This is a genomic window from Sphingobacterium multivorum (assembly GCF_900457465.1).
Taxonomy (GTDB): domain Bacteria; phylum Bacteroidota; class Bacteroidia; order Sphingobacteriales; family Sphingobacteriaceae; genus Sphingobacterium; species Sphingobacterium multivorum.
Genome location: NZ_UAUU01000011.1, coordinates 634386 through 1557131 on the forward strand (window position 1 = coordinate 634386; position 922746 = coordinate 1557131).

Annotated in this window: 875 protein-coding genes, 6 tRNA genes, 36 pseudogenes and 4 riboswitches (2 of these 921 running past the window's edge); of the genes and pseudogenes, 502 read left to right on the forward strand and 415 right to left on the reverse strand. The window is 39.9% G+C overall.

Features of this window, described 5'->3' with window-relative positions; translation table 11 throughout:
* The 4 genes from DTA23_RS19800 to DTA23_RS19815 all read right to left on the reverse strand — a co-directional run.
* Positions 1-283: the 5' portion of a transposase gene (locus tag DTA23_RS19800; protein ID WP_112375785.1), read on the reverse strand. It extends 116 nt beyond the left edge of the window; the window shows 283 of its 399 coding nt (coding positions 1-283); the start codon lies at positions 281-283; its stop codon lies beyond the left edge, outside the window.
* A gap of 120 nt (positions 284-403) precedes the next feature.
* On the reverse strand, positions 404-1060 hold the full coding sequence (locus DTA23_RS19805; RefSeq protein ID WP_112375786.1) for an MAE_28990/MAE_18760 family HEPN-like nuclease: 657 nt from the start codon (positions 1058-1060) through the stop codon (positions 404-406).
* Positions 1061-2110 carry a DUF262 domain-containing protein gene (locus DTA23_RS19810; protein WP_172462468.1) on the reverse strand — a complete coding sequence of 350 codons (1050 nt, stop codon included), beginning with the start codon at positions 2108-2110 and terminating at the stop codon, positions 1061-1063. It lies immediately after the preceding gene.
* A 261-nt stretch (positions 2111-2371) separates the two neighbouring features.
* On the reverse strand, positions 2372-2605 hold the full coding sequence (locus tag DTA23_RS19815; protein WP_112375788.1) for a helix-turn-helix domain-containing protein: 234 nt from the start codon (positions 2603-2605) through the stop codon (positions 2372-2374).
* 626 nt (positions 2606-3231) lie between these two features.
* Here DTA23_RS19815 and DTA23_RS19820 point away from each other — a divergent pair.
* The 5 genes from DTA23_RS19820 to DTA23_RS19840 all read left to right on the forward strand — a co-directional run bounded on the left by DTA23_RS19820 (position 3232) and on the right by DTA23_RS19840 (position 10484).
* A complete protein-coding gene (locus tag DTA23_RS19820; RefSeq protein ID WP_112375789.1) occupies positions 3232-3606 on the forward strand; it encodes a hypothetical protein in 375 nt (124 codons plus the stop codon).
* Between the two features lie 225 nt (positions 3607-3831).
* A complete protein-coding gene (locus DTA23_RS19825) occupies positions 3832-5901 on the forward strand; it encodes a TlpA family protein disulfide reductase (RefSeq protein WP_112375790.1) in 2070 nt (689 codons plus the stop codon).
* On the forward strand, positions 5901-9113 hold the full coding sequence (locus tag DTA23_RS19830) for a SusC/RagA family TonB-linked outer membrane protein (protein WP_112375791.1): 3213 nt from the start codon (positions 5901-5903) through the stop codon (positions 9111-9113). The genes DTA23_RS19825 and DTA23_RS19830 overlap by 1 nt, the downstream gene beginning before the upstream one ends.
* 13 nt (positions 9114-9126) lie before the next feature.
* Positions 9127-10176, forward strand: coding sequence for a RagB/SusD family nutrient uptake outer membrane protein (locus DTA23_RS19835; protein WP_112375792.1), 1050 nt, complete (start codon positions 9127-9129; stop codon positions 10174-10176).
* Positions 10177-10184: 8 nt separating this feature from the next.
* On the forward strand, positions 10185-10484 hold the full coding sequence (locus tag DTA23_RS19840) for a RagB/SusD family nutrient uptake outer membrane protein (RefSeq protein WP_172462469.1): 300 nt from the start codon (positions 10185-10187) through the stop codon (positions 10482-10484).
* 59 nt (positions 10485-10543) lie between these two features.
* Here DTA23_RS19840 and DTA23_RS19845 read toward each other — a convergent pair whose 3' ends face one another.
* The 5 genes from DTA23_RS19845 to DTA23_RS19865 form a co-directional block, all read right to left on the reverse strand.
* A complete protein-coding gene (locus tag DTA23_RS19845) occupies positions 10544-10894 on the reverse strand; it encodes a hypothetical protein (RefSeq protein ID WP_146753136.1) in 351 nt (116 codons plus the stop codon).
* Positions 10895-10920: 26 nt separating this feature from the next.
* The gene (locus DTA23_RS19850; RefSeq protein WP_112375794.1) at positions 10921-11661 is read right to left on the reverse strand and encodes a MauE/DoxX family redox-associated membrane protein; all 741 of its coding nucleotides are present in this window, start codon (positions 11659-11661) and stop codon (positions 10921-10923) included.
* Positions 11662-12062: 401 nt separating this feature from the next.
* Positions 12063-12773 (reverse strand): hypothetical protein, encoded by a 711-nt coding sequence (locus DTA23_RS19855; protein ID WP_112375795.1) that lies wholly within the window; start codon positions 12771-12773, stop codon positions 12063-12065.
* 26 nt (positions 12774-12799) lie between these two features.
* On the reverse strand, positions 12800-13150 hold the full coding sequence (locus DTA23_RS19860) for a hypothetical protein (protein ID WP_112375796.1): 351 nt from the start codon (positions 13148-13150) through the stop codon (positions 12800-12802).
* Positions 13147-13842 carry a hypothetical protein gene (locus DTA23_RS19865; protein ID WP_112375797.1) on the reverse strand — a complete coding sequence of 232 codons (696 nt, stop codon included), beginning with the start codon at positions 13840-13842 and terminating at the stop codon, positions 13147-13149. Before DTA23_RS19865 ends, DTA23_RS19860 begins: the two co-directional genes overlap by 4 nt.
* Before the next feature lie 316 nt (positions 13843-14158).
* Between DTA23_RS19865 and DTA23_RS19870 the strand changes: the two genes are divergently transcribed.
* Entirely contained in the window at positions 14159-15187 is a 1029-nt protein-coding gene (locus tag DTA23_RS19870) for a hypothetical protein (protein ID WP_112375798.1), read from the forward strand.
* A gap of 31 nt (positions 15188-15218) precedes the next feature.
* Positions 15219-15527 carry a hypothetical protein gene (locus tag DTA23_RS19875; RefSeq protein ID WP_112375799.1) on the forward strand — a complete coding sequence of 103 codons (309 nt, stop codon included), beginning with the start codon at positions 15219-15221 and terminating at the stop codon, positions 15525-15527.
* Between the two features lie 16 nt (positions 15528-15543).
* On the opposite strand, the gene DTA23_RS19880 is transcribed toward DTA23_RS19875, so the two are convergent.
* Positions 15544-16170, reverse strand: a complete 627-nt coding sequence (locus DTA23_RS19880; RefSeq protein ID WP_112375800.1) for a DKNYY domain-containing protein — start codon at positions 16168-16170, stop codon at positions 15544-15546.
* A gap of 163 nt (positions 16171-16333) precedes the next feature.
* Here DTA23_RS19880 and DTA23_RS19885 point away from each other — a divergent pair, with 163 nt between their 5' ends.
* Complete coding sequence (locus DTA23_RS19885; protein ID WP_075993880.1) at positions 16334-16639, forward strand: hypothetical protein; 306 nt, start codon at positions 16334-16336, stop codon at positions 16637-16639.
* Between the two features lie 30 nt (positions 16640-16669).
* On the opposite strand, the gene DTA23_RS19890 is transcribed toward DTA23_RS19885, so the two are convergent.
* Complete coding sequence (locus DTA23_RS19890) at positions 16670-16933, reverse strand: 5-oxoprolinase (RefSeq protein ID WP_070567048.1); 264 nt, start codon at positions 16931-16933, stop codon at positions 16670-16672.
* 66 nt (positions 16934-16999) lie between these two features.
* Positions 17000-17093, reverse strand: a riboswitch (SAM-I-IV-variant riboswitch).
* 209 nt (positions 17094-17302) lie between these two features.
* On the opposite strand from DTA23_RS19890, the gene DTA23_RS19895 reads away from it, so the two are divergent.
* The 5 genes from DTA23_RS19895 to DTA23_RS19915 all read left to right on the forward strand — a co-directional run bounded on the left by DTA23_RS19895 (position 17303) and on the right by DTA23_RS19915 (position 22254).
* Positions 17303-18073, forward strand: coding sequence for a DUF3050 domain-containing protein (locus DTA23_RS19895; protein WP_112375802.1), 771 nt, complete (start codon positions 17303-17305; stop codon positions 18071-18073).
* A 222-nt stretch (positions 18074-18295) separates the two neighbouring features.
* Complete coding sequence (locus DTA23_RS19900) at positions 18296-18700, forward strand: TolC family protein (RefSeq protein ID WP_146753137.1); 405 nt, start codon at positions 18296-18298, stop codon at positions 18698-18700.
* Between the two features lie 64 nt (positions 18701-18764).
* A complete protein-coding gene (locus tag DTA23_RS19905; RefSeq protein ID WP_146753139.1) occupies positions 18765-19616 on the forward strand; it encodes a TolC family protein in 852 nt (283 codons plus the stop codon).
* Complete coding sequence (locus tag DTA23_RS19910) at positions 19616-20677, forward strand: HlyD family secretion protein (protein WP_112375805.1); 1062 nt, start codon at positions 19616-19618, stop codon at positions 20675-20677. The genes DTA23_RS19905 and DTA23_RS19910 overlap by 1 nt, the downstream gene beginning before the upstream one ends.
* Entirely contained in the window at positions 20677-22254 is a 1578-nt protein-coding gene (locus DTA23_RS19915; RefSeq protein WP_146753141.1) for an efflux MFS transporter permease, read from the forward strand. Before DTA23_RS19910 ends, DTA23_RS19915 begins: the two co-directional genes overlap by 1 nt.
* A 70-nt stretch (positions 22255-22324) precedes the next feature.
* On the opposite strand, the gene DTA23_RS19920 is transcribed toward DTA23_RS19915, so the two are convergent.
* The 5 genes from DTA23_RS19920 to DTA23_RS19935 all read right to left on the reverse strand — a co-directional run bounded on the left by DTA23_RS19920 (position 22325) and on the right by DTA23_RS19935 (position 26557).
* The gene (locus DTA23_RS19920; RefSeq protein WP_112375807.1) at positions 22325-23701 is read right to left on the reverse strand and encodes a HAMP domain-containing sensor histidine kinase; all 1377 of its coding nucleotides are present in this window, start codon (positions 23699-23701) and stop codon (positions 22325-22327) included.
* Complete coding sequence (locus DTA23_RS29520; RefSeq protein ID WP_239468812.1) at positions 23701-23859, reverse strand: winged helix-turn-helix domain-containing protein; 159 nt, start codon at positions 23857-23859, stop codon at positions 23701-23703. The genes DTA23_RS19920 and DTA23_RS29520 overlap by 1 nt, the downstream gene beginning before the upstream one ends.
* A complete protein-coding gene (locus DTA23_RS19925; RefSeq protein WP_239468813.1) occupies positions 23846-24382 on the reverse strand; it encodes a response regulator transcription factor in 537 nt (178 codons plus the stop codon). The genes DTA23_RS29520 and DTA23_RS19925 overlap by 14 nt, the downstream gene beginning before the upstream one ends.
* A 204-nt stretch (positions 24383-24586) precedes the next feature.
* Positions 24587-25873, reverse strand: a complete 1287-nt coding sequence (locus tag DTA23_RS19930) for a sensor histidine kinase (RefSeq protein WP_112375808.1) — start codon at positions 25871-25873, stop codon at positions 24587-24589.
* A gap of 9 nt (positions 25874-25882) precedes the next feature.
* Complete coding sequence (locus DTA23_RS19935) at positions 25883-26557, reverse strand: response regulator transcription factor (RefSeq protein ID WP_112375809.1); 675 nt, start codon at positions 26555-26557, stop codon at positions 25883-25885.
* A 167-nt stretch (positions 26558-26724) separates the two neighbouring features.
* On the opposite strand from DTA23_RS19935, the gene DTA23_RS19940 reads away from it, so the two are divergent.
* Positions 26725-27249 carry a DinB family protein gene (locus DTA23_RS19940; RefSeq protein WP_112376531.1) on the forward strand — a complete coding sequence of 175 codons (525 nt, stop codon included), beginning with the start codon at positions 26725-26727 and terminating at the stop codon, positions 27247-27249.
* Positions 27250-27388: 139 nt separating this feature from the next.
* On the opposite strand, the gene DTA23_RS19945 is transcribed toward DTA23_RS19940, so the two are convergent.
* Positions 27389-28138, reverse strand: a complete 750-nt coding sequence (locus DTA23_RS19945) for a hypothetical protein (RefSeq protein WP_112375810.1) — start codon at positions 28136-28138, stop codon at positions 27389-27391.
* A gap of 245 nt (positions 28139-28383) precedes the next feature.
* On the opposite strand from DTA23_RS19945, the gene DTA23_RS19950 reads away from it, so the two are divergent.
* Positions 28384-29508 (forward strand): serine hydrolase domain-containing protein, encoded by a 1125-nt coding sequence (locus DTA23_RS19950; protein WP_112375811.1) that lies wholly within the window; start codon positions 28384-28386, stop codon positions 29506-29508.
* 81 nt (positions 29509-29589) lie between these two features.
* Here DTA23_RS19950 and DTA23_RS27870 read toward each other — a convergent pair whose 3' ends face one another.
* From DTA23_RS27870 to DTA23_RS20005, 18 genes and pseudogenes are all read right to left on the reverse strand, one after another.
* Positions 29590-29895, reverse strand: a complete 306-nt coding sequence (locus DTA23_RS27870; protein ID WP_256604693.1) for a 3-hydroxyacyl-CoA dehydrogenase family protein — start codon at positions 29893-29895, stop codon at positions 29590-29592.
* Between the two features lie 104 nt (positions 29896-29999).
* A complete protein-coding gene (locus DTA23_RS27875) occupies positions 30000-30479 on the reverse strand; it encodes a 3-hydroxyacyl-CoA dehydrogenase NAD-binding domain-containing protein (RefSeq protein ID WP_218565413.1) in 480 nt (159 codons plus the stop codon).
* 15 nt (positions 30480-30494) lie between these two features.
* Positions 30495-31105, reverse strand: a pseudogene (locus tag DTA23_RS27880) (oleate hydratase).
* On the reverse strand, positions 31042-31269 hold the full coding sequence (locus tag DTA23_RS27890) for an oleate hydratase (protein ID WP_218565480.1): 228 nt from the start codon (positions 31267-31269) through the stop codon (positions 31042-31044). The pseudogene DTA23_RS27880 and the gene DTA23_RS27890 overlap by 64 nt, the downstream one beginning before the upstream one ends.
* Before the next feature lie 7 nt (positions 31270-31276).
* Positions 31277-31486, reverse strand: a complete 210-nt coding sequence (locus DTA23_RS30570; RefSeq protein WP_370445160.1) for an oleate hydratase — start codon at positions 31484-31486, stop codon at positions 31277-31279.
* Between the two features lie 8 nt (positions 31487-31494).
* Positions 31495-32476 (reverse strand): annotated as a pseudogene (locus DTA23_RS27900) (oleate hydratase); the annotation flags it as partial.
* A 15-nt stretch (positions 32477-32491) separates the two neighbouring features.
* A complete protein-coding gene (locus tag DTA23_RS27905) occupies positions 32492-33142 on the reverse strand; it encodes a helix-turn-helix domain-containing protein (RefSeq protein ID WP_218565418.1) in 651 nt (216 codons plus the stop codon).
* 395 nt (positions 33143-33537) lie between these two features.
* Positions 33538-33768: a GNAT family N-acetyltransferase gene (locus DTA23_RS27910; protein ID WP_218565419.1), complete on the reverse strand. Its 231-nt coding sequence runs from the start codon at positions 33766-33768 to the stop codon at positions 33538-33540.
* A complete protein-coding gene (locus DTA23_RS27915) occupies positions 33708-34037 on the reverse strand; it encodes a GNAT family N-acetyltransferase (RefSeq protein ID WP_218565420.1) in 330 nt (109 codons plus the stop codon). Before DTA23_RS27915 ends, DTA23_RS27910 begins: the two co-directional genes overlap by 61 nt.
* A 212-nt stretch (positions 34038-34249) precedes the next feature.
* Positions 34250-34768, reverse strand: a complete 519-nt coding sequence (locus DTA23_RS27920; RefSeq protein WP_218565421.1) for a transposase — start codon at positions 34766-34768, stop codon at positions 34250-34252.
* Complete coding sequence (locus DTA23_RS27925; protein WP_370445161.1) at positions 34731-35486, reverse strand: IS4 family transposase; 756 nt, start codon at positions 35484-35486, stop codon at positions 34731-34733. Before DTA23_RS27925 ends, DTA23_RS27920 begins: the two co-directional genes overlap by 38 nt.
* Before the next feature lie 168 nt (positions 35487-35654).
* Positions 35655-35888, reverse strand: a complete 234-nt coding sequence (locus DTA23_RS27930; RefSeq protein WP_218565423.1) for a phosphorylase family protein — start codon at positions 35886-35888, stop codon at positions 35655-35657.
* 44 nt (positions 35889-35932) lie between these two features.
* Positions 35933-36205, reverse strand: a complete 273-nt coding sequence (locus DTA23_RS27935; protein WP_218565424.1) for a nucleoside phosphorylase-I family protein — start codon at positions 36203-36205, stop codon at positions 35933-35935.
* A 1-nt stretch (position 36206) separates the two neighbouring features.
* Positions 36207-38177 (reverse strand): LUD domain-containing protein, encoded by a 1971-nt coding sequence (locus DTA23_RS19985; RefSeq protein WP_112375812.1) that lies wholly within the window; start codon positions 38175-38177, stop codon positions 36207-36209.
* Positions 38178-38189: 12 nt separating this feature from the next.
* On the reverse strand, positions 38190-38939 hold the full coding sequence (locus DTA23_RS19990) for a (Fe-S)-binding protein (RefSeq protein ID WP_031503813.1): 750 nt from the start codon (positions 38937-38939) through the stop codon (positions 38190-38192).
* A gap of 178 nt (positions 38940-39117) precedes the next feature.
* Positions 39118-39801, reverse strand: coding sequence for a 3-oxoacyl-[acyl-carrier-protein] reductase (fabG, locus tag DTA23_RS19995; protein WP_239468814.1), 684 nt, complete (start codon positions 39799-39801; stop codon positions 39118-39120).
* A gap of 152 nt (positions 39802-39953) precedes the next feature.
* Positions 39954-40592, reverse strand: a complete 639-nt coding sequence (locus DTA23_RS20000; RefSeq protein ID WP_112375813.1) for an HdeD family acid-resistance protein — start codon at positions 40590-40592, stop codon at positions 39954-39956.
* Positions 40593-40718: 126 nt separating this feature from the next.
* The gene (locus DTA23_RS20005; protein ID WP_112375814.1) at positions 40719-41894 is read right to left on the reverse strand and encodes an IS4 family transposase; all 1176 of its coding nucleotides are present in this window, start codon (positions 41892-41894) and stop codon (positions 40719-40721) included.
* Between the two features lie 119 nt (positions 41895-42013).
* Here DTA23_RS20005 and DTA23_RS20010 point away from each other — a divergent pair, with 119 nt between their 5' ends.
* Together DTA23_RS20010 and DTA23_RS20015 are read left to right on the forward strand one after the other, a co-directional pair.
* Complete coding sequence (locus DTA23_RS20010) at positions 42014-42466, forward strand: GNAT family N-acetyltransferase (RefSeq protein WP_112375815.1); 453 nt, start codon at positions 42014-42016, stop codon at positions 42464-42466.
* A gap of 22 nt (positions 42467-42488) precedes the next feature.
* A complete protein-coding gene (locus DTA23_RS20015; RefSeq protein WP_112375816.1) occupies positions 42489-42938 on the forward strand; it encodes a VOC family protein in 450 nt (149 codons plus the stop codon).
* Positions 42939-42960: 22 nt separating this feature from the next.
* On the opposite strand, the gene DTA23_RS20020 is transcribed toward DTA23_RS20015, so the two are convergent.
* The 6 genes from DTA23_RS20020 to DTA23_RS20045 form a co-directional block, all read right to left on the reverse strand.
* On the reverse strand, positions 42961-43497 hold the full coding sequence (locus DTA23_RS20020) for a GNAT family N-acetyltransferase (protein WP_112375817.1): 537 nt from the start codon (positions 43495-43497) through the stop codon (positions 42961-42963).
* 3 nt (positions 43498-43500) lie between these two features.
* Positions 43501-43863, reverse strand: coding sequence for a DUF4180 domain-containing protein (locus tag DTA23_RS20025; protein WP_112376532.1), 363 nt, complete (start codon positions 43861-43863; stop codon positions 43501-43503).
* Between the two features lie 112 nt (positions 43864-43975).
* Positions 43976-44899: a Dyp-type peroxidase gene (locus DTA23_RS20030; RefSeq protein ID WP_112375818.1), complete on the reverse strand. Its 924-nt coding sequence runs from the start codon at positions 44897-44899 to the stop codon at positions 43976-43978.
* Between the two features lie 73 nt (positions 44900-44972).
* Positions 44973-45305 carry an alpha/beta fold hydrolase family protein gene (locus tag DTA23_RS20035; RefSeq protein WP_146753143.1) on the reverse strand — a complete coding sequence of 111 codons (333 nt, stop codon included), beginning with the start codon at positions 45303-45305 and terminating at the stop codon, positions 44973-44975.
* Positions 45306-45374: 69 nt separating this feature from the next.
* A complete protein-coding gene (locus DTA23_RS20040) occupies positions 45375-45794 on the reverse strand; it encodes an alpha/beta fold hydrolase (protein WP_112375820.1) in 420 nt (139 codons plus the stop codon).
* Positions 45775-46560, reverse strand: a complete 786-nt coding sequence (locus DTA23_RS20045; RefSeq protein WP_112375821.1) for a class I SAM-dependent methyltransferase — start codon at positions 46558-46560, stop codon at positions 45775-45777. Before DTA23_RS20045 ends, DTA23_RS20040 begins: the two co-directional genes overlap by 20 nt.
* A 328-nt stretch (positions 46561-46888) precedes the next feature.
* Between DTA23_RS20045 and DTA23_RS20050 the strand changes: the two genes are divergently transcribed.
* Both DTA23_RS20050 and DTA23_RS20055 read left to right on the forward strand, forming a co-directional pair.
* The gene (locus DTA23_RS20050; RefSeq protein WP_146753145.1) at positions 46889-47722 is read left to right on the forward strand and encodes a YgdI/YgdR family lipoprotein; all 834 of its coding nucleotides are present in this window, start codon (positions 46889-46891) and stop codon (positions 47720-47722) included.
* Between the two features lie 173 nt (positions 47723-47895).
* On the forward strand, positions 47896-48936 hold the full coding sequence (locus tag DTA23_RS20055; protein ID WP_112375823.1) for a linear amide C-N hydrolase: 1041 nt from the start codon (positions 47896-47898) through the stop codon (positions 48934-48936).
* A 62-nt stretch (positions 48937-48998) separates the two neighbouring features.
* Here DTA23_RS20055 and DTA23_RS20060 read toward each other — a convergent pair whose 3' ends face one another.
* The 3 genes from DTA23_RS20060 to DTA23_RS20070 are packed head-to-tail and all read right to left on the reverse strand — an operon-like array spanning position 48999 to position 54807.
* Positions 48999-50096, reverse strand: coding sequence for an efflux RND transporter periplasmic adaptor subunit (locus DTA23_RS20060; protein ID WP_112375824.1), 1098 nt, complete (start codon positions 50094-50096; stop codon positions 48999-49001).
* A gap of 21 nt (positions 50097-50117) precedes the next feature.
* Positions 50118-53408 carry an efflux RND transporter permease subunit gene (locus DTA23_RS20065; protein WP_112375825.1) on the reverse strand — a complete coding sequence of 1097 codons (3291 nt, stop codon included), beginning with the start codon at positions 53406-53408 and terminating at the stop codon, positions 50118-50120.
* A 10-nt stretch (positions 53409-53418) separates the two neighbouring features.
* On the reverse strand, positions 53419-54807 hold the full coding sequence (locus DTA23_RS20070; RefSeq protein ID WP_112375826.1) for a TolC family protein: 1389 nt from the start codon (positions 54805-54807) through the stop codon (positions 53419-53421).
* 171 nt (positions 54808-54978) lie between these two features.
* Between DTA23_RS20070 and DTA23_RS20075 the strand changes: the two genes are divergently transcribed.
* Positions 54979-55989: a sensor histidine kinase gene (locus DTA23_RS20075; RefSeq protein WP_112375827.1), complete on the forward strand. Its 1011-nt coding sequence runs from the start codon at positions 54979-54981 to the stop codon at positions 55987-55989.
* Positions 55990-55992: 3 nt separating this feature from the next.
* Positions 55993-56688 (forward strand): LytR/AlgR family response regulator transcription factor, encoded by a 696-nt coding sequence (locus DTA23_RS20080; protein WP_046675045.1) that lies wholly within the window; start codon positions 55993-55995, stop codon positions 56686-56688.
* A gap of 44 nt (positions 56689-56732) precedes the next feature.
* On the opposite strand, the gene DTA23_RS20085 is transcribed toward DTA23_RS20080, so the two are convergent.
* Positions 56733-57629: a LysR family transcriptional regulator gene (locus tag DTA23_RS20085; protein ID WP_046675049.1), complete on the reverse strand. Its 897-nt coding sequence runs from the start codon at positions 57627-57629 to the stop codon at positions 56733-56735.
* A gap of 97 nt (positions 57630-57726) precedes the next feature.
* On the opposite strand from DTA23_RS20085, the gene DTA23_RS29530 reads away from it, so the two are divergent.
* The 3 genes from DTA23_RS29530 to DTA23_RS20095 all read left to right on the forward strand — a co-directional run bounded on the left by DTA23_RS29530 (position 57727) and on the right by DTA23_RS20095 (position 58709).
* Positions 57727-58050 carry an NAD(P)H-dependent oxidoreductase gene (locus DTA23_RS29530; RefSeq protein WP_256604426.1) on the forward strand — a complete coding sequence of 108 codons (324 nt, stop codon included), beginning with the start codon at positions 57727-57729 and terminating at the stop codon, positions 58048-58050.
* An 81-nt stretch (positions 58051-58131) separates the two neighbouring features.
* Positions 58132-58338 (forward strand): hypothetical protein, encoded by a 207-nt coding sequence (locus DTA23_RS29535; protein ID WP_256604428.1) that lies wholly within the window; start codon positions 58132-58134, stop codon positions 58336-58338.
* Positions 58339-58418: 80 nt separating this feature from the next.
* A complete protein-coding gene (locus DTA23_RS20095; RefSeq protein ID WP_112376533.1) occupies positions 58419-58709 on the forward strand; it encodes a putative quinol monooxygenase in 291 nt (96 codons plus the stop codon).
* 143 nt (positions 58710-58852) lie between these two features.
* On the opposite strand, the gene DTA23_RS20100 is transcribed toward DTA23_RS20095, so the two are convergent.
* The 7 genes from DTA23_RS20100 to DTA23_RS20120 all read right to left on the reverse strand — a co-directional run bounded on the left by DTA23_RS20100 (position 58853) and on the right by DTA23_RS20120 (position 61906).
* Positions 58853-59179 (reverse strand): hypothetical protein, encoded by a 327-nt coding sequence (locus DTA23_RS20100; RefSeq protein ID WP_218565425.1) that lies wholly within the window; start codon positions 59177-59179, stop codon positions 58853-58855.
* 92 nt (positions 59180-59271) lie between these two features.
* Positions 59272-60003, reverse strand: a complete 732-nt coding sequence (locus DTA23_RS20105) for a glutamine amidotransferase-related protein (protein WP_112375829.1) — start codon at positions 60001-60003, stop codon at positions 59272-59274.
* An 11-nt stretch (positions 60004-60014) separates the two neighbouring features.
* Positions 60015-60383 (reverse strand): alanine racemase, encoded by a 369-nt coding sequence (locus tag DTA23_RS29540; RefSeq protein WP_256604431.1) that lies wholly within the window; start codon positions 60381-60383, stop codon positions 60015-60017.
* A 4-nt stretch (positions 60384-60387) separates the two neighbouring features.
* A complete protein-coding gene (locus tag DTA23_RS29545) occupies positions 60388-60747 on the reverse strand; it encodes a type III PLP-dependent enzyme domain-containing protein (protein WP_256604439.1) in 360 nt (119 codons plus the stop codon).
* A complete protein-coding gene (locus DTA23_RS20115) occupies positions 60740-61120 on the reverse strand; it encodes a GNAT family N-acetyltransferase (RefSeq protein ID WP_256604441.1) in 381 nt (126 codons plus the stop codon). The genes DTA23_RS29545 and DTA23_RS20115 overlap by 8 nt, the downstream gene beginning before the upstream one ends.
* On the reverse strand, positions 61072-61284 hold the full coding sequence (locus DTA23_RS29550; RefSeq protein ID WP_256604443.1) for a hypothetical protein: 213 nt from the start codon (positions 61282-61284) through the stop codon (positions 61072-61074). The genes DTA23_RS20115 and DTA23_RS29550 overlap by 49 nt, the downstream gene beginning before the upstream one ends.
* Positions 61271-61906, reverse strand: coding sequence for an FMN-binding negative transcriptional regulator (locus tag DTA23_RS20120; RefSeq protein ID WP_112375830.1), 636 nt, complete (start codon positions 61904-61906; stop codon positions 61271-61273). Before DTA23_RS20120 ends, DTA23_RS29550 begins: the two co-directional genes overlap by 14 nt.
* A 152-nt stretch (positions 61907-62058) precedes the next feature.
* On the opposite strand from DTA23_RS20120, the gene DTA23_RS20125 reads away from it, so the two are divergent.
* Positions 62059-62553: a GNAT family N-acetyltransferase gene (locus DTA23_RS20125; protein WP_146753146.1), complete on the forward strand. Its 495-nt coding sequence runs from the start codon at positions 62059-62061 to the stop codon at positions 62551-62553.
* 92 nt (positions 62554-62645) lie between these two features.
* On the opposite strand, the gene DTA23_RS20130 is transcribed toward DTA23_RS20125, so the two are convergent.
* Entirely contained in the window at positions 62646-64466 is a 1821-nt protein-coding gene (locus tag DTA23_RS20130; protein WP_112375832.1) for a mechanosensitive ion channel family protein, read from the reverse strand.
* A gap of 272 nt (positions 64467-64738) precedes the next feature.
* On the opposite strand from DTA23_RS20130, the gene DTA23_RS20135 reads away from it, so the two are divergent.
* Positions 64739-67207 carry a glutaminase family protein gene (locus tag DTA23_RS20135; RefSeq protein WP_112376534.1) on the forward strand — a complete coding sequence of 823 codons (2469 nt, stop codon included), beginning with the start codon at positions 64739-64741 and terminating at the stop codon, positions 67205-67207.
* Positions 67208-67483: 276 nt separating this feature from the next.
* Here the strand turns inward: DTA23_RS20135 and DTA23_RS20140 are convergent, their stop codons facing one another.
* Together DTA23_RS20140 and DTA23_RS20145 are read right to left on the reverse strand one after the other, a co-directional pair.
* The gene (locus tag DTA23_RS20140; RefSeq protein ID WP_112375833.1) at positions 67484-69403 is read right to left on the reverse strand and encodes a sensor histidine kinase; all 1920 of its coding nucleotides are present in this window, start codon (positions 69401-69403) and stop codon (positions 67484-67486) included.
* Positions 69400-70143 (reverse strand): LytR/AlgR family response regulator transcription factor, encoded by a 744-nt coding sequence (locus DTA23_RS20145; protein WP_112375834.1) that lies wholly within the window; start codon positions 70141-70143, stop codon positions 69400-69402. Before DTA23_RS20145 ends, DTA23_RS20140 begins: the two co-directional genes overlap by 4 nt.
* A gap of 235 nt (positions 70144-70378) precedes the next feature.
* On the opposite strand from DTA23_RS20145, the gene DTA23_RS20150 reads away from it, so the two are divergent.
* The 4 genes from DTA23_RS20150 to DTA23_RS20165 all read left to right on the forward strand — a co-directional run bounded on the left by DTA23_RS20150 (position 70379) and on the right by DTA23_RS20165 (position 72632).
* Positions 70379-70984 (forward strand): Pr6Pr family membrane protein, encoded by a 606-nt coding sequence (locus tag DTA23_RS20150; RefSeq protein ID WP_256604697.1) that lies wholly within the window; start codon positions 70379-70381, stop codon positions 70982-70984.
* A 71-nt stretch (positions 70985-71055) separates the two neighbouring features.
* Complete coding sequence (locus DTA23_RS20155; protein ID WP_146753149.1) at positions 71056-71577, forward strand: hypothetical protein; 522 nt, start codon at positions 71056-71058, stop codon at positions 71575-71577.
* A gap of 128 nt (positions 71578-71705) precedes the next feature.
* A complete protein-coding gene (locus tag DTA23_RS20160; RefSeq protein WP_046675059.1) occupies positions 71706-72113 on the forward strand; it encodes a VOC family protein in 408 nt (135 codons plus the stop codon).
* Between the two features lie 255 nt (positions 72114-72368).
* Positions 72369-72632: a hypothetical protein gene (locus DTA23_RS20165; protein WP_112375837.1), complete on the forward strand. Its 264-nt coding sequence runs from the start codon at positions 72369-72371 to the stop codon at positions 72630-72632.
* 81 nt (positions 72633-72713) lie between these two features.
* Here the strand turns inward: DTA23_RS20165 and DTA23_RS20170 are convergent.
* Positions 72714-73336: pseudogene (locus DTA23_RS20170) on the reverse strand (HPP family protein).
* Between the two features lie 382 nt (positions 73337-73718).
* On the opposite strand from DTA23_RS20170, the gene DTA23_RS20175 reads away from it, so the two are divergent.
* Positions 73719-74177, forward strand: a complete 459-nt coding sequence (locus DTA23_RS20175; RefSeq protein WP_112375838.1) for a VOC family protein — start codon at positions 73719-73721, stop codon at positions 74175-74177.
* Between the two features lie 2 nt (positions 74178-74179).
* Here the strand turns inward: DTA23_RS20175 and DTA23_RS20180 are convergent, their stop codons facing one another.
* The 4 genes from DTA23_RS20180 to DTA23_RS20195 form a co-directional block, all read right to left on the reverse strand.
* A complete protein-coding gene (locus DTA23_RS20180; protein WP_046675064.1) occupies positions 74180-74512 on the reverse strand; it encodes a winged helix-turn-helix transcriptional regulator in 333 nt (110 codons plus the stop codon).
* Between the two features lie 93 nt (positions 74513-74605).
* Positions 74606-75769, reverse strand: a complete 1164-nt coding sequence (locus DTA23_RS20185) for a PepSY-associated TM helix domain-containing protein (protein WP_070566953.1) — start codon at positions 75767-75769, stop codon at positions 74606-74608.
* 85 nt (positions 75770-75854) lie between these two features.
* Entirely contained in the window at positions 75855-76334 is a 480-nt protein-coding gene (locus tag DTA23_RS20190; protein WP_046675066.1) for a hypothetical protein, read from the reverse strand.
* 172 nt (positions 76335-76506) lie between these two features.
* Positions 76507-77082: a GNAT family N-acetyltransferase gene (locus tag DTA23_RS20195; protein WP_204990989.1), complete on the reverse strand. Its 576-nt coding sequence runs from the start codon at positions 77080-77082 to the stop codon at positions 76507-76509.
* 397 nt (positions 77083-77479) lie between these two features.
* Between DTA23_RS20195 and DTA23_RS20200 the strand changes: the two genes are divergently transcribed.
* Both DTA23_RS20200 and DTA23_RS20205 read left to right on the forward strand, forming a co-directional pair.
* Positions 77480-78523 (forward strand): DUF2931 family protein, encoded by a 1044-nt coding sequence (locus DTA23_RS20200; protein WP_112375839.1) that lies wholly within the window; start codon positions 77480-77482, stop codon positions 78521-78523.
* 102 nt (positions 78524-78625) lie between these two features.
* A complete protein-coding gene (locus DTA23_RS20205) occupies positions 78626-78979 on the forward strand; it encodes a hypothetical protein (RefSeq protein WP_112375840.1) in 354 nt (117 codons plus the stop codon).
* A gap of 15 nt (positions 78980-78994) precedes the next feature.
* On the opposite strand, the gene DTA23_RS20210 is transcribed toward DTA23_RS20205, so the two are convergent.
* On the reverse strand, positions 78995-79486 hold the full coding sequence (locus tag DTA23_RS20210; protein ID WP_112375841.1) for a GNAT family N-acetyltransferase: 492 nt from the start codon (positions 79484-79486) through the stop codon (positions 78995-78997).
* 277 nt (positions 79487-79763) lie between these two features.
* On the opposite strand from DTA23_RS20210, the gene DTA23_RS20215 reads away from it, so the two are divergent.
* Together DTA23_RS20215 and DTA23_RS20220 are read left to right on the forward strand one after the other, a co-directional pair.
* A complete protein-coding gene (locus DTA23_RS20215; protein WP_112375842.1) occupies positions 79764-80369 on the forward strand; it encodes a hypothetical protein in 606 nt (201 codons plus the stop codon).
* 59 nt (positions 80370-80428) lie between these two features.
* Complete coding sequence (locus DTA23_RS20220) at positions 80429-81490, forward strand: helix-turn-helix transcriptional regulator (protein WP_146753150.1); 1062 nt, start codon at positions 80429-80431, stop codon at positions 81488-81490.
* Positions 81491-81624: 134 nt separating this feature from the next.
* Here the strand turns inward: DTA23_RS20220 and DTA23_RS20225 are convergent, their stop codons facing one another.
* Positions 81625-82308, reverse strand: coding sequence for a YceI family protein (locus tag DTA23_RS20225; RefSeq protein WP_070566941.1), 684 nt, complete (start codon positions 82306-82308; stop codon positions 81625-81627).
* Positions 82309-82619: 311 nt separating this feature from the next.
* Between DTA23_RS20225 and DTA23_RS20230 the strand changes: the two genes are divergently transcribed.
* The 7 genes from DTA23_RS20230 to DTA23_RS27955 all read left to right on the forward strand — a co-directional run bounded on the left by DTA23_RS20230 (position 82620) and on the right by DTA23_RS27955 (position 86380).
* Entirely contained in the window at positions 82620-83003 is a 384-nt protein-coding gene (locus tag DTA23_RS20230; RefSeq protein ID WP_046675072.1) for a winged helix-turn-helix transcriptional regulator, read from the forward strand.
* Between the two features lie 158 nt (positions 83004-83161).
* The gene (locus DTA23_RS20235; protein WP_256604460.1) at positions 83162-84295 is read left to right on the forward strand and encodes an alkaline phosphatase family protein; all 1134 of its coding nucleotides are present in this window, start codon (positions 83162-83164) and stop codon (positions 84293-84295) included.
* Positions 84273-84509, forward strand: coding sequence for an alkaline phosphatase family protein (locus DTA23_RS29555; RefSeq protein WP_256604462.1), 237 nt, complete (start codon positions 84273-84275; stop codon positions 84507-84509). The genes DTA23_RS20235 and DTA23_RS29555 overlap by 23 nt, the downstream gene beginning before the upstream one ends.
* Positions 84510-84543: 34 nt before the next feature.
* A complete protein-coding gene (locus DTA23_RS27940; RefSeq protein ID WP_218565426.1) occupies positions 84544-85281 on the forward strand; it encodes a hypothetical protein in 738 nt (245 codons plus the stop codon).
* 209 nt (positions 85282-85490) lie between these two features.
* Positions 85491-85733 carry a cytochrome-c peroxidase gene (locus DTA23_RS27945; protein WP_218565481.1) on the forward strand — a complete coding sequence of 81 codons (243 nt, stop codon included), beginning with the start codon at positions 85491-85493 and terminating at the stop codon, positions 85731-85733.
* A 10-nt stretch (positions 85734-85743) separates the two neighbouring features.
* A complete protein-coding gene (locus tag DTA23_RS27950) occupies positions 85744-85905 on the forward strand; it encodes a cytochrome c peroxidase (RefSeq protein ID WP_218565482.1) in 162 nt (53 codons plus the stop codon).
* A gap of 16 nt (positions 85906-85921) precedes the next feature.
* On the forward strand, positions 85922-86380 hold the full coding sequence (locus DTA23_RS27955; RefSeq protein ID WP_218565427.1) for a cytochrome-c peroxidase: 459 nt from the start codon (positions 85922-85924) through the stop codon (positions 86378-86380).
* Between the two features lie 105 nt (positions 86381-86485).
* On the opposite strand, the gene DTA23_RS20245 is transcribed toward DTA23_RS27955, so the two are convergent.
* Complete coding sequence (locus DTA23_RS20245) at positions 86486-86998, reverse strand: GNAT family N-acetyltransferase (protein ID WP_112375844.1); 513 nt, start codon at positions 86996-86998, stop codon at positions 86486-86488.
* A 305-nt stretch (positions 86999-87303) separates the two neighbouring features.
* Positions 87304-87663: a response regulator gene (locus DTA23_RS20250; RefSeq protein ID WP_046675074.1), complete on the reverse strand. Its 360-nt coding sequence runs from the start codon at positions 87661-87663 to the stop codon at positions 87304-87306.
* 210 nt (positions 87664-87873) lie between these two features.
* Between DTA23_RS20250 and DTA23_RS20255 the strand changes: the two genes are divergently transcribed.
* Positions 87874-88665 (forward strand): NIPSNAP family protein, encoded by a 792-nt coding sequence (locus DTA23_RS20255; RefSeq protein WP_239468817.1) that lies wholly within the window; start codon positions 87874-87876, stop codon positions 88663-88665.
* A 13-nt stretch (positions 88666-88678) separates the two neighbouring features.
* On the opposite strand, the gene DTA23_RS20260 is transcribed toward DTA23_RS20255, so the two are convergent.
* The 4 genes from DTA23_RS20260 to DTA23_RS20275 all read right to left on the reverse strand — a co-directional run bounded on the left by DTA23_RS20260 (position 88679) and on the right by DTA23_RS20275 (position 92409).
* A complete protein-coding gene (locus DTA23_RS20260; protein WP_112375845.1) occupies positions 88679-89080 on the reverse strand; it encodes a hypothetical protein in 402 nt (133 codons plus the stop codon).
* 190 nt (positions 89081-89270) lie between these two features.
* Positions 89271-90152 (reverse strand): helix-turn-helix domain-containing protein, encoded by an 882-nt coding sequence (locus DTA23_RS20265; protein WP_112375846.1) that lies wholly within the window; start codon positions 90150-90152, stop codon positions 89271-89273.
* Positions 90145-90702, reverse strand: coding sequence for a hypothetical protein (locus DTA23_RS20270; protein WP_046675076.1), 558 nt, complete (start codon positions 90700-90702; stop codon positions 90145-90147). Before DTA23_RS20270 ends, DTA23_RS20265 begins: the two co-directional genes overlap by 8 nt.
* A gap of 168 nt (positions 90703-90870) precedes the next feature.
* Positions 90871-92409, reverse strand: a complete 1539-nt coding sequence (locus DTA23_RS20275) for an ArnT family glycosyltransferase (protein ID WP_070566930.1) — start codon at positions 92407-92409, stop codon at positions 90871-90873.
* 233 nt (positions 92410-92642) lie between these two features.
* Here DTA23_RS20275 and DTA23_RS20280 point away from each other — a divergent pair, with 233 nt between their 5' ends.
* The 4 genes from DTA23_RS20280 (at position 92643) to DTA23_RS20295 (ending at position 96498) form a co-directional block, all read left to right on the forward strand.
* On the forward strand, positions 92643-93569 hold the full coding sequence (locus tag DTA23_RS20280; RefSeq protein WP_112375847.1) for a 2-hydroxyacid dehydrogenase: 927 nt from the start codon (positions 92643-92645) through the stop codon (positions 93567-93569).
* Between the two features lie 151 nt (positions 93570-93720).
* Complete coding sequence (locus tag DTA23_RS20285) at positions 93721-94731, forward strand: M48 family metallopeptidase (protein ID WP_112375848.1); 1011 nt, start codon at positions 93721-93723, stop codon at positions 94729-94731.
* Between the two features lie 121 nt (positions 94732-94852).
* The gene (locus tag DTA23_RS20290) at positions 94853-95791 is read left to right on the forward strand and encodes a hypothetical protein (protein WP_112375849.1); all 939 of its coding nucleotides are present in this window, start codon (positions 94853-94855) and stop codon (positions 95789-95791) included.
* 116 nt (positions 95792-95907) lie between these two features.
* On the forward strand, positions 95908-96498 hold the full coding sequence (locus tag DTA23_RS20295; protein ID WP_046675080.1) for a dihydrofolate reductase family protein: 591 nt from the start codon (positions 95908-95910) through the stop codon (positions 96496-96498).
* 51 nt (positions 96499-96549) lie between these two features.
* On the opposite strand, the gene DTA23_RS20300 is transcribed toward DTA23_RS20295, so the two are convergent.
* Positions 96550-97047, reverse strand: coding sequence for a DinB family protein (locus tag DTA23_RS20300; RefSeq protein WP_112375850.1), 498 nt, complete (start codon positions 97045-97047; stop codon positions 96550-96552).
* 364 nt (positions 97048-97411) lie between these two features.
* On the opposite strand from DTA23_RS20300, the gene DTA23_RS20305 reads away from it, so the two are divergent.
* Together DTA23_RS20305 and DTA23_RS20310 are read left to right on the forward strand one after the other, a co-directional pair.
* Entirely contained in the window at positions 97412-97984 is a 573-nt protein-coding gene (locus DTA23_RS20305) for a hypothetical protein (RefSeq protein ID WP_112375851.1), read from the forward strand.
* Positions 97985-98119: 135 nt separating this feature from the next.
* Complete coding sequence (locus DTA23_RS20310) at positions 98120-104119, forward strand: alpha-2-macroglobulin family protein (protein ID WP_112375852.1); 6000 nt, start codon at positions 98120-98122, stop codon at positions 104117-104119.
* Positions 104120-104196: 77 nt separating this feature from the next.
* Here DTA23_RS20310 and DTA23_RS20315 read toward each other — a convergent pair whose 3' ends face one another.
* The 7 genes from DTA23_RS20315 to DTA23_RS20335 all read right to left on the reverse strand — a co-directional run bounded on the left by DTA23_RS20315 (position 104197) and on the right by DTA23_RS20335 (position 110850).
* Positions 104197-105633, reverse strand: coding sequence for a TolC family protein (locus DTA23_RS20315; RefSeq protein WP_112375853.1), 1437 nt, complete (start codon positions 105631-105633; stop codon positions 104197-104199).
* Positions 105626-108787, reverse strand: coding sequence for an efflux RND transporter permease subunit (locus tag DTA23_RS20320; protein WP_112375854.1), 3162 nt, complete (start codon positions 108785-108787; stop codon positions 105626-105628). Before DTA23_RS20320 ends, DTA23_RS20315 begins: the two co-directional genes overlap by 8 nt.
* A gap of 16 nt (positions 108788-108803) precedes the next feature.
* Positions 108804-109007, reverse strand: coding sequence for a hypothetical protein (locus DTA23_RS31120; RefSeq protein WP_502263829.1), 204 nt, complete (start codon positions 109005-109007; stop codon positions 108804-108806).
* A 49-nt stretch (positions 109008-109056) separates the two neighbouring features.
* Positions 109057-109620 (reverse strand): efflux RND transporter periplasmic adaptor subunit, encoded by a 564-nt coding sequence (locus DTA23_RS29560; protein ID WP_256604473.1) that lies wholly within the window; start codon positions 109618-109620, stop codon positions 109057-109059.
* Positions 109621-109624: 4 nt separating this feature from the next.
* Complete coding sequence (locus DTA23_RS29565; RefSeq protein WP_256604474.1) at positions 109625-109888, reverse strand: hypothetical protein; 264 nt, start codon at positions 109886-109888, stop codon at positions 109625-109627.
* 105 nt (positions 109889-109993) lie between these two features.
* On the reverse strand, positions 109994-110416 hold the full coding sequence (locus DTA23_RS20330) for a hypothetical protein (RefSeq protein ID WP_046675088.1): 423 nt from the start codon (positions 110414-110416) through the stop codon (positions 109994-109996).
* Positions 110417-110625: 209 nt separating this feature from the next.
* Entirely contained in the window at positions 110626-110850 is a 225-nt protein-coding gene (locus DTA23_RS20335) for a YdeI/OmpD-associated family protein (RefSeq protein WP_112375855.1), read from the reverse strand.
* Positions 110851-111068: 218 nt separating this feature from the next.
* On the opposite strand from DTA23_RS20335, the gene DTA23_RS20340 reads away from it, so the two are divergent.
* The 9 genes and pseudogenes from DTA23_RS20340 to DTA23_RS20380 all read left to right on the forward strand — a co-directional run bounded on the left by DTA23_RS20340 (position 111069) and on the right by DTA23_RS20380 (position 117098).
* On the forward strand, positions 111069-112094 hold the full coding sequence (locus tag DTA23_RS20340) for an NAD(P)-dependent alcohol dehydrogenase (protein WP_112375856.1): 1026 nt from the start codon (positions 111069-111071) through the stop codon (positions 112092-112094).
* A 226-nt stretch (positions 112095-112320) separates the two neighbouring features.
* Positions 112321-112512, forward strand: coding sequence for a universal stress protein (locus tag DTA23_RS30575; RefSeq protein ID WP_112375857.1), 192 nt, complete (start codon positions 112321-112323; stop codon positions 112510-112512).
* Between the two features lie 5 nt (positions 112513-112517).
* Positions 112518-112802 (forward strand): universal stress protein, encoded by a 285-nt coding sequence (locus DTA23_RS20350; RefSeq protein WP_172462471.1) that lies wholly within the window; start codon positions 112518-112520, stop codon positions 112800-112802.
* A gap of 67 nt (positions 112803-112869) precedes the next feature.
* Positions 112870-113160, forward strand: coding sequence for a hypothetical protein (locus tag DTA23_RS20355; protein WP_112375859.1), 291 nt, complete (start codon positions 112870-112872; stop codon positions 113158-113160).
* Positions 113161-113373: 213 nt separating this feature from the next.
* On the forward strand, positions 113374-114186 hold the full coding sequence (locus DTA23_RS20360; protein WP_112375860.1) for a glycoside hydrolase family 16 protein: 813 nt from the start codon (positions 113374-113376) through the stop codon (positions 114184-114186).
* Between the two features lie 49 nt (positions 114187-114235).
* On the forward strand, positions 114236-114970 hold the full coding sequence (locus DTA23_RS20365) for a YoaK family protein (protein ID WP_070566898.1): 735 nt from the start codon (positions 114236-114238) through the stop codon (positions 114968-114970).
* Positions 114971-115002: 32 nt separating this feature from the next.
* Entirely contained in the window at positions 115003-115842 is an 840-nt protein-coding gene (locus DTA23_RS20370) for a helix-turn-helix domain-containing protein (RefSeq protein ID WP_112375861.1), read from the forward strand.
* A 67-nt stretch (positions 115843-115909) separates the two neighbouring features.
* A pseudogene (locus DTA23_RS20375) lies at positions 115910-116524 on the forward strand (DUF417 family protein).
* A gap of 166 nt (positions 116525-116690) precedes the next feature.
* Positions 116691-117098: a hypothetical protein gene (locus tag DTA23_RS20380; RefSeq protein WP_139145018.1), complete on the forward strand. Its 408-nt coding sequence runs from the start codon at positions 116691-116693 to the stop codon at positions 117096-117098.
* Between the two features lie 58 nt (positions 117099-117156).
* Here the strand turns inward: DTA23_RS20380 and DTA23_RS27230 are convergent, their stop codons facing one another.
* Together DTA23_RS27230 and DTA23_RS20385 are read right to left on the reverse strand one after the other, a co-directional pair.
* On the reverse strand, positions 117157-117333 hold the full coding sequence (locus DTA23_RS27230; protein ID WP_167450483.1) for a DUF6496 domain-containing protein: 177 nt from the start codon (positions 117331-117333) through the stop codon (positions 117157-117159).
* A 110-nt stretch (positions 117334-117443) separates the two neighbouring features.
* Positions 117444-119252: a glycoside hydrolase family 2 protein gene (locus tag DTA23_RS20385; RefSeq protein ID WP_083295991.1), complete on the reverse strand. Its 1809-nt coding sequence runs from the start codon at positions 119250-119252 to the stop codon at positions 117444-117446.
* Positions 119253-119321: 69 nt separating this feature from the next.
* Between DTA23_RS20385 and DTA23_RS30935 the strand changes: the two genes are divergently transcribed.
* The gene (locus DTA23_RS30935) at positions 119322-119480 is read left to right on the forward strand and encodes a hypothetical protein (RefSeq protein WP_239468818.1); all 159 of its coding nucleotides are present in this window, start codon (positions 119322-119324) and stop codon (positions 119478-119480) included.
* A 9-nt stretch (positions 119481-119489) separates the two neighbouring features.
* Here the strand turns inward: DTA23_RS30935 and DTA23_RS20395 are convergent, their stop codons facing one another.
* The 3 genes from DTA23_RS20395 to folE form a co-directional block, all read right to left on the reverse strand.
* Positions 119490-121529 (reverse strand): M13 family metallopeptidase, encoded by a 2040-nt coding sequence (locus tag DTA23_RS20395; RefSeq protein ID WP_112375862.1) that lies wholly within the window; start codon positions 121527-121529, stop codon positions 119490-119492.
* 492 nt (positions 121530-122021) lie between these two features.
* Complete coding sequence (locus DTA23_RS20400) at positions 122022-123029, reverse strand: CobW family GTP-binding protein (RefSeq protein ID WP_070566891.1); 1008 nt, start codon at positions 123027-123029, stop codon at positions 122022-122024.
* A 66-nt stretch (positions 123030-123095) separates the two neighbouring features.
* Positions 123096-123767 (reverse strand): GTP cyclohydrolase I FolE, encoded by a 672-nt coding sequence (gene folE / locus DTA23_RS20405; protein WP_112375863.1) that lies wholly within the window; start codon positions 123765-123767, stop codon positions 123096-123098.
* A 161-nt stretch (positions 123768-123928) separates the two neighbouring features.
* On the opposite strand from folE, the gene DTA23_RS20410 reads away from it, so the two are divergent.
* On the forward strand, positions 123929-124417 hold the full coding sequence (locus DTA23_RS20410; protein WP_112375864.1) for a hypothetical protein: 489 nt from the start codon (positions 123929-123931) through the stop codon (positions 124415-124417).
* Between the two features lie 7 nt (positions 124418-124424).
* On the opposite strand, the gene DTA23_RS20415 is transcribed toward DTA23_RS20410, so the two are convergent.
* The gene (locus DTA23_RS20415; protein WP_070566885.1) at positions 124425-124862 is read right to left on the reverse strand and encodes a helix-turn-helix domain-containing protein; all 438 of its coding nucleotides are present in this window, start codon (positions 124860-124862) and stop codon (positions 124425-124427) included.
* A 75-nt stretch (positions 124863-124937) separates the two neighbouring features.
* Between DTA23_RS20415 and DTA23_RS20420 the strand changes: the two genes are divergently transcribed.
* Positions 124938-125630, forward strand: coding sequence for a CPBP family intramembrane glutamic endopeptidase (locus tag DTA23_RS20420; RefSeq protein ID WP_112375865.1), 693 nt, complete (start codon positions 124938-124940; stop codon positions 125628-125630).
* Between the two features lie 71 nt (positions 125631-125701).
* On the opposite strand, the gene DTA23_RS20425 is transcribed toward DTA23_RS20420, so the two are convergent.
* A complete protein-coding gene (locus tag DTA23_RS20425) occupies positions 125702-126994 on the reverse strand; it encodes a DUF389 domain-containing protein (protein ID WP_112375866.1) in 1293 nt (430 codons plus the stop codon).
* A 396-nt stretch (positions 126995-127390) separates the two neighbouring features.
* Here DTA23_RS20425 and DTA23_RS20430 point away from each other — a divergent pair, with 396 nt between their 5' ends.
* Complete coding sequence (locus DTA23_RS20430; RefSeq protein WP_046675099.1) at positions 127391-128359, forward strand: ROK family protein; 969 nt, start codon at positions 127391-127393, stop codon at positions 128357-128359.
* 239 nt (positions 128360-128598) lie between these two features.
* Positions 128599-128982, forward strand: coding sequence for a hypothetical protein (locus DTA23_RS20435; protein WP_046675100.1), 384 nt, complete (start codon positions 128599-128601; stop codon positions 128980-128982).
* Positions 128983-129116: 134 nt separating this feature from the next.
* Here the strand turns inward: DTA23_RS20435 and DTA23_RS20440 are convergent.
* The 4 genes from DTA23_RS20440 to DTA23_RS20455 all read right to left on the reverse strand — a co-directional run bounded on the left by DTA23_RS20440 (position 129117) and on the right by DTA23_RS20455 (position 132212).
* Positions 129117-129198 (reverse strand) — tRNA-Leu (locus DTA23_RS20440).
* 194 nt (positions 129199-129392) lie between these two features.
* Positions 129393-130136: a hypothetical protein gene (locus DTA23_RS20445; protein ID WP_256604488.1), complete on the reverse strand. Its 744-nt coding sequence runs from the start codon at positions 130134-130136 to the stop codon at positions 129393-129395.
* Positions 130137-130631: 495 nt separating this feature from the next.
* On the reverse strand, positions 130632-131075 hold the full coding sequence (locus DTA23_RS20450) for a hypothetical protein (RefSeq protein WP_112375867.1): 444 nt from the start codon (positions 131073-131075) through the stop codon (positions 130632-130634).
* A gap of 147 nt (positions 131076-131222) precedes the next feature.
* Complete coding sequence (locus tag DTA23_RS20455; protein ID WP_146753151.1) at positions 131223-132212, reverse strand: preprotein translocase subunit SecD; 990 nt, start codon at positions 132210-132212, stop codon at positions 131223-131225.
* Between the two features lie 439 nt (positions 132213-132651).
* Between DTA23_RS20455 and DTA23_RS20460 the strand changes: the two genes are divergently transcribed.
* The 3 genes from DTA23_RS20460 to DTA23_RS20470 all read left to right on the forward strand — a co-directional run bounded on the left by DTA23_RS20460 (position 132652) and on the right by DTA23_RS20470 (position 134664).
* Positions 132652-132972, forward strand: coding sequence for a hypothetical protein (locus DTA23_RS20460; protein WP_146753153.1), 321 nt, complete (start codon positions 132652-132654; stop codon positions 132970-132972).
* 286 nt (positions 132973-133258) lie between these two features.
* On the forward strand, positions 133259-133825 hold the full coding sequence (locus tag DTA23_RS20465) for an RNA polymerase sigma factor (protein WP_112375870.1): 567 nt from the start codon (positions 133259-133261) through the stop codon (positions 133823-133825).
* A 2-nt stretch (positions 133826-133827) separates the two neighbouring features.
* Positions 133828-134664 (forward strand): anti-sigma factor, encoded by an 837-nt coding sequence (locus DTA23_RS20470; RefSeq protein WP_112375871.1) that lies wholly within the window; start codon positions 133828-133830, stop codon positions 134662-134664.
* A gap of 65 nt (positions 134665-134729) precedes the next feature.
* Here the strand turns inward: DTA23_RS20470 and DTA23_RS20475 are convergent, their stop codons facing one another.
* Positions 134730-135563, reverse strand: a complete 834-nt coding sequence (locus tag DTA23_RS20475; RefSeq protein ID WP_112375872.1) for a ferritin-like domain-containing protein — start codon at positions 135561-135563, stop codon at positions 134730-134732.
* A gap of 21 nt (positions 135564-135584) precedes the next feature.
* Complete coding sequence (locus DTA23_RS20480) at positions 135585-136262, reverse strand: ferritin-like domain-containing protein (RefSeq protein WP_256604489.1); 678 nt, start codon at positions 136260-136262, stop codon at positions 135585-135587.
* 489 nt (positions 136263-136751) lie between these two features.
* Here DTA23_RS20480 and DTA23_RS20485 point away from each other — a divergent pair, with 489 nt between their 5' ends.
* Both DTA23_RS20485 and DTA23_RS20490 read left to right on the forward strand, forming a co-directional pair.
* Entirely contained in the window at positions 136752-139565 is a 2814-nt protein-coding gene (locus DTA23_RS20485) for a PAS domain S-box protein (RefSeq protein WP_112375873.1), read from the forward strand.
* 227 nt (positions 139566-139792) lie between these two features.
* Entirely contained in the window at positions 139793-140527 is a 735-nt protein-coding gene (locus DTA23_RS20490) for an SDR family NAD(P)-dependent oxidoreductase (RefSeq protein ID WP_112375874.1), read from the forward strand.
* A gap of 175 nt (positions 140528-140702) precedes the next feature.
* On the opposite strand, the gene DTA23_RS20495 is transcribed toward DTA23_RS20490, so the two are convergent.
* Together DTA23_RS20495 and DTA23_RS20500 are read right to left on the reverse strand one after the other, a co-directional pair.
* Positions 140703-141782 (reverse strand): fatty acid desaturase, encoded by a 1080-nt coding sequence (locus DTA23_RS20495; RefSeq protein ID WP_239468819.1) that lies wholly within the window; start codon positions 141780-141782, stop codon positions 140703-140705.
* A 264-nt stretch (positions 141783-142046) separates the two neighbouring features.
* Positions 142047-143453 carry a LamG domain-containing protein gene (locus DTA23_RS20500; protein ID WP_112375875.1) on the reverse strand — a complete coding sequence of 469 codons (1407 nt, stop codon included), beginning with the start codon at positions 143451-143453 and terminating at the stop codon, positions 142047-142049.
* 125 nt (positions 143454-143578) lie between these two features.
* Between DTA23_RS20500 and DTA23_RS20505 the strand changes: the two genes are divergently transcribed.
* Positions 143579-144877 (forward strand): hypothetical protein, encoded by a 1299-nt coding sequence (locus DTA23_RS20505; protein ID WP_070566861.1) that lies wholly within the window; start codon positions 143579-143581, stop codon positions 144875-144877.
* Positions 144878-144897: 20 nt separating this feature from the next.
* On the forward strand, positions 144898-145995 hold the full coding sequence (locus tag DTA23_RS20510; RefSeq protein ID WP_172462472.1) for a TlpA disulfide reductase family protein: 1098 nt from the start codon (positions 144898-144900) through the stop codon (positions 145993-145995).
* Positions 145996-146084: 89 nt separating this feature from the next.
* Here DTA23_RS20510 and DTA23_RS20515 read toward each other — a convergent pair whose 3' ends face one another.
* The 3 genes from DTA23_RS20515 to DTA23_RS20525 all read right to left on the reverse strand — a co-directional run bounded on the left by DTA23_RS20515 (position 146085) and on the right by DTA23_RS20525 (position 152146).
* Positions 146085-147233 (reverse strand): efflux RND transporter periplasmic adaptor subunit, encoded by a 1149-nt coding sequence (locus DTA23_RS20515; RefSeq protein ID WP_112375877.1) that lies wholly within the window; start codon positions 147231-147233, stop codon positions 146085-146087.
* A 2-nt stretch (positions 147234-147235) separates the two neighbouring features.
* On the reverse strand, positions 147236-151579 hold the full coding sequence (locus DTA23_RS20520) for a CusA/CzcA family heavy metal efflux RND transporter (protein WP_112375878.1): 4344 nt from the start codon (positions 151577-151579) through the stop codon (positions 147236-147238).
* A gap of 219 nt (positions 151580-151798) precedes the next feature.
* Complete coding sequence (locus tag DTA23_RS20525; protein ID WP_112375879.1) at positions 151799-152146, reverse strand: hypothetical protein; 348 nt, start codon at positions 152144-152146, stop codon at positions 151799-151801.
* 224 nt (positions 152147-152370) lie between these two features.
* Here DTA23_RS20525 and DTA23_RS20530 point away from each other — a divergent pair, with 224 nt between their 5' ends.
* Positions 152371-152751, forward strand: coding sequence for a YidH family protein (locus tag DTA23_RS20530; RefSeq protein ID WP_046675113.1), 381 nt, complete (start codon positions 152371-152373; stop codon positions 152749-152751).
* A 99-nt stretch (positions 152752-152850) separates the two neighbouring features.
* Here DTA23_RS20530 and DTA23_RS20535 read toward each other — a convergent pair whose 3' ends face one another.
* The 6 genes from DTA23_RS20535 to DTA23_RS20560 all read right to left on the reverse strand — a co-directional run bounded on the left by DTA23_RS20535 (position 152851) and on the right by DTA23_RS20560 (position 157373).
* On the reverse strand, positions 152851-154032 hold the full coding sequence (locus DTA23_RS20535) for an MFS transporter (protein WP_112375880.1): 1182 nt from the start codon (positions 154030-154032) through the stop codon (positions 152851-152853).
* Between the two features lie 218 nt (positions 154033-154250).
* Positions 154251-155036, reverse strand: coding sequence for a DKNYY domain-containing protein (locus DTA23_RS20540; protein ID WP_204990996.1), 786 nt, complete (start codon positions 155034-155036; stop codon positions 154251-154253).
* A 321-nt stretch (positions 155037-155357) separates the two neighbouring features.
* On the reverse strand, positions 155358-155735 hold the full coding sequence (locus tag DTA23_RS20545; RefSeq protein ID WP_239468820.1) for a nuclear transport factor 2 family protein: 378 nt from the start codon (positions 155733-155735) through the stop codon (positions 155358-155360).
* Positions 155736-155914: 179 nt separating this feature from the next.
* The gene (locus DTA23_RS20550) at positions 155915-156715 is read right to left on the reverse strand and encodes a 3-keto-disaccharide hydrolase (RefSeq protein ID WP_070566848.1); all 801 of its coding nucleotides are present in this window, start codon (positions 156713-156715) and stop codon (positions 155915-155917) included.
* Between the two features lie 86 nt (positions 156716-156801).
* Positions 156802-157164 carry a VOC family protein gene (locus DTA23_RS20555; RefSeq protein WP_172462473.1) on the reverse strand — a complete coding sequence of 121 codons (363 nt, stop codon included), beginning with the start codon at positions 157162-157164 and terminating at the stop codon, positions 156802-156804.
* Between the two features lie 5 nt (positions 157165-157169).
* Complete coding sequence (locus tag DTA23_RS20560; protein ID WP_046675125.1) at positions 157170-157373, reverse strand: hypothetical protein; 204 nt, start codon at positions 157371-157373, stop codon at positions 157170-157172.
* Positions 157374-157567: 194 nt separating this feature from the next.
* Between DTA23_RS20560 and DTA23_RS20565 the strand changes: the two genes are divergently transcribed.
* On the forward strand, positions 157568-159586 hold the full coding sequence (locus DTA23_RS20565) for a transporter-like protein (RefSeq protein WP_070566846.1): 2019 nt from the start codon (positions 157568-157570) through the stop codon (positions 159584-159586).
* A gap of 92 nt (positions 159587-159678) precedes the next feature.
* Here the strand turns inward: DTA23_RS20565 and DTA23_RS20570 are convergent, their stop codons facing one another.
* Both DTA23_RS20570 and DTA23_RS20575 read right to left on the reverse strand, forming a co-directional pair.
* Positions 159679-159945 carry a hypothetical protein gene (locus DTA23_RS20570; RefSeq protein WP_139145015.1) on the reverse strand — a complete coding sequence of 89 codons (267 nt, stop codon included), beginning with the start codon at positions 159943-159945 and terminating at the stop codon, positions 159679-159681.
* Positions 159946-160006: 61 nt separating this feature from the next.
* Positions 160007-160915 carry a diacylglycerol/lipid kinase family protein gene (locus tag DTA23_RS20575; protein ID WP_112375882.1) on the reverse strand — a complete coding sequence of 303 codons (909 nt, stop codon included), beginning with the start codon at positions 160913-160915 and terminating at the stop codon, positions 160007-160009.
* A gap of 51 nt (positions 160916-160966) precedes the next feature.
* Between DTA23_RS20575 and surE the strand changes: the two genes are divergently transcribed.
* Positions 160967-161701, forward strand: coding sequence for a 5'/3'-nucleotidase SurE (gene surE / locus DTA23_RS20580; protein WP_112375883.1), 735 nt, complete (start codon positions 160967-160969; stop codon positions 161699-161701).
* A gap of 70 nt (positions 161702-161771) precedes the next feature.
* Here surE and DTA23_RS20585 read toward each other — a convergent pair whose 3' ends face one another.
* A complete protein-coding gene (locus tag DTA23_RS20585; protein ID WP_112375884.1) occupies positions 161772-162968 on the reverse strand; it encodes a GAF domain-containing sensor histidine kinase in 1197 nt (398 codons plus the stop codon).
* A 38-nt stretch (positions 162969-163006) separates the two neighbouring features.
* On the reverse strand, positions 163007-163186 hold the full coding sequence (locus tag DTA23_RS30590; RefSeq protein ID WP_112375885.1) for a lmo0937 family membrane protein: 180 nt from the start codon (positions 163184-163186) through the stop codon (positions 163007-163009).
* A 238-nt stretch (positions 163187-163424) separates the two neighbouring features.
* Between DTA23_RS30590 and DTA23_RS20595 the strand changes: the two genes are divergently transcribed.
* A complete protein-coding gene (locus tag DTA23_RS20595; protein ID WP_112375886.1) occupies positions 163425-163766 on the forward strand; it encodes a DUF4377 domain-containing protein in 342 nt (113 codons plus the stop codon).
* A 210-nt stretch (positions 163767-163976) separates the two neighbouring features.
* Here the strand turns inward: DTA23_RS20595 and DTA23_RS20600 are convergent, their stop codons facing one another.
* On the reverse strand, positions 163977-164615 hold the full coding sequence (locus DTA23_RS20600; RefSeq protein WP_112375887.1) for an isochorismatase family protein: 639 nt from the start codon (positions 164613-164615) through the stop codon (positions 163977-163979).
* Positions 164616-165316: 701 nt separating this feature from the next.
* On the opposite strand from DTA23_RS20600, the gene DTA23_RS20610 reads away from it, so the two are divergent.
* The 3 genes from DTA23_RS20610 to DTA23_RS20620 are packed head-to-tail and all read left to right on the forward strand — an operon-like array spanning position 165317 to position 167372.
* Positions 165317-165670, forward strand: a complete 354-nt coding sequence (locus DTA23_RS20610; RefSeq protein WP_112375889.1) for a hypothetical protein — start codon at positions 165317-165319, stop codon at positions 165668-165670.
* The gene (locus DTA23_RS30075) at positions 165631-165987 is read left to right on the forward strand and encodes a TonB-dependent receptor plug domain-containing protein (protein ID WP_174890606.1); all 357 of its coding nucleotides are present in this window, start codon (positions 165631-165633) and stop codon (positions 165985-165987) included. Before DTA23_RS20610 ends, DTA23_RS30075 begins: the two co-directional genes overlap by 40 nt.
* Positions 165957-167372: a TonB-dependent receptor gene (locus DTA23_RS20620; protein WP_146753155.1), complete on the forward strand. Its 1416-nt coding sequence runs from the start codon at positions 165957-165959 to the stop codon at positions 167370-167372. Before DTA23_RS30075 ends, DTA23_RS20620 begins: the two co-directional genes overlap by 31 nt.
* Positions 167373-167620: 248 nt before the next feature.
* Here DTA23_RS20620 and DTA23_RS20625 read toward each other — a convergent pair whose 3' ends face one another.
* From DTA23_RS20625 to DTA23_RS20645, 6 genes are all read right to left on the reverse strand, one after another.
* A complete protein-coding gene (locus DTA23_RS20625) occupies positions 167621-168445 on the reverse strand; it encodes a helix-turn-helix domain-containing protein (RefSeq protein ID WP_112375892.1) in 825 nt (274 codons plus the stop codon).
* Positions 168446-168569: 124 nt separating this feature from the next.
* Positions 168570-168845: a hypothetical protein gene (locus DTA23_RS27965; protein WP_218565428.1), complete on the reverse strand. Its 276-nt coding sequence runs from the start codon at positions 168843-168845 to the stop codon at positions 168570-168572.
* Positions 168845-169810: an IS4 family transposase gene (locus tag DTA23_RS20630; protein ID WP_218565429.1), complete on the reverse strand. Its 966-nt coding sequence runs from the start codon at positions 169808-169810 to the stop codon at positions 168845-168847. Before DTA23_RS20630 ends, DTA23_RS27965 begins: the two co-directional genes overlap by 1 nt.
* A gap of 73 nt (positions 169811-169883) precedes the next feature.
* Positions 169884-170915: an SDR family NAD(P)-dependent oxidoreductase gene (locus DTA23_RS20635; RefSeq protein ID WP_112375893.1), complete on the reverse strand. Its 1032-nt coding sequence runs from the start codon at positions 170913-170915 to the stop codon at positions 169884-169886.
* A gap of 177 nt (positions 170916-171092) precedes the next feature.
* Entirely contained in the window at positions 171093-171602 is a 510-nt protein-coding gene (locus tag DTA23_RS20640; protein ID WP_112375894.1) for an STM3941 family protein, read from the reverse strand.
* A 201-nt stretch (positions 171603-171803) separates the two neighbouring features.
* On the reverse strand, positions 171804-174266 hold the full coding sequence (locus DTA23_RS20645; protein WP_112375895.1) for a TonB-dependent receptor: 2463 nt from the start codon (positions 174264-174266) through the stop codon (positions 171804-171806).
* Positions 174267-174541: 275 nt separating this feature from the next.
* On the opposite strand from DTA23_RS20645, the gene DTA23_RS20650 reads away from it, so the two are divergent.
* The 5 genes from DTA23_RS20650 to DTA23_RS20670 all read left to right on the forward strand — a co-directional run bounded on the left by DTA23_RS20650 (position 174542) and on the right by DTA23_RS20670 (position 178779).
* Complete coding sequence (locus DTA23_RS20650; RefSeq protein WP_112375896.1) at positions 174542-175183, forward strand: MarR family winged helix-turn-helix transcriptional regulator; 642 nt, start codon at positions 174542-174544, stop codon at positions 175181-175183.
* Positions 175184-175293: 110 nt separating this feature from the next.
* Positions 175294-176772, forward strand: a complete 1479-nt coding sequence (gene crtID, locus DTA23_RS20655) for a bifunctional phytoene desaturase/3,4-desaturase (protein WP_112375897.1) — start codon at positions 175294-175296, stop codon at positions 176770-176772.
* Between the two features lie 4 nt (positions 176773-176776).
* Positions 176777-177613, forward strand: a complete 837-nt coding sequence (locus tag DTA23_RS20660) for a phytoene/squalene synthase family protein (RefSeq protein ID WP_070567139.1) — start codon at positions 176777-176779, stop codon at positions 177611-177613.
* Positions 177614-177622: 9 nt separating this feature from the next.
* Complete coding sequence (locus DTA23_RS20665) at positions 177623-178081, forward strand: sterol desaturase family protein (protein ID WP_112375898.1); 459 nt, start codon at positions 177623-177625, stop codon at positions 178079-178081.
* On the forward strand, positions 178078-178779 hold the full coding sequence (locus DTA23_RS20670; RefSeq protein ID WP_112375899.1) for a lycopene cyclase domain-containing protein: 702 nt from the start codon (positions 178078-178080) through the stop codon (positions 178777-178779). Before DTA23_RS20665 ends, DTA23_RS20670 begins: the two co-directional genes overlap by 4 nt.
* A 136-nt stretch (positions 178780-178915) precedes the next feature.
* Here DTA23_RS20670 and DTA23_RS20675 read toward each other — a convergent pair whose 3' ends face one another.
* Both DTA23_RS20675 and DTA23_RS20680 read right to left on the reverse strand, forming a co-directional pair.
* Entirely contained in the window at positions 178916-179248 is a 333-nt protein-coding gene (locus DTA23_RS20675) for a DUF2147 domain-containing protein (protein ID WP_112375900.1), read from the reverse strand.
* 75 nt (positions 179249-179323) lie between these two features.
* Positions 179324-179848: a Crp/Fnr family transcriptional regulator gene (locus DTA23_RS20680; RefSeq protein ID WP_172462474.1), complete on the reverse strand. Its 525-nt coding sequence runs from the start codon at positions 179846-179848 to the stop codon at positions 179324-179326.
* A gap of 441 nt (positions 179849-180289) precedes the next feature.
* On the opposite strand from DTA23_RS20680, the gene DTA23_RS20685 reads away from it, so the two are divergent.
* From DTA23_RS20685 to DTA23_RS20695, 3 genes are all read left to right on the forward strand, one after another.
* A complete protein-coding gene (locus DTA23_RS20685; protein WP_070566801.1) occupies positions 180290-181363 on the forward strand; it encodes a sensor histidine kinase in 1074 nt (357 codons plus the stop codon).
* A 15-nt stretch (positions 181364-181378) separates the two neighbouring features.
* Positions 181379-182308 carry a helix-turn-helix domain-containing protein gene (locus DTA23_RS20690; RefSeq protein ID WP_239468821.1) on the forward strand — a complete coding sequence of 310 codons (930 nt, stop codon included), beginning with the start codon at positions 181379-181381 and terminating at the stop codon, positions 182306-182308.
* A gap of 76 nt (positions 182309-182384) precedes the next feature.
* Positions 182385-182966: an NAD(P)H-dependent oxidoreductase gene (locus tag DTA23_RS20695; protein WP_112375902.1), complete on the forward strand. Its 582-nt coding sequence runs from the start codon at positions 182385-182387 to the stop codon at positions 182964-182966.
* A 94-nt stretch (positions 182967-183060) separates the two neighbouring features.
* Here the strand turns inward: DTA23_RS20695 and DTA23_RS20700 are convergent, their stop codons facing one another.
* Both DTA23_RS20700 and DTA23_RS20705 read right to left on the reverse strand, forming a co-directional pair.
* Positions 183061-185076, reverse strand: a complete 2016-nt coding sequence (locus DTA23_RS20700) for a hypothetical protein (protein ID WP_204991001.1) — start codon at positions 185074-185076, stop codon at positions 183061-183063.
* Positions 185077-185521: 445 nt separating this feature from the next.
* A complete protein-coding gene (locus DTA23_RS20705) occupies positions 185522-186040 on the reverse strand; it encodes a YciE/YciF ferroxidase family protein (protein WP_112375903.1) in 519 nt (172 codons plus the stop codon).
* Positions 186041-186404: 364 nt separating this feature from the next.
* On the opposite strand from DTA23_RS20705, the gene DTA23_RS20710 reads away from it, so the two are divergent.
* From DTA23_RS20710 to DTA23_RS20795, 17 genes are all read left to right on the forward strand, one after another.
* Positions 186405-187529 carry an aldo/keto reductase gene (locus DTA23_RS20710; protein ID WP_112375904.1) on the forward strand — a complete coding sequence of 375 codons (1125 nt, stop codon included), beginning with the start codon at positions 186405-186407 and terminating at the stop codon, positions 187527-187529.
* 108 nt (positions 187530-187637) lie between these two features.
* Positions 187638-188282: an Imm19 family immunity protein gene (locus tag DTA23_RS20715; RefSeq protein ID WP_083295987.1), complete on the forward strand. Its 645-nt coding sequence runs from the start codon at positions 187638-187640 to the stop codon at positions 188280-188282.
* Positions 188283-188461: 179 nt separating this feature from the next.
* Entirely contained in the window at positions 188462-189013 is a 552-nt protein-coding gene (locus tag DTA23_RS20720) for a putative glycolipid-binding domain-containing protein (protein WP_070566793.1), read from the forward strand.
* A 138-nt stretch (positions 189014-189151) separates the two neighbouring features.
* Entirely contained in the window at positions 189152-189490 is a 339-nt protein-coding gene (locus DTA23_RS20725) for a hypothetical protein (RefSeq protein ID WP_070566791.1), read from the forward strand.
* A 566-nt stretch (positions 189491-190056) separates the two neighbouring features.
* Complete coding sequence (locus DTA23_RS20735; RefSeq protein WP_112375906.1) at positions 190057-190593, forward strand: RNA polymerase sigma-70 factor; 537 nt, start codon at positions 190057-190059, stop codon at positions 190591-190593.
* Positions 190594-190756: 163 nt separating this feature from the next.
* Complete coding sequence (locus DTA23_RS20740; protein ID WP_167450485.1) at positions 190757-191647, forward strand: FecR family protein; 891 nt, start codon at positions 190757-190759, stop codon at positions 191645-191647.
* 85 nt (positions 191648-191732) lie between these two features.
* Entirely contained in the window at positions 191733-195239 is a 3507-nt protein-coding gene (locus DTA23_RS20745) for a TonB-dependent receptor (protein ID WP_070566785.1), read from the forward strand.
* Positions 195240-195249: 10 nt separating this feature from the next.
* A complete protein-coding gene (locus DTA23_RS27970) occupies positions 195250-196305 on the forward strand; it encodes a RagB/SusD family nutrient uptake outer membrane protein (protein ID WP_218565430.1) in 1056 nt (351 codons plus the stop codon).
* The gene (locus tag DTA23_RS27975; RefSeq protein ID WP_218565431.1) at positions 196302-197240 is read left to right on the forward strand and encodes a RagB/SusD family nutrient uptake outer membrane protein; all 939 of its coding nucleotides are present in this window, start codon (positions 196302-196304) and stop codon (positions 197238-197240) included. The genes DTA23_RS27970 and DTA23_RS27975 overlap by 4 nt, the downstream gene beginning before the upstream one ends.
* An 85-nt stretch (positions 197241-197325) precedes the next feature.
* Entirely contained in the window at positions 197326-198603 is a 1278-nt protein-coding gene (locus DTA23_RS20755; RefSeq protein WP_239468822.1) for an alpha-L-fucosidase, read from the forward strand.
* A 352-nt stretch (positions 198604-198955) separates the two neighbouring features.
* Entirely contained in the window at positions 198956-201487 is a 2532-nt protein-coding gene (locus DTA23_RS20760; RefSeq protein ID WP_083295985.1) for a glycoside hydrolase family 2 TIM barrel-domain containing protein, read from the forward strand.
* Positions 201488-201795: 308 nt separating this feature from the next.
* Complete coding sequence (locus tag DTA23_RS27240; RefSeq protein ID WP_112375908.1) at positions 201796-201981, forward strand: hypothetical protein; 186 nt, start codon at positions 201796-201798, stop codon at positions 201979-201981.
* A 5-nt stretch (positions 201982-201986) separates the two neighbouring features.
* Entirely contained in the window at positions 201987-202643 is a 657-nt protein-coding gene (locus DTA23_RS20770) for a hypothetical protein (RefSeq protein WP_112375909.1), read from the forward strand.
* A 165-nt stretch (positions 202644-202808) separates the two neighbouring features.
* A complete protein-coding gene (locus tag DTA23_RS20780) occupies positions 202809-203147 on the forward strand; it encodes a hypothetical protein (protein WP_146753157.1) in 339 nt (112 codons plus the stop codon).
* Complete coding sequence (locus DTA23_RS20785; RefSeq protein WP_112375912.1) at positions 203134-204693, forward strand: hypothetical protein; 1560 nt, start codon at positions 203134-203136, stop codon at positions 204691-204693. The genes DTA23_RS20780 and DTA23_RS20785 overlap by 14 nt, the downstream gene beginning before the upstream one ends.
* Before the next feature lie 40 nt (positions 204694-204733).
* Positions 204734-205072 (forward strand): hypothetical protein, encoded by a 339-nt coding sequence (locus DTA23_RS20790; protein ID WP_070566777.1) that lies wholly within the window; start codon positions 204734-204736, stop codon positions 205070-205072.
* Between the two features lie 5 nt (positions 205073-205077).
* Positions 205078-207027, forward strand: coding sequence for a leucine-rich repeat domain-containing protein (locus DTA23_RS20795; RefSeq protein ID WP_112375913.1), 1950 nt, complete (start codon positions 205078-205080; stop codon positions 207025-207027).
* A 406-nt stretch (positions 207028-207433) separates the two neighbouring features.
* On the opposite strand, the gene DTA23_RS20800 is transcribed toward DTA23_RS20795, so the two are convergent.
* The gene (locus DTA23_RS20800; protein WP_146753159.1) at positions 207434-208216 is read right to left on the reverse strand and encodes a DUF6794 domain-containing protein; all 783 of its coding nucleotides are present in this window, start codon (positions 208214-208216) and stop codon (positions 207434-207436) included.
* 307 nt (positions 208217-208523) lie between these two features.
* On the opposite strand from DTA23_RS20800, the gene DTA23_RS20805 reads away from it, so the two are divergent.
* Both DTA23_RS20805 and DTA23_RS20810 read left to right on the forward strand, forming a co-directional pair.
* Entirely contained in the window at positions 208524-209141 is a 618-nt protein-coding gene (locus DTA23_RS20805) for a DUF4932 domain-containing protein (protein ID WP_112375915.1), read from the forward strand.
* Positions 209142-209273: 132 nt separating this feature from the next.
* Positions 209274-209957: a DUF4932 domain-containing protein gene (locus DTA23_RS20810; protein WP_172462476.1), complete on the forward strand. Its 684-nt coding sequence runs from the start codon at positions 209274-209276 to the stop codon at positions 209955-209957.
* 757 nt (positions 209958-210714) lie between these two features.
* Here the strand turns inward: DTA23_RS20810 and DTA23_RS20815 are convergent.
* The 8 genes from DTA23_RS20815 to DTA23_RS20845 form a co-directional block, all read right to left on the reverse strand.
* Entirely contained in the window at positions 210715-212358 is a 1644-nt protein-coding gene (locus DTA23_RS20815) for a glycoside hydrolase family 97 protein (protein ID WP_256604527.1), read from the reverse strand.
* Between the two features lie 38 nt (positions 212359-212396).
* Entirely contained in the window at positions 212397-212882 is a 486-nt protein-coding gene (locus tag DTA23_RS29580) for a glycoside hydrolase family 97 N-terminal domain-containing protein (RefSeq protein ID WP_256604529.1), read from the reverse strand.
* A gap of 49 nt (positions 212883-212931) precedes the next feature.
* Positions 212932-214311: an alpha-galactosidase gene (locus tag DTA23_RS20820; protein ID WP_146753161.1), complete on the reverse strand. Its 1380-nt coding sequence runs from the start codon at positions 214309-214311 to the stop codon at positions 212932-212934.
* A 5-nt stretch (positions 214312-214316) separates the two neighbouring features.
* The gene (locus DTA23_RS20825; RefSeq protein WP_112375918.1) at positions 214317-215456 is read right to left on the reverse strand and encodes a SusE domain-containing protein; all 1140 of its coding nucleotides are present in this window, start codon (positions 215454-215456) and stop codon (positions 214317-214319) included.
* Positions 215457-215490: 34 nt separating this feature from the next.
* Positions 215491-217200: a RagB/SusD family nutrient uptake outer membrane protein gene (locus DTA23_RS20830; protein WP_112375919.1), complete on the reverse strand. Its 1710-nt coding sequence runs from the start codon at positions 217198-217200 to the stop codon at positions 215491-215493.
* Positions 217201-217220: 20 nt separating this feature from the next.
* Entirely contained in the window at positions 217221-220163 is a 2943-nt protein-coding gene (locus DTA23_RS20835) for a SusC/RagA family TonB-linked outer membrane protein (RefSeq protein ID WP_174890607.1), read from the reverse strand.
* 391 nt (positions 220164-220554) lie between these two features.
* Positions 220555-222231, reverse strand: coding sequence for a SusR family glycan utilization regulator (gene susR, locus DTA23_RS20840; protein ID WP_112375921.1), 1677 nt, complete (start codon positions 222229-222231; stop codon positions 220555-220557).
* A 232-nt stretch (positions 222232-222463) separates the two neighbouring features.
* Complete coding sequence (locus DTA23_RS20845) at positions 222464-222913, reverse strand: DUF1569 domain-containing protein (protein ID WP_112375922.1); 450 nt, start codon at positions 222911-222913, stop codon at positions 222464-222466.
* 218 nt (positions 222914-223131) lie between these two features.
* Between DTA23_RS20845 and DTA23_RS20850 the strand changes: the two genes are divergently transcribed.
* The 9 genes from DTA23_RS20850 (at position 223132) to DTA23_RS20890 (ending at position 234402) form a co-directional block, all read left to right on the forward strand.
* A complete protein-coding gene (locus DTA23_RS20850; RefSeq protein ID WP_172462477.1) occupies positions 223132-223389 on the forward strand; it encodes a right-handed parallel beta-helix repeat-containing protein in 258 nt (85 codons plus the stop codon).
* Positions 223390-223433: 44 nt separating this feature from the next.
* Complete coding sequence (locus tag DTA23_RS20855; protein WP_112375924.1) at positions 223434-224666, forward strand: IS256 family transposase; 1233 nt, start codon at positions 223434-223436, stop codon at positions 224664-224666.
* Positions 224667-225050: 384 nt separating this feature from the next.
* Positions 225051-225935, forward strand: a complete 885-nt coding sequence (locus DTA23_RS20860) for a hypothetical protein (RefSeq protein WP_112375925.1) — start codon at positions 225051-225053, stop codon at positions 225933-225935.
* Between the two features lie 155 nt (positions 225936-226090).
* A complete protein-coding gene (locus tag DTA23_RS20865; RefSeq protein ID WP_112375926.1) occupies positions 226091-226825 on the forward strand; it encodes a LytR/AlgR family response regulator transcription factor in 735 nt (244 codons plus the stop codon).
* 9 nt (positions 226826-226834) lie between these two features.
* Complete coding sequence (locus tag DTA23_RS20870; protein ID WP_112375927.1) at positions 226835-230002, forward strand: sensor histidine kinase; 3168 nt, start codon at positions 226835-226837, stop codon at positions 230000-230002.
* Between the two features lie 288 nt (positions 230003-230290).
* The gene (locus DTA23_RS30080; RefSeq protein ID WP_146753163.1) at positions 230291-232294 is read left to right on the forward strand and encodes a hypothetical protein; all 2004 of its coding nucleotides are present in this window, start codon (positions 230291-230293) and stop codon (positions 232292-232294) included.
* Entirely contained in the window at positions 232288-233418 is a 1131-nt protein-coding gene (locus tag DTA23_RS20880; protein ID WP_112375929.1) for a hypothetical protein, read from the forward strand. The genes DTA23_RS30080 and DTA23_RS20880 overlap by 7 nt, the downstream gene beginning before the upstream one ends.
* Positions 233419-233842: 424 nt before the next feature.
* Positions 233843-234055: a hypothetical protein gene (locus DTA23_RS20885; RefSeq protein ID WP_112375930.1), complete on the forward strand. Its 213-nt coding sequence runs from the start codon at positions 233843-233845 to the stop codon at positions 234053-234055.
* Between the two features lie 35 nt (positions 234056-234090).
* Positions 234091-234402, forward strand: coding sequence for a hypothetical protein (locus DTA23_RS20890; protein WP_112375931.1), 312 nt, complete (start codon positions 234091-234093; stop codon positions 234400-234402).
* 153 nt (positions 234403-234555) lie between these two features.
* Here DTA23_RS20890 and istB (DTA23_RS20895) read toward each other — a convergent pair whose 3' ends face one another.
* From istB (DTA23_RS20895) to DTA23_RS20905, 3 genes are all read right to left on the reverse strand, one after another.
* On the reverse strand, positions 234556-235287 hold the full coding sequence (istB, locus tag DTA23_RS20895; RefSeq protein ID WP_112373582.1) for an IS21-like element helper ATPase IstB: 732 nt from the start codon (positions 235285-235287) through the stop codon (positions 234556-234558).
* A gap of 26 nt (positions 235288-235313) precedes the next feature.
* Entirely contained in the window at positions 235314-236858 is a 1545-nt protein-coding gene (gene istA / locus DTA23_RS20900; RefSeq protein ID WP_204990975.1) for an IS21 family transposase, read from the reverse strand.
* A gap of 251 nt (positions 236859-237109) precedes the next feature.
* Positions 237110-238732: an ISL3 family transposase gene (locus DTA23_RS20905; RefSeq protein ID WP_083296114.1), complete on the reverse strand. Its 1623-nt coding sequence runs from the start codon at positions 238730-238732 to the stop codon at positions 237110-237112.
* A 69-nt stretch (positions 238733-238801) separates the two neighbouring features.
* On the opposite strand from DTA23_RS20905, the gene DTA23_RS20910 reads away from it, so the two are divergent.
* Positions 238802-239269, forward strand: a complete 468-nt coding sequence (locus DTA23_RS20910) for a helix-turn-helix domain-containing protein (RefSeq protein ID WP_070569990.1) — start codon at positions 238802-238804, stop codon at positions 239267-239269.
* A gap of 164 nt (positions 239270-239433) precedes the next feature.
* Positions 239434-239613: pseudogene (locus DTA23_RS30595) on the forward strand (colicin immunity domain-containing protein); the annotation flags it as partial.
* A gap of 63 nt (positions 239614-239676) precedes the next feature.
* On the opposite strand, the gene DTA23_RS20920 reads toward DTA23_RS30595, so the two are convergent.
* From DTA23_RS20920 to DTA23_RS27245, 24 genes and pseudogenes are all read right to left on the reverse strand, one after another.
* Complete coding sequence (locus DTA23_RS20920; RefSeq protein WP_204991005.1) at positions 239677-240219, reverse strand: hypothetical protein; 543 nt, start codon at positions 240217-240219, stop codon at positions 239677-239679.
* Positions 240191-240709, reverse strand: coding sequence for a peptidase associated/transthyretin-like domain-containing protein (locus DTA23_RS20925; RefSeq protein ID WP_088162433.1), 519 nt, complete (start codon positions 240707-240709; stop codon positions 240191-240193). The genes DTA23_RS20920 and DTA23_RS20925 overlap by 29 nt, the downstream gene beginning before the upstream one ends.
* A gap of 186 nt (positions 240710-240895) precedes the next feature.
* Positions 240896-241219, reverse strand: coding sequence for a hypothetical protein (locus DTA23_RS20930; protein WP_112375934.1), 324 nt, complete (start codon positions 241217-241219; stop codon positions 240896-240898).
* Between the two features lie 550 nt (positions 241220-241769).
* Positions 241770-242156 (reverse strand): hypothetical protein, encoded by a 387-nt coding sequence (locus tag DTA23_RS29590; protein WP_232475582.1) that lies wholly within the window; start codon positions 242154-242156, stop codon positions 241770-241772.
* A 30-nt stretch (positions 242157-242186) separates the two neighbouring features.
* Positions 242187-242285, reverse strand: a pseudogene (locus tag DTA23_RS30940) (KilA-N domain-containing protein); the annotation flags it as partial.
* A 37-nt stretch (positions 242286-242322) separates the two neighbouring features.
* On the reverse strand, positions 242323-242457 hold the full coding sequence (locus tag DTA23_RS29595) for a hypothetical protein (RefSeq protein WP_370445125.1): 135 nt from the start codon (positions 242455-242457) through the stop codon (positions 242323-242325).
* A gap of 1078 nt (positions 242458-243535) precedes the next feature.
* Positions 243536-243757, reverse strand: a complete 222-nt coding sequence (locus tag DTA23_RS27980) for a hypothetical protein (RefSeq protein WP_218565432.1) — start codon at positions 243755-243757, stop codon at positions 243536-243538.
* 182 nt (positions 243758-243939) lie between these two features.
* Positions 243940-244158, reverse strand: a complete 219-nt coding sequence (locus tag DTA23_RS29600) for a hypothetical protein (RefSeq protein WP_256604539.1) — start codon at positions 244156-244158, stop codon at positions 243940-243942.
* Positions 244159-244265: 107 nt separating this feature from the next.
* Positions 244266-244541, reverse strand: coding sequence for an ATP-binding cassette domain-containing protein (locus DTA23_RS29605; RefSeq protein ID WP_256604541.1), 276 nt, complete (start codon positions 244539-244541; stop codon positions 244266-244268).
* Positions 244542-244958: 417 nt separating this feature from the next.
* Positions 244959-245242 (reverse strand): annotated as a pseudogene (locus tag DTA23_RS30605) (DUF1259 domain-containing protein).
* A pseudogene (locus DTA23_RS30610) lies at positions 245161-245891 on the reverse strand (DUF1259 domain-containing protein). The pseudogenes DTA23_RS30605 and DTA23_RS30610 overlap by 82 nt, the downstream one beginning before the upstream one ends.
* Before the next feature lie 133 nt (positions 245892-246024).
* Positions 246025-246984, reverse strand: coding sequence for an efflux RND transporter periplasmic adaptor subunit (locus DTA23_RS20955; RefSeq protein WP_172462479.1), 960 nt, complete (start codon positions 246982-246984; stop codon positions 246025-246027).
* An 85-nt stretch (positions 246985-247069) separates the two neighbouring features.
* Positions 247070-250192 (reverse strand): efflux RND transporter permease subunit, encoded by a 3123-nt coding sequence (locus tag DTA23_RS20960; protein ID WP_088162428.1) that lies wholly within the window; start codon positions 250190-250192, stop codon positions 247070-247072.
* 6 nt (positions 250193-250198) lie between these two features.
* Complete coding sequence (locus DTA23_RS20965; RefSeq protein WP_112375936.1) at positions 250199-251572, reverse strand: TolC family protein; 1374 nt, start codon at positions 251570-251572, stop codon at positions 250199-250201.
* Positions 251573-251641: 69 nt separating this feature from the next.
* Positions 251642-252919: a sensor histidine kinase gene (locus tag DTA23_RS20970; protein ID WP_088162426.1), complete on the reverse strand. Its 1278-nt coding sequence runs from the start codon at positions 252917-252919 to the stop codon at positions 251642-251644.
* On the reverse strand, positions 252916-253590 hold the full coding sequence (locus tag DTA23_RS20975) for a response regulator transcription factor (protein ID WP_088162425.1): 675 nt from the start codon (positions 253588-253590) through the stop codon (positions 252916-252918). Before DTA23_RS20975 ends, DTA23_RS20970 begins: the two co-directional genes overlap by 4 nt.
* A 121-nt stretch (positions 253591-253711) precedes the next feature.
* Positions 253712-254950 (reverse strand): MFS transporter, encoded by a 1239-nt coding sequence (locus DTA23_RS20980; RefSeq protein ID WP_088162424.1) that lies wholly within the window; start codon positions 254948-254950, stop codon positions 253712-253714.
* Between the two features lie 304 nt (positions 254951-255254).
* On the reverse strand, positions 255255-256451 hold the full coding sequence (locus DTA23_RS20990; RefSeq protein ID WP_088162422.1) for an efflux RND transporter periplasmic adaptor subunit: 1197 nt from the start codon (positions 256449-256451) through the stop codon (positions 255255-255257).
* 16 nt (positions 256452-256467) lie between these two features.
* The gene (locus tag DTA23_RS20995; protein ID WP_088162421.1) at positions 256468-260856 is read right to left on the reverse strand and encodes a CusA/CzcA family heavy metal efflux RND transporter; all 4389 of its coding nucleotides are present in this window, start codon (positions 260854-260856) and stop codon (positions 256468-256470) included.
* A gap of 19 nt (positions 260857-260875) precedes the next feature.
* Positions 260876-261487, reverse strand: a complete 612-nt coding sequence (locus DTA23_RS21000) for a hypothetical protein (RefSeq protein ID WP_088162420.1) — start codon at positions 261485-261487, stop codon at positions 260876-260878.
* Positions 261488-261499: 12 nt separating this feature from the next.
* Positions 261500-262183 (reverse strand): HupE/UreJ family protein, encoded by a 684-nt coding sequence (locus tag DTA23_RS21005; RefSeq protein ID WP_088162419.1) that lies wholly within the window; start codon positions 262181-262183, stop codon positions 261500-261502.
* A gap of 95 nt (positions 262184-262278) precedes the next feature.
* Positions 262279-262527, reverse strand: coding sequence for a hypothetical protein (locus DTA23_RS21010; protein ID WP_088162418.1), 249 nt, complete (start codon positions 262525-262527; stop codon positions 262279-262281).
* Positions 262528-262613: 86 nt separating this feature from the next.
* Positions 262614-263012 carry a DUF6769 family protein gene (locus tag DTA23_RS21015; protein ID WP_112375937.1) on the reverse strand — a complete coding sequence of 133 codons (399 nt, stop codon included), beginning with the start codon at positions 263010-263012 and terminating at the stop codon, positions 262614-262616.
* A gap of 41 nt (positions 263013-263053) precedes the next feature.
* On the reverse strand, positions 263054-263500 hold the full coding sequence (locus tag DTA23_RS27245) for a helix-turn-helix domain-containing protein (protein ID WP_172462481.1): 447 nt from the start codon (positions 263498-263500) through the stop codon (positions 263054-263056).
* 160 nt (positions 263501-263660) lie between these two features.
* Here DTA23_RS27245 and DTA23_RS21025 point away from each other — a divergent pair, with 160 nt between their 5' ends.
* The 15 genes and pseudogenes from DTA23_RS21025 to chrA all read left to right on the forward strand — a co-directional run bounded on the left by DTA23_RS21025 (position 263661) and on the right by chrA (position 275507).
* Complete coding sequence (locus DTA23_RS21025; RefSeq protein WP_239468824.1) at positions 263661-263978, forward strand: hypothetical protein; 318 nt, start codon at positions 263661-263663, stop codon at positions 263976-263978.
* Positions 263979-263988: 10 nt separating this feature from the next.
* Positions 263989-264702, forward strand: a complete 714-nt coding sequence (locus tag DTA23_RS21030; RefSeq protein WP_088162415.1) for a PRTRC system protein B — start codon at positions 263989-263991, stop codon at positions 264700-264702.
* A 108-nt stretch (positions 264703-264810) separates the two neighbouring features.
* Positions 264811-265443: a ThiF family adenylyltransferase gene (locus DTA23_RS21035; protein WP_256604545.1), complete on the forward strand. Its 633-nt coding sequence runs from the start codon at positions 264811-264813 to the stop codon at positions 265441-265443.
* 461 nt (positions 265444-265904) lie between these two features.
* Entirely contained in the window at positions 265905-266735 is an 831-nt protein-coding gene (locus DTA23_RS21040) for a hypothetical protein (protein ID WP_218565434.1), read from the forward strand.
* A 158-nt stretch (positions 266736-266893) separates the two neighbouring features.
* On the forward strand, positions 266894-267223 hold the full coding sequence (locus DTA23_RS21045; protein ID WP_088162412.1) for an ArsR/SmtB family transcription factor: 330 nt from the start codon (positions 266894-266896) through the stop codon (positions 267221-267223).
* A gap of 69 nt (positions 267224-267292) precedes the next feature.
* Complete coding sequence (locus DTA23_RS21050) at positions 267293-267760, forward strand: DUF6428 family protein (protein WP_088162411.1); 468 nt, start codon at positions 267293-267295, stop codon at positions 267758-267760.
* A 13-nt stretch (positions 267761-267773) separates the two neighbouring features.
* Positions 267774-268394, forward strand: a complete 621-nt coding sequence (locus DTA23_RS21055) for a class I SAM-dependent methyltransferase (RefSeq protein ID WP_088163685.1) — start codon at positions 267774-267776, stop codon at positions 268392-268394.
* 10 nt (positions 268395-268404) lie between these two features.
* The gene (locus tag DTA23_RS21060; protein ID WP_088162410.1) at positions 268405-269016 is read left to right on the forward strand and encodes an arsenate-mycothiol transferase ArsC; all 612 of its coding nucleotides are present in this window, start codon (positions 268405-268407) and stop codon (positions 269014-269016) included.
* 3 nt (positions 269017-269019) lie between these two features.
* Positions 269020-270051: pseudogene (arsB, locus tag DTA23_RS21065) on the forward strand (ACR3 family arsenite efflux transporter).
* Positions 270052-270083: 32 nt separating this feature from the next.
* Entirely contained in the window at positions 270084-270884 is an 801-nt protein-coding gene (locus DTA23_RS21070; RefSeq protein WP_112375938.1) for a helix-turn-helix domain-containing protein, read from the forward strand.
* A gap of 79 nt (positions 270885-270963) precedes the next feature.
* Positions 270964-271326 (forward strand): hypothetical protein, encoded by a 363-nt coding sequence (locus tag DTA23_RS21075; RefSeq protein WP_198385962.1) that lies wholly within the window; start codon positions 270964-270966, stop codon positions 271324-271326.
* Between the two features lie 284 nt (positions 271327-271610).
* On the forward strand, positions 271611-272036 hold the full coding sequence (locus DTA23_RS21080; RefSeq protein WP_204991006.1) for a phosphatase PAP2 family protein: 426 nt from the start codon (positions 271611-271613) through the stop codon (positions 272034-272036).
* Positions 272014-272445 (forward strand): DoxX family protein, encoded by a 432-nt coding sequence (locus DTA23_RS21085; protein ID WP_232475580.1) that lies wholly within the window; start codon positions 272014-272016, stop codon positions 272443-272445. The genes DTA23_RS21080 and DTA23_RS21085 overlap by 23 nt, the downstream gene beginning before the upstream one ends.
* Before the next feature lie 51 nt (positions 272446-272496).
* Positions 272497-274371: a metallophosphoesterase family protein gene (locus DTA23_RS21090; protein WP_112375939.1), complete on the forward strand. Its 1875-nt coding sequence runs from the start codon at positions 272497-272499 to the stop codon at positions 274369-274371.
* 5 nt (positions 274372-274376) lie between these two features.
* Positions 274377-275507: a chromate efflux transporter gene (gene chrA, locus DTA23_RS21095; protein ID WP_088162404.1), complete on the forward strand. Its 1131-nt coding sequence runs from the start codon at positions 274377-274379 to the stop codon at positions 275505-275507.
* 60 nt (positions 275508-275567) lie between these two features.
* On the opposite strand, the gene DTA23_RS21100 is transcribed toward chrA, so the two are convergent.
* The 3 genes from DTA23_RS21100 to DTA23_RS21110 form a co-directional block, all read right to left on the reverse strand.
* Positions 275568-275966 carry a response regulator gene (locus DTA23_RS21100; RefSeq protein WP_049038343.1) on the reverse strand — a complete coding sequence of 133 codons (399 nt, stop codon included), beginning with the start codon at positions 275964-275966 and terminating at the stop codon, positions 275568-275570.
* 272 nt (positions 275967-276238) lie between these two features.
* Positions 276239-276538: a helix-turn-helix domain-containing protein gene (locus DTA23_RS21105; RefSeq protein ID WP_088162403.1), complete on the reverse strand. Its 300-nt coding sequence runs from the start codon at positions 276536-276538 to the stop codon at positions 276239-276241.
* Positions 276519-276830 carry a helix-turn-helix domain-containing protein gene (locus DTA23_RS21110; RefSeq protein WP_026706479.1) on the reverse strand — a complete coding sequence of 104 codons (312 nt, stop codon included), beginning with the start codon at positions 276828-276830 and terminating at the stop codon, positions 276519-276521. Before DTA23_RS21110 ends, DTA23_RS21105 begins: the two co-directional genes overlap by 20 nt.
* Positions 276831-277035: 205 nt before the next feature.
* On the opposite strand from DTA23_RS21110, the gene DTA23_RS21115 reads away from it, so the two are divergent.
* The 4 genes from DTA23_RS21115 to DTA23_RS21130 all read left to right on the forward strand — a co-directional run bounded on the left by DTA23_RS21115 (position 277036) and on the right by DTA23_RS21130 (position 279915).
* Entirely contained in the window at positions 277036-277602 is a 567-nt protein-coding gene (locus DTA23_RS21115) for a Crp/Fnr family transcriptional regulator (RefSeq protein ID WP_088162402.1), read from the forward strand.
* Positions 277603-277679: 77 nt separating this feature from the next.
* Positions 277680-278087, forward strand: a complete 408-nt coding sequence (locus DTA23_RS21120) for an SDR family NAD(P)-dependent oxidoreductase (protein WP_198385961.1) — start codon at positions 277680-277682, stop codon at positions 278085-278087.
* Positions 278088-278098: 11 nt separating this feature from the next.
* Positions 278099-278506, forward strand: coding sequence for an EamA family transporter (locus tag DTA23_RS21125; RefSeq protein ID WP_088162401.1), 408 nt, complete (start codon positions 278099-278101; stop codon positions 278504-278506).
* Entirely contained in the window at positions 278452-279915 is a 1464-nt protein-coding gene (locus DTA23_RS21130; protein ID WP_239468825.1) for a helicase C-terminal domain-containing protein, read from the forward strand. The genes DTA23_RS21125 and DTA23_RS21130 overlap by 55 nt, the downstream gene beginning before the upstream one ends.
* Positions 279916-279921: 6 nt before the next feature.
* Here the strand turns inward: DTA23_RS21130 and DTA23_RS21135 are convergent.
* The 35 genes and pseudogenes from DTA23_RS21135 to mobA all read right to left on the reverse strand — a co-directional run bounded on the left by DTA23_RS21135 (position 279922) and on the right by mobA (position 316605).
* A pseudogene (locus DTA23_RS21135) lies at positions 279922-280743 on the reverse strand (RteC domain-containing protein).
* A gap of 252 nt (positions 280744-280995) precedes the next feature.
* Positions 280996-283269, reverse strand: a complete 2274-nt coding sequence (locus DTA23_RS21140; protein ID WP_112375940.1) for a multicopper oxidase family protein — start codon at positions 283267-283269, stop codon at positions 280996-280998.
* A gap of 12 nt (positions 283270-283281) precedes the next feature.
* Complete coding sequence (locus DTA23_RS21145) at positions 283282-283737, reverse strand: heme-binding domain-containing protein (RefSeq protein WP_112375941.1); 456 nt, start codon at positions 283735-283737, stop codon at positions 283282-283284.
* Between the two features lies 1 nt (position 283738).
* Positions 283739-284317 carry a DUF3347 domain-containing protein gene (locus DTA23_RS21150; RefSeq protein WP_088162398.1) on the reverse strand — a complete coding sequence of 193 codons (579 nt, stop codon included), beginning with the start codon at positions 284315-284317 and terminating at the stop codon, positions 283739-283741.
* A 23-nt stretch (positions 284318-284340) separates the two neighbouring features.
* Entirely contained in the window at positions 284341-284766 is a 426-nt protein-coding gene (locus DTA23_RS21155; protein WP_088162397.1) for a hypothetical protein, read from the reverse strand.
* Positions 284767-284791: 25 nt separating this feature from the next.
* Complete coding sequence (locus tag DTA23_RS29610) at positions 284792-284947, reverse strand: DUF305 domain-containing protein (protein ID WP_370445162.1); 156 nt, start codon at positions 284945-284947, stop codon at positions 284792-284794.
* Between the two features lie 381 nt (positions 284948-285328).
* Positions 285329-285610: a DUF3347 domain-containing protein gene (locus tag DTA23_RS29615; protein ID WP_256604560.1), complete on the reverse strand. Its 282-nt coding sequence runs from the start codon at positions 285608-285610 to the stop codon at positions 285329-285331.
* Positions 285588-285995 carry a DUF3347 domain-containing protein gene (locus DTA23_RS29620; RefSeq protein WP_256604562.1) on the reverse strand — a complete coding sequence of 136 codons (408 nt, stop codon included), beginning with the start codon at positions 285993-285995 and terminating at the stop codon, positions 285588-285590. Before DTA23_RS29620 ends, DTA23_RS29615 begins: the two co-directional genes overlap by 23 nt.
* Positions 285996-286016: 21 nt before the next feature.
* Positions 286017-286259, reverse strand: a complete 243-nt coding sequence (locus DTA23_RS21170) for a permuted SH3 domain-containing protein (RefSeq protein WP_146753167.1) — start codon at positions 286257-286259, stop codon at positions 286017-286019.
* Positions 286260-286284: 25 nt separating this feature from the next.
* Positions 286285-286803, reverse strand: a complete 519-nt coding sequence (locus tag DTA23_RS21175; RefSeq protein WP_172462482.1) for an efflux RND transporter periplasmic adaptor subunit — start codon at positions 286801-286803, stop codon at positions 286285-286287.
* 208 nt (positions 286804-287011) lie between these two features.
* Positions 287012-287239, reverse strand: coding sequence for a heavy metal-binding domain-containing protein (locus DTA23_RS26965; protein WP_146753170.1), 228 nt, complete (start codon positions 287237-287239; stop codon positions 287012-287014).
* A 3-nt stretch (positions 287240-287242) separates the two neighbouring features.
* Positions 287243-288505, reverse strand: a complete 1263-nt coding sequence (locus DTA23_RS21185; protein ID WP_198385959.1) for a heavy metal-binding domain-containing protein — start codon at positions 288503-288505, stop codon at positions 287243-287245.
* Positions 288502-289749 (reverse strand): TolC family protein, encoded by a 1248-nt coding sequence (locus DTA23_RS21190; RefSeq protein WP_204991008.1) that lies wholly within the window; start codon positions 289747-289749, stop codon positions 288502-288504. The genes DTA23_RS21185 and DTA23_RS21190 overlap by 4 nt, the downstream gene beginning before the upstream one ends.
* A gap of 16 nt (positions 289750-289765) precedes the next feature.
* Complete coding sequence (locus DTA23_RS21195) at positions 289766-291712, reverse strand: efflux RND transporter permease subunit (protein ID WP_088162392.1); 1947 nt, start codon at positions 291710-291712, stop codon at positions 289766-289768.
* Positions 291709-293001: an efflux RND transporter permease subunit gene (locus DTA23_RS21200; RefSeq protein ID WP_112375946.1), complete on the reverse strand. Its 1293-nt coding sequence runs from the start codon at positions 292999-293001 to the stop codon at positions 291709-291711. Before DTA23_RS21200 ends, DTA23_RS21195 begins: the two co-directional genes overlap by 4 nt.
* 14 nt (positions 293002-293015) lie before the next feature.
* Positions 293016-293672, reverse strand: coding sequence for a DUF3347 domain-containing protein (locus DTA23_RS21205; protein WP_112375947.1), 657 nt, complete (start codon positions 293670-293672; stop codon positions 293016-293018).
* 6 nt (positions 293673-293678) lie between these two features.
* Positions 293679-295799 carry a heavy metal translocating P-type ATPase gene (locus tag DTA23_RS21210; RefSeq protein ID WP_112375948.1) on the reverse strand — a complete coding sequence of 707 codons (2121 nt, stop codon included), beginning with the start codon at positions 295797-295799 and terminating at the stop codon, positions 293679-293681.
* An 18-nt stretch (positions 295800-295817) separates the two neighbouring features.
* Positions 295818-296123 carry a hypothetical protein gene (locus DTA23_RS21215; protein WP_002981094.1) on the reverse strand — a complete coding sequence of 102 codons (306 nt, stop codon included), beginning with the start codon at positions 296121-296123 and terminating at the stop codon, positions 295818-295820.
* A 14-nt stretch (positions 296124-296137) separates the two neighbouring features.
* Positions 296138-297013, reverse strand: coding sequence for a DUF3347 domain-containing protein (locus tag DTA23_RS21220; protein WP_112375949.1), 876 nt, complete (start codon positions 297011-297013; stop codon positions 296138-296140).
* A 710-nt stretch (positions 297014-297723) separates the two neighbouring features.
* Entirely contained in the window at positions 297724-297945 is a 222-nt protein-coding gene (locus DTA23_RS21230; protein WP_002981097.1) for a heavy-metal-associated domain-containing protein, read from the reverse strand.
* A 99-nt stretch (positions 297946-298044) separates the two neighbouring features.
* The gene (locus tag DTA23_RS21235) at positions 298045-300456 is read right to left on the reverse strand and encodes a heavy metal translocating P-type ATPase (protein ID WP_112375950.1); all 2412 of its coding nucleotides are present in this window, start codon (positions 300454-300456) and stop codon (positions 298045-298047) included.
* 88 nt (positions 300457-300544) lie between these two features.
* Positions 300545-301108: a helix-turn-helix domain-containing protein gene (locus DTA23_RS21240; protein ID WP_024566623.1), complete on the reverse strand. Its 564-nt coding sequence runs from the start codon at positions 301106-301108 to the stop codon at positions 300545-300547.
* 115 nt (positions 301109-301223) lie between these two features.
* A complete protein-coding gene (locus tag DTA23_RS21245) occupies positions 301224-302039 on the reverse strand; it encodes an RteC domain-containing protein (RefSeq protein WP_112375951.1) in 816 nt (271 codons plus the stop codon).
* Between the two features lie 429 nt (positions 302040-302468).
* On the reverse strand, positions 302469-304424 hold the full coding sequence (locus tag DTA23_RS21250; RefSeq protein ID WP_440591186.1) for a heavy metal translocating P-type ATPase: 1956 nt from the start codon (positions 304422-304424) through the stop codon (positions 302469-302471).
* A gap of 17 nt (positions 304425-304441) precedes the next feature.
* Positions 304442-305710 (reverse strand): efflux RND transporter periplasmic adaptor subunit, encoded by a 1269-nt coding sequence (locus DTA23_RS21255; RefSeq protein ID WP_112375952.1) that lies wholly within the window; start codon positions 305708-305710, stop codon positions 304442-304444.
* A 7-nt stretch (positions 305711-305717) separates the two neighbouring features.
* Positions 305718-310085: a CusA/CzcA family heavy metal efflux RND transporter gene (locus tag DTA23_RS21260; protein ID WP_112375953.1), complete on the reverse strand. Its 4368-nt coding sequence runs from the start codon at positions 310083-310085 to the stop codon at positions 305718-305720.
* A 150-nt stretch (positions 310086-310235) separates the two neighbouring features.
* Positions 310236-310562 (reverse strand): DUF6660 family protein, encoded by a 327-nt coding sequence (locus tag DTA23_RS30615; RefSeq protein WP_031504363.1) that lies wholly within the window; start codon positions 310560-310562, stop codon positions 310236-310238.
* A 55-nt stretch (positions 310563-310617) separates the two neighbouring features.
* Complete coding sequence (locus tag DTA23_RS21270) at positions 310618-311028, reverse strand: Fur family transcriptional regulator (RefSeq protein WP_024566616.1); 411 nt, start codon at positions 311026-311028, stop codon at positions 310618-310620.
* A gap of 6 nt (positions 311029-311034) precedes the next feature.
* Positions 311035-311373 (reverse strand): hypothetical protein, encoded by a 339-nt coding sequence (locus DTA23_RS21275; protein ID WP_024566615.1) that lies wholly within the window; start codon positions 311371-311373, stop codon positions 311035-311037.
* Positions 311374-311442: 69 nt separating this feature from the next.
* Positions 311443-311652, reverse strand: coding sequence for a GDCCVxC domain-containing (seleno)protein (locus DTA23_RS30085; protein WP_078679374.1), 210 nt, complete (start codon positions 311650-311652; stop codon positions 311443-311445).
* Positions 311652-312254, reverse strand: coding sequence for a mercuric transport protein MerTP (gene merTP, locus DTA23_RS21285; RefSeq protein ID WP_024566614.1), 603 nt, complete (start codon positions 312252-312254; stop codon positions 311652-311654). The genes DTA23_RS30085 and merTP overlap by 1 nt, the downstream gene beginning before the upstream one ends.
* Positions 312248-312625, reverse strand: a complete 378-nt coding sequence (locus DTA23_RS21290; protein WP_112375954.1) for an ArsR/SmtB family transcription factor — start codon at positions 312623-312625, stop codon at positions 312248-312250. The genes merTP and DTA23_RS21290 overlap by 7 nt, the downstream gene beginning before the upstream one ends.
* 152 nt (positions 312626-312777) lie before the next feature.
* Complete coding sequence (gene mobC, locus DTA23_RS21295; protein WP_112375955.1) at positions 312778-314778, reverse strand: conjugal transfer protein MobC; 2001 nt, start codon at positions 314776-314778, stop codon at positions 312778-312780.
* Positions 314779-314879: 101 nt separating this feature from the next.
* On the reverse strand, positions 314880-316166 hold the full coding sequence (gene mobB, locus DTA23_RS21300) for a conjugal transfer protein MobB (protein ID WP_088264057.1): 1287 nt from the start codon (positions 316164-316166) through the stop codon (positions 314880-314882).
* Between the two features lie 7 nt (positions 316167-316173).
* Positions 316174-316605, reverse strand: coding sequence for a conjugal transfer protein MobA (mobA, locus tag DTA23_RS21305; protein WP_024566610.1), 432 nt, complete (start codon positions 316603-316605; stop codon positions 316174-316176).
* A 707-nt stretch (positions 316606-317312) separates the two neighbouring features.
* On the opposite strand from mobA, the gene DTA23_RS21310 reads away from it, so the two are divergent.
* The 11 genes from DTA23_RS21310 (at position 317313) to istB (DTA23_RS21350) (ending at position 323149) form a co-directional block, all read left to right on the forward strand.
* Positions 317313-317858: a ParA family protein gene (locus DTA23_RS21310; protein WP_236590868.1), complete on the forward strand. Its 546-nt coding sequence runs from the start codon at positions 317313-317315 to the stop codon at positions 317856-317858.
* Positions 317859-317901: 43 nt separating this feature from the next.
* On the forward strand, positions 317902-318189 hold the full coding sequence (gene tnpA / locus DTA23_RS21315) for an IS66 family insertion sequence element accessory protein TnpA (protein WP_070566679.1): 288 nt from the start codon (positions 317902-317904) through the stop codon (positions 318187-318189).
* Positions 318189-318527: an IS66 family insertion sequence element accessory protein TnpB gene (gene tnpB / locus DTA23_RS21320; RefSeq protein WP_112375956.1), complete on the forward strand. Its 339-nt coding sequence runs from the start codon at positions 318189-318191 to the stop codon at positions 318525-318527. The genes tnpA (DTA23_RS21315) and tnpB (DTA23_RS21320) overlap by 1 nt, the downstream gene beginning before the upstream one ends.
* A gap of 177 nt (positions 318528-318704) precedes the next feature.
* Positions 318705-319004, forward strand: coding sequence for an IS66 family transposase (locus DTA23_RS28005; RefSeq protein ID WP_201649518.1), 300 nt, complete (start codon positions 318705-318707; stop codon positions 319002-319004).
* 33 nt (positions 319005-319037) lie between these two features.
* Positions 319038-319241, forward strand: coding sequence for an IS66 family transposase (locus tag DTA23_RS28010; RefSeq protein WP_201649516.1), 204 nt, complete (start codon positions 319038-319040; stop codon positions 319239-319241).
* Positions 319242-319248: 7 nt separating this feature from the next.
* Positions 319249-319440: an IS66 family transposase gene (locus tag DTA23_RS28015; RefSeq protein ID WP_201649544.1), complete on the forward strand. Its 192-nt coding sequence runs from the start codon at positions 319249-319251 to the stop codon at positions 319438-319440.
* Between the two features lie 48 nt (positions 319441-319488).
* Positions 319489-319743 carry an IS66 family insertion sequence element accessory protein TnpA gene (gene tnpA / locus DTA23_RS21330; RefSeq protein WP_112376545.1) on the forward strand — a complete coding sequence of 85 codons (255 nt, stop codon included), beginning with the start codon at positions 319489-319491 and terminating at the stop codon, positions 319741-319743.
* Positions 319743-320081 (forward strand): IS66 family insertion sequence element accessory protein TnpB, encoded by a 339-nt coding sequence (tnpB, locus tag DTA23_RS21335; RefSeq protein ID WP_112375957.1) that lies wholly within the window; start codon positions 319743-319745, stop codon positions 320079-320081. The genes tnpA (DTA23_RS21330) and tnpB (DTA23_RS21335) overlap by 1 nt, the downstream gene beginning before the upstream one ends.
* A 306-nt stretch (positions 320082-320387) precedes the next feature.
* Positions 320388-321698, forward strand: coding sequence for an IS21 family transposase (gene istA / locus DTA23_RS21340; RefSeq protein WP_112375958.1), 1311 nt, complete (start codon positions 320388-320390; stop codon positions 321696-321698).
* A gap of 11 nt (positions 321699-321709) precedes the next feature.
* The gene (gene istB, locus DTA23_RS21345; protein WP_112376546.1) at positions 321710-322534 is read left to right on the forward strand and encodes an IS21-like element helper ATPase IstB; all 825 of its coding nucleotides are present in this window, start codon (positions 321710-321712) and stop codon (positions 322532-322534) included.
* Between the two features lie 63 nt (positions 322535-322597).
* Positions 322598-323149, forward strand: a complete 552-nt coding sequence (gene istB / locus DTA23_RS21350; protein WP_239468826.1) for an IS21-like element helper ATPase IstB — start codon at positions 322598-322600, stop codon at positions 323147-323149.
* Positions 323150-323493: 344 nt separating this feature from the next.
* On the opposite strand, the gene DTA23_RS21360 is transcribed toward istB (DTA23_RS21350), so the two are convergent.
* From DTA23_RS21360 to DTA23_RS21370, 3 genes are all read right to left on the reverse strand, one after another.
* Complete coding sequence (locus DTA23_RS21360; protein WP_112375961.1) at positions 323494-324585, reverse strand: reverse transcriptase domain-containing protein; 1092 nt, start codon at positions 324583-324585, stop codon at positions 323494-323496.
* A 177-nt stretch (positions 324586-324762) separates the two neighbouring features.
* The gene (locus DTA23_RS21365; protein ID WP_112375962.1) at positions 324763-326010 is read right to left on the reverse strand and encodes a phosphoribosyltransferase-like protein; all 1248 of its coding nucleotides are present in this window, start codon (positions 326008-326010) and stop codon (positions 324763-324765) included.
* A 61-nt stretch (positions 326011-326071) separates the two neighbouring features.
* Positions 326072-328105: an ATP-binding protein gene (locus tag DTA23_RS21370; RefSeq protein ID WP_112375963.1), complete on the reverse strand. Its 2034-nt coding sequence runs from the start codon at positions 328103-328105 to the stop codon at positions 326072-326074.
* Positions 328106-328444: 339 nt separating this feature from the next.
* Here DTA23_RS21370 and DTA23_RS21380 point away from each other — a divergent pair.
* Positions 328445-329184: pseudogene (locus DTA23_RS21380) on the forward strand (RteC domain-containing protein).
* Between the two features lie 56 nt (positions 329185-329240).
* Here the strand turns inward: DTA23_RS21380 and DTA23_RS21385 are convergent.
* Positions 329241-329615 carry a VOC family protein gene (locus tag DTA23_RS21385; RefSeq protein WP_112375965.1) on the reverse strand — a complete coding sequence of 125 codons (375 nt, stop codon included), beginning with the start codon at positions 329613-329615 and terminating at the stop codon, positions 329241-329243.
* Between the two features lie 37 nt (positions 329616-329652).
* Positions 329653-330231, reverse strand: a complete 579-nt coding sequence (locus DTA23_RS21390) for a hypothetical protein (protein WP_112375966.1) — start codon at positions 330229-330231, stop codon at positions 329653-329655.
* Positions 330232-330991: 760 nt separating this feature from the next.
* On the opposite strand from DTA23_RS21390, the gene DTA23_RS21400 reads away from it, so the two are divergent.
* Both DTA23_RS21400 and DTA23_RS21405 read left to right on the forward strand, forming a co-directional pair.
* Positions 330992-331231 carry a hypothetical protein gene (locus tag DTA23_RS21400; RefSeq protein ID WP_112375967.1) on the forward strand — a complete coding sequence of 80 codons (240 nt, stop codon included), beginning with the start codon at positions 330992-330994 and terminating at the stop codon, positions 331229-331231.
* On the forward strand, positions 331228-333780 hold the full coding sequence (locus DTA23_RS21405; RefSeq protein ID WP_112375968.1) for a S1 RNA-binding domain-containing protein: 2553 nt from the start codon (positions 331228-331230) through the stop codon (positions 333778-333780). The genes DTA23_RS21400 and DTA23_RS21405 overlap by 4 nt, the downstream gene beginning before the upstream one ends.
* A 264-nt stretch (positions 333781-334044) precedes the next feature.
* Here DTA23_RS21405 and DTA23_RS21410 read toward each other — a convergent pair whose 3' ends face one another.
* Positions 334045-334557, reverse strand: a complete 513-nt coding sequence (locus DTA23_RS21410) for an antirestriction protein ArdA (RefSeq protein ID WP_236590865.1) — start codon at positions 334555-334557, stop codon at positions 334045-334047.
* Between the two features lie 392 nt (positions 334558-334949).
* Between DTA23_RS21410 and DTA23_RS21415 the strand changes: the two genes are divergently transcribed.
* A complete protein-coding gene (locus tag DTA23_RS21415) occupies positions 334950-335177 on the forward strand; it encodes a hypothetical protein (RefSeq protein ID WP_146753172.1) in 228 nt (75 codons plus the stop codon).
* Here DTA23_RS21415 and DTA23_RS21420 read toward each other — a convergent pair.
* Positions 335160-335546, reverse strand: coding sequence for a hypothetical protein (locus DTA23_RS21420; protein ID WP_115050253.1), 387 nt, complete (start codon positions 335544-335546; stop codon positions 335160-335162). The genes DTA23_RS21415 and DTA23_RS21420 overlap by 18 nt on opposite strands.
* Before the next feature lie 598 nt (positions 335547-336144).
* Between DTA23_RS21420 and DTA23_RS21425 the strand changes: the two genes are divergently transcribed.
* The 4 genes from DTA23_RS21425 to DTA23_RS21440 are packed head-to-tail and all read left to right on the forward strand — an operon-like array spanning position 336145 to position 342580.
* On the forward strand, positions 336145-336513 hold the full coding sequence (locus tag DTA23_RS21425) for a hypothetical protein (protein WP_112375971.1): 369 nt from the start codon (positions 336145-336147) through the stop codon (positions 336511-336513).
* A 1-nt stretch (position 336514) separates the two neighbouring features.
* A complete protein-coding gene (locus DTA23_RS21430; RefSeq protein ID WP_112375972.1) occupies positions 336515-338053 on the forward strand; it encodes a TlpA family protein disulfide reductase in 1539 nt (512 codons plus the stop codon).
* On the forward strand, positions 338050-341217 hold the full coding sequence (locus DTA23_RS21435; RefSeq protein ID WP_112375973.1) for a SusC/RagA family TonB-linked outer membrane protein: 3168 nt from the start codon (positions 338050-338052) through the stop codon (positions 341215-341217). The genes DTA23_RS21430 and DTA23_RS21435 overlap by 4 nt, the downstream gene beginning before the upstream one ends.
* Positions 341218-341221: 4 nt before the next feature.
* Positions 341222-342580, forward strand: coding sequence for a RagB/SusD family nutrient uptake outer membrane protein (locus DTA23_RS21440; protein WP_112375974.1), 1359 nt, complete (start codon positions 341222-341224; stop codon positions 342578-342580).
* A 44-nt stretch (positions 342581-342624) separates the two neighbouring features.
* Here the strand turns inward: DTA23_RS21440 and DTA23_RS21445 are convergent, their stop codons facing one another.
* From DTA23_RS21445 to DTA23_RS21455, 3 genes are all read right to left on the reverse strand, one after another.
* The gene (locus DTA23_RS21445) at positions 342625-342954 is read right to left on the reverse strand and encodes a hypothetical protein (RefSeq protein WP_112375975.1); all 330 of its coding nucleotides are present in this window, start codon (positions 342952-342954) and stop codon (positions 342625-342627) included.
* A 142-nt stretch (positions 342955-343096) separates the two neighbouring features.
* Positions 343097-343654 (reverse strand): MauE/DoxX family redox-associated membrane protein, encoded by a 558-nt coding sequence (locus DTA23_RS21450; RefSeq protein WP_112375976.1) that lies wholly within the window; start codon positions 343652-343654, stop codon positions 343097-343099.
* A 108-nt stretch (positions 343655-343762) separates the two neighbouring features.
* The gene (locus DTA23_RS21455) at positions 343763-344785 is read right to left on the reverse strand and encodes a helix-turn-helix domain-containing protein (protein WP_112375977.1); all 1023 of its coding nucleotides are present in this window, start codon (positions 344783-344785) and stop codon (positions 343763-343765) included.
* A 303-nt stretch (positions 344786-345088) separates the two neighbouring features.
* On the opposite strand from DTA23_RS21455, the gene DTA23_RS27250 reads away from it, so the two are divergent.
* The 19 genes from DTA23_RS27250 to DTA23_RS21540 all read left to right on the forward strand — a co-directional run bounded on the left by DTA23_RS27250 (position 345089) and on the right by DTA23_RS21540 (position 362741).
* Positions 345089-345250: a hypothetical protein gene (locus DTA23_RS27250; RefSeq protein WP_172462483.1), complete on the forward strand. Its 162-nt coding sequence runs from the start codon at positions 345089-345091 to the stop codon at positions 345248-345250.
* Between the two features lie 65 nt (positions 345251-345315).
* Positions 345316-346299 (forward strand): hypothetical protein, encoded by a 984-nt coding sequence (locus tag DTA23_RS21460; protein WP_112375978.1) that lies wholly within the window; start codon positions 345316-345318, stop codon positions 346297-346299.
* Between the two features lie 114 nt (positions 346300-346413).
* Positions 346414-347445, forward strand: coding sequence for a LytS family sensor histidine kinase (locus DTA23_RS21465; RefSeq protein WP_112375979.1), 1032 nt, complete (start codon positions 346414-346416; stop codon positions 347443-347445).
* A gap of 1 nt (position 347446) precedes the next feature.
* On the forward strand, positions 347447-348298 hold the full coding sequence (locus tag DTA23_RS21470) for a LytR/AlgR family response regulator transcription factor (RefSeq protein WP_070568219.1): 852 nt from the start codon (positions 347447-347449) through the stop codon (positions 348296-348298).
* A 16-nt stretch (positions 348299-348314) separates the two neighbouring features.
* Positions 348315-348620, forward strand: coding sequence for a MerR family transcriptional regulator (locus DTA23_RS21475; RefSeq protein ID WP_146753173.1), 306 nt, complete (start codon positions 348315-348317; stop codon positions 348618-348620).
* A gap of 447 nt (positions 348621-349067) precedes the next feature.
* Entirely contained in the window at positions 349068-349712 is a 645-nt protein-coding gene (locus DTA23_RS21480) for a DUF6266 family protein (RefSeq protein ID WP_070568213.1), read from the forward strand.
* Between the two features lie 57 nt (positions 349713-349769).
* Positions 349770-350318 carry a DUF6266 family protein gene (locus DTA23_RS21485; protein WP_112375981.1) on the forward strand — a complete coding sequence of 183 codons (549 nt, stop codon included), beginning with the start codon at positions 349770-349772 and terminating at the stop codon, positions 350316-350318.
* A 17-nt stretch (positions 350319-350335) separates the two neighbouring features.
* Positions 350336-350722 carry a hypothetical protein gene (locus tag DTA23_RS21490; protein ID WP_112375982.1) on the forward strand — a complete coding sequence of 129 codons (387 nt, stop codon included), beginning with the start codon at positions 350336-350338 and terminating at the stop codon, positions 350720-350722.
* Between the two features lie 77 nt (positions 350723-350799).
* Complete coding sequence (locus tag DTA23_RS21495) at positions 350800-351255, forward strand: CHAP domain-containing protein (protein WP_256604591.1); 456 nt, start codon at positions 350800-350802, stop codon at positions 351253-351255.
* Positions 351256-351263: 8 nt separating this feature from the next.
* Complete coding sequence (locus DTA23_RS21500) at positions 351264-351713, forward strand: hypothetical protein (protein WP_172462484.1); 450 nt, start codon at positions 351264-351266, stop codon at positions 351711-351713.
* A 246-nt stretch (positions 351714-351959) separates the two neighbouring features.
* Positions 351960-352574 carry an RNA polymerase sigma factor gene (locus tag DTA23_RS21505; protein ID WP_239468827.1) on the forward strand — a complete coding sequence of 205 codons (615 nt, stop codon included), beginning with the start codon at positions 351960-351962 and terminating at the stop codon, positions 352572-352574.
* Between the two features lie 104 nt (positions 352575-352678).
* Complete coding sequence (locus DTA23_RS21510; RefSeq protein WP_172462485.1) at positions 352679-353458, forward strand: FecR family protein; 780 nt, start codon at positions 352679-352681, stop codon at positions 353456-353458.
* Positions 353434-353850, forward strand: coding sequence for a FecR family protein (locus tag DTA23_RS21515; RefSeq protein ID WP_112375987.1), 417 nt, complete (start codon positions 353434-353436; stop codon positions 353848-353850). The genes DTA23_RS21510 and DTA23_RS21515 overlap by 25 nt, the downstream gene beginning before the upstream one ends.
* A 369-nt stretch (positions 353851-354219) precedes the next feature.
* Entirely contained in the window at positions 354220-355812 is a 1593-nt protein-coding gene (locus DTA23_RS28020) for a SusC/RagA family TonB-linked outer membrane protein (RefSeq protein WP_218565436.1), read from the forward strand.
* Between the two features lie 7 nt (positions 355813-355819).
* Complete coding sequence (locus DTA23_RS28025) at positions 355820-357502, forward strand: SusC/RagA family TonB-linked outer membrane protein (RefSeq protein WP_256604594.1); 1683 nt, start codon at positions 355820-355822, stop codon at positions 357500-357502.
* Between the two features lie 11 nt (positions 357503-357513).
* Complete coding sequence (locus DTA23_RS21525) at positions 357514-359139, forward strand: RagB/SusD family nutrient uptake outer membrane protein (protein ID WP_112375988.1); 1626 nt, start codon at positions 357514-357516, stop codon at positions 359137-359139.
* Positions 359140-359213: 74 nt separating this feature from the next.
* Positions 359214-360356: a SusE domain-containing protein gene (locus tag DTA23_RS21530; RefSeq protein ID WP_112375989.1), complete on the forward strand. Its 1143-nt coding sequence runs from the start codon at positions 359214-359216 to the stop codon at positions 360354-360356.
* A 13-nt stretch (positions 360357-360369) separates the two neighbouring features.
* Positions 360370-361494 (forward strand): glycoside hydrolase family 76 protein, encoded by a 1125-nt coding sequence (locus tag DTA23_RS21535; protein WP_112375990.1) that lies wholly within the window; start codon positions 360370-360372, stop codon positions 361492-361494.
* 62 nt (positions 361495-361556) lie between these two features.
* Positions 361557-362741 (forward strand): glycoside hydrolase family 76 protein, encoded by a 1185-nt coding sequence (locus tag DTA23_RS21540; RefSeq protein WP_112376547.1) that lies wholly within the window; start codon positions 361557-361559, stop codon positions 362739-362741.
* Positions 362742-362952: 211 nt separating this feature from the next.
* Here DTA23_RS21540 and DTA23_RS21545 read toward each other — a convergent pair whose 3' ends face one another.
* Positions 362953-363408, reverse strand: coding sequence for a PA2169 family four-helix-bundle protein (locus tag DTA23_RS21545; protein ID WP_088162370.1), 456 nt, complete (start codon positions 363406-363408; stop codon positions 362953-362955).
* 305 nt (positions 363409-363713) lie between these two features.
* On the opposite strand from DTA23_RS21545, the gene DTA23_RS21550 reads away from it, so the two are divergent.
* The gene (locus tag DTA23_RS21550) at positions 363714-364697 is read left to right on the forward strand and encodes a YihY/virulence factor BrkB family protein (protein ID WP_112375991.1); all 984 of its coding nucleotides are present in this window, start codon (positions 363714-363716) and stop codon (positions 364695-364697) included.
* Between the two features lie 95 nt (positions 364698-364792).
* Positions 364793-364978 (forward strand): CsbD family protein, encoded by a 186-nt coding sequence (locus DTA23_RS21555; protein ID WP_108635218.1) that lies wholly within the window; start codon positions 364793-364795, stop codon positions 364976-364978.
* Between the two features lie 51 nt (positions 364979-365029).
* Here DTA23_RS21555 and DTA23_RS21560 read toward each other — a convergent pair whose 3' ends face one another.
* The 6 genes from DTA23_RS21560 to DTA23_RS21580 all read right to left on the reverse strand — a co-directional run bounded on the left by DTA23_RS21560 (position 365030) and on the right by DTA23_RS21580 (position 374929).
* Positions 365030-365293 carry a SemiSWEET transporter gene (locus tag DTA23_RS21560; protein WP_204991011.1) on the reverse strand — a complete coding sequence of 88 codons (264 nt, stop codon included), beginning with the start codon at positions 365291-365293 and terminating at the stop codon, positions 365030-365032.
* Positions 365294-365339: 46 nt separating this feature from the next.
* Positions 365340-367670, reverse strand: a complete 2331-nt coding sequence (tamL, locus tag DTA23_RS21565; protein WP_112375992.1) for a translocation and assembly module lipoprotein TamL — start codon at positions 367668-367670, stop codon at positions 365340-365342.
* Positions 367636-373029, reverse strand: a complete 5394-nt coding sequence (locus tag DTA23_RS21570) for a translocation/assembly module TamB domain-containing protein (protein WP_112375993.1) — start codon at positions 373027-373029, stop codon at positions 367636-367638. The genes tamL and DTA23_RS21570 overlap by 35 nt, the downstream gene beginning before the upstream one ends.
* Before the next feature lie 93 nt (positions 373030-373122).
* Positions 373123-373281 carry a hypothetical protein gene (locus tag DTA23_RS27255; protein ID WP_172462486.1) on the reverse strand — a complete coding sequence of 53 codons (159 nt, stop codon included), beginning with the start codon at positions 373279-373281 and terminating at the stop codon, positions 373123-373125.
* 250 nt (positions 373282-373531) lie between these two features.
* Entirely contained in the window at positions 373532-374263 is a 732-nt protein-coding gene (locus DTA23_RS21575; RefSeq protein ID WP_112375994.1) for a PRC-barrel domain-containing protein, read from the reverse strand.
* A 27-nt stretch (positions 374264-374290) separates the two neighbouring features.
* Positions 374291-374929 carry an OmpA family protein gene (locus DTA23_RS21580; protein ID WP_112376551.1) on the reverse strand — a complete coding sequence of 213 codons (639 nt, stop codon included), beginning with the start codon at positions 374927-374929 and terminating at the stop codon, positions 374291-374293.
* A gap of 371 nt (positions 374930-375300) precedes the next feature.
* Here DTA23_RS21580 and DTA23_RS21585 point away from each other — a divergent pair, with 371 nt between their 5' ends.
* The 9 genes from DTA23_RS21585 (at position 375301) to DTA23_RS27260 (ending at position 389146) form a co-directional block, all read left to right on the forward strand.
* The gene (locus DTA23_RS21585; protein WP_112375995.1) at positions 375301-376722 is read left to right on the forward strand and encodes a ligand-binding sensor domain-containing protein; all 1422 of its coding nucleotides are present in this window, start codon (positions 375301-375303) and stop codon (positions 376720-376722) included.
* Positions 376698-379202, forward strand: a complete 2505-nt coding sequence (locus tag DTA23_RS21590) for a hybrid sensor histidine kinase/response regulator transcription factor (RefSeq protein WP_112375996.1) — start codon at positions 376698-376700, stop codon at positions 379200-379202. The genes DTA23_RS21585 and DTA23_RS21590 overlap by 25 nt, the downstream gene beginning before the upstream one ends.
* Before the next feature lie 149 nt (positions 379203-379351).
* Entirely contained in the window at positions 379352-381928 is a 2577-nt protein-coding gene (locus DTA23_RS21595; protein ID WP_112375997.1) for a glycoside hydrolase family 5 protein, read from the forward strand.
* Positions 381929-382128: 200 nt separating this feature from the next.
* Entirely contained in the window at positions 382129-383880 is a 1752-nt protein-coding gene (locus tag DTA23_RS28030; RefSeq protein WP_218565437.1) for a SusC/RagA family TonB-linked outer membrane protein, read from the forward strand.
* Between the two features lie 49 nt (positions 383881-383929).
* A complete protein-coding gene (locus DTA23_RS28035; protein WP_218565438.1) occupies positions 383930-385111 on the forward strand; it encodes a TonB-dependent receptor domain-containing protein in 1182 nt (393 codons plus the stop codon).
* A 32-nt stretch (positions 385112-385143) separates the two neighbouring features.
* Positions 385144-386709: a RagB/SusD family nutrient uptake outer membrane protein gene (locus DTA23_RS21605; RefSeq protein ID WP_112376553.1), complete on the forward strand. Its 1566-nt coding sequence runs from the start codon at positions 385144-385146 to the stop codon at positions 386707-386709.
* A gap of 111 nt (positions 386710-386820) precedes the next feature.
* On the forward strand, positions 386821-387873 hold the full coding sequence (locus DTA23_RS21610; protein WP_172462487.1) for a DUF5111 domain-containing protein: 1053 nt from the start codon (positions 386821-386823) through the stop codon (positions 387871-387873).
* A 36-nt stretch (positions 387874-387909) separates the two neighbouring features.
* Positions 387910-388932 carry a glycoside hydrolase family 53 protein gene (locus tag DTA23_RS21615; RefSeq protein ID WP_112375999.1) on the forward strand — a complete coding sequence of 341 codons (1023 nt, stop codon included), beginning with the start codon at positions 387910-387912 and terminating at the stop codon, positions 388930-388932.
* 64 nt (positions 388933-388996) lie between these two features.
* A complete protein-coding gene (locus tag DTA23_RS27260; protein WP_172462488.1) occupies positions 388997-389146 on the forward strand; it encodes a hypothetical protein in 150 nt (49 codons plus the stop codon).
* 306 nt (positions 389147-389452) lie between these two features.
* Here the strand turns inward: DTA23_RS27260 and DTA23_RS21620 are convergent, their stop codons facing one another.
* Complete coding sequence (locus DTA23_RS21620; RefSeq protein ID WP_112376000.1) at positions 389453-389917, reverse strand: hypothetical protein; 465 nt, start codon at positions 389915-389917, stop codon at positions 389453-389455.
* A 115-nt stretch (positions 389918-390032) separates the two neighbouring features.
* Positions 390033-390500, reverse strand: coding sequence for a PA2169 family four-helix-bundle protein (locus tag DTA23_RS21625; RefSeq protein WP_167450487.1), 468 nt, complete (start codon positions 390498-390500; stop codon positions 390033-390035).
* Positions 390501-390706: 206 nt separating this feature from the next.
* On the opposite strand from DTA23_RS21625, the gene DTA23_RS28040 reads away from it, so the two are divergent.
* From DTA23_RS28040 to DTA23_RS21650, 6 genes are all read left to right on the forward strand, one after another.
* Entirely contained in the window at positions 390707-390898 is a 192-nt protein-coding gene (locus tag DTA23_RS28040; protein ID WP_218565439.1) for an NAD(P)-binding protein, read from the forward strand.
* A gap of 257 nt (positions 390899-391155) precedes the next feature.
* The gene (locus tag DTA23_RS21630; protein WP_218565440.1) at positions 391156-392418 is read left to right on the forward strand and encodes an FAD/NAD(P)-binding protein; all 1263 of its coding nucleotides are present in this window, start codon (positions 391156-391158) and stop codon (positions 392416-392418) included.
* Positions 392419-392556: 138 nt separating this feature from the next.
* Complete coding sequence (locus DTA23_RS21635; protein ID WP_112376002.1) at positions 392557-396171, forward strand: response regulator; 3615 nt, start codon at positions 392557-392559, stop codon at positions 396169-396171.
* Positions 396172-396254: 83 nt separating this feature from the next.
* Positions 396255-396629, forward strand: a complete 375-nt coding sequence (locus DTA23_RS21640) for a response regulator (RefSeq protein WP_070568142.1) — start codon at positions 396255-396257, stop codon at positions 396627-396629.
* Complete coding sequence (locus DTA23_RS21645) at positions 396626-397453, forward strand: CheR family methyltransferase (protein ID WP_070568139.1); 828 nt, start codon at positions 396626-396628, stop codon at positions 397451-397453. The genes DTA23_RS21640 and DTA23_RS21645 overlap by 4 nt, the downstream gene beginning before the upstream one ends.
* Positions 397454-397538: 85 nt before the next feature.
* Complete coding sequence (locus DTA23_RS21650) at positions 397539-398195, forward strand: response regulator transcription factor (protein ID WP_070568136.1); 657 nt, start codon at positions 397539-397541, stop codon at positions 398193-398195.
* Positions 398196-398284: 89 nt separating this feature from the next.
* On the opposite strand, the gene DTA23_RS21655 is transcribed toward DTA23_RS21650, so the two are convergent.
* Complete coding sequence (locus DTA23_RS21655) at positions 398285-399826, reverse strand: RagB/SusD family nutrient uptake outer membrane protein (RefSeq protein ID WP_112376003.1); 1542 nt, start codon at positions 399824-399826, stop codon at positions 398285-398287.
* Positions 399827-400160: 334 nt separating this feature from the next.
* Positions 400161-400376 (reverse strand): hypothetical protein, encoded by a 216-nt coding sequence (locus DTA23_RS21660; protein ID WP_070568130.1) that lies wholly within the window; start codon positions 400374-400376, stop codon positions 400161-400163.
* A 525-nt stretch (positions 400377-400901) separates the two neighbouring features.
* On the opposite strand from DTA23_RS21660, the gene DTA23_RS21665 reads away from it, so the two are divergent.
* Positions 400902-401246 (forward strand): mechanosensitive ion channel, encoded by a 345-nt coding sequence (locus DTA23_RS21665; protein WP_172462489.1) that lies wholly within the window; start codon positions 400902-400904, stop codon positions 401244-401246.
* A 344-nt stretch (positions 401247-401590) separates the two neighbouring features.
* Here the strand turns inward: DTA23_RS21665 and DTA23_RS21670 are convergent, their stop codons facing one another.
* The 3 genes and pseudogenes from DTA23_RS21670 to DTA23_RS21680 form a co-directional block, all read right to left on the reverse strand.
* Positions 401591-402163 carry an MFS transporter gene (locus DTA23_RS21670; protein ID WP_254667745.1) on the reverse strand — a complete coding sequence of 191 codons (573 nt, stop codon included), beginning with the start codon at positions 402161-402163 and terminating at the stop codon, positions 401591-401593.
* A gap of 103 nt (positions 402164-402266) precedes the next feature.
* Positions 402267-402872, reverse strand: a pseudogene (locus DTA23_RS29625) (MFS transporter); the annotation flags it as partial.
* Positions 402872-403966, reverse strand: a complete 1095-nt coding sequence (locus DTA23_RS21680) for a zinc-binding dehydrogenase (RefSeq protein WP_112376006.1) — start codon at positions 403964-403966, stop codon at positions 402872-402874. The gene DTA23_RS21680 and the pseudogene DTA23_RS29625, both read right to left, overlap by 1 nt.
* Positions 403967-404168: 202 nt before the next feature.
* Between DTA23_RS21680 and DTA23_RS21685 the strand changes: the two genes are divergently transcribed.
* Positions 404169-405062: a sensor histidine kinase gene (locus DTA23_RS21685; protein WP_070568121.1), complete on the forward strand. Its 894-nt coding sequence runs from the start codon at positions 404169-404171 to the stop codon at positions 405060-405062.
* Between the two features lie 167 nt (positions 405063-405229).
* Here the strand turns inward: DTA23_RS21685 and DTA23_RS21690 are convergent, their stop codons facing one another.
* Together DTA23_RS21690 and DTA23_RS21695 are read right to left on the reverse strand one after the other, a co-directional pair.
* A complete protein-coding gene (locus DTA23_RS21690) occupies positions 405230-405916 on the reverse strand; it encodes a class I SAM-dependent methyltransferase (RefSeq protein ID WP_172462491.1) in 687 nt (228 codons plus the stop codon).
* A 221-nt stretch (positions 405917-406137) separates the two neighbouring features.
* Positions 406138-406842, reverse strand: coding sequence for a hypothetical protein (locus tag DTA23_RS21695; RefSeq protein WP_070568114.1), 705 nt, complete (start codon positions 406840-406842; stop codon positions 406138-406140).
* 134 nt (positions 406843-406976) lie between these two features.
* On the opposite strand from DTA23_RS21695, the gene DTA23_RS21700 reads away from it, so the two are divergent.
* From DTA23_RS21700 to DTA23_RS27265, 6 genes are all read left to right on the forward strand, one after another.
* The gene (locus tag DTA23_RS21700) at positions 406977-407354 is read left to right on the forward strand and encodes a hypothetical protein (protein WP_070568111.1); all 378 of its coding nucleotides are present in this window, start codon (positions 406977-406979) and stop codon (positions 407352-407354) included.
* An 83-nt stretch (positions 407355-407437) separates the two neighbouring features.
* Positions 407438-408292, forward strand: a complete 855-nt coding sequence (locus DTA23_RS21705) for a FixH family protein (RefSeq protein WP_070568108.1) — start codon at positions 407438-407440, stop codon at positions 408290-408292.
* 42 nt (positions 408293-408334) lie between these two features.
* A complete protein-coding gene (locus DTA23_RS21710) occupies positions 408335-408826 on the forward strand; it encodes a c-type cytochrome (RefSeq protein WP_083296053.1) in 492 nt (163 codons plus the stop codon).
* 9 nt (positions 408827-408835) lie between these two features.
* Positions 408836-409222, forward strand: coding sequence for a hypothetical protein (locus DTA23_RS21715; RefSeq protein ID WP_139145044.1), 387 nt, complete (start codon positions 408836-408838; stop codon positions 409220-409222).
* 40 nt (positions 409223-409262) lie between these two features.
* Entirely contained in the window at positions 409263-410129 is an 867-nt protein-coding gene (locus tag DTA23_RS21720) for an AraC family transcriptional regulator (RefSeq protein ID WP_070568102.1), read from the forward strand.
* Positions 410130-410616: 487 nt separating this feature from the next.
* Positions 410617-410790 carry a hypothetical protein gene (locus DTA23_RS27265; protein WP_167450493.1) on the forward strand — a complete coding sequence of 58 codons (174 nt, stop codon included), beginning with the start codon at positions 410617-410619 and terminating at the stop codon, positions 410788-410790.
* A 49-nt stretch (positions 410791-410839) separates the two neighbouring features.
* Here the strand turns inward: DTA23_RS27265 and DTA23_RS21725 are convergent, their stop codons facing one another.
* Positions 410840-411598: a TIGR03915 family putative DNA repair protein gene (locus tag DTA23_RS21725; RefSeq protein ID WP_070568100.1), complete on the reverse strand. Its 759-nt coding sequence runs from the start codon at positions 411596-411598 to the stop codon at positions 410840-410842.
* Complete coding sequence (locus DTA23_RS21730) at positions 411598-412851, reverse strand: putative DNA modification/repair radical SAM protein (RefSeq protein ID WP_070568095.1); 1254 nt, start codon at positions 412849-412851, stop codon at positions 411598-411600. Before DTA23_RS21730 ends, DTA23_RS21725 begins: the two co-directional genes overlap by 1 nt.
* Positions 412852-413034: 183 nt before the next feature.
* On the opposite strand from DTA23_RS21730, the gene DTA23_RS21735 reads away from it, so the two are divergent.
* Positions 413035-413541 carry a pyridoxamine 5'-phosphate oxidase family protein gene (locus DTA23_RS21735; protein WP_070568092.1) on the forward strand — a complete coding sequence of 169 codons (507 nt, stop codon included), beginning with the start codon at positions 413035-413037 and terminating at the stop codon, positions 413539-413541.
* Positions 413542-413647: 106 nt separating this feature from the next.
* Here the strand turns inward: DTA23_RS21735 and DTA23_RS29630 are convergent, their stop codons facing one another.
* Both DTA23_RS29630 and DTA23_RS29635 read right to left on the reverse strand, forming a co-directional pair.
* On the reverse strand, positions 413648-413800 hold the full coding sequence (locus DTA23_RS29630) for a lmo0937 family membrane protein (protein WP_112376008.1): 153 nt from the start codon (positions 413798-413800) through the stop codon (positions 413648-413650).
* A gap of 132 nt (positions 413801-413932) precedes the next feature.
* Positions 413933-414166 (reverse strand): annotated as a pseudogene (locus DTA23_RS29635) (ClbS/DfsB family four-helix bundle protein); the annotation flags it as partial.
* Positions 414167-414533: 367 nt separating this feature from the next.
* Here DTA23_RS29635 and DTA23_RS21750 point away from each other — a divergent pair.
* From DTA23_RS21750 to DTA23_RS21770, 6 genes and pseudogenes are all read left to right on the forward strand, one after another.
* Positions 414534-414983, forward strand: a complete 450-nt coding sequence (locus DTA23_RS21750; RefSeq protein ID WP_112376009.1) for a protein-disulfide reductase DsbD N-terminal domain-containing protein — start codon at positions 414534-414536, stop codon at positions 414981-414983.
* 195 nt (positions 414984-415178) lie between these two features.
* The gene (locus DTA23_RS21755; protein WP_112376010.1) at positions 415179-415370 is read left to right on the forward strand and encodes a hypothetical protein; all 192 of its coding nucleotides are present in this window, start codon (positions 415179-415181) and stop codon (positions 415368-415370) included.
* Positions 415371-415386: 16 nt separating this feature from the next.
* Complete coding sequence (locus DTA23_RS21760) at positions 415387-415992, forward strand: outer membrane beta-barrel protein (RefSeq protein ID WP_112376011.1); 606 nt, start codon at positions 415387-415389, stop codon at positions 415990-415992.
* Between the two features lie 444 nt (positions 415993-416436).
* Positions 416437-417109: pseudogene (locus tag DTA23_RS30090) on the forward strand (GTP-binding protein).
* Between the two features lie 107 nt (positions 417110-417216).
* A complete protein-coding gene (locus tag DTA23_RS30095) occupies positions 417217-417567 on the forward strand; it encodes a GTP-binding protein (RefSeq protein ID WP_305887895.1) in 351 nt (116 codons plus the stop codon).
* 777 nt (positions 417568-418344) lie between these two features.
* On the forward strand, positions 418345-419031 hold the full coding sequence (locus DTA23_RS21770; RefSeq protein ID WP_112376012.1) for a class I SAM-dependent methyltransferase: 687 nt from the start codon (positions 418345-418347) through the stop codon (positions 419029-419031).
* Here the strand turns inward: DTA23_RS21770 and DTA23_RS21775 are convergent.
* On the reverse strand, positions 419015-419968 hold the full coding sequence (locus tag DTA23_RS21775) for a hypothetical protein (RefSeq protein ID WP_112376013.1): 954 nt from the start codon (positions 419966-419968) through the stop codon (positions 419015-419017). The genes DTA23_RS21770 and DTA23_RS21775 overlap by 17 nt on opposite strands.
* A 2-nt stretch (positions 419969-419970) precedes the next feature.
* Here DTA23_RS21775 and DTA23_RS30630 point away from each other — a divergent pair, with 2 nt between their 5' ends.
* The 3 genes from DTA23_RS30630 to DTA23_RS21790 are packed head-to-tail and all read left to right on the forward strand — an operon-like array spanning position 419971 to position 421261.
* Positions 419971-420150 (forward strand): histidine kinase, encoded by a 180-nt coding sequence (locus DTA23_RS30630; RefSeq protein ID WP_112376014.1) that lies wholly within the window; start codon positions 419971-419973, stop codon positions 420148-420150.
* Positions 420147-420551, forward strand: coding sequence for a LytS family sensor histidine kinase (locus tag DTA23_RS21785; RefSeq protein WP_112376015.1), 405 nt, complete (start codon positions 420147-420149; stop codon positions 420549-420551). The genes DTA23_RS30630 and DTA23_RS21785 overlap by 4 nt, the downstream gene beginning before the upstream one ends.
* Complete coding sequence (locus tag DTA23_RS21790) at positions 420548-421261, forward strand: LytR/AlgR family response regulator transcription factor (protein WP_112376016.1); 714 nt, start codon at positions 420548-420550, stop codon at positions 421259-421261. The genes DTA23_RS21785 and DTA23_RS21790 overlap by 4 nt, the downstream gene beginning before the upstream one ends.
* Positions 421262-421273: 12 nt before the next feature.
* Here DTA23_RS21790 and DTA23_RS21795 read toward each other — a convergent pair whose 3' ends face one another.
* A complete protein-coding gene (locus DTA23_RS21795; protein WP_112376017.1) occupies positions 421274-421513 on the reverse strand; it encodes a hypothetical protein in 240 nt (79 codons plus the stop codon).
* A 258-nt stretch (positions 421514-421771) separates the two neighbouring features.
* On the opposite strand from DTA23_RS21795, the gene DTA23_RS21800 reads away from it, so the two are divergent.
* The 3 genes from DTA23_RS21800 (at position 421772) to DTA23_RS21810 (ending at position 425390) form a co-directional block, all read left to right on the forward strand.
* Positions 421772-422440 carry a sulfite exporter TauE/SafE family protein gene (locus tag DTA23_RS21800; RefSeq protein ID WP_218565441.1) on the forward strand — a complete coding sequence of 223 codons (669 nt, stop codon included), beginning with the start codon at positions 421772-421774 and terminating at the stop codon, positions 422438-422440.
* 493 nt (positions 422441-422933) lie between these two features.
* Entirely contained in the window at positions 422934-423350 is a 417-nt protein-coding gene (locus tag DTA23_RS21805) for a PIG-L family deacetylase (protein WP_112376018.1), read from the forward strand.
* A gap of 93 nt (positions 423351-423443) precedes the next feature.
* A complete protein-coding gene (locus DTA23_RS21810; protein ID WP_112376019.1) occupies positions 423444-425390 on the forward strand; it encodes a hypothetical protein in 1947 nt (648 codons plus the stop codon).
* A gap of 164 nt (positions 425391-425554) precedes the next feature.
* Here the strand turns inward: DTA23_RS21810 and DTA23_RS21815 are convergent, their stop codons facing one another.
* The 4 genes from DTA23_RS21815 to DTA23_RS28050 form a co-directional block, all read right to left on the reverse strand.
* Positions 425555-426322 (reverse strand): DUF4382 domain-containing protein, encoded by a 768-nt coding sequence (locus DTA23_RS21815; RefSeq protein ID WP_159333128.1) that lies wholly within the window; start codon positions 426320-426322, stop codon positions 425555-425557.
* A gap of 134 nt (positions 426323-426456) precedes the next feature.
* A complete protein-coding gene (locus DTA23_RS21820) occupies positions 426457-428301 on the reverse strand; it encodes a family 20 glycosylhydrolase (RefSeq protein WP_370445163.1) in 1845 nt (614 codons plus the stop codon).
* Positions 428270-428506, reverse strand: coding sequence for a glycoside hydrolase family 20 zincin-like fold domain-containing protein (locus tag DTA23_RS29640; RefSeq protein ID WP_256604601.1), 237 nt, complete (start codon positions 428504-428506; stop codon positions 428270-428272). The genes DTA23_RS21820 and DTA23_RS29640 overlap by 32 nt, the downstream gene beginning before the upstream one ends.
* Positions 428503-428748: a hypothetical protein gene (locus DTA23_RS28050; RefSeq protein ID WP_112376021.1), complete on the reverse strand. Its 246-nt coding sequence runs from the start codon at positions 428746-428748 to the stop codon at positions 428503-428505. The genes DTA23_RS29640 and DTA23_RS28050 overlap by 4 nt, the downstream gene beginning before the upstream one ends.
* A 421-nt stretch (positions 428749-429169) precedes the next feature.
* Here DTA23_RS28050 and DTA23_RS21830 point away from each other — a divergent pair, with 421 nt between their 5' ends.
* The 7 genes from DTA23_RS21830 to DTA23_RS21860 all read left to right on the forward strand — a co-directional run bounded on the left by DTA23_RS21830 (position 429170) and on the right by DTA23_RS21860 (position 443704).
* Positions 429170-431326, forward strand: a complete 2157-nt coding sequence (locus tag DTA23_RS21830; RefSeq protein ID WP_112376022.1) for a ligand-binding sensor domain-containing protein — start codon at positions 429170-429172, stop codon at positions 431324-431326.
* A 209-nt stretch (positions 431327-431535) separates the two neighbouring features.
* On the forward strand, positions 431536-433116 hold the full coding sequence (locus DTA23_RS21835) for a hybrid sensor histidine kinase/response regulator transcription factor (protein WP_172462493.1): 1581 nt from the start codon (positions 431536-431538) through the stop codon (positions 433114-433116).
* Between the two features lie 361 nt (positions 433117-433477).
* Entirely contained in the window at positions 433478-436600 is a 3123-nt protein-coding gene (locus DTA23_RS21840; RefSeq protein WP_112376024.1) for a SusC/RagA family TonB-linked outer membrane protein, read from the forward strand.
* Between the two features lies 1 nt (position 436601).
* On the forward strand, positions 436602-438452 hold the full coding sequence (locus tag DTA23_RS21845) for a RagB/SusD family nutrient uptake outer membrane protein (protein ID WP_112376025.1): 1851 nt from the start codon (positions 436602-436604) through the stop codon (positions 438450-438452).
* Positions 438453-438464: 12 nt separating this feature from the next.
* The gene (locus DTA23_RS21850; protein ID WP_112376026.1) at positions 438465-439142 is read left to right on the forward strand and encodes a DUF3823 domain-containing protein; all 678 of its coding nucleotides are present in this window, start codon (positions 438465-438467) and stop codon (positions 439140-439142) included.
* Between the two features lie 123 nt (positions 439143-439265).
* Positions 439266-441179 (forward strand): glycoside hydrolase family 43 protein, encoded by a 1914-nt coding sequence (locus DTA23_RS21855; RefSeq protein WP_112376027.1) that lies wholly within the window; start codon positions 439266-439268, stop codon positions 441177-441179.
* 26 nt (positions 441180-441205) lie between these two features.
* Complete coding sequence (locus tag DTA23_RS21860) at positions 441206-443704, forward strand: glycoside hydrolase family 2 TIM barrel-domain containing protein (protein WP_112376028.1); 2499 nt, start codon at positions 441206-441208, stop codon at positions 443702-443704.
* Positions 443705-444222: 518 nt separating this feature from the next.
* Here the strand turns inward: DTA23_RS21860 and DTA23_RS21865 are convergent.
* Entirely contained in the window at positions 444223-444927 is a 705-nt protein-coding gene (locus DTA23_RS21865; protein WP_112376029.1) for a type 1 glutamine amidotransferase domain-containing protein, read from the reverse strand.
* A gap of 131 nt (positions 444928-445058) precedes the next feature.
* Positions 445059-445634 carry a Crp/Fnr family transcriptional regulator gene (locus tag DTA23_RS21870; protein ID WP_112376030.1) on the reverse strand — a complete coding sequence of 192 codons (576 nt, stop codon included), beginning with the start codon at positions 445632-445634 and terminating at the stop codon, positions 445059-445061.
* Between the two features lie 801 nt (positions 445635-446435).
* Here DTA23_RS21870 and DTA23_RS21875 point away from each other — a divergent pair.
* The 4 genes from DTA23_RS21875 to DTA23_RS21895 all read left to right on the forward strand — a co-directional run bounded on the left by DTA23_RS21875 (position 446436) and on the right by DTA23_RS21895 (position 450664).
* Positions 446436-447008 carry a hypothetical protein gene (locus DTA23_RS21875; protein WP_146753175.1) on the forward strand — a complete coding sequence of 191 codons (573 nt, stop codon included), beginning with the start codon at positions 446436-446438 and terminating at the stop codon, positions 447006-447008.
* Between the two features lie 11 nt (positions 447009-447019).
* Entirely contained in the window at positions 447020-447565 is a 546-nt protein-coding gene (locus tag DTA23_RS21880) for a MutS-related protein (RefSeq protein ID WP_112376032.1), read from the forward strand.
* A 256-nt stretch (positions 447566-447821) separates the two neighbouring features.
* Positions 447822-448214 (forward strand): hypothetical protein, encoded by a 393-nt coding sequence (locus DTA23_RS21890; protein WP_146753177.1) that lies wholly within the window; start codon positions 447822-447824, stop codon positions 448212-448214.
* Between the two features lie 11 nt (positions 448215-448225).
* Positions 448226-450664 carry a hypothetical protein gene (locus tag DTA23_RS21895; RefSeq protein WP_112376035.1) on the forward strand — a complete coding sequence of 813 codons (2439 nt, stop codon included), beginning with the start codon at positions 448226-448228 and terminating at the stop codon, positions 450662-450664.
* A gap of 221 nt (positions 450665-450885) precedes the next feature.
* Here the strand turns inward: DTA23_RS21895 and DTA23_RS26970 are convergent, their stop codons facing one another.
* Positions 450886-451077 (reverse strand): hypothetical protein, encoded by a 192-nt coding sequence (locus tag DTA23_RS26970; RefSeq protein WP_146753179.1) that lies wholly within the window; start codon positions 451075-451077, stop codon positions 450886-450888.
* Positions 451078-451806: 729 nt separating this feature from the next.
* On the opposite strand from DTA23_RS26970, the gene DTA23_RS21900 reads away from it, so the two are divergent.
* The 5 genes from DTA23_RS21900 to DTA23_RS21920 all read left to right on the forward strand — a co-directional run bounded on the left by DTA23_RS21900 (position 451807) and on the right by DTA23_RS21920 (position 455808).
* The gene (locus DTA23_RS21900; protein ID WP_112376036.1) at positions 451807-452574 is read left to right on the forward strand and encodes a pentapeptide repeat-containing protein; all 768 of its coding nucleotides are present in this window, start codon (positions 451807-451809) and stop codon (positions 452572-452574) included.
* A 377-nt stretch (positions 452575-452951) separates the two neighbouring features.
* Positions 452952-453290, forward strand: coding sequence for a PadR family transcriptional regulator (locus DTA23_RS21905; RefSeq protein ID WP_112376037.1), 339 nt, complete (start codon positions 452952-452954; stop codon positions 453288-453290).
* Positions 453287-453961: a hypothetical protein gene (locus DTA23_RS21910; RefSeq protein WP_112376038.1), complete on the forward strand. Its 675-nt coding sequence runs from the start codon at positions 453287-453289 to the stop codon at positions 453959-453961. The genes DTA23_RS21905 and DTA23_RS21910 overlap by 4 nt, the downstream gene beginning before the upstream one ends.
* Before the next feature lie 18 nt (positions 453962-453979).
* Positions 453980-454972 carry a hypothetical protein gene (locus tag DTA23_RS21915; protein WP_112376039.1) on the forward strand — a complete coding sequence of 331 codons (993 nt, stop codon included), beginning with the start codon at positions 453980-453982 and terminating at the stop codon, positions 454970-454972.
* Between the two features lie 170 nt (positions 454973-455142).
* Positions 455143-455808 (forward strand): DUF2306 domain-containing protein, encoded by a 666-nt coding sequence (locus DTA23_RS21920; RefSeq protein WP_112376040.1) that lies wholly within the window; start codon positions 455143-455145, stop codon positions 455806-455808.
* A gap of 94 nt (positions 455809-455902) precedes the next feature.
* On the opposite strand, the gene DTA23_RS21925 is transcribed toward DTA23_RS21920, so the two are convergent.
* Positions 455903-456850: an alpha/beta hydrolase family protein gene (locus DTA23_RS21925; RefSeq protein WP_112376041.1), complete on the reverse strand. Its 948-nt coding sequence runs from the start codon at positions 456848-456850 to the stop codon at positions 455903-455905.
* A gap of 677 nt (positions 456851-457527) precedes the next feature.
* Here DTA23_RS21925 and DTA23_RS21930 point away from each other — a divergent pair.
* Together DTA23_RS21930 and DTA23_RS21935 are read left to right on the forward strand one after the other, a co-directional pair.
* Positions 457528-458928: an inorganic phosphate transporter gene (locus DTA23_RS21930; RefSeq protein ID WP_239468830.1), complete on the forward strand. Its 1401-nt coding sequence runs from the start codon at positions 457528-457530 to the stop codon at positions 458926-458928.
* An 80-nt stretch (positions 458929-459008) separates the two neighbouring features.
* Entirely contained in the window at positions 459009-459842 is an 834-nt protein-coding gene (locus DTA23_RS21935) for a universal stress protein (protein WP_046675350.1), read from the forward strand.
* 181 nt (positions 459843-460023) lie between these two features.
* Here the strand turns inward: DTA23_RS21935 and DTA23_RS21940 are convergent, their stop codons facing one another.
* The gene (locus DTA23_RS21940; RefSeq protein ID WP_204991021.1) at positions 460024-460296 is read right to left on the reverse strand and encodes a nuclear transport factor 2 family protein; all 273 of its coding nucleotides are present in this window, start codon (positions 460294-460296) and stop codon (positions 460024-460026) included.
* 363 nt (positions 460297-460659) lie between these two features.
* Here DTA23_RS21940 and DTA23_RS21945 point away from each other — a divergent pair, with 363 nt between their 5' ends.
* Together DTA23_RS21945 and DTA23_RS28055 are read left to right on the forward strand one after the other, a co-directional pair.
* Positions 460660-461817, forward strand: coding sequence for a glycoside hydrolase family 16 protein (locus DTA23_RS21945; RefSeq protein WP_218565442.1), 1158 nt, complete (start codon positions 460660-460662; stop codon positions 461815-461817).
* A 25-nt stretch (positions 461818-461842) separates the two neighbouring features.
* On the forward strand, positions 461843-462247 hold the full coding sequence (locus DTA23_RS28055) for a hypothetical protein (protein ID WP_218565443.1): 405 nt from the start codon (positions 461843-461845) through the stop codon (positions 462245-462247).
* Between the two features lie 58 nt (positions 462248-462305).
* On the opposite strand, the gene DTA23_RS21950 is transcribed toward DTA23_RS28055, so the two are convergent.
* Together DTA23_RS21950 and DTA23_RS21955 are read right to left on the reverse strand one after the other, a co-directional pair.
* Positions 462306-463157, reverse strand: a complete 852-nt coding sequence (locus DTA23_RS21950) for a helix-turn-helix domain-containing protein (RefSeq protein ID WP_112376043.1) — start codon at positions 463155-463157, stop codon at positions 462306-462308.
* A gap of 62 nt (positions 463158-463219) precedes the next feature.
* Positions 463220-464476 (reverse strand): hypothetical protein, encoded by a 1257-nt coding sequence (locus tag DTA23_RS21955; protein WP_112376044.1) that lies wholly within the window; start codon positions 464474-464476, stop codon positions 463220-463222.
* 144 nt (positions 464477-464620) lie between these two features.
* Between DTA23_RS21955 and DTA23_RS21960 the strand changes: the two genes are divergently transcribed.
* From DTA23_RS21960 to DTA23_RS21970, 3 genes are all read left to right on the forward strand, one after another.
* Entirely contained in the window at positions 464621-465187 is a 567-nt protein-coding gene (locus DTA23_RS21960; RefSeq protein ID WP_070567992.1) for a Crp/Fnr family transcriptional regulator, read from the forward strand.
* Positions 465188-465239: 52 nt separating this feature from the next.
* Positions 465240-465689 (forward strand): DoxX family protein, encoded by a 450-nt coding sequence (locus tag DTA23_RS21965; RefSeq protein ID WP_112376045.1) that lies wholly within the window; start codon positions 465240-465242, stop codon positions 465687-465689.
* Positions 465690-465788: 99 nt separating this feature from the next.
* Complete coding sequence (locus tag DTA23_RS21970) at positions 465789-466499, forward strand: HAD family hydrolase (protein ID WP_112376046.1); 711 nt, start codon at positions 465789-465791, stop codon at positions 466497-466499.
* Between the two features lie 124 nt (positions 466500-466623).
* Here DTA23_RS21970 and DTA23_RS21975 read toward each other — a convergent pair whose 3' ends face one another.
* The 3 genes from DTA23_RS21975 to DTA23_RS21985 form a co-directional block, all read right to left on the reverse strand.
* Positions 466624-469107, reverse strand: a complete 2484-nt coding sequence (locus tag DTA23_RS21975) for a TonB-dependent receptor (RefSeq protein WP_112376047.1) — start codon at positions 469105-469107, stop codon at positions 466624-466626.
* Between the two features lie 154 nt (positions 469108-469261).
* Complete coding sequence (locus DTA23_RS21980) at positions 469262-469951, reverse strand: LytR/AlgR family response regulator transcription factor (RefSeq protein ID WP_112376048.1); 690 nt, start codon at positions 469949-469951, stop codon at positions 469262-469264.
* Positions 469941-470981, reverse strand: coding sequence for a sensor histidine kinase (locus tag DTA23_RS21985; protein ID WP_112376049.1), 1041 nt, complete (start codon positions 470979-470981; stop codon positions 469941-469943). Before DTA23_RS21985 ends, DTA23_RS21980 begins: the two co-directional genes overlap by 11 nt.
* 308 nt (positions 470982-471289) lie before the next feature.
* Between DTA23_RS21985 and DTA23_RS21990 the strand changes: the two are divergent.
* The 4 genes and pseudogenes from DTA23_RS21990 (at position 471290) to DTA23_RS22000 (ending at position 473774) form a co-directional block, all read left to right on the forward strand.
* A pseudogene (locus DTA23_RS21990) lies at positions 471290-472246 on the forward strand (aldo/keto reductase).
* 19 nt (positions 472247-472265) lie between these two features.
* Positions 472266-472748: a YdeI/OmpD-associated family protein gene (locus DTA23_RS21995; protein WP_112376050.1), complete on the forward strand. Its 483-nt coding sequence runs from the start codon at positions 472266-472268 to the stop codon at positions 472746-472748.
* Between the two features lie 92 nt (positions 472749-472840).
* Positions 472841-473134: a Gfo/Idh/MocA family oxidoreductase gene (locus DTA23_RS29645; RefSeq protein WP_256604602.1), complete on the forward strand. Its 294-nt coding sequence runs from the start codon at positions 472841-472843 to the stop codon at positions 473132-473134.
* Entirely contained in the window at positions 473058-473774 is a 717-nt protein-coding gene (locus tag DTA23_RS22000; protein WP_256604603.1) for a Gfo/Idh/MocA family protein, read from the forward strand. Before DTA23_RS29645 ends, DTA23_RS22000 begins: the two co-directional genes overlap by 77 nt.
* Before the next feature lie 339 nt (positions 473775-474113).
* Here the strand turns inward: DTA23_RS22000 and DTA23_RS22005 are convergent, their stop codons facing one another.
* Together DTA23_RS22005 and DTA23_RS22010 are read right to left on the reverse strand one after the other, a co-directional pair.
* The gene (locus tag DTA23_RS22005) at positions 474114-475004 is read right to left on the reverse strand and encodes a cyclase family protein (protein WP_204991025.1); all 891 of its coding nucleotides are present in this window, start codon (positions 475002-475004) and stop codon (positions 474114-474116) included.
* Positions 475005-475099: 95 nt separating this feature from the next.
* Positions 475100-476083: an aldo/keto reductase gene (locus tag DTA23_RS22010; RefSeq protein ID WP_112376052.1), complete on the reverse strand. Its 984-nt coding sequence runs from the start codon at positions 476081-476083 to the stop codon at positions 475100-475102.
* A 331-nt stretch (positions 476084-476414) separates the two neighbouring features.
* Between DTA23_RS22010 and DTA23_RS30100 the strand changes: the two are divergent.
* Positions 476415-476594, forward strand: a pseudogene (locus DTA23_RS30100) (FAD-dependent oxidoreductase); the annotation flags it as partial.
* Positions 476564-478096 (forward strand): FAD-binding dehydrogenase, encoded by a 1533-nt coding sequence (locus tag DTA23_RS22015; protein ID WP_286801339.1) that lies wholly within the window; start codon positions 476564-476566, stop codon positions 478094-478096. The pseudogene DTA23_RS30100 and the gene DTA23_RS22015, both read left to right, overlap by 31 nt.
* 170 nt (positions 478097-478266) lie before the next feature.
* On the opposite strand, the gene DTA23_RS29650 is transcribed toward DTA23_RS22015, so the two are convergent.
* Complete coding sequence (locus DTA23_RS29650) at positions 478267-478638, reverse strand: EamA family transporter (protein WP_256604604.1); 372 nt, start codon at positions 478636-478638, stop codon at positions 478267-478269.
* On the reverse strand, positions 478520-479137 hold the full coding sequence (locus DTA23_RS22020; protein WP_256604605.1) for a DMT family transporter: 618 nt from the start codon (positions 479135-479137) through the stop codon (positions 478520-478522). The genes DTA23_RS29650 and DTA23_RS22020 overlap by 119 nt, the downstream gene beginning before the upstream one ends.
* A gap of 348 nt (positions 479138-479485) precedes the next feature.
* Between DTA23_RS22020 and DTA23_RS22025 the strand changes: the two genes are divergently transcribed.
* Positions 479486-480769, forward strand: coding sequence for a Gfo/Idh/MocA family protein (locus DTA23_RS22025; protein ID WP_112376053.1), 1284 nt, complete (start codon positions 479486-479488; stop codon positions 480767-480769).
* Between the two features lie 87 nt (positions 480770-480856).
* Positions 480857-482542 (forward strand): annotated as a pseudogene (locus DTA23_RS22030) (alpha-L-fucosidase).
* A 115-nt stretch (positions 482543-482657) separates the two neighbouring features.
* On the opposite strand, the gene DTA23_RS22035 reads toward DTA23_RS22030, so the two are convergent.
* On the reverse strand, positions 482658-483524 hold the full coding sequence (locus DTA23_RS22035) for a cold-shock protein (RefSeq protein WP_112376054.1): 867 nt from the start codon (positions 483522-483524) through the stop codon (positions 482658-482660).
* A 300-nt stretch (positions 483525-483824) separates the two neighbouring features.
* Here DTA23_RS22035 and DTA23_RS22040 point away from each other — a divergent pair, with 300 nt between their 5' ends.
* From DTA23_RS22040 to DTA23_RS22065, 7 genes are all read left to right on the forward strand, one after another.
* Positions 483825-484724 carry an SPL family radical SAM protein gene (locus DTA23_RS22040; RefSeq protein ID WP_112376055.1) on the forward strand — a complete coding sequence of 300 codons (900 nt, stop codon included), beginning with the start codon at positions 483825-483827 and terminating at the stop codon, positions 484722-484724.
* Between the two features lie 662 nt (positions 484725-485386).
* The gene (locus DTA23_RS22045) at positions 485387-488653 is read left to right on the forward strand and encodes a SusC/RagA family TonB-linked outer membrane protein (protein ID WP_112376056.1); all 3267 of its coding nucleotides are present in this window, start codon (positions 485387-485389) and stop codon (positions 488651-488653) included.
* Positions 488654-488657: 4 nt separating this feature from the next.
* Complete coding sequence (locus DTA23_RS22050; protein WP_070567962.1) at positions 488658-490400, forward strand: RagB/SusD family nutrient uptake outer membrane protein; 1743 nt, start codon at positions 488658-488660, stop codon at positions 490398-490400.
* Positions 490401-490882: 482 nt separating this feature from the next.
* Entirely contained in the window at positions 490883-492124 is a 1242-nt protein-coding gene (locus tag DTA23_RS22055; RefSeq protein WP_046675375.1) for a quaternary amine ABC transporter ATP-binding protein, read from the forward strand.
* 2 nt (positions 492125-492126) lie between these two features.
* Entirely contained in the window at positions 492127-492303 is a 177-nt protein-coding gene (locus DTA23_RS29655; RefSeq protein WP_256604606.1) for a hypothetical protein, read from the forward strand.
* Positions 492249-492953, forward strand: a complete 705-nt coding sequence (locus DTA23_RS22060) for an ABC transporter permease (protein ID WP_256604607.1) — start codon at positions 492249-492251, stop codon at positions 492951-492953. The genes DTA23_RS29655 and DTA23_RS22060 overlap by 55 nt, the downstream gene beginning before the upstream one ends.
* Before the next feature lies 1 nt (position 492954).
* Entirely contained in the window at positions 492955-493794 is an 840-nt protein-coding gene (locus DTA23_RS22065; RefSeq protein ID WP_112376057.1) for a glycine betaine ABC transporter substrate-binding protein, read from the forward strand.
* 67 nt (positions 493795-493861) lie between these two features.
* Here the strand turns inward: DTA23_RS22065 and DTA23_RS22070 are convergent, their stop codons facing one another.
* Positions 493862-494119 carry an ABC transporter ATP-binding protein/permease gene (locus DTA23_RS22070; protein WP_112376058.1) on the reverse strand — a complete coding sequence of 86 codons (258 nt, stop codon included), beginning with the start codon at positions 494117-494119 and terminating at the stop codon, positions 493862-493864.
* Positions 494120-494304: 185 nt separating this feature from the next.
* Here DTA23_RS22070 and DTA23_RS22075 point away from each other — a divergent pair, with 185 nt between their 5' ends.
* The 17 genes and pseudogenes from DTA23_RS22075 to DTA23_RS22150 all read left to right on the forward strand — a co-directional run bounded on the left by DTA23_RS22075 (position 494305) and on the right by DTA23_RS22150 (position 515183).
* The gene (locus DTA23_RS22075; protein WP_239468831.1) at positions 494305-495273 is read left to right on the forward strand and encodes a helix-turn-helix transcriptional regulator; all 969 of its coding nucleotides are present in this window, start codon (positions 494305-494307) and stop codon (positions 495271-495273) included.
* 174 nt (positions 495274-495447) lie between these two features.
* Complete coding sequence (locus DTA23_RS22080; protein ID WP_112376059.1) at positions 495448-496272, forward strand: siderophore-interacting protein; 825 nt, start codon at positions 495448-495450, stop codon at positions 496270-496272.
* A gap of 96 nt (positions 496273-496368) precedes the next feature.
* Positions 496369-497636 (forward strand): annotated as a pseudogene (locus DTA23_RS22085) (MATE family efflux transporter).
* 118 nt (positions 497637-497754) lie between these two features.
* On the forward strand, positions 497755-499905 hold the full coding sequence (locus DTA23_RS22090) for a TonB-dependent receptor plug domain-containing protein (protein WP_218565444.1): 2151 nt from the start codon (positions 497755-497757) through the stop codon (positions 499903-499905).
* Positions 499806-500975 carry a SusC/RagA family TonB-linked outer membrane protein gene (locus DTA23_RS28075; RefSeq protein WP_218565445.1) on the forward strand — a complete coding sequence of 390 codons (1170 nt, stop codon included), beginning with the start codon at positions 499806-499808 and terminating at the stop codon, positions 500973-500975. Before DTA23_RS22090 ends, DTA23_RS28075 begins: the two co-directional genes overlap by 100 nt.
* Positions 500976-500987: 12 nt before the next feature.
* Positions 500988-502481, forward strand: coding sequence for a SusD/RagB family nutrient-binding outer membrane lipoprotein (locus DTA23_RS22095; RefSeq protein ID WP_112376555.1), 1494 nt, complete (start codon positions 500988-500990; stop codon positions 502479-502481).
* The gene (locus DTA23_RS22100) at positions 502481-504943 is read left to right on the forward strand and encodes a phosphocholine-specific phospholipase C (protein WP_204991035.1); all 2463 of its coding nucleotides are present in this window, start codon (positions 502481-502483) and stop codon (positions 504941-504943) included. Before DTA23_RS22095 ends, DTA23_RS22100 begins: the two co-directional genes overlap by 1 nt.
* 146 nt (positions 504944-505089) lie before the next feature.
* Positions 505090-505854, forward strand: coding sequence for a response regulator transcription factor (locus tag DTA23_RS22105; RefSeq protein ID WP_239468832.1), 765 nt, complete (start codon positions 505090-505092; stop codon positions 505852-505854).
* 10 nt (positions 505855-505864) lie between these two features.
* Entirely contained in the window at positions 505865-507223 is a 1359-nt protein-coding gene (locus DTA23_RS22110; protein ID WP_112376060.1) for a HAMP domain-containing sensor histidine kinase, read from the forward strand.
* A gap of 124 nt (positions 507224-507347) precedes the next feature.
* Positions 507348-507830, forward strand: a complete 483-nt coding sequence (locus tag DTA23_RS22115; RefSeq protein WP_112376061.1) for a hypothetical protein — start codon at positions 507348-507350, stop codon at positions 507828-507830.
* 68 nt (positions 507831-507898) lie between these two features.
* Positions 507899-508900, forward strand: coding sequence for an ABC transporter transmembrane domain-containing protein (locus tag DTA23_RS22120; protein ID WP_112376062.1), 1002 nt, complete (start codon positions 507899-507901; stop codon positions 508898-508900).
* Positions 508890-510251 (forward strand): HlyD family secretion protein, encoded by a 1362-nt coding sequence (locus DTA23_RS22125; protein ID WP_112376063.1) that lies wholly within the window; start codon positions 508890-508892, stop codon positions 510249-510251. Before DTA23_RS22120 ends, DTA23_RS22125 begins: the two co-directional genes overlap by 11 nt.
* Positions 510252-510258: 7 nt before the next feature.
* The gene (locus DTA23_RS22130; protein WP_112376558.1) at positions 510259-511689 is read left to right on the forward strand and encodes a TolC family protein; all 1431 of its coding nucleotides are present in this window, start codon (positions 510259-510261) and stop codon (positions 511687-511689) included.
* A gap of 129 nt (positions 511690-511818) precedes the next feature.
* Complete coding sequence (locus tag DTA23_RS22135; protein WP_112376064.1) at positions 511819-512337, forward strand: hypothetical protein; 519 nt, start codon at positions 511819-511821, stop codon at positions 512335-512337.
* Positions 512324-512824: a hypothetical protein gene (locus DTA23_RS22140; RefSeq protein WP_046675389.1), complete on the forward strand. Its 501-nt coding sequence runs from the start codon at positions 512324-512326 to the stop codon at positions 512822-512824. Before DTA23_RS22135 ends, DTA23_RS22140 begins: the two co-directional genes overlap by 14 nt.
* Complete coding sequence (locus DTA23_RS22145; protein WP_046675390.1) at positions 512808-513557, forward strand: YoaK family protein; 750 nt, start codon at positions 512808-512810, stop codon at positions 513555-513557. The genes DTA23_RS22140 and DTA23_RS22145 overlap by 17 nt, the downstream gene beginning before the upstream one ends.
* A 162-nt stretch (positions 513558-513719) precedes the next feature.
* Entirely contained in the window at positions 513720-515183 is a 1464-nt protein-coding gene (locus DTA23_RS22150) for a glycoside hydrolase family 76 protein (protein ID WP_112376065.1), read from the forward strand.
* Positions 515184-515233: 50 nt separating this feature from the next.
* Here the strand turns inward: DTA23_RS22150 and DTA23_RS22155 are convergent, their stop codons facing one another.
* The 5 genes from DTA23_RS22155 to DTA23_RS22175 are packed head-to-tail and all read right to left on the reverse strand — an operon-like array spanning position 515234 to position 519169.
* Positions 515234-516013 carry a response regulator transcription factor gene (locus DTA23_RS22155; RefSeq protein WP_112376066.1) on the reverse strand — a complete coding sequence of 260 codons (780 nt, stop codon included), beginning with the start codon at positions 516011-516013 and terminating at the stop codon, positions 515234-515236.
* Positions 516014-516015: 2 nt separating this feature from the next.
* The gene (locus tag DTA23_RS22160; RefSeq protein WP_112376067.1) at positions 516016-516567 is read right to left on the reverse strand and encodes a sensor histidine kinase; all 552 of its coding nucleotides are present in this window, start codon (positions 516565-516567) and stop codon (positions 516016-516018) included.
* A gap of 2 nt (positions 516568-516569) precedes the next feature.
* The gene (locus DTA23_RS22165; protein ID WP_112376068.1) at positions 516570-517514 is read right to left on the reverse strand and encodes a triple tyrosine motif-containing protein; all 945 of its coding nucleotides are present in this window, start codon (positions 517512-517514) and stop codon (positions 516570-516572) included.
* Positions 517515-517554: 40 nt separating this feature from the next.
* Positions 517555-518049 (reverse strand): two-component regulator propeller domain-containing protein, encoded by a 495-nt coding sequence (locus DTA23_RS22170; RefSeq protein ID WP_112376069.1) that lies wholly within the window; start codon positions 518047-518049, stop codon positions 517555-517557.
* 1 nt (position 518050) lies between these two features.
* Positions 518051-519169, reverse strand: a complete 1119-nt coding sequence (locus DTA23_RS22175; RefSeq protein ID WP_172462495.1) for a ligand-binding sensor domain-containing protein — start codon at positions 519167-519169, stop codon at positions 518051-518053.
* A gap of 176 nt (positions 519170-519345) precedes the next feature.
* Between DTA23_RS22175 and DTA23_RS22180 the strand changes: the two genes are divergently transcribed.
* The 10 genes from DTA23_RS22180 to DTA23_RS22220 all read left to right on the forward strand — a co-directional run bounded on the left by DTA23_RS22180 (position 519346) and on the right by DTA23_RS22220 (position 535147).
* Positions 519346-520506: an aldose epimerase family protein gene (locus tag DTA23_RS22180; RefSeq protein WP_112376071.1), complete on the forward strand. Its 1161-nt coding sequence runs from the start codon at positions 519346-519348 to the stop codon at positions 520504-520506.
* Positions 520507-520706: 200 nt separating this feature from the next.
* Complete coding sequence (locus DTA23_RS22185; protein WP_112376072.1) at positions 520707-523868, forward strand: SusC/RagA family TonB-linked outer membrane protein; 3162 nt, start codon at positions 520707-520709, stop codon at positions 523866-523868.
* A gap of 5 nt (positions 523869-523873) precedes the next feature.
* On the forward strand, positions 523874-524650 hold the full coding sequence (locus tag DTA23_RS28080) for a RagB/SusD family nutrient uptake outer membrane protein (protein WP_218565446.1): 777 nt from the start codon (positions 523874-523876) through the stop codon (positions 524648-524650).
* Entirely contained in the window at positions 524622-525695 is a 1074-nt protein-coding gene (locus DTA23_RS28085) for a RagB/SusD family nutrient uptake outer membrane protein (RefSeq protein ID WP_218565447.1), read from the forward strand. Before DTA23_RS28080 ends, DTA23_RS28085 begins: the two co-directional genes overlap by 29 nt.
* Positions 525696-525705: 10 nt before the next feature.
* Complete coding sequence (locus DTA23_RS22195) at positions 525706-526380, forward strand: DUF3823 domain-containing protein (protein ID WP_046675395.1); 675 nt, start codon at positions 525706-525708, stop codon at positions 526378-526380.
* Between the two features lie 2 nt (positions 526381-526382).
* The gene (locus tag DTA23_RS22200; protein WP_112376073.1) at positions 526383-528428 is read left to right on the forward strand and encodes a beta-L-arabinofuranosidase domain-containing protein; all 2046 of its coding nucleotides are present in this window, start codon (positions 526383-526385) and stop codon (positions 528426-528428) included.
* A 38-nt stretch (positions 528429-528466) separates the two neighbouring features.
* A complete protein-coding gene (locus DTA23_RS22205; protein ID WP_239468833.1) occupies positions 528467-530311 on the forward strand; it encodes a glycoside hydrolase family 2 protein in 1845 nt (614 codons plus the stop codon).
* An 89-nt stretch (positions 530312-530400) separates the two neighbouring features.
* Positions 530401-532875, forward strand: coding sequence for a glutaminase family protein (locus tag DTA23_RS22210; protein WP_112376075.1), 2475 nt, complete (start codon positions 530401-530403; stop codon positions 532873-532875).
* Between the two features lie 42 nt (positions 532876-532917).
* On the forward strand, positions 532918-534018 hold the full coding sequence (locus DTA23_RS22215; RefSeq protein WP_239468834.1) for a family 43 glycosylhydrolase: 1101 nt from the start codon (positions 532918-532920) through the stop codon (positions 534016-534018).
* A 67-nt stretch (positions 534019-534085) separates the two neighbouring features.
* Complete coding sequence (locus DTA23_RS22220) at positions 534086-535147, forward strand: acyltransferase family protein (protein WP_112376077.1); 1062 nt, start codon at positions 534086-534088, stop codon at positions 535145-535147.
* Here the strand turns inward: DTA23_RS22220 and DTA23_RS28090 are convergent.
* Both DTA23_RS28090 and DTA23_RS28095 read right to left on the reverse strand, forming a co-directional pair.
* Positions 535139-535627 (reverse strand): serine aminopeptidase domain-containing protein, encoded by a 489-nt coding sequence (locus DTA23_RS28090; RefSeq protein WP_218565448.1) that lies wholly within the window; start codon positions 535625-535627, stop codon positions 535139-535141. The genes DTA23_RS22220 and DTA23_RS28090 overlap by 9 nt on opposite strands.
* On the reverse strand, positions 535564-536082 hold the full coding sequence (locus DTA23_RS28095; protein WP_218565449.1) for an alpha/beta fold hydrolase: 519 nt from the start codon (positions 536080-536082) through the stop codon (positions 535564-535566). The genes DTA23_RS28090 and DTA23_RS28095 overlap by 64 nt, the downstream gene beginning before the upstream one ends.
* A gap of 424 nt (positions 536083-536506) precedes the next feature.
* Here DTA23_RS28095 and DTA23_RS22230 point away from each other — a divergent pair, with 424 nt between their 5' ends.
* From DTA23_RS22230 to DTA23_RS22265, 8 genes and pseudogenes are all read left to right on the forward strand, one after another.
* Positions 536507-538012 (forward strand): ankyrin repeat domain-containing protein, encoded by a 1506-nt coding sequence (locus DTA23_RS22230; protein WP_112376559.1) that lies wholly within the window; start codon positions 536507-536509, stop codon positions 538010-538012.
* Positions 538013-538130: 118 nt separating this feature from the next.
* Positions 538131-538616, forward strand: a complete 486-nt coding sequence (locus DTA23_RS22235) for a DUF2271 domain-containing protein (RefSeq protein ID WP_070567915.1) — start codon at positions 538131-538133, stop codon at positions 538614-538616.
* Positions 538617-538630: 14 nt separating this feature from the next.
* Positions 538631-540829, forward strand: coding sequence for a PepSY domain-containing protein (locus DTA23_RS22240; RefSeq protein ID WP_112376078.1), 2199 nt, complete (start codon positions 538631-538633; stop codon positions 540827-540829).
* A 184-nt stretch (positions 540830-541013) separates the two neighbouring features.
* A pseudogene (locus DTA23_RS30105) lies at positions 541014-542023 on the forward strand (FAD:protein FMN transferase).
* Positions 542024-542219: 196 nt separating this feature from the next.
* Positions 542220-542777 carry an RNA polymerase sigma factor gene (locus DTA23_RS22250; RefSeq protein WP_201303555.1) on the forward strand — a complete coding sequence of 186 codons (558 nt, stop codon included), beginning with the start codon at positions 542220-542222 and terminating at the stop codon, positions 542775-542777.
* A gap of 12 nt (positions 542778-542789) precedes the next feature.
* Positions 542790-543128, forward strand: coding sequence for a hypothetical protein (locus DTA23_RS22255; protein ID WP_046675405.1), 339 nt, complete (start codon positions 542790-542792; stop codon positions 543126-543128).
* Positions 543129-543366: 238 nt separating this feature from the next.
* Positions 543367-543660, forward strand: a complete 294-nt coding sequence (locus tag DTA23_RS22260; RefSeq protein WP_070567901.1) for a hypothetical protein — start codon at positions 543367-543369, stop codon at positions 543658-543660.
* Between the two features lie 75 nt (positions 543661-543735).
* The gene (locus DTA23_RS22265; RefSeq protein WP_070567899.1) at positions 543736-544191 is read left to right on the forward strand and encodes an Hsp20/alpha crystallin family protein; all 456 of its coding nucleotides are present in this window, start codon (positions 543736-543738) and stop codon (positions 544189-544191) included.
* 658 nt (positions 544192-544849) lie between these two features.
* Here the strand turns inward: DTA23_RS22265 and DTA23_RS22270 are convergent.
* Positions 544850-545434, reverse strand: a complete 585-nt coding sequence (locus tag DTA23_RS22270) for a DUF4126 domain-containing protein (protein WP_112376080.1) — start codon at positions 545432-545434, stop codon at positions 544850-544852.
* 266 nt (positions 545435-545700) lie between these two features.
* On the opposite strand from DTA23_RS22270, the gene katG reads away from it, so the two are divergent.
* The 22 genes and pseudogenes from katG (at position 545701) to DTA23_RS22375 (ending at position 565031) form a co-directional block, all read left to right on the forward strand.
* On the forward strand, positions 545701-547980 hold the full coding sequence (gene katG / locus DTA23_RS22275) for a catalase/peroxidase HPI (protein WP_112376560.1): 2280 nt from the start codon (positions 545701-545703) through the stop codon (positions 547978-547980).
* Between the two features lie 407 nt (positions 547981-548387).
* Positions 548388-548789 (forward strand): hypothetical protein, encoded by a 402-nt coding sequence (locus DTA23_RS22280; protein WP_112376081.1) that lies wholly within the window; start codon positions 548388-548390, stop codon positions 548787-548789.
* Positions 548790-548871: 82 nt separating this feature from the next.
* On the forward strand, positions 548872-549216 hold the full coding sequence (locus DTA23_RS22285; RefSeq protein ID WP_046675411.1) for a hydrogenase maturation nickel metallochaperone HypA/HybF: 345 nt from the start codon (positions 548872-548874) through the stop codon (positions 549214-549216).
* 11 nt (positions 549217-549227) lie between these two features.
* On the forward strand, positions 549228-549956 hold the full coding sequence (hypB, locus tag DTA23_RS22290) for a hydrogenase nickel incorporation protein HypB (RefSeq protein WP_112376082.1): 729 nt from the start codon (positions 549228-549230) through the stop codon (positions 549954-549956).
* Between the two features lie 154 nt (positions 549957-550110).
* Positions 550111-550641, forward strand: coding sequence for an urease accessory protein UreE (locus DTA23_RS22295; protein WP_112376083.1), 531 nt, complete (start codon positions 550111-550113; stop codon positions 550639-550641).
* Positions 550642-551643, forward strand: coding sequence for an ABC transporter substrate-binding protein (locus DTA23_RS22300; protein ID WP_112376084.1), 1002 nt, complete (start codon positions 550642-550644; stop codon positions 551641-551643).
* Positions 551640-552656: a FecCD family ABC transporter permease gene (locus DTA23_RS22305; protein ID WP_236586027.1), complete on the forward strand. Its 1017-nt coding sequence runs from the start codon at positions 551640-551642 to the stop codon at positions 552654-552656. The genes DTA23_RS22300 and DTA23_RS22305 overlap by 4 nt, the downstream gene beginning before the upstream one ends.
* A complete protein-coding gene (locus DTA23_RS22310) occupies positions 552653-553495 on the forward strand; it encodes an ABC transporter ATP-binding protein (RefSeq protein ID WP_112376085.1) in 843 nt (280 codons plus the stop codon). The genes DTA23_RS22305 and DTA23_RS22310 overlap by 4 nt, the downstream gene beginning before the upstream one ends.
* A 95-nt stretch (positions 553496-553590) precedes the next feature.
* Positions 553591-553866 (forward strand): hypothetical protein, encoded by a 276-nt coding sequence (locus DTA23_RS29670; RefSeq protein WP_256604609.1) that lies wholly within the window; start codon positions 553591-553593, stop codon positions 553864-553866.
* A 10-nt stretch (positions 553867-553876) separates the two neighbouring features.
* A complete protein-coding gene (locus tag DTA23_RS29675) occupies positions 553877-554185 on the forward strand; it encodes a GNAT family N-acetyltransferase (protein ID WP_256604703.1) in 309 nt (102 codons plus the stop codon).
* Positions 554130-556664: a TonB-dependent receptor gene (locus DTA23_RS22320; RefSeq protein WP_239468835.1), complete on the forward strand. Its 2535-nt coding sequence runs from the start codon at positions 554130-554132 to the stop codon at positions 556662-556664. The genes DTA23_RS29675 and DTA23_RS22320 overlap by 56 nt, the downstream gene beginning before the upstream one ends.
* A 126-nt stretch (positions 556665-556790) precedes the next feature.
* On the forward strand, positions 556791-557180 hold the full coding sequence (locus DTA23_RS22325; protein WP_146753181.1) for a hypothetical protein: 390 nt from the start codon (positions 556791-556793) through the stop codon (positions 557178-557180).
* Between the two features lie 196 nt (positions 557181-557376).
* Entirely contained in the window at positions 557377-557679 is a 303-nt protein-coding gene (gene ureA, locus DTA23_RS22330) for an urease subunit gamma (RefSeq protein ID WP_070567883.1), read from the forward strand.
* An 18-nt stretch (positions 557680-557697) separates the two neighbouring features.
* Positions 557698-558072: an urease subunit beta gene (gene ureB, locus DTA23_RS22335; RefSeq protein WP_112376087.1), complete on the forward strand. Its 375-nt coding sequence runs from the start codon at positions 557698-557700 to the stop codon at positions 558070-558072.
* Positions 558069-559790: an urease subunit alpha gene (ureC, locus tag DTA23_RS22340; RefSeq protein WP_070567879.1), complete on the forward strand. Its 1722-nt coding sequence runs from the start codon at positions 558069-558071 to the stop codon at positions 559788-559790. The genes ureB and ureC overlap by 4 nt, the downstream gene beginning before the upstream one ends.
* Before the next feature lie 158 nt (positions 559791-559948).
* Positions 559949-560536 carry a hypothetical protein gene (locus DTA23_RS22345; RefSeq protein ID WP_146753183.1) on the forward strand — a complete coding sequence of 196 codons (588 nt, stop codon included), beginning with the start codon at positions 559949-559951 and terminating at the stop codon, positions 560534-560536.
* A gap of 3 nt (positions 560537-560539) precedes the next feature.
* Positions 560540-561115, forward strand: coding sequence for an urease accessory protein UreE (locus DTA23_RS22350; RefSeq protein WP_112376089.1), 576 nt, complete (start codon positions 560540-560542; stop codon positions 561113-561115).
* Positions 561116-561156: 41 nt separating this feature from the next.
* Positions 561157-561846 carry an urease accessory protein UreF gene (locus DTA23_RS22355; RefSeq protein ID WP_070567872.1) on the forward strand — a complete coding sequence of 230 codons (690 nt, stop codon included), beginning with the start codon at positions 561157-561159 and terminating at the stop codon, positions 561844-561846.
* Between the two features lie 12 nt (positions 561847-561858).
* On the forward strand, positions 561859-562497 hold the full coding sequence (ureG, locus tag DTA23_RS22360) for an urease accessory protein UreG (RefSeq protein WP_112376090.1): 639 nt from the start codon (positions 561859-561861) through the stop codon (positions 562495-562497).
* A 2-nt stretch (positions 562498-562499) separates the two neighbouring features.
* Positions 562500-563297 (forward strand): urease accessory protein UreD, encoded by a 798-nt coding sequence (locus tag DTA23_RS22365; RefSeq protein ID WP_112376091.1) that lies wholly within the window; start codon positions 562500-562502, stop codon positions 563295-563297.
* Positions 563298-563364: 67 nt separating this feature from the next.
* Positions 563365-564197: pseudogene (locus DTA23_RS29680) on the forward strand (urea transporter).
* Between the two features lie 159 nt (positions 564198-564356).
* A complete protein-coding gene (locus DTA23_RS22375) occupies positions 564357-565031 on the forward strand; it encodes a DUF2490 domain-containing protein (RefSeq protein WP_172462496.1) in 675 nt (224 codons plus the stop codon).
* Here the strand turns inward: DTA23_RS22375 and DTA23_RS22380 are convergent.
* The 12 genes from DTA23_RS22380 to DTA23_RS22435 all read right to left on the reverse strand — a co-directional run bounded on the left by DTA23_RS22380 (position 565028) and on the right by DTA23_RS22435 (position 575666).
* The gene (locus DTA23_RS22380) at positions 565028-565915 is read right to left on the reverse strand and encodes a helix-turn-helix domain-containing protein (RefSeq protein WP_112376093.1); all 888 of its coding nucleotides are present in this window, start codon (positions 565913-565915) and stop codon (positions 565028-565030) included. The genes DTA23_RS22375 and DTA23_RS22380 overlap by 4 nt on opposite strands.
* A 203-nt stretch (positions 565916-566118) precedes the next feature.
* Positions 566119-566643, reverse strand: coding sequence for a DUF1572 family protein (locus DTA23_RS22385; RefSeq protein ID WP_112376094.1), 525 nt, complete (start codon positions 566641-566643; stop codon positions 566119-566121).
* Between the two features lie 238 nt (positions 566644-566881).
* Positions 566882-567625 (reverse strand): GIN domain-containing protein, encoded by a 744-nt coding sequence (locus tag DTA23_RS22390; protein ID WP_112376095.1) that lies wholly within the window; start codon positions 567623-567625, stop codon positions 566882-566884.
* A 252-nt stretch (positions 567626-567877) separates the two neighbouring features.
* Positions 567878-568534 carry a thiaminase II gene (gene tenA / locus DTA23_RS22395; protein WP_112376096.1) on the reverse strand — a complete coding sequence of 219 codons (657 nt, stop codon included), beginning with the start codon at positions 568532-568534 and terminating at the stop codon, positions 567878-567880.
* Positions 568521-569360, reverse strand: coding sequence for a bifunctional hydroxymethylpyrimidine kinase/phosphomethylpyrimidine kinase (thiD, locus tag DTA23_RS22400; protein WP_112376097.1), 840 nt, complete (start codon positions 569358-569360; stop codon positions 568521-568523). Before thiD ends, tenA begins: the two co-directional genes overlap by 14 nt.
* Positions 569357-569989, reverse strand: a complete 633-nt coding sequence (gene thiE / locus DTA23_RS22405) for a thiamine phosphate synthase (RefSeq protein WP_112376098.1) — start codon at positions 569987-569989, stop codon at positions 569357-569359. Before thiE ends, thiD begins: the two co-directional genes overlap by 4 nt.
* Positions 569979-570782, reverse strand: coding sequence for a hydroxyethylthiazole kinase (gene thiM, locus DTA23_RS22410; RefSeq protein WP_112376099.1), 804 nt, complete (start codon positions 570780-570782; stop codon positions 569979-569981). Before thiM ends, thiE begins: the two co-directional genes overlap by 11 nt.
* Before the next feature lie 83 nt (positions 570783-570865).
* Positions 570866-570958: riboswitch (TPP riboswitch) on the reverse strand.
* An 83-nt stretch (positions 570959-571041) separates the two neighbouring features.
* Entirely contained in the window at positions 571042-571884 is an 843-nt protein-coding gene (locus tag DTA23_RS22415) for a VanW family protein (RefSeq protein ID WP_239468836.1), read from the reverse strand.
* Positions 571885-571986: 102 nt separating this feature from the next.
* Positions 571987-573237 (reverse strand): hypothetical protein, encoded by a 1251-nt coding sequence (locus DTA23_RS22420; protein WP_112376101.1) that lies wholly within the window; start codon positions 573235-573237, stop codon positions 571987-571989.
* Between the two features lie 33 nt (positions 573238-573270).
* Entirely contained in the window at positions 573271-574014 is a 744-nt protein-coding gene (locus tag DTA23_RS22425) for a dienelactone hydrolase family protein (RefSeq protein WP_112376564.1), read from the reverse strand.
* A 118-nt stretch (positions 574015-574132) separates the two neighbouring features.
* On the reverse strand, positions 574133-574978 hold the full coding sequence (locus DTA23_RS22430; protein ID WP_112376102.1) for an NAD(P)-dependent oxidoreductase: 846 nt from the start codon (positions 574976-574978) through the stop codon (positions 574133-574135).
* 58 nt (positions 574979-575036) lie between these two features.
* On the reverse strand, positions 575037-575666 hold the full coding sequence (locus DTA23_RS22435; protein WP_070567849.1) for a Crp/Fnr family transcriptional regulator: 630 nt from the start codon (positions 575664-575666) through the stop codon (positions 575037-575039).
* 452 nt (positions 575667-576118) lie between these two features.
* Between DTA23_RS22435 and DTA23_RS22440 the strand changes: the two genes are divergently transcribed.
* The 3 genes from DTA23_RS22440 (at position 576119) to DTA23_RS22450 (ending at position 580487) form a co-directional block, all read left to right on the forward strand.
* The gene (locus DTA23_RS22440; protein ID WP_112376103.1) at positions 576119-578731 is read left to right on the forward strand and encodes a TonB-dependent receptor; all 2613 of its coding nucleotides are present in this window, start codon (positions 576119-576121) and stop codon (positions 578729-578731) included.
* A gap of 102 nt (positions 578732-578833) precedes the next feature.
* Positions 578834-579217, forward strand: coding sequence for a hypothetical protein (locus DTA23_RS22445; protein ID WP_088162243.1), 384 nt, complete (start codon positions 578834-578836; stop codon positions 579215-579217).
* A 124-nt stretch (positions 579218-579341) separates the two neighbouring features.
* Positions 579342-580487: a tetratricopeptide repeat protein gene (locus DTA23_RS22450; RefSeq protein ID WP_204991041.1), complete on the forward strand. Its 1146-nt coding sequence runs from the start codon at positions 579342-579344 to the stop codon at positions 580485-580487.
* Positions 580488-580543: 56 nt separating this feature from the next.
* Here the strand turns inward: DTA23_RS22450 and DTA23_RS22455 are convergent, their stop codons facing one another.
* The 5 genes from DTA23_RS22455 to DTA23_RS29700 form a co-directional block, all read right to left on the reverse strand.
* A complete protein-coding gene (locus tag DTA23_RS22455) occupies positions 580544-581377 on the reverse strand; it encodes a prephenate dehydrogenase (RefSeq protein WP_112376105.1) in 834 nt (277 codons plus the stop codon).
* A gap of 113 nt (positions 581378-581490) precedes the next feature.
* The gene (locus tag DTA23_RS29685) at positions 581491-581706 is read right to left on the reverse strand and encodes a hypothetical protein (protein WP_256604610.1); all 216 of its coding nucleotides are present in this window, start codon (positions 581704-581706) and stop codon (positions 581491-581493) included.
* An 86-nt stretch (positions 581707-581792) separates the two neighbouring features.
* Positions 581793-582011, reverse strand: coding sequence for an aminotransferase class I/II-fold pyridoxal phosphate-dependent enzyme (locus DTA23_RS29690; protein ID WP_256604611.1), 219 nt, complete (start codon positions 582009-582011; stop codon positions 581793-581795).
* An 81-nt stretch (positions 582012-582092) separates the two neighbouring features.
* The gene (locus tag DTA23_RS29695) at positions 582093-582266 is read right to left on the reverse strand and encodes a hypothetical protein (RefSeq protein ID WP_256604612.1); all 174 of its coding nucleotides are present in this window, start codon (positions 582264-582266) and stop codon (positions 582093-582095) included.
* Complete coding sequence (locus DTA23_RS29700; RefSeq protein ID WP_256604613.1) at positions 582257-582667, reverse strand: aminotransferase class I/II-fold pyridoxal phosphate-dependent enzyme; 411 nt, start codon at positions 582665-582667, stop codon at positions 582257-582259. Before DTA23_RS29700 ends, DTA23_RS29695 begins: the two co-directional genes overlap by 10 nt.
* A gap of 265 nt (positions 582668-582932) precedes the next feature.
* On the opposite strand from DTA23_RS29700, the pseudogene DTA23_RS22465 reads away from it, so the two are divergent.
* From DTA23_RS22465 to DTA23_RS22480, 6 genes and pseudogenes are all read left to right on the forward strand, one after another.
* Positions 582933-584767: pseudogene (locus tag DTA23_RS22465) on the forward strand (ABC transporter ATP-binding protein).
* 103 nt (positions 584768-584870) lie between these two features.
* Complete coding sequence (locus DTA23_RS29705) at positions 584871-585578, forward strand: radical SAM protein (RefSeq protein ID WP_256604614.1); 708 nt, start codon at positions 584871-584873, stop codon at positions 585576-585578.
* 364 nt (positions 585579-585942) lie between these two features.
* Complete coding sequence (locus DTA23_RS29710; protein ID WP_256604615.1) at positions 585943-586068, forward strand: hypothetical protein; 126 nt, start codon at positions 585943-585945, stop codon at positions 586066-586068.
* 13 nt (positions 586069-586081) lie between these two features.
* Positions 586082-586600: a histidine phosphatase family protein gene (locus DTA23_RS22475; protein WP_370445126.1), complete on the forward strand. Its 519-nt coding sequence runs from the start codon at positions 586082-586084 to the stop codon at positions 586598-586600.
* Entirely contained in the window at positions 586569-586709 is a 141-nt protein-coding gene (locus DTA23_RS30635; RefSeq protein WP_370445127.1) for a hypothetical protein, read from the forward strand. Before DTA23_RS22475 ends, DTA23_RS30635 begins: the two co-directional genes overlap by 32 nt.
* Positions 586702-587430 carry a menaquinone biosynthetic enzyme MqnA/MqnD family protein gene (locus DTA23_RS22480; RefSeq protein WP_112376106.1) on the forward strand — a complete coding sequence of 243 codons (729 nt, stop codon included), beginning with the start codon at positions 586702-586704 and terminating at the stop codon, positions 587428-587430. The genes DTA23_RS30635 and DTA23_RS22480 overlap by 8 nt, the downstream gene beginning before the upstream one ends.
* Positions 587431-587614: 184 nt before the next feature.
* Here the strand turns inward: DTA23_RS22480 and DTA23_RS29715 are convergent, their stop codons facing one another.
* The 7 genes from DTA23_RS29715 to DTA23_RS22510 all read right to left on the reverse strand — a co-directional run bounded on the left by DTA23_RS29715 (position 587615) and on the right by DTA23_RS22510 (position 593311).
* Positions 587615-588346, reverse strand: a complete 732-nt coding sequence (locus DTA23_RS29715; protein WP_256604616.1) for a helicase-related protein — start codon at positions 588344-588346, stop codon at positions 587615-587617.
* On the reverse strand, positions 588343-588867 hold the full coding sequence (locus DTA23_RS29720; RefSeq protein ID WP_256604617.1) for a DEAD/DEAH box helicase family protein: 525 nt from the start codon (positions 588865-588867) through the stop codon (positions 588343-588345). The genes DTA23_RS29715 and DTA23_RS29720 overlap by 4 nt, the downstream gene beginning before the upstream one ends.
* A gap of 237 nt (positions 588868-589104) precedes the next feature.
* Complete coding sequence (gene asnA, locus DTA23_RS22490; RefSeq protein ID WP_236560234.1) at positions 589105-590151, reverse strand: aspartate--ammonia ligase; 1047 nt, start codon at positions 590149-590151, stop codon at positions 589105-589107.
* A 252-nt stretch (positions 590152-590403) separates the two neighbouring features.
* Positions 590404-590730: a HesB/IscA family protein gene (locus DTA23_RS22495; RefSeq protein WP_046675441.1), complete on the reverse strand. Its 327-nt coding sequence runs from the start codon at positions 590728-590730 to the stop codon at positions 590404-590406.
* 81 nt (positions 590731-590811) lie between these two features.
* Positions 590812-591990 carry a cysteine desulfurase family protein gene (locus DTA23_RS22500; protein WP_239468837.1) on the reverse strand — a complete coding sequence of 393 codons (1179 nt, stop codon included), beginning with the start codon at positions 591988-591990 and terminating at the stop codon, positions 590812-590814.
* 26 nt (positions 591991-592016) lie between these two features.
* A complete protein-coding gene (locus tag DTA23_RS22505) occupies positions 592017-592442 on the reverse strand; it encodes a DUF983 domain-containing protein (protein ID WP_046675442.1) in 426 nt (141 codons plus the stop codon).
* Positions 592443-592444: 2 nt separating this feature from the next.
* A complete protein-coding gene (locus tag DTA23_RS22510; protein WP_070567827.1) occupies positions 592445-593311 on the reverse strand; it encodes an AraC family transcriptional regulator in 867 nt (288 codons plus the stop codon).
* A gap of 145 nt (positions 593312-593456) precedes the next feature.
* On the opposite strand from DTA23_RS22510, the gene DTA23_RS22515 reads away from it, so the two are divergent.
* A complete protein-coding gene (locus DTA23_RS22515) occupies positions 593457-594314 on the forward strand; it encodes a mechanosensitive ion channel family protein (RefSeq protein WP_239468838.1) in 858 nt (285 codons plus the stop codon).
* Here DTA23_RS22515 and DTA23_RS27270 read toward each other — a convergent pair.
* The 7 genes from DTA23_RS27270 to DTA23_RS22545 form a co-directional block, all read right to left on the reverse strand.
* Positions 594311-594469, reverse strand: coding sequence for a hypothetical protein (locus DTA23_RS27270; protein WP_172462497.1), 159 nt, complete (start codon positions 594467-594469; stop codon positions 594311-594313). The two genes, DTA23_RS22515 and DTA23_RS27270, sit on opposite strands and share 4 nt — an antisense overlap.
* Entirely contained in the window at positions 594466-595440 is a 975-nt protein-coding gene (locus tag DTA23_RS22520) for a 2-hydroxyacid dehydrogenase (RefSeq protein ID WP_112376107.1), read from the reverse strand. The genes DTA23_RS27270 and DTA23_RS22520 overlap by 4 nt, the downstream gene beginning before the upstream one ends.
* 153 nt (positions 595441-595593) lie before the next feature.
* Positions 595594-595770 (reverse strand): serine hydrolase, encoded by a 177-nt coding sequence (locus DTA23_RS22525; protein ID WP_112376108.1) that lies wholly within the window; start codon positions 595768-595770, stop codon positions 595594-595596.
* A complete protein-coding gene (locus DTA23_RS22530) occupies positions 595767-597023 on the reverse strand; it encodes a serine hydrolase domain-containing protein (RefSeq protein WP_112376109.1) in 1257 nt (418 codons plus the stop codon). Before DTA23_RS22530 ends, DTA23_RS22525 begins: the two co-directional genes overlap by 4 nt.
* A 31-nt stretch (positions 597024-597054) precedes the next feature.
* Positions 597055-597795 (reverse strand): LytR/AlgR family response regulator transcription factor, encoded by a 741-nt coding sequence (locus DTA23_RS22535; RefSeq protein ID WP_070567819.1) that lies wholly within the window; start codon positions 597793-597795, stop codon positions 597055-597057.
* Positions 597788-598834, reverse strand: coding sequence for a sensor histidine kinase (locus DTA23_RS22540; RefSeq protein ID WP_070567817.1), 1047 nt, complete (start codon positions 598832-598834; stop codon positions 597788-597790). The genes DTA23_RS22535 and DTA23_RS22540 overlap by 8 nt, the downstream gene beginning before the upstream one ends.
* A 3-nt stretch (positions 598835-598837) precedes the next feature.
* Positions 598838-599719, reverse strand: a complete 882-nt coding sequence (locus DTA23_RS22545) for a LiaF transmembrane domain-containing protein (RefSeq protein WP_083296035.1) — start codon at positions 599717-599719, stop codon at positions 598838-598840.
* A gap of 267 nt (positions 599720-599986) precedes the next feature.
* Here DTA23_RS22545 and DTA23_RS22550 point away from each other — a divergent pair, with 267 nt between their 5' ends.
* Positions 599987-600322, forward strand: a complete 336-nt coding sequence (locus DTA23_RS22550) for a DUF3276 family protein (RefSeq protein ID WP_070567815.1) — start codon at positions 599987-599989, stop codon at positions 600320-600322.
* A 105-nt stretch (positions 600323-600427) separates the two neighbouring features.
* Here the strand turns inward: DTA23_RS22550 and DTA23_RS22555 are convergent, their stop codons facing one another.
* Positions 600428-601261: an alpha/beta fold hydrolase gene (locus DTA23_RS22555; RefSeq protein WP_070567813.1), complete on the reverse strand. Its 834-nt coding sequence runs from the start codon at positions 601259-601261 to the stop codon at positions 600428-600430.
* Positions 601262-601448: 187 nt separating this feature from the next.
* Here DTA23_RS22555 and DTA23_RS22560 point away from each other — a divergent pair.
* The 9 genes and pseudogenes from DTA23_RS22560 to eno all read left to right on the forward strand — a co-directional run bounded on the left by DTA23_RS22560 (position 601449) and on the right by eno (position 607589).
* Positions 601449-601522, forward strand: a tRNA-Arg gene (locus DTA23_RS22560).
* A 27-nt stretch (positions 601523-601549) separates the two neighbouring features.
* A tRNA-Arg gene (locus tag DTA23_RS22565) sits at positions 601550-601623 on the forward strand.
* Positions 601624-601795: 172 nt separating this feature from the next.
* Positions 601796-601869 (forward strand) — tRNA-Arg (locus DTA23_RS22570).
* Between the two features lie 74 nt (positions 601870-601943).
* Complete coding sequence (locus tag DTA23_RS22575) at positions 601944-602513, forward strand: adenylate kinase (protein ID WP_046675448.1); 570 nt, start codon at positions 601944-601946, stop codon at positions 602511-602513.
* Positions 602514-602549: 36 nt separating this feature from the next.
* Positions 602550-603547: pseudogene (obgE, locus tag DTA23_RS22580) on the forward strand (GTPase ObgE).
* 537 nt (positions 603548-604084) lie between these two features.
* Positions 604085-604441 (forward strand): TM2 domain-containing protein, encoded by a 357-nt coding sequence (locus DTA23_RS22585; protein WP_046675450.1) that lies wholly within the window; start codon positions 604085-604087, stop codon positions 604439-604441.
* Positions 604441-604752: a DUF2752 domain-containing protein gene (locus tag DTA23_RS22590; protein WP_112376110.1), complete on the forward strand. Its 312-nt coding sequence runs from the start codon at positions 604441-604443 to the stop codon at positions 604750-604752. The genes DTA23_RS22585 and DTA23_RS22590 overlap by 1 nt, the downstream gene beginning before the upstream one ends.
* A gap of 228 nt (positions 604753-604980) precedes the next feature.
* Entirely contained in the window at positions 604981-606081 is a 1101-nt protein-coding gene (gene carA / locus DTA23_RS22595; RefSeq protein ID WP_112376111.1) for a glutamine-hydrolyzing carbamoyl-phosphate synthase small subunit, read from the forward strand.
* Positions 606082-606293: 212 nt separating this feature from the next.
* Positions 606294-607589 carry a phosphopyruvate hydratase gene (eno, locus tag DTA23_RS22600; protein WP_046675452.1) on the forward strand — a complete coding sequence of 432 codons (1296 nt, stop codon included), beginning with the start codon at positions 606294-606296 and terminating at the stop codon, positions 607587-607589.
* A gap of 121 nt (positions 607590-607710) precedes the next feature.
* Here eno and DTA23_RS22605 read toward each other — a convergent pair whose 3' ends face one another.
* From DTA23_RS22605 to DTA23_RS22615, 3 genes are read right to left on the reverse strand one after another with little or no spacing between them, the layout of a single operon-like run.
* On the reverse strand, positions 607711-608598 hold the full coding sequence (locus tag DTA23_RS22605) for a DUF72 domain-containing protein (RefSeq protein WP_112376112.1): 888 nt from the start codon (positions 608596-608598) through the stop codon (positions 607711-607713).
* 1 nt (position 608599) lies between these two features.
* Positions 608600-609790 (reverse strand): MFS transporter, encoded by a 1191-nt coding sequence (locus DTA23_RS22610; protein ID WP_112376113.1) that lies wholly within the window; start codon positions 609788-609790, stop codon positions 608600-608602.
* Positions 609791-609796: 6 nt separating this feature from the next.
* Positions 609797-610438: a YceH family protein gene (locus DTA23_RS22615; protein WP_070567799.1), complete on the reverse strand. Its 642-nt coding sequence runs from the start codon at positions 610436-610438 to the stop codon at positions 609797-609799.
* Between the two features lie 157 nt (positions 610439-610595).
* Between DTA23_RS22615 and DTA23_RS22620 the strand changes: the two genes are divergently transcribed.
* Genes DTA23_RS22620 through DTA23_RS22630 form a run of 3 tightly spaced genes read left to right on the forward strand, consistent with a single transcriptional unit; the run spans position 610596 to position 613670 of the window.
* Positions 610596-611501: a histone deacetylase family protein gene (locus DTA23_RS22620; RefSeq protein WP_172462498.1), complete on the forward strand. Its 906-nt coding sequence runs from the start codon at positions 610596-610598 to the stop codon at positions 611499-611501.
* 10 nt (positions 611502-611511) lie between these two features.
* Entirely contained in the window at positions 611512-612570 is a 1059-nt protein-coding gene (locus tag DTA23_RS22625; protein WP_046675457.1) for a nucleoid-associated protein, read from the forward strand.
* Positions 612571-612590: 20 nt separating this feature from the next.
* Positions 612591-613670 carry a DUF3810 domain-containing protein gene (locus DTA23_RS22630; RefSeq protein ID WP_112376115.1) on the forward strand — a complete coding sequence of 360 codons (1080 nt, stop codon included), beginning with the start codon at positions 612591-612593 and terminating at the stop codon, positions 613668-613670.
* A 66-nt stretch (positions 613671-613736) separates the two neighbouring features.
* On the opposite strand, the gene DTA23_RS29725 is transcribed toward DTA23_RS22630, so the two are convergent.
* From DTA23_RS29725 to lpxB, 3 genes are read right to left on the reverse strand one after another with little or no spacing between them, the layout of a single operon-like run.
* On the reverse strand, positions 613737-614117 hold the full coding sequence (locus DTA23_RS29725) for a hypothetical protein (protein ID WP_256604618.1): 381 nt from the start codon (positions 614115-614117) through the stop codon (positions 613737-613739).
* Positions 614023-614373, reverse strand: coding sequence for a hypothetical protein (locus DTA23_RS29730; protein WP_256604619.1), 351 nt, complete (start codon positions 614371-614373; stop codon positions 614023-614025). Before DTA23_RS29730 ends, DTA23_RS29725 begins: the two co-directional genes overlap by 95 nt.
* 57 nt (positions 614374-614430) lie before the next feature.
* Positions 614431-615546, reverse strand: a complete 1116-nt coding sequence (gene lpxB / locus DTA23_RS22640) for a lipid-A-disaccharide synthase (protein WP_112376116.1) — start codon at positions 615544-615546, stop codon at positions 614431-614433.
* A gap of 267 nt (positions 615547-615813) precedes the next feature.
* On the opposite strand from lpxB, the gene DTA23_RS22645 reads away from it, so the two are divergent.
* Complete coding sequence (locus tag DTA23_RS22645) at positions 615814-616083, forward strand: FtsB family cell division protein (protein WP_256604620.1); 270 nt, start codon at positions 615814-615816, stop codon at positions 616081-616083.
* An 86-nt stretch (positions 616084-616169) separates the two neighbouring features.
* Here the strand turns inward: DTA23_RS22645 and DTA23_RS22650 are convergent, their stop codons facing one another.
* Entirely contained in the window at positions 616170-616880 is a 711-nt protein-coding gene (locus DTA23_RS22650) for a DUF4397 domain-containing protein (protein WP_070567787.1), read from the reverse strand.
* A gap of 326 nt (positions 616881-617206) precedes the next feature.
* Here DTA23_RS22650 and DTA23_RS22655 point away from each other — a divergent pair, with 326 nt between their 5' ends.
* Positions 617207-617575 (forward strand): YkvA family protein, encoded by a 369-nt coding sequence (locus tag DTA23_RS22655; RefSeq protein WP_112376117.1) that lies wholly within the window; start codon positions 617207-617209, stop codon positions 617573-617575.
* A gap of 267 nt (positions 617576-617842) precedes the next feature.
* Complete coding sequence (locus DTA23_RS22660; protein ID WP_112374335.1) at positions 617843-618910, forward strand: IS110 family RNA-guided transposase; 1068 nt, start codon at positions 617843-617845, stop codon at positions 618908-618910.
* A 75-nt stretch (positions 618911-618985) separates the two neighbouring features.
* Here the strand turns inward: DTA23_RS22660 and purH are convergent, their stop codons facing one another.
* The 6 genes from purH to DTA23_RS22690 all read right to left on the reverse strand — a co-directional run bounded on the left by purH (position 618986) and on the right by DTA23_RS22690 (position 626016).
* Entirely contained in the window at positions 618986-620512 is a 1527-nt protein-coding gene (gene purH / locus DTA23_RS22665; protein WP_112376118.1) for a bifunctional phosphoribosylaminoimidazolecarboxamide formyltransferase/IMP cyclohydrolase, read from the reverse strand.
* A 122-nt stretch (positions 620513-620634) separates the two neighbouring features.
* Positions 620635-621273 (reverse strand): uridine kinase family protein, encoded by a 639-nt coding sequence (locus tag DTA23_RS22670; protein WP_046675464.1) that lies wholly within the window; start codon positions 621271-621273, stop codon positions 620635-620637.
* Positions 621274-621305: 32 nt separating this feature from the next.
* On the reverse strand, positions 621306-622229 hold the full coding sequence (locus DTA23_RS22675; RefSeq protein WP_070567783.1) for a LysM peptidoglycan-binding domain-containing protein: 924 nt from the start codon (positions 622227-622229) through the stop codon (positions 621306-621308).
* 11 nt (positions 622230-622240) lie between these two features.
* The gene (locus DTA23_RS22680; protein WP_112376119.1) at positions 622241-622996 is read right to left on the reverse strand and encodes a hypothetical protein; all 756 of its coding nucleotides are present in this window, start codon (positions 622994-622996) and stop codon (positions 622241-622243) included.
* A gap of 163 nt (positions 622997-623159) precedes the next feature.
* Positions 623160-624752 carry an OmpP1/FadL family transporter gene (locus tag DTA23_RS22685; RefSeq protein ID WP_112376120.1) on the reverse strand — a complete coding sequence of 531 codons (1593 nt, stop codon included), beginning with the start codon at positions 624750-624752 and terminating at the stop codon, positions 623160-623162.
* A 70-nt stretch (positions 624753-624822) separates the two neighbouring features.
* Entirely contained in the window at positions 624823-626016 is a 1194-nt protein-coding gene (locus tag DTA23_RS22690) for a hypothetical protein (protein WP_084823262.1), read from the reverse strand.
* A gap of 178 nt (positions 626017-626194) precedes the next feature.
* Here DTA23_RS22690 and proS point away from each other — a divergent pair, with 178 nt between their 5' ends.
* The 3 genes from proS to agaR all read left to right on the forward strand — a co-directional run bounded on the left by proS (position 626195) and on the right by agaR (position 629453).
* Positions 626195-627667: a proline--tRNA ligase gene (gene proS / locus DTA23_RS22695; protein ID WP_046675471.1), complete on the forward strand. Its 1473-nt coding sequence runs from the start codon at positions 626195-626197 to the stop codon at positions 627665-627667.
* A gap of 15 nt (positions 627668-627682) precedes the next feature.
* Positions 627683-628471: a Rossmann-fold NAD(P)-binding domain-containing protein gene (locus DTA23_RS22700; RefSeq protein WP_112376121.1), complete on the forward strand. Its 789-nt coding sequence runs from the start codon at positions 627683-627685 to the stop codon at positions 628469-628471.
* A gap of 220 nt (positions 628472-628691) precedes the next feature.
* The gene (agaR, locus tag DTA23_RS22705; protein ID WP_046675473.1) at positions 628692-629453 is read left to right on the forward strand and encodes a transcriptional repressor AgaR; all 762 of its coding nucleotides are present in this window, start codon (positions 628692-628694) and stop codon (positions 629451-629453) included.
* 107 nt (positions 629454-629560) lie between these two features.
* On the opposite strand, the pseudogene DTA23_RS22710 reads toward agaR, so the two are convergent.
* From DTA23_RS22710 to rpoN, 3 genes and pseudogenes are all read right to left on the reverse strand, one after another.
* Positions 629561-630593 (reverse strand): annotated as a pseudogene (locus DTA23_RS22710) (agmatine deiminase family protein); the annotation flags it as partial.
* A gap of 132 nt (positions 630594-630725) precedes the next feature.
* Entirely contained in the window at positions 630726-631601 is an 876-nt protein-coding gene (locus DTA23_RS22715) for a carbon-nitrogen hydrolase (protein ID WP_112376122.1), read from the reverse strand.
* An 80-nt stretch (positions 631602-631681) separates the two neighbouring features.
* Entirely contained in the window at positions 631682-633148 is a 1467-nt protein-coding gene (gene rpoN / locus DTA23_RS22720) for an RNA polymerase factor sigma-54 (protein ID WP_112376123.1), read from the reverse strand.
* Positions 633149-633666: 518 nt separating this feature from the next.
* Between rpoN and DTA23_RS22725 the strand changes: the two genes are divergently transcribed.
* Positions 633667-635928 (forward strand): penicillin-binding protein 1A, encoded by a 2262-nt coding sequence (locus DTA23_RS22725; RefSeq protein WP_370445128.1) that lies wholly within the window; start codon positions 633667-633669, stop codon positions 635926-635928.
* Positions 635929-635996: 68 nt separating this feature from the next.
* Here the strand turns inward: DTA23_RS22725 and DTA23_RS22730 are convergent, their stop codons facing one another.
* Complete coding sequence (locus DTA23_RS22730; RefSeq protein ID WP_112376125.1) at positions 635997-636320, reverse strand: GIY-YIG nuclease family protein; 324 nt, start codon at positions 636318-636320, stop codon at positions 635997-635999.
* A 102-nt stretch (positions 636321-636422) separates the two neighbouring features.
* On the opposite strand from DTA23_RS22730, the gene DTA23_RS22735 reads away from it, so the two are divergent.
* From DTA23_RS22735 to infB, 5 genes are all read left to right on the forward strand, one after another.
* Complete coding sequence (locus tag DTA23_RS22735) at positions 636423-637199, forward strand: XRE family transcriptional regulator (RefSeq protein ID WP_112376126.1); 777 nt, start codon at positions 636423-636425, stop codon at positions 637197-637199.
* A 237-nt stretch (positions 637200-637436) separates the two neighbouring features.
* The gene (gene rimP, locus DTA23_RS22740; protein ID WP_075993376.1) at positions 637437-637901 is read left to right on the forward strand and encodes a ribosome assembly cofactor RimP; all 465 of its coding nucleotides are present in this window, start codon (positions 637437-637439) and stop codon (positions 637899-637901) included.
* A gap of 5 nt (positions 637902-637906) precedes the next feature.
* Entirely contained in the window at positions 637907-639148 is a 1242-nt protein-coding gene (nusA, locus tag DTA23_RS22745) for a transcription termination factor NusA (RefSeq protein WP_070567754.1), read from the forward strand.
* Between the two features lie 103 nt (positions 639149-639251).
* A complete protein-coding gene (locus DTA23_RS30945) occupies positions 639252-639743 on the forward strand; it encodes a hypothetical protein (RefSeq protein ID WP_440591187.1) in 492 nt (163 codons plus the stop codon).
* Positions 639744-639763: 20 nt separating this feature from the next.
* Positions 639764-642286, forward strand: a complete 2523-nt coding sequence (gene infB / locus DTA23_RS22750) for a translation initiation factor IF-2 (protein WP_440591188.1) — start codon at positions 639764-639766, stop codon at positions 642284-642286.
* 175 nt (positions 642287-642461) lie between these two features.
* Here the strand turns inward: infB and gloA2 are convergent, their stop codons facing one another.
* The 5 genes from gloA2 to DTA23_RS22770 all read right to left on the reverse strand — a co-directional run bounded on the left by gloA2 (position 642462) and on the right by DTA23_RS22770 (position 645489).
* Positions 642462-642854: an SMU1112c/YaeR family gloxylase I-like metalloprotein gene (gene gloA2 / locus DTA23_RS22755; protein ID WP_112376127.1), complete on the reverse strand. Its 393-nt coding sequence runs from the start codon at positions 642852-642854 to the stop codon at positions 642462-642464.
* Between the two features lie 89 nt (positions 642855-642943).
* The gene (locus tag DTA23_RS22760) at positions 642944-644005 is read right to left on the reverse strand and encodes an NADH:flavin oxidoreductase/NADH oxidase (RefSeq protein ID WP_112376567.1); all 1062 of its coding nucleotides are present in this window, start codon (positions 644003-644005) and stop codon (positions 642944-642946) included.
* A 120-nt stretch (positions 644006-644125) separates the two neighbouring features.
* Positions 644126-644293, reverse strand: coding sequence for an SDR family oxidoreductase (locus tag DTA23_RS29735; protein WP_256604621.1), 168 nt, complete (start codon positions 644291-644293; stop codon positions 644126-644128).
* The gene (locus DTA23_RS22765) at positions 644286-644843 is read right to left on the reverse strand and encodes an SDR family NAD(P)-dependent oxidoreductase (protein WP_256604622.1); all 558 of its coding nucleotides are present in this window, start codon (positions 644841-644843) and stop codon (positions 644286-644288) included. Before DTA23_RS22765 ends, DTA23_RS29735 begins: the two co-directional genes overlap by 8 nt.
* A gap of 58 nt (positions 644844-644901) precedes the next feature.
* The gene (locus tag DTA23_RS22770; RefSeq protein ID WP_239468839.1) at positions 644902-645489 is read right to left on the reverse strand and encodes an NUDIX domain-containing protein; all 588 of its coding nucleotides are present in this window, start codon (positions 645487-645489) and stop codon (positions 644902-644904) included.
* 22 nt (positions 645490-645511) lie between these two features.
* Here DTA23_RS22770 and pyrE point away from each other — a divergent pair, with 22 nt between their 5' ends.
* Together pyrE and DTA23_RS22780 are read left to right on the forward strand one after the other, a co-directional pair.
* Positions 645512-646162: an orotate phosphoribosyltransferase gene (gene pyrE, locus DTA23_RS22775; protein WP_070567741.1), complete on the forward strand. Its 651-nt coding sequence runs from the start codon at positions 645512-645514 to the stop codon at positions 646160-646162.
* 19 nt (positions 646163-646181) lie between these two features.
* Positions 646182-646580: an SRPBCC family protein gene (locus DTA23_RS22780; protein WP_070567739.1), complete on the forward strand. Its 399-nt coding sequence runs from the start codon at positions 646182-646184 to the stop codon at positions 646578-646580.
* Positions 646581-646633: 53 nt separating this feature from the next.
* Here DTA23_RS22780 and DTA23_RS22785 read toward each other — a convergent pair whose 3' ends face one another.
* A complete protein-coding gene (locus DTA23_RS22785; protein WP_112376129.1) occupies positions 646634-647350 on the reverse strand; it encodes a superoxide dismutase in 717 nt (238 codons plus the stop codon).
* Positions 647351-647611: 261 nt separating this feature from the next.
* On the opposite strand from DTA23_RS22785, the gene DTA23_RS22790 reads away from it, so the two are divergent.
* Together DTA23_RS22790 and DTA23_RS22795 are read left to right on the forward strand one after the other, a co-directional pair.
* Complete coding sequence (locus DTA23_RS22790; protein WP_256604623.1) at positions 647612-648547, forward strand: ferredoxin--NADP reductase; 936 nt, start codon at positions 647612-647614, stop codon at positions 648545-648547.
* Positions 648548-648781: 234 nt separating this feature from the next.
* The gene (locus tag DTA23_RS22795; protein ID WP_112376130.1) at positions 648782-650710 is read left to right on the forward strand and encodes an acetoacetate--CoA ligase; all 1929 of its coding nucleotides are present in this window, start codon (positions 648782-648784) and stop codon (positions 650708-650710) included.
* A gap of 86 nt (positions 650711-650796) precedes the next feature.
* Here the strand turns inward: DTA23_RS22795 and DTA23_RS29740 are convergent, their stop codons facing one another.
* Both DTA23_RS29740 and DTA23_RS29745 read right to left on the reverse strand, forming a co-directional pair.
* Complete coding sequence (locus tag DTA23_RS29740; RefSeq protein WP_256604624.1) at positions 650797-651495, reverse strand: carboxyl transferase domain-containing protein; 699 nt, start codon at positions 651493-651495, stop codon at positions 650797-650799.
* On the reverse strand, positions 651431-652309 hold the full coding sequence (locus DTA23_RS29745; protein ID WP_256604625.1) for a carboxyl transferase domain-containing protein: 879 nt from the start codon (positions 652307-652309) through the stop codon (positions 651431-651433). Before DTA23_RS29745 ends, DTA23_RS29740 begins: the two co-directional genes overlap by 65 nt.
* Before the next feature lie 248 nt (positions 652310-652557).
* Between DTA23_RS29745 and DTA23_RS22805 the strand changes: the two are divergent.
* The 3 genes and pseudogenes from DTA23_RS22805 (at position 652558) to DTA23_RS22815 (ending at position 655340) form a co-directional block, all read left to right on the forward strand.
* Positions 652558-653706: pseudogene (locus DTA23_RS22805) on the forward strand (acyl-CoA dehydrogenase family protein).
* Between the two features lie 3 nt (positions 653707-653709).
* A complete protein-coding gene (locus DTA23_RS22810) occupies positions 653710-654552 on the forward strand; it encodes a hydroxymethylglutaryl-CoA lyase-like TIM-barrel protein (RefSeq protein WP_112376131.1) in 843 nt (280 codons plus the stop codon).
* An 11-nt stretch (positions 654553-654563) separates the two neighbouring features.
* Positions 654564-655340, forward strand: coding sequence for an enoyl-CoA hydratase/isomerase family protein (locus DTA23_RS22815; protein WP_070567727.1), 777 nt, complete (start codon positions 654564-654566; stop codon positions 655338-655340).
* On the opposite strand, the gene DTA23_RS22820 is transcribed toward DTA23_RS22815, so the two are convergent.
* The gene (locus DTA23_RS22820; RefSeq protein ID WP_083296033.1) at positions 655341-655817 is read right to left on the reverse strand and encodes a hypothetical protein; all 477 of its coding nucleotides are present in this window, start codon (positions 655815-655817) and stop codon (positions 655341-655343) included.
* Between the two features lie 722 nt (positions 655818-656539).
* Between DTA23_RS22820 and DTA23_RS22825 the strand changes: the two genes are divergently transcribed.
* From DTA23_RS22825 to DTA23_RS22840, 4 genes are read left to right on the forward strand one after another with little or no spacing between them, the layout of a single operon-like run.
* Positions 656540-657391, forward strand: a complete 852-nt coding sequence (locus tag DTA23_RS22825; RefSeq protein WP_112376132.1) for an ABC transporter ATP-binding protein — start codon at positions 656540-656542, stop codon at positions 657389-657391.
* Positions 657375-658184 carry a hypothetical protein gene (locus tag DTA23_RS22830; RefSeq protein ID WP_146753185.1) on the forward strand — a complete coding sequence of 270 codons (810 nt, stop codon included), beginning with the start codon at positions 657375-657377 and terminating at the stop codon, positions 658182-658184. The genes DTA23_RS22825 and DTA23_RS22830 overlap by 17 nt, the downstream gene beginning before the upstream one ends.
* A 1-nt stretch (position 658185) precedes the next feature.
* Positions 658186-658569 carry a GntR family transcriptional regulator gene (locus tag DTA23_RS22835; RefSeq protein WP_070567719.1) on the forward strand — a complete coding sequence of 128 codons (384 nt, stop codon included), beginning with the start codon at positions 658186-658188 and terminating at the stop codon, positions 658567-658569.
* Positions 658566-659411 (forward strand): hypothetical protein, encoded by an 846-nt coding sequence (locus DTA23_RS22840; protein ID WP_112376134.1) that lies wholly within the window; start codon positions 658566-658568, stop codon positions 659409-659411. Before DTA23_RS22835 ends, DTA23_RS22840 begins: the two co-directional genes overlap by 4 nt.
* A 95-nt stretch (positions 659412-659506) precedes the next feature.
* On the opposite strand, the gene DTA23_RS22845 is transcribed toward DTA23_RS22840, so the two are convergent.
* The 3 genes from DTA23_RS22845 to prmC all read right to left on the reverse strand — a co-directional run bounded on the left by DTA23_RS22845 (position 659507) and on the right by prmC (position 662125).
* Positions 659507-660544: a LacI family DNA-binding transcriptional regulator gene (locus DTA23_RS22845; protein ID WP_112376135.1), complete on the reverse strand. Its 1038-nt coding sequence runs from the start codon at positions 660542-660544 to the stop codon at positions 659507-659509.
* Positions 660545-661074: 530 nt separating this feature from the next.
* A tRNA-Lys gene (locus DTA23_RS22850) sits at positions 661075-661147 on the reverse strand.
* A 117-nt stretch (positions 661148-661264) separates the two neighbouring features.
* Positions 661265-662125, reverse strand: a complete 861-nt coding sequence (gene prmC / locus DTA23_RS22855; protein ID WP_112376136.1) for a peptide chain release factor N(5)-glutamine methyltransferase — start codon at positions 662123-662125, stop codon at positions 661265-661267.
* A 34-nt stretch (positions 662126-662159) separates the two neighbouring features.
* On the opposite strand from prmC, the gene ribD reads away from it, so the two are divergent.
* Together ribD and DTA23_RS22865 are read left to right on the forward strand one after the other, a co-directional pair.
* The gene (gene ribD / locus DTA23_RS22860) at positions 662160-663206 is read left to right on the forward strand and encodes a bifunctional diaminohydroxyphosphoribosylaminopyrimidine deaminase/5-amino-6-(5-phosphoribosylamino)uracil reductase RibD (protein ID WP_112376137.1); all 1047 of its coding nucleotides are present in this window, start codon (positions 662160-662162) and stop codon (positions 663204-663206) included.
* 64 nt (positions 663207-663270) lie between these two features.
* Positions 663271-664554, forward strand: a complete 1284-nt coding sequence (locus DTA23_RS22865) for a DUF2851 family protein (protein ID WP_112376138.1) — start codon at positions 663271-663273, stop codon at positions 664552-664554.
* Here DTA23_RS22865 and DTA23_RS22870 read toward each other — a convergent pair.
* Positions 664551-665201 carry an ankyrin repeat domain-containing protein gene (locus DTA23_RS22870; protein ID WP_112376139.1) on the reverse strand — a complete coding sequence of 217 codons (651 nt, stop codon included), beginning with the start codon at positions 665199-665201 and terminating at the stop codon, positions 664551-664553. The two genes, DTA23_RS22865 and DTA23_RS22870, sit on opposite strands and share 4 nt — an antisense overlap.
* A gap of 349 nt (positions 665202-665550) precedes the next feature.
* On the opposite strand from DTA23_RS22870, the gene DTA23_RS22875 reads away from it, so the two are divergent.
* The 9 genes from DTA23_RS22875 to DTA23_RS22915 all read left to right on the forward strand — a co-directional run bounded on the left by DTA23_RS22875 (position 665551) and on the right by DTA23_RS22915 (position 672430).
* A complete protein-coding gene (locus DTA23_RS22875) occupies positions 665551-666120 on the forward strand; it encodes a UbiX family flavin prenyltransferase (protein WP_070567704.1) in 570 nt (189 codons plus the stop codon).
* Between the two features lie 215 nt (positions 666121-666335).
* Positions 666336-667604 carry a dihydroorotase gene (locus tag DTA23_RS22880; RefSeq protein ID WP_112376140.1) on the forward strand — a complete coding sequence of 423 codons (1269 nt, stop codon included), beginning with the start codon at positions 666336-666338 and terminating at the stop codon, positions 667602-667604.
* A gap of 4 nt (positions 667605-667608) precedes the next feature.
* Positions 667609-668283 carry a hypothetical protein gene (locus DTA23_RS22885; protein ID WP_070567700.1) on the forward strand — a complete coding sequence of 225 codons (675 nt, stop codon included), beginning with the start codon at positions 667609-667611 and terminating at the stop codon, positions 668281-668283.
* Between the two features lie 5 nt (positions 668284-668288).
* Positions 668289-668891: a DUF4199 domain-containing protein gene (locus DTA23_RS22890; protein ID WP_112376141.1), complete on the forward strand. Its 603-nt coding sequence runs from the start codon at positions 668289-668291 to the stop codon at positions 668889-668891.
* Positions 668892-668989: 98 nt separating this feature from the next.
* Positions 668990-669940 carry a glycosyltransferase family 2 protein gene (locus DTA23_RS22895; RefSeq protein WP_046674669.1) on the forward strand — a complete coding sequence of 317 codons (951 nt, stop codon included), beginning with the start codon at positions 668990-668992 and terminating at the stop codon, positions 669938-669940.
* 15 nt (positions 669941-669955) lie between these two features.
* Positions 669956-671074, forward strand: coding sequence for a glycosyltransferase (locus DTA23_RS22900; RefSeq protein WP_218565452.1), 1119 nt, complete (start codon positions 669956-669958; stop codon positions 671072-671074).
* Positions 671075-671159: 85 nt separating this feature from the next.
* Entirely contained in the window at positions 671160-671432 is a 273-nt protein-coding gene (locus DTA23_RS22905) for a hypothetical protein (RefSeq protein WP_070567695.1), read from the forward strand.
* Positions 671429-672196 (forward strand): MBL fold metallo-hydrolase, encoded by a 768-nt coding sequence (locus DTA23_RS22910; RefSeq protein ID WP_070567693.1) that lies wholly within the window; start codon positions 671429-671431, stop codon positions 672194-672196. The genes DTA23_RS22905 and DTA23_RS22910 overlap by 4 nt, the downstream gene beginning before the upstream one ends.
* Positions 672197-672274: 78 nt before the next feature.
* Positions 672275-672430, forward strand: coding sequence for a lmo0937 family membrane protein (locus DTA23_RS22915; RefSeq protein WP_104382583.1), 156 nt, complete (start codon positions 672275-672277; stop codon positions 672428-672430).
* Positions 672431-672434: 4 nt separating this feature from the next.
* Here the strand turns inward: DTA23_RS22915 and DTA23_RS22920 are convergent, their stop codons facing one another.
* The gene (locus tag DTA23_RS22920; RefSeq protein WP_112376142.1) at positions 672435-673118 is read right to left on the reverse strand and encodes a 2-C-methyl-D-erythritol 4-phosphate cytidylyltransferase; all 684 of its coding nucleotides are present in this window, start codon (positions 673116-673118) and stop codon (positions 672435-672437) included.
* 84 nt (positions 673119-673202) lie between these two features.
* Positions 673203-674252, reverse strand: a complete 1050-nt coding sequence (gene queA / locus DTA23_RS22925; RefSeq protein WP_070567689.1) for a tRNA preQ1(34) S-adenosylmethionine ribosyltransferase-isomerase QueA — start codon at positions 674250-674252, stop codon at positions 673203-673205.
* Between the two features lie 185 nt (positions 674253-674437).
* Between queA and DTA23_RS22930 the strand changes: the two genes are divergently transcribed.
* From DTA23_RS22930 to DTA23_RS22940, 4 genes are read left to right on the forward strand one after another with little or no spacing between them, the layout of a single operon-like run.
* On the forward strand, positions 674438-675340 hold the full coding sequence (locus DTA23_RS22930) for an ABC transporter permease (RefSeq protein WP_370445129.1): 903 nt from the start codon (positions 674438-674440) through the stop codon (positions 675338-675340).
* 26 nt (positions 675341-675366) lie between these two features.
* On the forward strand, positions 675367-675681 hold the full coding sequence (locus DTA23_RS30640; protein WP_370445130.1) for an ABC transporter permease: 315 nt from the start codon (positions 675367-675369) through the stop codon (positions 675679-675681).
* Positions 675682-675688: 7 nt separating this feature from the next.
* Positions 675689-676330 carry a DUF2306 domain-containing protein gene (locus DTA23_RS22935; RefSeq protein ID WP_112376143.1) on the forward strand — a complete coding sequence of 214 codons (642 nt, stop codon included), beginning with the start codon at positions 675689-675691 and terminating at the stop codon, positions 676328-676330.
* The gene (locus tag DTA23_RS22940) at positions 676327-677241 is read left to right on the forward strand and encodes a YARHG domain-containing protein (protein WP_112376144.1); all 915 of its coding nucleotides are present in this window, start codon (positions 676327-676329) and stop codon (positions 677239-677241) included. Before DTA23_RS22935 ends, DTA23_RS22940 begins: the two co-directional genes overlap by 4 nt.
* Before the next feature lie 98 nt (positions 677242-677339).
* On the opposite strand, the gene hisD is transcribed toward DTA23_RS22940, so the two are convergent.
* Positions 677340-678629, reverse strand: a complete 1290-nt coding sequence (hisD, locus tag DTA23_RS22945; RefSeq protein ID WP_112376145.1) for a histidinol dehydrogenase — start codon at positions 678627-678629, stop codon at positions 677340-677342.
* A gap of 22 nt (positions 678630-678651) precedes the next feature.
* On the reverse strand, positions 678652-679503 hold the full coding sequence (gene hisG, locus DTA23_RS22950; protein ID WP_046674456.1) for an ATP phosphoribosyltransferase: 852 nt from the start codon (positions 679501-679503) through the stop codon (positions 678652-678654).
* Between the two features lie 579 nt (positions 679504-680082).
* Here hisG and DTA23_RS29750 point away from each other — a divergent pair.
* The 4 genes from DTA23_RS29750 (at position 680083) to DTA23_RS22965 (ending at position 683152) form a co-directional block, all read left to right on the forward strand.
* Positions 680083-680427: a phosphatase PAP2 family protein gene (locus DTA23_RS29750; RefSeq protein ID WP_256604626.1), complete on the forward strand. Its 345-nt coding sequence runs from the start codon at positions 680083-680085 to the stop codon at positions 680425-680427.
* Between the two features lie 4 nt (positions 680428-680431).
* Positions 680432-680674 (forward strand): phosphatase PAP2 family protein, encoded by a 243-nt coding sequence (locus DTA23_RS29755; RefSeq protein ID WP_256604704.1) that lies wholly within the window; start codon positions 680432-680434, stop codon positions 680672-680674.
* Between the two features lie 18 nt (positions 680675-680692).
* Complete coding sequence (locus DTA23_RS22960; RefSeq protein WP_112376146.1) at positions 680693-681769, forward strand: Gfo/Idh/MocA family protein; 1077 nt, start codon at positions 680693-680695, stop codon at positions 681767-681769.
* Positions 681770-681904: 135 nt separating this feature from the next.
* On the forward strand, positions 681905-683152 hold the full coding sequence (locus DTA23_RS22965; RefSeq protein WP_112376147.1) for a hypothetical protein: 1248 nt from the start codon (positions 681905-681907) through the stop codon (positions 683150-683152).
* A 103-nt stretch (positions 683153-683255) separates the two neighbouring features.
* Here the strand turns inward: DTA23_RS22965 and DTA23_RS22970 are convergent, their stop codons facing one another.
* Positions 683256-683879 carry a 7-carboxy-7-deazaguanine synthase QueE gene (locus DTA23_RS22970; protein WP_075993340.1) on the reverse strand — a complete coding sequence of 208 codons (624 nt, stop codon included), beginning with the start codon at positions 683877-683879 and terminating at the stop codon, positions 683256-683258.
* Between the two features lie 647 nt (positions 683880-684526).
* Here DTA23_RS22970 and thrS point away from each other — a divergent pair.
* The 5 genes from thrS (at position 684527) to DTA23_RS22995 (ending at position 688409) form a co-directional block, all read left to right on the forward strand.
* Positions 684527-686452: a threonine--tRNA ligase gene (gene thrS / locus DTA23_RS22975; protein WP_112376148.1), complete on the forward strand. Its 1926-nt coding sequence runs from the start codon at positions 684527-684529 to the stop codon at positions 686450-686452.
* A gap of 11 nt (positions 686453-686463) precedes the next feature.
* A complete protein-coding gene (gene infC, locus DTA23_RS22980; RefSeq protein WP_075993338.1) occupies positions 686464-687024 on the forward strand; it encodes a translation initiation factor IF-3 in 561 nt (186 codons plus the stop codon).
* Between the two features lie 39 nt (positions 687025-687063).
* Positions 687064-687264, forward strand: a complete 201-nt coding sequence (rpmI, locus tag DTA23_RS22985; protein ID WP_002993964.1) for a 50S ribosomal protein L35 — start codon at positions 687064-687066, stop codon at positions 687262-687264.
* A 98-nt stretch (positions 687265-687362) separates the two neighbouring features.
* Complete coding sequence (gene rplT, locus DTA23_RS22990; RefSeq protein ID WP_046674462.1) at positions 687363-687707, forward strand: 50S ribosomal protein L20; 345 nt, start codon at positions 687363-687365, stop codon at positions 687705-687707.
* A gap of 252 nt (positions 687708-687959) precedes the next feature.
* Entirely contained in the window at positions 687960-688409 is a 450-nt protein-coding gene (locus DTA23_RS22995) for a DUF3060 domain-containing protein (RefSeq protein ID WP_112376149.1), read from the forward strand.
* Between the two features lie 70 nt (positions 688410-688479).
* Here DTA23_RS22995 and DTA23_RS23000 read toward each other — a convergent pair whose 3' ends face one another.
* The 7 genes and pseudogenes from DTA23_RS23000 to DTA23_RS29760 all read right to left on the reverse strand — a co-directional run bounded on the left by DTA23_RS23000 (position 688480) and on the right by DTA23_RS29760 (position 694587).
* On the reverse strand, positions 688480-688776 hold the full coding sequence (locus DTA23_RS23000; RefSeq protein WP_112376150.1) for a hypothetical protein: 297 nt from the start codon (positions 688774-688776) through the stop codon (positions 688480-688482).
* The gene (locus tag DTA23_RS23005; RefSeq protein ID WP_112376151.1) at positions 688742-691222 is read right to left on the reverse strand and encodes a DUF3857 domain-containing protein; all 2481 of its coding nucleotides are present in this window, start codon (positions 691220-691222) and stop codon (positions 688742-688744) included. Before DTA23_RS23005 ends, DTA23_RS23000 begins: the two co-directional genes overlap by 35 nt.
* 159 nt (positions 691223-691381) lie before the next feature.
* Positions 691382-692317, reverse strand: coding sequence for a 30S ribosomal protein S6--L-glutamate ligase (rimK, locus tag DTA23_RS23010; RefSeq protein ID WP_070565651.1), 936 nt, complete (start codon positions 692315-692317; stop codon positions 691382-691384).
* Between the two features lie 57 nt (positions 692318-692374).
* Positions 692375-692812, reverse strand: a complete 438-nt coding sequence (locus DTA23_RS23015; protein ID WP_070565649.1) for an ATP-dependent zinc protease family protein — start codon at positions 692810-692812, stop codon at positions 692375-692377.
* 63 nt (positions 692813-692875) lie between these two features.
* Positions 692876-694054: pseudogene (locus DTA23_RS23020) on the reverse strand (AIR synthase related protein).
* A gap of 85 nt (positions 694055-694139) precedes the next feature.
* A complete protein-coding gene (locus DTA23_RS23025) occupies positions 694140-694466 on the reverse strand; it encodes a uracil-DNA glycosylase family protein (RefSeq protein WP_112376152.1) in 327 nt (108 codons plus the stop codon).
* A complete protein-coding gene (locus DTA23_RS29760) occupies positions 694456-694587 on the reverse strand; it encodes a hypothetical protein (protein WP_256604627.1) in 132 nt (43 codons plus the stop codon). The genes DTA23_RS23025 and DTA23_RS29760 overlap by 11 nt, the downstream gene beginning before the upstream one ends.
* Before the next feature lie 259 nt (positions 694588-694846).
* On the opposite strand from DTA23_RS29760, the gene DTA23_RS23030 reads away from it, so the two are divergent.
* The 5 genes from DTA23_RS23030 to DTA23_RS29765 all read left to right on the forward strand — a co-directional run bounded on the left by DTA23_RS23030 (position 694847) and on the right by DTA23_RS29765 (position 698017).
* Positions 694847-695545 carry an SPFH domain-containing protein gene (locus DTA23_RS23030; RefSeq protein WP_256604628.1) on the forward strand — a complete coding sequence of 233 codons (699 nt, stop codon included), beginning with the start codon at positions 694847-694849 and terminating at the stop codon, positions 695543-695545.
* Between the two features lie 10 nt (positions 695546-695555).
* A complete protein-coding gene (locus DTA23_RS23035; RefSeq protein WP_070565641.1) occupies positions 695556-695732 on the forward strand; it encodes a type II toxin-antitoxin system antitoxin in 177 nt (58 codons plus the stop codon).
* Positions 695733-695819: 87 nt separating this feature from the next.
* Positions 695820-696530: a dipeptidase PepE gene (gene pepE, locus DTA23_RS23040; RefSeq protein WP_070565639.1), complete on the forward strand. Its 711-nt coding sequence runs from the start codon at positions 695820-695822 to the stop codon at positions 696528-696530.
* A 171-nt stretch (positions 696531-696701) separates the two neighbouring features.
* Positions 696702-697595, forward strand: a complete 894-nt coding sequence (locus DTA23_RS23045; RefSeq protein ID WP_256604629.1) for a magnesium transporter — start codon at positions 696702-696704, stop codon at positions 697593-697595.
* Positions 697580-698017: a magnesium transporter gene (locus tag DTA23_RS29765; RefSeq protein ID WP_256604630.1), complete on the forward strand. Its 438-nt coding sequence runs from the start codon at positions 697580-697582 to the stop codon at positions 698015-698017. The genes DTA23_RS23045 and DTA23_RS29765 overlap by 16 nt, the downstream gene beginning before the upstream one ends.
* Positions 698018-698155: 138 nt before the next feature.
* On the opposite strand, the gene DTA23_RS23050 is transcribed toward DTA23_RS29765, so the two are convergent.
* The 6 genes from DTA23_RS23050 to ubiE all read right to left on the reverse strand — a co-directional run bounded on the left by DTA23_RS23050 (position 698156) and on the right by ubiE (position 702454).
* Positions 698156-699394, reverse strand: coding sequence for a voltage-gated chloride channel family protein (locus DTA23_RS23050; protein ID WP_070565635.1), 1239 nt, complete (start codon positions 699392-699394; stop codon positions 698156-698158).
* 36 nt (positions 699395-699430) lie between these two features.
* Positions 699431-699493: riboswitch (Fluoride riboswitch) on the reverse strand.
* 6 nt (positions 699494-699499) lie between these two features.
* Positions 699500-699874, reverse strand: coding sequence for a DUF423 domain-containing protein (locus DTA23_RS23055; protein ID WP_070565633.1), 375 nt, complete (start codon positions 699872-699874; stop codon positions 699500-699502).
* An 11-nt stretch (positions 699875-699885) separates the two neighbouring features.
* The gene (locus DTA23_RS23060; protein WP_236560229.1) at positions 699886-700389 is read right to left on the reverse strand and encodes a GNAT family N-acetyltransferase; all 504 of its coding nucleotides are present in this window, start codon (positions 700387-700389) and stop codon (positions 699886-699888) included.
* A gap of 36 nt (positions 700390-700425) precedes the next feature.
* The gene (locus tag DTA23_RS23065; RefSeq protein ID WP_070565629.1) at positions 700426-700875 is read right to left on the reverse strand and encodes a GatB/YqeY domain-containing protein; all 450 of its coding nucleotides are present in this window, start codon (positions 700873-700875) and stop codon (positions 700426-700428) included.
* A gap of 10 nt (positions 700876-700885) precedes the next feature.
* Positions 700886-701647 carry an SDR family oxidoreductase gene (locus tag DTA23_RS23070; protein WP_070565627.1) on the reverse strand — a complete coding sequence of 254 codons (762 nt, stop codon included), beginning with the start codon at positions 701645-701647 and terminating at the stop codon, positions 700886-700888.
* A 66-nt stretch (positions 701648-701713) separates the two neighbouring features.
* On the reverse strand, positions 701714-702454 hold the full coding sequence (gene ubiE, locus DTA23_RS23075; protein WP_112376154.1) for a bifunctional demethylmenaquinone methyltransferase/2-methoxy-6-polyprenyl-1,4-benzoquinol methylase UbiE: 741 nt from the start codon (positions 702452-702454) through the stop codon (positions 701714-701716).
* Between the two features lie 384 nt (positions 702455-702838).
* Here ubiE and dnaB point away from each other — a divergent pair, with 384 nt between their 5' ends.
* From dnaB to DTA23_RS27275, 3 genes are all read left to right on the forward strand, one after another.
* Complete coding sequence (dnaB, locus tag DTA23_RS23080) at positions 702839-704449, forward strand: replicative DNA helicase (protein ID WP_370445164.1); 1611 nt, start codon at positions 702839-702841, stop codon at positions 704447-704449.
* A 412-nt stretch (positions 704450-704861) separates the two neighbouring features.
* Positions 704862-705335 carry a 23S rRNA (pseudouridine(1915)-N(3))-methyltransferase RlmH gene (gene rlmH / locus DTA23_RS23085; RefSeq protein WP_070565601.1) on the forward strand — a complete coding sequence of 158 codons (474 nt, stop codon included), beginning with the start codon at positions 704862-704864 and terminating at the stop codon, positions 705333-705335.
* Positions 705336-705361: 26 nt separating this feature from the next.
* Positions 705362-705508, forward strand: a complete 147-nt coding sequence (locus DTA23_RS27275; protein ID WP_172462499.1) for a hypothetical protein — start codon at positions 705362-705364, stop codon at positions 705506-705508.
* A gap of 432 nt (positions 705509-705940) precedes the next feature.
* Here the strand turns inward: DTA23_RS27275 and DTA23_RS23090 are convergent, their stop codons facing one another.
* From DTA23_RS23090 to DTA23_RS23105, 4 genes are all read right to left on the reverse strand, one after another.
* Positions 705941-707194, reverse strand: a complete 1254-nt coding sequence (locus tag DTA23_RS23090) for a PQQ-dependent sugar dehydrogenase (RefSeq protein ID WP_070565599.1) — start codon at positions 707192-707194, stop codon at positions 705941-705943.
* Between the two features lie 153 nt (positions 707195-707347).
* Positions 707348-707593 carry a hypothetical protein gene (locus DTA23_RS23095; RefSeq protein WP_046674482.1) on the reverse strand — a complete coding sequence of 82 codons (246 nt, stop codon included), beginning with the start codon at positions 707591-707593 and terminating at the stop codon, positions 707348-707350.
* A gap of 71 nt (positions 707594-707664) precedes the next feature.
* Entirely contained in the window at positions 707665-708489 is an 825-nt protein-coding gene (gene murI, locus DTA23_RS23100; RefSeq protein WP_070565597.1) for a glutamate racemase, read from the reverse strand.
* Positions 708490-708542: 53 nt separating this feature from the next.
* On the reverse strand, positions 708543-709958 hold the full coding sequence (locus DTA23_RS23105; RefSeq protein ID WP_070565595.1) for a glycoside hydrolase family 125 protein: 1416 nt from the start codon (positions 709956-709958) through the stop codon (positions 708543-708545).
* A gap of 195 nt (positions 709959-710153) precedes the next feature.
* Here DTA23_RS23105 and DTA23_RS23110 point away from each other — a divergent pair, with 195 nt between their 5' ends.
* Together DTA23_RS23110 and aroQ are read left to right on the forward strand one after the other, a co-directional pair.
* The gene (locus DTA23_RS23110) at positions 710154-711827 is read left to right on the forward strand and encodes a gliding motility protein RemB (RefSeq protein ID WP_239468840.1); all 1674 of its coding nucleotides are present in this window, start codon (positions 710154-710156) and stop codon (positions 711825-711827) included.
* 267 nt (positions 711828-712094) lie between these two features.
* Positions 712095-712514 (forward strand): type II 3-dehydroquinate dehydratase, encoded by a 420-nt coding sequence (gene aroQ, locus DTA23_RS23115; RefSeq protein WP_070565703.1) that lies wholly within the window; start codon positions 712095-712097, stop codon positions 712512-712514.
* An 89-nt stretch (positions 712515-712603) separates the two neighbouring features.
* Here the strand turns inward: aroQ and DTA23_RS23120 are convergent, their stop codons facing one another.
* Genes DTA23_RS23120 through DTA23_RS23140 form a run of 5 tightly spaced genes read right to left on the reverse strand, consistent with a single transcriptional unit; the run spans position 712604 to position 716303 of the window.
* The gene (locus tag DTA23_RS23120) at positions 712604-713578 is read right to left on the reverse strand and encodes a bifunctional riboflavin kinase/FAD synthetase (RefSeq protein WP_070565590.1); all 975 of its coding nucleotides are present in this window, start codon (positions 713576-713578) and stop codon (positions 712604-712606) included.
* A gap of 55 nt (positions 713579-713633) precedes the next feature.
* The gene (truB, locus tag DTA23_RS23125; RefSeq protein WP_070565588.1) at positions 713634-714356 is read right to left on the reverse strand and encodes a tRNA pseudouridine(55) synthase TruB; all 723 of its coding nucleotides are present in this window, start codon (positions 714354-714356) and stop codon (positions 713634-713636) included.
* A 9-nt stretch (positions 714357-714365) separates the two neighbouring features.
* Positions 714366-715160 carry an undecaprenyl-diphosphate phosphatase gene (locus tag DTA23_RS23130; protein WP_070565586.1) on the reverse strand — a complete coding sequence of 265 codons (795 nt, stop codon included), beginning with the start codon at positions 715158-715160 and terminating at the stop codon, positions 714366-714368.
* A 22-nt stretch (positions 715161-715182) separates the two neighbouring features.
* Entirely contained in the window at positions 715183-715422 is a 240-nt protein-coding gene (locus tag DTA23_RS23135; protein WP_046674488.1) for a DUF3098 domain-containing protein, read from the reverse strand.
* Between the two features lie 2 nt (positions 715423-715424).
* Complete coding sequence (locus DTA23_RS23140; RefSeq protein WP_046674489.1) at positions 715425-716303, reverse strand: cell division protein FtsX; 879 nt, start codon at positions 716301-716303, stop codon at positions 715425-715427.
* A 217-nt stretch (positions 716304-716520) separates the two neighbouring features.
* Between DTA23_RS23140 and leuS the strand changes: the two are divergent.
* Positions 716521-719305: pseudogene (gene leuS, locus DTA23_RS23145) on the forward strand (leucine--tRNA ligase).
* 53 nt (positions 719306-719358) lie between these two features.
* Here leuS and DTA23_RS23150 read toward each other — a convergent pair.
* Positions 719359-719640 (reverse strand): GNAT family N-acetyltransferase, encoded by a 282-nt coding sequence (locus DTA23_RS23150; RefSeq protein ID WP_070565582.1) that lies wholly within the window; start codon positions 719638-719640, stop codon positions 719359-719361.
* 404 nt (positions 719641-720044) lie between these two features.
* On the opposite strand from DTA23_RS23150, the gene DTA23_RS23155 reads away from it, so the two are divergent.
* Positions 720045-720470 (forward strand): cold-shock protein, encoded by a 426-nt coding sequence (locus tag DTA23_RS23155; RefSeq protein WP_070565580.1) that lies wholly within the window; start codon positions 720045-720047, stop codon positions 720468-720470.
* Positions 720471-720775: 305 nt separating this feature from the next.
* Here the strand turns inward: DTA23_RS23155 and DTA23_RS23160 are convergent, their stop codons facing one another.
* Both DTA23_RS23160 and DTA23_RS23165 read right to left on the reverse strand, forming a co-directional pair.
* Positions 720776-721639 carry a metallophosphoesterase gene (locus DTA23_RS23160; RefSeq protein ID WP_070565579.1) on the reverse strand — a complete coding sequence of 288 codons (864 nt, stop codon included), beginning with the start codon at positions 721637-721639 and terminating at the stop codon, positions 720776-720778.
* Positions 721636-722148: a GNAT family N-acetyltransferase gene (locus DTA23_RS23165; protein WP_070565577.1), complete on the reverse strand. Its 513-nt coding sequence runs from the start codon at positions 722146-722148 to the stop codon at positions 721636-721638. The genes DTA23_RS23160 and DTA23_RS23165 overlap by 4 nt, the downstream gene beginning before the upstream one ends.
* A 119-nt stretch (positions 722149-722267) precedes the next feature.
* On the opposite strand from DTA23_RS23165, the gene DTA23_RS23170 reads away from it, so the two are divergent.
* Positions 722268-722747, forward strand: a complete 480-nt coding sequence (locus DTA23_RS23170; protein WP_070565575.1) for an SRPBCC family protein — start codon at positions 722268-722270, stop codon at positions 722745-722747.
* Between the two features lie 356 nt (positions 722748-723103).
* On the opposite strand, the gene DTA23_RS23175 is transcribed toward DTA23_RS23170, so the two are convergent.
* The 6 genes from DTA23_RS23175 to DTA23_RS23190 form a co-directional block, all read right to left on the reverse strand.
* On the reverse strand, positions 723104-723433 hold the full coding sequence (locus tag DTA23_RS23175) for a hypothetical protein (protein ID WP_146753187.1): 330 nt from the start codon (positions 723431-723433) through the stop codon (positions 723104-723106).
* Positions 723434-725013: 1580 nt separating this feature from the next.
* Entirely contained in the window at positions 725014-725493 is a 480-nt protein-coding gene (locus DTA23_RS23180) for an RrF2 family transcriptional regulator (protein WP_070565571.1), read from the reverse strand.
* A gap of 99 nt (positions 725494-725592) precedes the next feature.
* Positions 725593-725826: a ferredoxin reductase domain-containing protein gene (locus DTA23_RS28110; protein WP_218565453.1), complete on the reverse strand. Its 234-nt coding sequence runs from the start codon at positions 725824-725826 to the stop codon at positions 725593-725595.
* On the reverse strand, positions 725819-726628 hold the full coding sequence (locus DTA23_RS23185; RefSeq protein ID WP_218565454.1) for a globin domain-containing protein: 810 nt from the start codon (positions 726626-726628) through the stop codon (positions 725819-725821). Before DTA23_RS23185 ends, DTA23_RS28110 begins: the two co-directional genes overlap by 8 nt.
* A 6-nt stretch (positions 726629-726634) precedes the next feature.
* Positions 726635-726796, reverse strand: a complete 162-nt coding sequence (locus DTA23_RS28115) for a globin family protein (RefSeq protein WP_204991056.1) — start codon at positions 726794-726796, stop codon at positions 726635-726637.
* A gap of 227 nt (positions 726797-727023) precedes the next feature.
* Positions 727024-727863, reverse strand: a complete 840-nt coding sequence (locus tag DTA23_RS23190; protein ID WP_070565569.1) for a DUF4846 domain-containing protein — start codon at positions 727861-727863, stop codon at positions 727024-727026.
* A gap of 164 nt (positions 727864-728027) precedes the next feature.
* Between DTA23_RS23190 and DTA23_RS23195 the strand changes: the two genes are divergently transcribed.
* The 3 genes from DTA23_RS23195 to DTA23_RS23205 all read left to right on the forward strand — a co-directional run bounded on the left by DTA23_RS23195 (position 728028) and on the right by DTA23_RS23205 (position 733525).
* Positions 728028-731381: a trifunctional glycoside hydrolase family 18/polysaccharide deacetylase/glycosyltransferase family 2 protein gene (locus tag DTA23_RS23195; protein WP_256604631.1), complete on the forward strand. Its 3354-nt coding sequence runs from the start codon at positions 728028-728030 to the stop codon at positions 731379-731381.
* 207 nt (positions 731382-731588) lie between these two features.
* On the forward strand, positions 731589-733097 hold the full coding sequence (locus DTA23_RS23200; RefSeq protein ID WP_070565566.1) for a bifunctional ADP-dependent NAD(P)H-hydrate dehydratase/NAD(P)H-hydrate epimerase: 1509 nt from the start codon (positions 731589-731591) through the stop codon (positions 733095-733097).
* Positions 733094-733525, forward strand: a complete 432-nt coding sequence (locus tag DTA23_RS23205) for a GNAT family N-acetyltransferase (protein WP_070565564.1) — start codon at positions 733094-733096, stop codon at positions 733523-733525. The genes DTA23_RS23200 and DTA23_RS23205 overlap by 4 nt, the downstream gene beginning before the upstream one ends.
* A 41-nt stretch (positions 733526-733566) precedes the next feature.
* Here the strand turns inward: DTA23_RS23205 and DTA23_RS23210 are convergent, their stop codons facing one another.
* Positions 733567-734157, reverse strand: a complete 591-nt coding sequence (locus DTA23_RS23210) for a sugar O-acetyltransferase (protein WP_070565562.1) — start codon at positions 734155-734157, stop codon at positions 733567-733569.
* A gap of 338 nt (positions 734158-734495) precedes the next feature.
* Here DTA23_RS23210 and DTA23_RS23215 point away from each other — a divergent pair, with 338 nt between their 5' ends.
* On the forward strand, positions 734496-736709 hold the full coding sequence (locus DTA23_RS23215; protein ID WP_112376574.1) for a glycosyltransferase family 4 protein: 2214 nt from the start codon (positions 734496-734498) through the stop codon (positions 736707-736709).
* Here DTA23_RS23215 and DTA23_RS23220 read toward each other — a convergent pair.
* The gene (locus tag DTA23_RS23220) at positions 736681-738165 is read right to left on the reverse strand and encodes a glycoside hydrolase family 130 protein (protein ID WP_070565560.1); all 1485 of its coding nucleotides are present in this window, start codon (positions 738163-738165) and stop codon (positions 736681-736683) included. The two genes, DTA23_RS23215 and DTA23_RS23220, sit on opposite strands and share 29 nt — an antisense overlap.
* 126 nt (positions 738166-738291) lie before the next feature.
* On the opposite strand from DTA23_RS23220, the gene DTA23_RS23225 reads away from it, so the two are divergent.
* The 7 genes from DTA23_RS23225 to DTA23_RS23250 all read left to right on the forward strand — a co-directional run bounded on the left by DTA23_RS23225 (position 738292) and on the right by DTA23_RS23250 (position 745290).
* The gene (locus DTA23_RS23225; protein WP_112376156.1) at positions 738292-739749 is read left to right on the forward strand and encodes an aminoacyl-histidine dipeptidase; all 1458 of its coding nucleotides are present in this window, start codon (positions 738292-738294) and stop codon (positions 739747-739749) included.
* A gap of 237 nt (positions 739750-739986) precedes the next feature.
* Positions 739987-740664 (forward strand): GntT/GntP/DsdX family permease, encoded by a 678-nt coding sequence (locus DTA23_RS29770; protein WP_256604632.1) that lies wholly within the window; start codon positions 739987-739989, stop codon positions 740662-740664.
* Positions 740571-741314: a GntT/GntP/DsdX family permease gene (locus DTA23_RS29775; protein WP_256604633.1), complete on the forward strand. Its 744-nt coding sequence runs from the start codon at positions 740571-740573 to the stop codon at positions 741312-741314. Before DTA23_RS29770 ends, DTA23_RS29775 begins: the two co-directional genes overlap by 94 nt.
* 30 nt (positions 741315-741344) lie before the next feature.
* Entirely contained in the window at positions 741345-741809 is a 465-nt protein-coding gene (locus DTA23_RS23235) for a RidA family protein (protein ID WP_046674510.1), read from the forward strand.
* A 10-nt stretch (positions 741810-741819) separates the two neighbouring features.
* Complete coding sequence (locus tag DTA23_RS23240; RefSeq protein ID WP_070565555.1) at positions 741820-742926, forward strand: D-TA family PLP-dependent enzyme; 1107 nt, start codon at positions 741820-741822, stop codon at positions 742924-742926.
* Between the two features lies 1 nt (position 742927).
* Entirely contained in the window at positions 742928-744052 is a 1125-nt protein-coding gene (locus DTA23_RS23245) for a dipeptidase (protein WP_112376157.1), read from the forward strand.
* The gene (locus tag DTA23_RS23250) at positions 744049-745290 is read left to right on the forward strand and encodes an MFS transporter (RefSeq protein ID WP_112376158.1); all 1242 of its coding nucleotides are present in this window, start codon (positions 744049-744051) and stop codon (positions 745288-745290) included. The genes DTA23_RS23245 and DTA23_RS23250 overlap by 4 nt, the downstream gene beginning before the upstream one ends.
* Positions 745291-745385: 95 nt before the next feature.
* Here the strand turns inward: DTA23_RS23250 and DTA23_RS23255 are convergent, their stop codons facing one another.
* Together DTA23_RS23255 and DTA23_RS23260 are read right to left on the reverse strand one after the other, a co-directional pair.
* Entirely contained in the window at positions 745386-745730 is a 345-nt protein-coding gene (locus tag DTA23_RS23255) for a magnetosome magnetite crystal formation protein family (protein ID WP_070565551.1), read from the reverse strand.
* Positions 745731-745824: 94 nt separating this feature from the next.
* Entirely contained in the window at positions 745825-747606 is a 1782-nt protein-coding gene (locus DTA23_RS23260) for an ABC transporter ATP-binding protein (protein WP_112376159.1), read from the reverse strand.
* A gap of 181 nt (positions 747607-747787) precedes the next feature.
* On the opposite strand from DTA23_RS23260, the gene DTA23_RS23265 reads away from it, so the two are divergent.
* From DTA23_RS23265 to yajC, 5 genes and pseudogenes are all read left to right on the forward strand, one after another.
* Complete coding sequence (locus tag DTA23_RS23265) at positions 747788-748774, forward strand: Glu/Leu/Phe/Val dehydrogenase dimerization domain-containing protein (protein WP_370445131.1); 987 nt, start codon at positions 747788-747790, stop codon at positions 748772-748774.
* A 152-nt stretch (positions 748775-748926) separates the two neighbouring features.
* Entirely contained in the window at positions 748927-749292 is a 366-nt protein-coding gene (locus DTA23_RS30645; RefSeq protein ID WP_370445132.1) for a hypothetical protein, read from the forward strand.
* Positions 749283-749873: a transcription antitermination factor NusB gene (nusB, locus tag DTA23_RS30650; protein ID WP_370445133.1), complete on the forward strand. Its 591-nt coding sequence runs from the start codon at positions 749283-749285 to the stop codon at positions 749871-749873. The genes DTA23_RS30645 and nusB overlap by 10 nt, the downstream gene beginning before the upstream one ends.
* A 27-nt stretch (positions 749874-749900) precedes the next feature.
* Positions 749901-750362, forward strand: coding sequence for a DUF1573 domain-containing protein (locus tag DTA23_RS23275; protein ID WP_070565544.1), 462 nt, complete (start codon positions 749901-749903; stop codon positions 750360-750362).
* Positions 750363-750388: 26 nt separating this feature from the next.
* Positions 750389-750705, forward strand: a pseudogene (gene yajC / locus DTA23_RS23280) (preprotein translocase subunit YajC).
* Positions 750706-750822: 117 nt separating this feature from the next.
* Here the strand turns inward: yajC and DTA23_RS23285 are convergent.
* The gene (locus DTA23_RS23285) at positions 750823-751260 is read right to left on the reverse strand and encodes a hypothetical protein (protein WP_146753189.1); all 438 of its coding nucleotides are present in this window, start codon (positions 751258-751260) and stop codon (positions 750823-750825) included.
* Positions 751261-751777: 517 nt separating this feature from the next.
* Here DTA23_RS23285 and DTA23_RS23290 point away from each other — a divergent pair.
* From DTA23_RS23290 to DTA23_RS23305, 4 genes are read left to right on the forward strand one after another with little or no spacing between them, the layout of a single operon-like run.
* A complete protein-coding gene (locus DTA23_RS23290; protein WP_070565538.1) occupies positions 751778-752752 on the forward strand; it encodes a BtrH N-terminal domain-containing protein in 975 nt (324 codons plus the stop codon).
* Positions 752753-752804: 52 nt separating this feature from the next.
* On the forward strand, positions 752805-753755 hold the full coding sequence (locus DTA23_RS23295) for a hypothetical protein (RefSeq protein ID WP_046674519.1): 951 nt from the start codon (positions 752805-752807) through the stop codon (positions 753753-753755).
* Between the two features lie 10 nt (positions 753756-753765).
* The gene (gene coaE / locus DTA23_RS23300) at positions 753766-754341 is read left to right on the forward strand and encodes a dephospho-CoA kinase (RefSeq protein ID WP_172462500.1); all 576 of its coding nucleotides are present in this window, start codon (positions 753766-753768) and stop codon (positions 754339-754341) included.
* 4 nt (positions 754342-754345) lie between these two features.
* Positions 754346-755299, forward strand: coding sequence for an MBL fold metallo-hydrolase (locus DTA23_RS23305; protein ID WP_112376161.1), 954 nt, complete (start codon positions 754346-754348; stop codon positions 755297-755299).
* Between the two features lie 41 nt (positions 755300-755340).
* Here DTA23_RS23305 and DTA23_RS23310 read toward each other — a convergent pair whose 3' ends face one another.
* Positions 755341-755745, reverse strand: coding sequence for a hypothetical protein (locus DTA23_RS23310; RefSeq protein WP_197084053.1), 405 nt, complete (start codon positions 755743-755745; stop codon positions 755341-755343).
* Between the two features lie 265 nt (positions 755746-756010).
* On the opposite strand from DTA23_RS23310, the gene dinB reads away from it, so the two are divergent.
* The 8 genes and pseudogenes from dinB (at position 756011) to DTA23_RS23345 (ending at position 764030) form a co-directional block, all read left to right on the forward strand.
* On the forward strand, positions 756011-757108 hold the full coding sequence (gene dinB, locus DTA23_RS23315) for a DNA polymerase IV (RefSeq protein WP_070565536.1): 1098 nt from the start codon (positions 756011-756013) through the stop codon (positions 757106-757108).
* A gap of 144 nt (positions 757109-757252) precedes the next feature.
* On the forward strand, positions 757253-759379 hold the full coding sequence (locus tag DTA23_RS23320) for a S9 family peptidase (RefSeq protein ID WP_070565534.1): 2127 nt from the start codon (positions 757253-757255) through the stop codon (positions 759377-759379).
* Between the two features lie 207 nt (positions 759380-759586).
* Positions 759587-760378, forward strand: coding sequence for a beta-carotene 15,15'-monooxygenase (locus DTA23_RS23325; RefSeq protein ID WP_256604634.1), 792 nt, complete (start codon positions 759587-759589; stop codon positions 760376-760378).
* A gap of 29 nt (positions 760379-760407) precedes the next feature.
* The gene (locus DTA23_RS23330) at positions 760408-761565 is read left to right on the forward strand and encodes a 1-deoxy-D-xylulose-5-phosphate reductoisomerase (protein ID WP_112376162.1); all 1158 of its coding nucleotides are present in this window, start codon (positions 760408-760410) and stop codon (positions 761563-761565) included.
* Positions 761566-761581: 16 nt separating this feature from the next.
* A complete protein-coding gene (rseP, locus tag DTA23_RS23335) occupies positions 761582-762694 on the forward strand; it encodes an RIP metalloprotease RseP (protein ID WP_370445134.1) in 1113 nt (370 codons plus the stop codon).
* Positions 762667-762906: a site-2 protease family protein gene (locus DTA23_RS30655; RefSeq protein WP_370445135.1), complete on the forward strand. Its 240-nt coding sequence runs from the start codon at positions 762667-762669 to the stop codon at positions 762904-762906. Before rseP ends, DTA23_RS30655 begins: the two co-directional genes overlap by 28 nt.
* A 264-nt stretch (positions 762907-763170) precedes the next feature.
* Positions 763171-763375, forward strand: a pseudogene (locus DTA23_RS23340) (YwbE family protein).
* Positions 763376-763625: 250 nt separating this feature from the next.
* Positions 763626-764030: a response regulator gene (locus DTA23_RS23345; RefSeq protein WP_112376163.1), complete on the forward strand. Its 405-nt coding sequence runs from the start codon at positions 763626-763628 to the stop codon at positions 764028-764030.
* 52 nt (positions 764031-764082) lie between these two features.
* Here DTA23_RS23345 and DTA23_RS23350 read toward each other — a convergent pair whose 3' ends face one another.
* The 8 genes from DTA23_RS23350 to DTA23_RS23385 form a co-directional block, all read right to left on the reverse strand.
* The gene (locus DTA23_RS23350) at positions 764083-764250 is read right to left on the reverse strand and encodes a DUF6965 family protein (RefSeq protein ID WP_256604635.1); all 168 of its coding nucleotides are present in this window, start codon (positions 764248-764250) and stop codon (positions 764083-764085) included.
* A gap of 327 nt (positions 764251-764577) precedes the next feature.
* Positions 764578-765744, reverse strand: coding sequence for a TolC family protein (locus tag DTA23_RS23355; RefSeq protein WP_256604636.1), 1167 nt, complete (start codon positions 765742-765744; stop codon positions 764578-764580).
* Positions 765744-768896 (reverse strand): efflux RND transporter permease subunit, encoded by a 3153-nt coding sequence (locus DTA23_RS23360; protein ID WP_112376576.1) that lies wholly within the window; start codon positions 768894-768896, stop codon positions 765744-765746. Before DTA23_RS23360 ends, DTA23_RS23355 begins: the two co-directional genes overlap by 1 nt.
* A gap of 77 nt (positions 768897-768973) precedes the next feature.
* Positions 768974-770137, reverse strand: a complete 1164-nt coding sequence (locus DTA23_RS23365; RefSeq protein WP_112376164.1) for an efflux RND transporter periplasmic adaptor subunit — start codon at positions 770135-770137, stop codon at positions 768974-768976.
* A 245-nt stretch (positions 770138-770382) separates the two neighbouring features.
* Positions 770383-771216 carry an AMP nucleosidase gene (locus DTA23_RS23370; RefSeq protein ID WP_070565520.1) on the reverse strand — a complete coding sequence of 278 codons (834 nt, stop codon included), beginning with the start codon at positions 771214-771216 and terminating at the stop codon, positions 770383-770385.
* A gap of 123 nt (positions 771217-771339) precedes the next feature.
* Positions 771340-772590 carry an ATP-dependent Clp protease ATP-binding subunit ClpX gene (gene clpX, locus DTA23_RS23375; protein ID WP_070565518.1) on the reverse strand — a complete coding sequence of 417 codons (1251 nt, stop codon included), beginning with the start codon at positions 772588-772590 and terminating at the stop codon, positions 771340-771342.
* A gap of 2 nt (positions 772591-772592) precedes the next feature.
* Positions 772593-773294, reverse strand: coding sequence for an ATP-dependent Clp endopeptidase proteolytic subunit ClpP (gene clpP / locus DTA23_RS23380; protein ID WP_046674530.1), 702 nt, complete (start codon positions 773292-773294; stop codon positions 772593-772595).
* 168 nt (positions 773295-773462) lie between these two features.
* Positions 773463-773924, reverse strand: coding sequence for a type I restriction enzyme HsdR N-terminal domain-containing protein (locus tag DTA23_RS23385; RefSeq protein WP_070565516.1), 462 nt, complete (start codon positions 773922-773924; stop codon positions 773463-773465).
* Between the two features lie 501 nt (positions 773925-774425).
* On the opposite strand from DTA23_RS23385, the pseudogene holA reads away from it, so the two are divergent.
* From holA to DTA23_RS23415, 8 genes and pseudogenes are all read left to right on the forward strand, one after another.
* A pseudogene (gene holA / locus DTA23_RS23390) lies at positions 774426-775432 on the forward strand (DNA polymerase III subunit delta).
* Between the two features lie 250 nt (positions 775433-775682).
* Positions 775683-776219, forward strand: a complete 537-nt coding sequence (locus DTA23_RS23395) for a TetR/AcrR family transcriptional regulator (protein ID WP_256604637.1) — start codon at positions 775683-775685, stop codon at positions 776217-776219.
* Positions 776209-777519, forward strand: a complete 1311-nt coding sequence (locus DTA23_RS23400; protein WP_112376165.1) for a TolC family protein — start codon at positions 776209-776211, stop codon at positions 777517-777519. The genes DTA23_RS23395 and DTA23_RS23400 overlap by 11 nt, the downstream gene beginning before the upstream one ends.
* A 14-nt stretch (positions 777520-777533) precedes the next feature.
* The gene (locus DTA23_RS23405; RefSeq protein ID WP_070565508.1) at positions 777534-778637 is read left to right on the forward strand and encodes an HlyD family secretion protein; all 1104 of its coding nucleotides are present in this window, start codon (positions 777534-777536) and stop codon (positions 778635-778637) included.
* Between the two features lie 2 nt (positions 778638-778639).
* Positions 778640-778948, forward strand: a complete 309-nt coding sequence (locus DTA23_RS29780) for a hypothetical protein (RefSeq protein ID WP_256604638.1) — start codon at positions 778640-778642, stop codon at positions 778946-778948.
* Positions 778917-779066: a hypothetical protein gene (locus DTA23_RS29785; RefSeq protein ID WP_256604705.1), complete on the forward strand. Its 150-nt coding sequence runs from the start codon at positions 778917-778919 to the stop codon at positions 779064-779066. Before DTA23_RS29780 ends, DTA23_RS29785 begins: the two co-directional genes overlap by 32 nt.
* The gene (locus DTA23_RS23410; protein WP_256604706.1) at positions 779011-780225 is read left to right on the forward strand and encodes a DHA2 family efflux MFS transporter permease subunit; all 1215 of its coding nucleotides are present in this window, start codon (positions 779011-779013) and stop codon (positions 780223-780225) included. Before DTA23_RS29785 ends, DTA23_RS23410 begins: the two co-directional genes overlap by 56 nt.
* A 337-nt stretch (positions 780226-780562) precedes the next feature.
* Entirely contained in the window at positions 780563-781792 is a 1230-nt protein-coding gene (locus tag DTA23_RS23415) for a sterol desaturase family protein (protein ID WP_070565504.1), read from the forward strand.
* Positions 781793-781973: 181 nt separating this feature from the next.
* On the opposite strand, the gene DTA23_RS23420 is transcribed toward DTA23_RS23415, so the two are convergent.
* From DTA23_RS23420 to DTA23_RS29795, 4 genes are read right to left on the reverse strand one after another with little or no spacing between them, the layout of a single operon-like run.
* The gene (locus tag DTA23_RS23420) at positions 781974-783128 is read right to left on the reverse strand and encodes a glycosyltransferase family 4 protein (protein ID WP_254667698.1); all 1155 of its coding nucleotides are present in this window, start codon (positions 783126-783128) and stop codon (positions 781974-781976) included.
* Positions 783115-784116 (reverse strand): lysylphosphatidylglycerol synthase transmembrane domain-containing protein, encoded by a 1002-nt coding sequence (locus DTA23_RS23425; protein ID WP_070565502.1) that lies wholly within the window; start codon positions 784114-784116, stop codon positions 783115-783117. Before DTA23_RS23425 ends, DTA23_RS23420 begins: the two co-directional genes overlap by 14 nt.
* Positions 784104-784631 (reverse strand): glycosyltransferase, encoded by a 528-nt coding sequence (locus tag DTA23_RS29790; RefSeq protein ID WP_370445165.1) that lies wholly within the window; start codon positions 784629-784631, stop codon positions 784104-784106. Before DTA23_RS29790 ends, DTA23_RS23425 begins: the two co-directional genes overlap by 13 nt.
* On the reverse strand, positions 784523-785278 hold the full coding sequence (locus DTA23_RS29795) for a glycosyltransferase (protein ID WP_256604639.1): 756 nt from the start codon (positions 785276-785278) through the stop codon (positions 784523-784525). The genes DTA23_RS29790 and DTA23_RS29795 overlap by 109 nt, the downstream gene beginning before the upstream one ends.
* Positions 785279-785481: 203 nt before the next feature.
* On the opposite strand from DTA23_RS29795, the gene DTA23_RS23435 reads away from it, so the two are divergent.
* Positions 785482-786474 (forward strand): endonuclease/exonuclease/phosphatase family protein, encoded by a 993-nt coding sequence (locus DTA23_RS23435; protein WP_112376166.1) that lies wholly within the window; start codon positions 785482-785484, stop codon positions 786472-786474.
* A gap of 129 nt (positions 786475-786603) precedes the next feature.
* On the opposite strand, the pseudogene DTA23_RS23440 reads toward DTA23_RS23435, so the two are convergent.
* Positions 786604-788230: pseudogene (locus tag DTA23_RS23440) on the reverse strand (ABC-F family ATP-binding cassette domain-containing protein).
* Between the two features lie 272 nt (positions 788231-788502).
* On the opposite strand from DTA23_RS23440, the gene DTA23_RS23445 reads away from it, so the two are divergent.
* The 4 genes from DTA23_RS23445 (at position 788503) to DTA23_RS23455 (ending at position 792556) form a co-directional block, all read left to right on the forward strand.
* On the forward strand, positions 788503-789483 hold the full coding sequence (locus tag DTA23_RS23445) for a hypothetical protein (protein ID WP_112376167.1): 981 nt from the start codon (positions 788503-788505) through the stop codon (positions 789481-789483).
* A gap of 516 nt (positions 789484-789999) precedes the next feature.
* Positions 790000-790863 carry a Na+/H+ antiporter NhaA gene (nhaA, locus tag DTA23_RS23450; RefSeq protein ID WP_440591189.1) on the forward strand — a complete coding sequence of 288 codons (864 nt, stop codon included), beginning with the start codon at positions 790000-790002 and terminating at the stop codon, positions 790861-790863.
* Positions 790860-791186, forward strand: a complete 327-nt coding sequence (locus DTA23_RS30950; protein WP_440591190.1) for a Na+/H+ antiporter NhaA — start codon at positions 790860-790862, stop codon at positions 791184-791186. Before nhaA ends, DTA23_RS30950 begins: the two co-directional genes overlap by 4 nt.
* A 143-nt stretch (positions 791187-791329) precedes the next feature.
* Positions 791330-792556, forward strand: coding sequence for a DEAD/DEAH box helicase (locus DTA23_RS23455; protein WP_112376168.1), 1227 nt, complete (start codon positions 791330-791332; stop codon positions 792554-792556).
* 72 nt (positions 792557-792628) lie between these two features.
* On the opposite strand, the gene DTA23_RS23460 is transcribed toward DTA23_RS23455, so the two are convergent.
* The 4 genes from DTA23_RS23460 to DTA23_RS23475 form a co-directional block, all read right to left on the reverse strand.
* Positions 792629-792994 carry a VOC family protein gene (locus DTA23_RS23460; RefSeq protein WP_046674543.1) on the reverse strand — a complete coding sequence of 122 codons (366 nt, stop codon included), beginning with the start codon at positions 792992-792994 and terminating at the stop codon, positions 792629-792631.
* Between the two features lie 234 nt (positions 792995-793228).
* Entirely contained in the window at positions 793229-794098 is an 870-nt protein-coding gene (locus DTA23_RS23465) for a DMT family transporter (protein ID WP_112376579.1), read from the reverse strand.
* Positions 794099-794403: 305 nt separating this feature from the next.
* A complete protein-coding gene (locus tag DTA23_RS23470; protein ID WP_112376169.1) occupies positions 794404-795840 on the reverse strand; it encodes an efflux transporter outer membrane subunit in 1437 nt (478 codons plus the stop codon).
* Between the two features lies 1 nt (position 795841).
* Positions 795842-796801: an efflux RND transporter permease subunit gene (locus DTA23_RS23475; RefSeq protein ID WP_239468842.1), complete on the reverse strand. Its 960-nt coding sequence runs from the start codon at positions 796799-796801 to the stop codon at positions 795842-795844.
* A 297-nt stretch (positions 796802-797098) separates the two neighbouring features.
* Between DTA23_RS23475 and DTA23_RS23480 the strand changes: the two genes are divergently transcribed.
* Together DTA23_RS23480 and DTA23_RS23485 are read left to right on the forward strand one after the other, a co-directional pair.
* Entirely contained in the window at positions 797099-799654 is a 2556-nt protein-coding gene (locus DTA23_RS23480; RefSeq protein WP_112376170.1) for a BamA/TamA family outer membrane protein, read from the forward strand.
* Between the two features lie 29 nt (positions 799655-799683).
* Positions 799684-800463 (forward strand): helix-turn-helix domain-containing protein, encoded by a 780-nt coding sequence (locus DTA23_RS23485; protein ID WP_112376171.1) that lies wholly within the window; start codon positions 799684-799686, stop codon positions 800461-800463.
* Between the two features lie 46 nt (positions 800464-800509).
* Here the strand turns inward: DTA23_RS23485 and DTA23_RS23490 are convergent, their stop codons facing one another.
* Entirely contained in the window at positions 800510-801172 is a 663-nt protein-coding gene (locus DTA23_RS23490; protein WP_112376172.1) for a DUF1349 domain-containing protein, read from the reverse strand.
* Positions 801173-801438: 266 nt separating this feature from the next.
* Here DTA23_RS23490 and DTA23_RS23495 point away from each other — a divergent pair, with 266 nt between their 5' ends.
* Entirely contained in the window at positions 801439-802047 is a 609-nt protein-coding gene (locus DTA23_RS23495; RefSeq protein WP_070565463.1) for a class I SAM-dependent methyltransferase, read from the forward strand.
* A 12-nt stretch (positions 802048-802059) separates the two neighbouring features.
* A complete protein-coding gene (locus tag DTA23_RS23500; protein WP_112376173.1) occupies positions 802060-802968 on the forward strand; it encodes an NAD(P)/FAD-dependent oxidoreductase in 909 nt (302 codons plus the stop codon).
* A 209-nt stretch (positions 802969-803177) separates the two neighbouring features.
* Here DTA23_RS23500 and DTA23_RS23505 read toward each other — a convergent pair whose 3' ends face one another.
* Complete coding sequence (locus DTA23_RS23505) at positions 803178-803474, reverse strand: winged helix-turn-helix transcriptional regulator (protein WP_201303552.1); 297 nt, start codon at positions 803472-803474, stop codon at positions 803178-803180.
* Between the two features lie 142 nt (positions 803475-803616).
* On the opposite strand from DTA23_RS23505, the gene DTA23_RS23510 reads away from it, so the two are divergent.
* Positions 803617-804216 carry a nitroreductase family protein gene (locus DTA23_RS23510; protein WP_112376174.1) on the forward strand — a complete coding sequence of 200 codons (600 nt, stop codon included), beginning with the start codon at positions 803617-803619 and terminating at the stop codon, positions 804214-804216.
* Between the two features lie 41 nt (positions 804217-804257).
* Here the strand turns inward: DTA23_RS23510 and DTA23_RS23515 are convergent, their stop codons facing one another.
* The 6 genes from DTA23_RS23515 to DTA23_RS23545 form a co-directional block, all read right to left on the reverse strand.
* Complete coding sequence (locus DTA23_RS23515) at positions 804258-805202, reverse strand: MBL fold metallo-hydrolase (RefSeq protein WP_112376175.1); 945 nt, start codon at positions 805200-805202, stop codon at positions 804258-804260.
* Between the two features lie 63 nt (positions 805203-805265).
* Entirely contained in the window at positions 805266-806999 is a 1734-nt protein-coding gene (locus DTA23_RS29800) for a TonB-dependent receptor (protein ID WP_256604640.1), read from the reverse strand.
* On the reverse strand, positions 806926-807564 hold the full coding sequence (locus DTA23_RS23530) for an outer membrane beta-barrel protein (RefSeq protein ID WP_112376178.1): 639 nt from the start codon (positions 807562-807564) through the stop codon (positions 806926-806928). The genes DTA23_RS29800 and DTA23_RS23530 overlap by 74 nt, the downstream gene beginning before the upstream one ends.
* Positions 807533-807976 (reverse strand): outer membrane beta-barrel protein, encoded by a 444-nt coding sequence (locus tag DTA23_RS23535; protein WP_172462501.1) that lies wholly within the window; start codon positions 807974-807976, stop codon positions 807533-807535. The genes DTA23_RS23530 and DTA23_RS23535 overlap by 32 nt, the downstream gene beginning before the upstream one ends.
* On the reverse strand, positions 807888-808214 hold the full coding sequence (locus DTA23_RS23540; protein ID WP_112376180.1) for a hypothetical protein: 327 nt from the start codon (positions 808212-808214) through the stop codon (positions 807888-807890). Before DTA23_RS23540 ends, DTA23_RS23535 begins: the two co-directional genes overlap by 89 nt.
* Positions 808186-808536 carry a carboxypeptidase-like regulatory domain-containing protein gene (locus DTA23_RS23545; RefSeq protein ID WP_112376181.1) on the reverse strand — a complete coding sequence of 117 codons (351 nt, stop codon included), beginning with the start codon at positions 808534-808536 and terminating at the stop codon, positions 808186-808188. Before DTA23_RS23545 ends, DTA23_RS23540 begins: the two co-directional genes overlap by 29 nt.
* Positions 808537-808788: 252 nt before the next feature.
* Between DTA23_RS23545 and DTA23_RS23550 the strand changes: the two genes are divergently transcribed.
* From DTA23_RS23550 to DTA23_RS23570, 5 genes and pseudogenes are all read left to right on the forward strand, one after another.
* The gene (locus tag DTA23_RS23550) at positions 808789-809067 is read left to right on the forward strand and encodes a DUF4269 domain-containing protein (RefSeq protein WP_112376182.1); all 279 of its coding nucleotides are present in this window, start codon (positions 808789-808791) and stop codon (positions 809065-809067) included.
* A gap of 100 nt (positions 809068-809167) precedes the next feature.
* Entirely contained in the window at positions 809168-809317 is a 150-nt protein-coding gene (locus DTA23_RS30660; RefSeq protein WP_112376183.1) for a DUF4269 domain-containing protein, read from the forward strand.
* Between the two features lie 145 nt (positions 809318-809462).
* A pseudogene (locus tag DTA23_RS23560) lies at positions 809463-809891 on the forward strand (Crp/Fnr family transcriptional regulator); the annotation flags it as partial.
* Positions 809892-809968: 77 nt separating this feature from the next.
* Entirely contained in the window at positions 809969-810286 is a 318-nt protein-coding gene (locus tag DTA23_RS23565) for a DMT family transporter (RefSeq protein WP_112376185.1), read from the forward strand.
* Positions 810287-810451: 165 nt separating this feature from the next.
* The gene (locus DTA23_RS23570; protein WP_046674568.1) at positions 810452-810922 is read left to right on the forward strand and encodes a hypothetical protein; all 471 of its coding nucleotides are present in this window, start codon (positions 810452-810454) and stop codon (positions 810920-810922) included.
* A 91-nt stretch (positions 810923-811013) separates the two neighbouring features.
* On the opposite strand, the gene DTA23_RS23575 is transcribed toward DTA23_RS23570, so the two are convergent.
* Positions 811014-811745 carry a 3-keto-disaccharide hydrolase gene (locus tag DTA23_RS23575; RefSeq protein ID WP_112376580.1) on the reverse strand — a complete coding sequence of 244 codons (732 nt, stop codon included), beginning with the start codon at positions 811743-811745 and terminating at the stop codon, positions 811014-811016.
* A 683-nt stretch (positions 811746-812428) separates the two neighbouring features.
* Between DTA23_RS23575 and DTA23_RS29805 the strand changes: the two genes are divergently transcribed.
* The 10 genes from DTA23_RS29805 to DTA23_RS23615 all read left to right on the forward strand — a co-directional run bounded on the left by DTA23_RS29805 (position 812429) and on the right by DTA23_RS23615 (position 821565).
* Positions 812429-812551 carry a hypothetical protein gene (locus DTA23_RS29805; RefSeq protein ID WP_256604641.1) on the forward strand — a complete coding sequence of 41 codons (123 nt, stop codon included), beginning with the start codon at positions 812429-812431 and terminating at the stop codon, positions 812549-812551.
* Positions 812552-812614: 63 nt separating this feature from the next.
* Positions 812615-812956: a DUF7674 family protein gene (locus tag DTA23_RS30955; protein WP_422663611.1), complete on the forward strand. Its 342-nt coding sequence runs from the start codon at positions 812615-812617 to the stop codon at positions 812954-812956.
* Positions 812957-813034, forward strand: coding sequence for a potassium-transporting ATPase subunit F (locus DTA23_RS30665; protein WP_084823209.1), 78 nt, complete (start codon positions 812957-812959; stop codon positions 813032-813034). It begins immediately after the preceding gene.
* A 141-nt stretch (positions 813035-813175) separates the two neighbouring features.
* The gene (gene kdpA / locus DTA23_RS23590; RefSeq protein WP_112376187.1) at positions 813176-814861 is read left to right on the forward strand and encodes a potassium-transporting ATPase subunit KdpA; all 1686 of its coding nucleotides are present in this window, start codon (positions 813176-813178) and stop codon (positions 814859-814861) included.
* A gap of 26 nt (positions 814862-814887) precedes the next feature.
* Positions 814888-816897 (forward strand): potassium-transporting ATPase subunit KdpB, encoded by a 2010-nt coding sequence (gene kdpB, locus DTA23_RS23595; protein WP_112376188.1) that lies wholly within the window; start codon positions 814888-814890, stop codon positions 816895-816897.
* Positions 816898-816922: 25 nt separating this feature from the next.
* Positions 816923-817489: a K(+)-transporting ATPase subunit C gene (locus DTA23_RS23600; RefSeq protein ID WP_070565439.1), complete on the forward strand. Its 567-nt coding sequence runs from the start codon at positions 816923-816925 to the stop codon at positions 817487-817489.
* 47 nt (positions 817490-817536) lie between these two features.
* Complete coding sequence (locus DTA23_RS29810; RefSeq protein WP_256604642.1) at positions 817537-817950, forward strand: outer membrane beta-barrel protein; 414 nt, start codon at positions 817537-817539, stop codon at positions 817948-817950.
* Positions 817929-818621 (forward strand): outer membrane beta-barrel protein, encoded by a 693-nt coding sequence (locus DTA23_RS29815; protein WP_256604643.1) that lies wholly within the window; start codon positions 817929-817931, stop codon positions 818619-818621. Before DTA23_RS29810 ends, DTA23_RS29815 begins: the two co-directional genes overlap by 22 nt.
* Before the next feature lie 61 nt (positions 818622-818682).
* Positions 818683-819804: a histidine kinase gene (locus DTA23_RS23610; RefSeq protein ID WP_070565435.1), complete on the forward strand. Its 1122-nt coding sequence runs from the start codon at positions 818683-818685 to the stop codon at positions 819802-819804.
* A 24-nt stretch (positions 819805-819828) separates the two neighbouring features.
* Positions 819829-821565: a HAMP domain-containing sensor histidine kinase gene (locus tag DTA23_RS23615; RefSeq protein ID WP_112376189.1), complete on the forward strand. Its 1737-nt coding sequence runs from the start codon at positions 819829-819831 to the stop codon at positions 821563-821565.
* A gap of 127 nt (positions 821566-821692) precedes the next feature.
* Here DTA23_RS23615 and DTA23_RS23620 read toward each other — a convergent pair whose 3' ends face one another.
* Complete coding sequence (locus DTA23_RS23620; RefSeq protein ID WP_046674575.1) at positions 821693-822694, reverse strand: aldo/keto reductase; 1002 nt, start codon at positions 822692-822694, stop codon at positions 821693-821695.
* Positions 822695-822776: 82 nt separating this feature from the next.
* Positions 822777-823685: a helix-turn-helix domain-containing protein gene (locus DTA23_RS23625; RefSeq protein ID WP_112376190.1), complete on the reverse strand. Its 909-nt coding sequence runs from the start codon at positions 823683-823685 to the stop codon at positions 822777-822779.
* A gap of 184 nt (positions 823686-823869) precedes the next feature.
* Here DTA23_RS23625 and arsC point away from each other — a divergent pair, with 184 nt between their 5' ends.
* The 6 genes from arsC (at position 823870) to DTA23_RS23655 (ending at position 827592) form a co-directional block, all read left to right on the forward strand.
* The gene (gene arsC, locus DTA23_RS23630; RefSeq protein WP_112376581.1) at positions 823870-824223 is read left to right on the forward strand and encodes an arsenate reductase (glutaredoxin); all 354 of its coding nucleotides are present in this window, start codon (positions 823870-823872) and stop codon (positions 824221-824223) included.
* Between the two features lie 700 nt (positions 824224-824923).
* Complete coding sequence (locus DTA23_RS23635; RefSeq protein WP_201303551.1) at positions 824924-825571, forward strand: hypothetical protein; 648 nt, start codon at positions 824924-824926, stop codon at positions 825569-825571.
* A gap of 33 nt (positions 825572-825604) precedes the next feature.
* On the forward strand, positions 825605-826342 hold the full coding sequence (locus DTA23_RS23640; protein ID WP_112376192.1) for a DUF1266 domain-containing protein: 738 nt from the start codon (positions 825605-825607) through the stop codon (positions 826340-826342).
* Positions 826343-826406: 64 nt separating this feature from the next.
* Entirely contained in the window at positions 826407-826541 is a 135-nt protein-coding gene (locus tag DTA23_RS29820) for a hypothetical protein (protein WP_256604644.1), read from the forward strand.
* Between the two features lie 138 nt (positions 826542-826679).
* Positions 826680-827054, forward strand: a complete 375-nt coding sequence (locus DTA23_RS23650) for a hypothetical protein (RefSeq protein ID WP_156167670.1) — start codon at positions 826680-826682, stop codon at positions 827052-827054.
* A gap of 91 nt (positions 827055-827145) precedes the next feature.
* On the forward strand, positions 827146-827592 hold the full coding sequence (locus tag DTA23_RS23655; RefSeq protein ID WP_112376194.1) for a hypothetical protein: 447 nt from the start codon (positions 827146-827148) through the stop codon (positions 827590-827592).
* Between the two features lies 1 nt (position 827593).
* On the opposite strand, the gene DTA23_RS23660 is transcribed toward DTA23_RS23655, so the two are convergent.
* Positions 827594-828043, reverse strand: coding sequence for a hypothetical protein (locus DTA23_RS23660; protein WP_112376195.1), 450 nt, complete (start codon positions 828041-828043; stop codon positions 827594-827596).
* A gap of 303 nt (positions 828044-828346) precedes the next feature.
* On the opposite strand from DTA23_RS23660, the gene DTA23_RS23665 reads away from it, so the two are divergent.
* Positions 828347-828781: an SRPBCC domain-containing protein gene (locus tag DTA23_RS23665; protein ID WP_112376196.1), complete on the forward strand. Its 435-nt coding sequence runs from the start codon at positions 828347-828349 to the stop codon at positions 828779-828781.
* A gap of 45 nt (positions 828782-828826) precedes the next feature.
* The gene (locus DTA23_RS23670) at positions 828827-829612 is read left to right on the forward strand and encodes an alpha/beta fold hydrolase (protein WP_112376197.1); all 786 of its coding nucleotides are present in this window, start codon (positions 828827-828829) and stop codon (positions 829610-829612) included.
* A 34-nt stretch (positions 829613-829646) separates the two neighbouring features.
* Here the strand turns inward: DTA23_RS23670 and DTA23_RS23675 are convergent, their stop codons facing one another.
* On the reverse strand, positions 829647-829847 hold the full coding sequence (locus DTA23_RS23675) for a YqaE/Pmp3 family membrane protein (RefSeq protein WP_046674694.1): 201 nt from the start codon (positions 829845-829847) through the stop codon (positions 829647-829649).
* A gap of 285 nt (positions 829848-830132) precedes the next feature.
* Here DTA23_RS23675 and DTA23_RS23680 point away from each other — a divergent pair, with 285 nt between their 5' ends.
* Positions 830133-830336 (forward strand): hypothetical protein, encoded by a 204-nt coding sequence (locus tag DTA23_RS23680; protein ID WP_139144971.1) that lies wholly within the window; start codon positions 830133-830135, stop codon positions 830334-830336.
* 107 nt (positions 830337-830443) lie between these two features.
* Here the strand turns inward: DTA23_RS23680 and DTA23_RS23685 are convergent, their stop codons facing one another.
* Positions 830444-830989: a hypothetical protein gene (locus DTA23_RS23685; protein ID WP_112376198.1), complete on the reverse strand. Its 546-nt coding sequence runs from the start codon at positions 830987-830989 to the stop codon at positions 830444-830446.
* A 248-nt stretch (positions 830990-831237) separates the two neighbouring features.
* Between DTA23_RS23685 and DTA23_RS23690 the strand changes: the two genes are divergently transcribed.
* Positions 831238-831684 (forward strand): GNAT family N-acetyltransferase, encoded by a 447-nt coding sequence (locus DTA23_RS23690; protein ID WP_112376199.1) that lies wholly within the window; start codon positions 831238-831240, stop codon positions 831682-831684.
* Between the two features lie 200 nt (positions 831685-831884).
* Here DTA23_RS23690 and DTA23_RS23695 read toward each other — a convergent pair whose 3' ends face one another.
* Positions 831885-832943 (reverse strand): transglutaminase-like domain-containing protein, encoded by a 1059-nt coding sequence (locus DTA23_RS23695; RefSeq protein WP_146753191.1) that lies wholly within the window; start codon positions 832941-832943, stop codon positions 831885-831887.
* A gap of 466 nt (positions 832944-833409) precedes the next feature.
* On the opposite strand from DTA23_RS23695, the gene DTA23_RS23700 reads away from it, so the two are divergent.
* Positions 833410-834207: a hypothetical protein gene (locus DTA23_RS23700; RefSeq protein WP_204991067.1), complete on the forward strand. Its 798-nt coding sequence runs from the start codon at positions 833410-833412 to the stop codon at positions 834205-834207.
* A gap of 105 nt (positions 834208-834312) precedes the next feature.
* Positions 834313-835452, forward strand: a complete 1140-nt coding sequence (locus DTA23_RS23705; protein WP_112376202.1) for an acyltransferase family protein — start codon at positions 834313-834315, stop codon at positions 835450-835452.
* Between the two features lie 135 nt (positions 835453-835587).
* On the opposite strand, the gene DTA23_RS23710 is transcribed toward DTA23_RS23705, so the two are convergent.
* The 3 genes from DTA23_RS23710 to DTA23_RS23720 form a co-directional block, all read right to left on the reverse strand.
* A complete protein-coding gene (locus DTA23_RS23710; RefSeq protein ID WP_112376203.1) occupies positions 835588-836088 on the reverse strand; it encodes a hypothetical protein in 501 nt (166 codons plus the stop codon).
* 47 nt (positions 836089-836135) lie between these two features.
* The gene (locus tag DTA23_RS23715) at positions 836136-836819 is read right to left on the reverse strand and encodes a dihydrodipicolinate reductase C-terminal domain-containing protein (protein ID WP_112376204.1); all 684 of its coding nucleotides are present in this window, start codon (positions 836817-836819) and stop codon (positions 836136-836138) included.
* Between the two features lie 140 nt (positions 836820-836959).
* Entirely contained in the window at positions 836960-838015 is a 1056-nt protein-coding gene (locus DTA23_RS23720) for an SDR family oxidoreductase (RefSeq protein ID WP_112376205.1), read from the reverse strand.
* A gap of 417 nt (positions 838016-838432) precedes the next feature.
* Between DTA23_RS23720 and DTA23_RS23725 the strand changes: the two genes are divergently transcribed.
* The 7 genes from DTA23_RS23725 (at position 838433) to DTA23_RS23755 (ending at position 843677) form a co-directional block, all read left to right on the forward strand.
* Positions 838433-838849 carry a helix-turn-helix transcriptional regulator gene (locus DTA23_RS23725; protein WP_112376206.1) on the forward strand — a complete coding sequence of 139 codons (417 nt, stop codon included), beginning with the start codon at positions 838433-838435 and terminating at the stop codon, positions 838847-838849.
* A 211-nt stretch (positions 838850-839060) separates the two neighbouring features.
* Positions 839061-839591: a DUF6624 domain-containing protein gene (locus DTA23_RS23730; RefSeq protein WP_370445166.1), complete on the forward strand. Its 531-nt coding sequence runs from the start codon at positions 839061-839063 to the stop codon at positions 839589-839591.
* Positions 839592-839628: 37 nt separating this feature from the next.
* On the forward strand, positions 839629-840216 hold the full coding sequence (locus DTA23_RS23735) for a TetR/AcrR family transcriptional regulator (protein ID WP_070565398.1): 588 nt from the start codon (positions 839629-839631) through the stop codon (positions 840214-840216).
* Between the two features lie 149 nt (positions 840217-840365).
* The gene (locus DTA23_RS23740; protein ID WP_070565396.1) at positions 840366-840659 is read left to right on the forward strand and encodes a hypothetical protein; all 294 of its coding nucleotides are present in this window, start codon (positions 840366-840368) and stop codon (positions 840657-840659) included.
* 7 nt (positions 840660-840666) lie between these two features.
* The gene (locus DTA23_RS23745) at positions 840667-840897 is read left to right on the forward strand and encodes a hypothetical protein (RefSeq protein WP_046674596.1); all 231 of its coding nucleotides are present in this window, start codon (positions 840667-840669) and stop codon (positions 840895-840897) included.
* Positions 840898-841170: 273 nt separating this feature from the next.
* Positions 841171-842226, forward strand: coding sequence for an NAD(P)-dependent alcohol dehydrogenase (locus DTA23_RS23750; RefSeq protein ID WP_112376208.1), 1056 nt, complete (start codon positions 841171-841173; stop codon positions 842224-842226).
* A 158-nt stretch (positions 842227-842384) separates the two neighbouring features.
* Positions 842385-843677, forward strand: a complete 1293-nt coding sequence (locus DTA23_RS23755; RefSeq protein WP_112376209.1) for a cryptochrome/photolyase family protein — start codon at positions 842385-842387, stop codon at positions 843675-843677.
* A gap of 89 nt (positions 843678-843766) precedes the next feature.
* On the opposite strand, the gene DTA23_RS23760 is transcribed toward DTA23_RS23755, so the two are convergent.
* Positions 843767-844543, reverse strand: a complete 777-nt coding sequence (locus tag DTA23_RS23760; protein WP_112376210.1) for an alpha/beta fold hydrolase — start codon at positions 844541-844543, stop codon at positions 843767-843769.
* Between the two features lie 220 nt (positions 844544-844763).
* On the opposite strand from DTA23_RS23760, the gene DTA23_RS23765 reads away from it, so the two are divergent.
* Positions 844764-845318 (forward strand): cysteine hydrolase family protein, encoded by a 555-nt coding sequence (locus DTA23_RS23765; protein ID WP_046674600.1) that lies wholly within the window; start codon positions 844764-844766, stop codon positions 845316-845318.
* A gap of 85 nt (positions 845319-845403) precedes the next feature.
* On the opposite strand, the gene DTA23_RS23770 is transcribed toward DTA23_RS23765, so the two are convergent.
* Both DTA23_RS23770 and map read right to left on the reverse strand, forming a co-directional pair.
* Positions 845404-846255: a helix-turn-helix domain-containing protein gene (locus DTA23_RS23770; protein ID WP_204991072.1), complete on the reverse strand. Its 852-nt coding sequence runs from the start codon at positions 846253-846255 to the stop codon at positions 845404-845406.
* A gap of 560 nt (positions 846256-846815) precedes the next feature.
* Positions 846816-847577 carry a type I methionyl aminopeptidase gene (gene map / locus DTA23_RS23775; RefSeq protein WP_112376211.1) on the reverse strand — a complete coding sequence of 254 codons (762 nt, stop codon included), beginning with the start codon at positions 847575-847577 and terminating at the stop codon, positions 846816-846818.
* Positions 847578-847914: 337 nt separating this feature from the next.
* Between map and DTA23_RS23780 the strand changes: the two genes are divergently transcribed.
* Positions 847915-848550, forward strand: coding sequence for an NAD(P)H-dependent oxidoreductase (locus DTA23_RS23780; protein ID WP_070565384.1), 636 nt, complete (start codon positions 847915-847917; stop codon positions 848548-848550).
* Positions 848551-848617: 67 nt separating this feature from the next.
* On the opposite strand, the gene DTA23_RS23785 is transcribed toward DTA23_RS23780, so the two are convergent.
* The 3 genes and pseudogenes from DTA23_RS23785 to DTA23_RS30965 form a co-directional block, all read right to left on the reverse strand.
* Complete coding sequence (locus tag DTA23_RS23785) at positions 848618-851029, reverse strand: TonB-dependent siderophore receptor (RefSeq protein WP_112376212.1); 2412 nt, start codon at positions 851027-851029, stop codon at positions 848618-848620.
* Between the two features lie 248 nt (positions 851030-851277).
* Positions 851278-851571 carry a glycoside hydrolase family 95-like protein gene (locus DTA23_RS30960; RefSeq protein ID WP_376781402.1) on the reverse strand — a complete coding sequence of 98 codons (294 nt, stop codon included), beginning with the start codon at positions 851569-851571 and terminating at the stop codon, positions 851278-851280.
* Between the two features lie 54 nt (positions 851572-851625).
* Positions 851626-853514: pseudogene (locus DTA23_RS30965) on the reverse strand (glycosyl hydrolase family 95 catalytic domain-containing protein); the annotation flags it as partial.
* Positions 853515-854029: 515 nt separating this feature from the next.
* Here DTA23_RS30965 and DTA23_RS28120 point away from each other — a divergent pair.
* The 5 genes from DTA23_RS28120 (at position 854030) to DTA23_RS23810 (ending at position 860745) form a co-directional block, all read left to right on the forward strand.
* Positions 854030-854491, forward strand: coding sequence for a c-type cytochrome domain-containing protein (locus tag DTA23_RS28120; protein WP_218565455.1), 462 nt, complete (start codon positions 854030-854032; stop codon positions 854489-854491).
* A complete protein-coding gene (locus DTA23_RS23795; RefSeq protein ID WP_218565456.1) occupies positions 854455-856785 on the forward strand; it encodes a DUF1553 domain-containing protein in 2331 nt (776 codons plus the stop codon). Before DTA23_RS28120 ends, DTA23_RS23795 begins: the two co-directional genes overlap by 37 nt.
* A 174-nt stretch (positions 856786-856959) precedes the next feature.
* The gene (locus DTA23_RS23800; protein ID WP_112376213.1) at positions 856960-858459 is read left to right on the forward strand and encodes a DUF1501 domain-containing protein; all 1500 of its coding nucleotides are present in this window, start codon (positions 856960-856962) and stop codon (positions 858457-858459) included.
* A gap of 4 nt (positions 858460-858463) precedes the next feature.
* Positions 858464-859336 carry a sugar phosphate isomerase/epimerase family protein gene (locus tag DTA23_RS23805; protein ID WP_112376214.1) on the forward strand — a complete coding sequence of 291 codons (873 nt, stop codon included), beginning with the start codon at positions 858464-858466 and terminating at the stop codon, positions 859334-859336.
* Positions 859333-860745: a c-type cytochrome domain-containing protein gene (locus DTA23_RS23810; protein WP_239468844.1), complete on the forward strand. Its 1413-nt coding sequence runs from the start codon at positions 859333-859335 to the stop codon at positions 860743-860745. The genes DTA23_RS23805 and DTA23_RS23810 overlap by 4 nt, the downstream gene beginning before the upstream one ends.
* 309 nt (positions 860746-861054) lie before the next feature.
* Here DTA23_RS23810 and DTA23_RS23815 read toward each other — a convergent pair whose 3' ends face one another.
* From DTA23_RS23815 to DTA23_RS23825, 3 genes are read right to left on the reverse strand one after another with little or no spacing between them, the layout of a single operon-like run.
* Complete coding sequence (locus tag DTA23_RS23815; protein WP_112376215.1) at positions 861055-862353, reverse strand: glucosidase family protein; 1299 nt, start codon at positions 862351-862353, stop codon at positions 861055-861057.
* A gap of 30 nt (positions 862354-862383) precedes the next feature.
* Positions 862384-864138: a class I mannose-6-phosphate isomerase gene (locus DTA23_RS23820; RefSeq protein WP_112376216.1), complete on the reverse strand. Its 1755-nt coding sequence runs from the start codon at positions 864136-864138 to the stop codon at positions 862384-862386.
* A gap of 50 nt (positions 864139-864188) precedes the next feature.
* Positions 864189-865526 (reverse strand): sugar porter family MFS transporter, encoded by a 1338-nt coding sequence (locus DTA23_RS23825; protein WP_112376217.1) that lies wholly within the window; start codon positions 865524-865526, stop codon positions 864189-864191.
* Between the two features lie 93 nt (positions 865527-865619).
* Between DTA23_RS23825 and DTA23_RS23830 the strand changes: the two genes are divergently transcribed.
* A complete protein-coding gene (locus tag DTA23_RS23830; protein ID WP_046674612.1) occupies positions 865620-866354 on the forward strand; it encodes a GntR family transcriptional regulator in 735 nt (244 codons plus the stop codon).
* Positions 866355-866418: 64 nt separating this feature from the next.
* Here the strand turns inward: DTA23_RS23830 and DTA23_RS23835 are convergent, their stop codons facing one another.
* Complete coding sequence (locus DTA23_RS23835; RefSeq protein WP_204991075.1) at positions 866419-867753, reverse strand: glucosidase family protein; 1335 nt, start codon at positions 867751-867753, stop codon at positions 866419-866421.
* A gap of 353 nt (positions 867754-868106) precedes the next feature.
* Here DTA23_RS23835 and DTA23_RS23840 point away from each other — a divergent pair, with 353 nt between their 5' ends.
* Positions 868107-870437, forward strand: coding sequence for a GH92 family glycosyl hydrolase (locus tag DTA23_RS23840; RefSeq protein WP_112376218.1), 2331 nt, complete (start codon positions 868107-868109; stop codon positions 870435-870437).
* A gap of 63 nt (positions 870438-870500) precedes the next feature.
* Here the strand turns inward: DTA23_RS23840 and DTA23_RS23845 are convergent, their stop codons facing one another.
* From DTA23_RS23845 to DTA23_RS23865, 5 genes and pseudogenes are all read right to left on the reverse strand, one after another.
* Positions 870501-871682 (reverse strand): homoserine dehydrogenase, encoded by a 1182-nt coding sequence (locus DTA23_RS23845; RefSeq protein WP_112376219.1) that lies wholly within the window; start codon positions 871680-871682, stop codon positions 870501-870503.
* 37 nt (positions 871683-871719) lie between these two features.
* Entirely contained in the window at positions 871720-872763 is a 1044-nt protein-coding gene (locus DTA23_RS23850) for a homoserine O-acetyltransferase family protein (protein ID WP_112376220.1), read from the reverse strand.
* 33 nt (positions 872764-872796) lie between these two features.
* Positions 872797-874106 (reverse strand): annotated as a pseudogene (locus DTA23_RS23855) (O-acetylhomoserine aminocarboxypropyltransferase/cysteine synthase family protein).
* 255 nt (positions 874107-874361) lie between these two features.
* Positions 874362-874474: riboswitch (SAM riboswitch) on the reverse strand.
* A 298-nt stretch (positions 874475-874772) separates the two neighbouring features.
* Complete coding sequence (locus DTA23_RS23860) at positions 874773-875297, reverse strand: FUSC family protein (RefSeq protein ID WP_370445167.1); 525 nt, start codon at positions 875295-875297, stop codon at positions 874773-874775.
* Positions 875298-875333: 36 nt separating this feature from the next.
* A complete protein-coding gene (locus DTA23_RS23865) occupies positions 875334-876683 on the reverse strand; it encodes an FUSC family membrane protein (protein WP_112376222.1) in 1350 nt (449 codons plus the stop codon).
* Positions 876684-877025: 342 nt separating this feature from the next.
* On the opposite strand from DTA23_RS23865, the gene DTA23_RS23870 reads away from it, so the two are divergent.
* Both DTA23_RS23870 and DTA23_RS23875 read left to right on the forward strand, forming a co-directional pair.
* The gene (locus DTA23_RS23870) at positions 877026-878114 is read left to right on the forward strand and encodes a TonB-dependent receptor (RefSeq protein ID WP_172462502.1); all 1089 of its coding nucleotides are present in this window, start codon (positions 877026-877028) and stop codon (positions 878112-878114) included.
* 14 nt (positions 878115-878128) lie between these two features.
* Positions 878129-879475 (forward strand): outer membrane beta-barrel family protein, encoded by a 1347-nt coding sequence (locus tag DTA23_RS23875; RefSeq protein WP_112376224.1) that lies wholly within the window; start codon positions 878129-878131, stop codon positions 879473-879475.
* Between the two features lie 108 nt (positions 879476-879583).
* On the opposite strand, the gene DTA23_RS23880 is transcribed toward DTA23_RS23875, so the two are convergent.
* The 3 genes from DTA23_RS23880 to DTA23_RS29840 all read right to left on the reverse strand — a co-directional run bounded on the left by DTA23_RS23880 (position 879584) and on the right by DTA23_RS29840 (position 884769).
* Positions 879584-881773 carry a glutamine synthetase III family protein gene (locus DTA23_RS23880; protein WP_070565356.1) on the reverse strand — a complete coding sequence of 730 codons (2190 nt, stop codon included), beginning with the start codon at positions 881771-881773 and terminating at the stop codon, positions 879584-879586.
* A 176-nt stretch (positions 881774-881949) separates the two neighbouring features.
* Positions 881950-883761: a S9 family peptidase gene (locus DTA23_RS29835; RefSeq protein ID WP_239468845.1), complete on the reverse strand. Its 1812-nt coding sequence runs from the start codon at positions 883759-883761 to the stop codon at positions 881950-881952.
* Positions 883762-884139: 378 nt separating this feature from the next.
* Positions 884140-884769 carry a hypothetical protein gene (locus tag DTA23_RS29840; RefSeq protein WP_239468846.1) on the reverse strand — a complete coding sequence of 210 codons (630 nt, stop codon included), beginning with the start codon at positions 884767-884769 and terminating at the stop codon, positions 884140-884142.
* A gap of 365 nt (positions 884770-885134) precedes the next feature.
* Here DTA23_RS29840 and DTA23_RS23890 point away from each other — a divergent pair.
* From DTA23_RS23890 to DTA23_RS23945, 11 genes and pseudogenes are all read left to right on the forward strand, one after another.
* A pseudogene (locus DTA23_RS23890) lies at positions 885135-885602 on the forward strand (SIMPL domain-containing protein); the annotation flags it as partial.
* Positions 885603-885716: 114 nt separating this feature from the next.
* A tRNA-Leu gene (locus DTA23_RS23895) sits at positions 885717-885796 on the forward strand.
* Between the two features lie 631 nt (positions 885797-886427).
* Positions 886428-886853, forward strand: a complete 426-nt coding sequence (locus DTA23_RS23905; protein WP_112376226.1) for an aspartyl protease family protein — start codon at positions 886428-886430, stop codon at positions 886851-886853.
* A 16-nt stretch (positions 886854-886869) separates the two neighbouring features.
* Positions 886870-887742 carry a PDZ domain-containing protein gene (locus DTA23_RS23910; protein WP_172462503.1) on the forward strand — a complete coding sequence of 291 codons (873 nt, stop codon included), beginning with the start codon at positions 886870-886872 and terminating at the stop codon, positions 887740-887742.
* 528 nt (positions 887743-888270) lie between these two features.
* Positions 888271-889662 (forward strand): RtcB family protein, encoded by a 1392-nt coding sequence (locus DTA23_RS23915; RefSeq protein ID WP_112376586.1) that lies wholly within the window; start codon positions 888271-888273, stop codon positions 889660-889662.
* A gap of 5 nt (positions 889663-889667) precedes the next feature.
* Complete coding sequence (gene prfH / locus DTA23_RS23920) at positions 889668-890291, forward strand: peptide chain release factor H (RefSeq protein ID WP_112376228.1); 624 nt, start codon at positions 889668-889670, stop codon at positions 890289-890291.
* 271 nt (positions 890292-890562) lie between these two features.
* Entirely contained in the window at positions 890563-893796 is a 3234-nt protein-coding gene (locus DTA23_RS23925; RefSeq protein WP_070565349.1) for a SusC/RagA family TonB-linked outer membrane protein, read from the forward strand.
* A gap of 45 nt (positions 893797-893841) precedes the next feature.
* The gene (locus DTA23_RS23930) at positions 893842-895353 is read left to right on the forward strand and encodes a SusD/RagB family nutrient-binding outer membrane lipoprotein (protein WP_070565667.1); all 1512 of its coding nucleotides are present in this window, start codon (positions 893842-893844) and stop codon (positions 895351-895353) included.
* Between the two features lie 435 nt (positions 895354-895788).
* Entirely contained in the window at positions 895789-896664 is an 876-nt protein-coding gene (gene prpB / locus DTA23_RS23935) for a methylisocitrate lyase (protein ID WP_112376229.1), read from the forward strand.
* Between the two features lie 10 nt (positions 896665-896674).
* Positions 896675-897826: a bifunctional 2-methylcitrate synthase/citrate synthase gene (gene prpC, locus DTA23_RS23940; protein WP_112376587.1), complete on the forward strand. Its 1152-nt coding sequence runs from the start codon at positions 896675-896677 to the stop codon at positions 897824-897826.
* Between the two features lie 121 nt (positions 897827-897947).
* Positions 897948-899400, forward strand: a pseudogene (locus DTA23_RS23945) (bifunctional 2-methylcitrate dehydratase/aconitate hydratase).
* 201 nt (positions 899401-899601) lie between these two features.
* On the opposite strand, the gene DTA23_RS23950 reads toward DTA23_RS23945, so the two are convergent.
* From DTA23_RS23950 to DTA23_RS28130, 3 genes and pseudogenes are all read right to left on the reverse strand, one after another.
* Positions 899602-901713, reverse strand: a complete 2112-nt coding sequence (locus DTA23_RS23950; protein ID WP_112376230.1) for a 3-hydroxyacyl-CoA dehydrogenase NAD-binding domain-containing protein — start codon at positions 901711-901713, stop codon at positions 899602-899604.
* A gap of 28 nt (positions 901714-901741) precedes the next feature.
* Positions 901742-902466: pseudogene (locus tag DTA23_RS28125) on the reverse strand (acyl-CoA dehydrogenase family protein).
* On the reverse strand, positions 902420-902917 hold the full coding sequence (locus DTA23_RS28130) for an acyl-CoA dehydrogenase family protein (RefSeq protein WP_218565458.1): 498 nt from the start codon (positions 902915-902917) through the stop codon (positions 902420-902422). The pseudogene DTA23_RS28125 and the gene DTA23_RS28130 overlap by 47 nt, the downstream one beginning before the upstream one ends.
* Before the next feature lie 318 nt (positions 902918-903235).
* On the opposite strand from DTA23_RS28130, the gene DTA23_RS23960 reads away from it, so the two are divergent.
* Positions 903236-904414, forward strand: a complete 1179-nt coding sequence (locus DTA23_RS23960; protein WP_112376231.1) for a thiolase family protein — start codon at positions 903236-903238, stop codon at positions 904412-904414.
* Between the two features lie 123 nt (positions 904415-904537).
* Here the strand turns inward: DTA23_RS23960 and DTA23_RS23965 are convergent, their stop codons facing one another.
* On the reverse strand, positions 904538-904756 hold the full coding sequence (locus DTA23_RS23965; protein ID WP_046672939.1) for a hypothetical protein: 219 nt from the start codon (positions 904754-904756) through the stop codon (positions 904538-904540).
* A gap of 294 nt (positions 904757-905050) precedes the next feature.
* On the opposite strand from DTA23_RS23965, the gene DTA23_RS23970 reads away from it, so the two are divergent.
* The 3 genes from DTA23_RS23970 (at position 905051) to DTA23_RS23980 (ending at position 908948) form a co-directional block, all read left to right on the forward strand.
* Positions 905051-905791 (forward strand): histidine kinase, encoded by a 741-nt coding sequence (locus DTA23_RS23970; RefSeq protein WP_083295901.1) that lies wholly within the window; start codon positions 905051-905053, stop codon positions 905789-905791.
* Positions 905781-906503: a LytR/AlgR family response regulator transcription factor gene (locus tag DTA23_RS23975; RefSeq protein WP_201303549.1), complete on the forward strand. Its 723-nt coding sequence runs from the start codon at positions 905781-905783 to the stop codon at positions 906501-906503. The genes DTA23_RS23970 and DTA23_RS23975 overlap by 11 nt, the downstream gene beginning before the upstream one ends.
* A gap of 177 nt (positions 906504-906680) precedes the next feature.
* Positions 906681-908948: a cation:proton antiporter gene (locus tag DTA23_RS23980; RefSeq protein WP_112376232.1), complete on the forward strand. Its 2268-nt coding sequence runs from the start codon at positions 906681-906683 to the stop codon at positions 908946-908948.
* Positions 908949-909011: 63 nt separating this feature from the next.
* Here the strand turns inward: DTA23_RS23980 and DTA23_RS23985 are convergent, their stop codons facing one another.
* Both DTA23_RS23985 and DTA23_RS23990 read right to left on the reverse strand, forming a co-directional pair.
* Complete coding sequence (locus tag DTA23_RS23985; RefSeq protein WP_070565335.1) at positions 909012-910136, reverse strand: DEAD/DEAH box helicase; 1125 nt, start codon at positions 910134-910136, stop codon at positions 909012-909014.
* Between the two features lie 187 nt (positions 910137-910323).
* Entirely contained in the window at positions 910324-910515 is a 192-nt protein-coding gene (locus DTA23_RS23990) for a cold-shock protein (RefSeq protein WP_046672944.1), read from the reverse strand.
* Positions 910516-911089: 574 nt separating this feature from the next.
* Between DTA23_RS23990 and DTA23_RS23995 the strand changes: the two genes are divergently transcribed.
* A complete protein-coding gene (locus DTA23_RS23995; protein ID WP_112376233.1) occupies positions 911090-912373 on the forward strand; it encodes a Gfo/Idh/MocA family protein in 1284 nt (427 codons plus the stop codon).
* Between the two features lie 84 nt (positions 912374-912457).
* Here DTA23_RS23995 and DTA23_RS24000 read toward each other — a convergent pair whose 3' ends face one another.
* Genes DTA23_RS24000 through DTA23_RS24010 form a run of 3 tightly spaced genes read right to left on the reverse strand, consistent with a single transcriptional unit; the run spans position 912458 to position 914364 of the window.
* A complete protein-coding gene (locus DTA23_RS24000) occupies positions 912458-913075 on the reverse strand; it encodes an alpha/beta hydrolase (RefSeq protein ID WP_070565331.1) in 618 nt (205 codons plus the stop codon).
* Positions 913076-913099: 24 nt separating this feature from the next.
* Positions 913100-913399 (reverse strand): GNAT family N-acetyltransferase, encoded by a 300-nt coding sequence (locus tag DTA23_RS24005; RefSeq protein ID WP_112376234.1) that lies wholly within the window; start codon positions 913397-913399, stop codon positions 913100-913102.
* A gap of 38 nt (positions 913400-913437) precedes the next feature.
* Complete coding sequence (locus tag DTA23_RS24010) at positions 913438-914364, reverse strand: ring-cleaving dioxygenase (RefSeq protein ID WP_112376235.1); 927 nt, start codon at positions 914362-914364, stop codon at positions 913438-913440.
* A 363-nt stretch (positions 914365-914727) separates the two neighbouring features.
* Between DTA23_RS24010 and DTA23_RS24015 the strand changes: the two genes are divergently transcribed.
* The 7 genes from DTA23_RS24015 to DTA23_RS28140 form a co-directional block, all read left to right on the forward strand.
* A complete protein-coding gene (locus DTA23_RS24015) occupies positions 914728-915213 on the forward strand; it encodes a nuclear transport factor 2 family protein (RefSeq protein WP_112376591.1) in 486 nt (161 codons plus the stop codon).
* 130 nt (positions 915214-915343) lie between these two features.
* Positions 915344-916168, forward strand: coding sequence for a glycoside hydrolase family 16 protein (locus DTA23_RS24020; RefSeq protein WP_070565327.1), 825 nt, complete (start codon positions 915344-915346; stop codon positions 916166-916168).
* Between the two features lie 165 nt (positions 916169-916333).
* Positions 916334-916912, forward strand: a complete 579-nt coding sequence (locus tag DTA23_RS24025) for a helix-turn-helix domain-containing protein (protein ID WP_070565659.1) — start codon at positions 916334-916336, stop codon at positions 916910-916912.
* A gap of 184 nt (positions 916913-917096) precedes the next feature.
* A complete protein-coding gene (locus DTA23_RS24030) occupies positions 917097-918437 on the forward strand; it encodes a DUF5690 family protein (RefSeq protein ID WP_112376236.1) in 1341 nt (446 codons plus the stop codon).
* Between the two features lie 32 nt (positions 918438-918469).
* Positions 918470-919624 carry a TIGR03364 family FAD-dependent oxidoreductase gene (locus DTA23_RS24035; protein ID WP_112376237.1) on the forward strand — a complete coding sequence of 385 codons (1155 nt, stop codon included), beginning with the start codon at positions 918470-918472 and terminating at the stop codon, positions 919622-919624.
* Positions 919625-919951: 327 nt separating this feature from the next.
* Positions 919952-921376, forward strand: coding sequence for a GAF and PAS domain-containing protein (locus DTA23_RS28135; RefSeq protein WP_218565459.1), 1425 nt, complete (start codon positions 919952-919954; stop codon positions 921374-921376).
* Positions 921336-922746, forward strand: the 5' portion of a protein-coding gene (locus tag DTA23_RS28140) for a response regulator (RefSeq protein WP_218565460.1). 1127 nt of this gene lie beyond the right edge of the window; the window shows 1411 of its 2538 coding nt (coding positions 1-1411); it begins with the start codon at positions 921336-921338; its stop codon lies off the right edge, out of view. The genes DTA23_RS28135 and DTA23_RS28140 overlap by 41 nt, the downstream gene beginning before the upstream one ends.

Here is a 922746-nt window from a genome sequence, read left to right on the forward strand (position 1 = left end):
CTTTCTGTAGATCTATCACCTGTTTAGAGAGCGCCTTTACTTTTGAGGTTTCATTTGGTTCCTTCATCGGCTTTTGAATCGGTCTTATCAAAGGAAGCAAAGAATCCTGAATAACCCAACTATTAATTGTATTTCTACTTATACCATAAATTTTAGCCGCTGTACGATGACTGTGAAAACCTGATTTTATCTCACCAACGATCTTGCGCTTTACTTCTTCTGAATACGATGTACCCCTCTTTTTGAATGGCTGTTTAACACCATTTTTTGGAACTTTTCCCATGTCCTTTACAATTTTGGTGTAAAGCTATTTCAGGACAAGACAGTTTTCCTAATCCTGAAAAAATTGTCGGGTACTTATATAAGCGGCTTTTGACAGCATTTATTAAAGATTATGTTTGTGCTATTTTAAATAATCTTTATTTAATACGTATTCTTCAAATACTTGAATCACATAGCTACAATAACTACTTATCTCATTATATCTATTGTATAAGTCATTCATCGTTACACGACTTCCAATTTCTGACGAGGTAGTGTTCCCATGTGCAATGGCGTTTCTATTGTCAACAATATCTTTGAGTCTTCCTCCAATTGAAGGAAGATTTAAGATTGGAGAATTAATACAAAATGTTTTCCAAATGCTTTCTAATTGCTTATATCTTATGTTTTTGCCGTCTGTCGGAATTAAATCGGTTATTATTTGACTTATGGAATTATCGCGTATTTTCTCGAATAAGCTCCATCGACAATCCCAATTTCGAGCTTTTACATTGGCAAGGCTATCAAATTCGGAGTTGAGAGCCATAGTTAGAAGCAATGGTTGTAAATCATTAATATTTACGTTTTCATTATTTATTAATATTATGGTTCTTTTTATACAAGACGTTATGGTAAATTCAAATACTCCATATATATGAACATAAAATAATCCTTTTGCTGTCAAAAGATTGTTAGGTGTAGGTATCGGTGGAGAGGGAATTAGGGAATTAATTAAATCTAAAAAATCCCTCACTTCTACTAACCTAGACGCGGAATCTGTCTTTAAATCTGTGAACATTTATTCTCTTGAGAACTTCTCTTTACAATATTCAATTCTACCTTTTACCTTAGATTTTGTGTTAGTTGCTCCAGTAGTATATTTTCTTAGATCGTCGGAAACCATCCATTCTGCGATACCATTTAAATTTAAATTACCTTTATCTCTTATTGCAAGAGCTGCTCCCACTGCAACGCCTTCAAATAAATTTACAGGTGTTGTTTTCTGTTTACGCGATATTCCGTTTTCAAGAGTTGATAGTTGGTCAAATACTTTTTTAAATATTGTTTCATTTATTTTGTAATCAAAATTGTTTGATTTGCCAGCGAACATCATATAATCATTTAAAAAGTCAACAACGCTATGGTCGAAATTTTTATAATTATTTAAGAAAGCGAAAAATCGAAGTACAAATTCTTCTCTTGTTCCATCCATTTCCATTGATTTGGTTAAAATAACTGTTTTCTTAAAACTCTCATAAGTGCTCAGTTCCTTTATGAAATCGTTGAATTTACCCCTATAGATACAACTGCGTATTTCTTGATCAGTTAAACTCACTCCACCAGTATTTAGTCTTTCGAATAAATCAAATCTTACACTTAAATCACTTTTATCACTTAATGTTATAACTTTAAGTGGTTTTAATAAGAAATCTAGCTGGATTGTTCTTGGGAGATCACTGAATTTCTTTCCGTTAAAAGTTGTTAGTTTATTTAAATCAGATAATTTTAAATTAGATATTTCTTCGGTATTAGTTTCTTGGAGTTTTTTAATAACATTTTCGTTACCGCAGAATCTTATGATCGAACTCAGTCTTTGTACTCCATCAATCAATTCCCATGTATTATCTGAATTTGTTGCCATAAATAAACTAGGAATAGGAATACCTAAGAAAATTGATTCCACTAAATTTGATTGTCGATCATTTTTCCATCTAAATTGTCGTTGGTATTCCGGGGCGATATCAATTATCCCGTCGTCAAACATACTTACTAGTTCTTTTACAGAAAGATCAAACGTATTAAAGTCTACCTTTCTTTTTTGTTCATTTAACTGAGAGTCGAAATCCATAATGCTTTAAAATGGTTAATTTTCAAATTTACAAAAAATAGTGTATTGCACTTAGCAGATTTCCATCTTGTTTAAAAATTTATTATACTCAATATTTATAGTTTGTTTTTAATCATACTACATCTAACTAAATAGATGTGAATTATACTTTTACAAAAACCATCTATTATATATTTTATAGAATGTCTTTGATTAGCATTTGATGGGTTGGTTCGTTCCAATATTGAAAAGGTGAACATTGAACTAATAATTTTAATTATTTCATGTTATTTTGGAGAAATCTAAAAGATCATTTGGTGTAACTTTAAGTGCGTCAGCTAATTGGGTTAGAATAAATGCAGTTGGATTTGCTCCTTGGCGCTCATATCGATTAATAAATTGTTTGTCTTTATTAATTATTGATGCTAATTCACCCTGCTCAATTCCTTTTTCAACTCTAAGTTGTTCAATACGTTGTCCCAGTTTAATGCGAAATTCTTTTTGTTTCTGATCCATCTTCTCAAAATCGATATATTAAGAAAAAAATGGTCAACAAATTTGTTTACTATAGCTTTGTTTTGTATCTTTGCTACCATCACATACGATAATAAAATATGAAATAGGTAATAGAAAAATATTAAAAATATAGATATTCAAAAGTCTTGCTCTCCATTCTCAGGCCAAGTGGCAAGGCAGCAGAAATATCTCACGCTTTCAATGGAAAATGCTACTTTTGCATTTAATTCATTGAAGTGTGGGGCTGCTGTTTACCCAATGCGACTTTAGGCCTGAGAATCTTTTGGAGTATGGGATGCAGCCCCCTCTTTATGTTGATTGCTACCCTGCAAGACTCGTTACCAATAAAACGAGTTATGAACAAAAAACAACAATCAAAAAACATCATCACAGCCCCCGAGTAGCTCGGCTGGTTTGGCCAAATTAGATTTGGCTTCTCTTTGCCATGGAGTGCGTAACGCCAATATTATACACCTTTGTGACCCCTCATTCAAACGCGCTCTGGCTCCCAGAATGAATTAATTATTACTAATGTGAACTGAGTAACATCAGGCTCCCAATAAAAAGCTGATTTCGATCGGAGAGGGGATGCTATGTACTTTCGGTTAAAGATTACAGACTGAAAAATGAACAGGATTTTAGCGCTACAATTTGCTTTTGATTGGTTGATCTATGAAGTCTATAAGGTCGATTATGATCCTATAAAGGAGATTGAGGCATTCTGGAATCAATATGCCTTAGACGCTATTTCTGCTAATACACTACAGCTATTGAGCACGTATCTTGATAGTGGTGCAGGAGAAAATAGACTCTTAAAGAATGAGGAAATGCAGGAATTTGCAACCGCATTGTATCGGGTGTTGATAGCTTATTGTATCGTCTATCATCGCAATATAGACCTGCGTAAAATGCAGCTGTCAGCAGAAGCTGAAGAGCGCATCGGAAAAGAGCTAGAATTGAGCAAAAAGGTCGCTGAGTTTTTCAGTAGGTTATCGAAATAACCGCCAACAAAAAAATTATGAATATCCTGAGATTTTTAGCCTTTTTAAGGGGCTATATAACCTATATATTTCAAGTACCTGTAAAGCACTACTTAAGCACAGATATAGTACTAATTACGCAAAATTTGCGTAAGAAGATTAGACAAGGAAAAAACGTACTTTAAAGGTACTTCGATCCTGCTAAAAAAGCGCTGTAAGATTGGCGCTCAAAACCTAATAAAAAATGTGAATTCTTTGGGCAGCCATCGGGTTTTGTTTGAGGATCGTTCGACACTGTGTCGTACCAGCGTCGCCTCATCTTCGGAAACGCTTCGACTGTTGTTCGACTGCGCTTCGGGTGGGAGTCGAAGCGTACGCGAAGCCCTGCCGAAGCCGAGCCAAAGAGCTCCCGAGCCTGTCTCGACCATGTCCCAAAGAAGTCTCGAAGCTGAGCCAAAGGTCAGTCGAAGAGCGGAAGTGGTATCACATTATTCGGACTTTTTTCTGACCAACTTCGCCCTGGCTTCTGCCTTTCATGCAATTGGCATCAAGTTTTCATCGGGATCTCATCGGGCCACAGCGATCAAAACCCGATGCCGACCCGATGAAAACCCGATGAAATGTAAAAATTCGGCAGGAATTGCTCAAAAGATGGTCGACTATAGCTTGGCACAAGAAACACTCAAGCTTGACTATAGCGCGACCCTAGGTTCACCCTTGCTAAGCCCTTGTTATACACAAGGACAACTAAACGATTGCACAAGCCCCACACAACAAAAGCAAGCTTTTCAGCAGGTGGGAAATGCTAGATTGACTTATGACGTAGAATCTGAACGATCTGTTTTAAGGCTCTTTAAGTCGATCTGTAAGGTTTTTGTGTTTCGGCCCAATACTTTGCTTGTAACAAGTAAAGTGGTTGCTCAGCGGGCTTTAAAATGCTTTCTATCTTTTGCAGATTATAAGCGTGCCTATCGCATCATTTTGACATGCTTGTTTTTATGTTTAGTTTCTATGTTTAGTTTATCGGCTCAGACGCCCCGCAAGAACAGCGGGGCCGATGGGCTATCTGATCTCGTTGCACTAAATCCGGGCGATAAGATCCCGGATGCGGTATGGAACCAGCCGCTCGAACTCCAGTATTTTAATGGTCAAAAGAAAACAATCAAATTCGCTGATCTGAAAGGGAAACTGATCCTGCTGGATTTTTGGTCAACTGGCTGCCCGAGCTGTATTGAAGGAATTCCCGACATGGAATTGATCCAGCAGCGCTTTAAGGATAAGGTACAGGTTGTGATGGTCAATAGTAAGCGGAATAAGGATACCCCAGAGCGGATAAAAAAGCGATTCAAGAAATATAAAGAGGACTTTAATTACACACCGGTATTGCCGACAATACTGAATGATACCTTGTTTACATCACTTCTTCCGCATAATACGTTGCCAACGATAGGAATTATCAATTCCGAAGGTGAATTTGTCCTCAATTCATACGCAAGTTCTATCACAGAGGATATTATCAAAGATTTTTTAAAAACTGGCGTGTCAAGCCGATTTATTGAAAAATCGGAAATCAAAAATACGGCCCGGATAAACACGCAGCCTTTGGTGGATACAACGGGACTTTTATTTTGCTCGGTGATGTCGGGTTATCGGGAGAATTATCTCGGTGTGTATCCCGCAATGTCCTACAGCGAAGGGAATTCACTGTTTCAGGTAGGGAATTACTTTCTGAATACCTGTTATCAGCTGGCTTTTCCTGATGCATTCAAAGGGGTACAATCGAACCTTTTCGTTTTTGATGATCAGATTAACAAGGAATTTATCGATCTCATATACGACTTTAAAACAACAAAAGGACAGTTTTGGTATCAGCTCTACCTGCGCGATAGTATCACTCAGGAGTTAGCATTCGATTATTTTAGAAATGCTTTGATTCAACGGTTTCATGTTGCAGTTGAGCGAAAAAATGGTGTTGTTGCGGCATACGCACTTTCGCTGGATGTATCGCGTCCACTATGGAAAACCAAGGGCGGAATGTATATGAATAGTGTGGATAAAGGCAATGAATCTTTGATCATGCAAAATATGCCCCTAAATGGTGTGATTGGTTTCATTAGGTCTGTTTTGGATAAGCCGGTAATTTTTGAGGGTAAAAGTGCCGAACGGATTGATCTGCGTTTGTCGGGAAACTTTCTTGATCTGTCTATCAAACAAAAAATAGCTGCGCTGGAACAGCATGGTATAAAACTTACACCAACACAATACAGTGGTGAATATCCTTATTTCTATACCGTACCTACTAATCATACGAAGTAATGAGGGTGTTGTTGACAGCGCTTTTGACAAGCGTATTGTTTTTCATGGGCAAGGCTCAGGAAAAAATTTGGGTACAGGGTACAATTGTTTCAGCGAAAGATGGCAGGGAGCTAGTGGGGGCATCTATCCGGAACAACACTTTGCATAATCAGGCTGCAAGTTCACTGAAAGGAAAATTTGCTATTCAGGTAGGTGATCATAAAGATTCTTTATTGATCAGTTGTATTGGTTATCTAGATAGGACAGTAGTAGCCGGATTTTTTGAGAAGAATAAAATATTGGCTTTAAATGCTAATGAGATTTATTTGGAAGAGGCTATTGTCAGTACCGGTTATCAGACATTGAAAGCCAATGAGGTGACAGGGGCCATTGATGTAGTCGATAATAAGATGCTCAGTCAGCAGGTGGGAACTAATATTCTGGATAGGCTCAATAACATGACAACAGCAATTCGCTTCGACAATCAGCCGATACAAAATGCTGACCTGCAGAAACTGAATATTTCCGTACGCGGACTGAGTACGATAAACGGAAACCTGGATCCGCTCATTGTGCTAGACGGCTTTATCTATGAGGGGGATATCAGTAATATCGATCCCAATAATATTGAAAGTGTCTCCATCCTGAAAGATGCTGCGGCGAGTGCCATATGGGGAGCCCGCGCTGGGAACGGTGTTATCGTCATGACTTCAAAAAAGGGTGCTTTTTCTAAGGAGCAGAAGACAAAAATAACATTGTCAAATACAGTGATTTTGAAGGAAAATAGCGATCTGAATAAAATCTATCAGCCCCAAAATGCGGATTTTATCGCACTCGAAAAATATCTTTTTGATAAGGGCTATTATGATTCGGAATTGCTATACCAGCCTTATCTGGCACAGTCGCCAGTGATCGACCTATTGGATCGACGTAAGCGCAACCTGATTTCACCGGCAGATTCGGCCAGCGGTACAGCTAAACTCATGGTACAAAATGGAAGACAAAACTATATGGATGCTTTTTATAATGTTCCGTTTGTCAATCAGCACGCGCTGAATATCTCGGGCGGGGGGGCACGCAATTCGTATGGGTTTGGTATTGGGTATACGGGGAATAAATCCGAACTGGATGCTTTTGATAGAAAGATCAATATCCAGCTGTCCAATAGTTTCAGACCTACCGACAATTTACAGTTGGATCTCCAGGTGCTGTATACCAATCAGGATAGCAGAAAAGGCAAACCTGAATTCTCATCGTTAAGCTATAGCAGTATGCAGGTGCCATATCTTCAGTTTCTAAATGAGGATGGTACTGAAATCCCATTTGAAAAGGAATATAGGTCCAGTTATCTGAAGGAAAACTATACAAATGGTTATCTGCCATGGGATTACTATCCACTGTCGGAATACAGATATGCAAAAGACCGACGGCAGAACAATGAATGGTTTTCGAGCCTGAACCTGAAATATAAGGTATTACCTTACTTACATCTGAATGTCGGGGGACAGATTCAGCAGCAGCGTACTGAAAATAACGAATTGAATACTTTGGAAAGTTATGAAGCACGTAAGTGGATCAATGAATTTACCATCATCGGTACGGGTACCACAGCTACAAAATATAACATTCCACTTGGTGGTATAAAACGGTACTCCGCTGCTGAGGGCAGGTCGTATACGCTACGTGGTCAAATTGATTTTAACAAATCGATTGGTCGGCATCTGTTGGTCGGCATTCTTGGTGGCGAGGTACGGGAGAACAGATCGAACACAAATTCCTATACGGCCTATGGATACAATGAACTGCCGATGTCAAGCACTTCGGTAGACTTTGTAACTCGCTTTCCAACATTGCCGGATGATGGGATGCGACGGATACCGGGAGCGCCGCAATTTTTTAAAAATGTAAATCGATTTGTATCACTTTATACCAATATAAGCGACCGGTTTATGGACCGCTATGGCCTATCTATGAGTTTGCGTAAAGACGGCGCTAATATCTTTGGTGCTTCGACCAATGATAAATGGTCGCCGCTCTGGTCCGTAGGCGGATCTTGGGACATTCATAAGGAGGCTTTCTTTAAGCTGGCCCTGTTTGATTATCTAAAATTGAGGACAACCTATGGAACCAGTGGTAACGTCGATCTACGACGGTCGCCAGATCCAATTGCCTATATCGGTTCGGCAACTTATACCAGCTATCCAATGTATCAGATAAGTACCTTGAACGATCCCTTGCTAAAATGGGAAAGAGTGGCAACCACTAACTTTGGTCTTGATTTTTCAGTAAGAAAAGGAAGATTGTCCGGGCGTATTGACTATTATGTAAAAAAAGGCAAAGATCTATACGGACTGAGCGAATACGATTATACGGCATGGGGCTTACAGGGTACAGTTGTCAAGAATTTGGCAGGAATGCGGGGACAAGGTTTTGATATTGACTTAAATTCAAAGAATATAAGCGGAAAGATCAACTGGGATACGCGAACGATATTAAGCTTGAATAGGAACAAAACAACGCAATATTACAATCTGCAAAACAGCGTCACATCCTTTCTCTCGAGCGGAAATACCATCACACCGATCGTCGGTAAACCACTGAACGCATTGGCTGCTTATAAATGGATGGGGTTGAATGAATTTGGGGAAGGGCAGGGCCTGCTGGATGGTCAGCTAAGTACAAACTATACCACCATACGCAACCAGGCTAATGCGTCGCCGGATGGAAATGAAAGTATCGTGTATTTTGGATCCTCCAAACCGCAGGTCTTTGGGAATATAATCAATACACTGGCTTGGAAGTCTTTGATTTTTTCTTTCAACGTCAGTTTTAAGGGGGACTATTACGTCAGGCGTCCTGTGACGTCCTATTTTTCATTGTTTGCTAACGGTAAGGCCTATCCAGACTTTGATCAGCGATGGCAGCAGCCTGGGGATGAACAACATACACAGGTTCCTGGTATGAAATATCCTATAAAATCATTGTCGGATGCATTCTATCAATATGCTGATATCAATGTCTATAAAGGGGATCATTTGCGGCTGGAATATGTTTTGTTGACCTGGCAAGGTAAGTATACCGTCGGAAATCGTGCATTTAATATGGGGCTGTCGGCAAACGCGGCCAATCTAGGGGTACTATGGCGTGCAAATAAGATTGGTATCGACCCGGAATTTCCGTACCGATTAAGTCCACCAAAGACATTTTCCATCGGATTAAAAATTGATTATTGATCTAATAACGTAAATGATGAAAAGATTTCTTAACATATTGTGGCTAGGGGTAGTTGTTTTCTTCTTGTCGGCCTGTCAAAAATATTTAGAGGTACAGTCAAACTATGGTTTGGCTGTACCCAATAGCTTGGACGACTTACAAAAGCTACTGGATGATAGCCAGATCATGAATCTAAAGTTTCCTTCTTTTGGGGAAGCTTCGGCAGATAATTATTACCTGAGCCAATCCGCATATGATGCATTGATTGACTATGGTCAACAGACTTATATCTGGCAGAATGATCATATGAATTTCGGAAATGACTGGTCCTCCTCTTATAATACGATTTACAATAGCAATCTTGTGTTGGACCGTATAAAAAAGAGCAATCGAAATGAAGGTAATGCTAATCAGTATGATGCCATTTATGCTTCTGCTAAATTTTATCGGGCGAGCCAATATCTGGCTTTATTATGGACCTATTCAAAAGCCTATACCCAAGAATCAAAAACAGATATGGGTATTGTGCTGCGGAACAGCTCGGATTTTCATGACCAATCGTACCGGTCGTCCATAGCGGAGTGTTACGAAAAAGTAATCACAGACCTGAAAGAATGTAGCCTTATGCTTCCTGAGAAAACCAGTCATGTCATGCGTCCCAATAAGTATGCGGCTTATGCTACATTGGCTCGTGCTTACCTATCTATGCAAGTCTACGATTCGGCCCATTATTATGTTAATTTAGCCTTAAAACACAATGCTGACCTGCTCGATTTTAATAATTTATCGGAAGTGAAAATGACAGCGTCCTACCCATTTACGATTTTTAATAAGGAGACTTTATTCTATGCTGAATTATTAGTAAGTATCAATTTGACAAGTTCGCGCGCATTGACCGATACGCTCCTGTATCGTTCTTATGACAGTAATGATTTACGTAGGTTAGCATACTTTAAAGTAGCGGCCGATGGAACGACTACTTTCAAAGGTAGTTACGCAGGATCTTCCAAGATGTTTTCGGGAATAGCAACGGACGAGCTGTATCTTATGCGTGCAGAATGCAATGTGAGAATGGGGATGTAGAGACAGGAATGGCAGACTTAAACCATCTACTCGGGTATCGGTATAAAGCGGGCACATTTATTCCTTATGTGATAAAAAACAAAACAGAAGCACTTGCTTTAATCCTAAAAGAGCGAAGAAAGGAATTGCTGTATAGGGGGCTAAGATGGATGGACCTAAAGCGGTTGAATGCAGAAGGACGAGAGATTTTAATAACAAGGAAACTAATTGGGCAATTGATTACTTTACAGCCAAATTCCAATGCTTATGCGCTTCCTCTTCCTGAAGATATTATTAGATTGACGGGAATGCAACAAAATCCGAAATAAAGAAAATGTAGATACAAATAGGGAAGGGGCAGTCCGATCGGACTACCCCTTCCTTTCATTTATCCCCTATTGATTGGGGTAAATGTAGTTGAGCTGCTGCCACCGGTTCTAGATGGGATATAGTTTCCTCCAGAAGTTGCGGTAGCGCCAAGTTGAATCCTTGCTGGATTCAGCTGATCTGAAGCATTCAGATCAGATTCATCGACAACCTGAGAGCAAGCCATAACGTTTGCACTGTTACAGTCCTCATCATTGGGCGTGGTATTCCAACGCGAGGCGTCTTTAACCTGATCCTCATCTTGAGGATCACCATGGAAGTAAATAGTCACAGGATCTAATTTTTTTCCTGTATAAGCCTCAGCACCTTTAAATGCTGAGAATCCGATAATCATGGCTCCGCCTAATATCATGTAGCCATAATTGTTTAAAAATTTGGTTAGCATGTAGCTACCCTCCTTTCTGTATTGCAAACCAGAAATTGATTAGTAAAGCTGCCAGTTTGCAAACTTTTGGTAAATAATTGTCGGTACGGTCCTGTGTACCGATCGTATGTAGATACCAGCAGACCTTTTACATTGCTGCTGGCAGTATTGGGCTGTTGATAGTCGTAAATGCTATCTGGTGCGTACCAAATATCCTTTGACTTCGTATAGTGGATATTCCAGTAATTGATGGCTCCCATTGCCATAAAGCCTATCAGGAATAATGCGATATTTGTTCGGCCTGTTAGTGCACGCTCGCCGTAGTTGATCGTCTTACGGTGCAATCGCCATCCGGTTATCGATAGGCCAAGAATAATGAGATTAAAGATCAAATGTGCTGTCCAGGAAATATTGCTCAAAAAGCTGGTACACATACAGGGTTTCTTTTCATATACATTCAATACCCCCAGACCGATATAAATACTAAAAACGAAAATCAGTATGGCCGAAACTTTCCATCCCAGGGCGCTCAACCTCGCTGATGGTATCGCCAGGAATACGCCAACACCGATTTCTATAAGCGGAAGTAGCCAGTAGATTACCGGAGCCAGATAACTGATCAGAGGCTGCTGCTCAAGGGCGATCTTGAATGCACCGAGCTGCCAGAGTTTATCCATCCCCACATAGACCCAAAAAAGTATCATTGCTGCCCGGATCACCTTGTATATCATGTTGCTGTTTTTATTCCTTTCCATAACTTTTATTATTTAGATCATGGTATTTATTATTTCCTATCGCTGTTTTATTATTTTTCGTCGTTTCAAAAACAGGGCGCCGTACCTGCCCATACAATTGGATACAGCAGCCTGCCTGAGCGTCAGCTTCACTTTCTCGTACGCTGTAAAACAAAGGTAGTATGGAAAATAGGCCGGCGTAGGTGTAGCGAAATGGTTAATTTGGAAAGTGCACCTGCCTCTATTGGATTTAAATAAAGACTGGGATGTAATGAAGATGTATTATGCGGTAAAAAGATCAGCGGGGAATTCTTGGTAAAACGGTCGGTTTTCGCATAACTAGGACTATTTTTGATGGGTAGAATGAACACATTTAGGAGGTGTAGCGGTGGCATACCCCCTTTTTTTTAAATTTTTATGTTTTATTTATTTAAGTCAGGAAACTGCCTATTCAGTTCGTCAAGCATCGTATTCAATACCTTGCGGATACGGAGCGCTGTATGAAACTCGGCGCTTTTGTCCATCCGGATCAGACTATGCGCAGAAAGTAAGGTGCCTTCCCTCGTTTTGACGAGCCTGGAAAATACCTCGGCAACTTCTTTTTTCTCTGACGACCACATAATGTTCGCTTTTACAGATATATGCATCCAAAGTTTGAGCTCTTTGCCATTAAAATTGCTTTGAATAAATTGTTGGGGATAATCCTGCATTGTTGCTGATGGAGAGATTTTTTCATCCTCCATGTACCCGCGCATCAACTTGAGCAAGCTCCTACGGTTGCTATCATATGCAAAGTCTGGGATACAGGAGAAGTGTTTGGGGAAGCGTAACAAGGCATCCATAAAGGATGGGTCTGAATTGTAAAGTTCTTTCCAGCGATTGAAGAAGCCCATGTGGTTAAAATTGAAATTGACCATCAGAATCAAAAAGCGGTAATGCCAGTTTTTACTCTGGCGCTTGTCTTCAGCCAATTGGCAAAGTGATTCGATCATTTTGGTTAGGTAGTCCTGATGTCGGTATTGAATATAGGGAATCTTGCCATTTTCAAATAGGCTGTCCATACCCGAAAGGATCTCGGTGAGATAGGCTTTAGGTATGCTTTTCTGAGCCAACTTATCCAGGATATAGGGCATATGTTCGTATACATATTCATGCAGCCTCAGGTGATAAGCTCCGGCAGCGGCGTATAGGGATCAATATCTTTTTTAAAGAGCTGTTCGATTCGCTCAAGTAATTCTTCTAGGGCAAATAGCGCTGCAGAACTCACAATTTTACGCACGTTACAGAAGCTATACAACAAAGAGTGTAGCCGCAACAATTGAGTATGGTAAATTTGGATAGCCTGACGGGCATTATTTACCTGAATAATCTTCCGATGGGCTTGTAGTGCCAATGCAAAATTAGTATTGCAGGCCTCGGCGATCTCACCCAAATGGTTTGGAATATCTTTGTTATCAAGATAAACCAAAGCTTCTATGAGCGTTGTCAGCTTCTGTAAACTTACGATCATCTGTACCTCCTTTTGATATCTTTATGGTACCACGGCCAGCCAAATCTCCCGGGATGCATCTGAAGTATGAGTGAATCTCCTTCATTGGTCTGTTCATGTAGTTGGGGATTGACATTAATCGAAACTTTTTCTTCCTCACCTTCATAATTGAACGAAAACCATAGTTCGTATAGGTCACAGCAAGCAGGGCATTTCTGGATAACAATGGCGGGTATGCGTACAGCTTTTGCATTTGGGATATGCTGGCAATTAGCCATGATCAGCAGCATACGGATATACCAGGTACATGCAATGATCATGATGGGAAATTGGATCCCATAAAGTTTGAAAAGGTCTGTCTTTCTCCAGAAAAACAGATGTGCCATCGCGCAGATGATAAAGGCTGTCGGTATGCCCTTTTGGACAGCTGTCCAAAAGGGTTGTGAGCTGATCAGTAGCTGGTAGGGAAGACGGTCAAATAGTGCTATGCTGCTGACCTGAATACAGGCGAAAAAGACAACGAAAAGCTGCATGACGCGTTCTTGGCCACGCATTTCCAGAAATGGAATAAGAATGATCATTGCCCCGATGCTATAGACGCGCTCGCTATGTGTCCGGGCCCAGAAAAGCCCATATAAGGTTATCAGTACAGCAATTGCAATAAATACATAATTGCGGCTAAATAGCAGTCTAAATTTCTTTATCGTCCTCATGATTTATGGTTTAATAATCAGTGAAGTTTTACGCTATAAATTTACCCACTATAGCATGAAATTTCAGTGAATATCCCAACCATTTCAATGAAGGTCAATTTTTTACAATGAGGGCTAATTTCTTGACAGCGAAATAGGATTTTCTGGCAACAAAGAATTAAATTTTTCATCCGGCAGGGGAATTATTTGAACCGTAAAACGATGCAAAAGCATTGATTTAAGTTAGTTGGACATCGTTTAATAAATAATTGGCTAAATTTATATAACAAAAATAAATATGTAAATTTTAATAGCGTTTTTAAAATGACGTTTGTACATGAAAAGTTATAGCAAGAATAGATATCAGGATAATAGAACATTGACGGTGCAGTATCCCGATGGGGTCTGGCAGTTGATTGCATCTTTCATTTTTGGAGGGTTCTGTTGGTATCTGGGCTATCGGGGCGCCTTGGCGGAATGGCTTTTAGACTGGCCGGTAACCTATAGCTATCTATTTTTTGTATTGATGGTAGCGATTATTTTCTTCTATATACGATTGGCTATCGTGATATTGGACAAAAAGCAGAACTGGCTGGTTAACCCGGAAAAACGCGCCGGTATGCAATTATTTTTTTGCTGCATACTTCCGACACTTTTATTGTTCTGGATCATTGGCCCCGATCCACAGGCGAAGGATGAATGGCTGCTGTTTCCTTTAATGGTCATATTTAGCGGTATTTTGGTCCTGAACATGTCCTATACAGTTTATTTCTACGTGGCTGTTTACCACAGGCAAAAAATATTGATTTTAGAACAGAAAGAAACTATCCTGCAGCAGGAATCAAGAACGATAGATCTCCAGGAGCAGATTGAGCTGCTTTCTCCGGGCATCGAAGAGCTGAAAGAGATCCTGGAAACAGCAGGGGAAGATAGAGATGTGGATTCCATGGATGAAATAGATTTAACCATGTGCAGATCCATGGATCTGGAGCAAGAGGTATTCCAGCTCAATAATAAAATCTTGTCCCAAAAGATATCCTGTAAGGATATCGGGATTTTTACTTATAAAAATGGTATAGTCAGCCTTTATTTAAGAACTGCGATGGACGAAAATCTGACTTGTGGTGAGCAGCGCAGCTTAAAGGAAGTTGTCAATAGCACGAAGGGATTTGTACAGAAGATTGACCGGGATAAAGCCATACCCTTGGATATGATCCAAGCTTGCCAGCAACTGAAACGGGGCCGATTGCGTATCGTGCTCAAAATACCTTTTGAGGGACGGTACTATTTTGAGGTGTCCGACAAGATTGCAAAGCATATCAGGGAATGGGTCATGTTGCAGGTGCCAATAGAAAAAGAGCAATAAAATATATTAGGTAAACTTTAATAGATAGATTATGGAAAAAGTAAGGGACAATACCTGGAAATGCCGAGCTACTGGTAAAGTTGGATTTCCTTCTTTAATTGAGGCGCAATGGGCAATGCTTCACTTTAAGTTCAGATCCCGGATGAGAAACAAACTGGATGGTAAACGTATCAAACACAGGATGGGTAAAGATGCCTGCAAAAGGGCTTATTATTGTAAGTTCTGTAAAGGTTACCATATTACCACTTGGGAAAAAGGTCACTTTAATAATTACAAGACCAAAGCCGAATCCTGGGAGATACCGAAAGTATTAGGAAATTGGAATTATTCAATAGAATAATCCCGTGGTCTATTTTCTATTCTAATTTTTTTCCTCTATAATATTCATTCCAGCTATCCTTCGCATAACCTTTGCCCAGATATTTAAATGTAAAAGCAGTTGCATCTTTTATCTCCTGACCAAAATAATAGACTTTCCAGCTATCTTTGCTGTATCCATCGCCGAGAAGAACAAAGCTTTGGTCGGATACATCTTTTAGTCGATTGCCTCTATAATAGACATTCCAACTGTCTTTGGCATATCCTTCATCCAGTATTTTAAAGCTGGGCGCAGAGACATCTTTAATCTTAACGCCACGATAATAGGCATTCAAACTATCTTTGGCATATCCCCAACCAAGTGATTGGAAAGAATGTGGCGATACATCTTTAATCTTAACGCCACGATAATAGGCATTCCAGTTGTCTATTGCATAAGCATTGCCAAGGTCTTTGAAAGATCGTGCATCGACACCTTCGACCATCTTATCCCTGTAGAAGATCCGGTTGCCTATGTTGACATAATCGTTTTCTCTGTCATGTCGAAACGTCGTCTGAGACGTAGATCTTTTATTGTGACGACCTTGTTGAGCAATACTTTTCTCCAATATACATAGCAATGCAAAGGAAATAACAAGCATATTTTTTAAGTGGATAAAGGCCATAATGTATCTGTTTTATAATATGATATTTATATTGAATCACTCCTTTATGACCAAGATAATTCACCGAAGATTTAATCATTTTATCATTTTATTTCTCGTTATCCTTATCCGTTTCAAATGCAACTATTTTGGAATCCAAATATTTTTTTGTATATTGCTGGTTATGAGTTTTAAAGAAAAATTAGAGAACTGGCGCACGTCAATCAATCGCGCCGGTAGTGGTGAGGAATTGTATATTTTGCTTTTGAACTATAAAAGGTTTATCAACAAAAATTGGGTGGACGATTTTGGCGATCCGGGCAACTGGAAATCGGAATTAAATCAGGTCATCAGCAAAGTAAGAAACAAGGTGGATGTAGCAGATATCAGAGCCTGCCAAGATTTATCGTCCTATCAGGACGATGCCCGGCAGACCGCACATTCACTCAATCATACCTTAAAATATCATCACTCATTGACAAAAGGGTAGGCTAGGCCTACCTTTTTTTGCCGATAACGATTACTGTAAAGGAATCAGGACATTCTGTTCCAAGCGTACAGGGACATGCTTCACCGAGGTAAAACCGTCTTCCTTGGAAATGATGTTGGAAAGATCCAGTCCTCTTTTGGAGAACGTACTGATCAAAGCTGTTCTAAAGGTTGCTTTGGCTGAACCCCAGCCTTGTCCTAAAATCGTGTCATTGTTGAGCTGGATCAGTTCATCTGTTGAGTAATAACTGAATTTTTCCAGTAAGTGTTGGTAAAGATTTGTTGTAGTAGCCATACAATTTAAAAATTTAAAGGATTAAACCATAAACTGTATCCAGATCTTGTTGGGAAAATAATCGTTCTGTGACGTTTATTTTGGTCGAAACCCGTATTAATTTACCACCGCGGTGCCTCCACTCGGTTGGTATTGCATCATGCAATTCTGAATACTCTACAAATATAGTAGATTATTTTTTATAATAAAAATATTTTTGTTTTTAAGGGTAAATGAGCGCTAACAACAGGAATAAGGCGGTCAAAAGCGAGGCGCGTTGTTGGCTGTGATTTGGTTATGAAGCGGATAGCTGGGCGAAAAATTTATCATGTTACTGTAATCTCATCGAAAATACTTTTAAAAACAGAGATAAGACAATACTTTTGCGCCATGAATAGAATTGCGGAAATTAACGAATACATTGCTACCGAACGCGAGGTATTATTGCAACACCCTTTGTATCGTAAGATCAAAACGATCAAGAATCTACGTTCTTTTACAGAAGGGCATGTGTACGCTGTATGGGATTTTATGTCTTTACTAAAAGCTTTACAGATTAAATTGACCTGTACGACTTTACCTTGGTTTGCGAGTGAGCATCCATCAACACGCTATCTAATCAACGAAATTGTATTGGCTGAGGAATCGGATGAATACATTGATGGCCGCCGTTTGAGCCACTTTGAGATGTATCTGGACGCCATGGATGCCATGGGTGCCGACCTTCATCTGGTCAACAAATTTATTGCTCAAGCCAAAAAATCGAACAACATATTCGATGTCATTGCAACGACCACATTGGATAAGCGGATCAAAGACTTTTTGAATTTTACATTCGAAGTGATTGCTGAGGGCGAGGTGCATAAAATTGCTGCTGCATTTACATTTGGACGCGAAGACCTTATTCCGGGAATGTTTACCTCTATTTTGGAAGAAATTAAAACAAACTTTCCTACAGCCAATCTGGACAGCTTTATTTATTATTTTCAACGCCATATTGATCTTGACGGCGACGAGCATGGACCGTTGGCGATGCAGATGATCACAGATCTTGCGAAGGACGATGAGGTTAAATGGACGGAAATGAAAGAGATCAGTAAAATTGCGCTACAAAAAAGAATACAGTTGTGGAATGCAATAGAAGATTCCTTATACGGATAATCTATTATTATACCATCGAGTAAGGCCTTTCAAATCATGATTTGAAAGGCCTTTTTTATGTGCTGTAAAAAAGGATATTGTAAGGGCTTATTGGCAGATAGTGGTCTTTTTGTTTGAATTGATGAAAAAATGTCTTTTTTTCGTAACATATTGGCGTTTGTGAAGAAATCCAAGTTCCAATAAGTGTCTAAGTTTGCTACGCAAAAAAATAATAGAGCACACGTGAACTTTTTTCCTCCCTATTGGGCAAAAGGCATACTAACCATGGGATTGTTAGTATGCGTTATTTCGGACACCTTCGCCCTCGATTCTTTGCGCATGTCCCTGAAAGACATGATCGACAAAGCGCTACAGAACAGTAAATACATCGAGCAGTCTTATTTGCAGCTCAAAGAAACTGAGGTGGCAGTACAGCAGCAACGCATGGAGTTGCTCCCTAAGATTTCCGCCAGAGCTTCTGCTAGTTATGCAAGTAATATGCCTGTATATGACCAGGGGCTTTTAAATAAACCTTCCCAGCATGATATCATTCACTACTTGTACGATAGCGGCCTGGATTTTTATCTGAACCTCTACAATGGGCATCGGGACCTAATGAAAATAGAGTCCAAAAAAACTGGAAAATGAGCTGGCTAGAATCGATTGGAAGAATGCCGCAGCACAGACGAAATTGGAGGTTTGCAATCTTTTTTTGGATTTGGAACTGTCGTATAGTAACCGATCTTTAATCGAGCAGGATATTGCTGATCAACGGGTACAGCTCAAGGAGATTGAGCATCTGTATAAGGCGGGCGTGGTATTACACAGTGACGTCTTGCGTATTTCGTTGGAACTTTCGAAGCGGGAACTGTTGCTCGTGCAGATCGGTCATGATATTCAGGCTGCAAATCAGAAGCTGCAGCTAATTGGCGGTATTACAGCAGAGATTATCCCCTTGACCGAACCTTTTAAAGTGGAAAGCCCCAGCTATGAAGCGCTTGTTGCCGAAGCGCGAAGCCATGCTTTTTCCCTTCTAAAATCCGAACAGGAAGTTGTTTTGAAGAAACTGTCGGTCAAACAGGCGCGATCAAATTATCTTCCTGAGTTGGGTTTGACCAGTACATTTACCTTTGCCAATCCACAGGTCTTCTTGTATCCCTATAATCCCAGCTGGTATAATCTGAGTATCACAGGGCTCAAATTAAACATACCGATCTCGGCTATCTATCTCAATAAAAACGTGGTGCGCGGAGCACAGATCGCATTGGATCGACAAGAGGTAAAACACCATCATGAAGAGGAGATTCTGGAAAATCAGCTGTTACAGGCCCTGTTGGATTATCAATTGGCTATTAAGCAGCAGGACGTCTGTCAAAACAATAAGGCTTTGGCGCAGGAAAATGCACGAATTATAAAAAACAGGTATTTTAAATCATCGGCTTTGATTACAGATCTCTTAGATGCTGATATGCAATACCTAAAAACACTTTTTGATCTTGAAACCGCACATATTGCGATACAGAAACACTATTATTTTATCGAATTTTTGAAGGGTACTATCTAATGAAACCTAAATCACGAAGAACAGTTGTGGAGGCACAACTCACTCGAATCACCAACTGGTTGGCTGGAATTGTCTTGTTGGCTTTGTTGTTATGGGGCGCTCAAGCATTATGGATGCGACTGCGGTATACCTACACAAATGATGCACAGGTAACGCAGTATATCAATCCCATTGTTTCCCGGGTAGGCGGATATGTGGTTTCTGTGCATTATCACGATCATCAATTGGTTAAACGGGGTGATACCTTGTTGCTTATAGATAATAAGGAATATAAATATGAGGCTGATCAGGTAGCGGCATCCGTCAATAAGGAAGCTGCAGAGATCAATGTTCTTCATAGTCAAAAGGAAATTCTCCAGGCGGAACATGAATCTTTACGCACATCAATTGCTGCCGGGGAGGCTCGGGTAACCAAGCAACAGTTGGAATATGATCGATATAATTATTTGTTTCAGGAAAAGTCTGCAACGGCTCAGCAACTGGAGGATGTAAAAGCAACGTTGGATGTGTATAAGAGTGAGCTGGCTTCGTTAAAGCATAAATTACAGGCTTCACAAGAACGTGTGCATGATGTGGATATGAAAAAAGGTGTGGTGGATGCCGAACGTGTTCGTTTGACGGCTGCTGTCGGCCGCAAGCGGCTTGATGTTGGCTATACCGTTATTCGTGCACCTTACGATGGTCAGATTGGCAAACGCACGATTGAAAAAGGTCAAATGATAAGTGCTGGCGAAGTTTTGGGCTTTATCGTCAATAGAGAAACCCCAACCTGGGTGACGGCTAATTTTAAGGAGACACAGTTGCGCTATTTACATCTTGGCAATAGGGTTGAGGTGGTGGCGGATGCCTATCCGGATCAGAAATTTTATGGCAAAATTATTTCCATCTCCCCAGCTACAGGTTCTGCATTCTCCCTTTTACCGCCAGATAATGCAACGGGCAACTTTGTGAAGATTGTACAACGCGTACCTGTTCGCATTGAGCTGGATAAGCAAAGGGGAGCCCAACAGCTTCTTTCGGGAATGAATGTAAATGTCTCGGTATCAAAAAATCAGAACTAGTGAAAGGAATTTTTAAAGAATGGGTGCCGGAGTGGTTGATCAAGCTTATCCTGTTTAGTAGTCTAATGCCTAGCATGGTCTTATTTTTCCTGCCGGGGGCCAATACAAATGTCACTGCTGGATTTTATGGGGCGCAACCCAGTGACATCCAGTTTCTGATTATTTTGTTTTATGCTGGTTTTGTCGGATTCTACGTGTTGGAACGACGCTTTTTTTTATACTTTCCCATTAAGCAGTACTATATTATCTTTCATCTGCTACAGCTATTGAATTGCTTTTTGATGTACAGCATCACCGATATCAGCTGGGTATACGGGCTGCGTTTTTTTCAAGGTATGTTGTTTGCTTCTGCCGTAAACTTATCGATCTCCATGATATTTTCCAGGTTGAAAAGTGATCGGGCCAAGGAAGTAAGTTATGCTGTTTTTTTCGGCCTATTATTATGTAGCTCGCCTTTTAATACGTTTGTTACGGCTGAATTTATCGATTCATTCAATTTTGATCAGCTCTATCTATACGCTGCATTATCATTTGTACCGGGTTTATTGCTCATTATGCTAACGATGCGCTCCATACGGCATATACGTCCTTACCCCCTGTTTTCATTAGACTGGGCAAGCTGCATTTTCTATAGTCTTGTGATCGTCAGTTTTGGCTATTTAATGGTGTATGGACAAGAAGTTTATTGGTTTAACGATCAGCATATGCTGATCATATTCGGGGTAGGTTTAACGTTGCTTATTCTTTTTATTGTTCGGCAAATGGTGCTCAGGCGTGTGTATGTTCATTTGGCGATTTTTAAAAACAGGAACTTTCTCTTGGGCTTATTGATTTTGTACATGATGTATATCGAGCGCTTCTCCTTGACCATCTCAAATCAATATCTCGTACAGGTTATTCAACTCGATCCTATTCATTTGTCCTATATCCAGTGGTTTAATATTGCTGGTATTGTCGCTGGTGTTCTAGGCTCATTGTATTGGATGCTTGGGCAACGCCCCGTAAAATGGATCTGGATTTCGGGATATTGTTGCTTGCTGCTGTTTCACCAATGGATGTTTTTCTCCTTTGAGGGGCAGGGTAATGATGCGCATTTTTGGATACCCTTAGTTTTACACGGACTCGGAGTAGGGCTTATTATGGTACCCACCATCTTATTTTGCATTACCAGTGTCAGCCCTCAATTGGGGGCTTCTGCGGCTGCGGTCTGTCTTGCTATCCGATACCTAGGCTACACGAGCAGTATCGGTTTACAGAATTTTTTCAAGTTGTTTGACTATGCCCAGCACCAGCAGGTTTTTAGGGACCAAACGGAAGTGGGCAATCCCTTATTTCGGGAGTACCTGCAGCAGGAATCTGTCAGCATTTTGCAGCATGGACTGCAGTATAAGGAACATACAGCCGCCTTAAAGCTCGTTGCTGAGCGGGTCAAGATCCAATCCTTTGTGCGATATGCCATGGATTATTATGAGATCATGTCCATGATCAGTATCAGCATACTTTTGCTGATACTGATTTCGCCTTCCTTGAAAAGCATGTATAAAAAGTTGAGAAAAAACAGAATTTCTCCTGCTTAGCTGACAGTGCTACATTTTTCCTTTACCACAATATGCTGGTTAAGGAGACTTAAAAAAAAATAGCATGCTATCAGGATAGGGAACGATGGGGGATATCAATGCTAAAAACACTTCCAACGCCTTTTGCCGAGCGGACGGTGATCTCGCCTTGATGGAGAAGCACGATTTTTCGGGTAAGCGATAAACCAATACCATTTCCCTCGCTATAATCTTTGTTGCTTCCACGATAAAATGGCGTGAATATATTGGGCAGATCGACCGGGTCAATGCCTATTCCGTCATCTTTAAATTCCAGCTGAACCCTATTTTCATCCGCCTTGATAGCGATTAGGCATTTTTGATTGGGTGAAAATTTACAGGCATTTTCAATGAGGTTGACAAAGGCGACCTGCAATAGATACTCATTTGCATTGATGGATAGAAGTTTTTCATCTTCAATCGCCGGATCGACAAAAATGTCGAGTTTATAATTTGGACTTGACTGGAGAACCTGTTGGCATGCATCAATTAGTATTTCGTCTATACGTAAGGTTTTAAACGCGATTTCAGAACTGTCGTAACTTGCTTTGGCAAAATCAAGTAAGCTATTAAATAACTTCTTCAGTTTCTGTGCATCATTGAGCGTATTGTCGATGACAGTTTTATACTCCACTATGCTACGGTCCTTATTGGCAGAAATCTCGAGTTCTGCAATCATTGCGGCCAAGGGTGTTCTTAGCTCATGCGAGATATTGGAGACAAAATGCTTTTGGGCATCAAAGGAGTTCTCGAGGCTGTCGAGCATCGCATTGAATGTGCTGGCCAATTCGGAAAGCTTGTCTTTATTTCCGCTACTCGTAAGCCTGGCATCCAAACTTGTTGCAGAAATGGTTTTTACACGTTGTGTCATTTCCAGGATAGGTTGAAAGACCTTTTTGGAAAAGAATATTCCTGCTGCATAGATCAGAAATATAGACAAAATGAAAACCAAAAAAATGGTAGATAATAGACTATTCAGTTTATTGTAGCCGTATTGATCATAGGCTGCGGCTGTGATGATGTAAGTTTTGTCTTTGTACGGAAAGGTTATGCCGATGACCTGCCATTTTTCCTGATAAAATCGTATCTCTTTATTTTTGAGAATATCCTGCAACATGGCTGGTGTCTCTTTGACAAAGTCGATATCTACGGCATCATGATACAAGAGATCAAAACGGGTGTCGTAAATTGCAACCTCGACTTCGTTGAGGATTTTTCGGTTGTTGTGGTAGATATCTTCTAAGGTCTTTTTGTCAACTTTTGCATTCAAAAAAAGGTTTGCTTTGGTGTAAGCTTCTTTTTTCAATAGGGCGTAAAATTCTCTTTCCCGATTCTCCACCGCTGAAAAATATACTGTACAGGCAAATACCAGCAATATGGTGGCTGTAATCAGCGTGAACAATATGGAGATTCGTGTCCTGATTGGCATTAGTCTTGTTTTAGAATAAAGCCCATTCCGGATTTGGTATGGATATATCTGGTCGCAAAATCTTTGTCGATTTTTTTACGTAGATAGTTGATGTAAACATCAATGAAGTTGGTTCCGGTGTCGAAATGCGTTTCCCACACTTTTTCAGCAATTTCCATTCTGGAAAGGACACGCTCGGGATTCTGCAATAAATAATGGAGTAACTTGAACTCTTTTGGGGGTCAAATGGATTTCGACCGTATTCCTTTTGACGCTTTTGGTATGGAGGTTCATTTCCAGGTCTCCATAACGCAAAATTGTTCCCGTGAGTGTATCTTGTTTTTGATATCTTTTGAGCAGGACTCTGATGCGGGCTAGGAGTTCGCGCATTTCAAAAGGTTTGACCAGATAGTCATCCGCTCTGGCGTCAAAACCCTCAATTTTATCATCTGTAGTTCCTAATGCTGTTAACATGATAATGGGAACATCGGGTTTGATATGACGAATTTCTTTGCAGAGATCCAATCCATCCATCTTAGGGAGTACGATATCGGTTATGATAAGATCAAAGTCGTGTTGTAAGGCCATTTTCTTTCCAGATATGCCGTCGTAGGCAATAGCTGTTTGAAATTCATTTTCATCAAGTCCGCGTTTGATCAATCCTGCGACACGTACGTCATCTTCGACTAGGAGAATCTTCATATAAAGAAAAACGTTAAAAACTTCGATAAATCGAAGTTTATCTATGATACCAAATCATGGGCTATCCATGCATTGTCCCTACAAATGTATCAAACTACGCTAAATTTACACGGATATGCAAATAAAACTTTCTACACGGTCCTGCGATGACATCACTTACCTAATGTCTGTTATTGATCGTAGAATAGGACTACTTTTGGAATTTTAAAAATGAATGGAAAAAATATGTTGATTATTTTCAAATTGATAATCAACATTCCAGCCTTGATACCGGGCGATTTCGGTAATAATTGCCAATCCTAAACCACTGCCTTGGCTGTTTTTCGAAAGTTTGGAAAACCGTTTGAATAAAAGTATTTTATCTAAGGGCATTGAACCGGGATTATATACCGTTAAAGAAGTTTGATTGAGATGTACAGCAAGTGTATCGTTGGCATTGCTGTAACGTATGGCGTTCAGGAGTAGGTTGTTGATCAGGATTTCGGTCAGACTGCTGTTTCCTGTCAGCAGCACCGACGGTTGGATCTCTTGTTGCAGCTGTAGCTGTTTTAGCTCCAGATGTTCTTGCATGACTTCAATACTTTGTGTAACAAGCGAGTCCATACTGATTTTTTCGGAATGATCGAATTGACTATTGTCAATCTTGGCGAGCAGCAGCAGGTTGCGGTTGATTCGCGTGCTACGTGAAAGCGCTTTATGCATATCTTCAAAGAGCTGGTATTGCTCATCACTTAGATCAGGGTACTGCAATAAGATATCTAACTTATTTTTTAGGATTGCCAAGGGTGTTTGCAATTCATGAGAAGCATTTTCAGTGAATTCCTTTTGTGATCGGTATACGGCCAGGTTTTTTTCAAGAAGCTTGGATAAGGATTGATTAAGCTCATGGAACTCTATGGTGTCCGTTTGCTGAAAGTCAACCTGTTGTTGACTATTGAGATTAAATGCCTTCAATTTATCAACAGTATCTCGAAATGGTTTCCAGAGCCTAAGTGATATTTTTCTGGAGATAATAAGTAAACCAATGACCAAGATAACAAAGAAAAACAGTGTTGTTGCGGCGATGGCGGCGATGGTTTCTACAGATTCTTCAATATTTGTTTGTACGGTAAAACGATAAGGCGCACCATTGATCTGAATGACAGATGATAGGCATCTAAATCGGTCGATTGTCTTTGGCTCGACAAAACGCTGCGGTTTTTCGATGGTATACACGCTATCTTGCAATAAATCGCCCGGTTTTACTTGATGTATATTCGTTTCAGGTTGTATGCTATTCCATAAAGCGATGCTGGCTTGGAGCTTGTCTTCGGACAGTTTTAAACTGTTCAGCTCGTAGGTTGTTTTCTTGACGATAATTTCGTTATGTTCGTCTAATTCACTTTTCCATATCCCGTCGATTACAAAATAATAAACAGGAATGCTGACACCTAGTACGATCAATACATAGAGTAGAAATGGGGTCGTTATTTTGCTCAGTAGGGGTTTCATCTTACTATTTTAATTTTCCCATTTGTAGCCCGTACCGTATACCGTTTTGATATAGGGTTGACTTCCGGCGTCCTGTAGTTTCTTTTTTAAATTTTTGACATGGGCATAGACAAAGTCATGGTTATCGAGCATATCAGCAATGTCGCCAGACAAGTGTTCCGCTAAGGTGCTTTTTGAAATTACTTTATTTTTGTTGCCGATAAAAAACATCAGCAGATCGAACTCTTTTTTGGTCAATACAACAGGAAGATCATTGACAATAACAGTTTTTGCCAGTAGATCAATCTGTATTTCATTTTGCACAACAATATTTGAGCTGTTGAATGGTTTCCGACGGATCAGGGAATAGATTCGTGCTGTGAGTTCAGATAAATGGAAAGGTTTGGTCAGATAATCGTCGGCCCCCAGTTGTAGTCCATGAATTTTGTCGTCCAATGCATTTTTTGCAGAAATGATGATCACACCGTCCTGCTTTCGCTGCGTCTTCAACTCTTCGAGTAGTTTCAGACCATTTCCATCTGGTAGGCCGATGTCCAGTAAGATACAGTCGTACTGGTATAACTGAATTTTGTCCAGAGCATCCTGCAAAGTTGGCGCAAATTCGCATAAATACTGTTGCTCGCTAAGGTATGTTGCGATGCTTTTGGCCAGCTCCAATTCGTCTTCTATGATCAAAATCTTCATGTGGTAAAGATAGAATTTCAATTTAGTAGAAATTTAGAATTTATTTCGCAATGATCTATCAATTTTGTTCATTTTTATTTCTTGTCCTACGACAAGTGTAATCGCTATTGAAACGTGTAATTTTAGTATAAATCAGTTATTTAGTGTTTAAAAAAAATCAAAACGAAATGGATAAACCGAAATCATTAAAATTAGAAATCATCATTCCTGCTTATCGCATGCACAGTCAAATTTTTCTGAATGCGTTGGATGGCGTTTCGGAAGAAGATGCATTAAAACGAATTGATGGACAGACCAACCATATCGTATGGATGGCAGGTAATTTTGTAAATGTGCGTTATGCAATGGCACATGTTCTTGGGCTTCAGGAAAATGATCCTTACCATGAGCTATTTTTTATGGGAAAGACACTCGATGAAAGTTATCACTATCCCAGTGTGCAGGAATTAAAAGAAAATTTTATATCGATATCACCGAAAGTCTATGCTGCTTTGCTGCAAGTGGACGATACGCAGCTGGCTGAACTATTTAAAATGAATATGAATATCCCTTTTATTGAGGAGGACAAGCTAAATTTCATAGGGATGTGTATCGGACGGGAAGATTATCTTGCCGGTCAGATTGCCTTGATGCGAAGGTTGCTGCACTATCCAGGCATGAAATACGATATTGACGAAAAAATCCAGTACTAAAAGAAAAAATCCAGTACTTAAAAAACTCAAGATCGGCCGCTGCTTAAAACGTCCGATCTTGAGTTTTTAAGTATGGACCCAGCCGCATGATCTGTCTGCGCTGAAAAGTCAATACGTTGTTTATACCTAGAAATAAGGTTTACTCGCTACCTTTTATCGTCAATATAACACCTGAATATTTCTCGTGGTCTTTACCGATATAGAGCAGATCGACTTTTTTTGTCGCAGCATCCTCGAGCTGTTTTTTCAATAGATTTAAATCTATTTTTTCCGTTTTTTCCTGCCATTCATCGGTCGATTGGGGCCTGAACGAAGCAATGTTCTTCATGTCAAAAAGTGCCGAATTTGTGTCGAGCTGCTTTGAACGATGTATAAAAATAGTGTCGCCCAGTATTTTATCTATTTTTATCCAACCTGCAGGAAGTCCATTTATACTGTTACCGTCCTGATCGGTAAAAAAAGTAGCGCCATAAAGTTGACCTGCCTTTAGTTGCTTCAAATTATCAACCATCTGACCGACTTCTTTTTCCCGTTGTTGATTGCCCAATTTATTCTTTACCCCATAAATGACTGCCCAGATAAGGATTGCCGCAGTGACAATTAGAAATCCTTTCCATAACTGAAAATAGGGGATGCTATACTGACTTTTGAACGCTTTGATCTCGGCTTTTAATTCATCTGAATAATTCCGCGCGTGAATCAATTTTCCTTGTTCGTCGTAAAGTCTGGAAAGTTTAACAAATCCACCGCCAAAAGGTAGGCCTATAAACCGACGGGCTGGCGTAATAATCTGTAAGGTGAAATTTCGTGGCGCGTTTTCTTTTTTTAAGGTCGCTGTTACCGTTTTTTCTGCTAATACAAAGTCGTAGATACTGAAAATAAAAAACATAGTCTGTCGTGATTTTTTAATGAAGAACTGAGGGAAGGATTCCGGATCAGTTCGACTTCATGAGAAATGAAGCATAAAAGCAAAATTAAAAGAAATAAATAAAAATCAATAAAAACACCCGGGCATTGCAAGAAAATTTCGATTTTTGAAGGGTACATTTTTGAAAAGCAATAAGATCAAATTGATTTAATACGCTGTGCCTTTCAGTAGGCTGACAATATAAACCGAAATGTGCGGTATAAAATATGATAAACCTAAAACTGAGTTTTATTTTGATCTGTGTAACAAGTGCTGTTATGGGACAAAAAATGGATAAATCAAAATTGGATAGCACCATTGCAGGCTATTACAAGGACCCGGCAGCTCCGGGGATTAGTTGTGCAGTTAGCCAAAATGGTCGTCTTATTTATCGTTATGCAATTGGACGTGCAGATTTGAAGGAAAAACGTGCAATCACATCCAGTTCACATTTTCGCCTAGCATCGGTAAGCAAACAGGTGACTGCACAGGCGATATATACCTTAGTGATTCAAAAGCGTTTAAAACTAGACGACCCATTGTCCCTTTTTTTTAAAGATCTGCCAGTCGCGCTGAAGGGTATTACTGTTGCGCAGCTTCTGCAACATACATCCGGAATCTGGGACTATGAAGAGCTTATACCGAAAGAAAGGAAAGATCAGGTATCGGATAAGGATGTGCTGATGTATATCCGGCAGACCGATCGTTTATATTTCCCTTCGGGGAGTCAGTTCCGTTATAGCAATACGGGATATTGTCTCTTATCGCTGATTGTTGAGGAAGTTGCGAAAAAATCCTTTGCTTCATTTGTCAAAAGTCAATTGTTTGAACCCATAGGCATTAGCAAGGGATTGGTATATGAACCGGGCACGACGGTTGATGAACGAGTCTATGGTTATCATCCGACGGAAGGTTCCTACCTGTTTGCCGATCAGAGTGTGACAAGTGCAACACAGGGGGATGGCGGTGTTTATCTATCTGCGGATGAATATCATACATGGGCCAATTTTTTGGTAAAAGATCGGTTAATACAGCCGGGACTGGAGCAATTGTTCGATCAAATGGCCTACCCGGTAAAGGATGGAATAGCGTATCATTTCGGCTGGTTTATTCAAAAAAAAGCAGGCCACAAAATCCTGTTTCATTCAGGTGAATCTACCGGGTTTCATCATATCGTTTATATCGATGTACAGAAAGACCTTGTGGTTTCACTCTTTAGCAATCGTGATGATTTTATGATCGGTGAAGCTTTTGATGCCATCCTTAAAACAATGGATATCAGCAAACCGGTATTGAATGGGCAGCATCGCTCAACTTTTGCATGGTTGAACGGAGTATATGCGAATGAGTGAAAGAGGGACGCGGATTGAAATAAGCATAAACAATAAATCGTCACAGGTAAAGCTGCGACGATTTATTGTTCATGAAGAGACCTATTTTAAAAAGTCGGGCGATTGATAGGCCGGATTGGGATAGGTATAGAACCCTTCCCCAGTAGCGACGCCCAATTTGTTTTTGTCTATAAAATGCTCCTTGAGATAGGCTACTGTTTTGATCTTTAAGGGGTCATTGGTCGCATCGGCGCTCATTTTGTTGATATTATAGGCTGTTGTGATGCCAACGATATCGAGTATGCCGAAGGGGCCTGTTGGCGCTCCAGTGGCAACCATCCAGGTTTTGTCGATCGTTTGGGCATCCGCCACTTCGTTGACCAAAAGATCTGTTGCCGCGAAAGTAATGGGACAAGTAAGGAGTTTACAATATAGCCAGGTTGCTCCTTATGTAGTGGTAGGGCAACCATACCAATGGATTTTGCAAAGTTTACAACCTGCTCAAATACTTTTTATCTGTACCGATGCCCATAATTTCTGCTGTATGTGCTTCCAGATTTCATTGGCAAATGTAGCGCAAGGAACTTCTCGGGACGGCCGGTTTCTTGGGCAAATTGACTTGGTAGCAAGGTTGAGGAGTTTGTGGCAAAAATGGTTTTCTCCGGAGCGACTTTCGCTAACTCCTGATAGAAACCAATTTTAATGGCTGGGTTTTCGGGAACAGCTTCGATAAGAAGATCTGCGTTTGCTACCGCCGCGGCAAGATCCGAACTATAGCTGAGCCTGTCAAAGGTTGAAGCCAGTTGTTCTTTACTCGCATGAAGATCTTTCTCGAATGCCTGCGCCAAAATATCAAATTTTGCTGCAGCTTTTTTTAATACATCGTCGTTGATGTCGTATACAGTGACATGATAGCCATGAAATGCTGTTTGGAAAGCGATTTGATAGCCTAAAACCCCACTGCCAGCTATCGTTATATTTTTAAAGTCCATGATGTTATTGTTTTTTCAATTCGTAAAAATCTGCGCCACGGAACCATGGCGCAGGTTGTGATCCTTATCCTTAATTCCTTTTAACCAATCTTTGAATTTGGTGATCTGCTCTGTCAGGAAAGATTCATGGTCTTCTTGTTCCTCAGAACCGATAGGCAGGATATGTTCAAAATAAGTGCCTTTTAGCATTTTACGTAGTAAGCCTTCGCCCACAAATGGTTTGTCATCATTTAATGTTTTGGCTGCTTTCAAAAGATGGCGGATGTCGTATTGTAGGGGATTGATATCCGGAACCTGCTTGTTTAAGTTCAGCAGTTCGTATACCGCAATACGTGCGGTACGTACCGAGCTTTCCATGGTAAAGACAACGTCGTTGTTGGTTTCGACAAACTGACCGATCAAGCCCAGGTTTTTACATCCTTCAGGTACGACTCTCGGACGGTCGCCTTTTGCTCTTGGCATAAACATCGAGGTGATGTAAGGCATAAATGTCGTACGTACAATCGTATTTTGATAACATCGTCCAGTTGATCAATAATGCCCAAATGGTGACATAGTTCGGCTAAAATTTCATCTCCCGTACATTGTGGCATTGGCTTTTTGATGTAATTTCCTTCTTTATCCATAAATAAAGCATATACCCATAAGACAAGAACATCATCGGTTGGCCAGGGAAGTGTGGCTGTCTATTACAGGTGAAACTCATCAACCAATTGGAATCGGTAATGGTAATAATACCGCCAGTAACAGTTTTGCCGGAATAAGGGTCGTTGACGAATATTCTTTTAATTTTTCGACTAAAGCCGAAGTTTACATGTTAGGGTCGCAGACTCCCATGCTGATTTTTCGATGTTACTGCAGAACTTTTCGGGTTTACCAAAGATGGCGGATTTGGCAGCCAGATTTTTCCAGAGTTTCCAGCCTGCACTTTGACCGCTGCTGCTATTGTCGATACCGATGATCGGTGCATTTTGTTGTCCCCGTAGAAGGTATCTTCTGTCATTGATCCGGTTGTCACAATGACGAAATCGTCTTTTCCGATTGGAATTTTTACCTCTTTACCGTCTTGTTCTGTAATCAGGGCCTCCACAACTTTTCCATCGGTATTGCTTTGGATATCCAGGTCTTTGACCAATACATTGAATCGAATGTTTACACCTTTGCTTTGAAGTACTTTACGCAAAGGGTCACAAAGGTGTGTATTGATTGTATTTCGGGAATACGAGTGATGAAAGATCATTCAATCCGTCTATCGCATGTAAAAAGCGGTGCATGTACAATTTCAGCTCAAGTAAACTATGCCAGTTTTCGAAAGCGAACATGGTACGCCAGAAGGTCCAGAAATTGCTGGATAAAAATGACTCGCTGAAGTAGTCTTCGATGGTTAAGTCATCTAAATCTTCTTTATTTTTGAGGAGCAATCGAATGATGGCCAGCTGATCCATTTTGCCCAATCCAAACTTGCTGAAGTCTTTTATCTCACCAAGTTTATGAATAAGCCTTGCTTTGGAGTAGTTGGAGTCGTTGTCATTGATCAAACGGTACTCGTCCAGAACACTGTAGGGGGCAGGCATTTCCAATGCAGGAATGTCCTGAAACATATCCCAAAGATTTTCGTAGGTCATATCCATTTCCCTACCACCGCGGATGACATAGCCGTCGGTTGCATTACCGGCGCCATCTAACGAGCCGCCTTCCACATGGAGCTGTTCAAGGAATGTGATGTTTTCAGCAGGAACATGACCATCTCGGATAAAATAGTAGGCTGCAGACATCCCTGCTATACCGCTTCCGACGATGTAGATTTTACTGTCTTTATATGATTTTGGTGGAATACCTTTATTGCGTTGATAATTTCCGATCTGATCAGAAAAGGGCATCGATTTTTTCGGTGTGTTACGTTGTTGTTCTTTGCTTGAATCGGGTTCATGATTTACATTTCCATATTCAGCAGATGCATTTAATACTTTGTCGAATTTTGAGGTGATTTCTTTCATGATTCTTATGTTTTTTTAATTCTTGAGTAAAGTTACTAAGACCACCTTAATCATTTGTGCCCTCAAATTCGCTATTGTTCTACCGAATTTCCTCTTTCTACATATTTTGTCGCTTTCGGTACTCTGATGGCGATAAGGTGGCGTATTTTTTGAAAAAAACGACCCAAATGCTGAGATGGAATTAAATCCGATTTCATAAGAAATTTCTGAGATAGTCTTTTCGGGATTCCCGAGCAGCACATAGGCTTCTTTAAGTACATGCTCATCAATAATTTCATGTGGCGTTTTACCTGATGCTCTTTTAACAACCTGAATAAGGTATTTGTTTGAAATAAATAACTGGTCGGCGTAATATTGTACCTCTTTGTATTGATTGCTATGTCGCTGCACCAGGTCTGTAAACTTATAGAACAGGTTGTTGGTCTCTTGTACACTTTCCGTTGTATTATGGTCTTTAGAGACCAATTCGTCGGCGATTTCTAACAGGAGATTGAAAATAACCGTGCGGATGATATCTGCTGTAAAATGCGTTGTTCTTAAAGTAACTTCTTTGAGGTAGTCTATTAATTTTAAGAGCTTGTCAATTTGTTTGTCTTGGGAAATGACTATCGTAAAGGTTGAATTTTTAAAAAGCCCCAGTTGTTCGATAAAGAATGGGATTGACAATATGTTTAAGCAGGAATGCTTTATCAAAAAAGAGCAGCTTCATTCTAAAATCGGGGCTGACCTGCGAAAACCGGAAAATTGTGTTGGGGCGGATACGAGGATGTGATTTGTCGAGATATGGTATTCCTGATTGTCTACCTGAATATTGATATCGCCCGCCGTACAGATACAGATGGCATAATAATCAATACGAAAAGCATTGCTTGGGTATTCAAAAATTGGATTTCCAGAAGAAATATAATAGGGGCGGTGGCAATTTACGCCAAAAGAATGATAAGGTATCTTGAAGACTTTCGTGTGTGTGATAAGTTGTTTTTACCTTAAACTTCATTGACTTTTTGTTCGGCTTGGGCATATACAGTTCCTATTGTTTTAAATATTCGAATGGGTTTTGTTTATTCGGATGCTGTCCGTTTGCGCATGAGTTTTTCTGTGGCAATATCGTCTTCTATCCCGACGAAGAAACTTTTGAATCCGAATTTGTTCAGTAGTCGTCTCGATGCGGTGTTATCGGGATCAATGATACCAATCACATCTTTACCTGGATTTAATGTTGTGGCAAGGGCTAGCATCGACTCACAAATCTGTGTTCCCAGCCCCTTTCCCCAATGTTCTTTGCGCAGCAAATAACCAATTTCGAATACACTTGGATCTTTTTGTAATTAACAAGCTTACAGTCGCCTAAGAGCTTTAGCGTATCCGCTTCGATTACTTTAAAATAGCCTAAATCAGGATCCTGGTTAATTGCTAGAATCGAATCGAACTTTTTCCGGGCCTGCTCTTCGGACAATCCTTTGCCGGTAATGTATTTCATGACATCATCCGCTTTAACCAAGTCGTGGAAAGCGTCAAAATCTTCCGGGAGATATTTTTTGAATAGAAGTGTATTGTACATGGCCAATGCGTTTATTTACAAGATAAGGTTGTTTTTTCTGAAATCAAATTATCGGAACCTAAATCATCATCTTTCTGTCTTATTTAACTTTTTCATGGTGGTGTGTTATAATTTTGCAATTTAAATATAGCAACTTTGCTATATCCAAACACCGCCACTTTTTAACGTTTAGGACGCAAGTGTGATTTTAGCACATCTGTCCTAAATAAATTTTAGGATTGGATTTCTGTGGTACAGGCATAGCTTTTTTCATCATTTCGATATTGACCCCTATTTTTCAATCTGCGAAGATCTTTAGCTGTCCCTTTTTTCCTTTTATAGGGGGCCTGGAGAAAGGGATCATCTATCCATTGCCAGATGTTTATTTTCACGAAGATATTCATTCTGATGAATGCGACCAGATTGGACAGGTTCCAGTCATATTTGGCCTTTTTTTGTAAGTATTTTAACAGTAATATGCCAATGAGTGAAGTCCAGATCTGGATCATCACTGCATTTTCAGAAGTCCCTATGAATGTCGATACTTTTAAGCGCTGCTTTAGATGCTTGAAGAAGACTTCGATATGCCAGCGTTGTTTATAGATGTTTGCCACCAAAGAAGCCTTCCACTTCGTATTATTGGTCAAAAAGTGGTACTCATTGCCAGTGGTGCTGTCCCAAAAGTGGACTAGGCGTAGCGGCTTGCCGTTGTATTTATTGCAGGCAGCACCGGGATAGCTCAATGAGCTCATCCTTAAGGATCCCCTTTTCCATGAGTGCTTCACTCTGATAGGACTTGATAACCTTGTACTTCATATTAACTTTACTCCTGGTAACGAAGTAACACCCCCTGCTGTCCAAATCCCCAAGCCAGCTGTAATCCACGTAGCCACGGTCCACTACCACCACGCTTCCCTTGGAAAAACTGTAACTACCGGCTCGCTGGCTCTCATGTACTTTTCCATCGGTAATCTGCATAAAAACAGGTAGGCAGCCATCATAATCCAAGACAGTGTGCAGCTTTACGGCACCTTTGGTGCTGCGAAACTTTGCCCAGTCAAATACAGATAGACATAAGGGGAAGATGCTTGCATCCATCAGATATACTTTACGCTTTAGCTGACCAAGATCTTTGCGAAAATGGGTGTCCTTTTGCCAAAGCCTTTCCAAAACAGAGAAATAAAGATCTTTGAAAAGTTCATGCGTACGGTGTATGTTGATATAGGATATATTGGACTTACTTGGAGCTCTTATTACTCCTAAGTGGTTCAGGTTACCAGTTGTACTGCGCAGACCGTTACTAATATCCCGGACCGAATCTGCCGAGGAAAAATGACAGAAAAGCATACTGACTAGATGCGTCCAGCTGTTGATCCCTTTCTGATGTTTGTCACTTTTGTGCTTTGAAACCAAATCTTTGAATAATTCGCGGTCGATAAGAGATAAAATCTGACTAAAAACATTTAAAATTTATCATGGCGGTGTGTTATAATTTTGTGATTTAAATATAGCGATCTCGCTATATCAAAACACCGCCATTTTTTAAACGTTTAGGACGCAAGTGCTGTTTTCTAATCCTGTTTTTAAATATAAATTAAATAGTGGGTTTTGTTAAGGAACGACTATCTAGTTCTCTTTTTAATGCGATTGAAGCTTTTTGACTTCTTGTGTCCAATCATCAGCAGCATTTCCGTCTGCTCCATCAGAAATATATTTCAAACATAGAAAATCGATTTTTTCCTGCTCAGCGACTTTCGCCAACGCAAAAGCTTCCATATCGATGACATTATATTCAGGATTGATATGCTCCATTTCGAATTGGTCGCCGGAACCGCAGATCCCGTTCGGGAGATGGCTTTGTTTTAATTCCATATTCCAAAAGAATTGGTTCATCAGAAAATGGCGTCTCAAATTTCTTAAAAACCCAATGCTCTTACATCCATATCCCGCTGGATAAAACGGTTGCAGTTAACAATAGTTCCTCTGTCAAAAACTGTACTTCCTGCTGTTCCCAAATTGATTATGAGATCTGGCTTAGATTTTTGAATGGCTTTTACAAGATGATAAGTCGCTTTAATTTTTCCTACACCAACAAACAATTTATTAAAACTATCAAATTCTTTTCCGGCTTCTGATTCCAGAGCAAAAACCAAAAGGATGTTGCTGTAAAGCTTTCCGTTAATTGTCATTTTAGAGCACAGTTTTTTTCAGAAAGAACAAAGTCAATGTCCGTGCGCCCTGTGCACCGTGTACCAAAACGGCGCTGATGTCCGCTGTTGCAGATGGCCCCATCACAAAACAGCCATAATGTGAGTGTGGAAAATCTACTCTTTTGTAGGCGGTATGCATATTTTCGGTCAAATCTTCAGGATCCAGCAAAACAGCGAGGTGTTGAGATAAATAACCTAATGAATTGGTAACCAGAGATTTTTCGGTGACCCAGACCATTCCCATCTCCGCCACACCAAACTCTGCACGGAAAATACCCAAACCCACATCATTAAGATCCGCGGGCTTTTGCACGTGTATATCTTTATTCCCTCTCCATTCAGGCGTTGCAGAGCAAGTGACCTTAGCATCAGGAAGCTTTTTTCGCATAATTTCCTGCGCTTCTTCTACCGATGCGACATCATAAAAATCGACGGCAGCAATTTTGGCGTTAATTTCAAAAACAGCTTTAAGATCTGTCCCTGGCTTTTTATAATCCGGGATGGCGGGATAATCCACTTTTTCGCGGTTAGCAAGATTGGTTCTTACCGAACTCAGTAATTCTTCTTTAGTCATTGTTTTTTCGGTTTTTTTGTACCAGTCTCTGAAGGTTTCTTTTTTCACGTCAGGCAATTCACGGTCTTCTACCCAAGGATCCAACGTGCTGTTTTCCAATAGAGATTTTGGGAGAATATTCAGCATATTGTAAGTGGTCTTTTCCATCATTTTAAAAGCAGTTGCACTGCCCAGCATTCGGTCAGCAGCAGCAAATGCCAGCCTTCTGCCAAAAGGTGTTTTATTTTTATGCATCATCACTTTTCGCCACTCGATAATCTGGTCCGAAATATTAATATGAACGGGGCAGATCTCTGTACAGGAGCCGCAAAGCGATGAATGGAAAGGTAATTCTGAATAGGTGTCTTCATCAAAAGTAGGATCCAGAATAATCCCAATCGGGCCGGAATAAGTAGCACCATAAGACAATCCGCCACTCCTTCTATACACAGGGCAGGTATTCATACAGGCACCACAACGGATACATTTGAGAGAATGCCAGAATTTGTCCATAGACAATCGTTTGCTCCTACCATTATCTGTGAGTACAATGTGCATCTCAGATCCTTCTCTTGGGCCTGAAAAATGAGAAGTATACTGCGTTGCCGGCGTCCCTAAAGCACTGCGGGAAAGTAGTCTGATAAAAACACCCAGATCTTCTACCTTCGGCAGGATCTTTTCTATACCAATACTGGCAATATGAAGCGGTGGAATGCTTGCAGTAAGATCGGCATTACCTTCATTAGTACAGACTACAAAAGTACCGGTTTCGGCAACGGCAAAATTGGCGCCTGTCATCCCGGCATCTGCCACCAAAAATTTGGGCCGGGCATTGTTCCTCATTGCTTCTGCGAGAGAATGCGGATCATCATCGTTGGGATCCGTACCAATTTTATCTGCAAATAGTTTAGCAATATCTTCTGTCGTTTTTTGGATGGCAGGCATTACAATATGACTTGGGCGCTCGTCTGATAGTTGCTGGATTCGCTCACCCAGATCGGTCTCCAGGACATCAATTCCTCTTTCTTCAAGAAAAGGTGTCATCCCGCATTCTTCCTGCAACATCGATTTGCTTTTGATGATGCGCTTTGCGCCGTGAGAATTCAAAATATCAAAAACAATAGCATTATGTTCATCGGCATCTTTTGCAAAATGAACTGTGATACCGTTTTCCTCTGCTTTTGTTGCAAACTGTTCAATGTAGTGATCCAAATGCGTCAGCGCATGTTCCTTGATTTGCGAAGCCAGATTCCTAAGCTCTTCCCATTCCGGAATCTCAGAGGATACTTTACTACGTTTAATGATAGTATTATAAAGATTTTTATCGTGTTGCGCCTCGTGAATATCATCCTGTTTGATGAATTTTCTCGCATTATCTTCTACGTTTACTTTTCCCATTGTTTGTGATTTTTAGAATGGTCCGTTATTCAAAACCTGAGCAATATGTACAAATTTGAGGTCTGACTTTTCTCTTTTGGCAATGCCTTCCTGATGCATCAGGCAAGACATATCCGGCGAAACTACATACTCGACCTGATGTCTTGTATAATCAGCAACTTTGTCCTGCCCCATCTTGGCACTCACCGCTTCATCGGTTACACAAAACGTCCCACCAAAGCCACAGCATTCTTGTGGCCTGTCAATCGTTTCTACTTTAACTCCTGACACCTTCTTTAACAGATCTTCGGTTTTATTAAAGTAAGGTTCCTGCCACTCAAAACGGGATGCAATGTGTAAGCCGCGGATAGAACTGCAGGAATTATGGATAGCCACCGTATGCTGGAAATCTGCCCAAGGGAATTCTTCTATCTTGAGAACATCGTGTAAAAACTCTACTAATTCTATGGTTTTGTGACGGATTTCTGTAACAGTTTCGGTTTGCGGAATTGCATCCATATGGAGCTTGACGTGCTTGACACAACTCCCTGCCGGCCCAACGATATAATCAAAATTCAAATCCTTAAAATTTTCACAAAACTGAGTTTCTGTCCTTATAGAATGTTTCTGATCGCCCTCATTGGCCATAGGCTGTCCACAACAAGTCTGCTGCAAAGGTACTGTGACCTCTACGCCCAATCGCTCCAAAAGCTCAAGTGTGGCAATACCGACTTTGGGGTAAATCAGATCTATATAACAGGGGATAAATAGTGCTACTTTCATTACAAAATTTTATAGAAACTCTAAATTAGCACTTTTTCTTCTTTTCCTGATTAGGCTTAGGATGAAAAAAGCCTATACGAGAGGTTATTTATATTGAGTAAAAATAATTTACCTGGCATTAAGACAATAAAAAAGACCTTTGAAATCAAAAGTCTTTTTTATTGAATATTAAATTCTATTATGTCAGCATTCCGCCGTCAACATTCAGAACCTGGCCGGTGATGTAGGAAGACATATTACTTGCTAAGAAAACGCAGGCATTAGCCACGTCTTCCGGCTGTCCACCCCGTTTCAACGGGATACCATCTCTCCATCCCTGTACGGTTTTCTCATCAAGGGCGGCCGTCATTTCGGTTTCTATAAAACCTGGTGCCACGGCATTGCAACGGATATTTCTGGATCCTAATTCTAATGCAATCGACTTAGAAAAACCAATAACACCAGCTTTAGAAGCCGCATAATTGGCCTGCCCGGCATTCCCTTTAACGCCTACTACAGAAGTCATATTGATAATTGAGCCCGATTTGGCCTTCATCATTGGCTTGATAACCGCTTTGGTCAGGTTAAAAACAGAATCCAAATTAACTTTGATAATCGTATCCCAATCGTCTTTGGACATTCTTAACATCAGATTATCTCTGGTAATCCCGGCATTGTTTACCAGAATATCAATCGTCCCAAACTCTGCCAATACATCTTCTACCAGCTTTTGGGCAGCATCATAATCCGACGCATCGGACTGATAGCCTTTGATTTCTGTAATATTACTTAATTCTGATTCTAATGCTTTTGCTTTGTCTACAGAACCGGCGTAGGTGAATGCCTTTCCCGATACCTCTTGTTGCGCCTGTAATGATGGCAACTTTACCTTGTAATAATCCCATTTGAAATGTTAGATAAATTAATCTTTAAAAGACAAATATATGAAATCGCCATGATTTGGAAACCAATCACCCATGAAGAGGCGATTGTGCATGACTTCAGAAAAAATATAAATATGCCTATAAAAAAGTTTTATTTATTAAGTTCATTATGATATTCATTTTTAAGTGATTCAATTTTGTCTTTCAACTCTTTGCTGATTTTGTTTGGATAGTTTTTCAGTTTTTTGAGATTGAATGCAAGAATTATTGCAGAGATACCTGAAAAAATAAATGCCACAGCTGTTATAACAACCAGAGAAATTCCGGCTAAAACAGGATTAAGAATAAGAATAACAGACCCGATAAGGCCAAGAAAACTGATCAGCGCCAGATTCCCCCACTGCAAAACGCCATAGCTTTTGAGATCAAAGGCAAAACCAATCCCCTGTACAGAACGGAACATCAATGAAAATCCAATAAAATAGGGCAAAGCAACAAATGCCACCTGCGGCTGAAAAAATAATATAATCCCTACAAAAAGATCCAGCAAAGCACCTACCAGATACCAGCCCCAATTGTCCAGATTATCCTTGTTTTGTATTGCAAATACAAGTTCCATAATCCCGAAAACCAAAAATGATGCACTGAAAAACAGCACCAGAGACAGGTAAGTGGCTTGTGGAATGCTAAACATGTACAATCCCATAATCACCAGTAAAATACCTACAATTAAAGGTAAATACCAATACTTAACTGTGTTTTTGATAGTTTTAAAAAATGTTGTTCCCATAATAATATGTTTTTGAAATTAAATTAACTCGTAGTGCATTCATATGTGTCCTAAATAAATTTTAGGATTGGATTTCTGTGGTACAAGCATAGCTTTTTTCATCATTTCGATATTGACCCCTATTTTTCAATCTGCGAAGATCTTTAGCTGTCCCTTTTTTCCTTTTATAGGCGGCCTGAGAAAGGGATCATCTATCCATTGCCAGATGTTTATTTTCACGAAGATATTCATTCTGATGAATGCGACCAGATTGGACAGGTTCCAGTCATATTTGGCCTTTTTTTGTAAGTATTTTAACAGTAATATGCCAATGAGTGAAGTCCAGATCTGGATCATCACTGCATTTTCAGAAGTCCCTATGAATGTCGATACTTTTAAGCGCTGCTTTATATGCTTGAAGAAGACTTCGATATGCCAGCGTTGTTTATAGATGTTTGCCACCAAAGAAGCCTTCCACTTCGTATTATTGGTCAAAAAGTGGTACTCATTGCCAGTGGTGCTGTCCCAAAAGTGGACTAGGCGTAGCGGCTTGCCGTTGTATTTATTGCAGGCAGCACCGGATAGCTCAATGAGCTCATCCTTAAGGATCCCCTTTTCCATGAGTGCTTCACTCTGATAGGACTTGATAACCTTGTACTTCATATTAACTTTACTCCTGGTAACGAAGTAACACCCCCTGCTGTCCAAATCCCCAAGCCAGCTGTAATCCACGTAGCCACGGTCCACTACCACCACGCTTCCCTTGGAAAAACTGTAACTACCGGCTCGCTGGCTCTCATGTACTTTTCCATCGGTAATCTGCATAAAAACAGGTAGGCAGCCATCATAATCCAAGACAGTGTGCAGCTTTACGGCACCTTTGGTGCTGCGAAACTTTGCCCAGTCAAATACAGATAGACATAAGGGGATGATGCTTGCATCCATCAGATATACTTTACGCTTTAGCTGACCAAGATCTTTGCGAAAATGGGTGTCCTTTTGCCAAAGCCTATCCAAAACAGAATAGTAAAGATCTTTGAAAAGTTCATGGGTACGGTGTGTGTTGATATAGGATATATTAGACTTACTTGGAGCTCTTACTACACCTAAGTGGTTCAGATTACCAGTGGTACTGCGTAGACCGTTACTAATATCACGAACCGAATCTGCCGAGGAAAAATGACAGAAAAGCATACTGACTAGATGCGTCCAGCTGTTGATCCCTTTCTGATGTTTGTCACTTTTGTGCTTTGAAACCAAATCTTTGAATAATTCGCGGTCGATAAGAGATAAAATCTGACTAAAAACATTTAAATTTTTCATGATTTTAGTTCTCCAATTTAACTTACATTGCCTTTCTGTAAAGCGGACGGGAAGTTTTTATAAGAATGCTTTTCTGCTGCGATACCGCGTAAACATTTTTTTAGAGCGAGATAATAGTTATGGAAATAAGAGCGGCAAGCGAAACTGATTATGCAGCAATTCTGCACATTTGGGAAAATTCGGTTCGGGCGACACATGATTTTTTGAAGGAGGAGGATCTTCAGTTATATAAGAGGCTGATCCAAACCGAGTATTTACCACAATTAAAGGTATATGTCATAGATGACAACGGACAGCCTACAGCTTTTTTCGCTGTCTCCGACGATAATCTGGAAATGTTATTTGTAGATTCAGCATACAGGGGGAAAGGTGTCGGGACTGTGGCACTACAGCATGTACTGGATAAGCTTCAGGTATATAAAGTTGATGTCAATGAGCAAAACCAGCAGGCGGTTGATTTTTATCTGAAAAAAGGATATCAGCTCATCGGACGCTCACCTGTAGATGGTATGGGGAAATCCTATCCGATTTTGCATTTACATAACGAGAGCGCTATTAATGGATCGAAATAATTTTAATAAAATGAAATAACTCATGATACAAGGTTTATACGAAACGCATATTCAGGTGCGGGATTTAGCTAAGTCTATCGCATTTTATACGGAGGTACTGGGATTACGTGTGGCACATCGTGATCCGACACGTCCCATTGTTTTTCTATGGATTGGAACCGGAAAAGACTATATGTTGGGCCTGTGGCAGGAAGAAACAAACTTTCAACCCAGACATTTTGCTTTTAGCGCAAATAAAGCGGATATATTAAATTATGCCGTGGATTATCTGAAAAAACGTGATCTGACACCCTACAATTTTTTAAAGGACGGGATCGAAGCACCGATGGTCTTTGCATGGATGCCTGCATTGGCCATATACTTTAATGATCCGGATGGCAACCAATTGGAGTTTATCGCAGTTTTGGAAGGGGAGGGTAGGCCCGAATTGGGCGTGCTTTCTTATGCCGATTGGATTGATCGTACAACATAATAAGTCGCGAAAGGGCGACTTATTATGCTGATTTCCACTCTTCGGCAAGGATAGCAAAGACCACATCATCTTCCCATTGACCGTTATGGAAATAGCTTTTTACAAAATGAGCTTCCTGACGAAATCCCAGACTTGTTAAGAGCTGCCTGGATGCCTTGTTTTCTGGAGCTACCGAGGCCGTGATCCGATGTTTATGATGCTGACGGAACAGGGCCTCTATAACTGTTTTCAGTCCTTCTTTGGCATATCCCTGTTGCTGGAATTCTTTTTTTATCGTACAGCCCAATTCCACCTGCAGGTGTTCAGCACCAAAAAAATGAACGCCAATATCGCCGATTACAGCCTTTGCTATTTTGTCGGTCATAACGAGCTGAAACCAGGACTCTGGAAGATTGAACGTGTTTGGGTTTTTTGCTATAAATTCATCGACTTCTGCCAAAGAGTCTGGAATCCAGCCCTGGTATTTATTGGTTTCTTTATCTGAACGATACCCGAATATTGCCCGACTGTCTTCCGGCATGATGGGCCGAATCGCTAATCTTTCTGAATCAATGCGCATGGTTTAACGTTTTGAAAATCTGGCTATCGCTTCTTCACGCGTACCTACAAAATTGATTTTTTTTGATTTATTGCTTTCGTAGATAAAATCGATTAAACTTTTGCTGTTGTATTTGGAGAAATCGCCAACGATGGCAATGTCAAAGCCATACTGCGTATATTTTTGAAGAATTTCACCGGCAAGTTTTGTTTTAAGTTCGAAGAAGTCATCCGTGATGTTCTCTTGATAAATAATTGCTTTGTATGCTTCTTGCGCGCCACAGTCGACCATAATCTGTAGACCATCATCGAGATTATGGATAAAGACGCCTGAACCTGTAACTTCAGCAATGTTTTCGTCACCTAGCTGAATAATAGTGATTTCCATTTTTTTTGTTGTGTCGTTTGAAAAATATATTTGTGGGATCAGATTCCATGATCCATTGCACATCGGTGGGATATGCTGTTGAAAATGATCCGAGATAGCGGATAAATAGGTTTTAACCTGCAAATTCTTTCAGCATATTGATTGTTGGACAGAAGAACAGGGAGCCGGTATGTGCTGTACTAAAGTCTAGTATTCTATCGTAATTTCCTTCGGGTTCACCGATAAACATTCTGTTCAGCATCAATTGTAGGGTACTGAATGTGCTGGCATAAGCGATAAAGTAGGTTCCCATTTCATTTGTTGCGATTTGCCCAAAAGGCATATTGTCGCGAACAATCTTTAAATCGTCACCGACATTGGCCAAGGCCGAATGAGAATTGGCCGGTTTTTCATCGTCGCTCATCTCAATATCGTTTGCTTTGCTTCTGCCGATGACCTTTTCCTGATCGGCGACGGGTAAAGAACGCCAGGCATTCATGTCATGAATATATTTTTGCACAAATAAATAGCTTCCACCCTTATAGGCTGCATCCTCATCACCAACGATACCAAAGAAAGCACGATCCTCACCAAGGGGATTTTCCGTTCCGTCGACGAAGCCCAAGATACTTCGGCCATCCCAATATCTGAACCCATGAACTTCCTCCTTGCAATCCGCAACGGGACTTAATAAGGCTGCTATTTCGGTCGCCATGTCAATGCAATAGCTTTTTTCATAAGCGCGAATATGGAAATGTACATCGCCGGGGGTAGCCACAGCAACATGTTTTTGACCAATGATGGGTTCGAAAGGAACCAATTCCTTTGGCATAGGTTCGTTGAGTTCAAGCTTTTTCCAGGCATGGTGACTTATGCCCAATACCACGCTTGCTTTTACAAGGTTTGAACGTACCTGCGCCGAATTGTTGAGATTGACAACCAATGCACATAAGCGTTGGAAGACATCTTTAATGACCACATTTTCGTGGAAATTCCATACCATAAACACCGTATTGTTGCTCGGTGTATCGATGACATTTTGGGCCTGATGATCCATAAGATAAGTTGTTGTGTGTTGTACAGCATTGCTAAGCTACAAATAAAATCGGTTTTAGCGATAGACTTTTTGATTACTCGAATGCGGTTTGTTGATATAGTTTGACGATTTCATCAATAACTAAATCCGGTTCATCGTAAAAGACATGATGCTCCGCATTTTCGGCTAAAATATAACGTCTATTGCTTTTTTGATCAGCAAATTTTTTAAGGGCAGCAATAAATAAACTGCGATCGGGTTCTTCAAAAGGTGATTTTCCTGAGCCAATGACAGTCATAGGGACATTGATTTTTTCAGCAACCTCATGTAAAACAGCCGTTGACGCTTCGTAGTTTAAAACGAGGTGATAGAACCCTAAGCTTTCTTTTTTTATGTGATCAAGCTCATTGGCATATTCTCTCTTCAATGATTTGGATCGCTCCATAGTCATGAAATAAGGGGAGACAATATCGATCATTACGGTGCCGACAACCTGTCAGGGATTGGTCGTTATAAATTTCATCGTATAGTTACCACCGAAGGAGTGGGCAACAAAAAAGTACCGATCACGATAGCCCATTTGCTGCAAGGCAGTTTTAAGATCCTTTACTTCATTTGTCAAGCTAATGTTAACGGTGTCTATTTCACTTTTTCCAAAGCCCGCCCGGTCATAAGTAATTAACGGTGCACCCAATTTGCTGGACAGGGGTTCCAATAGCTTTCTCCAAACGGAAGCATCATTTCCCCCTCCAGATTCAAAGACAATGGGGATACCTTTTCCCTCCATTAAAGTAAAATGAAGGTTGTGGTTGCCTACATTGATCATGGTATCCCTGAGCTGTGCTTTTACGGCCAGGCCGGGGAGTGTCAGTAGGAGGAAAACGAATAAAAGGAGATTATACTTTAGCCCGTACATCGTTCATTTTAAGTGTCATGCTTTTCGCTTCTGTTTCGATCCATTGGCTGTATTCGGCGATAGCCTGTAAGCGAAGTTCGTCCGAGATATACCCTTCCGTAACCATTTGTCGCGACTGGGCGACTTTGTTCCAGATGGCCAGATTGGTATCAAAGTTAGCTTCTCCTTTTTTGTAGATCTGATCGGCATTGATAACCTGAACCGAATGGAAACCTGCTTGCTGGAGCAGTGCAGCGACCTCATCAGCAACACGATTGTTCATCCCTGCATCTGCTCTCCATTGCAGGAAAGTGCGGTAAAATGTGCGCATGCTTTCTGGCGGAGCGGGGGTCCATTCAATGGCGGTATGATTGTAGTCTAAAATAGAGATTTGTCCGCCAGGTTTTAACCAGGATTTAAATAAGCCTAATGCTCTGGGAACATCACTTAACCATTGCATGGTGCGCGCCGTTATAATCAGGTCGAACGGATGTGGAGGCTGATAATCAAAAATATTGCTGCAGACCAGGCTTAGATTTTTGGTGTTGCCATATAGTTCATTGCCACTATCTATAAAAGGCTGTGTATTATCGAGCCCGATTATGGTTCCGTCACCGATATAAGTCGCGACCTCATTCGTGAGTGTTCCGGTACCACAGCCCACATCCAAGATTTCCATGCCAGGAGACAGTAAGGGAATAATCGTTCTATAATCGGAGGATAGTGTCCTTCTTTCAAATATCTTATTGGCCTGTTGATCTTTTCTGTCGATAAATTTCTCTTTCATTGAATTGGGTTTAGTTGATTGTAAATATAGCTTTTGCCTTCCGGTTAAAAAAACTTCTATTCGTTTAATCGTTTTTGTCGCGCTAATCTGACCAACAGTTGAGAATATTCCTTGCTTTGTTTATGATTACGATCAATCGAATACCATATTCTCCATTAAGAAGGATATAATGATCATTTTCTATTTTATAGCAACAGCGATACTTTGCGATTAATACCCTAATTAGGAAATTATTTTATGTCGGTTCGCTGTTTTTTTAATAATAGTTTTTTATATTGTTATACAACAGCAATCGTGCTGTGTAATTACACTAAGATATCCTGATATTATGCGAAAAGTATTTAAAGTTCTCCTGCTAATGTATTGTGCTGTTTTTCTTTCAGCCTGTTCTTCCAACTATCTCATGACGTTCAATGGGGAGAACGTAAAAAAAGACGAAGACAAGGGAACGTTTTCATTTAAAAATGATACGGTACAGATTGATTATTCCTTCGCCGACAGAGATGGTCGAATTTACCTTCGGATAGAAAATAAAATCGATAAACCGATCTTATGGGATCTTAAGAGTTCGGCCATGGTTATTAATGGTAAAACGCAAAGCTATTCTGCTGAACAAGCTGCTTTTAATGGAAAGATGAATGCTTCGGTTTCCGATATAAACGCCAGTAAATCCACTATATTTAACGAAACTTGGGTGAACGGTTATATCACGGGGTCGGTAAGTTTGCCTAAAGATGTCGTACTTATCCCACCGCATGCCTATGTGGATGGGCATTATTTTGATTTTAAAAACGATGTTAAATCCATTGTACGATCATCCCAAAAAGAAAAAGTGTATATGTATGATATGAGTGGCGAAAGTTTTGCGGTAAAACTAGCCCGATTTGAAGGTGCTGATTCACCTTACAGTTTACGTAGCTATTTGACTTATTCGATTTTAGAAGATGGTAAAGCTATTGTTAAAACTACGGAGCAAAAATTTTATGCAGTCCAGCTTTGGCAGACCGGTGCAGTAGCACTTAATAATATTCTAGAACTGTATAATAAGCGCGGAGACGTGCTGGCTGTTAAGGAAAAAAAAGGACAGGAGGCTATGATCGTTGGGGGTGCTTTGGCATTAACTGCAGCGGCCGCAGCAATTGACCCGAAAGCAACTGAATAGTACCCAAAGCCATCTACTACTGCTGTAGCTTATGCTCGTCTAAGCTGTGCCGGATTAAATCATGCCGGTTACAGCTTAGACAAACAATAAGTCCGAATTATTGTTTAAGATATTAGATCCTTTTATCCTCAAAGGCAAAAAAGCTGTATCACTTATTAAAAAAATCTATATATATGAAGTATCTTGCACAATTTATGTTGATCGTCTTTCTTTTTGTTGCTAACGAAGGTCGATCCTGTACACGCGTTGTTTATAAAGGACCTAATCAGACCGTTATCACAGCTAGAAGTATGGACTGGAGAGACGATATCGCGGCCAATTTATGGGTATTTCCGCGCGGCGTAGCAAGAAGCGGGGAGGTAGGGCCGCAGTCATTGCAGTGGACTTCACAATATGGTAGTGTTGTTTCCAGTGCGTGGGACATTGCTACGGTCGATGGTTTAAATGAAAAGGGATTAGTGGCCAATGTACTCTGGCTTGTCGAATCTACTTATCCTAAATTTGATCCAGCGGGACCAAAAAAAGGTATTGCAATCTCGGCTTGGGCCCAATATGTTTTGGATAATTTTGCGACCGTCAATGAAGCCGTATCTGCCTTAAAGGATGAACCATTTGTGATTGTAAGTGATTATATCCCGGGCACTACCAAATTTACGACGGTGCATTTATCGCTTTCAGATGCCACAGGCGATAACGCTATATTTGAATACATTAACGGGAAATTGGTTATTCATCACGATGCGGCTTATACCGTCATGACAAATTCTCCTGTCTTCGAAGATCAACTTGCGCTAAACAGGTATTGGCAGGGAATTCCTGGAACCATTATGCTTCCAGGAACAAACCGCGCTGCTGATCGTTTTGTGAGGGCTTCTTATTACATTAATGCGATTCCGCAGACAGATGATTTGCGGCTTTCTGTTGCGAGTGTTTTCAGCGTAATCCGAAACTGCTCGGTTCCATTTGGAATAAGTTCCGAGACGGAGCCTAATATTTCCTCTACGCGGTGGCGATCTGTAGCTGATCAGAAGAATAAAGTCTATTATTTTGAGAATGTATTGGTTCCGGGAACGTTGTGGGTGGATCTGGCTAAATTTGATTTAAAGAAAGGTGCTCCAACGATGAAGTTGGACATGAAACAAGGGATGGCAATAAATGGCATTTCAAATACGCTGTTTAAGGCTGCCCAACCCTTTAAATTTATGGGTATTTAAATTAGAACGGGCTTGTCCAATCTTTTTGGACAAGCCCTTATTTATGCGATTTTATAGCGATCCTAGTTGACTGAGGTCCCGTCTATAATCTCTTCATCCGCTTTGCTGACCAATTTAGTATCTTGTTTTACGTCGCCAAATATTTCAATCTGACCATCGATGCTACGCCCTTTCTGTACGGGGATGCGTTGGGTTTTGCCAGCAACGACAGCAATCACAAAGCTTCCTTCGCCCGAAGTAAATACCGCTGATTTTGGCACAACGAAAGTACTGTCTTGCGATGTTAAAGGTAATTCGACCTCTGCGACCATGCCGGGCAATAGCTTGTTGTCGATATTGTTAATATCAATTTCTACCCGTTCGGATCTTAATCTACTGTCCAAGGCACCCGATTTACGTGCAATCTTACCGGAGAAGGTTTGTCCAGGCAATGATTTGACGGTAAATTGCAAGGGCTGGTTTTCAGCTAGAAAACCCGAATATTGTTCCGGAACAGCAACGGCTAACCGGAGTTTACGTTGTTGTTGAATGGTCATGATGGGCATTTCCGAACCACGGCCAGCTGGACCAACATAGGCGCCTTGATTGACATTTCTTGTTGCGATGACACCGTCGAAGGGTGCTCTGATTTCCAAATAATTCAAGAGGTTTTGTACTTCTGCATAGGCTGATTTAGCGGCTTGGTACTGGGCAAAATCAGCATTCTTTTTTGACTCAGCAACCTCAAGATCGAGTCTAGCCACAGTTCCTTCCACCTTGCTGGTTTCGAAGAGTCTATCGTAAGTGCTCTTTGTAGCCATATAAACTGCTTCTTGCGATTTGAGCCGCGATTTTGCAGCAGATAGCTGTGAACTCAATTCGGGAGCTTCCAAGACAGCCAACAACTGGCCTGCATGCACTTTACTGCCGATGTCCACATTGAGGCTTTTGACATAGCTGCTGACCTTGGCGTAAATTTCGACCTGCTGGAATCCCGTGATTTCCCCAGGGATCTGCATTTTATTGGTTAATTTCTGTTTGGAAGGTACAAATGTCTCCATCGCCGGAGCTGCAGCTTCGGGACTTTCTTTTTTGACATTTTCCTCGGCTGCCGAATGGCATCCTGCTAAGGATGCGATCAGGCCGGCGATAGATAATATTTTGAACAAATTATTTTTCATATTTTATAGATTATACTGCTTTTACGATAAAGGTTTTAATGCGGCAATATAGTGTTTACTTCCTTTGTCTTCAGGATCTAATGAGATCGATTGTGTACTGCTTTTTTCTTGCGCCCAAGCAAATATGAGCGGTAAGATGACGAGTACGGCAAATGTCGAAAATAGTAATCCGCCAATGACGGCTCTACCGAGTGGTGAAACTTGTTCACCACCTTCGCCATGGCCAATGGCCATAGGGAGCATGCCTACAATCATGGCTAAACTGGTCATGATAATGGGTCTAAGCCGTAAGGATGCTGCCTCACGAGCTGCAGCCAGCGCATCTCCATGATGCCGACGGATATGTTCGGCATTGGTGATGAGTAGAACAGCGTTCGCAATGGATACACCCACCGACATGATAATCCCCATGTAGGATTGTAAGTTGAGGGTAGATCCGGTTAACAACAATAGAAGTAATGACCCCAGCACCACCGCAGGAACTGTGGTGAGTACAACCATAGAAACTTTGAACGATTGGAAATTGGCTGATAGCATCAGGAATATAACGATAATGGCAACAGCCAAACCAGATTCAAGGCTGCTCATGGTTTCTTCCAATACTTTTCCGAGGCCTATTTGCTCCATGGATAATCCACGCGGGAGTTCACCAAGGGCTTTGATACTACGTTTTACATCTTTGGAGGCTGTTTTCAAATCGGTATGATCAATATTTGCTGTAACTGATACATAGGGCATCGCGCCCAAATTGTCATTTTCTCCATAAGTGAAGGACGGTGTGATGGTTGCAACGTCGCTCAGTATTGGTCGCGCCGAATTTTTCAATAAAGGGATTTCACCGATTTCTTTCTCATCTTTCATTTTATCGATGGGAACCTGAACTTGGACATTATACGAGAGTCCTGCTTTTTCATCGATCCAGGTGTTTTTTTCGGTATAACGCGAAGATGAGGTGGACGCGATAAGCGATCGTGTCACTTCGCTGAGATCGATACCCAATTGTGCAGCTCTAATGCGATCTATTTTAATATCGTACGAAGGATATTTAATGGATTGTGCTAATTGTACATCTCTAAAGTAAGGGATGGCTTTTAGTTCCTCGATCAATTTTCCGGCGTACTTCTCGTTGTTCTTTTTGTTTTTTCCTGCTATCCGAACTTCAATAGGGGTAGGCGACCCCTGGCTTAATACTTTATCCGTAAGTTCGATCGGTTCAAAGGATACCTGTACATCGGGAACTGCTGCTTTCAGGCGTTTTCGGTATTCATCACGGAAACTGTCCATATCATGATGGTAGTCTTTCAGTGCTATTTGGAAAACAGCTTCATGTGGACCGGCCATGAAAAGATAGATCGGCGATACTGAAAACTGCCCGGGGTGCTGACCGATATAGACAGAAGATATGCTGATATGTTCTTTGCCAACCAGTTTTTCCAGTTCGGCCAGCGCCAGTTTTGCTTTTTCTTCGGTGCGTTCGATACGTGTACCTTCAGCGGCACGAAGGCGCATTTGAAACTGGCTGGAGTTGACTTTCGGAAATACATCCTGGCCTATCGTGGAAAGTAAAATGACAACAAGACTTAGCGCTCCAAGCAGATAGATCACCGTAATGGTTTTCTTTCTTTTGAACAAGCGATCGATCATTTTCATGAATCTGTTTCTGAACCGTTCAAAAATACTGATCTTTCCATCGTTGTTAAAGTCGTCACGTTCCACCAATAGTTTCTTCTGATTCAAGGTATCCTGTTCGGATTCTACGGTCAGTCCAGATGCTGCAAACTGGGCTTCATCTGCATTTAAACCCTCGGATTTGGTCGCATGTGGAGCCTTATGGGCATGATCTTTCATAAACCAGTTTGCCATGATGGGAACGAATGTCTGCGAAAGAAGAAAGGATACGATCATCGAAAATCCAATGGACAGGGCCAAGGGAAGAAATAGCGAGCCCGGAATTCCCGTCATGGTAAATGCAGGTGCAAATACGGCTAATATACAGAGCAGGATCAATAATTTTGGTAAGGCGATCTCCTTACAGGCATCCCAGATAGCCAAGGCTTTGGGTTTACCCATATCCAGATGCTGGTGTATATTCTCGATCGTTACCGTACTTTCGTCGACCAAGATACCAATAGCCAGGGCTAGTCCGCTGAGGGACATGAGGTTGATGGTCTGCCCGAAGAGTTTCAGAAAGAGCACTCCGGATATCACGGATATCGGTATGGTCAGGATAACGATCAGCGCGGCTCTTCGATCACCTAAAAATAGGAGCACCATAAGTCCGGTCAGGATAGCTCCGATGGCACCTTCGGTAATCAAACTCTTTACCGAATTGATGACATAAACGGATTGATCAAATTCATACGATAACTTGACGTCGTCGGGCAAATTCTCCTGAATTTTTGGTAAAGCTGCTTTTAAGTTCTGGACGACTTCCCATGTGGAGGCGTCGCCAGCTTTGGCAATACTGACGTATACGGAGCGCTTGCCGTTGACCAAGGCGTAGCCTGCAGTAACATCAGCTCCGTCCTTTACCGTAGCGATATCTCCAAGGTAAAGATTTTGTATACCACCTTTAAATAGCGGGATTTTTTCAAAATCTTTGACCTCTTTAATGGTATTATTGGTCGGCGTAATGTAGTTTTTATCCTGAATGCGTACGTTTCCTGCCGGGGCAGTTTGATTGTTCAGTCGTAGCGCTTCTACGACTTGGTCGGGTGTCATATTGTGGCTGCGCATTAAATCCGGATCAACGTTGACCTCAATTGTGCGTGGACTTCCCCCAAAAGGAGGTGGGGACAATAAGCCGGGGATTGATGTAAATGATGCCCTGACATAGACGTTGGCCAGATCTTGCAGTTCATTATTGGATCGTTTGCTACTGCTCAATACCAGTTGACCTACAGGAAGCGACGAGGCATCAAAGCGAATGATGAACGGCGGTTGTGAGCCTGGAGGAAAGGAGGCCTGGATCCGATTGGCCAGGGCACTTAGCTCGGCCGCAGCCTGTGCCATGTTGGTGTCTTCGTAATACGATACTTTCATTAAGGTCAGACCCTGAATATTCTTGGTCTCAATAGATTTGACCCCATTGGCAAAAAGAAGGATATTAACGTAGTTTTTAGCAAAATAAGATTCCATTTGATCCGGCGAATAGCCACCAAATGGATGGGCGATATAAATAACCGGAAGGTTCATTTTTGGCAGGATATCCACCTTGATTGATCGAACGGCACCTATGCCAAAGACAATAAGTCCCAATACGAGTACGAGGATGGATATCGGCTTGCGTAAGGCAAAACGTATTAAATTCATGTAATGTTATTTATAGTTCTTTGTTGAAAATATCAAAATCTCCCGCAGCAGCGGCTTTTAATAAAAGCGACTGCCAAAGATTGATGTGGACGATCTCACGATCGGTTTCGGCTCTATTTAGTGTGTAAAGGGTCTGTGTAACATCGACAAGCGTAGCTAGACCGTTTTTATACATCGTCATTTTTTGATTGTAAGCTTGCTGGGCTGCCGACACTTGTCGGGGAGCTTCTAAATCACTTTTTCGGGCCAATTGAATTTTAACATCAGCAGCATCCAGCTGTGCTGCCAATTGGGCTTCGGCGGTTTGGTATTCTTCTCTTAGGGCATCATTCGTAAAGCGCTGTGCACTGATTTTTTTATTTATGCGTGCAATCGAAGTCAGATTCCAGTTTATGCCCAATCCCAAGAGATAATTTTGCCTACTGGGACGAACGCCTTGCCAATAATTTGTGCTATAAGCTTGTAGATCCGTAATGTAGTCGCTCTTAAAACCTGATCCTCTTGTCTGAAAAACACCAAAGGCGCTTACAGTGGGAAAATATTCTTTGGTTGATAGTTTTAATTGTTGTTCACCCAATTCAATTTTACTTTTATAAAATTGCAGAATAGGATTACTTTCAATCAAGTTGTCTGAAAGGGGAGTTAGCTGTACTGGTGTTTTCTGGACGAGCAAGGTATCTATTTGCAGGTCTTTTGCTGGTATTCCCATCAATACTGTCAATTTGTTGTTTTGCTCCTTAACATTTTCACGGGCCTGATTGAGGCTGATTTTAGCGCGCGATACTTCCGCTGAAGCAAGTGTAGAATCTACTCCGGGCAATATTCCATTTTTTACTTTGGTGGCAGCAATATTTAAAAATACCAGTGCACGATCCAGATTCATCTGTTGATTTTTTTCCAATCGTTGACTAGCCAATAAATTGAGGTAAGCCGCAGCAATCTTGACTTTATGCTGGAACTGTTCCTGACCGAGATCGGCCTGTAGTCGTTTGGTATCAGATTTGGCCAATTCGATCCGTTCTTTTTTTCGTCCAAAGGTATAAATGTCCCAATTGACGTTGGCTAAGTAAAGCGCACCAAATGCGGCATTCCAATTTTGTTCGGGAAGAGCGGCTCCTGAAGAAGCTACCCCTAGTCCGCCGAATCCATACAGTGGACCATTTTGTCCATTGACTGTTCCAAAGTCCTGTTGCGCTACGATGTTCAGATTGGGCCAAAAGTCGCGTTTGACTTGTTCATTGGTCTGCAGGGAAGACTGGAGATAATATTCCTTTGCCTTGATATTTCCATAATTTGCAAGCCCCTGTTCTACGGCGTCGCGCAGTGTAAGCGTCTGAGCGAAGGAGGAGGATGTCGCAAGTGACACAGCCAATGACAGCACTAAATTCAATTTCAGCATAGGTTATCTATCATTTTATGGACACGAAGATAGCGATGAGCTAGCCTGTAAGGCCCCTTTTAAATGATCTATCGTGTTTAAAAGTGACCAATTTAATTCGTCATTTATTTTTCTGCTGTTATAAATTTAAAACTCTTACTTTGTAACAGAATTTTAACAAAAAAAAGGATTATGAGAAAGGTTTTGGAGAACAAGATGATACAGGAAGTCGTCCTATTGATCTTTTCGTTTATCCTCTTTACGTTGAACGACTGGATTTTGATCCTGAGTTGGAAGGGATTTTTGATGGGGGTGCTCTATTTCCTGATCCTTTATGCGCATGCGCAACTAAATCGCTTTTTTCTATTGCCATTACTGCTTAAAAAGAATAAACCCCTGTTGTATATTCTGGCTTCGGTGGCAACGCTGCTGATTTTTGCACTGATATTAAAAGAGCTGACGGATAACGTCATTTACAAGAATTGTTTTCTCTACAAGAATCTGGTTCAGAAAACATTCCATTATCAATTTGGTGTATTATTGGGCTCGTTGATCTGCATATTGGGCAGTATCCAATTTATCGAATTTTACCGCTTTCAACGGGTGAAGACCAGACGCGAACTGCTTTCCAATCAAACGCAACTGTCGCATTTAAAAAAGCAGCTCAACCCACATTTTCTATTCAACACGTTAAATACCATTTATGGTATTAATCTAAAGTATCCGGAACGTACTTCTGAATTGATCATCAAAGTGTCTCAGCTGCTTCGTTATCAAATGGAGAGCAGTGAACGGGAGTATGTGCCTATGGATGATGAAATTGATTTTATTTCAAGTTATATTGAACTGGAACGCGAGCGGTTAGGCTATCGAACGAAAATTGAATTTGACTATCAAAAAGAGGAAGATATCAATTATCAGATAGCGCCAATGTTATTGATTACTTTTGTGGAAAATGCTTTTAAACACGGAACCTGCAGTATTGAAGATTGTTTTGTACATATTTCAATCAAGATTGAAAAAGGGAACTTATATTTGCATGTCCGAAATTCTGTTCCGGTCAAGAAAAGGAATGTGTTTTCAGCAAAAATAGGTTTGGAAAATACAGTGGCTCGATTGAAGCTTTTGTATCCTAATCGGTATAAACTAACGACAAATTCCAAGAAAGAAGAGTACGAGGTGTCATTGGTTATCAATCTTTAAACAATGAATAAAAAAAGCTGTATCGTGGTTGATGATGAACCTGCCGCGCATTATGTCCTGGTCAATTATATTGAAAGAAGTACTGATCTACAGTTGGTTGCTCAATGTTATAATGCTTTTGAGGCATTGGAGTTTCTTCGGGAGAACAAAGTAGATTTAATCTTCCTGGATATTGAAATGCCCGAAATTAATGGGATGGAGTTTTTGAAGATGCTGGATAATCCACCCAAAACGATTTTGACAACAGCCTATTCCGAATACGCATTGGAGAGTTATGACTATGGCGTTGTCGATTATTTATTAAAACCTATTTCATTCCCCCGTTTTTTTAAGGCTGTTCAACGTTTTTTGTCGTATAATACGGTCCTGTCACCCCAGGAAGAAGAACCCAAATCGATTAGTATACGCATGGATGGTCGTATTATTGAGGTTAAATTATCGCAGATTGATTTTATTCAGAGCTTTGGCAATTACGTAAAAATTGTTACCCCGGGACAAACTTTTTTAACAGCAAGCACCACCCAACAAATTCTCACACAGGTGCCAGCATCAAAGTTTGTCCGTATCCACAAATCCTACATTGCTTCGATCAATAAGGTGATCAAATATGAGCATGGAATGGTACAGATCAATAATACCTCCCTTCCGGTCGGTATTACTTTCCGTCGAGAGTTACAGGAGCGGCTAGCCAATAAATAGGTCTGAGCGAATGGAGGTCTTGTTGCTATGAGCGAGTCAGGTGACTACCATTTCTCTTTTAACAGCGTTTCCAACTGCCCAATTTCTTCCTGATACATGGTTTTCTTTCTAGTTCCGAAGTAAAGGATATTTTCGACAGGCGATGTCCCTTCCCAGATTAGTTTTATTTTCCCGGATGCAATTGCTTCAGCACATAGGAAGTCAGGAACAATCGAAAAGCCTGTATTGTTGCTCAAACAGCGTATGATGGAGCTAATATTGGGAACAATATAATTGGGGCTAAAGTCTGGATGTTCGCCAAAGTGTGTTGACCAGTAGTTTTTTAAATGATCCATATCGGCAGCCGTGCTATACCATAATTGTTTTTTAAGGAGTTGAGCTGCTTCTTTAATTTTATTGGCACTCAGCAGTGCTTCCAGTGTGGATGTATCCGTCTGACACCCTGCAATCAAGACAATACGTTCTTTTGAAAAAGCTTCATACTGTAGATTCTGTTGGTTTCCTTTTTGAGGCGTAATAATAAGATCCAATAAACCATTATCAAGATCCTGTTGCATCTGCGGATATTCTCCAAATTTGATAATTAAATTGAAGGGGAGCTGGGCAATATGTTCTTCGAGGGTGTACTGAAAGGTCTCAAAACACATTCCGATACTGATCGTTATACGTTCGTCCAATGCCCGTTTGTGAAAATGCTGTTCACCGGTTTCTAGTTTTTTAAGCGGATCAATAACATAGTTATACAAGATTTTCCCCTTTTCGGTCGGCACCATTCTTCGCGCAGAGCGATCAAAAAGCTTGTGCCCCGTAAATGCTTCCAGGGAATTCAGATGTAAGCTTACCCCCGGCTGAGAAATAAATAATTCCTGTGCAGCTGCAGATAATGTTCCGGTTTCATAGATTGCCTTAAATGTACGAAGCCATTCTAAGTTCCATTTCATAGTTATTATTTTTATGATACAAATATACAATTTAAATTATTTGTATGATTCAAAAATATGATAGAAATTTGTATTATCAATAATAAAAATTATAGAGATGAAAATATTTATTATCAATGGCGGACAGAAATTCGCACACTCGGGAGGTTCTTTTAATACTACGATAACAAATTGGACCGTTGAAACATTGGCTGAAAATGGATTTGAAACAAGGGTTACCAATATCAATGATGATTTTGATCCAATGGTTGAAGTTGAAAATTTTAAATGGGCAGACATTATCGTTTACCATTTTCCTGTATGGTGGTTCCAGGTTCCGAATCGTCTGAAACTTTATATCGATGAAGTCTTTACGGCCGGCCACAACAACGGTATCTATAAGAGTGATGGTCGATCGCGTAAGAATCCGGCAATTAATTAAGGCACCGGGGTTTGATGCAAGGTAAAAAATACATGGTGACTTCGAGCTGGAATGCCCCTGAGACAGCATTTACAATGGAAAATGAGTTTTTTGATCAGCATTCAGTTTGATGCCGGTGTTTTATTCGGTTTTCATAAGATGAATCAGTTTGCAGGATTGGAACACCTGGGAAGTTTCCATTTTCATGATATGGAAAAGGGGGCATCTCAAGAACGTGTCGACAATTACGAAAAGGAATATAAACAATATTTGGAAGAGGTCTTCCATTTGGAAACTACGTTGAACTAAAAATTTATTGATCGATAAATCGCTTTATCCATGGCGTTATTGCGATGAAAAGAGTAAATTACCAAAATAAAATCAATAACATGAAGGTATATTTAACCGCAATTTTAAAAGCAGTTCCTGCACATCGGGAAGAAGTATTGGCATTATTGTTAGAAATGGTCGAGGCAAGTAGGAAAGAAGAAGTGTGTATACAGTATGATCTGCACCAGGTAAACAGTGATGAAAATCAATTTATATTTTATGAAATCTGGGAAGATCAAGCGGGCTTGGATGCGCATAATCAACAACCTTATATTGTGGCATTTGGAAAAGTGGCTGGTGAAAAATTACAGGAAACGCCTCAAATTATAGCAATGAATAAGATTGCTTAATTTACCATGTGGTCTGTCCGGACCTTATTGAGAAGATAGCAAACAACATGTGTAGTGGATGATTTGTGTGGGCCTAGGATATGAACTATAATTGAAGTATTGGTGGTGCCAAAATCATTTGTGTTGCCTAGATAGAGCGTGCTCTATTCTGATTTGGTGACGCGAATGATTTTGTTGGTACCTTGCTGAACAGCGACGTCGACTTTATTTCGTTGCGTGTAGCTCTGTTGCAGGAGATTCAATTTTTTGGTCAGCTGACCATCTTGATTATCTAGCCAGAAGGTAGCAGCCATGATACCAATTTGCACTCTGTAACTGGAATCAGTTTCCGGAACAAGCTGCTCGATAATCTGATGTTGATACCAGGTCAGTTTTTTGTTTTCTTTTTGGGAAACACAGCTGTACAGGAGAAATGCCAGAAGGGCGACATAGCCCATTTTTTGAAGTTTACTGCGTCTTAGGTCCATCAATAGTTCTTTGTGTTAATATCAAATCTACGATTTTTTATCCAACTAATGAATTACCTGTATGAATTTTTATGGCCTCATTTAAACAGTTATGCTCATTTATTGACCAGACTTCTCCTGTATGCACATTCAAGTAAATCTAAAAATTTATGAAGTTTATTGTTCATTTCGTTGTAATCATAAGCCTGAATTACGTCGGGTAATTGCACAAATTGGTGCAATTGGCTTTGGAGAAGGAGATCTTCTTCTGAAGCTATCAATAGCCGGACGACTTCAGCCGTGAGTTCCATATGGCATTGAAATCCGTAAACGAGATTTGTATAACGCACAATTTGCCTAGGGCAGCCGGCGCTACTTGCTAAGATTTCACTTTCAGGGGTAAGTCCAGGCATATCGTTGTGCCAATGTCCAACCGATAACGGGCTGCCGAAATGCGCTATTTTGGAGTCGTTTATTCCTGCCGCTGTAAGCGTGATGGGGAAAACCCCAATTTCTTTTTGTGGACTATGTTCATACTTTGCCAATAGCGCTTCGCCAATCAGTTGTGCGCCCAGGAATATACCAACAACTGCCTTGCCTGCATCAATACATCGGCGGATAAAGGCGATTTCGGCCTTAGCGTCAAAATAAGGGTATTCGGAAGGGGATGAATCTGGGCTTTGCGGTCCGCCCATAATGATCAATACATCGACGGAATCAATTTCGTCTGGCAGAAGGTCCTGTCGGTAGACCTGGGAAAAGGTGACCTCATGCTGTTGTTTTTCTGCCCAGGCTAAATAGGCTCCAGGTGCTTCAAAAACTTCGTGTTGTATAAAATGTATCCGCATTGGTTTTTATGTTATCGGTTTTCGTTCCAGTAATAACTATCTGGAGTAGGACGCTGTCCAAAAATTGCCGTTCCTACCCTGACAATCGTCGCACCTTCCGCTATCGCTATTTCTAAATCCCCGCTCATGCCCATCGACAGTTCTTTCATCGATACATCAGGAATAGCTAGGGCTATAATTTGTTGTTGAATATGTCTAAGCAATTTGAAACAGGCTCGCACCTGTTCGGCCTCGGCACTCAATAGACCTATCGTCATCAATCCTTTAATCTTTAGTGTGTTTAACGTTGCTATTTGCTGAACCAGATCGATCACTTCATCTGGAGCAGCGCCGTACTTGCTCTCTTCAAAGGAAGTATTCACCTGAATGAGCACTTCCATGGTTTTATCTTCTTTTAAAAGTCGTTGATGCAATTTTTTCGGCAAGATCTATACGATCGATTGAATGGATGCAGGATACGTTGTATTTAAGCAGATCCTTGATTTTATTGGTTTGCAGGTGGCCAATAAAATGATTAACATGCGGAATAGTATTTAAATACTCAAATTTGTCTTTTAATTCCTGTACTTTATTTTCGGCAATTAAGGTTTGACCAGTTTGCAGTGCGATTTCGATACGTTCGGCAGGTACGGTTTTAGTCGCTAGCAATAATTTTACTTCGCGTGGGTCGCGCTGGTTTGCTTTGCACGCTTTGTCGATACGCTGTTGTATAATGCGTATATTCTCTGTAATAAACTCATCCATGTTGCAGTTGTATTGTTTTTTTCATCATAATATCGATTTGCTTATCGTCGCCCAGTTGAAATATATGCTTGTCGAATGCCACAAACCCATTTTTCCGATAGAAATTGATCGCGCGGGAATTTTTTTCCCAAACACCAAGCCAGATAAATGAAACTGCTTTTTTTTGAGCTAAGGCTAGTGCTTTCTCGAACAATAGCTGCCCCACTTTTCTACCGTGAAATTCCTGTAGAACATAGATGCGTTCAATTTCCAATGCCTGTAGGCTTTGGTTTTCGGTCTGCGCTTGTCCGGTATTTATTTTTAAGTAACCGATAACATTATTTTCTAAAACGGCGAAGTAAAATTCAGACTCATCATGGCAGAGCTCGGCCAATAATTTTCTCTTGAAAAACCTTCCGTTAGATAAGTCTTCATGTTCTCTTCGGTGTTTGTGTCTGAAAAGGTCTGGATAAATGTTTCTTTTCCAATCTGCTGTAGCAGGTCAATATCTGTTAGTTTTACTTTAGTGATTGCTATTTCGGTGTTATTTTTGTTCATTTTTTTCATTACTTATTGATCCATTTTTCATTGCTGCGGCAATATTTCTTTCGAGCTCATTGTCGCTATTTTTCAGAAAATCGCGGATACGCTGTCTTTCTGTTTCACTTTTATTTTGACTTAATTTTTTTTGGCCCTGTAAATCCGTAACGACAAGTTCGAAGGTGATGATACCTCGCATCATGCCACTTTTGAAGCGATCGGAGAGATTGTTCCATTGTGTTAGATAAGCTTCGTCGTAACTGAGGATCATTTGCTCTAAAGCCTTGTTTATTGCTTTTTCCTCCGTAAGGATAGATGCAAGACCATAGGCATGAACCGCAATGTAGTCCCAGGTTGGCACGCTTTCCCTCTTTTCGTAGTGTTGTGGCGAGATATAGGCATGTGGTTCGGAGAAAATAACTAATGACGGTGTATTTTCGATATAATTGGCTTGTTCGTTTGCGCGAGCGAAGTGTGATGTTAAAAGCAGCTGATCTTTATCTGTACGGATGTGGAAGGGGAGCTGGGTTGCTATTGGAATCCCCTCTTTAACCGATACGATGGTGGCAAAACTATATTGTTGCATAAATTCAACCTTTTCTGCGTAATCTTCGAACTGGAAATGTTTGGGTACATACATGCAAATAGCTATTTCTTGATTTAATTCAAAATTACGGCCAATGGGTGCAAATGAGCTAGTCCAAATTGAATAATGTAGCTGGTCCAGTGTTCATTTATTGCGCTTGCTTAAGTATATTTACGTTAAAAGATAAGCAAAAAAAGACGCCAAAATTGGAGAAATATGAGCTAAGACGTTTAGAAATAGGAGAATGGCAGCAATACAAAAAGATAAGACTGGAGGCCTTATCTTCTGCTCCTGAGGTGTTCGGTAGCAATTATCAAAAGGAAGCGGCTTATAGTGATGCCGAGTGGATGGCCTTACTGGGCAATCCCAAGTGTGCGATATTCGGTTTGTATAACCAAGATTTATTGATTGGGCTGACCGGTGTCGTGTTGGATCGGGCGGATGAATCAAATGCGATTTTGATCGCGTCTTTCATTCAGGAAGGCCATAGAGGCCGGGGTTTATCCCGCTTGTTTTATGAAGCGCGTATAACATGGGCACGTGAACAAGGCTGCCTCCGGATTACGGTATCTCATCGGGTTGGTAACGAAGCCTCGAGAGCTGCAAATCAATCGTTTAACTTTGCGTATACACATTCAAGGGATGTCGTTTGGCCTGATGGGGTCAAAGCAGAAGAGCTGATCTATGTTTTGAATCTTTAGTTAACCTGCTTCCTGCTGTTGATCAATTACTGCGTTCAGTCCGGTCTGAACGCAGCAATTGATCTATAAAATACAACGCATGGAAACAAGCTTTAAAGTTCGTTTTCGTGCGAATTGTTGGGTGCTTTTGGATTATATTGCTGGACATGATCAACCTTGGCAAATAGGTGTGGACCATTCATTTCAATTCCTGCCGCTAAAAAATCATCGAGTATCAACTGAAAAATTTCAGATTTTGCCAGTTCAATTTCCGCGGATCTAGCGATGTAGACATTCAGTTCATATAAAACATAAAAGTCGTCTAATTTTTTTTGCAAGACGAATGGGGCAGGATTAAGGTTGACTCTTTTTATTCGCGGCGGTATGTTCAGTAGTAATTCGTGTATACGTTGCCAAGGTTCTTCATAACCGACTGTCAATTCCACCTGAAAACAGATTCCTTCCTCAGAGAATGTCGAATAATTGACGGTATTTCCCGAAAGTACCGAGGAATTGGGAATGGTAATTTCTTCATTTTTTATCGTTCGGAGCCTGGTTACCAGGGGGGATTTTTCGATAACAACGCCCGTTTTGTCGGCGATAGTGATACGGTCTCCGATACGGAAAGGACGCATATAGGTGATCACAAGCCCCGCTATGATATTGGAAATCGCGGAAGATGACCCTAAAGAGAACAGGACACCAATAAATACGGATATTCCTTTAAAGATATCTGAATTTGCGCCGGGTAAGTAAGGGAATATGAGCACCAGCGTGAAGGCTTGGAGCAGAAAGCGAACAATAGTAAAGGTTGGCATGGCAAAATCGCGATGAAAACCATTGACCTCTAATTTGCCTTTGTCAATTTCGCTAAAAATATACTTTATGAATCGAACGGCATACCGCATGACAACGAGTATGACAAATACAGTAATCAGATTGGGAATATAATCCCAAATTGCCAAAACTGCAGTCTTCAGGGGCTTTGTAAAAAGTCCAATGAGATTGGATGCCCAGCTCTGTGTAAATGGAAAAACACTGAAGACAATCGGCAGCATGATAAAGGCAATGAGTACGATCAAGCCCCAACGTAAGATATTTATGGCATTAATAAACATCCGTGTTTTTTGTACGGAGGTGACAAGGACGTAATTTTTGATCTTAATGTCTTTGATCCGCTGTGTTCTTTCTGTCAATATACGTCGCGTACCATATTTTTTCAATTTGTTTATCAATAGAATCAATATCGAAAAAACGACTAGAATGAGAAATACAAGTCCAATACGGGTAAGAAGTTTTGTAATGCTGTTATCAGCACGTTCCGTTTTGATTGAATCCTGAATTCTTTTTAGGTAGTTTGCCGCAATCTCTTCTTTGCTTTTTCCTTCAAGAAGGGCATCGAGTTCTGTGACGGAAGTTATGACGAGATCTTTATAAACGATGTCGGCACTTATTTCGCTGTTTTCGATTTTAAAGGAATCTACTTTCACAAAATCGTCTTCATATAGATTATGGATTCTGCTGACCACATTGTAAGCGCGGTCTTTGGCTAATGATGATCCAAGTTTATTATAGATATAGAATAGCGTATCCTGAAATGGCGCGACCGCATATCTTTTTGTGTTTTTTTTGATGGAGTCTACTTTAACTTTCAGCTGCTGCTTCCGAAGGTTATTTTCTTCGTCAAACTCATTCAGCTGCTGTTTTAAATTTTCTTTTTTGGGGCTATTTTGACTTTTAAGATCGGCAATTTCATGCTGAAGCTTTACCCGTTCAAGAGAATCATTAATTTGCTGTTGTCTAATTCCGTTCAGTAGGGAACTTAGATCCAATTCTTTTTTATTGACCGAATCTGTTTCTTGTGCATAAAGCGGTGCGCTCGTTGAAAATAGACAAGATATAGTCATTAAGAAATAAACGTAAATACTTCTCATCGTGTTATTGGTAAAATTGAATGCCGATGTTTACTAGGTTATTTTGCGCATAACGATCGGACAGGTTCTCAAAGATAATAATTATCTCGATTAGACGGCAGATCGTCAAATATGATATAAATTGAAGGTAAAATGATACGATGCGACAGCTGAATTTAACTTATTCCGACTTTCTTTGTTAAAACGATTGAGCATATGCTCAATACGAAAAACTGTATAGCTAATTTTATCTAAAAAATATGATTAAACCTTTTCAAAAATCTATTTATGCAATGAACAAACTTGGGAAGATAGGTCTCTGTGTTATTGTAGCCTGTGTTTCCACTGTTTTAGATGGACAAGCCCAAGAACGCAAAGCTCCGGCTTATCCATTGATTACACACAACCCCAATTTTAGTATATGGTCAATGACAGATCAGCTTCATGCATCGACAACAAAGCACTGGACAGACGCTGATCATTCGCTGTTGGGCTTAATTGATGTTGATGGTCATATTTATCGTTTTCTTGGCAAAGAGGAACCGAGTTATGCGGTTATTCTACCGACTGCCGAAGATAAATCTTATACGGTACAGTATACAGAATCAAAACCTCAAGGTGGCTGGGAATCTTCCGCTTATAATACGGATACGTGGAAATCGGGACTTGCACCCATGGGTGATGACGAGAAGCAGGTAAAAACCCTTTGGAAATCGGACGATATCTGGGTGAGACGCGAGTTTTCCGTAGCGGATCCGAAGGGTATTAATGAGTTGTTTTTAAAACTCAATCATGATGATAATATAGACGTATTTTTGAATGGGAAGAAGGTTTACGAAAAAGTAGGTTGGACCAACAACTTTCAGTATATACCCATTGACAAGGCGAATTTGAAGGCTGGGCAAAATAATATTGCCATCCATTTGAAGAATAGTGCTGGCGGTCGTTATCTCGATTTTGGTTTGGTTGACAGGCTTAAAGAGCGTGGGGCACGGATTGAAGAAGCCGTGCAAAACGATGTAGAAATAACAGCGACGCGTACGGTTTATAACTTTCAGGCAGGTAAGGTTGATCTAAAATTAACCTTTACGTCGCCTTTGCTTATGGATGATCTGAATTTATTTGCTCGACCGGTAAGCTATATCACGTATAACGTCAAAGCAAACGATGGCAAGCAGCATGCGGTTAAAGTTTTTCTAAGTGCATCCACAAATATTGCGGTGTATAAACCTTCACAGGAGGTGATCGCCGAAAAATATGAGACGGCAAAATTGTCTGTACTAAAGACGGGAACGGTCGAACAGCCTATTCTGCAGAAAGGGGCCGATGATATGCGGATAGACTGGGGGTATTTTTATGTTGCTGCGCCGAAGCGGGATAAAACGCAACAGTTTATTAGTCCGAGAGGCGGAGCCGTAGACGCCTTTAGAAAGGGAACAACGACATCGGTAAGAACTGTTAAGGGGACATCACTTGCGCTGAACACGGTCATTCCATTTGGCAATGTGGGGGCGAAAGCGGAGGAACGTTTTGTAGAGGTTGGGTACGATGAAATTTATGCGATTCAGTATTTCAAAAATAATTTGAGACCATGGTGGAACAACTCCGGTAAAGAAACGATGGAAAATCAGCTGACTTTGGCTGCAGATGAGTATCGTAAGGTACTCGATAAGTGCGTGGCATTCGACAAAACAGTGTATGCAGATGCGCTAAAATCGGGTGGAAAAGAGTATGCACACCTTAGCGTTCTCGCTTATCGTCAAAGTATTGCAGCACATACCTTGGTGAAAAGTCCACAAAACGAACTATTATGGCTTTCCAAAGAAAATAATAGTGGCGGATTCATCAATACGGTCGATGTCACTTATCCTTCAGCGCCATTGTATCTGATCTATAATCCGGAGTTGTTGAAAGGGATGTTAAGTGGAATATTTTATTTTAGTGAGAGCGGTAAATATCCCTATCCTTGGGCAGCGCACGATTTGGGTACGTATCCATTGGCCAATGGTCAAACCTATGGTGAACCTATGCCTGTGGAGGAATCGGGCAATATGATTATTTTAACTGCTGCAATCGCAAAAGTGCAAGGGAATGCTGACTATGCCAGGAAGCATTGGAAAACATTGACAACATGGGTAGATTATCTCGTTAAAGATGGTTTTGACCCTAAAACGCAGCTCTGTACAGATGATTTTGCCGGTCACCTTGCACGAAATGCCAATTTATCTGTTAAGGCTATCGTTGGTATTGCTTGTTATGCGCAGCTTGCGGAGGCCATTGGTGAAACTGCAATAGCAAAAAAATACCGTGCAATTGCCGAGGAAATGGTTCCGAAATGGATGGAAATGGCAGATGCCGGTGATCATTATGCACTGACATTTGATGATAAAAATACCTGGAGTCAAAAATATAATTTGATCTGGGACAAAGTGTTGGGATTGAATCTGTTTCCACAAAAAGTGTATGATACAGAAATTAAGTATTATCTGACCAAGCAAAATAGATTCGGCATACCATTGGATAGCCGTAAAGCATACACAAAAAATGACTGGATTCTTTGGACGGCATCATTTGCTCCATCAAGAGAAGCATTTGAAGCTTTGATAAAACCAGTCTATAATCATGCGATTCAAACGGAATCCCGTGTCCCATTAAATGATTTTTATGATTCGACTACGGGGATCCGCGAAAACTTCAAGGCGCGTAGTGTTGTTGGAGGTTTTTACATGAAACTTTTAGCGGATATCATGAAACAGAAATAAATGAGGAAAATGAGTAGGAGACGGGAGTCCACAATGAAATATTTAGTTTGTGTTTAGTTAATTAGACGGCGGGCAATTAAAGAATTGCTCGCCGTTTGTTTATAGGGTTATGCGTTTCAATATCTCGTATTTTATGGTATCGAAATTTGGCTCAATATGGTTCTTTTTTCTGATTTCTGTTGAAATACGTGTTGTCTTGCAAGTTCTGTATTGTTTTTCTGAAATTTTCACTGCAGTAGAACCTAGAAAGGACGTTAAATATTCCTTTGTTTGCCATTAATATGTCACTGGTATATGCAGGATGACTGTGGTACCAGCGGTTGGGTTTTTGGTGATCTGTACACTTGCTTTCTTGCCCAACAGCTGCATGCGTTCACGACTGATGGTCCCAGAGAGTGAACGATGGGTAATTACAGGAATGTCGGGATTGACTTTACCACTATCTTTAATCGTCACCTGTAGGATATCTTCAGATAACGTAAACTGGATGTCGATACTGCCATCGCCCGTTTCGAGGTTTATGCCATGCAGAATCGCATTTTCAACATAGGGTTGTATGAGCATTGGTGGTAGCATGACCGCACTTAAATCTTGATCTTCAGGTTGTGTGATATGGTAATGAAAAGCATCTTCAAAACGCATTTGCTGCAAGATCAAATAGTTTTCTAAGGTTTCCAGTTCCTCATTTAATGGAACAAGGTTTTCACGGCTTAATTCGAGATTGCTGCGTAGTAGTCGACTGAAACGATTTAAATATTTGATAGCATTTTCCTTCTTATCCAGGCGCATGAAACTCTGTACAGCGGAAAGGGTATTGAAAATAAAGTGCGGTTCCATCTGTGTGCGCAACAACTGCTGCTGCAACAAGACCTTTTCTTTCTCTTGTATGGAACGGCGCTGGCGAAAACTGTAATATAGGAAGAAAAGTATGATGATCAATAAAATAACCGCTAGCGAGGATATGATCAGCCCTAAACGATTTTGTTGTAGCTGGAGTTTATTGATCTTGATATTTTCGTTCAGTATTCGAATAGATTGATCCTTCGCCTGGAGTTGATATAGGGCATTCATTTCTGCGATCGCTTGTGTATTCTCCGATTGGTAAATACCCCTTTGTAATTGCACAAGATGATTCAATACGTCTATTGCGGCTTTATTTTTTCCTTGCAATCGATAGACGGCTGCTAGACTGTTTTGAAATGTAATTTCGTTGTTGGGAAAGATTAATTTTGGAAACTGCGCTTTAAGTTTGCTGGCTTTTTGGATGAATTTTTCTCCCAAGGCCGGCTTATTTAATGAAACATAGATTGCGGCAACATTACTGTAGTCTACGAATAAATTGTTCATCAATATAGAGGACGCTGTTTGTTGGTGCAAACGTTCATCTATCGCTATTTTTAGCAACTCATAATGTAAAATGGAGTCCGGTTTTTTAGCCGTTTCATAGTATTGGATCTTCGAATCATATAGAAAACTAATGTTGTATTTGTCTGGATTTTTAGCATGTAATTCTTCGAGTTGATGAAGAAAGGGGGCAATATCTTTTGCTGGCCGCTGTAAAGTATTCAGCGTCTGGATCATTTGTACCAATACGCGTTGTCGGTTAATGTGTCCTTCAGGCAGCGAATCAATTAGGGGGAGTACCGAACGATTCATTTTTTCTGCAAGGTTATACTGAAAGGAGCTCAAGTTGTTTTGGGCAGCGGACAGTAATATCGCTGATTTCGCTTCGGTTGACAATCCTGATGCGGTATCCGACAAAACAATCGTGGCGGCTTTGTTGTAATAATAGCCCGCTTCGCGTTGTTTTGCTTCTATGCTGCGGATATTTCCTATGCCATTGTAAATAAGAGCTTTGTATTTAGCGTTTCCGTTGGTGGGTTCAATGAGTTCGAGCGCCTGTTGAACAAAAAAAAGAGCCGAATCCTGGCCACTCATAGCATAGAGTCGTGCTAGATAATATTTTACACGGGCAGCGAGTACCGTGTCTTTTTTTACGGTGGCATGCTGGTCTAACTTTAACCAGGCAAGCTTGATGGAATCCCCATTTGCTGCATTTAATCTTTGGTCCTCCAGCGTTTTAATCTCTGCGGCAATAGCATCATGATCGGGCGACAGTGCGTCATTCTTTCGAGCGCAAGCGATCGAAAACAAAGACAGTAGCAGCCAAGGGAAAATGCGGTTCAATAGGCTCATTTTTCAGGGAACAGCTGATTTAAGATCGAGTTTTTTCTGCGTGATGAAATCGGAATTTCCTCTTTGTTCTTTAAGACAATATACTCGGAACGATTGACACCAGAAATATGTGACCTATTAACAAGATAAGATTGATGGGTGCGTAAGAAATAGGGCGGTGGCAATAATTCTTCATAATATTTGAGGGGTTTAGAAATTAACTCCTTTGTACCATCATTTAAAAACAAAAAAGTATAGGGACCGTCTCCTTTGCAGTACACGATGTTGTGAACGGGGACAATACGTACATGGTGTATGGAAGACAAGGCGATGCTTTCGGGAAGTTCGCTGGCGTGTAAAGCTTCCTGCGCCATTGATAAACGCTGCATCCATTGGGGATTGTTTTCGCTTTTACGCCGGTAACGTTCTAATGCCTCGTTTAATTCGGTTTGATCGACCGGTTTCAAAAGATAATCCAAAGCACCATATTTGATGGCTTTGATTGCAAAATGATTGTAGGCCGTAATGAAAATAATATTCTGTGGAATAGCGATTAGCTTTTTTAGGATGTCAAATGCTGTACCATCACGGAGTTGAATATCCATGAGTATAACGTCTGGTTGTTTCTCTTCAATCAATTTTACAGCATTTGTCACCGTATCACTCCAGCCAACAAGTTCAACATCAGTTTCCTGTTGGATTAAATAGCTGATTTCTTTGCGTACCGCGGGTTCATCCTCGATAATGGCTACTCTGATCATTTATCAATACTTTATACCCTATAAAAATAATAATTGTAAGTAAGGAAACTGAATCCATTTACAATTCGTTGCAATTATTTACAATCTGGATTTAAGATTCGAGTAGGGGTGAATTGGATTTCATCATTTAAAATTCCAAATAGCAGTTGAAATTTTTATATTTAGTATTGTATAGACCACTAGTAATATGGAGGCTCAGAAGTCATTAAAATCGGTTTTTGCTGGTAGCATTGGTATGATTACCTTGTTTGCAATTGTTGGACAGTTTATCTTAAGTGCTCATACCTCCAAGCTTGACAGGATCGACTATATTATTCAGTTTTTTAGTTATTTTACAATTCTGAGTAATGTAATGGTTATGTTATGCTGTTTTTTTACTATTTGCTGGTCAAAAAGTCGAATGGGCCTATTTTTTACTAGACCCGAAACAATTACTGCCGTAACATTATATATTCTTATTGTCGGAATTATCTATAATACCATACTTCGCTTTTTGTCGCATCCTCAGGGTTTATCAATGGTGGTTGACGAATTATTGCATGTGCTCGCTCCTTTGAGTTTTTTCCTTTTTTGGTGGCGTTTTTTGGACAAGGGAACAATCCGGTGGAGTCATATTTTTTATTGGTTGATCTTCCCATTAGTCTATCTTTTTTATACGTTGTGGCATGGTTCGTTTTCTGGATTTTATCCCTATCCTTTTGTCAATGTTTCCGAATTGGGGATGGACAGGGTTATTTTGAACAGCTTTGGAGTAACGTTGGTTTTCATCGTCATTGGTACATTGCTCATTGTATTGGGAAAGTGGCAAAACAAACGGCGTTCTCAACGGATTAAAAAATAAGAAAACTCAAAGCTCTTCGATATTGTTATATCACAAAACGGCGTTTATTTTTTACTTTAATTGAATTGAAAATGGTTATACGATTTTTTATCTGTGTCTCTTTGGTATTATGTGGGATTTGTTGTTTTGGTCAAGTGGATGTTGATAAAATGAGAGCCGAGTACGCGACTGCTGTTCAAAACAAAAAGCTCTGTGAAACGAATCTGAAACTATTGGAAAAAGCTGCCAATTCCGCCACAGAAAAGGGTTATCTCGCGGCTTATGCGATATTATGGGCAAAACATATGGGCAACCCGTTTACAAAATTGGGGCAATTCAAGAAAGGAAAAAAGCTCCTCGAAGAAATGATCATGAAATACCCTGACAATATCGATTTACGTTTTATCCGTTGGAGCGTGCAGACGCACGCACCATCTTTTTTAAGCTATGGTAAAGATAGATTGCGTGATAAAGATTTCTTGGTCAAAAATTTACATAAATTGCCCAATCCAAAGGGCCGAGATGTAATATATACCTATCTGAAAGAAGCGAATGGTTATCTAAAAGGCGAGCATGTGTTTTCGCAGGCCGAATTGAATGAGCTCTCCAAGTAACGAGCTTTCCAAACAAGATTTAGCTATTCCACCAGTTCATTGATGCTGAATAAAAATCTTCGCATAGGCCAAGTTTTTTTTGGACGGAAATTTTCATCTTTGTTAGATCAGTAGCAATTAAACTTTAAATGATGAAACAGATATTTATAAATCTCGCAGTAGCAGATGTGAATAAGTCAATGGATTTTTATACACAATTGGGCTTTACGAACAATCCTCAGTTTTCGGATGAGCAAGGCAAATGTATGGTTTGGAGTGAGCATATTTTTGTTATGCTTTTATCTCCGGATAAGTTTAAAACATTTACGGAAAAACCGCTTGCAGATACAAAAAAACAGATCGCAGGACTATTTTCACTTGCTGTCTCTGGTCTGGATCGTGTGAACGAAATTGTTGATAAAGGACTGAAAGCTGGCGGTATAGAACCCACGCCAATGAAAGACTATGGTTTTATGCAACAGCGAAGTATTGAAGATTTTGATGGGCATACCTGGGAGATATTTTACATGGATATGAGCAAATTTCCAACCGCATAAAAATCACAACGGAATAATCGGTGAAAGCAAGGTCCCTGCAGTAATGTAAGGGACTTTTTCTTTTGATTTTAACGTAGCGAAGCAAGTGTATGGCGACCATTGCCGCGGGCGATTTTTTATAGGAAGTACGAATATTAAATCATGGTAAGCGAATTATAGTTATGGCTTGTCAAAAACGGATGTGCACCCTAAATTTGACGAAATGCTCGTTCGTGTTAGATAAGCGGATCAGCATTAGATCATAAAACTTGATATATGTTTAAAAATAGAAAGCTCAGCAAAAATCCGCTTCATTATGTTTATGCGATAATATGGATTCTTTTATTTGGTTCCATCGCTTATTACGTTTATTCAGGTGCCGCATTTAAACCGGAGAATGGTAAAATCCATTTGGTCGCCATACTTATTGCTTGGGTGGTGGAGTATTTGGGGCTTACAATTACAAGTTTACTATTCCTTCTGTATGGAATTTATCGGGCTATAATAACTGTTTTAGATGACGGGAAGAAGCGATCATAAAAGGATAGCGTTTGGGCGTCTACCCAAAACGCTATCCTTTATTAGTTTTAGATCGTGTTATTCAATAGATCATAAAGACTTTTAATCAAGACTCGATGGACTCCTGCTTGTTTCAAAACGGGTTTTTAAATGCTGTCTTCTTGAGCGGCGTAAACGTGATTTTTTTACAGGATAATGTCTCTTTTTCGTGATATTGTTAAAGATCAGAGCCACCAGGAATAAAATTATGCAACCCGATAGTACTGGACTTAATACATACCAATATCCCATCGATGAAATTTTTGTTCCGCTGCTGACGGCAATGAGTGCTGTTGCTCCACCAGGAGGGTGTAGTGTGCGTGTATGCTGCATACAAACAATGGACAAGGCCACGGCGAAGGGAGCGGTCAGCCAGATAATATCGGGAAGGAGCTGTGCAACGGTAACACCGGCGATTGCAGAAACAACATGCCCACCAATTAAGTTGCGGGGTTGGGCAAGTGGACTTTGTATGGCACATAAACCAAAACCGAGGAAGCTCCGAAGGAGCCTATCAAAAAGATATTTTCCAGCGAAGGTAAATGAAGAGATTGGATATAAGCGATAATAAATATTCCTACAAAGGCGCCAATAAATGACCAAAAATGTTCCCAAGGATCGACTAACGTCTCTCTATAGATTACATATCTATAGATCCGTAATTGTCGGTGAAGATGCTGTTTCATTTTATTTGCAAATATATATAGACTAAGGGCTTTAAACTTTGCGTATTCTATCTCGATTTTTGAAGAATTTATAACATCCGATTTCTTATGTTGGATGTCACCATACTTTGGACAGTAAAGTCCATCGAAATGATGTCTAATGAATACCTCATATTTATAGACTCAAGGTAGTTACAAAGCTTTTACTCCTTCTTCAGATCGAGATATTTAATGGGCAAAAGTACATTAAAATAATAAAATCTATCTCCTATAATTTAAAATCTCCCTCTGATACTGCTAGTTTTAACGTATACTCTTTTATGGCCACCAGCGCAACTTACAATTTTGTAAGTTGTTCCAGTCACCAGAAAAACACATTAGTTTTGTTCAAAAAATATACTTTATGGAATTGAAAGATAATATTGTGGGTTTTCACCACCTGTCGATTAAGGCTCAGGATTTTGATAAGACAATTGGATTTTATGAAAATCTCGGTTTTATTATTGTGCATGAATGGTCATTACCCGAGTTTAATTTAGAACGTTGTGCTATGCTTTTTAATGCCTCTATTGGCTATTATTTGGAAATTTGTGATAAGAATGCTGCTATTCCAACGCAGGGAAGAAGGCGTATAGAAGGGGAGGAATATGTCGAGAATGCGCTACTTCATCTGTGTTTTACGGTAGAAGAAGCCGAAGATGCCCGAATACAGGCTATCGCCCATGGTGCTCAAGATTTGAGTGATGGAGTATTTCAACTCATACTCAGCCAAGGTAAAAAAGATGTTTTTGTGCGAAATAGCCTCGTTTACAGTCCGAATGGGGAAGTGATTGAGTTTTTGGAGCGTGTTGATTTTAGTTAAGGTTAGTCGTTGTTAAACCCAGAAAGCGCCGCCAATAGGGGTTTTAGTTTACGACTTTTATCGGTCAGCGAATAGATTGATGCTGTTTTACTTCGGTCTTTTTGAATGAGTCCGTCCAGCTGTAATTCTTTCAATTGTTTTGCAAGTGTACGATCGCTGACTTGGGGCAGGAGAATTTTGAATTCCGAGTAGTTCGTATCCTGCTCCAGGAGTTTGAATAGAATCGAAAGCTTCCATCGGCCACTGAATAATGCCAGCGTCTTGGAGGCGTTACAGAACTGTTGTAATGCTTTTTCATTGATTGCATTCGTCGAATTTTCTTTGCGGTCTTTCATAGCAGCTAATATCGATCATTTCTTCTATTATTATCTAGTCGTGTGTCTGATATAAGAATTCATTTGAATAAGTTTAAAAATAAGGATAATACGCTATGCTATGGTTTGAAGTTGAATTGCTTTCTTCTTTTGGCTTTTTGACGGTTTCTTCTTTCTTCTTTTGTTCAACCATATCCATATTCCTGTGATGGGGAGAGAAGCGGCTAGTGTAACGGCTAAGAATACAATAATCTTAGAAGGTAATCCAAATATCGACCCCATATGAATAGATTTCATCATACGTTGAGCCTGTTGCGCCAAAGGTAATTTTTCTAAAGGGTTATTTTTAAGTAGTTGTCCGGATTTGCTGTCAAAGAAAGCCTGGTTGATCTGTAAAGTTGCATTTGAAAAATTTTCCTTAGTTAGTGCAAAAGCTAAGTCCTTCTTTTCAGGAAACGTGATAATTATATTTCCAGAGCTGGGATATAGGCTGTTTAGCTGCTGATAGATCGTATCCAGCACGAGGTAATCTGAAAAAGCCTGATTGTTGATGTTGCTGATCTTCTCTTTTGTTGATTTTTGCGTTGAACCCAATACTTTATAGAATTGTTTATTGTACCAATCGAAACTCCAGGTCAATCCCGTCAAGGTAAAAATAATTAAAAACAAAGATGCGTAAAAACCGCCCACTGCGTGAAAATCCCAGATTTTTCTTCTGAGAGAGGCTGCCATTTTTATCGTTACACGTTGTTTGAGCATGGATTTATTTTTTGGCCACCACAGGTAAATACCACTTAGGGCAAGAAAGAAAGCCGCTAGAGCTGAGATTCCAGTTAGGGTACTTCCGATTTTTTCGACGAGAAGAAAACGATGGATATCCAAAGTCTTTTGAAAAAAACGGTCACTCTGCCGACCTTTGGATAATAGTGCTCCTGTATAAGGATTTATATATGCATACCAGTATCCGGTCTTTTTTTGTCCATACTGAATACGGAAACTACGGGAAGGATCTGCTGGAATTTCGATGCGAAACAACTTCTTGTCCGGAAAGATAGCTTCGGCTTTTTGGGAAATATGTGCAAGGGAAAGACGATTGCTTTGTACAGTTACCTGCTGTTCTTTCGGCCATAAAAGTGGGGTAAGCTCTTTTTCAAAGCTCAATAACATCCCTGTCACGCAAACAGTAAAAAAGATTATACCAAATAATAAGCCCAAATAAAGATGCAATTTTCTAAGTATATTTTTTAGGCTTTTTTGTTTAGCTCTTTTATGTGTCATAGATGCGCTGTCAATCGGATGAACAGCGCAAAAATATAGTATTATCAGTAATTATTCTAAATAAACGTAAAGTTTAATCGTACCGTTAATCGTCCCAATCCTCATTATCGTCGTAATACTCTTCTGGTCTTCTGTCAAGAGGTACATCTTTGACCACACGAATCGCAGCATTTCCTAAGTTGACATTCACTAGAAAAGAAGGGACATTCACAGAAAAGTTCCATCGGCCATTGGTCATATAGACATATCCGCCCCGATAAGGATCATAGAATGTTTTGTAATCGCTAAAGTACACATGATGTCTCATGTCGTAGTGATGTGCGCTAGCCCATCTTGGACGCCCATGATCATGTTCGTATGCATGTTTCCAGTATTTGCGATCTTGCTTATCGCGTTCGCGCACATATTTGTCGTACTCTTTTTCCCGTTTTCGAATGTATTTTTCACGGTCCTTGTTGCCATGCCAGCCATGGTCACCATGTCCTCTGTGTTGTGCTTGTGTTAAAGCTGGCGTCGCCAGAACTAGGCTTAGGCAGCCCACCGCAATTGAAATTAGCTTTTTCATTATTCCCAAATTTTCATAGTTATTTTCTAGAATACAAAATCCTTGCCAATTGATTAGTGGTTATGTCTGATCTAATTGGTGTTGTCTGCCAGAGCTGCTTGGACTTCTTCTCAAAAGATACTGATTAGCGGGATAAGGCCTGAAATGGCGATAAATTAGATAAAAACCGTATCTAATCAAGTTGAATATACATGTGATAATATTCGCCCCCTACTAAAGGAGTTTTTTTGCCGAGTTTGAAACCAATCCTTTCATAGAGTTTTTGTGCATTGGGATTCTCTAGGTCGACGAGCAGGCCAACTTTCTTAAAACCGTTTTGCTTAGCATGTGTAATCGCATAATTTAAAAGTTCTGTTCCGATGCCTTTGCCCCGTGCCATGGGAGCAACCGCAATTGAATCGATATAAAATTCGTCGCCAATTGTTTCGGCTTCTGGAATCAAATTATTATTGTACAGTTCCTTCATATGATCCAAAATAGGCTGTCTTAATTCAATAAACCGATCACCATCGTAGCCGGTTAATGAGCCCAAAATATGTCCATTGTCGTCAGTTGCGACAAAAGTATGCTCATAACTATAGAGATTACCTTTTTGCTTGAAAAGCTGCGTTAAGAAATTTACCGCTTCGTTTCGATCTTCTTTTTTGATAAAGCTAAATATAATGTCTTCCATTGCCTGGAGCATAATTTCAGGGACATGATGTGCGTCACTTTCCTCGGCACTTCTAATTTTATGATGTATATCCATTTTTTTGAAGAATAAAAACGAAGTTAGTAAACTTAAATGGTTTTCGTTAAAGGGCTTTTGATCGGATTTTTTTTCAAAGACATTTTACTATAACGAGCGATATCTCGCTGAAGAGGGGATAAAGCTGGACCTTTATTGACTGTGTTATGAAATGGCTCAGGATATGGATCCTTGCGAAATCCGATAAAAGTTAATTAAATACTTCTTGTGAAAAAAATATATTGTCCACGTTGGATCGAATAGTTGATCAATGTATTTGAATATTGATCGGCTTATATTCATAAGACATTTCTTGTTATTTTTGAATCGTGTTGTTGTCAGTTATACGGCTTTCGGCAGCTTTTTTTGGATTAAAAACAAATTACAATGATTTTAAGAGCGACAGTTTCTGCTTTTTTTGGTTGCGATCATCAGCCTAATTGCGACCTTACTTGTACAGAATGCAGATCTAAATATGGTTTATGCTGCATTTTGCTGTTCGCCTTATTTTATTGTTATCGCTTTGGTTTATTTCCATTTTAATTTCTTTCGGAAGAAGTTAAAGGTCTTAGAGAAACCAAAATTCGCTTTTGAACTTGGCTACGGTTTTCTTTTTTATTGCTTATTTTCTTTATTGCTTCCGGTACTTCTTTTTTTATCAACCTTGGGTGATGAATACGAGCATCGGCTTTATGCAGATCTAGGGGGAGTGATTAAGGAAATGTTTCCCTTGATTTTAACACTCAGTATTTTCCTGACATTCTTTAGTAGCGTGATTATCACATGGGCAATAAAATCCTGGAAATATTTGGTTCCGACTTTGCTTGGATATCTTATTTTACTACCGATTATATTCGCGTTCTCAACGACAATACGTGAGTTTAATGACCTCAGGGAAGAACGCCTAACACAAGAAGATAATATCAGAGAAGGGCGCTATAAATGGTTCTGTGCGATGAGTAATCCAGCAGCTTATCCCGTCCAGTTATATAGTGGCCGTTTTATCTTTCCGAAAGATGAAGATTATGAATTTACATTTAGTGAAGGCAATATCGTAAACTATAACGCCGTGTGGGGACAAGCTGGAGGCGGTACATATGAGCAGGTGATGTCATTGCCTAAGGCATTAGACGTTACTTGGTATTCCTTTGCTGAAGATGTTTTTTATCGCATGAACGGTCCGATTGATTATAGTAAATTGCGGAGGTTGTTCAGTACACCATACCAAGAAAAAGGAGCGATCAAAACTAATGATGAACATTATAATAAGATTATTTTGGGTTTTGCTCCTGGCGGTGTACTTGTAGTATGGGCCAGTGGGACAGGACGTCGTCAGGTCGAAATCGGTCGTTATCAAGCCGAAAAATTAGTGATCCATGCTACGGATACATCCAAAGATAATGGAGCGTACGGTAATGTCTTTAATCAGGAATGGCGCGATCAAGTATTGTCCGATACATAGATTATTCCTTCGGATGTTCAACAAGCCATTGCAAATAAATCTATTCCCTATGGCTACTGGGATAAATTACGGCAACGTTATCCTGTACAGCCTAAATTTGTATTGTCTTCTGACATAAAAGCATTTGATGCGGACTTTGAGTTTTATAATTCCGAACGATTTGTCTTTGATGAGCGTCTTCGGGATATGGACATGGCATCTCGAGGTATTCCCAAAGATGTGTACATCAAATGGTATGATCAACATAATAACCGATGTGCTGCGCGGTTTTTGTTTGATGAAACTGAGACATTTAAGAATTTCGCTTCATTTTTTAATGACAAAAAGGACGTTGGGGCTATGCTGGAGTTCAGTGTTGACACAAAGACTAAAATAGCAACAGCGACATTAAGAACCGATAGTGAAAGTAAGCTGCTTTTGAAAACTGAAGTAATCGACTATGGGGAGCATTTCTAAAATTTGGAAGTGAATCTAAAGATCTTTTTTCATGTTATAATTTGGTATTTCGACTTCAGTTCTTATTTGTATCTGCTCAGCGATAACTTTAAATCCATTTGCCTCAAAAAAGGGTTTCGCGGTTTTACTTACGTCAGCAGTCACGAAAGTTCTTTCTTGTCTTCTTGCTTCATCTTCCAATGTAGTATAAAGTTTTTGAGCAATCCCTTGGCGTTGAAAATCTTTATGGACATACATGACATCGACATAGTTTCCATGATTGAGGGAAGCGAACCCAACCATTTTCTGATTTAGCATAGCTACAATAAAATACTGATCTTCGATTAGCCGATGCCAACGGCCATGATTATTGACGGACAATACCCATGCTGCAATTTGCTCGTTATTATAATTATCTGCGCATACAGTCGCAATAGTTTCAGAAAATAGGATTAACATTTCTTGCAGATCTTGCAATACTCCTTTTCGGAGAGTCAATCCCATTGTTTTTGTTTGAATTTTGGTCATCTTTTGGAAAAAGTGTTAGATAAAAGGCCTGATATGCCAAACCTAATGGGTTGCAGTGGTATCAAAAGAAGGCGAAATTTAATGAAAACGTGTAATTATGTTAAAGTTATAAATATTATATTTATAACCGCAAGTCGGCGATCCGATTTACGAACAATAAGTCAGTATTAACCATTTTCTCGGAGGATTTTGCGTATTAATTTCACAGAATTGTTGAAATTAATTTATCGGTTATGCCAATAGGCAGACAGAGCGTTGAAATTGACCTTTTTCAAGCATGAAGACCATATTTTATTTTTTTGTATTCGTTTCTTTGGTATTGTCAAGCAACTTTAATCATGTATGTGGGCAATCTGTAGTGGAAATAGCTGCAATTAAAAACCCTGTTGTCCAACTGGAGGCTGCTCTTCAGTTGCCTATTAGGTTTGATGGTGATACGATAAAATTGAAAAATGCCTTGGCGCCGTTTTTGGAATTGGCAGACAAAAAAAGAAGTGTTGCTTTAAAATGGGCTTATTATATGCGTATGGCTGACGGTTTCTCAATTGCGTTTGATCGCATAAATTCATCATCTGAGCGCTATTATCGTTTGGCTGAGCAGTTGCTCCGTGTACATCCGGATCCTGAATTAGAAATGTTGGGTTGTGCCCGTGAAGGATATTACAACTTTATCTATAGACGGGTAAAGGAAGCATTTCCGTTCTTTTTACGAGCGAATGATTTAAAATCTAAAGTTACTATCAAAAAAATCCCCATGGTAGTCAAGCATTACCAATTTATGGCGAGTTTCTACAGCTACATTGGTGAACAGGCAAATGCTGTTGCTTATTTAGAGGAAGCGCTACTTTTACCACGCCGGCTGCACGGGAACGTGTCGATCTGATCAATTCCATTGCTGTATATCTAGCAAAGGACTCGCTCGATCACCAAGCTTTTACCTATTTGAATCGCGCAATGGATGAAGCTAAATTGGCGAAAGATTCGGTTTGGATTGGTATCATTTCGGGTAATTTAGCAGATCATGCATGGCGAAAAGGTGAAAAGGAAAAAGCTATTGGGTTAGTTAAGAAAAATATTGAGCTTTCTATGCGTTATAATGAGCGGAAAGATGCGATGCGTGCAAATCTCAATTTAGCCAATTGGTATATCGAATTGAAAGAATGGAAATTGGCTGAGCAATATGTGATGACCTGTGAAAGTTTGATGGAAGATAAGCCCTATTTTTTAAAATATAAAGTAGAATTAGCAAAATCCAAGTCTAACATCATGCGGGGGTTAGGACGTGGAGGGGAGGAGCTTAAGCAATTGCATTTGTATCTGATGTTGAAAGATTCGTTGGAAAAAAGGATGAATGATAAAGAGATACAGAAAATGCTGTGGCAAAGGGAGTCTGAAAAATACAATCGGACTATACAGGCTACTGAAGAAAAACGGATTCGGACAAAACGCATGTATCAGTTTATAGGCATTGTTCTTCTCTTGATTTTTGCCATAATTGTATTGTTGGTCAATAAGTCGAAAATTAAAATTAAGATGCGGAATACTTTACTAGAAAAAGACCAACTTGCGCTTGCCTATGAAAAACAATTGCTAGATCAGGAGCTAATGATTTTACGAAACTCTTTGACTGAATTTACAGCCACCATTCGGCAGAATGATGTCGTTATCCAGCAACTTAGGCAGGAGGTGGCGACGATTTCCGAATCTGATCCGGCGTACATCACGCAGGTTACGGATAATTTGAATGCGCTTTTGCAGCAACACATTATGACAGATGAGCGGTGGCAAAAATTCAAACATGTTTTTAACAAAGTGTATCCCGCTTATCTGACACAAATGCGGCAAACTTATCCAAAGGTTACCGAGAATGATCTTAAGATATTAGCGCTGCTCAAATTGGATTTAAGTAATGCGAGTATGAGTGAATTGCTGTGTGTTTCGGTGGAAGCCGTTCGTAAGGCAAAACAGCGATTGAAAAAAAAATTAGAGCAAACCGAAAAGTAAGGGAGATTCACATTTGATCCATGTCTTGAATAAAGGTGATCTCGTATTTGGAGGCTATTTAAATCAAATAGATTAATCAAGTAGAGTCTACCGGATTAATCTATTTGCTAAGAGCGACGAAGCGCTATCGAAATCTATTTCGCATTTTTTGCAGTGACATTAAGTTCAATGTCAACGTTTTGTGCGATCATCCAATCTTGAGGGTTACCTTCTGTACCGTATGTAAGACCCCAATCTTGTCTTTGGATCGTAAATTTAGAATAGAATGTTACTTCATCACCATTGAAAGTAATTTTTGCAGGGAAAGTTACATTCACCGTTTTATCTTTGATGGTTAAGTTACCACTAACTGTATTTGTCGCATCAGCAACAACACTTTTTCCTTGCGCTGCATCAAATGGACCAACTTTGGTGATTTCGAATTTTGCAGTTGGATATTTTGCTACGTCAAAGAAATCAGCACTTTTTAAATGTGCATCCAGATCTGATGATTTTTTGCCCCCGGATGTCGCAGGATCTACAGAAGCTGTATCTGTCAAAATAGAATTGACATCGATAGTGAAAGTACCACCAGTAACTGCGTTATTTTCAGCTGAAAGTGTTCCTTCGCTTTTCAAAACACCATATCTTGGGTTTAAACCGCCTTTATGGTAACCAGTCCATTTTAATGAGCTTTTATCTGCTTCAACAGTGTAAGTCTGTCCTTTTTGTTCAGTTACTTCCTGAGCAGTTGTTGTTGTTGCTTTGTCGCCATTTGTATTTTGACAAGAAGCTAACAACAGGATAAGGGCTAAACCCGAGATTAATTGCTTTTTCATTTTTAATCGTTTTATTTTTTATATGTTATTTACACTTTATATTTTGCCGCATCAACTGTGCCAATCTGCAGCTGCTGATGTTGTCGATACAAAGGTAGATGATAGATAGTTTATTTTTGGTATCAGTTTCCTTAAAGAAACTACTTTCCAAAAAGATAGTGGTCTGTAACTTTATAAATGCGTATTTTTGTAAGAATAAAGAAATCTTGTCAGTGGCGCCAAGCTGTGCTTGTGTGTTCATTTATCGTTGATCGTATAGGGGATAAGGAAGTCTGTGAGGGTAGAGCGTACATGAATAAAAAAATAATGTAATGAAAAAGGAAGCAACTTTAACGTCGTCAGGTGCATGCAAAACACGTGTGTTGGCCATTAACGATACCATGGAGATTTTGGCCGGAAAATGGAAATTTCATATTATTGGTACCTTATTGTTGGTTGAGAAATTACGTTTTATGGAACTGCTGCGCGAAGTTGAGGGGATAGGTGCGAAGATGTTGTCTAAAGAACTGCAGGATTTAGAAATGAACCAGCTGATCAGAAGAACAGTATTAAATACCAAACCTCTGACGGTGGAGTATGAATTGACCGAATGCGGAAAAACTTTGGGCCCAATCATCGATGAGATTACGAAATGGGGTATAACTTACCGAAGTAAGCTTTATACCAAGAATGGGGAACTGGAAGCTACGACCTAGTATGTAAACACGCCTTTACTTTTAGTGATAAGAGGGAGGATGCCTGTAAAGAACCTGATACGTTGGTAGCAAATCCCTTTGATTATAGGTTATGAAAACGATAATAATTGTAAGTTTGTTCTAGAAATTACAGTCTAACCTACTAAAAAGAAGACAGGATGCGGTTACAACACTTACTTTATTTGTCTCTTGGAGTTTTGAGTATCAGCAGTTGCGGAGTTACCAAAAACGCCCGACACCAAGAGATTCCCTTTGATGAAGGTATCAAAAAAATTAACCATGTGGTTGTTATTTATATGGAAAACCATAGTTTTGACAATCTTTATGGCGAATTCAAGGGAGCCAATGGCATAGATAATGTCAGAAAGGGTGATTTTTTACAGGTAGACGAGAATGGTGAAGCCTACCAATACCTCCCCGAAATTCCACGTAACAATTCCTTTCCAACCAATCTACCCAATCAATTTTTTAATATAGACCAATATGTACCTTCGGATAAGGCGACGCCCGATGTTACACATCGGTTTTATCATAATCAATTGCAGATCAATGGTGGAAAGATGGATAAATTTGCACTCTATAATGATTCCAAAGGTTTAGCGATGGGCTATTACAATACAGAGAAGCTACCTTTGTATCCGTTTGCCAAAGCCTATACATTATGTGATAATTTCTTTCAGAGTGTATTCGGCGGATCCTATTTAAATCATATTTATATGATTTCTGCGGCTATTCCTGTTTGGCCTGATGCACCAAGCTCATTGGTTGCTAAACTCGATGCAAATGGAAAGATGATTAAAGATGGTGTAGTTACGCCAGATGGTTATGCAATCAATCATGTGCTTTCTCGCAACAAACCTTATCCCGCGAAATCTGATACTTCCAAATTATTACCTTCTCAGACTATGCCGACCATTGGCGATCGCTTGACAGCGAAAAATGTAAGTTGGGCTTGGTATTCAGAAGGCTGGGATGACGCTGTGGCCGAACGTAAAAATAATTTTGCCTACAATCATGAGCCTTTTTTATATTTTGCTAATTATGAGGATGGTAAGGAAGGACGACAACACATGAAGGATCAAAACGATTTTATCAAGGCCGCAAAAGAAGGAACGCTTCCTAGTGTATCTTTTGTTAAACCAGGTGGGGGCAATGATGAGCATCCTGGAAGTTCGGCAGTCTATTCATCAGAACAACTTGCTGTTAATTTGATCAATGCTGTATTGGAGGGACCGAATGCAAAAGATGCGTTGGTGATTTTGACCTACGATGAATTTGGTGGCTTTTTTTGACCATGTTAACCCACCCGTCGTTGACCGCTGGGGACCTGGTAGCCGAATCCCGGCAATTGTCATTGGACCATTTGCTAAGCGTGGTGTAGTGGATCATACGCCGTATGAGACAGTGAGCATCCTTTCATTTATAGAAAAACGCTGGGGAATAGAGCCTCTTGCTGAAAGGGATAAAAAAGCAAATCCCTTTAGAAATGCGCTCGTTTTCAAATAGTCGGTTTTTATATCGAGAGATAGGAAATTGAACTATGTGTAAAAAGGTTGTCGTTTTTATCTTATTGGTTGCAATAGTATTTACCCTCGGATTTACTACAGGGCAGCCTGTTTATACAAAACAAAAAGAAGGCAATGCCCGAGAGCATCTGATTCAGAAAGAAGTACTGGGTCAGATGCTTTCTTTTAAGACATATATCAAGGATACGCTGCAGGCCGAAGTACAGAAAGGTACGGTGGATACGCTACGTCTCAGAAGAGCCTTTTTGACGACAAGGCTACTTTTTAAAAAGTTTGAATGGGCTTCGGAGTATTTTACTGCAGATCTATCCAGAAGGTTAAATGGACCTCCGGTGGAGGAAGTTGAAAATGCGGATTTGTTGGATCCCTCTTTGGCTAGAGGGGTGGAGCCTATTGGATTGCAGGTGATTGAAGAGCTTATCTATCCCACTTACGATAATAGCAATAGGCAAAAGCTAATTCGTGAAATCGAACATTTGATAACCAATACGGATTATTTGATTTCCTATTTTGAAGATCATCAATTGGAGGATTGGCGCATTTTGGATGCTTCGAAACTTGAAGTATTTCGGATTATATCTTTGGGGATTACCGGATTTGATAATGCACTTTCTCGAAATAGTATGATCGAGTCTTCTATGGCGTTAGGCAGCCTACAACAAATTCTTTTGCAATATGAAGGTAGAAAAGAAACGCTAAGATTGATGCTTAAAGGGGCGATCAAATATTTGCAAACAACACGCGGAATTTGAATCGTTTGATAGAGCGCAATTCATTACCCAATTTGCCAACAACATCAGTACAGAGATAGCACAGTTGGAACGTAATCTGCCTGGCCCTAAAATCAGATACAATCGAATGCTTCGGCAAGACGTCAATACGATGTTTGATCTGAAATGCATTTAATGTAGATGCCTTTAGCCCGGGACCAAAATTTCACTTCAGCAATGAAAAGGCCGTACTGGGAGAAAAATTATTTTATGATGTTGCTTTGTCAGGAACACATACGAGAAGTTGCGCTTCATGCCATCATCCTGACCTTGCATTTACAGATGGGTTGAACTTGCAAGTGGACATTCATGGTTCGGGACGTTTGCTCAAACGTAATACGCCTACTTTGCTCAATGCGGCCTTACAGTCCAACTACTTCTATGATATGCGTTCGTTGACGCTGGGAAGATCAGATACACGATGTCATTGGTAATAAGCAGGAAATGGACGGCTCGGTAACTGATATCGTTCAATATGTTTCTTCGGATAAAATCTATCGGTCATTATTTAATAAAGCATTCAATACAGTGGATGGCCCAATCTCAGCAGAGCAGGTAAGCAATGCACTTGCTTCTTACATTCGTGGCCTGACCAAAAATCAATAGCCGATTTGATGATTATATGCGTGGGGATAAGAACGCATTGTCCAAATCGGAAGTGAATGGGTTTAATTTATTTATGGGCAAGGGAAAATGTGCGACCTGTCATTTCCTGCCTTTATTCAACGGTGTTACACCGCCCAAATTTATTCAGAGCGAAGTCGAAGTCCTAGGAGTTCCAAAATCCATGAAAGATTCTGTGCTGGATTCGGATTTAGGCTACTATGATATCATTGGTGTTGATTCTTATAAATATGCTTTTAAAATACCTTCTGTCCGGAATGTAAAGAAAACTGCTCCCTATATGCACAATGGGATCTATCGGACGTTGGATGAGGTCATGGAATTTTATAATAATGGGGGTGGGGCAGGATTGGGGATCAAATTATCCAATCAGACATTGTCAGATGAAAATTTGCATCTGAGTGAAAAGGAAATGAAAGATATTATTGCGTTTATGGAAAGTCTCGAAAGCCAATAAAATGACTACGATTCAATATACGCATTCAAGATGGAAAAGCTATTATTTTTACCCTATCTTGGTTTGCCGGGATTAATCAACAGTCAAGTTAGTTAGCCTTACTGACTATAGGAATAAACTATAATACATGGAGTAACCAGTTGTTCCGTCGAGCCATTGCACAAGTTCTTTATGACTATAATGAAAACCGGCTTTTTGGATAGCGGCTTTCGAAATCATATTTATTTCACGATGGCTTATCGTCAGTTTTCTTAATTGATTCTCGGTGGCCCACGCCATTCTTATTTTATACAAAAGACTCGATAGACCTAATTTTCTGTACAGCGGCTGTATGAAGGACTGACCAAAGTAGGCCTCTTCTTTATTTAACAGCAGCATGCTGGTTATCCCAATCATTTTTTCATTTTCGAAAAGACCAAAAACAATGCGTGGGTATCTTATGCATTCTGCCCAATCCAAGTCAGATAGTTCTATTTCAGGAGGAGTGCTCCGTCTAAAAAGTGTAGGTTCGGTTTGAATTGACTCGATACGCATCGCTTTGTAAAGTGGAGATTCGTTCTCTGCAAGCTGACGGATATGGAATGAACCTGATTGAAATGCTAAAACGCGCTCTGACATAACGTAATTAATGCTGTCTTAATGATTATTTCTAATACTATAACGCGAAAGTATGTATTATTATTTATACTTCAAATGTGGTATAGCATTCCTTCTCAATTGCTGATTCCCGATGATTATGGCGCGACAACTACGACTATATATGCCTGCAATTGAGCAAGCCGCAATTGTATTAAAGCAACACATGATCCTATTCGTTTCAATGTGGCCTTATGCGCAATTAGGACATCAAAATATAAGTTTCACGAGTAGCATTTCCGTATTGGTGCTAAAATATGTAAAAGTGCTGAATTATAAGATTAGAACTACAGTAGTTCGGCTATTCTATTTTCTAAGTCTTCTAAATCAAAGGGCTTGGCGAGATAGCTGTCTGCTCCAGCTTGCTGGGCTAGTGTTTCGATATCGGTATTAGCGGATAGATAGATGACAGGGATATTGCAATATAGGGGATGATTTTTGAGCAACCGTGTGGCTTCTACACCGCCTATTTTGGGTATCCAGTTGTCCATCAAAATTAAATCAGGATGTACCTCTTCTACTTTTTCGATAATATCATGAGACGTTTCAGAGACCGCCATATTATAGCCATTTGTTTCGAGGATTATAGTACATATTTCAAGGACATGTTTATCATCGTCCAACATAAGTATTGTTTTGTTTGACATGTTGCAGCTTTAAAAAAGGTGGAGCTAAATTAAATAAAAAGCTATTGCGAGAATAAGGTTAAAATACCGATTCTAATAAGTATAAACCCGTATTTTCGATATATAAAGATGAAAAAGGGAGTTAATTTGCTGGGTTAGTCTAATTTTGAACTTTCAAAAATAGTATTATCTTTATTTTTTAATTAATATCCAATGTTGTCCTGAATTCTAATGAAAAAATACATTTTTATTCCCAATTGGCATTTCATATTGCCGCTATTATTTATCATGGCAGGAAATTGCCTGTTCGCTTTTGAGAAATCGAAACAAGCGTATTTTCAATTGAAAGTATATCATTATGAGAACGATGAGCAGGAGAAAGTCATTGATCAGTATCTTGAATCGGCGTATTTGCCGGCATTGCATCAATTGGGATTTAAAGAGGTCGGGGTATTTAAGCCCTTAGAAAATGCTACTGATCAAGATAGATTGGTTTATGTGTTCATCAGTGCTGCAGACTTCAGTTTGCTGGTTAATTTGGATCAGCGGCTTGCCAAAGATCAGAAATACCTGGAGGCTGGAAAGGCTTATATCGAGGCAGGTTATAGTAATCCTCCTTTCAAAAGGTTGGAGACAATATGGATGAAAGCATTTGAAGGAATGCCCAAATCGGCGCTTCCTAAATTATCTGCTGAAAAAAATAAACGCATTTATGAACTACGCAGTTATGAGGCCGCAACCGAGCAGCTTTCTGCAAATAAGATAGCGATGTTTAACAATGGAGAGATCGATATTTTCAAAAAACTGAATTTTAATGCTGTTTTTTATGGACAGGTGATTGCTGGTAGCACAATGCCCAACCTGATGTATCTGACGGCATTTGAGAACATGGAAGATCGGAATATACATTGGAAAGATTTTGGACCTTTATACAAACCAATGCAGGATTTACCGCAATATCAGAATAACGTTTCCAAAAGTATAAAAGTACTGTTATATCCCACTGCATATTCTGATATTTAGTGGTTGAACTTGTTTATCTTCTCCTAACAAACAAATTGAATTTTTTGCACCAGTCAAAAAAGCTGGCTAACGCCTGTTTGTCCAATTTTTCAAAACTGTAAATCTTATGGGGATAGGGAAGGGCATTCGTATAAATGCCGGTATTTGCTAATATTAGCATCGGATTGCTGTTATTAATTTTGTCAAAATATTTGCCTAGGATGGTGTAGTGTGTTTTAAATAAGGATTCAACAGTTTCGTTATTAGGGACTAATGAAATGGTGTAATCGTAGTCATCATGTTGCATTTTTTCACAGTCGCATATCCTGTTTTTTCCTAAAGCAACTTCATTTCCACTGTCCCAAAGAAAATTTGCGACTTCAAAAAATAAATCGTTTTTGATATGCCCGACGGGCTCCGCGATAAAATATCTCATTCCTTTTCTCTTTTATTTGTGGTGTTCTTCTTGATATTTAATGGACTACAATCTCCTTTCTGTCGGATTTAGATAATCATTAAAGACGCTGTTCGAGTTGTCGCTAACGACGGGCTGAACCAAGCTTTCTAACACAAAGAAATACCAATTCGCTCTAGTTTAAAAGAGATAAAAAGTGGTAAATATTGGACTATTCAAGGTTCCTATTTCGAAAGGTAAGAGCTGTCATACTGGTTACTTTTGAAAATAGACGTGAAAAATATGGATAGTCGTCATAACCTAGCTCTACTGCAATTTCTTTTACAGATTTATTTGAATGGTAGAGCAAACGTTTTGCTTCTAATACAACGCGTTGCTGAATATGATAAGTAACGGGTTTTCCGGTTGTTTTTTTGAGACATTCATTGAGATAGGCCGTTGATATTTTCATTTTCTCTGCATATACTCTAGGCTGTTTAATGTCAATAAAATCTTTATCTAACAGTGAACTGAACTGTTTGCTGATCAGTTCGAATCTAGACTGTGCATCACTTTTAGCTGATTGGATTAAATACTGCGAGATAATAAGTGCCGCGATGGTATTGCAGCTATCTTTCATTAGTGCAGTATATAGTTTTTCATGTCTTCTTTCGTTGATTTTTAAACAGGTGTCTACAGTCTGGGATAAGACCGCCATTGTATCCTGATCGATTTCGATGGGAGCAATCGTCGTAATATCCTTTAGCGCGTTTACGTAGTCTGAGTTTAGGTTTTCTACACTGATCATTAAGACACTAAAAGCGCTGTAATCCATAGCTAAACCCCGATGTACTTGGTAAGGCTGGATGATCATTACGGCGGAGGAGCCTAATTGATAGCGCTGAAAATCTACTTCAAATATTCCATTTCCCTCTTCAAGAATAAAAAACAAGTAGAAATCATCACGATGTGCCTGACTTATCTTAGCTAACTCTAAATTTCTGACAGCATTCCTTTTTATAGCCATTCCCGAATTAAACTCATTAGGAAATGAATTTAATGGGATGGTATTATTTTTTTTGAGGCTGACGGATTCACGCTCAAATTTAAACATTTGTCAAGATACTAATGATGTTTTTTCTATATCCGGGGTCTTTTTCTCGAAGTTCGAGAATATTGTGTTTTAAATCGATGTTGACATACCATTCCGCGTAATGATGTTTTTCATTTCCGTCGTCAAAGAAAACTTTAGCTTTAATATATTCTTCATCAAAATATTCCGGGTGCCCACTGACGATAAAGGCGGTCGATCCAATATTATCGTGCATTTTAAAGGATGTACCATCAATTTTAAAGAGGCTATTTAAGGCTTTGGTAAAATTGTCACTTAATTTGCCAATCGAATAGAAATTGATCCCTTCGCGATAAAACCTTTGTTTATCGACTTCGGTATCGACAATGCCCAATTTCATGTCGGGACGAAAGGCGATTGCCAAACCAACTATCTCTCTACCCCAAAGCCCCTTAGCTTGGACAATATGATGTTCGTCGTCATCTTTCCAGTATTTTGTGACGGTCAGCTGTAAATCTACAAAATCATCGTCTTCACTAACGTCAATCTGTCTCAAATTACTTTGTCCTTTCAAGAAATTCAAAAAGCGCATAATTATCCTGTTAATTTGGTGTTAAGCTCCATGGCGTAGTTATGATACCAGAAGATATACGATAAGTATCATTTGCGCTGGAAGCCTTTGGCTATTGAATTAAATATACTATTTTTTTTAATAAAAAAATAGACTGGAATTAGCTTAATCGCTTAAAAAATGATTTATTTACAAAGGAAGTTTCTTCGCTGTTTTTTCTGATGCGATCTCTTTGGAGATACGTTCATTGATATTGATTTTTGCATGAATAAAAGTGAAGATTACTGTGCCATATTCCCTGGCGTAGCTATTTGTAATGGAGTCGGCCAATATTGATTTGCCGAAGAAAGGACTTGTTATTGCTAGTTCTCTTTCTCGTTCCCAGCGATCTTTAATTCGAATAACATTGCGGTATGGTTTATTCAAATCAAACCAATTGATGTAGTCAGCATTGAATGAAACAGCCTTAATTCCGCGTTTGGAATAGTAGTTTATGGCGCCGGCCTGCCCATAGTTGTCGCAAAGTACAAGGGTATTTTCCGATCTAGGTATTTGGTCATAGAGGCTATCGACTTTGCGTGCAAGTTCTTGCCATCCCAACATATCCGCAAAATCTTGCGGGAGCGGATGCTCTTTACCGTCCTCCCAGGTCAACATACCATACTTTCTGTATTTATCGGGATGGTTCACAAAATATGCCGGATTTCTATTGGGAAATGCAATATTATAGACCGGAAGAAATAGGATCGCAGTTAAAGCGATCAAAATAGGTTTTAAAATCTGACCGGTTTTATTTTCCAAAAGTGATGAAATATAAACTGCGCCAAAAGCAAAATATATAGGGTAAAGACCTATTGCATAATAATCTTTCGCTCTTAGAAATAAGAAGATTCCAAGGGTGATAAAGAATGAGTAGAAGAACAGACGATATGTTTTAAATGCAGGATGTTTCAGCAGTGCATATAATCCAAAAATGAGGACGGGAAAGGTCCCGAAAAAAAACAAAAATTGAGAACGTATGAAGCTCCATTGGTTAACATGGACAAGTTGCGTATCTTGAAGTTCTTTGAAATGAACAAATACAGGAAAGTTATTTTTGTATTGCCATATTATATTGGGAAGGATAATTAGTATGGCGATGAGTATTCCGTAATATAGCTTTTTTTCTGTAAATATTTTTCGCTCCGGAACCAATGCGACTGCGGGGATCAAACCCAAGATCAGAAATACGATGTTATATTTATTTAGAAATCCAAGCGCAAAAACAATAGCCATATAAAATAACCACTTGGATTGTCTGTTGTTTAAATATTTTATTATACAGTAATATATGGAGGTCCAACATAAGACATCAAATGAATTAGGTTGATATAAACCATTCAAACGGAATAGTACAGAAAACATAATACAACAGCTTCCAAAGAACTGTGCAAATAGATTTCCTTTCAGCGATTCTATTGTTTTCCAAACGATAAGAATCGTTAAGGCTCCGAAAAGTGCCGGGAAAAACTTGATCCAAAAGACAGAATTGCCCAGTATTTTGATGAGATAGGAAATCCACGATGTTAATGGTGGTACGGAAAGGTAGCCCCAAGCTAAATGGTTTGCTTGATCTATATGTAAGAATTCATCGCGCTGCAATTCGTAGGTTGGGCTAATCAACTGGTATTGCATAATGAATTTAAAAATGATTAGGCTTATTAGGATAATTCGGTTTTTGAGTGCCATCTGAATCTATGTTTATGGATGTCCTCCACCAATTTACGATTAAAATAGATTCTAAACTTTGTTTTTTAATAGAATCGATTGTTTCAGCTAATTTGGGCAGACAGCTAGCCCACTGTTTTGTCTAAATAAAGGAAATCATCACAAAATTTTTTTGAAAACGTAAGACTAAGAATCCCCAAGAAAGCAAACGATAGATCGGCATAAAATGTTATTTTCGTGTAAACCAACAAAACATGAGTATAGCATTAATACTGAGTAGGGCCAGGGCCGAGGAGTGGAAGGTAGAAATCAATAAATATTTACCTGAAATAAAGGTGGAGATCTTCCCTGAGATTGAAAATTATGATGCGGTCGAATTTGCGCTTTGTTGGAAACCTGAAGCAGATTATTACACTCATTTTCCAAACTTAAAAGTTATCCAGTCTGGGGGCGCCGGAATAGATCACCTTTTTCCCAAAAGTATTTCATCCCATCTCCGCATTTGTAGGATTATCGATCCCATGTTGAAAAGCGATATGTTTGAACATGTTTTGACTTGCTTGATGCATTCGATGAAGAAGTTTTCGGCTTATATAAACGAAAAAGAAAAGAAACATTGGCAGCCCTTGCTATACAAATCAATTGGTGAAACCAGGGTTACTATCTTAGGATTAGGCGAAATTGGTGGTTATGTGGCTGAAAGGTTGGTCCAATTGGGATTCAACGTAAATGGGTGGGCTAATTCACCTAAAAATCTTAAGGGAGTGAATTCGTTTACTGGAATGAAAAGACTTCGTTCTGCCCTTGAAGACACGGATTTTATGGTTAATATCCTACCATTGACCGATGCAACAAAGGGAATTCTAAGTTGTGATTTGTTCAATTTGTGCCCAAAAGAAACTGTACTCGTGAACGTTGGTCGAGGGGAACATCTCGTGGAAAGTGATTTGTTGGATGCAATTGATGGAAAGAAAATTGCCGAAGCATATCTGGATGTATTTCATCAAGAACCATTACCGCAAGATCATCCCTTTTGGGATTGCCCATCCATTGTGATAACCCCGCATGTTGCGAGTAGGACAAATATTGGCTCTTCCGTCTTACAAGTGGTGGATAACTATCGAAGAATGGTTGACGGGCGACCTTTGCTCAATGAGGTTTCTTTACAAAAAGGTTATTAGCAATTTAAGATGTACGTGGGTTTGCGGCATAATGCATTGATTGGTATTTTATCGGATAAGTTTGCAAAGTTGGTTTGCTGTAAACTTATAGGCAAGTGGATTTTATTTTTTAGATTTATATAGTCAATTATCCTTGCTTTATAAACAATTTATGAAGGTACAAGTATCTACAAACTTTAGGAAACACGCGCGTAAAACAATTTTATCTATTGTTGTGTTTGCGATTACTTACGTTATTCTACTGCTCTTGGCAATAGGTATTACTGTTGGTTTTACCATACTTGGAATAATGATTTTCACCGCCAAGCCCATGTTTTACACTGCAATTTTATGTTTGGGCTTACTCGCTACAGGTCTGACTATACTGTTCTTTTTGTTAAAATTTGTTTTTGCGTCAACAAAAGTTGATACGGGACATCTTACGCAGATATATGAGCGCGACGAACCACAATTATTCGCACTTATTCATGAGGTCGTAAAAGAAGTTGATACCAGCTTTCCAAAGAAAGTTTTTCTATCGCATGAGGTCAATGCATCTGTATTCTATGACTCTAGTTTTTGGAGTATGTTTTTACCCATTAAGAAAAATCTTCAGATTGGTGTGGGGCTGGTGAATGCAGTTACTCAACAGGAATTAAAGGCTATTCTTGCACACGAGTTTGGACACTTCTCACAAAAGAGCATGAAAGTGGGTAGCTATGTTTACCATGTTAATCAGATTATCTACAATATGCTGTATAAGAATGAATCGCTGGATAATATGTTTGATAAATGGGGCAACATCAGTGGGTACACTGCGATTTTTATTGGCATATCAGTGTTTATTATCCAACAGATTCAGCATATTTTGAAGCATCTTTACGAATATGTAAATCTCAATTATTTGGCATTATCGAGAGAGATGGAATTTCATGCGGATGAGATTGCGGCACATGTTGCCGGTTCCCAGGCTTTGGCTGATTCGCTGCTGCGCTTGAGTTTTGCAAATCATGCACTAAATAATGTGCTTACCTTCTATGATAGCAAATTTTCTGAAAATATCCGCAGTCGCAATATTTATCCCGAGCATCGCTATGTCATGCTCCTGTTTGCGGAACGCAATAGATATCAAGTGCGAAATGGTTTTCCCCAGATCGAATTAGCGACTTTAAAAAAAATATGATAAATCGAAATTAAATCTTGAAGATCAATGGTCGTCTCATCCGTCGGATGAAGATCGGGTAAAGGCATTACAGCAGCTTAATATTGTCAAGAAAGAAATCAACAACGCACCTGCTATTGAATTGCTAGCTAATCGTGCTGCGGTAACAAACCAGATTTCGGACAAGTTGTTTGCGCAGGTACAGTATCAACATCCTCCTTCGCTGTTAGAAATAGCATCTTTCAGTGCGGATTTTGAAAATCGGATGAACAAGTATGCTGTTGATCAAAGATTCAATGATTTCTATGACTACAATCATCCTGTGCGAAAAGGTGAAACGCCAATTTTTCAGGAACAGCCAAAGCCGACTTTTGATGAATTATTTGCCGATAGTAGAGTTGAAGCATTATATGAACTTAATAGCCTGAAAAATGATAAGTATGTCGTTGAAGCAATCGGCAAAGGCGAATTAAAGTTAAAGTCGTTTGACTACGATGGTATAAAATATCGTGCTGCGGATGCCTTCGAATTACTGGGGAAAATTGAAGATAATATTGTAGCTACGGAGCATAAAATTACCCTCTATAACCAACAGATCCACTCTTATTTTGCACGCTTAGCGGATAACCAGGGGATGTGTGAAGAGTTTGAACGGAGATATTATGATTTTGCTTTTTTCGATAAAAATTATGAAGAGGCACAAAAACTTTATGCTGACATGACGGAGAACACCCGGTTTATATTTCAGACTTTGCCTTTCGCAGATATTGAGGCTAGGTTGCGAGACGTCAAACCTATGGAAGGGGAGTTAAAAAAGAAACTGGCAACACTTATGGCACTTCCTGGAAGCAAAGACGAATTGGATGATACGTTGCTTACGTCATTGGACACATATATCAATAGGGAATTAATCTATTTTAATGTAGATCGTTACAATGAGGATAATCTTCAAATTCTTTTTAATGCCATCTCGGTCTATAAAAAGTTATTGGATGATCAGCATTTCGCGAAGAAAAAGCACTATTTAGATTTTATGCTTACCCTTGAGGAGGGTAAGGGGCAGAAAAAAGGACTGTCGTAATTGCCCTTCTATATTGACGGTTTGTCCCGCTGTACGTCGAATAAAATGGTTTAATTTTGAGAGACAGTAACCAATTTTAAATTGGATTTGTTTTATTAAAAACTAAAGTTTTTGTTATGCGGAAATTAATAATGAAAATGTCTATTTCCATCGATGGATTTGTTGCGGGCATCCACGGTGAACTTGATTGGATGTTTAAAAGTGGCGACGATCATTCTAGCGCATGGGTTTTAAATATTTGTGAATCTGCCGGCATTCATCTAATGGGTCGAAAGACCTTTGAAGTAATGGCTTCCTATTGGCCTGCTTCGACAAATCCTTTTGCGGCAGCAATGAATGAAATCCCTAAAGCTGTCTTTACAAAAGAGGGCTATCATCCCAAAACAAAAGATTTCGCAGACAATACAAAGCTTCCTGCGAATTCCTCTTGGATGAATGCCCGGGTTTTTGATGCAGGTCTCATTGAAGGAATTAAAGCACTAAAAGCAGAATCTGGGAAGCCAATATTGGCGCATGGCGGAGCTGAATTTATGCGAAGTTTAATTGAAACCGGATTAATTGACGAGTATCATTTGATCACACATCCAATTGCATTGGGTACTGGGCTGCCCATCTTTGACGGTCTTTCCAAACCCTGTGAACTAAAGCTTATGCACGCGCAGGTTTTTCCAGGTGGTGTTGTCGCACATACCTATTGTCCGGCGTAGAATGAACATACGACATCTAGATGTCGTATGTTCATTCCAGCAGCTAGCTTTTTAGAAATTCAGTGAATCGGCAGAGGGGCCATAACTTGCTGGAAGGGGAATATCATTGAGTCTATAGTAAACACCTAATTGTGCCCTGTGATGTGTAATCTGGTTTAATGAATGACGAATAGCACCGTATTTGCTCCAGCTTGCCAGTTCATGGCCGTCATTTTTAATGGTCCAGCTTGGAATTAAGTCTTCCTCCTTAGCTGTTTCTAAAGCCTTTTTTCCGGCTTCGTAATCTTCGTCTAATTTTTTTAAGAGATCATCCCGGGTCAATAGACTTGTGGGCACATAAGCACTTTTGGCAAAGTCAAGTTCTGAAGTCTTTAAAATGGTACTTGGCCATTCGAAAACTTCGACTAAGTGGGTTGCCAGACGCATCATTTTCATGCTTTTTTCATGTGGGACATATTCATTCTTGCCTTCAGGAAAAAGTGCGATAAAGTTTGTTGTAATTTGATATTCATTCGCTAATTCTTCTTTTAATTGTGGTAATGTTTCCATGTTTTTTACTGTAATAATTTAAAATTCGATTAGTTATCCTACTAATAGCCTTCGCACTGGAATTGTTTTTTCGTTTAATATTTTTCTTTTCCTACTAAGGTTAAACAAAGATATAATCACAGGGTGACAGCTATGTGTCAGTATGAATTATCGATTTATGATAAAAATAAAATAGTGGCAGTTCTTATTATCTCATGTTGTTGAAAACTTGGACTGCAGAGGTTCGAGTATTTGTTTTTTTTATAACGTTTATTTACGCAAGCGCAGCAAATAATAAAGCAGGTCAAGCGAATTGTAAAAAGGGTGAAAATGAGCATATAGACTAAGTATATTTGATTGGTAATTAATTAAATAAAATAGAACTATGGGAAATAAGAAAGCAATATTCACTTTTGTAGGCCTGGTATTGGTTGCAGCAATTGGTATCGGTATATGGGCTTACCGTCTTTTGGGAAATATGGAGGCGGATCAGGAAAAAACAGAACAATTATCTTCCCGAATTTTAGCAGGTTTTGGCGATCATACCGCTATTTATAAATATCCAGTACAATTGTCCACAGTAGACTGGGGGAAGAGCTGTCTAATTCTTGAAAATGGCGGTGCCGGTGATTTGGGAATAACTTATAAGGAAAAATGGAACGAGGCATTGGGAACAATAGATAATTATCCCGGTGATGCTGTCAAAGGCATTGTTATGATAGCGATGGACATGCAGGAAAAAGGTGAGTATGTTAATAAAATCGGCCAAAGAGATAAAGCTTATCAGCGCAATTATATCATTAGCTATGTAGATCTCGACAAGAAGGTAGTCATTGCCCGCGATACTCTATATGGTGAGGAGCCGCCTTTGGTGAATCGTTCCTCCGGTTCGGGAGCTGGTGACTTCCCCTCGGAAACAGAAGTTGTAAATTCGGTCAAAAGTAGGTTGAAGTTATAATTTTTTTTTCTTCGTTTATGGAATTTGATATTCTTCGCATCCCTGCACGAAAGTTGAAGTGCCGGATGAAAGAATCTAGTACTTGGCTTTAGGTAAATTTATCTATTTTAAAAGAATTTAGCCAGTATCTTAAACATGAAATGGAAATCAATTGTTGTATGCTTTTTAGCTGTTCTGTATTCCGTGGTACTTTGTGGGCAATCGACCTTATTCAATAGTCCGCGTGGATCTTCTGACTATTATATTTATAAACTGAGCCCAGAAGTTTTAAGAAAAATTCACTTGGGAGAGAAGAAATTCGATGAAACTATGCTCAGCGATTTTTTTCTTAAGTATAAGGCCGGAAGTCCACAGCCGACTTTACCTCCTGGTAATTATGTCCAGGTCCGCGCCAGTGGAGCTGATCTCATCTATCAGGAATTGATTAGTGATAACCTATATGTCAAGATTATCCCAGCAGAAACTTTTGCGATTTGTCTATACGATTCGCTGGGAACGATTATAAAAGATGCACAAGTAAAAGTGAAGGGACGTCGCATGTCATTTGATAAGAAGTTTCATTACTATAAAGTTGCCAATGCAAATAATGACGATATTGTCAGTATTGAACATAAGGGTGTCTATCATTACCTGAGTGTAGAGCGGAGTTGGCCTTACAAAGACAGGGTTCCATTATGGAAAGGGATCAAAAATAGCTTGCTTAGAACAAAGTTTAAGATTAAGAGGTTCTTTCATAAACAGGAAACTGAACAGACAGAAAGCTTTATGGTTTTTAACAAGCCAATGTATAAGCCAAATGAGCAGGTTAAATTTAAAGCTTATCTTGAGGAAGAAAAATGGAAACCTTACCGTGATTCTATTGCCGTACGTCTGACAGGTGGATATGGGTATGCCAAAGATACCGTTTTGATCCGACTTGCTCCCTATCGTCCGGGAATGTACACCTTTGAATTTAATTTGAAGGGGCTTGGCCTTATCCTTGATAAAGATTATGGGATCTCTTTGGAATCTACAAAAACCAAAGCCGTCTTGCATCAACAGTCTTTCCGATATGAAGATTATGAGTTAAAAAGCCTAAGTTTTAATATGACGTCCGAAAAGACGAAATATGCTAAAGGAGACAGTGTGCGACTGAAACTAAAAGCTTTAAATGAAAATGAAATGCCCATATATGATGGGAAAGTAGATTTGCGTGTTGTGACAAGTCCACTTTATACGCTTGATGTAAAAGCCAATAAGGTTAATTTTATTCCAGATACTTTATGGCAAACGAGCGTTTCTCTCGCAGATGTGGCGGAAAAGGAAATTGTATTACCCGATTCAATTTTTCCGGCTGACATTGGTCTTACATTTCGGGCTATTGGCACTTATCTAAGTTCAGATAATGAAAGAATTGAACGAAGTCTCGACCTCAATATACTCAACAGCGAAAAAGAAATTCGTATTGCTGTAAAAGACGGGCATGCAGAGCTGAAGTATTTTGAAAAAGGTGTTGCGATGCCAACAACTGCTCAGCTAATGATATTAGGTGAACATCGCGAAATGCTGAAGACTGAAAATTTGAGTTTACCTAATTTGGTTTCTATACCCTGGCAGGCTGAAGAAATTGTTGTCAAGTCGAATGGATTGAGTAAAAGTGTATATTTAGAGGATCAAGAACAGGCACAACTGAATTATCGGTTTTATCGAACTGCGGATTCGGTGATATTGCATGTCAATAATCCCGCTATGATTCCATTTTGGTATCGTGTCCATCGTGCTGGTCGTACGATTGCTTCGGGTTATCATACCACGTTAAATAGTAAATTTTTAGCCCGTGGAAAAGACGGGTATAGCATGGAAATCACCTATCTTTTTGGAGGAAAATCAAAAGTTATCCAGGAAGAATTACCCTATGTGGAGAAGAATTTAAATTTGGTAGTCAACACGGCGACGACAGTTTATCCGGGGCAGAAGGCTGACGTGGAACTTTCGGTTACGGATAAGAATGGTAAACCTTTGAAGGATGTTGATATTACGGCCTATGGTTTTACCTCAAAATTTAGGTCAGCAACCGCTCCAAATATTACTATGGGTGGTCTGATGCGAAGGGCAAAAGTCTCACAAAATCTTAATTTTAGTTTGGATGATGATGAGAAGGCACATCAGGGAGCTCTTCAAAATTGGGCAAAATGGTCTAAAGACATGCAGTTGGATACGATGGCTTTTTATCGGTTTTTATATCCCAAAGATTATTATCAGGAGTCTCTTCCTTTAGATGCTGTCAAGAGCCAGATTTCCCCTTATGTCGTTGTAAATGGTGTGGTGCAGGGGATACATTTGGTATGGATAGACGGCGTGCTGACTTATGCTAAGCAAGAGCAGCAAAACAACAGCAGTATTTTTGAAGTTGCTCCGGGTCAGCATGATTTTAGATTTAGGACCAAGGATCGCGACATTCGTGTAAGTGGCTTTTATATTGAAAAGGGAAAAAAGATCATTGTTTCCTTTAATGCCTCACAGGATACGATTGGTTTTACCTACCCCGAAAAAGCATTCAGTAAAGGCCAGATTTTGGTTTACCAATTACCTAAAGAACAACGTGGCAAGTTCTACGAAAACGAATTGACTGAATTGAAGCGCCAGTTGATTACAGTAACCAACAATTTTGGAGCCTGGCAATTACCCAATAATAATGTGTTGATTGAGAGGCCAGCATATATCCAGACAGCTGGAGATCTCTATTACCTCAATCCCGTAAGAAAAACCGTTTACGATAGTCGGTTGCGTACACAGGTTCCTGTGCCACTGATGGTAGGACCATTTCCAAGGACAGAAATGTATAATGGTGTGTCCAAAATAGGTACGCTCATGGTTGATACAGCGAAAATTGGACGTTTTGAAATTGAGGGGGGCTATCAATATAGCATCTATAAAAATTATCAAAAGCAAAAAAGCTGGGATGGCAATCCTTTGCGGATTGATCTGTATGATTTCAAGCCAAATTTAGATTTTCAGGAGAAGGTATGGTCATTGGAGGATATCAAGGCAAACGTAGAACGTACTTTCAAAGAGATCATGCAAAATAGCACGGGATTGGCACAATTTGCTACGGTGAAGAAAGGAAAAAATGAGGCTATTTTTAAATTGAATTTAACTTTGGGCAATGATGTTGCACAGAAAGGCATCCGGCCTACATTGATCTTTATTGAACCGACGAATGTCAAGGAGAGAATGTATTTTCGACTGTTTTACGGTGGACATCGAACTTTTGGAGATCTTCCAGTCGGCGATGTTACTTTGCATATTGTAAAGGATGATTCAACTTCTTTTAGTTTGCCAATCAAACTCAAAGCCAATGGGATGAATTATCTCCGGCTGGATTCTATTCAATGGAGCAATGCATCCCAAGCGGCAAGATTGGCTTACAAACTTGTACGTGATGAAATTATTGTGCGTACCGTAGAAAATCCATTGCGGGATTCTATAAGCCATGGGCAAGAGATTGTTCCGCAGCTCTTAAAAATAGACCGGGAAGATTTTAGAACGAAGAGAAAGAATAATAAGGTCGCCAGGGTCTTAGTTTATGATAGGGATACGCCATTAATTGGGGCTAAGGTGAGTGTTCCGGATACCAAAAAACGATATTTCACAAGCTTTGATGGTAGTGTGGAACTTGAGCTCTCCGATGACAAAAATACGGTACTTGAGATTGCTGCTTTAGGGTACAATACCGCTACGGTCAAAGTCTCCAGTGGCAAAGATTATTTCGTGGAATTAAAGCCAAGCGAAAATCAATTGGATGAAGTGGTTGTTGTGGGATATGGCGTCCAAAAAAGGCAATCATTGACTGCGGCAGTGAAATCGATCAATGCTAGGATGGATGGGGTGACTACAGCTATGCTGCAGGGGGCTGTAGCAGGGATTCGTATTCGTGGCGCTGCTAGTCCGGCCCCCAATGAAAAACCATTGATTTTAGTGGACGGAGTCCCTTTTGAAGGTGATATTTCAAGTCTTGATCCATCGACTATCGCGTCATTGAATGTGATTAAAGATCAATCTATGCTGGGATTGTACGGTGCGCGGGCCGCCAATGGCGTGGTGATGGTTCAGATGAAAGCTGGAGCATCTGCGACATCGACAGGTGCTGTGGATATGCCCTATTTGGAATCTGGAAATACGATGCGCGTGAACTTCCGCGATGATGCATTCTGGCAGCCAAAGCTAACTACCGATGCTCAGGGAAAAGTTAATTTTGAAGCGACCTATCCGGATGATATTACCAATTGGCGAACATTCTTTATCGCTAAAGGAAGTAAAAATTTCGCCGACATAAAAGAGCTAAATGTCAAATCCTTTAAAGCTGTTTCGGCACATTTCGCGACTCCCCGATTTGCCATCAGAAGTGATCAGTTTACAGCCATGGGAAGGGTTGTTAATTATCTTAGCGACAGCTTGCAGCTCTTGCGTACCATCAACAATGGGCTGACAACGCAGGAGGCAACGTTGAAAATTGCGAAGTCCTATCGGGATCCTATATCAGTTATTGCCGCTCAGGGGGACAGCGTCCAACTTGCTTATTCGATCGAATTGTCAAATGGATATTTTGATGGTGAAAAACGTAGCATTCCGATTTTTGAAAAGGGGCTTGAACAACATGAAGGAGATTTTAAAGTACTCAACAGTACCGCAGAATATTTACTAAAAACTTCTCCAGCACTAGGCGAAATCACCTTGCATGCCGAAGCAAATTCGCTGGAATTTTTACAATGGGAAATTGAATCGATCGATCGTTATAAATTTCTATGCAATGAACAGATGGCTTCCAAATTGAGCGCATTACTTTCCAAAAAAGAGCTGACAAAATTGATCGGAAAGCCCTTTACAGAGGATAAGAAAATAAAGGATCTTTTGAAGGAGTTACAGAAAAACAAAAATTCCAATCAGGGCTGGGGTTGGTGGAACAAAAGTGAAACTGTGACCTGGATCAGCAACTATGTGATCGGGGTACTGTTGGATGCCCGAGAAGCCGGCTACCAGGTTGAGATCGATACGGAGATTTATGCAGAACGTGAAAAGACCATGTTGAAAAGCAGCTTGGCTTCGCTGGATGTTCTATTGGATAAAGATAAGCTTCACGGGGCCAAGGAGAATTTGTTTAGCTCCTTGATATATCTACTCCGGTTGGATCCTAAAGCTGATTACAAAGATTATTTCTTCGAAATCGACACAAAACTGAAAAGTAAAACCATCAAGGATAAACTGTTGAAATATCTGTTGATTTCAAAACTGGGTCTTAAGGATTCACATGCTGCAGATACCGTTCTTAAATACGCGTCAAAGGCTGTCTTAGGTGGGCTCTATTGGACTTCTGGAACTACAACAGATCAGAAAGGCGGATTTTTTATGCGCCCAACGGAAACCAATACCGAGAATACATTGTTGGCTTATGGTGTCTTAAAATCAATTGGTGGTCATGATTCAGATTTAGAAAATATCCGTAATTACTTTTTCGCGCAGCGGCAGCAAAACCAATGGTATAATATCTACGAATCTTCCCGTATCATACGAAGTATTCTTCCTGATGTACTGAAAGAGGGTGAATCTTTCCAGGCACCGGTAATGGTCATCAATGGCAAACGCGTCACTGCATTTCCGTATACGCAAAGCTTTAAGTCGGATGAGCAGATTAAAGTGAGGAAAGAAGGGACGGGGCCGGCTTTTGTGACGGCTTATCAAAATTTTTGGAATCCCAATCCAGCTGTAGAAAAAGAAAAGGGCTTTGCCGTGGCAACGCGATTTAAGGACAATGGTGCTACGGTAGCGGCACTCAAGGAAGGGAAGCCTGTAAAACTTGAAGCAAGTGTAACATTAACTGGTGAAGCTGAGTATGTGCAGATTGAAGTTCCGATACCGGCGGGATGTTCTTATGAAACCAAAACCAATGGATACTATAGAATCGAGGCGCACCGAGAGCATTTCAAAGATCGTGTTGTCATTTTTTGCAACAAACTGGGGAAAGGTACACATACCTTTGAGATCGAACTTTTACCTCGTTATACCGGGACTTATACTGTCAACCCCGCGAAGGCTGAATTAATGTATTTCCCGACATATTATGGAAACGAGAAAATGAAAGAAATCGTGGTGGAGTAAGTGTATTGTTAAAATAAAAAGGGACTTATCACATGATAAGTCCCCAACATATAAAAACTAAAATTACAAGTGCGCTATTAATGATCCCATCCGCCTCCTAGGGATCTGTATATCGCTACGCTTGCTTTGAGTTGGTTGACCTTCTTCTCAACGAGCTCAAATTTAGATTCCAGGGCATCGCGTTGCGTTAGCAGAACTTCCATATAATCTGCGCGAGCGTATTTAAAGAGGTCGTTGGAAATACCGATAGACTCATTTAATGCATCAACTTCCTTGGTCTTAATTTGTAGGCCATTCTCCAGATTTTTAATTTTGGAGAGCTGGTTTGCAACTTCAATATAAGCAGCCAATATGGTCTGTTCATAATGGTAAACAGCCTGAACCTGTCGTGCATTGGCATTATAGTAAGCCGCCTTGATCGCTCGTTTGTTAATCAGGGGCGCAGTAAGTTCTCCAACGAGCGAAGCCAGAAATGATTCCGGCTTAACGAGATAAGTTGGATCAAAGGCCTGAAACCCTACACCAGCAGCAATATCCAAGGATGGGTAAAAGCGGGCTTTAGCCGATTTTATATCCAGTTTGGAAGCTGCAAGTTCATACTCCGCCTGCTTAATATCGGGTCTGTTTTCTAATAGCTCCGAGGGAATACCTGTGTAGACGGTTTGAGGAACAAGCTTGTCAAAAGAGGCTTGGTCTCTTTGAACCGGCTGCGGGAATCTTCCAACAAGGTAGTTTATTCTATTTTCTGTTTCTGTGATCTTCTGCTTGATATCATATTGCATACCTTGGGTTTTCAATATCTGGGCTTCGAATCTTTTGACCGCTAATTTATTGGATCGCGCATTTTTCTTCAGGTCATTCACGACGACAAGGGCGTCGTTTTGAATCTTTACATTCTCATTGATAACCAGGAGTTCGTTGTCCAGCGCTAGGAGTTCATAATAAGAATCTGCAATTTCGGATATTAGGTGAGTTACCATAAAGTTTTTGCCTTCCACGCTGGCAAAATACCGTTGCAGCTGCGCTTTGGTCGCATTGTGAAGTTTACCCCAGATATCTGTTTCCCATTGTGCCTGTACACCAACTCCAAAATCAAATAGCGGTTCAGGCATTTCACGTCCGGGTTCGATTTCTGTATTCTTTTCCATCGCTCCAATGTTTGTGTAGCGACTTACTTTGTCGACCCCCGCGCCAACTTTTACGCCTACGGAAGGTAGATATTCACCTTTTTTTGCGCTTACCTCATTTTTGGCTATTTCAATTTCCTGAAGCATAATATGTAGCTCCTGGTTGTTTACTAGTGCCTGACCGATCAATCCTTGTAAATTGGGATCGCTGAAATAGCTGTTCCATTTTATTTTTCCTGTATTTGCGGTGTCGCTGTCGGCATCGCCATATTTATAAGGAACGGTTCTATTTTCGGCACGTTGTTTTATTTCCAGTGGTTTGCAGGCTGCAAGACTGAGCAAGAAAAGTGCAAAACCTGTATAGTGATATAATCTATTCTTATTCATAATGTATCATGTCTTCGCTTAATGGTGATTCGTCTTCGGCTTGGATCATTTTTCTTCCGTCAGCCAATTTTGCAAAAATGTAGTAAAGTCCGGGAATGACGATAACGCCAAAGATTGTTCCGACAAGCATACCGCCCAGTGCTGAGGCACCTATGGTGTGGTTACCGATAGCTCCCGCGCCGCTGGCAAAGACAAGTGGTACAAGCCCAGCGATAAATGCAAATGAGGTCATGAGAATTGGTCTGAAACGCGCTCTTGAGCCCTCAATAGCTGCTTCCAATATGCTATCGCCAGCTTGGCGCCTTTTCACGGCAAATTCTACGATAAGCACCGCATTTTTACCCAATAAACCAATAATCATGATCAGCCCGACCTGTGCGTAGATGTCATTTTCAAGACCCATTGCCTTTAATAAAAAGAATGATCCAAATACACCCACGGGTAGCGACAACAATACCGCAAATGGAATAATGAAGCTTTCGTACTGTGCCGCAAGTACAAGATATACGAAGACTAAGACAACCAAAAAGACATAAACGGCTTCGTTTCCGCGTTGAGCCTCATCATAGGACAAGCCCTCCCAGGCAACTTTATAGCCGTGTGGTAATGTTTGAACTGCGGTTTCGTTGATTGCCTGAATAGCGTCGGCTGTTGTATACCCATTTGCCGGAAGTCCACGGATGGCGGCCGAATTGTACATGTTGTAGCGCGTGATTTCATTTGGTCCCTGTGTTTTTTTTAAGGTCATAAAGGCCGAGTAAGGAACCATCTGGTCATGATCGTTTTTGACGTAAAGGTTCATGATATCGGAAGGTAGCCTTCTAAATTCTGGTGAAGATTGTACATAGACCTTGAAGAATTGACCGAAACGGATAAAACCCTGCTCATAGGTACTACCGATAAGGATATTGAGGTTGTCCATGGCTTTACCAATGGAAACGCCTTTTTGCATGGCGGCGTTATTGTCAAATACCAATTCGTATTGCGGGTAATTGGCAGCGAAGAAAGTGAATACACCAGTTAACTCTTTGCGCTTTTTGAGATTAGCAATAAAAGCTTTATTGACTTTATCGAAATCTTGGTAATCGGTTGTCCTATTGAGGTCCAGCAGGCGCATGGAGAAACCTCCTGAAGAACCAAAACCCGGAACAGCCGGAGGTTCGAAGAATTCAACTGTTGCACCTAGATTTTTTGATTTTTCTTCAAGTTCTTCCATGATCTCTTTAACGGAGTGTTCACGTTCACCCCAGGTTTTGAGGTTGATAAGACAGGTTCCGGCATTCGATCCACGGCCTTCGGTCATGATTTCATAACCTGCCAGTGATGAGACAGATTCAACCCCATCTACCCCTTGACAGATCTTTTGGAGCTCTCTGGAAAGCTTATTGGTCTGTTCCAATGTTGATCCTGGAGGAGTCTGAATAATGGCATATATTGTACCTTGGTCCTCACTCGGTATAAAACCTCCTGGAAGCGTTTTGTTAATGACGAAAATTCCGACACAGAATGCTATTAAGATACCCCATGTAATCACTCTTCGGCTGGCAATTTTACGAAGTAAGGAGGCATATTTGCCCGTTATTTTATCAAAAGTACGGTTAAAAAGGTCGAGCGATTTAGTGAATACGTTTGATTTTTTTGGTTTACCATGGTTATTTTTAAGGAGCATCGCGGCAAGCACAGGAGTAAGGGTTAATGCGACTACTGCAGATATCACGATGGAACTCGCCATGGTAATTGAAAACTGACGGTAAAATGTTCCGACAGGGCCTGTCATAAATGAAATGGGGATAAAAACGGCCACCATAACAGCTGTAATAGCGATAATAGCACCTGCGATTTCGCCCATGACTTCTTTTACAGCGCTGTATGGCGATATGGCACTTTCTTCCATTTTGGCATGTACTGCTTCAATGACCACAATGGCATTGTCTACGACAATCCCGATGGCAAGCACCAATGCAAACAAGGTCACTAAGTTGATCGACATACCGAACCATTGGATGACGAAGAATGTACCTATCAGCGAAACGGGCACGGCGATGATTGGAATCAAAGTCGAACGCCAATCGCCAAGGAAAATAAACACAACAATGGCAACTAAAATAAAAGCATCGCGTAGGGTATGCATGACCTGTTCGATAGAAGCATCCAAGAATTGGGATACGTCATAACTGATTTTATAGTCTATACCTGGAGGAAAGTTACCTTTCATCTCAGCAAGTTTTGCCTTCACATCTTTAATAACGTCATTAGCATTACTGCCATAATTCTGTTTCAACACAATTGAAGCCGAGGGATGCCCGTCTAAATTGGAATAGATGTCAAAGAATTCACTTCCCAGTTCGACTTTAGCCACGTCTTTTAACTTGATGTTTTCACCGTCGCCGTTTGCGCGAACGATAATATTGTCGTATTCTTCAGGTGTATTGTATTGTCCTTTATAAGTTAGGACATATTCGAGGGATTGCGCTGCAATACCCGAGCTTTGTCCCAGTCGACCGGGACGGCCGATGATACTTTGTTCTCCTATCGCTTTCATCACTTCATCAACTGATAAGCTATAGGCACGCATACGATCGGGATTTAACCAGACGCGCATGGCATATCTACGGCTACCTAAGATTTGTGATTTGGCGATACCATGAATACGATTGATTTCAGGAATGATGTTTACCGTTGCATAGTTGTACAAGAACTTTTCATCCATGCTTTTATTTGTACTGTAAAGATTCACGTACATCAGCATACTGGGCTGAATGGGATTGACGACGACTCCTTCCTTTTGAACAAGTTCAGGCAATAGTGGCATGACTTGATCCACCCGGGTTTTGACCAGTACTACGGCATCGTTGGGATCCGTTCCGGGGTCAAATACGACGTTTACGGTCGCTTCACCGGCGCTGGTTGCATCGGTAGCGATATAGCGCATTCCCTGTACACCATTGATTGCATTCTCCAGTGTAATCAGGGAGGATTTTACAAGTACATCGGCACTTGCACCAGGATAGGCAATGGAGACCGCCACTGTAGTCGGTGCGATTTTTGGAAATTGCTCTGTAGGAAGCTGCTTTATGGCCAAACCTCCGATAAATAGGATGACAACCGATATGACAATAGCAAATACCGGTCGATGTATTACTTTTTTAAACATAATGCTGCTTTTTTAATTACTCTGCATATAAATCTAAGTTTGACATGACTTTCTCCGGAGTCTGATATTTGGATTCAATGGTCTGGTTTTCCTGTACCATGCGAAGTCCATTGAGCAGAATCTTTTCATCCTTGCCCAATCCGGAAGAAACAACATAGATATGCGGCAGTTCGGCAGCAACTTTTATTTCTCTTGCTTTTACTTTATTATCTTTTGTAATAACGTAAACATATTTTTTTCAAGCTCCTCAAATGTTGCTTTCTGCGGTATCATAAGCGCATTGTTATAGGGCGATGTAATGACGATATTGCCTGTCTCACCATAACGCAGTAATCCTTTGGATTCGGAAAAGTCGCTCTGTAGGCAATATTTCCAGTTTCATTATTGAAGTCTGATTCAATTGTTTCAACAATACCCTCATGACCGAATTCTTTTCCATTGGCCATGTTTAACCGTACATGCAGCGGGCCATTGTCTTGTTTTGCGTCCATTTGATTGAGGTATTCCACTTCGGGTACATTGAAATAAACCCACATTTTACTGTTATCGGACAATTCCGTGATCAACTCGCCTTCGTCGACAAGACTTCCTTTACGGACGTGAAGCTTACCAACGATTCCGGAAAACGGTGCTACGATGTCCGTAAATTTGAGATGAGTATTCATCGCGGCTAGCTCAGCTTTGGCTTTTTCATATTTTGCTTTTGCCATTTCAGTTTCCTGCGGAGCGACAATATCTTTTTCGGACAGATTTTTGGTGTTCTGATATTCGATTTCAGCATATTTTACCTCTGCTTTAGCACGATTAACATCGGACTCATAGAGGTTGGGCATGATTTTAAAGAGGGGTTGTCCTTTTTGTACAAAATTGACCTTCATCGACAAATATCGATTGAATGTAGCCTTTTTCCTGCGCGCGCAATTCAATATGGTTGATCGAACGGATTTGGGCGACATAGTCTTTATTGACGATTGTATCCTTGACCAAAGGAGTAGTGACGTTGAAAACTGCAGCTTCTTTTTTGTCTTTTTTTTCTGACTGGCAGCTTGTAGATAGAATAATAAGGCACAGGCTTATATACATAAAGCTTCTCATGACCATGATAATAGTTTTTTAATTATTTCCGAAAAATTGAACAATAGTGTGACCTGCTTCCAAGTGATTTTGAAAGCTATTTTGATGTTTTTTTAAGAAATTATTAAAAAATCACAGCCTGAATACACTGTAATGGATATAGAGAGCGTTTTTTCTAGAAGTAAGCTGGTTGGAATTTGCAAGCGAAACTGCTGTGCGTGTATTTTGAAATTGAGGATGGATATACGATATTATATTCCCAAAATCATCCCCGGTAAGTGCAAATAAGTTAGGGCTATTGGAATCACTTCCCGCGTCATCATTTTCATTGTCATTTTCTGAAAAATATGCCCTTAATTTTTCATGCCGAGGACGTTTAGTTTTGCGAATAACTTTAGTGTCATAATCTTCGCTTTTTACTTGCTTGTTGAAGTGGTTGACAGCGTGAAGATTGCAGGAGGGGATATTATTTGGTGTTGGCACATGATACCAGCCAAAACTGATAAGTATTGCGCAAACTACGCCGAATAGATATTGATGGAATTTTCCTTGCATCCTTGAAAGCAAATGTAATTAAACTTTAAAAATGATACAAGTGATTTGGGTATCGAAATTTTAAAGTTTATCTAGTATTGTTACAATTATTGAAAATTGACATTGCTGAAATGTAAAAAGGTCTGCGATGTTATTCTGAATACCTTTGCCTATCAAATTTATTCTTGCCGTTAATTTATAACTCTTTTTTAGGAGTTAATGCCTCTTTTTTAAACGGTTTTAAGCGTTTTTTGATTATTTCTTAGCATCTGAATTGCTTTTTCTGCCCTTGTTTTTCTAGTTTGTTCCTGTTTAGCTGAGCCTACCCAATCACAATATCCCTGTTTGTATGATTTGGAGAGTGTTTCAAAAAAAACATTGGCTTTTTCGTCCATATCCAACAATTGTTGGAGTTCCATAGGAACGCCTTCAATATGTTCACCTTTTTTTAGCATGTATTTTTATCATTTGATTCCCGATAAAAATACATAAATATCTTCGAGTTGCCGGTCTTTATTGCATGAATACTTTTGACTTGCCGTTAGGTAATACGATCAGGGGATTGCAATACTTTTTCTTGAAATAAGACTTACATGTTGCCGCTGTCTTTATATGTGTTGAAACATATATCGTTCTTATTTGTTCTTCTATTAGTCAACAAAAAAAATTCAATATGAAAGCAGTACGTTTTTTTGGGCATAAAGATGTCCGCGTTGTGAATGATCTTGTGAAGCCCGTTCCTAAGGGCGATGAAGTATTACTAAAAATTGGTGGTGCAGGTGTTTGTCATTCTGATCTCCACATTATAGATGAGGGGACCGTTGTAGGTACGGTATTTACCTTGGGACACGAAAATGCGGGCTGGATTGAAGAAGTTGGATCGGATGTAAAAGACTATAAAAAAGGAGACGCGGTACTGGTCTATGGCCCTTGGGGTTGTGGGCACTGTAAGCCCTGTCAGCAATCAAAGGAAAATTATTGTGATCACCAGTCTGAAATGGCCTATGGTGGTGGGCTAGGCCTTGATGGTGGGATGGCGGAATATATGCTTGTCCCTTCTTCGCGTTTACTGGTCCCAATTTATGACTTAGATCCAGTCATTGCTGCGCCATTAACGGATGCGGCACTTACTTCTTATTCGGCGATAAAACGTTCGATAGGCAAATTGACAGCGGATGAGTATGTGGTTGTGATCGGAGTTGGAGGTTTGGGCCATGTTGCCTTACAAATACTAAATGAAGTAAGCGCGAGTTCAATTATTGCCTGTGATGTCACCGAAGAAAAACTAGCCTTTGCTAAAGAACTGGGCGCAGCCTATGTGGTTAATTCGAAGGATGCAAATGCAGCCGAACAAATCAATAAGATTACGGGCATTAAAAAAGCTAAAGTAGTGATTGACTTTGTAGGCGCGACATCGACTATAGATCTAGGAACAAAGGTTGTTGGTTTGGATGGTGACCTGACAATTGTTGGATTAGGTGGGGGACACTACCAGTACAATATGTCGGGGCTTCCTTTTGGTGTGAGTATGACAAACCCATATTGGGGCTCGCGGGTTGAGCTTATGGAAGTTGTAGGTTTAGCTAGGCAAAGGAAGATTCATATTGAAATTGAGCAGTTTAAGCTTGATCAGGCTAACGAAGTTTATGATCGAATGCGCAATGGTAAGATCAAAGGAAGGGCTGTACTGATTCCTTAATAAAAAAAAGTCTATCTTTTTAGTAGTTTATTTTGGTTTTTATCTTTTTGATGTTTATCTTTGTTGTATCATAATTTAGGTTTATAATTGGTTATTTAAGGTTTTCATTCTCCCCGTTTGAAAACCTTTTTTTTAAAGTCTCTCTTTTGATTGATTATTAAAAACCTTCTGCCTTCTTTACTGTTGTAATACTAATAATCCGCGCTGATTTATCTGCAAAATATTTATGGACAAAACAATTCTCGTACTCACCGATTTTTCTGAAAACTCATGGACTGCTATTCGATATGCGGCGAATCTGGCTAAAAAATTTAATTGGACAGTAGAACTTCTGCATACTTATACCATCCCAATAAAAGACAGTGTCCATGCGAAAATGGAGAATATGTTTTTGAAGCCTCAGAAGGAAGGAGGCTGAAAGCATTGCTCAAGGACTGGCAGATACGTATCGACGATGAATTTCCTGATCTCCGCTGTAAAACCGTAAGTTTGGCCGGCAACTTGGAAAAAACGGTACTAAACTTACTACAAGAAAAGGAATATCATTTTATCGTCATGGGAGCTAAAGGTAAAGGTATGATACAGAAAGCTGTCTTGGGAAGCAATACCTTCGCCCTGATAAAAAAGAGTCCAATCGGTGTCTTGGCAGTACCCATCACTTTCCAAAAATTTGGGTTGCAAAATATCGCATTACTGAGCAATTTTTAAAGCGTCCGAATATGATCTACTCGACAGTTTCACCTTACGTGTACCGGAGAAATTTAATCTCAGCCTGTTGCACGTAACACAAAAGTATATCTCTCCAAAACAAGAAGATATTGAAGACTGGAAACAAAAGCTATCCGCCCAATTTTCGTTTAATAAAATTGATTATGTGGAAAAAAATGCGGTCAATCGTTTAGATTACAATATGCCTATACCACGTTGTATCGACTACATGGTGGAAATCGAAGCTATTGATCTTTTACTGGTGTCGTACAGTCCTAAAAGTTTTTTTCAAAAGTATATTTTCCCGAAATCTTACGAAAGCAATTTATCGCAACCTGACTGTACCTACCTTTTTTAAGCGTAATTTATATTAATTGCGGGTAATCTCCTCCTGCTTATCACTTTCCATTGGTTGATAGTACACGTTTTAGTAAAGGGAAAATGATTAAACTAAAGTTAGTAGCCGCGATTTTATAATTACTAACGGAGCTTTAAATTGCGTCTCCGATGTGAGGTAATCTATTCATATTTTTCATTAGCTTTATCAATAATTGTATAAAATATAAACATAATGAGCCTTTGGATACTTCCTTTGATCGCAATACTTTCCGTAAGTCCCGATAGTACACATGTAGGAGAATATAAATTTGCTGAAATGCCCAGTTGGAGTGATGAGTTCGATTACGATGGTCTTCCGGACGCAAAAAAATGGGGATATGATGTAGGCTCCTTGCATAATGGTTGGGGAAATCATGAACTTCAATACTATACAGATGCAAACAGGAAAAATGCAAGTGTTGCAAATGGTGTTTTACGTATTACTGCAATAAAAGAACAATATGAAGGGTTGAACTATACTTCTGCCAGGCTGGTGAGTAAAAACAAGGGCGATTTTCTATATGGTCGATTTGTAGTCCGAGCCAAGGTGCCGAAAGGGAAAGGTACGTGGGCAGCCGCTTGGATGTTACCGACAGATTGGGTTTACGGAGGATGGCCACATTCGGGAGAAATAGATATCATGGAGCATGTCGGTTATGACGAGAATGCAATACATATTACCGTTCATACAAAGGATTATAATCATTCTATCGGAACTCAAAAAGGAGTGATGAAACGAATTGATCAGGCAACATCGGAGTTTCATAATTATCGGATAGACTGGACCCCCGAGTATATTCGTGGTTTCGTGGATGATGTACAGATCTACAGTTTTCCAAATGAAGGAAAAGGCAATGGCGTGTGGCCATTTGATAAAAGATTTCATTTACTATTGAATCTGGCCGTTGGTGGAGATTGGGGCGGTGTGCAAGGCGTCGATAGCAGCGCATTTCCTGCAGAGATGGAGGTGGATTATGTCAGGGTATATGATTTACTGAAACCTTAAATGAATCTTGTTTTCATCTATTTTCTCTAATTTATAAAGATTAATTCAAATGTTTAGGCATCAAGGGAGAGGAAGGAATTATATTCATAATTTAAAGTTAGCCTCTATTTTATCTTGTGTGGCGGGTTTGGTCAATATTACAGGTGTTCTTGCCGTTAGCACTTTAACAACGAATGTCACAGGTCACTTCGCATTTTTTTCAGAACAGTTGATTTTAATGAATTATAAGATGGCTTTGATTTATCTGTTATACATTGCTTTTTTTTTAATGGGAGCTACCGTTTCAGGTTTTATTGTAGAATTAGCTTCAAAAAAGAAATCACATAACGCTTATATCATTCCAATTTGTATGGAGTCTATTATCTTAATTAATGTAGGACTGCTCCCAGCTTTATTTAAAGCAGGGCCAACGTTACCAACCATAATTTCATTTGCCCTGCTTTTTGCTATGGGACTTCAGAATGCCCTGGTAACGAAGGTGTCACAATCAGTTGTCAGAACGACGCATTTGACGGGATTGTTTACTGATCTTGGTATTGAAATCTCGCAGTTACTTTTTTATAGAGAAATTGCTGAAAAAGTGAAATTACACAAAAGTATTTTTCTTAAGTTGATGATTATTGGAGGCTTTTTTATTGGGGGAGTTGTAGGCGGCTTTATGTTTCAATATTTTAAACTGAAAACATTATTGTTACCGGCTAGTATGCTTTTATTTGCCTTATGGTATGACCATATTCTACTTAAGTTTTATCATTTGAAGCGAAGCTTAAGACCGGATGAATAGGTTCGATTAAATTCATATTTTAGCTTAATAACATGAACTATTCCCATATCCTGTTTGAAAAATTAGTATTATCTGCCGGTAGATTCAACATTAGTGAACCATTGTACTGCATTCTTTTATTTGAGAAAGCGACGAGTTTTTCGGTTGATTTGGTGACATACCATGCGGATCCTAAAAGTGTTTTGTTTTTGTCTCCCTATCAGTTGTTTACGATGGATGTGGTGCAGAAAAGTACCTTTAGTGTGCTAAAATTTCACGGCGATTTCTATTGTATAGAATATCATAAAGATGAAGTTGCCTGTAATGGAATTCTATTCAACAACATCTACCAGCAACCTCATGTGTTGCTCTCAACAGCTATTTATCATGAGATATCAACTATCATGGAAAAAATAGATCAGCTCAAAATGTCGTCGGAATCCTATGATCAGTCATTGAGCAGAACCTATTTACAGCTGATTTTAGCGCTGGCGAGTAGACAAAAGCTACTTTTTAACGACCTACAAAAACCGTATTGGGCTCATAGAGATATTATTGATGACTTTGAGCAGTTTTTGGAAAAGAATTATAAAGCGCATAAAGAAGTTACCTTTTATGCAGCGAACTATGGTTTAAGTCCAGCCGTTTTTACGAAAAAAATAAAATTGAAATGGGGAAAATCCCCTTCAAAGTTGATCCAGGAACGCCTCGTATTGGAAAGTAAAAGACAGCTCCATTTGACGGCCAAAAGTATTAAAGAAATAGCAGCCAATTTGCAGTACAAAGACGAGTTTTATTTCAGTAGATTTTTTAAGAAGATGGTAGGCGTATCTCCTAAGGTATTTCGGAAGCGGGTCGGTTTATCAATTGTTGCCGAAAAGTCTATGTTATAGATCTATTTGTCCATGTTGTGGATTTAAGCCATTGTTTAGTTTTGCATGGTATTAAACAAACTACGTTATGGAGAAAATAATAAAGCTATTGGCAAAGTCACAATATATCTTTACAAACTTTGCTAGAATTTCAATTTTTATTGTGATGGCATGGATTGGAGGATTAAAAGCATTTCAATATGAAGCTGATGGTATAGTTCCTTTTGTTATTAATAGTCCGGCAATGCGTTTTTTTTATCATAATACGGAAAAACGGGTGTTGGATAAAAACGGAGAGCTAATACCGGAATAGCAGTTGTTTAAAAATCCGGAGGGTCGTGTCGTAAAGAAAAATATTGCATGGCACCAAGAAAATGGAACTTATATTTTTTCTTATATACTTGGCTTTGTAATTGTTTCAATTGGTCTGATGATATTTTTAGGTATCTGGTATCCTAAAATCGGAATTTTTGGGGCATTGTGTACCGTGCTTATGTCATTGGTTACACTTTCTTTCCTGATAACAACTCCAGAGGCGTTTGTGCCAAAGCTAGATGGAGATTTCCCGTCACCTAATTATGGTTTTCCTTATTTATCCGCGGCCGGTAGATTAGTCCTGAAAGATGTAATTATGCTTGCAGCAGCATTGATCATTGCAGCAGAAAGTGCCAGCCGTCTGATAAAAAAAACGAATATAAAATAGAGACAGATAGTTTTTGTATGTGAATTAGCAGCAGGTTGTTTGCTGGAGGCGATCACTACTCGGGGTAAATCCACCAACTTTTGGAAGGTATCTTTCATGCCAGCTGTATTTTGGCAGCATCTTTGTGTCTCGTCGTTAAACTATATTGAGTTATACCACGAACGATATGAAAATAATACGAACGACCCTTCCATTTCTTCTGTTTAGTTTCATCCTTTTAGTTGGATGCAACAATAATCAACAGATCAGGATGATTGATAAAGATGGTAACACACATTTGTTGACAAGAGAAGGTGATCGAAAAGGAGAATTGGGACTGCAGCGTATCATCGCTCGTGGCAATGATACAGTAATAACGATTGATGGTGCAGGTCATAAAATGATATGGACAGCTTCAGATGTGACCAATATTGATACAACAAAGATTCAATATTATCTCAAAAAAAGAAATGGAAGCAGTGTTCATATTTATACACCCGTAGATGTAAATCAAAATTTTATAGATGTCGAGGATAGTCAAAATGTTTTGTCAGATCCTTATGATGGTACAGACAAGAAAAAATCCCTACTGTAGATTGCCGCATGAAAAAGCATAATTTGGGCTAAAGAGAAAATCCTAGCAAGTTTACTTGCTAGGATTTTTTTTTGGGTACTTTGGCACCTTCTTTTTTTGCTTCGGAGAGGCCGATAGCAATCGCCTGTTTTCGTGATGTTACCTTTTTCCCGCTACCAGATTTTAATTTTCCTTCTTTCATTTCGTGCATCGTCTTTTCAACTTTCTCAGATGCTTTTTCTGAATATTTTGCCATAATAGTGTTACCCGTTGATCTGTTATTAAACACTTCTGCAAAAAGAACAGCTGTTTCAGTTGAATCGTTTGAAAATTCTTTGAGAGCGAAATAGCGAACATCTGTATCCGCTAATTCAATTCATTTCCAGCTTTAATCACGGCTTGGTTGACTGCTTTTATTCTTTCAAGATCCATTTTTTGTATTTTACGGTCGTAAGTCAATAGGCCATTGACTTCATGTTCCACATCGGTAGTTTGCGTATAAATAGCAACACTCAATCCTTTGTATCGGAGCAATTGTTCGACATTATCCATTAGGAATATATAACGGTCTGTGAGTGCCTCTATAGTGGGTTCGTAGGCATAGGCATTGTTTTCGACAGGCCACATGTGACCGCGGACAAATAAGCCTACGCCACCAAACTCTCCGAGGGAAGCTGCCCTTTTCGAATCAGGTTCTGAGGCACCCTTTGGGCCAACATAGATATGGGTGTCAACAAAATCTCCATTTCCGGGGTCACCATAAGCTTTTTGGTAAGATGGATTGTTGTTAAATCCCGAATTACCGTTCACTAAACGTGAAGGGTCATATTGTTTGGTCCAGTCGGTAATATTGCGTACATCGAAAGCGCCCCAATTTTCGTTAAAAGGAACCCAGGCGATAATGGATGGCGAGTTGTAGTGGTCGTCAACGATGGCCTTGTATTCATCACGAAATGCTTTTCGATAAATCGTAGTATCTTCTTCGGGATACCAAAGGCAGGGCATATCTTGCCACACAAGCAGTCCCATTTTATCTGCCCAATAATAGAACCGTTGGGGTTCGGTTTTCATATGCTTACGAATAAGGTTATAACCAGCATTTTTGGTAAACTCGATATCATATTTGAGAGCTTCTTCCGTAGGTGCTGTTAGAATACCATCGGGCCAATACCCCTGATCCAGGAGACCGAGCTGCATCACAAATTTGTCATTCAAGAGCGGCCTTACAATTCCGTTTACCTTACCAAGTTTAATATCACGCATACCAAAATAGCTCTTAACCTCGTCAATGATTTCTCCATTCTTCCCATGTATACTTAATTTTAAATCGTATAAAAAGGGGGAGTCAGGAGACCAAAGTTTTGGATTTTCTACCGGGATATTAAATTCCATGCCCGACTGAATTACCGTTTTTGAAATTTCTTTTCCCTCTGAAGAAACGATGGCCGTAACTTTTGCCTTCGCTGTGCTAGTGACCTGTATTTTTAGTTGTTTTTCTGCTACTTGAGGCAACAATTTGATTCCCTGTATATGGTTTTTGCTTACTGGTTCCATCCACACAGTTTGCCATATGCCAGAAGAAAATGTATAGTCGCCTCGAGGTCCATTTTTGCCCGAAGGATACTTACCGTCGTTCTTGTCATGCACTGCGACGACAATGTTATTTGGACCGGCCTTTAAAAACTCAGTGATGTTGATCCAGAAGGAGTCGTAGCCACCTGAATGAGTACCAGCTTTTCTACCATTTACAAATATGGTCGCATCGTGATCCACTGCACCAAAATGGAGTATAATATCTTTCCCTTTCCAATGATTAGGTAGCTCGAAATTTTTACGATACCACAGATTAATTTCTTGTTTGCGTTGTATTCCGGATAAATAGGACTCTGGACAATAGGGGACAAGAATGCTTTCTCGGCTGTGGTCAAAGGAAATGGGGACAGCAGGATTTAGTGCGTTCGGAGCATCCTTTCCACCTATATAATCCCATTTACCGTTGAGACATAGCCATTCATTCCTTTCCATTTGGGGACGTGGATATTCGGAAAGTGGGATTTCTGTTTGCTTGGCTATTGCTGTCCATGGGGTTGAAAGCTGTGGCTGTTGTGCCAAAGCATTAAGCCAACCGAAGAACGATAGTGCCAGCACAAAAATTGAGGTTTTGGTTTTTATCATGGTATACTTCTTGGTTTTTCAGAATATGAATATAAGTATACTAAAATGATTTAGTGAATTATAAACGAAATGTTACTAGTGCGGTTTTCGATATTGGGCTTGGTTGGTTGGTTGGTTGGTTGGTTGGTTGGTTGGTTGGTTGGTTGGTTGGTTGGTTGGTTCACAACAGAAATAGAGACTGGATTAAACAAAACTACAGGAGCTGCTTTGTTGAGACAGCTCCTGTAGTTTTGCTTATTACCAAATTTTGATTCTTTCTTCCGGTGACTTGTACAGTTTGTCTCCTTGTTTAACATCAAAAGCTTTGTAAAAAGCATCAACATTGATCAATGGACCAAAACTTCTAAAATATCCTGGAGAGTGTGGATCCGTTTTAACTTGGTTGACCATATATTTTTCACTGGATAGGGTTCTCCACACAGTTGCCCAGCTTAGGAAAAAACGTTGGTCTTGTGTGTATCCACTTATTTCACCTGGGTTTCCCTTATCTTTCAGATACATTTGAAGTGCGTCGTATGCAATGTTTACACCGCCTAAATCCGCGATATTTTCGCCGTTTGTAAATGTGCCGTTAACGAAAGTGCCTTTTACAGGTTCATATTTATCGTATTGAGCTGCGAGTGTTTTTGTTGCTTTTTCAAAATTGGCCTTATCTTCTGGTGTCCACCAGTCTACCAAGTTTCCGTCCGCATCAAATTGTGCACCTGAATCGTCAAATCCGTGGCTCATTTCGTGGCCAATTACGGCACCTATACCACCGAAATTGACAGCTGCGTCGGCTTGCGGGTTGAAAAATGGTGGTTGAAGAATAGCTGCCGGAAACACGATCTCATTGTTTACGGGATTGTAATAGGCATTTACTGTTTGTGGAGTCATTCCCCATTCTGATTTGTCTACAGCTTTGCCAATTTTAGCCAGATCCTTTTCATATCGCCATGTGGTGATATTTTGGAGGTTAGCATACAGATTCCCGCCTTTATTTTCAGATAGAATATTCAATTTGGAATAATCTTTCCATTTGTCCGGATAGGCAACTTTTACAGTGAATTTGTTTAATTTTTCAAGCGCTTTTCCTTTTGTAGCCGAAGACATCCAGCTCAAATCGTTGATATGGACTGCAAAACTTTTCTTTAAATAGTCGATCAATTCGACCATTTGTGCTTTAGCCTCAGCTGGAAAATATTTTTCGACATATAATTTTCCGAAAGCTTCGCCTAATGTAGAATTGATCAGTTCAAAACCTCTTTTATTTAACGCTCTTTGTTCTTGTTGACCTCTTAAATACTTACCATAAAAAGCAAATCGCATGTCTCCTAATTTTTCGCTTAAATAAGAGGCACTACCGTTGATCATATGGAATTTTAAGTAATCTTTAATAACAGGAAGGTTTTGTGCACTGACCAATTTATCGAAGTTCTTGTAATAACCTAATTCCCCAATGATTACTTTTTCTGTATTGACACCTACTTTTTTAAGGTACTCAGGTAGATTTACATTTTTAACCAAGGCGGTTAACTCTGCCATGGTCTGTGGATTGTACTGTAACGTATTATCACGGCTTTGTTCATTGGTCAAGTAGGTCTTCGCAATGCTTTTTTCGTAGTCAACGATTCCTTTTGCGGCAGCATCAGCATTTTTATAGCCTAATTCTGTTAACATGGAAGCTACATATTTTTGATACTCGGCAATAGCTTCGGTATTTTTTTCATTTTCTTTTTGATAATAATCTCTTCCTAGTCCTAATGAGGCATCTCCTAAGTAGACCGCGTTCATTTTTGAATCTTTTAAATCAGCGTAGACCCCCCAGCCATAGAAATTATTCTCACCTTCTTTCGTTACGGAAGTTAAATAATTCTGAAGATCTTTTAGGTTTTTAATCGCGTCGATCCTGTTTAAATTTCCCTGGATCGGTTTAATACCGTCTGCATTTCTTTTCTGTAAGTTCATATAAGAAGCATACAGGTCCTGTATTTTTTTGCCCTCACTTCCTTCAGGAAATTTATCTTTTAAAAGTGAGTTCAGAATTTTCATCGAATTGTTGTCCGTATCTTCTGCCAATTTATTGAAGCTTCCCCATGTGGGTTTGTCGGAAGGAATTTTAGCCGTTTTCATCCAGGTTCCGCTTACGTAGTTGTAAAAGTCATCCTGTGGACGTACAGATTTGTCCATTAAGCTCAGATCAAGTCCTTTGTCGGGTCCTGTACCTGCTGTCTGTGCTTCAGCATGCTGTGTGTAGACTCCAGCCAAGAAAATTAGGGCAAGTGTTAATTTTTTCATTGTTGTTTTAATGTTGTATGATTTTCAATAATTCAATCTGGGAGTACGCACAAATTAGGAGTAAAATAGGTCATGTTATTTGCTCCGTGTAATTCGATTTGTATCAGCCATGTCAATAATAATTAGCTGTGGTTTTTTTTAAGCTAAAAAAATCATTTACACAAATGACGGAAAATTCTAATTCAGCAACAAGTAAATCTGTGCATAATCTATAATTTTATTATACATTGACCTATGATTTTTAATGCGATCTGTTAACTGCTACCTCAATAGAATCAAAATTTCTTTCCGAATGCAAGTATCGTATGCTGGTTCGGCAGGAAATGATTGCATTTCTTTGGAGCGCGGCTGAAATATAAATCTACATAAATTGATAGATTAATTAATCACCTTAAAGCTTCCACAGTGGAATTTAGAAAAGCCGTGCGCGAATTCACTATCGAGCGCAGCAATTCTAAGACATCGTACATCGATGATGGTATTTACCTCTTATTAATTGGAATGATTTTCCAGTAGTCTTGTGAGAAGGCGCTCTATATACAGACTGTCCAGTTCTTTCCCGATAAAAACCATCGTATTCAACTTTTTATCCTCCTGTTTCCATTGGCTGCCATAACTCATTTCGATACGAGAACCTACAGCTTGAATAATGATTTTTTTGTCGCTATTTTTTTTAAATGCGATTCCTTTTACCCTGTAGATTCTGTTTGTATATTTTCCGACAAGCTTGCTCAAACCAAGGAATAAATTGACGAAATTAAACTCTTCGGCAAAGGTGTAGATTCGTGTCGAAATATCTTTGAGATGTGATTTTCCGAAACTCGATTGACCTAATATTGTCGTCTTATTGGGGGACAGGTTTTTGAGAAAAGAAAACGTTTCTATTTTCTTTGTGTACACTATATCTTCAATTATTTCAAAAGGAAATTCCATTGTTCCTTTCGAATATAAAGTTTTTGCAAGTGGATTTAGGTTCGCTAAATAATTGTACAGCGAATCTAGATAAGTTGGGTGTACATCGTTGGTTTTATTAATGATGATGGCGTCAGCCGCCATAATTTGTCTGAGTACTTCATCTCTTTCCTTGATCTGATCTTCGACAAGAGCGGCATCTACGAGACAAATAATTTTTTTTAAAGGGAAGTAGTTATGGAATATCGGGTGCGTCGTAAAGGGCTCTATAATTGCAGTCGGTATGGCTAAACCAGTACACTCGATAACCAACTCGTCAAAACTATCTTGTTTTTTATAAAGTAATTCAAGCGAACTATAGAGCTCGTCATTTAGCGTACAGCAGAGACAGCCTTCCTGAAGTGGAACAAGTTGTCCGTAATTTTCAGTCAGTAACATGCTGTCAACGTTGAGTTGGCCGATTTCATTTTCGATAATAGCAAAACGTTTGTTCGGATATGATTTCATTAGGGCGTTTAGATAAGTAGTCTTTCCGGCACCTAAAAAGCCTGTCAGTATCGTGACAGGGCGAGCATGACTTTTATTCATTTTTTATGATTAAATATGCGATATATAATTATCAGAAGTACATGGAAAATTATTCCATATGGTATCTTATTTCAATAAATTAAAGAAGTCATTTCTTTGACTTTCCGATGCGAATATCCCACTATACTCCATGGTAGTTGTACTACTGGTCGTATCTTTAACTCCCCGTGCTGATACACAGAGATGATCTGCGTCAATGAGCACAATAATATCATCCGTTTCTAAGGTCGATTTAAGTTCATTAAAAATCTGTAACGTAAGCCGTTCCTGTACCTGTGGGCGGTGTGCGTAATAATCTACTACACGATTTATCTTTGATAATCCGATTACTTTTTTCTTTGCTATATAACCAATGTGCGCTCGTCCCACAATTGGCAGAAAATGATGCTCGCAGGCTGAATTTACACGTATATTTTTCTCAACCAATAGTTTGTTGTAACCATATCGATTTTCGAATGTGGAAAGTTGGGGCTTATTGGCTGGATTGAGGCCATAGAACAATTCATTGATATACATTTTAGCCACACGATAGGGGGTTCCACTGAGACTATCATCCTGGAGGTCAAGGCCTAGTTCATGCATGATATCCTGAAAAAGCTGCGCGATCTTTTCAATTTTCTCGCTGTCGGTTCGTGTAAATGCATCATGTCGCATAGGTGTATCAATCGAAGTCATGATATGAAGATCGCCTAGATTTTCGATAGGGGAGGAGATGTCTCTTTTTAATGATGTGTTCATAAATAATTCCTTTGTTAGTGTACGCTGATTAGATATACGAAGGCTCCTGCAATTAGGAGTTGTTAACTTATTTTTATAAATATAGTGAAAAAGTAGTAAATGCAATTTAGTTGCATGTAATGTTTTTTCACTATATTTGATTGTCACATCTTTAATAGGCTATGTTTAAGAAATTTACTCTTGTTTTTTTATTCATTTTTTTAGGTGGAGAGTGTTATTCAGTCTTGGCACAAACGGGGTTGGAATCTCAGCATCTAGCAGACCATAAGCCACTCATGAATGAAGTTTGGAAAACCTTTGATACCATGTTGTATAAAGTGAACAAGAAAAATGGGAAAACGATATACACGCCATTTTTTCCCAGTAAGCTTGCAAAAATGGATGGCATGAAGGTGGAACTTCAGGGGTATATGGTGCCGCTCAAGGCAGGTCTTCGACATAACAGGTTCCTATTGTCCGTTTTACCTGTTTTACAATGCATGTTTTGTGGGCAAAATGGAATTCCACCGATGGTAGAGATTACGTTGGCTAACAACGATAAAATTTGGTTGAAGGAGAACCCTATTACTTTAAAAGGATATGTCAAGCTTAACGAAAAAGACAGGACTCGGGTTGAAATTTTTATACAAGATGCATCTATCGTAAAGTAGTAGATTGTTAACTACGCCAAATGGTCCAAAGTATGATCCCATAAACCACAACAACCAAAGCAAGCAACAAAAACAGTTCAAAGCTCGTTTCCGGGAAACCACTTGATTGTGATAGAAAGGCGGCTATTAATAAAATACCAATCAATCCGATACCGATACTTAGTATGAGTTTTCGAGGTTTATTAAATGTATTATTGATTTGGTCAGGTTCTGCTGTATCTGAAATATTGCTTTCCTCTTTCAGTACTGCTATATCCAGCTCAAGTTCCCTTGCTATAAGATTTAGGTTATAGGCCCTTGGAAGGACTTCAGCATTTTCAATACGCTGTACGGATCGCAGATTAAGCTTGACCAGATCAGCAAGTTGCTGTTGTGAGTAGCCTCGGTTTATACGTGCATTTTTGATCAGAAGTGCAATTTTTTCTTTACTTGATTTATTGGTCATCTTACGGCATTTTGCGACGTATTCAAATGTCGTAAAATTAAATGATTTAAGGCCATAGCTTTGTAGAAAAAAAGTATGATTGCTATTGTTATTGAATTGTTGGTTTCTTGGTTTTTACTAAAACACTTCTGTCACCAGGATCTTAGGGTGTTGGGCTTTTATGCGAAAGGCAAACCGTTATTTTTAAGTTTGGTTGTACCAATGTTTTATTTGGTTATCCTCTATTTAGGAATAGCCTATTTGGTAGAAAATCCTTATAAGTTTAACCCAGAGTATACACTTGGAGATTTTTTTCGAAGTCTTTATTATGTATCAAAAGCAGTTATATTTGAAGAATTGATCTTTAGAGGAGCTCTATTGTATATGCTAGTCAGTCGCTTTGGGAAGACAAAAGCTGCATTCATAACAGCCATAGCTTTTGGAGTTTATCACTGGTTTTCATATGGCATAATCGGACATGTGTTTGAAATGTCAAGAGTTTTTATGTCGACGGGTGTATTTGGTTATTTACTAGCACGTATATGTATAAAAACAGGTAAAATAATATTTCCAATTGCTTTGCATTTTGCTTATAATTTCACAACAATGGTCGTATTCTCAAAGGAAAAAAATATTGGATTGCAACTTTTGGTAAAAGCTCATGCCGTCGATCCGGTTAGACCTGAAGGAATATTTCCGCTGTTCATTTTCGTTATTTACTATGTAGGCTTTCCAGTATTGTGTTATATTTTCCTTAAATCGTTAAAAAACACGAATGGCTGGTCCTGATCTTTTAATTTTTCCATTACTTACTTGTTGAGCAGATGCTATTAAAAATATATTTTCCGATCGATTGCCTACTATTGACTAATAATCGCTACACTATCTTTAGGAAAATGATTTTGCAACCATTGTTGTAATTTTTCGTGTTGCGCTAATGGAAGTGGGGTCTTGGTAGCGTATATAAATGCTACGATCCTGGCGACGCTATCGGCCTTTGCATAATGTTGTTGGACACCAATGCTATAGGAATTCAGTTCGGGGAATAATACAGCGATATCGCGATCAAGTTGCGGACTGGCCAACTGGTATTTCGCTAATTCATTGTTTAGGGCGCGTATCGTGAGATCCTTTTCACTTACAGCTGCTGTACGTCTGTCTATTTCGCTTAGAATACTCGATTTTAAATCTAAACTATCCTGATGAATGACAAGGTTAGTATTGGTAATACCAAATGATTCCATTACACGCTGTAAAGATTCTACCTCTTTGTCACTGAATTTTTTTGATAAAAAGGCAAGTTCAAGTTTCTTTGGATTACTATTCATCTCCAGCTTTTCATAGATAACGGTGTAACCTTTGTTGCTGAGTTCCTGTTGAACAAATTGGTTTACCTTGCTGGTGTATTTTTTTTCTTGCAGTAGATTGTATGCAAAATAGACACTTGGCAATACAAGAATAATCGTGATGATGGTAATACTTTGAGTAATTCTTTTTTCGCGTTTTTTATCGATATAATGAGTTTTGGGGTAACGCAAATATTTGACAATGATAAATGTAGCAATGCAGATAAAAACACAATTGATGATGTATAGAAATAAAGCACCCGCAAAATAACTGAGATTACCGATAGCTAATCCGTAGCCTGCAGTACAAAGTGGGGGCATCAAGGCTGTTGCTATGGCAACGCCAGGAATAGGATTACCTTTGTCTACCCTAGTAATAGCGATAACCCCTACTAAACCACCAAATAGTGCAATCATTACGTCATAGATATTGGGCGATGTACGCGCTAATAATTCGGATTGCGCTTCCTTGAAGGGGCTTAAAAGAAAATAAATATAAGAAACAACTAAGCTTATTAAAGTTGCTATCAATAGATTTTTTAATGATTTTTTTAAGAGGGGAAAATCAAATGTCCCCAACGCAAATCCAGCTCCAACAATCGGGCCCATTAATGGAGATATAAGCATAGCACCGATAATTACCGCTGTAGAATTTACATTTAGCCCTACAGATGCAACCACAATTGCACATGCTAGAATCCATGCATTAGCACCGCGAAAAGAGATATTGCTCACAACATTTTCTAGAACAGCCTCCTTTCGGTCTTCTCCCTGATGTAGATCGAAAAATCTCAATATTTTATTCATTAGCGTATTAATATAGCGGCTCAGCAATTATTCAGCAATTATTAAGACGCTAAAATTATGCCGATTTTAGTCCTCTGTCGTAATTCTGCTATACAAAGTCTTTACGGACAAAAACACTCGTTAATAACGTGAAATCCATTTTTCATTTGGCTGAAATCCCGGGTGACCGGCAGATATCGTTGTCTGCTTTAGGTTGCTGATACTTTATTTTACCTCATATTTATCGGGTATTTAGCACATTTAAATTTTTTAAGTTAGGTTGATCTGGTGGTCGGTAGATCGGCTTTTCAAAGGGGATTAGCATGCTATTTATGGATAATTGTGAAGAAGATTTTGTTGATTCCTTATAAAATATTATCTTTTAGTAATTTTAGAACTTAGAAACACGGAAGAGAAATGTCATTAATAGATTTATCAAAACGCGTGGCGTTGGGAATAGATATCGGTGGAACCAATACAAAATTTGGTGTGGTCAATCATCGGGGCGAAGTACTTGAAAAAGGAAGCATAAAAACAGATGCTTATCAAACGGTGGAAGAGTTTATTGATGCGTTGTACGAGAAAGCTTATCCCTTAATTGAAGCATTTGGTGGTGAACAAAGCTTTGATGGAATTGGTGTCGGCGCGCCTGATGCTAATTATTACACTGGGACAATAGACCACGCTCCCAATCTCCCTTGGAAAGGTGTGATTCGATTTAGCGATTTAATGACGGCCAAATTTAAGATTCCCTGCACCATTACCAATGATGCAAATGCCGCTGCTTATGGTGAAATGCTTTTTGGTGCGGCACGCGGCATGAAAGATTTTATTATGATTACCTTAGGCACGGGAGTAGGAAGCGGCATAGTGGCCGGAGGGAAGCTTATTTATGGACACGATGGCTTTGCTGGCGAATTGGGCCATACCATTGTCAAACCAGGAGGACGAAAACATTGGAGTACGGGTTCTGAAGGAAGTTTAGAGGCTTATGCATCTGCTACGGGAATCACCATTACAGCCAAGAAAATGCGGGCCGAATTTCCGGAATCGATGTTGAATCAATTCCCTGAGGACGCGATCAATTCGAAGACAGTTCATGAATGTGCGCTCAAAGGGGATGCGATAGCCATTGAGGTATTTAGGTATACTGGGCAGAAACTAGGTGAAGCATTAGCAAATTTTGTGATGTTTTCTTCTCCTGAAGCAATTCTACTTTTTGGAGGAGTAATTAAGGCCGGTGATTTTATCTTAAAACCCGCGAAACTCCATATGGAAAGAAACCTTTTTCCTTTGTTTAGAAACAAAGTTAAACTGGTCTTTAGTGAATTGGAAGAGGCTGACGCTGCTATTCTTGGTGCAAGCGCATTGGTCTGGGAAAAATAATATATTGGTTTGTTCTCAAGGCAGAATTACCGCTTATCGGGACTGTTGTGTTTTGAGAACAACTTGGTTAAATCGCTAAAATACAACGGCACTTTCACAGAATATATATGATCTTGTTGTCGGGGATTTATGGAGAAATAACTGACCATTTAATTTATTATAGCGACTGTTATCTTTTTTTGAGAAGCTAAAGGCATAGTCTTTGCTAATAAGTTCTTTTAAACTTAACACTATTCCCAATGAAAAAGACCATTTTTCTCCTTCTGTTGCTGTGTACAGCTTTATTCTCAAAAGCAGATCAACTTCAGGCCTTGACACAAAAGCAAGCCGAAACGGCCGTTGCATACCTTAAAAAAGAACCCATCGTTATTTTATGGTGTAGCTGTTGTGATAATCAAATACCCAAAAAGATTACTGTTCAAGAAGTATATTTCAAGGCATATCCGGATGGAAAATATTATTCTGTGGTTGTAAAAGGACGGGATGAAAGTGGGGCCGAAGTAGAGGAATATGTAGACTTGGCTTATGTGTTCGTAAAAAAAGGTAAAAAAGCGAAAAGCTTAGGAAAAGTGTTGAAATATGAGTGTGACCCTTGTACAAAACCATTTGACTGGGCGGCTTAAATTCTTGACGCGACATATTATCGCTAATCTATTCTGTTTGCTTCAAGAAATTATACCCTCAATGGTGATAACTTAGCATCAAAAAGTACTGGTCAAGAAAAAATCCCAAGCTGAAAGCTTGGGATATTGATAAGTGCGGAAGAAGGGACTCGAACCCCCACGCCTTGCGGCGCCAGATCCTAAGTCTGGTGCGGCTACCAATTACGCCACTTCCGCATTAGGATTTCTTATGATGTCGCAAATATAAAAACCAAAGTGCTATCTTGCAAATCGATAAGCGAGATTCCTCCTCCTAAATACGGATCATCCTGTTTATGAATGGAATATTTTTCAATAGGATCCTTGTTTCTTTAATCATGTGATCAGCAGACGGCTTGTTTATCCAATTTTTTGATGAAATGCTTGCTGTCCTAATCAAGTTTTGTTAAGGCCTTTGAATTTCGTAACAAAAATACATATTGAAAGAAGTCTGTTGTATGATTCGTTTCAGCAGGTATGATATTTTCGCCAAAAAGCCGTGATTTTACAGTTATTAAATCTTGAGAAGTAGCATAAGGTGAATGTGCTGCATTGAGTTTAAATAACGATATACTATTTGGTCGACTTAATTCTTTTAGATCCTGAATGCCTTTCACGAGCATAAGTGGGCCATCTGCATTTACCCATTCTACTTTTTCATCTTCAGGGGTTGGAAATTGAGGATTCTTTGGAAAATACATTTCACTAGCAATGGTATAACTAACAAAGCTAGATACTTTATAGCCGCTACTTTTCAAGCGTGTAGCAAAAGGATCATTGGTTGCATCCTTTCCTTTTTGTAAAACATGAAAAAAACCAAATAGTCCATATAGTTTTTGACCATCAATATGGTGATTTTTAATATAATTTTCCAAATTTAACAGCATAGCTGAATCCCTGGATACGTCAGATTTATCCGCTGTAAAGCTTTTGTCTATGCCAATAACAGTGATTTTTGCCGAATCGGCAAGGTGGCGGTTATAATCATAAATTTCGACCCATTTTTGATATAGCTCTAAACTAGACTGTTGCGGGATACGTTTGCGAATGGAGCGAACCACATCTTTCAGTAGGGCGTTATCTTTTAGCGGCTTGGATAAAAAGCTGTTTAGTTTGTTGGCATTTGTACTATCCATCTCAGCAATGTAATATTTAACACCGAGCTTTTTGTTCAAATAAAATAACAGCTCTTTGTCCAACTTTTGATTGTCTGCGTAGCCATGAATTTCCCCGAGTAAAAAAATATCCGAATTATAGAAACTATTGTCGAATAGAGAATCTACAATACGATCCTTAATCTCCGTTTTATGAAGCTTGAGGTACGCTATATTTTCCGCGTTGGTATTTCCTATAAATATCCGATTGGAAATGAAAAAATAGAGGAATAATAGCCCAATAATAGCCAGTATAGAAAAAAATGTAATCTTAATAAATTTAAAAAACTTTTTCATAAATGAGGTTTTGGCAAAGGTATTATTTTTCAAGGAATGAACCAATAAGTATCCATGCATATAATTAAAATATATGTATTGGTGTTTTTAAAAATTGGTTCATTCTTTAATAGAATTGGGTCATTTTTCAATGACTATTTCCATAGGACGATTGTTGGCGCACAGTGAACCGCTGCGGGCTTATTTTACAGTTTTTTGTACAATAACAGCGATTTTGTAGTTACCCCGTAGCGTTTGTGTCCCTTGTTCCTTGTTCGGATAAGGAACGATATCCTGTAATGAAATGGTATATCCGTTGGTGTTGGCAGTTCTTTGGTAACCTCTATCCTGTAGGTCTATTGTTGCGAGCTTTATTGTCGTGGGTTTAGTTGCTTTCTCTACGATCTCAATTTCTGCTACTGCAACTCCAGACCAGATACAGTTGACGCCTTCAGGGCAACGGCTATCTTCTGAAATACCATTAAATTTGATCTTGATCGGATATTCTCGCAATGATTTTCTTTGCCCCTCAGCTAAGGATACACTTTCTCTCTCTGTTCTATTTCCAATATTTTCCTTTTGCGTTGCACAACCCGCTAGCGAACAGAATCCTAGCCCAATAATAATCGTTTTATAATTCATCATCTTCACCGAAATAAAACTAGTATAAATGTTATCCAGTTATCTAGTCATTACTACCAAAATTAAGCCATATTTAAGAAAACGTGCTAATCTTTCGACTCTTAATAGCGCTAAGCTCCCACTTGAATCATTGCTATGGATTTTGAGCGATTATTGCTGTGGTCCATATTCATCATGATCTGGCTTTTCAGATTCTTCACAGCGCGAAAAAAATAGACTGGTAATTGACAGTTTTGATGGATCGAATTGTTCGTCTTTCAGAAGCAACAGATTCTGACGGATGTATTTATTTAAGTATCGATCGTCTTGCTCAGGATTGCCCGCAAAATAGGCCTCATTGTCTGATGCAAACTTACTTACATATCGATTGTTGACGGTATCCAAGACGTACTGTTCGAGGTCAGGATAAAATAGGGTATAATATGCGTTACTAAATATTGCTAGGGGGTCAATATAATTTGCCTGATCATAATCCTTCTTCATGGTCAATATTTCGTGCCAGTGTTCTTGATTTGAACCGTCTTGATTTTCTTTTAAAAAACCTCTTTCTCCACCGTAATTGGAGAGTCTGATGGCTAATTTATTCCCTTCAGCCAAATATAGGAAAGCGCTGAAATGTTGACGTGCACGTTGGGGTCTGTTATAAACAGCTATAAAATCATTGAATTTTTCTTCATTGCTATACTGAAAGACTTGATAAGTACTGTCATGTTCCATAAGCTGGTTTTGTACAATAAATTTAAGCGATTGAACCGGTTTGGATTCCTGATGAACAAAAGGGGGGCTGAAACAGTTTGCCTTGTCATTGAAAACCCGATGTGTACTGTCATTATCAAATTGTACATAGGTTTTACCTTCTTCAAAACCTGCCAAATTGATACAAGTACTGTCTGTGAAATTAGGCTTGTGACGCCCATACAGTTGAAATAAAGGGGCTTCATCTGGATAGAAAAGCAGGTAGTCTTTTTCAAAAACATAGAAGCCGAAAACAGATGTAGCATAACCATATAACAGAAATCTGCCATCTTCAAAAAGACAAATCCCGCTATTACCACCATACTGTCCACTGATGGTCTTTGCCTTATCTTTTCCGTTTGGAAAATAGTGCGTGACTTGCTGTGCTTTACTATTTGTTACCATAAGGATAAGACTAATTAAGCCTAGAATTTTTTTAATGAATGACGTGCTTTTACTTTCTTTCCGCATATCTTTTGTTATTTATCAAATTTAAACCATTGCAAAACTGGTTCAATGGTGGTATTTACAATCCGTGCAGGCATTTTACGATTCGCCGAAACCTGTAATGGGGCAAACTAACACATATTCTTTCGCTTGGTAAATTAGCGGTTTTATCCGTCGTATTTTCAACTTACATTAACATCTTTTTTCCACCTATTAGAACAAAATATACCCCACTTAGACCGCTGGTTCGAATATCTTTGATTCTCGTCTGATGAACACTTCGCCTGCTTTGAATGTTCATGGAAATTTATGATGATTTTATTATAGCCAATAAGATAAATAGATGTCAACACTAACCCGTATAAATGCATATATGCATCTCAAAAAACATATTCGAATGAATGTAATTGCAGATCTTGATATGAGTATTTTCTATTTTAAGAAAAGACCTTTGATCGTGATGGATTTGTCAAATGAAAAGATATATTTCAATGATAGTGGATTAGAATGGTTGCGTTCAGAAAAACAAATAGTGCAGCCTGTTCAATGGACTCGGAGTAAGTATCTTCCCTCCAAAAATTGGGCAGGTATAGCTGTACATAACGTAAAGAATGACTTGATTATTCAGCTAATTGACGAATTTTACTTGGCTACATGTGAAATGCTGTCGATAAATCCAATTTCCAAGGAAAATTCGTCCGACAAAATAAAGCTTTAGACAGATTTTAATAGATTTAAATGTGATTCGTCCTCCCAGGCGGAATCAAATCATGAAAAACTAGCATTGAAAATTAGAAATACAAAAAAGAGTAAATTAGTACGATATGGTGGAAGCAAATCATGCATTGCGTATTAAAATATAAATAATAATGAGGATTAACAGAAAATAGGCTAACTTATATTAGGTATTTTAACCTGTTTTATAGGTACTTTAACTTGTTTTGTCTTTGCTGCTTTTTTTTAAATTTTTAATTTTCATCTTTAGCGTATTATAAACGTAAAATTTGAGTCCATTACACAACCTTTCTGAAGAAACATTGATTCTTTTATTGAAAAAAAAGAATCAACAGGCTTTTAGTTATCTTTATGATCACTATGCCGATGCACTCTTTGGTGTGGTTTGTCGTATCGTGGTCTCAACGGAGCATGCGGAAGAAGTCATTCAAGATGTATTCGTCAAAATTTGGCGATATATCGATGTTTTCGATGCAGAAAAAGGCCGCCTTTATACCTGGATGATTAACATTGCCCGCAATACAGCCCTCGATCATCGAAAATCAAAAGCTATCGTAAACGAGCAGAAAAACCAACCGCTCTCAAATATCGTAAATAGGGAGGAAGAACAAGATCTAAGTCAGGGCGAACAACACACGAAAGCAGATTTTATTGGATTTAAAAATATTTTAGATAAATTGAAGCCGGAATGGCGAATCTTGATTGAGATGGCCTACTATGAAGGATATACACAACAAGAAATCGCTGAACAGCTTGATGTGCCGCTAGGAACAGTAAAAACACGTACCAGGGCAGCTTTTATACAATTACAACAATTACTAAAAGAGTACCGCTAGTTTTGGATATTAGAGCATACATATCGTCGGGGATTATTGAATCGTACGTTTTGGGACTTGCTTCTGAAGAGGAAGTGAGCATCTTGAATTGTATTCGAAAAAATAATAGCGAAGTGGAACAAGCCATCATCGAAGCAGAGATTGCACTCGAAGATTTGGCCGATAGCCAAGCGATAGAGATGCCTATGCAATTAAAACAGGATATATGGAATAAACTCATTGCAGAAAATCTAGTACCAAACGAAGATCATAAAATTGATGAAACATTAGTACCTTCTTCTACGGACCATAACGACGTAATTGTTATGGATACCGAAAAGAAAACGCTTGTTGCTCGATCATACAAGTGGACTATTGCTGCAAGCCTATTGTTAGCCGTTAGTATTGGTGCTAATATCTTCCTATATCAACGTAAACAAGATACAGCGAATAAGCTAAATCAGACGACGTCCTTACTTGATGCTGAGCAGGCAAAACTTGCTACCCTACAGGATAAATGGGCTCTCGTTCAAAATCCAGCAATAAAAACAATCCCTCTGAAGGGGGTAGAAACTAAACCCGATTACCTTGCTTTGGTATTCTGGGATCAAGTATCAAAGACGGTTTATCTGAGTATTGAGCACATGCCTGTTGCACCCAAAGGTAAGCAATATCAACTGTGGGCAATGGTCGATGGTAAACCTGTTAATGCCGGTGTTTTTCCACTTGACTTAAAAGGAGATACAGCAAGTAAGATGCTGGATATTCCAAAGGCCCAGGCTTTTGCTATTACCCTCGAAGATGAAGGCGGCAAAGATGTACCGACACTCACAGCATTATGTGTAATGGGGAGTATATAAAAAACAATGCCCTGATGGGATAAACCGATCAGGACATGCTAAAAACAGGTAAACTACGTCTTTTGTTAGGATTTTATAAAAAGACCTGCAATATTAAGTACAGCTTCTGCAGTTAGAGGTTCATCGAAAGACTGGGTTGCTGCATTGGTCGAAATTTTCCCCATGGCACCTGCCAATGTTGTAATATCCACTCCCGCTTGTGTTATATTATTTTCGCCTGCATATACCGGATCGACAACTGCGCCAATACCACTGTCATTACTTCCTGTAATCCAAGGTTTTTGATTGGCAGTTCCACCTCCGCGAGCACGACGCATTTGGCGGATATGAGAGGCATGTCGTGCCTCAACAGAATGGATCTGAAGCGCCGCAGTCAGTACAACACGATTGCCGAGTAAAATTCCCGCTTGCCCTTTATAAGCTCTTACCCCGGTGTCTTCAAATGCTTGTGCGATAGCTAAAAATGTGTCGTAGTCACTGAAAACATTGCCGAAAGTCCCCCCAGCGGTGAAATCAAAGGTTGGCTTTGAAACAGCTTTATTGCCTAATACCTGTTTAAGAAAATTCACATGTGCAATTTCATGGTCACGAATGGTGGTTATCGCACCGAGTGGTTTACCTGTGGGGATAAGACCTGCTTTGGCAACAGCCATAGTGTAGTATTCTGCTTCGAGATATTCCAAAGTCAACGCATAGTTGAGTACTCCATTGACATCTGTGGGAGCCGTAGCACCATAAGCTTTTTTAAAGAGCTCACCTATCATAAAGGGCAGGGCAGCCAAAGTTATTTTTTTGCTCATTGAAGCCAAACTTTTAATTGCTTCGCGACGAGGGCTGATGCGATCGCTGAATTCAGGATCTACAGCATTTATTTGTTCAAAAACGTTTAAGAGATTCATGATAATCAGTTTTTAGGTGAATTAATAAGTTGGTAGATCGCTCACATCAATCTTAGATTTAATAAATGGCGCTGCGGCACTAAGGACAACGCTTGGACTCTTTGCGACATCAAGACCATTTGAATCCACTACTTCCTGATTGGCAAAGCTACCATTGTCGATCATATCCCTGACCCAGGCGGCATGTCTAGCTTCAACAGACACGATCTTGCCAGCCAACAGTAAATAATTGACATCTTTTATTAACCATCCAGCACCATTGTAGGCCGAAACGCCAAGATCTTCAAATGTTTTTGCTGTTGCCAGTACCGTTTCGCGACTGCTGAAATTGATACCGCCTAAATTAAATTCAAGACTTGAAATGGCTTTGGCCCCTAGGGCTACCTTGAAAAACTCACGATGAGCAATTTCATGATCACGGATATCCGTAAAAAAAGTTTTTTCCATGTCCGTCATGCCACTATAGGGGTTGTTGACTAGCTGGATATAAAATGCAGCTTCAAGTTGTTCAAGTGCATAGGCATAATTTAGGATGGCAATGTCGCCGCTACCAAAGTACATGCCCTTACCACCGTTATCCATGCCATCATCGTGGTCTTTTTTGCAACTCGACATACCCAGGATGGCTAATGTAGCAGCACTGGCTCCTGCATATTTTAAAAAAATCTCTTCGTCTGAGATCTCTTTTGTCCATGTCACTATTGGAGTTCAATAGTGTTTCGTTGTGAGAGGTTATCTTTTCCATAACAAAAGTCTTTTAGTTTATAATTTTTTTCTGTACTTATACCCATTTACGACTTTTTGGAAAGCTTGGATTTCATAAATTCTTTTTTTTTTAAAATATATTTTTGGCATTGAAAAACCGATATAATCTTCTCCCTTTTGGGAACCGAAGGCAGCACGGCGCTTATTATCGGTGATCTTTTAATCTAATAGTTTGTTTTTTATTTAAAACTATTTTAACACAGCGGTGTTCATGATTATATTTTATCATGCTATTACCGCTGGTTTTCTACTTTTTACGATAGACTAAGAAAAGTTAAAACCAAATCGATATTAATTGGGCATTGGAATGATTCAAATCAATCGTTAAAGATTAGTGAAATATTATTTGTACGTTAGCGCATGCTATACATTTGGACCTATAAAGACTTCGAAGATAAAATTATTAACAATACAGGCTTTTGAATGAACGCTAAATTATCGCCAAAGAATGAATCAGATCGGATACGCGTGTTGCATGAATACGAAATTTTAAACACAGCAGCCGAGGAAGAGTTTGACCGCATTACGAAAATTGCATCACTAGTCTGCGGTACACCCATCTCATTGATTTCACTAGTGGATAAGGATATGCAGTGGTTTAAATCGCGGGTTGGCTTGGAGATAGACGAAACAACGCGCGATGTTTCTTTTTGCCAATATACGCTGGAAGAAGATCAGCTGATGGAAGTTGAGGACGCCAAAAAAGACGATCGCTTCAAATCGAATGAACTCGTTATCTTAGAACCAAACATTCGCTATTATGCTGGATTACCATTAATCGATCCCAACGGATATGCCTTAGGGGCCTTATGTGTTATTGATCGTGTTCCAAGGCAGCTCGATCAGCATCAAAAAGAGATCCTAACCCTTCTTCGGGATGAGGTTGTCGCGCTTATTGTCAACAGAAAAGAAAAAGAAAAGTATAAAGAAAGTGAACAAAAACTGAAAGCATTTTTCGATAACTCTCAGGGACTTATGTGTACGCATGATCTGAAGGGCAATTTTATAGCCGTCAATGAAGCTGGAGCCAAGACTTTGGGCTATACACGGGAGGAGATTCAGTTACGATCACTTTTTGATATTGTCCCATCGGAGGGGCACAAGAATTTACAGGACTATCTGGGCGCAATTGTTCAACGCGGAACAATCAAAGGAGAAATGCGAACCTTGACACGCTCGGGTGAGACGCGTATCTGGATGTTTAATAATATTTTGCAGACCAATGGGAACAAAATACCCTATGTGATTGGCAATGCCGTGGATATTACGGAACAGCATTTTCTAGAAAAGGAACTGAAGCATGCCCAAGCAACATTGATGCGGACTGGAAGGGTAGCTAGAATTGGAGGCTGGGAATATACGCCTGCTGATGGGAAGATTGTTTGGTCCGAAATTACGCGAGAAATTCATGAAGTACCCGAAGACTATGAACCAGAGCTAACAACTGCGTTACAGTTCTATAAAGCGGGATCAAGTAGGAATAAAATACGGACTGCCATTGAACATGCACTCGCTACGGGAGAAGCTTGGGATTTGGAGCTTGAGATTGTCACCTTCGCTGGTCATGAACTGTGGATACGTGCATTGGGAAATGCTGATTTTGAAAATGGCCATTGCGTTCGTTTATACGGTACCTTTCAGGATATTGATAAGCGTAAACGCATCGAAGCAGAGTCTTCGAATTCAAAAAAACTGCTTTCAGAAGTATTGGATGCAACCTCCGCTGTAGCTATTATCGCGACCGATACGACTGGTGTAGTCACATTGTTTAATACAGGAGCGGAAAACCTTTTGGGATACCGCAGTGAAGAGGTCATTGGGAAATTGGGGCTTGAACATTTTCATTTGAAAGAGGAGCTCGTGTTGAGAGCTAAGGAACTGGAAGTTGAATTAGGACGTTCGGTAGATAAACTTCGTTTCTTTGTAGATATGGCAGAGCTGCATGGTGCTGAACAGCGAGAGTGGACCTATTGTCGAAAAGATGGATCTAGATTGTATGTTTCCTTAGCCGTTACATTTATTCGGGATATTAACGAAAATGTTATCGGTTATCTTGCGATTGCAACTGATATTAGCCGGATTATTCATCAACGGGAAGAGCTGGAAAAGGCGAAATTAGTAGCTGAACAGGCAAGTGCAGCAAAATCACAATTTTTGGCAAATATGAGCCATGAGCTTCGTACACCTTTGAATGGGATTGTTGGCTTTACCGATTTGTTGCTTGGGACAGCACTTGAAGATACTCAACGGGAATATCTGAGTATCGTTGATCAATCAGCCAATTTATTGCTTGGAATTGTAAACGACATTCTAGATTTCTCCAAAATTGAGGCTGGCAAACTAGAACTGGACGTTGAACAGACGGATCTTCAGGACTTGGTTATTCAACTGACAAACTTTCTCAATATGCAGATCAAAGCCAAAAATTTAGAGTTTTATCTGAATATCGCGGCCGATGTGCCACATTATATTTGGGTTGATGCCCTCCGTATCAAGCAAGTATTGATGAATTTATTGAGCAACGCCACAAAATTTACCGAGAAGGGAACCGTTGAACTCAGCATTACAGTAGAATCACATGATGCCACCCAGGCTGTTCTGTGCTTTAGCGTCAAAGATACAGGCATAGGTATCAAAGAGGACAATGTGGAACGGATATTTGATGCATTCACACAGGAAGATAACTCGATGACTAAACGTTATGGGGGAACTGGCCTTGGACTAACAATATCGAATAAATTGCTTAAAATGATGGGCAGTGAATTGAAATTGGAGAGTACCTTTGGTGCCGGTAGTCGTTTCTTTTTCACTATTAATGTTCCCGCCGTTTGGGAAATTAATGCGTGGGATGAATTAAAAAAAATAAAGGATGTACTAATTGTTGCAGAGGAAGAGTCGGAGCGAAATGATTTGGATCGGATGTTATCGTTAAAGAAGATTAATACCGTGCATGCAAAAACTGGATTTGAGGTATTACAGATATTAAAAAAGGGACATCATTTTGATGCAATTTTGATCGATCATCAATTGCCTATCATCAGCGGTATTGAAACGATACAGAATATTCGTGAAAAAAATTTCGATAACAATACTGAGCCGACCATTATTCCTATTTTTAGTTCGAATCAGCAGGATATAGAACAGCTATGTCATTCCGTGGCCATAAGTAGATGGTTAGTCAAACCCTTTACGCCGGAGGAGCTGTATACAGCTTTAGTAAAGGTGAACGTTTCTTAGTTTGAAGTAAGCTCTCAAAGTTGCATGAGCCGTATTTACGACCTAAGTTATCCATTTATGCACAGTTAATAGGTTCTCTTGATAGGGCGATGATGAAGTGTCTGATTTCCTTTGAATATGATTTTTTTGATTTCTAGCGTATCAAGAGCATGTTTATTATCGCAAGTTTCGGATTTTACAGCATTATCTTTCTGGATAGCTTTGTGTTGGATAATAAATAAAACACCATGCAAATTTTTAAAGATAAAGTCATCCTGATTACAGGGGCTAATAGGGGGATAGGAAAGTCACTGGTAAGTGCATTGCTCAATAACGGTGCAGGGAAGATATATGCAACCTGCCGGGATTTAAAAAATATGCCAGCATTCAACGATCATCGAATCGTACCGCTGCAACTAGACATTACCGATGTTAAACAAGTAGAAATGAGTGCGCTAGCAGCCCCAGATACTGAGATTCTGATTAACAATGCAGGAACCTTAAATCCAGGGAATATGCTACAAGGAGAAGTATTGGCTATGGAAAATGATCTGAAGGTAAATTATTTTGGAACAATAAACATGATGCGTGCATTTGCTCCAATTCTGATAAAGAATAGGCCATCTATCATGATCAACATTGTTTCGATTGCCGCCTATTCGCCTTTACCTTCTATTGCTGGGTACGCTGCTTCCAAAGCAGCACTTTATTCTGCTACACAATCTGTTCGAATTGAACTGGCTAAAAGGGATGTGACAGTATATGCTGTTAATCCGGGAGCAATTGATACCGATATCAACAAGGGAAGTGATTGGGATATGCCAGACCCAGATCGTATCGCAATAAAGATAGTAGAAAGTGTCGCAGCCGGAAACCTCGATATAGTCCCGGATGAAATGGGACAAGGTATGTATGCCGCATGGCGAGAAGAGCCTGCGAAATTATCAAAAATATTTTCTGATCTCTATCATCAAGAAAATTAGATGTTCACTATTGTTCGGCGCTATCGATGTTTATGAGTAGCGCCGAACAGTATGCTGACGATCAAAGAAGACGCTGTCTCCAAAGTCGATTTTACAATTCGGATCCAAATAAAATTTGAAACTTTATTACATTAAATGGAAAAGGACCAAGATCGCTTCGAAATGCAACGATTGACTATTCTTTTGATTTTAGGTATGGGATACGATATAGTTCATCAAATCTTTTCTTATCATCCCGATAGCTGCTGACGGCTCCAAATTTATGCATCATTTTAATATAGCACCATGCGAGATCTATCTGATAAGGCTTAAAGCCACTCCGCGCACTCTTTGGATATAAATGGTGGTTGTTGTGCCATTCGCCTGCTACAATGCCAGGCCATAACTGGTTTATGGATTTGTCTCTCTCATTGAAATCGATACCTTCACGTTGTTTGTCTTCACCTTTTGCATGCCCTTCATAGTTGAATGTGCGCACACCGACTGCCCAAAAGCCGGCGGCTCCAAAGAGTGTACAGGCAAGTGCGTGACCACCGATTAAATAAAAGGCGGCATACCAAAAAGCCCAGTTTAATATCCAGGATCCTATTGCATGTGAAGGATTGACGTACGACCCCCACTTTTGATATTGCGCATAACTATTAGCTGTTACACCCGTGTGTCGCATAAGCAATTTGACGCGGTTATAGGAATTTTCCGTAAGGTTCTTAGCAATAGGCTGGTGATTTACATCGGCTAAAAAACAGTATAGAAAGCCAGCTTGGGCATTATAGGGATCACCCGGTTTATCGGATTTTGCGTGGTGAACATGATGTGAAATAACATATATTTCTTCGGGAATTACATTGATGGTCAAATTCTGCGTGAAAAAACGCCAGAAACCGTTGCGGAATTTAAATGCGCCGTGTGTCGCAAATCGATGATGCCATATCGTTCCATGGGTCCCCATAACGATCATACTGTACAGGAACGCGGCTAACACAGTCCACCAACTGAAATGGTAAACCAAAAAGAGGATAAAAAAGGGGATGAGGCAAGCTACTTTTAACCAGCTAAAAAAGGGTAACCAATTTCGTTTATCCTTAAAAATATTAAGGCGTTTGAAGAATTCAGTGAAAATTTCTTTTTTGCTTGGCTTTACGAGATTTCCATCGGCGTCTTTCCATCCGTAGGTTGGAACTTGCAGGACATGGTCTAAAAAGGGCATTTGTGGTTGATGTAAATTATAATTTTTGCTAAAGGTATCATATTCCATGGTTAAAAAGTGTTAATGTTAAAAGTTTAACATATCCTTAAGATGTATCAAGCAATTCGAGAAGGATGAAATAGCTTGCTGGAAGATATAATATTAATAAGCAAAGGCATCACGATTAATGCTTATTTTACCATAAAGTGATACGGAATTTAAAGGGAGTTTATAGCTATTCATCCGAATGAGGTCCCTATAAGGTCCGTATGAAGTCCCTATAAGGTCCCTGTTATTATTAAAGTTTTAAGGGCCATATTCTAACACTTTATACTATTGTTCTTTAATGAATTTCATCTCAAACTCATTCTCTTTTCTTACGACTTGTTTTAGGTCAGGCGTAAATTGAAGTTCTATTCCAAGCCCCATTTTGAAGAGATCATTTCCAAGATAATCGAGCGCTACATTTTCTTGACTGGGGGCCTCTAAAATAAGCATACTGTCTTTCTGTACAAAGGTGAGCTTAAATGCGGGCGATATCTCGGCAGCATAGGTGCCCAAATAGCGCTCGATGTGTTCGATAGCCCGTTTTTTTACCTCATAAGGTTCTATGGCGGTAATATTTTCCATATTTTCTAAACGTGCCATCAATCCCCAGCCATAAAAATCATTGGATATTCCAATGAGCAATTGGTTTTCACCTTTTTTAAGTTTTAAGCGGCTATTCCCGTTCTGTACAGATATCCTTCCGTCGGGATACCTTTTCATATTCTGCCTAAAGATATTTTTGTCTGTGTAGGTAATCTGATCATTTAGGTAAAGCCATATTTCATCTGAGAATCCAAGCTGGAGATTAGCTAATGTAGGTTCTTGTGCTGTAATAATAGTTTTTAGCCATATTATCCGACGCTTTTCGGCACTACCGAAGCGTCTTGTAAGGTTTACCAATCCATACCGCTCGGTTGCTATTTTTTCCGTGAAGGCTTCGTCTTTCGGCAGGTCACGAAAAGTAGTTGGTTCTCGCCCTTCTTCCAAAGTCGTGGGTTGGGTTATCGACCAACTTCGGATATAATTGGCCTCATGTCGGGTCAGGTCCACACCTTCGGCTTGCGGTAGGTTCTCAATTTCATTAGGTTTAATCTCGATATTACTGATGTATGCATCGCCGTCGAAGGCAATGCTTCCAGTATTTTCTCGTCCCTCGAGTTTTGGTACGGTCAATCTCAAGCTGTTATTGACAAAAACCTGCATTTGCACACCTGATATGACGAGTTTAATATGATTCCATTCTTCTGTTTTAGCAGCCGCAGGTGCCTGATATTGGGGATAGATGTCCCACATGTTGACACCGTCTAAGATGGGACAGTACTGAATGCCTTCATTAGCGAATGGATTGGCCATTTTAGGAACTCGGAGATAGACAATCTCCTGTTCTTTTTCATTTTTTCGATGAAAATAAATGGCGCTGGCGAACTCTGTTTTTGAAGGTATCACATCATACTCGATGGTTCCGTCTTTAAAAATTAAGTCTTTAATCACGACTGGACCAGATGCTGGAGCGATTTTCATTGCTTTACGACCTTTAAAGTTTAGAAAATCAACTTTTCCGTGCTGGAAGGACCATTGTTCTGCGTTTAATGGAATGCTCTTGCTTATTGATGCTTTGCTATTTTTTTCTTGAGTATAACTTTGTAATAGAATGACCCATATGAAGGCTAGTGTCAAAAATATCTTTTTCATGTTAATTAAATTTTTGATAAATTTAACGGATAGACCTTATTTCAACTCGCTCAACCTTGCGGCAAGTTTATTCAAGTTTGTTCAAGCAGATTGTTTGTTTTTAAAATGTTGATATATAATAAATTATGGTTAAGTTGAGTGATCCCGAATTGTTTCTGCATCTTAAGAATTCCATTGAAAATCAACTTGAATGGGGGGAAACAGCTCATTGGAGTACAGCTGATTTTGAAAAACTTTCGGACAAGATACAGGAGAAAACGGGAGTAATACTTAGTGTTTCTACGTTGAAGCGGATTTTTGGTAGGATTGATTACCAGAGCAAACCAGCCCTCACGACATTAAATACATTGGCGCGCTACGTTGATCATGAGGACTGGCGGGCTTTTCGGAATGCTTATGCACAGAAATATATACCGCAGGAGCAGGCATTGCATAAATCCGCTTTTGAACCAAAGGTGAAGAAAAGAAAACAGCACGGTCCTATATTTATTATCGCTATTTCATCTGTTTTCGTCCTTGTCTTGGTCGGACTTTTCGGTAATAGGTTTATTCCAAATAAGAAGCCTATTAATAATAGTGCCTTCCACTTCTCGTCGAAGACAATGCTGACAGAAGGCTTGCCAAATTCGGTCGTTTTTAATTACGATGCTTCTGCTGCAAATGAAAACGATTCGGTATTTATTGCACAAAGTTGGGACACCAGCCGTAAGATACAGGTGGATAGAAAGGGCAAACACCATTCTGCGATTTATTATTATCCAGGTTACTTTAGAGCTAAACTGATTATTGGGAATAAAATTGTTCGAGAACATGATATACAGATTAAAACCAATGGCTGGCTAGGATTAGTAGAAGCAGCCTCGGGAAAGGAGCCTTTGTATTTCAAAAAAACTGAAATCGTGTTACCCCATGAAACTGCCATTACTCAGGAATTGTTGAATAGCTATAACGTCGACCTCCTCCCTGATGCTCCACTGGTAAGACTTTACAATCAAAAGGATATGACAGGAGTTATGACCGACAACTTTAGTTTTGAAACAGACATCAAAACAGGAGCGAGCAATAATGGTAATAATTGCCAGCGTGTGGAAGTACTCTTACAGGCTAAAAACGATATCATCATTGTACCTTTAGTAAATACAGCCTGTATCGGTGACATAGCTCTTACAGCTGGTGGCTTTTATACGGATAGCAAACAAGATGACCTCAGTGGATTTGGCTGCGATCTTTCCAAGTGGACCAAGCTTAAAATAGTTTGTAAAAATCAGCAGGTTAAATTTTGGATCAATGATAAACCTACATACACTACGATGATTAAAAATGCACCAACTGAAATAGTTGGTCTGCAATATCGTTTTAAAGGGGCAGGTTTTGTTAGAAATACCCGTTTAAGTGGGTCGGAGAGGAAGGATATTAGTTTTTGATAGGTAAACCAATTATGCATATGATGATACTAAAAAAGATATTTCCTTTTTTATTTTTCTTACCGCTAGCTTGCTTGGCTCAGCAAGAAAAAGGAAAGCCTTTCGAAATACAATTTGATATCTCGGGACTTTCCAATGGCGCAAAGCTTCAATTGAATAGCTTCCAGGAAGGTGGTCGGTCCTATGACGTCATACTTAAGGATGGAAAATGTGCCATAAAAGGAACTCTAGAGGAGCCTTCTTTATATGTACTAACGGCAAAGCCCAATTTGAGGGCAGTCATCTGGATTGAACCGGCTCGCATGAAGATATTAGGCGATAGTTTACATTTTTCGGATATAGCGGTGCTGAATTCCAGATCACAGGCTGATGCCATCCCAATCAATAGGCAACTGGATCCCATGTGGAAAGGAGCAGCTGAGCTTGACCGAAAAATTGAAATTGAAACCGATTCGGTCCAACTGGTGGAGTTGAAAATAGCATCGGACCATTATTATCGGTCCATCAGACAGTTGAGAGTCCACAATATTTTTGATAAAACACCGTCTTATCCACTTATGCAGGAACTCTATTTCTTAAGGACATCATTGACAAGAGATTCCTTGCAGTTGGCTTTTGATAGGTTTCCTCAGAATATGAAAAAAAGTAGAACAGGACGGTTCTTAAAGGAATTTCTCCAAGCAAAGGAACTTAGAAGAGGGGATCTGGCTCCAGCTTTTATTGTCAAAGACCTTAATAATAATGATGTGAATTTGACTGATTTTCGGGGAAAGATTGTTGTTCTCGATTTTTGGGCTGCTTGGTGTGTGCCTTGTAGAAAAAGTAATAAGAAGCTACCGATGTTGTATGCTAAATATAAAAAACGAGGTCTAGAGATCCTATCTTTTAACCTAGACACAAATAGGGAGATTTGGAAGAAAGCAGCGGTCGAAGACGGCATATCCTGGACCAATGTGGGCGATCAGCAAGCGCTGAATAGCAAAACAGCAATTAACTATCGGGTGCAGGGATTACCAAAGGTTTATATCATTGATCGAAATGGTTTTATCATAGATACCGGAGGATCTGGGGTGGACCTAGAACGTACTATAGAAGAATCTCTCGATCCTTTGCTTTAAGATCCAGTATAAAAAATAGAGTAGGAGCCGAGGGGGAGGTTATGACCTTTCCTAAATGCAGGAAAGGTCTTTCTCCAATGACGTATGTTTTATTCTTCTGATGTGTTCTTTAGTTGCATTAAGAGCGTGTAGGCATTTTTGCTAACGATTTTCTTCCCTTCAAAATCGCGGTAATTCAATACCTTCACTAGTCCTTTTTGAGGCTCCTCAACTGCTATTTCCGCCAGGCGATAATCGCTGTTTCCTTCCGATATGAATACATAATTTTTTCCTTCAAAGTCTACGATACTTTCTTCAGGCAGAGCGTGCCCCAACGTAGCCGTTGTTTGTATTTCAGCATTCATGTATACACCAGGTATCATATTCTGATCATATTTGTCCAAATGACAATGCACATCTGTCATGCCGGAGGGATCGACATCTTTGCCGATCAAATGGATTTTTCCATTGTACTTTTTACTTGGGTTAGCATTGGAGTACGCCAATAGAAGCTGTCCAGGGCGAAGCTGTTCAAGATCCTTTTCATAGACTTTGAGGTTCAGATGGATATCCGTTGGATTGATCAATTCGAAGAGGATATCCGAAGGATTCACATATTTCCCGATGTTGACATTAACCTTGCTCACATACCCATCTATAGTGCTGTATACGGGAGCACTTTTTCGAATATTTCCAGCAGAAACTGTACTGGGCTGAATATGTATGAGCTCTAGCTGTTTTGCAATGGCATTCATTATAATCTGTTGACTGTTCATTTCGGCCTGAGCTTGCTGCATTACTTTATCGCTACTCGCCTGATTCTGGTTGAGTTCCTTTTGACGTCTGAAGTCAAGCTGGGCAAAATGTAACTTTGATTGGGCCGAGAGATAATCTTGCTGAAGCTGCACAAACTGTGGATTTTCCACAACTGCTATAACATCTCCTTTTGAAACCTTCATACCAGGAAGCAGCTTGGTACTTTTTAAGTATCCTCCTAAAGGAATACTTACCGACACGAAGTTTTGAGGCGGAACATCTATTTTTCCATTGACTTTTAAGATGTTGGTTATCGGTTCGTCCGCAAGCGTTACTATTTCTAAATGCACATTTCGCAACTGGGCATCTGTTAGGGAAACCAGGTTTTCGTCTTTGGGGCCTGGTGGCGTGGAGGCTGCACTTTCCGTATTTCGATGACAAGAAATACAGAGTACAGCCAACACATAAACCATATAGTGGGATAAAAGATTTTTCGTTTTCATTTTTATCGATTTATCATAATGTAATGAAGCAGAATGGCATTTTCATTGAGCTGCCACAACGCATCCGTATAATTACTTTTCAGTGAGATTGCTTGGTTGACCAAAGTGACAAATTCGAGATAATCTATGGCGCCGTTTGAGAATTTTTTCTGTACGGTTTCAAAGACTATTTCAGCATTCTTGAGTCCTTCGGTTTCATATTGATCGACAATATCAAGACTGGTCTGATAGCGTTGAGAAAGCTCTTGTACTCTTTTTTTAAGCTCAAATTGTGCATTTTGCAATTCGTCGCTGGCGATGGTTTCCGCTAGACGTGCAGTCTCGATCCGAGCTCTCTGTCCTTTGGAAAATAACGGTACGGCAACACCTAACTGTACAGAATGGAATCGCGGACTTGCGTCGTAGGTCCTGTTATCTGGACCGGTACCTTTAAAACTATTTAGATTATAGCCTAATAGCAACTCGGGGAGCAATTTAGATTTTTCAACCCTTGTTGCTTGTTCCGAGACTATTTTTTCTTGTTCCAATACCTTGAGCAAAGGATGATCGGTTATTGATAACTGACGAAATTCGATCTTTTCCATAGAACTTAGGGTGTAGGTCTCTTCCGTATTTAGCAGCCACTGGAATTGCAATTGAAGTACCTTTATCTCATCACGTACCTGTCTTAATTGGATCGTGATAGCTGCTTTTTGATTCTTCGCGGTTACACTTTCAAGGGCATCACTTTCACCTGCTTTTTGACGTAGAATGGTTTTGTCGAGAAAGCTGCTATACAATGACAGTGCTTTAGTCAAAAGCTGTTCCTTTTGTTGCCAATACAGTATGTTGTAATAGGTAAGACTGACAGCCTTTTTAAGCTCAAACTCTTTGAGAGAGACTTGTAGTTGACTTATTTTCCATTCTTCGGTATAGCGGGCCCGTTGCCTTTTGTAGACCGCAGGAAAACCAAAACGTTGACTGATACTGACCTTTGTATCCTGATAGGCGCTATTGATCTGGCCATAATCCAAACTGATATCCATCTGCGGAATATCGGCAGTGGATGACCCTATTAGCGCTTTGGCATAGGCAGCTCTTAGTTTTTCAATTTTTATGTTATGGTTGTTTTGGAGAGCGAGTTCAATAGATTGATCCAAAGTAACAACAGTCTGTGCTGTTGAATTGTTTGTTGTTAAAAAAATAAATGCAATCAAAAGAGGTGCAACATGTCGTCCTTTTAATTTATTGAGTTTAAATCCCCGTTCTATAGTTACATAAAGCAAAGGGAGAACGAATAATGTTAATAACGTTGCTATAAGCAGGCCACCAATGACAACAGTTGCCAATGGGCGTTGTACCTCAGCTCCAGCGCCATTGCTCAGTGCCATGGGGATAAAGCCCAGTGAGGCAACCGATGCGGTCATCAAAACGGGGCGCAAACGATTTTCTCCGCCATCGACAACAATGCGTACAATATTGCGGATGCCACTTTTTTGAAGCCTGTTAAATTCGGAGATCAATACGATACCATTGAGGACAGCCACGCCAAATAAGGCTATAAATCCAACCCCGGCACTGATACTAAAAGGCATTCCCCTTAGTGCCAACAGGAAAACCCCACCTATAATCGATAATGGGATAGCACTATAGATCAATAAACTTTCTTTAACAGATTTAAACGCAAGGAATAGAAGTATAAAGATTAAGGCTAAAGCAATAGGGACAGCAATCAGGAGGCGTTGTTTGGCATTATTGAGATTTTCAAAAGAACCGCCATATTTGATGGAGTATCCTGTTGGAAGTTTGATTTCCTTATCAATTTTAGCTTGTAGTTCATGGACGATACTTTGTACGTCGCGGTCTTTGATATTAAATCCGACGACAATCCGGCGTTGTGCGTTTTCACGTTGGATCTGATTTGGCCCTTGCTCAATGGCCACACGTGCCAATTGGGAAAGTGGAATTTGGTTGCCCGTAGGCGTGGGGATTAAAAGGTTACGGATATCGGTAATATTCTTTCGGTCCTTGGCGGCTAGGCGGACGACCATGTCAAAGCGTTTCTCTCCTTCGAATACCAGACCTGTACTCTGTCCAGCAAAAGCAGCATTTATGGTTCTATTTACGTCAGCAATGGAGAGTCGATGCTGGGCGATCATTGGACGGTTATAGGTTATGACGACTTGTGGAAGTCCGCCAATAGGTTCGACGTAAAGATTTTGGGCTCCTTGGACCGTTTCAATGATTTTACCTATTTGCTGAGCATGTAAGGCCAGAGAATCGAGGTTGTCTCCAAATATTTTGAGGACAACATCTTGCCGCGCCCCCGTCATCAGTTCGTTGAACCGCATTTGGACGGGGTACTGAAAGCCGGCCGTAATACCGGGTACATCCGTCAAGGCCATACTCATTTTTGAAGCAAGTTCTGGAAATGTATGGGCCGAAGTCCATTCTTTTTTGTCTTTTAGGATAACCATCATGTCTGATGCTTCCATTGGCATAGGATCGGTTGGCACCTCGCCGCTGCCAATTTTGGTGACTACTTTTTCGACCTCAGGAAATCTGCTTTTCAGAATATGGGCAGCCTTTTGAGTGCTTTCAATAGTCGTAGTCAGGTTACTGCCTGGAAGAACCCGCGTGTCGACCGCAAAATCTCCCTCCTCTAGTGAAGGAATAAATTCCCCGCCGAGGTGACTTAGTGTAACTACGGCAAGTATAAAAAGCGAGATAACCAATGCAAGAATAGTCTTTGGAAGTCGGAGTACTTTGAGTAATACATGGACATAAAATTTTTCAAGTCTTTTCATCAGCCGATCCGAAAGCGAAGGTTTGCTATTTCTCGCACGGAGTAATATTGAACTCATCATCGGTATATAGGTGAGCGATAACAGGAACGCGCCTAATAAAGCAAACGCGACTGTTTCGGCCATGGGTTTGAACATTTTGCCTTCGATTCCTTCCAATGTTAAGATGGGGAGGTAAACGATCAGGATAATGATCTGTCCAAAAACAGCACTGTTCATCATACGACCGGCAGATGCTGTCACCATATCATCCATTTCAGAAGCGGGCACCTTGAGCAATTCTTTGAATCGTTGCTGCTGCATAAGCTGATGCATCACAGACTCGACAATAATGACAGCCCCATCAATGATTAATCCGAAATCGAGTGCACCGAGACTCATCAGGTTACCACTCACTCCAAAGAGGTTCATCATGCAGATTGCAAATAGCATGGCTAAGGGAATGACGGAGGCTACGAGCAATCCAGCCCGTATATTGCCTAGGAAGAGTACTAGTACAAAGACGACAATTAATGCTCCTTCCAAGAGATTTGTCTGTACCGTACTGATGGCATTATTGACCATTTTGGTACGATCAAGAAAAGGTTCAATAAGGACACCTTTAGGCAATGTTTTTCGGATTTCCTCTACCTTGGCCTTTACATCTGCAATGACTTGGCTGCTATTGGCGCCTTTTAACATCATCACGACGGCTCCAGCAACTTCACCATTGTCGTTGTAGGTCATCGCGCCATAGCGGGTTGCATAGCCAGGTTGTACTTGAGCAATGTCCCGAATGAAAATCGGCAGGTCGTTTTGCTTACCCGCAATCGCAATATTTTGGATGTCGTCAATGTTGCCGACCAGTCCTTCGCTTCGGATATAAAGGACTGTTGGTCCTTTCTCAATGTATGCGCCGCCGGTGTTTTGGTTATTGGCATTTAGTGCGTCAAAGACATCGTTGATTGTAATCCCATAGGCATTGAGTCTGTCAGGGCTGACAGCGATCTCATATTGTTTCAGCTTTCCTCCGAAACTACTGACTTCAGCTACGCCTTTGACGCCTAGCAGCTGCCTTCTGACAATCCAATCTTGGATAGTACGCAGTTCGGTTACATTATACTTGTGCTCGTATCCCGACTGGGGTCGAACGACATATTGATAAATTTCTCCAAGACCTGTAGAAATAGGGCCCAGCTGGGGAGAACCTATGCCTGGAGGAATTTCTTGCTGTACCTGTTGCAGACGTTCAGCGACTTGTTGCCGGGCCCAATAGACATCAATGTTGTCATCGAAGACAATGGTTACAAGGGATAGCCCAAATCGCGAAAAACTCCGGATTTCCTGTAATCCAGAAATATTACTGTTGGCCTGTTCGATTGGAAAGGTGATTAATCGTTCAATATCCGTTGCACCAAAAGAAGGGGCAATAGTGATGACCTGCACCTGATTGTTGGTAATATCAGGTACAGCATCAATAGGAAGTTTGGTCACCTGATATGTGCCTATCCCGATTAATGCCAACATCAGTAGTGCTACAATGAGTTTGTTCTTTACAGAGAACTCAATGATTTTCGTAAGCATAATAAATAGATTCTGTTAAATCGTAAAATAATAGCGGAAGACTTCAGCCAAGCATAGAATCGCAGCGATAAAAAAGGATGCAATTGTGACATGACAAAACTTAAACTTTTACTGACGTGAAAGTTATGGTCGGGTGGAAGTCTTCAACCGAAATAATAAGAAGTATGATGTATTAACAGAATTTGGGCGGCTGCCAAATGGAAGTTATGAATGTATCCTCTATAAACTGATCATTCCAAACAGCGGTATTGTTATTTTTTTCGGGTAAGGATCTATTTTTAATTTTGATAGCAGCAATTTGGGGGCACACAAAAACAGCGTTGTATGAGTTGTATGCATCATAAAAGGAAGTTTTTGATCTTTCTCATAGTCATCGTCATGTGGGTGATTCTCTAGGTGGTACCCACTGTAGTGTACGTTCAGAAAATCGACGACAGAGAGGCTTGGATTTTTTACTTTGTGCTCAAAATAATGCTCAATCAACAACGGAAATCTCAATAATTGTGAAATTTCGGTTGCCGACGCGATGTAAATCGTCAAGAAGCATATAGCCAGCAGCTTTTTCATCCTAAACAAAGCTATAAAAAATATCATTAAAATATTAATCAAACTTTTCAACGTTCTGCAGCGTTTTATTGAAAAACAAACAAAATGATTGCTGAACCTTAAAAAATTGACTAACCTGTGAACGATATGTGCTAAAGCATAGTCACAGCCATAACAGGTTGCTTAAGGCTAGGTATAAATTTTACAATTCTTTTAACGTATTTGTTGATCAAAATTTATTTCGAATGACTAAAAATACCCCCCAAAAGGTAAATGACCATCTTGCTAATGAACGAACTTTCCTTGCTTGGATCCGGACGAGCCTAGGGATTATGGGATTCGGTTTTGTAGTTGTTAAATTTTCATTATTTATTCGTCAGATTGAGCTCATTTTAAAAAAAGATGTAGTTGCAGGCTCACAGCATGAACATTCTGGCGCTGTTGGCGTTTCCATTGTAGTCATAGGTGCATTGACAGTTATTGTCGCTTTCTTTAAATATCGTAAAACGAACAAACAAATTGAAGCGGAAAACTTTACTCAAACTTCAAATAGCATCACGATTGTGGCTGTGTTAATTTTTGTCATAGGTATTATTCTGAGCTGGTATCTTATCGATGGTCTTTAAGGAGAAAGCGTTAGATCTAGTTCGCGCTGGAATGATTATTCACGCTAACTAGATCTAAATTGACCGTGCATTCGCTATTTACGATACGGGCAAAATATATTATTGCGATGTACACTGCGCGACCGTTATTTGCTTTATTGCGCTACGTTTTTCTAGAAACTGTCGTAGGGCGATCATCAAAAAAGCAAGAAAACCAAAGCCCATCGTAAGCCATGGCGAAAATTCTACACCTTTCGAAACGATAATCCAGCCACCTACGGTAGTTCCCAAGGTTACCCCAAGATTGCCAAATGAAGTCGCTAGACTATTGGCAAATTCTAGCGCCTCGGGTGCAGAGGAAATCATATAGGTAGATGCGTTTAAGAAGCTAGGAGAATAAAGAAATCCCCACAAGGCAATCGTACAAACCGTGGCGAATAGATTGCCATCGGAAAAATACAGTAGTAAGGGGATAATAAGTGTACCCGATAAGAAAAAGGCCGTGGTAAACGTAATATTTCGGTTGAGCATTTTCCCTGCAACCCAGTTAGCAATGACTCCGATAATACCAAATACAAATAACATATAACTAACCATGGTACTGTCCATATTCTTTGCTTTGTTTAAATACTCGGCGAAGTAACTATAGGTAGAAAACCAAGCTGATACCATAAAGAAATTCATGGCGGTGCTGACCAAAAAGATGGGCTTGGTTAATATTTTCATTTGACTTCCATAGGTTTTTTTTTCTTTCACGGGCAACGGAGGAATGTTAAGATAGATCGCCAATAGCGCGAATATACTGACAACTGCCTGTATTGTGAAAGAATATGTCCAGGAAGAGAGACTGGCAATGTAGGTGGCGAAGGGGACGGTTGTTACCATGGCTATCGCAACACCACTGAAAACAATACTCATAAGCTCATTTTCATTTTGTTTCCCCCCTTTTAAAATGGCGACAGACAATGCTGTTGCAATATAGACAGGTTGGAGAAAGGCCGGAAGAATTCTTACAATAAGCAGTAACCAAAAAGGAGGGGATAATGAAGAGACAGTCGCTGTGACTAAGAAAATAGCGATGGCAGTTAACATGACTTTCTTGCGGTCGAATCCCGAAGCGAGTAATGTCATAAATGGCCCAGTTATCGCAATGATCAAAGCAAAAGCACTCAATAAATAACCTGCTTTATCGATACTGATATGATAATGATCGGCTAGTTGCGGTAAGATGCCAATAATGCCAAACTCTGTTGTGATTACTGCGAGAAAACCCAAAGCGCCTATATATGCGTATTTTTTCATAAATAAAAACTGTTGTGTATGATTAATTATACGAGCAAATGTAAAGGCAAATACTTGCTTCTGGGTGTCAAGCAGCTATTTGTGTGTTACTAACAAATTTGTAAGTAATGGAAAAAGAAATTGTTATATTGGTCGGATTGTGGCGAACCCAAGGAAGGAAGAGAATGTTGTTTGATGTATAGCGCTTAAAGTCTGACTAATTGTTTCCATGATGGATTTTATACCTTATTTCCTGTAAGGCTACTAAACTTATTGCCAAGTTTGTCCTTATAAAAATCGCCTTCCTTCTTAAAGCTTCTTGCATCTACTTCTTCAAGCAACTGGTTTTTATAAAACACATTTTTTGTGTCTTTTCCAAAATCATTGCCCAAGAGTATAAATGTTTTTACATCGGCACCTGGGATTATTTCCTGATTAAAGAACACGTGACTTTTGTCTTTTGAATAGGAGTTGCTTCCGTAAGAGTCAATTTCTTCATCAATAGGATATAATTTAAAAGAGGGGGCATCAACATGCGCATATTTAAAATCTTTTCCTCTGAATAGGATAGTTTTATTGTCGATATTGATATGGTCCTGATCAAGCACACGAATTTTGTGAATGGTGTTAAATGGCCTCTTTACAACAGCTAACCCCTGTTGAAATGGCGGATAATAAATCGTGTCATAAATTTTTATGTAATATTTGTTAATCGCTTCAACGTTTCCAGTATTGGCTAAAATTGCCTTAAAAGTACCGATATTAGGTGAAATATATACGGAGTCTTTGTCCTTTAGAAAGTAATCGTTGATGAACGAAAAGGTGTTCCTGTCGACTTTTATGGGATCATTCGAATAGAAGTAATGATCCTTGTCGCGTGCCCAGTTTATATGACCCGCAACCGCTTCATATGTCTTCGGATCTGCGCCTTCGATAATATGGAAGCCCAGGACCTGATCGATATAATAAACGTGAAAACGATCTTTTGGAATCTGCTGGTCAACATAAAAGGAACTTTTGTCCACAAGTTTTTGGGCATCCCACGAAAATAGACCGCATTTTTGTCTTTGGCGATATCTTCTGACAGGACTTCAAACGATTTGGCGTCAGCCTGCATTTGTGAAATACCCAAGCTAAACCAATTTCCATTCTGACAATAAGCGATCTGCCCTTTCGAATCAATAAAATAGGAACCCGATTTTTGTTTATTGACGGGTTGGCCAATATTTCGACAAGAGATAAGAAAACAAGAAAAAATACAAGCTACAAAAAAAGCACGTTTTTTAATTTTTGTAATGCAGATATGTGCTAACATATTCTTTTTTTAATTAGTTATTACCAATTATTTATGAGGGTAATTGCATAAAACTTGCCCCAATAACCTTTAATGAGTTGTCAATGCGTTTCCAGGTTCTAAAATACCGGAATTTTCCTTCGAGTGGTGCCCCCATAACCTGACCTTTGGCCGTCATCGTAACGACTGAAAGTGCGGTATCTCCCACGAGCTTGATCGCATCGATTTCTGTTGTGGCTTGTTCAATAATCATTGCCTTTGACCTATGCGCATTTAGATCCATTTCTTTTGTTAGCATTTGGCCATCTGGCGCAATTGCTACCAGACTATCGTACAGAAGGAGGTCAAGAGCATCTACATCACTTGCTAGCTGAGCCGCAAAAAGCTGGTTCTCAGCTTCGATAATATCTTCTTTTGTTATTTTGTCCATAGTTAAATCTGATGTTACCATCTTTGTTTTAAGTGTTTATTATTTTAAAAATACTAAATCATTGTTGAGCTTTCGCCATTAGACAATTTCTTTTTTGCGCGCTATGCACCACGAGAACAGTAACTGTTTAAGTTCCTTATGACAATTTGAGATTATTAATTACACCTTCTTTTAGCTCCTTATTTATTTGGTGTAGGCAGCTCCTTAATCCATATATTCTTAAAATCTACGGGTTGACCTTCACTCTGTAAAGCGATAAATCCACTGCTGAGCAACTTACCATCGATCTTCATTTTGGGGTCATACCCATTGGCCGTTCCACCTCCAATCTGAGGTTTTGAATATTCTAGTACGGTATCTCCGTTAATGATGTGTTTGATTAACGAATCTCCCAATACAATCAATTCCCCTTTAACCCATTGATCACCATCATAGGTCTTCGAAGTAGAATTTAAACAATGTGAGGAAGCTATTTTGCCCTGATAGACCACATTGGTTCCAGGGGAACACATATTTCCTGTAGGACGGGGTTGACCATCGCTCAATCCTCCTAAAAGTTGCATTTCGACAGAAATAGGCCAGTCCTGTTCTTTCAACATTGTTCTGGGGTCCTGCGAATGAAACATCACGCCGCTGTTACGAAGCGTATAGGAGGGGGCACCTTTATGGAGCGCGCCTACAAATCGATATTCAAACTTTAAATGATAATAAGAAAAGGGTGTTTTATAATATAAATGGCCAAATTGATCATTAAAATCATCATACTGATCATATCTGACCTTAATTATTCCATCTTCGACTCTAAACGTATTTCCGTAGTTCACACCGACATCATGATGATGAATTTTAACAAACCAATCATTGATGTCTTTTCCGTCAAATAATGATTTCCAGCCAGTATTATCTCCCTGGCTTTTCATTCCTGCGCATCCTGCAAAAATAAGGCCGGTAGCTAATATGGAGTAAAGGATTCTTCGCATAACATTGATGTTTGGTTTAAAATTGGATAGCAAGATACGATATATTACACTAAACTACACATTGCTTCAGCGGGTACCTCCGAACTTTACACTTTATTTGATTTGGAATAATCTGTTATTCCAAGTTTGTTTCCGGATGGATCGTTAAATTCAACTGCTAAACCTGTCATGATCTCAAATGGCTCGCTTAAAAATACGATCCCTTTTTCCTTAAGCCGTTCATATGTTGTCTTGACATCGGCAACGGTAAACCAAATCGTCGGTTTGGTATGTTGTAATGTACTAAGAATGATTGCAGGTTCATTGTCACCTATCTTGAAAGCCGTCATTCCCTTATCCGAAAAATCGAATTTAGTTCCTAGGCCAAGTAGATTTCCATAAAATTCCTTTGCCTTCTCGAGATTTTCTACGGGTAGAAAGAAATTGTCGTAATCCAATATTAAACTCATTTTGTTCAGGATTTAATTTGCGATAGGTCAATACCAAATGCCGTCAATTGAGATGCTCCAAATTCAGTAATATAGAAATTTTTATCACTAGGATCTGCTTTTGCTAACCAGCCTTTTACAATCAGAGCCTCTAGTAAAAGTTGGCCGAGTTTTCCGCCGATATGTTCGTAACATAATTTTGCAGGCTTCATTTTATTGTTATTTTTCATTTTCGTCTCTTATATCAAGTTAATCGTTGATTTATAATTTCTTACCTGTAAAAGTATAAAACTTCAAGTGGAAGCTAAATGACCAAAATCATTGATTCAAGTGGCTATTTGACACAATTCAGCGAGCCAATCTTTGTGAGTAGGAAAACAAAATGTATGCAAATTTGGTATCTAGAGTAGGGATTTTATAATTTATGAGAAAAGAACAGGATAAAGAGCAGCAGGTAAAAAGTTTGTTTGGACGATTTAAAGGTGAATTAAGGGATCCTGCTTATGTAAACGTTGATTTTTTGGTTTTACTCGTGGACATCATCCGGCCAAAGCATGTTCATGTACTTTATCAGGTTGATATTCAATTTTTATTGGGCTTTCTTACAGCAGCACCCGAAGAACTCCAATGTTTTCAACTTTATCTCAAAAGAGTCTTGGCTGAAAAAGATTTTGATCAATTGATTTCTGATACCGGTATAATTAGTTACGCAGATTTTTTTTATGAACTAAAAAAAAGAATCACCGAGCGGTATTTGCCTTTTCAACCACCTAAGTCTACTTTACAATATCTGTTAAATCAGGTTTTTTACAAACCTGGGGATGCGGACTGGGTTGCCGCGATTCCGCAACATCAGTTCGATGAGCTGTTTCGTGTATGTCAATTTGAAACGATTTACGATGACAAAACGGGTTTTGGAATGACCGAAATATTGTATGGGTTGGAACTGTTGGTTCAACGTATTACCGGGCGTGCAATGGAAACAGACGTAAACAAGATGGTACCCGAGTTTCAAAATTTTGATAGCCCATTTATTGCTATTATGCGGGAGTTTACCGAATTGAATGATCGTATTTTACAATCAGAATATAAGTTTATTTCCTCGGATGATCTTTCTTATAAACAAATCTTGGTACTTCATAAGCAATGCGAATCGTATATTGAAACGGCTTTCGATAATTCACATCGTTTTGGAATTTCCATCAAAGTGAATCAATCGCTCTTACGTATGCGGCAACAACTGGAAAGGATCCGAGAAATCTTGTCGTTTTTAGTCATCGATCATGCAGATGAAAAGAGGCAAAAGACGATTGCGCTGGGCACTACACTTATTGGTTATAATTCCCGGAAAAGCAATATTCGCAAATTGGTTGGACAGAGTACACAGCTCTTGGCCTACGAAATTACGCATCATACTGCGCAGACCGGTGAGCATTATATTACCTCAAGTAAACAGGAATATTGGAAAATGTTCCGTTCAGCCTGTGGAGGAGGCCTCATTGTCGGCGTTATGTGCATCGTTAAATTATTGTTAGGTAAGATACACAGCAGTGAATTTGGTCATGCATTTCTTTACAGCATGAATTATGCGATTGGCTTTACGTTTATTTATCTTCTTGGTGCAACTTTGGCAACCAAACAGCCTGCGATGACAGCTTCTGCATTGGTGAACGCTATTGAGCAAGGGATTTCCGAACAGGGGGACAGCAAACATCGTTATTGGAAATTTGCTGAATTGTTTGCCCGATTATTTCGGTCTCAGTTTATTGCCTTTATTGGTAATGTTGTGATGGCTTTTCCGATGAGCCTTTTTCTTGTCTGGGTAATTCAACAATTGTTTCAGGTCAATATTGCGAGCGCCAAGTGGTTACATCTGGTCAATGATCTTAATCCAATAAAAACACCGCTGATCTTGCATGCGTCTATCGCCGGTATTTTTCTATTTCTTTCCGGGATTATTGCCGGCAGTATTTCAAACCGAGACAAACACAACTCGGTGTACTACCGCATTCAAGAACATCCCCTATTGAAAAAAATATTCGGCCAGGCAAAAACAAACAAACTAGCTTCGTTTTATGAAAAAAAATGGGCTGGTATCGTATCCAATATTTGGTTTGGGATCTTTATGGGAACGACAGCTTCCGTTGGACTTTTTTTAGGTTTAAATCTAGATATAAGGCACATTACATTCGCCAGTGGGAATCTGGCATTGGGACTATTTGGTCATGGGATGGAGCTATCTACTGATATATGGATTTGGGGCATTTTAGGGATTGGTATCATAGGATTCTTTAATTTTATGGTCAGCTTTTCCCTTTCCTTACTGTTAGCGTTTCGCTCGAGGAACCTTCCATCAAAAGAATTGATTAAAATGGGAAAGGCGGTTTGGATCTATTTCAAAATAAATCCAAAACTATTTTTCTTTCCACCACAAAAAAATTAAAAATGGGAAGCTTCTTCCAGTGTTAGCTGAGCAATCTTGCTATTTTAAGGTCGGCGCAACACCTATACAGCTAGCAGAAGATGTGGCCCTATCTAGACATTGATATCACCCGAAAGATCAGGTTTATCTTCATCATCTTTTTCTTTCTGCTCGGCTTGCGCTTCCTCCCTGTCATGGGTACGATCATCTTTAATACCCGATTGATTGGTATTGGGATCTCTATCTTCTTTGGAAGTGCCCTCTTGTTGAGCTTCGGATAAGTCTGGGCTTGGCTCCCGTGGATCTGGGTTTGGAATGGCTGCGATGATAAGAACAAGCATGCCAACATGCGTTTCTTTGGTGTTTTTAGATCTGTTCATTTTAACGAGTTTTTTAAAAAAGAACATTTTTTGATCCATTATCGTTGGTTCAAATCATATTTTATTTATTGCCAGTGACAATTTCAACTATACCTTCGAGCGAGGTAAGCTTCAATTGTTGGCCGAAGTAACTCTTGTGCTCATCATCGATGTGTATTTCGTTGCCTTCCCATTCCATCGCCAATCGACTAGCCCGGATAGGTTTTATTTTAAATTCGACGTTGGTTCCATTCAATAGTCCATCGATATAGCTAATAAGTTCCTGGCGTTGATCGACAGTGACAATGATGATATCAAATTGTCCATCTCCAGGGGCAGCGTCAGCAGCAAGAACTAGCCGCGGTCCCATACTTGATATATTCATGATCTCAACAAGTATGCAATCTTTTTCATAATTATTTCCAGCCACTGTGAGTCTTAGTGTGGTAGCTCGGAATGTTTCTACCAGTTTGCGAAGCTGCCTTAGTGCGGTTTTGATTTCATCTTCTGCGCTCAGCTCTTCTGTATTTTTTTTATCCATTTTCTTCATCAGTAAAGGAAATACACCAAAGCCAATGGATTCAATAAAATACAACGGCTTTCTTTCTAGCCCCATAACCATTCCTACATCGAATTTTTTAAGTTGGCAATTTTTCCAGAGATCGATAGCTTTTTCAATGTTCAAAGGAATACCAAGAGAAATAGCAATATTGTTTGCAGTGCCTTGTGGGAGTATGGCGATTGGCCTTTTAAATCGTAGTTTTTTTTCCAATAGCGCCATAATTACCATTCTTATAGTCCCATCACCGCCAGCAAGGGCAATGATGTCTGTCTGCGGGTCGATTTTTTTGACAGCATCTTTTTTGGTTACTACAATGCAATTGTGGCCAAGATCTTCAATCAATTGGCATAGTTCATCTTTGTCTCCGTTTGAGTCATCCCCAGCAGCAGGATTATGTACTAACCTTATGTTTTTGCCATGTTCTTTCATAAAAGCTGAACAAAGCCTGCTTGAGATTGGTTTTCATAGAAAAGGACAGTTATGAATATACTTATTACCAATGATGATGGCATTTATTCACCGGGGATTGCGGCACTGGCAAATGCAGCAAAGGAGTTTGGGACGGTAATGATTGTTGCGCCCGATGTGGAGCAATCTTCTATGGGACATGCTATTACGCATTCCCGGCCCTTAAGCTACCGACGTGCACCGATAACTTTTGAGGATATTGAAGCGTTTAGGGTAAATGGCACTCCAGCAGACTGTGTGGCGTTGGGTCTACATATGTTTCCCGATACGCAGGTTGTACTTTCGGGTATTAACATGGGACCAAATTTAGGCAATTCCATGTGGCATTCCGGAACTTTGGCTGCGGCAAAGCAGGCGACACTGCTCGGTATTACCGGTATAGCATTGAGCACACCCGTAGGAAAGACCGAGCCGGATTTTGAAGGATTGTATCCGTGGACAACCGATGTGCTGAAGATTTTACTGAAAAATAAAGGCCCTGCTCTCTATAATGTGAATTTTCCAGCCAACCCGGAGGGGCTTTCCTGGACAAGACAATCAGTACGTTTATATGATGGCCGTGTGGTGCCCGGAGAGGATCCTATGGGAAGGAAAAACTATTGGATCACAGTGGTGCCATTAGAACCTGCTGAAAAAGGTACTGATCGCTGGGCAGTAGAACACAATTTGGTTTCTATTACGCCTTTACGTCTTGATCTTACTGCACATGATGAACTTGCAGCAAGGGAGACAGGCGAACATAAATAATAGGTAGTAATAAAAGAAAATACGATGGTAACAGCCGAAAATTTAATACGAAATCTTGGTTTATACTTTACTATTGAACAACTGTAGTTGAATCTATTGGGATCATCAGGTTAAAAGTTATTTTATTGTCCTTTAAATTTACGGCTATTTTTCCCTTATGAATTTTTACTATTTCACTCACAATAAACAATCCTAATCCGAGCCCATTACTATTGACTCCTTTTACAAAAGGTTTAAATAGATCTTTAAGATCCGAATATTGAGGATAGGAGACCTCATTTGTAACACTAAAAATGAAATTTTCTTTTTGAATGAATGCATTTATTTCGATATTTTGAAAAGGATTACCATGTTTTATCGCATTTCCAATTAAATTAGTGAATGCACGCCCCATTTTCTGATGATCACAAGGTACATCAACTGGAAGGTTGATGTTGGCAATTAGTGCTCTGTTATGTAATACTTCAAATTCAGATAAAATTTGCTTGATCAATGCATCCATGCGATAATGATCATTAATTCTAATTAGCTTGTCTTGAAGACGGATACTACTGAAATCTAAAATATCATCTATCACTCCTTTGACGCGTGATGAAGCCTCTTGTATTTTCTTTATTAAGTTTTTTTGGCTTTCATCTTTAATGTTTTCGCCAAGATATTGTGATATCACTTTTACGATGCTGACGGGATTATTTAAGTCGTGAGCCAAGGACGATAAAACAAGTTCTCTGTTTTTGGAATAATTAAGTTCCTGCTCCAATTTTTTCCTCGTATTTCTACGTTCAATAATGGTTTTGAAATCTATTGCAATCAAATCACTGCAAACAGGTAGCAGCGTCTCTAATTTAATTGGGTCGAAGTGTACTGGTTCAGCGTTCATGAAACTCAAGTGCCCAACAATAGAATTATTTTTGTTAATAATTGGGTAAGAGATATAGCTTTTTAAACCGAATTCGTGAAGAACTTGTGTCCATTCGTCGACAGAACACTGCTCGGTATCATCAATGTAAATAGGGGAGAAACCTTTCCTTATTTCCTGATATATTTTAACGTAGTGTTCACTATTTTTATTGACGATCTTCTGAGAATGATAATCGTAAACACACCAATTTCCCCATTTCCGGCCATCTTTCTTGCGTATCATGCCATATCTCATTTTCGTGTGGCCACATAAAGCCTCCAAAATTCTTTGACAGGAGTCGAAGTCGCTCTTCTGTTTATGCATATCGTACCATTGATTTTGATTTAATTGGCTTGGGATCGTCATCTTTATTGCCGGTCGATTGGTTTATTAATAGCTTTGATTTACTGTTGAGGTTGATGCACCTTAGAGTTGTTAAAACCCTTAATTGCACGAAATATAAACACTATCATCGCAAAAAATAAAAGTATATGAATAAAATCTTCAGTTATGAATCCGCCTAAAAAAGTGACCGCCCACATGATCACCATACCGATACCTGCCAAATATAATAGATCTTCCATATTAAATACGATTGTTTATTGAAGAACAATATTATCAGCGAATCGTTTCGTAATTTTATAACGCGATAGGAAAAACTACTAAAAAGAAGCTGTGTTAAGTGAACTCAAACGCTTTAAGAAGAATCATCAGGTTTGAAGATATTGAATATTGTTGTTATAAGCAATACTGATGCGCGTAAAATAGGTATAGTAAAGAATATATATAATGGTTATATTAGTTATTATTAAAATTTCTTTTATGAAACGTATAAACCAATTACTCAAGGGGCTTCTTGCCGTCTTCATTTTATTCTTTTTTATCCAGTGTAGCAAAAATTCTGCTGAAAGCAATGAGAAAATAATGATTGTGGGACCGCAGTTGGTTGATTGCGAAGGTGTAAGCCCAATGAAGTGCATGCAGGTTAAGGCGAAAGAATCAGATAACTGGGAATATTTTTATGGAAATATCCAGGGATTTAACTACGAATCAGGATATGAATATGTGATCAAAGTAAAGGTCGAAGAGGTCAGAAATCCTCCTGCTGATGGTTCATCTCAGCAATATACACTGATAACTCAAGTGTCAAAAACAAAAAAGTAATTTGATTATATACTAAGAAAGTCCCTTTTTGAGAGATTGGGACTTTTTTATTTTCTTATCCAGACTGCCAAACGGAAAAGACCTTTATTCCTTTAGGAAAAGGGTAAAAGTGATGAAAACGGATGATACGCTTTTTTTAAACGGAAGGTAATCTACGGAATAAGCTTATGTAAAAGCGATCCCGCAGATGGTTAAACAAAATAAAAATACTTATTTGCTTTCTAGTGCGACTTCCTGTGCTTTATAATAGCTTTCTATTAAAGCTTGATAATTAGGCATCACCAAGGAAAGTGCATGTGCATATTTCGCAGCGTCCGTATGTTTCCAACTTTTTAATATTTCACTAATTACAGCTGTGGTCGTAATGGGAATAACGCCTGCCAACTGTAATCGAGAAATTGTTACTTGTGTTGATAATGGACTCATATCGCCTGAAGCATCAATGACCGCAAAAACTTCATAACCTTCCGAAATTGCTGAAATGGCAGGAAACGCCACACAAACACTTGTTAATACACCTGCAATAACCAATTTTTTCTTACCAGTAGCTTTAACAGCTTCAACAAATGCAGGAGTGTCCCATGCATTTACTTCACCAGTACGTCCGACATATTGTGCATGTGGGGCATTTTCGTGGATTTCTGGCATCAATGGACCATTCGGACCCTTTGGTTCTGAAGCAGTTGTAATAACAGGAATGTTTTCAATAGCGGCGACCTGTGAAAGAGCGACTACATTACTTCTCAATGTAGGTACTTCAATATCTTTTACTGTCTGGAATAGACCACTTTGGTGATCGATCAATAAAAACGCTACATCGTCCGCGTTGATTCTTGTTGTAAGTGCCATGACTTTAAGATTTAAAATGTTAATACTAATTTTTTATAATGTCAATGTTTCCGGTATTCATGAAATCTGACCTAGAGGAACCTGTTTTCTTTTGTTTGATAAAGTTAGGGACTGTTGAAGCAGCAAAAAATGGAGTACAACAAGCATAAAACATAATGTACATTAAGATTTATTGCTGCTATTATCATTCTGCATCCTAATGGAATAATCGATGTAGTTATTCGATCGCTTATTATTCTAAATTTTTAGCTTTAAGTATTTCCCAACTTTACTATATTTGCCGCTAATAATAATTAGTCTAAATAGTAATTATGTCTTTTTGCAAAGCAGTATTTCCAGGATAGCAAGGTTTGGAAATAGAAGGACATCAATATGCAGACAGGGCAAATGATTTTTTAAACACCTTAAATACGTGAAAAAAACAACAAGATCTTGGTTTATTACCCAGAAGACAATATTGGCTAGTAGTCTATTGGTTTTAAGTTTTTCTATAATTCCAGCAATAAGTTTTTCCATGGAAAAACCGATGACTGTTAAGAAAAATGGTCATGGTCAAGAACCAGGATAATTAAGGGCAAAGTGAAAAATTCCGTGGGGAAAGGTTTGTCCAATGTGTATATCAATATTGATGGGATAAATAGTACCAAGACTGATAATGAGGGGAATTTATTTTTTCAAAGATTCCTAAAGGAATTCACTCCATGACCGTAAAGCATATTGGTTTTCAAGAAATCAGATCGCAGATCGCACTGGAAGGGGAAATTCTGGAGCTTCCGGACTTTGTCATGGAACAAACAAGTAATCATTTGAATGAAGTTGTCGTGACGGCGAGCAGATTGGCTGAAAGCATAGACGAAGTACCATCGTCAATTACCTATATCGGAGGTAAGACCTTAGAAGATCAGCGTCTGATAAATGACAACTTACCCAATATCCTAATGCAGAAAGTGCCAAGTATCTCTCCAAGTGAGGAAAGCCAAACAACTTCATCGCTAAAATACGTGGTCGGAATTTTTTGGTACTTATCGATGGGATTCCTCAATCTACTCCTTTAAGAAATGGCGGAAGAGATATGAAGACGATTGATGCTAGCGCAATTGACCATATCGAAGTCATCAACGGTGCCTCTGCAATGTATGGAAATGGTGCCGCCGGTGGTATAATTAATTACATTACAAAGAAGCCAAAGATAGACAAGAGTTTTCATTCGTCAACCTCTTTAAATAATTCCCTAAGCTTGGTCAAACCAAGTGAAACATATGGGTATAATTTGGCACAAGTATTTTCGGGATCGCAAAACAAGTTTGATTATGTCGTGCAAGGAAAGATGCGCGAACCGGCGTGGTCCGCAGCTCTGATGGCACCATTGTAAGTCCATTTTATGGTCTGGGCGAGACAAAAAGTTATAATACCTTGGCGAAGATCGGTTATCAGATTAACGATAATCATCGCATTGAATTGATGGGTAACTATTATAGAAGTGTTCAGGATAGTAAATACGTCGGCACTAAGGGGGAGTTTGGAAGTAAACCCGCTATTGGGATCCCTTCAGATACAGTGATTAATGGCGGAACACCTTACAATAAAGCTTTTCATGTAAAGTATGATGGCAACTTTGGTCGGACTTCAGCAAATATGAGTCTGTATTATGAAGATATGAACACGGTATTTGAAACCTACAACCAAACCTATTCAGATCATAAGGGAGCTAGACTAAATTTCAGTACGCCCTTTGATCTATCCAACAACAATAAAGTAACCTTAATTTATGGAGTAGATCTTTTAAAAGATCACACGGTTCAAAAAACGTTGAGCGATGAATTAGTGACACCCGATATGAACATGAAAAGTGGGGCTTTATATCTTCAAAGTAAATTTAATCTCGCCGATTACTGGATAGTGAAAGGTGGTGTGCGGTACGAAAACTTGGATTTTAAGGTAGGGGATCTGACAAAAGCAGGGAAAGTCACTCCGGGAGACAAGAGCAATTCAAATGCATTTGTATTCAATTTGGCAGGAAGGTATAATAAATTGAAATACCTACAGCCCTTTGCTTCATTTTCGCAAGGATATTCTATCGGCGATGTGGGGCTTGTATTGCGAAATGGAGTACCTTTGAGTCAAATCGATCCGAAGCCAGTAGTTGTCAATAACGTTGAGTTGGGTCTAAACGGGACCTATTCTATGTTGAGCTACCAATTGACAGGGTATTATAGCTCCTCCAAAAAAGGCAGTACGTTCGCAGAAACGTCAACACCTGGTAATTATGAATTGATTCAAGTGCCGCAACGTATTTACGGTTTGGAGTTTGTTGTCGATATTACTCCTGTTGACTGGTTCAAGTTTGGTACTATACTCGGGTACATGGATGGTAGGCAAGATTTGAAAAATGAGGGAAAGTATAAGGATAAATTGGACAACTCCATTATTTCGCCTTTTAAAATAAATATTAATGCCGATTTCAAATTGACAGATCGGTGGAACGTCTATCTCCAATATTTACATTTGGGTAAACGCGATGTTTTTCAACCTTCTGAATATAATTATGGCAAATACCCGATTTCGGGCTATGGGCTGATGGATTTCCAAACGCGCTATAAATTAAAGAATCTAGCTTTCATTTTTTCAGTTAATAATATCCTAAATAATGATTACTTCCCGCTGCACGCGGAGGTGAGAGGAGCCACCAATGAAGGCCGTTATTATGTAAAAGGAAGCGGGACAATAGCAAATTTAGGTATTCAATTGGATCTGTAATTATTTATCGTAATTTCTATATTGCAACTGGAATAAAATTCATAAAATAGAATTGATTCGAAGGTATTATAAGCTGCTCGCATTAGACGTATAAGAGTTGGATTCATCTGTGCTAGCTGATATATATGAGTTTTCAGTCTGCACGATGATAGGTGGCCTTTGAGATAAGCTTGCGCTCGCTATGATTTGTATTCAACGTTTTCAAATGCTTAATATGTATCCGGAATGAAATTCGCTATTAGACCTATTCAACATTTTTTCAAAGTCCCGATGCTAGCAGATCGGTAGGCCGTGTAACCAAAATGCTTTTTAAACGCATAGGAGAAATGTGAAAGATTTTCGAATCCTACCGCGTAACAAACTTCGATTGGTTTCATTCTTTTTTCAACAAATTGATAGTGTGCTAGCTCCAATCGTTTTTTTGTTAACCATCGCTGCGGTGTGAGGTTGAAAATCTTGCTAAAATCCCTTTTGAAGGTGGTTAAACTTCGTCCTGTCAGATAACCGAATTTTTCCAGCGATAAATTGAACATAAAGTTCTTTTCCATATAGCCTGCCAGGTCAATTTTGCCGGGTTCTTCAAAGTTAGCCAAAATAGGATCTATTTCTTTATCTATCGCCCGGAGGATACTGATTGCTTCCGTGATTTTCAGGGAGGCAATGTTCTCGGGCAGTTTCTGTAGTTCAAAATCAGGAATCAATGAGGAAAGACAGCTTTCCAGTAAAGGATGATTGTTAAAGCTGTATATCTTTTCCGATTTTCGAGCAGAAGGCTCTATGGTCAGATTTGCATAGAAATTTTTTAGCTTCTCACTCGTTAAGTGCATCACGACCGTTTTGTGAGGCTGTCCATCTTTTGGGTAGTTGATAATTGTTGCTAACTGATTTCTTGGAATTAGAAAAATATCACCTTTTTTAAACACGTAAGTAGCATCGGCTTGTACAATTTTTGTTTCGCCGGAAATAAACCAGATTAACATATGGCACTCGAAACTGATATCCGATTTGAAAAACTTATCCTCATAACAGGATAGCTTAATATCATCTGTTATATATTTTGCTTTATACTCCATGATTCGAATTTTCTGTTCGGCTTTAAAGGCATTGTGATGACATAAATATAAAAAATTAATAGCTAAATCTTTTATCGTAAGCCGTTTGGATATTAGTCGATATCACATCTGTCCTAAATAAATTTTAGGATTGGATTTCTGTGGTACAAGCATAGCTTTTTTCATCATTTCGATATTGACCCCTATTTTTCAATCTGCGAAGATCTTTAGCTGTTCCTTTTTTTCCTTTTATAGGCGGCCTGAGAAAGGGATCATCTATCCATTGCCAGATGTTTATTTTCACGAAGATATTCATTCTGATGAATGCGACCAGATTGGACAGGTTCCAGTCATATTTGGCTTTTTTTTGCAAGTATTTTAACAGTAATATGCCAATGAGTGAAGTCCAGATCTGGATCATCACTGCATTTTCAGAAGTCCTATGAATGTCGATACTTTTAAGCGCTGCTTTAGATGCTTGAAGAAGACTTCGATATGCCAGCGTTGTTTATAGATGTTTGCCACCAAAGAAGCCTTCCACTTCGTATTATTGGTCAAAAAGTGGTACTCATTGCCAGTAGTGCTGTCCCAAAAGTGGACTAGGCGTAGCGGTTTAGAATTGTATTTATTGCAGGCAGCACCGGATAGCTCAATGAGCTCATCCTTAAGGATCCCCTTTTCCATGAGTGCTTCACTCTGATAGGACTTGATAACCTTGTACTTCATATTAACTTTACTCCTGGTAACGAAGTAACACCCCCTGCTGTCCAAATCCCCAAGCCAGCTGTAATCCACGTAGCCACGGTCCACTACCACCACGCTTCCCTTGGAAAAACTGTAACTACCGGCTCGCTGGCTCTCATGTACTTTTCCATCGGTAATCTGCATAAAAACAGGTAGGCAGCCATCATAATCCAAGACAGTGTGCAGCTTTACGGCACCTTTGGTGCTGCGAAACTTTGCCCAGTCAAATACAGATAGACATAAGGGGATGATGCTTGCATCCATCAGATATACTTTACGCTTTAGCTGACCAAGATCTTTGCGAAAATGGGTGTCCTTTTGCCAAAGCCTATCCAAAACAGAATAGTAAAGATCTTTGAAAAGTTCATGGGTACGGTGTGTGTTGATATAGGATATATTAGACTTACTTGGAGCTCTTACTACACCTAAGTGGTTCAGATTACCAGTGGTACTGCGTAGACCGTTACTAATATCACGAACCGAATCTGCCGAGGAAAAATGACAGAAAAGCATACTGACTAGATGCGTCCAGCTGTTGATCCCTTTCTGATGTTTGTCACTTTTGTGCTTTGAAACCAAATCTTTGAATAATTCGCGGTCGATAAGAGATAAAATCTGACTAAAAACATTTAAATTTATCATGGCGGTGTGTTATAATTTTGCAATTTAAATATAGCAACTTTGCTATATCCAATCACCGCCACTTTTTAAACGTTTAGGACGCAAGTGAGTCGATATTGAACTTTACTCCGATCATTTCTTCACTAAGGTGCCAAAGGCGTTTTGCTGAATCTTTATCCAATGAATATTGTTGGACACCGTTCTGATGCAGTTTTGTATGGGTTGGGATTAAAGGATCTGTTGGTAGCAACTCTGCGATATCGTTATCTTCCAGATATACACCGCCTATTTCATCTAATAACGGACTGGTCGCTGCAAAAACCGTAGTCGCAGCACCTTGTGGAATGGTCTTCAATGCAGCCATTATCGCTGGGTGTATATTTCCATTTTCATCTAAAAATCCTAACTTCCTCCATTGTTCCGGGTCTGCATCCCGCCCCAATTCTGTACCTCCGATCGAGCCGGGATGTAAAGAATACGCCCTTATATTAAAATCTTTGGCTCGGTTATCTAGCTCTAAAGTGAAAAGATTGCTTGCCGTTTTTGATTGACCATAAGCCTGAAGAGTTTCATATTCGCGATTTTCAAAATTTGGATCTTCAAAATTGAAGGAAGAATTATGGTGTCCAAGAGAAGATACATTGACAACTCGTGCAGCACCCGCCTGTTTTAATGCGGGCCACAGTCTAGCTGTAAGATGAAATTGCCCTAAATAATTTGTCGCTAGTTGCGATTCAATTCCACGTTGGTCACGCTGCAAAGGGACCCACATAATACCGGCATTGTTGATTAGTAAATGAAGTGGTCTGCCTGATAAAATGAATTTTCTAGCAAATCTGTCAATAGAAGCTGGTTCAATCATATCCACTTCTTCGATTTCGATATTTACTATACCTGCTAAATTTACTTTTGCTTTTTCAACGTTTCTTGCAAGAACGATAACAGTTGCACCGGCAGAAGCGAGCGTTTTGGTAGTTTCAAGTCCGATTCCCGTATTACCTCCCGTTACAATTGCGATTTTATTGCTTAGATCAATTCCTTTAATGACGTCCTCGGAAGTAGATTTTGCTGTGAAGTCAGAACCGATTGGTTTCTGTAATGCCCCTTGATAATTGTTTGCTTTCATTTTTAAAAATTTGATTTTGTTAAGACAAAGGTAGGAGGGATTTTGACGCAGGGTTTTGTTTAGACGTCCTAACTTACTTTGTTTAAAAGATCAATGAAAAATATTAGGCGAACAACTCATTCAATTGATTTGTACAGGTTTTGAACGATTTTGGGGGATCTAATCTTTTTCTTTTTACTATTGCTGATACCGCTGATAATATGATTCAATGAGGTTTTTGAGCTCATTGAAGTCAAGCGACAACTGATCGGATGAAATGGCTATTCCATTTTCGAGCACATGTTGTTGTACTTGTGGAGCGAACTGCTGGATATAATTTTCGGGATTGTGTAGCTTCAAAAAAACAAAATGGACACCATGGGCCATCCCTGTTGAGACGGATTGAATCGCAGTCCATTTTACTGTCCCAACCTTTATTCCTACTGGTGTACCGTTATATCGAATACCATCTGCGTTTAATAGGAGGCCGGTTCGATTTTTATTAAATAGGGCCTTTATACCACCAATCAGACAATAACACCCTAAGCCTCCTAAGGTCAACATCAGTGACCCAGGGAAAATTCTTATTTTTTCGGCGACAAAGAAGATATAGTAGGCAAATGCCAAAGCCGCTATCGTCATCAGCAAACCAAACAGCGCTAATTTCAGGCGCTTTTTATTATCAAATTCTATGATAGTCTCATTCATAATTCACTTTTTCTTCTATGTATTTATAGGACTAAATTAGAATAACTTTCCTCAAATTTTCAAGGGAATTCCAATTCGTGGTGAATCGTTTTAAATTCGCGGTATTTTAATGTCTATCTGTATTTAAACTATTTTCTAAACTCAATTATATCCAGCGCTATGCCTCCACGAATCATCTGTGATGATCAAAGTATTGATGGGTTAATCTATCCTCGAATCCTTTTCGAGCTTTTTGGTCTGTTTTGCTGAAAAGGTTTTTCCAAAATTGTAGCTGAAACTCAATTTTGCATAGCGCGACTTCAATTTATTCACTGTTTCAATGCTAATCACATTGCCTAAACTGGAAATAGGTCCTTTTTGTAAGTTGAAAATATCCTCAATCGTGAGGGATATATTTAACTTGTCCTGAAGCACTTTTTGCTGTAAACCCGTCGTGATATATCCCGTTGCGCCATATTGCATTTGAAAACTATTTCTTTTCGATGCATAAAAGCCGAGTATTTGAACAGTAGTCTTTGGCAGAATATAGATAAAAGTATTGATCGACCCACTAAAGTTGACAATCCCTGGTAACAAAATATCTTCTGTATTGTTCGATCTGAAAGTTGGGCGTTGTGCTGATAAATATGTACTGACATTCACGCTGCTTCCAAACTTGTTTTGCGACATGACATAACCTCCGATTTGGTTTAGATTATAATCATTATAATAGTTAAACTCTGGACTTCCAACCTCCTCATTATATCTGGAGATATATGTAAACATATTCTTCGAAGAGTTTCCATATAAAGAAAAGATCAGTGAGTGGTTGCTATTCCACTTATGTGAATATTGCAGATCTAGCCTATTCGCAAAATATGGCTTCAAATGTGTGTTACCGTTGGTGAAATAGATAGGATTATTGTTCACCGCAAATGGATTGAGCATACTATACCCGGGACGTTCGATTCTTCTGTTCCCTGATAAAGCAATGCTGTTTTTAAGGTCTTTGAAATCATAACGTATATTAAAGTTGGGAAATAAATTAAGATAGTTGTTTTTAATTTGTTCGTCAGTTAAAACGGCTCGTAATTTATAGTCGAATGATTCTAATCGCAAGCCTAAATCGAAGGAGAAGTGTTTCAATTTGCCATTCAGAGAAGAATAGGCTGCAAGTATATTTTCGTTATATTGAACCTTATTTTCACTATTTAATTCACCTGCATCGATAATTCCATCTGTGGCTAGATTCTTAAAGAAGCTTTCTGTATTTGCACGGGCATATTTTGCACCGAATTTTAGATCAATACCCTTTCCAATGTTTGTTTTGTAATCTGTATTGAATGTCCAGATTTCATATGGTCTGGAAGTAATAAAATTTCTGCTATCATTTTCTGAGGAATTAATTTCCGTGTTAGAAAAATCATATGCCTTTCTCCAGAATGAAGTGTTATTCTCATTCGAGTATTTCGAGTAATTCATACCGATCGAAAGCTTGCTTTTCGTTTTAAAATCTTTATCATAAATGAAGTCGGCGATATGAAAATTATTGTCCAAAAACATGAAGTCCTGCTGTTTAAGCTGCCTTTGAAATTGATCTTCCCGATTATAGATCGTAGCGTCTCTTTCATTAGGAAATTTGCCATAAAAGCTGGCGTACCAATAATTAAAAGAAAGTGTGCTCGTCGAATCAATATTATAAAGTGTATTGGTTTTCATGGAATGTGTTCTTTGGGATCTTTGGCTGGCCTGTTCTTGTCTATAGAGATAACTAGAATCGGGTAAGTAATAGTTTTTTATTAGATCGTTTCGTTTATGTAGGTTTTCACTATATGAAAAATTATAGCCCACTGAAATTTCAAACTTACTTTTTTTAAGATTTAAATTGAGCGATTGGTCCGTCCCCCAAAGGGTGGAAACACTTGTACTTGCCGACCCAAAGAAGCCCAAATTGGAATTTTTCTTAAGTCTGATATCGAGCACACCTCCATCTCCGGCGGAATCATATGCCGCACCCGGACTTGTAAGCACGTTAACGGACGAGACCTCATTGCTCGGTAGAGATTTCAGGTAGTTCAATAAATCTTGACCACCCAAATTGACTTTCCGACCATTGATCAATACAGTAGCTCCTTTTCCAAGCAATTGTAATTTGCCTTCCATTTCATCAACTGTTAATCCCGGAACCTGCTTGAGCAGTTCTGCTATATTTGTACTATTGCCTAGTATATTGTTTTCCGCATTAAATCTATACCCACCGGTAATAAGTTCTAGGGGAGGTTTTCTGGAAGAAACTGCAACCTCCTCAAGCTTATTGTCAATCTTATGAAGCTTTATAGTACCCATATCTATATTGCTCCCGTTGGGTATTACAATTCTTTTTATCTGAAACTGAAAGCCCATATGATTGATTTTTAGGTAAAATGAACGCTGACTATGGGTCAATTGGAAGTCCCCACTTTCATTTGTCACCACTGTTCTGACAGGATTGCTGCCACTTTGATGATCCAGTAAGGATATGGAAACTAAATGAACAGGTTCGTTAGTAATAGAATCAACTACTTTGCCCGTAACAGTAAAGGTTGAATCGATGAATGAAATGATCGTCGTGTTAGACGAAGCATGAGATATAGCGAAAAACAACAGGTATGGGAGAACTAGGGCAATTTTTTTTAACTCTTTCATGTATTTAAGGTTCTTGTGCAAAGCTTGATGACAATTGTTTGCAGTTAGTGACTATAGGTTAGTCGAGCTCACGGAAAAAATGTTGCACGTGTAATAATAAAAACGAACATAACTTTAGAACCTTGGTCTTGTTATAGTTAAAGCAAGTCTCTATCCTCGATGGGTTACAGTTTGCCACTATTAAGGCTATGATGTTGGTTTATTTTTATTCTAAAAAATATTATTTTTAAAATAATTAAAACAAATATGGTATATTTATGTTCTAAATAAAGTGTATGAAATATCAGCTTTTAAAAGAAATCATTGGATTAGTTGAAGAGTTTGAACAGGAAAACGTAGACGGAATCTATAGCACTGACGCAAATGGATTTAAACGTTGGATAGTAACAAAGGCAACCGATGTTCTCGAAGAACCCAATTGGGACGGTAAGGAAAATGGGCGTAGTCCGGAAAGTGTCATCAGCACGTTAATAGTGCATATGAATAGGTTCGCAAAAAGTTATTCAAAGGCTGCTATTTGGGAATCTGATTTTTCCACACAAGAGGAGTTTATCTATCTTATTACACTACGGTCCTTTGATAAGATGACAAAAATGGAATTGATCAGAAGGAATATTCATGAAAAACCAGCCGGCATGGCCATTATAAACCGTTTGATCAAACAAGGTTGGATACGTCAACACGATTCAAAACTGGACCGCCGCAGTAAGTTGCTGTACATCACGGAAAATGGCTTGTCGGCATTGGACCGGCAAATGGGAAAAATACGTCATGCGACGCAGATTGTTTCAGGCGATTTGACCTACCACGAAAAAATAACATTGATAAGTTTATTGGATAAACTGAGCAAATTTCATCAATTAATCTATGATAGAAATATTGCACCGGAAAAATTGCTGGAGCAAGTGAAGTTATAATCCACATCGGGATGCGATAGAAATGACAAAAATCAATAGGATGTGTACATTACTAGTTGCGGTGCCAATAAGTATTGGGAATTGCCCAAGTAGTTTAGCTAAAAAAACAAATGAAAAAGAAGGTAGCCGTTATTGGCGCAGGTTTTTCGGGTCTTTCAGCGGCAGCGTATCTTGCTAAAGCAGGGTACGATGTGCATGTTTTTGAGAAACATACGCAGCCCGGTGGAAGGGCGAGACAATTCAGTACGAAAGAAGGATTTAAATTTGATATGGGACCGAGCTGGTACTGGATGCCCGATATCATTGAGTCCTTTTTTTCGGATTTTGGATGCAGCACAGCTGATTTTTTTGAGCTTGTATCGCTCAATCCTCAATTTGAAATGATATTTGACTCCGGACAAGTTCGTGTTCCGGAATCCTATCAGCAATTAAAACTATTATTTGAACAGATCGAACCTGGGGCTGGTACGCAGTTAGATCGATTTATGGAAGCTGCAAAATTTAAGTATGAAGTGGGGATGCGGGATTTCGGCAATAAACCCTGTCACAATTGGGGCGAATTTCTCTCTCCAAAGATTGCACTTAGCGCTTTTAAGCTAGATTTGCTTTCCAATTTCCGATCCTATGTTGCCAAATATTTTAAGGACCAACGATTGCGGACATTAATGGAATTTCCGGTCATATTTCTGGGCGCCTCACCCAAGGATATTCCGGCATTATATAGCCTGATGAACTACGGCGGTTACGCACTTGGCACTCATTATCCGAAAGGAGGTTTTTTTCAATTAGTACTGGCGATGCAGCAAGTAGCGGAGAGGCAAGGTGTCACTTTTCATTTCGATCATAATGTTGATACATTAAAAATTGAAAAGAATAAGATCACTTCATTAGGTGTTAATGGCGTAGATTACGCATTTGATCTTGTGGTTGCATCCGCTGATTATCATCATATCGAAACACTACTTACCAAGGATTTGAGAAACTATGATGAAGATTATTGGAAGAGTAGGACCTTTGCCCCTTCGAGTTTGATATATTATCTGGGGATGAAATCGTCCATTCCAAATCTAACACACCATACACTGTTCTTTGAGCATCCGTTGGACGATCATATTGACTGTATATATGGTGAAAAAAAATGGCCCCAAAATCCACTGTTCTATGTATGTTGTCCATCCAAAAGGGATCCTCATGTGGCTCCCCCAGGCAGTGAGAACCTCTTCTTGTTGATGCCGTTGGCGACAGCTATCTCAGACGATGATGAAACACGTGAAAAATACCTAATTAAGATGTTAGAGCGTTTGGAAAAGCATACTGGTACAAAAAACCTATACGAGCAGATTACATACAAGAGAAGTTACTGCGTAAGCGACTTTATCAGCGATTACAATGCTTACGCTGGAAATGCTTATGGGCTAGCAAATACATTAAAACAGACAGCGGTATGGAAACCCAAGATTAGAAATAAGAAAGTCCATAATCTTTTTTATTCAGGTCAGCTGACAGTTCCTGGTCCCGGAGTACCTCCATCCATCTTATCGGGGAAAATTGTTGCCAAAGAAGCCATTGAATTATATCGTAAAACATAAGACCATGAAAAAGCTATTTGATGAACTCGCTTATGAAGTAAGCAAAAAAACAACTGAAAAGTATAGTACAAGTTTCTCGCTTGGTATATTGGCCCTCAAGCCAAGCATTAGGGCTAGTATTTATGCAATCTATGGCTACGTAAGGTTGGCTGATGAAATAGTCGATAGTTTTCATGGTTATGATAAGCAGCGACTTTTGGCGAGGTTATACCTCGAGACTAACTGTGCTTTAGAGGAAGGTATCTCATTAAATCCGATATTACAGTCTTTTCAGGAGACGGTGCATAAGTATGCTATCGACATCGAGCTGATCCGACAATTTCTGCATAGCATGGAAATGGATCTGAATAAGGTCGACTATAATTCCGAACGTTATAAAGAATATATTTATGGTTCGGCTGAAGTGGTGGGGCTGATGTGTTTACAGGTTTTTACAGAAGGTAATAGACAGCGCTATGAGGAGTTAAAACCTTACGCCATGAAACTGGGTTCTGCATTTCAAAAAATAAACTTCTTGCGTGACCTCAAGGAAGATTATCAGGTGCTTGGACGTACCTATTTTCCAAACCTGGATATGGCGGTGTTTGACAATGCACTCAAAAGCCAGATTGAGGATGAGATACACAGCGAATTTAAGGAAGCGCTTTTGGGAATCAAAAAATTGCCTGCATCGGCAAAATTTGGCGTTTATCTGGCTTATAAATATTATCTTTCACTATTTGCGAAGATTCGGAAAAAATCCTCCAAAGAAATTTTGGAAAGCAGGATTAGGATACCTAATGCACAAAAAGCCTACGTTGCTTTTAAAAGTTATCTACGTTACAAAGCTGCTTACTTATAAAATAGAGTTATGAATTTTATTACAGTATTGGTCACTTTTATTGCTATGGAGGGCGCCACCTGGCTTATCCATAAATACATTATGCACGGCTTTCTCTGGATATTACATCGCGATCACCATGATCACAGCAATGTGGGGTTTCTGGAAAAGAATGATTACTTTTTTATCATTTTTGCCCTTCCCACGATCGCGTTGATGTATTTTGGGTCGTTAAAGGGGTACAATTATCTGTTTTATATTGGATTGGGAATTATGCTCTATGGTATGGCATATTTCTTTGTGCATGATATATTTATCCATCAACGTTTCAAATGGTTGAGTAAAACGAATAACCCTTACTTTTTAGCGCTTCGTCGCGCCCATAAACAACACCATAAACATTTAGGCAAAGAGGAGGGCGAGTGTTTTGGCTTTTTATATGTTCCAATGAAATACTTTAAAATGTATACTAACAATGAAAAAATATGATGCAATATACTTATTCGCTTATCTTATTTTTTACGGTCATAATCTGTTTTGTCGCATCCTTCGACAAGCGGCTTCGATTCGATCGTGAGTTCATCCCATTTTTAAAGGCATCAGCGCTTGTTGCTGTATTTTTTATAACTTGGGATGTCTGGTTTACCAGTAAGGGAGTGTGGTGGTTTGACACAAGATATACCTTGGGACTGGCTATAGCAGGACTACCATTGGAAGAATGGCTATTCTTTATCTTCATCCCTTTTTCATGTATTTTTACCTATTTCTGCATCGATAAATTTTTTAGATTACAATCGCTATCGGCTTTTAATAATGTTGTTGTCTTTGTAAGTTTCATTATATGTGCTGTTGTTGCCCTTCGATATGCTGACAGAATCTATACCGTAGTTACCGCTGCTGTGACTATGGTGACATTGGTGCTTTTTCACTTTGTATTTCGGATACAATGGATTACGCAGGCCTCTTTAGTCTTCACTTTGCTGATGCTGGGCTTTTTACCTGTCAACGGCATACTTACCGGAACAGGATTGGAGTCCCCTATTGTCAATTACAATCCAATGGAATTTATGGGGATTAGGGTACTTACGATTCCGGTTGAAGATGCAGTGTACGGATACACTCAGTTTTTGTGGGTTCTTTACTTTTTCAAAAAGTTTCAAAGTATGCCCCTAAAATCCAATCTATAAAGTGGATGCATTTGGACAGCTCAAATAAGCTCAGAAATCCGCTGCTTGATTTTTTGGAAAGTAAATCCATGTTTGTAATGGATTTACTTTATCGACTCTCACTTTGAATTAAAAATACCTTAATTAATTTTTTTGCTTATTGTTTTACCCAGTAAAAAGTTTTTGAAAAGATGCCTTTATGGGCCACAATTTTCAACTTTTTTCCCTGCAGGTACATTTCGCAATTGCCTTTTTGGCCAGTATCATGGTTTTCCACAGTCCCCTTCCATTCATTTTTTTCAAAACGCACATTGTAGAGGGTTGGACGTCCTTTGGGATCAAGACCAGAAAATTTTCCGTTGCTGTAAGTGATGGTGATAATGAAGCCTTCCTCGGTTTTCCATTTACCTGCAAAATTATCATTGGAGGATTGAGCAACACTCATTATTGCCATGAAGATGATGACAAGGGATGACAGTATTTTTTTCATATGTAATGATTTCATACTGCAAAGCAAATTAAAATAATCTGCAGTGTTTTTAATATATCTTAAAAATGAAATCGACTACCTGCACGCGCGTATCACGCTTAGTGTTTGTTGGGTAATACCCAGATAGGAGGCAATATGTCCCAAGGAGGCTCTTAGCAATATGCCAGGAAATTTGTCGAGCATATTTTTATAGCGTTGCTCGGCAGTTTGAAATTTTAATGCAAGAGTTTTTTCGGATAGCATACTAATCACTTGCAGCGATACCTGCAGCCGGAAGTTCTTAAAAGCAGGGATGCTATTACAGAGTTCGTCGAGTTTGCTATAGGGGATAGCACGCAAACAAGCTTCTTCCAATACCTGTTTACCATAGGGGTGGGGGCGGTCAAAAAAAACACTTTCAAAAGATATCAGGAAATTATTCTCGTCGAAAAAATAATGAGTGATATCCTTTCCATCTAAATTATAAAAAGCGCGTAATAATCCTTTTTCAATAAAATAAACATTTTGGTGGTGATTGTCAGGATGTGCCAGTACAGTACCTTTCGCAAATATTTGTTTACTAAAGGCTCTGCCGATAGCATCACATTCGGCGCTGTTCAATTTTATGTTTCTAAGTAGATAAGATAAGAGTTCCATTTACTTCAAATATAGAAAAATGCAACAGGCTGCCCATAATTCCTCTCCAAATTTATTTGAATATTCTCCAAGTCCATCAGGCAATAAATGGATTAATTTCACCGTTGGCAAAAGAGTGTGAAATGTATGCCCAAGATTGAATTTTTTAATACCTAATGGATTGTGCAGCAAGTTGCTTTAAGTAGGAGATAGTATCTGGTATAAGAAATGATATTTCAGCCCTTACCAAGCTTTCTATTTTGTAGCAATCCTGTAACGATTGATGTCAGTAATCAATTCAGCCCTATTGCTGTTTAAAATGAATTTAAAAATTTTTAGATGGACCCAAATTACGTTTTGAGCTTTAATACCGCAAAACAATATCTGTTTTTTTCTTGTTTTTATTCATAATATATAGGGTATTTAATGAATAAAAACAAGAAAATTAGTGACTTAACTCAACTCAACGAAGACCTGGAAAACTATTTTAGCAATACCATTATCCCGCAGTTATTCGTTGATGCTAACTTAATTTTAAGAAAGTTCACTCCACCAGCAATGAAGCAGTTTGATCTTAAATCTGAATTCATAGGAATGCCGCTAGAGGATATAAGAGAAAATTTTAGATTTCCGACCTTTATCAGTAATATAAACACGGTGATAGCGACAGGTAAAATCTTGGAGAAAGAAATACAGACTACAGATTTAAAGTGGTACCAGATGAATATACTCCCTTATCATGTCCGTAATGAGAACCGGACGAATGGAGTCATTATTACATTTGTAGATATTACGCCAAGAGTAAAGGATCTTAAAGAACAAGAACGGCTTGTTCTAGAACATGAGTTGCTGCTCGATACAATAGCCCATGATATTAAAAATCCATTATTGGTACTTAAACTAACATTTGGGTTAATGAAGGAATTTAAGGATAAAAATTCAGCGAAATTCTTGCCCTTAATGCAAAATCATGAGAAAAGTTTGGTAGAAATAAAAAAAATAATAGATGATCTGACCGAAAGTCGTTGGGAAAAGCAGAAGTATCAGGCATCAACTGAACTGATCGATCTTCCAAATATTCTAGAGGACGTGCGGTTGAGTTTAGCACCGCAGCTGATAGAAACCGATGCAATCATCCGACAGGATTTAAAAGTTTCGGAATTTACTTTTGTACGACGTAAGCTGCGTAGTGTGCTCTATAATCTGATGAATAATGCGATTAAATATACACCAGAGTCACAGTCTCCAGAAATTCTAGTGCAATCTTTCAAGGAAGATGGCTATGTCGTTATTTCTGTAAAGGATAATGGGATAGGCATGGGGCCAGAAGTGCAGCAGACGATTTTTGAGAAATTTAAACGCGCAACCAAAATGGTCGATGGATCTGGCGTAGGTCTATATTTGGTCAATACGATTGTGACACAAGCTGGTGGAAAGATCGACTTAATAAGTGAGCCTGGGCATGGAACAGAAATAAAGATCTTTTTGAAGCAAGATTAGGTTTGAACTTCGGAAATGATTGATTTAATTGATCATGTTGAATTTGTTCGTAGATTAGAGGAGAAACACCAAAATAGCAGTAGCAAAAGATCAACAGTTTTAATATGGATGCCACAAATCATGAAAGCAGACGAACAGACATACCGTAGTTACAGGCTTTCCATTGCAAGCGAATTTGAAACGGTGTTTTCTCATTTTTATTTTGCAGAGAACAATTCAGCAACTGCCCTAACGAAAACATTGTTGCCGTCTTTTCAGACTATTATGGTGTTCAACTTTGGTACAATAGTCCGATTGGTTTCTGATGCCAAAAATGAAATCGAGGTGGACAAATGCATCGTACTAGGTCCCTTAAAATCTGCCTTTGAATATACACTTCTCCCCGGATCACAAATTTTAGTGGTTAATTTCAAGGGCGATGCATTTTATCGTTTTTTTGGAAAGGCATTTCTTTCACAGCATTTGCCAATAAACCCAGATGAAGTTATAAGTGAAAATTGTTTTAGCTACCTGTGGCATCAGTTGAACGGTATGACAAGTGTATCAGACCGAGTAAACTGCATTCTCGATTTTTGCAGACCTTACTTAAAATCACAGCACAGCACCGCGGCTTTATTGGCTAATTTTAAAGACAGTACACGCAATCCAGTCAAGACCATTGCCGAAGAAACCGGGCAAACTGAAAGAAATGTGCAATTGACGCAAAAAAAGCATTTTGGCTATAGCTCCAAAGAGCTTAGTAGATACCAGCGTTTTGTAAAAGCAATTGAACTGATACAACATGTTCTTTTATCATCGAAAAAAGTGGACTGGTTTGAAATTATAGCTGAATGTGGATATTACGACCAAAGCCAGCTTATCCGGGATTTTAAGCATTTTATCAATCTTTCCCCAAGAAATTTTGTTCGATTTCAGCAAGATATCTGCCGGGCTTCAGGAGAATAGCCTTTTCGTTTTCTTACAATTTTTCCGTTTACTTTCAGGCTATTTTTGTTTTATTCAATTACTTAAAACAAAAAAAATGAAACATCTTATTATTTATGCCCATCCAAATACGGCAAGTTTAAATCATTTATTCAAGCAAACAATTGAAGAAACACTCCTGCAACAAAAGAACGAAGTTGTAGTCAGGGATCTGTATCAGCTTAATTTCGACCCTGTGCTGTCCCTTGAAGATATGGACGGACAACGCAGGGGCATCGTAAGCGAAGCAATTAGAAAGGAACAGCAACATATTGCCTGGGCTGAAGCTGTTACCTTTATTTATCCGATATGGTGGACAGGTATGCCGGCTATGATGAAAGGGTATATCGATAGGGTATTCAGCTACGGATTTGCCTATAGGTACGATAACGGAGTACAAAAAGGACTGTTGGCCGGTAAGACCGCCTACATTATCAATTCACATGGAAAATCAAAGGCTGAATATCAGGAAATAGGAATGGATAGGGCGCTGATACTGACCTCCGACATAGGTATCTATACCTATTGTGGCTTCGATGTGAAGTGCCATTTATTCTTTGACCGTGCCGACCGTGCAGCAGCAGAAACGATAGATGAATGGAAAATGGAAATCGTTGATGCTTATTCCTTGGTTCGATAAAGTCCTTTTACCAAGAAGTTAATTTCAGCTATATTAACTTCTTGGGAGGACGGAGGTGATCTTGATCGGATATGCTATCAACTTTTTTGTTCATCTATTTTCTTGTTATTCTAACCATCCCAGCTCCGGCTAATTCGTAAAAACCAGTACGACTTGAATGCACACGTTTATATGATGATTTAACTTTTTGTTCTACGCTTATTTTGGTTAATACTTCTCTGGAAAAGCCTAAAAGCCTCATTTGTGCCCGGAGCAGATCACTGCCCTCCAATCGGAAAGTGACTGAATCTTTGCCGGCTCGAAAGTTTGAAATTGGGTAATTTATAAAAACTATTCCACCCCAATTGGCCACTTTAAAATACTGTCGTGGTATGATACCAAAGGCCAGTCCGGCGCCATATACTTCCTGGCCGACTTCACCGCTTTTCTCCCAGCCATCATGTATGTCTTGAAGTGGAATCCATAGATCTTTTTGTATTTCACCCGTTTTGGTTTTTTCGACAATCATTTCTGTCGGAAGTAGCGGAGGGTAATAGTAGGCGAGTCGGCCCGCAGCATACTTGATAAATTCCGGGATCAATATTTTTAGCGATGGAAGAATAGCCATTCCTGCTGCCACCTCAAGATAATGATGCAGGGCAGCAAATACTTCCAGCTCTTCGTATGCCGCGGTATAGGGGGCATCTTTCAAGGGAAAAACAGAAAAAAAATAAGGAAAGTTTTTGCCGTAACCATAATTGCATTCCCACAATTGACAGTTTTTAAATATGCCGGCGAGGCAGCAATAGCTTAGTTTTAGGTAATGCTCATCGTCGGTCACCTTATACATCTCCAAAAAGGCCCCCGCAGCAAATGCCGTATTGTTGGCCTGATAAAATATATCAAAGGCCAGACCGTCTAAACTTTTAAGTGCTCTGCTTGCTTCCAGAAAAAATCGTTTTTCTTTGGTCAGCTGCCAGGCCAGGAGCATAACGTGTGCATATGATCCCGGGACGTCTTTTTCACCACCTTTACCTGGAGTCGTTTCGGCTTTTAATACCTCCAAAGTGGTCATCTTATAAAAGACAGGCCATTGATAGTCAAAATGTTTGGCAACCTTTATCGCATAATCTATCGAATCCAGAAATAGTTTTTCAGCCATCTTGTCGCCCCCCAATGCAAGCCTGGCGAGGTTTAACAAGGGGTGATGTAGATACCAGGAGTCCATTACCATCTCACTCTTTTGCTCTTCGGAATGATCCAAGTCATCTTTTAACGAAGGGTGCCACCTGACTAAACTCTTTATAGACTTATCATAAAATGAGGTGAGTCCATCGGAGAGCTCCTGCAACAAAGGGTGCTGCTCTCCGGTCCAGGTAAGATACTCATGCAATGGGAGTATGACGGCAAGCTGCACCATGATTTCTGCAGGCGTTTTGTAGTCGCCCACATAAGCATTCAGATAAGGACTGCAGTCTGTTTGTGTCCAGCAACCTTTGTTGTTCGAAATATTATCCAGGATCTTTTCAGCCGACTGCAGACAATTATGTTGGCTGGCTTCAGGCTTAGGAAGGAGGAGGTATATTGATGCCAGTGAATCGAGGTAACTTTCAACGACCTCGACGTCACTTTCGGGAATCTTTTCATCGAGCTGTACAAAAGCATCCGAAATGATATACTCTTTATTGGCCGGCAATGGTTTTTCAGCGTTTACAGGAAACTGGAACCCCAGTTCTGGCCATTCACCGCCGACAGTTTCCCGGAGTGATACTTCTGTTTCCTGGCAATAGGGAGACATGGCTGTGAGATTCTGAAAATAGAACACCGAACCGGCTTTTGGCTTTGTCATACTAAAATAAAGCTGTCCTGACCAGGACCCTACCTGTTTGGCATGTATTTTTCCCACTGTATTTTCAGTATTTCCATCTTTAGTCAAGGGAACAATATCGCGGGGCCAAAACGGGATAAGAAGCGGTAATTTCGTTCGCAAGGTCGTGGTATAACGAAAGGTGGCGCGCAGACTTTCGGGAGAGAAGACAATGATTCGATAATAGGCTAACCTAGTAGAAGCAGTGATAAGGATCTCATCGGGAGCTTCGGAGATCGTCACCTTTTCAAACCTGCTATTCATCCCAAAGGCCAGTCTAAAGGCTATGCTAGCGCCCGTTGCCAGATAACCACGAGCCAAATCGAATCGCCTGGATTATGAATTTTGAGTCTGTATGTTTTTAGGTCTATTTCAAAAATAGACGTAGAATCTGCTATATCAGCCTGGACCGTTGCTGTCCAAGGAGTGACGGGATTTATCATCATGCTAATTTCTTAACTGTATAATGTGCTTGTCTCCTTATAGGAAGAGAAGCAAGGTAACAATCGTTTTAACAATTGATGTTTATGGTACAACTACGGTGAAAACGTGTTTGTCCTGTTTTTCAATTAGGCTGATGAAAGGAATAACTAAGCTTTGAAGAAAATAAAGTGATTGTGGCTAGGGATAGGATGTGTTTTGCCAAAGATACCTCAATGGACGATTGCACAGGTATAATAAATGCCCGGATTGCCGGGCATTTATTAACTTATGACGCTGACTCGTTTACTGACGAGACGGCTATTTCTGTGAGTAATGTATCGGTTTGCTTTTCCTCATCAAGTGTTTGTTGAAGCAATTGCTCGGCTTCTGTATGGTTCATTAATTTTGCAAATGTGACAAGGCAGCCATAGCTGGCGATTTCATAATGTTCAACTTTTTGGGCTGCAGAAATGAGTGCGGCATCTAGTGCTGGATCGCCTTCAAAATTTTCAATGATTTCATCAGCTTCCTCCAGCAGACCTTCCATAGCTTTACATTTTTTCCCGCGGGCAGCAATGCCCAACGCTCCAAATACTTCTTTAAGCCGCTCGATTTGTCCTTCAGTTTGGCTGTGGTGCTCCTCAAATGCTTGTTTTAATTGTTCGTCTTCTGCGGCTTTGCTCATTTTCTTTAAACCTTTTAAGAGCTGTTTCTCCGCGCCTAAAATATCTTTTAATTCGTCTACAAATAACTCATGTAAATGCTCGTTTGGCATTTGTTGCTGATTTTGATTCGATTTTGCCATAATTCTTTTTAGAGAAGGACATGAGTCAGAAGAAGATCGTTTTTAAAAATTCTTAATTTTGATTTCCGTTTTGTCAATTCGGGAGTACAATTATTGGAAAAGGTCTAGAACGTTTTGCCGGGGATCAACTATTCCTAATTTTTTTAATTGTGCTGGATCATACCAATCTATTTCTTGGTGTGGTCACTAATAGTATGCCATCGTCCTTCATGCGATAGCGATGGTCTGCTATAGTGATGATCTTCTAAAACAAAGCAGGCCTGAGAATGGTTTTTTTAGCAGAATCCTGATTGCTATATGCATATTGAATTTGGCCATTGCAAATAAATAGCACAGTCAAGGGAATTTAGATAAGGTGCCGCGTATGAAAAGAAGAAAATTTATAGTGCAAACAGGCCTTGCAGGATCGGGCTTAATCTTTAGCGCAGCGGCACCTAATATTTTGGTAAGAACAATTAAAGAACATAGTATGGTAAAACCTGATAATTTAAGCAAACACAGACGTTTTCGCTCCAATAATAAAGCCGGGTTTGGTGGCGTGGCATTAGGGAATGGCTTTCAGCAAAACGCAGATCTAGAATGTCTCCAAGCAGTAGAAGCAGCTTGGAATGCTGGGATACGATTATTTGATACTTCCCCATGGTACGGATTGGGCATCAGCGAACGCAGAATGGGCTTGTTTTTAAAAGATCAGCCACGCGACAGCTTTACCCTTTCCACTAAAGTAGGACGACTCTTAGAACCTAAAGAGGACTTTACCATGGAACAGTTGTTATGGAAGGGTAAAATGAATTTTCGTTATCAATACGATTACAGTGCTGCCGGTGTGAGAAAAAGCGTAGAGGATAGCTTACAGCGCATGGGCTTATCATCTATAGATATCGTATATATTCATGATCTTTCACCCGACAATGGTGATATGAAAGACAGCTATGGAAGTTACTTTGAGCAAGCGGCGAAAGGAGCGATGCCCGAGCTGACTAAAATGAGAGAAGAAGGTATAATAAAAGGATGGGGGCTAGGTGTCAATACCATCGAACCAATTTTGCAAACATTAGACATGGCAGATCCCGATATTTTTCTTTCAGCCTGCCAATATTCGTTGATTAAACATGATGACGATTTGAATAAGGTTTTCCCAAAGATCGCTGAGAGAGGGTTGTCGATTGTTGTAGGCGCACCACTGTGTGCTGGATTTCTGTCAGGCAGGGACCGCTACCTATATGATGGAACGTTTCCTGCTGGGGTTAAAGAAAAGTTGAATGCTTTACAAAGGGTGGCTGACGATCATGCTGTAGACCTGCGGACAGCTGCATTGCAATTCGCTGCAGCACCAGACGAGGTTTCAGGAGTGATACCCGGAGCACATACCGTAAAGCAGGCCATTCAAAATGCGGAATCTTTCAAGACTAAAATTTCCGCCGATTTTTGGGAAGAATTAAAACATGAAAAATTAATTGCGGCAAATGCTCCCGTACCAAAAGCATAGCATTTAGAATCGTACCTTAAATAAATTGGCTTGCCGTATCGAATTTGAATAACAGTATCTAAATATGAATAGACAAATTACACAAAACAACATAAAAGACAATACAACATAAAAGACAATACATTCTTTTGGTATAGCTATATTAAATGGTTCAATGGATACGACGAAATAAACGAGATCAACATTGACGAAGCATTAGAAGTTATCGGCATTGACAAAGAAAAATTAGCGGAATGGGAAGAACGATTTTTTTCGCTAGATGACTTTGGAGAAGTTTCAAAATTTATCGAAGGAAAATTAGATGGAGATACGACCTTCTTAATTGAATTTCAAGATCATGAAATTAGATTTTTTCTTAACGACATTTACTTTGGGAAGTTAGGTGGGCATTTTGAAGCTTGGTTTCTAACTTGGGATGAACTGTTATCACTTCAACAGTTTGAACAATTATTTCTGCTTATGTTACCAATGACAGCAATTGAAAGAGAGCAAAGAGACCATGCGAAGCAGATTATATATAACCATTTAAAGACAGTACCACAGTTTGAGCAAAGTGCGGAATATATTTCTAAATGTATTTTAAACGGACTTTTAATTGACGAGGTCTTTTTTGAGCTTGATGAAGTGGGTACAGTAAACAATCAAAATCATAGTGTTCGAAATATTCGAAAATATCCAAGATATAAAGAAAACATAATTGAATTGAATAAAATCTTAAAAAAAAATTGCAATAAAAAACTCGGCTCATTATAGTTACGCCAGATCCGCGGCTCATGAAATTCTGGTGCGATATTTCAAAGAAAATGGCTATGTTGTTATTGCTGAAAAGCTCTTTGATACTTTGCCAAATAAAAAGTTTTTTTAAAATGCCTTAATGCGCCACAATTTTGATTAAAGTCTCTGCAAAAATGAGCGATAAATAAATTTTAAAGATGAAAATATTAATTTGGAAGGGCATTATCTACAATTCCCTCGAATATTTTAAACTGACACAACAGGGAGGCTTTTTTATGGTCGATTCCAACATTATTGGGTATTATGAAGATAAAATCTATACCCTCAAATATCATTTGAAGATTGACGAGCATTGGAATGTTCAAGGTCTTGATTTAGAATATGAAGTGAATGGCGTTAATAAAAGAATAAAAGGAAATAAAGTTAAAAATGACTGGGAAATAAATGGATCGATTATAATCGATTTTCAGGGTATTGATTATATTGATATCTCCCTCACACCATTTACCAATACACTTCCGATCAATAGTTTGAATCTCGAAGTCGGTGAGAGTACGGATATCAAAGTGCTCTATTTTGATATTCTAAACGACGGCATAAAACCAGTTCATCAGAACTATTCGAAAACGAACATGTTAACCTTTCAATACAAGAATGTTCCGAAAGATTTTGAGGCCGACCTTGAAGTAGATCATTTGGGTTTAGTGGTCAATTATCCGGGGTTATTTACCAAGGTAGCCGAAATTTAGCAAGCATCTTCCGGAGCTCAGAAGAACTTCGATTTATAGTCCCTGCGTTTGCACCGGAAAAGGCGAAATCGTGACGAAGTTTCTAAAAACAATATTCCTTTTAGTGCTGTCTTAGCTATGTAACATAAACAGAGCACAATGAATTTTGATATGATTAAATGTGAGGACCTCGGCCAGGCCATACATATACCAAACACGACGGACGACCATCACGAAGAAACCTGGTTTGTGAAATTTGGCGAGGAAATAATAGGTGTTGGACTTTTTCCAAAACAAAGCTCGAACTGCGTTTTGGCAATCGTTGGCGATAGCTATGACGACAAGAAAATACTGGGCGACATTGATGCACATGATAAAGTGATTATTGAAGGATTGAATATCGCTTTTGAAGGCTACTTAAGATCCATCCGCGGTGATGTAGTCATCGGCGAAAAGCAAGTAGATGATTTCTCGCACAATAATCAAAAGTTGGATTAATACCCTATAAAAAAACTGCTCAACTGTTGAGGCAGTTTTTTTTTATCCTTAGCGAAGTACGCTTGTGCGGCTTTCATTTCCGGAAATGAGCATAACAAGGCAGACACGAGGATGTTAAAATATGCTGAAATAGGTTTATCCTCTAATTTAAGAATTAATGTGGATTTTTTTTGTTTAAACAATTGATATTCTTACAGTCAACCAAGTTTGTGTTCCTACGATATTATGGGCTTTATTTTATAATGTAGAGACAAAATATATCGCTGCTGGGGAGTACAGCTACTCTAGTGTGTCGATTGATCCCCAACTTTGCTGCTTCTTATCCAGTTTTAGATCTTTCAATGAAATAAACATATAACTATACCAACGTGATACTATGATTTCGAGTCCAAAGCAAAATTTGGACTAATTTTTTATTTAAAAATTTTATATATCGTTTTATACATTTATAAAAAAATATTAATATTGTATTTATGTAATACATAATATTGTTGGCATTTTTTCTTAATCTAACCAATTAATCTTAAACATCTGCTAACCTTTGAAAGAACATTTTTAATTACGATATGGAATCGAATCAAGTGGAAAGTCGAATAGAGCATAAAATTTTGCGCTGTTTAAAAGACGGAGATATGCAAGCATTTTCCTTAGTTTATAATTTTTACTGGGATGGCCTCTATGACTTTGCTTTACGATTAATGAAGGAAGAAGCGCTAGCACAAGATGTTTTGCATGATGTCTTTACCGAGTTGTGGGCCCGTCATAAACGATTAAACATCCAGTCATCGTTAAAAGATTATTTATTCATTTGTACAAAAAACAGATGTTTTAAGCTGCTGAGGAAATTACGTAGGTTAAATGAAGTAGAGGATCACCTGTTATTAGACATAGCGATTGAGCATGATGAGTTTTCGTATAAAGAGCTTTCTGATCAGCTTGATGGCTTACTAGCAAGACTTCCAATCAAAACAAGGGCAATATTTATTATGAGTCGAGAAGATGATTTATCCTACAAACAAATCGCAAAAAAAATGAATCTTAGTATTAAATCTGTCGAATATCATATATCAAAAGTCTTGAATAAATTACGAAAAGCCTTATAATTATATCCGCCTTTTCGTTAACTTGTCGTATTAACAAATTAAAATCTTTCAAATTCATCTGTATTCTAAGCATATGCCCCTAAACGATAGCGAAGATATAAAAAAACATACTTTTGATCGTATTCTAACAACGATTAGTCGAAAGAAACGTAAAAAGCGTTTGTTGAATGGGGCTATCCTATTTTTTGTTTTATCTATTTGTTCTGCTAGCTTATACTTTTTTTATTCTCGTTCCATTAATATCTCCCCCCAAAAATCTGAGCATATTTATGCGGATATTACAGCTGGAGATATCACAATTTCAGGGTCAAGGCCCATTTCCCTTGTTGAATGGGAGAATAATAAAAACAAACCTTTCAAAGTCAGTAAAAAGAAAGATATGTTGATTATTGAACCGACAGAATCATCAACCTCCGAATTTGATGATGTTGTTCTGCGCGTTGGGGTTGGTGGATTGTATAAGGTTTTGTTAAAAGATGGAACTATAGTATTTCTTAATTCCAATTCCGAGCTAAGCTACAAAGGTGATTTTTTAAAAAATCGGATTTTAAGTTTAAAAGGGGAAGCCTTTTTTGAGGTTGCAAAGAGACAACAGGCTGGTATTAAACAGGAATTTACTGTTCTGACAGGGAAACAGCGGATAGCTGTATTAGGTACTAAGTTTAATGTTTTGTCTCGTGAAAAGATCGAGCAGACTGTATTAACAGAAGGAAGTATAGCTTTGAGAAGTATGAAATCAGGAAAAAATGAGTTTCTTGTTCCTGGAGAGAGAGCCATGCTGGATGATCAAGGATCTATTGATAAAACAACTGCTATAACCGAAGATTATACATCGTGGAAAGATGGTAATTTGTATTACGAAAATAAAAGCTTGCGCTATATTCTCTCAGATCTCGCTAATATTTATCCGATTCATTTTGATCCCAATAAAGTTCCCAATCGAAATTTTACACTTTTTCTTAAAAGAGATCGCTCGTTTTCTGAGATTTTGGATCTCATAAAAAGATCAGGCAATTTGAACATCACGTTAAAAGGTCATGAATTAATTTTTTAAAAAAATTTTTTAGGGTAATCGCGTTTGGGAGACTCTTTATTGTAAGAATGGGAATAATGCCCCTTTTACAATAAAGCCTAAAAATATGAATAAAAAATTTCACCTGAGAAAAAACAAATTTTGGTTTGTTCGGGACCAATCTGCTTTAACTTTTCTAAAGCGATCGTCAAGAATAGGTACTATCCTTGGTTTAATAGCTCTCCAAAGCCTTCCCTTAGCCAAGGCACAAGAATTAAACCTCAATCTAAAAAATGCAACCTTATCAGAGGTCCTAAAAGAGATACGTAAACAAACGGGATATCAGATTATTTATGATTCGGATATTTTGCAAAACAAAAAATTAATCTCTTATTCTGGTTCCAAATTGGATTTGAGGTTAGTGTTGAAAAAAGCGCTCACGGAGCAGGATCTAGATTTTGTGATTGAAGGTAAAACTATTATTGTTAAACCACAGGAAAGGAATAGTTTCAAAAATATCCCAAATCAAAAATTAGAAAAGATAGAGATTAAAGGTACAGTTTTGAATGCATCGGGAAAACCAATTGCGGGTGTGACTGTGACAGAAAGAGGTACCTCAAATACTGTATTGACAGCAGAAGACGGAACATTTACTTTAAAAGTAGCAAATGAAAAATCTATTTTGGATTTTTCCTATGTGGGGTATGCTTCTTTAAGTGAAAATGCTAGTCGCAACCCAATGCTGTTGACAATGGCCAGTCAGGATAGAGCCTTGGAAGAAGTTGTCGTAGTGGGGTACGGAACTCAAAAGAAGGCAAATTTGACTGGTGCGGTTTCTTCCCTTGATGGTAAAGAGTTAGAGTCAAGACCTGTGCAGAATGTTGGACAGGCGCTGCAGGGCATGATTCCTGGGTTGAATTTACAGACAACTGGATTGGGCGGCGAGCTAAATCAAAATCTAAGCGTCAATATCCGTGGTGCGGGGACGATAGGCGTAGGGTCGAGTTCATCAGTTTTGGTTTTAATTGATGGGATGGAAGGTAATATGAATGCGCTGAATCCTCAGGATATTGAAAATATCACCGTGCTTAAAGATGCAGCAGCTTCTGCTATTTACGGCTCCAGGGCACCTTTTGGAGTTATCCTCATTACAACAAAATCTGGAAAATCGGGGAAGATAACAGCAAATTATAACAATAATATAAGACTGGGCAAGCCAAGAGGGCTACCAACGATGTTAGATTCCAAAACATTTGCTTACTATTTTAATGAAGTCGCAGCAAACGATGGTGAGGGTGCAAAATTTTCGCAGGAGGTATTGGAACGGATTGACGCTTATCAGAAAGGAGAAATAGAAACGACAACTACCCCAAATGCTAGTGACAGATTTCAATACTATACGGGATCTAATGGGAATACAAACTGGTTTAAAGAGTTTTATAGGGACTTTACAACTTCCCATGAACATACGCTCAGTTTGAATGGCGGTACTGAAAAGCTAAATTTTTATAGTTCTGCAAATTACATGGATCAAAATGGTTTGAACAGATTTGCCAATGATAATTTTCAACGATATTCGATAGCTACGAAAATCAATGCAAAGATTAGCGATAAGGTGGACCTCATGTACAATACGCGTTTTGTACGTGAAGACTACGAAAAAGCAAGCCATATGAATGATTTATATTATCATAATATAGCGAGAAGATGGCCTACGATACCTTTGTACGACCCAAATGGAAATTATTCCGAACCAAGTGAAATATTGCAGCTGCAGCAAGGAGGACGTTCAAAATTTCAGAAAGATTTTCTTTATCAGCAGCTACAATTACATTATCAGCCAATCAAAAACTGGAATATAACAGGAAATGTCAATTACCGCATTACGACTCAAAATGACCATGCCGAAATTTTGAAAGCTTATTCAAATGATGCAAAAGGAAACCCGTTTCTCCTTGCAGTAGGATACAATGCTGCGGGGTATACCAATGTGTCTGAATACAATCGCAAAGACGAATATTTCAGTACAAATTTCTTTTCAGATTATTCCTTTGACCTCAACGATGATCATCATTTCAAAATTTTGGCTGGTTTCAATTCAGAGCTCAATAAGTATAGAGATCTCAATGGAAGCATGAGCGATCTGATCACAGATAATATACCGACATTGAATACTGCCACCACCAATCCAAGGGCTTCTGGGGGCTATCAACATTGGGCTACCGCTGGTTTTTTTGGACGATTAAACTATAGCTACAAAGATAGGTATCTTTTTGAGGCTAACGGACGATACGACGGCTCTTCACGTTTTCCAAGAGATTTGCGCTGGAATCTCTTCCCCTCAGTTTCCGCTGGATGGAATGTAGCAAATGAGTCATTTTGGCCTATTAAGGAGCATGTTTCCATGTTTAAGTTACGTGGTTCCTATGGCGAGTTGGGAAACCAATATACGGACAATTGGTATCCTTTTTATGCAACAATGCCAGTAAGTATAGCTAATGGTACCTGGCTTTTGAATGGACAAAAAACAAATACAGCCAGTGCACCTGGGCTTATTGCCTCAACTTTGACCTGGGAGCGTGTATCAAGCTGGAATGTGGGGTTGGATCTGCGGGCACTTTCCAATCGTTTAGGTTTATCTCTTGAAGTCTATCGTCGGAATACATTCGATATGATAGGACCAGCACCAGAACTTCCCGCTATTTTGGGTACAGCTGTGCCGCGATTAAACAATGCCGAGATGAACTCCAGAGGCTTTGAAATTGAGTTAAATTGGAAAGATCATATCGGTAAATTGAATTATAGCGCGCGAGCTGTCCTTTCCGACGACCGTCAGACAGTCACCAAATATCCTAATCCTACAGGTACGTTGAGTACCTGGTACGATGGCCGCAAGAATGGGGAGATCTGGGGATATCAAACTTTAGGAATAGCACAGAGCGCAGAAGAAATGGCTGCACACCTCGCTAATGCCAAACAGTCTTTCGGGACAAACTGGCAAGCTGGGGATATTATGTATGCTGATCTCAACGGGGACGGTCAGGTTAATAATGGAGCCAATACGTTGGCGAACCCAGGGGATCTGGCAATTATAGGAAATTCGGCCCCACGCTATCGTTATAGTTTTGATTTAAATTTCAATTATAGTGGATTCGATTTAGGGATTTTCTTGCAAGGTGTTGGAAAACGCGATTATATGCCCAATGGCCCATATTTTTGGGGGGCGAATGGCGGGATGTGGCAGTCTGCTGGATTTGTTGAGAATATGAACTTCTACCGCGATGAGAATTCCACGATGGTACAGAACGGTGTTTTAGGTGTTAATAAAGATTCCTATTTACCAAGACCTTATTTTAACACCTCAAAAAATCAGCAAACACAAACTAAATATTTGCAGAGCGCCGCTTATTTACGTTTAAAGAATGCTCAATTTGGATATACGTTTTCTCCACAGCTATTGGCCAAGATAGGATTTACCAAAATTCGTATTTATGCATCAGGTGAGAATTTGTTGACTTTTACCAAAATGGCTAAGGTTTTTGATCCGGAAACCGTTGGACTAGGAGGATGGAACGATGGAAAAACATATCCATTTTCGACGACTTATTCTTTTGGCCTTAACTTGAATTTTTAATTAGATATATATGAAAACGACATATTATTTTTCTACAATTTCTTGGTTGTTATCGATGACCGTGCTGTTCACTTTGCATTCCTGTAACAAGTATCTGGACAGGGAACCCTTATCCAATGTAACGCCGCAGGAATATTTAAATACCGAAGCTGATTTAGCCGCATATACGGTTGGACGTTATGCCTTTCCATCACATTCTGGCTGGGGGCTTGGCACATTTGCCAACGATAACGGTACCGATAACCAGGTGACTTCAAGTTATTCGACTCGTTGGGTTCCGGGAGAATGGCGTGTGCCGAGTTCGGGCGGCGAATGGGATTTTGCTCAGATTAGACAGTTGAACTATTTTCTCGAACAGGTACTTCCAAAATGGAAGAGCGGTAAGTTAACAGGAAATTCAGCAAATATAACTCATTATGTGGGTGAAGCGTATTTTTTGAGAGCGTATGAATATTTTAATAAAGTACAGGCGCTGGGTGATTTTCCGATTGTTAAAAATACACTCAAAGATAATATGGAGGAGCTGACGGCTACTTCCATTCGACAACCTAGAAATATGGTGGTTAGATTTATTCTTTCTGATTTGGATTCGGCAATTACGTTGTTGAACGATGTAGCCCCTGACGGAAAAAACCGTATTTCAAAAAAGGCCGCTTTACTTTTTAAATCTCGTGTAGGGTTATTTGAAGGCTCTTGGCTAAAATACCACAAAGGAACTGCTTTCGTCCCTGGCGGAACTGGCTGGCCGGGCGCAAAATCGCACCCAAATTTTTCGATCAATATCGATAATGAGATCAATTATTTCTTAGAACAGTCGATGACTGCAGCTGCTCAGGTAGCCGATGCAGTCGAACTTGTCGGAAATACAAAGGATGATGGTTATAATTCATCTTCGAACCCCTATTTCAAAATGTTTGGCGACGAGAATCTAAATGGTTACAGCGAAGTACTTTTATGGCGGAGTTATTCAATGCCTTTAGGAATTACGCATGCTGTAAATCACTACATGAACCGTAATGGCGAAATTCTGGATATTCAAGAGGCCTTGTGGAAAATTTTACGATGAAAAACGGACTGCCTATTTATGTTTCGAACTCCGGTTATGCAGGCGACGATTCCATCAGCCTCGTCAAAAAAAATCGGGATAATCGCTTACAGCTCTTTATGAAAGCACCTGGTGAATTGAGTTATACCAACCAGATTTCTTCGACAGGTGCTGTACAGACAGAGCCGAGACCAGATATTATCGGACTAGCCGAAACAAGGTACGTGACAGGTTATGCCGTGAAAAAAGGAATGAGTTATCTTTTTGCCCAAGCTGAGGGACAGACTGGTACCACAGGCTCAATTATATTTCGTGCTGTTGAGGCTTATTTAAACTATATTGAAGCAAGTTATCTTGCAAAGGGAATGATCGATGCAAAAGCGAATAGTTACTGGACAAAAATCAGAGAAAGAGCAGGTGTAAATACAGATTTTATGGCAACCGTAAATGCGACAGACATGCAAAAGGAAGCTCAAGGTGATTTTGCAGCATATTCTGCTGGGCAGTTACTATCCGACAAACTTCTTTATAATATTAGAAGGGAGCGCCGTTTAGAACTAGTTGCTGAGGGATTTAGATTTAATGATCTTAGGCGTTGGCGGGCGTTGGATCAATTGGCAAGCAATCCATACATTATTGAAGGGATGAGACTGTGGGGGCCTATGCAAGACTGGTACAAAGATAAAGGTGTATCGACTTTAATCGTACCCGGCACAGCAGGAAAAACCGCAAATGTGTCCTCACCACAGGAAAGTCAATATTTAAGACCCTATCGGATTAATCTTTCGGCTAACAATCTTGTTCTAAAAGGCTATAGCTGGACCAGTGCCCACTATTTGTCTCCTATAGCCATAAGTCATTTGAGCATAACTTCAACAGATGGTAGCCCAGCTGGTTCAATTATTTATCAAAATCCGAATTGGCCTTTAGTTGCCAATCAGGGAGCCAATCAATAATTGGTCGGAACCTTTACGAAAACTTTGAAGATAAGATAGTTCGGAGATTATTCCGGCTATCTTATTTTTGTCAGATAAATATCAAATGAAGAAAATTAATACAATTACATTACTGTTATTGGCAGCGGTTTTTCACGCTTCGGCTCAAAATATGATTGCATTACAACCCGGAGAATCAGAATCTGCTATTGTAACCAAAGCTGCCAACGTGATACCGACCCAAAGACAGCTTGATTGGCAAAAGCTGGAAGTGACCGGATTTCTCCATTTTGGGATCAATACCTTCACAAATAAGGAATGGGGTGAAGGGAAAGACGATCCAAAATTATTTAATCCGACGCAATTAGATGCAGAACAATGGGTTAGGACAGCAAAGGAAGGTGGAATCAAACTTTTGATTCTTACGGCGAAGCATCACGATGGCTTCTGCCTCTGGCAAACGAATACAACAGACTATTCGGTTAAAAATTCTCCTTACAAAAAGGGAAAAGGAGATATTTTTGGCGAACTTGCTGCGGCCTGTAAAAAATACGATATGAAGTTGGGGGTATATCTTTCCCCTTGGGATCGACATGAAGCTTCTTATGGGTCAGAAGCTTATAATGATTTTTTTGTTGCCCAATTGAGCGAATTACTGACCCGATATGGTCAGATTGATGAAGTTTGGTTTGATGGTGCTAACGGAGAGGGACCTAACGGTAAAAAGCAGGAATACGATTGGAATCGTTATTATCAGGTTATACGTGAAAAACAACCTGAGGCCGTTATCGCAGTTATGGGACCCGATGTAAGATGGGTCGGTACAGAAACGGGGTATGGACGGGACACAGAATGGTCAGTTGTACCGGCTAGTAATCTAGCACAAAATCAGATAGCTGCAGGATCGCAACAGCAGATGAATATTAAACCGGCCGGAGATATGCGTAATAAAGATCTTGGGAGCAGAGAAAGGATCAAAGAGGCAAAAGGGCTGGTATGGTACCCAGCGGAAACTGATGTTTCTATACGCCCGGGATGGTTCTATCACGAGGAAGAGGATAACAAAGTCAAAAGCCCGGGTAAGTTGATGGATATTTATTTTAATTCGGTAGGGAAAAATGGTGTCTTGTTGCTTAATATTCCACCAACAACTGCAGGTTTGATTCATTCGGTAGATGCTGCAAATTTAAAAAAGTGGAATGACTGGCGCACAGCATTGTTTTCGAAAAATCTTTTAAGCAAAGCTAAACTCCTTACTGCAGGCCTCGTTTTAAAAAAATGGAAAAAAATGCCATTTTGGACGACGAAAGATGAAAAAAACAGCATAGCAACTTTTGAATATACCCTACCTAAAGCAACCGCGTTCAACGTTCTTTCCTTATAGGAAACCATCGCTTTAGGGCAACGTGTCGAGCGATTTAATTTGGAGATCTGGCAAGATGGAGTCTGGAGAGAAGTGTCGAAAGGAACTACTATCGGTAACAAACGTTTATTGACTTTTCCGACAGTTAGTGCCCAGAGATTAAGAATCAACATTTTACAATCTCGCCTAAACCCGCAAATAGAACAGCTGGAACTCTATTTCAATGAAAAAGGAGCATTTGAATAGCACATCATGATTTCAGCTTTAATTCCAATCACAAAAGATCTGAATAATTTTATTATGTTATACATAAGTTGTATTTTCGGATCTTCAATTTGTTTTTATGAACAAACTCAACCTTAAAATGCTATAGATGCAAAAAGAATCTAAATCTTATTTATCCATTTTTTCAACCCGAGGACTGAAATTTATACTATGTGCAATAATATCTATTGGACCAAATACTTTATTTGCTCAGGAACGAATAGTAACCATGCTCGAGGATGGATGGAAATTTACAAAACATGATCAGCCAAACTTCGCTGATATCGGATTGATTACAAGCGAATGGCAGACTGTTCGTGTTCCGCATGATTGGGCAATTTATGGCCCATTTAGTGCCAACAATGATAAGCAGCATATGGCTATTGCTCAAGATGGACAAAAGGAAGCATTGGAACATGCAGGTCGGACTGGTGGACTTCCGTTTGTAGGCGTTGGCTGGTATCGTAAAGAATTTGAATTGCCACAAAACGTTCAAAATAAGCGCACGGTTTTACAGTTTGATGGTGCTATGAGCAATGCTGTCGTTTTTGTGAATGGGAAAAAGGTCGGCAATTGGCCTTATGGCTATAATAGTTTTTATTTTGACGTTTCCGAGTATGTGAGTCCGGGTCAAAATTTGGTCGCGGTAAGATTAGAAAATAAGTCTGAGTCATCCCGCTGGTACCCTGGCGCAGGATTGTATCGAAATGTTCGATTGGAGATCACTGAAAAAACAAGTATTGCACATTGGGGCACCTATATTACGACGCCTGAGATCACAAAGGATTTCGCTCGAATTCAGGTTCGGACTGATTTAGCCGGTATAGATCTGTCGAAAGATTCTCTTTCCTTAGAAACTATTCTTATCGATAGCCATGGACGCATCGTGGCGAAGAAGAATGATCAGATAGGCAACTACCAGATCCAGCAGATGCAACAGGAATTGTTCGTTGAGAAACCACAATTGTGGGAATTGCAATCCCCCAATTTATATAAGGCTGTCAGCAAGCTCTATCAGAACGGCAAATTAATCGATAAATATCAAACCGTATTTGGAATCAGAAGCATTGCTATGGTACCCAATAAAGGGTTTTATTTGAATGGAAAGCTGACCGTATTTAAAGGAGTGTGTTTGCATCATGATTTGGGGCCTTTGGGAGCAGCTGTGAATGATGCCGCTATTAGGCGGCAGTTACGAATAATGAAAGATATGGGCGTTAATGCCATTCGCACTTCCCATAATATGCCGGCTCCGGAGCTGGTGCAAGCCTGTGACGAAATGGGTATTATGCTAATGGCGGAAAGTTTTGATGAATGGAAAATTCCCAAAATGAAGAATGGGTACAATCAATATTTTAACGATTGGGCCGAAAAAGATCTTGTAAATCTGATACGGCATTACCGCAATAATCCAAGCGTTGTGATGTGGTGTATTGGAAATGAAGTACCCGAACAAGGAAGTCCTGACGGATCTAAGGTCGCGCGGTATCTGCAAGATATTTGCCATCGTGAGGATCCATCTCGCCCCGTTACCCAGGGGATGGACAACCCTGATGCGGTTATAAATAGTAGCTTTGCCTCAACGATGGATGTTGCAGGCTTTAATTATCGTCCATTTAAATACCCCGAAGCCTATAAAAAGTTACAACAGCAGTTAATTCTTGGTACTGAAACTGCGTCTACTTTGAGTTCTAGAGGTGTTTATAAATTTCCCGTTGAACGAAAATCGATGGCAAAATATGACGACCATCAGGCTTCGAGTTATGATGTAGAGCATTGTTCCTGGTCGGATTTGCCTGAAGATAACTTTATTCAGCATGACGATCTACCTTACGCAATAGGTGAATTTGTCTGGACAGGGTTCGATTATTTGGGCGAACCGACACCCTACTATACAGATTGGCCAAGTCATAGTTCTTTGTTCGGTATTGTAGATCTTGCCGGTATCCCTAAAGATCGATATTATCTTTATCGTAGCCATTGGAACCAGGAATTGCATACACTTCATATTCTTCCTCATTGGAACTGGAAGGGACGCGAAGGACAGAAAACGCCAATTTTTGTCTATACAGATTACCCTGCAGCGGAAATTTTTATCAATGGAAAAAGTCAAGGAGTAAAAAAGAAAGATTTTGATGTTACCTTGGTAAATTCTAACGATAAAAAGGCACAAAATGATTTTATGCGTCAAAAGCGCTATCGTTTGATGTGGATGGATACTAAATACGAACCGGGTACGGTTACGGTAGTTGCCTATGATTCTTTAGGAAATATAGCTGCAAGAGATAGTGTAAAGACGGCAGGTAAGTTATATACTGTACGTTTAGACGTTGATCGGAAACAATTGAAAGCAAATGGAAAAGATATTGCTTTTATCACAGCTACGCTGGTTGATAAACAGGGGAATATAGTGACAGGCGAAGACCGAGAATTAAAATTCAAGGTAAAAGGTCAGGGGGCATTTAAGGCTGTGGCGAATGGAGATCCAACAAGTTTGGAATCATTTCAGAAGCCTTTCATGAAGTGCTTTAATGGTCAATTGGTTTTTCTTGTTGAAAGCAGAGACTCTGTTGGGGAAATTATAGCAGAAGTAGAAGGAAAAGGATTGAAGAAAGCAAGCGTCAAATTAACGGTGAAGTAAAAGATATGTTTCATCCTATAATGCTGTACAATTAGATAATATAGGTGTGTGTATAGATGGAATTTGCTTGTGGGGCACGATAATCTCATAAAGGTCTATTAAATATTGTAGAGAATTATTTGGCCTAATTAATGCATCAATTAATTATGTTTTAAAAAATGCTTTGATACAACCTTTTTAATATCTTTGGTGAGTAACTTCATTTTATGAAAAGAGCTATTTTTTACTATTGTGCTCAGCTATTTTTCTTAATTCTAATTTATTAATTGGAGGATGTTCCAAGAAGGAGAATATTGCGAGCAAAACCGATGAATATTATTGATCAGGCAGAAATATTATATCCTTTGAATCTTGTTGTAAGTGCTGCAAACAAAGATTTAATAGAGTTATCTTGGGATAAGGTGAACAGTTCGCATTTTAAGCCAGTATCCTATGCGATATATGTCGATAATAAGCTTGTAGCGAAGGATCTTAGTATAACAAATACAGCTTAATTAATTTGCTTGGCGATACAAATTATAAGATCCGTGTAATTGCGAGTTCCCAAACGGGAATAACACAAGAACAAAGCATAGATGCAAGAACTGTTGGAGGCAGCACAACTAACGGAAGTACTTATGTTGAATACAAAATTCATACGCAATCACGTATAACGGGCAATAATAGCATCCGTCTTCTGGAAGATGGTGGACATTTAATCTGTACATTTTTGCAGCATGAGGGGGGAGAAACAAATTTTAAACTGATTGTATATCGTACAAATAATAAAGGCCAGATTATATGGTATCGCTTGATCCAGGATCTAAATTATTATGATTTACCACCACATGTAGTGTTGCCTTCTAAGCAAGATGAAGCTTTCATTATTGTTAAACACGATATTTATGTCATTGATCAGACGAATGGTAAACTGAAACTGGAGAAGCCCGTTTCGATAGATTTGTCTCCGAATGATTACGTTTCATCAGTTCAGTTTGACGCGTCACATAACATGATCATGGGTACAGGTGGGGGAGAGCTGTTAAAGGTTACTACCAGCGACTTTAAAGTTGTTTGGAAACGTAAAAATAGCTCCGTTGGCATTTCTTCAATTCAGTTAGACAATGCGCAACAGATCTATTATAGTTTGCTTGATTCTGAAGCAACAAAAAATTAAGGTGCAAAAAAACAGATCGGGACGGTAATGTGCTGGCTACTTTTGAGTTTGATGGAAAGCTTCCTGGCGATTACGAACGTCAATACCATATGCCTATTTTACTGAAAGATAAAAATGATATTTTTTATCTCTGGGGTTTTGACTTCTATTCCTATTCGTTAAGGTATGTCAAATTTGATAAGAATGGCAATGTCAAGGCAAAAATTGGGTGAGTACGTCAATTTAAAGCCAGCAGGAGCTTTTTTTGATAATGATAACAATATTGTGGTCTATGGACAGCAAGAAGGTGGTGGAATATCCACTTATGGTACTATAAATAAGTATGACAGTGATCTGAAGCTCTTATCGACTTTACAATATCCTAATTTGGAGATGCATATGTTTAAAAATATGACCCAGAATGTCGATAATTCATACAACCTGTTTTTCTATTATATACAAACCTGGTCCTATGAAAATTTGAATTTCATTTATATTAAAACAAAATCAAATGGGCAACTTTAACAAATACCTTTGTCTACTGGGGCTTGTTTTTCTTATGTCGGCCTGTAAAACTGAAAAAAATGAGGTTTTTCCAAGGATTATTAATGAGGCCATCACTAGTGTCCGGGATAAAGAAATTTCAATGACCTATCAGATTTCCAGTCTAGGATATACAAAATCGGGCGTCAGGTACTATAAAAAAGATAATCCCAGTCAAGGAAAAAGTGTTGAAGCTGTTCGTGAAGGCGATATGTTTCGACTCACATTGAATGAACTGGATTCCGAATCTACTTATATTTTGGTGCCTTACATCGAGTATAATGGCAACACAATAGAATCTGAGCGTAAAACTGAAATAACCACAACTGCTCCATTCCCAGAAGATTTTACGCTATTTTGGCCTACACCCGTGGCAACTTATGACGAGACTGGCAGGTTTACCACTGTTGTAGAAGGAAAGAACCTCCATAATATCAACTTGCGGGATCTCAAATTTCTTTATTGGAAGGACACATTGCACATGGACTATCCGCAAGCGACAAAAAATGGAACTTATCAAATCAACCTGTCGGGGTATTATCCGTACAGAGATGGTAACCATATGATGCGTGTTCTCTACAAAGAGAAAGAGATTATTGGACAAGCCATTGATTTTATTTATACTGGAAAAGCCTTGTCCTTAAAGCTGAAAAAAACGTCGTTGAGGACTACTTATGCATCTATCTGCAATAATCAAATTTATTATTTTGGAGAAAATTCAGTCTCACTATTTGATCCTGAAACAAGCAGATTACAAAATATTGCTCATATTCCGGATTCGATACGATTTCTTCCTGCAAAATCCGTCTCCTTAAAGAATAAGATATTTTTTGTGTCACAACCAGTAAGCCATATACTGCCTTCTTTAGAACCGGATGCTTTTCATGGCAATGAGCTTCTTTGTCAGGCTTTTGATGTTGAAAAACGTGAGTTTTCAAAATATTATTTTAGCCGGCCCCAACTTAAAGAATCGCACGGTTATAACAATCATGGTATCTTTGTGCACAATAATACGGTCTACCAAACCTACACACTTACGTTGAATTCGCGAGGCATAAAGAACATCGTTGCCAAGTATAGTCCAGAAAAAGACAAATTTGAAGAGATTGCCACTTTCGATATCAATTTTACTAGCGACTGTTTTGTTTCAGTTAATGGCAGATTATATGCACTTGGAATTTCAAATGTATTTGACCAAGGCTTCAATATCGGGTATACCCTAACGGTATATGCTGTTGATGCGGGCACTTTTAAACTCACCGAATTATATCGTGCTGGAACAACCCATCAAACCTATCCTTATGCGCCAGTAGGTGCCATAAATTATGGGGGTGATATTGTATTGGCACTAGACGTTAATAATTTTATGTTATACAACGTAGCAAAAAACACGCTTAATACAGTTCATTTAAGCAGTGATGTAGACCATATGTATTTTGGGGGGATGTTCATTTATAAAGACAAGTATTACCTCAATACGGACTTAAACTTTTTAGAAGGCTCGATTTATGAAATGTCTATCCAATAACAACTGTATATGCTGGTTTATAGGAGTTTTATTAGTCCTTATGAGCTCCTGCAAAAAGGAAACCGTATATAACGAAATAGATGCTTTTGCAGATATTCAAAATAAAGTTACTTTAGATAAAGGCCAGTACATACTGTCTTTTACACTTGCTTCGTATCCATATAGTAAAGTTGAAGTATATGTACACGATGATCTTGCCGTTATGTACAAACAGACCGGAGGAAAAATCTACAATGCCGTGAGTCAAAATAACAATAAGTATAGTGTGTTCTTTTCCCCTTTAGAAAAATCGAAAAAATACTATTATCAACTGATTGTTAACGACAGCAACGGGAATTCAGTGCGTTCAGCAATATTTAATTTTACAACTCAACCTTAATATCCATGTATCATAAGTCTACATTATTTTGGTGTTCATTTCTTTGTGTTTTTTTTGAAAGCTTTTTATTTGTAGCCTGTTCAAAGAAGGAATACCAGGATGTCCTGAAAACAGTATATGAACCTAAGGCCGAGCCCACTGAACTATATGACGAATTCACCGTCCAGCTAAAGGGTAGCGCCTTACAAAAAGGGGAAACAGGTACATGGAGTATAACAAAAGGAACTGTAGTGGAAGATTATGTGAAAATCGACGATCCTAATAACCCTAATTCGTTTTTTAGGGGAGTGCCTGGAGAGGAATATATCCTTACCTGGACGGTAAAAGGTAGTGGTAATAGTAATACGGCCACAGTCGATGTTAAAATACCCGAGTTACATATCGATATTAAGGAAAATACACCTTCATCTTTTAAGACTATACTTCATTTCGCCGTGGATCCTAAATATAAAGGTAAATGGTCTTTCGATAAAGCTTATGGTCATCTACATAGCACATACCACGACGGATGGGCTAGGCCAGTAGAAGAAAACCCTACTATTGAACTGCATGGTTATTCCAATACCAGCTATCAAGTTACCTATACGATGACTTATGCTGGGAAAAATTATCAGTTTACCAAAAAGGTACAGACTGGCGAATATCAAGAAGACGAGGCATTAAATGAATTGCAAATGGGGCGCGGTGGGCGTGTTGTTGAAGATAAGGATGGACATATTATTGAAATAAATATGCAGGCTTCAGGTATTGCACATTGTTTTAATGACCCGGGCTCTTTTCCTGCGCTTAAGGCATTTAAATATCTGAGGAAGCTTATTTTAGGTGGATCTTCATTGAAAGATGTTCCGACTATTTTCGGCGATCATTACCTTGCTCTTGAAGAACTTAGTCTGGATCGGGTAGGCTATTATCTTACCATTCCCGATAATTTTGGCAATCTAACCAAATTGAAATCATTTCACCTCACACCGATGCGAACCCCCGATTTGGGATATACCGTGGTATTGCCAAAAACTTTTGGAAATTTAAAGTCGCTCGAAACCCTTATTATGCGGTATGTCGGCGATGTAGACTTCAACGGCACGTTGGGTAAACTGGTCAATTTAAAACACCTCGATTGCTTTGTTACCCAGCTTCCTTCAGATTTTGGAAACTTGACCAAACTGGTGTCTACGGAAGTTCTCGCGCAACAGGCGTATATCCCATCAAGTTTGAGTCAATGCCGTAATTTGAGGTTTGCACGTTTTAGTTTTGTTTATCCGGGATCATCACCAGTTACCTTGCCTTCGGATATCGATAATTTGACTAAGTTGGACACGCTTGAAATTTACGGAGAAAGTAGGCTTCAGCAACTGCCACAATCTTTTGGTAACCTCAAGAGCTTAAAACAACTTTGGATTCAAGGAGAAAGCTTGCAATCTATTCCTGATAATATTGGGAACTTGTCTAATCTTAGATTCTGGTTAGTGGGCGGTAATTTTAAAACTTTACCGGCTTCGATAGGTAACCTTAAAAAATTAGAAGATCTTTGGCTATCCCCTTCTGTAGAGAAGCTTCCAGATGAGTTCGGCGGATTAAGTAGTTTATCCTATCTGAATATGGAGAATAGTAGACTGACAACTCTACCGGAAACATTCGGAAAACTTAAGAGCCTGAAGGAAATCAATGCAAGGGCATCTTCGATTACTGATTTTCCAAGCAGTTTTGGACAATTGGACGGTCTGCTAAAACTGGATTTCAATTATAGCAAGCTCAAGAAATTTCCTGTAGAGATTTGTGCTTTGAAGGCCGTGAATAACGTTATTTTGAACGGTACAAATTTGGGTCGACTTCCCGATGAAATTTATTCCATGCGCTCAGGTGTGATTTTTACGCTATATCAATGTTTGAATATGGACTATGATCAATTAAAGGAAATCACTGCGAAAAGAGATGGTCTTGTATTTTATTACTGATAAGCGGATCATGATTGCCTGTAAATATGTTAATTTTTAAGGCATGGCCCACAGGAAGTAAACATAAAGTCCGATAGCACAGGGTGCTCCAGATGAATGTTTACAGAATATTTTTGGACGGAAACAAAGGGGTATAACGTAATACTATTCAAGCTTAATGAAGTTTCAAAAATTTCTTTTCGGACGATCAATTTTGGGTAAATTCCAAAAGAATAGAATAAAATGATAAAGGAGCTGACCGCATGATCATCCTTTTTTTTGGAAGTATTATAAGGATAGCGAATGCGAGAAAAAAAAGAATTGTAATAACCGGAAAAACAAACGGTACTAGGCCATCAAAATTCACACAAAGCCCAAAAACTGTTAAAAATAAAATTGGTAATACGATTAGTATTATTGAAAAGTTTTATGGAGTCCAGTACTTTTTATAATACTCTAGCTGCGATTTTACATTGGGATCTTTCCCCTTTAATTTCCTATAATAACTTGTTAATATGATGCCAGACATGTCGTCAGGATGCCTTATTCCCCTTTTATTGAAATATGCGGAGAGCCTTGAACCTCCCCAGAGGCCCCAATTATTTCTCATCCACATTCCAAATCCGAAATGTGAGCCGGCCATAAACTCTGACTCTGTCATTTCTCTTACTTTATTTTTGGTGCTATCATCCCAGAACGAGTCTATTTGGACAAAACAATCGTCAAGGTTTTTCGGGATATAAATACCGGCAATTGTGTCCGCATTCATCCGCTGTCTGATTTCCTTTTTCAATTTGTTTTCCTTCAGTTTGAATGCCTTCAGGAGAGAATCTTCTTTTACATAACCCGCTGAGAGTAGCTGTTTATAGTATTCCAAAATCACATCTTTTTTAAAGTTGTGGATTCCTTTATTATTTAAATATGTAAATAATGGAGATTTTCCAGTCGAAAGGAGCGAGTCAATCAATTCAAATTCACTTTCAAGTTCATTGTCGGTTAATTCACTTAACTCTACCTCATCACTATACTTGATTACGTTTTTTAGGCTATCGGAAACGTTAAGATTTAAGAATGAGGCTGTTTCTTTCAGATTTCTAGGAAGGGAGTTTTGAGCAGAAGCAGAGGGCAGTGACCAAACAACTGATATAAGTGCAAGCAATATAAATCTTAGGGTGGCCATATTATTGGTGTAAAGCAGTTTTAAATTCAACTAATTAGATCTAAACAATTATTGAACTAATTTAAGAATTTATTCTTTTCTAACAGCTGTCAACTTAGGTAACGTTGCACAAGAAATGTAATATGCTTTCAAACAGTTATAAGACTTAAGTGATCAATTTAATATTAACGAATAAGATTATAGAAAATGGCTGGCAGCCTGTCCAATATTGAACGGTTAGTGTTCAATAACGGTCAGTACTAAGAAGGGAATTCGTTCGTAGTGTGTTGGCAAATAGTGTGTTAAATTTATTGGCAAACTATTTGGAATCCCCATTCAAGTACAAAATAAATAAAAGATGGTAAAGCCTATTTCCAATATGTTCGAAAAAACTTCTAAATATGTATTGATTATCCTATTCAGTTTGTCATTTATGCTTACCTATGGGCAGCGTAACGAAATTATGGATAAGCCAAAAGTTGATGAGCGTATCGAGATTCTGAGTATTGTATTTAGACTTGCTGGCAATCAAGAGTATAGTTCAGGCATTTTTAAGCGCTACGTTGATCGAATCAATGAACACTATGGTCCTTTTAAAGAACACGAATTGATCACTTTTGTCAATAAGATTAAAAATGAAAATGGGATAGGCTACGATGCAGTGATGAGTATGGCCATACATCTTGATGATAAGTTCAATCTTAAGCAAAAAAATATCAACGAAACCCTGGACAAAAGGTGGAGTAGAGCTAATGCTCTTCAATTCGCAACACTGTTAAAGAAGTTTTACAAAGACAGTAATAGCAAAGGATTTTTTCAGGATAACCAGGCACTGTACAATGAGGTACAAAAGCGCTTTCTTCCAATTTATGAACATATTGAATTGGACTGGTACCCTAAATTCTATGGTAAGAAACCATCCGAAAAGTTTTTGATTGTGAATGGTTTGGGGAATGGCGGCGGTAACTATGGGTAGCCATTAAAAATCCACAGGGTCTTAAGGAAGTCTACGCTATTATGGGGACATGGAGTATGGATAGTCTTGGCATGGCTGAATTTCCTTTACAGAGCTATTTCCCTACATTACTTCACGAGTTTAACCACTCCTTTGTTAATTATTTATTGGAAAAAGACACGACAATTTTTAGAGACAGCGGGCGAAAAATTATATAGCGTTGTAAAGGAGAAAATGAACCGGCAGGCATACGGTAGCTGGCAAACGATGTTGAACGAGGCATTGGTTCGAGCTGCGGTTATCAAATATCAAAAAGATCATAATTTCAGCTCCGAAGAGATTTCAAAGGAAACCAATGGACAGCTAGATAGGGGATTTCTTTGGATTGAGAAACTTGTTGATGAACTTGAACACTTTGATCGTCAGCGAGACTTATATCCTACTTTAGAAAGCTATATGCCTGTACTTGCCAAGGTTTATCAATCCTATGCTAAAGATATTTCTTCTTTAGATGCGGCTTTTGAAGAAAGAAGACCAAAAATCATTTCTTTTGAGGGAATTCAGGATGGACAAACCAATGTCAACAACACCTTAAGGGAGCTGAAGATAAATTTCGACAGGCCCTTATTGGGACAGGGACGGTCATTTAGGGGAGTTTCCAAAGAAGGTTTTCCGCTGATAAAAGGACATCGTTATTCTTCAGATAAGAAATCTGTTATCATTGATTGGGAGTTAGAACCAAACAAAAACTATGAAATTATCATTACAGGAAATGCATTCCGTACTGCAGATGGGATACCGATGAAAGACCATTATCTAAAATTTAGTACAAAGTAATTTACTGTAATGGACAATATTTGACCATATACATAATAAATTGTGGCAAAGGTAACTCACATTATCGTTGTGAGAGTTAAATAGGTTCATTCCATTGAGGTATACCGACAAACATATCATTTACAAATTTTTCTGTATACCGCTGCATTCCAGCTTCCTCCTTATCAAAGTAGATCTTTATTTTTGAGCATACTTTAGGGTTGTAGCATAACTTTACGCGGAAGTTTTCGATCCATTCGGCCCGTATAACAATCGTAATTAATTTTTTTTGTGTCTCTGGACAAGCCGATTACAGTGATAGCTTGGCACATCCCAGCATACCAATCGATAATATACACTTTGGTGCCCGGGCTAAACTGTTTAGAGCCTTTGTGGGTTTCCATTTTCCCTTCACCATAACTAATTTCCTGTTTGATATTAGCTACTAATGTCCATAATGGTATAGGTTCTAATGATCCATATTTATTCAGCGCTATTTTAATTAAAATATTTTCGCAACTAGCTTCATGATATGGCTTTACTGGTTTTTGAATTTACAAAACAGGATGTAAGAAATAGAACCGCATATATCACGCATTGCATCTCGTTGGTGGTCCGATATAAAGTTCGCTAATGAACATTAGTTATATCGATCCGTTAAACTATCATAAGTGAGATTGGGAAGAAGGCCTTATTAATTATAGAAATGGATAAGACATTTAGGGATTCATTTCCGTTTGGATCCGAAAAATCCTCCCTATGATCTCATCAATTGCCTTTATTTTTTGATTGGGACAATCGAAACAGCATAACCACCGCCTGCGGCACAATGTTGAACGATAGTATCCTTTTTCGTTACTCTTGTAGTTTTTATGGTATACGCTTGTGGTTTTGTCTTATAGTTTGCGTCTGATGCATCAGCATAAATAGTTGCCAAATAGGTCATTCCGTCATCCAGAAAATCAAATTTTATCTTCGATGTTCTGCTGGAATTTCCATTTACACTTCCTAAAAACCATTTTTCTGTATTTTTTTCTTTACGGGCAACGGTAATATATTGACCAGGTTCAGCCTCTAAATATTTACTGTCATCCCAATCCAGCCCGACATCTTTAATAAATTGAAAAGCATCTGGAAAACGATCATAATTTTCCGGAAAATCTGCTGCCATCTGCAAAGGGCTATACATCGTTACATATAGCGCCAATTGGTTGGCCAACGTACTATTCACATGGGCGCCATTGGCGAGGTTCATTTCAAAAATACCGGGGGTATAATCCATTGGACCGCCAATAAGTCTTGTGAAAGGCAAGATAGTTACATGATTAGGCTTTATGCCACCAAATGCATGGTATTCTGTACCTCTAGCAGATTCATTGCCTATCAAATTTGGCCAGGTACGTGCTAATCCCGTCGGACGTACAGCTTCGTGCTGATTAACCATAATTTGGTAGGAAGCTGCTTTTTCTACAGCATACTGAAAATGGTTATTTGTCCATTGGCTATAGTGGTGTTCACCCAATGGAAGAATATTTCCTACATACCCACTTTTTACAGCATCATAACCCAATTGGTTCATCAGCCTATAGGCTGTATCGATATGGCGCTCATAATTGCGGATAGATCCGGATGTCTCATGATGCATAATCAGTTTCACACCTTTGGCGTGTGCATAATCGTTTAATCCTTTGAGATCAAAATCAGGATAAGGCGTGACAAAATCAAAGACATAATCTTTATCATTACCAAACCAATCTTCCCATCCGATATTCCATCCTTCAACCAAAACACCCTCAAAACCATGCTTCGCAGCAAAATCTATATACTTTTTAACGTTTGCTGTTGTCGCGCCATGGGTACCATTTGGTTTTGCCTTACTGAAATCTGTTATTCCCAACTGGACAGACGGAAATTCATTTGTATAGGACCAACTACTCTTACCGGAAATCATTTCCCACCACACGCCTACATATTTTGTAGGCTTTATCCAGGAAGTATTTTGTATTTTGCTTGGCTCATTCAAATTATAGGTCATCTTAGACGCCAATATATCTCTTGCATCATCACTTACGATAATTGTTCTCCAAGGTGAGGTAGCGGGTGCTTGCATTTTACCCTTATCGCCATGTGAATCTGGTGTAAGCCAAGATTCAAAAACAAAATTTTTGTCATCCAAATTGAGGTGCATCGTCGAGTAATTCAGACAGCTTGCTTCATGTAAATTGATGTAAACACCTTCATTGGTTTTTAGCATCAACGAGGTCTGTACCCCCGTTGGCGAGAAGGAGGTTTGAGAGACGTTTCCACCTTCGTAAGCGCTTCCCATCAAACCCCTTATTTCAGATAGTTTAGATGTGGTATAATTATATTCCTGGGTGTCATAATCGCCAGGAATCCAATAAGCGGTATGGTCACCAGTCATGGCAAACTGGCTACGTTCCTCTTTAATAGTGAAGTAATTTAGGTTTTCTGCAGTGGAAATTCATACCGAAAACCGAGACCATCATCAAATAAACGAAAACGGATAATAATTTGACGCTCTGTTTGTTTTTGGTTTAATGTGACAGCGAGTTCATTATAATGGTTTCTTACATTTTTAGTTTCTCCCCATACCGGTTGCCATGTTTCATCGAAAGTGCTGGTCTTTGAATCGGAGATTTCAAAATTGCTATAAAGCGAGCTCTTCTTTTTTATCTGAATTTCACTATCCGTTTGTCCCTTTAAGTTTAATTCTTCATCCGGTTTGAGCTTGAGTTCCAATCCCAGATTGCTGGTCTTGATTACCACGTTGTTTTTAAACTTTAATTCGTAGGTTGGCGTACCTTCTTTTGTCAATCCAAAGGCCAGTTCAAATCTTCCATTGGGCGATTTTATCTGTTGCCCCCGTGCTACGATCCCGTTACAGCAAAAGACGACAAATAAAAGAAAAATTGATTTTTTCATCATTTCTATTTTAGCATATATATTAAAATTCAGTATTTTTATGAGCTTTGGATTACTTCGTCAATCGCAAAACTGTTACACCATGTGGTGGAATATTCTCAAAATAGGAACTCATTGTCCCCAGGTCTTCATGTTTCCATAAATCCCTTACCCGCCAATGGCTGCCAGATAAATCTGTAAAATTCAATCCTCTGGTTTGATAGTTACTCTCTCTATTAAAAAGGGCTATGACCCAATCACCATTGGTCAACTGACCTTTCCAGATCTGGCTTTTTGGATCTTTCGGATCGTTGGTTAAGGGTTTTCCGACAAATCCATCTTCTCTTAAAGCAAGTAGTTCCCTATTTTGGTAAAGCCAAAGATTTTTATCGATGGAATTATAACGGTCTCCAATTGTGACAGCGCCGCCAGAAATGAAGCATGCTGAGATTACACTCTTCTTTTCATGATCATTTGAAAAAGTATTGATCCGAAGAAAATCAGCATCCAGTATCATCTTTCCTCTGCCTGAAATGTTAGACCAATAGGTCAGACCATCCATGCCATTTGCATATTGTGACCATCCAACACGTTTGATTCCACGTTCATTGTCGCTCCATCGCCACCATTTGCCATCTCCAACATCGTCGTTGACGCGGATCATGTGTCCGTATTTTTGCTCTACCTGCGCATCATTATAGAGATGTGGCATCACCAGACTTAAGAAAATTCCATTTTTATCGCAGGCTTCACGCATCCACCGAAGAGCTTTCTCATAGTACGCCGCCGGACGTACTGGACCTACTGTCCCCATATTCCTATCTTTTCCATCTTCGAACCAGGAAAGAAAATCTACGCGTAGATAGCGCACCCCCATATCCGCATAGTATTGAATATATCCTTTGACATATTCTTCGGCCCCCGGTTTGTCAACTTGTACCCATTTAAACCAGGTGGCCTGCTCATCTTCGTTCATGATGCTGGAAAGGGGAATATTCGTTCCTTTAATTTTTACACCAGCATCAGCAGCCAATTTGATTACCCATAGGGGGTTGTTGTATATTCCCAAAGTCATCCCTCTACCTTTCAGGTTATCGGACCACCAGGCGTAGTCGTGCTTCCATTTGGACGAGTGGGTTGTACGATAACCATCGGCGTTGTATTTAAAGTCGTCGCCCCAGCCGTCGATACAGACCATCTTGTAACCAAAAGATTTTAGGTTGTTGTCGATCCAGTTGATATTCTTTTCCCATTCGTCTTCAGGAATATAACCATCCGTTTCGAAGTTATATTCGTAAGGGCTCCAATATAGTGGGCCGACGAACGGATTTTGCAAACTGTCTGGTTGAATTATCTTTGTGGTTATATCATTTGAAGGAGTTTTTGAACATGCTGTCATAAACAGCATGTTCAAAAATACAAGTGGTGTAGTGAGTTGATGAAATCGTCTCATATGGCCTAGTTTTTGACAATTGAAATTGTTTCGTAAAGCTGGTTGAAGGTAATTTTATACGTTCCAGCTTCGGTAATTTTCCATTTGTTGTCGATTTTACCCTCAGCGATAATTATTGCATCTTTTCCTGTTGTTCCTTCTCCATTGGTTGGTGGCATGAAGAAATCTCCGTCCCAGCTTCCGGTTGCGGTTGGGATCTTAAATTCGCCTACTTTTAATGAGCCTGTATAAGTAAACTCATAAGGGTTTCCTGCGGTAGGCACCATCGGTGTTGGATTATCTATTGTCCAACCAGAAGGCACGGCGTCCCCCACGAGCCATATCTGCTTGTACGGGGTAAAAGGTTTGATCGTTATAAATGGGGTTGCACTGATATTAAGCAGAATCTTGTAAGCGCCAGCAGCTGCGATGTTCCATTTATAATCAGGGTTTCCACCCGGAACCAGCTGAACACCAGTTTCGGAAAGTTTTGGATGGTTTGCTAAAGGCATAAAGAAATCTGTCCCCCAATTTCCTGTCGCTACAGGGATTTTAAAGTCACCAGCATTCAATACTTCATTAAACTTAAACTGAAAGGCGTTGGTCGGATCTTTCTTCATTGCATTTGGGTTCTCAATATTCCAGCCATTTGGCGTAGCATCGCCCACCACCCATAGGGATGCATACGCCGCACCGACCGGACCAGGAACAACCTGTATGCTGATTGTTTTCGATGTAGCGGACAGCGTTTTTGACGGAATTAGTCCGAGCACCGTAATATCCAATTTGGACTCTACATTGACCGTCATCTTCAATTTTTCAACTAGTATAGCGTTCAATTCACCCTGGGTAAACCGTTTGCTTATCGCTCCAGAGGCGACTGCTACACTATCCCGTTGCTCACCGTTTGCCAGGATTATTTTATAAGAGATCATTGAGTTTGAAAATGCCGGCCACGAAACCGTAAGCGCATCCTCAGACGGCTTACTCGGATTAATGACCACTTTATCGGCAGATGCTGTAATATCCGTAATTTCGAATGGCAGTGGGTTAGGTGCATCCAGTTCTTTCGAACAGGACTGCACCATTATTAAACATACGCCCCATAGCAGGATATTTCCAAGTTGCTTTGAAGCCGACAATCTTATTTTCCAATTAAATTTCATAACTTTCAAAAGGTTTTATACTTACTAAAACTGATTAGTATCCGGGATTCTGTTGCAATGACGGAGTTAGTGTGAAAACACTCTGACCAATAGGATAAATTTTAGTATGATCACTATTATCAGGTTCTTTATCCCACCATTTTCCAGAATTGAATTTACCCCAACGAATTAAATCGGTTCGGCGTCTTCCTTCGACCAGGAACTCACGACCCCATTCATCGATCATTTCCTGATCGCTCAATTGCTGTCCCGACTCCAGGTACAGGCTGTTTGAGCCAGTTGGATAGTTACGCTTACGCACCGCATTCAACAATTTTGCGGCGGATCCTTTATCGCCGGTTCTATATTTACATTCAGCTAGTGAATAATAAATTTCAGCAAGTCTAATCTCTGCAAATGCCGAAGAAATGGTATTTGGATCCTTTGAAGGATATATCGGATATTTCGCAACCCATAAGCCAGAGTTGTCATCTGCATGGTTCATATTGGATTCTTTATCTGCGATCTTTGTTCCCGGAGGGGTATCTTTAAACCATCCCACCTGATCACGGGCAAAGATGGTATATCCTCGGTTGCTTTTGACCAATTTTGTCGGATCGCTATAATAGGGGAGGTAACCGAACAAAAACATCCCTTCTCGTTTACTATTGCCAAGATTTTTATATTTCTTTAATCGAAGATCATCTGGATAGCGCTGAAATTTGATAAAGGGTTTACCGAGGGAAAAATTATACTCGACACTGTCCACATCCCGTCCTGGCTGAAGGGCATAGCGGGTATTCATATTTCCGAAATCGGTAAAGCCGAAGAAATTTTGAGCCTGATGCGGTGCCATCCACCAATACATATCCGAACTATAATGCCAGTGTGTGCGGGCCAAAGTTGCAGGGAATCCGTAGATAACTTCACTGGAATTTGCGTTATCGTAATCAAAAGGTTTTGACCATATCGTTTCCAATTGGTAATTGCCATATTTTCCGTCTATGATATCCTGACATACCGCAGCACATTCAGCATATTTGCTTTGACCCGTATAAACTTCAGCATTCAGATAAAGTCTGGCCAACAAGGCTGCAGCTCCGCCTTTTGTCCATCTACCAATCCCCGTTGTGCCGAGATCCTGACGGAGTGGCAATCCGGGAATAGCATCTTTCAGCTCTTTTTCAATAAAGGCGAAGGTTTCAGCAGGTGTCGCTTGCGGCGGAGTTGCAGTTTCACCCTTTACTTTTGTTACCAGTGGAATATTCCGGTATAAATCAAAAGCCCGTAGGTTGAACCAGGCCCGGAGTGTCTTCAGCTCAGCCACAAAGTCGGCCTTTTCCGCTTCAGTGATCTGAACTTTTTGGATATCCACCTTTTCGATATCCTCAAGCGAGTTTGTCGCTAAACTGATACCCTGAAAAAGAGCTTTCCACATATCACTGGTATAATCATCCTGAACTGTCCAGGTATGGTAATGAGCCCGTTGGTATTTGCCTCCATCAAACCAGTCGCCATCTCTATTTGGGGTCATCAATTGGTCGGCAGGGAGTTCCTGCGCGTAAAAGAGACCACCACCCTGAATCGACCAAAAGGCATGTTCAAACGGTCTCAAAAAATCACGGATCACATCTTCTCTTTTCTGTAAGAAATTGTCAGAAGTAATTTTATCATATAAGGTTTCGTCAAGCTTGGTACAGCTTGCGCTTCCCAAAATTAGGGTGCTAATGGAAAGGGGAATTATATAACGTAATGAAAATTTCATCTCTTTGTTGTGTTTAATCGTTAGAATTTAACCTGTAAGCCTGCTAGGAATTGCGCCGTCGATGGATAGTAAGACAAGGAAGTATTTATACCGGGTGTTAGTCCATTAACGGATATTGCTTCAGGATCACCTGTTGTAAACTTGGTGAAAGTATATAGATTCCGTGCTACGGCATACACCCGGATCGAACTGATTTGCTTGACAGGAGGTTTGATATTATAACCAATCGTAATATTGTCGATTTTTACAAAATCACCTTTCTCCAAGAAGTAATCCGAAAGAGTAGAATAGGTCTCTGCATTGGTCAACGCAGCATATTTGCCATTTCCATAAGCCGATTTGAGCACGTTCGCACCAGATTGCGTAACTGGGGTTCCCAGATAAAAAGCTGTAGTGTTAAAGAGGTCGTATTTAAATGAACCTCGTAAAAATACCGAAAGATCGAAGTTTTTGTAGGTAAAGTTCTGTCCCAAACTAGCGGTAAACAATGGTAATCCATTGCCTACAAAACGTTTATCTTCTTCCTTTGCTGTGTTTCCGGGTATAATATTGTTGTCCTTATCATACACCATCAAACGTCCAGTGGCGTCGATACCGGCAGATTCGTACATATAGAAACTGCCGATTCTCCGTCCTTCTTCCAAACGTTGAGCTGGTCCGGGAGACCCCGGCGAAGGCATATAGGACATGAATTGAAAGTTTTGCCCCTTATAAATGTCATTTGAAAAGGAAACGAATTTATTGCTATTTGATGCTCCAGCGAAACTTACCGAATATGAAAAATCTTTCTGGGTGAGGATTTTAGCATTTAATTGAACCTCCAGGCCCGAATTTTTCATAGTACCTACATTGGCAAAGGTTGTTGTTAAAACGAATGGTGGAACCGGAACGTTATAAGAGCCTAGCAGATCTTTATTGGTACGTACATAATAATTGATACTACCACTTATTTTTCGTTGGAAAAGATCAAAATCGACACCGAAATTTAAGTTCTGTGCTTTTTCCCAACGAAGGTCATAGTTGGTATTCTGACTGGGACCCCAAACTTGGTACGATGCCCCGTTAAACGCAAAATAACCATAACCTTGATAAGTATCCAACGAAAGGTAACTGCCAAAGTCCTGATTACCCGTCTCACCGTAATCTGCTCGAAGTTTCAGGTCATTGATCCAAGAAGCTTTCGGAAAGAAATCCTCTTCCATAATTCGCCAGCCTAAGGAGAGCGCGGGGAAATAACCCCATTTGTTCAGTCTTCCAAATTTAGAAGAGCCTTCATAGCGCAAACTTGCCGATGCATAATATTTATTTGCCAAATCATAATTTACCCTTCCAAAAAAAGCGATCAGTTTCGCATCATTTTTATATGAACCAACCGATCTGAATGTGTAATCACCAGGCTGTGGATTGGTAGGAATAGGGACGTCATATTGACCTGAGCCCAGATTGTTATACGTCAGTACATCGGATGGGAAATTTTGGTTACCTGCATTCATTCCTGAATACAGAAAATAATTATATGCATATCCTCCTAATACGTTAATATTATGTCTTCCGAAACTTTGTTTGTAGTTTCCTGTCCATTCAAATACATACTGGTCACTTTTTTTATAATTTCTTCCTGCTGAATTTCTACCACTATTTCCATTAATCGCGCCTGTATTGTAGGACGGTGTAAAATTGAAATCAAAAAAATCAGAAGATTGTTGTGCCAACGTTACCTGCGTAGACAAGTTTTCCAAAATGTTAAGTTTAAAAGCTGCATTCCAGTCCAGGTACTTGCCCTCTGTTCCATCCAATACCGTGCGAAGCTCTTCAACAGGATTATAAGCACCAGAAAAACCCGTATTGATATAATTGAATAAGTTTGGATTTTTTGCATCCATCACCGGCAATGTTGGATTTAGTGTCAAACTTTGATTGAATGCATTATAACTGGCATTATTTGCTTTAAGGAATCTGGGCGCAATGGTTACAGTGGCTGTATACAGGTTATTGGCCGAGGTATGGGACAGATTCAACCGCGCCCCGTATTCTTTCTTGTCTGAACGTAAGTCCAATCCATGAGCATTGCGCAGGTCAAATGAGACGATATAATTGGTTTGTTTGTTTCCACCAGCTAACTGAAGCGTGTTTTTTTGATTAAAGGCGAATTTGCGCGATACTTCGTTAAACCAATTGGTATTTCCTCCAAAATCCGTTCCTCGGTTGTGTTTTAAAAAATCTTCGGCACTGAGAACCTGGATACGGTTATTCGGTAAGTCAAAACTCGCATATCCATCATAAAATGCGTAAGGCTCAGATGTGCCTTTTTTTGTTGTGATAATAATTACGCCATTGCTCCCACGTGTTCCATAGATAGCAGAAGCTGCACCTCCTTTGAGTATATCGATTGATTCAATATCGTTTTGATTTAAGTTGTCAACATTTCCCCCAGGAACACCATTAACCACATAAAGCGGTCCAAGTCCGGCGTTGCGGGAAGACACACCACGTAGTTGCAGACTGGGAGAGGAATTCGGATCTGACTGGCCAGTGTTTACTACACTGAGTCCGGCTACCTTGCCAGCAAGAGCATTAAGTACGCCATTTCCACCAAATACGTTGAGATCCTTACCGTTTAGATGTGTAATGGCGCTGGTTACTTCTTTTTTATCTAGAGTTCCGTAGCCAACTACTACAACGTCAGCTAATCTTTCTTCATTTGTTTCAAGCGTTAGATTATAGACAGTGGCGTTATCAATATTCTTTTCCAATTTTTTATAGCCTAGAAAACTTATCTGTAATTTATCCCCGACATTTACTGCGGATAGTGAAAATCTTCCTTCGTCATCTGTTTTAGTAGCTTTTGGTTTTCCGGATACGGTAATAGAAACACCGGCCATTGGTTTACCTGTCACATCAAGAATTTTCCCTTGAATGTTTTTTTCTTGAGCTTGTACCCATGTCATTATCAGTATCCACATAAACACAGTTAATAGATACTTTAAAGACGAGCACTGTCTTAAATAGATTACCCTCATAAATTGGTTGTTTAAAATTTTTAAATTATCCCTTTTTTGCTGCTTAGGTAGTTTCTAAAACAGCCATTGGTTACAGTTCCAAATCTAGAAAAACCAAATCCCAGGAAAAAGATCGTAAACGCAAAATATAAGTCTAGAGAATGTTTAAGTATTTGATTATTAGGTGTTATGTCTATATTTTTCCAAAGAAAAATATAGATATAACGGCAGTAAATTAGGTGGGGAAATTGCATTTAGCGTACCAAATAATCTAAATTTAGCACGCAGTACGATATGTAATACAGCGAATCAAAGCTGTATAGATGGGTATTTAAAAGTATCGGGTGTCTTGTTTCTAAATACTTTTAATCGTTCCGATCTGCATGATGTTTTTATCAAATTCATCCTTATCTATGATAGCTTTGCTTTTAATTTTTGCACGATAAGTATAAATTGTGTTTAAGGAACAATGGAGAAATCCAGCAATTTTGGATGAATCATTTACACCGAGTCTGATTAGGGCGAAGATGCGCAATTCGGTATTCAAGAGCTCATTCGTTTTAAGCATTATCTTTCCATCTTCGGTAAGCAACGAGTTTAAATCGTCTACAAAACTGGGAAAGAGATGAAGAAAAATATGATCAAAGGTATTAAACAGTTCCTTTTTCTCTTTGTCTATTCTCTCGTTAGATTTGACCAGGTTAAGGAGCTCCGAAATTTTGTCTCCCATGATCATTTTCTTTATTAAGGTCTGAAATTTCTCCAATTTCGTGATGTACATTGAACAGATATCAAGAAAATGTCCGATGTATACCTCTTTGATGTGATTGGATTCATACAGCAAATTGTTCGTTTTGGCCAATTTGTTGTTTACAATTTTATACTCTTCATTTTTAGTTTGTAATTCTTCATTTAGTTTATTGAGATCCTGATTTGCTTTAAATAATTCGAGCCTGAACCTACTCACTTTTCTCATCTGTTTATAAACATATATTATCGCTAGTATCAATAATATGGAAAGGACGGAAGCAACAATTAAAAACGTAAACAATTGCTCCTTTTTTTGTTTTTGATGTTCCTGGTAGGAGGTATCAATAATTGGGAAGATTTGAGAAACTTCATAGGTCCTAAATTTAGCATTGCAGAAGATTGCGTCTTCAAGCGATGATTTTATACACATATAGGATTCATCGATGTAACCTTGTTGGTGCAGTAAAAATGCTAACGCTTGCATGGAAGTATTTTCTTTTATCGCATTTTTAATATCGCAAGCAGCGGATATAATCAGCAGTTCACACTGCTTGCCTACATTGCCTTCCTTTCGGTATATTTCTGAAAGTGAAAATGCAAGCATTGCTTTTTCATGGCTATCTTCCTTTATTGTCGCGAATATTGAATTCAAGATTACTTTAGCCTCTTTTATTTTGTTCAGGTCGATCAGTTTTTCTGCATATACCATTTTGTAGTGATTCGAAGATTCATCAAGCAGTGTTAATAAAGAATCACGATAATTATGGCTAATTGCTAAATAATTTTTTTGGTTATAATTATGGTATGCGTAAAACTTGAAAAAGTTCTTTTGAGCATCCAGATATTTTATTTTTAGGTGATTGTTTAATTTTTGGATGGGTATTCTATCCAAAATATCTTTAGAATCAATGTACATACCTGCGACCAGATAATGTAGAGAAAGGTCTAATTCAGTTTCTAGTATCCAATTTGGACTCTGAAGTTTATTTGCCAGTTCCAAATTTTTCTTAGCATAATAAATAGCGGAATCAGATTTATAGGATGCGTATGAGCTACTCAGCTGTTTTTGTAATTCAAATTTTAGATTCAGATTTTCGGTGCTATTGTCCAGCTTTTTTTTTATTAGGGAAAGATAAAGCTCTTTTTGCTCAACAAAAGTATCTTTATTTTGAATGAGATTAGTAAGATTGAGAATTGAGGAGTCTTTTAAAGCAATCGCTTTAGTTTTGGAAATTGTGGCTATAAAAAATAAAATCAGATATAAAAATACAGGTTTTCCCATTTATATTAGTAGAATACTATTCAAATTAAAGAAATTGAGCAGATCAAATATAAATAAATAACTTGAGTTTGTTCTATGGCGCTTTTTTTATAATAGATCATATCCGAGATTAAACACAATCCTGCGTGTTGAAACATTACACCAATAATGACCTATTCCATTTTCAGATACCTGCCCTCGAACGAACCCGTTATAACGTCTGACACATGTAGCGGTTCCGTGGCTTTTTGGGTTACGCTCCAAACTGCTTTAAATGGTGGTTGCAATGTTTGTATATGAACTGACCTAATTGGGCTCTGGACATTCTACCAAAGAACCAATGTACAAATGTATCTTTTTCAAATGTTTCATATTGCTCGATTAATAATTTCCAATTTCGTTTCTCTATTTCTAAATCATGTATGTCTTCATTTACGATAAATACAGCGGATGTGGGTGCGTTTTTGCCAAAACTTGTTGTTTCATCTTTCAATATCCCCTTTATCGCATTTTGACCAAAAATTCTCCCTAAAAATGAACGCTTAACCTTTATGGATCCTTGGTAATATTGTTCACATAATATACAATGCCTGACCATTTGCGTTACTGTCATTTTTCCCCAAAGAGCATCGCTGTCCTCGTGTAATAAATTAATTCTTTCGATGACCGCTTCTCTTATGTTTTTCTCAAATATTGATTTCATATTAGGAACATTTATCTATTCTATCTAAATTTTGATCATTTGCAGTCTTACAAATCTAACAGATTTGTTCTTCGATCGACTTTGCATAGGATAAGAAATAGAATTGCATATCTATCGCATTACATCTCGTTGATAGTCTGATAGACAGGATAATTTTTTGAACAAGATATTTTGAAAGTGGATTTTTAGCCCTGGATCAAACTGCCGGAAATGTTGTTTTGGGCGTTGGGAAAACGGGCATCTCGTTATATACGGTCAACAACTGTTCCGTAGAGGGAAATATTATTGAGGGGAATGATTCCAATGAGGTCGGTATCGATATTCAATCTTCTTCGGTACGCAGATCATCAGATATCAATGTGAGCGGAAACCAGATCAAAAGCGGATTTAAAAACGGTATCAACACTTTTAAATCGACAGGAACAGGATTTGACAGGATAGCTATCACAGACAATCGGTTGAAAACGAGGGTGTAAATTGAACTGTGTCAGATAAAGAATTTTTATATTAGACACAGAAAATGGGAAAAGAGAAATTTGACTTTGAACGCTTCAAGCAAGAAGCAATGGAAGGGCTTTACGCCGGCAAGAAAATGGGCGGTACCGATGGTATTTTTGCCCCAATGTTAAAGCATTTACTTGAATCTATGCTTGAAGGTGAGCTAGAGAATCACCTAGAAGAAAGCCGCGCCTCTGGAGATTCTAATCGAAGAAATGGCAAGACCAAGAAGACTGTTCGTAGTCTTCAATCCGGTCATTTTGAACTAGAAAGTAGCCGAGATCGTAATGGTACCTTTGAGCCTAAAATCGTATCTAAACGACAGCTTGTTATCACCAATAATCTGGAAGACAACGTTATAGCGATGTATTTCAAAGGTATGAGTACACGAGATATTTCTAATTATGTAAAAGAAATGTATGCTATGGATATTTCAGCTAGTGAAATATCACATATCACTGATAAGGTTATTCCTGCGACGAACGAAGGGCGTCAACGTCCTTTAGATCCAGTTTATCCGTTTGTTTTTTTGGATTGTATGTTCTATAAAGTTAAAGAAAATGGGGTTATCAGTACTCGAGCTGTTTATAACATATTAGGCATAAACCGAGAAGGCAAGAAAGATCTTCTTGGTATGTATCATGCAGAAAGTGAGGGTACTAAATTCTGGTTAACCGTTTTGACCGAGTTAAAACAACTTGGTGTTGAGGACATCTTGATTGCTTGTATTGATGGGTTAAAGGGGTTCCCGGAAGCCATTGAAGCTGTTTATCCACAGACCCAGGTTCAACTCTGTATTGTGCATCAAATCCGTTCAAGCTTAAAGTATGTTCCTGAAAAAGATAAAAAGACCGTAGCAGCGGACTTAAAGCCTATATATCAAGCCACTAATCAAGATCAAGGCTACGAAAATCTCTTAGAATTTGAAGATAAATGGGGTAAGAAATATCCATTATCTGTAAAAGGATGGTTAGATAACTGGGGAAATCTTTCGACTTATTTTGAGTATGCACCAGACATCAGGAGAGCGATTTATACCACTAATGCTATAGAAGCTATGCATAGGCAGATTCGCAAAGTAACAAAGACCAAAGGGGCTTTTACTTCTGATCAGTCTCTGATGAAACTTATGTATATGGTTGTAAAAGAGGTCTCTAAAAAATGGACTATGCCTATCAGAAATTGGGGCTTGACAATGCAACAACTACACATTAAATTTGGTAATAGAATCAAAGCCTTCGGCGGCTCTAATTGATGTTTGGCCCGAAGGGGGCCAAACATCAATTAGAGCTTGGTGACACAGTTCGCTTTACACTACCTAAATTCTATAGATAAGCGTTGTTACTTGAGTGGAGCCTTCGGAAGCTTTGATCATATTATTTCGGAAATTACTAATCGGTGAAATCGAATAATTTTGACCATTAAAATAATGTACCTATAGATTTTAAATTATGTTTTAATTGCATCGGCTATTCTCCCATATTGTACAGCATGATACGTTTACACTCTTCTTAAGTTTAATTTCTCTACTAGATATTTAGGTTTATTCACTCAATGAAACTCCTGTTTCGCTCATTACTGATTTTTTGCAACAGAGCCAACAATATATTTGGATAAAGTTTAAAAACTAATTATTCAAATGAAAGTTTTAAAAAGCATGTTGATGGTCAGTCTAGGATTGATTATCTTTTTCTCCTGCAAAAAGGGAGACACTGGACCGCAGGGTGCCGTTGGCGAAAAAGGCGAAAAAGGTGAAAAAGGTGAGCAGGGGGCCAAAGGAATTCAGGGGTTAAAAGGTGGTGACGGGGCGACAATTTTCTCTGGTGATGCGGTTCCTGTCGCTACGCTGGGGAAAGCTGGAGATTATTATATCCGGAAAGCGACTTCCGAAATGTATGGTCCCAAAACAGATGCCGGATGGGGACAGGCAACTTCATTTAAGGGGGCGACAGGTGCCAATGGAACGGCGGGATCCAAAATCCTGAGCGGCACCCAAATTCCAGCGGTGTCAGTGGGTGCCGTAGGCGACTTCTATTTTAAGGTGGATAGTTATCAATTTTTTGGACCTAAGACTGCATCCGGATGGGGGACAGGGGTTAACCTGAGAGGTGCTACGGGTACTGCTAATGTACTCTACAGTGGTTGGCAAAGTGCTACAGTGGTTAAAGATTCTATTATGGACGGTACGACGGTCAGAATTGGCCATCTTGCTGCAAAAGGACTGTCCACAACCATATTGAGTAGTGGAACTGTAATTGTTTATCTGGATTATGGAGGCGGAATTTATCAGCTGCCTTATACGTCAAGAGCCGGAGGGAGAATGAGTACAATTTCACACCATCCGAAAGAGAATAGGATCATTGTCTACCGGTTTGTCTACGATGGTGGAAATCTCCTTCCATTACCTGATCAAATTAAGTACCGTTATATAATTATTCCGGGCGGAACCATGGCGAGACTGAAACGCAAGGGAGTGGATCTGAATGATGTAAGTCAGGTAGAGTTTGCCCTAAAGTCGGAATAAAATGGCTAGAGAACTGAGTGGAAGATTTAAAGTGGTCCGGTCTTATTGGTATAAAGTATCGGAAGAATTGTAAATGCTTCAGCATGCTGAATATATCGTATATTTAAGATAGCTATTCAATTGTTTTGAAGGTGTCAATGTAAATAGAATAAATTATGATAAAAGCAGTCATTATTGATGATGAGCTGAAAGGTGCCACTTTACTCCAGCATAAACTCAGCGCTTTTGCGGATAGACTTGTTGTCGAACGGATATTTAACGATCCCTTTGTTGCACTAAAAGTCCTTCCATCCATTAGCCCAGATATCGTTTTCCTAGATGTCGAAATGCCGCTGATGGATGGATTTAAGTTGTTGGAAAATCTAGGAAACATCGATTTCGAGGTTATTTTTGTTACTGCCTATAATGTATATGCTATTGAAGCCCTGCGCGCCGATGCTTTGGATTATCTGCTCAAACCAGTGGATACTGATGAACTAACGGTTGCAATTGAAAAATTATGCAAACGGATTGAACGGAAAAAACAGCGCCAGAAACAGGGTATTCATGTGGGGAGTAGTTCTGCATCACGGTTGGCCCTGTCTACTGCAGAAGGTATTTATTTTGTAAGAAAAGATGAGATCGTCAAAATCGAAGCGATGAGTAACTACTCGGTGTTCTATTTCTCTGCAGGTAACAAGATCATTGTCTCCAGGACATTGAAAGAGTTTGAAGGATTGATGGATGCTGATTGTTTTTTGCGGATCAACCGGAGCACGATCGTCAATCTTAGTTGTGTAATTCGCTATAAGAAAGGGGAAGGGGGCACTTTACAGCTTGCGGACGGATCAGAGCTAGAAGTTTCCCCAACCAAAAAAAGCCTGCTCATGGAATTGTTATCCCGTACTTAACCTGCAGTTATGGCTAACGTAAAGTTATTGATTCGGCTATTTGTCTTTGTGATGTTTACCTTATCGCGGGGGCTGGCACAGGAACGGATTTATAACTTTCTTCATTTTACCAGTCGTGAGGGACTCCCCAGTGACAAAGTCAGAGATGCCGCTGTCGATGAAAAAGGATTGGTATGGATCACAACGGGAAAGGGCCTTTGCTATTTTGATGGGAATACCTTTTTCCCTGTTAGTTTTACGCAAAATTCAGATTTTTCATATGATCTGGGAAATCTCAGCATAGGCAGTAATAATAAGATCTGGGTTGCGAGCTATAACCGGGGCTTAATATCTTATGATCGGTCCAAACCCCAGCATGAGGCCTGGACTAGTTATAGTGCAAAAGCGGCTTACGGAGATGTTGAGAAACATGAACTTTATGCCGTTCATGAGTCAGGAGGCAAGGTGTTTTTTGGTGGGCAAGAAACAGACCTACAGATTCTGGATCCGGTATCCGGACGCATATCAGTAGTAAAACTAGCACCGGCAGCCTATGTAACTATTTTCCGCATCCAAGAAGATCAGCATGGGATTCTGTGGATAGGTACGCGCTATCATGGCCTATTTTCTTACGAACCCAATTCTGGGAAGACAGTTCATTATGATCTGTCAAACAAGGGTGAAAATGCGGTCACGGGAATCTGTAGAGCAGGGGAGCAGGTTTTTGCCGCCTATTATAATCATGATCTGATACGGTTATTGCCTCAAAAAAAGCGGATTGAACAGCGAAATATTCTTAGTATTGGTCGTAATGTTGCACACTATGATAACAATATCGCTGATGTCTCCTTTTTCTCAGAAGAGAATAAAATATTGGCAGCCCATAGTGGGGGCAAACTGTACAGTTATGACCTATATCATAAGGAGGTTGTTGAGATACCGTGGAACAGGGCTGTTCCAGAGGGATCTGCTGTTAAAATTAACCGTATTGTATCCATACAGGGAGGATATTTTATCTGTTCAGATCACGGGCTATTTTATTATTCGAAAAAGTTAAATTTAATTAAAGACCTCATACGCACTAAAACTGATCCTATTCAGCATATCTTAAAAGTAGGTGACAAGAAGTGGTATGTCTCCAAGGCTCAGATTGGTGAATTATCGCCAGATTTTCAGCTACGTTTATCAGCTTTCTCCCTAAACAACCTTAAGATCAGCCAACTTGTGGCTATAGGGATTTATATTTACATCTCGACCGTAGACAGCGGGATTTATGTTTTTGATACTATGCGTAAAGAGCTTAGGGCGTTAAAGATTGTAGGAAACTCTTTTGGTCTTGAACGAGCCGACTGCAATAGTGTGATATGGGATTCAGTAAAGGGAAGAGATATTCTATGGATCGGCTCCTGGAACTCAGGATTATATCAATATGATCTTTCTACGAATAGGGTTGTATTGTACAATAAAGAGAATGGTCTTATTGATCATAAAGTAATCACCTTAGGAAAGGATAGTTCTGGCTCTCTTTGGCTAGGAATGGATGGCTTCGGTGCAGTTAAAGTAGTGGATAAGGTGAATATGAAGTTTATTAATTTCAAGCATCAGCGGCAGTCTGGAGAAAGTCTTGCTGCCAATACCGTGTTTTCCTTTCTTTTGGATATTGATCGCCACTTTTGGTATAGCAGTAGCCAACAGGGTATAGGGATGATTGTTGAACAGCCAGGGAAAACACGTTTCCTACAGGCTAATGACCGTAATCGTTTCCCTTTGTTTTATGCCCATACCCTAAAAAATGATATAAAAGGACGAATCTGGATGAACACTCGAGATGGAGTAATGATTTTTGATCCAACGTCTAAAACGTTTTTACAATTGGGAGCAGGTCAAGGCATATTCCCGCCCGAACGATTTTCGACCCATAGTTTTTATTTTGATTCGGATGTATTGGTTTGGATGACGGATAAAGGTTTGATCAAAGGGCCGATGGCCGAGATTGGAAATAAAACTGAAAATATGCCCCCCGTTATAAGCGCGTTCAGGATATTGAACCGCGATAATACCTATCGGCTTGTAAATGGAAAGATTGCGCTCCAGCCTGATGAAAATACCTTTTCTTTTCAGTTTGCTGTACCCGGCCAGCTTGCGGACAAGACCTTACGTTTTAGCTATAAACTAGAAGGGGTTGATCGGGAATGGATTGATTCAGACGCAATTCAACAGGCTGTTTACAGCAATATTGCAGGCGGGGATTACCGTTTTGTCCTACGAGTGGGGGACCAGGATGGAAATTGGTCGAAAGCACAGCTGGGTATACCTGTGTCTGTAAAACTGTTGTGGTATCAAGGTTTATGGTTTAAAATCGGTCTAGTGTCTTTTGTTTTTCTTGCAGTAGTACTGATTTTGATCTATCGACTTGCGCATCAGGCCAAAATTAATCGGATGCAACAGGAATTTAGCCTAACCTTACAGCATGAGTTGAAACAAAATGAATGCAAGATCAGGGAGCAGAGCGAGATACTGGAAATGGAAAAGGAAAAAAAATTGGCCTCAGAGTTCCGGCAACAATTATATGAGAGTGAACTGAAAGCTATTCGTTCGCAGATGAATCCACATTTTATTTTCAATATTTTGAATTCTATTGAGGCCTATGTAGTCGAAAATGATGCCGTACAGGCCAGCAAGCTGATTCAGAAATTCGCCACTTTGAGCCGTGTCGTACTTGAGAATTCTCAATTCTCCAAGGTGACCATCGCTTCCGAACTTCAATTGGTCAAGCTGTATCTGGATCTCGAGCAAGAACGTTTCGATCATATATTTACCTATAGCATTCAATCGGATGAGCGCTTAATCAAAAGCAATAAAAAGATTCCATCGATGCTGATTCAGCCAATTGTCGAAAATGCCGTACATCATGGTATGAGGCATCTCCATGACAAAAAAGGCAAGATATTGATCCGGACAGCTTTAAAAGGAAAAGAAATTAGGATTGAAATTCTGGATAATGGTGTTGGTTTTGATCAGTTTCCTAAAACTGGAAATAACAATTTCAAAAGTACTTCCTTTGGTTTAAAAGGAGTACAAGAACGATTACGTATGCTCAGTAGTGATGAGTTAGCAGAATCCGCTTCGCTCACAATTGACAAAAAACCTGATGAGGAAGATTTTACTGTCAGGATTACTATCACGCTTCCTTTATAGGCAATTATCTCCTTTTGATCCTGCTGACGAGTGCCAAGATCTTGGTGGCGAGTTACGGTTGACCGGTTGAACAGCTGTTCCCTAATTGATTCTCCTTATTCATACTGAGTTTGCCGTCACTTACTCATTGATAGTCTGTAAAGTTTTTTTTAAACTTAACTTTAATCTGATCGTAAATTCACTTCAAATAGAACGATACAAAAGGGCAATATATGGATTCAACCTGGTTTTGTATTTAAGCCTATTGAACATTGGGCAACATTGGCTGTTGACCTGATCAAAGCTGATATGGCAACTAAACGTCGCTTAATGGCAACAGAACTGACCAATAAAAATAGCATAAACTATATAAAATTCTTGAAAGAAGGACCGCTAGAAGAAAAAAAGGCAGGTTTTGGTAAGGTGAAGAAATTGGACAAAAAGCTGGCGAATGGCGAAGTAAAGGGAGCTAAGGAAAGCCTGAATATGTTCACTAAAAAAGATGGTCAGTTATTTGTTTATGATAAAAAGCTATTTACAGAAAATCTAAAAGGAAATAAACCTCAAAACTGGCAACAATTGGGAACCTTGGATTATCATTTTAACACCTTAAATATCATATCACAAAATGAAGCTATAATTATTGCTAAGAAATTGGATTTGACAAATTGTAGATTAGAAGTGTCTGCAGATGTAGATAAGCTTATAATTTTGGCAGAAGAAGTGATATGTGGTTCTAATGCAGAGATTTCATGGAGCCGACCTGGAGGTTATACCCAAGGACATGCTGATGATCCCTATTTAGATGGGATCCCAAATCATAATACAGCACAACGTGAATTCAATCAAGATCAACGAAGTGGGTATGCTGGAGGTTATGGTGGGAAAGGAGCCGCTGGAATAATTGGAGCAAATGGCAGAAAGGCGCCATCCTTAGAAATGTGGGTTAAGAACATGACCAATTTACCAAATATAGATTTAAATGGAGAAGATGGCATTACAGGAGGTGTTGGTCAACGAGGAGGACGAGGAGGAAATGGGCAAGGAGGAAGTGTGGGTACATATTGGCCAATAATTAATGAATGTAAAAAAAATGCGGGAAATGGTGGTCGCGGTGGAAATGGTGGAAATGGCGGCGATGGTGGTCGCGGTGGTGATGGCGGAAATGGTGGTAATATCAGCATTGGTGTATTGCAGGGTACATTGGCCGGAACGGTTACCAACAACAGCTTTCGTTGGAAAAATCAAGGAGGACAGCCAGGCCAAGGAGGTGCAGGCGCATTTGGGGGCGATGGAGGATTGGGTGGTCGAAGTGGAAATGATAAAGATTATTGTCATAATGCGCGCAATGGCGATGTTGGTGCCAACGGACAACGCGGTTATAACGGACACGCGGGCTATAATCATGGCTTAGATGGTGTTAATGAGTTTTTTCAGTTTTCTTTAGATGCTTGGAATGAACAGTTAACAAGACCATTTATTACATCTGTTAGTACATATGAGGCTTTTCCAGGAGATACAATTGTGGTAAAAGGAACTACTTTTGCGAATTCAGATAAAGTTATTTTTGATGGTTCTATAGAACTACAGCATCATATAAACGCTGACGGAAGTATGAATGTCGTTTTACCGTTGGATACTTCAGGAGGTTCTAAAGCATTATTTATACTTCGAGTAGCCGATAATTTTGAAAGCAATCGGGTAAATATTCGAATAAAACCGCAATTAGACGTATTTGCCGATCAGATGATGCCTGGAGTTTCAACAATATTGAGAGGTAGAGCATTTGTGCCGGGAGCATCGGTACTGATTAATAATCAAAATATTGCAGCAGAAGTGGCAGCCTCTGGTAAAGAATTAACATTTATTATGATAGGTTTTCTTAATCAAGGGAATTCATCTTTAGTTTCAGTACAGGTCAGAAATCCAGATGGTATGCTTAGTAATGAACGCAGTGTCTCTCAAGCTGGAGTTTTAGAAATACCCTATCGCTTTGGCAAAAACAACCTATCATTCCATAATCCGAATATAGGAAAGCCAAGTTTTGATACGTTTAAAAAGACATTTGGTTCAAGTGAGGTATGGCATGAATCTTTCGACCCAATATTTGGTCATCCGATGTTAACAGCCGCTTTCTTTGTATTTTATACCTACTTTTTAAAAGGTAAAGGAGATGGAGGATTGGCGACGGGTTTCTGTACAGCCATGTCTACGAAAGTTGCTGATAACCTTTGGACAAATAATGTGGATATTACAGGTATCCAGGAAGCAGACATCATAGAAGAATTAACCGCTATACATGGAAGTTGTTAAGCAAAGAATCTTTGATTCATTTTCATGATTGGGGTCGTACTTTCGCCGATAATGTAGATTATGCGATTCGTTCAATTGAGACAGCTTTCCTTAGAGGCTGTGATCGGAATAATACGCCTTTATTGTTTTTTATACCAGCAGGTGAAGTATGGGACAGTGAATATTTTGATAAACTTAGCGATTCTCATTGTTTATATCCTTATAGATTTGTATACCCAAAAGGTCATACTGGTCCTAAGCTTTCAGCAGATGCATTGAGTACCATAAACAGCTTGGATGGCGTTAAATTATACTGCTATGATTGTAACAACGAAACCAATCCAGACTGCTTCTTAGAGTTTAGTACCGTAGATGGTAAATTAACCTATACCTATAATAAAAAGCAAGGATTTAGGCTAGACAAGCAGATTACGATTGGCATTATGTCCAACGGAGCCTTTACACTTGCTGATCATGATATGCCATTTAATGGACCGTTTGGTGTATTGGGCTTTGCAATGGACTTTATGCTGAGCCCTGCAGATATTGAGATCACCGATGAGTTAGGTTTAAAAGCAGGGCATATCAATGGAAAGATTTATAGTGAAATTCCTGGTAGTCATCCATGTTACTTAGTGCCAGGAGCATATTTACTTCCGACAGGAAAGAACTTAACACGAAAGATTAGAGGAACAGCAAGCGGCACGTATACTTTCAATAATATTATGCCTAATGGCGCTATGATAAAATTGGAAAATATAAAAACTAACATAGGAGACGTGGATACCATACTGGTAACTGCGGATAACTCACAAGTGCGATTAACGACACAGCAAAATAAGGATATTTCTTTAACTATCAGTAGGATAGTAGACGAAGAGATTAGAGCATTAACGATTAAGGGTTTATCTTTAGCAGCAAATTTAGATATGGATATTACCATCTCGCCGGATTTAAGTGTATGTAGAATAGGAAATCATCAAGCTGTAAACCAAATTTCAGTCATAGCAAGTGTAGCTAGAGAAAAGGACAACGTAAAATCAACAAATACTCAAAGTATTCCATTGCAAGTAAATAGCGATTTGTTGGTTGCGTTTAATGATTGGAAAACTACAGATTTTCAATTGAACATGGTTCCTTTTTAAAATGCATTACTGATCACTCGCTATTAGTGGTTGTCATCCTTTCTATTTTTAATTTGGCTTGAATGGATAATTTATTGAATTTAGACAAAGTATAATTCTCATTTTTTATAGCCAAATTGACGATGATCATTATGCGAGAAGTGCAGTTCAAATTATTTTTTATTCACCGAGTAGTGGATATTTTTAATGACAATGACCTCCCCCGCAAAACAGGACATTTTAAAAGTGGAGTTTCGGACGTCTGGTTAAATGTGCTTCGGCCAGTGCAACCAGCTTAATTTAAAAATCAAACCCCAATTCGGATAGCATTCGTTCGTGATTATTCATAAAATACTTCATCAGCTTATACTGTTCGGTAATCTGATATGAAATTGGCTTTATTCCATTTTCAGATACCTGCCCTAAAACGGATAAATTTGATGCTATGGTAGACTTTTTACGGAAGAATTTACCTTTAGTTGATCGGCGGGTTCAAAATGCGATTTACCTAAATTTTTTAGGTAAATTAGATTTTTCTAAAAACCCCGGTTTAATAAAATGCTTAGGGCAGCAATTAGGTAAAGCCTATACTGATATAGAAAATTATAATAATTCTCCAGCTCGTGATAAGGTAAAGAACTTCTTGAATAAATTTTGATGTTCTTGCTACAGGTAAATACTTGAAGTTGGCACTTGAAAGATGTAAATGATACTCAAAAAGAAACAGTCGCAACACTAAGTAAGAAGTTATCGTTGCCTTATACAGGTACGGAGCAGGACTGGGATATTGAGATGGCAGATTCCAATCGCATCAATGAATTTATTGATTTTTATCATCAATATAACTTAACTTTTGAGGAAAGGGTGGCTTTAATGTGGCTGATTATTGCGTCTTATGATGATTTTGTAAATGAGAACAACGTAGCGATAGATTATAGATGGGATGCCATTAAGGCGATGTTAGCAAAGGATAGGATACATTTTGTGGAGTTGATAAATTATTAGTCTTTGTATAACGAAACCGATATTTTTAGGATAACACCTCTTATGATGAATATTCCGACAAAAGTACACCACGGGTTCCGGACGAAAGTACACCAGATTTAGTGACCAATAACCCGAGCTATTTTACAACTGGATTGTATTAACTTTTCAAACTTAATGATTTTTTTTCTTTCTTAACGACTTGCCCTGTAGCGAGAGTCTGTGTGCGGAAGCTGTCAATCTGTCCATTATCGCATCCGCAAGTGTTGGCTCATCAATAAAGTTGTACCATGCTTCAATCGGTAGCTGAGAAGTTATGACAACAGAGCTATTTCCATATCGGTCTTCCAATATATCTAGCAGTGCAAGCCGAGTGTCAGCGTCTATTGATTTTAACCCGAAGTCATCCAATATGAGTAACTTTTGGTTTGCAATTCCCTTTATCCATTTCAGATAAGTACCATCAAGCCTGGTCTGTACAACGGTATCCATAAAGCGGTTCATACTGAAGTATAGCGTTTTAAAGCCCAGCAGACAAGCCGACCTTCCCAGCGCACAGGCCAAAAAGCTTTTACCTGAACCTGTAGCTCCTGTGATAAGAACATTTTCTCCACGATGTATAAAAGAGCCGTCTGAAAGTCGAAGTACCTGTTCACGTGTGATGCCCCTTTCTGCATTGCAGATGATCTCTTCAGGAAGAGCGTTGTACCTGAGCCGGCTGGCTTTGAGATATTTCTGGGTTCTGGTATGGTCACGGTATTCCAGTTCGGCCTGTACCATGGATCCCAATAGTTCATGGACATCCTGGATTTCGTGTACTGGTAAGGAGGCGACTGCTTCATAGCGGCGGGCCATGCCAGTCAGGCGCATTGATCTGAGCTGTTCGATAGTTTGATCTGTGTTCATTTCTGTTGTTGATTTATGTGTCTGTTTTATTTGTATTCATCAGCCCCCCGGATGTTCCGGTGTAGTGGAATGCTATAACCGGCAGTGTGCCGATCATCTTTTTCCAGCATGTCCATCTTGTTGTCAAGGATATTTTTTATGGCCATATAATTAAAGCGGTGGCCTTTTAGCCCTCTTTGGCAGGCGGCTTCTATGCGGTCTGGATAAAGCGATGCCAGCCTGAGGAGTCCCTGACAGGCTTGATAAGATTGGTCTATGATCAGTTTGCTATCCATTACCTTTTGAAAGTATTCGCGGGTGGCAACACCGTATTTTTCTGCCCTTGAAAGATAGTCATCGGGATTCCAGGCCAGGCGCTCGCGAAATTGGCGGTGATGTGGTGGTTCATGATTTCTGTCGGTCGTATAACCGTGTTTTTTATAGCTGCGCCTGTGAAGGGCTACACGGACGTTTCCGATGTATATTTCAACGGTATCGGTACAATAAATAATATTTACCGTGCTCCCGATATGTTTGGAAGGTACGCTGTAGAAGTGCCAGTCCTCACCCAGTACCACATGATAATCACGTTGCACCTTTGCACGTGTATAGTGTTTCATTATGAAAGAACTTTCCGGCAACGGATTTAAGATCGGTTTCTCACTACTTTCAAAAAGCTCTGTTCTGCTGAAAGTCTTGCGCTGGAAGTTTTTCTGATGGTGCTCTTTAAGCTGTAGACCTATCGCCAGATTCAGTTCGCTGATACTTTTAAAGGTCTCATTTCGGAGTGGAGCGTATATCCGTTGATAGGTTATTTTAACAGCACCTTCCACTGATGCCTTATCCCTGGGTTTTGCAGGACGTGTGGCAAGAAGCGCTATGTTATTATGATTGGCCCATTGCTCCAGCATATCGGCGAACTTTGGTTCGTAACGGTTACTGCGCACGACCCATTGTTTCATATTGTCCGACTTTACCGATAAGGGTACGCCCCCAAAATAGCCAAGGGCATTGTTAAGCGCCCGCAATACCTGCGGCAGGGATGCATTAATGAGCGCTTCCACATAACTATAGCCGCTAAAAGGCAATACGGCCACCAGAACAGGACAGGCTATCAGTTCACCACTGTCGGTATCCACATAATGCAGCATATCACCAGCAAAGTCTACCTGCAGCAGCTTCCCGGGCTCATGTTCAAAACGCATGGTAGCTCCCTGTTTGCGGATATGTTCCTGAAGAAGCTCACAGAATCTGGAATAGCCAAAGCCATCGGGATATTCAATGATATATTCCTGCCATAACAGCTGACGCGTAACACCTACACGACGGAGTTCGGAAAATAGATAGGAAAACTGCGATTCAAGATGTATCCGGCGGGGATCTTTTTCTATCTGTTCCGCTTTGCCCGCATTAAGATAAGCCTCCAGCTCGGCATCGGAAAAAAGGAGCAGTTCCGCAATACTGAATCCGCTGTCGGCAAACCGCTGCAAATAACCTGCGATGGTACGTCTATTGATACCGGTCTCCCTTTCGATGGAACGCTGGGAAAAGCCACGTTCCAAAAACAGCAATATCTGTCTTATCTTCTGCATATTTAGAGGTCTGTTTGCCATGTCGTTAGGTCTAATACAGGCCCAACTTAGCAATCTTTTTTTCTTAAATATCCAGTGGTGTAGTTTGCCGCGGAATTATTGGTGCACTTTGTGTCGGAATGGCAGTCTTTCTAGAACAGTGTAAAAGACCGTCAACCTATAATTAGACTGCTAAAAATTTACACCAAAGTGGTGTATTTTGCAGCGGAATCACTGGTGTACTTTGGAGGTTCTTCGTCAATTTTGGTGAATTATGCTGATTTTGCAAGTATCATTTTCCTCAATAGCTGAAATCCTGCCCTTCCGTACATTTTTCTTTTTATATTTTTTATTCGATTCACTTGTCCCTCAACCTGGCCGTTACTTACTGTTCTTACTACTGCATTATTCACTGCTTCATAGTCCCTTAAAAGGTTTTTAGCGAAATTTTTAAGCCCGCACTCTGATGTTGATGCCTCCTGAATCCATTTTTGTAACATTCCTTCTTTCTTGATAAGAAACAATTGTTTAAAGTCCTTTATCAACTGCTCCAGTTGTTTTATTTGAGGAAGCTTTTCAAATAATAATTCTAAAAATTCTTTATCATCTTCCTTAAGGTGTTTTGACTCCCTATAGAGCATTAAGGATAATTTGGTTGGCGACCAAGTTTTTGCTACCACCACCTGCGCCTTATATTTCATTCTACTAAGCCCCGGCATATTATAAACTTCATTCATCTTGTGGCAAAACTGGGTATACTTACCATTGAATCCCATCTGAACAATAGTGTTATGTAGTTCTCTATATGTTTTTCCGTGGTTCTCTTCGCTCAAAAGATAATTAATGAAGGATTCCAGGTTGGTGGAGTTTCTGGACTGTCTTTTCTCAAGTTTTTCCACGGATACATACCTTGCGACTGTTTTTCGATCCAGGTTTGTAATTCTGGCAATTTGTCTCAGCGTAATACCATTGGCATATAGCTCTTTAACCTTGTCGAATAGATATTGTTTATGTGCACCAATGTTTGCTGTAGAAATCGTTGCTAGAACTTCTAAATTTGCTTCAACAGGCCCGGTAACTTCCGTTAATGTAGGTTCTTTTCTTTTGGGATCATTATAAAGCTTAAATATTTCCTTCAATTCTTTTGCTTTTGATTGTAAGACTTTTTTAGCTGCTTCCCCTAAGTTCATAATTAGGTGAAAGCGGTCGGCTACCTGAATGGCATCAGGGGCCCCTGTTTTTATACCCAAAGCATATGGGCCATAGCGATCTCTGGATACTACTTTTATTTCTGGATGATTCTTCAGCCACTCTGCCAGCGTATCCGATTCACGATCCGGAAGTAAATCTATCACTTCTTTCCGTTCTAAATCCACAATAACGGTTCCGTAGGTACTTCCTTTTTTGAATGCCCAATCATCTACGCCAATTACCCCAGATGTCAAAGCCTTAGGTTGTATATCTACTCCCTGAATCACTCTTAACATAGTGGAGGAGCTAACCGGCAGTCCAACATAGCGACTAATTGCTGAACCTCTATTTCCTCCCAATTCAAGCCCCATTTTAAAAAGAAGTTCATTTGAACGAATCATTCTTCTATAATATGGCCTGATTTCACAATCGAAGCGTTCAGTAAAAACCTTTCGATGACAGACTGAATTATCACAAAAATACTTCCTAGCCCTGAGCTTGATTTTTACTAAATATCCGGAAACAGGAAGGTCTAAAAGAGTTCGGAAATATCTACTATGAACCCTATCACTCGTAATGCCACAAATAGGGCATGTTGAGTGTTTTTGATAAGCGTACGTACTAATATAAAGCTCTCCTAGAGAGGTGTACGTTGTTTCAGCTTTTAACTGTAAATTGGGAGGAAGTACAAATTCTGGAATCATAACTAAAAGTATAATATTAAATTACACATAATAATTTATATATTTGTTGTTTAGAAAAAATAAATTACAGTGGGAAAATCAGTCTTACAAATTCAGCGATCAGACGCAACAGAGATAAAGAAATTATTAAATACAAATGATGCTTATACCGTTGGTATAAGGCTATACATGGTATATCTTGTTGCATTAGGCTATTCGAGCAGACGGTTGTCTGAACTACATAATATCAGCTTCAAGCAGATAACAAATTGGGTTCATAGATTTGAAAAAGAAGGTATTGAAGGATTAAAAGATAAGAAAGGGCGCGGTAGACGGAGCAATTTATCAAACGAACAACTCGAAAGAATCAAAAACTTGGTCATAAACGAAAAACCCTCGGATCATGGATATCAATCAGTAAAGTGGACAGGCCCTCTTTTGGCTCAATGGATTGATAAAGAATATGGCTTAGCATATCAAAAGGCACAAGTCTATAACTTGCTCGAAAAGGTTGGAATTGTGTTTGAAAAGAAAAAAGGTTTAGTTTATAAAGTGTAATTATTTAACGTACTTTCACCAAAATTGACGAAGAACCACTTTGGAGCGGAATGGTGGTGTAGTATGGTGCGGAATATGCATATGAGAACTGTCTAATTTTATTAATCGATATGACGATGAGTTCAAAAAATCCGTAAGATGCCAATTTCCAGAAATACCTTGATCTTATACGTGGTTTTTTAAGCAACGAGATCACAGCTTCAGTTTTTGAAACTCGTTTTCTTCAGCTTAGGCGGGAAGATAGCCAATGGATGAAATTTGGTTCTGATCATAAGGCCTGCCGAATTTTAGATACGCTGAAGTATCCGTTGCTGAATATCGCAATGACAAAAATGGACAAATAAAAAATGTGAAGTCCTTTCGAACTCCACATTTCTATAATTAATACACTTTCTGGTACGATGCTGTTACCTCTTTTGTTTTTTCATTTCTTCTATCTCTCGCTTTAGCTGGTCTCGATCTTCTTTCTTGTAAAATTCTAACTCCGTTGCAGAATAATCGTACTTGAATAATCTCGCTTTTATTCTGGTATTATTGACAAAAATACCAAAGTCTATGTTTGCTATAGTGAGAAAACCAGCACTATTTCCATCAATTTCGATACTTCCAAATTTTGTGAGTTTTGCCAGTCTTGTACTGAATGATCCATCTGTGTCTGAAGATACTTTTTTGAGCGTATTTCCTTCAGAGTCTAAAAATCGTATCCCGGCATTGGGTACCTTACTTTTTGTCTTAGCTTCAGTGATAATGCCTGAAATCGTCACAGAATCTTGCAAATCATTCTCGTCTAAATAGCTTGAAGATTCGTACCCGCCCAATACTTTATTGTTTTCTGTTTTGGGTATGATGATAGCGCAGGATGAGAAACAAAAGATCCAAAAAAAGACAGAAATTTTAATAGCCCAGATCAACTTATAACACCTATCTATGTTTTCTATTTGCTTTTTCAACTTCTTTCCTCAACTTTTTCTGGTCCTTTTTTGAACCTATTTCATTAATATACATGGGCTGCCTTGGTAATTTTATGTCTAAGGCGTAGGTTTTAAAATTTGGCGCAATGTAAACATGTTCGATAGTCATCCCCGTTCCAAATGTATCTACAATAATTTTTCCATGGAGCAATCCCTCGGATGGGATCGTTAGCGAAAATTCTCCATTTTTATCGGTGATGGTTGTACCAATTGTATCACTCTCTGAACTAAGAAAGAAAACTCTAGCAGAAGGAACATTTTCATTATTATGGCACATGCTCACTTTGCCTTTTATTAAAGGCGATATCTCATCATCTGTATAACCTTTACCTCGTTGGCTATAGCTGCTGCAGTTGTTTTGGTCTATATCAACCCAGTCGTTATAATTCTTCTTTGTGGAACAGCTAAAGAGTGTTAGCAAAAGAAGAAGTTTAAAACCACAAAGGTTTAACTTTATGCGTAATGCCATTATAAATTTGGACCTTTTTTATATTTCAAATAATAAACAAAAATTCTTTATATGAATAGATTCCGTTGTAAACAAGATGAAATTTTTAGCACCATCAAAAACTTTTTTTTAACTTGCTTGTACCTACCTCTAAAATCTAACTCATTTCAATATTAATAATTTTTCTGAGTTGATTCTCATTTATATCTATTTATTATTTTGATTCTTGATTTCTTTAATCTCTTTTTTCGAAAGGGGTACTGTGCTTTTCATAACTCCATTTATAATAAACAGTTTCACAGCTATTTCTATTTGTGAATAAAATCGACCCATATCAACTTTTGCGATTTCAAGTTCACCTAATGAATTTCCATCGGATCCATTTACATTAATATTCCCGACAGTAGGTTCAGCTTTTATGGTAAACTTAAATCTTCCCTGACTATCAGCTGTTTTTATAGCAATTAATTTATTATTTGTATCCCGAACTTCAATTTCTGCATTTGGTACTATTTTATTACTTCCTCCCATGCGTACCTCTCCCTGAAGTGATATTATTCCTTCCAGATCTTTATCATCTTTTAAATATTTTATATTATAGCCCCCACTGTTTTTTCCTTTAAATAATTGGCATCTCGTTTCCTAATCGATATACAGGAAAACAATGTTACGGATAAAAATAAAAACAAGAATTTAATAGCCAAGTTTTGTACCTTTTCTGGATGTACCCTCTTTAATAATTCCATATTGTTCTGCTTTAATAGTATTAGTTATCCTATTTTTTGTCTCATCGTCCAATTTGTATCCCATCAATTCACCATAACTTTTAAGACTTGTCGATATATCAGTAATAAAGTTTTTAGTTATTATACCATGCTGTAAGCTGTTTGATCTACGTTCAAAGATAGTTGTATATAAATAATTGTGAATACGCTAATTTACTGTTTACAGGATCATCTTTTGCCCATGCAACAATAAAAGCGCGTATAGATTCATGCTGGATCGACTATTGACCTGTTGTTAGCTACTAGTGTCCATAATGGATGCCGCCAGAGTTGCCTTGGCTCATCATGGCGACGTACTATTTCAATTTTTTAGCGGCTTTATTTTCTACGAGCGACTTCATTTGTGTTACCGCTACTTTATTCAGTTGCATAAGCCGTTCATTTTGTGGTACTCCTTGTTGAATTAATAACGCGTTTATACTTTCCATGTTGCTTAGCACGACCAACTGTTCTATAATCGCGTAGTCTCGAATATTGCCCTTTTTATCAGGATTAGTATCTCGCCATTGTTTGGCAGTTATTCCAAATAGTGCGATATTAAGTATATCGGCTTCGTTGGCATAAACGGAATTTGACTGTTGTTTGGTGATTTCTGGCGGAATAAGATTTTCTTTGATAGCATCTGTATGGATTTGATAATTCACCTTAGCTAGCGTTCTATTTAAATCCCAATTTAATTTCAAACGATTGTTTTCATCGTCTTTTAAACGTTGAAACTCCTTTATTATATAAAGTTTAAACTCGATTGAAATCCAGGAAGCGAATTCTAGTGCTATGTCCTTATGAGCAAAAGTTCCCCCCGTACCTTCCAGCTTTAGAAATTATACCAATTGCGTTGGTATTTTCTATTCAGCGTTTGGGAGTCATCACAAAACTATTGAGACCAGCTTGTTTTCTAAACCCGTCGAATTCGACGGGTTTAAAATTGGGATTATATATACTTTCCCAAAAACCTAAGAGTTCAATTGTATTGCGATTTCTCATCCAGTTTTTAATTAAATCGTCAGTATGTGCCGAATCTTTGTGTCTTGCAATATCCGTAAGTCATATGTAATCATTTTGATTTTCTTGATATAGGAGAATATCTACTCCTTGTACATTAATTTTTTTATTCTTAGTCATGCTTTTAGATTTGATAAGTTCTTCCCGTCAGCTCGAGAAAACTAGATGGCATATTGGCTATTACAATTTTATTTTACTTTTTATGAAGATAAATATACTAAAAAAATAGCAATACATAAATAGATATATATAAAGATTTAGAATAAAACCTTAAGCCCTTCTTCCTTTTACTTCGAATCCCCAGGTTTGATTGCTTGAATTGTTCCTATATAAAAATGTTTTTATCTAAATTTTTGTCCGATACCAGACGGATGATTTTGAATAATGTATCCTATTGGTCTGGGACAACTGGTTTGAAGGAGAGATGAAAGCCAGCAAAAAAAGGTTAGAAGAATTATCTGGTCATTTTAGTTTTGAAATTTTTGATAACGGAACAGAGTCCTTCATCAACCTGACTTAATTCAGAGCATGAGCAAGCTAATTAAATTCTATAAATAAGTATTGTCATTGGAAATTTATAAAATCTGATTAACGAAGCTTTTATAGCGCACCCCTTCGTCGAGAGGTGCGCATTACATGTGAACGTGAATACTATTTGAACCAAAGGTTTTCTATATTCCTGATTTGTGCCTATTAGTTCGGCATAACGACAATAGCTTGGGAAAAGTCAATGACTTTGTACTTCTTTTTTATTTTTTGGTCGAGTATGACCTTATCATTCGTGAATGAAACAGAGGGTTTTAAAATGCCAGGTTCCAGATAGTTTAATGAGTTTTCTGTGATCTTAAAAGTAAAGCGTTCTAATTCATCTATGTTTATCAGGCCAGCGTTTACTTTATCTTCAAAATCATCCGTTGTATCTATATTCTTAAAAATATATTCTGTATACATTTTACCTCCATACCACTTACTATTGGTCCACCAATAATTTAGAATAGCGTAGTTTCCTGGCTCAATAGTGTATATGAAGGTATTTTCCTTTGATATTTGAATGTCGGCTTCACTCTAAATGCAAAACCTCCTTTGTTTCTGTATTGATCAAACGTATGTCCTGCGGAAAACCTCCACTGCTGAATCCTAATCGTTGGATAAAGTTACCATAGATAATTGCTTTCCCCTTCGGTATACCGTCGTCACTTGCGATATCAGTAAGGTGTTTTAGATTTTGAGCATTAATATGTATTGATAAAAAAACTAAGATTACTGTTATTATACGTTTCATTTCTAAAGCAGATATTGGCTGACAAATATTCTTTGCGAACATTATTTAGATTAACTAGCTAGGGATAAAGCTAAAATAAATACCTCATATTTTATGTGTCAATTATGAATTTAACGATTATATAACACATCAATTTCCCAATGAGTTCTTTGCATTTATTTTTGTCTTCCATTTAATTTGATCTAAAAATCGAAGCCCAATTCGGATAGCATTCGTTCGTGATTATTCATAAAATACTTCATCAATTTATATTGTTCGGTATCCTGATATGCAATCAGCTTTATTCCATTTTCAGATACCTGATAGATATCAGCTTCGGGATAGCCCATTAGGATTGGGGAGTGTGTTGCGATAATGAATTGGGATCTCAGTTCTACAAGCTCTCTTATTCGGCTCAACATATTTAGCTGGCTTATGATAGACAGTGCGATTCTGGCTCATCAAAAATATAGAGTCCATTACCGTTGAGGCGATGATGTAATAAATAAGAGAAGCTTTCACCATGAGATCATTCGTGGGAGCGATCCACCATAGATTGCTGAGCTTCATATTGATCTACTGCGGTGGCTACATTATAAAAACTTTCAGCCCTGAGAAAATAACCATCTCTGTTGCGATATGCGGTTCGTATCACTTGGATATCTTCGAATAAAGCAGAATGGGAATCCATGGTGCTAAAATTAAAATTGCAGCTTCCACCTTCAGGATTAAAGTCTGCATTGATGGCTATCGCTTCTACTAGTGTCGATTTCCCGATACCATTTTCTCCTACGATGAAAGTCACAGGACTCCGAAATTTAGTTCCACCAGCGCTGATAATGACAGAATATTATACGGATAATGGTCGCGGTCTTCCTGCGGTTTTTTATTTCGGATTTGGCTAATATAAATCATCTTACTAAGCAATTGTGGAGTACCCTCTTGTTTTTTCGCGACTTCAGACTGATTTTTTCTAAGAACATTTTATATTCTTCTATTTTAGGATTAAATTCTATCAAAGATTCGTTATAATATGGCAATAACCAGCTCAACGAAAATAGTTTAGTCGGTCAAAAAGGGTATGAAGACATTCTTTTGTTATGAAAAATTTGCATAGCTCTACCAGGTACATTTAGTAGAGACTATACAAATTTTTTCCTGTTGAAACTATAAATACGCTAATGTTTCATTTTTCCTTTTCCAGTCTGTTCTAATGCTAGCTTCAGAGCCCGAGCGAGGTTTTCTGCGTTTCCAATTGCCCAGTAGTGCAAAAAGAATACATGGGGTTTTCATGAACCATATGATTGTGTACTGCAACGACTTCAATACCATTTTCTATTAAAGTTTTATAACAGGTGCTACTTCATCCTCTAGCATAGCGAAATCTCCAGCTATTGCTGCTTTTTCATTTGTACCCTGAAAAGCTATCCAAGTGTTATAACCAAAAAAAGTTGATATAGGAATGCCATGCTCGGTAATAGGAGCGTCGGACGTCCTATGGTATATTTATACACTCCACTGGACATTTCTCCTTGGATACCTAGTATTGCATCAATTCTTTTGATATCAATACTGTTGTCCACAGTTCTTCCTGTAAATTGTCCTTTCGCTGGATCTGTGCCCCGAGTTTCCTTTACCTTATCCAAAATAGCTTTGGCTTTCGCAGCCATTTGCTCGACACTTCCACTTCCGCCAATATGCATATACATCACATTGGGGTGATTTCTTACAAAGTGGTTGTGAATAGCAGTTATCGTTAGTCCTTGTTTTATTACCTCAAACTGAACGGGTTTTAGATCATTTTCAGTAATAACAATATTCCCATAATCATTGCGCCATCATGAGCCGGAGTAAAGGCTATCCAGGTTCCGAGTCCCATTGGCGGTATGATTTTAAAGCCATCCACATTGATGTCTAGATCATTTTGAGGAACAGTAATCTTATATTCTCCATTATTTTCCTTGCCCTTTACCTGTACAATCTTTTCAATGACGGAAATATCAAGCGGCTTCAATTTTATACGATTATTGCTTGAATGGTCTGCCTTGATCATGCTGCCATGGGTAGCTTCTTGTTGAGCATGTAGTTCTGCTGATACTAATAATAGCGCGGAAATGGATAACGGAATAGTTAACAGTTTTGTTAGATTTTTCATAATGAAATATTTATTGGATTCTTCGGGAATATCCCTAAATAAAATACACTGATTTTATTTTATTGTTTTGTTATTACTTTTTTATCTGGTTTCAGCTCTTCATTTGGTTTTAGTACGATCAGATCACCAATCTTTAAATTTCCGAATATTTCCTGTTTTCCCCAACAGCGAGCCCATTTCTGACATCAATCCATTTTGTAATACCATTGGATATAACGATGACAAATCTTCTTTCAAGTGTTGTAAGTACAGCTGAGTTGGGTACAATAAAAGAGGGCTGTGTTCTGGCAAATTTAAGGTTGACGTTGGCAAAACTTCCGGGTTTAAGCTTAAGATCTGGATTTTGAACTTCAAATTCCCACAGTTCGCTTCGCGTTTCGGAATTAATACTTCCTGATTTTCGTGAAAGGACCGCCGTGAATAGTTTATCCGGAAATGAACTAGTTGTTAATTCTCCTTTATTTTCCATTAGCTGTGCCCCAGAATAAATCTCAGGTACAGGTATTTGAAGTCTTAATATCCTATTATCTTCTATTTCAAATAAAGGAGGTTCATTTAAATTTCCGACAAAAGACCCAATATTGATATTGCGTTTTGTAATAATTCCTGTATAAGGAGCTACGATGGCAAGATAATTTCCTACCTGTCTATAAGATTTAGCGGCAAACTTGGAAGCATTGTAGTTGGCCTCATCAGCCAGCATCTGTGATTTTGCTTTTTCCAGTTCTGATGCAGCTACTACGCCGTCGGACTTAGATGCCTTATTGATGCGGTCGTAATAATCCAAGCTAGATTGATAATTAGAATAAGACATTTTTTCCTTTGCAATCAGCTCCTGAAGACGTGAGTTTATTTCTGGAGCATCCACTAACGCAAGTATTTGGCCCTTTGTCACCTTTGAACCGAGATCAACATTTAGGCTTTTGATATAACCAGGAACTTTTGCTCTTATTTCAACTTTTTCATAAGGTAGAAGATTACCCGGAAGGGATATACTCTTTTGTAGTGTAGATGAATCTAATGTCGTCACCTGAACTGAATCTGGCTTTATCTCTTCTGCAGCAGTGTTTTTTTTATCACTTTTTTTGCCCATACAGGAAATAGTTAGCGATAAGGCTATTAGAGCGAGAAATTTTCTTGAATTTATTAATTTAGTTTTCATGATCTGGATTTCTTAGTTATTTTTCTTCGGGAAATAGTGATACTCCTGCTTGCTCCTTGCTACCTATGAGTAGGTCATGTACCAATGGTACGATGAGCAAACTGCTAATCGTACTAAATACTAATCCACCTATAACAGCAATTGCCAATGGTGCTGTCTGTTTACCTCCTTCACTCAATCCGATGGCCATCGGTACCATTCCCACGATCATTGCGAGACTAGTCATCAATATAGGTCGAAGTCTATTGGAAGCAGCCGTTACTGCTGGCATATCGTATTTAAATTTTTCTCGCCTTATCGTTTCGGCATTTGATACAAGAAGGATCGCGTTGGCAATAGCAACACCCAAGGCCATAATGCATCCCATAAAGGATTGAATATTAATCGTGTTTCCTGTAAAATATAGTATTAATATAGAACCTGCCAACGCTCCGGGTAACACAGTAAGAACAGTAAAAGCAAGTTTAAAGGATTGGAAAAAAGCTGCCAACATGAGTAGGACAACAAAGATCGCCAAAGCCAAGCCTATAGTGAGCTCTTCAATAGTCTGTATGAGCATTTCTGATTGACCACGTGTATAGACTTTTACTCCAGCAGGGAGAGATCCCAATAGTTTGATGTTTTTATTTACATCTTTTACTGCGGTTCCAAGGTCTTTATTATAAATATTTGCTGTTAGTGAAATATAGCGCTGTTGGTTTATTCGATCATATTCTCCTATGGAGTTGATCTTTTTTATACTTGCAATATCCCGTAAGTATACTGTTTTCCCATCCTTATTTGAAATCGGTAGTTCCTCAATTTTTTCTACGGCATTCATGTGCATCTGGGGATACTCTACTTGAACTTGATAAGCATTTCCTGAGCTATTGTCGAGCCAATAGATGGGTTGGATAAATCTACTCGACGAAGTTGCATCAAGTACGGATCGGCCTGCTTTTTCAACCGAGATATCCATCTGGCCCATTTTTATTCTATCATAATTGATTTGAAGAGTTGGATATTCTAAGGGTTGTCCGATCTGCACATCACGTAAATAATCTATTTTATCTAATATGTTTTTTAATTTTTTGGCGATTTCTTGGCTCTGACTTAGATTTTTTCCCTGGATTATTATTTCTATTGGATTATTGGCGCCTAAACTCATTACCTGATCAACAAGATCCGCAGGTTCAAAAGACAATGATAATTCGGGCATGTTTTTCGCTACTCCATGCCTTATACTTTCTTTGAGTTGTTCAAGGGGGAGATTTGATTCCTTTGTTAAATTTACTTTCAAAACAGCTTCTTGAGGACCGCTGGTGTAGAGGTAAATCGGATTAATAGCATAGGTGGGAGGCTGTAGTCCCACAAAAGCAGAAGTGATTGCAATATTTTCCTTCCCAGCGATACTGTCTATCATTGAAAGAACTTTCTTTGTTGCATCCTCTGTTCTTTCGATTCGGGTTCCCGGCCGCATCTTTAATCTGACCTGCATCTGACCTGCATCAACCTTTGGGAAAATTTCCGTCCCAGATCCCAAGTAGCTCAGATAGGCAATAGTAGTCAAACCAATGAGCGACACGGGAACAATAATGGATTTTCTTTTCCGACATTTTAAAACGAAAGCTACGAGACGATCTTTAAGATTTTGAAGCGGGTCTAATGTTAGTTTCTCTTTCTTTTCAGCCATAAACCAATTGCAGAGTATCGGTACCAGTGTTTGCGATAACAGAAATGAAGCAATCATTGCAAAACCAACGGCTAATGACAAAGGTTTAAACATTGACCTTGGCACGCCGGTCATAAAGAAAGAGGGAACAAATACGGCAAGGATGCTTAAAAGAATAAGCAATTTGGGGATCGCCATCTCTTTACATGCTGTCCATACAGCCTTTCGGATGGGCATCTCATTTTCAAGATGATGATGTATGTTTTCAATAGTCACCGTGGATTCATCAACAAGTATACCTACCGCCAATGCCAACCCCCCTAAGGTCATAATATTAATGGTTTGTCCTGTTAAATATAGTCCCGTTAATGCCGCTAGTAAAGCCAAAGGAATATTTACAACCACAATGATCGCACTCCTGATATCTCTTAAAAATAGTAGAACCATCAAGCCGGTCAAGAATGCGCCAAGTATACCTTCAAATAATACACTTTGGAGAGAATTGCTAACATAGCCCGATTGATCAAATTCATAAGATACTTTAATGTCAGGTGGTATGGCCGACTGCATATCTGGTAAAGCATGTTTAATAGCCTGAACGACATCCCAAGTAGAAGCATCAGCTCGTTTAGTGACAGGAATATAAACCGTTCTTTTACCATTAATCAATGCGTAGCCAGTCGTTACATCCGCTCCATTATTAATTGATGCAACGTCCCTGACATATACAGTTGCACCTTCTTTATTCTTGACAGCGATATTTTCGAGTTCTTTGAAATCCGACACAATACTATTAGAAGGTGTAATTATAGTTTGATCAGCCGAACGTATATTACCTGCCGGAAGGATTGAATTATTCTTAGCGATGGCAGTAACGAGTTCATCAGCAGTTAGATTATAACCTCTTAGCCTTTCAGGGTCTGCTTTTATGACAATGGTTTTTTGGTTTCCCCCGAAAGGAGGTGGAGCTGATACACCCGGAAGAGAAGCAAACATAGGACGTACCTTGAATAAAGCGAGGTCTTGGATCTCATTTGAGCTTCTTGTCTCGCTACGGAATACCAATTGACCAATTGGTACCGAGCCAGCATCATAGCGCATGATAAATGGTGGGAGTGTGCCTGGGGGCATGAATGATTTTGAACGATTTACATAAGAAACTACTTCTGCCATTGCAGCTGCCATATCGGTCCCTTCATGAAACTGTAACTTTATTAATCCCAATCCCTGTATAGACTTGCTTTCAACAGTTTTTATTCCGGTGATGTATAGAAAATGATATTCATAATAAGATGTTACAAAGCCTTCCATTTGCTGTGGGGAAAGTCCTCCATAGGTTTGGGCAACATAGATCGTAGGTGCATTTATATTCGGAAAAATATCTATCGGTGATTTCTTAATTGCTAGGATGGAGGATGCAAGTATACCGAGCACCAAAACAAGGATAGTTATGGGTTTCTGGAGCGCAAACTTAATTAATTTTATCATCGTGATTTATTTTTGAATTGCGTTAGTGAAAATTGTGACATCGCCGTCAATTACAGTTAGGAGAAGATATGCTTTCCAGGCATCCAGATATGCTTTTTTATTATCCAGCTCAGCTTTTAGCAAACTATACTGCACCTGGATAAGATCCGATAGATTGATCAGTCCGGCACTATATCTTGCCTGTATGGCAAAAAAAGCATATTGCGCCGCATTTAACTGCTTTGTAGTTTCGGCAGCCACCAGAATACAATTGGAAAGCGTTTCACTAGCTATCTGTTGTTGAATTGATAGCAGGTCTTTACTTTGATCTATTTTCTCTTTAGCAGCTAAAGTTAGCATTTGTTGTTCCTGAAGCTTTTTTCTGGTTTCGCCATATTTCATTATAGGTAGGCTCAATTGAAATCCAATTGCATAATTTATTCTGTTTAACGAAAGTCCTTTTATGTCTCTATTCGTTCCGTTTTCTTGAAACCCTGAGCCTCTACCAAATGCTGTACTCCACAAAGTAACCTTAGGTAGATAGTCTTTGTTAATCGTGTTCTCTTTTAATAAATTTAGAGACAAACTGCTCTCGGCGGTTTTCAACATAGGGTTTTGACTAAAATTTGAACCACCTTGAGTTATTGGAGGCAGCACACTTATGAATGCTGTATCCGTTGGCAAGGGGAGGTCTTTGGAGGAAATAAGATGTGCAAGTAAAAGCTGATAAACTTTTTGTTGTTTTGTTGAATTGAGCACCTCAACTGTCGCTTTCGATAATTCGGATGAGAAAAATGTGCTGTCTGCTCCCGGTCTTATACCATTTTTGGAAAGAACGGCACTCTGTTTTAGATTGATTTTTGTCCTTTGTGTATTAGCAGAATAGATCTTGGTATGTTCGAGTGACAGTATTAAATCCAAATAGGTATTTATGATCTTAGTCCGGTGCTCAAGAGTAGATTCTTTAAATACCGCTTCTTTCACCCTATATTCCGCTGAAGCTTCGCCAATTTTGGCATCTTTTTGACCAAAAGTGAGTATATCCCAATTCAGTAATACACCAGCTGCACTTCCTACTGTGGGGGTAAATGAATTGCTGACCGAAGGTGGACCGCTGATGGGCAGTATCCCATTTGGATAAAAAAGTCCGGTGGTGTTATTTGCAGTCGCTAAACCAACTTGATAATTAGCATCAATATTTGGTAATTTGCTATATTGAACGACATTGATATGCTTTGCCGCTGCTTCAGCTTCATAAAGGATACTTTGTAATTGGTGATAATTTTCACCTTGAGAAATAGCGTCTTTCAGGCTGATCCGCTTTTCCTCAGAATGTTGAGCTAATAATTTTGGTGGGCCAAAAAAGAAAAAGACGCCAATACAATAAAACCATTTAACCATTTTATTTAAGTTTGTCCCCTTAGGGTGTTTATAGGGACAAACCTAAAAAGTGATTTTGGAGAAATTTTGTCAATTTGGTTCTATACCAGAAAGAAAGTTAATTTTAATACTGTGCCGTCCATCAGTGTAACTATAATTTATACCAAACTGGTACAGTTTACATATCTGTTCTACCAATGAAAGCCCAAGTCCCATTGTTTTTTGTTTGTAGTTGCCCTTTTTGAAGCGTTGAAACATTTCTGAGGCTGGACGATCCAATGGATGCCCGGTATTTTCTACAGTAAGTACTCCATTGGAAAGCTCTATGGTCAGTTCCATACGGTTGTCATTATGTACGATTGCATTCTTAATAATATTAGAAATAAGAATTTCGACCAAGGTCCGGTTTGCATTTATCATAATATCCTTCTCCCAATATGTTTCCATTACTTTGACCGTATGTTCAAATTCCAGATATTCAGCAAGGATTCTTTGTACAACTACAGCGATATCAATCTTTTCATTTTCAGGGAATTGATTGTTTTCTATTTTGGAAAGCAGTAAAAGTGTCCTATTTAAATCGCTCATTCTTGAAGTTGCCAAAGATATATCGGCGATGAAAGACGCCATTTTTTCTGAGACATCACTCTGGTTAATAAGCAATTCGAGCTTGGCTTGTATAATAGCTAATGGAGTCTGCATTTCATGTGAGGCATTTTCTACAAATTGCTTCTGATTAATGTATGCCAAACGTGCTCTGGTAACTAATTGCGTCAATATTTGATTAAGTTGATCAAATTCCAATGTGCCGGTATCAGGTTTCAGTTCTATATTTTGCTTTTGAGCAATATCATAATGTTCCATTTCCCGCATTGTTGTGAAAAATGGAGCCCAAAGTTTTCCTGAACTTATTTTATTCAAAATGATTATTGCTATGAGCAATAATATAAGAATTAGCGCTTCCGTGGCGAATACCTTTATGATAAGATGAGATATTTCAGTAGCAGAAATAAAGGTCGTTACCGTGTATTCCTTTCCTTTCCAATCATAATTCTTAGAGAACATCTGAAAGGGGGGGGTAACGTCGTTATTTAGGAGAGAGAGAGTGGTGTCGCGGACTATATTCGGGGATTGTATTGGAGATCCTTCTATAATTTCATACTCACCTATAATTTTAGGAGTAATCTTACCATCTGTGGATATAAAAGACTGCCATACATTTTGTTGCTTTAAGTTAAGCAATTTCTCCTGCGCATGGCGCGCGTGATGAGTAAGCATCAGGAAAAATATTAGGGAACATAGGATTAAAATGATCGGTAATACGATAAGCAAAATCCTCGTGTTGCGGATTAAAAGTGGTTTATTCATATAGAAATCTTGTATCCGAGCCCATAGATTGTTTCAACTTTTACAATGCTGTTCGCCTCTTTGAGTTTGCGTTTAATATTCTTGATCTGTGAATAAACAAAGTCGAAAGAGGGCATAAGATCGGTTCGATTACCATAAATGTGCTCGGCGATAGCTTGTCTACTCACGACACGGTTTTTATTGTTCAGCAGATAGGCAATCAGGTCAAATTCATTTTTTGTAAATTGAAGAGGTTGCCCATTGCACTGCGCAGATCGGCCTATGGGGTCAATAATGAGATTTCCGATTTCCATCATTTCAATACCCTCATTGAATTGTCTTCTCATACATGCCTTTATCCTTGCGTTCAGTTCAGAGAGATGAAAGGGTTTTACCAAGTAATCATCAGCTCCGAGATTCAGTCCGATAATTTTGTCTTCCAATGAGTTTCTTGCAGAAATAATAATGACACCGTCTTTTTTCTTCTCTTCGCGCAATAACTTTAATAAAGCTAGACCATTTCCATCAGGAAGATTTATGTCAAGTATAATACAGTCGTAGTTAAAACCAGAAATAAGGTAGCTTGCATCTTTGAAATTTGTTGCCGTTTCGCATCTAAAATCTTCTTGGAGAAGATATTCTGTTATAGATTTCAGAAGTTCGAGTTCATCTTCAATGATAAGTATTTTCATATTGTCGCTTTCTTATACAAAGATAAATCAAGATTCTGTAGAAATTTTGTAGTTTGAGCTTTAATATCGATATTTCGCGGTTCAATTTTCCATTTGAGATCGAGATGTTAACAATATAATTCTATTTTTTTGCTATATTCCGTTTTGAAATGCTAAATAGGATAATCACTATAACTGCTAAGGCCAAAGTCAATATCCCACCATACAGAAACTCACGCTCAGGGTATTTTGTTCCCAGATAACCTGCAATCGGATAGGCAATTGCCCACCATAAATGCGAAAAAGCAAAGTGTGTACCATATACTTTTCCTTGATCTTCAGGCGCAATATTTTCGCCGATCAATGTTTCCGAAGGCATGTCGGCCAATGTCTGTCCTATACCTGCCAAGATCCATAGGAATATCAGGCCATTGAACGGAACAAAATTTGCAAAACTGATCGCAAAACCGATAAGCAGTGCTCCGCCGATCAACGACGAACGTCTTGTTTTAGATTTATCCAGACTACCCAATAGGAAAGCAGATATCGCAGCACCGATCCCGAAGACGGCCATAATCCATCCATAATGTTTGTCATCAAGATCGAGAGATGTCTTGATAAGACCAACCGTGTTTACAAGGACCAAGGCTCCCGCTACCGCAGATATAAATTCGATGCTCAGTGAAAAACGCAATATTCTATTTCCAAACAACAAATGGACACTTTTAAAAATTTCAGCCCATGTGCTCTTCACCTTTTTATTTAAGATATCAACACCCTGTTGCAAGGAAGCTTGGGGAATCGTCACGATAAGTATGATGGCCAGCACAAGCATGACAGCATCTACAAAGAAGATCTGTTTCGCTCCCAGCCAAGCGGAAAAAATGCCCGCTAGTGCTGGACCAAATACACTCAAAAGTTGAAACGTAGCCATGGATAGCCCATTCGCTTCACGATAAAGATCCTTTTGGATAACCTGTGGAATAATTGCTCTGTAGGTTGGAGTGAAGAATGCCGCAAATATATTGAGTACAAAAATCAACACATATATCTGCCATTCGCTGTTTACAAAAGGCAACAGACAAACAACAACTATTCGCCCCAACTGCGTAATCAATAAAATATTCTTCCGTCTAAACCTATCCGATACAATACCAGCAAATGGAGAAAATAAAATATACGCAGTGACTCGCAGTGTCAGAGCAGACGCCAGTATTTTGGCAGAACCATTCGGATTTAAGCTATAGGTTAATAAAGCTATTCCCAGCCAGGTAAAAGCGTCACCAAAAAGACTGGCTATCTGCGCAAAATACAATTTTGCGAATATCCTGTTTCTTAGAGCCGAAAATGGTTTGATCATATTTTGTGTGAAGGTTTCCATATTTTAATCGTTTTTATCAGCATACATTGTGTCTCATTTCAATCCTTTAGTATAGTGAACCAATTTTATCGCTTATAGATCAAGGTGTATGACTTCGATTTGTGTGAATGTCAGCCAATAAAAATGAAATAATAAGTAGTACAATAAAAGCAATCACTGCTACGGCGATCCAGGCCAAACCTGTCATCTTGGGCGTATGTTTTTTCTTGATGCCTCCTCTTTTTTTTGATTGAGGAGGCATTGCAATTTTTCTTTTTTTCTTTTTCCTTACAGATTTCATAACAACTGGATAAGGTCAAGCTTACTATTCTTCCTCTTCGGCATTTCTGATTGCGGAGAGTATAGTATAAGCATTTTTAGTTACTATAGTAATTTGATCTGGGTTAACTGACGAAGATAGGGTTATAGCAGTAAAGCCGCTTTGTTCCACTCCCTTAGCTACCTGAAGTAGCTCAAATGTATAATTACCTTTAGACTGTTCCTGTTGTACGACAATATAATTTTCTCCTTCCAGTTGTACAAGAGCATCCGTCGGTACTGCATCCCGCAGTTCAGCTCCTGTTTCCAAAAATGCTTTTACATACATCCCTGGCAGTAGTCCGGATTGTTTTGTAAAACGACAATGCACGGCAATCATCTTGTTGTCATCGGCAGCCTGACCTACCAGATATACATTTGCCGTTCTGTCATAGGAGGTTTCATTGGAAAGCGAGAATTTCACTGTCTGACCTTTTTTGATCTTTGCCATATCCTTCTCAAAAGCATTGAGTCTGAGGTGAAGGTCACTCGTACCCATAATTTCAAAGAGCACGTCCGTGGGTGCAACATATTTTCCACGATTGATATTGCTCGTTTTGATAAAGCCCGAAATGGGTGCATATACGTTTGCGGTCCGTGTTATGTTGTTTGTTTTTTTCAGTGCCACACTGTTGATACCGACCAACGCCATCTGTTGTTGCAGACCTGATATTTTGGCTTTAATGACCCTTAGATCGGAGCTGACCTGTTGAAAGGTCTTTGCCGAATTTACATCTTCCTGTCTCAGGTCTCGTTGTCTTTTGTATTCCTCCTCCAGAAACTCCAGACGCCCAAGGCTCTCCAGGTATTCCTGCTGCATGCTAATAAACTCTGGGTTTTCCAATGTTGCCAACAGTTGGCCTTTTCTGATTTCCTGACCTTGCAGCAGACCCGCAGTTGTTATGTACCCACCTAGAGGGGCAGATACTGAAGCAATATCGCCAGGTTCAGCATCCACTGTTCCTGTCATTTTAATGATGCCGCTGAGACTGCGTTTTTCTACCTTGCCGGTTTGGATATCTGACAGTTTGTATTGATCGGCTGTAAAAGTGATCGTCCGAGCCTTATTTTCAGTACTGTCTTTTGCACTGGATTCGGCAGTTGTCGCTTCTTTGTTGTCGCTATTTTTTTGTTCACCACAGGAAGAAAGCAATGAAGCAGATAAGAACAGAAGTGGAATATATGTTGTTAACGATGTTTTCATTGTTAAAAGTTTTAATTTATTTATTTCCTAAAACAGCCTCGATCGCTATTATAGTGCGGTTGTATTTATACAGGTTGTCCAGATATTCAGCCTGAATGGTATTTGAAAGAGTCAGGTTTTGAAGATATTGTGTGTACGATATATCTCCACTTTTGAAACTTTTATCCGAATTGGCAATAATAAGCTGGGCTTGGGGCAATGCCTGCTGTTGATAATAAATGAGCGATTTTTTGAACTTGAGGTATTCTTGAACAAGTTCCTTCAATTGTCCGTTCAGATTTGTTTGCGCCAGATCAACTTGTGCCTGTGCACGTTGTTCATTGATGCGTGATGCGTTGATCTTTGCCCTATATCCTCCCGGGAATATTGGAATACCTAAGCCAACCTGAAAGAAATTAAAGCGGTCCATACCTGTATAGGTTCTGTCAATACCATTGATCGTCTGCATGCCTTTGTAGGTCTGACTGCTAAATCCAAGAATAATATCAGGGAGTGCTCTGCTTTTTTCAAGTTCTGTTGTCTTGCGACTTACCTCGATCTCCTGTTTGAGATAGGAAAGCAAAGGGTTATCTTGTGAATTAAGGCTTTGCTGATCCAAAGAGAGATCTTTTGCCAGCAATTCCTTCTCACTGATGACAACATCTACATTGATATTCAGCAAGGTTTGTAGCATTTGTTGCGCAATGGTGATATCCGATGCGTTCTTCTCCAGCTCATTCTGTATTTGCTTGGACTGTACTTCTGACGTGACATTCTCCAGACTGGTCGCTTCCCCCGCACGATACCGTGCATTGCTGGCCTTGCTCAACTTAATATAGATGCTATCTTGTTGCAGCAGCAATTTTTTCTTTTCAAGTGCGTATTGATACTGTGTATAAGCCAGTTTTACTTCGCGCCTGAGGTCATTTTCCGTCAGTGCTTTATAGGCCATGCTGCTCTTTACCTTTTCTTCGGCTACTTTGGACTGTCTGCCATATACGGTGGGGAAGTCCAGTCGCTGGGTGAGGTTGATGAGATTGTCCGTTACCGTTGGATTACTTACAACCCCCTGTGTGTAGGAAACCTCTGTCTTTGGCATGGTTATGCTCCCTTTCTTGAGTTCCTGCTGTAGACCGATATCGTAGTTGGCAATCCTGATCTGATGATTGTTCTTCAGGGCAATATCGATCGCCTGTTGTAGCGATAGCGATTTTAGTCCGTTATTGTCCGCTTGCTGGGCTTTGCTTATTGCTGGGAGTGCCAACAAGGGGACAATAAGCCATGCGATTGCTGTGTTCATCTTATTTTTTTTAGAAGATTTGGAAAAATAGATGTAAAGGACGGGTAATACCAGTATTGTAAGTGCTGTTGCTGTGATCAGACCACCAATGACTACGGTAGCCAGCGGCCGTTGCACTTCTGCTCCCGATGAAGCCGAAATTGCCATCGGTAGAAATCCTAGTGACGCTACTGTTGCGGTCATCAGTACCGGCCTTAGACGCATTTTGGTTCCGATACGTACCCTTTCCTCAATATCGGTTATACCTTCGGCTTCGAGTCTATTGAATTCGGCAATCAGTACGATACCATTCAATACAGCTACACCAAATAAGGCAATAAAACCCACACCGGCCGATATACTGAAAGGCATATCGCGGATCAACAGCGCGAATACTCCGCCGATTGCCGAAAGTGGGATGGCTGTGAAGATCAGTAAGCCCTGTTTGACTGAGTGGAATGTAAAGTAAAGTAAGATCAAAATAAGGAGTAGTGCTACTGGTAATGCTACAGCAAGTCGACCGTTTGCTTCTTCCAGATTCTTAAACTGGCCACCATAGGTTACATAATAACCTGCAGGCAATTTTACCTTGGCAGCGATAACGTCCTGAATATCATTTACGATGCTTTTGACATCACGGTTTCTCACGTTAAAGCCCACCGTTATCCGTCTTTTGGCGTTGTCGCGTTGTATCTGTACGGGCCCGGGTTTATAGCTTATTTCTGCAAGTTCATTGAGCGGAACCTGTTGTCCATCAGGAGTACTCACAAATAGATTCTGTACATCGGTGATATCTACCCGAGAGGCACTATCCAATCTGACCACAAGGTCAAATCTCCGTTCGCCCTCATAGACCAGGCCCGAAATCTTTCCTGCAAATCCTGCCGATACGACGCTGTTGATATCTTCCACGTTCATTCCATACTGACCGATCTTATCCCGGTTGAAGCTGATATTGATCTGCGGTAGTCCTGTTATTTCTTCGATGTAAAGATCTTCGACACCAGCAATGGATTTGATCTTCTTGCCGATATCAGATCCAATGTCGGAGAGGATATCGAGGTCTTCGCCGTATATCTTGATGACGACATCCTGTTTAGCACCGGTGAGGAGCTCATTAAAACGCATTTGGATTGGCTGCTGGAAGCTGAATGTCGCATTAGGAATCACAGCAAGAGATTCCTGCATTTTTTCGATCAATTCCTCACGGTTTTTTGCACTTGACCATTCCTTTTTCGGCTTTAATACCACTATCATGTCGCCAGCTTCGATCGGCATAGGATCTGTAGGGATCTCCCCAGAACCGATTTTGTTGACGACCTGTTTTACCTCTGGGTAATTCTTGAGCAATATATCCTGGGCCTTTTTCGATACGGCGATCATCTGGTTGATTGAGCTTCCAACGGGGACACGGGTTTCGACTGCAAAATCGCCCTCATCCAGCTGCGGGATAAATTCTGCACCCATGCGGTGAAATGTCCAAACAGTAATAGCAAATAGAGCTACGGCAACCACCACCACCAAAAGCTTCTTTTTCATTGCCCCCTCAATGATAGGGCTGTACACTTTTTGTATCGCATTCATCATGCGGTCCGAGAAGTTTTCCTTGTGCGAAGTCTTTTTGCTCAGTACCAAAGCCGACATCATAGGCACATAAGTAAATGATAGCAAGAAAGCACCAAGGATGGCAAAAGAAACCGTCTGCGCCATCGGCGTAAACATTTTACCTTCTACACCGACCAAAGCGAGTAAAGGAAGATAGACTATCAGAATAATAATTTCGCCAAAAGCTGCCGCGGAACGTATTTTTCGCGAAGATTCGTATACTTCCTCATCCATTTGCTCCTGTGTTAGTTTTTCGATTCCGCCATACCTCATCTTGCTCCCAGCGATGCGGTGCATGACCGCTTCGACGATGATGACGGTACCGTCGACAATGATTCCGAAATCAATTGCCCCCAAACTCATGAGATTGCCCGACACACCAAATAGGTTCATCATGCAGATCGCAAAGAGCATGGTCAGTGGAATGACGGAGGCTACTACAAGTCCGCCACGTAGATTTCCCAAAAATAAGATCAGTACAAAAACCACAATCAGGGCTCCCTCGATCAGGTTTGTCGATACGGTTGATATAGCTCCGTCAACAAGCTTTTTGCGATCCAGAAAAGGTTCTATTTCTACACCTTTAGGTAGGCCCTTCTGTATTTCCGCTATTTTTTCCTTTACATTGGAAATCACTTCCGAAGAATTGGCGCCTTTCAGCATCATCACAATTCCGGTCACAGTTTCACCCTGCCCATTACGGGTAGCAGCACCATAGCGGGGACCATTTCCAAAACCCACGTCGGCCACATCTCTGATATATACGGGCGTACCGTTTTCCTTTTTAATAACGATATTTCCAATTTCTTCGGTATTTTTTACCAGACCCTCAGTGCGGATAAAATATGCATTGGGCCCCTTGTCGATATAAGCACCGCCTGTATTCTGGTTATTTTTTTCGAGGGCATTAAATATATCCGAAATGGTTATATTCTGGCTCGCCAGTTTATCCGGATTGACTGCAATCTGATATTGTTTGACAAAACCTCCGAAGCCGCTCACCTCTGCCACACCCGGTGTTCCGAGTAGTTGTCTTTTGATGATCCAGTCCTGAATGGTACGTAGTTCGGTAGCGTCAAATTTATCTTCATATCCTTTTTGTGGATGTACGACATACTGAAATATCTCGCCCAATCCAGTTGTAACAGGCGCCATTTCAGGTGTACCGACACCTGGAGGAATATTTTTTGAAGCAATGCTAAGCCGTTCCTGCACCTGCTGGCGGCCCCAGTAGATGTCCACCTTTTCTTCGAAAACGATTGTGACAATAGATAGTCCGAAGCGGGAGAAAGAACGCATATCCTTTATTCCCGGTATACTGACCATCGTTTGCTCCACCGGAAAGGTGACCAGCTGTTCCACCTCCTGGGCGGCGAGCGTTGGTGATACCGTGATCACCATGACCTGATTGTCCGTAATATCAGGTGTCGCATCAATAGGAAGTCTGGTTATAGAATATGTACCCCAGCATATCAATGCCAGGGTAAATAAACCGATCACCAACTTATTTTTGATAGAAAAATGAATGATCTTATTTAACATATTATCATGTTGTTATTAGTTATTGTTTAAGGAGATACTGGCCTTTCAGTTTTATATTGACCGTAATATCTTCAGTTGTATAATTTTTGAAATACCAGCCTTGAGGTCCCTCATAAGGTGCCAAAAATGAACCTGCAACATTATTTGAGTAAGCGATAGTATAGCTTTCAAAGTAATTGTTGTAGCCTTTCACCTCGCCATGAAAATCAAAATAGAGTTCGCCTTTGTCTGTGCTCCACTCATAGCGCAATGCGCCGTATTTGAGCATATTGACTTTATATTCGAGCCCTTTACCTGCAGGCACCAACACATTCACCTCATCAGCTCGATCCGCAAGTTGTGTTGCAGGTGGCGGATTGTCTGCAGCGCTAGGTCTGGCTACGTCAGGACCAGAACCTACATTGGCCAGTGTGATAACTTTATGAGCTTCCGCCGACGATGCCGATTTTTCCTCGCCTTTAGGTACATAGAGTTTTATAAAACCAGTTGCTTTTCCGATACCTAAAGGATCTATCCCATATTCCGCGGGTAGCACAGCACTTACCAGTAGCACTGTTCCGACGATAAATGCGATGATCACTTGCTTGACGATCGATTTTTTGTCCAATATTTGATGTGTTATTTCTGACATTTTTTTTTGATTTTAGGAGTTTAGATAACCGACTATCTGGTAGCCGAACAAGAGAAAACCTGCTGCCATGAGCAGTGTATTTGTTAATGTAGAGAATTTAAGAAAGCTTGGGTATCGCCGCCAGTTTGTAATGACGAAGAGGACCAGTGCCAAAGCGATGAATTGACCGATTTCAACACCGATATTAAACCCAATGAGGTTGGTCAGCAATCCTTCTCTGCTGAAACTCAGTTCCTGCAGTTTACTGGCTAGGCCAAATCCGTGAAATAGTCCAAATATCAGTACGGCGGCTTTGGTGTTCGGCTGAAAACCCAAGAAACGCTGGAATCCTCCTAAATTATCAAAACCCTTGTATACAATAGAAAGCGCGATTATGGCATCAATCAGGTAAGAGTTGATGGCCATGTTAGCCAGCACACCTAGTAATAGTGTTACACTGTGTCCGATGGTAAAGAAACTGACATAGAGAAGTACTTCCTTTGTTCGATAAAGAAAGAATATAACACCGACAAGGAACAATAGATGGTCATAGCCGGTCAACATATGTTTGGCGCCTATATACAGAAAGGGCACAAAAGCTACTCCCGAGTTTCCGCTTAGAAATGTCTGTGTGTCTTCATCGACACCGTGGGCAAATAGAGTTGCCGATAATATCAACAATAACACTGTTGATAAAACTACTTTTATATAATGCATCTGAATTTAAATCTTATGCCTATGCCTGCACTTGTCTATACCGAAAAGCTGACAAGTACCGACAAAGTGCGTGGTATGTTTAAATAGAAAATAAATTAGTGCTTATGTCCGTGAGCTTTATCAATGCTATCCTGGTTTACCACCTTTGTTGTACTACTATCTTGAGCAGGCGTTGCGGAAGTATGGCCACCCGATGGATCATGCGAATGTCCATGAGCTTTGTCTATACTGTCCTGATTGACGGATTCAGTTGTTGAAGGATTATCAGAAGTTGATTTGCTGTTATTGGCGCAAGAAGTAAAGATAAGGGCAGTACATACTGCAATGTAAAATGAATTTTTCATCGTTTTTTTATTAAAATATGATTGATTTAAGATTGCCTAGGATATAGGCAAGAGTAGAATCTTAGCTTTCAAAAAGGATTTGAAAGTTAAGCAACGAGGAAAATAGGAGGGCCTCGGAGAGAGTAACCACAATGTAAGGGAGCCTGATAGGTGATATGCCTATCTGGTGGAAAAGTGTTCTGCTGGAAAGTGATGATAAATTTCCAGCTCATGCTGAATTCGGGTAAAGTTGCCAAAAAAGGCTTTACAGTATCTTTGACAGCATGATCTTTTTTGTCTTCGGAGTTTGTATAAGTAATCTGGTCCCCAGTATGTTGAATAGAAGAGAATAGGTGGCCTATATCGGTTTTTCCATTATTGGATTCAACAGTATTTAGGTGCGTATGTTCTTCAAATTCATCATGGTGATGGTGTGCAAATAGACCGTGCCCAAAAATAATTACTTGGGCCACTAATAAGAATAATGTTGTTAGTCTTTTTTGCATACTCGGAGTAAAAGTACAAATTAATCATAAGAATATCTCTATTAAGTTCTATATTGTTTTGCTGTTTTTCCAAAACTCTTTTTAAAAATCTTGTTTAAATGGCTTTCGTCGGTGAAATTTAGTTCATTGGCAATTTCTGATATTGTTAAATCACTAAATTTTAATCTTGTCTGAACTAGATGAAGCTTATATTGTATAATATAAGCTTTTATTGTGCTCCCGGTTTCTTTTTTAAAATATCTATTAAGGTGATCTGGAGATTTACCAAAATCAGAGGCTATCATTTTAATTTTCAGTAGCTCATTGTCATAGATATGTTGTTGTATATATGTTGTTATTTCGTGAACTTTACTTTTTGGATTGTCTATTTTAGAGAAAAGAGAAATGCTTTCTTGAATTTTTCTGGCGATCAAATGAAGCAATAGATAGATAATGTCTTGGACAATAATATCATCAAAGAATTGTGACCTATTTTTCTCTTTTAACAATTGATGGACAAGAGCTTTAAAAATGGCACTTTCATCTTTGGATATTAGATTTCCTTTTATGGCGTGATGGTTATGAAATATATATTCAAGTTGTTTATAGATTTCTGTTATATGTATCTGGCTTTCGTCAATTCTTATATTCTTAAGGAAAAATCCTTTTGTGAAGTCAATTATACAAACTTTTGTCGGAATTGGGATTTCGAATGTATGGGAGTCTTCCGGCGTCAAAAGGAATACGTCGCTGGAAAATAGTATAGGGATGGAAAAGTATGTTTCCTTTTGTGCCGATGCTAAAGGCATTTTGTTTCAAACACTTTTCGACAGCGTGAACACCGAGTTGCAAGAATACGGACAAATGGAAGAACCTACCATTGTGAAAAGGTTTGATGGTAGTGATATTACTGCCAATACCCTTGAATTTGAAAACCGTGTTTTTGCCTTAATTGAGGAATTGATATACATACTGAATAACTTTTAGATACTCTAACATGAAAGATATAACACAAAACTTCGGAACACTTTACCACCCTTTATCGGCTTTGGTTTTTTACCAAACCAAAGGGAATAATAAATACACCTATGTAGAACATTTTGATATGGACAAGAACGGTAATCCTATCAATGCTCATCCTTTGACAGAAAGAGAAGCTAAAGAATTGGCAAAAGCACTCAATACCAAAAAGGAAAAGAGCAAGGCATTTTTAAAATCTAACGGCATTCTGCCTACCAACGTCCTGCACATTAATCCGAGTGAAAACGGTACGGTGCTTTGGTACACCAAGCCACGAAAAGTAAAAATGTTCTTTACTGAAAGTCTTGAAATACCAAACGGTACGGCGAAAGTACCTGCAATGCTTTGGTATGCAAGCAAGCAGAGCCTTATTGTTTTCGCCCTTGAAAAAGACCACAGACCTACCGAGAATACCGTATTATTTCACGCACCATTTTTCAATATTTACGAGGACGGACACGTATGTATGGGAACTGTAGATATCAATATCAAAAATTCTGCTTCGGTGGAAGAATTTATGCAAGCGTGGGAAAGCTACTTTTTTAACAGCTATTTCAGTCACTTGGTAAACGAACACAACCCCATAAAAGGAAATTGTGTAAGCCTTTGGAAAGACCTCATCGGCACAGACAAAGCCTTTCCTAAAGATGTATTGAAAAAGACAAACAAGACCATAAAAACGATATTGTAATGAGCAAAGAAATTTTAAAAGTCCATTTTACGGACAGCGATTTGATAAATCCTACCAACCCGATAATTGTAAACGTAATCGGTGTAGGTGGTACAGGCTCAAAAAGTAATGACTGCCTTGCTTGAAATGAACCACAGCCTAAACGAGTTAGGACACGCAGGGTTGTTTATTCGTCTTTGGGATTATGATGTAATTACCCAAGCCAATTTAGGAAGACAGCGTTTTGCAGAAAGTGAGGTCGGTTTGTACAAATCCGTTGCTATCATTAACCGTATAAATCGCTTCTCAGGTACGAACTGGAAAGCAGTAGCAAGGAAATTTGAAAAAGACAATAACGGCAAATTTCCCGATAACGTCGGAGCAAGTATTTATATTTCCTGTGTAGATAGCGTAAAAGCAAGATTTGAAATTGCGGATATATTAAGTGAATTGGGCAACGGAAGAGCCTATTCCAACCGCCCACGCTATTGGTTAGACTTTGGCAACAGCAAACATACAGGGCAGGTTTTACTATCTACCATAGGAAAAATTCGCCAACCCAATTCAGAGAAATACGAAACGGTGGCAAGCCTGCCATGGTTACGGATGAATTTGGCGAACTGCTTAAACAGTCCGAAGTGGATGACGATACACCGAGTTGTTCCCTTACCGAAGCCTTGGAAAAGCAGGACTTGTTTATCAATTCCTCATTGGTGCAGATGGGTTGTTCGTTGTTATGGGGCTTGTTCCGTAACGGTTTGACACCATACAGAGTTTTTTTTCACAACCTGAAAGATTTCCGCACCCACCCTATAAAAGTCGCCTGATTGGAAAATCGGGCGGCAAAATGGGATACCTACCCACCATCCATTCCGGCACATTTTACCAAACAGGTTGCGACATTATTTGAGGGATATTCATTATCCCTTTCGTTGTTTTAAGGAACTTCTTTTCTTGCCACATTGGCGACCAAAGAAAAGAAGCAAAAGAACGCCGCAGGTTATATCTGGAGAGCAGTCTAAATTGATTAAATTTGGAACTCCTAAATAATACCAATATATCAATGATAAAAACCGAAATCAGCATAATAGTCAATCGAAAAACAGATATTGATTTAATACAACAAAAAATTATCGAGAATAATTTTAGATTTCCTGTTTATGTCTTGGAATTTGAAGAAGGTTTTCAAATAAAAAACTACAAGTGATTATGAGGAATGGGAGTTGGATACTTTAATATTAAACAGTTTTCCAGAGTATGAATTTACCACTGACCTTGAGAAAGGCAGGAAGGAAATAAGGTTACAAATTTCAAGATATCAATCTGAACTATCTACTGATGGCTGGGGAAGAAGAATTGAAAATCCTTTAGATGAGACAAAATATCTGATAAAAAAATCGGTTCAGAAAACCCCGAATTTTAACCCCAAGGTAAAAGTTTTATTTGGAGACAAAGAACAGTTTTATCAAGTAAACATTATAGATGGTATTAATGAAGCAACGAATGAAAAAGGCTTCCTATTACTGAATGAGTTTAAAAATAATGTGAATGATGATACTGATTTTTTCAAAGATCGACTTTATAAATCTAAGATAGAGGCATTTCATTTTGGATGCGATAAGATGCGTAAGTTGGTAGATAATGATTTTGCTTTTTACCTTGAAAATGAAAAGAAAAAAATCAGAGAAATTCAAAAGATACCGCGAAAAATCATCAGGGATTTTATAAAGGCTTGCAACAGTTCCGACGAAAGTAGTATCCTGAAAAATCTTGACGAGAATATCACTTTTGAAGAACGCAAAAACTGGAAAACTATATTTGAAACCGAAGGTCTTTCGAAATTCAGAGAATATTTGAAATCATCCGAACAACAATTGTGTGGCAAGGATTTTAAAATTCGATCATCCTGGAATTTCAACTTACCAAACGTAACTATTGGTGTTAAGTATTTCCCCAAATCATTAAACTCAGAAGATCGACCATTTCAAAAATATGAACAGATCCAATTTGTAATAGAAAATGATAAGATAATTAAGGTTTATTATCAAATTTAAAGAAATAATGTAACCCTATTTTTCAATAAGACGAGTTACCAAACTATCTCTACAGAGAGACCTTCTTGTCTTATCAATGCATTTCAACAATATTTTTTATAAAGCTATTGCAGTTTTTGATATATTATCGTAATATTGCGATATAAATAAAAAAACAAATGGGTGTCACGAAGACTGAAATATTTACAGAAGAGCAAAATCATTTAGCTATTACTTTGAAAGCACTGGCGCATCCTGCAAGAATTGCCATTTTACAATATATCATCAAGCAGAATGCCTGTATCTGTAATGATTTGGTTGAAGAATTGGGATTGGCACAGGCCACCATTTCACAGCATTTGAAAGAATTAAAGAACATTGGCATCATTAAAGGAAATATTGAAGGGACAAGTGTATGCTACTGCATCAATGAGACAGTTTGGCAACAAGTTAAAAATGAACTCAATACTTTCTTTGTGGATGATATAATCATTGAAAAATGCTGTTAAGGCATTTTTTTAAAGCCTTCATATATCGCTACATTGCAATATATCATTTACTAAAATAATATCAACAATATGAAACTATCAGAAATCAAAGAAATCCTTCCGACATTGGAAAATGTTGAATTCCAATTAGAAAATGGAACTTTTGTACCCGAACATTTCCACGTTACCGAAGTGGGGCAAATAACTAAAAATTTTATCGACTGCGGTGGCGTAATTCGTGCCGAAAAAGTGGTAAGCTTTCAACTATGGAATGCCAATGACCTTGAACATCGTTTAAAACCCACCAAACTTTTAAACATCATTAAGCTTTCGGAAAAAAAGTTAGGTATGGAAGATGCCGAAATTGAAGTAGAATACCAAAGCAATACCATTGGAAAATATGATTTAGAGTTCATCGGAAAAACATTTGTCCTGAAAAACAAAACTACAGCTTGTTTGGCAGAAGATGCTTGCGGTATTCCGTCAGAAAAGCAAAATTTAATAGAATTGAACGTAAATCAAACCAATACTTGCACACCAGGTGGCGGATGTTGTTAATCATAAAATAAATATGGAACATTTCAATCGAAAATCCCATTGGGAAAATATTTACGAGAGTAAACCTTTAGAAACAGTGAGTTGGTATCAGCCCAATCCAGAAACTTCATTAAATTTTTTTCATCAATTCAACTTACCGAAGAGTGCAAAAATTATTGATATTGGCGGAGGAGACAGCTTTTTGGTTGACTACCTACTTGATTTAGGTTATGTCGATATTACCGTATTGGATATTTCCAATGCCGCTATCCAACGGGCAAAGGAAAGATTAGGCAGTAAAGCCAACAAGGTACACTGGATTATTTCAGATATTTCAGATTTTGTACCCACTCAGCAATACGACTTTTGGCACGACAGGGCAGCGTTTCATTTCCTGACGGAGAACCACGAAATAGAAAATTATATACAGACTACGACCAAAGCAATTGCCCCGGATGGCATTTTAGTGATGGGAACCTTTTCTGAACAAGGTCCCACAAAATGTAGTGGCATAGATATCAAGCAATATTCGGATAGTAGCTTGTCGAAATTATTTGAAAACTCCTTTGAGAAAATCAATTGTATAACCGTTAATCATACGACACCATTTGATACCGATCAGAATTTCGTGTTCTGTAGTTTCCATAAAAATTAAATCCCCCATTATGTATTCAGTATTATCAAAAACAATCGAACAAGTACAAAAGCAAAACATTAGCGAAGAACGTAAAACTATATTACAGCCACTGATCGATTTTGTACAGCAAAAAACAGCTCATAAGCGGGAAATAAATATCAACTTCATTTGCACCCATAATTCCCGCAGAAGCCATTTGTCTCAGGTTTGGGCACAAGTAGCCAGTGCGTACTTCAATATTGCAAATGTACATTGCTTTTCCGGCGGAACGGAAGAAACAGCACTATTTCCGAAAGTGGCAGAAACATTGGCTAATCAAGGTTTTAGCATCTTCAAAATTGCAGACACACATAATCCTGTATATGCTATAAAGTACAGTGAAAATGCTTTACCAATAATCGGTTTTTCCAAAAAATACGATAGCCCTTTTAATCCGGTTTCAGCGTTCGCAGCTATTATGACCTGTTCGCAGGCAGACGGTGGTTGCCCTTTTATAGCAGGAGCAGAAAAAAGAATTCCCATCACTTTTGAAGACCCTAAAATTTCAGATAATACACCGGAGCAATTAATGGTATATGCAGAAAGGAGTTTACAGATAGCAGGCGAAATGTTTTATGTCTTTTCAAAAATCAGCCGATAACCTATGCAACCAAAACTAAAATTTCTTGACCGTTACCTGACCTTATGGATATTCCTTGCCATGGCATTAGGTGTAGGATTGGGTCATTTCTTTCCCACAATTTCCAATGTTACAAACAGCTTGTCAGTAGGTACTACCAATATTCCCTTAGCAATAGGATTAATACTGATGATGTACCCACCATTGGCAAAAGTGGATTATTCCTTGCTACCTAACGCGTTTTAAGGATAAAAAAGTAATCGGCATATCCTTATTGTTGAATTGGGTAATCGGTACAGTATTAATGTTCGGATTAGCTGTTTTGTTTTTACGCAACGAGCCCGATTATATGACAGGCTTAATACTGATAGGCTTAGCAAGTGTATCGCCATGGTTATTGTATGGAGTGATTTGGCAAAAGCCAACAGAGAATATACAGCTATGTTGGTTGCTTTAAATAGTATCTTTCAGATATTGAGTTACAGTTTTTTGGTTTGGCTGTTCATCAATGTATTACCAGCAAAATTAGGTTTAGCCAATTTCAACGTAAGTGTATCTATGAAAGACGTAAAAGAAAGCGTATTGATATACTTAGGAATTCCGTTTTTGACAGGTTTTTTAAGTCGTTATTTTTTAGTCAAAACCCAAGGAATTGAATGGTATAACAGAACATTCATACCCAAAATATCGCCTATTACTTTGTATGCTTTACTCTTTACTATCGTATTGATGTTTAGCTTGAAAGGCGACAAAATAGTAGAGTTACCAATGGATGTGATAAAAGTAGCCATACCCTTAATCATCTATTTTGTATTGATGTTTTTCGTGAGCTTCTTTATCAATAAATTGTTGAAACTTCCTTACGACAAGAACGCATCAATCGCTTTTACTGCTACAGGTAATAATTTTGAATTGGCAATCGCCGTATCTATAGCGGTTTTCGGTATTCATTCGCCACAGGCATTTGTTGGCGTTATCGGCCCACTGGTTGAGGTCCCTGTTCTGATACTTTTGGTTAGGGCAAGTTTGTGGTTAAAAAAGAGGTATTATAGTTAATTTTATAAAGACAATATTGAAGTTCCAGCAAATTGAAAAATTCTATTTATATAAAAACCAAAATTGAAGCGGCAGCATTATTAAAAGCTGCACCGTTCCGGAAAGAAATTCGCAAGACCGAACCGCACAAACACAACAGCTATTTTGAAATTATTTATTTAAGAGAAGGAAGCGGTTTCCACACCATCGACCATACTTCATTTTCAATTAAGCCACCCACCGTATTTTTTGTTCGTAAAGAACAGGTACATCATTGGGATATGACAGATACACCTGACGGCTTTGTTCTGCTTTTAAAGAAGGGATTTCTCGACCAATCGATGGACAGTGAGCTGAAAAGTCTTTTATCCAAACTCAGCGAATTAAGTTGCATCTATCTGAAAGAAACAGAAAGTATAGATACTATATTTCAACTGCTCACTACAGAGAAAGACTTTACCGTTACCGAAGGATTATTGAAGGCACTATTTGCTAAAATATTGATTTCAGCAAAACCTTTGACTAATAAAACGAGTAAAACCGATGATGTAATTACAGTTTTCAGGGAATTGCTCAACCAACCAAACGACCTTCGAAACAATGTTGCTCACTATGCAGAAAAGCTCCATACGACACCACAAAATCTCAATGCTATTTGTCGTAAAACACTAGACCAATCAGCTACAGAGGTAATTGCTGAACATATGATAAGTGAGGCAAAGAGGCAATTAATGTATACAGAAAGTCGTGTTTCTGAAATTGCCTATAGTTTAAATTTTAATGACACTTCCCATTTTGTAAAATATTTCAAACGGTACACAGGTCTTACGCCACAAACCTTCCGGAATACCTAAATCATACCGTTTTATTTTCAAATATACCGTATGTGATAGTTTGTATTGTACGAGATTTGTATGGCGTAAAATACAGGTTATGAAATATTTGACATTTTTATTTATACTTTCTTTTTTTTCAGCTTGTAATCAAAAACAAGAAGCTGTTGAAGGACAGTGGATAAAAGGAAACGAGCAGGAGAAACTTGAAACGATAGAAAATCAATTTCGTGGATTTGACATGGCAAAGGTTGAAACCGGATATCGTTATCAGGAATTATATTGGGCAGGACAAGACGAAAACTGGGAGTATGCTGATTATCAATTGGAAAAAATCCAAAAGGCGATAGAAAATGGATTGGAAAGAAGGCCTAAACGGGCACAATCCGCACAGCATTTTCTAACCGTTACACTCCCCCAAATGAAAGAGGCACTAAAAAAAAAAGGATACAGTTGTTTTTAATAAGAACTTCCAAGTACTTACCAATAGCTGAGTTAGCTGTCATGCAATGGAAAAAGTACCTTTTTTTACTGTAAAAACTCCGACAGAAAGACAATCACCCATCAGAAAATAATGCTTGAGGATATCAAACAGATAGATACAAATATTCTATTATGGCTAAATGGAAGCCACAACGAATTTTGGGACGAAGTAATGTGGTTTGCCAGCGGCAAATACACTTGGCTTCTTTTTTATGTTGCACTGATAATTTTGCTTATCTGGAAGTATAAAAGGATGCCATCCTAATGATTTTATTAATCGTATTGCTCATCACAATGAGTGATCAGTTGGCTTCCGGCATATTTAAACCACTATTTGAAAGGCTGCGTCCAAGTCATAATCCAGCATTGGAAGGTGAGCTACATATAGTAAACAATTATCGTGGCGGCAAGTTCGGTTTTATTTCTTCTCATGCTGCCAATGTCTTTGCTTTGGCATTTTATTTAACCATATTAACTAAACAAAATCTGAAATGGCTCCCAATTATTCTCATCCCATGGGCAATTTTTGTCAGTTTGAGCAGGATTTATTTAGGCGTACACTATCCCGCTGATATTTTAGTTCCAGCTATTTTAAGTATGCTTATTGCAGGGATGGTAGCCCATTTATATAAAATATACAATCCAAAATTCATAAAACTATTTAATCATGATGTTTCAAAAAATAACTAAGACAAACCTATCAAAAACTACCATACTTATTCGACTGATGGTAGGTGCCGTATTTCTTTCGGAAGGAATACAGAAGTTTTTATTTGCAGACACCTTAGGTGCAGGACGTTTTGCAAAAATAGGTCTGCCTAATCCTGAGTTTTTGGGTCCGTTCGTTGGCAGCTTTGAAATTGTTTGTGGATTTTTAATTCTTATTGGACTTCTGACAAGATTGGTGAGCATTCCTCTTATCATTATTATGTTCGTTGCTATTGCAACAACTAAATCAGAAGTTTTAGCAGAAAAAGGATTTTGGGAAATGATGCATGGAAGTCGTACAGACTGGGCGATGCTTTTGGGTAGTATCTTTCTATTGATAAAAGGTGGAGGTCGTTGGTCGATAGATAGCTTGACAAATATTCCTAAATAAATAGGACAATTTCAATCACTTAAATATAACATATCATTTTAGACAATTTATATGAATAAGATACTATTTTCTGCTATTGCGTTAATGTTTGCTACAACAGCAATGGCACAACTTCCTAAAATTCCTGCTACATACAGTAACCTGGGCTATGATACTAATGGAAGATTATATTTTGAAAATAAGGGTGAAAAATACTTTGCTGAAGAATTTAAAAATCCACTAACGATCGAACAACTTCTTGGTAAACCGGAAGCTACTGAAAATGGGGTTCAGATGGATTTTGGGACTTTAAAAGGCACGGTAACCTATGGCTTGATCCCTTACGGAAAAGTTCCGCATCCCCTTCCCGTATATCGAAAAACCGTCAAAATTGAAGACGGTAAAATAGAGCTCAATATAAAAGAGGATTTCAAGTATCCGTATGATTTTGTAGACTGGAAGAAAAATGGGTACCTGAACCTTGGCTACCGAATTGCTGATGAGCAGGGTATGCTTTTGTTTGATGGCATAATTGCTTTAAAAGGTGAAGGACCATTTGAAGTCATACCGGCAATTTATGAAGGACCTTTTGTAAATATGCTTACTGATAACTCTGCTGTAATCTGGTGCAAAACCACACATCCCGTAAAGGCCGAAATTGAAATCAATGGCAAAGTTTATAAAGATGAGCACGAAACAACGCTGCATCGCTGGAATATAGCAGGACTTACCCCAAATACAAAGCACAACTATAAGGTAAAATATGGGATACAATCGCAATCGTATCATCTTAAAACTGCACCATCTAAAGGCAGCAGAGAAGCGTTCGTATTTGGTTATGCAAGCGACAGCCGCCATGCTACAGGTGGAGGTGAACGGAAAATCCTTGGAGCCAACGCCTACATAATGAAAAAAATGGCTGCACTTGCTCACATGAAGGACGTGCGCTTTATGCAATTCACCGGTGATATGATTAACGGCTATTTGAGCAGTAAAGAACAGCAGAGACTGGAATATTCTAACTGGAAAAAATCCATTGAACCATTTTGGCACTACATGCCCTTTTATATAGGTATGGGTAATCATGAAGCATTAGGTCTTATTTTTAAAGATGAAAACGGCAAGCAACAGGCATTTATTGATGCTTTTCCTTATGAGACCCAATCAGCAGAAGCACTTTTTGCAGAGGAATTTGTAAATCCTGAAAATGGTCCAGATAACGAGGATGATAACAAGTATGACCCTGACCCTAAAAATATAGACTTCCCTTCCTATAAGGAAAATGTGTTTTATTATACCTACGGAAACGTGGCGATGATTGTCCTTAATAGCAATTACTGGTATGCACCTTCCATTGCTAATCAAACGGCTTCCAGCGGAGGGTTGCATGGGTATTTAATGGATAACCAACTTCAATGGCTTCGTGAAACGATCTCAAAATTGGAAAGAGACAAGAATATTGACCATATTTTTCTTACACAACATACTCCTGCATTTCCTAATGGAGGACACAGTAAAGATGTGATGTGGTACAGCGGTAACAACGAAAAAAGACCCTACATTGGAGGAAAGCCCGTTGATAAAGGAATTATAGAACGCAGAGATGAATATTTAGATATTTTGATTAATCAAAGTAAGAAAGTGGTGGGGATGCTTACAGGCGATGAACATAACTATAACTGGTTAAAACTGACGGCTGATATGCCAATTTACCCCGAGAATTATCCGCATAAAAAACTTAATGTATCGCGCCCAATCTATCAAATCAATAATGGTGCAGCAGGAGCTCCTTATTATGGTCAGGAAGTATTGCCATGGAGTAAGCATACCCAGTCATTTAGCGTGGAAAATGCACTTTGCCTGTTTTATGTGGAGGGAAAAAAAATAACAATGAAAGTATTCAATCCGGACACTTTAAATCAAATAGATGAAGTCGAATTAAGATAATTAAAATGCAAGAGAATGTAAACGTAAAAGAAATCGCAAAAGTTTTCGGTAAGTTAGGTATTATAGGGTTTGGAGGTCCGGCAGCACATATTGCCATGATGCGTGACGAAGTGGTGGTTAAACGAAAATGGATGAGTGAACAGCATTTTTTGGATCTACTGGGTGCTACCAACCTTATTCCAGGACCTAACAGCACGGAAATGGCTATTCATATTGGCTATGATAAAGACGGTTGGAAAGGATTGTTAACAGCAGGTTTATGCTTTATTCTGCCTGCCGTATTTATCACTGGAATTTTCGCATATTTATATAATCTTTACGGACAGCTACCCGAAGTACAACCTTTTATCTATGGTATCAAACCTGCTATAATAGCCATTATTCTGGCAGCAATTTATCCATTGGCAAAACAATCTGTCAAATCCATAAATTTAGCTCTTATTGGTATTGCTGTTTTGTTCGCAGCGGTGTTTGGAGTTAATGAAATTTATTTAATGTTTGGTGCAGGTTTGTTAGCATTTGGATTGCACACGGTTCAGAACAGGCAAAATGATACTTTGCAAAGTATTGTTCCGTTTACCTTTCTTCAAATTACACAGACAACTTTTTGGACAGCGACAAATGCCAAACTGTTTTGGACATTTCTTAAAATTGGCTCCATACTTTATGGGAGCGGATATGTGCTGTTTGCCTTTTTAGATACAGAATTGGTTGCAACAGGTCTGCTCACAAGACAGCAACTAATGGATGCCATTGCGGTAGGACAGTTCACACCCGGTCCTGTTTTTTCATCGGTAACGTTTATTGGCTTTCAAATCAATGGGCTTTCAGGAGCCATTATCTCAACTATTGCCATTTTCCTGCCATCATTTGTTTTTGTGGCACTGCTTAATCCGTTAATGAAAAAGCTACGAAATTCTAAAGGATTATCTTCCTTTTTAGATGCCGTGAATGTAGCATCGGTAGCCATAATCATAGCGGTGTGTTACGAAATGGGTAAAGAAACTATTACTGATTGGCGGACGATGTTAATTGCAGTTTTGAGCATTGCAATAACTTTTGGATACAAAAAATTAAATAGTGCTGTTATAGTTTTGGGCGGTTCCTTATTAGGATATGTATTATTTCAAATTTGATAAAAATTTAGATTATTATCTTCATAAGGAGAAACTGTACAAATTCGTAACTTTCTCAGATTAACTGTCCATACCGATAACGGTTTCTATTACTCTTTCAAAATCATCAACATCGCTTCCAAGTAGTAGATAACTTGAAAACCCAATCTCTAAAAGAGATTTCCCAACTTTCTCATCATCAATATCGCTATGGGCAACCAGTTTGATTGCAGGGTACTCTTTCCTTAATTCTTGAAGCTGTTTAAGCACATTTTGGTCGTAAAAATCCAAGTCAATAATACAGACTTTGGGGATTTTGTTCAATGAAGACAACTGTGATAACCCGTTTTCTATGCTTTCTGACCTAGATAGGATTTCCATTCCAGATGCAGCGAGATCTTTGCAGATGTTATCGGTTACAGGGCTTTTGTCATTGATAAAAGACAGGGAGATTGTTTCTTGTACAGTACCAGTTTTCATACGTTACCTTTTTTTGAGTTAGATGAAGTTCCTGCACAAAAAGAAAGCGCAGGCAACTACACTTACCGCACATTGAGGTACTGGTATACCCGACAACGAATAAGCGAGCGCCCACGCCTATGGCATGAGCGTTCTTCCTTATCGTCCCGTTGTCTAAAAATTACCAGTTTTCAATGTGGGACTTAAAGCAAAACACTTTAAGTATTTCTATATTTTACATAGCAAAGATACTAAACTCGTTTCGATATAGAAATATGATTGCTTGAAATCCGTTATTTGTTCTTTTGTCCATTGCAGACATAGTTTTGTTCAAGTATCCGTAAAAGGTCGGTTTGCTTAAAAATGATTTTGCCGCCTATCTGGATGTATGGGAGTATTTGGTCATCACGATATTGCTGTAAAGTCCGTCTGCTGATGTGTAACAGTTTACACACGTCTTCGCCTGAAAGATATATTTCACCGTTCATTACAGGACGGTAGTTTTTCAATATGCTTTCAATACGGGTGCGTAGCTGTGTAATCATTTCCCTGTGGGCAATGATTTCGTCACTATCATTCGTGAATAAATCCATTTTCAGTAGTATTGTCCGGCTGTCTGGCTTCGAGCAAAGTCTGTACATCCGAGCGTTTATAATAATTTTTGCGGTTCAGTTTTGAATACGGTAAAAGTCCTTTGCTTTTGTAGGTCTGTAAAGTCCGTTTGGTAATGTTCATCATCAGGCACACTTCTTGGTTATCAAGCCACTGTTCCTCTTTAAAAATGGGCGTATATTTCTGTGTGGCATTTTCGGTCAGTTCCAAAAGTGCTTTTAGCTCATTTTTCATTCCGTCTAGTGCGGACTTTTGTATTGCTAAGACTTCCATATCCAACTTGTTTTTTATTTCAAAATCTAATTTATAAAGTCTTTTTTCGTATTTTTCTATATTGTACTCATTGGCACTGGAAGGCAGCATTTGGCTGGACAAGAGCAGTTATTTGATGGTTTTAATAAATCAATAATTAGCTATCACAGTTGATTTTTTACCAAATGGTAAATATGCCAAATGATATTATTTTTAACTTGCACATATGGAAGAACTGATTGAATATATTCTGCAATTTGGAAATCTTAACAAGCAGCAAATTGAACTTGTAATAAGCAAGGGACAAATCCTGCAATTAAAAAAAGAGGATTATTTTTCTGAGGCGGGGAAAATTCCAAAGCAGGTTGGGTTTATAGTAGAAGGAGTTATTCGTGGCTGTTATTACAATAATAAAGGTGAAGAAATTACCCGTTGCTTCATCAGCGAAAACAGCCTGGTATGTGATTATGTCAACTTCGAGGCGAATGCTACGTCATCTGAGTACTTGCAAGCTATTACAGATTGTAGTCTTATCGTATTTTCAAAGAAGAATTGGGAAGAACTATCCCATATTATCGTTGGTTGGGAGAATATTAAAAATAAAATGGTGCAGCTGTGCATGTACCAAAAATCAAGGAAAGGCCCGGTAATTTCGCAGGACGCTACAACAAGATACCTTGAATTTTTGGAAAATTATCCTTCATTGACCAACCGTGTTCCATTATCATACATAGCTTCCTATTTAGGGGTTACACAACAATCTCTTAGCAGAATACGGAAAAACATCCGCTGATACACTTTTTACCATTTGGTAAATGATGCCGCTGTCTAATACCTCAATTTTGTATTGAAATTTAAAAATTACAAAAAATGAAAACAGTATTAATTACAGGAGCAAACAAAGGCATCGGTTTTGAAACTGCCAGACAGCTTTTAGAAAAGGGATTTTTCGTATTTATTGGAAGCCGTAATATCGAGAACGGTTTGCAGGCAGTTCAGAAACTGAATGCAGAAGGCTTTTCAAATGTAGAAGCCGTAGAACTAGATGTTACTGACCCTGCATCGGTACGGCTGGCACGGGAAGAAATAGGCAACAAGGTTTCGGTTTTGGATGTACTTATCAATAACGCAGGCATCAACGGAGGAAGTGAGCTGGCTTATTGGCTCTTTCCTAAAATCAATGGCTTGCTAACTGGCAAGGAAAAGAAAAAGGCAACTTTGGTTATGCCTTACTATCAGAACAAAGGCTTCGGTATCGGGTTAGTACAGAATTTTTAAATCAGTTTATTATGTGGTTAGTTTATGCTTTATTATCCGCTTTGTTTGCTGCACTTACCGCCATATTCGGTAAGCTGGGCGTAGCAAACGTCAATTCCAATCTTGCAACCGGGATACGTACGGTGGTCATATTGATAATGATATGGAGCATCGTAATGGCAAGAGGCGAAGCAAAAGGAATTAGCACTTTGTCAAAACAGAATATCACTTTTCTTATTATTTCAGGAATAGCCACAGGTTTGTCGTGGCTATTCTATTTCAAAGCCCTGCAATTAGGAAAAGTATCGCAGGTGGCAGCCGTTGATAAGCTAAGCGTAGCCCTTACAATCATCATCGCCGTCCTGTTTTTAGGCGAGCAGCAAAGATGCTCATTGCGACGGACTATGCCCGTAAGATGTCGCTCGATATGCGTATGGTAAGTGACCATCCCGACAACAAGGCTTCGCATTGTGCGGTAAATATCGCCAAGTATTACAACCAGTTCAACTCACAGAAAGGAACGCAGTTCGTTTTCTCCGATTTGGGAACCTACAAGCCCGGCGAATGGAACGTGTACTCCGAAATAAAACGCAAACTCGTGGAAGACCACGGCATACCTGCGCACGAAGTAAGGTTTATTCAGGAAGCGAAAAATGATAAGCAACGTAAGGAACTTATCAACGGAATGAACGAGGGCAAAATCCGTGTACTGTTCGGTTCTACAAGTATGCTTGGAACTGGCGTAAACGCACAGAAAAGAGCTGTTGCCGTTCATCATTTAGATACACCGTGGCGACCGTCTGACCTTGCCCAAAGGGACGGGCGGGCAATCAGAAAAGGCAATGAGATTGCCAAATTCTTTGCCGATAATAAAGTTGCTGTGATTATCTATGCAGTTGAAAAATCGTTGGACAGTTACAAATTCAACCTGCTGTATAATAAGCAGCTTTTCATCGACCAGTTAAAGACTAACAACCTGACCAAAAGAACGATTGACGAGGGAAGTATGGACGAAAAATCGGGAATGAACTTTTCGGAATATGTGGCAATCCTGTCAGGAAATACAGACCTGTTGGATAAAGCCAAACTGGAAAAACAGATTGCAGGACTGGAAAGCGAAAAGCAGGCGTTCAACCGCTCTAAATCCAGTGCCAAATTTAAGGTACAGGATTATATGGAAATGTTGCAAAGCACTCAATCCCGTTTGAGCCGGATGAGTACCGACTGGGAAAACTTACAGCAACGCCTGCAAAAGCGTTCGGACGGTACAATCGAAAACCCTGTGCTGTTAGATGGCTTGCCGCCCAATGCAAATCCGAAACAAATAGGCGCAAAACTGAACGAGATTGCGAACAAAGCCCGCACGGCAGGCGACTATCGTGAAATAGGCAACCTCTACGGGTTTCAATTATTGGTTAAAACAGAACTTCCAAAGGATAATTCAACACTCGAAAGGGTCAATAGATTTTTTATAACTGGCGAGGGCAATATCAAGTACACCTACAATAACGGTCTGATGGCAAAAGACCCCGAAACCGCCGAAATGAATTTTTTAAGGGCTTTGGAAAAACTGCCGGGCTTTGTGAAGCAGGAGCAGGAGAAAATCGCTGAAATACAAAAAGACCTGCCGATACTTCAGGAAGTGGTTAACGGTACTTGGGCTAAGGAAAGTCGATTGAGTGAGCTTAAAACGGAACTGGCTGCCGTAGAAAGAAAGATACAGCTATCTATTACGCCGGAAACCAAACAAGATGCTTCGGAGCAGGCAGAAAAGCAGAATGAAGCCCCAAAGGTGCAGGAAAGCATTATACGGACAAAAGGCGTTCATTCACCTCGTGGCGTATTATAATAGTCGTTACTTTTCGTCCATTTTTTTTATTAGGGCTACACACAGGCTGTCAAGGAATTTGGTTCGGTTTATCTTACGGGCTTTCAGTTCCATAAACGTGTGGTAAAAATCGCCTAATTCAATATTAAAGGCATCTTCAAATGCTTTGGCAATCAATTTTATGTCTGTATTCCCATTGTTAAATACACCGTGGGAGTATAGTGCATATATGAGTTCCGTCAGTGCTGTTTTGCTTGCTGTCCATTTGAACGAATTATCGGAACCCTTTTTCACATTGATGTTATTGAGCCTGTCTTCCAAATAAACTTGTATCAGGTCATTGGCAATAATCTTGGCAACCTTATAATCGTGTGAAGTAGAAAAACGATGGTCTGCTTCAAAATAAAATGTGTCTAACCACAGCCTTATATCGTGCTTGCCACGCACAAAGAATTTTTCGTCAACGAAAGAATTATTGCTGCGTTAATACTTGTAAAAATCAAGGTTGTTTTCAAAGAACCTTTTTAGCTTTTTCAGTTCTTTGGTAAAATATTTCTTGGTACGCTTGTTCCCGTAGGGTCTTCTTGTTTCGATTTTATAGATGGCATTGTAGTAGATGAGCTTTGAAACAATAACAGGTTTCTGATACTTGAAAAAATGGATTTCTTCTTCCATATTCTTAAAGTCATTTTTCAGTACAAAGTCCTTTAAGTCGGCAAGGCTTTGTATGATATGGTGTATAACGGCTTCAATTCTTTTTATGGGGCAGTCGGTTTCAATCTCCAGTTCCTGGATTGCAGTTTCCAATTTAAGATATGTTTCATTGTAAAATTTATCCATTCGCTTCATTTTGATGTAATATATTATTGGTTAATACAGAAAAGCTAACACTGTTCGTATTAGCTTATGATGCAATTACTGCTTAAAAAAATTCAACCTCTACCGTATTGATGATGGAACGATAGATAGATTTTTGTTGCATACTTTAAAGGGTTGTAGTATGATGCAGGTTAGTCTTTGCGAATTACACCTGCATCACCTCCTTTTTTTTACCGATATTTTTTTACGGTTATGCAGTTTACAACCCTTAGTTATTTAATTTTAATAAGTCAATGCCAGCCCCACACCAAAGCCCATATCGCTATCGTAATGAGTACGAATGCCAATGTTTTTATTGATAATATACCTAAGCTCTGCCATATACTCAAAATCTGTATTGACCATAAAACCACCTCTTAGTCTTTTTGAAATTGGTATATCTTCACGCAGTAACTGCAATCTCACAATTCCATCATGATATACTTCTGCCTGAAAATTGACCAGCATCGGCAGCGTATAGATAAATCCTAAGCTAAACTGTCTGCGGATGTCTTTCTCATTTCTTTGCCCAAACAAATTCTTTTCGTGCTGATCAATACCGAGTCTGCGGTAACGCCAGTCAAAACCTATGAATGGCATAAACCATTGCATTTTACCAATATATCGTCCTAAATGAGTTTCTACTTCATAACCGTCCATATCATTGTAGCCCAAACGCCATTCTGTACCTAATTGGTAGCGTGCATTCATTAGCATAGCTTCTCCATCATTACCATTGGTTGCAAAATCGTTTTGTGCCATAAAATGAGGCATATTACTTTCTCTTTGCAATTCTTTATAGGCTTTTGCCTTATCGGGTAGATAGGGGTTATTGTAGTCTCCAACTTCAAAGACCCTGTTCATTCCCGCCATCATGTGATATAATATATGGCAATGAAAGAACCAATCACCTTCCTCATTTGCTAAAAACTCAATGGTATCTATTTCCATAGGCATGATATCCAACACATTTTTAAGCGGCGATTTTTCGCCTTTTCCGTTTATCACCCTGAAATCAAATCCGTGAAGATGCATTGGATGCCGCATCATTGAATTATTATAAATGGTAATCCGTAGAATTTCTCCTTTTTTTACAGGTATTTTGTCAGTTTCCGAAAGTATTTTATTATCCATGCTCCATACATAGCGGTTCATGTTGCCAGTAAGTGTGAATTTCAACTCTTTTACAGGCGCATCATTTGGAAGAGAGGTGTTATAAGGTGATTGCAACATAGCATAATTTAATGTTTTGATGTCTCCCAAGGCATTAGCGTTGTAACGGTTAGCGTCGTTATCCATATCCATACCCTCATGCTTACTGTGGTCTGCTTTTTTTGTTGCATCTCCGGTAATTTCGGGATACATCACTACATTCATGTCCATTTGGTTAAGGCTCATCTTCATGCCCATATCGTTCAAATCGCCATTCATTTTCATCATATCGTTCATCATCTTCATCCCCTCGAAATACTTCAATCGTGGGAGTGGAGAAATAAGCTGTTTGACCCCATCACCTATAAAGTAACTCGCAGATTGTGTCCTGTCTTCGGTTGTTGCTAAGAACTCGTAAGCCAAACCATCTTGAGGGATAGTCACTACAATATCGTAAGTTTCAGAAACGGCAATGATTAACCTGTCCACCTCTACAGGCTCAACATCATTCCCATCATTCGCTACTACTGTAATTTTTCCTCCAGCATACCGTAGCCAGAAATATGAAGACGCCCCTCCATTGGAAACACGCAATCTGACTTTGTCGCCTGCTTTTAGCTTTTTACCATCAATTGTTTTCAAATCGGTGCTATGGCTACCATTTATTAGGATTTTATCATAGTAAATGTCACTGACATCCATCGCCAGCATCCGCTTCCACTCGTTTCTTACCTTTACCCCTAATTTTCCCTCCTTAATAGCTTCAACATATGATTGTGTTGCGCCTTTCTTAATGGCCGCCCAATCATTTGCATTGTGTAGCATACGGTTGATATTATCGGGGTTAAGATTTGTCCACTCACTTAATATAATTGGAACGGTCGGCAAATCGTCAATTCCTTTTCTGAATGTCTTATCATCGCTTCTTTTCTTCATGATAAAACTTCCGTACATGCCAATCTGCTCCTGCAATCCTGAGTGGGAATGGTACCAGTGCGTACCATGCTGGATAATCGGAAAACGGTAGGTGTAGGTTGTGCCCGGTGCGATGGGTTTTTGTGTAAGCCAGGGCACACCGTCTTCTTTATTGGGCAGGAACACACCATGCCAGTGAAGTGATGTGCTTTCTTTCAATTGGTTGTGCACCACTATTTCGGCAGTGTCGCCCTCGGTAAAGGTAAGGGTGGGCATGGGGATTTGCCCGTTTACGGCAATCGCCCGCTTTTGCTTACCTGCATAGTTGACAAGGGTATCTTTTACATACAGGTCGTAATGCACTACTTTCTGTGCAAACAACGTTTGGGTGCAAAGCAGTATCAGCACTGTTTGCAGTATTCTTATGGGTATTTTCTTATATCTGTTCATTATTTTAAAAATTTATTTAATACTATCTTCCATTGTGCCAAACCACTTTATCAAAACCTGCTTATCCTCCTGTGATACTACTGCATTACGATGAATGAGTGTATATGACGATAAGGGCATTTCTCCGTCCTTTACCTGCCCCGCCATAGCCCTGAACTTGTTACGCTGCCTGCGAGCAGAATAATTACCAAACTCGCTAAAGTTAAGTTCTTCTTTGCCCTTTTTTATATGCTCAGCCATGTACCATGCTCCGGGCTGGATACGGCTGTACCACGGATAACGGGTATTGTTGCTATGGCAGTCATAACAGGACTGGACAAGGATAGCCTTTACATTCTGGGGAACGGCGTACACCCTTTCGATATGGGTGGCTGGCACTTCATCAGCCTGGTTCTGTAACGGTTGAAAGAACTGTATGCCGATGAGGATAACAGCCAGCCCCAATATGATTTTCTTTTTTATGGACATATCAGTTCTTTGTAATAGTTTCCGTTACGGAGCCACAGCCCGGCATCTTAGCACCGTAGTACGGGTTTTTGATTTCCTTTGTTTCGCTTAACCAAAATGCCCCTTTTCCATCGTTAAATTTGGGACAGGCTATCTTATATACGGGTTTGCCCAAATCGAACGATTTGGCCAAATCGTAAAAGTCTTCGCCCAACATGACAAGGTGTTCCCTTTGGTGTTGGATGCTGCCCAAGTTGGCGGCTATATGCACGCCATTTTCCTCTATGCTGGCGGAGATGTCCTTATAAGCCTTTAGCTGCTCTGCATTAAAACGGGTCGTATCCAAGCTGTAAAGTGTCTTTACCAAGCCCTGCGCCGCAAATACCGCCTCCTTGTCATCATCTGAAGAAAGAGCGGACACCAACTTCCCGTACTGCCCGAACAGACCCGGTATGGTCGGCTCTGCGCTTGCAGTATGATTGGCATGTGCCGTAGTGTCCGTATGGGCTTCGGCAGAGCTGTTCTTCTTTTCTGAATTGCCGTTACATGCCGATAATATAAATACGGCGATACCAAGAACGGTTGAGATTACATATTTCATCGTTAGTTAATTTTAAAAGTTAATTACTGTTTTTGCTTTTTTAAATAATTGGTGTAGTTATCCCTGCTTTCAAAGTAGGATACTTCACCGTTGTTTCCCGTAACGGCAATCACCGCAAGAGCTTTGTCTACCTGCTTATGGGAATAGGGGTCTGTTGCTACCCGCACGCTGGCATCCTTTGGAATGCGCTCCTTGCACATTTCGCAGCATCCGTAGTAGGTTTTACCGCCAAATTTTACGTCAAACTGCTTTTTGCCCATATAGGCATCGTTGACCATACAGACTTCATCCGATGGAACCAATTCACCTATTTGGGTACTATGCCCGTGGCTTTCCGGAGTTGCCTGCGAATGATGCTGTTCCGCTTCATTCTTATTTGACCCTGCCTGCCCGCAAGCGGTGAATAGCAGGGCTGATAAGGAAATAAAGCCAATTATTATTTTGCTCATGTCGAAACTGTTTTTTGAAATTTTATTATTTACTTTCTTGAAACTCTTTTAGCTTGCGCTTCATCAGTTCAATTTCTTCCGCTTGGGTCTTAAGTATGTTTTTTTGCAGCTCTATCAGTTCCGGGTCGGTCAGATGTGCCTTTTCTGACATCAATATGGCTGCTGCGTGATGGGGTATCATACCCTTTGCAAACTGCTTGTCCCCGACATTGATTTGTTCCCTGATACCAAACCATGAAAAGATGCCAACGGCAACCGAGATGATGGCTATCGACCAATTCAATCTTTCCGTTGGGGTACATCACTTTCATTATCGCTAATTCGATAAGCAGCATTGCCGAGGTCATCAGCAGGGTCATGTACAGGTTATTGATATTGGGTATCAGGTTCTGCCACCCGTCAATCATGGCGTACATGATAAAATACATCACTGCGAACATGGCGACAGCCATCACCGCAAAGCGTTTGTACATGCCCGAAGCATGTTTTGGATTGTGCGTGCCATGCTCCGAGGCATGACCCGCATGGTGACTGTTTTGCATATTTTCCATAACCCCGAAATTTATTTGCTGTTAATTGTTTTTTCCACCTTACCGCAGGTCAGCATTTTAGAACCGTAGTAAGGGTTTTTGATTTCCTTGTTTTCGCTGAACCAAACAGCACCCTTGCCGTCATTGAACATCGGGCAATGGTCTTGATACAATGTTTGCGATGTACCGAACAAATCAATCAGGTCTTTCAAATCTTCGCCAAGCGAGGCTAAATGTTCCCGCTGGTGGTGGATGTTGCCAACATTTTCCCCGATATGTTCTGCGTGTTCTTTAGCATCGTCCGCTATGTCCATGTATTTTTTTGTGCTTATCGGCAGGAACGGCTTTCATGTCCACCTTATTCAGGGTAGCTAACAGCTTTTTCCCTGAACTGGCGGCAGCTTTGTCATCGTCCGAAACAAGGGCGTTCTTTAAGGACAGATAATCGGTAACTATGGGCGCAATAGAAAAGTTTTTTGTTTCTTCTTTTCCTGTTGCTTTTGCTTCCTGACCGCTCGGTGTTTCGCTCACAGCGGGCGCAGCTACCGTTTCATCCTCTTTTGGTTGGGAAGCTGGCTGTTCTTGTGATACCACAGCAGTATCATTGGAAGACTGCTCGTTTTTGTTGGATACCTGATTGCATGATACTGTTACAAATGCCATGATAACAGCAATGATTGATAATGTTAGATTTTTCATTTTTATTTATTTAAATTAGTTTTACATACTGCTCATGTCGTGTCCTGCCATCGGGTCTGCTCCATTCCTAAAAATGTATTCGCTGTTTAAAAGATAAGCACCTGAAACAACTACAATATCTCCATCTACTAATCCTGAAACGATTTCTATTCTGTTATCTATTTCCGTTCCCGTTTTTACCATTCTACTTTTAAATGTCTTTTCTCCTGTTTGTACCCATACGGTTTCACTTTTACCATTTCTTATTACAGCATCTACCGGCATGGTTATGCCTTTAGTCTTCGGCGTTTCAAGAAAAAACATATACAGGCATTCCGGGCTTCAACTCTTTATTTGGATTAGGTACTGTAATTCGTATCAAATTAATTCTTGAAGCCGGATTAAGTTCGGGGTTGCTAAAGTCTATTTTGCCAGTAATAACTTTGTTATTCAGGTCAGGAATTTGTACTGTTGCTGTTTTTGTCTGGTTGATAAGTGACATTTGGGAGGAATAAGCCTGTGCTTCTGCCCAAATTGTAGATTGGTCAGCCAAGTCCACTATCGTGCCGCCTTCTGCCACATAACCGCCCTCTAAAACTTGCAAACTTGTGATGTATCCCGAAGCCGTACTGTAAAATGTAGTTGTTGCCGATATTTTGCCAGCACTTTGTAAAGCTCTAACCTGATTATCCGTCATGCCCCACAATAACAATTTGTTCTTTGAACTTTGTATAAGCTGGTCAAAATCTATTGAATTAATATTTCCGAAAGTTTTCTTCTTTTCCAATGCCAGTAAAAATTCCTGCTTTGCATTGTTCAGTTCTTCCACTATATATTTCCATTAACGGGGAAACCTTTGATTACAAAGTCGCCAACGTTTTTATAATGCAGTTTTTCAACCCGTCCCATAACTCTGGAGCTTACGGATTGCATATTGTACTGATTGAAATTTAATTACACCTGTAAGTATTACTCTATCCCCAAAAATACCATCTTTTAAGGTGTCTGTTTTTATGTTGCCCAACTTAATCTGTTCGCTATTCAGTTTGAATGGTATTGGGGTCTGCTTGTTTGCTTTTCTCAACCCGAACAAGCTCCATGTGGCATATAGGGCAGTGACCGGGTTTGTCTGATACAACCTGTGGGTGCATGGAACAGGTATAGTAACTACCATCATTATTGCCTGCATGGTCATGTTTATTGTCTTTACAAGACAGCAAAACCGACATGAGGAGGGCAATTGTTATGACTAAATAATATTTCATATTCTAATTATTTTTTGTTCTTACAAAACTTTCACTATCCATAAGGTACTGTGCATTTCCGGCAATCTCATCCGAGGGTAACAGCCCCTGCAATACTTCTATATATCCGTTCGCTTCATTACCTGTTTCAATTTTATTCACGATAAACCCTCTATCTACTTTTTTCAAAATGACTTTCGTTAATCCAAGGGAAATGACGGCTTCTTTAGGTATCCAATTACCGGAAATTCCATCTGTTGCTATTTCAGATTTAACCTGACTTCCAATTGGTAAGTGCATACGGCTATTATCAAAATAGACACGCACTGATAACGTTTTACTTCCGGGTCTGAAAAATGGTTCTATAAACCCAATAGTTCCGGTAAATTTCTTCTCCGGTGCTACTTCCGGTATAATACTTACTGTTTGCCCTGTCTTTACAAGTGGTACATCCTCGGGAAAAATATTTAACAACACCCACGATTTTCCCGGGTTAAATACATTAAAAATAGTTTGTCCTTTTTGAACATACATACCTTCTTTCAGGCTAAGTTCAGAAGATGTTTCGGATATTTCGCCCATCGAATTTGAGGGTAATGTACCACTTCCCATTGACCCGGCTGTGCCGGTTTCGTGAATATGTCCGGCATAGTTGCTGTAAACAGATACGGATAAATCAGGCTTTCCTTTTTGGATGATACTCTTCAATTGGTTTTCGCTCATTCCAAGTAATAGCAATTTTTGTTTAGCTGCATTTATCATCATATTGTTCGTAGCATCATTTTTTAATAGAAACAATAAATTTGCTTGTGCTTCCATCAGTTCTGGGCTATAAATATCCATCACTTTCTGCCCCTTTGCTATTTTTTGGAATTTATAACGTATATAAAGATTTTCAATCCTGCCGGATATTCTGGCGGATATATTTCCAGTTTGTCGGGTATCATAAGCAATATTCCCAAGAGCTTGTACGGTTATGTCTTTTTGCTCTGACTGCATCCTAATAGTAGGAATGTCTGATATGACAAATTCATTAGTTGGTTTAAGCAGTGTATTCAACTCAATACTTTCCGCTCCATTTGTATTTACTGTTTTTTGCTCCAATTCCATTCCGCACTTGGGGCATTTACCGGGCTTGTTGCTGGTAACTTCGGGGTGCATGGGGCAGGTATATGTCGGGCTATTTTTAGCAGTATGACTGTTGTCGGGATGACTGGTCTTCTCTGTATTGTTATTGCAACTATACAATGCAAGAATAATCATCAAAAAACAAATTATATATTTCATTTTCTTTCAATTAAACGGTCTATTGTTATTTGCATCTCAAATGCTTTTGATAAAATATCAAGGTATTCCAGTTGTGTCATGTTCAGTTTTTCCCATGCATCATACAGCATAAATAATTCCTCGGTATTTTGCTCGTAACCGAGCTGCATTGTTTTGAAATTATTTTTCAAAGCCGGTATAATGTCCTCCCTATAAAGACTAAGCTGATTTTTTTTGAGGTCGAACTCGTTTCTCATGCCATATGCCATACCGCTGTATTCATTTATCATCATGTTTTTTTGAGAACTAAGGGCATCTGCTTTCCACTTCAAACTTGCAATATTAGCTTTGCTCATCTTTGAAGCCCAATTGACAAAAGGCAGTTTTATCATTGCCATTGCTGTGTATTGCATGGGCTGTCCGCCAAAGCCATACATATTTTCAAATCGAACACCAAATTCAGGTTTCAGGTTTTGTCGCTCTGTTTCCTGTTTCAGAGTTGTCAACCGTATCTGCTGGTCTAATGATTTCAGGTCACTCCGGTTTTTGTTGAACAGTGCAGTATCAAATACCATATCCGAATAATCGTTGAATGAAAATATTGTATCAATTTCAAAAGGAGCCATAGGGTTTCGCCCCATAAGGGCATTTAACCTGATGCGTTTTTCCTTGATGTCATTTTCATACATAATCTGCATATTACGGGTGCTTCCGAGCGCTGCTTTAGCTTTATAATATGCACCTATTTTACCTACTCCGTTCTTATATCGGATTTCTGCATTCTTAATCATGAAGTTTAGCATCTTTTCGTTTTCGGCAACTACATCCAGCCGTTTCAGTAATACAATCCATTCGGAGTATAAGAGTTTGGCATCCTGTATCAGTTCATTTATGCCTGCTCCTTTATTTTCTTTTTCTACGGATGACATTGCGTTCATATATGCTTCTTCAGCATCCAACTTTTTCTTATTGGGTATCATCTGTTCTATCGACAGCATAGCAGAACCCATTCCTTTCATGTCACCATCTCTTTTCCAAAGGTTCACGTTGTAAGGTGTCATAAACTGTCCAACACCAATTGTTGGCGGCATCCAGCTTCTTGTACCTTTTGCGGCTTCATCCATAGAGCGAATTTCATTGTCGTACATCTTCACAATGGGATGATTGGTTTGTATGCTGTCTATAACATTTTGGAGGCTTATCACCTGTGCATTTATATTGGTAAAAAGACATACTATAAATGCTGTAAAAATTACCTTTTTCATTTCTGATTTTTTGATTTTAATGTCCTGCATCTAATACGTCAATCTTTCCGAATTTTTTCAGCTCATATTCTTTTTGCATCAGGAAGATAATTGGTGTAACCAGCAGAATATGGATTGCTGAAGTAAATACGCCTCCAACCATCGGCAATACGATTGGTTTCATCATATCACTGCCAACGCCGGTACTCCATAATATGGGAACCAGCCCGAACAGGGTTACACACACGGTCATTATTTTTGGACGTAAGCGTTTTGCCGCACCGTGTATAACGTATTCTCTAAGGTCTTCGTTTGTAATGGTTTCACGACTGTTTCCTTTTAATAGCACCAATTGTTGCATGGCATCATTGAGGTAGATGACCATAACAATTCCTGTTTCGACAGCAAGACCAAACAGGGCAATAAATCCAACAGCAACAGCTACAGAAAGGTTTACACCCCATAGACTAATCATAAATACTCCTCCAATCAGAGCGAATGGAATACTGATGAGATTGAAGAAAGCCTCTCTCATAGAATGAAAAGCAAAATACATAGACAGAAATATGATAACTAATACAATGGGCATAATCCATTTCAGTGTTTGTTCGCCCCTTATAAGGTTTTCATATTGTCCACTCCACTCTAAAAAATATCCCTGTGGCATTTTAAGCATCATATTATTCAGCTTGGCTTTAGCTTCTTCTACTGTGCTGCCAAGGTCTCTTTCTCTAACGTTGAATAGAACTGTACCTCTTAACATTGCATTTTCAGAGTTAATCATTGGAGCCCCCTCTGATAGCTTAACATCTGCAACACTTCCTAATGGAATAGGGCCAAAATCCATTGTTTGAACGGGCAGGCGTTTAAGTGCTTCAATATTATTTCTGAAATCCTGTCCGTAACGGGCATTTACAGAGAAGCGCTGCCTTCCCTCAATGGTAGTGGTCAATTTCATACCACCCAACGCGCTTTCAACCAAATTGTTTACATCGTCTATGCTTATATTGTATCGGGCAATTTCATCTCGGTTTATAACAATATCAACATATTTACCTCCCGTTATTGGTTCTACATACATATCTTTAATACCTGCCACACCCTCAAGTTCCGTTTTGATTTTTTGCGATAATGAATAGATGCTATCGAGATTTTGACCATAAACTTTTATGCCAACATCGGTACGGATGCCGGTTGACAGCATATTGATGCGGTTTATAATGGGCATTGTCCAACCATTTGTTACTCCGGGCATTTGAAGTTTCGCATTTAGTTCATTAATGATGTCATTCTTCTTTATTCCGTCCCGCCATTCATTTTGTGGTTTTAATAAAATGATAGTTTCAATCATACTGATTGGAGAATTGTCTGTAGCAGTATTCGCCCTGCCAGCTTTACCTAAAACGTGCGCTACTTCCGGTACAGATTTAATAATCTTATCCTGAACCTGCAATATTCGTTTGGCTTCTGAATTAGAAACATCGGGTAATGTAACGGGCATAAATAACAATGAACCCTCATCGAGTGGTGGCATAAATTCCCTGCCAAGATTTAATATCATTGGAATACTTATAATAAGTGCAGCGATGTTGATACCCAATACGGTTTTTCGCCATTTTACACACCATTTTATAACAGGCTCGTACAGCTTTTCCAAGCCCCGGTTTATCGGGTTTGAATGCTCACTTTTAAACTTGCCTTTCATAAAGAAAGAAATCAGCACCGGCGCAAGCGTGAGTATCAATAAAGCATCTACGACCAATATAAACGTTTTGGTATAAGCAAGCGGATGGAAAAGTTTGCCTTCCTGCCCTGTGAGTAGGAATACAGGTAAAAATGAAGTTATAATGATAATTGTTGAAAAGAATACGCCTCTTGAAACCTGCTTGCATGATTTCTCAATGATACTAAGTCGTACTTCCTCTGGAATTTTTTCGTAGCCAACATTTTTATTGGCTTTCTTTTTAAACCATTTTATTTTCATGATGGGTCGGATGTTTTTTGTTTACGCTCATTTTGCCAAACGGAAAGATTTCTGTAAGAGTTCTCTGACATTATAATTCCGTTATCTACAATTACCCCAATTGCCAATGCAATTCCGGTAAGGGACATAATATTGGATGATAACCCAAAAGCGTTCAATATGATAAAACTGATGGCAACGGTAACCGGAATTTGAATAATGATACTTAATGCGCTCCGCCAGTGGAACAGGAAAAGAATTACAATAAAGGCGACTGCAATAATTTCCTCTGCGAGCTTATGTTTGATATTTTCGATAGCTGCTTCGATTAATGTGCTTCTGTCATAAGAAGTTTTTAATGTTACGCCAGCCGGTAAACCTTTTTCAACATCTTTGATTTTTTCTTTAACGGCTTTTATCACTTGGTCTGCATTTTCGCCATAGCGCATTACTACAATTCCTCCAACAACTTCTCCTTCTCCATTTTGGTCAAATATACCCAGCCGCAAATCTCCGCCCATTTGTACGCTTCCGATGTCTTTTACTCTTACCGGAATGCCATTATAGTTGCCTACTGCAATTTTTTCAATATCAGCAGTATTCTTTATATACCCCAAACCTCGTATAATGTAAGCCATATCTGCCATTTCAAATTTGCGACCACCAACGTCATTGTTGTTTGCTTTTACTTTATTCATTACATCCATAAGGGAGATATTGTAATACTGGAGCTTTACGGGGTCAACGACTAACTGATATTGTTTTTCATATCCTCCAAACGAGGCTACTTCTGCAACACCTGGTACCGTTTGCAGTGCCAACTTGATATACCAATCCTGCAATGCACGCTGCTCTCCAAGTTCCATCTGCGGTGCATCCAAATGATACCAGTATATATGACCAACACCTGTCCCATCAGGGCCAAGCGTTGGTGTAACCTCCTGTGGCAATAGTCTTTGAGCATAATTAAGTCTTTCCATAACTCGTGTACGAGCCCAATAAACATCAACATCGTCATCGAAAATGATATACACGAAACTCATTCCGAACATTGATGTGCCTCTTACGTTCTTTACTTTGGGGATTCCCTGTAAGTTGCTTACTAAAGGATAGGTTACTTGGTCTTCGATAGTCTGTGGACTGCGTCCCATCCATTCAGTGAAAACTATTACTTGGTTTTCACTTAGGTCAGGAATTGCATCTATCGGATTTTTCTTAACTGCTGAAATACCCCAAACAAGTAAACCGGCGGCTATAAGCAGCACGATATACCTATTTTTCAAGGACAGTTCTATTATTTTTTGTACCATGATTTATTTTCATTTTAATACTGTTTTTTTACAGAACCGCAGGTCAGCATTTTAGAACCGTAGTAAGGGTTTTTGATTTCCTTGTTTTCGCTGAACCAAACAGCACCCTTGCCGTCATTGAACATCGGGCAATGGTCTTGATACAATGTTTGCGATGTACCGAACAAATCAATCAGGTCTTTCAAATCTTCGCCAAGCGAAGCCAAATGTTCCCGCTGGTGGTGGATGTTGCCAACATTTTCCCCGATATGTTCTGCGTGTTCTTTAGCATCGTCCGCTATGTCCATGTACTTTTTGTGCTTATCGGCAGGAACGGCTTTCATGTCCACTTTATTCAGGGTAGCTAACAGCTTTTTCCCTGAACTGGCGGCAGCTTTGTCATCGTCCGAAACAAGGGCGTTCTTTAAGGACAGATAATCGGTAACTATGGGCGCAATAGAAAAGTTTTTTGTTTCTTCTTTTCCTGTTGCTTTTGCTTCCTGACCGCTCGGTGTTTCGCTCACAACGGGCGCAACTACCGTATCATCCTCTTTTGGCTGGGAAGCCGGCTGTTCTTGTGATACAACAGCAGTATCATTTGAAGAATGCTCGTTTTTGTTGGATACCTGATTGCATGATACTGTTACAAATGCCATGATAACAACAATGATTGATAATGTTAGATTTTTCATTTTTATTTATTTTTTGATTTTTAAAAAACTTGCGTTAATAGCCACTACAATTGTGCTTACACTCATCAGCACAGCACCCATAGCGGGACTTAAAACAAAATTCGGATAGAGTACGCCTGCCGCAAGCGGTATTGCCACCACGTTGTAGCCAACCGCCCATATCAGGTTCTGTACCATCTTTTTGTAGGTAAGTTTGCCGAAGTCAATCAGTTTGACCACATCCCTCGGGTCGCTGTCTACCAATATGATATCCGCTGTTTCGGCAGCCACGTCCGTACCGGAACCCACGGCAATGCCCACATCTGCCTGTGCCAGTGCAGGTGCATCATTTACACCATCACCAATCATTGCTACGATTTCGCCTTTTGCCTGAAACTCCTTTACTTTCTCCTGCTTGTTGTGCGGAAGCACATTAGCCAAATACCCGTCCATACCCAATTTTCCGGCTACGGCAGCAGCAATCCTGTCGTTGTCCCCGGTGAGCAGAAAGGACTTGATGCCCATTTTTTTGAGTTCCTCAATCGCCTGTGCCGAACCCTCCCGGATGCTGTCTGCCAAAGTAATGATGCCGATTACCCGGTCATCAATGAGGACAAAGTTGACCGTTTCGGCCTCTTGATTGATTTCGTTTGGAATTTCAGGCAGGGAAAGGTGGTTTTCGGTGAAATAATTCGGGCCGCCAGCTACGACATTTTTCCCGTTCACAACACCTTTAACACCTATGCCCTGCATATAGCTGAAGTTTTCAGACTTCCATAAGGCAAGGCTCTTTTCTTTCAATGTAGCCATAATGCCTTTGGCGATATGGTGTTCCGAATTTTGCTGTACTGCGGCAGCATACTGGATAACCTCATCGGCATTATATTCGTCTGTTAACGGTATAACCTTTTCTACGGCATGGGAACCTTTGGTGAGCGTTCCGGTCTTATCAAAAATGACAGTGGAAAGTTTTCGGGTGGTTTCAAATGCTGTGCGGTTGCGGATGAGCAGACCATTGGTCGCCGATAGCGTTGTGGAAATGGCGACCACCAACGGGATAGCCACGCCCAATGCGTGCGGGCAGGCCGTTACCATTACCGTCACCATTCTTTCAAGCGCAAAGGCAATATCTCCACTGCTTGCATACCAATAGGCAAATGTGCCTATGCCAACGGCAATGGCAATAAAGGTGAGCCATTTGGCAACTTTGTCCGCAAGGTTTTGCGTATTGGACTTAGTAGCTTGTGCCTCCTGCACAAGATTGATAACCCTGTTCAGGTAGCTGTCTTTTCCAACGGCTGTTACCTTAACTTTCAGCGCACCATCGCCATTGATAGAGCCTGCGATGACCTTTCCGTCCTTTTCCTTTTTCACGGGAATACTTTCTCCGGTAAGCATGCTCTCGTTGATATACGAAAGCCCCTCCAGTACCAATCCATCGGCTGGAATTTTTTCACCCGGTTTTATGATAGCCGTTTCACCGCTTTGCAGGTCTTCAAGCTTTATTTTTACCGCTTCTCCGTTTCGCTCCACCGTGACATCGTTAGGCAGCAAAGCAACCAATGATTGCAAAGCCCGTGAAGCAGCCATTTGGGAACGCATTTCCAGCCAATGCCCTAACAGCATGATGTCGATAAGCGTAGCCAGTTCCCAAAAGAAGTCCATGCCCTGCAAGCCAAATACAACGGCTACGGAATAGACATAGGCTACGGATATAGCGATAGCAACAAGTGTCATCATCCCTATGGCTTTGGCGTTCACCTCGCCAATCATTCCCTTTAGGAACGGCAAGCCTCCATAGCTATAAATCACTGTACCCAATGCCAGCAGCACATATTTATCTCCATTGAAAGCAAGGCTGAAACCCAACCATTGCTGTATCATGTGTGACAGGAGCAGGATAGGGATTGTAATGACGAGGCTTATCCAAAAACGAGCGAGAAAATCGCCTGTATGATGCCCCTCATGTTTGTTAAAGCTATCTCTGGCTTGGTTATGATGAGAATGCCCGGAATGCCCATGTCCTGATTTTTGTACATGAGAAACTGAGCTACCGCCAACGGGAACCAGTGCCATGCCACAAAGCGGGCATTTGCCTGGTTCGTCTTTTAGCACCTGCGGGTGCATGGGACACGTGTATTTTTTCATAATAAGGGGTTTTAAAAGTTATGTTGCACTTAATTTTTTTGCCATCTCATGGGTCATTTCTTCGGCATAAGCACCATAGGCATCCACAAGTACGCCTTTATTCTTACCATCATTGGACGATATGGCATAAATCACGGCATTGTTATCAGGACTGCTGTCGAGGCTTTCAAACCTATGGGTTTCCGTAACCGTAAAATCCTCCGGTTTTAGTTTCAGGCTCCTTGACGCACAGTACAGGCAGTCCGGCAACAGACTAAAGTCCATACTGTACCCACGCTGTCTTAGGTCTTTAAGCGCCTGCACCATGTCATTGTACTGTACCATAGCTTTCAGACCTGTTATTTAATGGTTTCGACCGTACTGCCGCAGGTAAGCATCTGTGAGCCGTAATATGGGTTTTTAACAGCATTCTCTTTACTTAGCCAATTGGCTCCCTTACCTCCATTGTACATAGGGCAGTGCTGGTAATAAACGGGAGTATCCTGTTTAGACACTTTGGCCAGTGTGTAGATGCTTCCCGAAAGTGCCGCAAAAGCACTTCTTTGTTTTGCAACATCTTTTGATTTTGAAATGCTTTCCGCATTGGCGGTCAAGTCCTGCATCACTTTCATCCAAGCCGTATGTTCCTCTGCCGATAGCTTATTCATATCGACTGCTTTAAGGGATGCAGCCAATTCAGCGGCTTTGGCAGATGCGGTCGCCGCATCGGTTTTTATCAAAGCATCTTTCACTGAAAAGTAGTTGTCAAATACAGCCTTTAGCTGTGATTGGTTTTGGGCTGCATCTTTGTTAGCTGCCATTTGACTATGGTCGTGATTGCCATGTCCGGCATTCATGTCCATTCCCGCCTCCTTGTTTTTGGCAACCGTCTTCACTGGTCTATCATACTGGCAGCAACCAGCCAGTTTAGCATATACGTCATCCGGCGCACGGAACTTCTCACTGTCATAACCAGCCAAAGCGATACGTTTCAGGATTTCATCCTGATTTGTTTTGTCGCCGCCATAGGTGAGCGTAGCCATCTTGGTATCTTTGTTCCAGTCCACACTGGCTACCTTTTTTACGTTACCTGCCTTTTCGATGGTGGTTTTGCATATACCACAATTGCCGTAAATCTTTACGGTTTCTGTTTTCGCATTCTTGATTTGTGCGAAGCCGTTTATTGATGATAGTAATACGGCGATTACCATCACTATTTTTGATAATGATTTCATAATAATTACATTTTGAGAAACGGGGGATTGATAAACCCATTTCTGTTTTAAATTTTAAATAAATGATACAAATAGGGGATTTGCAAAAGCCGGAACAGCTTCTGACAGGACATACCTATGGCTATCAGGCCATAGTTTTAGCTTATTTTAGGCGGTAGCCAAATGGAGAAAAAGCCCGAAGAATAGTAGGCTTCTTTGAAACCGAATTTTTGCTTTTTAGCTGCTGCTAAGTGATTTTTTGCCTTTAATTCGATTACGGTTGGGACATTTAGGGAAGTGGTTGAAGCACCGCACCTGCAAGAGCTGTGGGAACAACCGCCCCCGCATTTGTCACTTTTGCATTTTTTACAGGATTTGCTCTTGCAACCTTTTTTATGTTCTGATTTTTTGGATTTCTCCTTTGAGCAGAAAGACTGCTCGGTCTTTGTTGAATTTTTGGAACAGGCATAGCTCTGACTTGGCATCATAAAGAAAACCAAACAGAACAATGTCAAAATGCCTATATGTATTCTATAATTTTTCAACGCAACAAAGTTACAAATTAAATTGGTTTTTTATATCGTTTTACGTTTTTTTTTGCTATATGGAAAAATAATGCCATATACGCAATAACCTATCGTCTTTTTTCAGAATTGATAAAATGCCCTTTTTCATCAACCCAACCTCATGGAAATTCGGTCGGAAAAAGGGCATTTCAAAAAGTTGCTGGCTTAGGCATCCAAAGGTTCTATTTTGAAGCCTGCCTTTTGCACGGTCGATATTACTTCCTGCTCGGTAATGCCCTCGGACTTCACGGTAAGTACCTTGTCCTTGTTGGCCGTGTCCACTTCCCAATGGCAGATGCCCTCTGCCTTGTCCAAGTGCGGCTTTACAGATGCGATACAGCCGCCGCAATTGATGTTCGTCTTGAATTGAAATTGTTTATTTTCCATTGTTTACAAATTTTAGAGTTATCTGATAATGCAAATTTCCGTACTATTCAGTTAGTTATTGTTGTGTAATTTCTTGTTTGATTTGTGAGATTTACTGTTTTATTTCTTCCACTTCAACCGCAGGCTGTTACTGACCACGCTCACGCTGCTCAATGCCATTGCCGCACCCGCAATCATCGGGTTGAGCAGGAAGCCGTTAACAGGGTAAAGGATGCCTGCCGCTACCGGAATGCCGATTACGTTGTAGATAAACGCCCAGAACAGGTTTTGCTTGATGGTGGCTACGGTCTGTTTGGACAAGCGTATTGCCTGCGGTATCTTGGTCAGGTCGGACGAAATGATGGTCATCTTGGCTACGTCCATTGCGATGTCGCTGCCTTTGCCCATTGCGATACTTACATCGGCTGTTGCCAATGCGGTGCTGTCGTTGATACCATCGCCCACCATTGCCACTACCTTTCCTTTACTTTGCAGTTCTTTCACAAAGTCGGCTTTATGCTGTGGCAAAACTTCGGCTTTGTAATGCTTGATGCCTGTCTGCTCCGCAATGGCTTTAGCGGTAGCTTCATTATCTCCGGTCAGCATATACAGGTCAATGCCCATTTCCTGCATTTCCCGGATAGCCTGCACCGATGTTTCCTTAATCTTATCGGCGATAGCGATTACAGCAAGAGCCTTTTTGCTGTTTGCAAACCAGATAACGGTTTTAGACTGTTTGCCCCATTCTTCGGCCTGGTCTTGTAATTCTCCGGCAATGGCAATGTTGTTTTCTGCCAATAGCTTTTTGTTGCCTACATAATAGGTTTCGTTGTCATGGTCTGCTTTTGCGCCTTTGCCCGTAATGCTGTCGAACATGGATAAAGAGGTGGCCGCTACATCGCCAAGATGCTTCACTACGGCTTCTGCCAATGGATGCTCGGATTGCTTTTCGATGCTCAAAAGGATTTCTTTTGCAGTGTCCTCATTGTTCAGCCATTTAATGCCCGTTACCTGTGGTCTTCCCTCGGTGATGGTTCCGGTTTTGTCCAAAACGATGGCATTTACTTTTTTGGCCAGTTCCAAACTTTCGGCATCCTTTATCAAAATGCCATTTTCAGCACCTTTACCAACGCCTACCATAATAGCGGTGGGTGTCGCTAAGCCTAAAGCACAGGGGCAGGCAATGACCAATACCGTAACGGCTGCCAACAGACCTTGAACAACCCCGTTTTCGCCTCCCAAAATCAACCATAGCGTAAATGTCAGGATGGCAATACCTATCACTGTGGGAACAAAGATGCCCGCAATCCTATCGACCAGTTTCTGTACGGGTGCTTTGCTTCCCTGTGCATCCTGCACCCTTTTGATGATGTGGGCAAGCATGGTTTCTTTGCCCACTTTTACCGCCCTGAACCGGAAGCTGCCTTTTTGGTTAATCGTTCCTGCAAATACTTTTTCTTTTTCTTTTTTCAATACAGGTACAGGCTCACCGCTTAACATGCTTTCGTCCACATACGAATTGCCCGATATGACCATGCCGTCTACCGCAATCTTTTCACCGGGCTTTACGAGTATCACATCGCCTGCGCTTACGTCTTCGATAGCGGTCTGCTTTTCCGTTCCGTCCGCCTGTACCACGATGACCGTTTTTGGCTGCAAGCCCATCAGCTTCTTAATGGCTGAAGAGGTGTTGCCTTTGGCTCTTTCTTCCAGCAGTTTTCCCAAGAGGATGAATGCGATAATAACGGCAGCCGCTTCAAAATATACGTGAGCATGCAGTCCCCGTTGATGCCAAAAGTCGGCAAACAGCATATTGAAAACACTGAACAGGTAGGCAATACCTGTACTCAATGCCACCAGCGTATCCATATTGGCGGAACGGTGCTTTGCCTGCTTCCAAGCGTTTACAAAAAAATCCCTGCCCAACCATATTACAACGGGCGTGGAAAAGAGCCACATTATCGGGTCTGCATAGGGCATATCCATAAAGAACATTCCTATGATTACCACGGGCAGGGAAAGGATAATTGCCCAAATGGTCTTGTTTTTCAAGGTTCGGAATTTCTTTTCGTGGATGGCTTCGAGCGTTTCCTGCTGCTTGGTTTCGTCTTCAATCAATAGGTCGTAACCTACTCCCTGAACCGCTTTTTGCAGGGTGGAGGCATCGGTCATATTGGGCAGATATTCCACGGTAAGATTGCCCGTTGCAAAGTTCACGGAAGCATTAACTACTCCCGGTTGGTATTTCACAATGCTTTCGGCACTGCCCGCACAGGATGCACAGGTCATGCCCAATACCGGAAAAGCACTTTTAACCGTAGGAACTCCGTAACCTAAATCTTTAATTGCCTTAACAGCCTCGCCTACGGTTTCATTGCTATCTACTGTAATCGCTGCCCTTCGGTTGTTCAGCTCTACTTTATGGGTTTCTACGCCTTTTACCTGTGCCAATCCCTTTTCAACGATTAATGCACAGTGTTCGCTTTCTACATCCTCCAATGGAATGTATATATTTTCTCTGTTTGTCGCCATATTTGCCTGCTTTAATTTACAATACAAAATTGGCTATTATATTTATGGGTACTGTTGTGAAATTTTGGATTTGATTTGTAAGATTTACTTACACTTTATCCAACGGTTTTCTTTTATCCTCTTTAATCTGTTTGAAATGGCTTGGTGTTAGCCCGGTAACTTTTTTAAACTGGTTACTCAAATATGCCACGCTCGAATAATTTAGGCGGTTCGCAATCTCACTTAATGACAACTCATCATACACCAACAATTCTTTGACTTTCTCCACCTTTTGGGCGATAAAGTATTTTTCAATGGTTGTACCCTCTACCTCTGAAAACAGATTGGACAGGTAATTGTAATCGTGATGCAATTTGTCACTCAATACATCGGAAAGGTTGGTTTTTACATCACTATCCTGATGGTGTACCAGGTCAATGATAATGTTCTTTATCTTTTCTATTATCCTGCCTTTTTTATCGTCAATTACTTCAAATCCTAATGGCTCTAAAGTTTTGGACAAATTCTCTTTTTCCAGAGATGTTATTTCTTTGGAAAGAATAACTTCGCCCAGTTTTATATTTTTAGCATCTAATCCCAGTTTTTCCAATTCGTTTTGTACCACCATAATGCAACGGTCGCAAACCATATTTTTAATAAAGATTGTATTCATATTTATTTACTGACTACGTTTAGTATTTAATACATAAGCAATAAACAAATTTACAATTTAAGTTTAATTACTCTGACTTCTTGCCAAGAGGAATAAAGCCTGTGTACATATATACTTACTGTTTTTCATCTTGTTCGTCCATTTTCTTTATCAGTGCTTCACACAGCCTGTCGAGGAATTTCGTTCGGTTTATTTTGCGGGCTTTAAGTTCCATAAACGTATGGTAAAAGTCGCCTAACTCAATATTGAAGGCATCTTCAAACGTTTTGGCTATCAATTTTATTTCTGTATTCCCATTGTTAAATGCACCGTGGGAGTACAGTGCATAAATGAGTTCCGTGAGTGCAGTTTTGCTTGCTGTCCATATCAACGAATTATCTGAAACCTTTTTAACGTTGATGTTATTTAACCTGTCTTCCAAATATACCTGTATCAGGTCATTAGCAATTATCTTGGCAACCTTATAATCGTGCGAAGTAGAAAAGCGATGGTCTGCCTCAAAATAAAAAGTGTCTAACCATAGTCTTATATCGTGCTTGCCACGTACAAAAAATTGTTCGTCAAAGAAAGAATTATTGCTACGGTAATACTTATAAAAATCAAGGTTATTTTCAAAGAACCTTTTTAGCTTTTTCAGTTCTTTGACAAAATATTTCTTGGTACGCTTATTTCCATACGGTCTTCTCGTTTCGATTTTATAGATGGCATTATAATAGATGAGCTTTGAAACGATAATTGGCTTTTGATATTTAAAAAAGCGAATTTCTTCATCAACATTCTTAAATCCTCTTTTTAAAATATATTTTTTTACGTCGAATAAACATTTGATAATAAGTTGTATAACTGCTTCAATGCGTTCTATCGAACAGTCTGCTTCAATCTCAAATTCTTTGATTTCGTTTTCCAGCTTAGCCAGCGTTTCGTTATAAATTTATCCATCCGTTATCCTAAATCTATTTTTTAAACAATAATAGAGAAACCCAAATACTGTCATATTTGAAAGAAATTTGCATTTTCGGGTTTCTCTTTTGGAACTTTGGTTTTTGCTCGATACAGAACTAATAAGTCCATTTTTAGTGATAGGGATAGATATAATAGTGTCTAATTTTATGTATATCAAAGCAATAAGACACAGAGCTAAAAAATATCCCAAAAAGTATCATAAAGAGCGAAGATCTTTTCTTCTTCTTCTCCTTCGACAAATTGACATTTGATAACTTTTGCCTTTCTTACGAATTGTCTGTTTTATTCATCATTAGGATGTTCTAATCTTAAAATTTCATCCGCTGTATCCTTACTGCGTTTAGTATAGCTAATAAGGCAACCCCAACATCGGCAAAAACAGCTTCCCACATAGTCGCTAAGCCCCAGCTCCCAAAACTAGTACAATAGCTTTTACTCCGAATGCTAAAGCTATATTTTGCCAAACGATTTTCTTTGTCTGCTTGCCTATATTGATTGCCATAGGTATTTTACTCGGTTTGTCGTCTTGTATTACCACATCTGCCGTTTCAATGGTCGCATCGCTTCCCAAACCGCCCATTGCAATACCCGCATCGCTCAAAGCCACAACAGGCGCATCGTTTACACCGTCGCCAACAAAAGCAACGCTTCCGCCTTTGGCTTTAATTTCTTTAACTCTGTTTACTTTATCTTCAGGCAATAAATCTCCGAAAGCATTATCTATCCCCAACTGTTCCGCTACATACTTTACAACCGTACTTTTATCTCCGCTAAGCATAGTAGCTTTAACATTGAGCTTATGCAATAGATTTATGGTTTCCTGTGCGTCTTCTTTTATGCTGTCCGCAATGGTAATGTAACCAACAAACTTTCTATCATAAGCCACTGCGATTACCGTGTAGACAATGCTGTTCGGGTCTATGTCATAAGTAATAGAAAATTTATCCATCAGCTTAAAATTCCCTACCAATAATTCTTTCCCATTTACATTAGCCTTTAGTCCGTGTCCTGCAATTTCCTCTATATTTTCTAATGGGATATTGTGGTTTACATCGCCTACATATTCTTGAATGGCAGTTGCTACGGGGTGGCTACTATGGCTTTCCAAAGCATTGACCATTTCTAAAATTTCTTTCTCATCAAATGCCTTGTCAAATACAACTTCCTGAACTTTAAATACGCCCTCCGTCATTGTACCTGTCTTATCCATTACTACATTTTGTATGCTGGCAAGAACATCCAAAAAGTTGCTTCCCTTAACCAATATTCCATTTTTACTCGCTGCCCCAATTCCGCCAAAGTAGCCTAAAGGAATACTTATTACCAATGCACAAGGGCAAGAGATAACAAGGAATACCAAAGCACGATACAACCATTGGCTGAACACATAATTTTCTACAAAGAAGTAGGGCAATGCTGTAATTAGAATAGCTAACAGTACAACTATCGGTGTGTATATTTTTGCAAACTTTCTAATGAATAATTCTGTCGGTGCTTTTTGAGCAGTAGCATTTTGCACCAATTCTAAAATTTTACTCAGCTTGCTATCAGTATATGCAGTTGTTACTTTTACTTGTACAACGGTATTTAGGTTTATCATTCCTGCTAATACCGTATCATCTTTTGCTTTGGTGTCGGGCTTGCTTTCGCCTGTTAAAGCTGCTGTGTTGAATGATGCAGTTTCGGATAATAATGTTCCGTCTAATCCTAATTTTTCGCCGGGCTTTAATTGTATGATGTCACCAATGGTTACTGTTTCCGCCTTTACTGTTTTCGGTTGATTTTCTTTTAGAATAGTTACTTCATCGGGGCGTTGGTCAAGCAAGCTCTTGATATTTGCTTTCGCTCTTTTAACTGCTAATGACTGAAAGACTTCGCCAACAGCATAAAACAGCATTACAGCGACACCCTCTGGGTATTCACCAATGGCAAAGGCTCCAATAGTGGCAATACTCATTAGCAAAAATTCTGAAAAAACATCGCCTTTGCTAATACTTTCAAAAGCTTCTTTAATTACAGGAAATCCGACTGGTGCATACGCTATTATATACCAAACAGTTCTTACCCAACCTTGAAACCATTCAGGTTTCAAGGCATTGTCTAAGTAAATAGCAATTAGCAATAGTACCAAAGAAATAATTCCTGGTAAAAACATTTTTATAACGCTATTTTTATCAACAGCTTCACTTCGTTCATTACTCTTTTGATTGACTTTTTCATCCGTTGAGCAACAAACATTATCAGTACTCTGCCCTGTATTTGTTTGGGCATCGTTTTTGCTTTCCTCGGTGCAGCAGAGTTGCTTGCCGTGTGCATCATAAATATGCTTGTGATTTTTATCTGTATTTATCATTGTTTAGTTATTATTGGTTAATCTTCCTCTTCTCCAGCATTAGATAATTTTGCGTTTACAAAAAATGCTCCTTTTACAACGATTTTGGCATTGACAGGAATTTGCTTGACAAAAGTTATTGCGGTATACCCCATATCAGATACCCCTTTCAATACTTCTACTTTTTCAAAATTTATATTGCTTGTATCTTCCTTATGTTCAGTTTCCTCATCTTCTTTATGGTTTTCTTCTTCGTGATGTTCTTCTGCTTTTTTATCGGTTTGTACGAAAATAAAATATTTACCATCAGTATTTACGATGGCATCATTGGGAACAGCAGGTGTGGTCACATTGCTTAAGCTTACAATTCCTGTTATATTCATTCCATCAATTAACCCATTTTTATTACCTTTTATGCGGCAACGTACAACAATAGTTTTACTCTCATTTTGAAAAGATGAACCGATATTGAAAACCGTAGCCTCATATTCAGTGGCTGGATTATTTGTCAATCGAAAATGAATAGTTTGCCCAATTTTTATTTGTGGTAAATCTTTTTCAAAAACTTGTAAATCCAAATGCAATGAGCTGTTATCTACAACTTCAATTACTGGAGAAGAAACATCTACATAACTTCCAATTTTAGCGAAAACATTACTCACTGTACCATTCAAAGGACTAATTACCGTTAGCGCAGATTTCAAATTACTGTTTGATAGGGTGCTGGGATTGATGCCCATTAATTGTAATTGTTGATGTAAAGATGCTTTTCGAGTACGAAGGCTGTTCAATTCGGCTGTTGCACTTTGTAAATTTTTCTTTGCGCCAGCATTTCCTTCGTTTAACTCTTTTTGTCTTGATAGCTCTTGCTCTGCAAAAGTTATTCTACTTACTATACTCAAATATTCTTCCTGTAATTGTATAAACTGCGGATTGCCAATCGTCGCTATTATTTCACCCTTTCTAACATAATCCCCAAGTTGAACTTTCAATGTTCTTATCACCCCACCATATAAAGTTGTAGCATTGGCTTTATTGTTATTGGGAACATTCAGATTTCCATTTGCTTTGATGGTTGCAGACAGCTCCCTTTGTTCTATTGTGCCTATTTTTATTCCAACTATCTTTATCTGTTCCTCTGAAAGTGTGGCAATGGTTGGTACTTCTTCGTGGGCTTCTTCTTTTTGAATTTCTTTTGCCTTCTGGTTTTGCCCATCCCCATCTTTATGATTATTGCAAGCGGAAAAAGCAAGTATTACAACAGTTATCACTGTTACAAACGTGATTTTATTTATATTGAATTTCATTTTTTATTTATTGATTAATGAGAGAATAAATACTGATTACAGACTGGTTTACCTGCTGAATACTTTTCAGATAATTTAATTGAATATCGGTTGTGGTTTGCAATGCAAAAAGATATTCTACATAGCTGATTTCTCCAGTTTTATAACCTAATTGTGCTGCTGATACTATTTCTTTGGCATTAGGCAATGCTTCTTGCTGAAAATAATTAAACTGTTGCATATCTTGTTGGTATTGTTGCAAAGCATTTTGTAATTGTGTTGTTAATGCTTTTTGCAGCTGCTGAGCATTGGCTTCGGAAGCCTGTTTTCTGAAGTCCAAAGATTTTATCCTTGCTTTGGTAGCACCATAAGTGATAGGAATTGCAATGCCAATATTTACAGAATTGAAACGTTTACCAGAATTAAAATATTTTTCTGCGCCATTTACAGTATGAAAACCTATTAAAGATTGATTTGTAAAACCAATTGTAAAATCAGGTAAACCTTGCGAACGTTCTACCTTTTTGGTCTGTTCTGCAATAACAGCATCCTGATATAAGGATTGAATGGCGGGATGACTTGCAACTACATCATTATCCAATAAATTACTGATTTGTAATGGTTGAAAAATTCCATTTTCTACAATGAGAAAATCCTCTCTTGTATTCATCAAAGTTTTCAGACTGGCAACAGCATTGTTTAAAAACACTTTATTCTGTTTTAACAATAAATTAATTTCCCCTTTCTTAGCTTCTGCCGTACTGATGTCCACTTTTTTTGTATCACCAGTTTTATAACGAAGCTGTGCTATTTTTATAAAATCGCTGTACAGACTATCTAACTGTTGTAATTGTTTTTGGTTATGTTGCAAATACAGGATTTGATAATAGTAAGTTCTGACCTGCGTTTTTAGCTCTATTACCGTAAGGTTTTTCTGTAATTCTTTCGCTTTTATTTCTGCATTAATCAATTGCTTTTTTGCTCCGAATAAAGTAGGAAAAGGAATAGTTTGCGCCACTTCAAATGACTGGTCGAATTTTGTACTGTTGTACTGCCCTAATTGTGCATTAAAACCTAATTTTGGTAATTCTCCGGCAGTTTTTTTCAAGGCTTTACTTGCATCAATTTCTAAATCTGAAGCCTTTATGATTTGATTATTTTTCAGCGCAATGTTTATTGCTTCATCAACACTGGATAAATCTTTCGTCTGTGCGTTTGCTGTAAAACCTACCAATGATAGCAGTAACACAACGATAGTCGCAATGGGTTTCACTTTAAGTTTTCTTTTTAAATTAATTTTTGAATTGAAGATGATGTACAATAAAGGCAGTACGAATAGGGTAAGGAATGTGGCAGTTACCAAACCACCGATAACAACTGTAGCCAATGGTTTTTGTACCTCTGCACCTGCGCTACTGCTCAAAGCCATTGGCAGAAATCCTAAACTGGCAACTGTTGCAGTCATTAAAACCGGTCTCAAACGGATTTTAGTTCCTTCGATTACCCGTTTCAATACATCTTTTTCTCCTTCTTTTTCTAATTGATTGAAAATACCTATCAATACAATTCCGTTGAGGACTGCAACACCAAACAATGCAATAAATCCAATACCTGCGCTGATGCTAAAAGGCATTCCCCGAAGTAATAAAGCTAGTATTCCTCCAATTGCACTCATTGGGATAGCCGTAAAAATTAATCCTGCCTGTTTAAAAGAACTGAAAGTAAAGTAAAGCAGTACAAATATCAATATTAAAGAAACTGGAACAGCTATCAATAATCTATTGCTGGCTTCCTGTAAATTTTCAAACTGCCCACCATAAGTGAAATAATATCCTGATGGTAATTTTACTTGGTTATTCAATTTTTTTTGAATTTCTTCTACTACACTTTGAACGTCTCTGTCTGCTACATTAAAACCAATTACAATTCTTCGCTTTCCCGCTTCACGGCTTATCTGCGCCGGTCCTAATTTATAATCAATTGTAGCCACTTGTGATAGAGGAATTTGACTACCTATGTTGGTGGGTATCATCATATTGTTTACATCTTCAATACTACCCCGGTAAGTACTATCTAAACGCACAACTAAATCAAATCTCCTTTCATTCTCAAAAACCACACCTGCACTTTTTCCTGCAAAGGCAGTACTCACAACATTATTTACATCTTCTACATTTACTCCATAATTGGCTAAACGAGTTCGGTCGTATTCAATATTAATTTGAGGTAGCCCACTTACCAGTTCTACTTGAGGTACTGTAACTCCCTTTACTGTTTGTATAACTTTGCTAACCTTATCGGCATTTAACGCTAGTGTATCTAAATTTTCTCCGAAAATCTTAATTGCAACATCTTGTTTTATCCCTGTCATAAGTTCGTTAAAACGCATTTGAATGGGTTGGCTTTTTTCGACAATTATGCCAGGTATTACGGCTATTTTTTCTTCTATTGCATCGCCTAATTCATCGTATGTCCTTCCGGATTTCCATTCACTTTCAGGCTTAAGAATAATTATTAAATCTGTTGCACTCGGAGGCATTGGGTCAGTAGGTACTTCACCAGCTCCAGTTCTACCTACCACCATTTTTACTTCATCAAATTGTTTGGCAATTCTCGAAGCAAGCATCGAAGTTTCTATACTTTGTGATAATGAGGTTTCAATAGGCATTTTAAATTCAAACGCATATTCTCCTTCTTGTAGCTGGGGTATAAATTCTCCTCCCATTCGGCTAAACAAGAAAATACTAACCGCAAATATGGCAATGGCGATACCCACGAACCAATACTTTATGCTAATCGCTTTTTCAAGCAAAGGCTGATATTTTTTTTGTAACCAATTCATCATTCTGTCAGAAAAGGTTTCTTTATACGAAGGTTTTTTGGATAAGAACAAAGCACACATCATTGGTATGTATGTTAAGGATAAAATCAAAGCTCCAAAAATGGCAAAACCTACAGTCTGTGCCATCGGACGGAACATTTTACCTTCAACACCCACTAACGTAAGAATAGGAATGTAAACAATTAGTATAATGATTTCACCAAATGCTGCACTGCTACGAATTTTGGAGGCAGACAGGAAAACCTCTTCATCCATTTCGGTTTGTGTAAGCCTTTGTTTAGATTTCCGTAAGCCTAAGTGATGTAATGTGGCTTCCACAACAATTACTGCCCCATCTACAATCAACCCAAAATCTATGGCTCCCAAACTCATTAAATTGGCGCTTACACCAAACACATTCATCATCGCCAAGGCAAACAGCATTGCTAAGGGAATAGCGGAAGCTACTATTAATCCGGCTCTAAAATTTCCTAAAAAAAGTACCAATACAAAGATTACAATCAACGCACCTTCTATCAGGTTTTTTTCTACGGTACTCATTGCCTTGTCAACTAAAACTGAACGGTCTATGTAAGGTTCAATAATAATATCATCAGGTAATGACTTTTGTATAGTGGGTAGTTTTTCTTTTATTTTTTCAATTACATTATTGGCATTTTCGCCTTTTAGCATCATTACTACACCACCTACTGCATCAACATCTCCGTTATATGTCATTGCTCCATATCTAACAGCACTACCAAATCGTACATCTGCCACATCTTTTATAAAAATTGGAACACTACCAGGATTATTCTTTACGCTAATATTTTTTATATCATCTAATGATGTAACCAAGCCAATCCCCCTAATGAAATAAGCATTTGGTTTCTTATCAATATAAGCACCGCCAGTATTTTGGTTGTTTTTTTCAAGAGCGTTGAAAATATCGGTAATACTTATATCCATAGCCTTTAAGCGATTAGGATTAACAGCAACTTCATATTGCTTTAGCTCGCCACCAAAACTATTTACTTCTGCAATTCCGGGTGTACCATACAGTTGCCTTGCAACAATCCAGTCCTGCATTGTACGAAGGTCTTTGGCATTGTATTTATTTTCACTTCCCTTTTTGGGATGTATTATATATTCGTATATCTGACCAAGCCCTGTACTGACCGGAGCCAGTTCAGGTGTTCCTATTCCGTTCGGAATTTTTTCTTCTGCTTCTTTCAGTTTTTCATTAATGAGCTGTCGGGCAAAATAAATGTCTACTTTTTCCTTAAATACAACTGTAATTACGGACAAACCAAACCTAGAAATACTTCTGGTTTCTTCTAAATCGGGAATATTAGCAATGCTTTGCTCTATCGGAAAAGTTACTAATTGTTCTACTTCCTGAGCCGCCAATGTGGGGCAAACCGTAATTATTTGCACCTGATTATTTGTAATATCGGGTACGGCATCAATGGGTAATTTTGTGGCACTCCACACTCCCCAAATAATGAGCAACAATGTCATTATTCCAATGACGAGCTTGTTCTTAATGCTAAATTTTATGATACTGTCTAACACAATTCATTTGATTAATAATTAATAATAATGGATATAAATACTTTCTGTCCGTTACAGAAAGGACAGCTAAATGTGCAATTTAGATAATACACCTATCTAATAGTAAATGAATATATCATCCATTACCAATAAATACATTTGCTGAAAATATTAAGTATTAATCTTTGGCGGCTGCCAAATGTTTCCGTGATAATTGGAAATGAAATTGAAATTTTGAAGTGGGAATTTTTGTATCTTGCTAAGACTTGGCTTTGCCTCGTTTATTTTGAACGTTTGAAACGTAAAATTCACAACGGTATGACAAGTAGCACAAGAACAAAAAGGACTGCATAAATCGCCGTTTTTCGTTTGACCATTGCTTGTATTAGAAAGCTCTGATTTTGAAGTATTACTGGTATCCATACCACACGCATCAGTACACGGCATTACGGATAATGCCAGAAAATATATACTGAATATGAATATAAATAGTTTCATCAGCTACAAATATAAATAAATAGATTGTGCAATAGAATTGCAAAGTTGAAAAAATCTATTTGTTACATTTGTCGCATTTCCCCTTAAGAACTAAATTAGCTCCATCTAATTTAAAGTTTTGAGGAACTTCGATGTTCGGAATTTCTGTTTCAGTAAGGCAAAAAGTATGTTTGCAGTCGGTACAATAAAAATGTGTGTGCAGTTCTGATAAATTACAATTGCATCCTGATTGGCAAAGTGCGTATTTAATCACTCCGCTTCCATCATCAATGGTATGGACAAGTTTGTATTCCAGGAATACTTTAAGTGTTCTGAAGAGAGTAATATTATCTGCTTTTTCAAACTGTTCTGCCAGCTCTTTATGACTTACTGCATATTGTTGTTTCAATAACTTTTCAACCACCAACAAACGCATAGCGGTGGGTTTTATAGCTTTTTGCAGTAAAATTTTTTCTAATTCAGTCATTGTGATTTAATTTTCTATCGTCCAATCATCATTATCGTCCTCGTCAACTGATATTTGCTCAATGATGCTGTTTGCTGCACTGTCAGAGTATGTACCATAACCATTTACGAAAACACCTTTTGCTCCATCTTTTTGGTTTCTCATCGCATATAAGATAGCCTCATCTTCCAAGTCATTAAGCCCAGTAAAACGATAAATTTTATCAATAACAATGTCCCTTAAATTAACTTTCTCTCCGTCTATTTTGTACGAAATGTTTTCTTCCAATAGATTAAAGTCTTCCGTATAACCCCTTTGTCTTAGTACTTCAATTACTTCTGATAATGTTTTTTCTGTTGATAGCATAAGTATTCTTCTTAAATTTTTGAAAATATTTTTTGAAAAAACTGAACATTTTTTTCTCTTAATTGGTTTCTAATAGCAACATTTTTTATCCTGTTGTATTGATGGACAAGGAACACTGGCATAACTACAATACACACAACAATCGCCTTGTAATGGTTTTAATCTTGTCTTGCAATTTTCACATTCATAAAAATATTGGCAAGCATCTGTTGGCATTGTTTCCTCTTTTTTGTATCCGCAATTTGGGCAAGTTATAATTGATTGTAATTTAATTTCCATTATGATATAATTTTACTTTTTAGTGATTTATAACCTGTCGAATTGATAGCTTTTTCAATTTCTATAATACTTGTTTGTTTGTTGTCAAACTTAACAATGGCATTGCCTTTCTCATAAGAAACCACAACTTCCACAATTCCTTTTAGTTTACTAACTTCCGTTTTAACGTGGTGTTCACAACCTGAACAAGTCATCCCTTTGATTGTAAACTCAACTTTCTGAATTTTGGAAGTTTGGGTAATAATTGCTTTACTTTCGGTCTTTGGAAAAAAAATGTGAGCATAAAGCGGAAATGATAAAAGTAAAGCCGCCATAACGGTAATAATTCCTAAAAATGATTTTGTTTTCATAAAGTTTGATTTTTCAGTTGTTTCACAGTTGCAGTCAATTTTCTTTTGCGGTTTCAATTTTTGATACCAAGCAAAAGCAAGCACTAAAATAGTTAACCCGATAAAATATGGACGAAAAGGTTCGAGCCAAGAGAAAGTTGAAGCAAGTCCACTTGTTCCTGCTATGAGAGCCAAAACAGGTGTAATGCAACATAATGAAGCTGCTATTGCTGTCAAAAGTCCAGTCCCAATTAGTTTTCCGTCCGTTACCATATTGTTTCTAAATTTTTTTTATCGTCAAGTATTTTAAAAAATGGGTCCAACATTTTCTCATACTCTTTTGTCAATGAGTAAAAAATGGTTTGCGCCTCTCTTTCGGTTTCAATAAGCTTTCGGTCTTTAAGTTTTCTCAAGTGCTGAGAAATCGCTGAAATTGTCATTCCAAGAATTTCACTCACATCACAAACACAAAGTCGTTTTTCTTCATAAAGAAGAAACAGAATTTTCAGTCTTACATTGTTTCCAGTCAATTCAAGTGCGTTCGACAAATAGTCAAACGAACTGTGGAGTTCCGAAACTCTTTCTTTACAGCGATTGATTTGTTTAATGTCTGCCTGTTTTCGTGTACAAGAAGTATTATCCATAATGCAAATGTAACTAATTTGTTTATTTAAGCAAATGCTAAATTATGAGTATTAAAATTTGGCATTTTATATGTTGACGTAATGGTGCTGTTACTTTTAATTCTTCTAACAATATATTAATAGAAAAATCACAAAAAAAATATTTAGTATAATCATTCTTTCTGCACCAAATGCTGTAAGTTAGGGTCATTCTTGATACGCTCCATTTCACTAACAACAATATTCAGAATGTCTGATTTTATCTGCTTGTAATTGTTTTCTATTTCCTGCTTCATCTTATCCTCGCCCTGCTCATTTACAAAAGATAAGATTTGCGGTATTTGCTGATAGGCTTTGCTTTCTGCCGCTACCTTTTCATTGTCCACTACAATTTCGGCGTGAAATATCTTCTGCTCGATACGTTCATCAAAGTTATCTGATACAGAACCAACAAACAAACCTTGTGTAAGTGTTGAGATTTTGGAAGCCGGAATAAGGCTGTCTAACTGTGTCGAAATAGAGGTAGATTTATCATTGCGGTTAATCGTCATACTCTGGCGTTTCTGTAATACTTTACCGAAACGTTCCGAAAGGCTTTTTGCTGTTTCGCCAACCACCTGACCACTGAATATATTACCGACAGTATTCTGTATTACCTTGCTTTCCTTGTCGCCGTAATCCCTTGTTAATTGCGAAAAATCCTGAAAACCCAAACATACCGCTACCTTATTACTTCTCGCCGTTGCGATAAGATTGTCCAGTCCCCTGAAATAAATTGTGGGCAACTCATCTATGATAACGGAACTCTTTAGCTGTCCCTTTTTGTTTATCAGCTTTACAATCCTCGAATTGTATAAACCCAAAGCTGAGGAATAAATATTTTGACGGTCGGGATTGTTACCCACGCACAAAATTTTAGGTTCTTTCGGGTTGTTAATGTCAAGCGTAAAATCATCGCCCGTCATTACCCAGTAAAGTTGTGGGCTAATCATCCTTGATAGCGGAATTTTTGCCGATGCGATTTGTCCTTGTAACTGGTCTTGCGCTCCACCTTGCCACGCATCCATAAAGGGCGACAAATAATTTTCCAAATCCGGGTATGAAGTTAAAATCGTGAATACATCCGAATACTTTTTATTCAGTAATTCAATGGCGTGAGGGAACGTACAATACTTACCATCTTCGTAGATTTTCAGATACCAAATAATCGCAGCCAAAAGAATAATTGGGCTTTCCACGAAAAAATCCCCTTGCTTCTGTATCCACGACCTGTTAAGGTTTAGCATTATAGTATATGCCGCTTCGTAAGCATCAGAAATGTCCGTCATAAAATCGGGATTGAGTGGGTTGCAACGGTGGCTCTTGCGTGGGTCGTCGAAATTTATCACGTAAAATTTCGGCTGAACTTTGTATTTATCCCGATGCTTCAGTAAGTGATTATAGGCAATAGTAGAAAGGTCGTCAAACTTGAAATCGTAGATATACATACTAAAGCCTTTTTCAATCTGCTGCTTGATGTAGTTGTTTACGATGGCATAAGATTTACCGGAACCGGGAGTACCCAACACTATTGATGCCCTGAATGGATTTACAATGTTTATCCAACCGTTGTTCCATTTGCCTTTGTAGTAAAATTTGGTGGGCAGGTTAACGGAATACTCGTTTTCCATCAGTTTGGTTTCCTGCTGAAAGCTCTCATTCTCATTATTAAATACGTCGTCCATCAGGTTGGTACGAAGCAGGCGGCTCATCCATACGCCCGCCATCAGCAAGGCGATATAACCTAATGAGATAGTAAGCATATACAGGAATGTGCCTGTTGCCGGAGATAGCTTTAACAAAGGTGTGTTCAGGAAGAACAGCACAAAGCCAACGCCCAACGCCACGTAAATTTTAGTCCAGGTTATCTTTTCGTTCTTTACGCCCTTTGTCCCTAAACAGCTTAAAGCCAGTAAGACCAAAGCGAATACTTTGGTGTAAAGAGTGTGTGAAAACAAACCCGCCGTTCGGTCGAAATTGCCTAATATCTTGTTGATTACTTCCAACGTCCAACCACGTTCTAAAAAGAAACCGTAGCAGAACCAATAAAGGTGCATCAGCACCAAAAGAATACTGACTGCCCGCATAAAAGCCATTATCTTGGAAAGCCCTCTTAAATCGTCTTCTCCCTGCATTATCTAAAGTTTTAATGTTCGGGCGTGAATTTAAAGGCTCTATGGAGTGGCTCTAAGAATGTGGCAGCCAGTGGCGTTCTGTGGCAGTGTTTGGCTGAATATTACTTCTGACCTCTTTGGCGTTTTCTTTTCTTCTTCATTTTATTGGCAAAGTCCTGTTCTTCGTAATCTTCGCCCTGGGCTTCGGGCAATAAACCTCCCAGTGCTTCAATCAAACCGTCTTCGTGTTTTTCAGTATGTAAGAAGTCGAACAAATGGTGTGGTTCTTCCGCAGGAAGATCCGCATCATTTGATGTGGATAATTTGGGTTGTAAAACGGCAGGTTCTTTAATATTCGGTTTGATGTTATTGTTCCAATAATCATTAAAGGTGTTGGCAGAAAGTTCTGTTGCCAAACGTGAACCGTTCCAAACTGCTTTGGAATTGTGGTCTATAAATGTGATGCCATAAATACGCCCTGTATCATTTCGGCGCACCACAACGTTAATACCCTGTTCCGCCAACTGCTTTTTAAATGCCTGTTCATCGCTCGTGGTTTTCAGGGCAATGGTAACGGCAGATTTTAGGGTCTGTTTGGTGGGGCTATCTTTCAAAGCCGTTTTGCATTTCGCAAAATGCAGTTCCAAAGCCGGAAGCCCTGCGCTCTTTCCGAACAGCGAAGCCTTGAACGGATGCCCGGCTCTTTCGCCTTTTTCATTTAGCGGAATATATATTAAGCCCTGCTTCATCTCTCCCTGCAATTCGCCCTCGATTTTCTCGGCGGTAATATTGAACAGGGAAAGCAGGGCATTGTATTCGCCCAAAGTTTGGTACTGGTAGTAATTCGGGAGGTGGCGAACGACCGAAGCAATTTGGCTTTTTACATCGCCTGCCCGATAATCTACCGGACGGAAAACCTTATCATTCTGATTGCGCTCTTTGTCTGTTGCGGGTATCAACCCGTGTTTTCTTTCTAGTTCACGGCATACATTCATAGACCGCATTTTCTCGAATTTATCCGAAATCTTTTTGCCCTGCTCGTCCACGCAAACCGATACAATGTGTATATGGCTACGGTCAATATCGGTATGTTTGAATACCACAAAAGGCTGTTCGCCGTAACCCATTTCCCGCATATACTGTTCTGCCATTTCCCTAAACTTATCATCGCTTACCTTATCGTTCGGGTCAGGATTTAGCGAAATATGCAGCGTGTGTTTCTCGGTATTGCGGTTGGCTATCAGGTAAGGTGCAAAAGACTGGGCTAATTGTGCCACGGAATAATGACCGCTTGCGGTTTCAATCATCTTATTGGCAAACAAAATCTGCTCGTTTTCATTCTCCACTTTAAGCTGATTGTACGCCAACGCTCCGTATAAATTTGCACTTCTTCCAATTTTTGCTATCAATTCTACATTATTTTTTTAGGTATTCTTCCTCAAATTTTTCAGTAAGCTGAATGATTTTCTGACACAGCATTGCCATTTCAGCCGTCTGTTTCTCCAGTTTATACAGGAACGCTGCGGCTTTTTTCTCGGAAAAATTCTTGTACAGCACCTTTACAATTTGGTTATAGTTCACACCTATGGAACGGAACTGGCTGTGAAAAGAGGTCAGCCGCATATAAAAATCAACCGTTCCCTTGTCAATCTGAATGGTTTTTATGGTCTTGTCAAAGATGCAGGACGTTATGAAATGCGCCTTTACCTGCATACCTGATTTATCAAACAGGGCAAGAAAATGGGCGTGTTCCTGCTCGTTAAAGGAAATCGTATAGCGGATGGTCGCCGGGTCTTCTTTGGGGCGACGTCCGGTCTTTTTCAATTGCTTTTTGTTGTTATCGTTCATCACTAATCCATTTTAAAATCCATACAAAACCCTGACTTTGGAAGGTGTTTTCTGCCCCCTGCAAAGGGCAAGTTGTTTTGAGCATCGGAAATCATTCCGAGATGCTCAAAACACAACTTGCCGTGTTCCGTTGAACACAAAAATCCGCCCTGCGGGACGGATTAAATGTAACAGGGAAAAACGGCTCGAAGCCGTTCCTGTTGCCCTCCATTTTGTCAAAAGACTTTTGCATAAATCCGTTAATAAAAATCATTGTACAAAGTAAAGCCCTGCCCGTAAGAGTATTGCAATGCAGTACCCGGACAAACGCTGCCTTTGAACGCCAAACACTGCCACGATAATGAAAGCACCTATATATCTACATTTCTTTGTGCCTACAAACAGATAGATATAAGGGCATAGCTAGGTATGCAGGTAAAAACATAAGTACGCAATCAGCTATGTAGAAAAGTACCTATTGAGATATGCGATGATGCAATTGGGTACGCACATATTCAGGCACATAAATAAACAGGTCTGTTGGTACAAACATACCTGCATACAGCTATAAACGTGTATTCAGGTACATAGCTTGGTGCATCATTACCTGCCTAACTACATAAGTATGCACACAGCGACAAGCCTATATACAGTGGTACACAGGTAGGTAATTGCGGATATATGGACATAGGTAAATGGATATATAAATAATTAAAAACAGCAGCAATATGAATGCAAAACACAAAACAGTATTTATCGCCTTTTCATCTCAAAAAGGCGGTGTCGGCAAAAGCACCTTTACAACGCTTGTTGCAAGTACGATGCACTATCGGTTGGGCTACAACGTAGCCGTATTTGATGCGGATTTTCCACAGCACAGCTTGATGAAAATGAAAACAAGGGATTTGGCAATGGTAATGGAAAACGAGGCTTTGATAAAGCTGGCGTATAAACAATTTACCACCATCAACAAAAAAGCCTATCCCATTATGCAGTACAAAGCGGATAGCGTATTGGAAGCGGCTCACGAATTTGTAAACACTTCTTCCGTTCCGGTTGATGTAGTATTTTTTGACCTGCCCGGAACTGTAAATACGCCCGGCATTCTGAAAGCATTGGCAGGAATGCACCACATTTTCACGCCCATCACAGCAGACCGTGTGGTAATGGAAAGTACGCTCATCTTCACACAGCTTTTACAAGATGTGATTATGAAAAAAGGGGAAACGTCCATAGAAACCATTAACCTGTTTTGGAACGTATCCGTGCTATGAAGTACATATTGCCTTAGATCGCATTAGGCTTTAGCTTTGCTGTATGAACAACTTAGAAGAAAAACGTGAGCGTATGCTGTCGCTTATAGCAGACTGGCAACAGAGCGGTAAAAGTAAGAAAGCTTACTGCGCGGAAAATGGGATCAACGAAGCGACCTTTTATTATTGGTTTTCGCGCAGTAAAGAAAATGACACAGCAGGCCTCGGAAACTTTATAACAATTGATAAGGCGCGGGGAAAGAGCGATGTTGAGATTATTTATCCCAATGGTGTGCGTATCAAGATCGAAAACGATGTTGCCCTTGTGTCACAGCTGATCCGTCTATACTGATGTTTGCGCTTGGTTCATCGCACCGTTTTTACCTTTATGACGGCTTTTGCGACATTCATAAATCATTCGACGGGCGCTGCGGACTGATCAGTTCAGGGATGCAACGTCAGGCAACCAGCGGTGAGGTTTTCGTGTTTTTGAACCGTAGCCGTACGCATATGAAGCTGCTGCACTGGGAAAAAGGAGGCTTTGTACTTTATTATAAGCGTCTGGAGAGCGGCACCTTCATGCCGCCGAACGTAAAAAATGGAGAATTGTCCTGGAGCGATCTGGTATTGATGATTGAGGGGATACAGGTGGTGAAAAGTATTCAAAAAAGACGTTTCTATTTACCTTAAAAATTGACTTTAAATAGGAATAAAGGTGTCTTTTGAGTATCTTTACGGTATGGAAACAGCGCTGGAAAATCTCTCGAAAGAAGACCTTCTCAAGGTCATTCCAGTCGTGACCACGCTCTTTCCGAGCGAGACGAAAAGATAGATTATCTGGAAGCGCAACTTGCCACGTACAAACGTATGCAGTTCGGTCAGAAGCGCGAACGTTTTGAGCCTGATCCCAATCAGACGATGCTTCCATTTGAAGCTCCATGTGCAGAAGTAGAGCAGCAAGAGCAAGAAATCAAGGAAAAAATCGAATACTTACGTAAACGCCCTAACCATAAAGGACGTGCGAAATTGCCCGCACATCTTCCTGTGGAAGAAATTGGGATCCACCCAGAAGGCGAGCTGTCTGAAATGGTGTGTATCGGCAAAGAAATCACCGAAGAGCTGGAATGTGAACCGGCAAAGTTCTATATCAAACGTTATATCCGTTAAAAATATGCAGCCAAAGATAAATCTGGCGTATCCATGGCAGAACTTCCTGAGCGGGTAATCGATGAAGGCATCCCCGGGGCAGGCCTGCTGGCGATGATCCTAACACATAAGTATATGGATCACCTCCCATTATACCGCCAAAAGCAGATCTTCGCAAGGGAAAACATACAGATCCCCTCATCAACGACAGAAGGTTGGACAAAACAGGCACTCGAAAAACTAGACCCCCTTTTATGAGCAGCTTATCTTCCAGAGCAAAACACAGGGATATTTACAGGTTGATGAGACACCGATAAAAGTACTGGAAAGCGATAAAAAAGGAGCTGCCCATACCGGTTATTATTGGGTCTATCACGCTCCATTGGATGGTATCGTGCTATTTGATTATAGTCCCACCCGTGTATTCGCCCTACCAAGTACATATTTAAAAGCTTAAGTGTATGGCCTAGCTTTGCATTATGAATATGCGAGAAAAAGAGCTGCCATGCAGTCTATGATAACAGACTGGCGATTTAGCGGAAAAAGCAAGAAGATTTACTGCGCTGAAAACGGGATTAACGAAGCCACTTTTTATTATTGGTTTTCGCGCAGCAAAGGGGAAGAAACAGCCAGCGGTAGTTTTATAACTATCGATAAGAGCAGCAGTAAACATGAAGTTGAAGTTATTTATCCCAACGGAGTACGTATTAAGGTAGAGCATGATCTAGCCCTTCTTTCTCAACTGATAAAACTTTACTAATGTTTTCGCTGGGTTCATCACACCGGTTTTACCTTTACGACAGCCACTGTGATATGCGCAAATCATTCGATGGACTATGCGGACTGATCACATCAGTGATGCAACGACAGGCTACCAGTGGTGAGGTATTCGTGTTTTTAAACCGTAGCCGTACGCACATAAAACTTCTTCACTGGGAAAAAGGAGGCTTTGTATTGTATTACAAACGTCTGGAAAGCGGGACCTTTTTACCGCCACATGTAAAAAACGGAGAATTGTCCTGGAGTGATCTGGTACTGATGGTTGAGGGGATACAGGTTATGAAAAGTATTCAAAAAAGGCGGTTTTCTTTGCCTTAAAAGTGGTTTTATATAGGATAAAAGCCACTTTTTCCTTATATTTACACTATGGAAAAAGAACTGGAAAATCTCTCAAAAGAAGACCTTCTCAAGGTCATTTCCAGTCGTGATGAAAGATAGATGTTAATTCGCAGATAAATACCCCAGCAATTCGCATTAAAATGCCACCACCTTAAACAATTAAGGTTTTACTTGTTGAGAGTATAATAAACTCTCAGCGTTATGTATAAAGTGGCTATGTACAATACGATAAAAACACTTTTGGAACACGGCAAATCTTTGCGGGAGATCTAAAGGGAACTTGGGATGTGCCGCAAGACCGTTTCGCGTATCCAAAAAGCGCTGCTGAATGGAGATTCAGCTCCGAGGCAGCAGTCCCGTTCCAGTGGACTTTCGGCACTGCTGATCCACCAGAAATTGATCCAGCAGCATGGGCTTACCCTGTCTTATTCGAGTGTCGCCCGTTACATTGGTAAATTCAAGCGGGCAGAATGTTTTGTTCCGCTGCACAGCCTTCCGGGTGAAGAGGCACAGGTCGACTTCGGTTACTTTGGTGAGTTCCGCAGGAATGGCCGTGGTGTTAAGGTCTGGGTATTCAGTATGGTACTCAGCCATAGCAGGCAATCCTATTATAAGGTTGTTACCAGTCAACAGGTCCGGGAGTTCCTGGACTGCCACATCAGTGCTTTTGAATATTTTGGGGGTGTCCCAAAAATGGTCAAGCTGGACAACCTGCGCTCGGGTGTAACCAAGGTAGATCTCTACGAACCCACCCTACAGGCACAGTATGCGGAATTTCTCAGTTATTATCATTGTGCGGGTATTGCCTGCAGACCCCGCCGGCCAACAGACAAAGGTAAAGTAGAGTCTTCCATAAAATATGTCAGGAACAACTTTCTGAAAGCCTTTGAAAGCAAAAGCTATGAGGACCTGATCTGTGGTCTGCGCGTATGGAATGATGAAATATGCAATAAACGTGTCCACGGCACCACCAGGCGCAGGCCTCATGATATCTTTCTTGAATTGGAGAAAGCTGCGCTGCAGCCCCTGCCTTCCAGACGTTTCCAGATACAGGATGTCTGCCACCGCAGGGTAAACCGTATGGGACATGTCGCCTATAAGCAGAATTATTATTCGGTTCCGGCTGACTATATGGGCATGAATGTAAGGCTGGAGAGTAACGGTACGATACTTCGCATCTATGACAGCTCACGACAGATCGCCATGCACCAACTATCCGACAGCATAGGCATGTTTGTCAGTCTTGCGGCGCACCGCCCCAGGGAAAAGAGAATGGTCAGCAAGGAAGAATACCGTGAAATGATGGGGCAGATAGGTCCAAATGCGTACACTCTGTTTGATCGACTTGTGGAAGAAGTGCCGACGCACTGGGGCAAGATGACCCAGGGTATACTTGCGCTGAGAAAGCGCTTCACTTTGGGCCAGATAGAAAGATCATGTGCACGCGCACTGCACTTTCACGCCATAAGCTACCAGCAGGTCAAACGGATATGGGAGAATGCGATGTACGACCTGCCCCGGGAAGATGTGCTAACAATGGGCTTCTCGGACGAATTTCAGCACGAAATCAGTTATTATGACACTCTTACAAATTAATGGACATAAATATGGAAAATCTAAAAACACAGCTCCGCACTCTTAAAATCGCGGCCATCTGTCAGAACCTCGAGCTGCGTAAAAGGTACGCGCTACAGCACAAGATCGGTTACATTGAATTTCTTGAGCTTCTGGTGGAGGATGAAATGGCCAACAGGCAGACCAACGGATATATAAATAAGCTCAGGGAATCAAAACTCGACACGCAGAAGGTATTGGACTGTTATGATTTCAGCTATCAGCCCCAGGTTGACAAAAGGCAGATCTATGATCTGGCCAGCTGCCGGTTCATAGACCAGAAACATAATGTGGTATTCATGGGGAAACCGGGGGTCGGAAAAACGCACCTGGCCCATGCAATCGGGCTGGAAGCTGTAAAAAAAGGTAAGCGGGTACTTTTCATCCATACCAATGAAATGGTCGAAAAGCTATATTCCTCCCGTGCGGACGGATCCTATGCTGCGACCATCCAGAAGTTCCTAAAACCGGACCTGCTGATACTGGACGAACTGGGCTTCAAAAAAATGCCGCAGTACAGCATGGAAGACTTCTTTGAGATCATCAGAAAAAGATACGAAAACGGCTCAATGATCATTACCACAAATAGGAACTTTGAAGACTGGGGGACACTTTTCGGGGACAAAGTAATCGCATCGGCGATAATAGACCGCATAGTGCACCATGCCACAATCGTCAAACTAAATGGAAACAGTTACCGTATAAAGAACCTCCTGGAACTGAACGGAATGTTTGAAGACGACCCTAAGGAAAAATCAAAAAGGGGAAGACCCAAAAAGTCAGAAGATCAAGAAAATTATGAAAATAATAATGAATAGAATAATGGTTTTTTTTGTGAAATTAGTGGGGGCATTCTGATGCGAACTAGTGGAGGCATTCTAATGCGAAGTGACACTGCCTTTCGCTATAAGGCATCGGTTGAGGAGCTCAATATGGATCCCAAACGCGGTACGGACAAAGCCCAGATCGCTGACCTAATTACTGGCGGGTACATTGAAAGAGGTGAGCCGCTACTGATATCGGGCGCGACGGGGTGCGGAAAAAGCTTTCTGGCCTCAGCCCTTGGTTTAAAAGCATGCTCACAGGGAAAAAAGGTCTTATACTTCAATCTACAGAAGCTGCTCCAGCGAACCAAGATTGCCAGACTGGAAGGATCAATGCACAAACTTTTGGACAGGATTGCAAAAGCTGACCTGCTGATCCTGGATGACTTTGGTCTTGTAAATCTAGACCAGCAGCAAAGGCTGGACCTGATGGAAATTATTGAAGATAGGCATGCCAGATCATCGACCATTATAGCCAGTCAGCTTCCCGTATCAAGCTGGTATGATGTGATTGGGGAAGATACAATCGCCGACGCTGTATTGGACCGGATTGTACATACTTCACACCGAATTGAACTTAAGGGTGAAAGTCTAAGAAAAAAAAGGTAATATTGTCAGGCTATTGGTAAAAATCCCCCAGATAACCAAAATCAGAGGGGTCAGTATCGCCGGAAAGGGGTCAACATCACCGGAATATGCAGTAAATGAATATATAGACAACAAAAAAAGCCATCTTACTTACGTAAAATGGTTTTTTTTGAAAGTGAACCCGCTGGTACAAAACTCGAACTCTTTTTTGGAAGATTTGAGGAGATTAAACCAATTGAAAGATAGTCTGTACCAATCTTATGAAATTGTAAAAAAAGCTAAGCGACCTTTAAGTTCTACAAAAGTAGGAAAACTAAAAAAATGAGTCAATATAAATTCTAGTCTGATTTCGTTTTTATCAACCTTTATAAAGGCCATTGTATATTGTTAAAATCTTTTAGCATTTTATTTCCTATCTCAGGACTAATGAATCGGATGTAATGAATCCTTCCTAATAGCCAATATCTATAGAACTGTTTATCAACTCCTATTTTTTTTTGATGGCTTTCTGGCCAATATTTTAAACAAAAGTGAATGTGTCTTTTGACATCTTTTCTATATGACTTAGGTACTGATAGTCCATGGGTTGTATTCAAACCTGTAACCTTTTGACGCATGCCTTTTTTTCGAAGTGTCCACTTATTCCAGTTAATCAAAAGGTTTTCAGACATAACGACTCTCATGATTTCTGTTTTTGTAGGAATGTTTTTGATGTCGTTACCTGAGAAGGTAATATCATCGGCATATCTTGTGTATGTACTTCCTTTTAATTCCGCAAGTTCGACCATTTTACCATCTAAATTTCTGAGTACTAAATTAGAAATTGATGGACTGGTCGGAGCTCCTTGCGGTAAAACACCATACTCTTGTTCAAATGTTTTATTGAACAGTTTTTGTTCAATATGACTAAGCTGTAAATAATAATCTTCTTTAATTGGAACAGTAACCAATTTTGACAAACTCCAAGAAAGTGTTTTAGTGTAGCCTATTTCGACAAATAATTTAAATACTTTATGTTCAGTAATCGTTTCAAAAAACTTGAGTAGGTCTACGTTCAATATAAATCTCTTAGCTACGTGTTGATCGGCGTTTTCCTTGATTGATCGGTTTTTTATGTATCCATATGCTGACGAAGTAGGATGGTGGTGCAAGAGGATATTATGGTAAATCCAAGATTGAATAAGTTTTAAATTTGTAAAAGGTACGGATAGATGTCGCAATCCACCCTTTTTCTTTTTTATATGGAAATGCTTATAGTAATTTTCTCTATGATCTTCTATTGTTTTAAGATCTTCATAGTTAATACCTAATTCATAGGCCATGTGCTTCAGAGAAAATAATACAGGGAATCCTCTATTGACAAGATTATCTGCATACTTAAGCGTGTTGACAATGTATTGTTCTGACTTTTCTTGGTTTTTACATTCTTCAATAAAGAGCTTTCGGTCGAATGACATAGTTATTACGATTATTTGATGTAGTTCACGTGAGTGAACTATATGCAAGATGAGCGCTTGCGCTGACTGTGCGTTGGCGCGCGAGATATTGCATATAGATTAGTATAAAAGAACTTATAGTTGTGTTGGCATAAAAGACACCAACAGATAGAGACACTAGCTACTATCTACTAATAATTACGTTTTATCGCCGAAAGTCTTTGGTAAGTATACTATTTTCTTGGGAGATATTGAAACACTATCTGCTGATTTTTTATTTTTTAAATAGACGAATTTTTCAATTTCATTCACTATTGCCACTCCATTTGAGCTTAATTTTTTATGTGACGTACATAACTTCAAATCTACTAATTCTGTCAACAGCGTTTCAAATCTTGATGTTGAGATGTTTAGCCATTGACAAATAACATAGTCGGATCTTTTTGCTTTCAATAATTTCATGACTGCAAACATCTCTAAATTGCGCTTGGAAAATGGGGTTGATGATAAATTCAGCCCGGGTATTTCAAACTTGTTCTTGGATATCGACACCCAGTAGAGTATTTCCTTTTTCAATTCATTATGATTTTTGACAAAATCGGAATAAAATCTAGGGAATAACGGCGTCCAGTTACATCTACTGCTCCATATTATTGGTAGCGTATTGTTGGGAGTTGTATGTTCAAATACGACGAGCGATTGCGAATTTTCATATCCTAGTGCATTTTTTTTTTCTGTCACAAGCTTTGCCCCATATTTGTAGCAAAATTCTCTAACTGGCAATGTATTGGGTCGATATCCAAATACAGAAGGTTGTGAAAAAGCTTTTTTACGTACCTCACCAAATAAGCCAACATTTGGATAGCTATATTGAAGCATTTCAAATCCTTCTTCATTAATAATAATTGAAACGATTGCAAGGTTTGGTTTAAGTTGATTATCTGCTAAAAACTGAATAAGCCCGCTTTGAGTGGTATTTCCGCTCAAAAATTCTCCGACGGAATTACCTGTCCCGACAAAATCATCTACAAGTAACAGTAAAAAATCATCTTTAACGATTGTCAAATCTTGAATTAGTGGGATTATCTCTTCCTTACGACCTATTAAATGTTTTTTTCTTCTATACCTTTTATCAGAAAAAGTAGGTGATTTGTTAATAAAATACAACATCGAACTACCGCTTTTCCCATATTTACCGATGCCCAATACTATTACTATTTTATTGCTATATTGTTTAAAGACCTTTGAAAGACCATCCGAATAAATATCAAGTACCCTACCTAAGGGTAAATATTCGATGTTTTCCAAAACCTTCAGTGCTTCAGGTAAATCTTCTTTATCAAAGTTGTCTAGCCAATTTAAAACGTGATAAATTGATATACTACCGTAGAAACGGTTGACTAAAATGCTATCGATCAGAAACTGATCCGATTCTGAAAATTTCATAAATAATCCCACATATATTTATACTCTGATACTCATAATCGGAGAATGAAATTTGCCATCACTAAATGGCTACTCTTTTCAATGACGAACTAACCTTGTTGAAATCAATATCTGCAAAATCTCTCTGTGCCTTCTCCTGTACATCAATGTCCTTCGTTTGAAGTAGGTTTGCCATATATTGAAGTTTTCTCTTCACATTTTCAATTAAGTCAGACCACTTCATGACCCATATTTCAATGTTTTTATTTTCATTTCTGAAATAGAAGTATGGGTTATCCTCACCTTTTTGCCTGCCTTGGATATCGAATATAGCATCCGAATTAATTTCGGAACTTATAAGCAGGATTTTGAAAGAAACGTCACGGCTAACTGAATTTAATTTTTCAATTTCTCGCGCATACTTCATAACCTGAGCAATTTCCTTTGGACTAATTTTAACCTTAGGTGCTTTCAATTCAACTATTAGCACTTCTCGCCTTTTATGATCTAAAATTCTTTGATTATACATGAACAAATCTGTGATAGATTTGACAGACCGCTCAGTGACTTCATTGATGTTGTCATCTTTTTTCGACGCTTTGTATCCCAGACAGTCATCCCGCAACTGAATTAGATTTTTCTCAAGGTTTTTATCTGAAAGCAATTTTGTTGTTTCATTATATTCTTCTCCAAATATCCACAACATACGTTCAAGAAATTTGTGTAATTCTTTTCTCTCCTTTACATTTTTGGCTATATCGCTATATACCAGCTTTTCCAAGAAATCAACTTCTTCAATCTTCGTTGCTACTTTGTCCGAAAATTCTATGATATTTTCTAAATCAGTTTTTTCCAATAAGTCAGAGAACTTCGATATGAGCTTATTGTTTAGTTTCAGTATACTGTATAGAATTTTGTTAAGCTCGCCATTTGAAATAGTTCTGTCTATTAGTGGGTAGATGATTTCTCTAAGCTGGTTGTCGTCTTTTAACAAATGGTATCGATCCTCTACTAGATAAGCCAATTTATCGAACAGTATCACTTTGGATTGTGAACTCGACTTTTCTTTGTAAGGATAATACGTGTCTTTCTTTAAATTATCCGAAAAGTTGTCAAACTCTTTGTTTCTCTCCTTAAAAAAGACATTTAGCTTGTCTTTAATGAACTCTCTAACTTTTCTCCAATCAGGATCCAGATCATCAAGATCGATATTACGATAAATATCGGAAGATAGCGTTGAAGATGATACATAAATAAACCATCCTCCGACTTTAGGACTTAACCAAGTAGCATCGTATTCTAAACTCCCTGCAATTGTATTCAATCCTGCATTTTGAACTGTTAGAAAGACTTTTATTTTTTCAATTTTTTTTATTGGCATAAAGTCAAAGAGCACCTTATGATCTTTCCCCTTACTGTCTGTAAATGTTGAAGCAATTTTGATAGGCTCACTAGTTACAAAATCAGTTGGGTTAATTGGGTGGCCGTTTATGTGAAAGACGATGTCTTTATTAAAAATTTTAAGAGGATATCTTTCGAAAATTGCATCCGATATATTTTGACGTAAAAATTTGTCAATTATCTTTTTCTTTGGTTCTTTTTCTGTAACATACGAAGGATAAAGATTCGTAATAGTTACCTTATAATAGGTGTTATGGTTCTTTCCTTTTAGTAATTCCTCCTCAGTGGGGATATTAATTTCAGATACATTGATATTATTTCCAAAACTATCAAATGAAAGAGGTATTACGGCTTTCGAAAATGTTTTACTTTCGCTACAGTAACCAACCGTTTCAATTTCAATTTCTTTGCCAATCTGAAAGCTTGCAAACCGACCTATCCCTTTTCCACCGTCTTTGTTGGTAGTTCCTATATCTAAGAGTTTAGTTTCTAACTCATTGATATGAACACCCTTTCCATCGTCTTTTATTGAAATTCGTTTGATGTGGGTCGTGCTTAATTCTTCATCAGAGGCATAATCTATCTCAATCCAAATATTTTTGCTTTTTGCCTGAATAGAATTATTCATCAATTCGCTAAATGCTACAAATGTGCTGATATAATTCGCAAACAACTCATTGACTAGTCTGGAATTTGTAGTTAATTTTCTCGACATTTCTAATGAAATAAGTAAACTCTATATTATAGAGGATTTTCTTAGCGAATTTATGGAAAAAAGTGTTACGAAACACTTAGATTATCAATCTAATAATAACTTATATCCACACAGTGCTAAATATAGCGATGCGCTGTTTTTTATAAAAATCTTCCCTGACTTCGTCCTGTCTCATGAAAAAAGCTCGGTACTAATCGCAAATTTTGCGAAGGCATATTGGCTTCATTTTAAACCATTGGTATTATGAGACACCTATTACAAAAAATCGTCTCCGACATACAGAAACAGGAACGTAAGTTGTCGGTGGAGGCTTCGAGTTTTATGGACGAGGCATATAGGATGATAATCTATCTGAAATCACTTCTTGGAGACATCAAAGAAGATATTATAAACGAGGGCTTCGCAACATTAGAAGACGAGATCCTTTTCTTTAAGCAGATAAAGCCGACCGTTCTTGGTAAACTCATCCATTACAACAAAGTGTTCAGAATAGAAACTGCCTGCCCTGCAAGCAACGGGAATATCTATGAAAATTATTTTGCCATGCACCTGCAAGAACTTAAAAAAGAATATATGGAGCATGTCTGCAATTCCGACTTCTACCGTTATTACCGTTCCGGCAGAACTGACCGAGATGAACAGTATTTTACGCTTGGCAAAATCAACTGCCATGATGGGCTGAACAGCTTTGTGTTTGAAATAGATACCAAATTTTCGACCTATTTTGATTATAAGGTGGCGAAAATCATCGTCAACGAATTAATCTATCACTATCTGACAACAAAGCTAAGCCCCGAACAAAATCCCGACGTGCTGTTACAGCACGAGGAAACAAAAGACTTCTTTTGGACACCCTTATCGAATTGATTTATGCACTCTACGCCTGCGATGCCATTTCGCACGGGAAAATAGGCATCCGCAAAATCAGCATGGTATTCCAAATCCTGTTCCGTGTCTCGCTGAACGACATACATAACAGCTTTCACCGGATGAAGACGCGTGCAGGCTCACGGCCGTTGTTTTTAGACCAACTCAAATACAGTTTAGAGGAATATATGGACAGGGAAGACAACCTGTAATTTTTGTATTCCTAATTCGATAACAAACTTTGGTTTCAATAAACGAAAAAAAAATGTTATTCTTCTTTACGTTGTTGCACGTTGAACACTGTGCCTGCGGGGTATTGAATCCAGTGCATATTTTCCGGCAACTCTTCCAGTTCATCACATGTTTCGACGCCGTTAGACAGTAAATAATCTGTCGCCTCAGCCACATTTGGAACGGTGAGTTGTAACCAAGTTTCCGAATGGGTATAGTTGTCAACACAGTCCAGCCAAATTACATTATTTCCGAATTTTACTTCGTGTGTTCTGGAGACGGTGGGATTGTCGATGGGCTTTTCAGAAACTTCAAGTTTCAGTATATCCCTGTAGAAAGAAACTGTCTTTTCGTATTTACCTTTAGGTATTTTAATAGCAATATTAATTCCTGCTTCAAATTTCTGATGCATATAGTCTCTGTTTTAGATAAACTATGAACGTAGCCATTCACGTTTTTAAGTAGTTGGTCACATTCTCCAGTAAATCATAGTCTAATTCTTTCTTAATTTTTTCAATGATATTATCTATTTCAAACTTTGTAGTTCTTTTTTCGACGTTGTAAAGAATGGCGTTTTTAAGGTGATTAGGTACGGGTGATTTATTTATTTGGAAGCACAAATATTCAAAACTTGAAGCAAAATGTTCAGCTCTTTTATGGTCTGGATACATATAGGAGTTTTCAAGAAAGCTGATGAATTTTTTATCCTTTGCATCAATAAGAATCCCTATATCCAAACCATTATCATCAACTAATTTAATTGTATCACTTTGTAGGAGTTGCAAGGTTTTGTTAACACTAAAATATTTAAATAGAATATAGAGGTGGTTGGTCTTGATATAAGTAACATCATGAATAAAAACAGAAACAAGTAAATTACTAATAAACTCCTTAGCTCCAGTTTCATCGCTTATAGTTAAAGCTTGCAATAAGCCATGAAGTTCAGGTGTCATTGAATTTATTCGATAACCGTCTCTAAATTTAAAGCTACCACCGTGAAAGTATGAATTTAGAAATGCTTCATTCATAGTGTATTTTTAAAATTGCAAAAACCATTTAACGTCAATTCGTTGTTTGCAATATACGTGATTTCTCATCTACATAAACCGAAAATGTATATGTAAAAAACATGCTTTAATATGAACGTAGAGTAGATTAAGAGGTATTTCATCCTCTTTTAATAGGCATGTGATATATTTGCGACCTAAGCAATAAATACCTTTATAAAAAACGTAATCTATTTGGAAAATGCTGATGTATTGGTGTTATGGGACGGAAGGATTTAACAAAGGGGGTGTTCCGACCTGGGGAGGATCTGTCTTTTTTGCCCGACCAGATTTTAATAAAAATGGGAACGGTGCACCGTCCCCGAAAATCTATGAATTATAAAATACATGACCGCTATCGCTCCAATAATCACCGCAAAACAGGTCACGGGCGTAAGCCTCATAATCGAAGTACGTTTTTGCAAATTCGGGCAAGTCCATTTGCTCTACCGTGTTCATATTTAGTGAAAACCTCAACTTTAGCCGTTACTTTTTAATCACTGATGATATCTTCCAAAATGCAAGAGGATGTCAATTTCACTAAGTGGGTAGAGGTAATTGAGTTAACTCAGTAGTAGCCTAGTCTATCTATAAATGACTGATAATCAAATTCGATGATCTTCATGTTTTTTCAATATTCCTTTTGTTCAACACCTTTTGGGTTTTTCAAAATTATTGTTCATCTTTAATGTGCAAAGTTGAGTCTATTTTTAACAAACCAAATCGAAACACGTAAAGACTTATGAATGAGAAAAATAATATTCCTGCTGTATTTAAAGAAGATTTAAAGAATTTACTCGCTTCAATATTCGAAATTGAACCAATAGAAAATGGAGAACGTAATTGCAAAGTGTGTTTCAAGATAATTTCTTTGGAAAATATTCAGCTAATAATTCCTAGATCGGGAGAAGTTTTTGATTATGTGTGCAATAGTCCTGTTTGTGTAGAAGATTATAATGCTAAAAAAGAAATCACAAAATGAACGAACTAGTTAAATCTATACTGATTTTTATTCCTATTTCCTTTATTATATTTTTAGCAGGAATTTATTTGGGAGGTGAAGTATGGACGAAGGGTAAAATCGTGTTGGGAGACATTTTAGCTTTGTTTGGATGGGTAAGCAAAAAGGTTAGGAAGCTAAGTGTGGAAAGCGAATATGAAGGCACGATAAATTCTATTATTAAAGACTATAATAAAAATTTTGAAAGCCCAATCTTACCAAATTGCAAAATACAGTGGGTAACTGTGGATAACAAACAAAACATATTAAAAGAGAATGAAGCTATTGTTTGTCTTAGTTTTGACAAGAAAGACCACAACCTCAATTTTTATAATGCTACTTTGAATTTCGTTCAAACAGGATTAATTGCAAAAGCAAAAGATTATTTAAGTAAATCATCTTCTACAGCCATAGATTTGTTAACAACGCACATCATTTTAAGAAATAATAGAAAAGAGGTTCTTACGACATTTCGTAAAAAAATGAAGGACTTTGATGAGGAAACAAAGAGAGAATTCGAAATTCTCACTCCTACAAATGATAAAGGCCTTTTTTTAAATATATTGCTACCTGAATTCCACTACTATGGTGAGTTGATTGATACTTTGCCACCTAATTCTGAATATAATATTGAAGCGTCTGGTTTACTAAATTGGTTTACTGAATTAGCAACAAGGGAGTTTGATGAAAGAACGAATTTGAAGTACATATCAAAAAATTTCAAAGTTGGCGTTATACTGGTAGGAAAGGATGAAACATGGGAAAGTCAGGGAGCTTCTGCATACACAAAATGGGCAGACTTTTATGCTACTGAGAATTATAATTCCGTTTATATTTTGGCTAGAGGAAGCAACGGCTATGAACGAGCGACGACTGTTGCAAATATTTTGACAAGTTCTAAGGGATTTGACCAATTGAATAAAAATCCTAAAATCAAATGCGTATCTCCTGAAGGACAAGAATATATAGTTACTTGTTATTCCCTAAGACCTAATAGAGCGAAGATTTCTTACTTAGCGTGGGAAAGTTTTAAAGAATATAATGCGAATGGAGAACCAGTACCAGCAATCATTGATACCGTACAAAAAGAAACTATAATAGTAAATGTTTTTGGGCTAAAAGTTGAGATTTCAAAAAAATATCTTTCTGAGATAGAGATATCAGATGCGAGAAAAGTATTTAAAAATGAAGATGAACTTTACCTAAATATTATCGAATTTAATCCGGAACAACATCATATTGTTTTATCGAATAAGGGAACTATATCTGACCCTAAACATTATATTGATGCGGTTTTAAACAAAGAAATGGTATACTCGTGCCGTGTAGAAAAAGTTCAAACGGATCGAGGAGGATTACAGATTGGTTTAAAAGTATCAAACTCTTCATTTAAAAATTGGCTTTTTATTCCTACACATAATGCCACAGCAAGTCGATTTCTTGACCTTAACAGCAAATTCCCAATAGGTAGTCTCTTAGATGTAAAAATTCAGCGTTATGCATCCACGACATCTAATTTTATTGGTAGCCTGATAGACCTTAAAGATCCATGGGATAGCGAGAAATTTAGAGAATTAAGAATAAATGATGTTTTAAATGTAGAGGTCAAGCAAATTAATGAGTTTACCGTAATCTGTGAAATAGTTGAAGGCTTGGAATGCCGCTTTGCAAGGCAAGAAATATCTTGGGTACCACAGGAATGCGTCACTTCGTCATATAAAATAGATGATAAGATTGACGTTAAAATTCTAGCTATTGATGAGGACAGAAAAAGAATTGAGACTTCCATTAAAAGGCTTGTAAAAACTCCTGAGCTCGAATTTTATGATGCAAACTTAGATAAAATTGTTGAAGTTGAAGTTGTAAGAGTTGTACCAGACATAGGGATTGCTGTAAAGTATGAGGGTGGTACAAATACAGGGTTTATTCATTTTTCGGAAATTGGATATGGGTACGTAGGTAGATTTGAAAACATTTTCAATCCTTCTGACAAAATTCAGGTTGTACTTTCGGCATTTGATGCAGATAAGAATAGTTTAAAATTTAGTGTCAAAAAGCAATATAAACATCAATTTGATGAATGGTTTCGCTATGTGAATGTTGATGAACCTGTGCGAGGCAAAGTCATTAGATATTTTGACCGTAGTGTGCAGATAGAGTTGGTTGCTAATGGATTTACGGTACAGTCTTACATAGCAAAAAAATTTATATCGAATTTGGCATTTGTTGAAAATGAAGATCTTCCTTATTACTTGCCAATTGGAGAAACGTTTGATTTCTACATATTAGGTATGGATGATAAAAGAAAAACTATTTCTCTAACTCGTAAAGACTATTTCGATCAATTCGATTTGCCTGAATATGGTGACAAAATCAGAGTGACATATGTTAAGGAAAATCACTCAAAAGCTTATTTCTACTCTAATGATTTTGAAGGCTGGATAAATTTACCAGAAGAAAACATACAGCTAGGGAGCAAATTGGATGTTATAATAGTATCTCAATCTACAGGTGAATTTTGCATCATTTAAATTTAGGGTTAAAAATTGGAGAAAATCAATATTTCGAGCGCTCGGCTTTCTGCAAAAAAGACGGTTCCGACCTGAGGAGGATCTGTATTTTTTGCTCGACATGATTTTTTCAAAAAATGGAAACGGTTAAACGTTCCCCAAAAATTATGAATTGTAGAATACATGACCTCTATCGCTCCAATAGTCGTCGCTAAACAGGTCTCGGGCATAAGCCTCATAATCGAAGTACGTTTTTGCAAATTCGGGCAAGTCCATTTGCTCTACCTATTCATAGGCAAAATCTTCCTCGTCTTTGTATTCCCCTATATAGTCATCGTCAAAGTCGCTCATTAGGTCGCCAATATCAGCCTCTGATAGCCTACGGTGTCCATTGTCGCACCATATTAGGAATGCCTCTTTTCGGGTTTCGTTCATATTTTCCAAAGCCTCCAAAACATCAAATATGCTATCGCTTATCCAACATTCGCCGATTAAGCCGTTTGGGATGTTCTCGTAATCTTGAAACATAAATTCGGGGTCTTCCTCGTCATCGTGCAACTCCCTGCAAGCATCGTAAAATTCGTCTTTGTCCGCATAGTCGGATAGCGTTAGCCATTCCCCGAAGATTGAACCGTCATTAAATTTTGCGTATGTGCCAACATATACCCTTGCTTCCGATGTGATTATTTGATGTGTCATTTCTTTACTGTTTTGAATTAATTTTTTTGATTTATTCGGCAATGAGAGGTGGTGCTGTTGTTTTGTTTCAATACCATTTCCAATGCTTATATTCCTCATGCCTGACATTTTTTTTATTCTTGTAAAGAGCCGGAGTATGCTGTGTTTCGTTTCGGGAGCAGTTTAGGTTAGCGTCTAGGATGCACAAGGTTTTGGAAAACAAATACTACCCAACGGGTGGAGATTTTTTTTTCAAACTTGCATGACCTTTTGCTTCCCTTAAGAACACGTCCAACCTTTGCTCCATGAAAGGTGAACAACAGGCATACTGGCGTTTTCGGGTAAAACCAATCGTGGAAGTAATGAGGATAGCATTGCCGAAATGGTTCTAAACAGGCAGACTATGCCAAGTAATTCAACCCAAAGACACAATCCAATATCCACTCCATCAGTGGGATAAGTTTGTCTGTGCGGATTAATCCGTGTGGTTAACAGACAAAAATCAGTTGAAGATGGAGAAAGAAGAAGCGAACGATGTAACACCCGAAAGAGTTGTACAAATCTTGAAAAAGAAAGGAACAGATTTAGAGGAAGCAAAAACCATCTTGGAGTTTGTCAAAAAGATAGCTCACATTGCAGTTAACCAGTATCTCAGAGGAAAATATTCTTTTTTGCGATTTGTGCATCGTATATTTTCATATACAAAAGAATTTTTTAGGGCATTAATAGCTCAAGTGTGATTGAGGTGGAGTTATTTTATCATACAAATCATTTACCCTCCCCTTCAATTTGTCATAAAATGCTCTTTTCTGTTGTGTTAACTTTGTCTCTAGGGCTAAACAATCCTCGATTAATTCTAAAACTTCCTCCTTGGTCTTAAGTACAAATAGTGATGAGAAGTTAATATTTAATTTTTGGCTCACCAACATGATGACATTCCAACCAACAATATGCTCCGCTCTTTCAATCCTGCCTATCAAGGTGTTGTCGGTCTCACTAATAATACCTAAATCAAGCTGAGAGTACTTGTATTCTAGTCTCCTTAATTTGACAGTTAGTCCTAGTGAGATATTAATAATTTCTATTTCGATTTTTGAATAGTTGGTCATAAACCAAATGTTGACATAATCGAGAGTTTTATTCGATACATATTTGTATTGAATAAATGGAATTTGTATATTTGCTAAATATTCATTCAAATCTTGGATAGAATGGCATTTGACTAAAAGAGTCTCGATAGTGAATTCCGACAAATTACTAGTGAACGAGACGGTAGTCCAATGCCCATGTAGATATTTTTGTACTTTTGTGCAAGCTATAGCTCATGGGCGACTATCGTAATTCCGTTTCACTAGGCCGTCGGAAGCCTGCTATACGGTTGATAGGAGCCCGCTATAGTTCTTAAAAACCTTAGGGGACTCACTTTATAAAATTTAATTTTAAGTGAGTAATGAAACAAAAGAAACAAATCACAAAAAACATCTTCAAATCTCCCGAGTAGCTCGGTTTGATTTCGCCAGCAATGATCTGGTAACATCAGCTATGGAATTCGAGATGCCCAACTATATACCGAGTCATATCCATTCACTAGAATTCTAGCTATCCCAATTAACCAATTTTATTACGGGCGGTTTACGGCCTAAAAAGTAACCGATTCAGTCGAACTGGAATAGGTATGCTCTAAACTCGCCATTAAAAATCTAAAGAATGAGATCTAATTACGCTCACCTAATTCTACTGGATTTGGTAATTTATGAAACTCATAGATCAGGATATGATCCTGTGAAAAATGTTCAAGACTTTTGGGATAAGTATCCTCTAAGTACAATCAAAGACTATATCGTTGTTTTGCATCCCGATACGGTTGATAACGAAAAAACGAAAGATAATCCGCAATTGTCTGAATTTTCCGTCGAACTTCTCCGCGTCCTGATAGCTTATTTAATGATCCATACGACTCAATTGGATCTTGGTAAGGTATCTATTTCTATCGAGCTACACAAAGAATCGATAGATACTTCTAAAGCGATCTCCGATTTCTTTAATCGCGTATCCTCATCCAACCCCAATCCCTAGAATGATGAAAAAATTAAAACTACAATCCAATAGCAGCGCATTGCTGCATATGCAAATACTAAAGATCACGGTACTTGTGATCTTATATTTTCTAGTTTCTATGTTTAGTTTATCAGCTCAGACGCCCCGCAAGGATAGCGGGGCCGATGGGCTACTAATCAAATATCTCAAAATAGGGGATACTATCCCGCAGGCTCTTTGGGATATACAGCTTGATGTCGTAGGGCATCAGACAGGGGCCAAACAATTGACGCTCCGCGACTATAAGGATAAGAAACTGATTATTCTAGATTTCTGGGCTACCTGGTGCTCCTCGTGCATAGCCTCATTCCCTGGTCTCTATAAATTGCAGGACGATATGGACGGCCTAGTCAAAGTACTTTCAGTTACTTACCAAGATCGTGCTGCTGTCGAGAAATTTATTAGCAAAAGTGAGTTTATACAAACCCATGGATTGGCTAATAGGTTTTCCTCCATTGTCAACGACAAGCTGCTGACCAAGTTTTTTGATAAAGACGCAATCCCATTTACAGTCTGTATTGACAACAATGGTGTGGTACGTGCACAAGCAATGCCGAGTGAACTAAATGCGCTTGCTTTGAAGCAGATGATCAAAGACCGAAATGCAGTGCCCGTAGCGGCCAAAGTACTCGCATTTGACCAGCCATTATTGCAGCCTTATTATGATGCTAAGATCATCAATTATTATTACAGCTCCTTACTGCCCTATGGTCAGGGGATATCGCAGGCAAGCAGTTTTACGGTGGACTCCACGCATCAGTATAAGCACCTCGTTGTACCCAATCTCAATGTATTTATGCAATATGGTATCGCATTGCAAAATGCTCAAAATTATATTGCCGGTCTTTCCAAGATTCGCGCTAGACGTATACTCGAAATAAATGCTCCCGATAGTATAATCCACAGATTGGAGCAGGATCGGAATTTCTGGAAATATACCTACGAATCGGTAAGCCCAATGCTATGGAATGATAATACCGTTTACAAAAAAATGGAAAGCGACCTCAATTTCTATCTCGGAATGAAAGCATCTTATCAATTACGTGATGTTGAATGCTTGGTGATGCGCCGTGCTGATGGTAAAAAGCCTCGCCAAAGTAAGGAATTGGCTAAGGTACCAACGGTCATATTGAACGGTCTGGTGGAGAACGATGGGAGCTCAGACGGCAAGTTTTTGCAAAAGGCACAGCTTGGAAACGATAAGCCAAAGAATGCATTTATTGGCGTTGAAATAAAAAATATCCCCAATCTGTTTAACCTGAGGTCTTTCTCGGTATTGCCCTTTATGATCGATGAAACAGGGCTTGATGAAAGGATAGACTTACCGCTTTCCGATAATCTCAGCGATATAGACCAATTGAAACAGGCATTTGCAGTACAGGGACTGACTTTATCACTTGAAAGGCGGAAGATGATCATGTTCGTCTTAACACAGGATGGATTTAAAGAAAGTGGTAGTGTAATGAAATTGACGCGCTACGGTTATGTAGCTAAGGGAAGAAAGGAGCTGATACGATGAAAAAATATCTTTTAGTCGTGTTGATTTGTGTCGTATTTTGTTTGAAAACATTCGCACAGGGACAAGCAATCAGGGTTCAGGATCGCGATACAAAACTGCCTATTGCTGCTGTATCTATTAAAGATTGCGAAGGAAAGGCTTTCGGAGCCACGGATGCAAAAGGAGAGTTGTTACTGAAAGGACATATAAGCTGTCTTGTTTTTCGACGCCTTGGTTATCACCCTGATACCCTATCGCTGGAAGCGCTAAACCGACATAGTTGGTTGGTATACCTCACACCTCTGGTCAATGAATTGGAAGAGGTACAGGTATCGACAGGTTATCAGACCCTACCCAAAGAGAGAGCAACCGGAGCTTTTGACCTGATCGGGAAAAAGGAACTGGATAGACAGATAGGTTCTAATATTCTTAATAGATTGGATGGACTGAGTAGTGCCATACTTTTTGATAAACGTGGTGGCAATCCGAGCAATTTTATGGTCAGGGGCCTGAGTACGATTACCGAAACCATCAAAGGTCCATTGATTGTGGTGGATAACTTTCCTTATGAGGGCGATATCAATGATATTAATCCCAATGATGTGGAAAATATTAGCGTATTGAAAGACGCTGCTGCGACGTCTATTTGGGGTGCTAAGGCTGGCAATGGCGTGGTCGTCATTACGCTAAAGAAAGGGAAATTTGATATGCCGATCCGTCTTTCGGTAACGAGTAATATCTCCGTGATTGATAGGGAGGATCCCTATTATCGATCGCAGGTAGACAATTCAACCTATATCGAGGTGGAGCGACTTCTCTTTAATCAGGGCTATTACGACAATACGCTCAATAATAAGGTGTATAATCCTGTGGTAAGTCCTGTGGTTGAGCTCTTAAACGATCATCGTAATAAGTTGATCGACGACTCGGCCTTGGAATCCCAATTGAATGCAATTGCTCAGGGAAACTTGCGTGCTGATATAGCGCGGTACCTGCGTCAAAAGGGAATTAATCAACAGTATAATGTGCAGCTGAGTACTGGAAGCGAGAAGCTGGCGTCTATTTGGTCGGCCGGATTTGATAGGGTAAGAAGTAATATTGTCGGCAATGAAAATAGTCGGTTTACACTTCGTACAGAGCAGACCTGGCGACCGATTTCTAAATTGGTACTTACGGGGGGAATGCAGTTCAATGCAAATAAAGTGACCAACAATGGTATTTCATCCTTAGCAATCGGAAGTGCTGGGCTAGCTTATCCTTATTCGCGGCTATTGGATAGCGATGGCAATCCGAGTCGATTGGAGCAGAACTACAGAAGTCGTTTTCTGGATACGCTGGGCGAAGGCAAATTGTTGGATTGGTCGTATTATCCCTTGGCAGATCAGAAACTATTGGATAAGACGGATAATACGAATGTGCTGAAATTTGACCTTGCAGCAGCGTATGAATGGATAAAAGGGCTGCGGTCTGAATTGCGGTACCAGTATTTTACATCGAATGGCCTCCTCGAGGATCGGATGGATCATAACTCATTTTATGTGCGCGATCTCATCAATAAATATAGCCAGTTAAAAGGTAATGTCATTGAGCGTCCTATTCCACTGGGTGATATTTTGGATAGAACTTCAAACAGACAGTATGGTCACAATATGCGGGCACAGATTTCCTACGATAAACAATCTAGCCTGGGCGATCTGAATGTGTTGATAGGTGGGGAGGTAAGGGACAATCGGGGGCTACTGCACACTTATCGGCAGTACGGATACGACAATGAACTCAACATATCCCAACCTGTTGATTATCGCACAATTTTTACTTACTACGCTGGCCTTGGAAGCAATACGATCTGGTATAACTTTAATGATGAACGTAATGTAGACCGTTTTGTCTCCGTTTTCTTCAACGGATCGTATAATCTGCTCAAAAAGTATACAGTTTCAGCAAGCGCGCGTCGTGATGCATCAAATCTGTTCGGTGTAAATACCAACAATAGATGGAAACCGCTGTGGTCAATTGGTGGTATGTGGAATGTCGATCGCGAAAGTTTCTATAACTGGGCTTGGATGCCGCACTTAATCTTACGGGCGACCTACGGAAAAAGTGGAAATGTAAACAATTCAGTTCCTGCACAGACGACCATAACCTATAACTCCAGTCCCGGTGTACTGGGGGGATTCACCAATGCCTATGTCAATAATCCGCCCAATCCAGACCTGCGATGGGAGGATGTAAGCCAGTTAAATTTTGGACTCGACTTTGGCCTAAAGCACAATCGAGTGACTGGATCGGTAGCTTACTTCAATAAAAAAGCAACCGATTTGATCGCCATTGTGAATGTTGATCCAACTGTAGGTGTCGATTATTTAAAAAGAAATGCCGCAAGCCTGCGTACACAGGGCTGGGAAGTACAGCTCAATACGCTCAACATCGATGCCCCGTTGCAATGGCGTACCACCTGGTTATTTTCGTCCAATAAAACCCGGATTATGAACTATAGCTATCGGTCAAACGTGAATGCTGATATGGTAAATTCGGGCCAATCGCTTACACCAATAGAGGGTTATGCTGCTTATAATCTAGTCAGTTACCGGTTTATGGGACTCACAGCTGATGCCGGTAATCCTCAGTTTAGTGTGAACGGACAGCCTTATTCCAATTATGGCGATTTAAGGTCCAAAGTTTCTCTTGAAGATCTGGTATTCCATGGATCTGCACTTCCTGAACAGTTCGGGAGTATCAGAAACAGTTTTACTTTCGGTGCTTGGGAAGCCGGTATCAATATCGCTTATCGTTTCAATTATTTTTTTAGAAGAGAATCCGTCAATTATTCCTCCTTATCCTCCAATATTCCGCTACACAGTGATTATTACAATAGATGGCAAAAAACGGGTGATGAGGCGACGACTAATGTTCCTGCATTCAATTACCCATTGAATTCCAACAGGGATCAGTTTTATATGAACTCCGACATTTTGGTCGAGAAAGGTGATAACATCACTTTGCAGGATATTAGCTTGATCTACCGCCTGAAACCCAAACTGGGCTATTTCAAAAGTATTTCCTTACAGGCTTATGCCCGCAATCTTGGTGTGATCTGGAAGGCGACCAAGCTAGATTTGGATCCAAATGGAATTACTATGCGGATTCCCTCGCAATTTTCACTAGGTATAAACGCTCAATTTTAATACGATGAAGACAAACATAATTTCAACTATACTATGCTGCTTGTTGATAATAGTGGTAGGATGTAATAAATTCTTGGATGAGAAATCCAAAAGTTCATTGGCAGTTCCCAAAACATTGAAAGATCTACAGGCTTTAATGGATTATGAGCTCTATACCGTACGCAGCTTTCCGATCGGGATGGATGTCGCCTCTGACTATTATTTTATGAACGATAAAGACGTGAAGAGTTTGGCGGCAGAATTAAGTGATGTTTATCTTTTGAATAACGAACAGACTAAATTGACAGACTGGACCGAAAGCTACAAAAAGATTATGTATGCAAATATCGTTTTGGATAACGTTGATCAGGCAGATTTAGACGGTATGTCAAATTCGGAAAGGGATTTGGTCAAGGGAACGGCGTTGTTTCACAGGGGATGGAATTTATTCTGGCTGGCTCAGGAGTTTTCGCAGGCTTATGAAGCTGGTACTGCAAAGAACGAGCTTGGCATCCCACTTCGTACGACCTCAGATATCAATGTTAACTTTCAACGTACTAATCTGGAAGATACTTTTTTGCAAATCACCAAAGATCTTCGGGATGCGGCTGGTCTGCTCCCCAATCTGCCGCTCAAAAAGACGAGACCATCCAAAGCTGCCGCTTATGCTGTACTGGCCAGGGTGTTCCTCTACATGGGGAATGTAAGTGAAGCCTTAAACTATGCGAATCTTTCCTTAGCGATCCAAAAGGATCTTATTGATTATAGGATGGTGTCGCCAACAGCGGCAATTCCATTTGAATTAATGAATAAGGAAGTTATCTTTCATAGTGGTATGGCGTCATCAGGTGGCATATTTACGGGAACAAAATCTTTTGTCGACACAGTACTGTTTGAACAGTACAACGGAGGTGATTTGAGGAAGACACTGTATTACAAAAAAAATGCAAATGGATTTTACAATTTCAAAGGAAACTATGCGGGTACAATAGGAAGCTATGCATTTTGCGGTCTTGCAGTAGATGAACTTTATTTGATTAAAGCCGAATGTGAAGCAAGGTCAAATCAGTTGATTGATGCTGGTAATACGATGGTTGAATTGTTGAAAGCACGTTATGAAACAAGCAAGCTACCCATTGTACCCGCTGGAAAGGCTGAACTGATCGACTTTATATTGAGCGAACGTAAAAAGGAACTGGCTTTTCGCTTTGGTACGCGATGGTCGGACATAAAACGGCTGAATAAGCACTATAATGCGGGCATTCGAATCGTACGTAACTTTGATGGAAAGGAATATATTTTAGAACCTAACGATAAGCGATTTGCGCTATTGATCCCATACTCGGTTGTCGTTGCTGGAGGGCTTGTCCAGAATCCACGATAGATAGGAAAGGGCGAACCACCGCCCTTTCCTATTTTTTGCAGATCTTAATTTTCCGCGCGATAGAACACATGACTAGTTGGCGTTCCTGAATTGATTTCAGATTTAAGCTCGTTTGTCATTTGTGGTTTACCAGCACCGTCATTTTCAGCTTTGATACCACATAGAACTTCGTCGCTTGGACATAATGTGGCAATATCACCCGAATATGGCTGGTAATTATTTGGGTCGGTCAGATCACCACTTGGATTAATGACTTCCCATGATTGCTCAGTAGTGCTTGTTGCTTTTCTACTGATTTCATTGGCGTGTCCAGCATAGACACCCAATCCCAAAACTGCTCCTAGTATTGGGACAAATAATTTTACTTTTTTCATGTTGTTGATATTTATAGTTTATAAATGCAGGTTGGTAGTTTCTAATCCTTCAATATCTTGTCTCGGCGACTTGCCTTGTCGTAGGTTTATCGATATATCTGAATTGTCGCAATCCCGAAAGAAGATATCGCTCAACTATTGACTACCTTTCCTGCTGGTCGAATCCCCGTCGGGATTCGCTATGCATAGTTTTTATTGCTTTTTTTAGTTTGTATTCCATCAGCCATGCCGGTGCCGCAAGTAAAGTAACCGCCAGATTGAATTGAAAATGTTGTTTCCAGCTCATTTTCTCAAATACTTTTCCGCAGGCACAGGGCACATAACCATAGATTTCGATATAAGCCAAATAGGCATAGATCGAATAGGCTGTCATTAATAAAATAGCTAGCCCCAAGCCCCATATCCTTACCTGTGGAATACACATCAGGAGGACAGTCCCCAGCTCCAACATCGGAAGCAAATAGCTCAAAATGGACATCGACCATTGCGGAAGAGGCTGTTTGTGAAGTTGACTCACAAATGCTGCATGGTTAAATACTTTTCCAAGTCCAGTGAAGAAAAGTAATAGGATCAGCATGACTAATGCGGTCAGAATATACCACTCCATATAGGTTTGCCATTTTATTCGTTGAATTTTTTTATCAACTTTACTTGCCACGCCAGCTCCATCATACTGTCTATATTTTCCGTTTTCTTTCATCGCCGTTTTTGTTAATCGCTTACTAAGTTTTACAATGCTAAATTACAGCGATAAAAGGGCGAGCGTTAAGCAGAAAACAAGCGATCGATTGGCAGAAAACAGGATTGGTTAGGAAGGCGGTTCTTGAGCACCTTGGGCAGATAAGGGGTCATTGCTTGCATTTTCCTGCTGTTGCTTAAAAGATCCCGGAGTAAGACCTGTCTGGTTTTTGACAAATTTGTTGAGTTCAATAACACTGCTGAATCCACACTCTTCGGCCGTGGTAGCCAATTTTTCATTGCCCACGATAATGGAAGCAATATACTCCAGCAACATTTGGTTGCGGTAGTCGTGAAATGTGCATCCATAAGTTTTTTTGTGTTCTTCGTTAATATAGTCTCTGGATTTAGATAGTACTTCGGCTATATCCGATAACCGGACCTGAGCCCCTTGGTGTAGCACCATCATTTGCAATAAATTTCGTGCCCGGTCGATCAATTTTTCCTTGCCCTCCTCGCTTATCTTAAACCGGCTTAGCTGGATCAGAAAGATCAGCTGCTTTAAGAGCATATGTTCATTGTCGAGGATATTGGGGTTGATCTTGCTGAAAAGCAATTGTAGCTGCCGTTTGGTGACATCACCAACATGAAAGGTAATGCTCTTGCCCGACTGAGCTGACTGATTTTTCTTCGCTTGTACCAGGTACTCTAAAAAACTAAAATGCCGATTGGCGGGCGGGCGAAAGAGCCCCGCATCCAAAATAAAGCCCACCAGTATATGATGACCCTTGGGGACAGTAAGTCGGTATTCGCCTTTGGCAAGATAAAGATAAGCGCCCCGCCCTTCGACAAATTCCGTAACAAAATCCTGTGTGTAATGGCTTTGTCTTAAGGGGAACTCACTCAGCAAAGGGTAAGTAAGATGTAGGTCGCCCATGGAGGTATATATGGGGATGTTTTCTTCATGTTCCATCCAAAATTCATAATAATAGAGATAGCCATAGCGGCCATCAAAAGTCTGCTCGCAGATGCAGTTATGTACCGATTGCCAATGCTGTACCTGGGCATTGCGAATAGGATAAACCGGACGCTGTGGCGGAGAGGTAACAGGCTCATATTCCTGTGGCAGGACAAAGTCATAACTTCTTTCCATAAAAAGCAACTTTAGATAATAAAGGCTGGTTTAACTGCTTGATTTTCTGTTTTTAATCCGTCAAAAAATGAATTCTACTAAAAGATGATCAGGTTACCAAAAAAAAGTGTGCATAGGTCTGGGGAGATGGCGAACAGGTCTAGAAGTAGGGTGAATTTTAACGGGCTAAAAAATTAGCGGTTCACCCTGATCCACAACCGATGTACCCAAAAATGAAGTTGATGTCTTGGATTTCTGCCAAATTCGCCACTGTGATCACCCCGCTTTCCTGGCCGGAAAGCAAAGCGACCAAACGGGGCAAGTTTGGTGCTGGACGAATACAAAAAAGATGAAATCAATATGGAACAGCTCTTTATAGAATTGCAGCTTTTGGCTAACCAGGCGCTTTGCACGTTTTCCCATGCGGAAACAGCTCAGCTCTTGAGCGACACCGAAGAGGAAAAATGTGATATCTACTACTTCTAAGTATTAGTAGTAACCTGATGGGTGATCCGGACACCCTTTTTTGATAACCAATTAGTCGAACTCGTATGAACAATATACCTCAAAGTATGGGGAATGACCCCGATTTAATGGCAGATACATTAGCTCTGAATAGCCACAGCTGGTACAGATCGCTCAAAGCTGTAGCACTCTTATACCACTGGCAATTGATTCCGCATGCAGGGGCCCTAATCCATTTCTTGCGGATACATCAGGAATGGTCCAATCAGCAGCATTATCAGGTAGATGACAATTTATTAGCGCAGCTGATCAAAGCCTGGCCTGGGAACGATCCGGGGCCTCGCATCTGGGCTTGCTTACATATTGGTCCATATGGCCTGATCGCAAGGGCATTGATGCTGCTGGGGCATAAGCTGGCCATATTATTGCGTTCGGATGTTTTTGAAGCACAGGGACAGATTTACAGGAAGCAGTTCCGGCTCTCCTTTGGCCGGGAAGCGACCGAGGACGAATTAATCTTCATTCGTGCTGATCAGGGCAATCCGCTCTTAAAGCTCAGGGAAGCACTGCGGAAGAACTACGACCTGATCTTTTTTATCGATGGGCAGCTTAGTGCTGGTCCCGCCTCAAAGGGATGGGTACCAGTCAGACTGCATGGATCGGAGCTGCTTTTACGGGAAGGGATCGCTATCCTGAGCTATTGGACAAGAATACCGATTAGAACTGCCATCATGACAATTGTAGATGGGCAGATAACGCTTCGCTGTGGAGAGGACGGACGATATGTGAACAGTAAATCCGACTACCAACCGGCACTGCAGCATATCCTTGATCTTGTAGGGGACCTTGCTGCGGAAGAATTGATCCAATGGGAATGCTTGCCAGCAATCTTTGATCATGAGCTGCAGATAAAACAAGAGCAGATGCCTTTACAAAGCTGTTGGCTTCCGATTGTTGTGGGGGAGGAAAGAATGCTCTTTGATCTGGCGACTCGCCGTTCGGTGGTTATTGGAATCAAGGAATTTGAAATAGCCTGTCAAAAGTTCAGAAAAATATGGTTGAACGTTTAAACGTATTTTTTTTGGGCTAAGGTTGTGTAAATCTTCTTTATTTGATAAATTGTCTCTTAAAATAATTTATTTGTTAAAATAAAGATTTGTTTTTTCTTATTACCTAAACCAATTATGAGCAAGGACAGGATTCTTAAACCATTATCGGCGCGATTTCACTTTATTTTTTGGGGTGGCTATTTTGCTTGGATTAGCCTAGTCAATATCTATAAATTCGGCTGGTGGCATGTATTTGTTATCATAGTAATGGCCCCTTTAATGTTGGGCATTAGCTATACGAATCGGGCTTGGTTGCGACGTGCGCTATTTAGGCGTTTTACCTTGCAACGGATGGGCATCATGATCGGTTATTTTTTGCTGACAGCCCTGGCAGTTTTTCTGCTGCTATATCAATTTCCGACAGAGCTTAGCCGGAAAGTACTCAAAAACCCCAAATTGTTCAGAGCGGTAGACTTTGGAATCGACGTATTTACTTTCTATGTGACTTTTGTGCTCAAAGGCATTTTAATTCTGGCTATTGAGATCATTTACAATCTCAGTGCAGGTCTTTTCAGGCATTTGGGATGGAAAAGAATACATTCTCTAGAAAGTCTGAAAGCAAGGCTTTTTCGTAACTGGGCCGTTCATTTCATGGGCAATCTGACACAGAGCTTTACCCGTCTGGTACGAAAGCGACCTGCAGTTCTGAACCGAATAGAATTGTTCTTTGGTCTGGAAGCCTATGCTATACGAACGATGAACTTTAGACAGCATATATCGGGAAAATTGGAAGATGAGCTCTTTTATCTGAAGCAGCTGATGCGCCTGTATGGTGAGCATCACATTCATCTGCAGTCGGATATTCAGGACTGGAGCCATCCGATTATTCCCATGATGCTATTGAGCCTGTATAAAAATATGGTCAAACACGGCGATTATAGCGACAGCTCTTTTGAAAGTATTATTTATGTGTTTAGTGATATGGAGAGGGTATCAATAAGTTGTACCAATAAGGTTTCATCACAGTCTGCCTGGATCTTTGAAGAAGGAGGCACTGGTTTAGAACAATTGACAAAATTGCTCCGTCTGGAATACGGCGAAGCATTTTCCTTGATAAAACAAATGGCTGACGGCATATTTTACTTGAACTTGGATATAAATTTTTAACATGGATACAATAAAAAAAATATTAAAGCAGGAGGGACGGCTCCAAAAAATCTGTGTGGGGATTGTGGATGATGATCCTGATGTTGTAGATGATCTTAAAAGATACGTAGACTTGACAGATGGTGTCGAATGTGTGTATGCGACGACCAATCCCAAGGAAGCCTTAGTGGCTTTGCGTCGCTTAAAACTGGATATTCTATTTCTTGATATTGAGATGCCCATCGTTGGGGGACTGGATATTTTGGGGCAGCTGGAAAGTCTCAAGCGGGGCAACACGGGTATTGCTAATCTTCAGGTGATTGTTTGCAGCACGAATAGAGAAGTAGGCGACAAAATGTTTCACTACGAGGTAACCGATTATTTTCTCAAGCCCTTCGAACAGGAACGTTTTTATAAAGCTATGGACAGAGCAAAAAAGAGAATTCAGCATTATGGTTTAAATAACTTGAATGATGATAATAAGTGCTTTTTCTATGGGGAACGGGGGGCTGTAAAAAAGAGGCTAAACTATGATGAGATCTGTTATATTGAAGCAAAAAATAATCAGACCAGAATATGGATGAATGATAAAACTTTCGTTGAAGTCAACGAATCGTTCGGTAATATGCTCGCCCTGTTACCCAAGGCGAGTTTTGCACAGGTACACCGAAGTGTTGCGGTTTCTCTCAAGCACGTGCTGGGAGTGACTGCCCATCATGTATTCCTTCCTGATATAGAAATAAACCGCGGTGAAAAGGGAAAATACCAATATTTTGACCAGTGGATTGAGCAGAATTCCATTAGTGGTAAGTTTCAGATACATGGTATCGTCAGAGAGGGAAAAGAGATGACGAACACGAGTCAAAGGATGTAATGTTAATACTGATTTTATGAAGATAATTTTGAATAAAACACGAAAAAATACACATAAAGGGAATGATGCTACGATATTGTTTGCCCTCCATATGCTGTACAGCAAATTGCAAAAAATGCAAATCAAGAATGAAATCGCTGATGAAGGCGTTTCGGCCTGGTGGGATGCGGCTTACGTACAGGAATTTGTCGGTATCAGCGAGAGAACCTTATACCGATACCAGCATAAGGGGATGCTCGGAACGGTACGTAAGGAAAATGGCAAACGCCTGTTTTTGCAGACCAGCGTAGAACGGTTTAAACGTGCCTACTGGAATCTGTAAATCCAGGATGGATTGAGATTATTTTTGGGGTCTTTCGTTTTCGGAGGACCTTTTTTATTTTGTCTTTCGGAGCAATACCTGACCAACACCTACCCATCTTCAACCTTTCGCCTGCCTTTGTTCGACCGTTCCTTGGGTTTTCTTCGGGTGGCCATCGGGATCTGTTCGGGTGTGACCCGAAGCGGACCGCATGAAAACTGCTGGAAAGCCCGAGCAGCGTCGGGACTTGCTTGGGTGTTGGTCGGATGCAAGTGTATAAAAAGGATGGTATATGGGGGCTGTCCTGCCAGCTCCCTGCCTAATTACCGAACTGCTCCTGCCAATGTTCTGTCAGTCTTTTTGTTGATGTATGTTTTTGTTTTTTAAGTTTTTACGTTTGTGGTGTCAGGCTTAAATACCGGTATGTCTTAGCCACTGACAAGGGTTTAATTTTTAAAAAACAGAAAAATGGGAACAATAGTAAATGGAATAAACGGAGGTATAAGCGGTAAGACCGGCTCCGTGATAGGCTCCAGCTGGAAGAGTATCAACTACCTCAAAGGGCTTTATAAAAAAAGTAATAAACCGGCTAGTCAGGAGCAGCTGATCACGCAGGCAAAGTTCAAATTGCTGATGCGTTTTTTAATGCCCATCAATTCGTACCTGCAGGTCGGATTCGGACAGAAAAAAGCCGATCGGCAGACACCCCTCAATGCTGCGTTTCAGTTTAATCTGCCTTTGGCTATCCAGGGTACTTATCCGGGCTTTACACTGGACTATAGTAAAATCCGAATTGCCGACGGAGCTTTTTTTCTGGGGCCGCCCCAAGGTGCGTCTTTCGCCGATGAAGAGATGACAGTCACCTGGGATTCGAACAACAATGACATCTACGGCTCAGCAGATGATGACGGTGTGTACATCATCGGGTATCATCCCGAACAGGACGAGTTTTTGGCACCCTCTATCGTGCCAACCCGACAGGTAGGTACCACGACTTTTGTAGTGCCTGCACATTTGCTCGGTGGCTCGGCGCATCTGTGGATCTTTATGGCCGACCGCAAGAAAAAGCGCGTATCCAAAAGTAGTTATTTGGGGCTGATACAGCTCATTTAGTTATTCATAGGGAATATCGTCCGCTATGGATGATATTCCCCTCTATTTTTTTCTATTATGAAGAAAAAATCAAATAAGAAACGGTCTGCTGCCCAACTTGACCAGCAGAAACGTTTTGCGCTGGCAATGAGTTTTTTGTCACCGCTGAAATCGATTCTGGCTGATGGATATAAATTTCTAGCCAAACGAAAAAAAAGACTGGTATATCCCTTTAACCTCGCCCTTTCACATGTGCTTAACATGGCCATTGCTGAAGAGGAAGAGGGGCCTTTTGTGGATCCCGAAAAAGTATGGCTCAGCGACGGCACGTTGCCTGGGGTGTTGGTCTCAGATATAGTCGAGGAAACTGGGCGGATACTGGTCAGTTACGAAAGTTTTTCCTCATTTTGTGCCTGGGATGATCATGTCAAACTGATCGCATATCAGGTGAAAGAAGGTGTGGCGATACGAAGTCAGCGCCTAGCCTTGCGCAGCGAGAAACAGGTCGCCTTGGATATCCCGCCTTCACTGCTCGGAAAAGAGCTCTTGCTTTATATTGTCTGCTGCGAAAGAGATGGTATAAAGTATGCACGGAGCCAGTATCTAGGGACTTATCTGATTAAATAATTTTTTAAAAAAGTAAAATGGAATATGTACAAAAACAAATGGTCTCCGATATCGAGGATATCTATTGGCCTTTAACGGGAAGGCAGCTGCTTGGCATCGTACTGGCCTGTCTTCTTTTATTTTTTATTTTATCGGGATTCTTGCTACAAGCAATCGATCCGACAGCTGGGGTATTGGATCTTGGTATCCTCTCCATCCTGCTCTTTGGTATACTTGCTGGCTTGGCCGCTATATATTGCTGCTTTTGGCTTCAGGAAATGCTATGGCAGCCCTTTAAGTTTTTCCGGCAGGAATTTAGTTTTCACTTTAATCAATTGACCTCATGGCAACAATGCATTATCTATTTTTCGGTTTTCTTTCTATCGCTGTTCTCGTTCTTGGCCGTGCTCGCAATGCTGCTGTAGACGACAAGAGCCTGACAGGCAACTATACTGAGATGCTAAGCACCGATCCCGCAGTGGAGCATGGGAATGACACATCAGTGAAACGCTACGCCAGTTCGGGGGTACGCGAACGCATTGTCGATATTGCGGTACACGAAATCGGCGTGCGAGAGGCGACTGGCCACAACGATGGCAAGCGGGTCGAGGAATACCTGGCGTATACTGGACTTGGAAAGGGCCATGCCTGGTGTGCGGCTTTTGCCTCCTGGTGTTACGGCAAAGCTGGACTAGCAGCTCCGCGGAATGCCTGGAGCCCGGCACTTTTTCCATTAGCCCGGCGTTATACGGCCCAGCAGATCAATCAGGGGACTGTGCGGCAGGCAGATCTCTTCGCCATCTATAGCTCCAGTCTTCAGCGTATCAACCATGTGGGGATTGTGCGGAAAAAGGAGGGCAATTGGATCGTGACTGTGGAAGGGAATGCAGATAATCGTGTGTTGTGCAAGCGGCGTCCCTTGGCTACCATTTATGCGTTTTCAAATTGGCTGGACTGAAAGGAGGAATGATGAAAACAAGGCTATACCAGATCGTATCTTACGGGGGACTTTTATCCTTGCTGATCTCCTGCAAGATCTACGAAAATAAAAAATATCAGAAACAACAAGAAACGGATACGCGCCGGCAATATACCGAGCAGCTCCAAAGGTTATATTCCGATCATCAGGATACGCTTTCCCGACTTTGGTATTTTTGGACGGACAGCGCTTTCCGTTTCTCCCCAGATAGTGGTCTATCTGCCCGGTCGGGAGGTTTAGTATGGCATGAGTCCGCCAAAAGAGTCCGTAAACAGGTATTGGAGCTGACTGAAAAAAGCAAACAGGAAAATCAGAAGCAGATCAACATTGAAAAACGTGGCAGGCAATTGCTAGCTGTCCAGCAGGTTTGGATCATCGGTTTCGCCTTGCTTCTTTTTCTCCTTTGGCGATGGTATAGATCTCGTCTATTGCCTTAGTTTGTTTTTGGAAGGAGGCCTAGAGAAAGGCTTTGCGAGCTATCGTTGGGATATGAAGGGGATACGGATTATTAACCGTAATCTCCTTTTTTATGCGGTAAGAATTCCTGTTATACAAGATTGAAAAAATCGAAATTTCTTCATCTTTTTAAATTTTTATTTAAAAAAGCAAAACCGTTTTAGTTTTGTTATATTTGTTCGTAACCAAATTAAGGGAGTAATCTACAACTTACTAGGACACAGTGCGTGAAAGACCAACTTATGAAATATTCCTGCAATACTGAAGAGAAGTCTGTCTTGATCTCCCTTCGTTCCGGCTGCCAGCGTGCTTTCCGGCAGGTTTACAGTATGTATAGTGGGCGTATTTATCTCAACATCCGTAAGATGGTCAAGTCGGAAGAAGACGCAGTCGAACTATTACAGGAAGTATTTATTAAAGTATGGGATAAGCGGGAGTTGATTGATCCCGAGCAGCCTTTTCGATCTTATTTATTCCAGATCGCCAAATATACTGTCTATAATTTTATCCGACGAAATAATCTCGAAAAGCAAGTCCAGGCCTATGTTAGCCTTCACAACACAGCCTTGTACAGTCACGTCGAAGAAGAACTCTATGAAAAGCAGTATGAAGAATGGCTGTCACAGACCATTGACCAACTGCCGCCGCAACGCAAACTGATCTATAATCTTTGTAAAATTGAGGGCAAAACCTACGCCGAAGTAAGCGACTTATTGAGTATATCGACTTCTACAATTAACGACCATATCGTAAAAGCCACGAAATATATAAAAGAGAAGCATGGGATCCTGGATAAATCCACATTGCTCATTATTTCTTTTATACTTCTCCAACAGCATTAACGCATAAAATTTTCATTCCACAGAAAAAAAGTAAAATAAATTCGCAGCCAGAGCAGATGACGTTTCCCGCTGAAGTGTATTAGCTGAAAAGAGGGTAACCAATTGTGGAAAAGAAAACACTTCGATATAAGTTAAGGCGCTATATACAGGGAAAACTTAGCGAGGAAAATTCCCGTGCGTTTTTGTCCTATGTAAAATCAGGCAAGGATAAAATATTACTTCAAGAACTCATCCAGGAGGTTTTGGACGATCCCATCGATCAACATCTGTTGGATGATCCAACCTTATTGGCAGTACTGGATAATACCTGGGACCAATTGCATCTTCAGATCAATAAACCGAAAACAAGATCGCTGTGGGATTGGAAACGTATCGGCGCAATCGCGGCAGCTATTATCGGGCTATTATTTATTGGTCGCTGGTTTCTTGTCGTTGAAAATAAAAGCGTAGCTCCGCAAGCTGCACAAAATGTAATATCGCCCGGAAAACAATCCGCAACCTTAACGCTGGCCAACGGCAAGCAGATTCGTCTACATGAAACACAAAACGGTCGGCTTGTGGAAGAGTCGGGCATAAGGATATCTAAAACGACGGATGGCCAATTGATTTACGAGGTCAGCGGTAAGACGCAGGGCGAAATCGAGCAAAATACCTTATCGACAACCAAAGGAGAAACCTATCGGATTAAACTACCTGATGGTACACAGGTATGGCTCAATGCGGCCTCTTCGCTCAGCTATCCGGTTAGTTTTGCCAATCAAAGGGAAAGAACTGTCACACTCACCGGTGAAGCTTATTTTGAAGTGGCGAAGGATGCCAAACAGCCCTTTATTGTGCAGCAGCAGATCAGCAGGTCAAAGTGCTCGGTACTCATTTCAATGTAAACAGTTATGCCGACGAATCGGCGGTACAGACCACTCTTCTTGAAGGTCGTGTGCAGGTCAGTTCCCATAATCAAAAATTGCTATTAGCGCCGGGAGAGCAGTCGAGCCTTACAGCTCATGGGGTGCTAAAATCCCACCCGATAGATACAGCTCCGATTATTGCCTGGACAAACAACGAATTTATGTTCGATGAAGATGATATCGAAAGCGTCATGCGCAAGGTTGCACGCTGGTATAATGTCGAGGTCATCTATCAGGGTAAAAAAACAACTGAGAAATTTGGTGGCGGAATATCGCGTTTTGATGATGTTCAAAAGGTCTTAAGCCTGCTCGAAAAAACGGGTGCCGTCCATTTCAGAATAGACGGAAAAAAAATACATGTACTTCCGTAATGATCCTGAAAATAATTAATTACACAATAACCTAAATAAACGAACCGATGAACAAAAAACGACAAAACGAATAGCCACCAAGGTGGGGTATAAAAAAGCAACCAAGATCCTGAAGGGACTCGGTTGCCGTTTGGGACAATTAAATTTAACTATCCAATCTGCAGTATGTTTCTGTTTTGGACGACTCGAATACACTGCAAATAAACCTTACAAATGTATCAAAATTATATCAGAAAAAAGGAGATAGCATATCTGCTATTCCGTAAACTATGGCTTATTATGCGATTGACAACCATAATTATCTTGGTTACTTTTATGCAGGTTAGCGCTACCACCTTTGCACAAAAGGTAACATTAGAATATTCCAACATGAGCCTTAAGAAAATATTTAGGGAACTCAAATCCCAGACGGGATACAATTTTCTGTACACGGAACGGCAGATGGTAAACGCGAAGTCTGTTGACATCAAAGTTAGGGACCGTCAATTGTCGGATGTATTGGACCAGATCTTTAAAGATCAGCCCTTGTCTTATCAGTTGGATAATAAGACAGTGGTCATTTACGATAAGCCAAAAGCTTCCATAAAGTCCGCACCGATGGAGTTTACGATGACCCCAAATCAGGTTCCTATAAAAGGACGTGTGACCAATGAACGTGGTGAACCTCTCGCAAATGTCTCTGTGCGGGTCAAAGGAAATGAATCTTTAGGTACTACCACCAATGGTGATGGTATGTTTACGCTCACAAACCTTTCGCCCAAAGCAACCCTGATATTCTCCTCTGTTGGTTATGATGCTTTGACCGGGGAACTGTCTTCCCTGCGGACCGATGGATCGGGGCAGCTCAATGTAATCATGAAAAATAGCAACAGTCAGCTCGAGGAAGTTATCGTAATCGGCTATGGTACCACGACACGTCAGCGTGTTGTCGGGGCCGTTGATCAGATCAGTGCGAAGACTTTCGAAAACCGACCTGTAGGCAATGTAACGCAAGCTCTTCAGGGAGCCTCGCCCAGCTTGACCATCCAACAGAAAAGCATGGACCCCAATGATAATTCGATGAATATCAATATTCGTGGGATATCTACCATAAACAGTAATGCACCGCTGGTGGTGATCGATGGAATTATTACAGAAGGTGGAACGCTCAATAAGATCAATCCGGATGATATCGAAACGGTGTCGGTATTGAAAGACGCAGGTTCTACAGCGATATACGGTTCGAGGTCCGCAAATGGCGTTATTTTGGTAACCACCAAAAGAGGACGCCAAAATCAGCGGCCCGCAGTGACTGTCGGCACGCAGTGGGGCGTGCAAGAACCCAAAATTTTATTTTCACCGGTTGCAGGATATGAAAACGCGACCCTTCGTAATCTTGCGCTGACCAACTCAGGAATGGATCCACAGTTCTCACCGGAGGCTATCGCAGACTTATATGCCCATCAGGATATCGAGCGGTGGAACTTGCCGGAAATCATGAAAAACTCTTTCCAGCAAAAATATAATATCAGTGTGGCCGGGGGCGGCGATAAAAGTTCCTATTTGTTTTCAGGCGGCTTCTACAATCAGCCCAGCAACTTTGTCGGACAGGACTTTGGCATTAAGCGGTACAATTTGCGGAGTAATCTCAGTACAGAGATAGGCCGTTTTAAACTGACCTCAATCTTAGCCTATACCCGCAACAACAACATGAGCAACACGGCCGGAAGTGCCATTATCAATGCTTCAAGACTTCCGCCTTATTACTACTACCGCATGCAGGCCGATAATGGAAAATACCTTGTCAACAATGCACTGACAGATCAAAATCCTTTGGCTGAATTGAATGAAGGTGGCTATATCAAAAACGATAACGACTATTTTAATATCAACCTGAATCTCGAAGCAAAACTGTTCGAAGGTTTAAAAACTGCGTGGTATCTTCGGAGCGGACATCTATGCAGATCACCGTTCTATCCGTAGAATCCAGGTGCCATTATATTCCAATCCGGATGCCACGCAAGCTCAGGTCTACGTCAATTCAGACCGCAATACGGAAGATTTTAACGAAAAAGCGTCCTTACTGAACTTTCAGCTGCTCCTGGATTATGACCGAACTTTTGGCAGTCATCATGTATCAGGTCTGTTTGGAGCATCCAACGAATCCTATACACGCCGACAAAACGAACTGAAAATGAAATTTACTGATCCTGTCCTCGGTACACCTACCACAGGGACAGTCATTGATCCTGTGAGTGCCCGTGTGACACCAAATGGGACACTGCAAAATAGTATCAATTCGATCTTCGGTCGTGCCGGATACGACTTTGCAAGTAAGTATTTTGCCGAATTTAGCTTTCGCTACGATGGATCTTCTAAGTTCTCAAAAGCTAATCGCTGGGGCTTCTTTCCTTCGGGATCCCTCGGATGGCGGGCATCCGACGAAGTATTTATGAATTGGTATAAACAACATGTCGGTAGCCTAAAAATCCGATCTACCTATGGTGTTCTTGGCAATCAGGCCGTAGACGACTACGCCTATTATTTTACCTATGAATCCTATCAGAACAGTTATGGATTTAACAACAAACCTGTTTCTGCTGCGGGATTTAATTATGCCAGTCTGGATCTACGCTGGGAGAAAACCTATAATTTCAATGTTGGGTTGGATGCCAGCTTCTTTCATGATAAATTAACGGCCAGTTTCGATTATTTTAAAAAGCGTACAGTTGATATCTTGATGTCGCCACAAATACCTTCCACATTCGGAACCTCCCTAAAGAATCAGAATTTAGGTGAGATGAACAATGAGGGCTGGGAAATCAACCTTAGCTACCGTGCGACAACAGGCGATTTCCAACATACGATCAATGCGAATATGGGCGATAGTCACAATAAGATTATTGCGATGCCCGGTGATGACCGTATTTCAACAGTCGATAACATTACTAAATTGACGCGTGTTGGGCTACCTTATAATTCCTACTATGGGTACAAGATGGCCGGATTCTTCCAAAATATCACGGATATTGAAACTTCGGCCTTGCCGAGCGGTATTACTGCAGCAGATCTGCGCCCGGGCGATGTAAAGTATGTGGATCGGAATAACGATGGAATTATCGATGCACGGGATCGCTTTGTGTTGGGCAATGGTTTCCCGCGGTTTACATTTGGGCTGACCTATAACCTGAATTATAAAGATTTTGATTTTAGTATGTTCTGGCAGGGGGTAGGCAAGCGCGATATGATGATCCGCGGAGAATTGATCGAACCATTTCATCAGAATTATTCATATACCATTTATCAGCATCAACTCGATTACTGGACACCGACTAATATTGATGGACGCTGGCCACGATTGACTGCAAACGGATCAACAGCATCGACCAACAATTTTGGGAAAGATTCTGATCTCTATCTTTTCAACGGGAAATACGCGCGATTGAAAAATATACAGGTAGGTTATTCGTTGCCAAAAGAACTAGTGTCGAAATTGGGATTGCAGCGCGTTCGCTTTTTTATCAATGCCCAAAACTTGCTGACTTTGAGCAAAAACTCCTGGATAGATCCCGAATCCTCCGAATTTGATTCTAACATGGGTGGTTCGGCCAATAGTGCCCGCAATTATCCGACGTTGAAATACTATGGCGGTGGATTAAATATTCAATTCTAACCTTTTATGTAATGAAACTATATAAGATACTTGTAGGAGGCTTGAGTTTAATGGCAATTCTCCAATTAACATCCTGTAATAAGTTGGATACGCTGCCAACAGATCGTTTTACCGATGAAAATTTTTGGGACTACGCAGACAATGCCGAAAAAATCGTCAATATGGCCTATAATCAGCTGTATTCAGCAGATCGTATGTGGAATGATGAAGCCCTGAGTGATAATATTTTTGAGGGGCGCTCAAACACAGACCAGCGTGCGATCCGTAATGGAACTGCCGATCCGACACTGGGCCGCTTTGGGGCAGAGTGGTCCGATCTCTACGGCGGTATTAAGACCTGCCATGTCTATCTAGAGAATGTGGAGCGTGTACCCGGAATGGACCCGGCACTCAAAAAACGCCGTACCGCCGAGGTGCGCTTTATCCGTGCATTTCTCTATTTTAGACTTGTTAATTTCTATGGCGCTGTGCCTTTCTTCACGAAAGATATCTCACTGGAAGAGTCCAAGACTTTACCACGGACAGAAAAAGCGACTATTATGGCATTTATCCATCAAGAGTTGGATCAATGCATGGCCGATCTACCGAACAAAGATGCTTTACCGGCAGACGACCGCGGCCGGATTACCAAGGGCGCCGCTTCAGCCTTTCAAGCCCGTGCCTACCTGTATGAAAGCAACTGGAATAAAGTAGTGGAGTACTGTGAAAATCTGATGAAAAAACAAACGGAATTTGGAACTTACGCATTATTCCGCAGTTATCCGGAGCTGTTTACTGCAGCCAATGAATACAATTCAGAAGTTATTCTGGATTATGCCTATGTACCTCTTTTAAAAACCTGGAATAAGTTATATGATGCAGCACCAATCTCTGCACAGGCACGTTTAAACGGATATGCACCATTACAAAGTCTGGTTGATAATTATTTGACACTGGGCGGAAATACCATTGCTACGGATCCGCAATATAACGACAGTAATCCCTATGTCAACCGCGATCCACGCATGGCTGCAACCATCGTTTTTCATGGCGGACAATGGACAGATTTTGACGGTACAACACGCAAGATTTTTATCAAACCCGGCTCGGGTACAACCGATAAGGAACGCCTCGACGAATATCAGGGTGCCAGTGCCAACGCTTCCGCGACAGGTTATTACGTAAAGAAATACTACGATGTAACAGCAACAGTAAAATACGATGCCGGATTGAACATCATCATGTTCAGGTACGCCGATATCTTATTGATGTATGCTGAAGCAAAAGAAGCACTGGGACAACTGAATGCCGCAGTATGGGACATGACGATCAGACCTATTCGTCAGCGGGCTGGTTTTGAAGCATCAAAAGCGCTGGACTTCCCGACGACCGGAGACCTGAAGACAATTGTCCGAAATGAGCGGAGAAGCGAGCTTGCACTTGAGGGATTGCGTTACTATGATATCATGCGCTGGAAGGCGGGTAAAACTTATTTGGACGGCCAGGTATTGGGTGCTAAATATGGTGGTAACAATAGCAATATCAAACTGGATATTCGTCGATTTGATGAAAGTAGAGACTATCTCTGGTCGATACCACGAACCCAGATCGATCTAAATAAAAATTTATTGCCTAACAATCAGGGCTACTCAAACTAAACTTAATTAAAAAATTAGCGCAAACGTCGCATTAAAAAAATGTACGTTTCGAACCATAAATTTAGGATAAAGACATGAAATGGTATTTTAAAGTTATAGCAATGGTCGCATTGGCTGCGAGCATCGTCTCCTGTAAAAAAGACGATATGAAATACGCTGACGCAGAGGTGTCTGCTGTTGAGAACCTCTATACCCCTGCAGATGGAAAAGCTGTCAAATTATTAAGTTCCAGCTCCGCAGCGCTGTATTTTGAATGGGAGTCGGCCTTGGTGGCCGACGGTGGGGCAGCTCAATATGAAGTTGTCTTTGACAAGTCCGGCGGCGATTTTAGCAAACCTCTTTACACAGTTACGTCGGATAATAATGGAAACTCAAACGGCGCCAATATCAGTCACAAAATATTGAATCAGGTAGCAACGAAAGCGGGGATCAACCCTGGTGAGAGCGGCGATGTAATCTGGTCAGTCTATGCTATCCGTGGAATGAAACGGGTGTTGAGCAAAGCTAAGAAGGTATTGAACATCAAAACACTGGAAGGCTTTGCGGAAATCCCCGATGAATTATTTATCACTGGAGAGGCAACTGAGGGTGGGACGGATGTTGCCTCATCTTTACCTTTTAATTTGGTAGGGAACGGTGAATATGAGATCTTTACAAAATTGGAAGCCGGTAAAAAATATATTTTTACGGATCGCAAGTCTGCTGAGGGACGTGTTTTCTATTCGGAAGATCAAACCAAAATAAAAGAAGGTGAAACCGGAAGTAACAGCATTGCTAAGACCGCAGTATATCGTATTCGAATAGATTTCAATGTTGCAGCAGTTACCTACACAGAGATCAAAAACATGGGCGTTTATTTCTCGCCATCCGGAGCTGTAGTGTTGGATCTACCTTATCAAGGGAAGGGAATTTGGGCTGCAACAGGTATCATCAATTTTAAACAGGAAAGTTGGGGCCGCGACCAACGTTATAAGTTCCAAATGGAAACCGTCAAGGGAGGAAAGACTGAAACCTTACAGCTGGGAACTCAGAATGGAACGGACAGTCCTCCAAATAGTTCATCAGCTCCTTCTTATTATTTCGTTCGCATATTGCCCAATCTTTCGCAATGGGATGATAAATGGAAATTTGTAGATGCAGTAGACGGCCATCCAACAAAAATAGCGATGATTTTACAAGGCGACAAAGACTATACGCATACTGTAGTGCCAAATTAAAGGAGGAGACCCGATGAAAAAAATGATTATACTGTCATCCATATTGTTTCTACTCTTTGGATGCACCAAGATTGAGGACAGCTACCCGTATGAAGACTCCGTAGAGGAAAGCTGGACAGCTATTGCAACACAGGTTTCCGATAAGATGATCGCCGGGTTCTGGAATGAGTCCGGGTATTTTAACAATGCGATCAATCAATCCGATCTGGGATTTCAATATTGGCCCAATGCACATGCGATGGATGTTGTTATCGATGCTTATCTACGGACGAAAGATGCCAAGTATAGTGCCTATTTCGGCAAATGGTTTGAAGGTGTGAAGATCAAAAATGGCAATACCTATTATAACGTATTCTATGATGATATGGAATGGAATGCACTGACCATATTGCGCTTATATGAAATTACCAAGGATCAAAAATACCTCGACACCGTATTACTTTTATGGACAGATATTGTTGGTGCATGGGATGAGCAATATGCAGGCGGCGGATTGGCTTGGAAGAAAGATATGCGCTATAGCAAAAATGCTTGCTCGAATGGGCCAGCTAGTATTCTGGCAGCTAGATTATATCGTTTGACAAAAGATGAAAACTACCTGACCTGGGCCAAGAAGATCTACGAATGGCAAAAGGCAACCTTGTATAATCCGTCAACAGGCGCTGTTTATGATAATATTAATGGTCAGACTGGTAATGTGGATATGACGACACTTACTTATAATCAGGGAACGTTCCTTGGTACCGCAGTGGAGCTTTTTAAGGTTACGAATGACCAGCTCTATCTGGTTGATGCGCAAAAAATTAGTTATTACACGATTACACGTTGTATCGATGGCGGGAATAATATCTTGCGCGATGAAGGAAATGGCGACGGCGCATTGTTTAAAGGAATATTTATACGATATTTCGTAGACTATTTAAATCAGGAAGGAATTGATGCAGCCTACCGGAGTAAGTTCGAGAAGTTTTTGGTCAATAATGGTAAAATTGCCTGGATTAAGGGAACGAGTCGACCGACGTTGTTCTTTGGCCCATCCTGGGCGCAGCCACCTATTGGCAACAGTGAAATTACGGCCTATGCAAGTGCAGCCATGCTCTTTGAAGGATTAGCAAGCTATGAAAATAAATTAAAATAATGGAATGCAAGAAGCCTTCGTGACCCAAAAGGTTCCGAGGGCTTCTTAAAGTACATATGCTGATGAGACAAATCATTAAAATAACGACGACCGTGCTGCTATCGGGCTTATGCTATTTAACAGGCTATGGTCAACTCAATAAGGGGCAGTCTGCCGAACGTGCCCAAAGAACCCTAGCTATTATTTACGCTAAGTATGGAAATACCAAAAACCAGTTGTTGACTGAGAAATATCCATTCGACGAAACCTTTAAAGCAGACTATCTGGATAATCCCGAACAGGCAGCCGGGCAAAAGAAATATGCCTACCTATGGCCATTCTCGGGGAGCTTTTCCGCTGTAAATACATTGATGGAGCTCCCAAAGAACAAAGCGCTTTATCAAAAGATCCTTGACCAGCGCGTGCTACCAGGATTAATGGAATATAGGGATCATTCTAGGGAGCCCGTTGGTTATGCTTCCTATATCAATTCTGCTCCGGCATCAGACCGGTTTTATGATGATAACGTCTGGTTGGGTATTGACTTTACCGATAGTTATCTGCAGACAAAAAAGGTCGATTATCTCAAGCATGCGAAAGAGATCTGGGCTTTTGTAAAAAGCGGTGCGGATGACAAGCTCGGCGGCGGAATCTATTGGTGTGAACAGAAAAAGGAATCTAAAAATACCTGTTCCAATGCTCCTGCAGCAGTGTTTGCACTAAAACTGTTTGAAGCTACTCAGGAGAAAGACTATCTGAATGAAGCACAACGTCTCTATGACTGGACAAAGGCAGGACTGCAAGATCCTGCGGACAAGCTGTATTGGGATAATATTCAGCTCAATGGAAATATTGGTAAGGCCAAGTATTCCTATAATGCTGGGCAGATGTTGCAAGCAGCAGCCTTGCTTTACAAGCTTACCAAGGAAAAAAAATATCTGATTGATGCCCAAGAGCTGGCAAAAGCTTGTTTAGCGTATTTTTTTCAGACCACGGACCAAGATACTTTTCCAATGTTAAAGAATAGTAACTTATGGTTCCATGCTGTAATGATGAGGGGATATATCAGTTTATTTGAACAGGACGGAAATAGAAACTATATTGATGTTTTTGCGAAAAACCTAGACCGTGCATGGTATAAGATGAGGGATCAGGACGGACTTTTTGATGTCGACTGGACTTTGGAGAAAAAGCAAAAATCCAAGTGGCTGTTAGATCAATGCGCTTTTGTGGAGATGTATGGACGTTTGGCAAAACTAGGATATTAATTCATGTATCAATTTCCTGACGAAGATAGGGGCGACGCTACTGATGCTCAGTCGGAATTTTTGAGAAATTTTTAAAACATTCTTGCGCTGACAGTGGTTTTTTGGATAACTTAGGCAAGTTAGATTATTGTATTTATATAGGCTAGGTATTGGTTCCCTAGCCTATTTTTTTTCTTACTATTTTTGCATTGACTCATTGATGCAGAAAAATCTAGATCCCGCACAGAATTTTAATGTTTTCATGGGCTTCCCGCTGCTGGCTCAGCTGAATCTGGATCAAGTTTTTGGCCCCGATAGACAGCTTGTTTTCCTCCGCCAGCGCTTTGTCGTAAACCTCGCGGAACGCTGCCTCGCCGCGCTCACAATGCTCCAATAAATCTTGCATATTACCGCCCGATAATTTTGATTTGATCACCATCCACAGCCGAAAAAGCTCGCCGCTTAATTTTGTCCGGTCAGTCGCGTATTGGCCAGCAAGCTCAACCAGTGGACTGAGTTCGGCAATAAACTTTTCAGACTGCCCGATCATCTTTCTGAACACAGCTTCCCGGGCACCTTCGCCCTGCTCGTTGGCCAGATCAATAGCCAGCTCGTATCCTTCGATGCGGTCATTGTTGATTTTAATGAGGTCATTTAAAATATTGGGGTCGTTCTGATTACTTTTCATCTTTTCGTTATACTATTTTTAATCTTGTGTGCTGTTTAAATCTTATATGCTGTTTGTAGAGGAACAAGGAAGATTAATCATTAGTTTGTCTTTATTTCTGTTATGATAATTTGTGGCGGCTTACTGCCTGATTTTGAGCGGACTTATTTCGTGTTTCCTCGCATAGGCTATGTTGCTGACCAGACAGAAAACGTATAACGTAGACTTTATTTTCCTAAAAAACAAACGTTCTGTCCTATTTAAGAGTTTCTTTCTTAGAAAACAAGATAGATTTTGAACAATAACGATTAAAAAACACGACAGCAATGGATGTAAAAAAGGAAAAGACAAGCAAGCTACAGACCTATTGGACCATACTGAAAAATACGGTATCGGGATTTATGAATGAAGACTCCATGAAATACAGTGCTTCATTATCCTATTATACCGTTTTTTCCATTGGCCCCATTTTAGTTTTAATGATCGCACTGGCCGGAATATTTTATGGTGCCGAAGCCATTCAGGGAAAGGTTTTTACCGAACTGAACGGTTTGGTGGGTAATAGCGCCGCCAAACAGATTGAAGAGGTCATTCAGAACCTCCAGCTGTCGGGCAAATCCAATATGGCGCTGGTGATCAGTATCGTGACGCTGATTATCGGAGCAACCACGGTTTTTGGCGATATGCAAAACTCCATCAATAAAATATGGCATGTACGTCCAAAACCAAAAAAGGGTTGGTTAAAACTAATTCAGGACCGATTGCTATCGTCCTCGCTCGTTATTGGACTGGGCTTCCTGCTGGTGGTCACCTTGATCGTCAACGGTATTATTTTGGCCCTGACCGGACAGCTACAGCGCTATTTTCCGGAAATAACGGTCGTGCTGTTGAACGTCATTAATTTTGTCATTTCCTTTGTGGTTATTGTCATCCTCTTTAGCGTGATCTTTAAAACCTTGCCAGATGTCAATATCCAATGGAAGACCGTTCGTGCCGGTGCCCTGTTTACGGCTATATTATTTGTTATTGGTCGTTACCTGATCGGCATCTACCTCGAACGTTCGGCCACGCAGGATACCTACGGTGCGGCAGGCTCCTTTGTACTGATTTTGCTTTGGGTATATTATACTGCAGCGATTCTCTATTTCGGCGCGATTTTCACCCGCGAGTATGCGACGGAAATGGAAATACCGATTGAACCGTCTGAATTCGCAGTCCATGTGGAGACGCAGGAAATCGAGCGGAATGTCGATGAAATACCTCCGGCACCAATGGATTCCGAGGAAACCACCATTGATAAAACGGAGTAAGTCGCCGTGAACATTTTTTAACATTTGATAACAATTTTTTTTAAACGATTCCAGCTGCAGGCTGTTATATCTATAAAAAACGAAAGGAAAATAATATGAGCGAATTAACTTGGAAAGGTCGTTGGAACGAAATTAAAGGTAAGGTAAAACAACAATACGCAGACCTTACAGATGATGATTTACTATATGCGGAAGGCAAAGAAGATGAGTTGGTAGGTAAACTTCAAAAGAAAACAGGTAAAACACAAGATGAGGTGAATAACTGGTTGAACGGTTTGTAGAATAGTGTTTTCAGGTTAAAGGCGGATAGCAGCAATGTTATCCGCCTTTTTTTATGCCTTTTTTCTGTAAATCAGATAGCTGCCCAGGAGACACAGGTTTACGAGAACAGCAAAGCTGTTTGAATAGATAATGGGCGCCTCACTTTTCATTATGCCGTACCATACCCATAGGGCAAGTCCTATGATTAAGGTTAACAGCATAACGGGAGAAAGGTCATCCACATTCTTTTCTTTCAATACCTTGATCAGCTGTGGTAACATCGAAATGGAGGTTAGGATCCCCGCAATAATTCCCAATAAGTTTTCATTGATCATAAGAGAAATAGCTGTTTAATTGTATCATGCATTTTGCTCAAATCGACTAAAATGGATAACCGATCGCAAGATTAAACATCAAATTGTCTTTCCGCCATCTTGAACTTCCAAAGTCGATATCTTTCAGTACCCAGCGCTCACCTTCTGGTAAATAAGGAATGCGGAACGGGATGGAAAAGTCGGTACGCAGGATCAGAAAAGTGAAGTCAAAGCGTAGCCCCAGGCCACCGCCCACGGCAAGTTCCTTGAGGAAATCCTTGCTGAATTTGCCCCCGGGCTTATTCTCATCCTCACGTTGTAGCCACACATTACCGGCATCAATAAAGGCTGCCCAATGGACGGGACCAGCTATTTTGGCTCGGTACTCGGTATTCAGCTCCAGCTTGATGTCGCCCGTCTGATCGGCATAAAAAAGCCCGTTTCCGAGTCGCTCGGGTGCCACTGTACCTGGTCCGATTGCACGTGCGCCAAAGGCACGGATGCTATTCGGACCACCCACATAATATTGCTTCAGGTAGGGGAGGGAACGCGAATTGCCGTACGAGTAGCTCATCCCGATGCTTACCCGGGAAGCTAGTTGTGAATTTTCGCTGAGCTTGAAATAATGCCTGCCGTCGACACTGGCTTTGATATACTGCGAGAAGTAGGCGTCAAAAAGTTTAAAGGTCTTCCCCTTGTTAAAATCTGCACCTTTGATCAGTCCCAGAATATTGCCCGACAGGTCCAGATTGCCCTTAAAATAAAAGGTATTCTGCAGATGTTTTTTCATGGTATTCTGAAAGGTGAAATTATAATTGGGCCCAATCGTAAATTGGGGATCGATCACATGCCGCAACGCCGGAATGGTATCCATCTGCATTTTATAGCTTTCCGAAATGCCTCTCGGCTGTACATAGGTGATTTCCATCAACGCCAGATCATGCTGTTTCTCTTCGTTCTCTTGCCAGGTATAACCGTAGCTCAGCGCCATGGAATTGAGGGTATAGGCTTTCCGTCGGTTTAAAAATTCATAGCGTGCCTTGATATAGGTGTTCGGAATAAATTGGCGCGAAGGATTGATGGTGCCAAATGGCGTCAATATCCTCGGAAAGGTTAAGGTGGCCTCGGTACCGTACCGGAAATAGCTGGAGTTCAGGTCGGCATTGCCTCCCGTCTGCAGTTCGTAGCCGCCAAATACATTGATGTTGAGCTTTTCGGCTCCTTTAAAAGCATTCCGTAAGGTCCAGTTGACATTGACCTCGGTCCCGTTGTAGACGGAAGCCATCTTGCCCAGCAGCTCTACCCGGATGGATTTCTTGGGCAAGGGCGTGAGATAATAGTACACATCCAGCGCGTTGGGCACTTCCTTGCTGTCCACAAAGTTATTTTTGACAAATTTCCAGCTGTTCAGGTTCACCAAATGGCTGATCGTCCGGTTGTGGGCATCGCGGTTGTAGAGGTCGCCCTGCTTGAAAAAGATGTGGTTGGCAATAACAGGTTTGCGAAAGCTGTGTTTTGGATCGATAAAGTAATAACTGCTATCAAATGGTTCGGCATTCCGGGCCGACCGCTGGTAGCCTGCCCCGGTCTCCGTATAGTTGGGGTAGATATAAATCTTGTTGATTTTGGACGGTACCCGGGCCTGCTCAGGGGCTTCTTTTTTTACCGTGACATACAGATTCACCTTATGGTTGCCGATGGTGCTATCGACCTGCACCAGGATATAGTCTGGGCTAAAATAATAGTAGCCCTTATTTTTAAGGACATTGTCTATCCGGTCCCGTTCGTTGAGTACCACATCCAAGCTATAGTTGTTGTTTGGCCGTAGCAGGCTCTCACCGGAAGTCCCCTGAATATCGCGGCCGAGCTGGGTCGTGCTGTCCACATCAAAGGTGACCGATTTAATGCGGTAGATCAGATTGGGCTTGGCGGTATAGTCTACCGTTGCTTTTTTATTTTCAACGGTGGTATCAGAGGTTACTTCGGCATTGAAAAATCCGATATTCTCCAGTCGGTTGCGCAGCAGATTTTCATTGTACTCCCGGTTTACATCGCTCAGTAGTACAGGTTCCTCGCCAATTTTTTTGAGGAAACGTTTTATAAAGTTGCTGTTGGCGGTATCGCCGGCCATATTGTTAAAATATAGCTTGTAGGGCATGCCCAGCAACCGCTTATTGGGTTTGGGCCGCAGCGATTCGGCCAGGTAGGTCGCCAGTTTCTCCTTGTTTTTCTTCGAAATGGTATCGGATGCGATGTTCACATTTCCCTTCACATACAGGCTCTCGCCTTCGGGTAGGTTTTTGGTCGACGAACAGGCCGCAATGATGCCGCTTATTATAAATAGGCCAATCAGCCCCTGTAGTTTAATTTGCATGGTAAGCCCTTTCTTCGTCTTCATTTTTAATTGCTGTGGTTTTGATCGTGTCTAACTGTTTCGGCGTACTCTTTTTCCCTGCGCTGTTTGCTGTGCTGTCCACCTGCTGGCGGCGCTGCTGTTCTTTTTCCTGTTCTTCCATGCGTTTGCGGTATTCGGGACTATGGAGCATCAGGCTGTCGCGGATGACGGTGCGGACGCTGTCCCGATAAGCCGAATCCTGTTCCATACGCTCGACATCAAAACGTTTCCTAAACTTCTTGCTGCCTGTATTGTAATATTCCTTGAGTTTTTTGGAGCGCATAAAGATCTCCTTAAACCGGTTGTAATCCATGGTAATGATAAAACCGATACCCGTTTCAACAAACTGTCCCTGCAAAGTGACCTGATATTGGTTTTTGCGGTAGAATCGCGCAAAGTAGCGCCCATCTTGGGAAAGCTGATAATCCAGCTGTATATCACCGGCAATATTATTGGCCGCCTCACCAGGGCGTGAATTTCCCTCTACTTCAAAGTTAGATCCGATATTGACTTTCAGGCGGTCGTTGAGCAGCATTTTGGACACCCCGATGTTCAGGTCGGTACGTGTCTGGGCAGTTCCAGTGCTGTAATCGTCTGCTGAGGTCAGGTTGAAATCAAGTTCAACTCCCGTAATTAAATCGGAGGCCAGGCGGTTGAGCTGCGAACTTAAAAACGAACTGACGCTATTGCGTACCAGGGCTTCTGTACCACCGCCACCAGAAAGGCTTTCAAATGGATTGGCCGACATAAAACGCCCCAGCACTATCAGTGAAAAGACCTGTTTATTGAGGTCGGAAGGATTATCGCGTAAGGTCGTCAGGGCATTGTCTACCTTACTGATCACATCCTGCGATACGATGGCATTGTTGGCATTCAGGTCGATATCAAAATTGAGCTGTGGCTGAAACAGTTGGTCTGAAATTTTCAGCAGCACGTCGAAAGGTATCTTTTGCTTGTACAAGTTGGCGTTCTGCGTGCCAAGCTGTGGCGCTACCAGTTCTAGCGTAGGGGCTTTTAAGGTATATACTGCCGTAATATTCAACTGCGCGTCCAATGGATCGCCATTCCAGGTAATTGTACTTCCTTTCTGAAATTTGAAGTCTCTGCTGACGGGACCAAAGCTGAACGAATAACTTCCCCTCTCCACGGTAAAAGTGCCCGACATGGTTATTTTACCGCTGGCATCTACGCCGGCATTTAATTCGGCCTCGCCCTGAATGTTTAGGGCATCCTGCGAGCCTGCATCAAGCAGAATCTTAAACTTAGCATCCTTATCGGTCTGCAGGTTCAGGTCGACATCTATGCCCGTCAGTTTGGTGACGGTCATGGAATCTAATCGGGCAAGGGCATTTGCGGTGGCCGTATCGCGTTTGTCTACAAATTCGACTACACCCTTCCGATCGGCCATACCGGGATCATTGTTGGGCATTACCATGGTAAAATCGGTACTGTCAAGTACTTTGAGGGTACCGTCCACAACAGGTTTGTCTAGATTTCCACCGATCTGCAGATCGGTACCCAGAAACATTTTTCCATAAAATAGATCGTTGTCTGCTTGAGTGGAATTTAGGACTTCAAAATTGTCCATGGCGATGCCGAGGTCAAATTCAAAATCGGTGTAGGTCTGTGTCTTGATAGAACCGCTGACCTGGGCAAAATTGCCTTTGCTGTCTTCGAGTTCAAATTTGGGAAACGAAATACCATTTTGGTCAAAACGGATCTGTTCATCTTTTGCTTTGAACAGGGCATTGAGCATGGCTACATTAAATTCTGCTTCCCTGAAATTGAGGTCACCTCTGATCTGTGGTTTCGAAGGCGATCCATTTATTTTTAGCTGACCCTCCAGGTTACCCTTTGCGTCTTTGAGGTTGCCCATGCTGAATGCCTGTACGGTCTTCATTGTCAGTGGCGCAATATCCAGGGTGAAGTCAAGCGCTGCATCGCCTTGCGGTGGATTGATAAAGTCTCCGCTCAGGACGAGGTTATTTCCGTTTTCGGTAATGCTTACGTTGGCATTGTAGGTGTTTTCGCGTTCATTATTAACTTTGATATTGATATTGCCCACGGTATCTTTTCCGAAGTAAAACTTGTCGACGACAAGATCGGCAACAAAAACAGGACTGCTTTCCAAGCGGGAGAGCGTGGTTTGTCCGTTGATGCCGCCGCCGACATCCAGGCTGTCACTCATGACCATCTTGCTCAGTGTCTCGATACGGAAATTTTTAAACGCCACATCAAGCGGTGAGTTCAGGATGCTGTCCTTGGAAGCGATGCGCAGTTCCTGTCCCTTGTTGCTGAGGACAAAATTGTTCGCCAGCAGTCCTGCGCTGCCAAATTTTAAGGTGTTGTTGGGCGCCACATCCCACTTATCGTAGTTGAGCATGAGGCCGTCCTGCAGCAGGCTGAATTCAAATAGGCCATTTTTGGCCTCCATGTTGGCCCCCAGGTGGTACTGTTCTTTATCCTGCTTATCTTTGATCCAAAGCCCCATGTTGACGATGTTCTGAGCAACCTTACCACTGAAAACCGTATTGGTCAGCTCAATGCTGCTCATTTTAACTTTGTTGATTAAGGCCGAATAATAGAGGGCACTATCCAGACTGTTGATATCCAGGGTTACATTGTCAATCGCCGTACCCGCATACACAATGCGTGGGGCATCCAGTTTGGCCGAGAGGTTTTTGGATGTACTGTTAAAGAGACCGTCCAGGGTAATGGCTTTCATTTCTGTCAGCTGTGGCAGAAAATCTTGAATCAGTCTATTGCGGCTCAGCTGTGCCGAAAATTCGAGGATCTGCGGTGAGTAGGCCGGAATCTTGACCGGCTTTTCGGGTTTGTAATAAACCTGAAGCAAATCTTGGACGGCACTTTGCAGCTCCAGAATTTTGTATTTGCCGACCAGGTGGGCATTCAGAAAATCAGAACGCAGCACCAGCTGATTGCGGCTGGTATCGGCCTTGGCCAAGAGTGAAACAGTATCCAGTGCGTAACGATCGGAGTTATATCGTATCAACGAATTGGTAATATGCGCTTCACCATTCAAAAAGTTCGGATCTGCCGTGCTGAAGTTACCGCTCAGTTTGCCCCGGTAGCTAAGCGCATCCTGCATCAGGTGTAACTTTTGCAAGTTGATGCTGTCGACCAGCAGTTCGAATGCTACCTTGGGATAAGTCGATTTCATATTGGCGCTGGCATTCAGCTTAAGTTTGATATTCGGATCGGGACTTAGAATGGATGCCTTCATCGCACCCTTATCGGCCGATATATCCATGTCGATATCATGGTAGCGGTAGCCCATCGCATCCAGCCGGTTCACTTTACCGTCAAAATTGGCCATCAGTTTTTTAGGATCGGTACCCTTGCCTTTGATTTTTCCTTCGAAAGAAAGGATGCCCAGGGTACTGTCCATTTTCATGATTTGACCGATATTGAGGTCACGAACGTTGACTGCCGCATCGTATAGGGTATCGCGCTTGGTCATTTGGACCGTTCCATCGACTTTGGCAGTGCCTTTTTCGGTCACCAATGCGAGGTTGGTCTTGAAGGCAGTCATTCCACCTTTAAAAGTTCCGCTCAGACCGATGGTATTGGGTAATTCGATTCCGGCAGGCAGCATCGATTTGGAAACGAGTTTTTCGATATCCGAACGGCCTGTCGTCAGTTTTTTCAGGTTGAGGTCTACCGACAATTTATTCATATCGGGTAGTCCTTTCAGATGCAGGCTGGCAATCAATCGGGTATTGGAAAGTGTCCTGAAGTCGATATTCGGAATATGCAGATCATCGACACGGCCGGTCACGCGGGTGTCGATATAAAATTTTTTGTCGAGCAGGGGCTTCATCACCTGCATGGTGTCCAGAAAGGGTGCGAGAAATCGGATATCGCGCATATCAATATAGCTTTTTGTGATGTTGGCATTGACCGTGATCAATTCTGGTCTTTTGGCGATGATATCCAGGGAAGGATAACTTAGCTTAACATAATCGCGAATCAGGGTGCGAGGAGTTTCCGCATAGAGATTTTTGATTTCGGCACCGGTATTGGTATACTTAAAATCGGCCTTTAATTGCTTGATGACAAAGCCGGAGTGGTCGGCTGCCACGAGTTCTTTCAAGGATCCGCTCATGGAGTCGGCGCTGTAGTACAGATCGGTTAACCTGGTTTTTAGACCGGGCATGTGGATATTAAAATAATCGAAGCCTTTGATGCGCGGCTGATTGTCGTCTTTAAAACGGATACTGGTATTGTTGATGATGATGTCTTTTGCGGAAACTACCCAATTCATCGTTGTGGCCGCACCGGAAGCTGTTTTTGCAGTGCCGTTCTTTTCTGCCTGGGCGTCTGATTTCCCAGTTTTTGCTTCCTTGTTTTTTGCGTTGGTTGTTGCCGCGTCTGCTTTCGTTGCGTTGGTTTTTGTCACCTTGGCAGTAGCCTGTTGAATTTTTCCGAGCAGGACATTGTTGTCCGAGCCGTCGAGATCGAGCTTTTGGATGTCGACAACTTGTTTGTTCAGATCGATCTGATTGATGTCGGCATGGAATCTTTTTAGGACAAATTGCGACTTCAGTGCACTGGACTGGTCCTCGTAGCGGACCAAAATATTATTGAGGTCGGCCACCTGTATACCCACGTCAGGAAGGAGGGAAGTTGTCTGTGCCGTTTTATCGGTGATACCAAAATCTTCTACCGATGGGCCTGCGCCTGCTGCGGCGGGCTTCCACTGCTTGACCGTTGCATTTAGTCCGTCGATATTGATTTTAGGTAGCTCAAAGGCCATGTTTTTGGTCAGGTCAAATTTCTTTATGTTGGTATTTAAACGACCGAGATAGACGTCGGCACTGGTACCAATCACAGCATCGGCATAAACCACATGTATTTTTTCAAACTGTATTTTATCGAGGTTAAACAGCAGGGCAGAAGTGGTGTCAGCAGTAGGTTCACTTTCTTTTTCAGAAACAAAGGCCTTAACGATATAATCAAAGTTGAAGGCGCTGTCGGGAAGAGTACGTCGTATTTTGGCGGTAATTCCGCGGGCTTCCAGGCTTTGGATCTCTACCGTATTTTTCAAAAGCTTGAGCATATTGATATCGACGGCAATGCTTTTTCCCGCAACCAGGGTATCCTTACTTTGGTCTTCGAGGTAGATGTTTTCGAGGACCAATTTTTTGGGGAAATCAATATTAATGTAGCCAATGCTAACGGGTGTGCCGATCTTGCCTTCGACATAATGCGTTACTTTTCCGGCGATATAATTCTGTATACTGGGCAGGCGCAATAAAAAAAGGATCAGCATAAAAAGCGCAATGATGCCGCCAATAATCCACAGTATTGTTTTTAAAGCAATTCGTGTAAATCTGTTCAAGGTGTTGTTGATTTAAGTTTACAGATATAACAACACAGAACTGCAAATGGTTTGGATATCGTGAATTGATATCTCTGCCGATGTATGTTTAGCTTACCATAACAACCAAGTTAGAATCGCTAGAAAGCCGCCACGGATGAGTAATTCCTGTGTGAGCTCCTCGCGGTCCAGTTTATACCAGCTATATTTTTCATAATACTTTCGGATTATCTGTCTATTCTTTTGGTTGACGATTTTATATGTTGCTTTCATAAGCGATTTGTATTGATTTTCTACAAATCATGCAATTTTAATGCAGTTTTTATGGCGGAAAAGGGATTTCAGTAGTAATTTGGTACGATAGGTTATAAAATACTGACGGTTTGGGTATTTACACGATTAAATTCAAGAAATACGGCATTTAGGGTTTGTCTATGCACGCTATAGTTGCAGTTATTTATAAATAAGCGGCTTAAATAACGCATATTATCTAAGCCGCTCAAAGTAGTTGTACGTGATTATACTAAAGTTCACTATTGTTGTCGAGTGTACCCGGCTCGTGCCCCGTCCCTTGCTCATGTCGTGCAGCCACTCTACGGGTGCGCTGCGTCTGATCTGTCGGAAGACTTTCGGTTCTTTTCCCGCCGCTATAGAACGTATCTTCGCTAAAGTGATAATGATCGTAGAATGCAGTCGGGTCATAGCTGTTAGAGCTTACGACGAAACCTACATCGCCAGTGCCTTCAAATACATGACGTGTAATTAACTCTGTTTCGGGCGTGACTTTATCCTGTTGGTAAGCAGGCAGTCGAATTAACTGATCTTCACTGACGGATATGACCACTACTTCGCCATCGTCGGCAGGATTATACAGATAATCTGTTGCTGGTTCTTCCGTCGGAATTTCGTCTACCGTAAGGATCACGCTAGGATCGATGGGCTCGACAGGTGGAACCAGCGTGGTTTCCTCATTGCTGGCCTGAATTTGTGTACCGTCATAAAGCGATGCTAATCCAATGGGGGCCAATACTTTCTTGTCTTCGTCAATAACAAAATCGGCGTCATGGAGATCAACGATGATATAACGGACTTGTAGGCTTTCAGGATCAAAGAGTAGATCATCCACCTTGCCGATCAATTGACCAGCTTCATTTTTCACTTTCCAGCCTCGGATATCTGGTTCGCCGTCGACAATTTCATAATCGCTTCCACCGAGTTCAATCAAATGATTATAGTTGTTTTCTTCTATTGCCATGTCTTTAATTTTATTGGTTATCAATTTTTATTTATTCCGAAAAACGACAATCTCCACATTGCGGTTCTGATTTCTGCCACTTGCAGTTTCATTGTTGGCGACTGGCGCTTTTTCACCACGAGAATGTATACTGATTTTTTCCTGAGCAATGTTGCCACGCTTGACGAGCCAGTCTTTGACAGCGGTTGCTCTTTCTACACCAAGCTGCTTATTGTGGGAAACTGTACCTGTGCTATCCGTATTGCCGAAAACGCCAACATAGGCTCCTTTAAAATTTTTATTTAAAGCTGCTGAAATCTGGTTGAGCTTCGCTTCAGCTGTACTTTCTAAGGTATTTTTATCGGTTGCGAACAAGATGTTTTCCCCTAACGAATAGATGGTATAAGCATCGCTCGAACGTACACGGATATCCTTATCCGTAATGTTTGGATCGGAAGATTCAGCACTGTTGAAATCAATTGAATTCCATTCTGGAACGGTGGTCGCAAGTGTATCTCCTTGTGGCGCGCTTGAATTAACGGTCGTATCGGAGCTGGTTTCATTTAACCTAGCGCCACTGTTAGAACGATTGATGAAATAGAGGACCAATCCCAATGCGATCAGTGAAAGAAGGAGCCATAACCACCAAGGTGCTCCATTTTTAGGTTTTACTTCTAAATGTGCCATATATACTTTTTTCAAACAGAACAACATTTATTGAGCTTCGTTTGAAAAAGTTTTGTTTAGGAAGGATTGCTGGTTAAATCATACCGCCTGGAAAACGTACAAAAGTCAGAATCGTACCTTCAGCGTACATGACCTGTTCCGGATCTTTGGGCTTTTAAAAATCTTTGCCGATAATTTCATAGTTTTACAGGCATGGGGTTTTATCGCTATTGTTTATATTTTATTTTGTTACTGCTCACTTCATGTGCAGCAGATACAAAACAGGCAAATTTTGCTACTGTTACAGAATGCTATTTCCGCTTGAGAAGATTGATTGGATAAGTGCTATTCCATTTGAAATAATTAAGTTTGTGGTATAGCGCTTATAAAAAATGCAATCTCTTTATTTCTATTGGTTACTTGTTTGTTCTTTCGTGGGTACGCCTGTTTTCGGGCAATCGCTGGATTATCCCTCTTTTCGCAATATTTCCTTGGGAACGAATGCAAATACAGTCCACTCTTTTGCACAGGATAGCTTGGGGATGCTTTGGCTGGGAAGTAACAATGGGTTATTTAATTATGATGGCTATGCGCTGCAGCCGCTCACGGGGACCAAATCTTCTTTTCAGACTTTCGTTTACTGCATTGCACTGATCGATAATAAACATTTCGCATTGGGGACAGGGCAGGGTGTGCTGCTCTATAACTATCAGTTCGACCGATTCGAATCTTTTCCGGCAGGGGGACCTGGAGATGTCAGGTCTTTGCTCCTTGTTGGCGATACCTTGTGGATAGGTTCAATAAGTGGTTTGTATTGCTATAATACCAAGACACGTAAACTTATTGATTATCATAATTCATTCCCAAAGAATAAATCAAAATCCGCCGTGTATGCACTGGAAAAGGTGGGCGATAGAATCTTAATCGGTACGTATAATGGACTTTTTGAATTAAATCCAGCGAGAAAAGATATTGCGCCTCTACCGCTCCCAGATTATAGGCCGGGGAGTAATCAATTTGTGAATTCTATATTTTCTATTCCGGAATCGGCAAGTACCTATGTTGGAACAGAATACGGCCTGTATCGCTATAATACGAAGAACCATACGCTTCAGAAAACTCCGGTATTACAAAATCATCCCATCAAAGCGATGGCTTCCAAAGATTCCAATACCTTGCTTGTCGGTACGGATGATGGTCTTTTTACGTATCAGCTGGATCAGCAGCTGGTCAAACGGATCAAACATGATTCCCGGAATAGAAACTCGCTGGCCAATAACATCGTGTGGAGTATCTTTAAGGATCGGTCGGAAAATATCTGGCTGGGTACCGACCTGGGATTTTCCTTATGGTCCAACCGCAAGGTGGAAAAAATACTGCCGATCTATCAATTGACAGCGAGCAGCGACGGCAACCGTTTTTATAAAATTAACAGGGATCGCAATGGCTGGTATTGGCTGGGAGGCGATAATGGTTTGATCCGTGTACGTGGGCTGGACGACAAAAATACGGAAAGCAACTGGTACCGTATGGATGCCAAGACCTATCGTCTGGCACACAACCGTATCCGGGATATATTTGAGGATCATACGGGATTGGTGTGGATAGCCTCCGACGGTGGCGTCAATGTGTTTGATGCGCATACGAAACAGTTTAAAACCTTTACAATCGTCGATGCCAGTGGAAGACGAAATGCGAAATGGTCGTACGACATCTTGCAAGATGGACAGGATAATTTCTGGGTGGCCTCCTATATGGGGGGATATTTGTTGTCAACCGAAGCCGTTTATTGGAGGCGACGGGCCCGGTCATAGCAAACCGTAATTTCAGTAAAGCTGACGGTCTTCTGGAAGATTTTGCCAATCAGATCGTTGACAATGGAAGGGGGAAGATCTTGGCGCTGTTCTATAATAAGGGGATCAGTAGCATTGATGTGGCCACAGGGAAAATAACGGAGCTTAAAGACAGCGCTGGGCATGCATTGGATCAGGCGACCTTTATGCTGAAGGATGGGCAGCATACGGTGTGGGTAGGGGAACATGGCGAATTGAGGCGAATTGCTCCGGACGGGAAAAATACATTGCTTCGTTTTGATCCTGTTGGTAAAGGAGAAGTAACTGCCATGGCCGAGGTCAAAGAAAGCATCTGGCTGGCAACGAGTACTGGAGTATGGCAGGTTAATAAGCAGAGTTTAAAAACTGAATTATTAAGATACGGACAAAGGATATCCTCGATGTACTACGATGCCGAGCGGGAACAAGTGGTGCTGGGAGGAATTGATGAGGTGGTCCTGTTGCCCGCGCAAAATGAGCTAGCGGATCTGGATGGTTCCAAAAAGATTGTGCTCACCGCAATGTATGTCAATAATGAACGTTTCGGTAATTACGACTATGGCTTGCGGTATAAGAACGAGATCGCTTTGGCGCATGATCAGAATAACCTCCGGCTTGAATTTTCCGATTTGGATTATGGGAATCATTTGGGCTATCGCCTAGCTTATGCTTTTAAAGGAAAAAATGAAACCTGGATTCCGATGGAACGGGGTGATAACAAAGTGCTTCTGTCCAACTTAAGTTCGGGTAACTACGACCTTCAGTTGGCTAAAGTGGATGTCGCCGGTCATGTTGTGTCGGAGATTTATACCTACCATATTCAGATCCGTTATCCATGGTATGCAAGCTATTGGGCCAAAGCTGCTTACGCCCTCATTGTTGTTTTCCTGCTATTTTGGGTCGTCAATTTTTTCAGGGTTCGTAGTACACTAAAATGGGAAAGGCGCGAACGGAGAAAGGTACTTGAGCTCACAAAGATGAAAATGGACTTCCTGACAGCTGTGTCGCATGAGCTGAAAACCCCTTTAAGCCTGATTTTGGCTCCTGTCAGCCAAATGATGCGGCAGACAAAGAACAGTGACAAAAAGAAGCAGTTGGATGGTGTTCATCGAAATGCCTTAAAAATAAGCCATCTCATCCAGGAATTGATGACTTTTGATCAGGTCGAGCAGCAACAGACGCCCTTACAGGGCCTGCTTACCTCTCAGGTGGATCTGGTCGCCTATAGCAGACAAATTATAGCTGACTGGCAGCAGATACCTGAGTACAGTACCGTCCATATTGGCTTTGTTACCGATGTAGAGAGCTTTTTTATACAGACCGATGTAGCCAAACTGGGATCGATTCTCAACAACCTCATCGCTAATGCCTGTAAGTATAATCGTCCGGAGGGTGGCGTGGAACTGCGGCTGAAAGTAATTGGTCCAGATGTCAAGCTTGTCGTTCGGGATACGGGAATTGGTATAGCACCTGAAGACCTACCTTATGTATTTAGCAAATTCTATCGTTCTTCCCTGAAAGAAGTGAGTGCTGTACAGGGCACGGGCGTTGGTCTGTACCTTGTCAAAAGTTATTGTGAACAGTTGGGCTGGACCGTTGATATAGCGAGCGATCAAAATGGCACAGCCGTAACGCTTAGTTGGAAACATGACCATGTAAACGATGAGGATGCGACCGATAGCATACCGGTAGGGGCTAAACGAAAGCTACTGATCGTCGAAGATAATGCCGAACTCGCTGATTTTTTACGAAATGCCATGCAGCCACATTACGATTGCCGCATTGTGAGTGATGGTAGCGAGGGCTTACGCTTGATCGACGGACATAGTTTTGTGCCCGACATTATTCTCACGGATGCCATGATGCCCAATATGGGGGGGATTGAAATGGTGAAAAAACTACGACAAAATATCGTGACGGCAACTATTCCGATTATTTTGCTTACCGCACAAAACGATAAGCTGATCAGACGCGAGTGGGTTGCCGTCGGCATAGATGCTTATATGGCGAAACCTTTTGATCTGGACTTGCTCCAGATACAGCTATTGCAGCTCTTGGATAGGAAAGATAAGATTGTCGCTCAGTTGCGTATCGACGAAATCAGTAAACCCACAGAAGCAATAGCTGTACATTCACCAGATGAAAAATTTCTGACCAATGTGACACGGCTGATCGAAGAAAATTTAGACGATTCGGAATTTTCGGTGCAGCGGCTCAGTGAGCTGACGGATGTCGCCGCCAGACAACTCCATCGTAAAATTAAGCAACTAACAGGCTATACACCGGTGGAGTATATACGCAGCATTCGTATCAAAAAAGCAGCGCTGTTATTACAGCAAAAAAAGTTTACCGTTTCCGAGGTGATGTATATGGTCGGATTCTCCAATGCTTCTTATTTTTCAAAATGCTTTCAATCGGAATTTGGGATGTCACCAAAGGTGTATATGGAAGGTTATTTGTAAGTGGTTGATTGTTAGTATTGTTTGTTGTTTTAGGTGGTTGGGGATGTCCAATTTGTGTTGTTCTTTGTCCGATATGTGGCCTTAAAAAATAATCACGTTTGATAGGTTTGTAAGAGTAATAACCAAAAAATTATAAATCGATACAATCCATGCGTGTAATTATTTTATGCTGCTTTGCTCTTTTGGGCTATGTCAATTCTTACGCTCAATCGAAGGCGATTAAAAAGGTCCCTACAGTTTTTGTCGACCGTGAAGGTGTCATGCGCTGGTCCGACTCCAAAGCTGAAGCTTCATTTTATGGCATCAATTATACCGTTCCTTTTGCCCATGCTTTTCGGGCTTTACACGATAAAGGCATCGATCGAAAGCGGGCTATTGATCGGGACGTTTACCACTTCGCCCGTTTGGGATATAATGCTTATCGTATCCATATTTGGGATGTAGAAATCTCCGATAAAAATGGTAACCTGATCAGCAATGAACATCTTGATCTATTGGATTATCTACTTTTTAAACTTCAGGAAAGGGGAATTAGGATCCTGATTACGGGAATGACCAATTTTGGTAATGGTTATCCAGAAAGAAATATAAATACAGATGCATTTACGTATCATTATGATAAGTGTGCGGTTCATGCTAATCCACAGGCGATAGCTGCTCAAGAAAAATACATTACCCAGTTACTTCATCATGTCAACCCGTATACCGGAAATGCTTATCAGACGGACCCTTACATCATAGGTTTTGAAATAAATAATGAACCTTGCCATACAGATGCCATTCAGACGACGTCGGACTATATCGGTCGAATGGTGAAGGCTATGAAGAAAGCCGGGAATAAAAAACCGATTTTCTACAATGTAAGTCATAATATGGAACATGTTAAGGCTTATTTTGATGCTGATATCCAAGGGACAACCTATCAATGGTATCCTGTGGGACTGGTTGCTGGACGGGAACGTCAGGGGAATTTTCTTCCTTACATTGATCAGTACGATATCCCTTTTTCAAACTTGAAAGGCTTTGCCAACAAAGCGAAGGCGGTTTACGAATATGATCCTGCTGATAATCTCTACAGCTACATACATCCCGCAATGAGCCGCACATTTCGTTCGGCGGGATTTCAGTGGATCACTCAGTTTGCTTACGATCCGATGGATATTGCAGCCTACAATACCGAATATCAGACACATTATCTCAATTTGGCTTATACCCCGGCAAAAGCACTGAGTACCATGATCGCTGCGGAGGTAGCTTATACGATACCAAGAAATAAAAAGTTCGAACAGTATCCTCAAGACACCCTATTTGGCGATTTTAGCGTCAGTTATGAGCAGGATCTCTCCGTGATGAATGCGCAGGATAAGTATTTTTACACCAATAATACGACAGTAAGGCCTTTAAATCCAACGAAATTGCAACATATTGCCGGTCATGGTTCATCACCTGTGGTGGAATACCGTGGATCTGGTGCTTATTTTTTAGATCGACTGGAAGATGGTCTATGGCGTTTGGAGGTTATGCCGGATGCAGAAAAAATCGCTGATCCTTTTGCTAAGCCATCGCTCGATCGGGAGGTGGTACATATCCTGTATCGGTCACAGATGATCGATATTCGGATTCCTGATCTAGGCGACCTGTTTACCGTCCGGTCACTGGTAGGAAAAAATGACACCGATGAAGCTATTTCAGTTGCTAAAACAAGTTTTAGCGTTAAGCCTGGAGTATATCTGTTAAAGCGTAAGAATATCCAGCTGAAAAATAGCTGGCTAGCTTCCTCGCCCTGGAAAAATGGCTATTTGGGCGAATATTACGCGCCAAAAACTGAAGCGCTGAAGCTACCTCTATTGATACACCAGCAGCCCAAAGTATTGGAAAAAGGGCGCTCTACCAAATTGCAGTTCCGTTATGTTTTTGAAAAACAGCCCGATTCCATTATTCTACAAACGGATCAGGTTTCGTTTTGGAAAGATCATAATCCCTACATCAAGTTGATCTCCAAAGATAACTGTACCTATGAAGCGGATGTCCCGGCATCCTTATTCGTGGGCAATGAATTGAAATATACAGCTACTGTGTTTGTGGATGGTGAAAAAATTACCTATCCTGATAATCAGACTGGAGCACCGCTGGATTGGAATTATCGTGTCAATAGTTATTGGACGGTGGGTTTAAATGAGCAGCGGGCGCCTATAGGGCTTTTTGAGTCCTTGTCCAAAGTCTCTTCTTTGGAAACTTTCGCTATTCCAGAAACGGCTTACATGACTGCGCAACGGGAGCATCATGATCTCAGTAAAGTTCCTTTTTGGACCTATACTTTTCATGCTAAGGATTCTGGGGTACAGTATTTTTGGGTAAAAGATATCAAATCGACAATTGCTGAACGGCCTGCGGGTATCGCTGCTGCCACAAAACTCTGTATACTCTTGAAACATGAGGGCGGGAATCCGCTACTGCATGCTGGGTTTGTTACAAAAAAAGGGTATACCTATGTGGAAAACATAGCTATTGGGACATCGGGCGAATCTTTGGTCCGTATGGATCTAGCCGACTTAAAGCTTGTGCCTACGGCTTTGCTACCTGCTCCTTATCCTGTATTTCTTGAACGGTTTTTTAAACCTACAGTTCAGGCTCAATTTGACAAAAGGGAGATCGAAAAACTAATCGTTTCAGGCGAAAAGATGGAAGGGGTGGTACTATCCATAGCTGCGATATGGCTCGAATAGCGATACAGCTGCTTAATGCCACCGATTAGTAGGGCATGGATAATAATCCGTCAGGCTGTAAGGATCAAGTTTTGGAGCAGGACGACGACCTGAAAAAACGACGGCGTTTTTTAGGGGAATGCTTAAATAAAGCGATAAGGAGTACAAAAAATATAATAAAGGGAAAGAAAACAATTATAAACACATCTAAATTTTAAACAATGAAGGGTTTTGCATTTAAAACAAGTTTATTGGGCTTGTCCTTGCTATCCTGTCTTGGGGAAACGCAGCTTTATGCTGCAACGAAAGGGGAAAGCAAGTGGATCAGGTCGATGCAACAACAGGATGTCCGTGGGGTGGTCCGCAACGAGCATGGGCAGGTGATGGCAGGTGTTACTGTATTGGTGGCCGGAACTACGGTGGGCACTTCAACAGCGAGTGATGGCTCGTACCGTATCTCATTGCCCAAGGGTAAATCCCAGCTTCTATTCTCTGTTGTAGGCTACAGTAGCCAAACCTTGACGGTTGTAGGGGGAACATCCGTGGATGTCAGCATGGTGCCTGCGGGAAATGTGCTGGAAGAGCTCGTCATCGTAGGATATGGTAGTACGACAAAAAAGGATCTAACCGGTGCCGTAAATACGGTTGGAAGCAAGGATTTTAACAGTGGACTTGTCGGCTCTCCCGAACAGCTGATCAATGGAAAAACAGCTGGTGTGCAGGTGATGTCCAACAGCGGTTCTCCTTCTTCCGGGAGTACGATACGTATCCGTGGGGGAGCCTCCTTGAGTGCCAGCAACGATCCATTGATCGTATTGGACGGTGTACCGCTAGAGACTGGTGGTATTAGCGGCAATAGTGGCAATTTTCTCAGTCTGATCAACCCGAATGATATCGAAAGCATGACAGTGCTCAAAGATGCATCATCGACAGCTATCTATGGTTCCCGAGCGTCAAACGGGGTATTATTGATAACAACAAAGAAGGGTAAAGGAGATGCTTTACGGCTTTCTTTCTCTTCAATCGTGTCCATGCAGCAGGCTATGGGAGTGGCTGATATGATGTCGCGCGATGAATTTGCCTCGCTCATCAATACCAAAGGGAGCACTGCCCAAAAGGCATTATTGGGCAATGCCTCAACAGATTGGCTGTCTGAGGTTTTTCAGGATGCCATGGGGACGGATAATAACTTAAGTCTACAGGGAAAGATCGGTAAAACCTTGCCTTTTCGTACATCGGTGGGCTATTATAATCAGCAAGGGACTTTGCGTACCGACAAAACGGAGCGCGTGACGGGCGCTTTGGTGTTAAATCCCACTTTTTTTAATAAACACCTGACCGTAAATTTAAATGTTAAAGGTGCCCATAACAACAACGCATTTGCCAATACCGATGCGATATGGTCTGCTGTAGCGTTTAATCCTACGCAACCGATTTATTCTGGGGCAGATGCTTATGGCGGCTATTACGAGAGTTTGGATAATGCGGGTCTTCCGGCAACAGGTGCAAACCTCAATCCACTGGGATTGCTCAAGCAGGAAAAACACCGTAGTACAGTCAATAGAGCCGTGGGTAACCTTGACCTCGATTATAAATTCCATCCGCTGCCTGAACTGAAAGCGCACGTAACACTCGGATATGACTATGCCAAAGGGAATGGATCGAATCTTATTCCGGCAAGTGCGGCCAATAATTTTACGATTGGAGGCTCTTTTGACCGTTATGAACAGACGCTTAAAAATAAATTGTTTACAGGCTATCTAAACTATAACAAGTTCTTCCCGGAAATTAAAAGTACAATTGATGTGACAGCAGGTCACGATTATCAATATTGGAGTGCCCGACGGCCACCTATAGTATACTATAACGAAGCTGGTGATATACGCTCGACTGCTATTGCATCTGACGAACGACATACGCTGATTTCTGGTACGGACGGATCAACTACAATTACGATAGCCGTTATTTATTGACCGCTACGGTCCGTAAGGATGGAACTTCCCGATTCAGTCCCGAAAACCGTTGGGGACATTTCCCTCAGTCGCCTTGGCCTGGCGTCTTTCGCAGGAGTCTTTCATGAAAGGAATCTCTTTCATGGACGATCTAAAGCTCCGGGCGAGTTACGGTGTTACAGGGCAGCAGGAAGGAATCGGAAATTACGAATATTTGCCGGTATACAATTTGGGAACAGCCTATGCACAGTATCGTTTCGGCGATCAGTACCATCTGGTGTATAGACCATCGGTTTACAATCGGGACTTACGCTGGGAAACGACCAAAGCATTTAACTACGGCCTGGATTTCGCTTTCTGGAAAAACAGGCTGTCTGGTGCAATTGACTATTACACAAGAAAAACACATGATCTATTGGCCAATGTGCCTGTAGCCGCAGGAACCAATTTTGATCAGAACGCGACTATCAACGTAGGTAATGTTGAAAGTAGTGGCTTCGAATTTCAATTGAATACCGTGCCCATACAAAAGGATAATTTGCGCTGGGAAGTCAATTTCAATGCGACTAATCAGCATACAAAAGTAACCAATATAGCTTTGGCGCAGGATGCGAATGCCATAGGAACTTATGTGGGACCGAATGTCAGTGGCCGTGGTATACAGATTCTGACAACGGGGTATCAGCCTTACATGTTTTATGTCTACAAACAGTTGTACAATGAGGCTGGCAAGCCGCTCGAAGGTGTATATGCGGATCTGAATGGTGATGGAGCGATCAACGAAAAAGACTTGTATCGCTATCAATCGCCCGCGGCAAAATGGCTCTTTGGTTTCAATACGCAGTTAACTTACAAAAAATGGACAGCAGCAACGACACTACGCGCAAATTTGGGTAACTACGTATTCAATAATACCAAAATGAATCTTAGTGCTTGGGAAACAGTTCAATATGTGGATGCGTCGATCAATAACTTACATCGGGATTACTTGGATACCCAATTCCAGACCAGACAGTATTATTCGGATTTTTACGTCGAAAATGCTTCCTTCCTTCGGATGGAAAACGTGTCGGTGAACTATAATTTTGGTCAGGTGGGTAAGATCTCCAATCTACGTGTGGGTGCGGTAGCTCAGAATATTTTTATTGTGAGCAAATATAGCGGTATGGACTCTGAGGTTCCGAGTGGCTTCGACAGTTCGTTCTACCCACGCTCAAGAACTTTCTCCTTGAGTCTCAATATGGATTTTTAATGGCTACCTCAAAAAAGAAAACTTATATAGCGATGAAAAATATAAAAAGATATTGTTTTGGATTGTTGTGTTTAATCGCATTGCTGCAATCCTGTACAAAGGACTTAAACCAGTATCCCACTGTAGAAACTACTTCGGAGTCGGTATACACCTCTGTGGATGGTTACCGGGCTGTGCTTGCTAAATTGTATGCCTCATTTGCCGTTGCGGGCAATGGACGTGGTGATGCCGATCCGGATATGGCGGGCAGCACGGCTTCTTGGGGGTACCTTCGGGTGTACTTTAACTTGCAGGAGGTACCGACTGATGAGGTGATCTATACATGGGCAGGAGGCGACAATATGACCGATATCCAGTATATGACCTGGGGAGCTTCCGATACCTGGGTCAATGCCATGTATTATCGGATCTATTATACGGTAGCCATCTGTAATGAATTTCTACGGAATGCAACAACAGAGAAGCTGGCGACTTTTAATTCGGCCGAGCAGGCACAAATTTTGGAGTTCGCAGCCGAAGCGCGTTTTCTGCGTGCATTGGCCTATAGTCATGCCATGGACCTTTATGGGAACGTTCCTTTTGTGACTGAAAAGGATCCGGTAGCTGCATTTTTTCCACCACGGATGACACGGGCTGATCTCTTTGCATTTATTGAAAAAGAATTGACAGAGGTCGAAACGATCTTACCGGAAGCACGTCAAAATGAGTATGGCCGGGTAAGCCGTGCTGCCGCCTGGTCCCTATTGGCCAAGAATTATCTGAATGCGCAGGTCTATACGGGCACAGCACGTAATGCCGAATGCCTGAACTATGCGAAAAAAGTGATTGATGCCGGATATTCCTTAAATGCGAATTATAAGCAGGTATTTAATGCTGATAATGATAAGCGGACCAATGAAATTATTTTCCCGATAGAGGCCGATGTAGCGTATACAACGACTTGGGGAGCGACAACCTATCTTGTCAACGGCCCTATTGTTGGGAGCATGAAATCATCGGATTACGGTGTGCTTTCCGGCTGGAATAGTTTTCGTACACTTCGCGAATTTGTGGCACTCTTTCAGGTGGAAGACAAAAGAGGTGATTTTTGGAAAAATGGCCAGTCCCTGGATGTCGAAGATCCCGCTGCCTCGAGCCAGGGCTATGGGCTTGTTAAGTTTACAAATTTGAAAGATGATGGTACCTATACGACAGATGAAGGATTGGTCAGTACTGATTTCCCGATGATCCGCCTGGCCGACGTGTATCTAATGTATGCTGAGGCTGTACTGCGCGGTGGCGGAGGAAGTGTACAGGAAGCGATCAAATTGGTCAACAGTATCCGTCAGCGGGGATATGGTAGTTCGGCCGGAGCCATTGATCAGGCGCAGCTGACACTGGATTTTATCCTTGCAGAACGCGGCCGTGAACTGTTTTGGGAGTGTACGCGTCGCACAGACCTGATTCGCTTTGGGAAATTTACCGGTAGCGATTACCTCTGGCAATGGAAAGGTGGTGACATGAACGGCCGCTCTGTGGATGCGAAATTCAATCTGTATCCGATTCCAACCACCGATATGAGCGCTAATCCGAATTTGATCCAAAATCCTGGCTACTAGCGCTGGCTGGCATTAATAACTAAATCTATGGGGATATACTGCTATTTGAGCAAACATGCTGCGGAGGGTATCCAGGTATTCCCATATGGACTTTTAAAGATAATGATACCTATGAAACAATTGACACTCTATATTCTGGTGTTGCTTTTCGTTGCCTGTAAAAAGGAGGGTGGGACACCTGCTGTCAGTGGGATAAAACCTGCAGTGTTGTACAGCAGTACAACAGAACTGGTCTTAAAATCTACTGACCGCAAGACCGTAGCGCTGCAGCTTGTCTGGGATGAAGCGATTTTGGCCAGCGATGAACCAATGGCTCAGTCGGCTTTAAAAAATAAGATAGAAATTGCTGCTGATCCATCTTTTTCTGCTGTCACCAAAAGTATCGAGCAGGTAGCAAGCTCGCTCAGCTATACGCATGAACAATTGAATAACCTTGTCACGGGAATGGGATTTTTGCCCGATGAAAAGAACGTGTTTTATGTCCGTATTGCTTCACGATTGGGAACCAATACAGATTGGCTCTACAGTATTGTGATCGCCCTGACTGTGACCGCTTATCAGCCCGTGGAGGATGCTGCCTATCTCTACCTATCTAATAAAGAGTTTACGCAATTTCCATGGAAACTGTGTTCGAGAAAGGAAGATGGTTTTTATGACGGTTTTGTGCGTCTCGACCAATGGTATAATTTTTATTTAACCAATGCGGAAAGTGCGAGTGCACCGCTCATCTATGGTTCTTATCCCCTGGATGGTAGCCAATATATTTTGTATAGTGGAGCTGATCGCTGGAATTGCTGGACGAGTAAAGGTGGATACTTATACTTGACAGCCGATGTCAATAAGTTGGCCTGGAAAGAAACTTCCGTAGAATCCTTGACGGTAACGGGCGATTTTAATGGTTGGAGTGCGACAGCAACACCAATGGTATATGACCAGACGGCGAAGGTTTGGAAAGCAACCATCACGACAACGGCAGCCGAACAATGGGGAATTAAGGTATTGATCAATGGCAGCTGGACTTGGTTTTTTGGTGCAGCAGAGGGCAATGGAAACTGTGCTTTGTATACGGCCGATGGAACTGGCTTCGCTTATGATAAGATCGGTACACATACCTTGATTCTTGATCTAAGCGATCCAAAACAATTCAAATATCATGTGGAATAAAATAGATAGGGACGGGTTCTTAAATGAAATAATCGGATGAAAAAAATAAAAATAATGTTGGCCCTGATAGGCTTGTGTTTGGGCTTGTCTGGCTGCCACGACAAAGATAATCTTAAGGTGGATATACCTAAAACACATTTGGCAAAAGGTGCGGATGTGAGCTGGATTACCGAAATGGAAGCCTCAGGTATGCAATTTTTTAATGCAGGAGGCAGCGCAGTGGATGGGCTGAAAATCTTGCGTGGACTGGGGATGGATGCGGTACGTCTGCGTGTTTGGGTAGATCCCGAACAAGGCTGGTGCAACAAGAATGACGTACTGGTGAAAGCTCGTCGGGCGCATCATCTGGGCATGCGTATTATGGTGGATTTTCATTACAGTGACACCTGGGCGGATCCGGGACAGCAGACAAAGCCTGCCGCCTGGAAGAGCTTATCGTTTGATGGGTTAAAGAAGGCTGTTAGTGATCATACAACGGAGGTTCTTCAATTGCTAAAAGATAGTGGTATCTCACCTGAATGGGTGCAGGTCGGTAATGAAACGGGCAACGGAATGCTTTGGGAAGATGGAAAAGCCTCTGTCAGTATGGCTAATTATGCCACATTGAATAATGCCGGTTATGATGCGGTAAAAGCGGTGTTTCCGGCAGCAAAAGTGATCGTACACCTGCATAATGGATTTGACAATGACTTGTTTCGTTGGATGTTCGACGGTCTGAAAAAAAACGGTGGGAAATGGGATGTAATTGGGATGTCACTTTATCCGACCCCAGAAAACTGGGAAGAGCGCAATGCGGCCTGCATCAGTAACATCAAAGATATGGTTGCCCGATACAATTCAGAAGTGATGATCTGCGAGGTGGGGATGAGCTGGGATGAAGCAGATAGTGCTGAAATATGGTTAAAGGATCTTTTCAACGCGGTCAATAGTGTGCCCGATCAGAAAGTACTGGGTATATTCTATTGGGAGCCTTTGGCGTATGGTGGGTGGAATGGTTATACCCTAGGTGCATTTGACAATAATGGGCGCCCAACAAAAGCATTGAATGCGTTTAAATAAGGTATATTTAAACCGCTGAATGACAATGAAAAAATTGAACTGTAGACTATAAACACCTGATTTGATGATGAGATTACTGCGTACGACTTACTTTTTGTTTCTTTTATTCCTACTTGTTCCGGGCAATTCGTACGGACAGTCTGCACGGCAATCCTTCTTGTTGGAGAAAAACTGGCGTTTTTTTCAAGGTGAGGTTGTTCATGGGAGTCAGTAGCATTGGATGATAAGGCCTGGAAAAAAGTCACGGTACCGCATGATTGGGCTATTTTCGGGCCCTTGGACCGGTCACACGATCTGCAGGATGTTGCCTTGATCGTTTAGGCAGGGGAAGAAAATCGGGAAGGATTCAGATAAAGGCGAAGTGCAAAGATTTAAAAGAGGGGGTATTAACTGTACAGACTGTAAATTCTAAAACGTTTTGACCGTAGCTTTTGTTTAAATGATACCTTAAGTAAGTTAGTGAGTTGATTGTATTTTAACAGAAAGGCTAGATCGATATCGATCTAGCCTTTCTTGTGCATTATTTTCTCCTAATCTGTAGCTTGACACCTAGGCCGAGGCCAATATAATCATCAAATGTAAGATACTTTTTCTGTACGGCGCTAACGAGGTAAAGATCGCTGGTATGAAGATCATAATAGAATTTTACGCCTTCAAAATAAGAGTTGCTGGATTTTATTTTATAACTGAAGTCCTGTCCTACAAAGATATTGATGCGTAGCCTGGTCGAAAACCGATAATAGCTATTCGGGTATTTGTCAGGTTCTTTATACCAAAATTGTTTACCCAATGTCGTATTGAGATAAGCACCGGTACGCAAGGGATGATAAGTAAACTGTTTATTGAGTTTAATTTTCCACGGTGTATACGATTGACGCAGCGTTAAGGTAAGTTTAGCCCGGTCTGTATCATATTTCGGTACATAGCCAAGCAGGAAATCTGTCGACTGGAATCTCTGTTCGGGAGAAATGGAAGCAATCAGCAAAGGCGGCGCTACATTCTTGGCTAAGATGAGTCAATGATGAAGTCTAAACATAAAAAAATACCGAAGCAATATACACTTCGGTATTTTTTGTGAAAAAGAAAATTACAATTTAAAGTTAGATGGTTTTGCTGTCACGCAGCATCTTAATGATATTGTGCGCTTCAAGCTGCTTGCTGAGCTGCGTGTTGATCAAACTATGCACATTTTGCGAGAGTTCTTCCGATCCATCAGCCAAAGCGGTTTGATAGGTGGATTTGAATGCATCTTCGCCCTGCTCACAGGTTTCAAGCAGACTTCTTTCGTCATCTCCCGTGATATTCACTTTTATGCCCATCCAGGCGCGGAAAAGCTTACCGCTCAGCATAGTGCTGTCTGTCGGTTCTTTGCCCTCAAGCTCAACATAAGGTGTCAATTCGGCTATAAATTCTTCCGACTGTCCAATAAATTTTTGAAATGTTGGTACTAGTCTATCCAAGCCGTGGCTGGTTGCTAGATCAATTGCCTTTTTATAACCTTCGATGCGGTCGTTGTTGATTTTGATAATATCGTTGATGATCTCCGGATTGTTGATGTTGTTTTCCATAATATTGTTATTTGTTATCATTTTTGTTTATTCGAAAAACAGCAGGCGTTGCATGATCGTTTGCAGAATTCGAGATTCAGGTATTTAAATCGTAGCCCGTATTTATCCCATTTTTTATTGCAGGGGAATAAATCTGTCTAAAACTTTCTGCAATTTATCCTTGTTCTTAAAACCGAATACTGTCCACTAGGCAGGCAACGAAAACTATGCAACAAAACATTCATGTAGCCATTATCGGGGGTGGACCCAGTGGCCTGTTTATGTACAAAAGATTGATCGAAAGGAATATCGCCGGTCTCAAGGTATCTATTTTCGAATCCCGAAAACAATTGGGGCAGGAATGCCTTACAGCTACGAAGTGCCACACCGGAGCACTTGACGAATGTATCGGATCATGAAATCCCCGCATTGGTCACGACGATTGAGGATTATGTTCAATCCCTATCGGAGGCCACGCTCCGTACTTATGGAATCGATGTGGACTATTTTAATCGCTACAAATGGTTTCCACGGCTGCTCCTCGCCGCTACCTGTCGGAGCAGTTTATGTTGTTGAAGCGGATGGCGGATGAACAGGGCATTGAACACAGGTTCACCTCGCTAGCCAGGTTACTGATATTATTGACCTCGAAGGCCAAGCGCAGGTTAAAATCACGGTGGGCAGCACCGATACCTATATCGTAGACAAGGTAGTCATCTGTACCGGACATAAGTGGCCAACCAAGTATGAGGGCAATGTCGAACATTATTTCGAATCGCCCTATCCACCGTCCAAGTTGGCCTTAAAAACCAATCACGCCGTCGGGATACGCGGTGCTTCGCTCACAGCAATCGACGCTATCCGTACGCTGGCTCGCCACAATGGTTCTTTTGAAGCCCTGGAGACAGGAGAGCTAAGGTATGAGATCGACCCGGGAAGCGAAAATTTTAAGATATTGATGCATACCCGCAGTGGGCTGCTTCCTGCGATCCGCTTCCATCAGGAAGAACCTTTCCTGGCCAATAACCTGGTGATCTCCGAAGAGGAGCTGATGCTTAACAGGCTAGAGAATGAGGGTTTCGTCTCGCTGGATTTTCTGTTTGAGCGCAATTTTAAAGCGCAGTTCAAGGAAAGAGATCCCGACTTTTATGCAGTCGTGGAAAAGCTCAGCCTGGAAGACTTTGTAGAGGCAGTACTCCATTTAAGGGAACAGAAAGATGCCTTCGAGGGATTTCGCCAGGAGCACGAACAAGCGCTGAAATCTATTAAAAGGCGCCAATCCATCTATTGGAAGGAAGTGCTTTCTGCCTTGAGTTTCACCTTAAATTATCCCGCCAAGTACATGTCTGCCGAAGATATGCTGCGTTTAAAAAAAGTACTCATGCCGCTGATTTCTATTGTCATCGCTTTTGTGCCGCAGAGTTCTAGTCGCGAGCTGCTCGCGCTGCACGATGCTGGTCGGCTGGAGGTGGTCAATGTTGGTACCGAAAGCCGGGTTGAGCCTGCGCACGATCGCGGCGCCAATTATTTTTATACCGATGAATCAGGGATCGAAATAAAATCGCATTATAAGACATTTGTGGATTGTGTGGGACAGCGACCGTTAAACTTTGAAGAATTTCCATTCAAGAGTTTGGTCGACAACGGCCATGTTAGCCCAGCCTACTTACGGTTTCGCTCCGTGGAACAGGCCAAGGAACAAATGCTGGCAGGCAATGACCACATGTTTGTGGCACCGGATGGCGCTATTTTTTTGCAGGTACCCGGAGTAAAGATCGATGACAGCTTCCGTTTGGTAGACCACGGCGGTAGCGCCAGTCAACGTCTTTTTATGATGGCCGTGCCTTATATGGGCGGCTATAATCCGGATTATTCAGGCCTTGATTTTTGCGCCGCCACATCGGCTATCATTGCCGGGAAGATTGCGGAGAGCGGATAAATACGCAACTTTTTGTTAAAATACGGTAAGATGGTTGAGGCCCGGGGGCGTAGGATTTAATTTAGGCTCCCTATTGCTATATTTGGCCGCCATCTAGACCATCGGTTGGCATAGTCTTAACTCAATTGATGAAAAAGCATGCCTAAAACTATTTTAAGAAACCTGCAGATAGGTTTTGGAATATCCCTGTTGATCCTGTTAGCGAGCTCAACGGCTTCTTATATTAGTATTCGTAAGCAGAACCATAATAGTGCAATGGTCGACCACAGCCGGCGTGTCATGAGCCGTGTCAACAAAATTCTGCAGGATCTGCAGAATGCCGAAACTGGCCAGCGCGGATTCCTGCTTACAGGTATGGACAAGTTTCTGGATCCTTACAAAACCGGCCTTCAGTCGCTGCCCCAATCGCTGAGCCGTGCGCACGACCTTACTTCCGATAATCCCGAGCAACAGCATATAATCGATACGCTATCCACACTCGTGCAATCCCGACTGGCAAAGCTTGAAAACCTGGTCAATATCAAAAAGCGTGGTGGAATGGTCTCCGTATCGCAGCTTGAGGAGGGGAAAACCTATATGGACAGTTGCCGTTTACTGATCAGCAAAATTATCGATCGTGAAGAACTTTTGCTCAATAAGCGTTCGGAAGAACTGAGCCGCTCTTCGGGTTATACCTCTATCTTTGTTTTGTTGGCCGCTGCTGTATCCTTATTGATTACCCTGTTCTTTTACTTCCGCCTGCGAGCGGATTTCTTCCAACGGGAGCAGCTGCAGAATGACCTGAAACGTAAAGATGAAGAGATACAGCGGCGGCTGAGCATTACCCAGCGTATCGCACGGGAGATAGCAGCCGGGCATTATGATATGCAGATTCAGGATGGCGAACAGGACGATCTGGGCAGCCTGACGGGATCCCTCAATGAAATGGCGCGTTCGCTCAAAACATCTTTTGAAGAACTCAATAATAACAACTGGCATCAAGCTGGTCTAACCCAGCTGGGTAACCTGTTGATGGGTAATAAACAGCAGGAAGAGCTTACGGCTGTCACGCTGGGCCATCTGACAAAATATGGCAACTGTGTAAACGGCGCCATATACCTGATGGAACAAGATGAGCTTGTCTTAAGGGGATCCTATGGACTTGAAGATCTCGAACGTAAACGCTTCGCCCCAGGTGAGGGCATGGTCGGCCAGGTCTTTAAAGACAAGAAAGAAAAGTTATTCGAAAACCTCGAAGATACCCATTATGTCATCAGCTTTGCTGCTGGGAAGGTACTGGTGAACAACCTTTTTATACTGCCTGTCTTTGATGGTAACGACTGTATCGGTGTAATGGAGCTGGGCTCACTACAACCTTTTTCTTCCATTCAGCTGGCGTTTTTTAGGGATGCTGTGCAAAAGGTGGGTACGACACTTGCGGCGGCCCAAGCCAGGCTGGTGGTACAGAATTTATTGGAAGAAACCCAGGCACAGACCGAAGAATTGCAGGCACAGCATACCGAACTGGAATCGCTCAATTCGAGCCTTGAGATGCATACCCATAAACTGCAGGCTTCGGAAGAGGAACTCCGCGTACAGCAGGAGGAATTGGTGCAGTCTAACCGGGAATTGGAAGAGCGCTCCAAATTGCTGGAGGATAAAAATGTGGAGATTGCCGAACGCAATCAGGAAATACAGAAAAAGGCGGCGGAGCTTGAACAGAGTACGCGCTATAAATCTGAGTTTTTGGCCAATATGTCGCATGAACTGCGTACACCGCTCAATTCAATTCTGTTACTTTCACGCTTGATGTCCGAAAATTCAGATGGTAACCTGAATGAAGAACAGATGGAATCGGCAGCTGTGATCCAAAGTTCGGGAAAGAGCTTGCTGACCTTGATAGACGAGATTCTGGATCTTTCCAAAATTGAATCCGGGAAAATGGATCTGGATGTACAGCCTGTATTTTTTGCCGATATATTGAACGGGCTGACGGCTATGTTCGCACCAATCGCCGCCGACAAACAGCTCGGATTAGAAATGAACGTTGCGGAGGGACTGCCGCTGCAGCTCGAAACAGACAAGCAGCGCCTGGATCAGATTTTACGTAATCTATTGTCGAATGCCATCAAATTTACAGCTTCGGGTAAGGTTACCTTGCATATTGACCGCGAACAGTCGCAGAGAAACCGTATCGTATTTGAAGTGCGCGATACGGGAATCGGAATACCGAAAGACAAACAGCATCTGATATTTGAAGCTTTTCAGCAAGCAGACGGTTCTACACGCCGCAAATTTGGGGGTACTGGACTGGGGCTCTCGATCAGTCGGGAACTGGCGCGTCTGCTCGGAGGTGAAATCTTGCTGGATAGCGAAGAAAACAAAGGCAGTATCTTCCGGCTGATCCTTCCAGCGCAGATTTCGGATGCCACGCCAGCTGCTTTCGGCACGGTGCAATTGTCACCGATAGAGCTAGACTTGCCTGCAGGGGCATCTACAGCTGTAGTGCAAACTTCGCAAACAGTGAACTTGCCTGCCGAAAAGATACTGGAGATACCTATTCCAGCCGATATTCCCGATGATCGCGATAGTATCGTCGAAGGCGACCGCTTTATTTTGATTGTTGAGGATGATATTGAATTCGCAAAGATTCTGCTGAAATATACGCGCCAGCAAAACTACAAGGGTATCGTGGTCGTCCGTGGTGATATCGCGGCTGAGATGGTGGCCCGTTATATGCCGCTAGCCGTTCTGCTGGATATTCAGCTTCCGCTCAAAGATGGCTGGCAGGTAATGGCTGAGATCAAGGAAAACCCCAAGACTCGACATATACCGGTGCATATTATGTCTTCTTTACAGGTTAAGAGAGAAAGTCTGTTGCAGGGCGCCATAGACTTTATCAATAAACCGATGGCATTGGAGCAGATGGGTGATATGTTCCGTAAAATAGAAGATGCCCTCACGCGGCATCCCAAAAAAGTACTTATTGTTGAAGAAAATCCCAAACATGCGGCAGCGCTGTCGCTCTTCCTCGGAAGTTTTGACATTGCCTCGGAGATCAAGAGCAATGTAGATGATAGCATTGTGGCGCTGAGCTCAGACACTGCCGACTGTGTGATACTTGATATGGGTGTTCCAGACCGTGTTGGCTACGAGACATTGGAAGCTGTAAAACGAAATCAGGGTCTTGAAAATCTGCCGATTATTGTTTTTACCGGTAAGAACCTTTCGCAGGTAGAGGAAATGAAATTAAAACGGTATGCGGATTCTATTATTGTAAAAACGGCTAATTCCTATCAGCGTATTTTGGACGAAGTGGGTTTATTTCTACATCTCGTAGAGGAAAATAATGGTCCTTCTACCAAATCTCCGGGTAGACTTGGCTTTTTGCGGGATGTTCTGCAGGGTAAAAAGGTGCTTGTAGCGGACGACGATATCCGAAATATCTTCTCGCTCACTAAGGCGCTCGAAAAATATCAGATGACCGTGGTCCCGGCAACGGACGGAAAAGATGCGCTGAAACAGCTGGAAGATAATCCGGATGTAGCGGTGATCCTGATGGATATGATGATGCCCGAAATGGATGGTTACGAAACGATAGCTTCGATCCGACAAGATCAGCGATACGAAAACATGCCCATTATTGCTGTTACAGCCAAATCAATGATGGGGGATAGGGAAAAATGTATTGCCGCAGGAGCGTCTGATTATATATCCAAACCGGTGGATATTGATCAGCTTTTGTCCCTACTTCGTGTGTGGATGTATGGATAATAGGTATATAAATATAAGGATGATGTATGGATAGATTATTAGTAAGGTGTTATATATAGACAATAGGGGGATACTAAAACTGCATGGATAAGAACAAAATCATATTGATTATCGACGATGATCAGAACAATATATTTGCATTGAAATTGGCCCTGAAGTCAAGAGGTTTTCAAGCGATAGGCTGCCTGTCTGCTGAAGAGGGACTTGCTCAGTTACGGGATCATGCCGGCATAGGCCTTGTCCTCATGGATATGATGATGCCCGAGATTGACGGTTATGAAGCCACTCAGCTGATTCGGAAAACAAAGAATGCCTGTGAATTGCCTATCATCGCTGTGACGGCACAAGCCATGACCGGCGACCGTGAAAAATGTCTGGCTGCAGGAGCAAATGGCTACATTTCGAAACCGATAGATATTGAACTTCTGGTGCAGCTAATAGGGGAAATAAAAAGATGATTACGGGAAAAAAAATTGTCAGCCAAGAGCAGGTGATGATGCTGATGGAGGATGTGGAGCGTCTTTATGGTTACGATTTTACCCATTATACGAAAGCCTCCTTATCGCGGCGAATCAACCAACTTTGCCTGCTGGATAATTTTGCGAGCTTTGCCGAACTGCGTTACCGTGTTGTCCACGATCCGGAATACCTGCAGCGATTTGTCGAAAAGATGACGGTCAATGTGACCGAAATGTTTCGTGACCCTAGCTTTTTTGCACATCTTCGCCAGGAAATCCTACCCAAATTGCGCACCTACGCCTTTATCCGTATATGGATAGCTGGCTGTGCAACAGGTGAAGAAGCGTATTCACTGGCCATTCTATTGCAGGAACATAATCTGCTGCACAAATCGCTGATCTACGGCACCGATATCAATCCCTCGGTGCTCGAGCAGGCAAAGAAGGCTGTTATCCCGATGGCAAATCTAAAATCCTATGTTGAAAATTATCAGCTTTCAGGTGGTAAAGCTGATTTTTCATCGTACTATACCGCGAATTATAACTGGGTGAAACTCAATCCCGCATTGCGGGAACGAATTGTATTCGCTTCGCATAATCTGGTGAATGATGCTTCTTTTAATGCTTTTCAGCTGATTCTATGTCGCAATGTGCTGATCTATTTTGACACAGAGCTGCAGGCCAGGGTATTATCGCTCTTTGATGAAAGCCTCGAGACATTTGGTTACCTTGCCTTAGGCAGTCAAGAGACGCTGCGCTTCTCTGCGCTGGCACCCAACTATGATCAGGTAGGAAACGAAAAAATATGGCGCAAGGTCAAGTAGAATGGACTACTTTTTTTTAATTGGATAGTATTAAAAAATTAACTTATTTAAAAAAATAAAGTATCTTAGTAGGATTGGAGGAAAAATGACTAAAATTCTTTTAGTTGATGACCACCGGCTTGTACGCAATGGGATACGCTTGATAATTGATACCCACGACAAGCTTACGGTGGTAGCTGAAGTAGATAGTGCGGAGGATGCACTGATCTACCTCGAACAAAATACATTGCCGGATCTGGTTTTAACTGATGTGAATATGCTGGGGATGGATGGCATAAGTTTTATCCGTATGGCCAAAAAAATCTATCCGGATGTTAAGTTTGCCATATTATCCATGATTGAAGAGCCCGCTCAGGTAGCCGAAGCTTTTCGGAGCGGAGCGGACGGCTATCTGTCCAAGGGTGGCGATTATGATGAGATCTTGTTTGGCTTATTGCGCTTGGCGCAAGGTCAAAAGTATCTGATGACCAATTTCGGTTTGCGCTTTATGGAAGATTATAATGTTGAGAGCAGTGCTACGGTCGATGTAGGTTCGCGCCTGGCACAGTATGAGATTTCCGATCGGGAGTTTGCTGTGCTGGAACTGATTGCCCAGGGTTTCACTGCAATGGAGATTGCGGATAAAATTTTTCTAAGCAAACGAACCGTTGAAGGACATCGCCAGAACTTGATGGATAAGACAAAAAGTAAGAATACGGCAGATTTGATCCGTTTCGCTTTTCAGCAGAAGCTTTTGCAATAAGCAGACGAAAAATAGGCCTTTGTTTTCGCATTGTTTGGTACAACGCAGAAAACATAAGGCCTCTATTAGCTATGGTTAGTTGCCGCTGTTTAAGGAGAAGCTGGCTTCCAGCCATTGTCCCGCGCTGTACCGAGCTCACCGAACTTGCCTTTTTCACCGGCAGCGTCTTTCCCGCCAAAGGTGTAGACAGGTTCCCCGATGAGTTCCAGTCGAATCTGTGGTATCGGAAATTGGGTCGGCGTGCCGCCCTGTAGCAGATCATTTCTCCGCATGAACGTGAAGGGTACAAAAGTACCGCCTGCTCCATCTATTTCTATGGCATATTCATAATGAATCGCGTCGCGAAGTGCACTAGCAGTGGCTATCACATCGGGAAGACCACCTTTTTGTTTGCGCGAGGCTGTAGAAGCATTCAGTTCAGCCGCAGCGCCATCGTAATCTTTCAACCAGTATTTTGCTTCTGCCCGCAATAAGCGTGTTTCTTCAGCCAAAAAGTAAGGATTGACAGCGCCGGCGACATTGAGGGTAGACAATTTGGGATACATCCACCGCGAACGCATGTAATTGCTGAATAGTCCTCTTCCCCTTGCTTCCAGTAGAATACCAAAGTTATTGGTGTAGGTAAAATATTGGTAGAAACGTTTATCATCAGACTCAATAGGACCCAAGATAACGCTGTTGTTGGTTGGATAAGCTGTGGGTGTTTTTTTTGTTTTATCCGCCAAATAGGCGATTTTGATATCAGCAGGAACATAGGAGGCCGTTCCGTACGGCCGTTCGAGTACGTCCACTAGTGCATTGTAGTAGCCGCCCACGGTAGTGGTGATGGTGTAATCGGTGGTAAAGCCCTTGTTAGCATAGGTAAGAACTTTGTTCCAATACGGGGAACCCAGATTTTCTGCTTCGGTCTTATCCCGTGCTACCGAGGAAAGAATCCGGGCAGAAAGCGAATTGATCAGTAATACGAGATCGCCTTTGGAAATGGTGATCCCCTTTAAAAAATCAAAATTCAGGTTGGGTGTTTCGGCAATAAGCTGCAAGGTCTTATCAAGATGTTTGACGCCATTCTCGATCAGCTCTTTATAGGAATTGGGAAACTCCTTGAGTTTAAGGTTGACGTCATCGACTATCAGTCCGCGGTCGAATATTGCGCCCAGGTAACCCTGGGAAACACCCTTTGCATAGTAGGCACCAATAAGGTAGTCTTTGGTTCGGTCGGCACCCTTGTCATCATAGATCGTTAACTTTTGATGCTCGATCAGGTCGATCACTTTGGTGGCATCCAAATTGGATTGATAAAAATTGGAATACACCTCACGAACAGCTGCATTACCGCGGTAAGCCGAATTGTTGTTGAGACGCAGGCGCGGTTCGTTCGCAAAATCCCACCAGGACTGGCTACCGTTGGTATTGGTTGACTGGTCTGCCCAAAGACTAAAGTGGGAACCACCTGCGTTGTTAGTCGTGGTATTAAAGGCGGTCTGTACACTGCTTGTTGTGAGTACATAACCCAAACTTTTTATCTTTTCTATGGCTTCGGCATTCGTCAATGTCGAGGGGTCATCGAATCCGATCGATTCGCATGAGCCTAGTGAGAAAAGAACGGCTAAGCCAAAAAATATCTTCTTCATGTTTTACTTTGTCTGATTAGGTTAAAAATTGAAGGTTAGTTTCCCTGAAATAATACGGTAGGAAGGGTAATTGAATCCATCCTGTCCGATTCCATCTACATTAACGCCCTTGTTGTTTGTCCAGATAAAGAGGTTTCTGCCGATAAGGGAAAGATTGGCATTTTTCAGAACCTTGGAAAGGCCTAATTTTTCTGTCGGGAGTTTATAGGATAAAGAAATTTTTTATGCTCAACTTTTTATTGATCTGCGTATTGAAAATAAAACAAAAAGACGATGAATAAAAATACAAATATTATCCGTGTCGGAACCGTTAGAGCTATACCGCTGAAAAATATCAGACAGCAGCCCCTTCTTCCTGTAACCCATTAGTTTGTTGTCTTTTAATATCTTTGATGCCTTTGCTACCCAACCATTCCATAAAATGATCGGGATTGTCCGGTATAAAATGGATTACCTGACCATTTTTAAGAAGTAAAGAAAATATACCGCAATTAGCGATGAATTTAATGATTTCATCAGAACGATGTTTCAATAGTGAAAAATATTCCATTAAGTTTGGTTCGTTTTTTTCTTTAAAAAATAGGTTGGGTAAGATTACCCAAAATATGCGTTAAATGGTTAATTCAAACGATTGTATAAATCAACTCAAAGATGTGAAATATTGTTGATATTTCTTCAAAAGATGAAAAATTATAAGAAATTATTTTTTTCCGTTAAATTGTTTTTCGTAGCGTGCTGATCGCTGCATTGTATAGGCCTTCCCGAAAGGCTTTTCCCATAGACTTGCTGTTTTCGTTCGAAAGGTTGGCTTTGAATCTTTAGCTAAAATCAATTAGAGATGTCCTTGATAACAGGTTTTAAACATTTTTACCCTTCTTTTAATTATTCGTTGCAAAGCCTTTTTGCGGAAAGCCATAGTTTTGCTTTGTAACCAATTGGCGAATAGCCGGTCCATTTTTTAATCAAGGATCGGTAAAATCAAAAATAAAATTCTAATGATGCATCGTATGGATGCAAAGTTATTAAGTATGGACCTGCTTAAATAGGCGGGCACCAAAAAAAACTAACCAAGTACTTGCCTCTCGGGGCAAAAAAACGTCTCTGCATTCGGCTTGAGGTAAAATATGGGGTAGATCTTGAAAGGGTAACTCAGTTGCTCAAAAAAATAATGGATGAGGACGAGCAGATTCTCTCTTCTGGGGGTACTGCTGTGCAGTTTGCACAGGTAACCTCACAGGCAGTGGTGGTCGAACTCTATTTTTGGGTCAGAATATCTAAAGACGGTGGTAGTGTCAAGAGCGGACTATTAACCAAGATTTATAACGCGTTTGCTGATGAAGGTATCGATATGGCTTTGCCGATTCAACAGGTAATGCTCAATCAAACCAATAGCGAAACAAAAGTGAAACCCAATCATTAAAGTTGCTCTGCCTGATCAAATAGAGAAGATTATTTTACCATGTTATTGACTGATGGTCGCATCAGCACATTAGTTTACTAGAGTCAACTTTTGAAGAAATGGGGTAGAATGTCCTCCTTTGGGAAGACAGAAATCACTTAAGGAAATAATAAAGTCGGGTTGTTCGTGGTTCATTGCATCGATAAAGCTTTGAGCACGGCGGTCCCCATCCTGCATCAGATCGTAATGTAGATCGGTGATAACACCGAATTTTAAGTTCTGATGTCTAACATCAACTTCTCGGTTGGAGCTGTGTCAAAGTCGGTACGCATTTTTGCAAGTTTTTAAGAATTTTTTTCGGTTTATCATGGCTTTTTATTTGATATTGATTTTGGACTTCGGACAAAACCAATGATTGTTGCACATATCGCACATATCAATGCAAAAAAAAGAAATATATTGGCCGTGTTGCCTGTGTAATCTATCAGCTTACCAAACAAAGGTTCACCAACGGCCGCAAATACATACGCAAACATGTTCATCACGCCGATACCTGTTCCAACAAGTTTGGTTCCAAGCAGATCTGGGCTCAGGGTCCAGAAATTGGCTTGCGGACCATACACAAAGAATCCTGAGGTAAACATGAGTATGCCCATCAGGAGGTGATTGTGAATAGGTACCAAATAAATGAGAAGGGCAATAATGCAGCTGATCATCATACCCGCAGCGATCGATTTACTTCTGTTTTTGTTAAAGACGAGGTCTGAAATGTATCCGAAAGAAACAGCACCAAGGGCCATCCCAATGGGGATGAGTAAGGTTAACCACATATTGCCTGAAGATTCTTTGTAGTTGTTGCCTAAAAAGTGGATCGGTACCCAAAAGATTAAACCATACCGTGCCATACTTTGAAAACCGATGGCGAGCGAAGCGATCATAAAGTTGCGATGCTGAAATACATGCAGATAGGACTGCTTCCAGTTTCTTGTTTTTCTGATGCTGCAACTTGTTCTGATGTGTCTTCCTGATCCGTGATTCCTTCTTTTTTGTCAGCAGGAGTATAGCCTTTTTTTTAGGGTCGCTGTATGCGACAAAAAGAAAGACCAATAATGCGCCGGCGAGAAATAGGATAGGATAGCGAAATAGGGTACGCCAGCTTTGTTCCTGTTGGACGAGTACCAAAGCCATCAGAAAGGTCAAAACGGAGGAGCTTCCGGCAGCCATGGTATAAAAGCCAAAAGCCTTGCCACGTTCGGAGCTGCTCCACCAATTGGAAATAAGCTTACCTCCTGAGCCCCATGCCATGGATTGGAAATAACCGTTCAGCGTCCAAAGAACCAAAATAGCTGTATAAGAACCAGCGAAACTGATGGCGAGATTACAGAGAATGGACAAGCCTCCTCCAGCGACAATCATCATTTTGGGACTCCATCGATCGGCTAGATTTCCATTGATGAGCTGGCCGATCGCATAGCCCATTAACATTGTAAAACTGATCCAGCCTACTTGCTGAAAACTGATGTCTAGCTCTTTGGCAATACCTCTTGCTGCCCATCCAAAATTGTGTCGACCTGTGTAAAAGAATAAGTAACAAAACATGGTTACAAACAACATTTTCCACTGATCTTTTCTAAATTTTCTTTCCATTAAAGCTGCTCCGTTGAGGGGTGGACGAATAAACCTGCTCGTATTGGTTTGTGCGTTAACGCATAGCTTATTGCATCATTGACTTCAGCAAGTGGGAATTCACGTTCGATCAATGATTCAAAGGGATACTTTTGCCAGTTTTCAATGATAAAGTCTACAGCGACAGAGAAATCGGTATAGTTGTAATTATGCAGTCCTTTGATCGTGAGCATCTTTCGAATTACTTTTTCGGCGTCTATCCCAGTAGCGCGCTGCTTAAACACGGCACCTACGAGAACAGCATTCCCATGGAGCCCCAACGTATCGATGCCAAGCTCCATCGCCTCTGGCGAGCCGCTCATGTCGATAAATCGGTCTATAACTGTAGCTTCTAATGCTGTGCTGGATGTGGTTTCACGTAGATCTATTGTAGCTGTCGCGCCAAATTTTTTAGCGAGTTCTAAACGTGCAGGATTAATGTCAGAAGCGATGATACTTTTAGCACCCATTTCCTTGCACATGGCAATGCTAACCAGTCCCAATAATCCAATGCCTGCAACATGAATGTTTTTTTTCGTAATGGTCTCTGCCAGGCGAAGGGCTCCTGCCGAAGTAGCAACAGCACAATTGATGGTGGCAGCTACTGCAGGAGAGATATCTTTTGGAAGTACTCGTATGCAGGTATTTGGCCGTAAGATGATATGGGTTGCCAATCCACCATGAAGGTCATCCATTTCGGTTATCTGACGGTGACCATATTTGTAGATCTTATCGTTTTTCTGCGGAATCTCCGGCTGATAATTGGCACTATTGGGATCACTGGAAAAAACAGTCCAGGTAATTAGGTCGCCAATCTGTAGCTGATTGCCTCGTGCATCAAGTCCGCTATGATCAGAAGAAATCGCTGCGATAACGCCCACAATCTCATGACCTAAAATCGTAGGACATGGTTCGTTTCGCAACCCACAATAGGTATGAAGATCACTACCACAAAGAGTGGTATAGCGTATGTTGACCAAAATTTCGCCATCTTTCAAAGGTGGAACAGGTTTGCTCACTTTAGCGAGCGTCGTATTAGCTTGATCAAAAACGTAATATGTTGCTAGTTGTTTCATTTTGCATAAAAATACATAAGTTATGTGATACTAAACAAAGTTTATTTATACTATATTTTCAAATGATTAAGTTTTTGTGAATAAGGTCAACGATTGATCAAAATTAATGAGATTCGTTTTAAGGTAAATTTTTTAATTAGCACGTGATTGTTTAGCTTTGATATTCCATTAGTCATTATTATTAATTTATTACCTAAAAATTGTGCAAAGCCAAACTATTATTACTTTACTTATTGTTGGAATAGTCATCAGTAAAACGCTGATAGGTGTACTGATCTACTTTTTAATCCGAAAGAACCAGTTGCTAAAGGTCGAACAGCTCAAATTAACGACTGCCAACAGTATCCTCAGTGAACAGGCAATTTGTATTCATCATTATAATGAGGAGTTAAAAATTGCTGAGAGTTTCAAGACTAAAGTCCTATCCATTGCATCGCATGATCTCAGGGCACCATTTGCATCGGTCGAAATTTTGCTGGCGATTGATGATATTTCTCTCGTTGATAAGGAGGATCTTAAACTCATTTTTTTAAATCTAAAAGGTCAGGTGGCCAGATCGCGGACGATGTTGGAAGAGGTTTTACTTTGGACAGAATCACAACTTCGAGATAAGCTTGAAAATACCGAGAACTGTAATATCCGCGATCAAATTGATGCGGTATTGGGAATCTATGCGCTAGAAATCCAACGTTTCAATATACAGATCATAAATTCGGTGAATCCAGATTTTTGCGCGCATACACATAAAGGAACTCTCGCTTTTGTGCTAAGAAATGTGATTAGCAACGCCATTAAATATGGACGAGTCGGCGGTAGCATCGTGCTGCAATTGATCGATGACCAAAGCGATCGATGGGAGCTTACCGTTAGCAATGATGGGGAAGAACTTTCATCAGAAGTCCTCCACAATTTAAATTTTGTTAATAGCTGGGACCGTAAAAGATCTGAAAACAAAAATGGTGCAGGGTTGGGTATCTCCCTCTGTAAGGATTTGATCAAACGGATTGATGGAAAAATGCAGTTCGAGAATCAGCATGGTATAGGCGTTTCTGTTCGGATCTCGTTTCCGCGGAAGGCTTATCAGGCTGTCTCTTGATAACAATCAATCTACTATAAAAGCCCGATCTATATCGGGCTTTTTTTATGAAGAATTAAATGACAAACTTAGTTTTTTATGAATGACCAGTTGGTATGAAAGATCCGTAAACCAATCATTTTGAGTCTTTTCCAGACGAAAAATACCTCAAAGGTCTTAAAAAAGTTTTACTTCTTTAGAGCTTCTAGCATAAAAAGTCCTTCAGTTTCGAAAGGGAGTTCAAGAATACGATTTTGGGCATCCATATCGACTTTAATAGAACCAAATCCAACTGCTTCCAATAGTTCGATGTCTTTGGCAGGACGTTGATGTGCACTGATGTCTAATGCCGATTTGATGTCATTGATCTGATCTATAGCGCCCGATGGACATTCATCGTGCCTTTCGGTACTAAAGACCGTTTTCCCAAAATCGGCATCTAGGTTGATCATTTTTCCGCCCGGCTTGAGCACACGTTCCATCTCGCGGTAGCATTTTTCGAGATCGGGGATGGTCCACGTCATCAACCTGGTGAAGACGAAGTCAAAGGTGTTGGCTTCAAACTGTAGTACTTGCGCATCCATGACCCGATAGTCTACGCGAAGTTCTAGTTCTTGGCTGACGAGTTTTGCATATTCAATCATCTGCGGGGAGAGGTCAACGGCAGTAACCTCAAAACCCGCAAGGGTCATAATGTTGGCGAAATATCCCGTAGCAGTACCGACCTCAAGTACTTTATTGCCCGTAGTCTGGCTACGGACGGACTTGAAAAACGCTAGACAGCGTTCGGTCTCCGGCCGGGACCAAGCTTCATCCCTTTCCTTGCGCCAGGAGCTACTACGGTCATTCCAATATGCTGTTATTCTTTTAATCATCGCAATAGTGTTAACAGGTACAAATTTATCCATTTTATCAGCAACAATTGCTGGAATTTATGTCATATCTCCGATCAGTTTGTTTTGGATTTTTATTCTGCTTGCCTCAGCTGCGGACATAAATATCACCCAGCCAATCCACAAACGTAATATTAAATAATAAGCAATACCTGTTGAATGTTGCACGACGACGTGGGTGAATTTGCCCAGGAAAACAAATTTTAGCTGTTTTTTGATTGTTTTAGTTCATCAATCGTCCGGTTGTATCGATCATAAATAACTTTTTCAGGTTCAAAATTTGGATTAGGTTTCAAATATTCTTCGATCTGAATCGTATTTTCCCTTAAGGTGGTCTTTGATCTCAGTAGTGTACCTTTTCCATGGACTTCGTTTATGTCAACAGGGTTGATGGAGGAAAAATGTTTTTCTAGCATTTTCGGGATTTCGCGAAAATTGATGCAATTTTCGTAAATAACGACCTTTTTACTTGTTTTAATCAAGGGTAGGAGAACTTTCGCTAACCATCCTGGCTTTTCTGACGCGATTTGAATTGCCGGTTGTGTCAGATAAAAGCTGAACTGCGCCTGATCGTCGCTGTGGTAGTTGCTGTAGATAATGGTCTCGATAATTTCCCAGGAGATAAATTGGGTTGTTTTTAGCAAGGGGATTTGATAGGATATGCCTTTATGATCGGATGTTACACTTTCCTGTTGGGCAATCTGTCGTGTTATGGTTTTCTCGGATACTCGAAATCCAAGGGTCATACCGTACAGGATAATACCGGGGAATAGTATGAAAAGTACAGAAACGACATAAGCCCCCACAATTTTGCTGCCATGAACCATCATGAATATTGTCAAAGCTATTCCGATACAGATAAACAGCCCAAGTAATAATTTAATGACTAAAAGAGGATTAAACTTCATTTGTTCAAAGCGCGTGATTTTTAGCTAAATGTACTAAAACTTCTTGATGTTTTAGAAAACATTTGAGCGTTTTGAAAAGAGGCAGTTCGTTGCTGGTATGTCAATAATTAGTATATTTGCTGCACTAGCGATACATGAAAGCGAAACAATTGATATGGATTCTACTGCCGCTGATGCTCCTGCAGAGCTTCTCGTCGGTATGGCTATGGACTGTTTTTGAATTTAACAGAGATTATATTGCTAAGAATGAGTGTATCAATCGATTCAACGAAAAGGCACTTTCCTGTAGAGGACAATGTATCTTGATGAAGAAAATGCGTGAACATGAGGAGAAGGAACAAAAGAACCTGGAATCTCGTATAATCGACGTTGTATTTATCAATAATCAGCAACGTTTTAACCTTGATATCACTTTTTTTGAAGAAGCGGCTGCGGAAACCTTACTTCCAGCATATCAGGCAAACTATAGCTATAGACCAATCTTTACTATTTTTCATCCACCTTTGGTTTAAGTCATTTTGCTTTTCGTACGGGCTGTCGGCATATTGACTGATGGCAGGTACTGTCTATTTTCAAAAGATTTAAATTAATACATATGAATTTATATTCCCGTGTCGGGACTGTCGGGGGCGTAATCTTACTGCTACTCGCATTTTCAGTTGCTTTTTCAACTTCACCCTGTACTGCCGATCATTCAAAAAAGAACGGTAAGAAAGCTACGGATTTTATCTTGCCTAAGGAATCCGATCTGGTCCGTATAGCGGATACTGTTTGGGATGTTACCAATTATACCATATATGCGGATGCCAAACTCAACAATAAATACCATACCATTTATCTGCGTTTAAGAGATACCTCGGGAATTCCGATCAATGACAAATCCCTTGATTTCTATCCAGAAATGAGTATGGGACGTATGAAGCATGGAGGCCCCTTTGAGCATCCCGTCGCGCTCGGCGAAGGCTGGTATAGCAGCCCAATGGTTTTTATTATGGCGGATATCCCGCGGATGGGGAAGGGCTGGCAATTACATACGATACGTAGTCACAATCGCATAAAAGATACACTTGCCATCAAGATTCCGGTTACTGCAGCAGCAACCATGCGAACAATGAGCTCTGGAACCAGAGACGATAGCCGCGTATTTATTTCCTGCCTATTGCCTGATAGCGTAAAGCAGGGAAGGCATCCCATCCGATTTTTAATGAATAAAATGGATGGTCATCATTTTCCGGTATTAGATCATTATGTCATTAAACTGAAGACCAATAGGCCTACTACGGAAACGGGGTCTTCGGAAAATTTTGCTGCTGAAAGTACAGGTAATGGTTACTATGAAGGCACTGTTAATTTTTCTATGCCTGGTCGTTGGGAAGTCATTGTCGAACTATGGAAAGCGGGCAAAAAATCAAATCAGGATGATATAAAATATCTAGTGCAGGTCACTTAATACAAACAGAATTTATTTTACCAATATACTTAAACAATAAAAATGAAAAGGAGAATCAACGTAATCCTAGGCTGTTTCGGTTTTGTAGCTATACTGGCGTGTAGCGGAAATGAGGCGACAAAAGTCAAGAAGGAAAATAGTGCCCAGCAACCTTCCGCAGTTGAGTCTGGGACCATGCTCGATTATAAAACCGAGGGGCCCAAAGGGGTGGGAACTATTTCTTCCTTCGAACACAAACCTTTTGATGCGCAGCTTGCAAATAGGGGCGTAGAACTATTTGTGTCGAAATGTGCAATGTGCCATAGTTTTGATCGTACATTGGTAGGTCCATCGTTGGACGCTGTCATCAAACGTCGTACCCCGGAGTGGATTATGAACATGATGCTAGATCCGGCAACCATGCTGGAGAAAGATGCCGACGCGAAAGCACTGAGTAAGGAGTATGGGTCGCCAATGATTAGCTTGGGCTTGAAGCAAGAAGAGGCACGTGCCATTTTAGAATATTTGCGCGAACGTAATAGCACTACAAAATAGATCGGATCAATGAAGTCTCAACACTGTAGATGGTGGTTTTGTATGACAATGGCTTGGGCAATATGTGTACAGGCAACCAATCTGTTGTGGGCATTTATTGAATTTGAGTGCAATCGTACCTATATCGAGCAAAACCTCTGTGTCAATCGTTTTGAACCGGCAGTGAGCTGTAAAGGCTTCTGTTTCCTTAGCGAAAAGACGGTTGAACAAAAGGATGTGAACAATGTGCTCGCCAAAATGAAGGGGATGGAAATATTGGTCTTTGTGCAGTATGTGAAGGGAGTCTTGCTGTACTCTCCAATAGTACCTGATGTGAAAACTGTCTATCCGAAAGACTTTGTCTCCGATACCTTCGGAGGTATACTGCCTGAAGTTTTTAGACCGCCAATCATTTGATTATTCCACAAATATTTTTTCACAGAATAATCATAAAGAAATGGTAATACGAAAAGAGAAACTAGATTTTCTAAAATTAGAAGATATTGATTCCACTTCGCAGGGAATCGTTATTATGCCTATAGCAGCTTTTTTACAAGCTAAAGCAAATCAAAATACGCTCCACCTAAGGTCTTTTTATACCCTTTTGTTTATCAATAGTGGTGAACTGTCTATGGTAGCGGATCAGAGCGTACAGATTATAGCTGCCCATGATATAATCAGCATAAATTCAAATTGTGTGTGTAGTTTTCATGCAGGTTCGTCTGTAGAAGGATACAGTGTCTTATTTACAGCATCCTTTCTCATGGAAAGTCAGAACACTGCTGTAAGAAACTTCTTTCATTTTTTAAGGAGTAGATGTAAACACGCTTTTGTGCTATCGAAAGAAGATATCATCAGTTGTCTACATATAGTAAGTTTGATGGAAACAGCTTATAATTCAGTTAAATTGAGTGCTCACGGTGTATTGAGCCGCTACTTAACCATGCTGCTCCAGATTTTGGGAAGGCAAATCGTGGTCGATCATGTGGCTGCAAAGCAGGAGGAAGATGACGATAAAATCCGGAGTTTCGAATCTTTGGTTGATAGTCATTATGCGCAGCAGCGTTATCCGTCATTTTACGCAGAGCAATTGAATATATCGATCAACTATCTTAATCGGATTTGTCGAAAAAACAGATCGACGAGCTGCGGTACTATTATCCGCGGACGGATACTATTGGAGGCCGAGCGATTGCTTTATCATACCTTTAAAACGGTAAAAGAAATTGCCTTTGAACTCGGTTTTGAAAATGTACCATATTTCAGTACTTTTTTTAAAGCAAATAAAGGAATGAGTCCTGAGGAGTTTAGGAAAAATTGTTGATGTAAATATGATTAAAAGCCTTTTTCATGTAGTTGAAAAAGGCTTTACTTTTCAAAAAAAATGTCCTGTAGCCTACGCAACCTTATTTTTTCTTTTCCGATTTTTCCTTATCATCAACAGGTAAATCCAATATAGCCATTAGTAATAGATAATAACCTTTTTCCAATCCCATTTTTTGTGCTTTTTGGTGTATCGTATCCATATCTTTAGTCAATTATTGTTTAAATTTTATTTTGCTATTTGTGTAAACAGAATCAAATGCTGTACCCAAAACTTTCCCGAGGTTCGCTAACCGTATTTTTAGGGCATAAATAACGTAGAGCGTTCATTATTTGACAAAAAAATACGGACTGCTCAGGTATTTAATACAGTGAAAATATCAGATGAATCGGCAATGAGAAGTAAAAAGTACATGAACGTCTTTGCTGTAAAACATTTTCTATGCCAGCATTGTCATACTTACGATTAATAATAAAAACAGGTATTTATGAAAAAGATAATTCCATTTGCGCTCATGTCGAGTTTATTGATGCTCGTGTCGAGTTGTGCAGCAATTGAAGGTATATTTAAAGCAGGCGTATGGTCGGGTATCCTATTGGTTGTTGTCGTAGTCGCAATTGTCATTTGGTTGATCAGCAAGTTGTTTGGTGGATCAAAATGATTTTATGAACGGGATTTTCGCTATTTTGGGACTTATTGTATTTAGGTACTTATTGTTTTTCGACGAGATATTTCCAGTAACGTTTGGGAACATGTCTTAAATGAAGCTTCAGGTTTTTGCGTGATTCAATAGAGGTACTTTTAAAATAAGTCTTCCAGAGATGCTGATAATCTTTTTCTTGAGGATCGAGATCCACTTCTAGCTGATATGGATCTTGAACCTCGTCTTTATTGTTGTTGTATACCTCCAAGATATTTTTGCCATCATAATGGAAGCCATAGTTTCGCCGTATATCATAAATTAACCAGCACTGGTCGGCGAATCGGTTTTTAAAGAAGTCTACAACCAGGGGAATCACATTGAAATCGGGTTCAACGATGGCTGTGTAGAGATTATCGTTAGACTTGACAAATCGGATAAAAGCTTTCATGCGGTGTCGTTCGCGGCTGATCTTTTTGACTGTCTGATGGATACGGAGTATGGGTGGGTATCCATAATTGCGTATATCTAATTTTCCCCTTCGAAAAAGTTCAACAATCAATTGAAATCCATTGAGCCATTCAGATTGATTATCGGACAAAAAATTATGATAAAAGATTTTTGTTTCTTTTGCTCCAAGTATCTTTTCCATTCCCACTAAAATGCGCATGGCTTTTTTAACCTCAGTATGAACCTGTCGCTTTTCCGAAAAAATACTAATTGCCATAGACTTTTCTGTTGTGGGAATGCTATCAAATTCTTTCCGTTCAAAAGCTTCAAATACACAACAGAGGTAACCGGAATAACTTCCGTCAAAAATATAGTCCATTAGAAAAGTGTTAGCTGTGTATTGGAAGCCTTGGCTTGTGTACGAGGATTACTTTCAAGAATAGACTTTCTGATGTTTTCGGGATAGTGGAAGCCTCCAGCGATGAGTGTATCCTGGCAAACCATAAAATATTTGGCGCGATTATAGGCAATTCCCATTTTTCGAAGTTGATATTCCTTTAATTTTCCATATTTGCGCGACTGTACAATTTTGTTGGCAGATTGCCTGCCAATACCCGGGATTCGGATAATCCACTCATAAGTAGCGCTGTTGATGTCGATAGGAAAGAATTGCGGGTTGCGTAGCGCCCAAGCAAGCTTAGGGTCTATTTCTAGATCGAGATGTTGATGCGTGCTGTTGAGTATTTCATGAAGCGAAAAACCATAAAATCGGAGTAGCCAATCTGTCTGATAAAGTCTGTTTTCACGTACAAGAGGCGGTGTTGTTCCAATTTGGGGAAGGTTGGAATCGGTCGCGTTGATGGGAATATAACCCGAATAATACACCCGTTTGAGATTGTAATCTTTATAGAATGTATTGGCCGCCTGCATAATCTGTAGGTCGCTCTCTGGAGTTGCTCCAATAACCAGCTGCGTACTTTGGCCTGCTGGTACAAATAAAGGTGCTTTCTTGTCTTTTTTTCGATCCTGACGAAGATTGAGAATTTCATTTTTAATAATCCCCAGAGGCTCGCGAACGGACTGATGATCCTTTTCCGGAGCAACAAGTTTGAGTCCCTCCTCAGTAGGAATTTCGAGGTTTACACTCATTCGGTCAACATATAAACCTGCTTCTTTTAATAATGATTCACTTGCTCCGGGGATGGCTTTGAGGTGGATATAACCATTAAAACGTTCTTCCGTCCGAAGTTTCTTGACAACTAACATTAAGCGTTCCATGGTGTAGTCTGCAGATTTGAAAATACCCGAACTTAAAAAAAGACCTTCGATGTAATTTCGACGGTAGAAATTCATGGTCAATTCGACAACTTCCTTCACCGAAAATGCTGCGCGTTGCACGTCGTTGCTACGTCGGCTAACACAAAAGGAACAGTCGTAGATGCAGTAATTGGTCATTAAAATTTTTAGTAGAGAGACGCAACGGCCATCTTCGGTGTAGGTATGACAAATGCCACTAGCCGATGAATCGCCTATTCCACCACTATTTTTTCGTTTACTTCCACTTGAGCTGCAACTTACGTCGTATTTAGCGGCATCAGCTAATATCTGCAATTTATCATCAAAACCAAACATGATTTATTCTCCAATAATTTGCTGTAAAATTACTAATATTATTAGTAATAAATACCCGTAAAATTACTTGATTTGCCTTTTTTAGGTTCGTACTATTCATCTTCAACTGCGGGAGGATGCCCAAATTTGCTAAAAAAATAAACGATTTGTGACGGGATTTTGTTCATGAGTAAACTACATATTATGGCAGAGAATAATTTGAATAATAAAGAAGCGCTAGAAAAGCTAAAAGGGATCGTCGATCAAATTGATGTGGGAACAGTCTGTTCATTTCCATCGGATTCTGACTATCCCCATGGTGTTCCGATGAGCAGACAGGAAGTGGATGCAAATGGTGACATTTGGTACATCTGTTCGGCAGAAAGTGAGACGTTTAAAAATATTTCACAGGATCCCAAAGTTTCCCTATTCTATGCCGATCCCAAAACCTACACCTTTTTGAGTATAAACGGTAAAGCAAGTCTTTCGCGGGATCAGGAAAGGATAGACCGTTATTGGAACAAAATGATGGAAGGCTGGTTTAAGAAAGGAAAAGAAGATCCCAATATCCAATTGCTACAGATCACACCTGAAGAAGCGCATTATTGGGATTCAAACTCAAATATGGTCATCAACTTGTTTAAAATGTTGAAAGCGGCTGTTACAGGAAATACACAAGATATAGGTAAAGAAGGAGATCTTAATATTTAATATAAACGGAATCTATAATATCAACACAGTAATTAGCACCCTAAAAAGGTCCTCTTTTCCAAAATGAGGACCTTTTTTCTAACCAAACTTTTATCGAAAAAATCTGTTACGCGTTTCCTTTGATCACACGTAAAAGTACTGCGATGATTGCAATTACCAAAAGAATATGAATTAGCCCTCCGCCAACAAAGCCTCCAAAAAAACTGATTGCCCATATCAGGACCAAAATAACAGCGATAGTATATAATAGATTTCCCATAGTAATGAATATATATGTGTTTATTGAATAACAATACTTATCCAGCGATGGTTTAGTATTTTTTCTCTTTTTTCCACTTACGGATCCTCCCGACTGCATTTTGATAAGGTGAAGCGGTGTACCAGTCTCTGGAAAATCAACCTCTTTGCCATCTTCACTTTTCTTATTCCATTTGAGAACCAGCTCACCCCAGCCAATTAAATAGGAAATTAGGTTATTTATACTCATTACTGTTCCTTTAGCATGACCCTGGAGTATAAGAAGATTAGTTTGATCGTTCGGAATATCGGAAAGTTCACAGACAAGCTTGCTGTAATTTATACGGATAGCTTGAAGGAGTTCGTCTTTTGTGGTTGGTATAGCCATGGCATAAATGTGAATTATACATAAGATACAGATAATTATGTATAATTGATTAGCTTGGGATGGAAGTTGTAGAGCAGAACGTGTTCACAAGCCCACAGCAGACAATGTTTGACAATGCCTTTTGTTTTAGTCTGATAGGGTTTTTGAATATATTATTGTAATTGAAAAAACAATAAACTTTAAATTGTAAAAAATATGGTTTTATGTGTTTTTTTTGGTAAAATTTATTGTTTTATTAAAGTGGTGTTGTATTTTATTCTGTTTATAACGAATATTGTTGTGAGTATTTAGACAGGATCTTTCATAGGGGAAATACTGTCTAAGATGTACTGCCAATGAAATAATAAACTGAAAAATTGATACAAAGATGAAAAAGATTTTATTGTTACTAACCGTGGTTATGTTCGTCGTTTCGGGCGCATTCGCTCAGATTCATAAGCCTGTTAAATGGACTGTGGCCAGCAAAAAATTGAACAACAAGGAAGCTATGGTCTATGTGAAGGCCACTATTCAAGATGGTTGGCACATTTACTCCCAAAATGTAAAAGACGGTGGCCCAATTCCAACATCTTTCAATTTCGGTAAAGCTGCTGACTACGTTTTGGTCGGTAAGACGGCTGAACCAAAACCGAAGATCAAACACGAAGAGGTTTTCAAAATGGATGTGGGATACTTCACCAATGAAGTGATCTTTCAGCAAAAGGTTTCGCTGACGAAAGGAACAGCAACAGTAAAAGGTACCGTGGAATGGCAAGCTTGTGACGCTTCACAATGTCTTCCTCCAGATGAATATGCTTTTGCTGTAACGATCAAATAGTTTAATAAATAAAAGCAATTAACGATCTAAAGCGATTTGGCGCTTAAGATAATTGATAGAAAAAGGAAAATTAAGGATAAAGGCTAGGTAATCACACCTAGCCTTTTTTGTTTAAAGGGGGCTTTTGGTATAAAAAATAAGCCCTTTGGTATAATATGTTAAATCTATTTTTTACGAAATTTTAGCTTTGTTTAAATGGATTACACAAACTTACTTATGCAGGCAGATCTTTTTTTAGTGCATAGTTACCGCAAGAACCACAACCCACAGCTATATTTTCACACCATTGAAAGGGTTCGAGATATTGTAAACGCAGTAATGACCCTAAGTGAAAAATATGCCTTGACGGCCGAGGATAGAATTGCAGGAAAACAGTCATCGGTCTAATGTAAAGGTGTGTTTTATGATAAAAATGATAAAAATAGATCGATTAAAGTTGAAGCATTGTACACTAGTTAGTTTTTTGGTCATGGGATTGTTATGTTTCGAGACCGCATGTTACGGACAAATGGGGTTTGGACTTCGGGTGGGTGGTAATATTTCGCGTGCAAGTGGCAATACATTTGGCGCCAATAGAATGGGATATCAATTGGGAGGGGATTTGATTTTTGGACTTAATAGCAAGATGGATATTCAAGTTGAGCCTAGTTACAACTTAACCAGAATTCGTGTCAATGGTAACACGGCTTCTCTTGCTGGAGGCTTATCCAAGGGGACCCGTTCGCTGAAATATCTCAATACACCCGTACACCTAAAAATTAATTTTACGAGAAAATTTTCAATCTTGGGTGGCCTAGACTTGAATATGTTGCTCAACGACGACAGGTATAAACTTAATGATGGAAAACCAGCGTTCAACAGTCGTACACGGATAGGTTACGCATTAGGGATAGATCTTGGCGCGCTGTATTTTAGATACCGACAATTCAAAAAGAATAATAAAATTGTAGACAATTGGGATGCACATATTGACCAGTATCAACTGGGATTTAAAGTGCGTTTGTTTTAAGCTAATAGTTCCACTGGTAGGTAACCTTTACAGACTTTCCTGTGCTGTAAGCTGAGCCGCTCTGATTTTGCTACATCAGGCGGCTTTAATTTTATTAATGATTTACGATTTGTTGTGGAGATGGTTATTGCTGGATATCATGGATATTTGCAGGACTAGCTCGATACACCAATCGATGTACTTGTAACGGGCTGATGGAGGATGGAGCTCCTATAGGGCTGAAGGATTTTCCCCGTTTATCAAACTAGACTGCAAATACCGGGGATGCTGATCGTGAACGTACGTTACGACAAGGGGATGCTGATATGTTAAACGAGGTTTGTACTTCATCATGCGAAAGTTTTTAAGGAAGTTCACCTGTTATTGTTTTAGCGTATATCTTTATATAGCAACAATGTTGCATTTGTGTTGTTTTGTTTTTACATTTGTTTAAACGAAATTACTATGAGCAGCATTTCCAAAAAAGTTAAATTACCTGTCACTGTTTTAAGTGGATTTTTAGGTGCGGCAAAAACCACACTATTGAATCATATTCTACACAATAAGGAAGGCAAGAAAGTTGCTGTTATTGTTAATGATATGAGTGAAGTGAACATTGATGCACAAGCTGTTGAACGTGAAAATGTGCTTTCGCGAACAGAAGAAAAGTTAGTGGAGATGAGCAACGGATGTATTTGTTGTACCTTAAGGGAGGATTTGATGGTGGAGGTGGAGCGACTAGCGAAAGAAAATCGCTTTTGATTATCTTCTTATCGAGAGTACTGGTATTTCGGAGCCTATTCCAGTAGCGCAGACATTCAGTTATAGTAGTGCTGACAATGGGATTGATCTGTCTACGTTCAGTTACATTGATACTATGGTAACTGTGGTGGACTGTTTCAATTTTGCTAAAGATTTTGGAAGCGCCGATACCTTATTAGATCGGAAACTGACGGATGACGACTATGACAATAGGGCAATTGTAAGTCTGTTGACTGATCAGATCGAATTTGCCAATGTTATCCTTTTGAATAAGGCCGATCTGGTATCTGAGGAAACTTTGGGCACTCTCGAGTCTGCTATTGGGCGGCTTCAATCCTGGAGCCAAATTAATCCGTACACAATTTGGACGTGTTGATCCAAAGGAAATTATGGGTACGAGCTCGTTTGACTTTGATGAAGCTTCCTCTTCGGCTGGATGGATCAGAGAACTTGAAAATGAACATAGCCCCGAAACAGAGGAGTATGGTATTTCATCTTTTTGTCTTTCGATCGCAACGGCCTTTCCATCCCCAGCGACTGCACAGTTATCTCAATGAGCGGTACCCACATAATATCATACGCGCTAAAGGTCTCCTCTGGTTGGCATCCCGGCCGAATCTTGCGATTAGTTTTAGTCAGGCAGGTGGCAGCGTAAGATTGGAAAGTGCAGGCTCATGGTGGAGTAGCATGCCCGAAGAGCAGCGTTATCAGTATCCCAGTTATGCCGAAATTAGCGCTGAACTTCTTAAACGTTGGCACCCGGAGTGGGAAGATCGAAAAAATGAATTGGTATTTATAGGTCAGCATCTAGATAAAGAAAAATATCTGTCGTAGCTTGAAGAATGCCTATTGACCGAAGAAGAAGGCGATGACTGGCGTTTTACTTGGTGGAAAGACGAATTTCCTAAAAATATTTAAAACCATTTGTGATCGGCATCGGTTAAAAAAGTAAGTAATGTAGGTTAGATATTGTATTTTTCGAAGGCCAGAATTAATTTTCTGGCCTTTTTTATACTGATTTGCCAGATGTTATCAAGATACGGTTATCAGCCTTCATCAATCGCGCTATTAAAAATATAGAAATCTATCCCTAAAACGCTTAATCATGATGGTCGAAAATCATCTTTATGATTCCGAAAATTTCAAAGAGTCATAGCAAAGATGTCATGGTAAAAGAACAGTATAGTTGAGGAACAATCATAGTCACTATGCATGATATAATTAACAATGAGCAGACTGCTTGATTTTAATAATACCTAAAAGGTTTAATTTTATACCGAAATCAATACTGAAAAAGCATCAAAAAAGAGTAGGCTTAACTTGAATGCAATTGAACGCATGCATACGCTGGGTAATATCTTTAAACCTGGGGTGGTGAAAGGAATTGATCTGAAAAAGTAATTGATAGACTTTCAAAAAAACAGCACTGATAGTCTAAAGATAAAACTCGCTCACGCATCAAAGAGGTGAAATTAGTAACGGGATTGTCAGAATATTAGTATGTTATTTAGAATTGTTTTAAATTACTGGTTTTCTATGTATATTTGAAATACAGAAGGGCACCCTTTCAATTGAATGCTAATTTTATATTGAATGATTATTGTTATATAAATGAATAAAGTAGAACTGTTTGAAAATGAGCGTGCAAGTGGCTATGATCAATTTGTTGAGAGCTGGATTCCCAATTACCATTATTTTTTAGATCAGTTGCCAAAGCTCCTCCGAGAAACTGAAAACAAGGATTTACTGGTGGTAGGATGTGGTACTGGAAATGAAATAGAACGTTTTGTCGACACAGCAGAATCTTGGACAATAACCGGGGTAGATCCGTCGCCTGAGATGATTAGCCAGGCCCTGGAAAAATTTGAAGCGGATGAGAATGTTCATCTTGTCGAAGGTGTGGTAGGTGATTTGGACGAAGAGAAACAATTTGGTGCTGCGACGCTTTTGCTTGTATTACACTTTTTAGAAGACAATGGCGAAAAATTGGTTATGCTCCAAGATATTTCCAAGAGAATGATGTCGCAAGCACCCTTGTTATTATTAGATATTACGGGCAATAAGGAGCAGATTCAACAAAACTTGCAGTTGTTGCGGCTTCTTCTACCCAAGGGGATAGATGAAACACAGGTCGCTCAAAGATTGCGAAGAATCGAGCACGAATTGTTGCATGTCTCGGAAGAACGATTAGTCGAGCTCTGTGAAGAAGCCGGATTTGAACCTCCTGTTCGATTCTTTCAATCATCGATTTATATGGGGTGGATAACCCGAAAAAAAGATATTATTTCCTTTTCTTAGCAAAGGGATTGAAGGAAAGCCCCGCATTAATATAAAACGAAGGACCGGGATTTGCTTCCCATACATAATCGCGCTGGGTTTTGTTTTTTTCAAATACGCGTGCACGGGGTATGGTTTTTAGTCCTGATTTAAGGGTGGCAATAAAAGATCGGCCCAGGTTATGTTCATAAGTCAGACCCGAATTGATCTCCATCTGACTGAAGGTATATACTTTTTCAGCGCCCTGAAAGTTATAGAGGTAAAAGATCGTACTATTTAAATCGGAACCTATTGAAACGCGGCCATTCCGCAAGACCTCTTTTCGAAGGTAGGCTCCTTTAGGTAAGATGACATCAAGTATCATCCCATTGGCAAATTGTTGCTTGTAGGCAAAGGTTGGTAAAACCGGAATAATTGCTGCCGGATCTATAAAGCCGATGAGGCCCACCGCCATTTGAATCTCCCGCGTAGCTTTTAGGACCACAGTAGCAGATAATATCCCATTAATGCGTTCTATTGCTTTTTCACTCCCATTGGCAGCAACCGTTGCGGTATAAAATGCTACCTTGCCCCACAAACGTGAATAACGGGTAAGATTAAGTGATTCGTAATGATAATGATATTGATGGGTTGACTGTATGGTGGATTGTGCGATGGGGTCTAAACGATTGGAGTTTACAGAAGTGAACTGATAGCCAATATTGGTACCCAAGTTCCAGGTTCTGCTCTTTAAAAAATTAATGTTGATACTACCTCCGGCTTGGTACATCGATTCTACTTTTGTTTTAGGTAAATCCTGACCTTGGAGCTTTGATGAATAACGGTATCCTGTATTGGATTCATAGGTCAAATTGAGGACCCGTGTTATGGGAAATTTGTCGGTAACCACAGCCCTCACTTTTTGCTGCACGCTATCTTTAGTCTGTGCGATGGACGTGGATAGGCTAAGTAACAGCACAAATGACCACAGAGCTTATATCCTTGAAGAACCAGATTCAGCCACATTTTTTATTCAATATGCTGAACAATGTTAAGGCTTTAATTCGAAAAGATCCGAATATGGCTACGGAGGTCATCATGAAACTATCAGACTTTCTAAGATATCAGCTCTATGAAATAATGATGATAGGACGCTTTTGAGGTCTGAAATCAACTTTATCTCCAATTTTCTAAAATTGGAGGAAATACGCCGTGATAACCTCACAACGCGTATATCCTGCCCAGCAGAATTGGAAAAGAAAGGTATATTCCTACCACCACATCTTTTTACAGCCTTTGTTGAAAACGCAATTAAACATAGTCTAAGCGCAGGCGCTGGTGATACCTTTATTACAATTCATTTTTCTGAAGCTAATCAGCAGCTTTGTTTTGAATGTGAAAATTCGAAAGATCCCGACAGCTTATTTGTCCAAAGCAAATACAGCGGACTGGGATTGGCTAATGCCAAAAGACGACTGGATCTCCTATATAGAAATGATTATGAACTGTCGGTGTCAACGACTGAAACATTGTATAGTGTTAAACTTACTATTCCATTATGAATTGCATTATTGTAGACGATGAACCCCTGGCTAGGGAAGAAATGAAAAATTTAATCGAAGAAATTTCGTCCATTCAGATAGTCGGTACATTTTCCAACGCGATATCGGCATTAGAATGTATTAAAACAAATTCGGTGGATTTGCTTTTTCTGGATATTGAGATGCCAACGGTTAATGGACTCGATTTTGCACAGTCTCTTCCCAATGACAAGCTGGTTATCCTGACGACTGCCTATGCGCAATATGCACTGAAAAGTTACGAATTGGATGCAATAGATTATCTGTTGAAGCCGATCAATAAAGACCGCTTAGCCAAAGCGATCGATAAAGCAATAGCCTATAAAAAATTACTAGCGTTAAAAGAAAATCAAAGTACGGTTGAGAAGGCCAGTGAGGATGCACTTTTTATTAAATCGGATAGGAAATACTATAAAATTGCATTTACTGATATTCGCTTTATAGAAGCACTCAAAGATTATGTGGTTATTTATACCCGGAACAATAAACTGATTACTGCAATGAATTTGAAGACAATTCACCAGAAACTTCCGGTGAGCCTCTTTGCACGCACCAGTAAATCCTATCTGATTAATTTGTCCTTTATTGATTCATTTGACAACCATACTGTTTACATCGACAAATTTGAAATTCCGATCGGTGAAATCTATCGAGAAGCTTTCTTTAAACAATACACGGGAGGACTGCTGTAATCTACTGGCGGCTTAGGCAACTACAAAGCGATCCAGGAAATCAACTTGGATACCATAACCATATAGGAACTTCGTCAGGTAGTCGATGGAGCACTCTTCTGTTTCGAACCTGAATATGGCATCCTCATCATCTAGATCGACAGTAGCATCTTGTACTTGTGGAAGATGAGTTTTGACCAATTGCATCAAAAACTCTTTCTTGCTTTTGGTCTTTACAGAACTTTTAAAAATCAACACTTGCCTAACTTTCATCCCGACTAATTTATATGTGTTCAAAATTATTTGATACCCTTAACGTATGGGATATCGTTACAAATCTATATTCTTCATTGCTTCACGCAACCTATATTATACGAAAGCATTTAGTTTTTATACAAAAACAAGGTTGAGCATTGAGCAGATGAATGGTGTAGATTATATTGAGGGCTAGGATATCAATTCTAAATTTCTACAGAAAGTCGGTGCATTTTTGTCAGAGGCTACAGTGAAGTAGTTTTTTGTTGAAATCCTATGATAAATTTAGTTGTCCTGTTTTTAAGTACCATAGTCGCTTTTTGGATCAGCGCCATATGTGGAGGGGGAGCAAGCCTTATTCTTATTCCTTTATTGAATTTTATGTTGCCTTCATCGTTAATTCCATTTTCGTTGACGATTGGTACGTTTACCAGCTCAGTATCGAGAATAATTGTTTTTAAGCGGCATATCAACTGGAAGATCTTTCTGTGGTTTGTACCGTTTTCAATTCCGGCTGTACTATTAGGTGGATATCTGATTAAATATATAGAACCTTCCTATTTGCAGTTGATTGTTGCTTTTTTCCTCATGGGAAATATCCCTCAATTGTTTAAATCAAAAAATGCAGCGTTATCTTCGGAAAGTAAGTGCTCGAAATCTTTTTTGGCAATTATAGGTTTTCTTTCGGGCTTTATTTCAGGAATTACAGGTGCAATCGGCTTGTTGTTCAATCGGTTTTATTTGAAAATGGGGCTTTCCAAAGAGGAGATTATTTGCACCCGTGCTGCAAATGAAGTGTTTTTACATCTCGTAAAACTTATTATTTATATTATTTTAGGTCTGTATTCTAAGGCAGCGCTGGGACTGGCAATTGCCGTTGCAACAATAGTCTCATCATTTACTGTTCAGTTTATATTACCCTACCTCAGCGACCAGGTATTTTAAAAAAATAGGTTATGGTGCTTATGGTGGTTTCAGGGGCGATATTGCTGACAGGTAGTTCGCGTAAGATTGTCGATCAGAATGACGTGCTGATAGCCTTAGATCGCTCGAAGGAATAAAACTGAAATTGCATTGAGCTGGCGAGACACAAATTTTGTCTTGGAATTTAGTCAGACGCATGGCTTAGAACTCGAACGATCTATTCACTGGACTGGTTTACCACTCAAACTTCAGCAAAAGTATTTTGCCCTTAGCAAAAAACATAATAGTATCTATATCGAAAAGGTTATACGTTTTAGAAGGAAGGCTAGTTATGAATTTTACTGTCATAAAGAAGGTGTGTTAACACGATTGGATTAAATTGTCTCTTGCCTTTTTATTTTTAAATGCTTATTTCTACTGGTTTTAAAGTGTATTGATATATAATCTATCTATTTAGTAGATTATTGAAAAATATTCCTATATTTGAACCGAAGAATTATTTAGCAGGAAGGATATGGCAATGGAATTTTTAGCACAACAGGCACAAACGCAGCATTTAAATCAAGCTTTTTCAGGTAAAAAACAAATGATGATGCGCGGGCTATCTATGCTTAAAATTTCGGATCGTGTTTTATATACCGGTGCCCATCCAGACGATGAAAACAATAAATTATTGACATTTCTATCGCAGGATCAGGTGGTCGATACTGCCTACCTTTCTGTTACGCGAGGTGAGGGAGGACAGAATTTTATAGGTAGAGAAAAGGGATTGGATCTGGGGGTACTTCGGGTGCAGGAGTCACTTGCGGCACGTGAAATTGAGGGAACAAAACAGTTCTTTACACGGGCAAAGGATTTCGGCTTTGCAAAATCAGTCGATGAGACGTTGGCGCGATGGGATGAAAATGGTGTACTGGCAGATATGGTATGAACTATCCGTTATTTTCGTCCCACTGTAATTGCAACGCGATTTTCGCCGAATGTCCCTGACTCGCATGGGCACCATCAGGCCTCAGCAATCCTAATGGCGAAAGCTTTTGATCTGGCCGCTGATCCAACAGCTTACAGCGAACAGTTAGCAGAACTAGCACCTTGGCAAGCTCAGCAATTGCTGTGGAATGTATATCAGGAGAGTGGTGTTAAAGATATTGGCGGAGAAGTAACACCTTTGCCAGCATATATTTCTTTGGATATTCCTATAAGACATGGCTCTTTTGACTTACATTATGGTGAAATTGCAGCAGAAAGTCGTAATCGACATCGTTCTCAGGCCATGGGAAGTTTGGCGCAGCATCACTCTAGTATCGAGTATTTTGAAGTATTAAAAAGTGCATCGATCAATTCAGAGGCTGTGAATACTATTTTTACGCATTGTTCAGTGCAAGATTCTTATGCAAATGTATTCAATCGGTTGGTGGATGACCTTATCGCAAAATGTGAGTCTGATACGGCAGAGCTTACATTGGAGCTTGCTTCGATTTTATTTTGGATGAAGATCGTTCCCGAAGATAATATTATTCATAAAAAACGAGCTGAGGTAGAACGTCTGCTACTTGATTTTGCTGGTGTCTCCTTAGAAGTACAGGCTTCTAACGCCCTATGGGTGCCGGGAACCGAGGTTAATATGATCTTGCATGCGCATATTCCAGTGGAGTCTAATTTGCAGTTGACAGCGGTAAATGTTCCTTTTATAAGGGGGGCAAGGCAAATAGATCTTCCCTCGTCTCCATCGAAAATGATCCATTTGAATGGTCAGCTTCTTGATACAATTTTACCTTCTTTTCCAACTTGGCTTAATGCTAATGGTGACGCACATAATTATACACCAGAATCGTCTGCTGATGTTGTATTGACACAATATGGGACCGAATTGTTGGTTCATCTGGAACTGCAATTTGCCGGCTTACCGATCGCGATTAAGCTTCCTGTAAGACATGCAGGTAGTCTCGTTGTCGTAGCTCCCCCGGTAACAGCAGCATTTGATTCGGATATCGTTGTGCTGTCTAAAGCGACCCAACGTTTAGTTGCTTTGGAGCTGCAATCCAATATAGCCGAATCCTTACCTATTAAAGTGAGGTTAACGCTTCCGGACGGATTGAGCGCATTTCCGACAGAAATTGATCTCAACATCGCAGGTAATGCAGCGGAAAAACTTTATTTTGAGTTGAGTTCATCAGCATCACAGGAAGAGATTCAAGAGATTGGATTTGAGATTGAGACCAGTTCAGGTATATATCCGTTCACAGCTAAAAGTATTGTTTATCCGCATATTAACAAAGTAACTTACTTTCCCAAGGGAATACTACGGGTGCTGAACTTGCCAGTGGATATTACGGCCCGGAAAGTTGCTTATATTTCGGGGATGAATGATGAACTTGGAGGGAGCTTGTGCCAACTTGTTGAGCAATTGGATATTATTCCGTTTGAGTCCATTGGTGAAATAAATCTCTTCGATTTTGATGCAGTGGTCTTGGGAGTACGGATTTACAATACCCATCCCTTAATTGCGGAATTTCATCAGCTTTTCCGTGACTATGTGGAGCAGGGCGGTGTATTGATAGGGCAGTATAATACGCCATATGATTTGCATTTGACTGAGGTTGGGACTTATCCTCTAGCTGTTTCTCAGGAAAGAATTACAAATACAGAAACCCGCATTTCATTTTTGGACCCATCCCATCGTATATTGAACTACCCCAATGTAATTGGGCAGCATGATTTTCAAAATTGGGTGCAGGACAGGGCACTTTTTTTACCGCAAAAATGGAGTGCAGACTTTGAACCAATACTACGGGGGCAAAACGCAAATAATCAGCATGAAGATGGTTTGTTGCTGCTTCGCAAAACAGGAAAAGGTTATTATATCTACAATAGTTTGTCTCTATTTAGACAACTGCCTGCAGGAGTAGCGGGAGCATATCGTCTTTTTGCCAATATGCTTTCACTTTCATCAGTCTCAGATACTTATTGATCAATAAGTGTTGTAGGCGAGATGATCTAAAAATTGAATCAACACATTTTCGTGGATGGATTAGAAGACCGCTACAATTAAAATGCCCCAAATAGTGGCAACTATTTGGGGCATGTCCAATTTTACAATAGGTTTCTTATCAGATACTTTAATCCGATGGTACGTTATTGTACAGAAATAATTCCTAAATCTTTCACACTTGCTTTGGCTACTTGCACGCCTTCAATGTTTTTGTTCATGTAACCAGCTACCGAAGGTTCGACAACAATCTTGTAAGTGCCTTCAGGCATCCCAGGAAAGTAAAACTTTCCGGCTGAGTTTGCCAACGTACCTACAGTATCTACACCGGTAATAGCAAATACATTGGCTTGTGATTCCGCAGGACTAATTGTGCCAGTGATTGCTCCAGATGTGGCCACTGGGATGGCGCGAATAACGGGTTTAAGAAGATATTGATCGTTGCCCGTCTTTACAATCGATTTTGACGCATCAAAATCCAAAAGAAGTGTGTACGCTACATCCGGAATTAATTCATCTTGTACTTTGAGTTTAACGCCAGAGGACTGTCCGCTAGGTGTTTTTAGCGGATGTACAACGCCATTGACCCAAATTTCATTTCCTGAGTCATTAAGTTTGAGCCGAATTTCTTGGATCATACCAGAAGGAACATCCTGTCCGGCTATGACGGTATCTTTTCCCATTGTATAATTCAAAATATTAAATGGATCGGCGGCGACATCTATCGTTGTGCTACCCGAAGTAGTTCGGATCTCGATCGCATCGATGTGAAGATTGATCGCGTCATAGTAACCTGGAGCATCCGTAATTTTTACTGTGACAGGTGTTTTTTGTGAGGAGGGACCATCATTTTTGCTGCAGCTGCTTAAGAACACTAGGGTCGCTAGAGCAAGGAGAATAAAGTTCTTTTTCATAGTTAGTAACATTATGGTTACAGCTGGGCAAAACTTATGCCATTCTATAAATAAAACAAAGTCCCTAGGCCCGAAAAAATAACCCCAGATGGAATTGACCATACTGGGGTTGTTTCTATACTTCATAATGATTATTAATCCTTTTTATGGAAAAAGGACTCTTTGGGAATATCAATTACCTTTGAATCATTGAGACTGTATTGAAGTTTTAGGGTAAATCCGCCTCCAGCTTCAAGGAAATCTACAGCAATTGGATGGTAGCCTGGTTCTAAAGCAATCTGTCCACTTTTCATAATCGGTGCATGCTGTCCGTCATTATTGACGACGAGCTGATCATGGATTCGCAAGACACCACCATCATCGCAGGTGAAGTAGAAATTATAGATTCCCTTTTCTCTCACATAGAGATAGCCTCTAATTTTTGCGCCAAAAGAAGGCATTTTGATGGTATCGCTCAGCGCCACATTGCTGATTACTTCCCGGCGTACTTCAGGCCCTGTAATGGCCGAAGTGTTGGCAAAAGTTCCATTGAAAAGTGTTGCCATAAGCCCTGGGGCTATGCTATTTTCATTGGGTTTTACGCTCTTTTTCCAGGTATCATTTTTAAAATCAACCTGATAAAGTTCACTTTTTGCACCGGAAGAGGAGATTGTTGCAAAACGAATTGGCCCTTCTTTTTTAACCACGAGCGAACCGTTCAATACTGGGCTCTGCTGTGTTGGAAGGCTACCATCCGTTGTATAGTGTATTTGATTCTGTGGAAGTTCATTTACAACCTTTAGAACAGATTGTCCGTCAACAATAACCTGTGTTTCGGCGAATCCTGTGAGGTCTGGCATACGATAGCGTAAAACCATTTTGTTCCAAAGTCCAAAGTGCGCAATTACTCGATTTCTATAGCTATCATACAGCGGTTTGTTGGTCCATACACGTTCTGATAAAGCGCTTAACCGCGGGAGAATCATAAACTCCAACCGGGCGGTGGAAGGAATCATTTCTGTCCAGATATTGGCCTGTGCACCTTGGATCAGCGGTGCTTTTTGGCTGGAAATATCCGTAGGTACGACATTCATATTGTACACGGCATCCAGGCTGATGCTATTGGGTAAATAATCAAAATAAAGCGGGTTGGTAGGGGTCATAACGACCCGGTGACCACGGTTTACAGCTTCTATCGGTGCATTTTTTACCCAACCACGCCAGTACATCACCATCATGCTCGTGTCCGAACTACCGTCTAATATTTCATCCCAACCAATGCTCTGTTTATTTTTTGAACGAATAAAACTGTTTACTCGTTTGACGAAATAACTTTGAAGATCATGTAAGTTCGCTATTTGCTTTTCTTTCATAAAAGCTTGAGCCGCTGCTGATTTTGACCAGGAGTCTTTTTCGACCTCATCCGCTCCGATGTGAATATAATGCGAAGGGAATAAGTCAATAATTTCGCCTAGTACGTTCTCAACAAAGGTATAGCTGCTCTCTTTCCAGGGGCTGATGGGGACAGAAAATTGCTTTCCCCAGCCTGCGGATTGGCTGTCTAATAGGAGTTCAGGATAAGCCTTGGTAGCCACCATCATATGTCCGGGCATGTCTATTTCAGGAATAATTTCTATCTGGCGACTGGCCGCATAGGCAACAATGTCCTTGATATCTTGTTGTGTATAGAAACCACCATATTCTTCCTTTCCGTTTGTTGTGCGGATCAATTCCTTCGGCAGATTAAAATCGGGGTTCTCTTTGGCTTTCACAAAGCAGGCCGAATCTTGGTTGTTATAAATACGCCAAGCCCCCTGTTCGGTTAGTTTAGGGTATTTCTTGATTTCTATGCGCCAGCCTTGATCGTCCGTTAAGTGCAAGTGAAATTTGTTGAACTTATAGGTTGCAAGCAGATCAATGAATTTATAGATATAATCTTTTGGAAAGAAGTGGCGGGCTACATCGAGCTCAACACCGCGCCATTTGGAAAGCGGGCTGATCTTTTACGGTTACATAGGGAAGGGCAAGCTTGCCTGTTGTTCCCGAAAGTAGATACAATTGCTGGACTGTCTGTAAACCATAAAATGCGCCCTTTTCTGAAGAAGCGATGATTTGTATGCCTTTTTGATCTATCTTCAATTCATACGCTTCATTTGAGAGGCCCTGGACTTTGATCAATTGCAGCGTGGCGTTTGTCTTCTTCACGCTTTTTTGTTCAGTTGACCGAATAGCGATTGGTTGATCCATGCCGGCAGTGACGTAGAAGAAAATGCTGGATCAATAGCGTAACCCAATTCTTGACCATTTAGCTGAAAAAGGCCCGGCCCGGCTTCCAGCTGTTGAGGAAACGGAATAAGTTGAGGAAGTATGTTTTTTTGTTGTGCAAAACTTAATGTCGGCAGGTACAGGGCACAGGATACAAGTAAGGTTGAGAAGATTTTATTCATAAATGTGTTTTTTGTGATTCACAAGTAGTTTTAGATTTTGCTGCAATATACCAATATTTCGGGTATCGGCCGGCAATTTTGGTTGATCTGTACTTCTTAGCATTATAAGCAAAGCATTTCTCCTAATATTGTTATAAATGTTTGTTCGACATTTATATATTTATTCTTATCTTTAACTTGAAAATAACCTGTATTTGAATAGGCCTATAATATGTTTATATCTTGAATATTTTCATTGCATAATTGTTTTACTGCTGTTTTAAACAAGATCGTAAAAAGTTGCCTGTGGGTTGACTGCTTTGATATTTTGCAGAGAAGCCTTTCAATAAAGTAGGTTGGTGTTGTTAATTTATTGGTGGTGGTAGAGCTATGAAAAATTTTCTTATTAGCATTGTTTTCTTTTGTCAGTTGGCCCACGTTTATGGACAGCCTAATCGCGTCCATTTTTTTCTCCCTTCAAGATGGTCTGACCAATCAGCAGGTGCTGGATATTGTGCACGATGATGACGGATTTATGTGGATAGCCAGCGAGCTGGGATTGAACCGGTATGCAGGGAAGTCTTTTAAATCATTTTATGCAACAGACAAGCCGGATGGGCTATCGGTCAATAGTAATGAAATCAATACCTTGCTTTATACCGACAAGAAATTGTATATCGGAACGCGGTCCAATGGCCTGAATGTACTTGACTTACGTACAAATAAATTTAGCTATTACACACATGACGGTACTAATCCGAAATCCATCGCGACAAATGATATAACCGATATAATTGAAGGGAAAGATGGAAAACTGTGGCTGGCCACCTATCATCAAGGTGTACAGCATTTCGATCCAATAACCAAAGAGTTTAATCATTTCAATAAGAAAAATTGTCCCGGACTTCCCGAGAATAGTGTTTGGTCTTTAGCTGAAGATCGCAGTAACATGCTTTACATTGGGCATGTAAATGAAGGCCTGACAATTTTGGATCCCGCCCGTCGGTCACTGAAACGATTGACTAATCAGAATACATTGGGTAAACTTCCTGATAATGAAATTAAAGTGTTGTTTTGCGATCAGGGGGGGAATGTGTGGATTGGAACCCGTAAAGGGTTGGCTGTATATCATCCGGCTTCAGGTCAATTACAGCAAGTCCCTTTGGCAGGATTAGCAAAAAATGGGAATGAACCTTTTGTCTACGCAATCAAGGAAATTGGCAATACCTTATGGATAGGAGGCGAGTCGTCGCAACTATTTTTGTTGCAGCCGAAATATACGTTTGATAAACGTTTTGAAGGCGTCCAGCATATACAGCTTTTTGATCTTGGCAAAGGTAATAATACCATGGTCCAGCATATCACTCCGGATCGGTTCGGAAATATTTGGCTGGCGTTATATGGTGGAGGTGTAGGGGTTGTTTCGCATATGGCTTCTTTTTTTAGTGTTTTTCCTTCAGACAATATGTTACCTGACCGATTGGCAACAGTGAGTAATGTATTAACTGTTGAAAATCGGACTCGACTGGTAACTGAGGGCTCGGGTATAGTAGAAATGAATGCTGGAGGCCGTTTGTTGGGACAAATTACCCAAAAAAACGGATTGCCCGACGATTTTATACTTACGGCATTTAAGGATCGGCATCAGCATGTATGGATGGGATTGCGGAAGGGCGGGATTGCTGTCCAATATGCTGGATCTTCCGATTGGCATATGATCGATTTAGGGGAGTCGGTGACCGAAGTTCGTGCGATATATGAGGATCATTTGGGGCACATTTGGATTGCTGCCCATCAAGGTCTTTTTATATACGATGGAGTGGCACACCATGTTCAAAAGCTTCTGATCAATAAGCCTATGCTTGGTGATTATGCACCGCGAACGCTAGTGGAAGATGGTCAGCACAATATGTGGGTAGGAACTTATGGGCAAGGACTCTATGTATATAATTCCGACCGTAAACTGCTTCGTAAGATGGACAATAAGAGTGGATTACGTAATAATACAATCAATCATTTGCTACGCGATAGGGATAATAATATTTGGATCGCTACAAACCACGGATTGGCTATGCAGGATGCAGGTAAGAAGATCGGTGATCTCGCTTTATTGTTGCCGCCGGGAGGTAATGCTTGGTTGTTTGTCAATGGACTTGCGGAGGATCATACCGGAAATATTTGGTGCGCAACCAAATCGGGGATGTTACGCTATGTCTTGCAAGAGAGGCGTTTTCTCCACTACGACCAATCCTTTGGTTTACCCTTGGGCGGATTTATCAATGCAAGTGTAGGAAAAGACCGCGAAGGGCGACTGTATTTTGGCATGCAGGAAGGAATGTGTTATTTCAATCCTGCTAATATTCCGTCCGATTTCCCTACTTCGCCTGTAAGCCTGAGCCGATTTATTGTTTTTCAATCGGGCGAATCCAATGCGCAGGTTGATAAATATCCGTCGGATACAAAGACGATTAAGCTCAATTATGATGAAAATAGTTTTCGCATCGAACTTGCTGTCATGGATTTTGCTTTGGATGGATTGGTCGAATTTGGGTATCAATTGGAAGGACTCAATAATGACTGGATTTTTTTTGGGCAATGAGACAAACCTCGACTTTCGTAATATTCCCTATGGTGAGCACGAGCTGCTCATTCGTACGCGAATGAAAAACCGGTCAGTGGTCGCAAGAGTATCAACGGCTGCTGATTAACATCGCGCCACCTTTTTATTTGAGCTTACCTGCTAAGGCATTTTATATGCTACTCGTGCTTCTGATTGGATATGTGATTATATCCTTTTATTTCAAAAGGATGAAAGCCGAATCGGAACTCAAACTTAAAGAACGGCAACATCTACAAGACGAACAGCTGCATGCCGAGCGGATGAACTTCTATACGCATATTACCCATGAATTACGTACACCCCTGACGTTGATCCTGGGTCCCCTTGAGGATCTGTCGCAAGAAAAGCAGCTTGCTGAGAAACACCGTGCGTTGGTTCAGACGGTTCAGAAAAGTGCCAATAGACTTTTCACATTGGTCAACCAGCTTTTGGAGTTTCGGAAGGTAGAATCGCAATTTAAACCCTTTGTTCCCGAAGCAGGATCCTTGGGCGAAATGCTCGCCGATCTGACACATAAATATAAAACATTGAATCACAAACCTGGTCTTCGCGTGTTGTGCGAACTCCCTACAGCGGATATACGTACGTTGTTTGATGCAGAAATTGTGCAATTGATTGTCGATAATTTATTGTCGAATGCGTATAAATACACAGCTTCGGGCTATATTAAACTAAGTCTGCGCTACGAAGGTGCAGATCTAAATCATTGGGCCATATTGTCTGTAGAAGACACGGGGGTTGGTATTGCCGAAGAAGATATTGAGCGGATTTTCAAAAAGTATTATCAGATTCTAGGCACAGGTACGCAAGGTACAGGAATTGGCCTTGCTTTGGTCAAGGAACTAGTTGCAATACATCATGGAAAGGTAGAGGTAAGTAGTACGTTTGGGCTAGGCACTAGATTTACGGTCAAGCTAAAAGTAGACCAAGTTGTCGCACAAGAAAGCGAACCGCCCACGGCTTCGCAGCGCCCCCTGATTCTACTGGTCGAGGACGATTCGGAGCTCCGGGAGTATCTTGGAACTACCCTGCAAAGGCATTATGATGTGGTACTTGCCGAAAATGGAGCTGCGGGCTATAAAACGGCGATGGCACGAATACCTGATCTGGTGATCAGTGATATTATGATGCCCGATATGGATGGCTTTGAGCTGGTACAGCAGCTCAAACAGGAACGCAGTACAAGTCATATTCCACTGCTACTATTGACGGCGAAAAACACCGATGCAGACCGGCAACGGGGCTATGATCTGGGGATAGACTCCTATCTGATCAAGCCTGTTACGGCAGCGTTACTCTTCAAACGTATCGACAACCTATTGAGCCGACAGAAACAGATCAATGAACTGATTTTGGAAAGTTTAAACAGCAAATCACCCTATTCAGATGATTATACCGAGCAAAAACCTCCTGAGGAGCTGTGGCGGGAAAATGAATTTGTTCAGGACTTTATGCAGATTGTCGAGCAGCATATGCAGGATGAAGTATTGGATGCTGCTGCCCTTGCTGACCGAATGAATATGAGTCAGTCTACCTTATACCGCAAGTTGAAGGGGATCACAGGTAAAAATATCAATCAGCTGGTTCGCAAGATACGTATCCATAAGGCTGCGGATCTACTTCGGACGGGGAAATATAATGTGACTGAAGTGTCGTTTATGGTCGGAATAAATAGTGCGATTTATTTTCGGCAGTGCTTTAAGGAAGAGTTTGGCCAGCTACCTTCCGAATACCAACGAGCCGACAATAAGATCCGGGTAACGTATTAAAAGAATACACAAACGCTCATAATGCCCCTGCTACTCCTCCGTGGCGAGGGGCATTTTTTTTCGCATAAAACAGCCTCCCCATGGCAGACCGATAAAAGCAGGCTCAGGTTTCATCAAACAGGAAATATGCCTTAAATATATTATAAAAGCTGTTTTTGACTGAAAATTATATGATTTTTGACGGATTTGTATATGATGTAATGCTGCAAAATGGGCTAAGTTTGAGGTATTATCCAATTATAAAATCTAGGTAGGGGTGGCAACGATGCAAAAGAAATAACCAAAGTAGACCATAGTTTACCATCATATTGTCTTGTCCGGCTAGATTGTATTATTTACTGTTTAATTCGTATTTAAATTTATGAAAAACTTAAAGATTGCTTCTTTTTACACCATGTTGAGTGTGATGCCAACATTGCTGTATGCGCAGGAGAAGGTTACGGGACAAGTTTTCAACAAAGCAAACGAGCCTATCGTTGGTGCGAGTGTACTCCTCCTAGAAGGGGGAAAGGGAACCTCAACAGACAAATCGGGGAAATTTGAGCTGAATGCCAACAAAGGAACGCTCGTTGTGTCATTTGTTGGATATAAGACTCGCCGAGTTCCATTGGATGGAACAACAAATTTAAAAATCCAGCTCGAGGCAGATGAAAATGTTTTGGAGGATGTCGTCGTTGTTGGTTATGGTAAACAGTCCAAACGTAATATTACGGGGGCAGTAAGCAATATTAAATCAGAGGATATTGTACGGTCATCATCGACGACAACTGCTGGGGCTTTGGCAGGAAAGGTGCAGGGGATCTCCGTGCGTGCCAAAGACGCGCGTCCCGGTCGTGGTGCAGCGATTGAAATCCGGAATATGGGCTCGCCATTATATGTAATTGATGGGGTTGCCTACGGAGGTCAGGAAGGTACGGACTGGGTCGGTACACAGAATGGCTCCGGAGCAGATATCTTCAACTCGCTAAATCTCGAAGATATTGAGAGTATCTCTATTTTGAAAGATGCCGCAGCGGCAGTATATGGATTCCGTGCTTCTAGAGGTGTTGTACTTATTACCACCAAAAAAGGAGCAAAAGGAGAAAGTGCAAAAATCAATATTAATGGCTACCAAGGCTGGCAGAATTTGACACGTTTTCCGACCATGGCAAACGCGAAACAATACACGCGTGGATTGGTTGAGGCTGCGCAGAATGAAAACCGCGATCCGAAGACGGTTTATACGCCCGAGGAGTTGGCTAAATGGCAGGCTGGAACAGAGCCTGGCTACCAAGGCTATGATTATTATGATATGGTGATCCGTAAGAATATCCCACAGCGATACATCAATGCCAATGTCACCGGTGGAAGTGAAAAATCAAATTATTTCCTGTCATTGGGCCACCTCAATCAGGATGCAATGATCAAGGATTTCAATTATAAGCGAACCAATTTTCAGTCCAATATGGAAGCTGAGGTACTCAAAGGACTTACAGTGGGTACACAGATTTCAGGAAGACATGAGGGAACCCAGGATGTTGGCTTACCAGGTGGAGATGGCTACTTCTCCTCGATTTTGGCTATTATGAAAAATAGACCGACGGTAGGCCCTTATGCAAATGACAATCCAGAGTATATCAATCATACAAATGATTTTCCCTATAACCCGGCGCTCTTTAGTCGCGATATCGCCGGCTATAAAGACAATAAATACCTTGCTGGAAACGTGAATCTCTTTGCGGCCTATAAGACAAATTTTGGTTTGTCGGCAAAGGGAACTGTTTCTTACAATTATACCAATAATAAATTTGAAGGCTTCCAATATACCTATGATGTATATCGATACGAAAATAATGCCTATAAGCGAACTGGTGGAAGTGATGCTGGCTGGCGTTACGATACCACGAGGGAGATTGTTTCTCGGTTTGCGCAGTTCCAGATCGATTATAACAAGCAGATCGGCGATCACACTTTCGCAGGAATGTTAGGCTATGAGCGCTCAGACTGGGACCGGACGTATAAGGCATTGGGCGCAAATCCTTCAAACAATTATATCCCGTTGTTGAGACTGTCGGAGCTCAATAGTTTGGCCGATGAATGGGCTTACGAGGCTCGGGCTGGATATATTGGCCGTATCAATTACAACTACAAGGGCAAGTATCTTCTGGAAGTTCTGGGCCGTTATGACGGGTCCTTTAAATATTATGAGGGTAAACGCTGGGGATTGTTTCCAGGAGCATCAGTAGGTTGGCGTATTTCGGATGAGGGGTTCTTCAAGCCTTTGAAATCCGTCGTGAGTGACCTTAAAATCCGTGCTTCGATCGGGCAAACCGGACTTGAAGAGGGTGTGGGAATGCATGATTACCTTGCCGGATATAATTGGGCGGCTGGAAGTGCTGTCTTAGACGGAGCCTATGTGCCCGGGGTACAGCCAAGAGGTTTACCAGTGCGCAACCTCTCCTGGGTTAAAAATACCAATTATAATATGGGGGTCGATGCAACCTTGTTGAATAATAAGCTGACATTGACGGCGGATATCTTTAAAATTATCCGTACTGGATATCCTGGGAAACGATACGATGTCCTATTACCAGCTGAAATCGGTTATGACCTTCCCAATGAAAACCTCGGTAAGAACGGCTATTATGGTGCGGAAGGTATCATTACTTATACCGATAAGGTCGGTGAACTTAACTATGTTGTCAGTGGGAATATGACTTTTTCACGTTATCGTGACCTAGAAACCTATAAGCCTCGTTTCAGTAATTCGTGGAATGAATACCGTAACTCGATTGAAGACCGCTGGGGTGGCGTATGGTGGGGATACCAAGTTGTCGGAAGATTTCAGTCGGAAGAAGAGATCCGTAACCATCCGATCAATAATGATGGTCAGAACAATAGGACACAACTTCCTGGTGATCTGATTTATAAAGATGTAAACGGCGACGGTGTTATCAATGATATGGATCAGCGTCCGATCGGTTATCCGACAGGTTGGGCACCGATGATGAGCTTCGGTGGCCGGATAGGACTTGACTGGAAGGGTATCAACTTAAATATTGATTTGGCCGGTGGTGCGGTGCAATCCTGGTTTCAGGATTATGAGTTACGTAATGCCTTCCATGGTGGTGGTAATTCTCCAGCCTACCTGCTGGAAGATAGATGGCATCGCAAAGACCCTTATGATCCAAACAGCGAATGGATTCCGGGACGCTACCCTGCGATTCGTAACGGCAACTCAGGTCCCAATAGTCGAAACAGTGATTTTTGGTTGACCAATGTGCGTTACCTCCGAGTCCGCAACCTGGAGGTTGGATACAATCTGCCAAAAGCATGGATTCAAAAGATTAAGGCCGAAAAAATACGGTTCTATATCAATGCTTCAAACTTGATTTCGTTTGACAATGTCAAAGACTACCAGATTGATCCCGAGATCGAAGCGAGAGCAGCAGTAGTATATCCACAGCAAAGGGTATTTATGGTTGGATTTAATATGACTTTTTAACATGAAACTACGATTTAAACTTACCTACATAGGCGTTGCTTTATTGACCTTGTCCTCGTTGAGCAGCTGCAATCACGACGATTGGTTTGACCGGGATTCAAAATCATTGATTACCGATGCACAGCTTTGGAATGATCCGAAACTATTGACTTCACTCGTCGCCAATTATTACGATAGAATGCCAACGTTACATGGTGTTTTCAATACAGGAGGAATGACCGAATTGGATGATGCGATGTGGTCGGGACATCGCGATCAAAACTGGCGTAACGATTACCAATTTGGTGACGATTACGGTCGCTATTGGGACTATGGACTTATTCGGGATCTGAATCTTTCCCTCGAAAATATCGATCAGTTCAGTACACAATTGTCTGATGCACAACGTAAGCAGTATAAAGCCGAATTACGCTTCATCCGCGCTTTTGTTTACTTCGAACTCGTCAAACGCATGGGAGGGGTTCCGATTGTCACTACGCAACTTATCTATGACTTTAGCGGCGATCCAACACCATTGCAGGTGGCACGTGCCAAAGAGTATGAAGTCTACGATTTTATTTACAAAGAACTGGAAGAGATTAAGGAAGATCTCGCCGTCTATAATGCCAGTAAGACCAGAGCCAACAAGTATACGGCATTAGCTTTGGAAAGTCGGGCAATGCTTTATGCGGCATCCATCGCGAAATATAATAATCTGATGGCCTCACCGATAACGACTGGAGGGGGAGAAGTGGGAATTCCTGCCAATATGGCTACTGGGTATTATACCAAGTCGCTGGCTGCCTCCAAGGAAATTATGAACGGTCCCTATGCGCTTTACAATGAGAATGCCGATAAAGGTGCCAATTTTTATGATATGCTCAATAAGAAAACTGGTGCTGAGGTCATCTTTGCAAAGGATTTTGTAACGAGTTTAAAAGTTCACCGCTTTGCTTATGACAATATCGTCAGAAGTCTGACCGAAGACAATGAGTCGTCATCGACGATTTCGCCTTCATTGAGCCTTGTAGAAAGTTTTGATTATCTAGACGGTAGCAAAGGTACATTACATGATAAAAACGGCGCAGGAAATTACGTAGCCTACCAAAATATCAACGATATTTTTGCAAATAAAGATGCCCGTTTGTTTGGAACGGTGATTTATCCGGGAACTTCATTCCGCGGACGTGCTGTAAGTATTCAGGCTGGAGTGGCAACTTGGGGGGCAAATGGAGCCTACCAGTTTACTGCAGCACCACAACTGGGACAGAATTATGCGAGTGGTGGTTTGTGGACCGGCTTTGATGGACCGCTTTATGATGCACAGGACGTCAGCAACACCGGTTTCTATATCCGGAAATTTGTCAGTGATGCGCCGGCGGCCAGCACACGTGGTACATCAGCTGCTAACTGGTGGCCGTGGTTTCGTCTGGGTGAAATTTATCTCAATGCGTCAGAAGCTGCATTTGAGCTGGGGCAGACTGTAGATGCAAGAACTTATGTCAATAAGTTACGGGAAAGAGCAGGATTTCCGGCCAATAGCATCAGTAATCTAACGATGGATATCATCCGTAATGAACGCCGTGTCGAACTTGCCTTCGAAGATCATCGTTACTATGATCTTAAAAGGTGGCGTATTGCGCATTTGGTGTGGGACGGATCTGAAAATGATCCCAACGCGGTTGTATATGGACTATATGCTTATCGTGTCGTGCGTCCAGGGCATGCCGATGACGGTAAGTATATCTATGAACGGGTAAGACCTGCGCGTTTCAGAAAGGCACGCTTTTTCCGTATGGCCAATTATTATGCGTCCATTAGTCAGGATGTCATCAATAAAAATCCTAAAATAGTTAGAAATCCATTTCATTAATCTAATTGAACCATGAAAATAAAATTTTTAAGCTTATTGATAGCTTTTGCAAGTCTACTCGTTGTAGGTTGCGAATATGATAATTTTGAAGCTCCAAAATCAACCCTATCAGGACGCGTTGTTTATGAGGGGAAGGCGATTGGCGTTCGGAATAACGGCCCTCAATTGGAATTATGGCAGGATGGGTACCCGCTTCGCTCAGCAATACCCGTATATTTTGATCAGGATGGCTCTTTTTCTGTTAGTCTTTTTGATGGCGAATACAAATTGGTGCGGAAAGGAGATTCACCATGGCTGCAACAGGCAACTGATACGGTTTTGGTACAAGTGAAGGGCAATACGACCATTGATGTACCTGTAACACCCTATTTTACGGTGACAAACGAGTCTTTTCAAAAAAATAATAACAGTATTTCGGCTAACTTTACGGTGAACAGAATAGTAGGTACGGCAAATATGGAGTTTGTGCGTCTTTACCTCGGTAAATCTGTCTTGACAGATCAGGTACAACGCGAGCTACGTGTGGACGCCAATTTGGCAAACGTTGCTTTCGGTCAGCCGACGAGTATCGTCGGAGAGTTGCCGGACAATTTGAAAAACCTCGATTATGTGTTTGCCCGAATAGGGGTGAAAGCTACGGTATCGGGAGAGTACTACTATACTGCCGTTCAAAAAATAGCTTTAAAATAGGTGCTGACGACAAGTTAAATGGTCAGATTACGAAGCCACGGGATCAAATCCCGTGGCTTTTAGAGATGCAAAAATGTATAGACGCAAAAATATGCCAATGCTTATTTCTTCAACTAAATCTTCATGAAAAAAAACAGAATTTCAATCTTAGTTACCTTATTTTTAATACATGCTACGTGCGGTGTTTTTGCACAGGCTTATCGCAGCGGACCTACCGACAAAGATTTTGCAGGTTACTTATTTGCCTATTTCAAAGGGAATGCGGTTGTAGACGAAGCTGTTTGTTTTGCGATCAGCACAGATGGCTATACCTATCGCGCGTTGAATGATAATCAACCTATCCTGGATTCGAAGATAATCAGTAAAACCGGCGGTGTTCGGGATCCGCACATTCTCCGTGGCGAAGATGGAAAAACATTTTATATGGTGCTCACCGACATGACTTCCTCCAAAGGCTGGGATTCTAATCGGGGTTTGATCCTGCTAAAATCCGAAGACCTTGTGCATTGGTCCCATCAGGCAATCGATATACAGCAGCGTTTCAAAGGTCAGGAAGCGTTGAAAAGAGTATGGGCGCCCCAGACTATATTTGACCCTTCGGTGGACAAATATATGGTGTACTGGTCCATGCAGCACGGAAATGGTCCAGATATCATCTACTATGCTTATGCAAACAAGGACTTTACAGATTTTGAAACCGAACCTAACGTGCTGTTTCTTCCAAAAAATGGTAAATCCTGTATCGATGGCGATATTATTGCAAAGAATGGTTTGTTCTACCTTTTTTACAAGACCGAAGGACATGGAAATGGTATTAAGCTGGCGATAACTGATTCCCTGACTTCGGGTAAGTGGATTGAACAACCGGGCTATAAACAGCAGACCAATGATGCTGTGGAAGGATCCAGTGTCTTTAAACTCAATCAGTCGGACAAATATATCCTGATGTATGATGTCTATGGTAAGGGGAAGTATCAATTCTGCACCTCTGAAGACCTTGATCGTTTTAAAGTAATCGACCATCAAATTGACATGGATTTTCATCCACGGCATGGGACCATCATTCCTATTTCAAGACAAGAAATTCTGGATTTGACCACCAAATGGGAGAAACCCAAAGATATGGAATTCACATTCAGAAAGAATCCAGTATTGGATGGCTTTTATGCCGATCCGGATGTCCTCTATTCCAATAAAACAAAGAAATACTATATCTATCCAACGAGTGATGGCTTTGACGGTTGGGGTGGTTATTATTTTAAAACTTTTTCTTCCACAAATCTAAGTCATTGGAAAGATGAGGGTGTGATTTTGGATCTGAAAAAAGATGTTGCTTGGGGGCCTCGACATGCATGGGCACCTACAATTACGGAAAAGAAAATCAAGAACGATTATAAATACTATTATTACTTTACAGCGGCCCAAAAGATTGGTGTTGCGGTGGCCGATTTGCCAACAGGCCCATTTAAAGATTCAGGTAAACCCTTGATCGATTTTAAACCAAATGGTGTAAAAGGAGGGCAGGAAATTGACCCTGCAGTGTTTAACGATCCGAAATCGGGAAAAAGCTACCTGTATTGGGGAAATGGCTACCTAGCTGTTGCTGAACTCAATAAGGATATGATCTCGATTAAAAGAAATACAATCAAAGTGTTAACACCCGACAAGACTTTCCGGGAAGGCGCCTATGTTGTCTACCGAAAAGGTCTTTATTATTTCTTTTGGACGGAGGATGACACCCGAAGTGAAAATTATCGGGTACGTTATGGAACTGCGACTTCTCCAGATGGACCGATCACTGTTCCTGAAAATAATTTAGTCTTGCAAAAGGATCCTACCCAAGGAATTTATGGTACAGGACATAATTCTATTTTGCAGATTCCAGGTAAAGATGAATGGTATATTGTATATCATCGTTTTAATTATCCCAAAGGTATCGATATGGGCGATGCAGCTGGGTTTAATCGAGAGGTGTGCATGGACCGGTTATTTTTTGATGATCAGGGCCATGTATTGCCTGTCGTTCCTACACTTTAATCACTAAACCTAATGCATATAGTACAATGAAAAAAATAATAAGAAATCTGGCTGTTTTAGCTGTGTCAAGTTATTTGGGTATGAATAGCTTATATGCACAGCCCGGATTTGGTATCGCCGAACGTGTGAATTCGGATTGGCGTTTCCATTTGGGCGATATTGAAGGACAGGCAAACGCTGAAAAGAATCGCGCAGGCTGGCAGCCCATTAGTTTGCCCCATGATTGGAGCGTAAAATATCCACTGAGCCCAACGCTAGCCAGTGCGACGGGCTATTTACCCGGCGGCATTGGCTGGTATCGAAAACAACTGACCATACCAGTGGAAGATCAGGGGAAAAGGTTGTTTCTATATTTTGAGGGGGTTTACAACCGAAGCGAAGTTTTTGTCAATGGTAAATCGGTTGGAAAGCGGCCCAATGGCTACGTTTCCTATTCGTACGATATCACACCATACATTGAGTTTGGGAAGGAAAATACCATTGCTGTTAAGGTCGACCATAGTAAAAGCGCCGATTCAAGATGGTATACAGGATCAGGAATCTATCGCGATGTATGGCTTGTAAAGGCGAATACGCTGCATATCGATCAATGGGGAGTCTATGCATATCCAGAACTAAGACAAGGAAAAGGAATTTTAAATACAGAAGTAGCCTTTGTCAACAGTATGCAAGTTGCTGCCCCGATTAAAGTGGAACAGGAGCTGCTTGATCCAACAGGAAAGGTGGTTGCCAAAAAGTCGCAGAAAGTGCAGGTCGGGGCCGCGGGTAAGGCAACTGTAACACAGCAATTGGCAGTATCGAATCCATCGTTGTGGAGTTTGGATCAACCCACACAATATACCCTGCGGACCATCGTAAGCCAAAATGGAAAGCGGATTGATCAGTCAGAGGTGAAAACAGGCTTTAGGGCCTTTACATTTGATCCGAACAAGGGCTTTGCCTTAAACAATTCCTGGATGAAAGTCAAAGGTGTTTGTTTGCATCACGACGCTGGGGTATTGGGAGCTGAAATGTATACTGAAGTATGGCGCCGCCGACTGCTCACCTTAAAATCTTTGGGGGTTAATGCCATTCGAACCAGCCATAATCCGCAGGCATCATCACTTTATGCTTTATGTGATGAGCTCGGTTTACTTGTTATGGACGAAGCCTTCGACGAGTGGGAGTACCCGAAGAGGAAATGGTTACAGGGATGGAATGTCGGGACACCGGGTTTTGAGGGATCATACGACTTTTTTGAATCCTGGGGAGAGCAGGATCTGGCCGATATGGTCAAAAGAGACCGCAATCACCTTTCGATCTTCGCTTGGAGCATAGGCAACGAAGTGGATTATCCAAATGACCCTTATTCACATCCTGTCCTTAACGGCGAGAAGAAGGAAGGTGGTTTCACGCAGGCCTCGTATGGTGGTTACAAAAAGGATGCACCAGATGCGATGCGATTGGGGGATATCGCCAAACGCTTGGCTGCGGTTGTGAAAAAATATGATAAAAGTAGGGCTGTTACAGCAGGGCTTGCTGGGGTAGCGATGTCGAATGAAACAGCCTATCCTGGAGCACTTGATATTGCAGGGTACAATTATACCGAAAGTCGTTATCAACAGGATCATCAGCGCTATCCAGCACGCGTAATTTTTGGAAGCGAGAATCGACACGATCTTCCAGCATGGCTTGCGGTACGTGACAACAACCATATATTTGGCCAATTTTTGTGGACAGGTATTGACTACCTCGGAGAGTCGGGGCGTTGGCCTTCACGTGGATTTTATTCAGGACTGCTGGATTTCGCAGGTTTTATCAAGCCGCGAGGCTATTACCGTCAATCACTGTGGTTGGATAAACCGATGGCCTACTTGGGTACTTATCCATTGCAGGGAGGTGCCGCAGCTACAGATGTTTGGTCTGCATTGGAATCTGAACAGGGGCAACGGAAAAATGAGGCACCTTCCATGGACGCCTGGCCAGTCTGGAACTACCAAGAGGGACAGCAGATCAGGGTGGTCTGTTATACCAATAGTGCTAGCGCGCGCTTAGAATTGGATGCTCAAGTGGTGGGCGAAAAGAAAAACTACGATCAGAAAACAGGGATCATCTTTTGGGACATTCCTTATAAAGCAGGAAAGCTAGAGGTTGTGGGTTTGGATGCGAATGGCAAGGAGGTCGTTCGGCATGCGATTCAATCCAGCGAGAGACCCGCAGTTATTCAAGCTGTCATGTTGGGTAATCAGCAAGTCGAAGCTGGTGGAGTGATCCAAATTGCTTTGCAGATCCTGGATGAAAAGGGCGTTCCTGTCGTTATTTCGGAGGATGAAATTACCTGTGATATCGTGGGAAATGCGCGTCTACTAGGAATGGAAGCTGGAAATAACGCCGATATGAGCGATTATACGGACAAGAAGCAGCGCGTTTATCACGGAAAGATGATCACTTATGTTCAGGCTTTGGGTAAATCTGGAGAAACGGTCGATGTACGTTTTACCGCACCTTGGTTGAAAACAGCAACGGTAAAATGCCGGATAAAATAATCCTCTTTTTGTTTTTTGTTCGCACAGATCCCGACTATTCTATTTGCTATGAATTTATTCTGATTTTGATGAGTGTCATAATTGCTTTATAAGGTTATAGCTAATAAGATAAACTTTAAAACTGGAATATACGAATACCAAATTATCACTAAAAACAATTTTTAATCAATTTTTATACAGTGATTAGTCATTATTTATTCAGTTCGTACTGAGTAATCACTGAACGAGCACTGAACAAGCACTGTTAAAAGGTGCAGTTGGATACCTATTTGGTACTCACTTGCTACAACTTAAAATTAACCGCATAAAAAGGGAACAAACTATACTTGTGCTTGAGCGTAGTGTTGAAGAATTGTTTGAACTTGAAGACAAAGATTAAAGTCATTTTGCAAATAGTTCTTGTCCTGAAGAAGTTACAAGGATGATAGATTTCAATTGGAAGAGGATGTTGATGCTTTGTCAAAAAATAAGTAAGGACTGTTTCGATGACAACAGTCCTTACTTATTTTTTGATTAGTTTATTGCTGGGAATTGCTCAATAGAGTAAACAAAGCTTTAGCAGTTTCTTCCGAAGACGCAGGGTTTTGCCCGGTAATGAGATGGCCATCTTTGAATACATAACTATGCCAATCTTCCCCTTTGCTGTACTGTGCACCCAATTTTACAAGTTCATCTTCTACTAAAAAGGGAACAACAGCCGTTAATTGAACCGCTTCTTCCTCGCTATTTGAAAATCCGGTAACTTTTTTACCTTTGACCAGTGGCTGACCATTACTATCCTTGACATAGCGAAATACAGCTGGCGCATGGCATACGGCGGCGACAGGTTTGTTGTGGGCCCAAAATGACTCGATCAATGCAACGGATGTCTTATCGTTGGTTAAATCCCACAAAGGACCATGGCCCCCAGGATAGAAAATCGCATCGTAGTCCTGTTCATTGATCGTATCCAAGGCTAAGCTATTTGCCAATTTTGTTTGGAGCTCCTTATCTGCATCAAAACGTTTGGTTGCTTCTGTTTGAAAATCTGGGAGCGCACTTTTAGGATCGATTGGTGGTTGCCCTCCTTTTGGAGATGCTATGGTGACGTCCACTCCTGCATCTTGTAAAACATAATAAGGCGCTGCAAATTCCTCCACCCAAAAACCTGTTTTTTCTCCTGTATCACCCAATTGGTCATGTGATGTCAATACAACCAATACTTTTAATTTGTCTTTTTTCATATTAAATAACCAAGTCTGTTAAAAAATTATATGTTTAAAACGATAGTACAAAGTAGGGATAAATTGCCGGAGCCCTATGTGATATACATCACAATTTGGAGAATGGTTTTGCTTTTGTGATCTAGATCACATTATTTGGCTTGGTATAGCCTGCTTAGTGTTTCGCGGGAAACGCCCAGATATGCTGCGATCAAATGTTTGGGAACGAGATTATAGAGTTCAGGGTATTGCTGCATGAGTTCCTCGTAGCGGCTCCGCGCATTGTTGTTCAGCAGTGACATTATTCTTTTTTGCAGCCCAATGTATCCTTTATTAGAACGCCATCTGAAAAAGGTTTCAACTTCGTGAATTTCCTTACATACTTTTTCCCTGTCCTCATTCGATAAGCAGAGCGTGTCTGCCTCGCTTACACAATCTAAATTGACTGTAGCCCTGCTTTGATTATGCAATGCATTATAATCAGAAGCCCACCAGGTCTGTGTGGCAAACTGTAAGATATGCATCTTTTGTTCATCGTTGGTAAAAAAAGTCTTTAAACAACCATTTAGCACAAAATACTCTTGTTCGACCAGATCTCCTATGCTGATAATCTGTTGTTTCTTTTTAAAGGAGATCGGTTTAAAAAAAGAAAAGAAGTAGTCGAATTGTTCGTCGTTCAACTGGACGGTCTTGTCGATATGTTGTCTCAGAATTTCACGTTCGTTCATAGCTAACAGTTACTTGATCGATTTAAAATTAAACAAAATCTCACAAGGATAGCGAAGGGATGCATCAAGTTCCCTTCATATCCCTATCATATACTAAGATAATATTAATTTGATTTTAACTTGTTCCTAGACAAAAAGGGGACTTGAAATCCTTTAGCCGCGCTGCTAAATTTCCATGTTTAACCGATTTAGTGATTTATAAAAAATGATTTTTTTAAATTTTATTTTGTTTATACAAAGTTATTTTCTATTTTAGTGTTGCCCATTCAAGGGCACTTTTCATAAAATAGGTTAATAATATGGCTAAAACACCCGGAGTACCCCATGCTTTCGGGTGTTTTTTTGTTTTTTACCCTTGCGTTATTTCCTTGGATATGTCCTATAAATTTAAATGCTTAAGAACCTATGTCTTGCCTGATTGGCTCATTAGTTAATTATTTCCGTTTTAATATTCTAGAATAATCGCTAGTAATCTCATGATTATGAAAACTTATTTCGCTGTATAACGATTCTGCTACAGTGTTGCTAATTATAATGACTTTGAGTAAGTTTAAGGGAAAGAGCCACAATAAATAAATTATGTCGATCGTTGACAAGCAAACCTTAGCGGATTTAAATGTTACCAACAGTAGGTATAAGGATATGGTCGATTTTTTTCGATTGTACAGTTACGCTAGGTGGGCGGGATATGTTGTATAGTTATTTTCTTAAACCTCTTTCCTCTAAATTGGAAATAGAAAGCAGACAGCATCTAATTCTTTTTATGCAAAAGTTGAGATTTCGGATCTATTGGATAAGTATATGATGCAGGATCTGGAGCAATATTTGTCTCTGCCGCAAGAACCCTATTCACCTTCCAGGGCTACTTATTATCTCGAAATGGTGTCAACGAATTTTTTGTCTTTGGATTTTAAAAAACGCGAGATACTTATTAAGCGATCTATTCACGAGATCGCTAAGATTACAGATGGTCTTGCTATTTTTTTAGCATCTGCAAAATCAGAAGGTCATAGTTTAGCTATTCTCAAAGAATATCGTAAGCACATAGATTGTGTTTTGGAAGATATCGATCGGGATGAGTTTAAGCAGTTGCTGAATAACAAATTTTCTAAGGAGCTGATGATCAAATACGATTATCTTTTTAGAAATATAAAACGAAATGCAATACGTGAGATTTTCGATGTTTTGTATCATTTGGATGCTTTGTTCAGTGTAGCAAAAAGTATCAAAGGAAAGAATCTTGTTTTTCCTCAAATTGAGGAAAAGACAGGGGGAGAGGATATGATCACCATACGTGGAGCTTATAATTTATTTATTGAAGATGCCATTAAAAATGATGTAGAAATAAAAAAGAAAACAACCTTTGGTATCTGACCGGAGCAAATATGACGGGTAAATCTACCTTGTTGAAGACAATTGGAAGCTGCGTTTATCTGGCACATCTTGGTTTTCCGGTTTCAGCAGATGCGATGAAAACAGTACTTTTTGACGGAATATCGGCGACCATAAATTTAGGTGATAATATAAATGCAGGTGCAAGTCACTTTTTTAACGAAGTATTACGGGTTAAACATTTGGCGGAGTTACTGGCATCCGGTAAGCAAATGTTTGTTCTGATGGATGAGCTATTCAAGGGGACAAACCATGGTGATGCCAGTGAAGCAACCCTGGAATTAGTTAACTGTTTGAAAGGATACAAGAACTGTGTATTCTTATTGTCCTCACATATTACGGAAATTTGCCCCATACTGTATAAAGAAGGTATTACACTGAAATATTTGGGGGTTCAGTTGGATGAAAAGGAGGGAATTATCTTTACATACCGACTTTTGGATGGTGTTGCCGAAGAAAAGTTAGGCATGTGGTTATTGCGCAAAGAACGGGTATTTGAGATTTTAAGGGAATTTGATTTGGGAATACAAAAAGAATGAGATTATTGTGATATTGATTATCTTGTTTCAGTTTTATAGTCTATGGTAAACTTTTGGTCAAACCGAATCAATTATTTAAGCATTTTTTTAGGTGGTAAAATTGCAGATATCTTTGGATCCAGTAGACTTGACGAAGTAATGGGGAACGAACCAAATAAACAATGGGGCTCGGTAATACTGTTGAAAGCAAATAAAATCAAAGTTTTAAGCAAGTATCTGAAAGTCGCGTCAGTAAATGTATTGGCAAACTAAAAAGATGAATTACTTTAAAAAACAACTCTATATCCTGTGTCTACTAGGCGTGTTGGGCCAGGCAAAGCAGAGCTATAGTCAGCAGCTGCCGCTATTTAACAAAGAAAGCAACAGCCTGTCTGGAGACTGGCTAATAGGAACTTCCCATGCGAAAGCAGGGCTCTTCAAGACGAAAGAAGGTCATTTGGTATTTTCCAATGGCTTGGTCAGCCGTACATTTACGACTTTTCCAAATGTAGCCAGTATTGGTTTGGACGAATTGACTGGAAATACAGCATTTCTAAGGTCGATCCGATCTGAAGCCAGTGTAACAATCGATGGGTTTACCTTTGATGTCGGTGGATTGGAAGGACAAAAAGTACATAATTACTTACTAAAAGAATGGATACCGAGTTAAAAGGCTAATCCATGGCTTTTAAGTTCCATGATTATAAAATTGAAGATACAAAACCCCGTTTTGGCTGGAAAAAGAGGCCAAACTGGATGCCTAAAGAGATGCCCTGGCCAGTGCGGGGCAAAGAGCTGACATTTAACTATACATTGGATCAACAGGCGATCGATGCTCTTGCCGCAAAGAGCAAAAGTGACCAAAACAGATCATTGCTGTTGGAAGATAAATTTCAGCGTTTAGCGTCCGACTGGAAGTTGATGGTGTCAAAATCACATGCACGTAATTCCTTTGTCAATGAAGGAAAAGTGGGCGAGATTATGGCACTGGAGAATGCGGCAGTATTTGCTGAAAGAGCGGTTCCTCAAGACGCAAAGGTACTCGTCGCCAAGATGAATAAAGGTACTGATCAATCCAACGATTGGGGATTGGGTTTTGGGCTAACACTAACGAATAGTAGCCCCAGACTTTATTGGCGAGCAAGTGAAGGCAAAGTAGTCTTTTTTGATGGCAAACGCGATAACGGAACCTTCGAAGTTGGTAAAGCAGATCAGCTATGGTTTAGATATGAAATAGCGGATAAAGAATTATTGGCACAAGCCTCTTTGGATGGACAACAATGGCATACCGTCGGTCATCTTTCGCTAAAGTCAGGTGACAAGATACAGTTGGTTCGTGTCGGAAAAATGGATCCAAACGGCGGGAACAAAGATGGAAAGGCTTCTACAAAGGAAGGTCGCTCCAAAATAGAAGGTTTTTGGGCATACGGTGATTTTTCATCCCAATTTGCAGGCGATTTGTCCAGTAAACTTGCTTATATGAAAAACGTTACGGTACAGGTTCATTATGATCTTTATGATGACATGCCGATCTTTAGTAAGTGGATTACTGTGCAGAATCAGTCGGACCGGGAAATTGTGGTTAATAGCTTTAAGAGTGAGCAATTGGCTGTATTTGAGCCCGAAAGTTCGGTAGATCATAGAAGCCGTTGGTTATACCATAATATCACCGTGGAAACAGATTATACATTTGGCGGTATGAGCGAGGAAGTCGTTTATTCCTCGAGTCTGGAGTGGAAAAAAGACCCGCTATATACCACACAGGTCCACTACGACCGGGAGACACCCTGTCTGTTGGAAGTTGCACCTAAAATGGGACCCGAACAACAGGTTGCTGCCGTTGGAGAATTTGCAAGCTATCGGGTTTGGGAGCTGTTGAACGATAGCTGGGAACGCGAACGTAAGAGCCTTGGATATCGAAAAATGCTGCGCTCCATGGCGCCATGGGCAACTGAAAATCCAATATTGATGCATGTACGGAGTTCGGACAACGAGTCGGTAAAAAAGGCAATTGATCAAGCAGCGGAGGTTGGTTTTGAAATGGTGATTATGACCTTTTGGTCTGGATTCAATGCCGAAGATGATTCTCCCGAAAATCTCAAGCGTATGAAAGAGCTTGCTGACTATGCGCATAGCAAAGGAATTGAACTTGGAGGCTATTCGCTCCTGGCCAGTCGGCATATTGATGCTAAAAATGACGTTGTGCTACCTGAAGGCATGCATCCTCGCTTTGGAAGTTCACCCTGTATTGAGAGTGAATGGGGCCAGGCTTACTTCAAAAAGCTGTATAACCTGTATGAAAGTTCGGGACTGGGTGTATTTGAGCATGATGGCTCTTATCCAGGGGATTGGTGTTACGCCACCGATCATCCCGGACATCACAATGAAAAAGACTCGCAATGGAATCAGTTTAAACGGATCACTGATTTTTACAAATGGTGCCGTGAAAAGGGAATCTACCTGAATATTCCGGATATGTATTTCTTTAATGGTGGAAACAAAGTCGGAATGGGCTACCGTGAGGCGAACTGGTCGCTTCCGAGGACACAACAGGAGATTGTGGAAAGACAGAATATCTTCGATGGTACCTGGGCTAAAGCTCCATCCATGGGCTGGATGTTTGTTCCTTTGGTAGAATACCAAGGTGGCGGCAAAGAGGCAACGATAGAGCCGTTGAAGGATCACCTACCGCATTACGAGCAACGCTTGGCCAATCTATTTGGCGCAGGTGTACAGGCTTGTTATCGTGGACCACAGCTTTATGACTCCCCAGAGACGAAAAATGTAGTAACCAAATGGGTGAATTTTTACAAGAAACACCGTGAAGTTTTGGACAGTGATATCATCCATGTGAGACGTCCTGACGGGATGGATTATGATGCTATTTTGCACGTGAATCCAGCGGGAAAAGAAAAGGGATTACTAATGATCTATAATCCATTGGACGAAGCGATAACACGAAAAATTAAGGTCAACTTATACTATACCGGACTGAAAGGAAATGTGCAAGTGGTTGAGCAAGATCAAAACAGTAGGACAATGCCATTAAATGCAGCCTCAGAAGGGATCTTTGAGGTCAATATACCAGCAAAAAGTCAAACTTGGTTTGTGATTAAGTAAAGAGTCTTCTCATCATTGTGATGAGAAGACTCTTTTTTTACCCGATGGGATAGGGCATTCTATACGTTATTCAATATGGAGCAATTTTTTGCTCTGTTTCGAACGACTATTTTCATTAAAATCCTCCACCTAAAAATAGTAATCCTGATCGCTGTTGAAACTGCGGCCATCAAAGTTGTCGTCGTAGACGATGATGGCATTTTATCATAATTCATTGCCGGCTATTTGCCGTCCTCTTTCTTGGGGGGGCATTTTACAAACACGCCCGTTTCGAGTGTCAGTTCACCGGTCGTAGGGTTATAACTATCCTTGGATAGAATAGGTATTTCACCGGCAACTTTACTTTGTTCGGGGTTGGTATAGTGTAATGGGGGTAAGATGAGGCTATCGGGAAAGACATATTCCGTAGCCATCTTCTTCTTGAGCTCTTCATCTATACTGCTGTTTTCATATTTTTTTTAAGCTCCTCTTTGCTTTGGGAAAAGGTTATGTCGCTGAATAAGGTAAGCGGTACAAGCACTACCAAGATATTTTTTATCAATTTCATAAACAGTTTTAATTGCGTCCACCAATATACTTTTTTTTCTTATAGCAGTAAAGGGCTAATTAACCAGCCGATTAAAATAATACAATAAACGAATCGTAAATCATTTTTGGCGAATTGTAAACGGAGGCTTGAATCGCTGACCGAGGACTTTATATTTGGATCCAAGAAATGCCGAAACATATCTTGGCGCTTTTTTGAAGTAAGAAATGAGCAGATCTTAATTTGTTAATTTATTGCGCTGCAGATTTATGTGCGACATTTTAATTTTAATTGTCATAGTAGATAGTGCCTTACACGTAAGGTAAATGTTTTTCATAGGTAGTAAGCCGTAAAGGACTCCCCGTCCTTGCGGCTTTTTTTGTGCTTATTGTTCAGTTGAAGAATGGCTGGCTAATATATTCCTATCGTTAGTTTGCAACGACATGTTTTATGTCTTGGCTGTTTTAGGCTGGGAAAAAAAAATAAAAAAGTCAAAATTCCTTTAGGACGTTTTGTCTTTCCCGTTGTCATCAATGTATAAATGGAGATTTTGGCCGTTAAATATCCATTTGAAATGCAACTACTATGAAATTTTAGCCTATTAATCATTTTTAGCATGGCACTGACTAATAAAATATTCCAGCAAAGTGAGATTGAAAGTTTTGAATTCAATCACAAAGTCTTAAAAAACTGTTCTTTTATCGATTGCAAGATAAAAGGGAAAAGCTTCATGAACTCCATGTTTCGTGATTGTAAGTTCATTCGCTGTACCTTTGTAGACTGTAACTTTCAGTCTGTTGTTTTTCAGGAATCTGGGCTTTGGATGGAAAGTACATTCGAAGCGAATGATTTTTCGAAAGCCATCATTGGAAATCTAAAAATTGAAAAGTCGTCCTTCCTTTACAATACATTTGACAAAACAACTTTCGACGGGACGAACTTGATTCATGTGGTATTTAAAGGAAAGATCAGTTCTTCATGGTTTTATGGAATTCCTTTTACAGAAGACTTATATTCCACCAATCTTTTTATTCTCAAAAAAGCCAAACCATTAAAGACTCCCTTGGTAAATTTTGGTCATGCAGAATTAAAGGACGTTATATTTTCTCGAGGGCTAGATCTCTCCAGTACAGTTTTTCCAAACCAAGAGCATCTTAAAATTATCAATAATCCCAGACGTTTTTTTGTTAGTTTCCTCAAAAGGTCAAGAGAAGTGTTTACGGATAATGAATCGTTGGTTTTCTGTCGGGACTTGGTGGATAATGTCTTGTATAAGCCCGAAAATAGGGGGATGCCAATCATATTGGTTGATCTAAATCAGTTTTACCCCTCATTGAATGAAAATAGAGATCGTCTTATTGTTGATCTATTAAAAGCAGGATAATCATATCATTCTATATATAATTGTTAGTGCAAAGCCGTTTGGAGTTCCCAGCTCTAGCGGCTTTTTCGCTCCCGACCTGCTTATGCATTTATTCGCTCCTGTCATTACCTTTGTTCGCTCTTGTTCCTAGTGAACACCTAGCTGAAACCTTGTGTTTACCTAGTGAACTAGGTTAAGACTGGGCGATTCATAGGGATTTGCTAGGTGAATTCCAAAAGCAAGGCAAAAGCAGGGTAGAAGCAGTGCAGTCAAAAGACCGTGCAAAGGCCAAATCTGATGATGGAAGTTAAAGTGCATCCTGCTGTATCATAGTTTTTTTATGTTTTTTTATATATAAGAAAATTAGGTATATTTAATTACTTTTTTAAGATGAACGAATGAAAGATACGAAGCTATTAAAAGGCACTTTACAAACGATTATTCTGAAGCTATTGTCTGGAACGGAAAGAATGTATGGCTATGAAATGACCCAACAGGTAAAACTCATAACAGATGGGGAGTTTATCCTCACTGAGGGAGCGCTCTATCCTGCACTACATAAGTTAGAAGCGGAAGGGCTTCTGGATACAGCAATAGAAGTTGTCGATGGAAGAGCAAGAAAGTATTACTCCCTGACAGTGAAGGGAAAAAAAGCGCAGATAATTAAAATGAAAGATGCGTTGACCTTTGTGGAGAAGTTGCAGGTTATTTTGAACACGAAACCAATTGTATCATGACAGAAAAGAAATTGACCAAAGCGGAGTTAGGTATTCTGATGGATTTTATCCGTTCTAAAGGATATCATTATGTTGATGTTCAACTTGAAATTTTGGATCACTTCGCCTGTAAGGTAGAGGAACTGATGTCTTCAGATGCCGGCATGTATTTCAATCGAGCCATTGATCTCGCTTATGCCAGTTTTGGAGAGTCAGGGTTTGGAAGCATTGCAGCTAGTTATGAATTGAATCTGCAAAGAAAACAAATCAATAAATTTCCTGCTGATTTTTTACAGTTCGTCAAGCATTGGCATAGTGCAATTTATATCGTGTACTTCACATTGTTCTATTATTTTGTGCCGCTCGATGCAGATGGTTTTTGGACGGGATTAAAATTAGGGATGATTGGTACATTAGTTTTTTATATTCCAGTATACCTATTGCGGCATCGGCCTCGAGGGAACAAATACTGCGTTTATCGCAATTATCTTGGTTTAACAATACCGATTATGATTTTGATCATCGGGTTGGTTTCTTCGGAATGGATCGTTAATTATGTTCCTTTAGCTTTGTATCGTGTTGTTATTCTTATTTTTATGTATATTGGATTAGGAATTTTGTCTATCTTTGAGAAGAATCTAAAGGCCATTGTCCGACGGGTAGATGAGATCGAAGTGCTGCACCAGAGCTGACGATTAATTTTTTAAATTATGAAATATCTTTTCCTGTTGTTATTAAGCATTTGTTTTTTGTCCAGTTGTGACAAAGAAGATAGTGATTTTGACGCTAGGGAGATCGGTGATGGAACAATGGCTAAAAGGTATCAATTTGTAGGGCGTTCCGTCGGGTTTTCGGTTAGCCAGATCTACGTGGATGGCACTATAGATAAAAACTTCTATTTGGGGACAGTTTGGGGATTAAAAGATACTACGCCGCAACTAAAACTAACTTCCCTTCGCAATTATAAACCTTTCAAGAGCACAATTTCTTCTACACAGCCAACTTTAGCTCCAATCCGTATCATTCCTGGATTTGATGCTGTGCGAGCTTTCGCTAAGAAAAGCAAGGGGGAACCGGCTGTTTTGAAGCAGTCGTCTGTAGGGGCATTTTTCGATTATAGAGCGATACGCTACCATCTTAATAATAGCCCTGACGTAGATAGTGTACTCAAATTGGTCCGTCACCATGATTCTACCACGATAAAAAGAGCTAATAGCCTGTTATTGCGTCGAGAACATATTACATTTAGTCTCCATGCGGATCTGAAAGACTATGAACAGGCTTTTAGTAAGGATGCACTAGGGAAGTTAAAAAAATCAGGATATAATCCCTACTATGTTTCGTCAGTCAACTATGGTACCCACTCGATTATGATGGGAGAAAGTGATTTTACACGTGGTGATCTTAAAAACGTATTGGAAAAATTGCTGTACAATCAATTTCTGACAAAAACCGACGAAACGGTGTTAAATCGTTCCGATGTGCTGGTTTATTTGCGTGGTGGACGTCAAACTAGTTTTATTAGACGCGCAACAGGTTTGGACGCTATTAAAAAACTTGTCATTGATTATAAAAATGAACTTGAACTGCAACAGAATAGCTTTGACTACCCCATTAGCTATAGTCTAGGAAACCTTAATTCCTATGGGGACCTGAAATTCTGGTACTCTTATGATTTTCTCGTCCGTGAGGAAAAAGAATGATTTTTATTTAAACATTTGGATAATTAAAAGGATATTTTTTACATTTGGGCTATTGTCGCAAACGGCATCATAGCGCAGTTTCCTGTCTATCTATTTTAAACATGGCATAACCATTAATTAGCCTTTTTGCTTCAATACCATTATTAGCTAAAAACAATTAAAGAAGAACTATGGAAGAAACAATTAAGACATTGATCTACATTCACGCATTTTTTGGTGGGATAGGATTGATTACCGGCCTGATCAGTGTGGCTGTAAAAAAGGGAGGAGCAGGGCATAAGAAGACGGGGATCATATTTTCCTATGCGATGGTGATTAGTTCTTTAATTTCACTTGTTATTGCGAGAATGCCGGGCCACGAAAACACATTTTTATTTTTGATCGGTATCTTTACCATCTATCTCATTCTGGCGGGTAATCGCGCGTTGACTTTACGCAGTAAGATTAAACAACAGACCGATTGGAAAGACAAACTTATTTCGGCTACGATGCTGCTTGCATCGGTTGGTATGTTATGTCTTGGTTTAATTGGATTAATACAGCAGGTGGCAAATTCTGTTTTATATGTCTTTTTTGGTGGTTTTGGTGCATTTATGAGTATTCGGGATTTTCAGCTGTTTAAAAGTTTCAAAGAAAAGAAAAATGGCTGGCTGGTCAGTCATTTGGGTCGTATGGTAGGCGCATTGATTGCGTCGGTGACTGCCTTTTTAGTTGCCGGGATTCAGCTTGGTTCAACGCTGGTTTGGATTACGCCAACCATCATCGGCACCTTGTATATCATCTATTCCAATAGAGCATTGAATAAAAATAAAGTGCTTCGTGCGGATTTGCATTAATCCAGCGAGTTAAACATTTGAATTGATTGAAGAAAGGCCTAAGTTTTTTATTTAGGCCTTTTTTAATGCTTGATCTTATGCTCATGAAACCTTGTCAAGAGGTTCTTTGTGCTTTTTTTTTACTCCTACTTTTGATCCAGTTCAATGCAATAGTGCTAGGTTCGCTAGATGCCGAAAGGCTTGTATTGTGATCTAATAAAGGAAATAGGCAATATTCGAAAGGCTTTCCTTGTGCTTTAAGTGCATTGAGATGTTCAATGGATAAACCTACAGGTATTTGGATATCTTTGGATCCAAAAAGCCAGAGCCCTGGAGTTGTTATCGTTTTAAGTGGTGTCATGGGATCGGTATTTGTAAATTGATAGCGATCCGGATCATTCGCCACATGTTGTCGGGCATCGGCTTCCGTATGTTTATCCCAAAAATCTTTTTTTCCATTCGTAAAAAACTGGAAGCGGAGCTGCTCACGGGCAGGGATAACTGCTCCACTGTACAAAACAAAAAAGTCGATCAAAGGATTTTGGTTAGTCGCTAAGGGAATGATCCATCCCGCTTGGCTGAATCCAAGTAGTCCCATTGGAATGTTCGTCTTCCCGAGTTGCTGATGGAATGCTTTTACCGCTGCTTGTGCATCTTTGGCCAGCAGGTGGAGGTTGGCAGAGTCGATATTATTTGTACCGACCTCAGGGCCAGCGTAGGTTCCCTCAGATTTACCAACTCCGCGCTTGTCATAAGTAAATACAGCAATACCGTTTTGGGCTAAATATGAGGCAAACTCCATCATCCTTTTCTCTTGTCCAGAACCATGGATAAGGACAATGGCCGCATGGGCACGGCGAGGCTGAAGTATGGTTCCTGTTAACTTAATACCCTCACTTTTAAATACAATATCTTTTGTATACCAGTCTAAAGATTGGGCTTTTGCATGTTGCGCGAAGAGCAGGCAATACATGGCGACGAGAAAAGGTAGCGTACGAAGTGTAATCCGCTGTAAGGGAGCATAGTTCGTCAGGGAACAGTTTAATGAGGAGGATTTAGGCATAATTAATTCGGTGTTAAATTTATTTTTGTCTAAAGTAACGAGTTTAAATTTAAAAAGTTTGTGCTTTTCGGTGGACTGTAGGTTTGAATCGGTAAATCGTCCTGTTTTTGCTGTAAATGGCGGATCAAAATTCCCTTGAATCGTCTGCTTGGTATTTTGCAGATAGCAATGTCCATTCTTGAAAAAGGTTTACAAAAGGTTTAACACGGCTTTTACTTTACGGTTGGTCTAATACTACTCTTACTTCACAGCTGGTCTTTTACGGGGTTTTGATTTGTCTATATTTATTTGGGTAAAAACTAGTGGTCAAATTTGATTTTATTCCGTTTTATAATCGTTATTTCTACGGAACTTATTCGGTCTTTATTCGCTTTCATCCGAATGAAGTCCGAATGAGGTCCCTATAAAGTCCGTATTAGCTCCCTGAAAGTGAAGAAATTTGTGAGAAATAAAATAGCGACGGAATAAGATTCGTTAACAGTGTTTTAAGTTTTTCTTTCTTGTTGTATAACGTAATATATCCTTTATCAAAAGTTAACATCTGAAAATTATTTTTGAGCTGAATGAAGCGATTGTTCCTGCGGTAGTTTTCCTTAAGGAAAACTCAGCAAGTAAGAAAAACTCAGCAAGGACAACCATAAATCTTATGAAAGAATACTATGCACATTTTCTGCAACATGATTCCTCTCTTAGGGGAAACCGATCTTAGTACTGGACTCCTTATTGTTTTTGCCCTTTGTTTATTTGCCGTTGTGGCCTTTGAATTTGTCAATGGCTTTCATGATACCGCGAATGCTGTTGCAACGGTCATTTATACCAAAGCACTTAAACCAATTGTAGCCATTCCTTGGTCTGGTTTTTGGAATTTTCTAGGTGTTTTTGCAGGCGGAATAGCCGTGGCTATGGGAATCCTTAAATTGGTGCCTCTGGATACCTTAATGGCACTCCCGGTTTCCGTAGGCGCTTGTCTGGTCCTTTCTGTATTATTGGCTGCTATTATCTGGAATTTGGGGACTTGGTATTTTGGTATTCCTTGTTCGAGTTCACATACCTTGATTGGTGCCCTTATCGGGGCTGGTATAGGCTTCACCTGGTATTACGGTGGCAGCGGTGTCAATTGGCATAAGGCTGAGGAAATTGGTCTTTCTTTGATTCTGTCACCTTTGATTGGCTTTGGTCTAGCGGTGATATTGATGCTCTTTTTGAAGCATGTCGTCCGTTATAAAGCACTTTTTCACATCCCACAAGGAGAAGATGACAGACCTCCATTTTTAGTACGGGGTATTCTTATACTGACCTGTACATTGGTCAGTTTTTTTCACGGTAGCAATGATGGACAAAAAGGAGTAGGGCTGTTTATGTTGATCTTAATTGCATTTCTTCCTGCCCGTTTTGCAATAAACCATTCCGTACCAGATGCGGCTGTCATTAAAACGCTCGATCAAACGGAAATCGTGTTGCAGACAATTGCTTCCAGTAATGTTGTTCAAGGAACGATGTTTGCACATGTCCATGAAGAGATTGAGCAAGTCAAGTTGCATTTGATGGATAAAAGTCTAACGGATAAAGCTGGGACGTTTAAATTCAGAAAAGAGGTTGAAGGTTTGGTCAAATCGATTGCTACATTGGAGAGCAATAAACGGATCAATATCAATGCTGAAAATCGTTTGGAGCTCAATCGTAAGTTGGGTGAATTGAAACATCTTACGGACTTTGCACCGATTTGGGTGATCTTAACGATTTCGGTAGCACTAGGTTTGGGAACAATGATCGGTTGGAAACGTATTGTAATAACAATAGGTGAAAAAATAGGAAATGAACATTTGAGTTATGCTCAGGGGGCCTCAAGCGAGATTGTCGCAGCTTCGACAATTGGTATCAGTACCGTATTGGGTTTGCCCGTTAGCACAACGCATGTGCTCTCAAGTGGTATTGCTGGTTCAATGGTAGCTTCTGGAGGAAAGAGCAATTTAAATAAAGGAACACTCAAAAGTATCGGTCTTGCTTGGGTACTTACTTTACCTGTGTCGATTGGCTTGGCTTTATTACTATTTGTATTCTTCCATCTTTTTATTTAGTTGATTGTTACCTGAATGTTTTTGTCATCCAATGACTTTGTACACATGGCTATTGGCAGTTTAATGTTAAAACTTAAAAAATGAAACAAATTCTCGTTGCCTCTGATTTTTCAATCAATGCAAGTCATGCTTTGCGTTATGCCTTGTCTTTGGCTTCTCGTTTGCATATGGAAATTGCTGTTGTACACGCCATACACCCGACAGAAGGGATCAACAACAGTACTTATAACGCGATCTTTATAGAAGATTATTACGCTAGAAAACGAGCTGCTTTGCAAGAATGGACTGATCAGGTGGTTCAGGAAAATAAATACAATGGCCTTAAAGTGAGATCTGTTGTCGAAGTAGGTTATCTGCGGAATGTAGTCACAAAGTATGTTGAATATACCGATGTTTCTTTTTTGGTGATGGGAATCACTGGGGCGACGGGCATTAAAGAAATTGTCGGTAGTAATGCAAGTATGGCTGTGACAAAATTGCGTATTCCGACCTTGATTGTACCTCCTGAAAGTAATCTGTCCGCTATTCCGGTCATTACATTGGCAACGGATTACAAAACCACAAAATTGTCTGTGCGTGATGTCAAAGCGCTCAATCGTATTTTAAAACTTTCGGACCCCAAGAAGTTGGAAATTCTACATGTTTCAGAAAGGGATTTGGACGAAAAGCTGGTGCGTAATGGGGAGAAAAAAATGCGTCAGTTGCTTCCTAACGTAACTATCAACTTTAACTATGTGGATGAGGATGATACACGCCCATCGTATGCGATCGTTGATTTTGTGGAAAACAATCAGACCGATATTCTATGTTTGGTCAAACGCAACCATAATATGATTTATCGTTTATTTGCAAGTAGTACGGTGAATGAAGTTCTGAACCGATCGGTTAAAGCGATTTTGGTGTTGCATGAATAGTCTATGTTGAAACTTTTTTACGCTATATATCAAGCCGTTTTGGATTTTCCAAGCGGCTTTTTTTCAATGACAAAAAGATGGATTGATAATTCAGAAACCAATTTTGAGCCAGTAGGCAATCAGTATCACCTTAAATTAACCTAAAAATCTCTACAAGTCGTCGTCCTGTGGAGATTTTTCACTATAGTCCCTTATAGTGCGCTGAAACTTTGTATATTTTTCCATGTACATCTAATTCCATATATTCCGCGGAAAGCGAATCGTTGACGCTTTTATAGAAAATTACCATGGAGTTTACGCCCGTAAGTATGTGGTAAAGCTCAAAATGAAGTTCTGGATATTTTTCCAGTGCGCTTTTAAAATAAGCTTTTAATTCTTCTTTGTTCTTTATATTTCCCGCCGTATTCACACCCATTTTCTGAATAAATGGGGGAGCGAAAGTCAATGTCTTCACTATAGTGTCACATAATTGTATCCAGATCGTGTTGGTTCCAGGGATCAACCCAATGTTGCGTAAGATCTGCAGGCTGATTAAAATTATCTAGTGTATTCATATTGTATTAAAAATTAATCGATGTATCTGACGGAATTGTCAAACCAAACCGCTTAAAGCAATATACATAATTTAACTGTCTTATCTGGCGTAAGGATGGATAAACCGTTATTGACCCACAATTTGTTGGAATCGCTAAATTGAACAAACGGTTGCGTTTTGATCAGAGTTGTCAATGCTGATAATTCTCGTTATTATCGTAAGGTTATAGTCTGTTCGTAAGCAGATTGACTATAGTTTGTTCGTTTATAAAATAAGAAAATTGTGAAAAAATATCTATTTCTTGCGGGTATTCAGGTAATGTCAGTGCTAGGGTTATCGGCCCAAACGACAAGGTCAACTGTGCCATTACAGCTATTGGGTACCCGGAGTTGGATCCGTGTAGACACGAAGGATAATCAACCGAGCATGTCCGGAGCGAAAGTCTTTTGGGCAAAAACGAATAAGAAACCGCAAACAGCCAATGCGATATTAGCAGAAGGTGCCAAACGTTATTATATTCAGCAGGTGGAGCCTGAAACGACCTATTATATCTGGATAGAATCTGCTACAGGAAAATCCTTGGCGAATGGAAAAGTGTATACGAGCAAGAAGTGGCAGCTGGATGATACTGAACTCGATGAGGAGCAAAAGAATCCAAGCTCAAGAGCTGTTCCTATTGGTATGGAAGTCTATTGGCAGGATGAATTTAACGATCAATTACTTAATCGGAATAAATGGACGACCAACTATTTCTCGTCCCTGAACTATCTGAATGAAAAATCCAAGGATGAAATGTTGCATGATCGTTTGCCACAACCGGCTTATACGTTAAATGGATCAGCGATCAATCTGTATGTCAATGATACCATTCCCAAGCGGATTTTTACGGAGGGTGGCAACCAAAAGATTTCATCCATCCAAACCTACGATTGGAAGTCCAATGAAAATTTACTGGACAACAGCAAAGGTGGGTACTTTGAAGTTAAGGTAAGGCGTAACCGCCAAGGTAGTCCCAAGGGAACAAATACAGCTTTTTGGTTTGATTCACCTGGGCCAGATATTCGTTATTATCTTCAAGAAGGATCCGAAGTCGACGGAATTAAAGGCATTCGTCCAAAGGGACAGCTTTTTGAAATCGACGTTTTCGAATATATTACGGCTCAATTTGTGGTACATGGGCATGTCGATCAAAAAGGGGTATTTCAACGTAATCTTGCTACACATATTGCGGAGGGGTATGAACATGTCGGACAATGGGTAACACATGGAGTATTGTGGACACCTACCAGTATTAAACATTATATCAATGGAGACCTGATCAAGGAGTATACGAATAAAAATCAGATTTATTCACCCAACCACTTTTTGAACGTATTTCTTGGAGCCTATGGATCTGAACGCGGAGTCAATATGGAGGTCGATTATATTCGGGGCGTATAATTGGCCTTTAAAAGATGGTAATGAATTGCCTAACCCAGATTTTGAGGGTAAATCTGGTCTTGCACCTTGGGAAGGAGCAGCGGTCATCGAAGAACGGCGTGGAGAAAAAGGCAGTAAAGCGGTCGTACTTGCGCCGGGTCAAAAAATAGAGCAATATGTTTATTTGGATCCTCAACAAGACTTCAAGCTTGGCTATTGGAGTAAAGGAGGTAAAGTTCAGGCGGAAGTGGATGATGTTGCTGTCGTAACAGGAAAGTTATCGACTTTAAAGACTTTAATAGCTGATTCAGGAAAGAGAGGTGGAGAACAGGCGGTTAATTTTGTCACTGGCAAGGAGATCAATCCGAATAAAAAAATAGTTCGGATCGGATTTACCAATGTAGGAACGGAAAACGCATTTTTGGATAATATCATATTGAAAAAAAGATAGTTATAATGCAGTTTTCTTAATAAATATTGGCTTCATGTATATCACGTTGGAGCCATTTTTATGTTTTTTTATGCGGTAAATGTTTCTTTTGATATGCTGAAGGTGACATATTTGTCTGTTTTTTGAAGAAATGAGAGAACGTAGCGGAGTCCTCAAAACCCAATTCAATCAGGGTGGTCTTGATTGGATTGGCCCCCAAACGCAGCAGGTGCATAGCTTCCTTTAACAAACGATTATGAATCAATTTGAGGGGGGTAGTCTCCATGTATTGCTGTGTTTGTATCCAAAGAGTTGTTGCAGTTATATTCAATAAATTTGCGTAATAAGCGACATGGTGTTCTTTTTTATAATGAAGTTCTATTAATTCAAGAAAGCGATTCAGGATGGCTGGATAAGTATATGGTGCTAAATTATCGATGTGTTTGGTTAAGGAGCGGTTAATCTCTAGTAAGCTAGTTCCCAAACGTGATAAAATGAGTGATAATAGTGGCTGATAGCGAGAGAGTTCCTCACGGATCTTATCGAATTCATAGCGAAGCCTCTCAAATTCATATGCTGCGATCTGAAGTATCGGATAATCTTTAAGAAGTTTTATGTTGATTGAAAGCGTATGACATAATTTTTCAAAATTTTGCCAGGGAATTCTAAAATGATAAACAGCGGTTTCTTTGAAAAAATAGAAAGAACTTGACTGACCAGGGAACATTAAATGAATTTGGTAACCCATTATATTATGTTGCCCCTGATCAATCTGACGGATACCTCCTCCCGAGTGTATTAAGATAAGGGTCAGCACCTCTTTGCTTTTGAGCATATGGCAGGTGTGTACTCTGATATTCCGCATTCGATATAAAAAACCGAGATGCTCTACCTGTTCGTCGCATGTTGTTATGTTTGCAGTATTAAACATAGTTACTTTGGTCTGAGAGGCGTTAAATGCACGATTTGTTTATTCAATTTTGCGATTCTTATCTAACGATTATAGGGATATTCCTGTACCCAATGGAACTTGCGCTGCTTTAATTCGAAAGCTTGCACGTCTTGTTTAATCAGTTTAATTTGCGCTGTCTGGTCATCGAAGGTTTTTGTCAGAAGAATATTTCCATCTTGGTTGATTTTATAATCAAATTGATAATTGTTTAAGGTAATTTTCTTCCCCGCAGCATCAATAATAACGCTCTCTCTTTGCGGGCTATAGTCTGTGTTGCGTATTAAGACCTTGTTGTTATCAATTTCGAAAACAATAAGTCGCCAATTTTCGGGGATTGTTTTGCGTGGTGTTCCCGCTTCATCAATACGGTAGATTCCATATAGTGGTGACTTCGTTAGGTACTCAGCGATCATTTTTTTTGTACTTAATATGCCCATGCCTTGTTGCACTATAAAGAGAAGTAACACGGCCAATTTGATGATAAACAAACTTTTTCTTTTCCAGCTTTTATTGAATAGGGGTTGTTGAATAGGAAGTAACTGTACAGGTTTTCCTGAAATAAAAATTTCGCACAATGCTTTTAAGTAGGGAAGCAGTAGAAATATGGAAAATAGCAGGAGTGCTGTGGAGACCATTTTGACAGGAACATCATAAAAATAATTAACAGCCATAATATTGATACTTGTCGCAACCGTAATAAGTGCACCCAAAACCATCATTTTTCTGAAAAGCAATAGGCCCGATAATATTTCAATTGAACCGATGAGTATATTGTAGCCTTGAGAATAACCGATATAAGTCCATGCGAGGCCCATGGGGGAATACTCGCCCAATGGCTGCAGGAGTTGTGTTAACCTCGGCGGCTGCATTTGCATATAGAAGACTTTGATGAGACCATAGTTGATGAGCATAAAAGCAACATAATAACGTATTGCTGTGGTTAACCAGTAAAAAAGGATCCTATAGTTCGCTCTTTTTCGATCTAATATGGACCATAAAGCTGCCCCGACTAATGCTAGTAGGAATAAGATCAATAAGGATATCCAGGCATAGGAGGTATCCCCACTTCCGTTGATGAAGATGCTGTGGTCGTAAGAATAGGCCAATATATTTTCTGCAAACCAGGGAGTCAACTTTTGCATAAAATGATTGAGGGGAGAGCTGATATAGCCATATAATGGATAAGTGCCGTTGTTGAAAACAAGAATAAACGACAAAATGAAAATAAAAGAAAATCGAAAACCTAATTTTCTAAAGGCAGGCCAACGTTCTGGACCGTTTTCGTTAAGAATAAGCATGATTAAAGTTTATAGTATTTAAGTTAATATTTTTTGGTAAAATAGACCGTATGTTTGTTGAAATAAATAATCGATTAAATAGTAAATAATCATTACGCTATATTTGGACAGAAGTTTTTATCTTGCTCCTAAAAAATAAGGATCATGGACAAGATCAGAGAATATTTCGAATCGCTCGTTGTCATGAATGATACGGACTGGGAAGTATTTTCCGCTAAGCTTGTTAAGATGGAGTTTCCAAAAAAATCACTGATTTTGGAAATCGGAAAAACTGAACAGTATTTATCTTTTATTGAAAAAGGAATTGTACGTTTCAATATCCCAAAACTGGACTATGATTTTACTTTTGGATTCGCTTTTGAAAACTCTTTTGTAAGTGGGTACGATTCCTTCTTGACACAACAGCCTTCATCGTATCATCTCGAGGCAATAACGGATTGTATTTTATGGCGGATATCGTTTGAGGATCTCCATGCGGTATATCAAACAACAACGGTTGGGAATCTAATTGGTCGGAAAGCGGTTGAGGACATTTTTCTAAAAAAAATGAAACGGGAACTGACGCTACTCGAAGATTCGGCAAAAACCAGGTATATCAATTTGTTGCGTGAGCAGCCCGAGCTGATTCGCAATATTCCCTTAAAATATCTGGCTTCTTATATTGGTATTAGACCGCAATCATTGAGCCGAATCAGAAAAGGCATTTATTAACAAATGTTCATTGATAACAAAAAGAAGGGTACCTATTTTTGTTATAAAAAAGATGAAACCATTTTTTGTATTGATCGTTGTCTTTATTGTCTCCAATTTTAGTACCCTGTTGTTGAAAGGCACGGTGGATTATTTTTTTTCTGGCAAAATAGCACTAGCCGTTATGTTGCTGTTTACATCATTGGGGCATTTATTATATACGGAGGGAATGACCTTGATGCTGCCCGAATTTATTCCATTTAAAAAGGAAATGATCTATGCAACCGGACTGTTGGAAGCCCTTGCTGCTATTGGGCTATTTGTCCCGCAGATGAGCCGCATAACGGGAATCCTTTTAATTGTCTTCTTTCTACTGGTATTACCCACAAATATCCGGGCAAACTTGAAGCATATAAATTATGAGACGGCTACTTTCGATGGACCTAGTCCAAACTATTTGTGGTTTCGTATTCCGTTTCAAATCTTGCTTATCGCTTGGACTTATTATTTTGCGATTCGTTAAATCAAGTTTCTTAACTAAAATATAGCATTAAATTAATATGGGATTGTTTAGTGTTATTTAACAATTTTTTATTTTTACTAAACTTTTAGGTTTAATCAAATGAAAGAAGCAATTAAGATGATCGTATTTGACATGGCAGGTACGACAGTGAACGAAAATAATATTGTGTATAAGACGCTTAGAAATGCAATAAATACGGTAGGAGGCTATGAACTTACATTAACGGAAGTATTGGCGCATGGCGCAGGTAAGGAAAAGTTACAAGCGATCAAAACAGTACTTAAAAATAGCCTGAATCTTGTTGATGATGAATTGGCACAACGCATGTTTACGTTGTTTTTAGGGGAGCTGGAGCATGCTTATGAAGTAGAAGAAATTTATCCAAATACGAATGCTGAGGAGCTTTTTGCCATATTGAAAGACCGTGATATCTTACGTGTGTTGAATACGGGATATGACCGAAAAACTGCGGAGTCGCTTTTAGAAAAGCTTAACTGGAAAGTAGGAAAGGATGTAGATGCATTAATTACAGCGTCTGATGTGCCTCGAAACAGACCCTATCCAGATATGATTGAATTAGCGATGCAAAAATTTGAAATTGCTGATCCAGGTGTTGTCGTAAAGATTGGAGATTCTATTATCGATATACAGGAGGGGCAGCAAGCAGGCTGTGGTTTAAGTATCGGTATCACAACCGGTGCACATAATGTGGTTCAACTCAAATCCGCAAATCCCGATTATGTGATTGATGATCTACTGGAAATTGTTCCAATACTTGAAAAGAAGAATATCTCCAATACAGTTGTCTAGTTCTTTGACACTGTTGAATAAAAAAGCGGGTATTTCTTGTAGGAAATACCCGCTTTTGATTGCGATATGATCCACATGCTATTGCATTTGTATGCCTTCCATTGAATTCTGGTTTTTGTTTTTCTTAAACATGTTCATATCCATTTTTTCCGAAACGGTAGGAAAGATTCAATTTGATCAACTGCGGATTGGAAAGTCGATAATAGGTTTGAGAGAATCCTTCACCCGATGAAACAATGGTATTGCCACGTGTTCTGAAGATATCATTGATGGCTAATGTTGCGGAGGCAGCCTGATTTTTCAAGAAGCTTTTCTTGATGGCAAAGTCGATACCATAGAATGGTTTGATATAGCCTTGGGAAGAGCTTTGTGCCTGGTTCATTGGTGGGCCGAATGTCTGGCCCTGTGTAACTGGCATATTTGTTTTACCTTGATATTCAAAAGCAAGCTGTAGGTTCCAGTTTTTCTGTAAGTTGAATGTATTGTTCAATTTTCCAAATACTGTCCACATACCTTCCGATGGTGTTTTCTCATCAACTTCAATTTTAGAATTGTAGAAGTTGAGGTCTGCTGTCAGATCCCACCATTTTTTGAGATTATTGGTATACGTGAATTCGGCCCCGTAATTTTTGCTGGAATTGGCATTGATATAGGTATTAATGAAGTCCATTTTGTTCGTCACCGGATTGAGTTCCTGTGTCAGGTAACGTGTAATTAGGTTGTTTGTAGATTTATAGTATACCGTTGCCAAAAATGTACCTTTTCCATGTGTACGACTGTAAGAAAGTTCGCCCGAAGTGGTGAATTCTGGTACAAGATCGGGGTTACCACGTGTAATATTTAAGCTGTCGGTGTAGTCAACAAAAGGGATAAGCTGAAAGAAGTTCGGACGGTTGACACGACGGGTTACGCTCATCTGTATTTGGTCTTTCTCGGTTAGCTTTTTGCTTAAGAACAAAGAAGGAAATAAGCTAAGGGGATACTTGTTGTGAAACTTTTCATTTGTATTCAAAAGTTCGCCGTCGTACGTTGAGCTTTCTGCGCGCAACCCAACTTTATAGGATACCCAGTCTTTGAGATTTCCTCCAAGTGAGGCATAAGCTGCATAGACACTGTTTTTATTGTTATAGTTCGCTGAAGCTGCGGTGATATTTTCAAAATCCTCCTTATCCACTGCTTTTAAGGAATTCGTGTTGAGGTTTTTGAGTTTATTGATCTGGGCACGCACACCGGTCTCGAGTTTCATGCCATTTTTGAACGGTTTGACATAATCTGCCTGCACAGTCATAAATTTATTGTTGCCGGAGCCGTTGTTTTTTTGGATCTGCGTTCCGCTGACCTCATCGCTGGCATTGCGATAATTGGTCGTATATAGACCATTTGAGGTGTTATTACCGCCAAAGTAATTGAAATCGACAGACAATTCTTCGCCTTCAGTTTTGAATTTTTGGACGAGACCAGCTTGCAGGCCACGTGGTTTAAAGCTTCTTTCAGATTCGGAAATGCGATCGCTCATTGAAGTACTGCCCCCTGAAGTGGTGGAAATTGCTGAATTTTCATTAGGCTTAAATTTACCCTGAACCAACACTCCGGCGACAGATAGCGTTGTTTTGGGACTTAAGTCGTAATCTACGCCAAGCCGGCCAAAGGTAATCATACCTTTTGTTTTGCCCTCGATATCTTGATCTACTGTCGATTCTATGCCATTAATTGTACTGGTACGGTGGCTGTCGCCCTCGGTGTTGGTCCGCATGCGCATATTCATTCCCGTCAGTGAGATGTTGAATTTATTCTGACGCAGATTTAAACTACCCATAAAGTTGGTCCCGCCAAAGCGGTCGCCACCTAAGGTGACCATACCATTGTATCCAGCTTTCTTATTTTTTTTCAGAATAATATTGAGGATACCGGCCATACTTCCAGAAGCGTCGTATTTGGCAGATGGATTTGTGATGATCTCGATTTTATCAATGACATCAGCCGGAATTTGATCCGGTGTAAGCGTGGTCGGTTTTCCGTCAACAAAAATCGTTGGCGCTGCATTTCTCAATTTTACATTACCGTCGATATCTACTTGTACAGAAGGCATATTGCGGAGTACATCGATTGCTGTACCGCCAGCCGCGACGATATTTTTCTCTACGTTGAAGACTTTTTTGTCGATATCCATTTCGAGTAATGCCTTACGGCCAGTCACGGTGACTTCATCGAGCTTACGGTTGTCATTTTCCAGTTTGATCGCGCCGATATCTTTGGCTGTTTTTCCATCGGTATAGTCTACAGCTAGATCAATCGGTGCATAGCCTACAGAGCTAATTTTTAGCTTCCATTTTTCTTTTGGTGAAATGGCTGCGAAATTGAATTTTCCATTTTCTGAAGAACTGGTACTTTTTACGAGAATTTCCCTTTCTTTACCAGTAGCTTGATCCTTGATGACCTTCAATAAATTCACGGAAGCTTGCGCGATCGGTTTCCCGGTGTTGTCCACAATTTGGCCGGAGAGCTGGCCTTCGGACATGGCGAAAGCAGGACGACCGCCTGCAGGGGCTTGAGCGTGTACAGAAGCAACCGCAGTTGCCATTAGTGCTATTGCTATAAATCTTTTCATTTTTTCTTTGCTATGCTATCGGCTACGCGGATTAGGCTGTTCGATAGTACGCAAATTTGAAAAGGATTTTTTAGCTATGCAATCATCTGTAGACCGAAGCGGCGAATGTGTAGACGAACGGATAATTGTATCGATTCAATTTGTACCTGTAGCATTAGATAAACTGTTCGATATTTTTAATATATTTTTTACCGATAGGAAGGGCAGTTTCGGGTAAGGTGAGTTTGCTTTGACCGACCTGTTCAATACGATTTTTGTTGACAATAAAGGAATTATGTATGCGTAGAAAATCGACTGTAGGTAATATTTTTTCCATCCCTCGGAGGTTGCTGCGCGTAAGAAGTGGCGATTCACGGTCGACCAGGTATATTTTCACATAGTCTTTCAAGCCTTCGATGTAGCTGATTTCATGGAGAAAAATTTTCGTCTTTTTGTATTCTACATTGACGATAATATGATCCTGTTCGGGTAGCTGTTTTGCAGGGAGCAGCATACTTTCTTCCACTTTTCGGACTGCGGCTGCGAGTCGTTCTTTTGAAATGGGTTTAAGCAGATAATCTACGGCATTTAGCTCGAAACCTTCAACAGCATATTGGTGATAGGCCGTGGTGAAGATAACTAAGGGGCGCGGAGTGAGTTCGCGAATAAACTGCGTACCCAATTGATCGGGCATTTCAATATCCAGAAAAATCAGATCGATAGCGTGATCTTTTAAATAGTCTTCAGCTTCGGCCGTCGCATTAAATTTACGGGCGACTTCGATTTGCTCAAAATTCAATAAGTCGTCTTCTAAAATGTTGAGCGCGAAGGGTTCATCATCGATTAGTATACATTTAATCTTCATCGGTCATCAGTTTTAAAGTCACTTCGAAATCTCCAGCATCGGTTTTTCCGATCCTGAGGTCATGTCGGTTGGGATACAATAATTGTAATCGTCTGCGTACATTGGTCAGTCCTATCCCTTCGTTTGGACGCGGTTCCGTATGTTGTAAAATGCTATTTCGGGATATAAAGATAATGCCACCTGGAGTATCCTGGAATTGAAACTGTATCTGTGGTTCAGTTTTGCTATCCACACCATACTTGAATGCATTTTCCACAAAATGGATGAAGAGTAATGGGGGGATCATTCTGTTTTTGACTCTGTCTTCGATATCCAGTGCTACATTTCCTTGAATAGGAAGACGAAGGGTCTGTAAGGCGATAAAATTGCGCATATGGTCGATCTCTTTAAAAAGCTCGACTTTGGGACCGTCTACTTCGTAAAGTATGTAGCGTAGCATTTCGGACAACTTAACAATAGTGTCTTCGGAATCTGATGATTGTTTACGAATGAGCCAACGGATATTATTGAGCGTATTGAATAGGAAATGTGGGCTGATCTGAAGTTTTAACATCGTTAGTTCTGCCGTTGTTTTTTCAAGCGCAATCTGTTTGTTGAGCTCCTTTTGTCGGGCTTGCTCATCGTAGAGAAAGATCATCGAAGAGGTAATCATACAGAGTGAGTAGATAATACCCGGGCCGATAACCAATCGTACGAAAAGAATATTTTCCTTGGTCAGATGAGCTAGCTCCCCATCTGGATTAAAATAGACTATACAGTAGTTCAGTGCTACATAGGTGGCAAATCCAAGTGCCATTAATAGTACAAAGATCTTTCTGCGACCAAAAAAATAGGTGGGTGCAACAACGTAGCAGTGCAAGTAAAAATGAGTAGCCAGGAATACAATATTTACTAAATGCGATAATGCCGAATAAGGCTTGAAATCCGCGATTTTATCCGGCTGGTAGAGGTACGTAATAAAGGGCAAAAGCAGTAATATGGTCCAGATGACAATATGTAAATAGAATTTTCTGAAGAATCTGCCAATCATGTTATATCTAATTAATCCCCTTACTTTTGGATAAGACCAAACTTAGATAAATTGCTTTTTATATGCAATATAAATACGTTTATAGGTAAAAACAATTATTCATCAAAGCTGTTCTCCGATGGTTATCATGGTCTGTTGTCAATCGATATGGTGTTATAAACATGAGCAGCTATTAAATGAAATGATGTTAAAAAGAGGTTCAGGAAAGAACACGAAAACGGGAAATAGGCTGGACTGTTGGAAATAGTTTTGTATTTTGCAGGTATAAACTTTGTAACGTGACGTTCAATCCAAACCGATATCAGCATATGCCCTACAGACGCTGTGGGAAGAGTGGCATTCTCTTGCCAGCCATTTCATTGGGGCTTTGGCAAAATTTTGGTGAAACCGATATTCAAGCGGTGTTCCGCAAAACTTTGGTGACCGCTTTTGATCACGGGATTACCCATTTTGACCTTGCCAATAATTATGGTCCGCCTCCGGGAAGTGCAGAAGAGAACTTTTGACATATATTGCGTAGCGATTTTGTGGGCTATCGTGATGAACTTTTAATTTCCACTAAAGCGGGATATACCATGTGGCCGGGTCCGTATGGTGACTGGGGAAGTCGTAAATATTTGATGGCCAGCTTACACCAGAGCTTAAAACGGATGAAGCTCGATTATGTGGATATATTTTACCATCATCGACCGGATCCGAATACACCGTTGGAAGAGACGATGGTCGCATTGCGAGATATTGTTCATCAAGGAAAGGCCTGCTATGTGGGTTTGTCCAATTATCCTCCTGATCTTGCTCAGAAAGCTGCTGCGTTATTGCGTGCAATGGGGACACCATGCCTTATTCATCAGCCGAAATATTCGATGTTGGTGCGGACACCTGAGGAGGGGCTTTTGGATGTGCTGCAGGCAGAAGGAATCGGAGCGATCGCTTTCTCTCCTTTGGCACAGGGACTGTTGACCAATAAATACTTAGGTGGCATTCCGGCAGATTCGCGCGCTTCGAAAGAGCATTTTTTGAAAAGTGACATGATCACTGCTGAATTGATGGAGAAGATAGACCGGTTGAATAATCTGGCGATACAAAGAGGCCAAACATTGGCTCAAATGGCAATTGCATGGTTGTTGAAAGATGAACGTGTAAGCTCCGTTTTGGTAGGGGCGAGAAATAGTGAGCAACTGGTTGATTCACTCAAGGCCCTGGACAGGCTAGACTTTACGGCGGATGAATTGGCACTTATTGATGCTATTCTGAAGTATAATTAATCACCTAATTGATCATGTCATGTTTGCCTTTGAAGCACAATTGGAAATTATCGGTATCAATCCTTTTGTTTTTGTTCCTGCTGATATTCTGGAAAACCTATTTAAGGATGCGGGAATGAACAAAGGTTATATTCCTGTGAAGGGAAAAGTTAATGAAAAAGATTATGTTCAGACCTTGCTGCGATTTAAGGGGGAGTGGAGACTGTACATTAACACGGTTATATTGGCGAACTCGCCGAAACGAATCGGCGAGACCTTAACCATAACAATCGCTTTTGATCCGGAAGACCGGACTATTTTGCCTCATCCAGAACTCGAAGCAGCATTTGCGCTAAATAATGATGCACTAAAGGTGTTTGATGGATTGTCTCCATCAAAGCAAAAGGAAATTATCCGTTATATTTCTAACTTAAAAACTGCGGATAGTCGAAGAAAAAACATCGAAAGGGCGATCGGTTTTCTATTGGGTAAAAATCGATTTGTGGGGCGCGAAAAGCCCTAAGAACTCAGACCAGTACTTCCATGTATGTCCTGTAATTACGGCCAGATATAGGGAGGATTGGTTAGAATTTTAGTGATAATTTGAATATACTTATGGACAATCCTAAAATAGTATGGGGTATCATCGGCTGTGGTGATGTCACAGAAAAAAAAAGTGGACCTGCGTTTAATCGGATAAATAATAGTCAGCTAATGGCTGTCATGCGAAGGGATGCGGCGAAAGCTGCTGATTATGCTAAGCGACATCAGGTACCCCTATGGTATTCAGACGCTGACGATTTACTTGATAATATCGATCTCAATGCGATTTATGTCGCAACGCCACCGTCCTCTCATCTCGCGTATGCACTATCTGCCCTGCGTAAAGGGAAATCTGTTTACGTTTGAAAAGCCCGTTACGTTAAATGCGATAGAGGCTGAATCATTATTGGCGGAAGTAAAAAGCAGTAACGGGAAATTGGTTGTTGCGCATTACCGTAGACAATTGCCTTTGTTTCTAAAGGTTAAAGAGCTTGTTGAAAACGGTGAAATTGGCCAGCTAAGGACGGTGCAACTCCGTTTATGGCAAAGCAGAACGCCCGACCTGGTAACTAAAAGTGGCGGAGATTGGCGTACTGATCCTGCTGTTTCGGGCGGCGGCTACTTTTTTGATTTAGCCCCTCATCAATTGGATTTGATGCTTTACTTTTTTGGAATGCCGATTTCATACGATGGTTTTAGCTTAATTCAGGATAGGGACAGTGCTGTTGCCGATCAAACCACAGGGACCATTTTATTTAATAATCAGCTTGTTTTTCATGGAAGTTGGTGTTTTAATGTTGCCAAAGAAAATCAGGTAGACCGTTGTGAAATTGTTGGAAGCCTTGGTCGTATTTGTTTTTCCATTTTTGGAAATTCAGTTGTTATCGAAACAGGGGATGGAGAGCAGGAATTCAGATTTGACCATCCCGAAAATATTCAATTGCCGATGATTTTCGCGTGCGGTAGAGTATTTCAGCGGCATCGGGCCAAATCCATCTCCGATTGAGGAAGCCTTGGTCCTGATGCAGATCATCGATAACTTTTCGACAATAAGGCAATAATATTTTGCTTTGCTGATAAGCTCTAGTCTTTAAGGATGAAGCAGGTATAATGGAAAGCCTATTTGGAAGATAGGTATGATTTTGGTCTTCCAAATAGGCTTAATTTTTCTGACAGTGTCTGATCTTATTGGCCACAAAGAACCTTCAGTTTGCTTTCATTACTGTTGGTGTCTGCGAAGTTATGAAGGTTTTATTAAGTATTCTTTCTTTTGAATGGACCCATTGGAGCAATGAGTTCTAAGTTGGTGCCATAAAGAGGTGCACCGAACTGATCTTAAAAGCAATTAATAGATCGCTACTGGATTGACATTGACCTGTGTGGATCCTACATATAAGGGCTGTCCAAGGACAAATAGAAATTCCCAGACTTCTTCTTTTACCAAGGGGCGTGTGTCGATTAATTCAAGATTGTATATGCCACGTTTGGCCAATAAAAACTGATTGATTGGAAATTCCTCGTTGGTATTGGGGTTTGGATATACTTCAGATGCCCACGTGTCACCACCAAAAGCAACGATACCTTGATCTGCTAGCCATTTTGCTGCATCCATACCGATACCGGGTTCAGTTTCCAGGAACTGTTGGTTGTTGTTGCCGATCAATTCTAACCAACCTGTGTTGAATAAGACGATGTCACCTTTTTTGATCGTGATCCCTTGTTTTTTTAATACCGATTGAATGGCTTCAACGGTAAATTCTGTACCACCGGGAACGATATCTTTTCCATAATAGGCTGTCATATCCAAGACAATAGCACGGGTTACCAGTGGTGGGACTTTTTCTATTCCAAGTTTTTTAACGCCTTCTACCGTAACAAAATCCTGCGCTTTGTTGCCATTGTAGTAGATATTGTTGATTCCGATATGTCCAATACCGTTCAATTGGGTGCCGACACAGGTCCAGGCATTTACCAATTCGTCGTTGAAAGTGAATTTATTGGGACCAAGTGTTGCACCAGCCTGTTCTCCGGGTTGTATATTATACAAGTTAAAACTACGGTGGCGGAAAGCTGGAAGCTGTTTGTTTACAGGGACAGCAAGAGGGACAGTTTTTCCCTTTTTGACAAGTTTTAATGACTGTAGCACCAATTCTGGTGATATTAAATTGGCAGCTCCGATCTCGTCGTTCTTACCATAAGCAGCATGATGCCATGTACTATCTGTTGGGTCTACCAACAGTGTTTTATTTTGCGCATTGCTTTGCAATGCTGTGAGTGACAGTACCCCATGAGGAGTACTGTCAACTGATTGAATTTTTTCATCGTTGAATATTAAATTTTTGCTAATGCAAGATTGATAAAGGATAGTTCTTCTGCGGTAAGCGTGATGTCGATGGCCTGCGCATTTGCGATGGCCTGCTCTGCATTTCGGGCACCTGCCAAGACCACAGTGATCGCCGGCTGCAAACTAGTCCAGCGTAATACCAATTGGGAAAGCGTGACACCTTTGTTTGCGGCAATTGGACTGATGGTATCCAAGAAGGTCTTTACCTTGGCCAGATCAAATTGTTGGAAATAACCATTGCGGTGATCGTTTTCTTTTAATTTACCCGTATTGAAATATTTACCGGTTAACAAACCACGCTCCATAGGGCTATATACAATGATACCTAGATCATTTTCCTTTGCGTAAGGAACAAGGTCCTGTTCGATACCTCGGTTCAGCATGCTGTAACCAACTTGATTACTCGCTATTTTGAGGGTTTTTCGTGCTTCTGAAACTTGATAAACGCTATAATTGCTGACGCCGGCAGCACGGATCTTACCTTGTTGTAAAAGAAGATCCAAGGCTTCCATCGTTTCGGAAATCGGAGTCGTACTATCTGGCCAGTGAATCTGTAGTAGATCGATATAGTCGGTGCGTAAACGTTTTAGGCTATTCTCTACTTCCTGAATTACACTAGCTTTTGATGCATATTTATAAACTGGAATAGTTTTACCAGCTTCTTCTGCGTCAAAGAAAAATTCACCTTTTCCTTGGTTACTACCGTCCCATACCAAACCAAATTTGGTCAATACCTGTATTTTGGTCCGATCATAACCTTGAATTGCCGCACCGATCATTTCTTCACTCAAACCAAAGCCATAAAACGGGGCTGTATCTAATGTAGTGACACCGTTGTCGATCGATGCTTTCACAGAATCAATAGAATCTTTCTTTTCATTGCCGCCCCACATGTTGCCGCCAATTGCAAAAGCTCCGTACGTAATTGCTGATAATTCTAAATCTGTTTTTCCTAATTTTCTGTATTCCATTTTTTATTTTTTATGTCTCTTGTTAAATTTTATTTGTCGTTCTGATGCACCTTTTTTTACTAAATAAATCTGTTCGAAAGGATGCTTACTATTATCAGAATGATTGATGGCACAAAGTTATAACGCTATTTTTTATTATTAAAATAATTTAAATTAGGTTATTCTATTATTTTTGTAATATAACACTAGCGTCTTTTTTTGAAAAGCGCCAGCAGATTTCTGTTAACTTTTTCTTGTACATTCCTACACAAACTAGTAGATTTATATAGTGTGGTAGGTCTTGTTAGTACTTACATTTTTATTGGGATAACCGTTCAGTAAAAGAATATCTATGCAAACAGTTGAACAATTTAAACCTGATGTGATTATTATCGGAGCGGGTTTAGCAGGGCTTACAGCAGCAATGGAGGTTACCAATGCTGGTAAGAAAGTGCTTCTTGTAGATCAGGAGACAGCTGAAAATCTTGGTGGTCAGGCCTATTGGTCCTTTGGGGGCTTTTTCTTGTCAATTCATCTCAACAACGTCGTATGGGCATCAAGGATTCTTTTGAACTGGCTCGGCAGGACTGGATGGGAACTGCAGGATTTGACCGCGAGGAGGATTATTGGCCGCGACAATGGGCAGAGGCCTACCTGAAATTTGCGACGGAAGAGAAGGCTGCTTACGTCGCTCAGCTCGGTATTAAGCTGATGTTTATGGTCGGTTGGGCTGAGCGCGGTGACGGATCGGCCTCGGGGCATGGTAATTCCGTTCCTAGATTTCATGTTAGTTGGGGGACTGGAACTGGCGTTGTGAAACCTTTTGTGGATAAAGCTTTTGCTGCGCAGGAAAAAGGTCTGCTGCGGTTTTGCTTTCGACATCGCGTGACAAAATTGCTAACGCAAGATGGCGCGGTCTTCGGAATTGCGGGCGATGTTTTGGAAGATGATAACAAAGCAAGGGGTGTTGCTACCAACAGAAATATTCTTGCAGCGTTTGAATATTATGCAGATCAGGTCGTTATTGCTTCGGGAGGGATTGGAGCAAATCATCAATTGGTACGCGAAAATTGGCCTGAACGATTAGGGAAAGCACCAGTGCAAATGATTTCAGGTGTTCCCGCCTATGTCGATGGAAAAATGATTGGAATTGCCGAAGAGGTTGGGGCTCATATGATAAACCGCGATCGCATGTGGCATTATACGGAAGGGATTGAAAATTGGAATCCAATATGGCCTATGCACGGCATCCGTATTTTATCTGGGCCGTCTTCATTGTGGTTTGATGCCCGCGGTAATAGGCTTCCAGCTCCTTATTTACCTGGATTTGATACCTTGGGTACACTCAGGCACCTGCAAGAGACAGGCTTTTCTTATTCCTGGTTTATCCTGACACAGAAGATTATCAAAAAGGAGTTTGCTCTTTCAGGTTCAGAACAGAATCCGGATATCACCAACAAGGATTATAGGTTATTTTTGAAACGCATTTTTGGGAAAAATGCACCTGGACCAGTTGAGGCTTTTAAGGAAAAGGGACCTGATTTTATTGTTTCGGACAATCTAAAGGATTTGGTCGCTCGTATGAATCGTTTGACAGGCGAAGATCTTTTGGATTATGAAACGATTAAAACGCAAATTGAAGCGCGTGACCGGGAGGTCGATAATAAGTTTTCAAAGGATACGCAAGTAAATTACATTCGAAATACACGAAACTACCTTGGTGATAAATTAGGTCGGGTGGCAGCCCTCCATAAAATCCTGGCGCCGGAAAATGGACCGCTCATTGCGGTACGTCTCCATGTGTTGACGCGTAAAACCTTAGGCGGTCTCAAAACGAATCTCCATTCGCAAGTACTAACAAAGGATAACAAGGTGATAGCGGGTTTGTATGCAGCAGGCGAGGTGGCTGGATTTGGTGGTGGCGGCATGCATGGTTATCGAGCGTTAGAAGGTACTTTCTTGGGCGGTTGTATATTCTCAGGCATGAAAGCCGGACAACATATTGCGCGTTTGCCAAAGGCAGCATTTACCTAAAAAATGTTTATGAAAGTCGATCCTTTTCTTTATAATGCCAGCTTTTCCATCCGATGTTGTTGCCGGATAGCGTCGGCCCAGGCCATCGGTGGTTACATTTAACGTTAAAACAACATTTCTAGTAGGCAATCAATGCGATGTTTGCCTATTCAGATCAGAGTAAGAAATTATTAAGTTTTTTTCTGGATAGAGCGCAGCGTTTGAAGAAGAACAGAAACGAGTACAAAAGCGAGCCCCACATAAAAGGAAGCATTGACTTGTTTGCCTTCGTTGAAGAATAAAAAAGCAATGATAATCGAATAGATGGGCTCAAGATTGAAACTCAAATTGACCGTAAATGCAGATAGCTTCTTGAGCGATTCGGCAAAAAGAACATAAAGACCAACCGTACAAAATAAAGACAGCAAGATTAAATAGATCCCATCAGAAAAGCTTGGTATAAAACGTTCGGTGGGAAATAAATAATAGAAAAATAGGCAGTCCAAGTCCCAATACAATGGTGCCACTAAGCATTTGATAATAGTTGAGTAATTTACTATCATATTGTTTGACCAATCGCTCATTGTAGATGGTGTATAGGGCCGCGAAAATAGTTGAAATTACACCCAAAATAATGCCCACTTGATAAGAGCTATCAAAATGAAAGATTAAACTGATTCCGATCAAGGTCAACATGCTTAACATCAGCTGCGCCGCACTAAATCTTTTTTTATTGATGATAGGTTCTAGAATGGCTGTGAAAAAACTGGTCAGGCAATAGCACACTACGCCAATGGAAATATTGGAAAACTTGATACTTCCATAGAAAAATATCCAATGGATGGTGAGCAATAATCCACCTCTTGCAATATTCAGTATATCTTTTGTCGATTTTAATCGCTCAATCTTGAATAATTTGAGGACAACGAAAAGAATGAGTGTTGAAAGTAAAACCCTAAACCACACGAGTGGTATCTGATTGAGGGTAATGAGTTTGCCGAAAACTCCGGTGAAGCCTGCGAGCAGTACCGCGGTATGAAGTACTAAATATGATTTTTTCATAAGAAAAATGTCTTTCCCATAAAGGGAAATTTAAAAGCTAAATAAATAGTCAATCCTTGTATCATCCGAATTTGCTCCTGATCAGATGTCATTATTCGTTTGACATTGCGCTATGTTATTTTGCTGGTGGAGAAAGACAAGTTCTTCAGTCCATGGTTTTATGCTAGTTTTTAACAAATATAGAAATTATCTACGGTATTCAAAGTCCTTTATTTCAGCCATTTTGTTGGATTAATATTCTTCATCCTAAAGACTAAATCTTATATTAGTGATCTCACTAGGGGGATGCCCAAGATAATCGTCTTCCTAGTATTGAATATGCAATATCAATATAAACCAAACTAAACAATGAAGAGGAAAGAATTTATTCGAAATACGAGTCTGTTGGCTGCATCGGCACTTTTTGCACAGACGAAAGTATTCGGTTTTCAAGCTGATACGGTCCGTGTGGGGCTGATCGGTACCAACGGTATGGGTTGGTCTAATCTGAAGGCTATCTTGAAAGTACCAGGCGTGCAGTGTACGGCATTATGTGATGTCGATGAAAATGTTTTGAAGAATCGCGCTGAGGAACTAAAGAAACGCAATATTGATGTGAAGACTTACATCGATTATAAAGATCTTCTGAAAGCAAATGACGTTGATGTTGTTATTGTCGCTACGCCCGATCATTGGCATTGCATGCAAATGGTTGATGCTGTTGCGGCAGGAAAAGATGTATATGTCGAAAAACCAATTGGCAACTCCATTCGGGAATGTGAAATTATGGTTGCAGCTGCTAAAAAGTATAAACGTGTTGTACAGGTAGGGCAGTGGCAACGAAGCCAACAACATTTTAGAGATGCGATGGATTTTGTTCATAGCGGAAAATTGGGGAAGATACGCCTTGTTAAGGCTTGGGCTTATCAAGGTTGGATGAAGAGTATTCCGGTTCAGGCAGACGCTAATGTTCCTACTGGAGTACATTATGATAAATGGTTGGGGCCAGCCCCAAAACGTGCATTTAATCCCAATCGTTTTCACTTCAATTTCAGGTGGTATTGGGATTATGCGGGTGGCCTAATGACCGATTGGGGTGTACATATGTTGGATTATGCGCTGATCGGAATGAAAGTGTCAGATCCTGTTTTGGTAATGGCTGCTGGTGGTAAATTTGCTTATCCCGACGACGCCGCTGAAACACCAGATAGTCTAACAACGGTGTATGAGTTTGATGGATTTAATGTTCAATGGGAACAGGCGACAGGTATAGATTTGGGCCCTTATCAGAAGACTCACGGCGTTGCTTTCATTGGTAATAATGGTACCTTGGTCGTTAATCGTGAAGGCTGGGAAGTTATTCCCGAGAAAGGACGAATGGACGCTGTCTCTTTCCAACGTTCGCAGGACAATGGACTGGACAAGCATATGGTTAATTTCGTTGAAGCTGTTAGAAAGAAATCAGTAGAAGGTCTTCATGCTCCGATAGAAGCGGGGGCTCATATTGCGATATTCTCACAGATGGGAAATATTGCATACCGTTCTAAAAAGAAATTGTTTTGGGACAAACAAAAGCGCAGTTTCAATGATAAAGATGCGGACGGGTACTTAGTGAAAGTTTATCATAATGGCTATAATCTGCCTAAAGTGTAAGGAAATATGGGTATGAAAGGTATCGTATTGGGTCTCGCTCTGGCGACATTGTCTGCAAAGCAAGTTTCGGCGCAACAGATGGAAAAAATGTGGGATGGTCAAGGAGGAAAAAATTCCATTTCCCAAAATAGAGGGAAACTGTTCCGTGACGGCAAATATGCGATGTTTATCCATTGGGGAATCTATTCGCAGCTGGCAAATACCTGGAAGGGGAAAACGTTTTATGGCATATGGGAATGGCTCATGAACAAGAGCATGGCCAATATCCCCGTCGCTGACTACATGGCCGCGGCGGCGTCATTTCATCCAGATCATTTTGACGCTAAGGCGATCGTACAGCTTGCAAAAGATGCGGGGATGCGCTATATCGTGATTACGAGCAAACATCACGATGGATTTTCGATGTTTCATTAGAAAGTGAATTCGTTTAATATTGTTGAGGCGACCGATTTTAAACGTGATCCGATGATTGAGCTCGCGAAAGCCTGTAAGGAAGCGGGGATCGGTTTTGGCTTCTATTATTCGCAAAATCAGGATTGGACTTATCCCGGCGGAAATGGAGGTCCCAAGGTGGACGCAGCCGGTCATTCGAAAACATTTGACGATTATTTTTGGGAGAAATGCTATCCTGAGGTGAACCAGATTACGACGCAGTATGGGCCGATAGAATTGGTCTGGTTCGATACGCCTGGTGGGATGGATAAGAAATACGCCCAAAAACTTGTCGAATTGGTTCATAAAAATCAACCTGGGGCTTACGTGTCGGGACGTGTTGGACACGGACTTGGTGATTATTCTACTTTGGGGGATATGGAAGTACCACGGCAGAATGTTCCAGGTCTTTGGGAGGCAGTCGATGTAACCAATGACTCTTGGGGGTATGCTTGGTACGACAATAATTGGAAGAGTGCCCGTGAAATCTTGTCTCGTACATTGTCGACTATTAGCCGGGGCGGGACTTACATGTTAAATGTTGGGCCTAAACCAGATGGGACTATTCCTGAGCCAGCGAGCTTAGCTTTGCGTGGTGCTGGTGCGTGGATCCGAAAGTATCCAGCGGCCGTTTATGGTGCGCAAGCTTCACCTTGGGGGCACGCTTTGCCTTGGGGGGATGCTACTGTACAAGGACGTAAAATTTCATTATTGGTCTATCACTGGCCAACTAATGGAAAGTTGTTTGTTCCGGGCCTAACAAAGGGGATAACGTCGATCAATCTTTTAAACGCAGATGGGAAGAAAAAGTTAAATTATACGACCGATGGAAAATGGTTGGAGATCAATATCCCATCGGTAGCTCCAGATCCACTGGTTTCTGTGATTGAGGTCGTTATGCAGGGGACACCTCTTATTGATAAAATGTTGGGTGTCGATCCGGCGATGGAGACAATTCTTCCTGTAGACTTTGCCGAAGTTGAAGGATGCCATAAAACCGGGAAATCCTGGATGGAGAAATTCGGTGAATGGAAACATGTCGTTCAAGTAGGGCAATGGAATGATCAAAGTAAACTAACGTATGCTATAGACATTGTTAAGCCAGGCTATTATCAAGTTGATCTAAATTATACAGGGCAGGGGAGAGTGGTGTGGAAGATCGAAAACTCGGCTGGAGAGATCGTGCAGAATCAACAAGCCGCTGCTTCAGTGTATAATTGGTACCCATGGGGATGGATGAAATTTAAAGCCGCAGGAAGATACAGCGTTACTGTTTCATTTCTTGAAGGTGATGGTGACAAGGTCAGTCTCAGTGCACTTCGATTTAAACCTGTAGAATAGGCTGTTGCTGTCTATTCTACAGGTTTTTCAATCATCAATTTCTGTGCTTTCTGCCTTAATTGATGATATTCCCAAAAAAATCAAACAGGGATTTTTAGGCAGGCATTCGATTCAGCTAGTCTTGCATAAGAGTCTGTATTTTCTCAATAGAATCCTCATTCTCCAAAAACTCAAGATACGGTAACAAAGGTTCGATATCTTTTTTGTCCATTGTTTCTATGTCTTCAAATAAAGCATTTACAAAATCACTGCAAAAAGATTTGCCAAAGCTATACGTGATGATTCTCGCAAGATCATCACAATCGATTTCCGTGGCATTCAGATTAAATACAAGTTCAGGTATTTCGTAGTCGCCTTCTGCCGGATAGCCGATATACCTAAACATGCTTTCCTTCCAGACACGAAATAGAATTTGATGCGAGACATGTTTTCCAAAGTATTCGAACACCTTGGAAAGTAGATCGCAAGCTGCCTCCTTCTCAAAAACACCGGTAATGCTTTTGTCTATCAATTCAGCATAAGGAATGAAAATCGAGCTATCGAAATGAACATCAAAATTAGCGGTAAGCATAGCCAATATATGTTCTTTGGGCTGGATTCTTAGAAGTTGTCTTGCTGTTAATGAGGTTAAGTTGTGCTTTTGTTCTCGACCGTGGCTATCGGGGAGGAGCACGGTGTGTTCTTTGTCGAGGAGCGAGATGACGAATTTCCAGTCTTCGGGCCTTTTGAGAATCCTGCAGTTATGAGCGAGATAACCGCTTCTTTTTGGGTCAGGTTTCTTGTCTCCGACAATAACTTCTCCAGGTTGAATAACATGTTCTGGAGGAACTTTAAACCTGCGTATATGCACAAAGAGTTCTTCTCCGGAAGGTAACGCAAGAGTACCAAATCCTTTGTTATTGTCGAACCATTTGACAGCGCCGATAAACATGGCTGGAGTTGAGTTTTGTTTCAATAGCATAAAGGTAATGAATAAATGCATTTATTATGCATTGAAAATGAAATATTTGTAATTATTTGCCGTGAAAGACTTTTAACGGATCCGATGGATTCTTAGTCTACATGGTTAAGAACGCTTTCTAAACAGCCAAAATGTTCGTAATTTCAATAGAAAGCGACAATCAAATTAGTGGGACGGAATTGGACAGGAGTCAAAGGGCGTTTTGAAAAATCGATTGAGAGAATAATTTCATAGCATTTTTTGTCGCCTAGGCGTAATTTTGAGCTAACTTAGTCTGTTGAAATCTGTTCTATAAAATCGTTCAATAATATAACGTATCCTATGCAGTCTGTAATTGTCAAATCTATTCTCAATAAAACAAAACAAAGAGATCCTTGGTTTCTTGACGATTACACCGTTAACTCTTATAGCGGATGCTCGTTCAATTGTTTATATTGTTATATCAGAGGTAGTAAATATGGTATTAATATGGCCGAAAAGCTAAGTGTAAAGCGCAATGCGGTGGATTTGTTGGACCGAGCCCTAGCGCTTCGTGCCCGTAAAAAACAATATGGAATAATTGTATTGTCGTCTGCAACGGATCCTTATTTGCAATTTGAGCAAACCGAGCTACTGACGCGGCAATTATTGGAAATTATACTACATTATCGTTTTCCAGTGCATATTATCACCAAATCGGATCTAGTAAGTCGGGATTTTGATTTGTTGAAGCAGATCGATGCTGAAGCGATACTTCCATTGGATCTGCAGGGTAAATTGACACATCGCGCTTTTATTACTTTTTCCTTTTCAACCATCGATATGGAAATTGCCAGCATATTTGAACCAGGTGCACCATCGCCTGAGCTTCGTTTGGATACATTGAGTGAAGCACGTAAGATGGGATTGTGTAGTGGCGTAAGTTTAATGCCTTTGTTGCCCTTTATTTCGGATACCGGAACTCATCTTGATCAGATGTTTGGGACTTTTCGATCCATTGATGCAAATTATATTTTTCCAGCAACCTTGGCCTTGTATGGTTCTGATCCTGGTGACAATCGGACGTTGGTTATGCGTGCGGTTGAAAAACACTATCCACAACTCGTGGAAAAATATCAACGATTGTTTGGTGCGGACGGCAAACTTCCTAGCTATTATCGACAGGCATTTGCGGAAAAGGTTAAGGGACTATGTCTGCAATATGGACTTAGGGACCGGCAGACGAATAATGATCCCTTATAAATTCCTGGGTATTTTTGGCGGTTGATCAATACCAAAGTAGCTTTTTCTCCTTCTCTGTGATGTGTGTTAAGTTGAGCCATTTGCATTTTTTCCTTATTGATAGGCCATTTAAGTTGAATGTGACGGTCTTGATTCTAATCTTTTTAATAAGCAATCTTATTCCGTAGTAAATACAGGTTTTTAGGTATGCTAACTGTTTGAATTTTAGCTTTTAATTGTATGTTTTCGCCCTGACTAAAACCGATAGAAAACAGATGTATTGGATAAAGGATTTTTTATGACGAAGTTTTACGTTAAAACGAAGAAAATAATTAACCTAATTGTTTAAGTGTTTTGTGAAATAAGTGATCCCTCGCTTTGTTGTTTTTTGTATTGTATTGTTTCAAATATGTTACATTTTATTTCGTATAAGGTTTTTGTGAATATTATTTGTTTAATATTATTTAACATGTTGATTGATAGTGTTTTGATTCATTATGTCAAACTGATTGGTTCTTTGTTTTATTAAAAAATTAAAAAAGACATTCTGTTTCGTGTTAAAATTGTATTATCTTAATATTGATTTAACCAATTGTCGTTTAATTGTTTAGTAATGCTTTGTTAATAATTTACAAATATTAAATAACCTTTCTTTGTAACCGAAGAAAAACAAAACCAAATTCATGAAAACGAAACACGTATTACTTCCTGTAATGATCGGGATGTCTCTCGGCGCGTGGGCCAAGAGCAAACCTGTCTTTCTGACATCTATTCCGGATGTTGAAATTTCCGCCAAATTTCAGGGGCCTATTCGAGGCATTGTAAAAACAGCAACCGGTGAACCTATCTCGGGTGTGTCAATTTTTAATTCAACTACTGGCAAAACTACGCAAACTGACCAACAAGGTGCTTTTGTCATCGAAGGGAAAACTGGGCATACATTGCGCTTGTCGATGATCGGTTTTGAAACACAGCACGTAAAAGTAGAGGCAATACCTTTAACCATTCAGTTAGTTTCGACAGATCAATCCCTTGATGAAGTAATTGTTGTCGGGTATGGTAAGCAAAAAAAGGTAAACTTAACAGGTGCTGTTACACAGATTGATGCGAAGATACTTGAAAATCGCCCAGTTGCCAATGCAACTCAAGCTTTGCAGGGAGCAATACCAAATTTGAATATTACATTTACCAATGGTAGGCCAGGAGGGGAAGGAAATGTTAATATCCGGGGTTTTGCTTCGATAAACTCAGCTAATGCACAACCCCTTATTCTCATTGATGGGGTTCCGGGTAATATCAATACAATCAATCCGCGTGATATTGAATCGATATCGGTTTTAAAAGACGCTTCTGCGGCAGCGATTTATGGCGCTCGTGGGGCATTTGGTGTTATGCTCGTAACAACTAAAAAAGGAAAGGCCGGAAAAATGAACATTAATTATAGTAATAATTTTGGTTGGTCTGGACTGACGGTGCGGACAGATTTTATGACGAGCGGTTATGATGCTGCTAAACTAAATGATGAAGCTTTTATTCGTGCCACCGGTAATAGTTATACGGGATATACAGAAGATGACTATGCTGAACTATTGAAACGAAAAACAGATCCTAGTCTGCCTTCCGTAGTGGTTCAGAATAGAAATGGAAAAGATCAATATGTATATTATGGCAATACAGATTGGTGGAATGAGATGTATCGAAAAACACAGACCTCAATGGAACATTCGTTAAATTTCTCTGGCGGTAGTGAAAAAATTGATTACTATGTGTCGGGGCGACTTTATGAAAAAGGGGGGCTAATGAAAATTAACCAAGATAAATTCGATGCTTATAATGTTCGATCGCGCATAAATGCGCAGGTGACCCCTTGGTTGAAGGTAAGTGCAAATACCCAGCTGAATTACCAAAACTACACCTATCCAGGATGGGCGACAAGTCCAGATAATAACAATAATTTTATTTCAACAACGGTACACGCTTTACCATCTTATGTGCCCATGAATCCCGATGGTACCGCAACCTATAGGACGGAACTGAACAATTATAATATTGGCGATGGTATATATGCAGATTTGTTGCATGGAAAGTCAAAAGGTGGCGAGGATAAATATGAGTTTATCAATATGTTTGAGACTGTATTTCAGTTGGCGCCAAACTTGACCTTAACGGGTAATTATACCTTTACTTATAATCCGATCCATAACTGGAATAGAAGAACGGCCGCTCCTTGGTCTGTTTTTCCTGGTGTGATCAATTACTTGGGAAATGATACATATACCGAAACGATCATCAATAGGCCAAAACATTCACTCAACCTATTCGCCAATTATAGCAAGCAATTTGGAGATCATCAGTTTGCCGCCACGGTAGGCTTTAACCAGGAAACCACAGGATACAAACGAATCGGCGGTACGCATACTAATTTGCTGTCGGAGGATTTGAATGATTTTGCGCTGGGGACTGGTCAAATGCAGTTACTCGGGAATGCAAATACCTGGGCATTACGAGGCTATTTTGGAAGGTTGAATTACAATTATAAAGGGAAGTACCTGTTGGAGGTGAATGGTCGCTACGATGGAACGTCTAAATTTCCATCCAGTCAGCGATATGGTTTTTTTCCCTCTTTCTCGGGCGGATGGCGGATTTCGGAAGAGTCGTTTATGGCTAATCTGAAGCCTGTTTTGAATGAAGCTAAATTTAGAGTCTCCTATGGGGCGTTGGGTAACGCACAGGAAGCTGCTGAGTATGGTTACATCCAATTGTTGAATGCAGGATTGTCCAATTACATAACCAATGGTACAAAAACACAATATCTGAGTGCACCAACTCCAATTTCGGCTGATTTAACCTGGGAGAGAACGAATACATTAAATTTCGGAACAGATCTCGAATTTTTTAGAACTCGACTGAGTGTATCTGCTGACTATTTTATTCGAAATACGCTCGATATGTTGATCCCGGGCAAAACATTGCCAGCGGTTTTTGGTTCGGCGTCGCCTCGGACAAACGCTGGAGACCTAAGAAATAAAGGCTGGGAGGTTTCTGTGGCTTGGCGTGATCAATTTGACTTGGATGGAAAATCTTTTGGCTATAATATTGGGTTGGGATTGTCGGATTCTAAAGCGAAGATCACACGTTTTGACAATAAGGAAATGCTGCTAAGTAACTATTATGTCGGCCAGACTTTGGGCGAAATTTGGGGGTATAAGGCTGATGGTTTTTTTCAGTCTCAGGCGGAAATCGACAATTGGAAAGTTAACCAGGATTATGTGGATAAACAACGATTGGCAGCACCGGGAGACTGGTCCAAGCTTCATCCTGGAGATTTGAAATTTGTTGATATTGGTGGAAAGGATGGCGTTCCGGATGGAAAGGTTGATGCTGGAGACAATACATTGATGAACCCTGGGGATCAAGTGATCATTGGGAACAACAGAGCCCGTTATACATTTGGTTTTAATTTGGGGGCAAATTGGCAAGGATTCGATATTTCGGCCTTCTTTCAGGGGATAGGTCGACAACATTGGTGGCCTGGAGCAAATGCAGATAAGTTTTGGGGACCATACTCAAGACCGTACTATTCGTTTGTGCCGAAGGATTTTGAACAGGATATTTGGACGCCTGAAAATACAGATGCCTATTATCCATTGTTAAGAGGCTATATTGCCTTGAATGATCGTGGATCTTTGAACGTCAAATCGGATCGTTACTTACAGGATTTGGCCTATATACGACTAAAAAATCTAACCGTAGGCTATACGGTTCCTCAGGCCTGGCTAAAGCGCGTGAAATTGGCCAATGCGCGGATTTATGTGTCTGGTGAAAATATTTGGACTGCGACTAAGCTCCGTTCCAAATATATTGATCCCGAACAGTCGGCTCAAGAGGTCAACGGAAGATCATATCCAATCTCTAAAACATTTTCATTTGGTCTAGATTTAACATTTTAATAGTATGAAAAAGATAGTATATATATATGCATTGTTGAGCTGTGGCATGATGGCTTGTAGCAAAGATTATTTGGAACGTTTGCCTGAATCGTCAGTTACTCCTGAGGCTTCCTTTAAAACAGAAAAGGATTTGGCGTTATTTACAAAGTCATTTTACGATGCCGCACTACCTTCGGCCGAAGGAGTTTATAACGAATCGGTCGATAATATCGTTAAGACAACATTGGATGATGAATTGACCGGAAAAAGACAGGTTCCGATAAGTGGCGGTGGATGGACTTGGGCAAATCTTCGTAATATCAATTACTTTTTGGCGAATTGCTTTAATACAGTTTCAGAAACGACTGCTGCGCCCTATGCTGCCGAGGCGCGCTTTTTTAGGGCATATTTTTATTTCGATAAACTGAAACGTTTTGGAGATGTGCCCTGGTATGACAAGGTCATTGATCAAAATGACGAAGAACAACTTAAGAAGGCGAGGGATCCGAGAACTTTGGTTGTATCAAACATTCTCGCTGATCTGGACTATGCGATTGCCAATCTACCGGCTACCAAAAGTGATGAAAAAGTGACCAAATGGACTGCATTGGCCTTAAAGTCCCGGGTCGCACTTTTTGAAGGAACATTTCGTAAATATCATACAGAATTTAATTTACCCGATGCAAACGGCCTGTTGGAGAAGGCGGCCGATGCAGCCAGCAAGCTTATGGAGGGAGCGCAATACAGCGTATACAATGCCGCGGGAACAGACTCTTATGGTGCATTGTTTTATAGTGTTAATAGTTTGCCACAAGAGGTTATTTTAGCGCGGAAATTCTCGGATGCTTTGCAAATCTGGCACAATGTAAATTATTATACGATTACAGCTTCCTACGGAAAACCCGGATTGGATAAAAATTTGGTGGATTCTTACCTGATGAAAGATGGAACGAGATTTACCGATAAATCAAATTACCAAACAATGACGTTTAAGGAGGAGGTCCTAAATCGCGATCCACGTCTAAGCCAGACGATTCGTACGCCGGGCTATAAGCGTATTGGAGGTGCCGCTGCTGTTGCTCCGAACTTTGGGAATTCAGTGACGGGATATCAATTGATCAAATTTGTGGGAGATGTAAAGTATGATAACTTCAATCGTTCTGAAAATGATATGCCGATTTTTAGGTATGCCGAGGTTTTATTAAATTATGCTGAAGCGAAAGCAGAGTTAGGCACATTGAGCCAGGCCGATTTGGACAAATCAATTAAGTTGTTGCGCGATCGTGTAGGCATGCCAAATCTAAATCTGCAGGCGGCTAAATCAAATCCAGATGCATTTTTAGCGAAAGACTATCCGAATGTAGTTGGTGATATGAAGGGGGTACTATTGGAAATAAGAAGAGAACGCCGTATTGAATTGGTGATGGAATCTTTCCGTTGGGATGATATCTTAAGATGGAAAAGCGGCCAGTTGGTCACGAGACAATTTAAAGGGATGTATTTTCCGGGTACAGGCAAGTTTGATTTAGATAATGATGGTAAAGATGACGTTTGGATTTATGAAGGTGACAAGCCGAGTGCCTCGGGAATTCAGCTATTGAAATTGGGCTCGGAAATCTTATTGGAAAATGGGAATAAAGGAAATGTGATTATTAATGCGCATATCAAAAAAGTTTTCGATGAAAAGAAAGACTATTTATATCCAATTCCTGTCCAAGAACGACAATTAAATCCTAACCTTACCCAAAATCCAAACTGGGGAGAATAATACACCTTAAAAAATGCGATCAGTGGTCGAGTGCTTCTCCCGCTGATCGTATTTTTAATATTACGATATGTTTTTTTTAACTAGCTGTATTTTAACTATATATGTTGTGAAAAATGCGTTTAATTTATTTTTCGTACCTTTGTATCGTCAAAAGACAGAATGGCGTGAGTTTATTCCGCTATGGCTTTGTGCCTTTGGCACAGCCTAGGTTGTTCGTTATACTTGTTGAAGTATATTTTGGAGATGCTTTATAAATGGAGCATTTCGTCTTTAAAAGATTAGTTTCTTTTTCATCATTGCTCTTACCGAACCGAGAGTAAAGTATGTTAGTTAATAAGTTGATTGAACTGTACGAGTAAGATTTCGATCAAACGGACTCAACTGTAGGGATATTTTTTATTTGTAAGAAAATAGCGTAGGCGTATGGCCTTAGTGGATCACTTATGCCCTTTTGGTTTATTTATGTTTAAAAAAATTAAAGAATGGATAAAACAAGCAAGGTAAAAGTAAAAGTTGAAGACTTGGTACTTGTTTTCGGAAAGCAAAAGAAACAAGCTCTGCACTTACTGAACGAGGGTTTCTCGAAGAAGGATATTTTAGCGAAAACGGGCTGTACTATTGGGATTAACAAAGCTAATTTTGAAATCTTCGAGGGGGAATTTTTCGTTATAATGGGGCTTTCGGGAAGTGGGAAATCTACCCTGCTCCGTTGTCTGAATCGATTGAACGAACCGACATCAGGAAAGGTTTATATCAATGGTGAGGATATAACAGGGAAAAATAATAAAGATCTTCTTGAAGTCCGTCGAACAGAAATGAGTATGGTCTTTCAAAAGTTTGGTCTGTTGCCACATCATACCGTGTTGAGCAATGCTGCTTTCGGTTTAGAACTACGAGGGGAAGAACGGGACAAACGGGAATCTAAAGCGCAGCAAGCGCTTGATGTCGTCGGGCTCAGTGGATTTGAACAACAGCTACCTTCTCAGTTATCGGGTGGTATGCAACAGCGGGTTGGACTGGCTCGGGCACTTGCAAATGATCCTGAAGTACTACTGATGGATGAGGCATTTTCAGCTCTGGATCCCCTGATTAAAACAGAAATGCAAGATCAGTTACTGGAGTTGCAGGATAATCTACAAAAAACAATCGTATTTATTACCCATGATCTCGATGAAGCGATCAAATTGGGCGATCGTATTGCTATTATGAAAGATGGTGTCATCGAACAGATCGGTACTGCGGAAGATATCTTGACAAATCCAGCAAGTGAGTATGTTAAAGCCTTTGTTGAAAAAGTGGATCGCAAGTCGATCATTTCGGCAGGTTCACTGATGTTTGAGAAACCTACTGTTGTACGTTTCAAAAAAGATGGCCCTGAGGGGGCGCTGCGGAAAATGCGGGCGACAGGAATTGAAATTCTCCCCGTAGTCGATGCGCATGATACTTTCCTTGGTTTTGTTCATATGAGTGAAGTCATTCAATCGGCAAAGCGTAGGGAACCCACCGTAGAATCCATTATACATGCCAACGTTCCAACCGTATCAAAAGAGGTGACCGTTGAAGAAATGTTGCCCCTGATATCGGAGATCCGGTCGCCAATCGCTGTGGTGAATGAACATAATCGTTTGTTGGGGATCGTAACACAGACATCGTTGATTATCGAAGCGACAAAGTATAATGAAGAAGAAATTATTGAATTAAAAGAGAAAGCAAATAATCAGTAGAAATGAATAAAGTAATCGATATAGGACAATACATCGCTGTAGCCGTCAATTGGCTGACAGATCATTTAGAGCCATTTTTTAACCTGATAAAAAATACAGTGAATGCATCCATTATTGGACTGGAATGGGTGTTAACAACGATACCTTTTTTATTATCATCGCATTATTTACAGCATTAGCCTGGTGGAAATCTGGGAAAGGGGTCGCACTGACGACATTGTTGGGATTAACATTGATCTATCTGATGGGATTTTGGATTGCAACGATGGAGACTTTGGCGCTGGTATTGGTCGCTACCTTGACAGCCTTGGTTATATCAGTTCCTTTGGGTGTGTGGGCCGCGAAGAATAAACTAACAGCGAAAATCATTCGGCCCTTACTTGATTTAATGCAGACGATGCCTGCCTTTGTTTACTTGATTCCAGCGGTGTTATTTTTTAGTATCGGTAAAGTCCCGGGAGCTTTTGCTACCATTATTTTCGCTATGCCACCTGCCGTCCGTTTGACGACTTTAGGGATTGATGCGGTTCCAAAAGATATCGTTGAAGCTGCACGTTCATTTGGCGCGACCAATAGTCAGATCTTATTTAAAGTAGAACTGCCCTTGGCTACAAAAACAATCTTAGCAGGGATCAATCAGACCATATTACTGTCTTTATCTATGGTTGTTATTGCCGGAATGATTGCTGCTGGTGGCTTGGGAGAAAAAGTGCTTGAGGGTATTAATAACTTGGATATTGGTCTTGGTTTTGAAAGTGGTTTGTCCGTTGTGATTCTCGCTATTATTTTGGATCGAATCACGCAGGGCTTTGTAAAAAAGAAAGCATAGTATGAGGAAAATAAAAAGTATGGTATTGTGTCTGATGGTGTTGTTGCTTGCGTCATGCAGCACAGGTCGGAATAAAAATATTATTCATATCGGTATGGTCGATGGCTGGGCCGAAGGGGTCGCAATGACAGAGGTCGCAAAAGTTATTATGGAAGAAAAGGGATATCATGTCGTTATCCAACGAGCTACGCCCGATATGATCTTAGCCTCTATGAACAATGGCGACACAGATCTATATATGGATGTCTGGCTGCCATTGACTCATGGAACTAAAGTGGCTAAATTTCCAAATATTGAAGAGCTCGGAACGAGTTATAGCCATGCGCGGAATGGACTTGTTGTGCCAGATTATGTAACAATTGATCGGATTGAAGAGTTGAGAAAACATGAACGAGAATTTGATAAAAGGATTATCGGTATAGAAAAGGGTGCTGGAATAACACGTGCTGTAGATCAAGTGATCAAAGAATATGAACTCGATTATAAACATGTGAATTCATCTACGGTTGCCATGATTACGGAATTGCAAAACGCGATTAAAGCAAAACGATGGATTGTGGTAGCTGGCTGGCAACCACATTGGATGTTTGCTAAAATGAAATTGAAGTTTTTGGATGACCCCAAAAAGACATTGGGTGATGCCGAGCAAATTAAAATTTTTGCACGGGGAAACTTTAACATTGAGCAGCCTGAGCTAGCCCGATTTTTCTCCAAAGTCTACTTCGATGAATCAACAATGGCTGATTTGTTGTCAAAAATGCAGGGAAGCCAGGACAAAGCATTTACGGCAAAAGAATGGGTCAAGAAACATAACGATCTCGTAAAGGGCTGGTTATTGTAAACTGAGGTGATAAATAGTTATGCTCCCCCAGTACGCTACCCGGCATAGCATAAGGAGGGCATTGTCATTACGACAATGCCCTTAAAAATTTACGGGCCAGTTGAATTTGTTGTTGTATGCTGGATAAAGGATATCTGCTATCATCAATCCATGTGTCGAGCCCCTTTGGAAATTCCCAGGCGAAATCTAAGACTTTCGCTTTTACTGCGGCTAAAATAATGTCATGTTTCGTTGCATTTGGATTGGCAATCTTGATGTTATTATAAATGCTATCCTGGATGAGTGGAAAGTTGTCTGCCATATCCTGATTTCTATTTGTATCCATAGTGAATTATTTTTCAAATAATTAAGAATGATTCTAAATAATTTTATACTTTAGTCAAAGATAGCAGGCATTCTATTGTTATGGGGTCTGCATAAAGGAGTAAAATGTCCGTCGAAGGGAATATTTCTGTTAAGGTATATTGCCTAATGTGCGTAAGACTATTTGAATCCTAAAAGGAATTAAAAATGGCAGTAAGATTATATGATATTGATTCACCCAATTTATTATTGGAGCGGACTTACCCAAGTACCTACTTTTCTGTCGACACTGGAATTTATGAATCTGTAACACATTTAGATACTACATTTGGAAAAGGTTTTTATAAGGAGGTTTTCTTCGATGGTATTCATATTGGTTACGGTCATGCACAGTTATTTAAACGGATGCGGTTTCGTTTTGAAAGTGATTTTGAAACAGTTGAAATGCACTTTGCCTTAAAAGGCAATAGTCAGGCGAGTGGCGAAATGATGCCCTTAGGTGTAAATTTTGAGACATACCAGCATAATATTATTTACGGAAATTCAATGTGTGGTCAAATGGAGTGGGGGAATCAGGAGTTTCAGTTATGTGAAATAAACTTATCGCCCGAATTTTTTAAAAGATTCCTGCCCGAAGATTCTAAATTCTTTGCAGATTTTCGGAATGCTATTGACCGTGGTAAATCGGGATTGCTGACCAATATGCATAGACGGATTACCCACGATATGTATGAAATTATCGACGATGTAATCAATTGTCAACGAAAGGGAATTTTTAAGAAAATTTTCCTGGAAGCAAAGATTATGGAGCTCTTGCTTCTTCAATTGGAACAGTTTCAGGAAGAGGATTTTGTAGCAGTTTCGTTAAAAAAAGCCGATATCGATAAGATATATGCCGTTCGTGAGTTTCTACGAAAAAATACGGATACCAATAGTACACTAGTCAATCTCGCGCATCTGGTGGGTACCAATGAATTCACATTGAAAAAAGGTTTTAAGGAGCTATTTGGTACGACTGTTTTTGGTTTTTGGCATGACGCAAAAATGGAACATGCCAAGAAACTGATCTTAGATGAAGATCGAACAATCGGTGAAGTTTCTGATTTGGTTACAAAAATCAACGCCATTTTTCGGACGCCTTTAAACGTAAATTTGGAATCCCACCGAGTAAGCTAAAAAATACCTTGTAATGTGGAATAGTTTTTTTTACACTTTACGGACCTTTTATTCCTTCTTACGGAAGTTTTAATAGCGCATGAATCGGGTTTGATAAAAGTCGAATAATTACCTTTGTTTAGAAAGATTCTTAATAATGGTCTTTTGATCAAATATGTACGTAATTAGAAAATCATGGGAAAAACTGAAATGAAAGTAATACAGCTCGCCCTGACTGTAAGTAGAAAAGAATACCTGACGCCACATTATATTCGTGTTTATTTGACTGGTGATGGTGTAGATCAAATCGCTAATACGACCGTCGGAGTCAATAACAAGATCTTGATTCCACCAAAGCATGTAGATCGCATTTATTTTCCAGAATTTGATTATGAACGAGGGCAGTGGAAGCCGATGGATGAGGCGATTAGGCCAACAGTTCGAACTTATACACATCGTGGTATCAACCTTGATAGAAATGAAGTATGGATTGATTTCGTTGCCCATGGTGATGAGGGGACAGCTTCAGCTTGGGCTATGGCTGCAAAACTTGGCGATGTGCTTGGGATTCTGATGAAAGCAGGTAAGACGTCTCTATATGAAGTTGCAGCTAACTATCTCCTTGTTGGGGATGCAACTGCAATTCCTGTTCTGGGGGCAATCTTAGAAGATTTGCCACCTTTGGCAAAGGGAATCTGTATGATTGAAGTACATGGTAGCGAAGATATACAGCAATTGAAGACTAAGGCTGCTATTGATTTTATTTGGTTACATAATGATACGCCACAGGAAGGTAGCCTTTTGGCGGATTTGGTGAAGATCAGATCCTTGCCTGTAGCGGATAAATTTGCTTATGTAGCTGCTGAATTTTCGACAGTTAAGGAGATTCGCAATTATTTGCGTATGGATCTCGGTTGGGGAAGAGAGGAGCTTTATGCTTATTCGTATTGGAAAGCTGGAGTTGCTGAAGATAAATCTGCTACAGATCGCCGTAGTGAGAGTGAAGAAATCCAGGCCTAACGTTTACGATAGGTTATGGAGAAACAGAAACAACTGATCTTAAACGGTAAGTTAAGTAGGGTGATGTGGCAGATGTCGTGGCCTGCCGTGATTGCAATGGTCCTGTATGGTCTGAACAATTTTCTGGATGGTATTTTTGTTGGTCATCTGATTAACAATACAGCGTTGGCAGCTGTCGGTGTAACCTATCCTTTAGCCCAATTTGCACAAGGTTTTGGTACCCTGATCGGAACAGGTATGGGGGCAGCAATTAGTATTTGGATAGGTGGGGATCAACAGGAGAAATTACATAGGTCATTTGGTACGATGCATTTTTGGCTATTATTTTCTCTCTTATAATTACGCTCCCTTGCTATGCATTTGCCGACAAATTAGTCTACATGATGGGGGGTAGAGGTGATTTATTGGCTCTTGGGGTGGATTACTTTCGAGCAACCATATTGGGAAGTTTTTTCTGGATTTATGGTTTGTCCCTCAACATGATTATTCGTGCAGAGGGTCGTATGAAAACTGCGGCCTGGATGATTGCAATAGGATTGCTTGTTGATGTCCTACTTAAACCGGTTTTTATAGAACACTTTGGTTGGGGTGTTTCAGGAGCAGCTTGGGCAACCAATATATCGATGATCATCTACACATTTTTAGGTGTATGGTATTACGCCGGGGGAAAGGCTTCGTTCAAAACAAAGTTTTGGTCTTTATCTTGGGATTTATCGATTTTAAAAGAAACGCTTTCATTAGGAATGCCCGGCTTTGTCATGATGGTCATGATTGTAATCCAGAATATTGTTGTCTTCAACGCATTGGCCAATTACGGAAATAATATGGATATTACGTTTTTTACGGCGATCAATCGGCTTTATATTTTATTAAATACCCCACTATGGGGGCTTATGCGGGCTTTGCAGCCTGTAACGGGGATGAATTATGGTGCTGGGCAGTATACGAGAAGTATCAATTCGTACCGTTTATTTGCCATTACTGGGCTGCTGATTCTGCTTCCGTTCTGGTTGCTGGTGATGCTGCATCCCGTTGCTGTGATATCGATCATGATCCCAGGAGCGATTTTTTCAATACAGCAGCTAATGGATTTCAGAATTTACATGAGTGTTTTATTGGTTCTTCCATTTATTTTTATGGCGATGGTGTGGTTTCCTTCCATTGATCATGCCAAGCCTGCGACTTTTATTAGTGTATTGCGACAGGTTGTATTTTATATTCCTATCTTAATTATTGCGCCAAAATATTTTGGTGTACACAGCATTTATGTAGCGAGCGCGGCGATAGACTGGATTATTTTCATTATAGTCATCTATGCGGTTCGACGAATCACGCGGAAGCTCAATATGCAAACTGATGTATAAGACATTGCAGCGCGAACGATGTTAATGTTAAGTTAAGCAATCTTTAAGATTGCATTGTTAATATACTACTCATCTTCTAGTAATATATGTTTCATTTTTTTGGGCAAAATTCAAAATAATGAAACCTATTAAACTACTTCAATTTAGGAAAACAGCTCAGGTGACCTTAGCTATTGCATTGCTGAATGCGGCACATGTCGATAGCGTATGGGCAAACTTTGCGAATGAAACTACCAAGCTCGAAATTGCCGATCAAGCTATTATTAAAGGGATTGTTAAGGATCAGGACGGCAAACCTATTGACGGCGGCACGATCATCAATGAAACCAGCAAACAGAGTACGCGTACAGAGTTTAATGGTAAATTCAATCTGAAAGGTCAGGTTGGCGACCAAATCCGTGTTTCTTCTTTAGGATATAAAACAGCTACAATAACTGCTACAGATGGGGATCTTGCGGTGGTTTTGGAAAAGGATGATTCAAAGTTGGATGAGGTTGTTGTCACGGCAATTGGTATCAAGCAACAAAAGAAGCAAATTGGTTACGCTACCCAAGAAGTCAAATTAGACGTACTTAAAGAGTCTAAAACAATGAATATTGGTACAGCGCTAACGGGACAAGTATCTGGTCTTATCGTTAATAATCCAACGGGGATTTTTCAGGCACCATCTTTTCAATTGCGTGGTAAGAGCCCACTTATTGTCGTAGATGGTATTCCTGTAGAATCTGATTTTTACGACATGTCCAGTCAAAACATAGAAAATATCAATGTGCTGAAAGGAACAGCTGCTTCATCTTTATATGGATCGCGCGGTAAAAATGGCGCGATCTTAATTACAACCAAAAGTGCAAAAAGTGATAGGCTGGAGTTTTCGGTTGGAACCAGTAATATGTTTTCTGCTGGATTTACAGTTTTTCCTGAGTCGCAAAAGGAGTTCGGAAGTGGATCCAACGGTAAATATGAGTTTTGGGATGGTGCTGATGGGGGGATTTCAGATGGAGATATGACATGGGGACCCAAATTGAACTCCGGAATAAAGGTGGCACAATGGAACAGTCCGATTCGTGATAAGCAAACTGGTGAAGTGATTCCTTGGTGGGGCGATGTGAGTGGAACCAAGTATAATGATAAGTCACGTTACGAAAGAGTGCCGATTGATTGGGTCGCACATAACAATTTAGAGGATTTCCTTGGAACTGGACTGATTACCGAGAATAATGCGACATTATCGTATCGTTCGGAAAAGGTAAGCATATTTGGAACAGGAAAATATGCCTATCAAAAAGGTCAGGTGCCCAATACAAAGCTTTCTACAGGTGGATTAAATTTGAATACCTCTTACCGTTTTACTCCTGAGGTACAATTAGATCTTAACTTATCCTATAACAAAGTGAAATCTCCAAATTATCCAAGGTATGGATATGGACCTAAAAATCATATGTATACGATTCTGTTGTGGATGGGAAATGATGTAAATGGACAGGAATTAAAGGATCACCTCTATATTCCGGGACAGGAAGGCTATCGTCAAGCAAACTATAACTATGCTTGGTACAACAACCCTTATTTTGCAGCTAATGAGCTGAACCAAGTATACGATCAGGATATTTTGGCCGGGCAGACTGCTTTAACTTGGCGTATTTCACCTGAATTTACCATCAAAGGTCGTGCTGCAGCAAGACAAAAAAATCTATTCCAGGACATGCAGAGTCCCAAGTCTTACATGAATTATGGCGATTCACGGAATGGGGATTATAAAAACTGGGATAGCAAGCAGCTCAATTTTGATGCGGACGTCTTAGCAACCTATATTAAGCAGTTGTCTGATAATTTCGGTGTAACCGTTAATGCGGGATCTTCCACTTTCAAAAGAGATTATCGTGAGCTTTATCAAACTACTGATGGTTTAGTTGTACCATTTGTCTACAACTTAGGCAATACCCAAGGTCCAGTTAAGGCAACAAATACAACAACTGAGAAAATAATCCGAAGTGCTTATGCGTCGGTAAACTTAAATGTGTTTAAGTCCACCTATCTGAATTTTTCGGGAAGAAATGACTGGTCTTCCACATTATCAAAAGCAAATCAGTCATTCTTTTATCCATCGGTTTCGCTAAGTAGTGTTATCTCCGATTATTTAAACTGCCAGCGCAAATTGACTTTGTTAAATTGTACAGTTCCTGGGCATCGGTATCTTCTGATCTGGATCCTTATAGCATTGCTGCGACTTATAAAAAAGATGTTACCTATGGTTCGACGCCATCAGTAACCTATCCTGCAGGTATTATTAATCCTGATATCCTTCCACAGCAGTCCATTTCTTTAGAAATTGGTGCTTCTATGGCTTTCTTTAAAAATAGGCTTTCGGCTGATGTAACGTACTATAATGTTGTTGATAAAAATCAGATTATCGATTTGAGTATTTCCCAAGCATCCGCTTTTACTTCGCGCAAGGTGAATGGAAATAAATACCGTACAAAAGGACTGGAAATTTCTTTGACAGGAAATATAATTAAAAATGAACAATTTTCGTGGACGTCGACTGTAAACTGGTCCCGTGCAATTCAGCGTTTGGAAGAAATTTACAATAACCAAGCGAAATACGGTAATCTTAAAAAAGGCGATCGTGCAGACAGCTATTATGGTACTGTCTGGGAAAAATCGGCTGATGGTAAGGTTATCTTGAATCCGAATACGGGTATGCCGACCAAAAATCCATTTCCACAGTATTTAGGTTACTTTCAACCGGACTGGCAATTTGGTTTTGCAAACCAGTTTAAATTTAAGGGATTTCAGGTAAATCTTGATTTCGACGGATCTATTGGCGGCGTGATGAACTCGACAACCATAGAAAAAATGTGGTGGGGTGGAAAGCATCCTTCTTCGGTCTTATATCGTCAGGAACAATACGATGCAGGGAAACCAGTTTTTGTGCCAGATGGGGTGATCGTAACAGGAGGTGAGCTTACCCGCGACGTGAACGGTAATATTACTTCAGATACCCGAACGTATACAAGTAATACAAAAGCTGTTGATTGGCAGGCTTGGAGTCAAAATTATCCTTATCAGGCCAGAGTTACAGAGTCTGAAAGTAAACTGTTTGCCAATGTATTTGATCGATCATTTGTAAAACTACGTAGACTGTCGGTAGGTTATGATGTCAATAAGGTGTTTAAATTAAAACAGCTTACGGCCTTAAATGCATCACTATTTGGCTATAATTTGGCTATGTGGAAGAAAGTACCTTATATCGATCCTGATTTTGGTGTTGGAAACGATGGAAAATTACAAGATCCTTCCACGCGATATATTGGTTTTTCTCTAGATTTTAAGTTTTAATAAAGTAGTACGATGAAATTATTTAATAAACATATATTTCTTGGATTCTTTTCTCTTTCAATCATGACTTCTTGTCAGAAATTGACGGAAGTAAATGTTAATCCAAATGAAGCGACAACAACCCACCCGCAAGCTTTATTGACGAAGGTAGAATGGGATGCTTTTCGGACCTGGCACGGTACCTCACCACTATATGCCTTGAAAATGATTGTGCAAACAGATGGTGAAAATGCGAATCAAATTTATAATTGGCAAAGGGGAAGCTTTGAGCAATATGGTAATCTTCGCAATATTACCAAGATGACCGAAGAAGCTGAACGTATTGGCGCTGAAAGTTATTTGGCATTAGCAAAATTTTTCCGTGCGTATTATTTTTATAATCTTACCTTAACGTTTGGTGATGTCCCTTATTCAGAAGCAGCAAAGGGTGAAAATTTAGCAATTTTTGCGCCGAAATACGATACACAGAAAGACGTTTTGGTGGGTGTATTGAAGGAGCTCGAGGAAGCAAGTATTATTCTGAAGAAGAACAATAACACCATAAATGGGGATATTATTTATGGTGGAAATAGTGGCAATTGGAACAAGTTAGTCAATTCATTTCGCCTAAAAGTACTATTGACGCTTTCGAAGAAAACGACTGATCTTCCATTTAATGCAGCAACAGAATTTTCAAAAATATTTACCAATGAGTCTAGAATCACTGATGTTGGTGGTGGTGAAGATGGGCAACTCATCTTTTTGAATCAAGAGGGTAATCGCTATCCTGAATTTAACTCTAGCGGTTATGGATCGGGAATGTATATGGATTCCACTTTTATCCAACGATTGCAGGACCTGAAAGATCCGCGGTTATTTGCCGTCGCTACACAAACAAGACTGGGTAAAGAAGCGGGTAAAGCGATTAATGACTTTACGGCTTATGAAGGCGGAGATCCGATTGTTCCTTATGCACAGGTGAATGCAAAAGCTGTATTAGGTAAATTATCGAAAGTCCACGAACGATTTTATCAAGATCCCACAGCTGAGCCATTGGTCTTATTGGGCTGTTCGGAGATGCAGTTTATTTTGGCTGAAGCCATTTTGAAAGGTTGGATAACGGGCGATCTCAATGCAACGTATACCAAAGGAGTACAGGCATCGTTCAAATTTTATGAAAAGTATGCGAAAAATATAGGAACTTATACAAATGAAGCACAAGCTGCCAAATATCTTGAACAAAATTCGGTAAGTCTTGACGGGGCTAGCTCCAATGAGCAAAAGCTCGAACGTATCTTGATGCAGAAATACCTGCGCTCATTTCATCAGGGGGGATACTCGGCTTATTTTGATCATTTGCGCACGGGATATCCGAGTTTCCGTAAATCGGCGAATGTGAAAACAGCCTATCGCTGGATGTATCCTCAAGATGAGTACAATAATAATACGGCGAATGTATCTGATGCGATCAAATCACAATTTGGCGGAAATGACAATATTAATTTACAGACTTGGTGGTTAAAATAATGGATTCAAGGAGGGTATTTTTAAAAAAAGCAGCCATGCTGGCAGGGAGTACAGTCGCCATAAACTGGCTGCCTGAATCAATACAAAAAGCCTTGGCGATTGAAGCTCCAAAAGGATCAACTTTTTTGGATGCCGAACATGTTGTCTTTTTGATGCAGGAAAACAGATCGTTTGACCACTGTTTTGGAACTTTGAAGGGTGTACGTGGCTTTAACGATCCCCGCGCGATGAAATTGCCGAATGGTCTACCTGTATGGATACAAGGAAATAAGGAAGGTGCATATTTTGCACCTTTCCATTTAGATATCGTCAATAGTAAATCGACTTGGATGGGGTCGCTTCCGCATGGTTGGCGTGATATGGTTGCTGCTCGTCATGACGGGAAAATGGATAATTGGTTGGAAGCAAAGAGCTCTGGCAATTCAGAATATAAGGCTATGCCTTTAACAATGGGTTATTATAACCGTGCGGATATTCCTTTTTATTATGCTTTTGCAGATGCATTTACAATTTGTGACCAGCATTTTTGTTCTTCACTGACGGGAACGAGCGCTAATCGATCGTATTTTTGGACTGGTACAGTGCGCGAAGAACCCCGTAATCCCGAATCTGTTGCGCATGTAGACAATGGTCAGATCAACTACAAGGATGTCAAATGGAAAACCTATCCTGAACGACTGCAAAAAGCAGGGGTCTCGTGGAAAGTTTATCAAAATGAACTAAGTTTACCAGTAGGCTTTAAAGGAGAAGAGGAAGATTGGTTGGCCAATTTTACAGATAACAACCTGGAGTTTCATCAACAATATGGTGTAAGATATCATTTGGCACATTATCAGTGGATGAAAGAACGGGTAAAAGAGCTGCATAAATTTTTGGAAACAAATCCAAAAGAAGAATTGCTGCACAAAGCCAAAGCGGAATTGGAGGATTTGAAAAGGGATGTCATTCATTATACGCCCGAGAATTTTGAAAAGCTATCCCAGTTCGAAAAAGATATCCATCACAATGCATTTGTGACTAATCTAGCTGATCCCAACTTTCACAAACTTGATAAATTAAGTTATAAAGAAGGTGGAAAGCGGCAGGAAGTTGAGGTGCCAGCCGGAGATGTTTTTTATCAGTTTAGAAAAGATGTTGAAGATCGCCAATTACCTACAGTGTCGTGGTTAGTGGCACCTTGTCGTTTTTCGGATCATCCGGGCTCACCTTGGTATGGGGCATGGTACGTATCCGAAGTCCTCGATATATTGACCAAAGACCCTGAGGTTTGGAAAAAGACGATTTTCATCTTAACTTATGACGAAAATGATGGATATTTTGATCATATCGCTCCTTTTGTTCCGCCATTGAGCACGAACAAAGATCAGGGTACCGTGTCAGAAATCGACACTTCGGATGAATATGTTACGCTAGAACAGGAGCGAAAAAGGAGAAATAGTAATAATGTAAGTTTTGAAAGTCCTATTGGTTTGGGCTATCGCGTACCAATGGTGATAGCTTCACCCTGGTCTAAGGGTGGTTGGGTCAATTCCGAAGTTTTTGACCACACCTCCTGTCTTCAATTTTTAGAATATTTTTTGGAGAAGAAAACGGGTAAGGTGATACGGGAAGAAAACATCAGTCAATGGCGAAGAATGGTCTGTGGCGACTTAACAACTTCTTTTCGTCCTGTAGATAACATTTCCAAAACAAGGCTTAATCCGGTAGACAGAGACGGGTATGTTGAACGTATATTCTCCGCCAGGAATAAAAAACTCCCAACAGATTTTGTGAAAATCGACAGCCAAAAACTGGAGGAAATCAAATCGACAGGTCAGTATCATGCAGCTATGCAGATGCAAGAGCAGGGATGGAAGGATGCTTGTGCTTTACCTTATGAATTGCAGCTAAAAGTACAACATACACCAACGATGCTTTCCATCAGCTCAACCTTGGAAAGAAGGCTCAATACAGCTAAAGCGGGAGCGGGCATGCCTTATTATGTTATTTCCTATGTGGCGTATGATGGCCATCCGTCGGGTAAAGTTTGGAATTTTACGGTACGGGAAGGGGATCAATTAGCGTATGAATGGGAACTCGATAAAATTGTAGGAGAGTACATATCATTTGCATTGCATGGCCCTAATGGTTTCTATCGTGCGATTGAAGGCGCAAAGTCACATATTCCAGCTATTGATGTGTATACGAAAGTAGTTGCTGGAAAGCCTATTCTTTGTGTACAATCAGAGTCGCTAAATTGGGATTTACATCTTAAAGACTGTTCCTATGATCTTTTCCATGCGAAGGCAATGCGCAAGGATGATCCTGCTTTGGTTGAAATCGATTGCAGCAAGAGTGAAGGTTGGTATGATATCGAAATAACGTGTTCAGAAGATCATGCGGTCAAATTCTGCTATGCTGGACATATAGAGACTGGTAAATCAAGTAAGACGGATCCGTTGATGGGTAAAGTAAAATTATAACTGAACCAATTAAATACTAGGACGAAAGCGCTGTTTCACGATCGATGAACACAGCGCTTTTGCTTTTGCAAAATAGCGCAAGATTCTTTTCGTGTGGATTTTGGCAAAAATGGGATTTGTGTCTCTTGAGTCAAAACGTTATTTTTATGGTTTGGATCGTAGTTCCTTACAGAGAGCTACACATCATGACGAATATGGAGGAGCAAAAAATTATTTTGGTTGAAGATGAACAGGATGTTGCTGATTTGATCGTACAAGGCTTAGGCGAGGATGGCTATAGGGTCATTCATCTGGGGCGTTCGGAAGGTCTGGAACAGCTTTTGGCGAAGCAAGATGTCTCTCTTGTGCTATTGGATATTCTTTTGCCGGGAACCAATGGCCTGGATATTTGTAAGCAGATCAGACAGTGGGGGTATACCGATTTACCTGTTATGATGCTGACTGCACTTGGTACTCCAGAAAATGTGGTGCTCGGACTCGATAATGGTGCCGATGACTATCTTTCCAAGCCCTTTAAGCTCATTGAATTGAAGGCTCGGATACGTTCATTGATCCGCAGGCAACAGTCTATCGTACAGGCAACACAACGTGAGTTACAGCCCTCGAAAGACACATTTAGTTATGGTTTTCTGCGTATCGATGATTATAAAAAAATAGCCTACTGTGAGGGGCAGGAACTCAATCTGACAAGTACAGAGTATCGTTTACTTTTGTTGTTTATTCAGAGCCCCAAAAAGGTATTTGAGCGCACGGAGCTTTTGGACAAAATATGGGGTATAAATTTCGATATCGGATCAAATGTTGTCGATGTTTATGTGAATTATCTGAGAAAAAAGATTGAAAAAGTAACGAGCAAAAAAGCGATCCATACGGTTATTGGTATGGGATATGTTTTAAAAATAGAAGACTGAATATTTAAACATGCACAATTATAACCGAAAGCTTACTTATCTCATTGCAATTCTAGTCATTTATGTGAGTTGTTTTGTTGGCTTTATTTTTTATTCCATTACGAATTTTGCTTTTACAGATTTTTATAAGCGGCTGGACCTGCGGCGAAATATTGCTGCAGAGAAATTTCTGAATAGTAAATCTGCCTCCCAAACTGATCAGTGGAGCCTTGATTTTATTGAAAATCTCAATAATCAGCATGAATTTTTGGTGGAATTTGATAGCAATGGTGCTATTGTAAGAAGCCAGGGATTCCATAAAGAACTTTGGGATAAAATCAATAAAAACGGAAGCTCAAATTTCAAGTCGGGCAATCAATTCTATTCAACCAAATATTTCTCGCAAAATGGTCGAAAGTATATCGTGGGCGCTTCTGCTGAAAATTACTTTTATACACACCATTTGGCCTATCTTCGTAATCTCCTTATTATAAGTCTGATTTTGGGAATTCTCTTTATATTCGTTGTTTCGGTTTTTATGAAGCGCTCGTTTTTAAAGCCCATATTGACCATGATGAAAGAGGTGCAGGAGATTGGTTCTGAAAATCTCTATAAACGATTGGATGAGGATAAATATAAAGGGGAGCTTCATGGTCTGGCACTCACCTTTAATCGGATGTTGACGCGCTTGGAAACCTCTTTCGAAACACAAAAGAACTTTATCAGCAATGCATCACATGAACTGAATACGCCATTGACATCCATCATAGGACAGGCAGATCTTGCTTTATCAAAAGAACGCACAACGGAGGAGTACCAACGAACATTATTTAAGATCATTGAGTCGGCAGAGCATTTGGAAAAGAAAACAAAAGCACTTTTACTGCTGGCGCGTACAGGTTTTGTTAATAATGCGACTGCATTTAGCCCCGTTCGTATTGATCAGATTGTGATGGATGCAGAACTAACAGTTAAGGCCATCAACGACAAGTTTAAGATTATTACAGATTTCAGTCTATTACCAGATGATAGTATGCGACTTAAGGTGAATGGAAATGCAATTTTGCTACAACTTGCGCTATCCAATATTATCAGCAATGCATGTAAGTATTCATCGGATAGAACAGCATACATTGCTTTGGGTGCATTGGACAATAAAGTCTTTATTCTAATAAAAGACAAAGGTATCGGAATACCTTCCCGTGAATTGGACCATATTTACGATCCCTATTTTAGAGCTTCCAATACGAGTGGGATAGATGGTTATGGTATAGGACTTCCCTTAGCCAGGAATATTATTAAGCTGCATGGTGGGACATTGAAAGTCAATTCTGTTGTGAGTGAAGGTACCACTGTAGAAATTGAACTACCCACTTACCTTCGATTCTAATGTAGTTTTAATTTAGATGGCATTTCTAATCTCATTTTAATACAGTTGCGAGCTTTCTAATGAAAAGCTAATTTTAGATTCATTCCGTTGCCATATGTGCGTTTTAACTTTGCTAAAAAAAAGCATGGCTAAAACAACGCGTATATTAATACCCAGTGATTTTACAGTCGACTCCCTTCATTTTGTGCGTCAAAGTATTGAAGAGTCAACGGCTGATTGTATCGATATTATCCTTGTGTATGGCAATAAAAGCAGCACTTCTGCGAGTGAATTACTCGGAATTGGATTGGAAGATCAACTGGAAACACTTCAATCGGATTCTTTTTTAAAAGGCTGCAGCGTAATCTATCAGCGCTATAAAAACCGTGGGCTCAGTATTTTTGCAGATATCTTGGGTACCGATAACAGTCATTATTTGCAGCATTATCTTAGGGGACAGTCTGTTGATGAGATCATAATACCGCGAGATTATACCTATAAAAAGAAAACACGCAATTTTTTTAATGTCGCTAATGCACTCCGTAAGGTTGAGGGCCAAATTTGTTCTACGATTATATTTAAAGAGCAATCAAGTATCGGAAACAGAGCAACCGGACTAGTTGAATGATCGCTGGGAGTTTTTTACTATTGTTTTAGCTGAAATTATCATTTCTAACTTATCTTCTATCTATTTTTATGGGGCATATACAAGGCGGACCATCCCCCTTACAGCGGTTGGCAAGCCTATTACATACTGAACGGAAAACGATCAATTATATATTTATTTACGCTATTGTGATCGGTATTTTTAGTTTGACTATTCCAATAGGGATAACAGCAATCTTTAATTTTTTAAGCAATGGAGCGATGTATAGCTCTACCTATATCTTAATTGCTTTTGTGTTATTTGGCGTGATCGTGGGTGGAGTATTATTGATCGGACAATTGACCTTGGTCGAGTATTTGGAGCAGAAAATCTTTCTAAAATCAGCGATTGAATTTTCGTATCGACTGCCAAGAATTAAACCTAAAGAGTTACTTGGAAAAAACCTAGTGGAGTTGGTCAACCGATTTTTTGATGTCATCATTATTCAAAAGGGAATTATCAAACTTTTGATCGATATCATCGCCGCGGTCGTGACAATTTTCTTCAGCGTGGTTTTATTATCTTTTTATCATCCCGCATTTTTGGCCTTTGGCCTTATTGTCATTTTTTCTGTCATTACGATACTTGTTTTATATTATAAAAGAGGCTTGAAAACAAGTATTGAAGAGTCTGAATACAAATATGAAATGGTAGCTTATTTGGAAGCTGTTGCCGGACAAATCGACCATTATCGCGGTGATGAGATGAAAATGAATGAAGTGACAAAAACAACAGATTCCATTGTCAGTAAATATTTAGCGGCGAGGAATGATCATTTTAAGGTTTTAAAGCGTTTTTTTCTAGGTTCTGTCCTGCTTCGGACCCTGTTGTTTGGAGCGATGCTCTTGCTTGGATCCTATTTTGTTGTCGAGCGGCAAATGACTTTTGGCCAATTTGTAGCTGCTGAAGTTGTGATCGTTCAAATTGGTTATGCCATTGAAAAACTGATGACTAACTTAAATACGATTTTTGATATGCTTACGGGAGTTGTCAAACTGGCGGCTGTAACCGATCTTGCGTTGGAGGAGGACGCTGCGGTTTATGTTGATTAATAAGGATCATTCGAATCGGACAACGCTCTCTTGGAGAGATCTTTCTCATGATGCTGTTGATAGCTTATTGAAAGAGCGGGGATCCTTAGTTTTGGGGCGGATCCTTGTGTTATCTGGGATTGTTTTTGTACTGGCACTTTTTCTCCCCTGGCGGCAAACAATTCTCGGAGTAGGAACGGTTACTGCTTTACGTCCACAAGATAGACCGCAGACTATCCAAAATCAGATTGGTGGCCGCATCGAGTATTGGGCAGTTACCGAAGGGCAGGAAGTGAAGAAAGGTGACACAATTTTGGTCCTTTCGGAGACTGCACAATCCTATTTTGATCCCATGCTACCTGTGAGATTAGAAGAACAATTGCATGCCAAAAGGAGTGGAGAAGATGCCGCTAATCAAAAGATGCAAGCTACCCAAGCACAGATTGAAGCATTGAAAAATGGGCTGGATTTTCAGCTTGCATCAGCTAAAAATAAGGTGGTTCAAGCACAAAATGTGGTAAAAATAGATAGTGCAGAACTTGTCGCTGTTATGAGCTTTTTTGAGACCAGTGAAAAGCGGCTTAAACGGTACGAAGAAGGGTATCGTGATGGCTTATTTTCGTTAACGGATATTGAGACAAGACGCTTAAATCTACAAAATGATCGAGCTAAAGTAGTAAGTGCGGATAACAAATTATCAAATTCAAGACAATCACTAACAAATGCGAGCATCGAATTAAACAACATCCGTGCAAAGTATAATGAGTCATTAGCGAAAGCGCAGTCTGATTTAAGTTCCGCTTTTTCTTCCAAGGCCTCAGTACAGGGCGATATCGCTAAACTGAGAAATGAGATCTCCAATATCGATGTCCGACGAGGATTATATGTCGTGAGAGCTCCACAAGATGGTTTTATTGTAAAAACCTTTAAAGCTGGAATCGGTGAAAATATGAAGGAAGGGGAGTCCGTTGCGACATTGCAACCTAAAAAACCACTGCTGGCCGTAGAGCTTTATGTAAACGCGATGGATGTACCATTGATTGAGCCGGAGAGTGATGTAAGGCTGCAATTTGATGGCTGGCCATCGATCCAATTTTCCGGATGGCCTTCTGTCGCGGTGGGTACCTTTGCCGGAAAAGTTTCAGTCATCGATAAAGTGAGCAGTACGAATGGTCGATTTAGGATTTTGATACGCGCGACCGATCCGGTTCCTGAGGGTGACGAGCCTTGGCCAATCCAGTTAAACCAAGGTTCAGGTGCTTATGGAAGGGTTATTTTAAACAAAGTACCTTTGTGGTATGAGATATGGCGACAGTTGAATGGTTTTCCCCCGAGTTTGGAACGAGAACCAAAAGAAAGTGAAAAAAAGTAATTGTTATATGAATAAATTGAATTTTATTTTTATCATGTTCTGCTTTTTTTTCTATTCCCATCTTTTGGCTCAGGAAAAGGAATATGGAGCACCGAAGACTTTTACAGTTGATGACATGGAAGAGCTTTTAATGGCCAATCATCCCATTGTTAAACAAGTAAATCTACTGAGTGAAACTGCAAAAGCCCAAGTAACACAAGCGTTAGGGAAGTTTGATCCAACACTAAATTCGAGCTTTAAAAATAAGCATTTCGGTCATACGGATTATTACAATGAGTGGAATAGCGAGTTGAAAATCCCACTTTGGTTAGCAGGAGCAGATCTGAAAATAGCTTATGATCGAAATGTAGGGGATTATACAAACCCACAATCCCGAACGAATAATGCGGGGCTCTCTGCAATCGGTTTAAGTATTCCTTTGGGGCAAGGTTTAATCGTCGATAGCCGAAGGAATACGTTACAGCAGGCAAAGGCGATGATCAGCTATCTGGAAGGCGAAAAGATCAAGCAAATTAATGCCATTTGGTTTCAGGCACTTTCAGATTATTGGAACTGGTATTTTGCTTACCAGCAATACCAACTTTTATTAGAGGGCGTTAAATTAGCGGATCAGCGGTTTAGCGCAATCAGTGAGCAGACTATGCTGGGGGACAAACCTGCAATCGATTCTATCGAAGCTTCGGTCGTCGTAAAAGAACGACGGATAGAACTTTCAAAGTATGAAGTAGAACTTAAAAATGCGAAAATTGTATTGTCCAATCATTTGTGGAATGATCAACAATTTCCGGTTGAACTTCCCGATCACGCCATACCACATAAGCTCGAAGACCAAGTTATTTTGCCGGATAATCGTGTGATCGAGGCACTACTGGATTCGGCAAAAATTGCTCATCCCGAAATGATCAAGTTGGCTAGTAAAAATCAGCAACTGCTATTTGAAGAACGTTATCGAAAAGAAATGCTTAAACCTAAATTGAATGTGTCGGGTACGCTCATTTCTAGCCGTCGCGGTTTAAATGATTTTGTACCACCGCAGTATGATTTTAATTGGCAGAACTATAAGCTAGGTTTTGAATTTGCATTTCCACTTTTTATTCGCGCCGAACGTGGGAAGCTCAAAGAGGTACGGATTAAGCAAGATCAACTACGATTTGAGCAGGTAGCGACTGAAAGAAATATTTACAATGACGTCGTTAAAAAGTACAATGATTTAAATGCTTACAGTAAACAGATTGAACTTCAATCGATCAATATAAGTAACCAGGAATTGCTCCTTAAGGGTGAATTAAATAAGTTTGAGCTGGGTGAATCAACCTTGTTTGTTGTCAATAGCAGGGAAAACAAGCTGATTGAAATGCGTATCAAGCAAGAGAAGCTTTTTACGGACTATCGGAAGGCACTGGCAGAGTTATACTACAAGGCCGGAACTAAATTTTAATCCCATTTTAATCTACATTTTATTTTTAATCTCATTTTAATACAAGTCCTAAAATTCTAATAGAAAGTTAATTTCAGATTCATTCGGTTGCCATGATGACCTGTTAATTTTGTATAAAAATAATTGGATATGGCAAAGGCAACGCGTGTATTGATTCCAAGTGATTTTACGATTGATTCGCTCTTTTTTGTGATTCATAGTATAGAACAATCGTCAGCTGAAGAGCTAGACATTATTTTGGTCTATGGCAATAAGAGCAGTACTTCGATTAGTGAGTTATTAGGGATTACACTGGAAGATCAGCTTAATAAGCTGCAATCAGAAGATTTTTTGAAAGCCTGCCAGATGATCTGTCATCGTTATGAAAATCGTAAGCTAAATATCTATACAGATATTATCGGCTCTGACAATCTCAATTATTTACAACATTATTTGCGCGGAGCTCGGATTGATGAAGTCAAGGTTCCCACAGATTATGAATTTGAAAAAAGAACAAGGCATTTTTTTGACGTCGGACGGGCTTTGCTTCACTTGAGTAAAAGTAAGCAGAAGAATGTCTCGATCGTAGAAAAACCCGGGACAAACAAAACCGGCAGAAATGTCTTGGCGGATTTATTTTTTAACAAGAAATGGGATGTTAATTATTAAGAGAAAAATATTGGCACAATTCAACTTTGTCTTGTTGTCCTTTTTGCTTTTAGGGGCTAGTTCAATGGTTATGTTTTATGAAAACCCTGAGCGGCTTTTAGAAGGGGAGTGGGAAGAGCAGGGTTGGTACTTTGAGAAAGTGGAGAAGTCTCCAACATTCAAAAAACAGGCGGTTATCCATGAAGGAATAAAAGATGCTGCAATCGCGCACCTTCCACCCCTGCAGGATGGATTATGGCATTTTGAAAAAATGGGTGATAAAAATTTTATTGCCCATCATGAGGACAAACAATACAATTGGTTTTTGAAGGGACGAGGCCATATTCTTGAGCTTCGTAAGAATGACGAGCTAATAGAGAGTTTCGTTATCCAAAAGTTGAATAAAAACCAGTTGGTGCTGCATCTTAATTTGGATATGCAGACGAAAGGAATTGCACGTATCGTGCTGAAAAAAGGAGGAAAGGAAAAGTATGCTGAGAAAATATAGTAACCATAGGACGATTCAAGATAACATTAGGCTGGGGGGAATTACCGCGTTTTCTGCAGGAATGGTCAATGTCGCATCTGTCATTGTCTTTTTCTCGTTTACCTCGAATGTAACGGGTTATTATGCTGTTTTTGCACAGGAGATAGCGAAAGGGAATTGGTACCAAGGTGCTGTGGTGCTTTTTTGGATTTTACTTTTTCTAGTAGGGAGTATGCTTTCTAATCTGATCATCATTCATGGTAAAGGACGTTTTAGCTCCTATTTGACACATTCCATTCCCTTGGTATTGGAAATATTGAGTATATTATTTGTTGGGATATATCTTGATGTATTTTATGAGGATTCTTTGAAAGAAACTGAGATACTTGTCGGTGCATTGCTCTTTGCGATGGGGCTACAAAACGGTTTGACTGCGAGCATATCGAATTCTGTTGTGAAAACAACACATTTGACCGGGCTAACGACAGATTTGGCCATATTGATTTCGATGTTCACCAAGGAGTCTAACCGGAGCAATAAGGCATTGGTCGACAAATTCCATTTGCTATTGAGCATCGTGAGCGCGTATGTCGTTGGCGGACTTGTGAGCGGTATTTCATTCACTTACCTATCAAATAAAACATTTTACGTGGTTTGTTTTGTTCTTTTAGTCATCGGTTTATACGATCACTACAAATTGTATCTGTTGAAAAAGCAATTTGTGAATCGTCATCGTCAACCAGTGGCAGCTTAGTTGACTGAGCAAGTTCTTGGTTAGCTAAGCAAAAGGGCAAATAGTTTAATCGCATTTCAAAAAATGCGATTTTTTTTGTCCAAAAAATGCTTATCTTCATACACAGTTATCACGCTCTACCGAAGCGAATGAAAGACTACTTAATCAATTTAAAACCGTATCATGATCAAATTCTTTTCCAACCGGCCTTTTTGGGCACTTTCTCTAATTTCGCTGTCAGTATCACCCCTCTGCGTAAAACAGGCTTATGCGCAAGAATTGCACACCCAAAGATCAGTACATGATCAAAATAAAAGCCAGCAGAATCTTTTACGGGCAATCCAATTGATTGATCGATCAATGGACGTCTATTTTTCCGGTGAAGATTTCAAAATGCATCGTTTTTATAACCCATTTACGAAGGTTCGATCCGAAGAAACAGCTAGTGTATGGATGTATTCTGTTTCCATAGAATCTGTAAACGCTGTGTTGAGTGGCTTGAAAAAGCAACAGAAGGTAGATAACGGCAAGCTTTATAAAATGTATTATTCCCGCTATGTAGATTTATTGGCTAAGCTTCATGCAAATGCAGCCTATTATTTAGGGACCTTTACGCTAACGTCGTTTACGCAGCATAAAGAATGGACGGTGTATGCTGTCGATCGCGTTCGAGAAAAAGGAAAAGCAAATGTAACGGGCGTATTGAACGTCTATGATGATCAGATGTGGTTGGTACGGGAATTATTGGAAGCTTATCATTTGACCGGGCAAGATCGCTATTTGCAAGAAGCGGAGTACCTTACGGCTTATGTTCTTGATGGTTGGGATTGTACTTTGGATGAGAAAGGGAAAGAGCATGGCGGAATTCCATGGGGACCAGGATATGTAACGAAGCATGCCTGTAGTAATGCACCGATGATTAGTCCGCTTGTTGCATTGTATGAAATCTATAAAAACAAAGGGGACCAAATAATTGCGCATTCCATCGATCAGAAAGATAAACTAACCCGTATTGCTAAAAAAGAGCGGAAGGCCGATTTTTATCTTCGTTATGCTAAAAGGATTTATGATTGGCAAAAAGCAAATCTTCTTAATGAAAAAGGTGTCTATGCGGATATGATGGGTGATTGTTTTCCGGATTGTTCGATAGCTTATGAAACGGTCAACGGCGTGCGATACCGAAAAAATACCGAACTCAGAAAAGCCGTCGGAACTGCATTTTCCTATAATAGTGGAACGATGATTTCCGGAGCAGCAGACTTATATCGTGTTACGAAAGCTAAAAGCTATTTAGAAGATGGCAAGAAACTGGCCGATGCGACTTTTACTTATTTTGGAAAGTTTGGGCAGCAGATTCCAGAGCACTATACCTATGCAACAGACGGTTTTAATAACTGGTTTAACGGTGTTTTGTTAAGAGGCTATACCACTATATTACCGAATTATAGTAAGGCTGGGATGTATGTGAAGTCTTTTCAGGAAAACTTGGATTATGGCTATACGCATTTCTTGAACGAAGGATTTTTGCCAAATGATTTGCTCGGAGGTTGGGCAAAAGATAAAAGCAAGAATGATCTGGAGGGAATGTTTATGTTCACTTTTGCGGCACAATATGCTACACTTGCGCAAGTTGAACAACCAAAATAAATGCTCAAATAGGGGCACTTATTTTGGTTGGGATAGGATTGTCTGCATCGTTATGATTTAGATAAAGCAGTTTGGGCGTCTTGAAATTCAGTAGGGCTCTGTCCAAACTGCTTTTGAAAATTACGAGAGAAATGAGTCGCGGAGCTATAGCCTAGTAAATTAGAAATTTCGTAGACTTTATGCTGCTTTTGGATGAGCAGTTCTGCTGCTTTTCGGAGCCGCGTTAAATTAATCAGTTCATTGGGCGATAGGCTCGATACCACATTAATTTTGCGATAGAGGGTAGGTCTACTCATGCAGAGAATATCGGCCATTCGATCGACATTAAACTGTGGATCATCGAGGTGTTGCATGATGATTTCTTCAATCTTCAACAAAAACTCTTGTTCACTTTGATTTTGACCGATTTGCTGTATTTGCGACATCGGATTTTTAATAAAAAATTCCTTGACTTTAACTCTATTCTTTAATAAACTCGCGATTTGTGCTCTTAAAAAGGCAGGTGAAAAAGGTTTTTCAATATAAGCGTCGGCACCATACTCCAAACCCTGAATTTTTGATTCAATACTATTTTTTGCCGTTAAGAGTATAACTGGAATGTGTGCATATGCGATATCTTCTTTAATTTTTTGACAGAGTTCAAAACCATCCATTTCTGGCATCATCACATCGCTGACGATCAGATCAAAATATTCAGTGGCTAATACATCCAGCGCTTCCCTACCATTGGAACTCGTTGTTATCTGATAATCCTCATTGAGATCATCCGCAATGAATTCAAGTAGTTCAGTATGATCATCTACTAATAATAAATTGGATTTGGCATTCATAATTATGGGTTTGTATTGTGATTCAAAGGCAATGTCAAACTAAATACGTTCAATTGGAGGTCGTTTGTACTGTATAACAGGGTACCTTGGTGTTTTAACGTTAAGGACCTTGTCAATGCCAAGCCTAGGCCGCTTCCAGGAACATTCTTATTTTGTTTTAAGCGATTGAATGGTTCAAAAATTCTTTCCCTTTCTTCTGAAGGAATTAAAGCTCCGTCGTTTTTCACGGTCAATATAAAGATATTTTTCTGTTTATCCATATTCAAATTCACTTCAATATAGGATGAAGAATATTTAAGGGCATTATTCAAGAGGTTGTAACATATCTTGTCGAATGCGTCGATATCGACTTGACCTATGATATCTGGCATAATGTGCGATACCATCTGCTTGTCCTGCGCCTGCAGTGTGACTGTAAAATTGTTGATAATTTCCTGGACCGTTTGGCTTATGTTTTCTGATTCAAAGTGTAATTTGAATCCTTCTGTTTCGACCTGTCTAAAATCCAATAGCTGATTGCTAAGGGCAATCAACTTCTCCGTGTTGTTTTGCATGGTCAATAGTAGCTTGTCGTTACAGGATTGTGATCGACTTTGTCCATAAGCTTCTCTAAGGGGGCCTTGATCAATGTCAACGGTGTGCGTATTTCGTGCGCAACATCGGTGTAAAAATTGATTTTTGAGCGATAGAGTTCTTGCTCGCGTAGATTTTGTACGGTTAAAAGATGTTGTCGATTGCGTTGTTTGATCTTTTCATTGAAATGATGAATAACAAATATAATCAGCCCCACAAGGATTAGAGCATAGCAAACAAAGGCCGGTATACTTGCCCAGATCGGAGGAAGAATAGTGATTTTAAGACTAGCAAAAGTGGGGATTGTATTGCCATTTGGATCTTCTGCTTTTACAGTAAAAACATAGTTTCCGGGCGCTAGCTTGGTGAAGTAAGCTCGTTGATTGCTTGTAATGTCTATCCAATTGTCGTCGAGACCATCCATTTTGTAGCTATAGTGAATGGAATGGGGGGCTTGGTAGTGTAATGCCGCAAAATCAAGACTGAAGGATGACTCGTCGTGTTTCAGTTTGATTTTATCCGTGAACAGAATTGATTTGGACAGAATATTTGTATCGGTGTACTGATTGATCGCCCTATTGTTGATGTAAAAATTAGTGATGTAAATCGGAATTTGATTCTTGTAGTTGATTTGGTTGAGCCTTTCGGGATTGAAACGTATCAGTCCATTGATGGTGCCGAAATAAAAGTTTCCATTGTCATCATTAAAGGATGAATTGTAATTGAACTGAATCGTCGGTAGGCCAGACTCCAAGTTGAAGATGCGTTTTTTTCCACTGGGAAGATGGTAGCGTACCAGGCCCTTGGAAGTACTCACCCAAAGGTTATTTTGTTTATCTTCTAAAAAGGCGAGTGTCACATTACTGGGCATTCCTTCTTCCAGGCCAATGTTTTCAAAGCCATCCTGATTTGATTTCTTTTTAGCCATCCCACCTTCGGTAGCTATCCAAATTTGATTTTTTGAGTCCTCAATATACTGTTGACCCTATTGTTGGGCAAGGAATTGAGATCGTTCTGATGATGCGTATAGTGTTTGAAATAACGTGTGGTCGGATGATAACAGAATAGTCATCACGCCACGTTCCGACCCAGATATTCCCCTTTTTATCTTCCAAAATGCTTGTATAAAACATGTATTCTGGGACATTATCAATAAGGTGGAAAGATTTTTTTTCTAGATCAAAGCGGTATAGGCCGCGTGTGGATGCAGCCATGATTTCTCCTTTTCGAGTTTTATAGAGATAAAAAAGAAAATTACTTTGGAGATCGGATGTTGATACATTGCTGTTACGATCGATGTGATAGATAACTTTTTGAAGCTTTGGCGAAAAAATGTCCAGACCATTGACGAAAGTACCAATCAGTAGTTTGTCGCCAATAGGGAGAATACCGTGAATATTGTTATTTGCCAGATTCCCCTGTTTATCGGAGAAGTTCTGGATATAACCCGATTTAGGATCCAATTTAGATAGACCTCCGTTTTCGGTGCCTATCCATATATCGTGGTTGATGTCTTTTTTGATAATCCGAAACGACAGAGCCTTTTAAGCTCCCGGGGCGATCTTGTGGGAGGAATTTTTCGATTATACTATTATTCTTGTGATAATAGTTAATCCCACCAAAGTAGGTTCCCAGCCAAATACCCTCATCCTTATCTTGTAGGATATTATAAATGGCATTGTCAGATATCCCCCAAGGGTTTTCTTGTTCTTTCTGAATGTTGATGTAATTTCCGCTCGCTATTTGGTAAATGAAGAGGCCAGATTCGGTTGCAAACCAATATTCATGATCGTTTGGCTGTATAATATCTCTTACATAGAGAAATTGATGCAGCTTGTCCGGACCAAGAATTGACTTGAGGGACTTGTTTTTAAAATTGTAGCTATAAACCCCAGTTTTCGACGTGCCAATCAATAAGTCTCCATCGCGGTTTTCCATTATTTTCTCAATACTAAACCAGTCTTTAGGACCATATTTTGCTTGAAAGTCAAGCATTAGTGCGGGTTTTCCAGAAGAACCTATCTGGAAGATCTTACCTTCAGGAGTTCCAAAAAATACAGTTCCATTTTTTGTGCAGCTGATTGACGTAATATAGAGGTCCGATTTTGTAAATTGTTGAATTGCGTGACTAACCAAATCATGGCAATAGAGCATTCCATTGGATATAAACCAGATCCTTTTGCGTTGATCGGTAACAATGACGGGTACGTCCGCATTTTCAAATTGTTTGCTCAGTAATCTAAATTGCTCGTCGACGGGATCGTAGCAATAGATTCCCTGATCTGTTCCAATCCAAATTCTTTTTCGAAAGTCCTCTTTCAAGGAGATGATATTATTACCACCCAAGCTGTTTTTCCCAGATTGGGTGGCATCAAAATGTTTGAAATTGTTACCGTCAAAGCGATTTAATCCATCCTTTGTGCCGAACCAAAGAAAACCCTGACTATCTTGCATGCTACAAATGACAGCATTGTTTGACAAACCTTCATTGATTTGATAATGATTGAAATAGTAGGGCTGCGCATATAGCAAGGAAGGGAGTAACAGGATAAATAGCAATCGTAAAGGCTTCAGGTTGATCATGATCATTTTTTGGTTATTGATACAAAATAGAGCTAAAATGAAACAATTTAATCTTAAAATTTCTAAAAAATTTAAGACTTTAGCTTATAGATTGTAATCGTTAAAATTATAAAAAATCTAGAAAAGGACGTAAGTTCTATCTAAACAAAGATTATAAACCCTTTAAAATATTACGAATGAGAGGAAAATTGACCTTGCTGGGTCTTTCTGCAATACTTGCTTTTAGTGTGTCTTGCCAGCAACCGACTGGTTCTAAAACTCCCAAAGCAGATTCTTTATCGGCCTTCATGGATACCGCGCAGTTCAGCGGAACTATTGATCAAAAACAGGCGTATCTATATGAACTGAGCAATAAAAATGGCGTACAAGCTTATTTTACCAATTTTGGTGCACGTTTAGTGGGATTATGGGTGCCTGACAATAAGGGTGAGTTATGCGATGTGGTTTTGGGTTTTTCTAAAGCGGCTGATTATAATAATCCCAAAGAACCATTTTTTGGTACTATTGTAGGGCCTTTTGGTAATCGGATCGCCAAAGGCAAATTTAAGTTGGATGATAAAACCTATACATTGGCGGTAAATAACGGTCCTAATACGCTGCATGGCGGTTTTAAAGGTGTGCATTTTGCCAATTGGACATTAAAATCGTCAGATAAATCATCCCTGACATTTGCTTACACCTTAGCTGACGGACACGAGGGTTTTCCAGGAAACATCCAAATGGAGGTGACTTATACGCTGAACGATAATAATGAATTGATGATAGCTTATCGTGCTACTTCCGATAAAAAGACGGTGATCAATTTGACCAACCATGCTTACTTTAATTTAAACGGTGAAGGAAGTGGTACCATTCTGGATCATCAACTTCAATTGTTTGCCAATGAATACACACCAGTAGATAGTACACTAATACCCACAGGGCAATTAGCACCGGTAAAGGGAACAGCTTTTGATTTTACAACCTTGAAACCGATAGGAAAAGATATTAATGCCAATGACCAGCAGCTTAGTTTTGGAAAGGGCTATGACCACAATTTTGTCTTAAGTAAAGAGAAAGATGGCGACTGGTTTAAAGCGGCACATGTGATCGGTGATAAATCAGGGGTGGTCATGGATATTCTGACAACCGAACCTGGTATTCAATTTTATAGCGGCAACTTTATGAACGAACAAGTACAATTGAAGAATGGTAAAAAAGATTCCTTCCGTACGGCTTTTTGCCTTGAACCGCAGCATTTTCCGGACGCTCCGAATCAGCCAGCTTTTCCAACAACAGTCCTGAACCCGGGGCAAGTATATCAAACGAAATCCCTGTATCGTTTTTCGGTAAAATAATACATATTTAATAATGATTGGTTTGAAAGTATACCACTGAAAAGAGGTGTACTTTCTCTGTTTAATAGACTTTAAAACGTTTTAGGTTGTATTAATTATTTGATACAAATAGGCAGTTTTTTGAGAAAAAACGAAAGCCTGTCCGATTGAATATACCTTAATTTTGGACAAATCAATTATACAAACTAATCAATCTAGGTATGTTTAAGGGTCTTAAATGTCTGCCAATTTCTGCTACTTTACTCTGCTGTGCGAGCAGTTTTATTCCTTTAGCAAAGGGAGCAGATTTATTTCCAGTTCCTGCAGAAAGCATTGCTTTGCAAAAATCAATCAAGGGTGTGGTTAAGGATAAAGAGGGCAATCCGATCGTAGGAGCGACAGTCGCTTTAAAATCCAAATCAAGCACTGCCGTTTCAACGGATGCAAAAGGTAATTTTAGTCTAACAGGTGTGAATGCTGGGGATCTACTGACTGTAAGTTCAGTTGGGTATCTCTCAAAAGAAGTGGCCGCGAGCGCGGATTTAGCTATTACATTGGACGATGAAAATTCACGTATCGGCGAAGTGGTTGTGGTCGGGTACGGTACACAAAAGAAGGAATCTGTTACTGGTGCAATCACGGCAATTTCTTCGCAGGATATTTCCAGATCTGTTGCGACTACAACCTCGGGAGCTTTGGTCGGGAAGATTGCAGGGGTCAATAGCCGGATGTCGGATGGACGCCCTGGAGCATGGACGGGGATCAGCATCCGGAATATGGGAACTCCCTTGTATGTGATCGACGGTGTTCAAAAAGATGAAGGCCAATTCAATAATTTGGACTTCAATGACATCGAATCTGTTTCGGTTTTGAAGGATGCGTCCGCAGCGATTTATGGTGTACGCGCAGCCAACGGAGTGGTGGTTGTAACGACAAAGAAAGGAAAGCGTGGCGATAACAATACCTTTAATATCAATTCCTATTACGGCTGGCAAAGTATGTTTCGTTTTCCTAAGCCTGCAGATGCAAGTACCTATGTAAAGAGCTACATTCAATCGGATGCTATTCTTGGTGTGAAGGATCCCAAGTATTCATTAAGCGATCTTGAAAAATGGCAGCAGGGGACGGAAAAAGGTTACCGCCCATTTGATTGGTACGATTATATCTTAAAAACTAGTCCGCAAACCTATGTTTCTGGAAATGTGAGCGGTGGGTCCGAAAAAATCAATTATTACTTAAGTGCCGGGCATCTCGACCAACAATCCATTATCCGTAATTATGGTGGTTTCAAACGTACTAATGTTCAGATGAACATTGATGCGAGCGTATCTAAACGATTAAAAATAGGGGCTAATTTGAACGGGCGGATCGAACAGCGCAAACAACCTGGGGTACCCGGTGCTGACGATACTTGGCAAGCCTTATTTGCCATTTACCGCAACTTACCTACTGCGCGGCCATTTGCCAACGACAATCCGCTCTATCCAACACAAACTGCCGCCAATACCGAGACGAATTTTGCGATGCTGAATTATGATCTATCGGGTACATATCAGGAAAAATGGCGGGTGATGCAACTAAATTTTAATGCCGAGTATAAGATTACAGATGATTTGGTTGCCAAAGGAACGGTAGGGTACTATTTGGCTAATAAGTGGATGGATAATCAGGAGTTCACTTACAAATTGTATGGCTATGATGAAAAAACGGATACCTATCCAGTTATATTTAGCATGGATAACCCTTGGCGGGAGCGGTCTATCGCTCAAATCGAAGAAATTTCAACACAATTCACTTTAAATTATAACAAACGTTTTGGAAAGCATGGTGTGAATGCTGTATTAGCCGCGGAGTCAATAAAACGAGATAACCCCGATATTTATGTCCACGACAGACCAGCATCGAATGCATTGAGTTTGATTTATTTTCAAACGATGGATACCTATAATGATACTGGAGTAAATACGCAAGCAAGAGCCGGCTTTGCAGGTCGGGTCAATTATGACTACGATCAAAAATATCTTTTAGAACTTTCATCGCGTTATGATGGATCCTGGAAGTTTGCTCCTGGAAGTCGATGGGGATTTTTTCCTTCAGCATCCGCGGGATGGCGGATCTCTTCTGAAAAGTTTTGGACAGATGGCATGCGGAAGGTACTTGATGATGTTAAGCTTCGGGGATCTTACGGGATATTGGGGGATGACAATTTGGATGATTGGAAATATTATGCTTTTGGTTACCTGAGCGGATATACCTATAATTCCAAAGGTTCGACGATTGACGGAAAATATGTTATTGGCACCCAACCCCGTGGACTTCCTGTTAAAACACTTTCCTGGATTGAGGCGCACATGTTGAATGTGGGGCTTGATTTTAGCACATTAAAGGGAAGATTGACGGGTAGCTTGGATTTCTTTCGAAGGAAAAGAAGTGGTCTACCGGCTTCCAGAAATGATGTATTGATACCAAATGAGGTTGGTTTTAGTCTGCCTTATGAAAACCTAAACTCCGATATGCATAAGGGTATCGATGGCTCAATTATGTGGCGGAGTAAGGCTGGCGATTTCAATTACTTTGTCGGTGGTAATTTTACATTTGCCCGTCAGATTGATGGTGAACAATATAAACCCCGGTTTGGGAATTCCTGGAATCAGTATCGGAACTCCATTTTTGACCGCTACGCCTATCTAAATTGGGGCTTACATGCTACTGGACAGTTTCAGTCCTGGGAAGAAATTGCCAATTACGATGTAGACAATGACCGTCAAGGTAATTCTACCTTGAGACCAGGAGATATAAAATATGAAGACATCAATGGGGATAAAGTGATCAATGAGCTGGATCAGCGGCCAATAGGATATCGGCAAGGCGGACTTCCTTATTTCAATTTTGGAATTAATCTGGGCGGACAGTTCAAGGGATTTGATCTGGCCATGGATTTGACAGGAGCAGCATTTGCATCCTATCGTCCCAATTACGAAGCGATGAACCCTTTCCACGATGGTGGAAATAATCCGCAATATTACATGGAGAATCAATGGATGCTCAGTGATATTACCAACCCGAATAGTACATTGATTCCCGGCAAGTATCCAACATTGATTCGCGGAAATCAAAACCATAGTAATTATTGGCATAGCGATTTTTGGCTCACCAATGTAAATTATATAAAACTAAGAAATCTTCAGATTGGATATACCTTGCCAGACAAGTGGATGAAAGCTCGTGGAATCCAAAAATTACGAATATATACGATGATGCAGAATCTCTTCAGTATAGATAATTTGGGTGATATGAAGATCGATCCGGAAATCACAAGTGATTCGGGTGTTCAATACCCAACAAACCGGGTTATAAATGTGGGTGTTAATTTAACTTTTTAATGAAAATGATAAAGAGGAAGGTTATTTTATGGGGTGTATGTTTAGTATGTGCATTCTCAAGCTGTAATAAGTTTTTGGACAGGGAATCACAGGCTATTTTTACCGATGATCAGATATTTTCAGATCAAAATATGGTGAAGTCAGTGTTGGCCAATTACTATGGAAGAGTCAGCTGGGGCCAGCAATTTGGCGACAACGGCTCCTTTGCGATGCTAGATGAAGCAGGATTTTCCAGTGGTTCTCCCAACAATATGCAGGAGTTTCCAAATGATTTTTGGCGGATGTATGATTATGAATTGATCCGAAATCTAAACCAATTTATTGTAGGTGTCCGACAATCAACATTAGATGACAACAATAAAAAGAGCATTGAAGGTGAGGCCCGCTTTATCCGTGCCTGGACTTATTTTAATATGATCAAGCGTTTGGGGGGAGTGCCAATGGTGGGTGATAAAGTATATGATTATACAAGTGGAATGGATCCAGCAGAATTACAGTTGTCGCGTGCAACCGAGGCTGAAAGTTATAATTATGTCATCAGTGAATGTACTGAAGCGGCTAAAATGCTCGGTACAGAGAAAACCATCAATTCGGCGAGAGCCAATAAATGGACAGCTTTGGCGTTAAAAGCCCGCGCAAGTTTATATGCTGCTTCCATAGCCAAGTATAACTATAAAACTCCAGACGTGAAGACTGCAGGAAATGAGGTGGGCATCCCTGCATCTGAAGCAATTAAATATTATCAGACAGCTTATGAAAACTGCTTTGGATATTATAAATAATAGTCCTTATGCGCTGTATAATGCAAATCCGGATAAGGGCAAGAACTTTTATCTTGCCGTAACCTCAAAATCAAGCAATGAAGTAATTTGGGCAAAAGACTATGCTTATCCTGGTGAGACCCATTCTTTTACCAATAATAATATAGCCTCATCTGTCCGCGGTGATATTGATGCCAATTTCGTAACTCCAGTACTCAATTTGGTGGAAGCATTTGAATATACAAATGATCGAAAAGGGGATCTGAAAACGAAGACTGCTGCTGGTGACTATGTTTATTATACAAATCCCGAAGATCTTTTTGCCAATAAGGATGCACGCTTGTATGGTACGGTAATTTACTCCGGAGCAGATTTTGCTGGAACGAAAATAACTTATCAGGCGGGGGTTCGGTATAAAGAAAATGGTACATGGAAGACAGTAACAGGTTCGCCTGGTTCCTCAAATGATAAATTTGGCGGACTTGTTACGAGTGAGGATGGCCCTACGACTTCCAACGATATGTATGTCAATAAAACTGGATTTAATATCCGGAAGTTTATTGACGAAAATAAAGATGCCTCTACACGCGGGCGCGGTTCGGATATTTGGTTTGTCCGTTTTCGTTATGCTGAATTTCTGTTGATCGCTGCAGAGTCGGGGCTTGAACTTGGTAAACCGCAAGCTGAGTTGACTGGATATATCAATAAGATCAGGGAGCGCGCGGGAATACAAGCATTGACGACTATTTCTTTAAATGATATCATTCAGGAACGTCGAGTTGAATTTGCATTCGAAGATCATCGCTACTGGGATCTCAAGCGTTTACGCATTGCACACGAAATTTGGAACGGAAGTGCTGATAATTACAATGCGGTGCACTATGCCCTATTTCCGTATAAAATATATGCTCCTGGGGATCCTAACAATGGCAAGTGGGTTTTCGAGAAACAGAAATCTAGCCATACGCTCTATCCGCGAAATTTTAAATATCAGAACTATTATAATTTCGTTGACCAAAATTGGATTAACAACAATCCGAAGCTAGTCCGAAATCCTTATCAATAGCATTATTCTTATGAAAACTTTTTTTTGTAAATTAATAGTCGGTTTGTGTTTACTCTTGGGTGTTTTTGCTTGTGGCAAAGATAATTATGATGCACCACAAAGCACATTAAGCGGACATGTAACCTATAATTCCAAACCTTTGGGGCTGAGAGGATCCAATCAATCGGTCTATCTTCAACTCTGGCAGGATGGTTATCAATTTCGGTCTCCTATTAATGTTTATTTAACTCAAGATGGTTCGTTTTCTACGAAACTTTTCGATGGAAAGTACAAATTGGTGACAACCAGTGGAAATGGACCATGGGTGAGCAGCGCCGATACGTTGCTAGTTGATGTGAAGGGCAATACCACAGTGGATTATCAGGTGAAACCCTACTACATGATGAGTAATATAACCTATAACACACAAGGAAATATCCTTAAAGCATCTTTTGATATCGAAACGATAGATGCTTCAAGAACGATTGATTTAGTCACCTTATTGGTCAATGATACAAAATTTGTGGATTTGGGCCAATATACATATAAGATGGAAAAAACTGGATTAAATGCCGGCCATGTCGAATTGGAACTGGATATCAAAGATATTTTGACCAAGAGCGCAGCGGTGTATGCGCGCGTAGGGTTACGGGTAAATGGGATTACCGAGGCGCTGTACGATAGTGAACCAAAGAAACTAAAATAAAAATGATTAAAAGAATTGGCTTTTTAAGCTTATTGTTGGGGTTTGGCTTAGCTACGTCGGCTCAATCAAGAATAGCAACTTCCGTAAACCAATTGCCGTTGACAGGTAAGAATACACAATACGTGAACAATAGGGCTCCACTGAGACAAAATGCCTTGCTGAAATTGCCGGTAGGCAGTATAGTGCCTGAAGGCTGGTTAGGGAAGTACCTAGCGTTGCAAAAAGATGGTCTCACAGGTCATTTGGGCGAAATTAGCGCTTGGCTATCCAAAAAAAATAATGCTTGGTTAAGTACGGATGGGAAAGGAGATTATGGCTGGGAAGAAGTTCCTTATTGGCTAAAAGGTTATGCTAATCTGGGCTACATCTTAAAAGATCCTACAATCCTAGCGGAGTCAAAGATATGGTTGGAAGCCGCACTAAAAAGCCAGCGTTCTGATGGATACTTTGGGCCATTGATTCTGCGTAACAACAAACCAGATCTTTGGGGGAATATGTTGATGTTGTGGTGCCTGCAATCTTATTATGAATATAGCGGTGACCAACGTGTCTTAACCTTGATGACCAATTATTTTAAATGGCAGGCCAATTTGCCGGATAGTTTTTTTCTTAAAGACTATTGGGAAAATAGTCGGGGTGGTGACAATCTGCTCTCGGTTTATTGGCTCTATAATAGAACACAGGGGAATGAATGGCTGATGGATTTAGCAGATAAAATCCATCGGAATACCGCCAATTGGCGCCAGAAAGATGATTTGCCGAATTGGCATAATGTTAATGTAGCGCAGTGTTTCAGAGAGCCGGCAACCTATTATCTGAAAAGCCAATCGAGTGAAGACCTGAATGCGACCTACGCTAATTTTCATTTTGTCAGGCAGGTATTTGGTCAGGTTCCAGGCGGTATGTTCGGTGCCGATGAAAATGCACGTCCAGGATATACCGATCCCCGTCAAGGGGTGGAAACCTGTGGTATGGTCGAACAGATGGCGTCCAATGAAATCCTTCTTGGGATAACAGGCGACCCATTTTGGGCAGATCATGCGGAGGAAGTCGCTTTCAATACCTATCCAGCAGCCGTAACAGCAGATTTCAAGGCCTTAAGGTATATTACAAGTCCAAATATGACCATCAGCGACAGCCATAATCATGCTCCTGGAATTGATAATAACGGGCCATTTTTAATGATGAATCCCTTCAGTTCACGCTGTTGTCAGCATAATCACAGTCAGGGCTGGCCATATTATGCTGAGCATTTGTATATGGCAACGAATGATAACGGTGTTGCGGCAGTACTATATGCCGCATCAAAGGCTGAAATCAACGTCGGAAACAAGCAGGCTATTCAGATCCGGCAAGAGTCCAATTATCCTTTTGAAGAATCGCTACGATTTGAAATAGGAACACATGGTAAAACGGTTGATTTTCCCTTTTATCTCCGTATTCCAGCCTGGGAGAAACAAGCGAAAGTAACGGTTAATGGTAAAAGCCAAGCTGTGGAAGCTGGTGCAAAATATATTCGGATTCAACGGCAGTGGAAAGACGGCGACAAGGTCGAACTTTCCTTACCAATGACCATAGATCTGAAAACATGGACAGCCAATAAAAATTCAGTGAGTATCCAGCGTGGACCATTGACCTATGCCCTTAAAATCAAAGAGAATTATGTGAAAAAAGATAGTAAGGCTTCGGCAATAGGAGATTCCAAATGGCAGGAGACTGCAGATCCATCCAAGTGGCCATCCTATGAAATCCTTCCTGCAAGTGATTGGAATTACGGACTTGTACAAAATCAATTGCAAGCTGTTAACCACCTAAAAGTGGTCAAACGACCATGGCCTAAAGATGCATTTCCTTTCGACGCAGAAGCAGTACCTATTTCGATTCTTGTGAAAGCGAAACGTATCGATGGGTGGAAAATTGATGAAAACGGGTTAACGGGGGTATTGCCTCTGAGCCCCGTGGAAAGCAAAAGCGAGGTACAGGAAGTTGAACTAATTCCAATGGGAGCAGCACGTTTGCGCATTGCTGCTTTTCCCACGGTGAAATAATATAAATACGATATAAATAAATGACTTAACGATTTTTTATGATGAAGAAAACCTTATTTTTTGCCAGTTTGATGATGGCAGCACAATTGAACTTTGCTCAGGATTGGAAACCCGCCGGATCACATATATTAACCCCCTGGGGCGAGAAAGTAACGGCCCAAAAGCCACATCCTGAATACCCTAGGCCACAATTAATCAGAACCAATAACTGGCAGAATTTAAATGGACTATGGAAATATGCTGTCACTCCGGTAGGTACTAAAGAGATTCCTCGGCAATGGGACGGCAACATCCTTGTTCCTTTTGCAATTGAATCGGCATTGTCCGGTGTTGGTAAAGAGGTTGGAAAAGATAAAGCCTTATGGTATAACAATACCATAACATTGGACAAGTCTGTCCATAAAAATAAGGTCCTGTTGCATTTCGGTGCCGTAGATTGGCAATGTGATGTGTATGTAAATAATCAATTGGTCGGAAGACATGAAGGTGGTTTTGATCCATTTTCGATGGATGTGACAAGCTTCCTAAAGAAAGGAGCGAAACAGGAAATAGCCATTCGGGTATGGGATCCGACTGATGATGGTCCACAACCACGGGGTAAACAGGTGAACAAGCCGAATGGTATATGGTATACACCAGTGACGGGAATTTGGCAGACCGTTTGGTTAGAAAGTGTTCCACAAACTTACATTGTAAGTACCAAACAGACACCGCGATTGGACGATGCTGTCTTGGCCTTTCAAGCTTCCGTAGAGGGAAGCCAAGCCGGTGACGAAATAAAGGTGCGTGCATTGGATGGCGGAAAGCTTATTAAAGAACAAATAGGACAACCCAATACATCTTTTGATCTTTCGGTACCCAATCTGGAGCCCTGGTCGCCGAGTAACCCTAAACTCTATGATCTGGAAATTCAGCTGATTCGAAAAGGAAAAATCGTAGACCAGGCGAAAAGCTACTTCGCCATGCGGAAGATAGCCATGCAGAAAGATGAAAACGGCGTTCAACGTTTAATGTTAAACAATAAGTTTACTTTCCAATATGGTCCATTGGATCAAGGCTGGTGGCCGGATGGTCTACATACCGCGCCAACGGATGAAGCGCTGAAGTTTGATGTCGTCAAAACAAAGGAAATGGGATTCAATATGATCCGTAAGCATATCAAGGTAGAACCGGCACGTTGGTATCGGTACTGTGATAGTATAGGTATGCTTGTCTGGCAAGATATGCCTAGCGGCGATCTTGGTGGAAATCATTGGGATATGCAACCGGGAAAGATTTCAGGTGGCAATCGGGATAAAGTACGTTCACAGGAATCTGAGAATTACTACCGGAAAGAGTGGAAAACCATTATGGAGGTATTGCACAACTATCCAAGTATTGTCATCTGGGTGCCTTTCAATGAGGCTTGGGGGCAATTCAAAACGAAGGAAATTACGGAATGGACCGTGGCTAATGACCCGTCAAGACTCGTAAATAGCGCCAGTGGTGGTAACTTTATGGAAACTGGACATATCTTGGATATCCATAATTATCCGGATGCAGCCATGCCTGATCCAAATTTGTTTGGTGCTAAACAAGTGCTTGCATTGGGTGAATTCGGTGGTCTGGGATTACCGATAGACGGACATTCTTGGCAACAGAAAGACAACTGGGGATACCAAAGTTTCAAGAATAAAACGGAATTATTGGAGCGTTACAAACGTCTTATCCATGATTTGACACGTCTAATTCCGATGGGATTGTCGGCCGCTGTTTATACACAGACAACAGATGTGGAAGTAGAAACAAATGGTTTGATGACTTATGATCGTAAAGTTGTAAAAATGCCTGAAGCAGAATTGAAGGCTGCACATCAGGCGCTTTATAATGCACCTACCAAATAATTGATAGCGATATGGCCGCAAAACGGGTTGCGGCCTAAATTTATCGCTGAAAATATACCGGTCAACCTAAACCTATTTATACGAAATCAATGAAATTAAAATTACTAATTGCAACGGCTATTGTATGTCAATCGGTATCGTCGTTTGCACAAAAACAAGTCCTTAAGAATGATCTTCGCGCGCCTGCCTATCCTTTAGTAACAATTGACCCGAATACAAGTGCCTGGTCCTATAGCAACGAATTGAATGCAGATGTTGTACGCCATTGGACCGGAAAATCCTTTCCCTTATTGGGCGTCCTTAAAGTGGATGGAAAACCCTATCGCTTCCTGGGCAAAGAAGAGGCTGAACTCTTGCCTTTGGCCCGGATGGGCGAACATGCGGCTTGGACGGGAAGTTACGTTGTCAGCGAACCTGCCTCAGACTGGATGAAACCTTCATTTGATGCACGGCAATGGAAAATGGGGGCAGCGCCATTCGGTACCAAGGACAAAGAACCCAATGTGGAGACTGATTGGCAGGAACCTAAAATTTGGGTTAGAAGGGAAGTTGAACTGACTGAGGATCTTACGGGCAAATCCGTATATATCGAATTTACACATGACGATGACGCTATTTTGTACGTCAACGGTATTGAGGTTGCTAATACAGGCAATTCGACAGGTAAAAATAGTCGGGTCAAGCTGCCCGAACATGTCGTAAAAACATTGAAGAAAGGAAAAAATATACTCGCGGGTTATTGCTATAATAGGGTAGCGAATGGATATTTTGATTTTGGACTCTTTACAGAAAAAGAAGGTAGTATTCAATTCGACAATGAAGCGAATCAGATCACTTCCAATGTGCAGGCAACACAAACACATTATTCGTTTAACTGCGGGCCCGTGGACTTAAATATTACATTTACTGCGCCGATGTTTTTGGATAAATTGGACTTAATGGCTAGACCCGTAAATTATCTTTCCTATACAGTCCATGCGAAGGATGGCAAGAAACACCAGGTACAACTTTATTTGGAGGCAGCACCAAATTGGGCACTGAATTCTCCTCTTCAAGATGCGACAAGCAGTTCCTTTATTTCCGGAAATCTCCAATTTGTAAAGACAGGAAGCAAAAGCCAGCAGGTTCTAGGAAAGAAGGGTGACGACCTACGGATAGATTGGGGGTATTTCTATATGGCAGGTGCAAAATCTAAGACAAAGTCAGCGGTCGGAAGTAGCCATCAATTACGCTCTAATTTTCTGAAGAGTGAAAATAGCTCTTCTCCAAATGGAGGGCAACAATTGGCACTGATGCAAACTTTTGATGTCTCATCAAGCTACCAGGATAAGATCTTGTTGGGCTATGATGACCTGTACTCGATCCAATATTTTGGACAAAATTTACGACCTTATTGGAATACCAATGGAAATAGTTCCATTGAGAAACAATTTGAACTGGCCGACAAAGAGTATACTGTTCTCAAAAAGGCTGCTGATAAATTTGATGCCGAATTATGGGGTACAGCTTTGCGCAACGGAGGTGAGGACTATGCTGCATTATGTGCCTTGGCCTATAGACAGGCAATCGCCGCTCATAAACTTGTAAAAGCACCCAATGGCGATCTGCTTTTACTGTCCAAGGAAAATGATAGCAATGGGTCAATAGGAACAGTTGATGTAACCTATCCTTCGGCTCCGATTTTCCTTTACTATAATCCAGAACTGGCAAAAGCACTAATGAACGCCATTTTTTATTATAGTGAAAGCAATAAGTGGACAAAACCTTTTGCTGCGCATGATGTTGGGACCTATCCTTTAGCGAATGGCCAAACTTACGGTGGAGATATGCCTGTCGAAGAATCGGGAAATATGCTGCTATTAACTTATGCTTTAGCGAAGGTGGAAGGCAATGCCGCATATGCCAAAAAACATTGGAAAGTGTTGTCTACCTGGGTAGATTATCTAGTCGATAAAGGTCTTGACCCCGAAAATCAGTTGTGTACAGATGATTTTGCAGGCCACTTTGCGCATAATGCCAATTTATCCATTAAAGCTATTTTGGGTATTGCATCTTACGGGTATCTGGCCCAAATGCTTGGTGAAGAGGCTACGGCGAAAAAGTATTTGACCGAAGCAAAAGCAATGGCGATGAAATGGAAAAAGATGGCCGAAGATGGGGATCACTACAAGTTAACTTTTGATAAAACCGGAACCTGGAGCCAAAAGTATAATATGGTCTGGGATAAATTGCTTAAGATGGATATTTTCGACCCTTCTATCCGTGAAACTGAAATTAAATACTATCTCGGCAAACAAAATAAATACGGACTTCCCCTGGACAACCGTCAGCCTTATACCAAAACCGATTGGATTATTTGGACGGCGACTATGGCAGATGATAAGCCTACCTTTGAGGCATTTTTGAAGCCAGTCTACCGTTTTATGAACGAAACAACCGATCGCGTTCCCATGTCGGATTGGACTTATACAGACCGTCCTAAAAGAGCAGGATTTAAAGCACGATCTGTTGTTGGCGGGTATTTTATCAAAATGTTGGAAGAGAAATTGGGAAAAGCAAAATAGCTTTTCCTATGATATAGAAAATAATATAAATAGAATAATAAGATGTTGAATGCAATGTTGTTCAGATATTGGATTGGCGGAGTTGCCGTACTGAACCTGTTGAGCTCTTGTGGAAGCGCTACAGGTTCAGTGAAGCCGTCGGAACAAATAGCAAATGCCACGGCTCAGCATAAAACCTATAGCAATCCGGTTTTTGAGCCCATACTTGCTGATCCTACAGTCGTTAGAGATCCACAGCGCAAAATGTTCTATGCATATGGGACAGCCGACAATTGGGGCGACGGAAAGGGACAACGTCTGGTGTCTATTCTACAATCCACCGATCTTGTAAACTGGACATGGATCGGAACCGCCTTCCCAACTAAACCGGGTTGGAAAGCAGAAGGCGGAATCTGGGCCCCCGATGTGGTGCAGTTAAATGGTAAGTATCTTTTATATTATGCCTATTCCACATGGGGTGATCCCAATCCCGGCATCGGTGTAGCCCTAGCAGCTAGACCGGAAGGCCCCTTTATCGATCAAGGTAAACTTTTTGATAGCAAGGAGATCGATGTGCCGAATTCAATAGACCCTTATTTTTTTACGGAAAATGGGCAGAACTATCTATTCTGGGGCAGTTTTAGCGATGCGAGCACGCAGGGTACATATGGTGTTGAACTGGATAAAAATGGGACAGTGGTACCCGATTTAAATAAAAAATTTAAAGTTGCCGCAGGAGATTTTGAAGCCGTTGTGATTCATAAACGGAAAGGGTACTATTACTTTGTCGGGTCCAAAGGCTCCTGTTGTGAAGGAGAAAAAAGCAGTTATCATGTTCTTGTGGGGCGCTCTCGCCATCTGAAAGGACCCTATGTGGATCAAGAAGGCCGCAACCTTACACAGCGGGGGAGTGGAACACTGTTGTTAAAAGGAAATGATCAATTTGTGGGGACGGGCCATACTTCGCGCATTATTACAGACGACAAGGGAAAAGATTGGATACTCTATCATGGTATCGATCCAAAACAGCCTCGTGTTGCTACGGGGGGAAATCGCCGGATGCTATTGTTGGATCAGATCGTCTGGGATAAGGACTGGCCAAAAATTGAAGGGACAACCAGCAGTGTTGCGCCACAACCAGCACCAACGTTTAATTTTAAATAGCATTTGCAATAGCTAGCAGCGGATCTTCGATCTTCGTCGGTCTTAATTTTCGCTGCCGATAAAAAATATGGTACATCAAACGAAGAAACATTTTGAACTTCTTGACGCCATGCGTGGGGTAGCCGCAATCGCAGTCGTCCTGTTTCACTTTATGGAAATCGCCCAACCGGATTATCGAAATAGTTTTATTCCACATAGCTATTTAGCCGTTGATTTTTTCTTTTGTTTATCGGGTTTTGTCATTGCCTATGCCTACGATCAGAAGCTGGCCGCAATCGGTCTAAAACGATTCTTTCTCTTGCGTTTGCTGCGATTGCACCCATTGGTTATCATCGGTACGTTGATTGGTTTATTCGCATTTATTTACGATCCATTCAGCAGTTTGTCTGGCTCATTTTCTGTTTTGCAAAAGATGGGGATGTTCATCAGTGGGATAACGTTGATTCCATACCCGGTTGTACCAGAACGCTATTTTAATCTTTTTCATTTAAACCCACCTACATGGTCGCTATTTTGGGAGTATATCGCTAATATAGCCTATGCTTTGGTACTGGTACGGATTCCAAAAAAGTTTCTTTGGGGGATAGTGCTCCTTGGTGCAGCAGCGCTATGTGCCGAATCATTTCGTTCGGGCTATTTAGCTGTCGGTTTTGGAGCAGACAACTTTTGGGCTGGTGGAATTCGTTTATGGTTTTCGTTTTCAATGGGACTACTTATTTTTAGATCGAACTGGACCATTTCCAACAAGCTTCCTTTTTTCGGTGTTCTAGGTCTACTTGCCGCCGTATTTTTTATTCCATTTTCTGAAGCTTATGGTAAATACATTGATCCTATTGTCGTTATCTTCTATTTTCCTTTATTACTCTTACTGGGGATAGGAGGGCAGCCTGTGTTTGGAGGGGTCAAGAAGTTATGCAAGTTTTTAGGTGATATCTCCTATCCGCTCTATATCATTCATTATCCATTTATCTGGATTTTTATGAGCTATGTAGAACTTAATCACCCATCGAATAAGCAAATGGCTGTGATTATTGTTATTGGAATGCTGTTGTTGATTTTTTTATCTTTATTAGTCTTTAACTATTTAGATGAGCCTATTCGGAAATATTACGGTCGAAAACTAAAGTAAATGGCGATGAAGCCAGCTACTGATGAACTGGAATACCTCCATTTTGCAGTCTTCATTAAGAATTTCATGCCGCATGCCTGCATATAATTTAAGGGTTATATCGGTCTGTCCCTGTGCCCTTAACTGTGCCGCACTTTTTTCAACGCCTATGCCAAAATCTCCAATTGGATCATCCTGTCCGCTGATAAATACAATTGGTAGGTTTTTTGGGATATTCTTGGTAGCCTCGATAGCTGTCGCTTGCAAGGAAAGGTCTAATACGGTATGAAACCCATTGTTGGTAAACAATCCCCCACAAAGAGGATCTTCCAAAAATGAAATACGGTTTGTCTTGCTTATGCTTAACCAATTGCTGTTATTTTGGTTAGGCTCGTTCTTAAACCGAGCATTATTACGTTTGTCAAAAATGCGATTGATCAATTTACTTCTTCCTTTAGGGGCAATACTATTGAGAAGAGTGAGTAAAAGGCGAAAGGCCATGGATCCTTTTTGACGTTGGCCTGTCCCCACGATAATGGCCCCTTAAATTGCCGACCAATTTTTTGTAAAACACAACGTGTGACAAAGGATCCCATGGAATGCCCTAAAATAAATTGAGGCAGTTGCGGATAGGTTTCACGTAAGAAGTTACTCATTGTAATGGCGTCATCAATAAGTTGTTTTTTAGCCCCATGCTTTTTAAAATAACCCAATTGATCGACCTGTAGCGCCGTTTTTCCATGGCCCAATTGATCGTAGCTTAAAACCGCAAAATTCTGTGTAGTCAGATAACTGGCCAATTCTTCGTACCGACCACTATGTTCCTGCATGCCATGAACCAAGAGTAATGTTGCCACTATTTGATTGTCGTCGGGTACATACAGACGATAGAAAATTTTATGTTCAGGTTCAGTCGTTGCGCTGATTGTATAAAAATTGGAAACTACCTTGCTCATTATACCACTTTATTTTAAGTAAAGTAAGATAATTTTAGTGCATTTGCAAGTTTAACAATCTTCTTTCAGATGTTGTTCGGATGAAGCCGAAAGCCTTTCAGGGCAATTGATCAATAAAAATTAGCACGATTAATTTTTGTGGTTTGGGAATATTTTTTAGATTTGCATTAATTTAGAATTAATTTAAATAAAGTAGCTGATCTATTTTAAACATGGGCTTGTCTGTATGCAGAAATTGTTGCAAACATCGAATTCGGAACGCATCCATGTTCTAAAAATATACGCGTTTACACATATTCTGATGAAACCAACACGATATATTCCGACCCGTGTTATCGTATAATTAAAGCTCAATTTGCAGAATAATTGAGTAGGGAATGAATAGGTTATGTTGCTCCATCACCTTCAAAAGACAAATAAAAGAATGAAAAAGACACTTTTGGCAGCTTTATTATTCGCTGCATCTTATGCACAGGCGCAGACAAACTCGTTGATGAACGGCGAGTTCTGGAAGGGCAAACCTACATTGACCGTTGTTAAAGCAGAAATCAGCAAAGGAAATAGCCCTTCTCAGCCGAATGCGGCATCCTTTGATCCGGTCACTATGGCTATATTAAATGGTGCTCCGACTGATGTCGTCAAATTCATGATCGAACAAGAAGGGAATAGTGTAACCAAGAAGACACATCACAGCCGTAGTTATTTACACTGGGCAGCGTCAAGTGGAAATGCTGAATTGGTCGATTTTTTAATAGCGAAGGGATCTGATGTCAATTACCAAGATAGCCATGGTTACTCAATTGTCGCTTATGCAGCTTCAACAGGAAATACAAATACTGCTGTGTATGATGCCTTGTTTAAAGCAGGTGTGAATCCCAAACAGAAATATGAAGGTTGTGCAACTTTGATGATGCTTGCAGCGTCTGCAGACAAGGACCTGGCATTGACGGATTATTTCATAAAAAAAGGATTATCTATTCAAGATAAAGATGAGTCGGGCCGTACGGTAACGGATTATGCTGCTAAACTTGGAAATACCGCGCTTATGGAGAAATTCATCGCCCGTGGTGTAAAGCCGACCAACAATGCGTTGTTTTTTGCGACTCAAGGTTCTAGACAAGCTTCTAACGGTTTGGCGGTTTATACCTATTTGGTTGAAAAGTTCAAATTGGATCCTAAGGCGGTAAATAAGGAAGGTGCTACTGTACTGCATGCTTTGGTTCGTAGGCCAGATATGGATGTGATCAATTATTTTTTGGATAAAGGTGTAGATGTCGCAAAAGCTGACAACGAAGGAAATACGGCACTTATGGTGGCTGCTAGTGGTAAAGATGCTAAATTGGTCGAGTTGCTGCTTACTAAAGCGAAAAATGTGAATGCTGTAAATGAAAAAGGAGAATCTGCATTGACTAAAGCAATAGCAAATGGAACTCCTGAAGTAGCTGCGGCATTGGTTAAAAATGGAGCCGATACCAAGGTATTGGATAAGGAGGGCAATAACTTAGCGTTCTATTGGTTTAATTCTTACAAGGAATTGCCACAGGGGGGCAGACCAGGTGGTCAGGGAAATGTGTCACAAGGGGATGAGTTTAAAGAAAAATTAGCGATCCTTAAGACGAACGGATTGGACGTTATTGCTCCGCAAAAAAATGGTAGTACATTGTATCATTTGGCAGTAGCCAAAGAGAATGTGAAGCTGATCCAGAAAGCTAGCGAACTTGGAGTAGACATTAACGCACAAGATAAAGAAGGAACGACGGCACTACATAAGGCAGCTCTCCTAGCTAAAGACGATTCCATATTAAAAACATTGGTTTCGCTTGGTGCAAAAAAGGAATTGAAAACAGAATTCGATGAAACAGCTTATGACCTGGCGAAAGATAACGATTTCTTAGCTAAGTCCAATGTGCAGCTTGACTTTTTGAAATAAGACAACATCGTATTTCAGTGGTATTTCTAATCATATCGATGAAATATCCCGATAAATAATAAAAATATTGGTAACGCTGAACGGACTACGGATACCTTAAAATTAGATACAATTGAAGATGAATAACATATTTAAAACAACGATAGCCACTCTTTTATTTTCAATGGCAGCCCTAAGCTCTTTCGCACAGGCAGCTAAATATAAGTGCATGATCCAAATGAATGCCTACGAAGGTGAGAAAGCCTACGTCGTGATTTCACTGATTAATCCTAGTGGAGCTTACGAAAAAACACTCGCCGTATTGGGATCTGATAAACAATGGTATAATACCATCAAGGAATGGTACAAGTTCCAAAATAAAACGAAAGAAAAGTTAAATGCGGTGACGGGTGCTTCAGTGGGTGGCGGTGACCGTGCCATGCGTACATTGGATATTGACGAATCGAAGTTCAACAAAGGGTATAAACTCCGTTTTGAATCTGCTGTAGAGGAACAAAAATATCATACTGCCGATGTTGAAATCCCTTTAACAAAAGAAGCCATTACCGAAAAAGCGAACGGCAAGGGATATATCAAACTTGTCAAGTTAAATAAAATACAATAAAAGAAGGGTTAAAAATGCTGGTATCTATTTGGAGGTATGCACATTTAGCCTTAGCTATTGTTTCTTCTATCTTTTTACTTTTATTATCGATAACTGGCGTAATATTGGCCGTTGACGCTGTCAACGAAAAAATTCCACCTTATCGGGTTGAACATATTGAAACTTTAAACCTTGCGCAGTCCGTAACAGCCTTGCGCAAGGTTTATCCCGAAATCATAGCGATTTCGGTAGATCACAATCAATTTGTGAGTATTGATGCCATAGACGCTGATGGCAATACCGTGAAGGGTTATATTGATCCGAATACCGGGCGTCTGCTTGGTCCCCAATTGAATAAGTCCCAGTTTGTTCAATGGGTTACAGCCTTACACCGTTCACTCTTTCTGAAAGTGACCGGCCGGGTGATTATTGGTGTGGTTTCATTTCTGTTGTTTCTTATTACTATTTCAGGAATTGTTCTGATTGTTAAGCGTCAACAGGGCGTTCGACACTTCTTTGCCAAAATCAATCGGGACTTTTTTGCCCAGTATTTCCACGTTGTTTCAGGACGTTTATTTTTGATACCAATTTTGATATTGGCCCTAACTGGTACCTATTTATTCCTGGTACGTATTGAAATCTTAAAAAAGCCGAATCAAACCATCGAATATCCCAATAAGATGAAGGAAGATATCGAATTGGAGGTGGCAAAATTTTCAATATTCCAAAATACAAAACTTGTTGATTTGAAGACCTTGGAGTTTCCGTTTATGGAAGGCGATCCTGACGAATATTTTGTATTGAAGCTTCGCGATCGGGAATTGATCATCAACCAGTTGAATGGAAGCTTGCATAAAGAAGTCAAGTACCCCTTTACTGCATTGGCCGAAGAGTTGTCTTTGGACCTTCATACGGGTAAGACCAATATTATATGGGCTATTGTACTGGGGCTCGCATCGTTGAATATTGTGTTCTTTATTTATACAGGGTTCGTCATTACATTCAAGCGCACGCGTACAAAAATCAAGAATAAATATAAACCTGAAGAAGCGGAGATTGTTATTCTTTTCGGAACGGAAAATGGAAGTACGCTGTTTTTCGCCAATCAGATCCATAAACAGCTCTTGGCGGATGGGCAAAAATCGTTGCTGCTCGGAATGAATCAATATCAATGCTTTCCAAAGGCAAAACACTTGCTTGTGTTTACTTCGACATACGGGCTAGGAACAGCACCCTCCAATGCACTTCAATTTGAACAAAAGCTCAATAGCCATCCACAAAAACAAGATGTACAATTTTCGGTTCTAGGCTTTGGTTCAAAAGCCTATCCCGATTTTTGTGCTTATGCGCGCGAAATTGATTGTTTACTAGAAAAACAAGGTTGGGCTTCGCGTTTAACAGACTTACATACCGTTAATGATAAGGATGTTGATGAACTTATTTCATGGATACATGACTGGTCTTCGCAGGCCACTATTGCACTCGCTTCTGCACCAGCTATTTATAGTGCTAAAGTTGTCGGACTGACGAAATTTAAGGTGGTAGCGAAGTCTGCTGTTTCAGCGACTAACACGACCTTTACTTTAGTGCTGAAGCCTGCAAGTAAAATTAACATGCAATCGGGCGATTTATTGGCAATCTATCCCGCGCAAGATCAACGTGAACGTTTTTATTCGATCGGCTACAAAGATGGAATGGTGCAGCTCGTGGTGAAATTGTTTCCTGATGGATTTGGTTCTAGCTTCCTCTATCGATTGGAAACTAATCAAACCCTCCAGGCACGTGTCATGGTTAATCCAAGTTTTCATTTCCCGAAAGCAGCAAATGCAGTCGCTTTAATTGCGAATGGTACAGGGGTAGCACCCTTTCTTGGCATGATTTCAGAAAATGAAAGTAGGACGCCTTTGCGTCTGTATGCTGGTTTTCGCCATCGAAATGAAATGACTGCGCACTATGTGGATTTTGCTGATGAGCAGATAAAGCTGGGACATCTGAAGCAGCTTGAACTGGCTTTTTCGCGCGAGGAAAATCCACAATATGTCATGGACCTGATCCGTCGGGATGCGCTATATTTTGTCGAATTGCTTGAAAAAGGAGGTTGTGTATTGCTTTGTGGTGCATTGCGTATGCAGCATGATGTTGAACATACTTTAAATGAACTTCTCCTAGCGCATGTCGGCAAAACTATTGCCGACTACAAAGAAAGTGGACAAATCTTAACGGATTGTTATTAGTAAATTGATGGTACAATGGTAAATCCCGTCACGAAGACTACTTTTGGTATAGATCGACTTTATAATTCCTTTTTGGATCAATCTCATGAAGAACAATAAACAATGTGTCCTGCTTTTAATGCTCTGCTTTGTGTCCATTACTTCGGGGATTGCGCAGGTCTTGGTCAAGCGGCAGGTTACCCTTATGGGCTCTGTTTTTGAAATCAGCTTGGTAGATCGGGATAGCGCGATTACAAATCAGCATATCGATGAAGTCATCTCCGAAATAGATCGAATAGAAAACCTGATTTCAGAATGGCGTCCGCAAACCCAAATAGCAGCGGTGAACCGCAATGCAGGGATTAAGCCCGTTAAGGTGGATCGGGAAGTTTTTGAATTAACAAAGCGAGCGATCCAGTATGCTCAAAATTCAGGCGGAGCCTTTGATATTAGTATTGTTGCCTTGGATAAAGTTTGGGTATTTGATGGTAGTATGACCACGATGCCTACGGAAGATCTGGTTAAAAGGTCTGTCGCCAAGGTGGGCTATCAACACATCCGTCTCGACAGTGCATCTTCGACAATTTTTCTGGAATTGCCCGGTATGAAGATCGGTTTCGGCTCGATCGGGAAGGGCTATGCTGCTGATCGTGGCAGGGACATAATGAAGGCAAAGGGAATTGAAGCAGTATAGTTAATGCTTCCGGAGATCTTTCGGCTTGGAGAAACCCACCCCGGGGGGACGCCTGGAAAGTGGGTGTAAACAATCCGTTCAAACCCCATCAAATGGTCAAAGTTCTTCATTTGAATGAAATGGCCGTAGCAACTTCAGGCAGCTATGAGAAATACGCGGAGATCAATGGGAAACGGTATTCACATATTATAAATCCAGTGACAGGTTATCCAGCTACGGGATTAACTTCAGTGACGATTTATGGACCTTCCGCCGAGATTGCAAATGCCCTCAGTACCTCAATTATGGTACTTGGTGAGAAAGAAGGAAAAAAATTAATTCAGCGTTTCCCTGCATACCGTTATATTTTTATTACCGATAAGGTAAAGTCATTCAGCAGCGGTGGAAGTAATAGACCACACAGCATCATTTTTTTTCTGAAAGTGTCTGATCTTATTGGCCAGAAAGAACCTTCAGTTTGCTTTCATTGCTGTTGGTGTCTGCGAAGTCATGAAGGTTTTGTTTTATTCCCGATAAAGTAGGTTGAATGCATCAGCTATTAGCTGATTATCTCGTATCTTTATCCTAACAAAGCGTATACGAAAGAAGACGGTAGAGAACGTGTGCTTATTGGTCAGAAAGTTGAAGTCAGCAAGAAGAAAGATTCATGAAAATAATTTAAAGTAAAAGTTTGACTAGTTCGTCTATGCTGCTATGGACATTGCATACCAAAATCATATGGCAGAAAAAAATTCCAGATCATTTACGGATATCGTTAAGACTTATGGAAGTCAGCTGCTACGTTTTGTTAAGGGAAGGGTAAAGAAAACGGAGGATGCAGAAGATATCTTACAGGAAGTCTGGTATCAATTTAGCCGTTTGACCAATATGGACGAATTGGAGAATGCGGGAGCATGGCTCTATGCTGTCACACGAAATAAGATTACAGACAGCTACCGGAAAAAGAAAAGTGAATCGCTTGATGAGCTTATAGCGGGTGACGAGGATAGCGAAAGTACGTTTCCTATTCGTCAGCTCCTTTTAGCTGACGACTCCAATAATCCTGAGCTAAAATTATTTAAGGATATTTTTTGGGATGAGCTGATGAAAGCATTGGAGGAATTGCCGGAAAAACAACGTCGGGTTTTTGTGCTCAATGAACTGGAAGAGAAAACTCTTCAGGAAATTGCAGTCATGGAAAATGAGAACCTAAAGACGATTATCAGCCGAAAAGGGTATGCAGTGAAGCACCTGAGAATACGGTTGCGAAGTTTGTATGAAGAATTAAAATTTTAAAAGGATTAAGCTATGAATGGAAGAATGAAAAGACAGCGGAAGGGTAAATTCGCTTTTATGGTTGTCGCTATCATCGTTGGTGTTTTTTTGTTGGTAGCATTACTACAATATTTGTGGAATACATTAATGGTTGATATTTTCAATCTGAAAGCAATTACCTATTGGCAGGCGCTGGGACTCTTTGTCTTGTCGAAAATCTTGTTCGGCAGGGGCTTCGGTAAACCGGGAGGTGGCCGATTCCGACGGGATTTTCCGCCTCAGATGGAAAAAGGAGAAGATCTTTCCGATGAGGAAAGGGAACGTTTGCGCGAAGAATGGAAGCGTCGTTTTGGAGGACGATGCGGGTTCTGAAAAAAAGAATAAAAATTTTAAAGTAAAAACTGTTGTTGGGCGTCTTCTTCTATAAAGGCGCCTTTTTTTATGCCGATATCCTAATGGTAAACAAGTAACAGAACGCGAGGATCTGTCAGCAGGGATGTTGGATAAAACAAATAGTTAATTAAAACATACAAATGATCTAGGAAAATTCTATGTGCAATGTGCTGAAAATAGATATAATCCGCAATCATTTTTAAAAAAATGTATTCAAATGAAAAATAAACTTCGATTTATATTGCCACGCCTTATTGTGCTTACGGCAATAGCAGGATTAGCAACATTGATTATTGGGACGATCTTTAAGCTCTTGTTGTTTGGGACAATTCTCTTTGGTATAGGAAGCTTTGCCGCGGCAAGAATGCGTAGAAGAGATAGACAAGCATTCAAAATGGATAGGGCTCCGGTATATCCGAACGTTCACCGTCATTATAACACTGTGGTTGCAATTGTTCCATTACAAGGGCAAAAACGTGCTAAGAAAGCAACAATAGTTCCAGTTTACTAAGGTTAAAAATTGCAAGACGAGGAAATTCATCCCACATCAGTTTACACGTATTATTCAATATTAAAAATTAAAAACATGTTTAAAAGAAATCATTATACCAACGGATATTCAAATCATAATAAATTTTGCGGACAACATTTCAAAGACCGCTTTGAAAAATTCCAACAACAGTTTTTTGATGGTGAAGCCGGGCACAATGCTGGCGTACAGCAAGCTGTTCCTGTAAATATTGCCGAAAATCAAGAATTCTATGAAGTGCAGCTTTTTGCCGCTGGACGTAAGAAAGAACAATTCCAAGTCAGCATAAATGACGGGATACTGAAGATTTCATGTACAGAAAACACCCAGGACAATGCCATAGATTATATCTATAAAGAGCAGGATGGATTGGCATTTGAACGTGAATTCCAATTAAATGAACAAGTACTTACAGATAATGTGCATGCAAGTTTCGAGGATGGGGTATTGACGGTTATCCTTCCAAAAGATCTTGAAAAAGTAAAACGGCCACAAGAGGTTGTTATTGATTAGTAAAAACCAGTTTTGATCTGGGCGCACATCAAGGCTGCTGATGTGCGTAGCCTTAAATCAGCGTAAGAGCTGATGTTGAAAAAGGACAGCATCGAATTTTGCTGTCCTTTTTCTGTCTCTTAATTTACCGCCAACCGGTGCCCAAAAGCAGTGAACAGTAAACGAATTTCGAATAGCTGTTTGGCACTATGGTCCTTATATCCGTACTGCTTTTCTAAGTATTCCCAGAATTTGTCTCGATTGTTGATCATTGCCATAATAACCTATTTGGTCTTAGATCAAGATAATCTCAAAACGGAAATGTACTAACACCAGATTATAGGTAACAACAATTTTTAATCAATTTTTAAACAGTATTCAATCATTGTTTATTCAGTATGCACTGAGCGATCACTGAACAAGAACTGAGCGAGCACTGAACAAGCACTGTCAAAAGGCATAACATGATACCTGCCAGATATTCGCTTGATTGAAAGGTATAAAGGTTAGGGATTTGGAGTTTACGCAGCTATAGATCAGCTAGGGCTATAAGATGGTTACAATATCCCTAGTTGGTTTGTGCATGCTAAACTGGCTTCTATCTGTGCTGGTGAGGCTTGGCTTTATTGTAGCTCGTATGGCACTGTGTGAAGTTTATTTAGATGTTATGTTGTGAAAGCTACTCCGTTCTTTTAAGTTTTTTATTGAGTTGCTCTTTGCCAAATCGCCAAAAGAAATAGAATAAGCCTATAACAACTATAATTGCCATAAAGGGCACAAATATGGCGAGTATGGTCAAAATGGTTGAACCGATGGTTTCCATGGTCGAGATCATAAAATTGCCAAAACCTGCCGTCCCAACAGACGAGACTGCACGGGTACCAGCTAGCGCTGTGCTGATGGTCGCCGCGGTACCGCCACCAGCGATGATTGCCATAGCCCAGCGGAAAAAGGGTGAAATATCTGTAAACTGTATGGCAAAAAGTAAGGTGCCGGCTATCGTCGCGAGAGGAATTGAAAGGCTGTCCAATATATTGTCAATAAAAGGAATGTAATATCCTGCTATTTCCAGGATCATGGCTAGGCTTGTAGCTGCCAAAACAATAGGTGAGCCCGCCCAGGCCAATTCATTGCCAACCTGGAACAATTCAAGCCGACAGCCAAGGCTCAATAAGAATAGCGGCATGAAAACCCGGAAGCCGGTAGCTGCAGCCAGACTCAAGCCTATAAAAGCACTTACCAAAAATGTGGATAGCTCACTCATGGTCAATATTTTTGATACAACCTAATTATAGAATAGTAAAAGAATCGCTTTTGTTTTTCAGACTTCCAAAAATCGTCATATTCTAGCTGCTCATTAAAAGATGATTTTTAGCATTTTATATAATTATATATTGTGTATATAGATTTTGATTATAGTGTATCGAATCATTCGATGTACAAGTGGGATCTCATTTGTGTAATTTTATGAAAGTGGGAGTCAAACAATTTGATCACTTAAGATATTATATAAATAAACTTTCTTTTCTTATGGACAACAACGAAAAAGACATTAGCAAATGCCCATTTCATAATGGTACGATGCGCAACGCCGTTGCGGGAGGGGGAACTCAAAATCAGGACTGGTGGCCAAATAGACTTCGTGTAGATCTGTTGAGACAACACGCGAGCAAGTCAAATCCGATGGACGAGGGCTTTGATTATGCGGAAGCATTTAAACAATTGGATTTAGAAGCCGTAAAAAGAGATTTGCATGCCTTGATGACCGATTCGCAGGACTGGTGGCCTGCTGACTTTGGACATTATGGACCATTATTCATCCGGATGGCTTGGCATAGTGCAGGAACCTATCGGGTAAGCGATGGTCGAGGCGGAGCTGGGTCTGGGCAACAACGTTTTGCACCACTGAATAGCTGGCCTGATAATGTGAGTTTGGATAAAGCACGTCGCCTGTTGTGGCCTATCAAACAAAAATATGGTAAAAATATCTCCTGGGCAGATTTATTGATTTTAACAGGGAATGTTGCTTTAGAGTCTATGGGCTTCAAGACTTTTGGTTATTCTGGTGGACGTGTGGATGCTTTTGAACCTGAATTGGATGTCTATTGGGGTTCTGAAAAAACATGGTTGGGCGGTGATGTACGCTATGCTCATGGTTCAGAAGGCGTAGTGGAATCACACGGTGTATTATCTGCCGATGATGATGCAGATGGTAAACAACATTCGCGCAATCTTGAAAAACCGTTGGCAGCGGTACAGATGGGATTAATTTATGTTAATCCGGAAGGACCAGATGGAAATCCAGATCCTATCGCGGCTGCAAAAGATATACGGGATACTTTTGGTCGGATGGCGATGGACGATGAGGAAACTGTCGCTTTGATTGCTGGAGGGCATACGTTTGGAAAAACACACGGAGCAGGTCCTGCCGACAATGTCGGAAAAGAACCTGAAGCAGCCGGCATAGAACAACAAGGGCTTGGTTGGAAAAGTACCTATGGCAGTGGAGTAGGAGCAGATGCGATCACGAGTGGCTTGGAGGTTATTTGGACACAGAAACCGACAGAATGGACCAATCTCTTTTTTAAAAATCTCTTCGAAAATGAATGGGAATTAACAAAGAGTCCTGCAGGAGCGCATCAATGGGTAGCCAAAGGAGCTGATTCGACTATTCCAGATCCTTTTGATCCAACTAAAAAACGTAGGCCAACGATGCTGACGACAGATTTGTCCTTGCGTTTTGATCCAATTTATGAAAAGATCTCGCGTAAATTTTACGAAGATCAAGACGCATTTGCCGATGCATTCGCTCGCGCCTGGTTTAAATTGACGCACCGTGATTTGGGACCACGAGAGCGTTATTTAGGTGCCGAAGTTCCTGCTGAGGAATTATTGTGGCAAGATCCTATTCCTGCTGTCGATCATGCTTTGGTCGATGCTAATGATATTAACATGTTGAAATCTACCCTATTGAGCGCGGGGCTCAGCACTGCAGAGCTCGTAACGACCGCTTGGGCTTCAGCTTCTACTTTCCGTGGGTCTGACAAGAGAGGTGGTGCAAACGGTGCGCGGATACGGTTGGCTCCGCAGCGTTATTGGCAAGTCAATAATCCAGCACAATTGCAAAAAGTTCTTACTGCGCTTGAGCAAATTCAACAGGACTTTAATGGAAAGCAACAGGGCGGAAAGAAGATTTCCTTGGCAGACTTAATTGTCTTAGGTGGTGTTGCTGCGATAGAGCAGGCCGCTCGTGCAGCTGGACATGCTGTCAACGTACCGTTCCATCCGGGGCGTATGGATGCATCACAGGAACAGACTGATGTAGAATCCATGGGCTATCTTGAGCCAATTGCGGATGGATTTAGAAATTACCGTAAAGGTGCTTATACCGTGTCTACGGAATCATTATTGATCGACAAAGCACAATCACTTACGCTATCTGTTCCGGAACTAACGGTATTGATCGGCGGACTTCGTGTTCTTCAGGCAAATTTTGATGGTTCTGCATTAGGAGTGATGACAGATCGGCCAGGCCAATTGACGAATGACTTTTTTGTCAATCTATTGGATATGGGAACAGCTTGGAAAGCCATCTCTCCGGATCGGGAAGTTTTTGAAGGATCAGATCGTAAATCTGGTGTTAAAAAATGGGAAGCCGGACGTGCAGATCTTGTTTTTGGTTCCAACGCTGAACTGAGAGCTGTTGCTGAAATATATGGCAGTGCCGATGCAAAAGATAAATTCGTACAAGATTTTGTGAAGGCATGGACTAAAGTGATGGAGTTAGACCGTTTTGATCTGCATCGCTAATTGTTAAGAATATCAGTTTTTCAAGAAGCCAGGTCCGACGCGAACCTGGCTTCTTGTTATTTTAGATTTATCCAGATAACCCTGAAATTAACCTTTTGCTCCGCCGCTAAGATTGGCTCAGATTTTTATGATGTACCTGACCAATATTTATCGCTATGGTCTACGACATGGACCAATTTATTTAATGAGAATAGCAGCCAAAAAAGAACCAATTTTTGCCTCTAATATCATTTTAATCTCACTTTAACCAAATTTTAATTTAATATATGAAGAATTATGGAATTTTCTTTGGGTGTTTCCTATTTTGTGAAATAAAATTCAAGATTTGTGCTACTTTTTCTTCTTTGATCGGTAGTAACTTTGTAATGGTTTCAAAGGAATCTTTGATACATTGTTAGGTTAAAGCTATGTGGAAGCACTTTATTTTTCTGTTTGCAGCACTGTTGTTATCATTTAAGAATTTAAATGCAAACAGTCTTGTACTGAAAAGTGAAAGTGTCGAATCCCAGTTTTTATCTGCAAAAAATCCTTCCAACAATGCGGACCATACACACATCGTCCATTTTCTTAAAGATCATAGTCAATTTTGTTCGCTTTACCCATCGCTTCAATCCATTGTTGCGGAATTGGACGCCGAAGTGGCACAAGATTGGTTGATGGAGCGTTGGTTGGTTACGGTTGATTTGCTATGGCATGAACTTCTGCCATCCCCACAACAGAAAGATTATCGGTATGAACATACCCTTGATCTAGAGCATATACCCATCGCTCGATTTTTGCTGTTTGAGCAAATCAAAATTCCATGCTAAAGCATACGCTTTTCTTCACATCATACAGGCAAAGAGAACTGTCATTTCTTTTCTAAATTTATTTATTTCTTAAAATATACCAATGCACGAGCTAAGTATAGTAAAGGATATTTTTGATACGTTGACCTCGCATTATGAGGCTAGGGTAGATGATATTCAAAAAATTCAGGTCACAGCAGGATTGCTATCCAACGTCCAGCCTGTATTAATCCAAAATGCATTTGATGCTTTTATTGCTGAAAATACGCAATACCAAGATATGGAAATGGAAGTCGTTGTAAACGATATCATTGCATATTGTGAACATTGTCAGAAAAACTTCCCGGTTCATTTTCATCGATTTGTATGTGATTGCGGACAAGCTTCTAGTACAATTGTTCAAGGGAATGAACTCTATATATCAAAAGTAATTTTTAAACAAGACTAAAATCGTTTATCATGTCAGACAATACTTCAAATCCTAAAAGTTTAGGTAACCGTGTAGGTTCGGTTCAATGTGAAAATACAACGCTACATTTATTAAAAGCAAATGATTTTGTCGCAAAAGCCATCCGCGATAGACTGAAAGACGTTTGTGTGATCAATGTATGTTCTTCTCCGGGTTCGGGTAAAACCACCTTGATGCAAGAAACGGGAAAACGTTTGGCCAAAGATCTGAATATTGCTGTTTTGGTGGGTGATCCGGAAACCGAACGTGATGCGGTTCGTATGCGTGAGGTAGGCATTAATGCATTGCAGATTGTCACTGGTGGAATGTGTCATATTGAGGCACAAATGATCTTACAAGCCCTGGATCATATCGATATCGAAGGAATAGACCTGTTGTTTATTGAGAACGTCGGGAATTTATTGTGTCCATCAGCGTTTGATTTGGGTGAAGATTACCGCGTGACCTTATTGGCGACCACAGAAGGGGACGATAAACCGAAAAAATACCCACGTATGTTTTTAACAAGCGAATTGATGTTGGTTTCCAAAGCTGATTTACTGCCATATGTACCTTTCTCGGTAGATGCGGTAACGAAAGATGCGCGCGAGGTGAACCCCAATTTGGAAGTTATTACAATCAGTACATTAAATGGTGACGGTCTTGATACCTGGTGTGATTGGTTGAAAGAAAGAGTTCAGGCGAAAAAAGATCAATATAAGGCGCTTGAAGTAAAATAACGGCCAATTGATAAAAGAGTGGTATAGCAATGATCCGCGCTTCATTGTTATACTGTATATGTTGACATGTTATTTGTGTTTAGAGGAAATAGATTTGACGGAGAACGAAACTGTGTCAGTGCCGTTAACGAAATGAAGAAGATAGGTTTACAATATGAATGAGCTACCTGTACCAATAGATAAAATTGTAGCAAAGCATGAGTTTGCTCTTAGTGAAGTCGATCAAGTGTATCTTGAATGGTATGAAGTCCACAAAAGGCGCCTAACACGCAATACAACGGGCGGAAAGACAATCTTTATGCAATTGGAGCAAGGTGCGGAATGGCATCATGGCGATGCTTTATTTCATCAGGAAACGCTACAGGCGATCCTGGTTGTCAAGCCTACGTTGACCATAAGATTCAATCCAATAGATTTGGTGCAGCTTGCAGATTTTGGTTATTTTATTGGAAATAGACATCTGCCCATATTCAACGTAACAGATGCCCAATCACTTCGTCTTCCTTACGATGGACGGCTCTATGAGCAGGTCCTGGCAAAGTATGGAACCTCGATTCAATTGGAGGAAGCCTTACTGTTATCCGAGAATTTGATTCGACTGCAGGCGAGAAATAAAAAGAAAGCAGATTTAAGCGGAACAGATGAACATGTTGATCCGCGTAAGCAAATCCTAAAAAATAAGTAGATGAAAGTGAATCGTATTATACCTGTATTGCTTTTGGCATGTTTGTGTTTGGTGAGCGCCTGCCAAAATCGGCAAGCAGGTGCGGTCAGCAATCAAGTGAAAGCTGTCGACAGCCGTGGAAAAGAAGTGGTATTAGCGCATACGGCACAACGTGTGGTTGTATTATTTCCGTCCCTTGTTGATGAAGTCTACATGTTGGGTGCTGAAAATAGCCTTGTTGGTATTCCTGAACAGGTTTATCAGTTCGAAGATACCTATAAGTTTTTATCCAAATTGGATGATAGGATCGCAAAAAAAACACTGGCGACACCTACTTTCGCAGGCCAGGCAAATAATGTGGAAAGCATAGTGAGCTTAAACCCTGACCTTGTTTTGACATTCAATACCGATCAGGATAATATTTCCCAACTAGAAGATCTTGGAATTCCAGTGTTCACTTTTTCTTCGCAGGATGAAAAAAGTATTTTTAATGAACTGACAGGGATGGGAGCATTACTCGGAAAGAAAGCGCGAGCGGAAGAAATTGTTCAGTTTGTTTCGGCGGAGATCAAAAAAATGACTGCTCCCAAGGATCAAATACAGAAGAAGGTTTATTACGCTTGGTCTAAAGGTCGGGTACTTTCGACATCCGGTCGTGGTAGTTTGATTGATATGGCGATCCGCCTTTCGGGCGCAGCTAACGCCTGTCCGTTGGAAATGGAAGCCCCAAATGTCGGTGCAGAGACAATTTATAAATGGAATCCGGACCTCATTATTCTTTGGAATTCTACATTGGCAGACGTCTATAACTTAAAGGAACTCGCAGCCTTACCTGCAGTGCGAAATAAACAGGTATTTGTGATGTCACCGTCGTTTCCATTCGACCCACATACCGTCAAATTTATGCTTTTTGCCAAACAGATAAGGCATTGGTGTTTTTCGGATTATACGAAACAGCAACTTGACCAGGATATGGCTATCGCTTTTGAAAAACTTTACGGTAAAGCAGGATTACTTCAATGATGCATCAATTAAAAAAGCTGTTATTGCTCGTTGTTCTGCCATTGTTGGTTTTATTGTTTTCCCTATTGGTGGGCTCAAGCCAGAACATTGGTTTTGTTGAGCTCTGCCAACGCATTGGATCGGAAGTGGGGGGATATTTAGGTCACCCTACTGCGGTATTGAAGGATAATATGGATACGATATTGTGGCAGGTACGTTTACCACGGATTCTGCTGACCTTTATGGTCGGAGCTGCTCTAGCGTCTTCTGGCGGAATCTTGCAGGCCATTTTTAGGAATCCAATCGTTGATCCCTTTACATTGGGTATTTCTTCGGGATCTGCTTTTGGGGCTGCATTGGCTATGTTGTTTCCGCTATTGCCGGTCAATATATCCGCATTTTTGTTTGGTGTATGTGCTGTGGGGTTGACTTATTTTGTTTCAAATGCTGGTTTGAAAACCTCGATTATTGGGATGGTATTGGCAGGAATGGTTATTTCCGGTGTATTTACAGCCATGTTAACCTTGTTGCAATACATCAGTGATCCCTATAAATTACAAGCTATTGTACAATGGACAATGGGGAATCTGCATACGGCCTCCTGGTCGAAAGTACAGCATGCTTTTCTGCCGATAACGATAGGATTGGCTATCCTGATCCTGTTTCGTTGGAAGCTGAATCTTTTAGCCTTGGGCGATCAAGAAGCAATTGCTGTTGGCGTCAATCCGAAAATATTGAAACTGGGATTTATTGCTGTAGCTACACTAATTACGGCATCTGCCGTTGCAGCTGTAGGGGTAATAAGTTTATTTGGATTAATTGTTCCACATATCAGCCGGATGATCTTTGGCCCCAATAACAATATTGTTGTGTGGGCAAATATCAGTATTGGTGGTACCTTTCTTCTACTGATCGATGATTTTTCTAGGGCGGTCATGCCATTTGAAATTCCGATCGGTGTATTTACAATGATTATTGGCGCTCCCTTGTTTATTTACCTGATGCGTCGTAATGAAATCAACTGGAATTCATGAGTAATTCGATTCATATCAACAACCTTTCTTTTGCCTACGGTAAGGATATCATTTTAAATGATGTAACCATGTCATTCCCAAAAGGAAAGCTTTCTGTTATTCTCGGTCGGAATGGAAGTGGTAAATCCACGCTGTTCAATATTATTGCAGGGCTGGAAAAAAAATATGATGGATCGGTTCTTATTGGTGAAACGGAGCGTCGCGATTGGAAGGTTGGTCGGGCTAATTCATTGAAATTGGGTTTTCTGAACCAGTTCCATCAGACCACATTTCCTTTTAGCGTTGTTGATGTTATTCTGACGGGACGGGTTTCATTTTCTCGTTTTTCACCAAGTAAAGAAGATTTCGAGGCAGTAGAACAGATCTTGGATAAATTTAACCTCACACACTTAAAGGACAAACCCTATACGTCGTTGTCTGGAGGGGAGCGACAATTGGTGTTACTATGTCGGGTATTGGTACAGCAACCTGATTTATTATTGCTTGATGAGCCTACGAATCATTTGGATCTGAAATATCAGATTGCGGTTCTGCAGACCGCCAAGGAGCTGGTCAAGGAGGGGACAACCGTGTTATGTGTAATGCACGACCCTAACATGGCGTTTCTTTTTGGTGATCAGTTTTATCTGATGAAAGACAATAGGCTCGTGGACCTCCACGGTCTGGATCGGGAACAAGTAAGAAATTTATTGGAACAGACCTATCAACTTCCTTTGATTAGTTTGGAAAATCAAAAGAAATGGATGTTTGTTCCGATGCTGAGTGGTGCTGCGGCATTTGAACCCATTGAGGGGGCAGAACATAGTCCAACAACCGTCATTGAGCTGAATACCCCCTGATGAAGTGCTGGAGTAAGCGCCTTTGTAAAAATATCATGGGTTGTAGGTGAGATGCCCAGTTAACGGGGCGATTATTTTAAAATAGCGATAACACTATGAATATATTTAAAGACAGTGGTCATATATTGATTGAAAATAAACGGATGAGTAAGGGATCTCTTCCCGCTCAACCTCAGTTGAAAAATATAACCATATCTCGTGTTGAAGAGGAGGATATTGATGTCGTATTACCTTATGTCATTGAATTTCGGAAACAGTTGTTTCCGATGTTGGATTCCAATAAGCTTCCTAAGGATCTACTCGCATTTTCAGCAGTGTATCTTGAGGCTGAAGCTGCTGCATTCTTGCAGGCAAAAGATCATCGGGGGTAATTTGATCGGCGTGGTTGGTATGTCGGCTTATGACTACCGTTTTCCGCATTTGGATATAGACAGAAGGAAAACGGTGGAAGTTGCCCGGCTTTTTGTGGATCCGAGTTACCGTAGGTCAGGTTTAGGAACAGCCTTGTTCAAAAGTTTGGTCGCTGTAGCTAAGGAGAAAAGTATAGAAAGGCTTTATTTACATACGCACCCATTCTTGACAGGAGCCTATGAGTTTTGGGGAAAACAAGGCTTTCAATTAAAGGACTATTGTAATGAATCGAATTTTCCAACGATACACATGGAATTATTCGTTGATCGTATTGCTTAAACCCAATTTGGGTAATCCAAAAAAAAGAAAAATTATTCTAATGAACAACATGATGAAAGCGCTAGCTTTCGCTTTATTGACAAGCGCTTCCGTACCGGGAGCCGTATATGCACAACAAGGTGTGGCATTATTTGGAAAAATTCAGGATGAAAACGGTGATCCCATCGCTGGGGTTACACTGACCTTAGTCGATGGACAACAACAGACAAGTTCTAATGCTCAGGGCGAATTTAGTTTTACCGGAATAATTTCCTTTCCTGTACAGTTACGTGCAGATGCAATTGGGTATAAGCCTGTATTGCTGGATTTGAACGCCGCTAGCTGGAATGCAAAAAAAGGAGTTCGATTACTGATGGTGGCCGGTGATAATACCTTGGATGAGGTATTGGTAACAGGTAGACGCAACAATTCTTATTTGACAAACGACATGGAGTTGGGCGGAAAATTTGCTGGAAAATTAAAAGATCTTCCACAATCTGTTGCTGTTTTAAGTAAGGAATTTATAGAGGATAAGCAGGCATTCAACACAGGGGCATTGGTTCAGGATCTGGCTGGTGTGACCGAAGCATCTTCCTATGATGATGTTGTCATTCGTGGCTTTAAAAGCGGTTATGAAACGGGTGTACGGCTTGTCAATGGCTTACGCTCGGGGTATGGTTATGGTAACAGTTATTATAATTCTCCCTTAACAATCAATCTTGAAAATATCGAGGTTTTGAAAGGGCCAGGAGCATCTTTATTTGGAGATATCGTACCGGGTGGTACAATTAATATGACGACCAAGAAGCCTTTGGAAGATTTTAGAGGGCATGTGAATTTTTCAAGTGGTAGTTTTGAAACGATGAGAACAACTGTGGATCTCGGTGGACCACTGGACAGTGCCAAACGTATTTTATATCGTTTTAATGCGGGTTACGAAGATACAAAGACTTTCCGCGATGTAAATCGCCAGAAACGAATCATGGTGGCTCCTTCGTTCACCTTTAAACCAGCTGAGGGCACGGTGGTGGATATTGATATGGTGTATAATCAGTTCAACGGTTATCTTGATCGGGGAATGGGTATTAAGGAAAATAACTTTTATGCTTTGCCAAGATCATTTACGTTGAGCCAGCCTTCCGATTTTTATAATTCCAAGACTTTTTCGTTAAGCGGCCGCTTGTCTCAGCGTCTGGCAGAACATGTTAGTTTGAATCTGAGCTACATGAAATCCATCTATCAGGAGGATGTCAACGAACATCGGACAATGAACACCTTTGCTGATGCGCCACATAATACCATTATGAATATGCGTTTTTTTGATCGTCATGGACGTGACTATACAGATAATGTTGTGGGTTATGTTAAATGGGATCTTTTGGGCGATAGAGTCGATCATCATTTTGTTGCAGGAGTTGATTTTGCACAATATCGGGGCGACAAAGAAAATCAATTGCGGGAGGCGCGGCAGCAAACTGTAGATGGCAAAGTCGTCCCGTTGACTTTTGATTTGAACAATCCCACTTATACCACGCATGATCTAACGAATTATGTGTGGCGCACGGGAGTCGCTTATCCTTTTTTGAGTCCCTACAAAACAACGGGTAAATATATTCAGGATCAAATCAGCATTGACGAGCGATTGAAACTTATTGTAGGTCTTCGTCATGAGCATTATTCTTCTGAAACACTTGACGGAAAAAATCGCTTTCATGCAACGCAAAATGCCTTATTACCTCGTTTTGGTGTAACCTATGGAATCAATAAGCAAATTAACTATTTTGCAAGTTATTCACAGGGCTTTGTGCCTGTGGGCGCCAATTTTATTCAGAACTATAAAGATTACGGAGCTTATAAACCCTTTGATGCCGAGCGGAGTTTCCAGGTGGAAACGGGGATGAAGGCTGGTTTTTTTAAAGAGCAATTGCAAGTTGATCTATCCTTATTCCGAATTGAACGACGGAATATGCTCATTGCCACAGGGGCTATCAACGATTCAGGGCTGCCGGAGTATAGACAATCTGGCAAAGCGCTATCGCAGGGTGTCGAACTCGATGTGCGTGGGCAGTTGACACGTGAGTTCCAGATTATGGCCAATTATACCTATAATGATACGGAGGTAAAATCATCTTCTGTTCCTTCTGAAATCGGGCAGTCCCTACCGGGAGCACCTAAAAATATGGCGAGTGCCTGGTTGAAATATGTGTTTTCAGCTAGTACATTAAAAGGTTTGGGTTTTGGTGCCGGTGTTTATTATGTAGATCGTAAAAGGATGGATAACAGTATCGGAAAGGATAGCGAAGGAAATGCACTCTGGGGGCAATGGCCTTCGTATACCACTGTAAATGCTGCTGCCTATTACCACATTGGTGCGATGAAAATGGCCTTAAATCTGAACAATGTATTCGATAAATATTACTTTTTAGGTGGTTTTGACTACACGAGAGCCTTTGCTGGTGCACCGCGAAATGTCATGGTATCAGTGGGTTACTCTTTTTAATGCTGAAATAGTAATCTAAAACCGCCAAAGCGGGCTTTTTCAACAAATTTGGACTATTTAATTCAAGATTTGTGCTAGTCAAGTAGCCCGCTTTGGTTGTAAATTTGAACAACAAATAATAGTATTGTGAACGCAAGAATGAGGTATAGTTTAATCTTTTTAGTTTTTCTTTTGAGCACCCTGCTCATGAAAGGAATAGCTATGCCATCACATTCTACTGTTCAGCATTTACCCCTCGTCCGCCTAAGTCTGTCTGTATTTCCTTCTCATGTAGATAAAGCTTTAGGACAGTCAGAACGGGAAAATCTGTTAGCTGCGGTTAAAGATCATGATGTCTATGATATCACCGAACAGATGGACCTCAAAGATGAATGGAGCAAGCTGCTCTATTGGGGCGTGCTTTCAATTTGTCTTTTTGTATTCTGTTATCCTGTACGTCTCAAAATTCAGAATAACAGAAGGCCTTATATGGATCGATTGATTCTTCCGCCAAATATATTCTTTTCCAAAGTTTAAAGATCCCATTTCTGGGGTAAAAATTTCCATTTCTTACAAGGGTTGAGAAAAGACAGACCTTGCGCTGTGTAGGGGTGTAATCTGTCCTATTCATCACGATTTTGAACGATTTTTTTAAGTCGTATGACCTTGTCGTGACCTGTACCCACCGTGACTTGTTTTTAATTCGAATAACAACAATTTAAATAATATTTATATGCATTTATTACCTAGAGAGACAGAGAAGCTATTGCTTCATCTTGCCGGCGAACTAGCGAAAAAACGTAAAGCTAGAGGACTTAAATTAAACTATCCGGAGTCTATTGCATTGATCAGTAGTGAACTTTTAGAAGCTGCTCGTGACGGGCGTACTGTTGCCGATTTAATGCAGTTTGGTGCAACATTGTTGACACGTGAAGATGTTATGGAAGGTGTGCCCGAAATGATTCATGATGTACAGATAGAAGCAACATTTCCAGATGGTACAAAACTGGTTACTGTTCATAACCCGATTCGCTAATTGTTAAAAATATAATCTATGATCCCAGGAGAATTTTTTATTGCAGATGGCTATGTGATCTGCAATGAAGGTAGAGAAGTTACAACCATCACTGTGACAAATACAGGCGATAGGCCCATTCAGGTAGGTTCACATTTCCACTTCTTTGAAGTGAACAAAATGATGGAGTTTGATCGCGAGAAAGCTTTTGGTAAGCGCTTAAATATTATCGCAAGTACTGCAGTACGTTTTGAACCAGGCGAATCAAAAGAGGTCGAATTGGTTCCGTATGCAGGTGCAAGAAGGATCTATGGCCACAATGATTTGGCAAATGGAGATACCGAAACCGAAGTTGCGAAAGCAAATGCAATGAAAAAAGTAAAAGAACAAGGCTTTAAAAACAAAGTGTCATGAGTTTAAAAGTTAGCAAATTAAATTATAGCGCCATCTTTGGCCCTACAAGTGGAGATAAAATCCGTTTAGGAGATACAGATATCATTATTGAAGTCGAAAAAGACTACGCTTACTATGGCGATGAAGCCAAATTTGGCGGTGGTAAGACCGTGCGTGACGGGATGTGCCAATCTTCCGTTCATACACGTGATGAAGGTACACTGGATATGGTGATCACTGATGCTATTGTTATTGACCACTGGGGTATCGTGAAAGGTGATATTGGTATTAAGGATGGTAAAATTGTTGGTGTTGGTCGTGCTGGAAATCCGGATACCATGGATAATATTACACCAAATATGATTATCGGTGCTTCTACGGAGGTGCATGGTGGATCAGGATACATCTTAACTCCAGGTGGTATTGATACCCATATCCACTATATCAGTCCAACACAAGTTGAAACGGCCTTATATAGTGGTGTTACAACAATGATCGGGGGCGGTACAGGTCCAGCGGATGGAACAAATGCAACTACAGTAACACCGGGTAAATGGAATTTACGCCGCATGTTACAAGCTGTTGAAGATCTTCCAATGAACTTTGGTTTTTTTGGTAAAGGAAACGTTGGTACTGAACAACCTATTGTTGAACAAATTGAAGCTGGTGCCTTAGGTGTTAAAATCCACGAAGATTGGGGTGCTACACCAGCAACAATCGACAGAGCGTTGACGGTTGCTGATCAATATGATGTGCAGGTGGCTATCCATACCGATACGCTGAATGAAGCGGGTTTCTTGGAAGACACGATCCAGGCAATCAACGGACGCGTGATCCATACATTCCATACGGAAGGTGCTGGCGGTGGGCACGCTCCGGATATCATCAAATCTGCGATGTATCCAAATGTATTGCCAGCATCGACAAATCCAACACGTCCATTTACAAAAAATACAATTGACGAGCACTTGGATATGCTGATGGTTTGTCACCACTTGAGCAAAGAAATTCCGGAAGACGTGGCTTTTGCCGATTCTCGTATCCGTCCAGAAACGATTGCAGCTGAGGATGTACTACAAGATCGCGGTGTATTCAGTATCATGAGTTCCGATTCGCAGGCAATGGGACGTGTAGGTGAAGTCATCACACGTACTTGGCAGACTGCAGACAAGATGAAGAAACAAGTAGGTCCATTGCCTGAAGATGAAGGTAAGGACAACGACAATTTCCGTGCACGTCGCTATGTCGCGAAATACACGATCAATCCAGCAATTGCCCACGGTATTTCGAAGTACGTTGGTTCTATCGAGCCTGGTAAAATTGCCGATATGGTGATCTGGCGTCCAGCTTTATTTGGCGCAAAACCAGAAATGATTATTAAAGGCGGGATGATTATCGCTTCAAAAATGGGGGATGCGAATGCTTCTATTCCTACACCACAACCTATCATCTTAAGAACCATGTTTGGCGGTTTAGGTAAAGCCGTTCACCAAACTTGTTTTGACTTTGTCTCTAAAATTTCATTGGAAAAGGGAATTAAAGAAGAGTATAAACTAGAAAGAACCTTACTTGCCGTAGAAAATTGTCGGAATATCTCCAAAAAAGATATGATCCACAATGATGCCACACCTGAAATTATCGTCAATCCAGAGAATTATGAGGTAAGTCTTGACGGCGAGATCTTGCGGTCAAAACCTGTTGATACAGTTTCGTTGGGACAACGATACTTCTTGTTTTAACCCTATAACTACTTTTTATGGCGTGATCCGATGTCACGCCATAAGCTATGAAAAACAATAGGTTGATGAAATCATCATGGGCTTATCAAAAGCGCATAAAAGAGAGGGAATACTGATTGCTCATGATGCTTCATTAAGCTAAAATACGATTTACGCTAATGAAAAATTTGAAGACATTTTTAGGCTGTTGTATAGCAATGGCGTGCTTAACCATACAATCGGCCTATGCGCAAAAGGGAGGTATCATGGTTTATGGGTCACTGAATTACCACGAAACAACAGCTGGGCATCAATTTAGTGCCGCTCCGGTGGGTGCTGCTTATTTTTTCACTGACAATATGAATGCGGGGCTAAACTATGGGTTCAATTCTGCTAAGGATAAAGCACTGGATTTTACGGATCATTCGCATGAAATAGGACCTTTCTATAGCAATACTTGGCCCCTGAGTGAGCATTTTATGTTAATTGGCCAGGTTGATGTGCATTATTTGTGGGGCGATCAACATGTCGCTACCGGTGGTACTATGGTAGATGGTAAATACAATGGCTATCTATTCAGAGTGTACCCGCTTGTGGGTATCGCCTTGGGAAAAGGCTGGGCATTAAAAGCTAAAGTAGCAGAACTGTCTTATAAAAAGAAAAATAGTAAAGATGCTGCTATTCCCAATGATCACGAAGTTATTACGGGAATCAATGGATCTACAGTAGGTTTAGGCTTGTCTAAAAATCTATTTATTAAAAATTAAAAAATGATAATCACGGAAATCACAAGGAATATTCAGGGGGAGCAGATCACTAAGCGTCTGGATTTGCTTGCTATTGAATGGTATGAGTCGACCAAACGTATTCAACGTTTACGTACAGCGGAGGGAATGGATATTGCCGTCAAATTGTTGGGTAATACATCCAGCTTGCAGGATGGTGATGTCTTGTACGAAGATGAAGAGAAAATTGTTGTGGTAACGATCAAACCTTGTGAAGTCATCCGTGTCATGGCAATTGATTTCCTGCGAACTGCTTTTGTAAGCAGCGAAATTGGAAATAAACATTTGCCTCTATTTGTGGAGGCAAATGAATTGCTTATGCCTTATGAACGGTCAATGTACGAATGGCTAACGAAACAAGGATTTGACCCGCAGCGTGGCGAGCGTCAACTTTTACGTCAGCTCAATGCAAATGTCGATCCCAAGCATCATCAGAAGATGAAGTCTTCAACGAAGAATATACCGCTCTTGATCAACGACAAGGCCTTCGTGAATTTGCAAGCGGCAACAGCCGGTATCGCTTTAATGCCCAATGATAGAGAAGATTACGCAAGGAGCTGATAAGTCCTTGAAGATATATACTTATATAAAAAATAATGTCAATGAAAAATACATTTCTAGGCAAGTTACTCCATCTCGCAGATCCTACATTACCAATTGGAGGGTTTACCCATTCAAATGGACTGGAGACTTATGTGCAACAGGGCTTGGTCTGTGATAAAGTTACGGCGGACAATTATGTGCGTCATAACCTCTGGTATAATCTGAAGTACAATGATGCTGCTTTGATGAAATTGGCCTATGAAGCAACTTCTTCGCAGGACATGGATGCATTGATCGCCCTAGATCAAGAATGTACAGCATTAAAAAGCCCAAGAGAAATTCGCGATGCCAGTAAAAAACTAGGCGTACGTATTTATAAAATATTCAGTCGGTATCAACAGCAGGATTTTATGCTGTCCTGGGGTGAATTAATCCAAAAGAAGGAAGTAGATAGTCATTACTGTTTGATGTATGGCATGTTGGCGTCACTTTTAGAAATTCCGCTAGAAGAAGCATTACACGGCTTTTATTATAATGCCGCTATTACGATGGTGACCAATGCTGTAAAACTTGTGCCGTTAGGTCAATTGGATGGCCAAGATATACTTTTTGGTTTACATGATGATATACTTGATCTCTGTAAAGAGACTTTAACAGTTGAACGGAATTTAGTGGGCTTATGCAACATTGGATTTGATATCCGTTGCATGCAACACGAACGATTATATTCTAGAGTTTATATTTCTTAAAAAACAATTAAAATGGAAAATAGAAAATATGTTAAAATAGGGGTTGGTGGTCCAGTAGGATCTGGTAAAACAGCATTATTGGAAAGATTGAGCAGACGTTTGATGAATGAAATTGATCTTGCCGTAATTACGAATGACATTTATACCAAGGAAGATGCGGAATATATGGCCAAAAATAGTTTGCTTCCCCGTGAACGAATTATCGGCGTAGAAACCGGCGGTTGCCCGCATACGGCGATACGGGAAGATGCGAGTATGAATCTGGAAGCTGTAGAAGAACTAGCAAGCCGCTTCCCGGATTTGGAGTTGATTTTGATTGAAAGTGGTGGTGATAACCTAACTTCTACCTATAGCCCTGATCTCGCCGATATTACCATTTTCGTAATTGATGTTGCCGAAGGTGAAAAAATGCCTCGTAAAGGTGGTCCAGCAATTACAAGATCTGATCTTTTATTGATCAATAAGAAAGATTTGGCACCCTATGTAGGTGCAAGCTTAGAAGTAATGGAGCATGATGCACGTAAAATGCGTAAAGGTTCTCCATTCTTGTTTTCAAATCTGAAAACTGGCGATGGTTTGGAAGAGATCGTGGGCTGGATTAAAAAATACGCACTCCTTCAAGATATTGAGGAACCTAATTTACTACGTTAATTATGATTTGTTCTTTAGATATTAAAATAGCACATCGCGAAGGAAAATCCTTTTTAAAAGATGCATATGCGACACAGCCGTTTCGTATCGTTCCTGTTGGACAATATCAAAAAGACAATGCCGCGTACTTGATGATCATGAGCTCATCCCCAGGCTTACTCGACGGTGATGACCACCGTATTCAAGTGGATATTGCTCCCGGATCTAAGTTGCAATTACAAACACAGGCTTACCAGCGTCTATTCCATATGAAAGGTCATTCTTCCCAAACTATGGAAGTGAATATCGGTGAAAATGCTGTTTTTTCTTACGTGCCCCATCCTGTCGTACCACAACATTCGTCTCATTTTTTGAGCCATAACATTGTACATCTTGCCTCTAATTGTCACTTATTGCTTAGTGAAATCGTGACTTGTGGTCGGAAAATGTCTGGTGAAGAGTTCATGTACAATCACTTTCAAAATCTGACAGAATGTTATGTCAATGGTAGGCTCGTTGTGAAAGATAATGTATTGCTGCAGCCAGATCGTATGCCTATACAAGGCTTGGGTATTTTGGAAGGCTATACGCATCAGGGAACTTTGATTTACCTTAATAGTGCCGGCTTGAATCCAAGTGACTGGATCGAGACTTTCCATGAACAATACGGGGAAACCAAAGACGTTGCGTTTGGTATTAGTGAATTGCAACACGACGGTTTTATGGTTCGCGTTTTAGGTTACGGTGCCGAACAGCTTTATCTTCTTTTTAAAGAAATGCAAAGCGCATTATGGGACAACATATTTTTGAATAACAACTAATTATATTCCAATGAAAAATAACATCCTAGCTTTTGTAAAAGCTTTTTTTAAAGGATTTGGGCAAATTATGTTACAGGGTAACATTTGGACGGGTATTTTATTTATAGGCGCCATTATTTATGATTCGGCACTCATGGGCTTTGCGGGAATCCTCGCCAATATCGTTGGGGTATTGACTGCCAAGTTGATGAAATTTGATGAGGATCATATCAATGATGGACTCTTCGGATTTAATGCTACGCTTTATGGTATAGCTTTGGTTTTCTATTTTCAGACAAACGTCTGGGTATGGGGAGCTTTAATCGTCGGATCTGCGTTGACCACCATATTGATGGGTTTTGCATTAAAGAAGAATCTGCCGGTATTTACATTTCCATTTATCTTAATTACCTGGATCGCATTGTATGTGTTGAGTATTCCAGAATTGGCCTTACGGACGGTACCCGAGCATTTTGTTGATATTCAGGAAATGGATGACTTCTTAATTGAAGGACATGCCTTTGGTCAGGTTATTTTTCAAGGTAGTTTAATTGCTGGATTGATCTTTTTATTGGGGTTTTCCTGAGCAATCCCATGGGAGCACTTTACGGTTTCGCTGCGGTTATTATCAGTATTTATATTTCACACCATGGCCATGAATCTGCAGACATGACCAATAATGGAATCTTTAGTTTCAATGCGGTCTTGGTTGGAATCGCGCTAAGCGGCCCCCGTGTTAGAGATGGTGTATATGTTCTAATCGGAACAATTATCGCCACCTATTTTGATCATTTTTTGATTCACAACGGATGGACGACATTGACTTTTCCATTTGTTTTTGCGATGTGGGCTATGCACCCTGTGAAACTTATCGATAAATGGTTGGTGAATAAATTTTCATCAGCCGAGGGGACTTCCTAGTCCTTTTTGTGAACTAAAATTTTATGTATGTTTAAATCTCGTTTAATAAAACTATTCCCAATAATGCTCTTATTGGGAATTCATGTAAATATCGCCTATGGACAAGTCAGTCCGCCGGGATTAGGAAAAGCAAGGTCCGCATCTTGATCAGTTTTGGGCTTGCGCCGGAAACTGGATAGTGCGGGAACCAAAGAGGCACTAACCTACATCGGTCTGGGAACCAAAAGTACGCCCGATGATTCAAATCCTTTTCATAAACAGGCCATTTGGGTACTAAACCACGAAGTCTACCATAAATTTGCCAAAAATCAGCAATACAGTTATGCTGTAAGCTATCGCCGCCAAAACATCTATGATGAGGGGGCACCCTACCATAATGAAGGGATCGAGCAAGAGTTTAGGGTATATGGGCGATACGCCTATACATTTACGCTCAATGACCGGCTGAAATGGAAAAATACCTTACGACAAGAGTTCCGGAAGTTCTTTACAGCTGATTTTCAGAAAACAGAAGAGAATTTTCAATTGAGGACCCGGCTGAAATCACAGTTGAATTTTAGGATTTCGGCTAAAAATAAGCAAGAGTTGGCACTCAGCGCGGAAGGACTTTTTGCAATCAGTAAGCTCTACGAACCTGTCAGTGCTTGGTCCAGTTTCGGTTATAAAGAGACCCGTCTAGGTTTCTATTACATGACAGATATTCCAAAAACACCTTTGCGATTGGATCTGGGTTATATGAACGATCTCATTAAGGGATATGACAAAGTAGATTTTGGGGTTCATTATCTAGCCGTAGACTTAATTTGGAATCTACCTTACCGTAAAAAGCATTAGTCCGCCATAAACTTATGTTTTCTATAGTCACTGGGTGAATACCCAGTGATTTTTTTGAATAGCCGGGTGAAATAGGAGGGAGACTGAAATTTCAATTCAAAAGCAATACCGGCAATGTCTCTTGTAGCGTCCTGCAACAGAATCTGACTGTGTAAAATACTAATCTCACTAATCCATTGCTTTGGCGGTTTATTTGTCGCCTCTTTAACACATTTGTTGAGGTAGTTTTCTGAAATATGCAATAAATTAGCGTAAAATAAGACGTTCTTATGATCGATATGGAACTTTTGGACGTATTCGCGAAAACGAAACGCAATATCTAACTGTCTGCTCATTGGAGCTTTTGTCTCTATATCCGATTTTATCACCTTCAATAAAACACACTGCATCATGGAGATGCAAACTTCCATCACGCGCCCTTCTGTAAAAAGTTCTTCTTCCAATAGGATAAGCATCTGCTGGATCCAATGCGCTACATGGGGTTTAAGTGTGGTAAAAGGATGGGAATTGAAAAATTTAATATCGTTTATACCAAGCTCAATATCAGTTACAATTTCATTCTCATAGACCACAAAAAAACCTTCTACATCATCGGAGATTGCCAGCGTAGCCGTAATATTACCTTGTTTGATGTTAATGACCTGGTTTTCGGTCAGTGTATAAGAGGCACTCTCCAGGTGCTGTGTCAATGTGCCTTTCGTAACAAAAATGAGAAAATTAAAGGTTGTACGATAGGGGATAACGGGCATCAGGATACTGCGTAAGTAATTCTCGATTCGATAGACTTGAATTTTATTCTCGTTGAACAGATTATGCTCCGAAACATCCGGTAGAAATAGTTTTTTGTACTCGTAATTGTTGATGATCTTAATCGAATTTTTCATAGTCTTAAAACAACGTACTTAACAACGAAATCTTATAAAAGAAATAGTTGTATGTATGACAAATATACTTAAAAGTTTGCGAAAATTGTGTTAAAACTGCCTGTGCTTATACAATGAATTAGGCTGTTAAATGGGGTATAATGGCGCTGTTAGTGCCTATTTTCATTGCCAGCTTTTAAAAACTCGTCAGAGAAATTTATAGGCTATTTTTCCCTGTTGAATTTCTCTTTGTTATAGGATGCCGAGGCCCCTTTGGGTATGGATAGAGAGGACCATTTTTCATCGATACATATTTTTCCGATATAAACAATCTGTCCGATGTGGTAGGGGTAATGTGCAATCTGCCGCAAAATAGCCTCCATGACAGTATGCTCTTCATTGCGTATATAAATAACTTTTTCTAGGTCATCTTCTACGAGGGATCCAATGGCTTGAAAGAGACAGTTCCATCCAGCATCCCAATGATCAAGAAGCTCCTCGCGGTTTGTCCAGGTATTCTCAAATTCCAGATCCCGGTTTCTATTATCTTTTTCTCCGTCCGTGCTGAGAAAATCGGTCCAACGTGAAAGCATATTTCCACTTAAATGTTTCACAAGCAGTGCAATGCTGTTGCTCGAATCATTTGGCTGCCAAAATAGTTGTTCAGTACTTAATTGATCAAATGTTTTATCACCCAGTGATTTATAATATTGAAATTTCTTTAAGCAGCTCGCTAGAAAGTTATCCATCCTTTTGAAGTTTATGATTTTATACTTTCAAGATACGAAAATGCCAGGAATCCCCGATGACTAGAATCTGGACTCCATGTAAAGAATTGCTTTTGATGACAGGAGGCCGTTGAAGTTGAGTAGGATAGGGAAAGACAATCGGTTAAAAAAGCAAAGGTGATACTGGGGTATGTATCACCTTTTAGCTAACTAAACATTAAACATAAATAAACAGTCTTTTTAAAGACCACACTAAAAATTATAATACTACTCTGCCACTTGTTGATTTGTCAACCTGGACATTTTTCGGTTGATTTTTTAACGCAATTCTTGCCGACGTAGAGACATTTCCCTGTAAGTTTTCTTTCACGCTGAGCGTTACATTGGCAGACGAATTGGCTTGTATTTGCGCATTTGTTGTCGTGAAACGGCTCATATCAACCGACGCTGAGGAGTTGGTGTTCAAATTTAAATTTGAAGCGCTACCTGCAATTTCTTGCTTAGACGAACTGCTTGCCGCTACTTGCAAGTTTTTACTGCTCACTTCTGTCGTTAACTTACTTGAAGAGCTCGTTGAAAGATTTATATCATCCGCAATTAATTTTTTAAGGGATATTTTTGCGGAAGAGGATACGTCTACAGAAATTTTGTTTGCTTTAATCGTTTCATCCGTATAGATCGAACTGCTGGATGATGCCGAAAAACGTGTTGGTATCTTGCTTGAGTAAACAATTACGCGATTGTTTCTCGCATTTCTGACAGAACTGTTTCTTTTATACTGTACATAGAGTGTGCCGTTTTTTACAGTCGTTTCGATAAGGGATAAATGCTCAGGATTATCTGCTTCAACAACAACCTCGTTGCGATTAGAGTGGATATAATCTACACGTAATGAAGTTGCCGATGAAATACCATCTGGAGCAGTGATCTTGCGTGTTTCGCGTTCTTGTGCCTGAGCTACATATAAAAATGAAATAAAGGCAATGGTTAAGATTCTTTTCATTATTTTTCTGTTATTAGTTTAAATTTATTATTACTGAAAGTTTCATTTTAATTTCCCTTTTTATCGTTTCTTATGTGCTTATGCACTTGTGCACACGCTCTATTGTTAACTGCCACCTAGAGTATAATAGTAATGCCAAAACTTTTAATCCGTTTAAAATACTGATTAACACTAGTTTTGTTCCTGAGTGCTATTTTCGTTAATGCTCATTTTTGAACATCAACTGTTCGGTATCGGACAGTTTGCGTTTGTTTACCATACCCTTCGTTCGTAAGCTGCTAACCAGAACTGATACTCTAATTGGGAAGCTGTTATAAATACTTGTCGCATCTTCTCCCGATTTGTTGCAGTAGTTTCTGCCGCAATTTTGTCAACGTAGTTTTTTGCCTTGACAACTCCCTGTGCAAAGTCGTCACCGCTATAGGTTTCTATCCATTTGGAATAGGGATTCCCCTGTGTATTTGCCGTGGCTACAATATGGTCGCCGACCTCTTTATAAATCCAAAAACAGGGGAGTGTTGCCGCCATAGCGATCTCAACGCTCTCGAAAGCGGCTACGCTTTTAAGAAAATGAACATAATGATGGCAGGTTGGTTCGATTTTGTTGCTCTTGTCGGCAGGACTTAAACCAAATTCCCGAAAGTAATTTTCGTGTAATGCCCGTTCAACAAGAAGCGCATTGCGACCAAATTCGAAGTAGTCCAATGCTTGTTGGTTATCCGCACTTTTTGCACCTATAAAGGCGAGCACACGGCCAAATTCTTCTAAATAGAAAGCATCCTGCTGCATGTAAAATTGAAATTTATCCAGAGGAAGACTGCCATCACTAAGCTGAATGATAAATGGCATAGCAAGTATATCTGAATAAATAGCTGTTATGGATTCCCAGGCATGATCAGTCCAGTTCATATTGAATAAGTTTAAGGGGGTTGTGGAAGTGATTTAATGGCCCATTTCCTTTGCCAATGACCAGGTCTTTGCTCGCAGCTATCGCTGCGTGTATATAGGTCAAAGCAGTATCTACTGCAGTATCTAGGCTGTTGCCTTGTGCCAGTTGACTGGCAATTGCAGAAGACAGCGAACAGCCCGATCCGTGCGTATTTTTGCTGTTAATTTTTTGCGATCTGAATTCAATTGGAGATCTCCCGTGCTGAAATAATAAGGTAGTTAACTCTTGACTTTGGAGATGTCCACCTTTCACCAGAACTGATTGACACCCTTTGGTCAGTAGCGCGTTTCCTGCTTTTTTCATTTTTTGGACGTCGTCAATAACTTCGTTTACTAAGACACTCACCTCATCTAAATTTGGTGTAATTAACGTTGCCAAAGGAAAAAGAAGGGCTATGCAGGCCTGAATCGTATCGTCGTGAATGAGCTTGTGTCCGCTGGTCGAAACCATGACCGGGTCAAATACTATAGGCCCTTTGTATTCTTTTAAATAGGTGCTGATAAGCTGCACAAGTTCAATGTTGTGTACCATTCCGATTTTGATTGCATCAGGATAGATATCGTCAAAAATAGCATCTAGCTGGTCTTGGACGGCCGTCGTGGGGATTTCATAAATACGTCGAACACCTTGTGTGTTTTGAACGGGTAAGGCAGTTAAAACATTCATGGCATAACAGCCTAATGCAGATATGGTTTTGGTATCTGCTTGTATGCCTGCTCCACCACTACCATCGAACCCTGCTATGCTGAGTACAGTAGGGACGCGGTATTTTTTATCTTTTGTCATTTTAATAGTTCTTTTAGTTGTGCACTGGCAGCTCTGGGATCTTGACTTTGGCATATGGCCGAAACGACAGCAATCGAATCTGCCCCTGCGTTCCAGGCATGTGCAGCATTCTGTAGGTTCATTCTTCCGATTGCTATTAATGGTTTTTCAGTTTTATGACGCAATTGCTTTAGGCCCTCAATTCCCCATTCAGTAATCGTATCTACTTTTGTTATCGTTGAAAAAATGGGACTTACACCAAGGTGGTCGACGGCGCGCATTTGTTGACTTTCCAGCTGCTGCATATCCTCTATGGACCAGCCTATGGTTAATTTATCGCCATATTTTTCTCGAATAGCAAGTGGTTGACAATCATTTTGCCCTACGTGTACACCCCATGCCCCAATTTGGTCGGCAATTTCTACTGCATCATTGATTACGAGGGGAATGCCATGATGATCAGTAATTTTTTTCAAGCGGATGGCTTTATCCAAAAATGTAGCCGGATCGTCAGCTTTTTCGCGCAATTGTATAAGATCCACTCCACCAGTAATGGCTTCTTCGGCGACATGGAGCCAATTTTGAGGAAAACAGTCCCGCTCAGAAATCACCAAATATAAAGGGTAGGGAAAAAGCGGATTAATGCGCATAGCGTTTGATCTTGAGCTTTGATTTTAGACGTTCTGCATTGAGCTGATAGAGTTCATCGTAGAGATTCAATTGCAGGGTGCCCGGGCCAGCTGCTGTTTGGGCAGCGAGTTCTCCTGCTAAGCTCAAAATGGATACACCGGCAACAGCTGCTTCAAAATATTGGTCTGTAACACCTAGAAATGCACCAATAAGCGCAGTAGCACTACAGCCAAGTCCGGTGACTTGCGTCATTAAAGGATGACCATTATAGACCTCAACACGGTGTTGTTCGGAGAGGATATAATCGATTGCTCCAGAAATGCAGATAATGGAGCCAGTCTGTTCCTGCAATAATTTGCCAAACCGGAGTGCATCTTTGCTATCTGTCGTACTGTCGACGCCTTTTGTGTTCGGTTGGTTGAAATTGTACAGCGTCATGATTTCTGATGCATTTCCACGAATAACGGTTGGTTTGAGATCCAGTAGATTGGATAATAAATCATTGCGGAATGCTGATATCCCAGCACCAACAGGATCAAGTACCCATGGCCGTCCGATGGTATTGGCATGTTCGGTAGCAACCAGCATAGCTTCGGCTGTATCTTCACTCAAGGTGCCGATATTAATGACCAGCGCTTGCGCAATATCGACAACTTCGCGCACTTCCAACGGGCTGTGTACCATCACAGGGGAGGCGCCTATAGCTAAAAGTGCATTGGCCGTATTGTTCATCACGACCAGGTTGGTGATGTTGTGGATAAGAGGTTTTTCAAGCCTCAGCTGCTCTAATAGTTTGATAATTGAATCTTCCATTCTTTTTGCTTATCGTAAGATGTTTCCGTGCGGCTTTGACGGGAAGAAGAGAGATAGCCTGTGCAGTATAGAGGTTTGCTGTACAGTTGATGTTTGCTTTTCCCTACGTCGGTATAAACCGAATCAGGTTCAAAGGGACTATCTCAATTCTATACAGAATACCCCCAAAGCCATATCAAACTTAAACAAAAAAGTGGACTTTTTATATAAAAAAACGCAGAGCTGTTAGCTGACCAGGCTAGATGAATACATTGCTGTATTAAGATCCTGATTTTTGTTCAGTACGCATTTCGATATATTTTTCGGGAGTGTAGGTGACACGCGCAAAATTTTTGGTCAAAAGTTCTTTTTCTATAGTCTTCCCACCCTGAAATTTAAAAAACTTCTCGCGCCAGATCTCGTTTTTCCGAAAGAATTGATTGTCTATTTTCAGAAATTGATGTTCTTTTTCAAAGACATGGTATGCAAAATCCAGTTCTTGGTCTATTCGCAATTCGCCCTCTAAGCATTTCTCCGTAAACCATAGATTTATTTGGAAAGTGTATGGTGTATGGTTGGTGAATTGATAATCACGATAGTTATAAAACACCGTAGCACCACTGCCGAATGGTAATACACGGCCATCGTCTGGAAAAGGGTCAAAAGAATGATGATAACGTTCATTGACGGTAAGCGGACTATGGATTACAAGCCAATGAATGAGGTTGGATATTTGACAGATTCCGCCGCCAATACCCGCTCTCGCTTCACCGAAGGATAATTCCATGCCCGGCAAGTAGCCTTTTTTTGCGGTTGGCAGTCCAACGAGTTTACAGAAAGAAAAGGTTTCCGTCGGTCTGATGAGAATGCCGTTAATCTCCGCTGCAGCAATTTTCAGATTGGTAACTTTATTGATCTGCAATTGCATATTATTTTCGCCCAGTTTCTTCAATAATACAGACTGGTGTTTTTTGATACGGAAGGGAAGTTTTTCAGCTGATTTAACTTTGCTGTATTTTTTGTCGTCAAATAGCCAGACGGCTTTTCGCTGCATTCTTCTTACCCATACTGCAAAAAAATAGAGTATGGGGTGCTGTTGACTGATCAGTTTTCTTTTTTTCAATACGATGTTTATTTATCGCTATCAAAATTAATGCAGAAATCTATCTTTTGCCGCTTTTTTTGATTTTGCCCTGTGTTTTTACTGTATAGGGGCGCTCTATGTCTATAGCTGTTTTCTTGTTTGTATGTATTTGCCCGTGAGCTTCCCATGCCCGTTATAGTTCAGGTTTTCATACGTACAGTTTCCCAAATCTTTTACAATTGATTTTTGTTGCAATACCCCCTTGAAGTAGAATTCATCAACTGTTTCGTTGGCCCGGTAGGATCGCTTGATTTCCGCTGTGAGTTGGTCATTTTGATCGAAGGTTTGGCGTAGTATATAATCACTTGTTTTCGGATCGCTATACGCATAACGGACCCGACTTTCCCTTTGATCATTTCTGCCCGACAGCTCTTCACTCATGCGATTCTGTTTGTCATAACTGTAAATGGTCCAATCTATCCGTTGGTATAAAAAATGAATGGATTCACTTTTTACAACCTGGAGTTTGCTGTTCAAGTGGTCTATTGTCGCTGTTTGTAATGTTGGATCGTAGGAAACAATGGCGTTTGGGAGATAACGGTAAATGGTGCTGTTGCTCCATTTGCTGTTTTGAAGGTACTGTATGGAGTCGATAAGTCCGAACTGATTATAGCATCTTTTGCTGAAATAATTATTTCCGCCGGAAAGATTGTTGGATGTGAGCTCTTTGCCTTCTTCATATACAGTCGTCACAATTGCTCCAGTTTCCACCTCATTTTCATCGGAAAACTGCTGCATGACATACGTGCCGTCACATTGATTTTTACGCTGACTGTAGTAAAGAGGGAGAGCTGTATTGGCGATAATAGCCGCTGCATATTGCCTGGATGGAATAAATTGCACTTGTGCAATGGAGTCAAAGAAATGTTGGGCATTATATTGTGACGAAGGATTCTTCGACGCAACTTGTGTGTTGTTGCTTAATATGGATTTGGCTGCTGTCAGATAGGTATTACTATCGTATATGATCTTGGGTTTGCCTAAGCCATCAAACAAGATCATGGCATGACGTTGTTTCAATGACAATACATCGATGGTCCATTGTTGATTTTTAACGCTAAATGTAAGTTTTTTTGCATCGGTTTTTGTGACCAGTAACTTTGTTGTGCTAAAAGGTACTTGCTTGAAAATCGCAGCAGCATTTTTTTCGTGTAAACGCATGATAAAATCAGTTGATTTATCGGACTCATTGGTTACAAACAGAACTGCCTGTGTAGGGCTAGCTATTGTTAACGATTTTACTGTTTGCGATGCTGCAATGGGACTATAAAACAGCAATATCAACAACTGAATGATAATCGGATAAATGTGCAGTTTCGCGTTATAATTCATTTGGGTCGATATTGCTGTTGTTGACTTTGCTATTTAATTTAATACTTCTTTCAAAAATAATAAGGTGTGCTCCCAGGCACGTTTGGCCATCACGGGATTATATTCCGCTGACTCGGGATTCGTAAACGTATGTCCAGAATTTGCGTAGGTAATTATTTGCCAGTCTGCTTTTCCTTCATTTAATTCCTTGACCAACCCATCGTAATCTTCTTTTGATACACTCTTATCGGCTGCAGGGTGCTCAATGAGTACTTTTGTTTTAATGGAACCATTGGGTCTATCGGCAGCTTTGGATAGGCCTCCGTGGATACTGATCACGGCATTGACGGGGAAGCTGGCTCTCGCCGCTTCTAATGCTCCTGAACCTCCAAAGCAATAGCCAATGATCGCAATTTTTGTCGGATCTGCGCCTTCTTTTTTCAGTTGTTCTAATGCGAGCTTGATGCGATGCTGATAAGCTTTATAGTCCGTCTTGTAGTGGCCTGCAATTTTCGAAGCTGCGGTGTTGTCCGCAGGAATATTTCCCTCACCGTAGATGTCGGCAATGAACGCGATGTAACCTTCTTTTTCAAGAAGCAATGCCGCTTGTTTCGCTTCGTTGTCAATTCCCTTCCACGCAGGAAGAATTAAGACAGCAGGGCCTTTTTTTGCCCTATTGGCGGTTACCATGCCGTTGAGTTTTTGTTCACCATCCTGGTAAGAAACCTGTTTTAATTGTTGGGCCTGCGTAGTCATCGTGACCATAGTCAGCATCAATAGTGTCATAACTGTTTTCATCTGTAAATAATTTGTTCCGCTCATTATTTTGTGTGATCAGAAATGAACCTAATTTGGAGTCCATCTCAACTAAATATAATTTTCAATGTACATTTTTTCCGCTGTCGTCAACCTGAAGTTACGACTTTATAGATTCAATAATACCAATAACATCGAGTTGTCCGAGACCTTGGTCGTGTGCTTTCCCGTAGGTATCGAGTAATGTCTTGAGGAGGGGATATTCGGCACCGGCTTGTTGCGCCAGTCGAATATCTTTCAGCATAAGATCTAGCGCGAAAGCAGGACTGTAGTTTTCTTCCACCAGTAAAGGCGTTTTGACTTTTGTTGCGCCACTGCCACTGGCACTATCATTGATGATTTCGAGCATATCACTCCGTTGAATTCCCAGTTTATCTGAAAATAAGATCGTCTCTGCGAGACCTTGATAGATCGTTGAAAGAAAATAGTTGATCGCAAGTTTGGCGGCAATTCCCTGGCCATTTTCGCCAACATGTTTGATCGACTTGCCCATCTGCTCGAGGTATGGCCGGGCGCGATGAAGATCCTCCTGTTCACCACCGACCATAATAATCAGGGTGCCCTCTGCTGCGGGCTTGGTACTGCCGGCCACAGGTGCATCTATAAATGCGGCTCCTTTTTCTTTGAGTTTGGATGCGATAGACAGGGTGAGTTCACGGGATATGGTACTCATATCGACAAATAATTTGCCCTTGATATCTCCTTGAAGGATTTTTTCATATACTTCACTGACAGCTTCATCATTGGTGAGCATGGAGAATACAATATCAGCATGTTCGACCAATTCGGCTATACCTTCTCTGATCATTGATTGTTCTTCAAAGCCCGCTGCTTTTGCACGGTTTCTATTATAAACAGAAAGGGGGAATCCTGCTTTTTCCAGGTTTTTAGCCATGGGGTGCCCCATGTTTCCTAATCCTATAAATCCTAATTTTTCTATCTTCATCTAAAATTACATTAATAGCTCTTGAAATTTACGTCTATTAAAGATACAAATGTTTTGGTCATTCCACTAATACCCTGATTTCGTTACGAAGGAGCACTATTTTATCTTCCTGTTCCAGTTTTTTTAAAATTCGGGAGACAACTACCCGGGATGTGTTTAGGTCAGAAGCAATATCCTGATGCGTAAGGGTAAGTATTCGGTCGTTGTTCAGCTTTACTTTGGCTTTCAGATATTGGATGATTCGTTCTTCCATATTGGAAAAAGCTAGACTATCAATAGCTTGTAACATTTCGTCCATACGGCTTGAATAGCTTGATATGATGAAATTTCGCCAAGAGGGGTATTTTCCCATCCAAAGGTTGACAAGCTCATTTGGAATCATGGCAACCGTTGTTGTTTTTTCTGCGAGGGCACGAATTTCACTTTTTTTATTTCCGAGACAACAGGCTATTGACATCGTACAGGTTTGACCTTTTTCCAAATAGTAGAGCAGCAGTTCGCCTTTGTCTTCATCTTCCCGGACAATTTTTATTGCTCCATCTAGGAGAAGGGGCATCGACTTGATGTATTGATTGGTATCAATGATGAGATCCCCCTCATGAAACGTTTTGATGTGTGCGTTTTTGGCTATTGCAGTAATTAACTCTGGCTCAAGAATGCCTGTATAAGCTTGTTGGATTGACAACATACGGTATTATTTTAGTTAAAGTTAATTATTTACGGGCTTATTTTATCCCCTGGGGGTGGAAAAGAATGTTGGTGGAAAAGAATGTTGGTGGAAAAGAATGTTGGTGGAAATAATGTGTAGAAAGACCGGTTTTTTTGTGCTGTGTTTGGCGTATCCAGCAGCTAACATATAAAATCGTGAAATTCATAAATTTTGATTTATTCAAAACAGACAAAATGTTATTCTGATTATTTTTAGTGTTTTTTTAAGAATGTGATGAATGTGTTGTATTTATTTTATTTAATCTGTTTTTTTATTGCCTCTTTGTTTTAGAAGTAGCTGTTTTTCTGTAGAAGCTTAAAACTGATTTGTTTTGTATAGCGCTAGGGTCTGATAATCCTATTGTTAAAATTAGTTAAAAAGACAATCAATTCCTAATTTTGCGCCACAAAAACAAAACAATCACATCTAACATGAAAAAGTCTTTACTTTTTTTTGCCCTCGTTTTTGCTAGTTATAGTGCCGTTCATGGTCAAACAGCAAATACTAGTTCGGTTTCAGGAGTTGTCAAAGAAGCTACTGGACAAACGGTTAAAGGAGCAACCATTAAAATTACCCACATCCCAAGTGGACAAGTTGTAAGTGGCTCAGCCGATGCCCAAGGAAAATTTCAAATTTCAAATCTTCAAGAAGGAGGCCCCTACAAAGTAGAGGTAACTTACATTGGCGAAACGCCTGTTGTTTTCGAAAACATCATGCTGAAATCGGGGGAATCGTTGAATATCAATCCAATTTTTACGGCTGGATCTTCAACAAATTTGGATGAGGTTGTTGTTGTTGGTCATGGTGTTATTGATATTGCTGCGGGAAGAAAGACGCCGATTGCCGTTTCGACGATCCGTAAACAGGATTTAGAGGAAAGGGTAGGCGCACAGGATATTACTTCAGCACTAGCTAATACCCCGTCGGTTTATATCACTGGTCAGGCAAAAGGTTTTGGTGAGTCTTCTATGACAACACGTGGTTTTGATCAGTCCAATACCGCATTTTTGTTGAACGGTCAGCCGATCAATGGTATGGACAATGGAAGTGTATATTGGTCAAATTGGTCGGGACTTACAGATATTGCTTCTTTAGTGCAGATTCAACGTGGTTTGGGATCATCTAAATTAGCGATTTCATCTGTCGGCGGTACCGTAAATTACGTGACACAATCTACCGCAATGAAAGAAGGTGGTTTTGTCCGCACTACTGTTGGTAACGATATGTTTATGAAGGCAACAGTAGGTTACAATACCGGTCTGATGAAAAACGGTTTTGCTGTTTCGGCTATGTTTACGCAATGGTCAGGTAACGGTTATATGGATCATACGGAAGGTGCTGGACAAAGTTATTTCTTGTCCGTTGGATACAAAGCAAATGAAAAGCACAACCTGAACTTCATGGTAACCGGTGCACCACAGTGGCACAACCAAGGATATACCTCAAAATTGTCTAACTATCTTGCTAATGGCAGACGTTACAACGACAATTATAAGGATGCAAATGGCGTGATGATGAATGCGCAAAAGAACTTTTATCATAAGCCGGTAGCCAACTTGAACTGGGATTGGACCATCGATGATAAATCATCTTTGTCAACTGTCGTTTATGCGTCGTTAGCTGCTGGGGGCGGTCAATCGTTAAGAAGTGATAAATACAACAAAGGCAAATATTTGGCTGCTGATGTGAACAATCATCAGTGGTTTGGTATAGTTTCCAATTATAACCGTAAGCTTTCAGAGTCCCTGAATTTTAATGTGGGTTTTGATGTGAGAGATTATAAGGGTACACATTATCGTAAATTGACAGATCCACTAGGAAATACAAATGGTGTTGTATTGGGCGGTAATGTTAATTTCCCTAATAAGCCATTGGTTACCAATACATACTCAACAAATCCTTGGAAAGCTTTCTCAAGCAAACCTGATTCGCGTGAAGATCGTTTAGCTTGGGATTACAATCAATACATCCGTTATGGCGGTCTGTTCGGTCAATTGGAATATGCGAAAAATGGCTTTACAGCGTTTTTCCAAGGATCGGTTTCCGAACAACAAAACAAACGTTCTGATTATTTTCAATACACACCAGGTAATGAGGATTCTAAAGACGTGAACAACTTTGGCTACAATACGAAGGGTGGTGTAAGTTATACATTGGGACATCATAGTGTTTTTGGTAATGCGGGGTACTATTCCCGTCAGCCTTATCAAAACAATATTTTCATGAATTTTGCAAATGATATTAATGAAAATGCTGAAAATGAAAAAATCCTTGGTTTAGAGGCTGGTTATAAATTTGCTTCTCGATTCTTGGATGTGAATGTGAATGTTTACCGCACAACTTGGGAAAACCGTGTTACGGGTAGTTCGAGTTTAGCGACGGCAGATGATGTGAAAAAATACAACCCAACAAATGATCCTGGTATTTTGGTCGAAGGTGCCTATTTATATACAACAAATTACGGTGTAAAACAGGTGCATAGAGGGGTAGAAGTTGATTTTGAGGCCCGCCCAATCGAAAAATTAAGCCTAACAGGGTTTTTATCGATAGGTGACTGGAAATACGATGGCGCAGTAAACTCTGTTATACGTAACGATAACCGCGTCGAATTGGGACGTTCTCAGGTTAACTTAACCGGTGAACATGTTGGTAACGCAGCGCAAACTTCTTATGGATTTGGTGCTAAATATAAAGTGTTTAAGGGTTTGTCTGTTGACGCAAACTACAGATATTATGAGCGTTTGTATGCATCGAATTATCGTAGAGAAGTAATAGATGGCCAAACTTATGGACGTTATATGAAATTACCGTCTTTTAATCTTTTGGATGCCGGTCTTTCTTACAATGTCAAAGTAAGTGACAAGAACAGCATGAGTTTCCGTGTTAACATGAACAATGTGTTGAATAAGTTCTATATTTCGGAAGCTACTTCGAGTAACTTGGTGACAGATGTGAACAATACTTGGAATGGTATTGATACTTCCAATTTTGTTTTGATCGGACAGGGTAGAACTTGGAATGCATCTGTGAAATTTACATTCTAATAAGATTTACGTCGAATACAAAAGGTCCACAATTATTTTGTGGGCCTTTTTTTGTTTTTTAATAAAAACTTAATAATTTTAGGTGATCTAATTGTCAACCTGATGTTGCATAAATTAATTTGTCTGGAAAATTTACAGATCGGTACTGTCCATTTTTCTGCTTTTGTTGTTAATTTGGATGGTGGAAATACAGGATTTGCTTTATTTATTAACCAAGAAAATGACCCAATCTTTATTTTTCGAAAAGAAAAGAAAAATGAGGTATCTTTCCATGTAAATGAAGAGCAATTCTTTTGGATTGTAAAAAACAGCCAGTTTACACCAGGAGAACGTCAAGACTTTTTTGCTGAATTTGTTGAATTCCTGCGTTTGATGGAAGAGAAGGTTTCCAATTATGTTTTCAAAAAGGAAAAATTAATCAAATTTACAAATTCGAGGGATATTGTCCGCTATAAATACTTATACCTGACAGGTGAAATTAGTTGATAAGAATACCCGATTATAATACCTGATCTCCCGTTAGATTTCTTTTGTAATGAAATTTAGCTTAGTTTTGGGTATGAAGCATATGTTTTCAAATCTAGCTGTCATTCTACAAAACAATACTTTTGTGGAATCAGATTTTACACTGCCAGTACCCGTACTTCTTGCTAAGTTTTCTTTTTTACCTATTTCATCATTTTTTCCGGAAGCGAGTTCATCTTTTTCCGCTGATTGGTTAGACACCGTCCAACAGAGCGCGATTAGATCTACATTGGAAGGATTTAATGTCGGAATCAGTGGCGATGGTAATCCTGTCGCTTTACTTGAGCAGGCGATTGCTTTGACCAATCATGCACTTGCCTATAGCTATTTGGGGCTTTATTATTTTAAAATAGCGGCATATGACCAAGCTATTGCAACGTTTACAAGCGCAATCGAACAGTATAAAGAGGAGCCATTTTTTTATGCGAGCCGTTGTTTAGTTTATCGACTCATCGATGAAGACGAAGGTGCTTTCTATGATTATCAGATTGCCAAGAGACTGGATTTTAATTACCATAGTGTATTGGAATGGGCGGAGAATCAAGCTGAACTCACTTACTTTGAGGCCGATAATTTGGTTATTCAAGAGCTGGAATCGAAGCCAAAGCACCTGAGTACTGACGAAATAAATTCATTGGGACTTGAATATGTTCATTGCTATAGCTATCTAAAAGCAATCGGTCTTTATTCTTCTGCTATTGCGGAATCCGACAACAAGGATAGCAACCTGTTTGTTTTTAGAGGAAGTTTGTACCTGAAATTGACCTGTTTTGAATTGGCATTGTCTGATTTCAATCAGGCTATTGCTCTTGATGAGAATCGTTCTGCCGCCTATATATTTCGCGCTAAAGTGTTTGAATCCTATCGTAATTACCAAAGTGCGCTGGAAGACTATGCCAAGGCGGAGGAAATAGATCGTGATTCATCGATCGTATACGAAGAAAGGGCATCTTTGTTTGAGCGGTTGGGAAATTTTGAGGAAGCATTATTGGATTTTGATCGCCTTGTTACGCTCAATCCGGAAGATTTTTATGTGTATTCATTACGAGCCGATTTGAATGAAAAGTTGGAGGATTTACCAGGCGCACTGGCAGATTACTCGAAAGCGATCGATTTGAATCCATATTATTCTGATTTGTATTCATATCGCGCAGCAATTCGTGAAAAATTGGGTGATCCTATCGGGGCAAAAGCCGACCTGGATAAATTCAATGAATTGGAAGATGAATAAAAAAAGTCCACCTTTTGGTGGACTTTTTATACCTACTGCTCTAACTAGAGCAGCCTTTATTTAATGATCCTTTTTATCTTATTGGAACGGGTAATAAGTTTGTGCAATTTGTCATAATCCTCCGTGGCAATAGAATCGTGCAGGGATTGAAGCTGCTTGATATGTTCTTCGAGTACTTCGAGTACATTTTCGCGATTTTGCTTGAAAATAGGTGTCCACATATCGGGCGAACTTTTGGCAAGACGTACTGTAGATTCAAATCCCGAGCCTGCAAGCTCAAAGATACGCCCTTGAGATTTCTCTTTTTCCAATACTGTTAAGGCGAGGGCGAAAGAGGTCAGGTGAGAAATGTGGGATACATAAGCCGTATGCACATCATGTTCATCTGCATTCATAAAACAGCTGCGCATCTCCAATTGGTCGGTGATGGCATCGGCAATCTCGAAAGCATCCTCATCCGTTTTAAATGCTTCAACATACACCATCATTTTTCCTTTGAATAAGCCTGCTATTGCAGCTTCAGGCCCAGAATACTCTGTTCCGGCCATGGGATGGGCTGCAACATAACGGCCTCTATTGGGATGATCCTTTATTTTATTCAGAATATTCGTTTTTGTTGATCCCATGTCGATGACAACCTGGTCTGTGACCAGATCCAAGATTTGAGGAACAACATGTAAAATGGCATCAACAGGAATTGTGAGCACCAATACTTTACAGGTCTTAATCGCATCTTCTAAGCTTGCTGTTTCGTCAATGAAGCCGATATGCATCGCTTTATCTAAGTTCTTTTGACTCTTATCTACACCGATTATTTTGTCGCAGAATTTTGTTTCTTTTAGGCGAATGGCAACTGAGCCGCCGATCAAGCCTACGCCTACCAATGGCAATGTTCATATATAAACAATTATATTAAGCGTATTTTTGTTCAAATGTTATACATCGAACGCTTCATACCCTGGTTGTTTGTTGATCAATTATTCTATCGATAATTTCAAAGCAGTTAAGCTGCGCCCGAAATCGAATGTGTTAAAATTATTTTAATACGTTGGATTGATTCTTTGAGTACCTCTACCGTAGCACAGAGACTGATGCGTATATATTGATCGCCTTTATCTCCAAAAATTCCACCCGGTGTAATAAATACCCGTGATCTCTCCAAAACAGCATCACTCAGGGCATAGCCATCTCGTATTTCTCCGAATACGCGCCCATACAAATAGACCTACTTGTCTTTTTGATAAGCACAGTCCAGCAAATCCATGATCTCATAAACCTTTTGGCGCCGTTCCGCATAAATTTTGTTTAGATCAGCATACCAGGAGGCATCAAGTTGTAGGCTTTCGCCGCGGCCAGCTGAACAGGTAAAAACATGCCTGAGTCCATGTTGCTTTTGAAACGAAGCACTTGGTTTATACGTTCTTCGGCACCCACGAGCACACCAATTCGCCATCCCGCCATATTGGAAGATTTGCTCAGCGAATTCAATTCGATAGCCACATCTTTGGCGCCAGGTATACTCATAATGCTTTTTGGTGTATCTGTCAAATAAAGCTATATGGGTTATCGTGGCAAATCAGGATATTATGCTCTTTGGCAATTGAATCAGCTCTTGATAAAATGCATCGGGTGCGGAGGCACCTGTTGGCATATGGGATAGTTTATCCACATTAGTTTAACCTTTGACAAGTCTTGTTTTTTGAGCTCATTTAAATCAATAAGCCAATTTTGCTCTTGTGTAAGATTATAGGTAATCGCTTCAGCACCACTCAGCCGCACTGCGGCCGCATAAGCAGGGTAGCCAGGATTAGGTATAAGTGCCTGATCCCTTCCTGCAGGTAGGTCATACAGATATGCACAATGCCTTCTTTTGACCCAATTAAGGGTAATATTTCGGTATTGGGATTAAAAGTCGCGTTATAATAACGTTGATACCAATCTGCAACGGCTTGTCGTAGGGCAGGTGAGCCTTTATAGTTTTGATAGCCATGCACATTTGGAAGTTGGGCATTCGTAATTAATGTCTCGATCACCTCCGGATGCGGGGGTAAGTCTGGACTTCCAATTCCTAGGTTGATTACACGCGCTCCCTGTTTGTTCAACTCATCTATTTCTCTTAATTTTTTGGAGAAATAATATTCTTCAGTGTGCTGCAATCTTTTGGCAACGTCTATTTGCATTTTATTTTAATAAATTTGGTATTTGAATAAGGCTAAATTAGGGAATTATCTATTAAAAGGAGATTTTTTTATCGATTTTTCAAGCTGAACAAGCTGAATGCTTTATTCTTGCGATGCAACAATTTTATAGTCCCTTGCCAGGATATGTGCTTTTCTTGATTAATTTGTTATTTTTGTTCAATTTCCTCGTCAAAAATCTGGAAGTTAGAGGAGAGACCGACGAATTACTTTTGATGTAAAAGTAATTTGTCTTAGTTCAACATAAATGAAAACATATTTTAGGCTCTTATCGTTTGCTAAACCCATTGAGAAATTTGCAATCCCCTATGTAATTTGCACGCTGATCACGGTTGTTTTTAGCACGTTGAATTTGGCATTACTTGCTCCTTTACTCCATACACTTTTTAAAACCGGAAAAGAGGCTTGTGAAGCAGCTATTGAAGTCGTGAAACCTGAAGCGTACACAGATATTTTAGCTTGGTTCAATTACTATGCATCGATGGCAAATGAGCAGTTTGGTGCCTATGGCGCATTGCAAAGGGTCTGTATTGCAATTGTGATCTCCGTATTTATCAGTAATCTGTTTCGCTACTTCTGTCAACGCATTATGGAGAATTTCCGTATTCATACTTTGCTCAAATTGCGTAGAGCGGTATTTGACAGTGTAATGGATTTACATGTCGGTTATTTTACAGGACAACGAAAAGGAGATATTGTTTCTAAAGTGCGTCTGATGTACAGGTCGTGCAGTATTCTGTGACGGGGACTTTACAGGTGGTTTTTAAAGAGCCCTTGCAATTGATCGCTTATATCGTGATGCTTTTTAATATCTCTGCGCAATTGACATTCTTTTCACTCTTGGTCATTCCCGTCTCTGCATTTTTGATTTCTAGAATCGTTAAGAATCTTAAAAGCCAAGCGCATGCGGCACAGGAATCGTATGGAAATATGATTTCCTATTTGGACGAAGCATTGTCTGGAATAAAAATTATCAAAGCTTTCAATGCCGTTTCATTTATTAAGAACAGGTTTCATAATGAGAACGAACGTTACGCCAATATCGGTCGTGCTATGGCTAAAAGACAACAGTTAAGTTCACCTGTGTCCGAATTGCTGGGGGTAATTATGGTGGCTATTATTCTTTTGTATGGCGGCCATTTGGTGCTTTCAGGTGACAAGAATTTAACGGCGCCCGCATTTATTGCCTATATCGCTATTTTTTCACAGGTGATGCGTCCGGCAAAGGCGTTAACAGATTCTTTCAGCGGTATTCATAATGGTCTTGCTGCGGGTGAGCGTGTATTGGAACTTATCGATGAACGGACGGAAGTGAAAGATCGCGCCGACGCGAAGCTTGTGAAAAGCTTTGAGAAGAATATTGTCTTTAATCAGGTGAATTTTTCGTATACCAAAGATAAAGAGATTCTACAGAACATCGATTTGACTATAGAAAAAGGGAAGATTATTGCGTTGGTGGGACCTTCAGGTGGGGGAAAATCAACTTTAGTTGATTTAATTCCGCGTTTTATGGACGTTACTGGGGGGCAAATTTTGTTTGACGGTATTGATTTACGGGATTTAGACCAGGATTCTTTACGGGACATGATCGGTGTCGTCAATCAGGAGTCCATTTTGTTTAATGATACAATCTTCAATAATATTGCATTCGCTAATCTTTCGGCCAGTCAAGAGGAAGTAGAAGCCGCTGCACGGATTGCGAATGCGCATGAGTTTATTGTGAAAACGGAACAGGGTTATCAGACCAACATAGGTGATAGGGGCGGTAAATTATCTGGTGGCCAACGTCAGCGGATCTGTATTGCACGAGCTGTCTTGAAGAATCCACCGATCATGCTTCTTGATGAGGCGACTTCTGCTTTAGATACCGAATCTGAAAAGTTGGTGCAGGACTCCTTATATAAATTAATGGACAATAGAACAACGGTTGTGATTGCCCATCGTTTAAGTACCATTCAGAATGCGGATAAAATTGTGGTTATTGAAGCCGGAAAGATCGTAGAAGCAGGTAGCCATAGTGAGCTGATACAGCAAGAAGGATTATACCGTAAATTAATCGAAATGCAACAATTTACAGATTAGGATCCTTTTCTAAGAGCTATGTCAAATTAGTTGTTGTCACATTTTTTATTATAACTTTTGTTGCCTTTTCGGTACATTTGATTTAAGATAGGAGATACATTTAATGAACGCAATAGATAAATTGAATTTCTTGATTAACGATAAGAATTTAGCTGTCGAATTGAGAGATATAGCGGAGAAAGTTTTGCGAGAGGAGCGTATCACTTTTGAGGACGGCGTACTTTTGTATGAGAAAGGTGAGTTAGGCTACCTTGGTGTGCTTGCTAACTATATTCGCGAGAAACGCCATGGTGATCATACTTTTTTCAATCGTAATTTTCACATCGAGCCGACTAACGTCTGTGTATATGACTGTAAGTTCTGTTCGTATTCCCGCTTAATAAAAGAACGGGCTGAAGGTTGGGAGATGGAAGTCGACGGCATGATGGATATTGTGAAAAAGTACGACAAGGAGGCTGTTACTGAAGTTCATATCACCGGAGGGTTGTTCCTAAGCAGAACCTCGAATTTTATGCCGATTTTTTTCGCAAATGTAAAGCACATCGTCCCCGAGTTGCATATCAAAGGACTTACACCTGTAGAGTATTACTATATTTTCAAGAAAGCAAAATTGAGCCATTACGACGGATTGAAGTATCTGCAATCCTGCGGATTAGATTCTATGCCGGGCGGTGGTGCGGAAATCTTTCATCCAGAATCAGAGAGCAGATTGCACATGATAAATGCACAGCCGAACAATGGCTGGATATTCATGAGCAGGCGCATAAGCTGGGCATGCATACCAATGCAACCATGCTGTACGGCCATATAGAGCAGTTTTGGCATCGTGTCGATCATATGGAGCGCTTAAGACAGCTACAGGATAAGACTGGCGGTTTTCAGACCTTTATTCCACTAAAATTAGAAACAAGGAGAATCAAATGTCCCATATTCCGGAGGTATCCGTTATTGAAGACCTCAGGAATTACGCGATCGCTCGAATTTACATGGATAATTTTGATCATATTAAAGCTTATTGGGCAATGATATCTAGAGATACGGCCCAGTTGTCCTTGGCTTTTGGGTCGATGATATAGACGGAACACTGGATGATACGACAAAAATATACAGCATGGCAGGAGCAGAAGAGCAAAAACCGGGGATGACCACACAAGAGGTTGTCGAGCTGATAAAAAATGTTGGACGCCATCCGATTGGAAAGAGATACCCTCTACAATGTGGTATCCGATTATAATGATGTTGTTTTTGATCAAGTTGATCAAAAGAAAAGCTATTACGCATTACCTGTTGTCAATTCATAACTCATATCGCACGTTGAAAAAGACATTTTATTTTATACGACACGGACAGACTGATCTAAATTTAAGAGGTATTGTGCAGGGGCGGGGTGTTAATTCCCCACTCAATAAAATGGGCATAGCTCAAGCTCAGGCTTTCTTTGATCACTATAGTACGGTGCCTTTTGATAAGATATATACCTCCACTTTATTGCGTACTCATCAAACTGTACAGGGGTTCATTGATTTGGATTTACCTTGGGAACAGCTTGTTGGTTTGGATGAAATAAGCTGGGGAGTTTATGAAGGAAAAGAACAAACACCGGAGTTGCTAGCTGGTTTTGAAAAATTGGTCGCAGCATGGCGCAATGGAGAATTGGATGTCAGTATCGAAAACGGAGAGTCTCCTCATGAATTAATGGCGCGTCAACAAGTCGCCTTGGATCATATGCTCGCTCAGACAGATGAAAAAAAACATATTAGTCTGTATGCACGGTCGTGCTTTACGGATTATGCTTTGTCTAATGACTGGTGTCGATGCCCGTTATATGGATGATTTCCCGCATACAAATACTGCTTTATATAAATTGCTGTATGATAATGGTCAATTTGAGATTGTAGACCATTACAATACCGCACACTTAGAAGCATTGATAAATGAATAAAATTAGAGTTTCTGCCGTATCGTATACCAATACTTATCCATTTTTGAATGGAATACGTAAATCGAAAGTGATGGAGCAAATCGACTTGAGCGTCGATTATCCAAGTGCCTGTGCACAGAAAGTAATCGACGATCAAGCTGATATCGGGATTATACCGACAGCTGCCTTATTAAGTCTACCCGAGTACTATATTAATACCGATTTTTGTATCGGCACGGAAGGTGCTGTCGATTCTGTCTTTATTTTTGCCAATAAACCCATTGAAGAGGTAAAAACTTTACGTTTAGATAAGCAATCGCGCACTTCAAATGGTTTAGCACGTGTATTGATAAAAAATTATTGGAAAAAGGATGTGGAATTGATCGCTGATGAATCTATCGAGCCAGATGCCTATGTTTTAATTGGGGATCGTACTTTCGGTAAGAAGAATGCAATACCCTATGTTTATGATTTGGGGGAAGAGTGGTTTAATTTCACCGGACTTCCTTTCGCTTTTGCCTTATGGGTAAGTAACAAAAAACTTCCCGACTCTTTTGTAGAGGAATTCAATGAAGCTTTAGCGTATGGCGTTGAACATGCAACCGATGTGATAGCCGGTCTCCCAGAATTTGAGGACTTTGATTATACCAAATATCTGACAGAGCATCTTAATTTCCATTTGACAGCCAAGAAACGCGAAGCTGTACAATTGTATCTCCGGTATTTAAAAGAATTGGATTAACCCGGGGGTGCTTGGCCTGAACAGGAACGATGACATACCCTGAAAAATTTTAAATCAGAATCGCCAGGTAAGCCTTACACGGTATTGTGAAGGCTTACCTGGCGATTGATTTCCAAAGAAGAAAATACAAGAATTGAAGCCACCGTTTTACACTTGAATTCCAATTAACCAATGTTTTGGACCTTTAAGTACGTCCAATTTTTACTTTACGTCCTTTGATTTTTTGCCCATTTGCCTTGTTGATAATAAAAGGAGCAAGCTTTCTTTTAACGGCGACATAAGCGACCTTATCTTTCACTTCTATTATACCAATGTCGTCTTTTTCAACACCTTCCAAATGCAGGAGAAAACCTACAATGTCAATTTTATTGACTTTGTCTTTTCTTCCAGCACTAACATAAAGTGTGGCGAAAGGTGAATTTTCAGGAAGATCATAGTATTCGGGAAATTCCTCTTCAGGTATTTCCTCCGCTATATAGGGATACGCTTCTTCCGGCTTTAAGATGACATAGACATCACCCTTTGCCTGCATACGCGCAGTACGTCCATTGCGATGAATAAAGCCATCTTCTTTATGCGGTAGCTGATAATGAATAATGGCATCAACTTCGGGGATATCCAGCCCTCTTGCAGCCAAATCGGTCGTGATCAAAACATTGTTGGAATGATTACGGAATTTGAGAAGCGCCAGTTCACGATCTTGCTGTTCAAGTCCGCCATGAAAGGTGTCGTGAATAATATTGCGATTATCCAGTAGTTCGCTGATGTGATCGACGGCATCGCGATGGTTACAGAAGATAATCATTTTTTTCGTCCCAATCTTGCAGATAAGTTTTAGTAGTGCCTCCAATTTCTTTTGAACAGGGGCAACTACTTTTTTAATTGTAATGCGGGGTATATTTTGTGAATTATTCAAAAATCGACAAGAATAGGCTCCTCTATCTGTGTAAAAGGCGGAATTGCATCCATCATCGTTGCAGAAGTCAATATCCGCGATCTGATGGCCGGTATATGTCGAATAATAAAATCCATTTGTTGCTGAAATCCCAGTTCCAACGATTTATCAAATTCGTCTAGCACGAGGGTATGAATACCGGAAGGATCAAAATTTCCTTCTTCGATATGTTGTTTTATGCGTCCTGGAGTTCCTATAATAATTCCGGGAGCATCCTTGAATTCATTTTTTTCAATACGGGTACTATGACCGCCATAGGCACAGGTGACTTTGTGGCCAGTGGCTACCTTGCGAAGCACTTGCTCTATCTGTAAGGCCAGTTCGCGGGTCGGCACTAAGATCAGTACTTGAACCTCCCGAACGATTTCCTTCAGTTGCTCTAAAATGAGCAATGAAAAGGCCAAGGTTTTGCCAGATCCTGTGGGTGAAAGTAAGATGAAATCATGATCTTTTTGGTACGATTCCACTACTTTTTCTTGCATCTCATTTAAGGATGAGATACCTAATTTATTTAAAATAGCTTCTAGCTGCATTCAGCAAAAATACAAAATACCGCTATTTTGAAAGGAACAAACTCGAATGAAAATTTTTTAGGCATTTTGTAATTAAAAAAACAAGGTAATCAGTCTATAAAAGATGATTACCTTGCCTTGATTTTTATCGGTATACTGAAACACGCGGTATAGTTGCCGAGTTATTAATTTTCCATAAGTATTGTTTTATAGGATATCAATACCTTCTTGTCTTAATGTTTCTTTTTTGTCCTCTTCCCAGATACTGACTTGGACTTCTCCAATATGTTGTTTTTTGAGCATAAACATACAGACACGGGATTGTCCGATTCCACCGCCCATAGATTCCGGCAATTGATCATTGAGAAGCATGCTATGGAAAGTCAGTTTGGATTTTTCAGTGCAATTTCTGATTTCCATCTGATGTGCCAAAGCGGTTTTATCGACGCGAATCCCCATGGAAGAAAGCTCAAAGGCTGAATTTAAGATGGGGTTCCATACGAGAATATCTCCATTCAATCCTTTGTGTCCAGCCTCATTTGCAGTACTCCAATCGTCGTAGTCTGCTGCGCGACCATCGTGTGCAACACCATTGCTGAGTGCCCCGCCGATACCATATAAAAATACTGCACCATATTCTTTTGTGATGGTATTTTCACGTTCTTTTGCAGTTAGATTAGGATATTTTTGCAGAAGTTCTTCTGCTGCAATAAATGTAATGGTTTCTGGAAGAATAGCTTTTATCTGTGGATACTTGCTTTCAACCTGTTGTTCTGTATAGCGTAATGCATCGTAAATTTTTAATACGGTATCTTTCAGTAAGGCCAAAGTACGTTGATCTTTATCGATTACTTTTTCCCAATCCCATTGGTCTACATATATCGAATGAATAGGGGTGTAATCTTCATCAGGACGCAGTGCTTTCATGTCGGTCACGATGCCTTCCCCGGGTAACATTTCAAGTTCTTTTAAACGGACTCTTTTCCATTTTGCCAATGAATGTACGACGACAGCCCTTTTTTCATTCAATGATTTAATCGGAAATGATACCGGGCGCTCAATTCCATTTAAGTCATCATTTAATCCTGTGCCGTCTAAAACCACCAAAGGCGATGAGATCGGAATTAAATTTAATGCTTTCTTTAGTTGTTGGACAAATGTATCTTTAACGAAGCTGATAGCAACTTCGGTATTTAAAAGTTTTCTTCCCTCCATATGAGTTAAATGAAATACCATGTGCGGATTGATACGCATGGTTTTATTTTTTATTCAGTTATTTCCTACAAAAGTATGAAAATATCACTGGTTAATCTGTTTGGTTGTGATTTTTAATATTTATCCATTAAAAAGTTGAAAAAATAAAAAAATTCTAACAAAATGAAGGTAGGTCAATATTTAATTATAAAACTAATAATTTGTTGGTGCAACTAAAAGTGTTTGGTTACTTACTAAAAGAGCCCTGAATATTTCAGGGCTCTTTTATTTATGGTGGATCGACGTGATTGATTAAACGGAGAAACTTTCGCCGCATGCACAGGTCCGGCTCGCATTAGGGTTATGGAATTCAAAACCTTTTCCGTTCAAACCATCGGAATAATCCAGTTCTGTACCTGCTAGGTATAAAAACGATTTTATATCCAAACAGACTTTCACGCCTTTATCTTCGAAAAATTGATCACCTTTTTTTTCTTCGTTATCGAAGTTCAGCTTATAACTCAAGCCCGAACAACCGCCACTTTCCACAGCAACACGCACAAAGTAATTGCTGTCATATTGCTCATCCTTCATGATTTCCTCGATACGAGTTTTTGCTTTGTCAGTAACTGTAATCATAGTAATATCCTTTGTATAGCACAAAGATACATACAATCTTGTTATATTTCGCCTGTTATAAAGTTTTTAGAATGTCATAAATTAATCGATCAGGCCAGCTTTGAAAAGTTGCCAGATGGGGGATTGATCGCGGATTTTGCGAACCGCATCTGTGACCAATTGAGCGCATTGTATAATATCCTCTTGAGTCGTAAATATGCTTAAGCTAAAGCGAATGGCCGACAATGCATCTTCTTTGGAAACATTCATAGCCATTAAAACATGGGACGGTTCTCTGGACCCGGTTACACAGGCTGAGCCCGAGGAAAGGGCCAAAGCAGGGCAGGCAGTCATTATTTCGCTGGCTAGGATGTGTTTAAAACTAATGTAACTGGTGTTGGGTAGGCGGGGTACATTTTTTCCATGAATGATGATTTCAGGAATATCACTTAAAAGTTCTTCCAATAGATCGCGGTTTCGTTCGACCGTATCATAAGATGCTGGATTAATCAGAGACAGGGCTTTTCCAAAGCCGACGATAGCTGGAACGTTGTATGTGCCGCCTCTAAATCCGCTTTCCTGACCACCACCTACAAGCAGCGGAGCAATCTGAATCGGCTTCGATTTTCGACGGATGTATAAGGCACCGATTCCCTTCGGGCCATGAAGTTTATGCGCGCTCAGGCATAAAAGGTCAATCGGGACTTTTTGTAGATCAATGTTGATTTTTCCAATAGCCTGCGTAGCGTCACAGAAAAATAAGATGTCTTTCTCCTTACAAATAGTGGCGATTTGAGTTAGCGATGTGCATACTCCTGTCTCGTTATTGGCCGCCATGATGCAAACGAGTATGGTCTGGGAGCTCATCGCATTTTTTAAATCGTCTATACGAATCATTCCTTGTGCATCGACGGGGAGATAGCTGATCTGCGCTCCTTTTTTCGTCAGTTGTTCACAGCAGCTTAATACAGCTTTGTGTTCTGTTGAAACGGTGATAATATGATTTCCCTTGGATTGATATTTGTCAAATATGCCACAGATTACGGTATTAATACTTTCTGTTGCACCTGAATTGAAAAATAGTTCTTTTGGTGAACAATTCAGTGCTTCAGCTATTTGCGCTTTAGCCAGTTGGACGGCGGCATTGGCTTCACGCCCCATTTGGTGATAGACACTCGATGCATTCGCATAGTTTTGGATGAAGTAGGGCGTCATGGTATTCCATACCTCATCCAAAATTCGCGTTGTTGCGTTGTTGTCCAAATAAATCATATCCTTCATCAGGATAAAGATAAGGATAATGAAGGTTATGCTGAAGCCTTCACATCAACTTCCTTTTTTTTGACATTTGGATCATATCTCAAGCCCGGGGTCAACCAATACATCAGTATGATACGGGAATAACGGTAGTTGAATGGCGACATTAAAACAACGCTCATGATAGCAACGGTTGCATAGAGTATAAAAGAAGAATCATTGCCTGTCAGGATATAGGTTGCCATACAAGCCGTAACCATTTCTGCAATGGAGAACGCATAGGTAACATACATGGCACCATAAAAATAACCTGGCTCACGCTCGTAACGAAGTCCACAGTATTCGCAATGGCTATTCATTTTTTGTACTTTAAGACCATAGGCAGGACCTTGGTACACATGGCCGATCCGGCATCTTGGACATTTCGCTTGCCATGCAGCTTTAAATTCAGATAATTCGTATTTAACCTCTTCCATAGTTATAGTTGTTTTCTGAACTCTTCTGGTGTGAGCCCAGCGGATTTTTTGAAAAATTTAGTAAAGTATGAGTTGTCATTGAATTGCAGCTCATCTGCAATCTCATTGATATTTAAGTTTCGATTGACCAATAGTCGCTTCGCTTCGAGTACAATCCGGTTTCGTATAATTTCACCTGCTGATTGTCCGATGTAGGATTTGCAGATCGCATTCAGATGATTGGGTGTGATAAATAACTGATCTGCGTACACACTGGGCAATTTGGTAGATCTGAATTGCTGTTCAACCAATTGCTGAAAACTATTGAATATTTTGTGATTATATGGCGTACTGTGCTCTTGATGATCTTTTTCTGTAGAAATTGAGATATACAATATAAATTGGAGCAGAAGTGTACGGATATAGTCTTCCGATTGACCTGCCGCTTTTGCGGAAGCAATTTGTTCAAGAATGTGAATAGCCTGCTTGCGAAATTGTTCCGCAATAACAAAAATAAGCTGCTCAATTTTACCCTGTAAGAAGCTGAAGCGTTCCAGGTAATCGGTTCTTAAGAGAAAAGACTGAAAATAGTCAATGGAAAAATTGACAACATAGCCTTCTTCGTCACCTGTAAAGTTCCAGGTATGAACTTGACCTGGTACCATAAAATAGATTTGATAAGGTTCAATGTTGTAATGATTGAAATCAATAATGTGTTCTCCTGAGCCCTTGGTGAATAGCACAAAATGGAAAAAATTATGTTTGTGAGGAAATACCATATCCTGATGCTTGATGATATATTCTTTTAGATCATCAATATGAATCGTTGTTTTGTTATTGAGATCAATGCTACAACTATCAATAATCGGAATGGTATTTTTTCTATTCATATAGCAAAATTACGCTAAATATTCTTTTAACAGTGGTGTTTATTTGGTCTTTTATGGTGTTTTTCAATGATTTTTATATTTTGATACGGTATACGATATGTTGGAACAATCCTTGTGCCTAGAGGTTTAAAATATATTTTACAACATGGAAAGTAATTTAAATAGTTTGGGGAGTAGATTTGGTCGTTTGACCGATATTGTCATTGAGTCTATTCCGGGGATTATAGGTGGAATTATCCTATTGATTCTTGGGAAATATGTGATCAATTTTGTAGATCGCTTATTACATAAACGTTTCGAAAAGAAGAATGTAGATCCCTCTATTCGGGCATTTATCTCCAGTATTGTAAAGATCGTCATGTGGGTGATGTTGCTCCTCACCGTCGCAAGTCAGATTGGAATACAGACAACTTCTTTTATTGCTGCTTTATCCGCCTTTGGGTTGGCCGTTGGTATGGCGCTGCAGGGAAGTCTGAGTAATTTTGCCGGCGGAGTGCTGATTTTGATGTTTAGACCATTTGAGGTAGGGGATTCCATCTCGAGTGCAAATGGTACCGCAGGTACTGTAGAACGGATTGATATCTTGTATTCCACTTTAATAGGCGATGATGGTGTACGTGTTTTTAGCCCAAATGGCCCTTTGGCCAATTCGGTTATTAAAAACTATACGAAAATTGTGCAACGCATGTTTGAATATACCATCAGTATCTCTTATGATAAAAATGTGAAAGAAGCGAAAGATATTATATTAAGAGTTCTCCATTCGAATGAAAATGTGTTGACAACTCCAGAGCCAACTGTTTTTATCAAAGAATTGGGAGACAGTGCCATGGTTTTAACCGTTCGTGCGTGGACGAAAAGAGAGCATTATGTCGCTGCTCGAAACTCAATGCAGGAAAAGATTATGTTGGAGCTGGAAAGGAACGATATTAGTTTATCTTCCAATCCGACACAGATTAGCATTGTTTCGAATTCAAGCGACCTAGGGACTGCAAAAGCTTAGTCCTGATCTGTTCCCAAGGCGTGTAAAAGGACAAAGTACCGGTAGGCAATGATAGCCTGCTGGTACTTTTTTAATTTCAAGGGATCCATCTTACCGTATTTTGGTAAGATGGCTTTATTTAAGCTGTTTAAAATCTGAAAAAATCTTCGTTTCATTGATATACCTCTTTATTGATAATCTGCGGCATTTTTTCGCCTTTAATTGCTGCCAGTAAGTTACTGGCGGCCATCATTGCCATATTATCCCGCGTTTCTTCTGTAGCAGACCCGATGTGTGGCAGTACACAGACATTTTCCATATTTAACAGTGGATTTTTCGGATCCATCGGTTCAGGATTTGTCACATCAAGTCCGGCACCCCATAGTTGGCCAGTCTCTAGAGCTTCTGTTAGATCTATTTCATTGACCAATCCGCCTCTGGCGGTATTAATCAATATAGCGGAGTTTTTCATGCGCGCAAATGTCATTTTGTCAAACCGGTTTTTAGTCTCCGCTGTCAACGCCGCATGGATTGAAAGGACATCGCTCCGCGTGAGCAGATCGTCGAAATTCACATATCGTGCGCCAAGAATTTGCTCTGCTTCCTCATTACGGCTCCGATTGTAATAGATAATATCCATGTTATACGCTGCTTTGGCTTTTCTCGCGAATTCAAAGCCAATTCGTCCCAGTCCATAAATACCCAGTGTTTTGTTGTTGAGCTCGATGCCTAGGTTTGCCGTTGGATCAAAACCTTTCCATTCGCCCTGCAAAATTCTCTTGTGGTTGAAAAATGCCTTCCGCGATACCGATAGCATTAAAAGGAATGCGACATCAGCTGTTGCTCCCGAAAGTATGCCTGGCGTATTGCTTACAGGTATTCCATGCTGTGTTGCGGCAGCGATATCCACATTGTCATAGCCGACACTCATGAGGGATAGGGCTTTAAGGTTTGGGCAGTTTTGGAAAAAATTAGCATCAAACTTTTGCATCCCACCATTCAGCACGTAATCGGCCTGTTGGCTCGCTTCGATAAGCTGCCTTTCGGATAGGGGATCAGCTGAATCGTGTATCGTTAGATCGTGACCGGCAGATTTTAATAAATCTATACCTTTTTGTGGTATTTTTTTAGTGATAAATATCTTCATGCAAATAGCTGTTCTTTAGCTTTCTTGTGATTGATTTTGGTAAACCAATTTGTGTTTTCTTCTAGTCAAAATTAATGATCACTCATCGCTATAACAACAAAAAAAACCATATTGTTGTTTCAATATGGCTCATTATTCTCTATTTTTTGAACTTTATTTTTTACGGAGTATGTAATCTAAAATAGCTTTACCCTTATCATCGGCAGAAATGGCAGAATTGGACAAGATGATAACGCCACTTTTTTTATCGGGCGATAAGGCTAGATAGGAGCTGCTTCCGGCAGTTCCTCCATTGTGCCAATAGACCGTTAGGTCGTCAATCAGGTTCATATGCCATGCGAGTCCCAAGTCGGTGTCTGGAGGCAGAAAAAAGTAAACAATCTGGTATTTGCCATCGCATTTTCCAAGGGAGTCTGCGGCATTTTGAATTGCGCATTCGCAAATTTAAGCAGATCCTCGAGTGTCGATTTTAATCCGCCAGCGGGACCGAAAGCGTCAAATGACCAAGGAATCACTTCCTGGCCTTCTTTATTATATACTTTAAAAGTATCTTTTCTCTTAGGGTCTAATACTTGAAAGGTATTACTCATTTCAAGTGGTTTACAGATGATGTCTTTTACAAGCTGATCATAACTTTTTTTATAGATACTGCATATAATGTCTCCTAATACAGCGTAACCAAGGTTGCTGTACTCGTATTCTTCACCTGGATTTTTTTTGTTTTTAAAGCTTGCGAGGTAATTATAAAGTGCTTTTTTGTCGTATGTTTTGTAGGGGTCGTTTTCGTTAAATCCTTTGACTTTGTCAAGATTGTCAGGAAGTCTAGGTAAGCCAGAGGTATGATTGGCCAGCATTTGAAACGTTATTTTTGAAAGTTCTTCATTTTTCTTGAGTGTATCAGGAAGAAATAGCGCAATAGGCTGATCTAAGGTTATCGTTCCTTCTTCGACAAGATTTGACAAAAGTATAGCGGTAAAAACTTTACTTAACGAACCAATTTCATAGGTAGAAGTTTTTGTAGGCGCTGTTTGGTTGCCTTTGGCAGTCTCACCATAGAAATAGCTTTTTGTTTGTCCATTCTTTAGAATGCCAATTGCAAGTGATTGCGTATTTTGTTGTTTCAAATAAGCATTTGCAACAGAATCGACAAAAAGGTCGTCATTATCGACTGATTTCTGTGTGGCAGGTACCACAATAGTTTTTTCCACTTGAGGCTTGATTGCCAGAGGAGTGAATTTTAATGTATTGAATTTTAAGGTTGTGTCCGTTGCAAAAAGAACCTCATACGATTGGCTGTCGAAGTCCATCTGATAGGTTGCAAGCCCTTTTTCAAACTCTTTTATGGTTGAGCTTTTTACCCTTCCTAAGGGATAGAGTTCCTGTAGTACTTGCGTGAATTTGGCTAAGCTAAATTGTTGTTTGAAGGTGTCACTGGCCAAATTATAGGCGGAGTCTGTCATCTGGGAATTGATAAAAAATTCCAGCTTATTGTAAACTCCTTTATTGATCTGTTCTGCAGGATTCGTTTGGGCAAAGGAGTAAGATGTGATGCCCAGCAATACTATTGTAATAAAATGTTTCATAACGATTGATGGGCACAAATCTACGGAATGTTTAAATTCCAATCAATTGTTTTAATCGGGCATAGCCTGATTTACTGATATTGAGCTTTTCGCCTGATGTCAGTGCAGCAATATACGAATCCTTTTCATAAGGTTCCAATTTGGCCAACTGATCCACTTTAATGATAAAAGATCGGTGTATACGGACAAATTGATTCGGATCCAAAGATTTTTCAAAAAATGCCATTGTTTTATTTTTCAGGTACATGCCATCTTTGGTATGAATTTTAACATAGTCGTCATAAGACTCCAGGTATTTGACGGTATCAATCGGAATAATCTTGATCTGGGTGCCTGTTTTGACAACAATACGGTCGATTTTTGTTTCGTCCTGCGCTGTAAGCACTTCGTAGTTGGGTTGAACTTTTTTCTCAGGTGCGGAGTAGCTTGCTCTGAATTTTTCTAAAGCTTTTTTGAAACGTGTTGGTGATACTGGTTTTAATAGGTAATCCAAGGCGTTCTTTTCGAAAGCTTTCAAGGCGTATTCGTCAAAAGCGGTCGTAAAGATGACCGCCGGAGGGTCGTCAACGAGTTCAAGCATTTCAAATCCGGTCAATTTGGGCATTTGTACGTCCAGAAAAATTAAATCCGGTTCGTGCGTATGGATAGCCTTAACAGCTTCAAAGCCATCACCACATTCCGCCACAATGGATATATCGGCTTCATTTTTTAGGTAACCCGCAATAATGGAGCGTGCAAGGGGTTCATCATCGATAATTACGACTTTAATCATATTGAGGTATTTTTAGGGTGCTAATAAATATGTTGTCCTGAATTTGAGTTTCCAGTAGATCATTTCTTCCATAAAGGAGATATAATCTGCGTTGAATACTCGATAGTCCAAATCCAGTGCCTTTTTTTGGTTTTGACTGTTCTTCGGTATCGAATGGGTTGGTAATCTGGATCAGCAGTTGGCCATCATTCGAATGGCATTTTATTTTAATTTCTACTTGATCCGTTACATTATATAACCCGTGTTTAATCGCATTCTCCACCAGTGGCTGAATAATCATGGCAGGCAATCTATTGTTAAAAATTTCTTCTGAAGAAGAGATGGATGTATTGAGTCGATGACCGAAGCGTACTTTTTCAATATCGAGATAAAGTTGAAGGTGATCGAGTTCTTCTTCAAGTGTGATAATTTGATTATTTTCTTTTCTTAGTGTTCCTCTTAAAAAGTCCGATAGCTGGAACGTCATGTTTCGGGCTTCATCCGGATTGGCGCCAATAAGTGCTATAATGGAGTTGAGGCTATTGAAGAGGAAATGAGGCTGTAATTGTTGTCTTAGATTATACAGTTCGGCTTCCCGAAGTAAATTTTCGGATTCCTGCTTCCGTTTGATATTGTTGATATTGTCTTCCTGAATATTCCAGACAATGTTGATAATGGCAACAGAAGTCAAAATGAGGAAGTTAACGATGCCCCGATAAGGTAATGTTAAGTCCAGCAATGGGGTAAAGGTCGATTGGATAAAGTAACTCATCAAGAATCGGCTTAATGCGATGCTTATTGCGCCCATGATTAAACCGATGATGAGTACTTTCCAAATCTCCCGGGGTTGTGGGGTGTAGAAATTGAGTGCTGATGACATGCCATAGCAGCAAAACATCATCACCATACTGTTTATAAATGAATCCTTGAATGCAAGTTGCTGATCAAATCCAGAACGAAGCATCAATAGGTATTGTAATGCAAGATATCCGATAAATACGGATACACAGATAATGCCAATTAGTCGACTTTTAACACTGAGGAACAGCTTGCTTTTCATCTATTAAGCATTTTTTATGGTTAAATTACCTAAAATACAGGTGCCTGTTATATAGATTTTTTTATCTGTATCGGGGTTATAAATCGTTTGGAACCGACGGTCATCGACAGAGCCTAAGACCGAGGCGACGTTACTAAATACTGTCCAATGTGGGGGGATAATTATACGTGCGCTGCCAAACAATTGGAACGTATCGATCACAATTGGCTGCTGAATATCTGCTTTCGTTAAATCTAGCTCTACGCTTCCAAATACATTGGTCAAATTGCCCCCTCTAAAGTTTTTGGAATAAATGACTTTCTTTTGACCCGCAAAGATGCTGTTCAGATTGAGGTTGTCCTCAAATGACTGGTGAAAGGAACCTTTCTCTTTGTCGCCAAAAGCCTGCTGATTAGGCGAGGCTTGTTGGCTTGAACCGTATTGTTCATTAAATGGTCTTGATTCCTGATCCGTAATGTTGCTCTCAGTTGCGCCCTCTACAGGTACACTGACTCGCTTATCCCAGTCGTAAGAGCCTTGTGGCGGATTAGGGTAAGTTGGGGGAACCATCGGCGGTTTCCTTTTGCTCATGATAAAGTAGATCCCGAGCGAAATGATGATGATAGGGACCGTTACAGAACCAAAGTCTGTACGCATCATTCTTGAAATAAGGCTCGCTCCGCCTATGATCAATAGGATAATTGCCGATTTTTTCTGAAATTGGGAATTTATGCCAATGACCAATCCAATAATGATTAATATCGTTTGCCAGCCAAATAACCAATCCGGAAACCAGCTTCCTAAATTGAGGTTATTCAATAATAAGAATATACCTACGATGATCACAATTGCTCCTACAATATTGCGGCTATTATTGCTGTTTGGTATGATGGGTTCTTTTTCCATAATGTTTTTACTATTTATGACTCAAAGATAGAGGCACAAATATATTCTACATATTTGCTTTAGGTAATACAACTTATATTTTCGGTAAATGTAATGATTTCGTCGGTAAAAAATCTTGTTGTTTAATTTTTATCTAGCCTATGTTAGGAAGGGGAACTGCCATTTTTATGCGTAATTGTCTTTTTTTTTAATATTATTTGGTGTATTAAAATGAATTATTATATATTTATCAAAGATTAAGATTACTTTAAACTTAAATAACAACCAATGGGAGATTTTGAAAACAAAGAACGTGAAGAAGTTTTTTCAAAAAAGGTGAGAGCAGGTAAGCGTACTTATTTTTTTGATGTAAAAGCAACTCGATCGAACGATTACTACATTACTATCACAGAAAGCAAGAAACGCTTTGAGGATGGCCAGTTTATTAAGCATAAGATTTTCTTATATAAAGAAGATTTTGAAAAGTTCGCTGAGGGTTTGACAGATGTAGTTAATTACATCAAGTCTAATCAGGAAGTAATCGAGAAACGTTATGAGCCTAACTTTGATGATGCATACGCTGAAGAAGCGGGTGTTCGGTCAAAAGATGATTTTTCGTTCTAGTATTGTAGAGCGAAATCTGAATGAAAGAAAGAAATAAAAGCCACTGAAGTGGCTTTTTTTGTTGTTTTCTATATCCGATGTTGCACTTGGCGACCAAAGTGATGTTTACAATGGTATATTTCGCAGGAAATCATTTAGCACGGCATTGAATTTTTCGGGTTCCTCGAGATTCGGCAAGTGCCCGGATTCTTCAAACTCCATATAGCGGACGTCGGGTATATTTTCGATAAGGATATTTGTTTGTTCTTCGCTCATCATCTTGTCGTGTTTCCCTTTTATAATCAGTGTTGGGATAATAATGGTCTTCAACGAATGGGTTGTATCTGTTCGTGAAGCAAGAGCAAGTTGTGTCGCACAAATGCTGGCGACTTCATTTCTGCGAATACAGCTTTTGATGAGTTCAACAGCTTCGGGGTTTTCACGGATTGTTTTATCGTGAAATACATTCGCGATAAAGCCAATGGCAAACGGTCTTCTGCCATATTTTAATAGCGCCTGAATGGAATCAAAACGCTTTTGTTTGCTTTTGTTGTCGTCGGAAAGGGAATTCGTGTCACAGAGGATAAGTCCTTTGAGTTGTTGGCCGATCAGTTCATAGGTCCTGAGTGCAATGTAGCCGCCCATAGAAATTCCACAAAGGACGACATGATTGAGGTCGAGTTTACGAATAAATTCCACTAGATCTTTGGCAAAAACATCGACGGAGAAAAAACCATGTCCATTGGTGCTTAGTCCATGTCCGCGAACATCAATGGCGATGCCTGTATAATCTTCGTCGAGTTGCAGGAGCTGCTGTTTCCACGTGTTTTTGTTGAAGGGAAAACCATGGATGAAAATGACTGTTTTTGGAGCGGGGTATAATTTGCTGGGGCGAATATAATAGGAGATACTGATATCTCCGATGCGAATTTTACTGAGTTTTAATTCTCTTTTGCTCATGAATGCTAACATTTGTCAGTGTCTGAAAAAAAAAGTTGATATTTTAAATATAATATTATCAACGAGATAAAAGAAATGTTGTTGTATAAAGTTTAAAAAAGAGAAAAAATGTTTGTTAAATCGATAAATATAACGATATTTGCATCACCAAAACGGAAAAGGATAACAGATTTGTTTTGGTTGCCTAGCGCTCCTAGCTCAATTGGATAGAGCATCTGACTACGAATCAGAAGGTTAGGGGTTCGACTCCCTTGGTGCGCACGAATACAGGTTCTGTATCTTAAAAAGGCATTCCTAGCTCAATTGGATAGAGCATCTGACTACGAATCAGAAGGTTAGGGGTTCGACTCCCTTGGAGTGCACAAAGAAAAGCCAGTCAATTTGATTGGCTTTTTTGTTTTTATTAACGTTGTTGCAAAGCTGTCGATGGTAAAGGGAACTTCTTTTTGAAAAAAAATTTGTAAAAAAACGAATTCTGACTATATTTGCGTCACCAAAACACATGGGACAGAGTTCTAAACGTAATGGTTTATTGCGCTCCTAGCTCAATTGGATAGAGCATCTGACTACGGATCAGAAGGTTAGGGGTTCGACTCCCTTGGAGCGCACAACTGAAAAGCCTAGTCATCATCTGTGATTAGGCTTTTATTTTTTAACTCGTTTTAATTTCTTAAATAAAACTATGCTAAACCTTGTAATATTTGGCCCTCCGGGTGCAGGTAAGGGAACCCAATCTGCAAAGCTTATTGAAAAATATCAATTGGTTCATGTTTCAACTGGTGATATTTTTAGAGCACACATTAAAGGTCAAACGCCACTTGGTCAACAAGTGAGCCAGATTATTGCTGAGGGAAATTTAGTGCCAGATTCGATTACGATAGCAATGCTGGAAGAGGAAGTAAAGAAAAATCCGGATGCAAAAGGATTTATTTTTGATGGATTTCCTCGTACTGTTGCTCAAGCTGAAGCATTGGATGCTTTTTTAGAAGGTATCAATACATCAATCTCGGTCGTAATCGCACTGGATGTGAATGAGGATGAATTGAAAGCACGCATCGCTAAACGTAAGGAAATTTCTGGTCGTGCGGATGATGATGCGGATAAATTGGTGAAGCGTATCGATGAATATTTCACAAAGACGATTCATGTGTTGCCGTATTACGAGGCACAAGGCAAGCTTTCTAAAGTGAATGGTATCGGCGATATCGATTCTATCTTTAAAAGTTTGACTGATATCATCGATAATTATTAATTAAGATAAGTATTTTCTAGACTGTAATAAATTGTAATGGCGCAAGGTTCGAATTTTGTTGATTATGTGAAAGTGTGTTGTCGTTCTGGACATGGTGGGGCAGGTTCGGCTCATTTGCACCGTGACAAGCACACCGCTACTGGTGGACCCGATGGTGGTGACGGCGGTCGTGGCGGACATATTATACTGAAAGGAACGACTAATCTCTGGACGTTACTCCATTTAAAATATCGTAAACATATCATCGCGTCAAACGGTGAGTCTGCGGTAGTTCTTTGCGTACCGGGGCAACCGGACGTGATGAGATCTTGGAAGTGCCACTGGGTACGATTGCAAAGGATGCGGAGACGGGAGAGGTATTGTTCGATATCACAGAAGACGGTGAAACCAGAATATTGGTTCCGGGTGGAAAAGGCGGGCTGGGCAATTGGCATTTTAAGTCGCCGACACAACAGACACCACGGTTTTCGCAACCTGGTCTTCCGGGGAAAGAGCAGTGGATGATTCTCGAATTGAAGGTTCTTGCTGATGTTGGATTGGTGGGATTCCCGAATGCAGGTAAATCAACGTTGTTGTCCGTGGTCTCTGCTGCGAAACCAGAAATCGCGAATTACCCCTTTACAACACTGGTGCCTAATTTGGGTATGGTAAGCTACCGGGATAACCGTTCTTTTGTTATGGCCGATATTCCGGGTATTATCGAAGGGGCTTCGGAAGGAAAGGGATTAGGGTATCGTTTCTTGCGGCATATCGAACGAAATTCTGTTTTGTTGTTTATGGTGCCGGCCGATACAGACCGGACAATCCGGGAGGAGTACGCCATTCTATTGAATGAACTGACTGCATATAATCCCGAGTTGGCAGATAAACCTAAATTGCTGGCTATTACCAAGTCTGATATGCTCGATGAGGAGCTGGAGAAGGAAATGGAGCTGGAGCTGCCGGAAAATGTACCCTATATTTTCATTTCGTCGGTGACCGGTAAAAATATATTGCCATTGAAAGATATGATCTGGAAAGCAATCAACTCTTAAGTTTAAATACATAAACAGAAAAGGCGCCCCACACCGTAGGGCGCCTTTTCTGTTTATGTTAACTACGAATTTCTATCCTTAAACTTTCATTGCCCCCAGTTTTAGTGGTAACGGCAACTGGCTGATTTAAGAAACGCATTACAACTGACTCATTCAGCCACCAACTTATCCCTAATCCCAATTTTCAATTAGTTTTTTAGTCAGTATTTATTCACTGTTTATTCAGTCTTCACTGAGCAAGCACTGAACAAGCACTGAACGAACACCGAACAAGCACTGTTAAAAAGACGAATTTGATTCCTCCGTATTTCTAATTTTCTGCAACTAAAAATTAAAAGAAAAAAGGAAGAAGCTGCGATTACGAAGCAAAAAGATCGCTGTTCTGTAATAATAGGTCATTTTAACGGGAAGATGAACTAGCGCACAGCATTGTGCTCCAAAAAATGTATGTTTTTTAAGTTTTTTTATTAATTTCAACCTATTATTTAATCCCTGATGGACGACTGTTTTTCAGTTCCATCGCCAAACTAAATCTAAATGAAAACAGAAGACGAAAAGTATTGTGTAGAGTGCGGTAAGTTAATCAATATCAAGGCGGAGGTGTGCCCATTTTGTGGTGTGAGACAGCCTATTTTTTATGCTAACCAACCTTTTCAACAGCAAAACAACACCTTTCAGGATGACAGGTGGTTACCAGCACTGTTATTTTGTTTTTTTCTCGGCCCTTTTGGAGCGCATCGATTCTACTTGGGGCAAATTGGTACTGCTGTTATTCAGCTGCTTACCTTGGGGGGATGTGGTATCTGGTATCTAATCGATTTGATTATGATTATTGTCGGAAAATATAAAGATGCCAACGGTAATTATATCAAGAGTCCAATTAACAATAATTAATGATTTCGCTCGTCCTGAAATACCATAAATGTCATTGGATATATTCGTTGGTGCTAGGGTATTTCGGGATTGCCATTGGCTCTTATCTTTTTACAGATATCCATATCCTTATTCCCTGTCTTTGGAAGAGTATCAGTGGTTCTGATTGTCCCGGTTGTGGGTTAACAAGAGCCTTTATCGCCTTGCTGCGGATGGAATGGCAAGAAGCTTGGTTAGAAAACCCGCTGATTTATATGCTTGTCCCATTATTGACTGTGCTGATTTTGAGGGACTTTATTCGGTTTCGGGAAGTCCAATCAATGGAAGGATAAAAAAATAAAAAATGTTTTCACTTTATAAGTGATATGTCGTAACTTTGTCTCCCGTGAAAATTAAAGTAGAGTCTTTACTGGTAGGTGCCTTAGGAAACGGTTTGTCAATCGTAATGATGCATTGTTAATTGATATTTAGCCCATTTGAGGGCTTTTTTTATATCCAGTCAAGAAGGCTTTAAAATTCATAAAAGTAAGGATACACATTTTTATAATATTACATCGATAATGACCAACTACAGCAAATTGCCTGCAATTTTAGTTTTAGAAGATGGTACAGTTTATCACGGTAAAGCCGCTGGTAAAATTGGTACGACTACTGGGGAGATCTGTTTTAATACAGGAACAACCGGTTATCAAGAGATTTTTACAGATCCATCTTATTTTGGACAAATCATGGTAACGACCAATGCGCATATTGGTAACTATGGTATTGATGCGGATGATACCGAATCAAATCAAATTCAGATTGCTGGATTAGTTTGTAAAAACTATAACATCAACTACAGCCGCAAAATGGCTGATGAATCGATCCAAAGCTACTTTGAGGAAGGAAATTTAGTTGGTATTTCTGATGTGGATACCCGTTCATTAGTGCGCCATATTCGTGATAAGGGGGCGATGAATGCGATTATTTCTTCAGAAACATTGGATGTTGAAGAATTAAAACGTCAATTGGCGGAGGTTCCTTCAATGGATGGTCTGGAATTGTCTTCGAAAGTAACGACAGCTGAGCCTTATTTCTTCGGTAATGAAAATGCTTCGTTGCGTGTTGCAGTTTTGGATTTGGGAATCAAGAAAAATATCTTGCGCAATTTTGAGGCTCGTGATGTATATACAAAGGTTTTTCCTGCGAAGACAACATTTGAAGAAATGGAGCAGTGGAATCCGGATGGTTATTTCATTTCCAATGGTCCTGGCGATCCAGCACCGATGGATTATGCTATCGAGACTGTAAAAGCTATTTTAAACGCAAATAAACCGATGTTTGGTATTTGCTTAGGTCACCAGATTTTAGCATTGGCAAATGGCATCCGCACAAGCAAGTTGCATAATGGACACCGTGGTATCAACCACCCCGTGAAGAACATTATCGCCAACCGTTGTGAAATTACGTCGCAGAACCACGGTTTTGGAGTTGTGGCTGAAGATATCCAAAATTCTGAGAACGTCGAAATTACACACGTCAATTTGAACGATCAGTCTATTGAAGGTATCCGTATCAAAGGACAGAAAGCATTTTCGGTGCAATATCATCCAGAATCATCACCGGGTCCACATGACTCGCGCTACTTGTTTGATGATTTTGTAGCAATGATCAAAAACTAAATTGCACAATATTCTATAAAAAACCCTTCAGATTTTGAAGGGTTTTTTATTGTTTTTAGTTGAACAGTTATGCCGATGGAGCATATTTTATTTCATAATAAATAGGGGAATAAATACATTTTTTATTATATTTGATTGTGAAAAATGTCTGTAGATAAGAGTGTGTCTTATCTACACTAAGTAATGAAAATAAATTATAGTCTAATAAAGAGATGAGTTTAATTATCGATGTTCATGCGCGTCAAATTTTGGATTCGCGCGGTAACCCTACAATTGAGGTAGATGTTACTACACAAAATGGTTTTGTTGGTCGTGCAGCTGTTCCTTCAGGTGCTTCAACTGGTATTCACGAAGCAGTAGAATTACGTGATGGTGACAAGTCAAAATATCTAGGAAAAGGTGTTTTGAAAGCTGTTGAGAATGTAAACACTAAAATTGCAAAAGCGCTAGAAGGTGTAGATGTTTTCGAGCAAAATGCCATCGATAAAATCATGATTGATTTAGACGGTAGCGAAAATAAAGGAAACTTAGGCGCAAATGCTATTTTAGGAGTTTCTTTAGCTGTAGCGAAAGCTGCTGCACAAGAGTCACGTCAACCATTATACCGTTATATCGGTGGTGTAAATGCGAACACGTTACCTATTCCTATGATGAATATCATCAATGGTGGTTCACACTCTGATGCACCTATCGCATTTCAGGAATTTATGATCATGCCTGTGGGTGCGCCTTCATTCTCTGAGGCTTTGCGTTGGGGTACTGAGGTTTTCCATACGTTGAAAAAAATCTTACATGACAGAGGTCTTTCAACTGCAGTAGGTGATGAAGGTGGTTTCGCGCCAACTTTTGAAGGTACTGAGGATGCCATCGAAACAGTTTTGAAAGCGATTGAAATTGCCGGTTACAAACCTGGTCAAGATGTTTGTTTAGCGTTGGATTGTGCTTCTTCTGAGTTCTACAAAGATGGTAAATACGATTATACTAAATTTGAAGGTGATAAAGGAGCTGTGCGTTCTAGCGAAGAGCAAGCAAGCTATTTGGCTGAATTAACAGCTAAATACCCTATTATTTCTATAGAAGATGGTATGGCTGAAGATGATTGGGCTGGTTGGAAAACATTGACTGACAAAATCGGTGACCATGTTCAATTAGTAGGTGATGATCTTTTTGTTACCAATACAAAACGTCTTCAACAAGGAATCGATACTCATACAGCAAACTCAATTTTAGTGAAAGTAAACCAAATTGGTTCATTGACTGAAACAATCAATGCGGTTACTTTAGCTCAAAATTCTGGTTACACTTCTGTGATGTCACACCGTTCGGGCGAGACTGAAGATGCGACTATCGCTGACTTAGCTGTAGCACTGAACTGCGGTCAGATTAAAACTGGTTCTGCTTCACGTTCTGATCGTATGGCTAAATACAACCAATTGTTACGTATTGAGGAGGAATTGGGTGGTAATGCACGTTTCATCGGTAAAAACTTTAAATACGCTAAAAAATAAGCGAAAGCTTATTTTTTATATAAAAAGCCGAAGTATTTTCTACTTCGGCTTTTTTTGTGGGCAAAATATGCTGAATGATTTTTTCTATAGTTGGCTTTAGCACCGGAACTGATATCCTGTCTTAGAATAATGTATTTCCTGTGTTTTTGTTGGGATAGGTTAGATCCAAGTCGAATGTTGTATTCAGTTTTTTGATAAAATGTGTTGCCAGTAATGGCGATTCTATCTCAATATTCTGGTGGATAAAGAAATACAGTTTTTGCAACCCGTTTTCGCGCCATAGTTTCAGCACATCGATCCATTGATCTAGGCGATCGTAATCTGACGCGTGGTTGGCACCTACATACCGTATAAAAGCAGTCGGTGTGGTTAAGCGCATATGGAGCATGTCTCTACGGCCTGCGGTATCGACCAGTACGTTGGTCACGTTGGTTTCCTCCAGCAGCGCATAGAGTTCTTTTGTTACTTCGGGTTTGGAAAACCAATCTTTATTTCGTACCTCTAAGGCTAGAGGGACTTCTTTTGGCCAGTCATGAAGAAATAGTTTTAGACGGGCCATATCCTTTGGACTATAATTGTCGTGCATCTGTAAAAAGGCCATTCCTAGTTTCTCATCGAAATGAACAATGGAATCTGTAAACAACTTCACTTTATCACCCGTATTTAATAATCTGCTAAAATGGCTGATGGATTGTGGTATTTTAGGGAAGAACTTGAAGTTAGCAGGTGTTTTCTTTTTCCAGGTCTCTACCTGGTCTATGCCAGGTGAATTGTAGAATGTAGCATTGAGTTCAACGCTGTTAAACTGTGTGGAGTAATAAGCAAGTTCGTCTTTTGTACCTCTGGGATAAAAGCCTTTTAAATCTTGTTTATTCCATTTTGCACAACCTACATATACATCAAAAGGCTTGTCATTTTTGAAATGCTGCAATAGGTTTAAAGTTTCTGCTGGAGTAGGGGGAAGGGTAAAGTCGATTTCCTCAGGATGTTCTACTTGGCCGAATTTCATATCAGTTTTTTCTTAATTTATAATCAAATAATAGATGAGCCAACAAGGCCAACAGCGTATAACATGTGCCTACGAAAATAACACCGGGCCATTGGAAGTGTTGCCATGCTTGTGCAGCAAAAAAAGTGCCTGTTGATCCACCAACAAAATAGCTGACCATATATACGGTATTTAGTCGGTTGTTGGCCCCGATGTTTAGCGCATAGAAATCGCTTTGATTCAGGATATGCATCGACTGTAGGCCAAGATCGATGAGAATAACACCAAGGATCAGGCCCCAATAGTAATTGCCGAAGAGGGCGAATAATAGCCAGCTAAGCAGCATCAATAGAATAGCGTATAAGATAATTCTGGCTTTACCGATATATATGGTCAATCTGTTTACAAAAGCGGCTGCAAGCGCACCGCAGGCCCCCACAAGTCCAAATGCTCCGGCGGTTGCTGGCCCATCGAAGAAAGGAGGGCCTTCCAGGTGGAACACAAGTGTCGTAAAAAAAGCAGAGAAAGCCCCAAATCCCATGGCACCACGAAATGCTGCGAGCTGCAACACAGGCTGTTTTTTCGCGAAGTTCCAGACCGAACGCATCAATTCGCGATAAGAACCTTTGAAATTAGGCAGTACCTCTGGTAGCTTGAATGCGATGGTGATGGCTGTAATGACCATAATTGCTGACGCTATCCAATACATTTCGCGCCATCCGAAGTAGGAGCCAATAAACCCGCTTACAACTCTAGAGAGTAAAATACCGATCAGCAGACCCGACATAACCATACCTATCGCTGAAGCCTGCTTTTCTTTGCTCGCAAGTTCGGCTGCCATGGGCACAAAAACCTGTGGAATAACAGATGTGAAACCTATCAGAAAGCTGAATAGCAATATGGATAGGATAGAAGTGGACATGGCCATGCCTACCAAAGAAAAAATAATGAAAAAGAAATCGATCAAGATCATTTTCTTTCTTTTAAACATATCCCCTAAAGGAACGATCAGTAACAGGCCAAAGGCATATCCGATCTGCGTTAACATGGCCGAATTACTGACCATAGCCTCGTCAATATGTAGGTCTTTGGCAATCAAGCCCAATAGTGGTTGATTGTAATAATTATTGGCGACAACCAAGCCTGTGGCGATGGTCATCAGCCACAAGGTTGCTTTGGATATTTCGTTTTCGGAATCTATTGTTTGCGACATGAGCGACTAATGTAATTCATCCCAGAGATCCTGAAATTTTTGTTTCAATGCTGCAACTTCCTGTTCCAATTGTCCAATTCGTTCGAGTAAGGTCTGGTCGTTCGAGGAGCTGCCTGCAGGAACGCTATTTTCATACGCTTCCAGGTTGATATCTCCTAATAAATGAATATAGCGGACTTCTTTATGCCCTATTTGTTTAGGCAGGGACTTCAAGTAGCCTTCTTGTGCCAATTTTTCCAATTGTTCATTGATTTCGCCCAATGATTCGAATTCATAAAGTCTTCCAGAGTTTGAATTAATTTCCCCGGCGGTCATTGGTCCTCTGAGTAGTAATAAGCAAACAATGGTTAATTCGGAAGGAACCAGTGGAAATTGTATGGCAAAATTGTGTTTATACTTTGTTACGCGAGATCCTCCGCCAACAACTGTCGAGATTAAGCCCTTTTTCTTTAATATATCCAATGTAGCGATAATATCTTCTTCTGTATATTGTACAACCGGTTTGCGGGAAGTCTTTTGATTACAAGCAGCTTGTAAGCTGTTGATTGTCATTGGATAATATTCTGGGGTTACTTTTGATTTTTCGATTAGTGAGCCTAGTACACGTTGTTCCATGGCAGACAATTGGGGCAAATGAGTTGTTTCCATTTATCTTGAAGAATATAAATTTATGATTGAATACAAGTATGCTGTTATGCAACGTAACATTGGCTTGCAGTTTGTTCCTTCTCAAAGATGCCCTTTTTCTCCTACAACTCCAAAAGATCTTTTTCTTATCTTCGCATGAGTAATAGAAGATTTTAAGGTGCTTAAGATAGCTTTTCGTCAAGAATTTGTCCATCCCGTCAAAGAGGGGCATCGATTTCCGATGCTGAAATACGAGTTGATTCCTTTACAGTTAAAACATGAAGGGCTGGCAGATGAGTCAAGTTTTTTCAGTCCTGAACTAGCAAGCTTTGAGACATGCTGTTTGGTCCATGATCCAGTGTATGTAAAGCAGTTGTTTGAGCTTACTTTGGATTCGAAAATGATCCGTAGAATAGGTTTTCCATTAAGTCAAAGCCTTGTTGATCGGGAGCGATATATCTTAGATGGGACGATCCGAAGCGCCGCATATGCACTTGAGTATGGTGTTGCTTTTACCATTGCAGGGGGGACACATCATGCCGGTTATGATTTTGGTGAAGGCTTCTGTCTGATGAACGATCAAGCGACTGCCGCCGGGTACCTGTTGAAGCATAACTATGCAGGTCGTATCCTTATTATTGATCTGGATGTACACCAAGGAAATGGTACTGCGCATATTTTTGAGGAGCATAATCAGGTGTTTACCTTTTCAATGCATGGCGAGAAAAACTATCCCTTTGTCAAACAGCGTTCCCATTTGGATATCGGCTTGGAAGATCAGGTTACTGATGCGGAATATCTCACTTTATTGGAAGAAAATTTGGTTGATGTGTTCCGGAAATTTGAGCCTGATTTCGTTTTCTATCAGGCTGGAGTAGATATTTTGCAAACAGATAAGCTGGGGAAATTGAATTTAAGCAGCAGTACCTGCCGTCGAAGAGATGAATTGGTCTTTCATATGTGCCATAAACACCATATCCCTGTTCAGGTAAGTATGGGGGGAGGTTATTCTCCTGAAATTAAAGATATTGTCAATGCACATTGCCAGACTTTTAGAATAGCAATAGATTTATATAATTTATAAGATAAGAAATATGTTTTTTCACCAAGATGCAACTTTTGAAGCGTTATCCATTCATCGTGTAGGCAATAAAGCGCAAGATGAATTTTATATTTTGTCGGATGCCCCGGTATCTCTTGAAGGAGATGAAGTGTTACCTGGACTATTGATGCAGTATTTTATGAGTCCTTTTGCAAAGGTGAATGAGGTATATCGCTTATATCATCCGAATGGAGAGCTGGAATTGAATGAGATTTTCTATTTTGCAAGACAGTATTTTAAGGAGCAGCTTCCATTTCACGATTTTTCCCAACAAATTTCAAAACACCTTTATGAGGTGTCCAACCATCCTAAAATTAAAGCTGGGGAGGTATATGTCGTTGCCTTAAAGAATGTACAGATCGAAGGGGAAGAACATGATGCCATTGGTATATTCAAATCGGAGAATAAAGAGACTTATTTGAAAGTATATCCGGAGCAAGGTGCTTTTATGTTGGAATATGAGCAGGAGGCGATCAATATCAATAAACTGGACAAAGGCTGTATTATTATCAATGTAGAAGAAGAAGAAGGTTATAAGGTGCTGGTTCTCGATCAGACAAACCGTCAACAGGAGGCAGTATACTGGAAAGATGAGTTTCTACAGCTGCGCGTGCGTAACGATAACTTCAATCAAACAGGGAATTATCTGAAAGTCTATAAGAACTTTGTTCAGGAAAAACTAGATGAGACATTTGAACTGGAGAAAGCGGACAAAATTGATTTGATGAACAAATCCATGAATTACTTTAAGGAAAAAGAAACTTTTGTCCAAGAAGAATTTGAGGAGGAAGTACTGGGCAATCCGCAGGCTATTGCTTTATTTCAGGACTTTAAAGCTGGTTTTGAAGACGAATTTGACTCCCCATTTCAGGCAAGTTTTGAAATAGCAGATAAAGCGGTGAAAAAAATGGAATCTTCTTATAAGTCTGTTTTAAAGCTGGATAAGAATTTTCATATCTATGTTCATGGCAAACGTGAATATCTTGAGAAGGGGTACGATGAGGATAAAGGCATGAATTATTACAAGGTCTATTTTGAGAACGAAAGTTAATCGTTTTATAGCTTATTTGAATGGATAAACGCGATAAAATAGCTGTTTTCACGGTAGTATTACTTCTGATTGGAATTTTTATTTTCTCCTTGGTTGAGCAACATAGCCAATGGATTGAGGCGTTTTATGCACGCGGGTTTTACCGTTCCTATAGTCATGTGCCAAGATTTATTTTTGGGTATGTTCCCTTTAGTTTAGGTGATCTATTTTATGTCCTAGTCGTTGCATTTCTACTCTATTCAATTGCTAAATTAATCGGAAATTTATGGAAAGGAAGATGGAAAAGTTCTTTTCGTTCGGTTTTGACTATGATCAATTTGGTATTAGGTCTCTATTTTTTCTTTTACCTATCATGGGGTATGAATTACTATCGTGAACCAATCAGTATAAATGCCAATTTGAAAGTTGATAGCTTAAAGTTAGCGGATTATCTCGTGGTTTTGAATGGGTTTTTGGACAGTACAAATAATCTGCGGGAACATGTGGATCCATCCGAATGGGAAGAGCATAAAGAAACTATTCAAAGGGATTTGAATACATGGGTACAACAGGATACGGCTTTTGCAGATTTCCTGTCAAGAGGTCAAATTAGGGCAAAATCACCCATAAATAGCAGGATAGTTTCTTTTTTTGGTGTCTCAGGTTATTTTAATCCGTTCACTCATGAAGCACATGTTAATAAAGCCATGCCGGTAACCTTTTTACCTTTTACTACAGTGCATGAACTTGCGCATCAACAGGGAATTGGTTTTGAAGACGAGGCGAATTTTATCGCTTTTGCTCGCTTACAGCGACATCCACAGATCTTTTACCGATATTCGGCTTATCTACAGACCACACTGTATATGTTACGTGAACTGCAGGGCATGTATCCTGATTTAGGAAAAGATTACAAGGGAAGATTAAGCGCAAAAGTATTGAACGATATGGAAAAAGAAAGGTATTTCTGGAGTCAATACACAGGTTGGGTCGACGATGTGATGGGATTGTTTTATAATCAATATCTCAAGCACAACAATCAAAAGGAAGGCATAGCACGATACGATCGGATGACACGGTTGGTGTTGGCCTATGAGCTTAAAAGAAGAGGCTGTAGATAATAATGAGCCCATTAAAAAAGGCGTATTAGAGAATAATACGCCTTTTTTATGGATTAAGGAATTTTGTTATTGTGTTGAAATTAGTTCAAATGTACCTTCAGTTCCGGCACTACCCGAATAAATTTGCCCTTGAGGCAAGCCTCTCAATCCGGTGGGAGCGGTTTTAATCCGATCATAGATGTTTCTCAAGTCCGTGTTTGCATTGACAGCCCGCCCACCTGCTGCAACATCTCCATAAATATAATTAGGCGCTTTTTTATTTGTTGTCTGAGGTTTAAGGCTACCAGTTGTTAAATTGACTTTAATTTTTCCTCCGTTACCATTCGGAAAAGTTTTGGTGCCATTAAAAGCGTCATCTCCCTTTGCAATGATATAAAGAGAACCTAATTTTTTGAAAATTAGCATTGATGTCAAAATTTGCACCATTATTCTTTCCATCTGTTCCATAGATGGTTGCTTTATTTCCAATTTCAGCATAACCAATTGTTAGCTTGACATTTTTCTTACCATAGAACGAAAGGGTAGAATTGTCTTTCATGATTAAGGTATCGATGTGCATGACAACAGTAGAGTCTCTATTATCGATATTTTTTTTCGCTTTTTTGCCAATTTCCAGTTTAGAAATATGTTGTGTTTCTTGTGCTTTCCCAGTGAAGGTCATTGCAAAGCAAAGAAAAAAGCCTAGAATAAATTTAAATTTCATAAAACTTTTAATTAATTGTAACTAACTAGTAGTTTGACAAATAAAAGGTAAAAGAGTTTAAAATTTAGCGAGATATTTTACAATTAATTTGGCAGTTTTCTCTGATGCGCCAGGAGAACCTAGCTTTTCGGCTAAAATATCATAGTTTTCCATCACACTTGCACGGTGAGCTTTGTTATTGATAAGTTCACCTACTTCATAGGAGATATCGTATGCCGTGCATTCGTCTTGAATCAATTCCCGTACTGATAAGAAATTGTTAATTAGATTGACTAGTGAGATAAATTTAACCTTGATGACTAATTTGGCAATCCATACCGATATTGGGTTAGCTTTATAAACGACAACCTGAGGTACTTTCAAGATACCTGTTTCGAGTGTAGCCGTTCCACTCGTTACGACTGCGGCTTCTGCGTTATGGAGAATGTCGTAGGTTTGATTGAAGATTACGGGAATATCAATACCTTTAAAAAATTGCTTGTAGTAGGCTTCATCAAAATTAGGCGCACCGGCAATGACAAATTGATGTACAGGAAAGAAAAATGGAAGTTCGGCCATGATGGGAAGGAGGTTGGCAATTTCCATTTCGCGGCTTCCGGGTAAAAGGGCGATCAAGGGTTTTTCTGAAAATCCATGCTGCTCCCTGAACTTTGGGTTGAATTGATAGGCTGAAATCGCATCCAACAGCGGGTTTCCAACGTAATCAACGGGCATGCGCCACTTTTTATAAAAATCTACCTCAAAAGGCAGAATACAAAACATATGGTCGACAATCCGTTTGATTTTCTTTACGCGGCCTTGATTCCAGGCCCACACTTTAGGGGAAATATAATAACATGTTTTGATGCCATTTTTTTTTGCAAAAGCAGCAATTTTCAAATTGAAGCCAGGGAAATCTATAAGAATGACGGTATCCGGTTTTTCTTTCAATAGATCATTTTTAACAAGTTTGAGATTCCTAGATATCTTGGGCAGATTTTTTAAAACCTCTATAAAGCCCATAAAGGCCATTTCTGAAGTATGTATCAACGCTTTTTTTCCCGCCTCTGCTTGCATGAGATTGCCCCCTACGATTTGGAAAGTCGCATCGGGGTCTTCAATTTTTAATGCTTTAATAAGATTGGCACCATGTAAGTCTCCTGAAGTTTCACCTGCAATAAGATAGTATTTCATATGTCAATGATTTTATTCTTTATGATCTTATGAGATATCTTTTTTTCGTTAAAACTGCGTTTAGTCTTAACCATGGATATTTCATTCAAATGATCGTTTTTGAACTGTTAAAGATAAGATTATTCTAGGTATATGATGAATTCGAGCATATTATTCCATATCTTTAATTAAAGATGTTCAAGTTTTGAAGAAAATATCCGAAGTATAAAAGGTAAATAGTAATTTTGTCTTATGCAACGATTGTGGTCCTTAATAAGAAATAAGTATTTGTTAGCCGCTTTGGCTTTTCTCGTGTGGATGTTGTTTTTTGATCGAAATGACTTTGCCACGCAGTATAGTTATCAAAAGCAGAAAGCGAATTTGGAAAGTGAACGCTCCTTCTACCTTAAGGAAAATGCGGCTATCATTAAAACAATAAACGATATTCGATCAAATCCGCAGGAAGTACAACGTATTGCACGTGAGAAGTATAAGATGAAAAAAGATAATGAAGATATTTATGTGATTACTAAAGTAGCACCTAAAGAGAATCATTAAGATCTACGATATGATATAAAATGAGAAACAACGGCCATCATGTTTACATGACGGCCGTTGTTATATAGTATATAGATATGGGTATTTTAATTTGCGGCTTGGGCTACTAGACCAATATATAAAGGTTTCTTTTCATCATTAGCCTTGCCTATGAGTATTAATGAATAATAATAACCTTCAACCAATTTAATGTCGCTACGTGTTGCGATAGTTTTTCCGGCTTTATCACGAGCGGTGACAGTGAATGTGCCACTCTTTTGAGCAATAAATCCCTGATGGGCACTTGCTGAATTTTGTGTTTCTTGTGCTCTATTGGTCCATTCTGAGGGGGAAGCCTGATCTCCTATTTTCAGGGTAACTAAATCTGTACCTTCAGCAAGATTAAAGAAGCGTAAACCAGACTCTGTATTTTTGATGTCTTTATTGATTCGATCTGTTGTGATCACCTGTACGGGTTTGGCTTTAGTTCCAAATAAAAAGGATGTATAGATGGTGCTATCTTTGATTGTTACAGTTGTGTCCGTTAATTTCGTGTTATATTCAGCGGAGACTGCAATTCTACGTGCTCCTGTAAATAGCCCAATTTGAGCATAACTCTTGAATCCCAATGGATAATTAGGGTTTTGAAGCGGGCCGCCGTCTGCAAAATATATAACTGCATTGGCATCCGTGTATCCATTAACCATGGTAAGCAATGCGGCAGGAATTGGCTGGTCATCGTTATCTTTTAGACAGCTTGTTAAAAAGAATGCCGCTAAAGCAATAGCAATAAAATTAAATAATCTATAGTTTTTCATAACCGTGTAATATTAAAATTTGTTTTTGTGACTCACATTGCGCTTGTGTTGTCTATTATACGGAGATGACTGACACTTTGCTACAGCGATTTGTAAAAATAATAAAAATCCATATTCAGACCTCGTTTTTTATTCCGATGACCCTTGTAAATGAATATATAAAGTAGTTGGTTGGACCGACAGCGGATCAATAAGGGTTCCTATGCAAAATTTAGTCGGTGTGAGGGGAGGGATTTGGTTATGTTCGCTGCGCATTGTGATTCTGGTTCGTGTTTGGTTTAGCGCGAGGATTTGGATTGTTAAACTAGTAATCCTAATTTTGAAGTATGAACAATAGAATCAAAAGAATTGCGAAGGGAATGTTTGAGCAGTTTAGGCATCGTAAAATTACGGAATCTGAATTTGTACAGGCGGAGGCAAAAGCGAGGAATCTAGGAGGCTATATGGACGACTTCAACGTATTAATTGCGATGTGTAAGGACACCATTACGGGGAAGTATAAAATGGACAAATGGAATTTATCGATTATTATTGGAACGATACTTTATGTGGTTTCGCCAATTGATGCAATTCCCGATCTTATTCTCGTGGGCGGGTGGATAGATGATGTGGCCATTGTGGGTTATGCGATTCGCAAACTCAGCGCTGAGATGGAACAGTACAAGCGTTCAAAGTTTCCTGTCGAAACGAGATAAATAAAAAAAGCTACTTTAGAAAAGTAGCTTTTATTTTTACTGAGAATTTTAAAAAGGTCATTATATTGTTGTTATGCAAAATATATTGGCTGTTCGTGTGAGGCCAGAAGTGGCTAGGTAAACTTTGAGTTATACCGTAAAAAAGGTTTCGCCCACACGATTTTATTCTCAGGAGTCTGAACAGTACTTAAGGCCGCGAAGCGAGCTTGAATAAAACAAAAGGATAGACGAAGGAGAATTGAGTCAATATGATTTAAATTCTTAATTATGGCTATTAGAAAGCAATGCATTGGGATAGATATCTCAAAATCAACCTTTACAGCTTGTTTATGTCAACAGGCGGAAGATGGCAAATTAACGTTCTCAAAGGTCCTGGACTTTGGTAATGATAGTAAAGGCTTCAATCAATTATTACGTTGGGTGAAAGGTCTGATTGTATCAGATTCGGAGCTAGTATTTCTCATGGAAGCCACAGGCGTTTATTATGAGAACCTGGCCCACCATCTATACAAAATCAAAAAAAGGGTTCATGTTGTGCTTCCCAACACCTCAAAACACTATTTCTCTAGTCTTAATGTGAAAACAAAAACAGATGCAGTTGATGCGCGAATTCTAAGTCAGTTTGGTATTGAGAGAGTTCATAAGTTGTGGTCCCCACCACCAAGCACACTCTTGCAGCTCAGGAATCTAACTCGTTACTATGTTCAGCTTCAGGAACAAAAGACAACACTTGGCAATATTAGTCACAGCAAGGACTGCGCACATGATATCCAAGTATTTATTACCAAGAGCAACAAAAAACTCATTACTGAGATAGATAAGGAAATCGAAAGATGCCTGAAAGAAATTAAGAAAGCTATCGAAAAGGAAGATGTACTGAAGGAGCATGTCAGAAAGGTTTTGACGATAAAAGGTGTAGGATTGATTACGGTAGCAACGATATTAGCTGAAACAATGGGTTTTGAGCAGTTTCATAGTTCAAAACAATTGGTTAGCTATTCAGGCTATGATGTAGTGCAAAGAGAATCTGGCACCTCGATTAAAGGCAAGACTAGGATCTCCAAGAAAGGAAACAGATATATCAGAAATGCACTTTATTTCCCAGCGATGGTGGCCTGTAGGTACAATGAAGCATTAAAAGAAACTTATATCAGAATCAATAAAAACAATAAGGCATCGAAAATGATTGGACAGGTGGCAATACAGCGGAAACTCTTAGTGTTGATTTATACGCTTTGGAAAAACGATACTGAATTTATTGAAAACTACCAAAGAGGTAGTCTCGATCCGAAAACCGAGACTACGCAAGATAGTTCAGTAGCTGAACTTCTTTAGAATACAAAAATACTTTTTTGTCTAAATATTTGGAATTTATAACAGTACCTTTTTTTATTTATTATTGAAGTTCAATTAGTGCTTAAAGTGTCTAACACCTGTTGTCACCATGGAAATTCCTTTTTCATTGGCCATATCAATTGATAATTGATCTTTAATTGAACCACCAGGTTGTAACACGGTTGCTATTCCAGCTTCCGAAGCAATCTCCACACAATCAGGGAAAGGGAAGAAGGCATCAGATGCCATCGCACAGCCTTTAAGGTCAAAACCGAAAGAAATTGCCTTCTCAATAGCTTGTTTCAATGCATCTACACGAGAAGTTTGCCCTACGCCTGAAGCTAACAAAGTACCATTTTTAGCAAATACGATTGTATTTGATTTGGTGTGTTTTACAATTTTGTTTGCAAAATAAAGATCCTCCAGTTGTTCAGAAGTTGGCTCTACTTGCGTTACCGTAACCATTTGTTCAGGTCCTTCAATCGTATTGTCTTTATCTTGAAGAATGACGCCGTTCAATAAAGTTTTGAACTGTTGTCCAGGTAATGTAACCTCTTTACGAACCAAAATAATTCTGTTTTTCTTTGCGGTAAGTATAGCAATCGCTTCTTCAGAATAAGAAGGTGCAATCAACACTTCGAAGAATAATTTATTGATCTCTTCAGCTGTTGCCGCATCAACTTGTCCATTCGTTATTAAGACTCCACCGAAAGCTGAAACAGGATCACATGCTAAAGCATCTAACCAAGCTTGTTTGATTGTTGACCGTGAGGCAACCCCACAAGCATTTGTGTGTTTTAAGATCGCGAATGTAGGCTCTGTGAACTCATCAATTAAAGCAACGGCAGCATCAACGTCAACCAAATTGTTGTAAGATAGCTCTTTACCGTTTAATTTATCAAACATCTTATCTAAGTCGCCGAAGAAAATGCCTTTTTGGTGCGGGTTTTCACCATAGCGCAACACCTGCGCTTTTTGCTCAGATTGTTTAAAAACCTGAAGCGGATTTTCTTGATTGAAATAGTTGAAGATTGCCGTATCGTAATGCGAGGATGTATTGAATGCACGTTTAGCAAATTCTTTACGTTGTTCCAACGACGTATTACCTTCTTGGTTTGCTAGTATTTCTTCCAATTCTTTGTAATCATTTTTGGAAGAGATAATAACCACATCGTTAAAGTTTTTAGCGGCAGCGCGTATCAATGAAATTCCACCGATATCTATTTTCTCGATAATATCTTGTTCCGATGCACCGGAAGCAACAGTTTCTTCAAAAGGATACAAATCCACAATAACCAAATCGATCTCAGGTATTTCATACTGAGCAAGCTGTTGTTGATCCGACTCAAGCGGGCGGCGCGCCAAGATACCGCCAAATACTTTTGGATGCAATGTTTTTACACGGCCTCCTAAAATGGAAGGGTAGCTGGTGAGGTCTTCAACTGGAACAACATCTATCCCTAAATCTTTGATAAATGTTTCTGTTCCACCAGTGGAATAGAAGGTAACACCGTATTTGTTTAATAATTCAACTAAAGGAGCGAGGCCGTCTTTATAATAGACTGAAACCAATGCATTTTTAATCTTTACAGAATGGTTCATTATGATGGATTTGTTTCGTGGCGCAAAGATAGGTATTTAAAATCTTGATATCAATAAATCAATTACTTTAAATAGAAAGGAGAATCTGTTTACGAGATTCTCCTTTCTAGATTGTTTTAATTTTATACCAAATTGAGCTTTAATTTTAGCTCTTCAGAAATTTGGTTGGTGATTTCCCAGATTGGCTCTGGTTCATCGGTATTGTTAAATATGACCTGATCGCAAGTGTCCTGATAGGGCAGTAGGTACTCGTTGTAGGAGGGTAGAACATGGTTTACCCATTTGTACATGACATCATCTTCAAAGTATCCCCGTTCAACCAGATCACGGTGTAAGCGTCGTCTTAACGCGATATCCTGATCAGCGCTTAAAAATATCTTATGATTGATTAAATTATTTATCTCTGTATAATAGAAAATGAATAGACCTTCAATAATTAATATCGGTGCCGGTTTAATCTCTAATATTTTGGGTGTTAATGAAGGGTTGTTAAATGTATACTCTTCTTTATATATTGTCTCACCGTTAAAGAGAGCCTTGATATCTTTATAAAAAGCATCTCTGTCGATTGATGTCGGAATATCGAAGTTATAGAGCCTATTTTCCTCCTGAGTTTTAGTATTGGCAGGGATGTAATAATCATCTTGGGAAATTAAGGTCACCTCATGTGGGTTAAAATGTTTTAAAAAGCTATTTAAAAAAAAAGTCTTCCCAGAACCACTACTTCCGGCAATTCCTATGACATACGGTTTGTTATTCATTCTTACTATGCTATAAAAGCTATTTTATTCTGTTAATTTTCTAGAGGTAATCCATACGCAATTTCAACCTGGAAGCGTTTATCAAGTGCGCCTATGCTCGCGGCGGCAGACTTTGACAACACGACAATTGCATTTTGGTTTTCGGCATTATCATTAAATTTACCGACCACTTTTGCATAAGTCACACTTTTGGTCATTGGGTTAGTAATTTTTAAAATAGTACCTACTGGAGCTGACTTATGAAGAGCGAGGTTGCTTGTACCTTGAGATGATAGCCCATCAATCCAGACGCCAATACCACGTTCGGACTTTTCACGTATTCCGTAGCGGTTTGTTGAAATTTGATTTTCTTCTTTATCATCACCGTCAGTAGAATCGGGGCTTACAATTTCGATTCCTTTAGGTTCAACTAATTTTGGTCGTTCAGGAGGCAGGGGCTGATTGGGGATCATGAGTTTCATTCCACCGCCAATAACATTATTTTTTAAGTTATTTGCTTTTTTGATGTCTTCAACAGAAATACTGAACCTTTTAGATATGGCATAAAGTGTCTCTTTCTCACCAACGATATATTCCGTGAAACCTTCTTGCTGCTGCGGATTACGCGGATTTTGCACTGTCATATTTCCACGGTCATTGTTTACTGTTGATTTCGCTTTTCGACCTGTTGGAATCTTAACAATTTGACCCAGGCTTAATGTTCCATTACCGTTTATTTGGGTCAATTGGCCTACCGTCGTTTTATACTTTTTACTTAACTGGTAATAATTATCTCCTTTTTCAATTTTGAACAGCACGTATTCTTCACCATTGATTGCTTCTGTTCCTACTGAATCAGGGATAAAATCAGCGCGTAAAGAAGTTGAGTTTTTTGCTTCAACTTGTTGAATAGCTAATATCGCGATGGATAGAATAGCTATCTTTTTATATGTCTTTAATTCGAATAAAACTTTCATATATTTTGCAATTATACTAAATACGAAACAAACTCCCGTTTATTATCTGTCAAAAGGAATATTTGTTCGTGAATAAGAAAATAAATGTTGAAGAGCTTTAGTTCCAGCTTGGAAACTGCAATAATAGACTCTGTCAATGTTTCTCTTGTGGATTGCACTAGCCTGATTTGATAACAATTGTTTCTGTCTTTTTCATAGAAAGCCCAAATAAAGTAGTCATTCACTGTATTTATCCAGATTTCACCATCAATTGGGAAATCCTTCAAAAAAAGGGGTATTTCACCATTGTAGATAATAGGATAGACGAGCTCGCTAGCATAAGGTTTAAAGAAAATTTCATTTTTGCTTTCAATCGACATCGATTGGAGGTTCAAAAATAATTGGAAGCCTTCTGCTATTACTTTTGGTCTAATAAGCACGCCTTGATCAACCATGCCGATGAATATGTAGTTGAACCAGGTTTCTTGAAGCTGCGGATTGTAGCAATCGATTACCTGTATGCCTGCGTCAATAGGTGAATTATTGGCAATCTTCTTAAGTATTAATTTTTTGCATTGAATTCCTGCTAGGACCCACTCTTTGGCTATTGCCTTGAAGTCTTGTAATACGTAAGTTCCTTCAAAAGTGATGACATTAAAATAGGGAAAGGTATCATCTGGATTTCTTGTCTCTATAGCGATCAATTTATTCTCCGCATCGATTTCTATCCGCCAAATGGGGTATGTAAAAATGAAATTGAATGCTTTTGAAATTGTGTGATTTGCCATGTAATTTTCAATCCAAGGGGACAAACTTAGATAAAGTTACTTTTATATACAAGTATAATCACGCGTAAACTGATTTTATCGTGTTTTATGTTTGTTTTAAACAGTATTTTTCTCAAAAAAAAGTCCAGACATAGCTGGACCTTTTTTTTGAGAAAAATACTGTTTAAAATTTAGAACCAATTGTTAGTACAACATTAGTCCGTTGATTTTTTATATCGGCTACCGGACTAGCATTATTCCAGTAGTTCTCATTAATCAAATACGGGCTTTCTTTGTAATTGACTGCATTATACGCACCGGTCAAATCAACATACATGCCGCGGCCAAGTTTAGCGCCGATACCTAAAGATGCTGTATAATTCGTGTAGTCTGCATTTTTATAGGGGTTGCCACTGTAATTGAAACCAGCTCTTCCGCTGAATACATTATCAAACATCACTTCACCACCAATTCGGGCATTAAATGCACCTTGGTAAGTATCTTTGATGTTTTGATTCATGTTCTTTTCTAACGTTTTACTGTAATTTCCCACATCTTTAAAACGCATAGCGGCATAGTCTACCCATTCGACATCAGCCGTTATTAATCCTCTTGAGAATAATTGGCTTGCCCCAAGAGACAATTTATAGGGTGTATTCATGTTATACTCCAAGTAACTGTGCCCTGCGTCATCACTGGTTCTATACTCTTTAAATGATTTGTCTTCATTTGGTCTGAAGTAACGGAACTCAGAATTGCTATATGATTCATCCCGGATGCTCATAAATGTAGGTGACTTAGCAGTGAATCCCATGCTAAACGTTGGCGTAAATTTATAGATTACCCCAAGTTTAAAGTCTACACCGGTACCATCAGTGGCCTGCGCATAATCATCATATAATTCATAATCTTTATCCAACATGGCATACTTTTGGGCATTGGTTGGTTTTAAAAATTCTGAATCTTTGTTGATGGCTTTTAATTGGTCGGCGGTCATTGTTTGACCATATTCAGTAAACCAGCTGGAATTGTCGTACGTAAACGCAGTGAAACCTAAAGAGGCTCCCAAATACAATTTGTTGCTATAATTCGCACCAAATGACAAAACAGATTCGGATTTACTGCCTTTTTCCAAAATAGAATTTACCTGATCAAAGCCATCCTTTCCATTAAAATTATCAAAGTCAGTAATAGGGAAATATCTTCCGTTATTGCCTGTTTCTTTATCAAATAATAAAGAGTTATTATAAACTTCCTGGCCCCAGCCATTCATACCGCCAGGTGACGATAGCTGGTCAGAATAAGCGCCAGAGATCGAACTTGTGTTATTTACTCCTCGATATTCTAGCAGATTATTATAGACATAATTGCGATTATAAGCAATACCGACATTGAAATTTAACCAGCCTTTATCTAAGTTGCCTCCGTTGCGGTAAGTTGGTAAGTGAAAAACAATTCCAGCATTATCTAAGTTGAAATTGTTCTTGCTACTGTTTGAATTTTGACCAAAATAGTCGGTTTTGTTTTTATTGTTCAGGTACCTGCCAGTTACTGATATATCAGACTGATTGAAGTAACCCAAACCTGCGGGGTTACTCGTAATCGAACTTATATCTCCACCTAATGCGGTAGATGCATTTCCCATGGCCTTAAAACGAGCTGTTCCGCCATTGTCCCCTTGGGAGAATAAAAGTACATCTTTCGTATATTGCGCTTGAGTAGTCCCTGCTGCACCTAAAACGAATGCAGTTCCAAAAAGTAATTTTTTGATTGTCATATGCTAAAATATCGTCAATAATAATCAGTAGCACACAAGATGCTGCGTGCTACTGTTTAAATGCTTTTAACTATCGAGTACGTCCTCCACTTGATCTTGAGCTACCGCCTCCAGAGAAGCCTCCTCCCGAAGATCTAGAACTACCACCTCCAGAAAAACCACCGCTAGAGCGGGAAGATGAACCACTATCATAGCTTCTTGTTGGCGGAGTATACGACGGTCTTGACGTTGAGCTTGGGTTGCTGGAACGTGTTTCCATCGAACGGCTCATCGGACGAGATACCTCTCCCGAACTGTTTCGTGATCTGGAATCATTATTATAATATCCGCTAGAGGTGCTACGTGTGTTGTTTGGATAGGAGCCATTGACTCTGTCTGACGTTCTTGAACGCATACCGTCTGAGTAAGCTCTGTTCGAAACGCCATCTGATGTTCTTGTTCTTCCTCCAGTTCTATCGTATGAAGAACTCCGTGAAGATACCGTGCCATCAGAATTTCTTGATCTACTAGCAACGGATGTGATTCTGCCTCTAGAATCACGTGCTACGCCAGTACGGTCGTATCCTCCAGAACTCCGAGCAACACTGTTACGGTCATATCCACCTGAAGTTCGGGTTCGTGATGATGAACTGCGCGTGTTATAGTTATCTCTGTATACAGATCTACTTGATGCATAGCGTGGTCTTGAGTTACCCCAGTAGCCACCGCCCCAGTAACCGTTTCCATACCAACCAGATCCCCAATAGCCGCCGCCATACCAGCCACCCCAAGGTCTGTAACCGCCATACCAAGGAGAGCCCCAGCCCCAGCTAGATCCCCAACCCCATCCGAGGCCGATAGACCACGATGAACCCCATCCAGAGTTCCATCCCCATCCCATTCCGAATGAAGGGCCGTATCCATACCAACCACCGAAACCATAACCATACCATGGATCAAAAAATGGGTCAAAGTACGTCATGCCCGGACTAGCGTAATAGAAACGATTGATACGGTTTGCATATTCAAGATCTTCATAGGAATCATTGTTGTAATCCTGATCAGAATATTCGTCATCATAGTAACCACCTTGTGCCTGTCCATTTGGTTGGGACTGATCTGCATCTGTGTAATAGTAATCTGGGCTTTGATAAACCTTTTGTCTCGCTTGCCCATTATTGCCATAGACATCGTCGCCATAGATTTGCCTACTTGTACCGCAGGAACCAAGCATGAACGCTCCTGTTATGGCAAGTGCTCCGATAAATAATCTATTTTTTTTCATAATATCCTAAATCCTTATTTTCGATTATACAGCCTTATTTACTATCTTAGACGCAGATTTCTCGAAGGGGTTTAATCGAAGTAATCAAAAATACAAATATTTTTTATTGAACGCTTTTCGTATTAGAATTACAGACGGGATTTAACGTAATAATGTTACAATAATTTATCAATTTCATATGAGTAAAGGAATAACAAGTCGTGCTGAAGATTATTCGCAATGGTATAACGAGCTTGTGATCAAAGCTGATCTAGCTGAAAATTCAGCTGTACGAGGCTGTATGGTGATCAAACCATACGGCTACGCTATCTGGGAACGGATGCAAGCGATCTTAGATAAAAGATTTAAAGAAACAGGTCATAGCAACGCTTATTTCCCTTTATTCATTCCCAAATCGTTTTTTTCAAAAGAAGCTGCGCATGTGGAAGGTTTCGCTACCGAATGCGCGGTAGTAACTCATTATAGATTAAAAAACGATGGTACAGGTAAGATCGTAGTGGATGAAGAGGCGAAATTGGAGGAAGAGCTAATTGTACGTCCGACTTCTGAGACGATTATATGGAATACCTACCGTGGTTGGATTGAATCTTATCGTGATCTTCCAATTTTGGTCAACCAATGGGCCAACGTCGTACGATGGGAAATGCGTACACGTCTTTTCTTGCGTACTGCGGAGTTTTTGTGGCAGGAGGGCCATACAGCTCACGCAACCAGAGAAGAGGCTATTGAAGAAACCGAACGTATGCTTGATGTCTATGCGGAATTTGCTGAAAAGATATTGGCTGTGCCTGTTGTACGTGGTAGAAAAACAGAAAACGAACGTTTTGCGGGTGCCTTGGATACCTATTGTATTGAAGCATTGATGCAAGATGGAAAAGCATTGCAAGCAGGAACTTCTCATTTTCTTGGCCAAAACTTTGCAAAGGCGTTTGACGTGAAATTTACGTCTAAAGAAGGAAAATTGGAGCATGTTTGGGCGACTTCTTGGGGTGTTTCTACACGTTTGATGGGTGCATTGATTATGGCTCACTCAGATGATCAAGGATTGGTGTTGCCACCAAAATTGGCACCAATTCAAGTTGTCATCGTTCCGATTTTTAAAACTGATGCAGAAAAAGCACAGATCGATGAATTCGTGAATCAGTTGACAAAAGAATTACGGGTGAACGACATATCCGTAAAATACGACGATCGGGACACTCAACGTCCGGGCTTTAAATTTGCAGAATGGGAGTTAAAAGGTGTTCCTGTACGTGTAGCAGTCGGGGCAAGAGATATGCAAAATGGTACGGTAGAATTAGCGCGTCGTGATACCCAAACGAAGGAAACGGTTGCTCAGGAGGGCTTGGCCGGTACTATTGTACAATTGCTAGATACTATACAAGAAAATATATACCAAAAAGCATTAAATTTCAGGACATCGCATTTCACTGAAGTGAATTCGTATGATGAGTTTAAAGAAGTGCTGGAAGGTAAGGGTGGTTTTATCTCTTGTCATTGGGATGGAACAACAGAAACGGAAAAACGCGTAAAAGAAGAAACCAAGGCAACAATTCGTTGTATTCCTCTGGATGCGAAAGAAGAGGAAGGTGTTTGTATCTTTACCGGGAAGCCTTCAAATCGTCGTGTACTCTTTGCAAAAGCCTATTAATAGTCTTATCAGAATATGAGGATACTCATTTTGGGATGTGGTTGGCTTGCAGAATCTTTTGCGCTACATATGAAGTATCAAGGCCATGAGGTTTGGGCTAGTACGACAACATCTGAAAAATACCATCGGTTGAATGCCGATGGTATTTTTTCATTTATTCTAGACTTTGATTATGAAAACTTTCCAGCAAGGATAGATTTACCTACTCAATTTGACTTCGTATTAAACAGTATTCCGGCAAGTCAGAAAAATAGTGTAGCGATTCTTGAAAACAGATTTTCGAATATTAAATCATTTTACAGGCACATTACTTGGAAGAAACAAGTCTTTCTGAGCTCTATTGGAATTTATCCGGATAAAGATGCTGTATTTGATGAATTCTATGCAGATACAACCGAGCTCTCATCAAAACTCTTGCTTGCTGAAGCATGCATGTTGGGATTGGCTGATACCATAATTTATCGATTAGGAGGTTTGTTTGGTAAAAACCGTGTTTTTGCCAAATATTTTTCCGAACGTATTTGTACGACGGGTGAACAGCCAGCCAATTTTGTTCATATCGATGATGTGATCAGACTGTTAGAGGCGGCATCTTGCAATGTGCTTAAACATACTGTATACAATGTTGTTGCTCCCTTACATCCTAAAAAAAAGGACGTAATTCTAGCGTCGGCAAAAAAATATGGCTATATTTTGCCACTTGCATTCGAAGCAACGAATACGATTCAAAAAATAGTTAGGGGTGAATTACTTCAAGAGGAACTGGAGTATGAATATGTCCTGCCTGATCCTTTGCAATTTTAATTCATTTTTATTTTAAAAAGAAAAATGAATTTGTGACTACCAAGGTGAAAAAATTAAATAATTTCATTATTTTAACATCAATTCTACTATGGGAAATTTAAGTAGAGGGTCATATTTGCTGGAATTTACCAATATCGAGAAATTTTTGCCAGATATTGGTGTTTTCCTTTGAACAAACCGATAATAGATTAGTATTTTAACAGCATATTATAATAGAGCCATGACAAATGTAGAGAGACATCAATATATCTTAAAACAATTAAAGGAAGTCGGCGTAGTTCAGGTAATTGATCTATGTGAGGAATTGGGCGTTTCCTCTGTGACCATTCGGAAGGATTTGACCTTGTTGGAAGATAGTGGATTGTTGTTTAGGACGCATGGCGGGGCAACACAATATAATCCTTATACGACTGATCGTACCGTATTTGAAAAAGAGAAACTTCGTTCGGATGATAAAAGCAGGATCGGGAAAAAAGCGGCTGAAATGATTGAGGAAAATGATTCCATCATTATAGCTTCAGGAACGACCATGCAGTCGCTAGCAAAGCAGATTGTTCCTAAAGGAAATATTACTGTAGTGACTTCGGCATTGAATGTTGCAATGGAATTGATCAAATATCCTTCGGTTGAAATCATGCAGATGGGGGGGACGCTTCGCAAGACCTCAACATCCGTAACGGGAAAGTATGCAGAAAATTTATTACAGGATTTTTATTGCAGTAAATTGTTTTTGGGCGTGGACGGGATTGACCTGGAGTACGGGGTATCAACGTCAAGTGCGCAGGAAGCTCAATTAAATCGCATTATGATCGATACGGCTCAAAAAGTTGTCGTTCTTGCAGATTCTTCCAAATTTGGAAGAAGAAGTTTCGGACGAATTTGTGGTTTTGATAAAATTGATATATTAATTACCGATGACAAAGTAAATACAAGCTTTGTGGAATCGTTAGAAAAAGCTGGGGTAAACGTCATAGTTGTTTAACACAGTTTAACAAAAATAACTCAAAACTATGCTCGTCTTTTATCATAAAAAATGTCCCCAAAAGAGTGTTTAACTTTTTGGGGACATTTTTTCTATGGACAGTTTTTTTAGCTCAGTGCCGGCTCCTGCTGGCTTAAACAGTGGAAACTTCCCAGCCCCCAAATAATGTCAACGGAATTTATACCGATGACTTTACGTGTAGGGAAACAGCCTTGGATAATATCCAGTGCTCTTTGGTCATTTTTATCGTTGAAGATCGGTACAACAACGATATCGTTTGCAATGTAGAAATTAGCATAAGAAGCAGGCAATCTTGTTTCGTCATAGATGACCGGTGCTGGCATTGGGAGCTCAACGATATGCAGTGGCTCTCCATTTAAGAGTCTAAATGAACGAAGTGTTGCTAGATTTTCTTGAAGTATCTCGTAGTTTTCATCCGTTGGATCTTCCTCGACAACTGTTAAAACGGTGTTTTCGTTGACGAAACGTGTGATATCGTCAATGTGTCCATCTGTATCGTCTCCAACGATACCGTCTCCAAGCCATAAAACCTGTTCCTGACCGTAAAATTCTTTTAAATAAGTTTCTATCTGCTCTTTTGTCAGGTGTGGATTTCGGTTTTTATTCAATAGACAAGCCGTTGTTGTCATGATTGTTCCTGCGCCATTAAACTCAACTGAACCGCCTTCCATGACGATATCAGGGACAAATAGAGGAAGGTTGAATGTTGTGGCAATACGTGTCGGAACAATATCGTCAAGGTCGAAAGGAGGGTATTTTCCACCCCAGGCATTATAGCCCCAGTCGACTACTGCTTTTTGATTTGTTGCTTGGTTAATAATAAAAGCGGGACCGTGGTCTCTACACCAAGCATCGTTAGTCGGATTAAAGTAGAATTCGATATTGCTAAAATCTGTTGTCACTTCTTTGAGTGCGGTAATAGCAAAATTTTGCATTTCCTCATTAGCGACGTTAATCCTTACTTTTTGCCCTGCTGCTACGGCTTTAATAAATTTCGCAATAAGGTTTGTATATTGTTTCGATCTTCCCGGGCCAAGATTCCTCTTTATGTGGCCAGCTCAACCATAAGGCTTCTTGCTTTGCCCATTCTGCAGGAAAAAAGAAGCCCTGTTGTTTGGGGAATTGTCAAAATAGTCCAGGGTGAATGTTTTTTTTGTTCCATACTTATTTTAGCGGGATTAAAAAAGCCATTTCAGTTTGTTTCAGCACAGTGGTATGCCTTCGAAACTGAAATGGCTAGCATATCCAATATTAGTCTTCGTCAATAAAACGTTTGGTGATCGGCGCGTATGTTTCGATTCTTCGGTCTCTCAAAAATGGCCAATGTTTTCTGAAATAGTCCGATTCATTTAAATCTAGTTCGACGACCTCAATTTCTTCTTTGTCATGTGAAGCAAGGTACAGTAATTTACCTTGTCCATTCGTCACGAAGCTTCCACCCCAAAATTTCATTGCACCATTTTGTTCAAATCCCACACGGTTAACGGATACAACAGGAACGCCGTTTGCAACGGCATGGGAGCGTTGTATTGTTTGCCATGCATTATATTGATCTTTGTTGGTTTCTTCATCTTGGTCTGTTGCCCATCCGATAGCAGTAGGATAGAATAAAATTTCGGCACCCATCAATGCGGTAATTCGAGATGCTTCCGGATACCATTGATCCCAGCAAATTAAGATGCCTATTTTTCCAAATTTTGTTTTGAATACTTTGTAGCCTAAATCGCCTGGTGTAAAATAGAATTTTTCGTAAAACGCAGGGTCATCTGGAATATGCATTTTGCGATATTTTCCTAAATAGGAACCGTCTGCATCCAATACAGCGGTTGTATTATGGTACAGTCCTTCTGCTCTTTTTTCAAATAATGAAGCGATAATGACGACACCTGCTTCTTTAGCAACAGCCGATAGGGCGTCCGTTGATGGACCCGGAATAGCTTCAGCCAGTGCGAAATTGTCATAATCTTCCACATCGCAGAAATATAAAGAGGTAAATAGTTCTTGCAGACACACAATTTGCGCACCTTTTGCAGCGGCTTCTTTTACTTTAGCGATAGCTTTTTCGAGATTCTCTTGTTTGCTTGCGGTACAGCTCATCTGTACAACTCCAACTTTTACTTTGCTCATTCTTTAATGCTTATTTTAATACAGCACAAAGATACTATTCTTAATTTGGATTTGGTCGGTAGGAAAAACAAAAAGAGCTCTTAGAGCTCTTTTCGTAATCTTGCTACAGGAATGTTCAATGCTTCCCGATATTTTGCAACCGTTCGCCGCGCAATATTGTAGCCTTTTTCTTTGAGAATCTCAGTGAGTTTCTCGTCAGCCAAGGGTTTCCGTTTATTTTCTTTTGCGATGCACTCCTCCAATATTTTCTTAACCTCTTTATTGGATACTTCTTCACCAGAATCCGTTTGAATAGCTTCAGAGAAAAACGATTTTAAGAGAAATGTTCCAAATTCTGTTTGTACGTATTTTGAATTTGCTACCCGCGACACAGTTGATATATCCATATCGATTTTGTCGGCGATGTCTTTTAATATCATTGGTTTTAGCTTACGATCATCACCTGTGAGGAAATAATCATATTGGTATTCCATGATTGCATTCATTGTTTTTAGTAGGGTTTGTTGACGCTGTTTTATTGCATCAATAAACCATTTGGCTGAGTCAAGTTTTTGTTTGACAAATTGCACAGCCTCTTTCATTTTTTTATCCTTTTGATCCGATTTCTCGTAATGTTCAAACATATGTTGGTAATCACGACTTATGCGGAGCTCAGGTGCATTTCGGCCATTTAAAGTCAAATGCAGTGTTCCATCATTATTGCTGATATGGAAATCCGGGATAATATGTAGTTGCTTGCCTGCTACTGCGCCAGAATCTCCTGGTTTTGGATTAAGTTTTAGAATTTCGTTGACTACGTTTTTTAAATCTTCTGATGAAACGCCTAAAGATTTTTCTAATTTATCATAATGCTTTTTAGTGAATTCTTCCAGGTAATTCGCTACGACTTTAATAGCGAGTTTGATTGTGGGATTTTGTGTGTCCTTTTTTTGTAATTGGATCAATAGGCACTCTTGCAGATCTCGTGCTCCAATTCCTGCAGGCTCAAAATCTTGAATTACCTTTAGCATATCCAATACTTCCTGTTCATCGGTCATTACATTTTGGCCAAAAGCGAGGTCGTCGACAAGATTGATGATGGGCCGGCGTAAATAGCCGTCATCGTCCAGACTGCCAATAATTTGCTGGCCAATTAAAAAGTGCTTGTCATCTAAAGCTAAAAGGTCTAATTGTTGTTGTAACTGCTCATAAAAGGAGTGCTGAATTGCAACAGGCATTTCTTTTCGGTCGTCATCGTCATCTCCGTAGTCATAGCCATTGCCATAATCTTTGAAATCATCTTCCTGGATATAGTCTTCTAAACTAAAGTCTTCTGAGTCGAATCCGTCTTCATTGTCAAAGTTGTCATCTGGATCTTTATCGGGGTATTCTTCTATAGGATCGGTCATATTAGTCAAGCTACCATCTTCTAACGCAGGGTTTTCTTCTAATTCTTCCTTGATTCTCGCATCTAATGAAACAGTCGGAACCTGCAACAATTTTATAAATTGTATTTGCTGCGGGGACAATTTCTGTAATAGCTTTTGTTGTAATGTTTGTTTTAACATGCTAATAGTTGACTTTTTTACATCTAAATTTAAACAAATATCATTATTATTTTAAAATAAAATCGATAATAAATAAAAAATGGGTATAATATTTGTGGAACGCGGGAAAAAGTTGCAAAGAAATTTGAGACTAGGCCTTTTTCTACCTATAGGTCTTTTGTTGTTTAATCGTGGCTGTAATTTCCAAAATCCACCCTTTCGAATTATGTCGTATTTTACAGTTGTTTGGCAGGTGTTTTTTATTGTTAAAAAATGTAAATAGTTGATTACAGCGATTTATTTAGTTGTATATTTAGCCCCTGAAAATAGATAAAAAGGCATATTGGACAGGTGTAAAACCTTTTGCTGGTCGGATGTGTTGAATATAAGATAAATTTCCATTTATGTTTAAACGTATTAAGAATAGGATTCTTCGTTATCTTGTTATAGCAGTATATTTTATCATTATATTGGTGTGTGCTATACAATTGAATTTTTTGTGGCTCTTTGGTTATTCTCCAACAAAAAAGGATATCGTTATGCCTAGTGTTAATATCTCTACGGAATTATACACGGCAGATAGTGTTTTAATTGGACGGTATTTCGACGAGGACAGAAATCCAATTCCATTTGATAGTATTCCGAAGTCTGTTACTAATGCGTTGATTGCAACTGAGGATGTTCGTTTTTATAGCCATAATGGTGTTGATTTTTTTGGTCTAGGATCAGGTATTATCTCTACATTAAAAGGGGATAAGCGTGGTGCAAGTACAATTACGCAACAGTTAGCTAAAAATCTTTATCGTACACGTTATAATAAGGCCGGTGGATTGTTGACGCGTCTTCCCGTGGCGGGTCTAGTGATCACGAAGTTTAAGGAGTGGATGACGGCTTATAAATTGGAGCAACGTTATTCCAAAAATCAGATATTGGAGATGTATTTAAATACAGTATCCTTCAGTAATAATGCCTATGGGATTGAGACTGCTGCAAAGCGCTATTTTTCGAAAGGAGCGAATCAATTGAATCAGACCGAAGCTGCTGTTTTGATTGGCATGTTAAAAGGTACGACTTTATATAATCCTATTCGTAATCCCGAAAATGCTTATGTGCGAAAAAACACCGTTTTAAGTCAAATGTATAAAGGTGGTTTTCTGAAAAAAGAAGAGTATGATAAACTGGTTAAGGAGAAGATTGTTTTGAATACAAATAGTCAAGATCTTAATGCGGGTGGAGATTCTTACTTACGTGCTGCAGTAGCTAAATGGTTGGAAAAATGGTCTGAGGATAACAATTATGATATCTATACAGACGGTTTGAAAATTTACACGACGATAAATTCTAAACTTCAAAAGCATGCTGAAGAGGCTGTGGCGAAACAAATGATTGAATTACAGCAACGTCTAAATAACACCTGGGAGGGCCAGGAGCCTTGGCGTGATTTATCAGGTAAGGTTATACCCAACTTCTTGGATAATTTGGCAAAGAAAACTCCTTATTATGCTTTTTTGAGTAAAAAATATGCGAATACCCCTGATAGCATCAATTACTTCCTAAATAAAAAGAAGAAGATCGAAGTTTATAATTGGAAGGATGGTGGTAAGATCCAAAAGGATATGTCTACAATGGATTCTTTGAAATATTATGCCATGATGTTAAATGCAGGCATGATGTCTATGGATCCGTACTCGGGTGAAATTAAAGCATGGGTGGGTGGGATCAACCACCAATATTTTAAGTATGATCACGTGATGCAGGCGAAGCGACAAGCGGGGTCTACATTTAAACCTTTTGTATACTTGGCTGCTTTGGAGTCAGGGATGTCTCCGTGTGATAAGATTACGGATAAACCTGTTACGATCAAGATTGATAAAGGAGATTCTGTTGAGGTTTGGGAGCCTAAAAATGCAGATTGGAATTTTTCCTATCGTGAAATGTCGTTGCGTCATGCGATGGCGCGTTCCATTAATTCGGTTACGGTTCAGTTAACTGATATGGTTACGCCCGCGAAAGTTGTTGATGCGGCACATCGTTGTGGTATTACAAGTAAATTAAATCCTGTTGCCTCTGTGGGGTTAGGACCTAATGATGTTTCTGTTTTTGAAATGGTGAACGGGTACTCGACGATGATGAATCACGGTGAGCGTGTCTCACCTTTATTGGTGTCTAAGATCGAGGATCATGATGGTAATGTTATTGCCACTTTTCAGGCGGAGCGTAAACAAGTGGTGGATAAACAAGATGCCTGGTTGATGACGTATATGCTGCGGGGTGGTATGGAAGAACCTGGAGGTACATCTCAGGGATTGTGGGAATGGGATTTATTTGATAAGGAAAATGAAATCGGAGGAAAGACAGGTACTTCTTCCGAATATGTAGATGGTTGGTATATGGGAGTGACTAAAGATTTGGTGACAGGTGTTTGGGTTGGCTGTGACGAACGGAGTATTCACTTTAAAAATTCTCATTCGGGAGAAGGTTCTCGTACAGCATTACCAATATTTGGGGTGTATATGGAGTCTGTTTATAAAGACAAACAATTGGGATATACGCAAGGTAAGTTTCCTAGTCCTACTGTTGAAATTACGAAATCTTACAAATGCGAAACTCCGCGTTATAGTGATCCGGAACCAGAGCAAAGTGATTCGACACAAGTAGAAGAGCCCGCTGATGAAGGATTTATCGGGCCTGAGGAAGAGGGAACGGAGCATCCTGTTGAGCGTAATCATACTGAAGGTGCTGATAGCGGAACGAGTAGCGTAGGGTCATCCTCGTTGGAGGAGCTTGGTAGTCAAAACTGATAATAGTTAAAGATATATCTAAAAAATAAAGATGGCCGCCTAGTTTAACTAAGGTGGCTTTTTTTATGCTAGGCTGCGTGGTTGGAATCTCTCTTGGTGAACGTTTGGTGTTGCTGAGGGAAAAGATTATTCCAATTAGGATTATATTTACGGATGAGCCTTTCGACTTGCATGGTTGTAAAATGTTGCAGTTCACTTATTCTCTTATTGGCGGTCTCCGAATTTGTGAAAGATTCTGTGTAGATTATTCGATTTAAGCTAGGGCCCTGGTTGAAAATAAAATTATTGGACTGCTGTAGTTCCATTACTGTACTAAAGATGTTGGAACTGAGACCGATTTTAAAGTGTTTCCGATTGTTGTCGGTTGATATATATACAATAAAATTGTTCATAATGCTAAATTATTTGGATGTTTAAAATATATTTACTAATTTTATTGGCACAATATTACTAATAAAATTAGTTTTTGCAAAATATTTTTTTGAAAAAATAATATGTCAAATATTTCGTCCAATCTGAAATTCCTTCGAAAAGGAAAAAAAATCACCCAGCAACAATTTGCTGATCTTATGGAAATTAAGCGTGCGTCTGTCGGTGCATACGAGGAAGATCGAGCAGAGCCTAAATATGAGTTATTAAAGAAGATTGCCGAATTCTATGGTTTGACTATGGATGAGTTGGCAAACGATGTTATTGATGACAAATGGAAGCCGGTTCCTAAAAGCAATGCCTCAAATTTGAGGGTGCTTAGTGTGACTGTGGATGCAGATGATCGTGAAAATATCGAACTTGTTCCGGTTAAGGCTAGTGCGGGGTATTTAAATGGATATGGTGATCCAGAATATGTTGCTGAGTTGCCAAAGTTTTCGCTACCTATGTTTGGTCAGGGGACATTTCGTGCTTTTGAAATAAAAGGGGATTCGATGTTGCCTTTACCTTCTGGTTCTATTATTGTGGCCGAATACGTAGAAAATTGGCATGATATTAAACCAGGAAGTACCTATATTGTCGTGTCGAAAGAAGATGGTGTGGTGTATAAACGCGTTGCTTTTAAATTTAAAGAGGATAAAGGTTTGAAGCTTGTTTCTGATAATAAGACCTATGAGCCTTATTGGGTAGAGACTGCTGATATTCTTGAAGTGTGGAAGGCTAAGGCTTTTATCAGTACACAGCTGCCCGAACCTACTCCGGAGCCAACCATGGAAACCCTGACCAGTATGATGGCGCAGATGCAGAAGACGATTAATGCAGTGGTAGATGGTTCTAAATAGTGGAGAATTATCTACGTATTTTTATTATTTAGTCACGCTGTGAAGATGATTACAAGGACTGAGGAGCGATCGATTGCTTGTTTTAATAGGGACTGTAGGTATATTGAATATAAAAACAATCTATCTAAGTTTGTTTTTTATTTTATAAAATGCTATATTTGCATATCTGAAAGGAAGGGGGCTCGTATTGCCCCCTTTTTTTAATTCAATTAATTTAGCATTTCTAGAAACAGAACAATGCAGCATATAGAAAAGAGAGTTATTGAACTCATCGCGGAAAAAATTGCAGATCGCGAGGATTTGTTTATCGTCAGTGTGAAGATGCGCCCAAATAAAATTCTCGAGATTCTTTTGGACGGAGATAATGGTGTGAATATTGATGATTGCGCACAGGTGAGCCGTCATGTTGGTTTCCACTTGGAGGAGGAAAATGTAATTGATGATGCTTACCGTTTAGAGGTTTCATCTCCAGGTATTGATGCTAATTTTGTTAATATCCGACAGTATCAAAAGAATATAGGTCGTACAGTTCAGGTAAAGTTGAACGATAATACAAAAGTTGAAGGTACATTATTGACCGTAGACGAGATGAAGATCAATGTTCTTCAAAAGATAAAAGAAAAAGGTAAAAAAGCACAAGAGGTAGAAAAAGAACTTCCTTTTGATCAAATAAAAGCAACAAAAGTGGTAATTTCATTTTAATAATAATGAGTAACAGCAACATCAATCTGATAGACTCTTTTCAAGAGTTTAAGGAGTTTAAGAATATCGATAGACCTACTGTTATTACAGTATTGGAAGAGGTTTTTCGTAGTATGATCCGTCGTCGTTTTGGTACGGATGAAAATGTGGATGTTATCGTGAATCCAGATAACGGAGATTTGGAGATTTGGAGGACGCGTGTCGTTGTTGAAGATGAGTTTTCAGAAGATGATGACCTTGAAATCGAATTAGCGGAAGCTAGAAAGCATGATGAAGATTTGGAAGTAGGTGATGATTTTATTGAACAGATCACATTGGAAAGCTTTGGTCGTCGTGCAATTTTAGCGGCACGTCAGACGCTTGTATCTAAGGTTTTGGAATTGGAAAAAGACGAGGTCTTTAAGAAATATAAAGATAGAGAAGGAGAGTTGGTCATTGGTGAGGTCTATCAGATTTGGAAAAAGGAGATCTTGGTATTGGATGAAGACGGGAATGAATTAATTCTTCCTAAATCAGAGCAAATCCCAGCTGACTATTTCAAAAAGGGAGATGGCATTCGCGCAGTTGTGCATAAAGTAGATATGATGAATAATAATCCGAAGATTATTATTTCACGTACTGCACCTGCGTTCTTACAACGTTTATTTGAACTTGAGGTTCCTGAGATTTTCGATGGTTTGATTACGATCAAGAAAATCGTTCGTGAGCCAGGGGAAAGAGCAAAGGTTGCTGTTGAGTCTTATGACGATCGTATTGATCCTGTAGGAGCTTGTGTTGGTATGAAGGGGTCTCGTATTCATGGTATCGTTCGTGAGCTGCGTAATGAGAATATTGATGTAATTAATTTTACAACAAATCATTCGTTGTACATCGCTCGTGCTTTGAGCCCTGCAAGAATTAGCTCAATCAAAATCGATGAAGAAAATAAGACTGCGGCTGTATATTTAAAATCGGATCAAGTTTCTTTAGCCATTGGACGTGGGGGACATAATATTAAATTGGCTGGTAAATTGACTGGTTATGAAATTGATGTTTATCGCGAAAATGACGAGTTTGATGAAGATGTCGATATCGAAGAATTCAGCGATGAGATTGAAAGCTGGGTTATTGATGAATTGAAACGTGTCGGCTTGGATTCAGCGAAGTCGGTGTTGTCTCTTAGCGAGGAAGAGCTGGTTAGACGTACCGATTTGGAAGAGGATACTGTTCGTGAGATTGTACGTATTTTACAAGCTGAATTTGAATAAAATTCAGCTCGTTAATTTTTTTCTATCTAACATTCGGAATAAATTGTTTATGGATGGAAAAAAACATATTTTTGTAATTATATTAAAATAGTTTATATTATAGATGACTGAAGGAAAAGGAACAAACTTGCTTAAAGCAGCAAAGGAACTCAACATCGGGATACATACCGCCGTGGAATGTTTAGTGAAAAAAGGATATGATGTAGAAGCAAAGCCTAACACTAAATTGAGCGGAGAGATGTATGGTGTGCTGTTAAAAGAGTTTCAGGGAGACAAATCACTGAAAGATGAAGCTAAACAAATTGTGATTGGCAAAATTCGTCGTGAGGAGTCGCCGTCCTCTTCTCCTAAGGAATCATCTAAGAATGAGGATTTCGAAGATCATGATGAATCCAAGGAAATCTTGGTCAAGAATACAGTAGAAATCCCTTCTGTTAAGGAAACTACTCCTGCAAAAGTGGAGGAGCCCGTTCATCAAGGTGGTATGAAGGTGGTTGGTAAGATTGATCTTGACGCATTGAATAGAGGCGGAAGTAAGGTCAAGAAGGAAGAACTGTTAAGGAGGAACCAAAAACCATTAAAGAAACGCCTGTAGAGGCTAAAGCTGAAGCTAAGGTGGAAGAAAAGAAGGAAGCCGAAGTCAAAGCGCCTATTGTTGAAGCGAAAAAAGAAGAACCAAAGGTTATTGAAAAGAAGCCGGAAGTTGTTGTACCAAAAGCTGAAATAGAAAAACCCGAAGTAAATAAAACTGAAGTAAAAGCAACTCCGGTTGTAGAGACAAAAACTGAACCTGTGAAGGTAGAAGACAAGAAAAAAGAAGAAACAGCGCCGAAAGCTGTGCCAGTAACTCCAATAGTGGAGCCTGCGAAAAAACAAGGAGATGAAATTATTTCTGCTCGTGCGGAAAGATTGACAGGTCCTAAAGTCATTGGTAAAATTGAATTACCATCTGCTAGACCTTCCCACAAACCAGTGGCTTCATCTTCAAATGCTGGAAATAATAATGAGAAACGTAAGCGTAAGCGTACGAATCCAAATGGTCCAGTAAACCCAAATGCGGGGCAAGGTCAAGGTCATAATAATCAAAACCGTGGACCGCGCGATGGTAACAATCCCAACAACCGGGACCAACAAGGAGGTAACCGAGGTGGGAATCATGGTCCTAACAACAACCCGAACAATCGTCAAGGGCAAAACAACAACCAACACCCAGGTAGACCGGGACAAGGAGGTAACAACCAACACTCAGGTAGACCAGGACAAGGTACGAGACCGCAACACGGTAATCGTTTTGACAATAGAGGTAAGGGAAGACCTGTTGAGAATAAGGAAGAACCTACTGAAAAGGAAATCCAAGATCAAATCAAAGCAACACTTGCTCGTTTGAGTGGTGCAGGTAAATCTGGTAAATTTGCGCAACGTGCCAAATTGAGACGTCAGAAACGTGATGATGTTGCTCAACATGCGGAAGAAGCTGCAATGGAGCAAGAAATGATGGCAAAAGTATTGCGTGTTACAGAGTTCGTAACTGCAAACGAATTAGCTAATTTGATGGACGTTCAGGTAACCCAAATTATTGCAACGTGTATGAGTTTGGGTATGTTCGTGTCAATTAATCAGCGTTTAGATGCGGAAACTTTAACCATTGTAGCGGATGAATTTGGTTATCAGGTAGAGTTTATCAAACCTGAGGATGAGGAGACTGCTGAATTGGAAGAACCGGATACAGAAGAGAACTTGATTTCAAGAGCGCCTATTGTAACGGTCATGGGACACGTCGACCATGGTAAGACCTCTTTACTGGATTATATCCGTAAGGCGAACGTTACTTCTGGTGAGGCGGGTGGTATCACCCAACATATCGGTGCATACGCGGTGAAATTGGAGGATGGTCGGAAGATCACTTTCTTGGATACTCCTGGTCACGAGGCTTTTACAGCGATGCGTGCCCGTGGTGCCAAAGTAACAGATATTGTTATTATTGTTATCGCAGCTGACGACGCCGTCATGCCGCAAACAAAAGAAGCGATCAACCACGCGCAGGCAGCAGGAGTTCCAATCGTATTTGCATTTACTAAAGTAGATAAACCGGGAGCAAATCCTGATAGAATCCGTGAGCAGCTTTCTGCGATGAATATCTTAGTTGAAGACTGGGGCGGTAAGTTCCAAGCGCAAGAGATTTCAGCAAAAACGGGGGAAAATGTTGACCTATTATTAGAGAAAGTTCTATTGGAAGCTGAGATGTTAGATCTAAAAGCTGATCCGAAAAAACGTGCTGTTGGTTCAGTAATTGAAGCAGCTTTGGATAAAGGTCGTGGTATCGTGACAACGGTGTTGATACAAAGTGGTACATTACGTGTTGGAGACCCTATTTTAGCGGGATCGCATTCAGGTAAGGTGAAGGCTTTGACTAATGAAAGAGGTGAACGTGTTAAAGAGGCGGGACCTTCTGTTCCAGTGCAAATCTTGGGTATGGCCGGCGCACCAACAGCAGGGGATAAGCTTTATGTTCTTGAAAGCGAGTCTGAAGCTAGAACTGTAGCTAACAAACGTCTTCAGTTACAACGCGAGCAAGGCATGCGTGCAACTAAACATATTACCTTGGATGAAATCGGTCGTCGTTTGGCTATCGGTAACTTTAAAGAACTTAATATTATCGTTAAAGGTGATGTGGACGGTTCTATTGAAGCATTATCAGATTCATTATTGAAATTGTCTACTGACGAAATTCAGGTTAATATCATTCACAAATCAGTGGGTGCAATCTCTGAATCAGATGTATTGTTAGCTTCTGCTTCCGATGCGATTATCATAGGTTTCCAAGTACGTCCAACACAAAACGCACGTAAGTTGGCAGAGAACGAGCAAATTGATGTACGTTTATATTCGATCATCTATGATGCGATTGATGAAATCAAGTCTGCGATGGAGGGTATGTTGGCGCCGAAATTTGAAGAGAAAATCGTTGCTGAGGTTGAAATCAGAGAAACCTTCAAAATTTCTAAAGTGGGTACGATTGCCGGATGTATGGTTAAAGAAGGTAAGATCAATAGAAATAATGATATCCGCATAATCAGAGATGGTGTTGTAATTCATACTGGTAAACTGGCATCGTTGAAACGTTTAAAGACGATGTGAAAGAAGTTTCAATGGGTTATGAATGTGGTTTGAATATTGACCGTTTTAATGATATTCAAGTAGGAGATATTGTTGAAGCTTACGAACAAGTTGAAGTGAACGTAAATTGTAATCACTTAGTGATACACTAATAAAACAGAAAGCGGCATTGATTTAATCAATGCCGCTTTCTGTTTTAACGTTCGTATAGTTCTATTGGAACCTGATCAGGATCAAAGAAGAATGTAAAGCGTTTATTTGTTAACTCGTCTATTCTGATCCCTTCATGTGATACACCTGCTTTTTCGAGCTTATTTAATTCTAGGTCGAGATTATCGACTTCGAATGCAAGATGTCTTAAACCGGCAGCTTCTGGAAAGCTGAGCCGATTAGGCGGTGATGGGAACGAAAAAAGTTCTATAATGTAATGATCGTTGAGTTTGAGGTCCAGTTTGTAGGAATCACGTTCCACACGATAGTATTCTCTAGCAATCTCTAGGCCCAGTATGCCCGTATAGAATTTCTTTGAACGCTCGTAATTGCTGCATATAATGGCAATATGATGTATCTTGTTGAGGTTTAATTTCATCTTTCAATACTTATCTCATGGCATTTGTTATATCTTTTGTTCGTTTAGGATATGGAGCATATACAGACTATTTTACCATGTCTCTCCTATTATTTTGCTCTTTCATATTGTTTAGGCCAAGGAACCTCAGCGTCTAATTCTTTGGCAAAATGTAATGGAAGGTGTGGATCATCAAGAAATCCCCGTGCGATTAAGATTAAATCTGCTTGCTTTCGCGTAATGATCTCGGATGCTTCAATAGCAGTTTTAATTAAACCTACAGTGGCAACGTTATTCTTGGTATTCTCCTTAATAGCGGTGGCGAAAGGGAGCTGATATGCTGGTCCTACATCTATTTTTTGATAGGAGACCAATCCTCCACTTGAAACATCAATCAGGTCTACCCCCAATGCATATAGCTGTTGTGATAAGGCTATGGATTGCTTTAAGTCCCATCCGGCTTCGGCCCAGTCAGTTGCTGAAATACGTACCCATAAACTTTGGCTTGTTATTTCTTGTTTTACTCTTTTCACAATTTCAATAAGAAAGCGTATTCTATTTTCAAAGATCCCGCCGAAAATGTCTTTTCGTAAGTTGCTCAGTGGTGAAAGAAATTGATGGATCAGATATCCATGTGCTGCATGGAGTTCAATAATTTCATAGCCGGCTTGGATTGCTCTTTTCGTCGCTGTTCCAAATTGTTCAATCAGATTTTCAATGGCGGAAACATCAAGTTCCTGTGGTTCATAATCTCCTGCATGGAAAGCTATTGCAGATGGAGCAACTGTTTGCCAGCCCTGAGGGTCCGTTGGTGAAAATTGATTCCTGCCAAGCCAAGGTTTATTGCTGCTTGCTTTGCGGCCTGCATGGGCAAGTTGTATGCCGGGTATGGAATTATTTGCTTTAATGAACCCGGTTATTTCTTTTAATTTTTCGATATGCTGGTCGTCCCATAAACCAAGGTCTCCATCACTGATTCGACCGTCAGGGCTAACTGCTGTTGCTTCTTGTATTACTGCTGCAGCTCCGCCGATTGCAAATTGGCCCAAATGAACCAAATGCCAGTTATTTGCAAAACCATCTTTTGCCGAGTATTGACACATTGGGGATACAACCAAACGATTTTTCAATTGTAAATTTCCGATGTTTACTGATGAAAATAATTGACTCATAATTGCTTGTTTATAGAAGATAGGACCAATGAAAGCTCCTATCTTAATCAATTTCTTTGTATCATAAAAGAAAGCTATTAAAAGGGCTGTATTTGACCCTGATGAATAGCTATTCGATTATTAGGGATTTGTAGACCATAAAGAAGCTGATTTTAACATGGCTCTTCTTGGTAGTTTTAAATTAGCAATGATCAGCTCCGCGAAATCTTCAGGCTGAAGAACTTTTTCTGGATCACCATCGGTAAGTCCAAGATCTTTGGACATATCCGAGGCAATCGTACTAGGCATAAGTGTACATACCCGAATATTGTTTTTCCGTACTTCCCGCATTAAAGAATCGGCGAAGCCGATGACGCCCAAACTTTGATGCACTATAAGCGGAAGTGGTGGCTGCGCCATTTAATCCGGCAGTCGAAGATACCATAATGATATCGCCTTGATTTTTTTCAATCAGTTGCGGAAGAATAGTCTTTGTAACAAAATATGTACCCAGGAGATTCGTTTGAATGATCGATGTCCAATCGGCAACATCCATGTCGAGCACAGTGGAAAACGATGCTACTCCCGCATTGTTAACTAATATGTCAAAGCTACCGAAGGTATTTTTCAATCGCTCGACCTCCTCCTGTACTGCACTATAATTTGATACGTCAAAGACGGCATAAGTGACCTCAGTGCCCAGCTCGGCAAGTTCCGTGGCCGTATCCTTTAAAGCAGCTTCATTTCTACCGGTAATCGCGATATGAACACCTTCTTTCGCTAATGCATAGGCAATCGCTTTCCCCAATCCTCGCGCACCACCCGTAATTAAGGCTCTTTTTCCTGTTATATTTTCCATAATATAAAAATAGGCATGATCTTTTTTATTCCTGTCAGATGATCCTAAAAAAGGCAATTTATTTTGCCTTTTTTAGGATATTTTCGATAATGGGGTAAGTATTGTTGCGTATGTCTTCAAATTGGTCCACATGACGCCATTCTGCTTTTGTGATATCTTCTGCAGTTTGCGGAATCAATTTAGGGACTTTGTTGACTCCCATTTCATACCAGTTCGTTGCTTTTAAGACGAATTCTCCATTTCGCAAAAAATAGGTATGGTATGATGTGGTGATTTTTTTTCCTAAGTAGTTGATTTTGATGCCACATTCCTCTTCAACTTCGCGTACAGCTGCTTCCCGCATTTTTTCATTTTCTTCCACTTTACCTTTCGGAAGATCCCATCTTCCTAATCGGTAGATAAAAAGATAGTCTCCATCACCATTTTTCACCAGCCCACCTGCAGCTTTAATGAGCTTAATTTTATTTTTTAAGTTTTGAAATACGGTTTCAAAATCCTTGTTGATGTAGAGATATGTTTTTGGAACTTTATCAATTTCAGATTGTTTGAAAAGTTTTTGGAGGTCAATCTCTTGAAAACTAATTGTTTGTGGGTTTTTGATTTTCGATGGAACAAAATCTGCTAAAATTAGCACGGTTTCGTTCATATAAATTTTATAAATTTGCGCCATGAATAATTTAAATGAGGTTGAACAAAAAGTTGCTGAATCCTTATTGCAAATTAAAGCAATAAAATTGCAACCTAAAAGTCCTTTTACATGGGCGTCGGGTTGGAAGTCTCCAATTTACTGTGATAACCGTATCACTTTATCTCATCCTGCGATTCGTACATACATTCGTCAAAAGCTTTCTAAGCTTATTCAAGAAGAGTTTGGATCAGTGGATATGATTTCTGGAGTTGCTACGGCAGGTATTCCACAAGGCGTTTTGGTAGCACAGGATTTGGGACTACCATTTTCTTATGTCAGAAGCTCAGCTAAGGATCATGGTCGTCAGAATTTAATTGAAGGTGAAGTAGTTAGCGGTCAACGCGTAGTTGTAATTGAAGATCTAATTTCGACAGGTAAGAGTAGTTTAGTGGCTGTAAAGGCGTTACGTGAGGCTGGCTGCAATGTTGTTGGCTTGGTCTCTATTTTTACTTATGGATTGCAACAAGCTACTGATAATTTTGCTGATGCAAAATGTCCTTATTTCAGTCTATGTAATTATGATGCTTTGATTCAGGTCGCTGCTGAAAATAGTTATGTATTGGAAGAGGATATTGAGATCTTGAAAAAGTGGCGATTGAACCCGGCTACTTGGGGCGACAATTTTCAATAAAGAGGATTAATTTATCGTTATGACTACTATTCAGAACACAACAGAAATCAACAAAAATGTCGGCGAGGTGTATGCGTTTTTGGCGGATCTCAACAATCATGAGCAGTTGATGCCTGAAAATATCTACAATTGGTCTTCGACTACGGACGAGGCGCGATTTACAATACAGAATATGGCAAAATTGGCTCTTCGCGTAGAAGAGCGTGTTGAGAATCATCTTATTAAGTTGACTCCTTTAGAGAAGGCACCTTTTGACGTAACTCTTCGTTGGGAATTGCAAGTTATTGCTGATACAGTGACAAAGGCAACCTTTATCATAGATGCTGATCTCAACATGATGATGAAAATGATCGCTTCTGGGCCGCTTCAAAAATTGGTTGACTTTCAGGTCAACAAATTAAAAGAAAAGCTAGGGTAGGTTGGTTCATAGCGAATATAAAAAAAGCTCGATTAGTAATAATCGAGCTTTTTTTATGCTAGTCTTTCATTGACTTTTTTCCAATTCACAACATTCCACCAATTTTTAATATAATCAGCTCTTTTGTTTTGATAGTGCAGGTAATAAGCATGCTCCCATACATCAAGACCTAAAATGGGAATACCTTTTACCTCTGCAACATCCATTAAAGGATTGTCTTGGTTTGGAGTAGAGCTAATTTTTAAGTTACCTGAGTCATCCAAAATCAACCAGGCCCATCCCGAACCGAATCGTGAGGTTGCTGCAGCTGCAAACTGTTCTTTGAATTTGTCTAGAGAACCAAATGTCTTATTGATCATAGTCAATAATTTTTCGGATGGCTGGCTCGGCTTATCGGACAGACTTTCCCAAAAAAAGTTATGGTTCCAGGCTCCTCCAGCATTATTCCTTGCTTTTGGAGAGTACTTAGATATGTTTGCTAGAAGTTGCTCCTCTGAGGCTTCTTTGATGTTTTCAGCAAGAATGGCTTCGTTAACGGCATTAATATAGGCCATATGGTGCTTTGTATAGTGGATTTCCATCGTCAACGCATCAATATTAGGTTCCAAAGCGGCATAACTGAATGGTAATTTTACTTGGGAAAACTTTAAGGTAGCGGCATGTAATTCAGTAGCTTTCGCGGAAGCAATATCTTGTAATATTGATCCAGATACAGCGATGCCTAGCGTAGCTTTTGCTGCATTTTGAAGGAAGTTTCTGCGTGTTTGCATATAATCTTATTGTGATTAGTTTTGATATAAATATAACGTGAAATTTTGCAAATATTGTCCAAGAATTGTCTGTTAATTGTAATACAACAAAATTGTTATAAATTCATCTGTAGAGCAGCATGCTTTGTTTCGAATTTTGATGTACGGTAATTTTGCTACCCCTAATTTCTATTGTTTTAAAGGCATTTCATGGCAGTTATAGGACAGGTTGGCTAAAGAATTATAATTGTTTATAAAATCAAATTTAGCTAAGTTTGATCTATGTATACATTAAGGATTTCAAAAATCATCCCCCAACCTAATAATAACCTTACTTTTCAGCTTGAGTCTATAGCAGGAGACTATCCTTCCTATAAAGCTGGGCAGTTTATTACGCTTTCTTTTGTGTTTGGTGACCGTGAGGTACGTCGTTCTTATTCTTTTAATAGTTCGCCGGATAATAATGAGCCCTTAAGCATCACTGTTAAGCGTGTCGAAAATGGGGAAATATCTCGACTGCTCCACCATACTATTGTGGAGGGGGATATCGTCAACGCGATGGAACCTCAGGGTTTGTTTGTATATGAACCTGAACCGGAAAAGATTCGGACCTTATTTTTGTTTGCTGCTGGAATTGGCATCACACCCTTGTACGCTATTCTCAAAACAGCGCTTCTTGCGGAAAGTAAGTCTAAAATAGTGTTAATTTACAGTAATAGTACGCTGGAATTAACACCGTTTCGATCCGAATTGGAGGGTTGGGCAGACCGATTTCCTGATCGTTTAACAATTGTGTGGATTTACTCCAATAGTAAAAACTTGATGAAGGCCAGGTTGAATAGAGATTATATACATGCTATTGTTAACGATCATTTGTTTGGAAATAAGGAAGATGCCTTGTTTTATACCTGCGGTCCTGTGATTTATATGGATCTATGTCGTTTTACCCTTTTGGGGATGGGATTTGATTCCAATCAGATAAAACGAGAGACATTTCTATTGCCCCAAAATGAAGAGGATGATGATGACGAGACCGAAAAGGAAGTTGATACAACGACCTATGCTATCGAATTATATTTTCAAGGTAAAACCTATAATCTTGAAGTGCCATATAACAAATCTATTTTGGACATCGGGCTGGAACATAAAATTAAGTTGCCGTATTCTTGTAAATCCGGTATGTGTAAGTACCTGTATTTCACAGTGTACAAGAGGTAAAGTAAGAATGGATTATAATGAGGTTTTAACAGATCGCGAAGTTGAACAAGGAAGGATACTTTTGTGCACGGGGCATCCGGTAGAAATGAATACGGCTATTGAAGTATTATAATTTAACATCTGTATTTAATCCGAAAATACAGTGTGTTGTTATAGGGCGTTATAGCTATTTAAAATTGCATATACACGTAAATTTACCTAAGTTTGAATATAACCGTTTTATAGCTAACTATTATGGGAAAATTACTCTGGAGCCCAACAGAAGAGCAAAAATCTCTAGCTGAGATCAATAAGTTTAAACAATATGTGGAGAATGAGCATGGCTTATTCTTTCCATCCTATCAGGACCTTTGGGCATGGTCAACGACGGAACTGGCTAATTTTTGGAAGAGTATAGCCGCCTATTTTAATTTAAAATTTCATTCAGCTCCTACAAACATTGTCGAGTTACCGGCAGATTCCACAAGCTTTATTGGGACAAAGTGGTTTAGTGGGGCTACTTTGAATTATGCTGAACACGTATTTCGGAACACAACGGAAAAGCGTCCTGCATTAATCTTTCAATCTGAACAGCATGCTAAAAGAGAGGTGTCATGGACTGAGTTGGAATCCATGGTTCTCAAACTCCAAGTCTATTTGAAAGAATTAGGTGTACAAAGTGGAGATCGTGTAGCTGGTGTATTGATTAATGGCATCGAAGCAGTTGCGTTATTTTTGGCTGCTAATTCCATCGGTGCGGTTTGGTCCTGTTGTTCGCCCGACTTTGGGGAGGCAAGTATTCAGGAACGTTTTGAGCAGATTGAACCCAAAGTACTCTTCGCAAATTCCAGTTATTACTATAATGGACGTCTTTTTGAAAAGGCGGAAAGTATTCAGCAACTTTCGCAGCGGCTACCATCATTAGTGGCTTGTGTTTTGATTGATGATCCTATTTGGGAAGAGATTCTGAAAAAGGATCTTACACAAGTTAAGCTCCAATTTACGGCAATGCCTTTTGATGCTCCAATATGGATTTTGTATTCTTCGGGAACTACCGGGAAGCCTAAAGCCATTACACATGGAGTTGGTGGTATGCTGCTGGAACATATGAAAGCACTTGGACTGCATCAAAATGTGCAAGACGGCGATCGATTTATGTGGTATTCTACTACAGGATGGATGATGTGGAATTATGCGCTTTCGGCCCTTTTAATGGGAAATACATTGTGTATATATGATGGAGCTACGAATTATCCCGACAAATTGAGTTTATGGAGGTTTGCACAAGAAAGTAAGGTGGATCATTTTGGCGTTGGGGCTGCTTATCTCATCTCCTGTCAAGATCAAGATTTAAAATCCATGGCTTATCAGCCGAAAACAATAGGGTCAACAGGCTCACCACTTCCGCCAGATGTGTTTGAATGGCTAAATGTACAGTTTCCAAAAAGTCAAATTGTCTCATTAAGTGGTGGTACAGACGTTTGCAGCGCCTTTCTTTCGGGGTGCACTTTGCGTGATGTTTATGCAGGAGAGATTCAATGCCGCACCTTAGGAGCTAAGATAGAAGCATTTGATGAGAATGGTCATCCACTTTATGGGGAGGTTGGAGAACTCGTTATTTTAGCTCCCATGCCCTGCATGCCCATCTATTTTTGGAACGATGGGGCGAATAAAAAATACTTCGATAGTTATTTTGATAAATATAGCGGTGTTTGGAGTCATGGTGACTGGATTAAGATTACTGACCATGATGGAGTAATTATGTACGGGCGTTCAGATGCAACTCTGAACCGTGGCGGCGTACGTATTGGTACTGCGGAGATCTATAATGTTTTAAATAGAACCGAGGGGGTCTTGGATAGTTTGGTTATTTGCGTAGATCATGAAAATGGATCATCTGATATGTTGCTTTTTGTTCAATTGGACACTGGCTTATTGAATGACATGTTAAAAAGTGAGATTAAACGGGTGCTTCGGCTGCAATATAGTCCGCGACATGTGCCTGACGATATTTTTCAAGTAGCGGCTATTCCTTATATGTTAAGCGGCAAAAAACTGGAGCTGCCTATTAAGAAAATCTTTTCGGGGATACCCGTAGAAAAAGCGGTGTCAGTAGACATTATGCGGAATCGAGAATCTTTGTTGGACTTTGAAGCGATTAGCAAAATCTGGAGAAGATCCTAAATATAGCTATAAAATAGCTAATTTAAAAACCCCTCAGATGACGAAGTTTGCCGTTTGAGGGGTTTTCGAATTTAACTTTACTCCACTCAGACCTGTATAACACCTACATTATACCGGTCTAAGATAGGTTTTTCGTTGGCAGCTTCAATTCCCATGCTGATAACTTTTCGTGTTTCTTCAGGTGCTATAATTCCATCAACCCATAGTCTCGCAGCAGCGTAATATGGGCTCAATTGCTCGTTGTACCGGTCTTCGATGGATTTAAGGAGGTCGTTTTTCTCTTCTTCATTAATTTCTTGACCTTTGGCCTTTAAAGCTGATTCTTGGATTTGAAACAGTGTTTTGCCTGCTGCGGCACCGCTCATGACTGCCATTTGGGCGGTAGGCCAAGCGTAGATTAGTCGTGGGTCATACGCTTTTCCACACATTGCATAATTTCCTGCGCCATAACTGTTTCCGACAATAAATGTAAATTTTGGGACTACGGAGTTGGCCATTGCATTGACCATTTTTGCGCCGTCTTTGATAATCCCCCCTTGTTCAGATCGGCTCCCTACCATAAAACCAGTGACGTCCTGAAAAAAAACAAGTGGAATGCGCTGCTGGTTGCAATTCATGATGAAGCGCGCCGCCTTATCTGCTGAATCACTATAGATAACCCCGCCCATCTGCATTTCCATGGTGTTGCCAGGTTTTTTGGCTTTAATGATCTCGCGTTGATTAGCAACGATCCCGACAGCCCAGCCATCTATGCGGGCGAGGCCGCATACAATGGTTTTTTCCATAATCTGGCTTGTATTCTTCTAAAGTCTCTGCGTCTACAATTGCATTCAGGATATCCTGCATGCGATAAGGTTTTGTCCTGTCTTCGGGAAGAATCTCTACTATTTTACTCGGATCAGTTTTTGGGGGTAGGCTTATCTTTCTGTCGAAATTAGCTTTTAGATTTCCACCGATTTTATCGATAACATTTTTTATAGCATCTAAACAACTTTGGTCGTCGGGAAATTTATTGTCTGTTACGCCGGATATCTCCGAATGGGTAGAAGCTCCGCCGAGTGTTTCTGCATCTACAGTTTCACCTATCGCAGATTTGACCAAGTAAGGGCCTGCTAAAAATACAGATCCCGTTCCTTCGACGATAAAGGCGTAGTCGGACATAATAGGTAAATAAGCGCCACCTGCTACGCAACTTCCCATAATTGCTGCAATTTGAGGTATTCCCATGGAGGACATTCGGGCATTGTTACGGAATATACGTCCAAAATGTTCTTTGTCCGGAAAGATTTCATCTTGTAGCGGTAAAAATACACCGGCGGAATCTACTAAATAGATAATTGGCAAGTTGTTTTCCATAGCAATTTCTTGTGCGCGTAGATTTTTCTTGGCAGAAATTGGGAACCATGCCCCAGCTTTGACAGTCGCGTCGTTGGAGACAATGACGCATAGTTTGGATTTTACATAACCCAGTACCGCTGCGCATCCTGCGTTTATGCATCCACCATGTTCTTTGTACATTCCTTCGCCGGCAAACATGCCTATTTCAAGATACTCACGGTCTGGGTCCAGTAGATATTCTATTCTTTCCCAGGCTGACATTTTGCCTTTTCTTTCAGTTTTTTTATTTTATCGATGCCGCCACCGAATTTTAAATTTTCTCTTTTTTGGCGAAGTAATGCGAGTAGCTCCTTCATAATTTATAATCTTGGTTTTAAAAACTGTTAAATTAAGAATTTCTTATTTTTAGATAAATTTAAAATAAAATTTTAAAATATTTGCAATTTTATTCCTAAATATTTTGATATATTTGAATTGAATTACCGATTGTAAATTTAATATTCATGCTTATGTTTATTGAAAATAAACAACAAATGGATATGATCAGACAAAGTGCACGAGATTTTGCACAGTATCATATCAAACCTTATGTGATGGAATGGGACGAAGCCCAAATATTTCCAATAGAAGTTTTTAAAAAGTTAGGCGAACACGGTTTTATGGGAGTAATCGTTCCTGAAGAATATGGCGGATCAGGGCTCGGGTATCAGGAATACATCACCGTTTTGGATGAAATCTCCAAGGTATTGTGGTTCAATCGGACTTTCTGTGGCGGCGCATAATTCCTTGTGCACAAATCATATATTAAGCTTTGCCAGTGAAGAACAGAAGAAACGTTATCTTCCAAAGTTGCGACAGCTGAATGGATCGGTGCCTGGGGGCTTACAGAAACCGGTTCCGGTTCTGACGCCGGTGGAATGACGACATTTGCGGAGAGAGATGGTGATCATTACGTGTTAAATGGTTCTAAAAATTTTATCACGCATGCCATCAGTTCTAGTGTTGCTGTCGTTATTGCACGAACTGGGGCTAAGGGGGATAAAAAAGGGATGTCGGCTTTCATTGTTGAGAAAGGTACACCTGGATTTACTGCGGGAAAGAAAGAAAATAAATTGGGGATGCGTGCCTCAGAAACTGCCTGTCTTTTTTTTGATAATTGTCGGATTCATCGGGATCAACTCATCGGTGAGGAAGGACAGGGCTTTGTACAGGCTTTAAAATTATTGGATGGCGGACGTATTTCGATTGCGGCACTTTCTTTGGGTATTGCCCGCGGAGCTTACGAGTGTGCGCTGAAATATGCACACGAGCGTGAGCAATTTGGGAAAAAGATTTACGAATTTCAGGCAGTTTCTTTTGCACTTGCAGATATGGCTACACAAGTAGAGGCAAGCGAATTGTTAACGAGGCAGGCGGGCTATTTAAAGGATCATGGGGACCGTGTTTCTAAAATTGGAGCGATGGCTAAACTTTATGCGTCGGAGGCTGCTGTTAGTGTCTCGAATGAATCTGTGCAGATCTTTGGTGGTTATGGATTTACAAAGGACTATCCTGCCGAGAAGTTTTTTAGAGATGCTAAACTATGTACCATAGGTGAAGGGACTTCAAGTATTCAGAAAATGGTGATCGCCAGAGAGATTGAGAAAGATATTTTATAGCATATGATGAGGGATCAAGTTGTATTGGTTGATTGCCCAAGAGACGCTGTTCAAGGGCTTCATAACTTTATTGAGACAGATAAGAAAATTAAACATATCAATACGTTAATCGAAAGTGAGCTGTTTGATGTTATTGATTTTGGATCTTTCGTTTCGCCGAAAGCAGTTCCGCAGTTGGCGGATACAAAAGCAGTCCTGGAAGGAATCAGAAAGAATGAAAAAGTGAAGTTATTGGCGATTGTCGCCAATCTTCGGGGAGTAGAAGAAGCCGTTCTAGAGGAAAAAATCGACTTTTTAGGGTATCCATTTTCAATATCGGAAACATTTCAACGTCGAAATACCAATATGGGCTTGGCGGCTTCTTATCAGCAAGTAAAAGAAATGAAACTTTTGGCAGACGCTAATCATAAATCTTTAGTTATTTATATTAGCATGGCTTTTGGGAACCCATACAAGGATCCGTGGTCCCCACTTTTGGTAGAAGAATGGATTGGGAAATTATACGATCTGGGTATCCGGGAATTTTCTTTGGCAGACACAACTTCAGAAGCCGATGCGAATCAGATTTCAGCATTATTCACTTTTGTTAAAGCCAGTTTTCCAAAACTGGAAATAGGTGCACATTTTCATGCGAGGCAAGCGGAGAGTCTTGCTAAGATTGAAGCCGCTTATCTCGCAGGTTGCCGTAAATTTGAAGGCGCATTGCTTGGTTATGGCGGTTGTCCATTTGCAAAAGATGATTTGGTTGGCAATATACCTTCAGAACTCTTGTTGCGTTATTTTGGACGAGGAACTGATGCTGAAATACTCGGATTGGAGCATAGCTTCAGGCAAATGATTTTGTAGGGATTTTTGAGATGGAAAAACTGAATTTTATAAAGGTGCACGTTGAGCAGCATGTGTTCAATTTGACGCTAGCTCGTTCGGATAAAAGAAATGCTTTTAGTCCGACTATGGTGAACGAAATTGCCTATGCATTGAATCTGGCGAATAGCAATCCCGATATTCGTTTAGTACAAATAGAGGCTGAAGGTCCGGTGTTCTGTGCGGGTATGGATCTTAAAGCTTTTGAGGATCCTACAGTAGATATTGGTAATCCGGCAATTCCAAAGGTTGAAAAGTCTTTGGCAGAAATATTTGCCTGTTTAGATAAGCCTTCAATCTGTGTTGTTAGGGGAGATGTTATTGCAGGTGGTTTTTTGATTGCATTATCTTGCACTTATTTGTTTGCACTGCCACATGTACGTTTTTCTTTGCCAGAAGTAAAAATCGGACTCTTTCCATTTCAGGTGTTGGCCTTGCTAATGGAATATATGCCTGAAAGAAAAGCGATGGATCTTTGTATCAGGGGAGATTCTTTTTCTGCGGGAGATGCGCTGGATAAGGGTATTCTGTCCGGAATTTTGGATGTTGAAGAAACTGCCTTGGTTGAATTGAGAGAAACTATTCTTAAAAATGCTCCTTTGGCTATATCGAGAGGTTTTGTTGCACTGCGAAGGCTAAAAGAGCAAGATTATGATGATAAGTATAACTTTCTCTTAGAGAGCTTGGCAGATTTGCGTAAAACCAATGATTTCAAGGAGGGAATGGATGCCATGCGTAATAAAAGAAAAGCCAACTGGAAAAATAGCTAATTAAAATGATCGAAAACTCGGTCTGCTTGTCAAGGGAGAGAATTCCCAAGGAATAGAACTAAGGATAATCAGTAAAGCTAGTCCAAACCAGATTAATAATGTTTTAAAACGTCGATCGTTTGTATCGGCGTTTTTGCTTTTATGGGCACCCAATGTCAGGCAAATTGCAGCCATAATCATCATGCTACTGTGCTCCATACTGAAGAAGCGAATTTGCCTCAGGTGGACTGCTTCGTCGAAATGTCGTAGGAAGTACTGTGTGATGGGGCTCAGTATATAGAGATTAATACCTAAAACTAGCTGAATATAGAAAGAAATAACCGTGGTTTTTACAAGAAATTGATCGATAGGGGAGAATAGAAGCTGCTGTTTTTTCTTATAAAAAAAGGTTGAAAGACTAATTGCTAGTATAATCAGTACTTCCCATCTCCATAAAGAATGCATCGCTAGAATGAAGGGATAAATGTAATTCATCATGAAAACAAAGATGGTAATAAAATAGATTTAAAGCTATTTTAAACTATACCAGCTTATAGAATAGATGCTGGTTTTTCATTAATTGTCTACGTCTTCTGATCAAAGGACTTGTATTTATATGTATTTTTACTTTATATAAGTACTTTATTGTTTTGGTTATTAGGTTGCTTTGTGTTGTTTTTAACTCTTGGTTAATGCTGTTGTTATGTGTAATTCGCCGTTTATCTATCAGGCGGAGAATAACGATTAGCTGGACCAAATAGGCCGTCCAAATGATCGAGAACGAAGGTATTCGCTTGTGAATAACTAATGATCGTCTGTATGCTTTATTTTTAGTTGTTTTTAGCCTCTCTGAGGTGATGTTTGTCATTCCCGAAGGGTTTGTGTGGTTTTGATTTGTTTTAGCTGAGAATGCGGCTATTTCGGGTTTTTGAAGGTGGTTGCGATTTGCGTGTTGTTTTTAAGGATAATGCACATCGATAAAAATGATGTTTTATTCGATTACGAATTTCATAATTTATTATAATAACAATTTGTTTATCATAGTATTATGTTTATTATATAAATTGAATGTATATGTTTTATTATGTCCGATCTGTGCTATTAAATTAAAATAATGCCTGAGCGTAAGCAAAGCTCTGCCTGTGTTTTTTTTTAAAATGTTTTTGGAATTATACAAAATCCGTTTCTATATTAGTGTATTAATTAAATAATACAGTAGTATGGTTACTATCCAAAATCTAAATTTCAGCTATAGTAAATCATGGCCCCTTTTTCTTCATATGGATCTTGAATTGAAGCAGGGGCATATCTATGGCCTATTGGGAAAGAATGGTGCTGGCAAATCAACTTTGCTTAAGAATATTGCCGGTTTGGTATATCCTGTTTCGGGGCAAGTTGATGTGTTGGGGCATAACCCTAATCGAAGGGAACCTTCCTTGTTAAGGGAGATTAGTTTTATTCCGGAAGAGTTTTATCTCCCTGCCGTAAAATCAGAACAGTTTCTGAAGGCTAATGCAGGGTTTTACCCCAACTTCGATCAGGTATATTTTGATCAGCTTATTCGTGAGTTCGATATTCCCATTGAGCAAAAATTAGCAAACATGAGTTATGGACAGAAAAAGAAATATATTATTTCTTTCGGTTTAGCGTCTAACACAAAAGTGATCATCATGGATGAGCCAACGAATGGTTTGGATATTCCTTCTAAGGTTCAGTTTCGAAAGATCATGGCTTCTGCCATTACTGATGATCGATGTGTAATTATCTCCACACATCAGGTGCGTGATCTGGATAATCTTATTGATGCTGTTATTTTACTTGATGATCATAAGGTTGCACTCAACGCTCCGATGCATGTGATTACTGATCGCTTATGCTTTAAAAAAGTAAGAGAGTTGCCTTTGGATACACTTTATTCCGAAGAAGGAGTAGGCGGTTTTAATGTTATTCTTCCAAACTCGGCGGCAGAAGATTCGAAACTGGATTTGGAGTTGCTATTTAATGCAGTGTTACAGTGCAAGGAAAAAATTACGGACCTTATTAAACATGATGAATATGTCAAATCTATTTAATGCTACGCGTTTTTTTGGACTGATTCGAAGACAATGGATTGGTTTTGGGCGAATTTATCTGATGTCAATAGGGATTATTGCCGGGGTAATTTTTGGTTTTTATGCAGTTAATTTGGGATCAAATTATGATGATATCAAAAAGAATATTGTTTATTCGTTGCTAAATTTCAGAGCACCGTTGTTTTGTATCTTGGGACTCTTTTTTGTAACGGTTATCTCGAGCAGTTATTTTGCTGATTTAGGGAAGAAGACCCGGGCGATTTTTGAGCTGATGATTCCAGCGTCACAATTGGAAAAGTTTCTGGTCAGCTTATTCTATACGGTTGTCGTGAGTATTGGTTCATATTTATTGGTCTTTTATTTGATCGATTTGGCATTTGTTTCTTATTTGAGGAGCGTTGGTTCTGTGGTTGTAAATGAAGTACAGCCATCAGGAGAGACGGTCAGTGTGGATCTATGGCAGTACTTTTTCAAGGTTCAATACCCTGAACCGGCTTATTATTTTTGTTTTGTACCAATTCTTCTGAATGCAATTTTCTTACTTGGTGGGATCGTCTACCAAAACTATCAATATGTAAAGACGGCTATTTTTCTTGTGCTTTACTGTGTAGTTTGGATGTGTCTTTTTGTTTACTTAATGAAGACTCAGACCCAGGATACCGTAGGTACAATGGATAATAACTATTGGTCTGATTCAAATCATATTTTTGCATTGATCGGCGCTGTAGGAGTGTTGCTTGCCATAATGATTTGGGCGGTTGCTTTTTTAAGGTTGAAAGAAAAGGAGATTTAATATGGAGTTCAATGCAAATAAAGCCATTTACCTTCAGATTGCTGAGTACGTATGTGATCATATTTTGCTAGCGACCTGGAAAGTGGATGAAAAACTCCCCTCAGTAAGGGAATTGGCAGTTCAGATGGAGGTTAACCCCAATACTGTTATGCGGACCTATGATATGTTGCAGCAGAAAGAAATTATAGCTAATAAGCGCGGGATCGGTTTTTTTCTGACACAAGAATCGGTGAAGAATGTGAAGTTATATAGAAAGGCAATTTTTCTAGAAGAAGATCTTCCCTTGTTTTTTCGTAATATTTATTTATTGGAAATCGGTCTGGATGAGTTAGAGCAACGTTATAGACGGTTTGTAAGTCAGAATTTTAATCAAAATGAGTCATGAAATTAAGTACAAAAATAATAATGGGATTAGCAATAGGCTTATTCGCGGTTCCGATGCTTGTCGCGTCCTACCTTGTTCGTATAAATCGAGTGGATGCGAAAAAATATAATGCTGATGTTGAGCAGGAGGTATCCAAGCCAGGTGCAAAGGATGTTTATTACCGGTCGTTCCCCTTGGCAGCTTTCGATAAGCTTTATATTGTAGGTACCAATGCAAGGGGTGTAGGGTTGTATTGGGTGAAAAGCGATAAGTTTATGGTTAAAGTTAATAAAAGTCAAGCCGACTTTGTGAAAGCGAATGTCGATCAATCTGGCAATCTTACCTTAGATCTTTTATCAGGAGGAGACGGGGGGTATAATTCAATCTATATTTTTTCACCTGATCTTAGGGTTTTAAAATTAAAAAATGCGGGTATTAACGAGTTGTCCGCCAGGTTGAACGAATTGACTGTCGTAGGTGATAGCGTTGAGGTATTTTCCCTTGCGGAGAAATCCGTTATAAATACATTGAATCTGAACCTGACAAATTCCACTATTGATGATCTTGGCGGGACGGACAGTAAGGGGAATTCTCTTGTCGGTCGTTTATTTGTTAACACAACGAATAGTGTTTTGGGACTTCCGCGTACGAATTATCAAAGTGCAGATATTGTGGCAAACAATTCAGAAGTTTATTTCAATAGGAAGGGACCTGAAGCCAAAGTAGGTCTTCTGAATATCAAAACTGAAGGAAAATCATCTGTCCGTTTAGATAGTTTGCAATGGGGAACATTGAACGGGAATCTATCCAATGATACTAAAATAGATTTGCCTGTCCATGCATTGCGATCATTGATTAAGTAAGGTTTAATTGGTGGATGTTGCAGTCGATCGTTAATAGTAGAGATCGGTATTTTCTGAAAAGGTCAAAATTCCATAGTGGGGTTTTGACCTTTTCTTTAAAGGGATGATGTAGATTTTCGGTGTTCGATACTGCAGTCCAAAAAATACGTCTCGAATTCGAAATAATTCTTTTTGTTTTTTTTCTTTAACATCTGCAAGAGAAGTTCTACCGATTTTTCTGCCATAAGCTGTGTTGGCTGGGTGATTGTTGTTAAAGATGGGTTGAGACTGTTGGCAAAAGGGGTGTTGCTAAAGCCAATTAAGTTCATGTCATCAGGAATTTTCACCTCTAATTTATTTAATATGTGCAAAACTTTTAGCGACAAGGTGTCTGTCGTTGAGAGGAGTGCATTTGGAGCGGAGGGCTTATTTAATAACGTGTTTATTTTGCTTTCCAGTTCGTCATCGATATTATCTTTGGGGCTTGAGTAGGATATTTCAACAATATTTTCTTCTTTAAAAGGAATAGAGGCATTAAAGAGGGCATCTTTATATCCTTTTATTCTGCTTACATTTCCACCGATATCTTTGCATAATAAAAGAATGATATTTTCGCGTTTGTTTTTGATCATTTCTTCTGTTGCCTGATAGATGACTTTGTTGTTTTGGATTCCGATTTTAAAGGTGTCGAGTTGATGGTTTATCCGGTCAAAAATAATCACAGGGCAGATCTGTTCCATGATATAAAACAAGAGTGATAAACTTGAATCATTTTTTACAGGAGAAATGATTATTCCTTCGATATTGCTTTGTATGCAAAGTTCCAGTGCTTCCTTTTCTTTTTTCTCATCGTTAAAAGTCTGCAAGAGGATGAGTTTATAATTCGTCTGCGATAAAATAAGGGAGATGTCTTCGTAAAAATCAAAGAAAAAAGAGCTTGAGATAAATGGAACAATGATCGCTAGGGTGTTTGATCGCCCCGTTTTTAAGCTTTTTGCGGAGAAATTTGGTATATAATTAATTTTCTGCGTGAAATCTAAAATTAACTTTTTTGTTTCTGCGCTTATTTCATGGCTATCGTTTAGTGCTTTGGAAATGGTTCCTGGAGATAGGTTTAACTGTTGGCCAATCTCTTTTAACGTAAATCTCTTCATGTGCTCGATCCTCTTTCATTGATTGTAATTGTTCTAGCGTCAATACGATGGTAGATAGCGCTAGAATTATTATTGAATTATCGGTTAGTGTTTTTAATGTATTAAGCCCGAAAATTCTTGAAATTATAAAGATAAGATAAAAAACATGTTTTCAAATGGAGATCAAGAAAAGCGTTGTTGATGAAAAAGAAGTTTTCCGCAAGTGTTAAACAAGAAAAGCTAATCCTGCGATTAGCTTTTCTTTAGTGATCCCGCTGGGATTGGCTCAGCCCCTCATTTCCCAAGCGCACCCCTGAGCCTCCATTGGATCGAACCCGGCCGACCCTTCTTTCGAATCTTAATATCTTTAAAACAAGAAGAGCTAATCCTGCGATTAGCTCTTCTTTAGTGATCCCGCTGGGATTGGCTCAGCCCCTCATTTCCCAAGCACACCCCTGAGCCTCCATTGAATCGAACCCGGCCGACACTTCTTTCGAATCCTAATATCTTTAAAACAAGAAGAGCTAATCCTGCGATTAGCTCTTCTTTAGTGATCCCGCTGGGATTCGAACCCAGGACCCATACATTAAAAGTGTATTGCTCTACCAGCTGAGCTACGGAATCCTTTCTGTTTTTGAAAGTGATGCAAAGGTAGAATTTCTTTTGATATATGCCAAATTATAGCGTGCAAATTTTGACGAAAAGGCCTTAACTGCTTAATAAATAAACGGATTATTTTTTTTATCGCGCTTTTTTTGCATGGATTATTCGGTCTGCTCCATTAATATCTTTTATGAGTTTGACCTGTTCAAATCCTTTTTTGACCATAAGTTCCTTCATTTCTGGACCGAGATATTGATTGATTTCAAAATATAGATCTCCATCTGGGGTTAAATGTTTCAAAGCAAAGGATGAAATAACATCATAAAAAATCAATGGAGCACTTTCTTCAATGAATAATGCGAGCTCAGGTTCATAAGCCAATACGTTTTGATTCATATGCTGCTTTTCTCCCGGGGTTATATAGGGCGGATTGGATACAATGATATTATAATGTTGGTCGGAGAAAATGTATTCCCATTCAAATATATCCGCATTGATAAATTGAACCTGAGTTTTTAAATTCTTAGCATTTTCTTGTGCTGTATTTATCGCCTCTTTTGAGATGTCTATCGTTGTTACTAGGGCATTATTGAGATGCTTTGATAAGGTGATCGGGATGCAGCCAGAGCCAGTTCCGATATCTATAATTTTTAGGTTTTGAGAAGATTTGTGGTTTTTGATGATCAGATCGACAAGTTCTTCAGTTTCCTGGCGTGGAATGAGGACCGATTCATTGACCTGGAAAACTTCACCATAAAAATCTGCTTTATTGAGTATGTACTGTATAGGTCTGTGCTTTTTTAGATCCTGAAGGATGCTAAGTACTTCAGTCTTATCCGCCTCCTTGACGATATCTGTTTTTCTCAATTGATAATTGGTTCTATTTAACCCAAACTTTTCGGCAACAACCACTAAGAATATTGCTTTTATTTCATCCTCATCATATAACCCCTGAAGCTCATGTTGAAATAATAATTCGAAATCTTGAAGTATTTTCATGTGTCAAAGGTACGATTTTCATAGATTTGTATCCATGGATATGCACAAGCAATATATGCATCGTTGTTTGGAACTGGCCCAAATGGGCGCGGGTTCAGTGAGTCCCAATCCAATGGTTGGGGCTGTCATTGTTTTGGACGGTAAAATTATCGGTGAAGGATATACTTCTCCATATGGTGGACCACACGCTGAGGTCAATGCGGTACAGCAGGTTGTGCAAAAGTATGGGGAAGAAGCAAAACGGCTTATCGAGGGAAGTATTTTTTATGTTAGCCTTGAACCTTGCGCGCATTATGGAAAGACACCGCCATGTGCCAATATGATTGCAGAGCTAAAACCCTTAAAAGTCTATATCGCTTGTTTGGACCCTTTCGCCAAGGTGAATGGCAAGGGAGTTGAGATACTGCGCGAAGCAGGTATTGAAGTTGAAATTGGTTTACTGGAAAAAGAGGCTGTATGGCTCAACCGTCGGTTTTTTACACGTATTGGTCAATTCCGCCCATATGTTATTCTAAAATGGGCGCAGTCGAAGGACGGTTTTATGGGGATGCAAAATAAACAAATTTGGTTAAGCAATGCTGCTAGCCGACAGTTGGTTCACCGCTGGAGATCAGAGGAAGATGCTATTTTGGTCGGTACAAATACCGCAGTTGTAGATAATCCCAGTCTGACCGTAAGAGAATGGCAGGGTAACAACCCATTGCGTATTCTTTTAGATAGAGATCTTGCCATTCCACTAGATGCCAATATTCTAGATGATCAAGCTGATACAATCGTCTTCAATGCTAAAAAGACAGATTGGACAGCAAATGTTAAGTATATTGAGCTTGAAAATTACGGGTTGTATCTGCCGCAGAATATTCTTTATCAACTATATTTAATGGATGTTCAGTCAATCATCATAGAAGGAGGGCGTGCTACGCTGCAAATGTTTATCGATGCGGATCTCTGGGATGAGGCGAGGGTGTTTGAAACCGAAAAAAAGCTATTTAATGGAATTACGGCTCCACAATTTAGTGGACAATTGCTTGAAAGTAAATTGGTTTCCAATGATCTTTTAAAGATCTATAAGAAACAGTGATTATTAAATTGTATATTTAGGGAATTAAGCCATAGCCGGTTAATTTAATTCTTAAATTACAATTATGTTAGTTACAGAAAACTTAATGCAGTTTATCTGGAAACTTCGGCTATTTCGTGCAAATGGGTTGCATTCTACGGATGGTGAACCCTTGGCCGTTGTTCATGTGGGGCAATACAATACAGATTCAGGCCCCGATTTCCTGATGTCACATATTAGGTGTAAAGATAATGATTGGTTTGGTCATGTCGAGATGCATATCCAATCTTCGGATTGGGATCGACATTGTCATCAAGAAGATGCCGTTTATAATAACGTTATCTTACATGTGGTTTGGAGAAACGATAAAGTTATTTACCGAAATGACGGTACATCAATACCGACATTGGTGCTTTCGGAATATGTCGAACAGCATCTGTTGGAACGGTATTCAACGATGATGAACGCAAAAAGTTCGATACCTTGTGAGTTTCAGTTTGGTTCAATTGATCTTTTTAAAAAATCCATGTGGCTGAGTACTTTAGCTGTTGAACGCCTAGAAATGAAGGTTCAACAAGTTTTGTTGATTTTAGATCAATTTAATACGGATTGGGAAAAAACGTTATGGGTATGGATTTGCAGATGTATAGGATTAAAAGTTAATGCCGATACATTTCAGGAGCTTGGGGAGAAATTACCTTGGAACATTTTACAAAAATATCGTTCAAACCTATTTAAAATAGAAGCTCTTTTCTTTGGGGTTAGTGGGTTGTTAATTCAGGAGTCAGGAAGCGAGTATATGAAGCAGTTAGCCGGTGAATTTGAGTATCAAAAGCATGTACACGGTATAGAGGTTGTTTATGGGGTTTGGAAGAGGATGAGAATGAGACCTTATAATTTTCCCGCACGGCGAATTGCTCAATTAGCTGTCTTGTTTAGCAAGAACGAGTTGGGCGTTGCTAAGATTTTGGCTGTCGATGATTTGGAAAGAGCTCGAAAATTATTTAAGATAGCGTCGCTAAGTGATTATTTTGACGGACATTTTTCCTTTGGTACAAAAACGAAGATAAAAGAAACACTTCGGTTGGGTAATGAAACTATTGACACGCTTGTTATTAATGTGATTATTGTTTTTCTTTTTTCATACGGTAAATATTTCAGTATTCAGACCTATATTGATAGGGCCCTAACTCTTTTGGAGCAGCTTCCTTCAGAAAAAAATATGGTTGTGAGACAGTTTGCCCAATATGATTGGCATCTTCAAAGCGCATTGCAAAGTCAGGGGATTTTACAATTAAAGAGATTTTACTGTGATCGGAAACGCTGCCTTCATTGCAGAATCGGATGCGAAATTTTAAAAAGAAATTAATTTTTTAAGATCTCTGCGATCTCTTTATGGCCTTTTTCAAAGGCCAGGTCCATTGGAGCTAACCCTGAAATATTGATGATTCTGGTGTCGGCTCCATTTTCGAGTAAGGCAACAATAAAATCGATATTACCATATTGGGCAGCGAAATGAAGTGGAGTTTCGCCAGTCGCTTGAATGGCATTGACATTAGCATTGGCCTCGATTAGCAACTTACCGATCTCTTCATTGTTGTTTGCAGCGGCAATATGTAGCGGAGTGGTGAGTTGTTCATTTTTGGTTACGACATTCGGATTGACTTTTTTGGACAGTAAAAGACGTACAATGTCTGTTTTGTTGAAATATGTTGCTAAAGTTAATGGCGTAAAGCCCTGTGACGACCATTCATTGACAACAGATGGTGCTTGCGAAATAATGGCCTCCAAGTATGAAGTTAACCCAGCCGCGCAAGCCTCATGGATAGTCATGGATTTGGTGTGTTGTAAAAGTATCCGTATGATCTGGGGTTTGTTGTAATAGCAAGCCAATAGTAGGGGAGAAATTCCATGACTCGTTGTTTCTTGTAAAAGTTCGGGATTCCCAATCAATAATAAGTCGATATCATGGCTTTTGCCTTCTTCAATATATTGTTCTAAAACGGAAAGGTTCATGTCTTAACAAATTGTCTAACGTTGTTACTAAAATAGACTTTATTGATGAGAATAAGCGTTTGATTTGCGAAAATATTTGTATTTAATTTTCCTTTGGATTGAACTGAAATTTGGAAGAAGTTTTTTTTTGCGGGGTGAATTGGATCTTAAAATCTGGGAAAAAGGAATTTTTAGGGTATTTTATATACACAAATGTGTAGTAATGCGCATAATGTTTTTGTAAATTAAAAAGTAGATGTACTTTTGTTAAGCCCCTCCCAAGGGCATGTTTTTCATAGGTAGATGTAGGGTCGGGTGTTTCTCACTACGACCCTTTTTTTATAGCTTTGTTTTTATTATTTTAAAAGAGATGTCTAAGAGAAAAATTGTTGTTGCCATTACTGGAGCTAGCGGCTCAATCTATGCTAAAGTTTTACTTAAAAAACTATTGGTATTAAAAACACAGATCGCAGAGGTTGGGATTGTGATGTCGAATAATGCGAAGGATGTATGGCGTGCGGAGTTGGGCGATGAGAGTTATCAGGATGTGCCGTTCAAGTTTTATGACAAGGGTGATTTCTTTGCTCCTTTTGCATCAGGATCGGCTCGCTATGATACTATGATTGTCTGTCCGTGTTCAATGGGGACATTATCAAGGATAGCCCACGGTGTGTCTTCTGATTTGACAACCCGAGCGGCCGATGTCGTGCTAAAAGAGCGACGAAGATTGATTTTGGTTACCCGTGAGACACCACTAAGTATTATACATATCCAGAACATGAAATTGGTGACAGAGGCCGGAGGTATCATTTGTCCGGCATCACCTTCATTCTATAGCTTACCAAAGACTTTGGACGAAGTCGCGGAAACCGTGGTTGATCGGATTTTGAGTCTTGCTGGGTTTGAATTTAAACATTATCAGTGGGGAGAAAATGCCTAGTTATTCCTCGTTGAAATCTATTTTTAATGTTCTATAATAAATTTGTATTTTGTAACTTTGTTTCTCGAAATGAAGCAATCACGAGCATCACGCGAAAAAGTTATTTATAGCTATATGATTTATAGTGATAAAGCCACTGTCTGTCCATTCTTACTTCGCTCGCTACCCGCTTCGATAAACAAGTTGTATCCTTTTAATTTCAATCACATTCATATATGAAAAGCTTATTGATTACTTCTGTTAAAGTAATTTTACCTGGTAACGAATTTCATCAGCAGCAAGTTGATGTATTTATCGAAAAGGGAAAGATTGCACAGATTGGAAAATCTGTCAAAGTAGCTGATAAAAACATAGAAACCTTAGATGGTGCCGGAAAAGTTTTAGCGCCAGGTTTTTTTGACCTACATGCCAATTTTGGAGAACCTGGATTAGAAACCAAAGAAGACATCGTTAGTGGAAGCGCAGCAGCTGCTGCTGGAGGATTTACTGGAGTAGCCGTAATGCCTAATACCGAACCGGCGATTCAAAGCCGTTCCGAGGTTGCACTTATTGTCAATACAGCGAAAGGAAATATTGTTGATGTACATCCAATTGGAGCGATCAGTAAAAAGAGAGAAGGGAAAGAACTGGCCGAGCTATTTGATATGAAGCAAACGGGTGCTGTCGCTTTTAGTGATGGAAACAGGAGTGTACAGCAGGCGGGATTAATGAGCAGAGCGTTGTTATACGCTAAGGGATTCGATGGATTGATTTTTTCACATGCTGAAGATGAGTCTATGGCAGGTGGAAACAAAATGAATGAAGGTGCGATGAGTACTTATTTGGGAATGAAAGGTATTCCTAACCTGGCCGAATCGTTAATGGTTTCTCGTGATCTGTATTTAGCGGAATATACTGGAGCTCCAATTCATTTTGCATCCATCAGCACTCCAGAAGCTGTCGATCTGATAAAAAAAGCGAAAGCAAAAGGTCTTCCAGTAACATGTGATGTTGCTGCACATCAATTGGTGTTTACTGATGATGATATTGTCGGTTTTGATAGTAATTATAAGGTAAGCCCCCCATTACGCACAAAGGCAGATCTGAAGGTATTACTTAAAGGCGTTAAGGACGGTACTATCGATGCTGTCGTTTCGCAACACACACCGCATGAAATAGAATTTAAGAATGTTGAATTCCATATTGCAAAAAATGGAATTATTGGACTGCAGACCGTATTACCACTCTTGATTCGTGCTGGATTAAATGAAGAACAAATTGTCAATAGTCTTTCAGTTAGACCCCGGCAGATTCTAGGACTTGAAGTTCCTCTTATTGAGGAGGGAGCAATAGCCAATCTTGTCGTATTTGACCCTGTGAAGATTTGGAACTTCGATGAAACAACAAATAGATCTAAATCTAAAAATTCTCCATTATTTGGACAGACTTTAAAAGGTGCTGTCGAATTGATCATCAATAATAATCAAATCATAAAAAACGATTAAAACCATGGAAGCAAATATTAAAGCAGCCGTTGAGGCAGGTATATTAAATTATGGCAAGGTTGATGGGATCTCGACTGCCCCGGAATTTCTTGAAAAGATTATTGCCGTATTCAATACGGAAGCAAGTTATTTAGAGAAATTAGAACTGTTGGATCAATCTTTTGATGATTATCCACTTTTTGATGAGTTGCGTGAGGTTTATGTAGACCTTTTACTCATGAACTTTTTCTCCAATGATGTTTTAAAGCTTGAAGATGACTATTTGGATTCCGAGGAATGGGAGGCTATAGAAGATGAAACTATAGATAGGGGAACAGAATTGTTGAATATTTTTCTTTATTTAGGGGAATGCAAGGACGATGAGATTGAACCTGAATTGGATGATTTCTTAAAGGAATTTTTATTAGTTGATGAAGATGAATTTCAGGATGAGCATGAAATTTATGAAGATATCATTGCCAATCAAATTGTAGTAGATAGCCCGTATGCTGAAATTGCAAAAGTAGGAAAAGGATTAAATCCGAGAAGTGAAGTCTACGAACTTTTTTATCCTATCATGAGCTTCTTTAGTGAGTTGAAACCATCTGAAAAACAATTTGAAGAGTATGCAGAAGCGTCTTCCAATAAGGCATTTGATATTGCACTTTACCAAATAATTAGTACTTACTATAACAAATAATTTTTATGGCAGATTCAATCAACCAAAGTAATGTAGGATTTGATGCGGTAATTGACAAAAAGAAAAGTATTATTTACGGTGTTATCCTGGGAATAATTTCTTTCATTCTCGGATTAGTCGTCTTGTTTGTTGTCAAAGACTTAAATTCCTTTTGGGGGGTAATGTCGATGTCATTTATTGTTAATACTGGTCTTTTTGTTATTATTTCTGCGCTTTTCGCTTTCTCTCTTAGGAAAGCAAATGGCGGATACTGGAATTTTTCTATAGCATTAAAATCCATATTTATGATGCTTGCTATTTCCACTATTATTTCAACAATTGGGACACAGGCGTATGTTAATTTCATTAATCCAACTTTACAAGAAAAGGTGGTGACACATACAATTAATGTTACAATTGAGTATATGGAAAAGAACAATGTGCCGGATGAGGTTATCGATTCAAAAATCGCGGAACTTGAAAAGCAAGTTGATGCTATTGGAAAGATAACGCTAGGGCAGGTGCTCAAAGGGTTGGCTATCACGCTGATGTTTCAATTTGTTTTTGCATTACTATTATCAGCCTTGACAAAACGAGAAAAATTGGTGATCAAACAAGAGACCAATTAGTGTTTAATAAAATAAAATTGACCCTATAAGGTATTACTGAAAAAGTAATACCTTTGTTGGTATTATAATACTACATTTTTAGCATGATTAACATTCACATGGATATTTCTGTTGTTGTTCCTTTATTTAATGAAGAAGAATCCTTACCCGAATTGACAGCTTGGATCGACCGCGTTATGGCGGCCAATCATTTTTCCTATGAAATTATTTTAGTTGATGATGGGAGTAAAGATAATTCTTGGAAAGTTATCGAAGAGTTGAAGTTAAAGAACACGAATATTTCTGCGATAAAGTTCCGACGCAATTACGGAAAATCTGCGGCTTTAAATGTAGGCTTTGCTGCTGCACAGGGCGATGTGGTTATTACAATGGATGCAGATCTACAGGATAGTCCAGATGAGATTCCTGAACTGTATGATCGGATCGTGAATAAGGGAGCGGATTTAGTATCGGGTTGGAAGCAAAAACGCTATGACCCATTGACCAAAACAATCCCAACCAAATTATTCAATGGGGTGACAAGATCGATGTCTGGAATTTATAACCTGCATGATTTTAATTGTGGTCTTAAAGCTTATAAAAAAGATGTTGTCAAAAACATCGAAGTTTATGGCGAGATGCATCGTTATATCCCTGTTATTGCGAAATGGGCAGGATTTACCAATATACAGGAACAGGTAGTACAGCATTACCCACGTAAATATGGTACCACCAAATTTGGCCCGGGTCGTTTTGTGAAAGGTTTCTTGGATTTATTATCCATATTTTTTGTCGGGAAATTTTCGAAAAGACCGATGCACTTTTTTGGTGTTATGGGCGTGATTAGTTTTCTTGCAGGTTTATTTATCTCCATTTATTTAATTTGCCACAAATTGATGAGTATCGCCAGCGGCACACCATTTAGAGATATAACAGATCAACCTTTATTTTTCTTTGCGCTGACAGCGATTATTTTGGGAACACAATTATTTCTGACTGGTTTTTTGGCTGAGTTAGTGTCTAGAAGCAGCTCCGATCGGAATGATTATCAAATTGAGAAAGTCATTTAATTAATTATGCGAATTGTGATTTTAGGGTCCGCTTATCCGTTAAGGGGCGGTGGGATAGCATCTTTTAATGAACGATTGGCATTTCACTTTCAGGAAGCAGGGCATGAAGTGGACATCTATTCTTTCAGCTTACAGTATCCTAATTTCCTTTTTCCCGGAAAGTCTCAATATTCGGATGAGCCAGCACCAACTGGCCTTCATATTAAGACCACGGTCAATTCCATTAATCCATTTAATTGGATTAAGGTAGGTAAAGAACTAAAAAAGGCAAATTATGATTTGCTTATTGTACGATTTTGGATGCCGTTTTTTGGACCTTGTTTGGGAACAATTCAACGACAAGTTCGAAAAAATAAACATACTAAGATTGTATGCATCGCTGATAATATCATTCCTCATGAACAACGGATAGGGGATAGCTTATTGATTCGTTATTTTTTAAAGTCTGTTGATGCTTGTCTCACCATGAGTAAAAGTGTGCTGGCAGATCTGAAAATGTTAAGCCCGAAAATGCCAGCGGTATATACGCCGCATCCACTCTATGATAACTATGGTGTACATCAGAGTAAAAAGGAAGCACGTCGATTACTTAAGATTGCCGAGGGGGATAAAGTCGTATTGTTTTTTGGTTTTATTCGTCAATACAAGGGTTTGGATATCCTCCTGGAGGCATTGGCTGATCCCAGAATACGTACCCTTGGGGTGAAATTGCTGCTCGCAGGCGAATTTTATGGTGACCCTGCTCCTTATTTGAACCTTATAAAAAAGTATAAACTGGAAGAGTTTATTTTTATGCATACTGATTTTATTCCTAATCAGGAGGTCGGAAGGTATTTTTCAGCGGCAGATTGTGTGGTCTTGCCCTATCGGAGTGCTACACAGAGTGGAATTACGCAGGTTGCTTATCATTTTGATTTACCGATGATTGTCAGTAACGTTGGGGGATTGCCTGAATTAGTTCAGCATGAGTATGTTGGTTATGTCGTGGAACCTGATGCCCGTCAAATGGCCGACGGTATTTTTTCATTTTACCACTACAATAAAGAAGAGCAATTTAGAACAAATATTATTGACGAGAAAAAGAAATATAGCTGGGATACTTTTGGCAATGAACTCCTTAAGTTGGTCGATTGATTGACATTCGTGATTTTATTTGTATATAAAATCAAATTTATCTAAGTTTGGGAGACTTAGGTAGAATTTAAAAGGAGGAGAGATTTTGTTACCGTTTACACAAAGCAGTTTAACGAAAATAGAGGAGTTTTTCAAAGAGCAGGGGTATAAAGTGAGGTACGAGAAAGGTTCCTTTCGTACCGGTGCCTGTATGTTGCAGACGACAAAAGTGGTCGTAGTCAATAAGTTTTCGAATCTTGAAATAAAAATCCAGTCACTGTGGAATATATTACTGGATATTGATATTGATTCGGAGGTTATTTCTGAAAAATTTCTTCCACTATATGAAGATGTGTTGAAATCAAAAATTGTAGCTTGAGAATAACATTTTTAGGAACCGGAACATCACAAGGGGTGCCAGTAATAGCATGCCAATGTCAGGTCTGTCAATCTGAAGACAAACGTGATAAGAGATTACGTTCTTCTATTCTTATTGAATACAATCAGCATACATTGGTTGTCGATACCGGTCCTGATTTTAGATACCAGATGCTGCGCGAGAAAGTTATGCATTTGGACGCCGTATTAATGACGCACTCACATAAAGATCATATTGCGGGACTGGACGATGTTAGAGCGTTTAATTATCAGCAGCATAGTTCTATTTCAATTTATGGCACCGAAGCACTTCATGAAGCACTAAAGCGTGAATTTTATTATGCATTTACGGAAATTAAATACCCAGGAGCGCCTAGACTGGATTTGGAAGAGATAAAGGCTGGTGTGCCATTGTCTTTATTCGGAAAGGAAATTATGCCTATCGAGGTCCTGCATTATAAAATGCCTGTGTTGGGCTTTAGAATTGGAGATTTCGCCTATATTACTGATGCGAAGTTCATTTCTGACGAATCAAGAAAATTATTGGAAGGAGTAAAGATTCTTGTCGTAAATGCTTTACAGAAGGAATCTCATATTTCACATTTAACGTTGGAAGAGGCGATTGAATTTGCCGATGATATTCATGCCGACAAAACCTATTTTACACATATTGGACATCGAATGGGATTGCATGAAGTTGTTTCAGGAGAATTGCCCGAAAATATGTTTCTAGCCTATGACAGATTACAGTTGGATATAACCTAATCTATTTAATATAAAACTATAGTCCTTTTTTCGTTGTTATACCTATAAAAAATAAATTAGGTATTAAATTATAAGGAAATGGGAAATTTACTGTACATCATCGCCGTTATTTTAGTTATCATTTGGGCGATAAGCTTTTTTGGAGGTTATGCGGCTGGAAATAATATCATCCACATTCTTTTGGTGATTGCAATTATCGTTGTATTACTACGTGTTATTCGTGGCAATGCTTAACCATTTAAATTAGTTTTAAATAAAGTTGGGCAATTTGTAAGTCTTGGGGATAGGTGATTTTTATATTCTTAGAATCACCTTCAACAATATAAATACTTTTGCCCGTTTTTTCGACCACTGAAGCATCATCTGTAAAAAGTGGATCTTCATCTTGTTGGTAGGATTTTAACAACAATGTTCCGAGGAAGACTTGTGGAGTTTGTATCAGCCAAATCTGATTTCTATCTGTGGCGGTATTTGTGGATATATTTCCTAAACGCACCGATTCAACACTCTTTTGTGCCAATACAATTGCTTGGTGTTCGTAAGCTCCCTGAAAAGCCTTTCTAATTAAATCGTCCGAAATAATCGGACGAGCTCCATCGTGTACGGCGATGTAATCTTTAGGACCAATGTCGAAGTTTTGTTTAATGTAGTCTATACCGTTCTTTACGCTTTCGAAACGAGTTTTTCCGCCAAATGCAATATGTATTGGTCTGTCAAACTGATACTTTACACATAACTGGTTCCAATAGCTTTCCATTGCTTCACTGATTACCAAGATAACTTCTGAAATGGTGTTGGATTGATAGAAGCGATCAATAGTATGCATCACGATCGGCAGCCCATCCAAGTTAAGAAACTGCTTTGGAAGATCGCTTTTCATCCTGTTTCCGATTCCTGCAGCAACGATTATGGCAAAATTCATGGTATTATTGAAGGGTTTTTATTTAAAAAAAACGTGGATAGTTATGAAGCCATCCACGTTTTCTGTTTTTGTTATATCAAATCATTAGATAATTAACATGGCATCACCATAGCTATAGAATCTGTATTTTTCTTTTACTGCAACTTCGTATGCATTCATGACGTTTTCGTAACCAGCGAAAGCAGCAATCATCACCAAAAGTGTAGATTCTGGCGTGTGGAAGTTTGTAATCATCGAGTTTGCAATACTGAAATCGTAAGGAGGGTAGATGAACTTACTGGTCCAGTCAGAAGCCGCTTTTAAGTGATGGTCTGCCGAAACAGAAGATTCTATTGCACGCATAGAAGTCGTTCCTACAGCACACACACGACGTTTGTTATCGATAGCTTTATTAACAACGCGCGCAGCCTCATCAGTGATGATAAACTGTTCGGAATCCATCTTATGTTTGGTTAAATCTTCGACTTCAACGGTACGGAAAGTTCCAAGCCCAACGTGAAGAGTAACTTCTGCAAAATCAACGCCTTTTAGTTCCAAGCGTTTCATTAACTCTCTGGAGAAGTGAAGTCCCGCTGTAGGTGCAGCGACAGCCCCTTCATTTTTTGCATAGATTGTTTGATAACGGAATTTATCTTCCGGTGTAGCTTTACGCTTGATATATTTAGGAAGCGGAGTTTCACCTAAGATTTCGATATTACGGCGGAACTCTTCATCGGTACCGTCAAATAAAAATCTAATTGTACGACCACGAGAAGTTGTATTGTCAACCACTTCGGCAACCAATAAATCATCATCACCGAAATATAATTTGTTGCCTACACGGATTTTACGCGCAGGGTCTACCAATACATCCCAAAGACGAAGTTCATTGTTCAATTCACGCAACAAGAAAACTTCAATCGTCGCTCCAGTTTTTTCTTTATTACCGTAAAGGCGCGCTGGAAAAACTTTAGTATTGTTTAAGATCATGACATCCTTGTCATCGAAATAATCCAATACATCTTTGAAAATTTTGTGTTCAATTTTACCAGTATCTCTATGTAGGACCATCAAGCGTGATTCGTCACGATTTTCAGAAGGTTCAGAAGCAAGTAATGATTCTGGTAAGTTGAATTTAAATTGAGATAACTTCATCTTTAATAATAGTATATATTAATATCTGCCTTTCAGTGCATTACAGTGCACCAAATACCAGGCTGCCAAAAGCATACAAAGTTATAACTTTTTCGGGTATGGAAGAGCCATATTTCTAATTAATGTATATATTTTTGGGGATTTTGACATTAAATCAAAACTATATTGTATTTTAGAATACAATTATGCTATTTTTTAGATTGATATTGGAGAGTTGTCAGTTTGCTTTTTCGGCATTGAAAGACAATCGTACTCGCACCTTACTTTCGCTGCTGGGTGTGACCATCGGTATTTTTACGATTATTGGTGTATTTTCTGCAGTAGATACCCTACGGAATAATATAGAGGAATCAGTAAAGAAGATTGGCAGCAAAACACTGTATATCGAAAAATGGCCCTGGGATGGCGGCCCAAATTTCCCTTGGTGGAAATACTTGAATAGACCCGAACCCACATACAATAATTACCTGGATTTAAAAAGCCGGATGACGACGGCTGAGTATATGGCGTATATGATCAATATCGGCAATACGACTATTAAATATAAAAATAATTCGGCCCAAGGCTCATCGGTTAATGCTGCGACTTACGAAAATCTTTACATTCAAAATTTGAATATTATAGATGGTCGTTACTTTGCTGAAAGTGAGTCGAGGGGTGGAGCTCTTGTAACTGTGTTGGGCGCAAATATTGCAGAGGGGCTTTTTCCTAATGAGGAACCAGTTGGCAAATATATCAATATGTTAGGCCGAAAAATTCAGGTTATTGGTGTATTAAAGAAAGAAGGAAATGGTGTATTGATTAATACCTCTCCGGATGATACAGCCTTTATTCCGTTTGAGCTGGCTAGAAATTTGGTCAACTATGATAATTTCTCACCGAGTATAGCGATGGTTATTAAATCGAACTACACGCTTGGCGAGGCTGAGAGCGAAGCGAAAACACTTATGCGGTCGATTCGTCGTATATCACCACAACGGGAGGAGAATTTTTCCATTAACCAGACAACAATGATCACAGGTGCATTGGATCAGCTTTTTGGTATCATTAATCTGGCGGGTTTTCAATTGGTATTTTTTCAATTTTAGTCGGCGGTTTTGGCATTGCCAATATTATGTTTGTAAGTGTCAAAGAACGTACACATATCATCGGAATTCAGAAAGCGCTAGGAGCTAAAAATTTCTTTATTCTTTCACAATTTTTAGTAGAGTCTATTGTACTTTGTTTGTTGGGTGGAGGGATTGGTCTCGTTGTCGTCTATTTTTTGGCTTTTGTGGTACAAGCTTCGACTGGCGTTGCTATTGTGGTCAGTTTGAAAATGGTAATGCTTACTGTTTCACTTTCTACTTTTATTGGGTTAATATCGGGCATTGTTCCAGCTTTAATGGCTTCTCGATTGGATCCGGTAGAAGCGATTCGGAGTAAATAAAAAAGGTATGTTTAAAAGGGCTCAATTTTCGATATTACATGGATTTTGGCTTTTAATCTTTGCTTACAGCTGCCTGTTGATGGCTGAAATTACTTTTCGCTATCGCGGCTTCTCTCTCGATGCTAATTTCTTGATGATTAAGCAGACCGAAATAGAATCACTTTGGTGGTATCGCTACGTGTTTTATATCCATGTTTGCACGGCTATCTTTGCCTTGCCTGCCGGCTTTACGCAGTTTAATACTTATCTATTGAATAAATATCCGCGAGTCCATCGAAGTATCGGGTATTTATATGTATTCGCCATTTTGGTTTTTGCCGCTCCTTCAGGTTTGCTTATTGGATCCGTGGCGAATGGCGGGTTAACCGCTATTATTGCCTTTGAATTATTGGGGCTTGGATGGTGCTATTTTACATGGCGGGCAGTTCGTTTGGCGAGTCAGCGAAAATTTGATAAACACCGTGATTTTATGATCCGTAGTTTTGCATTAACCTGCTCGGCATTGACCCTACGTTTTTGGAAGGTTGCTTTAGTATACTTCTTTCAGCCCAATCCCATGGATGTTTATCAAATTATTGCATGGCTGGGATGGATACCTAATTTGTTGCTGGCGGACTTTATTATTTATCAAAAAAATCATAAATTATGAAGAAAAACCTTTGTTTACTGTTATTGCTTGGAGCAGTCCTTGGTTGTAAGGATGGGAAAAGTAAAAAGAATGAAACTGCCGAAATAAAAGATACTGTTGCCGTCGAGCGTGAGGCCCATCAGGAACTTTACGGTAATTGGGTTGGCGACTTTGTTGTTGATGAAAGTACACTTGGAGAAGACGAGGGTTTGCCAACAACGGATTACGCTCCGAAGATAAATCTGACGATAAAGAAAATTACCGATAAAGGAGGTGTTTATGGACAGAATGTTGTAAAGGGGAATCTGCGCTCTTTTGTAGGGAAGTTGGAAGAAAACGGTGCTGATATTCGCTTATTATTGGATGAACCTGGAGACAGAAAATCCGACGGGCGTTTTGAAATTAAGCTTAATCATGACACGCTAATTGGTAACTGGTCTGCGTATGACCAGGGTGTAAAGATCAAAAAGCGAAACTTTAAATTGTTGAAAAAACAATCTGCCTATAATCCAAATCTGATGCTTAAAAATCAGGATGGAGAGGAGGGGACCTTGGTTGACTGGATTAATGAAAAAAGAAAAGAGGAAACTGACGTGGATGGTGACTCAACGTATACATACATTATACAATATTATAGATCTGCATCTCCCGCAGTCTTTACTGTAAATGCGTCTAAGCAAAAGTTGACAGAGAAAGATCTGAAAAACCTCAAGAAATTAGATTTGGAAATTATTCGGAATACCATTTTCGCCCGACATGGCTATGCGTTTACTAAACCCAGCATTCGCCAATTTTTTGAGCCTGTAGATTGGTATGTACCTATTTCAAAAGATGTGAGTGCAGACTTAAGTCAACTGGAAAAAGATAATATAGCCTTGCTGACTAGGTTTGAAAAATATGCAACAGATAATTATGACACCTTTGGAAGATAGATAATCCAGTTAGCATTATGAGACAATATTTATGCGATCAATCACACAAAAAAGGCTTTACAATGTAAAGCCTTTTTTGTGTGATTGATTGTGATGTTTTATCCTTTCTTCCGAATGGAAATCGCATTTTTATGCGCCTGTAGTCCCTCGAGTTCAGCGAGTATTTCAACCACTGATCCGATTTGTTGAAGCCCGGTTTCGTTTATATGTTGAAAGGTAACTTTTTTAACAAAAGAATCTACCGATACGCCTGAATAGGAGCGTGCATAACCTGATGTCGGTAGTGTGTGATTTGTACCTGAGGCATAATCTCCTGCGCTTTCAGGTGTTAAGTGCCCTAAAAAAACAGAACCAGCATTGCTGATATAGCGTGTTAAGGATTCCCATTGGTCCGTCTCCAAAATAAGGTGTTCCGGTGCATAATCGTTTGAAAACTGTATGGCCTCCTGAAGCGTCTCAACAGTTACTGCATAGGAATTTTCAATCGCTTTTGAAGCGAGTTCCTTGCGTGGCAAAACCGCTAACTGGGCTACAAGGGCTGTGTTGACTGCATCAACTAGCGCATTGGATGTTGCAACCAAGACTGCTTGACTGTCGGCTCCATGTTCAGCCTGTGCCAAAAGATCTGCTGCCACAAATGCTGGGCTTGCCGATTCATCCGCGACGACCAGCACTTCGGATGGTCCTGCAGGCATATCAATACTGACATTTGCTAGCCCCTGTATGATGGATTTTGCTTTTGTGACAAATTGATTGCCCGGGCCAAAGATCTTATCCACTTTTGGTATGGTCTCCGTTCCAAAACCCATCGCTGCAACAGCCTGAGCACCTCCAACTAAGTATATTCTGTTTATCTTAAGTAATTTTAAACAAAAAGCGACAAAGCCATTGATTTTTCCATTGGATTGAGGTGGAGAACAAACGACGATCTCTTTGCATCCAGCTATCCTTGCCGGGACACCAAGCATTAAAAGCGTGCTTGGTAAAACTGCTGACCCGCCAGGGATGTAAAGTCCAACTTTTTCAATCGGACGGACTTCTCGCCAGCATTTTACACCGGGCATCGTTTCAACCGTACGCTCTCTTTTTAGCTGTGTACTATGGAATTTATGGATATTTTGAAAAGCGATTTCAAGTGCTCTCTGTTGATCACGGCCTATGGTAGACGCCAAAGCGTCGATATCTTCCTCGTCTAAATATAATCTGTCAAGTTCAACTTTATCAAATTTGGCGGCATATTCGCGCAGAACCACATCACCTTGTTGACGTACTTGTTGAATAATCTCCTGAACAACATCCTGAATTGCATTGTTGGGGTCCATATTTCGGGCAACCAATTGTTGTATTTCCTCTTTCCCTAGGGTCTTGTAATCATATTTTTTTAACATAGTCGTACCTCGCGTGTCAAGTTTAAAGGATGATTTTTTCAATTGGCATTACAACGATACCTTGGGCACCTTCAGCTTTTAACTTATTGATCTTATCCCAAAAGTCATCTTCCGTGATAACAGTGTGTACAGCAACCCAACCTTCTTCTGCCAGTGGAACAACCGTAGGACTCTTAACACCGTGTAATAAAGAAGTAATAGCCGGCAAATTTTTCTTTTCGACATTCAATACCACATATTTAGTTTCTTTTGCTAAAAGAACAGATTCGATACGTTGCACTAATTCCGCCAAAACTTCATTGCCTTCCAATCCCTTTCTTCCGACCAATATGGCTTCTGAATTTTTAACATCAGCAAAAGGCTTCAAACCATTACTTTTTAGTGTTCCACCGGTCGATACGATATCACAGATCGCATCACTAAGACCCAAACCGGGGGAAATTTCAACTGAGCCAGATATCAAACGGATATCTGCATTGATCTTATACTCGTCTAGAAAATTCTTTAGGATATTTGGATAAGAGGTTGCGATTGCTTTGCCGTTAAGGTCTTTAATGTCTTGGATGGTGCTATCTTTGGGAATAGCAAGTTTCAATGTACATTTTCCAAAACCAAGCCTCTTGATGTATTCTACTTTAGATTCGGTCTCATCAATGATGTTTTCACCGACGATGCCCAGGTCGGCTATACCTTGTTCCACATATCCCGGAATATCATCATCTCTCAGAAATAATATTTCGAGTGGGAAATTCCCAACCGTGGTGATTAAAGAACTTTTGTAGTTCTCGAAGTCTAAACCACAATTTTTCAGTAATTGAACAGATTTTTCGTTTAACCTACCCGATTTTTGGATAGCAATTTTAAGATTTTTCAACGCTTTATAAATGTTAGCAGTAAATTATTAATAATAAGAAATCAAACAAGAGGGAAGGTATTCTACGTAAGAACACATTAAATTAACATATCGCCACAATGGCGATGATGAAAATGAAAATGATGTACGCAAGTATAGACCATGTTTGTATTAATAACTGCAAGCAAATGTATAGTAAATTAATGGGAAATGCAAGACTATCATTTTAAAATTCTTATCCTAATGGACTTGTTGTTGAAATGAATTCAATTTTCTTGAAAAAATTGTAAAAACTAGGTCATTGATTGGGGAATACACTATAATTTAGACAAATGACAATGCTGATTTCCTATCCTATAGTAAGCTGTTTGAATTACTCCAATAGTGAGCTGTGAAATTTTGTCCAATCGAAATGTTTCTTGATAGGGTGACAACTCTCATAAATTTCCTTATTTTTAAGGATTGGGGAGTGACTTATTAAGTTAATAGCGGATAAAAGTGACAATAGTGGGGGGAGAAGTTGTTGTTTAATAAATTGGAGTAGTGTGTTTAGTGGTACCTAATTCAAGGGAATTGTAAATTAGATCAATTATTTGTTAGATGAAAAGATTAGCTTTTATTTTTATTTGTTGCGTTAACTGTCTTTATGGCCCTGTTCTAGGACAAGAAAGTCCAGCGTCTACGTTAGATATCCGGATATTGGAGTCCATAGCTGAGACTCGGACAGCGCCACAAACACAAACATTTAAAGTGCTTTCTGATATCAATAACTATATTCAGATAGCTGTTCCTGTTGGTTTACTGGTGGCAGGTGCGGTCAACGATGATAAGGCAATGCGTCAGAATGCCCTGTATGTCGCCAGTAGTACGGCTGTAACAGCGCTAGTGAATGTTGGTTTAAAACATATCTTTAAGCGAAGTAGACCATTTAAAAAAATATCCTAATTTCATATCGGTTCGTACAGCCGGTGGGTATTCCTTTCCCTCTGGTCATACGTCATCTGCTTTTGCTACGGCTTCTGCTTTGTCTCGAGCCTACTCGAAGTGGTACGTCGTTGCGCCATCCCTTTTATGGGCGAGTAGCGTGGGATATTCAAGGATGTATTTGGGCGTACATTTTCCCTCCGATGTATTAACAGGAGCTGTACTAGGAACGGGAGCGGCCTTTGCTTTGGATGGATTAAAGAAATAATATAGCAATAGAAAAAAAATGATACAAGAGGTTATTAAAATATTGGTTGTTGGATGTGGAAATATGGGCGCATCTCATGCGAAGGCATATCACGATTTAGATGGCTTTCAAATTGTGGGTCTAGTAGCTCGCGGGGAGAGCAAAAGTAAACTGAATGAGCAATTGGGAGGTAACTATAAAATGTTTGAATCTTATGAGGATGCACTTCAGGAAACGAAACCGGATGCCGTTTGTATTGCGACCTATCCAGATACACATAAAGCGTATGCTATAAAAGCCTTTCAGGCTGGCGCTCATGTTTTTATTGAAAAGCCTTTAGCTGAAGACGTGATTTCGGCGCAGGAAGTCGTCGATGCAGCGCTGCAATACGATAAAAAATTGGTTGTTGGATATATTTTGAGGTATCATCCCTCCTGGATCAAATTTATTGAAATATCCAAAACAATGGGAAAGCCACTTGTTATGCGTATGAACCTGAATCAGCAGAGCCATGGGTATATGTGGGATGTGCATAAAAATCTGATGTCTAGTTTAAGTCCCATTGTTGACTGCGGAGTTCATTATATTGATGTCATGTGTCAAATGGTGGGGGCGAAGCCATTGTATGTATCTGCAATAGGTGCACGGTTAACCGATGAGATTCCTGCCTGGAACTACAACTACGGACAATTGCAGCTGCATTTTGAAGATGGGTCCGTAGGATGGTATGAAGCCGGATGGGGACCAATGGTCAGTCAAAACGCTTTTTTTGTAAAGGACGTTTTTGGACCTAAGGGCGCCGTTTCCATTATCGCAAACAAAGCAAGCGATGAAGGTAAATCGGATTCGGTAGCATCCCATACACAAACAGAAAGCCTTCGCGTACATTACGCCGATTTAGATTCGGCAAACGAATTTACGAAGGTCGATGAGTGGGTCAACTTATCTGATGAGCCTGATCATCAAGAATTATGTAATCGGGAGCAATTATTCTTTCTGCAGGCGATTGTAGATAATTTGGACCTTTCTGATTCGATGGAAGATGCTGTTAATAGTCTACGGATTGCTTTGGCATGTGACGAAGCGGTGAAAACAAAACAGATGATAAAATTGTAGTTCATTTTGCTTAGCGATCACGTTTTTACATTTTATGGAAATATGAAGAGAAAAAAGTAAATAAATAAAAAAATAGCGTAAAAGATAGGCTTTTTGGTCTGTCTTTTGTTATTTAGCTACATATTTATCACTCTTATGAATAATTTACTCAACGTTGCACTATTATTTGGATTATCAATTTCGACAACCTATGCACAAGATAAGCAATGGCAGATGGAGTTGGTGTTTAAAGGTGAAGTTTCCCCTGAAAAATTTGAAAATGAAGTTCCGGAATTTGCAAAAGAGTTTTATGAGCCATTTTTGAAAGGAAAAATGGCTTATCGGAATGTGGAGATTTTAGCTGATGCCGATTATTCTTCCACTGTAGTGAATCAAAAAGCACATGCTATTTTAAATCGAAAATTAGCAAAAACATATTCGTATTCGGTCGGCGATGATATTGTTACTGCCGAAGCATACAATCCAGCCTATAAGATTGTCAGTGCGAAGTTAGGGGAGTCGGAAGGTCCCTATGTGCATCTGCAAGATATGGGCGAGATCGAATCGATAGCGGGAATTACCTGTAAGAAAGCAAAGTTATTTATAAAAAACAATGCCGATTCTGCAGTAGCAACGGTATGGTATTCGGAAGCGGTGCCTACTTATTATTTGACGGCATTTTCATTTATCAATGATTTGCCTGGAGGTGTGCTCAAATTGTCTTTGGGTGAGAACAATGATCTTGGTTTTGAAACAACGAAAGTCACCAATGTATCTTCTGCGGCAGATTTCGAGCTTCCCAAAAATGCAAAGGTGATTGATATCTCGGGGGGAGGTAATACGAGTGAGGGGGAAGATGTGAGTTTATTTGAAGATACTTTCCCATTGGATAAGTCACTTAAATGGACCATGGTCAAGGATAAAGATACCAATGATGAATATTATGGTATAAAAAACATGGCGGGAGAAGATGTGCTGCCATGCTCTCTTTTCTCTTTAGCGTATTTTAATGAGCAGACTGCTATTGTTTCAGATAAGGATAATTATTTTTGGTTGTTGGATAAGAAGGGGGGGAAGGTAAATAAGGAAGGGTTTGACTGGCTTACGCCAGCAAATCAAAAACTTGCTATTTTTCAGAAGGATGGTAATTTTGGATTGGTTACACAGGAAGGGAAAGTTCTGCTTGACAAGAAGGAAAATATCAGTAAATTTTTAGACAATTATTTGATGTTCTCTGAAAATGGAAAAGTTGGATTGTTGGATGAAAATGGGAAGATTTTATTAAAGGCGAACTTATTATTTTTAGATGCTGATAATGCTGGAAATGTTCTGGTCCGGGAGAAGGAGGGTGAAGAAACGAAAACGTTAGACCTGGAAGCTTTTTTAAAGACCTATGTGAAGTGATTTTAAAGTCCATGCATTAATATAAATTTATTATTTATAAAAAAGGCCTTCGATACTATCGAAGGCCTTTTTTATGTGTCTATTTAATTGTGCATTTGCACGATTAAGGAATGTTCAAGAACTTATGTGTTTGTAGTGAAATATCCCATTTAGGGTTTTCTTTTACGTAGTCAATAATAGAAGGTGTCATCTCTTTAGATTTCGACCATTCAGGTTGAAGGTATAATCTACAGTTTTGTCCTACAAGTTGTGCGTATTCTTCTCCCCATGCGAAATCGCTTTTATTGAAAACGATAACTTTAAGTTCACCAGCAGCTTCTAACACATCTTTCCGTGGAGCTTTGAATTTTTTTGGAGATAAACATATCCAGTCCCATTCGCCACTCAAAGGATATGCACCTGAGGTTTCAATAAACGTTTTAATGCCCGCCTCATGAAGTCCTTTTGTTAGGTAATCCAAATTATAAATAAGTGGTTCGCCACCCGTAATGACAACTGTTTTTGCCGGATATTTCTTTGCATTTTCGATAATCGAATCTGCGGTTGTAAGGGGGTGGATAGATGCATCCCAACTTTCCTTTACATCGCACCAGTGGCAGCCCACATCGCAACCACCCAATCGTATGAAATAAGCAGCAGTCCCGGTGTGGTAGCCTTCTCCCTGAATAGTGTAAAATTCTTCCATTAAGGGCAATAGTGTTCCGTCTTCTGGTACTTGATTTGACATAGTTAAAATTTCAGTCTGCAAAGGTAGCAAATATTAATGAGATGCTCAATTTGTCCTGTGGCTTTTAAGTAGCTGTCCTGTCATTTTTTTTATATATAGTTGCTGGTAATAATCTGTTTTATCCCTTTTATTTTTAGGTTGATGTTTAAGCAAAGCACATTGTTTACCGCTACTATGGTATCAGGTTTATACGATGTTTTCTATTAACAGCGAAACAATACTCTTTTTACAGGGGTGTAACAAGGGGTTAATAGGGATTTACCCCTGTTAACCCCCTGTTATACCCCTGTTAACCCCTTGCTATACCCCTGTTAGTATATAACCTGATTTTCATTCATTGTTGGGATGTACATGGGGACAATAGAGAGGAGCTGTTGATCAATAAGATCAGATTATCAATTCGTTTTAAACTGCAATGATGAGGATGTAAAGCTGATGAAATCGGTTTGTTTGAACAGAGGTCGGGAGCGGGGCTAGTAATTATACCTGTATAATGCGTTGAATAGCGCTAAACTCCTGTTATTTTATCAGAATTTTTACTAAATTTGTGTCACAATTTATTTATTGAAAACGTAAGTGTAATAACATAATTGTACATGTTGTTTTATGTTTTCTATTTTTTAACAATTTAAAGATCATAGTTGTAAATGATTAAAATTACACTACCGGATGGTTCCGTAAGAGAGTATCAACAAGGGATCACTGCTGCAGAGATTGCGTTATCAATCTCGGAGGGGCTTGCAAGAAACGTCCTTGCTGCCGAAGTTAATGGTGAAGTGTGGGATTCTGCCCGTGCTATTGAAAATGACGCTACTGTCAAGTTATTGACCTGGAATGATACCAAAGGTAAATCCACTTTTTGGCATTCTTCAGCCCACTTATTGGCTGAGGCATTGGAGGCATTGTATCCTGGGATTAAATTTGGTATTGGTCCCGCGATTGAAACCGGATTTTACTACGATGTTGATTTCGGTGATCGTGAATTCTCGTCTGATGACTTTAAAGCGATCGAAGACAAGATGCTGGAGCTGGCTAAACGGAAAGAAACATTTGAACGTAAAGCTGTTTCAAAATCGGATGCATTGGCTTACTTTACTGAAAAAGGAGATGAGTATAAGCTAGATCTAATCAAAGACTTGGAAGATGGAAAGATTACTTTCTATACTCAAGGGGAATTTACAGATTTATGTCGTGGGCCTCATATTCCAAATACTGGGTTTATCAAAGCGATTAAATTGACTAATGTTGCCGGTGCTTACTGGAGAGGTGATGAGTCTCGCAAACAGTTGACACGTATTTATGGTGTTACTTTCCCTAAAGCATCGGAGCTTACAGAATATTTGAAATTTATAGAAGAGGCGAAAAAACGCGATCACCGTAAACTGGGGAAAGAGTTGGAACTTTTTGCTTTTTCTGAAAAAGTTGGTGCAGGTTTGCCTCTTTGGTTGCCTAAAGGTGCTGCATTACGTCAAAAGCTGATAGACTTCTTACAGAAAGCACAGTTAAACTCAGGGTATGAGCCTGTTGTTACTCCGCATATCGGACATAAGCAGTTATATGTGACTTCTGGACACTATGAGAAATATGGCGCGGATTCATTTCAGCCGATAAAAACTCCGATCGAAGGAGAAGAGTTTTTGTTAAAACCAATGAACTGTCCGCATCACTGTGAAATTTATAAAGTAAAACCACGTTCGTATAAGGACTTACCGGTTCGATTTGCAGAGTTTGGTACTGTATATCGTTACGAACAGTCTGGTGAGCTTCACGGATTGACAAGGGTGCGTGGATTTACTCAGGATGATGCCCATTTATTTTGTCGTCCCGATCAGGTTAAAGATGAATTCAAAAAGGTAATCGATTTAGTACTTTATGTTTTTGGAGCCTTAGGCTTTAATGATTATACAGCACAAGTGTCGTTACGTGATCCTGAGAATCGTACGAAGTATATTGGTACTGACGAAAACTGGGCTTTGGCTGAATCTGCAATTATTGAAGCTGCAGAGGAAAAAGGCTTGCCGACAGTCGTAGAATATGGTGAAGCGGCTTTCTATGGTCCAAAATTGGATTTTATGGTGAAGGATGCTTTAGGTCGTAAATGGCAGTTGGGTACTATACAGGTGGATTACAATTTGCCTGAGCGCTTTGAGTTGGAATATACGGGAAGTGATAACATGAAACATCGCCCTGTGATGATTCACCGTGCGCCCTTCGGATCTTTAGAACGTTTTGTGGCTGTATTGATCGAACATTGTGCTGGACAATTCCCATTATGGCTTGCTCCTGAGCAATTTATCGTCTTGCCAGTGTCAGAAAAATATGAAGAATATGCTCAAAATGTTTTGAATTCGCTAAATAATTCCGATATTCGCGGACTGATAGACTTACGTGACGAGAAAGTGGGCAGAAAAATCAGAGACGCCGAAGTGAAAAAGCTTCCTTATATGTTGATTGTAGGGGAAAAAGAGGTGGAAAATGGCACAGTTTCTGTACGTAAACATGGCTCAGTGGAATTAGGAACTATGACTGCTGAGGCATTTAGAGATATATTAATTAAGGAAATAACCGTTTAATTTTTAAACATTTGGCATTAAAAAGACCCGGTGGTCCAAGACCACCAATGAGAAAGAAAGAACCAGATCACCGCATTAATGAGTTAATCAAAGTACCTGAGGTACGTTTGGTAGGAGATAATGTGGAGCAAGGAGTTTTCCCTACGCGCAAAGCGTTAGAGTTGGCTGATGAGTTGGAACTTGATTTAGTGGAGATTTCGCCAAATGCTGTACCGCCGGTTTGTAAGATTATCGACTACAGTAAGTTTGTTTACGAACAGAAGAAGAAACAAAAGGAAATCAAAGCTAATGCAAAACAGACTGTTATTAAAGAAATTCGTTTCGGACCTAACTCTGGTGAGCATGATTTTGAGTTCAAATTGAAGCATGCGATTAAGTTTCTTGAAAGTGGAGAGAAAGTTCGTGCTTATGTACACTTCAAAGGTCGTGCTATTGTACACAAGGATCAAGGTGAAATCTTGTTGTTACGCTTTGCTCAGGCTTTAGAGGATTACGGTAAAGTAGAGCTTTTACCGAAATTAGAAGGTAAACGCATGTTTTTAACAGTAGCTCCAAAGGCTCCTAAAAAATAATAAGAATTCTAACAGATTGATATAAAATTTATAAGTATTATGCCAAAAGTTAAAACCAATTCCAGCGCAAAGAAACGTTTCAAATTGACTGGAACAGGTAAAATTGCAAGAAAAAACGCTTTCAAAAGCCACATCTTGACAAAAAAGAGCACAAAACGTAAACGTAACTTAACACAAACAAGTTATGTATCTGATGGCGATATGGGCAACGTAAAACGTATGCTTGCTATCGGTAAATAAGTTTTATTCGATTTTATTAATAATAATTTTTTAACCGGGTATAAGGTTGTAAGTTCATTGAAATACATGACACCTTCTACCAAACTAATTTTAAAAATATGCCACGTTCGGTTAACGCAGTAGCTTCTAGAAGAAGACGCAAAAAAATCCTAGGCCTTGCAAAAGGTTACTTTGGATCACGTAGCAAAGTTTATACTATTGCTAAAAATACAGTAGAAAAAGGTTTACAATACGCTTACCGCGATCGTAAAACCAAAAAACGCGAGTTTAGAGCTTTATGGATTCAACGTATCAACGCTGGAGCTCGTCAACACGGAATTTCTTATTCCCAATTGATCGGTAAATTAAACGCTAAAAACATTGGTTTGAACCGTAAGGTTTTAGCTGACTTAGCTTTAAATAACCCAGAAGCTTTCAAAGCAGTTGTAGACGCAGTAAAATAGAGTTTTTAATCCGCTGTCAATTTGTTAGAGATATTAAAGGAGCCTAAAAGGCTCCTTTTTTTGTTATGACGGTTACTGTATCTTTTTTGGGACGTTATGTGCCAGGTAAACCCAATTCAATGCTATGTTTCATTTTAGTTCTTACTCCCCAATTATACTCTTGATGCAAGTGACGCTGTATATTACAACTTATAGCTCTTTTAGATTTGAAATTAGGTTTGATTTTTGTTGATCTGTAGAAAACATAACATTATGAAACTAAGAACAATTACATTTGGATTTTCACTTCTTTTGATCGGAAGTTTGGTGATGGCGGCCAAAGAGCCAGTTTCGAAGGCTCTAACGAACGATGTGGTTAATCAGCAGGGAAAAGTTATCTCAATTGAAGGGGTGAACAATAATCGTACGATAGAGGCCAAAGGGGGGGAGATTGTACAAATAGAAGGTGCTGACAATAAAGTTGTAATCCGTGGCAATGTAAGTAAATTGATTATTGAGGGGAAGGGGAATACAGTAACAGGCAATGACATCGCAACGGTAACGATAGAGGGAGCAGACAATATGGTCAATATTGGTTCAGTAGAGACCGTTCAGATTGAGGGAGTCAAAAACCATGTCCATTATAAGTCTACGAAGAACAAGTCTGGTCAGGTAAAAGTGTCTACTGAAGGCGCGGATAATATGGTGATGAAAATGAAATAATGTAAATCAGATTTCCATAAAAAAGGGTTGTGTATATTATTTACAGAACCCTTTTTTATGAAAATGGTAGCTACGGTTTGTCTTGATCGTCCTCGGGATGACTGCGAGCAACTGTATCCCCCTGGGATTGAAATTCCGCTCCAGCTTCGTTTTCTCCTTGTTTCATCATTGAATAAGGCTTTAGAAAATCTTGATCAAAAGGATGCCCTGTCGCCGCCTTCTGAATAATCCCATCGTTCTGATATGGGCGAACACAGGTACCCTTTACGCGTTCCGATTTATAGACATAAGTTCCCCAAATACAGAAAAAGAAAATCGATTTTAAAGCATCTTTATAATGTGTGAACAGATCCTCTGTTTTTTTCAAAATAACTTTTGAACATAAAATGGGATACAATTCCATCAATAGTACAGAATACGGCCATAAATAGTGCAACGATAAAGAAGGTCTGAGCGAAAATATCCCGTTTCTTGATCAGCAAGATACAGCTATAAATCAAACCAGCCAGCATAAATATATTACAGATTATTTCAAATAATAGTAAAGTTCTGTATAGAACGGGGGAAACACCTTCCATCTGATCTACCGCTTGCCAAGTATATAAATTAAAGGAGGGCTGTTGGAAGAAAAATATACCGGATAAGGTGAATATATTTATAAAAAGGACAATAAGCAGTACGATCATCCATCCGCCAATCTGATCGTAATAAATCTCGTCATAAGGTTTGATGATAAAAGCTTTGGTCTTATTATACTTTTTAACAATATACCAGATGACAGCTGGCACCAGAAGAACGACTAGGATCAGAACAAACCAATTAATGTCTTTCGCTGATGCCGGCGTATTCAGATTAGGTATCCCATCTGTTACATATCCATCATTGTCAAGATAGAAACCATTATAAAAGATATGATCACGATCTGCAAAATCTGTATAATACTGTTTCAGGTCTTTTTGTTCGACAAAGGGTTCGTGGAAACTTAACGTGTATGCAACCTTAATACTATCCTGTTCTACTTCCAGTGTTTTGCCGAAAACATACGCAGTGCGGTCGAAATAACTATTGTCTCTATAATTGCCAAATTCCTTTTTCCCTTTGTTGACGATATACATTTCGTAGGTTAGATCTGTTGGAAAAGAAAGGCTTAGGGGAGCAATACGATCCTCCATAATCTCTGGAAGCTTGTCATTTATATTTGTTCCCAACAAAGGAATATATTTTTTAGTAGATCCGCTTTCTGTCTTTCCAATGTTTTTTATTTTATACTTTTCGATGATCTCCACAATATTGTTCTCCAGATCATCTTTGTATTGTATTTGACCAATTTTATTGATCTTCGGATAGATCTTGGCATAATACTCCAAGTATTGCTTCTGTATGTCATTTTTTGCACTACTTTGAATATAAGTACGCATATCGTCCGCTTCATTTCCAACATAAGTTGTGTGGACATCCAGGGTAGCCTCAAATTTGCCTTCCATTGTCAAGGTTTCCTTGACTTTAATATTACCGGTAACATGCTGCGGTACGTCTGTAAGCTTTCCACTACCCATAGTCGAGAGTACTTTTCCATAAGCTGGGAAATACCTATTTTTGATATCTCCACCCTGATTAGTTATGGTTGGATCAATATATTGGGACCGTCCACCAATATTAACTTCAATAACCATATGGTTGAAAGCATAAGGTGAGGGGAGTTCTTCCTGTAGGCCTCTATTCTTATAGGTATTGGCTAATACGAGTCCTGCATCAATATTCTTGTTTTTGAGCATTGTGGCCAGCAGCATTGATTTATCTTTACAATCGCCGTAGCGCTGGGAAAATACTTTTTCTGGAACATTTGCCCGGTGCGAATATTCTCCCATCTCAATACCCATATAGCGTATCTCATTTTGTACAAAGTCGCAGGCCTTTTTCAGGTACGCATAGGGTTGCCCGTTGGACTCTTTCCAAAGTTGATTGACGAAGGCTTGAAGTGTATTTGTCGTTGCTATTTGTGGAATAGGATTAATTTTACGGTTCCATTGATCAACTTCCTGCCAGGTATTGAATTCCGAGCATTGGATATATTTTAAAGGGTTGTACCATGACGGGCTATAATCTTCGTATTGAACCGTTTTGTCCGCCGTCAGCTCCCAGAAGAAATTTGTTGTATTTCCTGTTGACTGTTGCTGCACCTCAGGAGCGCCATTGAAACTCTTAAACTGAAGTTTGCGACCATTGGGTACAATATAGTTGAGATGGACCAGACCTGTAGGTTCATATCCCTGTAAGTAGTAGCTGTCGAAAAATTTCTGTTCAAATACTGGGTTTACACCTATTATTGAATAAGCAAATACAATCTTGTCGTCTTTACGTAAATCCTCCAAAACATAATGGGCCATTTGACTTCCGTTGTAGATAGATCTCGAAAGCTCTGTTTCGGAGGCAAGGAGCTTAAATTTTGCTTGCGGTAGTAGATTAATATCCTTGCCGTTGCGAATAACCTTTAGCTCATGTAGTTGAAGTTTTTGAAAATGCGGGTCAAAGGTTACCTGAATTTGCCCCAGATTTTCGATTCCAGTCTGATCAAATAGAACTTTTATGTCCTTATAATATTTTGTTTGGGTAGCCAAGTTTATTTGATGTTCGATTAGCTCATAGTAATATCCATCACTAATATCATCCAAATTTGGCTTTATGGCCTTTTTTGTAGTGGGCCGGAGCCAAGTTGGCGATGCCGTCTTTTGGATAGTTGTTTGGCTAAAAGACCAGGAAAATGCAGCTAGTACGAGTACAAAGGCAAATAGAAGATGGCTAAATCTTTTCATTAATTCATAATTTAGCCTAAGATAAGTAAAAATTGGAAGCAACGGTAGGCGAATTTAAGGAGTATTGGAAATTCGGCCTTAGTTGAGTCTAGGTTATCTAGCAACTAAAAGGGTTGTCCGTATATACGAACAACCCTTTTAGTTGCTAATCCGGTAATTTTATAATTTACTTTCTCTTTTTTTCTTTTTCTTAACGACTTTAGGCATTTGAGCTTGCTTTGCTTCATATTGTCTCTCAATATATTGTATAATTTCTGAGGCAATATCTTTTTTTGTCGCTTTCTCGATGCCTTCCAAACCAGGAGATGAGTTTACTTCCAGTACTAAAGGGCCTCTGTCAGAAGGAATCATATCTACACCACAAACCGTAAGTCCTAGCTGTGCCGCAGCCGCAATTGCTGTTTCTCTTTCAGCTTTACTTAACCGGATAATCTGAGCGGTGCCACCCCGATGGATATTTGATCTAAACTCACCCTCTTTCGCCGTGCGTTTCATCGCTCCAACAACTTTGCCGTCAACCACGAATGCACGAATATCAGAGCCTTTAGACTCTTTGATGAACTCTTGGATCAGGATGTTATTGCCCAGGCCGTAGAACGCTTCTATAACAGAAGAGGCCGCTTTTTTGGTTTCGGCAAGTACAACACCGATACCTTGGGTTCCCTCGAGTAGTTTAATGACTAAAGGAGCACCACCTACCATACTGATGAGATCGTCCACATCGGAGGCTGTGCGTGCAAATCCTGTAATCGGGAGTCCGATACCTGCCCCGGATAAAATCTGTAGGCATCTCAATTTGTCTCGGGAACGCGTAATGGCTTGACTGGGATTCGCGGAAATGACATCCATCACCTCAAATTGTCTAACGATAGCAGATCCATAGAATGTTACCGATGCTCCTATCCGGGGAATAATGGCATCAATATCACTGAGATCCTGTCCTTTATAATGAATACTGGGTTTACCTTGTTGAATGCCTACATAACATTTGCTGTGATCGATGACAACACATTCGTGTCCTCTTTGTTGTGCGGCTTCTACGAGACGACGAGTTGAGTATAAACTCTTTACTGTCGATAATACGGCAATTTTCACGGTTTGTATATTGAATATATTTTGTGCTAAGATAACAAAATAGCTTGGCTAATTGTTTTATTTTACCAGGGTCTTCGTCGACAGATTTTCTTTGGAAACATCGACCAAAAATCTTTTGTTTAAGAAATTTTTACCCAACAGCATAGGATAGGTCATTTGTGATCTATTTCTAAAGGAGATCTTAATGCTAAATACCTGGTTATATAATGTTGCTGTTGTGCGGATATAGTAACGCTTTTCTTCTTGGCCAAAAGAACTTTTCACTAGTTTTGTCCTATAGAGTTTTAACTTCAGTGTTTTTGTTTCTTTTGTCCCAAAATTTGTTATAAGTTCACAGATAATCCAATCCTGACCATCTTCCTTAACGATCTCGTACGAATTGCAATGTAGTACCGATGAAGCAGCACCGGTATCGACTTTTGCTTCTATACCATATATTCCCAATTCAGGTAAATCAAGGGTCTCTTTCCAGCCCACAAGAAGTTTCTCTTTCATTTATACCAAATTGAAAAAATAGCCCTGTCGCCTGTATAAGCAGGGGACAGGGATGAAAATCTTTTATTCGTAGATAAATTCTCCGTAAGGAGAGGTTATAGTAACTTTTTTAGCAGTAGATTCTTCCACGCGACCTATGATTTGAGCCGGAATGCCAAACGACTCTGAAATAGCAATGATATCCGATGCAATTGATTCCGGTACATATAATTCCATACGATGTCCCATATTAAATACTTTGTACATTTCTTTCCAGTCTGTATTGGATTCTTTCTGTATTAATTCAAAAAGAGGTGGGATCGGGAAAAGATTATCTTTGATGACATGCACATTATCAACGAAGTGTAAAACCTTTGTTTGCGCTCCACCTGAGCAATGCACCATTCCGTCGATTTGTGAACGATACTTGTCCAGTATTTGTTTGATAACAGGCGCATAAGTACGCGTCGCCGAAAGAACAAGCTTACCCGCAGTTATTTTTTCTCCTGTTTCAACTTCGATTTCATTGGTGAGGTCCTGGGCTTCCAGCGAAAACTAGTTCGTAAGGAACAGCTGGATCATACGCTTCAGGATATTTTTCAGCTACTTTTTTGTTAAATACATCATGACGTGCAGAAGTTAGTCCATTGGAACCCATTCCGCCATTGTACGTCTGTTCATAGGTTGCTTTTCCATTCGATGCCAATCCAACAATTACATTGCCACCTTTGATGCGATGATTTGAAATGACGTCTTCACGTTTCATACGACAGGTCACCGTACTATCAACAATGATGGTGCGAACAAGGTCGCCAACGTCGGCCGTTTCACCTCCTGTAGAATAGATGCCAATTCCCAAATCCCGAAGTTCAGATAGAATCTCTTCTGTGCCATTGATGATTTCTGCGATCACCTCTCCAGGAATAAGATTTTTATTTCTGCCAATCGTTGAGGATAAAAGAATGTTATCGATGGCTCCCACGCAAAGCAAGTCGTCAATATTCATGATAATTGCATCCTGTGCTATACCTTTCCACACTGAAATATCACCGGTTTCCTTCCAGTATACATAAGCCAATGAAGATTTGGTACCAGCACCATCCGCATGCATAATATTACACCAGTCTGGATCTCCACCCAAAATATCTGGAATTATTTTGCAAAATGCTTTGGGAAACAGACCCTTATCTATATTTTTTATCGCATGTGCACATCCTCTTTCCCTGCGGATACGCCTCGTTGATTGGTATTTAAATCTGACATCTTAGGGCAAAAATAAGCAATAGGACTGAATTAAAGAACCTAATTCGTGTAATTTAATCACTTATTATTATGCGCCAATGTTGAATTAGATTTTCGAGATTACTTTTTCGCATTGGCCGGACTTGTGCTGGGTAAGCATCTGTACATAATGTCTTCTCGTTTGTTGAAATGCTTTAAATACAAACTGTACGCTTTTTGTCGTTAAAAATAATTTGTGTGATGTGGGAAAGGTTTGCAGCAGATCGTCAATCGGATTCGGAACTTCATTTTGTATGGCTAAATCCATACTGCCGGGACGAGAGGCTTCTGCACAAACATCCCAAAGACCAATGTTGTTTTTGAGTATAAATCTATCTTCTCCGTATAATTTGTTTGTTCCGGTGCATTGAACAAATTGGTGATTACTTTCCAAAAGCGATTTTGTGGATGTGCATAATATTCATTTTCTGCCAGAGATTATCTCCGGGCAACGAGCCAAGGATGAGTATTTCTGTCGTCGAATTGACTAAGGGTAGAAAGGATTTTTTGCGCATGATCAAAAATAGCAATTTTAGATTTCCTTTGAAATATGAAAATTATTGTAGTATTTTTATGATATTAAAATGATATCAAATATATATTAACAATTATGGAAAACTAATTAAACCAATGTCAGGGCTATTTAGCTTTATTGATAGCTGTTGTCTCGTTTGTGGCAGCTATATTTTCATTTGCGAGTGTAGAAGAAAGTTCGCTGTATGTTGTATTGGGAGTGGTATTAATGATTGCTACTTTTTTATTTTAAAGGGATTGATGATTATTAATCCAAATCATTCACGTGTGCTGAATTTCTTCGGAAAATATGTAGGTACCGTTAAGGAAAATGGATTGTTTTTTGTCAATCCGTTGTATTCAACGATTAAAGTAAGTCTTCGTTCGGATAACTTACAGGGACAGACACTGAAAGTAAATGACAAGATGGGAAACCCAATTGAGATTGGGGCAGTGATCGTGTGGCAAGTGGGTGACACGTATAAAGCTGCTTATGATGTCAGTAACTACACATCTTATGTACGCACGCAGAGTGAAGCAGCAGTAAGACATTTGGCCGGAAGCTTTCCTTACGATAACTTGGAAGATGAAGGAGCGGAGATCACCTTGCGTGAAGGTGGGGATACCGTAAATCATATTCTTGAACAAGAATTGTCGGATCGTTTGGCGCCAGCTGGCGTTATTATTAAGGAAGCAAGAATCAGCCATTTGGCCTACGCGTCAGAAATCGCTGGTGCGATGCTTCAAAGACAACAGGCGGCAGCAATTGTGGCCGCAAGGGCAAAGATCGTAGATGGTGCAGTTGGGATGGTGGAAATGGCCTTGCATAAATTGTCTGAGAAAGATATTGTAGAGTTGGATAACGAGAAAAAAGCAGCAATGGTCAGCAATTTAATGGTTGTACTCTGTGGAGAGAAAGCAGCGACACCAATTGTAAATACAGGTACTTTGTACCAATAAACGAAATGAAATGGCGGATAAGAAAAACTTTATGCTACGCTTAGACGACCAAATGTACAAAGCATTGGAAAAATGGGCTGCAGATGAGTTTAGAAGTGTTAATGGGCAGATAGAATATCTTTTACATAAGGCACTGCAAGAAAATAAAAGATTGGGTGCAGAAAAAAAGCCTGCTGATAAGAAATAGCCTATAGTAAGGAACGAAAACTGTACCTTTGGCCTCGCAATTAATAAAGCCAAAGGTACTTTTTATTTAATGTTTTAACGATAGAAGATGAAGATTAATCCAGCGTACAAGTTATTGGTCGTAAGTACAAGCACGATCCATGGGAGTGAGTTTTTAGCTTATATTAAGCACGATTTTGTCGAATTTATTCAGTCAGACGAATTGCTGTTTGTCCCTTTTGCGAGACCTTCAGGAATTTCCTTTGATGCTTATACCGCTAAGGTACAAGATGCCCTGAAAGATGAGGGCGTGACGGTTAGGGGGCTCCATGAGTTTGACAATATGAAGAAGGCTATTCAGGATGCTAAAGCTATTTTTATTGGTGGAGGAAATACATTTTTACTCTTAAAAACGCTGTATGATCTGGATTTGGTTCCGCAACTGCGCGTACAAGTAGCAAAGGGGATTCCATATGTGGGCACATCCGCGGGGTCCAATTTGACCGGATTAACAATTGGAACCACGAATGATATGCCTATTGTTTATCCGCCTAGTTTTAACGCACTTGGTTTCTTACCTTTTAATATCAATCCACATTATTTGGATCCAGATCCAAATTCTACACATAAAGGAGAGACGAGGGAAACGCGAATTCAGGAATTTCATCAATTGAACAGCCAACCTGTTATAGGCTTGCGTGAAGGTAGCTGGCTACACGTAAATGACGGGACCATTGTACTGCAAGGTGGTTTAAAAGCACGGTTGTTTAAGGCGGGGCTTGAACCTGTAGAGCTAGCACCTGGATTAATTAATTTTTAAGCTATTGTAAAGTTAATGGGCAAGGAACGTCAAATGGACCGTTCAGCACAGTGGTAGACGATTTTATGAAAAGCTGGCCCTAATTCCCATTGGAAAAAATAGTTTTTCAGATTGTTGAAAATAATACAAAATAAGCTACTTTTGCGCTAAATCCATTAAAATTTTCTTCCAATGGAACAAAATTCAGCATTACACCCGGCCGATATCGCGGAAGAAATATCGCGTTTAAGTAAAGGGGAGCAACATCAAGAGTTTATGGACTATCCTTTGGAGGATAGATTGGAGATCTTTTCTTTTTTTGAAATGGATGTTCAATATACGTTGATCAAATCCATGACGGAGCATGAGCTGTCCGAATTGCTGAATAATTTGAAGCCGGATACCCGGAATGAATTATTGTCGGAATTGCCGGATGATCTGATTAAATATCTGATCAATCTATTGAATGAGCGCGAGAAGCAAATGGCTTTGGAGCTGATCGGATATAAAGAGGATAGTATAGCCCGACTTATGACACCAATGTATGTGCAAGTTCGTCCTTATTATACTGTTGATGATGTCTTTCGGCATATTAAAGTTTTTGGAAGGAAAGCTGAAACGCTCAATTTTATTTATGTAGTTGATGAGAAAAACGTATTGATCGATGACTTGAAAATTGGTCAATTACTACTATCGGATTCTTCTACTAAGATTTCCGACTTAATTGACTACAATTTTGCCGCGATTAAAGCCTCTACACCCATGGAAGAGGCCTTCGAGACTTTTCAAAAATATGACCGCAGTGCTTTGCCTATCGTTACAGAAGCAGGGGTGTTGGTTGGAATTGTGACATTTGATGATGTGTTGGACCGAATTGAAGATCGCGATACAGAAGATATCCAGCGATTTGGAGGGATGGAAGAATTGGATCTGGCTTATACCAAAACCCCCTTGTTGCAATTGATTCAAAAAAGAGCTGGCTGGTTAATCATTTTGTTTTTTAGCGAAATGCTTACAGCCTCAGCAATGGGCTTTTTTGAGGGGAATTGGAAAAAGCGGTTGTGCTTGCTTTGTTTGTTCCTTTAATTATATCCAGTGGAGGTAATTCGGGGTCGCAGGCGGCATCTTTAATTATTCGTGCCATGGCGCTCGGAGAGTTAAAGCTTAAAGATTGGTGGTATGTGATGAAGCGCGAAGTTTCTTCCGGTTTAATTTTAGGTGGGATATTAGGTTCGATCGGATTTCTACGGATATTGGCCTGGCATTTTCTTGGTCTATATGACTATGGTCCTTATTGGATTTCAATTGGCTTTACGGTTGCGGTTTCCTTATTGTTTATTGTTTTATGGGGAACTTTGTCGGGATCGTTTATTCCATTTATCCTACGTCGGTTCGGTTTGGATCCAGCGACAGCATCAGCGCCGTTTGTTGCAACGTTGGTGGATGTCTCCGGATTGATTATCTATTTTACTGTTGCAGCATTCTTTCTGCACGGAAAACTACTGTAGTTCAGATGTCATCTATCCATTCTTGTAATCTGCACTCTTCTTTTTAGCATGTTTTTTTGTCCGATCTTGTGTTTATTTGAAGTAGTCCATAATGGAACACAAGGAGATAGACAAAGAAGCTGAAAGCGTATTGCTTGTTTATAAATTTAGCCTGCGGTATAATTTTTCCTTTAAACCGCCTTTTTGCGCGATATAAATTCCTTTTTTTCCGGAAAATAAAAAAGCGACTATACACGCTATTGCTATAAATAAAATAGGTTGAATCCCAAATAATTCATAACCCATTACAATACAGGCGAGCGGGGTGTTTGTAGCGCCTGAAAATACGGCTACAAAGCCCATGGCAGCCAGCAGGCTGACGGGAAGTGGAATAATGGTGCTTAATGCACTACCTAAGGTTGCCCCGATAAAAAATAAGGGGGTGACTTCTCCGCCTTTAAACCCGGCCGAAAGGGTGAAAGTCGTCAAAAGTAATTTGATAATAAAATCATAATAGTTCGACTGATCGACAAATGCGTTCTGAATCATGGGGATACCAAGTCCAATATAGTTACTGCTATGGAATAACGTAATGATAGGTACCAAAATAATACCGCCAATCACTGGTCTAAGCAGAGGATATTTAATTCGTTTGAATTGAAGGCTAAAGAAATCGCTGGCAGATGTAAAAAGCCATGCTGTAATACCGAATAGAATACCTGCGGCGAGGCTAAATCCAATATTGGTCAAGGACAGCATTGGAATAACATCATGAATTGGATAATGGCTGTGTGGAATATTCCATAATTGACAGCTGAAGTTCGCAAAATAGGCGGTAAATAAACAGGGTAGGATGCCGAAATATCTTTTTTTGCCAATCAGTAGGACTTCCAGGCCGAATATCGTTCCGGCGAGCGGGGTGCCAAACACAGCGGCAAATCCTGCAGTGATGCCGATCGAAATTAAGATGCGGCGTTCAGTTTTATCGAAGTCAAACCAGCGATTAAGCTGATCGGAAACTGCTCCACCTATCTGTACAGCAGTTCCTTCACGGCCTGCAGAACCCCCAAACAGATGTGTAAGTAAAGTTCCGAATAAGACAAGAGGCGCCATGATAAGCGGAATGCGGCGTTGAGGATGAAGGTATTCTTCAATCAGCAGGTTATTTCCTTTGCTTGATGGATCGCCCCAATACTTATAGGGCAATGCTATGGCAAATCCTGCTAGGGGAAGTCCATAAATTATCCAAGGATGAGCCTCCCGGTACTGCGTTACCCAATTGAGGGAAAAGAGAAAAAACGCACAAACAGATCCGACAATGAAACCTATCGCACTACAGGAGATAAGCCATTTAAGAAAAAAATGAAGATTGCTTTGATTTGAATGTGTTATAGCCATAAGTCTACACTTTATATAAAATTGTTGTTTTATACTAAAATAGTAGACGTCATCAGCTTATCAGGGCGGTTCAGGGCAGACATCATTGCCATATTTATTTCAAATCTACAAAAAACGAACGATAACAGCAACCCAGCCTGCGATCATAAGCAATCCGCCGAGCGGGGTAATTGGGCCAAGAAACTTTAGATTCTTTTTCCAGTATTCAGCAAACGATAGAAAATATATACTTACAGAGAATAAAATAGTTCCTAGTGTGATCAGATAAAATGCCACTCGTTCAGACTGAAGCTCAAACCGAAAATTGAATCCTAGAATCAATAGGGTTAGTGCAGCATACATTTGATATCGCACGCCGACCTCAAAGGATTCCAGTTTTTCAGCGGATAGGATTTTTTTGAACGCATGGGCTCCAAATGCACCTAGGATAATAGCGAGGCTGCCAAATAGAGCGGCCGTGATGATGACAACGTTTTGCATGCCTGAATTTACTAAATTGTGGGTTTAATCATATCAATATGAAGGATTCCGTAATCAGGGTAGGGCTCGGAGATTTGTTTAAACCCTAATTTTTCATAAAAGGATTTTAAATGAAATTGTGCGCCTATTTGTATCTCGCCTTCACCAAATTCTTTATAGAGAGATTCGATGGAATGAATCATTAATTGTTGACTCAAACCGGTTCCGCGAGCTTGCTCAGCGACAATGACCCGACCGATGGAAGCCTGCGGATAGGAGAGACCAGGGGGAACTAATCTCGTGTATGCAATGATATCATCATTGTGTTCCGCCCAAAGATGGAGACAAGCAAAGTCCTTATCGTCCAATTCAGGATATAAGCATTCTTGTTCCAAAACAAAAACTTCCATTCGAAGCTTTAAGATACGATACAGTTCTTTATTGTTGAGTTCATCAAACTTCTTGAGGTTCCACTGAAAATCCATCATTAAAATAAAAAAAAGAGTCAAATTAAATCGATATATCAGGGAAGACATACCCGATTTAATTTGACTCGAGTGATTTGAAAACTTTTATGCGAGAAGACTTTTAACGACTTCAGAGATTGTTTTGCCATCAGCTTGTCCTGCAAGCTTTTGATTTGTTGCACCCATTACTTTACCCATATCTTTAATGGAAGAAGCTCCTGTTTCTACGATAATTGCTTTGACAATGGTTTCAACTTCTTCTTTGCTTAACTGTTTGGGTAGGTAAGCCTCGATTACTTTTTCTTCCTCAACTTCAATTTCATACAGATCTTCACGGTTTTGCGTCTTATAAATTTCAGCAGATTCGCGACGTTGTTTGACAAGTTTTTGTAACACTTTAATCTCCGCCTCCTGGCTAAGATCTTCTGCATGACCTTTTTCTGTTTTCGCTAAGAGGATAGCTGCTTTAATCGCACGTAAACCACGTAATTTTGCCGTGTCTTTTGCGATCATTGCTGCCTTAATGTCTTGATTTATTTGTATTTCTAATGACATGATATTTGAATTATTTTCGATTGACAAGTGTGCCTGTGGCCTGCGCTGTAGGCATGATTAAGAGATCGTTGATATTAACATGTGCTGGTCTGGTAATGACGAAAAGGATCGTTTCCGCAATATCTTTCCCTGTTAGAGGTTGTACACCATTGTAAACATTTTTAGCTCTTTCTCGATCTCCATGAAAACGAACTTCCGAAAACTCTGTCTCTACCATTCCGGGATCGATGGAGGTTACCTTAATGCCTTGCGTTAGCAAATCAATACGCATCGCTTTAGTCAATGCGTCGACAGCATGTTTGGTCGCACAGTATACATTTCCATTCGGATACACCTCTTTCCCTGCAATAGATCCTAAATTAACAATATGAGCGCCGTTGTCGGTATCCATAAGGGGTATCACAGCTTTACTTACATACAATAAGCCTTTGATATTGGTATCAATCATTCTGTCCCAATCGCCGATATCACCATCTTGAATAGGATCTAATCCCTGGCTCAACCCAGCATTGTTGATGAGAATATTTATTTTTTTCCATTCGGGGGGCAAACCTCCAATTTGGTTTGCAACTTGCTTAGCATCTCGGACATCGAGCTCAAATATATGGATCTGAATAGTCGGGTAGGCCGCAAGTAGTGTATCTCTTAATGTTTCTAAACGGTTTAACCTGCGCGCGCAAAGTAAAAGATTATACCCCTCTTTCGCTAAAACTTCGGCACAAGCCTGACCGATGCCGGAACTTGCTCCTGTAATAAAAACTGTTTTAGTCATATATTGTAACTAGTTGGTATTTAAAATTTAATCAGATTTTCCCTAAAAAAAAGCGCCTCGGTCACCCTATTTTGTAGCAATATAGATGGTACAGATGCCAAACGTCTGTGGTCTAACAATGGTTTCATTAAAACCAGCTTTTTTGTTTATGGCCACGAACTTTTGGCCGTCCGGAAATTGAGCAACGGATTCCGGTAAATATTCATATGCACTGGAATCTTTTGAAAAGAATTTTCCAATGGTTGGTGTGATAAACTTGAAATAAAAATTATACAATTGTTTAATGGGGAACTTTTTCGGATTAGAAAATTCTAAAATAACAGCTTTCCCACCAGGCTTTAATACGCGGTATATATCCGATAAGCCCTTTTCCAGATTTTCAAAATTGCGGACACCAAATGCTACAGTAACTGCGTCGAAGGTATTATCTTCGAATTGAAGCCGCTCAGAATCTCCTAACTGAACTTCAAATTGATTCGCTAATCCCTTGCTTGCAATCTTTTTCTTGGCGACTTCAAGCATGCCTTGGGAGATATCGACACCAATAATCTTTTTTGGATTCAAGATTTTAATTGATTCCAGTGCAAAATCACCAGTTCCTGTCGCTACATCCAACATCAGTTGCGGTTTTATGGACTTTAAGGAATTGATGGCTTTTTTACGCCATATAATGTCAATACCCAAAGACATGAAATGGTTCAAAAAATCATAGGAATGCGAGATATTGTCAAACATATCTGCTACCTGTTTCTTCTTCCCATCGTTGGTGTCTTTGTAGGGCTTTAGTGTTGAGGAATCGTGCGTCATTTTACAAAGATACAATATATGAATATTTTTCGGTGCTAAAAAAGGGATTTGTTTTCATATCAAAGTCAGTTTATTTTGATGGTAGTGGAGGATATTGATTTGTTTTTGACCATTTTGCTTATTCACAATAGTTTAAGTTATTAACATTTTTTAAAGTATTGATTTTGAGTGGTAAATTTTTATTTTCAACATCTTTTCAACAGTAGGTGTTGAAAACTAATCCTGTAAATCTGTGTCCATCAAAGCTTTTTGAGGGTTCGGATCTGATCGTCGAATTTCCCTGTTTGTAAATCCTCATGGTGGTGAATTTTATTTTTTATACATTTGTTATCCTATCTAAAATTTATAAGGATAGCAAAGCTATATTTCTGATATAATATCATGATGAACGACAGTAATTTTGAAGCGAATAACACGGATAATAACAAACGGGGTAATTATGGCGAACGTCGTACCAAATTAAATAATTTGGTGAGCGGTTTGGGTAAGCTTCCGCCGCAGGCAGTGGACCTTGAAGAAGCTGTTTTGGGGGCTTTGATGCTGGAGAAAAATGCACTGAGTGAAATTATTGATATTCTAAAACCGGAATCGTTTTACAAAGAATCACATCAAAAGATCTTTGAAGCGATTTTTGGCCTCTTTCAAAAGACTTCTCCAATTGATATATTGACAGTTACCTCGGAACTTAGACGGATGGGGGCTCTTGAAATGGTCGGCGGTGCCTACTATATTACGCAATTGACAGATCGCGTGGTTTCTGCAGCTAATATTGAGTATCATGCCCGTATTATTTCTCAAAAATATATTCAGCGTGAGCTTATTAAGGTTTCTACCGAAATTATCAATAGTTCATATGATGAAACATCAGATATCTTCGATCTTTTGGATCATGCCGAAAAAAGCTTGTTTGATATCGCGCAAAATAACTTGCGAAGAGATTCAAGAAAGATGGATGATATTATGCGTGAGGCGATTTCTAATCTTGAAATGCTCCGGGATCGCACAGATGGTCTAACAGGTGTGCCTTCGGGTTTAACAGCCTTGGATCGTATGACTTCAGGTTGGCAGCCTTCTGATCTTGTTATTATTGCAGCACGTCCAGCGATGGGAAAAACTGCATTTGTACTTTCTGTCGCGCGTAATGCCGCTGTGGAACACGGTAAAGCAGTCGCCGTATTCTCGCTGGAGATGTCATCTGTTCAGCTCGTCAATCGTCTAATCGCTGGTGAAACCGAAATTGAGCAAGAGAAATTGAAAAAAGGAAATCTTGCTGATCATGAATGGCAACAATTACATTCGAGAATTGGTCGATTAACTGATGCGCCTATTATTATTGATGATACGCCGGCGTTGAACGTGTTCGAATTTAGAGCAAAATGTAGGCGTCTAAAAGCACAATACGATATCCAAATGGTGATCGTCGATTACTTGCAGTTAATGCACGGTAAAGCAGACGGTAAAGGCGGGGGTAACCGGGAACAAGAGATTGGTAGTATTTCGCGCGCGTTGAAGTCTGTAGCTAAGGAATTAAATATCCCCGTGCTTGCATTGTCGCAATTGAGCCGTGCAGTAGAGTCAAGACCGGGCAATAGTAAGCGTCCTATGTTGTCCGATTTACGGGAGTCTGGTTCTATTGAACAGGATGCTGATATGGTTCTTTTCTTATATCGACCTGAATATTATGGTTTGACAGAAGATGAAGAGGGACGTCCTACTGCCGGTGTCGGTGAAGTTATTATTGCAAAACACCGTAATGGTGAGACCGGAATTGTTCCACTTCGCTTTGTGGGTAAATTTGTGAAGTTTGTGGATTTAGAAGATGAGTTTTCGGGTATGGGTGGTGGAGATGGATTCGGTGATGCGCCGGCTACATTTTCTGCTTCGGCCTTGAATCCGTCGCCAAACTTTGCAGATGATTTTAGTGCTGGAGGTTTTAGTGGAGGTATTACTATGCCCTCCCGAATGAACGATATGCCTGATGATGCGCCATTTTAGTGGTTAATTTTACATAAGTATTCCTAAATAACAGAAAAAACCGAATGATTTAAATTCGGTTTTTTCGTTTACCGCGTCCGGCTTGTTTTCGCTAGTAAAACAAGGTTATTATCCATTTTCAACGTGATGTATTAAGGGGGTACGCAAAAATAAATGTTTTAAAACTAAATGAACAAATGGGGTTAATGTTTTTTTGTCGTTTTGATTGTTTTTATTTTAAATAAAATCGGAACTTTGTGCGCCTTTGGGTTTATTAGAATGGTAGCTTTTAGACTTAGTATAACAGGTCTTAGACAAAAGTTGGTGAACAGTTTTTCGACAATGACAGGAAGCTAATGGATATTCATTATTTTGGATCGAGCAAGTTAGCTTTTATTTGGCTATTGATAGCAAAAACAAATAATATATTTCGATGAAAATAACATTACTTTGTATAGGTAAGACGGATGACAAATACCTAATTGAAGGTATTGAAAAGTACATTAAGCGATTAAAGTTTTATGTGAACTTCAGTATTGTCGTTATTCCCGATATCAAGAATGTCAAGAATCTTTCTGCTGAACAGCAAAAAGATAAAGAGGCTTTGCTGATTTTGAAACAGCTACAACCACAAGATCTAGTAGTTCTGCTAGACGAACATGGAAAAGAATTTCGCTCCTTGGAGTTTTCAGCTTATTTGGAAAAAATGATGGTACAAAGTGTTCAGCATTTGGTATTTATTATAGGAGGCCCCTATGGGTTTGACCAAAAGATTTACGATCGGGCAAAATCAAAAATCGCTTTATCGAAGATGACGTTTTCGCACCAAATGATTCGTTTGTTTTTTACAGAGCAGCTTTATCGTGCTTTTTCCATCATGAAGGGGGAGCCTTATCATCACGAATAATATGGAAAAAAGTCCGTAACTTCATCATGAATAAAAACAAGCTTATGAATTTGCCCAACAAACGAGATTATCACTATAAAAGTGACGAAGGAGAGAAAAATAGCCAATTGAATAAATACATTATGATTGCTTGTATTATTATCGTGATCTTATTGGCCTATTTTTTCGCATAGCTTAATGTCTTTCCATACGGATTTAGTAAAAGAAATAAATCTCTTACTTAATATCCGTATGGAGGATATCAGCAGATGATTTTAATAAATTTTAATTGAATTGTTTAAGCAAGAACGCTTAATTTTTGGGAGAAGATTGGCAGGTTTTGCGCGTTCTTTTTGGGGCGGTGTTGTTTACGAATCCCCAGTTGGTCATATAGAATGACAAGGGATTAATTTCTAATAATTTTTTCATTTTTTCTTTTTTTACCATATAATAATTTATTGATTCGCTAATAGATGATCAATAATCGAGCCAAACTATGATATTTGTCATGTTCGAAAAGAAATATAGAAAATAAGGTCAATAAAAGTAGTTGAAAGTGTGTTTTTGAGGGCCAAGTCAAAATAAAACGCAGCCCATTTGAGAGGGGCTGCGTCGAATCAAGGAATTTATTTTTTATCAATTTTATATAATTTTCCGATATCTGTGATAGCGTACAGCGCGCCATCTTTTCCCTGCGTGATATCTCTAAATCGTTGTCCTTCACTACCTAATAGACGCTCTTCTCCAACCACCTTGTTATCCTTCAGTATAATTCTGGCAATGTGCATGCTGCTCAAACCGCAAATAAAGAGATTATTCTTCCATTCTGGAATATTCTGTCCGGTATAGAATGTAATTCCACTAGGAGAGAGGACCGGATCCCAATAATAGACAGGTTGTTCCAGACCGTCTTTTTGTTGTATACCCGCGCCAACTTTATCGCCTTTATACTCTATACCATACGTAATCGTTGGCCATCCATAATTCTTGCCAGCTTCAATTCGGTTCAGCTCGTCGCCGCCCCGTGGACCAAATTCGGTTTCCCAAAGATCGCCGGTTTCCGGATTTAAGGCAAGCCCTTGAGGATTGCGGTGTCCATAACTGTAAATTTCCGGACGGACATTTGGCTTGCCTATAAATGGATTTCCTGGAGCAGGCTGTCCCTCAGTGGTGATGCGTAAGATCTTGCCCAATGCTGCATTAAGATCTTGTGCCAATGGTCTTGTAACCAAATCAGATCTTTCACCCGTACTCAAAATAATATTTCCTTCTTTATCAAAGATAATACGACCACCATAGTGCAGATTTCCTTTATGAGCCGGAGTAGCTTGATAGATCACCTTGGCACCTTCTATCGATTTCTCGTCTGCAGACAGTTTTCCTTTTGCAACAGCCGTCAACGTCCCAGCAGCGGTATTATCAGAGAAAACCCAATAAATCATACGGTTTGATTCGAATTTTGGATCAAGACGTAATCCCAGAAGTCCACCTTGCCCACTGCTATTGACTTGAGGTAAACCTTTTATTGGGTCACTTAATTTACCGTCCGCCGTTGCAATGCGAAAATTCCCCTCTTTTTCTGAGATTAATAATCGGCCATCAGGCAGCGCAGTTATGCCCCACGGAGATTTTAATCCCTCAGCAATTACTTTACCTTCGAACGGCGTGCTTGTCTTTGCACCCTGAATTCTCGTTTGTCCGGCAAATGCTGGTTTATAATTTGTGTTTGCCTTCTGTGTTTCTACCGGAGGGTAACTTGTTGTGTCAGTTGCAGCGTTTGCGCTGCTATCCGAACTCGAATTTGAATTCGCATGGTTGGAATTACATGCGGTTAATCCTAAAGATACTGTTAAGAGGCTTATTGTCAGTTTGGTTTTCATTATCTGTGACTTGTTTTTGGTCTGATTATCTGCTTGAAGATATTAAAAATTAATGAAATATTATTTTATAGAATGTAATAATATAAATATATAACTCTATTAATAAGAAAGGGAGGATGCTAGCCAGCCAATAGATTTTAAATATTAAAAGAGTTATTTTTCCGCCAGGCAGTGTTTTACGATTCGGTGGAGTTCAGTTTCCTTGTTTACATAATAATCACTTATATCTAGAATCGTGTTTGTGTTTAAATTGTAGATACACACCGGTACATAGTTAGGCTGGGCAGATGTCTCGAAAGTTTTAAAATAATCTGCACTTTCCTGAATACTTGAAAATTCTTTGGATTCACAATGTTGTGTATCCTGATTGTAAGCAATGGTTATAAAGTTCTTTTTCATTGTACTAGCCTTTTTATCAACATAACGAAGACCAGGGAGTAAAAGTTTTAAAAATCATTGCCTTTTATTTGTTAAACACTGATGTGGCTTGCGGCTATTGGCTTTCCAAAAAATATTTTTGCTTTACTTTCAAAGTCTCTTGGATCATCTGTCGTATAGAAGGCCAATTGTCCATTTTGGGAACAAATAGTTTCAATCTCCTGATGACGATGGAGATAGTCCCTTAAGCTATTTGCAACAATTGGACCCTGAGAAATGATATTGATATTGCTTGGTGTATATTTTTTGATTACGGGCAGCAATAATGGATAGTGGGTACAGGCAAGCACAATAGCGTCGATCTGATCGGACTGTTGTAAAAGTTCCCGTATATCTTTTTCTACAAAGTAATGAGCGCCTTCTGTATTGATTTCGTTATTTTCTACTAAAGGGACCCAAAAAGGACAGTCATGTTGAAAAACTTCTATTTCTGGATTAAATTTATGTATTTCTATTTTATAGGATTCAGATTTTACCGTTCCCGTAGTAGCTAAAATCCCGATCTTATTAGTTTTCGTAAAATTGTGTACAATTTCGGTAGTGGGTCTGATGACGCCGAGGACTCTCTTTCCCGGCGGTAGATCATGTTGTTGTATGGTTCTTAATGCTTTTGCTGAAGCTGTATTACATGCCAGAATAACAAGGTTACAGCCTAGATCAAAAAGTTTAAAAACACATTGTTTGGTATAGTTATAAACGGTTTCAAAAGACCGTGTACCATAAGGGACCCGAGCATTGTCCCCTAAATAGATATAATCGTACTGAGGTAAAAGATGTTGAATTTCCTTAAATACGGAGAGTCCTCCGTAACCGGAATCAAAAATGCCAATCGGACCTGGTTTTGATAAGTTATCCATAACACAATGTTATAAGCTCTTCCACTTATAACATTGTGTTACAAGTTTCAGCTTTATTGAAGCAAAGATGGTTTCTCTTTGTATATTTTCCAAATTAATTCGCCAAATAATGTATTTGTCCAAGCAAACCAATGTCTTGTGAATTTTTTAGGATCGTTTTTATGAAAAGACTCATGCATAAATCCAGTTCCGCCATGCGTATTGACCAGCGTTTTGATGCAATTGCGAATCTCGTCATCATTTGTCGAAGTTTGCGCTCGCATAATAATGGACATCGGCCAGATCATATCTCTTCCTATGTGAGGTCCGCCAATACCTTCTGCTGCTGTTCCCTTAAAAAAGAATGGATTTTTATCAGACAAAACAAAGTTACGTGTACGTTGATAAACTTCGTTATTTAGATCGACAGCCCCTAAATAAGGTAGAGCCAATAAACTCGGAATATTTGCATCATCCATCATAAGATGGCTCGAAAAACCGTCTACTTCAAAGGCATATATCCGGCCTAGTGTCGGATGGTCGATGATACCATATGTATTGACTGCTGTTTCGACCTCATTCGCAAGAGCTTCCATTTTGACAGCTAGTTCATGTTCATTTTTAACCTTTTTCAAAATTTCGGCAGATTGTCTAAGGCTAACGATCGCAAATAAATTGGACGGAATAAGAAAGGAGAAAATGGTAGAATCGTCTGACGGTCGAAAACTGGAGCAGATCAAACCAACTGGATTTACAGGATATCCGTAGCCATCTACTTGTAATGTATCGGAGCCTCTGGAGGTTGTACGTTCGAATTTGTACGGGCCTAGACTATCTTTACGCTGTTGCTCAACAAAAGTCTGATATATTTTATGTTGCGCTTCTAACCATTCTTCATTAAACGGGCTATTGTCATTCGTTTCTTTCCAATAATGATAAGCTAATCGAATTGGATAACACAATGAATCGATTTCCCATTTTCGTTCATGGATTCCAGGTTTCATATTTGTGTGATCACTGAACCATTCGCCTTTTTTGGTCGGATCGTTATAAAATGCATTGGCATAGGGATCAATATTGATACATTTACTCTGCTTTTGGATTAAGCCAACAATAAGATCCTGTAGTTTTTTGTCCTTTTTCATAAAAGGAAGGTATGGCCATACCTGTGCACTGCTGTCACGCAACCACATGGCATCAATGTCCCCTGTAATTACATAGGTATAATTTCTTCCGTTTTGAACATAGGGAAATACGGTAGTATCTAAGGTATTAGGAAAGCAGTTGTTAAATAACCAAGCCAGTTCCTTATTTTTAACATTTTTCTGAAATTCTACAATTGCATCTTCGATGACCTTGCTCGAGAAAAGTCTTTTCTCTTTACTTGTTCGTACAGTGGGAAAAGAATGTTCTTGAGCAAATGAAAATTTGCTTGTAAGTGCACCCGCGGTTAACAGGCTTGCGTTTTGGATAAATGTTCTGCGTTTCATGCTTGCTAGGACTGATTTTTATGTTATAAGGTTATTTACTAAAATGCAAGATATAAATATTTTTGAATAAAAGGAATAGCAAATACGATTTAGCATTATAAAATTGACTGAACATAGGAATAAAGTCATTTTTATTCGGTTAATTTGCGTTTAGGAATGCATTTTGCTAGAAAAAATAATCTTTGAAATAATTTTATGAGGCTTAATATAACAAAAAATAATAATTTACTCCGAATTGTGCTGGCAAGCATGGGGGTAGGTATTTCCTTCGGCGGTTTTGCCCAGATCAAGAGTCAGCCTTATTCGTATCATTTTTATCAAAAAATGAACGATGCGGTTTATTCTACTGAGACGAGAATGCACACTGCTGCTAGACCATTCGTCATCAAAGACTCTTTATTGTTAGCCAAGTTTGATTCAATCCAATCCAATAAGCCTGTTTCTTCGTCCAATTGGTTTATGCGTAAGATTTTTAATGAACATCTGGTGCAGGTTGAGAAAGAAGATTATACATTCTATGCTGATTTTTTACCGGATCTTTATATTGGAAAGGATATGTTAGGTGACAAGCGTCGGACATGGATGAATAGCAGAGGATTTCAGGTGGGATTGAACGTGGGTAATAAATTTACATTCAATACTTCCGCATTTGAAAGTCAGGCGGTATTTCCCAAATATTTGGATGACTATATCGTAGCCAATAAAGTTGTGCCGGGGCAGGCGAACTCAAAATTTAAGTCCAACAATAAAATGGATTGGATGTATGCGACAGCAAGTATGACCTATGACGCGCATAAGTATATTCAGGCAACTTTGGCTTACGACAAAAACTTCATTGGGGATGGATATAGATCCATGCTTCTCTCTGATTTTTCATCGAATTATGCGCATCTGAAATTAACAGGGACGATAGGGAATGTTCAATATACTTCGATTTGGGCCTATATGAATGATCCGACGCATCCTAGACAGGATTTAACAGGTACATATCCGATGGAGGGTGAACCGAACAAGCGTTTGGGCGATGGTAAAAAATGGGGGGCTTTCCAATATCTGGACTGGAATGTGACCAATAAATTATCAATTGGCTTTTTCCAATCTGTTGTTTGGGCTGCGCAAGACGATGCAGGTAAAAGAGGTTTTGATTTCAGTTATATTAGTCCTATTATCTTTATCCGACCTGTTGAAAATAATAATCGTACTTCGCCAGACAAAATGTTTTTGGGGTTAACTTCCAAATATAAACTACCCTATAATTTGACGGCATATGGTCAGTTCTTATTGGGGGAGTTTACCGCCAAAGAGTTTTTTGCTGGGAATGGATATGCGCATAACAAATGGGGAGCACAACTTGGTGTCAGGGGATATGATATGTTTGGTGTGAAAAACCTGAACTTTTTAGCCGAGTATAATACAGCCAGACCATATACTTACGCACACTTTAAGTCGTATTCAAACTATAGTAACAATGCCGAGCCATTGGCTCATCCGAAAGGGGCAAACTTTAGAGAGCTTGTTGGCCTTGTGAATTATGCATGGGATAGATGGGACTTTTCGTTACAGGGTATGTTTACCCAAAATGGACTTGATCTGCCTGATGGAAGTAATATGGGCGGTAACATCTTCCAATCCTATAATACAATACCAAATCTATATGGAAATCATATTGCCCAAGGAATAAAGAATAATATCTATTATGCGGATGCTAAGGCTGCCTATGTGCTTAATCCCAAGTATAACCTCCGTTTAGAACTTGGTTATACCCAACGTTACGCAAAAGCACAATATGAAACACCTGTAGTCAATAAATCCGGCGTAGTGTCATTTGGACTTCGTTCAAGTTTCCGGGCAATTTATAACGATTTATAGAAATTTTTATAAACCGATCTATAATTAAAATAAACTATATTGTTTTGGCGATAAATGCTGTAAAACCAATATAGTTTATTTTTAAATATAGTTTTAGCACAAATTGACAATTAGGGAAGACAACTTGGATACAATTAGAATAAATATCCGATCGTGGACGATCCCTTCTTATGATGTGTTAGGGCTTAAAAACGATTTGCTTAAACAGAAAATGGCATGGGTTCGCTTAGTTAGCCAATGGACCAGCACAAAACTAATGTTATTCCAATGAAAAAAATCCTCGTACTGAATGGCCCAAATTTAAATTTGTTGGGTGTAAGGGAGAAATCAATTTATGGTAGCCAGGACTTCCTGAGCTATTTTGAAGAACTAAAACAACAATTTGAAACAGTGGAATTAGCCTATTTTCAAAGCAATTCTGAAGGAGGATTAATCGATAAGATACACGAAGTCGGTTTTGAATTTGATGGAATTGTGTTGAATGCCGGAGCGTATACTCACACTTCAGTTGCGATTGGGGATGCAATCGCAGCAATCACAACACCTGTTATTGAAGTTCACATAAGCAATGTCCATCAAAGAGAGGAATTTCGTCATCATTCGTTCCTCGCAAAGAATTGTAGAGGGGTGATCTGTGGTTTTGGCCTGGATAGCTACAGATTGGGTATAGAGGCATTTATTAAATAATATCTTCTTTTGCAAGGAAGAGAAAAAATAGCTATAAAACAAAAAAGCGGGAATTCCCGCTTTTTTGTTTTATAGCTAACAGACTTGTTCTAACCAATAAGACTTCTGATTTCGACTTCGTCTGCTTTGATCTGAGCTTTCATTTCTTCAAGTGAGTCAAATCGTTCATCGTGTCGGATAAAATGAAGGAACTTTACGCGGAGTGTCTTGCCATAAATATCCTGATCGAAATCGAATAGGCTGATTTCAATAGCCCGATTCATGCCATCGACAGTGGGCCTGGTTCCTATATAGCCCATGCCTTTCGCGATGGATACTGGACTTTCCTCTTTATACTCTCCCGTAGTGATGTTTTGGATATGATTATAGATGTATACCTCAACAGCATAAATACCATAGGCTGGTATTAGTTTATGAGGTTCGTGAACCTGAAGGTTGGCTGTTGGAAATCCGATGGTACGACCAATTTGGTCGCCTCTAATCACCGTTCCCGTTAATTCAAAAGGATAACCTAAATAGAGATTAGCCGTTCTTATATCGCCTTTTATAAGCGCTTCACGTACGCGCGTGGAGGACACTGCAATATCATTGATGTCTTGCTCCGGAATTTCGTCAACGCTGTAGTCAAATATAGATGCAAACTGCTCCAAATCGCCCATCGAACCCTTTCGATCTTTGCCAAAATGGTGATCATAGCCTATCACAATCTTTTTTGTGCCCAATTTGCCAACAAGAACATTGCTAATATATTCTTCCGGAGTCTGATTGGAAAAATCACGGGAAAAAGGAATGATAATTAAGTGGTCAATTCCTACTTTGCTTAATTGACTGACCTTTTCTTCGATATCGTTGATCAGGCGTAAACTATCATCGTCTGGATTGATAATCAATCGTGGATGTGGAAAAAAAGTAAGCAAAATTGTCTCACCATTAATTTTATGAGCTGCTTCCTTTAGGTGAGCCAATATTTTTTGATGGCCAATATGAACTCCATCGAAAGTACCGATGGTTACAACTGCATTTTCAACTGGTGAGAAATCATCTAAACTTCTGTAGATTTTCATTTATAGGAGTTTTTGCAAAAATAAGATAAAGAATCAATAAAATGGGACGGTAAAGTTATTTAATGATTTCTTTATGACGTTTTATTTCAGCGATAAGTTGTTCAAGGTTCCAAGCATTTTCTACGCGATAATCTCCACTTTTGGTGCGTCGCAAGGAACTCAGATGTGATCCACTCTGTAAGAATTTTCCAAAATCGTAGGCCAACGATCTGATGTAAGTTCCTTTTGAACAGGATATACGAAAATATACGTTGGGGAGCTCGATTCTTTCAATGATAAAGCTATTGATACGTACCTGGCGGGACTTTATTTCAACCTCCTCGCCACGACGGGCCTTTTCATAGACACGTTCGCCATTAATTTTTATGGCTGAATGGGCAGGGGGAAATTGCTGAATATCGCCTTCAAAGGATTTTGCTGCTTCGAAGATCATGTCCTCCGTGATGTGATCGATTGAAAAGGTTTGGTCAATTTCTGTTTCCAGATCGTAAGAAGGCGTCGTCGCTCCTAAGGTGATCGAACCCGTGTATTCTTTGTCCTCAGCTTGGTAGCTGTCTATTTTTTTTGTTAGTTTTCCAGTGCATACAATGAGTAGCCCCGTTGCCAGTGGATCTAAAGTCCCTGCATGACCGACTTTTAATTTTAATGGCTTGATTGAGTTTCTAACTTTACCAACAACGTCAAAACTTGTCCATGTTAAAGGTTTATCGATCAACAACATTTCTCCTTCAGCAAAGTTGAACTTTGCTGAGTTTTCACTAACCTCTATATTTTCCATCCAAAGATTTTAGATAATTTGTAAACTATGACCCGAAAGTAGGAGGGCAAGAATAATTACACCAACGATGATTCGGTACCAACCAAATGCTTTAAAACCATATTTGGTTAAAAAGCCGATAAAAGACTTAATGGCGACGATTGCAACAACGAAACCAATTAGATTTCCGATAATAAGCAAATTAAGTTCTTCTCCCGTGAAGGTGTTACCTTCTTTAAAGAACTTTAAAAGCTTTACGGCAGAAGCGCCAAACATCATAGGCAAAGCAAGGAAAAAGGAGAATTCCGCAGCAGCTTTACGTGTTAGTTTCTCGGCCATACCACCAATAATTGTGCTTGCAGATCTTGAGGTACCCGGAATTAATGCAAGACATTGGTATACCCCGATCATAAAAGCTTGTTTGTAGGAAACCTTGTCCGAATCTTCAACAGTTGGTTTGTTGAACCACTTGTCAACAAAAAGTAAAACGAGACCGCCGACGACCAACATCACGGCGACCATTAATGGACTCTCCAGTAATGCATCAATATAATCGTTGAATAACAAGCCCAACACAGAGGCGGGGATAGCTGCAATGATCAATTTGTAGTAAAATGATAGTGTTTTAAAGAAACGCTTGTAGTATAACACCAATACGGATAATATCGTTCCTAACTGGATGACAATTGTAAATAATTTGACAAAAGCCGATGGTTGAATACCCATTAGGGCAGTAGCAATGATCATATGACCTGTCGAAGACACAGGCAAAAACTCCGTTAATCCTTCAATGATAGCAAGGATGATAGCTTCAATAATAGACATCTGTTTGAGGTAAGATTACGCTTTAATTTGATTTGTTTTTGGGACGATATAGGATTGCCGCGAATCCGATCGCAAATCCAAGAACAACAACAATAGGGGCCAAGGTGATCTTGGTAAAGCTATAAATGTCAGTTTCACCAGACATCAATGTAAAGCCAATGACTACAATAGCTAAGCTCGCTATAAACAGTTGGTAATTTACTTTGGAGAATACAAATGAACCTTTATTGACTGATTCAGTAGATTTCTTTATTTGAGCCATTTTTATCTGTATAAATCGTTAGATTGTGCCTTTAAATATTTTGTTACTGCGAAATAGGTGCTAAGTCCCGAAATGAGAATTCCAATCAGGATTACGCCTAAAAAGATCACTGCAAATTCAAACCAGTTGCGTAAAAAAACCAGTTCCGGTATTTGCTGTTGTGCAAATTTCAGCGTTAGAATGAGCAGTAAAATCGCGATCAAAGATCCCAATAAACCATGAATGATGCCATATGTTATAAATGGTTTACGAATAAAGTTTTTAGTCGCCCCAATCAATTGCATACTTTTAATTAAGAAACGCTGCGAATAGATCGCAAGACGTATCGTATTATTGATTAAAGCTACGGCGATAATCAGTAAGATAACCGCAAAAGCAAGAACAATCATTCCGATGATGCGTACGTTTTTGTTGACCATGTCAATTAATGACTCTTGGTATACAACTTCTTTAATTTTATTGTTTTTGGAAATCTTTTCAATAAAAGTTTTAATGCTATCTGTATTGGCATAATTCTCTTTCATGTAAACATCTAAAGAAGGCAATAGTGGGTTATGCCCCAGATATTGTACGAAATCTTCACCAAGATCTTCTTTCAAGTTTTTTGCAGCCAATTCTTTACTGATATATTCGGTGCGAAGTACGTAAGGATCTTTTTCAAGGTCTTTTTGTAGTGAAAGGACATCACCTTCACTTGTGCCATCATTTACGATGACATTTAAGACGATATTTTCCTTAACGTATTTCGAAAGATTTTTAGCGTGCACCAAGAGTAACCCTAACATACCTGTTACCAGCAACACGAGAGCGATACTGATAACCGTAGATACATATACAGATTTTGTTTTTCTTTTTTGTGTGCTTAATTCGTATTCTGACATAATAAGCAAAAATTTATTTGCGAAAGTAACTATTTGAGTGGAAGATTTCGAATTAATCTTGTAATTACTTTGATAAAATCTATTCGAACGCTGTTTTCTTCCTATGTTTAATTAACTTTTCAATACTATAATTTATTGTTCAAACTACAAAACTTTTATCACATTTTAGTATTAAAATCGTAATTTCGCAAGTCATAAAAATTCCTTACGAATAAAAATGGAGTATAATCACAAATCATTAGAGAAAAAGTGGCAAAAATTTTGGGCGGATCATCAAACGTATAAAACGTCCGATACGCATCAAAAGCCAAAATACTATGTATTGGATATGTTTCCTTATCCTTCCGGAGCGGGGCTGCACGTTGGTCACCCGCTGGGATATATTGCTTCGGACATCTTTTCAAGATATAAACGTTTGAAAGGTTTCAATGTATTGCATCCGATGGGATATGATTCTTTTGGACTTCCTGCAGAGCAATATGCCATTCAAACTGGTCAGCATCCTGCTGTTACGACTGAGGTAAATATCAATCGTTATCGTGAGCAAATGGATAACATTGGGTTCTCTTATGACTGGAGTAGAGAAGTACGTACTTCTGATCCGTCATACTACAAATGGACACAGTGGATTTTTATGAGATTGTTTGATTCTTGGTATAATAAAGAGTCAGATAAAGCTGAACCGATCGAAACATTAATCGCTAGGTTTGTTGCAAGTGGCTCTGCTGGCATTTTAGCAGTTTCCGATGAAGATGTCTTGGAATTCAGCGCTGATGAATGGAAATCTTTTGACGAAGAAAAACAACAACGGGAATTGTTGAAATATCGGATTGCTTATTTGCGTGAAAGTACAGTAAACTGGTGTGCCGCTTTAGGTACAGTGTTAGCGAACGACGAGGTAATCAACGGTGTCTCTGAACGTGGCGGTTATCCTGTGGAGCAAAAGAAGATGATGCAGTGGTCTATGCGTATTACGGCCTATGCGGATCGTTTGTTGAAAGGTTTAGATACAATTGATTGGCCAGAGCCTTTGGTTGAAATGCAACGGAACTGGATCGGGAAATCTGTAGGTGCCTCCGTGAAATTTCCCGTGCCACAATTAAATACAAACATAGAGGTATTCACTACACGTGTAGATACCCTATTTGGCGTTTCGTTTATCGTATTGGCTCCAGAGCATGAATTGGTGGCTGCATTGACTACTCCTGAGCAGCAAGCTGAAGTGGATGCCTATATCGAGAAAACGGCGAAAAAATCTGAATTGGATCGTATGGCCGATACGAAAAACAGTTTCTGGTGCTTTTACAGGTTCTTATGCTAAACATCCTGTTTCAGGACAAGATGTACAAATTTGGATTGCAGATTATGTACTTGCCGGTTATGGTACAGGTGCTGTAATGGCTGTTCCGAGTGGCGATCAACGTGACTATGTGTTTGCTAAACATTTTGCTCTTCCTATTATTCCTATTTCGGATACCCAACATATTGAAGAAGAAGCTGATCCTAATAAAGACGGGAAATATATCAATTCCGATTTTATCAATGGTATGACTTACCAAGAGGCGGTCCCTGCGTTGATTGCTAAATTGGAAGAATTAAAATTAGGTAAAGCAAAAATAAACTTCCGTATGCGTGACGCTATTTTTGGTCGTCAGCGCTATTGGGGAGAACCCGTTCCTGTCTACTTTAAAAATGGATTACCTTATTTAATTAAAGAAGAAGAATTACCGCTCTTATTGCCCGAGGTTGATAAATATTTACCGACAGAATCAGGAGAACCTCCTTTAGGAAGGGCAAAAGATTGGAAATATGAAGATCAATATGAGTATGAATTGAGTACGATGCCAGGATGGGCGGGCTCTTCATGGTATTGGTTTAGATATATGGATCCAAAAAATGAAGGTAATTTTGCGTCTAAAGAAGCAGTGGATTATTGGAAAGCCGTAGATTTATACATCGGTGGCTCTGAGCATGCTACTGGACACTTGTTATATTCGCGTTTTTGGAACAAGTTTTTGAAAGATTTGGGCTATCAAAATGAGGAAGAGCCATTCCGCAAATTGATTAATCAGGGCATGATTCAAGGGCGCTCTAATTTTGTGTATCGCGTGTTGGATGAAGAGGGTAGAGGTACAAATCGATTTGTATCCTATGGGTTGAGAAACGAATATAAAACAATTCCATTACATGTCGATGTAAATATAGTCTATAATGATCAGTTGGATTTGGAAAAATTCAAAGCTTTCAGACCTGACTTTGCCAACGCCGAATTTGTGTTGGAAAATGGTAAGTATATCTGCGGCAGCGAAGTGGAGAAAATGTCAAAATCCAAATTCAATGTGGTCAATCCGGACGATATTATCGAATCCTATGGAGCAGATACATTACGACTATATGAAATGTTTTTGGGGCCTTTGGAGCAAGCTAAGCCTTGGAATACAAATGGGATTGAAGGGGTTTATAAGTTTTTACGTAAAGTATGGCGACTGTTCCACGATGCTGAGGGTAGTTTCACTGTTTCCGATGAAGATCCATCCAAAGCAGAGTTTAAAGCCTTACATAAAATTATCAAAAAGGTGGAAGACGATATTGAGCGTTTTTCATTCAATACTTCAGTTTCAGCCTTTATGATCTGTGTCAATGAATTGACCGAGTTGAAATGCAATAAAAGACAAATATTGGAACAGCTTGTCATTATTCTTCAGCCTTATGCACCACATATTACGGAAGAGTTGTGGGCGCTGTTGAGTAATGAAGCTGGTACACTATCTTACGCTTCATATCCTGTATTTAAACCAGAATATTTAGTTGAATCGGAATTTGCTTATCCGGTGTCTTTCAATGGTAAGATGAAATTTAATCTGTCATTGGCACTTGATTTAGATCAAAAAGCAGTAGAAGATACGATTAAAGCCCATGCTGATGTACAACGGCATTTAGATGGGAAGGCGATCAAAAAGATTATTTTTGTCAAAGGAAAAATAATCAATATCGTCATTTAATCCACTCAATACAGTATAAAAAGCCGTTTTATCAATAGGATAAAACGGCTTTTTTATGCCAATACATCTTGAAAAGCTATTGTTTTATCGAAGATAGCTTTCGCATAGGGACAATTTGGGATAATTTTGGCGTCATTCTTTCGGGCGTAGTCAACAGCCTCCAGTACCAATTTTTTTCCCACGCTCATTCCCTGATACTCGTCGTAGACTTCTGTATGATCAATGGAAAACTCATGATCGTTTTGCCAGGTATACTCTAAAATTCCGGCTTCATTATTTTCAACTTCTGCAATAAAATTGCCTCTTTCGTCCCTTTCGATGTTTCTTATTTCCATAGTTTTTTTTAAAAGTAACGTCTAAATGATCTTTTTTGTTTTATGGAATTTCTCAATTTTAGGATTGCAATCGGGTTTATCTATTTGCGAAAGGATGCGAGAGTATAGGCTCTTATTCACAATTGAAGGTTAAACTCACCGCTAGTCAAACTATCGTTTGCTCTAGGGGCGTTCACAAAAACATACGCATAAAACTATTACCTATAGATCGAGCTTAAAATCAATAACGATGAACTCACGCTAAGTTGATATCAGCATGAATACAAACGCTTAATAGACATTTTCTGAAGAATTTTTCTTATCTTTGTAAATATCTCCTTAGTATACCTCGCATTTTTATCTTTTCAATGAAGCTCTAAAGGTCCGTAACCTCTTCGGGAACATTTTATTTTAATCCATATTGAATGAGCAAAAGCCAAATTACATTTAACAAAAAAGAACGAGAAAAAAAGAAGCTACTTAAAAAGCAACAAAAAAATGAGAAAAAAGAATTCAACAAAACAAACAATGACAAGGGAAAGTCATTAGAAGAATTGTTTGCCTATGTTGATGAATACGGAAATATCTCAGACAAACCGCCGGTAAAATTGAAAGAAGGTGAAACTCCGACATATAACGCTTCTCCTCAAGAAGACTATTCTTTTGGAAAGGTTGTTCATTATAATACCGAGTCCAATTACGGTTTTATTAGGGACAACGAAACGCAGCAATCAATATATTTCAATGATCGTCTCGTCGGTCAGAAATTAAACCTCAACCAAAAGGTGAAGTTTAAATTCAAAAGTGCAAAACAAGGTGCGCAAGTAACCGAGGTTTTGATTGAATATTAGCACGAAAGAAAACACTTGGCATGTCAGGTGTTGATCATAAGCTCCTTTGTTTGATATCATCGTGGTTGGCGTCAAACAAAGGTTTTTTTATGCTTTAAATTGACGGTTTTTGATTTATGTTCCGTCGAGATATTCCATTGTCGAATTTAAAAAGCTTTGTGCGTCAGCTTTTCATCGTTTCGGATTTTTGGAGTTCAAGCTATGCTGTTTTGGGTAGACAGCAAGGAATAGATCCTTTAGACGATTATAGGCAAACTATTTATACCGCATTTTATCCATACCTTCTTTAAAAGGTTGGATCGAACCTAATGGATTTCATTTTGTGATTCCTTTTTCAAGGTGAAAATTGTAACCTCGGGTCTGGCGTTGAATCTGATAGGAATACTGTGTCCCAGTCCTCGATTGATATATAATATTCTGTTTCCGCTTATTTTTTTTATTCCTTGATCATATTTTTTGTTTCGTACAGGTATGATCGGGGAGCCCCAAAATGGAATTCGTATCTGACCCGCGTGCGTATGTCCTGCCAGAATCCAGCCAGTGTAACCATTCCAGACATTGAGGTCTGCGGCATCTGGATTATGGCATAAGACCAAACTGGCTTGCGATTGGTTATACTCCTTCATAGCTTTGATAGGGTTAAAATTCGTTCCCCAAAGGTCATCTATGCCGAATATTCTTAACCCATGAATTGTTACACTTTCATTTCTCAATACGCTGATGTTATATCCTTTGAGTAGGCTCACGATTGAGTCTGCTGCAGCACTGTCCCTAAAATTCGTTCCATAATCATGATTTCCTAGGATCGCCAATGTCTGAAGTTTGCCTTTTGGTGCAACTTGCATGACTTTATCAAGCTCAGCTAAGGGTATTTTATGATTAACGAGCCGTACAAAATCGCCGGTGTACACAATGATATCCGGTTTTAATGCTGCGATTTCTCGGAAGGTTCTTTTTATAAAATCTTTATCCACATAGTTTCCGATGTGGATGTCAGAAATCTGGACCAATGATTTTCCGTTCAATACCTCGGGTAAATGTTTTATAGGTAGATCGATCTGTTCATATTTTACCCAATGCGGCTCGATTTTCCAGCTATAAAAACCGATCAATGTACCCATAATAAGTAAGTATAGGGTGATATGCTTTAATTTTCGCTTGTTTTTCATCGCGCTAAATTAGCTTTCCATGTTGATTTATTGATTTGCATATTGAGGCTTTTCCAGGTTTCATCTCCAATTGCTACTGTTGAAATAATATTTTCGTTGATCCGGAAGCCTACGGTTTCATAGCACCGAATTGCATTGTAGTTCCAGTCATAAACGTTTAGATCAGCTATATCATAGTTTCCTTCGATGAAAAGTAGTTTTAGCAGTGCATTTATGGTGCTTTTGCCATAGCCTTTATTTCGTTCGGAACTTTTTGCAATCAAAATGCGGCAGAGTCTTGGGATGTCTCGTTCGAAGTTTAATTCACAGTGACCAATAGTTTCTGTGGTTGTTGTATCTGTTATTTTAAAAGCGCGGCGCTTTGGGTTTTGTATATATTGTTCAAGTTGCTGATCGCTAAGAGGAAACGAAAAATAAGGTCCTGCAAATTGCAATAGTTCCTCTGCTGATCCAATCCAGGATTTAAAAAGGGGGAAATCTGATCTTTCGAATGGAAGGAGTGTTATCATGCTTATTGTCTATGTTGCTGTTTGGATAGAATACACTCAATTTATAAAATTCTAATGCTGAATCCTAAAGAAGTTACCGAATTTTACGAAATTCGTGTGAAAATTTTTAAGCGTATATTATGCCGCAGCTTATTTTAGATACAGTTATAGAGGCTCCTTTGCCTGTTGTTTTTGACCTGGCGCGTAGTATTGATTTGCATATGTATTCGACAAAGAAAACAAGGGAGAAAGCGATTGATGGAGTGACGACGGGTTTGATCGAAGCAGGACAAAAGGTTCGGTGGCTCGCAAGACATCTCGGCATTACGCAAACATTGACCGTGCAGATAACGGCGATGGAAAAGCCTCATTTTTTTGAAGATCAAATGACCCAGGGGGTATTTCATACCATGGATCACAAGCACATTTTCAAGCAACTTGAAAATGGAAAAGTAGTCATGCGTGATATATTTAATTTCAAGGCGCCGCTCGGAGTTTTGGGGAGATTTGCAGAATGGCTTTTTTTAACGCGCTATATGCGATGCTTTCTCGAGGAGCGCAATCAAGTGATCAAAGAAGTTGCGGAATCAGGAAAATATGGCTCGTATATTCAAGAGTAGCTTTGTTGGAAAAAGAATAAAGGATTGATCGGCTCAGCTTAGGCGTCCTTAACAACCGTATGAATGTTCTTCGCTAGAAGGTTATAGATTTGTTCGTATCGTGTGTTTAGTGAGAAGGTCATCGATTCGCTGTTGGCTGGATTAAAATCCGATATTGACTTTGAGGTAGCATTGCTTCTTTGTACTTTTTTTCGACAGTATCCGTAAAACCTTTTTATTAATGATTTCTTGCTAAAATAACCAAATCCGGTTTTTTCTTCCAAAGCTCTTCCTGTAAAAACTCAAAAGCTCCTTTTTGATTCATGGTAACCTGATGAATTTTGTTGAATTCATTGTAGAAATAGATACGATAGCTGTTAGGTCCCCGGTAATTTCTGATAATTTTTGTTTTCAATACGATGGATTTGATGAATAGCGATCCGTTTGTTTCCGATCAACGGAAAGAATAAAATCTCATTTTCACAAAAAAGATAAGGAGCGGCAACGGCAAAAAAGTGCATGAGTCGTCTATTGTACTCCTGGTAGACTGCTATATCATGATCGTTTAGTCGCTGTAGCGCATTGATGAATTTTTGATTTTTAATGTAAGCCATCCAGCACAATATACCGAACGCAAAACCTAAATAAATAAAAAGAACAGATAGGGTAGGGAGTGACTTATAGAAAAACGAGAGCTTATCTTTCACTGGCTGACCATTTCGAAAAAAAGGCAAATAAGAAAAAACCGTAACAAAAAGCAAACATAACCAAGAAAAATTCCAATAATGACATTACGGGCTTTCTTCATCTTTATCCGTTCTGCTTTTAAGAATGATCTCACTAAGGTGTCTTTATTCATGGTCTTTTTGAAAAATTTAAAAGATAATAAAAGCGTTTGTTATGTTCTTTCCGAATTTGATTTTAACGGTCTAGGGTAGTTTTTTTATGATGTATAGCTTTATATAATCCATTTTACTTATTTATTTTAAAGGTTTTTATTCTCATTTTTTTTTATGAATTTGCGACCCTTCAACTGCTGAAGTTTTTTACTGGGTCCATAAAGTTCTAGCGCAGATAAGATGTTGTTTGAGTCGTTTTAAGCCCCACTGTGCTCTTCTTTTTTTGTAGAGGTGAATGTGGTGTTTTGCAGAAAGTTGTTATCTTATATCGATTAAGAGGGGGGTAGAATTGGATAGCATGACTCAGAATGGTGATATAGAAATAGAGTGTCCCGTCGACTGCAAGTCAAGTACTCCTCATGGGTACTTCGGCAGCTGTGTTTTTAAGGTTTTACCCATAGTTAGGCGGGAAAGATGTTATTATCCGTTTTAAGCGATTTTGTAAAGATTATATGTATTTGGTTGGTTATGGATAGATATTCTCTTATATCGCATAAAAAGCTTGTTATATCGCGTGTTTGCTTGCGTTCATGAGACGGGGTGCGCAAGTGGGGCTTACGCTGGTCAATTGAACCCTGCTCAGGCGCCCATTTGTTTCGAGGCCTTTTTTGTCTGCGGTTATCATTGACATATGTCTTGTCGCACATGTTATTTTTAGCCTGCATAAATCAAGCGCGAAGATACAACGATATTTACCTGTTTGACTTTTGTGTAAACCGGGGCTGTATGGTTCTTCACATTGTGGCTGTACTTGAGTAAGAAAAAGGTGTGGATAAAATTTTATCCACACCTTTTTTTTATTTAAAATAGCCCGTTAATGGTGTTATTTAATGTTATTTTTTTTGTTTATATAAATTACATAATTTATTGTTAATTAGAGTTTAGAATGCTATTATTTTTAATAGTATGATTCTTCCAGTAAAAATACGAAAAGATGGTGTTGTAGTCAGAGAATAATCCTCATTTTTTAAATTTAACCCAAAGGAAAGCTATGCAAAGAGGGCAATTATTGCCCAGTGATCGGTTAAATAGATGCCTGATTGCTGCGCTCAATAGGACTGTTTAATTAGGAAATGAGCATTATTTACAACAGGTTATATCGAGGCGGTCGAGCCTCTGCCAGATCTGTTTTCCTATAAGCGTAGTTTCACCCTAAAAGGTCGAATTTAGGGCGATTTTAGGTCTTCTGTGGAAACGAATGTTAAGATGTCTAAAATTCTTTTTTTTACATTTTTATTTTTTTTTATAAACCTATCTTTCAGGTGTTTATTGTGTGTTATATGGATTTAATATTTATATATTGAAAAATGGAATTTATGCGCACTTCTTTACTTTTTGTAAAGGGGCACAGCTGGAAAATAGCAGGAAGAAGCGGAAGATTTGGCCTATTAATCTGAGGAATTTGTCCTGGTTTTATCGGGTTCGATATGGCTTTTCGTTAATAGGATTTTTCCCTTGATAAGATCATCATTGAATTGGCCGACTGTTGTTTTTTGAAGCATTTCTGAAAGGTTATTGCGTATGCTTTTGAACTCATGATGCAAGGGACAGGGATATTGTTCGGAGCAGAATTCAAGCCCCATGCCGCAGCCGACAAATAGACTTTCACCGTCGATTGCTTTAACGACCTCGGATAGTGGTGTGGACATATCTCCGCTGTCGAGGTAAAACCCCCCGCCAGGTCCCTTCATGGATCGAATGATACCTGCTCGGCTTAGATTCTGTAGTATCTTGCCTAGAAAAGCCTCTGGAGAATGGATACTCTCTGCTATTTCTTTTATGCTCACGCGTTTATTTTCTTGGGAGCTTTGAGCAATAAAAAAAACTGCCCTTAGTCCATATTCACATGTTTTAGAAAAAATACCCATAATCTCTTTTTTGCTTTTTGCAAATGTACAAAATCAAAAATAGCCATCCGCAACGATTAAAAATTAGGGATGACTATTTCATGAAATAGGGCAGTGCAATTAATTTAGTTGCAAAGATGCCGGACCAAATTCTTCAAAATGAATGTTCTCAGCGTTGATGCCCTGATGGGTTAAATATTGGAAGTGCTTTTTGATAAATCCTGCAGGGCCACACAGGTAATAGTTTGCCTCCTGTGGAAGATAAGAAGCATCTATTTTAGCGAGATCAACCCAACCCTCAAGAGCGTCAGTGTCCATACCCTGCGCTTCGTCATAGAAAGAAAAGCTAGTCATGTTTTGATGTTGGCTCTCCAATGTTTTTTACTCTTTCTTTAAACGCATGTAGATCAGGGTTGCGGCAACCATGGATCCAAGTGATCGGTTTGTCTTCTTTCTTGTCCGCTAGATGCTCTAACATGGCCATCAATGGGGTCTGACCAACGCCGCCACTGATAAATACATGTGGTTTGTCACTTTCGACCAATTGAAAGGAGCCTGTTGGTGCTGTGAGTTCCAGTTGTTTTCCAACCTCAACGTATTGATGTATATAATTACTCACCATACCCTCAGGTTTTCCTTCCGCGGCTTCTCTTTTTACCGAAATCCGGAGGTATTCGCCGTTACTCGCATCGGAAAGACTATATTGTCTGGGTTGATAAAGGTGTAATTCGGGAAGAAATACACGTACACTTACATACTGGCCTGCCTCGTGTTTTGGAAGTCTTCCTTGATCTGTTGGCTTGAGATAAATAGACTGAATCTCATCGGTCTCGGCTACCACTTTTATAATGGTGAATGGCTTCCAGCCCGTCCATCCGCCGTCGCTCTGGATCATCTGATTATACATATCCTTTTCGACTCCGACCATCAGATCTGCTAGCTGAAAATAGGCAACTTCCCAGGCTTCAATCAGTTCTTCTGTGGCAGCAGCCCCCAATACTTCCTGAATGGACGCCAATAAATGCTTCCCAACAATCTGATAATGCTCCGGACGAATATTGAGGCTGCTGTGTTTTTGTCCGATATGTTTCACTGCCGAAAGAAGGACTGCTGGATTCTCAATATGCTCCGCATAGGCTAATACTGCTGTAGCCAAAGCCGTTTATTGTCGCGCATTTTGTTGGTTTCCCATATTGAAGACATGTTTAAGCTCCGGATTGTGGTCAAACATACGTTTATAAAAATAACTGGTCAGCGCTACACCATGTTCGTTTAAAACCGGTACAGTACCTTTGATTAACTCTTTTTGTGCTTCAGTAATCATAATAAAATATTTAAATACCTTTTTATCTTTTATTTGATCAGAATAAAAAATGAAAAAATCCACTCGCTGCGAGGAATCTTATAACCTTGATAGGGTTCATTTGCAAATGACTATCGTTTACAAAAATAGAGAATTATAATAAAAGACAAAAATATCTTTTATTATTTTTTACTGCTTGTACGGACAATCATCCGGTCGATTTTAACGGCAGTCTTGTTCACAGTGGACTACTCCCAGGTTTTAAGGTTTTTAGGATAAAATGTCCATTCAGGGGTTTTTATAATATCTTGGTCAATATCGTACCAAGGACTAAGCTTGCTGTTGTTCCAATTGTTTAAAATTTGTATTTCTTGGGCTGGCATGTAGCTTTGTGCGAGTAGTACAATTGTTTTTCCAGTGCTGTCCTTGGCCAGATCAACTACAATGATTGCATGGCCAATAGGAGATCCTTTTTGGATAAAAGTATCTCCAATCTTAACTTCTTGAGTCGTTTTTACACGGGGCAGCTCATCATGTAGTGAAGCCGTATTTGCATAGGCAAAAATATATTCCAAATATTTCCAATAGGTTGGGTAGGCGTAATCTCCTTTTGCGTAGTTTGTAAATGTACGGGGTTTACCGTCTGAAAGGAAGTTGAATTTGATATCCTTGTACCGCTTTTGTTGGTATAAGTAATCTGCCCTGAGTCGCATGACAGCATCCGCGCATTGGTGTAAATCGCGCTTTCCGATGTCCAGCTTTACAACACTGTTGTAGATGTTATTTCTAGGTTTAATTTTTCCATTGTAATAATGTACCTCCCTGTCGATGGGGTACAATGGAAGATTTTCAAGGAAATTTCCAAATTCTTCAGTCCGGTAGTTTGCTCTTTTAAAGCCTTCCGGCAATAAAATGCGTGATTTGACCGTCATCCCAGCGGGGTTAATAAACTGGCTTCCGTCCGTTCTCGCTAGATCCGCAGCGACCGAGTCGAGCACTTGGGCTTTTGGTGAAGCCACATTCGGTTGTCCACAGCCAATGAAAACCTGACACGAGAGGAGTGGAATGAGTACATGTATGGATCTCATATAAAATTTTCTGAACTAGTGTATTGCGTTTATCGAATATACTTAAATCTAGATATAATTCGAAACATAAATCATTTGAGAAAATTAAGAAATTTTTAAGCTACTCATCCGCTTTTTGGATCATTTTCTGATGTAGCTTAGCCGAAGTTAAAAAGAATACGATTATGTCAGGAAAACAGATTTTTCAGACGTCAAGCAAAAAGCGCTGGTACGCTTTTTCATGGATGAGCAGCGCATTGGTAATAGGTTTGATCATTGGTGTGATATGTGTGGTTTATACATTGGGAAAGATTCAGATTCCTCCTTTTCCAACAATTAATACCAACACAGCATTGACCGAAAAGTCCACCGCCAGATTAAAAAAATCCAAACAATTCAAGGAGTTTACCATTGTAAAATCCGAATTGGAGAAGATTAAACGTGACCGTGAGCTGAAGCATTTGAAACATATTGGTACCAAAGACAGGATCAATATGGGCTTTTATGTCAGTTCTTGGTCTAATGAAGTTCGTGAACAGTCTTTATCTGATTTACGCCGAAATATAGGTCATTTGGATATGGTCGCCATGGAGTCCTTTTTTACGGTACCTAATCAAGATACCGTGGTCGATAAAGCAGATACTGCTGCGCTTAAGGTGATCCATCAATATAAGCGTAAAGCAATTGCGCAGATTTCCAATTTCAGTGGTAACGATTTTGATGGGCAGACTGTAAAGGCTATTTTGCTTAATCCGGATAAACAACAACGTTTTATAGACGACATCCTTCTTAAAGTGAAGCGTAATGGTTTTGCAGGCATAAATATCGACTTTGAGAATTTACAGTTGGATGACCACCAGCCATTAAACGATTTTATGGCGCATATCTATACCGTATTTCATACGGAGGGCCTGCTTGTCACGCAAGATATCTCGCCTGAAAATGATGATTACGATCCCATTTCCTTACAAAAATATAACGATTATATTATTTTGATGGCTTATGATCAGCATTCCATTGAAAGTAATGCTGGGGCCATTTCACATCAGGCATGGGTTGAAAAGAACCTGGATGAACTTTGCAATAAGATCGATGCAGACAAAGTGATTTTGGCTTTGGCATGTTATGGATATGACTGGCCGAAAGATCGGGTGGGCAAAACGTTGACGTATGATAACGCCGTTATCTTGGCGCATAATTACAATGCTAAGATTACTTTTGATCCCCAATCTTCCAATCTCAACTTCAGCTATACAGATGGTGCGGGGATGCGCCATGATGTCTATTTCACCGATGCCGCAACTTATTTCAATCTCATCCGCAAAGCCGATGACTGGGGCCTTGCAGGCATTGCTCTTTGGCGTTTGGGAAGTGAAGACGCTCGTTTATGGTCGTTTATTTCCAGATCATTGAATCAAGAAAATTTGAAAAAAGAGCCTTTTGACTTTCGGAAAATAAGTCAGATCAATGTGGGAGGGATTCAATATATTGGCGATGGGGAAATTTTGGATTTGGTCAATAGCCCGGCTCCTGGGGAAGTTAAATTTACTTACGATCCATCGACGCTAATGATTCAGGACCAAGTGTATGTAAAAACACCGAGTAATTACGTTATTAAGCGCTTTGGAGAAAGAGACAAGACGGTGGTGCTCACATTCGATGATGGGCCTGATCCGACATATACGCCACAAGTATTGGACATCTTAAAAAAAGAACGTGTTCCGGGAGCTTTCTTTCTTGTGGGTGTGATGGCTGAGAAAAATATGGATCTGGTCCGTCGCGAATACCAGGAGGGACATGAAATCGGTAACCATACTTTTTTTCACCCCGATATGTCCACAATAGGGCCAAATCGTGTTAAGTTCGAGTTGAACGCCACCCGAAAGATCATTGAATGTATAACCGGTCATAGTACAATTCTTTTCAGAGCTCCTTTTAATGCGGATGCCGAACCACAGACGGTGGCCGAAATTCTGCCCGTGGCCCAGAGCCGTAAAGAGAACTATATCAATATTGGCGAATACATCGATCCCAACGATTGGTTACCTGGCCGTACAGCAGATGAAGTCTATAATGAAGTCATCAAACGACGCGATAACGGGAATATTATCCTATTACATGATGCTGGAGGCAATCGAGAAGCGACCATAGCCGCCTTGCCACGTATTATTCATTATTTTAAATCGCATGGATATAAATTTGCAACGATTGGTGATTTAATGGGCAAAAAACGAGATGAATTGATGCCACCTGTTGAAAATGCTTCCGATTCGGGATTTAGTGGATCTTCCAACCGCTTGTTCTTAGGAACATTGTTTTATGGTAACATCTTTTTGAATCTGGTTTTTTCCATTGCCATTGTATTGGCAATTTTTAGAACAGCAATGATTGCTTATTTGGCAATCCGGCAAAAACAAAAAAGTAAAAAAGAGCAATCTCAATTGGTTGTGGATCCTCGGGAGAAGGTAAGTGTGATCATTCCGGCCTATAATGAGGAAATAACCGTGTTGGCAACTATAAAAAGCCTGTTGAATTTGGATTACCCCAATTATGAGTTGATTTTCGTTGATGATGGATCGAAAGATAAAACTTTTGAGATGGTCAGTAAGGTGTATGGCGATCATCCTAAAGTCAGGTTATTTACAAAACCAAACGGAGGGAAAGCATCTGCGCTTAACTATGGTATCGAGCAATCCGATACTCAGTTTGTGCTCTGTATCGATGCCGATACTCAACTGAAGACAGATGCGCTAAAGCAGTTGATGAAATATTTTAACAAATCTCAAGTCGCTGCTGTCGCAGGAAGTGTTAAAGTAGGAAATGTCCATAATATATTGACACATTGGCAATCGATCGAGTATATTACTTCACAGAATATGGATAGGAGAGCTTTCGATTTGCTCAACATGATATCGGTCGTACCAGGGGCAATTGGCGCCTTTCGTAGATCTGTTATTTTGGAAGTGGGTGGATTTACAACGGATACATTAGCGGAAGATTGTGATTTAACCATGCGTATATTAAGAGCGGGTTATACCGTGCGAAATTCATCTGAAGCAATCGCTTATACGGAAGCACCAGATACGGTAAAAATGCTCTTCAAGCAGCGTTTCCGTTGGAGCTTTGGTGTGTTGCAGAGTTTTTGGAAAAATAAACAAACCCTGTTAAATCCCAAATATGGCTATTTTGGTATGGTCGGAATGCCTAATATTCTGATTTTTCAGATTATACTTCCTTTATTTGCGCCCTTGGCCGATATTTTTATGTTATTCTCTCTGGTGAGCGGTCTTTTCTCCCTAAGCGAGGTAAATGGTATCAGCTGGACAGGAATTGCAGGATTATTTTCACTGCATAATGGTTTTGGTCAAGTGATGTTTTATTACTTCCTTTTTGTATTCGTGGATATGTTCTTTGCAGGCATTGCCTTTAAAATGGAAGGCGAGAAGCTTAGCAATTTAATTTATTTGTTTCCGCAGCGTTTTTTCTGGCGTCAACTGATGTATTTCGTTTTATTTCAAGTCTGTCAGAAAAGCGATTAAAGGTGAATTAAATACTTGGGGTACCTTGAAACGGACAGGCGGGGTGAAAGAGGTAACAACAAGTGCATAGAAATTGTGACTTACACGAGTTAGGCGGTAGCATCCTTCTTGGTATCCTACTTTAGGATTGCTATCGCCTACCAAAAAGTATACAGAGATTTTTAATTGAGCTTGAGAATAGGTACTTTCAATAAAAATAGAAACGACATGAAGATACTTTCCGCTCAGCAGATAAACGGGATTGATAGTGAAACCTTAAAGGATCAGAAAATTAGTAGTCTTGACCTGATGGAACGAGCTGCAACAGTTGTTTTTGAGGAAATTAAAAAGCTTCATTCACGATTGGAGCAAAGTACCTTTTATATTTTTTGTGGTAAGGGAAACAACGGCGGCGATGGTTTGGTACTGGCGGGTCTGTTGGATCAACAACAGGCCCAAGTCAAGGTTTATTTAGTGGATGTTAAGGATTACTCCGTAGATAATCTTACCAATCAAAAGCGTTTACCCAATCATATGATTCAAAAAATTGCAGCGGAAGACCAGATTGATATTCCTTCCGATGCAATCGTACTGGATTGCTTGTTTGGATATGGATTAAAGCGGGCACTGACAGCTGACTGGAATGGTATAATTTCCAGTATAAATGGATGTGGTGCAACAATCTATTCGATCGATATGCCTTCTGGGCTGCTGGCTGATGAAAAGACAGCTAAAGATGTTCCCATTGTAAAGGCAGATATGGTATATACCTTTCAGTTTCCAAAGATAGCCTTGCTAATACCCGAAAACCAATGGTATGTAAAAGACTTCAAGGTATTGGATATCGGTCTTAGCCAACGTGCAATTGAATTGGCAGAAACCAATCTGTTTTATGTCGACGAGTCCTTCCTTAGGTCCTTTTATCGACAACGAAGGAGATTTGATCATAAGGGAACATTTGGTCATACCCTGATTATTGGCGGAAGTAAAGGTAAAATGGGGGCTGTTCAGCTTGCGCTAAAAGCGGCTCTTCGAGCGGGTTGCGGTTTAGCCTCAGCTTATGTACCTAACTGCGGTAATACTATTTTACAGACTGCCGTGCCCGAAGCGATGGTGATGACTGATCTCCAACAAGATTTCATTAGTCAATTCCCCTTATTGACAGGTTATCAGTCAGTGGGTATCGGAATCGGGATGGGAACAGCATCCCATACAATTGATGCGTTAAAGGTATTTATAACTCAGGTTAATGATACCCCTTTGGTATTAGATGCTGATGCTTTAAATATTCTTGCCCGCGAACCAGATCTTTGGGCCTCTGTTCCAGCGCACAGTATATTAACACCCCATCCCAAAGAACTTAGCCGGATATTGGGTGCTTGGCAAGATGATTTCGAAAAGATTGAGAAAGTGAAAGCTTTTGCGCGTAAACATCAGTTGTACCTGTTAATAAAAGGGGCAAATAGTGCAATGGTTATGCCTGATGGGCTCGTTTACTTCAATAGTACAGGCAACGTGGGCATGGCAACAGGAGGCAGTGGCGATATACTGACAGGGATTATTACCTCCTTGCTTGGACAGGGCTATTCTTCTAAAGAAGCTTTAATTATGGGGGTATATATCCATGGGCGCGCGGCAGATATTGCAGTTAAGACGATTGGTGCCTATTCCTTATTACCTTCGGATACCATTAATCATCTTTCCGACGCATTTATCTCATTAGAAAAAGGATTATGATAGATTGGTACATTGAACAAGTTTTTGCCGCCCGGACCTGGAAACTTCGAAAAGAGGTTTTCGCTCTGGAAGGTAAGTTGGCCGAGGTGATGTTGGAGGGCGATTTTGAAGCGACGCATTTTGCCGCCTACGACGGAAACGAAGTAGTAGGCGTGCTGAGCCTGATTAGTTCAGGTGATACTTATACAATCCATTTCCTCGCTGTTGCTCCACATGTAAGACTGAAAGGTGTAGGCACAGCATTATTGAAACATGCGCGACTATTTATCGATACGTTCGGTGGTAAAATGCTCCAAGCCGAAGCGCCCTCTGCACAGCAGCATTTTTGGGAAAGTAATGGTTTTGTTCCTATAAAACAAAAGGAGGAGCTCATGATCACGTATTCATTACCGCCAACCAATGATCTCATGCCCGACAATGAGCCATGAGGTAGGTTATGGCTGCACACCGGTGCTGCTCCTTGTGATCCTTACGGATTTTCAGCATAGGTGATCCGATCCGCTTCGGTAATGTTACGTATAACCCGGCACGGATTACCTGCAGCTACGACGTCTGCTGGAATATCTTTTGTGACGACTGATCCAGAACCAATGACCGAATTTTTTCCGATTCGCACGCCGGGATTGACGACAACCTGTCCACCGATCCATACATTATCTTCGATTACGATAGGCAACGCAAACTCCCAACCTTGATTTCTTGCTTCAAAATGGAGGGGATGGCCGGCTGTGAAGAGGCTTACATTAGGACCAAATAATACATTATCACCTATGGTAACTGGTGCACCGTCTAATATTGTACAATTATAATTGCTGTAAAAGTTCTCACCAATAGCAATATTGTAACCATAATCGCAACGAAAAGGAGGTTCGAGAAAGAATCGAGTTCCCGTCGATTTAAAAAGTTTTTGAATAATCTGTTTTCTGAATTTCAGGTGTTTAGGCTCCGAATCGTTAAACCGTTTAAGTTCTTCTTTTGCGTATTGTCTTTCCTTAAATAATTGCCCCTCCGAATCGATATAGGGAAGGCCGGCAATCATTTTTTCCTTTGCTGATTTCATTCAATGCCCATTTTTCCGCAACAAACTTAGATAAATTGATTTTTAAATGCAATAGCAATCTACGCCTTGTGAATCTGGGTTATTGAGTTTTTTTTGCATAATCAATGGCCCTTGTTTTCAACTAAGCATAACCAATGGATACCCTGTTTCCATCAAATGGGCTGCGTTGCAGCGCCAAGTTTTGTAACAGGAGCTTATCTACACAAGGTGGTTTAGCACCTTCTTCCGATTTAATTCATTGCAGTTGTGACAAACAATTTTCCTTCGAAAAGCATTTAGATAATGGACACACGTATGCTACTGCCTTCGTCGTAGCTGTATTCAAAATTATTATTTCAATGAAGATCGCTTATATAAGTACTTACTTGCCCAAAGAATGTGGCATCGCCACTTTTACATCGGATTTGTTGCATGCTGTTGCGTTGCATAATCAGGAATTAACACAGCACGTTTTTGCTGTCGCTGACCGGGACTATGATTATCCCAGTGAAGTTGTCTTTAAAATAGACCAGTATGATCAATTGTCCTATATTGAAGCAGCCAACTATATTAATGAACATGGCTATGACTGTGTGATATTGGAGCATGAATATGGCATCTTCGGTGGTAATAGTGGAATATATATCTTATCGTTGGTTAACGCATTGCATATTCCATTGTTAGTTAATTTTCATACCATTCTTGAGAAGCCGAATGTTGATGAAAAGGCTATTCTCATTGAAATTGTAAAAAGGGCTTCGATTGTAATCGTCATGAGTAATTATGCGGTTACTTTACTCAAATCCATTTATAGGGTCAATACCACGAAAGTTAGACTGATACACCATGGTGTGCCCGAGTTTACCTTGGAACATGAGCTTGCAAAGCTTAAAAAAGGTCTTTCTGGCAAGAAAGTGTTATTGACATTTGGTTTCCTGGGACGCAACAAGGGCATCGAAATGGTGATTGAATCCTTGCCTGAAGTCGTTAAAGATGAACCAGATCTGTTGTACCTGGTCGTTGGCAAAACACACCCTAATGTGTTGGCGCATTCGGGAGAGGAGTATCGGGAGTATCTAGGCAGTCTCGTGGAAGCTTATCAGTTGCAGGAGCACGTCCAATTTGTTAATTCCTTTGTGAGCCAGGCCGATCTGGTAGAGTATCTTTGTGCCTGTGACGTTTATGTCACCCCTTATGTTAATGAGGCGCAGATTACGAGTGGAACGTTATCTTACGCCATTGGTGCCGGAGCTGCAGTGGTCTCTACGCCTTACTGGCACGCAAAGGAACTGCTGGCTGATGGAAGGGGGGTATTGGTCGAATTTAAAAATTCAGCCAAGATGGCTGAAGCGCTTAAAAACTTGTTTTCAAATTTGGATTATCGTACCACCTTGCGGGACAATGCCAGTGCATTTGGAAAGGAGCTCACCTGGAAAAATATTGGCCTCCGGTATACACGGATTTTAAATAAAATCATACCTACCTACGACGGCCTTAAAGAAAACGCAGGATTTAGTAAAGATGAGATGCCTAAATTCAGCTGGAAGCATATCGATAGGTTGACCAATCAGGTGGGTATCTTACAGCACGCAACTTATTCTTTGCCCAATTATAAAGAAGGCTACTGTCTTGACGATAATGCGAGGGCACTTTTACTTGCTTTATTAGCCCAGGATAATTTTGCTGATAAGAAGTTAGACCGCCGTATTTCCACCTACCTGAGTTATATTTATTATCATCAGCGCGAAGACGGTCTTTTTCATAATTTTATGGATTTCCAGCATAATTTCTTGGATGAAGTCGGTTCGGAGGATTCCTTTGGACGAACGATATGGGCCCTGGGGGTGCTTCTTCGTAAAACTAAATTAACCAGTTATTATCAATTGGGACACGAGTTATTTTTTAGAGCTGTGCCGAATTTCGGTCAGTTGCGCTCCAACCGGGCGATAGCGTATACTGTGCTGGGAATTGCCGAATATTTGCATCATCAATCCAATGACGAGGTCATGATAGAGCTGATGCGGACGCTTATCGGCAAACTTGTGCGGGAATACGAAGCGAGTTCAGATGAACACTGGCAATGGTTTGAATCCGTATTGGCGTATGATAATGCAATATTACCTTATGCGTTTTTGACAGCATATCCTTTTTTAAATGATGAGACAATAAAACAATTGGGGCTAACGACATTAAAGTTTCTCGAAAGCATTACGATCCAAAATGGTGCGCTTTCGTTGGTTGGAAACCAGGAATGGGCCAAGCAGGGCAAGCATGTCAGCAAGTTTGGTCAGCAGCCGCTCGATGTTACAGCCATGGTATTTATGTATCGCGAAGCTTTTCGACTGACGAATAAAAAGGTTTATTTTACCCGAATGATAGCCTCATTCCGCTGGTTCTTGGGCGAGAATGATCTTAGACTCGGACTCTACGATGAGGAAACCAAAGGTTGCTGTGATGGACTGGAGGCTTATGGCATCAATAGAAACCAAGGGGCTGAAAGCACCCTCTGTTTCTATTTGGCCTATATTGTGGTTTCTCGTGCCTTTAATGATAGCGATCAGGATTCAAGATAGCCAGCAATAAGTCTTCAAGCTTGATGGTGGCATAAGTCGACTCATAATCAGACATTGCATACGGTAAAATGAGGTGTTCATTGTGGACCAGGGCACCGCAGGAATAAATGACGTTTGGTACATAGCCTTCCCGTTCTTCATCGTTTGGGGTCATCAATGGGCTATGTAGTCGTCCAATTTCAACATGGGGGTTGTCCAGGTCCAGAAGGGAGGCCCCCAAAACATACTCGCGCATCGGGCCCACGGCATGGGTCAGGATTAGCCAGCCATATTGAGTTTCAATCGGTGAGCCACAATTGCCGATCTGGACAAATTCGTAGGGATATTCAGGTTCTTGAATGCGGATTGCCGTTTCCTGCCATATGTTGATATTGTTGGAGTAAGCAATATAATTGTTTTCACCGTCAATTCGACAGAGCATGGCGTAGCGCCCATTTATTTTTCTTGGAAATAGTGCCGCACCTTTATTGGCAATTTCACCATAGATGGGTTTCACCTTAAAATGATAAAAATCTTTTGTGGTGAGCAGTTTAGGAAGGATACTAAATCCGTCGTAGGCTGTGTAGGTAGCATAATAGATGCTCTCATTCTTCTCAGTTTTGAACTGGACAAAACGGGCGTCTTCTATCCCTCTTTTTTCTGTGTCGGCGAGCGGAAATATCACGCGTTCCGAAATGGAAGTGTCCAATGAAAAAGTCATTTCATAATGCGAGGAAGCGAGCCAGAGCGCCTGTTGTAAAAATGTCACATTTTCAAGATTTTCTTCACTCTCCCGCCGCACTTCATCGATGTACCGCTTAAGTTCCTCATACGTAAATGTCTCCGTTAGCTTTTCCTCGAGTTTGGACTTAACTTCCGTTGGTTCCGCATGTAGCTCATTCATCTTCTTTAAGAAGGACTCCTTGTGATACCGGTGGTTTTTAACTTGCATGGGTTTATCCAATAGATTACCGATATAGTCGATATGGATATTATTGTCGACATCCAAGGTGCCCGAGCGAAAAACGATCGAAGAGACATGACCTTCTCCGGTGGCCCTGAAGCTTAAAATAACCCGTTTTTCACCTTTGAATAATTCGGTCTGATCCGGATGTTCGATAATGGAGGGATTAAATAACGCTGCCGATTCAATGGAATATTCCATGGTAAAGTAAGAGCCGATCAGCAACTTGTCGATATGACTTAGCTTCTCCTTTGAAAATGGAATCTTCTCCAAAAGGTGGCTTACCCGGTCAAAATTTCGTTCAAAGATATGGGCAATGCTACGATGTCTTTTCGTATAGCTTCGTAAAACCTGTCCAAAGACTTCTTTCCGTTCCGACTCATTAAGGGATAAAATGCGCCTGATAATTTTTATTGTACGGTCATCGCCAAGGAAAAAAAAACGTGCGAGAACTCTTTTCTTATCCGGTTTAAAGTAAATATCCTTTCGTTCAACTTGTACTGGTTTATGCATAATTTTATGTTCATGTTTACACATTTATTAGAACGATCAGCGATTGTCTTTTGTTTTATTCCCCGGCAATAATCAACGGATATCTGATAAAAATCGAGTAACTTTGACCAAGGAAAAATTTAAGATATGATTGAAAATAGTTTAGAACCAAAAGCAATTTGGAAAAATTTCGTTGCATTGAATGCGGTCCCCAGAGCTTCAAAAAAAGAAGAGCGCGTGATTGCCTTTATGGTAGACTTTGGTAAATCCTTGGGTTTAGAAACAAGCGTTGATGAGATTGGTAACGTGCTCATTAAAAAATCCGCTACTCCGGGAATGGAGAATCGCAAAACGATTGTTTTGCAGTCGCATTTAGATATGGTGCACCAAAAAAATAACGATACTGTTTTTGACTTCGATAATGAAGGTATTAAGATGTACGTTGATGGCGATTGGGTAAAAGCAGAAGGTACCACTTTAGGGGCAGATAATGGTCTTGGTGTTGCGACAATAATGTCGATTCTGGAATCATCCAGTATTGTACACCCTGCTATTGAAGCTTTGTTTACCATTGATGAAGAAACAGGTATGACAGGAGCTTTAGGTTTAAAAGGCGGTGTACTTTCGGGCGAAATCTTGCTCAATTTGGATACAGAGAATGATACTGAAATTGATATTGGCTGTGCCGGCGGGATTGATGTGACGGCAACGCAGTCCTATAGCGCAGAACCTTGTCCTTTTGATACGTTATCTTTTGAAATTACCGTAAAAGGACTACATGGCGGGCACTCTGGAATGGATATTCATAAAGGTTTTGCCAATGCCAATAAGGTAATGAATCGCCTGCTCTATAGAGGCTATGAACATTTTGGATTGCGTATTGCGTCGTTATTGGGTGGAAGCCTCCGCAACGCCATCCCGAGAGAAAGCGTTGCCAAAGTGGTGGTGGTTAAGGATAAAGCAACTGACTTTGTTCAGCAGCTAACACAATTGGCTCAGGATATTAAATTGGAATATGCAACGACAGAACCAGCTATGGAAATTGTGGTGAAGCAAACTGATGCTGCTTATGCTACAGTCGTTCCCGTAAACGTGCAGGAAAACTTGATCAACAGCGTTTATGCGGCCTTAAATGGTGTATATCGTGTGAGTGCCGATTTTGAAGACTTGGTAGAAACCTCCAATAATATTGCCAAAGTAGAAGTAGGCGGGGAAAAGGTTTCCATCAAATGTCTAACCAGATCTTCTGTTGAAACTTCTAAATTTGATTTAGCCCAATCGTTACAGGCAGCATTTGAACTGGGCGGTTTTAAGGTAGATTTTTCGGGCAATTATCCCGGATGGGCTCCTAATCCGAATTCTGAAATTTTAGAAGTCCTCAAATCCATTTATACGAGACAACATGGCGAAGTTCCGGAAGTCGTGGCGTGCCATGCCGGATTGGAATGCGGTATCTTGGGGACAAACTATCCGGCAATGGATATGATTTCTTTTGGACCAACAATCTTAGGTGCACATTCGCCTGCAGAGCGTGTCTCCATTTCTTCGGTGCAGAAATTTTGGAGTTTTGTGCTTGATATTCTCAAAGAGATCCCCAAAAAATAAGTCGCAACAGCAGACGGTTGCATTATTTCTGAACGACAGGCCATGAAATCAAAGTCATCGGCGAGTAAACAAAAACGGGTATGGCTTGAGCTATACCCGTTTTTGTTTGTATCATTTTTTCATTTTTCTTGCAAAAAATGAAAAATATCCTTACTTTCAGGATGAAAAAATGATTTAATAGACCAAATTTTATACAAGCTCTCAAATTGAGGGAAAACCTAATCGTGATATGATATAATGACCATAATCCTCATTGTAATCAGCATTTGTTTGCTTATCCTTTGCATAACTTATTTTAAGATCAATGCCTTTCTCGCATTTTTGGTTGTTTCCTTGCTAAGTGGACTTTGTTTGGGAATTCCACCGGCACAGTTGGTAGGCACCGTTGAAAAAGGTGTTGCCGGCGTTATGGGGAGCCTAACGTTGATCATTGTTTTGGGCGCAATGTTGGGGAAAATTGTAGCTGAAAGTGGGGCCGCTGAGATTATTGCTGAACAAATGGTCCGCTTAATGGGAGAGCGATACCTTCAGTGGGGGCTTATGTTGACGGGTTTTATCGTTGGTATACCACTATTTTATGGAATCGGATTTGTCTTATTAGTCCCCTTGATATTTTCGATTTCCTACCGGTATAAGTTGCCGGCAGTATATATTGGATTACCGATGCTGGCAGCTTTGTCTGTGACACATGGCTTTATTCCGCCGCATCCTTCTCCCGTTGCTCTCGTTGCCCTGTTTCATGCCGATATGGGATTGACACTTATTTATGGTCTTTTGATTGCTATACCTGCTATTATTTTAGGTGGCCCTATTTTTGGAAGATGCCTGAAAAACATACGGGCGAGTCAAGAATCAATTTTTCGGGAGCAAGATCGCTCGGAATCAGCGCAGTATCTGCGCCCGACAGTTGGGTAAGTTTGGCTGTAGCCCTGCTACCGGTATTACTCATTGTCCTATTTACACTGCTTCCTTATTGCTACCATACAAGTAATATAGCGCTGCAGCAGGGCGTGAAGTTTGTCGGCAACCCCACCGTTGTTATGGTTATCGCGCTCAGTGCAGCAACCTATTTCTTAGGATTGAAATTGGGCCGATCGATGGCCAATGTGATGACAATTTATGAGTCTGCTGTGAAAGATATTGCCATGATACTGTTGATTATTGCTGGTTCGGGAATCTTTAAACAAGTGATGGAAGACAGTGGAGTCAGTCTCCTTTTGGCCAACACCTTACAGCAGCTCTCCATTTCACCTTTACTGTTGGCCTGGTTAATTACAGCTGTTATCAGAGGTTGTGTCGGCTCGGCCACAGTCGCCGCGTTGACAGCCGCTGGCGTGCTGCTCCCTATTGTTACAGGGGGAGAAGCGGATCCCAATCTCATGGTATTGGCGATAGGGGCCGGAAGTCTGATGTTCTCCCATGTCAATGATGCCGGATTTTGGCTTTTTAAAGAATACTTTGGCCTTAGCGTAAAGGATACGTTATTTTCCTGGTCGATCATGGAGGCGATTGTTTCCATTGTTGGACTCCTTGCTGTTTTACTATTGCAATTAATTTTATATTAGCTATTATTTTAAACTTTAAAATCGTTAAAGATGTACAACGCAGACGAACAATTCGAAAAATTAGGTTTGACATTACCTCCAGCACCGGCACCAAAAGGTGTTTATAAACCATACGTCATTGATGGTAAGTACCTGTATCTTTCCGGTCATGGTCCTGTACAAGATGATGCCACATTGATTATAGGTCGAATTGGAAGTGATATCAGCCCCGAAGAAGGTAAACTTGCCGCGCGTCAGGTCGGTTTGACCATGCTGTCGACCATTAAAACCAACTTGGGTTCCTTGAACAAAATCAAACGTGTAATCAAAGTATTGGGTATGGTCAATTGTACCTCGGATTTTCTTTATCACCCCGGTGTGATTAACGGTTGTAGTGAACTATTTGCTGCAGTTTGGGGAGAAGAGAATGGTATTGGAACACGTAGCGCAGTAGGATTCGGTTCTTTGCCCGATAATATTCCAGTGGAAATCGAAGCATTATTTGAGTTATATTAAACCGAATAGTATGGAAACTTGGTGTCACATACAAAATGTCGATCAAGTCGATTCGCCGGCCTTGCTGGTCTACCCTGATCGCATTGTCAAGAACATAGACCGCGCTTTACACATTGTGCATGGGCGGGCGGACCGATTGCGGCCGCATATCAAAACGAACAAGTGTCGTGAAGTATGCCAGCTGATGATGGATAGGGGGATTACAAAGTTTAAGTGTGCAACCATTGCAGAAGCAGAACTATTGGGTGTTATCGGTGCAAAAGATGTTTTGCTGGCGTACCAGCCCGTAGGGCCAAAGATAGATCGTTTCTTGAATCTGGTGAGCGCCTTTCCCCAAACACATTTTGCCTGTCTTGTGGATCATGTCGATGCAGCAGAGGAGATTTCAGCGCGGAGTCTGTCGAAAGGTTTGCGAAGCGCTGTTTATTTGGATGTTAATATTGGAATGGGACGTACAGGGATAGCTTTAGACGGGATTGAGCGTCTCGTTATGGATATCAATCTCCTGAATGGTATTCAGTTGGTCGGTATGCATGGCTACGATGGTCATATTCATGATAAGGATTATCAGCTTCGCGAAAAACAATGCCAACAGGCATACGGTATACTTGAAACGGCCTACCTGATGGCGCAGACATCCACCTCTAAACCATTGACTAAAGTGATTGGCGGTTCACCGAGTTTCCCTTTTCATGCCGAACGCAGCGATGTAGAATGCAGCCCAGGAACCTTTGTGTTTTGGGATTTTGGCTATGCCGAAAATTATGCAGAACAAGATTTTATGCTTGCCGCGGTACTTCTAACGCGTGTCGTTTCTATTGTTGATCACAAACACCTGTGCTTGGACCTAGGGTATAAATCCGTTGCATGCGAATCGCCGCAGCCTCGCGTCAAGTTTTTCGATCCACGTATAGGTGAAATAAAAATGCAGAGTGAAGAACATCTGGTTGTTGAGGTGACAGATAGTGCGCAGTTCCACTTAGGGGATGCGCTGTATGCTGTACCACGCCATATCTGTCCTACCGTAGCCTGTTATGGCGAACTTCAAGTAGTCCATGAACGGCATGCAGATCAAACGTGGACTGTTTATGCACGAAATAAAAAGATAAATTGTTGATATGTACGAATTTGAAATGCCATTTTTGGTCGATGCACATTTGGATTTGAGTATGAATGCCATGGAATGGAATCGGGATCTTCGATTGCCAATTACGGAACTCACCGCAGGGAAAAGGGGATGGATGACAAGCCCGATCGGGCTAAGGCAACAGTCACTTTTGACGAATTGCGTCGTGGTCATATTGGTTTTGGTTGTTGCCACACAAATCGCTCGATTCGTAAAACCCGAAAGCTCTTTACCAGGCTGGTACTCCCCAGAACAGGCTTGGGCGCAGACGCAAGGGCAGCTTGCGTGGTATAAGGCAATGGAAGCCGATGGGCAAATGAAAATGATTTGTACAAAGGCTGATCTGGATCAACATATAGCACTTTGGTCGAATGGCAGCGATCATGTAGATAAGCCAATCGGATATCTGCTGAGTCTGGAAGGAGCCGATTCAATTGTAGATATCAGTTATCTTGAAACAGCTTATAATTATGGTTTGAGAGCTGTCGGACCAGCGCATTACGGACCGGGGCGATATGCCAACGGAACCGACTCATCGGGCAAGCTTAATGAACAGGGCGTCCTATTGTTGCGGGAAATGGAGCGATTGGGGATGATATTAGACGCAACACACCTCAATGATGATGCGTTTTGGGACGCTGTTGGACGTTATAACGGTGCCATTTGGGCAAGCCATAATAATTGTCGCAAGTTTGTCGACCATAATAGGCAGTTCAGTGACGAAATGATCAAGACTCTTGTTTCGAAAAAAGCAGTGATCGGTGTAGTGCTCGATGCTTGGATGATGGTACCGAATTGGGTCCGCGGTGTATCCGACCCTAAAACAAGCAATTGCTCCATGGAAATCATGGCCAACAATATTGATCATATTTGTCAATTGGCAGGAAATGTTGATCATGTTGGCGTGGGGAGCGATTTAGATGGAGCATTTGGCCGAGAGCAGTGTCCTTATGATCTGGAAACTATTGCTGATATCCAAAAAGTATTTGGTATCCTGTCAAAAAGAGGGTATGATAAGACCGATCTTGAAAAGATTGCTAGCAAGAACTGGCTTAATTTTATGCGAAATGCATTGCCCGAATCAAAACAAACACCTCCAACACAACTGAATAGATGAAACCAGTATTACGCGTGCAATTGTCCCTGATGATGTTTTTAGAGTATTTTATCAAAGGGGCCTGGTTTGTCACTTTGGGAACATACTTGATTAAATCGCTCAATGCCTCAGGAATGGAGGTAGCGAATATTTTTGCGACACAATCCCTTGGTGCTGTATTTGCTCCTTTTTTTGTGGGTTTTGTCGCCGACAGATACTTTAATGCCGAGCGGGTGCTTTCAGCTTTGCATCTCATTGGAGCTGGACTACTTTACGGGATGTCTCAAGCACCTGATGCAACACATTTTTATCCCTATGTGTTTGTTTACTTTATGGCTTACATGTCTTCGTTATCCTTGTCCAATGGAATAGCATTCCGGCATATAGAAGATGCGAAGAAGTATTTTCCGGGGATACGTGTTTGGGGAACGATCGGTTGGATCTGTTCGGGACTTGTCATCAGTTATTTGTTCCGTTGGGATGCGCCCGAATCGATACAGGCAGGTGCTCTGCACAACACCTTTATTATGGGGGCGGTCTGCTCGTTGTTACTGGCATTCTTTAGTCTAGCCCTCCCAAAAACTCCGCCGCAGGTGAAACTCAGGGATGAAAAATTTGATTTTGGCAAGGCGATCGGTTTGGATGCGCTGAAGCTTTTAAAACAGCGGAGCTTTCTGATTTTTTTTGTGACAGCAATTGTCATCTGTATACCTATTTCGTTCTATTATCAAAATGCCAATCCATTTTTTGTCAACGCCGGAATACCGAATCCCACAGCAAAAATGGCATTGGGGCAATTTTCCGAAGCCATCTGCCTGTTGTTGATTCCATTTTTCTTTAGACGCCTGGGGTATAAAAAGATGATTTTATTGGGGATTGCAGCCTGGGCACTCCGTTATTTGTTTTTTGCATACGGCGACGGACAGGAACGTTCATTCTTATTGCTACTCGGAATATTATTACATGGCATCTGCTATGATTTTATGTTTGTAGTCGGCCAGATTTATACCGATAGAATTGCCGGCGAAAAATACAAAGCTTCTGCACAGGGGCTTATTACCATTGCGATGTATGGTGTAGGGATGTTAATCGGATTTTGGGTTGCCGGTGCAGTTTCAGATTATCTAAAAACAGCTTATGCTGCTCAATTTTGGGAATATCTTTGGTTTATTCCTGCAGGTATTTCTGGTTTTTGTCTTGTGTTATTTGCCGTATTTTTTAAAGAGGAGAAAGCGCTGCCGGATGTGAAAGCTCGTTAAAGATGCCTTTGGTCAATTAAAAACAGGGATTTCAGAAAAAATTAAAACATGGAGCATCTTTGATGGGGAGGTGCTCCATGTTATTTATAGGCCTATTATATCATATTAAACCATTCCTGGTATTTTTCACCGATGAAAGGGAGTGGCTTTCGCTCTCCGGCAAATGCAGACATTAATCCCAATATAAGAGCAATGAGTAGGAGCAATCCAACAATACTAAGGGCAATTCCGCCAATACCTGGAACAAAACGTAACAGCCCCAAGGCCATTCCTGTCAAGGAGATACCTATACTTTGTCGGATATGGAACTGCGCTAAAGCAGTCTTTTCCTTGTTGTTCATAATGATGGCTGCAACAAGGCCGATGATGGTTAAGTAAGAAATAATAGCAATTGTTTTTCCGTCGTTTGACGTAGCCTTTTGAATAGGGGTTCTCTCCATGATCCTTTAATGTAAAATGTTTGACTTAAATATTTAAGACAAATTTAGGAGAGATATCCCTTGGATCCTTTAGCTGAATTCAGGGATATTTTATTTATCCTTCCACACTTTCCAGTAATTGCTTTTCATGGAGTTCAAAATATTCACCTCTTTTATCCATCAATTCAGCATGTGTACCCTGTTCTACAATTTCTCCTTGATCCATCACCAATATATGATCTGCATTCTTGATCGTCGAGATGCGATGGGCAATAAAAATACAGGTCTTGCCTTTCATGATGCGGCTTAGTGAACGGAGAATGGTTTCTTCCGTTTTTGTATCCACGGCTGAAAGACAGTCATCAAAAATCAATACTTTGGGTTCCTTAATTAAAGCGCGTGCGATGGATACCCGTTGCTTTTGCCCCCCGGAGAGGGTAATACCACGTTCTCCAACAGCGGTTTCAAATCCATCTTCAAAAGCGATAATATTGTCGTATACAGCGGCATCTTTGGCAGCCTGTTCCACTTGTTCCTGTGTAAAGTGGTCTAAACCAAAGCCTATATTATTGGCAATGGTATCCGAAAATAGGAAAACATCTTGTGGGACGAATCCGACCTGTTGGCGTAAGCTTTTGAAATCAAGGTTTTTAATTTCAAGACCATCATAATGAATACTTCCTTTGTCGATATCATACATCCGAAGTAGTAAGTTGGCCAGCGTAGATTTTCCGGATCCTGTTTTTCCGATAATAGCAAGTGTTTTGCCGATGGGGATTTGGAACGATATATTTTTTATCGCCTGAATGCCGGTTTCCGGATAAGTAAACGAGATCCCATTAACCTTGATTTCGCCCTCCAGTTCCTTGGCAGCTGTGCCGTTAACGATAGGAGATTCGGTTTGAAGGAATTCGTTAATCCGTTTTTGTGACGCGGCAGCACGTTGCACCAATGACGTGACCCAAGCCAAAGACATGGCAGGGAAAGTCAACTGGTTGACATAGATGATAAACTCGGCGATATTTCCGGCAGTCACTGTTCCTTTGGCAACTTCGATTCCACCAATATAAATGGTAATGACTGTACTGAGTCCAATAAGCAATAGAATAAGCGGGAAGAAAACAGCCTGTACTTTGACGAGATCAAGAGCCGTGTTCCGATAAATGGTACTTTCCTTCTCAAATTCCTGCATTTTATTTTGTTCTCTGGTGTAGGTTTTGATGACTCGGATGCCAGCAAAAGTCTCCTGGACAAAGGAAGAAAGTTTCGCCAGTTGTTTCTGTATTTTTAAGCTACGCTTGTTAATGATTTTATTAACAAATAAAATAATAACCGATAGGACCGGGATTGGCGCCAATGCATAAGTGGCCAATCTTCCGTTGACGCTATACATCGCATAGATGACCATGATCGATAAAACTACGGTATTGATCGCATACATGATGGCAGGTCCTAGGTAGTTACGCACCTGATTGACGTCTTCAGTCGCGCGGCTCATGAGATCTCCGGTGTTGTTTTTCCGAAAGAAACCAAAGTTTAAATCCTGGTAATGATTATAGATCTCATTTTTGAGGTCGTATTCAATATAACGCGAGGTTAAAATGATCGTCTGACGCATAAAGAATAAAAATATGCCCCGCAGCAGCGAAAGTAGGAGCACGACGAAACCAAAAAATAGGAGGCTGGTGCCAAATACCTGATAGATGAGTTCCTGTCTGTCGAAACCATCAAATAGACGGTATAGATAGATGTTTTCTTGTACCAAATCAAATGCTTCGCGAATTACCTTTGCAGGCAATACCCCAAAATAGTTGGATATGATAACGAAAATAACCCCTGGAATCAGTTTCCAGCGGTATTTATAAAAGTACTTATTTAAGTAGGCGAGATCCTTCATATTACGAATACAAAAGTAGGACTAATTCATCAAAATGCTTTACGATTTAAGCGAATTTACTGTCATTCGGAAATCAAATGTTAAGTCTTGGATAAAAAAAGTTGTTATGCACAACGAATAATTTTCCTACTTTTGCATCAAGTACCTTAAAAAATTAAAACAAATTAGAGTAGTACATTTTATGTCAACATCTCAAAATTCTATTTTTGAATTGATGAGCCAGTCTGGCCATCAAAACTTATTTTTCTGTAATGATGAATTAGTGGGCTTGAAAGCTATCGTTGCGATCCATGATACAACCTTGGGGCCTGCGATAGGAGGAGTTCGTATGTTACCATACGAAAGTACAGAAGAAGCTATTGAGGATGCTTTACGTTTATCCAAGGCCATTACGTATAAATCTGCCATCACTGGATTGAATTTAGGCGGGGGAAGTGCTGTTATTATTGGTAATAGCCGTTTGGACAAATCTGAGGTTTTATTGCGCCGTTTGGGCCAGTTTATTGAAGGATTGAATGGTAATTTCATTGCTTCACTAGACGTAGGTACGACACAACGTGATTTAGAACATATTTATACCGAGACTGACCACGTTGCTGGTCTACCAAAGGCTATTCATGGTAGCGGTGTCGGTGATCCTTCCATTTTTGCTGCACAAGGTGTTTATTTTGGTATAAAAGCCTGTTTAAAGGAATTATACGGATCGGAAAATGTTGCTGGTAAAAAAGTTATTGTACATGGAGTAGGTGGTGTTGGCGAACGTTTGATCGCGATGTTACGTGAAGAGAATGCACGTGTATATGTCAGCGATATTACGGAAGAAAAAATGCTGAAAGTGGCGGCTAAGTACAAAGCTGAGCCAATACCTTACAATGAAGTATTCGATCACGAATTTGATGTATATTCTCCTTGTGCGTTAGGTGGTACGGTAAATCCGGAATCCGCACAGAAAATGCAATGCAAAATTATTGCTGGTTCTGCCAATAATCAATTGAAAGATGAACTTGTTACAAGTTCTATTCTGCATGAAAGAGGTATATTATACGCGCCTGACTATTTGATCAACGCCGGTGCATTAATCGGCTGCTATTCAGAAATTCAAAATTACGGCGTAGATCACACTGAATTTGTGATCAAAATATTTATAATGCGACTAGAGACGTCTTGAAAAAATCAAAAGAAGAGAATATTTCTACTTTTGAAGCGGCTAATCGCATTGCGGAGAAGCGTATCCAAGATATTAAAAAAATCAAGCGGTAGTCTTCATCCCAAAATCGTTCTTACTTATTATTTTATAAAAAAATCGTTCTTTAAATTACTATGTTAAACAGGAGACACCTGAGGGTAAAAGTAGTGCAAACGCTTTATGCGTACAGTCTTTCAGAAGATAAAGACATCAAAACATTTGAAAAAGCACTATTAAAAAATGTGGATGAAGTCTATGAGATGTATATGTGGACACTGAATCTATTAGATGAAGTATCTGATTATGTCTTAATAGATGCAGAGGGTAGAGCTAATAAGTTTTTACCAACTGAAAAAGACTTGTCTTTAACGACCAAGTTAAGTACTAACACTTTTATTGAGTCATTGAGACAAATCCACAATATGGAGAAGGTGTCAAAAAGTATAAAATTTCTTGGAGTTTCGATCCGGAGATCGTTCGTACGGTATTTTTGCAATTAAAGGATTCCGAGGCTTATTTGGAGTACTTGCAACAAGAGGATCGTTCGATCGGTACGGAAAAGGATATCATCAAGCATATCTTTAAAAAGATCATCTTGAAATCGCCGGTTATTGAGCAGGTTTTTGAGGAGAAATTCATCAACTGGCCTGTCGATAAAGAAGTATTGCAAGCGTTGATTGCGAAGACTTTTAAGAATTTTAGTTCAGAAGATCCACGTAAAAATAAACTGGCAGAGATTACGCAAAACTGGAATGATGATAGCGACTACGTCATTGCATTGCTAGGTAAAACTATTCGCAATACAAATGAATATCAAAAGCTTATCTCGGAGAAAACGAAGAATTGGGAGTCAGACCGTATTGCGCTAATGGATACTTTATTGATGCGTATGGCCATATGTGAGTTGGTTAATTTTCCATCTATTCCTGTGAAAGTGACAATAAATGAGTATATTGAAATTTCTAAGGTATTCAGTACATTGAAAAGTAATACATTTATCAATGGTATCTTGGATAAAATATTAAACGATCTGAATCAACAAGGAAGAATCCAGAAGGCAGGTCGTGGTTTAAGAGATTAAAACCAAACGCATAAATAATTTATACGAATGAAAAACTTTGGCAAATATTCGGTTTTAGCTTTGTCGGCAGTACTTTTATTTTCTTGTGGAAATGCACAAAAAGGAAAAGATGAAGGAAGCAAGACAGCGACTGAAACAGCAGCTGCGGATAGCCTTTCTAAGGCGGCAGCACAATTAGGAAAAGTAGAATTTGAAGAGTCTGCATTTGACTTCGGTCAGGTAAAGGAAGGTGCACAGGTAAAGCATACCTTTGTGCTGAAAAATTCGGGTGATGCACCTGTTATTATCTCGAAAGTGACTGCTTCATGTGGTTGTACACAACCTGAGTTTTCGAAAAGCCCTATTTTGCCAGGTGGAAAATCTGAGATCCATGTAACTTTCAATAGTGAGGGACAAGTTGGTAAACAGCAGAAGATCATTACGATTCAATCGAATGCTTCCAATGGCTTAACAACAGTGCAGCTAAAGGGCGAAGTATTAGCAAAATAACACATTATTAAACGATATAATAGAAGATGAACACAGTATTATTACAAGCAGCGGGTGGCAACATGATGAGTTTTTTACCAATGGTTTTGATTATCGTGGTATTTTATTTCTTCATGATCAGACCGCAGATGAAGAAGCAAAAAGATCACAAGAAATATATTGAAGAACTTGGTGTAAATTCAAAGGTGGTAACTACAGCTGGTATTCACGGACGCATTGTAGAAGTATCAGACACGACTTTCTTAGTTGATGTAGGTTCAGGTGTAAAATCCGTTTTGACAAATCAGCCATTGCTTTAGATGCTTCTAAAGCTGCTAACAACACGGAGAAGAGCGCTTCTTAAGCTTTTTTGGGAAAGAAATGAAAGCCAGTTTTCGTGGAAAACTGGCTTTTTTTATGTACCGGTCAAATCTTTATCTTACCTAAGTGCATACTGTCTGTATTACCTCCGCATAGCTCTCTACAAAAAGATATACACTTCATAGGTCACTTGCTTTTTATGTTTCGGTATATCAATGTTTTGTCTGCCCGTTATTAAGCTATTTTTCGCCTCATTCGTCAAAAATGGATATTCAGCCCCATTATACGTTGCATTATACAGGAATAAGAACGAATCATAAGTTCCCATGTCAAATTTCTTCTCTAGATAGGGGTCGTATTCCCAGGTAACCAGAAACACCTGGTTTCTTGATCGAAATCCATCGTGTAGGAAGTGATGGGATTGGGATTTCCTTTGGCAATCATAAATTTTGCCAGTCCACCACAAAACGTTCTCTTCCTGAATAAGCGCATGGTTTAAATTATAAGACATTGCGACATCATAGGCCCGTTTCGGATAACTGTATGCCTTGTAGCCTATATTGATGATCGGGTTTAACATGCTTATATGCGACCTCATAGTTTTGAAGCTGTTCTACTCAGCAGCTGTTCAGGTGTGGGCTCTCGTTTTTTAACGCGAGGGAGAGAGCGTACATAATTTCCTGTTTTAGTCGACACAAATACAACAGAGCCTGCTTTCCCGAAACAGTCCATTAACGCCATTTTTGATGATTGCCATAATGTATTGATTAGCTTATAATAATTAAGATAAGCATTAAAAGGAACATGCTAATACCAGGTAATCCTAAACACAATTTTTAGTCTATGTTTAGACAGTAATCAGTCATTGTTTATTCAGTCTGCACTGAACAATCACTGAACAATCACTGAACGATCACTGAACAATCACTGTAAAAAGTGATAAGTTGGTTACCAACTGATATTCTTTTGTTGCAGCTAAAAAATTAAATGAGACAATAGGGAAGGGACTACACTCTGTAACAAAAAAGTGTGTCGCAAGAAGTATTTATTAGACGCTCTTTTCCTGCTGACACCAAGCTGTCAATCGAGCTTCTAATTTTGTAAAAAAGAATGCTATGGAAAATCTTAAACCGTTTGACGGGCTACATTGTGAAACCACCGCAACAGGTACTTTATTGAAGCATATTGGCATTGAACTTTCTGAACCGATGCTTTTTGGATTAGGGGAGGGACTTAGTTTTATCTATTGGAAAATGAAAACCATGGACTTTCCATTTTTGGGCGGACGAATAAAAACGGATCTCCTGACGCAGCATATCTGCAAAAATCTCGGTCTCGAACTCAATGTTCATGAAACCTCTTCAAAAGTAAAAGCCTGGCAGGCTGTACGACAGCTCTTGGATGAGGGGCAACCTGTGGGATTAAAACTCGATGCCTATTACCTGGAATATTTTACTAAGCCATTTCATTTTGCGGGACATTATGTCGCTATATATGGCTATGACGATGAGCACGCCTATTTGGTGGATACGAGGCAGCAAGGCGGTAGTGTGAAGACGTCGCTTGCGAGTTTAGCTATAGCGCGGGCAGAGAAAAGGCCTATGTCGTCCAAAAATTTGTATTATACCATAGCAGGTAATATGGAGAACGTTGACCTGAAAGAAGTGCTGATTGCCGCAATGGTCAATAATGCAAAGCAATATCTTGCACCACCTATCAACAATATTTCATATAAAGGAATTTTGAAGACCAGTGAAGAAGTGTTGAATTGGTTCAAGACAAGTCAAGCTATTGAAAGCGAGTTTAAGATGGCTGCAAGTCTAATGGAAAAAGCGGGCACTGGGGGTGCTTTGTTTCGAAATCTGTATCGCGACTTTATCAAGGAAAGTTACGATCTCCTCGGAATAGAACAACTCGCGGTGGTTCATCATGAGTTTGTACAGATTGCATTATTGTGGACATCCCTGTCGGAATTGTTTAGTCAAATTGCTGAGACGGCCAGTTTCGATGCTGTCCAACAGGCATCAGCAATTTTCAAAACCCTTGCCACAAAAGAGAAAAATGCAATGGAAATATTGGCGTCTTTGTGATGAAATGCAGATAAGAACGCTAATTTTTGCGCAAATTGATTAAGTTTGTGTCATGGCGAATGCAGTTCGAATAAATAAGACCCAACGGCGTAAGATTAATGTCTTCGTGCGTTGTGTTGGAATTTCGTTGTTAGCTTGGTTATTGTTTTCGATTTCCAATCAATATACTGTGTCCGTTAAGGCAGCAATTGAATATGTCAATCTTCCCGAGAAACGCGCATTTCACCCACAGCAATCCGATACGGTAAAGGTGAAATTGGAGATGACGGGATGGCAATTCCTATTTTCCAAAGCTGCTTTGGAAACCCCAAAGGTGCAGGTTGACCTAAGCTCTTTAAAAACCAAAGATTGGATTGTTTTTTCCAATCAATTGGGCTTTATCAACCGGCAGTTTCCACATGAACAACGGGTAGTCTCGGTCAGCCCAGATACCTTGTTTTTCGATTTTTCCAAACAGACGCAGCGCAAAGTGCCCGTCAAACCTTTATCCAATATTGGCTTTAAGCGTGGGTATGGTTTTATTGCTGATACCAAGATTACCCCGGCTTATGTGACGATTACAGGGCCCTATGAGGATGTTTCGGCGATTGAGTATTGGGAGACCGATACCGTTCGCGGGAAGGAAGTGGAGACCGATGTTCGAACCGTGGCAAACCTGGCACGTAACCAAAAAGCGAATATCAATGTTTATCCGACTTCGGTCGAGGTTCTGATGCCTGTAGGGGAGTTAACCGAGAAAGTGATTGAATTACCCGTGAAGGTTGAAAATGGCCAGCGCTATAGTTCTGTTAGGCTTAATCCAAGCAAAGTGGTCGTCACCGTACTGATGTCCGTTAAGGATTATAATAACTATACATCGCGAGATTTTGAAGCTGTGGTAGATCTGGCTGACTGGGAGAAAAACGGGGTGCAATATTTGCCTGTTTTGCTGACCAAAGTACCTGACTTTTGTAAGGTAATCAGCGTTGTACCTCAAAACGTGGACTTTTTTGTACGTAAATAACACTATTTTCATGAAGATTGGAATAACAGGCGGAATTGGATCCGGTAAAACATTTATCTGTCAGCTTTTTAAAGCCATGGCTGTACCTGTTTATAATGCAGATGATGAGGCGAAGGAATTGATGAATACCGATTTACGGATCAAAGAACGCTTGATTGCGGAGTTCGGTAAAGAGACCTATAAGGATGGGAAATTAGATCGGGCTTTTTTGGCCGAACAGATATTCAGCGACAAGGCGAAGCTCGAACTTGTAAATGGCATTGTACACCCCATCGTTATCCAGGCGGCCAAAGACTGGGCCGAACAACAAAAATCCCGTTATTCACTCAAGGAGGCTGCTTTGCTTTTTGAAAGTGGCTCTTACAAGGATCTTGATTATACCATCCTGGTTACTGCGCCTTTACACATACGTGTTAAACGTGTTATGGAGCGTGATGGCATCACTGAAGAACAGGTCATGGAGCGAATAAATAAGCAACTAACTGATGAAGAAAAATTAAAACTGGCAGACTTCGTCATCATTAATGATGGAACCACTCCGCTATTGCCGCAAGTGTGGACTTTACATCAAAAATTTCTAAAATAAAACTATGTCGATCATATTAGCTGACTTCTTAGTCAGAAAACCAGAAGGTTATTATTGCCGTTATGGTGATTTTTTTATTGATGCGAGCAATCCCGTCATGCACAATGTCGTATCTCATGCCCATGGCGATCATGCCAGTTCGGGACACGATTATGTGTATACAACGCAGGCAACTTCACTGTTTATGACTTATCGCTATAAACAAAACCGCAAAGATTCATATCAGGTTAAATTGTTCAATAGTCCGTTTAAAATGGGTGCGGTCGAAATCACATTTTTACCAGCAGGTCACATATTGGGTTCGGCACAAATTCTGATGGAATACCGGGGAGTGCGCTACCTATACACGGGCGATTACAAATTGCAAGCTGATGAGACTTGCGAGCCGATCGAAGTGCGGCAAGCCGATGTCCTTATTACAGAAAGCACATTTGCAAATCCGGATATTACACACCCAGATCCTGCGGAGGAGATAAAAAAACTCGACGGACATGCCAGTAATATTTTATTAGGTACTTATGTGTTGGGCAAGGCGCAGCGGATTACTGATTTGATCAACAGATATTGTCCGGAGCGAAAAGTGCTTGTGCATAGTGGAATATTGCCCTACCATCGCCTTTACGACCAGCACGGGCTGAAGAAATTAGACTATGAGCCCTACAACAGAAAAGAAATGAAACAGGGCGAACAGAATAAAGTTTATTTGGTACCGCCGATGACTTTTAATAGTTATTTTAGGGCGACCAAAGTATTACGTGCATTTGCTTCAGGCTGGAAACGTTTACAGGCACAGAATGATATCGAATTGTATATTTCAGATCATGTGGACTGGAATGACATTCTTCACTACATTAAGATGGTAAATCCCCAGGAAGTTTGGACACTACACGGTGACGGGACCATTTTAAAAAGTTTTTTTAACGAAAAATTGATCGTGCGTGATGTGCTTTCTGCATAAGCAGGCTGTGTCGAAAAGTTTTCAATCGGGAACGTAAATTTCTATTTCATATTGACAACTTTGTCAACAATATAAACCGTGTTTCCACGCCAGGGAAGAACGCCATGATATTCTTTGTAGCGCAGATCGAAGTACTTTCCACTATTGAGCTCCAATTGACGGAATATAGAATCATCTTCAATAGAAAATTCAAATTGGTTGCTGGCGATACCACCCGTTTTGATACTTCCAAACCCCTCCTGGATGAGTTTACCTTCGTATGTCTTGAAAATATTGCCCTTTTTTACAGCATAATTAAGATAACCAGATTTTACGCCTTCACCGAATACATAGTAATACTTCCAGTAAACGTAGGATCCACCCCCCACAAGTAGAAAAAGGATCAGCAGAAGTAAGAACTTCTTAAATCCGGATTTTTTCGGTTTTTGTTCAGGCATATTTTCCATAATGTGCTATTTTTAAGTCTTTTTACTGTGGTTTATGAGACTATCAGGACTGGATGCTTTTTCGCCTAACCTATAGTTTCACCTAAAGATAAAAAATTAACGGCATAATAACGAATGGTTTAGATGTAGCCTAGAAAGTTGCCGAGCGTGATTGGAGTAAGAGACTCCCGAGCCTACCGTTTGCGGGCTTTGCTATAGTTGCTAATTCTATTAGTTATTTTTCGGTTTTCTTAGTCTGTAATGCTAATTTTTGTAAATTTGGATCATGGATCCCGAACAGGTACATCGCAAGATTATTCATTTGGATATGGATGCCTTTTATGCATCTGTAGATCAGCGTGATTTTCCCGAATATCGGGGGAAAGCGATTGCAGTAGGTGGTTCTCCGGATGGGAGAGGAGTAGTTGCGACGGCCAGTTACGAAGCACGAAAATTTGGCGTCAAATCTGCGATGAGCTCCCGAAAGGCTCTTCAGTTGTGCCCCCATATTATCTTTACCTATCCTCGTTTTGACGTGTATCGTCAGGTTTCATATCAAATCCGGGAGATCTTTCTCCGTTATACGGACTTAATTGAACCGCTTTCCCTCGATGAAGCTTTTTTGGATGTAACTGTAGACAAGCAGGGCATTGGTTCGGCTATTGATATCGCCAAAGCCATTAAAGAAGCAATCAAAGAAGAACTGAATCTGACCGTCTCGGCCGGCGTTTCCGTGAATAAATTTGTTGCAAAGATTGCTTCGGATATGGACAAACCCAACGGCTTAACATTTATAGGTCCTTCTAAAATTGTCAAGTTTATGGAGTCATTGCCCGTGGACAAGTTTTTTGGCGTAGGTAAGGTGACAGCAAAAAAAATGCATGAACTGGGACTGTTTACTGGGCTTGATTTAAAAAAACAGCGTGAAGAGGATCTCGTACGTTGGTTTGGAAAGACGGGGCATTTTTTTTACCGTATCGTACGCGGGATAGACGACCGTCCTGTTGTTCCCAATCGTAGCAGCAAATCGGTCGGGATTGAGGATACTTTTGGTGAGGATGTAGAAGTTTTTGAAGAATTAAATACCATTTTGCAACGGCTCTGCAAACAGTTGTGGACACGTATTGGGAAAAAGGAAATATCTGGGCGAACCTTAAACTTAAAAATTAAATATGCCGATTTTGTTCAGTTGACACGAAGTATCACCCTAGAAAATAGTTTTGATTCGGAAGACAAAATTTACGCCACCGCCCATAGTTTGTTGAGCAAGGTTGAGCTGGTGAACAAAGTGAGGTTGTTGGGTGTTTCGATATCAAATTTTGTGGAAGAAGCTGATTTTCCAAAGGAAGGCATACAGCTTGCACTTTTCGAGCAACATCCTTAGTAAGGAATCATCTGGTTTAATCGAGCCCTTGCTAAATCATATGGTACGCGATATGTGAATTAAGCTTGTTACAGGCAAAATCGTCGTTATTTGTCACAATTCTTTATCTTAGCCAAAATAATTAATAAACATATCCAAAAATTAATGAATACGGTATCAAGAGTACTCTTAGGTGCGTCTATCGTTTTTTTTGTGCACGAGGTTGGTTTCGCACAAAAGAAATTGGATTTTGCACAGTCCTGGGGGCAAAAGTCATCGTTGACAGTTCGTACCAATCAGTATCCTGGCTGGGCAGACGGGACAGCTTATCTGGAAAATGATGTAAATGATGGTCGTTTATATCAGGTTAACATTAAGTCAGGTCACAGAAGCATTTATACAGTTCCCGCTAAAGAAGGGACGGTTGTTTATGTCGAGAACAATGATATCTTCCTGAAAGGTACCGATGGTGTAGCAAAGAGGCTGACCAACTCTCCTGATGTTGCTGAACAGAATCCAACCTTATCACCGGATGGTAAATATGTAGCCTTTACGCGTAAAAGCAATCTGTATAGCGTGGACGTGACTTCAGGAAAAGAAATGCAATGTACAAAGGATGGTACTGATGTGATCTACAATGGTTGGTCATCCTGGGTATATTACGAAGAAATTCTTGGGCGCCCAACAAAATATAAAGCTTTTTGGTGGTCTCCGGACAGCCGTAAGATCGCTTTTATGCGTTTCGATGATACCAAGGTTCCGATGTTTCCGATTTATTCGTCCAAAGGCCAGCATGGTTACCTGGAGGAGACAAGATATCCCAAAGCCGGTGACCCAAATCCGGAAGTGAAGGTAGGAATCGTTCACCTCGAAGGGGGCAACGTTACCTGGGCTGATTTCAACGAGAAAGACGATCAGTATTTTGGCCAGCCTTATTGGGCCTTTGATAGTAAAAATGTGATGGTACAGTGGATGAACAGGGATCAGAACAATTTGAAGTTTTATCAAGTGGATCCGAATTCAGGTTCGAAAAAAGAAATCTACGATGAGCGTCAGGCTTCATGGATCAATTTGGATCACGATGAGCGTATCACATATCTGGCGGACAACAAATATTATATCCTAAAATCGGATAAGACAGGCTGGGCGCATTATTACCTCTATAAATTGGATGGAACATTGGTCAATCCAATTACTTCCGGCGAATGGCAGGTAACGGAATTAAAACGGATTGATGAAAAAAATAAGGTGATCTATTTTACCGCACGTAAAGAAAACTCAGCGCGTTTTGATTTGTACCGCGTGGATTATTCAGGTAAAAACTTAAAACGTCTGACGTTCGGTGAATACTCGCACGATGTGAATGTGTCGCCTGACGGCAAGTATTTTATTACCAAATACTCCAATGTGAGTACACCCGATCGGTTCGCTTTGTTGGATAATCAAGGTAAGGTCGTACGTCAGCTAGCGGATAGTAAAGCTGCTGATTTTACCTCGTATACCTACGGTAAAACCGAATACTTACATCTTAAATCAGATGACGGACTGTTCGATCTTCCATTGACCATCACTTATCCGACAAATTTTGATAAATCAAAAGTGTACCCGGTTGTTTTCAGTATTTACGGTGGGCCTGACGCGGGAACGGTAAAAGATACCTGGAAAGGAACGGCCAATCAGTACTGGGCCAATGAAGGAATTATTCAAGTCTCTGCAGATCACCGGGCATCTGGTCATTTTGGTAAACAAGGTGTTGCTTATATGCACCGCAATCTTGGTCACTGGGAAATTATTGATTATTCGACAATTGTTAAATGGTTAAAATCGCAACCTTGGGTCGCTAAAAACAAAGTACTTATTACAGGGCATAGCTATGGTGGCTATATGACTTGTTTGGCGATGACGAAGGCGGCAGATGTATTTGATTTTGGTATTGCTGGCGCACCGGTTACCTCATGGGATCTGTATGATAGCCATTACACGGAAAGATGGATGGACACGCCTCAAGACAATCCAGACGGATATAAAGCTGGTTCTGTGTTGACCTATGCCAATAATTATAAAGGCGTGTTGCGCATTATGCATGGCGATATGGATGACAATGTTCATTTGCAGAATACAACCCAACTTGTCGATAAATTAACGGATCGAAGCGTCCCTTTTGAATTGATGATCTATCCGGGAAGCCGTCATGGATTTGACCGTTCGAAAAGTAAATATGATTTTAATGAGCGTGCGCGTTTCTACTACCAATACTTATTGGAGAAGCCGCTTCCCAAAGAATTTAAATAGGAAGAGTTAAGGTCAAAATAGAAAATCCCTTATCCATTCGGATAGGGGATTTTTATTTTTAGCCTGTTTTCATCTATCTGGGATAACAGATTTTCCATAACCGTTCTTTTTATGTTAAAAATGATAAAAAAAGTGATTTTTCTAGGTGTGTAAATTGTTGAAAATTAAAAAATATGGCATCTTTGTAGAAGTTTATTCAAAGAAAAAATGATTCAATTCCTAAAGGAAAGTACTTTTGCCGTTAACGAGGTTTTTAATAAGTCATTGGAGTTGCTGAAAAGGCATTATTTTTCAGTGGCGGGGCTTTGTTTTTTACTATTTGTAACCTCCGGACTGTCTAATTATCTCGCGACCACCATCAGTGATTTCAATGTGGTGTTGAGTGGCTTTATGGCATTTTTTTTCATGGTGATGTATTTTGGATTGAACATGACTTTGTTTAAGTATATTTTAAGTCTGATTGATGGTAACCAGGAGAAGAAACTCGTCCAATGTATCCCGAGTACGAAAGAGCTTGCATACTTTTTTGGCGCTATGTTGAGTATTATGGTGCTTTCTATAGCACTTCTGATGCTATTGGGGGCCGTCTCTTTACCATTCCTTTACCTATTTGAAAATGGTGACAATCGGATGGAGCTGATGAGCAACTTTACGATGTTTGTTGTCTTTGTTGCGGCCATATTGACGTTCATCCTGATTATTCGAGTGGCATTTTATCCGTTTTTCATTATTGATAAACACGCGGGGACATTACGGTCATTACGCTTCAGTTTTGCATTGACAAAAGGCAATGTATTCAAACTATTATTGATTTTGGCTGTATTTGCTTTTTTCCAGTTACTACAGATGTATTTTAATTATTTAGAATATTACATAATTTTTATTATTTTGAACCTCGTGAGCTCGTTTTTGGTGGTACCTCTGGCTAGTATTGTTGTTTCGGTCGCTTACCGATCCATGATGGCGGATTACCATGGGGAGAAGACCCAAAGATTTTAAATAATATATTTTAATTAATAGCAAAGGTTTTGAGTAAAAAAGGAATTGCCATTTTAGGGGCAACGGGAAGTATAGGCACACAAGCCTTGGATGTGATAAGAGCCTTTCCTAATACATTTGAAGCAATTGTTCTGACTTGTGGCAGCAATGTCACACTGTTGATCCAACAGGCCTTGGAGTTTAAGCCCAAAGCAGTGGTGGTAACAGATTCCCTACACTATAATCAGGTACAGGATGCTTTAAAAGGATATGATATCGCTGTTCTTTTGGGTGAAGCCGGATTGGTTGAAGTGGTGCAGTTGGAAGAAGTTGATATCGTTTTGAATGCAATTGTTGGATCTGCGGGATTAAAACCTACTGTTAAAGCGATTCAATCGAAAAAAGATATTGCACTGGCCAATAAGGAGACACTTGTTGTCGCTGGTGAGCTGATAATGGCCTTAGTGAAAGAATATGGTGTACGCATGCTTCCTGTGGATTCAGAGCATTCGGCGATCTTTCAGTGTTTGACCGGTGAGGAGCATAATCCAATTGAGAAAATATATGTGACGGCCTCCGGCGGTCCTTTTCGTGGGAAAAAACGTGCCGATCTCCTACAGGTTACGAAGGCCCAAGCCTTGAAGCATCCCAATTGGTCGATGGGCGCCAAAATTACGATTGACTCGGCATCCCTGATGAATAAAGGGCTAGAAGTGATTGAAGCAAAATGGCTCTTCAATCTGTCCATAAATCAGGTGGATGTGATTGTACATCCTCAATCTATTGTACATTCGTTAGTTCAGTTTCAGGATGGTTCCATGAAGGCCCAAATGGGGATTCCTGATATGAAATTGCCGATCCAGTATGCACTGACCTATCCGGCACGTTTTGAAAACAGTTTTGAACGATTTAATTTCATGGACTATCCGACGCTCAGTTTTGAAAAAGCAGACATGGAAACTTTTCGGAATTTGGCATTGGCTTATGAAAGCCTTCGTACCGGCGGAAATAGAAGCTGTGTATTAAATGCGGCCAATGAAGTGGTTGTGGATGCCTTTCTGAAAGATCAAGTTGGTTTTTTGGAGATGAGTGATATTATTGAACAGACATTAGATAAAGTAGAATTCATTGCGACACCGACGCTGGATGATTATCTGGAGACGGATCGTGTCGCAAGGTTAATAACAAAGGAAATAATCAAAGATTAAATTTTAAAAAGCATACATGGGTGTTTTAATTATGGTCGGACAAGTGATTTTAGGCTTGTCAATTTTAATTGTTCTACATGAGTTAGGACATTTCTTAGCAGCACGTGCATTTGGTATCAAGGTGGAAAAGTTTTATCTGTTCTTTGATGCTTGGGGAGTGAAATTATTTAAATTCAATTATAAAGGATGTGAATATGGTATTGGCTGGTTGCCTTTAGGCGGTTATGTCAAGATTGCGGGTATGATCGATGAATCGATGGATACGGAGCAATTGAAGGGGGAGCCACAACCTTGGGAATTTAGATCAAAACCAGCTTGGCAACGTTTAATCGTCATGTTAGGCGGTATTATTGTCAATATTGTCGTCGGTGTTGTTGTTTTTTGGATGCTGACTTTTAAAATGGGCAATACAGACATTAAAATGGATCAGCTGGTAAACGGTATTGTACCTGGGTCCATTGGTGAATCTATTGGTTTGAAAGCTGGCGATAAAGTGATTGCAATAGACGGTCACCGTATCGAAAATTACTCGGAGCTGATCAGTTCTAAAGTATTGATGGGGGGAGTTGCACTTACAGTTGAGCGTGATGGAGCTACAGCAGAAGTCAAAGTCCCCGCTGATTTATTAAACACGCTTTCCGACAAAAAAGGAGAGAAGTTTATCGAGCCACGGGTTAAAACGACCAGTGTTGCTGAAGTAGCTCCCGGTTTGGTGGCAAGTAAAATGGGGTTTGTGAAAGGCGATAGCATTATTGCCGTAAACGAGACACAGGTTCCTTTCTTCGATCAATTTAAGGCGCAAATAAAAGCGAATAGCAATAAAACGGTTGCGATTAAAGTTTTACGCAAAGGGGCTGAAGTTTCCTTGCAAGGAATTGTTCCTGCAGATGCCATGCTGGGAATAGGGATCAATCGTGATTATTCCATCAAATCGTTTACAACGCAATATACCTTGATGGAGGCGTTTCCGATCGGTGCAAAGAAAGCGTTTACAGTGATTACCGATAACGCTAAGGGATTTGGTAAATTTTCAAAGGCGAAGTGCGTGCTGATAAAGCATTATCGGGCCCTATTGGCATTGCAACTCTGTTTGGCACGGAAGTGGACTGGATCCGTTTTTGGTCCTTAGTAGGGATGTTGTCTATGGCATTGGCATTTATGAACCTATTGCCTATTCCAGCTTTGGATGGCGGTCACGTGTTGTTCTTGTTGGTTGAGATGATTCAAGGCAAGCCATTGAGTGAAAAATTCCTAGAAAAAGCACAAATGGTCGGTTTCTTCATTCTTTTGGCCTTGATGGTCTTTATATTTGGAAACGATATCTTTAAGTTATTTAAATAAGTCAACGGTCGCCGGTCAATGCTGACGGTGACTATTTCTAAAAAAAAGCTAAAAGCCAACGATGGTCGGAATTTCTTCCGACCATTTTTTGTGATATGACAGTGCTAGCAGGAAAAGGTCTTTACATTTGATTTGTAACATTTATGTATGCAATAGCCCTGCATTCACTTCAATACGCTTTTTCCAGCATTCAGGATGAAGGTCTTTCCAACAATAAATGATTTTTTATATTGCATTTAAAAAACTATTTATCTAAGTTTGACCATGGATGGAAGAAATAGAGCAGATGTAAAGCCAGGTATGTTGGTGAATATAATCTTAAAAAAAGGACCAGCGTACGGGAAATCTAACAGAAGGCATTGTGAAGGACTTGCTAACATCGTCCTCTTATCATTCGAGGGGGATTAAAGTCAGGTTGACGGACGGCCAAATAGGAAGAGTGGCCGAAATTATTGAAGATGATTTTTAGGAGATAATCTACCGGTCTTCTTTTCTCTTTACCACATCTTTTCTAGCGTTGTTGACGCGAAGAGATTGCTACCTATGATGTTTCTTATTGTATAAATCAAACTAAAAGTTTGTTGGATTGTTAATATTGGACATTTTGAAATAAAATTTGTATAATAACATAATTATTGCTAACTTTTTTCTGTATTTTTTATTTTATTACATATTTATATAATATTGTTTTTATAATTACTAAATGACAGCTTATTCAAATGGATACCAAAGATAGATGTACGATTGTCTACGCAGATGATGCGATGATTCATCATGTGTTGATGCGAGCGATGGCTCAATCACATTTATTGGATTTGGTTTATTGTGCATCCAATGGCAGGGAGTTGATCGACTACCTCCATGAAAACGAGCATGAGCTTCCTGAGATATGTATATTAGACCTGCATATGCCTGTATTAAACGGAATAGAAACGGCAAAAATTGTGAAAGAAAGATTTCCCTCGATCAGAATATTTGGGTTGACTTCGAGCAGTGATGAGAATGAGCGGATGGAATTGCGGGACGCCGGGGCAGAAGAGATTTTTTTCGAAAGAACAGATGCCTTTATTAATGAAACAACTTGCGCCCAGCCTATAGAACGTATAAATAAGGAAGAAGCCTAACAGATGTTAGGCTTCTTCTTTTGCTTCTAAGGCATCCTTGAATTTCAGCAGTCTAATCCAGGATGGACATTTGCTTAAATCTTTTTTCCCATAAGCTTACATGGATGAAGCTTGTGCTCAAGAAACGCTGAACGTCGAAGACCTGCATATCTTGCTGTATTTCCAGCGTTTCGGGCAAGTCTTTGGATTGAAAATAGTGTTGTAATTCTTCTGGAGTCATACCACAAAAATAAAGTTTTAAATCCTTATCTCCAACCTCCACCGAGCGCACGATACAAGTCTACAAATGCATCTAAATGCTGTTGTCGTAATTCGACGAGATCCAGGTCGCTATTAAGGGCATTACTTTGCGCGGTAATGACCTCTAGATAGGTGGCATACCCACTTTTAAAGAGTAGACCTGCGTTTTTTAACTGCCAGGTGCGCGTTATCGACCCTTTCTTTAGCCAAAGCTAATTGTTCACGTTGCTTGTCGACTGTGACCACTGCATTAGAGACTTCGGCGACTGCCTCGACAACTTTTTGTTGCAGTTGGATTTCGGCTTTATCACGTTTCCAATTTAGCAACCTCATACTGTGTTTTCAATGTTTTGTTTTTGAAAATAGGCGTGGTTAAATTTCCAGTTATTCCACCAAGCAATGCGCCAGGGATATTAAACCAATTTTTAGGGAGCATACTATTTACCCCTAATACGCCGCCCACGGTCAATGACGGATAACGCATAGCCTGTTGGATATTCGCATTCGCATTGGCTGCCATCAGTTGAAATTCAGATGATCGGATATCTGGTCTATTGCGGACAATCTCGATTGGGGACCCCAGGGAGATGTCTTTGCTCTCCGCGAAGAGATGCTCGTAAGAAGTTCCTCTTTTGATGCTGTCGGGTAATTTTCCGGTAAGTGTCTGCAGCGCATTTTCCTGGATGGCAATTTCCTTTTCGATTTCGGGAACGAGGGAGGCTGCCAATAGGCGTTGTGATTGTGTTTGTTGGATCGCCAAGGCGGTGATTTCACCAGCTTCATATTGGAGCTTGATCATGCGGAGAGTGCTGTCATTTAATTGGACGTTCCGTTTGGCAACTTCAATTTTGGCATCTAGCATCAAGAGATTGAAGTAACCTTTTGCCACAGCTGTTATGATCGAGGTCTGTATCGCATTTTTTGCCTCCTGTGTATCCAAATACTCGGCTAAGAGTTGTTCTTGTTTGCTTCCTATTTTCTTCCAGATATCGACTTCCCAGCTAAAATTAATATCAGAGCCAAACATGGATTGATAGACGAACATATTTTGCGGCGCTTTTTCATCCTTATGATCGTAGTATTTAGTCAGAGGACCACTGCCAAAGTCCTTTGATCGCCAGGTACGGTTTCCATTGGCAATTGTTGCATTTACACTCGGCAGGTAGTTGGCTTTATTCTGCGCTAAGACTCGCGTTGAAATCTGCAGGTTGAGCAGTGCAGTTTTCATTTCAAAGTTATTGGCTAAGGCAGAATCAATCAATAGCTTCAATGTGGGATCATGAAAGAAGGATTTCCAATGGATCAGGCCCATACTGGAGGTATCTCCGAAGTAATCCAGCGTATCGCCACGAAAGTTTTCCGGAAGTTTGAGTTTGGGCTGCACATAATCTTTGCCGATCTTACAGGCATTCATCAGGCCTAAGAGGCCAATGATGATCGATATTCCCGAAAGGTATTTTTGTATGTTTTTCATTATTCTTCCTCTTCTTTAGCTAGTTTATCATGTAGTTTTTCATCCAGACTTTTGAATACAACAAAGAGTACGGGGATGATAAAGATGCCGAATGCTACACCAAAGAGCATGCCGCCGGCGGCGCTGAAGCTGATCGAATGGTTACCGATTGCCGAGGGGCCAACCGTCCACATCAAGGGTACCAGCCCTGCAACAAAAGCCAGGCTGGTCATCAAGATTGGCCTTAACCTAAGTTTTGAACCGCTAATGGCTGCTTCGACAATGCTTTTGCCATTTTTTCGCTCCTGGACAGCGAACTCCACGATCAGAATCGCATTTTTGGCCAAGAGGCCAATGAGCATAATGAGTCCGACTTGCACATAAATATTGTTTTGAAGTCCCACCAGGTTGATCACGGTAAAAACGCCGATCAGGCCGACTGGTATGGACAATAGTACTGCCCAAGGAAGGATATAGCTTTCGTATTGAGCCGAAAGCAGGAAGTAGACGAATAGGATACTAAGCGCAAAAATCAAGATCGTCTGCGAACCGGACTGACTTTCTTCATAGCTCATGCCCGTCCATTCAAAACCGTAATTACCCGGAAGTTTATTGTCGGCCAATTTTTGGATTGCCTGCATGGCATCATCAGTACTGTAGCCTTCCGCTGGCGTAATATTAACCGCTATCGCGTTGTACAGATTGTAGCGTGTAATAGTTTCCGGACCCACCGTCTTTTCTAAAGTTAATATGGTGTTAATAGGAACCATTTCGCCTTTACTATTCCGCACAAAAATAGAATTGAAGGATTCGGGATCCTTCCGGAAGTCGAAATCCGATTGAACATAAACGCGGTATTGGCGACCAAACCGGTTAAAATCACTCGCCTGTACACGTGCAAAATAAGACCGTATTGTAGACATAAGATCTTTGATTTCGACGCCCAGCGATTTTGCCTTTACGGCATCGATATTTACTTCATATTGAGGGAAGTTTGATTTAAAGCTTGTGTAGGCGCTGCGAATTTCAGGCAGCGTATTGAGCTGGTTAATAAAGGTATCTGCAATGGTGTTGAAATCCCGAATGTCACCACCCATCCGATCCTGAAGAACCATTTCAATGCCGGCAAAGTCTCCAAAACCCTGTACGGTAGGTCGGGGGAACACCGTAAACGTTGCTTCATTGATCTGGGATAGATCATGCCTAATGGTATCCATAAACGCATTAATGTTTTTGATGTGCTCGCGTTTGGCATGTGGTTTTAAGGTAATGTAACCAGCAGCAAATGCCGGGCTCGAACTTCCGTCCAGGGCATTAAAACCAGAGACTGTTGTCATGCCATTAATGTCCTGTCTTTTCTTTAAAATACTATCGGCACGATGAAGAACCTCAGTAGTCCGACTCAATGAAGCGCCGGGAGGGAGGGCAATGTTATATGTAATAAAGCCATCATCTTCGGTCGGAATAAAACTTTTGGGCGTTTTAATCATGAACACGATGCCAAGTGCTGTAATTAAAATTAAGCCTGCCCAGGCTATTTTTTTATTCTTGATCAGTATTTCTACAATAGCGACATAACGGGCCGTCACCCGATCAAAAGAAGTATTGAATGCTTTAAAGAAACGATCTTTAAATTGATTGATTTTGCTGCTTTCTTGATTGGTATGCTGTTTCGGGGCTTTCAGTAGGAGAGCACATAAGGCTGGACTTAAAGTTAAGGCATTGAGTGCTGAAATCAGAATCGCCGTTGCCAAGGTATAGGCAAATTGGCGATAGAAAATACCTGCTGGCCCTTCCATAAATCCTACAGGCAAAAATACAGCAGCCATGACCATGGTTATTGACAGGATGGCTCCCGTAATTTCGGACATCGTCGACAATGTTGCGGCTCTGGGTTTCAATCCTGTGCTGTGCATTTTTTCATGGATAGCTTCGACGACAACGATGGCGTCATCCACTACGATTCCAATAGCCAACACCAGGGCAAACATCGTGAGGACATTGAGCGAAAATCCAAAAAGCTGCAGAAAAAAGAAGGTTCCCACCAAGGAAACTGGGATTGCAATTGCCGGAATCAGGGTGGATCGAAAATCTTGCAGGAAGATAAAGACAATAATAAATACCAGGATAAACGCCTCAAAAAGGGTGTGCTCCACTTGGTTGATCGATTCGTCGATCTGATCACGTACTGAATAGGTCACCTCATAGTGTAGGCCTTTTGGAAATGTTTTTGATTGTTCTTCAAGAACCTTTCTGACAGCAATATCGATGTCATGGGCGTTGGAACCACTGGTCTGTGTTAAGTTGAGTGTAAGACCGGGATGGCCATTCACCTTGTTGTCGCTGCTTAAATTTGTAGCTCCGAATTCTACCCGGGCCACATCTTTTAAATAGAGCACTGAACCGTCGGTGTTGGTTTTGATCACAATACTCTGGAATTCCTCCGGTGTGGTGAAACGCCCCTTATGACGGATCACTGTTTCGAAAGCTTCATCCGAGGTTTCTCCAAATTTGCCTGGGGCAATCTCAAAGTTTTGATCTTTTATAGCATTCATAACATCTTGTGGAACGAGGTTATAAAGGGCTAGTTTTTCTGGGTTCAGCCAAAGGCGCATCGCATAATCCCTGGCCCCCAAACGGGAAACTTGAGCTACGCCATCGACACGCAGCAAAGGTCGCATCAGGTTAATCTGTGCATAAGCCTGGAGAAAGGTTTCATCGTAGGCGCTATCCTGGTGATCGGAGTAGAGATTGATGGTCATGATGACACCGGTTTGCCGAGGCATGACCGTGATGCCGGCTTCATTTACTTCGGCAGGAATGGAACTGATTGCTTTGGAAATCCGTGTCTGTACGTTGACCGAAGCAATATCAGGATTGGTACCTGTCTTAAAGTACACCGATACACTTCCCGATCCTGAATTGGAGGCAGACGACTTGATATAGGTCATATCCTCTACACCATTGATGGCTTCTTCGATAGGCAGCAAAACACTTTTTGCTACGGTTTCCGCATTAGCACCGGGATAACTTAGTGAAACAAGCACACTTGGTGGGGCAATTTCTGGAAAGCGCGAGACAGGCAGGAGTTTTAGGCCCACCAAGCCTAAGATAACCAGGATAATAGAAACCACCGTAGCTAATACAGGCCTATTTATAAATGTTTTTAGCATATACATAGAATTTTAAACACGCTACTTTTGGTGCACAGTATGCCTGGCACCGGGTAGTATGCAAAAATGATCGATAATTATTTCTGTAAAATCGGGGTCACTGGTGAACCGTCGGTTAATTTGTCAAATCCGCTGGTAATAACGCGATCGTTTTCCTTGAGGCCTGTATAGACGATATAATTGTTTTTACTTTTGCCCATCAGTTGGATATTTCGTTTTTGCGCCTTATTGTTTTGGTCCAGTATATAGACAAAGGTTTTATCCTGCAATTCATTGACGGCTATCTGCGGAATTTGAAGAACGTCTTTTTTTACTTCGGCAATCTTAAGGGTGCCGCTACTTCCGGATCGAAGTATGTTGTCGTGGTTTTGGAAAGTGGCGCGCAAAGAGATTGCTCCCGTAGTTCGGTTAATCTGGCCATTGACGGCGTCGACAATACCTTTTTTTGAATATTCCTCACCATCTGCGAGGACTAAAGTAACTTCTGGAAATACGAGCTTTTGATTCTGGTTGTATTTTTTCCCTTCCAAGCTATCTTTTTTTGCCTGTGCTTTGGAAAAATAAAGAAAGTCAGATTCATTCATGGAGAAATATACATACACTTCCTGGATGTCTGAAAGATAGGTAAGGGGTTCTTTATCGCCTTTTGATACCAAATTTCCAATACGCTTTGGAATGCGGCCAATGTAACCACTTACCGGAGCGGTGATCACTGTAAAATCTTTGCTGATCTGCGCTGAACGTACGGCTGCGATGGCCTGGTCCAACGTTGCCTTGGCTACTTGATAATCTGATTTTGCCGACGCCAGTCTGACATCGGAGATAACGTCGTTTTGAACCAACGGTTTCAACCGGTCGACTTCGAGCTGTGCATTTTTAAGTTTGGCTTTGGCGACTTGCTCCGTAGCAACCATGTTATTGAGATTTTCTTGGTAAGTAGAAGGGTCTACCTTGAACAGTTTCTGGCCTTTTTGAACAAATGAGCCTTCATCGATATAAATTTCCTGAAGCAGCCCTTCGACCTGTGGGCGGACCTCCACGTTAACTTTACCTTCTATGGTTCCCAAATAATCCTTGATGGTGGTGGCATCAGATTTAGTGACGGTATAGACTGGCAAGGCTACGTTTTTTTCTTTGGTTTTATTTTCTTTTGAAGAACTTGAAGAACAACTTACCTGTGTGGCTAAGGCTGAACAAATCAAAAAGGTTACGTTAAAAAAAGATAATGTTTTTTTCTTCACAATGCTTGATTAATTTTTACGATATATGTGTTGAGTAATATGAATATTACAATATAAACGACAAATCGTTTAATTATTGTGAAGATTAACATTTGTTAACACCTCAAATTTTAGTTAATAACCGTTCAATTATTAATCAAAAATAATAGTTAATAGTTTTAAGGGTTTGATAGTTATGGTTTTATGGAGAGGGATACATCATATTTTCCTAGAAAGGGAAAATATGATGTTGGTTGAAATACAGCTTAAAATTTAAGGTGCTTCACGGTCAATCCGTTATTGATAAGCTGTTTTAAAGCATCAATACCTATGCTGATATGTGCTTCTACATATTTTGCTGTAACTGTTACATCACTGACAGACGTTTTGACTCCTTCGGGTACCATTGGTTGATCCGAAACCAGCAACAGAGCACCTGTTGGAATCTTATTGGCAAATCCGACACTGAATATCGTTGCGGTTTCCATATCCACGCACATGGCACGGATTGATTTTAAATATTTTTTGAAGGCTTTATCATGTTCCCAAACTCGTCTATTGGTGGTGTATACCGTTCCTGTCCAGTAGTCACGTTGGTGATCCCGGATTGTCGTGGATATGGCCTTTTGCATGGCGAAGGCGGGTAATGAAGGTACTTCGGGTGGAAAGTAGTCATTGGAAGTTCCCTCACCGCGGATAGCGGCTATTGGAAGAATCAATTCGCCTACAGGAATTTTTTTCTTGATTCCACCGGTTTTACCCAAAAATAGCACTGCTTTTGGTGCAATTGCTGATAATAAATCCATAATGGTTGCGGCCATTGGACTTCCCATCCCGAAATTGATAATGGTGATGCCTCCGGCAGTGACGGATTGCATCGGTTTATCTTCTCCATAAATAGGCGCATTATCATGCATTTCAGAAAATAGGTGTATATATTTCGAAAAGTTCGTTAAAAGGATATATTCCCCGAACTCTTCCAAAGGTCTTCCGGTATAACGGGGAAGCCAGTTGTTCACGATTTCTTCTTTGGTTTTTAAACCTGGTGTGATCGGACTATTTACGGTATTCTTTGCACTTTTCTTTGTTGTCATAGTCATTAAATTTAATTTCTTGAATCTCTTATCTTCCTGTCAACATTCCGTTATGGCTATGTTATTATTGTAATATAAGATTTTTAATTCTTTTCTAAAAAAAAATCCCGTTCAGCGAACGGGATTTTTTTAAGCAACTTTAAGCTTTTTTAAATCAGACTTTTCGAATTTCTTCTTCGCATAGTCTAGCGTGATTTCCAATGCTTTCTGTCCCGTCTGCTCTTTCGTTGACGGAATTTCAAACATGGCATCCAGCATAATGGCTTCGCATATACTGCGTAGGCCTCTGGCTCCAAGTTTAAATTCGTCAGCTTTATCAACAATAAACGTATAAACGTCAGGATCAAATTTTAGCTCAATACCTTCGTATTCAAACAGCTTTTTATATTGTTTTACCAAAGCATTCTTTGGCTCAGTCAGAATACTCAGCAAGGTTTCCTTATCCAGCGGGTTTAAGTAAGTTAATACAGGAAGACGACCAATCAGCTCTGGAATTAATCCAAAGTTCTTTAAGTCTTGCGGTGTAATATACTTGTACAAATTGTTCAAGTCAATTTCCTCTTCGTCCTCGTTCATTTTATAACCTACTGTCTGGGTACGCAGACGGTTTGCAATTTTCTTTTGAATACCGTCGAATGCTCCACCACAGATGAATAGGATATTGCTTGTATTAACCGCGATCATTTTTTGATCAGGGTGTTTACGGCCGCCTTGCGGTGGAACGTTGACAACTGTACCTTCGAGAATCTTCAGTAAAGCTTGCTGCACACCTTCACCCGATACATCTCTCGTAATAGAAGGATTGTCGCTTTTACGTGCGATTTTATCAATCTCATCGATGTAGATGATACCACGCTCAGCGGAAGCCACATCGTAATCTGCCGCTTGCAGTAAACGCGTCAATATACTTTCTACGTCTTCCCCTACATAACCTGCTTCGGTCAATACTGTAGCATCCACAATACAGAAAGGTACATTAAGTATCTTGGCGACAGTTTTTGCCAGCAAGGTCTTACCAGTGCCTGTTTCCCCCACGATAATCAAATTGGATTTTTCGATTTCGATCTCGTCTTTATCCACTTTCTGATTTAAACGCTTATAGTGATTATAAACGGCTACTGAAATTACTTTTTTGGCATCATCCTGACCGATGACATATTGGTCCAAGTGGGTTTTAATCTCCAAAGGACGGATCAACTTTAAAGCTGTCTGTAAAGTTTTACTTTTTCGTTGTTTTAATTCTTCTGCCAAGATTTCGCCTGCCTGCTGGATACAACGGTCACAGATGTGCGCACCGTTGCCAGCAATAAGCATCTGGGCTTCATTTTTGCTTATGCCACAAAACGAACAATGAATGTCTCTATCGTTATTCTTTGCCATTGTTATTTAATAATCTCCTTCTTTGGAAGTAAAATCTCGTCAATCATACCAAATTCTTTGGCCTCATTAGCCCGCATCCAGTAATCGCGATCGGAAGATTTTTCTACCCATTCGTAAGTTTGTCCAGAATGATCTGAAATAATGGTGTATAATTCTTCTTTTAATTTCATCATCTCACGTAAGTTGATTTCCATATCGGCTGCAACTCCTTGAGCGCCACCGGAAGGTTGGTGAATCATGACGCGTGAGTGGCGTAAGGCTGCACGTTTGCCTTTTGCACCAGCAACTAAAAGAACAGCGCCCATAGATGCTGCAATACCGGTACAGATGGTTGCTACATCTGGCGTAATATATTGCATGGTATCGTAGATTCCTAGTCCAGCATACACGCTTCCACCCGGTGAATTGATGTAAATCTGGATATCACGTTGTGCGTCGGTAGACTGTAAGAACAAGAGTTGTGCCTGAATAATGTTGGCTACCTGATCATCAATACCGCTGCCTAAAAATATGATACGGTCCATCATCAAACGCGAAAATACATCCATCTGAGCAACGTTCAATTGACGTTCTTCAACGATGTAAGGCGTAAGGTTTGTCGGAATGCTAGTCTCTGTACGAGCAATGAAACTATCAACATGTTGACTTCCAATACGGTGATGCTTTACTGCATATTTTCTGAATTCGTTTTTATCTATATTCATCTTTTTATTTTTTCTATTCTGTAGGACTAATATAAAACTATATTTTAAAAATCAAATAAATTGAAAAGATGTTTTACATCTACTTTACATTTTTTCGGTGCTCCCCGTTCAAGACCTAAGGGAGACTGAATCTCCGGATTAATTTTTATCTATTTCATGCATAGCTCCTTAGTCAATTTCGTTGTAGTTGGGGAGGTCTTCCAAAAATTCGTAAGACTTTTTGATAAAATCAATTTTACAATAATAATGATTCATACCGTTGCTTACTAGCAGGTATGGTATACGGTGAACTGTATTATAATTTGCAATTTGCTCAAATACTTGTTGTGTAATTTTTATATGAGGTGCCTTAAATTCGGCTAAGACCACCTTATGCCCGCTGCTGTTATAAATTAACAAATCACTTCGTTTCTGCAGGTTATTTAATTTCAAACCGCCTTCGATGTGCATCAGTGCCTTGGGATAATTTTTCATGAGCGACAAATAGTTGATCCAATGCTGCCTAACCCATTCTTCCGGTGTTAATACCAGATCCTTTTTTCTGAGCTCATCAAATATATAAATCGCATTGTTCTTTTTAGATATTTTAGCTTGATACGGCGGTAAGTTCAGTGGAGTCGGTGAAAACATACACAAATATACTAAAATTTTAGCAAAAAAAAATACATTCATCAGGCATGAAATATGGTGTTTTTTTGCTGACGAAGATGATTTTTTGTAAAAAACCTCAGGTCTGCTTTTGTGGCCGTATTGCTTGACCAGAATTGTGGAAGTTGTGGTGTTAAATGTTCATGGCTTTAAACCAATAGCTTAAAGTGATGGTCGTACATGAATCAATTATAAAAGCGTTAATTCGGCGAGGTTACTCGCTTAAATTGCCATTAAAATCGTAATTTTGCTTCCTATAAAATGTCCATAGTCGAACTAGATACACCATGTGAAGATGCAATAACATGGGACATTTTAGACTGTAGCAGATTGTTTGGATGCGGGAAAGTAATGGGGCAACCGATCTGCAGTGAAAAAATAAATAAATAGACCGGGTACTCCATAGCAACTTTAGACAAGTTGCCGCGTGTAAAGAGCTTAATTGGGCCCAGGGAAAATAAATACTATCGATAGTTTTTGCATATGAACATAAATCCGATCTTATCTGATATTAAGAACAGGTCTTTTAAACCAGTGTATTTATTGCAAGGGGAGGAGAGTTATTTCATTGATACCATTGCCGACGCATTGGAAGCGACGGTATTGAACGAAGCACAAAAGGGTTTTGATCAATCGATTTTCTATGGAAAAGATATTGATATATCTACCATTGTCAATGCAGCAAAACGGTATCCCATGTTGAGCGATTATCAGGTGATTATTATTAAGGAAGCGCAGGAGCTGAAATGGAAATCGGATACGGAAGAACTGTTAACTAAATACCTGGAGCATCTTACACCGACAACCATTCTTGTGTTTTGTTTTAAACATGGGAAATTTGACAAACGCAAAAAGGTCTATAAAGTCTTTGAAAAAAAGGGACTAGTTGTTGATGCGGCCAAACTATACGACGATAAGGTTGGCCCCTGGATTGGGACGTATGTGAAAGATGCGGGCTGGCGCATTCATCCGCAAGCTGCGGTGATGATTGCGGATTATCTCGGTAATGACTGTCCAAGGTGTCCAATGAACTTGACAAACTGATGCTTAATGTTCCGAAGAGCCAAGAGATAAGCATGGAAGATGTTGAACGGAATATAGGTATTTCCAAAGATTATAATGTTTTTGAATTAAATACTGCTTTGGCTAAACGTAATGCCCTAAAAGCATATCAGATCGTCGATTATTTTGTCGCCAATCCCAAAAATAATCCACTGGTGATGGTTATTGGACAAATTGCCACCTACTTCACGAAGATTCTCAAATACCATTATCTGATAGACAAATCCGTCGCGGCAAAAGAACTGGGGGTACATCCTTTCTTTCTAAAAGAATACGAGCTTGCTGCACGGAATTACAATAGACGGAAAACTTTCGATGTGCTTAATGTGTTGAAGGAGACCGACTTGAAATCCAAAGGTGTCAATGTGCCGAGCAATTTCAATAGTGAAGAGATTTTAAAAGAAATGATCTACCGGATACTTAACTAATCTCATCCAACAGCAAAAACACCAGAAATGGTGTTTTTTTTTACACAAATTTAATAATTAAACACTTGTTTAAATTAAACGTTTGGTTTAACTTTGTCGCGCATTTAGCGAGAACGTCTTTTATTATCGCTATGAATATGCGATGGTATCTTTAAAAGATCGAGGTTTAAAATGGAATTTAACGAGAAACAGATTGATATTTACTTGCAGCTGAGCGTCTTTTTGCAACAAAAGGGTTTGATGGGACTCCGTGCGTGATATTGCCAACGAAGCGAATGTAAATGTTGCAATGATCAACTATTATTTTGGATCAAAGGACAAGTTGCTGGATACGTTTTTTGAGTGGCGTGTTCCTGATTTTATGATCAATGTGGATGAGTTGGCGCTTATTGACAATGCGCTAGACAAAATAGACGCGATGGTAAATCGATCAATTAAATCGATGAATTCGCATCGTAAGCTGTATCATATCATTACCATTGAAAGTTCACTAAAACAGCGGATGCTGATCTCTGAAGCATTCAGGAAGCTCAAATTGCATAACCTGGAGGTTATTTCTTCCGTGATCAATGAAGGTGTAGAACAGGGGGTGTTCAAAGGTGGATATGATCCAATTTTAATCCATTCGATGATGATGGGAACTTTTATGAATTTCCAAATGAATCATTGCTTTTTGCAAGATCAGTTGCATATCGATAACGATGAAGAATATGCAAATTATATAGAAACAACTTTAACAGAATTTATACAGACAACAATTAAAGCTTTATTGACATATGAAAAATAAGTTGGCCAATTTGAGTGCTTTATTGCTTTTAAGTCCCATGGGTTTGTTGGCACAGGACAACAAGCACATGACTTTGGAAGAAATAATTCACTTGGCCGCAAATCAAAGCGTGGAAGCGAAGTCTGCCGACACCAAGATATTGGGTAGGCAGCTCGAGGTGGAAACGGCCAAATCGAAACAACTTCCCGATGCAAAATTGAGTGGACAATACATGGCTATGACCACACCAAATGTGAATTTAAAGTTGGCTTTAGGTGAGGGGGGATCTGCTCCAGATATCGCTGCAAACCAATTGTGGTTGGGTCAGGCTTCGGTGAGTATGCCAATCTATACCGGTGGCAGAATTAAGGGCGGCATTGATATTGCAAAGGATGTATTGAAAGCCGAGGAATACAATGCTGTAGCGAGCAAAGAACAATTGGCTATACGTGCAGTAAATCTTTATTTGAGTCTTTATAAGGCTCAACAAACCAATTTGTTGATTGCTGAAAATATTAAGCAGTCGGAGCAACGTGTTTCGGATTTTAAAGCGATGTTGGATAATGGTTTGATCGCACGTAATGACTTATTAAAAGCAGAACTGCAGCTTTCAAACTATCAGGTTTCGCTTCAGGAAGCACAGAAAAATATCAAGGTGCTGAATTATCAATTGGCTAATTTCTTGAAAATTGATGAAGATACCCAACTGGATCAGATCAATTTGGGCGAAGTCACAGGTGTGGATTTGGGCTTAAAAGCATCATATGATGCAGCAAAAACCTCGCGCTCAGATCTAAAATCGATGGAATCGCAACGTTTGGTTGCTGAAGATCAGTTGAAAGTAACAAAAGCGGCTGCCATGCCAACTGTTGCTGCAACAGCTGGATACAATGCTTTTGGTCTTCAAAAGGTGGTTACCGTGACGAATGCTGCCATGGTTGGCATCGGCGTTTCTTACGATATCGGTTCGCTTTACAAAAATAAAAGAGAAGTGAATGTGGCAAAAAACCGTATCAAGGAAATTGATGAGCATATTGAATTATTAAATGACAAGGTAAAAGTGCAGGTTCAACAGGCCAATGAAAACTATATGCTGGCACAAAAGCAGGATGTGGTCTATCATCAGGCGGTGGATCAGGCTGTTGAAAATTATCGGATCACCAAAGATAAGTACGATAATGGTATCGCAGATACCGACGACTTGTTGACCGCAGACGTACAGCAGCTGCAAAGCAAGATCAATCTGGCAATCAGCAAAGCAAACACCATTGAAAAATATTACGACCTGCTGTTAGCAAATGGGTCTTTAAACATTAAATAGCAATTAATCTAGACATGGAAAATACAGTAGAAAACGCACCTGAAAAAAAAGGTACAAATAAAAAATTTACAATTGTTTTGGCTGCATTGGTCATCTTCGGAGGGGCTTATGGGGCGTATAAATATATGCATGGCCAGGCGCATGAGACTACAGACGATGCGCAGGTAGAGAAAAACATGAGCCCGATCATTCCACGGGTGGGTGGTTTTATCGCTAAAGTCTATGTAAAGGACAATGATTTGGTTAAAAAAGGGGATACGTTATTTACCATTGAGAGTCAAGACTATCAGGTTCGTGTGGACGAGGCATTAGCAGCCTTGGCAGCAGCTCAAAGTAGCTTTGATGTTTCAAAGGCAGATGTATCTGCGTCTTCGGCTAATGTGGCGATCTCAGATGCAACGATTCAATCCAATTTAGGCAGCATCGATGCGGCACGTATTCGTGCTAAGCAAGCGAACAATGATTATATCCGCTACCAAAACTTATACAATAACCAGTCCATTACGAAACAGCAGTACGAGCAGGCATTGACTGCGAAATTGGAAGCCGACAAGCAGGTTGAAATTTTGCAACAGCAACGCAATGCCAGTGCGTCGCAACGTAATGCAATCGTCAGTAAGACTACAGTGGCTTCAAAACAAACTTCTGTTGCTGAGGCGAATATAAAAAGAGCGAATGCACAGCTTGAGGCGGCTAAATTGAACCTTTCTTATACCGCGGTACTGGCTTCTGTGGATGGTCAGGTATCCAACATTAAGGTTCAGCCTGGACAAATGGTCAATCCAGGTCAGTCTTTATTCTACATTGTCGATAATATTGAAACATGGGTAGTAGCCAACTTTAAAGAGACGCAATTGGAAAAAATGAAGCCTGGTCAAAAGGTGGGGATCAAAGTGGATGCTTATCCTAATATCGAATTTGAAGGTGAAGTAAATTCTTTCTCACCGGCGACAGGATCGCGTTTTTCTTTATTGCCGCCAGATAATGCGACTGGTAACTTTGTGAAGACTGTTCAGCGTTTACCTGTAAAAATCAAATTGACAAAAGACAATAAAGCAGAAAATGTGGCTTTGCTCAGACCGGGCATGAATGCTGACGTAGATGTGCATGTTCAATAACTATGGAAAATTTAAATCAACAAGACAGTCTGGTTGAATATGGTTTTCGACGTGTTGTAATCACGATTACAGCGGTGCTTTGTGCGCTGTTGGAAATCGTGGATACAACCATCGTCAACGTGGCTCTGAACGACATGAAAGGTTCGTTGGGGGCGACCTTGACAGATGTGGCATGGGTTATCACGGCTTACGCAATCGCCAACGTAATTGTGATTCCGATGACCAGCTGGTTGTCCCAAACAATTTGGACGGAGAAATTACTTTGCTGCGTCTATTATCATATTCACAGTATCTTCATTTTTATGTGGTAACGCGACCAATATTTGGGAGCTTGTTGCATTTCGTTTTATACAAGGGATGGGCGGGGGGAGCGTTGTTAGTAACAGCGCAGACCATTATTACAGAAAGTTACCCGAAGGAAAAACGTAGTATGGCTCAGGCTATCTATGGTATGGGGGTAATTATTGGTCCAACGCTAGGCCCACCGTTAGGTGGATATATTATCGATAATTTCTCCTGGCCATATATATTCTATATCAATGTGCCGTTAGGGATTATTGCGACCTTGTTGACCTTATCTTTTGTGCGCAGCCCTAAATATAGCCAAAAGCAATCTGCAAAGGAAGTGGATTGGTTTGGTATGATCTTTTTGATCATGTTTATTGGTTCCCTTCAGTTTGTATTGGAACATGGACAACAGGATGATTGGTTTGACGATCCATTGATTTTAGGCTTGTCAATCTTGTCTGTTTTCGGACTATTGTTCTTTATATGGCGGGAATTGGTCTATGATAAACCCATTGTTAACTTGCGGGTATTGAAGGATAAGAATTTGCAGGTTGGTGTAGTGATGAGTTTTATTCTTGGTTTCGGCTTGTTTGGATCGACTTTTATTATTCCAATCTATACACAGTCGATATTGGGATGGACGGCCACAGACGCAGGTTTGTTATTGTTGCCAAGTTCAATCATGACCGGTATCATGATGCCTTTTATTGGGAAGATGATCCAAAATGGTGTTCCCCAAAAATATATGGTTGCCGTAGGACTAAGTATCTTTTTTGGCTTCTGTTTTTGGATGTACAGTCTCATGACCAATGATACGGGAGCAGAGCACATGTTTTGGCCCCTAATTCTCCGTGGAGTTGGCTTAGGATTGTTGTTCGTACCTGTCATGACACTCTCCCTATCGACATTACATGGTAAGTCAATCGGTGAAGGAGCTGCCTTTACAGGGATGATGCGCCAGCTGGGTGGTTCGTTTGGTATAGCCTTAATTACGACATTTATTGCCCGTGATAGCCAAAAACATCGCGTCGATCTGGTGGCTAATTTAGATCCAAGCAAGTTTGATGTGCAACAACGGGTGCAGCAATTGCAAATGAGCTTTCAGGCGAAAGGTTTTTCGCCCAATGAAGCTTTGGCCAAAGCACACCAGATACTCGATATGAGCGTGATGAAACAGGCTACTGTATTATCCTACATGGATGTGTTTTTATATCTGGGTGTGGTATTTTTGCTGTGTGTCCCCTTTGTCTTGATGATCAAACAAGGAAAGACGCAGATCGATATGTCCAGTGTGCATTAGCATTTAAATAGTCCGGTAAGCTGGTATCACGGTGACTTGTCAGTAAAGTACTGGTTATCGTTCAGTCAGAAGTCCTCAAAAAGTGTTTAGCTTTTTGAGGATTTTTTTGTGCATTTTCTTTTGCGATAGAAAAGTCCTTAAGGTTGGCGTTTGGTCTTGTCTAAACAGGAGCAAGCATACCTTTGATCAATTGAAAAACCATAAATTGAAAAACCTGATTTAAAATTGATTGTTTAATAATAAAGAGTTTGAAAGAATTTATCTTTTGGCATCATAAAAGACGAATCTTATCAAATAGCGACTCAGGTAGATTGTTTGTCTTTAAAATAGCAAATGGATGTATACGGAAAAACTTAATTTTTTGGCATTTATCATTCCCTTATTTTTAATTCTGATGGTGTTGGAATATGGGTATAGCCTCAAAAAACAGAAACGTTTTTATTCTTTTGATGAATCGATCTCAAATCTTAATGTTGGTATCGTTGAGCGTATGTGTGATATGTTTTCCGTTAGTTTATTTTACTTTTTTTTCGTTTGGGTGTATCAAAATTTTGCGATATTTCAGATTGAAGCTAATGTTTGGACCTGGGTTATACTTTTCCTATTTACAGATTTTCTCTGGTATTGGTATCATCGCTATAGCCATGAAATAAACCTATTGTGGGCTGCGCACGTTGTACATCACCAAAGTGAAGATTATAACTTTACGGTGGCGGCCCGGATCACCATATTTCAAGCCGTTTTCCGTTCGTTATTTTGGGCTTTTATCCCCCTTTTGGGTTTCCCGCCCTTTATGATGACCGCTATTCTGTTGATTCATGGCGTGTATCCATTTTTCTCCCATACGCAGACTGTTGGAAATTTGGGTATTTTGGAGCGGCTATTTGTAACGCCTTCCCATCATCGGGTGCATCATAGCAGCAACGAAATCTATCTGGATAAGAATTATGGGGATATCCTGATTATTTGGGATAAGCTGTTTGGAACATTTATATCGGAACAAAAGGAGGAGCCTTGTGTCTATGGGCTCACAAAGCCCATTCACCGCTATACTTTTCTATGGCAGCATTTTCATTATTTATTTGAAATTGGTTTGTCATTTAAGCGGGCGAAAGGATTTGGGAACAAAATGCGGACTATATTCGGTAAGCCTGACGATATACAGCCTGAAATTCGCGAAGAACTGGAAGAGCGCATATTTGCCGGAGCTAAGCCGCAAGTTCATGCGCAGGCGTTAAGCCGCTATATCTTTTTTCAGTCCATGTTGACGATGACACTTCTTTTTTTCTTTCTGCTTTATGGTAATTATCAGCAACTGATACAACTCGTTATTGGCGGGGGATTTATTCTTTGTAGTGTTATTTGTATTGGAGGACTTCTAGAACATGAAGACTGGGTTTTTCCACTTGAGATGCTGCGGTTATTCTTATTACTACTGTATATTGGTCTAACTTTTTATTCACCATTGGGACTTGTTTTGGTAGGATGTTTCGCTTTGATTCAATTGATTTTTTATCGACCGTTAGCAGTTCGCTATAAAAAAGTTTTGCGTCTTGAAAGACGTTGAATTTATCCGTATGAGTTCTTGTCGTTGGAAGTAAGCATCTATTGTTTCATATTTCATCATTTAATTGATCTTTTATCTGTATAGCAAGCAAGCAAGCAAGTAAGTTCTATAAACAATGCCTTTTGAAGAGCTTTCCGCGTGGATGACAGAAGCAGTCAACTTGATGCGGTATTACGTTCAATTATTTATCTGCTGCTGTAATTAAGTCTGCAAATGATTGGCAATAGGATCTGGCCATAATATCCCAGCTATATTGTTTTAGGGTATTCTGTTTAAATTGTAGGCTTAGCTTTTTATAGTGGACTGGATCTTCTAAAATGGCTTGAAGTTGTTCGATCCATGCGTTTTGGTTTTCGCTTGGCAGGAGAAGCCCATTGTAATTGTGTGTAACGGCGCTTGTAATTCCTTCTAATTCGGCGGCAACAACAATTGTGCCTGCTGTGGAAGCTTCTAGGCAGACGAGCCCAAAGCCTTCCATATCACCGGCCATTTCAATATTGGGCATCAAAAAGGCCTGTGCGTTGGTCAGGAGGCTTTGCAGTTGTTCGAATGGAACTTTTCCAAGATGTTCAATTTTTTCGGGGTATGCTTTCAGTAATTTTCGGATGGCCCCTTGATCGGTGGGAAATCCGAGGAATAGGGTGATTAAATGATTTATCTTTTTTGGTGTAAGCTGCAATAGGCGTTCTTTCCATTGCGGTTTTTGATCGAATGGCCCCACCATTAGTAATTTGAAATCGCCCTGAATCGCGGGGATGACATGTTTCATCAACCACGAGAAGCCCTTCCGCTTAACAGGGCGTCCCAAAGTGATAAAATAGGGCCTGCTTTCGCAGGTTGGTTCATTGTTTTGAGTGGAGCAGTGTATCGGATCTACACCGTTGGGTATAACAATGATTTTGGATGGATCGATACCGCGTAACTGTGCGGCGTCGGCGGTGGCTTGGCTAACGGCAATAAGCTGATCAAAAGTGTTAAACCGCGGTATAATCTTACGTTGAAAATAACGAAGTGGAAAAACGATATCCAGACCGTGAAGCGTGACAGCACGTTTTAAATGGGTATATCCTTTGTGAAAAGAGGCGAAGGACGCAATTAATCCATCATTAAAGTGGATAAGCTTGATGCCGGGGTTATCGTTAATTTTGGCTAGAATGCGGCGATTCAGTAGGAAGAAGAAGGCTAAAAGAGGTTCCCTATTGTCATAGACTAAGGTGTGTACCTTCAAGTAAAGAGCCGCAGTATTGATCAGTTCAAAGCTTTGTTTTTCCATACCGCCAACACTTGGGGGATATTTGTGGCTGACAAATAGTATTTCTATTTCAGATGGATACATGTACTGGTTTCCTTTTGATGCATAGATAAAATATAAAACCCAGTGCTACCCAGGTGAGCTGTCGGCCGCGACGTAATAATGAAGCACTGAGCCAAATACTACCTCCTGTAATACCGATCATATGGAGTAGGAGCTTATTGGCGATTTCTTCAATACCCAGTTGTCCTGGAATAAAAGCACCGATGCTTTTTAGCACAATGACGCTCATATCTACTATTAAACCATGTATTGGTTGTACTGAAACACCCAAAAATTTTAGAATATAATAGAATTCAAGGCTGCCAATAATCCAATGTAGTGCAAAAAGTAAGTAAGAATACCAAAAAACCTTATTTTGATGTTTATAAAAGTCTTTTACACTCCAAAGGAGTGACTGAACATGCGCTTGTGCTTTTCCAAAAGGTGTTGCTGTTGAAGCCTTGGTTTGTGAGGGACTTTTTGCAGCTATTAACCAGTAAAGTATCAAGATCATCAAAAGAAATAAGAACATACAGATCATATAAATTACTGGGCCTGCGTAGCGTATAATTTCATTTTTTAAAGGAGAAAATATCAACCAAATCATAGCAATCAAAAAGAGTGTCAATTGAGACAGTACGGCAGTAATACGGGATATTGCAACCGAATTCAATCCTTCTTTTAAAGGAATGTCATAACGGGTTATCAATTGTGCCTTTAATAAATCGCCACCGATAATGCTGGTGGGATTGAATAGTCCAACGGTTTCCCCGATTTGACGGACGGCAAAGAGTTTGAGCAGATTGACCTTCTTTTTTGCAGGGCCTAAACATATCCACCAAGCTAATGTACCTAAAAAATAGGCCGCGCAAGTTGTAAACAAAATAACGATGAAGCGATAACCAACAGAGGAGAGCTCTTTTTTCAACGCATTTAAATCGCTTTTCGCTAAAAAGATCGTGATGGACGCCAGAATCAAAAGTAAAAAAACACCTTTGATGAGTTGGCTTGGGTTTGTTAATTTGCCCATGCCAAATCGACTTCCTGTGTTTTGTCTATCAATAGTTCAATGTCATTAAAATAGCGTCCAGCTAGTCTATTCCAATCCAGTTGCCCAACATAGGATAGACCTTCAATGACGAGATTCTTTTTTAAGCTTGCGTCGGAGAGAATTTTTTTGAGGTAGTAAACATATCCAGCCGCATTTTCAGGTTGACACTTAAATCCATTTTTTCCGTGCTGAATCAAGGAGGCCGAGCCTCCGCCGTTGGCGATAACACAAGGAAGTCCGGATGCTAATGCTTCGACGACGACGTTTCCATACGTTTCTGAGACCGACGGAAAAACAAACGCATCGGCCGAAGCATATAAAATTGCGAGCTCATCATGGCTTTTCTTTCCTAAGAAAATAGCTTTAGGCATCTCTTGCATCGCAATTATTTTGGCTGTTCCTTCACCGACAACAATGAAATTATAGTCGAGGTTTTGGGCATGTATCTGTTGATAGATTTCAATAAGCGTTTTAATATTTTTTTCCCAGACGATACGACTGACAAAAAGGATTGTTGGTTTGTCATTCTTTGTGATGGTCTGCAGTTGAGATAGATTCTTTTTTGGGGGTTAAACAGAGCTGTGTCTATTCCTCTTTGCCACAGTTTTAATCCTTCTTGTTGTAAGCCGATCTGCTGTAATTCATTTAGAATGGATTTGGTCGGTACATAGACAATATCACATTTGTTGTAAAAGTTATTCATTGCTTTTTTCATCCATTGTTCAGTCGGTTTGACTAAGGGTAATATGTTTTTGAAATAATAGACAATGTATGAAATGAAGTGTGTATGATAGATTGTAAGGACAGGAATACCTTTCCGTTTGGCATAATTCAATGCAAAAAAACCTAAAAGGGAAGGAGTTGCAATATGGATCATGTCGGGAGCAAATTTATCTAAAGCGAGCTCAAGTTTCTTTTTAATAAGCTGTGGAATAGCGAGACAATAATCGTCATTGACCGGTATTTTGAATGTGGGAACCTTGTAAGAATGGAAATTTCGAAATTGCGTAGGGCCGCCGCCATAAATAAAGAAATAGTTGAATTTCTGCTGGTCTATACGGTTTATCAGCTGAAACATTGTCCGTGATGCACCGTCAAAATCCTCGACGAGTATCTCTGTAAAGAAGGCTACCTTTCTCATGTTATTCTTATTAGGGGTTGTATAAAAATAGTTGAAAGCTGTAACCCCTATGCTATGCAGGTATTAACCTTTTGTCATTATAGTGTTTATAAATTATTAGTTTTTAATGATTTGTGAATGATTATTAAAAGTAGAATTAATTGAATATGATAATAGAGCTAATGTTGGTGGAGTACCTTTAGAGTGAACAAAATATTCAGTCCATGCTATTAGATCTATTGTTCGAAAAAAAAATTAGACCCAAGGGTTTTCGAAAGATTGTCATCTTATTTATTTGTGCGTCTGCCGGTGTTATGTTGGGTTTTAAGTTGAAGCCAAAACAACAGCCGAAGTTTAGTAATTCGGTGTATGCAGCTATGCCGGAGGCGACATACGGAAAGCTAAATTTGTTAACATACAATATAGCTGGCCTTCCTGAATTGATTTCCAGTGCTGTAACCGAGCGGTCTTCCAGTATTACGTCGATCGGCAATCGGATCAATGCGTTTGATATTGTCAATGTACAGGAGGACTTTAACTACAACAAGTTTCTTTACAGCGAAAATAAGCATAGCTACCGAACGGCAAATATGGGTGGAGTACCTTTTGGGGACGGGCTGAGTACACTTTCAAAATATCCGATCGTAGAGTTTGAGCGAATAAGCTGGACCGATTGCAATGGTGCAGATTGTCTGACGCCTAAAGGCTTTTCTTACGCTCGAATTCAATTGGCCAAGGCAGTATTTATTGATGTTTATAATGTACATGCTACAGCGCAGGATGATCAGAATGCAACGATTGCCCGGCAGAAGAATATAAATCAGCTAAAAGCCTATATCAAAAAGTATTCGGCTGGCAGACCACTTTTGATTATGGGTGACTTTAATGCACATTATGCTTACGAGCTGGATAACATCGGTTCTTTTCAGAAGGACTTAGGTTTGGTAGATGCATGGGTAAGTTTACGCAACAAAGGTGATATTCCTGCGCATCAAGCGAACTTTGAAGCGAAAACGGCGTTGGAGTTAACAGAGGATTGTGAAGGTATTGATAAAATCTACTATCGCAACGATCATCATTTGCTATTTGAGGCAAAGAATTATCAGGTTCAAAAAAAAGCTTTTTCAAAACGAAAAGGGCCAAGATTTATCCGATCATTGTGCAGTGTCCTTACAATTAGGCTGGCGTATTGTCAAACCGTCGGTTCAGTAAAATAAAAACTTTCTCAATTCTTTCATATCAATCGCGATTAGCACTGAACCCCTCAGTGCTTTTTTAATGGACATCAAAAAAGCCCCATAAAATGAATTATGGAGCCTTTATTAAATTGGGATAAATTATCTTATTTATTTATACATTTCTTCACGTTGTGCTTTCACTACATCGCTATTAATGTATTCATCGTAAGTCATCAATTTGTCGATGATACCTTTCGGCGTCAATTCGATGATTCTATTGGCAACAGTTTCAGTCAATTCGTGGTCACGGGATGTGAACAACATGGATCCTTTAAAATCAGACATTCCATTGTTCAATGCAGTGATAGATTCCAAGTCCAAGTGATTGGTTGGTTCATCGAAGATCAGGAAGTTGGCACCTTGAAGCATCATACGGGAGAACATACAGCGCATTTTTTCTCCTCCCGAAAGCACAGATACTTTCTTCATAACCTCTTCACCGGAAAATAACATTTTCCCCAAAAATCCCCGTATAAACTGTTCATCTGCTTCTGGGTTAGTTGTATATTCTCTCAACCAATCAACCAAATTATCACTTTTTCCTTCAAAGAACGCGGCATTTTCAATCGGCATATCGGCAGGAGTGATGGTAACGCCCCATTTGAATTCGCCGCCGAAATCGGTGTCTCTACCAGTGATAATATCGTAAAATGCTGTGGTAACCAATGAATTTGGACCTAGAACAGCGATTTTATCGCCTTTATTAATCATAAACGTGATATCCTTAAAGAATACCTCGCCATTGACCGTTTTGCTTAATCCTTCAACTTGTAGCGTTTGATCTCCTGGTTCACGATTCATGGTATTGAACATGATGGCAGGATATTTACGGTTGGATGGTTTAATCTCGTCAATATTGATCTTATCCAAGGCTTTTTTACGAGAAGTAGCCTGTTTGGATTTGGAAGCATTGGCAGAGAACCGACGGATAAATTCCTGGAGTTCTTTTACTTTATCTTCCATCTTCTTGTTTTGATCAGAACGTTGCTTTAACGCTAATTGAGAAGATTCGTACCAGAATGAGTAGTTACCCGTATAGATTGTCATCTTACCAAAATCAATATCCACTGTATGCGTACATACAGCATCCAAGAAGTGACGGTCGTGGGATACAACGAGGACGATTGCTTCGTAACTCGCTAAAAAATCCTCTAACCATGCAATGGTATTAATATCCAAATCATTGGTAGGCTCATCGAGAATCAAAATATCGGGTTTACCGAATAATGCTTGCGCTAAAAGTACGCGCACTTTTTGGTTACCGTCGATTTCAGAAACCAACTTATAATGTAGTTCTTCTTTAATACCCAAACTGCTCAATAAAGTTGCGGCATTTGATTCGGCATTCCATCCATCCATTTCAGCAAAAAGACTTTCCCAATTCGCCGGCACGTTCGCCGTCGGCATCAGAGAAATCCTCTTTCATGTAAATGGCATCTTTCTCTTTCATGATTTTGTAAAGCTCTTGGTTACCCATCATGACAGTTTCAAGAACAGTAAACTCGTCGAAAGCATAGTGATCCTGACTTAAAACAGACATGCGTTCGCCTGGCGTGAATGCCACTGAACCTGTCGAAGGATCAACTTCCCCTGAGATAATTTTTAAGAAAGTAGATTTACCTGCTCCATTAGCGCCAATAATACCGTAACAGTTTCCAGGTGTGAATTTTAGATTGACATCTTCGAATAGTACACGTTTACCAAAACGAAGGGAGAGATTTGACACATTAATCATGCTGCAAAGATACGTTTTAATATTGTATTTTTAACTATTTACGGTGATCAGTTTCAGGAGAAATTGCGGAGAGTAATGTTGGGGAAATCAACTGTTTTTTAGCTTCTTTTGAAAACATGTATGGTCTGAAATTTCAAAGGATGAAGAGGATCTTGAAATGACGTGTGAAATCCGGCAATGTGTGCAAACAAGGAATTAATAAATTATAAATATTGTGTTGGTGATTTAAATTGGCTTCTTTTTTGTGGACAAGAGCTGAAATGAAATCAATTATGAAAAGAAATAGAATAACCGGTGTCGTTATACTTACAGTTGCTTTTTTATTTAATATCCAAGGAGCCTCGGCTCAATTTGGAGGGCTATTGGATAAGGCAAGCAAAGCCGTTGCTTCCAAGGGAAGCAAAATGTTGGGTTTGGATAAACTGCTAAAGGAACCAGAAGCGATTAGTACAAGTTTTGAAGATGTAAATAGGAAGGGGGAGCAAATGCCCGATTTTCAAAATACGGCTGTTTATAAACCTTTAGAAAATTTGCAAAAGAATGGCAATGATGGTTACTTATTGGAGGCTGGATATTTTGAAATGACCAATAAGAGCTATTGCTTGAAAGCAGGTACTTATGCGCCTTCGAAAGGTGATGGATATATGTATGCACCTACATTGGGCAAGAAGAGAGAAGTAGTCATTGCAATTTTGAAAAGTGCTGAAAAGCACCCGGAAGTTGCACAATCTGACATACAGATGCTATTGTGGACGATCATAGCGAAGACAAAATTTATTGATTATTCGGGTCCGGTGAAAGAGACAGCCTTAAAATTGCTTACAGCTGAACAAATTTTGCATTTGGAAGGTGGTGCGCTCGGCGTTTTGCCATTCGATGTTGTCCAAAAGGCAAAAGACCAAATGCCTCCTGCAGTACAGACAATCTTTGAAGCGGAAAATAATATTCGGCAGCTCGTTTCCTCAGGAAACTATTCGTACGCTGATTTTGAACAATATGCAATCTTAGCTGGTATGGCTGAACCTCGTACGGACGTGCCAAGTGGTATTTGGACGCTTCACCCCGATGGTTATTATGTTCGCTATTTTCCAAGTGGTTATGCGATTACCAAAGTTCAGGTGTATGTCCCTCAAGAGTTGATTACAAAATTGAATGGCAAGAAGCTTGTATACGATGCAACAGACGATATTGCTTGTCCGGCAAATACGGGATCGCAACGATTAGCACAAACGAATGAACCGATTCGTGATTAAGATGTGAGGCATTGAAAGGTCGATAGGAAAGAGAAGGGTATAAAGAGGAAATTTAATGAATAAGGGAGATCTACTGATCTCCCTTATTCATTAAATTTCCTCTTTTGCCTCCTGTATAATATATAAACAATGACAATAATAGCGATGATTGCTAAAATAATGTAATGGGAACCTGAATGTTGGGTTTTATCCTCTGTCGTCTGCGCATATGTAAAATTTGCCACGAAAAGAAGTACCATGAAAATCCACTTCTTGCACATAATAAACGGTTTATTAACTATAGTAGCAAGCTAAGTATTTTTTGCAACAAAGCCAAATTATTTCATTAAAAAATGACAAAGCTTTTTATAAAAATTTAATGTATAATGTCTGTTTCTCCCATTTGATTTGTTAGGTTCGAAAAATAAAAGGGTAGCTACATTGGATATAGCCCGGGATATCGTCGCTCGAATTCGGTAAATGGTCCTAAAAATCGTATCTTGTGAACCTTTGTAAGCGTTTTTAGATATTCAAATCATGTCAAAACTTATCAATTTAACTGTCTTTAGAGAATTCTTAAAATCCAGCTTTGCAGGTGGAATTATACTTTTTTCCTGTGTTATTCTAGCATTGATCGTTGCAAATACACCTTTGTATGCCAGTGTAATGGAATTCCTGAACAAGGAAGTAGGCTTTGAGAGCGATCATGTTCATTTAAAATATTCGTGGTTATTGTGGCTCAACGATGGTTTGATGGCTATTTTCTTTTTACTGGTGGGGCTCGAGATAAAACGTGAAATTGTAGAGGGTGAACTCTCATCGCCAAGTAAAGCAATCCTGCCCATTTTGGCTGCGGTTGGTGGGGCACTTTTGCCAGCCATCATTTATTTTGTATTAAATCAGGGAACCAATACGGCAAACGGCTGGGGTATCCCTATGGCGACGGATATTGCATTTGCTTTAGCTGTTATCACGCTTCTGGGAAATAAGGTTCCTGCCAGTCTTAAAATCTTTTTGGCTGCTCTGGCCATTGTTGATGACTTACTTGCCATTTTGGTCATTGCGATCTTTTATAGCAATGGTATTCATGCGACCTATTTGTTTATTGCTTTAGGCATCTTTCTGTTTTTGATCGTGTTGAATAAACTGGGCGTTAAAGCGATATGGGCTTACCTTATTCCGGGTCTATTTATTTGGTACTTTGTTCACCACTCGGGAATTCATGCAACAATAGCTGGCGTGTTGGTGGCTATGACGTTACCAACAACACCGGATGCGGAAGAATCTCCCCTGGAAAAATTGGAGCATCTATTGACCAAACCCGTCAATTTTATTATCATTCCGCTGTTTGCATTTGCGAATACGCTTATTCCAATCCATGGGGAAATGATTGTGGTTTGACTTCAAAATTGGGGATTGGTATTATCTTTGGTCTTATCGCTGGTAAATCAATTGGTATATTTTTGATCTGTTATATTGCGAAGAAGTTGAAGATTGCGCAATTACCGGAAGGGGCTGGCTGGAAACAGATTTTTGGAGTAGGCTTATTGGGGGGAATCGGTTTCACGATGTCGATCTTCATCTCGATACTGTCTTTTGATGATAGCATGCTGATTGAAGAGGCCAAGTTCGCGGTTCTGATCGCTTCTTTATGTGCCGGCCTGCTAGGCTACGTCGTTTTGAGCGCTGTGTCAGCTGCAAAGAAAACAGGGGTTATTGATTAGATTTTGAATAGATAGCAGTCGAAGGTTAAAGATTAATCCTATTTGGGCATCTATTTGAAAGCGGATAACGAGCTATAGGTATTAATTTTAGACTTTTATGAATTAGATTTAGTAATTTAGGGCACAACAATAAAAACAATACGTTGAGATTTGATGAATTTGGCTTTGTTCCGGCTTTGGAAGAAGGTTTAGAAAGTATGATGTTTGAGGAGGCTACGCCGATCCAAGAACAGACCATCCCGATTATTAAAGAGGGAAAAGATATGATTGCCTGTGCACAGACAGGTACAGGTAAAACAGCAGCTTATATGTTGCCGATCCTCGATGCAATAGCACGGAATTCAAGGGAATCTATCCTCGCTATTATCCTTGTTCCGACCCGGGAACTTGCTATGCAAATTGACCAGCAGATTATGGGCATGTCTTATTATACGGGTGCAACATCCATAGCCATTTATGGTGGTGGTGATGGTATGGGGTATGAACAGCAAAAACGGGCCATACGAGAGGGGGTAAATATTATTGTTGCTACGCCGGGAAGGTTGATAAGCCATCTTACCTCCATGAAGATTGATCTCTCTCATTTAAAGCACTTTGTTTTGGATGAAGCCGATAGTATGCTGGATATGGGATTTCAAGACGATATTTTACGTATTGTAAGTTATCTACCGAAGAAAAAGCAGATGCTTTTGTTTTCGGCGACGATGCCGATGAAGATAAGGTCTTTTGCCCGAAAAATTCTGCAAGAGCCTGTGGAAGTTAATATTGCCATTTCTAAACCTTCGGAAGGGATAGATCAACGTGTATATCTTGCGTATGATCAACAGAAAATGGAGCTTCTGAAGAATATACTGAAGGATCCGAACTATGTATCTGTTATTATTTTTGCGTCCCAAAAAACTACGGTCAAACTTCTCGCTCAGGAATTACAGAAGCAGGGGATTGATGCGGAGGGTTTCCATTCGGATCTCGAGCAGTCGAAACGGGAAGATATCATGGCTAGATTCCGGTCTCGTCAGGTACGGGTATTGGTAGGGACAGATGTGATATCTCGCGGTATCGATGTGGTGGGGATCAGTTTGGTCGTTAATTACGATGTTCCACCGGATCCGGAAGACTACGTACACCGTATTGGACGTACGGCACGGGCAGCAACTACAGGAACAGCCATTACCTTTGTCAATGAGAAAGACCAAAACCGTTTCGCTCAAATCGAGAATTTAATAGATTATCCGATTGAAAAACTTCCATTGCCAGAGGGGTTTGAAGCGGGACCTACTTACAATCCTGCCAAAAAGAATCCACAGCATAAGAAGAAGCGTTTCAATAGGAATAAAAATAAAAACTATCAGAAAGCTAAAAGAGCCTGATTTTAAAATACAAAGCCCCCATATGAGAAAAATATGGGGGCTTTGTATTTGAGTATATATTGTATTTAACTTTTATTCAACAGTCCATACGGCCAATTCATATCCATCAGGATCCTGGAACTGAAATCTTTTTCCTCCGGGAAAGCTAAAAATATCTTTTAATATGGTCCCGCCAGCACGGATAACCTGATCACGAGTAGCCTGTAGATCGTCGGCATAGATAACGACGAGAATACTGCCATTTCTGGGGTCACCAAGTGTAAAACCACCATCAACATATTTTCCGCCAAAAGCCGTATATGCTGGTCCGTAATCCGTAAACTCCCAACCGAAACTCGTTGAGTAGAATGCTTTGGCACGTTCAAGGTCGCTTGATACAAACTCAAGGTATTGGATCTGCTGGTTGACAAATTTGTTTTCTGTACTGCTATTGCTCATAACGGAACTATCTATTTAATGTATATATAATAAATTGCTTGACCGGTTGTGCCGGTTTTGGAATTAAAACCCGAATCGTTTCATAAATATAATGCTTTGTTGAAAATGACACACATTTTTCTTTTCAACATGTTTTTTCGGGGCTACCTGTTTATCGGGGCTACCTGCTTGACACAAGGAGGAAACAATATTCATTTCCCAATCTTCGTTGGACTGGGAAATGAATGGAGGTTGTTAAGCGCTCTTTTTACTGCTGATCCAATACTGCAATAACACAGATGAAACAACCAAAAACAGTCCAACATAGAAGGATAGGTTTAATTCTCTTGCTTCATTAAGAAGTAAAAATGCAATCAAAATAGCATATACTGGCTCAAGATTTAAGCTTAAGTTCAATGTAAATGCTGATATCTTCTTTAAGATTTCTGTAAATGCGAGATAGACTCCCACAGTGCAACATAAAGATAGGATGATCAGATAGAAAATATCCAGGGCATTGGGAATGAAAGTGCTGATTGGATAGTGCTGAATGTAAAAAGGAAGTAGACATGCCAGCCCTATTGTTCCACCGATCATTTGATAATAATTAATGCATATTGCATTGTACTTTTTGGTCAATTTTTCATTGTGAACCGCATAGAGTGAGGCAAAAGCCGGAGAAATTATCCCTAAGACTATGCCAAGCTGGTGTGAGGTATCGAAGTGAAATATCAGTGCTATCCCACACAACGTAAGTCCACTCAACAGAAGTTCAGACAATCTAAATTTCGTTTTATTGATCATCGGTGCAAAAATAGCGGTAAAAAAACTTGCCATACAGTAGAAGATTACGCCGATGGAAATGTTTGAATATTTGATGCTAGCATAGAATAATAGCCAGGATGCTGTCAAAAGTAGCCCATTTTTTGCAATATGCAGTTTCTCTTTGAAAGTAAAATCTGTAGGTATTTTATACCATTTTAGAATAAAAAATAGGATAGCGGCAGCTAAAAATACACGGTACCATGTGAGTATCCCCTCGTTGAGTGAAATCACTTTTCCAAATACGCCAGATAGTCCCAGGCACAGCACAGCAAGGTGCAGCATGAAATATGAATGTTTCATAAGAAATTGTCTTCCAGTTCCGCCCAATAAGGACGAAAGATGTTAAATAATAAAATTGATAGAAAATAAGAAGCACAGCAAATCGGTCCATTTCTGGTATTGGGCTTCAGTAATATCGGGAAAAAATATTACGCTACTGGAGGAGGAAGACAACTCGTTCTATTCATCATATTTGTATTTACCCGAAGATAGGGAATTTTGGGCGCAGCTGCAAAAAAGTAATGAAAAAGCCCCTAGGAAGTTTTTGCTTCTAGGGGCGTATATTTATTCAGTTGCCTTTATTTTGTGCTTTTTATTTTCTGCTTTTATGGCGTATTTGGCGGTAAAGTATCCGTTCCGCCCCCCAGTGCACGGTAAAGATCTATGGCCGCATTGAGCTTTTCCCGTTTTACTGTAATACGTTCCAAATCATTTTGAAGTGCATTGTTTTGGGCAGTTATCACTTCCAAATAGTTTGCCATCCCACTTTTGTAAAGTAAGGCCGCATCAGCGGTGGCTTTGGCGAGGGCATTTGATTTGGCGTGGATAAGTCGCAGGCGCTGTTCTGTATGTTTGATTTTTGCCAAGGTATCAGAAACTTCCGAAACTGCGACCATAACCGACTGTTTAAACTGCAAAGCTATCTTTTCGCGTTCGATGACCGATATCTCATAGTTTGTTTTCAAGGCCCCTTTCTGAAAAATCGGTTGAGCAATATTCCCTGCTATTGTTTTCACAATAGAACCCGGTAGATCAAACCATTTGCTAAATTGAATGGAGTTTGTACCAATGGATGGAGTCAAGCTTATGGAGGGGTACATTGCTGCTTTAGCGAGTCCCATTCTGCTTGTCGCAGCCACAACAGCGTATTCAGCTGCTCTGACATCTGGTCTGCGGCTTAATAGTTCGGCCGGTACCCCTGCGGCAAGTCCGTCTCCAACAATCGTATCATCTAAACTTGCTGTACGTTGGATGCCCTCGGGGAAACCTCCGCAAAGAATGCTCAGTGCATTTTCTTCGACCGCCATATTTTGATGGGCTAGGGGAATTAATAATTCAGCAGTTTTCTTCTGAGCTTCGGCTTGCTCCACAGCAAGCGAACTGACCAGTGATGAGTTGTATTGCAAACGTATCATATTCAGTGTGCTATCGCTCAATTGAACATTTCTTTGTGCAATCTTAAGCTGTTCATCCAAAGCAATCAGATTGTAATATGACTGGATGACCTGTACAATAACCCGGGTTTTCAAAGCCGATAAATTTTCCTTTTGGCCAAAAAAATTAGCCAAGGATTCTTCTTTTTGCATTTTTACCTTTCCCCATATATCGGCTTCCCAAGACAATCTGAGCGTAGCACTATAATCGTCCATATGAGGCGTCCCGATAAATTGGTCACTTAGTGAGCCATTTAAAGAGTTGCTCGATAACCAGGTTCTATTCGCTCCAATACTTAAATCAGCTGTTGGTAGTAATCCTTTCTTAGACTGCTTGTACGCGAGTTCCAATTGTTGCATGTTCAGGAGTGCTACATTGACGTCCGTATTATTGGACAAAGCCTTTTCAATGAGTGATGTCAACAGGGGATCCTGTACAAAGTTACGCCAGGATAGCTGTAGCGTATCAGACGTCACGACAACCTCGCTGTTTTTGAAATTTTCGGGCATTGCTATCTCCTGACGGGTGTATTTTTTGCCCACGCTGCATGCGGACAACAACAGGGTAGTGCTTGCGAAAATTGTTATATAGTGATGAAATTTTTTCATTTTAATCGTTTGTATTGTGTACTGTATTGTCCGTAAGTTTTTTACCCGAAACTTTTTCTTGCAAATATTGGAACACCAGGTATAGTAATGGTATAATAATTACCCCAAGGATAACACCGCTTAACATACCCATTGCTGCTCCTGTACTGATGGAATGGTTACCTGTAGCCGTTCCGCCGGTCGCAAACATCAAGGGGACCATACCCGCAATGAAAGCCAATGAAGTCATCAAGATTGGGCGTAGACGAGCTCTTGCGCCTTCTAAAGCCGAATCAATGAGTGAGGAGCCTGCTCTTCTCCGCTGTAAAGCAAATTCAACAATCAAAATGGCATTTTTTGCCAAAAGACCGATGAGCATGATCAAGCCGACCTGGACGTAGATATTGTTGTCCAATCCAATAGCACGTGTTCCTAGGAAAGAGCCGATCATCCCTGTTGGGATTGATAACAGGACGGCAAGAGGCAATAAGTAACTTTCGTACTGTGCTGATAGTAAGAAATAGACAAATAGCAAGCTTAATGCTAGGATAAGTACGGTTTGATTGCCTGATGACTTCTCTTCCAAACTAAGTCCTGTCCATTCGTAGCTGTAGTCTCCCGGTAACTTGGTCAATACATTTTTCTCCAATGTTTCCATGATAGCACCATTACTGATACCAGGCGTACTAACAACGTTTATCGTGAGCGAATTGTATAAATTATAACGGGTTACCGACTCAGGACCATACACTTTACGAAGTGTGACCAAGGTATTTACAGGGACCATTTGGCCAAGATTATTCTTGACAAATATTTCGTTGAATGCTTCTTTATCGGTTCTATAAATGCCATCAGCTTTAACTGCTATCCGATAGAATTTACCGAAACGATTGAAATTCAATGATTGGTCACCCGCAAAGTAAGTTTGAACGGACGAAAGCATTTCACTGACATCAGCCAAGTTGGGCCGCTTTGTCTTCATCTACTTCTAACTCCATCTGTGGATAATCTGCTCTGAACATGGTATAGGCAAATTGCACTCCCGGTTGTTTCATAATCTGCTAGGTCAATAGGGTGTCGCCGTTTGCGTGTTAGATGTAATACCATTCGAACCGAGAGCAATAAGTTTTATCAAAATAGCGGTTTTATACTAAAAAAGGAGCAGAAAGTTTTTGATTCTTTGCTTTAAAAGGTGAACTTTAGCCCAAATAGATATCGAGACCATCAAACATTCTACCTGTATCGACTGTTGATTTCTCGAAGACCCGACTTAGATAAAATGAGAAGAATCTTTACATTAATTGCCTGTTGCTGTGTTTTTAATTCGCATGCGCAGCGTATGGACAGTATTACCACGGTGATCGCACCTGAGTATGACCGAGTGGGATTATTGCATCGATTTTGGCTTGGAGATAGTTACCGTAAATTATACAATACTCCTGTTAAGATGCGTGTGATGGATCTCGCTACAGAGCGAGGTGGACTTCAGATCGTCAAGTTGGGCGGCGGAATGCAGACCCAGTCGCTTCGACTGGTAGATTCTTCGGGTAGGGAGTGGGTTCTCAGGTCCATTCAGAAATATCCTGAACGCAGTCTCCCGGAAAGCCTCCGAAAGACATTTGCAAAAGATATTGTACAGGATCAGATTTCGATACATCATCCATTTGGAGCATTGACCGTTCCGCCATTTAACAAAGCCTTAGGAATTCCTTCAGCCTCGCCGGAACTGGTTTTTGTGGGAGATGATCCAAGGTTTGGCGAGTATCGTGAGGTATTTAAGAATAGGGCCTATATGTTTGAGGCGCGTACCCCTTTTGAGGATCAAAAAACGGATAATAGCGCAAAAGTCATGCGTAAAGTGTTGGAAGACAATGATACACAAATTGATCAGAAGCTCACACTACGTGCACGATTGTTAGATTTTACGTTGGGCGACTGGGATCGCCATCAAGACAACTGGCGTTGGGACCCCGAAAAAGAAAAAGGTAAAAAGATCTATACGCCTGTCCCTAGAGATAGGGATAAGGTGTATTATAAAACTTCGGGGGTATTTCCAACATTACTTTCCTATCAATGGTTGAAGGCCCATTTGCAACCCTTTAGTCCACATATCCGAAATGTGCCCCATTGGAATTTTAATGCAAGTACTTTTGATCATTTTTTTCTCACGCATCTTACGGTGGACGAGTGGATTGACGAAATACAATTTGTTCAGAAAACATTGACGGATTCGTTGATTCATCAGGCTATGTTAACGATGCCTGATACCATTGTGAAAATGAGCGCGAATGAACTGGAAACAAATATTCGTTCAAGAAGGGACGAACTGATGGAAAGTGGATTAACCTACTACCGATTTCTAGCCCGTGTCGTTGAACTACCATTGTCCGCCAAATCTGAATTTGTAGATGTCGATTACAATAGTGATGGTTCGGTCACTGTCAATATCCATAACAAGAAAAAGGATGGCACCGAAGGGCGAAAATTGCTAAAACGTACTTTTGTACCTGATCAGACCAAAGAAGTTCGCATATATGGTATATCGGGCGCTGATGAATATAAGTTCCATGGATCGGGCAAATCGCCCATAAAGGTTCGGATTATTGGTGGTGATGGTCAGGATTTGTACCGTACAACAGACAAATTTGCCAATGGCAGCAAAGTTTATATCTATGATGGTAAAGAGCAGGTTCAGGGTACTATCCAGGTTGATGATGCTATTCATCTGAAATTGAGCAAAGACAGCGCTGTCCATACGTTTGACTATGACAATTTTGTCTATGATCGTAAAGGAGTTGTTTTTAATTTGGACTATGGCGTTGACCGCGGACTTATTTTTGGACTGGGGTATATGATCGAAAATCAAGGATTCAGAAAGAAACCTTATGCGTATAGGCATGAGTTTCTTGCCAGTTATTTGACCGGTCGCGAATCATTTATGTTTGATTACAAAGGTAATTATAAGGAACTCATTGCAGGGCATGATCTTTACATTCATCTTTCATCCCTTGGGCCCAAAAACCTGAGCAACTTCTTTGGGTATGGAAATAATACCATTTTTGATAAATCGGATTCAAAGCGCATTTCCTATTACCGAAATCGATTTGATCTTGTGAATGGTGATATTTTTCTAGAAAGATACCTAGCCCCCAAATTCAAGGTTTTCTATGGATCCTCCTCCGAATATTATAATAGTAAAGAATTAAATAATGTTGGACGATACTTTGAAGAGTTTCATGAAAAATATCCTTCGGAGCCTATCTACGGTAGTAATTTTTTCACTGGGGTCACCACTGGTATAGATTACGATACCCGCGATAATATCAGTAATCCAAAATCGGGAGTACATTTTCACACTAGATTGGGGTGGAATGCTGAAATCGGAGGGGAGGGCCGCAACTATACAAAATTACAGCATTCCATGAGTTTTTATAAAACGGTTGCCGACAACTATATTACTTTTGCTAATCGTGTGGGATTTGATGCGGTATGGGGAGATCCCTATTTTTATCAGCACGCACAAATTGGAGGAGAAATGAGCTTAAGAGGGTATAATTCTCGGCGATTTACTGGGAAAACAGCGCTTTATAATAATTTTGACATGCGATTGAAATTATTTAGCTACTCTTCTTATATCGTTCCTGGAACAGTCGGGGCAATTGGTTTCTATGATATAGGAAGAGTCTGGATGAGTCATGAAAATTCCAATGACTGGCATATGGGATATGGTGGCGGAATTTATTTTATGCCAGGAGATCTATTAACTATTCAAGGAGTAATAGGGTTCAGTAAAGAAGCAACCTTGCCTTATCTCCGAATTGGACTTTCTTTTTAAAGACCTAAAACGAAGCTTTTAAGTATAAAATGAAATCGGAGATCAAAAAAAAATTAGATAGAAATTTTGCTGAGCGTAGATTACGAAATAGCAACATCGATTTATCTGTGTTAAAACACTATAAGAGTTACGCAAAAACTTTTGCCGACATTCATAACGGTATAGTCGTACTGAGTGACCTGACGGCAAAATGGAGTTATACCTATATGGGGACAATTGCAGAACGACTTTACCTTCCTTCATATGACAAGAAGCTGGAAATAAACGGTATTTGGGAAGATTTTCTTCTCGAACGTGTTTACCCCGATGATTTGGCCATTAAGCATGCTTTGGAGCTTCAATTTCTCAACTTGGTCAAAAAAAAGGATCTGGCGGAGCGATTCAATTATCAAGCAAACAGTATACTTCGGGTCGAAGGGAGAGAGGGGCAAATCATCCAGCTGTCCCATCAGATTTTTTACTTGGACACCCCAGGACCGGAATTCCCCCAGCTGGCTTTATGCTGTTATACCTTACTACCAGAAACTGAAACTTCAATCAATCTTCGAAATTATATCCTCAATCAGGTAACAGGCGTAGTCCATCACTTAGATGGCTATGGTGCGAAAACTTCGATTAGTACACGAGAGAAAGAAATTTTAAGCTGCATCAAGGAGGGGATGATTAGTAAACGAATTGCCGAAAAACTAGGGTTGAGCATTAATACCGTTAACAGGCATCGGCAAAATATACTCCAAAAGCTTCGTGTACGAAATTCATATGAAGCAGTGAGTGTGTTTAACAAGATGCAGCAGGACATACTGACTTAAGATGACGCCCGTCTATGGGGCTGTCTTAGACGGGCGTCGATATTTTTTAGTTTGAATTATTCTCTTTCAGCCATTTGCTTCGACGTTGATCTGCAAGGTGTTTGATCGTAAAATAGTCAAATTTCGCCTGAAAGCCATTGCCGTCTGGTGAAGCTGCCATTAAACCAACCATAACAGGGTGATTATCCTGCAGCCAGGCATTCCTCATCATGATATACTCCTTGTCATCAAAAGAATAGAAAAATTCGACAGCATCTAATCGACGTATCGCTTTGATCCAAATAAAAGGGATTTCCTTATCTATTGGAATAATGCTCCAATCACTCGTTTTATGCGTAACGACCGTACTCAAATTGTATTTTCCATCCACAAATTCTATCCCTGCTTTTATATAGTTTTCATGATCAATGCGCAGCATGAGACCTGCTTGGTCAAAGCGGGTTTGGTAGTTCGCCGAGATCTTTGCCTTGACTTCAAACTCTCCCCCGCGTAGCGTATAGAAAAAGGGGGCGTCGTCTACTGTAAATCCATAATGAGAGATACGCCAATAATCGCTTTTAGGCGTAACGAACATCGAAAGTGAATTGTCTTTGATGTTCCATTCTGTTGGTTCGTTAAACCAAAGCATCTTATCCAATTTTTGTGCGCTGGCCTGCATCGTAAGCAATGGAAATAATGAAGCTGCTAAAAATGTCTTTATAGTTTTCATGTTTTTGTTTTTGTGATGATATTCATTTTCATCAGCAAAGATATTTAAGCATAGCCCAGGTTTTCAATACTGATAAATAACCATGATTTCAATAATTCATCCTATTGTAATTTATTTGCAATTTAATTGCATTTAATGTTTTTGCTACATAGTTGCAATAGTGAAAAATACTATCTTCGCTGAGTTGACTTTTAATCCACTGTAGTACCGAATCGGTATAGCAAACAAGATCGATTTCAATTTTAAACAATATAAGCAACAGCAGTATGGAATTTTGGGAACGTAATTTTATAGAGAAGCAAGAAATGTGGGGGGATGAAGCCGCAAAGTCTACAACGTTTGCAGTAGGCTTTTTTTTGGAACACAACATCAAAAATATACTGATTCCTGGGTTCGGCTACGGTCGCAACGGTCGCCCTTTTTTGGAAAATGGAATAAAAATTACAGGCATTGAGATCTCGAAAACGGCAATAGAACTCGCCCGGAAATCCTTTGGGACAAATACGATAATCCATCATGGTTCGGTTAATGAAATGCCTTTTGATCAGGATATATATGACGGTATATTTTGTTACGGGCTTATTCATCTATTGGATGCTGAAGAACGTAATGCGTTAATCCAGCATTGCTTTGACCAATTAGCTGAAGGAGGTTATATGATTTTTACGACCGTATCAAAGCTAGCGAGTATCTATGGAAAGGGGGAGGCCATAGGCACTGATCGATTTGCAATGTTTGATGGAGTACATATGTTTTTTTACGATATTGATTCCATTCATGCCGAATTCGATCCCTATGGATTAATGGAAATTAGGGAGGTAGAGGAAAATTTTCCATTCTACTTCATCATTTGTCAGAAGAGGATTAATATTTAAATATATATATTTATGAAAGATGATAGAAGCTATGAGGTAATTATCGTTGGGGGAAGTTATGCGGGGCTTTCTGCAGCGATGGCATTGGGACGTTCCTTGCGGAATGTGTTGATTATCGATAGTGGGCTACCTTGTAATCGACAGACGCCGCACTCTCATAATTTCATTACGCATGATGGTGAAAAGCCGCTTAGTATAGCGAAAAAAGCGAGGGAGGAAGTTCTGAACTACCCGAGTGTCAAGTTCCAGAAAGGGCTTGCTGTGAGCGGCATGATGACAGCTACAGGGTATGAAATAACCACCGAAAATGGGGACGTCTTTCAGGCTAAAAAGCTCATTTTTGCGACTGGTGTGGAAGATATTATGCCTAGTATACAAGGATTTTCAGCCTGTTGGGGAATTTCGGTTATCCATTGCCCATATTGTCACGGTTATGAATTCCGAAAAGGAAAAACTGCTATTATGGCCAATGGAGAGCGTGCACTTCACGTAGCGGGATTGGTCAATAATCTCTCGAACGACTTAACGCTATTGACTTCGGGTAAGGCTAGTTTTGATGTTAAGCAGAAAGCAAAACTGAAGTTACATGGTATTTCGATTATTGAAGAAGAAATAACTAAAATCCAGCATAAGAATGGATGGGTCCAACAGGTACAATTAAAAGACGGTCGTGAACTTGCCTTTGATGCTGTTTATGCTGCCATACCTTTCAGGCAACATTCGCTTATTCCTGCTATGTTAGGTTGCGAATTGACCGATCAGGGACATATAAAAACAGACAATTTCCAGAAAACAACAGTCGCGGGTGTTTTTGCCTGTAGAGATAATTCCAGTATGATGCGTTCTGTAGCGAATGCGGTTGCTGCAGGAAACCTAGCTGGAGCAATGGTTAATAAAGAACTTGTTGATGAGGTTTTTTAGTGGCCATATTGATCTGTTTTCCGGCAGTGGTGACACATTGTTAATTCATCAGGAAGTTTTTACAAAAAACTTCCTGATGCGTAAATGCTGTCTTTATTAAATTTTTTTGTCCAAATTTTACTGAAATAATAGCTGCCGATAAGATAAACCGACACCAGGAAGTGATCCTTTATGATGGATAATCGTTTTAAAAGTCGACGGTTCCTACTCTACATTTGTTGAATACGTTCGGTCCGACTAGCCGTTTCCCGTCCCCATTCTGCAATAGATTCTAATAGCGGAATAAGCGTCTTGCCGAATGGTGTAAGTTCGTAATCTACTTTCAAAGGAGCTTTTTCGGTATGTACTGTACGCTTTACTAAACCATCAGCCTCAAGTTCCTTTAATTGTAAGCTTAATGTACGCTCGGTAATTAATGCACATTCTTTTCTTAATTCATTATAACGTTTTTTTTCAATTAGATGAATCAAAATTACTGCTTTCCATTTTCCGCCTATGTATTTCATAGTTAGGCTGGTACTGCATGGGTATTGTTTGTTGTCTATCAAATACATCTGTTACTATCAAGTTTGACCGTTATTGCAAATATATAATACCATATTTAAGTTTGCAACTATAAAATATATAGTTAATTTAATCTTGTATGTTATGGCTTTTTTAGAAACTGCAAAGCAACGTTACACAACGAAAAAGTATAATTCAGAAGCGCTAATTCCGGAGGAGAAAATCGCTGAATTAAAGGAAATAATCCGATTGAGTCCATCTTCCATCAATAGCCAGCCATGGAAATTCTTCTTTGTCTCTTCTGGGGAGATGAAACAAAAACTCGCTGCCGCATCCTATTGGAACGCACAGAAGATAAATGAGGCAAGCCATCTGGTTGTCTTTAGCGCACTTACCGATGTAGATCGCTTTGAAGAGCAGATCGCAAACACGCTTCCAGAGGGATCGATTAATTACTATAAGCAATTTTTGCAGTCGAAAGGGGAGGTCCATGTTCAATCCTGGATGAAGCAACAGGTGTATCTTTCTTTGGGATTTTTCCTTGCAGCCTGTGCTGCAAATCATATTGACGCAACCCCAATGGAAGGAATTGAAAATTCCGTCTACGATGAAATACTGGAACTCGATGGCTATCAGACGCTGTTTGCAGTTGCTATTGGCTATCGACATGTGGAGGATGCAAATCAGCCTGCAATTACCGCAAAATCACGTTTGACAATTGCAGATATAATTGAAGAGTTCTAGGTAAAAAAGATGAAACCAATAGTGGTTTCATCTTTTTTACATTAGTTTAAACTTATCTTTTTGCCCTGTTCGGGGAAAACATAATTTATTTTAAGTGGATTATTGTTGAGCAATTCGTTTTTAATGATTTCAGGGTTGTTACCAGTTGGTTTTCGGTGTGTGACCACTATGCTTAGCCCTTCCAAGTTTTTTAGTCCCGTTTTTTCTTTGAGCTTTACGAGTTCTTCTAGCAGCAAATTGGGGGTTAGGTGACCGAAGAGTAAATTTTCTGGCTGATTATTTGGGAAGGAGACTTCAATCAATATGCTGTTTAATTGTTTATTTTTGATCAGTGGGGTAATCTTATTCCAGAGCTTATCTAGCTGATCGGATTTTTCCACCCGGTCCGCGCCAGTATCGCCGAGGTAAAGGAGGTAGTGATTATCATGGCGGACAAGTGCTGCACTACTTTTATATGGATTTACATGGCTCAGCTCATATGCCGTCAAAGATAATGCTGTATTTGGTACTTGCATTTCCAGCCCCTCCTGTAAACTGTTGTAATGATACTTTCCTAGTATGGGTTTTTGGCCCTGGTCCCCAAAATTGATCCAGGTATCCGTGATGAAATAGTGATTTTGTAGAATTTGAAGGACCTGATCAATAGCGAAAATGTTCTTTTTGCTATCGGCAGGAGAATTAATAATAAGACCCGATAGATGATCGAGATGTCCATGGGAAATGAAATATCCCTTTATTTGGTTATGCAAAATTGTTTCGACCGATCCATTTAGACTTTTCAATACAATAGCTTTTCTAATCCCGGTATTTATGGTTCCGGCGTCGAGGCAAAGGAAGGCCGTATCTCTTGGAGTGCCTACTAAATAAGCAGAAAGATTGTCTTCTTGTTCGCCACCATATATTCCCAGCGGGACAAGGTCAAAATGCTGTGCCTGACAGGTCATGGTCACAAGAAATGTAAAAATGGAAAGCGCTAGTTTTTTCATGATTATTAAACTAAAAACCCATCCGTTGTTATAGGATGGGTTCAAATTTACGTTATTTTTTGTTTATTGGTTGAATCGGTAACGTACACCCAGCTGAATTCTCCAGCGTGAAGTTTCATCCACACTGTTCGAGAAAGTGTTGGTTAAAGGAATCTGATTTGTTGCATCTAAATACGGGAATGAGAATGTTGGTTGTCCCTGCGCATTCAATCCTTTGTAATTTAAGATACCGTTCGCTTTGTTGGCAAATTGGGCAACTCCCCAGCTTTTGTTGATCATATTACCGAAATTAAATACATCAAAAGTAATCTGCAATTGATGTTTCTTACCGCTGGTATTTAAAAATACATCTTGCGCGATGCGGATATCCAGTGTTCCGATCATTTTTCCTACCAATGCGTTACGTTTCGCGTATTGGCCTCTGTGCGCGTTCAGGTAATTGTCCTGATTAATGTATCCGTTCAATTGAGACCATAATTGATCAGCTGTCCGAGTGTCTTGCACATTGTCGCCAACAAGTGCAATTTCAGCTTTACTATTTGGAATGTAGATCAAGTCATTACCAGACAAACCATCATTGTTCAGGTCACCGCCATAAGTATAAGAGTAGCGAGGCCCGTCCTGCAGTTGATAAAATAAGGAGAATGTCGTTCCTAAATGATCCAGGTATTCTTTACGGTAAGAGAAGTTGGCAATAAATCTATTTTTAACCAAATAAGTTGAATAAGATAGGTCAGCGCTATTTGGATTACCCGACAAATAGCGATCACGCCACATGGATTGAGCAATAGATCCTCCATCGTTCACAGATCTTGAATCTGTATAGGTATAACCGATATTTGCAAAAAATCCACCTTTGAACTCTTTCGACAATGTTCCTGTCAAGGTATAACTATAACCTTTTGATGTATTGGACATCACAATGGCGTCGGAAATATTCGGATTTTCGGGAGTAGGTTGAGCAGCACCATAAATACGTGGAGTATTGTAACGCATACGGTTATCGACACCAACTAAAGCTTTACCGTCCGTCGTATTTAGATTGACGTTACTGAAATAGACCGAATTGATATCTTTTGAATACATGGCTTCAAAAGTACCAATAACACCGCCTGGTAATTTTTGGTCAATGGCAAGGTTCGTTCTCCAAAGCTGCATAAATTTGAAGTTATTATCCGTTACCGCCAAGTTATAACTCGAGTTGTTGGCTGCAGTTTGGTGGTTCACATTGCGATAAGCATCTACATCAGGTGTAAATGGGCGGTTTGTAGGATTATTAATAGATTCAGAACCAAACATAACACCATTATTGCCGGCCTGATTAGAAATCCATACTAATGGCGGACGACCCGTAAAGATTCCCGATCCACCACGTACCTGCGTTTGATTTGTTCCATTGACATTCCAATTAAATCCAATTCGTGGCGACCAAAGAATTGCACTCTTTGGATATTTTGATACATCGATCTTTTCACCTTGATCAAAATTCAACTTGGTTACATTATCATTTTTCAGTTCATTGGGGGATGATATGTTAGTCAAATCGGCTCTCAATCCAGCAGTCAATTTAAAATGATCATTTACAGCATAGGCATCCTGTGCATATAGACCAAACATACGTACTGAAATTTCTGCATAAGGAAATGACCCATCAGGTAAAACAGAATATTGGATTTGGTATTTGGTTGCGTTGGAAACATTATTTTTTGCAGAGTTGTAGAAGTCATCTAAACTGGCAAATGTATAGGCCCCATAATAGTTCGGTGCAAATCCATTGGTGGTTTTGTAATTTTTCAAAATTGGCTCCCAAGGTAATCTCATGCTTTCCGGCATAAATATTAAAGTTGTTGGTTGCTTGAAATACCTTCGTCTTTAAGCTATTAAATGCTGTAAATGGTTCGTAACCAAATGCTGTCATGCTACTACCGTCGGGGTTCATGATGTCTACCAAAGGAAATGGTTGGCCACCTTTCGACTCTCTATAGTCGTTCATGACATTGTATCCTACGGTCAATGAATTAGAATATTTGCTACTGATACGCGTACGTAATTCTAAATTCACATTGTCCATGTTGTTGTTTATACCGTAGCCTGCTGAGCTGAAAGGTAGGCCAAGGTTGGACGGTTGCCGATTATTTTTGGGCGCACCACTATTGGACGGTAAGATGTCGCGATAGGAACGAAAGTAGAAATATTTAGCGCTTAAGGTATTTTTTTGATCGATATTGTAATCTAATTTAACGGAAAATTTGTCACTGCGTGTATCCAAAGGATAATCTTGATAAGATCCAGGATTATACCCGATCGATTTAAGGTAGTTGGCTAGCTCATCAAGTTTTCTCCGCAGATACGGTTGAAACATTCGGCCCCGTATTTCCTCCGCGTGAAGCTATAAAATTTGTTCCTGGGTCTGTTCTTCGCTCAAGCTCGCCGCTTGCAAAAAAGAATAGCTTGTTTTTGATAATTGGTCCCCCCACGGTAAAACCATAGCCTTTTAAGCTGAAGTTGTTGACTGGTGCTCTTAGTCCGGCCGAATTGTATTTGTTGACTAAATTCTGATTTCTGAAATAATAATTTAACGAACCTTGTACTTCGTTGGTACCACTTCTTGTTACGGCATTGATTGCAGCACCGGTAAAACCATTTTGTCTTACGTCATAAGGAGCAATGTTTACTGAAATCTCCTCAAAGGCATCCATATTGATAGGTTGCGAGTTTTGTTTGGCTTCCGATGGTTCCTTGTAGTCCAAACGCGTTGTTAAATAGCGCGCCATCGATGGTAAAGTTATTGGCAAGGTTGCTTCTTCCTGCAAAAGAAGGATTACCGTACTGCATCGAAAATTGAGGGGTCAGTTTGACAAAGTCTGTAAAGCTTCGATTGAGTGTGGGTAGATTTTGAATCGCTGTGCGGGAAATGTTTTGTGCCGCACCTGTTCGGCCGGAGTTGAAGACTTTGCCCTGTCTCGTACCTACAACGACAGCTTCATCCAATACTTGCGATGCGGACTGCATCTGAATATCTAATGTTGAGCTTTGTCCCAAAGCCAGTTTCTCGATCTGCTTGATATTGGGTGAATGCCCCAAGATAAGTTACAGTGATTTGATAAGGGCCACCAATTCTCATATTGGGGAGATTATAGCGTCCGTCACTTCGCGATGAAGTAACGTACTTTGTCCCAGAAGGTAAATGTATGGCTTCAATTGTCGCCCCATTGATTGGCGAATTTCCCTCTCTGACAGTTCCATTCAGAGCAGAGGTGGTTTCATTTTGCGCATAGGTAAGTGAGGTACCGATTGTGCTTAGCAAAATACTGGTAATCAAATGTTTTCTCATTTGTTTTGTAGCGGTTTAAATGACTAGGTGATTTTTAAACCGCGATAAAGGTAGGAGAGTAGTATTGATTTTGTGTTAAGTAAATATTATTTAACGGTTTCCACTGTCGTAGGTATAAACCGTTTTTTATTATTGATAATTCAGTCCAATCTTGCTTGCGGCTATTTTTTAATTTTGATTATGTTTACGTTTTTTCTTTTGTTGTTTAGTATATTCAAACCTATTTAACCGGATTGGATTTTATCGTTACTTATGACCATAAATTTTAAAAACATAGATTATTTGAAGTCTGGAAACGACGTGCAGAAAAAAGCCTATCGGTTATTGACTGACTATCAAATTACTACTCTTCTTGATGCTTATGATCCGATTGTAGTTGGTACGATACCGATTCAGCTAGATGTGGGTGGGAGTGATATAGACATTATTCTGTGTGTCAACGATTTTGATGCTCTTGAAGAAATGCTGTCTCTTAATTTTCGGTTACAGCGGCCGGCCGATCGTGTAATCGTCCTGCCGTTTCACGATTGAAGAGCAGCTTTTTGAAATTTTATGCAACGGATAAAGCAACTGGAAATTCAGAATGGATACTTACATATGCTTAAAGAGCATGAAATTATTCAATTGAGGGGTGGAGAATTCCGCTGAACAGGTCAGACAGCTCAAGAGGAGTGGGATAAAAACTGAGCCTGCATTTTGTCAGCTATTGGGAATTGAAGGCGATGCATATACCGAACTTCTAAAGTATAATCCAGCAGATAACACGATGAACTATGAATGATTTTAATCTATAATAGAATGAATCCTAGTTGAACAGTTCAAAAAATATGGCTATCTCAATGAAGCAATTGAGAAAGCGGTAGAAAATAGAACGCGTTATTTCTTTAAGAAAAAGGGCGAGCATTTTTTGAGAGAAGGGGCAGCATTTATCCAGCTATTTTGTTTTAAGTACAGGATTACTACGAGCTTATTTTTTTAAAAACGGACGTGAAATGAACAGCTGGTTTGGTGAGGAAAACCAGATTTTTGGATCGATTTTACCCGTTTATACTGAAAAACCCTCTTTTGAAAATATTCAGCTTCTTGAAGATTCCGAGATCTATGCTATTTCTGTAGACGATTTAAATGAATTGTATAGAATTTATCCTGAACTAAATCTTATCGGTCGGAAGATTGCCGAGGAGGTTTGTATTATTCTTGAAGAACGGATTATGTCGCTGCATACCAAATCTGCAGTAGAACGATATCAATCGCTCATACGCTTACAGCCCAATTTGTTAAATAGAATTAATCTCGGTCATATTGCATCATATTTGGGGATTACACAAGAAACACTTAGTCGGATCCGGCGATAAGGTACGATTTTGATATAAGTCAAAAAATGCCCCTCATTTAGCGATTATCTTTGCTGTAGAAATTTAAACTATTGAAAATGAATTGGATTGCATTGATCATCGCTGGCATTTTTGAAATTGGCTGGCCGCTCGGATTAAAAATGGCTCAACAGCCAGATTCAAATAAATTGGGTTGGATCATATTGGCTATTGTTTCTATGAGCATTAGTGGAGGATTATTGTTTTACGCTCAAAAGGCAATTCCTATCGGTACAGCTTATGCCGTATGGACAGGTTTGGGAGCTGTGGGAACATTGATTGTTGGAATCTTTTTTTTCGGAGATTCTGCCAATATATTTAGGCTCCTTTCAGCAACATTGATCGTCGCTGGAATTATCGATTTAAAAATATTCTAAAAAGCCACAGGAAATGCTATTTATGTTAGGGAAGATTTAAATAAATTATATAGGTGAGCTCAATTTGCTTGACTAGAATGTTCAAAGTCGTTTGAAACGCACTTTTTTAATCAAAACTCCTTATAAAAGAGTAGGTTGGGATGATTTTTGCTTGATAATCAAATTATGAGGCAAGAACTAGCAGAAAAAATAGAATTGTATAGTAAAAGGTACGGCCTATTTATGCGGCCGGAGTATATTAGCTTTGCTCGGGACACGACAAGACTTTTGCTTCGCAATGAATGTCTCCGTGAAGGTGATATAAAAGCGTACCAAGACTATATTGCTTCGCATTATCCGGAAGATCTTCCCTGGGAAATGAAACAATATCAGGAAACGACCAAAGCATTGGAACGAATGAGTAAGGAAATGGCAATTGCTTGGGTGAATACGCATCAAATCAATATTTTCGAATCCGATATTTTTATCGATGATGAAGATTCAATTTTGCGCCCTATTCAGTCAAAGGATGAAGATATGTTTCGCTATAATTTTAATGCGTTGGAAGAACTCATCTACAATCACCAAAGACCAGAAGATCTATTTCGGCGGAATAGGGATTGTTTTTGGATAGATACAAGAATTGAATGGCGGTAGTAATACTTCTTGCGATATTTTTTATAATCGAGACGCTAAAACAATTTTTTGTTTTAGCGTCCAAGTCCTTCGCATATGTGAAGGACTTTTTTTATAAAAGCTTTATTTTTAGATTTCTAAACGATACGCCTCTCGACCAATCCTGCAGTGCTAATTTCCCATTGATATGCTTACCAAACTCCGGATAATCTTTGAAATTACTATGCTTTACTAAATCTTTCCATTTAGCTGAATTAAAATCCATTTCAGCAGTGATTTTTCCATTTAGGAAGAATGTAATTTTTCCATCTTTCTGAACGATACTGGCTTCATTCCAATCATCTTGCGTTTTAATGTTGACAAAGTTTTGTTGCGGTAGAAATGTATAAAGACAGCCCGAACGCTTTAGCGGTTTATCAAAATCAGGATGGGAATCTGCCAACAGTTGGTACTCCGGTCCAGAATGGTAGGTCGCATTAATATCGGGTCTTTCCTGTACGTTGACAAAAACGCCACTATTTCCCTCTTTTTCCAGCTTCCATTCAAACTTAAACTCATAATTTTTATACTCTTTGTCCGATACCAAGTCGTATTTTTGGCTTTCACTGTTTGGGTCACAGTAAATTGTTCCATTTTTTACAATCCAGGCCGTAGGCGCATTTTTGCTATTATTGTACGTATGCCAATTGTTGAGCGTGCTACCATCAAATAAAAGTTGCCAGCCATTACGTTGCTCTTCTTCTGTCAATGTATTGGGACTGCTTTTTTCATTTTGACAGGAGAGTAAAATACAGCCTAGAAAGACCCATAAGGTGATTTTTTTGAAAAGGTTTAAGTTTATCATTGTTTTTATTTTTATAAGTGTCTCTTTAATACGTTTTCCCAACCAATATGTATTCCCTAAAATAATTTTTAATGTGAACTTTTGGAGACAATTTCATATTCCTTTGCAAATTTGTTACATAGTGCTTCTGCTAATACTTATCCCGAGGTTCACATATTCTCCCATTCATTCATGAATTTTTAAAATGTGCTGGCCCATCATTTTAAAAGATAAATCGGCTCAAGCCGTCTATACTTCTTTGGTCACCTTTCAAGCATAGATGACAAGGTACACATTATAATGATTTGATCACATTTTCAGCATAGTCATTCTCATTTTGATAAAATAACCTTATCAAAATGATAGGATTCTCCAATTCTATTTTGTGGCTTATTTTTTTATATCATCTGATTAATAGTGTTTTATGATGTTTTTCGGTACAGTGGAACAGGATTTGGCTTATGGGGACAAATGAATGTAAATATGAAAACAGGACGGAAAAGAAAAGTATGTGGTAAGAGTCCGCCGAGGGGGACGATCGGCAAAGCTACTAGCATTAAATTCAAGTTTAAAAAATGAAATCGCAAGTCACTAATAAAGTTTAACAATGGTAATAACAATTGTACTCATCATAACTGGACTATTTTTCTTCTGGTTATTCTATAAAATGGTCGACTTTTTCGGCAAAATATAAAATAAATAATATGAAAGAGAAGCAAGAAAATAAAGGCAGAGGTTCCGCTCATAATGTGTCGGGCGACCGTATAGCGAAGGTCATTGTAGTGGTATTGATTATTGCAATGATTTTTCAACTCTATATCGGGTAGATTTTGATACATAGTTTTACGAACAACATGAAAAAATTAAATCAATACGGTGCAGGTCTGTATATGGCGCTCCATTACAAAGAAATCCGATCAGAGATTAGTTTCCTATTACGGAAGCACAATTTTGCAGGAGCTTTACAGGCTGTTATTAATCATCTTCGGAGCTTAATAGTACTGCAAAGCACGGACAAAATTTGCCAGCATATTCATTTCCTCGGAATGATTTATGGACGAGGAAACAATTATGTAAAATACATTTTGGAAAATCTTTTTGTTAGATCTTTAGGAGGTCTTCGACGTATAAGTTCGGTCCACGCATGGGCAGAAATCGAAGCCCAGCTACCAACACCATTTTTAGAGGTCCTCAAAGGACAACAAATCCATAACCTTCTAATATCAAAGTAAATGACAGCTTTATTTATTGTAGCACTACTGGTTTTTACATACATCTGTTATGTACTCTTAAGGCCAGAAAAATTTTAATAACAAGATTACTCATTCGTCATTGTCAGCGATGAAACTGCGCATCCAGTCGGTCCTTTTGGCATTACGAAGTCAAAAGAAGGGCTTAAAGTTAGCTGACGATTGATCATGATACACTTTTTATACAAATCAATTAAAGAAATGAATACAGAGATTCTTGGAATCATAGTGATGTTCATCGTAACACTACTACTCGGACTTCCCCTCGGGAAATATATAGCTAAGGTATATGGTAACGAAAAGACCTGGTTAGATCCATTGTTTCAACCATTGGAACGTTTTTTTTATCGAGTGACAGGAATTAATCCCAATGTTCAGATGACTTGGCAACAGCACCTCGTTGCTCTTCTGACAATTAATCTAGTGTGGTTCCTGTTGAGTATGGCTATCCTGATGAATATGGGAAGTTTGCCTTTAAATCCAGATGGAAATCCTGGAATGACTGCTGATTTGGCTTTTAATACCAGTATATCCTTTTTGGTTAACTGTAATCTCCAACACTATTCTGGGGAGTCGGGCGTGAGTTATCTAGGACAAATTTGGCTCATGTTTCTCCAATTCGTGACTGCAGGCGTGGGAATGGCTGCTGCAGTGGTTATTTTTAAAGCTTTTAGGGATAAAACAACAACGCAATTGGGCAATTTTTACGATTTCTTTGTGAAATCTTGCACCCGCATTTTACTCCCTATCTCGGTCCTGGTTGCTGCCATTTTCGTGTTCCAAGGCATGCCGATGACATTCGAAGGTAAGGACAGTATGATTACAGTTACTGGAGATACCGTACAGGTAAGTCGAGGACCAGTAGCTGCCTTTGTTCCAATTAAACATCTGGGAACAAATGGAGGTGGTTTTTTTGGTGCGAACAGTGCGCATCCATTCGAAAATCCCAATTATTTGACCAACATGGTGGAAATGATTGCCCAGTTTATTATCCCGATGGCGATGATATTTGCATTCGGCTTTTTTATTCGCAAGCGTAAATTTTCATGGATGATGTTTGGCGTGATGACCATTGGGTTTATCATCCTGACGATTCCAAATATAAAAATGGAAATGGCTGGAAATCCAGCGATCGCACAGATGGGTATTGATACGTCTATGGGGGCTATGGAGGGAAAGGAAATACGTATTGGTGCCGCAGCATCCGGCTTTTGGAGTATTGTCACAACGATGATTTCGACGGGATCAGTCAATTCCATGCATGATAGTTACATGCCCTTATCTGGTATGAACGAACTGATAGCCATGATGGTGAATGCCTTTTATGGCGGTGTGGGCGCGGGAATACTCAATTTCTTCATTTTTATTATACTCGCCGTTTTCATTAGTGGCTTGATGGTGGGGCGCACACCAGAGTTTATGGGTAAGAAAGTTGAAGCGCGCGAAATGAAAATCGCCATGATTGTTGCTCTTGCCCATCCTTTTCTAATCCTTGTCGGTACAGCACTTGCGACAGCGTTTCCAGCCCAAGGTGCTTCTACATTGAATAACCCTGGATTCCATGGTTTTAGTGAAATATTGTACGAATATACTTCATCCGCAGCCAACAATGGTAGTGGTTTTGAAGGTCTTGGAGATAATACCATTTGGTGGAACATTTCGACGGGTATCGTATTGTTACTCGGCCGATTTATACCGATTATAGGCCCAATTGCTATTGCTGGGTTATTGGCTGAGAAGAAATTTATACCTGAAGGCGAGGGAACGCTAAAAACTGATACAAGTACATTCGGTTTAATGGTATTCGCTGTGATCGCGATTATTGCAGCACTCTCTTTCTTCCCTGCGTTGGCACTGGGTCCAATTGCGGAATATTTTTCCATGTAATACGTAAAAATTAAAGAATTCTAAAAATGAGCAGTCAAAAAACATTGTTTCAGAAAGAGCTTGTACAACAAGCGTTAAAGCAATCTTTCGTGAAGCTAAATCCTAAAATAATGTTCCGTAATCCAGTGATGTTTACCGTGGAAATCGGGACGTTGATTATGGCCGTGGTTTGTCTTTGGATAATGACCGGAGAAAAATCACAAGGTACACTTGGTTATAATTTTACAGTATTTCTTATCCTATTTTTAACTTTGCTGTTTGGCAATTTTGCGGAGGCAATTGCCGAAGCCCGCGGAAAGGCGCAAGCAGATAGTCTTCGGAAAACTCGGGAGGAAACTCCTGCAACCCTGCGCGATGGTGGGGTCGTTTCATCCGCTCAATTGAAAAAAAATGATGTTTTTGTTTGTCAGGCTGGTGATGTAATTCCATTGGATGGGGAAATTATCGAGGGGTTGGCGACAATAGATGAAAGTGCAATTACCGGTGAATCAGCACCGGTGATCCGCGAGGCTGGGGGCGATAAAAGTTCAGTTACAGGTGGCACCAAGGTTTTATCCGATCGAATTGTCGTGCAGGTAACGACAGAACCGGGTGAAAGCTTTCTGGATAAGATGATCGCACTGGTCGAAGGGGCAAGCCGCCAAAAAACACCTAACGAGATTGCCTTAACCATCCTTTTGGCAGGTTTTACACTTGTTTTTATTATCGTAACGGTGACCTTAAAACCATTTGCGGATTATGCCAATGTCGGTATCACCATTGCTTCGTTTATTTCACTTTTTGTCTGTCTGATTCCAACGACAATAGGTGGTCTTTTATCGGCGATTGGTATCGCGGGAATGGATCGCGCACTTCGTGCAAATGTTATTACAAAAAGTGGCAAGGCAGTTGAAACGGCGGGTGACATTGATGTCTTGTTGCTTGATAAAACTGGAACCATTACGATCGGAAATCGTAAGGCGACAAATTTTTACCCCGCCGATGGTATCATGAAAGAAGCGCTGGTACGTGCAGCAACATTGAGCTCCATGGCGGATGAAACACCAGAAGGAAAATCAATTGTTGAATTGGCTGGTGTCAACCCATCGAGCTATAAGGTCGAAAACCCGGCATTCATTAAGTTTACCGCCGAAACCCGTAGCTCGGGAATAGACTTTGAACAGACACGTATTCGTAAAGGTGCAACAGACGCTATTCGAAATATCATTGTAAAGGCTGGAAATCTATTTCCTCAGGAAATAGATGAGCGCGTAAAGCTTATCTCTCAAAATGGGGGGACCCCATTGGTCGTAGCCGAGAATGAACAAGTACTCGGTGTCATAGAATTGCAGGATGTGATAAAACCCGGGATTCATGAACGCTTTGAAAGGTTGCGAAAAATGGGTATTAAGACTGTTATGGTGACAGGAGACAATCCGTTAACGGCCAAATATATTGCCGAAAAAGCAGGGGTGGATGATTTCATCGCCGAAGCGAAACCCGAAGACAAGATGAACTATATCAAAAAAGAACAGCTTGACGGGCGATTGGTCGCCATGATGGGGGATGGTACAAACGATGCTCCGGCACTTGCACAAGCGGATGTTGGTGTAGCAATGAATAGCGGTACGCAAGCTGCAAAAGAGGCTGGAAATATGGTCGATCTCGACAATGATCCGACCAAATTGATCGAGGTTGTGGAGATAGGTAAGCAATTGTTGATGACCCGGGGTACGCTGACAACATTCAGTATTGCAAACGATGTTGCCAAATATTTTGCGATTATTCCGGCCCTGTTTATTGCGGCAATACCGGCACTTCAAGGTTTAAATATTATGCAGCTCAGTAGTCCACAAAGCGCCATACTATCGGCTGTCATCTTCAACGCAATTATTATCCCATTACTGATTCCTTTGGCATTAAAGGGAGTTGCATACAAACCTATAGGCGCAAGCGCATTGTTACGGAGAAACCTCCTCGTTTTTGGACTTGGTGGAGTGCTCGTTCCATTTATTGGTATCAAGGTCATAGACCTGCTGGTTTCGCTATTTATCTAATACATTTTTAATAATTAAAGCAAAGATGAAAACACATATATATCCAGCAATAAAGATTACAATAGTTTTATTGCTCCTGCTGTCAGTTGTATATCCGGCCCTTGTTTGGGCAATAGCTCAGATAGCACCTAATCATGGAAAAGGGGAAATGCTAGCGTACAACGGGCAAAAGTATTACAGAAATATTGGACAGGCCTTTACGCGTGATGATTACTTCTGGTCGCGTCCTTCCGCTGTTGGTTATAATGCAGCAGGATCGGGAGGAAGTAACAAAGGACCCTCTAATGGGGAATATCTTTCGGAAGTTAAGGCCCGTATTGATACGTTCTTAGTCCACAATCCCACCGTAAAACGCGAACAGGTACCGGTAGACATTGTTACAGCCAGTGGCAGTGGTTTGGATCCAGATATCTCGGTAGAGGCCGCAAAAATACAAATCGATCGTGTTGCGAAAGCAAGAGGTATATCGGTAAATAGCTTACAGTCTCTCGTTGATGCTCACGTTCAGACCCCTCTATGGAATATGTTTGGACCTCGCAAAATCAATGTCCTTGAACTAAATATTGCTTTGGACAAGATGGTTGAAAAATAAAATTGACCTGATGGGTCATTGATTTACACTTTACAAGAACGATATACATGAAAAAACTAGCGATGTTGGCCTGTTTACTCGCAGGAGCAACACAATTATTTGCACAGCAAGATACAACTCAAAATACCCAATTGTCTATCAGTGGTTACCTTGAAGCATATTACCTTCGGGACTTTAACAACCCAATTGGAAATACACGCCCAGGCTTTGTATATAGTCACAACAGAACAAATGAAGTAAACATAAACTTGGCACTTTTAAAAGCTGCGTACGAAACAACCAATACACGTGCAAATCTTGCTTTTGGTGTCGGTACATATATGAATGCGAACTACAGTGCGGAACCCGGTGTCTTAAAAAATATTTACGAAGCGAATGCCGGTGTTCGTATCTCGAAAAACATAATCTATGGATCGATGCTGGAATATTTTCATCCCACTTGGGCTTTGAAAGCGCTATAGGAAAGGATAATTGGACTGTAACAAGGAGTATTTTTGCTGATAATTCCCCTTATTTTGAAACCGGCGCAAAAATATCCTATACATCCGCATCAGGAAAACTATTTTTAAGCGGGCTTATTTTAAACGGATGGCAGCGGATTCAACGGGTGGATGGTAGCAGTTTACCTGCATTTGGACATCAATTAGTCTATAAACCGACAGCTAAATGGACTATCAATAGTGGTTCTTTTATTGGCAGTGATAAAGCGGATAGCGTCAGACAGATGCGCTATTTTCATAATCTATATGCCATTTATCAAATGAATGAAAAGCTGGGAATTACATTCGGATTTGATATTGGAGCGGAACAAAAAGCAAAAGGTAGCTCAACGTACAATGTATGGTACACGCCTGTGTTAATTGCACGATATGCGACGACCGAAAAATTTAGCTTAACAGCAAGAGGAGAATATTACAACGATAAGCATGGTGTAATCGTTTCGACTACGACAGATCAAGGTTTTCAAACGTTTGGCTATTCTTTAAATGCAGATTATGCAATTCTTCCCAATGTCGTTTGGCGCACGGAACTACGTAATCTCACCAATAAAGATGCTATTTTCCTTGATCGGACAAATAAGTTGGTGAAAAATAGTTTGACGGCTGTCACAGCACTTACAGTTAGTTTTTAAAACAATCGTTCCTGTCGTGTGTTGGATCGGCAGGAACTTTCTGAAATGAAAGGCAATAAAAATGGAAGAAAGGAAAAGCGCTGAACACTTTTTGGACCTTATCCGAAAATCGAGAAGAGGTCGCTTCAAACTTTATATCGGCATGAGTGCAGGCGTCGGAAAAACTTACCGCATGTTACAGGATGCCCATACACTTTTACAGGGAGGAATCGATGTGCGTATTGGCTATATTGAGACACATAATCGGAAGGAAACCCATCAATTGCTGGATGGTCTACCCGTTATAGCCCGACGCCATCTTTTTTATAAAGGCAAACAGTTAGAGGAACTGGATCTTTATGCTGTTTTGAATTCACATCCTGAGGTAGTCATTATCGATGAGCTGGCACATACCAATATTGAAGGTAGCAAAAATACCAAAAGGTGGCAGGATGTTATGGAGATTCTGGAAGCCGGGATTAATGTGATCAGCGCTGTAAATATCCAGCATATTGAGAGTTTAAACGAGGAGGTTAAAGCGATTACAGGGGTTGAAGTGCAAGAACGTGTCCCTGACAGTGTTATTGATTCCGCCGATGAAGTCGTTAACATTGACCTTACTGCAGAAGAACTTATCATCCGCCTAAAAGAGGGCAAGATCTATGACGCTTCAAAAATTCAGGCAGCACTTCAAAACTTCTTTAAAAGCGAACATATCTTGCAATTGCGGGAAATGGCGTTGAAAGAAGTGGCTTCCCAGGTTCAACGTAAAGTGGAGATCGAAGTTCAACCTCAACGATGGGTACGAAAGGAGCGTTTCCTGGCTTGTATAAGTTCCAATGAAATAAAAGCAAAAAACGTGATCAGAAAAACAGCGCGCTTAGCAGGATATTACAATAGCAGTTGGTTTCTGCTGTATGTACAGTTGCCAAAAGAGCGTGGCGATCGGATAGCCTTAAATAAACAGCGGCACCTGATCAATAACTTTAAGCTGGCGACAGAACTTGGTGGTGAAATTATCAAAGTGGAAAGTCATAGTGTGGCAAAAGAGATTATCGCTTTGTGCGAGCTCCGCAAGATCACCACAGTTTGTATTGGTAAACCACGATTATCTCTTTTAAGGATGTTACTTGCTAAGGATACATTTAGCAAATTGCTGACGCAACTGTCGACCGAAGACATCGACCTGATTATATTGTCATAATGATAAAGGTAAATTGTGAATAAGATGAAAATAAAAACGAAACTTACCTTTGGTGTAGGATCACTTTTTCTCATGATCTTTCTACTCGCCACTTTAAGCGGCTGGTATGTAAACCGGTTAAAAAAGGATACCGCAAATATATTGACAGCAAATTACAACACGCTGCTGTATGCCAAGAATATGTTATTGGCTTTGGAGGAAATTCCTGTTGAAAAAACTGCTTTTAAGAACTTCGAGGTCAACCTTGACAAACAACGGAGAAATGTTACTGAAGTCGGAGAGCAACAAACAACGAACGCGATTGCTGAACATTTTTTAAAACTGAAATATAAGCCCTTAGACATCACTATTATCTCGTCCATCAGAAAGGATATTGCTTTGTTAATGGAGCAAAATATGACGGCAATTTCTAGGAAGAGTATTGTTGCGGATCGCACCGCAGAACATGCAATTTTGGTCATTTCATTTGCTGGGGCACTCTGTTTTATTATTGCTTTTATATTGCTGGTCAATTTGCCGTCCAATATAGCTGATCCCATAGCAAAATTGACAGCGAGTATTCGACAGATTGCAGGACAGAACTACAAAGAACGAATTCAGGTACAGAGCGGAGGTGAGTTTGCTGAACTCGTCGCTTCATTCAATTCCATGGCAGAGAAACTTGAAGAATACGCTGAAAGTAAACTTGAAAAAATTTTAAAGGAAAAAAGTCGAATCGAGTCTCTTGTGGATCATATGCATGATCCGGTGATAGGCTTCGACGAAGAGCGACGTGTTATTTTTGTCAACGAGGAAGCGCTTCGCATCACCAATCTACATAAAGATCAACTTCTCGGAAGATCTGCTTTGGCAGTTTCAGATGAAAATGATCTTGCTAAAGATATTTTTAAAGACCTGTTCCTTCCCGTGGAGCAACGTGAAAAGAATGCTGTTAAAATTTATGCGGACGATAGAGAAAGCTATTTTGAGAAAGATGTTATCGATATCAATGTTTTGCCGACTGGTGAACTGGAATCAAAGTTTATTGGGCAGGTGGTTATCCTAAAGAATATTACGCCATTTAAGGAACTTGATCTTGCAAAAACAAACTTTATCGGCACCGTTTCTCACGAGTTCAAAACACCTATTGCTGCGATTCAGATGGGGGTTCAATTGCTGGAAAATGAACAAATAGGCCATCTGAATACCGAACAGCTCACCTTGTTAAACGGAATAAAAGAGGATTCTAACCGACTGCTTCAAATAACCGGTGAACTGTTAAATATGACCCAGGTTGAAAGTGGTTCCATCCAAATTAACTTACATACGACAGAAATACAGCCTATTATTGAATATGCTATTATGGCGAATCAATTTGCTGCGAATCAAAAAAATATACACTTTGTTATCGAGATAGATCCCAAAGTGAAAGCTATATTTGCTGACAATGAGAAAACTGCCTGGGTTCTTACCAATTTTCTTTCCAATGCGATACGTTACTCGCATGAAGATTCGGTCATTCGTATAGGGGTGGAAAATAACGAACTTAAAACAAAATTTATCGTTACCGACAGCGGGCAAGGGATCGAGCCTAAATATCTGGATAAAATATTTGCACGCTACTTCCGTGTACCAGGGTCCAAAAAAGGTGGAACAGGACTTGGTTTAAGTATTAGTAAAGAGTTTATAGAAGCGCAAGGAGGCGAGATTGGTGTTGAAAGTGATTATGGCGCAGGAAGTTCTTTCTATTTTTCATTACGTACTGCTATTCCCGATAATTAATACATACTAATCGGATGGTGTCTGTTCCTATAGTGTATTATGACAACACGACAAAGTTGGATCAGATGAGAACAGTTTTTGAGATTATAAGTGGTGCCGGCGAGCCACTCATAATCTCAAAAATGGATTAATGGTTAACTAAAGCCATAGCACCTTCGCTGTATCGAGCTCCGATATTAGGGTATTTATGGAGTATTTCATCAATTGTTTTTAAATCATCATTCGATAATTGTATGTCAAGGGCGCCCACATTTTCTTCCAGGTATTTTCTTTTTTTAGTTCCTGGAATAGGAATGATGTCATTTCCCTGTGCCAGTACCCACGCTAAAGCGAGCTGTATAGGACTACAGTTTTTATCTTTTGCCAGTAGAGAGAAGTCGGCGACCAATTGTGCATTGTTCAAAGCATGTTCGCCTTGATTACGCGGTAAGGTTCTTCTAAAGTCGTCCGAAGCGAGATTTTCTAGATTTAAAGAATTTGAAAATAATCCACGCGCTAGCGGTGCATAAGGAATTAAACTTATCCCCAATTGACGTACAGTCTTTAGGATTTCTTTTTCTACATCGCGTGTAAGGAGCGAATATTCGCTCTGTAAAGCAGCTATAGGGTGTACGGCATTTGCTTTGATGATTGAGGCGGGGGATGCTTCGCTTAAGCCAAGATACCTCACTTTTCCTTCTTTAACCAATTCCGCCATAGCGCCTACGGTCTCTTCGATGGGAATATTGGGATCTACGCGATGTGCATAATAAAGATCTATGGTATCTATTCCAAGGCGTTTTAAACTTTTTTCCACCGCTAATTTTATCCATTCGGGCGAGCCATCGAAGTAGGTGTTTGCCGTACCACTTGGACCCGCTACTTCATCTTTAAAGCGAAACCCAAATTTTGTTGCAATAAAAACTTTGTCACGGTTGGGAACAAGTACTTTTGAAATAAGCTCCTCATTGGCACCGTTGCCGTACATATCTGCGGTATCCCAAAAATTAATGCCTAGGTCCAATGCTCTTTCCAATGTAGCAATGCTTTCTTTCTCGTCCGTAGGTCCGTATGCAAAGCTCATTCCCATACAACCTAATCCAATCGCAGAGAGTTTTTCATTTGTTGTTCCAAGATTTCTATATTTCATAATAATGACATTTTGTTTAATACAAAAGTACACATGGAATAAACGAAGGGAGTTAAGACAATTAAACAGATTGTTATACAATTCAAACAGTACCGCGTCGGACTTGGTTTGGGGACATCCCCGTTTGCTTTTTGAAGAAATTGGTGAAATAGGAAGGATATTCAAATCCTAGGCTGTAGGCAATATCCGATATATTCCAATTGGTATGCAACAACAAAGCTTTGGCTTCTTGGGCCACACGGTTTGCAATGTGTGTACTGGTGGTTTTGCCTGTGGCTTCTTTTACCGACCTGTTGAGGTGATTGATATGAACCGAAAGCGCATGAGCATAATCTGCAGGGCTTTTCAACTGTAGGCTAAGCTGAAGGGTATTGATTGGAAATTGTCTTTCTAACAGCTCAAGAAATAGTCCCGATACCCTGGTTGAAGCGTTGGTATAAGATCCAAAACTCGCTGCGGGACTCGATTTCATGGTTTCATGAATTAGAAGATGTAGATAACTTCGCAACATATCATCTTTATGAACGTAGCTTGAGTTCATTTCAACTATCATCTTCTGGAAGATTGCAGAAATTTCTGCTAATTGTGTTTCATCCGGAAAATAGATCGGATTGCCGCCTATCTTGAACAGCGGGGAGTCTTTTAGACTTTCTATCCGTTCACTATGCTGTATAAATTCCTCTGTAAATATACAATACCATCCTGATTGTTCTGAGGATTCCGGTTCCCAAGCATAGGGGACAACCGGATTCGCAAATAACATTGCCGGTTTATCGATTTGTATCCACTTATCTGCGTAATATAGTTTTCCACGCCCTATAATAAGGGAGGTTTTATAAAAATCACGGCGATTGTACGGAGATACGACAGTACAGGATTTTCTACTGAAAACATTGAAATGCCCAATTCCGGTATTATTTAGCGGCAAATCCAAATTAGTTAAACCTGGTTGCCTTTTGTAAAAATCTGTTACACTTTCGGCTGATTTCATATCACTAAATTAAAAAAAGTGAAACAATCCTAGGTCATAAATGGATCAGTTTCTCAAAAATGAATTCCAATTTTTGGTTAGCTAATGGTATTTTATTTAAACTGTTTGTGATCTTGTTCGTATTTTTGCGTTATCCAATAATTGTTTTTCTTTATCACAAAGATACCCTTTACATGTTATGGCCATGATTAAAATTTATCATAATAAAAATTGTAGCAAGAGTTGTAATGCATTGGAAGTGCTACAGCATCAAGCTGTGGATATAGAAGTGCAGGAGTACTTAAATGATGTTCCAACCAGAGACCAGTTGATTGAATTATTGGGACAACTCAATTTAAAACCTTTGGAACTTATCAGAAAAGGAGAATCTGTTTTTCAGGAAAAATTCCAAAATCTTCATTTGACCGATGAGCAATGGATCGATGCGATGTTAGCGTATCCGATCTTAATTGAGCGACCTATCGTTGTAAAGGATGGTGTAGCCGTAATTGGTCGACCTATTGAAAAAGTTGTAAAGCTCATTCTGGCTAAACAATAAGTTGGCTTGATCTTTGTAACTTCTTTTTTATGAAGCATTTTATGAATATATTGACAGCCTTGTTCGATATTTTTAAACTATTTGTCTGATCTAACTCATACTTATCTTCAGTGATCTGAACAGACTATTATTTGAGCAAATTAAGTTTATTGATGTCAAATAGGCTATCTATGGTTATGTTTACTTAATCAAGGGCTTGCTGACGTGTTCGGATGCAATATGCTGGTCATTTTTTTCTTATCATTTTCAAGGGCAACAAAGGGAAGATCAGACAGTACTCGGATTCTAACTTTCGACAGTGCTTGTTCAGTGATTACTCAGTGCTTGTTCAGTGATCATTCAGTGTAGACTGAATAAACAATGATTGACTACTGTCTAAAAATTGATTTAAAACTGTTATTAGATACAATTTGGTATCAATGTATTTCAGTTTTATCCTTGATGTCTATGACCTACTCTAGTAAATACGGAAATCATACAGTCTACTTGTATTTAATTGGTTAAAATATTTGAAATTAACTATTGTCATGTTGTTTTCAAATATTGATTATTAAGCTACAAATATCGCTAAGTTTTGACCTAATATGGGTTGCAGATTTAATGGATGAATAATTATGTGCAGATTTACGGTGATCAATGAAAACATGGGATATGTTTTCACGATTTTACAGATTTAAATACTTCATTAAATATTTTTAGTTTGAAAAGAGTCCTCATTATCCTGTTCATATTGCTGGTTTCATTTTTAATTGCAGCGTTTTTTATAAAAGTCAACAAGAGGGAAACCTTACTCTATAAGATACAGCAGTGGGTTAGCTACGACGCAGCAGATTGGGAAAATTACGAAAAAAATAAGCAGCTATTGGCTTCCGGAGCCACCGAAGTAACGACGACAGAAGTGACGGCTGCCGAAGATGATCTATATCCGGTCGATACGAATCGCATATCGCCGGAATTTAGGGCTTTAGAAATCGAAAAAATTAAAAAAGCAGATTTTGGGCGATTAGTAATAGCAAAGTTACGACCCGATCATGAGGATGCACAAATTGCATTAATTCATCTCACAGATCGTAAATTGACCGATGTGATAATCAATCAGAAGATTAATATTAAAGTTGGAACTTGTTTTGAAAACCCAAAAACAGCAGGTAATTATCGCTGTGTAAGTTGTATGATTTTACTCTACAATCGAGAGAAGAAAGATTGGGTTGAAGCTCCAAACGGCGAGAATTTCTTGAAAAATGCCTATGATTTCTACCAGGCGTCCGAAGGGGATATTTGGCAAGCACGCGAGCTGTCCATGAGAATCCCGTACGATTATGCGCTGGTAGCAAAATATAGTAAGTAAGATTTCTTTTAAGTAGTTAATATCAATACCGTTATGTTTAAATTTTTGAAAGAATTATTGAATGCGGCAAAGGAAGGTGTAAATGAAGCCAAAGATGAACTTACTTTGAAAGCCGAAGAGGAAAAAAGGGCGGGAAGTTTAGTACCTGATAACACTATACTTCTGAATATTCCTTATGAAGAACAGTTTGGTAATGCGCTAGGAGCCGCATTTAGAGTGATTGTTTTTGGGGATTGGTTTACGGTATTCGGAAGTGCCGGAGATGATGGTAGTTATCCGATTCACTTATATCAATTTGGTAATTATCCAAGAATTGATCAATATAGAAGTGATTTTATCAAATTGCTAAAGAGAGATTTTGGTATAACGGATAGAGAAACTTGTCTTCAAATGTTGAGTTCATACTTTACGTTACTTGGGATAGAAAAGAGAGGGACCGCTTTGGAGGGAAAAAACGGCAAAATTGATACATCCATTTGGGATATCTCTAAATCAGGGGTAAATGCCTTTGTTGTTGCTGTAGTAAGTCATATTACGACATCCGCAACGGACGTTGGATACTTACCAAAACCTGTGGCATTAAATGTTCTCAAGAGTTTGTCACTATATGCGAGAAAGCATTTTATTGATTGGTTGCAATTTTCCGATTATTTCCTGGAAGGAGAAGATCAAGTTGGTGTAAACAGTAAAATTGGGAAATCTTACTTGAAAAGGTATATTGGGTATCTTAAAGAAAAGAAAGGAAGTCCTTGGAATAATATCGCATGGTAGAATGGTGATCATTCCGTCTGAGTGTTGTCTAACGTGGCCTTCACATCCACTACATTTTACAGCTTTGGATTTGCTTTATCAATTTGAACAACAAATCGCTCAGAAACAACTCGGTGACCATAGCTATTTCGAAGGATTAGATGCTATCGAGAAAGATGAAGGGGGAATTCCGATGTTCTATCTGACTTGTGGAAGTTAATTTCTTTTTGTGGAATAAATGAATTCTAAAGGCATCATTTTGGTTATCAGTTGTGTGTTGATCGTTGTCATGTTGATAGAAGCCTATAGGAAAAATGTAGCTAAGAATTATTTATACGGTGTTAAAAAAAGCTATGAAATGAATGATCATTTTGAGAAAGGTAAATTAAGAAAACTGTCATCACGTCCCTTTTTATTTGGTATAGAAGATAATCTGCTAACTGACGAAGATTATTTTTTTGATGAAAATTATTTCTACGCTGTCGGTCGAAGAGGCGGGGCAGGTAGATCCTTTAGGTTAGTGGATATCATTGAGCTTCGTAGGACATCGACTCAAATTAATAATCACTATATCTGGCAAGTCGTCGTTCAATTGGATAGTAAGGGACAGTCCATTTTCAGTTTTACGCATAACTATTCCCTCTGGAATAGGAATTTCTATGCTTTTTATCAAAAAATACGGGAACTAAATCCACATGCAATCAAATCAAAATGGAGTTTGTGGAGGATGTAACAAATTCAATTTCAGCGTTTGTTTTGTACTGAAAAAGTTGTCGTAACTAAAACCGTAATCTAATAACTTTTGTTATTTTAAGTAAAACGTTATGGGCAAATTACGATTATTGATCATGAGTGTGTTGGCAATTTTTATTTATGGAGCTTGTCAATTTCCTCAGCGCCCACCACAATCCAGTACAAATGAATCTAATCACAAGGCACAGGAATTACCTTCTAACGTAACCTTTTTTGGTGGTGGAAGATCTAAGGAAATGAATATGGTATCAGGGAAAACAGATACTATTTTCATTTCAGTCCATCAGGCAGATTCGGTTCTTATCAAAATAAAAACTCCCATAGATACAGCCAATGTACGAATTAGTCAGCTTTTTCTGCCCGATGGTTCTTCTGATGGTCCTTTTGGCAAGGAGTTTACCTATAGATTTAAAGATATTGGCCAATATCATATTACTGTGAATGAGAATAAAATGATAGGGAATCATTATTCAGGGCCATATATAGTGCAAATTGTGCCAATAGTTCAATCTTTCTAGGCTATTCGACATCACCTTTGTATTTAATCGTATTATTTACATAAAGCGCTGATTTTTTAGCATCGTATCTATAGTTATCCTTCTGATAAATGTCATTCTCAACTTTATCCAAGATAACGGTTTTTTTACTGTCATCAGGTAAGAATAATTCTAGCTTTGATTTGTCCTCGCTAAGGACAACAAAGGCACTAATGATAGCTTTTCCTTCTTCTTTCTCCGTTGGATTTAGGCGTAAGCCAACATTAAAGACCTGGATACATCCTTGTTTGATCTCACTCCAAGTTTGTCCTGCCGCGACCAAACAACCGTGCTCATCCTTGTTGCCGCCGATCGACGAGGTTGCTTCTTCCTTGCTTTGATCAACTGCTTCTTTGGATTCATTGTTCTTGGGAGTATTATTACAGGCCGTGAAAGTAACAAGACTCATTGCTATAAATGCTAATTTTCTCATTTGAATCGGTTTTTATATGTTCCATGAGGTTCGTACAATAAATATACCACAGTCATCAGTTTATTCTTTAATCGACCCACTACGTTAGATTTTCCTCCTTTAATTAGCTATAAAGTGTATCTCTACAGTATCGCAGAAAAATGTGTAGCGTAGGTCAATATTGTCATAGGACAAGTCGAATTTCTGTATAGTTTATTAATATTGTGATGTCGTTCAATGTAGCCTTTTATCTCAGTACATTGAACGGAATGATTTTAAACTGGTGTAGATAGATAAAAGGATTCTTATCATTTAAAACATCCTATGAAACATAAAGATCAACCTGTAAAAAAATTGGTTTCGGTTATTTTAGTTGAAAAGCAGCTAGCCGATGTTTGGAAATACTGGAATGATGCTAATGCCATTATGCAATGGAATATTCCATTTGACGATTGGCACTGTCCGGCTGCTGGTATCGATTTTAGGGAAGGAGGGATGTTTAATTTTAGAATGGAACAAAAAAATAGTCGCGAAGGATTTGATTATGTGGGTGTGTACGATGAGATTATTTGGATGGAGTCTATTGAAAGTAACAGTGGGGGAAGAAAGTGTATTGTGGAATTTCAGGCGATTGACAACAATACAATTATTCGCGAAACTTTCGACCCTGATCCGTTTACAAGTTTGGACCTGCAACAGTCTTTTACCGATGGGGTCTTGTTAAGTTTTAAAAAATTTATAGAAAACAAATCGCTGTAGAAGCGTATTGCTAATGATAAAAATATAGACCATTTAGTATAAATTATGCGTGAAATAGAATCGAAAAGCGGTTATGCACCTGCTAACGGGATAAAACTTTACTACGAAATATTTGGCACAGGAAAACCTCTCGTTCTTATTCATGGTGGTGGCTCCTCCGGTTTTTCGGATTTTGAGGAGACTGTAAAAAGGTTGCATGATCAGTATCAGTTGATTTTGATAGATCTCCAAAATCATGGAAGATCCGATCATCGATCCTCAGCTGAAACATTCGAGCAGGATGCCAAAGATATTTTGGCTGTTCTAGATTTTCTTTCCATCGGAAAAGCTTCGTTTTTTGGCTTTAGTAATGGAGCGACAACCCTTTTGAAATTTGCGACGATGTATCCAGACAAGGTCGAAAAGCTGATAGCAGCATCTGGAAATACCAAAAGAGAGGGGCTTCTGGATGGTTTTTTTGAAAGTATGGAAGCGTCAACTATTAACGATATGCCGCCATTTCTGAAGGAGAATTTTATGAAGCTGAACCCAGATCCAGAGAAGTTTAGAAATATGTATGAAAAAGACAGCCAGCGCATGATACACTTTCAGGATTTTGACGCCGAATTCTTAACGCGTTTGACCTGTCCCGTATTTTTGCTAGGCGGAGACCAAGATGTTGTGAAAACGACACATTTAGCTGCTATGCAACAGCAGATTCCTGCTGCACGATTACTTATTCTACCGGCAAATCATGGCAACTATATGATGGCTGATTTTAATGGCGATGTCAACGTTGAACTGATTGATTTTACATTAAAACAAGTACAACAATTTTTGGAATCTAAATGATGTTCGGGTTATCGAATAACGGAGCCCTAATGATTTATCGGTAATTGCGCATATTGCGTTCCAATTTACGCATGCGCTGTTCATTTTTCCCGTCAACACGCGATGCAACCGCCCATATGGCTGCGGGTATCCAACCAAGTATAGTTATCTGAAGGATCAAACAGAGAATGCCACTTAGAATTTTACCACGTAAAAAAAACGATAACCAAGGAAGTAAAACTGCTATTAGTATCATAAGTAAAAGGTTTATAAACATTAAAATACAAAATTACGGTATTCACTACTAAAAATTGCAAATAATATCAACTTAAGCAAAATAAGTAGTTTTTTTTAGAATTGTAATGTATTGATATATAACGCTTAGTGGTTTTGTCCTGTTAGCTTATGTAAATGTTAAGAAAACTTAAAACATGCTATTGGATAGCCAAATTTAAAAATTTTAAGGAGGAGTGGCACCAAAGTTGATGTTTCCCTGTCGAATATTTTAGATGCAGATTACATATAATAAATGACGGAAAACATGGGAAACGATAATAATATTATTGAGAATTTAAACAGCAAATATCATGGATATCTAGAAGATGAGGGGAAATGGCTCAATGAAGGATTTAAGAATATTTTCATCGATGGGGAACCAAGTAAAGCAAATCTGAAAACCTCGGTTTATCTGATGTTACCCCAAGAGATCAGGGAATATGTCGATCAGTTGTTACCCAACGATTGATTATAAAATTATACGAACAAGTAAATCAAATTAAAAGTTTACTAGGATCAGTTTGTCCTGATTTTAGTAAACTTTCTTCTTTTAAAAAAAAGGACCAGTAAATCTTATTAAATGCCGAATTCTTTCACGGTTTGGCAAATTTGCTCTTTTTGTTTTCGGCTTAATACGTTCAACATGGTCAGGATTTCTTTACCTTGAAAAGTCTCAAGCTCAAGTCTCGGACCCAACCAATTGCTTTCAATAATGCGGATATTAACGATTTGAATGTAGGGCACGAATACCAGCGCATCCAAATCTGCCAAAGCCCAGACACTCCCGGTCTTTTTTTCGATCCGTTTAAAATACAATCCTTTTTTATCTGTCCGGGCTCGGATAACTTTCCTGCTGTTTTTTAGAAGAAGGAAGCCGCCGATAATAAAAGATAAGTGGAGTAACAGCATAAATAATGAGACTAAAAAGCGAAATACGTCTTTAAAGTCAAGTACAATGGCGCTGAAATTCTCTTTAAGTGAATTATGAGGATGATAACCGATAAAACAAGTCGCTATCCCCATTAAAATCAAAATACTGCCAATGATAATGGATCGCCAATTTGGTAGGTAATAATTGATAAAGGTTTCACTGTCTGTAGCTGCTAATTTTCTCCTTTTCATATCTAAATATAGGGACCTTATAAATTGACTGCATCGAAGAATTACAATTCGTTCAGAATCATTTATAATTCGACAACTATTAGTTATAAGGGCATGAAGTCTGTTTTTGAAATTATTATGAACTTGTTTATTGGTCGCATCGAAATCTATGCTACCGAAGATTGGACCACTGTACATCTGCTATCTGGATGAGGTTGATACGAAAGAGTTAGGATACATTTGCACTATAAATCAAACTATTTAATGAAATGAATTATAACATTAGAAAGGCAAGTCTTGAGGATCTTGATCAAGCAGCAGCGTTATTCAATCTTTATCGAATTTTCTACAGACAGGAATCGGATTTGGAAAAAGCCAAAGAATTTTTGAGGGAGCGATTTTTGAACGGAGAGTCAGAAATCTTTTTGACAATTCAGGGCGAACATGCGGTTGGTTTTGTTCAGCTTTATAAATTGTTTCATTATACTAAATTGCAGCGGCAGTGGTTGTTGAGTGATCTATTTGTGCATCCTGATCATCGGAGTAAAGGTCTTTCGGTTCGGCTTATAGATCGAAGTAAAGCTTGGTGTGAAGAGACTGGAGCTTGTGGTCTGATGCTTGAGACCGAGAAAACAAATGTTATCGGTAATAGTCTTTATCCGAGGTGTGGATTTGAATACGACGGCATGCATAACTATTATCATTGGTGGCGATAACTTTAATTGGATCGTCAGTGCACTCCCGCGCCTGGCGATCCAATTGGCAACTGAGATTAATTAGACGCCATCGACAGTCATTTTACCCCATTGGGCACTGCTGCCTGGATTAAGATTTTGAATCTGTGCTATCACTTCATCACCCACTGTTTTGTCAAAAATATTTTTCATAATTTCAATTTACGAAATAATAATCTACATTAATTGAAGTATAATATCACATTTAAAGGCTCATCGTTTACAGTTACTTTCTTTTCGGTAGGCCCACTTTTATTGCTGTACCTCAAAGTATAAGACTGATTTTTTTTCACGATAAATGTTAAATGATCATTCGCATCCTGCAGTTTAGTAGCAGTCGAGCCTCCGCCAATTTGATCATTTCCTTGGAAGATATCTACATTGCATTTTGTTCTTCCTTCCGGTTGACATTGATCCTTACTGAGATACATGGTTACGTTTAGACGGGTGTAAGATTTGTCCTTCAATTGTTGGCTATATTGCTGATTGAATAGATCAATATAGCGCTGAGAAACATTATCGGCATACACTTCTGTTTCACTCCACGCCGGGAATGAGGTAGCTGCCGGTTTGTAGGAAGCCGCATAAATAGAATGTTCCTTGCTATTCGGATCGGCTTTACCCGCGTCTGCTAAAAACCAGCTGTAATTCAGGTCTTTGTCCGGATAATATTCAGTAAAATACCATTTACCATTAATCCACACCTCGACCCAACTGTGGTTACCACGGTTGTCATGCCAGTTTGGCGTTCCCGCAATCCGAGCCGGTATACCTACTGATCGCAATGCGTCGATCAATAAAATGGATAATCCGGTACAAGAAGCCATTCCTTGGCTTATCGATTCAGATGGATTTTGATCTGCTTTTTTTCGTTGCGTATTGTAATCGACTTTCACTTCATCTCTGATATTCTTATTTATGGCTACAATGGCATCTTTTATCGTTTTGCTATTTGCCACATATTTTGAGAAACGATCGTAGAAGTCACCACGCCAATCGTCGAGATCTTCAGAAAATACCCGATAGGGCAATACCTCATTTAGAAAAATTGAATCTGGAATTTCCTTTGCCCACGAAAACGTTGATCTTGCCTGGTAAGCCTTTTCAATATTATGGATAAGATGATCACTCTTAATAGTCGTTAAATCATTCTTGGGCATATAAGCTATGAGAAAAGCCGCCCCTTCACGCATTTCTTTGGATAGTTTCGCTAGTACTTTCTCTAATTCAGTGCGATTCATGCCGGCAGCTTTTAGTGCATTTTTGACCGGTTTTTGATACTGACTTGGCAACGAGGAAAGCTTGAAATCTTGTGCAGATACGTTGAAAAAATGGCTGTAGACAAACAGCAGAAAACGAAAGAAAATACCTTTTTGAACATCATATGAGCTTGCTTGTTCTTGATCTATTTAAATTAACACAATTTGTATATTTCAAACATAGATAAATTGATTTTTATATGCAAGGATACGTTTTATAGTCTGACTAGTAGCTTGGAAGCCCAATTTACTTAGTGATGTTTCTGAATTTGAGCAGAAGGACTCCCAAATAGCAAGCGACCACGAATGATGTACTTTGGATTGCGCTGCACTTCTAAAAGTCAAAAGGTGTTAATCCCGCACAATTTCATTTGCAAATGAATACAAATTTATTTTAGTTTGAAGATCTTTACGGCAAAGTAAAGATCATAACCCAAAAATAATTTAAATGACAATTCCGATGAAGCCGTTTCATTTTCTATATTATAGTGTATGCTGTCTGATCCTTTTATCGGGTATGCTGTATTCCTGTCAATCGCAAGATCCAGACAGGGTGATACTTGAAAAATTGGATAGAACCTTTAATGCATCCAAATTTTATGGCCCCAAGATAAAAAGGAGCGAAGAGTTGCTGCATGCAGACGTTAGAAGTATGGATAAGAAAGAGTTGAAAGAAGTCTTTGAAACCGCCATATTTAAAAAGGATACGCTTGCTGTTTTTAATTCAGAAGGGAGTTTGCCAACACCATTTTATATCGAGTCTACTGCAGTCTGGGGAACACGAAAATTAAAGCCGGTCAGAGATTTCGGTTATCGTTACACCACGGTTTCTTACAATGAAGATAAGGACACCATAGCCATATTAAACGGAGTTCCTTTTCCAGCGTTGACAGTGGCAGAGGATAAAAATGGTGAATTTGCTTATCTATATGCACTGAAGACTTCAAAAAATAAAGATGATTTTCAAAATATTTACAACTATCTACAGAAGACGTTTACAAAATTGAAGGTTCAAGATGATGCTGGAAGTGATATAAAAGGTTGGGAAAATAAAGACTTTTACTATTTTTTGCATAAAAAAAATAGAAGGGAAGAACAGATTTTTTCATTTGGAGAAGATGAAGACGACAAGCCGACGACTACAGACATCACCGATATCCGTTTGGAAATTTATTCTAAAATTTACATCCAAAATATGCAAAAAGAGCAGGTTTACTTACCGGATTATATTCCCAGTGTTAATTAACAGCCTTTAAAAATGGAGCACCGGTAAACTTGTTACAAATCTGCATGGACGATTTTGTTTATATTTACGTCCTTGTAAAAAAATCAATCAAATCGTTTTGTTTTTATGTCCGATACTCAAATACCGACTTCCGTTTATGCAGATACCAAACCACATTATGCAGTACTTGACGGGTTACGCGGTGTAGCAGCTATAACTGTTGTTTGCTTTCATATTTTTGAAGCCTTTGCGACGAGCCATTTAGACCAGCGTATTAATCACGGTTATTTGGCCGTTGACTTTTTCTTTATGCTTTCAGGTTTTGTCGTGGGCTATGCTTATGACGATCGTTGGAAGACAATGACAATAAAAGAATTTATCAAGCGTCGGATAATACGTTTACATCCGATGGTTGTAATGGGTGCGATCATTGGAGCAGTCATGTTTTATTTTCAGGGATGTTCTGTTTGGGATGTGACTAAGGTGACATTTTCTTCGCTGGCAATCGCGACCCTTTTGAATGCCTTGTTGATTCCTGCCATTCCAGGACAAGAAGTGAGAGGGCTTGGGGAGATGTTTCCATTAAATGGGCCGAGCTGGTCGTTGTTTTTCGAATACATCGGTAATATTCTGTATGCATTGATTATTCGTAGATTTTCAACCAAAGTATTGGCTGGGCTCGTTGTTTTATTCGGGATAGGGTTGGCGGCCTTTGCGATATTAGGACCTTTGGGAGATATCTGTGCTGGTTTTTCACTCACAGAAACGGAATTTACGGCGGGTTCACTTCGTCTTTTGTTTTCATTTACAGCAGGCTTATTCTTATCTAGAGTATTTAAGTCTTTACAGATCAAGGGCGCATTTTGGATTTGTAGTTTGATCCTAGTGCCACTTTTGGCTATGCCGCGCATTGGTGGTGCCGAGCAACTATGGATGAATGGTTTATACGACACGTTATGTTGTGTCGTGGTTTTCCCTTTACTCGTTGTGTTAGGCGCTTCTGGCAAGGGCGGTAATGGTATTACAAGTTGGCTTTGCAAGTTTTTAGGCGATATATCCTATCCTTTGTATATGGTACATTATCCCTTTATCTATCTATACTATGCTTGGGTTAAGAATGAAAATCTGAGTTTTGAAGAGTCCTTGCCCGGAGCAGCGGCTGTTGTGATCGGAAGTATTGTGCTTGCATATGGCTGTTTGAAGTTATACGATATACCCGTACGGCAATATTTGTCAAAGCGATTTCTAAGATCAAAAGGGAAATAGATGCTAGCAAACTAATCCTATTATTTATTATAAAATAAGAAAACACCATTTTTTGGTGTTTTTTTATGCATGTTACCTAGGACAGTGATCTGTACATAGAGAAAATATCTTGTCATGTTAAATAACGCTTCAATGTCAGTCTTTTTCAAAAAAAACGTTGTTATATTTCGACGAATAAAGTACCAAATAGAAGCCTAAAGGGCTTCGGTATACCGTTGGATCTGAAGCAAGAATATGATGAGCGGGGAAGTCCATCCACAGTTTTAAGCGTGCGGATTGGTAGGGACAGACTGTTTCGATCTTGCCTTTGTAAACTTTGGATACTTTACCCGCACTTACGACGTTGAAATAAATCGAATCGTTATCCTTTATGACAAAATTGTAACTATTATATTGCCAGTCAGCTTGTTTTCCTGGGAACAGGTCACGCTTTATGTGGTAGGTACCATAATAATCTTCTTTTTTTAGGATTTTTGGGCTCGTGATCCATTGAAAAAATTGAGACAAAGAAAAAAGTATAATTGCGCCACCGATCAGAGATAAAATTGCATACCCGAAGAATCGTCTTTTTGTGATAACCCCGCATAACAGCAGAATTATCAGCAACGGTATAAAGATAAATACTCCAAATCCCATATTTTTAGACGTTGTGTAGAAAGCTCCTTTCTAAATTGAAAGTTTAACTAAAGTAGCCCCATAGCTACCAAATCCAACACAGTATGCCTTCTATTGGCTAATTTATTGTTGACACATGCTTCAAGGATTTTTTTGACACCATTGGAATAAGAATCATGTCCGAGGACCTTGGTCTCAATTTTAATTTCATCATTTTTATCTTTGATCACAATCTGATGGTAGGCATGCTTTTCTAAGTAGGCAACGGGAATATGGATTTTATAAGCTTGCGTTTTTGCATCGCGAATAGAGATAACGCGTTCATGAGCGACATGTAAAGAATTGGCTATATGATAAGCTGTACCTGGTTCAGTAAGCTTGGAGGACTGATGAGACTCCATAATAGATATTTCGTAGTCTTTGAAATTATGACCAAATTGTTGAAGCATATGGAGTGTTTTTAGCAAAAGTATGGAGGTATTTGGGCAAATGACAAGTGGAAACGCTGTCTCGAGCTTTTCGGTCTCTAGTCCTGTAGACAGTTCAATGAATAACGAATCTGTACGTGCACAAAAATCAAGACAATCTTGCAACTCCCGACCCGATCCGGCATGTATAATGATCGATGGCGACGACGTTGTAATGGATGGCTGCCAAGGTAGAATTTCTACATTGGGGATGGAATAATCAGCTTCCAGTATCGCGTTTGCCAGTTTTCCTGATCCAACTACAAAGGCTTTTTTTGTATTCATATTGTTTGTTTTATCAAAACATCTGCTATCCTTTTGACTATGAAACGATAAAATGATATCGGATGAAATTGCAATGAAGTAAAGGTTATGCTTGAGCCGGGTAAGTTACAAAAATAGACGGTAAAATTTAATCTTTGCTATTATGGAATTATTCTTTTTTTACGCATTTCGTCAAAGAGCTGATAAAACATTTGTTCGGTGTCCATAAATTCATGAAAGCCGAGACGCCTTGCCTTTGTGCCATCGGCAAAAAAATCATTATCCCAAGAAAATACAAAATCGCCAAAAGGCCAAGCTGAAACTTGATCATAGCTATAGCTTAATAAATGCTTTTCTTTTAATTTTTGCCATATAGGCTCCTTGTCTGCCATCATTGTGTTGAGTGATAGCGGAATAGGATCAGCGCTTTCCATATCAAAATAGGCCGCTAATTTGGGCCATAGTTCCTTCCAGCGGAAGAGATCGCCGTTGTTAATGTTGAAGGCTTGATTGGCCGCTTGTGGATTGGTCGAGGCCCATACCGTTGCTTTGGCTAATAGTGTTGCATCGGTCATTTCCATCAATGTCTGAAAAGCGCCAATTTTTCCTGGAAATCGAAGTGGAATACCGAGTTCTTTTGAGATAGATGCATATACAGCAATGAGCATCGCTAGATTCATGGGATTATTGGGGGCCGTTCCACCAACAACTGACGGACGCATCGCTGACCAAGTCCATTTCTTACCCTTTTGCAATTGTTCGAGGTATTGCTGTTGGCTGGTATTGAATTCCGGCGGCATATGTCCGGCATCTGATTCTTTGGCTGGTGTCTTGAAAGGGCCCAGATGAGCACCATATACTTTATACCCTTGCATTAAGCTGATGTGCTGAAGATCACTTGCTACCGGTTCCACCGCGGTCAAAACATTGCTTAGCATTTTCATATTGGGCTCCACTAGCTCAGCCCAGGTCGGTCTATCCTGATAAGCAACGTAGTAAATATGGGTTACGGTATCCAAGTTGCCTAGCTTTTTGAGACAATCGGCTATATCCAATAAATCTACAGCGATAAAACGAACGTTAGCCCGATCGGCATTTGCTCGTCGTGATAAACCTATAATTTCCCATTCCTCCATCTTTTCAAGATAGTCTATGAGATTGTTGCCAACAACGCCATTGGCGCCAACAACTAAAGCGGTGTTTTTTCTAGTCTTCATCTTTCTATATTACTTATAGGGCCAAAGTTAGTTGGAAGCTTAGTGGGTTTTAATGTAAAAATCCAATATAATTAGGTATATTTCTGAAATGAAACGTTATCGTCAGTTTGAACCGGTGCTTATTTCAGGGTTTAAGATACTTGAATGGACTCATCCGGAACACAATCACAATCATTACGAGTTCATTTTTATTCGTGAGGGACAGGGCGACATATTGTTAATGGGCATTCATTTCCTTACAAAGCAGGGTCGATCTTTCTACTAGGGCCAGATGACCAACATTATTTTGAAATCGAACAACTCACCCATTTTGTATATCTTAAGTTCACCGACGCCTACCTTTGTCGTAACAGTTCGGGTTCTACGTCCGCTATACAACAGCTGGAATATCTTATAAAAAGTAGAGAAACTCATCAGATGGGGTTTCAGTTAGTTGGAGAAGATAATGCGATAATAACACTGATCTTTGATACCCTTCTCTTATTAAGAAAAGATCAAATTGTAAATCAGGAGCTTATTTGGTTCCAATTATTCAGTGTTGTACATGTTTTGCAGCGGAATATGCCCGAATTGCGTAGCAATAGTTTTAAAAGCCGTGACCTGCAGGCCATGTTTTGTTATATCCATAAAAATATTTACGATCCCAATCGTTTACGGATACAAATAATGGCGGAGCATTTTAATATTGCCAACGATTATCTCGGTATTTACTTTAAACGTCAGGCAGGAATTACCTTACGCGAATATATTCAAAACTACCGCAATACATTAATACGTCAAAGAATAGCAACAGGAAGAGTTACCTTAAAGGAATTGTCGCTGAATTTGGGCTGACTGATGTAAGTCACCTGAATAAGATTATACATAAAACGTAGTGTATTTCCGTCGATGTATTCAAATCAAATGTAATCTAGCAATAGTTGAGCAAGATAGCTTATGAATGTAATAGGTTACCGGCCGAGGCGGAAAGGATTTAGAGAAGTAAAATACGTATTAAAAATTTTAGAAAATTGAGCTGTTATATAGAAATATTGCGGAAGAGATTATCCGATTAGCGCAGGACGACGAATCAATGCGGGAAAAGTTATTGCAGAGGGGAGAGCTTCATGGTGGATATCATGTGGAGATGGAAACAATTCACCGACGGAATGCAAAAAGATTACGTGAAATCATTGCCGAAATAGGTTATCCAACTATTTCAAAAGTCGGCGAAGCAGCTAGCAATTCAGCTTGGCTGATTGTTCAGCATGCGATAGGAGAACCTCAATTTATGCAAGATTGTTATCAGTTGCTTCTTGATAATATCATGGACATCAATCTCGCAAATCTGGCTTATTTGCACGATCGAATTCAGGTTTTCAAAAGTAAGCCGCAACGTTATGGGACACAGTTAAGCAGCTGTGGCAGTATTTATCCCATGGAAGATAAAAATGCAATAAACAGCTTAAGGAGCACAATGAACCTTTTACCCCTTAATCCTAAAGAAATGAATAAAATTGAAGATGTGAAGCGAATTCCATTTCTGGATCAGGAGAACGACACCTATAATGAGTGGCGAAAAAAGTTGGCTGGGTGAATTGATTTTTCGACATTTTTTGTAGATTTGTCGATTAATGACAGGTCAACAAGAAAATATTAAAGAGGAAATTATCTTATCATCCATGAAAGTGTTTGAAACCTATGGATTTGCAAGGGTTTCCATGCAGGATATTTCAAAAGCTTGTGGAAAGGGGCGGAGCACGTTATATTACTACTTTACCAGTAAGATGGATGTCTTTGATGCGATTGCGGAGTACTTATGTCAGCAAGTGTTTGAGGTCGCGAGTAAAACTTATAACAGGGACGCTTCACTGGAAGATAATTTAGTTGGTTTTTTACAAGCAAAACTACGTCAGATTAATTTAATTACGAAACGTTTTCATCTCGCATTCGAAGATATGAAATCCGATCCGGCCCTGATGGTTTCAAAAACACGTTACATGCTGGACGACGAGATTAAGCTGATTCGTGAAATGATTGAATTAGCCGTTAGGAAAGAAGAAATTCAGGCCTTGGAGGAAAAGGATATCCTGTTTTTATCGGAAATGTTAGTGACAACATCACGTTGTTTTGAGCAGGAAGTTTTACTTTTTGATCGTTTTCCGGATTTTGAAGCTAGGCTTTCCTGGTTGACAAGTATATGTGTTAAGGGGCTGCGCTAGCCATTCGACAGGATAACGAGAAAAAGTTATTGTAAATAATAGGGACGTATATGGTTCTTTTTTTAGAAGGTGGTTTCGACAAAAATACAAAATATGTCTATTTTGATTGATCGATTCTTTTTATACAGACAATAAACAGGATGACAACTATGGTGTTAAATGCGAAAGTAGGCAAGTCGGTGGATAGCTTTGCATCAGAAAGATGCGTTTTGGTCATGGTGGAGACAGAGGAAACGATCCGTCCTGAAATGATGGGGGTACTGGATCCCGATATTGATTGTTATTTATTGATACACAATGATGTGGAGAGCTTGGATAGCCTCGCTCTTGCGCTGGAAAATGAAAATAAAAAGGTTCGACTAGCCCGAGATTTTGAGGAACTGAAACAGATGCCTTTTTTGAACCACCAATTACAACAAATTGCCGTTAAAATTTTGAAATAATCTAAATATGTATAAAGTTGTTTATTCTTTATCTCGTAAGCTGAAGTGGAAAGCCAGCGAGATTTATCATTTTCTCTATCAGAGTTTCCCGGAGATAAAAAATATTGATTTATTGTTGGATGATCAGCAATTTTTGCTTGTCCTGCGGATTAGTACCCGATTGGAATTTTCTATTCTGAACATCTGCCAGAAACAGGGGTTGGCAATGCAATTTGTACAGGTAGAAGATACTGATTAATCCGTCTGTACAGGTAGAAAATCCTGACGAACCCGTGCGGTTTACAAAGCTTAGCTTATCGCAGATGTTCAAGCATGATGCGGTGAGCCGTAAAGAAACAGCAACTTGAGCTTTATGGCAACATAATTCTGAAAGTTGCTTTTTACTTTTGTTATCGTTCCTTCAAAACATTTTTTCCATCCATTGGTTAATTTTATCGTGCGGATGGAATCTGTGTTGTACATAGGAATTTTATGCAGTCATTTAAAACAGAAAACAACAATTTTATCAAGTATGAGTACATTTTCAATTAGAGCTTTTGGAACAAGTGCACCAACGGCCGATCTAAAACAGATGGATATTGAACGTCGCGAAGTGACGGAGAAAGATGTCGAGATTGATATCTTATTTTGTGGAGTTTGCCATTCGGATTTACATACAGCGCGAAACGAATGGGGTGGGACCGTTTATCCGAATGTACCCGGCCATGAAATTGTAGGGCGAATTACTCAAGTTGGCTCAGCGGTAACCAAGTTTAAAGTCGGCGATTTGGCTGGTGTAGGCTGTATGGTAGATAGTTGTCGCGAATGTGAAAGTTGTAAGGAAGGACTGGAACAATATTGTGAAAATGGAAATATTCAAACCTACAATGGACACGATAAGCACCTTAATAAACAGACATTCGGCGGTTATTCCGAACGCGTTGTAGTAGACCAGGATTTTGTGCTCCACATTCCTGAAAATTTGGATCTTGCAGCAACAGCGCCTTTATTATGTGCTGGAATTACCACTTATTCGCCTTTGAGGCATTGGAATGTGGGACCAGGAAAAAAAGTAGGTATCGTAGGTATCGGCGGCTTGGGACACATGGGGGTAAAAATAGCGAAAGCAATGGGAGCACAAGTTGTTGTCATTACAACGTCTGCGTCTAAAGTGGATGACGCCAAACGTTTAGGTGCCGATGAAGTGATCTTGTCAACTGATGCAGAACAAATGAAAGCGCATGCGGGAACTTTACATTTCATTTTAGATTGCGTTTCGGCACAGCATGACATCAATGCCTATTTAAGTTTATTGAAACGAGATGGTTCCCTTACTCTTGTTGGTGCTCCGGAGCATCCACTTCCTGTGGCTCCTTTTAGCCTGATTCCAACACGAAAGAGTTTTTCAGGTTCGATGATCGGGGGGATAGCCGAAACACAGGAGATGCTTGATTTTTGTGGTAAACACAATATTATATCCGACATAGAGCTGATTAAAATGCAGGATATCAATCATGCTTATGATAGACTATTGAAAAGTGATGTTAAATACCGGTTTGTTATTGACATGGCAAGTTTGAAAAACTAGCACAATAAAATTATTCAATGCTGAACCATCAAGGGGAATTTCAAGTACCTTTGATGGTTCAGTCTGTTTATAGAGGTATTTTTACCTAATTATTGAGTTAACCTTTTACCCTTTAAAATTGTTAACATGGGTAATGATGGTAAATATTGGTCGTTTTTATGGAAAAAAATAAAATTATTGTGTTTTGGTTTCGTCGTGATTTACGGCTGGATGATAATGCCGGGCTTGCTCGCGCGCTGGCTTTGGGTTATCCCGTATTACCTATTTTCATATTTGACGAGGAAATTTTGAAGCAATTGGAGGATAAAAGGGATCGACGTCTTCATTACATCCATCAGGCTTTAACCCGTATCAATACTATACTAGGGGAAAGTGGTGCAACGTTGAATACGTTCTATGGTAAACCTATCGCTATCTACAGGGACTTGGTTGAAAAATTTGATGTGCAGGGCGTCTATTGTAATCGGGACTATGAGCCAATGGCAATTGCGCGGGACAAAGAAATTTTTGAGTTCTGTCAAGCTAAGGGAATTCCCTTCAAAGCTGTGAAAGATCAGGTTATTTTTGATAAAGTAGATATCTTAAAGAATGATGGGACACCATATACGGTTTATACGCCTTATGCAAAAAAATGGCGTGAGAAATTACGTCCTGATGACCATCGTTCCTATACCTACGCAATGGAATCCTTCGTTCAGCAAAAGCATCAGCAGATCATTTCTTTGGAGAACTTAGGTTTTTTAGAGACCGATCTTAGCTTTAAAGAACCACACCTGGATGCTACTATCATTGATCACTATGATAAAACCCGCGATTATCCAGCGTTAATGGGCACTACTCATTTGGGGATAGCACTTCGTTTTGGAACAATCAGTGTACGTCGGTGTGTTACCTTTGCTTTCAAACACAATGCGACCTGGTTGTCTGAATTGATCTGGCGTGAATTTTTTATGCAGATTCTCTATCACTATCCGCATGTTGTTACCGAATCCTTTAGAAAGCAATACGACGCCATACAATGGCGGAACGATGAGGTAGAATTCCAGCAATGGTGTGAAGGACAGACCGGATATCCTTTAGTAGATGCGGGTATGCGCCAATTGAATACTTCCGGTTATATGCACAATCGCGTACGAATGGTCGTAGCCAGTTTTCTTTGTAAACACCTTTTGATTGACTGGAGATGGGGGGAGGCCTACTTTGCGCAAAAATTAAATGATTATGATCTGTCGGCCAATAATGGTAACTGGCAATGGGCCTCAGGCAGTGGCTGTGACGCAGCCCCGTATTTCAGGGTTTTTAATCCGACGCTTCAGGCTGAGAAGTTCGATAAAAATCAGGAATATATAAAGCAATGGGTTCCTGAATTAGGTACTCCAGCCTATTGTGAGCCTATGGTTGACCATCAGATTGCCCGTGATCGTGCGATAAGACCTACGCAAAGGCGTTGAAATAATAGAATTGAATGTCTACATCTTACGAGAGGTTTTAAGGACCAACAAGTCGGAGTAGACATTCAATGTATCTTATTTTTATCAATCTAAAAACTCGGCAACGAATGCGTCGAATACCTGTGGATTTCAGCTTGAACCCAGTGACCAGCATTAGGAATTGTTTTAAATACGGCATTTGGAAATTGTTCCCTGATCTTAATCTTATCTTCAGGTAATATGTATCTTGATTTTTCTCCTGGTAGAAATAATGTGGGGCCGTTGAATATTCCTGATTTTACCCCGACAGTAATAAACTCCGTATATTTATTTTTTAAAACATCCAGATTAAAGCGCCAATCTAATTTTCGATCTTCTCTGATATATACATTTTTCAATAAAAATTGGATAACACCCGGATCGCTCAAGTAGTGTTCAATCTTTACTTGTACATCTTTCCTGTTTTCTAGTGTTGTAATATCTACAGCAGATAGCGCGTCGAATATGTCCTCATGATGTGGAGGATAAGCTTTCGGAGCTATATCAGCGATGATCAGTTTTTCAATCTTTTCAGGATGGTCAATAGCAAATTGCATCGCTACTTTTCCGCCTAGAGAATGGCCCAATAGCAATACTTTATCTGCTCCAATGGATGCAATATAGGACAGCAGATCGTCTACCATAACTTCCACCGACATATCTTCACTATGGAAACTTCGTCCGTGATTACGAAGATCGAGTAGATGTACCTGTCTTTTCTCGCCAAAACTACGACCAAAGGATCCCCAGTTGTCTGCCATGCCAAAAAGCCCATGTAGGACAATTAATGGAGTGCCACCGTTATCTGCGCCATATATTTTGCTGTGTTGTAATTCTTTCAATGCCATGATATCTATTATTACGATTTATCACTGTATGTGACGTGTATATGCAGCGAAGTTAGCTTTTGTTGGTGATTTTTTGATCGAAATATTAGTAAAACATTACATAACTTTCTATCCATCCGTCTTATCGCTCTTATCAAAATGGTAGTATTTGGTGATTTATTGGTAGGTCATCGCCGCTAAATCCAGCTTAATTTTGTATTAAACTTAATTCATAAAATAGATGAGAAATAGCGCATTAATAGTCATTGATATTCAAAACGAGTATTTTGAAGATGGCGGAATGGAACTTGTGGATCCCTTAAAGGCAGGGATGAACGCCAGAAGAGTGATCGACCAATTTAGGCGAGAAAAGTTACCTGTGGTTCATATCCAACATATTTCCTCAGATCCAAAAGCAATGCCATTCTTTATTGATGGCACAAGAGCTGCCGAAATTCATGAAAGCGTGAGTCCAATGCCAAACGAGCTAGTAATACGTAAACATTTTCCCAACAGCTTTAGAGAGACAGAATTATTGGATTACCTTCGCAGCAATAAGGTCGAGAAACTTGTTGTCGTAGGCATGATGACCCATATGTGTATCGACGCTACGGTACGCGCCGCTGTCGATTTAGGTTTTTCATGTACTGTAATTGCTGATGCCTGTGCAACGCGAGATCTTGAGATTAATGGTTCCGTAGTTGCTGCACTGGATGTTCAGCATGCCTTTCTTGCTGCTTTGGCGTTCTTTTATGCGCAGGTTCAGGATACCGAGACGTACTTGGCACGCTATTGATTTATAGGGAAATCGGGCCATGGGGAGGCCGATCTGCATGGCCCGATTTCCATAGCGACAATTTGTATAATAGATAATTCAACATTTACTTGAATTCCTGAATAAATGCACTTATGGTTTTTCCAGTTTGAGTTTTAAAAAAACGCATTAAATGATTGGGTTCTGAAAAGTTAAGAGCAAAAGCAATTTGATTAACGGAATGGTCAGAGTGGATCAGCAGATCCTGAATCTCAAATAGTAACCGTTGTCGAAGTAAGTGGGCAGCTGTGGTATTAAACTGTGCCTTAACGGCCTGATTTAGTGTAATCCTACTTATTCCCATAAGTGTCGCATATTCGTTTACCCGTTGTTTCTCCCGAATGAACTGTTCCATAAGCTCTTTGAATTGATAGGCGAAGTTATTTTCCGCTTTTTGGTTCGGAAGCATATTTAAGCGTGCATATTTTCGGTTTAAAGTTTGCAATAGGTAATAAAGTAAAGAACGAATAATATGGACGCTATCTGCTTGGGTTTCCATGAGTTCAAGTTTAATTTCGGCGAGAAGACCTAAGAATTTTGACATATGTGTGTCATCTGCTATAATCTGTGGTACATAACTAAGCTGGTAGAAATATAATAGTTTGTATGTGAATAATTTATCCGAAAAGAAATCATTTAAAAAGTCTTCCTGAAAAATCAATGTTGTAAACTCAAGGTGTTCAGGATCCAGTTCCCAGGTATGTTTCTGAAAAGCTGAAATAAAGATAATTGAATTGTCGGACAAGGAGAGGATCTCTTGCCCCAATATCAATCTGCCTTTCGCTTTTTTGAAAAATAGAATTTCAAAAAAGTCTTTATGGTAAGTTTCTTGATGTGTATAATCCGTTTCTATTTCGTTGAGGACATTCAACAAGAAGTCAACACCGCATTCTCCCTTATGGAATTTTATTGTTCTCAATCTAGATTACTTTAATCGATCAAAAATACTAAACTTTATAAGTTACACCAGCCGAAATACAAATATTATCGTAGCGTTTTATTCTGCATGTTTATTCAGGCAGCTGAGCAAGGAGTAAGGGTTGGAAGCGAAGAGTTTGGAACAAAGGTTTTCTAATGTTTGGTGTTTTTCAAAATAGTTTTCAAAACAGTTAAAAGACAATAGTTGAGGGAAATGTGAAGACGAGTGAAGCTGAATTTTGAACAGGAGAATAAAAATTTTATGAAAAGTGATTTTCATCACTTTTTTGCTGAGAAGAATAAGCTATTTTTACTGCTGTAGTCAGTTATCCAGTGGGATTAATCTTTGGGTTTGACAAAAATTATTTAGCCATAAAAATATATTATTTGGGGGTTTTCTCATTATGAGAGGCCCCTTAATTTTTTTAACAACCTCTATCCTGATGTAAAGGGTTGATGCACTATACCACAAGTTTGGAGTCTTATTTAAAGAAAATAGGTCTTTTCGATAGCTTTCAATAACTTGTTCGAAAAGACCTATAAGGATTTTCTTATTACGGGCTAGTAAATTGCATTCTGTACAGTTAATATAACGGGATAGCCATCGGTAACGAGAATCGTATGTTCGTGTTGTGCCATGAATCCACCTTTGTCACCAACCATTGTCCAGCCATCGTTGAGTTCGGTTGCGTAGGTGGAGGTCGTTGAAATAAAGGTTTCAATAGCAACAACGGTATTTTTTCGAAATCTTCGTTGGTCGAAGCGGTTTTTATAGTTAAGCAGTTCGTCGGGCTCCTCGTGCAGACTTTTTCCTACACCATGTCCGCCAAGGTTCTTGATGACTTTATACCCTCTTTTTTTAGCCTCAGTTTCGATTAGATGCCCAATATCGGCTATTTTCACACCACCACGAATATTATTGATTGCCTTTTGAAGAATTTCTTTCGATGCATTGACCAATTTTTCGTGTTCAAAGATGTCCTTTCCTATAACAAAGGAACAACCATTATCAGCCCAATATCCATCTAATTCGGCAGATACATCGATATTGATCAAATCGCCCTCTTGCAATATCCTTTCCGCCGTAGGTATTCCGTGGCAAAATTCGTTGTTTATACTGATACAGGTGTAACCTGGGAAACCATAAGTGAGAGCGGGAGCAGATTTTGCACCCATACTTTTTAATATTTCGGCTCCATATTCGTCAAGCTCCTTCGTGGACATGCCCTCTTGAGCATATTCTATCATAGCCTTTAAGGTGATGGCAACGGCATCGCTCGCTTTTTGTATGCCTGTTAGCTCAGTTTCATTCGTTATAGACATTGCTGATGTTTTTATTGTGGAGCACGTAAGCCCTGTTTTCTATTTTGTTAAGGTATTACCATCGAGAACAAATGATTCAAGGTCATTTTGTTATAACCGGATATAAACCAATACAAAGGTCTTAATAAAATTGAATAAAATAGGCATTTGTTTGCGATTAGAAGTAAATATGCTGTGTTTTGGCTTTAAAAGTTTAGTAATAAATGCTGACTGCCAGTCTGTTTTTGTCCTAGTTTTTATCGTTTTAGTTCTTGATTTTGATGTTTAGACATTTATTTTTTTATGTATCTTTATATAACTTTATGAAATTGCTATTGATCATTTAAATTAAAACAAAATGGCTTTATTGGATACTCTAGAATGGCGTTATGCCACAAAAAAATACGACCCTACAAAAAAGGTCGCTCAGGAAGATTTAGATAAGATTTTGGAGGCAGCACGGATGGCACCTAGCTCTTCTGGACTTCAACAGTTCCGTGTAATTGTGATTACGAATCAGGAATTAAAAGAAAAAATTGTGCCTGTGGCTTGGGGGCAACAAATAGTGGCTGATAGTTCACATCTATTGGTGTTCGCAGGATGGGATAGATACACCGACGAACGCATTGATAAAACCTTCGACAAGATGAATACCTTGAGAGGTTTACCTTTAGACAGCACTGACGAGTATAAAAATAGGTTGAAAGGCCAATTAGCAAGTTTTACAGAAGAACAACAAGCGGCACATGCGGCGAAGCAAGCTTATATTGCTTTTGGTTTGGCAATTGCGCAGGCAGCAGAACTAGGCGTTGATGCGACGCCTATGGAGGGTTTTTCAAATGCCGAATTGGATGAATTACTTGGTTTAGACAAGCTGGGATTGAAGAGTGCGGTTATGCTTCCGTTGGGTTATCGGATGGAAGAACAAGATTGGTTGTTGAAGCTGAAAAAATTTAGACTTCCAAAAGAGGAATTTTTGATTGAGCTCGCATAAATTGTAGTTCACGTTAGAAAAAGCGTTTCCACCATTGTCGAAACGCTTTTTTTATAGAAAAATATTTTTAAAATTGATAGGCAACACTTCCAAGTATATTTCTAGGCATTTGCGGGTTTACCGTTGTCCATCCTTTGAAATAAGTTTGATTTCCTAAATTGTTTGCTTTGAAGGCGAATTCAAAATGTTTAAATCCATAAGATAGACTCGCGTTCAGGAGTGTGTAAGACGGAAGGGTAAATGTGCCAGTTGCAACACTATTGGTAATTACATTTTCACTTGCATAATTCATGCCGATACCAAATCCTAGTCCTTTTAGTTTTCCTTGCTGTAAGCTATAGTTTGCCCAGATGTTGGAAAGATGTTTAGGCCCAGCTTCTGTCGGACGTAGGTTGTTGACATTCTTGTCTGCTTTAGTCATCTTACTATTGTTATAACTATAGCTCATAATGAGGTTTAGACCTTGAATAGGGGCCAATGTAACATCAAAGTCAACTCCCCGGCTCAAGCGCGTGCCGTCCTGTACACTAATATTATAGGTTTGTCCGTCAATGGTGACTATGTCAGGACGAAGCATATTATCTACTGAAATGTCATAGTAACTTGCTGTCAGGCCTAATTTGTTGTTTAAAAGGTCTAATTTGACTCCGGCTTCCCATTGTTTGGCTTGTTGGGGCTTGAAGTCTCCCGAGATGCTGGGATGTGGTTGTACAACTGGAGATACATTTTTAAACCCATTTTGATAATTGGCGAATAGTGATACCTGACCTTTTACAGCTTCATAAACCAAACCGAAACGGGGTGAGAAAGCAGTTTGATGGTAAGTCCCAGTCGTTGTGTCTTTATCGAAGTTGTAGGTTCCTTTATTATCAAAATAATCCATACGCAACGCTAGGTTTAGATGTAGCTGCGACGTGAGATCCAATACATTTGAAACATAGGCTCCCAATACTTGATTTCGACCTCTATTGTTCGTTTTGGCTGCCGTTGAAGCGCTTATGGCTGCGTCAATGGTTCCTGCATTAAATTTATAGTAATCTGGATCATCTATTGCTGTGTTGATCTGGTCTACAAGGATATAGGGCGAATTATGTGTTTCTGTTTGCTGGTATAAATAATCCAGACCGACAAGTAGTCTATTGCGAAGCTCGCCGATATGAAAATCACCAATAAAGTTCTGTTGAGCATTGATATTTTTTGCAGCATAATTTTGTTTACCAGCATATCTGTTAATAAGTGTGTCATTGCTGTTTTGTAGGTACATCACATATTGAAAGTAGCCATCTGCCTTCCGGTTGTTCCAGTTTACAGTGGTGTTGGACGTCCACCGCTCATTAAACCGGTACACTACATTTCCGCGGAGGTTGGTGGTTGGGTTTTTGAATGTGACGTCGTTAGCAGTATAGGACTTATCAAAATCGAATTGGAGTGCCTCGGGGATTCTGGCAAATAATTGACGTGAACGATTGAGAAAAACCATCAGTGGATTAGTAGCCTTGTTTTGGTAAAGTTCAACATCGAGTTGGATATCCAGTTTCTCGTTTGGTTTATAGGTTAGTGAAGGTGTAATAAACACCGACTTATTAAATCCTGCGTCTTGATAGGTACCTGTATGGGATAATGCTGTATTGATTCGTCCGAGCAATTTTTTATCTGCTGTTAATGGGCCATATATATCTGCCGTAAGGCGATGTTGTGCGAAACTTCCAAAAATATAATTTACCCGACCGCCCACGGTATCTAAAGGTTTTTTCGTAATATTATTGATTAATCCACCGAAACCAACAGCCGCGCCGCCATATAATGAACCAGAGGGCCCTTTAATCACTTCAATTGTTTCGAGATTCGCAGGGTCTGGACTTGTACTGGAAATACCGACTACACCATTAATCATGGCTGCCTGCGTACTAAAACCGCGCAACGTGTAGTAACTAACACCGTCTCCGGGCCGTCCAGTCGCCGACCAAAGCTTATCAATTCCTGAAACGTTGGCTAATGCATCATCATAATTTGTATTCACCTGACTTTTTAGCAACTCTTTGGTAACGACAGCATACGACTGTGCGTTCTCCATATTTTTCAGTGACATTTTGGAAACATATAAACTCTGTTTCCGAGTAAATTTGTTATTTCCTTTACCATTAATAACGATCTCTTGCAGTGTCGATTGATTTTCAATTAAGTAAATATCAGGAACCCTATTTTTACCATCCGTAATTTCGACTTCCTGCTCATGTGGTTGAATACCTATGGCTGATATGGCTAATTTTGCCTGACCCGGCTTAAGTGATTTAAATTGATATGAACCATTAGATCGTGTAGAAGTTGTTATGTTTTGCGGTTGTAGTCTGACGGTTATCCCTTCAATGGGCTTTCCGTCAGACGAAAGGATTTTACCCAGTATTTCTGCTTTGTGCTGTGCTTGCGCAAGTAGAGCTCCTGGGACAAGCAACATAAGGTAGATGATGATGCGATTCATTGAATATTTTATTTAGATTAATTATAAACAGAGGTAAAGTTATTGGTCCTATTGCATTTTTCAAAGGATTATCTATTATTTTTTATAATCATTCTAAATAATGTAATGTAACAATGCAAAGAACCCAAATTATCGCTTCGGATGATTTGGGTTCTTTGCATTGTTTGCACGCTATCAGCTGACTTAAATTGACTGTATCGGTACTGTGTAAGGTGTTTTTTTAATTTTGTAAGGCAAATCCATTGTTTTTATAGGCTACATAGGTTGACTGTTTGTCCCTTTTTTAATTTCACATATTGTATGGTGTTATCTCTCTGTATGAGCTTCTTAGTGCTGATGTGCATGAGTGCCTTGGGTTCAAAAATTCGAAAGGTACCATCTTCGGTAGCAGTTATTTTCAGCAGAACAATTTTATTTTCTTTTTTTTCAGCGCTTACGATAAATCCACCCATCGTTCTCAAATTTTTGAAAGACGCTGTTGCCCATTCAGCAGGTAAAGCCGGAAAAACTTCTACATAGTTATTTTTGCTCTGAATGAGCAATTCGTGTATTCCTTGTGCAAATGCAAAGTTACCTTCTAAGGTAAATGGTCGATACGTAAAGTCTGAATATTGCCCGCCTTTTTGGTCGCCATTCAAATGAAAGGAATTCGAGGAACAAAAGTTCTGCGCAAATTTTCGAAGATTGGTTACGGCTTCCTTTCCTTGTTTAGCGCGCGCGTGTAAACAAGCCATCCATGCAAAGGAATAACCAACCCACGCACGTGTACCCAGTTTTTTAATGTGATCTAGGGAGCTCTCAATGAGCTCTTTTTCCTGCGGATTATTGATGTCTAATAAATCCAATGGATAAATTGCCATATAGGGAGACATGTGACGGTGGGAATGTTTCATTGGAAGATTTACAGCAACCTGTAGCCCAGTTTCATCGGTCGCATAGTGAGGTAGTTGCGCCTTGCATTTTAACCAATTCTCTGCTTCTTGCGGTTTGCCCATTGCTGTACTCACCTCTGTAGCAGCCTGGAAAAGAAAATGCGCTAAACTAAGATCGAAATTAGTCCAATTGTCAAACCATGCTGATACACTATTGTCGTTGTATTCGGGACTGCTGCTCAAGGGCAGGTAACGGCGTTCATTTTTTAGTGTGGTTATATTTTTAAGGTAAGTTGCAGATTCCATGATATAGGGATAGGCTTGTTCTTTTAGAAAGGTTTTATCCATGCTATATTTCCATTGCCAATAAAAATGCTGGGCCGCCCATGCACCAATAGTAGGAGAAAGAGAATACTGAATCCATCCACCCATAGGGTCTCCATTTAACGTGAGGACACCGGGTACATTCAGCCCATCGACACCAAAATATTGCTTTGTAAAGTCCTTGTTTTTTTGCGGATCTTCCAGAGCCAATCCGTATAGCTTTTGGCTTCGGCCAATCTATTTCCCGAATAGGCTGGCCAGTAGCTTAATTGTGTATTAAGGTCATTGTGAAAGTCGCCTTTCCAAGGAGGAAGACCACCATTATCCGCCGTCCACACGGCCTGAAGCGTAATTGCTGGAGCACCTTCTCTTGCGACAGCACCGAGTTTATACATATCAAGATAATATTGTTTTTCAAGATTTTTATCAGGAATGGTTATACTTGATTTGGACCAATAGTTTGACCACCAATGCAAATGGCTTGCTTTTTCTTCGGTGTATTTTTTGAGGGAAAGTGCAGATGGGGTTGCCTTTTGATCATTGACGATTGTCCAATAACCAATCAGCTTTTTAGCTGATATTTTTTCCCACCTCAATACAACTTCAAAAAAATGATCATCATACGTATTTTGGTGCAGCACTTCATAGTTGCTGGTGCGGATTATATTTCCTTGCTTATACCCTAATCTTGCTAAATCTTGACCTTCGACAACGCTTTTGTTTTCGTCTTTGTTTGCGTTATTTTCATATTGATGTGGAATTAATTGAGGTAAAAGGTCACTAACATTGTTTCCTGTGATTTCAAAATAGCCAAATGGTTTATAGGCATGTATGAAGGTTTTTAATATCCTACCATCTTTAAATCTAAGAATATTGGTGGCCTGTTCCAGATCAAGTACGTTTGAAACGACAGTGCCAAATTTCGCCAAGTCAAAGAACAGCGACGCTGCTGGAAGCTTAGTAGGATAGGGGGATCTGTCATAAGGAGCGTCTCCCCACTGTTGTACAATGCCGTAGCTGTTGTTTTTTATTTGTTGTTGGACCCAATTGAAATTGTGGTTTTCTATTGCAAAGGCCTTTCTTTCGTCCCATAGATCTGCGCGATCAAGTGAAAATCGAATCGTATTGTCTTTTTTCCAAATCAGTGCACCCAATTGACCATTTCCCAAGGGAATGGCTTCATCCCATCGCGAAGCCAACTGATCGAAATGGAGGTTGTTGTCAGATGTTGGTTGCCCGAAAGAGAACAGGGTAAACGAACAGCATAGTATTAAATAAAGATATTTCATAATTGAAAGGGTTAGCTTGTAAATTTAAAACTCTGGATGGGGAGGTACTGACACTATTGTTACTTTTTTGCATACTATTTTAGCAAAGCGATGGCCCTGATACTGGAATCACGTTTAAGCAAATTTAACTGAGATGTATGCAGTGTATGAAATCAAAAAAGTGAGTTCGTATCGAAATTGTTATACTTTTTGAGACGAAAGAATATGGTATAAAAGTACCGTTTTTAGGGACTGCAGTTTAACCGAAAAGAGTACATCATGCTGTTTTAAATCAATCTTTTGAGCAAGTGGGAATATAGTATCCAGAAAATCTTGCAAGAGCAAAGGGTAATATTGTTTATGTTTCTGTTAATCCAGTTTTAGTATAATCCAGTGTTGTTATCTAATTTTATCCTACTCGAAACTAGCACATTTATCGGATAGTTTCGGCTCCACTTAACGAAAAAAACAATCATTATTTATTTCGTTGTAGTGCGTAAACCTAAAATGTTATAGAGTAGATATATCCCAATGCTATGAGAAAAAAGATTGTGGTGCTAACATTATTGGCGCTTGTGCTTATTGGTACGAGCATTTTGACCTTTGGAAAGAAAGAGCCAATTGATTTTAGCGCTGATGTTAAACCGATATTGAATAAACATTGTATCACATGCCATGGTGGGGTTAAAAAAAATGGCGGACTAAGTTTTCTTTTTGAAAATGAGGCTTTCGCCAAAGCCGAGTCTGGCAAACCAGCAATTATTCGTGGCGATGGCGAACATAGTGAATTGGTAAAGAGACTGATTTCCGATGACCCTGAATTGCGTATGCCTTACAATGCCCCTAAACTGAACGATGATGAAATTGATATACTCAAAAGATGGATCGATGAAGGTGCCAAATGGGGAGAGCATTGGGCATATACAACGCCCAAGGAGACTGAGGTACCTAAACCTTTTCATTGCTCAGTATATTTGGTGTTAAGCCTAAAGGGGTGAACAATACGATTGATTTTTTTGTTTTGGATAAGATGAAGGAGAAGAAATTATCCTTTGCTGATGAGGCCGATAAAGCACTGTTGCTACGGAGAGTGTATTTAGATCTGATTGGTATTCCACCAACGTTGGCAGAAATTCAAGTCTTTGAAGCAGATCAGCGTGATGATGCTTATACCTTGCGTGTAGATAGTTTGCTGGCGTCGCAGAAATATGGCGAAAAGTGGGCGAGTTGGTGGTTGGATATGGCGCGATATGCAGATACGAAGGGTTACGAGAAGGATGGTTCGCGCACGATATGGTCCTATCGGGATTGGGTCATTAAGGCCTTGAACAAGGATATGCCTTATGATGAATTTACGATTGAACAGCTCGCTGGGGATTTGCTCCCGGAGCCAACCAAGGATCAACTTATCGCAACCGCCTTCCATCGCAATACCATGAATAATGATGAAGGGGGGACCGATAGTGAGGAATTTCGGATGGCTGCGGTTTTGGATCGCTTAAATACAACCTATCAAGTATGGTTGAGTACAACCTTCGAATGCGTGCAATGCCATAGTCATACTTATGATCCCTTTAAATTTGAAGAGTATTATAAATCGTTAGCTTTTTTTAACAACACCAGAGATGAAGACACCCAAGGTGATCATCCTAAACTTCGTTTTTATACGGCACAAGATGAAAAGCGAATTGACAGTATAAAAAGGTGGTTGTCGACGACAGGAAATACAAGCTTGGTAAAATCAACAGATCTATTCCTTCACACTCTTGAACCCAAAATACATGCGCATTACAGCGATCAAATAGTAGATGGTGCGCTTTATGATACGAAATGGTTGGGGGTTAGAACTGGAGGATCGGCTCGGTTAAGGGCAATAAACTTGGATAATAAACAGCAATTTTTTATGAATTTCTGGACAGGCGCGGTAGATGGAAAATTAGAAATTCACGTGGATAAACCTACAGGACCAATTCTCGCCGTTATTGATTTGCCGAGTACAAATGGAAGACAGGTTATTCAGTCTCCCATACTCCCGACTCGCGGTGTACATGACTTATATCTGGTTTTCAAAAATCCATCTGTGGCGCATGGGCAGCCGATCTGCATGATTGAATGGTTTGCATTTCGTGAGAACTTTCCACATGAAAAGTCACTGGATAATATGAATTTTCAAAAGACTTTTCTCCAGTTGGTCAACATGCAACCCGAAGGTGTGCCAATCATGATTGAAAATCCCAAAGACATGCATCGTAAAACAAATGTATTTATACGTGGTAACCGTCTGTATCTGGGGGCGGAAGTACAGCCTACAGTTCCGGCTTCACTGAATAGTTTCCCGAAAGGCGCTCCGCGCAACCGTCTGGGGTTTGCGCAGTGGATTGTCAGTAAGGAAAACCCCTTGACAGCACGAACCTTAGTTAATCGCGTATGGGCACAGCTATTTGGCCGGGGCCTAGTTGAACCATTGGGAGATATGGGCACTCAGAGTATCCCGCCAATTCACCGAGAGTTATTGGATTACCTTGCCCTAGATCTGATGAATAACAAAAAGTGGAGCGTTAAAAAACTGATCCGCGAGATTGTCTTATCCGGAACGTATAAGCAGTCCTCTAGCTTGAACAATTCCAATTTTGAGAAGGATCCACAGAATTATTATTTGGCAAGGGGACCTCGGTTTAGATTATCTGCCGAACAGATTCGTGACCAAGCTTTAGCTGTAAGTGGATTGCTCAGCAACAAAATGTATGGACCAAGTGTAATGCCCTACCAACCTGATGGGGTATGGATGACTGTATATAGCGGTGAGTCCTGGGTGAAAAGTGCTGGAGAAGATCAATACCGAAGGGGCATCTATACGTTTTTAAAGCGTACGAGTCCTTATCCGTCTTTTGTTTCTTTTGATGCTTCTAGCAGGGAGGTTTGTTTGGTCGACCGTATTCGCACCAATACACCGCTGCAAGCGCTTGCCACATTAAATGATCCTGTTTATCTCGAAGCGGCTAAACATCTGGGGGCTATTATGGAGAAAGAGGGAAATGGAAACCTTCGGAATGGTATTCGTTTCGGTTATAGACGTGCCATGTTGAAGGATGCCGATGAAAAGAAACTCAAGGAACTGGAACATCTTTATCAAAAGGCATTGGTTGATTTCAGCAAAAAACCTGATTCAGCAGCCAAATTTTTGAATGAGGATTTAGCAAAAAGTAATGTAAAGGTCCTGCCTTCAAAAGCTGCCTACATGCTTGTTGCGAATGCAGTGTTGAATTTGGACGAATTTTTAACGAAATCATAAATATTGAAATGATAAATATGGACCGAAACTTCTGAATAAGGACTATCGTATGAAAACGAAGTCTTTTATTGAGAAGGTTAGACCTATAAAATAGTAAGAATATAAACCGAAATGAGCTAAAGCTGCGCACTAAAATTTTAGAGACACAGCCCGTTCATACGTAATGATAGTCAGATGAAAGACCTAAATAAGCTAATAAAAGAAGCGCAACAATTTGAATTGCAGGCTGTCACCAGAAGACATTTTCTAAAAGATTGTGTGGCCGGTATCGGCGGTATTGCTTTGGGGAGTTTGTTAACGAGTTGTAACGGATGGGGACGGTCAAAATCAGCAGAAAAGTTGGATCTGAATGCACTCAATCCACTTGTGCCCAAGCCACCTCATTTCCCAGGTAAGGCTAAAAGTGTCATTTACCTGCATATGGCTGGCGCTCCATCACAATTGGAGTTATTTGATTACAAGCCTGCCTTGCAGAAATTACATAATCAACCTTGTCCGGAGTCCTTGCTTGCAGGAAAGAAATTTGCTTTTATTCGTGGGATTCCAAAAATGCTGGGACCACAGGCTACTTTTAAACAGTATGGAGCAAGTGGGGCTTGGGTATCAGATCATTTGCCTCATTTTAGTAAAGTCGTTGATGAAGTGAGTTTTCTGAAGGCTGTGCATACCGATCAGTTCAATCACGGCCCGGCCCAATTGTTTATGCATACAGGAAGTGCCCGTCTCGGTCGCCCTAGCATTGGTTCATGGGTAACTTATGGTCTGGGATCTGAAAATAGCAATTTACCCGGTTTTGTTGTGTTAACATCGGGAGGTAAAACGCCTGATGCTGGTAAAAGTGTCTGGGGAAGTGGATTTTTACCATCGGTATACCAAGGCGTTCAATGTCGTTCAAAGGGTGATCCCGTATTGTACATTGCCGATCCTGAAGGAATGGGAAGGGGTATGAAGCGTGATTTGATTGATGCCATAAATAGCGTCAACAAAACAGAGTATGATACCTTTAAAGACCCCGAAACCTTGTCGCGGATCGCACAATATGAGATGGCTTATAAAATGCAGGTAACCGTACCTGAAGTGATGGACATCAATAATGAACCGGCTTATATTCACGAATTGTACGGAACAGAGCCTGGTAAGGAATCGTTCGCCAATAATTGTCTATTGGCTCGGAAACTCGTAGAACAAGGGGTACGATTCGTTCAGTTATTTGATTGGGGCTGGGACAGTCACGGTACTAATCCAGCAGATTCGATTGATCTCGGTTTTAGAAATAAATGCCGAGAGATTGATCGACCTATGACCGCATTGATTATGGATCTAAAGCAACGTGGTTTGCTGGAAGAAACACTGGTGGTGTGGGGCGGGGAATTTGGGCGCACACCGATGCAAGAAAATAGGGACAACAGCGACATGCCATTCCTGGGACGTGATCATCATACCGATGCCTATACCATCTGGATGGCAGGTGGAGGAGTTCGTAATGGTATAAGTTACGGTCAGACCGATGATATCGGGTTCGCCGGGGTAGAAGGGCGTAGTTCTGTACACGATGTCCATGCGACCATGCTTCATCTTTTGGGTTTTGATCATGAGAAATTTACATACGATTTTCAGGGAAGGCCATTCCGATTGACAGATGTGGAGGGTGAACTAATTCAAGCTATAATTTAAAAAAATGAAACAATTTCTAGTATTAATTTTATTTATGAGCAGTTTTCTATCCATGACTGCCCAGCAGTTGCACATTAAATATTATTGCACCAATTGGGGAAATAGTGATTCCTGGGATACGTTCTGTCTCCGTGTGAAAAATGCAGGTTACGATGGTGTTGAATCTTGGTTACCTGGTAGTCCCAAAGAGCGCAAAGAGATGATCGATGCATTACATAAACATGGATTGAGTTTAGGGTTACTTTCAGGGGGATCTGGTGGAACTTATGAGGAATATAAAGAAAGTTTTAAGCGTAATTTGGATGAAGCAGCACAGCTGAAACCCGATTATATTAATTGCCATACAGGTAAAGATTATTACTCGTTTGAACAGAACAAAACATTGATTGAGCTTGCTGATGCAGCTAAAAATAAGTACCATATCCCCGTTTATCATGAGACTCATCGCGGAAGATTTAGTTTTGCAGCCCATGTAACAAAAGAATATTTAGAGAAGATTCCGACGTTACAACTTGCGTTGGATATTTCGCATTGGTGCAATGTACACGAATCAATGCTTTCTGATCAGACCGAGGCCGTAACAAAGGCACTGTCCAGAACTGAGCACATTCATGCACGCATTGGGCATCCCGAAGGACCACAAGTCAACGACCCCGCCGCTCCTGAATGGAAGAGTATTGTTGCACAACATTTGGCCTGGTGGGATAAAGTTGTTGCTAAACACAAGGAAAACGGGATGAAGTTATTAACCATAACAACCGAGTTTGGCCCAGCGGGTTATTTACCCACATTGCCATTTACACAACAACCGGTGGCCGATCAGTGGTCAATCAATGTCTATATGTTGCATTTACTCAAAGACAGATATAAAGAATGATGGTTTTCTTTGATGAATTATTGGGCTTTTCGGGACGATTTCATCCTCTTTTGGTCCACCTACCGATCGGCATATTGTTGTTGGCTTTTGTTATGGCAATTATTGCGCAGTTTAAAGGCGGAGCTATGTATTTGCCTGCTATTAAGCTCTCCTTATTCCTAGGGACCATAGCTGCCATAGTGGCTGCTTTATCGGGTTATCTGCTTTCACGAAATGGAGGTTATGAGGAGGATGTACTGAGCTATCACAAGTGGTTAGGAATTGTCGTGGCGTTGAGCAGCTTATTATTGTGGTTTCTCTATCGTAAAGAATCTTCTGCTGCATTTCGCTTTTGGCTTTTTTTTCTCGTAGTAATCATGATTGGGGTCACTGGACACTATGGTGGAACATTGACGCATGGAAAGGGCTACTTTGTCGAAGCTATGCCAGTGGCACTAAAAAAGCTGTTTAAAACGGAAGAAGACAAAGAGGAGGTTCTTATCGTTCAAAATGCACAGGAAGCAGATGCCTATAATGGAATTATTCAACCTATTCTTAAACAGCGTTGTCAAAGCTGCCATGGGAAAAAAAAGCAGGAAGGGGGGCTGGCATTGGATACAAAAGAGAATTTGTTAAAAGGAGGAGAGAATGGCACAGTACTGCATGCAAGCGATTCGAAAAAGAGTGAATTATATGCCAGGTTGGTATTACCTGAGGGACATAAGAAGCGAATGCCACCTAAAGGTCGTACGCCGATAACTCCTGATCAGATCAGACTGATTGCCTGGTGGATAGATCAAGAAGCCAATTTTGATAAAAAAGTGCGTGAAATACCACAAACGGAGGAAATCGCTCATTTGTTGAAAAAATTGGAAACAGGGGAAAAAGACACTCCATCGGTATTATATGCAGATTTACCTGCAGCGCCAGCTTTGCCAAAAGATAAAATCGATGCTTGGCAGGCTAAGGGTATTAAGATCATCCAAGTTGCAAAAGATAATAACTTTGTGTTGGTTAATGCCATTAATTATCCTCAATTTAATGATAAGGACCTACAGGAATTATTAAGTATTAAGGATAATATTGTACAGCTGAAATTAGGAAATACAGCTGTTACAGATCTTGCTTTCTCAATATTTTCGGCAATGCCGAGTCTTTCCCGCCTACATCTAGAAAATACAGAAATTTCCGATACCGGATTGAGCCAGTTGAAAGGTCTGTCAAAATTAACGTATTTAAATCTGACGGGAACAAAAGTTACCTCAAAAGGTCTGTCAAAACTGAAGGACCTTCCGAGTTTAAAAAACGTCTATCTCTATAAAACCGCAAATCAGGAAGTCGCTACGATAAAGCAGTTGAACGCTAAGATTAAGGCAGATACCGGTAATTATAGTTTGCCTTTTATTGAAACCGATACAATCAGGTTTTGAGCTGTTGTTGGAATTGCTGGCTATACGCTGGAAATCCGCAATCCGAATGAAATATTATTGTATAATTTAACGATTGGGGCGACATGGACAAGTAATTTAAGGAAAATAAACAGGATTTTTTAGCAGATGTGAAGCGAATGTATAAGGGGAATGAGACAAAATGCGCTAGAGTAGGATAGGAGGAATAGGAATAGGAATAGGAATAGGAATAGGAATAGGAATAGGAATAGGAATGCGGAGGTGACGATTTCAAATAAAAGAGCAGCAAGGAATTTCCTGCTGCTCTTTTTACATCACGATAAGCTGTTTTTATTTCGTGCCAGCACCTTCTAATAACTCGATGGCATCGTAAAGGACACCTGCTTCACCTCTAAAAGTTCCAGAGCCCTCTGGTTTGTTATCTTTTGTGTACCATTCATAAAATCCTTTGTTTTTGATAACACGGGCAAGCATCGGCTGTATTTGCGCATAAGCTTCCTGTTGAAAGCCATTTTTAACAAGCTGCTGAATCATACGACCACCAAACCAAGTCCAGTCCCCACCATTTTGATAACCGTAAGGATACATGCCTTTGTTCTTAAACGAGCCTGCCGGATAAGTCGGGTACACAGTAAGTCCAATTGTTGCTGCACCAGCATCTTTTACATTTTTAATCATTTTATCCAATGAAACTTTTATTTGCTCTTTGCTGAGCAAATTAGCCTCAATAGCAATTGCTGTTCCACCATGATAATAGATTTGATTTTCATCAAAATCAGCCGCAAATGGAGAGCCTTTGATATAAATATGGGGAATAAACTTTTGGTTCTTTTCGTCCCAAAGGTGTTTCATGGTATTACTTGCTATAGACGCTCTGATTTTTCCCCACTTTTCTTTTTTCTCAGGGAAAAGATCCATGTAATTGTCAAGCGCGATCAAAAACATTGCATTGTCGTAGATGTCCAAAGCAATATGCGAATTTTCATCCAGGTGGACACCCCAATCGTGTTCAGGTTGAACGTCACCCCAATCGACTGTAGTTGCGCCCCAAAGTAAACCATAAGTAGCATTATAACGTTTGTCCAATAAAAATTGTAAAGCATGCTCCATGCGATCCTTTACAGCCGCATTTCCAATTTTTTCATCGAGAAAAGCCTTATCTTTCGTTGCAACGATATATTTATGTACCGCTTGGATCAAAGAAGACTCCTGGTCCGTTTCAACTGTATTTTTGTGTGCTGCATAATCAGGAGCTAAGGGACTAGTGATGGTATAATAGTCCGATACGCCATTTTTTAAGCTGGATTTTTTGACAAAACCATCGGCAATATTACCATCAGGACCTTGTAGCTTAAAAAACAAAGCTAATTGATCTTTGATCTGTTCATGGGGATGGACTTTTGTTGCTAAGGTGATAAATGTATTGTAATCTCTAATCCACACCTCACTGTATCCATCCCCCGCATTGAATCCACTTTTAATGACGTTCGTAGCCATATCTTTGACAAGATTGAAGCTGCTGTCTTTTTGGATGCTATCCTGTAAATTGCTTGTCGAAACCTTACCGCCAGCATTTTGGCAGGACAGTAATAGGAGAGACGAAGATAACGCAAAAAATATAGTTCTCATTGTGCTGTTAGTTTATAGTAAATGGTTTGATTAACATTTGGATTCTTTGACAAAAGATTGGATAACCTTTGCCTTATTGTTTCCTAAATTACGCAATGTATAGGATCCGGCAGCAGCAGGAACAGCAAAAGTCTCAGCATAATGAAAGACTTTCTTCATGCCATTTGCTGTCATCAGCTCAATTGCCTCCCCCTCCACAAGCATCATGATGTGACACTGTCCTTGTGTTTCAATTGCAACATCCTGATCGAATTCGTATCTAAAAACATCGTAGAAATGATCTTCATGCGTTGGCAAATGTATTCTTGTTGCTTGCGCATCAAGGGCTACTTCAGTGGGCTGAGCAAGCAGCGTGTTTTTTACGACATCACCTTTTCGGCTAAAATTGAGGTTGGCGAATGCTCTATCAATATTTAATGGGCGTGGTTTCCCATCTAAATCCGGACGCACCCAGTCGTACATTTTAAAGGTATAATTGTAAGGTGTTGCACTGATTTCGAGTACGAGATTATTCACGCCGGAAGAATGTACAGTACCATGTGGTATCAAATACAATTGGTGTTTCTTGGATTCGAATTTTTGAACGTATTGCTCGATATCCATGGCTGTTCCGGTATGGAAGCTCTCTTCTAAAGCTGAGCGAAATTTGTCTGCATCAATGGATTGCTGAAAGCCCAGATACACTTGTGCGTCCTCTTTTCTATCAACGATATAGTATGATTCGTCCTGTGTGAAGTTTTCTCCAAATTCTGTTTTTGCATAGGCTGGACTAGGGTGACATTGAATGGATAGGTTGCCGCCATCAAAGGTATCCAGAAAATTGAAGCGTATCGGGAATTCAACATCGAAACGTTGCTGGGCATGACCAAGCACATTGGCACTTTCTTGAAACATCAATTGATCAAATGAAATTTCGAGTGTATGTCCATCTGCTTCGAGCAAAATGCCATTCTCAGGGACAATCATTTCGAAGGACCACGCATAGTTTTTGACATGCTGATCTATGCCTGAAAGGTGCTCTTTCATCCACTGTCCACCCCATACGCCGGGTTCAAAAGTTGGTCGCACGCGGAAGTAATTTTGGGACATGGCCAGCAAAGTAGCATGTAGATCCTTCCCTGTGATCCATGGTAGGTTTTGGGACGATTGTTGATCGGCAAGAATTTCGACACGGGAAAGGATAGACCTTTTATGTCTATTCAATATTTCCCAATCGACAAAATAGTAACGCTTGTAGGTTTCCTTTTGATTGGTCTGTGTTGAACAACCTAAGTTTAAAGCTTCTCCCGCACGCATACGTTGAATTAGCACGTTTTTGGGCAGATCAATAAACATCAGCTGACTAGACGTTTCGACTAATGATGCTCCAGGGCCATAAAAGATGGTATACTCAGCTTGTATTGATTCGGCGTTTGCTCGTATGGTTTGAAGGTCCGCAAGCTTTTGGGTGTCAAAGTATTCAATGAGTTGAATCCCGGCCTTTTTTCCAAATAATGGATCGTCGCCACCGAGGTATGGTGCGACAAGCTCCTGGATCGCTGATTCAGTTTTTAAAGCTGAATCCATGGCAATAAATCGTGGAGTTACGCCCTGTTTTTCAAATTCTTGCTTTAGCTTGGGGATGATTGTAGCCCAGTCAACACCTACAAAACCATCAACGCTATGTATATTATGTGTAATGAGATGTGCAACAAGATCCGTGTAGGAATTTGATAGTGTTCCTTGAACCGGAAACGTCGGTGTGATTTCGTACTGAAAAGGTTTTGTTTGAGTATTAGAATACATATAATGTAATTTATTGCAAATGAATGATGTTGGATTAAGTCGCTTTTTGCTTACTTGTTTGTTGATTTTTTATTGTGCTTTTCAATCCAGAATTTTTCGATCTCTTCCAAAGGTTTACCCTTTGTTTCCGGAAGGAATGCAAGTACAACAAGGAATGCGATGGCACAGAAAAATGCAAACAACCAGAACGTATAGCGGGCCCCCCAGGAAGCGAGTAGAATGGGTGTTAGTTGTCCCACGATAGCATCGGAAATCCACATCACCATAATACTGATACCTATGGCACGAGCCCGGATGGCATTTGGGAAGATTTCGGCGGCGACAACAAATTTTAGCGGGCCAATGGAAAAAGCAAAGAAAAATAAGAACGAAAGTATAGCGATAATCAATGCGATATTATTGACTTGACCTTGATTAAAAAGATATCCAGTAACCAGCAAACTCAGGGTAGCACCTACCGTTCCCAAAAGATATAAGGGACGTCTACCCCAATTGTCAACCTTCCAGATGGCAAAGAAAGTAAATAACACATTGGCGGCTCCAAAGAATAGTTGAGCATGATAGGAATTATTTAATGAAATACCAGATCCAAGCAATATGCTCGGACCATAGTAGACAATAGCGTTTATGCCACTGAGCTGTGAAAATAAAGGAAGGAATAAGCCCAATAGGAAGGCCTTGCGATAAATAGGCGAGAAGAGATCACGTAGATTTCCCTTCGAGGAAACGTTGCCGACCTCTTGTATATCCGATAGTCCTAATGCGCCACTGATCGCTGCTACTTCCGTGTTCCGCCCATTTTTAGATAGCCAACGTGGACTTTCAGGAATAAAGTAAACTCCGATGCATAACAATAAAGCCGGTACTGCACCAATTAAAAACATAGTTCGCCAGAGTTCATTTTGCTGTGCGGAGCTATATTCGAGAATCAAATAATTGCTGATATACGCAAAAAGGATCCCGAATGTAATAGCGAGTTGGTAACAGGTGACTGATCTTCCTCTAAATTTACTTGGCGATATTTCCGCGAGATATAAGGGCACAACGATTGAGGCTATTCCAACACCCAAGCCCCCAATGCTTCTACTTGCAATTAATATGCTATAAGAAGAACTGAATCCACAGCCAATTGCTGAACATAAAAAGAGCAGGGCCGCAGTAACAAAGGCTGGTTTTCTGCCGTATTTATCTGTTAATGGTCCTGTGAAAAATACACCAACAATACAGCCTAGCAGGGCTGAACTGACAAAAACGCCCTCTTGAGCAGGAGATAGTCCGAAAAATTGCTTTACTAACGGCAATGCACCTGCAATTACAGCCATATCGAAACCGAAAAGGAGTCCTCCAAGTGAAACGATACATAAAATGATGATAAATCTCTTTGACATCTGCGGTTTATATTAATATGTATATACATACAAACATATATCTATTTTTTTAATTATGCAAAAAATCTTATTTTAGCACAAGCAATCCAACTGATGAATTTAAAAATAGATCATAAAAGCCCTGTTCCGCTGCATATACAAGCAGAGAATCTGTTACGCGAATTAATTAAGCAGCCTGAATATATAGAGGGTAAGTTATTGCCCAACGAAATTGAATTAGCAAAAAGATTGGCAATTTCACGTTCTACTTTGCGTTTGGCGATCAATAAACTAGTCTACGAGGAGTTGCTCATTAGAAAGAAGGGAATAGGCACGAAGGTGGCTAGTTCCAAATTTAGTTCCAAATCCAAGAATTGGCTGAGTTTCTCACAAGAGATGAAAAACCGAGGAATTGAGGTAAAGAATTTTGAGCTTCACGTCAGCTGGGTTGTTCCGGACAAAGCAGTCTCGAAGTTTTTTAATGTAGATGAGGACCAAAAGCTATTAAAACTGGAACGTCTGAGAGGAAAGAAAGATGACCCATTTGTTTATTTTATCTCTTACTTTCATCCGCGTATAGGTTTAAACGGCGATGAAGATTTTAAGAGACCTTTATATGAGATCTTAGAAGCAGATTATCATGTCGTTGCAGATCTTTCTCAGGAAGAGCTGGATGCAATGGCCGCAAATAAATTTATAGCTGATAAATTGGAGATTAATATCGGTGATCCTATTCTGTCCCGCAAGCGCTTTGTATTTGACCAATCTGGGAAGCCGATTGAATATAATTTGGGGTTCTACCGCGCGGAAAGTTTTACCTATACTGTCGAAAGCAGAAGAGATTATTAGGGAATTCACTCATCCTTTTTGAATGGATTAATTGGATGAGTGAATAGCTAATTTATTTATTCTTTTAATGATTCTTTTCCAGGGTAGTTTCAGCCCAGCTTTCTAGGAGAGCTATTGCTTTACTCAGCACGCCTGCTGAACCTTTGAATTTTCCTGATCCACTGGGTACGTTATTTTGACCATACCATTCGTAAAATCCTTTGTTTTTCACAACCCGATCGATCATCGGTTGGAGTTCGGTATAGGCTTCCTGATAAAAGCCATTTAAAACGAGTTGTTGGATCATCCGTCCGCCAAACCAGGTCCAATCACCACCATTTTGGTATTGGTAAGGCTGAGCCATTCCGCCGATGAAAAATCCGACGGGATAGGTTGGGTACAAGGTCAATCCAATACTCGGCATGCCAGATAACCGCACGTTTTCAAGCATTTGTTTGTTGACTGTTTTTATTTCTGAAGGTGTTAGTAGCCCCGCTTCTATAGCGATGGCGGTGCCGCCATGATAATGGATCGTATTTTCATCAAATCCTTTAGGAATAGGTGATGTCTTAGGATATATGTGTGGGATAAATTTTTGTTTTTTCTTATCCCATAAATAACGTCTACTGTTCGTTTCGAGACTCTTTTTTAGTCCTTTCCATTCCGCCACCTTGGGAGAGTTGGGCTGGATATCAATCAATGCCTGCAATGCAATAATAAACATCGCGTTGTCATAAATATCGATTGCCTCATAGGAAAGTTGGTCATTCCAATCACAACCAAAGCTGTCGTTGGGCTGTACATCTCCCCAATCTGCTGTCATCGCACCCCACAGTAGCTGATACTTTTGGTTGAACCGTTCCTTTTTCAGATAATCCAACATAAGTTGGATACGGTCTTTTACAGAAATTCCACCGATAGACTCCTCCAAGATACTGTAATCCTTTGTTTTTATTATGTATTTACCCAACAATTGGATGAGTGACGTTTCCTGGTCGGTTTCTACCGTGTTTTTAAAACCCACATGATCAGGAGCGTTTTTTGAATAGTAGGGTGTATCATCATGCCAGGTAAAGTCTTTCTTTAGTACATAGCCGTCTACCATTTCGCCATTGGGCTGTTGCATCTTAAAAAATACTAAAATAGCCCCTCTAATGTCCGCTTGGGACCGCTCTTCCAATGCGGTTTCGATGAATGTATTGAGATCTCTGGCCCAAATTTGTGAGTAGCCACTTCCCGCATTGAAACCTTCTTCGATGACCTCTCGGGCAAGGCTGTCCACATATTTTAGGTTTTGATCCGCTAGAATGCTTTTTGCTAACTTAAGTTGCGCGATACGGTCGGGTTTTGTTTGTTGTGCTGATAGTTGGGTTCCGAGTAACAGAAGTATTAGACTAAAAAATGTGGTGTTTTTTTTCATTGTGGTTGTATTGTAATTAATTAGGATTGACAAGTGTACCTGTCAATCATTGGTATTTATTTCAACGTTAATTTGTATTTATTTCAGGCTTGTGATCGAAGATCAGCCGTTCGATGTGTATTTTTTTGAATTTATTTACTGGTTATATTTTAATATGTATGTACAATCAAAGTTATGGAAAAATGTCAGTATTTAAGCTTTAATAGTGTTTTATTTGATTAGTATTTAAAATTTTACAAATTTAGGCGTCGCGATGCAATCTGTTAAGTCGTTAAATTAAGTAATAAAATCTAACTCATGTTTATACATACTCTATTTTTTTGTAAGTTTGCTGTAGAACCTAATTGAGAACAATGGTAAAGCGTATCATTTATTATTTTTGTAGTTTATTTGTGAGTACGGCAGCTGTTTCCGCACAGCAGAAAACAGATTTGACCGTTTTTGTAAAACCTAATATTGGATCCGTCCATAGTCGGTATTTCTTTTATACACCAGCAGCCGTACCTTTTGGAATGGCTAAGCTCGCTCCGAGCACAAATGGAAGCTATGGGAACAAGTCGGGCTGGGAGGCCGTGGGTTATGACGATAGGCATACCTCAATAGAAGGCTTTGCTAATTTTCACGAATTTCAGGTAGGCGGAGTGGTATTTGCACCATCCGTTGGAAAATTGAAGACAATGCCCGGTCAACTTGATCGTCCACAAAGCGGTTATCGTTCCGATTTTGACAAGAAGGATGAATTTGCCACTTCTGGCTATTACCGTGTCATGCTAAAAGATTATAATATACTTGCTGAGCTTACGGCAACGAAGCGTGTCGGTTTTCACCGCTATACTTTTCCAAAAACGGAAGAAGCCAACCTTATTTTCGATATTGGCCATGTGATGGGGGAAAGTGGACCGGTCGTTGATGCCGAAGTAAATTATGACAAACAGCACGTCTGGGGATATGTGGTTACCAATCCTGTATATGTACAAAAATATCAGCAGGGGGCTACGGTCAAAATGTTTTTCTTTGCGAAGATCAACAAACAACCGAAGTCTTTTGGGACATTTAGAGATTCTATAACTTTTGACCAACATACGCGCATAAAAGGAAAAGGAGCTGGAGTATATCTGAAGTTTGGCACTGAAGCAGGCGAATCAATAGACATCAAGACGGGTTTATCCTATACTTCTGTAGAAAACGCACAACTGAATTTGCTTAAAGAGGCGAAGGATATGTCGTTTGATGCTGCAAAGAATAATGCCTTGCAAACCTGGAATAGTGAACTGGGAAGAATTTTGGTGGAAGGGGGCAAAGCGGACGACCGCATTAAATTTTATACGGGATTGTATCATGCTTTACTTGGCCGTGGGCTTGCAAGCGATGTAAATGGTGCATATCCCAAAAATGACGGCTCGGTAGGGCAGATTGCCCTAAATAAGCAAGGGCAACCGATTCATCATCATTATAATACCGATGCCATCTGGGGCGCATTTTGGAATTTGACACAGTTGTGGTCTATTGCGTATCCAGACTATTACAACGACTGGATTCAGAGTCAATTGTTGGTCTATCGCGATGCAGGTTGGTTAGGAGACGGTATTGCCAACAGTAAATACGTTTCGGGTGTAGGAACTAATTTTACGGGTTTGGCAATCGCAGCGGCCTACAATGTCGGTATTCGTGACTATGATATGAATCTTGCTTATGATGCGGTACGCAAAAATGAATTGGAAGCGAAGGACCGTCTGCCTGGAGCAGGAAAGTTAGATGTGGGAGTTTTCGTCCGCAAAGGCTACTCACCGTATATAAAAGATGATCATGGCAGTCCCGAATTAATGACCAATGGATCTCCTTTTGGCGCTTCGCATACCTTGGAATATGCTTTTTCCGCTGGAGCGGCTGCGCAATTTGCAAAATCATTGGGGCGTCAAAAAGACTATGTTAAATTTCAGGAATTATCCAATGGATGGCGCAATCTGTATGATACCGAGACGAAGTTTATGCGGCCAAAGGATAGTACTGGACGATTCATTTCAAACTTTAACCCTTATGAACCATGGCGTGGATTTCAGGAAGGAAATGCATGGCAGTATACGTTCTATGTTCCGCATGTCCCACAAGAATTGGTTAAACTCGTTGGAAAGGATCTGTTCAATCAGCGGTTGGATAGTATCTTTACGGTGTCGCAGAAGAATGTGTTTGGAGGTGGTACACAAATTGACGCCTTCGCAGGGATTGAAAGTCTTTATAATCACGGTAATCAACCGAACCTGCATATCTCTTGGCTGTTCTATTTTTCTGGTAGACCTGATCTGAGTCAAAAATGGGTACGGGCAATTTGCAATGAGTTTTATGGTAACGATGCGATACATGGCTATGGCTACGGACAAGACGAAGACCAAGGACAGCTTGGAGCATGGTATGTCTTGTCGAGTATCGGCCTATTCGATGTCCGAAGTCTCACCACCGAGAAGCCCGCACTTCAGATAGGCGCGCCACTTTTCGATCGGGTAACGATACAATTGCCGAAGAAATTAAGAAAAAATAAATTTATCATTCAGGTGAAGAAAGAGCAACCCAATAGTTCTATTGTTGATCAAGTTCGGTTGAATAATCGCCTGTGGAAAGGTTGGCAACTTCCTTTTGAACGTTTGGTGGAAGGTGGGATTTTAGATCTCAAGTTGAAAGGTGACTAAATATAAGATAAAAAAATAGCCCCATTCGGGGCTATTTTCAAGGTAGGTTGGTTTGTTGATTGCCTACGCGATTTCAGCAATAAAATTGCCCTCTTGATCCAAATCAGCTTTATGGGCTGCGATTTGTTGAAGATTAATATGTCCGATGACATATTTGAAATCTGGTGCGTAATATCGTTCTGTGATTTCACTGAAATTTAACTTTTCAATCAGTGTATCATCTGTATATCTCAAATAAACCTTAATTAAATAATCTTGGCTATAATTTAATGTGCTGGATTCTAAATGTTTTTTATACTCATAGCGGTATCCATAGCGAAGAGCCGCGATATCCGATAGCACAGCAGAACCTGTTGGGTGGCCACCTGCTCCTTTACCATAGAAAAATTGTTCGTCTGCAAAGGCCGCTTTCACCAATACTCCATTGTTCTCATTTTCTACATTATAGAGCATGCTGTCTTTGCCTACTAGGCGTGGTAATACATAAAGTACAACTTTGTCGCCGTCGATCTCTTTTGCCGTCGGTATCAATTTGATCTTGAGGTTCTTTTCTTTCGCAAAACGAATATCTTGCTGTCCCAATTTATCAATACCAATATTGAACACATCTTCTGGTTTGACATAGATACCGTACGCATGCGAAGCAACAATACATACCTTAAATTTGGGGTCAAATCCACCTACATCCAGCGTTGGATCTGTTTCTGCAAAACCAAGTTCTTGTGCTTTCTTTAAAGCATCTGTATATTGCTGATTTTCGTTGAAAACTTTAGATAAAATGTAGTTGGAAGATCCATTAAAAATACCGCTGACAGAATGCAGTAATTCATTGTCATAGTATTCTTCTAAATTCCGTATAATGGGAATACTTCCGCAAACGGCACCTTCATATAATAAACTGGTCCCGTATTCATGTTGGATATCAACCAGCTCTTCCAAATGGCTGGCAATCATTTTTTTATTGGCAGATACCACATTTTTCCCCGATTTCAAAGCACGAACAGTTAGTTGGTATGCTGCTTCGGCATCATCGATTAGTTCGACAACAGTATTAATTTCTGGATCACCTAAAATTGTTTCGGCATCGGTAGAAAATAAATCTGCTGGTAGCGAGCGTTTTTTATCTCCGCTTTTAATGACAAATTTCTTGATCTCCAGATTAAGATCTTTGGTTTTGATGATATCGTAAAGACCTTGGCCTACGACACCAAACCCAAACATCCCTATTGTTAATTTATTACTCATATCTCTTCTTAAATTCTCTTATATATTATTTACTCTCTTATACTAATTCGTTTATGTATTCTTTTTGTTCCCGCAGAAAGCTGCTAATGATTTTTGTGAGTTTTTTTGTTTCGATCAAAAAGCCATCGTGGCCATAGGTCGATTCAATCTCTTGATAATGGGCATTGGGAACATGTTGCGCGATGAATTGTTGCTCTTGTGGCGGAAACAACAAATCTGTATTAACGCTCAGGACTAAAGTTGGACAATCAATGCTCGCCAAAGCAGATTCAATAGATCGTCTTCCCCGACCTAAATTGTGGCTGTCCATTGCTTTGGTCAGGAAGTAATAGCTGTACGCATTATAGCGTTTCACCAATTTTTCACCCTGATAGTTCTGATAGGAGGATGCTTTATAATGATCGAGTTTTTCGTTATCATCTTCCTTTTGCGTGTTGGCATACGTTGTATAGTTGCGGTAAGACAACAGTGCCATAGCGCGTGCAACTTTCAATCCTTTAGCTCCACCATCAGGGTGATTGGCGTAAAAGGTTCGATCAGTTGTAATGGCCAGACGTTGACTTTCATTGAATGCAATACCCCATGGTGAGTGGACGGCATTTGTTCCAACCACGATGAGATGGTTGATGGCTATACTGTGCGATACGGCCCATTCCAATGCTTGTTGACCGCCTAATGACCCCCCGATAAGGATCTCTATTTGTTTGATTTCCAGGTGGTCCGCAAGGACTTGATGTGCGTGAACCAAATCCCTCACTGTGAATTCGGGGAAAGATAGGTAATAGGGTTGTCCGGTTGCTGGGTTTACAGATAGCGGATTACTGCTATTATATGCTGATCCTATGACATTGGCACAAATAATATAATAATCGTTTGCATCAAACAACTCACCTGCTCCAAAAAGACCGGACCACCAATCCAGCACATCTGCATTGGCCGTTAATGCATGACAAACCCAGATCACATTGCTGCGATCTGCGTTGGGTTTGCCAAATGTTTCATAACTGATTTGTAAATCAGTAAGCTCTCTTCCATTTTCAAATACAAAAGGCTCCGGGTGCAGATATATATGCTTACTCATTTCACGTTTAAGTTTTAAGCCGAAAAAATCTGATTATTTAATTTTATCAAAAGCTTGTTGTAAATCAGCTTTGATATCATCAATATGCTCTATTCCTACAGAAAGACGTAATAAGCCTTTGAAGACTCCGGCATTGGCTTGATCTTCATCACTCAATTGTTGATGGGTTGTAGCTGCTGGATGAATAATCAATGACTTCGTATCACCAACATTGGCTAAATGACTGATCAATTCTAAGCTGTCGATAAAGCTATTGGCCTTTTGCGCTGCGTCACCTTTAAGCTGGAAAGAAAGTACCGCGCCATAGCCATTTTTTAAGGTATTTTTGTGCGTTAGCGAAGCTCGGAGAGCTTTTTAATCCCGGATAGTTTACTTTTTCTACCTGTGGATGCGCCTCAAGCCATTTTGCGACCTCTAAAGTGTTGTCTACATGGCGTTGCACCCGCAAAGACAAGGTTTCAAGTCCTTGTAATAATAAAAATGAATTGAAAGGGGAGAGTGCTGGTCCGAAATCCCGGAGCCCTTCCACACGCGCCGAATGGCAAATTGAATATTTCCGAATGGTCCGCTTTCACCGAAAACTTCGGAAAATACTAAACCATGATAGCCTTCAGATGGTTCGGAAAATTGCGGGTATTTTCCATTGCCCCAATTGTAGTTTCCGCCGTCGACGATGACACCGCCAATGCTTGTGCCATGTCCACCGATCCATTTAGTTGCCGATTCAACAATCACATTTGCACCATACTCCAGAGGTTTAAATAAATAACCTCCGGCTCCAAAAGTATTGTCGACGATTAATGGTAAGTCATATTTTTTTGCTACGGCAGCAATTTTTTCAAAGTCGGGAATATTGAAACTTGGGTTTCCGATTGTTTCAACATAGATTGCTTTTGTTTTATCATCAATGAGCGCTTCAATTTTATCTGCTTCGGCGTCTGTTGCAAAACGAGCTTCGATGCCTAGGCGCTTAAAAGAAACTTTAAACTGGTTGAATGTACCGCCGTATAAGTTGGATCCCGCAACAAAATTGTCACCACTTTCCAAAATATTATTTAAAGCTATAAACTGTGCCGCCTGGCCGGATGCAACAGCAACAGCTGCAACTCCACCTTCCAGTGCCGCAATACGTTGTTCGAAAACATCCGTAGTAGGTTCATAATCCGTGTATAAATATTACCGAACTGCTTTAATGCAAATAAGTTTGCGCCGTGTTCGGCATTTTCAAATACAAAAGATGTTGTTTGATATATAGGAACTGCTCTAGATCCCGTAGTAGGGTCAGCGACTTGACCAGCGTGAACCTGAAGAGTTTCGAATTTTAAATTTTTGTTTGAAGACATAATATATCAGATTTTAAGGGTTCAAAAAGAAATTGCAAAGTAAAAAGAGAAGCATACACACCTCCTTGAAGGGTCTGTTAAATCTTTATCCAAGAAAACGGAAATGATTTTTAACAAGCATGGAAGTGCATATGCATACGCATTCGCATCGATACAATTGTACGATGGGTTACACTTTCGCTTATCGTGCGGTTCACTTGTGTTGAACCTGAATTTTTAATGGACTTCAGTAATTTAATAATCATTGTCTTATGTCATTTATATGCTCCAAAACGATATTGTTTTGGACAGGAATTGGCACCTTTTCAAACAAATTGAAGGTTGCCAGTGGGTCATTGAGCCAGTCTCTCGCCACTTCTTTATAAATCAAGACCTACTGATGAAGGGAGGTGTTGATTAGAAATCTTCTTTCGAAGACGACACAAATATAAACTCTTTTTTTATTAAAGCAAAAGAAATGCTATTTTTTAGTTAAAGGAATTTTGAATAACATGCCGATTGGCATCACATATCTTCCGATGAAACCGCAAAAGTAACTGTCAATCGGGTATTATGATTTCTTTAAATTGATCCGTTCTGCAGTTTGATTTAAATCTGTTAGAAGAGGTTTAAGCGCATCGATTCTACTATGGATATCATAGGCGAGGTGGCGATTCGTCTTTTTGCTTAACGATAGCGAAAGGCCCACCAAATGGGAATTGACTGATATGCGAGTGCCTGAAAATGGTGAATATGTGACCAATCCATCCATTTGTGCTCGGGTTCTTTTTTCATTTGATTGATGGCGTCTGAAAACAGGGCCATAGCGGTCTGCGCCTTTTTACGAGCCAGTCGTATATCAAACGAACTTTGTCGTTCGTCCGACAGACGGTTATTGATGATCTGGAAATAATGCGCGTTGTAAAGGGATACCTCTTTTGCCAGCTGAACCATGCCTGTGCTCTGGCGTACAGGTATCAAGAAATAACCCGCTATAGCCAAGAATGCTCCAATCAGTGTGAAAAGTATTCGGCTGCCTAAAATGAGATTGATGTTGCCTTCGAACAGATTGAGCGCAATTACAATTCCCAAGGTAATGAAGATGACACTGACCATATAATTAGATCGGTTGAACAAAAAGAATCCAAAAAGACCCAATGCAGCTATGGTTAGGAGTGCTGGAAGAAAATGAATAGAAATTAAGCAGAACACCAACTATAATACCCGAGAATGTACCGACAATACGTTCTATATTACGGGGTTTTTTGTCATTTGAAAATGCTGGCTGGCAACAATAGCGATCGTCAGTAAGATCCAATAGGTATATTTAAAATCCAAAAATAAAATACCGATCAATGCACCTGTTCCAAAAAGAAGAGCCATCCGAACCGCAAATCGAAAAAGCGGATTATTCAGATGGAGTTTACTTTTTAGATCAGCGAGATTACGTAATGGTCGACTGATAAATTGTTGGTACTCGCTGGTGTCAATCTTATCCTGAATTTCCTGATTTTGATAAAAAGCGACCTGGATTCTGTTGAGTACATCAATAATTGCTTCGATGTTGCTTATGATCGAACATAATATACCTTTTGCTGGATCGGCCTGTTGTTCTTGAATTTCTTTTAAATCCCGTAAGAGGGCATTAATTTTAAAGTTATTATGGTATAATTGATGTGCATACCGGAACCTCTTGTTGGGTTGTGAAAAGCTATCGATTTCTAACGCTAATAATTTGATTGTGTGACGAATTAAGGGGAGGCTGCCCGTGTCTGCAAGATTTTTGCGAATTGCATCGTAGTCATGATCAAGCGCAATAATTAACTCATGGAGGTCAATTAATCCATAAACCTGACTGAGCCAATAATTGCTTTTATGCCACTGTTGGCTTATGATTTTTTTTTCTCGAAACAGAAGAGACCTGATTTGTTCCTGCTGTTCGCTGATCTGGCCATGAATTTTTCCTACGCGACTGTACGTAATATTCAAAGGAATATCGGGATCGTAAGACTGTGATCGTATCAATAGAAATTGGGACAATCCATGAAAGCCATTAGCCATGGCATGTTTTAAAGAGCGATAAGGTTGTATATAGGCTTGTAAAAGGCTAAAAAAGTAATATATTATGGACCCTGTTGTAATCTGTAAGCTAACCGCAAAGGGGTGTTGTGGGGCCATTCCGATCACAAAACTCATGAGAATCAATGTCATGTTTCCAATTGCAGCATAGCGGGCTCCAAAAATGCCGTATAAGGTGCATATAAAACCGGCTGACGCTAGCACGATAACCAAGGGCAAATGATAGGGAAATACAATAGCTGTAAACAATGATGCAATAAAGAAGGTGGGAATACATACCAGAGCTGAAGAAAGTTTATCTTTTCTGTTGCCAGGAGGATCGGTGAGTGTAGTTAACAACGATCCGACACCGATTCCGATAGCCGTGCTCGCTTGCGCTCCCAATAAATAGATCGCCAAACTTGGCAAAATACTGACGGCAACATTACGTAATGCGTCTCCAGCATGCTCGCCATGCATAAATCGTATCATAAGGATATAAATACGGTAGAGTCTTTTCTTCAATGATACAGTGCTCATGAATCAGTTTACTAATTTTCGATGCAAAAATACAAATATTATGCTTAATATTTTTTGTATACAATTTATTTGTTTTGAATTTTATTTGTTTTTTGAATTTTTATTTTGATTCGATGTCATTTTCCTACGATATCTTTCAGAAGATTCAAAATTAGCTCGCATGATCCTATCCGCTGTAAAAGCGATCAGCGAAGGATAGGGTTTACCGATATTATTTGGTTGTCTACCGAGTGAATCGCACTACCTGTCTATTTCTGCTAGTCAACGTGTAATGAATACACGAGGTTTGTTGTCATTATTATGAAGTTGACTATCCGATCGATAGCCCAAAGAAATTACATTATGAAACCACAAAAAATTAAATTGCTCTTATTTTCTATTGTTTTATTCCTGTGTTCTAATGCCGGACCCGTTTCAGCACAGTCTGACGGGGGGAAATTACGTACTGTCGTTGTTGGGCAGGACAACAAGCCCATTGCTGCCGCAAATATTTCACTGTTTCGTAAACCCAATGATGTCTTGTTAAAAGGAACCTTATCCAACGAAAATGGAGAAATTGTGTTGTTTGCGATACCCGAGGGGAAGTACAGCTTACAGGTGTCCACGGTGGGTTATGGTACTTATCGTTCTGGGGAAATAATGCTGCGTGCGGGTGATTTCAAGGTGCTGGATACGATTCGATTACAGCTGGAAAGTAAAGTGCTGGATGAGGCGCAGGTAATTGGCAAGAAGCCATTAATTGAAAGTCACCTTGATAAAGTTGTGCTCAATGTCGAGAACAGTATTTTGGCAACCGGAAATAACGCATTGGAACTCTTGCAAAAGGTCCCGGGGGTAACTTTAGACAACAAAAAGATCAACCTTCGTGGAAAAAGTAATGTGATCATCATGATTGATGGTAAGCCTACTTATCTTTCTGCAGATGAAGTGTCGCGCTTATTGGAAAATACAGCTTCAAATGCAATAGCCTCGATCGAAGTACTCACCAATCCACCTGCAAAATATGATGCGGCAAGGAATGCAGGAATTATTAATATTAAGACGAAGAGGAATACGCAATTTGGAAGTAATGTTAGTTTAAACCTCAATTTAGGGCAGGGTAAATATACAAAGGCTGATGGTGGCTTTCTCATAAACCATCGTAACAATTGGGTGAACTTATTTTCTTCCTATAACTATGCAACTGCCTTAGGCTTTAATGATTTAGATATCGATAGGGCTGTAGATACCAAAAGCGGGACGACTTTTTTCAATTCGGATTCTTATTCGAAATTCCGCTATCGAGGTCATAATTTCAAATTTGCGGCAGATTTTAACCTGGGGAAACAGGAGGTCATTGGATTTGTGGTTAATGGTAATGTAAGCAATGGTCATTCAACACGGGAGGGAAGCAATCTGATCGCTTCTCAAAAGGAAAGCTTGATTCGGTAGTATTAGGAAGTAATTTGTCAGATTTTAAATACCATTACCTCACTTATAATCTGAATTACAAAAAGACATTTGATACCTTAGGGACTGAATTGACGTTTAATGGGGATTATTCATATTCGAAAAATAATGACAATAGCACTGTTGGAAACCATTTTTTGGACGCAAACTGGGAAGAATTTAAATCACCGCATATTTTCCGGAATGATATGCTTTCTAAGGCAAAAATATTAGTTTTTAAAACCGATTTTGTGCATCCTTTTAATAAAACGACGAAACTCGAGGCGGGGTTAAAATATAGCCGCGTAAAAACAGATAATAATTTGTTGTACGAAGATCAGGATCAGCAAGGCGAGTTTGTGCAAAATAATGGTCAAAGTAATCATTTTTTGTACAATGAAAATATAGCAGCAGCTTATTTCAGTTTAAATAAATCGTTCGGAAAGTTTTCGGTACAAACTGGACTGCGTGTTGAAAATACGAGCTCCCTAGGAAACTCAGTGACGCTTGGGCAACAAACAAAACGTACCTATACCGATTTTTTTCCATCAATATTTGTACAGCAACAAATTAATGATAATCACAAGCTTGGTGCGAGTTATAGCAGACGTATTGACCGCCCTGATTATGGGTCATTGAATCCCTTTGTGTATTATTTGGATCAATACACGTATCAGTATGGCAACCCTTATTTAAATCCACAATATACCAATTCGTATGAAGTAAATTATACCTTTAAAGATCGCTATTTACTGAGTTTGGGCTACAAGAGGACCAACGATGCAATCACTCAGGTGATAGAAAGTAATTCAGAGACCAAAGCTATTGCACAGACCGATCGAAATCTGGCTTATTTTGATTATTACAACATGAATGTCAATATACCCGTTAAGCTTTTTAAATGGTGGAGTATTTCTAACAATGCCAGCGCTTTTTATAATAAGTTTAGTTTTGATGAACACTCCGGAGCACAACGCCAATTGGAAAAGTTATCGTTCCAGGTAAGTTCCAATCATGATATCCGAATTGGGGAAACAACAAACCTGGAGCTGACGGGCAATTATTTCTCGCCAGCAGTATATGGCGTATTTAGTTTTCAGTCTTACTATGGCATTGATCTAGGTGCAGGTAAAACATTTCTTGACAAAAAATTGAATGTCAAGTTGGGTATAAATGATGTCTTGAATACAAGAGGCCAGCGCAGATTGTCGAGTTATCAGGAAAATGGATACTATCGTATACGAAATGCATATGATAGTCGGGTTATCCGATTGTCTGTTTCTTATCGTTTTGGTAATATGAATATTAAGTCAGCCAATAAAAAGGGAGGGAATAATGACGAAGATAATCGATTAAAAAAATAGGAGCTATTGTTGTGAGAGGAGATAAGGAGCAAGAGATGACGAACGTTCCCCTAAAACAAAAAGAGCCAGCAATATCGCCGGCTCTTTTTGTTTTATTGGGAAGTTATCTTAACTTAAAAATAAGATCTCTCTCAATTTTGGAAGAGGCCATTTTTTGTCATCAACAATTTTCTCCAATTTGTTGACATGATAACGGATCACATCGAAATATGGTTTAACCAATTCATCGTAAGCGATTGATCTCTCACGTACATCATCAATTTGGTTTGCTTTTTTACGTTCTTGACGCATTGCTTCAGCTTGCTCCAAGATGGTATTTACGTGTGTTGAAATACGTTCTACAAAGTTCAATTGAGAGCTGAATGCTGCTTGTGCCAGACCCAGGTCTTTTAATCCTTTGACGTTTTCAATCAATTCATTTTGATAAATGAAACATGCCGGGGCGATTTGGTTGTTAACCATCTCTTCGATGACACGCGCCTCAATTTGTAATTTTTTATAGAAGTTTTCAAGCAAAATTTCGTGGCGAGCTTCTGATTCACGTTTGGTATAAATACCTAGTGATTCAAACAGCGCTAAAGATTCTTCTTTTACATAAACATCTAATGCTTTAGGTGTCGATTTGATGTTAGAAAGACCACGTGCTTCGGCCTCTTTTTCCCATTCTTCGCTGTATCCATTGCCTTCAAAGCGGATAGCTTTTGAATCTTTGATGTATTTGCGGACAACATTTAAGATCGCAAGATCTTTTTTCGTGCCTTTTTTGATTTGTTTATCTACTTCTGTTTTGAACTCGATCAATTGCGCTGCAACGATCGCATTCAACACGGTCATCGGTAAAGCGGAGTTTGCAGAAGAACCAACAGCGCGGAATTCAAACTTGTTACCTGTAAAGGCAAATGGTGAAGTACGGTTCCGGTCTGTATTGTCCAGTTTTAATTCAGGAACTTTAGGAATACCATGCCATAAGTTTGCCTCTGCTTTTACTTTTTTAGCAACACGAGCAGATTCAACTTCTTCCAAAAGCTCATCCAATTGAGAGCCTAAGAAAATTGAAATAATTGCTGGTGGAGCCTCATTTGCACCCAGACGGTGATCGTTGCTTGCACTAGCGATAGAAGCGCGCATCAAATCAGCGTATTCATAAACAGCTTTGATGGTATTGACGAAGAAAGTCAAGAACATCAAATTGTTTTTAGGTGTTTTTCCAGGAGATAATAAATTTACACCAGTATTTGTGATTAAAGACCAGTTGTTGTGTTTACCAGATCCGTTGACACCAGAGTATGGTTTTTCATGCAACAATACTTTGAAGTTGTGTCTTAAAGCAACTTGTTCCATGACATTCATCAACAATTGGTTGTGATCGATGGCCAAGTTGATTTCTTCGTACATTGGAGCACATTCAAATTGAGAAGGTGCAACTTCGTTGTGACGAGTCTTTAAAGGAATACCTAATTTTAGCGCTTCGTTTTCCAAGTCCACCATGTACGCTAATACGCGCTCTGGAATCGCACCAAAATAGTGGTCTTCCAATTGTTGGCCTTTGGCCGACATGTGGCCAAATAACGTACGGCCCGTTAACTGAAGATCTGGACGAGCATTATATAAGGAAAGGTCAACCAAGAAATACTCTTGTTCAATACCTAGAGAAGCGTTTACTTTAGTGACCGATTTGTCAAAATATTGAGCAACATCCGTTGCCGCTTTATCTACTGCGTTGATGGCTTTCAATAAAGGAGCTTTATAGTCTAATGATTCACCCGTATAGGAAACAAAAACTGTTGGAATACATAATGTTTTACCAGCACCTGTTTCGTAAATGAATGCAGGAGAAGATGGATCCCAAGCTGTATATCCTCTAGCTTCGAATGTATTACGGATACCACCATTTGGGAAAGAAGATGCATCGGGCTCTTGTTGAACTAATGCGTCAGCAGTAAATTTTTCAATGGCTTCACCGTTTTCGTCTGGCTCAAAAAAAGCATCATGTTTTTCAGCAGTCGAACCCGTTAAAGGTTGAAACCAGTGTGTGTAGTGAGAAACGCCGTGGTTAAGTGCCCAAGTTTTCATGGCCTGTGAAATGTGTTCAGCCAAATCTCTTGAAATAATCTGTCCCTCTTCAATGGATGCAACTAACTCCTTGTATGAATTTTTAGGAAGGTAGTCTTTCATTTTGTTTACGGAAAAAACATTCTTTCCGTAAATGTCAGTTGCTTTTTTAGTTTCAACTTTTTCAAATGAAGCAATTTGGCGTGAGCCTGCTGCTTCTACTGCTTTGAATCTTAGGTTCGACATTTGTATTTTGTAGTTAAATTACAGTTTTGTTGATTTTGTTTTTCAAAAATATTGTGTTTTTATTGAAAACTGAAATTTTTTTTGATGTTTTTTTGTGAAATAATTCAAAAATTATGGTTTTTGGCTAATAAAAAAGGTGTGATTTATATAAATCACACCTTTTTTATTGTTTTGTGTTATAATTCGAATCCCCAGTCTATTCCTTTTTCGGTAGCAGGTACTCCTTTCTTCATCCAAGCAGGAGCGGGGGCACCTTTTAGGAAATGATCGAAGAATTGCTGTTCGCGAATTTGTATATCCTTACGGTTTTGTCGAAGTATGAGGTTATGTTCATCACCATTATAATTCAGCATCCATACAGGTTTGTTTAATCGGCGTAACGCAGTAAACATTTCAATACCTTGATACCATGGCACGGCCCCGTCGTTGTCATTAGCCATAATGACAACAGGAGTTTTAACTTTATCCAAATGGAATAAAGGTGAATTTTCGATATATAGTTCTGGAGCTTCCCACAGGGTTTTTCCGATGCGGCTTTGTGTATGTTCGTATTGGAACTGGCGGGACATACCACTTTGCCAGCGTATTCCGCCATAGGCAGATGTCATGTTGACGACAGGAGCACCAGTCCATGCTGCAGCGTACATATTGGTCCGCGTAATGAGGTGAGCAACTTGATAACCGCCCCAACTTTGGCCCTGTATTCCCATCTTTGTGCTATCAACCCATGCATTCTGAGCGAGGTATCTCATCCCAGAATTGATGTATTCTTCAGCTGATTTACCCGGATGACCTGTTTTGTAGCTTATATTTGGCGCAAATACCAGGTACTCGTTACTTACAAAATAGGGGATGTTCAAACGCGATGGCGTAGGAGCAGGGGGTTGATACGTATATAATCCATCTGAAAGCTTTTCATAGAAGTAAGCTATAATGGGATATTTTTTTGCAGGATCAAAATTTTCTGGTTTATAAAGAATTCCCTCAGCCTGATTTCCTTCGGGCGTTGTCCAATGGACTAACTCCGCTGTCCCCCAGTTGTAATTAGCCTGTTGCTGATTAATATTGGATAGTTGTAATTCGTCTTTGAACTTTATGGTATTGGTGTAGATATTAGGCGAATTCATATAATCCTCTTTACTGTACAGTATCGTTTGTTGATCCGCTGAAGAGCTGATATTCCTGAACGTTTTTGCCTCCACCAAAAGACTTTTAGGATCATTATGCTGCCCCTTGAACTGGTAGAAACCAGATTCTTTGGTTTTATTGTCAAAGGAAGTTAGAAAACCACCCTTTTTATAGTCGAGTGTTGTGGCTTGTTCGCGGTCCTCTTCTCTTTTTAGCGGTAAGTAGCGGAAAGTTGTCTGCGATGCAGCTCCATAGCCGTTGGTCAAGATGGATTTGTTGGAACCGTCCAAGTTAAAATACCAGATATCATACCTCGAATTGACGTAAATCCCTTTAAAGTCCGGACTCCATGCTGCCATGCCATATCCTTGCGCGGCAGTAGGCATATCATTTTCCTCGTCGGCAAAGGACGCTGGTATACCGTCATTTAGCACCGTCTTTTTCTTTGAACTAACCTGATAGGAATTCCAGGAACCTTTATCTTGGTCGAAATATACGATGTATTTTGCGTCAGGACTTAAGATTGCATTTCCTGAAAAGTTTGAAAGGATTAACTCTTTATTTCCTGTTTTGGTTGAAACCAGATAAATGTCGTCTCGTGTACTGCCTTCCCATTGACTTGCGATGCGCTTGCCAAAATCAGTGCGAGCTAAGATATATTCTTCATTTCCGTCCGGTGTAAGTGCGGTGGAGTTAAATGTTTGGTCCGTAAGGGGAATAATGTTGCGATTATATTTGGGGTAAGTAACCGCTAAGAAATTTCTTGCAAGATCTTTCTTTAAATTGACCAACTGCATGGGCTGTAAATAGTCGTCTTGCCAGTTCCAAACGTCCACTTTAGCATGCTCAAAATCAACCAAAGTGGTGTCTCTGACACGTGGTATTGGTGCTATGCCGAAAAATAGCTTCTCCCCATTTTTGCTGAAACGGATATCGCCATCCCCACTAACGGCCCAGTCTTTAGGTATACCATTGCTTGTTTTTGTTGCGAGGTATTGGGCTGTATCTATACCATTGGCATAATAATATAGATTGTAATTTTTTAGTAATGCCTTTTCATTGGAGAGATCCCCCAGGTAAGCGAGCTGATTACCTGATTCATCAAATTTGAAATTTTTATAATTACCTTTTCCATTTGATATCTTTTTAAGCTTTTTAGTTGCTATTTCGTAAAGGTAGACTCCAGATTCTTTTGATAGGCTATCTTTTGAATCTGTTTTTTTTGAAAAAACGATTTTTCATCCATTTTTATTCCATTCGTATTGATCGACAGATGAGAATTGCACCGAATCACCAGAATTTAGATCATATAAAGCAAGCGTTGCCACTGTTTTTTTCTTTTTATCGCTGCCTTTCTTTGCTTGTGTGGCATCAGTAGCCATTTTTGAATCAGGTTTTTCATTTATTTCCTTGTCGAAAAGAAAAGAGACGAAATTGTTGTTTTGATCAGCAATTTTATAGGATTTTACCTGCGCAAATTTGACAAGGGATGACGTTGTTACATTGTAGATTGCCAATGAATCTTTTGGGAGATCTTCGGCTTTCTTCTTTTTGATCTTGGCTTCGCGGGTTAAGGCAAATGGCGCTTTGACCAAACTTAACAGATGATTTTCGGTATCTGTTAGTTTTCCATTATACCCACGGGGAATTTGAATGATTTCTTTGTTCTCTTTGGTTTTGAGAAAAAGCTGATTGTCGCCTTCTTGTGGAACGACCTGGAATAGGATAAATTTTCCCGATTTACTGATATAGGGTGATGATACGCTTTGCCAACTATCATATACCGTATGATCCAATGGTTTCTTTTGCGCATGGGCAGCGAATGCAGCCAGAAAACAAAATGGAATACAGATACTTTTCTTATTCATATTTTTAAACCTTTTTGTCGCAATTTATTCATAAAAAATAAATAAACATCGATTTTTTGGTATATTCATTGTTACGTAAACATAAAAAACTGGTTATGAAATCATCATCCGCTGTTATTATTTCGATTATAATGGGCGTTGTGCTCTTGCTCGGCACCTGGATATTGGGTACAGCTTAATCGCTATAAGTTTAAATCGACGCAGACAATCACTGTTAATGGTAATGCCAAAAAAGATTTTGAATCCGATTTAGTCAAATGGAGTGCTACTTTTAGCCGAAAGAATTATGAATTGAGTGCTGCTTCAGCACAATTGGCTACCGATAGAGATTTGGTGCGGGACTTTTTAGTACAACAGGGGTTAAGGCTGACGAGATCCGTTTCGAGGCTGTTAATATTGCCAAAGACTTTGAATATCATACCGATGGAAAAGGCAATGGTTATAATACTTTTTCCGGTTATACCTTATCGCAGGCCGTCAGTGTCGAATCAAAAGACTTAAATAAAGTTGACAATGCTTCAAGAGAAATATCGACATTAATTTCCAAGGGGATAGAACTTAGCTCCAGTACCCCTAACTATTATTACTCCAAGCTAGAGGATCTAAAGCTGGAACTTATTTCACAGGCTTCAAAAAATGCACATCAACGTGCAGAGAATATCGCAAAGGAATCGAATGCCGGATTGGGTAATCTGGTAAAGGCCGATCTGGGAATTTTTCAGATAACGGGACAAAACGACAACGAAGAATACTCTTCAGGTGGTGCATTTAATACAGCATCAAGAAAAAAAACAGCTAATATCACAGTTAAAGCAAGTTTTTTGAGTAACTAATGAAAAATTATTTGACTGAATCTCAGTCCTATATTGGTTTTGATTGAAAATTTATTCAAAAAGTTTTCTCCTTTTCAATAAAAAACCTACTTTTGCATCATCCCAAACGGATATGCCCGGATGGCGGAATTGGTAGACGCGCTGGTCTCAAACACCAGTGGGAAACCGTGCCGGTTCGACTCCGGCTCCGGGTACTGAAAGCCTCTTTACGTATCGTAAAGAGGCTTTTTTTATACACCTATGTTTTTCTGACCTGATGATTTCGACAATACCCCGATAATAACTTATCAAGATAGACAATATAACGGATATATCCTAATACCAACGTATACCTAATACCAGTTTTTAAGCAGTTTTTAGACAGTGATTAGTCATTACTTATTCAGTTGTCACTGAGCAAGTACTGAACGAGCACTGAACAAGCACTGAACAAGCAGTGTCTAAAGAGCTAATCTGATCGCTCTTTGATCCGAATTTGCTACAATAGCTATAGCTTGTTCTTTGGTGTTTCTTCGCTTATTACAGGGACTTTCATTAGACCTTCCTGGGTATTCGTTCGCTATTTCTCTGGTGTTTCCTTGGTGTTTCTCTGGTATTTCTTTGGTCTTTCTCTGGTCTTTCTTTGGTGTTTTAACGATAAAATGCCAATAAAAGAGCAATAAAAGAGCAAAGAAACGGTAACGTAGGTGTAATCCTCAACCAGACTTGTAGATAAGAAAGATAAATTGCCTACCGTTGAATTGGCATTAAGACGGGTTTTTTTTTATAAACTTTCTTTAATCTGAATTTTCTTGTTTAAATTGGAAATACCAAATATAAACTTGGATGAAAACAGTTTTTTTATCGCTGGCACTGTTGTGTTTTTTCATGACGCAGGGACAAGTGGGGTTTGTCTTGAACGGGAAAAAGAATGTCAAAATTCCTTTTCTTTTTGTTCATAACCTAGTCATTATACCTGTGCAAGTAAACGGGTATATGATGAACTTCCTGTTGGATACAGGTGTTAAAGAAACCATGATATTTGGGGAAACATTAAAGTCAATTGATAGCGCTGTTTTTGTTAATAAGTTTCAGGGCTTGGGTCGGGAAGAGGGTTTGGATGGCTATTTATCCATCAGCAATCACGTGAATATTGCAGGCGTATATGAAGATTCGGATCAACCGATCTATATTCTTCAAAACGCTCATATTGATATTTCTACCCGGATCGGCGTGGAAGTGAATGGAATTATGGGTAGTCGTTTTTTTTGAAAACCAAATGATCGAAATGGATTTTCAAAAACATCGCATCACCTTATATCCTAGAGCGAACAAGCCTAAGGGGCTTGAGAAGATGCAGCGTTTGCCCTTGGATATTTTAAACAGTCGCCCCTATACTTCGGTTGCTTTTAAACAGGGCGATGTGGCTATTGATGGTCGTGTATTGATCGACATGGGAAATAGCGATGCCTTAATGCTTATTCCTTCCAAGCTAAATAATTTTGATATTAAGCCTCCATTTATTGATGACTACATAGGGCAAGGATTTAACGGTGAGATTTATGGAAAAAGAAATCGAATCCGATCGCTCGAACTTGGGCCGTTTACAATGGATTATCCCCTCGTAGCCTATCCCGAATTGAGTTCGTTACAGCATGCAACATTTGTGAGCGAAAGGGTAGGTTCCATTGGGAATGAGTTGTTACGCCGATTTAAGGTCGTATTCGATTACCCCAACAAATCCATATACCTTCATAAGAATAAAGATTTTGATCGCTTTTATTATTTGAATATGAGTGGCTTAGAAATTATCCACGATGGCATTAAATACGAAAAAGAAGAAATACCCGTGGTTCTGCAAACAGATGGCGGTACAGAGGTAAGAATGGGCAACAGTGTGCAGTATCGCTTTGTACTACGGAATATGTATAAAATTGCGACGGTTCGTGATGGTTCGCCTGCGGCAATCGCAGGACTAATGCCGGGAGATAAGGTTATAAGGATCAATGGTAGACCTGCATCTTCATTTTCCCTGGAGTCGATCCACAATCTTTTTAAATCAGAAGAGGGAAAGGAAATGCGTTTCCGCGTAACCAGAGGCGGGAATACACGCGACTTTAAATTTGTGCTAAAGGATCCACTTCCATTTAACCCAAATTAAATTTTTGCAAATATGAAAAGTTTAAATAAAACTTATTTATCTTTGCTGTCAAGAATAGTATTATAACAATTAAACACGAAGAGATATGTTGGTCGCCAAGATTATAACACCGCAAGCTTTTAAGGCAAATGGATTTGCTGAAAGCAATCTTCGTGCTTTTTGTCATAGTTAAGACATTCTTCAAAATTGGAGCACATCGTGTTTGTTCAATCCGCTGGAATGAATAATCGGATCGCTTCACTTCTTTTGGAAAACCAATTAATACAGATGAAAAAGCCGAAGTTCATTCGGGCTTTTTATTTTTCCTGATTTTCGTTTCTATTCATACAACTTAGACACTTTAGGGGCATATGGCTTTCTGAAAAGCTGTTTATAATCCGCTCTTTCGCACGAATTAACTGTGCATAATGAAGAGCATTTGTTTAATAGATTCGTTATCTCTAAAAGAATATTCCCGAAATTTTTTCAAAAATGCTGCCGATTTCTACGATGGAATTGGTGGCTAATTATGTATGTTTTTTACAAAAAATGGGAAGTAAATTATCTGGAAAAGATCTAATAAAAATAGGTTTTCCACAAAATAATATAGTTAACACAGCTTTGGGACTGATCACAAGGTATCGAAAGAAAGAAAATAAAGAAACCATTCTTCTTGAACTTGCTGAGCTTTTAGAAGCTCCGAAGCGATTTATGGAGCATAAAATATGGGGAAAGCTTTCTGAAGGACTGGTGCAGCCCATAGAAATACGTGTCCGGGAGCTGAGCGCGCATAGAGCTCCATTTAACATATTTGGAGCAAATGAAATTGATGAGCAGGCGAAAAGACAATTGTACGATGCATTGCAATTGCCTATTTCAAGGCAAGGTGCATTGATGCCAGATGCGCATACAGGTTATGGGCTTCCCATCGGTGGGGTCCTGGCTACAGAAAATGCCGTTATACCCTATGGTGTCGGGGTGGATATCGGTTGCCGGATGAGCCTGTCGATATTCGACTTACCTGGCAGTTATTTTAAAGGACGAGAATTTCAACTGAGAAATATATTGAAGGAAAATACCAAATTTGGTTTAACCGACACGCATCGTGAGAAGTCTGATCACATCATTTTCAGTAGGGCGGAATTTCAGGAAATCCCGCTGTTAAAATCCCTGTTGGAGAAAGCTTATAGGCAATTCGGGACTTCTGGCAGCGGAAATCATTTTGTCGAAATGGGCATTGTTGAGCTTCATACCGTGCGGAACGAATGGGGGATGGATCCCGGGCAGTATTTGGGGATTTTATCCCATAGTGGTTCTCGCGGCCTGGGAGCACATATCGCTAAACACTATACGAGTCTGGCTGCCCAACTGTGTCCATTACCTCGTCATGTGCAGCATTTGGCCTGGTTGGATTTATCAACCCAAGAAGGACAAGAATATTGGATGGCAATGAATTTGGCAGGGGACTATGCCCAGGCCTGTCATACGGATATCCACCGACGTTTGGCTAAAGCACTTGGATGTAACCCAGTGGTAACGATCGAAAATCATCATAATTTCGCATGGAAGGAATTCGTGAATGGTGAGGAATATATCGTTCATCGGAAGGGAGCAACTCCTGCTGGAAAGGGTGTATTGGGGGTGATTCCCGGCTCGATGACAGCACCGGGGTTCATTGTGGAAGGGAGGGGAAACCCCTTAAGTTTACAGTCGGCATCCCATGGAGCGGGGCGGGTTATGTCGAGATCTGCCTGCAAAAATAATTTAACAAAAAGCGCCATGTTGAAAGATCTGGAAGCATGTGGTGTGGAGTTGATCGGGGGCGCGTTGGATGAGTCGCCACGTGCTTATAAAGATATTCATCGGGTGATGAAATTGCAGGAGGAACTGGTGAATGTTCTCGGAACGTTTAGTCCGAAGATTGTACGCATGGACAAATAAAGGTGATGGAAGAAAGGTATTTACAGGTTTCTTCGGGACGAGGTCCTAAGGAATGTAATATGGCTGTCCGGCTAGTATTCGATAGACTCGCTGTTGAAAGCCGTAAAGTTGGTGTAGAAGTCACGGAAATAGAAAGAGAAGACGTTGATGGACTTCCTTGTTCGTTAATCGTCAGATTGAGCGGAAGAGATATGGAACAATTGATTGATCATTGGGTTGGTACAATCTGTTGGGTGTGTAAAAGCCCCTTTCGTCCTTTACACAAACGGAAGAATTGGTTTGTCGACGTTAAAATGTACCATCCTGGGGAAAAGGAAAGGCTGTTGGATTTGAAGGATGTATATTTCCAAACAATGCGGAGTAGCGGCGCAGGTGGGCAGCATGTCAATAAAGTAAGTTCTGGCGTCAGAGCTACGCATGCACCGACAGGGGGGAGTGTTCAGGTGATGGATACGAGATCCCAATTGCAGAATAAGGAGATCGCAATGCTGCGCTTGGCTGCACGTCTTCGGGATTTAGGGCAGGCCAAGTTAAACGCGACCAAAGTACAAAAATGGAAAGATCAAATCGAGGTGTCACGGGGACAGGCAAAACGCGTCTTTCATGGACAAAAATTTATTGAAAAGTAAGTTATTTTTACTGTTTTACTGAAGCGAAAACCCTTGCTAGTATTTTGGCAAGGGTTTGTTTTTTAGCGTTAATCTTTTTATTTGAAAAATGCTCGCGGTTTATTTGTGGAAGGTCAATGATTTAAATTTAGCTGTGTTAGACTTGTAATATTTTAACATGTGATGTTAAAATATGGGTAATATTGGTCAATATCATAGCGTGCTCTGTTTTAACATTTGCATAATTTAGATTTTATAAAAGCATTTTAAACTAACTAACAGAGACTAGCTTATGAACAAAAGAAGTATTGCAATACTAGCATCCAATATACTAGTATGTTCTGCGCTTTATGCCCAAACAGCACTTAAAGGTAAAGTGTTGGATCAGGATGGCAAACCAATACCAGGGGTATCGGTAACCATTCGAGGCGGTGCCGGCACGCAGACAGGAATTGATGGTGGATTTTCATTAACATATACAGGTGGAGGAGTTTTAAATGTCACTGCAGTTGGTTATAAATCCAAGCAGTTTCAACTGAATAATCAAACGAATTTAAGCATTACATTAGAATCTTCAGCGGAGAATTTAGACGAAGTGGTGGTTACCGCATTAGGTATCACAAGAGAGAAGAAATCGTTGGGTTATGCCATGCAGGAGGTTAAAGCCAAGGAATTGACAGATGCCGGACAACATAGTCTAACAGGAGCATTGGCGGGTAAAGTTGCAGGTGTCCAAATAAACCAATTTGGTGGAGCGATCGGATCTTCAGCGCGTATTTCGATCCGCGGAAACACGTCGTTACAGGCAAACCAGCAACCGCTTATCGTAGTGGATGGTATTCCTATTACAAATAACTCTCAGCGTTCCGGAGATAATACCTATACTGGGGTGGATTACGGCTCGGGTCTAAACGACATTAATCCAGATGATATCGAAAGCATCAACGTACTGAAAGGTGGGGCAGCAGCACTATACGGTATGCGTGCTGGTACAGGCGTTATTATGATTACCACAAAATCTGGAAAACGGGCCGAAAACGGAGTCCAGATTTCATACGATGGTAATTTTTCCATCGACAGAGCCGCCAATTTACCGAAGTACCAAAATTTATATGGTCAAGGATCACGGGGGGATGAATACAGTTTTAAGAAATTTGGTGGAAATCTATCTTATCAGGATTATGTAACGCAGAATTCATTCAGTTACGTTGATGGCACAGGAAACATTGGTGTTAATGATAATATCGATGAATCTTGGGGGCCTCGCATGGACATTGGTTTGTTGATACCACAGTTTAACAGTCCGGTTGTGAATGGTGTACGCCAGGCAACAGCATGGAATTCACATAAAAACAATGTTAGAGAGTTCTTCCAGACAGGTTTTTCCCAAAACCATAATGTTTCATTGCTTTCCAAATCAGATCGATCTTCTACACGTGCATCTATTTCCTTTAGGGATCAAAAGGGAACAGTACCTAATACAGATCAGAAAAAATATACTGCCCAGCTGAACAATGAATATAAGGTTAGCGATAAAGTGTCTTATGACATTATGAGTAACTTTACGCGTACAGAAAGTAACAACTTGGTCACGCAGGGATATGATGCAGCAAATCCAATGAACGGCCTGATCTGGTTTGGTCGCCAGGTGGATATGCAAGACTTGAAAAATAATTGGGATCAAAAAGATGCGCAAGGGAAATATACCTATTACAATTGGAATTCCGCTTATCATATGAATCCTTTTTATACGATGCATGAATCCCGTAATGCGATGAAGATGAACCGTGTTTTCGGTAAGACATCCTTATATTATCAACCTTTTGATTTTTTGAAATTTGAGGGACGTGTAGGATTGGATTACTATAACACACATATGTTTGAGACGACTTATTTTAACTTTGATAACCAAGATGGTAAGTTCAATGACATAAAAAATAGCAATTCCGATTTTAATGCAGATTTTATCGCGAATTTCAATAAACAATTTGGGGATTTGAGTTTGACAGGTATTTTGGGTGCTAACTACCGCGATTATCAATATGAAACAAGTACACTAGGGGCCAAAGGATTAAATGTATTAGGCGTTTATACGATTGCGAATAAAATAGGAGATGCCTACACGTTTATGGATCATTCGAAAGGCCGATCCAATTCGGTTTACGCTCAGGCAAATTTGGGCTGGAAAGATCAATTATATTTGGATCTGACAGCACGGAATGACTGGTCATCGACACTACGGAAATCCTTTTTCTATCCTTCGGCAAGTTTAAGCTGGATTCCGACAGCTTCATTTGAAGGTCTGAAAAGTGATTATTTGAATTTTTGGAAAATGCGATTTAATTTGGTGAAAGTAGGTAACGCTACACAACCTTATCAAAATGGAAACTATTATTATGCACAAACAGATGCTTATAATAACCTAGCGCAAATGTACAAGAGTATGGTCTATGCGATCGAAGGCCTGGAACCTGAAGCTATCACTTCTTATGAAATCGGTACTGAGCTTGGATTATTCAAAGACCGTCTTCATTTAGACCTTACCTATTATCAAAAAATAAATAAAAAACAATTGCTTCCAGTGACGACCTCCAATGTGGTTGGGTTTAGTAGTATCTTCTTAAATGCGGGAGAAATTCGAAGCAAGGGTATTGAAGTTCAATTACGCGGTGATATCCTGAAACGTGAAGACGGATTGAATTGGACAACAACTGTCAACTTCTCAAAAGATAATAACAAGGTTGTTGAACTTTATCCTGAATTGGGCTTGAAAGATTACAGACAGGGTTGGACTTGGGGGATCTCCAATATGGCTTCTGTGGGGCGCCCTTGGGGAAGCTTGGTTGGCCCCGGTTACGATCGTGTAAAAGATGGACCGATGAAAGGTGCTATTAAAGTGGGTTCTAACGGTCTGGTTTCTACACCGCTTGATGGTCAAGTGATTGGTAATGCTGTGCCGGACTTCTTGGCTTCGATGCGTAATGACTTCACCTTTAAAGATTTTAGATTTGGCTTTATGCTCGATTTTCGTAAGGGGGGAGATATTTGGTCACAAACGATGTCCCATGGTTATGCGACGGGTATAGCTGAAATCACTGCTGCGGATGGCATTCGTGAAAGGGCAATTGTAGCAGGTCGGGACGTGATGAAGAATGAACGATTTGCAATGTCGGACGGAAAAGGAGGCTGGGTTGCAAATACCATAGAAACGTCAGCGCAGGACTGGTACGAAAATGGCGGGATTGCCGAAATGTATGTTTTTGATGGTTCTTTCCTGAAATTAAGAGAGGCCTATATTTCGTATAATTTACCAAAACATTTATATAGTAAAATAAAAGGGATTAAGCGGGCTAATATTTCTGTAACGGGTACCAACTTAGCCTTGCTTTGGGTGCATAAATCAAATACGATGCGGTTAGATCCCGAAGCAGGAGGTGTATCTAGCGATTCTAGAGGTGTAGGATTTGAGCAAGCGACAGTTCCAAACTCAAGAAGTATAGGTCTTAAACTTGGTTTTACATTTTAATTAATACATAAAGTTTAAGATATAGAACCCCAAAAAATTATGATTATGAATACTTTCATTAAAAAATTTAAATATACGCCTTTGTTAGCCGTTCTTTTGGTGACAGGTTGTACCAAAAATTTTGAGAAAATTAATACCGATCCGGATGCTTTAAATGACGTTCCACCACAAAATATGTTGGTCAACGTGATGCGAAATGCCGGAGACCAGTTTGGCGGTGACGTTGATGGTTATGGTACATTTGCTGGATATATTGTTAAAATTCAATATCCGGATAACCTGAGTGGATTGATTCCGACAAATAATACCTATGGCAATCGTTGGGCTGCTTGCTACTATAATATCACCCAAATGAAAGACCTGCTTAAAAAGACAGAAGCCAATGCTGAAGGGTATAAAAATACAAGGGCTATAGCAAGAATTTGGAATAACTACATGTGGTCTTATTTATTGGACGGCTGGGGTGATATTCCATATTCAGAGGCATTTAAAGGACGGCCAGAAGATGGTTCGGTATTGAAAGCCAAATATGATAAACAGGAGGATGTTTTTCCCGCAGTTTTAGCGGATCTCAAATCAATTGCTGATGAATTGGCGGCTGGTATTGGAACGGATGATGTTGGTAACTATGACGTCATCTATGGAGAGGCTAATAGTGGTAGTCCGGATGTAAAAACACAAATGTTAAGGTGGCAGAAGTTTTGTAATTCGCTACGCTTGCGGATGGCAATACGCATTTCTTCCGTTGCTCCGGCATTAGCTAAATCTACAATTGAGGAAATTGCTGGAAATAAGACAAAATATCCATTAATTGAGACCAATGCGGAAAGTTGTCAAATGTTTTTCCCTGGAAATCTGCCTTATATGGAACCTTGGTATGAGTCTGGCATTTACGGTAAACGCATCAACAATTGGGGAATGTTTGATATTTTTATCAATCATTTAACGGAAACGAACGACCCTCGGATTGAGTCGATCGCTCAGAAAAATAATGCCGGTAAATATGTTGGGTTTGTTAATGGTTCGTTGACTAATCCTTCCCCTTCAACGTCAATTTCATGGATTGGACTCCATTATATCAATAACCCTGCTGGGGCAGTACCTTTTTATAAAGCCTGTGAAACTTATTATATGTTGGCTGAAGCCGCATTATTAGGTTATAATGTTGGAATTACAGCTAAAGCAGCCTATGAAACAGCAGTTAGGCTATCTATGGAAGATAACGAAGTTGCTGAACCAGCTGTGAATGCTTATTTAGCCGGAGCGGGAAAATTTGATGGGTCGAAGGATCGTATCTATTGGGATATGTGGGTCGCTTTATTTAAAGAAAATTTTGAAGCCTGGAGTTTGTATAGAAGGACGGGAATTCCTAGCACCAATTATCCTTCAAAAATTCAAAATTCAGCAACTCCACATACAGACCAACCATTTCGCCTGCCTTATCCGAATAATGAATACCTATATAATACGGATAACGTTACAGCAGCTGCGCAAGGGACTGTGGATTATAACTGGGGAAAACGCTTATGGTGGGCTAAAAATAACGGTAAAAACTAGTTTAAAATGCTTTATTGAGCGGGTATCGAAAGATCCCGCTTTTTTTTTGCTCGTTTTAATGACAATTTTACCCCTTCGGTGCAAGACGTCCTGCCAACCTTTCTGATAAAGCCTCAACATCAAAAGTTGGGGCTTTTTGATTGCTAATGTATCCTCCCTTAGAAAAAATAGTACACGGTTGTTAAGGCCATTTAGCAGACTGAGGGAAAGCTTTAGCGTCTGAAATAATTTATTTTTAATTAATAGGGACTATTACCGTATTTTCTTCTGTCATTGACCTTTAATGTAGAAAATAATTTGTTTTATTGCGGTGATAATTAGTATCTTTAAGAGGAAGGGCCTCAAAAGAATTCCTTCGGACTAAGTAAACTTAAGTAGTCGCTGTAACCTGTATCTAAAGGAGGTTATAGGGCATGGAATTTCAAATTCGATATTATGATAAAATCCCCGGGCTTCCTTTTTAAGGAAGCGATCAAGAATGAAAAACCATTACAAATTGTTGGAGCGATCAATGCGAATCATGCTCTTTTGGCTGAACAGGCCGGTTTTAAAGCTATTTATCTTTCTGGAGGTGGTGTTGCAGCAGGTTCTCTTGGGATTCCGGATCTTGGGATTACAACACTTCAGGATGTTTTGATTGATGTGGATCGCATTACAAATGTGTGTAAGCTTCCTTTGCTGGTGGATATTGATACTGGCTTCGGTCCTTCGGCATTCAATGTGGCACGTACAATAAAGTCTTTAATTAAAGTGGGCGCGGCGGCAGTACACATGGAGGATCAGGTGGGAGCTAAGCGTTGTGGGCACCGGCCTGGGAAAGAGCTCGTCTCTCGATCTGAAATGGTTGACCGTCTGAAAGCGGCGGTGGATGCACGCACGGATGAGCATTTTGCCATTGGTGCACGTACAGATGCACTGGCTTCCGAAGGCCTTGAGCTTGCTTTGGAAAGGGCAGTGGCTTATAAAGAAGCCGGAGCGGATTTTATTTTTGCCGAGGCGGTGCATCATTTGGAGCAATACGTTCAATTTAGTGCGGCAACAGGTCTTCCGATTTTGGCGAATATCACCGAATTTGGACAAACACCGTTGTTTGGCCTGGATGAACTTCGTCACGCGGATGTTTCTATTGTCCTTTATCCGCTATCTGCCTTCCGTGCAGCTAATAAAGCCGCTGCAACTGTTTATCGTCATATTCGGGAAGATGGGGGGCAGCTGAATGTGATCGACGATATGCAGACGAGAGAGGAGTTATACAGAAGTATCGATTATTATGCTTATGAAAATCGATTGGATCAATTGTTTAACAAATAATTATATTCAGATGGAAGAGACAAACGGCGCAGGTTTTAAGCCTAAAAAAAGTGTAGCACTCTCTGGTGTAACAGCTGGTAATACGGCTTTGAGTACTGTCGGAAAAAGTGGTAATGATCTGCATTATAGGGGTTATGATATTTTAGATCTGGCGCATCAGGCAAGTTTTGAAGAGGTTGCTTACTTACTTATTTATGGAAGTCTACCAACACAGGCACAACTCGTCACGTATCAAAGTCAGTTGATCAGTCAACGTGGCCTACCTATTACTGTTCAACAAGTCCTTAAGCAGTTGCCATCTACAGCCCATGCCATGGATGTTTTACGGACTTATGTTTCGTTTTTCGGTAGTGTATCGCCAGAAAAGGATAGTCATCCCATTGCTGGTGCACGGGATATTGCAACTCGTCTGATGGCATCGATGGCTTCAGCACTGTTGTACTGGTATCACTTTAGTCAGCATGGACGTGAGGTGCAGGTTGAGACTTCGGACTCCACTTTAGGCGGACATTTTCTACATCTCCTGCACGGAAAGGTTCCATCGCCGTCTTGGGTGAGAGCGATGCAAATTTCACTTAATTTATATGCGGAGCATGAATTCAACGCATCCACATTCACCGCTCGGGTAATTGCAGGAACAGGATCAGATATGTATTCCTGTATAGCAGGGGCAATAGGTGCGCTACGTGGACCTAAGCATGGCGGAGCCAATGAGGTCGCTTTCGAAATTCAGAGTCGTTATGCAAATGCTGATGAGGCGGAAGAGGATATCCGAAGACGATTGGCAAATAAAGAAGTCATTATTGGATTTGGCCATCCGGTGTATACGATCTCGGATCCAAGAAATCAAGTGATAAAACAAGTTGCGAGAGAGCTGTCGGAAGAAGCAGGAGACATGACACTCTACCTGATCGCAGAGCGGTTGGAAAAAGTTATGTGGGAAGAAAAGAAAATGTTTCCGAACCTGGATTGGTACTCCGCCGTGTCCTATCATATTATGGGGATTCCAACGGAGATGTTTACGCCCTTATTTGTTCTCTCACGTATAACAGGCTGGTCAGCGCATGTTTTTGAGCAACGTCAGGATGGAAAAATTATCCGGCCGAGTGCAAACTACATTGGTCCCGATGATAGACCTTTTGTACCTCTTTCCGAACGGTAAATTTGGATTAATGAAAGGTGTTTAAAGTGCTTTTTGAACAGGGGGGAGAGGAAGAATTTAGCGCATAAAAAAAACGAATTATATTAATAAATAGAACGATAGTCTTATACGAAATACACGAATGAGTTCAGCAATATCAAATGAAAGACCACAACCGGATCAGGTTTTAGTGGACATTGTGGATTATGTCCTAAATTATAAAATTGAGGAAAAAGTTGCTTGGAATACAGCATTTTACTGTTTTCTCGATACCATCGGCTGCGGCTTGGAAGCATTGACTTATCCTGCCTGTACTAAATTGTTGGGGCCAGTTGTGGCAGGGACCGTTGTACCGAATGGTGCAAGGGTGCCGGGTACAAATTTTCAATTGGATCCCATTCAGGCTGCCTTCAATATCGGCACGATTATTCGATGGCTGGATTTTAATGATACCTGGCTAGCTGCAGAATGGGGCCATCCATCCGATAATTTAGGGGGAATTTTAGCTGTCGCAGATTGGTTGAGCCGAACCGATATTGCGAATGGTCAAAAACCATTGAAAACTAAAGTGGTGCTCGAGGCAATGATTATGGCTCATGAGATACAAGGTGTTTTGGCGCTTGAAAACTCGTTTAATAAAGTGGGTTTGGACCATGTTATTTTGGTTAAGGTAGCTTCAACAGCGGTGGTAGGTAGGCTCCTTGGTCTCACAAGAGAGGAATTGCTCAACGCGGTTTCTTTGGCTTTTTGTCGATGGACAAGCTTTACGCACTTATCGGCATGCACCAAATACAGGTAGCCGAAAATCATGGGCAGCCGGAGATGCAACTTCACGTGCTGTTCGACTGGCCATGATCGCAAAAACAGGAGAAATGGGCTATCCATCTGTTTTGACAGCTCCAATCTGGGGATTCTACGATGTATCCTTTAAAGGAAGTGCATTTAAATTTCAACGTGGTTACGGATCATATGTGATGGAGAATATTCTTTTTAAGATTTCTTTTCCCGCTGAGTTCCATGCACAGACTGCAGCCGAAGCAGCAATGTTACTTCATCAGCAATTGAAGGAATTCGGAAAAAGTACTTCGGATATTGCCCGTGTTACCATTCGTACACATGAAGCGGCTATCCGGATTATCGATAAAAAGGGGCCTTTGCACAACCCTGCAGACCGTGATCACTGTATTCAGTATATGGTTGCTGTGCCGCTGATCTTTGGACGTCTGACAGCTGAAGATTATGAAAATCATATCGCTTCTGATCCAAGAATTGATGCACTGCGCGATAAAATTTATTGTATCGAAGATACTCAATTCACCCTTGATTATCACGATCCACAAAAGCGGGCGATATCAAATGCTTTGACCATTGAATTGACTGATGGGACCTTATTGCCTGAGGTAGTTGTCGAATACCCAATAGGTCATCCAAGAAGGAGGGCAGAAGGAATACCTAAGTTAATTGAAAAATACAAAACAAATCTTGCTCGGGTATTTTCTGAAAAACAGCAAAAGAAAATACTTGCAGCTACCTTGGACTACGATACTTTTCTCGAACAGGATGTTTCGCGTCTCATGGATTTGTTTGTGCGCTAATGATATAGCTAGGGCGACTCACCCTATTTGTCGCCCTAGCTTTTGTTTAGTACTTTATAACATCATTACGCAATTATATAGAATATTTAGTTTTAAAGATGTAATCCTTTGTTTGGTAGTTTTTTAACCCTTTAATGGTTATCTATTAGGGTAGCATTTAATAGGTGCTAGACAACTTCTTCAGTTGAGCACAGGTCGGTTTTAAGACCAGTTTGAGTCGAAACCATTATAAAATCTGAAATCTTTATCTGCCAGCTCTCTTAAAGATGCTGGAATATCCCATTGTTCACCGTAGGGCTGAAATAGTTGACATTCCGAAACGAATAGAGGAAGTGTTGTGAGATCGATGTGACCGAATACCCCCCCTGTATGGCTTGCATAACCAACCCCTAAGATGGAACCAATGTCGCCATCGATGGGTTGATGAAGTACACCTTCTGCGAGGCATCGGTAACTATCCAATGCCATAACATGCAATAAACGCTTACGGATAATTGTAGCTGTTATATTTTCCTTTACAGATGCAATTATAGGGTTTTTCCAAATTTTCTTCTTTTTGGTTTCAGTGCCATAATCGTAGAATCCAGCGCCTGATTTTTTTCCTTTTCTTCCTTGATCCACCATACCTTTGAGGTAATTGTATGCGCGCTTTTGGCTGGCATGTAGTTGTGGAAGTTGATCATACACGTGGAGCATTAGCTCCAAGGAGATTTCGTCTAATACCGCTAAGGGACCTACGGCAAAACCTGCAGCTATCGCTTCCTCTTCAATAAGAGTTGGAGAGATTCCTTCCAATACCATTGTAATACCCTCCAGTAAATAGTTGAAGAAAATACGCGAGGTGAAAAAACCTGGACCGTCTTGTACGACTATCGGAATTTTATTGAGGCGTAAAGCTGTGGCGAGTGCTTTCTCCAACGTTTTTTGCGCGGTTTGTTTACCACAGATGATTTCGACAAGAGGCATGCGGTCAACAGGAGAAAAGAAATGCATGCCGATAAAACTCTTAGGTTCGGTGCTTGCTTTCGCAAGCTCCGTAATGGGCAATGATGTCGTATTTGTCGCGAAGAACCCATTTTCACTTAAATAGGGTAAGCTTTCTTGTGTGACATTAGCTTTTAGGTGGAAATCTTCAAATACAGCTTCAATAATACAGTCAGATCCATTCAGATCACTGACTTGCTCCGTTGGTTTTATGCGTGCAAGCAATTGCTCCCCTTGGGATGCGGTCATGGCCCCTAAAGCCAGTGATTTTTCACAAACCTGCTTAGCATAAGCTTTGCCGCGTTGGGCTTGGGAAATTGTAACGTCTTTTAAAGCAACTTCTATTCCCGCCCGGGCCGCCTCATAAGCGATCCCCGAACCCATCATTCCAGCACCCAGAATGCCTATTTTTTTTAGGCTATAATCCTCAAAATGGTTTATACTTTTGGGTGATTTCGCCAATTGGACACCATAATGAAGTGTACGGACCATGCTGAGTGGCTCGGGACGTTTTAATACGTGCAGGTACAAGTTTGCTTCCTGCTCGGCGGCCTCAAACGGTGTAGATAATTGTTTTTTTTGTAATAATTCAATAACTGCATTTGTACCGGGGTATAAGCCGCGTGCTTTTTTTTGGATAGCGAGAATTGCTTCAGGCCCCAGTTCGTCCATTTGTTTTGTGTGCTGGTTGGCATCAATGCTGGGAGGATGAAGAATCCAGTTTTTTGCTAAAGATAGGCAATCGTCCGGCTTCTGCGCCAATTCATTGATTAACCCAAGTTGATGTGCTTCTTCACTGCTCACAAGTTTGTTTTGTGTCAGCAGACTTAGGGCATTTTCAGTACCTATCAATGCTGGCAAATAGATCGTTGCACCAAAAGCCGTAAACAAACCATACCTACTTTCCGGAAAGCCAAACTGAAGTGTTTCGGAGGCGATACGATAATTAGACCATAGCATAGTCGCTAGGGCAATCGCAGTACAATTGTTAGTGAAAAGAGAGACAATTGGCTTTTTAAACGTTTCCCAACGCAAAACTTTTGATGTAAGCTCGAATAAGTCCGAAGGGCTCGAGCGGCTCGAAGAAAACTGCCTAAATAATTGCGCATACTCAATTTTTTCGTCTTGAATCGGGCAAGTGTATACGACGCCTACCGTATCTTCCCGTTCGAGAATGAACGTAACCAAATCGACAAATTGTGTGAGATAGCCTATCATATCCAACTGCTCTGGAGCTGCTGCCGATAGAGGTTGGATTGTAATGATATGATGATTATCCTGTTCTACACGAAAGAGAGGGTGTGTCCTATAAGATTTATTTTCATCCATTGTATTGGTCCTGATTTTTAAAAGCTTTCTATTGTTTGGACTTTCCGGATTGATAAGTCACATGATCTATTGTCATTTTCGCGATAATTTCGAGCATGATTTCTGAGGTTCCTCCGATAATGGTGCCGACACGGACATCGCGATATAAACGTGCGATTTTATAATCTTCTGTAAAGCCATAACCGCAAATAATTGGAGACATTGGTTTACGACATTGACGGCGAGCTCACTTGCTTGTAGCTTCGCTATGGAACATTCTTGGACTGCATATTCGTTTTGGTCTTGGAGATCACAACAATGGTAGACAAAGGCTTTCGTGGTAGCAATATTGGCTGCCATTTGTGCGATCCGGTGCCGTATGGTTTGAAATTCCTGGATCTTTTTTCCAAAGGCTTCGCGTTGTGCGATATAATCAAGCGTATACTGAAATGCGGATTCTGCGGTAGCGAGACTATGAACAGCTGCGGTAAGCCTTTCCAACTGAAGTCCATCCATTAAATAGCGAAATCCTTCTCCGGCAATGCCAACAAGGTGAGAAATAGGGACTCGCACATTATTAAAACCTAGTTCGGCAGTGTCCGAGGCGTGCCAACCTAATTTATTGATTTTGTTTGAAGAGACTCCGCTTGCATTTCTGTCAATAATTAACAAGCTTATTCCTTTTGTTCCTTGGTCAGGAGCCGTTTTGACTGCTGTAATGAAAAAATCACCGTAGTAACCGTTGGTAATAAATGTTTTTAGATCCGTTGACAATATAAAAATCTCCGTCGCGGACAGCTGTTGTTTTGATCTGCTTTACGTCAGAACCAGCCCCAGGTTCAGTAATAGCAACAGCGCTGATCATATCACCAGCAATAACCGGTTTAAGATAGCGTGCTTTCAGATCTTCTGATCCATATTTCAGTAGGTATGGAGCCGACATAAACTGAATGACAAGCGCGGAAATGGTAAATCCGCCAGAAAAACAATACGATAATTCTTCGCAGAGTATCAAGGAATAATAAAAATCGAGTTCTAGTCCGCCATACACTTCTGGATAATTGAGACCCATAAATCCCATATCACCCATTTTCTTCCACACTTTCCGGTCGATCTCCCCCTGTTTTTCCCAATCATCGATGTAAGGTGTAATCTCTTTTCGAATAAATGCGCGAAGTGTATCGCGAAAAATCTGATGTTCAGCTGTAAACCGGATTGTCTGCATAATCGTTTATCTTGCTTCTGGTTATCTTATGTAAGGGGGCCTCTTGAATGCCCGTCCATTAGGATGTTATCTAAACGAATTTAACGAAAAGGCTTGGCTTTTTGCAAATTTTTATTCTTTATTTTTCGTTTAATAGTTTAAGTAGGGAAGTTTTTGGGTTGTTTTTTTTCTATTTATTCTGTTTTTATAAAAAAAATAAAACCGACTTGTTGTGGGGTATCTGTTATATTTTTTATCTTTAAGATGAGGAAGGGCTGTTGCGGATACGCTTAGGATAGGCCTCCTAATTTTAGCAAAACAATTATAAATTTTTATATCATGTCAAAAAGCGTATTTATCGTTGCAGCGAAACGTACACCAATTGGAAGCTTTGGTGGAGCGCTATCGTCAATTTCAGCCACGAAGCTCGCAGCCCGGGTTGTCCGAGCGGTTGTTGATGAAGCTGGAATTGCCAGTGATTTAGTCGACGAGATTATTATGGGGGCTGTTTTGCAAGCTGATTTAGGACAAGCACCGGCTCGACAGGTTGCTCGTTTCGCCGGTTTATCAGATCATACAACTGCAACAACCATCAATAAGGTATGTGCAAGTGGCATGAAAGCCATAGCGGTTGCTGCGCAGAGTATTCTATTGGGAGATGCGGATGTTGTGATTGCAGGGGGGATGGAAAGCATGAGCAGGGTACCTTACTATGCAGATGCTATGCGCTGGGGTGCTAAGTTTGGTGCTCAAAGCCTGAGTGATGGCTTGCAACGCGATGGCTTGAGTGATGCTTATTCAAATGATGCCATGGGAGTCTTCGCGGAACTATGCGCCGAAAAATATCATATTGGTCGTGAAGAACAGGATAATTATGCAATAAGTTCCTATAAAAGAAGTCTCGATGCTTGGCAAAAAAATAAGTTTTTGAGCGAAGTCCAACCTATAACGGTACAGAGTCGAAAAGGAGAGGTGCTTGTTTCGCGGGATGAAGAGTTTTCTCAGGTCAATTTTGACAAGATACCTGAGCTTAAACCCGCTTTCAAAAAAGAGGGGACTGTAACTGCAGCGAACGCATCGACGATAAGTGATGGAGCTGCTGCGGTACTGCTCATGTCTGGTGAAAAATTGGAAGAACTTGGACTTGTCCCCTTAGCCGAGATTATTGCTTATGCTGATGCTGAACAAGTGCCAGAATGGTTTACGACAACGCCTAGTATTGCCACAAATAAAGTATTAAAAAAAGCAGGCCTTACCATTGATGATATTGATTATTTCGAATTTAATGAAGCCTTTTCTGTTGTCGCTTTGGCAAATGCACAAATTTTAGGCTTACCCTTGAACAAAGTAAACGTTTATGGGGGGGCGGTATCTTTGGGGCATCCATTGGGATGTTCGGGAGCTAGAATTGTGGTAACACTTAGTAGTATCTTAAGACAGGAAGGGGGATCATTAGGACTGGCTGCGATATGTAATGGTGGCGGTGGTGCCTCTGCCATGGTTATTAAAAAGATTTGATGCTTCTTCCAGCATAAGAATGCATTAATCTTATGCTGGAAGAAGTTCGGTTTTATTGAATTCGGTTGTTATTAACCATCTAGCTTCCAAGAAACTTATTTTATTTGCTATCAAGTCGTTTGTCTACTCTTCATATAGACGACTTGCTTCGACGCCATGGAGCGCAAGCTCCGATTCGATTTCCGTCGGGTTTAATCGAATGCCTTCTATGGTTAACAGATTGTAAATAGAATCCAAGTCGATTTTCCATTCGTGGATGCCATTCAGTTTTTCAACAGCTTGTTTAATTTTGTCTACAAGACTGGGATGTTGTGCATTAGTTTCGAAAATGAGCTTTTCCATAGTGTTTCATATTAGGCCTGATTAAAAATCAGGCGGGTTTAACCAAAATAGCGTAGACAATCATTTGATCGGCTAATTACAATAGTCTCAATATAAGGATAATAATCTGAAATTAATGTTTCAAAGTGACTAAATTGTAATGAAACTGTTAATTTTTGTAATAAATACATGAGAATTTTACAGTGCTGTATTTTGTTTAGATTGCTCAGATTTCATTTGATCGTTAACGAGTTTGATTATCCAGGTTTTCTGCAACTGGTTTTTCGTTTAGAATGAAATTTTAACTAAGTTTGGATGAACATGACAACTGAAATCTCGAATATAATCATTCTATTATTGCTGACCATTGTTGCTGTAGTATTGGTTTTGTTTCTATTGTTAAGACAAAAATACCGGAAATTAGAGGTCGAAAATAGACGACAAAAAGATCTTTTTAATCGTATGGACAATCAAAAGATAGCACATTTCCATCGGGCTCAATTAAATCCACATTTGCTTAAAAATTCGTTGAACGGAATACTTTCCCATGCTTATCAAACCTATTATACGATGGACAAATTGGCCATGGTATTGGATTACGTGTTGTATGAAAGCGAAGATGAGCTCGTTTCACCAAAGGCCGAAATTGAATTTGCCCGCAATCTCATTGAGATTAATAAAGTTAAATTAAGCCCTTTATTTGATATCCGCGTAAAATTTGATATTGATGAACTAAATGACGCTATATTGAACACACCTTCTTTTGTTCCTCTGATGTCGGTTGATTTAATTGAAAATGCGTTTAAGCATGCGGACTTTCACGGTCCGGATTCTTTTATCGCAATCATGTTGACCTTTAAGAACGGTTTATTCGAATTAGTTGTAAACAATCGAATATCAAAACGTTCACCATTGCAAAAGTCTAAAAGTGGAATAGGTAGCAAAACCTTGGAAGAGCGTCTCATGTTGTATTATCCAGGTAGACATCATCTGCGCAGATTTGTAGAAAATGATGTTTATACTGCCCACCTTCAAATCAGATTGTATGCCGATTGAAAAAAATTTGAAATGTATTCTTTTGGATGATGAAATACCAAGCTTGAGATTTTTGAAAATGCTATGTGAACAGATTCCTGGCTTGGAGGTGGTGAAAACTTTTAATGATCCAACTGTATTATTGAGTGAATACCGCAAGTTGAGTTTTGATTTTTGTATTCTGGATATTGAAATGCCGGAATTTAACGGATTTGATCTAGCCATAGAGCTAAAAGACTTTCCAATTGTGTTTTCTACCGCATATAAACAATATGCGAGCGAGGCATTTGACATCAACGCAGTAGATTATATGCGTAAACCACTGTCCTTGGAACGTCTTCAACAAGCCATTATGAAGGTTGAGCAGCTAATCAGCAAGCGATCTGAAACTGTCTCATTTGCGCAATTTAATACGAATAAAGGAAAAACAGTATTGTATTTCGAACAAATTAACTATGTTCAAATAGCTGAAGTAGACAGCCGGGATAAAACAGTTTATTTGGCGGATGGTTCATTTATTTTATTGAAAAATATAAGCTTTGATAAGCTGATGGAGATCTTGCCTGAACAGGATTTTATCCGTATCAATAAAAAAGAGATCATTGCAGCCAAGATCGTCAAATTTTTCTCGGCTGATGAAATTACAAGCACTTTGTTGGACGAACAAAATCTACCCCTTGTTTTTAATTTGGGCGAATCGTACAAGAAAATGTTTTTCGAGAAATTCAGTTGATTACAAAATTCTTTTGGTTCATTACATATTTTCTTAGACCTACCTGCTGAAAGGCATTAAAACTGCAACAGAATTATATTTTTGTTGAGAATGTATTTTATCCCCCCTTTGTTTAAAGAATATTGGTCGGGACTTAGTATGCTATTGTCATTATATTTATTTTAATTGCCATTGAAGATGAGGAGATATAGGAATACAATTTTCTACGTAGTGTTAGTGGGTACATTACTCGGTGTGATGTATTGGGTGATTCATTTGGGGACACAGCTGGAGGCTCCAGAGCTGCTGCGTGGACAGAAAACAAGTCAAGGTGCCTGGAACGATTTTACATCAACCTTATTCCATAGTCTGCAGCATCCGCTAGCGATATTACTGGCGCAAATCGTGACAATCATTATAGCTGCACGTATCATGGGCTGGATTTGCATAAAGATTAAGCAGCCTGTCGTCATAGGAGAGATGCTCGCCGGTATCATATTGGGGCCATCGTTGCTGGGACTCCATTTTCCCGAATTTTCGCATACACTTTTTCCTGTAGAATCGCTTAGTAACTTGCAGTTTCTGAGCCAAATTGGGCTAATCTTATTTATGTTTATCATTGGAATGGAGCTGGACCTGAATGTGCTGCGAAATAAAGCGCATGATGCTGTTGTCATTTCTCATGCAAGCATTGTGATCCCATTTACGTTGGGAATTTCACTGGCTTATTTTTTATACCTATTCCATCCACCCACAAATGTAGAGTTTCTATCCTACAGCTTGTTTATTGGTATTTCCATGAGTATAACAGCGTTTCCTGTTCTTGCTAGAATTATACAAGAAAGGGGATTGCAAAAAAGTAAGTTAGGTGCAATGGCGATTACCTGCGCTGCTGCAGACGATATTACAGCTTGGTGTATTCTGGCTGTCGTGATAGCAATTGTCAAAGCGGGTGATTTTGCTAGTGCATTATATACCATCGGGCTGGCTGTTGCCTATGTGCTCATCATGATTAAGATCGTTCGTCCATTTTTGATGCGCGTTGGAGAGGTAAAAGGAAGTAAAGAAGCACTAAGTAAGCCTGTTGTTGCTATTTTCTTTATTGTGCTGTTATTGTCGGCTTATGCGACCGAAGTAATCGGAATCCATGCACTTTTTGGAGCATTTATGGCCGGAGCTATTATGCCCGAAGGGAGTCGATTCCGGACAGCATTTATCGAAAAAATCGAAGATGTTTCAACCTTGTTACTATTACCTTTATTCTTTGTCTTTACAGGTCTCCGCACGCAGATCGGTCTGCTTAATGACCCTCAGTTATGGATGATTACCATTGGGATTATTTTGGTTGCGGTTATTGGTAAATTTGCAGGTAGTACGTTAGCGGCGCGCTTTGTGGGTCAAAGCTGGAAAGATAGTTTGAGTATTGGTGCCTTAATGAACACGCGGGGGCTAATGGAACTTATCGTCCTCAATATTGGATACGATCTTGGCGTTTTAAGTGCTGAATTATTTTCGATGATGGTTGTAATGGCGTTGGTCACTACTTTTATGACGGGACCATCTTTAGATTTAATCAATTTCCTCTATCGACCTAAGAAAAATTCACTACAGGAAGATTTCCGTGATAAATCAAAATTTAAGATTCTATTGTCTTTTGCGAAAAGTAACACGGGGATTTCACTATTGTATCTGGCTGATGCTTTAACATTGAAATCAAAAAAGAACGCTGAAATTACGGCATTACATATTGAGCCTGCCAACGAATTACATCATTATGAAGTGGAAATCCAGGAGCTGGATAGTTTCCGTGAAATCAAGCAGGTGGCGATGCAGATTGAGCAACCGATCCAGACAATTTTTAAAATCTCCAGTGATATTGACAGCGAGATTGTTCAAACTTCCAATGAGCGCAATCAGGACTTATTATTGTTGGGTGTCAGTGAATCAATTTATGAGGGAAGCTTACTGGGGCGTTTTTTAGATTTTACTACCCGGATTGTGAATCCCGAGAAGTTATTCCATACGGTTACAAATGCAGAGTCTCCTTTCATGACTTTCGATCGAAATCAGCAAATCAATGCTAAAGTAAATGCACAGGTAGGTATCTTAATCGATAAAAATTTTCTAAAGGCAAAGCGTGTGGTTGTTCCTGTTGTCTTAAAAAACGATGAATTTCTTGGTGAAATGATACAGCGTCTAATACAGCATTCCGATGCTCAAGTCATTGTGTGGGATCTCAACCAAGTGCTGAAAACCAATGAGAGCTTTAAAGAGAAATTGAGGCAATTGGAACAACTTGTACCAAATCATCTTACAATAACTGAAAAAGAGTTAAACCGTGAGACCTGGCAGGAGCAAGACTTAATGTTGATCAGCCTTCCCAGCTGGAACAAAATTGTCAATAAAAAAGTACATTGGCTTCCTTTCACGCCATCGACACTGTTGATGGCAGATCGCAAACCATAAATAAAACATAAAAGCCCCTAAATCCAATAATTTAGGGGCTTTTACTTGAGGTTTTATAAAGATCTATTTATTGATCTTTTCTATTTTGATTTTTAGTCCGATTAATTTTTCAATATCAGCTAAATATGGTCTTTCTTCTACATCGCAAAAAGAAACGGCTTTTCCTTCCTGGCCAGCTCTTCCTGTTCTTCCGATGCGATGAACGTAGGTTTCCGGTACATTAGGGAGATCATAATTAATCACAAGGGGGAGTTGTTCGATATCAATTCCTCTTGCAGCAATATCGGTAGCGATCAATATTTTAAGATGACTGTCCTTAAATTCACCTAGCGCTTTTTGTCTCGCATTTTGAGATTTATTTCCGTGAATGGCTGCTGCTCTCAAACCATTTTTCGCAAGTAACTTAACGATTTTATCCGCTCCGTGTTTTGTTCGGGAGAAGACAATGGTACGCTCATGCTTCAGCTTTTTTAGTATGCTCGTCAATAATTTGATCTTATCCTTCTTTTCAACAAAAAATACAGATTGATTGACTTTCTCGGCCGTTGAGCTTACCGGGGTGACGTCAACTTCAATAGGTTTATGTAATATGCCATGTGCAAATTTACGGATATTGGGTGGCATCGTTGCCGAGAAGAATAATGTTTGTCGTTTTGACGGAACTTTGGCCAGGATCTTTTTGATGTCATGAATAAAGCCCATGTCCAGCATATTGTCCGCCTCGTCCAATATTAAGATTTCGATTTTATCTAGAGAAACTATTTTTTGATTCATTAAATCCAGTAAGCGGCCTGGGGTAGCTACAAGAATATCGACGCCCTTTTTAATTTCTTTAACTTGTTTTTCTTGGCTTACACCACCGAAAATAGTGCAGTAGTTTAGTTTTAGATATTTCCGGTATAAGTTTATATTGTCTCCAATTTGAATGGCTAGTTCACGTGTTGGCGTAAGGATCAAAGCCCTAATCGGAACGAGCTTACCTGAAGTCTTAGTTTCTTCAAGACGTTGTAAAAGCGGAAGTGCAAAAGCGGCGGTTTTGCCTGTTCCCGTTTGTGCACAACCAATAAGATCGTTGCCTTGCAATACAACTGGAATGGCTTTCTGTTGAATTGCAGTGGGGTGTGTGTAGCCTGTTTCTGTTATTGCTTTTAAAAGCGGAGCGATTAAACTGAGTTGTTTAAATTCCATAAATAGTATGTTCGAATTTTGTCTTAAATAAAACCTTTGAGAATCCTTTTTATGCTTTTATTTGAAAACTAAAAGTCTTCAACGGAAAAGTAAAGGATTGCTGAAAAATTGTAAAGGAAGAATAGGAAAAAGAAATGGGATAAGTCATTAAGAATTACCCCATTAACAAGAAAGTGTATTTTTTGGATTACGCCAATTTTACATTTGTAGCGCTGATCCCCTTTGGAGTTCTTTCTACATCATAAGTTACAACGTCGCCTTCAGATACTTGGTTTTTAAGCGCAGAAACGTGTACGAAAACATCTGCACTACCATCCTCTGGTGTAATAAAACCAAAACCTTTAGTTTCATTGAAAAATTTAATTTTACCTGTATTCATTATTTTTAATTAAGTGCGGCAAGGTAGGCATAATAAATGATTAATCTTTTATTTTTTTTAAATGAATTATAAAATGTGTTATGTAACTGAGGCTTTTTTTGAAGAAGATGTTGATTGGAACAGCGCTAGAGGAAGGAAATTATTGAACATAAATGCCTAATAAAACACAATCCCTCCAACCAATGTAACATGATCAATTAATAATTCCATTGTTAATAGTATTATTAATTATTTAGATAAATATTTTTTAAAATGTTTGTTCTTCGTGAAATTAGTATTAACTTCATGCGCCCCTCCCAAGGGCATGTTTTTCATAGGTAGATGTATGGTCGAGTGATTCTAACTCGACCATTTTTTCGTTTTGTCCATAAGGTTCCACAACAATTGTCGATATATATTTTACAATGCTTTTTGCGAGCACCTAAATTCATTTTTGTATTTTCATCGAAGCAATTTGTTTTTAATAATAAAGAACGTAATTCTTGTTAAATGGCATTCATCCAAGCATATGTAGTCTATTCATATTTGATATTTAGATGATATCCGTTAAAAACAAAACTTAAACCAATATCCAATGAATAGAAAAGATTTTATCAAAACGTCTACTGTTTTAGCTGCTTCAACTTTTTTTTTAAATGCGAAAGGTTCAACCTTTTTAGATCAATCCATCCGGGTTGGATTAATTGGTGTAAATGGTATGGGCTGGGCTGATTTGAATGCGTTGTTAAAGAATGATGGCTTGGTTTGTACCGCTCTTTGCGATGTGGATGAAAATATTCTTAAAAAGAGAGAGGAAGAACTTCAGAAAAGAAACATACATGTCGAAACATTTGTAGATTATAAAAAAATGCTCAACAGCCCAATGGTGGATGCGGTCATTATTGCAACTCCGGATCATTGGCATTGCCTGCAAATGATCGATGCCGTAAATGCGGGGAAACACGTCTATGTCGAAAAGCCTATTGGTAACTCTATCCTTGAATGTCAATTAATGGTTCAGGCGGCAAAAAAGAATAAGGCTATTGTGCAAGTTGGACAGTGGCAACGGAGCCAGCAACATTTCCAGGACGCCATTGATTTTGTTCATTCGGGTAAATTAGGTAAAATACGATTGGTGAAAGCTTGGTCTTATCAGGGGTGGAAAAGTGCTATTCCCATTGTACCCGATGAACCTGTTCCCGCAGGTGTGCATTATACGGAATGGCTAGGCCCGGCACAAAAAAGACCATTTAATTCGAATCGATTCCACTTTAATTTCCGCTGGTTTTGGGACTATGCGGGTGGTTTGATGACAGATTGGGGCGTGCATATGTTGGATTATGCTTTACTGGGGATGAAAGTTTCTGATCCAAAATCCATCATGGCCTCAGGAGGTAAGTTCGCATTCCCGGACGATGCTGGCCAAACGCCTGATACCATGACTGCCGTATATGAGTTTGAGGGCTTCAACATCCAATGGGAGCATGCTAAGGGTATTGATCTCGGACCTTATAATCGTAATCATGGTGTCGCATTTATTGGTAACAATGGTACGCTGGTGTTGAATAGATCGGGATGGGAGGTCATTCCAGAAAAAGGAAGGATGGAAGCGGTCTCTATCCAACCTTCTTTAGACAATGGCTTGGATAAACATATGGAAAATTTTGTGGCTGCCATTCGCCAACGTAATCCACAAATACTCCATGCACCAATTGAAGTAGGAGCCCATATTGCCATCTTTTCTCAATTGGGAAATATTGCATTTAGGACAGGACAAAAACTCTATTGGGATAAAGAACAACAGCATTTTACTGATCAGAAAGCGAATAGGTACCTGGCATCAGTTTATCATAATGGCTATAAATACCCTAAAGTCTAATGTGTCGAAAAAATTGGTTGTTGATTAATCATTTTAATCAACAACCGATGGATCACTCTTACCAATGGATCATTTCTGTCTTTCTTAAAGAACGAATTCGTTTGCAAGATCGATCTCCTCGCGGTTGATGGAGTGGCCTGCGTTTTGATATACCATGAGCTTTACATTGGCATTCATTTGTTCTAAGATGGCTACTGTAGCTTCCACCCGTTCAAGAGGAACATGGAAATCTGGATCGCTAGTGCCTATAAAAATAGGTGTTTGAGCAAAGTCACCCTTGTAATTATCCCTGTTAATTTCTTCACCGATTACTCCGCCAATAATTGCTATAGCACCACCATAGCGTTGCCCATGCCGTGTAAGGTATTCTAGTGTTAAACAGGCACCCTGAGAAAAACCAAAAAAATAGATGTTTTCGGTGAGGATTCCATTGGCTAAAGCTAGTTTGACCGTATGATCGATCAGATCAATTGCAGAACTCAACCAGGGTTCGTTCTCTTGTACGGGAGCAATAAAAGAATAGGGGTACCAGCTGTGATTTTCTGCCTGTGGTGCAAGTAACGCAAAATTATCGACATGAAGATAGGATGACATACCAAGGATGTCTTCTGCACTTCCCCCACGACCATGGATCATGACGATGGCTTTTTTTGCCTGTTCCAAACTTTGCCCAGCCGTTTTAATATTGATTGAATGACTCATTTTGTCCCTTCTTTTTATGGTAATTTATACCGTTTTTTTAAACCAAACATCCTGATAAAGCTCTGGATGACGATGAAACTGTGCGTTTACATAAGGACATAAAGGAACAATTTTCATGTTGTTTTCACGCGCATGAGATACCAATTTCTCAAGAAGTATTTTGGCAAATCCTCGGCCTTCATAAGCTTCGTCTACCTCTGTATGGTAAACAACTAAATTTCCGTCAATGATAGCGATGCTCATTAAACCTGCTTTGTGATCGTCGGAGAATAATTGGAGCTCCCCACGTTGACTTTTGTCTAATACAATTTCAGTTCTTTCCATAACTTCTTCTTTTGTAAAATGATGTTTATAAACTTTTATTAATCGATTTTTGGCAATGTCTGTTCAATCTGCGAACGATAGCTTTCATATTGTTTTGGCAATTTGAGTGCCGCTCCTAAAGTGGATAAGGGTTCATCTACTGTAAACCCGGGATTGTCTGTCGCGATTTCAAATAAGACACCGCCAGGTTCACGAAAATAGAGTGAGAAAAAGTAATCTCTATTTATTTTTTCTGTGATATTCAGCCCTGCCGAAAGGACCTTTTCGCGATACTCCATCAATACATTATCATCCTTTACCCGGAATGCGATATGATGGTTTGTGCCGGCCGCATTTTTGCCATAGGGCAGATTTTTATCCGCTATTATGTCGACAATGTTTGCTGTTTCAATGCTGTCAGTTGTTAATCTATAGCGGTTCTCATCCTGCTGATGAAACGAATAACCTAAAATATCGGTCAATACGCGTATAGTTGGATCTGCTTCTTTTAATGAAAGCGTGACATTATGGAATCCTTTTAGCGCATGATCTGCATTGACGTCGGTAGTTGTCCATGCCTTTCTAGGGTCGTGAGTTTCAATAAACTGAAGTTGCAATCCATCGGGATCATTAAATGAAATCAGCTTCTCTCCAAAAATCTCATTTTCCTTTAAACTAATCTGATGTTCCGCTAAGCGATTTTTCCAGAAATCCAAACTCCCTTGAGGTACGGCATAGCCAATATGAGTCGCCGTTCCCGCTCCCGGAGTACCCTTTCCGATACCTTCCCAAGGGAAAAACGTAAGAATCGTTCCTGGTTCGCCCTGTTCATTACCGAAATAGAAGTGGTAGGTGCTTGGGTCGTCGAAATTAACTGTTTTTTTGACAAGGCGTACGCCCAGTACTTTTGTATAGAAATCGAGATTTCGCTTTGCATTGTCTGCTATCGCCGTAATGTGATGTAGTCCTAATATTTTATTTTCCATAGCTGATAATTTTATTTTCTTAACTGACGTAAAGTTACATCGCGCAATAAGGAATTTTATTGAACTAGATTAATAAAAGCGATAATTGTCATTTTTGTTTTTATAGCAATACTGATTTTTGAAAATATATAAAAAACACCTGAAGTTGGGGACTTCAGGTGTTTAACCTAACCAATTATTAACCTAAATTTATGAAATGTATATTTCTGAATATTATACTATAGGAATAAATCCAATTATCATGCCAATATTTATAATGTAAAAGACCTCAGACAAAAGCTGTTTATATTGTATAAATTAGGTAAATTGGAGTGTGCTAAGGTGAGGTGTGAATCGATGACTTCAATTAAAATGGATTTAAAGATGAAAAATAGAATAATGGTTAAGGTTATGACTTTCTCTGTTTTATTGCTAACGCTGGGTTGTCAGCAACCTTCGACAGATGAATCCAAAGAAGCTGCGCAAAAACAACTTGACGAAAACAAAGAGAATAAAAGAATCGTTTTAGATTTTTATCAGCAAATGTTTGGTGATAAGGATATTTCTGCAGTTGACAAGTACATTTCTCCTCAGTATATCCAACATAACCCCGCTGTTGCGGATGGGGCAGCAGCGTTTAAGCTCGCTGCGACAAAGTGGTTTGAAGGGCAGCCTAAGACAAAGATTGATGTACAGCATATTGCTTCGGACGGCGACTTGGTCTTCATACACCTAAAAAATAAGAATCCAGATGGTAGCCTTAAATCGACAATCGATATCTTCAGATTGGAAAAAGGTAAAATCGTAGAGCATTGGGACGCGCAGCAAGATGTACCTAAGAACGCGGCAAATGCTCACCCTATGTTTTAAGGACTTTGCGCAATCTCATTTTTTGCGTTTGAATCTTTGTTTCTATTAATTTTTAGCGGAGTTGTCGGTTATGGTAATTTATGTCTAAATTTAGGCCTAAATCATTTTTTGCGAAACCACTATTTTAATTATGAAGAGAGTCCTAAGCCTAAGTTGTTTTTTCTTACTGTTTTCTGCATGTAGTGTTCATTATAGTCCAAAAGAATATCCTTATGTGTATATGCAAAAGAAGGATCGTGAGCTTAAAGAATGGAAGCTGGTATGGGAAGAAAACTTCAATTCCCCAAAGCTAGATAGTAGCAAATGGTCCCGGATTCCAGCAGGGGAAGCCGATTGGAATCGGCATATGAGCATGGATGACGCCTGTTTTGGATGGGAAAATGGTGAGTTAATTCTCAAAGGAATAAAAAATACAGACAAAAATAGCGATTCAAGACCATTTTTGACAGGCGGGATATGGAGCAAGGGGAAGTTTGCTTTTCAGTACGGACGCATAGAAATCAGAGCCAAGCTAGGAAGTGCAAAAGGAGCATGGCCTGCCATGTGGATGCTGGCGGAGTTGGACAAGTATGGGAAATATCCTAGAAATGGTGAAATTGATATTATGGAGCATCTTAATTTTGACAATATCATATACCAGACCACGCATTCCTATTATACGTTGGATCTGGGGCAAAAGGAGAATCCGAAACATTTTGGTACCGCTTCGGTCAACACTGACGCGTATAATATATACGGTATAAGCTGGTATCCCGACCGTATCGTATTTCAGTTAAATGGTGTTGACACCTTTACTTACCCAAGAGTTGATGGTGTAGATCCCTCTCAGTGGCCTTATGATCAACCCTTTTATCTTTTGATTGATCAACAGTTGGGCGGAAGCTGGGTTGGTGAAGTGAATCAAGACAAGCTACCCGTTGAGATGCGTGTTGACTGGGTTAAAGTTTACCAATAGTACTCACCAATGCTGAGCAAAATGAATGATGAAAAAAAATCTACTGTTATTGAACCTCAGTTTTCTGAGAACAGTAAAATATCATAATTTTATAGGTGACCTATGATTAAGTGATAAAAACTTAATATACACGACATCATAAAAATGTTTACTTTTGGCTAAGTTATGGAAGATAATACGATATTCAAGATTAGCAATAAAATTAAGGAAATTCGAAAAGAAAAAGGAATTACCATACAGGAAGTTGCCGATAGAGCGGGTGTAAGCAAGGGGCTTATTTCGCAGATTGAAAATAACAGAACAATACCCTCCTTACTCGTATTGATTAATATCATCAATGCATTGAATATTGATCTTAACGAGTTTTTTAAAGATTTTAATTCTGAATTGGATTCAGGCCCTGTGGTCGTTCGGAAAAAAGATACGTATAGTCCGTTTGAAAAAGAGTCGGCGATAGGTTTTCATTATAAACGGATTTTTACAACTGCGATGGATAGTTCGACCATGGATATTGTTCTTTTGGAGTTGCTTCCAGATGCAGAACGCCCCATGGTGGAGACCGAAGCCTATGAATATAAATATATCATTAGCGGACAGGTGGAGTATATCTTCAATGATCAAAAAATTAGCTTAGCGGAGGGCGATTCGATTTTCTTTAATGGACGACTATCACATACACCGCGCAATGTTGGAAATGGAAAGGCCGTCATGCTAATTGTATACTTTTTTGAAAATAAGAAATAGATAATAACACGTTAAGTATTAAAGCATCATTGAATCATTCAGTGATGCTTTTTTTATTTTATACTTTTCGTATTAAAAATGGATAATTATATTTGTTTATAAATACTTAACAAAAGTTTAGTCTTGTGTTAATTTCCAAAATTTACTTTTGATTGCGGACGATGAGGTCTGTTAACAAGTTTAGATGATGGAGTTAAACCAACGAATAAAACGACGCATAAATAGACTGGATGAGAAATCTGTGGCTATTGTTCTGGCTGTTACAGCATTTTTATGTTATACGAGTATGTATTCATTTAGAAAGTCATTTACGGCATCTGCCTTTGCAAATGATACTATTTTTGGTGTCGATTATAAAGTCTGTATGGTGGTCATTCAAATGCTGGGCTATTTGTTGTCAAAGTTCTATGGCATTAAATTTATTTCTGAAAGTAAACAACGTAATAGAGGACGGTATTTAATCGCATTGATTTGTATTTCATGGATAGGGCTTTTGGCATTTGCACTTTGTCCAAGGCCTTGGAATGTTGTCTTTCTTTTTATCAATGGTTTTCCATTGGGAATGGTTTGGGGATTGGTATTTAGTTATTTAGAAGGAAGGCGTTTTACAGAGATTATGGGGGCAGTAATGTCCGTGAGTCTGATTTTTGCTTCTGGACTGATAAAAACTGTTGGACGGTGGTTGATGTCTTCTTTTCATATTAATGAATTTTGGATGCCATTTTTGACGGGTTTACTTTTTTTTCTACCCTTTATTTTGTGCGTATGGATACTTGAAAATGCCCCAGAACCTACAACGGAGGATAAGAAGCTACGGACAGAACGCGTTGCAATGGACAGTCAAATGCGAAAACACTTTTTTAAAACCTTTATGCCCGGGATTGTATTGACTATTATCGTGTACACGATGCTTACTATTTTACGTGACGTGCGGGATAACTTTGAGGTAGAAATCTGGCAGATGTTACATGTAAAAGGAGCGGGTATTTTTGCAAAAGTTGATGGGACTATTTCCTTAATTGTATTGCTGTTGGTCAGTTGTCTTATCATGGTTAAAAACAATCTTAAAGCGTTTAAGTTGATTCACTATATGATCATTATGGGGTTCCTTACTGCAGGTATTTCTACCTATTTGTTTACGAGGCAATGGATTGATGGTTTAAGTTGGATGTTGCTCGTCGGTTTGGGGTTATATATGGCATACATTCCTTATAACGCTATATTTTTTGAAAGAATGATCGCTACATATCGTATGAAAAGTAATATTGGTTTTGTGATGTATATGGCTGATTCAATCGGCTATTTGGGTAGTTTTCTGATATTGGTGAACAAAGAGTTTATGCCAAATTCTGTTACTTGGGGAAATTACTTTATTCAATTGGTTTTTTCGGCGTCTATTATCGGAGCGATTTTGGGCATCTTCTCCCTACTTTATTTTATTCGAAAAAAAGAGCAGATGAAAGTAAGCGACGATGAGTTGTTGGCTCCTTGGCATGCGACAAAAGGAGAAGTACAAATTAGTTAACTATACTTTTTTATGATATTCTATTTATAAAGATGAAAACAAATACATATGATTTAATTATTGTTGGGGGCGGGATTTTAGGGACCTTTCATGCCTATCATGCGTTACAAAAGGGGTTACGTGTGCTCCAACTCGAAAAGGATAATTTTCCCGTGGGATCTACCGTTCGTAATTTTGGACAAGTAGTGCCATCGGGGATGGCCGGTGAATGGTTTGATTATGGTGTACGTGGACTTGAAATATATCAATCTATTCAGCGGGAAATGGATATATCCGTTAGAAAAAATGGTAGTATCTATATTGCTTCAGATAATGATGAAGTTCAGGTACTTCATGAGTTGTCTAAGCATTATCAAGCGAAAGGATATGAACATGAACTTTGGTCGAAGGAACAGGTTTTATTGAAATATCCTGTGATGAATGCTAGTTATGTTAAAGAGGCTATCTTTTTTCCGCAGGAACTCAGTGTAGAACCCGAGTCAATGATTAGACAGCTGCATATTTATATGCAAAATAAGTTTGTGGACTATACGTTGAAATACGATACGACAATTGTGGCCTGCGAGGATAAAAATGATGCTGTTGTTGTCACAAGCAGTACGTTGCAAAACTTTGAAGGGAAGAAATTGCTTATTTGCAATGGATACGAGTTTAAAATTTTATATCGTTCCTTATTTGACAATAGTGGACTTGAAATTAGCAAGTTGCAAATGATGAGAACGAAACCTTTGGCCCATATCCATTTGCCAGGGAATATTTTAACAGGACTGACCATTCGTCGATACGAGAGTTTTGAAGAATACTGCCCATCTTTTCAAACAATTCCATTGCCCGATCACTATCAGGAGCTACGCAATTATGGAATTCATATACTTTTTAAACAGGCCACGGATGGTAGTATTATTATCGGTGATTCGCACGAATATGCAGCGGGCAACAGACTTGATGAATTGGGCTTCGCTGTGAATTCCTATATCAATGAATTGATGATTACAGAAGCCAACCGTATCATGCCGATGGAGCGTGCCTCGATTTCATCCTCTTGGGCAGGTTATTATTCGCAGCACAAAGATCATATTCTTGAAATCGACGTTAGCTCAAAGATACATGTTAGAACCGGTATCGGAGGGAAGGGAATGACAGCAAGTGCCGGCTATGCCGAACAGAGTATTGAAAAACTTTTTTAACTTATACCTATCGCAGAGCCCCGCTATCACATTTAGCGGGGCTCTTTCGTTTTTAAGCTATTTTCTGGATCAATTTATCCAAATGCACTGTAGAATTAAAGTTCCCGCTTTCTTAATAAGGTAAAAACGATATAAAATTCAATTAGTAAATAACTAAATTATGAAGAAGGTGTATGGATAATCTTTTTATAGCACCAAACTATTTTTGCAGTTGATTGTTCTTTATAAAACATTTATCTGAGCAATATTTCCTTATTGTTTAGGCGTTAAACAATGTTTTTATTAACTTCACGGTCACAATAAACCAGATCTAAATAGTAGAAGTGAATGGCAAATAATGTTTTTCCTGAAAATGAGTTAAGAAGGATAGAAAAATTAAAGTCCTATGAGTTAATGGGACTCGGGAAAGACCCTGAGCTGGATGTTTTTGCGCAGGCGGCCTGTCTGATTACAGATTGTCCCGCAGCGTTAATTGCCATGATGGAGCAAGACACACAACGTATTCAAAGTTGCGTTGGTATGGAGCTGGATACCGTTGACAGGAAGAATACAGTCTGTCAATACACCATAATGAGTAAGGAGGTCCTCGTCATTGAAGATACTTTTGAAGACCCACGCTCGTCTTCCAATCCATTGATTCGCGAGGGAAATATCCGTTTTTATGCCGGCGTTCCGCTCCTGGATGATGATGGCGATGCGCTTGGAACGATCTGTGTCATTGATTTCCATCCGAAAACGCTTTCGGATAAACAAAAAGACTCGTTGGAGGAGCTGGGCAAGGCAGTAACCAAAATATTATTGGGAAAAAAACGAAAAGTTCAGGCTGGTTATTTCTCCGAAATTTTTCACTTGACGAACAATATTATTTGTGTATTGGATGAGGCGCGCAAGGTAAAAGAAGTTAACCCCGCATTTAGTAAAGTCCTGGGATTGTCCAGGTCGAATAGTTTAGGCAAATCTATTTTTACCTTATTGGGAGATATTGAAAGGGAATTAGTGTCGGACTTAGGTCGGGTTGAGGAAACCAAATACGGCGTTCAATCAACGAGTAGGACTAAAATAGAGAATGGCCAAGTTGTTGAAATTGAATGGCATTTCAAATATGATCCAATAAATCATGATATTCTGGCTTTTGGCAGAAACGTAACAAAAGAGCGCGAAGAAAAACTCAAGTTGGAGAATTCTGAACGTAGATTCCGTAGCTTTTTTGAAAATGCGATCGGTCTGATGAGCATGCATGACTTGGACGGTAATATTCTATCCGTTAATGAAAAAGGAAGGGAGATATTGCGGTATGCCAAAGAAGAGGTAAAAGGACTTAACCTCAAGAAATTGGTGCCGTCTCATCATGTCGGTCTTGTTGAAGAATATCTCAAACGTATTGCAAGCAACAAAGAGGACTCGGGAATGATGGTTCTTCAAACAAAAGATGGTGAAGACATTTCTTGGCTATACCATAATATGTTGGAAACGGATGAAAATGGACGATCTTATGTTGTCAGTACGGCCTTGAATATGACGGATCGACTGCGCCTTGAAAATGATCTTTTGCATACCAAACAAATCCTGGAGCAGACCAATGCTGTCGCTCAGGTAGGCGGATGGGAGGTCAATTTAGCTGAAAACAAGGTCTATTGGTCCGACTCCACGAAGTTAATTCATGGTGTGGATCCTGATTTTACACCTGATTTTGAACATGCAATCGGATTTTATGAGCCAGAAAGCCAGGTTATTTTGCGTGGAATTTTTTGAAAACGCCGTTAAAACAAGAACACCTTATGATACCGAATTGCGTCTATTAAAACAAGATGGTGAATCAATTTGGGTGCGGGTAAAAGGTATTCCCGAATTTGAAAATGATGTGTGTAAACGTGTTTTTGGAATTATTCAGGATATTGATAAAAGTAAATCGCTATTCTTGGAACTGGAACGCAAAGAATCTATGTTACGGGCTTTTGTGGATTATGTTCCTGCTTCGGTTGCTATGTTTGACCGAGACTTTAACTATATTTCGGTGAGTAATCAATGGTTGGAAGATTTTCACGAAGGAGTAAGTTTGCCGCCAAATAGTAACTTTTTTCAATTGTTTCCAAATATACCGGAAAATAGAAAAAAAATCTACCTTGATGCGCTGGAGGGAATACCGTATAAGAATACGGATGAAGTCATACAGGCTGGTGGACTTGCCGAAGCACAACATTTCAATTGGGAAGTAAGACCGTGGCATCTCGCTGATGGAAGTATAGGTGGGATCATTATTTTTACACAAAATATCACTGAATCGGTTAAAATAAATGATGAATTAAAATTAGCGAAAGAGTTGGCCGATCTGGCGAGTAAGGCAAAGTCCGAATTCCTCGCCAATATGAGTCACGAAATTCGAACGCCATTGAACGGTGTGATTGGATTCTCCGATTTGTTATTAAAAACACCATTAAATGACACACAGTTACAATACTTAGGCTATATCAATGAATCTGGAAATAGCTTACTCAATATTATTAATGATATTTTAGACTTTTCAAAAATCGAATCCGGTAAGCTTGAATTATTTGTCGATAAGTATAATGTATATGATGTAGCGAATCAGGTTATTAATGTTGTTCTCTATCAAGCACAACGCAAAGAAGTCGAACTGCTTTTGAACATTGAACAGGGGCTGCCGGCTTTTGTTTGGATTGATGAGGCACGTATTAAGCAAGTATTGGTGAATCTATTAGGTAACGCCGTTAAGTTTACGGAAAAAGGTGAGATTGAATTTAAGATCAGTAAACTTCGCAACGATGAGGATAAATTGACCTTACGTTTTTCGGTTAGAGATACGGGGATAGGAATTCCACCAGAGAAACAACAACGCATCTTTGATGCCTTTACACAAGAAGATAGCTCCGTCAGTAAACGATACGGCGGCACGGGACTAGGCTTGACAATCTCCAACAACCTCCTGAAATACATGGGTAGTAAATTGAATCTGGAAAGCGAACTGGGCGTCGGATCGACGTTCTATTTTGATATCGAGGTCCGATGCGAAGAAATGGAGGAGGAAGATACAGACTTACCGTTAAATCGTGTCCTCGTTGTCGATGACAATGCTAATAATCGGATTATCCTTCAACATATGT

What these genes read in the sequence shown, in the direction of transcription:
- DTA23_RS22095 (WP_112376555.1), top strand. Translation starts at nt 500,988, where the DNA reads ATGAAATTATTTAATAAACATATATTTCTTGGATTCTTTTCTCTTTCA.
- DTA23_RS23505 (WP_201303552.1), bottom strand. Translation starts at nt 803,474, where the DNA reads ATGAAATACATAGGCGGAAAATGGAAAGCAGTAATTTTGATTCATCTA.
- DTA23_RS21385 (WP_112375965.1), bottom strand. Translation starts at nt 329,615, where the DNA reads ATGCATCAGAAATTTGAAGCAGGAATTAATATTGCTATTAAAATACCT.
- DTA23_RS21060 (WP_088162410.1), top strand. Translation starts at nt 268,405, where the DNA reads ATGTATTCAGTATTATCAAAAACAATCGAACAAGTACAAAAGCAAAAC.
- DTA23_RS23190 (WP_070565569.1), bottom strand. Translation starts at nt 727,863, where the DNA reads ATGAGATCCATACATGTACTCATTCCACTCCTCTCGTGTCAGGTTTTC.
- DTA23_RS20195 (WP_204990989.1), bottom strand. Translation starts at nt 77,082, where the DNA reads ATGGATATACATCATAAAATTAGAAGTGCCGAGGAAAGTGACGCACAT.
- DTA23_RS22830 (WP_146753185.1), top strand. Translation starts at nt 657,375, where the DNA reads ATGTCAAATCTATTTAATGCTACGCGTTTTTTTGGACTGATTCGAAGA.
- DTA23_RS21370 (WP_112375963.1), bottom strand. Translation starts at nt 328,105, where the DNA reads ATGTCGAGAAAATTAACTACAAATTCCAGACTAGTCAATGAGTTGTTT.
- DTA23_RS29780 (WP_256604638.1), top strand. Translation starts at nt 778,640, where the DNA reads ATGGAAAATTTAAATCAACAAGACAGTCTGGTTGAATATGGTTTTCGA.
- DTA23_RS20930 (WP_112375934.1), bottom strand. Translation starts at nt 241,219, where the DNA reads ATGGGAGGAAGTAATAAAATAGTACCAAATGCAGAAATTGAAGTTCGG.
- DTA23_RS21085 (WP_232475580.1), top strand. Translation starts at nt 272,014, where the DNA reads ATGATGTTTCAAAAAATAACTAAGACAAACCTATCAAAAACTACCATA.
- DTA23_RS20675 (WP_112375900.1), bottom strand. Translation starts at nt 179,248, where the DNA reads ATGAAAAAAATACTGTCATCCCTTGTCATCATCTTCATGGCAATAATG.
- DTA23_RS21090 (WP_112375939.1), top strand. Translation starts at nt 272,497, where the DNA reads ATGAATAAGATACTATTTTCTGCTATTGCGTTAATGTTTGCTACAACA.
- DTA23_RS23475 (WP_239468842.1), bottom strand. Translation starts at nt 796,801, where the DNA reads ATGAAGACAAAGCGGCCCAACTTGGCTGATGTCAGTGAAATGCTTTCG.
- DTA23_RS19895 (WP_112375802.1), top strand. Translation starts at nt 17,303, where the DNA reads ATGAATAGAATTGCGGAAATTAACGAATACATTGCTACCGAACGCGAG.
- DTA23_RS20410 (WP_112375864.1), top strand. Translation starts at nt 123,929, where the DNA reads ATGTTTAAGAAATTTACTCTTGTTTTTTTATTCATTTTTTTAGGTGGA.
- susR (WP_112375921.1), bottom strand. Translation starts at nt 222,231, where the DNA reads ATGGGAAAACCTGTATTTTTATATCTGATTTTATTTTTTATAGCCACA.
- DTA23_RS22700 (WP_112376121.1), top strand. Translation starts at nt 627,683, where the DNA reads ATGAGGATACTCATTTTGGGATGTGGTTGGCTTGCAGAATCTTTTGCG.
- DTA23_RS20225 (WP_070566941.1), bottom strand. Translation starts at nt 82,308, where the DNA reads ATGAAAAAGCAATTAATCTCGGGTTTAGCCCTTATCCTGTTGTTAGCT.
- DTA23_RS19820 (WP_112375789.1), top strand. Translation starts at nt 3,232, where the DNA reads ATGAACAGGATTTTAGCGCTACAATTTGCTTTTGATTGGTTGATCTAT.
- DTA23_RS23925 (WP_070565349.1), top strand. Translation starts at nt 890,563, where the DNA reads ATGAACAAAAGAAGTATTGCAATACTAGCATCCAATATACTAGTATGT.
- dnaB (WP_370445164.1), top strand. Translation starts at nt 702,839, where the DNA reads ATGAACGACAGTAATTTTGAAGCGAATAACACGGATAATAACAAACGG.
- DTA23_RS23915 (WP_112376586.1), top strand. Translation starts at nt 888,271, where the DNA reads ATGGGAAGTAAATTATCTGGAAAAGATCTAATAAAAATAGGTTTTCCA.
- DTA23_RS23070 (WP_070565627.1), bottom strand. Translation starts at nt 701,647, where the DNA reads ATGACTAAAACAGTTTTTATTACAGGAGCAAGTTCCGGCATCGGTCAG.
- asnA (WP_236560234.1), bottom strand. Translation starts at nt 590,151, where the DNA reads ATGCGTATCAATCCGCACATGGTATTTCATTTAACTCATATGGAGGGA.
- DTA23_RS22795 (WP_112376130.1), top strand. Translation starts at nt 648,782, where the DNA reads ATGGGAAAATTACTCTGGAGCCCAACAGAAGAGCAAAAATCTCTAGCT.
- DTA23_RS23495 (WP_070565463.1), top strand. Translation starts at nt 801,439, where the DNA reads ATGGAATTTTGGGAACGTAATTTTATAGAGAAGCAAGAAATGTGGGGG.
- tnpB (WP_112375957.1), top strand. Translation starts at nt 319,743, where the DNA reads ATGTTTTCGCTGGGTTCATCACACCGGTTTTACCTTTACGACAGCCAC.
- DTA23_RS20870 (WP_112375927.1), top strand. Translation starts at nt 226,835, where the DNA reads ATGGCTAACGTAAAGTTATTGATTCGGCTATTTGTCTTTGTGATGTTT.
- DTA23_RS22845 (WP_112376135.1), bottom strand. Translation starts at nt 660,544, where the DNA reads ATGAAGAGATTTACGTTAAAAGAGATTGGCCAACAGTTAAACCTATCT.
- DTA23_RS23435 (WP_112376166.1), top strand. Translation starts at nt 785,482, where the DNA reads ATGCTATTAGATCTATTGTTCGAAAAAAAAATTAGACCCAAGGGTTTT.
- DTA23_RS20635 (WP_112375893.1), bottom strand. Translation starts at nt 170,915, where the DNA reads ATGAAAGCAAACAATTATCAAGGGGCATTACAGAAACCAATCGGTTCT.
- DTA23_RS21865 (WP_112376029.1), bottom strand. Translation starts at nt 444,927, where the DNA reads ATGAAAAAAGACAAATTAAAAGTATTGGTTGTATTGACATCACATGAC.
- DTA23_RS29530 (WP_256604426.1), top strand. Translation starts at nt 57,727, where the DNA reads ATGAAAATATTTATTATCAATGGCGGACAGAAATTCGCACACTCGGGA.
- DTA23_RS22420 (WP_112376101.1), bottom strand. Translation starts at nt 573,237, where the DNA reads ATGAATTATAACGCGAAACTGCACATTTATCCGATTATCATTCAGTTG.
- tnpA (WP_070566679.1), top strand. Translation starts at nt 317,902, where the DNA reads ATGAACAACTTAGAAGAAAAACGTGAGCGTATGCTGTCGCTTATAGCA.
- DTA23_RS21530 (WP_112375989.1), top strand. Translation starts at nt 359,214, where the DNA reads ATGAAATGGTATTTTAAAGTTATAGCAATGGTCGCATTGGCTGCGAGC.
- DTA23_RS20705 (WP_112375903.1), bottom strand. Translation starts at nt 186,040, where the DNA reads ATGGCAAAATCGAATCAAAATCAGCAACAAATGCCAAACGAGCATTTA.
- DTA23_RS20415 (WP_070566885.1), bottom strand. Translation starts at nt 124,862, where the DNA reads ATGACCAATAAATCAAGTAAAGAAAAAATTGCACTTCTGATCAAAAAT.
- DTA23_RS23425 (WP_070565502.1), bottom strand. Translation starts at nt 784,116, where the DNA reads ATGGGCAAATTAACAAACCCAAGCCAACTCATCAAAGGTGTTTTTTTA.
- DTA23_RS20530 (WP_046675113.1), top strand. Translation starts at nt 152,371, where the DNA reads ATGACTAAAAATACCCCCCAAAAGGTAAATGACCATCTTGCTAATGAA.
- DTA23_RS30955 (WP_422663611.1), top strand. Translation starts at nt 812,615, where the DNA reads ATGGCGCTCCATTACAAAGAAATCCGATCAGAGATTAGTTTCCTATTA.
- ubiE (WP_112376154.1), bottom strand. Translation starts at nt 702,454, where the DNA reads ATGACGCACGATTCCTCAACACTAAAGCCCTACAAAGACACCAACGAT.
- DTA23_RS21100 (WP_049038343.1), bottom strand. Translation starts at nt 275,966, where the DNA reads ATGAAAACTGGTACTGTACAAGAAACAATCTCCCTGTCTTTTATCAAT.
- DTA23_RS29620 (WP_256604562.1), bottom strand. Translation starts at nt 285,995, where the DNA reads ATGAAAAATCTAACATTATCAATCATTGCTGTTATCATGGCATTTGTA.
- DTA23_RS20380 (WP_139145018.1), top strand. Translation starts at nt 116,691, where the DNA reads ATGAAAATAATACGAACGACCCTTCCATTTCTTCTGTTTAGTTTCATC.
- DTA23_RS22760 (WP_112376567.1), bottom strand. Translation starts at nt 644,005, where the DNA reads ATGAGTCAATTATTTTCATCAGTAAACATCGGAAATTTACAATTGAAA.
- DTA23_RS27265 (WP_167450493.1), top strand. Translation starts at nt 410,617, where the DNA reads ATGAAAAAGATAATTCCATTTGCGCTCATGTCGAGTTTATTGATGCTC.
- DTA23_RS23620 (WP_046674575.1), bottom strand. Translation starts at nt 822,694, where the DNA reads ATGAAATATAGAAATCTTGGAACAACAAATGAAAAACTCTCTGCGATT.
- DTA23_RS22870 (WP_112376139.1), bottom strand. Translation starts at nt 665,201, where the DNA reads ATGAACCTTTCCGTTTTAGAACAATATATTGAAGAAGGCAAAAGCCAT.
- DTA23_RS21145 (WP_112375941.1), bottom strand. Translation starts at nt 283,737, where the DNA reads ATGTCCATAAAAAAGAAAATCATATTGGGGCTGGCTGTTATCCTCATC.
- DTA23_RS21255 (WP_112375952.1), bottom strand. Translation starts at nt 305,710, where the DNA reads ATGAAATTCAATATAAATAAAATCACGTTTGTAACAGTGATAACTGTT.
- DTA23_RS21465 (WP_112375979.1), top strand. Translation starts at nt 346,414, where the DNA reads ATGAGCAAGGACAGGATTCTTAAACCATTATCGGCGCGATTTCACTTT.
- DTA23_RS29735 (WP_256604621.1), bottom strand. Translation starts at nt 644,293, where the DNA reads ATGCCTAGTACGATTGCCTCGGATATGTCCAAAGATCTTGGACTTACC.
- DTA23_RS20030 (WP_112375818.1), bottom strand. Translation starts at nt 44,899, where the DNA reads ATGGATCATCAGGCCCAAAATGTCATCGATACACCGAGCAACAATACG.
- DTA23_RS23310 (WP_197084053.1), bottom strand. Translation starts at nt 755,745, where the DNA reads ATGGAAAATATGCCTGAACAAAAACCGAAAAAATCCGGATTTAAGAAG.
- ribD (WP_112376137.1), top strand. Translation starts at nt 662,160, where the DNA reads ATGGATATGCACAAGCAATATATGCATCGTTGTTTGGAACTGGCCCAA.
- DTA23_RS23675 (WP_046674694.1), bottom strand. Translation starts at nt 829,847, where the DNA reads ATGATACTAATAGCAGTTTTACTTCCTTGGTTATCGTTTTTTTTACGT.
- DTA23_RS22770 (WP_239468839.1), bottom strand. Translation starts at nt 645,489, where the DNA reads ATGAACGAAACCGTGCTAATTTTAGCAGATTTTGTTCCATCGAAAATC.
- DTA23_RS20120 (WP_112375830.1), bottom strand. Translation starts at nt 61,906, where the DNA reads ATGTATGTACCCAAACATTTCCAGTTCGAAGATTACGCAGAAAAGGTT.
- DTA23_RS20145 (WP_112375834.1), bottom strand. Translation starts at nt 70,143, where the DNA reads ATGATCAGAGTAGCCATTATCGAGGATGAACCCGCGGTACGCAAAGAA.
- DTA23_RS21475 (WP_146753173.1), top strand. Translation starts at nt 348,315, where the DNA reads ATGAAGATAATTTTGAATAAAACACGAAAAAATACACATAAAGGGAAT.
- DTA23_RS23905 (WP_112376226.1), top strand. Translation starts at nt 886,428, where the DNA reads ATGAAAACAGTTTTTTTATCGCTGGCACTGTTGTGTTTTTTCATGACG.
- crtID (WP_112375897.1), top strand. Translation starts at nt 175,294, where the DNA reads ATGAAAAAGAAGGTAGCCGTTATTGGCGCAGGTTTTTCGGGTCTTTCA.
- DTA23_RS23460 (WP_046674543.1), bottom strand. Translation starts at nt 792,994, where the DNA reads ATGAGCAATAGCAGTACAGAAAACAAATTTGTCAACCAGCAGATCCAA.
- DTA23_RS20660 (WP_070567139.1), top strand. Translation starts at nt 176,777, where the DNA reads ATGAAAAAGCTATTTGATGAACTCGCTTATGAAGTAAGCAAAAAAACA.
- clpP (WP_046674530.1), bottom strand. Translation starts at nt 773,294, where the DNA reads ATGAATATAGATAAAAACGAATTCAGAAAATATGCAGTAAAGCATCAC.
- DTA23_RS21290 (WP_112375954.1), bottom strand. Translation starts at nt 312,625, where the DNA reads ATGGATAATACTTCTTGTACACGAAAACAGGCAGACATTAAACAAATC.
- DTA23_RS21415 (WP_146753172.1), top strand. Translation starts at nt 334,950, where the DNA reads ATGGAGAAAGAAGAAGCGAACGATGTAACACCCGAAAGAGTTGTACAA.
- DTA23_RS20460 (WP_146753153.1), top strand. Translation starts at nt 132,652, where the DNA reads ATGAATGTAATTGCAGATCTTGATATGAGTATTTTCTATTTTAAGAAA.
- DTA23_RS22590 (WP_112376110.1), top strand. Translation starts at nt 604,441, where the DNA reads ATGATTTCGCTCGTCCTGAAATACCATAAATGTCATTGGATATATTCG.
- DTA23_RS22390 (WP_112376095.1), bottom strand. Translation starts at nt 567,625, where the DNA reads ATGAAAAGAATCTTAACCATTGCCTTTATTTCATTTTTATATGTAGCT.
- truB (WP_070565588.1), bottom strand. Translation starts at nt 714,356, where the DNA reads ATGGAAAATATAGAGGTTAGTGAAAACTCAGCAAAGTTCAACTTTGCT.
- DTA23_RS22110 (WP_112376060.1), top strand. Translation starts at nt 505,865, where the DNA reads ATGCACAATTATAACCGAAAGCTTACTTATCTCATTGCAATTCTAGTC.
- DTA23_RS21800 (WP_218565441.1), top strand. Translation starts at nt 421,772, where the DNA reads ATGATAAATTTAGTTGTCCTGTTTTTAAGTACCATAGTCGCTTTTTGG.
- DTA23_RS23975 (WP_201303549.1), top strand. Translation starts at nt 905,781, where the DNA reads ATGCCGATTGAAAAAAATTTGAAATGTATTCTTTTGGATGATGAAATA.
- DTA23_RS22345 (WP_146753183.1), top strand. Translation starts at nt 559,949, where the DNA reads ATGAAAAATTTGAAGACATTTTTAGGCTGTTGTATAGCAATGGCGTGC.
- DTA23_RS21925 (WP_112376041.1), bottom strand. Translation starts at nt 456,850, where the DNA reads ATGCCTAAATCCTCCTCATTAAACTGTTCCCTGACGAACTATGCTCCC.
- DTA23_RS27955 (WP_218565427.1), top strand. Translation starts at nt 85,922, where the DNA reads ATGCGTGGGGATAAGAACGCATTGTCCAAATCGGAAGTGAATGGGTTT.
- DTA23_RS20510 (WP_172462472.1), top strand. Translation starts at nt 144,898, where the DNA reads ATGATGATACTAAAAAAGATATTTCCTTTTTTATTTTTCTTACCGCTA.
- DTA23_RS22285 (WP_046675411.1), top strand. Translation starts at nt 548,872, where the DNA reads ATGCACGAGCTAAGTATAGTAAAGGATATTTTTGATACGTTGACCTCG.
- DTA23_RS21205 (WP_112375947.1), bottom strand. Translation starts at nt 293,672, where the DNA reads ATGAAAAATCTAACATTATCAATCATTGTTGTTATCATGGCATTTGTA.
- DTA23_RS20665 (WP_112375898.1), top strand. Translation starts at nt 177,623, where the DNA reads ATGAATTTTATTACAGTATTGGTCACTTTTATTGCTATGGAGGGCGCC.
- DTA23_RS20425 (WP_112375866.1), bottom strand. Translation starts at nt 126,994, where the DNA reads ATGAATAAAATATTGAGATTTTTCGATCTACATCAGGGAGAAGACCGA.
- DTA23_RS19890 (WP_070567048.1), bottom strand. Translation starts at nt 16,933, where the DNA reads ATGGCTACTACAACAAATCTTTACCAACACTTACTGGAAAAATTCAGT.
- DTA23_RS20785 (WP_112375912.1), top strand. Translation starts at nt 203,134, where the DNA reads ATGGGCAACTTTAACAAATACCTTTGTCTACTGGGGCTTGTTTTTCTT.
- DTA23_RS21000 (WP_088162420.1), bottom strand. Translation starts at nt 261,487, where the DNA reads ATGTCAGAAATAACACATCAAATATTGGACAAAAAATCGATCGTCAAG.
- DTA23_RS20140 (WP_112375833.1), bottom strand. Translation starts at nt 69,403, where the DNA reads ATGAGCCTATTGAACCGCATTTTCCCTTGGCTGCTACTGTCTTTGTTT.
- DTA23_RS21120 (WP_198385961.1), top strand. Translation starts at nt 277,680, where the DNA reads ATGAAAACAGTATTAATTACAGGAGCAAACAAAGGCATCGGTTTTGAA.
- DTA23_RS22060 (WP_256604607.1), top strand. Translation starts at nt 492,249, where the DNA reads ATGGGTGTTAACAACGATACCTTTTTTATTATCATCGCATTATTTACA.
- DTA23_RS21700 (WP_070568111.1), top strand. Translation starts at nt 406,977, where the DNA reads ATGAAAGCGAAACAATTGATATGGATTCTACTGCCGCTGATGCTCCTG.
- DTA23_RS23500 (WP_112376173.1), top strand. Translation starts at nt 802,060, where the DNA reads ATGAAAGATGATAGAAGCTATGAGGTAATTATCGTTGGGGGAAGTTAT.
- DTA23_RS20475 (WP_112375872.1), bottom strand. Translation starts at nt 135,563, where the DNA reads ATGAATCTCTTAAACGTTTTTGAACAAATAAATGCTGTAGATCCTGAA.
- DTA23_RS19945 (WP_112375810.1), bottom strand. Translation starts at nt 28,138, where the DNA reads ATGTTTTTTATTTTCAGTATCTACGACTTTGTATTAGCAGAAAAAACG.
- DTA23_RS30630 (WP_112376014.1), top strand. Translation starts at nt 419,971, where the DNA reads ATGACCACAGAGCTTATATCCTTGAAGAACCAGATTCAGCCACATTTT.
- DTA23_RS21250 (WP_440591186.1), bottom strand. Translation starts at nt 304,424, where the DNA reads ATGATAAATACAGATAAAAATCACAAGCATATTTATGATGCACACGGC.
- DTA23_RS22690 (WP_084823262.1), bottom strand. Translation starts at nt 626,016, where the DNA reads ATGAAAAAAAATAGATTATTTATCGGAGCACTTGCCATAACAGGAGCG.
- DTA23_RS23045 (WP_256604629.1), top strand. Translation starts at nt 696,702, where the DNA reads ATGGAACAAAATTCAGCATTACACCCGGCCGATATCGCGGAAGAAATA.
- DTA23_RS22655 (WP_112376117.1), top strand. Translation starts at nt 617,207, where the DNA reads ATGAACAATAGAATCAAAAGAATTGCGAAGGGAATGTTTGAGCAGTTT.
- DTA23_RS21545 (WP_088162370.1), bottom strand. Translation starts at nt 363,408, where the DNA reads ATGAAAAGTAATCAGAACGACCCCAATATTTTAAATGACCTCATTAAA.
- DTA23_RS22270 (WP_112376080.1), bottom strand. Translation starts at nt 545,434, where the DNA reads ATGAGTGAGCTATCCACATTTTTGGTAAGTGCTTTTATAGGCTTGAGT.
- DTA23_RS23305 (WP_112376161.1), top strand. Translation starts at nt 754,346, where the DNA reads ATGTCGATCATATTAGCTGACTTCTTAGTCAGAAAACCAGAAGGTTAT.
- hisD (WP_112376145.1), bottom strand. Translation starts at nt 678,629, where the DNA reads ATGTTAAAAAAATATGATTACAAGACCCTAGGGAAAGAGGAAATACAA.
- DTA23_RS20975 (WP_088162425.1), bottom strand. Translation starts at nt 253,590, where the DNA reads ATGAAAATACTTATCATTGAAGATGAACTCGAACTTCTGAAATCTATA.
- DTA23_RS20845 (WP_112375922.1), bottom strand. Translation starts at nt 222,913, where the DNA reads ATGAAATCAATATTTGAGAAAAACATAAGAGAAGCGGTCATCGAAAGA.
- DTA23_RS22230 (WP_112376559.1), top strand. Translation starts at nt 536,507, where the DNA reads ATGAAAAAGACACTTTTGGCAGCTTTATTATTCGCTGCATCTTATGCA.
- DTA23_RS22940 (WP_112376144.1), top strand. Translation starts at nt 676,327, where the DNA reads ATGAAGAAAAACCTTTGTTTACTGTTATTGCTTGGAGCAGTCCTTGGT.
- DTA23_RS27975 (WP_218565431.1), top strand. Translation starts at nt 196,302, where the DNA reads ATGAAAAACGGACTGCCTATTTATGTTTCGAACTCCGGTTATGCAGGC.
- DTA23_RS20650 (WP_112375896.1), top strand. Translation starts at nt 174,542, where the DNA reads ATGAAATATCAGCTTTTAAAAGAAATCATTGGATTAGTTGAAGAGTTT.
- DTA23_RS21045 (WP_088162412.1), top strand. Translation starts at nt 266,894, where the DNA reads ATGGGTGTCACGAAGACTGAAATATTTACAGAAGAGCAAAATCATTTA.
- DTA23_RS22430 (WP_112376102.1), bottom strand. Translation starts at nt 574,978, where the DNA reads ATGAAGATAGAAAAATTAGGATTTATAGGATTAGGAAACATGGGGCAC.
- DTA23_RS30095 (WP_305887895.1), top strand. Translation starts at nt 417,217, where the DNA reads ATGGTATTTCATCTTTTTGTCTTTCGATCGCAACGGCCTTTCCATCCC.
- DTA23_RS22935 (WP_112376143.1), top strand. Translation starts at nt 675,689, where the DNA reads ATGTTTAAAAGGGCTCAATTTTCGATATTACATGGATTTTGGCTTTTA.
- DTA23_RS20360 (WP_112375860.1), top strand. Translation starts at nt 113,374, where the DNA reads ATGAGCCTTTGGATACTTCCTTTGATCGCAATACTTTCCGTAAGTCCC.
- rimP (WP_075993376.1), top strand. Translation starts at nt 637,437, where the DNA reads ATGCAGCATATAGAAAAGAGAGTTATTGAACTCATCGCGGAAAAAATT.
- DTA23_RS28050 (WP_112376021.1), bottom strand. Translation starts at nt 428,748, where the DNA reads ATGAATAAAATCTTCTCAACCTTACTTGTATCCTGTGCCCTGTACCTG.
- DTA23_RS21605 (WP_112376553.1), top strand. Translation starts at nt 385,144, where the DNA reads ATGAAAAATATAAAAAGATATTGTTTTGGATTGTTGTGTTTAATCGCA.
- DTA23_RS21150 (WP_088162398.1), bottom strand. Translation starts at nt 284,317, where the DNA reads ATGAAATATGTAATCTCAACCGTTCTTGGTATCGCCGTATTTATATTA.
- DTA23_RS22280 (WP_112376081.1), top strand. Translation starts at nt 548,388, where the DNA reads ATGTGGAAGCACTTTATTTTTCTGTTTGCAGCACTGTTGTTATCATTT.
- DTA23_RS20285 (WP_112375848.1), top strand. Translation starts at nt 93,721, where the DNA reads ATGAAGGTACAAGTATCTACAAACTTTAGGAAACACGCGCGTAAAACA.
- DTA23_RS20385 (WP_083295991.1), bottom strand. Translation starts at nt 119,252, where the DNA reads ATGATAAAAACCAAAACCTCAATTTTTGTGCTGGCACTATCGTTCTTC.
- DTA23_RS20370 (WP_112375861.1), top strand. Translation starts at nt 115,003, where the DNA reads ATGAACTATTCCCATATCCTGTTTGAAAAATTAGTATTATCTGCCGGT.
- DTA23_RS21575 (WP_112375994.1), bottom strand. Translation starts at nt 374,263, where the DNA reads ATGGCAATAGAAGAAAACAACTATAATCATTTGATTGAACTCGGTGGA.
- DTA23_RS21580 (WP_112376551.1), bottom strand. Translation starts at nt 374,929, where the DNA reads ATGGCACATTTAGAAGTAAAACCTAAAAATGGAGCACCTTGGTGGTTA.
- istA (WP_204990975.1), bottom strand. Translation starts at nt 236,858, where the DNA reads ATGCAGAAGATAAGACAGATATTGCTGTTTTTGGAACGTGGCTTTTCC.
- DTA23_RS20065 (WP_112375825.1), bottom strand. Translation starts at nt 53,408, where the DNA reads ATGAATTTAATACGTTTTGCCTTACGCAAGCCGATATCCATCCTCGTA.
- pyrE (WP_070567741.1), top strand. Translation starts at nt 645,512, where the DNA reads ATGAATAATTTAAATGAGGTTGAACAAAAAGTTGCTGAATCCTTATTG.
- DTA23_RS30945 (WP_440591187.1), top strand. Translation starts at nt 639,252, where the DNA reads ATGACTGAAGGAAAAGGAACAAACTTGCTTAAAGCAGCAAAGGAACTC.
- DTA23_RS22125 (WP_112376063.1), top strand. Translation starts at nt 508,890, where the DNA reads ATGTTGATTAATAAGGATCATTCGAATCGGACAACGCTCTCTTGGAGA.
- DTA23_RS20575 (WP_112375882.1), bottom strand. Translation starts at nt 160,915, where the DNA reads ATGAAAGAACATGGCAAAAACATAAGGTTAGTACATAATCCTGCTGCT.
- DTA23_RS22010 (WP_112376052.1), bottom strand. Translation starts at nt 476,083, where the DNA reads ATGGAATACAGAAAATTAGGAAAAACAGATTTAGAATTATCAGCAATT.
- DTA23_RS22075 (WP_239468831.1), top strand. Translation starts at nt 494,305, where the DNA reads ATGGCAGTAAGATTATATGATATTGATTCACCCAATTTATTATTGGAG.
- DTA23_RS30635 (WP_370445127.1), top strand. Translation starts at nt 586,569, where the DNA reads ATGACTGGTGTCGATGCCCGTTATATGGATGATTTCCCGCATACAAAT.
- DTA23_RS20105 (WP_112375829.1), bottom strand. Translation starts at nt 60,003, where the DNA reads ATGCGGATACATTTTATACAACACGAAGTTTTTGAAGCACCTGGAGCC.
- DTA23_RS20300 (WP_112375850.1), bottom strand. Translation starts at nt 97,047, where the DNA reads ATGGAAACATTACCACAATTAAAAGAAGAATTAGCGAATGAATATCAA.
- DTA23_RS21980 (WP_112376048.1), bottom strand. Translation starts at nt 469,951, where the DNA reads ATGAAGATTAAATGTATACTAATCGATGATGAACCCTTCGCGCTCAAC.
- DTA23_RS20060 (WP_112375824.1), bottom strand. Translation starts at nt 50,096, where the DNA reads ATGAAAAATAATTTGTTCAAAATATTATCTATCGCCGGCCTGATCGCA.
- DTA23_RS27930 (WP_218565423.1), bottom strand. Translation starts at nt 35,888, where the DNA reads ATGGAATTAAAACAAAGCCATCTCCCGAACGGGATCTGCGGTTCCGGC.
- DTA23_RS29720 (WP_256604617.1), bottom strand. Translation starts at nt 588,867, where the DNA reads ATGCAAGAAAAAGTAGTGGAATCGTACCAAAAAGATCATGATTTCATC.
- DTA23_RS20070 (WP_112375826.1), bottom strand. Translation starts at nt 54,807, where the DNA reads ATGCTGAAATTGAATTTAGTGCTGTCATTGGCTGTGTCACTTGCGACA.
- DTA23_RS28115 (WP_204991056.1), bottom strand. Translation starts at nt 726,796, where the DNA reads ATGATTACTGAAGCACAAAAAGAGTTAATCAAAGGTACTGTACCGGTT.
- DTA23_RS19870 (WP_112375798.1), top strand. Translation starts at nt 14,159, where the DNA reads ATGAAAAGTTATAGCAAGAATAGATATCAGGATAATAGAACATTGACG.
- DTA23_RS22120 (WP_112376062.1), top strand. Translation starts at nt 507,899, where the DNA reads ATGGGGCATATACAAGGCGGACCATCCCCCTTACAGCGGTTGGCAAGC.
- DTA23_RS20700 (WP_204991001.1), bottom strand. Translation starts at nt 185,076, where the DNA reads ATGAATAGCAGGTTTGAAAAGGTGACGATCTCCGAAGCTCCCGATGAG.
- DTA23_RS23235 (WP_046674510.1), top strand. Translation starts at nt 741,345, where the DNA reads ATGTACAACGCAGACGAACAATTCGAAAAATTAGGTTTGACATTACCT.
- thiD (WP_112376097.1), bottom strand. Translation starts at nt 569,360, where the DNA reads ATGACAAAAGATAAAAAATACCGCGTCCCTACTGTACTCAGCATAGCA.
- DTA23_RS20050 (WP_146753145.1), top strand. Translation starts at nt 46,889, where the DNA reads ATGCGAAAAGTATTTAAAGTTCTCCTGCTAATGTATTGTGCTGTTTTT.
- istB (WP_239468826.1), top strand. Translation starts at nt 322,598, where the DNA reads ATGCGAAGTGACACTGCCTTTCGCTATAAGGCATCGGTTGAGGAGCTC.
- DTA23_RS20820 (WP_146753161.1), bottom strand. Translation starts at nt 214,311, where the DNA reads ATGAGACGATTTCATCAACTCACTACACCACTTGTATTTTTGAACATG.
- DTA23_RS20595 (WP_112375886.1), top strand. Translation starts at nt 163,425, where the DNA reads ATGAAACGTATAAACCAATTACTCAAGGGGCTTCTTGCCGTCTTCATT.
- DTA23_RS20305 (WP_112375851.1), top strand. Translation starts at nt 97,412, where the DNA reads ATGGGAAATAAGAAAGCAATATTCACTTTTGTAGGCCTGGTATTGGTT.
- mobC (WP_112375955.1), bottom strand. Translation starts at nt 314,778, where the DNA reads ATGCAGGGAGAAGACGATTTAAGAGGGCTTTCCAAGATAATGGCTTTT.
- DTA23_RS20520 (WP_112375878.1), bottom strand. Translation starts at nt 151,579, where the DNA reads ATGCTTACGAAAATCATTGAGTTCTCTGTAAAGAACAAACTCATTGTA.
- DTA23_RS21055 (WP_088163685.1), top strand. Translation starts at nt 267,774, where the DNA reads ATGGAACATTTCAATCGAAAATCCCATTGGGAAAATATTTACGAGAGT.
- DTA23_RS22820 (WP_083296033.1), bottom strand. Translation starts at nt 655,817, where the DNA reads ATGATGAATTACATTTATCCCTTCATTCTAGCGATGCATTCTTTATGG.
- DTA23_RS19805 (WP_112375786.1), bottom strand. Translation starts at nt 1,060, where the DNA reads ATGTTCACAGATTTAAAGACAGATTCCGCGTCTAGGTTAGTAGAAGTG.
- prfH (WP_112376228.1), top strand. Translation starts at nt 889,668, where the DNA reads ATGGAAGAAAGGTATTTACAGGTTTCTTCGGGACGAGGTCCTAAGGAA.
- DTA23_RS29580 (WP_256604529.1), bottom strand. Translation starts at nt 212,882, where the DNA reads ATGATGAAAAAATCAATTTTTCTTTTATTTGTCGTCTTTTGCTGTAAC.
- DTA23_RS22630 (WP_112376115.1), top strand. Translation starts at nt 612,591, where the DNA reads ATGGATAAACGCGATAAAATAGCTGTTTTCACGGTAGTATTACTTCTG.
- DTA23_RS20865 (WP_112375926.1), top strand. Translation starts at nt 226,091, where the DNA reads ATGATAAAAGCAGTCATTATTGATGATGAGCTGAAAGGTGCCACTTTA.
- DTA23_RS21655 (WP_112376003.1), bottom strand. Translation starts at nt 399,826, where the DNA reads ATGAAGAAGATATTTTTTGGCTTAGCCGTTCTTTTCTCACTAGGCTCA.
- DTA23_RS21110 (WP_026706479.1), bottom strand. Translation starts at nt 276,830, where the DNA reads ATGGAAGTCTTAGCAATACAAAAGTCCGCACTAGACGGAATGAAAAAT.
- DTA23_RS19865 (WP_112375797.1), bottom strand. Translation starts at nt 13,842, where the DNA reads ATGAGGACGATAAAGAAATTTAGACTGCTATTTAGCCGCAATTATGTA.
- DTA23_RS21650 (WP_070568136.1), top strand. Translation starts at nt 397,539, where the DNA reads ATGACTAAAATTCTTTTAGTTGATGACCACCGGCTTGTACGCAATGGG.
- DTA23_RS22765 (WP_256604622.1), bottom strand. Translation starts at nt 644,843, where the DNA reads ATGGAAAATATAACAGGAAAAAGAGCCTTAATTACGGGTGGTGCGCGA.
- DTA23_RS22305 (WP_236586027.1), top strand. Translation starts at nt 551,640, where the DNA reads ATGATGCATCAATTAAAAAAGCTGTTATTGCTCGTTGTTCTGCCATTG.
- DTA23_RS22365 (WP_112376091.1), top strand. Translation starts at nt 562,500, where the DNA reads ATGATTTGTTCTTTAGATATTAAAATAGCACATCGCGAAGGAAAATCC.
- DTA23_RS21030 (WP_088162415.1), top strand. Translation starts at nt 263,989, where the DNA reads ATGAAAGATATAACACAAAACTTCGGAACACTTTACCACCCTTTATCG.
- DTA23_RS23050 (WP_070565635.1), bottom strand. Translation starts at nt 699,394, where the DNA reads ATGGCTATAACACATTCAAATCAAAGCAATCTTCATTTTTTTCTTAAA.
- DTA23_RS21400 (WP_112375967.1), top strand. Translation starts at nt 330,992, where the DNA reads ATGAATGAGAAAAATAATATTCCTGCTGTATTTAAAGAAGATTTAAAG.
- queA (WP_070567689.1), bottom strand. Translation starts at nt 674,252, where the DNA reads ATGAAGTTATCTCAATTTAAATTCAACTTACCAGAATCATTACTTGCT.
- DTA23_RS23655 (WP_112376194.1), top strand. Translation starts at nt 827,146, where the DNA reads ATGGGCAAATTACGATTATTGATCATGAGTGTGTTGGCAATTTTTATT.
- DTA23_RS22530 (WP_112376109.1), bottom strand. Translation starts at nt 597,023, where the DNA reads ATGAAACATTTTATTACAATAGTATTGCTGGGCATCACATCTTACTCC.
- DTA23_RS27920 (WP_218565421.1), bottom strand. Translation starts at nt 34,768, where the DNA reads ATGAGCTCATTGAGCTATCCCGGTGCTGCCTGCAATAAATACAACGGC.
- DTA23_RS21840 (WP_112376024.1), top strand. Translation starts at nt 433,478, where the DNA reads ATGAAAAACTTAAAGATTGCTTCTTTTTACACCATGTTGAGTGTGATG.
- DTA23_RS21035 (WP_256604545.1), top strand. Translation starts at nt 264,811, where the DNA reads ATGACTGCCTTGCTTGAAATGAACCACAGCCTAAACGAGTTAGGACAC.
- DTA23_RS23995 (WP_112376233.1), top strand. Translation starts at nt 911,090, where the DNA reads ATGAATAGAAAAGATTTTATCAAAACGTCTACTGTTTTAGCTGCTTCA.
- DTA23_RS21555 (WP_108635218.1), top strand. Translation starts at nt 364,793, where the DNA reads ATGAGCGAATTAACTTGGAAAGGTCGTTGGAACGAAATTAAAGGTAAG.
- DTA23_RS22875 (WP_070567704.1), top strand. Translation starts at nt 665,551, where the DNA reads ATGTCTAAGAGAAAAATTGTTGTTGCCATTACTGGAGCTAGCGGCTCA.
- DTA23_RS29810 (WP_256604642.1), top strand. Translation starts at nt 817,537, where the DNA reads ATGAAAAAACTAGCGATGTTGGCCTGTTTACTCGCAGGAGCAACACAA.
- ureB (WP_112376087.1), top strand. Translation starts at nt 557,698, where the DNA reads ATGATCCCAGGAGAATTTTTTATTGCAGATGGCTATGTGATCTGCAAT.
- DTA23_RS22240 (WP_112376078.1), top strand. Translation starts at nt 538,631, where the DNA reads ATGCTGGTATCTATTTGGAGGTATGCACATTTAGCCTTAGCTATTGTT.
- DTA23_RS21900 (WP_112376036.1), top strand. Translation starts at nt 451,807, where the DNA reads ATGGCACTGACTAATAAAATATTCCAGCAAAGTGAGATTGAAAGTTTT.
- rpmI (WP_002993964.1), top strand. Translation starts at nt 687,064, where the DNA reads ATGCCAAAAGTTAAAACCAATTCCAGCGCAAAGAAACGTTTCAAATTG.
- DTA23_RS20025 (WP_112376532.1), bottom strand. Translation starts at nt 43,863, where the DNA reads ATGGAAATCACTATTATTCAGCTAGGTGACGAAAACATTGCTGAAGTT.
- DTA23_RS23740 (WP_070565396.1), top strand. Translation starts at nt 840,366, where the DNA reads ATGGTGTTAAATGCGAAAGTAGGCAAGTCGGTGGATAGCTTTGCATCA.
- DTA23_RS23055 (WP_070565633.1), bottom strand. Translation starts at nt 699,874, where the DNA reads ATGCAAAACGTTGTCATCATCACGGCCGCTCTATTTGGCAGCCTCGCT.
- DTA23_RS21425 (WP_112375971.1), top strand. Translation starts at nt 336,145, where the DNA reads ATGAGATCTAATTACGCTCACCTAATTCTACTGGATTTGGTAATTTAT.
- DTA23_RS23320 (WP_070565534.1), top strand. Translation starts at nt 757,253, where the DNA reads ATGAATACGGTATCAAGAGTACTCTTAGGTGCGTCTATCGTTTTTTTT.
- DTA23_RS23735 (WP_070565398.1), top strand. Translation starts at nt 839,629, where the DNA reads ATGACAGGTCAACAAGAAAATATTAAAGAGGAAATTATCTTATCATCC.
- DTA23_RS23225 (WP_112376156.1), top strand. Translation starts at nt 738,292, where the DNA reads ATGATTGAAAATAGTTTAGAACCAAAAGCAATTTGGAAAAATTTCGTT.
- DTA23_RS21660 (WP_070568130.1), bottom strand. Translation starts at nt 400,376, where the DNA reads ATGGAATATTTTTCACTATTGAAACATCGTTCTGATGAAATCATTAAA.
- DTA23_RS29520 (WP_239468812.1), bottom strand. Translation starts at nt 23,859, where the DNA reads ATGGAAATTGCTGAAAAAGTGTGGGAAACGCATTTCGACACCGGAACC.
- DTA23_RS21080 (WP_204991006.1), top strand. Translation starts at nt 271,611, where the DNA reads ATGATTTTATTAATCGTATTGCTCATCACAATGAGTGATCAGTTGGCT.
- DTA23_RS20005 (WP_112375814.1), bottom strand. Translation starts at nt 41,894, where the DNA reads ATGAAAAATTTAAATGTTTTTAGTCAGATTTTATCTCTTATCGACCGC.
- ureA (WP_070567883.1), top strand. Translation starts at nt 557,377, where the DNA reads ATGCATTTATTACCTAGAGAGACAGAGAAGCTATTGCTTCATCTTGCC.
- lpxB (WP_112376116.1), bottom strand. Translation starts at nt 615,546, where the DNA reads ATGAAATACTATCTTATTGCAGGTGAAACTTCAGGAGACTTACATGGT.
- DTA23_RS23805 (WP_112376214.1), top strand. Translation starts at nt 858,464, where the DNA reads ATGAAACAATTTCTAGTATTAATTTTATTTATGAGCAGTTTTCTATCC.
- DTA23_RS23615 (WP_112376189.1), top strand. Translation starts at nt 819,829, where the DNA reads ATGAAAATAAAAACGAAACTTACCTTTGGTGTAGGATCACTTTTTCTC.
- DTA23_RS23650 (WP_156167670.1), top strand. Translation starts at nt 826,680, where the DNA reads ATGAATGATCATTTTGAGAAAGGTAAATTAAGAAAACTGTCATCACGT.
- DTA23_RS23135 (WP_046674488.1), bottom strand. Translation starts at nt 715,422, where the DNA reads ATGGCTCAAATAAAGAAATCTACTGAATCAGTCAATAAAGGTTCATTT.
- DTA23_RS28110 (WP_218565453.1), bottom strand. Translation starts at nt 725,826, where the DNA reads ATGACTAGCTTTTCTTTCTATGACGAAGCGCAGGGTATGGACACTGAC.
- DTA23_RS30615 (WP_031504363.1), bottom strand. Translation starts at nt 310,562, where the DNA reads ATGAAACTATTTATATTCATATTCAGTATATATTTTCTGGCATTATCC.
- DTA23_RS22510 (WP_070567827.1), bottom strand. Translation starts at nt 593,311, where the DNA reads ATGAATAGAAAAAATACCATTCCGATTATTGATAGTTGTAGCATTGAT.
- DTA23_RS22210 (WP_112376075.1), top strand. Translation starts at nt 530,401, where the DNA reads ATGAAATTAAAATTACTAATTGCAACGGCTATTGTATGTCAATCGGTA.
- DTA23_RS29670 (WP_256604609.1), top strand. Translation starts at nt 553,591, where the DNA reads ATGAATATATTTAAAGACAGTGGTCATATATTGATTGAAAATAAACGG.
- DTA23_RS23180 (WP_070565571.1), bottom strand. Translation starts at nt 725,493, where the DNA reads ATGGGTATTTTTTCTAAAACATGTGAATATGGACTAAGGGCAGTTTTT.
- DTA23_RS28135 (WP_218565459.1), top strand. Translation starts at nt 919,952, where the DNA reads ATGGCAAATAATGTTTTTCCTGAAAATGAGTTAAGAAGGATAGAAAAA.
- DTA23_RS21075 (WP_198385962.1), top strand. Translation starts at nt 270,964, where the DNA reads ATGAAATATTTGACATTTTTATTTATACTTTCTTTTTTTTCAGCTTGT.
- DTA23_RS29775 (WP_256604633.1), top strand. Translation starts at nt 740,571, where the DNA reads ATGCCTGAAAAACATACGGGCGAGTCAAGAATCAATTTTTCGGGAGCA.
- DTA23_RS21460 (WP_112375978.1), top strand. Translation starts at nt 345,316, where the DNA reads ATGAACAATATACCTCAAAGTATGGGGAATGACCCCGATTTAATGGCA.
- DTA23_RS20970 (WP_088162426.1), bottom strand. Translation starts at nt 252,919, where the DNA reads ATGAATAAACCACTTTTAATCCGCAACACGAGGATTTTGCTTATCGTA.
- DTA23_RS21540 (WP_112376547.1), top strand. Translation starts at nt 361,557, where the DNA reads ATGAGACAAATCATTAAAATAACGACGACCGTGCTGCTATCGGGCTTA.
- DTA23_RS21905 (WP_112376037.1), top strand. Translation starts at nt 452,952, where the DNA reads ATGAAAGATACGAAGCTATTAAAAGGCACTTTACAAACGATTATTCTG.
- DTA23_RS20965 (WP_112375936.1), bottom strand. Translation starts at nt 251,572, where the DNA reads ATGGTTAAATGGTTTTATTGTATTGGCGTCTTTTTCTTTTTTGGCCCA.
- DTA23_RS22020 (WP_256604605.1), bottom strand. Translation starts at nt 479,137, where the DNA reads ATGAAAAAATCATATTTAGTACTTCATACCGCGGTACTGCTCGCAGGC.
- DTA23_RS20055 (WP_112375823.1), top strand. Translation starts at nt 47,896, where the DNA reads ATGAAGTATCTTGCACAATTTATGTTGATCGTCTTTCTTTTTGTTGCT.
- ureG (WP_112376090.1), top strand. Translation starts at nt 561,859, where the DNA reads ATGGAAAATAGAAAATATGTTAAAATAGGGGTTGGTGGTCCAGTAGGA.
- DTA23_RS23150 (WP_070565582.1), bottom strand. Translation starts at nt 719,640, where the DNA reads ATGGAAATAAGAAACATCGAAAGGGACGAAAGAGGCAATTTTATTGCA.
- DTA23_RS22915 (WP_104382583.1), top strand. Translation starts at nt 672,275, where the DNA reads ATGGGAAATTTACTGTACATCATCGCCGTTATTTTAGTTATCATTTGG.
- DTA23_RS20395 (WP_112375862.1), bottom strand. Translation starts at nt 121,529, where the DNA reads ATGAAAAAATTAACACTTGCCCTAATTTTCTTGGCTGGAGTCTACACA.
- DTA23_RS23065 (WP_070565629.1), bottom strand. Translation starts at nt 700,875, where the DNA reads ATGTCATTAGAAATACAAATAAATCAAGACATTAAGGCAGCAATGATC.
- DTA23_RS20085 (WP_046675049.1), bottom strand. Translation starts at nt 57,629, where the DNA reads ATGAAATGGAACTTAGAATGGCTTCGTACATTTAAGGCAATCTATGAA.
- DTA23_RS22785 (WP_112376129.1), bottom strand. Translation starts at nt 647,350, where the DNA reads ATGCAAACACGCAGAAACTTCCTTCAAAATGCAGCAAAAGCTACGCTA.
- DTA23_RS21970 (WP_112376046.1), top strand. Translation starts at nt 465,789, where the DNA reads ATGAAAGAAGCAATTAAGATGATCGTATTTGACATGGCAGGTACGACA.
- DTA23_RS21725 (WP_070568100.1), bottom strand. Translation starts at nt 411,598, where the DNA reads ATGGACTATATTTTTGACGGAAGTTATTCCGGTTACCTCTGTTGTGTA.
- DTA23_RS28130 (WP_218565458.1), bottom strand. Translation starts at nt 902,917, where the DNA reads ATGCAGACAATCCGGTTTACAGCTGAACATCAGATTTTTCGCGATACA.
- DTA23_RS28040 (WP_218565439.1), top strand. Translation starts at nt 390,707, where the DNA reads ATGCAACAAAACATTCATGTAGCCATTATCGGGGGTGGACCCAGTGGC.
- DTA23_RS24025 (WP_070565659.1), top strand. Translation starts at nt 916,334, where the DNA reads ATGGAAGATAATACGATATTCAAGATTAGCAATAAAATTAAGGAAATT.
- DTA23_RS20630 (WP_218565429.1), bottom strand. Translation starts at nt 169,810, where the DNA reads ATGATAAATTTAAATGTTTTTAGTCAGATTTTATCTCTTATCGACCGC.
- DTA23_RS23670 (WP_112376197.1), top strand. Translation starts at nt 828,827, where the DNA reads ATGCGTGAAATAGAATCGAAAAGCGGTTATGCACCTGCTAACGGGATA.
- DTA23_RS20000 (WP_112375813.1), bottom strand. Translation starts at nt 40,592, where the DNA reads ATGGGAACAACATTTTTTAAAACTATCAAAAACACAGTTAAGTATTGG.
- kdpA (WP_112376187.1), top strand. Translation starts at nt 813,176, where the DNA reads ATGAATACAGAGATTCTTGGAATCATAGTGATGTTCATCGTAACACTA.
- DTA23_RS20830 (WP_112375919.1), bottom strand. Translation starts at nt 217,200, where the DNA reads ATGAAATTTTCATTACGTTATATAATTCCCCTTTCCATTAGCACCCTA.
- DTA23_RS23965 (WP_046672939.1), bottom strand. Translation starts at nt 904,756, where the DNA reads ATGGAAAAGCTCATTTTCGAAACTAATGCACAACATCCCAGTCTTGTA.
- DTA23_RS23785 (WP_112376212.1), bottom strand. Translation starts at nt 851,029, where the DNA reads ATGAATCGCATCATCATCTACCTTATGTTGCTTGTCCCAGGAGCTCTA.
- DTA23_RS20670 (WP_112375899.1), top strand. Translation starts at nt 178,078, where the DNA reads ATGATGCAATATACTTATTCGCTTATCTTATTTTTTACGGTCATAATC.
- DTA23_RS22130 (WP_112376558.1), top strand. Translation starts at nt 510,259, where the DNA reads ATGAATAAATTGAATTTTATTTTTATCATGTTCTGCTTTTTTTTCTAT.
- DTA23_RS22735 (WP_112376126.1), top strand. Translation starts at nt 636,423, where the DNA reads ATGTCAAATATTTCGTCCAATCTGAAATTCCTTCGAAAAGGAAAAAAA.
- DTA23_RS21995 (WP_112376050.1), top strand. Translation starts at nt 472,266, where the DNA reads ATGTTTGCCTTTGAAGCACAATTGGAAATTATCGGTATCAATCCTTTT.
- DTA23_RS21480 (WP_070568213.1), top strand. Translation starts at nt 349,068, where the DNA reads ATGGGAACAATAGTAAATGGAATAAACGGAGGTATAAGCGGTAAGACC.
- DTA23_RS23160 (WP_070565579.1), bottom strand. Translation starts at nt 721,639, where the DNA reads ATGAAAAACAAGCGAAAATTAAAGCATATCACCCTATACTTACTTATT.
- rplT (WP_046674462.1), top strand. Translation starts at nt 687,363, where the DNA reads ATGCCACGTTCGGTTAACGCAGTAGCTTCTAGAAGAAGACGCAAAAAA.
- DTA23_RS22100 (WP_204991035.1), top strand. Translation starts at nt 502,481, where the DNA reads ATGGATTCAAGGAGGGTATTTTTAAAAAAAGCAGCCATGCTGGCAGGG.
- DTA23_RS23515 (WP_112376175.1), bottom strand. Translation starts at nt 805,202, where the DNA reads ATGAAAAAACTAGCGCTTTCCATTTTTACATTTCTTGTGACCATGACC.
- DTA23_RS23930 (WP_070565667.1), top strand. Translation starts at nt 893,842, where the DNA reads ATGAATACTTTCATTAAAAAATTTAAATATACGCCTTTGTTAGCCGTT.
- DTA23_RS23290 (WP_070565538.1), top strand. Translation starts at nt 751,778, where the DNA reads ATGGAAAATCTTAAACCGTTTGACGGGCTACATTGTGAAACCACCGCA.
- DTA23_RS22350 (WP_112376089.1), top strand. Translation starts at nt 560,540, where the DNA reads ATGATAATCACGGAAATCACAAGGAATATTCAGGGGGAGCAGATCACT.
- DTA23_RS22550 (WP_070567815.1), top strand. Translation starts at nt 599,987, where the DNA reads ATGGGAGATTTTGAAAACAAAGAACGTGAAGAAGTTTTTTCAAAAAAG.
- DTA23_RS22140 (WP_046675389.1), top strand. Translation starts at nt 512,324, where the DNA reads ATGTTAATTATTAAGAGAAAAATATTGGCACAATTCAACTTTGTCTTG.
- DTA23_RS21275 (WP_024566615.1), bottom strand. Translation starts at nt 311,373, where the DNA reads ATGCTATCAACAGAAAAAACATTATCAGAAGTAATTGAAGTACTAAGA.
- DTA23_RS24015 (WP_112376591.1), top strand. Translation starts at nt 914,728, where the DNA reads ATGAAAAATAGAATAATGGTTAAGGTTATGACTTTCTCTGTTTTATTG.
- DTA23_RS22000 (WP_256604603.1), top strand. Translation starts at nt 473,058, where the DNA reads ATGTCGCAACGCCACCGTCCTCTCATCTCGCGTATGCACTATCTGCCC.
- DTA23_RS22605 (WP_112376112.1), bottom strand. Translation starts at nt 608,598, where the DNA reads ATGAAATTCGGCCAAGTAGAACATCCTGAGGAAATCGACTTTACCCTT.
- DTA23_RS22930 (WP_370445129.1), top strand. Translation starts at nt 674,438, where the DNA reads ATGCTATTTTTTAGATTGATATTGGAGAGTTGTCAGTTTGCTTTTTCG.
- map (WP_112376211.1), bottom strand. Translation starts at nt 847,577, where the DNA reads ATGTCTATAACGAATGAAACTGAGCTAACAGGCATACAAAAAGCGAGC.
- DTA23_RS21125 (WP_088162401.1), top strand. Translation starts at nt 278,099, where the DNA reads ATGTGGTTAGTTTATGCTTTATTATCCGCTTTGTTTGCTGCACTTACC.
- DTA23_RS23155 (WP_070565580.1), top strand. Translation starts at nt 720,045, where the DNA reads ATGAGCAAAAGCCAAATTACATTTAACAAAAAAGAACGAGAAAAAAAG.
- DTA23_RS22725 (WP_370445128.1), top strand. Translation starts at nt 633,667, where the DNA reads ATGCCTAGTGTTAATATCTCTACGGAATTATACACGGCAGATAGTGTT.
- DTA23_RS23485 (WP_112376171.1), top strand. Translation starts at nt 799,684, where the DNA reads ATGAAATCGGAGATCAAAAAAAAATTAGATAGAAATTTTGCTGAGCGT.
- DTA23_RS30085 (WP_078679374.1), bottom strand. Translation starts at nt 311,652, where the DNA reads ATGGAAATTAAATTACAATCAATTATAACTTGCCCAAATTGCGGATAC.
- DTA23_RS20795 (WP_112375913.1), top strand. Translation starts at nt 205,078, where the DNA reads ATGTATCATAAGTCTACATTATTTTGGTGTTCATTTCTTTGTGTTTTT.
- DTA23_RS20420 (WP_112375865.1), top strand. Translation starts at nt 124,938, where the DNA reads ATGATTGCTATTGTTATTGAATTGTTGGTTTCTTGGTTTTTACTAAAA.
- DTA23_RS20790 (WP_070566777.1), top strand. Translation starts at nt 204,734, where the DNA reads ATGAGCTCCTGCAAAAAGGAAACCGTATATAACGAAATAGATGCTTTT.
- DTA23_RS21890 (WP_146753177.1), top strand. Translation starts at nt 447,822, where the DNA reads ATGAATTACTTTAAAAAACAACTCTATATCCTGTGTCTACTAGGCGTG.
- DTA23_RS19860 (WP_112375796.1), bottom strand. Translation starts at nt 13,150, where the DNA reads ATGATCGTAAGTTTACAGAAGCTGACAACGCTCATAGAAGCTTTGGTT.
- DTA23_RS29540 (WP_256604431.1), bottom strand. Translation starts at nt 60,383, where the DNA reads ATGGAAGTGCTCATTCAGGTGAATACTTCCTTTGAAGAGAGCAAGTAC.
- DTA23_RS21755 (WP_112376010.1), top strand. Translation starts at nt 415,179, where the DNA reads ATGGATTACACAAACTTACTTATGCAGGCAGATCTTTTTTTAGTGCAT.
- DTA23_RS21860 (WP_112376028.1), top strand. Translation starts at nt 441,206, where the DNA reads ATGAAAAAAATAATAAGAAATCTGGCTGTTTTAGCTGTGTCAAGTTAT.
- DTA23_RS20885 (WP_112375930.1), top strand. Translation starts at nt 233,843, where the DNA reads ATGGTAGACTTTTTACGGAAGAATTTACCTTTAGTTGATCGGCGGGTT.
- DTA23_RS29550 (WP_256604443.1), bottom strand. Translation starts at nt 61,284, where the DNA reads ATGAACAAAAATAACACCGAAATAGCAATCACTAAAGTAAAACTAACA.
- DTA23_RS22435 (WP_070567849.1), bottom strand. Translation starts at nt 575,666, where the DNA reads ATGTTGTCAATCCAACAAGCTTATACAGGCATTCTTGAGCCAGAGTTA.
- DTA23_RS23810 (WP_239468844.1), top strand. Translation starts at nt 859,333, where the DNA reads ATGATGGTTTTCTTTGATGAATTATTGGGCTTTTCGGGACGATTTCAT.
- DTA23_RS21850 (WP_112376026.1), top strand. Translation starts at nt 438,465, where the DNA reads ATGAAAATAAAATTTTTAAGCTTATTGATAGCTTTTGCAAGTCTACTC.
- DTA23_RS22920 (WP_112376142.1), bottom strand. Translation starts at nt 673,118, where the DNA reads ATGAATTTTGCCATAATCGTTGCTGCAGGAATCGGAAACAGGATGAAA.
- DTA23_RS19930 (WP_112375808.1), bottom strand. Translation starts at nt 25,873, where the DNA reads ATGAAACCCCTACTGAGCAAAATAACGACCCCATTTCTACTCTATGTA.
- DTA23_RS22260 (WP_070567901.1), top strand. Translation starts at nt 543,367, where the DNA reads ATGAAAAATAAACTTCGATTTATATTGCCACGCCTTATTGTGCTTACG.
- DTA23_RS22195 (WP_046675395.1), top strand. Translation starts at nt 525,706, where the DNA reads ATGAAAACTTTTTTTTGTAAATTAATAGTCGGTTTGTGTTTACTCTTG.
- DTA23_RS22045 (WP_112376056.1), top strand. Translation starts at nt 485,387, where the DNA reads ATGAAAACGAAACACGTATTACTTCCTGTAATGATCGGGATGTCTCTC.
- DTA23_RS19935 (WP_112375809.1), bottom strand. Translation starts at nt 26,557, where the DNA reads ATGAAGATTTTGATCATAGAAGACGAATTGGAGCTGGCCAAAAGCATC.
- DTA23_RS22250 (WP_201303555.1), top strand. Translation starts at nt 542,220, where the DNA reads ATGGCAGAAAAAAATTCCAGATCATTTACGGATATCGTTAAGACTTAT.
- DTA23_RS23540 (WP_112376180.1), bottom strand. Translation starts at nt 808,214, where the DNA reads ATGCAGTCCGCATCGCAAGTATTGGATGAAGCTGTCGTTGTAGGTACG.
- DTA23_RS27255 (WP_172462486.1), bottom strand. Translation starts at nt 373,281, where the DNA reads ATGAAAGCAACATATAAAATCGTCAACCAAAAGAATAGACAGATAATC.
- DTA23_RS20745 (WP_070566785.1), top strand. Translation starts at nt 191,733, where the DNA reads ATGAATAAAAAATTTCACCTGAGAAAAAACAAATTTTGGTTTGTTCGG.
- DTA23_RS20645 (WP_112375895.1), bottom strand. Translation starts at nt 174,266, where the DNA reads ATGAAAGAGTTAAAAAAAATTGCCCTAGTTCTCCCATACCTGTTGTTT.
- DTA23_RS23255 (WP_070565551.1), bottom strand. Translation starts at nt 745,730, where the DNA reads ATGGAGAGAACCCCTATTCAAAAGGCTACGTCAAACGACGGAAAAACA.
- DTA23_RS21895 (WP_112376035.1), top strand. Translation starts at nt 448,226, where the DNA reads ATGGCTTTTAAGTTCCATGATTATAAAATTGAAGATACAAAACCCCGT.
- DTA23_RS22185 (WP_112376072.1), top strand. Translation starts at nt 520,707, where the DNA reads ATGTTTAAGGGTCTTAAATGTCTGCCAATTTCTGCTACTTTACTCTGC.
- DTA23_RS23445 (WP_112376167.1), top strand. Translation starts at nt 788,503, where the DNA reads ATGAAAAGAAATAGAATAACCGGTGTCGTTATACTTACAGTTGCTTTT.
- DTA23_RS20400 (WP_070566891.1), bottom strand. Translation starts at nt 123,029, where the DNA reads ATGAATAAAAGTCATGCTCGCCCTGTCACGATACTGACAGGCTTTTTA.
- DTA23_RS23015 (WP_070565649.1), bottom strand. Translation starts at nt 692,812, where the DNA reads ATGAAAGAGAAACTTCTTGTGGGCTGGAAAGAGACCCTTGATTTACCT.
- DTA23_RS20495 (WP_239468819.1), bottom strand. Translation starts at nt 141,782, where the DNA reads ATGGAATATGATACCTTTAGCAAAAATTATAATTTACATCAACCACAA.
- DTA23_RS22115 (WP_112376061.1), top strand. Translation starts at nt 507,348, where the DNA reads ATGGCTAAAACAACGCGTATATTAATACCCAGTGATTTTACAGTCGAC.
- DTA23_RS22780 (WP_070567739.1), top strand. Translation starts at nt 646,182, where the DNA reads ATGACTACTATTCAGAACACAACAGAAATCAACAAAAATGTCGGCGAG.
- DTA23_RS21410 (WP_236590865.1), bottom strand. Translation starts at nt 334,557, where the DNA reads ATGAGGAATATAAGCATTGGAAATGGTATTGAAACAAAACAACAGCAC.
- DTA23_RS20515 (WP_112375877.1), bottom strand. Translation starts at nt 147,233, where the DNA reads ATGAAAACGAAAAATCTTTTATCCCACTATATGGTTTATGTGTTGGCT.
- DTA23_RS21010 (WP_088162418.1), bottom strand. Translation starts at nt 262,527, where the DNA reads ATGAAAAATTCATTTTACATTGCAGTATGTACTGCCCTTATCTTTACT.
- DTA23_RS19940 (WP_112376531.1), top strand. Translation starts at nt 26,725, where the DNA reads ATGGATAAACCGAAATCATTAAAATTAGAAATCATCATTCCTGCTTAT.
- DTA23_RS21730 (WP_070568095.1), bottom strand. Translation starts at nt 412,851, where the DNA reads ATGTTTGGTTTTGATGATAAATTGCAGATATTAGCTGATGCCGCTAAA.
- DTA23_RS20180 (WP_046675064.1), bottom strand. Translation starts at nt 74,512, where the DNA reads ATGAAAGACCGCAAAGAAAATTCGACGAATGCAATCAATGAAAAAGCA.
- DTA23_RS21695 (WP_070568114.1), bottom strand. Translation starts at nt 406,842, where the DNA reads ATGAAGTTTAATCCTCTTTTAGTCATTAAATTATTACTTGGGCTGTTT.
- DTA23_RS22175 (WP_172462495.1), bottom strand. Translation starts at nt 519,169, where the DNA reads ATGATCAACCTGAAGCCTTTACGATTGCTATTTATCCTGTTACTCCCT.
- DTA23_RS20160 (WP_046675059.1), top strand. Translation starts at nt 71,706, where the DNA reads ATGATGAAACAGATATTTATAAATCTCGCAGTAGCAGATGTGAATAAG.
- DTA23_RS23870 (WP_172462502.1), top strand. Translation starts at nt 877,026, where the DNA reads ATGAAACCACAAAAAATTAAATTGCTCTTATTTTCTATTGTTTTATTC.
- DTA23_RS21915 (WP_112376039.1), top strand. Translation starts at nt 453,980, where the DNA reads ATGAAATATCTTTTCCTGTTGTTATTAAGCATTTGTTTTTTGTCCAGT.
- DTA23_RS22180 (WP_112376071.1), top strand. Translation starts at nt 519,346, where the DNA reads ATGAGAGGAAAATTGACCTTGCTGGGTCTTTCTGCAATACTTGCTTTT.
- DTA23_RS27940 (WP_218565426.1), top strand. Translation starts at nt 84,544, where the DNA reads ATGTGTAAAAAGGTTGTCGTTTTTATCTTATTGGTTGCAATAGTATTT.
- DTA23_RS23405 (WP_070565508.1), top strand. Translation starts at nt 777,534, where the DNA reads ATGGAAAATACAGTAGAAAACGCACCTGAAAAAAAAGGTACAAATAAA.
- DTA23_RS21795 (WP_112376017.1), bottom strand. Translation starts at nt 421,513, where the DNA reads ATGAAAGTTAGGCAAGTGTTGATTTTTAAAAGTTCTGTAAAGACCAAA.
- DTA23_RS28090 (WP_218565448.1), bottom strand. Translation starts at nt 535,627, where the DNA reads ATGGCCTTTCGCCTTTTACTCACTCTTCTCAATAGTATTGCCCCTAAA.
- DTA23_RS20565 (WP_070566846.1), top strand. Translation starts at nt 157,568, where the DNA reads ATGAGAAAAGAACAGGATAAAGAGCAGCAGGTAAAAAGTTTGTTTGGA.
- DTA23_RS19950 (WP_112375811.1), top strand. Translation starts at nt 28,384, where the DNA reads ATGATAAACCTAAAACTGAGTTTTATTTTGATCTGTGTAACAAGTGCT.
- DTA23_RS27950 (WP_218565482.1), top strand. Translation starts at nt 85,744, where the DNA reads ATGGACGGCTCGGTAACTGATATCGTTCAATATGTTTCTTCGGATAAA.
- DTA23_RS20095 (WP_112376533.1), top strand. Translation starts at nt 58,419, where the DNA reads ATGAAGGTATATTTAACCGCAATTTTAAAAGCAGTTCCTGCACATCGG.
- DTA23_RS23815 (WP_112376215.1), bottom strand. Translation starts at nt 862,353, where the DNA reads ATGAGAACTATATTTTTTGCGTTATCTTCGTCTCTCCTATTACTGTCC.
- DTA23_RS22880 (WP_112376140.1), top strand. Translation starts at nt 666,336, where the DNA reads ATGAAAAGCTTATTGATTACTTCTGTTAAAGTAATTTTACCTGGTAAC.
- DTA23_RS29555 (WP_256604462.1), top strand. Translation starts at nt 84,273, where the DNA reads ATGAATTTGGTGGCTTTTTTTGACCATGTTAACCCACCCGTCGTTGAC.
- DTA23_RS29600 (WP_256604539.1), bottom strand. Translation starts at nt 244,158, where the DNA reads ATGTTGAGCCGAATAAGAGAGCTTGTAGAACTGAGATCCCAATTCATT.
- thiE (WP_112376098.1), bottom strand. Translation starts at nt 569,989, where the DNA reads ATGCGCATTAATCCGCTTTTTCCCTACCCTTTATATTTGGTGATTTCT.
- ureC (WP_070567879.1), top strand. Translation starts at nt 558,069, where the DNA reads ATGAGTTTAAAAGTTAGCAAATTAAATTATAGCGCCATCTTTGGCCCT.
- DTA23_RS21525 (WP_112375988.1), top strand. Translation starts at nt 357,514, where the DNA reads ATGAAACTATATAAGATACTTGTAGGAGGCTTGAGTTTAATGGCAATT.
- DTA23_RS29565 (WP_256604474.1), bottom strand. Translation starts at nt 109,888, where the DNA reads ATGGTCATGAGAAGCTTTATGTATATAAGCCTGTGCCTTATTATTCTA.
- DTA23_RS20555 (WP_172462473.1), bottom strand. Translation starts at nt 157,164, where the DNA reads ATGAGTTTAATATTGGATTACGACAATTTCTTTCTACCCGTAGAAAAT.
- DTA23_RS21215 (WP_002981094.1), bottom strand. Translation starts at nt 296,123, where the DNA reads ATGGTACAGTACAATGACATGGTGCAGGCGCTTAAAGACCTAAGACAG.
- DTA23_RS20805 (WP_112375915.1), top strand. Translation starts at nt 208,524, where the DNA reads ATGGTAAAGCCTATTTCCAATATGTTCGAAAAAACTTCTAAATATGTA.
- DTA23_RS23245 (WP_112376157.1), top strand. Translation starts at nt 742,928, where the DNA reads ATGTACGAATTTGAAATGCCATTTTTGGTCGATGCACATTTGGATTTG.
- DTA23_RS22545 (WP_083296035.1), bottom strand. Translation starts at nt 599,719, where the DNA reads ATGGAAAAAGAACCCATCATACCAAACAGCAATAATAGCCGCAATATT.
- DTA23_RS23755 (WP_112376209.1), top strand. Translation starts at nt 842,385, where the DNA reads ATGGAAAAAAATAAAATTATTGTGTTTTGGTTTCGTCGTGATTTACGG.
- DTA23_RS23550 (WP_112376182.1), top strand. Translation starts at nt 808,789, where the DNA reads ATGACCATAAATTTTAAAAACATAGATTATTTGAAGTCTGGAAACGAC.
- DTA23_RS30080 (WP_146753163.1), top strand. Translation starts at nt 230,291, where the DNA reads ATGGCAACTAAACGTCGCTTAATGGCAACAGAACTGACCAATAAAAAT.
- DTA23_RS20010 (WP_112375815.1), top strand. Translation starts at nt 42,014, where the DNA reads ATGGAAATAAGAGCGGCAAGCGAAACTGATTATGCAGCAATTCTGCAC.
- DTA23_RS23360 (WP_112376576.1), bottom strand. Translation starts at nt 768,896, where the DNA reads ATGCTAAAAACATTTATAAATAGGCCTGTATTAGCTACGGTGGTTTCT.
- DTA23_RS22135 (WP_112376064.1), top strand. Translation starts at nt 511,819, where the DNA reads ATGGCAAAGGCAACGCGTGTATTGATTCCAAGTGATTTTACGATTGAT.
- DTA23_RS22355 (WP_070567872.1), top strand. Translation starts at nt 561,157, where the DNA reads ATGAAAAATACATTTCTAGGCAAGTTACTCCATCTCGCAGATCCTACA.
- DTA23_RS20760 (WP_083295985.1), top strand. Translation starts at nt 198,956, where the DNA reads ATGCAAAAAGAATCTAAATCTTATTTATCCATTTTTTCAACCCGAGGA.
- DTA23_RS28020 (WP_218565436.1), top strand. Translation starts at nt 354,220, where the DNA reads ATGAGCCTTAAGAAAATATTTAGGGAACTCAAATCCCAGACGGGATAC.
- gloA2 (WP_112376127.1), bottom strand. Translation starts at nt 642,854, where the DNA reads ATGAAATTAAACCTCAACAAGATACATCATATTGCCATTATATGCAGC.
- coaE (WP_172462500.1), top strand. Translation starts at nt 753,766, where the DNA reads ATGAAGATTGGAATAACAGGCGGAATTGGATCCGGTAAAACATTTATC.
- DTA23_RS20340 (WP_112375856.1), top strand. Translation starts at nt 111,069, where the DNA reads ATGAAAGCAGTACGTTTTTTTGGGCATAAAGATGTCCGCGTTGTGAAT.
- dinB (WP_070565536.1), top strand. Translation starts at nt 756,011, where the DNA reads ATGGATCCCGAACAGGTACATCGCAAGATTATTCATTTGGATATGGAT.
- merTP (WP_024566614.1), bottom strand. Translation starts at nt 312,254, where the DNA reads ATGGTAACGGACGGAAAACTAATTGGGACTGGACTTTTGACAGCAATA.
- DTA23_RS21810 (WP_112376019.1), top strand. Translation starts at nt 423,444, where the DNA reads ATGGCGAAAGCTTTTGATCTGGCCGCTGATCCAACAGCTTACAGCGAA.
- DTA23_RS20625 (WP_112375892.1), bottom strand. Translation starts at nt 168,445, where the DNA reads ATGGAGTATAAAGCAAAATATATAACAGATGATATTAAGCTATCCTGT.
- DTA23_RS22520 (WP_112376107.1), bottom strand. Translation starts at nt 595,440, where the DNA reads ATGAAGATATTTATCACTAAAAAAATACCACAAAAAGGTATAGATTTA.
- DTA23_RS23715 (WP_112376204.1), bottom strand. Translation starts at nt 836,819, where the DNA reads ATGAATACAAAAAAAGCCTTTGTAGTTGGATCAGGAAAACTGGCAAAC.
- DTA23_RS23960 (WP_112376231.1), top strand. Translation starts at nt 903,236, where the DNA reads ATGTCAAAAAGCGTATTTATCGTTGCAGCGAAACGTACACCAATTGGA.
- DTA23_RS20735 (WP_112375906.1), top strand. Translation starts at nt 190,057, where the DNA reads ATGGAATCGAATCAAGTGGAAAGTCGAATAGAGCATAAAATTTTGCGC.
- DTA23_RS20640 (WP_112375894.1), bottom strand. Translation starts at nt 171,602, where the DNA reads ATGAATGAGACTATCATAGAATTTGATAATAAAAAGCGCCTGAAATTA.
- DTA23_RS30935 (WP_239468818.1), top strand. Translation starts at nt 119,322, where the DNA reads ATGTTACTAGTGCGGTTTTCGATATTGGGCTTGGTTGGTTGGTTGGTT.
- DTA23_RS29700 (WP_256604613.1), bottom strand. Translation starts at nt 582,667, where the DNA reads ATGCAAATAGACGTTGCCAAAAGATTGCAGCACACTGAAGAATATTAT.
- DTA23_RS23265 (WP_370445131.1), top strand. Translation starts at nt 747,788, where the DNA reads ATGTCAACATCTCAAAATTCTATTTTTGAATTGATGAGCCAGTCTGGC.
- DTA23_RS21845 (WP_112376025.1), top strand. Translation starts at nt 436,602, where the DNA reads ATGAAACTACGATTTAAACTTACCTACATAGGCGTTGCTTTATTGACC.
- DTA23_RS29645 (WP_256604602.1), top strand. Translation starts at nt 472,841, where the DNA reads ATGGACAATCCTAAAATAGTATGGGGTATCATCGGCTGTGGTGATGTC.
- DTA23_RS20450 (WP_112375867.1), bottom strand. Translation starts at nt 131,075, where the DNA reads ATGATGAATTATAAAACGATTATTATTGGGCTAGGATTCTGTTCGCTA.
- DTA23_RS23170 (WP_070565575.1), top strand. Translation starts at nt 722,268, where the DNA reads ATGCCGCAGCTTATTTTAGATACAGTTATAGAGGCTCCTTTGCCTGTT.
- DTA23_RS30590 (WP_112375885.1), bottom strand. Translation starts at nt 163,186, where the DNA reads ATGGAAGATCTATTATATTTGGCAGGTATCGGTATGGTGATCATGTGG.
- folE (WP_112375863.1), bottom strand. Translation starts at nt 123,767, where the DNA reads ATGAACACATCATTAAAAAGAGACATCTCCTCCCCTATCGAAAATCTA.
- DTA23_RS21550 (WP_112375991.1), top strand. Translation starts at nt 363,714, where the DNA reads ATGGATGTAAAAAAGGAAAAGACAAGCAAGCTACAGACCTATTGGACC.
- DTA23_RS19880 (WP_112375800.1), bottom strand. Translation starts at nt 16,170, where the DNA reads ATGGCCTTTATCCACTTAAAAAATATGCTTGTTATTTCCTTTGCATTG.
- DTA23_RS22265 (WP_070567899.1), top strand. Translation starts at nt 543,736, where the DNA reads ATGTTTAAAAGAAATCATTATACCAACGGATATTCAAATCATAATAAA.
- DTA23_RS30640 (WP_370445130.1), top strand. Translation starts at nt 675,367, where the DNA reads ATGTTTGTAAGTGTCAAAGAACGTACACATATCATCGGAATTCAGAAA.
- DTA23_RS21210 (WP_112375948.1), bottom strand. Translation starts at nt 295,799, where the DNA reads ATGAAAAAATACACGTGTCCCATGCACCCGCAGGTGCTAAAAGACGAA.
- DTA23_RS22815 (WP_070567727.1), top strand. Translation starts at nt 654,564, where the DNA reads ATGGAAAAACTGAATTTTATAAAGGTGCACGTTGAGCAGCATGTGTTC.
- DTA23_RS20315 (WP_112375853.1), bottom strand. Translation starts at nt 105,633, where the DNA reads ATGAATAAGAATAGATTATATCACTATACAGGTTTTGCACTTTTCTTG.
- DTA23_RS23970 (WP_083295901.1), top strand. Translation starts at nt 905,051, where the DNA reads ATGAACATGACAACTGAAATCTCGAATATAATCATTCTATTATTGCTG.
- DTA23_RS20855 (WP_112375924.1), top strand. Translation starts at nt 223,434, where the DNA reads ATGGGAAAAGAGAAATTTGACTTTGAACGCTTCAAGCAAGAAGCAATG.
- DTA23_RS21790 (WP_112376016.1), top strand. Translation starts at nt 420,548, where the DNA reads ATGAATTGCATTATTGTAGACGATGAACCCCTGGCTAGGGAAGAAATG.
- DTA23_RS21805 (WP_112376018.1), top strand. Translation starts at nt 422,934, where the DNA reads ATGGCAATGGAATTTTTAGCACAACAGGCACAAACGCAGCATTTAAAT.
- DTA23_RS23950 (WP_112376230.1), bottom strand. Translation starts at nt 901,713, where the DNA reads ATGGATGAAAATAAATCTTATAGGACACACCCTCTCTTTCGTGTAGAA.
- DTA23_RS22150 (WP_112376065.1), top strand. Translation starts at nt 513,720, where the DNA reads ATGATCAAATTCTTTTCCAACCGGCCTTTTTGGGCACTTTCTCTAATT.
- DTA23_RS23120 (WP_070565590.1), bottom strand. Translation starts at nt 713,578, where the DNA reads ATGAAAATCTACAGAAGTTTAGATGATTTCTCACCAGTTGAAAATGCA.
- DTA23_RS23030 (WP_256604628.1), top strand. Translation starts at nt 694,847, where the DNA reads ATGATTATTAATCCAAATCATTCACGTGTGCTGAATTTCTTCGGAAAA.
- DTA23_RS20960 (WP_088162428.1), bottom strand. Translation starts at nt 250,192, where the DNA reads ATGATAAAATTAATTAAGTTTGCGCTCCAGAAACCCATAACTATCCTT.
- DTA23_RS21560 (WP_204991011.1), bottom strand. Translation starts at nt 365,293, where the DNA reads ATGATCAATGAAAACTTATTGGGAATTATTGCGGGGATCCTAACCTCC.
- DTA23_RS21005 (WP_088162419.1), bottom strand. Translation starts at nt 262,183, where the DNA reads ATGCATTATATAAAAGTAGTTTTATCAACAGTGTTATTGTTGATATTA.
- DTA23_RS21420 (WP_115050253.1), bottom strand. Translation starts at nt 335,546, where the DNA reads ATGACCAACTATTCAAAAATCGAAATAGAAATTATTAATATCTCACTA.
- DTA23_RS22165 (WP_112376068.1), bottom strand. Translation starts at nt 517,514, where the DNA reads ATGGCTAAAAAGAAATCAAATCAGGATGGCTTTGAAAACATTGGCCTG.
- DTA23_RS23705 (WP_112376202.1), top strand. Translation starts at nt 834,313, where the DNA reads ATGTCCGATACTCAAATACCGACTTCCGTTTATGCAGATACCAAACCA.
- DTA23_RS20295 (WP_046675080.1), top strand. Translation starts at nt 95,908, where the DNA reads ATGCGGAAATTAATAATGAAAATGTCTATTTCCATCGATGGATTTGTT.
- DTA23_RS20545 (WP_239468820.1), bottom strand. Translation starts at nt 155,735, where the DNA reads ATGGACAAAATAACAAAAGAAGATATTATCGAAGCTGAGAACCAGCTT.
- DTA23_RS30665 (WP_084823209.1), top strand. Translation starts at nt 812,957, where the DNA reads ATGACAGCTTTATTTATTGTAGCACTACTGGTTTTTACATACATCTGT.
- DTA23_RS23480 (WP_112376170.1), top strand. Translation starts at nt 797,099, where the DNA reads ATGAGAAGAATCTTTACATTAATTGCCTGTTGCTGTGTTTTTAATTCG.
- tnpA (WP_112376545.1), top strand. Translation starts at nt 319,489, where the DNA reads ATGCAGTCTATGATAACAGACTGGCGATTTAGCGGAAAAAGCAAGAAG.
- DTA23_RS20235 (WP_256604460.1), top strand. Translation starts at nt 83,162, where the DNA reads ATGCGGTTACAACACTTACTTTATTTGTCTCTTGGAGTTTTGAGTATC.
- DTA23_RS23490 (WP_112376172.1), bottom strand. Translation starts at nt 801,172, where the DNA reads ATGAAAACTATAAAGACATTTTTAGCAGCTTCATTATTTCCATTGCTT.
- DTA23_RS23090 (WP_070565599.1), bottom strand. Translation starts at nt 707,194, where the DNA reads ATGAAAACCAAACTGACAATAAGCCTCTTAACAGTATCTTTAGGATTA.
- DTA23_RS23325 (WP_256604634.1), top strand. Translation starts at nt 759,587, where the DNA reads ATGATTCAATTCCTAAAGGAAAGTACTTTTGCCGTTAACGAGGTTTTT.
- DTA23_RS19985 (WP_112375812.1), bottom strand. Translation starts at nt 38,177, where the DNA reads ATGGGAAAAGTAAACGTAGAAGATAATGCGAGAAAATTCATCAAACAG.
- DTA23_RS21625 (WP_167450487.1), bottom strand. Translation starts at nt 390,500, where the DNA reads ATGGAAAACAACATCAACAATCCGGAGATCATCAACGATATTATCAAA.
- DTA23_RS20020 (WP_112375817.1), bottom strand. Translation starts at nt 43,497, where the DNA reads ATGCGCATTGATTCAGAAAGATTAGCGATTCGGCCCATCATGCCGGAA.
- DTA23_RS20080 (WP_046675045.1), top strand. Translation starts at nt 55,993, where the DNA reads ATGAATAAAAAAAGCTGTATCGTGGTTGATGATGAACCTGCCGCGCAT.
- DTA23_RS22575 (WP_046675448.1), top strand. Translation starts at nt 601,944, where the DNA reads ATGCTAAACCTTGTAATATTTGGCCCTCCGGGTGCAGGTAAGGGAACC.
- DTA23_RS21445 (WP_112375975.1), bottom strand. Translation starts at nt 342,954, where the DNA reads ATGAAAAAAGTAAAATTATTTGTCCCAATACTAGGAGCAGTTTTGGGA.
- DTA23_RS19835 (WP_112375792.1), top strand. Translation starts at nt 9,127, where the DNA reads ATGATGAAAAGATTTCTTAACATATTGTGGCTAGGGGTAGTTGTTTTC.
- DTA23_RS23095 (WP_046674482.1), bottom strand. Translation starts at nt 707,593, where the DNA reads ATGAAAAAGAACTTTATAACCATTGCTTACAATCAGGATACACAACAT.
- DTA23_RS21640 (WP_070568142.1), top strand. Translation starts at nt 396,255, where the DNA reads ATGGATAAGAACAAAATCATATTGATTATCGACGATGATCAGAACAAT.
- agaR (WP_046675473.1), top strand. Translation starts at nt 628,692, where the DNA reads ATGACAAATGTAGAGAGACATCAATATATCTTAAAACAATTAAAGGAA.
- rpoN (WP_112376123.1), bottom strand. Translation starts at nt 633,148, where the DNA reads ATGTTAAAACAAACATTACAACAAAAGCTATTACAGAAATTGTCCCCG.
- DTA23_RS23745 (WP_046674596.1), top strand. Translation starts at nt 840,667, where the DNA reads ATGTATAAAGTTGTTTATTCTTTATCTCGTAAGCTGAAGTGGAAAGCC.
- DTA23_RS21760 (WP_112376011.1), top strand. Translation starts at nt 415,387, where the DNA reads ATGATAAAAATGATAAAAATAGATCGATTAAAGTTGAAGCATTGTACA.
- DTA23_RS29750 (WP_256604626.1), top strand. Translation starts at nt 680,083, where the DNA reads ATGAAAAGATTAGCTTTTATTTTTATTTGTTGCGTTAACTGTCTTTAT.
- DTA23_RS27275 (WP_172462499.1), top strand. Translation starts at nt 705,362, where the DNA reads ATGAATAAAAACAAGCTTATGAATTTGCCCAACAAACGAGATTATCAC.
- DTA23_RS23370 (WP_070565520.1), bottom strand. Translation starts at nt 771,216, where the DNA reads ATGACTATGACAACAAAGAAAAGTGCAAAGAATACCGTAAATAGTCCG.
- DTA23_RS22895 (WP_046674669.1), top strand. Translation starts at nt 668,990, where the DNA reads ATGGATATTTCTGTTGTTGTTCCTTTATTTAATGAAGAAGAATCCTTA.
- DTA23_RS21855 (WP_112376027.1), top strand. Translation starts at nt 439,266, where the DNA reads ATGAAAAAAAACAGAATTTCAATCTTAGTTACCTTATTTTTAATACAT.
- katG (WP_112376560.1), top strand. Translation starts at nt 545,701, where the DNA reads ATGGACAACAACGAAAAAGACATTAGCAAATGCCCATTTCATAATGGT.
- DTA23_RS28095 (WP_218565449.1), bottom strand. Translation starts at nt 536,082, where the DNA reads ATGAGCAAGGTAGTTTCCAATTTTTATACAATCAGCGCAACGACTGAA.
- DTA23_RS23820 (WP_112376216.1), bottom strand. Translation starts at nt 864,138, where the DNA reads ATGTATTCTAATACTCAAACAAAACCTTTTCAGTACGAAATCACACCG.
- DTA23_RS21955 (WP_112376044.1), bottom strand. Translation starts at nt 464,476, where the DNA reads ATGCTTATTCTTAACGAAAACGGTCCAGAACGTTGGCCTGCCTTTAGA.
- DTA23_RS23725 (WP_112376206.1), top strand. Translation starts at nt 838,433, where the DNA reads ATGGGGTTTCAGTTAGTTGGAGAAGATAATGCGATAATAACACTGATC.
- DTA23_RS23865 (WP_112376222.1), bottom strand. Translation starts at nt 876,683, where the DNA reads ATGAGCACTGTATCATTGAAGAAAAGACTCTACCGTATTTATATCCTT.
- DTA23_RS22730 (WP_112376125.1), bottom strand. Translation starts at nt 636,320, where the DNA reads ATGAACAATTTTATTGTATATATATCAACCGACAACAATCGGAAACAC.
- DTA23_RS20695 (WP_112375902.1), top strand. Translation starts at nt 182,385, where the DNA reads ATGAAACATCTTATTATTTATGCCCATCCAAATACGGCAAGTTTAAAT.
- DTA23_RS20505 (WP_070566861.1), top strand. Translation starts at nt 143,579, where the DNA reads ATGGTTAAGTTGAGTGATCCCGAATTGTTTCTGCATCTTAAGAATTCC.
- DTA23_RS22155 (WP_112376066.1), bottom strand. Translation starts at nt 516,013, where the DNA reads ATGAATGCCAAATCCAATTTATTATTAGTAGATGATCATACTGAACTA.
- DTA23_RS22200 (WP_112376073.1), top strand. Translation starts at nt 526,383, where the DNA reads ATGATTAAAAGAATTGGCTTTTTAAGCTTATTGTTGGGGTTTGGCTTA.
- DTA23_RS29760 (WP_256604627.1), bottom strand. Translation starts at nt 694,587, where the DNA reads ATGCGCAAAAAATCCTTTCTACCCTTAGTCAATTCGACGACAGAAATA.
- DTA23_RS21835 (WP_172462493.1), top strand. Translation starts at nt 431,536, where the DNA reads ATGAAAGCCGAATCGGAACTCAAACTTAAAGAACGGCAACATCTACAA.
- DTA23_RS22515 (WP_239468838.1), top strand. Translation starts at nt 593,457, where the DNA reads ATGGAAAGTAATTTAAATAGTTTGGGGAGTAGATTTGGTCGTTTGACC.
- DTA23_RS23220 (WP_070565560.1), bottom strand. Translation starts at nt 738,165, where the DNA reads ATGCATAAACCAGTACAAGTTGAACGAAAGGATATTTACTTTAAACCG.
- DTA23_RS19810 (WP_172462468.1), bottom strand. Translation starts at nt 2,110, where the DNA reads ATGGATTTCGACTCTCAGTTAAATGAACAAAAAAGAAAGGTAGACTTT.
- DTA23_RS20990 (WP_088162422.1), bottom strand. Translation starts at nt 256,451, where the DNA reads ATGAAAACATCGTTAACAACATATATTCCACTTCTGTTCTTATCTGCT.
- DTA23_RS23060 (WP_236560229.1), bottom strand. Translation starts at nt 700,389, where the DNA reads ATGTCTTCCCTGATATATCGATTTAATTTGACTCTTTTTTTTATTTTA.
- DTA23_RS20710 (WP_112375904.1), top strand. Translation starts at nt 186,405, where the DNA reads ATGAAAAGAAGAAAATTTATAGTGCAAACAGGCCTTGCAGGATCGGGC.
- istB (WP_112373582.1), bottom strand. Translation starts at nt 235,287, where the DNA reads ATGAACACAGATCAAACTATCGAACAGCTCAGATCAATGCGCCTGACT.
- istB (WP_112376546.1), top strand. Translation starts at nt 321,710, where the DNA reads ATGGAAAATCTAAAAACACAGCTCCGCACTCTTAAAATCGCGGCCATC.
- DTA23_RS23680 (WP_139144971.1), top strand. Translation starts at nt 830,133, where the DNA reads ATGGGAAACGATAATAATATTATTGAGAATTTAAACAGCAAATATCAT.
- DTA23_RS23510 (WP_112376174.1), top strand. Translation starts at nt 803,617, where the DNA reads ATGGCTTTTTTAGAAACTGCAAAGCAACGTTACACAACGAAAAAGTAT.
- DTA23_RS21130 (WP_239468825.1), top strand. Translation starts at nt 278,452, where the DNA reads ATGCTCATTGCGACGGACTATGCCCGTAAGATGTCGCTCGATATGCGT.
- DTA23_RS22235 (WP_070567915.1), top strand. Translation starts at nt 538,131, where the DNA reads ATGAATAACATATTTAAAACAACGATAGCCACTCTTTTATTTTCAATG.
- DTA23_RS20535 (WP_112375880.1), bottom strand. Translation starts at nt 154,032, where the DNA reads ATGAAAAAATACGCATATATAGGCGCTTTGGGTTTTCTCGCAGTAATC.
- DTA23_RS21455 (WP_112375977.1), bottom strand. Translation starts at nt 344,785, where the DNA reads ATGGAAAGAAGTTATGACTTTGTCCTGCCACAGGAATATGAGCCTGTT.
- DTA23_RS20280 (WP_112375847.1), top strand. Translation starts at nt 92,643, where the DNA reads ATGAGTATAGCATTAATACTGAGTAGGGCCAGGGCCGAGGAGTGGAAG.
- DTA23_RS23760 (WP_112376210.1), bottom strand. Translation starts at nt 844,543, where the DNA reads ATGGCATTGAAAGAATTACAACACAGCAAAATATATGGCGCAGATAAC.
- DTA23_RS23210 (WP_070565562.1), bottom strand. Translation starts at nt 734,157, where the DNA reads ATGAAATCAGCAAAGGAAAAAATGATTGCCGGCCTTCCCTATATCGAT.
- DTA23_RS19885 (WP_075993880.1), top strand. Translation starts at nt 16,334, where the DNA reads ATGAGTTTTAAAGAAAAATTAGAGAACTGGCGCACGTCAATCAATCGC.
- DTA23_RS21050 (WP_088162411.1), top strand. Translation starts at nt 267,293, where the DNA reads ATGAAACTATCAGAAATCAAAGAAATCCTTCCGACATTGGAAAATGTT.
- proS (WP_046675471.1), top strand. Translation starts at nt 626,195, where the DNA reads ATGAGTAAAGGAATAACAAGTCGTGCTGAAGATTATTCGCAATGGTAT.
- DTA23_RS23700 (WP_204991067.1), top strand. Translation starts at nt 833,410, where the DNA reads ATGACAATTCCGATGAAGCCGTTTCATTTTCTATATTATAGTGTATGC.
- DTA23_RS24010 (WP_112376235.1), bottom strand. Translation starts at nt 914,364, where the DNA reads ATGGAAAATAAAATATTAGGACTACATCACATTACGGCGATAGCAGAC.
- DTA23_RS22445 (WP_088162243.1), top strand. Translation starts at nt 578,834, where the DNA reads ATGTTGCATAAATTAATTTGTCTGGAAAATTTACAGATCGGTACTGTC.
- DTA23_RS23130 (WP_070565586.1), bottom strand. Translation starts at nt 715,160, where the DNA reads ATGTCTATTATTGAAGCTATCATCCTTGCTATCATTGAAGGATTAACG.
- DTA23_RS23720 (WP_112376205.1), bottom strand. Translation starts at nt 838,015, where the DNA reads ATGAAGACTAGAAAAAACACCGCTTTAGTTGTTGGCGCCAATGGCGTT.
- DTA23_RS20155 (WP_146753149.1), top strand. Translation starts at nt 71,056, where the DNA reads ATGGTTATACGATTTTTTATCTGTGTCTCTTTGGTATTATGTGGGATT.
- DTA23_RS23640 (WP_112376192.1), top strand. Translation starts at nt 825,605, where the DNA reads ATGTTTAAATTTTTGAAAGAATTATTGAATGCGGCAAAGGAAGGTGTA.
- DTA23_RS21240 (WP_024566623.1), bottom strand. Translation starts at nt 301,108, where the DNA reads ATGAATACAATCTTTATTAAAAATATGGTTTGCGACCGTTGCATTATG.
- DTA23_RS23240 (WP_070565555.1), top strand. Translation starts at nt 741,820, where the DNA reads ATGGAAACTTGGTGTCACATACAAAATGTCGATCAAGTCGATTCGCCG.
- eno (WP_046675452.1), top strand. Translation starts at nt 606,294, where the DNA reads ATGAGTTTAATTATCGATGTTCATGCGCGTCAAATTTTGGATTCGCGC.
- DTA23_RS21880 (WP_112376032.1), top strand. Translation starts at nt 447,020, where the DNA reads ATGACGGGTAAATCTACCTTGTTGAAGACAATTGGAAGCTGCGTTTAT.
- DTA23_RS21985 (WP_112376049.1), bottom strand. Translation starts at nt 470,981, where the DNA reads ATGATTGGCAGATTCTTCAGAAAATTCTATTTACATATTGTCATCTGG.
- DTA23_RS21270 (WP_024566616.1), bottom strand. Translation starts at nt 311,028, where the DNA reads ATGACTGAATTAGAAAAAATTTTACTGCAAAAAGCTATAAAACCCACC.
- DTA23_RS20445 (WP_256604488.1), bottom strand. Translation starts at nt 130,136, where the DNA reads ATGGATAGTACAAATGCCAACAAACTAAACAGCTTTTTATCCAAGCCG.
- DTA23_RS22505 (WP_046675442.1), bottom strand. Translation starts at nt 592,442, where the DNA reads ATGGAAGAGGTTAAATACGAATTATCTGAATTTAAAGCTGCATGGCAA.
- DTA23_RS20600 (WP_112375887.1), bottom strand. Translation starts at nt 164,615, where the DNA reads ATGGCACTTACAACAAGAATCAACGCGGACGATGTAGCGTTTTTATTG.
- tenA (WP_112376096.1), bottom strand. Translation starts at nt 568,534, where the DNA reads ATGAACTGGACTGATCATGCCTGGGAATCCATAACAGCTATTTATTCA.
- DTA23_RS23990 (WP_046672944.1), bottom strand. Translation starts at nt 910,515, where the DNA reads ATGAATACAGGTAAAATTAAATTTTTCAATGAAACTAAAGGTTTTGGT.
- DTA23_RS20210 (WP_112375841.1), bottom strand. Translation starts at nt 79,486, where the DNA reads ATGACCAAAATTCAAACAAAAACAATGGGATTGACTCTCCGAAAAGGA.
- DTA23_RS22555 (WP_070567813.1), bottom strand. Translation starts at nt 601,261, where the DNA reads ATGAGCAAAAGAGAATTAAAACTCAGTAAAATTCGCATCGGAGATATC.
- arsC (WP_112376581.1), top strand. Translation starts at nt 823,870, where the DNA reads ATGATTAAAATTTATCATAATAAAAATTGTAGCAAGAGTTGTAATGCA.
- DTA23_RS21920 (WP_112376040.1), top strand. Translation starts at nt 455,143, where the DNA reads ATGGAAGAAACAATTAAGACATTGATCTACATTCACGCATTTTTTGGT.
- DTA23_RS20135 (WP_112376534.1), top strand. Translation starts at nt 64,739, where the DNA reads ATGAACAAACTTGGGAAGATAGGTCTCTGTGTTATTGTAGCCTGTGTT.
- DTA23_RS20720 (WP_070566793.1), top strand. Translation starts at nt 188,462, where the DNA reads ATGAAAATATTAATTTGGAAGGGCATTATCTACAATTCCCTCGAATAT.
- DTA23_RS23215 (WP_112376574.1), top strand. Translation starts at nt 734,496, where the DNA reads ATGAAGATCGCTTATATAAGTACTTACTTGCCCAAAGAATGTGGCATC.
- DTA23_RS22715 (WP_112376122.1), bottom strand. Translation starts at nt 631,601, where the DNA reads ATGAGCAAAGTAAAAGTTGGAGTTGTACAGATGAGCTGTACCGCAAGC.
- DTA23_RS21710 (WP_083296053.1), top strand. Translation starts at nt 408,335, where the DNA reads ATGAAAAGGAGAATCAACGTAATCCTAGGCTGTTTCGGTTTTGTAGCT.
- DTA23_RS20570 (WP_139145015.1), bottom strand. Translation starts at nt 159,945, where the DNA reads ATGAACAGATCTAAAAACACCAAAGAAACGCATGTTGGCATGCTTGTT.
- DTA23_RS20150 (WP_256604697.1), top strand. Translation starts at nt 70,379, where the DNA reads ATGATTACCTTGTTTGCAATTGTTGGACAGTTTATCTTAAGTGCTCAT.
- DTA23_RS23470 (WP_112376169.1), bottom strand. Translation starts at nt 795,840, where the DNA reads ATGAAAAAATTTCATCACTATATAACAATTTTCGCAAGCACTACCCTG.
- DTA23_RS27965 (WP_218565428.1), bottom strand. Translation starts at nt 168,845, where the DNA reads ATGATCCAGATCTGGACTTCACTCATTGGCATATTACTGTTAAAATAC.
- DTA23_RS20250 (WP_046675074.1), bottom strand. Translation starts at nt 87,663, where the DNA reads ATGTCAAACAAAACAATACTTATGTTGGACGATGATAAACATGTCCTT.
- DTA23_RS23780 (WP_070565384.1), top strand. Translation starts at nt 847,915, where the DNA reads ATGGCTTTATTGGATACTCTAGAATGGCGTTATGCCACAAAAAAATAC.
- DTA23_RS20275 (WP_070566930.1), bottom strand. Translation starts at nt 92,409, where the DNA reads ATGGCACTCAAAAACCGAATTATCCTAATAAGCCTAATCATTTTTAAA.
- DTA23_RS22840 (WP_112376134.1), top strand. Translation starts at nt 658,566, where the DNA reads ATGAAATTAAGTACAAAAATAATAATGGGATTAGCAATAGGCTTATTC.
- DTA23_RS21690 (WP_172462491.1), bottom strand. Translation starts at nt 405,916, where the DNA reads ATGATTAAAAGAATAACAGCATATTGGAATGACCGTAGTAGCTCCTGG.
- DTA23_RS21115 (WP_088162402.1), top strand. Translation starts at nt 277,036, where the DNA reads ATGGAAGAACTGATTGAATATATTCTGCAATTTGGAAATCTTAACAAG.
- DTA23_RS20365 (WP_070566898.1), top strand. Translation starts at nt 114,236, where the DNA reads ATGTTTAGGCATCAAGGGAGAGGAAGGAATTATATTCATAATTTAAAG.
- DTA23_RS23205 (WP_070565564.1), top strand. Translation starts at nt 733,094, where the DNA reads ATGATAGATTGGTACATTGAACAAGTTTTTGCCGCCCGGACCTGGAAA.
- rlmH (WP_070565601.1), top strand. Translation starts at nt 704,862, where the DNA reads ATGAAAATAACATTACTTTGTATAGGTAAGACGGATGACAAATACCTA.
- DTA23_RS22040 (WP_112376055.1), top strand. Translation starts at nt 483,825, where the DNA reads ATGCAGTCTGTAATTGTCAAATCTATTCTCAATAAAACAAAACAAAGA.
- DTA23_RS19925 (WP_239468813.1), bottom strand. Translation starts at nt 24,382, where the DNA reads ATGAAGATTCTCCTAGTCGAAGATGACGTACGTGTCGCAGGATTGATC.
- tnpB (WP_112375956.1), top strand. Translation starts at nt 318,189, where the DNA reads ATGTTTGCGCTTGGTTCATCGCACCGTTTTTACCTTTATGACGGCTTT.
- DTA23_RS21770 (WP_112376012.1), top strand. Translation starts at nt 418,345, where the DNA reads ATGAATAAAGTAGAACTGTTTGAAAATGAGCGTGCAAGTGGCTATGAT.
- DTA23_RS23565 (WP_112376185.1), top strand. Translation starts at nt 809,969, where the DNA reads ATGAATTGGATTGCATTGATCATCGCTGGCATTTTTGAAATTGGCTGG.
- DTA23_RS27980 (WP_218565432.1), bottom strand. Translation starts at nt 243,757, where the DNA reads ATGAAACGTATAATAACAGTAATCTTAGTTTTTTTATCAATACATATT.
- DTA23_RS21720 (WP_070568102.1), top strand. Translation starts at nt 409,263, where the DNA reads ATGGTAATACGAAAAGAGAAACTAGATTTTCTAAAATTAGAAGATATT.
- DTA23_RS21365 (WP_112375962.1), bottom strand. Translation starts at nt 326,010, where the DNA reads ATGAAATTTTCAGAATCGGATCAGTTTCTGATCGATAGCATTTTAGTC.
- DTA23_RS22660 (WP_112374335.1), top strand. Translation starts at nt 617,843, where the DNA reads ATGGCTATTAGAAAGCAATGCATTGGGATAGATATCTCAAAATCAACC.
- DTA23_RS20755 (WP_239468822.1), top strand. Translation starts at nt 197,326, where the DNA reads ATGAAGAAAATTAATACAATTACATTACTGTTATTGGCAGCGGTTTTT.
- DTA23_RS21950 (WP_112376043.1), bottom strand. Translation starts at nt 463,157, where the DNA reads ATGTTTAATACTGCAAACATAACAACATGCGACGAACAGGTAGAGCAT.
- DTA23_RS21670 (WP_254667745.1), bottom strand. Translation starts at nt 402,163, where the DNA reads ATGATCGCTTCGCTCGCCATCGGTTTTCAAAGTATGGCACGGTATGGT.
- DTA23_RS27230 (WP_167450483.1), bottom strand. Translation starts at nt 117,333, where the DNA reads ATGGCAAAATATTCAGAAAAAGCATCTGAGAAAGTTGAAAAGACGATG.
- DTA23_RS23695 (WP_146753191.1), bottom strand. Translation starts at nt 832,943, where the DNA reads ATGAATCGCACTGAATTAGAGAAAGTACTAGCGAAACTATCCAAAGAA.
- DTA23_RS30575 (WP_112375857.1), top strand. Translation starts at nt 112,321, where the DNA reads ATGGACAAAACAATTCTCGTACTCACCGATTTTTCTGAAAACTCATGG.
- surE (WP_112375883.1), top strand. Translation starts at nt 160,967, where the DNA reads ATGAATATACTTATTACCAATGATGATGGCATTTATTCACCGGGGATT.
- DTA23_RS22425 (WP_112376564.1), bottom strand. Translation starts at nt 574,014, where the DNA reads ATGAAAACAGTTATGACACTATTGATGCTGACTATGGTCACGATGACT.
- DTA23_RS21615 (WP_112375999.1), top strand. Translation starts at nt 387,910, where the DNA reads ATGAAAAAAATAAAAATAATGTTGGCCCTGATAGGCTTGTGTTTGGGC.
- DTA23_RS27270 (WP_172462497.1), bottom strand. Translation starts at nt 594,469, where the DNA reads ATGAAACGAAGATTTTTTCAGATTTTAAACAGCTTAAATAAAGCCATC.
- DTA23_RS21750 (WP_112376009.1), top strand. Translation starts at nt 414,534, where the DNA reads ATGAAAAAGATTTTATTGTTACTAACCGTGGTTATGTTCGTCGTTTCG.
- DTA23_RS29710 (WP_256604615.1), top strand. Translation starts at nt 585,943, where the DNA reads ATGTTGGACGCCATCCGATTGGAAAGAGATACCCTCTACAATGTGGTA.
- DTA23_RS21435 (WP_112375973.1), top strand. Translation starts at nt 338,050, where the DNA reads ATGAAAAAATATCTTTTAGTCGTGTTGATTTGTGTCGTATTTTGTTTG.
- DTA23_RS23710 (WP_112376203.1), bottom strand. Translation starts at nt 836,088, where the DNA reads ATGGGATTTGGAGTATTTATCTTTATACCGTTGCTGATAATTCTGCTG.
- DTA23_RS22890 (WP_112376141.1), top strand. Translation starts at nt 668,289, where the DNA reads ATGGCAGATTCAATCAACCAAAGTAATGTAGGATTTGATGCGGTAATT.
- DTA23_RS23295 (WP_046674519.1), top strand. Translation starts at nt 752,805, where the DNA reads ATGGCGAATGCAGTTCGAATAAATAAGACCCAACGGCGTAAGATTAAT.
- DTA23_RS22320 (WP_239468835.1), top strand. Translation starts at nt 554,130, where the DNA reads ATGAATCGAATTTTCCAACGATACACATGGAATTATTCGTTGATCGTA.
- DTA23_RS23765 (WP_046674600.1), top strand. Translation starts at nt 844,764, where the DNA reads ATGAGAAATAGCGCATTAATAGTCATTGATATTCAAAACGAGTATTTT.
- DTA23_RS29630 (WP_112376008.1), bottom strand. Translation starts at nt 413,800, where the DNA reads ATGGGAAATCTATTATATACTATCGCTGTTATTTTGGTCCTGATATGG.
- DTA23_RS20550 (WP_070566848.1), bottom strand. Translation starts at nt 156,715, where the DNA reads ATGCGAAGAATCCTTTACTCCATATTAGCTACCGGCCTTATTTTTGCA.
- DTA23_RS21220 (WP_112375949.1), bottom strand. Translation starts at nt 297,013, where the DNA reads ATGAAATCATTATCAAAAATAGTGATGGTAATCGCCGTATTACTATCA.
- DTA23_RS22380 (WP_112376093.1), bottom strand. Translation starts at nt 565,915, where the DNA reads ATGAAAAATTCGATTAAGATCATCAACAATTACGAGTACAAAAAACTA.
- DTA23_RS22070 (WP_112376058.1), bottom strand. Translation starts at nt 494,119, where the DNA reads ATGGATACAAATAGAAATCAGGATATGGCAGACAACTTTCCACTCATC.
- DTA23_RS21235 (WP_112375950.1), bottom strand. Translation starts at nt 300,456, where the DNA reads ATGGCGACAAACAGAGAAAATATATACATTCCATTGGAGGATGTAGAA.
- DTA23_RS22670 (WP_046675464.1), bottom strand. Translation starts at nt 621,273, where the DNA reads ATGAATAACAAACCGTATGTCATAGGAATTGCCGGAAGTAGTGGTTCT.
- DTA23_RS23750 (WP_112376208.1), top strand. Translation starts at nt 841,171, where the DNA reads ATGAGTACATTTTCAATTAGAGCTTTTGGAACAAGTGCACCAACGGCC.
- DTA23_RS21230 (WP_002981097.1), bottom strand. Translation starts at nt 297,945, where the DNA reads ATGGAAAATAAACAATTTCAATTCAAGACGAACATCAATTGCGGCGGC.
- DTA23_RS28030 (WP_218565437.1), top strand. Translation starts at nt 382,129, where the DNA reads ATGAAGGGTTTTGCATTTAAAACAAGTTTATTGGGCTTGTCCTTGCTA.
- DTA23_RS20725 (WP_070566791.1), top strand. Translation starts at nt 189,152, where the DNA reads ATGAATTTTGATATGATTAAATGTGAGGACCTCGGCCAGGCCATACAT.
- DTA23_RS21105 (WP_088162403.1), bottom strand. Translation starts at nt 276,538, where the DNA reads ATGGATTTATTCACGAATGATAGTGACGAAATCATTGCCCACAGGGAA.
- thiM (WP_112376099.1), bottom strand. Translation starts at nt 570,782, where the DNA reads ATGGAAGATTCAATTATCAAACTATTAGAGCAGCTGAGGCTTGAAAAA.
- DTA23_RS20860 (WP_112375925.1), top strand. Translation starts at nt 225,051, where the DNA reads ATGAAAGTTTTAAAAAGCATGTTGATGGTCAGTCTAGGATTGATTATC.
- DTA23_RS23250 (WP_112376158.1), top strand. Translation starts at nt 744,049, where the DNA reads ATGAAACCAGTATTACGCGTGCAATTGTCCCTGATGATGTTTTTAGAG.
- DTA23_RS29745 (WP_256604625.1), bottom strand. Translation starts at nt 652,309, where the DNA reads ATGTCAGCCTGGGAAAGAATAGAATATCTACTGGACCCAGACCGTGAG.
- DTA23_RS27970 (WP_218565430.1), top strand. Translation starts at nt 195,250, where the DNA reads ATGAAAACGACATATTATTTTTCTACAATTTCTTGGTTGTTATCGATG.
- DTA23_RS22970 (WP_075993340.1), bottom strand. Translation starts at nt 683,879, where the DNA reads ATGTCAAATCAAGTACCAGAAGACGGAACACTATTGCCCTTAATGGAA.
- pepE (WP_070565639.1), top strand. Translation starts at nt 695,820, where the DNA reads ATGAAGATTAATCCAGCGTACAAGTTATTGGTCGTAAGTACAAGCACG.
- DTA23_RS20905 (WP_083296114.1), bottom strand. Translation starts at nt 238,732, where the DNA reads ATGATTCCAGAATTTGTACTTCCTCCCAATTTACAGTTAAAAGCTGAA.
- DTA23_RS20190 (WP_046675066.1), bottom strand. Translation starts at nt 76,334, where the DNA reads ATGAAAAAGCTAATTTCAATTGCGGTGGGCTGCCTAAGCCTAGTTCTG.
- DTA23_RS19855 (WP_112375795.1), bottom strand. Translation starts at nt 12,773, where the DNA reads ATGCCCTATATCCTGGATAAGTTGGCTCAGAAAAGCATACCTAAAGCC.
- istA (WP_112375958.1), top strand. Translation starts at nt 320,388, where the DNA reads ATGTGCCGCAAGACCGTTTCGCGTATCCAAAAAGCGCTGCTGAATGGA.
- DTA23_RS21645 (WP_070568139.1), top strand. Translation starts at nt 396,626, where the DNA reads ATGATTACGGGAAAAAAAATTGTCAGCCAAGAGCAGGTGATGATGCTG.
- DTA23_RS28085 (WP_218565447.1), top strand. Translation starts at nt 524,622, where the DNA reads ATGAAAACTGCTTTGGATATTATAAATAATAGTCCTTATGCGCTGTAT.
- DTA23_RS23165 (WP_070565577.1), bottom strand. Translation starts at nt 722,148, where the DNA reads ATGATAACACTCCTTCCATTCGAAAGATCAGATTTCCCCCTTTTTAAA.
- DTA23_RS20045 (WP_112375821.1), bottom strand. Translation starts at nt 46,560, where the DNA reads ATGAAAGAGAAATTTATCGACAGAAAAGATCAACAGGCCAATAAGATA.
- DTA23_RS28080 (WP_218565446.1), top strand. Translation starts at nt 523,874, where the DNA reads ATGATAAAGAGGAAGGTTATTTTATGGGGTGTATGTTTAGTATGTGCA.
- DTA23_RS29610 (WP_370445162.1), bottom strand. Translation starts at nt 284,947, where the DNA reads ATGATACCCCATCACGCAGCAGCCATATTGATGTCAGAAAAGGCACAT.
- DTA23_RS22865 (WP_112376138.1), top strand. Translation starts at nt 663,271, where the DNA reads ATGTTAGTTACAGAAAACTTAATGCAGTTTATCTGGAAACTTCGGCTA.
- DTA23_RS20245 (WP_112375844.1), bottom strand. Translation starts at nt 86,998, where the DNA reads ATGTCAGAGCGCGTTTTAGCATTTCAATCAGGTTCATTCCATATCCGT.
- DTA23_RS29595 (WP_370445125.1), bottom strand. Translation starts at nt 242,457, where the DNA reads ATGAGAAATCGCAATACAATTGAACTCTTAGGTTTTTGGGAAAGTATA.
- DTA23_RS22885 (WP_070567700.1), top strand. Translation starts at nt 667,609, where the DNA reads ATGGAAGCAAATATTAAAGCAGCCGTTGAGGCAGGTATATTAAATTAT.
- DTA23_RS22385 (WP_112376094.1), bottom strand. Translation starts at nt 566,643, where the DNA reads ATGGATAACTTTCTAGCGAGCTGCTTAAAGAAATTTCAATATTATAAA.
- DTA23_RS29545 (WP_256604439.1), bottom strand. Translation starts at nt 60,747, where the DNA reads ATGGATGAGTTTATTACAGAGAATATACGCATTATACAACAGCGTATC.
- DTA23_RS22310 (WP_112376085.1), top strand. Translation starts at nt 552,653, where the DNA reads ATGAGTAATTCGATTCATATCAACAACCTTTCTTTTGCCTACGGTAAG.
- DTA23_RS21015 (WP_112375937.1), bottom strand. Translation starts at nt 263,012, where the DNA reads ATGCAAAAAAGACTAACAACATTATTCTTATTAGTGGCCCAAGTAATT.
- DTA23_RS22300 (WP_112376084.1), top strand. Translation starts at nt 550,642, where the DNA reads ATGAAAGTGAATCGTATTATACCTGTATTGCTTTTGGCATGTTTGTGT.
- DTA23_RS19910 (WP_112375805.1), top strand. Translation starts at nt 19,616, where the DNA reads ATGAAACCTAAATCACGAAGAACAGTTGTGGAGGCACAACTCACTCGA.
- DTA23_RS20585 (WP_112375884.1), bottom strand. Translation starts at nt 162,968, where the DNA reads ATGACGATCCCAAGCCAATTAAATCAAAATCAATGGTACGATATGCAT.
- DTA23_RS30645 (WP_370445132.1), top strand. Translation starts at nt 748,927, where the DNA reads ATGTTAAACAGGAGACACCTGAGGGTAAAAGTAGTGCAAACGCTTTAT.
- DTA23_RS19850 (WP_112375794.1), bottom strand. Translation starts at nt 11,661, where the DNA reads ATGGAAAGGAATAAAAACAGCAACATGATATACAAGGTGATCCGGGCA.
- DTA23_RS22615 (WP_070567799.1), bottom strand. Translation starts at nt 610,438, where the DNA reads ATGGAAACAACTCATTTGCCCCAATTGTCTGCCATGGAACAACGTGTA.
- DTA23_RS22080 (WP_112376059.1), top strand. Translation starts at nt 495,448, where the DNA reads ATGGGAAAAACTGAAATGAAAGTAATACAGCTCGCCCTGACTGTAAGT.
- DTA23_RS19875 (WP_112375799.1), top strand. Translation starts at nt 15,219, where the DNA reads ATGGAAAAAGTAAGGGACAATACCTGGAAATGCCGAGCTACTGGTAAA.
- DTA23_RS23610 (WP_070565435.1), top strand. Translation starts at nt 818,683, where the DNA reads ATGGAAGAAAGGAAAAGCGCTGAACACTTTTTGGACCTTATCCGAAAA.
- DTA23_RS26970 (WP_146753179.1), bottom strand. Translation starts at nt 451,077, where the DNA reads ATGGCTACGGAATATGTCTTTCCCGATAGCCTCATCTTACCCCCATTA.
- DTA23_RS28005 (WP_201649518.1), top strand. Translation starts at nt 318,705, where the DNA reads ATGCAGTTCGGTCAGAAGCGCGAACGTTTTGAGCCTGATCCCAATCAG.
- DTA23_RS20040 (WP_112375820.1), bottom strand. Translation starts at nt 45,794, where the DNA reads ATGTACGGGCTAAAGTATAATCTCCTTTTATTCGTTTTCCTCCTACTG.
- thrS (WP_112376148.1), top strand. Translation starts at nt 684,527, where the DNA reads ATGATTAAAATTACACTACCGGATGGTTCCGTAAGAGAGTATCAACAA.
- DTA23_RS22680 (WP_112376119.1), bottom strand. Translation starts at nt 622,996, where the DNA reads ATGGCAAATCACACAATTTCAAAAGCATTCAATTTCATTTTTACATAC.
- DTA23_RS23350 (WP_256604635.1), bottom strand. Translation starts at nt 764,250, where the DNA reads ATGACTCCAGAAGAATTACAACACTATTTTCAATCCAAAGACTTGCCC.
- DTA23_RS20980 (WP_088162424.1), bottom strand. Translation starts at nt 254,950, where the DNA reads ATGGAAACCTTCACACAAAATATGATCAAACCATTTTCGGCTCTAAGA.
- DTA23_RS23105 (WP_070565595.1), bottom strand. Translation starts at nt 709,958, where the DNA reads ATGAAACGCAGAACATTTATCCAAAACGCAAGCCTGTTAACCGCGGGT.
- DTA23_RS20320 (WP_112375854.1), bottom strand. Translation starts at nt 108,787, where the DNA reads ATGTTTAAAAAAGTAATACATCGACCGGTATTTGCTATTGTCATATCG.
- DTA23_RS23285 (WP_146753189.1), bottom strand. Translation starts at nt 751,260, where the DNA reads ATGAGGTCGCATATAAGCATGTTAAACCCGATCATCAATATAGGCTAC.
- DTA23_RS22540 (WP_070567817.1), bottom strand. Translation starts at nt 598,834, where the DNA reads ATGAAAAGCAAGCTGTTCCTCAGTGTTAAAAGTCGACTAATTGGCATT.
- DTA23_RS22145 (WP_046675390.1), top strand. Translation starts at nt 512,808, where the DNA reads ATGCTGAGAAAATATAGTAACCATAGGACGATTCAAGATAACATTAGG.
- DTA23_RS21735 (WP_070568092.1), top strand. Translation starts at nt 413,035, where the DNA reads ATGGCAGAGAATAATTTGAATAATAAAGAAGCGCTAGAAAAGCTAAAA.
- DTA23_RS29655 (WP_256604606.1), top strand. Translation starts at nt 492,127, where the DNA reads ATGAATAAAGTAATCGATATAGGACAATACATCGCTGTAGCCGTCAAT.
- DTA23_RS20335 (WP_112375855.1), bottom strand. Translation starts at nt 110,850, where the DNA reads ATGCTAAAAAAAGGTGAACATATTGAAGGCGTTCCTATGGAACTCCAA.
- DTA23_RS21960 (WP_070567992.1), top strand. Translation starts at nt 464,621, where the DNA reads ATGGACAAGATCAGAGAATATTTCGAATCGCTCGTTGTCATGAATGAT.
- DTA23_RS28010 (WP_201649516.1), top strand. Translation starts at nt 319,038, where the DNA reads ATGGCAGAACTTCCTGAGCGGGTAATCGATGAAGGCATCCCCGGGGCA.
- DTA23_RS23275 (WP_070565544.1), top strand. Translation starts at nt 749,901, where the DNA reads ATGAAAAACTTTGGCAAATATTCGGTTTTAGCTTTGTCGGCAGTACTT.
- DTA23_RS21875 (WP_146753175.1), top strand. Translation starts at nt 446,436, where the DNA reads ATGATGCAGGATCTGGAGCAATATTTGTCTCTGCCGCAAGAACCCTAT.
- DTA23_RS20130 (WP_112375832.1), bottom strand. Translation starts at nt 64,466, where the DNA reads ATGAGAAGTATTTACGTTTATTTCTTAATGACTATATCTTGTCTATTT.
- DTA23_RS21595 (WP_112375997.1), top strand. Translation starts at nt 379,352, where the DNA reads ATGCGTGTAATTATTTTATGCTGCTTTGCTCTTTTGGGCTATGTCAAT.
- DTA23_RS28120 (WP_218565455.1), top strand. Translation starts at nt 854,030, where the DNA reads ATGAGAAAAAAGATTGTGGTGCTAACATTATTGGCGCTTGTGCTTATT.
- DTA23_RS24005 (WP_112376234.1), bottom strand. Translation starts at nt 913,399, where the DNA reads ATGGAAAGAACTGAAATTGTATTAGACAAAAGTCAACGTGGGGAGCTC.
- DTA23_RS20825 (WP_112375918.1), bottom strand. Translation starts at nt 215,456, where the DNA reads ATGAAATTTAATTGGAAAATAAGATTGTCGGCTTCAAAGCAACTTGGA.
- DTA23_RS23910 (WP_172462503.1), top strand. Translation starts at nt 886,870, where the DNA reads ATGGATTTTCAAAAACATCGCATCACCTTATATCCTAGAGCGAACAAG.
- DTA23_RS21935 (WP_046675350.1), top strand. Translation starts at nt 459,009, where the DNA reads ATGAAACAAATTCTCGTTGCCTCTGATTTTTCAATCAATGCAAGTCAT.
- DTA23_RS21680 (WP_112376006.1), bottom strand. Translation starts at nt 403,966, where the DNA reads ATGAAACAACTAGCAACATATTACGTTTTTGATCAAGCTAATACGACG.
- DTA23_RS21705 (WP_070568108.1), top strand. Translation starts at nt 407,438, where the DNA reads ATGAATTTATATTCCCGTGTCGGGACTGTCGGGGGCGTAATCTTACTG.
- DTA23_RS23800 (WP_112376213.1), top strand. Translation starts at nt 856,960, where the DNA reads ATGAAAGACCTAAATAAGCTAATAAAAGAAGCGCAACAATTTGAATTG.
- DTA23_RS24020 (WP_070565327.1), top strand. Translation starts at nt 915,344, where the DNA reads ATGAAGAGAGTCCTAAGCCTAAGTTGTTTTTTCTTACTGTTTTCTGCA.
- DTA23_RS23575 (WP_112376580.1), bottom strand. Translation starts at nt 811,745, where the DNA reads ATGATAAACTTAAACCTTTTCAAAAAAATCACCTTATGGGTCTTTCTA.
- DTA23_RS22790 (WP_256604623.1), top strand. Translation starts at nt 647,612, where the DNA reads ATGTATACATTAAGGATTTCAAAAATCATCCCCCAACCTAATAATAAC.
- DTA23_RS21815 (WP_159333128.1), bottom strand. Translation starts at nt 426,322, where the DNA reads ATGAAAAAGAACTTTATTCTCCTTGCTCTAGCGACCCTAGTGTTCTTA.
- DTA23_RS27915 (WP_218565420.1), bottom strand. Translation starts at nt 34,037, where the DNA reads ATGTACAATACACTTCTATTCAAAAAATATCTCCCGGAAGATTTTGAC.
- DTA23_RS23845 (WP_112376219.1), bottom strand. Translation starts at nt 871,682, where the DNA reads ATGAGTAATAAATTAACAATAGGGATGTTTGGGTTTGGTGTCGTAGGC.
- DTA23_RS21535 (WP_112375990.1), top strand. Translation starts at nt 360,370, where the DNA reads ATGAAAAAAATGATTATACTGTCATCCATATTGTTTCTACTCTTTGGA.
- prpB (WP_112376229.1), top strand. Translation starts at nt 895,789, where the DNA reads ATGATAAAATCCCCGGGCTTCCTTTTTAAGGAAGCGATCAAGAATGAA.
- DTA23_RS23005 (WP_112376151.1), bottom strand. Translation starts at nt 691,222, where the DNA reads ATGAAAAGATTTAGCCATCTTCTATTTGCCTTTGTACTCGTACTAGCT.
- DTA23_RS22295 (WP_112376083.1), top strand. Translation starts at nt 550,111, where the DNA reads ATGAATGAGCTACCTGTACCAATAGATAAAATTGTAGCAAAGCATGAG.
- DTA23_RS20175 (WP_112375838.1), top strand. Translation starts at nt 73,719, where the DNA reads ATGGAATTGAAAGATAATATTGTGGGTTTTCACCACCTGTCGATTAAG.
- DTA23_RS23465 (WP_112376579.1), bottom strand. Translation starts at nt 794,098, where the DNA reads ATGAAACATTCATATTTCATGCTGCACCTTGCTGTGCTGTGCCTGGGA.
- DTA23_RS22685 (WP_112376120.1), bottom strand. Translation starts at nt 624,752, where the DNA reads ATGACAATCAAAAAATTACTTTTTGGAACTGCATTCGTTTTAGGTGCA.
- DTA23_RS23625 (WP_112376190.1), bottom strand. Translation starts at nt 823,685, where the DNA reads ATGAAATCAGCCGAAAGTGTAACAGATTTTTACAAAAGGCAACCAGGT.
- DTA23_RS20500 (WP_112375875.1), bottom strand. Translation starts at nt 143,453, where the DNA reads ATGAAAAAGATATTTTTGACACTAGCCTTCATATGGGTCATTCTATTA.
- DTA23_RS22650 (WP_070567787.1), bottom strand. Translation starts at nt 616,880, where the DNA reads ATGAAAAACTATAGATTATTTAATTTTATTGCTATTGCTTTAGCGGCA.
- DTA23_RS29795 (WP_256604639.1), bottom strand. Translation starts at nt 785,278, where the DNA reads ATGAGAAAGGTAGCCTTCTTTACAGAGATACTCGTCGAGGATTTTGAC.
- DTA23_RS23345 (WP_112376163.1), top strand. Translation starts at nt 763,626, where the DNA reads ATGGATACCAAAGATAGATGTACGATTGTCTACGCAGATGATGCGATG.
- DTA23_RS20835 (WP_174890607.1), bottom strand. Translation starts at nt 220,163, where the DNA reads ATGTGGATACTGATAATGACATGGGTACAAGCTCAAGAAAAAAACATT.
- DTA23_RS20185 (WP_070566953.1), bottom strand. Translation starts at nt 75,769, where the DNA reads ATGACACATAAAAGAGCTAAACAAAAAAGCCTAAAAAATATACTTAGA.
- DTA23_RS20815 (WP_256604527.1), bottom strand. Translation starts at nt 212,358, where the DNA reads ATGACTGGTGACCATACCGCTTATTGGATTCCTGGCGATTATGACACC.
- DTA23_RS23665 (WP_112376196.1), top strand. Translation starts at nt 828,347, where the DNA reads ATGAAACATAAAGATCAACCTGTAAAAAAATTGGTTTCGGTTATTTTA.
- DTA23_RS23840 (WP_112376218.1), top strand. Translation starts at nt 868,107, where the DNA reads ATGGTAAAGCGTATCATTTATTATTTTTGTAGTTTATTTGTGAGTACG.
- DTA23_RS29840 (WP_239468846.1), bottom strand. Translation starts at nt 884,769, where the DNA reads ATGAATAAGAAAAGTATCTGTATTCCATTTTGTTTTCTGGCTGCATTC.
- DTA23_RS21965 (WP_112376045.1), top strand. Translation starts at nt 465,240, where the DNA reads ATGAAACCATTTTTTGTATTGATCGTTGTCTTTATTGTCTCCAATTTT.
- DTA23_RS21360 (WP_112375961.1), bottom strand. Translation starts at nt 324,585, where the DNA reads ATGTCATTCGACCGAAAGCTCTTTATTGAAGAATGTAAAAACCAAGAA.
- DTA23_RS23400 (WP_112376165.1), top strand. Translation starts at nt 776,209, where the DNA reads ATGAAAAATAAGTTGGCCAATTTGAGTGCTTTATTGCTTTTAAGTCCC.
- DTA23_RS22500 (WP_239468837.1), bottom strand. Translation starts at nt 591,990, where the DNA reads ATGAAGGATATGATTTATTTGGACAACAACGCAACAACGCGAATTTTG.
- DTA23_RS20955 (WP_172462479.1), bottom strand. Translation starts at nt 246,984, where the DNA reads ATGGGCAAAAAAAGTGATAAAAAAAACACTGCTGCAGAAGAGATAAAG.
- DTA23_RS29725 (WP_256604618.1), bottom strand. Translation starts at nt 614,117, where the DNA reads ATGGAACAGATGGAAAGAATAATGGTGCAAATTTTGACATCAATGCTA.
- murI (WP_070565597.1), bottom strand. Translation starts at nt 708,489, where the DNA reads ATGGATAACTTATCAAAACCAGGTCCGATTGGCATTTTTGATTCCGGT.
- DTA23_RS20015 (WP_112375816.1), top strand. Translation starts at nt 42,489, where the DNA reads ATGATACAAGGTTTATACGAAACGCATATTCAGGTGCGGGATTTAGCT.
- nusA (WP_070567754.1), top strand. Translation starts at nt 637,907, where the DNA reads ATGAGTAACAGCAACATCAATCTGATAGACTCTTTTCAAGAGTTTAAG.
- DTA23_RS23420 (WP_254667698.1), bottom strand. Translation starts at nt 783,128, where the DNA reads ATGTATCCATCTGAAATAGAAATACTATTTGTCAGCCACAAATATCCC.
- DTA23_RS21930 (WP_239468830.1), top strand. Translation starts at nt 457,528, where the DNA reads ATGATTCCTCTCTTAGGGGAAACCGATCTTAGTACTGGACTCCTTATT.
- DTA23_RS22585 (WP_046675450.1), top strand. Translation starts at nt 604,085, where the DNA reads ATGAAAACAGAAGACGAAAAGTATTGTGTAGAGTGCGGTAAGTTAATC.
- DTA23_RS22065 (WP_112376057.1), top strand. Translation starts at nt 492,955, where the DNA reads ATGAGGAAAATAAAAAGTATGGTATTGTGTCTGATGGTGTTGTTGCTT.
- DTA23_RS24030 (WP_112376236.1), top strand. Translation starts at nt 917,097, where the DNA reads ATGATGGAGTTAAACCAACGAATAAAACGACGCATAAATAGACTGGAT.
- DTA23_RS26965 (WP_146753170.1), bottom strand. Translation starts at nt 287,239, where the DNA reads ATGAAATATTATTTAGTCATAACAATTGCCCTCCTCATGTCGGTTTTG.
- DTA23_RS22055 (WP_046675375.1), top strand. Translation starts at nt 490,883, where the DNA reads ATGGATAAAACAAGCAAGGTAAAAGTAAAAGTTGAAGACTTGGTACTT.
- DTA23_RS23825 (WP_112376217.1), bottom strand. Translation starts at nt 865,526, where the DNA reads ATGTCAAAGAGATTTATCATCATTTTATGTATCGTTTCACTTGGAGGA.
- DTA23_RS21490 (WP_112375982.1), top strand. Translation starts at nt 350,336, where the DNA reads ATGGAATATGTACAAAAACAAATGGTCTCCGATATCGAGGATATCTAT.
- DTA23_RS27935 (WP_218565424.1), bottom strand. Translation starts at nt 36,205, where the DNA reads ATGACAATTAACGGAAAGCTTTACAGCAACATCCTTTTGGTTTTTGCT.
- DTA23_RS20260 (WP_112375845.1), bottom strand. Translation starts at nt 89,080, where the DNA reads ATGAGATATTTTATCGCGGAGCCCGTCGGGCATATCAAAAACGATTTA.
- DTA23_RS20455 (WP_146753151.1), bottom strand. Translation starts at nt 132,212, where the DNA reads ATGGTAACAAATAGTAAAGCACAGCAAGTCACGCACTATTTTCCAAAC.
- DTA23_RS20690 (WP_239468821.1), top strand. Translation starts at nt 181,379, where the DNA reads ATGATTGATTTAATTGATCATGTTGAATTTGTTCGTAGATTAGAGGAG.
- DTA23_RS22535 (WP_070567819.1), bottom strand. Translation starts at nt 597,795, where the DNA reads ATGATTAAAGTCGTAATTATCGATGATGAACCCCTTGCACGCTCCATT.
- DTA23_RS21405 (WP_112375968.1), top strand. Translation starts at nt 331,228, where the DNA reads ATGAACGAACTAGTTAAATCTATACTGATTTTTATTCCTATTTCCTTT.
- DTA23_RS21830 (WP_112376022.1), top strand. Translation starts at nt 429,170, where the DNA reads ATGGACAGCCTAATCGCGTCCATTTTTTTCTCCCTTCAAGATGGTCTG.
- rseP (WP_370445134.1), top strand. Translation starts at nt 761,582, where the DNA reads ATGGGTGTTTTAATTATGGTCGGACAAGTGATTTTAGGCTTGTCAATT.
- DTA23_RS21485 (WP_112375981.1), top strand. Translation starts at nt 349,770, where the DNA reads ATGAAGAAAAAATCAAATAAGAAACGGTCTGCTGCCCAACTTGACCAG.
- DTA23_RS22675 (WP_070567783.1), bottom strand. Translation starts at nt 622,229, where the DNA reads ATGAAAGTTTTATTCGAATTAAAGACATATAAAAAGATAGCTATTCTA.
- DTA23_RS20310 (WP_112375852.1), top strand. Translation starts at nt 98,120, where the DNA reads ATGAAATGGAAATCAATTGTTGTATGCTTTTTAGCTGTTCTGTATTCC.
- DTA23_RS29615 (WP_256604560.1), bottom strand. Translation starts at nt 285,610, where the DNA reads ATGGACATAGCGGACGATGCTAAAGAACACGCAGAACATATCGGGGAA.
- DTA23_RS23035 (WP_070565641.1), top strand. Translation starts at nt 695,556, where the DNA reads ATGGCGGATAAGAAAAACTTTATGCTACGCTTAGACGACCAAATGTAC.
- DTA23_RS23545 (WP_112376181.1), bottom strand. Translation starts at nt 808,536, where the DNA reads ATGAGAAAACATTTGATTACCAGTATTTTGCTAAGCACAATCGGTACC.
- DTA23_RS19990 (WP_031503813.1), bottom strand. Translation starts at nt 38,939, where the DNA reads ATGAAAGTAGCACTATTTATCCCCTGTTATATAGATCTGATTTACCCC.
- DTA23_RS27260 (WP_172462488.1), top strand. Translation starts at nt 388,997, where the DNA reads ATGATGAGATTACTGCGTACGACTTACTTTTTGTTTCTTTTATTCCTA.
- mobA (WP_024566610.1), bottom strand. Translation starts at nt 316,605, where the DNA reads ATGAACGATAACAACAAAAAGCAATTGAAAAAGACCGGACGTCGCCCC.
- DTA23_RS20780 (WP_146753157.1), top strand. Translation starts at nt 202,809, where the DNA reads ATGTCAAATTTGATAAGAATGGCAATGTCAAGGCAAAAATTGGGTGAG.
- DTA23_RS22810 (WP_112376131.1), top strand. Translation starts at nt 653,710, where the DNA reads ATGATGAGGGATCAAGTTGTATTGGTTGATTGCCCAAGAGACGCTGTT.
- DTA23_RS27875 (WP_218565413.1), bottom strand. Translation starts at nt 30,479, where the DNA reads ATGGACTTTAAAAATATAACGATAGCTGGCAGTGGGGTTTTAGGCTAT.
- DTA23_RS23830 (WP_046674612.1), top strand. Translation starts at nt 865,620, where the DNA reads ATGAATTTAAAAATAGATCATAAAAGCCCTGTTCCGCTGCATATACAA.
- DTA23_RS23685 (WP_112376198.1), bottom strand. Translation starts at nt 830,989, where the DNA reads ATGAAAAGGAGAAAATTAGCAGCTACAGACAGTGAAACCTTTATCAAT.
- DTA23_RS22035 (WP_112376054.1), bottom strand. Translation starts at nt 483,524, where the DNA reads ATGCATTTATTCATTACCTTTATGCTATTGAAACAAAACTCAACTCCA.
- nhaA (WP_440591189.1), top strand. Translation starts at nt 790,000, where the DNA reads ATGTCAAAACTTATCAATTTAACTGTCTTTAGAGAATTCTTAAAATCC.
- aroQ (WP_070565703.1), top strand. Translation starts at nt 712,095, where the DNA reads ATGAAAAAAATCCTCGTACTGAATGGCCCAAATTTAAATTTGTTGGGT.
- DTA23_RS29730 (WP_256604619.1), bottom strand. Translation starts at nt 614,373, where the DNA reads ATGAAATTTAAATTTATTCTAGGCTTTTTTCTTTGCTTTGCAATGACC.
- clpX (WP_070565518.1), bottom strand. Translation starts at nt 772,590, where the DNA reads ATGGCAAAGAATAACGATAGAGACATTCATTGTTCGTTTTGTGGCATA.
- DTA23_RS19830 (WP_112375791.1), top strand. Translation starts at nt 5,901, where the DNA reads ATGAGGGTGTTGTTGACAGCGCTTTTGACAAGCGTATTGTTTTTCATG.
- DTA23_RS19920 (WP_112375807.1), bottom strand. Translation starts at nt 23,701, where the DNA reads ATGCCAATCAGGACACGAATCTCCATATTGTTCACGCTGATTACAGCC.
- DTA23_RS23385 (WP_070565516.1), bottom strand. Translation starts at nt 773,924, where the DNA reads ATGTTTTCACCGACTCCACTGAACTTACCGCCGTATCAAGCTAAAATA.
- DTA23_RS23985 (WP_070565335.1), bottom strand. Translation starts at nt 910,136, where the DNA reads ATGGAATTTAAACAACTCAGTTTAATCGCTCCGCTTTTAAAAGCAATA.
- DTA23_RS22525 (WP_112376108.1), bottom strand. Translation starts at nt 595,770, where the DNA reads ATGAACCTGATTGACGACCTAACGGTCTATTGGCACAATGGAGGAACT.
- DTA23_RS21390 (WP_112375966.1), bottom strand. Translation starts at nt 330,231, where the DNA reads ATGAATGAAGCATTTCTAAATTCATACTTTCACGGTGGTAGCTTTAAA.
- DTA23_RS20215 (WP_112375842.1), top strand. Translation starts at nt 79,764, where the DNA reads ATGAAGACCATATTTTATTTTTTTGTATTCGTTTCTTTGGTATTGTCA.
- DTA23_RS23535 (WP_172462501.1), bottom strand. Translation starts at nt 807,976, where the DNA reads ATGGCGCGCTATTTAACAACGCGTTTGGACTACAAGGAACCATCGGAA.
- kdpB (WP_112376188.1), top strand. Translation starts at nt 814,888, where the DNA reads ATGAGCAGTCAAAAAACATTGTTTCAGAAAGAGCTTGTACAACAAGCG.
- DTA23_RS23880 (WP_070565356.1), bottom strand. Translation starts at nt 881,773, where the DNA reads ATGTCGAACCTAAGATTCAAAGCAGTAGAAGCAGCAGGCTCACGCCAA.
- DTA23_RS29740 (WP_256604624.1), bottom strand. Translation starts at nt 651,495, where the DNA reads ATGGAAAAAACCATTGTATGCGGCCTCGCCCGCATAGATGGCTGGGCT.
- DTA23_RS23980 (WP_112376232.1), top strand. Translation starts at nt 906,681, where the DNA reads ATGAGGAGATATAGGAATACAATTTTCTACGTAGTGTTAGTGGGTACA.
- DTA23_RS22255 (WP_046675405.1), top strand. Translation starts at nt 542,790, where the DNA reads ATGAATGGAAGAATGAAAAGACAGCGGAAGGGTAAATTCGCTTTTATG.
- DTA23_RS23195 (WP_256604631.1), top strand. Translation starts at nt 728,028, where the DNA reads ATGTCAGGAAAACAGATTTTTCAGACGTCAAGCAAAAAGCGCTGGTAC.
- DTA23_RS19840 (WP_172462469.1), top strand. Translation starts at nt 10,185, where the DNA reads ATGGCAGACTTAAACCATCTACTCGGGTATCGGTATAAAGCGGGCACA.
- DTA23_RS19845 (WP_146753136.1), bottom strand. Translation starts at nt 10,894, where the DNA reads ATGATATTAGGCGGAGCCATGATTATCGGATTCTCAGCATTTAAAGGT.
- DTA23_RS20075 (WP_112375827.1), top strand. Translation starts at nt 54,979, where the DNA reads ATGAGAAAGGTTTTGGAGAACAAGATGATACAGGAAGTCGTCCTATTG.
- DTA23_RS23660 (WP_112376195.1), bottom strand. Translation starts at nt 828,043, where the DNA reads ATGAGAAAATTAGCATTTATAGCAATGAGTCTTGTTACTTTCACGGCC.
- DTA23_RS23600 (WP_070565439.1), top strand. Translation starts at nt 816,923, where the DNA reads ATGAAAACACATATATATCCAGCAATAAAGATTACAATAGTTTTATTG.
- DTA23_RS20255 (WP_239468817.1), top strand. Translation starts at nt 87,874, where the DNA reads ATGAAAAAATACATTTTTATTCCCAATTGGCATTTCATATTGCCGCTA.
- DTA23_RS22105 (WP_239468832.1), top strand. Translation starts at nt 505,090, where the DNA reads ATGGTTTGGATCGTAGTTCCTTACAGAGAGCTACACATCATGACGAAT.
- DTA23_RS27240 (WP_112375908.1), top strand. Translation starts at nt 201,796, where the DNA reads ATGAATATTATTGATCAGGCAGAAATATTATATCCTTTGAATCTTGTT.
- carA (WP_112376111.1), top strand. Translation starts at nt 604,981, where the DNA reads ATGACCAACTACAGCAAATTGCCTGCAATTTTAGTTTTAGAAGATGGT.
- DTA23_RS22160 (WP_112376067.1), bottom strand. Translation starts at nt 516,567, where the DNA reads ATGCAAAACAACACGGAGAAGTTGATTGCCCTTAGCAATCAGCTATTG.
- DTA23_RS21975 (WP_112376047.1), bottom strand. Translation starts at nt 469,107, where the DNA reads ATGAAAAGATTTATAGCAATAGCACTAATGGCAACTGCGGTTGCTTCT.
- DTA23_RS22625 (WP_046675457.1), top strand. Translation starts at nt 611,512, where the DNA reads ATGTTTTTTCACCAAGATGCAACTTTTGAAGCGTTATCCATTCATCGT.
- DTA23_RS23850 (WP_112376220.1), bottom strand. Translation starts at nt 872,763, where the DNA reads ATGAGTAAGCATATATATCTGCACCCGGAGCCTTTTGTATTTGAAAAT.
- DTA23_RS21170 (WP_146753167.1), bottom strand. Translation starts at nt 286,259, where the DNA reads ATGCCGGTAGATGCTGTAATAAGAAATGGTAAAAGTGAAACCGTATGG.
- chrA (WP_088162404.1), top strand. Translation starts at nt 274,377, where the DNA reads ATGCAAGAGAATGTAAACGTAAAAGAAATCGCAAAAGTTTTCGGTAAG.
- DTA23_RS19815 (WP_112375788.1), bottom strand. Translation starts at nt 2,605, where the DNA reads ATGGATCAGAAACAAAAAGAATTTCGCATTAAACTGGGACAACGTATT.
- DTA23_RS20925 (WP_088162433.1), bottom strand. Translation starts at nt 240,709, where the DNA reads ATGGCATTACGCATAAAGTTAAACCTTTGTGGTTTTAAACTTCTTCTT.
- DTA23_RS21185 (WP_198385959.1), bottom strand. Translation starts at nt 288,505, where the DNA reads ATGAAATATATAATTTGTTTTTTGATGATTATTCTTGCATTGTATAGT.
- DTA23_RS20610 (WP_112375889.1), top strand. Translation starts at nt 165,317, where the DNA reads ATGACCGTAAAGCATATTGGTTTTCAAGAAATCAGATCGCAGATCGCA.
- DTA23_RS29805 (WP_256604641.1), top strand. Translation starts at nt 812,429, where the DNA reads ATGAAAGAGAAGCAAGAAAATAAAGGCAGAGGTTCCGCTCATAATGTG.
- DTA23_RS21440 (WP_112375974.1), top strand. Translation starts at nt 341,222, where the DNA reads ATGAAGACAAACATAATTTCAACTATACTATGCTGCTTGTTGATAATA.
- DTA23_RS21500 (WP_172462484.1), top strand. Translation starts at nt 351,264, where the DNA reads ATGATGAAAACAAGGCTATACCAGATCGTATCTTACGGGGGACTTTTA.
- DTA23_RS20490 (WP_112375874.1), top strand. Translation starts at nt 139,793, where the DNA reads ATGCAAATTTTTAAAGATAAAGTCATCCTGATTACAGGGGCTAATAGG.
- DTA23_RS23200 (WP_070565566.1), top strand. Translation starts at nt 731,589, where the DNA reads ATGAAGATACTTTCCGCTCAGCAGATAAACGGGATTGATAGTGAAACC.
- tamL (WP_112375992.1), bottom strand. Translation starts at nt 367,670, where the DNA reads ATGAAGACGAAGAAAGGGCTTACCATGCAAATTAAACTACAGGGGCTG.
- DTA23_RS29650 (WP_256604604.1), bottom strand. Translation starts at nt 478,638, where the DNA reads ATGATAGTAAATTACTCAACTATTATCAAATGCTTAGTGGCACCATTG.
- DTA23_RS21450 (WP_112375976.1), bottom strand. Translation starts at nt 343,654, where the DNA reads ATGAAAGAAAACGGAAAATATAGACAGTATGATGGAGCTGGCGTGGCA.
- DTA23_RS29535 (WP_256604428.1), top strand. Translation starts at nt 58,132, where the DNA reads ATGAGTTTTTTGATCAGCATTCAGTTTGATGCCGGTGTTTTATTCGGT.
- DTA23_RS23140 (WP_046674489.1), bottom strand. Translation starts at nt 716,303, where the DNA reads ATGTCAGAATACGAATTAAGCACACAAAAAAGAAAAACAAAATCTGTA.
- DTA23_RS22495 (WP_046675441.1), bottom strand. Translation starts at nt 590,730, where the DNA reads ATGATTACAGTTACTGACAAAGCAAAAACTCGTATCGAGGAAATCATG.
- DTA23_RS23260 (WP_112376159.1), bottom strand. Translation starts at nt 747,606, where the DNA reads ATGAAGGATCTCGCCTACTTAAATAAGTACTTTTATAAATACCGCTGG.
- DTA23_RS23690 (WP_112376199.1), top strand. Translation starts at nt 831,238, where the DNA reads ATGAATTATAACATTAGAAAGGCAAGTCTTGAGGATCTTGATCAAGCA.
- DTA23_RS20230 (WP_046675072.1), top strand. Translation starts at nt 82,620, where the DNA reads ATGAAAAAGGAAGCAACTTTAACGTCGTCAGGTGCATGCAAAACACGT.
- DTA23_RS20270 (WP_046675076.1), bottom strand. Translation starts at nt 90,702, where the DNA reads ATGCGCTTTTTGAATTTCTTGAAAGGACAAAGTAATTTGAGACAGATT.
- DTA23_RS20485 (WP_112375873.1), top strand. Translation starts at nt 136,752, where the DNA reads ATGAACGCTAAATTATCGCCAAAGAATGAATCAGATCGGATACGCGTG.
- DTA23_RS29770 (WP_256604632.1), top strand. Translation starts at nt 739,987, where the DNA reads ATGACCATAATCCTCATTGTAATCAGCATTTGTTTGCTTATCCTTTGC.
- DTA23_RS22480 (WP_112376106.1), top strand. Translation starts at nt 586,702, where the DNA reads ATGAATAAAATTAGAGTTTCTGCCGTATCGTATACCAATACTTATCCA.
- DTA23_RS21635 (WP_112376002.1), top strand. Translation starts at nt 392,557, where the DNA reads ATGCCTAAAACTATTTTAAGAAACCTGCAGATAGGTTTTGGAATATCC.
- DTA23_RS20265 (WP_112375846.1), bottom strand. Translation starts at nt 90,152, where the DNA reads ATGTTTAAATTTGAGCGTGAATCCGTCAGCCTCAAAAAAAATAATACC.
- DTA23_RS22025 (WP_112376053.1), top strand. Translation starts at nt 479,486, where the DNA reads ATGAAGAGGAAAGAATTTATTCGAAATACGAGTCTGTTGGCTGCATCG.
- DTA23_RS22610 (WP_112376113.1), bottom strand. Translation starts at nt 609,790, where the DNA reads ATGTCGCAAACAATAGATTCCGAAAACGAAATATCCAAAGCAACCTTG.
- DTA23_RS21870 (WP_112376030.1), bottom strand. Translation starts at nt 445,634, where the DNA reads ATGAACGAACGTGAAATTCTGAGACAACATATCGACAAGACCGTCCAG.
- DTA23_RS22835 (WP_070567719.1), top strand. Translation starts at nt 658,186, where the DNA reads ATGGAGTTCAATGCAAATAAAGCCATTTACCTTCAGATTGCTGAGTAC.
- DTA23_RS20995 (WP_088162421.1), bottom strand. Translation starts at nt 260,856, where the DNA reads ATGTTAAATAAGATCATTCATTTTTCTATCAAAAATAAGTTGGTGATC.
- DTA23_RS23415 (WP_070565504.1), top strand. Translation starts at nt 780,563, where the DNA reads ATGTATACGGAAAAACTTAATTTTTTGGCATTTATCATTCCCTTATTT.
- DTA23_RS21585 (WP_112375995.1), top strand. Translation starts at nt 375,301, where the DNA reads ATGCAATCTCTTTATTTCTATTGGTTACTTGTTTGTTCTTTCGTGGGT.
- DTA23_RS20435 (WP_046675100.1), top strand. Translation starts at nt 128,599, where the DNA reads ATGAAAAAGACCATTTTTCTCCTTCTGTTGCTGTGTACAGCTTTATTC.
- DTA23_RS21195 (WP_088162392.1), bottom strand. Translation starts at nt 291,712, where the DNA reads ATGAAAATAAAATGGTTTAAAAAGAAAGCCAATAAAAATGTTGGCTAC.
- DTA23_RS20330 (WP_046675088.1), bottom strand. Translation starts at nt 110,416, where the DNA reads ATGCAAGGAAAATTCCATCAATATCTATTCGGCGTAGTTTGCGCAATA.
- prpC (WP_112376587.1), top strand. Translation starts at nt 896,675, where the DNA reads ATGGAAGAGACAAACGGCGCAGGTTTTAAGCCTAAAAAAAGTGTAGCA.
- prmC (WP_112376136.1), bottom strand. Translation starts at nt 662,125, where the DNA reads ATGAAAATACTTCAAGATTTCGAATTATTATTTCAACATGAGCTTCAG.
- DTA23_RS22220 (WP_112376077.1), top strand. Translation starts at nt 534,086, where the DNA reads ATGGTACATCAAACGAAGAAACATTTTGAACTTCTTGACGCCATGCGT.
- DTA23_RS23110 (WP_239468840.1), top strand. Translation starts at nt 710,154, where the DNA reads ATGAGGCTTAATATAACAAAAAATAATAATTTACTCCGAATTGTGCTG.
- DTA23_RS22825 (WP_112376132.1), top strand. Translation starts at nt 656,540, where the DNA reads ATGGTTACTATCCAAAATCTAAATTTCAGCTATAGTAAATCATGGCCC.
- DTA23_RS21310 (WP_236590868.1), top strand. Translation starts at nt 317,313, where the DNA reads ATGAATGCAAAACACAAAACAGTATTTATCGCCTTTTCATCTCAAAAA.
- DTA23_RS20685 (WP_070566801.1), top strand. Translation starts at nt 180,290, where the DNA reads ATGAATAAAAACAAGAAAATTAGTGACTTAACTCAACTCAACGAAGAC.
- DTA23_RS29560 (WP_256604473.1), bottom strand. Translation starts at nt 109,620, where the DNA reads ATGCCCAACCTCTATGAGTCCGATGTTAATCGTGCTAAAGCAGAGGTA.
- DTA23_RS21715 (WP_139145044.1), top strand. Translation starts at nt 408,836, where the DNA reads ATGAAGTCTCAACACTGTAGATGGTGGTTTTGTATGACAATGGCTTGG.
- hypB (WP_112376082.1), top strand. Translation starts at nt 549,228, where the DNA reads ATGTCAGACAATACTTCAAATCCTAAAAGTTTAGGTAACCGTGTAGGT.
- DTA23_RS21470 (WP_070568219.1), top strand. Translation starts at nt 347,447, where the DNA reads ATGGATACAATAAAAAAAATATTAAAGCAGGAGGGACGGCTCCAAAAA.
- DTA23_RS22205 (WP_239468833.1), top strand. Translation starts at nt 528,467, where the DNA reads ATGATGAAGAAAACCTTATTTTTTGCCAGTTTGATGATGGCAGCACAA.
- DTA23_RS20430 (WP_046675099.1), top strand. Translation starts at nt 127,391, where the DNA reads ATGTCATTAATAGATTTATCAAAACGCGTGGCGTTGGGAATAGATATC.
- DTA23_RS24000 (WP_070565331.1), bottom strand. Translation starts at nt 913,075, where the DNA reads ATGAGTCATTCAATCAATATTAAAACGGCTGGGCAAAGTTTGGAACAG.
- DTA23_RS21190 (WP_204991008.1), bottom strand. Translation starts at nt 289,749, where the DNA reads ATGAAAAAGGTAATTTTTACAGCATTTATAGTATGTCTTTTTACCAAT.
- DTA23_RS29690 (WP_256604611.1), bottom strand. Translation starts at nt 582,011, where the DNA reads ATGAGTATACCTGGCGCCAAAGATGTGGCTATCGAATTGAATTCGCTG.
- DTA23_RS22090 (WP_218565444.1), top strand. Translation starts at nt 497,755, where the DNA reads ATGAAACCTATTAAACTACTTCAATTTAGGAAAACAGCTCAGGTGACC.
- DTA23_RS21155 (WP_088162397.1), bottom strand. Translation starts at nt 284,766, where the DNA reads ATGAGCAAAATAATAATTGGCTTTATTTCCTTATCAGCCCTGCTATTC.
- purH (WP_112376118.1), bottom strand. Translation starts at nt 620,512, where the DNA reads ATGAACCATTCTGTAAAGATTAAAAATGCATTGGTTTCAGTCTATTAT.
- DTA23_RS22965 (WP_112376147.1), top strand. Translation starts at nt 681,905, where the DNA reads ATGAATAATTTACTCAACGTTGCACTATTATTTGGATTATCAATTTCG.
- DTA23_RS29705 (WP_256604614.1), top strand. Translation starts at nt 584,871, where the DNA reads ATGAACGCAATAGATAAATTGAATTTCTTGATTAACGATAAGAATTTA.
- DTA23_RS22960 (WP_112376146.1), top strand. Translation starts at nt 680,693, where the DNA reads ATGATACAAGAGGTTATTAAAATATTGGTTGTTGGATGTGGAAATATG.
- DTA23_RS23835 (WP_204991075.1), bottom strand. Translation starts at nt 867,753, where the DNA reads ATGAAAAAAAACACCACATTTTTTAGTCTAATACTTCTGTTACTCGGA.
- DTA23_RS21430 (WP_112375972.1), top strand. Translation starts at nt 336,515, where the DNA reads ATGATGAAAAAATTAAAACTACAATCCAATAGCAGCGCATTGCTGCAT.
- DTA23_RS21140 (WP_112375940.1), bottom strand. Translation starts at nt 283,269, where the DNA reads ATGAACAGATATAAGAAAATACCCATAAGAATACTGCAAACAGTGCTG.
- DTA23_RS20560 (WP_046675125.1), bottom strand. Translation starts at nt 157,373, where the DNA reads ATGAAAAATAACAATAAAATGAAGCCTGCAAAATTATGTTACGAACAT.
- DTA23_RS22440 (WP_112376103.1), top strand. Translation starts at nt 576,119, where the DNA reads ATGAAAAAGTCTTTACTTTTTTTTGCCCTCGTTTTTGCTAGTTATAGT.
- DTA23_RS21200 (WP_112375946.1), bottom strand. Translation starts at nt 293,001, where the DNA reads ATGGTACAAAAAATAATAGAACTGTCCTTGAAAAATAGGTATATCGTG.
- DTA23_RS22215 (WP_239468834.1), top strand. Translation starts at nt 532,918, where the DNA reads ATGTTGAATGCAATGTTGTTCAGATATTGGATTGGCGGAGTTGCCGTA.
- DTA23_RS20525 (WP_112375879.1), bottom strand. Translation starts at nt 152,146, where the DNA reads ATGAAAAAGCTGCTGGCTATATGCTTCTTGACGATTTACATCGCGTCG.
- DTA23_RS21910 (WP_112376038.1), top strand. Translation starts at nt 453,287, where the DNA reads ATGACAGAAAAGAAATTGACCAAAGCGGAGTTAGGTATTCTGATGGAT.
- DTA23_RS23570 (WP_046674568.1), top strand. Translation starts at nt 810,452, where the DNA reads ATGAGGCAAGAACTAGCAGAAAAAATAGAATTGTATAGTAAAAGGTAC.
- DTA23_RS22995 (WP_112376149.1), top strand. Translation starts at nt 687,960, where the DNA reads ATGAAACTAAGAACAATTACATTTGGATTTTCACTTCTTTTGATCGGA.
- DTA23_RS24035 (WP_112376237.1), top strand. Translation starts at nt 918,470, where the DNA reads ATGAAAACAAATACATATGATTTAATTATTGTTGGGGGCGGGATTTTA.
- DTA23_RS21610 (WP_172462487.1), top strand. Translation starts at nt 386,821, where the DNA reads ATGAAACAATTGACACTCTATATTCTGGTGTTGCTTTTCGTTGCCTGT.
- DTA23_RS23355 (WP_256604636.1), bottom strand. Translation starts at nt 765,744, where the DNA reads ATGAAAAACATACAAAAATACCTTTCGGGAATATCGATCATCATTGGC.
- DTA23_RS20165 (WP_112375837.1), top strand. Translation starts at nt 72,369, where the DNA reads ATGTTTAAAAATAGAAAGCTCAGCAAAAATCCGCTTCATTATGTTTAT.
- DTA23_RS23530 (WP_112376178.1), bottom strand. Translation starts at nt 807,564, where the DNA reads ATGTTTCAACCGTATCTGCGGAGAAAACTTGATGAGCTAGCCAACTAC.
- DTA23_RS22050 (WP_070567962.1), top strand. Translation starts at nt 488,658, where the DNA reads ATGAAAAAGATAGTATATATATATGCATTGTTGAGCTGTGGCATGATG.